This is a genomic window from Sphingomonas sanxanigenens DSM 19645 = NX02, assembly GCF_000512205.2.
GTDB lineage: Bacteria > Pseudomonadota > Alphaproteobacteria > Sphingomonadales > Sphingomonadaceae > Sphingomonas_D > Sphingomonas_D sanxanigenens.
On record NZ_CP006644.1, the window covers coordinates 4,382,879 to 5,292,650 of the forward strand.

865 protein-coding genes, 10 tRNA genes, 14 pseudogenes and 1 riboswitch (2 of these 890 cut by a window edge) are annotated in these 909,772 nt (G+C 67.4%); of the genes and pseudogenes, 426 read left to right on the forward strand and 463 right to left on the reverse strand.

Translation table 11 applies throughout. The features are described from left to right. Positions 1-778 carry the 3' portion of an autotransporter outer membrane beta-barrel domain-containing protein gene (locus tag NX02_RS33935; protein WP_025293947.1) on the forward strand. 1,979 nt of this gene lie to the left of the window's left edge, so only the last 778 of its 2,757 coding nucleotides appear in the window; the start codon falls outside the window, past its left edge; its stop codon occupies positions 776-778. A gap of 75 nt (positions 779-853) precedes the next feature. Here NX02_RS33935 and NX02_RS19910 read toward each other — a convergent pair whose 3' ends face one another. Together NX02_RS19910 and NX02_RS19915 are read right to left on the reverse strand one after the other, a co-directional pair. After that, positions 854-1,945: an extracellular catalytic domain type 1 short-chain-length polyhydroxyalkanoate depolymerase gene (locus NX02_RS19910; RefSeq protein WP_025293948.1), complete on the reverse strand. Its 1,092-nt coding sequence runs from the start codon at positions 1,943-1,945 to the stop codon at positions 854-856. 17 nt (positions 1,946-1,962) lie between these two features. After that, complete coding sequence (locus NX02_RS19915) at positions 1,963-2,376, reverse strand: CopG family transcriptional regulator (protein WP_039996707.1); 414 nt, start codon at positions 2,374-2,376, stop codon at positions 1,963-1,965. Positions 2,377-2,576: 200 nt separating this feature from the next. Here NX02_RS19915 and ftsH point away from each other — a divergent pair, with 200 nt between their 5' ends. Next, positions 2,577-4,478: an ATP-dependent zinc metalloprotease FtsH gene (gene ftsH / locus NX02_RS19920; protein WP_211258362.1), complete on the forward strand. Its 1,902-nt coding sequence runs from the start codon at positions 2,577-2,579 to the stop codon at positions 4,476-4,478. Between the two features lie 302 nt (positions 4,479-4,780). Here the strand turns inward: ftsH and NX02_RS19925 are convergent, their stop codons facing one another. Further along, positions 4,781-6,508 (reverse strand): DUF4153 domain-containing protein, encoded by a 1,728-nt coding sequence (locus NX02_RS19925; RefSeq protein WP_025293951.1) that lies wholly within the window; start codon positions 6,506-6,508, stop codon positions 4,781-4,783. Between the two features lie 188 nt (positions 6,509-6,696). Between NX02_RS19925 and NX02_RS19930 the strand changes: the two genes are divergently transcribed. From NX02_RS19930 to NX02_RS19955, 6 genes are read left to right on the forward strand one after another with little or no spacing between them, the layout of a single operon-like run. Then, positions 6,697-7,863 (forward strand): DUF3089 domain-containing protein, encoded by a 1,167-nt coding sequence (locus NX02_RS19930; protein ID WP_025293952.1) that lies wholly within the window; start codon positions 6,697-6,699, stop codon positions 7,861-7,863. A gap of 20 nt (positions 7,864-7,883) precedes the next feature. Further along, positions 7,884-8,324, forward strand: coding sequence for a Holliday junction resolvase RuvX (gene ruvX / locus NX02_RS19935; RefSeq protein ID WP_039997849.1), 441 nt, complete (start codon positions 7,884-7,886; stop codon positions 8,322-8,324). A 53-nt stretch (positions 8,325-8,377) separates the two neighbouring features. After that, the gene (locus tag NX02_RS19940) at positions 8,378-9,154 is read left to right on the forward strand and encodes an outer membrane protein assembly factor BamD (RefSeq protein WP_025293954.1); all 777 of its coding nucleotides are present in this window, start codon (positions 8,378-8,380) and stop codon (positions 9,152-9,154) included. 52 nt (positions 9,155-9,206) lie between these two features. Next, positions 9,207-10,871, forward strand: coding sequence for a DNA repair protein RecN (gene recN, locus NX02_RS19945; RefSeq protein WP_025293955.1), 1,665 nt, complete (start codon positions 9,207-9,209; stop codon positions 10,869-10,871). Positions 10,872-10,898: 27 nt separating this feature from the next. After that, a complete protein-coding gene (locus tag NX02_RS19950; RefSeq protein WP_025293956.1) occupies positions 10,899-12,020 on the forward strand; it encodes an alcohol dehydrogenase catalytic domain-containing protein in 1,122 nt (373 codons plus the stop codon). An 11-nt stretch (positions 12,021-12,031) separates the two neighbouring features. Beyond that, positions 12,032-13,213 (forward strand): endonuclease/exonuclease/phosphatase family protein, encoded by a 1,182-nt coding sequence (locus tag NX02_RS19955; RefSeq protein WP_245648654.1) that lies wholly within the window; start codon positions 12,032-12,034, stop codon positions 13,211-13,213. On the opposite strand, the gene NX02_RS19960 is transcribed toward NX02_RS19955, so the two are convergent. Continuing rightward, positions 13,171-14,829 (reverse strand): GGDEF domain-containing protein, encoded by a 1,659-nt coding sequence (locus NX02_RS19960; RefSeq protein ID WP_047099825.1) that lies wholly within the window; start codon positions 14,827-14,829, stop codon positions 13,171-13,173. The two genes, NX02_RS19955 and NX02_RS19960, sit on opposite strands and share 43 nt — an antisense overlap. Before the next feature lie 297 nt (positions 14,830-15,126). Here NX02_RS19960 and NX02_RS19965 point away from each other — a divergent pair, with 297 nt between their 5' ends. Continuing rightward, positions 15,127-15,420, forward strand: a complete 294-nt coding sequence (locus NX02_RS19965; RefSeq protein ID WP_025293959.1) for a YciI family protein — start codon at positions 15,127-15,129, stop codon at positions 15,418-15,420. Positions 15,421-15,473: 53 nt separating this feature from the next. On the opposite strand, the gene NX02_RS19970 is transcribed toward NX02_RS19965, so the two are convergent. Continuing rightward, positions 15,474-17,972: a PAS domain-containing protein gene (locus NX02_RS19970; protein WP_025293960.1), complete on the reverse strand. Its 2,499-nt coding sequence runs from the start codon at positions 17,970-17,972 to the stop codon at positions 15,474-15,476. A gap of 136 nt (positions 17,973-18,108) precedes the next feature. Continuing rightward, entirely contained in the window at positions 18,109-18,933 is an 825-nt protein-coding gene (locus NX02_RS19975) for a PfkB family carbohydrate kinase (protein ID WP_025293961.1), read from the reverse strand. Between the two features lie 140 nt (positions 18,934-19,073). Here NX02_RS19975 and NX02_RS19980 point away from each other — a divergent pair, with 140 nt between their 5' ends. Continuing rightward, the gene (locus NX02_RS19980) at positions 19,074-21,446 is read left to right on the forward strand and encodes a TonB-dependent receptor (RefSeq protein WP_025293962.1); all 2,373 of its coding nucleotides are present in this window, start codon (positions 19,074-19,076) and stop codon (positions 21,444-21,446) included. Between the two features lie 456 nt (positions 21,447-21,902). On the opposite strand, the gene NX02_RS19985 is transcribed toward NX02_RS19980, so the two are convergent. From NX02_RS19985 to NX02_RS20000, 4 genes are read right to left on the reverse strand one after another with little or no spacing between them, the layout of a single operon-like run. After that, the gene (locus NX02_RS19985) at positions 21,903-22,925 is read right to left on the reverse strand and encodes an esterase-like activity of phytase family protein (RefSeq protein ID WP_025293963.1); all 1,023 of its coding nucleotides are present in this window, start codon (positions 22,923-22,925) and stop codon (positions 21,903-21,905) included. After that, the gene (locus NX02_RS19990; protein ID WP_025293964.1) at positions 22,922-23,884 is read right to left on the reverse strand and encodes a nucleoside hydrolase; all 963 of its coding nucleotides are present in this window, start codon (positions 23,882-23,884) and stop codon (positions 22,922-22,924) included. Before NX02_RS19990 ends, NX02_RS19985 begins: the two co-directional genes overlap by 4 nt. After that, positions 23,884-24,546, reverse strand: a complete 663-nt coding sequence (locus NX02_RS19995) for a hypothetical protein (protein WP_039996708.1) — start codon at positions 24,544-24,546, stop codon at positions 23,884-23,886. Before NX02_RS19995 ends, NX02_RS19990 begins: the two co-directional genes overlap by 1 nt. Before the next feature lie 10 nt (positions 24,547-24,556). Continuing rightward, the gene (locus NX02_RS20000; RefSeq protein ID WP_025293966.1) at positions 24,557-25,825 is read right to left on the reverse strand and encodes a NupC/NupG family nucleoside CNT transporter; all 1,269 of its coding nucleotides are present in this window, start codon (positions 25,823-25,825) and stop codon (positions 24,557-24,559) included. 129 nt (positions 25,826-25,954) lie between these two features. Here NX02_RS20000 and NX02_RS20005 point away from each other — a divergent pair, with 129 nt between their 5' ends. Then, positions 25,955-26,950 carry a LacI family DNA-binding transcriptional regulator gene (locus NX02_RS20005; protein ID WP_025293967.1) on the forward strand — a complete coding sequence of 332 codons (996 nt, stop codon included), beginning with the start codon at positions 25,955-25,957 and terminating at the stop codon, positions 26,948-26,950. Between the two features lie 101 nt (positions 26,951-27,051). Next, positions 27,052-27,828 carry a class II aldolase/adducin family protein gene (locus NX02_RS20010; protein WP_025293968.1) on the forward strand — a complete coding sequence of 259 codons (777 nt, stop codon included), beginning with the start codon at positions 27,052-27,054 and terminating at the stop codon, positions 27,826-27,828. A 60-nt stretch (positions 27,829-27,888) separates the two neighbouring features. On the opposite strand, the gene NX02_RS20015 is transcribed toward NX02_RS20010, so the two are convergent. Then, positions 27,889-28,911 (reverse strand): L,D-transpeptidase, encoded by a 1,023-nt coding sequence (locus NX02_RS20015; protein ID WP_025293969.1) that lies wholly within the window; start codon positions 28,909-28,911, stop codon positions 27,889-27,891. A gap of 212 nt (positions 28,912-29,123) precedes the next feature. Between NX02_RS20015 and NX02_RS20020 the strand changes: the two genes are divergently transcribed. The 5 genes from NX02_RS20020 to NX02_RS20040 are packed head-to-tail and all read left to right on the forward strand — an operon-like array spanning position 29,124 to position 35,461. Next, positions 29,124-30,884: a PHA/PHB synthase family protein gene (locus NX02_RS20020; protein ID WP_025293970.1), complete on the forward strand. Its 1,761-nt coding sequence runs from the start codon at positions 29,124-29,126 to the stop codon at positions 30,882-30,884. 3 nt (positions 30,885-30,887) lie between these two features. Further along, positions 30,888-32,297, forward strand: a complete 1,410-nt coding sequence (locus tag NX02_RS20025; protein WP_025293971.1) for a bifunctional enoyl-CoA hydratase/phosphate acetyltransferase — start codon at positions 30,888-30,890, stop codon at positions 32,295-32,297. 10 nt (positions 32,298-32,307) lie between these two features. Beyond that, a complete protein-coding gene (locus tag NX02_RS20030) occupies positions 32,308-33,495 on the forward strand; it encodes an acetate/propionate family kinase (RefSeq protein ID WP_025293972.1) in 1,188 nt (395 codons plus the stop codon). Beyond that, entirely contained in the window at positions 33,492-34,265 is a 774-nt protein-coding gene (fabI, locus tag NX02_RS20035; protein WP_025293973.1) for an enoyl-ACP reductase FabI, read from the forward strand. Before NX02_RS20030 ends, fabI begins: the two co-directional genes overlap by 4 nt. After that, positions 34,262-35,461, forward strand: coding sequence for a phospholipase A (locus tag NX02_RS20040; RefSeq protein ID WP_025293974.1), 1,200 nt, complete (start codon positions 34,262-34,264; stop codon positions 35,459-35,461). Before fabI ends, NX02_RS20040 begins: the two co-directional genes overlap by 4 nt. 17 nt (positions 35,462-35,478) lie before the next feature. Here NX02_RS20040 and NX02_RS20045 read toward each other — a convergent pair whose 3' ends face one another. Beyond that, positions 35,479-35,898, reverse strand: coding sequence for a hypothetical protein (locus tag NX02_RS20045; protein WP_053000682.1), 420 nt, complete (start codon positions 35,896-35,898; stop codon positions 35,479-35,481). Between the two features lie 193 nt (positions 35,899-36,091). Here NX02_RS20045 and NX02_RS20055 point away from each other — a divergent pair, with 193 nt between their 5' ends. The 6 genes from NX02_RS20055 to NX02_RS20080 all read left to right on the forward strand — a co-directional run bounded on the left by NX02_RS20055 (position 36,092) and on the right by NX02_RS20080 (position 43,578). Then, positions 36,092-37,984: a PAS domain-containing sensor histidine kinase gene (locus NX02_RS20055; RefSeq protein ID WP_025293977.1), complete on the forward strand. Its 1,893-nt coding sequence runs from the start codon at positions 36,092-36,094 to the stop codon at positions 37,982-37,984. Further along, positions 37,974-38,615, forward strand: coding sequence for a response regulator transcription factor (locus NX02_RS20060; protein WP_025293978.1), 642 nt, complete (start codon positions 37,974-37,976; stop codon positions 38,613-38,615). The genes NX02_RS20055 and NX02_RS20060 overlap by 11 nt, the downstream gene beginning before the upstream one ends. Positions 38,616-38,687: 72 nt before the next feature. Then, positions 38,688-39,074: a response regulator gene (locus NX02_RS20065; protein ID WP_025293979.1), complete on the forward strand. Its 387-nt coding sequence runs from the start codon at positions 38,688-38,690 to the stop codon at positions 39,072-39,074. Between the two features lie 231 nt (positions 39,075-39,305). After that, positions 39,306-40,127: a universal stress protein gene (locus NX02_RS20070; protein WP_025293980.1), complete on the forward strand. Its 822-nt coding sequence runs from the start codon at positions 39,306-39,308 to the stop codon at positions 40,125-40,127. A 26-nt stretch (positions 40,128-40,153) separates the two neighbouring features. After that, entirely contained in the window at positions 40,154-40,699 is a 546-nt protein-coding gene (locus tag NX02_RS20075; protein WP_047099827.1) for a GNAT family N-acetyltransferase, read from the forward strand. Between the two features lie 128 nt (positions 40,700-40,827). Next, positions 40,828-43,578, forward strand: coding sequence for an HAD-IC family P-type ATPase (locus NX02_RS20080; RefSeq protein ID WP_047099828.1), 2,751 nt, complete (start codon positions 40,828-40,830; stop codon positions 43,576-43,578). Between the two features lie 74 nt (positions 43,579-43,652). Here NX02_RS20080 and NX02_RS20085 read toward each other — a convergent pair whose 3' ends face one another. Beyond that, entirely contained in the window at positions 43,653-44,327 is a 675-nt protein-coding gene (locus NX02_RS20085) for a Crp/Fnr family transcriptional regulator (protein ID WP_084717975.1), read from the reverse strand. A 97-nt stretch (positions 44,328-44,424) separates the two neighbouring features. Beyond that, positions 44,425-45,828, reverse strand: coding sequence for an aminotransferase-like domain-containing protein (locus NX02_RS20090; RefSeq protein WP_025293984.1), 1,404 nt, complete (start codon positions 45,826-45,828; stop codon positions 44,425-44,427). 101 nt (positions 45,829-45,929) lie between these two features. On the opposite strand from NX02_RS20090, the gene NX02_RS20095 reads away from it, so the two are divergent. From NX02_RS20095 to NX02_RS20105, 3 genes are all read left to right on the forward strand, one after another. Next, positions 45,930-46,772: a DMT family transporter gene (locus NX02_RS20095; protein WP_245648655.1), complete on the forward strand. Its 843-nt coding sequence runs from the start codon at positions 45,930-45,932 to the stop codon at positions 46,770-46,772. 104 nt (positions 46,773-46,876) lie between these two features. Then, the gene (locus NX02_RS20100) at positions 46,877-48,283 is read left to right on the forward strand and encodes a glycoside hydrolase family 28 protein (protein ID WP_025293986.1); all 1,407 of its coding nucleotides are present in this window, start codon (positions 46,877-46,879) and stop codon (positions 48,281-48,283) included. A gap of 379 nt (positions 48,284-48,662) precedes the next feature. After that, entirely contained in the window at positions 48,663-49,532 is an 870-nt protein-coding gene (locus tag NX02_RS20105; protein WP_158014110.1) for a pepsin/retropepsin-like aspartic protease family protein, read from the forward strand. A 56-nt stretch (positions 49,533-49,588) separates the two neighbouring features. Here the strand turns inward: NX02_RS20105 and NX02_RS30890 are convergent, their stop codons facing one another. After that, complete coding sequence (locus NX02_RS30890) at positions 49,589-50,320, reverse strand: response regulator transcription factor (RefSeq protein WP_162232709.1); 732 nt, start codon at positions 50,318-50,320, stop codon at positions 49,589-49,591. Positions 50,321-51,097: 777 nt separating this feature from the next. Here NX02_RS30890 and NX02_RS20120 point away from each other — a divergent pair. Continuing rightward, complete coding sequence (locus tag NX02_RS20120) at positions 51,098-52,201, forward strand: RNA ligase RtcB family protein (protein ID WP_025293990.1); 1,104 nt, start codon at positions 51,098-51,100, stop codon at positions 52,199-52,201. Continuing rightward, positions 52,198-52,815 (forward strand): peptide chain release factor H, encoded by a 618-nt coding sequence (gene prfH / locus NX02_RS20125; RefSeq protein ID WP_025293991.1) that lies wholly within the window; start codon positions 52,198-52,200, stop codon positions 52,813-52,815. The genes NX02_RS20120 and prfH overlap by 4 nt, the downstream gene beginning before the upstream one ends. A gap of 195 nt (positions 52,816-53,010) precedes the next feature. On the opposite strand, the gene NX02_RS20130 is transcribed toward prfH, so the two are convergent. Continuing rightward, on the reverse strand, positions 53,011-54,909 hold the full coding sequence (locus tag NX02_RS20130; protein WP_025293992.1) for a PhoX family protein: 1,899 nt from the start codon (positions 54,907-54,909) through the stop codon (positions 53,011-53,013). Positions 54,910-55,077: 168 nt separating this feature from the next. Continuing rightward, on the reverse strand, positions 55,078-57,969 hold the full coding sequence (locus NX02_RS20135) for a TonB-dependent receptor (protein ID WP_025293993.1): 2,892 nt from the start codon (positions 57,967-57,969) through the stop codon (positions 55,078-55,080). A 409-nt stretch (positions 57,970-58,378) separates the two neighbouring features. On the opposite strand from NX02_RS20135, the gene NX02_RS20140 reads away from it, so the two are divergent. The 8 genes from NX02_RS20140 to NX02_RS20175 all read left to right on the forward strand — a co-directional run bounded on the left by NX02_RS20140 (position 58,379) and on the right by NX02_RS20175 (position 65,951). Beyond that, entirely contained in the window at positions 58,379-59,584 is a 1,206-nt protein-coding gene (locus NX02_RS20140; RefSeq protein WP_039997865.1) for an MFS transporter, read from the forward strand. Between the two features lie 193 nt (positions 59,585-59,777). Further along, on the forward strand, positions 59,778-60,836 hold the full coding sequence (locus NX02_RS20145; protein ID WP_025293995.1) for an aldo/keto reductase: 1,059 nt from the start codon (positions 59,778-59,780) through the stop codon (positions 60,834-60,836). Beyond that, a complete protein-coding gene (locus tag NX02_RS20150) occupies positions 60,833-61,819 on the forward strand; it encodes a LacI family DNA-binding transcriptional regulator (protein ID WP_025293996.1) in 987 nt (328 codons plus the stop codon). Before NX02_RS20145 ends, NX02_RS20150 begins: the two co-directional genes overlap by 4 nt. Positions 61,820-61,905: 86 nt before the next feature. Then, positions 61,906-62,502 (forward strand): NADPH-dependent FMN reductase, encoded by a 597-nt coding sequence (locus NX02_RS20155; RefSeq protein ID WP_211258237.1) that lies wholly within the window; start codon positions 61,906-61,908, stop codon positions 62,500-62,502. A 59-nt stretch (positions 62,503-62,561) separates the two neighbouring features. Then, positions 62,562-62,885, forward strand: a complete 324-nt coding sequence (locus NX02_RS20160) for a DUF3297 family protein (protein ID WP_025293998.1) — start codon at positions 62,562-62,564, stop codon at positions 62,883-62,885. 2 nt (positions 62,886-62,887) lie between these two features. Then, positions 62,888-63,772, forward strand: coding sequence for an ABC transporter ATP-binding protein (locus NX02_RS20165; protein ID WP_025293999.1), 885 nt, complete (start codon positions 62,888-62,890; stop codon positions 63,770-63,772). Then, on the forward strand, positions 63,769-64,569 hold the full coding sequence (locus NX02_RS20170; protein WP_025294000.1) for an ABC transporter permease: 801 nt from the start codon (positions 63,769-63,771) through the stop codon (positions 64,567-64,569). Before NX02_RS20165 ends, NX02_RS20170 begins: the two co-directional genes overlap by 4 nt. A 161-nt stretch (positions 64,570-64,730) precedes the next feature. Beyond that, positions 64,731-65,951, forward strand: a complete 1,221-nt coding sequence (locus NX02_RS20175) for a DUF1444 domain-containing protein (protein ID WP_025294001.1) — start codon at positions 64,731-64,733, stop codon at positions 65,949-65,951. Between the two features lie 176 nt (positions 65,952-66,127). On the opposite strand, the gene NX02_RS20180 is transcribed toward NX02_RS20175, so the two are convergent. Next, complete coding sequence (locus NX02_RS20180) at positions 66,128-66,562, reverse strand: RrF2 family transcriptional regulator (protein WP_025294002.1); 435 nt, start codon at positions 66,560-66,562, stop codon at positions 66,128-66,130. Positions 66,563-66,760: 198 nt separating this feature from the next. Between NX02_RS20180 and NX02_RS30895 the strand changes: the two genes are divergently transcribed. Together NX02_RS30895 and NX02_RS20190 are read left to right on the forward strand one after the other, a co-directional pair. Beyond that, a complete protein-coding gene (locus NX02_RS30895; RefSeq protein WP_025294003.1) occupies positions 66,761-68,230 on the forward strand; it encodes a wax ester/triacylglycerol synthase domain-containing protein in 1,470 nt (489 codons plus the stop codon). Continuing rightward, positions 68,223-68,549, forward strand: a complete 327-nt coding sequence (locus NX02_RS20190; protein WP_025294004.1) for a phasin family protein — start codon at positions 68,223-68,225, stop codon at positions 68,547-68,549. The genes NX02_RS30895 and NX02_RS20190 overlap by 8 nt, the downstream gene beginning before the upstream one ends. A gap of 24 nt (positions 68,550-68,573) precedes the next feature. On the opposite strand, the gene NX02_RS20195 is transcribed toward NX02_RS20190, so the two are convergent. From NX02_RS20195 to NX02_RS20210, 4 genes are all read right to left on the reverse strand, one after another. Then, positions 68,574-69,659, reverse strand: a complete 1,086-nt coding sequence (locus NX02_RS20195; protein ID WP_025294005.1) for an MBL fold metallo-hydrolase — start codon at positions 69,657-69,659, stop codon at positions 68,574-68,576. A gap of 4 nt (positions 69,660-69,663) precedes the next feature. Further along, positions 69,664-70,329 (reverse strand): DUF1013 domain-containing protein, encoded by a 666-nt coding sequence (locus tag NX02_RS20200; RefSeq protein ID WP_025294006.1) that lies wholly within the window; start codon positions 70,327-70,329, stop codon positions 69,664-69,666. A 156-nt stretch (positions 70,330-70,485) separates the two neighbouring features. Continuing rightward, complete coding sequence (locus tag NX02_RS20205; RefSeq protein ID WP_025294007.1) at positions 70,486-71,514, reverse strand: glycosyltransferase family 4 protein; 1,029 nt, start codon at positions 71,512-71,514, stop codon at positions 70,486-70,488. Positions 71,515-71,537: 23 nt separating this feature from the next. After that, the gene (locus NX02_RS20210) at positions 71,538-72,407 is read right to left on the reverse strand and encodes a UDP-2,3-diacylglucosamine diphosphatase (RefSeq protein WP_025294008.1); all 870 of its coding nucleotides are present in this window, start codon (positions 72,405-72,407) and stop codon (positions 71,538-71,540) included. Positions 72,408-72,562: 155 nt separating this feature from the next. Here NX02_RS20210 and NX02_RS20215 point away from each other — a divergent pair, with 155 nt between their 5' ends. Next, on the forward strand, positions 72,563-73,285 hold the full coding sequence (locus NX02_RS20215; protein ID WP_025294009.1) for a head GIN domain-containing protein: 723 nt from the start codon (positions 72,563-72,565) through the stop codon (positions 73,283-73,285). 40 nt (positions 73,286-73,325) lie between these two features. Here the strand turns inward: NX02_RS20215 and NX02_RS20220 are convergent, their stop codons facing one another. Together NX02_RS20220 and NX02_RS20225 are read right to left on the reverse strand one after the other, a co-directional pair. Beyond that, the gene (locus tag NX02_RS20220) at positions 73,326-73,730 is read right to left on the reverse strand and encodes a DUF1489 domain-containing protein (protein WP_025294010.1); all 405 of its coding nucleotides are present in this window, start codon (positions 73,728-73,730) and stop codon (positions 73,326-73,328) included. A gap of 4 nt (positions 73,731-73,734) precedes the next feature. Continuing rightward, a complete protein-coding gene (locus NX02_RS20225) occupies positions 73,735-75,522 on the reverse strand; it encodes a hypothetical protein (RefSeq protein WP_025294011.1) in 1,788 nt (595 codons plus the stop codon). Between the two features lie 100 nt (positions 75,523-75,622). On the opposite strand from NX02_RS20225, the gene NX02_RS20230 reads away from it, so the two are divergent. The 3 genes from NX02_RS20230 to NX02_RS20240 are packed head-to-tail and all read left to right on the forward strand — an operon-like array spanning position 75,623 to position 77,878. After that, on the forward strand, positions 75,623-76,060 hold the full coding sequence (locus NX02_RS20230) for a GtrA family protein (RefSeq protein WP_025294012.1): 438 nt from the start codon (positions 75,623-75,625) through the stop codon (positions 76,058-76,060). Positions 76,061-76,100: 40 nt separating this feature from the next. Continuing rightward, complete coding sequence (locus NX02_RS20235) at positions 76,101-77,156, forward strand: glycosyltransferase family 2 protein (RefSeq protein WP_158014113.1); 1,056 nt, start codon at positions 76,101-76,103, stop codon at positions 77,154-77,156. Next, positions 77,156-77,878, forward strand: a complete 723-nt coding sequence (locus tag NX02_RS20240) for a class I SAM-dependent methyltransferase (protein ID WP_025294014.1) — start codon at positions 77,156-77,158, stop codon at positions 77,876-77,878. Before NX02_RS20235 ends, NX02_RS20240 begins: the two co-directional genes overlap by 1 nt. 68 nt (positions 77,879-77,946) lie before the next feature. On the opposite strand, the gene NX02_RS20245 is transcribed toward NX02_RS20240, so the two are convergent. Beyond that, complete coding sequence (locus NX02_RS20245) at positions 77,947-78,618, reverse strand: retropepsin-like aspartic protease family protein (protein ID WP_039997876.1); 672 nt, start codon at positions 78,616-78,618, stop codon at positions 77,947-77,949. A 283-nt stretch (positions 78,619-78,901) separates the two neighbouring features. Here NX02_RS20245 and NX02_RS20250 point away from each other — a divergent pair, with 283 nt between their 5' ends. From NX02_RS20250 to NX02_RS20260, 3 genes are all read left to right on the forward strand, one after another. Further along, complete coding sequence (locus NX02_RS20250; RefSeq protein WP_025294016.1) at positions 78,902-80,749, forward strand: ABC transporter ATP-binding protein; 1,848 nt, start codon at positions 78,902-78,904, stop codon at positions 80,747-80,749. A 127-nt stretch (positions 80,750-80,876) separates the two neighbouring features. Then, complete coding sequence (locus NX02_RS20255) at positions 80,877-82,076, forward strand: toxic anion resistance protein (RefSeq protein ID WP_025294017.1); 1,200 nt, start codon at positions 80,877-80,879, stop codon at positions 82,074-82,076. A gap of 4 nt (positions 82,077-82,080) precedes the next feature. After that, positions 82,081-82,788 carry a hypothetical protein gene (locus NX02_RS20260; protein ID WP_025294018.1) on the forward strand — a complete coding sequence of 236 codons (708 nt, stop codon included), beginning with the start codon at positions 82,081-82,083 and terminating at the stop codon, positions 82,786-82,788. Positions 82,789-82,820: 32 nt separating this feature from the next. Here NX02_RS20260 and NX02_RS20265 read toward each other — a convergent pair whose 3' ends face one another. From NX02_RS20265 to NX02_RS20275, 3 genes are all read right to left on the reverse strand, one after another. Beyond that, positions 82,821-83,015, reverse strand: coding sequence for a hypothetical protein (locus NX02_RS20265; protein WP_162232710.1), 195 nt, complete (start codon positions 83,013-83,015; stop codon positions 82,821-82,823). Positions 83,016-83,124: 109 nt separating this feature from the next. Further along, positions 83,125-83,649 carry an STM3941 family protein gene (locus NX02_RS20270; protein ID WP_025294020.1) on the reverse strand — a complete coding sequence of 175 codons (525 nt, stop codon included), beginning with the start codon at positions 83,647-83,649 and terminating at the stop codon, positions 83,125-83,127. Beyond that, positions 83,646-84,977 carry a hemolysin family protein gene (locus NX02_RS20275; protein WP_039996709.1) on the reverse strand — a complete coding sequence of 444 codons (1,332 nt, stop codon included), beginning with the start codon at positions 84,975-84,977 and terminating at the stop codon, positions 83,646-83,648. Before NX02_RS20275 ends, NX02_RS20270 begins: the two co-directional genes overlap by 4 nt. Positions 84,978-85,157: 180 nt before the next feature. On the opposite strand from NX02_RS20275, the gene NX02_RS33940 reads away from it, so the two are divergent. Beyond that, a complete protein-coding gene (locus NX02_RS33940; protein ID WP_025294022.1) occupies positions 85,158-85,841 on the forward strand; it encodes a YiaD family glycine zipper/OmpA-like lipoprotein in 684 nt (227 codons plus the stop codon). A 91-nt stretch (positions 85,842-85,932) separates the two neighbouring features. After that, positions 85,933-87,561 carry a GGDEF and EAL domain-containing protein gene (locus tag NX02_RS20285; protein ID WP_053000684.1) on the forward strand — a complete coding sequence of 543 codons (1,629 nt, stop codon included), beginning with the start codon at positions 85,933-85,935 and terminating at the stop codon, positions 87,559-87,561. 5 nt (positions 87,562-87,566) lie between these two features. Here the strand turns inward: NX02_RS20285 and NX02_RS30900 are convergent, their stop codons facing one another. Next, complete coding sequence (locus NX02_RS30900) at positions 87,567-88,361, reverse strand: hypothetical protein (protein WP_025294023.1); 795 nt, start codon at positions 88,359-88,361, stop codon at positions 87,567-87,569. A 99-nt stretch (positions 88,362-88,460) separates the two neighbouring features. Here NX02_RS30900 and NX02_RS20295 point away from each other — a divergent pair, with 99 nt between their 5' ends. Further along, positions 88,461-88,640, forward strand: a complete 180-nt coding sequence (locus tag NX02_RS20295; protein ID WP_025294024.1) for a hypothetical protein — start codon at positions 88,461-88,463, stop codon at positions 88,638-88,640. Positions 88,641-88,748: 108 nt separating this feature from the next. Here the strand turns inward: NX02_RS20295 and NX02_RS20300 are convergent, their stop codons facing one another. Beyond that, a complete protein-coding gene (locus NX02_RS20300) occupies positions 88,749-89,564 on the reverse strand; it encodes a hypothetical protein (RefSeq protein ID WP_039996710.1) in 816 nt (271 codons plus the stop codon). A 184-nt stretch (positions 89,565-89,748) separates the two neighbouring features. Here NX02_RS20300 and NX02_RS20305 point away from each other — a divergent pair, with 184 nt between their 5' ends. After that, positions 89,749-90,783: an aldo/keto reductase gene (locus tag NX02_RS20305; protein WP_025294026.1), complete on the forward strand. Its 1,035-nt coding sequence runs from the start codon at positions 89,749-89,751 to the stop codon at positions 90,781-90,783. A gap of 5 nt (positions 90,784-90,788) precedes the next feature. Here NX02_RS20305 and tilS read toward each other — a convergent pair whose 3' ends face one another. The 6 genes from tilS to NX02_RS20335 form a co-directional block, all read right to left on the reverse strand. Further along, complete coding sequence (tilS, locus tag NX02_RS20310; protein WP_025294027.1) at positions 90,789-91,730, reverse strand: tRNA lysidine(34) synthetase TilS; 942 nt, start codon at positions 91,728-91,730, stop codon at positions 90,789-90,791. Next, a complete protein-coding gene (locus NX02_RS20315) occupies positions 91,715-92,608 on the reverse strand; it encodes a tetratricopeptide repeat protein (RefSeq protein WP_025294028.1) in 894 nt (297 codons plus the stop codon). Before NX02_RS20315 ends, tilS begins: the two co-directional genes overlap by 16 nt. Positions 92,609-92,682: 74 nt before the next feature. Continuing rightward, entirely contained in the window at positions 92,683-93,618 is a 936-nt protein-coding gene (locus tag NX02_RS20320) for a helix-turn-helix domain-containing protein (RefSeq protein ID WP_025294029.1), read from the reverse strand. Positions 93,619-93,737: 119 nt separating this feature from the next. Then, positions 93,738-96,014 (reverse strand): phosphoenolpyruvate--protein phosphotransferase, encoded by a 2,277-nt coding sequence (gene ptsP, locus NX02_RS20325; protein WP_025294030.1) that lies wholly within the window; start codon positions 96,012-96,014, stop codon positions 93,738-93,740. Between the two features lie 67 nt (positions 96,015-96,081). Continuing rightward, positions 96,082-97,074 (reverse strand): NAD(P)H-dependent flavin oxidoreductase, encoded by a 993-nt coding sequence (locus NX02_RS20330; protein ID WP_025294031.1) that lies wholly within the window; start codon positions 97,072-97,074, stop codon positions 96,082-96,084. Positions 97,075-97,100: 26 nt separating this feature from the next. After that, on the reverse strand, positions 97,101-98,366 hold the full coding sequence (locus NX02_RS20335; protein ID WP_025294032.1) for an aspartate kinase: 1,266 nt from the start codon (positions 98,364-98,366) through the stop codon (positions 97,101-97,103). 70 nt (positions 98,367-98,436) lie between these two features. Here NX02_RS20335 and ubiG point away from each other — a divergent pair, with 70 nt between their 5' ends. Then, positions 98,437-99,162 (forward strand): bifunctional 2-polyprenyl-6-hydroxyphenol methylase/3-demethylubiquinol 3-O-methyltransferase UbiG, encoded by a 726-nt coding sequence (ubiG, locus tag NX02_RS20340; protein WP_025294033.1) that lies wholly within the window; start codon positions 98,437-98,439, stop codon positions 99,160-99,162. Beyond that, positions 99,162-99,686 carry a cysteine hydrolase family protein gene (locus NX02_RS20345; RefSeq protein WP_025294034.1) on the forward strand — a complete coding sequence of 175 codons (525 nt, stop codon included), beginning with the start codon at positions 99,162-99,164 and terminating at the stop codon, positions 99,684-99,686. Before ubiG ends, NX02_RS20345 begins: the two co-directional genes overlap by 1 nt. On the opposite strand, the gene NX02_RS20350 is transcribed toward NX02_RS20345, so the two are convergent. Both NX02_RS20350 and NX02_RS20355 read right to left on the reverse strand, forming a co-directional pair. Continuing rightward, positions 99,683-100,357: a glutathione S-transferase family protein gene (locus NX02_RS20350; RefSeq protein WP_025294035.1), complete on the reverse strand. Its 675-nt coding sequence runs from the start codon at positions 100,355-100,357 to the stop codon at positions 99,683-99,685. The genes NX02_RS20345 and NX02_RS20350 overlap by 4 nt on opposite strands. Positions 100,358-100,427: 70 nt before the next feature. Then, positions 100,428-101,096, reverse strand: coding sequence for an MBL fold metallo-hydrolase (locus NX02_RS20355; protein WP_025294036.1), 669 nt, complete (start codon positions 101,094-101,096; stop codon positions 100,428-100,430). A 99-nt stretch (positions 101,097-101,195) separates the two neighbouring features. Between NX02_RS20355 and NX02_RS20360 the strand changes: the two genes are divergently transcribed. Next, the gene (locus NX02_RS20360) at positions 101,196-102,002 is read left to right on the forward strand and encodes a hypothetical protein (RefSeq protein ID WP_025294037.1); all 807 of its coding nucleotides are present in this window, start codon (positions 101,196-101,198) and stop codon (positions 102,000-102,002) included. Positions 102,003-102,012: 10 nt separating this feature from the next. On the opposite strand, the gene NX02_RS20365 is transcribed toward NX02_RS20360, so the two are convergent. Together NX02_RS20365 and NX02_RS20370 are read right to left on the reverse strand one after the other, a co-directional pair. Beyond that, positions 102,013-103,428 carry an L-serine ammonia-lyase gene (locus tag NX02_RS20365; RefSeq protein WP_025294038.1) on the reverse strand — a complete coding sequence of 472 codons (1,416 nt, stop codon included), beginning with the start codon at positions 103,426-103,428 and terminating at the stop codon, positions 102,013-102,015. 91 nt (positions 103,429-103,519) lie between these two features. Further along, a complete protein-coding gene (locus NX02_RS20370; protein ID WP_025294039.1) occupies positions 103,520-104,353 on the reverse strand; it encodes a DUF1134 domain-containing protein in 834 nt (277 codons plus the stop codon). Positions 104,354-104,539: 186 nt separating this feature from the next. On the opposite strand from NX02_RS20370, the gene NX02_RS20375 reads away from it, so the two are divergent. Next, positions 104,540-104,632, forward strand: a tRNA-Ser gene (locus NX02_RS20375). A gap of 166 nt (positions 104,633-104,798) precedes the next feature. Beyond that, positions 104,799-106,175, forward strand: a complete 1,377-nt coding sequence (locus tag NX02_RS20380; protein WP_025294040.1) for a tyrosine-type recombinase/integrase — start codon at positions 104,799-104,801, stop codon at positions 106,173-106,175. A gap of 9 nt (positions 106,176-106,184) precedes the next feature. On the opposite strand, the gene NX02_RS20385 is transcribed toward NX02_RS20380, so the two are convergent. The 15 genes from NX02_RS20385 to NX02_RS30915 all read right to left on the reverse strand — a co-directional run bounded on the left by NX02_RS20385 (position 106,185) and on the right by NX02_RS30915 (position 114,011). Continuing rightward, on the reverse strand, positions 106,185-106,421 hold the full coding sequence (locus NX02_RS20385; RefSeq protein WP_025294041.1) for a hypothetical protein: 237 nt from the start codon (positions 106,419-106,421) through the stop codon (positions 106,185-106,187). Positions 106,422-106,443: 22 nt separating this feature from the next. Continuing rightward, entirely contained in the window at positions 106,444-106,671 is a 228-nt protein-coding gene (locus NX02_RS20390) for a helix-turn-helix transcriptional regulator (protein ID WP_025294042.1), read from the reverse strand. After that, a complete protein-coding gene (locus NX02_RS20395; protein WP_025294043.1) occupies positions 106,668-106,979 on the reverse strand; it encodes a hypothetical protein in 312 nt (103 codons plus the stop codon). Before NX02_RS20395 ends, NX02_RS20390 begins: the two co-directional genes overlap by 4 nt. Beyond that, a complete protein-coding gene (locus tag NX02_RS32645; protein WP_158014114.1) occupies positions 106,976-107,530 on the reverse strand; it encodes a hypothetical protein in 555 nt (184 codons plus the stop codon). The genes NX02_RS20395 and NX02_RS32645 overlap by 4 nt, the downstream gene beginning before the upstream one ends. A gap of 46 nt (positions 107,531-107,576) precedes the next feature. Continuing rightward, complete coding sequence (locus tag NX02_RS20400; protein ID WP_025294044.1) at positions 107,577-107,903, reverse strand: hypothetical protein; 327 nt, start codon at positions 107,901-107,903, stop codon at positions 107,577-107,579. Then, positions 107,900-108,760 carry a DUF6551 family protein gene (locus tag NX02_RS30905; RefSeq protein WP_025294045.1) on the reverse strand — a complete coding sequence of 287 codons (861 nt, stop codon included), beginning with the start codon at positions 108,758-108,760 and terminating at the stop codon, positions 107,900-107,902. The genes NX02_RS20400 and NX02_RS30905 overlap by 4 nt, the downstream gene beginning before the upstream one ends. Continuing rightward, complete coding sequence (locus NX02_RS20415; protein ID WP_025294046.1) at positions 108,760-109,242, reverse strand: hypothetical protein; 483 nt, start codon at positions 109,240-109,242, stop codon at positions 108,760-108,762. Before NX02_RS20415 ends, NX02_RS30905 begins: the two co-directional genes overlap by 1 nt. Next, positions 109,229-110,272, reverse strand: coding sequence for a ParB N-terminal domain-containing protein (locus NX02_RS30910; RefSeq protein WP_025294047.1), 1,044 nt, complete (start codon positions 110,270-110,272; stop codon positions 109,229-109,231). The genes NX02_RS20415 and NX02_RS30910 overlap by 14 nt, the downstream gene beginning before the upstream one ends. Further along, positions 110,269-110,889: a hypothetical protein gene (locus tag NX02_RS20425; RefSeq protein WP_025294048.1), complete on the reverse strand. Its 621-nt coding sequence runs from the start codon at positions 110,887-110,889 to the stop codon at positions 110,269-110,271. The genes NX02_RS30910 and NX02_RS20425 overlap by 4 nt, the downstream gene beginning before the upstream one ends. A gap of 2 nt (positions 110,890-110,891) precedes the next feature. Further along, the gene (locus NX02_RS20430; protein WP_158014115.1) at positions 110,892-111,377 is read right to left on the reverse strand and encodes a hypothetical protein; all 486 of its coding nucleotides are present in this window, start codon (positions 111,375-111,377) and stop codon (positions 110,892-110,894) included. Further along, on the reverse strand, positions 111,367-111,573 hold the full coding sequence (locus NX02_RS20435) for a hypothetical protein (protein WP_025294050.1): 207 nt from the start codon (positions 111,571-111,573) through the stop codon (positions 111,367-111,369). Before NX02_RS20435 ends, NX02_RS20430 begins: the two co-directional genes overlap by 11 nt. Continuing rightward, positions 111,567-111,866, reverse strand: a complete 300-nt coding sequence (locus NX02_RS20440) for a hypothetical protein (protein WP_025294051.1) — start codon at positions 111,864-111,866, stop codon at positions 111,567-111,569. The genes NX02_RS20435 and NX02_RS20440 overlap by 7 nt, the downstream gene beginning before the upstream one ends. Next, positions 111,863-112,525, reverse strand: a complete 663-nt coding sequence (locus NX02_RS20445) for a hypothetical protein (protein WP_025294052.1) — start codon at positions 112,523-112,525, stop codon at positions 111,863-111,865. Before NX02_RS20445 ends, NX02_RS20440 begins: the two co-directional genes overlap by 4 nt. Then, positions 112,522-113,109 carry a hypothetical protein gene (locus NX02_RS20450; RefSeq protein ID WP_158014116.1) on the reverse strand — a complete coding sequence of 196 codons (588 nt, stop codon included), beginning with the start codon at positions 113,107-113,109 and terminating at the stop codon, positions 112,522-112,524. The genes NX02_RS20445 and NX02_RS20450 overlap by 4 nt, the downstream gene beginning before the upstream one ends. Before the next feature lie 203 nt (positions 113,110-113,312). Beyond that, a complete protein-coding gene (locus tag NX02_RS30915; RefSeq protein WP_025294054.1) occupies positions 113,313-114,011 on the reverse strand; it encodes a S24 family peptidase in 699 nt (232 codons plus the stop codon). 96 nt (positions 114,012-114,107) lie between these two features. On the opposite strand from NX02_RS30915, the gene NX02_RS32650 reads away from it, so the two are divergent. The 26 genes from NX02_RS32650 (at position 114,108) to NX02_RS20565 (ending at position 129,188) form a co-directional block, all read left to right on the forward strand. After that, complete coding sequence (locus NX02_RS32650; protein ID WP_053000686.1) at positions 114,108-114,365, forward strand: hypothetical protein; 258 nt, start codon at positions 114,108-114,110, stop codon at positions 114,363-114,365. A gap of 71 nt (positions 114,366-114,436) precedes the next feature. Further along, the gene (locus tag NX02_RS30920) at positions 114,437-114,655 is read left to right on the forward strand and encodes a hypothetical protein (RefSeq protein ID WP_053000687.1); all 219 of its coding nucleotides are present in this window, start codon (positions 114,437-114,439) and stop codon (positions 114,653-114,655) included. Next, a complete protein-coding gene (locus NX02_RS32655; RefSeq protein ID WP_158014117.1) occupies positions 114,652-115,200 on the forward strand; it encodes a hypothetical protein in 549 nt (182 codons plus the stop codon). Before NX02_RS30920 ends, NX02_RS32655 begins: the two co-directional genes overlap by 4 nt. Positions 115,201-115,208: 8 nt before the next feature. After that, the gene (locus tag NX02_RS20470; protein WP_053000688.1) at positions 115,209-116,720 is read left to right on the forward strand and encodes a DEAD/DEAH box helicase; all 1,512 of its coding nucleotides are present in this window, start codon (positions 115,209-115,211) and stop codon (positions 116,718-116,720) included. Beyond that, entirely contained in the window at positions 116,717-117,625 is a 909-nt protein-coding gene (locus tag NX02_RS20475; protein ID WP_025294057.1) for a DUF7146 domain-containing protein, read from the forward strand. Before NX02_RS20470 ends, NX02_RS20475 begins: the two co-directional genes overlap by 4 nt. A 19-nt stretch (positions 117,626-117,644) precedes the next feature. After that, the gene (locus tag NX02_RS20480) at positions 117,645-118,238 is read left to right on the forward strand and encodes a hypothetical protein (protein ID WP_025294058.1); all 594 of its coding nucleotides are present in this window, start codon (positions 117,645-117,647) and stop codon (positions 118,236-118,238) included. Then, positions 118,238-118,405 (forward strand): hypothetical protein, encoded by a 168-nt coding sequence (locus NX02_RS32660; RefSeq protein WP_158014118.1) that lies wholly within the window; start codon positions 118,238-118,240, stop codon positions 118,403-118,405. Before NX02_RS20480 ends, NX02_RS32660 begins: the two co-directional genes overlap by 1 nt. Continuing rightward, positions 118,402-119,121, forward strand: a complete 720-nt coding sequence (locus NX02_RS20485; protein ID WP_025294059.1) for a hypothetical protein — start codon at positions 118,402-118,404, stop codon at positions 119,119-119,121. Before NX02_RS32660 ends, NX02_RS20485 begins: the two co-directional genes overlap by 4 nt. Positions 119,122-119,311: 190 nt before the next feature. Beyond that, positions 119,312-119,623 (forward strand): HNH endonuclease, encoded by a 312-nt coding sequence (locus NX02_RS31710; protein WP_084717983.1) that lies wholly within the window; start codon positions 119,312-119,314, stop codon positions 119,621-119,623. Continuing rightward, positions 119,620-119,763 (forward strand): hypothetical protein, encoded by a 144-nt coding sequence (locus tag NX02_RS32665; protein WP_158014119.1) that lies wholly within the window; start codon positions 119,620-119,622, stop codon positions 119,761-119,763. The genes NX02_RS31710 and NX02_RS32665 overlap by 4 nt, the downstream gene beginning before the upstream one ends. After that, positions 119,760-120,008 carry a hypothetical protein gene (locus NX02_RS20490; protein WP_025294060.1) on the forward strand — a complete coding sequence of 83 codons (249 nt, stop codon included), beginning with the start codon at positions 119,760-119,762 and terminating at the stop codon, positions 120,006-120,008. Before NX02_RS32665 ends, NX02_RS20490 begins: the two co-directional genes overlap by 4 nt. An 87-nt stretch (positions 120,009-120,095) precedes the next feature. Continuing rightward, positions 120,096-120,542 carry a hypothetical protein gene (locus NX02_RS20495; RefSeq protein ID WP_025294061.1) on the forward strand — a complete coding sequence of 149 codons (447 nt, stop codon included), beginning with the start codon at positions 120,096-120,098 and terminating at the stop codon, positions 120,540-120,542. A 4-nt stretch (positions 120,543-120,546) separates the two neighbouring features. Next, the gene (locus NX02_RS20500) at positions 120,547-122,289 is read left to right on the forward strand and encodes a terminase large subunit (RefSeq protein WP_025294062.1); all 1,743 of its coding nucleotides are present in this window, start codon (positions 120,547-120,549) and stop codon (positions 122,287-122,289) included. Next, complete coding sequence (locus NX02_RS20505; protein ID WP_025294063.1) at positions 122,286-123,527, forward strand: phage portal protein; 1,242 nt, start codon at positions 122,286-122,288, stop codon at positions 123,525-123,527. Before NX02_RS20500 ends, NX02_RS20505 begins: the two co-directional genes overlap by 4 nt. Then, positions 123,524-124,210, forward strand: coding sequence for an HK97 family phage prohead protease (locus tag NX02_RS20510; RefSeq protein WP_039996717.1), 687 nt, complete (start codon positions 123,524-123,526; stop codon positions 124,208-124,210). Before NX02_RS20505 ends, NX02_RS20510 begins: the two co-directional genes overlap by 4 nt. A 20-nt stretch (positions 124,211-124,230) precedes the next feature. Further along, a complete protein-coding gene (locus NX02_RS20515; RefSeq protein ID WP_025294065.1) occupies positions 124,231-125,442 on the forward strand; it encodes a phage major capsid protein in 1,212 nt (403 codons plus the stop codon). Positions 125,443-125,490: 48 nt separating this feature from the next. Next, the gene (locus NX02_RS20520; protein ID WP_025294066.1) at positions 125,491-125,715 is read left to right on the forward strand and encodes a hypothetical protein; all 225 of its coding nucleotides are present in this window, start codon (positions 125,491-125,493) and stop codon (positions 125,713-125,715) included. A gap of 26 nt (positions 125,716-125,741) precedes the next feature. Further along, complete coding sequence (locus NX02_RS20525; RefSeq protein ID WP_025294067.1) at positions 125,742-126,113, forward strand: hypothetical protein; 372 nt, start codon at positions 125,742-125,744, stop codon at positions 126,111-126,113. A gap of 8 nt (positions 126,114-126,121) precedes the next feature. Continuing rightward, on the forward strand, positions 126,122-126,715 hold the full coding sequence (locus tag NX02_RS20530) for a head-tail connector protein (protein WP_025294068.1): 594 nt from the start codon (positions 126,122-126,124) through the stop codon (positions 126,713-126,715). Position 126,716: 1 nt separating this feature from the next. Beyond that, positions 126,717-127,049, forward strand: coding sequence for a phage head closure protein (locus NX02_RS20535; protein WP_025294069.1), 333 nt, complete (start codon positions 126,717-126,719; stop codon positions 127,047-127,049). Continuing rightward, positions 127,049-127,228 (forward strand): hypothetical protein, encoded by a 180-nt coding sequence (locus tag NX02_RS20540; RefSeq protein ID WP_025294070.1) that lies wholly within the window; start codon positions 127,049-127,051, stop codon positions 127,226-127,228. Before NX02_RS20535 ends, NX02_RS20540 begins: the two co-directional genes overlap by 1 nt. Next, positions 127,225-127,659: an HK97-gp10 family putative phage morphogenesis protein gene (locus NX02_RS20545; protein ID WP_025294071.1), complete on the forward strand. Its 435-nt coding sequence runs from the start codon at positions 127,225-127,227 to the stop codon at positions 127,657-127,659. Before NX02_RS20540 ends, NX02_RS20545 begins: the two co-directional genes overlap by 4 nt. A 3-nt stretch (positions 127,660-127,662) precedes the next feature. Further along, complete coding sequence (gene gp17, locus NX02_RS20550; RefSeq protein WP_025294072.1) at positions 127,663-128,061, forward strand: tail completion protein gp17; 399 nt, start codon at positions 127,663-127,665, stop codon at positions 128,059-128,061. Positions 128,062-128,074: 13 nt separating this feature from the next. After that, positions 128,075-128,515, forward strand: a complete 441-nt coding sequence (locus NX02_RS20555) for a phage tail tube protein (RefSeq protein WP_158014120.1) — start codon at positions 128,075-128,077, stop codon at positions 128,513-128,515. Between the two features lie 2 nt (positions 128,516-128,517). Continuing rightward, a complete protein-coding gene (locus NX02_RS20560; protein WP_025294074.1) occupies positions 128,518-128,877 on the forward strand; it encodes a hypothetical protein in 360 nt (119 codons plus the stop codon). A 74-nt stretch (positions 128,878-128,951) separates the two neighbouring features. Beyond that, the gene (locus NX02_RS20565; protein ID WP_025294075.1) at positions 128,952-129,188 is read left to right on the forward strand and encodes a hypothetical protein; all 237 of its coding nucleotides are present in this window, start codon (positions 128,952-128,954) and stop codon (positions 129,186-129,188) included. On the opposite strand, the gene NX02_RS32670 is transcribed toward NX02_RS20565, so the two are convergent. After that, a complete protein-coding gene (locus NX02_RS32670; protein ID WP_158014121.1) occupies positions 129,172-129,555 on the reverse strand; it encodes a hypothetical protein in 384 nt (127 codons plus the stop codon). The genes NX02_RS20565 and NX02_RS32670 overlap by 17 nt on opposite strands. Before the next feature lie 110 nt (positions 129,556-129,665). Between NX02_RS32670 and NX02_RS20570 the strand changes: the two genes are divergently transcribed. The 13 genes from NX02_RS20570 (at position 129,666) to NX02_RS32680 (ending at position 142,478) form a co-directional block, all read left to right on the forward strand. Next, complete coding sequence (locus NX02_RS20570; RefSeq protein WP_025294076.1) at positions 129,666-132,809, forward strand: phage tail tape measure protein; 3,144 nt, start codon at positions 129,666-129,668, stop codon at positions 132,807-132,809. Continuing rightward, positions 132,809-133,456, forward strand: coding sequence for a hypothetical protein (locus NX02_RS20575; RefSeq protein WP_025294077.1), 648 nt, complete (start codon positions 132,809-132,811; stop codon positions 133,454-133,456). The genes NX02_RS20570 and NX02_RS20575 overlap by 1 nt, the downstream gene beginning before the upstream one ends. Then, positions 133,453-134,037 carry a hypothetical protein gene (locus tag NX02_RS20580; RefSeq protein WP_025294078.1) on the forward strand — a complete coding sequence of 195 codons (585 nt, stop codon included), beginning with the start codon at positions 133,453-133,455 and terminating at the stop codon, positions 134,035-134,037. The genes NX02_RS20575 and NX02_RS20580 overlap by 4 nt, the downstream gene beginning before the upstream one ends. A gap of 10 nt (positions 134,038-134,047) precedes the next feature. Continuing rightward, a complete protein-coding gene (locus NX02_RS20585) occupies positions 134,048-134,437 on the forward strand; it encodes a DUF6950 family protein (protein ID WP_025290944.1) in 390 nt (129 codons plus the stop codon). Continuing rightward, positions 134,437-136,590 (forward strand): phage tail protein, encoded by a 2,154-nt coding sequence (locus NX02_RS20590; RefSeq protein ID WP_025294079.1) that lies wholly within the window; start codon positions 134,437-134,439, stop codon positions 136,588-136,590. Before NX02_RS20585 ends, NX02_RS20590 begins: the two co-directional genes overlap by 1 nt. Positions 136,591-136,635: 45 nt before the next feature. Continuing rightward, the gene (locus NX02_RS20595; protein WP_025294080.1) at positions 136,636-137,031 is read left to right on the forward strand and encodes a hypothetical protein; all 396 of its coding nucleotides are present in this window, start codon (positions 136,636-136,638) and stop codon (positions 137,029-137,031) included. Continuing rightward, positions 137,031-140,564 carry a hypothetical protein gene (locus NX02_RS30925; protein WP_025294081.1) on the forward strand — a complete coding sequence of 1,178 codons (3,534 nt, stop codon included), beginning with the start codon at positions 137,031-137,033 and terminating at the stop codon, positions 140,562-140,564. The genes NX02_RS20595 and NX02_RS30925 overlap by 1 nt, the downstream gene beginning before the upstream one ends. Continuing rightward, complete coding sequence (locus tag NX02_RS20605; RefSeq protein WP_025294082.1) at positions 140,561-141,052, forward strand: hypothetical protein; 492 nt, start codon at positions 140,561-140,563, stop codon at positions 141,050-141,052. The genes NX02_RS30925 and NX02_RS20605 overlap by 4 nt, the downstream gene beginning before the upstream one ends. Before the next feature lie 61 nt (positions 141,053-141,113). Then, on the forward strand, positions 141,114-141,299 hold the full coding sequence (locus tag NX02_RS20610; protein ID WP_025294083.1) for a hypothetical protein: 186 nt from the start codon (positions 141,114-141,116) through the stop codon (positions 141,297-141,299). A gap of 1 nt (position 141,300) precedes the next feature. Further along, positions 141,301-141,438 carry a hypothetical protein gene (locus NX02_RS32675; protein WP_158014122.1) on the forward strand — a complete coding sequence of 46 codons (138 nt, stop codon included), beginning with the start codon at positions 141,301-141,303 and terminating at the stop codon, positions 141,436-141,438. Then, entirely contained in the window at positions 141,435-141,869 is a 435-nt protein-coding gene (locus NX02_RS20615; RefSeq protein ID WP_245648656.1) for an N-acetylmuramoyl-L-alanine amidase, read from the forward strand. The genes NX02_RS32675 and NX02_RS20615 overlap by 4 nt, the downstream gene beginning before the upstream one ends. Continuing rightward, a complete protein-coding gene (locus tag NX02_RS20620; RefSeq protein WP_025294085.1) occupies positions 141,866-142,201 on the forward strand; it encodes a hypothetical protein in 336 nt (111 codons plus the stop codon). Before NX02_RS20615 ends, NX02_RS20620 begins: the two co-directional genes overlap by 4 nt. After that, complete coding sequence (locus NX02_RS32680; protein WP_158014123.1) at positions 142,140-142,478, forward strand: hypothetical protein; 339 nt, start codon at positions 142,140-142,142, stop codon at positions 142,476-142,478. Before NX02_RS20620 ends, NX02_RS32680 begins: the two co-directional genes overlap by 62 nt. 21 nt (positions 142,479-142,499) lie before the next feature. On the opposite strand, the gene NX02_RS20625 is transcribed toward NX02_RS32680, so the two are convergent. The 8 genes from NX02_RS20625 to NX02_RS33690 all read right to left on the reverse strand — a co-directional run bounded on the left by NX02_RS20625 (position 142,500) and on the right by NX02_RS33690 (position 146,110). Further along, positions 142,500-142,943 carry a hypothetical protein gene (locus NX02_RS20625; RefSeq protein WP_158014124.1) on the reverse strand — a complete coding sequence of 148 codons (444 nt, stop codon included), beginning with the start codon at positions 142,941-142,943 and terminating at the stop codon, positions 142,500-142,502. Between the two features lie 146 nt (positions 142,944-143,089). Next, a complete protein-coding gene (locus tag NX02_RS32685; protein WP_158014125.1) occupies positions 143,090-143,620 on the reverse strand; it encodes a hypothetical protein in 531 nt (176 codons plus the stop codon). A gap of 5 nt (positions 143,621-143,625) precedes the next feature. After that, positions 143,626-144,495 carry a TIGR04255 family protein gene (locus NX02_RS31715; protein WP_084717987.1) on the reverse strand — a complete coding sequence of 290 codons (870 nt, stop codon included), beginning with the start codon at positions 144,493-144,495 and terminating at the stop codon, positions 143,626-143,628. A gap of 205 nt (positions 144,496-144,700) precedes the next feature. Further along, on the reverse strand, positions 144,701-144,958 hold the full coding sequence (locus NX02_RS20635) for a hypothetical protein (RefSeq protein ID WP_162232646.1): 258 nt from the start codon (positions 144,956-144,958) through the stop codon (positions 144,701-144,703). Next, positions 144,897-145,106 (reverse strand): DUF1660 family phage protein, encoded by a 210-nt coding sequence (locus NX02_RS34115; RefSeq protein WP_084717991.1) that lies wholly within the window; start codon positions 145,104-145,106, stop codon positions 144,897-144,899. Before NX02_RS34115 ends, NX02_RS20635 begins: the two co-directional genes overlap by 62 nt. Positions 145,107-145,262: 156 nt before the next feature. Beyond that, positions 145,263-145,553, reverse strand: coding sequence for a hypothetical protein (locus NX02_RS33025; RefSeq protein ID WP_162232711.1), 291 nt, complete (start codon positions 145,551-145,553; stop codon positions 145,263-145,265). Continuing rightward, positions 145,484-145,720, reverse strand: coding sequence for a hypothetical protein (locus tag NX02_RS20640; RefSeq protein ID WP_025294090.1), 237 nt, complete (start codon positions 145,718-145,720; stop codon positions 145,484-145,486). Before NX02_RS20640 ends, NX02_RS33025 begins: the two co-directional genes overlap by 70 nt. Before the next feature lie 18 nt (positions 145,721-145,738). After that, complete coding sequence (locus tag NX02_RS33690; protein ID WP_245648657.1) at positions 145,739-146,110, reverse strand: hypothetical protein; 372 nt, start codon at positions 146,108-146,110, stop codon at positions 145,739-145,741. Between the two features lie 77 nt (positions 146,111-146,187). Here NX02_RS33690 and NX02_RS20650 point away from each other — a divergent pair, with 77 nt between their 5' ends. Further along, entirely contained in the window at positions 146,188-146,541 is a 354-nt protein-coding gene (locus tag NX02_RS20650) for an HIRAN domain-containing protein (RefSeq protein ID WP_025294092.1), read from the forward strand. Between the two features lie 638 nt (positions 146,542-147,179). Here the strand turns inward: NX02_RS20650 and NX02_RS20655 are convergent. The 11 genes from NX02_RS20655 to NX02_RS20700 form a co-directional block, all read right to left on the reverse strand. Further along, positions 147,180-147,359 (reverse strand): hypothetical protein, encoded by a 180-nt coding sequence (locus NX02_RS20655; RefSeq protein ID WP_025294093.1) that lies wholly within the window; start codon positions 147,357-147,359, stop codon positions 147,180-147,182. Positions 147,360-147,603: 244 nt separating this feature from the next. Further along, positions 147,604-147,753, reverse strand: a complete 150-nt coding sequence (locus NX02_RS32690) for a hypothetical protein (RefSeq protein ID WP_158014127.1) — start codon at positions 147,751-147,753, stop codon at positions 147,604-147,606. A 128-nt stretch (positions 147,754-147,881) separates the two neighbouring features. Continuing rightward, positions 147,882-148,979, reverse strand: a complete 1,098-nt coding sequence (locus NX02_RS20660) for an Acg family FMN-binding oxidoreductase (RefSeq protein ID WP_025294094.1) — start codon at positions 148,977-148,979, stop codon at positions 147,882-147,884. Between the two features lie 402 nt (positions 148,980-149,381). Next, the gene (arsH, locus tag NX02_RS20665) at positions 149,382-150,128 is read right to left on the reverse strand and encodes an arsenical resistance protein ArsH (protein ID WP_025294095.1); all 747 of its coding nucleotides are present in this window, start codon (positions 150,126-150,128) and stop codon (positions 149,382-149,384) included. Next, the gene (locus NX02_RS20670; protein ID WP_025294096.1) at positions 150,128-151,414 is read right to left on the reverse strand and encodes an arsenic transporter; all 1,287 of its coding nucleotides are present in this window, start codon (positions 151,412-151,414) and stop codon (positions 150,128-150,130) included. The genes arsH and NX02_RS20670 overlap by 1 nt, the downstream gene beginning before the upstream one ends. Then, positions 151,414-151,839, reverse strand: coding sequence for an arsenate reductase (glutaredoxin) (gene arsC, locus NX02_RS20675; protein WP_025294097.1), 426 nt, complete (start codon positions 151,837-151,839; stop codon positions 151,414-151,416). Before arsC ends, NX02_RS20670 begins: the two co-directional genes overlap by 1 nt. Before the next feature lie 11 nt (positions 151,840-151,850). Continuing rightward, positions 151,851-152,375 (reverse strand): arsenate reductase ArsC, encoded by a 525-nt coding sequence (locus NX02_RS20680; RefSeq protein ID WP_025294098.1) that lies wholly within the window; start codon positions 152,373-152,375, stop codon positions 151,851-151,853. Continuing rightward, positions 152,372-152,725: an ArsR/SmtB family transcription factor gene (locus tag NX02_RS20685; RefSeq protein ID WP_025294099.1), complete on the reverse strand. Its 354-nt coding sequence runs from the start codon at positions 152,723-152,725 to the stop codon at positions 152,372-152,374. The genes NX02_RS20680 and NX02_RS20685 overlap by 4 nt, the downstream gene beginning before the upstream one ends. Positions 152,726-152,779: 54 nt before the next feature. Then, positions 152,780-153,160, reverse strand: coding sequence for a hypothetical protein (locus NX02_RS20690; RefSeq protein ID WP_025294100.1), 381 nt, complete (start codon positions 153,158-153,160; stop codon positions 152,780-152,782). Positions 153,161-153,610: 450 nt separating this feature from the next. Further along, the gene (locus tag NX02_RS20695; protein WP_084717993.1) at positions 153,611-153,817 is read right to left on the reverse strand and encodes a hypothetical protein; all 207 of its coding nucleotides are present in this window, start codon (positions 153,815-153,817) and stop codon (positions 153,611-153,613) included. Then, on the reverse strand, positions 153,814-154,566 hold the full coding sequence (locus tag NX02_RS20700; protein ID WP_025294102.1) for a Crp/Fnr family transcriptional regulator: 753 nt from the start codon (positions 154,564-154,566) through the stop codon (positions 153,814-153,816). The genes NX02_RS20695 and NX02_RS20700 overlap by 4 nt, the downstream gene beginning before the upstream one ends. Before the next feature lie 333 nt (positions 154,567-154,899). On the opposite strand from NX02_RS20700, the gene katE reads away from it, so the two are divergent. Continuing rightward, positions 154,900-157,047: a catalase gene (gene katE, locus NX02_RS20705; RefSeq protein WP_039996722.1), complete on the forward strand. Its 2,148-nt coding sequence runs from the start codon at positions 154,900-154,902 to the stop codon at positions 157,045-157,047. Further along, the gene (locus tag NX02_RS20710) at positions 157,040-157,591 is read left to right on the forward strand and encodes an ankyrin repeat domain-containing protein (RefSeq protein WP_039996723.1); all 552 of its coding nucleotides are present in this window, start codon (positions 157,040-157,042) and stop codon (positions 157,589-157,591) included. Before katE ends, NX02_RS20710 begins: the two co-directional genes overlap by 8 nt. Positions 157,592-157,641: 50 nt before the next feature. On the opposite strand, the gene NX02_RS20715 is transcribed toward NX02_RS20710, so the two are convergent. The 7 genes from NX02_RS20715 to NX02_RS20745 are packed head-to-tail and all read right to left on the reverse strand — an operon-like array spanning position 157,642 to position 163,898. Then, a complete protein-coding gene (locus NX02_RS20715; RefSeq protein ID WP_025294104.1) occupies positions 157,642-158,478 on the reverse strand; it encodes a glycosyltransferase family 2 protein in 837 nt (278 codons plus the stop codon). Next, positions 158,475-159,059: an SAM-dependent methyltransferase gene (locus NX02_RS20720; RefSeq protein WP_025294105.1), complete on the reverse strand. Its 585-nt coding sequence runs from the start codon at positions 159,057-159,059 to the stop codon at positions 158,475-158,477. The genes NX02_RS20715 and NX02_RS20720 overlap by 4 nt, the downstream gene beginning before the upstream one ends. Then, on the reverse strand, positions 159,056-159,724 hold the full coding sequence (locus NX02_RS20725; RefSeq protein WP_025294106.1) for a PIG-L deacetylase family protein: 669 nt from the start codon (positions 159,722-159,724) through the stop codon (positions 159,056-159,058). The genes NX02_RS20720 and NX02_RS20725 overlap by 4 nt, the downstream gene beginning before the upstream one ends. Continuing rightward, positions 159,721-160,872, reverse strand: coding sequence for an acyl-CoA dehydrogenase family protein (locus tag NX02_RS20730; protein WP_245648658.1), 1,152 nt, complete (start codon positions 160,870-160,872; stop codon positions 159,721-159,723). Before NX02_RS20730 ends, NX02_RS20725 begins: the two co-directional genes overlap by 4 nt. Further along, the gene (locus NX02_RS20735; RefSeq protein ID WP_025294108.1) at positions 160,824-161,861 is read right to left on the reverse strand and encodes a glycosyl transferase; all 1,038 of its coding nucleotides are present in this window, start codon (positions 161,859-161,861) and stop codon (positions 160,824-160,826) included. Before NX02_RS20735 ends, NX02_RS20730 begins: the two co-directional genes overlap by 49 nt. A 16-nt stretch (positions 161,862-161,877) precedes the next feature. Continuing rightward, positions 161,878-162,783 (reverse strand): glycosyltransferase family 2 protein, encoded by a 906-nt coding sequence (locus NX02_RS20740; RefSeq protein ID WP_025294109.1) that lies wholly within the window; start codon positions 162,781-162,783, stop codon positions 161,878-161,880. Further along, the gene (locus NX02_RS20745; protein ID WP_025294110.1) at positions 162,780-163,898 is read right to left on the reverse strand and encodes a glycosyltransferase family 4 protein; all 1,119 of its coding nucleotides are present in this window, start codon (positions 163,896-163,898) and stop codon (positions 162,780-162,782) included. Before NX02_RS20745 ends, NX02_RS20740 begins: the two co-directional genes overlap by 4 nt. A 224-nt stretch (positions 163,899-164,122) precedes the next feature. On the opposite strand from NX02_RS20745, the gene NX02_RS20750 reads away from it, so the two are divergent. Both NX02_RS20750 and NX02_RS20755 read left to right on the forward strand, forming a co-directional pair. Next, positions 164,123-164,566, forward strand: a complete 444-nt coding sequence (locus NX02_RS20750) for a PA2169 family four-helix-bundle protein (protein ID WP_025294111.1) — start codon at positions 164,123-164,125, stop codon at positions 164,564-164,566. An 89-nt stretch (positions 164,567-164,655) separates the two neighbouring features. After that, entirely contained in the window at positions 164,656-165,774 is a 1,119-nt protein-coding gene (locus NX02_RS20755; protein ID WP_245648659.1) for an extracellular catalytic domain type 1 short-chain-length polyhydroxyalkanoate depolymerase, read from the forward strand. Positions 165,775-165,878: 104 nt separating this feature from the next. Here NX02_RS20755 and NX02_RS20760 read toward each other — a convergent pair whose 3' ends face one another. Beyond that, positions 165,879-166,514, reverse strand: a complete 636-nt coding sequence (locus tag NX02_RS20760; RefSeq protein ID WP_025294113.1) for a carbonic anhydrase — start codon at positions 166,512-166,514, stop codon at positions 165,879-165,881. After that, the gene (locus tag NX02_RS20765; protein WP_053000690.1) at positions 166,511-168,088 is read right to left on the reverse strand and encodes a SulP family inorganic anion transporter; all 1,578 of its coding nucleotides are present in this window, start codon (positions 168,086-168,088) and stop codon (positions 166,511-166,513) included. The genes NX02_RS20760 and NX02_RS20765 overlap by 4 nt, the downstream gene beginning before the upstream one ends. A 364-nt stretch (positions 168,089-168,452) precedes the next feature. On the opposite strand from NX02_RS20765, the gene NX02_RS20770 reads away from it, so the two are divergent. Beyond that, positions 168,453-169,493 (forward strand): rod shape-determining protein, encoded by a 1,041-nt coding sequence (locus NX02_RS20770; protein ID WP_025294115.1) that lies wholly within the window; start codon positions 168,453-168,455, stop codon positions 169,491-169,493. Positions 169,494-169,523: 30 nt separating this feature from the next. Here the strand turns inward: NX02_RS20770 and NX02_RS20775 are convergent, their stop codons facing one another. From NX02_RS20775 to NX02_RS20810, 9 genes are all read right to left on the reverse strand, one after another. Next, on the reverse strand, positions 169,524-169,775 hold the full coding sequence (locus tag NX02_RS20775) for a hypothetical protein (protein ID WP_025294116.1): 252 nt from the start codon (positions 169,773-169,775) through the stop codon (positions 169,524-169,526). After that, entirely contained in the window at positions 169,772-170,005 is a 234-nt protein-coding gene (locus NX02_RS20780) for a hypothetical protein (protein WP_162232712.1), read from the reverse strand. The genes NX02_RS20775 and NX02_RS20780 overlap by 4 nt, the downstream gene beginning before the upstream one ends. A gap of 110 nt (positions 170,006-170,115) precedes the next feature. Next, positions 170,116-171,003: a transglutaminase family protein gene (locus tag NX02_RS20785; protein WP_025294118.1), complete on the reverse strand. Its 888-nt coding sequence runs from the start codon at positions 171,001-171,003 to the stop codon at positions 170,116-170,118. Positions 171,004-171,010: 7 nt separating this feature from the next. Then, positions 171,011-171,277 (reverse strand): hypothetical protein, encoded by a 267-nt coding sequence (locus NX02_RS20790; RefSeq protein ID WP_025294119.1) that lies wholly within the window; start codon positions 171,275-171,277, stop codon positions 171,011-171,013. Positions 171,278-171,318: 41 nt separating this feature from the next. Beyond that, the gene (locus tag NX02_RS33945) at positions 171,319-171,441 is read right to left on the reverse strand and encodes a hypothetical protein (RefSeq protein WP_281178242.1); all 123 of its coding nucleotides are present in this window, start codon (positions 171,439-171,441) and stop codon (positions 171,319-171,321) included. A 14-nt stretch (positions 171,442-171,455) separates the two neighbouring features. Continuing rightward, on the reverse strand, positions 171,456-171,635 hold the full coding sequence (locus NX02_RS20795; protein ID WP_025294120.1) for a hypothetical protein: 180 nt from the start codon (positions 171,633-171,635) through the stop codon (positions 171,456-171,458). Between the two features lie 358 nt (positions 171,636-171,993). Further along, complete coding sequence (locus NX02_RS20800) at positions 171,994-172,368, reverse strand: response regulator (protein WP_025294121.1); 375 nt, start codon at positions 172,366-172,368, stop codon at positions 171,994-171,996. A 235-nt stretch (positions 172,369-172,603) separates the two neighbouring features. Then, the gene (locus tag NX02_RS30930; RefSeq protein ID WP_084717995.1) at positions 172,604-173,338 is read right to left on the reverse strand and encodes a response regulator transcription factor; all 735 of its coding nucleotides are present in this window, start codon (positions 173,336-173,338) and stop codon (positions 172,604-172,606) included. Positions 173,339-173,568: 230 nt separating this feature from the next. Then, positions 173,569-173,835: a hypothetical protein gene (locus NX02_RS20810; RefSeq protein ID WP_025294123.1), complete on the reverse strand. Its 267-nt coding sequence runs from the start codon at positions 173,833-173,835 to the stop codon at positions 173,569-173,571. Between the two features lie 214 nt (positions 173,836-174,049). On the opposite strand from NX02_RS20810, the gene NX02_RS20815 reads away from it, so the two are divergent. Continuing rightward, positions 174,050-174,730, forward strand: coding sequence for a Crp/Fnr family transcriptional regulator (locus NX02_RS20815; RefSeq protein ID WP_039997903.1), 681 nt, complete (start codon positions 174,050-174,052; stop codon positions 174,728-174,730). A 243-nt stretch (positions 174,731-174,973) separates the two neighbouring features. Then, on the forward strand, positions 174,974-175,231 hold the full coding sequence (locus NX02_RS20820; protein ID WP_025294125.1) for a GlsB/YeaQ/YmgE family stress response membrane protein: 258 nt from the start codon (positions 174,974-174,976) through the stop codon (positions 175,229-175,231). Between the two features lie 176 nt (positions 175,232-175,407). Here the strand turns inward: NX02_RS20820 and NX02_RS20825 are convergent, their stop codons facing one another. After that, entirely contained in the window at positions 175,408-176,694 is a 1,287-nt protein-coding gene (locus NX02_RS20825) for an MFS transporter (RefSeq protein ID WP_025294126.1), read from the reverse strand. Between the two features lie 316 nt (positions 176,695-177,010). On the opposite strand from NX02_RS20825, the gene NX02_RS20830 reads away from it, so the two are divergent. The 5 genes from NX02_RS20830 to NX02_RS20850 all read left to right on the forward strand — a co-directional run bounded on the left by NX02_RS20830 (position 177,011) and on the right by NX02_RS20850 (position 180,530). Then, complete coding sequence (locus tag NX02_RS20830; RefSeq protein ID WP_025294127.1) at positions 177,011-177,646, forward strand: pyridoxamine 5'-phosphate oxidase family protein; 636 nt, start codon at positions 177,011-177,013, stop codon at positions 177,644-177,646. 21 nt (positions 177,647-177,667) lie between these two features. Next, a complete protein-coding gene (locus NX02_RS20835; RefSeq protein WP_025294128.1) occupies positions 177,668-178,132 on the forward strand; it encodes a nuclear transport factor 2 family protein in 465 nt (154 codons plus the stop codon). 4 nt (positions 178,133-178,136) lie between these two features. Beyond that, a complete protein-coding gene (locus tag NX02_RS20840; RefSeq protein WP_025294129.1) occupies positions 178,137-178,514 on the forward strand; it encodes a hypothetical protein in 378 nt (125 codons plus the stop codon). A gap of 27 nt (positions 178,515-178,541) precedes the next feature. Further along, complete coding sequence (locus NX02_RS20845; protein WP_025294130.1) at positions 178,542-179,438, forward strand: LysR family transcriptional regulator; 897 nt, start codon at positions 178,542-178,544, stop codon at positions 179,436-179,438. Positions 179,439-179,570: 132 nt separating this feature from the next. Further along, positions 179,571-180,530 (forward strand): alpha/beta fold hydrolase, encoded by a 960-nt coding sequence (locus NX02_RS20850; RefSeq protein ID WP_025294131.1) that lies wholly within the window; start codon positions 179,571-179,573, stop codon positions 180,528-180,530. 56 nt (positions 180,531-180,586) lie between these two features. Here the strand turns inward: NX02_RS20850 and NX02_RS20855 are convergent, their stop codons facing one another. The 5 genes from NX02_RS20855 to NX02_RS20875 form a co-directional block, all read right to left on the reverse strand. After that, on the reverse strand, positions 180,587-181,627 hold the full coding sequence (locus tag NX02_RS20855) for a cupin-like domain-containing protein (protein WP_025294132.1): 1,041 nt from the start codon (positions 181,625-181,627) through the stop codon (positions 180,587-180,589). 15 nt (positions 181,628-181,642) lie between these two features. Further along, a complete protein-coding gene (locus NX02_RS20860) occupies positions 181,643-182,572 on the reverse strand; it encodes an electron transfer flavoprotein subunit alpha/FixB family protein (RefSeq protein ID WP_025294133.1) in 930 nt (309 codons plus the stop codon). Further along, the gene (locus tag NX02_RS20865; protein ID WP_025294134.1) at positions 182,569-183,318 is read right to left on the reverse strand and encodes an electron transfer flavoprotein subunit beta/FixA family protein; all 750 of its coding nucleotides are present in this window, start codon (positions 183,316-183,318) and stop codon (positions 182,569-182,571) included. Before NX02_RS20865 ends, NX02_RS20860 begins: the two co-directional genes overlap by 4 nt. 150 nt (positions 183,319-183,468) lie before the next feature. Further along, positions 183,469-184,668, reverse strand: a complete 1,200-nt coding sequence (sucC, locus tag NX02_RS20870; RefSeq protein WP_025294135.1) for an ADP-forming succinate--CoA ligase subunit beta — start codon at positions 184,666-184,668, stop codon at positions 183,469-183,471. A 94-nt stretch (positions 184,669-184,762) separates the two neighbouring features. Next, positions 184,763-185,083: a hypothetical protein gene (locus tag NX02_RS20875; protein ID WP_025294136.1), complete on the reverse strand. Its 321-nt coding sequence runs from the start codon at positions 185,081-185,083 to the stop codon at positions 184,763-184,765. Positions 185,084-185,262: 179 nt separating this feature from the next. On the opposite strand from NX02_RS20875, the gene NX02_RS20880 reads away from it, so the two are divergent. The 10 genes from NX02_RS20880 (at position 185,263) to NX02_RS20920 (ending at position 192,694) form a co-directional block, all read left to right on the forward strand. Continuing rightward, positions 185,263-185,781, forward strand: coding sequence for a sterol desaturase family protein (locus NX02_RS20880; RefSeq protein ID WP_025294137.1), 519 nt, complete (start codon positions 185,263-185,265; stop codon positions 185,779-185,781). Positions 185,782-185,797: 16 nt separating this feature from the next. Beyond that, a complete protein-coding gene (gene thiL, locus NX02_RS20885) occupies positions 185,798-186,697 on the forward strand; it encodes a thiamine-phosphate kinase (protein ID WP_025294138.1) in 900 nt (299 codons plus the stop codon). 130 nt (positions 186,698-186,827) lie between these two features. Next, positions 186,828-188,942 (forward strand): sodium-translocating pyrophosphatase, encoded by a 2,115-nt coding sequence (locus tag NX02_RS20890; protein ID WP_025294139.1) that lies wholly within the window; start codon positions 186,828-186,830, stop codon positions 188,940-188,942. Positions 188,943-189,261: 319 nt separating this feature from the next. Then, positions 189,262-189,480 (forward strand): translation initiation factor IF-1, encoded by a 219-nt coding sequence (infA, locus tag NX02_RS20895; protein WP_003049127.1) that lies wholly within the window; start codon positions 189,262-189,264, stop codon positions 189,478-189,480. A gap of 43 nt (positions 189,481-189,523) precedes the next feature. Further along, on the forward strand, positions 189,524-190,099 hold the full coding sequence (locus NX02_RS20900; protein ID WP_025294140.1) for a Maf family protein: 576 nt from the start codon (positions 189,524-189,526) through the stop codon (positions 190,097-190,099). Further along, positions 190,092-191,093 (forward strand): ribonuclease, encoded by a 1,002-nt coding sequence (locus NX02_RS20905; protein ID WP_025294141.1) that lies wholly within the window; start codon positions 190,092-190,094, stop codon positions 191,091-191,093. Before NX02_RS20900 ends, NX02_RS20905 begins: the two co-directional genes overlap by 8 nt. After that, the gene (locus NX02_RS31725) at positions 191,071-191,280 is read left to right on the forward strand and encodes a DNA gyrase inhibitor YacG (RefSeq protein ID WP_084717997.1); all 210 of its coding nucleotides are present in this window, start codon (positions 191,071-191,073) and stop codon (positions 191,278-191,280) included. Before NX02_RS20905 ends, NX02_RS31725 begins: the two co-directional genes overlap by 23 nt. Positions 191,281-191,315: 35 nt before the next feature. Then, a tRNA-Phe gene (locus tag NX02_RS20910) sits at positions 191,316-191,391 on the forward strand. 617 nt (positions 191,392-192,008) lie between these two features. Continuing rightward, a complete protein-coding gene (locus NX02_RS20915; protein ID WP_025294142.1) occupies positions 192,009-192,278 on the forward strand; it encodes a hypothetical protein in 270 nt (89 codons plus the stop codon). Then, complete coding sequence (locus NX02_RS20920; RefSeq protein WP_025294143.1) at positions 192,278-192,694, forward strand: hypothetical protein; 417 nt, start codon at positions 192,278-192,280, stop codon at positions 192,692-192,694. Before NX02_RS20915 ends, NX02_RS20920 begins: the two co-directional genes overlap by 1 nt. 486 nt (positions 192,695-193,180) lie before the next feature. On the opposite strand, the pseudogene NX02_RS20925 reads toward NX02_RS20920, so the two are convergent. Continuing rightward, positions 193,181-194,477, reverse strand: a pseudogene (locus NX02_RS20925) (IS110 family RNA-guided transposase). Between the two features lie 238 nt (positions 194,478-194,715). Between NX02_RS20925 and NX02_RS20930 the strand changes: the two are divergent. After that, positions 194,716-195,003 (forward strand): hypothetical protein, encoded by a 288-nt coding sequence (locus NX02_RS20930; RefSeq protein ID WP_025294144.1) that lies wholly within the window; start codon positions 194,716-194,718, stop codon positions 195,001-195,003. 102 nt (positions 195,004-195,105) lie between these two features. Here NX02_RS20930 and NX02_RS20935 read toward each other — a convergent pair whose 3' ends face one another. The 16 genes from NX02_RS20935 to NX02_RS21010 all read right to left on the reverse strand — a co-directional run bounded on the left by NX02_RS20935 (position 195,106) and on the right by NX02_RS21010 (position 209,158). Continuing rightward, a complete protein-coding gene (locus tag NX02_RS20935) occupies positions 195,106-195,681 on the reverse strand; it encodes a hypothetical protein (protein ID WP_025294145.1) in 576 nt (191 codons plus the stop codon). After that, positions 195,678-195,908, reverse strand: coding sequence for a hypothetical protein (locus NX02_RS20940; RefSeq protein ID WP_025294146.1), 231 nt, complete (start codon positions 195,906-195,908; stop codon positions 195,678-195,680). The genes NX02_RS20935 and NX02_RS20940 overlap by 4 nt, the downstream gene beginning before the upstream one ends. A gap of 77 nt (positions 195,909-195,985) precedes the next feature. Further along, the gene (locus NX02_RS20945) at positions 195,986-196,417 is read right to left on the reverse strand and encodes a hypothetical protein (RefSeq protein ID WP_025294147.1); all 432 of its coding nucleotides are present in this window, start codon (positions 196,415-196,417) and stop codon (positions 195,986-195,988) included. Next, positions 196,414-196,641, reverse strand: a complete 228-nt coding sequence (locus NX02_RS20950; RefSeq protein ID WP_025294148.1) for an Acb2/Tad1 domain-containing protein — start codon at positions 196,639-196,641, stop codon at positions 196,414-196,416. Before NX02_RS20950 ends, NX02_RS20945 begins: the two co-directional genes overlap by 4 nt. Before the next feature lie 16 nt (positions 196,642-196,657). After that, on the reverse strand, positions 196,658-196,912 hold the full coding sequence (locus tag NX02_RS20955; protein WP_025294149.1) for a hypothetical protein: 255 nt from the start codon (positions 196,910-196,912) through the stop codon (positions 196,658-196,660). Beyond that, positions 196,909-197,214 carry a hypothetical protein gene (locus NX02_RS20960; RefSeq protein ID WP_039996732.1) on the reverse strand — a complete coding sequence of 102 codons (306 nt, stop codon included), beginning with the start codon at positions 197,212-197,214 and terminating at the stop codon, positions 196,909-196,911. The genes NX02_RS20955 and NX02_RS20960 overlap by 4 nt, the downstream gene beginning before the upstream one ends. Beyond that, a complete protein-coding gene (locus NX02_RS20965) occupies positions 197,211-197,972 on the reverse strand; it encodes a peptidoglycan recognition protein family protein (RefSeq protein WP_053000778.1) in 762 nt (253 codons plus the stop codon). Before NX02_RS20965 ends, NX02_RS20960 begins: the two co-directional genes overlap by 4 nt. Next, a complete protein-coding gene (locus NX02_RS32695) occupies positions 197,972-198,109 on the reverse strand; it encodes a hypothetical protein (protein WP_158014128.1) in 138 nt (45 codons plus the stop codon). Before NX02_RS32695 ends, NX02_RS20965 begins: the two co-directional genes overlap by 1 nt. After that, a complete protein-coding gene (locus tag NX02_RS33695; RefSeq protein ID WP_245648660.1) occupies positions 198,106-198,837 on the reverse strand; it encodes a hypothetical protein in 732 nt (243 codons plus the stop codon). The genes NX02_RS32695 and NX02_RS33695 overlap by 4 nt, the downstream gene beginning before the upstream one ends. Next, positions 198,837-201,794 (reverse strand): hypothetical protein, encoded by a 2,958-nt coding sequence (locus NX02_RS20980; protein WP_025294152.1) that lies wholly within the window; start codon positions 201,792-201,794, stop codon positions 198,837-198,839. The genes NX02_RS33695 and NX02_RS20980 overlap by 1 nt, the downstream gene beginning before the upstream one ends. Further along, positions 201,794-202,189 carry a hypothetical protein gene (locus NX02_RS20985; protein WP_025294153.1) on the reverse strand — a complete coding sequence of 132 codons (396 nt, stop codon included), beginning with the start codon at positions 202,187-202,189 and terminating at the stop codon, positions 201,794-201,796. Before NX02_RS20985 ends, NX02_RS20980 begins: the two co-directional genes overlap by 1 nt. A gap of 44 nt (positions 202,190-202,233) precedes the next feature. Continuing rightward, positions 202,234-204,387: a phage tail protein gene (locus tag NX02_RS20990; protein WP_025294154.1), complete on the reverse strand. Its 2,154-nt coding sequence runs from the start codon at positions 204,385-204,387 to the stop codon at positions 202,234-202,236. Beyond that, positions 204,387-204,776 (reverse strand): DUF6950 family protein, encoded by a 390-nt coding sequence (locus NX02_RS20995; protein WP_025290944.1) that lies wholly within the window; start codon positions 204,774-204,776, stop codon positions 204,387-204,389. The genes NX02_RS20990 and NX02_RS20995 overlap by 1 nt, the downstream gene beginning before the upstream one ends. 10 nt (positions 204,777-204,786) lie before the next feature. After that, the gene (locus NX02_RS21000; RefSeq protein ID WP_025294078.1) at positions 204,787-205,371 is read right to left on the reverse strand and encodes a hypothetical protein; all 585 of its coding nucleotides are present in this window, start codon (positions 205,369-205,371) and stop codon (positions 204,787-204,789) included. Further along, positions 205,368-206,015, reverse strand: a complete 648-nt coding sequence (locus tag NX02_RS21005; protein WP_025294077.1) for a hypothetical protein — start codon at positions 206,013-206,015, stop codon at positions 205,368-205,370. The genes NX02_RS21000 and NX02_RS21005 overlap by 4 nt, the downstream gene beginning before the upstream one ends. Then, entirely contained in the window at positions 206,015-209,158 is a 3,144-nt protein-coding gene (locus tag NX02_RS21010) for a phage tail tape measure protein (protein ID WP_158014129.1), read from the reverse strand. The genes NX02_RS21005 and NX02_RS21010 overlap by 1 nt, the downstream gene beginning before the upstream one ends. Here NX02_RS21010 and NX02_RS32700 point away from each other — a divergent pair. Further along, entirely contained in the window at positions 209,127-209,642 is a 516-nt protein-coding gene (locus NX02_RS32700) for a hypothetical protein (protein WP_158014130.1), read from the forward strand. The genes NX02_RS21010 and NX02_RS32700 overlap by 32 nt on opposite strands. Here NX02_RS32700 and NX02_RS21015 read toward each other — a convergent pair. The 31 genes and pseudogenes from NX02_RS21015 to NX02_RS21160 all read right to left on the reverse strand — a co-directional run bounded on the left by NX02_RS21015 (position 209,626) and on the right by NX02_RS21160 (position 231,889). Further along, a complete protein-coding gene (locus tag NX02_RS21015; RefSeq protein WP_162232713.1) occupies positions 209,626-209,865 on the reverse strand; it encodes a hypothetical protein in 240 nt (79 codons plus the stop codon). The two genes, NX02_RS32700 and NX02_RS21015, sit on opposite strands and share 17 nt — an antisense overlap. Positions 209,866-209,936: 71 nt before the next feature. Next, positions 209,937-210,296: a hypothetical protein gene (locus tag NX02_RS21020; RefSeq protein ID WP_025294074.1), complete on the reverse strand. Its 360-nt coding sequence runs from the start codon at positions 210,294-210,296 to the stop codon at positions 209,937-209,939. A gap of 2 nt (positions 210,297-210,298) precedes the next feature. Then, positions 210,299-210,739 (reverse strand): phage tail tube protein, encoded by a 441-nt coding sequence (locus tag NX02_RS21025; protein WP_158014120.1) that lies wholly within the window; start codon positions 210,737-210,739, stop codon positions 210,299-210,301. Between the two features lie 13 nt (positions 210,740-210,752). Beyond that, positions 210,753-211,151: a tail completion protein gp17 gene (gp17, locus tag NX02_RS30935; protein ID WP_025294156.1), complete on the reverse strand. Its 399-nt coding sequence runs from the start codon at positions 211,149-211,151 to the stop codon at positions 210,753-210,755. 3 nt (positions 211,152-211,154) lie between these two features. Further along, positions 211,155-211,589 (reverse strand): HK97-gp10 family putative phage morphogenesis protein, encoded by a 435-nt coding sequence (locus tag NX02_RS21035; protein WP_025294157.1) that lies wholly within the window; start codon positions 211,587-211,589, stop codon positions 211,155-211,157. Further along, positions 211,586-211,765, reverse strand: coding sequence for a hypothetical protein (locus tag NX02_RS21040; protein WP_039996743.1), 180 nt, complete (start codon positions 211,763-211,765; stop codon positions 211,586-211,588). Before NX02_RS21040 ends, NX02_RS21035 begins: the two co-directional genes overlap by 4 nt. Beyond that, a complete protein-coding gene (locus NX02_RS21045) occupies positions 211,765-212,094 on the reverse strand; it encodes a phage head completion protein (protein ID WP_025294158.1) in 330 nt (109 codons plus the stop codon). Before NX02_RS21045 ends, NX02_RS21040 begins: the two co-directional genes overlap by 1 nt. Further along, positions 212,091-212,372 (reverse strand): head-tail connector protein, encoded by a 282-nt coding sequence (locus NX02_RS21050; RefSeq protein WP_025294159.1) that lies wholly within the window; start codon positions 212,370-212,372, stop codon positions 212,091-212,093. Before NX02_RS21050 ends, NX02_RS21045 begins: the two co-directional genes overlap by 4 nt. Next, positions 212,372-213,388 carry a hypothetical protein gene (locus tag NX02_RS21055; RefSeq protein WP_025294160.1) on the reverse strand — a complete coding sequence of 339 codons (1,017 nt, stop codon included), beginning with the start codon at positions 213,386-213,388 and terminating at the stop codon, positions 212,372-212,374. Before NX02_RS21055 ends, NX02_RS21050 begins: the two co-directional genes overlap by 1 nt. Next, positions 213,381-214,751: a phage portal protein gene (locus tag NX02_RS21060; RefSeq protein WP_025294161.1), complete on the reverse strand. Its 1,371-nt coding sequence runs from the start codon at positions 214,749-214,751 to the stop codon at positions 213,381-213,383. Before NX02_RS21060 ends, NX02_RS21055 begins: the two co-directional genes overlap by 8 nt. Next, complete coding sequence (locus NX02_RS21065; protein WP_025294162.1) at positions 214,751-215,014, reverse strand: hypothetical protein; 264 nt, start codon at positions 215,012-215,014, stop codon at positions 214,751-214,753. The genes NX02_RS21060 and NX02_RS21065 overlap by 1 nt, the downstream gene beginning before the upstream one ends. Before the next feature lie 59 nt (positions 215,015-215,073). Continuing rightward, a complete protein-coding gene (locus NX02_RS21070; RefSeq protein ID WP_025294163.1) occupies positions 215,074-216,465 on the reverse strand; it encodes a phage major capsid protein in 1,392 nt (463 codons plus the stop codon). A gap of 48 nt (positions 216,466-216,513) precedes the next feature. Then, a complete protein-coding gene (locus tag NX02_RS33350) occupies positions 216,514-217,152 on the reverse strand; it encodes an HK97 family phage prohead protease (RefSeq protein WP_211258239.1) in 639 nt (212 codons plus the stop codon). A gap of 11 nt (positions 217,153-217,163) precedes the next feature. Continuing rightward, on the reverse strand, positions 217,164-218,996 hold the full coding sequence (locus NX02_RS21080) for a terminase large subunit (RefSeq protein WP_025294165.1): 1,833 nt from the start codon (positions 218,994-218,996) through the stop codon (positions 217,164-217,166). After that, complete coding sequence (locus NX02_RS21085) at positions 218,941-219,249, reverse strand: hypothetical protein (protein ID WP_245648661.1); 309 nt, start codon at positions 219,247-219,249, stop codon at positions 218,941-218,943. Before NX02_RS21085 ends, NX02_RS21080 begins: the two co-directional genes overlap by 56 nt. Positions 219,250-219,541: 292 nt before the next feature. Then, a complete protein-coding gene (locus tag NX02_RS31730; protein WP_039996744.1) occupies positions 219,542-219,856 on the reverse strand; it encodes an HNH endonuclease in 315 nt (104 codons plus the stop codon). After that, on the reverse strand, positions 219,837-220,064 hold the full coding sequence (locus tag NX02_RS21095) for a hypothetical protein (RefSeq protein ID WP_025290921.1): 228 nt from the start codon (positions 220,062-220,064) through the stop codon (positions 219,837-219,839). The genes NX02_RS31730 and NX02_RS21095 overlap by 20 nt, the downstream gene beginning before the upstream one ends. A gap of 254 nt (positions 220,065-220,318) precedes the next feature. Beyond that, positions 220,319-220,879, reverse strand: a complete 561-nt coding sequence (gene nusG / locus NX02_RS21100; protein ID WP_158014131.1) for a transcription termination/antitermination protein NusG — start codon at positions 220,877-220,879, stop codon at positions 220,319-220,321. Continuing rightward, a complete protein-coding gene (locus tag NX02_RS21105; RefSeq protein WP_025294167.1) occupies positions 220,876-221,568 on the reverse strand; it encodes a hypothetical protein in 693 nt (230 codons plus the stop codon). Before NX02_RS21105 ends, nusG begins: the two co-directional genes overlap by 4 nt. A 561-nt stretch (positions 221,569-222,129) precedes the next feature. After that, positions 222,130-222,399: a hypothetical protein gene (locus tag NX02_RS21110; protein ID WP_025294168.1), complete on the reverse strand. Its 270-nt coding sequence runs from the start codon at positions 222,397-222,399 to the stop codon at positions 222,130-222,132. Continuing rightward, positions 222,396-223,265 (reverse strand): hypothetical protein, encoded by an 870-nt coding sequence (locus NX02_RS21115; protein ID WP_025294169.1) that lies wholly within the window; start codon positions 223,263-223,265, stop codon positions 222,396-222,398. Before NX02_RS21115 ends, NX02_RS21110 begins: the two co-directional genes overlap by 4 nt. Then, positions 223,262-224,212, reverse strand: coding sequence for a DNA-methyltransferase (locus NX02_RS21120; RefSeq protein WP_025294170.1), 951 nt, complete (start codon positions 224,210-224,212; stop codon positions 223,262-223,264). Before NX02_RS21120 ends, NX02_RS21115 begins: the two co-directional genes overlap by 4 nt. Then, complete coding sequence (locus NX02_RS21125; protein ID WP_025294171.1) at positions 224,209-225,609, reverse strand: DEAD/DEAH box helicase; 1,401 nt, start codon at positions 225,607-225,609, stop codon at positions 224,209-224,211. The genes NX02_RS21120 and NX02_RS21125 overlap by 4 nt, the downstream gene beginning before the upstream one ends. Then, positions 225,606-225,746: a hypothetical protein gene (locus NX02_RS32710; protein WP_158014133.1), complete on the reverse strand. Its 141-nt coding sequence runs from the start codon at positions 225,744-225,746 to the stop codon at positions 225,606-225,608. The genes NX02_RS21125 and NX02_RS32710 overlap by 4 nt, the downstream gene beginning before the upstream one ends. After that, complete coding sequence (locus NX02_RS21130) at positions 225,743-226,300, reverse strand: hypothetical protein (protein WP_025294172.1); 558 nt, start codon at positions 226,298-226,300, stop codon at positions 225,743-225,745. The genes NX02_RS32710 and NX02_RS21130 overlap by 4 nt, the downstream gene beginning before the upstream one ends. Continuing rightward, entirely contained in the window at positions 226,297-226,725 is a 429-nt protein-coding gene (locus NX02_RS21135) for a VRR-NUC domain-containing protein (RefSeq protein WP_162232714.1), read from the reverse strand. The genes NX02_RS21130 and NX02_RS21135 overlap by 4 nt, the downstream gene beginning before the upstream one ends. Further along, the gene (locus tag NX02_RS21140) at positions 226,722-227,615 is read right to left on the reverse strand and encodes an ATP-binding protein (protein WP_025294174.1); all 894 of its coding nucleotides are present in this window, start codon (positions 227,613-227,615) and stop codon (positions 226,722-226,724) included. The genes NX02_RS21135 and NX02_RS21140 overlap by 4 nt, the downstream gene beginning before the upstream one ends. Before the next feature lie 368 nt (positions 227,616-227,983). Continuing rightward, positions 227,984-228,220, reverse strand: a pseudogene (locus NX02_RS33700) (DUF2312 domain-containing protein); the annotation flags it as partial. Between the two features lie 12 nt (positions 228,221-228,232). Further along, positions 228,233-230,854: a leucine-rich repeat domain-containing protein gene (locus NX02_RS33355; protein WP_211258240.1), complete on the reverse strand. Its 2,622-nt coding sequence runs from the start codon at positions 230,852-230,854 to the stop codon at positions 228,233-228,235. Between the two features lie 152 nt (positions 230,855-231,006). Next, entirely contained in the window at positions 231,007-231,477 is a 471-nt protein-coding gene (locus NX02_RS21155; RefSeq protein WP_025294177.1) for a hypothetical protein, read from the reverse strand. Positions 231,478-231,586: 109 nt separating this feature from the next. Next, positions 231,587-231,889, reverse strand: coding sequence for a helix-turn-helix domain-containing protein (locus NX02_RS21160; RefSeq protein ID WP_162232715.1), 303 nt, complete (start codon positions 231,887-231,889; stop codon positions 231,587-231,589). A gap of 96 nt (positions 231,890-231,985) precedes the next feature. Here NX02_RS21160 and NX02_RS30940 point away from each other — a divergent pair, with 96 nt between their 5' ends. The 26 genes from NX02_RS30940 (at position 231,986) to NX02_RS32740 (ending at position 245,643) form a co-directional block, all read left to right on the forward strand. Continuing rightward, positions 231,986-232,651 (forward strand): XRE family transcriptional regulator, encoded by a 666-nt coding sequence (locus NX02_RS30940; protein WP_158014135.1) that lies wholly within the window; start codon positions 231,986-231,988, stop codon positions 232,649-232,651. Between the two features lie 44 nt (positions 232,652-232,695). Then, positions 232,696-232,941 (forward strand): hypothetical protein, encoded by a 246-nt coding sequence (locus NX02_RS21170; RefSeq protein ID WP_158013898.1) that lies wholly within the window; start codon positions 232,696-232,698, stop codon positions 232,939-232,941. After that, positions 232,931-233,254 (forward strand): hypothetical protein, encoded by a 324-nt coding sequence (locus tag NX02_RS21175; RefSeq protein WP_158013897.1) that lies wholly within the window; start codon positions 232,931-232,933, stop codon positions 233,252-233,254. The genes NX02_RS21170 and NX02_RS21175 overlap by 11 nt, the downstream gene beginning before the upstream one ends. 8 nt (positions 233,255-233,262) lie before the next feature. After that, positions 233,263-233,658: an HIRAN domain-containing protein gene (locus NX02_RS21180; RefSeq protein ID WP_025294179.1), complete on the forward strand. Its 396-nt coding sequence runs from the start codon at positions 233,263-233,265 to the stop codon at positions 233,656-233,658. A 101-nt stretch (positions 233,659-233,759) separates the two neighbouring features. Then, positions 233,760-233,939 (forward strand): hypothetical protein, encoded by a 180-nt coding sequence (locus NX02_RS21185; RefSeq protein ID WP_025294180.1) that lies wholly within the window; start codon positions 233,760-233,762, stop codon positions 233,937-233,939. Beyond that, a complete protein-coding gene (locus NX02_RS21190; RefSeq protein WP_025290903.1) occupies positions 233,936-234,343 on the forward strand; it encodes a hypothetical protein in 408 nt (135 codons plus the stop codon). The genes NX02_RS21185 and NX02_RS21190 overlap by 4 nt, the downstream gene beginning before the upstream one ends. A gap of 103 nt (positions 234,344-234,446) precedes the next feature. Beyond that, positions 234,447-234,638, forward strand: a complete 192-nt coding sequence (locus NX02_RS21195) for a hypothetical protein (protein ID WP_025290902.1) — start codon at positions 234,447-234,449, stop codon at positions 234,636-234,638. Continuing rightward, positions 234,635-234,967 carry a hypothetical protein gene (locus NX02_RS21200; protein WP_025290901.1) on the forward strand — a complete coding sequence of 111 codons (333 nt, stop codon included), beginning with the start codon at positions 234,635-234,637 and terminating at the stop codon, positions 234,965-234,967. The genes NX02_RS21195 and NX02_RS21200 overlap by 4 nt, the downstream gene beginning before the upstream one ends. Next, positions 234,964-235,287 (forward strand): hypothetical protein, encoded by a 324-nt coding sequence (locus tag NX02_RS21205; protein ID WP_025290900.1) that lies wholly within the window; start codon positions 234,964-234,966, stop codon positions 235,285-235,287. The genes NX02_RS21200 and NX02_RS21205 overlap by 4 nt, the downstream gene beginning before the upstream one ends. Next, a complete protein-coding gene (locus NX02_RS21210; protein WP_025290899.1) occupies positions 235,287-235,769 on the forward strand; it encodes a hypothetical protein in 483 nt (160 codons plus the stop codon). Before NX02_RS21205 ends, NX02_RS21210 begins: the two co-directional genes overlap by 1 nt. A gap of 307 nt (positions 235,770-236,076) precedes the next feature. After that, a complete protein-coding gene (locus NX02_RS32720; protein WP_158013896.1) occupies positions 236,077-236,238 on the forward strand; it encodes a hypothetical protein in 162 nt (53 codons plus the stop codon). Next, on the forward strand, positions 236,238-238,364 hold the full coding sequence (locus tag NX02_RS31735) for a DNA cytosine methyltransferase (RefSeq protein ID WP_025294181.1): 2,127 nt from the start codon (positions 236,238-236,240) through the stop codon (positions 238,362-238,364). Before NX02_RS32720 ends, NX02_RS31735 begins: the two co-directional genes overlap by 1 nt. Then, the gene (locus tag NX02_RS21225; RefSeq protein WP_245648662.1) at positions 238,364-239,497 is read left to right on the forward strand and encodes a phosphoadenosine phosphosulfate reductase domain-containing protein; all 1,134 of its coding nucleotides are present in this window, start codon (positions 238,364-238,366) and stop codon (positions 239,495-239,497) included. Before NX02_RS31735 ends, NX02_RS21225 begins: the two co-directional genes overlap by 1 nt. Then, positions 239,494-239,697 (forward strand): hypothetical protein, encoded by a 204-nt coding sequence (locus NX02_RS21230; protein WP_025294183.1) that lies wholly within the window; start codon positions 239,494-239,496, stop codon positions 239,695-239,697. Before NX02_RS21225 ends, NX02_RS21230 begins: the two co-directional genes overlap by 4 nt. Continuing rightward, positions 239,690-240,733: a phage Gp37/Gp68 family protein gene (locus tag NX02_RS21235; protein ID WP_025294184.1), complete on the forward strand. Its 1,044-nt coding sequence runs from the start codon at positions 239,690-239,692 to the stop codon at positions 240,731-240,733. The genes NX02_RS21230 and NX02_RS21235 overlap by 8 nt, the downstream gene beginning before the upstream one ends. Next, entirely contained in the window at positions 240,730-241,227 is a 498-nt protein-coding gene (locus NX02_RS30950; RefSeq protein ID WP_025294185.1) for a hypothetical protein, read from the forward strand. The genes NX02_RS21235 and NX02_RS30950 overlap by 4 nt, the downstream gene beginning before the upstream one ends. Then, the gene (locus NX02_RS21245) at positions 241,227-241,535 is read left to right on the forward strand and encodes a hypothetical protein (RefSeq protein WP_211258241.1); all 309 of its coding nucleotides are present in this window, start codon (positions 241,227-241,229) and stop codon (positions 241,533-241,535) included. The genes NX02_RS30950 and NX02_RS21245 overlap by 1 nt, the downstream gene beginning before the upstream one ends. Further along, on the forward strand, positions 241,535-242,281 hold the full coding sequence (locus NX02_RS21250) for a hypothetical protein (RefSeq protein WP_025294186.1): 747 nt from the start codon (positions 241,535-241,537) through the stop codon (positions 242,279-242,281). The genes NX02_RS21245 and NX02_RS21250 overlap by 1 nt, the downstream gene beginning before the upstream one ends. Beyond that, complete coding sequence (locus NX02_RS33705; RefSeq protein ID WP_053000693.1) at positions 242,281-242,895, forward strand: hypothetical protein; 615 nt, start codon at positions 242,281-242,283, stop codon at positions 242,893-242,895. Before NX02_RS21250 ends, NX02_RS33705 begins: the two co-directional genes overlap by 1 nt. Continuing rightward, on the forward strand, positions 242,892-243,530 hold the full coding sequence (locus NX02_RS21265; RefSeq protein ID WP_025294187.1) for a hypothetical protein: 639 nt from the start codon (positions 242,892-242,894) through the stop codon (positions 243,528-243,530). Before NX02_RS33705 ends, NX02_RS21265 begins: the two co-directional genes overlap by 4 nt. Next, positions 243,527-243,847, forward strand: a complete 321-nt coding sequence (locus NX02_RS21270; protein ID WP_025294188.1) for a hypothetical protein — start codon at positions 243,527-243,529, stop codon at positions 243,845-243,847. The genes NX02_RS21265 and NX02_RS21270 overlap by 4 nt, the downstream gene beginning before the upstream one ends. Further along, positions 243,840-244,088 carry a hypothetical protein gene (locus NX02_RS21275; protein ID WP_025294189.1) on the forward strand — a complete coding sequence of 83 codons (249 nt, stop codon included), beginning with the start codon at positions 243,840-243,842 and terminating at the stop codon, positions 244,086-244,088. The genes NX02_RS21270 and NX02_RS21275 overlap by 8 nt, the downstream gene beginning before the upstream one ends. A 22-nt stretch (positions 244,089-244,110) precedes the next feature. Continuing rightward, positions 244,111-244,416 (forward strand): hypothetical protein, encoded by a 306-nt coding sequence (locus NX02_RS32730; protein WP_158014136.1) that lies wholly within the window; start codon positions 244,111-244,113, stop codon positions 244,414-244,416. Beyond that, positions 244,409-244,663 (forward strand): hypothetical protein, encoded by a 255-nt coding sequence (locus NX02_RS32735; protein WP_158014137.1) that lies wholly within the window; start codon positions 244,409-244,411, stop codon positions 244,661-244,663. The genes NX02_RS32730 and NX02_RS32735 overlap by 8 nt, the downstream gene beginning before the upstream one ends. Further along, a complete protein-coding gene (locus tag NX02_RS21285) occupies positions 244,653-245,327 on the forward strand; it encodes a hypothetical protein (protein ID WP_158014138.1) in 675 nt (224 codons plus the stop codon). The genes NX02_RS32735 and NX02_RS21285 overlap by 11 nt, the downstream gene beginning before the upstream one ends. Further along, entirely contained in the window at positions 245,311-245,643 is a 333-nt protein-coding gene (locus NX02_RS32740) for a hypothetical protein (RefSeq protein WP_158014139.1), read from the forward strand. The genes NX02_RS21285 and NX02_RS32740 overlap by 17 nt, the downstream gene beginning before the upstream one ends. On the opposite strand, the gene NX02_RS32745 is transcribed toward NX02_RS32740, so the two are convergent. From NX02_RS32745 to NX02_RS21310, 5 genes are all read right to left on the reverse strand, one after another. Then, on the reverse strand, positions 245,640-246,569 hold the full coding sequence (locus NX02_RS32745; protein ID WP_158014140.1) for a hypothetical protein: 930 nt from the start codon (positions 246,567-246,569) through the stop codon (positions 245,640-245,642). The two genes, NX02_RS32740 and NX02_RS32745, sit on opposite strands and share 4 nt — an antisense overlap. Positions 246,570-246,756: 187 nt before the next feature. Continuing rightward, positions 246,757-246,833, reverse strand: a tRNA-Pro gene (locus tag NX02_RS21295). A gap of 139 nt (positions 246,834-246,972) precedes the next feature. Then, positions 246,973-248,598, reverse strand: coding sequence for an FAD-dependent oxidoreductase (locus NX02_RS21300; RefSeq protein ID WP_025294192.1), 1,626 nt, complete (start codon positions 248,596-248,598; stop codon positions 246,973-246,975). Positions 248,599-248,657: 59 nt separating this feature from the next. Next, a complete protein-coding gene (locus NX02_RS21305; RefSeq protein ID WP_025294193.1) occupies positions 248,658-249,011 on the reverse strand; it encodes a response regulator transcription factor in 354 nt (117 codons plus the stop codon). 376 nt (positions 249,012-249,387) lie between these two features. Then, positions 249,388-250,401 carry a zinc-binding alcohol dehydrogenase family protein gene (locus tag NX02_RS21310; protein WP_025294194.1) on the reverse strand — a complete coding sequence of 338 codons (1,014 nt, stop codon included), beginning with the start codon at positions 250,399-250,401 and terminating at the stop codon, positions 249,388-249,390. A 243-nt stretch (positions 250,402-250,644) separates the two neighbouring features. On the opposite strand from NX02_RS21310, the gene NX02_RS21315 reads away from it, so the two are divergent. The 11 genes from NX02_RS21315 to NX02_RS21365 all read left to right on the forward strand — a co-directional run bounded on the left by NX02_RS21315 (position 250,645) and on the right by NX02_RS21365 (position 261,801). Continuing rightward, positions 250,645-251,298, forward strand: coding sequence for a response regulator transcription factor (locus tag NX02_RS21315; RefSeq protein WP_025294195.1), 654 nt, complete (start codon positions 250,645-250,647; stop codon positions 251,296-251,298). A 99-nt stretch (positions 251,299-251,397) separates the two neighbouring features. Continuing rightward, complete coding sequence (locus NX02_RS21320; protein WP_025294196.1) at positions 251,398-251,853, forward strand: (2Fe-2S)-binding protein; 456 nt, start codon at positions 251,398-251,400, stop codon at positions 251,851-251,853. Continuing rightward, positions 251,846-253,996 carry a xanthine dehydrogenase family protein molybdopterin-binding subunit gene (locus NX02_RS21325; protein ID WP_025294197.1) on the forward strand — a complete coding sequence of 717 codons (2,151 nt, stop codon included), beginning with the start codon at positions 251,846-251,848 and terminating at the stop codon, positions 253,994-253,996. Before NX02_RS21320 ends, NX02_RS21325 begins: the two co-directional genes overlap by 8 nt. Beyond that, complete coding sequence (locus NX02_RS21330) at positions 253,993-255,327, forward strand: c-type cytochrome (RefSeq protein ID WP_025294198.1); 1,335 nt, start codon at positions 253,993-253,995, stop codon at positions 255,325-255,327. Before NX02_RS21325 ends, NX02_RS21330 begins: the two co-directional genes overlap by 4 nt. Before the next feature lie 116 nt (positions 255,328-255,443). Next, positions 255,444-257,240 (forward strand): translation elongation factor 4, encoded by a 1,797-nt coding sequence (gene lepA / locus NX02_RS21335; protein ID WP_025294199.1) that lies wholly within the window; start codon positions 255,444-255,446, stop codon positions 257,238-257,240. A 144-nt stretch (positions 257,241-257,384) separates the two neighbouring features. Continuing rightward, entirely contained in the window at positions 257,385-257,888 is a 504-nt protein-coding gene (locus NX02_RS21340; RefSeq protein WP_025294200.1) for a hypothetical protein, read from the forward strand. A gap of 72 nt (positions 257,889-257,960) precedes the next feature. Then, positions 257,961-258,668 (forward strand): DUF899 family protein, encoded by a 708-nt coding sequence (locus NX02_RS21345; protein WP_025294201.1) that lies wholly within the window; start codon positions 257,961-257,963, stop codon positions 258,666-258,668. 83 nt (positions 258,669-258,751) lie between these two features. Beyond that, on the forward strand, positions 258,752-258,889 hold the full coding sequence (locus tag NX02_RS21350; RefSeq protein WP_245648663.1) for a hypervirulence associated TUDOR domain-containing protein: 138 nt from the start codon (positions 258,752-258,754) through the stop codon (positions 258,887-258,889). Continuing rightward, a complete protein-coding gene (locus NX02_RS21355) occupies positions 258,886-260,052 on the forward strand; it encodes a DUF3182 family protein (protein WP_245648664.1) in 1,167 nt (388 codons plus the stop codon). The genes NX02_RS21350 and NX02_RS21355 overlap by 4 nt, the downstream gene beginning before the upstream one ends. After that, positions 260,042-260,785, forward strand: coding sequence for an alpha/beta hydrolase family protein (locus NX02_RS21360; protein WP_025294204.1), 744 nt, complete (start codon positions 260,042-260,044; stop codon positions 260,783-260,785). Before NX02_RS21355 ends, NX02_RS21360 begins: the two co-directional genes overlap by 11 nt. A 116-nt stretch (positions 260,786-260,901) precedes the next feature. Beyond that, entirely contained in the window at positions 260,902-261,801 is a 900-nt protein-coding gene (locus tag NX02_RS21365; RefSeq protein ID WP_025294205.1) for an iron-containing redox enzyme family protein, read from the forward strand. Between the two features lie 114 nt (positions 261,802-261,915). Here NX02_RS21365 and NX02_RS21370 read toward each other — a convergent pair whose 3' ends face one another. From NX02_RS21370 to NX02_RS32750, 3 genes are all read right to left on the reverse strand, one after another. Next, positions 261,916-262,101, reverse strand: coding sequence for a hypothetical protein (locus tag NX02_RS21370; protein WP_039996751.1), 186 nt, complete (start codon positions 262,099-262,101; stop codon positions 261,916-261,918). A 108-nt stretch (positions 262,102-262,209) separates the two neighbouring features. Next, positions 262,210-262,677 (reverse strand): hypothetical protein, encoded by a 468-nt coding sequence (locus NX02_RS21375; RefSeq protein ID WP_025294207.1) that lies wholly within the window; start codon positions 262,675-262,677, stop codon positions 262,210-262,212. Further along, a complete protein-coding gene (locus NX02_RS32750; RefSeq protein WP_158014141.1) occupies positions 262,674-262,847 on the reverse strand; it encodes a hypothetical protein in 174 nt (57 codons plus the stop codon). Before NX02_RS32750 ends, NX02_RS21375 begins: the two co-directional genes overlap by 4 nt. Before the next feature lie 146 nt (positions 262,848-262,993). Between NX02_RS32750 and NX02_RS21380 the strand changes: the two genes are divergently transcribed. After that, complete coding sequence (locus NX02_RS21380; RefSeq protein ID WP_025294208.1) at positions 262,994-263,509, forward strand: hemerythrin domain-containing protein; 516 nt, start codon at positions 262,994-262,996, stop codon at positions 263,507-263,509. A gap of 77 nt (positions 263,510-263,586) precedes the next feature. Here NX02_RS21380 and NX02_RS32755 read toward each other — a convergent pair whose 3' ends face one another. Next, positions 263,587-263,763, reverse strand: coding sequence for a hypothetical protein (locus tag NX02_RS32755; RefSeq protein ID WP_158014142.1), 177 nt, complete (start codon positions 263,761-263,763; stop codon positions 263,587-263,589). A 100-nt stretch (positions 263,764-263,863) separates the two neighbouring features. Then, positions 263,864-263,949: transfer RNA gene (locus tag NX02_RS21385), tRNA-Tyr, on the reverse strand. 147 nt (positions 263,950-264,096) lie between these two features. On the opposite strand from NX02_RS21385, the gene rlmB reads away from it, so the two are divergent. Genes rlmB through NX02_RS21400 form a run of 3 tightly spaced genes read left to right on the forward strand, consistent with a single transcriptional unit; the run spans position 264,097 to position 266,560 of the window. Then, positions 264,097-264,837, forward strand: a complete 741-nt coding sequence (rlmB, locus tag NX02_RS21390) for a 23S rRNA (guanosine(2251)-2'-O)-methyltransferase RlmB (RefSeq protein ID WP_025294209.1) — start codon at positions 264,097-264,099, stop codon at positions 264,835-264,837. Continuing rightward, positions 264,834-265,682 (forward strand): hypothetical protein, encoded by an 849-nt coding sequence (locus tag NX02_RS21395; RefSeq protein ID WP_025294210.1) that lies wholly within the window; start codon positions 264,834-264,836, stop codon positions 265,680-265,682. Before rlmB ends, NX02_RS21395 begins: the two co-directional genes overlap by 4 nt. Before the next feature lie 20 nt (positions 265,683-265,702). Continuing rightward, the gene (locus tag NX02_RS21400; RefSeq protein WP_158014143.1) at positions 265,703-266,560 is read left to right on the forward strand and encodes a hypothetical protein; all 858 of its coding nucleotides are present in this window, start codon (positions 265,703-265,705) and stop codon (positions 266,558-266,560) included. A 17-nt stretch (positions 266,561-266,577) separates the two neighbouring features. Here NX02_RS21400 and NX02_RS21405 read toward each other — a convergent pair whose 3' ends face one another. The 6 genes from NX02_RS21405 to NX02_RS21430 all read right to left on the reverse strand — a co-directional run bounded on the left by NX02_RS21405 (position 266,578) and on the right by NX02_RS21430 (position 274,969). Further along, complete coding sequence (locus NX02_RS21405) at positions 266,578-267,507, reverse strand: formylglycine-generating enzyme family protein (protein WP_025294212.1); 930 nt, start codon at positions 267,505-267,507, stop codon at positions 266,578-266,580. After that, on the reverse strand, positions 267,504-269,144 hold the full coding sequence (locus NX02_RS21410) for an arylsulfatase (RefSeq protein WP_025294213.1): 1,641 nt from the start codon (positions 269,142-269,144) through the stop codon (positions 267,504-267,506). The genes NX02_RS21405 and NX02_RS21410 overlap by 4 nt, the downstream gene beginning before the upstream one ends. Before the next feature lie 74 nt (positions 269,145-269,218). Continuing rightward, complete coding sequence (locus tag NX02_RS21415; RefSeq protein WP_039996752.1) at positions 269,219-270,157, reverse strand: TauD/TfdA dioxygenase family protein; 939 nt, start codon at positions 270,155-270,157, stop codon at positions 269,219-269,221. A 57-nt stretch (positions 270,158-270,214) separates the two neighbouring features. Beyond that, entirely contained in the window at positions 270,215-271,603 is a 1,389-nt protein-coding gene (locus tag NX02_RS21420; RefSeq protein WP_039996753.1) for an MFS transporter, read from the reverse strand. Between the two features lie 8 nt (positions 271,604-271,611). Beyond that, the gene (locus tag NX02_RS21425; RefSeq protein ID WP_039996755.1) at positions 271,612-273,990 is read right to left on the reverse strand and encodes a TonB-dependent receptor; all 2,379 of its coding nucleotides are present in this window, start codon (positions 273,988-273,990) and stop codon (positions 271,612-271,614) included. Between the two features lie 661 nt (positions 273,991-274,651). Continuing rightward, entirely contained in the window at positions 274,652-274,969 is a 318-nt protein-coding gene (locus tag NX02_RS21430; RefSeq protein WP_025294215.1) for a 2Fe-2S iron-sulfur cluster-binding protein, read from the reverse strand. Positions 274,970-275,080: 111 nt separating this feature from the next. Between NX02_RS21430 and NX02_RS21435 the strand changes: the two genes are divergently transcribed. The 6 genes from NX02_RS21435 to NX02_RS21460 all read left to right on the forward strand — a co-directional run bounded on the left by NX02_RS21435 (position 275,081) and on the right by NX02_RS21460 (position 285,442). Beyond that, complete coding sequence (locus tag NX02_RS21435) at positions 275,081-275,698, forward strand: DNA-3-methyladenine glycosylase family protein (RefSeq protein ID WP_025294216.1); 618 nt, start codon at positions 275,081-275,083, stop codon at positions 275,696-275,698. 120 nt (positions 275,699-275,818) lie between these two features. Continuing rightward, positions 275,819-277,807: a S9 family peptidase gene (locus tag NX02_RS21440; RefSeq protein ID WP_025294217.1), complete on the forward strand. Its 1,989-nt coding sequence runs from the start codon at positions 275,819-275,821 to the stop codon at positions 277,805-277,807. A gap of 454 nt (positions 277,808-278,261) precedes the next feature. Beyond that, complete coding sequence (locus tag NX02_RS21445; protein ID WP_025294218.1) at positions 278,262-280,274, forward strand: GMC family oxidoreductase N-terminal domain-containing protein; 2,013 nt, start codon at positions 278,262-278,264, stop codon at positions 280,272-280,274. Between the two features lie 69 nt (positions 280,275-280,343). Further along, complete coding sequence (locus tag NX02_RS21450; protein WP_025294219.1) at positions 280,344-282,050, forward strand: Hsp70 family protein; 1,707 nt, start codon at positions 280,344-280,346, stop codon at positions 282,048-282,050. Next, a complete protein-coding gene (locus tag NX02_RS21455) occupies positions 282,047-283,768 on the forward strand; it encodes an ICP22 family protein (protein WP_025294220.1) in 1,722 nt (573 codons plus the stop codon). The genes NX02_RS21450 and NX02_RS21455 overlap by 4 nt, the downstream gene beginning before the upstream one ends. A gap of 81 nt (positions 283,769-283,849) precedes the next feature. Continuing rightward, positions 283,850-285,442, forward strand: a complete 1,593-nt coding sequence (locus NX02_RS21460) for a membrane protein (protein ID WP_025294221.1) — start codon at positions 283,850-283,852, stop codon at positions 285,440-285,442. Positions 285,443-285,455: 13 nt separating this feature from the next. On the opposite strand, the gene NX02_RS21465 is transcribed toward NX02_RS21460, so the two are convergent. The 4 genes from NX02_RS21465 to NX02_RS21485 all read right to left on the reverse strand — a co-directional run bounded on the left by NX02_RS21465 (position 285,456) and on the right by NX02_RS21485 (position 291,774). After that, positions 285,456-286,679 carry a hypothetical protein gene (locus NX02_RS21465; protein WP_162232716.1) on the reverse strand — a complete coding sequence of 408 codons (1,224 nt, stop codon included), beginning with the start codon at positions 286,677-286,679 and terminating at the stop codon, positions 285,456-285,458. A gap of 88 nt (positions 286,680-286,767) precedes the next feature. Then, positions 286,768-287,526 (reverse strand): DsbA family protein, encoded by a 759-nt coding sequence (locus NX02_RS21475; protein WP_245648665.1) that lies wholly within the window; start codon positions 287,524-287,526, stop codon positions 286,768-286,770. Then, positions 287,523-288,914, reverse strand: coding sequence for a M48 family metalloprotease (locus NX02_RS21480; RefSeq protein ID WP_211258242.1), 1,392 nt, complete (start codon positions 288,912-288,914; stop codon positions 287,523-287,525). Before NX02_RS21480 ends, NX02_RS21475 begins: the two co-directional genes overlap by 4 nt. Before the next feature lie 88 nt (positions 288,915-289,002). Continuing rightward, positions 289,003-291,774, reverse strand: a complete 2,772-nt coding sequence (locus NX02_RS21485; RefSeq protein ID WP_025294226.1) for an Rne/Rng family ribonuclease — start codon at positions 291,772-291,774, stop codon at positions 289,003-289,005. Positions 291,775-292,247: 473 nt separating this feature from the next. On the opposite strand from NX02_RS21485, the gene NX02_RS21490 reads away from it, so the two are divergent. The 4 genes from NX02_RS21490 to NX02_RS21505 all read left to right on the forward strand — a co-directional run bounded on the left by NX02_RS21490 (position 292,248) and on the right by NX02_RS21505 (position 298,010). Further along, positions 292,248-293,495, forward strand: coding sequence for an N-acetylmuramoyl-L-alanine amidase (locus tag NX02_RS21490; protein WP_025294227.1), 1,248 nt, complete (start codon positions 292,248-292,250; stop codon positions 293,493-293,495). A 78-nt stretch (positions 293,496-293,573) separates the two neighbouring features. Then, positions 293,574-296,075, forward strand: coding sequence for a penicillin-binding protein 1A (locus tag NX02_RS21495; RefSeq protein ID WP_025294228.1), 2,502 nt, complete (start codon positions 293,574-293,576; stop codon positions 296,073-296,075). 109 nt (positions 296,076-296,184) lie between these two features. Then, on the forward strand, positions 296,185-297,312 hold the full coding sequence (gene prfB, locus NX02_RS21500; protein WP_025294229.1) for a peptide chain release factor 2: 1,128 nt from the start codon (positions 296,185-296,187) through the stop codon (positions 297,310-297,312). Further along, positions 297,309-298,010, forward strand: a complete 702-nt coding sequence (locus NX02_RS21505) for a class I SAM-dependent methyltransferase (RefSeq protein WP_025294230.1) — start codon at positions 297,309-297,311, stop codon at positions 298,008-298,010. The genes prfB and NX02_RS21505 overlap by 4 nt, the downstream gene beginning before the upstream one ends. 61 nt (positions 298,011-298,071) lie before the next feature. Here NX02_RS21505 and NX02_RS32760 read toward each other — a convergent pair whose 3' ends face one another. Continuing rightward, a complete protein-coding gene (locus NX02_RS32760; RefSeq protein ID WP_025294231.1) occupies positions 298,072-298,563 on the reverse strand; it encodes a pyridoxamine 5'-phosphate oxidase family protein in 492 nt (163 codons plus the stop codon). Then, a complete protein-coding gene (locus NX02_RS33950) occupies positions 298,560-299,552 on the reverse strand; it encodes a hypothetical protein (protein WP_025294232.1) in 993 nt (330 codons plus the stop codon). The genes NX02_RS32760 and NX02_RS33950 overlap by 4 nt, the downstream gene beginning before the upstream one ends. 132 nt (positions 299,553-299,684) lie before the next feature. Between NX02_RS33950 and NX02_RS21520 the strand changes: the two genes are divergently transcribed. Further along, positions 299,685-300,755 carry a helix-turn-helix transcriptional regulator gene (locus tag NX02_RS21520; protein ID WP_025294233.1) on the forward strand — a complete coding sequence of 357 codons (1,071 nt, stop codon included), beginning with the start codon at positions 299,685-299,687 and terminating at the stop codon, positions 300,753-300,755. Here the strand turns inward: NX02_RS21520 and NX02_RS21525 are convergent. Beyond that, positions 300,752-301,513, reverse strand: a complete 762-nt coding sequence (locus NX02_RS21525; RefSeq protein WP_025294234.1) for a sulfotransferase family protein — start codon at positions 301,511-301,513, stop codon at positions 300,752-300,754. The two genes, NX02_RS21520 and NX02_RS21525, sit on opposite strands and share 4 nt — an antisense overlap. A 120-nt stretch (positions 301,514-301,633) precedes the next feature. Between NX02_RS21525 and NX02_RS21530 the strand changes: the two genes are divergently transcribed. From NX02_RS21530 to NX02_RS21545, 4 genes are all read left to right on the forward strand, one after another. Then, a complete protein-coding gene (locus NX02_RS21530) occupies positions 301,634-302,428 on the forward strand; it encodes a thymidylate synthase (RefSeq protein ID WP_025294235.1) in 795 nt (264 codons plus the stop codon). Next, entirely contained in the window at positions 302,425-302,907 is a 483-nt protein-coding gene (locus NX02_RS21535) for a dihydrofolate reductase (RefSeq protein WP_025294236.1), read from the forward strand. The genes NX02_RS21530 and NX02_RS21535 overlap by 4 nt, the downstream gene beginning before the upstream one ends. Positions 302,908-302,996: 89 nt before the next feature. Then, positions 302,997-303,836 (forward strand): hypothetical protein, encoded by an 840-nt coding sequence (locus NX02_RS21540; protein ID WP_025294237.1) that lies wholly within the window; start codon positions 302,997-302,999, stop codon positions 303,834-303,836. A gap of 65 nt (positions 303,837-303,901) precedes the next feature. Continuing rightward, positions 303,902-305,116, forward strand: coding sequence for a dipeptidase (locus NX02_RS21545; RefSeq protein ID WP_025294238.1), 1,215 nt, complete (start codon positions 303,902-303,904; stop codon positions 305,114-305,116). Here the strand turns inward: NX02_RS21545 and gcvA are convergent. Continuing rightward, on the reverse strand, positions 305,031-305,915 hold the full coding sequence (gene gcvA, locus NX02_RS21550) for a LysR family transcriptional regulator (RefSeq protein WP_025294239.1): 885 nt from the start codon (positions 305,913-305,915) through the stop codon (positions 305,031-305,033). The two genes, NX02_RS21545 and gcvA, sit on opposite strands and share 86 nt — an antisense overlap. A gap of 105 nt (positions 305,916-306,020) precedes the next feature. Here gcvA and bla point away from each other — a divergent pair, with 105 nt between their 5' ends. Further along, positions 306,021-306,974, forward strand: coding sequence for a class A beta-lactamase (bla, locus tag NX02_RS21555; RefSeq protein ID WP_039997931.1), 954 nt, complete (start codon positions 306,021-306,023; stop codon positions 306,972-306,974). Positions 306,975-307,069: 95 nt separating this feature from the next. On the opposite strand, the gene NX02_RS21560 is transcribed toward bla, so the two are convergent. Continuing rightward, positions 307,070-308,782, reverse strand: coding sequence for a DEAD/DEAH box helicase (locus NX02_RS21560; RefSeq protein ID WP_025294241.1), 1,713 nt, complete (start codon positions 308,780-308,782; stop codon positions 307,070-307,072). Between the two features lie 53 nt (positions 308,783-308,835). Beyond that, the gene (locus NX02_RS21565; protein ID WP_025294242.1) at positions 308,836-310,017 is read right to left on the reverse strand and encodes a BaiN/RdsA family NAD(P)/FAD-dependent oxidoreductase; all 1,182 of its coding nucleotides are present in this window, start codon (positions 310,015-310,017) and stop codon (positions 308,836-308,838) included. A 293-nt stretch (positions 310,018-310,310) separates the two neighbouring features. Between NX02_RS21565 and NX02_RS21570 the strand changes: the two genes are divergently transcribed. The 4 genes from NX02_RS21570 (at position 310,311) to NX02_RS21585 (ending at position 313,522) form a co-directional block, all read left to right on the forward strand. Beyond that, complete coding sequence (locus NX02_RS21570; protein ID WP_025294243.1) at positions 310,311-311,042, forward strand: response regulator transcription factor; 732 nt, start codon at positions 310,311-310,313, stop codon at positions 311,040-311,042. A gap of 67 nt (positions 311,043-311,109) precedes the next feature. After that, positions 311,110-312,693 (forward strand): peptide chain release factor 3, encoded by a 1,584-nt coding sequence (locus NX02_RS21575; protein WP_025294244.1) that lies wholly within the window; start codon positions 311,110-311,112, stop codon positions 312,691-312,693. 91 nt (positions 312,694-312,784) lie between these two features. After that, positions 312,785-312,910: a type B 50S ribosomal protein L36 gene (gene ykgO / locus NX02_RS21580; RefSeq protein ID WP_003046794.1), complete on the forward strand. Its 126-nt coding sequence runs from the start codon at positions 312,785-312,787 to the stop codon at positions 312,908-312,910. Positions 312,911-312,913: 3 nt separating this feature from the next. Then, complete coding sequence (locus NX02_RS21585) at positions 312,914-313,522, forward strand: HAD family hydrolase (protein WP_025294245.1); 609 nt, start codon at positions 312,914-312,916, stop codon at positions 313,520-313,522. 5 nt (positions 313,523-313,527) lie between these two features. On the opposite strand, the gene NX02_RS21590 is transcribed toward NX02_RS21585, so the two are convergent. The 9 genes and pseudogenes from NX02_RS21590 to NX02_RS21630 form a co-directional block, all read right to left on the reverse strand. Next, positions 313,528-314,067, reverse strand: a complete 540-nt coding sequence (locus NX02_RS21590) for an EF-hand domain-containing protein (protein WP_025294246.1) — start codon at positions 314,065-314,067, stop codon at positions 313,528-313,530. A gap of 14 nt (positions 314,068-314,081) precedes the next feature. Next, a complete protein-coding gene (gene queA, locus NX02_RS21595) occupies positions 314,082-315,107 on the reverse strand; it encodes a tRNA preQ1(34) S-adenosylmethionine ribosyltransferase-isomerase QueA (RefSeq protein WP_025294247.1) in 1,026 nt (341 codons plus the stop codon). Positions 315,108-315,270: 163 nt separating this feature from the next. Further along, positions 315,271-315,942, reverse strand: a pseudogene (locus NX02_RS21600) (peptidylprolyl isomerase); the annotation flags it as partial. 125 nt (positions 315,943-316,067) lie between these two features. Next, complete coding sequence (gene coaD / locus NX02_RS21605) at positions 316,068-316,568, reverse strand: pantetheine-phosphate adenylyltransferase (protein WP_025294249.1); 501 nt, start codon at positions 316,566-316,568, stop codon at positions 316,068-316,070. A 20-nt stretch (positions 316,569-316,588) separates the two neighbouring features. After that, positions 316,589-317,453, reverse strand: a pseudogene (locus tag NX02_RS21610) (polyprenyl synthetase family protein). A gap of 40 nt (positions 317,454-317,493) precedes the next feature. Further along, entirely contained in the window at positions 317,494-317,739 is a 246-nt protein-coding gene (locus tag NX02_RS21615; protein ID WP_025294250.1) for an exodeoxyribonuclease VII small subunit, read from the reverse strand. Positions 317,740-317,800: 61 nt separating this feature from the next. After that, positions 317,801-318,679, reverse strand: coding sequence for an EcsC family protein (locus NX02_RS21620; RefSeq protein ID WP_025294251.1), 879 nt, complete (start codon positions 318,677-318,679; stop codon positions 317,801-317,803). Positions 318,680-318,693: 14 nt separating this feature from the next. Continuing rightward, positions 318,694-319,242 (reverse strand): GNAT family N-acetyltransferase, encoded by a 549-nt coding sequence (locus NX02_RS21625; protein WP_047099837.1) that lies wholly within the window; start codon positions 319,240-319,242, stop codon positions 318,694-318,696. After that, complete coding sequence (locus NX02_RS21630; protein WP_025294253.1) at positions 319,235-320,311, reverse strand: alpha/beta hydrolase; 1,077 nt, start codon at positions 320,309-320,311, stop codon at positions 319,235-319,237. Before NX02_RS21630 ends, NX02_RS21625 begins: the two co-directional genes overlap by 8 nt. 226 nt (positions 320,312-320,537) lie before the next feature. Between NX02_RS21630 and NX02_RS21635 the strand changes: the two genes are divergently transcribed. Continuing rightward, a complete protein-coding gene (locus NX02_RS21635) occupies positions 320,538-321,794 on the forward strand; it encodes a multidrug effflux MFS transporter (RefSeq protein ID WP_047100157.1) in 1,257 nt (418 codons plus the stop codon). A 20-nt stretch (positions 321,795-321,814) separates the two neighbouring features. On the opposite strand, the gene NX02_RS21640 is transcribed toward NX02_RS21635, so the two are convergent. Next, the gene (locus NX02_RS21640; RefSeq protein WP_084718006.1) at positions 321,815-323,149 is read right to left on the reverse strand and encodes an amidohydrolase; all 1,335 of its coding nucleotides are present in this window, start codon (positions 323,147-323,149) and stop codon (positions 321,815-321,817) included. 183 nt (positions 323,150-323,332) lie between these two features. Here NX02_RS21640 and bufA2 point away from each other — a divergent pair, with 183 nt between their 5' ends. The 4 genes from bufA2 (at position 323,333) to NX02_RS21660 (ending at position 326,138) form a co-directional block, all read left to right on the forward strand. Continuing rightward, a complete protein-coding gene (gene bufA2, locus NX02_RS21645) occupies positions 323,333-323,617 on the forward strand; it encodes a BufA2 family periplasmic bufferin-type metallophore (RefSeq protein ID WP_025294256.1) in 285 nt (94 codons plus the stop codon). 43 nt (positions 323,618-323,660) lie between these two features. Beyond that, the gene (gene bufB, locus NX02_RS21650; RefSeq protein WP_025294257.1) at positions 323,661-324,500 is read left to right on the forward strand and encodes an MNIO family bufferin maturase; all 840 of its coding nucleotides are present in this window, start codon (positions 323,661-323,663) and stop codon (positions 324,498-324,500) included. Further along, on the forward strand, positions 324,493-325,260 hold the full coding sequence (locus tag NX02_RS21655; RefSeq protein ID WP_025294258.1) for an HvfC/BufC N-terminal domain-containing protein: 768 nt from the start codon (positions 324,493-324,495) through the stop codon (positions 325,258-325,260). Before bufB ends, NX02_RS21655 begins: the two co-directional genes overlap by 8 nt. A gap of 80 nt (positions 325,261-325,340) precedes the next feature. Further along, on the forward strand, positions 325,341-326,138 hold the full coding sequence (locus NX02_RS21660; RefSeq protein WP_025294259.1) for a DUF1206 domain-containing protein: 798 nt from the start codon (positions 325,341-325,343) through the stop codon (positions 326,136-326,138). Between the two features lie 6 nt (positions 326,139-326,144). On the opposite strand, the gene NX02_RS21665 is transcribed toward NX02_RS21660, so the two are convergent. From NX02_RS21665 to NX02_RS21675, 3 genes are all read right to left on the reverse strand, one after another. After that, entirely contained in the window at positions 326,145-326,789 is a 645-nt protein-coding gene (locus NX02_RS21665; protein WP_245648666.1) for a DUF4893 domain-containing protein, read from the reverse strand. A 71-nt stretch (positions 326,790-326,860) separates the two neighbouring features. Continuing rightward, positions 326,861-327,628 carry a 3-hydroxybutyrate dehydrogenase gene (locus tag NX02_RS21670; RefSeq protein ID WP_025294261.1) on the reverse strand — a complete coding sequence of 256 codons (768 nt, stop codon included), beginning with the start codon at positions 327,626-327,628 and terminating at the stop codon, positions 326,861-326,863. Between the two features lie 56 nt (positions 327,629-327,684). Continuing rightward, complete coding sequence (locus tag NX02_RS21675; protein ID WP_025294262.1) at positions 327,685-328,830, reverse strand: patatin-like phospholipase family protein; 1,146 nt, start codon at positions 328,828-328,830, stop codon at positions 327,685-327,687. A 145-nt stretch (positions 328,831-328,975) separates the two neighbouring features. Between NX02_RS21675 and ypfJ the strand changes: the two genes are divergently transcribed. Beyond that, complete coding sequence (ypfJ, locus tag NX02_RS21680; RefSeq protein ID WP_025294263.1) at positions 328,976-329,869, forward strand: KPN_02809 family neutral zinc metallopeptidase; 894 nt, start codon at positions 328,976-328,978, stop codon at positions 329,867-329,869. A gap of 111 nt (positions 329,870-329,980) precedes the next feature. Next, on the forward strand, positions 329,981-331,657 hold the full coding sequence (locus NX02_RS21685; RefSeq protein WP_245648893.1) for a sensor domain-containing diguanylate cyclase: 1,677 nt from the start codon (positions 329,981-329,983) through the stop codon (positions 331,655-331,657). A 61-nt stretch (positions 331,658-331,718) separates the two neighbouring features. Here NX02_RS21685 and NX02_RS21690 read toward each other — a convergent pair whose 3' ends face one another. Next, a complete protein-coding gene (locus tag NX02_RS21690; RefSeq protein ID WP_025294265.1) occupies positions 331,719-332,678 on the reverse strand; it encodes a DUF2171 domain-containing protein in 960 nt (319 codons plus the stop codon). Between the two features lie 253 nt (positions 332,679-332,931). On the opposite strand from NX02_RS21690, the gene NX02_RS21695 reads away from it, so the two are divergent. Then, positions 332,932-333,007, forward strand: a tRNA-Ala gene (locus NX02_RS21695). Between the two features lie 182 nt (positions 333,008-333,189). On the opposite strand, the gene NX02_RS21700 is transcribed toward NX02_RS21695, so the two are convergent. Continuing rightward, complete coding sequence (locus NX02_RS21700) at positions 333,190-333,384, reverse strand: hypothetical protein (RefSeq protein WP_025294266.1); 195 nt, start codon at positions 333,382-333,384, stop codon at positions 333,190-333,192. A gap of 96 nt (positions 333,385-333,480) precedes the next feature. Between NX02_RS21700 and NX02_RS21705 the strand changes: the two genes are divergently transcribed. Continuing rightward, a complete protein-coding gene (locus NX02_RS21705) occupies positions 333,481-334,803 on the forward strand; it encodes an IS701 family transposase (RefSeq protein WP_025290687.1) in 1,323 nt (440 codons plus the stop codon). A gap of 164 nt (positions 334,804-334,967) precedes the next feature. Here NX02_RS21705 and NX02_RS21710 read toward each other — a convergent pair whose 3' ends face one another. The 3 genes from NX02_RS21710 to NX02_RS21720 form a co-directional block, all read right to left on the reverse strand. After that, on the reverse strand, positions 334,968-336,011 hold the full coding sequence (locus NX02_RS21710) for an aromatic ring-hydroxylating oxygenase subunit alpha (RefSeq protein ID WP_025294267.1): 1,044 nt from the start codon (positions 336,009-336,011) through the stop codon (positions 334,968-334,970). 162 nt (positions 336,012-336,173) lie between these two features. Then, the gene (locus NX02_RS21715) at positions 336,174-336,953 is read right to left on the reverse strand and encodes an SDR family NAD(P)-dependent oxidoreductase (RefSeq protein WP_025294268.1); all 780 of its coding nucleotides are present in this window, start codon (positions 336,951-336,953) and stop codon (positions 336,174-336,176) included. 62 nt (positions 336,954-337,015) lie between these two features. Further along, positions 337,016-339,307 (reverse strand): TonB-dependent receptor, encoded by a 2,292-nt coding sequence (locus tag NX02_RS21720; protein WP_039996771.1) that lies wholly within the window; start codon positions 339,305-339,307, stop codon positions 337,016-337,018. A 227-nt stretch (positions 339,308-339,534) separates the two neighbouring features. On the opposite strand from NX02_RS21720, the gene NX02_RS21725 reads away from it, so the two are divergent. From NX02_RS21725 to NX02_RS21745, 5 genes are all read left to right on the forward strand, one after another. Beyond that, positions 339,535-340,848: a Rieske 2Fe-2S domain-containing protein gene (locus NX02_RS21725; protein WP_025294271.1), complete on the forward strand. Its 1,314-nt coding sequence runs from the start codon at positions 339,535-339,537 to the stop codon at positions 340,846-340,848. Between the two features lie 148 nt (positions 340,849-340,996). Continuing rightward, positions 340,997-341,929, forward strand: coding sequence for a PDR/VanB family oxidoreductase (locus NX02_RS21730; RefSeq protein WP_025294272.1), 933 nt, complete (start codon positions 340,997-340,999; stop codon positions 341,927-341,929). Positions 341,930-342,034: 105 nt separating this feature from the next. Then, positions 342,035-343,387, forward strand: a complete 1,353-nt coding sequence (locus NX02_RS21735; RefSeq protein ID WP_245648667.1) for an MFS transporter — start codon at positions 342,035-342,037, stop codon at positions 343,385-343,387. Continuing rightward, positions 343,384-345,018, forward strand: coding sequence for a GMC family oxidoreductase (locus NX02_RS21740; protein ID WP_025294274.1), 1,635 nt, complete (start codon positions 343,384-343,386; stop codon positions 345,016-345,018). The genes NX02_RS21735 and NX02_RS21740 overlap by 4 nt, the downstream gene beginning before the upstream one ends. Before the next feature lie 21 nt (positions 345,019-345,039). After that, complete coding sequence (locus NX02_RS21745) at positions 345,040-346,527, forward strand: aldehyde dehydrogenase family protein (protein WP_025294275.1); 1,488 nt, start codon at positions 345,040-345,042, stop codon at positions 346,525-346,527. A gap of 20 nt (positions 346,528-346,547) precedes the next feature. Here the strand turns inward: NX02_RS21745 and NX02_RS21750 are convergent, their stop codons facing one another. Next, the gene (locus NX02_RS21750) at positions 346,548-347,780 is read right to left on the reverse strand and encodes a LysR family transcriptional regulator (protein ID WP_025294276.1); all 1,233 of its coding nucleotides are present in this window, start codon (positions 347,778-347,780) and stop codon (positions 346,548-346,550) included. Between the two features lie 187 nt (positions 347,781-347,967). Here NX02_RS21750 and NX02_RS21755 point away from each other — a divergent pair, with 187 nt between their 5' ends. Then, a complete protein-coding gene (locus NX02_RS21755) occupies positions 347,968-349,107 on the forward strand; it encodes an acyl-CoA dehydrogenase family protein (RefSeq protein ID WP_025294277.1) in 1,140 nt (379 codons plus the stop codon). Positions 349,108-349,152: 45 nt separating this feature from the next. Here the strand turns inward: NX02_RS21755 and NX02_RS21760 are convergent, their stop codons facing one another. Together NX02_RS21760 and NX02_RS21765 are read right to left on the reverse strand one after the other, a co-directional pair. Next, the gene (locus NX02_RS21760; RefSeq protein ID WP_245648668.1) at positions 349,153-350,316 is read right to left on the reverse strand and encodes a CaiB/BaiF CoA transferase family protein; all 1,164 of its coding nucleotides are present in this window, start codon (positions 350,314-350,316) and stop codon (positions 349,153-349,155) included. Positions 350,317-350,426: 110 nt separating this feature from the next. Next, entirely contained in the window at positions 350,427-351,158 is a 732-nt protein-coding gene (locus tag NX02_RS21765) for a FadR/GntR family transcriptional regulator (protein ID WP_025294279.1), read from the reverse strand. A 134-nt stretch (positions 351,159-351,292) separates the two neighbouring features. Between NX02_RS21765 and NX02_RS21770 the strand changes: the two genes are divergently transcribed. Together NX02_RS21770 and NX02_RS21775 are read left to right on the forward strand one after the other, a co-directional pair. Further along, positions 351,293-352,042: an electron transfer flavoprotein subunit beta/FixA family protein gene (locus NX02_RS21770; protein WP_025294134.1), complete on the forward strand. Its 750-nt coding sequence runs from the start codon at positions 351,293-351,295 to the stop codon at positions 352,040-352,042. After that, the gene (locus NX02_RS21775) at positions 352,039-352,968 is read left to right on the forward strand and encodes an electron transfer flavoprotein subunit alpha/FixB family protein (RefSeq protein ID WP_025294280.1); all 930 of its coding nucleotides are present in this window, start codon (positions 352,039-352,041) and stop codon (positions 352,966-352,968) included. Before NX02_RS21770 ends, NX02_RS21775 begins: the two co-directional genes overlap by 4 nt. Positions 352,969-352,998: 30 nt before the next feature. Here NX02_RS21775 and NX02_RS21780 read toward each other — a convergent pair whose 3' ends face one another. The 5 genes from NX02_RS21780 to NX02_RS21800 all read right to left on the reverse strand — a co-directional run bounded on the left by NX02_RS21780 (position 352,999) and on the right by NX02_RS21800 (position 361,048). Further along, the gene (locus NX02_RS21780) at positions 352,999-353,202 is read right to left on the reverse strand and encodes a hypothetical protein (RefSeq protein ID WP_158014146.1); all 204 of its coding nucleotides are present in this window, start codon (positions 353,200-353,202) and stop codon (positions 352,999-353,001) included. A gap of 171 nt (positions 353,203-353,373) precedes the next feature. Then, on the reverse strand, positions 353,374-354,702 hold the full coding sequence (locus tag NX02_RS21785; protein ID WP_025294282.1) for an oligogalacturonate lyase family protein: 1,329 nt from the start codon (positions 354,700-354,702) through the stop codon (positions 353,374-353,376). Positions 354,703-354,716: 14 nt separating this feature from the next. Further along, positions 354,717-357,419, reverse strand: coding sequence for an exo-rhamnogalacturonan lyase family protein (locus tag NX02_RS21790; RefSeq protein WP_039996772.1), 2,703 nt, complete (start codon positions 357,417-357,419; stop codon positions 354,717-354,719). Positions 357,420-357,450: 31 nt separating this feature from the next. Further along, a complete protein-coding gene (locus NX02_RS21795) occupies positions 357,451-358,152 on the reverse strand; it encodes a DUF6250 domain-containing protein (protein ID WP_025294284.1) in 702 nt (233 codons plus the stop codon). A gap of 166 nt (positions 358,153-358,318) precedes the next feature. Beyond that, positions 358,319-361,048, reverse strand: a complete 2,730-nt coding sequence (locus NX02_RS21800) for a TonB-dependent receptor (protein ID WP_039996773.1) — start codon at positions 361,046-361,048, stop codon at positions 358,319-358,321. Positions 361,049-361,371: 323 nt separating this feature from the next. On the opposite strand from NX02_RS21800, the gene NX02_RS21805 reads away from it, so the two are divergent. From NX02_RS21805 to NX02_RS21835, 7 genes are all read left to right on the forward strand, one after another. Further along, positions 361,372-362,601, forward strand: coding sequence for a rhamnogalacturonan acetylesterase (locus tag NX02_RS21805; RefSeq protein WP_025294286.1), 1,230 nt, complete (start codon positions 361,372-361,374; stop codon positions 362,599-362,601). A gap of 1 nt (position 362,602) precedes the next feature. Beyond that, positions 362,603-364,135: a rhamnogalacturonidase gene (locus NX02_RS21810; RefSeq protein ID WP_245648669.1), complete on the forward strand. Its 1,533-nt coding sequence runs from the start codon at positions 362,603-362,605 to the stop codon at positions 364,133-364,135. A gap of 73 nt (positions 364,136-364,208) precedes the next feature. Next, positions 364,209-364,523 (forward strand): L-rhamnose mutarotase, encoded by a 315-nt coding sequence (rhaM, locus tag NX02_RS21815; RefSeq protein ID WP_025294288.1) that lies wholly within the window; start codon positions 364,209-364,211, stop codon positions 364,521-364,523. A gap of 8 nt (positions 364,524-364,531) precedes the next feature. Continuing rightward, positions 364,532-367,558, forward strand: a complete 3,027-nt coding sequence (locus NX02_RS21820; RefSeq protein WP_025294289.1) for a glycoside hydrolase family 35 protein — start codon at positions 364,532-364,534, stop codon at positions 367,556-367,558. A gap of 11 nt (positions 367,559-367,569) precedes the next feature. Then, positions 367,570-368,685: a beta-galactosidase BglB gene (bglB, locus tag NX02_RS21825; protein ID WP_025294290.1), complete on the forward strand. Its 1,116-nt coding sequence runs from the start codon at positions 367,570-367,572 to the stop codon at positions 368,683-368,685. Positions 368,686-368,844: 159 nt separating this feature from the next. Next, entirely contained in the window at positions 368,845-370,278 is a 1,434-nt protein-coding gene (locus tag NX02_RS21830; protein ID WP_245648670.1) for an MFS transporter, read from the forward strand. Continuing rightward, positions 370,278-371,243 carry a family 43 glycosylhydrolase gene (locus tag NX02_RS21835; protein ID WP_025294292.1) on the forward strand — a complete coding sequence of 322 codons (966 nt, stop codon included), beginning with the start codon at positions 370,278-370,280 and terminating at the stop codon, positions 371,241-371,243. The genes NX02_RS21830 and NX02_RS21835 overlap by 1 nt, the downstream gene beginning before the upstream one ends. 173 nt (positions 371,244-371,416) lie before the next feature. Here NX02_RS21835 and NX02_RS21840 read toward each other — a convergent pair whose 3' ends face one another. From NX02_RS21840 to rhmD, 8 genes are all read right to left on the reverse strand, one after another. Then, positions 371,417-372,739 carry an IS701 family transposase gene (locus NX02_RS21840; RefSeq protein ID WP_025290687.1) on the reverse strand — a complete coding sequence of 441 codons (1,323 nt, stop codon included), beginning with the start codon at positions 372,737-372,739 and terminating at the stop codon, positions 371,417-371,419. Between the two features lie 303 nt (positions 372,740-373,042). Beyond that, on the reverse strand, positions 373,043-373,882 hold the full coding sequence (locus NX02_RS21845; protein WP_025294293.1) for an alpha/beta hydrolase: 840 nt from the start codon (positions 373,880-373,882) through the stop codon (positions 373,043-373,045). Further along, entirely contained in the window at positions 373,876-374,976 is a 1,101-nt protein-coding gene (locus NX02_RS21850) for a glycoside hydrolase family 43 protein (RefSeq protein WP_245648671.1), read from the reverse strand. The genes NX02_RS21845 and NX02_RS21850 overlap by 7 nt, the downstream gene beginning before the upstream one ends. A gap of 172 nt (positions 374,977-375,148) precedes the next feature. Next, a complete protein-coding gene (rhaT, locus tag NX02_RS21855; protein WP_025294295.1) occupies positions 375,149-376,231 on the reverse strand; it encodes an L-rhamnose/proton symporter RhaT in 1,083 nt (360 codons plus the stop codon). After that, positions 376,228-377,139, reverse strand: a complete 912-nt coding sequence (locus NX02_RS21860; protein WP_158014147.1) for an amidohydrolase family protein — start codon at positions 377,137-377,139, stop codon at positions 376,228-376,230. The genes rhaT and NX02_RS21860 overlap by 4 nt, the downstream gene beginning before the upstream one ends. Positions 377,140-377,202: 63 nt before the next feature. Beyond that, positions 377,203-377,952: an SDR family NAD(P)-dependent oxidoreductase gene (locus tag NX02_RS21865; RefSeq protein WP_025294297.1), complete on the reverse strand. Its 750-nt coding sequence runs from the start codon at positions 377,950-377,952 to the stop codon at positions 377,203-377,205. Next, positions 377,949-378,806: a 2,4-didehydro-3-deoxy-L-rhamnonate hydrolase gene (locus NX02_RS21870; protein ID WP_025294298.1), complete on the reverse strand. Its 858-nt coding sequence runs from the start codon at positions 378,804-378,806 to the stop codon at positions 377,949-377,951. Before NX02_RS21870 ends, NX02_RS21865 begins: the two co-directional genes overlap by 4 nt. A gap of 49 nt (positions 378,807-378,855) precedes the next feature. Next, entirely contained in the window at positions 378,856-380,049 is a 1,194-nt protein-coding gene (gene rhmD / locus NX02_RS21875; protein ID WP_047099839.1) for an L-rhamnonate dehydratase, read from the reverse strand. Between the two features lie 197 nt (positions 380,050-380,246). Between rhmD and NX02_RS21880 the strand changes: the two genes are divergently transcribed. The 14 genes from NX02_RS21880 (at position 380,247) to NX02_RS31760 (ending at position 393,715) form a co-directional block, all read left to right on the forward strand. Next, the gene (locus tag NX02_RS21880) at positions 380,247-381,074 is read left to right on the forward strand and encodes an IclR family transcriptional regulator (RefSeq protein ID WP_025294300.1); all 828 of its coding nucleotides are present in this window, start codon (positions 380,247-380,249) and stop codon (positions 381,072-381,074) included. Between the two features lie 28 nt (positions 381,075-381,102). After that, positions 381,103-381,867: an L-rhamnose 1-dehydrogenase Lra1 gene (gene lra1 / locus NX02_RS21885; RefSeq protein ID WP_025294301.1), complete on the forward strand. Its 765-nt coding sequence runs from the start codon at positions 381,103-381,105 to the stop codon at positions 381,865-381,867. A gap of 2 nt (positions 381,868-381,869) precedes the next feature. Continuing rightward, the gene (locus NX02_RS21890; RefSeq protein ID WP_245648672.1) at positions 381,870-382,853 is read left to right on the forward strand and encodes an alpha/beta hydrolase; all 984 of its coding nucleotides are present in this window, start codon (positions 381,870-381,872) and stop codon (positions 382,851-382,853) included. Positions 382,854-382,855: 2 nt separating this feature from the next. Beyond that, positions 382,856-383,620 (forward strand): (Fe-S)-binding protein, encoded by a 765-nt coding sequence (locus tag NX02_RS21895; RefSeq protein ID WP_025294303.1) that lies wholly within the window; start codon positions 382,856-382,858, stop codon positions 383,618-383,620. Next, positions 383,617-385,011, forward strand: a complete 1,395-nt coding sequence (locus NX02_RS21900; protein ID WP_025294304.1) for a lactate utilization protein B — start codon at positions 383,617-383,619, stop codon at positions 385,009-385,011. Before NX02_RS21895 ends, NX02_RS21900 begins: the two co-directional genes overlap by 4 nt. Next, a complete protein-coding gene (locus tag NX02_RS21905; protein ID WP_025294305.1) occupies positions 385,008-385,637 on the forward strand; it encodes a LutC/YkgG family protein in 630 nt (209 codons plus the stop codon). The genes NX02_RS21900 and NX02_RS21905 overlap by 4 nt, the downstream gene beginning before the upstream one ends. Positions 385,638-385,746: 109 nt before the next feature. Next, positions 385,747-386,625 (forward strand): 2-dehydro-3-deoxygalactonokinase, encoded by an 879-nt coding sequence (locus NX02_RS21910; protein WP_025294306.1) that lies wholly within the window; start codon positions 385,747-385,749, stop codon positions 386,623-386,625. Further along, the gene (locus NX02_RS21915) at positions 386,622-387,254 is read left to right on the forward strand and encodes a 2-dehydro-3-deoxy-6-phosphogalactonate aldolase (protein WP_025294307.1); all 633 of its coding nucleotides are present in this window, start codon (positions 386,622-386,624) and stop codon (positions 387,252-387,254) included. Before NX02_RS21910 ends, NX02_RS21915 begins: the two co-directional genes overlap by 4 nt. A gap of 43 nt (positions 387,255-387,297) precedes the next feature. After that, on the forward strand, positions 387,298-387,957 hold the full coding sequence (locus NX02_RS21920) for an RpiB/LacA/LacB family sugar-phosphate isomerase (RefSeq protein WP_025294308.1): 660 nt from the start codon (positions 387,298-387,300) through the stop codon (positions 387,955-387,957). A gap of 286 nt (positions 387,958-388,243) precedes the next feature. After that, the gene (gene kduD, locus NX02_RS21925; protein ID WP_025294309.1) at positions 388,244-388,999 is read left to right on the forward strand and encodes a 2-dehydro-3-deoxy-D-gluconate 5-dehydrogenase KduD; all 756 of its coding nucleotides are present in this window, start codon (positions 388,244-388,246) and stop codon (positions 388,997-388,999) included. A 1-nt stretch (position 389,000) separates the two neighbouring features. Further along, positions 389,001-390,011: a sugar kinase gene (locus NX02_RS21930; RefSeq protein WP_025294310.1), complete on the forward strand. Its 1,011-nt coding sequence runs from the start codon at positions 389,001-389,003 to the stop codon at positions 390,009-390,011. A 220-nt stretch (positions 390,012-390,231) separates the two neighbouring features. Beyond that, on the forward strand, positions 390,232-392,085 hold the full coding sequence (locus tag NX02_RS31750; RefSeq protein ID WP_084718012.1) for a Z1 domain-containing protein: 1,854 nt from the start codon (positions 390,232-390,234) through the stop codon (positions 392,083-392,085). After that, positions 392,082-392,534, forward strand: a complete 453-nt coding sequence (locus NX02_RS31755) for a hypothetical protein (protein ID WP_084718014.1) — start codon at positions 392,082-392,084, stop codon at positions 392,532-392,534. The genes NX02_RS31750 and NX02_RS31755 overlap by 4 nt, the downstream gene beginning before the upstream one ends. Before the next feature lie 32 nt (positions 392,535-392,566). Beyond that, a complete protein-coding gene (locus NX02_RS31760; protein WP_211258243.1) occupies positions 392,567-393,715 on the forward strand; it encodes a hypothetical protein in 1,149 nt (382 codons plus the stop codon). Here NX02_RS31760 and NX02_RS21935 read toward each other — a convergent pair. Beyond that, positions 393,665-394,858 carry a LysR substrate-binding domain-containing protein gene (locus NX02_RS21935; RefSeq protein ID WP_245648673.1) on the reverse strand — a complete coding sequence of 398 codons (1,194 nt, stop codon included), beginning with the start codon at positions 394,856-394,858 and terminating at the stop codon, positions 393,665-393,667. The two genes, NX02_RS31760 and NX02_RS21935, sit on opposite strands and share 51 nt — an antisense overlap. Between NX02_RS21935 and fdxA the strand changes: the two genes are divergently transcribed. From fdxA to NX02_RS21955, 4 genes are all read left to right on the forward strand, one after another. Continuing rightward, complete coding sequence (gene fdxA / locus NX02_RS21940) at positions 394,764-395,102, forward strand: ferredoxin FdxA (RefSeq protein ID WP_025294312.1); 339 nt, start codon at positions 394,764-394,766, stop codon at positions 395,100-395,102. The genes NX02_RS21935 and fdxA overlap by 95 nt on opposite strands. An 815-nt stretch (positions 395,103-395,917) precedes the next feature. Continuing rightward, positions 395,918-398,392: a beta-galactosidase gene (locus NX02_RS21945; RefSeq protein WP_025294313.1), complete on the forward strand. Its 2,475-nt coding sequence runs from the start codon at positions 395,918-395,920 to the stop codon at positions 398,390-398,392. Then, positions 398,389-399,618 (forward strand): glycosyl hydrolase 53 family protein, encoded by a 1,230-nt coding sequence (locus NX02_RS21950; protein ID WP_025294314.1) that lies wholly within the window; start codon positions 398,389-398,391, stop codon positions 399,616-399,618. Before NX02_RS21945 ends, NX02_RS21950 begins: the two co-directional genes overlap by 4 nt. Then, positions 399,615-400,595 (forward strand): glycoside hydrolase family 43 protein, encoded by a 981-nt coding sequence (locus tag NX02_RS21955; protein WP_025294315.1) that lies wholly within the window; start codon positions 399,615-399,617, stop codon positions 400,593-400,595. The genes NX02_RS21950 and NX02_RS21955 overlap by 4 nt, the downstream gene beginning before the upstream one ends. Before the next feature lie 148 nt (positions 400,596-400,743). Here NX02_RS21955 and NX02_RS21960 read toward each other — a convergent pair whose 3' ends face one another. From NX02_RS21960 to NX02_RS21990, 7 genes are all read right to left on the reverse strand, one after another. Beyond that, a complete protein-coding gene (locus NX02_RS21960) occupies positions 400,744-401,889 on the reverse strand; it encodes a helix-turn-helix transcriptional regulator (RefSeq protein ID WP_025294316.1) in 1,146 nt (381 codons plus the stop codon). A 206-nt stretch (positions 401,890-402,095) separates the two neighbouring features. Beyond that, entirely contained in the window at positions 402,096-406,877 is a 4,782-nt protein-coding gene (locus tag NX02_RS21965) for a beta strand repeat-containing protein (RefSeq protein ID WP_025294317.1), read from the reverse strand. 333 nt (positions 406,878-407,210) lie between these two features. After that, on the reverse strand, positions 407,211-408,410 hold the full coding sequence (locus NX02_RS21970; RefSeq protein ID WP_039997950.1) for an SGNH/GDSL hydrolase family protein: 1,200 nt from the start codon (positions 408,408-408,410) through the stop codon (positions 407,211-407,213). Positions 408,411-408,506: 96 nt separating this feature from the next. Beyond that, positions 408,507-410,099 carry an L-aspartate oxidase gene (nadB, locus tag NX02_RS21975; protein ID WP_025294319.1) on the reverse strand — a complete coding sequence of 531 codons (1,593 nt, stop codon included), beginning with the start codon at positions 410,097-410,099 and terminating at the stop codon, positions 408,507-408,509. 5 nt (positions 410,100-410,104) lie between these two features. Continuing rightward, positions 410,105-410,602 carry a hypothetical protein gene (locus NX02_RS21980; protein WP_025294320.1) on the reverse strand — a complete coding sequence of 166 codons (498 nt, stop codon included), beginning with the start codon at positions 410,600-410,602 and terminating at the stop codon, positions 410,105-410,107. A gap of 11 nt (positions 410,603-410,613) precedes the next feature. Then, positions 410,614-411,546, reverse strand: a complete 933-nt coding sequence (locus NX02_RS21985; protein WP_025294321.1) for an ABC transporter ATP-binding protein — start codon at positions 411,544-411,546, stop codon at positions 410,614-410,616. A 98-nt stretch (positions 411,547-411,644) separates the two neighbouring features. Further along, positions 411,645-412,883, reverse strand: a complete 1,239-nt coding sequence (locus NX02_RS21990) for an FHA domain-containing protein (protein ID WP_025294322.1) — start codon at positions 412,881-412,883, stop codon at positions 411,645-411,647. Between the two features lie 165 nt (positions 412,884-413,048). Here NX02_RS21990 and NX02_RS21995 point away from each other — a divergent pair, with 165 nt between their 5' ends. The 9 genes from NX02_RS21995 to NX02_RS22040 all read left to right on the forward strand — a co-directional run bounded on the left by NX02_RS21995 (position 413,049) and on the right by NX02_RS22040 (position 419,906). After that, a complete protein-coding gene (locus tag NX02_RS21995; protein WP_025294323.1) occupies positions 413,049-413,270 on the forward strand; it encodes a zinc-finger domain-containing protein in 222 nt (73 codons plus the stop codon). 19 nt (positions 413,271-413,289) lie between these two features. Beyond that, a complete protein-coding gene (gene tldD, locus NX02_RS22000) occupies positions 413,290-414,726 on the forward strand; it encodes a metalloprotease TldD (RefSeq protein WP_025294324.1) in 1,437 nt (478 codons plus the stop codon). 70 nt (positions 414,727-414,796) lie between these two features. After that, positions 414,797-415,357 (forward strand): DUF924 family protein, encoded by a 561-nt coding sequence (locus tag NX02_RS22005; RefSeq protein ID WP_025294325.1) that lies wholly within the window; start codon positions 414,797-414,799, stop codon positions 415,355-415,357. A gap of 4 nt (positions 415,358-415,361) precedes the next feature. Next, positions 415,362-415,562: a putative signal transducing protein gene (locus NX02_RS22010; protein WP_025294326.1), complete on the forward strand. Its 201-nt coding sequence runs from the start codon at positions 415,362-415,364 to the stop codon at positions 415,560-415,562. A 319-nt stretch (positions 415,563-415,881) separates the two neighbouring features. Further along, positions 415,882-416,220: a P-II family nitrogen regulator gene (locus NX02_RS22015; RefSeq protein WP_025294327.1), complete on the forward strand. Its 339-nt coding sequence runs from the start codon at positions 415,882-415,884 to the stop codon at positions 416,218-416,220. Between the two features lie 16 nt (positions 416,221-416,236). Further along, positions 416,237-417,664, forward strand: coding sequence for an ammonium transporter (locus tag NX02_RS22020; protein WP_025294328.1), 1,428 nt, complete (start codon positions 416,237-416,239; stop codon positions 417,662-417,664). 195 nt (positions 417,665-417,859) lie between these two features. Next, entirely contained in the window at positions 417,860-418,636 is a 777-nt protein-coding gene (locus NX02_RS22030) for a precorrin-2 dehydrogenase/sirohydrochlorin ferrochelatase family protein (RefSeq protein ID WP_025294329.1), read from the forward strand. Then, the gene (locus NX02_RS22035; protein ID WP_025294330.1) at positions 418,633-419,589 is read left to right on the forward strand and encodes a zinc transporter ZntB; all 957 of its coding nucleotides are present in this window, start codon (positions 418,633-418,635) and stop codon (positions 419,587-419,589) included. The genes NX02_RS22030 and NX02_RS22035 overlap by 4 nt, the downstream gene beginning before the upstream one ends. Then, positions 419,586-419,906 carry an HNH endonuclease family protein gene (locus NX02_RS22040; RefSeq protein ID WP_025294331.1) on the forward strand — a complete coding sequence of 107 codons (321 nt, stop codon included), beginning with the start codon at positions 419,586-419,588 and terminating at the stop codon, positions 419,904-419,906. Before NX02_RS22035 ends, NX02_RS22040 begins: the two co-directional genes overlap by 4 nt. Positions 419,907-419,956: 50 nt before the next feature. Here NX02_RS22040 and NX02_RS22045 read toward each other — a convergent pair whose 3' ends face one another. After that, positions 419,957-420,826, reverse strand: coding sequence for an S-methyl-5'-thioadenosine phosphorylase (locus NX02_RS22045; RefSeq protein ID WP_025294332.1), 870 nt, complete (start codon positions 420,824-420,826; stop codon positions 419,957-419,959). A gap of 77 nt (positions 420,827-420,903) precedes the next feature. Continuing rightward, the gene (locus NX02_RS22050) at positions 420,904-422,346 is read right to left on the reverse strand and encodes an amino acid permease (protein ID WP_025294333.1); all 1,443 of its coding nucleotides are present in this window, start codon (positions 422,344-422,346) and stop codon (positions 420,904-420,906) included. Positions 422,347-422,619: 273 nt separating this feature from the next. On the opposite strand from NX02_RS22050, the gene NX02_RS22055 reads away from it, so the two are divergent. After that, a complete protein-coding gene (locus tag NX02_RS22055) occupies positions 422,620-424,530 on the forward strand; it encodes a tetratricopeptide repeat-containing sulfotransferase family protein (RefSeq protein WP_025294334.1) in 1,911 nt (636 codons plus the stop codon). A 141-nt stretch (positions 424,531-424,671) separates the two neighbouring features. Further along, positions 424,672-427,074 (forward strand): TonB-dependent receptor, encoded by a 2,403-nt coding sequence (locus NX02_RS22060; RefSeq protein ID WP_025294335.1) that lies wholly within the window; start codon positions 424,672-424,674, stop codon positions 427,072-427,074. Between the two features lie 136 nt (positions 427,075-427,210). Here the strand turns inward: NX02_RS22060 and NX02_RS22065 are convergent, their stop codons facing one another. Further along, positions 427,211-428,104 (reverse strand): IS3 family transposase, encoded by an 894-nt coding sequence (locus tag NX02_RS22065; protein WP_025294336.1) that lies wholly within the window; start codon positions 428,102-428,104, stop codon positions 427,211-427,213. After that, on the reverse strand, positions 428,101-428,511 hold the full coding sequence (locus NX02_RS22070; RefSeq protein WP_084717805.1) for a helix-turn-helix domain-containing protein: 411 nt from the start codon (positions 428,509-428,511) through the stop codon (positions 428,101-428,103). Before NX02_RS22070 ends, NX02_RS22065 begins: the two co-directional genes overlap by 4 nt. A gap of 329 nt (positions 428,512-428,840) precedes the next feature. Between NX02_RS22070 and NX02_RS22075 the strand changes: the two genes are divergently transcribed. Beyond that, positions 428,841-430,160, forward strand: coding sequence for an amino acid permease (locus NX02_RS22075; RefSeq protein ID WP_025294337.1), 1,320 nt, complete (start codon positions 428,841-428,843; stop codon positions 430,158-430,160). On the opposite strand, the gene NX02_RS22080 is transcribed toward NX02_RS22075, so the two are convergent. Both NX02_RS22080 and NX02_RS22085 read right to left on the reverse strand, forming a co-directional pair. Further along, positions 430,131-431,750 carry a phytoene desaturase family protein gene (locus tag NX02_RS22080; RefSeq protein ID WP_025294338.1) on the reverse strand — a complete coding sequence of 540 codons (1,620 nt, stop codon included), beginning with the start codon at positions 431,748-431,750 and terminating at the stop codon, positions 430,131-430,133. The two genes, NX02_RS22075 and NX02_RS22080, sit on opposite strands and share 30 nt — an antisense overlap. Beyond that, positions 431,750-433,030: an aromatic ring-hydroxylating oxygenase subunit alpha gene (locus NX02_RS22085; RefSeq protein WP_025294339.1), complete on the reverse strand. Its 1,281-nt coding sequence runs from the start codon at positions 433,028-433,030 to the stop codon at positions 431,750-431,752. Before NX02_RS22085 ends, NX02_RS22080 begins: the two co-directional genes overlap by 1 nt. 49 nt (positions 433,031-433,079) lie before the next feature. Here NX02_RS22085 and NX02_RS22090 point away from each other — a divergent pair, with 49 nt between their 5' ends. Next, complete coding sequence (locus NX02_RS22090) at positions 433,080-433,688, forward strand: TetR/AcrR family transcriptional regulator (RefSeq protein ID WP_025294340.1); 609 nt, start codon at positions 433,080-433,082, stop codon at positions 433,686-433,688. 6 nt (positions 433,689-433,694) lie between these two features. Here the strand turns inward: NX02_RS22090 and NX02_RS22095 are convergent, their stop codons facing one another. Continuing rightward, entirely contained in the window at positions 433,695-435,071 is a 1,377-nt protein-coding gene (locus NX02_RS22095; RefSeq protein ID WP_025294341.1) for a M20/M25/M40 family metallo-hydrolase, read from the reverse strand. An 80-nt stretch (positions 435,072-435,151) separates the two neighbouring features. Here NX02_RS22095 and NX02_RS22100 point away from each other — a divergent pair, with 80 nt between their 5' ends. Continuing rightward, positions 435,152-436,432: a Xaa-Pro dipeptidase gene (locus NX02_RS22100; RefSeq protein ID WP_025294342.1), complete on the forward strand. Its 1,281-nt coding sequence runs from the start codon at positions 435,152-435,154 to the stop codon at positions 436,430-436,432. A 39-nt stretch (positions 436,433-436,471) separates the two neighbouring features. Here the strand turns inward: NX02_RS22100 and NX02_RS22105 are convergent, their stop codons facing one another. Beyond that, positions 436,472-437,392 (reverse strand): 50S ribosomal protein L11 methyltransferase, encoded by a 921-nt coding sequence (locus NX02_RS22105; RefSeq protein ID WP_245648674.1) that lies wholly within the window; start codon positions 437,390-437,392, stop codon positions 436,472-436,474. Then, positions 437,382-438,068 carry an SDR family NAD(P)-dependent oxidoreductase gene (locus NX02_RS22110; protein ID WP_025294344.1) on the reverse strand — a complete coding sequence of 229 codons (687 nt, stop codon included), beginning with the start codon at positions 438,066-438,068 and terminating at the stop codon, positions 437,382-437,384. Before NX02_RS22110 ends, NX02_RS22105 begins: the two co-directional genes overlap by 11 nt. Positions 438,069-438,171: 103 nt before the next feature. Between NX02_RS22110 and sdhC the strand changes: the two genes are divergently transcribed. From sdhC to sdhA, 3 genes are read left to right on the forward strand one after another with little or no spacing between them, the layout of a single operon-like run. Further along, complete coding sequence (gene sdhC / locus NX02_RS22115; RefSeq protein WP_039996776.1) at positions 438,172-438,576, forward strand: succinate dehydrogenase, cytochrome b556 subunit; 405 nt, start codon at positions 438,172-438,174, stop codon at positions 438,574-438,576. An 11-nt stretch (positions 438,577-438,587) separates the two neighbouring features. Next, entirely contained in the window at positions 438,588-438,977 is a 390-nt protein-coding gene (sdhD, locus tag NX02_RS22120; protein WP_025294346.1) for a succinate dehydrogenase, hydrophobic membrane anchor protein, read from the forward strand. Then, positions 438,977-440,782, forward strand: coding sequence for a succinate dehydrogenase flavoprotein subunit (gene sdhA / locus NX02_RS22125; protein WP_025294347.1), 1,806 nt, complete (start codon positions 438,977-438,979; stop codon positions 440,780-440,782). The genes sdhD and sdhA overlap by 1 nt, the downstream gene beginning before the upstream one ends. A gap of 228 nt (positions 440,783-441,010) precedes the next feature. Here sdhA and NX02_RS22130 read toward each other — a convergent pair whose 3' ends face one another. Beyond that, a complete protein-coding gene (locus NX02_RS22130; protein ID WP_025294348.1) occupies positions 441,011-442,000 on the reverse strand; it encodes a bile acid:sodium symporter family protein in 990 nt (329 codons plus the stop codon). A gap of 457 nt (positions 442,001-442,457) precedes the next feature. Here NX02_RS22130 and typA point away from each other — a divergent pair, with 457 nt between their 5' ends. The 4 genes from typA (at position 442,458) to NX02_RS22150 (ending at position 448,480) form a co-directional block, all read left to right on the forward strand. Beyond that, positions 442,458-444,290, forward strand: a complete 1,833-nt coding sequence (gene typA, locus NX02_RS22135) for a translational GTPase TypA (RefSeq protein WP_025294349.1) — start codon at positions 442,458-442,460, stop codon at positions 444,288-444,290. Between the two features lie 256 nt (positions 444,291-444,546). Beyond that, positions 444,547-445,305: a trehalose-phosphatase gene (gene otsB / locus NX02_RS22140; protein WP_025294350.1), complete on the forward strand. Its 759-nt coding sequence runs from the start codon at positions 444,547-444,549 to the stop codon at positions 445,303-445,305. Beyond that, a complete protein-coding gene (locus tag NX02_RS22145) occupies positions 445,302-447,098 on the forward strand; it encodes a glycoside hydrolase family 15 protein (protein WP_025294351.1) in 1,797 nt (598 codons plus the stop codon). Before otsB ends, NX02_RS22145 begins: the two co-directional genes overlap by 4 nt. Then, positions 447,095-448,480, forward strand: coding sequence for an alpha,alpha-trehalose-phosphate synthase (UDP-forming) (locus NX02_RS22150; protein WP_025294352.1), 1,386 nt, complete (start codon positions 447,095-447,097; stop codon positions 448,478-448,480). Before NX02_RS22145 ends, NX02_RS22150 begins: the two co-directional genes overlap by 4 nt. Before the next feature lie 29 nt (positions 448,481-448,509). On the opposite strand, the gene NX02_RS22155 is transcribed toward NX02_RS22150, so the two are convergent. From NX02_RS22155 to NX02_RS22165, 3 genes are all read right to left on the reverse strand, one after another. Beyond that, entirely contained in the window at positions 448,510-449,601 is a 1,092-nt protein-coding gene (locus NX02_RS22155; RefSeq protein ID WP_025294353.1) for a mechanosensitive ion channel family protein, read from the reverse strand. 139 nt (positions 449,602-449,740) lie between these two features. Next, a complete protein-coding gene (locus NX02_RS22160; protein ID WP_245648675.1) occupies positions 449,741-450,130 on the reverse strand; it encodes a 6-pyruvoyl trahydropterin synthase family protein in 390 nt (129 codons plus the stop codon). A gap of 96 nt (positions 450,131-450,226) precedes the next feature. Further along, positions 450,227-450,313: transfer RNA gene (locus tag NX02_RS22165), tRNA-Leu, on the reverse strand. A gap of 99 nt (positions 450,314-450,412) precedes the next feature. Between NX02_RS22165 and NX02_RS22170 the strand changes: the two genes are divergently transcribed. The 5 genes from NX02_RS22170 to gltB all read left to right on the forward strand — a co-directional run bounded on the left by NX02_RS22170 (position 450,413) and on the right by gltB (position 458,968). Further along, entirely contained in the window at positions 450,413-451,348 is a 936-nt protein-coding gene (locus tag NX02_RS22170; RefSeq protein WP_025294355.1) for a complex I NDUFA9 subunit family protein, read from the forward strand. A gap of 122 nt (positions 451,349-451,470) precedes the next feature. After that, entirely contained in the window at positions 451,471-452,271 is an 801-nt protein-coding gene (locus NX02_RS22175) for an undecaprenyl-diphosphate phosphatase (RefSeq protein WP_025294356.1), read from the forward strand. Positions 452,272-452,424: 153 nt separating this feature from the next. Further along, positions 452,425-453,879, forward strand: coding sequence for an NAD(P)-dependent oxidoreductase (locus NX02_RS22180; protein ID WP_025294357.1), 1,455 nt, complete (start codon positions 452,425-452,427; stop codon positions 453,877-453,879). Beyond that, positions 453,876-454,451, forward strand: a complete 576-nt coding sequence (locus NX02_RS22185; RefSeq protein WP_025294358.1) for a DUF2059 domain-containing protein — start codon at positions 453,876-453,878, stop codon at positions 454,449-454,451. Before NX02_RS22180 ends, NX02_RS22185 begins: the two co-directional genes overlap by 4 nt. Continuing rightward, positions 454,451-458,968: a glutamate synthase large subunit gene (gene gltB / locus NX02_RS22190; protein ID WP_025294359.1), complete on the forward strand. Its 4,518-nt coding sequence runs from the start codon at positions 454,451-454,453 to the stop codon at positions 458,966-458,968. Before NX02_RS22185 ends, gltB begins: the two co-directional genes overlap by 1 nt. A gap of 58 nt (positions 458,969-459,026) precedes the next feature. On the opposite strand, the gene NX02_RS22195 is transcribed toward gltB, so the two are convergent. The 3 genes from NX02_RS22195 to NX02_RS22205 form a co-directional block, all read right to left on the reverse strand. Beyond that, the gene (locus NX02_RS22195) at positions 459,027-460,124 is read right to left on the reverse strand and encodes a glycoside hydrolase family 53 protein (protein WP_039996780.1); all 1,098 of its coding nucleotides are present in this window, start codon (positions 460,122-460,124) and stop codon (positions 459,027-459,029) included. Further along, the gene (locus tag NX02_RS22200) at positions 460,121-462,856 is read right to left on the reverse strand and encodes a TonB-dependent receptor (protein WP_025294360.1); all 2,736 of its coding nucleotides are present in this window, start codon (positions 462,854-462,856) and stop codon (positions 460,121-460,123) included. Before NX02_RS22200 ends, NX02_RS22195 begins: the two co-directional genes overlap by 4 nt. Before the next feature lie 155 nt (positions 462,857-463,011). Then, positions 463,012-463,317, reverse strand: coding sequence for a 4a-hydroxytetrahydrobiopterin dehydratase (locus NX02_RS22205; RefSeq protein WP_025294361.1), 306 nt, complete (start codon positions 463,315-463,317; stop codon positions 463,012-463,014). A 60-nt stretch (positions 463,318-463,377) separates the two neighbouring features. Between NX02_RS22205 and NX02_RS22210 the strand changes: the two genes are divergently transcribed. From NX02_RS22210 to NX02_RS22235, 6 genes are read left to right on the forward strand one after another with little or no spacing between them, the layout of a single operon-like run. Beyond that, a complete protein-coding gene (locus NX02_RS22210; protein WP_025294362.1) occupies positions 463,378-463,788 on the forward strand; it encodes a metallopeptidase family protein in 411 nt (136 codons plus the stop codon). Then, positions 463,785-464,423, forward strand: a complete 639-nt coding sequence (gene ccmA, locus NX02_RS22215) for a heme ABC exporter ATP-binding protein CcmA (RefSeq protein WP_047099842.1) — start codon at positions 463,785-463,787, stop codon at positions 464,421-464,423. The genes NX02_RS22210 and ccmA overlap by 4 nt, the downstream gene beginning before the upstream one ends. Further along, positions 464,420-465,064, forward strand: coding sequence for a heme exporter protein CcmB (gene ccmB, locus NX02_RS22220; RefSeq protein WP_025294364.1), 645 nt, complete (start codon positions 464,420-464,422; stop codon positions 465,062-465,064). The genes ccmA and ccmB overlap by 4 nt, the downstream gene beginning before the upstream one ends. After that, positions 465,057-466,640: a cryptochrome/photolyase family protein gene (locus NX02_RS22225; protein WP_025294365.1), complete on the forward strand. Its 1,584-nt coding sequence runs from the start codon at positions 465,057-465,059 to the stop codon at positions 466,638-466,640. The genes ccmB and NX02_RS22225 overlap by 8 nt, the downstream gene beginning before the upstream one ends. 53 nt (positions 466,641-466,693) lie before the next feature. After that, the gene (locus NX02_RS22230) at positions 466,694-467,629 is read left to right on the forward strand and encodes an ABC transporter ATP-binding protein (protein WP_025294366.1); all 936 of its coding nucleotides are present in this window, start codon (positions 466,694-466,696) and stop codon (positions 467,627-467,629) included. Next, a complete protein-coding gene (locus tag NX02_RS22235; RefSeq protein ID WP_025294367.1) occupies positions 467,626-468,387 on the forward strand; it encodes an ABC transporter permease in 762 nt (253 codons plus the stop codon). Before NX02_RS22230 ends, NX02_RS22235 begins: the two co-directional genes overlap by 4 nt. A gap of 72 nt (positions 468,388-468,459) precedes the next feature. On the opposite strand, the gene NX02_RS22240 is transcribed toward NX02_RS22235, so the two are convergent. Beyond that, positions 468,460-469,425, reverse strand: a complete 966-nt coding sequence (locus NX02_RS22240; RefSeq protein ID WP_025290252.1) for an IS110 family RNA-guided transposase — start codon at positions 469,423-469,425, stop codon at positions 468,460-468,462. Between the two features lie 193 nt (positions 469,426-469,618). Continuing rightward, positions 469,619-470,476 carry a pantoate--beta-alanine ligase gene (panC, locus tag NX02_RS22245; RefSeq protein ID WP_025294368.1) on the reverse strand — a complete coding sequence of 286 codons (858 nt, stop codon included), beginning with the start codon at positions 470,474-470,476 and terminating at the stop codon, positions 469,619-469,621. A 97-nt stretch (positions 470,477-470,573) separates the two neighbouring features. On the opposite strand from panC, the gene NX02_RS22250 reads away from it, so the two are divergent. The 3 genes from NX02_RS22250 to pgmG are packed head-to-tail and all read left to right on the forward strand — an operon-like array spanning position 470,574 to position 473,061. Then, a complete protein-coding gene (locus NX02_RS22250) occupies positions 470,574-471,359 on the forward strand; it encodes a division plane positioning ATPase MipZ (protein WP_025294369.1) in 786 nt (261 codons plus the stop codon). 1 nt (position 471,360) lies between these two features. Next, a complete protein-coding gene (locus NX02_RS22255) occupies positions 471,361-471,666 on the forward strand; it encodes a J domain-containing protein (RefSeq protein ID WP_025294370.1) in 306 nt (101 codons plus the stop codon). A gap of 12 nt (positions 471,667-471,678) precedes the next feature. Next, entirely contained in the window at positions 471,679-473,061 is a 1,383-nt protein-coding gene (gene pgmG, locus NX02_RS22260) for a phosphoglucomutase/phosphomannomutase PgmG (RefSeq protein ID WP_025294371.1), read from the forward strand. 37 nt (positions 473,062-473,098) lie between these two features. On the opposite strand, the gene NX02_RS22265 is transcribed toward pgmG, so the two are convergent. The 4 genes from NX02_RS22265 to mutS are packed head-to-tail and all read right to left on the reverse strand — an operon-like array spanning position 473,099 to position 479,080. Then, positions 473,099-475,855: a [protein-PII] uridylyltransferase gene (locus tag NX02_RS22265; RefSeq protein ID WP_025294372.1), complete on the reverse strand. Its 2,757-nt coding sequence runs from the start codon at positions 475,853-475,855 to the stop codon at positions 473,099-473,101. A 31-nt stretch (positions 475,856-475,886) separates the two neighbouring features. Further along, complete coding sequence (locus NX02_RS22270; protein WP_025294373.1) at positions 475,887-476,186, reverse strand: type II toxin-antitoxin system RelE/ParE family toxin; 300 nt, start codon at positions 476,184-476,186, stop codon at positions 475,887-475,889. Continuing rightward, positions 476,183-476,470: a type II toxin-antitoxin system ParD family antitoxin gene (locus NX02_RS22275; protein WP_025294374.1), complete on the reverse strand. Its 288-nt coding sequence runs from the start codon at positions 476,468-476,470 to the stop codon at positions 476,183-476,185. The genes NX02_RS22270 and NX02_RS22275 overlap by 4 nt, the downstream gene beginning before the upstream one ends. Positions 476,471-476,515: 45 nt before the next feature. After that, a complete protein-coding gene (gene mutS / locus NX02_RS22280) occupies positions 476,516-479,080 on the reverse strand; it encodes a DNA mismatch repair protein MutS (protein ID WP_025294375.1) in 2,565 nt (854 codons plus the stop codon). A 168-nt stretch (positions 479,081-479,248) separates the two neighbouring features. On the opposite strand from mutS, the gene NX02_RS22285 reads away from it, so the two are divergent. Then, on the forward strand, positions 479,249-481,513 hold the full coding sequence (locus NX02_RS22285) for an NADP-dependent malic enzyme (RefSeq protein WP_025294376.1): 2,265 nt from the start codon (positions 479,249-479,251) through the stop codon (positions 481,511-481,513). 41 nt (positions 481,514-481,554) lie between these two features. Here NX02_RS22285 and NX02_RS22290 read toward each other — a convergent pair whose 3' ends face one another. Next, entirely contained in the window at positions 481,555-481,977 is a 423-nt protein-coding gene (locus tag NX02_RS22290) for a VOC family protein (protein WP_039996782.1), read from the reverse strand. A gap of 79 nt (positions 481,978-482,056) precedes the next feature. Continuing rightward, complete coding sequence (locus tag NX02_RS22295) at positions 482,057-482,755, reverse strand: helix-turn-helix domain-containing protein (protein ID WP_025294378.1); 699 nt, start codon at positions 482,753-482,755, stop codon at positions 482,057-482,059. Between the two features lie 48 nt (positions 482,756-482,803). On the opposite strand from NX02_RS22295, the gene hisN reads away from it, so the two are divergent. The 4 genes from hisN (at position 482,804) to NX02_RS22315 (ending at position 488,258) form a co-directional block, all read left to right on the forward strand. Further along, positions 482,804-483,571 carry a histidinol-phosphatase gene (hisN, locus tag NX02_RS22300; RefSeq protein WP_025294379.1) on the forward strand — a complete coding sequence of 256 codons (768 nt, stop codon included), beginning with the start codon at positions 482,804-482,806 and terminating at the stop codon, positions 483,569-483,571. Between the two features lie 113 nt (positions 483,572-483,684). Then, entirely contained in the window at positions 483,685-484,695 is a 1,011-nt protein-coding gene (locus NX02_RS22305; protein WP_025294380.1) for an adenylate/guanylate cyclase domain-containing protein, read from the forward strand. Between the two features lie 46 nt (positions 484,696-484,741). Next, positions 484,742-484,849, forward strand: a riboswitch (TPP riboswitch). Positions 484,850-484,880: 31 nt separating this feature from the next. Beyond that, a complete protein-coding gene (gene thiC / locus NX02_RS22310) occupies positions 484,881-486,722 on the forward strand; it encodes a phosphomethylpyrimidine synthase ThiC (RefSeq protein ID WP_025294381.1) in 1,842 nt (613 codons plus the stop codon). A gap of 123 nt (positions 486,723-486,845) precedes the next feature. Beyond that, positions 486,846-488,258, forward strand: coding sequence for a M20/M25/M40 family metallo-hydrolase (locus NX02_RS22315; protein WP_025294382.1), 1,413 nt, complete (start codon positions 486,846-486,848; stop codon positions 488,256-488,258). A 23-nt stretch (positions 488,259-488,281) separates the two neighbouring features. Here NX02_RS22315 and NX02_RS22320 read toward each other — a convergent pair whose 3' ends face one another. The 5 genes from NX02_RS22320 to NX02_RS22340 all read right to left on the reverse strand — a co-directional run bounded on the left by NX02_RS22320 (position 488,282) and on the right by NX02_RS22340 (position 495,669). After that, positions 488,282-488,983 carry an extensin-like domain-containing protein gene (locus NX02_RS22320; RefSeq protein WP_039997964.1) on the reverse strand — a complete coding sequence of 234 codons (702 nt, stop codon included), beginning with the start codon at positions 488,981-488,983 and terminating at the stop codon, positions 488,282-488,284. Between the two features lie 67 nt (positions 488,984-489,050). Continuing rightward, positions 489,051-489,836, reverse strand: a complete 786-nt coding sequence (locus tag NX02_RS22325) for an NUDIX hydrolase (RefSeq protein WP_025294384.1) — start codon at positions 489,834-489,836, stop codon at positions 489,051-489,053. Positions 489,837-489,890: 54 nt separating this feature from the next. Then, positions 489,891-491,318 carry an efflux transporter outer membrane subunit gene (locus NX02_RS22330; protein ID WP_025294385.1) on the reverse strand — a complete coding sequence of 476 codons (1,428 nt, stop codon included), beginning with the start codon at positions 491,316-491,318 and terminating at the stop codon, positions 489,891-489,893. Continuing rightward, positions 491,311-494,481 carry an efflux RND transporter permease subunit gene (locus tag NX02_RS22335; RefSeq protein WP_025294386.1) on the reverse strand — a complete coding sequence of 1,057 codons (3,171 nt, stop codon included), beginning with the start codon at positions 494,479-494,481 and terminating at the stop codon, positions 491,311-491,313. Before NX02_RS22335 ends, NX02_RS22330 begins: the two co-directional genes overlap by 8 nt. Before the next feature lie 12 nt (positions 494,482-494,493). Then, complete coding sequence (locus tag NX02_RS22340; protein WP_025294387.1) at positions 494,494-495,669, reverse strand: efflux RND transporter periplasmic adaptor subunit; 1,176 nt, start codon at positions 495,667-495,669, stop codon at positions 494,494-494,496. A 154-nt stretch (positions 495,670-495,823) separates the two neighbouring features. Here NX02_RS22340 and NX02_RS30960 point away from each other — a divergent pair, with 154 nt between their 5' ends. Continuing rightward, positions 495,824-496,417: a TetR/AcrR family transcriptional regulator gene (locus NX02_RS30960; protein ID WP_158014148.1), complete on the forward strand. Its 594-nt coding sequence runs from the start codon at positions 495,824-495,826 to the stop codon at positions 496,415-496,417. 48 nt (positions 496,418-496,465) lie between these two features. Here NX02_RS30960 and NX02_RS22350 read toward each other — a convergent pair whose 3' ends face one another. Further along, positions 496,466-497,518, reverse strand: a complete 1,053-nt coding sequence (locus NX02_RS22350; protein ID WP_025294389.1) for a mannose-1-phosphate guanylyltransferase/mannose-6-phosphate isomerase — start codon at positions 497,516-497,518, stop codon at positions 496,466-496,468. Between the two features lie 141 nt (positions 497,519-497,659). On the opposite strand from NX02_RS22350, the gene NX02_RS22355 reads away from it, so the two are divergent. Further along, complete coding sequence (locus NX02_RS22355) at positions 497,660-498,487, forward strand: ATP-binding protein (protein WP_025294390.1); 828 nt, start codon at positions 497,660-497,662, stop codon at positions 498,485-498,487. 228 nt (positions 498,488-498,715) lie between these two features. Here the strand turns inward: NX02_RS22355 and NX02_RS22360 are convergent, their stop codons facing one another. From NX02_RS22360 to NX02_RS22370, 3 genes are all read right to left on the reverse strand, one after another. Next, positions 498,716-499,525: a sterol desaturase family protein gene (locus NX02_RS22360; protein WP_025294391.1), complete on the reverse strand. Its 810-nt coding sequence runs from the start codon at positions 499,523-499,525 to the stop codon at positions 498,716-498,718. Between the two features lie 4 nt (positions 499,526-499,529). Then, positions 499,530-499,982 (reverse strand): EF-hand domain-containing protein, encoded by a 453-nt coding sequence (locus NX02_RS22365; protein WP_025294392.1) that lies wholly within the window; start codon positions 499,980-499,982, stop codon positions 499,530-499,532. A 113-nt stretch (positions 499,983-500,095) separates the two neighbouring features. Then, positions 500,096-500,506, reverse strand: coding sequence for a hypothetical protein (locus NX02_RS22370; RefSeq protein WP_025294393.1), 411 nt, complete (start codon positions 500,504-500,506; stop codon positions 500,096-500,098). 164 nt (positions 500,507-500,670) lie between these two features. Here NX02_RS22370 and NX02_RS22375 point away from each other — a divergent pair, with 164 nt between their 5' ends. The 3 genes from NX02_RS22375 to NX02_RS22385 all read left to right on the forward strand — a co-directional run bounded on the left by NX02_RS22375 (position 500,671) and on the right by NX02_RS22385 (position 504,666). Continuing rightward, on the forward strand, positions 500,671-501,390 hold the full coding sequence (locus NX02_RS22375) for a response regulator (RefSeq protein WP_025294394.1): 720 nt from the start codon (positions 500,671-500,673) through the stop codon (positions 501,388-501,390). A 4-nt stretch (positions 501,391-501,394) separates the two neighbouring features. Further along, positions 501,395-502,783, forward strand: coding sequence for an ATP-binding protein (locus NX02_RS22380; RefSeq protein WP_025294395.1), 1,389 nt, complete (start codon positions 501,395-501,397; stop codon positions 502,781-502,783). 80 nt (positions 502,784-502,863) lie between these two features. Further along, positions 502,864-504,666: a DUF885 domain-containing protein gene (locus tag NX02_RS22385; protein ID WP_025294396.1), complete on the forward strand. Its 1,803-nt coding sequence runs from the start codon at positions 502,864-502,866 to the stop codon at positions 504,664-504,666. Between the two features lie 43 nt (positions 504,667-504,709). Here the strand turns inward: NX02_RS22385 and NX02_RS22390 are convergent, their stop codons facing one another. Further along, positions 504,710-506,488, reverse strand: a complete 1,779-nt coding sequence (locus tag NX02_RS22390) for an ABC-F family ATP-binding cassette domain-containing protein (RefSeq protein WP_025294397.1) — start codon at positions 506,486-506,488, stop codon at positions 504,710-504,712. 43 nt (positions 506,489-506,531) lie between these two features. Then, entirely contained in the window at positions 506,532-507,368 is an 837-nt protein-coding gene (locus NX02_RS22395; RefSeq protein WP_025294398.1) for a class I SAM-dependent methyltransferase, read from the reverse strand. Positions 507,369-507,569: 201 nt separating this feature from the next. Between NX02_RS22395 and NX02_RS32770 the strand changes: the two genes are divergently transcribed. The 5 genes from NX02_RS32770 to NX02_RS22420 all read left to right on the forward strand — a co-directional run bounded on the left by NX02_RS32770 (position 507,570) and on the right by NX02_RS22420 (position 517,950). Further along, a complete protein-coding gene (locus NX02_RS32770) occupies positions 507,570-510,566 on the forward strand; it encodes a calcium-binding protein (RefSeq protein ID WP_025294399.1) in 2,997 nt (998 codons plus the stop codon). Between the two features lie 80 nt (positions 510,567-510,646). After that, positions 510,647-511,906, forward strand: coding sequence for a dicarboxylate/amino acid:cation symporter (locus NX02_RS22405; protein WP_025294400.1), 1,260 nt, complete (start codon positions 510,647-510,649; stop codon positions 511,904-511,906). A gap of 97 nt (positions 511,907-512,003) precedes the next feature. Further along, positions 512,004-516,521, forward strand: a complete 4,518-nt coding sequence (locus tag NX02_RS30965) for a Calx-beta domain-containing protein (RefSeq protein ID WP_025294401.1) — start codon at positions 512,004-512,006, stop codon at positions 516,519-516,521. Positions 516,522-516,646: 125 nt separating this feature from the next. After that, positions 516,647-517,180, forward strand: a complete 534-nt coding sequence (locus NX02_RS22415) for a UrcA family protein (protein ID WP_084718034.1) — start codon at positions 516,647-516,649, stop codon at positions 517,178-517,180. A 422-nt stretch (positions 517,181-517,602) separates the two neighbouring features. After that, complete coding sequence (locus NX02_RS22420; protein ID WP_025294403.1) at positions 517,603-517,950, forward strand: UrcA family protein; 348 nt, start codon at positions 517,603-517,605, stop codon at positions 517,948-517,950. Between the two features lie 109 nt (positions 517,951-518,059). Here NX02_RS22420 and NX02_RS22425 read toward each other — a convergent pair whose 3' ends face one another. Beyond that, the gene (locus NX02_RS22425; protein ID WP_025294404.1) at positions 518,060-518,842 is read right to left on the reverse strand and encodes a LytR/AlgR family response regulator transcription factor; all 783 of its coding nucleotides are present in this window, start codon (positions 518,840-518,842) and stop codon (positions 518,060-518,062) included. Further along, positions 518,832-519,935 (reverse strand): sensor histidine kinase, encoded by a 1,104-nt coding sequence (locus NX02_RS22430; RefSeq protein WP_025294405.1) that lies wholly within the window; start codon positions 519,933-519,935, stop codon positions 518,832-518,834. The genes NX02_RS22425 and NX02_RS22430 overlap by 11 nt, the downstream gene beginning before the upstream one ends. Before the next feature lie 169 nt (positions 519,936-520,104). On the opposite strand from NX02_RS22430, the gene NX02_RS22435 reads away from it, so the two are divergent. Next, complete coding sequence (locus tag NX02_RS22435) at positions 520,105-520,296, forward strand: hypothetical protein (protein ID WP_025294406.1); 192 nt, start codon at positions 520,105-520,107, stop codon at positions 520,294-520,296. 178 nt (positions 520,297-520,474) lie between these two features. After that, complete coding sequence (locus NX02_RS22440) at positions 520,475-521,026, forward strand: hypothetical protein (protein WP_025294407.1); 552 nt, start codon at positions 520,475-520,477, stop codon at positions 521,024-521,026. A 178-nt stretch (positions 521,027-521,204) separates the two neighbouring features. Here NX02_RS22440 and NX02_RS22445 read toward each other — a convergent pair whose 3' ends face one another. Continuing rightward, positions 521,205-521,774 carry a recombinase family protein gene (locus tag NX02_RS22445; RefSeq protein ID WP_011607925.1) on the reverse strand — a complete coding sequence of 190 codons (570 nt, stop codon included), beginning with the start codon at positions 521,772-521,774 and terminating at the stop codon, positions 521,205-521,207. A 140-nt stretch (positions 521,775-521,914) separates the two neighbouring features. On the opposite strand from NX02_RS22445, the gene NX02_RS22450 reads away from it, so the two are divergent. Further along, entirely contained in the window at positions 521,915-524,884 is a 2,970-nt protein-coding gene (locus NX02_RS22450) for a Tn3 family transposase (RefSeq protein WP_025294408.1), read from the forward strand. A gap of 62 nt (positions 524,885-524,946) precedes the next feature. Here NX02_RS22450 and NX02_RS22455 read toward each other — a convergent pair whose 3' ends face one another. From NX02_RS22455 to NX02_RS22505, 11 genes are all read right to left on the reverse strand, one after another. Continuing rightward, positions 524,947-526,125 (reverse strand): acyl-CoA dehydrogenase, encoded by a 1,179-nt coding sequence (locus NX02_RS22455; protein WP_025294409.1) that lies wholly within the window; start codon positions 526,123-526,125, stop codon positions 524,947-524,949. A gap of 92 nt (positions 526,126-526,217) precedes the next feature. Further along, positions 526,218-527,288 carry a pyrimidine utilization protein A gene (rutA, locus tag NX02_RS22460; RefSeq protein ID WP_025294410.1) on the reverse strand — a complete coding sequence of 357 codons (1,071 nt, stop codon included), beginning with the start codon at positions 527,286-527,288 and terminating at the stop codon, positions 526,218-526,220. Between the two features lie 15 nt (positions 527,289-527,303). Further along, positions 527,304-528,089, reverse strand: a complete 786-nt coding sequence (rutD, locus tag NX02_RS22465) for a pyrimidine utilization protein D (RefSeq protein ID WP_211258365.1) — start codon at positions 528,087-528,089, stop codon at positions 527,304-527,306. Between the two features lie 2 nt (positions 528,090-528,091). After that, positions 528,092-528,472 carry a pyrimidine utilization protein C gene (gene rutC, locus NX02_RS22470; protein ID WP_025294412.1) on the reverse strand — a complete coding sequence of 127 codons (381 nt, stop codon included), beginning with the start codon at positions 528,470-528,472 and terminating at the stop codon, positions 528,092-528,094. Between the two features lie 4 nt (positions 528,473-528,476). Next, positions 528,477-529,220 (reverse strand): pyrimidine utilization protein B, encoded by a 744-nt coding sequence (gene rutB, locus NX02_RS22475; protein WP_025294413.1) that lies wholly within the window; start codon positions 529,218-529,220, stop codon positions 528,477-528,479. Between the two features lie 51 nt (positions 529,221-529,271). Continuing rightward, a complete protein-coding gene (gene ubiA, locus NX02_RS22480; protein WP_025294414.1) occupies positions 529,272-530,192 on the reverse strand; it encodes a 4-hydroxybenzoate octaprenyltransferase in 921 nt (306 codons plus the stop codon). Further along, positions 530,189-531,580, reverse strand: coding sequence for a class II fumarate hydratase (fumC, locus tag NX02_RS22485; RefSeq protein ID WP_025294415.1), 1,392 nt, complete (start codon positions 531,578-531,580; stop codon positions 530,189-530,191). The genes ubiA and fumC overlap by 4 nt, the downstream gene beginning before the upstream one ends. A gap of 76 nt (positions 531,581-531,656) precedes the next feature. Beyond that, positions 531,657-532,259 (reverse strand): lysozyme inhibitor LprI family protein, encoded by a 603-nt coding sequence (locus tag NX02_RS30970; RefSeq protein ID WP_084718038.1) that lies wholly within the window; start codon positions 532,257-532,259, stop codon positions 531,657-531,659. Between the two features lie 129 nt (positions 532,260-532,388). Continuing rightward, the gene (gene recQ / locus NX02_RS22495; protein WP_025294417.1) at positions 532,389-534,152 is read right to left on the reverse strand and encodes a DNA helicase RecQ; all 1,764 of its coding nucleotides are present in this window, start codon (positions 534,150-534,152) and stop codon (positions 532,389-532,391) included. Between the two features lie 64 nt (positions 534,153-534,216). Then, entirely contained in the window at positions 534,217-536,262 is a 2,046-nt protein-coding gene (locus tag NX02_RS22500) for a putative bifunctional diguanylate cyclase/phosphodiesterase (RefSeq protein ID WP_025294418.1), read from the reverse strand. Positions 536,263-536,357: 95 nt separating this feature from the next. Further along, positions 536,358-538,172 carry an ABCB family ABC transporter ATP-binding protein/permease gene (locus tag NX02_RS22505; RefSeq protein ID WP_025294419.1) on the reverse strand — a complete coding sequence of 605 codons (1,815 nt, stop codon included), beginning with the start codon at positions 538,170-538,172 and terminating at the stop codon, positions 536,358-536,360. A 599-nt stretch (positions 538,173-538,771) separates the two neighbouring features. Between NX02_RS22505 and NX02_RS22510 the strand changes: the two genes are divergently transcribed. The 7 genes from NX02_RS22510 (at position 538,772) to ung (ending at position 543,381) form a co-directional block, all read left to right on the forward strand. Further along, positions 538,772-540,484, forward strand: coding sequence for a hypothetical protein (locus tag NX02_RS22510; protein WP_025294420.1), 1,713 nt, complete (start codon positions 538,772-538,774; stop codon positions 540,482-540,484). 173 nt (positions 540,485-540,657) lie between these two features. Then, entirely contained in the window at positions 540,658-540,789 is a 132-nt protein-coding gene (locus NX02_RS33955; protein ID WP_281178252.1) for a hypothetical protein, read from the forward strand. A gap of 28 nt (positions 540,790-540,817) precedes the next feature. Beyond that, positions 540,818-541,003 (forward strand): PspC domain-containing protein, encoded by a 186-nt coding sequence (locus NX02_RS22515; RefSeq protein WP_025294421.1) that lies wholly within the window; start codon positions 540,818-540,820, stop codon positions 541,001-541,003. 98 nt (positions 541,004-541,101) lie between these two features. Next, positions 541,102-541,380, forward strand: a complete 279-nt coding sequence (locus NX02_RS22520) for a hypothetical protein (protein WP_025294422.1) — start codon at positions 541,102-541,104, stop codon at positions 541,378-541,380. A gap of 24 nt (positions 541,381-541,404) precedes the next feature. Then, a complete protein-coding gene (locus NX02_RS22525) occupies positions 541,405-541,797 on the forward strand; it encodes a hypothetical protein (protein ID WP_158014151.1) in 393 nt (130 codons plus the stop codon). Positions 541,798-541,932: 135 nt separating this feature from the next. Then, a complete protein-coding gene (locus NX02_RS22530; protein ID WP_158014152.1) occupies positions 541,933-542,340 on the forward strand; it encodes a winged helix DNA-binding protein in 408 nt (135 codons plus the stop codon). A gap of 330 nt (positions 542,341-542,670) precedes the next feature. Then, entirely contained in the window at positions 542,671-543,381 is a 711-nt protein-coding gene (ung, locus tag NX02_RS22535) for a uracil-DNA glycosylase (RefSeq protein WP_025294425.1), read from the forward strand. A 51-nt stretch (positions 543,382-543,432) separates the two neighbouring features. On the opposite strand, the gene NX02_RS22540 is transcribed toward ung, so the two are convergent. Then, on the reverse strand, positions 543,433-543,975 hold the full coding sequence (locus NX02_RS22540; protein ID WP_158014153.1) for a hypothetical protein: 543 nt from the start codon (positions 543,973-543,975) through the stop codon (positions 543,433-543,435). A 12-nt stretch (positions 543,976-543,987) separates the two neighbouring features. Between NX02_RS22540 and NX02_RS22545 the strand changes: the two genes are divergently transcribed. From NX02_RS22545 to NX02_RS22575, 7 genes are all read left to right on the forward strand, one after another. Beyond that, positions 543,988-544,977, forward strand: coding sequence for a 3-oxoacyl-[acyl-carrier-protein] synthase III C-terminal domain-containing protein (locus NX02_RS22545; RefSeq protein WP_025294427.1), 990 nt, complete (start codon positions 543,988-543,990; stop codon positions 544,975-544,977). Continuing rightward, a complete protein-coding gene (locus tag NX02_RS22550; RefSeq protein ID WP_025294428.1) occupies positions 544,974-545,975 on the forward strand; it encodes an NAD-dependent epimerase/dehydratase family protein in 1,002 nt (333 codons plus the stop codon). Before NX02_RS22545 ends, NX02_RS22550 begins: the two co-directional genes overlap by 4 nt. Then, on the forward strand, positions 545,972-546,808 hold the full coding sequence (locus NX02_RS22555; protein ID WP_025294429.1) for an MBL fold metallo-hydrolase: 837 nt from the start codon (positions 545,972-545,974) through the stop codon (positions 546,806-546,808). The genes NX02_RS22550 and NX02_RS22555 overlap by 4 nt, the downstream gene beginning before the upstream one ends. Beyond that, entirely contained in the window at positions 546,801-548,042 is a 1,242-nt protein-coding gene (locus NX02_RS22560; RefSeq protein WP_025294430.1) for a hypothetical protein, read from the forward strand. Before NX02_RS22555 ends, NX02_RS22560 begins: the two co-directional genes overlap by 8 nt. Next, complete coding sequence (locus NX02_RS22565) at positions 548,035-549,165, forward strand: ATP-grasp domain-containing protein (protein WP_025294431.1); 1,131 nt, start codon at positions 548,035-548,037, stop codon at positions 549,163-549,165. The genes NX02_RS22560 and NX02_RS22565 overlap by 8 nt, the downstream gene beginning before the upstream one ends. Further along, positions 549,162-550,175 carry an aromatic ring-hydroxylating oxygenase subunit alpha gene (locus tag NX02_RS22570; protein WP_025294432.1) on the forward strand — a complete coding sequence of 338 codons (1,014 nt, stop codon included), beginning with the start codon at positions 549,162-549,164 and terminating at the stop codon, positions 550,173-550,175. Before NX02_RS22565 ends, NX02_RS22570 begins: the two co-directional genes overlap by 4 nt. A 163-nt stretch (positions 550,176-550,338) precedes the next feature. After that, complete coding sequence (locus NX02_RS22575) at positions 550,339-551,133, forward strand: hypothetical protein (protein WP_039996788.1); 795 nt, start codon at positions 550,339-550,341, stop codon at positions 551,131-551,133. Between the two features lie 17 nt (positions 551,134-551,150). Here the strand turns inward: NX02_RS22575 and NX02_RS22580 are convergent, their stop codons facing one another. The 3 genes from NX02_RS22580 to NX02_RS22590 all read right to left on the reverse strand — a co-directional run bounded on the left by NX02_RS22580 (position 551,151) and on the right by NX02_RS22590 (position 554,164). Further along, the gene (locus tag NX02_RS22580) at positions 551,151-552,014 is read right to left on the reverse strand and encodes a 2-dehydropantoate 2-reductase (protein ID WP_025294434.1); all 864 of its coding nucleotides are present in this window, start codon (positions 552,012-552,014) and stop codon (positions 551,151-551,153) included. After that, positions 552,011-553,132: an NADH:flavin oxidoreductase/NADH oxidase gene (locus tag NX02_RS22585; RefSeq protein WP_025294435.1), complete on the reverse strand. Its 1,122-nt coding sequence runs from the start codon at positions 553,130-553,132 to the stop codon at positions 552,011-552,013. The genes NX02_RS22580 and NX02_RS22585 overlap by 4 nt, the downstream gene beginning before the upstream one ends. Positions 553,133-553,210: 78 nt before the next feature. Next, complete coding sequence (locus NX02_RS22590) at positions 553,211-554,164, reverse strand: aldo/keto reductase (RefSeq protein ID WP_025294436.1); 954 nt, start codon at positions 554,162-554,164, stop codon at positions 553,211-553,213. A gap of 290 nt (positions 554,165-554,454) precedes the next feature. On the opposite strand from NX02_RS22590, the gene NX02_RS22595 reads away from it, so the two are divergent. Next, positions 554,455-555,423 (forward strand): sensor domain-containing diguanylate cyclase, encoded by a 969-nt coding sequence (locus NX02_RS22595; RefSeq protein ID WP_211258245.1) that lies wholly within the window; start codon positions 554,455-554,457, stop codon positions 555,421-555,423. Between the two features lie 8 nt (positions 555,424-555,431). On the opposite strand, the gene NX02_RS22600 is transcribed toward NX02_RS22595, so the two are convergent. From NX02_RS22600 to NX02_RS22620, 5 genes are all read right to left on the reverse strand, one after another. Further along, positions 555,432-555,644 carry a hypothetical protein gene (locus tag NX02_RS22600; protein ID WP_025294438.1) on the reverse strand — a complete coding sequence of 71 codons (213 nt, stop codon included), beginning with the start codon at positions 555,642-555,644 and terminating at the stop codon, positions 555,432-555,434. Between the two features lie 19 nt (positions 555,645-555,663). After that, on the reverse strand, positions 555,664-556,128 hold the full coding sequence (locus tag NX02_RS22605; protein WP_025294439.1) for a hypothetical protein: 465 nt from the start codon (positions 556,126-556,128) through the stop codon (positions 555,664-555,666). 327 nt (positions 556,129-556,455) lie between these two features. Continuing rightward, the gene (locus NX02_RS22610) at positions 556,456-556,875 is read right to left on the reverse strand and encodes a DUF3597 domain-containing protein (protein ID WP_025294440.1); all 420 of its coding nucleotides are present in this window, start codon (positions 556,873-556,875) and stop codon (positions 556,456-556,458) included. A gap of 86 nt (positions 556,876-556,961) precedes the next feature. Then, positions 556,962-557,261, reverse strand: a complete 300-nt coding sequence (locus NX02_RS22615; RefSeq protein WP_025294441.1) for a cupin domain-containing protein — start codon at positions 557,259-557,261, stop codon at positions 556,962-556,964. After that, positions 557,258-559,318 carry a S9 family peptidase gene (locus NX02_RS22620; RefSeq protein ID WP_025294442.1) on the reverse strand — a complete coding sequence of 687 codons (2,061 nt, stop codon included), beginning with the start codon at positions 559,316-559,318 and terminating at the stop codon, positions 557,258-557,260. Before NX02_RS22620 ends, NX02_RS22615 begins: the two co-directional genes overlap by 4 nt. A 97-nt stretch (positions 559,319-559,415) precedes the next feature. Here NX02_RS22620 and NX02_RS22625 point away from each other — a divergent pair, with 97 nt between their 5' ends. Then, complete coding sequence (locus tag NX02_RS22625) at positions 559,416-561,209, forward strand: aminopeptidase P family protein (RefSeq protein WP_025294443.1); 1,794 nt, start codon at positions 559,416-559,418, stop codon at positions 561,207-561,209. A gap of 189 nt (positions 561,210-561,398) precedes the next feature. On the opposite strand, the gene NX02_RS22630 is transcribed toward NX02_RS22625, so the two are convergent. From NX02_RS22630 to NX02_RS22645, 4 genes and pseudogenes are all read right to left on the reverse strand, one after another. Then, on the reverse strand, positions 561,399-562,769 hold the full coding sequence (locus NX02_RS22630) for a glutamate--cysteine ligase (protein WP_025294444.1): 1,371 nt from the start codon (positions 562,767-562,769) through the stop codon (positions 561,399-561,401). A gap of 72 nt (positions 562,770-562,841) precedes the next feature. Beyond that, positions 562,842-563,594 (reverse strand): 16S rRNA (uracil(1498)-N(3))-methyltransferase, encoded by a 753-nt coding sequence (locus NX02_RS22635; protein ID WP_025294445.1) that lies wholly within the window; start codon positions 563,592-563,594, stop codon positions 562,842-562,844. Positions 563,595-563,782: 188 nt separating this feature from the next. Continuing rightward, a complete protein-coding gene (locus NX02_RS22640) occupies positions 563,783-565,375 on the reverse strand; it encodes a cisplatin damage response ATP-dependent DNA ligase (RefSeq protein ID WP_025294446.1) in 1,593 nt (530 codons plus the stop codon). Positions 565,376-565,415: 40 nt separating this feature from the next. Then, a pseudogene (locus tag NX02_RS22645) lies at positions 565,416-566,164 on the reverse strand (sulfite exporter TauE/SafE family protein). A gap of 88 nt (positions 566,165-566,252) precedes the next feature. On the opposite strand from NX02_RS22645, the gene NX02_RS22650 reads away from it, so the two are divergent. Next, positions 566,253-567,107 carry a metallophosphoesterase gene (locus NX02_RS22650; RefSeq protein ID WP_025294447.1) on the forward strand — a complete coding sequence of 285 codons (855 nt, stop codon included), beginning with the start codon at positions 566,253-566,255 and terminating at the stop codon, positions 567,105-567,107. Positions 567,108-567,199: 92 nt separating this feature from the next. On the opposite strand, the gene NX02_RS22655 is transcribed toward NX02_RS22650, so the two are convergent. After that, complete coding sequence (locus tag NX02_RS22655) at positions 567,200-567,697, reverse strand: Dps family protein (RefSeq protein WP_025294448.1); 498 nt, start codon at positions 567,695-567,697, stop codon at positions 567,200-567,202. Between the two features lie 270 nt (positions 567,698-567,967). Here NX02_RS22655 and rpmG point away from each other — a divergent pair, with 270 nt between their 5' ends. The 6 genes from rpmG to NX02_RS22685 all read left to right on the forward strand — a co-directional run bounded on the left by rpmG (position 567,968) and on the right by NX02_RS22685 (position 571,709). After that, positions 567,968-568,135, forward strand: a complete 168-nt coding sequence (rpmG, locus tag NX02_RS22660) for a 50S ribosomal protein L33 (protein WP_025294449.1) — start codon at positions 567,968-567,970, stop codon at positions 568,133-568,135. A gap of 253 nt (positions 568,136-568,388) precedes the next feature. Beyond that, positions 568,389-568,664 carry a DUF3572 domain-containing protein gene (locus NX02_RS22665; RefSeq protein ID WP_025294450.1) on the forward strand — a complete coding sequence of 92 codons (276 nt, stop codon included), beginning with the start codon at positions 568,389-568,391 and terminating at the stop codon, positions 568,662-568,664. After that, the gene (locus NX02_RS22670; RefSeq protein ID WP_025294451.1) at positions 568,661-569,338 is read left to right on the forward strand and encodes an HAD family hydrolase; all 678 of its coding nucleotides are present in this window, start codon (positions 568,661-568,663) and stop codon (positions 569,336-569,338) included. Before NX02_RS22665 ends, NX02_RS22670 begins: the two co-directional genes overlap by 4 nt. Then, the gene (locus NX02_RS22675; RefSeq protein WP_025294452.1) at positions 569,335-569,805 is read left to right on the forward strand and encodes a RidA family protein; all 471 of its coding nucleotides are present in this window, start codon (positions 569,335-569,337) and stop codon (positions 569,803-569,805) included. Before NX02_RS22670 ends, NX02_RS22675 begins: the two co-directional genes overlap by 4 nt. Continuing rightward, positions 569,777-570,547, forward strand: coding sequence for a glycerophosphodiester phosphodiesterase family protein (locus tag NX02_RS22680; protein WP_039996791.1), 771 nt, complete (start codon positions 569,777-569,779; stop codon positions 570,545-570,547). The genes NX02_RS22675 and NX02_RS22680 overlap by 29 nt, the downstream gene beginning before the upstream one ends. Before the next feature lie 10 nt (positions 570,548-570,557). Further along, positions 570,558-571,709 carry a GNAT family N-acetyltransferase gene (locus NX02_RS22685; protein ID WP_025294454.1) on the forward strand — a complete coding sequence of 384 codons (1,152 nt, stop codon included), beginning with the start codon at positions 570,558-570,560 and terminating at the stop codon, positions 571,707-571,709. A 19-nt stretch (positions 571,710-571,728) separates the two neighbouring features. On the opposite strand, the gene NX02_RS22690 is transcribed toward NX02_RS22685, so the two are convergent. Further along, positions 571,729-572,019, reverse strand: a complete 291-nt coding sequence (locus NX02_RS22690; protein ID WP_039996792.1) for a hypothetical protein — start codon at positions 572,017-572,019, stop codon at positions 571,729-571,731. 269 nt (positions 572,020-572,288) lie between these two features. On the opposite strand from NX02_RS22690, the gene NX02_RS22695 reads away from it, so the two are divergent. Further along, positions 572,289-572,795 (forward strand): hypothetical protein, encoded by a 507-nt coding sequence (locus NX02_RS22695; protein WP_025294456.1) that lies wholly within the window; start codon positions 572,289-572,291, stop codon positions 572,793-572,795. A 54-nt stretch (positions 572,796-572,849) separates the two neighbouring features. On the opposite strand, the gene NX02_RS22700 is transcribed toward NX02_RS22695, so the two are convergent. The 6 genes from NX02_RS22700 to NX02_RS22725 form a co-directional block, all read right to left on the reverse strand. Then, positions 572,850-574,253, reverse strand: a complete 1,404-nt coding sequence (locus NX02_RS22700) for an ATP-binding protein (RefSeq protein WP_039996794.1) — start codon at positions 574,251-574,253, stop codon at positions 572,850-572,852. Continuing rightward, on the reverse strand, positions 574,250-574,969 hold the full coding sequence (locus NX02_RS22705; protein ID WP_025294458.1) for a response regulator: 720 nt from the start codon (positions 574,967-574,969) through the stop codon (positions 574,250-574,252). Before NX02_RS22705 ends, NX02_RS22700 begins: the two co-directional genes overlap by 4 nt. Before the next feature lie 203 nt (positions 574,970-575,172). Next, on the reverse strand, positions 575,173-575,739 hold the full coding sequence (locus tag NX02_RS22710) for an EF-hand domain-containing protein (RefSeq protein WP_025294459.1): 567 nt from the start codon (positions 575,737-575,739) through the stop codon (positions 575,173-575,175). 143 nt (positions 575,740-575,882) lie between these two features. Then, a tRNA-Gly gene (locus NX02_RS22715) sits at positions 575,883-575,956 on the reverse strand. A gap of 56 nt (positions 575,957-576,012) precedes the next feature. Then, the gene (locus tag NX02_RS22720) at positions 576,013-576,402 is read right to left on the reverse strand and encodes a type II toxin-antitoxin system HicB family antitoxin (protein WP_025294460.1); all 390 of its coding nucleotides are present in this window, start codon (positions 576,400-576,402) and stop codon (positions 576,013-576,015) included. Positions 576,403-576,434: 32 nt separating this feature from the next. Beyond that, entirely contained in the window at positions 576,435-576,608 is a 174-nt protein-coding gene (locus NX02_RS22725; protein WP_245648676.1) for a type II toxin-antitoxin system HicA family toxin, read from the reverse strand. 111 nt (positions 576,609-576,719) lie between these two features. Here NX02_RS22725 and NX02_RS22730 point away from each other — a divergent pair, with 111 nt between their 5' ends. Together NX02_RS22730 and NX02_RS22735 are read left to right on the forward strand one after the other, a co-directional pair. Next, entirely contained in the window at positions 576,720-577,898 is a 1,179-nt protein-coding gene (locus NX02_RS22730) for a serine hydrolase domain-containing protein (RefSeq protein WP_025294462.1), read from the forward strand. A 94-nt stretch (positions 577,899-577,992) separates the two neighbouring features. Then, positions 577,993-578,778 (forward strand): GNAT family N-acetyltransferase, encoded by a 786-nt coding sequence (locus NX02_RS22735; protein WP_025294463.1) that lies wholly within the window; start codon positions 577,993-577,995, stop codon positions 578,776-578,778. Here the strand turns inward: NX02_RS22735 and NX02_RS22740 are convergent. Both NX02_RS22740 and NX02_RS22745 read right to left on the reverse strand, forming a co-directional pair. Continuing rightward, on the reverse strand, positions 578,742-579,467 hold the full coding sequence (locus NX02_RS22740) for a lysophospholipid acyltransferase family protein (protein WP_025294464.1): 726 nt from the start codon (positions 579,465-579,467) through the stop codon (positions 578,742-578,744). The genes NX02_RS22735 and NX02_RS22740 overlap by 37 nt on opposite strands. Before the next feature lie 35 nt (positions 579,468-579,502). Beyond that, positions 579,503-580,159, reverse strand: coding sequence for a glutathione S-transferase (locus NX02_RS22745; RefSeq protein ID WP_025294465.1), 657 nt, complete (start codon positions 580,157-580,159; stop codon positions 579,503-579,505). 123 nt (positions 580,160-580,282) lie between these two features. Here NX02_RS22745 and NX02_RS22750 point away from each other — a divergent pair, with 123 nt between their 5' ends. The 3 genes from NX02_RS22750 to NX02_RS22760 all read left to right on the forward strand — a co-directional run bounded on the left by NX02_RS22750 (position 580,283) and on the right by NX02_RS22760 (position 583,207). Continuing rightward, entirely contained in the window at positions 580,283-581,497 is a 1,215-nt protein-coding gene (locus NX02_RS22750; RefSeq protein ID WP_025294466.1) for a polyhydroxyalkanoate depolymerase, read from the forward strand. A gap of 160 nt (positions 581,498-581,657) precedes the next feature. After that, a complete protein-coding gene (gene purE, locus NX02_RS22755) occupies positions 581,658-582,143 on the forward strand; it encodes a 5-(carboxyamino)imidazole ribonucleotide mutase (RefSeq protein WP_025294467.1) in 486 nt (161 codons plus the stop codon). Further along, positions 582,140-583,207 (forward strand): 5-(carboxyamino)imidazole ribonucleotide synthase, encoded by a 1,068-nt coding sequence (locus NX02_RS22760; RefSeq protein ID WP_025294468.1) that lies wholly within the window; start codon positions 582,140-582,142, stop codon positions 583,205-583,207. Before purE ends, NX02_RS22760 begins: the two co-directional genes overlap by 4 nt. 34 nt (positions 583,208-583,241) lie before the next feature. On the opposite strand, the gene NX02_RS22765 is transcribed toward NX02_RS22760, so the two are convergent. After that, positions 583,242-587,903 carry an NAD-glutamate dehydrogenase gene (locus NX02_RS22765; protein ID WP_025294469.1) on the reverse strand — a complete coding sequence of 1,554 codons (4,662 nt, stop codon included), beginning with the start codon at positions 587,901-587,903 and terminating at the stop codon, positions 583,242-583,244. 315 nt (positions 587,904-588,218) lie between these two features. On the opposite strand from NX02_RS22765, the gene NX02_RS22770 reads away from it, so the two are divergent. Next, positions 588,219-589,208, forward strand: coding sequence for an MlaA family lipoprotein (locus NX02_RS22770; protein WP_053000698.1), 990 nt, complete (start codon positions 588,219-588,221; stop codon positions 589,206-589,208). 15 nt (positions 589,209-589,223) lie between these two features. On the opposite strand, the gene NX02_RS22775 is transcribed toward NX02_RS22770, so the two are convergent. The 25 genes from NX02_RS22775 to efp all read right to left on the reverse strand — a co-directional run bounded on the left by NX02_RS22775 (position 589,224) and on the right by efp (position 613,488). Continuing rightward, complete coding sequence (locus NX02_RS22775; protein ID WP_025294470.1) at positions 589,224-590,618, reverse strand: helix-turn-helix domain-containing protein; 1,395 nt, start codon at positions 590,616-590,618, stop codon at positions 589,224-589,226. Positions 590,619-590,870: 252 nt separating this feature from the next. Further along, positions 590,871-591,908, reverse strand: a complete 1,038-nt coding sequence (locus NX02_RS22780) for an endonuclease/exonuclease/phosphatase family protein (protein WP_025294471.1) — start codon at positions 591,906-591,908, stop codon at positions 590,871-590,873. A gap of 245 nt (positions 591,909-592,153) precedes the next feature. Further along, positions 592,154-592,414 (reverse strand): DUF1467 family protein, encoded by a 261-nt coding sequence (locus NX02_RS22785; protein ID WP_025294472.1) that lies wholly within the window; start codon positions 592,412-592,414, stop codon positions 592,154-592,156. 4 nt (positions 592,415-592,418) lie between these two features. Next, a complete protein-coding gene (locus NX02_RS22790) occupies positions 592,419-593,999 on the reverse strand; it encodes a ribonuclease J (protein WP_047100171.1) in 1,581 nt (526 codons plus the stop codon). Between the two features lie 114 nt (positions 594,000-594,113). After that, the gene (locus NX02_RS22795; RefSeq protein WP_025294474.1) at positions 594,114-594,890 is read right to left on the reverse strand and encodes a type III pantothenate kinase; all 777 of its coding nucleotides are present in this window, start codon (positions 594,888-594,890) and stop codon (positions 594,114-594,116) included. A 28-nt stretch (positions 594,891-594,918) separates the two neighbouring features. Further along, positions 594,919-595,629, reverse strand: coding sequence for a biotin--[acetyl-CoA-carboxylase] ligase (locus tag NX02_RS22800; RefSeq protein ID WP_211258246.1), 711 nt, complete (start codon positions 595,627-595,629; stop codon positions 594,919-594,921). A gap of 254 nt (positions 595,630-595,883) precedes the next feature. Further along, positions 595,884-597,323: an NADH-quinone oxidoreductase subunit NuoN gene (gene nuoN / locus NX02_RS22805; protein WP_025294476.1), complete on the reverse strand. Its 1,440-nt coding sequence runs from the start codon at positions 597,321-597,323 to the stop codon at positions 595,884-595,886. A 76-nt stretch (positions 597,324-597,399) separates the two neighbouring features. Next, positions 597,400-598,947 carry an NADH-quinone oxidoreductase subunit M gene (locus NX02_RS22810; RefSeq protein WP_025294477.1) on the reverse strand — a complete coding sequence of 516 codons (1,548 nt, stop codon included), beginning with the start codon at positions 598,945-598,947 and terminating at the stop codon, positions 597,400-597,402. Beyond that, positions 598,944-601,073, reverse strand: a complete 2,130-nt coding sequence (nuoL, locus tag NX02_RS22815) for an NADH-quinone oxidoreductase subunit L (RefSeq protein ID WP_211258247.1) — start codon at positions 601,071-601,073, stop codon at positions 598,944-598,946. Before nuoL ends, NX02_RS22810 begins: the two co-directional genes overlap by 4 nt. A 7-nt stretch (positions 601,074-601,080) precedes the next feature. Continuing rightward, on the reverse strand, positions 601,081-601,386 hold the full coding sequence (nuoK, locus tag NX02_RS22820; RefSeq protein WP_025294479.1) for an NADH-quinone oxidoreductase subunit NuoK: 306 nt from the start codon (positions 601,384-601,386) through the stop codon (positions 601,081-601,083). After that, positions 601,383-602,000, reverse strand: a complete 618-nt coding sequence (locus NX02_RS22825; protein ID WP_025294480.1) for an NADH-quinone oxidoreductase subunit J — start codon at positions 601,998-602,000, stop codon at positions 601,383-601,385. Before NX02_RS22825 ends, nuoK begins: the two co-directional genes overlap by 4 nt. A 27-nt stretch (positions 602,001-602,027) precedes the next feature. Then, positions 602,028-602,516, reverse strand: coding sequence for an NADH-quinone oxidoreductase subunit NuoI (gene nuoI / locus NX02_RS22830; RefSeq protein WP_025294481.1), 489 nt, complete (start codon positions 602,514-602,516; stop codon positions 602,028-602,030). Positions 602,517-602,556: 40 nt separating this feature from the next. Then, positions 602,557-603,600, reverse strand: a complete 1,044-nt coding sequence (nuoH, locus tag NX02_RS22835) for an NADH-quinone oxidoreductase subunit NuoH (protein WP_025294482.1) — start codon at positions 603,598-603,600, stop codon at positions 602,557-602,559. Beyond that, positions 603,597-605,606, reverse strand: a complete 2,010-nt coding sequence (gene nuoG, locus NX02_RS22840; RefSeq protein ID WP_025294483.1) for an NADH-quinone oxidoreductase subunit NuoG — start codon at positions 605,604-605,606, stop codon at positions 603,597-603,599. Before nuoG ends, nuoH begins: the two co-directional genes overlap by 4 nt. Further along, positions 605,606-606,016: a clan AA aspartic protease gene (locus tag NX02_RS22845; protein ID WP_025294484.1), complete on the reverse strand. Its 411-nt coding sequence runs from the start codon at positions 606,014-606,016 to the stop codon at positions 605,606-605,608. The genes nuoG and NX02_RS22845 overlap by 1 nt, the downstream gene beginning before the upstream one ends. Beyond that, the gene (gene nuoF / locus NX02_RS22850; RefSeq protein ID WP_025294485.1) at positions 606,016-607,314 is read right to left on the reverse strand and encodes an NADH-quinone oxidoreductase subunit NuoF; all 1,299 of its coding nucleotides are present in this window, start codon (positions 607,312-607,314) and stop codon (positions 606,016-606,018) included. The genes NX02_RS22845 and nuoF overlap by 1 nt, the downstream gene beginning before the upstream one ends. Next, a complete protein-coding gene (locus tag NX02_RS22855; protein WP_025294486.1) occupies positions 607,315-607,980 on the reverse strand; it encodes a complex I 24 kDa subunit family protein in 666 nt (221 codons plus the stop codon). Next, on the reverse strand, positions 607,973-608,188 hold the full coding sequence (locus tag NX02_RS22860; protein ID WP_025294487.1) for a superinfection immunity protein: 216 nt from the start codon (positions 608,186-608,188) through the stop codon (positions 607,973-607,975). The genes NX02_RS22855 and NX02_RS22860 overlap by 8 nt, the downstream gene beginning before the upstream one ends. Further along, complete coding sequence (locus NX02_RS22865; RefSeq protein WP_025294488.1) at positions 608,188-609,423, reverse strand: NADH-quinone oxidoreductase subunit D; 1,236 nt, start codon at positions 609,421-609,423, stop codon at positions 608,188-608,190. The genes NX02_RS22860 and NX02_RS22865 overlap by 1 nt, the downstream gene beginning before the upstream one ends. Next, a complete protein-coding gene (locus NX02_RS22870) occupies positions 609,423-610,277 on the reverse strand; it encodes an NADH-quinone oxidoreductase subunit C (protein WP_039996795.1) in 855 nt (284 codons plus the stop codon). Before NX02_RS22870 ends, NX02_RS22865 begins: the two co-directional genes overlap by 1 nt. Continuing rightward, the gene (locus tag NX02_RS22875; RefSeq protein ID WP_025294490.1) at positions 610,274-610,825 is read right to left on the reverse strand and encodes a NuoB/complex I 20 kDa subunit family protein; all 552 of its coding nucleotides are present in this window, start codon (positions 610,823-610,825) and stop codon (positions 610,274-610,276) included. The genes NX02_RS22870 and NX02_RS22875 overlap by 4 nt, the downstream gene beginning before the upstream one ends. Next, the gene (gene ndhC, locus NX02_RS22880) at positions 610,816-611,208 is read right to left on the reverse strand and encodes an NADH-quinone oxidoreductase subunit A (RefSeq protein WP_025294491.1); all 393 of its coding nucleotides are present in this window, start codon (positions 611,206-611,208) and stop codon (positions 610,816-610,818) included. Before ndhC ends, NX02_RS22875 begins: the two co-directional genes overlap by 10 nt. Before the next feature lie 131 nt (positions 611,209-611,339). Then, entirely contained in the window at positions 611,340-611,837 is a 498-nt protein-coding gene (locus tag NX02_RS22885) for a YbjN domain-containing protein (protein WP_025294492.1), read from the reverse strand. Between the two features lie 114 nt (positions 611,838-611,951). Continuing rightward, positions 611,952-612,776, reverse strand: a complete 825-nt coding sequence (locus NX02_RS22890; RefSeq protein WP_025294493.1) for an inositol monophosphatase family protein — start codon at positions 612,774-612,776, stop codon at positions 611,952-611,954. A gap of 148 nt (positions 612,777-612,924) precedes the next feature. After that, positions 612,925-613,488 carry an elongation factor P gene (gene efp / locus NX02_RS22895; protein WP_025294494.1) on the reverse strand — a complete coding sequence of 188 codons (564 nt, stop codon included), beginning with the start codon at positions 613,486-613,488 and terminating at the stop codon, positions 612,925-612,927. A gap of 205 nt (positions 613,489-613,693) precedes the next feature. Here efp and NX02_RS32775 point away from each other — a divergent pair, with 205 nt between their 5' ends. Further along, positions 613,694-613,918: a hypothetical protein gene (locus NX02_RS32775; RefSeq protein WP_025294495.1), complete on the forward strand. Its 225-nt coding sequence runs from the start codon at positions 613,694-613,696 to the stop codon at positions 613,916-613,918. 17 nt (positions 613,919-613,935) lie between these two features. On the opposite strand, the gene thiE is transcribed toward NX02_RS32775, so the two are convergent. Next, a complete protein-coding gene (thiE, locus tag NX02_RS22905; protein ID WP_025294496.1) occupies positions 613,936-614,655 on the reverse strand; it encodes a thiamine phosphate synthase in 720 nt (239 codons plus the stop codon). A 101-nt stretch (positions 614,656-614,756) separates the two neighbouring features. Between thiE and NX02_RS22910 the strand changes: the two genes are divergently transcribed. Beyond that, positions 614,757-615,086, forward strand: a complete 330-nt coding sequence (locus NX02_RS22910; protein WP_025294497.1) for a DMT family transporter — start codon at positions 614,757-614,759, stop codon at positions 615,084-615,086. Positions 615,087-615,218: 132 nt separating this feature from the next. Here the strand turns inward: NX02_RS22910 and NX02_RS32780 are convergent, their stop codons facing one another. The 5 genes from NX02_RS32780 to NX02_RS22930 all read right to left on the reverse strand — a co-directional run bounded on the left by NX02_RS32780 (position 615,219) and on the right by NX02_RS22930 (position 620,384). Then, entirely contained in the window at positions 615,219-615,368 is a 150-nt protein-coding gene (locus NX02_RS32780) for a hypothetical protein (protein ID WP_158014154.1), read from the reverse strand. A gap of 91 nt (positions 615,369-615,459) precedes the next feature. Beyond that, positions 615,460-616,368, reverse strand: a complete 909-nt coding sequence (locus NX02_RS22915) for a class I fructose-bisphosphate aldolase (RefSeq protein ID WP_039996796.1) — start codon at positions 616,366-616,368, stop codon at positions 615,460-615,462. 226 nt (positions 616,369-616,594) lie between these two features. Beyond that, positions 616,595-618,886, reverse strand: a complete 2,292-nt coding sequence (locus tag NX02_RS22920; protein ID WP_025294499.1) for a xanthine dehydrogenase family protein molybdopterin-binding subunit — start codon at positions 618,884-618,886, stop codon at positions 616,595-616,597. Then, positions 618,883-619,869, reverse strand: a complete 987-nt coding sequence (locus tag NX02_RS22925) for an FAD binding domain-containing protein (protein ID WP_025294500.1) — start codon at positions 619,867-619,869, stop codon at positions 618,883-618,885. Before NX02_RS22925 ends, NX02_RS22920 begins: the two co-directional genes overlap by 4 nt. Beyond that, on the reverse strand, positions 619,866-620,384 hold the full coding sequence (locus NX02_RS22930; protein WP_025294501.1) for a 2Fe-2S iron-sulfur cluster-binding protein: 519 nt from the start codon (positions 620,382-620,384) through the stop codon (positions 619,866-619,868). The genes NX02_RS22925 and NX02_RS22930 overlap by 4 nt, the downstream gene beginning before the upstream one ends. Before the next feature lie 281 nt (positions 620,385-620,665). Here NX02_RS22930 and NX02_RS22935 point away from each other — a divergent pair, with 281 nt between their 5' ends. Together NX02_RS22935 and NX02_RS22940 are read left to right on the forward strand one after the other, a co-directional pair. Continuing rightward, a complete protein-coding gene (locus NX02_RS22935; protein WP_025294502.1) occupies positions 620,666-621,775 on the forward strand; it encodes a Gfo/Idh/MocA family protein in 1,110 nt (369 codons plus the stop codon). Beyond that, positions 621,772-622,239 carry a cupin domain-containing protein gene (locus NX02_RS22940; RefSeq protein ID WP_025294503.1) on the forward strand — a complete coding sequence of 156 codons (468 nt, stop codon included), beginning with the start codon at positions 621,772-621,774 and terminating at the stop codon, positions 622,237-622,239. Before NX02_RS22935 ends, NX02_RS22940 begins: the two co-directional genes overlap by 4 nt. A gap of 20 nt (positions 622,240-622,259) precedes the next feature. Here the strand turns inward: NX02_RS22940 and NX02_RS22945 are convergent, their stop codons facing one another. The 3 genes from NX02_RS22945 to NX02_RS22955 form a co-directional block, all read right to left on the reverse strand. Next, complete coding sequence (locus NX02_RS22945) at positions 622,260-625,313, reverse strand: glycosyl hydrolase family 28-related protein (RefSeq protein WP_025294504.1); 3,054 nt, start codon at positions 625,311-625,313, stop codon at positions 622,260-622,262. A gap of 100 nt (positions 625,314-625,413) precedes the next feature. Then, positions 625,414-628,389 (reverse strand): TonB-dependent receptor plug domain-containing protein, encoded by a 2,976-nt coding sequence (locus NX02_RS22950; protein ID WP_025294505.1) that lies wholly within the window; start codon positions 628,387-628,389, stop codon positions 625,414-625,416. A gap of 144 nt (positions 628,390-628,533) precedes the next feature. Continuing rightward, a complete protein-coding gene (locus NX02_RS22955; RefSeq protein ID WP_025294506.1) occupies positions 628,534-631,563 on the reverse strand; it encodes a glycosyl hydrolase family 28-related protein in 3,030 nt (1,009 codons plus the stop codon). Between the two features lie 174 nt (positions 631,564-631,737). Here NX02_RS22955 and NX02_RS22960 point away from each other — a divergent pair, with 174 nt between their 5' ends. Further along, entirely contained in the window at positions 631,738-632,271 is a 534-nt protein-coding gene (locus NX02_RS22960) for a gluconokinase (protein WP_047100173.1), read from the forward strand. 9 nt (positions 632,272-632,280) lie between these two features. Here NX02_RS22960 and NX02_RS22965 read toward each other — a convergent pair whose 3' ends face one another. From NX02_RS22965 to NX02_RS22975, 3 genes are all read right to left on the reverse strand, one after another. Further along, complete coding sequence (locus NX02_RS22965; RefSeq protein ID WP_025294508.1) at positions 632,281-632,958, reverse strand: FadR/GntR family transcriptional regulator; 678 nt, start codon at positions 632,956-632,958, stop codon at positions 632,281-632,283. Between the two features lie 41 nt (positions 632,959-632,999). After that, a complete protein-coding gene (locus NX02_RS22970) occupies positions 633,000-634,346 on the reverse strand; it encodes a GntP family permease (RefSeq protein WP_025294509.1) in 1,347 nt (448 codons plus the stop codon). A gap of 245 nt (positions 634,347-634,591) precedes the next feature. Then, positions 634,592-635,485 (reverse strand): LysR family transcriptional regulator, encoded by an 894-nt coding sequence (locus NX02_RS22975; protein ID WP_025294510.1) that lies wholly within the window; start codon positions 635,483-635,485, stop codon positions 634,592-634,594. 363 nt (positions 635,486-635,848) lie between these two features. On the opposite strand from NX02_RS22975, the gene paoA reads away from it, so the two are divergent. The 5 genes from paoA (at position 635,849) to NX02_RS23000 (ending at position 641,278) form a co-directional block, all read left to right on the forward strand. Continuing rightward, complete coding sequence (gene paoA, locus NX02_RS22980) at positions 635,849-636,487, forward strand: aldehyde dehydrogenase iron-sulfur subunit PaoA (protein ID WP_025294511.1); 639 nt, start codon at positions 635,849-635,851, stop codon at positions 636,485-636,487. Continuing rightward, positions 636,484-637,434 (forward strand): FAD binding domain-containing protein, encoded by a 951-nt coding sequence (locus tag NX02_RS22985; protein WP_025295593.1) that lies wholly within the window; start codon positions 636,484-636,486, stop codon positions 637,432-637,434. The genes paoA and NX02_RS22985 overlap by 4 nt, the downstream gene beginning before the upstream one ends. 5 nt (positions 637,435-637,439) lie before the next feature. Beyond that, positions 637,440-639,644 carry an aldehyde oxidoreductase molybdenum-binding subunit PaoC gene (paoC, locus tag NX02_RS22990; RefSeq protein ID WP_039996797.1) on the forward strand — a complete coding sequence of 735 codons (2,205 nt, stop codon included), beginning with the start codon at positions 637,440-637,442 and terminating at the stop codon, positions 639,642-639,644. A gap of 14 nt (positions 639,645-639,658) precedes the next feature. Then, positions 639,659-640,261 carry a cysteine hydrolase family protein gene (locus NX02_RS22995; protein ID WP_025294513.1) on the forward strand — a complete coding sequence of 201 codons (603 nt, stop codon included), beginning with the start codon at positions 639,659-639,661 and terminating at the stop codon, positions 640,259-640,261. 123 nt (positions 640,262-640,384) lie between these two features. Continuing rightward, positions 640,385-641,278, forward strand: a complete 894-nt coding sequence (locus NX02_RS23000; RefSeq protein ID WP_025294514.1) for an AraC family transcriptional regulator — start codon at positions 640,385-640,387, stop codon at positions 641,276-641,278. Positions 641,279-641,350: 72 nt separating this feature from the next. On the opposite strand, the gene NX02_RS23005 is transcribed toward NX02_RS23000, so the two are convergent. Next, positions 641,351-642,574 (reverse strand): multidrug effflux MFS transporter, encoded by a 1,224-nt coding sequence (locus tag NX02_RS23005; protein WP_245648677.1) that lies wholly within the window; start codon positions 642,572-642,574, stop codon positions 641,351-641,353. A gap of 246 nt (positions 642,575-642,820) precedes the next feature. On the opposite strand from NX02_RS23005, the gene NX02_RS23010 reads away from it, so the two are divergent. From NX02_RS23010 to NX02_RS23035, 6 genes are all read left to right on the forward strand, one after another. Further along, complete coding sequence (locus tag NX02_RS23010) at positions 642,821-643,333, forward strand: sigma-70 family RNA polymerase sigma factor (RefSeq protein WP_025294516.1); 513 nt, start codon at positions 642,821-642,823, stop codon at positions 643,331-643,333. Continuing rightward, a complete protein-coding gene (locus tag NX02_RS23015; RefSeq protein WP_025294517.1) occupies positions 643,333-644,310 on the forward strand; it encodes a FecR family protein in 978 nt (325 codons plus the stop codon). Before NX02_RS23010 ends, NX02_RS23015 begins: the two co-directional genes overlap by 1 nt. A 79-nt stretch (positions 644,311-644,389) precedes the next feature. After that, positions 644,390-646,759: a TonB-dependent receptor gene (locus tag NX02_RS23020; protein WP_025294518.1), complete on the forward strand. Its 2,370-nt coding sequence runs from the start codon at positions 644,390-644,392 to the stop codon at positions 646,757-646,759. Positions 646,760-646,779: 20 nt separating this feature from the next. Then, positions 646,780-647,868: a PepSY-associated TM helix domain-containing protein gene (locus NX02_RS23025; RefSeq protein WP_039997994.1), complete on the forward strand. Its 1,089-nt coding sequence runs from the start codon at positions 646,780-646,782 to the stop codon at positions 647,866-647,868. A gap of 267 nt (positions 647,869-648,135) precedes the next feature. Beyond that, positions 648,136-649,614 carry a DUF1800 domain-containing protein gene (locus NX02_RS23030; protein ID WP_025294520.1) on the forward strand — a complete coding sequence of 493 codons (1,479 nt, stop codon included), beginning with the start codon at positions 648,136-648,138 and terminating at the stop codon, positions 649,612-649,614. Between the two features lie 8 nt (positions 649,615-649,622). Then, the gene (locus NX02_RS23035; RefSeq protein ID WP_025294521.1) at positions 649,623-650,774 is read left to right on the forward strand and encodes a DUF1501 domain-containing protein; all 1,152 of its coding nucleotides are present in this window, start codon (positions 649,623-649,625) and stop codon (positions 650,772-650,774) included. Positions 650,775-650,903: 129 nt separating this feature from the next. Here the strand turns inward: NX02_RS23035 and NX02_RS23040 are convergent, their stop codons facing one another. Together NX02_RS23040 and NX02_RS33960 are read right to left on the reverse strand one after the other, a co-directional pair. Further along, positions 650,904-651,191 carry a hypothetical protein gene (locus tag NX02_RS23040; protein ID WP_025294522.1) on the reverse strand — a complete coding sequence of 96 codons (288 nt, stop codon included), beginning with the start codon at positions 651,189-651,191 and terminating at the stop codon, positions 650,904-650,906. A gap of 266 nt (positions 651,192-651,457) precedes the next feature. Further along, positions 651,458-651,580, reverse strand: a complete 123-nt coding sequence (locus tag NX02_RS33960; protein ID WP_281178253.1) for a hypothetical protein — start codon at positions 651,578-651,580, stop codon at positions 651,458-651,460. Between the two features lie 269 nt (positions 651,581-651,849). Between NX02_RS33960 and NX02_RS23045 the strand changes: the two genes are divergently transcribed. Both NX02_RS23045 and NX02_RS23050 read left to right on the forward strand, forming a co-directional pair. After that, positions 651,850-653,661, forward strand: a complete 1,812-nt coding sequence (locus NX02_RS23045; protein WP_025294523.1) for a vWA domain-containing protein — start codon at positions 651,850-651,852, stop codon at positions 653,659-653,661. A gap of 43 nt (positions 653,662-653,704) precedes the next feature. After that, positions 653,705-654,547: a hypothetical protein gene (locus NX02_RS23050; protein WP_158014156.1), complete on the forward strand. Its 843-nt coding sequence runs from the start codon at positions 653,705-653,707 to the stop codon at positions 654,545-654,547. A gap of 55 nt (positions 654,548-654,602) precedes the next feature. Here NX02_RS23050 and NX02_RS23055 read toward each other — a convergent pair whose 3' ends face one another. Further along, positions 654,603-655,070 carry a hypothetical protein gene (locus NX02_RS23055; RefSeq protein ID WP_025294525.1) on the reverse strand — a complete coding sequence of 156 codons (468 nt, stop codon included), beginning with the start codon at positions 655,068-655,070 and terminating at the stop codon, positions 654,603-654,605. Between the two features lie 402 nt (positions 655,071-655,472). Between NX02_RS23055 and NX02_RS23060 the strand changes: the two genes are divergently transcribed. The 3 genes from NX02_RS23060 to NX02_RS23070 all read left to right on the forward strand — a co-directional run bounded on the left by NX02_RS23060 (position 655,473) and on the right by NX02_RS23070 (position 657,093). Continuing rightward, positions 655,473-656,624, forward strand: coding sequence for an AI-2E family transporter (locus NX02_RS23060; RefSeq protein ID WP_047100174.1), 1,152 nt, complete (start codon positions 655,473-655,475; stop codon positions 656,622-656,624). Between the two features lie 70 nt (positions 656,625-656,694). Beyond that, positions 656,695-656,771, forward strand: a tRNA-Asp gene (locus tag NX02_RS23065). A gap of 245 nt (positions 656,772-657,016) precedes the next feature. After that, a tRNA-Asp gene (locus NX02_RS23070) sits at positions 657,017-657,093 on the forward strand. A gap of 181 nt (positions 657,094-657,274) precedes the next feature. On the opposite strand, the gene NX02_RS23075 is transcribed toward NX02_RS23070, so the two are convergent. The 5 genes from NX02_RS23075 to NX02_RS23095 all read right to left on the reverse strand — a co-directional run bounded on the left by NX02_RS23075 (position 657,275) and on the right by NX02_RS23095 (position 659,646). Then, complete coding sequence (locus NX02_RS23075; protein ID WP_158014157.1) at positions 657,275-657,889, reverse strand: DUF4142 domain-containing protein; 615 nt, start codon at positions 657,887-657,889, stop codon at positions 657,275-657,277. Positions 657,890-658,083: 194 nt separating this feature from the next. Continuing rightward, positions 658,084-658,290: a DUF2842 domain-containing protein gene (locus tag NX02_RS23080; RefSeq protein WP_025294527.1), complete on the reverse strand. Its 207-nt coding sequence runs from the start codon at positions 658,288-658,290 to the stop codon at positions 658,084-658,086. After that, positions 658,287-658,892: a 5-formyltetrahydrofolate cyclo-ligase gene (locus NX02_RS23085; protein ID WP_025294528.1), complete on the reverse strand. Its 606-nt coding sequence runs from the start codon at positions 658,890-658,892 to the stop codon at positions 658,287-658,289. Before NX02_RS23085 ends, NX02_RS23080 begins: the two co-directional genes overlap by 4 nt. A 198-nt stretch (positions 658,893-659,090) precedes the next feature. After that, positions 659,091-659,417: a cell division protein ZapA gene (locus tag NX02_RS23090; protein WP_025294529.1), complete on the reverse strand. Its 327-nt coding sequence runs from the start codon at positions 659,415-659,417 to the stop codon at positions 659,091-659,093. After that, positions 659,410-659,646 carry a hypothetical protein gene (locus NX02_RS23095; RefSeq protein WP_025294530.1) on the reverse strand — a complete coding sequence of 79 codons (237 nt, stop codon included), beginning with the start codon at positions 659,644-659,646 and terminating at the stop codon, positions 659,410-659,412. The genes NX02_RS23090 and NX02_RS23095 overlap by 8 nt, the downstream gene beginning before the upstream one ends. A 146-nt stretch (positions 659,647-659,792) precedes the next feature. On the opposite strand from NX02_RS23095, the gene tkt reads away from it, so the two are divergent. The 4 genes from tkt to NX02_RS23115 all read left to right on the forward strand — a co-directional run bounded on the left by tkt (position 659,793) and on the right by NX02_RS23115 (position 664,590). After that, entirely contained in the window at positions 659,793-661,775 is a 1,983-nt protein-coding gene (gene tkt, locus NX02_RS23100) for a transketolase (protein ID WP_025294531.1), read from the forward strand. Between the two features lie 12 nt (positions 661,776-661,787). Continuing rightward, on the forward strand, positions 661,788-662,798 hold the full coding sequence (gene gap, locus NX02_RS23105; RefSeq protein WP_025294532.1) for a type I glyceraldehyde-3-phosphate dehydrogenase: 1,011 nt from the start codon (positions 661,788-661,790) through the stop codon (positions 662,796-662,798). A 110-nt stretch (positions 662,799-662,908) separates the two neighbouring features. Beyond that, the gene (locus NX02_RS23110; RefSeq protein WP_025294533.1) at positions 662,909-663,394 is read left to right on the forward strand and encodes an MOSC domain-containing protein; all 486 of its coding nucleotides are present in this window, start codon (positions 662,909-662,911) and stop codon (positions 663,392-663,394) included. A gap of 23 nt (positions 663,395-663,417) precedes the next feature. Further along, positions 663,418-664,590, forward strand: a complete 1,173-nt coding sequence (locus NX02_RS23115; protein ID WP_039997999.1) for a phosphoglycerate kinase — start codon at positions 663,418-663,420, stop codon at positions 664,588-664,590. Positions 664,591-664,634: 44 nt separating this feature from the next. On the opposite strand, the gene NX02_RS23120 is transcribed toward NX02_RS23115, so the two are convergent. Beyond that, complete coding sequence (locus NX02_RS23120; RefSeq protein ID WP_025294535.1) at positions 664,635-665,264, reverse strand: class I SAM-dependent methyltransferase; 630 nt, start codon at positions 665,262-665,264, stop codon at positions 664,635-664,637. A gap of 127 nt (positions 665,265-665,391) precedes the next feature. On the opposite strand from NX02_RS23120, the gene NX02_RS23125 reads away from it, so the two are divergent. Next, complete coding sequence (locus NX02_RS23125) at positions 665,392-665,718, forward strand: antibiotic biosynthesis monooxygenase family protein (RefSeq protein WP_039996798.1); 327 nt, start codon at positions 665,392-665,394, stop codon at positions 665,716-665,718. A 47-nt stretch (positions 665,719-665,765) separates the two neighbouring features. Here NX02_RS23125 and NX02_RS23130 read toward each other — a convergent pair whose 3' ends face one another. Beyond that, a complete protein-coding gene (locus NX02_RS23130; protein WP_025294537.1) occupies positions 665,766-668,063 on the reverse strand; it encodes a CDC48 family AAA ATPase in 2,298 nt (765 codons plus the stop codon). Positions 668,064-668,593: 530 nt separating this feature from the next. On the opposite strand from NX02_RS23130, the gene NX02_RS23135 reads away from it, so the two are divergent. Next, the gene (locus tag NX02_RS23135; protein WP_025294538.1) at positions 668,594-669,472 is read left to right on the forward strand and encodes a LysR substrate-binding domain-containing protein; all 879 of its coding nucleotides are present in this window, start codon (positions 668,594-668,596) and stop codon (positions 669,470-669,472) included. Positions 669,473-669,490: 18 nt separating this feature from the next. Here the strand turns inward: NX02_RS23135 and nudC are convergent, their stop codons facing one another. From nudC to mutY, 3 genes are read right to left on the reverse strand one after another with little or no spacing between them, the layout of a single operon-like run. Continuing rightward, on the reverse strand, positions 669,491-670,363 hold the full coding sequence (nudC, locus tag NX02_RS23140; protein ID WP_025294539.1) for an NAD(+) diphosphatase: 873 nt from the start codon (positions 670,361-670,363) through the stop codon (positions 669,491-669,493). Then, a complete protein-coding gene (locus tag NX02_RS23145; RefSeq protein WP_025294540.1) occupies positions 670,360-671,637 on the reverse strand; it encodes a serine hydrolase domain-containing protein in 1,278 nt (425 codons plus the stop codon). The genes nudC and NX02_RS23145 overlap by 4 nt, the downstream gene beginning before the upstream one ends. Next, positions 671,618-672,679: an A/G-specific adenine glycosylase gene (gene mutY, locus NX02_RS23150; RefSeq protein WP_025294541.1), complete on the reverse strand. Its 1,062-nt coding sequence runs from the start codon at positions 672,677-672,679 to the stop codon at positions 671,618-671,620. Before mutY ends, NX02_RS23145 begins: the two co-directional genes overlap by 20 nt. 14 nt (positions 672,680-672,693) lie before the next feature. Here mutY and NX02_RS23155 point away from each other — a divergent pair, with 14 nt between their 5' ends. The 4 genes and pseudogenes from NX02_RS23155 (at position 672,694) to smc (ending at position 678,211) form a co-directional block, all read left to right on the forward strand. Then, positions 672,694-673,254, forward strand: a complete 561-nt coding sequence (locus NX02_RS23155; protein ID WP_025294542.1) for a DUF721 domain-containing protein — start codon at positions 672,694-672,696, stop codon at positions 673,252-673,254. Next, positions 673,251-673,958 carry a DsbA family protein gene (locus NX02_RS23160; RefSeq protein WP_025294543.1) on the forward strand — a complete coding sequence of 236 codons (708 nt, stop codon included), beginning with the start codon at positions 673,251-673,253 and terminating at the stop codon, positions 673,956-673,958. The genes NX02_RS23155 and NX02_RS23160 overlap by 4 nt, the downstream gene beginning before the upstream one ends. A gap of 29 nt (positions 673,959-673,987) precedes the next feature. After that, positions 673,988-674,725: a DsbA family protein gene (locus NX02_RS23165; protein WP_025294544.1), complete on the forward strand. Its 738-nt coding sequence runs from the start codon at positions 673,988-673,990 to the stop codon at positions 674,723-674,725. A gap of 44 nt (positions 674,726-674,769) precedes the next feature. Further along, positions 674,770-678,211, forward strand: a pseudogene (gene smc, locus NX02_RS23170) (chromosome segregation protein SMC). Positions 678,212-678,289: 78 nt separating this feature from the next. Here smc and NX02_RS23175 read toward each other — a convergent pair. Continuing rightward, positions 678,290-679,885, reverse strand: coding sequence for an isocitrate lyase (locus NX02_RS23175; protein WP_025294545.1), 1,596 nt, complete (start codon positions 679,883-679,885; stop codon positions 678,290-678,292). Between the two features lie 144 nt (positions 679,886-680,029). Between NX02_RS23175 and NX02_RS23180 the strand changes: the two genes are divergently transcribed. The 3 genes from NX02_RS23180 to NX02_RS23190 all read left to right on the forward strand — a co-directional run bounded on the left by NX02_RS23180 (position 680,030) and on the right by NX02_RS23190 (position 681,955). Continuing rightward, positions 680,030-680,449 carry a secondary thiamine-phosphate synthase enzyme YjbQ gene (locus tag NX02_RS23180; RefSeq protein WP_025294546.1) on the forward strand — a complete coding sequence of 140 codons (420 nt, stop codon included), beginning with the start codon at positions 680,030-680,032 and terminating at the stop codon, positions 680,447-680,449. A 25-nt stretch (positions 680,450-680,474) separates the two neighbouring features. Then, positions 680,475-680,912, forward strand: coding sequence for a hypothetical protein (locus NX02_RS23185; RefSeq protein ID WP_025294547.1), 438 nt, complete (start codon positions 680,475-680,477; stop codon positions 680,910-680,912). A gap of 74 nt (positions 680,913-680,986) precedes the next feature. Beyond that, positions 680,987-681,955: a YihY/virulence factor BrkB family protein gene (locus tag NX02_RS23190; protein ID WP_025294548.1), complete on the forward strand. Its 969-nt coding sequence runs from the start codon at positions 680,987-680,989 to the stop codon at positions 681,953-681,955. A gap of 124 nt (positions 681,956-682,079) precedes the next feature. Here NX02_RS23190 and NX02_RS23195 read toward each other — a convergent pair whose 3' ends face one another. After that, on the reverse strand, positions 682,080-682,409 hold the full coding sequence (locus NX02_RS23195; RefSeq protein WP_162232717.1) for a hypothetical protein: 330 nt from the start codon (positions 682,407-682,409) through the stop codon (positions 682,080-682,082). 192 nt (positions 682,410-682,601) lie between these two features. Between NX02_RS23195 and NX02_RS23200 the strand changes: the two genes are divergently transcribed. Together NX02_RS23200 and NX02_RS23205 are read left to right on the forward strand one after the other, a co-directional pair. After that, positions 682,602-684,659 (forward strand): autotransporter assembly complex protein TamA, encoded by a 2,058-nt coding sequence (locus tag NX02_RS23200; protein ID WP_245648678.1) that lies wholly within the window; start codon positions 682,602-682,604, stop codon positions 684,657-684,659. Beyond that, entirely contained in the window at positions 684,659-688,894 is a 4,236-nt protein-coding gene (locus NX02_RS23205; RefSeq protein ID WP_025294551.1) for a translocation/assembly module TamB domain-containing protein, read from the forward strand. The genes NX02_RS23200 and NX02_RS23205 overlap by 1 nt, the downstream gene beginning before the upstream one ends. A gap of 110 nt (positions 688,895-689,004) precedes the next feature. Here NX02_RS23205 and NX02_RS23210 read toward each other — a convergent pair whose 3' ends face one another. The 7 genes from NX02_RS23210 to NX02_RS23240 form a co-directional block, all read right to left on the reverse strand. Then, complete coding sequence (locus NX02_RS23210) at positions 689,005-690,963, reverse strand: acyltransferase family protein (RefSeq protein ID WP_025294552.1); 1,959 nt, start codon at positions 690,961-690,963, stop codon at positions 689,005-689,007. Between the two features lie 18 nt (positions 690,964-690,981). Next, positions 690,982-691,965: a glycosyltransferase family protein gene (locus NX02_RS23215; RefSeq protein WP_025294553.1), complete on the reverse strand. Its 984-nt coding sequence runs from the start codon at positions 691,963-691,965 to the stop codon at positions 690,982-690,984. After that, positions 691,962-693,188: a Coenzyme F420 hydrogenase/dehydrogenase, beta subunit C-terminal domain gene (locus NX02_RS23220; RefSeq protein WP_245648679.1), complete on the reverse strand. Its 1,227-nt coding sequence runs from the start codon at positions 693,186-693,188 to the stop codon at positions 691,962-691,964. The genes NX02_RS23215 and NX02_RS23220 overlap by 4 nt, the downstream gene beginning before the upstream one ends. After that, positions 693,185-694,384 (reverse strand): polysaccharide pyruvyl transferase family protein, encoded by a 1,200-nt coding sequence (locus tag NX02_RS23225; RefSeq protein WP_025294555.1) that lies wholly within the window; start codon positions 694,382-694,384, stop codon positions 693,185-693,187. The genes NX02_RS23220 and NX02_RS23225 overlap by 4 nt, the downstream gene beginning before the upstream one ends. Before the next feature lie 190 nt (positions 694,385-694,574). Next, positions 694,575-695,930: an O-antigen ligase family protein gene (locus NX02_RS23230; RefSeq protein WP_162232718.1), complete on the reverse strand. Its 1,356-nt coding sequence runs from the start codon at positions 695,928-695,930 to the stop codon at positions 694,575-694,577. 106 nt (positions 695,931-696,036) lie between these two features. Then, positions 696,037-696,852, reverse strand: coding sequence for a 2OG-Fe(II) oxygenase (locus tag NX02_RS23235; protein ID WP_245648680.1), 816 nt, complete (start codon positions 696,850-696,852; stop codon positions 696,037-696,039). A gap of 323 nt (positions 696,853-697,175) precedes the next feature. Beyond that, positions 697,176-698,234 carry an acyltransferase family protein gene (locus NX02_RS23240; RefSeq protein WP_025294558.1) on the reverse strand — a complete coding sequence of 353 codons (1,059 nt, stop codon included), beginning with the start codon at positions 698,232-698,234 and terminating at the stop codon, positions 697,176-697,178. Between the two features lie 138 nt (positions 698,235-698,372). On the opposite strand from NX02_RS23240, the gene NX02_RS23245 reads away from it, so the two are divergent. Further along, a complete protein-coding gene (locus tag NX02_RS23245) occupies positions 698,373-699,242 on the forward strand; it encodes a glycosyltransferase family 2 protein (RefSeq protein ID WP_053000699.1) in 870 nt (289 codons plus the stop codon). A gap of 39 nt (positions 699,243-699,281) precedes the next feature. On the opposite strand, the gene NX02_RS23250 is transcribed toward NX02_RS23245, so the two are convergent. Both NX02_RS23250 and NX02_RS23255 read right to left on the reverse strand, forming a co-directional pair. Beyond that, the gene (locus tag NX02_RS23250) at positions 699,282-700,361 is read right to left on the reverse strand and encodes an SGNH/GDSL hydrolase family protein (RefSeq protein WP_162232719.1); all 1,080 of its coding nucleotides are present in this window, start codon (positions 700,359-700,361) and stop codon (positions 699,282-699,284) included. Positions 700,362-700,395: 34 nt separating this feature from the next. After that, positions 700,396-702,039, reverse strand: a complete 1,644-nt coding sequence (locus tag NX02_RS23255) for an MBOAT family O-acyltransferase (RefSeq protein WP_053000700.1) — start codon at positions 702,037-702,039, stop codon at positions 700,396-700,398. A 204-nt stretch (positions 702,040-702,243) separates the two neighbouring features. Between NX02_RS23255 and NX02_RS23260 the strand changes: the two genes are divergently transcribed. Then, entirely contained in the window at positions 702,244-703,125 is an 882-nt protein-coding gene (locus tag NX02_RS23260) for a polysaccharide lyase family 20 protein (RefSeq protein WP_158014159.1), read from the forward strand. Between the two features lie 251 nt (positions 703,126-703,376). On the opposite strand, the gene NX02_RS23265 is transcribed toward NX02_RS23260, so the two are convergent. Continuing rightward, a tRNA-Pro gene (locus tag NX02_RS23265) sits at positions 703,377-703,453 on the reverse strand. Positions 703,454-703,636: 183 nt separating this feature from the next. On the opposite strand from NX02_RS23265, the gene NX02_RS23270 reads away from it, so the two are divergent. Then, a complete protein-coding gene (locus NX02_RS23270; protein WP_025294563.1) occupies positions 703,637-705,142 on the forward strand; it encodes a catalase in 1,506 nt (501 codons plus the stop codon). 82 nt (positions 705,143-705,224) lie between these two features. Here NX02_RS23270 and mgtE read toward each other — a convergent pair whose 3' ends face one another. Beyond that, complete coding sequence (mgtE, locus tag NX02_RS23275; protein ID WP_025294564.1) at positions 705,225-706,625, reverse strand: magnesium transporter; 1,401 nt, start codon at positions 706,623-706,625, stop codon at positions 705,225-705,227. A 148-nt stretch (positions 706,626-706,773) separates the two neighbouring features. Here mgtE and NX02_RS23280 point away from each other — a divergent pair, with 148 nt between their 5' ends. After that, entirely contained in the window at positions 706,774-707,238 is a 465-nt protein-coding gene (locus NX02_RS23280; RefSeq protein ID WP_025294565.1) for a peptidylprolyl isomerase, read from the forward strand. A gap of 96 nt (positions 707,239-707,334) precedes the next feature. Here NX02_RS23280 and NX02_RS23285 read toward each other — a convergent pair whose 3' ends face one another. Beyond that, positions 707,335-709,488 (reverse strand): ComEC/Rec2 family competence protein, encoded by a 2,154-nt coding sequence (locus NX02_RS23285; RefSeq protein ID WP_245648681.1) that lies wholly within the window; start codon positions 709,486-709,488, stop codon positions 707,335-707,337. A gap of 30 nt (positions 709,489-709,518) precedes the next feature. Here NX02_RS23285 and gltX point away from each other — a divergent pair, with 30 nt between their 5' ends. The 6 genes from gltX to NX02_RS23315 all read left to right on the forward strand — a co-directional run bounded on the left by gltX (position 709,519) and on the right by NX02_RS23315 (position 715,655). After that, positions 709,519-711,027, forward strand: coding sequence for a glutamate--tRNA ligase (gltX, locus tag NX02_RS23290; RefSeq protein ID WP_084718050.1), 1,509 nt, complete (start codon positions 709,519-709,521; stop codon positions 711,025-711,027). A gap of 25 nt (positions 711,028-711,052) precedes the next feature. Further along, positions 711,053-712,339: a citrate synthase gene (locus tag NX02_RS23295; RefSeq protein WP_025294568.1), complete on the forward strand. Its 1,287-nt coding sequence runs from the start codon at positions 711,053-711,055 to the stop codon at positions 712,337-712,339. A gap of 113 nt (positions 712,340-712,452) precedes the next feature. Continuing rightward, positions 712,453-712,650, forward strand: coding sequence for a hypothetical protein (locus NX02_RS23300; RefSeq protein ID WP_039998005.1), 198 nt, complete (start codon positions 712,453-712,455; stop codon positions 712,648-712,650). Positions 712,651-712,874: 224 nt separating this feature from the next. Then, entirely contained in the window at positions 712,875-713,543 is a 669-nt protein-coding gene (locus tag NX02_RS23305; protein WP_025294570.1) for a hypothetical protein, read from the forward strand. A gap of 2 nt (positions 713,544-713,545) precedes the next feature. Next, complete coding sequence (locus NX02_RS23310) at positions 713,546-714,259, forward strand: hypothetical protein (RefSeq protein ID WP_053000701.1); 714 nt, start codon at positions 713,546-713,548, stop codon at positions 714,257-714,259. A 7-nt stretch (positions 714,260-714,266) separates the two neighbouring features. Beyond that, positions 714,267-715,655, forward strand: a complete 1,389-nt coding sequence (locus tag NX02_RS23315) for a tetratricopeptide repeat protein (protein ID WP_025294572.1) — start codon at positions 714,267-714,269, stop codon at positions 715,653-715,655. Between the two features lie 52 nt (positions 715,656-715,707). Here the strand turns inward: NX02_RS23315 and ahpF are convergent, their stop codons facing one another. The 3 genes from ahpF to NX02_RS32790 all read right to left on the reverse strand — a co-directional run bounded on the left by ahpF (position 715,708) and on the right by NX02_RS32790 (position 718,750). Continuing rightward, positions 715,708-717,288 (reverse strand): alkyl hydroperoxide reductase subunit F, encoded by a 1,581-nt coding sequence (gene ahpF / locus NX02_RS23320; RefSeq protein ID WP_025294573.1) that lies wholly within the window; start codon positions 717,286-717,288, stop codon positions 715,708-715,710. Between the two features lie 103 nt (positions 717,289-717,391). Continuing rightward, on the reverse strand, positions 717,392-717,955 hold the full coding sequence (ahpC, locus tag NX02_RS23325) for an alkyl hydroperoxide reductase subunit C (RefSeq protein WP_025294574.1): 564 nt from the start codon (positions 717,953-717,955) through the stop codon (positions 717,392-717,394). Positions 717,956-718,345: 390 nt separating this feature from the next. Continuing rightward, positions 718,346-718,750, reverse strand: coding sequence for a hypothetical protein (locus tag NX02_RS32790; protein WP_162232720.1), 405 nt, complete (start codon positions 718,748-718,750; stop codon positions 718,346-718,348). 81 nt (positions 718,751-718,831) lie between these two features. Here NX02_RS32790 and NX02_RS23335 point away from each other — a divergent pair, with 81 nt between their 5' ends. Next, positions 718,832-719,413: an ANTAR domain-containing response regulator gene (locus tag NX02_RS23335; RefSeq protein ID WP_025294576.1), complete on the forward strand. Its 582-nt coding sequence runs from the start codon at positions 718,832-718,834 to the stop codon at positions 719,411-719,413. Next, a complete protein-coding gene (locus NX02_RS23340) occupies positions 719,410-720,615 on the forward strand; it encodes an ABC transporter substrate-binding protein (RefSeq protein WP_025294577.1) in 1,206 nt (401 codons plus the stop codon). The genes NX02_RS23335 and NX02_RS23340 overlap by 4 nt, the downstream gene beginning before the upstream one ends. Before the next feature lie 4 nt (positions 720,616-720,619). Here the strand turns inward: NX02_RS23340 and NX02_RS23345 are convergent, their stop codons facing one another. The 5 genes from NX02_RS23345 to NX02_RS23365 form a co-directional block, all read right to left on the reverse strand. Beyond that, complete coding sequence (locus tag NX02_RS23345) at positions 720,620-722,029, reverse strand: M16 family metallopeptidase (protein WP_025294578.1); 1,410 nt, start codon at positions 722,027-722,029, stop codon at positions 720,620-720,622. Continuing rightward, positions 722,029-723,453: a M16 family metallopeptidase gene (locus NX02_RS23350; RefSeq protein ID WP_025294579.1), complete on the reverse strand. Its 1,425-nt coding sequence runs from the start codon at positions 723,451-723,453 to the stop codon at positions 722,029-722,031. Before NX02_RS23350 ends, NX02_RS23345 begins: the two co-directional genes overlap by 1 nt. A 165-nt stretch (positions 723,454-723,618) precedes the next feature. Continuing rightward, positions 723,619-724,290, reverse strand: coding sequence for a hypothetical protein (locus NX02_RS30975; RefSeq protein WP_025294580.1), 672 nt, complete (start codon positions 724,288-724,290; stop codon positions 723,619-723,621). Positions 724,291-724,476: 186 nt separating this feature from the next. Then, positions 724,477-724,773 carry a type II toxin-antitoxin system RelE/ParE family toxin gene (locus NX02_RS23360; RefSeq protein WP_025294581.1) on the reverse strand — a complete coding sequence of 99 codons (297 nt, stop codon included), beginning with the start codon at positions 724,771-724,773 and terminating at the stop codon, positions 724,477-724,479. Beyond that, positions 724,770-725,051, reverse strand: a complete 282-nt coding sequence (locus NX02_RS23365; protein WP_025294582.1) for a type II toxin-antitoxin system ParD family antitoxin — start codon at positions 725,049-725,051, stop codon at positions 724,770-724,772. Before NX02_RS23365 ends, NX02_RS23360 begins: the two co-directional genes overlap by 4 nt. A 297-nt stretch (positions 725,052-725,348) precedes the next feature. On the opposite strand from NX02_RS23365, the gene NX02_RS33365 reads away from it, so the two are divergent. From NX02_RS33365 to NX02_RS32795, 3 genes are read left to right on the forward strand one after another with little or no spacing between them, the layout of a single operon-like run. After that, positions 725,349-725,717 (forward strand): hypothetical protein, encoded by a 369-nt coding sequence (locus NX02_RS33365; RefSeq protein WP_211258248.1) that lies wholly within the window; start codon positions 725,349-725,351, stop codon positions 725,715-725,717. Between the two features lies 1 nt (position 725,718). Next, a complete protein-coding gene (locus NX02_RS23375; protein ID WP_025294584.1) occupies positions 725,719-726,300 on the forward strand; it encodes a type II toxin-antitoxin system VapC family toxin in 582 nt (193 codons plus the stop codon). Positions 726,301-726,325: 25 nt separating this feature from the next. Continuing rightward, positions 726,326-726,784, forward strand: coding sequence for a hypothetical protein (locus NX02_RS32795; protein WP_158014164.1), 459 nt, complete (start codon positions 726,326-726,328; stop codon positions 726,782-726,784). A 154-nt stretch (positions 726,785-726,938) separates the two neighbouring features. Here NX02_RS32795 and NX02_RS23380 read toward each other — a convergent pair whose 3' ends face one another. The 3 genes from NX02_RS23380 to NX02_RS23390 form a co-directional block, all read right to left on the reverse strand. Then, the gene (locus tag NX02_RS23380) at positions 726,939-727,175 is read right to left on the reverse strand and encodes a hypothetical protein (protein WP_025294585.1); all 237 of its coding nucleotides are present in this window, start codon (positions 727,173-727,175) and stop codon (positions 726,939-726,941) included. Positions 727,176-727,488: 313 nt separating this feature from the next. After that, positions 727,489-727,746, reverse strand: coding sequence for a hypothetical protein (locus NX02_RS32800; protein WP_158014165.1), 258 nt, complete (start codon positions 727,744-727,746; stop codon positions 727,489-727,491). 159 nt (positions 727,747-727,905) lie between these two features. Continuing rightward, positions 727,906-728,985, reverse strand: a complete 1,080-nt coding sequence (locus NX02_RS23390) for an IS630 family transposase (RefSeq protein ID WP_025290714.1) — start codon at positions 728,983-728,985, stop codon at positions 727,906-727,908. A gap of 903 nt (positions 728,986-729,888) precedes the next feature. On the opposite strand from NX02_RS23390, the gene NX02_RS34120 reads away from it, so the two are divergent. After that, the gene (locus NX02_RS34120; protein ID WP_425424049.1) at positions 729,889-730,233 is read left to right on the forward strand and encodes a GNAT family N-acetyltransferase; all 345 of its coding nucleotides are present in this window, start codon (positions 729,889-729,891) and stop codon (positions 730,231-730,233) included. Positions 730,234-730,489: 256 nt separating this feature from the next. Here the strand turns inward: NX02_RS34120 and NX02_RS32805 are convergent, their stop codons facing one another. Both NX02_RS32805 and NX02_RS23405 read right to left on the reverse strand, forming a co-directional pair. Next, entirely contained in the window at positions 730,490-731,221 is a 732-nt protein-coding gene (locus NX02_RS32805) for a hypothetical protein (protein ID WP_158014166.1), read from the reverse strand. Between the two features lie 610 nt (positions 731,222-731,831). Then, positions 731,832-732,473: a TetR/AcrR family transcriptional regulator gene (locus tag NX02_RS23405; RefSeq protein ID WP_025294589.1), complete on the reverse strand. Its 642-nt coding sequence runs from the start codon at positions 732,471-732,473 to the stop codon at positions 731,832-731,834. Between the two features lie 214 nt (positions 732,474-732,687). Here NX02_RS23405 and NX02_RS23410 point away from each other — a divergent pair, with 214 nt between their 5' ends. Beyond that, the gene (locus tag NX02_RS23410) at positions 732,688-735,036 is read left to right on the forward strand and encodes a TonB-dependent receptor (RefSeq protein WP_025294590.1); all 2,349 of its coding nucleotides are present in this window, start codon (positions 732,688-732,690) and stop codon (positions 735,034-735,036) included. 277 nt (positions 735,037-735,313) lie between these two features. Then, entirely contained in the window at positions 735,314-736,582 is a 1,269-nt protein-coding gene (locus NX02_RS23415) for a spinster family MFS transporter (protein ID WP_047100178.1), read from the forward strand. 292 nt (positions 736,583-736,874) lie between these two features. On the opposite strand, the gene NX02_RS23420 is transcribed toward NX02_RS23415, so the two are convergent. From NX02_RS23420 to NX02_RS23435, 4 genes are all read right to left on the reverse strand, one after another. Beyond that, positions 736,875-739,493 carry a M1 family metallopeptidase gene (locus NX02_RS23420; RefSeq protein ID WP_025294592.1) on the reverse strand — a complete coding sequence of 873 codons (2,619 nt, stop codon included), beginning with the start codon at positions 739,491-739,493 and terminating at the stop codon, positions 736,875-736,877. 94 nt (positions 739,494-739,587) lie between these two features. Beyond that, positions 739,588-740,421 carry a tetratricopeptide repeat protein gene (locus NX02_RS23425; RefSeq protein WP_025294593.1) on the reverse strand — a complete coding sequence of 278 codons (834 nt, stop codon included), beginning with the start codon at positions 740,419-740,421 and terminating at the stop codon, positions 739,588-739,590. After that, positions 740,418-741,167 (reverse strand): alpha/beta fold hydrolase, encoded by a 750-nt coding sequence (locus NX02_RS23430; protein ID WP_025294594.1) that lies wholly within the window; start codon positions 741,165-741,167, stop codon positions 740,418-740,420. Before NX02_RS23430 ends, NX02_RS23425 begins: the two co-directional genes overlap by 4 nt. 223 nt (positions 741,168-741,390) lie before the next feature. Beyond that, positions 741,391-742,791 carry a Mur ligase family protein gene (locus tag NX02_RS23435; RefSeq protein ID WP_025294595.1) on the reverse strand — a complete coding sequence of 467 codons (1,401 nt, stop codon included), beginning with the start codon at positions 742,789-742,791 and terminating at the stop codon, positions 741,391-741,393. A gap of 51 nt (positions 742,792-742,842) precedes the next feature. Between NX02_RS23435 and NX02_RS23440 the strand changes: the two genes are divergently transcribed. From NX02_RS23440 to NX02_RS23475, 8 genes are all read left to right on the forward strand, one after another. After that, on the forward strand, positions 742,843-743,682 hold the full coding sequence (locus NX02_RS23440; RefSeq protein ID WP_025294596.1) for an LD-carboxypeptidase: 840 nt from the start codon (positions 742,843-742,845) through the stop codon (positions 743,680-743,682). A 95-nt stretch (positions 743,683-743,777) separates the two neighbouring features. Next, the gene (gene thrS / locus NX02_RS23445) at positions 743,778-745,772 is read left to right on the forward strand and encodes a threonine--tRNA ligase (RefSeq protein ID WP_025294597.1); all 1,995 of its coding nucleotides are present in this window, start codon (positions 743,778-743,780) and stop codon (positions 745,770-745,772) included. Between the two features lie 531 nt (positions 745,773-746,303). Continuing rightward, positions 746,304-746,873 carry a Uma2 family endonuclease gene (locus NX02_RS23450; RefSeq protein ID WP_025294598.1) on the forward strand — a complete coding sequence of 190 codons (570 nt, stop codon included), beginning with the start codon at positions 746,304-746,306 and terminating at the stop codon, positions 746,871-746,873. 127 nt (positions 746,874-747,000) lie between these two features. Continuing rightward, the gene (infC, locus tag NX02_RS23455) at positions 747,001-747,540 is read left to right on the forward strand and encodes a translation initiation factor IF-3 (RefSeq protein ID WP_025294599.1); all 540 of its coding nucleotides are present in this window, start codon (positions 747,001-747,003) and stop codon (positions 747,538-747,540) included. 199 nt (positions 747,541-747,739) lie between these two features. After that, on the forward strand, positions 747,740-748,849 hold the full coding sequence (locus NX02_RS23460) for an MlaE family ABC transporter permease (protein WP_025294600.1): 1,110 nt from the start codon (positions 747,740-747,742) through the stop codon (positions 748,847-748,849). After that, a complete protein-coding gene (locus tag NX02_RS23465; protein ID WP_025294601.1) occupies positions 748,846-749,709 on the forward strand; it encodes an ABC transporter ATP-binding protein in 864 nt (287 codons plus the stop codon). The genes NX02_RS23460 and NX02_RS23465 overlap by 4 nt, the downstream gene beginning before the upstream one ends. An 8-nt stretch (positions 749,710-749,717) precedes the next feature. Then, positions 749,718-750,677 (forward strand): MlaD family protein, encoded by a 960-nt coding sequence (locus tag NX02_RS23470; protein WP_025294602.1) that lies wholly within the window; start codon positions 749,718-749,720, stop codon positions 750,675-750,677. Further along, a complete protein-coding gene (locus NX02_RS23475; RefSeq protein ID WP_025294603.1) occupies positions 750,674-751,267 on the forward strand; it encodes an ABC-type transport auxiliary lipoprotein family protein in 594 nt (197 codons plus the stop codon). The genes NX02_RS23470 and NX02_RS23475 overlap by 4 nt, the downstream gene beginning before the upstream one ends. A gap of 95 nt (positions 751,268-751,362) precedes the next feature. Here the strand turns inward: NX02_RS23475 and phhA are convergent, their stop codons facing one another. Continuing rightward, on the reverse strand, positions 751,363-752,262 hold the full coding sequence (gene phhA, locus NX02_RS23480; protein WP_425424019.1) for a phenylalanine 4-monooxygenase: 900 nt from the start codon (positions 752,260-752,262) through the stop codon (positions 751,363-751,365). A 59-nt stretch (positions 752,263-752,321) separates the two neighbouring features. On the opposite strand from phhA, the gene NX02_RS23485 reads away from it, so the two are divergent. Together NX02_RS23485 and NX02_RS23490 are read left to right on the forward strand one after the other, a co-directional pair. Further along, positions 752,322-752,792, forward strand: coding sequence for an Lrp/AsnC family transcriptional regulator (locus NX02_RS23485; RefSeq protein ID WP_025294605.1), 471 nt, complete (start codon positions 752,322-752,324; stop codon positions 752,790-752,792). A 78-nt stretch (positions 752,793-752,870) separates the two neighbouring features. Next, on the forward strand, positions 752,871-753,485 hold the full coding sequence (locus tag NX02_RS23490) for an OmpH/Skp family outer membrane protein (RefSeq protein WP_039996801.1): 615 nt from the start codon (positions 752,871-752,873) through the stop codon (positions 753,483-753,485). Between the two features lie 109 nt (positions 753,486-753,594). On the opposite strand, the gene NX02_RS23495 is transcribed toward NX02_RS23490, so the two are convergent. The 3 genes from NX02_RS23495 to NX02_RS23505 form a co-directional block, all read right to left on the reverse strand. After that, positions 753,595-754,041, reverse strand: a complete 447-nt coding sequence (locus tag NX02_RS23495) for a MarR family winged helix-turn-helix transcriptional regulator (protein ID WP_025294607.1) — start codon at positions 754,039-754,041, stop codon at positions 753,595-753,597. Between the two features lie 186 nt (positions 754,042-754,227). Continuing rightward, the gene (locus tag NX02_RS23500) at positions 754,228-755,073 is read right to left on the reverse strand and encodes an arylamine N-acetyltransferase family protein (RefSeq protein WP_025294608.1); all 846 of its coding nucleotides are present in this window, start codon (positions 755,071-755,073) and stop codon (positions 754,228-754,230) included. After that, the gene (locus NX02_RS23505) at positions 755,070-755,441 is read right to left on the reverse strand and encodes a VOC family protein (RefSeq protein WP_025294609.1); all 372 of its coding nucleotides are present in this window, start codon (positions 755,439-755,441) and stop codon (positions 755,070-755,072) included. Before NX02_RS23505 ends, NX02_RS23500 begins: the two co-directional genes overlap by 4 nt. 103 nt (positions 755,442-755,544) lie before the next feature. Here NX02_RS23505 and soxR point away from each other — a divergent pair, with 103 nt between their 5' ends. Then, entirely contained in the window at positions 755,545-756,009 is a 465-nt protein-coding gene (gene soxR / locus NX02_RS23510; protein ID WP_025294610.1) for a redox-sensitive transcriptional activator SoxR, read from the forward strand. Between the two features lie 21 nt (positions 756,010-756,030). Here soxR and NX02_RS23515 read toward each other — a convergent pair whose 3' ends face one another. Continuing rightward, a complete protein-coding gene (locus tag NX02_RS23515; RefSeq protein WP_025294611.1) occupies positions 756,031-756,549 on the reverse strand; it encodes a hypothetical protein in 519 nt (172 codons plus the stop codon). Further along, on the reverse strand, positions 756,537-756,791 hold the full coding sequence (locus NX02_RS23520; RefSeq protein WP_025294612.1) for a hypothetical protein: 255 nt from the start codon (positions 756,789-756,791) through the stop codon (positions 756,537-756,539). The genes NX02_RS23515 and NX02_RS23520 overlap by 13 nt, the downstream gene beginning before the upstream one ends. Before the next feature lie 101 nt (positions 756,792-756,892). Here NX02_RS23520 and bchE point away from each other — a divergent pair, with 101 nt between their 5' ends. Beyond that, positions 756,893-758,407, forward strand: a complete 1,515-nt coding sequence (bchE, locus tag NX02_RS23525; RefSeq protein WP_025294613.1) for a magnesium-protoporphyrin IX monomethyl ester anaerobic oxidative cyclase — start codon at positions 756,893-756,895, stop codon at positions 758,405-758,407. Positions 758,408-758,450: 43 nt separating this feature from the next. Here bchE and NX02_RS23530 read toward each other — a convergent pair whose 3' ends face one another. From NX02_RS23530 to NX02_RS23545, 4 genes are read right to left on the reverse strand one after another with little or no spacing between them, the layout of a single operon-like run. Further along, positions 758,451-758,846, reverse strand: a complete 396-nt coding sequence (locus NX02_RS23530) for a hypothetical protein (RefSeq protein ID WP_053000702.1) — start codon at positions 758,844-758,846, stop codon at positions 758,451-758,453. Between the two features lie 53 nt (positions 758,847-758,899). Further along, positions 758,900-759,628 (reverse strand): hydroxyacylglutathione hydrolase, encoded by a 729-nt coding sequence (gloB, locus tag NX02_RS23535; protein ID WP_025294615.1) that lies wholly within the window; start codon positions 759,626-759,628, stop codon positions 758,900-758,902. 7 nt (positions 759,629-759,635) lie between these two features. Then, on the reverse strand, positions 759,636-760,700 hold the full coding sequence (locus NX02_RS23540; protein ID WP_025294616.1) for an NAD(P)H-dependent flavin oxidoreductase: 1,065 nt from the start codon (positions 760,698-760,700) through the stop codon (positions 759,636-759,638). Between the two features lie 2 nt (positions 760,701-760,702). Then, positions 760,703-761,116 carry a VOC family protein gene (locus NX02_RS23545; protein WP_025294617.1) on the reverse strand — a complete coding sequence of 138 codons (414 nt, stop codon included), beginning with the start codon at positions 761,114-761,116 and terminating at the stop codon, positions 760,703-760,705. 106 nt (positions 761,117-761,222) lie between these two features. On the opposite strand from NX02_RS23545, the gene NX02_RS23550 reads away from it, so the two are divergent. Continuing rightward, positions 761,223-761,576: a hypothetical protein gene (locus NX02_RS23550; RefSeq protein WP_039998016.1), complete on the forward strand. Its 354-nt coding sequence runs from the start codon at positions 761,223-761,225 to the stop codon at positions 761,574-761,576. Positions 761,577-761,580: 4 nt separating this feature from the next. On the opposite strand, the gene NX02_RS23555 is transcribed toward NX02_RS23550, so the two are convergent. The 9 genes from NX02_RS23555 to mtnB are packed head-to-tail and all read right to left on the reverse strand — an operon-like array spanning position 761,581 to position 770,446. Beyond that, positions 761,581-762,459 carry an aldose 1-epimerase family protein gene (locus NX02_RS23555; RefSeq protein ID WP_025294619.1) on the reverse strand — a complete coding sequence of 293 codons (879 nt, stop codon included), beginning with the start codon at positions 762,457-762,459 and terminating at the stop codon, positions 761,581-761,583. Then, complete coding sequence (gene pheT / locus NX02_RS23560; protein WP_025294620.1) at positions 762,456-764,828, reverse strand: phenylalanine--tRNA ligase subunit beta; 2,373 nt, start codon at positions 764,826-764,828, stop codon at positions 762,456-762,458. The genes NX02_RS23555 and pheT overlap by 4 nt, the downstream gene beginning before the upstream one ends. Next, positions 764,825-765,910: a phenylalanine--tRNA ligase subunit alpha gene (gene pheS, locus NX02_RS23565; RefSeq protein WP_025294621.1), complete on the reverse strand. Its 1,086-nt coding sequence runs from the start codon at positions 765,908-765,910 to the stop codon at positions 764,825-764,827. Before pheS ends, pheT begins: the two co-directional genes overlap by 4 nt. Positions 765,911-765,967: 57 nt before the next feature. Then, positions 765,968-766,822, reverse strand: coding sequence for an LOG family protein (locus NX02_RS23570; RefSeq protein ID WP_039996802.1), 855 nt, complete (start codon positions 766,820-766,822; stop codon positions 765,968-765,970). A gap of 55 nt (positions 766,823-766,877) precedes the next feature. Further along, entirely contained in the window at positions 766,878-767,555 is a 678-nt protein-coding gene (locus NX02_RS23575; protein ID WP_025294622.1) for an extensin family protein, read from the reverse strand. A gap of 25 nt (positions 767,556-767,580) precedes the next feature. Continuing rightward, entirely contained in the window at positions 767,581-768,627 is a 1,047-nt protein-coding gene (gene mtnA, locus NX02_RS23580; protein WP_025294623.1) for an S-methyl-5-thioribose-1-phosphate isomerase, read from the reverse strand. Beyond that, positions 768,624-769,268, reverse strand: coding sequence for an acireductone synthase (mtnC, locus tag NX02_RS23585; RefSeq protein ID WP_342671280.1), 645 nt, complete (start codon positions 769,266-769,268; stop codon positions 768,624-768,626). Before mtnC ends, mtnA begins: the two co-directional genes overlap by 4 nt. Beyond that, positions 769,269-769,823 (reverse strand): 1,2-dihydroxy-3-keto-5-methylthiopentene dioxygenase, encoded by a 555-nt coding sequence (locus NX02_RS23590; protein ID WP_025294625.1) that lies wholly within the window; start codon positions 769,821-769,823, stop codon positions 769,269-769,271. Continuing rightward, positions 769,820-770,446, reverse strand: coding sequence for a methylthioribulose 1-phosphate dehydratase (gene mtnB / locus NX02_RS23595; protein WP_025294626.1), 627 nt, complete (start codon positions 770,444-770,446; stop codon positions 769,820-769,822). The genes NX02_RS23590 and mtnB overlap by 4 nt, the downstream gene beginning before the upstream one ends. A 101-nt stretch (positions 770,447-770,547) precedes the next feature. Between mtnB and NX02_RS30980 the strand changes: the two genes are divergently transcribed. Then, a complete protein-coding gene (locus NX02_RS30980) occupies positions 770,548-771,102 on the forward strand; it encodes a DUF2939 domain-containing protein (protein ID WP_025294627.1) in 555 nt (184 codons plus the stop codon). Positions 771,103-771,169: 67 nt separating this feature from the next. Here NX02_RS30980 and NX02_RS23605 read toward each other — a convergent pair whose 3' ends face one another. Genes NX02_RS23605 through NX02_RS23625 form a run of 5 tightly spaced genes read right to left on the reverse strand, consistent with a single transcriptional unit; the run spans position 771,170 to position 779,482 of the window. Beyond that, entirely contained in the window at positions 771,170-773,347 is a 2,178-nt protein-coding gene (locus NX02_RS23605) for an AsmA family protein (protein WP_025294628.1), read from the reverse strand. 44 nt (positions 773,348-773,391) lie between these two features. Next, positions 773,392-774,420, reverse strand: a complete 1,029-nt coding sequence (locus NX02_RS23610; protein WP_025294629.1) for a diguanylate cyclase — start codon at positions 774,418-774,420, stop codon at positions 773,392-773,394. Beyond that, the gene (locus NX02_RS23615; RefSeq protein WP_025294630.1) at positions 774,417-774,995 is read right to left on the reverse strand and encodes a chemotaxis protein CheB; all 579 of its coding nucleotides are present in this window, start codon (positions 774,993-774,995) and stop codon (positions 774,417-774,419) included. The genes NX02_RS23610 and NX02_RS23615 overlap by 4 nt, the downstream gene beginning before the upstream one ends. Then, the gene (locus tag NX02_RS23620) at positions 774,988-775,830 is read right to left on the reverse strand and encodes a CheR family methyltransferase (protein WP_025294631.1); all 843 of its coding nucleotides are present in this window, start codon (positions 775,828-775,830) and stop codon (positions 774,988-774,990) included. The genes NX02_RS23615 and NX02_RS23620 overlap by 8 nt, the downstream gene beginning before the upstream one ends. A 4-nt stretch (positions 775,831-775,834) precedes the next feature. Then, entirely contained in the window at positions 775,835-779,482 is a 3,648-nt protein-coding gene (locus NX02_RS23625) for a response regulator (RefSeq protein ID WP_025294632.1), read from the reverse strand. 230 nt (positions 779,483-779,712) lie between these two features. Here NX02_RS23625 and rpmI point away from each other — a divergent pair, with 230 nt between their 5' ends. After that, positions 779,713-779,916, forward strand: coding sequence for a 50S ribosomal protein L35 (rpmI, locus tag NX02_RS23630; protein WP_025294633.1), 204 nt, complete (start codon positions 779,713-779,715; stop codon positions 779,914-779,916). 15 nt (positions 779,917-779,931) lie between these two features. Further along, positions 779,932-780,309, forward strand: a complete 378-nt coding sequence (gene rplT, locus NX02_RS23635) for a 50S ribosomal protein L20 (protein WP_025294634.1) — start codon at positions 779,932-779,934, stop codon at positions 780,307-780,309. A 98-nt stretch (positions 780,310-780,407) separates the two neighbouring features. Here the strand turns inward: rplT and NX02_RS23640 are convergent, their stop codons facing one another. Both NX02_RS23640 and NX02_RS23645 read right to left on the reverse strand, forming a co-directional pair. Further along, positions 780,408-781,193 carry a phytanoyl-CoA dioxygenase family protein gene (locus NX02_RS23640; protein ID WP_047099847.1) on the reverse strand — a complete coding sequence of 262 codons (786 nt, stop codon included), beginning with the start codon at positions 781,191-781,193 and terminating at the stop codon, positions 780,408-780,410. A 159-nt stretch (positions 781,194-781,352) separates the two neighbouring features. Further along, the gene (locus tag NX02_RS23645; protein ID WP_025294635.1) at positions 781,353-782,006 is read right to left on the reverse strand and encodes a c-type cytochrome; all 654 of its coding nucleotides are present in this window, start codon (positions 782,004-782,006) and stop codon (positions 781,353-781,355) included. A 155-nt stretch (positions 782,007-782,161) separates the two neighbouring features. Here NX02_RS23645 and NX02_RS23650 point away from each other — a divergent pair, with 155 nt between their 5' ends. The 8 genes from NX02_RS23650 to NX02_RS23685 all read left to right on the forward strand — a co-directional run bounded on the left by NX02_RS23650 (position 782,162) and on the right by NX02_RS23685 (position 793,601). Then, positions 782,162-783,052 (forward strand): prephenate dehydratase, encoded by an 891-nt coding sequence (locus NX02_RS23650; RefSeq protein ID WP_025294636.1) that lies wholly within the window; start codon positions 782,162-782,164, stop codon positions 783,050-783,052. 529 nt (positions 783,053-783,581) lie between these two features. Next, positions 783,582-784,790, forward strand: a complete 1,209-nt coding sequence (locus NX02_RS23655) for a nitrate/nitrite transporter (protein ID WP_025294637.1) — start codon at positions 783,582-783,584, stop codon at positions 784,788-784,790. Continuing rightward, positions 784,790-786,025: an alginate export family protein gene (locus tag NX02_RS23660; RefSeq protein WP_025294638.1), complete on the forward strand. Its 1,236-nt coding sequence runs from the start codon at positions 784,790-784,792 to the stop codon at positions 786,023-786,025. The genes NX02_RS23655 and NX02_RS23660 overlap by 1 nt, the downstream gene beginning before the upstream one ends. Positions 786,026-786,035: 10 nt before the next feature. Then, positions 786,036-788,507 carry a nitrite reductase large subunit NirB gene (nirB, locus tag NX02_RS23665; RefSeq protein ID WP_025294639.1) on the forward strand — a complete coding sequence of 824 codons (2,472 nt, stop codon included), beginning with the start codon at positions 786,036-786,038 and terminating at the stop codon, positions 788,505-788,507. 4 nt (positions 788,508-788,511) lie between these two features. Next, a complete protein-coding gene (gene nirD / locus NX02_RS23670) occupies positions 788,512-788,850 on the forward strand; it encodes a nitrite reductase small subunit NirD (protein ID WP_025294640.1) in 339 nt (112 codons plus the stop codon). Positions 788,851-789,004: 154 nt separating this feature from the next. Beyond that, positions 789,005-791,623, forward strand: coding sequence for a nitrate reductase (locus NX02_RS23675; RefSeq protein ID WP_025294641.1), 2,619 nt, complete (start codon positions 789,005-789,007; stop codon positions 791,621-791,623). Next, on the forward strand, positions 791,616-792,410 hold the full coding sequence (gene cobA, locus NX02_RS23680; protein WP_025294642.1) for a uroporphyrinogen-III C-methyltransferase: 795 nt from the start codon (positions 791,616-791,618) through the stop codon (positions 792,408-792,410). Before NX02_RS23675 ends, cobA begins: the two co-directional genes overlap by 8 nt. A gap of 63 nt (positions 792,411-792,473) precedes the next feature. Further along, positions 792,474-793,601 (forward strand): Na/Pi cotransporter family protein, encoded by a 1,128-nt coding sequence (locus NX02_RS23685; protein WP_025294643.1) that lies wholly within the window; start codon positions 792,474-792,476, stop codon positions 793,599-793,601. Positions 793,602-793,640: 39 nt separating this feature from the next. Here NX02_RS23685 and NX02_RS23690 read toward each other — a convergent pair whose 3' ends face one another. The 6 genes from NX02_RS23690 to NX02_RS23715 all read right to left on the reverse strand — a co-directional run bounded on the left by NX02_RS23690 (position 793,641) and on the right by NX02_RS23715 (position 803,157). Further along, the gene (locus tag NX02_RS23690; protein ID WP_158014167.1) at positions 793,641-794,132 is read right to left on the reverse strand and encodes a hypothetical protein; all 492 of its coding nucleotides are present in this window, start codon (positions 794,130-794,132) and stop codon (positions 793,641-793,643) included. 472 nt (positions 794,133-794,604) lie between these two features. Then, entirely contained in the window at positions 794,605-795,024 is a 420-nt protein-coding gene (locus NX02_RS23695) for a low molecular weight protein tyrosine phosphatase family protein (RefSeq protein ID WP_025294645.1), read from the reverse strand. Between the two features lie 161 nt (positions 795,025-795,185). After that, positions 795,186-798,251 (reverse strand): excinuclease ABC subunit UvrA, encoded by a 3,066-nt coding sequence (gene uvrA / locus NX02_RS23700; RefSeq protein ID WP_025294646.1) that lies wholly within the window; start codon positions 798,249-798,251, stop codon positions 795,186-795,188. A 135-nt stretch (positions 798,252-798,386) separates the two neighbouring features. Next, a complete protein-coding gene (locus NX02_RS23705; protein ID WP_025294647.1) occupies positions 798,387-800,174 on the reverse strand; it encodes an AMP-dependent synthetase/ligase in 1,788 nt (595 codons plus the stop codon). Between the two features lie 33 nt (positions 800,175-800,207). Then, the gene (ggt, locus tag NX02_RS23710) at positions 800,208-801,878 is read right to left on the reverse strand and encodes a gamma-glutamyltransferase (RefSeq protein ID WP_025294648.1); all 1,671 of its coding nucleotides are present in this window, start codon (positions 801,876-801,878) and stop codon (positions 800,208-800,210) included. 247 nt (positions 801,879-802,125) lie between these two features. Further along, complete coding sequence (locus NX02_RS23715; RefSeq protein WP_025294649.1) at positions 802,126-803,157, reverse strand: quinone-dependent dihydroorotate dehydrogenase; 1,032 nt, start codon at positions 803,155-803,157, stop codon at positions 802,126-802,128. 304 nt (positions 803,158-803,461) lie between these two features. Between NX02_RS23715 and NX02_RS23720 the strand changes: the two genes are divergently transcribed. The 9 genes from NX02_RS23720 to NX02_RS23760 all read left to right on the forward strand — a co-directional run bounded on the left by NX02_RS23720 (position 803,462) and on the right by NX02_RS23760 (position 810,362). Then, positions 803,462-804,295: a helix-turn-helix domain-containing protein gene (locus tag NX02_RS23720; RefSeq protein ID WP_025294650.1), complete on the forward strand. Its 834-nt coding sequence runs from the start codon at positions 803,462-803,464 to the stop codon at positions 804,293-804,295. 108 nt (positions 804,296-804,403) lie between these two features. Beyond that, positions 804,404-804,814 (forward strand): SUF system Fe-S cluster assembly regulator, encoded by a 411-nt coding sequence (locus NX02_RS23725; RefSeq protein WP_025294651.1) that lies wholly within the window; start codon positions 804,404-804,406, stop codon positions 804,812-804,814. Position 804,815: 1 nt separating this feature from the next. After that, entirely contained in the window at positions 804,816-806,285 is a 1,470-nt protein-coding gene (gene sufB, locus NX02_RS23730; protein ID WP_025294652.1) for a Fe-S cluster assembly protein SufB, read from the forward strand. A gap of 56 nt (positions 806,286-806,341) precedes the next feature. After that, entirely contained in the window at positions 806,342-806,731 is a 390-nt protein-coding gene (locus tag NX02_RS23735) for an endonuclease domain-containing protein (protein WP_245648683.1), read from the forward strand. A 53-nt stretch (positions 806,732-806,784) separates the two neighbouring features. Beyond that, the gene (gene sufC / locus NX02_RS23740) at positions 806,785-807,528 is read left to right on the forward strand and encodes a Fe-S cluster assembly ATPase SufC (RefSeq protein ID WP_025294653.1); all 744 of its coding nucleotides are present in this window, start codon (positions 806,785-806,787) and stop codon (positions 807,526-807,528) included. Further along, on the forward strand, positions 807,525-808,277 hold the full coding sequence (locus NX02_RS23745) for a SufD family Fe-S cluster assembly protein (protein WP_025294654.1): 753 nt from the start codon (positions 807,525-807,527) through the stop codon (positions 808,275-808,277). Before sufC ends, NX02_RS23745 begins: the two co-directional genes overlap by 4 nt. Before the next feature lie 47 nt (positions 808,278-808,324). Then, positions 808,325-809,560: a cysteine desulfurase gene (locus tag NX02_RS23750; RefSeq protein WP_025294655.1), complete on the forward strand. Its 1,236-nt coding sequence runs from the start codon at positions 808,325-808,327 to the stop codon at positions 809,558-809,560. Beyond that, a complete protein-coding gene (locus tag NX02_RS23755; protein ID WP_025294656.1) occupies positions 809,557-810,009 on the forward strand; it encodes an SUF system Fe-S cluster assembly protein in 453 nt (150 codons plus the stop codon). Before NX02_RS23750 ends, NX02_RS23755 begins: the two co-directional genes overlap by 4 nt. Further along, on the forward strand, positions 810,006-810,362 hold the full coding sequence (locus NX02_RS23760; protein WP_025294657.1) for a HesB/IscA family protein: 357 nt from the start codon (positions 810,006-810,008) through the stop codon (positions 810,360-810,362). Before NX02_RS23755 ends, NX02_RS23760 begins: the two co-directional genes overlap by 4 nt. 46 nt (positions 810,363-810,408) lie before the next feature. Here NX02_RS23760 and NX02_RS23765 read toward each other — a convergent pair whose 3' ends face one another. After that, the gene (locus NX02_RS23765) at positions 810,409-811,410 is read right to left on the reverse strand and encodes a LysR family transcriptional regulator (RefSeq protein WP_053000703.1); all 1,002 of its coding nucleotides are present in this window, start codon (positions 811,408-811,410) and stop codon (positions 810,409-810,411) included. A gap of 356 nt (positions 811,411-811,766) precedes the next feature. On the opposite strand from NX02_RS23765, the gene NX02_RS23770 reads away from it, so the two are divergent. Then, positions 811,767-812,180, forward strand: a complete 414-nt coding sequence (locus tag NX02_RS23770) for a GFA family protein (RefSeq protein ID WP_025294659.1) — start codon at positions 811,767-811,769, stop codon at positions 812,178-812,180. Positions 812,181-812,319: 139 nt separating this feature from the next. Next, the gene (locus NX02_RS23775; RefSeq protein WP_025294660.1) at positions 812,320-813,117 is read left to right on the forward strand and encodes a type 1 glutamine amidotransferase domain-containing protein; all 798 of its coding nucleotides are present in this window, start codon (positions 812,320-812,322) and stop codon (positions 813,115-813,117) included. Positions 813,118-813,153: 36 nt separating this feature from the next. Here the strand turns inward: NX02_RS23775 and NX02_RS23780 are convergent, their stop codons facing one another. Then, positions 813,154-814,059, reverse strand: a complete 906-nt coding sequence (locus NX02_RS23780; RefSeq protein ID WP_245648684.1) for a LysR family transcriptional regulator — start codon at positions 814,057-814,059, stop codon at positions 813,154-813,156. Positions 814,060-814,140: 81 nt separating this feature from the next. Between NX02_RS23780 and NX02_RS23785 the strand changes: the two genes are divergently transcribed. Then, positions 814,141-815,112 carry an NAD(P)H-binding protein gene (locus tag NX02_RS23785; RefSeq protein ID WP_025294662.1) on the forward strand — a complete coding sequence of 324 codons (972 nt, stop codon included), beginning with the start codon at positions 814,141-814,143 and terminating at the stop codon, positions 815,110-815,112. 2 nt (positions 815,113-815,114) lie between these two features. On the opposite strand, the gene NX02_RS23790 is transcribed toward NX02_RS23785, so the two are convergent. Beyond that, the gene (locus NX02_RS23790) at positions 815,115-816,698 is read right to left on the reverse strand and encodes a Na+/H+ antiporter (RefSeq protein WP_025294663.1); all 1,584 of its coding nucleotides are present in this window, start codon (positions 816,696-816,698) and stop codon (positions 815,115-815,117) included. Positions 816,699-816,877: 179 nt separating this feature from the next. On the opposite strand from NX02_RS23790, the gene NX02_RS23800 reads away from it, so the two are divergent. The 4 genes and pseudogenes from NX02_RS23800 to NX02_RS33030 form a co-directional block, all read left to right on the forward strand. Beyond that, positions 816,878-817,306 (forward strand): OsmC family protein, encoded by a 429-nt coding sequence (locus NX02_RS23800; protein ID WP_025294665.1) that lies wholly within the window; start codon positions 816,878-816,880, stop codon positions 817,304-817,306. A 104-nt stretch (positions 817,307-817,410) separates the two neighbouring features. Next, a pseudogene (locus tag NX02_RS31785) lies at positions 817,411-817,644 on the forward strand (transposase); the annotation flags it as partial. A 156-nt stretch (positions 817,645-817,800) separates the two neighbouring features. Further along, positions 817,801-819,054 (forward strand): annotated as a pseudogene (locus NX02_RS23805) (IS256 family transposase). Between the two features lie 213 nt (positions 819,055-819,267). Beyond that, a pseudogene (locus NX02_RS33030) lies at positions 819,268-819,465 on the forward strand (IS630 family transposase); the annotation flags it as partial. A 137-nt stretch (positions 819,466-819,602) separates the two neighbouring features. Here the strand turns inward: NX02_RS33030 and NX02_RS31790 are convergent. The 3 genes and pseudogenes from NX02_RS31790 to NX02_RS23815 form a co-directional block, all read right to left on the reverse strand. Then, positions 819,603-819,809, reverse strand: a pseudogene (locus NX02_RS31790) (transposase); the annotation flags it as partial. Between the two features lie 82 nt (positions 819,810-819,891). After that, complete coding sequence (locus tag NX02_RS23810) at positions 819,892-821,235, reverse strand: glycosyltransferase (RefSeq protein WP_047099849.1); 1,344 nt, start codon at positions 821,233-821,235, stop codon at positions 819,892-819,894. Positions 821,236-821,299: 64 nt separating this feature from the next. Next, complete coding sequence (locus tag NX02_RS23815) at positions 821,300-822,532, reverse strand: polysaccharide biosynthesis/export family protein (protein WP_245648685.1); 1,233 nt, start codon at positions 822,530-822,532, stop codon at positions 821,300-821,302. Between the two features lie 334 nt (positions 822,533-822,866). On the opposite strand from NX02_RS23815, the gene NX02_RS23820 reads away from it, so the two are divergent. The 6 genes from NX02_RS23820 to NX02_RS23845 all read left to right on the forward strand — a co-directional run bounded on the left by NX02_RS23820 (position 822,867) and on the right by NX02_RS23845 (position 828,792). Next, positions 822,867-823,952, forward strand: coding sequence for a KpsE/RkpR family capsule polysaccharide export protein (locus NX02_RS23820; RefSeq protein ID WP_039998030.1), 1,086 nt, complete (start codon positions 822,867-822,869; stop codon positions 823,950-823,952). Positions 823,953-823,983: 31 nt separating this feature from the next. Further along, positions 823,984-824,757, forward strand: a complete 774-nt coding sequence (locus NX02_RS23825; protein WP_245648686.1) for an ABC transporter permease — start codon at positions 823,984-823,986, stop codon at positions 824,755-824,757. After that, positions 824,754-825,416: an ABC transporter ATP-binding protein gene (locus tag NX02_RS23830; RefSeq protein ID WP_025294670.1), complete on the forward strand. Its 663-nt coding sequence runs from the start codon at positions 824,754-824,756 to the stop codon at positions 825,414-825,416. The genes NX02_RS23825 and NX02_RS23830 overlap by 4 nt, the downstream gene beginning before the upstream one ends. A gap of 181 nt (positions 825,417-825,597) precedes the next feature. Continuing rightward, positions 825,598-827,121 (forward strand): GSCFA domain-containing protein, encoded by a 1,524-nt coding sequence (locus tag NX02_RS23835; RefSeq protein WP_245648687.1) that lies wholly within the window; start codon positions 825,598-825,600, stop codon positions 827,119-827,121. 8 nt (positions 827,122-827,129) lie between these two features. Further along, positions 827,130-827,978 carry a WcbI family polysaccharide biosynthesis putative acetyltransferase gene (locus tag NX02_RS30985; RefSeq protein ID WP_025294672.1) on the forward strand — a complete coding sequence of 283 codons (849 nt, stop codon included), beginning with the start codon at positions 827,130-827,132 and terminating at the stop codon, positions 827,976-827,978. Between the two features lie 94 nt (positions 827,979-828,072). Further along, a complete protein-coding gene (locus NX02_RS23845; RefSeq protein WP_025294673.1) occupies positions 828,073-828,792 on the forward strand; it encodes a class I SAM-dependent methyltransferase in 720 nt (239 codons plus the stop codon). 68 nt (positions 828,793-828,860) lie between these two features. On the opposite strand, the gene NX02_RS23850 is transcribed toward NX02_RS23845, so the two are convergent. From NX02_RS23850 to NX02_RS23880, 6 genes and pseudogenes are all read right to left on the reverse strand, one after another. After that, the gene (locus tag NX02_RS23850; protein ID WP_245648688.1) at positions 828,861-829,907 is read right to left on the reverse strand and encodes an AGE family epimerase/isomerase; all 1,047 of its coding nucleotides are present in this window, start codon (positions 829,905-829,907) and stop codon (positions 828,861-828,863) included. Between the two features lie 110 nt (positions 829,908-830,017). Beyond that, positions 830,018-831,259 (reverse strand): HAD-IIIA family hydrolase, encoded by a 1,242-nt coding sequence (locus tag NX02_RS23855; RefSeq protein ID WP_025294675.1) that lies wholly within the window; start codon positions 831,257-831,259, stop codon positions 830,018-830,020. 34 nt (positions 831,260-831,293) lie between these two features. Further along, complete coding sequence (locus NX02_RS23860; RefSeq protein WP_025294676.1) at positions 831,294-832,349, reverse strand: GHMP family kinase ATP-binding protein; 1,056 nt, start codon at positions 832,347-832,349, stop codon at positions 831,294-831,296. Between the two features lie 32 nt (positions 832,350-832,381). Next, a complete protein-coding gene (locus NX02_RS23865) occupies positions 832,382-835,459 on the reverse strand; it encodes a glycosyltransferase (RefSeq protein WP_084718057.1) in 3,078 nt (1,025 codons plus the stop codon). After that, entirely contained in the window at positions 835,456-837,492 is a 2,037-nt protein-coding gene (locus NX02_RS23870; RefSeq protein ID WP_158014168.1) for a glycosyltransferase, read from the reverse strand. The genes NX02_RS23865 and NX02_RS23870 overlap by 4 nt, the downstream gene beginning before the upstream one ends. Before the next feature lie 476 nt (positions 837,493-837,968). Next, positions 837,969-838,427: pseudogene (locus NX02_RS23880) on the reverse strand (transposase); the annotation flags it as partial. A 63-nt stretch (positions 838,428-838,490) separates the two neighbouring features. Between NX02_RS23880 and NX02_RS23885 the strand changes: the two are divergent. After that, a pseudogene (locus tag NX02_RS23885) lies at positions 838,491-839,783 on the forward strand (transposase); the annotation flags it as partial. A 68-nt stretch (positions 839,784-839,851) separates the two neighbouring features. Here NX02_RS23885 and NX02_RS32810 read toward each other — a convergent pair. After that, positions 839,852-840,010 (reverse strand): hypothetical protein, encoded by a 159-nt coding sequence (locus tag NX02_RS32810; RefSeq protein WP_158014169.1) that lies wholly within the window; start codon positions 840,008-840,010, stop codon positions 839,852-839,854. On the opposite strand from NX02_RS32810, the pseudogene NX02_RS33725 reads away from it, so the two are divergent. Then, positions 839,943-840,098: pseudogene (locus tag NX02_RS33725) on the forward strand (IS256 family transposase); the annotation flags it as partial. The gene NX02_RS32810 and the pseudogene NX02_RS33725 overlap by 68 nt on opposite strands. A gap of 94 nt (positions 840,099-840,192) precedes the next feature. Here the strand turns inward: NX02_RS33725 and NX02_RS31795 are convergent. From NX02_RS31795 to NX02_RS23910, 6 genes and pseudogenes are all read right to left on the reverse strand, one after another. Then, positions 840,193-840,483: a hypothetical protein gene (locus NX02_RS31795; RefSeq protein WP_025294681.1), complete on the reverse strand. Its 291-nt coding sequence runs from the start codon at positions 840,481-840,483 to the stop codon at positions 840,193-840,195. After that, positions 840,468-840,734 carry an IS110 family transposase gene (locus tag NX02_RS33730; protein WP_245648897.1) on the reverse strand — a complete coding sequence of 89 codons (267 nt, stop codon included), beginning with the start codon at positions 840,732-840,734 and terminating at the stop codon, positions 840,468-840,470. The genes NX02_RS31795 and NX02_RS33730 overlap by 16 nt, the downstream gene beginning before the upstream one ends. After that, positions 840,732-842,087: pseudogene (gene tnpC, locus NX02_RS23895) on the reverse strand (IS66 family transposase); the annotation flags it as partial. The gene NX02_RS33730 and the pseudogene tnpC, both read right to left, overlap by 3 nt. Positions 842,088-842,135: 48 nt before the next feature. After that, on the reverse strand, positions 842,136-842,558 hold the full coding sequence (gene tnpB / locus NX02_RS23900; protein WP_245648689.1) for an IS66 family insertion sequence element accessory protein TnpB: 423 nt from the start codon (positions 842,556-842,558) through the stop codon (positions 842,136-842,138). A 39-nt stretch (positions 842,559-842,597) separates the two neighbouring features. Next, positions 842,598-844,037: a DUF1593 domain-containing protein gene (locus tag NX02_RS23905; protein ID WP_025294684.1), complete on the reverse strand. Its 1,440-nt coding sequence runs from the start codon at positions 844,035-844,037 to the stop codon at positions 842,598-842,600. A 120-nt stretch (positions 844,038-844,157) separates the two neighbouring features. Continuing rightward, positions 844,158-846,437 carry a TonB-dependent receptor gene (locus NX02_RS23910; protein ID WP_025294685.1) on the reverse strand — a complete coding sequence of 760 codons (2,280 nt, stop codon included), beginning with the start codon at positions 846,435-846,437 and terminating at the stop codon, positions 844,158-844,160. Between the two features lie 287 nt (positions 846,438-846,724). Here NX02_RS23910 and NX02_RS23915 point away from each other — a divergent pair, with 287 nt between their 5' ends. The 5 genes from NX02_RS23915 to NX02_RS23935 all read left to right on the forward strand — a co-directional run bounded on the left by NX02_RS23915 (position 846,725) and on the right by NX02_RS23935 (position 850,308). Beyond that, complete coding sequence (locus NX02_RS23915; protein WP_025294686.1) at positions 846,725-847,354, forward strand: DedA family protein; 630 nt, start codon at positions 846,725-846,727, stop codon at positions 847,352-847,354. Positions 847,355-847,356: 2 nt separating this feature from the next. Next, positions 847,357-848,274, forward strand: coding sequence for a DMT family transporter (locus NX02_RS23920; RefSeq protein WP_025294687.1), 918 nt, complete (start codon positions 847,357-847,359; stop codon positions 848,272-848,274). Between the two features lie 44 nt (positions 848,275-848,318). Further along, complete coding sequence (locus NX02_RS23925) at positions 848,319-848,975, forward strand: sulfite oxidase-like oxidoreductase (RefSeq protein ID WP_025294688.1); 657 nt, start codon at positions 848,319-848,321, stop codon at positions 848,973-848,975. Between the two features lie 63 nt (positions 848,976-849,038). Next, positions 849,039-849,671 carry a YbhB/YbcL family Raf kinase inhibitor-like protein gene (locus NX02_RS23930; protein WP_025294689.1) on the forward strand — a complete coding sequence of 211 codons (633 nt, stop codon included), beginning with the start codon at positions 849,039-849,041 and terminating at the stop codon, positions 849,669-849,671. A gap of 58 nt (positions 849,672-849,729) precedes the next feature. Beyond that, complete coding sequence (locus NX02_RS23935; RefSeq protein ID WP_211258249.1) at positions 849,730-850,308, forward strand: helix-turn-helix transcriptional regulator; 579 nt, start codon at positions 849,730-849,732, stop codon at positions 850,306-850,308. A gap of 13 nt (positions 850,309-850,321) precedes the next feature. Here NX02_RS23935 and NX02_RS23940 read toward each other — a convergent pair whose 3' ends face one another. Together NX02_RS23940 and NX02_RS23945 are read right to left on the reverse strand one after the other, a co-directional pair. Beyond that, entirely contained in the window at positions 850,322-850,747 is a 426-nt protein-coding gene (locus NX02_RS23940) for a putative quinol monooxygenase (RefSeq protein ID WP_025294691.1), read from the reverse strand. Then, positions 850,744-851,598, reverse strand: coding sequence for a VOC family protein (locus NX02_RS23945; RefSeq protein WP_025294692.1), 855 nt, complete (start codon positions 851,596-851,598; stop codon positions 850,744-850,746). The genes NX02_RS23940 and NX02_RS23945 overlap by 4 nt, the downstream gene beginning before the upstream one ends. Positions 851,599-851,960: 362 nt before the next feature. Here NX02_RS23945 and NX02_RS23950 point away from each other — a divergent pair, with 362 nt between their 5' ends. After that, the gene (locus NX02_RS23950) at positions 851,961-853,145 is read left to right on the forward strand and encodes an MFS transporter (protein WP_025294693.1); all 1,185 of its coding nucleotides are present in this window, start codon (positions 851,961-851,963) and stop codon (positions 853,143-853,145) included. Here the strand turns inward: NX02_RS23950 and NX02_RS23955 are convergent, their stop codons facing one another. After that, positions 853,146-853,331 carry a hypothetical protein gene (locus tag NX02_RS23955; RefSeq protein WP_025294694.1) on the reverse strand — a complete coding sequence of 62 codons (186 nt, stop codon included), beginning with the start codon at positions 853,329-853,331 and terminating at the stop codon, positions 853,146-853,148. A gap of 304 nt (positions 853,332-853,635) precedes the next feature. Between NX02_RS23955 and NX02_RS23960 the strand changes: the two genes are divergently transcribed. After that, positions 853,636-853,854 (forward strand): hypothetical protein, encoded by a 219-nt coding sequence (locus NX02_RS23960; protein ID WP_025294695.1) that lies wholly within the window; start codon positions 853,636-853,638, stop codon positions 853,852-853,854. Between the two features lie 68 nt (positions 853,855-853,922). After that, positions 853,923-854,462: a hypothetical protein gene (locus NX02_RS23965; RefSeq protein WP_025294696.1), complete on the forward strand. Its 540-nt coding sequence runs from the start codon at positions 853,923-853,925 to the stop codon at positions 854,460-854,462. Positions 854,463-854,531: 69 nt separating this feature from the next. On the opposite strand, the gene NX02_RS32815 is transcribed toward NX02_RS23965, so the two are convergent. From NX02_RS32815 to NX02_RS23985, 4 genes are all read right to left on the reverse strand, one after another. Then, positions 854,532-855,293 carry an EF-hand domain-containing protein gene (locus tag NX02_RS32815; protein WP_025294697.1) on the reverse strand — a complete coding sequence of 254 codons (762 nt, stop codon included), beginning with the start codon at positions 855,291-855,293 and terminating at the stop codon, positions 854,532-854,534. Positions 855,294-855,357: 64 nt separating this feature from the next. Further along, a complete protein-coding gene (locus NX02_RS23975) occupies positions 855,358-856,749 on the reverse strand; it encodes an ATP-binding protein (RefSeq protein WP_025294698.1) in 1,392 nt (463 codons plus the stop codon). Beyond that, on the reverse strand, positions 856,746-857,465 hold the full coding sequence (locus NX02_RS23980) for a response regulator (protein WP_245648690.1): 720 nt from the start codon (positions 857,463-857,465) through the stop codon (positions 856,746-856,748). The genes NX02_RS23975 and NX02_RS23980 overlap by 4 nt, the downstream gene beginning before the upstream one ends. A gap of 22 nt (positions 857,466-857,487) precedes the next feature. Then, positions 857,488-857,700, reverse strand: coding sequence for a hypothetical protein (locus tag NX02_RS23985; RefSeq protein WP_025294700.1), 213 nt, complete (start codon positions 857,698-857,700; stop codon positions 857,488-857,490). A gap of 209 nt (positions 857,701-857,909) precedes the next feature. Between NX02_RS23985 and NX02_RS23990 the strand changes: the two genes are divergently transcribed. Then, positions 857,910-858,866 carry a hypothetical protein gene (locus NX02_RS23990; RefSeq protein WP_025294701.1) on the forward strand — a complete coding sequence of 319 codons (957 nt, stop codon included), beginning with the start codon at positions 857,910-857,912 and terminating at the stop codon, positions 858,864-858,866. Here the strand turns inward: NX02_RS23990 and NX02_RS23995 are convergent. The 5 genes from NX02_RS23995 to NX02_RS24015 are packed head-to-tail and all read right to left on the reverse strand — an operon-like array spanning position 858,863 to position 863,132. Then, entirely contained in the window at positions 858,863-859,963 is a 1,101-nt protein-coding gene (locus tag NX02_RS23995; protein WP_025294702.1) for a copper resistance protein B, read from the reverse strand. The two genes, NX02_RS23990 and NX02_RS23995, sit on opposite strands and share 4 nt — an antisense overlap. Continuing rightward, positions 859,960-861,786, reverse strand: coding sequence for a copper resistance system multicopper oxidase (locus NX02_RS24000; RefSeq protein WP_025294703.1), 1,827 nt, complete (start codon positions 861,784-861,786; stop codon positions 859,960-859,962). Before NX02_RS24000 ends, NX02_RS23995 begins: the two co-directional genes overlap by 4 nt. A 49-nt stretch (positions 861,787-861,835) precedes the next feature. Further along, positions 861,836-862,426, reverse strand: coding sequence for an RNA polymerase sigma factor (locus tag NX02_RS24005; RefSeq protein WP_025294704.1), 591 nt, complete (start codon positions 862,424-862,426; stop codon positions 861,836-861,838). Then, complete coding sequence (locus NX02_RS24010) at positions 862,423-862,860, reverse strand: periplasmic heavy metal sensor (protein ID WP_025294705.1); 438 nt, start codon at positions 862,858-862,860, stop codon at positions 862,423-862,425. Before NX02_RS24010 ends, NX02_RS24005 begins: the two co-directional genes overlap by 4 nt. Continuing rightward, positions 862,857-863,132 (reverse strand): hypothetical protein, encoded by a 276-nt coding sequence (locus NX02_RS24015; protein ID WP_025294706.1) that lies wholly within the window; start codon positions 863,130-863,132, stop codon positions 862,857-862,859. The genes NX02_RS24010 and NX02_RS24015 overlap by 4 nt, the downstream gene beginning before the upstream one ends. Positions 863,133-863,252: 120 nt before the next feature. Between NX02_RS24015 and NX02_RS24020 the strand changes: the two genes are divergently transcribed. Further along, positions 863,253-863,639 (forward strand): copper resistance protein CopC, encoded by a 387-nt coding sequence (locus NX02_RS24020; protein WP_025294707.1) that lies wholly within the window; start codon positions 863,253-863,255, stop codon positions 863,637-863,639. A 61-nt stretch (positions 863,640-863,700) separates the two neighbouring features. Further along, positions 863,701-864,423 (forward strand): histidine utilization transcriptional repressor HutC, encoded by a 723-nt coding sequence (gene hutC, locus NX02_RS24025; RefSeq protein WP_025294708.1) that lies wholly within the window; start codon positions 863,701-863,703, stop codon positions 864,421-864,423. Between the two features lie 49 nt (positions 864,424-864,472). Here the strand turns inward: hutC and NX02_RS24030 are convergent, their stop codons facing one another. The 3 genes from NX02_RS24030 to NX02_RS24040 are packed head-to-tail and all read right to left on the reverse strand — an operon-like array spanning position 864,473 to position 868,594. Beyond that, positions 864,473-865,186 (reverse strand): PepSY domain-containing protein, encoded by a 714-nt coding sequence (locus tag NX02_RS24030; protein ID WP_039996810.1) that lies wholly within the window; start codon positions 865,184-865,186, stop codon positions 864,473-864,475. Further along, positions 865,186-865,902, reverse strand: a complete 717-nt coding sequence (locus tag NX02_RS24035; RefSeq protein WP_245648691.1) for a hypothetical protein — start codon at positions 865,900-865,902, stop codon at positions 865,186-865,188. The genes NX02_RS24030 and NX02_RS24035 overlap by 1 nt, the downstream gene beginning before the upstream one ends. Position 865,903: 1 nt before the next feature. Continuing rightward, a complete protein-coding gene (locus NX02_RS24040) occupies positions 865,904-868,594 on the reverse strand; it encodes a TonB-dependent receptor domain-containing protein (protein ID WP_025294711.1) in 2,691 nt (896 codons plus the stop codon). A 449-nt stretch (positions 868,595-869,043) separates the two neighbouring features. On the opposite strand from NX02_RS24040, the gene NX02_RS24045 reads away from it, so the two are divergent. Beyond that, positions 869,044-871,410, forward strand: coding sequence for a glycosyl hydrolase family 95 catalytic domain-containing protein (locus NX02_RS24045; RefSeq protein WP_025294712.1), 2,367 nt, complete (start codon positions 869,044-869,046; stop codon positions 871,408-871,410). Between the two features lie 456 nt (positions 871,411-871,866). On the opposite strand, the gene NX02_RS24050 is transcribed toward NX02_RS24045, so the two are convergent. From NX02_RS24050 to NX02_RS24115, 14 genes are all read right to left on the reverse strand, one after another. Next, the gene (locus NX02_RS24050) at positions 871,867-872,256 is read right to left on the reverse strand and encodes a DUF6491 family protein (protein ID WP_158014172.1); all 390 of its coding nucleotides are present in this window, start codon (positions 872,254-872,256) and stop codon (positions 871,867-871,869) included. Positions 872,257-872,329: 73 nt separating this feature from the next. Further along, entirely contained in the window at positions 872,330-875,959 is a 3,630-nt protein-coding gene (locus NX02_RS24055; protein ID WP_047099852.1) for a TonB-dependent receptor, read from the reverse strand. 540 nt (positions 875,960-876,499) lie between these two features. Beyond that, positions 876,500-876,901: a hypothetical protein gene (locus NX02_RS24060; protein WP_025294715.1), complete on the reverse strand. Its 402-nt coding sequence runs from the start codon at positions 876,899-876,901 to the stop codon at positions 876,500-876,502. Positions 876,902-876,980: 79 nt separating this feature from the next. After that, a complete protein-coding gene (locus NX02_RS24065) occupies positions 876,981-877,511 on the reverse strand; it encodes a demethoxyubiquinone hydroxylase family protein (RefSeq protein ID WP_039996811.1) in 531 nt (176 codons plus the stop codon). Next, positions 877,508-877,990 carry a disulfide bond formation protein B gene (locus NX02_RS24070; protein WP_025294717.1) on the reverse strand — a complete coding sequence of 161 codons (483 nt, stop codon included), beginning with the start codon at positions 877,988-877,990 and terminating at the stop codon, positions 877,508-877,510. Before NX02_RS24070 ends, NX02_RS24065 begins: the two co-directional genes overlap by 4 nt. After that, positions 877,987-879,351 carry a S41 family peptidase gene (locus tag NX02_RS24075; RefSeq protein ID WP_025294718.1) on the reverse strand — a complete coding sequence of 455 codons (1,365 nt, stop codon included), beginning with the start codon at positions 879,349-879,351 and terminating at the stop codon, positions 877,987-877,989. The genes NX02_RS24070 and NX02_RS24075 overlap by 4 nt, the downstream gene beginning before the upstream one ends. A 19-nt stretch (positions 879,352-879,370) precedes the next feature. Continuing rightward, entirely contained in the window at positions 879,371-880,687 is a 1,317-nt protein-coding gene (locus NX02_RS24080) for a S41 family peptidase (RefSeq protein ID WP_025294719.1), read from the reverse strand. Between the two features lie 76 nt (positions 880,688-880,763). Further along, the gene (locus tag NX02_RS24085) at positions 880,764-881,966 is read right to left on the reverse strand and encodes a murein hydrolase activator EnvC family protein (protein ID WP_245648692.1); all 1,203 of its coding nucleotides are present in this window, start codon (positions 881,964-881,966) and stop codon (positions 880,764-880,766) included. Between the two features lie 3 nt (positions 881,967-881,969). Beyond that, positions 881,970-882,392, reverse strand: coding sequence for a 23S rRNA (pseudouridine(1915)-N(3))-methyltransferase RlmH (locus tag NX02_RS24090; RefSeq protein ID WP_025294721.1), 423 nt, complete (start codon positions 882,390-882,392; stop codon positions 881,970-881,972). An 18-nt stretch (positions 882,393-882,410) separates the two neighbouring features. Next, positions 882,411-882,812, reverse strand: a complete 402-nt coding sequence (rsfS, locus tag NX02_RS24095) for a ribosome silencing factor (RefSeq protein ID WP_025294722.1) — start codon at positions 882,810-882,812, stop codon at positions 882,411-882,413. A gap of 21 nt (positions 882,813-882,833) precedes the next feature. Beyond that, positions 882,834-883,466, reverse strand: a complete 633-nt coding sequence (locus NX02_RS24100) for a nicotinate-nucleotide adenylyltransferase (protein WP_025294723.1) — start codon at positions 883,464-883,466, stop codon at positions 882,834-882,836. Beyond that, entirely contained in the window at positions 883,463-883,753 is a 291-nt protein-coding gene (locus NX02_RS24105; RefSeq protein WP_025294724.1) for a type II toxin-antitoxin system RelE/ParE family toxin, read from the reverse strand. The genes NX02_RS24100 and NX02_RS24105 overlap by 4 nt, the downstream gene beginning before the upstream one ends. After that, a complete protein-coding gene (locus NX02_RS24110) occupies positions 883,750-884,013 on the reverse strand; it encodes a CopG family ribbon-helix-helix protein (RefSeq protein WP_025294725.1) in 264 nt (87 codons plus the stop codon). The genes NX02_RS24105 and NX02_RS24110 overlap by 4 nt, the downstream gene beginning before the upstream one ends. 45 nt (positions 884,014-884,058) lie before the next feature. Then, on the reverse strand, positions 884,059-885,330 hold the full coding sequence (locus NX02_RS24115) for a glutamate-5-semialdehyde dehydrogenase (protein ID WP_025294726.1): 1,272 nt from the start codon (positions 885,328-885,330) through the stop codon (positions 884,059-884,061). Between the two features lie 65 nt (positions 885,331-885,395). Between NX02_RS24115 and NX02_RS24120 the strand changes: the two genes are divergently transcribed. The 5 genes from NX02_RS24120 to NX02_RS24140 all read left to right on the forward strand — a co-directional run bounded on the left by NX02_RS24120 (position 885,396) and on the right by NX02_RS24140 (position 890,803). After that, a complete protein-coding gene (locus tag NX02_RS24120) occupies positions 885,396-886,484 on the forward strand; it encodes a DUF3667 domain-containing protein (protein WP_025294727.1) in 1,089 nt (362 codons plus the stop codon). Positions 886,485-886,568: 84 nt separating this feature from the next. Further along, positions 886,569-886,913 (forward strand): DNA-directed RNA polymerase subunit omega, encoded by a 345-nt coding sequence (gene rpoZ / locus NX02_RS24125; RefSeq protein WP_025294728.1) that lies wholly within the window; start codon positions 886,569-886,571, stop codon positions 886,911-886,913. Between the two features lie 76 nt (positions 886,914-886,989). Next, positions 886,990-887,403: a hypothetical protein gene (locus tag NX02_RS24130; RefSeq protein WP_025294729.1), complete on the forward strand. Its 414-nt coding sequence runs from the start codon at positions 886,990-886,992 to the stop codon at positions 887,401-887,403. Between the two features lie 54 nt (positions 887,404-887,457). Further along, positions 887,458-889,488 carry a TonB-dependent receptor family protein gene (locus NX02_RS24135; RefSeq protein WP_025294730.1) on the forward strand — a complete coding sequence of 677 codons (2,031 nt, stop codon included), beginning with the start codon at positions 887,458-887,460 and terminating at the stop codon, positions 889,486-889,488. Further along, positions 889,475-890,803: a PepSY-associated TM helix domain-containing protein gene (locus NX02_RS24140; protein WP_245648693.1), complete on the forward strand. Its 1,329-nt coding sequence runs from the start codon at positions 889,475-889,477 to the stop codon at positions 890,801-890,803. The genes NX02_RS24135 and NX02_RS24140 overlap by 14 nt, the downstream gene beginning before the upstream one ends. Here NX02_RS24140 and NX02_RS24145 read toward each other — a convergent pair. The 3 genes from NX02_RS24145 to NX02_RS24155 all read right to left on the reverse strand — a co-directional run bounded on the left by NX02_RS24145 (position 890,784) and on the right by NX02_RS24155 (position 893,397). Continuing rightward, positions 890,784-891,287 carry a winged helix-turn-helix transcriptional regulator gene (locus NX02_RS24145; RefSeq protein ID WP_025294732.1) on the reverse strand — a complete coding sequence of 168 codons (504 nt, stop codon included), beginning with the start codon at positions 891,285-891,287 and terminating at the stop codon, positions 890,784-890,786. The two genes, NX02_RS24140 and NX02_RS24145, sit on opposite strands and share 20 nt — an antisense overlap. Before the next feature lie 160 nt (positions 891,288-891,447). Next, positions 891,448-892,197, reverse strand: a complete 750-nt coding sequence (locus tag NX02_RS24150; protein ID WP_025294733.1) for a phosphocholine cytidylyltransferase family protein — start codon at positions 892,195-892,197, stop codon at positions 891,448-891,450. Positions 892,198-892,269: 72 nt separating this feature from the next. Beyond that, positions 892,270-893,397, reverse strand: coding sequence for a CDP-alcohol phosphatidyltransferase family protein (locus tag NX02_RS24155; RefSeq protein ID WP_025294734.1), 1,128 nt, complete (start codon positions 893,395-893,397; stop codon positions 892,270-892,272). Between the two features lie 195 nt (positions 893,398-893,592). Between NX02_RS24155 and NX02_RS34035 the strand changes: the two genes are divergently transcribed. Then, complete coding sequence (locus tag NX02_RS34035) at positions 893,593-895,083, forward strand: haloacid dehalogenase-like hydrolase (protein WP_025294735.1); 1,491 nt, start codon at positions 893,593-893,595, stop codon at positions 895,081-895,083. 22 nt (positions 895,084-895,105) lie between these two features. Here the strand turns inward: NX02_RS34035 and NX02_RS24165 are convergent, their stop codons facing one another. Genes NX02_RS24165 through NX02_RS24175 form a run of 3 tightly spaced genes read right to left on the reverse strand, consistent with a single transcriptional unit; the run spans position 895,106 to position 900,814 of the window. Further along, positions 895,106-898,552, reverse strand: a complete 3,447-nt coding sequence (locus NX02_RS24165; RefSeq protein WP_025294736.1) for an error-prone DNA polymerase — start codon at positions 898,550-898,552, stop codon at positions 895,106-895,108. Then, on the reverse strand, positions 898,549-900,129 hold the full coding sequence (locus tag NX02_RS24170) for a Y-family DNA polymerase (protein ID WP_039996813.1): 1,581 nt from the start codon (positions 900,127-900,129) through the stop codon (positions 898,549-898,551). The genes NX02_RS24165 and NX02_RS24170 overlap by 4 nt, the downstream gene beginning before the upstream one ends. Further along, entirely contained in the window at positions 900,032-900,814 is a 783-nt protein-coding gene (locus NX02_RS24175) for an ImuA family protein (RefSeq protein WP_025294738.1), read from the reverse strand. Before NX02_RS24175 ends, NX02_RS24170 begins: the two co-directional genes overlap by 98 nt. Positions 900,815-900,941: 127 nt before the next feature. On the opposite strand from NX02_RS24175, the gene NX02_RS24180 reads away from it, so the two are divergent. Together NX02_RS24180 and NX02_RS24185 are read left to right on the forward strand one after the other, a co-directional pair. Continuing rightward, positions 900,942-902,009 carry a DUF3616 domain-containing protein gene (locus tag NX02_RS24180; protein ID WP_025294739.1) on the forward strand — a complete coding sequence of 356 codons (1,068 nt, stop codon included), beginning with the start codon at positions 900,942-900,944 and terminating at the stop codon, positions 902,007-902,009. Between the two features lie 3 nt (positions 902,010-902,012). Beyond that, positions 902,013-902,432 (forward strand): VOC family protein, encoded by a 420-nt coding sequence (locus NX02_RS24185; RefSeq protein ID WP_039996814.1) that lies wholly within the window; start codon positions 902,013-902,015, stop codon positions 902,430-902,432. Positions 902,433-902,452: 20 nt separating this feature from the next. On the opposite strand, the gene NX02_RS24190 is transcribed toward NX02_RS24185, so the two are convergent. The 7 genes from NX02_RS24190 to NX02_RS24220 all read right to left on the reverse strand — a co-directional run. Then, complete coding sequence (locus NX02_RS24190; RefSeq protein WP_025294741.1) at positions 902,453-904,552, reverse strand: RelA/SpoT family protein; 2,100 nt, start codon at positions 904,550-904,552, stop codon at positions 902,453-902,455. 133 nt (positions 904,553-904,685) lie between these two features. Further along, positions 904,686-905,123 (reverse strand): HIT family protein, encoded by a 438-nt coding sequence (locus NX02_RS24195; protein ID WP_025294742.1) that lies wholly within the window; start codon positions 905,121-905,123, stop codon positions 904,686-904,688. 41 nt (positions 905,124-905,164) lie between these two features. Then, on the reverse strand, positions 905,165-906,637 hold the full coding sequence (locus tag NX02_RS33375) for a flavin-containing monooxygenase (protein WP_025294743.1): 1,473 nt from the start codon (positions 906,635-906,637) through the stop codon (positions 905,165-905,167). Positions 906,638-906,706: 69 nt separating this feature from the next. Then, a complete protein-coding gene (locus NX02_RS33380; protein ID WP_025294744.1) occupies positions 906,707-907,567 on the reverse strand; it encodes an NAD(P)-dependent oxidoreductase in 861 nt (286 codons plus the stop codon). Between the two features lie 56 nt (positions 907,568-907,623). Beyond that, positions 907,624-908,361 carry a 2OG-Fe(II) oxygenase gene (locus NX02_RS24210; protein ID WP_025294745.1) on the reverse strand — a complete coding sequence of 246 codons (738 nt, stop codon included), beginning with the start codon at positions 908,359-908,361 and terminating at the stop codon, positions 907,624-907,626. Positions 908,362-908,363: 2 nt separating this feature from the next. Next, the gene (ada, locus tag NX02_RS24215; RefSeq protein WP_025294746.1) at positions 908,364-909,464 is read right to left on the reverse strand and encodes a bifunctional DNA-binding transcriptional regulator/O6-methylguanine-DNA methyltransferase Ada; all 1,101 of its coding nucleotides are present in this window, start codon (positions 909,462-909,464) and stop codon (positions 908,364-908,366) included. A 96-nt stretch (positions 909,465-909,560) separates the two neighbouring features. After that, a protein-coding gene (locus tag NX02_RS24220) for a fumarylacetoacetate hydrolase family protein (protein WP_025294747.1) crosses the window boundary here: on the reverse strand, positions 909,561-909,772 show its final stretch. 796 nt of this gene lie beyond the right edge of the window; only the last 212 of its 1,008 coding nucleotides appear in the window; its start codon lies beyond the right edge, outside the window; the stop codon is at positions 909,561-909,563.

Genomic DNA, 909,772 nt, shown 5'->3' on the forward strand with positions numbered 1-909,772 from the left:
CGGCCAGGCCCGCGGCGTCAACATGGGCTTCCGCCAGGACTATTATGGCGGGCAGCTCGGCTTCGACTTCAGCGGCGGCGCCGGCGAGCGCGGCGGCTTCGCGGTCGGCGTCACCGGCGGCTACATCAGTTCGAGCCAGAACTTCGCGGGTTCCGCCGATCGCATCGACTATGACGTCGTCAACGGCGGCATCTATGCGAGCTACTCCGCGGGCAATTTCTTCCTCAATGCGCTCGGCAAATATGATTATTACTGGGCCAAGGCGACGAGCCCGCTCGGCGGCTTCCGCGACAATTCGAAGGGCGACAGCTACGGCGCGCGCGGCGAAGCGGGAATGCGCTTCGGCAGTGACAGCTTCTTCGTCGAACCCGCGGCCAGCCTTTCCTGGGTAAAGACCTCGTTCGACGATTTCGCCTCGCAGGGGATCGGCGTCGACTTCGATGCGGACGACGGCCTGCGCGGCCGCGCCGGCGCGCGCGTCGGCGGCCAGTTCGCGCTGGGCGACGGGCCGGTGATGGCGTTCTATGCGGGTGGCAACTACGTCCACGAGTTCAAGGGCGAAGACCGCGTGACGCTGACCGGCGGCGGGCAGACCTTCGACTATGACAACCGCGCGATCGACGATTATGGCGAGGCCATCCTCGGCTTCACCATCGGCCAGACCAACGGCGTCTCGGGGTTCCTCGAGGGCAGCTATGTCCGCTCGTTCAAGGATGGCGGACGGCGCACCGGCATCGAGGGCGCCGGTGGCCGCGCGGGGCTGCGGGTCGCGTTCTGAGGCTTAAGGTCGGCTGCGTCGCCGACCCCCGATTTCCCTCCCCGACGCTGCGCGCCGGGGAGGGAATATTCGCCGTCAGGCCCGTTTATGCTGCAGGAAGAAGCGCAGCATTTCGCGCGATGCCTCGGGGCCTGCCGGATCGGTATAGCTGCCTGCGGCATCGCCACCCGACCACGCATGGCCCGCCCCGGCGACCGTCCACTGCTCGATCAGCACCGTGCCGCCGGCATCGACGCTGAGATCCCGGCGAAAGCGCCGGCCCGACGGACTCACCCCGGTTTCAGTGCGCACCGTGAGCGGTGCGCCGGCGGCAGCCGTCGCGGCAGCGACGATTTCGCGGGCGTTGACCTCGTGCACCACCATGTCGCGATCGCCATGGAAGCTGATCAGCGGCACGAAGCGCTGGCCCTGGCGCGTCTTGGCCGCCCCGCCGCCGCGCTTCATCGCGGCCAGCGCGCTCGGCAGGTCGCGGGCCGCGCCGCAGGCGAGGCCCGAATGGACGCCGACCGCGGCATAAAGGTCCGGATAGGCCGCCGCCATGATCGTCGCGGCAGCGCCCCCGGCGGACAGCCCGGCAACATAGACGCGGCCCGGATCGGCGCCGGTTTCCGCCAGGATGTCGCGGGTGAGCCCGGCGATCAGCGCCGGTTCGCCGCGGTCGCGCTGCTGGTCGCCCGGGTTGAACCAGTTCCAGCATTTCTGCGCGTTCGCCGCCTGCGTCTGGCGCGGATAGGCGACGAGGAAGCCCAGTTCATCGGCCAGCGCATTCATGCCGGTGCCGGCCGCGAAATCCTCGGGCGACTGGGTGCAGCCGTGCAGCATCACCACCAGCGGCATCCCCGCGGTGGCGCCCGCCGGACGGTAGAGCCGGTAGGCCAGCGCGCCGCGCTTTCCGGCATGGCTGCGTTCCTCGAAGCGCGGCACCGCATCGGGTTCCGCGGCGCGGCGCGGCGCATAGGAGACATGATCGGGTTCGAGGTCGATCACGTCGCGGTCGATCACCTCGCCCGGGTCCGGTCGCGCGGGCTGCGGGCCTGCCTGTGGGCCGGGCTGCGGCGCCGGGTGGCCGATGCCGATCGTCGACCGCAACAGCGTCGTCGCCTGGCCGAGCCGGCCGGCGCGCATGAGGCGCAGCGCCTCCGCCATCGACGACTGCAAGGCCGCCATCCCTTCTCCCTGCCGGCTCATGCGATCCGCTCCGCCAGCGCCGCTTTCACCGCGGGGCTGGCATGGAACGCGCCGAGCACCGTCAGCGAGGCGATCGTCGCACGCGCGAGTTCCGCCGGCACGTCCGGCGCGATTGTCGCGAGACCGAGCACGCGGATGTCGAGCGTCTCGCCCGCGGCGCGCACCGCCTCCAGCCGCTCCCGCGTGAAATGGCTGATGCCGAGATCGAGCTGCTTGCGCACGACCGATCTTTCCGACGCCTCGCGATGCCGCTCGAGCTGGTTGCGGATCGCGGTGCGGATGAAATCGGTGCGATTCGAATAAAAGCCGTCGCGGACCAGCAGATCGACATGGCCAAGGTCGACATAGCCCAGATTGATCGTGATCTTCTCGCTGTCCGCCTTCGGGCGAAGCTCATGCACCTGTCCCACGGGGTACTCCTTACCATCTGTGTGGATGGTATATGGATGTTCAGCCGTGATGTTCAACCATGATCGTCGCTGCGTTCGACGCCGCAATTGCGGATTCTGGCGCCGTTCCATTGTCATTAATCCGCCATCGCCTATCTTGACCTTCGAAGAGCGGAGATTCTGGCGTGAGCGAAGACAAGGAACCCGAAACCAACCCCTGGATGAAGAGCCTGCTCATCTGGGTGGGCATTCTCGTCGCGCTGGCCCTGTTCGTCTCGATGTTCGATCGGCCGACGCAGGGCGCGGGCAAGACCATCGCCTATTCCGAATTCCTCGCCAAGGTGGACGAGGGCTCGGTCAAGCAGGTCGACATATCCGAGAATTCGGTCAGCGGCACGATGTCGAACGGCGAGCAATTCCGTACGCTCTCGCCGAACGATCCGCAGCTGACCGACCGTCTCTACAAGAACAATGTGCGCTTCACCGCCAAGCCGGCCGAATCGCCCAGCTTCTGGCTGCTGCTGCTGTACCAGGCGCTGCCGTTCATCCTGATCCTCGGCATCGCGTTCTTCGTGATCCGGCAGATGCAGAAGAACAGCGGATCGGGCGCGATGGGCTTCGGCAAGAGCCGCGCGAAGATGCTCACCGAAAAGCATGGCCGCGTCACCTTCGACGACGTCGCCGGCATCGACGAGGCGCGCGAGGAGCTGCAGGAGATCGTCGAGTTCCTGAAGGATCCGTCGAAGTTCGCGCGGCTGGGCGGCAAGATCCCCAAGGGCGCGCTGCTGGTCGGCTCGCCCGGCACCGGCAAGACGCTGCTCGCCCGCGCGATCGCGGGTGAGGCCAACGTGCCCTTCTTCACGATTTCCGGTTCGGACTTCGTCGAGATGTTCGTCGGCGTCGGCGCGAGCCGCGTGCGCGACATGTTCGAGCAGGCCAAGAAGAACGCGCCGTGCATCGTCTTCATCGACGAGATCGACGCGGTCGGCCGCAGCCGCGGCGCCGGCCTGGGCAACCAGAACGACGAGCGCGAGCAGACGCTGAACCAGCTGCTCGTCGAGATGGACGGCTTCGAGGCGAACGAGGGCATCATCATCATCGCGGCGACCAACCGCCCCGACGTGCTCGATCCCGCGCTGCTGCGCCCGGGCCGCTTCGACCGCCAGGTCGTGGTGCCGCGCCCGGACATCGAAGGCCGCATCAAGATCCTCCAGGTCCACATGAAGAAGGTGCCGCTGGCGCCGGACGTGGACTCGCGGGTCATCGCGCGCGGCACCCCGGGCTTCTCGGGCGCCGACCTCGCCAACCTCGTCAACGAGGCGGCGCTGCTCGCCGCGCGCCGCGGCAAGCGCCTCGTTGCGATGAGCGAGTTCGAGGCCGCGAAGGACAAGGTGCTGATGGGCGCCGAGCGCAAGTCGATGGTGATGACCGAGGACGAGAAGCGGATGACCGCCTATCACGAGGCCGGTCATGCGATCGTCGCGCTGCACGAGCCCGCGTCCGACCCGATCCACAAGGCGACGATCATCCCGCGCGGCCGCGCGCTGGGCATGGTGATGCGCCTGCCGGAGCGGGACAGCTACAGCTATCACCGCGACAAGATGTACGCGAACCTGTCGGTGGCGATGGGCGGCCGCGTCGCCGAGGAAGTCATCTTCGGCTACGACAAGGTCTCGAGCGGCGCCTCGGGCGACATCCAGAGCGCGACCTCGCTCGCGCGCGACATGGTGACCCGCTGGGGCATGTCCGATGCGGTCGGCCCCGTGCAGCACAGCGACGACGACCAGAGCTATCTGGGCTATTCGATGGGCTCACGGAACAGCATGTCGAACCAGACCGCGCAGCTCATCGACTCGGAGATCAAGCGCATCGTCGAGGGCGGCCTCGACCGCGCCCGCGAGATCCTGACCGAGCATATCGAGGAACTGCACAAGCTTGCCATCGCGCTACTCGAATATGAGACGCTGAGCGGTGACGAGATCAAGCGGATGCTGGCGGGCGAGGATATCGGCCGCGACATCCCCGGCTCCACCGGCCCCGCGCTCGTCAAGCCGGGCGGCAGCTCGATCCCCAAGACCCGCCGCCCCGGCGGCTGGGGCGATCCGAGGCCGCAGGGCGCCTGACCTTCGGGCGGGATGACGAACAGAAACGGGCGGTGCCGGGAGGCGCCGCCCGTTTTCGTTTGGGGTGTGCGGAGGTTGGGAGTCGAATTTTCCTCCCCGAGCGCTGCTCGGGGAGGGGGACCGCCGGCGAAGCCGGTGGTGGAGGGGCCGGCGCGGATCTGATCGCTCGAACCATAATGGGACGAAATGCTTCGGCGCCGTCCCCTCCACCATCCGCTTCGCGGATGGTCCCCCTCCCCGACGCTGCGCGCCGGGGAGGAAAAGAACAGCGCCTGCGGTAGTGTCGCGGGCGTCCGCGCCCCTCACTCCGCCAGCAGGTCGCCCACCGGCTTGCCGTTGACGAACACCTGCCGCCGCTTGACCTCACGCACCTCGATCTGCTCCGGCGTTCCCGTCCGCAGCGCCTCGCGCGTGGCCGCCGGGCTATCCTGGCTTTGGGTGGGCGTGACATTGCCCGGCTGCACCCATGTGCCGTCGGCGCGGCGCACGACGGCCTCGGCGTTTGGCTGGCAGGTCTCGCACTGGCTGCGGATCAGCACCGCACGATCCTCGCCCGGACGGTAGAGCAGCACGAACACGTCGCGATCGTCGACGCCATAGACGCGACCGAACGCGTCGAGCAGCCCCTCGGGCAGCGGCACCGGCGCCGGCAGGATGCGCAGATGCTTGCGCAGCATCGCCCGGTTCGCCTGATCCTGCTCGTCCGCCGCGATGTCGGCGCGATATTCGGACTTGAGCGCCTTGGCCGCGCGTTCGCGGATCGCCGGCGGGTTGGGCGCCTTCGCCAGTTCGCGCAGCGCGGCGCGGCCGGGCTCCCCGAAGTCGAACGCCAGCGCCGACCAGCTGAACGCGGCCGGCGTGACCCTGCCCGCCTTCAGCCGCGCGACCTGGTCACGCGTCGCCAGCAGGTTGAACGCGGCGAGCGGCGTCGCGAGGAACAGCGCCAGCCCGCACAGGCCGAAGGCGAGGTGCAGGTTGGACGGGCGCGCGAAGCCCGCCCAGCGTTCGCGCCCGCGCACCACCGCCACGAGATAGGCGACGCCATAGACGACCGCGACGGTCACGAAGGTCAGCGCCCACAGCCGTTCCGGCGTGAAGCCATATTGGCCGATGCGCGCGCCGGTGGAGACCGCGGCGATCAGCGCGAAGGGCAGCAGCACCACCGCGAGCGCGATCGCCGCCCAGCGCAGCGGCGGGAAGCGCGATTCCTGATCCTCGCCATGGCCGATCACCGCATTGGCGAGCACGAGCGCGCCGATCACGCAGCCGAGCAGGATCGGCGTGGTCGATCGCGTCGCCGCCCACAGCGGCGTGAGCCCGGTGAAGGGCAGGCTCAGCAGGAACAGCACCAGCCCCACCGCGAGCACCGGCGCCAGCACCGCGAGCACCGACACGACGACGCGCTCGAGCAGTCCGACGATGCGGTCACGCTCGCGCAGCAGGCCCGCGCCGCCGCCCAGCGCGGTGCCGAGCAGGGTCGACCAGAACCATTGCTTCTGCAGCGCTTCCTTGAGCAGATCGATGCCGATCAGGTCGAACAGCGCCGCGAGCAGGAAGGCGAGGATGAAGACGATCCCCGCGAACAGCCACGCCGCGCACCAGATCACCACATTGGTCCACGCATGGGCATGGACCTCGACATAGGGAAAGCGGCGCGCGCCCTGATCGCGCGCGGCCTGGAACAGGGGCGCGGCGATCGCGACCGACAGCGCGACGCACACGCCGCGCCAGGTTTCCAGATCGCCCCATTTGTCGGTCGGCCCGTTCCAGTAGAGGACGAGACCGACGACGAGACCGACCATGGCGATGAAGATCAGCGCCCAGCGCGCGCGCAGCGGCTCATAGCAGAGCGCGAACGCGGCGGTGGAGGCGGCGATCGCGGCGGCGGCCGCCACCCTGAGCGCCATCCCGTCCGGCGATCGCGGCAGGCCATCCATCAGCGCCCAGATCAGGAAGCCGGCGAGCGCGCCGAACGCCGCCGCGACCCAGGGCCGGATCGGCCAGCCCTCGCGTTGATCCCTGTCGTGCATCAGGATGCTCCTGCGTCAATTGCCTTTGGATATAGCAGCTTATCGGCTTTGCCGGGTGATCCCGGTCACCATGTCTTACCGATCCCGTGCAGATCCCGTGCAGCGGCATCGTTTGCATGACGAGGCGGTTGCCGGCTACGCACTTGCTCGGGGCGGCAATTATGCTGCACCGCACAATGGAGAGGGAAATGGCGGCGCGCCGCTTCCTATATGTTTTTGCGGGGTTGATCGTGCTCGCCATCGCCGGCCTCTTTGCCTATCGGCTGTTCGCGCCGCAGCTCTTTCGCTTCGCGTTCGTGCCGAGCGCGCCGTTCGTGGAGCAGATGCCGCGCCAGGCGGCGGCCTATGCCGATCCGGCGATGTGGCTCGCCCGCCCCGGCCTCGGCAACAGCGATGCCGCGCAATGGCTGCCGGCCGGGGTTTCCCCGCGCACCGCGGATCGCGCCGCGACCTTCTTCATCCACCCGACCTCCTACCTCACCCGCGCGCAGTGGAACGCGCCGCTCGACGATCGCGAATCGCAGGATCGGGCGCGGCTGTTCGTCCGCAGCCAGGCGAGCGCCTTCAACCATCTGGGGCCGGTGTGGGCGCCCAAATACCGGCAGGCGGCGTTCGGCGCCTTCCTGACCGACCGGCCGGAAGCGCAGCGCGCGCTCGACGCCGCCTATGCCGACGTCGCGGCGGCGTTCGACCGCTTCCTGCAGGAAGCGCCGGCCGATCGGCCGATCATCCTCGCGGCGCACAGCCAGGGCTCGCTCCACCTGCTGCGGCTGTTGCGCGACCAGGTGGCGGGCAAGCCGGTCGCCGCGCGGATCGCCGCCGCCTATGTCGTCGGCTGGCCGGTTTCGCTGACCACCGACGTGCCGCGGCTCGGCCTGCCCGCCTGCACCCGCGCCGACCAGCCCGGCTGCGTGCTTTCGTGGCAGAGCTTCGCCGAACCCGCCGACCCGGCGATGATCCGCGACGTCTATGAGGCGAGCACCGGGTTCGACGGCCGGCCGCGCAAGGGCACGCCGATGCTGTGCACCAACCCGCTGACCGGGCTCCCCGGCGGCGGCGCGGCGCCCTCCGCCAATCTCGGCGCGCTCATCCCCAACAAGGATCTGAGCGACGCGACCCTGGAAGCCGGGACGATCCCGGCGCGGTGCGACGCCGGCGGCTTCCTGCTGATCGGCCCGCCGCCCGCGAGCATGGACAGCCCCTATGTGCTGCCCGGCAACAATTTCCACGTGTTCGACTATACACTGTTCTGGTCGAACATCCGCGCCGACGCCGCGCGGCGGACGGCGGCCCACGCGGCGGCGCAACCCCGCGGGATCGAAAAGCTGCTGCGCCGGCTGGGGGGCAGGCGGTGATCGTCGCCAACGCGGCGGCGATGCGCGAGGCGCTGCCGCTCGGCGGGCGGCTGATGGGGCTGGACGTCGGCACCAAGACGATCGGCGTCGCGCTCTGCGACGCGCAATGGATGATCGCGAGCCCGGCGGAGCTGATCCGCCGCGCGAAATTCAGCGCCGATCTGGCGAAGCTGACCGAGATCGCGGCCAAGCAGGCGGTGGCGGGCATCGTCGTCGGCCTGCCGCTCAACCTCGACGGCAGCGAATCACCGCGCACCCAGTCGACGCGGGCGTTCGCGCGCAACCTGGCGCCGCTGCAGTTGCCGGTGCTGCTGTGGGACGAACGCTGGTCGACGCAAGCGGTGACGCGGACGCTGATCGAGGCCGATGCCAGCCGCGCGCGGCGGGCGGATCTGGTCGACAAGATGGCCGCGGGCTACATTCTGCAAGGGGCGATCGACGCGCTCGCGATGGGCAATTGATACGCTTCCATATCGTGCTTGGCGATGGCCGGAGGCTCGGCTAAGACCCCGCCATGCGCACGTCCCTGTTGAAGCCTGTTGCCGCCGCGGTGATCCTGTCATCCTTCGTCCCGCTGGCCGGCTGCGCACGCAACCGGAGCAAGGCCGATACCAGCTATGTCGCCCGCGACGTGGAGACGCTGTACAACGCAGCGAAGACCCGGCTCGACCGCGGCCAGTACAAGCTGGCCGCCGCATTGTTCGACGAGGTGGAGCGCCAGCACCCCTATTCGCCCTGGGCGCGCCGCGCGCAGCTGATGAGCGCGTTCAGCTATTACCTCGCCCGCCAGTATAACGAGTCGATCTCTTCCGCGCAGCGCTTCCTGTCGATCCACCCGGGCAACAAGGATGCGCCCTACGCGCTCTATCTGATCGCGCTCGATTATTACGAGCAGATCGAGGACGTGACGCGCGACCAGAAGATCACCCAGCAGGCGCTGGGCGCGCTGGGCGAACTGATCCGCCGCTATCCCAATTCGCGCTATTCCGCCGACGCCCGGCTGAAGGTCGACCTCGTCCGCGATCACCTCGCGGGCAAGGAGATGGAGATCGGCCGCTTCTACCAGCGCCGCTCGCAGTGGCTGGCCGCCTCCGTGCGCTTCCGCGTGGTGATCGACCAGTACGACACCACCACCCACGCCCCCGAGGCGCTGATGCGGCTGACCGAGACCTATCTGGCGCTCGGCATCCCCGAGGAAGCCAAGAAGTCGGCGGCGGTGCTGGGGACGAACTACCCCGGTACGAAATGGTATCAGCGCGCGTACGACCTGATCCAGAAGCACGGCGCCTGATCGCTGCGTCGGGTAATTCCATCCGACACAATTCCGCTCTAGACCCTCGGCGATGCTGACTGCCCTCGCCATTCGCGACGTCGTGCTGATCGAGGCGCTGGACCTCGAATTCGGCGCCGGCCTGACCGTGCTGACCGGCGAGACGGGCGCCGGCAAGTCGATCCTGCTCGATGCCCTGGGGCTGGCGCTGGGCGGGCGCTCCGCGGCCGGGCTCGTCCGCCAGGGCGCCACGCAGGCGGTGGTGACCGCGAGCTTCGAGGCGCCGGGTGCCGGCAGTCCGCTGGCCGCGCTGCTCGCCGAGAACGGGCTGGAAGCGGATGACGGCGAGCCGCTGATCGTCCGCCGCATCGTCAAGGCGGATGGCGGCAGCCGCGCCTATGTCAACGACCAGCCGGCGTCGGCGGGCCTGTTGCGCGAGATCGGCCAGCGGCTGATCGAGATCCACGGCCAGCACGACGATCGCGGGCTGCTCAACGCGCGCGGCCATCGCGCCTTGCTCGATGCCTTCGCGCGCAGCGAGGGGCGCGCGGTCGAGGCGGCGTGGCAGCAATGGCGCGCGGCGGTGGATGCACTGGAATCGGCGCGTGCGGACGTCGCCAATGCCGAGGCCGATCGCGACTGGCTGGACCATGCGATCGACGAGCTTGCCAAATTCGCGCCCGAGGACGGCGAGGAAGAGACGCTCGCCGCCGAGCGCGCCGACATGCAGAAGGGCGCGCGCCTTTCCGACGACATGGAGACGGTGATGGCCGCCTTCGCCGGATCGGACGGCGGCCTCGCCCAGCTTCGCCAGGCGGCGCGGCGGCTGGACCGGATCGCGCCCGAACATCCGCTGCTCGCCGAAGCGCTGGAGGCGCTCGACCGCGCGGTGATCGAGGGATCGGAGGCGGAGGAGAAACTGGCGCAGGCCGCCGACGCGCTGCGCTACGACCCCGCCCGGCTGGAAGCGGTGGAGACGCGGCTGTTCGAATTGCGCGCGCTCGCCCGCAAGCATCGCGTCGCCGCCGACGGCCTTTCCGACCTGCTGCGCGAGTTCCAGGCGCGCCATGCCCGCATCGAGGCGGGCAGCGAGGGGCTGGCGGCGCTGGAAACGGCCGCAACCGCGACGCGCCGCGCCTATGAGACCGCCGCCGACGCGCTTTCAGCCACGCGGCGCGCCGCCGCGGGCCGGCTCGATGCCGCGGTCGCGAGCGAGCTCAAGCCGCTCAAGCTCGATGCCGCGCGGTTCCGCACCGTCACCGAGACCCTGCCCGAAAGCCAGTGGGGCGCCGCCGGCAAGGATCGCGTGGAATTCGAGATCGCGACCAACCCCGGCGCGCCCTTCGGCGCGCTGGCCAAGATCGCCAGCGGCGGCGAACTCAGCCGCTTCATCCTCGCGCTCAAGGTGGCGCTGGCGGAGGAAGGCGGGGCGGACACGATGATCTTCGACGAGATCGATCGCGGCGTCGGCGGCGCCGTGGCCTCGGCGATCGGCGAGCGGCTCGCCCGGCTTTCGGACAAGGCGCAGCTGCTGGTGGTGACGCACAGCCCGCAGGTCGCGGCGCGCGGTGCCGGCCATCTGCTGATCGCCAAGCGCAGCGACGGCCTCGTCACCCGCACCAACGTGAATACGCTCGATCCCGCGGCGCGGCGCGAGGAGATCGCACGGATGCTGTCGGGCGCCGAGGTGACCGACGAAGCGCGCGCGCAAGCGACGCGGCTGCTGCAGGCGGCCTGATCGATAGAATCAAACGGGAGGATGCTGATGGACGGACTTGAGCTGCGGTCTCGCATCGAGGCGGACGGATTGCTGGAGATCACGCTGGAGACGGTCGAGATCCCCGCGCCCGGCCCGCGCGACCTGCTCATTCGCGTGCAGGCGGCGCCGATCAACCCCTCCGACCTGGGCCTGCTGTTCGGCGCCGCCGACATGGCGACGATGCGGGCGGCGGGCACCCCCGAGCGCCCGATCCTGCGCGCGCAGGTGCCCGACGCCCGCATCGAATCGATGGCGGGGCGCTGGGGGCTGTCGATGCCGGTCGGGATCGAGGGTGCCGGCGCGGTGATCGATGCCGGTGCCGAGGTCGCGCATCTGATCGGCCGCACCGTCGCGACGGCGGGCGGCGGGATGTACGCCGAATATCGCGTGCTGCCGGCCGATGCCTGCCTGGTGCTGCCGGAAGGCACCGACGCGGTCGACGGTGCGTCGAGCTTCGTCAATCCGATGACCGCGCTGGGCATGGTGGAAACGATGCGGCGCGAGGGGCACAGCGCGCTCGTCCACACCGCCGCGGCTTCCAACCTCGGCCAGATGCTGGTCAAACTGTGCCAGGCCGATGGCGTGCCGCTGGTCAACATCGTCCGCAAGCCCGAGCAGGAAGAGCTGCTGCGCAGCCTCGGCGCGGAGTATATCTGCGACAGCAGCAGCATCAATTTCCGCGACAAGCTCACCGAGGCGCTGGTGGCGACGGGGGCGACGATCGCCTTCGATGCGATCGGCGGCGGCCGGCTGGCGTCTGACATCCTCCATTGCATGGAAGTGGCGATCGGCCGGCGGCAGACCGGCGCCTACAGCCGCTACGGGTCGGACGTGCGCAAGCAGGTCTATATGTACGGCATGCTCGACACGAGCCCGGTGACGATCAACCGCAGCTTCGGTTTCGGCTGGAGCGTCGGCGGCTGGCTGCTGACGCCCTTCCTCAAGGCGATCGGCGCGGAGGCGACGCAGGCGCTGCGCCAGCGCGTGGCGGACAATCTGACGACGATCTTCGCCAGCACCTATGCCGGGCGGCTCTCGCTGCAGGAGGCGCTGCAGCCGGACCATGTCGCGGTCTATGGCCGCCGCTCGACCGGCGAGAAATTCCTCATCGATCCGTCAAAGGGATGATGGCAGGCGGGGTGCGACGCACCGTGCCATGCTATGCCGATCGCGTGCGACGCCCCCGCCCCTCCCCACTCCTGCCGATCGCCGCGCTGCTGGCGCTGGCGGCGTGCGGGCGCCTGCCCCATCCGCGCACATTGGCCTGCGCGGCGAGCCCGCCGGCGCCGCTCGCGCGGATGCCCGGCGGCCGGATGAGCACGACGATCGACGTGCTCACCTACAATATCGAGGGCCTGCCCTGGCCGGCGCGATCGGGGCGCGGCGCCAAGCTCAAGCGAATCGGCGCGATCCTCGACGATCTGCGCCGCGCCGGCGAGGCGCCCGATATCGTGCTGTTCCAGGAGGCCTTCTCGCACGCAGCGGCGCGGGCGGTGGAGCACAGCAACTATCCCGCGATCGCCGTGGGCCCATCGCGGGTGCAGCGCGCGCCGGTGCGCGCGGATACCGATCTGCCGGGCAAGCCGCGGCTGTTCAGGGGCGAGATCGGGCTTCGGCTGATGAATTCGGGGCTCGCGGTCGCCAGCCGCTATCCGATCGTCGCGCGGATCGCGGTGCCCTATTCGCGGCCGACCTGCGCGGGGATCGACTGCCTTGCCAACAAGGGCATGATGATGGCGCGCATCGCCATCCCCGGCGTGCCGGTGCCGCTGCAGATCGTCAACACGCACATGAATTCGCAAGGCGCCTCGCGCGTTTCCCCCGCCCGCCACCTCGCCGCGCACAATGCCGAGACCGCGGAGTTGGGCACTTTCATGCGCCGCCACTGGGATCAGTCGCTGCCGGCGATCTTCGGCGGCGATTTCAACATGCGCGACGCGCCGAAACGCTTCGCGCCCTTCTGGGATTCGCAGCGGCTGGCACTGGTCCACCGCTTCTGCATCGATCCCGCCAATCGCTGCGACGTGCGCCTGTCGTGGGACGGCGACGAACCCTGGATGGACACGCAGGACCTCCAGTTCTTCGCCTCGGGCGCGCAGGTGACGGTGCGGCCGATCCGGGTGGAGGCGATGTTCGACGGCAGCGAGACCAGCCCGATGCTCTCCGACCATGACGGCCTGCGCGTGCTCTACCGCCTCGAATGGCGTGCGTCGGCGCCGACGATGGCAGGGTGCGGCGCCGCCACCGTCGCGGCGCGGCGCGGCGCTGAGGCGCGGCGCTACCCCGCCACCCGGTTCCGCCCGCCCGCCTTCGCGCTGTAGAGCGCCTGGTCGGCGACGCGGTAGAGCGTCTCGAAATCGGTGTCGCGGTCGCCCGGAGCCATGCCGATGCTCACCGTCAGGCAGCGCTGGCCGAGCAGGTCGGCCACATCCATCGCACTGCAGCTGCGCCGCATCTCCTCGGCGAACCGCCGCAGCTCGGACGGGCCCGTGGCGGGCAGCGCGATCACGAACTCCTCGCCGCCCAGCCGCCCGGCGAGATGTCGCGACTGCCCATCGTCATCCAGCCGTGTCGCCAGCCGGCGCAGCACCTCATCCCCCACATCATGGCCGAAGCCATCGTTGATCGACTTGAAATGGTCGACGTCGATCAGCAGCAGCGAGATCGGCGTCGCCGAAGCTTGGCGCAGCGTGGCGAAGCCCTGCGCGAAGCCGCGGCGATTGAGCAGCCCGGTCAGCGGATCGCGGTTGGCGAGGTCGATCAGCATGCGTTCCGCCGCGCGCGCCGAATCGCGTTCCCAGCGGATGCGCGCCAGCCGCACCGTCGCCGCGATCGCGATCACGACCGTCTGCAGCGCCGAGGCGATCAGAATCGCGATCTGCGATCCACCACCCAGCAGGGCGCCGAAATCGAAGATGTGAATCACCGTCAGCGCGATGATCGGCAGCGTCCACGCGATCGCGAAGTCGCGCGCCTCGCCCTGCCCGCGCCGCCAGCCGATCGTGACGAGCACGACCACCAGGAACAGGTTGAGCAGCACCAGCGGATCGAGCAGCGCATCGACCAGCGCGAGCGGCCCCCCGCGCGCGAAGGCGAGCGGGAAGCCGAGCAGCAGCACCAGCGTCGTCAATGCGCCCAGCAACAGCCGCAGCCAGCGCGGCGCCGCGGTGATGCTGAACAGCGCCGCCATCGTAGCCGTGAACACGGCGACGCACGCGAGCAACGAGCAGATCTGGGAGGCGAGCGTACCCGCCACCTGCGGGGCCACGAGCAGCGCGATCTGCGACCAGAGCAGCCCCCACAGCACCATGCACAGCGCCCAGCCCCCCTGCCAGACAAGATAGGCGCGGCGCATCGCGATCGCGAGCAGCAGGTTGTAGAGCGCCGCGAGCAGCAGCAGGGTCAGCGCGCCGCCGACCAGCGCGGAGGCCGCCGCGGTTTCCTGTGCCGCGCCATCGCGATCGAGCAGCCGGGCGCGCAGCAGCCCATAGACCGAGAAGCGATCGATCCGGATCGTCACCGATGCCAGCGTCGCGGCGCCCGCGGGTGCCGCGAAGGCGAGCTGGCCACCCACCCGCCAATAATCGCCATAGGCGCCGCGCGCGACCGCGTAGCGGCGGACATGCCCATCGCCATAGGTGAAGGCCACCGCCATCCGGTCGAACCGGCTCTGGTGAACCAGCAGCGCGGCATCGCCATCGGCGAAACCGAGCCGCGCGACATCGGTCCGCAACCACAGGCTCGCTTCCTGATAGCCTTGCGGCTCGCCGCTACAGCGATAGGCCGACGGTGGCGGCGGCGCGCTGCCCAGCGGCGTCACCGCGTGACACAGCACCGGAACCAGATCCACCTGCCGCGCCTGTTCCGCCCGGGCCGGCAGCGAAACGATCGCCGAAACCAGCGCGCAAAGCAGAAAACCCAAACGAAACAAGATCATGGTCGCGCCCAGACTCGGCCCATCGAATTGCCGCCCCACAGCTTTTCGTTGGCAAAATTTTGCCCGATTGGCGAGTCGCAGATGCCGCGCCCGCGACGCCGCGATCCGGCTTGCGCGATCGGGCGTGGGAGCGGCGGCCGGATCGAGATCCGCGGACAGGTGTCAGGCGTCATCCTCCGGCCGGCATCCATTTGACGGGCGCTCTCGCCTACGGGATAGCAGCCCGCGAACGCCGGAGCCATCGCCCCCTGGCCGCACGCGCGCGGCCGATGATCGGGCCGGCGTCAGGGAGTATCGATGAGCATCACCTATCTCGCCATTCTCACCTATGTGCGCCCGGTGGAGGAACTGGACGCGCATCTCGACGGCCATCGCGACTGGCTCAAGCAGGGCATCGCCGCCGGCACGATCCTCGCCGCCGGCCGCCGCGTCCCCCGCACCGGCGGCGTCATCTTCGCGCGCGGCGAGAGCCTGGAGGCGGTCGAGGCGCTGATCGCCGCCGATCCCTTCCACCGGCATGGCCTGGCGACCGCGGAGATCATCCCGTTCGAAACGACGCTGGCGGCGGATACGCTGCAGGGGCTGCTGTAAGCGCGGACGCCTTTCCTCCCCGAGGCTTGCCCGGGAAGGAAAGGCGATGATTCTCAATCCTCGCGCAACAGCCGGTTCACGCGCATCCTGAGATCGTCGATCGCGAAGGGCTTGGTCAGCACTTCCATGCCATGTTCGATATGGCCGTGGTTGAGCACCGCATTCTCGGCATAGCCGGTGATGAACAATATCCTGAGGTCGGGCCGCTCGGCGCGCGCCTGTTCCACCACCTGGCGGCCGTTCATGCCGCCGGGCAGGCCGACATCGGTGATCAGCATGTCGATACGATCGGCCGCGCGCAGCATCGCCAGTCCCTCCGCCCCGTCTGAGGCCTCGGCGCAGGCATGGCCCATCTCGGTCAGCGCATCCGCCACCAGCATGCGCACCGTCGGCTCATCATCGATCACCAGCACCGCCTTGCCCGCCGCAGCCTTCAGCGGCGTCAGCCGCGCGGAGACATCCTCGGTCTCGACCACGTCGCCCATATGACGCGGCAGATAGAGGCACACCATCGTTCCCTGCCCGACCTCCGAATAGATCCGCACCTGGCCATGGCTCTGGCGGACGAAACCATAGACCATCGACAGGCCGAGCCCGGTGCCCTCGCCCTGCGGCTTGGTGGTGAAGAAGGGATCGAACACGCGTGACAAGGTCTCGCGGTCGATCCCCGTGCCGGTGTCGCTGACGCACACCGTGACATATTGGCCGGGTTCCAGCCCGCGCTCGATCGCGGTGCGATGATCGATCCACTTGTTCGCGGTCTCGATCATGATGCGGCCGCCGCCCGGCATCGCATCGCGCGCGTTGATGCACAGGTTGAGGATCGCGTTCTCGAGCTGGTTGGCGTCGACCAGCGTCGGCCACAGTCCCGCCGCCGCGACCGTCTCGACATCGATCCCGGGGCCGACGGTGCGGCGGATCAATTCCACCAGATCGCCCACCAGCCGGTTGATGACGATCGGCGTGGGCGAGAGCGTCTGCCGCCGCGCGAAGGCCAGCAGCCGGTGCGTCAGCGCCGCCGCGCGCCGCGTCGCGCCCTGGCCGGCGGCGAGATATTTGTCGAGTTCGTTCACGCGGCCCTGCGCCAGCCGCACGCCGATCATCTCGAACGCGCCCGAAATGCCGGCGAGCAGATTGTTGAAATCATGCGCGAGGCCGCCGGTCAGCTGGCCCACCGCCTCCATCTTCTGCGCCTGGCGCAGCACCTCTTCCATCTGTGCGAGGCGGGACTGTTCCTCGAGCCGGTCGGTCACGTCGTGCGCGAACTGATAGGCCCCGATCAACCGGCCTTCGCCGTCGCGCATCGGGTTGAAGCGCAGCTCGTAATGGCGCCGCCCGCCCGCCGGCGTGTCGTAGGCGGTGACTTCGACGAAGGACTCGCCGGCCAGCGCGCGTTCCCAATGCGCGCGCAGCTGATCGCGTATCGCCGCATCGGCCAGCGCCTCGAACAGGCTGTCCCCAACGCGCGGGCATATGCCGAACATCCGTTCGATCTCGTTCGAAGCGGCGCCGTTGATGGCAAGCCAGCGCCCGTCGCGATCGAGCACCTGCACGAAAGCGTCGGTGTTCTCGATGATGTCGGCGAACAATTTGCGTTCGGCGATCGCCTCGGCGACGCGCGCCTCCAGCGTGGCATTGGACTGCACCAGCGCCAGTTCGGCCTGGCGTCGCGCGGTGACATCCTGGAACAGAACCGCGACCTGGCGGCGGCTCGGCGGTTCGATGCGGAAGGCGGAAAGCGAGAGGTAGCGTCCGGTCGCCTCCAGCTCGCGCTCGAAGCGGATCGGCTCACCCGTGCGCAGGACGCCGCCGTAGCGCGCCAGCCAATCCTCGGCCTCATCGCCCACCATCGCGCGCAGCCGCTGACCGACGACGTCGGGAATGCCCGCGTTCAGCGCATAGGCGGCATTGGCCTCGACATGGACATAATCGCTGAGCGGGCCGTGCGGGCCATCGACGAACTCGATGACGCAGAAACCCTCGTCCATGCTTTCGAACAGGGTGCGGTAGCGCGCGTCCTGCGCGAGGCGCTCACGCGCCGCCAGCCGCAGTTCGAGCTGGTTCATCAACTGCCGGGCGAGCACCTTCAGCGCCCGCTGCTGCACTGCGCCAAGCTCGCGCGGCATCGTATCCAGCACGCACAAGGTGCCGATCGGCAGGCCCTCCGCGGTCTTGAGCAGCGCGCCGGCATAGAAGCGCAGCCCGGGCGCGCCGGTCACCAGCGGGTTGGCGGCGAAGCGCGGATCCTGACGCGTGTCCTCCACCAGCATAAAATCCTCCTCGAGGATCGCATGCGCGCAGAAAGAGGTCTCGAGCGGCGTCTCGCGCACGCCGAGGCCCACCTCCGCCTTGAAGAATTGCCGGCCCTCGCCGATCAGATTGATGACCGCGATCGGCGCTGCGCACAGGTCTGCAGCGAGCCGCGCGATCTCATCGAACTCGGGCTCGGGGGGCGTGTCGAGAACCTCGTAGCGGTCGAGAGCCGCCAGCCGTGCGCGTTCGCGCGGGTCGGTCGCTGGCTGCGGATCGGTCGTTCCGGTCATGCTGATCATGGTCTCAGGCTGCCTTCCCCCCGGCTGGCTGCCTATCAGGTGACCGCAGGGAACGCCACAGAATGCGACCTCACGCCAAAGGGTTGCCGGGAACGACCGGGGGGCCCGACGCGGCGCCTTTACCCCCGCGCCCGCTTTACCCCCGCGCCCGCAACAGTGCGGCAACGGCCGCCGCCGCCGCCCGCGCCGCCGCGTCGGGCGCGGCACCGCGCAGCCATTCGCCGAGGAAGCGCCCGGCGAAACTGTCCCCGGCGCCGGTCGCGTCCGCGCTGTCGACAGGCGCCACCACGACGCGGTACGTGCCGGCGTCGGTGGCGATGCGGATGTCGCGCGCGCCGTCGGTCTCGACGCGGACCTGGCCGGGCCGCCGCTGCGCGCCGACGAAGGCGCGTTCGCCGATATTGGCGAAGATCAGGTCGGTGCGCGCGGCCAGCCGCGCCGCGAGCGGCGGCGGAAAGCAGGCCGGATCCGCCTTGACGATCCATGCGAGCCGCTGGTGCGGCGCCAGCCGGTCGAGCAGCGCCGCCGTGACCGCCGCCGGGCCCGCCGCGACGATGATGAGCGATGCCCCCGCCAGCGCCGCCAGCTGCGCCTCGCTCGGCGCCGCCGCCGGGCTGCCGGCGTCGAGGAAGCAGCGGTAGCTGCCGTCGTCATGATGGACGAGCAGGCAGGCCGCGCTGCGTCCGCCGGCGATCGTGGCGATGCCGTCCGCCGCCAGCGCCGCCGCCGCGCAGGCGCTGCGATAGGCCGCGGCGTGGACATCCTCCCCCACCGTCACCAGCGGCGTGGTGGCGATGCCCATCGCGGCGAGCTGTGCACCGGCATAGAGCGGCGCCCCGCCCGCGCGCGGCCAGGCGCCGGGCATCAGCCGCGCGTCACTCGTCCCCCGCGCCACCGGTTCGCCGGCGGCGGCGATCACATAGTCCAGCGTCGCATAGCCGCTCACCACCGCCTCGATCATCGTGCCTTCCTTGCCGCGGCCCCTGCCAAAACGCTTGCCGCAACCTCGTTCGCATGCGAATGAACGTCAAGATTAAACGTTTCATAATCCCGTAATCTGGAGAGGCTACCGGCATCGGCCAGCAACAGGGAGTGGGGAGAATGATGATTCGTAACCGATATCGCAGCGCGCCGATCATGGCGCTTCTGGCGGGCACCGCGCCGATCGTGGCGACGCCGGCCTTTGCCCAGCAGGCCGATCGACAGCCGGAGGCCGGCGCACCGGACGACATCGTCGTCACCGCCGAGCGCATCGGCGTCGGGCGCAGCCGCGCCACCGCGATCCTCTCACGCGAGGACATCGAGGAACGGCCGCTGGGGGCGGACATCACCCAGAGCCTTGCCAAGGTGCCGGGCGTGCAGGTCTCCACCGGCGACGCCCGCGGCGGCAGCTTCTCGTTCGAGCTCTATCTGCGCGGCCTCAACAAGGAGCAGATCGGCCTCACCGTCGATGGCGTGCCCACCGGCGATGCGCGCTTCAACGGCGGATCGCCGCCGCAGCGCTTCATCGAACCGAGCAATATCGGCCGCATCACCGTGTCGCAGAGCGCGGGCGATATCGGCGCGCCGTCGCGCTTCGCGCTGGGCGGCTTCATCGATTTCCAGACCGACGATCCGCTGCCGCAGGCCGGCGGCCGGGTGGAGGCGGGCTATGGCTCCTATGACTTCCACCGCACCTATTTCCGCGTCGACAGCGGGGAGATCGCCAAGGGGCTGACCGGCTATGTCAGCTTTTCCAACCAGGCCAACGACGTGTGGGCGGGGCGCGACAGCCGATCCTCCTATCGCGACCATGCCGAGGCGAAGCTGGTCAAGACGTGGGACGACGGATCCTTCGTGAAGGCGCGGGTGAGCTACAACAACCAGCGCGACAATGATTTCAACATCATCACATTGGGCGAATTCCGCGCCGATCCGCGCAACGACCGCGCGCGCGACGAAATCACCGGCATCCCCGCGCAGGATGTGGATTATGGCGGCGCGCTGGGCGGCACGCGCGAGGATCTGCTCGCCTATGTCAATGCGCGGGTGAACCTCACCGACCGGCTCTCGCTGTCGGTGAACCCCTATTATCAGGAGTTGAAGGGCGAATCCTATCGCTACCAGGATCGCGCCCGGCGGCTCGCCGGCACCGATCCCTATGCGGTGACCGGGTACAACGCCAATGGCGGCGCGATCCGCCCGGCGCTGACCACCTTGCGCAACAGCAACGCGGTGGGCGGCCCCGCCGACATGCGGATCACCCCGCGCAACCGCGAGCGTTACGGCGCGAGCGCCGAACTGCGCGCGACCGACCTGATCGCCGGCCACAGCCTGCGCGTCGGCGGCTGGTGGGAAGGCGGCGATTCGGATGAGGAGCGCCGCTTCTACCGCGTGCTCGATCCGACCAGCGGCATCGCCTATGACCGGTCGAAGCTCAACTATGTCGAATATAGCCGCTCGGCGACGATCGAGACCGCGATGCTCTACGCGCAGGATCAGGTGGAGATCATCCCCGACCTGCTGCGGATCGACGCCGGCATCACCTGGTTCGACATCCGCTACAAGGCGCGCTCGCCGCTGGAATATGCCGCGACCGTGAGCTTCTCCCAGGATTCGGGGATCAATCCCAAGGTCGGCGTCAGCCTGAAGCCGATGCGCGGGGTGGAACTGTTCGGCGGCTATGCGCAGAACTTCGCCGGCATCCCCGAAGACGCCTTCCTCGGCTCCACCGCGGTGATCGCGCCGGGCGACCTCGACCCGATCGAGACCGAGAATTGGGATCTCGGCATCCGCTATTCGACGCGGCATTTCGCCGCCTCGATCCAGGGCTATTCGGTCAGGCTGAAGAACAATATCGGCATCGTGCCGCGCGACCCGACCGTGGTCGACCCCGACGAGATCGTCCGCGGCAATGTCGCCACCCGCGCCGCCAACATCCGCGGCACCCGCACCCGCGGCGTCGAGGTGACGGTGCTGGGCGATGTCGGCCCGTTCGACGCCTATCTCGCCTATTCCTATGCCGACGCGAAGCATGACGACCCTGCGGTCGGCAGCGCCGAGCGCGCGCAACTCGCGGCGGTTGGCGTGATCGGCGGCGCCCGCGTGCGCGACATTCCCAAGCACAGCCTGTTCGGCCAGATCGGCGTGGCGCCGTTCGAGGGGGCCAAACTCAGCGTTACCGGCCGCTATGTCGGCACGCGCGTCGGCGGCCATATCGTCGCGCCGACAACCTTCGCCGAAGTGGGGGTGGAGCAACTGCCCGACTATGCCGTGTTCGGCGCGGTCGCGCGCTACAAGGTGCCTGGCTTCGGGCCGTTCAGCGGGCTGATGCTGCAGGCGAACGTCGATAACATCTTCGACGAGGACTATATCGGCGCGGTCTCAAGCTCGACCGCGACGCAGCCCGAGTTCGGGCTGCCGGGCCGGACGCTGGACCGCTATTTCATCGGCGCGCCGCGGACGTGGACGGTGTCGGCAAGGGCATCGTTCTGACTATTTGACGGTGAGATTTTAGCCCCTCCCCTTTAGGGCTATCAGATTCACACATCTTCGATGGATTGAGCGGGGCTGCCGCTGCGCTCCCTCGCCCCTACGGGGAGAGGGAGAGGGACAGGGAGAGGGGGAAAGTCGCGCTGAGCGTAACGGTTTTGAGGGTTCGGCATTGCGGCTCCGCCGACTTTTCAGTGCGAACGTGTAAGACCTGTACGCTTGCCGCGACTGCCCCTCTCCCTGGTCCGCTACGCGGACCTTTCCCTCTCCCCGTAGGGGCGAGGGCAAGACGCGGTCGCAACGAGACGTGCGAATGCCATATCCTCTTCAGGGGAGGGGTCGGGGTGGGGGCGAGCGAAGCGAGCTTCCGGCAACGCCGGAAAATTGCGCCAACGGGGGCATTGAGCCCCCGTCGTCGCTCCCCACCCCCTTCCCTCCCCTAAAGGAGAGGGGCTGGATTCAACGCCCGGCCACCTCGAACATCAGCAGCGTCGTCGGCTCGCCTTCCACGAAATTATTGTCCGCCATCAGCACCAGCCGCCCCTTCGGCGCCCAGGCCATCGCTTCGAGGTTCCCCGGCGTGCCCCCCGGCACGCTGTCGAAATCGACCAGCAGCGTCTTCGCAACCTCGCCCGATCCGGCGGTGTCGATCAGATAGAGCCGGCAGCGGAACCGCCATTTGCCGTCCGCCTGCTCCGCCCCCGCGCGCTCCAGCACCAGCAGCCGGTCCTCGCCGAACGGCAGGATCTCGGAGACGCCGATGTCCGATCGGCGGCCGCTGCCCGCCGCCGGATCGGGGTCGGTGCGATAGGTGATCTGGCGGGTCGTGCCGTCGCGGGCGCGGCGGGTGAAGCGCAGCAGCGCCCCCTTGTCCACGGTCGCCGCCGGACCATCCTCGTAGAGCGGGCCTTCCATCGCGATCCACAGCGCGCCGGACGGGGTGACGGCGAGCCCCTCCACCGTCTGGTTCCTGCGCGCGCCGTGGCGCCGCTCCGGATCGAAGCGGAGCGCCTCCGGCAGCGGGATGCGCGCGCGTTCGCGGCCGTCGCGGCCCATGCGGCGCACCGCAGGGTCGGTGCCATTGTCCGGATCGCCCTCGCTCGACCAGACCAGCGTGCGCCCCCACACCCGGATCGCTTCCGCATCCACCTTCTCGCCGGTGCGGCCGTCCGCGACGAACGGCACCCCCGCCGCATCGCGCAACGCCACGCTGCCGCGCACGTCGAGCTGCGGCTGGCCGCGGCGGACGCGGAAGCGCGCCGTGTAGATGCGCGCGGGCGCGCGTTCGGAGCGGTCGTCGCTGATCAGATACCAGCGCCCGCGCGCGTCGCGATCGACGCCCGAGATACCGCCGAAATGCTTCGCCAGCACAGGGTCGCGCGGCAGCACCGTGTTGCGGCCGGCGAAGCGCAGCGTCAGATCGGCGCTGGCCGGCGCTGCCGTCAGCAGCAGCACCAGCGCGAGGGCGCCGGCGCGCTTCACCGGGCGCGGGCCAGCAGGCGATCGAGGAAAATCCGCTCCACAGCCCCCGGCGCCACCGCGCTGCACACGCGCTGGGCGGGGAAGCCGTCCCACGCACCCGGCGGAAAGCTCTGGTCGCGCGGGCGCTGGATCGTCTGGCCGCGCGCGATGCCTTCGGTGGCGACGCGGATCGGGCCGGAGACCGTCTCGAACAGGTCCGGGTCGCTCAGCCGCAGCACCGCGGCGGCATCGTGCATCGCGCAGCCGTCGAACCCGTCATGGCGGCGATACATGTCGGCATAGCCGCGCGAGATCGCGTGGAGGAACGCGCCGGCATCGCCGCCTTGCGCCGCAAGCCGCGCCGCGCTGGCATCGTGCAGCACGCATTGCATCGTCACGTCGAGCCCCACCGCGGTGACGGGCCAGCCGGCGGTGAACACAAGGTCCGCCGCCTCGGGATCATTGGCGATATTGGCCTCGGCGACGGGAGAGACGTTGCCGCGCCGCGGGCCATGGCCGAACGCGCCGCCCATCAGCACCACTTCGGCGACCAGGTCGGGCAGGTCGGGCGCGCGCTGCAGCGCAAGCGCGAGGTTGGTGAGCGGCGCCACCGCGACGAGGCTGATCTCACCGGGATGCGCGCGCGCCATGCGGATGATGAAGTCCGCAGCATCCTCGCCATCGGGCGCGGGCGCGGCAAAGCCGGCCAGGTCGACATCGCCGAGGCCGTTCTCGCCATGGACATGCGCGGGCGAGGGCCGGCGCGGGCTGGCGATCGGCGCCTCCGCCCCACGCCGCACCGGTGCCGCGATGCCGAAGCGGTCGCAAAGATAGTGTGCGTTGCGCGTCGTGATATCGACATCGGCATTGCCGAACACGGTGGTGATGCCGGCCAGGTCGAGCGTCGGGCTGGCATCGATCAGCAGCAGCGCCATCGCATCGTCGATGCCCGGATCGGTATCGAAGATCAGCTTCGTCATCACGCCGCCCCCGCGCCATAGACCGCGCGGCACACCGCCTCGCATTTGGCGAGATCGAGCCAGCCATCGGTGCGGATGCGCGATTCCATGTCGATCCAGTAGAGCGCGCCCGCCGGCGCCGCGATCCTTGCCAGCACGTGCGCAACCGTATCGGGGCCGAGCCCGCCCGAATAGCCGCAGAACGGCCCCGCCGCCGCGAGCGCCGGCCACGCATCGGGCCGCACGCCGGTGCCGAACGACACGTCGAACAGCCAGTCGACGCCGGAGTCCGCCGGGAAGGCGCCGGTGCATTGCAGCACGGTGCGCACCCCGTGGCGGCGGCCGAAGCGCGCGGCGGCGGCGGTCTGCGCGGCATCGCTGCCGCCGAAGCCATGGTTCACCTGCACGCGCTGGACGCCCGCGGGCGCGCGATCCGCACCATCGGGATCGGCCACGATCGCGCGGGCATGCGCGCCGCAGACATGCGCCGCCCAGCGCAGCCCCTCCCCCGCCAGCAGCGCGCGGCGCGTCTCAGCATCGGGGAACAGCGCCTCGCCCGCGCGCGCCGGATCGACGAGCAGGCCCCATTCGATCGGATAGCGCGCCGACAGCGCCTGGAGGCCGGGCAGCAGAGCGGCGCGATCGACGCCGGTAAACGCGATGAAGGCGGGGGGCTGGATCATGCAGGGTCCGTCAGACGAGGGTGTGGAGGATGCCGACGATCGTCGCCGACAGGCAGGTGGTGAGGAAGGCGGCGGCGAGCGCGCGCAGGCCGAGCGAGACGATGTCCGCGCTGCGCTCCGGCGCCATCGCGGTCATCGCGCCGAGCAATATGGCGACGCTGCCGATATTGCCGAAGCTGCCCAGCGCATAGGTGAGCATCAGCACGCCCTTGGCGCTGACCGCATCGGCCGGCATCGCGACGAGCTTGCCATAGGCGATCACCTCGTTGAGCGCGACCTTGGTGCCGAGCAGTTGTGCGGCGGCGGGCACATCGCCCGCCGGAAAGCCCATCGCCCAGGCGACGGGGGTGAAGATCCAGCCGAGGATACGGCCGGTGGCGAGCGGCGCGCCGCCGACGACGATGTTGGCCAGCATCATGTCGATGAGCGCGACCGTGCCGATGAAGGCGATCAGCAGCGCGGCGATGTTCACCGCCATCTTCACCGCGCCCAGCGTGCCCTGCACCATCGCGTCGAGCCCGCTGCGATAGGGGCTGGTGAGCGCCACCGCCTCCGCCGCGCCGTCGCCGTCGCCGGGCGGTTCGGGCGGCACGATCGCCCGCGCCATCGCGATCGCCATCGGCGTGCTGATCAACGTCGCCGCCAATATATGGCCGAACGCGCCGGGCAGCCGCCGTTCCATCAGCAGGCCGAGCACGATCATCATCGATCCGCCGATCACCGAGAGCCCGTCGACCATCAGGATGAACAATTCGCCCCGGCTGAGCCGCGGCAGCAGCGGCCGGATCAGCAGCGGTGCCTCGATCATGCCCAGGAAGATGCAGGCGGAGGTGGAAACGCCGACCGCGCCGCTGACCCCGAACAGCCGGCTGAACAGCCAGGACGATCCGCGCACCAGCAGCCTCAGCGGCCCCCAGTGCCACAGCAAGGCGGAGAGCGCACCGACCAGCAGGATGGCGGGCAGCGCCTGCAGCCCGAAGACGAAGGTGGACGCGGCCGGGTTGGTCACCGCGAAGGGCGACGGACCACCGGCAAGATAGCCGAACACGAACTGCGCGCCGGTGGCCGCGGCGATCTGCAACGCCTCCACCCCACCCGCGAGCCAGCGAAAACCGCGCTCGACCGCCGGGATGCGCGTGAGCAGCGCCGCCAGCGCGATCTGCGCGAGCAGCCCGAAGCCGAGCAGCCGCCAGCCGAACGCCCGGCGGCACCCCGCGAGCGCCCAGGCCGCGAGCAGAAGCAGCGCCACGCCGACACCGGCCCGCAGAATCTCAGCCATGAAGCGCTTCCATTATGAAACGTTTCACTTTAATTGTCCCCGCTGTCAACCGCAGCGGGCTGCATCTTCTATTCTCGTCAGCAAGGCGAGCGTCTAATCCGGTGGGTGGCAGCGGAAGGAAGGCCGAGGGTGGAGCAGAAGAAGGCGACCAAACGTCCCACGCTGAAGGAATTGGCGAGCGAGGCCGGCGTCTCCGTCGCCAGCGCCTCCTATGCGCTCAACGGCACCGGATCGGTGGGCGAGAAGACGCGCGAGCATATCCTCGAGGTCGCGCGGCGCATCGGCTATCGCCAGAACGCGGCGGCGCGGGCGATGAAGATCGGCCGCTCGGGCACGATGGGGCTGGTGGTGCCCGATCTCACCAACCCCTTCTTCCCCAGCCTGGCCCAATCGGTGATCCAGACCGCACGTGCCCATGGCTATGGCGTGTTCGTGACCGACACCGAGGGCGACGAGGCGCTGGAGGGCGCGGCGCTGGCGATGCTCGCCGATCGCGGCGTCGACGGCGTGATCTGGTTCCCGGTGCGCGACCATGACAGTTCCGGCGGCGCGCTGGAGGGCATCCCGACGATCGTCATCGACCGCGCGCTCCCCGGCTTCGACGGCGTCGTCGCCGATTGCGCCGAGGGCGGCCGCCTCGCCGCGCGCCACCTGCTCGACGCCGGCCACCGGCGCATCGGCATCATCTCCGGGCCGGACGACATCCTCTCGATGCGCCAGCGCTGCGAGGCGGCGCGCGCGCTGGTGGCGGCGGAGGGCGAGCTTGCCTTCTTCGCGCACAACGCCTTCTCGATCGACCTCGAACCCGCCGTCGCCGCCGCGCTCGACACGCCCGGCCTCACCGCGGTGTTCGCGGGGGCGGACGTGATCGCGGTCGGCGTGCTGCGTCACCTCGCGGCGACCGGCCGCCGCGCGCCCGACGACCTCTCGGTGGTCGGTTTCGACGACATCCCCTGGTCCGAACTCACCACCCCGCCGCTGACCACGATCGACCTGCCGCTGCAGTCGATGGCGAACGAGGCGGTCGAGGCGCTGGTCCGCAAGATCGAACGCGGCACCGGCACCAGGCGCACGGTCACGGTCGATACCGGGCTCGTCAAGCGCGCGACGGTGCGGCGGATCTAGCGCGCGCCGGTCCACATTCGAATTGTCCCGCCCGGGACAGTCTTCGGCCGCTGTCCGTGCGATGCCTGGCGCACAACGAGACACCGGGAAAGGATCGAGACATGGCAACCGCGTTGAAGCCCGCGCGCGTGCGCGACACCGTATCGGCGGAGGAATGGGCGCTGCGCGTCGATCTTGCCGCGGCCTATCGGCTGGTCGCGCTCTACGGGTGGGACGATCTGATCTTCACCCACCTCTCCGCCCGCGTGCCGGGGCCGGAGCATCATTTCCTGATCAATCCCTACAACATGATGTTCGAGGAGATCACCGCATCCTCGCTGGTGAAGATCGACATCGAGGGCAACACGGTGATGGACACGCCCGCGCCGGTCAATCGCGCCGGCTTCGTGATCCATTCGGCGATCCACGCCGCGCGCGCGGATGCGACCGCGGTGCTCCACCTCCACACGCCGCACGGCCAGGCGGTGTCGGCGATGGCGGTCGGCCTGCTGCCCCACACCCAGACCGCGATGATCGCGGTCCACGACGTCGCCTATCACGACTTCGAGGGCATCGCGACCGAACTGGACGAGCGCGAACGGCTGGTCGCGGACCTGGGTGACCGCCACACGATGATCCTGCGCAACCATGGGACGCTGACGGTCGGCGCCACCGTCGCCCAGGCCTTCCTGCGCATGTATTTCCTCGAACGCGCGTGCGAGGCGCAGGTGATGATGCTGACGGTGGGCCGCGACGGGCTCAACACCCCCAACCAGGGCGTCGCCGAAAAGGTCGAGGCGCAGACCTCGGGCGCGGCGATGACGGTGGTGCCGGACCGGCTGGCCTGGCCGGCGCTGCTGCGCAAGCTCGACCGGATCGATCCGGGGTTTCGGGATTGAGGACCAGGGGGCTGAAGGCTGTGGTTCGCTTCCCCGCCGCGCGCCTCGCCTGACCGGGGCTTACTTCGCCCCCTCGTCCGCATCGACCACCGTCAGTTCCTGCCCGGACGAGGCGGCGGCGAGGCTGTCCGGCGTGACGATGGCGATCACGCCGGGCTGAAGGATGGCGCGCAGCGACGTCTGGAACAGGTCGGGCAGGCGCAGCCGTGCGCGCTCGCTGCTGCTGACGGCACGGCCTGCGCCGCCGCCGCCGCCGCTCCCCAGATCCAGCCAGCGAAACTCGCCGTCTTCGATTCCGGCCAGCGCATAGACGCCGAGCCCCGTCACCGCGCCGGCGATCTCCACCGGGGCGGTGCCGATGCGCACGCCGTTGCGCAGCACGATGATGCGGCGATCGGCGGCGCTGACCACGATCGAGACCGGCCCCGTGGGCGCGGCGGCGGGCACCCATTCGGTGGCATCATCGGGTGCGGGGGCGGCGTTCGCGCGCCGGCCCGCGTCGAGGAAGTCCGGCGTCGGCGCGATGCGCGGCACCGCCTCCTCGCCGCTGACCAGCACGGTCATGCCCAGCCGCGTCACGCCATAGAGGATGCGCGCGAACGCGATCGGCAGCCGCACGCAGCCGTGCGAGGCGGGATAGCCCGGCAGGTTGCCGGCGTGCAGCGCGATCCCGTCCCACGTCAGCCGCTGCATGAACGGCATCGGTGCGCTGTCGTAGAGGTTGGACGCGTGATCGACATCCTTCTGCAGGATCGTGAACACGCCGGTCGGCGTCTCATGCCCGGCCTTGCCGGTCGACACCGTCGAGACGCCGATCGGAATGCCGTTGCGATAGACGATCGCGCGCTGCGCGCGGATGCTCACCACCAGCAGGATCGGCCCGTCGGGCGCCAATTCGGGCAGCCAGACATAGTCCCCGGCGCGCATGTCGCGGATACGATCGGCGAAGCCGCCTTCGGTCGCGGCCGGCGCCGATTCCTGCGCCATGGTTCGTCCGCCCAGCAGCAGAACGGCGCCGAGCAAACCGGTTCCCGCCAGCAGCGCGCGCCGCGTGCCTTCCGCATCTTCCGTCGATCCGAGCATAGCATCTCCATGATCCCTGCGCGCCTCAGCGGCGTGCGGCGGCGTTGCGCGAGCGCGTTGGTATCGAACATGCCGGGTCTCCGCCATCGCCCGTGCCGCGGCACCGCGAGAATCCGTATGTTTACGTATCGGCCGCCAGCGATGCCCGCGGCTATCATCAACTGGGGAAAAGCGCGCTGACCAGAAAGCGCCCTGGCCAGGAGGCACGACCGGTGACGATCGACGAGGAGACGCCGGCGAGCCCCGATCCGCTGGACGGCATCGCCCAAACGCTGGATCGCACGGCAGCGGCGACGATCGCGCAGATGACCAACGGGCTCTCGCCCGCCACCATGCTGCTCGCCGCCACCGACTGGGCGGCGCATCTCGCGCGCTCGCCCGGCAAGCAGATGCTGCTCGGCGCCAAGCTGGCGCGCAAATATCTGCGTCTGTTCGATTATGCCGCGCGCAGCGCCCACGATCCAGCGGCAGCACCGGCGATCGAACCGCTGCCGCAGGACCGGCGCTTCGCCGATCCGGCCTGGGCGCAGCCGCCGTTCAACCTCATCGCGCAGGGCTTCCTGCTCAACCAGCAATGGTGGCACGCCGCCACCACCGGCATCGGCGGCGTTTCGAGGCATCATGAAGACATCATGGCCTTCGCGACGCGGCAGCTGCTGGACATGTTCGCCCCCACCAATTTCCTCGCCACCAACCCGGTGCTCCAGCGCCGCATCGCGGAGACCGGCGGCAGATGCCTGGCGGACGGCTTTGCGCATCTGGTGGAGGATGCCCAGCGCATCATCCGCGGCGCGCCGCCGGTGGGCGCGGAAGCGTTCAAGGTCGGCGAGACGGTGGCGACCGCACCCGGCAAGGTGGTCTGGCGCAACCGGCTGGCCGAACTGATCCAATATGCGCCGACGACAGCGACGGTCCGGCCCGAACCGGTGCTGATCGTGCCGGCCTGGATCATGAAATATTACATCCTCGACCTGTCGCCGGAGAATTCGCTGGTCCGCTGGCTGACCGGCCAGGGCTATACCGTGTTCATGCTTTCCTGGCACAACCCGGCCAGCGCGGACCGGGACCTCGACCTTGACGATTATCGCCGGATGGGGCCGATGGCGGCGCTCGATGCGATCGTGGCGATCACCGGCAGCGCGACAATCCATGCCGCGGGCTATTGCCTGGGCGGCACCCTGCTGTCGATCGCCGCCGCGGCGATGGCGCGCGACGGCGACGATCGCCTTGCCAGCCTGACATTGCTCGCCGCGCAGACCGAGTTCAGCGAGCCGGGCGAACTCGGCCTGTTCATCGACGAGGCGCAGCTCGACCTGCTGCGGGCGATGATGTGGAGCCGCGGCTATCTGGACAGCGGCGAGATGGGCGGCGCCTTCCAGATGCTGCGCTCCAACGACCTCGTCTGGTCGCGCGTGCTGCAGACCTATCTGATGGGCGAGCGCGAACCGATGATCGACCTGATGGCGTGGAACGCCGACGGCACGCGCATGCCCTATGCGATGCACAGCGACTATCTCACCCGGCTGTTCCTCGCCGACGATCTCGCCGAGGGGAGGCTGAAGGTGGAGGGCCGCAGCATCGCGCTGAGCGCGATCCGCGCGCCGATGTTCGTGGTGGGCTCCGAGCGCGACCATGTCGCACCGTGGCGCTCGGTCCACAAGATCCACCTGCTCACGGGCGCCGAGATCCGTTTCGTGCTCACCAGCGGCGGCCACAATGCCGGCATCGTTTCCGAGCCCGGCCGCAACGGCCGGCGCTATCGCGTGCTGACCCGGGAGGCGGACGGTGCCGCCTGCGACCCCGACGACTGGATGGCGCGCGCCGAACGCCAACAGGGCAGCTGGTGGCCCGAATGGGGCCGCTGGCTGGACGCCCGCTCGAGCGATCCGGTGCCGCCGCCGCCGCTCGGTGCGCCCGACGAAGGCTATCCCGCGCTCGGCGACGCCCCCGGTCGCTACGTTCTGGAGCAATAGACCATGATCGCCCCCGAGATGATCGAGAACCGGATCTTCGACGAGATCGCGCTCGGCGACAGCGCCAGCGTGACGCGCACCCTGTCGATGAAGGACATCCAGCTCTTCGCGCTGGTTTCGGGGGACGTGAACCCCGCGCATCTCGATGCCGGTTATGCGCAAGGCGACATGTTCCGCCGCGTCATCGCGCACGGCATGTGGGGCGGCGGGCTGATTTCCGCGGTGCTCGGCACCGAATTGCCCGGCCCCGGCACCATCTATCTCGGCCAGTCGCTGCGCTTCCTGCGCCCCGTCGGCATCGGCGATGCGATCACCGCGACGGTCACCGTCACCGAGAAGCGCGAGCATGGCCATGTGCTGCTGCTCGATTGCCGCTGCACCAATCAGAAGGGTGAGGATGTGATCGACGGGGTGGCCGAGGTGAAGGCGCCCACCGAGCGCGTCAGCCGGCCGCGCGTGGCGCTGCCCGACATCCGTCTTTCCGACCATGACGGCTATCGCCGGCTGCTGGAGGCCGCATCGGGCGCGCCGTTGACGACCGCGGTCGCCCACCCCTGCTCCGCCGCCGCGCTCGCCGCCGCGGTGGAAGCGGCCGAGGCCGGGCTGATCGTGCCGATCCTCATCGGCCCCGAGGCGCGCATCCGCGCCGCCGCGCAGGAGGCGGGCAAGGACATCTCGGCGCTTCGCATCCTCCCCGCCGCGCACAGCCACGATGCCGCCGCCAGGGCGGTGGAACTGGTGCGATCGGGCGAGGCGGAGCTGCTGATGAAGGGATCGCTGCACACCGACGAACTGATGGCCGCGGTCGTCGCCCGCGCGACCGGGTTGCGCACCGAACGGCGGATCAGCCACGCCTATGTGATGGACGTACCCGGCCATCCCGATCCGCTGATCATCACCGACGCGGCGATCAACATCGCACCGACATTGGAGGAAAAGGCGGACATCATCCGCAACGCGATCGACCTCGCGCATGTCATCGGCATCGCCCGGCCCAAGGTCGCGATCCTCTCCGCGGTCGAAACCGTGAACCCCGCCATCCCCAGCACGCTCGATGCCGCGGCGCTGTGCAAGATGGCGGAGCGCGGCCAGATCGGCGGCGCGCTGCTCGACGGCCCCCTGGCCTTCGACAATGCGATCAGCGAGGCGGCGGCCCGCGAGAAGGGCATCGTCTCGCCGGTCGCGGGCAAGGCCGAGATCCTCGTCGTGCCCGATCTCGAAGCGGGCAACATGCTCGCCAAGCAGCTCACATTCCTCGGCGGGGCCGATGCCGCCGGCGTGGTGCTGGGCGCGCGCGTGCCGATCATCCTCACCAGCCGGGCGGACAGCCTGCGCACCCGCCTCGCCTCCTGCGCGGTGGCGGTGCTGCTGGCGCGCGCCGCGACCAAGGCGGCGCCCGGGGTGCCGGCATGAAAGCGCCAAAATGAGAGCGGTCGTCAGCCTCAATTCGGGCTCGTCGAGCATCAAGTTCGCGCTGTTCACATTGGACGAGGAGGGCGCGCCCGGACTTTCGGCAGGCGGCAAAATCGAGAAGATCGGCATCGCCCCCGCGCTCGCCATCCACGATGCGAGCGGCAATATCGTGCACACGCGCGCTTGGGACGATCCCGCCCTCACCCATGGCGACCTCCTCGCCTGGCTGTTCGACTGGGCGGCCGGGCATCTCGAGGGGCGCGAGCTGATCGCGATCGGCCACCGCGTCGTCCATGGCGGCATGGACTTCGCGCACCCCTGCCGCGTCACGCCGGAGGTGCTGGAAGCGCTGGAGGCGCTCTGCCCGCTCGCGCCGTTGCACCAGCCGCACAACCTCGCGGCGATCCGGGCGATCATCCGGATCGCGCCCGATCTGCCGCAGATCGCCTGCTTCGACACCGCCTTCCACCATGACCGGCCGGCGATCGCGACGCGCTTCGCCCTGCCCCGCGCGCTGCACGACCAGGGCATCCGCCGCTACGGCTTCCACGGCCTCTCCTACGACTATATCGCGCGCACCCTGGCCGAACGCGATCCCGATCTCGCCGCCGGCCGGGTGATCGCCGCGCATCTCGGCAACGGCGCCTCGCTGTGTGCGATGGCGGGCGGGCGCAGCGTCGATACGACGATGGGCTTCACCGCGCTCGACGGTCTGGTGATGGGCACGCGCTGCGGCACGCTGGATGCCGGCGTCGTCCTCCACCTCCAGCGCCGGATGGGCATGACCGCGCAAGAGGTGGAGGCGATGCTCTACAACCGATCCGGCCTGCTCGGCGTCTCCGGCCTCTCCAGCGACATGCGCACGCTCTCCGCCAGCGCCGCGCCCGAGGCGGAAGAAGCGATCGACCTCTTCGCATGGCGTGCCGCACGCGAGGCCGGGGCGCTGGCCGCGTCGTTGGGGGGCGTCGACGGCTTCGTCTTCACCGCGGGCATCGGCGAGAACCATAGCGATGTCCGCGCGCGCATCTGCCGGCGTCTGGGCTGGCTGGGCATCGCGCTCGACGCGGAGGCCAATGCGGGGCACAAGCCGGTGATCAGCCTGCCCGGAAGCGCCGTCACGGTGCGAATCATCCCAACCGACGAGGAACGCATGATCGCCCTCCACACGCTCGCGCTGCTTTCGGCCACCAGGGCATGAATCCGCTCGTCGACCTGCGCGGCAAGCGCGGACTGGTGATCGGGATCGCCAACGAGCACAGCATCGCCGCCGGATGCGCGCAGGCCTTCGCGCAATGCGGCGCGCGGCTGGCGGCGACCTATCTCAACGAGAAGGCGCGCGGCTGGGTGATGCCGGTCGCGGAACAACTCGGCGTGGAATGGACCGCTCCGTGCGACGTGCGCGAGCCCGGGCAGCTCGAGGCGCTGTTCGAGGCGGTGCGCGCGCGCTGGGGCGGGCTCGATTTCCTGCTGCACTCGATCGCCTTCGCGCCGAAGGAGGACCTGCATGGCCGGGTGGTGGACAGTTCGGCGGCCGGCTTCGGCCAGGCGATGGACGTGTCGTGCCACAGCTTCCTGCGCATGGCGAAGCTCGCCGAACCGCTGATGACCGAGGGTGGCTGCCTGCTGTGCGTGACCTTCTACGGTTCCGAGCGGGTCGTGGAGCATTACAACCTGATGGGCCCGGTCAAGGCGGCGCTGGAAAGTGCGACGCGCTATGTCGCCGCCGAACTGGGCGGCAAGGGCATCCGTGCCCACGCCATCTCCCCCGGCCCGATCGCGACCCGCGCCGCCAGCGGCATCGACCGCTTCGATGCGCTGCTCGAACGTGCCGCCGCGCAACTGCCGCAGGGCCAGCTCGTCGACGTCGGCGATGTCGGCGCGCTCGCCGCCTTCCTTGTCAGCGACGCTGCGAAGCGTATCACCGGCACCGTCATCCCCGTCGACAATGGCCAGCATCTTTTCGCATGATCGTCCGGTTTTCCGCCCTCGGCCTCCTGGTCGCCACCGCCCTGACCGCCGCACCCGCATGGGCACAGGCGGATGTCGAGATCCTGCTCAGCCGCGCCGACCGGCGCGATGCCGATGGCCATGTGCTGGTCGACGTCCGCCTGCTCAACGCCGGCAGCACACCGCAGACGATCGCCGTGCCCGCGCGGATGGAGGCGCAGCTGGTGGGCGCCGACGGCACCCGCACCGTGTGGATCGAGCGCGCGCCGCAGGCTTCGGCCTCGGTGACGATCCCGCCGCAGGGCTTCGTGCCGGTGCGCTACCGGCTCGCCGCGGATGCGGGCGCCGGCGGACGGCTCTCGGTGCCCGGCTGGGGCGGACAGGAGATCGCGCTCGGCACCGACGGCCCGCAGCCCGGCGCCCCCGAACCGCAGCGTGAAGCCGCTATGTCGCGCCCGCTGCCGACGCCGCCCGCCGCCGATCGCACGGTCGGCAACGCGTTCGTCGGCAATCTTTCGGCCTATGAGCCGATCTATGCCGTCTATGGCCCCGGCACCAACACCGAGGCGCGCATCCAGTTCAGCTTCAAATATCAGCTGTTCGGCAGCCGCGCGCGCGAGGACCGGCATGCATCGCTGCGCGACGGCCTCTATTTCGCCTATACGCAGCGGATGTTCTGGGATCTCGGCGCGGAGTCGCTGCCGTTCCGCAACGTCGATTACCAGCCGGAGATCTTCTACCTCTCGCCGCCGGTGGCCGGCCGCGACGTCGCGACGCTCAGCGCGCAGATCGGCGTGCGCCACGAATCCAACGGGCGGGACGGGCTCGACTCGCGCAGCGTCAACAGCGTCTACGTCGCGCCGATGGCCGCCTTCTCGCTGGGCGGCGACCGCCGGCTGACGATCGCGCCGCGCTTGTGGCTCTATGCCGGCAGCCTTTCCGACAATCCCGAGATCCGCCGCTACCGCGGCAACAGCAGCCTGTTCGTCGAGATCGGCGATGCCGACGGCGTGCGCCTTTCCACCACCAGCCGCCTCAACTTCGGCAGCGGCAAGGGCGCGATCGCGGCCGACATCTCCTATCCGCTCCGCCGCCTCGTCGGCGGCGGGCCGGATTTCTACCTCTTCGGCCAGACCTTCTTCGGCTATGGCGAAAATCTGCTCGACTATGATCGGCGAACGACGCGCGTTCGCATCGGCGTGGCGCTGGTGCGATGACGGCGCTCGCGCGCCGCTCATTCCGGCAACGGAAAGCCCGCCATGCGGCGCTTGCCGGCACCGCTCGCCAATTTCGCCAGCTCCAGCCAGACATTGACGAAGGTCTCGAAGGGCAGATTGCCCTCGCTGTGCAGCGCCTTGCCGACGCTTTCGCGCCACGCGTCCACCGCCGCTTCGGCCCGGTTCACCTGGAACAGGTGCAGCACCTCGGTCTCGTCGATGATATCCTGCCAGCAGCCGGTGCGCGGCTTCGACGGGAGCGCGTCGCCGGCGGTCTTGCCCAACGCGTCGCGCGCCTCGTCCGCCGCCTCCGTCACGCAGCGCCGGCCGATATCCGCCAGCTTCTGGCCGGTATCGCGCCAGCCATCGGCGAGTTGCAGGCCAAGCCGGACATTGGCCTGGGCGAGCGCAAGGACGGTGTCGAGCGGCTGGGGCATGATCGGGTTCCCTGACGGCGTGTGGCACAACTGGTGCAATCCTGGCGCGCCGCCCGCCGTGGCGCCATCGGGATAGTTACGTAACGCGCGGTGCCCTGCCGATCCGCCCTGCCGGCCACCTTTCGAGGGGTTGCGGCAGGGTGCCGGCGGGGACAGTCTGCGTGCCCTGCCACCGCGAGGCGAGATCGAAACGATGAACAGGACGACGCAGCCGCCACCCGCCCCCGCCGGCGCGCTGCGCGCGCTGTTGCTGGCCGGCGCCGCGGTGGCGATCGCGACCTGCGCGGCGCTGCTGCTGGAACCCTATCTGGCGGACCGGCCGATCTGGCTGGCGCTGACCCTTGCCGTCCTCCTCGCCGCACGGGTCGGCGGCGCGCTGACCGCCACATTCACGCTGGCGCTGGCGGCGCTCGCGGGGCTGCTGCTGGTCGATACGCCGTTCCGCGACGCCGACCATATCGTCTATGCGGTCGGCTTCGCGCTGGTTTCCACCGGCATCATCCTCCTCACCGGCCGCATGTCGCACTGGCGGCACACCGCGCATGTCCATGAGGCCGATGCCGACGAGATCGCCCGCCGCGCGCGCGACATGGCGGAGGAACTGGGGCTGCTGATCGACGGCGCCACCACCTATGCGATCTACATGCTCGATCCCGAGGGCCGCGTCGCGATCTGGAACAAGGGCGCGGAACGCATCAAGGGCTGGCGCGAGCAGGAGGTGCTCGGCCGGCCGACCGCGATCTTCTACGCGGCCGAGGATGTCGCGGCGGGCAAGCCCGCAGCCGATCTCGCCCGCGCCCGCGCCGATGGCCGCATGCAGGACGAAAGCTGGCGCGTCCGCAAGGACGGCACCGAATTCCTCGCGGACGTGACGATCACCGCGCTGCATGACGAGGATGGCGCGCTGCGCGGCTTCGGCAAGGTGGTGCGCGACATCACCGACCAGAAGGCCGCCGAACGCGCGATCGCGCAGCGCGAGGCGCAGCTCGATTCGATCCTCGCCACCGTCCCCGAAGCGATGGTGGTCATCGATGCCGGCGGCACCATCCTGTCGTTCAGCAGCGCCGCGCAGCGCATGTTCGGCTATGCCGAGGCGGAGGTGCTCGGCCGCAACATCTCGATGCTGATGCCCTCGCCCGACCGCGAGGCGCATGACGGCTATATCGGCCGCTATCTGGCCACCCGCGCGCCGCGCATCATCGGCAGCAGCCGGCGGGTGATGGGCCGCCGCAAGGATGGCACGCTGGTGCCGCACGAACTGGCGGTGGGCGAGGCGACGGGTGGCGGCGAGCGCGTGTTCACCGGCTTCATGCGCGACCTGACCGAGCAGGAGGCGACGGCCGCGCGAGTGCGCGACCTGCAATCCGAACTGATCCACGTTTCCCGCGTCAGCGCGATGGGGGCGATGGCCTCCACATTGGCGCATGAGCTCAACCAGCCGATCACCGCGGTGGTGAACTATGTCGAGGCGGCGCACGCCTTGCTGGAGGCGCCCGACACCGAAACGCTGGAGATGGTGCGCGAGGCGCTGGCCGACGCCGCCGCGCAATCGATGCGCGCGGGCCATATCGTGCGACGGCTGCGCGACTTCGTGGCGCGCGGCGATGTGCAGAAGCATGTCGAGGATCTGCCGGCGCTGATCCGCGAGGCCTGCTCGCTGGGGCTGGTGGGCGTGCGCGAACATGGCGTCGAGACGCAATTCGCGCTCGATCCCGCGGCAACGCCGGTGCTGGCGGACCGAATTCAGATCGAGCAGGTGCTGGTCAACCTCGTACGGAACGCCGCCGAGGCGATGGCGGATGGACCCCGGCGGCACCTGACCATCACCACCGCGCTCGATGCGCCGGGCATGGTCCGCGTCACCATCGCCGATACCGGCCCGGGGCTCGCCCCCGATGTCGCCGGGCAGCTTTTCCAGGCCTTCCTCAGCACCAAGACCGAGGGCATGGGGCTGGGACTTTCGATCTGCCGCACGATCGTCGAGGCGCATGGCGGCAAGATCTGGGCGGAATCGCCGCCCGAAGGGGGCACGCGCTTCCACTTCACATTGATGCACATCGTGCCGGAGGAGCCTGATGGAGCCTAAGCGAACCATCCACATCGTCGACGACGAGGCCGCGATCCGCCGCTCTGCGGGATTCCTGCTGGCGGGTGCGGGCTATCGCACCGAAAGCTGGTCGTCGGGCGTGGAATTCCTGAAGGACGTGCGCCACGCGACCGAGGGCTGCATATTGCTCGACGTGCGCATGCCGGAGATGGACGGGCTGGAGGTGCAGCAGGCGCTGGCCGAACAGGGCGTGACGTGGCCGGTGATCGTGCTGACCGGCCATGCCGATGTCGCGATCGCGGTGCGCGCGATGAAGGCGGGCGCCGTGGATTTCCTCGAGAAGCCGTTCGAGCGCGGGGTGCTGCTGGCGGCGATCGAGACCGCCTTCGCCCGGCTGGACGATGGCGCGCGCCGCAGCGCCTCCGCCGAGGACGCCACGCGTGCGATCGCCGCACTCACCCCGCGCGAGCATGAGGTGCTCGATGGGCTCGCGCGCGGCCTGCCCAACAAGACGATCGCCTATGATCTGGGAATCTCGGCGCGCACGGTGGAGGTCCACCGCGCCAATCTGATGGCCAAGCTGGGCGTCCGTTCCTTCCCGGACGCGCTGCGCATCGCCTTCGCTGCCGGGCTGGGGGTGGAAGCCGGACAGGCTGGGATCAATACGTAGCGACGGCACCGTCCCGCAGACACATAATGGCGGGCACGGCGATCCGCCGGGCTTGGGGACATGGTTCCACGCATGGACAGCATCGCGCAACCGGCGGCGCGCCCGCGCATCCTGCTGGTGGAGGATGACAGCGCGGTTCGACGGTCGATCCAGCTGATGCTGCACGCACACGGTTACGACGTGCGCGCCTATGCCAGCGGCGCGCTGGCGCTGGCCGACCCCGCCGCGACCGAGGCCGCCTGCCTCGTCACCGGCTACCGCATGGCTGGCATGACCGGATCCGAGCTGCTGCGCGGCCTGCGCGCCGCCGGCTGGCTGCGCCCCGCCATCCTGATCACCGCCCTTCGCGGCGACGATCCCCGCGACGCCGGCGGTGCCCGCTTCGACGACATATTGGAGAAGCCGCTGCTCGACCGGCGGCTGCTGGCCTGCGTGGACCGCGCGACCGGGCGGGGGTGAGCATTTTGCAGCTCCTGTTCGGCGGGAGGGGTTGGGGGTGGGGAGCGCCGTCGGGGGCTCAATGCCCCCGACGGCGCTGTTGTTTCCGCTTGCGCGGAAGCTCGCTTCGCTCGCCTCCACCCCAACCCCTCCTCTGAAGAGGAGGGGCTAAAAGTCCCCTAAGTATAATTCCGAAATGCACCGCCGCGCCAAATGCGCGACCAAGTGCCATCAGATCCGAAAGGGCACCCGATGGCATATAAGGACATATTGGCGGTCGTCGACACCGGCGAGGACGACGATCAATTCCTCAAGGACGTGCGCGAATTCGCGCGTGCCGGCGATGCGCATCTCAGCATCGCGATCCTCTCGGCCATCCCGATGACCGACTATGCCGTCGCCATCGGCCCGCCCTATGTTCTGCTTGCCGATTATCTCGAGGCCGCCGAGGAGAAACAGGCGAAGGTCGCGAAGATCGCCGCGCGCGACGGGTTCGAGATCCGCACGCTCAGCGAGGAATCGGGTATCTTGCTCGACAAGGCGCCGGTGCAGGCGCGCTACGCCGATCTCGTGCTGTTCGGGCCGGCGAGCGCCTATGCCAATCGCTATATGCGGCGCCGCCTGATCGAGAATATCGCGCTCTCGTCCGGCCGGCCGGTGATGGTCGTCCCCACCGGCTGGGGGCCGCGCCCGTTCAACCGCATCGTGCTCGGCTGGAACGCCACGCGCGAGGCGACCCGCGCGCTGGGCGACGCGCTGCGCCTCGCCGCCCCCGGCGCCAGGGTGGACGTCGTGGTGGTCGACGGCCGCGCCACCGCGCGCGGCCATGGTTCCGAACCCGGCGCCGACATCGCGCGCAACATCAGCCGCAACGGCTTCGAAGTGACGGTCCACGCGTTGCGGTCCGAAGGCGAACGGGAGTCGGCGGTGCTCGCCGATTTCGCGCAGGCCAAGCGCGCGGACCTGCTGGTGGTCGGCGCCTCCGCCCATTCGCGCCTGCGCGAACTGTTCCTCGGCGGGGTGACGCACGATCTGATCGACGGCGGCCCGCTGCCCATCCTCTTCGGCCATTGAGCCGGCTTCGCGAAAGCACCCAGCCCATGTCCGCTCCCCTTCCCGATCCAGTGCCCGCCGGGGATCCGGTGACCACCCGGTCCGGCCTCCGGCTTCGCGTGCGGCCGGCGACGCCCGCCGACGAGCCCGCGCTCGCCGCGCTGTTCGCCCATGTCGCGCCCGAGGATCTGCGCTTCCGCTTCCTCTCCGCGGTGCATCAGGTGGCGCATGAGCAGCTCGCGGCGATGCTGCGCGGCGATCATGATCTGACCGAGACCTTCCTTGCGTTCGACGAGGAGAGCGGCGCACCGGTCGCGACGGCGATGGTCGCGGCGGAAGAGACGCGCGGCACCGCCGAGGTCGCGATCTCGGTGCACAGCGGCTTCAAGGCGCGCGGCATCGGCTGGGCGCTGCTGGCGCATGTCCTCGCCTTCGCCCGCGCCCACGGCTTCGCCCGCCTGCAATCGATCGAAAGCCGCGACAACCGCGCCGCGATCGATCTCGAATGCGAAATGGGCTTCACGATGCGCCCCTACCCCGAGGATTCGACGCTGACACTGATCGAGTTCGACCTGACCGGGGCCGCCGCCTGACGCCAGTCTCGGTCGGCGCAAGCGGCGCCCCCAGGCGCTGCCCGACCCTCGTAGCATCCCCTATAGCCTATCCGCCCCACCGCCCTATCCTGCGCCCGCACATTCGAAGGACACACAGGGCGGCGGGCGTGAACCCACAAGCAGTATCGGCATGGCACGCCCTTCCCGGCGACACGGTGCTGGAGCGGCTGGATGCCGATCGCGCGGGGCTCAGCCAGGACCAGGCGGAGGCACGGCTGCACCGCCATGGGCCCAACGCACTCCCCGGCGCCGTTACGGTGCATCCGCTGCTGCGCTTCGTGGCGCAGTTCAACAGCGCGCTGATCTATTTCCTGCTCGCGGCGGCGCTTGCCGCCGCGTTGCTCGATCATTTCGTCGATGCCGCGGTGATCGCGCTGGTGGTGCTGATCAACGCGGTCGTCGGCTTCGTGCAGGAAGGCAAGGCGGAGCGTGCGATGGGCGCGATCCGCGACATGATCGCGCCGCACGCCGTGGCGCTGCGCGACGGCGGCCGCCGCACCCTGGCGGTCGCCGATCTGGTGCCGGGCGACATCGTGATGCTGGAGGCGGGCGACCGCGTCCCCGCCGACCTGCGCCTGCTGCATGCGCGCGGCCTGCTGATCGACGAGGCGCCGCTCACCGGCGAATCGGTGCCGGTGGAGAAGCAGGAGGCGCCGGTCGCGGCGGAAGCGGCCATCGCCGACCAGCGCAGCATGGCGTTTTCGGGTACGCTGGTCGCCGCCGGCCAGGCGAGCGGCGTCGTCGCCGCAACCGGGCCGGAAACGCAAATCGGCCGCATCAGCCGGCTGCTGCAGGCCGTGGAGACGGTCACCACGCCGCTGCTGCGCCAGATCGACAGCTTCGCGCGCGGCTTCACCTGGCTGGTGATGGCGGGCGCGGCGCTGCTGTTCGCCTTTGCGGTGCTGGCGCGCGACTATCACTGGGTCGACGCGCTGATCGCGGTGGTGGCGGTGGCGGTGGGGATCATCCCCGAAGGGCTGCCCGCGGTCATCACCATCACATTGGCGATCGGCGTGCAGCGCATGGCCGCGCGCAGCGCCGTGATCCGCCACCTGCCGGCGGTGGAGACGCTGGGCGCCACCTCCGTCATCTGTACGGACAAGACCGGCACGCTCACCCGCAACGAGATGATGGTGCGCCGCGTGCTGATCGAGGGGAGCGACATCCTGGTCGGCGGATCGGGCTATGCGCCCGAGGGCGGGCTCACCGCGCGAGGGGCCGATGACGATGCCGCCGCGATCGCCGCCGCCAGCGCGATCATCCGCTGCGGCCTGCTGTGCAACGACGCCGCGCTCGGCCAGCGCGACGGCCACTGGCAGGTCGATGGCGATCCGATGGAAGGCGCGCTGGTCGCGCTGGCGATGAAGGCCGGCCTCAACCCCGATCATCTGCGCGGCGAATGGCAGCGGATCGACGAGATCCCGTTCGACGCCGCCCATCGACTCATGGCGACCCTGCATCGAAGCCCCGCTGGCGCGTGCGTGATCTTCATCAAAGGCGCACCCGAGGCGGTGATGGCGATCACGGGCGCGGATCCGCTCGCCTGGGAAGCGCGCATCGCCGCCGCCGCGGACGATGGCGAGCGCCTGCTCGGCTTTGCGATGCGCACCTTGCCGGCCCCGCGCGGACGGCTGGCGTTCGAGGATCTCTCCCCCACCGACCTCGCCAGCGACATCCGCTTCCTGGGGCTGATGGGCTTCATCGATCCGCCGCGCGAGGAGGCGAAGGCCGCGATCGCCGAATGCCGTTCCGCCGGCATCGCCGTGAAGATGATCACCGGCGATCATCTGCGCACCGCGCTCGCCATCGCCGGCCAGCTCGGCATCGGCGATGCGCTGCGGGGGTTGACCGGTGCCGATCTGGAAGCGCTGAGCGACGAGGCGCTGGCGGCACGGGTGCTGGAGGTGGACGTGTTCGCGCGGACCAGCCCCGAGCATAAACTGCGCATCGTCCGCGCGCTGCAGTCACACGGGCTAATCGTGGCGATGACGGGGGACGGGGTGAACGACGCCCCCTCCTTGAAGCAGGCCGATGTCGGCACCGCGATGGGCCAGAAGGGCTCCGAGGCCGCGAAGGAAGCCGCGGACATGGTGCTGCTCGACGATGATTTCGCCTCGATCGTCGCCGCGGTGCGCGAGGGGCGGACGGTCTATGACAATATCCGCAAGCTCATCTCCTGGACCTTGCCGACCAACGGCGGGGAGACCGTCGCGGTGGTGCTCGCGATCCTGTTCGGCTTCACCCTGCCGATGACGGCGACGCAGATCCTGTGGATCAACCTGGTGCTGGCGTTGACCCTGGGCCTCGTCCTCGCCTTCGAGCCCACGGAGCCGGGCACGATGGCGCGCCCGCCGCGGCGTGCGAATGCCCCGCTGCTCTCCCCCTTTCTGTTGTGGCGCGCGTTGTTCGTTTCCTTCCTGCTCGCCGGCATCGCGCTGGGCATCTTCTTCGACGCGCTGGCGCATGGGCGCGATCTGGAGACGGCGCGTACCTTGGTCGTCAACGTGCTGGTCGTCGCGGCGATCTTCTACCTGTTCAACGTGCGCTACCTCCACATGCGCTCGCTGACGTGGCGCGGCGCGCTGGGCACGCCGGCGGTGCTCGGCGCCATCGCCATCGTCGTGATCGCGCAGCTGCTGTTCACCTTCGCCCCGTTCATGCAGGCGATCTTCGACACCCGGCCGCTCTCGATCGCCGACGGCGCGACCATCGTCGCGCCGGGCGTGCTGCTGTTCGTGCTGCTGGAAGGCGAAAAGCTGCTGATGCGCCGGCTGGGATGGTTCGCGGAACTGGCCAGCGAGGCGCGTGACGGCCCGGCCGCCGATCTGCACCCCGCGGCGCGGTCTTCGACACGCTGATCGGGGCAGCACCACCCGGGCATTTCCGGTCGAGAGCGGGGGGAGCGGCCTGCCGATCGTGCGGCATCGCGCGCCTATCCCTCATTCCCGTCCGCCATCACCGCCAGCCGTGCCGCATCGAGCACCGCGATCCGGCCATAGGCGGTGGCGATGATCCCCGACCGGCGCAGCTCCGCCAGCATCGCGTTCAGCCTTTGCCGCGACGATCCGATCTGCGCGGCGAGTTCCTCCTGGCGCACATGCAGCGTGCCATCGGCATCGCGCTGCCACGCAAGCAGGCGTTCGGCGAGCCGCGCGCGGCGGCTTTTCGACAATGTGTTGGCGATGAACGCCAGCGCGGCGCGCTGGTGCGCACAGGCGATCAGCGCGATCCGGCCGTAGATCGCCGCATCCTCGCGCGCATAATCCTCGATCACCGCCAGCGGCACGACGAACAGGGTCGCCGCCCCGGCGCTGACCGCATCGTGCGGGCGCGGCTTGCGATCGATGATCGACAGCTCGCCGAACCAGTCGCCGGGACGCGCGACGAGATTGAGCAGTTCGCGCCCCGGCACCGGATAATTGACCAGCCGCACCTCGCCGGCAACCACGCGGTAGAGCGCGTCCGGCGGATCGCCGGTCGCGTAGACGCGGCTGCCCGCGCGATAGGTCTTCAGCCGCCCGCGCGCGCGGAAGAAGGCGCGCGCCGCCTCGGGCAGCGCGCCGAACCAGCCATCCTCGTCGGGCATCATGGCGCTGGAAACTGTCATGCCTGCCCGGCCGCTCCTAACCGATGCCGGTCGCCTTCTGTCGATGGGTTCGGCCGCATCGAACCATGCGCGCGCGGCATAAGCGGGGCAAGGCGGATCAGCCGGCTTCGGCAATCGCCGCGCGCAGCACTGTGTCGATGCGGGGATCGTCCATCTGCGCGATGTTGAAGCGCAGGAAATGGCCCGCGCTGCCGCTGTGGCTGAACGCGTTGCCCGGCGCCAGCACCACATCCTCGCGGAGCGCCCGCCGCGCGAGCCGGGCGGAATCGCGCCCGCCCGGCAGTGCGCACCACAGGAACATGCCGGCATGCGGCCGATGCCAGGGCACCAGGCCCAGCGCCTCCAGCCGCTCGATCACCGGTTCGCGGCGGCGCGCCAGGCGCGTGCGCAGCCGCTCGACATGGCGGCGATAGCTGCCGTCGGTCAGCACCGCCGCGAGCAGTTCGGCGTTGACCGGGTTGGAACCGAGGCCGGTGGCGAGGCGCAGGTCGGCGAGCCCCGCGATCCAGTCCGCGCGCGCGGCGATATGGCCGCAGCGGATCGCGGCGGACAATGTCTTCGAGAAGCTGCCGATGCTGATCACCCGATCGAGCCCGTCGAACGCGGCGAGGCGGGTCGAGGGCTCCGCCTCGAAATCGGCGAAGATATCGTCCTCGACGATGACGAGGTCATGCGCCTCCGCCAGCTTGAGCAGACGGTGCGCGACGGGGGCGGACATGCTGGCGCCGGTCGGGTTATGCAGCGCGGCGTTGGTGATGTAGAGCCGTGGCCGATGCGCGACGAGCGTCGCGGCGAAGGCGGCGAGATCGGGGCCGGCCGGCGTATAGGGCACGCTGACCACATGCGCGCGGTGCGCGCGCAGCAAGGTGTGGAAGTTGAAATAGCAGGGGTCGTCGACCACCACGGTGTCGCCGGGTTCGAGCAGGAAGCGGCAGACGAGGTCGATCGCGTGCGTCCCCGATTCCGCCAGCATCACCTGATCGGGCGCGGCGTCGATGCCCTGATCGCCCAGCCGCCGCGCGATCACCGCGCGCAGCCGTGCATCGCCCTGCGGCGTGCCGTAGAGGAACAGCGTCTCCGCATCGCCGTCGCGCGCGAGGGATCGCAGCGCCTTGCGGAGCGCCTCGTCCGGCATCCAGTCCGCGGGCAGCCAGCCGCAGCCGGGCGCCGGGCCCGACGGCCCGGGGCGCAGCGCCTGCCGCATGATCCACAGCGGATCGACGGTGGGATCGGTCTCCCCCCGCGGCTCCGCGACGTTGAGCGGGGCGAGCGGGGCGGCGACGTAGAAGCCCGATCCGGCGCGCGGCTGCACCACGCCCTGCGCGGTCAGCCGGTCATAGGCGTCGACCACGGTCGATTTGGAGACCGACAGTTGTTCGGCCATCGCCCGCACCGAGGGCAGCCGCATGCCCGGCGTAAGCTGGCGCGTGTCGATCCGCCGCTGCACGAGATCGATGATCCGCGCGACCTTGGTGGAGGAGTGTATCGGCTGATCGGCCATGACAGTTCGCCTGAATTGTACCGATCCGTCCGTGGCGATCGCGCGGCACCTCTGTCAACACGCATCGCATGGACCAGCATAAGCATGATCAACGGCGGGGCATGATCCTCGGCCTCCTCGGGGTGTTGGTGTTCAGCGGCTCGATGCCCGCGACCCGCGCCGCGGTGGCGGCGTTCGACCCCGCCTTCCTCACCGCAGCGCGCGCGCTCATCGCGGCGGCGGCGGGGGCGGTGCCGATCCTGCTGCTGCGCAGCCGCCCGGCGCGCGAGGACATCCGGTCGCTGGCGCTGGTCTCGCTGTGCGTCGTCCTCGCCTTCCCGCTGCTGTCGGCGATGGCGCTGACGCATATCTCCTCGCCGCGCGCGATCCTGTTCACCGGGCTGCTGCCCGTCGTCACCGCGACCTGGTCGGTGCTGCGCGGCGGCGAGCGGCCGCGCGCCGGCTTCTGGCTGTTCGCCTTTGCCGGCGCCGCGCTGCTGATCGGCTATGCGCTGCTGAACGGTGCCGCGACCGGTTCCGGCATGCTCGGCGACGCGCTGATGCTTGCCTCGATCATATTGTGCGGGCTCGGCTATGCCGAAGGCGCGGTGCTCACCCGCCGGATGGGCGGCTGGCAGGTGATCTGCTGGGCGCTGCTGCTCGCCGCCCCGGCGATGGCGCTGCTCGCCTGGTGGCTGTGGCCGGCGACGCTCACCCATGTCGCGCCCTCGGCGTGGCTCGGCCTCGCCTATGTCTCGCTCTTCTCGATGCTGATCGGTTTCGTCTTCTGGTATCGCGGGCTCGCGCTGGGCGGCGCCGCGGCGGTGGGCCAATTGCAACTGCTCCAGCCGATCATGGGGTTCGCGGTGAGCGCTGTGCTGCTGGGCGAACAGATCGGCTGGCCGATCGTCGCGGCGGCGCTGTGCCTGCTGCTGTGCGTGGGCGGCGCGCGACGCTTCGCCTGAGCCAAGTCCTTGAAAATGCTCCGCTGCGCTTGACGCCGGTGCACCGGGCAGTGCTCATGCCGCGACCGGCCGCAGCGCCGGACCGCATCAGGAGACTGCCCGGCATGAGCATCGATCGCCGCACCGTCCTCGTCGCCGCAGCGGCCACCGCCGCCCTGCCAAGAGCCGTCTCTGCCGCCGCTCCAGCCGGTGCCGCGATCAAACCGGCGCGCCCCGCCCCCCTCGCCGCCGCCACGACCGGCGTGCAGATCGACCCGCGCAGCTTCGGCGCGCGGTGCGACGGCACGACCAAGGACACTGTAGCGCTGCAGCGCGCGCTCGATCGCTGCGCGGTGCTGGGCGGCGGCACGGTGGTGGTGGCCGGCGGACGCTACCTCACCGGCGCGCTCAGGCTGGGATCCAACACCGTGCTCAGGATCGAGGCGGGCGCGGCGCTGCTCGGCTCGCCCGACCTGGCCGACTATCCGGTCACCGAGATCCGGTGGGAAGGTCGCTGGTTGCCCGGCCATATCGGGCTGATCCATGCACAGGGTGCGCGCAACGTCGGCCTCGCCGGCAAGGGCAGCATCATCGCGTCGGACGCGATCCCCGGCCGCGTCGCCGCCAACGGGCTGCGCCACCCGGCCTTGCTGGAGTTCGTCGACGTCGCGGGGCTCAGCGTCACCGAACTCACCACCCGGCAGAACGACATGTGGTCGATCCACCCGGTCTATTGCGAGGATGCGCTGTTCCGCGACCTGGTGGTGAAGGGCCGCGCGGACGGCATCGATGTCGATTCCTGCCGGCGCGTCGCGATCGAGCGCTGCGACTTCGACACGGTCGACGATTGCATCTCGCTGAAATCGGGGCGCGGCATGGAAGGCAACCGCATCGCCCGGCCAACCGAGGATGTCTCGATCGCCGACTGCACCTTCCGCGACCATCGCTGGGCGTGCATCGGCATCGGCAGCGAAACCTCGGGCGGAATCCGCCGCGTGACCGTGGATCGCTGCCGCTTCCTCAAGGTCTATACATTCAGCGTCTACATCAAGAGCCGGCCGGGTCGCGGCGCCTTTATCGAGGATATCGCGATGCGCGACCTTGAGGTGTCGGGTGCTGGCAACGGCTTCCTGCGGCTGAACTTTCTCGACAGCGGCAAGCAGGACCAGTTCCCCGTCCCCGGCCACGACGGCATCCCCACCGTCCGCAACTTCCGTTTCGAACGGATCCGCGTGACGGACGTGCCGGTGCTGGTCGAGGCGGTGAATATACACCCGGAAAAGCCGCTCGACGGCTTCGTCCTCCGCGATGTGACCAGCACCGCCGGCAAGGGCATGCGCCTTGCTAACATCCGCGGCGCGGTGCTGCAACGGATCGACGTCAGGATCGCCGAGGGTGCGAAGCTCGCCACCGCCAATGTCAGCGGGCGCGGGCTGGACGGCGCCGAACCGCTCACCCCGCCGCCGCTGCCGGACCCGGTGGTCGCGGGCGCGGACTATCGGCTGGGGATGGAGTCCGGCCGGCCGAACTGAGGCGCCACGCCAATCATTCGGCGCGGCTCATCTCAGCGTTTCGTCCCATCCACAAGTCCTCGTGCGGAAACGGCATGCGCGTCCCGACGCTCCATTTGCGCCCATCGATCTCGACCGGGCTGCTCTCGGGGAGTTCCTCCAGAAAGGTGCGCAGCCGCGGCACCTCCTTGCTGTCGAGAAAGAGGCTGAAACACTGCCTGCATCCATCGCTTGATCATCAACCGATGCTGGCTGAGGCCCCTGCCCGGCATCAAGCTGCCGGCACTGCATGATCGCACTTTGTCGAACCGCAAACCCTGGTCGGTCGATTGCGGGTTGTTTGGCCGCACGACAGCGGTGAGGCCGGCTTCCGCACAGGGCGATCAGGAAGGCGATGAAGATGCGGGGTCGTGGTTTCGGACTGGCGTTGATCGGCCTTGCACTCGCCATGCCGGCCATGGCGCAGGCGGAGCAGGCGCCGACCGGGCATGCACTGGCAGCGCCCGAAGCCAGCATCCAGCTGGAGCGCTGGCGGACGCGCTGGGTGCTGCCGGTGACGGTGGGCGGCAAGCCGCGCAAGCTGCTGTTCGACACTGGCGGCGGCATCACCGCGCTGTCGCGCGAGACGGTGACCGATGCCGGCTGCACGCCCTGGGGCCGGCTGACCGGCTTCCGCATGTTCGGCGATCGCGGCGATGGCGGGCGCTGCACGGGCGTGACGGTGGCAATGCCGGGCTACAGCGTGACTCCCCCCGCCATGGGCCTGATCAATCTCGGCAAACTCAATCCCGCCGATGCACCGCTCGACGGGCTCGCCTCGCTCAACCTGTTCGACGGCAAGACGATCACGCTCGACCTCGCCCATGGCAGGCTGGTGGTGGAAAGCGCAGCGAGCCGGACGGCGCGCATCGCCACGATGATGCCGCTGAAGGTGCGGCTGGTGCGCGAGGTACAGGGGCTCGCGCTCGCGGTGATGGTAGAGGTTCCGACGCCGAAAGGGCCGGTATGGATGGAACTCGATTCGGGCAATGGCGGCACCGTGCTGGTCGCGCGCCACGTCGCCGAAGCGTTCGGGCTCGACCCTGTTGCCGAGGGGAAGCAGACCGCGCGTTTCGCGATCACGCCCGCGGTCACCGTGAACAGCGCCGACGCCTTCACGCCGGACATGATCATGGACGGCAATCTCGGCATGCCGTTCCTGAAGAACTGGATCCTGACCTTCGATCTGAAGGACGGCAGCGCGTGGATCGCGCCGGCGGCGCAGGAATGAGCACTGGAAGCGATCCGGCCGGCCATTCCCCAACGGCCGGCCGGATGCATTCCTGATCAGTGCGGCTGGTAGGCGTTGCCGTTCAGCCGGACTTCAGCCCAGCCGCTTTCGCGGGCGAGCAACGCGGCCTGGGTCCGGTTCTGGACCTCGAGCTTGCGGAAGATGGATTTGACGGCGAGCTTCACCGACGGTTCGCTCATGCCGATGCGGCGGGCGATCGCCTTGTTGGGCAGGCCCATGACCAGCCCGTCGAGGACCTCGCATTCGCGATCGTTGAGATCGAATTGCGGCGCATCGTCGCTGACGCGGTCGGCGACGCGGAACAGGGTGTCGATCAGGTTGGACGGGATCACCCGCTCCCCGCTGGCGACGAGATCGATGTGGATACGGAACGCCGGAAAGGTGAGGTCGGCGTCGACGAAGCCATAGGCGCCCGCCGCCATCACCGCCGCGATGCGTTCAAGGCTGAAACCGCGGCCGGTGACGACGATCCTGGGATCGTCCATCCGCTCGGCGATGTCGCTCAACAGGCCTTGGCCGTCGCCTTCGAGCAGAGTGCCCTCGACGACGACGATGTCATTCGCATCTCCGGCCCCACGCCCGAGTTGCTGTGGGTCATTCACCGAAGCGATGACCCGGTAACCGTTTTCCGTGAACAAACGCTGCAGTCCCTCTCGGAAAATATGGTTCCTGAATAAAAGGGATATCGAGAACGTAGACTCCATTGCCGAACCTCTCTGGTCAGTTCTACCGGCTCGCTGCGAGAGGTCGGCCTTCCCACGTGCCAAGTCCCCCACATCTTCACCTGCTGCACTTCGATCATGGACAGAAGGTTAATGTCCATAATCGCCCAACGCCCGAAAGGGCTCCCAGCAACATTAAGATATTAATTTACGATGAGTTGAGCGCGAAAACGGATGAGTAATCACGCAAAAGCGCCATTCCGCAGCGCCGAAGGGCGCTGCTGGCGCGAATCAGTACCAATTGCGACAATAGCTAAACCAATGAGAGAATTTGATTCGCGACCGATTCGGATATGGCGTTGTGCGATGCAGCGCAGTCCGCTCGACCGCGGCTCGCCACGGAAGATTTCGGCCGAATGCGGATTTCCGCACCGCGATGCGCCTTCAGTCCGGCCGCGCGCTTTCGGCAGGGCGAGGCAGGCGATGAAGGCGTCATGGTGCAGGCAGACGACCGGTGCTGCAGCGCGCAATCGCTGAAGCTGGCGACCTGGGCGACAAAGGGCAGGCTGGTCCGCGGACGGCCCGGCTCCCCCCGCGTTCCAGGCCGCCCCGACGGATTGATCGGTAGCGCCGTTTCGGCTAGGCGCGCTGCCATCGTCCCCCCGGCTCAGGAAAGGAGTGAGCAGATGCAGACCGCAACCGCACCCATCGCCACTTCCGTTTTCCGGGTTCGGGACTTTTCGACATGGGCAAGCCCCCTGCAGGCGATCGTCTTCGCCTGATCCTTCTCCGCGGCGACGAGACCGCCGCGGCACATAATATCTTCGTCCGCCGTCAAGCAGCCGCGCCGCACGCGCGGCCGTCATCGACAGGTGCGGCGCAATGAACGCGGCCGACATTCGCATCATCGCCTCGCCCGAGAGCTGGATCGATCAGGTCGCGGTCGATCAGCTGCGGCAGACCGCGGCGCTGCCCGGCATCGACGCCGTCGTCGGCATGCCCGACCTTCATGCCGGGCGCGGCATCGCCGTGGGCGCGGCGTTCTGGTCGCGCAGCCATGTCTATCCGCACCTCGTGGGCAGCGACATCGGTTGCGGCATGGGGCTGTGGCGCACCGGCATCGCGCGGCGCAAGTTCCGCGCCGACGCGGCCGAACGGCGGCTGCACGGGCTCGACCAGACCTGGCCGGGCGACCGCGCCGGGCGGCTCGCGGCGGTCGGGCTGCCCCCCGCCGCCGGAGAGGCGCTGGGCACGATCGGCGGCGGCAATCATTTCGCCGAGTTGCTGCGGGTCGAGACGGTGATCGATGCGGCGCTGTTCGCCGAAGCCGGGCTCGACGCGGGCGCGGTGCATCTGATGGTGCACAGCGGCTCGCGCGGACTGGGCCAGGCGATCCTCGACCGGCACCGCAGCCGGTTCAACGTCGCCGGGCTGGCGGCGGAGGATCCCGCCTGCGCGGCGTATCTGGCCGAGCATGACGCCGCTATCCGCTGGGCGGTGCTCAACCGCGCGGTGATCGCCGAGCGCTTCCTCGATCGGCTGGCGACGCGCGGCGAGCGGCTGCTGGACCTGTGCCACAACAGCGTCACCCGGCACCGCGACGGCTGGCTGCATCGCAAGGGCGCGGCGCCGGCGGATGGCGGGCTGGTCGTCATCCCCGGCTCGCGCGGCGACATGACCTATGTCGTTCGCCCGCGGCCGGACCGGGCGGACGATGCACTCCAGTCGCTGGCGCATGGCGCCGGCCGCAAATGGAGCCGCAGCGAGGCGCGCGACAAGCTCTCCCGCCGGTTCCGGATCGCCGATCTGGAACGCACCCGGTTGGGCAGCCGCGTGATCTGCGAGGATCGCGACCTGATCTTCGAGGAAGCGCCCCAGGCGTACAAGGATATCCATCAGGTCGTGCGTGACCTCCAGCAGGCGGGGCTGATCGATCCGATCGCGATGCTCTGCCCGCTGCTGACCTACAAGGTGCGCCGCGCATGACCGGGATCATCCTGCACCTCTCCTCGGGACAGGGGCCGAGGGAATGCGCGTGGATCGTGGCCCAACTCGCGCGGGTGTGGGCGGCGGAGGCGCGCGCGGCGGGGCTCGCCTGCGAGGCGGTGGAACCGGTCGCCGGCCCCGCGGCGTCGCTGCTGCTCAGCATCGAGGGCAACGGTGCCGAGGCGTTCGCCGCGGCGCGCACCGGCACGATCCGCTGGATCGGCACCAGCCCGTTCCGCCCGCAACACCGGCGGCGCAACTGGTTCGTCGGCGCCGCGCGCGTGGCGCAGACCGGGGATATGCCCGACCTCGATGAGGCGGACATACGCTACCAGACGCTGCGCGCCTCCGGGCCGGGCGGACAGCATGTCAACACGACCGACAGCGCGGTGCGCGCCACCCACCTCCCGACCGGGCTGACGACCTTTTCGCAGGACCAGCGATCCCAATTCGCCAACCGCCGCATCGCCCGGCTGAAGCTGTCGCTGCTGCTGGAGGAACAGCGGCGCGCGGCGGCGGCGGCCGGGCGGCGGGAGGCGTGGAGCCGCAATCATGGACTGGAGCGGGGCAATGCGGTGCGGACGTATCGGGGCGAGGACTTCCGGTTGGGGTGAATGTGAGCATTGTCCTCCCCGAGCTTTGCTCGGGGAGGGGGACCGCCAGCCACAGGCTGGTGGTGGAGGGGCCGGCGCAGAGCCCTCCCGTCGATCGCGGTGCAATCAGATCAGTTCGGCGCCGGCCCCTCCACCACGCGCTGGCGCGCGGAGTCCCCCTCCCCGTCGCTGCGCGCCAGGGAGGAAAAATTACGCCTACTTCCGGCTGATCGCGATCACCGCCGACCGCGGCGGCACGCCCGGTTGGAAGTCCGGCCAGCCGGTCCTCGCCGAAGCGAGATCCTCCGAACGTTCGGCGGGGTGCTGGATCGAGAGGAACATCGTCTCGCCGTCCGGGGTGAAGGCAGGGCTGCAGCATTCGGCCTGGATCGGCGCGGAATAGAAGAGGCGGGAGAGGCCGGCCTGCGGCCCAGCCACATCCATCACCCACAACCCGTCATGCCCGCGCACGCCGGGGCCGTCGCTGCACACCCACAGCCGGCCGGCGGGGTCGAAGCCGATATTGTCGGGCTCGACGAACCAGCCCTCCGCGCTGGTCTCGGGGTGGAAGGTCGCGCCGTCCGCGGGGTCGGCGGGATCGCCGCACAGCAGGAAGACGCGCCAGCCGAAGCGGTCGGCGCCATGGTCGCCGCCGGGCGGGATCAGCTCCAGCATATGACCATGGCCGTTGGCAGCGCGCGGATTGGCGGGGTTCACCGCCGCGCGCGCGGGGTTGCCGGTGAGCGCGACGAAGACATGGCCGGTCTGCGGATGCGGTTCGAAGCCCTCGGGCGAATCCATCGGCGTGGCGCCGAGCAGGTCGGCGGCGCGGCGGGTTTCGAGCAGCACATCCGCCTGCGAATGGAAGCCGTTGGCGGCGGTGAGCGGGCCCTGGCCGAAGACCAGAGGCAGCCAGATCAGCGTGCCATCGCCATCGAAGCGCGCGACCGAGAGCGTGCCCTCATCGAGCAGGTCGCGGTTCTTCGCTCGGTCGGCGCGATCGACCGGGCGCGCGCTGACGAAGCGGTAGCAATATTCGAACTCCCAATCATCGCCGAGATAGACGACGGCGCGCCCGTCCGCCGCGAGCGCGCAGTGCGCGCCCTCGTGCGCGAAGCGGCCGAGCGCGGTGCGCTTCACCGGCGGGGCTTCGGGATCGAACGGATCGATCTCGACCACCCATTCGAAGCGGTTGGGTTCGTTGGGCGTTCTGTCGAAATCGAAGCGGTCGTGGAAGCGCGCCCAGCCATAGCGGCCGTGCGGCGACGTCTCATAATGATTGCGCTCGAGATGCGCGCGATCGGGGTGGCGCTCGACGGTGCCGGCGAAGAAATCGGCCGAACCCTCCTCGCAGGTGAGGATCGTGCCCCAGGGGGTGACGCCGCCATTGCAATTGTCGTGCGTGCCCAGCACCAGCCGGCCGGTGGCATCCGCGGCGGTGCGCAGCTTCGCATGGCCTGCGACCGGCCCCGAGATACGGATCGGCGTGTCCGCGGTGATGCGGCGGTTCCAGCGGCCGTCCGCCATCACCTGCCAGCGCCCGTCGACGCGCTTCACCTCGACTACCGAAACGCCGCAGGCGGCGATGCAGACATCCACCTGCGCGCGGGTGATGCGGCTCGCGACCTGATCGGCGCGGAGCCCGGGGAACATCAGCTGCGGCAGCGGATATTCGTGGTTCACCACCAGCAGGCCATGGTCCGACCGGCCCGATCCCGGCGGCAGCGGCAGGAAGGCAGTATAATCATTGTTGATGCCGAACTGGCGCCGCGCCGCCGCGGAGTGCTGGCGGGTGACGTCGAACGCTGGCGCATCAGCGAAGATCGGATCGCCCCAGCGGATCACCACCTGCCGCTGGAAGCCGGCCGCGAGATGGTCGTCGGCGGTGGGCTTCAGCGCGATTTCGTCGAACAGGAAGGGCGCGGGGCTGGCTTGTGCGGGGGCGCGGGTGCCGGAGAGCGTCGCGGCGGCGATGGTGCCCGCGGCGCCGGCCAGCAGCGCGCGGCGGCTGATCAGAGTCGACAGCGGCGTGCTCCCGCTGCGCGGGCGGAAGGGGCGGTGGGTGCCCTTGTCGTTGCTGACCGAGGCTGGCCAGGGGTCGGGGTGGTCGGTCACGGTAAGAGAGATCCTCGAAGCGAAGCCCTCTCCGCTCGGGGGCTATAGCATTCACACATCTGGGCTGAGGGCCGAATGTTCCTCCCCGAGTTCTGCTCGGGGAGGACATAATGAGGTCGCTTGCCTTGCAATGTGAATGTCGTAGCCCCTCGGGGGAGAGGGCTATGTTCAGAACGATGCGTTGATGCCGAAGGTGATCGTCCGGCCCGTATAGGTCGCGCCTTCCAGATAGCGGCTGCCCGCGCCGTAGCGTTCGTCGACGATCGGATCCTTGCCGTTGTTGAGGATGTCCACCGCGTTGACGAACGCCTTCAGCTTCGGGGTGATCGCGTAGCGGATCTGGCCGTCGAGCGAGCCATAGGGTTCCTCGACGATCCGCGTGTTGTAGCTGGAGAAGCGCACGGCCTGGCGGTCGCGCCAGCTATAGGCGAGCGTGCTCTCGATGCCGTATTTCTGATAGGTCAGCGCGGCGGTGACGATCTTTTCGGGGGCGTTGAAGAAATCGCCCCTGGCGACGCCGTCGATGCCGGTATCCGCCTTGCTGTGCTGGAAGGTGGCGTTGGCATAGACGCCGAGGCCACCCAGCGCGCCGGGCAGCCGCGGGAACTGGCGCACGACGTTGAGCTCGATGCCGTAGATCTCGGCGGACTTGCCGTTGGTGTAGGTGATGACGTCGTCGATCACCTTGCCGGCAAGGCGCGGATCATTTTCGAAGCGTTCGCGATCGCCCTCGGTCTCCGGCGCGGTGCCGCTGAAGATGAAGCGGTCGATCTTCTTGTAGAAGACGCCCCCCGAGATCAGGCCGATCGAGCCGAAATAGCGCTCCACGCTGAGATCGAAATTATAGGCATAGGCGGGCTTGAGCCCGGGATTGCCGACCGTCACGTCAACCTCGCCATCCTCTTCCTCGATCTCGGTGGCGCCGGCGATGTAGAGCGGCTCGGGGCGGGCGATCGAGGTGTAGAAGGCGCCGCGGACGACGAAGTTCTGCGACGCGCGATAATTGAGCTGCAGGCGCGGCAGCACGCTGGTGTAGTTCGCCTTGCCCTTGACCCGGTCGAACACCGGATCCGCATCCTCGAGCGCGATCGCCTCATAGACGTCGGCGGTGACGCGGGTGTGGTCGATGCGCAGGCCGCCGATCAGTTCGACATCGCCCCAGCTCGCCTTGCCCATCACATAGCCCGAATAGCTGTCTTCCCTGCTGGTATAGCTGTCCTCGTCCAGCGGGATCGCGCCATCCTCGACATATTCGTTGACGAAATCGTCCGGGTTGGCGTCGATCAACCCTTGCGCATAGTTGCGCCAGTCCTTCACATTGGCGATGTCGAGCGACAGATAGGGCGCATAGGGCGCGCCGACGACGCCGGTATCGACCAGCCGGCCGGTGCCGAACCGGTCGAGCGTCAGCGGACCGCTCAGCTCCATCACATTGCCCTCGTTCAAGGTGCGCTTGGCACGCTCGAACTTCACGCCCGCCTTGATCGAGCGCAGCCAGGACGAGGCGGGTTCGTAGACGATGTCGAGATTGGCGGCGTAGCGCTGCTCCTTCGACGTATCGATGTCGATATCGTTATAGCCCAGTTCGTAACCGTCCGGGTCGGCGATGGCCGCGCGGTCGGCCGCCGACAGGTTGGGCACCGGGAAACGGCCCGACACGTCGTAATCGAACAGGTTGCTCTCCAATTCCTTGGTGAAGGCGACCTCGTTGTCGAACGGCTCCTCACGCTTGGCGGTGGAATAGCCGATGCCATAATCGAAGGTGAAGGCGCCGGTCTGCGTCTTGCCGCTCAGCACATAGGCCTGCTGGGTCAGCTCGGTTTCCTCATACTGGTTGAAGATGTTCGCGGTGCCCGGCTCGGTAAGGATGAGCTGGCCGTCATCGTCATATTCGTCGGTGCCGCCCTCGAAATAGAGCGCGCGGCTCAGTTCCTTGTCGAACAGGCGATTGAAGCTGCCTTTGAAGGTGAACTGGGTGGTGTCGGTCGCCGCCCAGTTGAGCGCGACGTTGGCGGAGATGGTCTCGCGCTCATTCTCATATTCGGTGAGGTGATATTGCAGCGGGGTGACGCCGCTCGACGGATCATCCTCGGAATAGCTCAGATAATCCTCGTCCTGATAGAAGACGAAGCCCTTGGTCTTGCGCTTGGACCAGGCCCCGGAAACGAGGATGCCGAAGCGGTCGTCGGCGCCGAATCTGGTGGCGACCGTCGCCTGCAGCTGCGGCTGCAGTTCGTTTGCCAGATCGTGATAATAGCCCGCCACCGTCAGGTCGATCACGCGCTTGCGGTAGTCGAAGGCGGTCGCGGTCTCCAGCACCACCGCGCCGCCGATGCCGTCGGCATCCTGATCGGGCAGCAAGGTCTTGTGGACGGTGATCGAGGCGAGCGCGCTGGTCTGGATCATGTCCAGCGGAACGCGGCGATTCTCCTTCTCGGGCTGCGCGGCGTTCATGCCGTTGATCTTGGTGTTGTTGAGCCCGCTGTCGAGGCCGCGGATCGAGATGTAGCGGCCTTCGCCGGCATCCACCTCGCGCTGCACCGACACGCCGGGCACGCGGCGCAGCGCCTCTGCGGCATTGAAATCGGGGAAGCGCCCGGCCTGGTCGGCGGAGACGACGTTGCGGGTATTGTCCGCCGAGCGCTGTTCGCTGAGCGCCTTGGCCTGCGCCGCGCGCTGGCCCATCACCATGATGACGTCGCCGCCGGCCTCGCCCAGTTCGACATCCTGGGTGATGATGTCGCCCGCGGCGGTATCGACCCGGACGGTGCGGCTGGGCAGCCCGATATAATCGACGCGCACGGTATAGCCGCCCGCCGGCACCGCGCCGAAGCGATACCGGCCCTGATCGTCGGTGACGCTGCTGTCGCCGGTCTCGACGATGGTGACGGTGGCGCCGCTCAGCAGCGCACCATTATCGGCCTGCGTCACGCGCCCGGTGACAACCGATGCGGCGGACTGGGCGAGCACCGGCGCGGCCGCCAGCACGATGGTGGACAGGGCTGCGCCGCCCATGAGGCGCGCGGCGAAACGGATGATCGAAACGGATCCAGACGGCATGACTTTCCCCCACGCTCCGGCATGACGCAGGAACGGCAAAATTGCGGACGAGCCGCGATTGACGGATGGCAGCCTCTAAGCCCTGGTTCGCGGCCGCTGGTCCCACCGGCTCCGGCGTGTCCGGGCTCTTCGAGGTGGGCCGCGCGTCGAAAGTTGCCGGCAGACTGTGCCTGCCGCCTAGCCCGGATATGTTGCAGTTTCGGGTCGATTTTTTAATGTTGCCGGTGCGCGCGCCCTACTTGATCGCGCAACCGCGGATCATCGGCGCGGATCATCGGCGCGGCTTTGCCGGATGTGGATGCATCCGCTGCATCTGCATTTTGCATCGCGATGCAAAAGCGAAGCTGCTAAGGCAGCGGCGCTGCGATGCAGCATCCCCCTTCCGGAGCCCGAATGCATGAGTGAATCGATGTCCGCTGCCGCCTTGTCGCGGATCGATTGCGCGCCCGATGCGCGCGCGGCGCCCGTCGCTCTCGTGCTGTTCGCGCTGGCGATGGGCGGGTTCGCGATCGGCACCACCGAATTCGCGACGATGAGCCTGCTGCCCTTCTTCGCGCCCGACCTCGGCATCGACGCGCCGACCGCGGGCCATGTGATCAGCGCCTATGCGCTGGGCGTGGTGGTCGGTGCGCCGCTGATCGCAGTGCTTGCCGCGCGGGTGCCGCGCCGGTCGCTGCTGATCGCGCTGATGCTGATGTTCGCGCTGGGCAACGGCCTCTCCGCGGTCGCCGCCTCCTATCACCTGATGCTTGCCGCGCGCTTCGTGGCGGGGCTGCCGCATGGCGCCTATTTCGGGGTCGCGGCGCTGGTCGCCGCCTCGCTGGTCGATCCCGCCAGGCGCGCGCAGGCATTCGCGCTGGTGATGACCGGGCTCACCGTCTCGACGATCATCGGCGTGCCGCTGGCCAATGCGATCGGCCAGCTCGTCGGCTGGCGCTGGGGCTTCATATTGGTCAGCGGCCTCGCGCTCGGCACTGCCGGGCTGATCGCCGCGTTCGCGCCGCGCACCGCGCCCGCCAGCGATGCCAGCCCGCTGACCGAGCTTTCCGCGCTGAAGCGCAAGCAGGTGTGGCTGACGCTGGCCATCGGCGCGATCGGCTTCGGCGGCATGTTCGCGGTCTACACCTATCTCGCTTCGACCGTGCTGACGGTGACGAAGGCGTCGCCCGCGATGATCCCGGTGCTGCTCGTGCTGTTCGGCATCGGGCTGACCGGCGGCAATTTCGCGGTCGCCTGGGCGGCCGACCGCAAGCTGATGCCGACCGTTGCCGGCGTGCTGATCTGGAGCATGGTCGCGCTGGCGATCTATCCGTTCGCCACCGGCAGCCTCTGGACGCTGGCACCGATGGTGGTGCTGATCGGCTGCGGCGGCGGCCTCGGCACCGCGCTGCAGACGCGGCTGATGGACGTGGCGGGCGAGGCGCAGACATTGGCCGCGGCGCTCAACCACAGCGCGTTCAACACCGCCAACGCGCTGGGGCCGTGGCTCGCCGGCATGGCGATCGCCGCGGGCTGGGGCCTGCCCTCGACCGGCTGGGTCGGTGCGGCGCTGGCGGCGGGCGGGCTGGTGTTCTGGGCGCTGTCGGTGCTCGCGGAACGGAAGGCGGGGCGGTAAGCTGCCCTCGCCCACCTCTCCGTTCGTGCTGAGTAGGGACTGAGCCTGGCGAAGGCCCGTATCGAAGCACCCGCTCCGAGCCAGGGCCCTTCGATACGCCATTTCGGCAAGCTCAATGGCTACTCAGGGCGAACGGAGAGAAACGGTCCCGAACTCATTCCTTCCCATCCCATCCAGACGAAAGGATGTTTCGATGCAGTACCGCACCCTCGGGGCCTCTGGCCTGAAGGTCTCGACCCTGATCCTGGGCACGATGACCTTCGGCGGCCAGGGCAATTTCGCCAAGACCGGCAGCACCGACATCGAAGGCGCCAGGCGACAGATCGACATGGCGCTGGATGCGGGCGTCAACATGCTCGACACGGCGGACATCTATTCGGCCGGGCTGTCGGAAGAGATCATCCGCGAAGCCATCGCGGGGCGGCGGGACCGGCTGATGCTCGCCACCAAGGCGCGCTTCCCGACCGGCACCAAGGGCCCCAACGAACGCGGCCTTTCGCGCCATCATCTGGTGCGCGCCTGCGAGGCGAGCCTCAAGCGGCTCGGCACCGACCATATCGAGCTTTACTGGTGCCACCAGTGGGACGGGCAGACGCCGGTGGAGGAAACGCTGCGCGCGCTCGACGACCTGACCCGCGCCGGCAAGATCGGCTATGTCGGCGTCTCCAACTTCTCCGGCTGGCACATCATGAAGATGCTCGCGGCGGCCGCGAAGGAAGGGCTCGTCCGCCCGGTCGGCCAGCAGATCCACTACACGCTGCAGGCGCGCGAGGCCGAATATGAGCTGCTGCCGATCGCGGTCGACCAGGGCATCGACGCGGTGATCTGGTCGCCGCTCGCCGGCGGGCTGCTCTCGGGCAAGTATCGCCGCAACCAGCCCGAGCCCGAGGGCACGCGCAAGGCAGCGAACTGGGACGAGCCGCCGGTGCGTGACATCGAGGCGCTGTACGACATCGTCGAGGCGCTGGTCGCGGTCGCCAAGGGCTATGAGGGCGCGACGCCGGCGCAGGTCGCGCTCGCCTGGCTGCTGGCGCGGCCGGGTGTCGCCAGCCTCGTCGTCGGCGCGCGCACCGACGCGCAGCTCGCCGACAATCTCAAGGCCGCCGACCTGGTGCTGAGTGCCGAGGATGTCGCCAAGCTCGAGGCGGTCAGCCGCCCGCCTTTGCTCTATCCCTATTGGCACCAGAAATCGACCGCGTCGGACCGGCTCTCCCCCGCCGACCTCGTGCTGATCGGCTCGCACCTCGCATGAGCGATCGCCCGCCCACCTCGCGTGATGTCGCGCGGCGGGCGGGCGTCTCGCAATCGGCGGTGTCGCGCGCGTTCACACCCGGCGCCAGCATCTCGCCCGAGATGCGCGAACGGATCGAGCACGCCGCCACCGCGCTGAACTATCGCCCCAACCTGCTGCCCGGCATGATGCTGAAGGGGCGCACCGGCATCGTCGCGGTGGTGGTCGGCGGCTTCTACAATCCCTTCTACGCGATGACGCTGGAGGCTTTCACCCGCGCGCTGACCGCGGCGGGCCGCCAGATCATGCTGATCCAGATCGAGAGCGACCGCGCGCTCGACGATGCGGTGGGCCGCCTTGCCGGCTATCGCGTCGACGGCGTGGTCAGCGCGCTTTCGGTGCAGTCGCAATCGGTGGCGGACGCGCTTTCGGCCTATCGCGTGCCGATCGTCACGCTGAACTCCGCGATCGAGACCGAATGGGTGCGCAGCGTGCGATCGGACAATCGCGCCGCCGGGATGCAGGCCGCGCGGCTGCTCCACGCGCGCGGCGGCACCCGCTTCGCCTATGTCGCGGGCCCGATCGACAGCATCGCGCAGGTGGAGCGCGGCATCGGCTTTCGCGAGGCACTCGCGGCACTCGGCCTGCCGCCGCCGCTCGAACTGCCGGGCGACTATCATCATGCCGGCGGCCTCGCGGCGGGCCGCGATCTGCTCGCCCGGGGAAGCCCGCCCGACGCGATCTTCTGCGCCAACGACCTGACCGCGCTGGGCGTGATCGACGCGCTGCGCGCCGGCGGCCGCGCCTGCCCCGCCGATTTCCGCATCATCGGCTATGACAATATCGAGGCCGCCTCCTGGCCCGGCTATGCGCTCGCCACCTTCGACCAGCGGGTCGACGAGATGGTCGCGCTGGCGGTGGCGATGCTGTGCGATCCGCCCGGCGGCGATGCGCTCCGCACCGTTCAGCCGCGGCTCGTCGACCGCGCCTCCGCGGCTTGCTGATAACCGTCTGCAGAGAAAAGTCGGTCGCCATGGCTTGATCGGCCCCGCCAGCGCGCTACCGCAGGTGCGACATCCGGGAGAATGAAGTGGTCAAGATCGTCGGACTGGGCGGTACCGCCAAACCATCATCGTCCACCGAACTGGCGCTGACGGTGGCGCTGGACGCCGCCGCCGCCGCGGGTGCCGAAGTGCGGCTGTTCGACGGCCCCTTCCTCAGCGCGCTGCCGATCTATGGCGTGCCCGGATCCGAACGCTCGGAAGGCGGCAAGGCGCTGGTCGCGGCGGTGCGCGAGGCGGATGGCGTGATCCTGGCGAGCCCCGGCTATCACGGCTCGATCTCCGGCGGCGTCAAGAACGCGATCGACTATCTGGAGGAAACCGCGCGCGACGGGCGCGTCTATCTGGACGGGCTGCCGGTGGGGCTGATCGCCACCGCCTATGGCTGGCAGGCGACCGGCAGCACGCTGGCGACGATGCGCTCGATCGTCCACGCGCTGCGCGGCTGGCCGACGCCGCTGGGCGCCGCGATCCGTACGGTGGGCGGCATGTTCACGCCCGACGGCTGCACCGACGACGCGGTGGCGGCACAGCTCGCTTTGGTCGGCCGGCAAGTCGTGGAATTCGCGCGGCTGCACCGGTCGAGCCCGTCGATCACCGACACCGGCGACGCGATCGAGGGGTGACGCGCGGGGGCGTGGCCGCTATCAGCGCGCCCAATCTGTCCATCGGAAAGCGTAACGACATGGCCGACACCCCGCCCGATCACCTCTGCAACGACCCGCGCAGCCCGCATTACAACGCCGACGTGCTCGCGCGCGGCATCGGCATCCGCTTCAAGGGCGCCGAGCGGACCGACGTGGAAGAATATTCCGTGTCCGAAGGCTGGGTCCGCGTCGCGCTGGGCAAGAAGGTCGATCGCCGCGGTCGCCCGCTGACGATCAAGCTCTCCGGCCCGGTCGAGCCCTATTTCCTGACCAGCGGCGACGAGGCCGGGGCGGAAGCGGAAGCGGAAACGGGAGCCGAAACCGGCGACGACGCGGGCGAGACCGCGGACAAGGCCGACTGATCATGGCCGTGCCGGCGCTGGCCGCCCGATCGCTGGTGAAGCGTTACGGGGCGGTCCAGGCGCTGGCCGGTCTCGATCTCGACGTCCCCGCCGGCGGCGTGTTCGGGCTGCTCGGCCCCAACGGCGCCGGCAAATCGACCCTGCTGCGCATCGCCATCGACCTCGTGCGGCCGAGCGCCGGCACGGTCGCGCTGTTCGGCGCGCCGCCCAGCCCTGCGGTGCTGCGCCGCGTCGGCAGCTTCATCGAGGCGCCGCGCTTCCACGCCTATCTCTCCGCGCGCGAGGCGCTGATCCATGTCGCGCTGGTCGGCGGACTCCGGCGCTTCGATCCCGATCCGCTGCTGGACCGCGTTGGGCTGACCGACGCCGCCGACCGCCGCGTCGACACCTTCTCGCTCGGCATGAAACAGCGGCTGGGCATCGCCGCCGCGCTGGTCGGCACGCCTGACCTCATCATCCTCGACGAGCCGACCAACGGCATGGACCCCGCCGGGATCAGCGAGATTCGCACGCTGGTCCGCACCCTCGCGGACGTCGACGGCGTCACCGTGCTGCTCTCCAGCCATCTGCTCGACGAGGTGCAGCGCATCTGCGACCGCGTCGCCATCCTCGACCATGGCCGCCTCGTCGCGACCGGCACGATCGGCGACCTGCTCGCGACACGCGCGCGGCTGCGGATCAGCGCAACGCCCGCCGCGGCGGTGCTCGCGACATTGGGCGAGCGCGGCCAGCGCGACGGCGATGCGGTGCTGGCGGATATCGCGCGCAGCGAGGCGCCGGCGCTGATCGCCGCGCTGGTCGCTGCCGGCGTCGCGATCGAGGAAGCGCGCTGGGAGGGCGCCAACCTCGAAAGCCTGTTCTTCCAGCAAACCGGAGGCGGCCGATGATCGCCGACGCGATCCGCGCCGAACTGTTCCGCGCGCGCCGCAACCGCGTGATGCTGTTCTGGGCCTATGGCTTCGTGCCGTTGTTCGCGCTGCTGCTGGGCGTCGCGCTCGAAAATGTGATGCGGGTGGAGGATGCCGGGCTGCTCGGCGCGGCCAACCCGGTGGCGTTGGCGATGCGCGGGCTGAACGCGGCGGGCAATCCGATCGCCGCCTTGTTCTACGCGATCGGCGCGGCATCGCTGTTCGCGGGCGATTATCGCTATGAAAGCTGGCGCCTCGCCACGCCGCGCAACCGCCGCGCCAACCTGATCCTCGGCAAGGTCGCGGTGTTCGCGATGTTCGCCGCGGTCAGCCTGCTGCTGTCGATGCTCGCGGACGTGCTGTCCGGCCTCTACCAGCCGCTGCGCTATGGCTCTGCGGTGATGTGGCCCGCGGGCGCAGGCTGGATCGGCGCGCTGGCCGCGGGCTTTGCCGGATCGCTGCTGGAGATGCTGGTGGTGGCGGCGATGGCCGGGCTGGGTGCGGTCGCGACACGATCGCTGCTCGGCGGCGCCCTCCCCGCCTTCCTGCTCGCGCTCGCGCAGAGCATGGCGCTGGGCTTCGTATCGCGCGGGCCGGCGCTGGATCGCTATCTGCTGGCGCCGGCGCAGGCGGGCGATGCGGTGCGCGGCTGGGCGGCGGGCGGCGTTCCGAACGAGGTGGCGCTGGCAGGAGCCGGAGTGCTTGTCCTGTGGCTCGTCGTGCTGGTGGCGGGGACGGCGATGCTGTTCGAGCGGCAGGATCTGGCGCGGGAGTAGCATCCCGCCCAACCCGGCCGCCCCAAATCAGCCGAACCGTTCAGCCCCTCCCACGAGCCGTTCACCCGCCGCCACGTCGCCGGTCATTATTCCGGCATATCAACGGGACGGGGCCGGCATCGATCGGCATCGATCGGCATCGTCCAACACCGGGAGCATCCATGGCCCTCCTCGATTTCTTCCGCGGCGGCACCGAGCAGGACCGCTTCGCCCGCGAGGTGATGTCCCGCCTGCGCGAGGCCGGCTGGCAAGGCGCGCTGGACTACGACAAGGATCGCTTCGAGATCGATACGTCCGGGGTCACGGGCCGGGTCTATCTCGGCAATATGTTCCGCGGCTGGCAGGAAGCCGATGGCGCCGCGGCGCGCGAGCAGGAATTCGCCAAGATCATCGGTTTCCTCCTCGAAACCGCCGACGGCGTGCCCGACACGCTGCCCGCCGAAAGCCTGATGCCGGTCATCCGCGCCCGTCTCGACTTCGAGCCGCTCTCGGCTGGCCGGACCGGCCTGCCCGCGAACACCTATGCGGGCGCGGCGCAGCCGCTGTGCGACGTGATGACGATGCTGATCGCGTCGGATTCCGAACATGGCATCCGGCTGCTCGGCGCCGACGCGCTGCGCGACAGCGGGCTCGACTTCGCCACCGCGACCGCGCAGGCGCTCGACAATCTGCGCGCCGCCAGCCCCTGCAAGTTCACGCCGACCGAAGGCGGCTTCTACATCTCGGACTATCAGGACCATTATGATTCGTCGCGCGTGCTGCTGCCGCATCTGTTCGAACAGCTCGGCCTGAAGGGCGATCCGGTGGCGATCGTGTTCGAACGGCGCTCGATCCTGGTCGCGGGCGCCGACGACGCAGCGGCACTCGAGCATATGGGTGCCGCCGCAACGCAATGGCTGGCCGAGGCGGATCGGCTGATCTCCTGCCTGCCGATCCGGCTGACGGACGGCGTATGGGCGCCGTTCGACGCGGAGGCGGCCCGCCAGCCCGCGCTCCATGCGCTGCGCGGGCAGCAATGGGGCTGGGTCTATGGCGGACAGAAGGAATTGCTCGACGCCGAGCATGAGAAGGACGGCACCGACATCTTCGTCGCCAGCCTGATGCTGATCGAGCATGAAGGCTGGCTGCGCAGCGTGGCGACATGGACCACCGACGCGCTCTCGCTCCTGCCGCGCGCGGACGTGGTGCTGATCGGATCGAGCGCGGGCGGTCCATCGCTCGCGCGAAGCTGGGACTCGGTCGAGCAGGTGATGGGGCCGCTCAGCCCCGAGCCGGGCCTGTGGCCGCCACGCTACCGGATCGACGGACCGGCGCTGCTGGATGTCGTGGAGCGGTTGCGGACGGAGCATCGCTGCCCGCCCTGGTTTTTCGAGATGGATTGAGGAAACGCAACGCCGTTCGTCCCGAGCGCAGTCGAGGGACGAGTCACGCGACCATCCTGTCCGGCACATCGGGCCGTCCACCCTGCCCGATCGGCAAAATTGGGCGTGGGGCCCCTCGTCCCTCTACAGCGCTCGGGACGAACGGAGAGGGGTACAGCCCGCTCCCCGGATCGCGCTCAAGCCGCTTCGAGCGCGCCTTCGAGCACCGCGGCCTGCGCCAGCGAGGTGCCGTCGAGCACCTTGGCGGTATCCTGCCGCACCATCGCCATCACGTGGCGGATCGCGCAGGTCGCCTCGTCATGGCAGTCCTCGCAGCGGCGATAGCCGGTCAGCGAGGCGCAGGGGACCAGCGCCAGCGGACCGTCGAGCGTGCGGATGACCTCGCCGAAAGTGATGTCGTTCGCCGGCCGGGCGAGCACATAGCCGCCGCCCGGACCGCGCCGGCTCTTCACCATCCCCGCCTTCTTCAGATCGAGCATGATCAGCTCGAGATATTTGCGCGGCACCTGCTGGGTCGCGGCGATCTCGGTCAGCTGGATCGGCAAGCCATCATTGCGTTCGGCGAGATAGAGGAGCGATCGAAGAGCGTAACGGGTCTTCTGCGACAGCATCGACGAATGTCCGGGTTCGGGTATGAGAAAAGGCCTTATTCCTGCTCGGGTAATCGACACAGATGGCAGGATTGCGGCAGTTCGGCCTAATTCTCCGCCCTTTTTGCGGTCAATTCCCGCACATGGCTTGCCAGCGGGTCCGCTTTCCGATTGGGTGCGGCGGAACGAAGCCCGTCTGAACGGGCTCGGGAGAGCAGGATGCAGCAACTGGGCGTCGAGGACGCGCGTTTCGTTTATCATGATGCGCCGGCGACGCCGATGCATGTGGGTCTGCTGTGCCTCTACGATCCCGCGAGCGCGGCCGATGGCCGGGTGCGCTTCAAGCATATCCTGCGCCATGTCGCCGCGCGGCTCCGCCGTGCCGCCGCCTTCCGCCGCCGGCTGGTGCGCGTGCCGCTCGACCTCGACGCGCCCTACTGGATCGAGGATCCCGACTTCGACGTCGAGCATCATGTGCGCCACATCGCGCTGCCCCAGCCCGGCGACTGGCGGCAGCTCTGCATCCTGGCGTCGCGGCTCCACGCGCGGCCGATGGATCTCAACCGGCCGCTGTGGGAATTCACGATCATCGAGGGGCTCGATGGCGTGGCAGGGTTGCCGCCGGGCGCCTTCGCGCTGTTCGCCAAGACGCACCTCGCCGCGATCGATCCGGTCGCGGGAGACCGCATGCTCGCCGCCGTCCATGATCCGCTGCCCGCCGGCTTCGATGATGACGGCAGCAGCGACGGCTGGCAGCCGGACAGCCACCCGGGCATCCGCGACCTGCTGGTCAGCAGCTATTTCAACACGCTGCGCAAACCCTTCCAGTTCGCCGAGACGCTGGCGCGCGCGCTGCCCGACCTCGCGCGCCGCGGCGCGCAGCGCATCGCACGACGCGGCGAACCGGCGCCGGCGCCGGTGGAGGTGCCGCCCACCCCCTTCGCCGGCGCGGTCGGCCCGCACCGCGTGTATGACGCGGTGACGCTGCCGCTGGCGGAGATCGTGCGGATCGAGGCGGTGTCGGGCGCGACCCGCGACGCGGTGATCGGCGCGATCGTCGGCGGTGCCATCGCCCAGTATCTCGATGCGCGCGGTGCGCTCCCCCATGCGCCGCTGGCGGCGCTGCTGCCCGCCGGCAACGGTGCGATCGCGCTGCCGCTGGCGACCGACGCCGATGAGGATGGCGCGCGGCTGCGGCTGATCATGCGCAAGCTGGACCGCGATCCGGTCGAGCCGTTGCCCGCCGCGACGACGTTCGGCCCGGCACTGGCCGGGCAGCGCGCGCGCCAGCAGCTCCGCCGGCTGGCGGATGCCGATGCGCCGCCCGTCGCGACCGCGCTCGCCAGCTTCCCCGGCATCGACGGCGATGTCTATTTCGGCGGCGCGCGGCTGCTGGCGGTGCATGCGCTGGTGCCGCTGGCCGACGATCTCGGGCTGGCGCACACAGCCACGGCGCAGGGCGGCACGCTGGTGATCGGCTTCACCGCCGACCGCGCCAAGCTGCCCGACCCCGCGACCTATGCCGCGGCGCTGGCGGCGAGCGCGGAACGGCTGGGCCGCGCAGTGACGATGGCGCCGCCCGCGCGGCGCTCGACGGACGCGACGCGGGAGACCCCCACGGCGACAGGGGGGCCCGCGGCGACAGGGGGGATGGCAATCCACAGGAACAAGGAGCCTGCAAATGGCTAAGGATCCCGGCAAGGGCAGCATCGATGATATGGCCGAACCGCTCAAGGCGGCGGGCGAGGCGATGAAGGCGAGCGGCCAGAAGGCCGCCGAGAACAGCGCCGCGCTTGCCACCCGCGTGATCGACCACGCCGAGGCGAATACGCGTGAGGCGTTCGCCGCGCTGCGCGCCGCCGCGCAGGCGAACAGCCTGCCCGAGGTGCTCGAACTGCAGACGCGCTACATGCAGGAGCAGGGCAACCGGTCGATGACGCAGGTCAAGGAGATCAGCGAGATGATCGCCCGTTTCGGCCGGGACTCGATCGAGACGTTCAAGCGCTGATCGCGCTCCGGATTGCGCCGCAGATCAGGCGGCGCGATACCACCAGACGCCATCCACCACCTCGCGCACCGCACGGCCGGTGACTTCGAGGTGGCGGAGGTGCGCCAGCGCCTCGCCGCTCGCCAGCCCCATCTGCTCGGCGCCGATCCGGCGGGTGAACAGCAGCCCGAAACAGTCGACCGCGCGCCGCGGCGCGGCGAGGTGCGCGACGAGTTCGTCGAGCCGCGCGTGATGCTCGTCATGCAGCGCGTTCAGCCGGACATGGAGGCCATGGAAGGGCTCGCCATGCGCCGGCAGCACGAGCAGATCGGCGGGAAGCCCCAGCAATTTGGCGATCGAGCCCAGCCAGTCTCCCAGCGGATCGCCTTCGGGCTCGGTGACGCCGAGCGATACGTTGGAACTGATCCGCGGCAGCACCTGATCGCCGGCGATCAGCATGCCATCCGCCTCGTTGAGCAGGCAGGCATGTTCGGGGCTGTGGCCGCAGCCGGTGACGACGTGCCAGACGCCGGCGCCGATCGTCAGCCGATCGCCATCGCGGATGCGGCGATGGCCGAGCGGGAGCTGTGCCATGTAGCGCCGCAGCCTGCCCCAGCCTTCGGCGCGGGCGGCGTCGATCTGGGCATCGTCCCACCCGGCGGCACGGCGCAGCGCGATCACCTCGTCGGGCACCGCCTCGCGCGCGTCGGTCCAGGCAAGTTGCGCGGTCATCCACTCGCCGCGCGTCATCCAGACCGGCGCGTCGAACCGCTGGGCGAGCCAGCCGGCGAGGCCGACGTGATCGGGATGGAAATGCGTGCCGAACACGCGCGTCACGCGCTGCCCCGCCAGCGGGCCGGCGAGGATCGCCTCCCAATCGGCGATCGAGGGCGGCAGCATCATGCCGGTGTCGCACAGCGCGACACCGCCCTCGTCGTCGAGCACCCAGCAATTGATGTGGCCGAGCGCGCCCGGCAGGCTGATCCGCGCCCAGCGCAACCCCGCCGAAAGCCGGTGCAACGCGCCGGGTGCGGGGGCGAATTCGCCGAACGGATAGACCAGCCCCTTGCGGCTGGTCGGCACGAAGCTCTCGTCCTGCGTCAGCGACGCGTCGGGCGGGAGCGTGCCCAAGGCCTCAATTCTTGAAGAGCGTGTCGCGGGTATAGTCGACGGGGCGCTCGCTCTCGCCGGAAAGCGCCGCCTCGGCGTCGCGCGATGCCGCGTCGCGCTCGGCACGGAGCTGCTCGATCAGCGCCTCGCGGTCACCCTCGAGCCGCTCGTCGACCGGCGCCTCGATGCCCGCCGCCTTGGCGGCCTTGGCGACCAGCGCGTCGAGCTCGCGCTGCGAGCACAGGCCCAGCGTCACCGGATCCTTGGGGACGATGTTGGCGATGTTCCAGTGCGAGCGGTCGCGGATCGCCGCGATCGTGGTACGGGTGGTACCGATCAGCTTGCCGATCGCGCCATCGGAGATTTCGGGGTGGTTGCGGATGATCCAGGCGATGCCGTCCGGCTTGTCCTGCCGCTTGGAGACGGGCGTATAGCGCGGTCCCTTGGTACGGCGGACCTGGTCCGGCCCCTTGGTCATCTGCATGCGGTAGTTCGGGTTTTTCTGACCCTTTTCGATCTCGTCCATCGTCAGTTCGTGCGCGCGGACGGGATCCCGGCCGGTCAGCTTGGTCGCGGCGGTATCGTCGGCGATCGCCTGCACCTCGAGGATGTGCAGGCCGCAGAAGGCGGCGATCTGTTCAAAGCTGAGCGCGGTATTGTCGACCAGCCAGGACGCGGTCGCATGGGGCATGAGCGGCTGGGCCACGACGGAACACTCCAGATAAAAGAAGGGCCGCCCCGTCACGGAGCGGCCGCAGTATCCAGGCCGATTTAGTCGCGCTTGGCGCCGAGGGCAAGCGGCATGCGCGGCCGGCCCACGGTCGGGCCGCCGTGATCCGCCCCCGGTTCAGGCCGCCGCGCTGAACCGCTGCGGCGGAAACGGCGCCAGCCCGGCGAGAAACTGGCTGGCGCTGGCGGCCCAGCTGAAGCCTTCGCCATAGGCCGCGCATGCGGCACGATCGCGCGTCAGCGCCTGGGCGATGGCATCCTCGATCCGCTCGCCGATCGCACCGACGCGGGTGTCGAGCACGTCGATCGGCCCCGTCACCGGATAGCCCGCCACCGGCGTGCCGCAGGCCAGCGCCTCGATCATCACCAGCCCGAAGGTGTCGGTGCGGCTGGGGAAGACGAACACGTCCGCGCCGGCATAGGCGCCGGCGAGGTCGCGGCCGAACAGCGGCCCCAGGAACAGCGCATCCGGATAGCGCGCCGCCAGCTCGGCGCGCGCCGGCCCATCGCCCACAACCACCTTGGTGCCCGGCACGTCGGCGGCGAGGAAGGCTTCGAGGTTCTTCTCGATCGCGACGCGGCCGACCGAGAGCATGATCGGGCGCGGCAGATCGGCGAAGGCGCCCGGCGGCGGCGCATCCGGCGTGAAATTGGCAAGGTCGACGCCGCGCCCCCAATGGCGGAGCTGGGCGACGCCGTGCGTGCGCAATGCGCGCCGCACGCTTTCGGTGGAGACCAGCACCGACTGCGCCGGGCCATGGAACCAGCGGATGTAGCGCCACACCCACCGCGCGGGCACGCCGGTGCGCTTCTCGACATAGTCGGGGAAATGGGTGTGGTAGGCGGTGGTGAAGGGAATATCGTTGCGCAGGCACCAGCGGCGCGCGGCGAGGCACAGCGGGCCTTCGGTCGCCAGATGGATCGCATCGGGATGGAAGGCGGCGATGCGCGCGCCCACCGAACGGGCGCGCGCCATCGCCAGCCGGATTTCGGGATAGGTGGGGCAGGGCAGCGAATAATAGAGGTCGGGCGAGATCACCTCGACGATATGCCCCTGCCCGCGCAGTTCGGCGCTGACCGACTGCAAGGTGCGGACGACGCCGTTGACCTGCGGGCTCCAGGCGTCGGTGACGATCGCGATGCGCATCTCTCGATCGTCCTCCGCCGGCATCAGGCAGCCAGCCGGATCGACGCCGCCTCTTCGGCGTCGCGTGCCTTTATCTCGTCGGCCCAGTGGAGCACCTCCATGCGGCCGTCGAAATGCTCGACCAGCGCGGTGCAGCCCTCCACCCAGTCCCCATCGTTATAATATTCCACGCCGGCGATCTCGCGGATCTCCGCATTGTGGATGTGGCCGCAGACCACGCCGTCCACGCCGCGCGCGCCGGCTTCGTGCGCCACCACTTCCTCGAAGCGGCTGATGAACTCGACCGCGTTCTTCACCTTGTGCTTGGCATGCTTGGAAAGCGACCAGTAGGGCAGGCCCAGCCGGCTGCGCACGGCGTTGACCACCACATTGGCGCGCATCAGCCACTCATAGGCGAAATCGCCGATATGGGCGAGCCAGCGGTGCGCGAGCATGATCGTGTCGAACTCGTCGCCATGGAGCACGAGCAGCTTGCGGCCGTCGGCGGTGGTGTGGATCGCCTTGCGGCGGATCTCGACGCCGCCGAAATTCAGCCCGGTGAACTGGCGGAACATCTCGTCATGATTGCCGGGGATGTAGACCACCCGCGTACCGCGCTTGGCGCGCTTCATGATCCGCCACAGGATGTCGTTGTGCGATGCCGGCCAGTAGAAGCGCTTCTTCATGCGCCAGCCGTCGATGATGTCCCCCACGAGGTACATCGTCTCGCTGTCGGTGGAATCGAGAAAATCGATCAGCATGCGGGCGTTGCAGCCCCGCGTGCCGAGATGGATGTCGGACACCCAGATCGAGCGGAAGCGGCGACGACGCCCCTCGCGCTCCGGATGCGCCGGCTGGGACGACGTGAAGTCGCCGATGTCACCTTCGAATGGCAGTCGCGCTATCGCATCCATGGCCCGTAACTCCCCGCATGGAGATGGGCGACCTCTGGCGACATGATGTTACAATTGGAATCACCTAGGCATGACGGTTCTGTGACGGTGGACAGGACGTTTGACCTGCGCGACCCTCAGTGTATTATAATAACAATACAGCAAGGAGATGTCGGATGCGCCCAATTCTGGCAACCGCCCTCATGTTCGTGCTCGCGGCCTGCGGCGTCGGCGGCGAGAGCATCGGATCGGCGAAGGCGAGCGGTGAGGACGGCGACCGCCGCTTCGATCTCACCGGGTTCGATGCGGTGTCGCTGGCCGGGCCGGACGATGTCAGCGTCCGCGTGGGGCCCGCCTTCGCGGTCAGCGCGCGCGGCGACACCGGCGTGCTCGACACGCTGGACGTCAAGGTGGACGGCAAGGTGCTGGAGATCGGCCGCAAGCGCGGCGTGCGCATCGGCGACGGCGCGCGCAACCGCATCAAGGTGCTGGTGACGCTGCCCCGGCTTTCGGGCGCGACCGTGGCGGGATCGGGCAACATGGATGTCGATCGCGTGGCCGGTGCGTTTTCGGGCGACGTCATCGGGTCGGGTACGCTGAAGGTCGCCGCCATCGCCGCGCCCGAGGTGAGGCTGGGGCTGACCGGGTCCGGCGACGCGGAACTGGCCGGCACCGCGGAGCGGCTGAAGGTCTCGCTGACCGGATCGGGCAACGCGAATGTCCGGGGGCTCGAGGTGGGGACGCTGGATGCATCGGTCGCGGGCTCGGGCAATGTCGAGGCGACGGCCCGGACGTCGGCGGATGTATCCGTGCTGGGATCGGGCGATGCCATCGTCCACGGCCCGGCGACATGCAAGACGCGGACGATCGGGTCCGGCAGTGTCAGGTGTAACGCGTGACGGAGTTCACGCTTCCCTCAGGGAAGCGGGAGAAAATGCGCTATATCAGCCCCAGCGCTTCCAGATCGCCCGCCAGCCCGGCGGGCAGCGCGGCGACATCGCCGGTGCCCGTTCCAAGATCCGGCGGCGCATCCTTTTCCTCCAGATAGCGCCAGCCCTGGTGCGCGCGCTTGGCGCGCGGGCGGACGGCGATCAGCACCGGTTCCAGCCGGATGATCGTGTGCTTGCCATCCTCCGCCGCGGCGAAACCGATCAGCGGCGAGCGCGCGACGAGATTGTGGCGGATGATCCAGTAGAGCGATCCGCCGACCATTTCCGCATGGCGCTTGGGCAGATAGCGCGTCGTCATCTGCATCTCGCCGGCGCCAGCGCGCATTGCGATGCGCTGGGCGAGAATGTCGAGGCTCTCGCAGCCATAGGCGATCTTGGTCAGGCTGAGCGGCATCGCGCTATCTTATCCGCCACAGCCGATAAGGCGAATCCGCGGGCAGCGGCACCGGTTCGAGCCAGTCGAACGTCTCGTCGCGGCTGAGCCGCGCGTAGAAACCCTTGGGGCTGCGCGAACGGTAGATCGTCGATTCGGACATGTTGGGGCACACCAGCAGCAGCGTCGCGCCGTGGCGGAGCGCGGTGGCGCGGGCGTTTTCCGGCGTGCCGTCGAACGCGTGGTGGATGTCGAGGATCGCATCGCCGTTGCGGTGATAGGGGCCGGCGATCGCCTTGTGATGGGTGACCGCGATCAGCCGCGGCCCGAGATCGACGAAGGTCATGATCGTCGCTTCGGGCATCCGCCCGATCGGCGCCAGCGAGCGGAGCTGCGGGCAGCGTGCATTGGCGCGGTTCACCGTCTTGCGGTAGGCGCTGACCGGTGCGACGGTCGCCGGCAGGTTGCGCGCGATCCAGGGCGTCGTCAGCGCCAGCACGAGCACCAGCAGCGCCGCCCCGGTGCCAAGGACGCGAACCGCGATCGAGCGGTGCGTCGCCGTCCAGGGCACGAAGGTCCAGCCGATCGCCGCCGCGCCGGGGATGGCGAGCAGCTGCGCGCTGGGGCCGGCGCGCGTCTGCCACAGCAGCATCAGCGACGAGAACAACGTCAGCACCACCATCGGCAGCCAGGTGCCGAAGGCCGGCGTCCCCCGCGCCCGCCACGCCGCCCACACGGTGCCGATGATGCCGGCCGCCGGCAGCGCGATCACCGGCAGGATCGTGCGGATCGGATGGCTGTAGAGCGGCTTGGCTTCCCGCACATTGGCCAGCCACAACCGCTCGAGCTCGGGCGAGACCTGTTCGGGGCGGCCGAGGCAGGTGGGCCAGACCAGCGCGAACGCGCCCGCCAGCGCACCGCCGGCGGCGACGGCGACGGCCAGCCGGCCGGCGCGGCTCTGGATGCGCAACCGCGACAACAGGAACAGCAGCGCCCCCGCGACGAGCATCGTCGAGAGCCACACCGGGGTCAGCGCATCGCAGCGGGCGACGCGGTTCGCCTCCGACGCGAAGACCAGATAGCCTGCCGCGGTGCCCCCCGCGAGCGTCAGCGCATAGGCCTGCATCCGCTGGCGTTCCTCGCCATCCCACACCCAGCGCAGCGCGACGGTGGCGCCGGCGACGGCGAGGTAGAGGAAGAGTTCGAGGCCGATCACCATCGACAGCGCGGTGCCGATGCCGACCGTCGCACCGCCGCGCGCGCGATCGGGGTCGCAGAGGCCGGCGACCGTCACCATCAGCAAGGCGAGCTGCCAGCCATGATGGTCGATGCGCATCGGCATGTACATCAGCAGCGCGGACTGGCCGAACAGCAGCAGCACCGCGCCGAGGAAGAAGGCCCTGGGGTCTATCAGCCGGCGCACGGTGAGCGCGGCAGCCGCCATCGCCACGCCCATCGGCAGCAGCGGCGCGAGCCCCGCCGCCCAACGTTCCGCCCAGACCGCACCGACGAAGGGCTGGAACAGCAGATAGAGGCCGGCGATCGGCAGGTCGACGAGGCGCGACCAGTGGATGTCGAACCCGGCCGGCGGATTGAGCTTGTACTGGCGCAGATCGTACCAGCCCTGCCCGTGCAGCCAGGCACGGACCTGGACGAGGCGCATATTGTCGTCGGTGTCGGTGAGCACGAGCCAGTGGATCGAGTTCCACCGCTCGTTGACCATCCAGATCGCGGCGATCGCCCAGACCAGCAGCACGCCCAGCCGCCAGTGCCGGCCAAGCCATGTCATCACCGCGTCCGCCTTGTCGATCATGCAACGCCCTTATCCGATCTCCTCCGCGTTCCGGGGAGGAGAAGCGCGGCCTTTAAACGGGGTGATTGAGAAGATGAAGCACCAAGCCTAGAGGGCGCCGATGGATTCGACCGAACGCACGCCTGCGGGCGTCCTTCATCTGCTCAATGGCGGCGGCGGGCTGATCGGCCAGCTCATCCGCTACGGCGTTACCGGCGGCTTCGTCACCGCCGTCGGCGCCGGTGCCTATTGGCTGCTCGCCACCTTCGCGCACATCGCGCCGCTGCTCGCCAATGTCGTGGCCTATCTGGTGGCGATGGGCCTCGGCTATGTGCTGCACAGCCGCTGGAGCTTCCGCGGCCACGGCAGCCGCGACAATGTGGCCCGCACCACCTCGCGCTTCTTCATCGTCTCGCTGATCAGCTTCGCGCTGAACTCGCTGTTCGTGTGGGGGCTCACCGGGCCGCTGCATGGCCCGACCTGGTGGCCGGTGGTGCCGATGCTGTTCGTCACTCCGCTCGTCACCTTCGCGCTCAACCGCCGCTTCGTGTTCGGCTGACGTGCGTGCATTTCCCTTATCCTCGACCGGGACTTGTGGCATGAACGGCGCAACCATGGTGACGGCCGACATCCAGCTATCGATCATCGTCCCCGTGAAGGACGAGGAAGAGGCGATCTTCCCGTTCGTCACGCGGGTCTCGGCGATCCTCGAGGCGCTGTTCCCGGGCGCGCGCCGCCCGGCCTGGGAAATCCTGTTCGTCGACGACGGATCGTGCGACGCGACATTGGCCGCGATCCTCGCCGCCAACCGCGCCGACCGCCGCGTGCGCGCGGTTTCGCTGTCGCGCAACTTCGGCAAGGAAGCCGCGCTTTCGGCGGGGCTCGACCATGCCTGCGGCCATGCCATCATCCCCATGGACGTCGACCTGCAGGATCCGCCCGAGGTGATCGGCGCGATGCTCGACAAATGGCGCGAGGGTCATGAGGTCGTCTATGGCGTGCGCGGCAACCGCGAGACCGACAGCCTGCCCAAGCGTTTGACCGCCGATCTCTATTACCGCGCGCACAACTGGCTTTCTTCGGACAAGATCCCCGAACATGCCGGCGATTTCCGCCTGCTCGACCGCCAGGTGGTCGAGGTCATCAAGCGCATGCCGGAGCGCAACCGCTTCATGAAGGGCATGTTCGCCTGGTCCGGCTTCCGCCAGGCCGCGGTCTATTATGATCGCGCGCCGCGCGCGGTGGGCACGACCAAGTTCAACTATTGGAAGCTGTGGACGCTCGCGCTCGACGGCATCACCTCCGGCTCCACCTTGCCGCTGCGCATCTGGAGCTATGTCGGCGTGGTCATCGCGCTGTTCTCGATCGTCTATGCGGTGTTCCTGATGGTGCGCACCTTGCTGTTCGGCGCCGACGTGCCCGGCTATGCCTCGATGATGACGGCGATCCTATTCCTCGGCGGGCTCCAGCTCATCTCGCTGGGCGTTCTCGGCGAATATGTCGGCCGCATCCTGGTGGAGGCGAAGGCGCGGCCGCTCTACGTCGTCCGCCAGACGATCGGGATGGAGGGCGATGCCGCGGTGGCGCCCGACCATGGTGCGGCGGAGCCCGACCCCGCCGCGCTGCCGGGGCCGCCGGTTCGGGCGGCGCGCTGATGGAGCGCGCGGTCTATGAGCGGATGGCCGAACAGGATGCCGTCCACTGGTGGTATGTCGCGCGCCGCGCGATCCTTTCCACCATCATCCGCCGCCATGTCGACCCGCCAGCCGGCGCGCGCGTGCTGGAGATCGGCTGCGGCACCGGCCATAATTTCGGCATGCTGGGCGCGTTCGGCGCGGTCGACGGCATCGAGATCGACGCGCCGGCGCGCGCCATCGCCAGCCAACGGCTCGGCCGCCCGGTCGGCAACGCGCCGCTGCCCGAGCTGACCGGCGTGCCCGACGGCCATTACGACCTGATCGCGCTGCTCGACGTGCTCGAGCATATCGACGGCGACCGCGCCGCGCTCGCCAGCATCCGCCGCAAGCTCAAGCCCGGCGGCAAGCTGCTGGTGACGGTGCCCGCCAACCCGTGGATGTGGAGCGCGCACGACGTGGTCCACCACCATCATCGCCGCTATTCGGGTGCCAGCCTGAAGCGCGTCTTCGCCGATGCCGGGCTCAAGATCCGCATGCTCAGCCACTTCAATACGCTGCTGTTCCCGCTGGCGGCGGCGGTGCGGCTGCTGGGCAAGGCGACCAACAGGCAGGAGGCGGACGACGCGATGCCGGCGCGCACGCTCAACCGGCTGTTCACCCGCATCTTCGGCACCGAGCGCTTCCTCGTCGGCCGGGTGCCGCTGCCCTTCGGCGTCTCGCTGGTCGCGGTCGTCGAATAAGCGACACAAACCATCCCGCTCGGCCTGCGACCGATCGGGAGAGGGTTTCGCTCAGGCGCCGCTTGCTATCAGCCCTCCCCCACCACCGGTTGCGGATGGTGCGGCACCAGGATGAGCGTACGCCCCTCGACCCGCCAGGATTGCAGGCGGCTGAGGAAGTTCATCCCCAGCACGTCGAGTTCGCCGAAGCTGGGCGAGACGACGACGGGCAATTCGCGCGCGGCGATGTTGCCGAGCTTCAGGTCGGCGATCTCGGCGGTCTGCGCGCGCACGGTGCCGTTGGCGGTGCGGATCAGCACCGGCATCGCCTCGTCGACGGGACGCAGGCCGGCAGCGGCGGCGGTATCCGCGGAGAGCGCGGTGATGGTGGCACCACTGTCGATCAGCATGCGCCGCTCGACGCCGTCGATCGAGACATTCGCCCAGAAATGCCCATCCTTCGCCATTGCGATGCGCACTTCCTTGCCGACCACCGTCTGCCGGTCCAGCTTCAGCGCGTCGGCGAAATCGGCGAAGGCCGGGTTGAAGCGCTGGTGCTGGCTGACCGCGACGAACAGCAGGCCGGCGATCGCCAGCCAGGTCGCGATCGACAACAAGGTGCCGACCACCGGCACGCGCCGCAGCAGCGACGCCAGGATCACCACCGGCACCAGCAGCAGCAGATAGACGGGCAGGTTCGCCGCGATCTCGGTGAAATCGGGCAGGCGCGAGGGCAGATCGAACTGGATGGAGCGGAGCATGGACAGCGCCATAGCATGGCGCGCCTGTCTGCACGCTGACCGGCGTTGCCGCATTCGCCGCCCGATGCTATGGGCAATGCCGGTTCCACACGCGACGAGGGAGGGCAAGGATGGCTGATTCGACCGGCATGCTGCGCCTTTCCGGACTCCACCCGGCGTTCGGCAAAGCCCGACGCTGAGTCCCGCGGCCGCCATGAGCGGCCCCAAACGTCCGGACGACCCCGTCCACCCGATCTGATCATCGCTATCCGGAGCCGGCGCCCGCGCGCCGTGAACGCACATCATGTCCGAACCACGCAAGAAACCGCCGGGCGGCCGGATCGGCGCCGTCCTGGGCTTCACCTTCCGCCACTGGCGCACCGAGCGCCGCCGCGCGATACTGATCGCGCTGGCGATCAGCACCGCCACCGCGACCGAGGTTGCCGTGCCGCTGTTCGCCGGCCGCCTGGTCGATGCGCTGTCGGGTGCGAACCTGCGCGGCGCGATGACCGCGTTCCTGGCGATGGTCGCGCTCGGCCTCGCGATGGTGGCGCTGCGCCACCTCGCCTGGATGGGCACCATCCCCTTCACCTTGCGGCTGATGGGCAATATCGCCGAACAGGCCTTCCATCGCGTCCAGCGTTTCTCGACCGACTGGCATGCGAACAGCTTCGCTGGCTCCACCGTGCGCAAGATCACGCGCGGGATCTGGGCGCTCGACATCATGAACGACGTGCTGCTGCTGGCGCTGCTGCCCTCGCTGGTCGTCCTGCTCGGCACGATGGTGATGCTGGGCATCCAGGCGCCGTTGCTCGGTGCGATCATGGGTGTGGGCGCACTGCTCTATGTCGGGCTGACCGTGGTGCTGGCGACGCGCTGGGTGGCGCCCGCCTCGACGCTATCGAACGCGTGGGACACGAAGATGGGCGGGCTGCTCTCCGACGCGATCGGTGCCAATTCCGTCGTCAAGGCGTTCGGCGCGGAGGATCGCGAGGAGCAGCGCTTCGGCACGCTGGTGGGCAAATGGCGCAAGCGCGCGCGGCGCACCTGGACCCGCGCGACCTGGTCCGGCACCGCGCAGCTCATGGTGTTGTGGACGGTCCGCACCGCGCTGGTCGGCGGCGCGCTGTGGCTGTGGGCGCAGGGCAAGGCGACGCCGGGCGACATCGCCTATGTGCTGACCAGCTATTTCGTCGTCCACGGCTATCTCGTCGACATCGGCCAGCACGTCCATCACCTGCAGCGCGCGGTGAACGAGATGGAGGAACTGGTCGCGCTGCACGACGAGCCGCTGGGGATCGACGATGCCGCCGATGCGCTGCCGATCATGGTGGGCGCGGGCGAGATCCGCTTCGACCATGTCGGCTTCCGCTATGGCGGACATGAGACGCCGCTCTACGACGATCTTCACGTCACCATCGCCGCGGGGCAGCGCGTCGGGCTGGTCGGCCATTCCGGGTCGGGCAAGACCAGCTTCGTCAAGCTGATCCAGCGGCTGTACGACGTGACCGAAGGCGCCGTGCTGATCGACGGGCAGGATGTCCGCGCGGCGACACAGCAGTCGCTGCGCCGCCAGATCGCGATGGTGCAGCAGGAACCGATCCTGTTCCATCGCAGCCTTGCCGACAACATCGCCTATGCCCGGCCCGGCGCCACCCGCGCCGAGATCGAGCGTGCGGCGCGCCTCGCCAACGCGCATGACTTCATCGAGCGGCTGCCGCGCGGCTATGCGACATTGGTCGGCGAACGCGGCGTCAAGCTGTCCGGCGGCGAGCGCCAGCGCGTCGCGCTCGCCCGCGCCTTCCTGGCGGATGCGCCGATCCTGATCCTCGACGAAGCGACCTCAAGCCTCGATTCGGAGAGCGAGGCGCTGATCCAGCAGGCGATGGACCGGCTGATGCAGGGCCGCACCGCGATCGTCATCGCCCACCGCCTGTCGACGGTGCGCGCGCTCGACCGCATCCTCGTGTTCGACCGCGGCCGGATCGTCGAGGATGGCGATCATGCGGCGCTGCTGACTCAGAAGGACGGCATCTACCGCCGCCTGTTCGACCGCCAAGCGGGGGCCGGCGCGCCCATCCTCGCTCCGCTGGAAGACCTGTTCGGCGACGGCGCGGAGGATGATGCCCAGATCGCGGCGTCCGGGCGGTAGGGCGCTGCGGTAGGGCGGGAAAGGGCTTGCCGGCCGCCGCCGGTACCCCCGCTTCGACCGACGGCGCTTGAACCCTCCGCCAATCCGCGCCATTTTGACCGGGCAAGGGGTTGGAGGACGATTACTGATGGCAAGCACGGCAAAGGTCGCGGAACCCGACCTCGTCCTGAGCGCCCCCGATCCGGTTCCGGTCGTGTCGACCGCGAAGGCGGCCGGGCTGGTGCCGCTGGAGGATGACAAGAAGACCAAGCTCGACGCGAAGGTGGACGCCTTCGTCGAGGATCTGATCGCGCAGGACGTCAACTCGCCCGAATTCGGCAAGCGGGTGGATGCGATCACCAATATGGGCCGCAAGGAAATCGCCGACGCGGCCGGGCAATCCAACCGCTTCCTCGACCGGCCGGTGAAGGCGATCGACACCGAAACCGGGATCGGCGCCGACCTGATCGAACTGCGCCGCACCGTCGAGAAGCTCGATCCGGCGGCAAACGGCAAGTTCTTCAACAAGCGCGGCTTCCTCAGCCGGTTGATGGGATCGACCGTCAGCAATTATTTCGACCAGTACAAGTCGGCGCAGTCGCACATCAGCGGCATTCTCGGCGCGCTCGCGTCCGGCAAGGACGAACTGCTGAAGGACAATGCGGCGATCGCGGTGGAACGGCAGAACCTCTGGGCGGCGATGGGCCGGCTGGAACAGATGATCCACGTCGCCAAGGCGATGGACGCGCGGCTGGAAGAGCGCGCCGCCGAACTGGAGGCGACCGATCCGGCCAAGTCCAAGGCGGTCAAGGAAACCGCCTTGTTCTATGTGCGGCAGCGCACGCAGGATCTGCTGACGCAGATGGCGGTGACGGTGCAAGGCTATCTCGCGCTCGATCTGGTCAAGAAGAACAATGTCGAACTGATCAAGGGCGTCGACCGCGCCTCCACCACGACGGTGGCGGCGCTGCGCACCGCGATCACCGTCGCGCAGGCGCTGACCAACCAGCGGCTGGTGCTGGAACAGATCACCGCGCTCAACACGACCACCGCGGGCATCATCGACGGCACCGGCGAGATGCTGAAGACGCAGACCGCGGCGATCCACGAGCAGGCGGCCTCCTCGACCATCCCGGTCGAGACGCTGCAGCGCGCCTTCCAGAACATCTACGACACGATGGATTCGATCGACACCTTCAAGTTGAAGGCGCTCGATTCGATGAAGACGACGGTGACGACGCTGTCGAACGAAGTCGAGAAATCGAAGGGCTATATCGCGCGGGCCGAGGGCGCCGCGCAGGCCGCCAACACGCCGGCGGCGAGCCCCTTCACGATCGAGGCGAGCTGAGGCCATGACCGACGTCGATCGGGCGGTCGCACGGGCGGGGGATTATCTCCATCGCACGCGCGGTAACGCGCGCCTTGCCAAGCGCAGCCAGCAGCGCCGTCGCGAACGCGCCCGCGCGCGGCTGGGCCTTACCCTATCCGCCATCCTGCTGATCGCGGTGGGCACCATCGGCTGGGGGCTCGCGATCGGACCGATCGGGCTCGGCGGACTGTTCCTGTCGCTGCTGCTGATGGTCGTCGCGGCGGGCGTGATCATCGCCTGGCCGTCGGGGGCGGACGGCGCGCCGCCGACCGCAGCCACCGAACTCGCCCGGCTGCCGCTGCAGACCGAGGACTGGCTGGCGAGCCAGCGCCCCGCCCTTCCCGCCCCGGCGGTCAATCTCGTCGATGGCATCGGGCTGAAGCTGGAGACGCTGAGCACGCAACTCAACGCGCTCGACGAGCGTGAGCCCGCCGCGCTCCAGATCCGCAAGCTCGTCGGCGACGACCTCCCCGAACTGGTCAGGGGCTGGCAGCGCGTGCCCGAGCCGATGCGGCGCGAGGAACGCAACGGCATGACGCCGGACCGGCAGCTCGTGGAAGGATTGCAGGTGGTGGACGGCGAGCTGAAGCGGATCAGCGAACAGATCGCCGCGGGCGATCTCGACAAGCTGGCGGTGCAGGAAAAATTCCTGCAGCTCAAATATCGCGGCGATCCCGAGCTCGAAGGCTGAACCGCCGGCCCCGGGGTCGGCGGCGCGCGTGCCTATCCAGCCCGGCCAGCGGCCTTGCGGTCGTGGTTTTCCATTTCCTGCGTCGTCGGCACGCGCCAGCCCTTGATCGGATCGCGCACCAGCACGGTGCCGCACGATTTGCAGGTCGACCACCAATAGTCGAGGTCATGCCGCGCCTGTCCACGGTCGGGCGTATGCCGACCCAGCAGGCACGATAACTGATTCACCAACCGCATCTACATGCATCCGCTCGATTTTTCCGCAGTGCAGCATCTCATCCGTTGCGGATGTTGTCACGTGCGGAATCGACAAGTGCTGTATGCGTCGAGGTAAGCCCTATGCCATGGGCGGCGTGCCCGGCCCGCCGCCGCGCACCTTGGTGCCCCGCCAATCGAAATAGGCCGCCACCAGATCGGCGTGCGAGCGATCGAGCCCCTGCATCGTCAGGTTGACGTCACCGAAGCCGAGCGTCTTGTTGGCATTGGCGAGCCGTCCCATCAGCGATGTCGGCGGATGTTCCTCCGGGCGCCACAGCCACAGGCTCAGGAAGCGCTGGCCCATCATGTCGGTCTCGCGCGCCTCGCGGATCGCCGAGAAGGCGATCGGCTTTTCGGCCCAGCGCCGCCAATAGACGCCGCGGGCGTCGATCCGCACCTGCACCGCGCCATCGAACAGGATGCGCGCGATCGCGAAGCCGGCCCCCAGGAAGAAAATGACGCCGATCGGCGCAATGATCTTCGCAACCAGCGTGTCGATGAAGAACAGCGCGGCGGAAAGCGCGGTCATCCCGAGCGCGAGCAGCATCAGCAGCCCGGTGCGCAGGCGCGAGGTGCGCGCTTCGAACGGCCTTGCGGCGGTCACGCCACCACCCCGCGGCCGCGCGGCTTGCGCGCGCGCGCGATCAGCAGCCGATCGATCTTGCGCCCGTCCATGTCCACCACCTCGATCCGCCACCCCTGCGCCGTGAAATGCTCTCCGGTCGTCGGCAGATGCTTGAGCACCGAGAGCACATAGCCGGCCGCCGTCGCATAATCGCGATCCTCCGGCAGCGCGATTTCGAGCCGTTCCGCAAGCAGGTCCGCCGACATCGAGCCGGCAACGAGCAGGCTGCCATCCTCGCGTTCGACCAGTTCGGGATCGGTATCCTCATCCTGATCGGAAACGAAGGTGCCAACGATCGCGCGCAGCAGGTCGACCGGCGTCACCAACCCTTCGAAATGGCCATATTCGTCGTGGATCAGCCCCATCGGCACGTCGGCAGCGCGCAACCGGTCGAGCGCGTCCATCGCGTCGAGCTGATCGGGGATCACCGGCGCGTGGCGCATCAGCCCGGCCAGATCGAGCGTCCCGCCCGCGATCAGCGCCTTGACGATGTCGCGCGACTGGACGACGCCGATGATGTTGTCGACCGAGCCCGACGCGACCGGCAGCCGGCTGTGCTGCAGTTCGGCCAGCGCATTGCGCACCGCGTCGCGATCCGCGGTGACGTCGATCCAGTTAACCTCGGTGCGCGGCGTCATCACCTCGCGGACGGGACGGTCCGCGAGCCGCACGACACCCGAGATGAAGGCCCGCTCGCTCTCTTCGATCAGGCCGGACCTGCTCGCTTCCGCCACGATCAGGTGCAGTTCCTCCACCGTGACATGATGTTCCGATTCGCGGCTCATCCCGAGCAGGCGGAAGATCGCGCTGCTCGACCGATCGAGCACCCACACGATCGGCGCGGTGATTTTCGACAGCCACAGCATCGGCATCGCCACCGCCGCGGCGATCGGCTCCGGATTGCGCAGCGCGAACTGCTTGGGAACAAGCTCGCCGACGATCAGCGACAGATAGGTGGTGATCGCGATGACCAGCGCGAAACCCGCCTCCCCCGCGATTTTCGCGGGTACGCCCAGATATTGCAGGCGTTCCGCGGTGGGCATGCCGAGGCTGGCACCCGAATAAGCACCGGCGAGGATACCGATCAAGGTGATGCCGATCTGCACCGTCGACAGGAATTTGCCCGGATCGGCGGCGAGATCGATCGCCGCACGCGCGCCGAATCGGTCCGCGCGCGCCATCGCTTCCAGACGTGGCTTGCGCGCCGAGACGACGGCAAGCTCCGACATGGCGAAAACGCCGTTGAGCGCGACCAGCACGATGATGATCGCGACGTCGGACAAGGGAAAGGGGGCAAGCGGCGGCATAAATGTCGTCACCACCGCTCTTGCGCGATTTCTGTCGGTTCTACAACCGCTCGATCATCCATCGTTCAAACCGGATGCGGAACAAGCCCCGCGCACAGGACGTTCTTGCCGTAAACGGGCCGATATGATTGTTCCCCCACAATCGGCGACGAACGTCCCGGGAAGCAGGAAAGGAAGAACATGCAACACTCGGGCAGGATCCTCACGACAGCGGCGGCGCTTGCCGCTCTCCTCGGCACGTCGGGCTGCATCACCGATCCGGTGACCGGCGAGAAGCGCGTTTCGAAGGCGGCGATCGGCGGCGCCGCGGGCGTGGTCGGCGGCTATTTCCTGGGCGACCTGATCGGCGGACGCGGCGACCGCACGGAGAAGATCCTCGGCGCGGGCATCGGCGGGATCGCCGGCGCCGCGATCGGTTCCTACATGGACAAGCAGGAACAGGAACTGCGCCGCAAGACTGCGGGTACCGACGTGGAAGTGACGCGCGACGGCGACAATCTGATCCTCAACATGCCGTCCGGCATCACCTTCGGCTATGACAGCGCGGCGATCCAGCCGCAGTTCCGCAAGACATTGGACGACGTCGCCGGAACGCTTGCCAGCTACGAGAAGACCTATGTCGACGTCTATGGCCATACCGATTCGGATGGCAGCGACGCCTACAACCAGGGGCTTTCGGAACGGCGCGCCAAGTCCGTGGCAGACTATCTCTCCAGCCATGGCGTATCGTCCGCGCGCCTCGCGACACAGGGCTTCGGTGAATCGCAGCCGATCGCGGACAATGCGACGCCCGAGGGAAAGGCCGCGAACCGGCGCGTCGAGATCAAGGTCGTGCCGATTCCCGAAACCGAAACCCGTCGCTGACGGACCGCGGGGCGCTTTCACGAACATGAGGCGCCCCGCCCCCCGTCCGCCCGCGTTGCATCGCCCCATGGATCGCAGCATCATGTTGTGAATGCTGCGCGAATTCGCAAACACCGCCCCGGCCCTGATCGCCTATATCGATCATACGCTGACCTATCGGTACGCGAACGAAACCTATCGCCTGTGGCGCGGACTGGCGCCGGACGACATTGTCGGCAAGTCGATGCGCGAGATCGTCGGCGAGCGCAGCTATGCGATGCTCGAGTCCAAAGCGCGCGCCGCCCTGGACGGCGAGGCGGTGATTTACGAGATGGAGTTGTTCGACGGCGAGCGCCGCCGCTTCGTCCACGGCAATTACACGCCCGATCGCGCCGCCGACGGCAGCATCGCCGGCTTCCACGTGCTCGTCACCGACATCAGCGACCGACGCGCGCTCGAGGAACGGCTGGTTCGCAGCGAGCGGCAGTTCAACGACGCCTTCCGCCACGCGGCCATCGGCATGGCGCTGGTCGCGCTCGACGGCAGCTGGCGTGACGTCAATCCCGCGCTGATCGCGATGCTGGGATATGGCGAGCAGGAATTCCTGACGCTGACGTTCCAGGACATCACCCACCCGGACGATCTGGCCGCCGATCTCGATCTGCTCGACGATCTCGTCGCGGGCACCATCCGATCCTATCAGATGGAGAAGCGCTATTTCCGCAAGGATGGCGCGATCGTGCACGCCATCCTCGCGGTCTCGCTGGTGCGCGGCGAGGATGGCACGCCGCTGCACTTCATATCCCAGATCCAGGACATCACCGCGCGCCGCGAGGCGGAGGAACAGCTGTTCAACGAGCATGAACTGTCGCAGGTGACGCTGCGATCGATCGGCGACGGCGTGATGACGACCGATCGGGAGGCGCGGATCACCTGGCTGAACCCCGCGGCGGAACGGCTGACCGGGCGAAGCAATGCCCAGGCGAAGGGTCTGCCCACGGCCGAGATTTTCCCGATCGAAACCGAGGATGGGTCTCCGGTCGACGACCCCGTCACCCGCGCGATCGCCACGGGCGAGGTGCAGTTCATCGACACCATCGTCCTGCTCCGGCGCGCCGATGGCAGCCACGTGCCGGTATCCGATACGGCAGCGCCGATCCGCAACCAGGCCGGCGCGATCGTCGGCGGCGTGCTCGTGTTCCAGGACGCGTCGGCGGAGCGCGCGCGCCGGCTGCAGCTTCTCGCCGAGGCACGCAGCGACGCGCTGACCGGGCTGCTCAACCGTGCCGGCTTCGACGAGCGGCTTGCGGCGCTGATGGCGCGCGCCGGCGAGGATCGCCGCGAACTGGCGCTGCTGTTCTGCGACTTGGACGGGTTCAAGCCGATCAACGACACCTATGGCCACAGCACCGGCGACCAGGTGCTGAAGGAAGTGGCGGCGCGGCTGCTGCGCGGCACCCGGCATGGCGATGTCGTCGCGCGCTGGGCGGGCGACGAGTTCGTCATCATCATCCAGTTCGATGCCGAAGAGACGCCCGACATCGTCGCGGATCGGCTGACCCGCTCGGTGCGCGAGCCGATCGCCATCGCCGGCCTTGCCCGGCCGATCAGCGTCGGCATCAGCATCGGCATCTCGATCGCCGGCGCCGTCGGCTGGGATACCGCCGCGCTCCTCAACAAGGCGGACGCCGCGCTCTATGCCGCCAAGGCGCGGGGCGGCAACGCCGTGCGCTTTGGATAACGTGTTCAGGGAGCCGTATATTGCCCGCAAGCCGGCAATGCGGCGTCGGGCACATAGCGGCCGGCGGCGGCATCGAAGCGGAAGCGGCGCTCATAGGTGCAGCCGGCATCCTGTTCCCACACCAGATCCCCGCGCGTAAGTGGCGGATTTTCGGACGAATCCTTGTCGCGGGCGACGCCGCGCGGGAAATTGGCCGCCTTTGTGGTCAGCCGGAGCGGCGGCAGCGCGGCGCCGGGACCCGCCGTCTCGAGGCGCGCTTCGAGGCGATATTCGTCATGGCAGGCAGCACGGCGCTTCTCGACATCCTCTTCGCTGAAGCAGGCGCGGATCAGCAGGTCTCCCCGCAGCGGCGCCGCGAGCACCGTCACCGGCGCGCGGCCGGGCACGAGATGCACCAGCCGCTGCTCGGTATAGGCGCCGCCCCCGCCCGAATAGCCCGCGGTCCAGGTCGCGAGCGCGCCGACCAGCACGCTGCCATCCTTCAATCGCAAAATGGCGGGCATCGGCGCGAGTTTCGGCGCCTCGCGATCCGTCTCGGCGTCGGCGGCCAGCCGCGCCACCTCCCGCCCCTTCGCGGTGACCACCAGAGCCTCACCCTCTTCGGACGCGGCGGCGACGCACCAGGCGCCGTCGGTCGTGCAGAGGGGCGCATCCCCGGCCGCGGCGGCGAGCGGCTCGAACCCGCCCGGCCGGTCATCGTCGACCGTCCGCACCTCGGCGGGCAGGGCGGGGCCGAGCGCCAGCGCACCGAGCGCGGCAGCCAGGGCGAACGGGCGGCGGATCAAGCTGTGCATCATCATGCCCTCCTCCTAAGCCCTTGATCCGGGACTGTTTGTGATCGCCCGCACAATTGCGTTCCGGCGCATGACGGCGGCGCGCCGATCGGCTAGACTGATGGCATGTCAGACCGTTTCGAACGCCATCGCCAGCCCTGGACGCAGGACGAAATCCAGAAGCTCCACACCCTCGCGAAGAAGGGCATGGCGCTGAAAGCCATCGCCAAGGCCCTCACCCGCAGCGAGGAATCGACGAAGGACCGCGCCAAGCTGGACGGGCTCTCGATCGCCAAGCTGCGCTGACGACCCGGCGCCCATGGCGCCGCTTCCCCCGCTCCCGACACGGACTTGGGCGACGCTCTCGCGCCGCCCCGGTCTGCACAACAATCCCCCAGGGAAGCGTGAAGGAAATCACCGGCAGTTCGGCGACGATCCAATATCCACCAGACTATCGACCCGCCCATCGGCCACCGCCATCTGCAGGCACTGCCGCGTGTCGCGATTGTACCAGATCGTATAGGCCGCATTGCCGCTCTTCAGCGCATCGACATTGCGAAAGCCGCGCGACTGGAGTTCGCCATCGGCGGACGAGGCCCGCGCGCCCTGCAGGTCACTGACGTTCACCGAGCGGGTATAGCCGCTCGCGCCCGAGCGGTGGCCGTTGCGATGGCTGGTCTCATCCTCGCGTTGCCGCGTGCCCGCCTCATAGCCGCGCGAATAGGCGTCCGACCGGTCGTAATTGTGATAGCTCTGGTTGTAGAGCCCATCGCGGAAGCCGCGATCATAGACGGCATCGGTCTTGTCATCGTCATAATGCTTGCCGTCGTCATGATTGTGCGACTTGTGCGCCAGCGCGATCGCGCCGATCAGCGCGGCCACCGCGACGCCCGCCGCCACCGCGCTGCCGTCGGACTTGCCGCCGCGCTGGTTGCAGTCCGCTGCGGGCGTATCGGTAATCGCATCATAGCGCCCGTCGACCGTCGCCACCGACAGGCATTGCTTGCGCCCCGAATGCCACCAATAGCTCCAGGCGCGGTCGTTCGACTTTTCGGTCTTGATATGGACATAGCCGCGCTGTTCGAGCTGCGTCTCGCCACCGGCAGCGCGCGCGCCGACCAGATCGGAGACGTCGCGCGGCGTGGCTGCCATGGCGATCGTCGGCATGGCGATGGTCGGCATCAACAATGCGGCGGCAGCGATGCCCCCGACCCAATGTTTTGCAAGCATCCCTGTTTCCCTGTTGCGAGCCCCCTCGCCGGCACAGGCTTGCGCCCGGCGGCGACCGGAATCAACGTCGTTTGCAGCCCTGCCGATTGTTGACCGTGGCGCATAGCTGCTGGGCATCGATGCGCCCTAATCACGGCCATTCCATCCCGCCATATTGTGACCGGACGGCAAGGGAGATCGCCCCATGGACTATCGCACGCTCGGCGGCTCGGGGCTCAAGGTGCCCGCGCTCAGCTTCGGCACCGGGACCTTCGGCGGACGGGGTCCGCTGTTCTCCGCCTGGGGCAACAGCGACGTCGCGGAAGCGCGGCGGTTGATCGACATCTGCCTCGATGCGGGCGTCACCCTTTTCGACACCGCCGACGTCTATTCGGCGGGCGCCTCGGAGGACGTGCTGGGCGCCGCGATCAAGGGCCGGCGGGACAGGCTGCTGATCTCCACCAAGACCGGCCTGCCGATGGGCGATGGGCCCAATGATGCCGGCACCGGCCGCCACCGGCTGATCGCGGCGGTGGATGCGGCGCTCAAGCGGCTCGGCACCGACTATATCGACCTGCTCCAGCTTCACGCCTTCGATGCGGCGACGCCGGTGGAGGAGGTGCTGCACACGCTCGATGCGCTGATCCGCGCGGGCAAGATCCGCTTCATCGGTGCCTCCAACTTCGCCGGCTGGCAGTTGATGAAGGCGCTGGCGGCGGCGGATCGCCATGGCTGGCCGCGCTATGTCGCGCACCAGGTCTATTATGCGCTGGTCGGCCGCGACTATGAGTGGGAATTGATGCCGCTCGGGCTCGACCAGAAGGTCGGCGCGCTGGTGTGGAGCCCGCTCGGCTGGGGCCGGCTGACCGGCAGGATCCGCCGCGGCCAGCCGTTGCCCGAAGGCAGCCGCCTGCACGACACTGCGCAATGGGGCCCGCCGGTCGACGCGGAACGCCTCTACACCGTGGTCGATACGCTCGAAGCGGTGGCGGGGGAGACCGGACGCAGCGTGCCGCAGGTCGCGATCGCCTGGCTGCTTGCCCGCCCCACCGTTTCGTCGGTGATCATCGGTGCGCGCAACGAGGCGCAGCTCCGCGACAATCTGGGCGCGGTCGGCTGGTCGCTGACGGCGGAGCAGATCGCCCGGCTCGACGCGGCGAGCGACGTGATGCCCGCCTATCCCTATTATCCCTACCGCACGCAGGACGGGTTCAGGCGGCTCAACCCGCCGATAGTGTGACCGGATCAGCCCGTGCGCCGCGGCGGCGCCCGGCCGATGCGCCATCGCCCGCCGCGCCCCGCGACGAGCAGCGCGCCGATGCTCGCCTTGCCGTCCGCGGCAAGCGCCGCGACCAGCCGGTCGAGCTCTGGCCCGGTCGGATCGAGGCCGGGCTGCAGCCGTGCCAATGCGCGGCGCAGCAGCCGGCGCAGCAGTTCCGGGGGGATGCCCGCGGGGTCGAGCAGCAGCGCCTCGCCCTCGGCGCGGAGCCGCTCGGGTTCGAGTTGCGCCACGCTCCAGTCGAGCGCTGCCTCGGCATCGGCGAGGTGCGATGCGCTGGCCGCCACCGCGGGCACGTCGATCCAATCGGCCTGGGCGAGCGCCGCGCGCATCCGCGTCCGATCGAACCGCGGATCGCGGTTGGACGGGTCGTCGACCGGCTCGATGCCGGCCCCCGCGACCACCGCCGCCAGTTCGTCGCGGCGCCAGCCGAGCAGCGGCCGCACGACATGGCCGTTGACCGCGCGGATGCCCGCCAGCCCGCCGACGCCGGCGCCCCGGTTGAGCCGCATCAGCAAGGTTTCGGCCTGATCGTCCGCATGGTGCGCGGTCAGCACCCAGTCGAGCGCCTCATGCTCCCGCCACGCCTCCAGCAGCGCGTAGCGCGCGGCGCGGGCGCCGGCCTGCACCGATCCGACGATCGGCGCGGGCGGGCGCAATATGGCGTGGGGGATGCGGAATTGCGCCGCGACGGTCGCGACCATCGCCGCCTCGATCGCGGCGGCGGGGCGCAGGCCATGGTCGACGGTTGCCGCCGCGACCTCGTCCGCACCCGCGTCGCGCGCCAGCAGCAACAGCGCGAGGCTGTCGGCGCCGCCCGAAACCGCGATGCCGATCCGCGCCTTGGCGACGCTGCCGATCAGCCGGCCGAGATCCTCGGCGAAGCGGCGGTTCAGGCCGCCCGGCACTTGGCGGTGGTGCGGCCCCTGGCAACCTGCGCCTTCAGCGCCGCGGTCGCCGTGCCGCCATAAACCTCGTTGAACTCGTCATAGACCTGGCAGGCCTTGGCGGGCTGCTTGAGCTGGATGAAGCTCTGCCCCAGATAATAGAGACTGTCGGGGGCGCGCTCGCCCCGCGGGTTCTGCTGGTAGTTCTGCAGGAAGGCGCTCACCGCCAGTTCGGGCTTGCCGCCATCGAGATAGGCACGGCCGAGCAGGTTGCGGGTGAAGCTGATCCGCTTGTGCGAGGGATATTTGGCAGCCGCTGCCTTGAGCTGCGCCTGCGCCTCGTCGAAGCGCTTCGCTTCCCACAGGCGATAGCCATAGAGATAGGCATCCTCGCCGGCATCGCCGGTATCGGGGCGCGCGATCGACACCGCAGTGTCGCCGGCCGCCGGCGCGCCGTCCACCGCCGGATCCGGCATGGCCCCGGCATCCCCGTCCAGCGTCGGTGCGACGGGTGGCGCTGTCGGCTCCAGCGCCTTGATCCGCGCATCGAAATCCGCCTGCGCCTTGGCGAAGGCCTCCTGGAGCAGCCGGATCTCGTTGGCATTCTGTTCGGCCTGGCCGGTCAGCGAGGCGAGTTGCGACTCAAGCGCATCGACGCGCGCGGTCAGGTCGGCGAGCGGTGCGGTCGCCGGGCTGCCGATCTCGGGCGGCGGCGCCTGCGGCACGACGATGTCCGGTTCGACGGTCTGCCCGGAGCCACCGGGAAAGACCTTGCGCTGGACGGCGCGCATCTCGCGCTCCAGCTTGTCGACCCGGCGCGGCAGCGCGTCGCTCTGCGCGAAGGCCGGCATCGCGGTGCCGGCGACGAGCAACAAGGTGGCGATCAGCGTCTTGCGCATGCAGTTAGGCCCCTACGGTCTGGAAATGGTGGATCATGCCTTCCTAATATGGCCGATCCACCCTGTCGCCCAGCTTAAGGCGTACCGGGCTCGGCAGACGGCGCATCGTCACGCACCAGCGGCTCAGCCGTGGGCTCGGCCGCAGGCGGTGCCGGGCGAGCGCGGGCGGCGGGCGCGGGCGACGTTCCCGCGGCCGGCGTCGGCGCAACACCGGGTGCCGCCCCCCGCGCGGCCAATGCCGCGGCGCCGATCCCGATCCCTTCGACGCGGCCTTCGCCCAGCGCGGGCACCGCGACACCGCCGACGCTGACCGTCAGCGCCTCGGCGCGGCCGGTCGTCAAGGTCGGGGTGATCGCGTCGGGCGGCACTTCGTAGCGCTCACCGGTCGCCAATTCCTTCTCGAGCAGCCGCTTGCCCTCACCATCGGTAATGCGCAGCCACACCGTGTCGACCGCGGTCAGCACCACCGGACCGGTGGGTGCGGCGGGCGTCGGCGCCGGTGCAGCGGCCGGCGCGGGCGCCGGCGCCGGCTGGCCGGAAATCACCGCATCGGCGGCCTGTTCGGCCTCGCTGCGTCCCGATCCGCCGACGAACAATTCGGACCGCCAGATGCCATAGCCGACGAGCACGAGCAGCGCGATCGCCACCGCCGTCCAGGTGAGCAGGCGCGTCGGCACGCGCGCGGGATCGGCCGGCTCATAGGGCTGCAGTTCGACCCGCTTGGGCGTCGATGTGCCCGCGACTTCCATCTCCTGCCGCAGCGACCGCGCGGTCTCGACCTCATCGATGCCGACGGCGCGGGCATAGGCCTTGCCGAAGCCCAGCGTGTAGGTGATCGAGGGCAGGGTCGCGAAATCGCCCGCCTCCATCGCCTCCAGATGGCGCAACTGGACGCGGGTGCGCGACGCGATGTCCGCCAGTTCCAATCCCGCCGCCTCGCGGGCCGCACGGAGCCTTTCGCCCACGCGCCTCGGGAAGAGGTTACCGTCCTCATTCTCGCGATCAGTCATGCTGCTGCGCCCCGTTCCTGGGCTTGGATTTATGCGGTGCCCGATGCGCGGCCTTCTCGCCTATCGCCTTGCTCTGTGTCAATCGCGCAACACTCGGAAATCTCGGCTTTTCACCCGCTTTAGACCAATTCGACACCATGCGCCGCGGCCCAGTCCGACAGCGCGTCGCGGAAGGGGTGCGGCGGGGCAGCGAGCAGCGCCGCCATGTCCGTCCTGAGCTTGCCCGCGTCGAGCGAACGGATCATCGCCTTGACCGGCCCGATCGCCGCCGGGGTGATCGAGAGCCTCTCGATCCCGAGGCCGATCAGCGCCATCGCCTCCAGCGTGCGGCCGCCCATTTCGCCGCACACCGCGACGGGAACGTCCGCCGCATGCGACTGTACCGTCACGCGCTTCAGAAAGCGCAGGATCGCCGGGCTCAACCAGTCGTACCGCTCCGCCAGCTTGGGATTGGAGCGGTCCGCGGCGAACAGGAACTGCGTCAGATCATTGGTGCCGATCGACAGGAAATCGAGCCGGGGCAGCAGCAGATCGAGCACCTCGGCCAGCGCCGGCACCTCCAGCATCGTGCCATAGCGGATCGCATGCGGCAGCTGGCGCCCGCGCGACGCGATCCAGCCGCGCTGCGCCTCGAACAGCGCCCGGGCCTCGTCGAACTCCCATGGTTCCGACACCATCGGGAACATCACGTTGAGCGTGCGGCCCGCCGCCGCCTCGATCAGCGCGCGCGCCTGGGCCTTCATCAGCCCGTCGCGCTCCAGCGCGACGCGGATCGCGCGCCAGCCCATCGCCGGATTTTCCTCTTCGGCGTCGTGCGGGCGCATATAGGGCAGCGCCTTGTCGCCGCCGATGTCGACGGTACGGAACACCACCGGCCGGGTGCCGGCGCCCTCCAGCACCTCGCGATACAGCCGCTGCTGGCGCTCGCGCTGCGGCAAGGTGGCGGAAACGAGGAACTGGAACTCGGTGCGGAACAGGCCGATGCCGTCCGCGCCCGTCAGGTCGAGCGCGGCGAGATCGTCGCGCAGGCCGGCATTGATCATCAGCGCGATGCGCACGCCATCCTGCGTCATCGCGGGATCCTGCTTGGCCGCCGCAAAGGCGGCGCGGCGCTTCTGCGTGGTTTCCAGCTTCGCCTCGAACGCTTCCTCCATCGCCGCGGTCGGCCGCACGAATGCCGCGCCTTCGGACACGTCGAGCAGCAGCTTGTCGCCCTCGGCGATCATCCGGCGAACGTCGCGGACGCGGCCCAGAACCGGCACCCCCATCGCGCGCGCGACGATGGTGACGTGCGCGGTCAGCGACCCTTCCTCGAGCACCACGCCCTTCAGGCGGCGGCGATCATATTCGAGCAGTTCGGCCGGCCCCAGGTTGCGCGCGATCAGGATCGTATCCTGGCGCAGGCCCATCTGCGCGGCGGTGCCGAGCTGGCCCGAAACGATGCGCAGCAGCCGGTTCGCCAGATCCTCCAGGTCGTGCATGCGGTCCGCGAGCAACGGATCGTCGATCTGGCGCATCCGCATGCGGGTGCGCTGCTGCACGCGCTCGATCGCGGCCTCCGCGGTCAGTCCGCTGTCGATCGCCTCGTTGATCCGCCGCGCCCAGCCCTCGTCATAGGCGAACATCTTGTAGGTCTCGAGAACCTCCTCATGCTCGCCGCCCTTGCCGAATTCGGACTGCGAGGTCATGCGCTCGATCTGCTCGCGCATCTTGTCGAACGCGGCATAGACGCGATGCCGCTCCGCCTCGGTGTCTTCCGCGACGGTATGTTCGATGGTGACCCGCGGCTGGTGATAGACGGCGGCGCCGCGCGCCATCCCCTCGACCAGTTTCTGACCGGTCAGCCGCACCGCCGCGGTCGAGTGGGTGGCCCCGCGCTGCGTGGCGGTCTCGTCGATCAGCCCCGAATTGTGGATCAGTTCGGCGAGCACCATCGCCACGGTCTGCAGCGCCTCGATCTCGACATCGTCATAGGGCCTGGGATCGGCGTGCTGCACCGCGAGCACGCCCACCGCCTCCTCGCGCCGCACGATCGGCACGCCGGCGAAGCTGTGATACAATTCCTCGCCCGTTTCGGGACGATAGGCGAAATCGGGATGGCTCGTCGCCTCGTCGAGGTTGAGCGTCGCGACATCCTCGGCGATCGTGCCGACCAGCCCCTCGCCCAGCGCCAGCTTGGTGACGTGCACCGCCGCCTGGTTGAGCCCGCGCGTCGCGAACAGCTCGAGCACGCCGTCGCGCAGCAGGTAGATCGAACAGACTTCGCTGTTCAGCGCCTCGCCGATGATGTTGACGACCTGGTTGAGCTTGGTCTGCGCATTGGTGCGCGCAGCCATCACGTCGTGGAGGCGGGTCAGGATCTCGCGGGCAGCGACGGAGGACGAACTGACGGGCATGAACCGGCGCTAACAGATTGCATGCACCGCTGCCAACGTGGAACCGTCCACGTTGGCATATAAGCGGTCAGTGCGCCGCGGAACGACGCTCGAGCGCGGTCGAAGCCTCGTCGATCAGGGTTGCGATGATGTCCGCCAGCGGCTCTTCCTTGCGGACCATGCCGACCGACTGGCCCGCCATCAGCGAACCGCCCTCGACATCGCCGTCGATCACCGCGCGGCGCAGCGCGCCGGCCCAGTAATGCTCGATCTGGAGCTGCGCCTCGCCCATCGCGATCGTGCCCGCGTCGAGCAGGTTGGCGACCTCGCGCTGCTTGGCGGTGAAGCTTTCGGTGCCGACATTCTTGAGCGCCCGCACCGGGATCACCGGCAGCCGCGGATCGATCTGCACGCTCGCGATCGCCTCGCGCGCGGACGCGCGGATGAACGCCTTCTTGAACGCGGGGTGCGCGATGCATTCGGTCGCGCAGACGAAGCGGGTACCGAGCTGGACGCCGGCGGCGCCCATTTCGAGATAGCCGGCCATCGCCTCGCCGCGGCCGATGCCGCCCGCCACGAACACCGGCAGCTGATCCGCAATCTCGGGCAGCATTTCCTGTGCGAGCACGCTGGTGGAAACCGGCCCGATATGGCCGCCGGCCTCCATGCCCTCGATCACCAGCGCGTCGACGCCCGAGCGGATCAGCTTCTTGGCGAGCGCCAGCGCCGGCGCAAAGCAGATCAGCTTCGCACCCGATGCCTTGATCGCATCGAGGCTGCCGGCCGGCGGCAGCCCGCCCGCCAGCACGACGTGGCCGACCCGGTGCTTCGCGCAGACCGCGATCAGCTCCATCAGGTCCGGATGCATGGTGATCAGGTTCACGCCGAACGGCCTGGCCGTCAGCGCCTTGGTCGCCGCGATCTCGGCGTCGAGCAGCGCCGGCGTCATCGCGCCGCAGGCGATCACGCCGAACCCGCCCGCGTTGGACATCGCCGAAACGAGGTTGCGCTCGCTGATCCACGACATGGCGCCCGCCATGATCGCGACCTCCGAGCCGAGGAACGCCGCGCCCCGCGCCATCAGCGCGGAAAGCCGGGCGGATCCGCTCAAGCGGCCGGCTCCTCTTCGGCGTCGAGGCCATAGGCGGTGTGCAGCACGCGGACCGCGAGCTCGGTATAATCCTCCTCGATCAGCACGCTGACCTTGATCTCCGACGTGGTGATCGCGAGGATGTTGATGCCGCGATCGGCCAGCGCCTTGAACATCATCGAGGCGACACCGGCATGGCTGCGCATGCCGACGCCGACGACCGAGATCTTGCAGACCTTGGTGTCGTGGATCAGCTTCTGGAAGCCGATCGCCTCCTGCGCCCTGGTCAGCGTGTCCAGCGCGCGCGCCAGTTCGGCGCCCGGCACCGTGAAGGTGACGTCGGTCGAGCCCGCATCGTGCGCGATGTTCTGGATGATCATGTCGACATTGATGTTCGCGTCGGCGAGCGGGCTGAAGATGCTGGCGACCGCGCCGGGACGATCCGGCACGCTGGTCAGCGTGATCTTCGCTTCGTTCTTGTCGTGCGCGATGCCGGTGATGAGCTGGCGTTCCACGTTGGTATCCCCGATCTCTTCCTCGCCGACGATCAGCGTGCCGCGGTGGCCGCCATCGTCCTTGCTGTCGTCGAAGGAGGAAAGCACGCGCACGCGCACCTTCTCCTTCATGGCCAGACCCACCGAGCGGGTCTGGAGCACCTTCGCCCCGACGCTCGCCAGTTCCAGCATTTCCTCATAGGTGACCCGGCTGAGCTTGCGCGCGCGCGGCACGATGCGCGGGTCGGTGGTGTAGACGCCGTCCACGTCGGTATAGATGTCGCAGCGATCGGCCTTCATCGCCGCCGCCACCGCGACCGCCGACGTATCCGAACCGCCACGGCCCAGGGTGGTCACGCGGCCATCGTCGGCGACGCCCTGGAAACCCGGGATCACCGCGACCTCGCCGGTCGCCAGCGCGGCGTCGAGCGCCTGCGTGTCGATCGTGCCGATGCGCGCGGAGGCATGGGCATCGTTGGTGTGGATCGGCAGCTGCCAGCCCAGCCAGCTGCGCGCGGGCACGCCGATCGCCTGCAGCGCAATGGCGAGCAGTCCGCTCGTCACCTGCTCGCCCGAGGCGACGACCACATCATATTCGCGCGGATCATAGAGCGCGGAGGCTTCGCGGCAGAAGCCGACCAGCCGGTCGGTCTCGCCCGCCATGGCCGACACCACGACCGCGACCTTGTTGCCGTCCTCCACCTCGCGCTTCACGCGCTGGGCGACATTGCGGATCCGCTCGATGCCGGCCATCGAGGTGCCGCCGAACTTCATGACGATACGGGCCATCGGAAAGACGCTTTTCCTTCAAATATTGGCCGTTCCGGAGACGGCGGCGCCCTGATAGGGAGGCATCATCATGAACGCAACTGCGACGATCGACCCGCGCGAGGCCGCGCACTTCGGGGCCATGGCGGCAGACTGGTGGAATCCGAAGGGTTCCTCGGCGATGCTCCACCGGCTCAACCCCGTCCGCCTCGCCTATCTGCGCGAGCAGGTGAACCGCCACTGGGATCTCGATTCCACCGCGCTCAGGCCGCTGACCGGCAAGCGCGCGCTGGATGTCGGCTGCGGCGCCGGGCTGCTCAGCGAACCGCTCGCGCGGCTCGGGGCGGCGGTGACCGGCGTCGATGCCGCGGCGGAGACTATCGCCGCGGCGCGCGCGCATGCCGCGGCCCAGGGGCTGGCGATCGACTATCACGCGGGCGAACTCGACCAGCTTGGCGACGCAACGTTCGACCTCGTCGTCTCGATGGAGGTGGTCGAGCATGTGACCGACCCGGCGGCGTTCGTCGCCGGTCTCGCAACGCGGCTCGCGCCCGGCGGGCTGATGATCCTCTCCACCCCCAACCGCACCGCGCTCTCGCGGCTGGCGCTGATCACGATCGGCGAGGGGCTGGGCCAGATCCCCAGGGGCACGCACGACTGGAGCAAGTTCCTGACCCCCGACGAACTCGCGGCGCATGCGACGGCAGCCGGGCTGACCGAGATCGACCGCCGCGGGCTTTCGCTGGCGCCGACCCGGGGCTTCGTCCTCTCGGACGATCTCAGCATGGATTATTTCCTGACCGCCATCGGCGGCTGATGGCCGCCGGCCTTCCCGCGCAATCGCTGGCGCTGCTCGTCATCGACGTCCAGCCCAGCTTCGCGGTGCCGGAACGGATCATCGCCGGCATCCGCGCGCTCAGCGGCCGTCTATACACCGTCGCGACCGTCGAACGGCACGACGAGGCGGTGACGCCGTTCGAGCGCCAGCTCGGCTGGAAGCCCGCGGCCGACGATGACAGCCTCGTTGCGGCGGACCGACTGTTCATCAAGCATGGCTATCTGCCGCCGGCCGCCCTGATCGATCATCTGCGATCACGCTCCGTCGAACGCGTGCTCGTCTGCGGTATCCAGGCGGACACATGCTGCCTCGCCGCAGGCTTCATGCTGTTCGACGCCGGGCTGCACCCCACCCTGCTCAAATGGCTCTGCGTCGGCTCCTCGCTCGATCGCTCCGCCGATCTGGGCGCCCGGCTGTGGCAGCATCATTTCGGCAGCGTGCTGCACGACGCGGACGAACTGGCGCTCGTGGGCCGAGGCGCCACGACAAGGAGCATTAGCTAGAGGAAGTCGACCTTGTCGTAGTGCGCGGGCGGCACGATCACTTCCATCCGCTCGCCCAGCAGCGGGCGAAAGCTGGGCCGCGACTTGAGACCGGCATACCAGCGGCTGGTGAGGTCATGCCCGCGCCAGTCGATCCCGCCGAGATAGTCCGCCACCGAGATGTGCGCCGCCGCGGTCAGATCCGCGAGGCTCAAGGTCGCGCCGGCCAGCCAGTTGCGATGGTCGAGCAGATAATCGGTATAGTCGAGGTGGCTGACCGCGTTCTTCATCGCCTCCCGCAGCATCTTCGCGTCGGGCGAGGTGCGGTCGACGAGGCGCTTGCGCATCTTCTCGTTCATCAGCGGGGCGACGACGTCGCCATAGAATTGCTGATCGAACCAGGTGGTCAGCCGGCGGATCTCCGCGCGGTTCTGCGCGGTGCCGCTGATCATCGGCGACTTTTCCTCGGTCTCCTCGAAATATTCGCAGATCGCCTGGCTGTCGATCAGCACGAGGTTGCGGCTATCGTCCGCCATCACCGGGGTCTGCCCGGCAGGATTCATGTCGATGAACTCGTCGCGCCGCTGCCACGGCGATTCGCGCACGAGTTCGTAGCCGACGCCCTTCTCACCGAGCAGCAGGCGGATCTTCCGCGAAAACGGGCACAGCGGGAATTGGAACATCAACCACATGGATCGTTCCTGTTAGGACTGAAGCCGGCCGGGTGGAAGCATTAAGATGCGTTAATTGCACCCTGCGCGATCAGTTGCCGGCGAGCACGCGATCGGCGACGAACGGATTGGTCTGCCGCTCGTAGCCGAAGGTCGAGGTCGGTCCGTGGCCCGGCACGAACGCGGTCTCGTCCCCCAGCGGCCACAGCTTCTGCGTGATCGCGTCGATGAGATCCTGATGGTTGCCCAGCGGAAAGTCCGTGCGGCCGATCGAGCCCTGGAACAGCACGTCGCCGACGATCGCCGCCTTCGACGGCGCGTGGTGGAACACGACATGGCCCGGCGTGTGGCCGGGGCAGTGGATCACGTCGAGCACCAGCTCACCCACCGTCACCGTGTCGCCGTCCGTCAACCAGCGATCGGGTTCGAAGCAGTGCCCGTCGATGCCATAGGCGCGGCCATCATCCTCCAGCCGGGCAATCCAGTAGCGATCATCCTCGTGCGGCCCTTCGATCGGCACGCCGAGCTCCTTCGCCAGCACGCCGGCGCGCCCGCAATGGTCGATATGGCCATGGGTGAGGAGGATCTTCTCCACCGTCACGCCCAGCTTTTCCGCGGCGGCCTTGAGCTTCGGCAATTCGTCGCCCGGATCGGTAAAGGCACCCCGCATCGTCTTCGTGCACCAGAGCAGCGTGCAGTTCTGCTGCAGGCGCGAGACGGGCAACAGCGCAAGGCGCATCGGCGGCTGGGATTCGGTCATGCGGTCGCAAATGGCCGCTGGCCGGCGCGGTTGCAAGCGCGGCTCGCCAGCGCGCGCGCGCGCTCGCCTAGGCTGGCGCGGCGCACCGGGGGGAATCGCATGCTGGGCTTGTTCGGGCCGAAACGACCGATCGATGGCGACGCGTTCGAATGGATGCTCGCCACGATCAAATGGCTGCTCAGGACCTATGATGGCGTCGCCGGCCTGCACGAGACGCGGCTGGTGCTGCCGACCACCGATTTCTTCCCGACCTCCGCCGCGACCGGCCATGCCCTGGCCGAGGAGATCTTCGATCGCGTCCGCAGCGCCGCGGGCATGCTCGAATGGCGCTGCCGCCTGATGCCGGGCGATCCCAGCCGGCCGATGCAGGTCGCACGCGGTTTCGCGTTGAAGCATGAAAGCTTCGCCCCCGCCGGCACCTTCATCCGCGCCGACGACCGCGACGGCATGCTCGCGATCATCCGCTACAACCCGAACCAGCTCGCCACGCCGCCCACATTGGTCGCCACCTTCGCGCACGAACTGGCGCATTATCTGCTCTCGGCGGCGCGCGACTATCCGCCGGGCGGCCGCGACCTCAAGGAGCTGGCGACAGACCTGACCGCGGTGTTCCTGGGGTTCGGCATCTTCATGGCGAACGGCGCCAAATCCTTCCGCGCGTTCCAGTCGTTCGACGAATCGGGCTGGGAGTCGTCGCGGCAGGGCTATCTGAGCGAGGCCGCGCTGGTTACCGCGCTTGCGATCGTCGAGCGCCTGTCCGGCCGCTCCCCCAGGGATGCGGCGCCTTGGCTGAAACCGCATCTCGCGAGCGATCTTGCAAAGGCGGACGCCTATCTCTCCAGGCGCCACCCCGACCTTGCCCGCGACATCGAGGCGATCGACCTCGACGCCTATCGCGCGGAATAGGCCGGCGCGCTCAGCATTCGACGACGTTGACCGCGAGCCCGCCGAGCGAGGTTTCCTTGTAGCGTTCGGACATGTCGAGCCCGGTGCGGCGCATCGTCTCGATCACCTGGTCGAGGCTGACGCGGTGGGTGCCGTCGCCGAGCATCGCGAGGCGGGCGGCCTCGATCGCCTTGACCGAGCCGACCGCGTTGCGCTCGATGCAGGGCACCTGCACCAGCCCGCCGACCGGATCGCAGGTGAGCCCGAGATTATGCTCCATGCCGATCTCGGCGGCATTTTCGATCTGCCCGGGCGTGGCGCCCAGCGCCGCGGCGAGCCCCGCCGCCGCCATCGAGCAGGCGACGCCGACCTCGCCCTGGCAACCGACCTCGGCCCCCGAGATCGAGGCATTTTCCTTGAACAGCGATCCCACCGCGGCGGCGGTCAGCAGGAAATCCTCCGCCCCCTCCACCGTCGGGCGCGGTGCGAAGCGCTCATAATAGCGCAGCACCGCGGGAACGATGCCGGCGGCGCCGTTGGTCGGCGCGGTGACGACACGGCCGCCCGCCGCATTCTCCTCGTTCACCGCCAGCGCCCACAGGTTGATCCAGTCGATCACCGAGAGCGGGTCGACCAGCGCACGCTCCTGCCGCGCGATGAGCTGCGCGTAGATGCCGGGCGCGCGGCGCTTCACGTTGAGCCCGCCGGGCAGGATGCCGCTGGCGGCGATGCCGCGATCGATGCACGCGCTCATCGCCGCGCGGATCGCGGCGAGGCGGGCGGAGACGTCCTCCGCGCTCATCGCCGCTTCCTCATTGGCGCGCATCATCCTCGCGATCGTCAGCCCGCTTCGATGGGCATGCGCCACCAGTTCGGCGCCCGACGAGAAAGGAAAAGGGACGGCGGCGCCGTCGCCGGCCAGCGGCGGCCCCTGGTTGGCGCCGAGCGGTGCGCCGGCCGACGCCTGGCGCACCGCGGCCTGATCCTCATCGAGGATCGCGCCGCCGCCGACCGAATAATAAGTGCGGCTCGACACCACACCGCCCTCGGCATCGAAGGCGGTGAAGGTCATCGCGTTGCTGTGGAAGGGCAGCCGTTCGCGCTGAAGCAGGCGCAGGTCGCGCGCCTCGTCGAACGCGATGCGGTGCGTGCCGGCGAGATCGAGGCTGGCCGTGGTGCGCGCGCGCTCGACGATCGCATCGGCCGCATCGGGGTCGATCCCGTCGGGGGTCTGGCCGGACAAGCCGAGCAGCACCGCGCGGTCGCTGGCATGGCCCTTGCCGGTCAGCGCCAGCGAACCGAACAGGGCGGCATCGACGCGGGCGACGCGGGCCAGATCCTCCCTCAGCCGCCGCACGAAATCGGCGGCCGCGGTCATCGGCCCCATCGTGTGCGAACTGGAGGGACCGACGCCGATCTTGAACAGGTCGAAAGTGCTGGCGACCATGATGTTTCCGATGCAACCAAAAGCGGCCTGCCCTGGCGCCGGCGCGCCGGGAAAAGCAAGCCCCCGCGGGCCTATGCAACGGATCGACGGGTCAGAACGGCATCCACTTCTGCTTTTCGCTGAACTTCATGTAGCCCGCGCTGATGCCCAACCGGTAGCCGACGCCCAGACGGATCGGGATCAGCACGGTATCGCCCGACCGCAGGTAGGACGCGGTGAAGCCGCCGACGAAATAGGCGTTGCCCTCACCCGCCGGGAAGCGCTTGTAGAGTTCCTGGCTGTCATAGAGGTTGTAGACCAGCACGAAGGTCTTGGAGGCGTTGCCGCCCACGTCGAAGCCGAGCGACGGCCCGGTCCAATAGGCGGCGCGCTCACCCTCGACCTTGTGGAACAAGGTGCCCGAGCCATAGCGCAACCCGACCACGAACGCGCCAGAAGCCTCACGGCCGGCGATATAGGCGTTGGGCTCGCCCTGGTCCTTCAGCACCTTCTCGATCAGTTCCGCCAGGCCCTTGGCGCCCTTGCCGAACACGCCCTCGGCGGCGCCGATCAGATCGTCCTTCTTGTAGGTCGGGCCGTTGGCCTGCGGCACGGTGGAGGCGGTGGCGACCGGCGCGCGTTGGCCATCCGCCGGGGGCAGGCCGCCGTCGTCGACCGGCGCGCCATCGGCGCTGCCATCCGCGAGGCTGCCATCCGCGAGATCGCCATCGATATCGCCGCCATCGGGATAGGATGAGTCCGCGGGGGCACGCGAGACGCGCGTATCCTGCTCGGCAGCGCGCGACGCAGGGGCACCGGGAACGAGATCCGCATCGATCGCGGCATCGGGATCGACCTCGCGAATCTGCGCGGCGGCGGGGACGGCCCCGATCAGCAGCGCGGCGGCCGCCAGAACCGCGGTCATCCCCGAAATGCGCGACAGCATGGCACCCCCCAAAAGATCTCGCCCCGACAATTCGGGCGAAACTGGTTAACACGCGTAAACCTTAGCTGACAATGAACGGCGCGACCAGCCGAGTCCCGATTGCGCCGGAGCGAATCCGCAAAAGAGGCTCGGACCGGATTGATCAGGGCGAATACCCCCGCTATAGGCCCCCTTCGCGCCGCATCCGGAGACGTGGGTGAGTGGCTGAAACCAGCGGTTTGCTAAACCGCCGTAGGGGGATTACTCCTACCGAGGGTTCGAATCCCTCCGTCTCCGCCATACGCACCTCCCAGACCATTCGCCACCGTCCCGGGACCCTTGATTTTCGGGGGTTTTCGCCCCTTATGGATCGGGCCAGCGTTCGCGGCTGTTCGCGAACATCCCATGGCTGGCATGGTAGATCGCATGGCATCGGCCTTCGCGATCCATGGTATGAGGTTGTACCGTGCTGACGGACGCGAAGGTGAAATCGGCGAAGGCTGCCGACAAGGATTACAAGCTCGGCGACGGTGGCCAGCTCTACCTATTGGTCACCAAGTCGGGCGGCCGGCTCTGGCGCATGAACTACACCTACGGCCGGAACGGCAAAGGGCTGCCCGCGCAGAAGACGCTCGCGCTCGGCGCCTATCCCGCCGTTGGGATCGCGGCCGCTCGCAAGGCGCGCGACGACGCGAAGGCCCAGCTTAGCGCTGGCCTCGACCCTGCCGTCGAGCGCCGCGTCGCAACGCTGGCCCAGGCGACGGCGAACGAAAACACCTTCGAGACGGTCGCCCGGCGCTGGCACGCCTTCAAGCTGCCGACCTGGAGCACGGTGCACGCCAAGGATGTGATCGACAGCCTTGCAGCGGACATCTTCCCCGCGATCGGCGCCGTGCCGATCACGTCGCTCAAGGCCCCTCGCCTGCTGGAGATCCTTCAGAAGGTCGAAGCGCGCGGCGCGATCGAGACCGCGCACCGGCTGCGCCAGCGCCTATCTGCCATATTCGTCTATGGTATCGCCGCCGGCATCGCAGAGGCGGATCCCGCCGCCAGCCTGGGCAAGGCGCTCAGGCCGGTGCCGAAGTCGAAGCCGCAGCCGTCGATCATCGATCGGTACCGCGAGCTTGACGACCAGGTGCGCGTGACCAGGCAACTGCTGATCGATTGCGAGGCGGAGCGGTGCCGCGCGCAGACGAAGCTCGCCATGCGCTTCCTCGCGCTGACCGCGGTGCGGTCGAACGAGCTCAACAACGCGCGGTGGGACGAAATCACCGGTATCGACTGGGCGCGGCCGGACGCGGCGCACGAAAGGGCGCTGTGGACGATCTCCGCGCAGCGGATGAAGGGCGATCTGGAGCGGAAGGAAGAGACCGACGGTGACCACCTGGTGCCGCTATCGCGGCAGGCGGTCGATGTGCTGTTCGTCCTGCGGCGGCTGACCGGCGACCTGCAGCTGATGTTCCCCAGCGAGCGGCACCTGCATCGGCCGATCTCGGAGAACACCTTGCGCGCCTTGCTGATTCGCGCCGGCTATTATCAGCGGCATGTCCCCCACGGCTGGCGCTCGGCGTTCAGCACGATCATGAATGAGCGCGCCGATCGCGAGTGGCGTGCCGAAGGCGGCCGGGGCGCGGCGCCCGATCGCGGCATCATTGACCTGATGCTGGCCCATATCCCCGATCAGACGTCGGGATCGGAGGGCGCCTACAATCGCGCCGCCTATATGGCCCGCCGGCGCGAGCTGGCACAGGAATGGGCGGATCTGCTGGTGGGCGGCATGTGGGAGCCCGACGTCCATATCGGGCAGCCGATTCGGTGGGCAGCGACCGGGCCGGGGCGCTAAGATCCCGCCTTACCGCGCGTCCTGCAAAGCATCGGCAATAGCTTCTCCTGCCTTTCTCATCTCATGGGCAACAGCTTCGAGCCCGCCCATCTTTTCTATGGCGCCGTTAAAGCCAAGGCGGTTCAAAGCCGTTGCCGTCCGCTCCTGTGCTCGCGCCAGTTGTAGAATGGCAAAGGCAATAGCGAATGAGCCATCACCCTTGCGAGCCCGATCCTCGCACACATTCTCAATATGCTGCTCGGCCATTAATAGTCTCCCGCGACTCAACTTACGCGGCACTCTGCCCGCTGCTCCGGCTTGCCGCCAGCCCCTCGCGCCAGTCGCGGATCTCCGCTTCGCTCCAGCGGCTGGCGGCCCCGCCCGGCTTGAACGGCGCGGGGAACGAGCCTTCCTTGATCAGGCGATAGATGGTCGTGCGGCCCAGCCCGGTCAGGTCCATGACGCGCGCGAGCGGTAGCAGCGGATCTAGCGGTTGAGGGGTATCGGGGGCCGTCATTGAACAGTCGTCCCGGCATCTTGCCGGAGCGCTTCATGCGCGGCCCAAGCGGTGAGCATATTATCGCGGATGGCGTTCACAAGCTCGAGCCCGCTGTCGGCCTTACCCTCAGTCTCGAGTGTGTGAAGCGTGTGAACCATGGCGTGCCCCGCGCCATTCATCACTGCCATCAGCGCATCGAGCGGATCAAGAGCAGGGACAAACCGCGAGGCGATATCGAAGAATGAATGGGCGAACGCTTCGGTCGTCTGGGCAATTGCCTTCACTCGAATGCTCTCGCGATCCTTGGCAGCCTTATAGTTGGTCATGATTTCACTCCGGCTGAACGGGGATGCACCCGGCGGGCGGGGGCTATGCCCGCCGGGTGCGCACGCGCGGCCGGGGAGCATCGCGCGTGATCTGAAACTGTGCGGGGTTCGCTGGATTCGACGGCATAAAATGGCCCGGCGGCGAAAGCCTCACCGCCCGGAGCACTGCCGGGGCCGTCGTTGACGCAGGCCAGGGCAACCGCGGCCCTGGTCTGCGCATCCAGCGCAGGGCTACGGACGCCCCCGCTGTCGCCCGCCGGAATCCCCGGCGTGCTATTTCGTGCTGCCGCATCTCGTCTCGATGGCGGCGCGCGATTGAGAAAGCGGCTCGACGCGTGCACGATCGTCCGATCCGCCGCCGGCACTTCCTCGCCATCATCTGGATCGGGAGAGCCTTCGTAACCGGCCCAGTCGCCGCACACGCGAGCCTCATGCGTCCGCGGCCAGCAGCCTGCGGATTGCCCGCCAACCTCGATCAGTTCGGGCGGGTTGATCGTGCAGGCGCCGAGGCTCACATCGCTGCCCTTCGGCAAAGCGGTGGCAGTTGCCAAGCCGGGCGCCTGGCGCTGCCAGTGGAAGCATGTTCCGCAGCGCTCCTCAGTGCTCATATCGGCCCTCGATCCGGTCGAAGGCCTCGAGCGCCTGTGGATCTTCGATCGTGTCGATGATCCGCAGATCGTCGGTGCCAGGCATGGCCGCATCCAGGCTGACCGCGCCCCACCGATTGGCGAAGGCGGCGTAGCCCGCGCTGATATAGACCTTTGCCATGGTCGCGATTTCGCAGGGGTGAAGCCGACCCTCGCGGATGCCGAGATAGATGTCGGACATGATGTCCTCGCGCAGCATCGGATCAACGCTGCGCGGAACGGCGCGCCAGATCATCCCGTAGATCGGGTCACGCTGGGCGATGGCGGCCGGCGTCACTTCGCGTCCTCATAGGCCATCAGCAGCGCCTTGCGCATCGCGAACGCCTTGTCCTCGCCACCCCTCCGGATACCGATCACGAAGCTTGCCCAGCCCTTTTGGTCATAGGTCAGGAGCGCGCGGAACAGCCGATCTCGGTCCGGCACCTCGCCGCTCAGGATGATCTTGGTCAGCGCGGAGAACACGGGCGCGCCTGCTGTGAGCACCTCATCCGGAAACGCTTCGGCCATCAGCTTGAGGGCATCGGCGCACACCTTCGGCCCGTGCTTGCGCAGGACGTTCCGGATCGATGTCGTGAATGCCACCTCGCCCGGGTTCCACGTCTGTGAGCCGGTACGGCGCGCAACCGTGAAGCCGGCGCCGGTGACCAGCGTCCTGATCTCCAACGCCAACTCGTCGCCGCTCGATGCGGCGGCATGGAAATCGTCGAGCCGGTTGATGGCGCGACGCGACCTGTTCATCGCCACGAACATCGCGGCCTCGTCAGCCACGCTTTCGTACCGTGCCGCCCAGATCGGCAGCCAAGAGATGTCGCCCCGCATCTTCGCAGCCGCCCAACGATGCTGGCCGTCGATGATGAACAGTCCGTCGTCGCGGATCGAGACGACCAGGGGCAGGCACATGCGCCAGTCCCACCCCTGTGCGATCTTTCGGATCAGGCGCTGCGACGCCGACGATTCGATCGAGCGCTGGTAGCTGTCGTCGATGCTCAGTTCGTTCGGGTGCCGGCTTTCGATCGAAGGCGGCCGGCCGAGGGGTGCTGGCCATGCCTTGGGCTGCGGGGTGATTTCCGGCTGCGACATAATCGCCTCCTGATGTTCGGCCAGTTCCGGCCGGATGAATGCGATGGTGGCCATCACGCGGCCCTTTGCCGGAGAGCATGTGCGCGCTCGACCTCTCCCCAGCGCCAATCCGGGTGCCTATCCCAGATGTCGCGGGTCACGCGCTCAGCGTTCCGTAGCTTGGCCAGATAAGCCAGGTCGGCGTTGACGCTCTCCTGACGCCTCCGGATCAACCCCGCGAACTCGATGCGCGTCAGCGCCTCGGTGCGCTTCAGGTCGCTGGCGCGCTTCGCATCATTTTCCTCGCCGTCAATGACGTGCCGATCGTCCAGCCCGAAAAAGGACATCTCGCGCGGATCCGCATGCGCAGATGCTCGTGACCTGCTTCTGACGTTCGAGGCTATCGCTTTTGAGACATGGCTGCGCACGCACAATTCGGTCATTTCCTGATCGGCCAACACCTGCGGTACGACAGTGTTGATTGCCGCCTGCCTGTTGATGACGCCATCGACCTCGTGTGCTTCGGTCGCCTCGGTGATGATCTTATTCAACGACATCGGACTGAATCCTTTCAAGGGAGGCGTCGATCCTTGCTCGGCGCGTGCGTTCAGCTGCGGCGAAGCCCGCATGGAATTCGGAAACCCAGCGATAGATTTGATCAACGGCACCGTCGTCGAAGCCGGCACCGATATAGTGTTCCCACCAAGCCAACATTTCTGCGGCAGTAGGGCCTGCGAGCAGTGCCTCGATGTGATCGATGACCTGCATTTTTGGCGAATTCGCTTCGAAGTTGTAGGTGGGCACCTCGTCGACTTCGGCGACGGCTTGGTCTTGCACCGGCTCCGGCACGACCTTGACCAGGTCGACCAGCACCGCGGTCGGAAAGACCCATGACCCGCTGCACTTTTCCGCGCCCTCGATCTCCCCAGCGCGCGCCATTTCCGCGAGGTTGCGAGGGCTGAGGCCGGTGATACGGCTGGCAGTGGGAATACCGGATTCTTCGCTCGTCGCGAACGACAGGTCCGGTTTACGCTCGGGCTTCCTGCCAGCGATCTCCGGCAGCGGCGGCTTCGGCTTTCCGATCGCGCCGATGCGCATATGCGAGGGATTACCGTGGCGGTCGATGAAGGTGCGTACCTCACTGGTATCCGCTACCAGTGAGGCAGGGGGGCGAAGCTTACCGACAAGTGGGTGCTGGACGCCGCACCGCCGCGCTATCTCTCGGTCGCTCCATTGCGACCACTCTGGATCGTTGAGCAGCGTGAGAACGGCCCGCCGCTTATCCATGTTGCTGCGGGGATAGCCGTGGGTGGCGTTCGCGCCGACGCTATAAAGGACCGCGTCGCGGCGCACGCCCTGCTGGATGTCCGCCTCGATCACCTTCGCTTCGATCAGCAGATGCGCCTCAAGGCGGTGGAACCCGTCGGCCAGCCAATAGTCGGTACCATCATAGAATACGGTCACCGGCGGCATGACGGCGCCGTCTGCCAGCGCCTCGGCATAGTCCTTCGCCACCTCAAGGCTGACATGGTCGCGGGGTTGCGTGCCGCCGTCACGACGGATGCTTGCGATCGGCAGCGTCGTCATGCGACTTGCTCTCGGCCGTCGAGAACAATAGCGCGGCTGGGCAAACGGGTGCCATTGACCTCGATGTACGCGCGCATGCTCTCTTCAAACGACGGGTCGCGACGGGCGCTGAAGCCCCAGCGAAGCGCGAAGGTGCGACGTGGCCACCCCTCCTGCTGGTCGATCATGATCGGATCGACGAAAGGCCGATCGAGCGAGAACTCGACCGCGCCACCGGGCAAGGCGAACAGCCGGCCACCCAGGCGCAGCGCGATGTCAGCAGCCTCCGCCGCGGACGTGAAGCCGTGATCGACAGTGAAGATGCCGCGCTCCCATAGCACTCCGATGAGCGCGGCGCGCCGCGCGGGGTCGCTCAATTGGCGATCGGCGAGCAGGGACAGGCGCCGCGCGCGCTCGCTGATATTGCCATCGGCGATGGCCCCGCAGCGCAAGCTGGCGCCGGACGGGCCAAACACGACATCAACGGTTAGATGCGCCGCCGCAAAAGCTTCCAGCGCACGGCTTGCATAGGTCTCCGCCCCCTGCAGCCAGGCGCGATCGAGATCCGCGGCGGTTTCTTCGATGGACCACAGGCGCTCTGTCGGCGCAGCGGTCGGCGATTCCATAATCTCGGCCATCTTCAGGCCTCCATGTTGGGGCGGAACAGCCCCACGACGCGGCCGACGAACTTGCTCTGCAGCAGGTTCTCAGGCTGGGCCGGGTCGATGCCTTGGAAGGCGCCAGCGAAACGCCGGCGCAGCGGCTGTGCGAACCAAAGGTCGCGGTCGTTGGACGATCGTTGCGCGCGCACGAGGCGCCGATCGACCGCGACGCGCTGCGATCCGGTGCGGTGGAAGGTCTCCCACGACATCCCTGCAACGGGGCGCTGATGCTCCATCACATAGATCGCGCCGTCGATCAGGCCTTCAGCGAATATGCAGTCGCTCGGGTCGTAGATCGCCACCTCGCCCGCGTGCAGCAACGGGCACGCGTCGCGCTCTCCCACCTTGATGACATCGAAGCAGGCCGGCACGGCATCATAGATGCGCAAATCGTTGCGAAACTCGCAGAGAACCTCGATCACGAGCGTGCCTGCCGGAGCGATCTGGTGCGGGTTAGATGCCATTGCACACCTCCGCCCGGCTGCGCCGCGGGGCGCGTCCGTACTGGATGCTCAAGTGCAGCCCGAACCACTGCAGGTCGAAGAATCGGACCTGACTGGAAACGAGCTCGTCCTCAGTGCGGGCGTTCAGGTTCTCGATCTCGATGACGCCCCAGTCATACCAAGGCTCAAGCGCGGCGATGATGCGGGCGATCAGCATGATACACCGCCCGTCTCGTCGGTGAGAAACATCTGCGCCTCGGTGAAGAGGGCGGCGTCATCAATCTTTTGCCGCTCGCCGCAAAAGCCGCGAGCAGTCAGCCCAGACGCGATCAGCAGTTTGCGGATGAACTGCCCCGCCGTAATTGCCGGCATCGCGATCAACTCATCCTCGAGCGCGCACAGCAGCTCACCCGCGGCGTCCTCATCATCGGCCGAGCCCATGTTGATCGCGGCCGTGAGGGCGCCGATCTGCAGCGCCAGCGCGTCGAATGCTTGCGAGGCCGCGCTCATGACCCCGGCCTTTCAGGATAGAGGAAGTCGTCGCACAGCCGGGCGAAGCGATATGCGTCACGCATCACGGCATCGAGATCCTCCTCAGGAAAGCCGCAAAAATCGCGATATCGCTTCGTCAGAAGGTCCATCTTAAGTCGGAGCGCTTCTTCGTTCGGCGCCTCCGCCTGGATCAGATCATCCATGCGCGCGCATTTCGCCTCGTTCAGGGCGTCGCCATCCGGATCATGGACGGGAAAATCGTCCTCAGTATCGCGGGCGATCTGGAACGCCGTGCGCAGCTTGCGCCACTTCGACCAGCGGTCAGCCTGACCACGTGCTGCCTCGGCCAAGAACCGATCGATGGAGATCTGCAGTTTCGTGCGCGGCTCCATGGCCTTTTGCACGAACCGCGTCGCCTCGCTGCACAGCGCGGCATAGTCGACTCCGCGCAGCGGCCCGGCCTCTGGCTCCCAGCCATCCTGCATGAAGGCAGCGAGGAACTTGATGATAACCTGTTCGGGGGTCACCGCTGGCGTCGCGATCAAGTCTCGCTGTGCTGCGGCAAGGGCGTTATCGAGTTCTTCGATCCGCGGCTGCGCTTCGACGGCATCGACCGCGCGGCGCGCGTCTCGCACGCGATCAAGCGCGTCGGCCCAAGTCACTGGCGTGACCGTCATCGGCCCACCTCCTCAGCATCTGCCCTGTCGTCCTCGGCAAGGGCGTGCGACACGAGGTCCAGTCCCGCGGTGATCAGAAGGCTGCATTGCAGGGAGGATTCGTGCTGCGTCGCAGCTTCCAGTACAGCCCCAAGCTGCTGGAGGGCGACGCGCAGTTCGCCATGCTGCCACATGTAGGAGGGCTCGCGGGTCGGCGCGACATCTTGCGGTTTATCACGCCCGGTCAGGAAGGGTTGTGCCTCATCGAAGAGCGCGCGGGTGACGTCGTCATTGACGTCTTTCCGATCCCAGCGGTCACCGTCTTCTGTCATGAAGGCCGTGAGCAGCTTGAGGATCATTTGGGCCGGCGTCGCCGCAGGGACGGCCAGCAACGCACGCTCGACTGCAATTTCCGCCTGGCAGAATAGAGCAGCGGCGTCATCCGATGGTGCATTGCCCAGCGCCGCACGCACCGAGTCGATCGCGCGCTCTGCGGCGTCCCACGCAAGCCTATTGTTCGGGTTGATGCGCTGCGCAGCAGACGCAAGGTTGTCGTATCCGCGGACGCGTGGCGCGCCGCGGTTGATGTTGCCTTCACAGGCCATGGTCATACTCCCCAGCAATGTGAGGCGAGACCGGCGGAGGCTGGAGCCAGCTACTTAGGCGCGCAGCGCGGCGGTCAGGCCGTCTGTCAGCAGGGACCGGAGCGGCGCCTTAGCGGGCGCACCAGATCAACTGATGCGCCCATGATGGGTGTGCCATAAAACACTGTCAAGAGGCATCGTGTGCCGTGGCACACGATTTTAGTTCACACCTTGCGGCCGATCCATATGACCCGCCCCGCGATGAAGAGGTCTTCCGCGTCGACGTCCTCGGGAGGTATGGCGGTGTTGTCAGAGAGAACCCTGACCCGGCCCGGGCCAACTGTCCGCAAGCGCTTGATCATTGACGCGCCATAAATGCTGATCGCCCAAATCCGATCCTGCATGTTCAGGTAACGCTGGGTGGTGTCGATCATCACTTGATCGCCGTTGATCAAAGTAGGGAACATGCTGTCGCCATCGCCACGAGCAACATAAAGGCGATCGGCAGGAGCGCGCGTAAGGGTCCGGAGGAAGCCGGGATCAAACAGCACCGGCAGTTCGTCGGGGAAATCCTCAAGCTCTTTGCCGGTGCCCATTGCATAAGCCAGATCGACTTGACGGATCGCGACCGCGCCGTCGTCCCGCGACGCCGATAATAGCGGCGGCTGGTCAGGCTCCTCACCGCTGGGCCGAGCAGTCTTGAACGCGTCCGGAAGTAGATCCGCGACGGACAGATCAAGCGCCTTCGCCAACCTCTCGACAGTGCTCAACCTCACGTCCTTCGTCATCCCCTGGATGATGTCGCGAACAACGGTTTCTCCGACCCCCGCCGTCTTGGCGAGCGCTTTGGGGGTGACGTTACGAAACTCGATTGCCTTTGAAAGGCGCGCGCGGAGGATCTCGATCGTGGCTTCAGATGTCATGCTGCCGTTTCCCATTTCCGTGACTTGAGTGCTAGATGGTGACGCGGCACACCGCGCCGCTTGCAAATGTGCCATGGCACACCTAATATTCCGTTTATGGCTGACCCCCTCCTCGAAGAAATCGAAGCGTTCCTGCGCCTGACAGGGATGAGCCCGACCCGCTTCAGCATCCGCGCCACACGCGACCGGCATTTCGTTCGGCATCTGCGGAAGGGTAGGAATGTCTGGCCCGGCACGATGGATCGCGTGCGCGCCTTCATGCGCGGCTTCGATCCCGCGCAGGAGCCGCCGCCCGTGCGACGCGGCCGAGCTCCGGCCAATGCGGGAATTCAATCTCCTGCACCGGCGGCTTGACCATGACGTGGCCCCCAGCGCCTCCAGCGACGCAGCTTTATCGCGACACTCTGCACTGGTCGATCCAGGTCATGGACGGCGACGATCCGGATCTCGGATTCACGGCGTCGCTTCTCGCACATGCCCTGAAATACGAAGGACTGAGCGACAAACAGGCGCGATATGCTGACCGTATCGTCGACCGCCTGACCGCGCTCTATCGGCGTGGGCATCTCGCAAGCCAGATCGACAGCGCGGGTGATGGCCAGCCCGAGGGGCTAGCAGACGCCCAGATCGCGGGTCACGCATGACGGGGTGGTTCGTGGTGCCTCGCGGATGGATGTCCGATTTCAAACCCGAACCCTTCACAGATCGGGAAGCCTATCTTTGGTCGATCGAGAACGCCGCCTATGTCCCGCATAGCCGGTGGTTCAACGGTCGCCAGTTTTATTTAAATCGCGGGGAACTGGTCACGTCCGTCAGGCACATGGCCGAGGCATTTACGTGGCCGGCCAGCCGGGCGAAGCGATTTCAAGACCGAATGGTCGCCGCTGAAAAGTGGAAACAGCGGCCCGCCTATGACGGGGCACAGTCACCAACCGTCCTAACCATTTGCAGATACGGTGAAATTCAGAGCCCGGCCGACGTAGGCGGAACAGTGGAAATCATCGCCTCTGAAACAGCCGTGAAACAGTGGCGGAACAGCGGCGAAACACAAGATAAACAAGGGAACAATGGAACAAGGGAACAAAGCTCCAAGAAGAATTCCCAGCCGGTGTATCAGAATTTGTCTCGTACACGTGCGTGTGCGCATGCGCGCGAGGACGAGACCCCGTTTGATCGGGTGCGGCCGTGACTGCGCCGGTGACCGACCTCGTCGCAGCGGCCGAGCAGCTTCACGGCGCCTCCGGCCGAAAGACGCTCCGGCCTCACCAAGTCCGGGCGATCGAGATGCTCCGCTCCGCCATCGGCAAGGAAGGGGTGAAGCGGGTCATGCTGATGCTGGCGACCGGCGCCGGCAAAACCGTGATCGCAGCCGCCATCATCCGCATGGCTCGGGAGAAGGGGAACCGCGTCCTGTTCGTGGTCGATGCGATCTCGTTGGTCGACCAGACCGTAAAGGCGTTCTACGACGAGGGGCTTCACGGCATCGGCGTGATCCAGGGCAATCATCCGATGGAGGATTGGTCGAAGCCGGTGCAGGTGGCGTCGGTTCAGACGCTCGAACGCCGGGGAATGCCCAAGGCTGATCTCGTCATCATCGACGAGGCACACAGCCAGCGCGAGTACATGATCAAGATCATGGCCGATCCGGAGTGGGCGAAGGTACCGTTCATCGGTCTTTCGGCGACACCGTGGGCCAAGGGGCTAGGCAACGTCTATCAGAAGTTGATCGTGCCGGTGACGATGCAGGAGCTCATCGACCAGGGCTATCTCTGCCCATTCCGGGTGTTCGCGGCGGACCATCCAGACCTCAGCGGGGTGAAGATCGAGCGCGGCGATTATCACGAAGGTCAACTCGGCAAGGTCATGAATGACAGCGGCCTGATTGCCGACATCATCGCGACCTGGAAGCGCCTTGGCCAGAATCGTCCGACCCTGTGCTTCTGCGTCGATCGCGCGCACGCCAAGGAGGTTCAGCGCCGCTTTGAGATGGCGGGTGTGCCCGCCGGCTACATCGATAAGGATACTCCGCGCGAAGAGCGCAACGCGATCCGTCGTCAGCTCGATGCGGGGGAAATCCGGGTGGTTTGCAACGTCAACTGCCTGACCAAGGGCGTCGACTGGGCGATCGGTTGCATCATCCTCGCCCGACCGACCCGGTCCGAGATGCTTTACGTTCAGATGGTGGGGCGCGGCCTGCGGGTGAACGAAGGCATTCCCGACTGCGTGATTCTAGATCATGCGGACAACACGTTGCGCATGGGGTTCGTCACCGACCTTCAGCACGACAAGCTGTGCACCGCGGTGAAAGGTGAGCGTTCGAAGGTCGAACGCAAGGAGGCGCTACCGAAGGAATGCCCCTCCTGCAAATATCTGAAGGCTCCGAAGGTGCGCGAGTGCCCATCGTGCGGCTTCATTCCGAACATCCGATCGGACATCGAAGAGGAGGATGGCGAACTCATCGAGGTGACGCGCGGCAAGCCAAAGCCGACCATGGCGGACAAGCAACGCTGGTATGCCGAGCTAAACTGGATATCGATCAACCGCGGATACAAATCCGGCTGGGCGTCCAACCAGTACCGCGAAAAGTTCGGGGTGTGGCCGAACAGCCTCGATAAGCGCGCGGTTGCACAGCCGAGCCCCGAAGTTCTGTCCTGGGTGCGTTCGCGGGCGATCCGTTACGCGAAGTCGCAGAAACCGAGGGCCGCATGATGACCGGCATAGGCGAGCAGTGCGTCCACCGGTGGCGTTCGATCCTCCCTCAGCTCGGGGTCTCGAGCAAATATCTCACAGGGAAGCAGGGGCCGTGCCCGAAGTGCGGCGGCAAGGACCGATTTCGGTTTGACGACAAGGACGGGAGAGGAACGTTTTACTGCAACCAATGCGGAGCAGGTGACGGCGTGACGCTGGTCATGCTCGTGACTGGGAAGGTGTTTCGCGACGCGGCGGAGACCATCCGCCAGATTGCCGTCGGCGCCGCCGTGAGCCGTCCAGCCTATACCCTTGACCAGGAGAAACGAGTGCAATCGCTGCGTGACATCTGGCGTGCCAGCCAGCCCATTACCGCTGATGACGAGGCGGGAAGATACCTTGCGTCGCGGGGTATCGAGCCGCCGTTCAGCGAAGCCCTCCGCTTCATTCCCAAACTGCGGGTTAGCGGCGAGAGCATGACGCATCTCGCCGCCATGATCGCCTTGGTGCGGGATCCGGACGGAGAGCCATTGACGCTCCATCGCACCTATCTTCAGGGTGGGCGGAAAGCCGCTATCTCCAGCCCGCGCCGGATGATGCCGGGCAAGACTCCGCACGGCAGCTATGTTGAGCTCGCGCCCGCGGCAGAGGAAATGGGCGTCGCGGAGGGCATTGAAACGGCGCTGCGTGCGCGGCAGCGATTTGGAATTCCGTGTTGGGCGCTGATCAGCGCGGACGGCCTGAAGGCGTTCACGCCTCCGATAGTCGTCAAGCGTCTCCGTATCTTCGGGGACAATGATCGCAACTATACCGGTCACGCCGCGTCCTACGCGCTCGCTCACCGGCTTGCTGTCCATAATGACCACATCGATCTCTCAGTTGAGATCCCCGAAGTCGTTGGCGCCGACTGGGCAGATGCAGCCTGACATGAGGACATCAACGAACATGCAAGACAACGGCATCACATCCGCTTTCGATATCACCGCCGGCCTACCGGATAATCTGTTTAGTGATCTGAACCTGCATCAGCGGCGGATGATCGCCATCGTCGCCTCCCGCGCGGCCGAGCGTGCATATCGGCGCGGGTTCCAGCAGGGCGCGCATATCGCTGTCGAACATCCGGCCAACCTCCCGGCCGACCTTCACGCCTGGCGGTATGGCGCATCGGCGGATCTGGCGCCTTGGGCCGACTGCCCGGCGGTGGAGCCTTCGATCGAGCGCCTATATTCCGAGAACAAGCAACTCTACCGGATCGGACTGGCGGAGGAGCGGTCTAACGCCAGTCGCGAGCAGGTTGAGCAAATCGCTGGTGTTCTTCGGGCGTGCGCTCAGGAACTCGTCGATGCGCGTTTGAACGCGCCAGACGATGAGACCGAGAATGGCGCGCTCGCCAGCAATCTCGCCGATGCCGTCGAGACGGTGGAAGCCGCATGCCCCAACTTGCTGACCGAGGTGCTGACTGGGCGCCGTCGCGAGATGTCGGCTGAAGTGGTTCGTGAAATCTTGCGGGCCATCGAGACTGCTTGGGCGGGATCGTGATGAACGACGGCGATCAGTCTGGGCAGCATCCGCCGGATCGGATCAGGGAGATCGCCGACCGGCTCGGACGGCTACGACCCGATTGGAGGAACCCCGAGCGCTTTTTCGAGAACCGCTCCGACCTGGAGCATGATCTGCGCCGCTTGGCGAAGGAGATTGACGAGTGACCAAGCACCGCACCCGCGACGTGATTGATGTCCGCCGGCGCAGTTCGGCGATCGAAACCATGGCGGCGATGACCCGCGGCGCGCACGTCCAGCCTGTCGGCCGTGCGAAGCCGATGAAGCCGACTGCGGAGCAGATGCGCCACGGCTCGTTCGAGGAAGTCGATATCGTCGACAAGAAAGCGGGGGGTACCAATGTCACGATCGGGCACGCCTATCGGCGCCAGCCGCGATATGTGTCGATCGATGGCCTTGGCACGGCGCAGATGAAGGCGCTTTCCTTCTACCGCGCCGTTTACGATCGGTCGGAACGATCTGAAACGCGCTGCGCGCTTGATGCACGATGGGGCAGCAGTGGCGCTGGTGCCGGGATTGGCGCGCTAGAACTGACCGAAGGCTTGGCGCACGCGCGCAGCTTGCTGGCATCTATCGAGTCCGGGATCGGCGCCAATCTCGATACCCTCCGCGCGGTGGCATTGCAGGATCAGACGTTCAGCGAAGTCGCGATGGAACGCTATGGCAGCCGTGAGGTGGAGCGCGTGGTGGCGGGCAAGGGGCGAGTACCTCCCGCGATCGTGAAGACGTTGGCGCCGCGTTCGGGCAAGCATCGCACCCTGGTCCGCGATCAGTTCATGACAGCCCTCGCCCGCTTGGTGGATGCGGTCGAACCGTACCAGCAAACAGCTTCGCGGGGGGGCTTGCGCGGGGGCACGGCATAAGGCATAGCAGATACCGTAGGATTGCGCCTCGGGCCGAAAGCGGTGCCGGGGCGTTTCTGTATCTGGTGTGGCTGATCACTATCCGAGTGATGTGTGAGCCGCATCTTAAAATCGTTTTATGATAGGCGGCGACCGGGGTCGCGCTGGCGCATCACTGGTATCTACTACCAGTGACAGGAGCGGAGGGCATATGCCGACCAAGCCGCCCCCGCTTCGCCCCAAGCCTGCGCGCAAGCAGTCCAACTGGAACCGCCGAGCCTCGCGCCAGTCGCGAGGATATGGGCGCGAACATGAGCGGATCCGCGCCGAACTGCTGCAGGACGAGCCGCTATGCCGCGAGTGCGCCAAGGTTGGGCGTGTCACTGCCGCGGTGATCGCTGACCATATCGTGCCGCTGTCGCAAGGCGGATCGGGTGAGCGGTCGAACTATCAGCCGCTGTGCCGCCCGCACTCAGATGCGAAGACCGCGCGCGAGGCTGCTGCAGGAAGGACGAAGCCATGACGGTGATCCTGCTGCCGTGGCATTGGCGCTGGAGATGGACCGGGCGGATGCTGCTCGTGAGCCTGACCGCGACGGCCGATGATCACGGCGCGCTATACCGCGATTGGGTTAGGCTGTTCGGCGTGAGGACAAGGCGATGAAGCTCAAGGTCATGATCCTCAACAATGACTGGGTCATCGGCCGCGGCATCGTCCTGTGCACCGAGGATGGCTTAGTGCTGCCTGGACAGGTCAAGGTCGATAGCACTGGCCCGGATAGCATTGAGGGGCACACGACGATCGCCGTCCAGTTCATCGTTGACGGTGAGCGCGTGGCATGGTCGAACGACGTGCCCGTGCCGCTGCTGCGCGATGAACAGGCCCCGGGGGGCGGGTCGAAAGTCTAGGGCGGCTCGTCTCAGGACCGCGCGGGAACCTCTCTTTCTGCATGCACGAATTAAACTTTCGGGCCGGATTAAATTTTCGGAGGCTTGATGCAACGCGGACGCAAGGCTGATCCGCCGGCGGACAAGGCCGCGCGGCGCGGCATGGCGCCGCCCAAGAAAGTCGACGGCCATATGGTCATGGACGGTCGCGCCGAACTGATCGTGCCGGGCTCCCCGCCACTCATGCCGGACTATCTCACGGCCGAAGCCGAACTGGTCTGGCAGGAGGAGATCGGGCGCGTGATGGCGGCCGGTGTCGTGGAGATCGATAGCTCGCTGTTTGCGCGATACTGCGCGCTTGAGGCGCTGCTCCGGAAGGCGTTCTCTGATCCGGAGGGCGAACCTCCGCCGGCGGCTTATCTGACAACGCAGCGCCAGATGGCCGAACTGCTCGGCATTGCCGGCCGCAAGAGCCGAGTCGGAAAGGTAGGCGATGACCCGACGAGGCCGGCCGGCAACCCGTTCAGCCGAACCGGCAAGCGAGCAAGAGCGTGACTATGTGGCGATCGCGCTGGCCTATGCCCGGGCAGCGGTCGCCGACAAGCGTCAGGACAGCCATTGCAAGCTGGTCCGCCTGGCGTGCCAACGCCAGCTCGACGACCTCAAGCGCGCGCGGGGGAAGGACTTCCCCTACCGCTACTCGCCGGAGCACGCCGCCGATGTCTGCCGGTTCATCGAACTGCTGCCGCACATCGAGGGCGTTTGGGAAACGCCGACGATCCGCCTGGAGCCCGCGCAGATCTTTATCCTGACCACCGTGTTCGGATGGCGCCGCAAGGATAACGGGCTGCGCCGGTTCACGATGGCCTATGAAGAGGTGGCCCGCAAAAACGCGAAGTCGACCAAGACGGCAGGCGTGTCGCTCTATTGCCTCACCTGCGAGGATGAGGTCGGCCCGCAGGTGCTCACAGTCGCGACGACGTTCGACCAGGCCAAGAAGGTGTTCTACCCGGCCAAGCGCATGGTCGAGAAGACGCCGGACCTGCAGGAGGCTTTCGGCGTCACGCCTTGGGCGAAGTCGATTACCTGCGGCGAGAACGGCGGCTATATGCAGCCGCTGCACGCGAAGTCGAAATCGCAGGACGGCCATAACCCGCACCTGGTCACGCTCGACGAGTTCCACGCGCACAAGGATCGTGGCCTGTTCGACGTGATGCGCTCGGCGTTCGGCTCGCGGAAGCAACCGCTGATGTGGGCGATCACGACGGCCGGGCCCAACATCCATGGCCCGTGCTTCGAAGAGCGCAGCTTCGCGGTGAAGGTGCTGGAGCGGTCGGTGATCGCCGAGCACTATTTCGCAATCATCTTCACGCTCGATCGTGCCGAGGACTATGACGACGGGCGGAAAGAGGGTGACGACCCGTTCGACGAAACGAAGTGGATCAAGGCCAACCCGCTGCTCGGTGTGGCTGTGCAGACCGAAGAGCTTCGCCAGTATGCGATCGAAGCGCAGGCGAACCCCGCGGCGCTCGGCGAGTTCAAGACGAAGCGGCTTAACATCTGGTCGGGCTCGCTCTCCGCATGGCTCAACGTGGCGCAATGGGAGCGCTGCGGCGCCGAGCTGACGCTCGACGATTTCGAAGGGCTGGACTGCTGGATCGGCGGCGACCTGTCATCGGTCGATGACCTTTCCGCGATCGTGCTCGCTGCGCTCGACGCAGACGATCGGCTGCTGGTCAAGACGTGGCTGTTCCTGCCCGAGGTGCGGCTGGCGAGCAAAGACAACGCGGTCAAGCAGGTCACCGACCTCTACAAGCGGTGGGTCGCGGACGGGCACCTGATCGCCACGCCCGGCAACTTCATCGACCACCGCGCGATCGAGGACAAGATCCGCGAGTTGAAGGCGCGCCTGGCAGTTCGCAAGGCCACGTTCGACCAATGGAACAGCGGCCTCGCGATGGCGGCGCGGCTGAACGAGGACTTCGATGATGGCGGCGAGGCCTTCGCTGTCCAACTCGCGAAGAACGCGAACAATCACACCGATCCGGCGCGCGCGATCGAGGCGCGGGTGAAGGCTGGCCCGAACAAGCTGTGCCACGACGGCAACCCGGTGATGACGTGGATGATCGGCAACGCGTTCGTCGACCGCAAGGTCAATGGCAGCATCCTTCCGAAGAAGGAGACGCCGAACAGTCCGAACAAGATCGACGGGGTGGATGGCATGATCAACGCGACCGCCCCGATGCTGCTGCCGGCAGAGGATGATGACGCTGCAGCGCTGATCGCGAGCCTCGCCGCGTGAACCTGCTGCAGAAGGCGGTCTCCGTCCTGGCACGCTCGGTAGGCCTCGCCGATCCGCGGCTGAACGAGATACTCGGCTCGATCGACTCGTCTTCCGGTGAGCGCGTCACGCCCACGACAGCGCTCGGGATCTCGGCGGTGTGGGGGTGCGTCAGCCTTCTCGCCGGCACGATCGCGTCATTGCCGCTGATGGTTTACCGGCGCCAAGGCGGCATCCAGACGGTTGCATACGATCATCCGCTCTATCGCCTGCTGCACGAAAGCCCGAATTACGATCAGACCGCGATGGATTTCTGGGAGTTCATCGGCGCATCGCTTGAGCTGCAGGGCGACGGAATCGCGCGCATTGAGCGTTCGGGCGATCGTGTCATCGCGCTTCACCCACCGGTGCCGCCGGAGATCGTCGACCGCCGGCGCCTGAGTTCCGGCGATATTGGCTATCGCTGGTCGCTTGACGGCAAGTCGTGGGATCTGCGGCAGCGCGACGTGTTGCATGTGCGCGGTTTCGGCGGGAACCCGCTCGGCGGGCTGTCCACCCTCGCTTTCGCACGCCAGTCCCTTGGCCTTGCGATGGCGATCGAACGCGCGGCCGGGGAGACCTTCCGCAACGGCATTCGCCCGAGCGGCGTCTACCAGACCGCGACCAAGATGACGCCAGACCAGCGCGTTGAGATCGAGGAGCATCTCGCGAAGCGCCACGCCGGCGCGATCAATGCCGGCCGGCCGATGGTGCTGGGCTTCGATCTGAAGTGGGAGCAACTGACCATCAATCCGAACGACGCGCAGATGATCGAATCGCGCTCGTTCTCGGTGGAGGAAATCTGCCGATTCTTCGGCGTCCCGCCCTTCATGGTCGGCAGCACGGAGAAGGTGACGAGCTGGGGCACAGGGCTGGAGCAACAGACGCTCGGCTTCGTGAAGTTTACGCTCCGCCGCCGGTTGCGCCGCATCGAGCAGGCGCTGGCGAAGCAGTTGCTGACCCCGCGCGATCGGCTCGACGGTGTCAGCATCGAGTTCAACCTTGAAGGCCTGTTGCGCGGCGACAGTCAGTCGCGCGGCTCCTTCTACCAAACCGGCCTGCAAAATGGCTGGCGCACCATCAACGAGGTCCGCGCGCTGGAGAACCTGCCGCCGGTACCGGGCGGCGATGTGCCGCGCATGCAGTCGCAGAACGTGCCGATCACGGACGCGCCGAGCATTGGCGACATCGATCAGCCGCAGCTTGGGGATGAGGAATGATCCAGACCAAGAACAGCCCGGAGCCGATCGACCTCAAGGAGGTCGGCGAGACCGGCACGATCAAGGGCTATATCTCCGTCTTCGGCAACGTCGACAGCTATGGCGAGATCGTCGAGCCCGGCGCGTTTGCCGATAGCCTGGCGAAGTCGGCGCGTGCCGGCCGCAAGGCCAAGCTGCTGTGGCAGCACGATCCGCATCAGCCGATCGGCATCTGGGATGAGCTGACCGAGGACAAAAAGGGCCTCTGGGGCGAGGGCCGCCTGCTGATCGATGAGTCGCCGCGGGCGCGCGAGGCGCACGGCCTCCTGCGCGCCGGCGCACTCGACGGCTTGTCCATCGGCTATCGCACCCTGAAGGCCGCGCCGAAGCAGGGGCGCGAGGGCATCCTTTCGCTGGTGAAGCTGGACCTGCTGGAAGGCAGCGTCGTCACCTTCGCCGCCAACGATCGCGCGCGCGTCGAGGTCGTCAAATCCATGCTGGACGCCGGCACGCTGCCGACCGTCCGCGAGTTCGAGGGGCTCCTGCGGGATGCAGGATTCTCGAAAACCAAGGCCACCGCGATTGCCGCTGTGGCCGCGCCGCATCTTCGGGGGGAGCCCGAGGTCGAGGCGGATCCACTGGCGTCGCTTTTCGCAGCAATGCGCGGCGCGCCGATCATCGACCTGACCGGCGCGCCTGACTGAGCCGCCGAGGGAGAACCCACATGAGTGAGCATAAGACGCTGGAGCAGATTGCCGGCGAGGTGAAGGCTGACTTCGAAAAGAAGTTCGACGAGGTAAAGAAGATCGCGCAGGACGCGATCGGCAAGGCCGAAAAGGGCGAGCCGCTCAGCAAGGAGGCCAAGGAAAAGGCCGACGAAGCGCTGCTTGGCATGAACGAGACCAAGGGCCGGCTCGATGAGTTGGAACAGCGTCTGGCGCGCGAAGGCGGCAAAGACGACGAGAAGGTCAAGTCGCTCGGCGAGCAGTTCGTCGAGAGCGAGTCCGCGAAGCAGTTGCTGAAGGATGGCAGCGGCTTCCGCGGCAAGGCGTCGTTCGAGGCAAAGGCGACCCTGACGCTCGCCACCACCGACGCGGCCGGTTCGGTCGGCGATGGCGTGCAGGCCACCCGCCTGCCCGGCATCCTGCCGCTCGCCCAGCGCCGCATGACGGTGCGCGATCTCATCACGCCCGGCCGGATGGACGGCAACACGCTGGAGTACGTCAAGGAGACCGGCTTCGTGAACAATGCCGGCATGGTGGCGGAAGGCGTGGCGAAGCCGCAGTCCGACATCAAGCTCGATCTGGTCACGACCAGCGCCAAGGTGATCGCGCACTATATGAAGGCGTCGCGCCAGGCGATGGACGACGTCGCGCAGCTCCGTTCGCTGATCGACAACCGGCTGCGGTACGGCCTCGCTTTCAAGGAAGAGCAGCAGCTCCTCAGCGGCGACGGCACCGGCCAGAACCTGCTTGGCATCATCCCGCAGGCGACGCCCTATGTGGCGCCGACGGCGCTCGCCGACATCAACATCATCGACGTCCTGCGCATGTCGATGCTGCAGGCGGTGCTCGCGGAATATCCGGCGACCGGCCACGTGCTCAACCCGATCGACTGGGCGATCATCGAGACGCTGAAGGACAGCCAGGGCCGCTATATCATCGGCAATCCGCAGGGCACGGCGTCGCCGACCCTCTGGGGGCTGCCGGTCGTGGCGACCCAGGCGATGACCTACCGGAAGTTCCTGACCGGGGCCTTCATGCTCGGCGCCCAGCTGTTCGACCGTTGGCTCGCCCGCATCGAGATCGCGACCGAGAACGAGGACGACTTCATCAAGAACCTCGTCACCGTCCTCGGCGAAGAGCGTCTCGCCCTGGCGGTCTATCGCCCCGAAGCGTTCGTCTACGGCGACTTCGACACGGCGCTCGCCGCCTGATCCGACACGCCGGCGGGGCCGCGCTCCGCCGGCGACGGGAGACCTTCCATGCCCCAGCGCACCTATCGCGTCGTCCGCGAGCATGACGGCGACCGCTACTATCTCGAGGGCGACACGCGGATCGCCGATTCCAACGATGTCGCGCACCTCATCCCTCACGTCCTCATGCTGGATGAAGAGGGCGAGAAGTCCGACGCCCCCGAGGAAAACAAGGCGCTCGGCGCCGCTCCGCAGAACAAGGCCGCTGCCGGCCGCAAGCCCAAGGGCGCCTGAAGCGTCCGAATCCGAGGAGAATGACCATGCGTCGCTACAAGGTGACCGTGACCACGGCGGCCGACGGTACCGCCACCGCTTACACGCCGCGCGTCAGCGGCAAGCTGCACAGCGTCCATTACGTGCCCGACGGGGCGAACGCCTATCCGAACACCGTCGACGTAACGATCACGTCGGAGGTGACCGGCGAGGCGCTGGTGACCCGCACCAACGTCGCCGCGGCGTTCGTGACCTATCCGCGCAAGGATACCGCCGGCGCCGATGGCACGGCGGCGCTGTTCGCCGCCGGCGGCACCGCGGTGCAGGACAAGCCTGCGCTGGGCAACGATCGCATCAAGATCGTCCTCGCCCAGGGCGGCAACGCCAAGGTTGGCGCATTCCACTTCCTGGTGGACTGAGCGCCGACGTGCGCACGATCGTCGTCACTGCTCCCGCGCCCGTCGTGACGTGGGAGGAGGCCGCCCGGCACCTTCGGCTTGAGGACGACGACGAACAGCGTCCGATTGTCGAAGGCATGATCGCCGCGGCGACGGCGCATATCGACGGGCCGGACGGCTGGCTGGGTCGCTCCCTCGGGGTGCAGACGCTGGAAGCGCGGGCGGACGTGTTCCGCGATTGCATGTCGCTGCGCTATCCCCCGATCATCGACATCGTCAGCGTGAAGTATCTCGACGCCGAAGCGGCTGAAATCACGGTCCTGCCGACCGAATATGAACTGCGCGGCAGCCTGATCGGGTCCGCTTTCGGGAGGCGCTGGCCGTCCGTGCTCGCGCAGCCGGAGTCGGTGCGGATCCGGTACCGCGCCGGCTTCGTTGCCGACGCCACCGCCGACCCCCTTGCGCCCGCGCTGCCGGCGCCGATTCGCGCCGCCATCCTGCTGATGGTCGGCGACCTATTCGAGAACCGCAGCAGCACGGCGTCATTCTCCGGCGCCGGCGCGGCCGTGCAGATGTCGACCACGGTCGAGAACCTGCTCGCGCCCTTTCGGCGCTTCTATTGAGATGATCGGCGCAGGCGCACGCGATCGCCGGGTCCGCTTCGAGAGATCGGTCATCACCGAAGACGATTTCGGCGGAGCGGTACGAACGTGGGAGTTGCTGTGCATGGCCTGGGCGCATGTGCGCTTCAGCGCCGGCGCCGAACGACGCGACGCCGCGCAGGAAGGCGCGAGCGCCGCCGCGACGTTCGTGGTGCCGCACAACCCGCGCACGCGCGATATCTCGGTAAACGACCGTATCCAGTTCGACGGCAGCGCATGGGACATCGTCTCCAACATCCCCAGCCGGGAACTGAATGCGCTCCGCGAGATCGAAGCCGTAAGGAGCGTGCAGTGATGAACATCATGAAGGTGAAGGCATCAGACGCGATGCGCGGCTTGACGCTGAGGGCCGAGGTGACCGGTTTGAAGAGGCTGGCGGTCCGCGCCTGGATCGGCACCCGCATCCTCATGCTCGCCGCGATCATGTTCGGATGCCGTGTCGAGGTCGTTATCGCGGATCGACGCGAAGCGTGAAGCGCCTGACGGCGGAGGTCGAGGGCCTCGATAGCCTGATGAGGAAGCTCGATCAGCTTCCCGAGGCGATCGGCGAGAAAGTCCAGCGGCAGATTCTCATGGATGCGGGCGAGATTATTGCCGAGCTCGCGCGCGACCTCGTACCCGTCGATACCGGCGATCTGCGCGGCAGCATTACGGTCAGCGACACGATCGTCGGCTATGATGGGCAGGGCCTTACCCTGGGGCTTGGCGGCACCGTCACTGTTTACATCGGCCCGCAGCGAAACAGCAAACCGGACGGCTGGTACGGTCACCTGGTCGAATACGGGACCATCAAGATGGCTGCGCAGCCGTTCATGCGCCCCGCCTTCGATTCGACCAAAGGCCAGGTGCAATCGCGCATCCGCAACGATCTCGCCGCGGCCATCGCCAAGGCGGCGAAGGGGTGATCGATGGAAGAAAGCCTGCGAAACCGACTGCTCGCGTACGCTGACCTGTCGGCACTGGTTGCGCGTCGCATCTGGTGGATCGATCGGCCGCAGGGATCAAGCCTACCGGCGCTGACGCTGCAACTCATCTCGCCGAACCGGACATACACGCTGGACGGCCCGTCGGGCTTCTACGGGCCCCGGGTCCAGTTCGACAGTTGGGGAGCCAGCTACGCAGACGCGAAGCTGGTCTCTCGGATCGTGACTGCCGCGGTGGAACTGCCGGCCACGGCAGACGGCATCCGGTTCGATGCCGGGTTCATCGATTCTGAACGGGACATGCCGATCACCGACATTCCCGGCGGGGGCAAGGCCTACCGCGTCAGCCAGGATTTTTTCGTGTGGTGGAAACCTCAAAGCTGAGAGGACGTGAATTATGACTGGTGTTCTGGGGTTGGGTACCGCGCTGTACCTGACCAATGGGGCCGGCGTGCTGACCAAGGTCAACGGCCTGCTCAACGTCAACCGCCCGAACCTGACCGTGGAGACGGTGGATACCACGACGCATGACAGCGCCGATGGCATCCGCGAGTTCATCGCCGCGCTCGCCGACCCCGGCGAACTTTCGGCGACGATCCATTACGAGCCGGGCTCCGCGACCGACGACCTGCTGCTCGAGCATCTCGTCTCGCGCGAGAAGCGGGCGTTCAACATCGTGACGAAGGGCCCCGCCGGCGCGCTCGAGGATAACGAGGGCATGGTGATCCTCACATCCTATGAGCCCGACGACGCGCCGATCGACGGCGTTCGCCAGGCGACCATCACTGGCAAGGTGAGCGGCGCCGTTGAACAGGCGGCGCAGCCCGAGGAGCCCTGATCATGGCGAACAAGATGCGCGGTGAGGCGACGATCAAGGTTGAAGACCGGGAGCTCACCCTCCGGCTCGACTTCAACACGTTCTGCGATATCGAGACCAGCACCGGCCTGGGCATCCAGCAGCTTGGGCCGGCGCTGTCGAAGAACCCCTCCGCGACCCTCCTCCGCGCGCTCGTCTGCGCGTGCCTGCAGCACCATCATCCCGGCACGACCGAGCGGCAGGCTGGCGAGTTGCTGTCGGTCGTCGATCAGGATGAGATCGGGGAGGTGCTCGGCAAGCTGTTCGAAGCAGCGATGCCCGCGCCGGACCCTCAGAACGGCGCGCCGCGGGCGGAGACGCGGCGTGGAGCTGGGAAGCGCTGATCGCGGAATGGTCGGCGGAGGGTTTCGCACCCGATACCTTCTGGAAGCAGACGCCGCGATCCTTCGCCGCGGTGATGAAGGGGCGCCGTTCAGCGAACGAGCGCCTCTACGAAATCGCGGGCTGGATCGTCTGGCATGCTGGCTTGCTCACCGGCATCGGGACCAACGCCCCGAACAAATATCCGAAGCTCGAACGCCTGATGGGGCTGAAACCCAAGCCGGTCGCGAAGCCGCAGAGCGAGGTCGAGTTGAATGCCAACCTGCGCGCATGGGGGGCGCTGTTGAAGCGGGCGGCTAAAACTTCGTCTTGAAGTCGGGAAAGCCGGTGAAGGGGGCTGGGGTGCAGGTGCCCTCGTACTTCATGACAATCAGGCTCCGTCGATAGCCGCTACTGACTAGAACGTGATGCTGGCCAGTTTCTCGATTGATGAAGTTCGATACAGACGCTTCTGTCGTGCCGCTGCCCTTCTTATCTTCCAGCGTAATTTGCGCAGGTTGAACAGACACGATTGGGTGATGCGCTTTGCATTCGCCCTCACACCACTGATTTGTGTTCAGATCTACCCGATACTCATCGCGATAACTCTCAGACTTGGTGCCTTCAAACGACGTGACGGCTAGCGCGCCAGTGCAGATTAGATTGAACGTCATCGCTGCCGCTGCCGCACTCGTGAGCATCTTCGTCCTCCGCAACTGATTCTGCGCGGTTCTACGACCGGCCTCGGCCGACTTCAACGCGCCCGACGGGCGCCGTCAGCGGTCCCCACACAATCGAAGGAACCGAGCCGGTGGCAACAACCGAGATCGGCGGGCTGCGCATCAGCCTCAGCCTGGACAGCTCCAGTTTCCTCGGCGGCCTCGCGCAGGCCCAGCGCTCGCTCGCGGCGTTCGCCGGCCGCGTCGAAGCGCAGTTCGCCCGGTTGAACGATTCGATCAACCGGATCAGCGCCCGGATGACGGTGGCGATCACGCTTCCCGCGGTGCTTTCGGCCCGGATGGCGGTCAACGCGGCGTCCAGCGTCGCGGAGATGCAGAGTGCGTTCGAATATACCTTCGGCAAGATGGCGGACGACGTCGAAGCCTGGGCGGAGCGCACGGGCGATGCGATCGGCCGATCGACCTACGAGCTGCAGCAGGGCGCGCTGGCTTTCCAGCAGATGTTCCGCGTGGCGGCGCCGACGGGAGAGGCGGCAGCGGGCCTGTCGAAGCAGTTCGCGCTGCTGACGCAGGATCTGTCCAGCTTCTACAACGTCACCGGTGACGTGGCGCTGATGAAGCTGCGCTCCGCGCTGCAGGGAGAGAGCGAGCCGATCCGCGATTTCGGCGTGTTCCTCACCGAAGCGGCCGTCGCGCAGGAAGCTGTCAGCATGGGCGCGGCGAAGACGACGAAAAACGTCTCCGAACAGGCGAAGATCCTCGCGCGCGCGAACATCATCCTGCGCGAGACGATCACCGCGCAGGGGGACGCGACCCGCACCGCTGGCAGCTATGAAAACCAGGTGCGCGCGCTGCGCTCGCAATTCGAGGAGTTGTCGGTCAAGATCGGCAAGATCCTGCTGCCCTTCGCCGAGAAGCTGGTCACTGTGCTCACGCGGATGGTGACGTGGGTTTCCAACCTGTCGGAGACGACGCACCGTGTGATCGCGGCCGTGGTTGCATTCGCCGCGGCGCTTGGCCCGCTGCTGGTGGTGATCAAGGGGCTGGTGGTGTTCTTCACCGCGCGGTGGATCATGTCGACATTCGGCGTGTTCGGCTCGATCCTGTCGTATCTGATCGCGCCGCTTCAGACGCTCGCCACCACACTCGGCGGGCTCGCGGTCCGCCTCGTCTCTATCCAGGGCCTGACCCGCATTGCCGCCGTTCTCTTGAAGCGCCTGGCCGGGCCGATCGCTGTCGTGGTATCGACCTTCCTGCTGTTCCGCGACTACATCATCCCTGTTCTCGATCAGCTGTGGCAGACGATGCAGGCGACGCTGGGCCCCCGGCTGCATCAGATCTTCGCGGCGCTGGCGGAGTTGTTCGGGAAGCTGGCGAACGGCCCCGTCGGCACCGCGATCACGTGGCTGATCGGCGCGATCGAGGTGCTTTTCGACGTCGTCGGCACGGTCATGGCACTGTTCGTCAGCGAGACCGGTCAGCAGCTCGTCAAGGCGTTCGAGCTGGTGCTGATCACCATCCGCTATGTGGTGGAGGCGATCAGCGGCCTTGTCGACGTCGTCACGGGCCTGATGACCGGTGATTGGGCGAAGGCGTGGAACGGGGCCGGCGCCGTCGTCGATGCCGTCGCCGGCGGCTGGATCGATTCGCTCGGCGTGTTCTCGAAGGAGGCGGAGGCGTCGCTGCGTTCGGTCTATGGCAGCGCGAAAAAGTGGCTGGTGGACGAGTTCGGCAAGCTGGCCAGCGGCTTCTCGCGGATCGTCGATGCCATCGTCTCCGCCTTCAACAACCAGTTCCCCGAGATCGCGAGCACCGCGCAATGGGTATATGGCGAGGTCGAGAAGTGGCTCGTGAAGGCGTTCGGGCCGCTGGTCGAGTTCGCGAAGTGGGCGGCGAAGGAAATCGGCGACGCCTATGTCGCGCTGAAGAAGCGGATGGGGCTCGGCGGCGATGGCGGCACCGGCCAGTCCGGTGACGCGGCCGGCGCAGCGGCAGGTTCGGCGATCGGCGGATTCCTGGCCGCGAATGCCAAGCCGCGCCCGGCCATCGGTGACGACAAGAAAAAGAAGAAAGGGCGGAGCGGACCTACCGATGAGGACCGCCGCCGCAACTATGACGACGAGTTGAGCCGCATCGAGGATCGGATCCTCGATATGCAGCAGGAGTTGGCGACCAACCTCGAAGACCGCCTGCTCATCGCGCAGAAGCGCGCCGTCAACGATCTGGAGGCCTATGACGCGGAGATCGACGAGAAGGTCAAGCGCAAGGAACTGACACCGAAGGCCGGCGAAGAGCTGAAGCTGCGCAACGCGCTTTTGCGGGAGTTGCAGGCGCAACTGCACGCGCGCGAGTGGGATCGCGAGCTCGACGAAGAGGCGCTGCGCATCAAGCGGGCGATGGTTGACGCTGAGGCCGACCTGCTGCGCTCGCGCCTAGATCTCGCCCGTACGGCCGCCGAGCGACGTGAAATCGAGATGCGGCTGCTGGACGCTCAGCAAAAGCTGCAGCGCGAAGAGCTCGAGCGCCTCAGAGATTCGACCAGCGCGAGCCCGCGAGATCGCCGACTTGCTCAAGAGCGCCTCGATCAACTCGACGAGATCCAGCGCAATCAGCGCGAGCGCACCAGGCGGGACACGGCCGGCCCGCTGGAAAGCTATCTCGACAACATTCCGAGCACGATCGGGGAGATCAACGAACAGCTCGAGGAAATGGCGGTCAACCGGCTGAAGGCGATCGAGGACAGCTTTGCCGGCATCGCGCAGAAGGTGCTCGGCGTGAACGGCGCGCTGGGCGAGACGCTCGGCATGCTTCTGCGGATCGTAGCGCAGCAGGCCATCCTCGCCGCATCGAACGGCAGCGGGGTCGGCGGCTTCCTGAGCGGCGTCGGCAGTGCTCTTGGCGCCGCGTTCGGCGGCGGCGCATCGCCCAGTCCTACCGCTATCGCGCAGTCAAGCGCGGCAACCGCAGGCAATTGGTCTCTTTCGGGCTGGGCGAGCGGCGGTGGCGGCTTGATCAAGGGGTTGTCGGGTCTCGACCGGAATACGCTGTCGATGAATGGTATTCCGCTGGCGCGGGTGAGCCGCGGCGAGATGTTGAGCGTGACCCCGACGAATGACATGGGCCGGCGGCCATCCGTCATGATCAATGCCGACTTCCGCGGCGCCAGCCCCGAGGCGGTGACCGCGATGAGCGCCCGGCTCGACCAGTTCGAGCAGAACCTGCCGGGCATGGTGATCCAGGTCGCCAGCAAGGGCAAGGAAAGGCGCTTCTGGTAATGGCGATCACCTATCCCCGGCCGATGCCCGAGCTTACCGGGATGGCCGGTCGCCTGACGCTGGAACGGGTGGACTATCTCTCGCCCGAGCGCACCGGCGTCATCGGCGGGGTGACGGCGGGCTGGCCGCTGTGGATGATGCGGCTGTCGTTCAACAACATGGCGTTCCGCGACGACGACGAACTGACCGCCTGGCTGGACAGCCTGCGCGGATCGCAGAAGCGGTTCTTCGGCTATGACCAGACGCGGCCCGAGCCGCGCTTCCATGCGGACGGGCGCCCCTACACGAAAACGACGACGACATGGTCGGAGTCGATCGACAGCGGGGGCACCTGCAACCTGACGCTCGGCGGGCTGCTGAGGGGGCAGGTGTTCTCGCCACGGGACTATGTCGGCTTCGAGTGGGGCGACAATCGCCGCGCGCTGGTGCGAAGCATGGAGCCTGGTGTGGTCAACGCCGGCGGGACGGTGACGATCGCTGTGGAGCCTGCGGTGCATGCGGTCGTGCCGCCCACCGCGACGGTGCAGCTCTATCGGCCATCGTGCCTGATGCGGATCCTGACCGACGACACCGAACTGATGGATCAGGGGTTGGCCTTCGTCGGCGCCGGCAGCCGCATCGCGGCCGTGCAGGACATCATCGCATGAAGACGATCGGCGTTTCGGCCGTCGCGGCGATGGCGCGCGGCGAGGCGATCGTCACCGCGGCGGTGTCGTTCTTCAGCGTCGAGCCGATCCATGTGTTCGGCGGCTATGGCGTGTTCGAGATGGGCGGCGACGCCTTCCATGGTCTCGGCGACCGCGCGCTCGCCGAGGTGACGGGCGGCGCGATCGGCGGTTCGGAACAGAATGTCACGCTGACGCTCTCCGGCGTCGATCCGGAAGCGGCCGCGCTGATGGACGCCGAAGAGGTCATGGGCGTGGGCGTCGTGATCTACCGCATGATCTTCGACGGATCGGGCCGCAACCTGCTCGATGTCCGGCCCTACAAGCGTGGCCGCGTCGACGAGATCGTCGCGGAAGAGACGATCGGCGGCACGTCGACCATCACCGTGCAGGTGGAGAGCGCGGCGCGCGGGCTCGGCCGGAACAATGGCCGGATGCGCAGCGATGCGGATCAGCGGCTGATCGACCCGAACGACGGGTTCTTCAAGCACACCGCCTATGCGGGCGAGAAGCAAATCTACTTCGGAGGCAAAATCAGTTCCGCCGTCAGATCGTCTTTCTAAGGGGGCAGGAATGCGCGACCTGGTGGCACTTCGCCATTATCTGGCAGAACGTGAGGCGATGCCCTTCGATTGGGGGCGCCGGCGGAACGACTGCGGAAGCTTCGTGCTGCTCGGCATTGAGGCGCAGACTGGTCGCGACGTGCTGCCGGGCATCAGCTGGGCGACGGCACGCGGGGCGCTGCGTGTGATCCGCAGCCATGGCGGTCTCGACGGGGTCGTCAACAGCGTGCTGACGCCAGTCGCCTCCGCGCGCGCTTTGCGCGGTGACGTGGCGGCAATCCGTGTCGATGGCGAGATCAGCCTGGTGCTGGTGGAGGGCGAGACGCTTGCAGGCCCGGGCGAGAGTGGCATCGTCCGCCTGCCGAGATCGGCGATGGTTCTCGCCTGGAGCATTTGCTGATGGGAAAGGTGGTTCGCGCCATCGCCGGCGCTGCGATCGCCGGCATCGGCGTTATCATTGGCAACCCGCAACTTGCGCTTGCGGGTGGCAACCTGTTCTGGACCAGCGTAGCGGCGATTGCTTTGTCGCCGGGCCAAAAGGCGCCACGCGCACAACCTACCACGGCACAAATTGGTGAGGTTGCGAGATCAGGGATTTTCGGCAAGGCCGCCGTAGCGGGATCGCTGGTCGACGCTTACAATCATGGCGGAAAGTACGGCACTGACTGGACGGTGCTCATTATCGCGCTTGCTGACCATCGGTGCGAGGCGCTCGAGGGATTTTACGTCAACGATCAGTATGTCGCCTTCGCCGGCGATGGTATGGTCGCTGGCTATAAGGAGCAACTGCAGGTCTTTTGGCGACCGGGCACATGGGACCAGGCGGTTCCTTCCTACGTGCTGACGACCGCGCCGGTATTCCCGGCCGGGCACGCGCTGGCGGGACAGCCGACATGGACCGCGAACGACCGCGGGCGCGGCGTTTCCTATGTCGTGGTCGGCTACAAGGCCGACAAGTCCGACGCCAAGGATCCGGTGTGGACGTCGGGCCGCCCGCAGTTCCTGTGGGTGGTGAAGGGCCTGCAGGTCTATTCGGCGCGCGACGATTCGACGGTGGCGGGCGGCAGCGGCGCGCACCGCTGGGATGATCCGGAGACGCGGGAATGGTCCGACAACCTGATCGACTGTCGCTACACCTGGGCCCGCGGCATCTATGCCGGCGACCGGGTGGACGAACCCGACATGCTGCTGCTCGGCCGCGGGCTCACGGCGGTGGAGGCGCCGCCCGAGCATGTCGCCTTCTATGCGAACATCTGCGATGAGCCTGTCGCCCTGAAAGCTGGCGGAACCGAGCCGCGCTATCGTGCCAACGGCCAGTGGTCCGCGGATCAGGAGTTCGTCGACGTCGAGCTGATGTTCGCGTCGGCGTGCGGCGGTGTGCTGATCGAGCGCGAGGGCAGCGTGGAGGTTGAGCCCGGCCACGCCAAGTCGCCGGTATGGTCGATCACCGATGACGATCTCGTCGTCGGCACGCAGGTGACGCGGCGCGACGTGCCGACCCGCACGGACAATGACTGGGTCAACACCGTGGCGGCCCGCTACATCGAGCCTTCGCAGAAATACAAGCTGCACGGGGCGCCGGTGCGCCGCTCCACCGCTGACGTGATCGCCGACAAGGGGCCGCGCGAGGCGACGCCCGCGCTGGATCTGGTGACGTCGGGCACGCAGGCGCAGCGGGTCGCCGAGATGGCGCGCCGGTTGGGCAGGCTGTGGAAGCGCCGGTCGATCGTTCTGCCGCCGCGCTTCGCGGGCGTAGAACATGGCGACTGGCTGCTGTGGAACTCCGCCCGCTACGGCGGCACCATGCTGATGCGGGTGGAGAGCGATCAGCTCGGCCGCGAATGGAGGAACACCCTGTCGCTCCGGCAGGTCTCCGCGGACTTCGCGGACTGGAACGCTGCGCTCGACGAGCTGGACGACAAGAGCGTGGCCGTGAATCCCGATGTGCCGGGCGGCATCGGGGCGCCCGGCGCCGGTGCCTGGTCAGTCGCGCTCGTTGGCAACACCCTGGTGATCACCGGCGCCGCCGATGACGACTATGCCTCATCGATCACATTCGAATTTGCCAGCGGATCGGCGCCGGACCCCGATGTCGATGACGACTGGACGCTGATTTCCACGGGCGGGCAGACCGCGACGCGCGCGGAGCTGGCCGGCGTGGCGGTCGATACCGACTATTATGCCGCGGTCTCCTATGTGGTTGACGGCGAGCGCGGTGACCGGCTCGTGCTGGGGCCGGTGAGCTATGCCTCGGAGGATGTGCCGCCGGGCCCGGTGACCTTCCTGAGCGCCACGCCCGGCGTCGGCGAGGCGGACATCGCGTGGCGCAACCCGACCACCAGCAATTTCGACTATGTGGTCGTCTACTCCGCCACGACGACCGATTTCGAGGACGCCGTCGCCGTCTCCGGCGAACTCCGCGGCGGTCTCGGTGCCGACGGGGCCTTCAATCATGTCGTGGCGGCGGGTGTGCGCTCGTGGTGGGTGCAGCCCTTCTCCGATGACGATGTGCCCGGCGCCATCGCCGGGCCCGTGACGGCCACCGTCACCTGACATCCTCCGCGCCGCCGGGCGCGGCGCTTCACGAACGGAGATTCTATGACCGAGCGCGTCGATCTGGCGGCGTCGAGGAACGTCGACCCGTGGGGTGATACCATCGATTTCATCTACAGCGGCGCGCCGCTGCCGCCGATCACCTCGATCGACATGGAGGTGCGCCTCTATCCCGGCGCGCCCGGCGCCGCGCTGCTGACGCCGACGGTGACCTTCGAGGATCTGGCCGACCCGACCGAGGAAGATCCGCTGCAACGCATCCTGCGCGTCATGCCGTCGGCGCCGCAATCCGCGCTGGAGGGCATGCCGACCGGGCTCAACAAGCCCGATCCGGGCGATGCCGACCTGTTCTCGCACGACATCATCATCACCTATGCCGACACGGTCGAAGAGAAGATCGGCTTCGGTGATTTCCTTCTGCAGCCGGGGGTTACCATCTGATGGCCGACATTCGCAAAGTGCAGTTTCGTGGCCTGCGTGGGCCGGGGCTCACCGACGAAGATCAAATCAATCTCGACGCCAAGGTCGAGGAGGCTGCCGGTTATGCCGATACGGCAGCCGAGCAGCTCGGCCTCGTAAACGCGGCGCGAGCGGATGCCCTCACGGACATCAACACCGCGATCACCGACGCCAACGCCGAGCTGGATGGCAAGGTCACTTCGGCCGACGCGTCTGTCATCGCCGCGGCCGCGCAAGCCGAGGCCGCGCGGCAGGCGGCGGCAGCGATCAAGCCGATCGGTGGAAGTCTGCGCCTCCCCTACGACAACAACAGCCAGTTCCCGCTTCAGGAGAACATCCCCGGGATCTCCAATACGGGGCAGAAGGGCTGGGTCACGCAGGCCTTCGCGTCGCGCACGGCACACCCGCTGCGCTTCAATGTCGACTCCTGTTTCTGCGGCGTGGTCGAGCTCGACGATCGCCTCTATCCCGACGTTGCGATGCGGCTGGGCGGCATGGCGAGCTTGTCGCCCGGCAGCGGGCTTGGCTGGGCGTGGACCTATTACAGCGCCACCTCCGGCAGCAACGATGCGCTTCGCCTGCAGCAGCGCCGCTTTTCCTTCTATCTCAACTCCGGGTCGGGCGCGAACATCACGGTGTGGAGCCGGCAGAAGCCGCGCCACTGGCGCCGCGTCGCTGCCGTCCTGCATCGCAATTCGAACGTGTTCCGCGTGGACCTGTGGAACCTGCAGACCGGCGAGATCCTGACCGGCACCGGCACCGATAACGCGGCGTTCCTCGCCGAGCTCAGCGTGACCAACGCCAATATCAACATCACGCAGGGGGCGACGAGCGGCACATTGCCGACGGCGTTCGGCCTGGGCGCGATACTGATCAACAACGCACTGCAGCCGGCCGCCCAGCCGCTCACCGAATCCGCGTCGATGATGTCGCATGGCTTGACCTTCTATGCGGAGGAGGCGGTCACGAACGCCGACCTGCAGGCGATCTTCGCCGGCGCGCATCCGACCACGGTGATCACCGCCAGCGCGATCAAATGGCTGCGCAAGTTCAGCCTCGATCCCAATTCGGTGAAGAAGGATGCGCTGGTTACCGGCGACACCACGGTCGATAGCGTGCTCAACGGCCGCTATTCGGCGGGCAGCGATCTCATCCCGAAGGGCGCGGGCACGGCGACGATCGATCCAGCGCCGCGGCATCGCTACATCTACGGGGTCAAGCCGGGGCGGAAGTCCTACCCCGTGCCCGTGTCCGGCAAGTGCTGGCCGACGGAAGACAGCACCGTCGAGGTGCGGTGGGTGGATGCGACCGGCAACGTGGTGCGCGACTGGACGCCGGTCGCCACCGTCATGGCGCCCGGCGCATGGCAGGGCGCGACCAACAAGGTGGGCGGCACCGGCGGCGCCACCGGCACGTACGCGCTGGGCATTACGGGTGACGGCACGGGTGCTGCCGGCCGCTTCACCGTCACGAGTGGCTCGCTGAACACGATCCTGGTCGACTCCCCCGGGTCCGGTTACACGACCATGGCGTTCGACTTCTCCGCGGCGTCCGGCCTCACCGGCGCATCGGCGACGCCGGCGCTTTCCCCGGCGGATACCAGCAATTGGGCCGGCATCATCGACACGCCGCTCCACCGGGAGTTCTGTTTCAAGGAAGTCAGGCTGCGCGGGAAGTCGGGCGCGATCGGCGCGTCCTTCATAGACGGCTCACAGAGCGTCGTCGGATACAAATGGCTGCTGGTCGGGCAATCTCAGCTGGCGAACGGCCTGGCCTCGACCGGCCAGAACACCCAATATTCCGGCATCCCCGCCAACCTCACGCGGCTGGCGACGAACTATTACACCGCCAACCTGCCGCAATATACCACGGTCGAGCCGCTCGGCCTGCGGATCGGCGCCGATCAATACAAGGCGTTGGCGATCGAAATGAACCGCTGGGCCGACGCGCCCTTCGAGATCGTGGTCGCGGCACAGGGCGGCACGGGACCGGGCGATCTGCTCGAAAACCATTATGTCGCCCAGACGGCGAGCGGGATGTACGATCAGCTGCTCGACCTGGTGGCGGCTGGCGGATCGGATTATTCCGGCGTGCTCATGGGCTGGCACACCGATCTCACCGATGAAGGTGGGCGGTTCGCTCAAGCGATGCTCGAGGGCTTCTGGCTGGGGCGCGGGCCGATGGCCTATGCCATTCCCGATCACTTCTTCGGGCGCGCTACCTTCTCCGGCACGACCATGACGGTGAACAGCGTGATGCGCGGAACGCTGACCGTCGGCACCACGATCCGCATTCTCTATGAGAATGGCGGCCGGCAGACGCCTCTCGACACGACGATCACGGCGCTCGGCACCGGAAGCGGCGGCACGGGCACCTATACCTTGTCGGCGGCGGTCACGCCCAGCGATCCGACGAATGAGGTTTCGATCATCGGCCTGCATGAACAGCCGGGCGTGGACCCGGTGTTCTCGGGCTATATCACCGGCGGCAGCGCCGCGACGCTGGTGGTGACGTCGATGACGTCCGGCACCCTGCAGGTTGGCGACCGCATCATCGCGACCAGCGGCGGGGCGCAGTCGTCGCCGCTGAGCTTCATCAAGATCTTCGCGACGGGCACCGGCGGCGTGGGAAACTATACCCTCTCTGCCGGTGCAGCGCTTGGATCGTCGGGTTCGCCGGTCACCTTCAAGGCAATCCGAGGCACGTCGAAGCGTATCGCGGCTGTCATGGATGTGGTCGCCAAGGGCACGCCGATTTTCTACATGCCGCCCACCCGCCACAACTCTCCGACCGTGGTAGGCTCCGCGTCCGATTTCGATCTCACCTCCGCACAGCCCTACGTCGAAGGGGTGAAGCAGGGCGGTGTCGGCGCGGCGCGGGACAGCGGCGTGGCCTGGGCAAAGAACCGCGGCTATCCGGTCGGCGTCCACGCGATCGATTACACGCAGCCTGACGCCTACCACCCCGACAACACCGCGAACGGCAAGATCATCGTCGGCCGGGAGCTCGCGATCACCCTCGCGAAGTGTCAGGAGCTTGTGAAAATCGGCCAGCCTGCGGTGCTCGCCGGCACCGGCAAGTTCACGGACGGCACACGCAACAAGTTCCGCTTCCAGGTCGACTGCCCGAACTATGGCCGCCTCCGCTCCGGCGATGGGCTGGGTGTGGTGACGCCATGCGTCGAGCTTTCCCGCGATGCAGGCGTTACGTGGTCGCGCAGCAAGCACACCGCCGCGGTGAACCCGACGTCCGGCGGCACCCTGCCGGGCGATATCGTCGAGGTGACGGTCACCGATGCGCTCTACCGCGTGGCTGGCCTCCGGTACCGCGTGCTTTCGGGTGGGCCGTTCGCATGGGGCGTGGACAACTCGCCCAACACGATCTCCGCGCCGGAGGCGGAAGCCAACGACGCCGCAATCAACAAGATGCTTTATGAGGAGATCGACATCATCACCGGGCGGCCCGGCCTGTGCGTCGCCCCTTCGCAGAGCATCTACACGGTGGCCGACGCATGACCGCCGCCACCACCACCCACACAGAACAGGGGGTCGCAATGGCTTGGGTCGAAGCGGCCTTCGCAAAATACGGATGGATTCTGATCGGCCTCTCGTTCGGCTTCGCGGCGAAATACGCGTTGCTGCTCAAGCGCGGCGTGGTGATCAAGCCGCAGCTGGTGCTCGCCGACGTGCTGCTGCTGCCGCTGGTCGCGCTGATCGCCTACCACATCGCCAACCAGTTCGGCGCGAGCGGCGAGGCGGCGGCGCTGCTGGCGGCCTTCTCCGCTGTCGGCGCCGATCGGCTCGTCAAGCTGCTGACCGAGCAGTTCTTCCGCCGGGTGGAGAACGACATCACCGCCGTCTCGCAGCGCGTGCGCGGCCAGGTGCGGCAGGAGGTGCAGGCCGAGCTCAGCGGGCAGGCCATCATCGATGACACGCTGAGCGGCCGGGCGCCGACCGAATATGCCGCGCTGCGCCCGCGGCCGGATCCCGACGAAACAATGTGAGCACGCCATGCCGAAAGAGGAATCTTTGATGACCCACCTTACAGCGAGCGAGTCGCGTCAAATGAAACGCCGACTGGCGATTGGCTGCGCCTGCGCGATCAGCCTGGTCTGCCTTGGCGGATGGCTCGCCATCGTGCCGACATTGGTCCTCACCGCGTTGGCGACCGGCTTCGGCGAGACCGTCGCGGTTGTCGGGCGGCGCAAGGCTGACGAGGATGAGCTGCGGCGCTGGAAGCTCCGCGCCTGACATGACCCCGGAGCCCGAGCCCGACGAGCGGCCGGCTGATGCCGACGCCGCCGATGAGCCGCGCCCGCCGCTGACCGATCGCGAGCGAATCCTGTGCGGCCTCGCGCCGCTGATGCCCCCTGACGAATGGAGCGTATGACCATGACGACCCCGGCCTATATGGACCCGAAGAAGATCCACTCCCTGACCCTTCACTGCGCCGCAACGCCCGAGGGCCGCGACGTGAAGGCCGCGACCATTTCCCAATGGGATATCGCGAAGTTCGGCCAGGTCAGCTATCACATCGTCGTCGAGCTCGATGGGAGCGCGGTGCGCACGCTGGCCGACGATCGCCGCGGCGCGCACGTCGGCGGCAAGAACACCGGCAACATCGGTATCTGCTACGTCGGCGGTGTCGATGCCCAGAACAAGAAGCCGAAGGACACGCGCACCGAAGCGCAGAAAGCGACGTTGCGCCGCCTCGTCGCCGAATATCGCCAGCGCTACCCCGGCATCGTTGTTCGGGGTCATCGCGACTGGCCGGGCGTTGCCAAGGCCTGCCCCAGCTTCGACGTGGCGAGCGCGCTATGATCGTCGCCTTCCTCATGCGGCTGGGGCTCTCCCAGCGCCTCGCCGGCGTCGCGGTGTGGATCATCGCCGCGGCGCTGCTGCTGCTCGCCGTCTGGTGGCTGCGCACCAGCGCCTACAGCGCGGGCGTCAGCGACACGGACGCCAAATGGAAGGCGGCCAGCGAAGAGGTCGAGAAGCAAGCCGAGGTCGCGACCGCGGTTGCGGACAGCGCCGCCGAGGTCCGCGCCGTCGAACACGTCCAGCAGGTCGAGAAAGAAAAGGAGAAGATCGATGAAGCGGTTCGCGAAGGCAGCAGCCCTCTTGACGTTTTGTTCGGCGGCAACGGCATGTAACGGCCGGCCGGCGTTCCAGCCGATCAAGCCGTCGGCGGAGCGCCTGGTCTGCGAGACGCGCGGCCTGCGGCCGACGATTCCCCCTGAGTACGTCATTGACTGGTCGACGGTGACGACGGTCGAGCAGGCGCGGGCAGAGCACCAGCGCTACGTCGCGTCGATCCGCACGCGCGAGGGCGTGGTCGCTGGCTACGTGCTGAAGGTGGAGGACAAGCTGTTCGTGTGCTCCAACAACACGCAGTGGTTGCGGGAGTTTTTCGGCGCGCTGCCTAATTAGCGAGCGTAGACCGTTTTTTTTTCAAATTCCCGCGTCACGCAGCTTACTCAGAAGCTCGTTGGGGTCCTCGGAAAATACGACAAGGGGAATCATGTCTTCCGCAAGCTTATTTCGACGCTTGCTTTGAGCCTTTTTTATGGCACTTCGCGTTCCCGCTGGTATTGTGCCTAGCATATCTATGTGATGTAATTTGCCGCGGTCGTCCGTGGCATAAACCCCGAACCACTTTTGATCATCTTCTATGTACGCTCGGAGGGTTTCGACGCTCACAACGATGGCTCCAACTAGAACCCTAGTCTCGACTTCCGTTGACGTGAGATCGTCAATTGTCTGCAGGATTTCGGCGTCTGAAGCGCCTTGCCGTATCATGCTAAGGCCCATCGAATAAATATGCGTCAGCTTACCGGCAAGGATCGTGGAGGTTTCTTCATTGTAGCTGTCAGGAGACGTTAAGATGCGGGCCATGAGTTCGCCTGACTGAACTCCGGGGCCTCCGACTTCAGTTAAGGAATAAGGCTCACACGCACATTGAGGGAAGGCGGCGTCAAGTGCGACCGCCCTCTCATAGTCGGCTGCGTGGTTGAACGTATCCCTGCAGGCCTCGGCCGACATTAAGCACCATAGGTGCTAATATAGTCGACCAATGCCGGCGGAAGCTCCAGACCGTCAAACGCGACATCCTCATCACTTGGAGCATCATCGTCCGAAAAGAAATAGTCAAACTTTCCGGATTCAGTCATGATAACTTCGCCGCTACATGGCTTGGCGTAGACAAACATCGGGTGGCCCTCCGCCGTCAGTGTCACCTGAGGGGCGCGATAGACGGAAAGAAGGCTAAACAAACGAACGGCACCATCAACGGTCGCCGGATCCGGTGCTCTCGATCCCTCGGAGTCCCAATTGTCCGGCCAGTCCCGAAAGGCGCGCAGGCGCTCTATCCCAGCAAGCGCAGGCGAATCCACCAATGTATAATCTGTAGGAACGCGATTGCTCGTCGACGCGCCGCGAACTCTTTCACGCCTGGAGTCGCTGAGAAGAATCCTGTTGCTTCTCGTTTGAACCTCGGGCTGCCACGGCAGATCCGTGTACCAGACGTATGCAGAGGGGATATAGCTCTGGGTGATGGGTGCGTATGCGTCCATTTTTTTTAACTCCCCAGCGATATCATGTCGGTCGCCTCGCGTGTCAAGACCTCTGCCAAGCGCTTCTTAAGTGTCAGGTGCGTCTGATCTAGGCTCGAAAGTATGGATTCGGCCTGAGAAAGCTCAGCGGCGCGATCTGAATTGAAGTCGGTCACTTGCTCGGCTTCGAAAGTTCTAATCGTGATAGTTCGCCGTATACCCACCGGACCGTTTGCATCTGCTACACCGATGTCCAGGTTAACGAGATTGCGCGTGACGGCCGATATTTTCTCGAACCATCCGGAATGCGAATGCCAAGGCTCCCGTCGATGAAATGCTTTTGAGCCGAAGCAGTTGGATTTTCTATCGATTATCAAGCCGCAGTCTTGAGGCTCGGGCAAAGTGGCATAGAAAAAATCTGTATATTCAAGACCAATTTGACTGGTCTGAACAGCGGACGAAATGATCGGCATAGATGTCGAGAGAAATTGCGAAAATTGCTCCCTGAATGCTACCCAGCGAGTGTATGACGTCGTTTCGAGCCTCAGCGCGTCGTTGGCGACCGCCAGTGCTTGCACCACCGTAGTGCCTTGTAGGTCCTGAAAGACGACGCCTGATTCTGCCTCAGCGGTTTTCCGCGGCGCTAGGCCAGGCTGCACCTCAACTGCGATGTGGTGCATCGGCTCCTCGCGCACGAGCCCAACCCTGCGCGCCGGTCCTCGCAATGCGTCGATCGTTTTGCGAAGGGTAAGCGACGTCATCGGTTCGGAGAAGGTTACGAACGCAACAGCTTTCTGAATCGCGTGCGCGGGGTGAATAGGTGCCCAAAACGTGCGCGCTGCTCCACCCGGCGGCAGCTGGCCACCGGCGTGATAGTTTCCAAATCGATTCGCCATCACAGAACAGCGCTGCTCTGGCGAAAAGGTTGCGCCTTCATTCGTTCGTTCCTTGACCTCACGGGGAAATGGCACTTCTGTCGCAAGCTTGCAAGCAAGGCCGGTGGTGCAGCCGCATCTCTCCGAGGCTAGCGGCTACCGAACCCGTTTTCACTGAGCGACCAAACTGCGCAGGTTTTGCGCTTACACACGCAATTCGTGCGCTTCAGACCTCGGGCGCATCCCTGATCGCCCGCACCTTCATCGCGATGGCGCGCCACGTCGCAACGCCGTCCGCGTCGTCGAGCAAGGCCAGCAGCCCCATCCTCTCAGCGATGAACTGGTCGCAGTCGCAGCGCTGAACCATCCGGCTCGCTACCGCCAGGATCTCCCATTCGGTGAGAGGCGTCGGGGGTAGCGGGTCACACGGATCGAGCATCCAGTTCCTTGCGCTTTTCTGCTCGATTGGCATCGTGATCGGCAATTTCGCGATCCGTGGGCAGTCGCCATCCGTCCGTGTCTCGGATCAGACGGGCGCCACAGCGAACGCAGCCAGTCCAATAATCTTGGCCATCATGGCGAGCGCCGCCTCGGTCGACCTTGTGCCCAAAAAGCTTACATCTCAATGCCATGCCGTGATCCCCAGCTCGACCGAACCGCCTTCGTAGAGGAAAGGGGGATGGTGTCACGTTCAAGTTGCGCAATCAGGAGTGCGGGTAGGCGGCGCCTCTCATACGCCGCCATCCCCTAACCTTCGCCGTCGTCGACCCGGCGGGGCTTCAAGAAATTTACATTCTTTGCGCTGAGGCGCCAGATGATTCGAGCGCCTCAGCCAAGGGCCGCCCAAAATAGCGCTGCAGCGCGGCCAGCTCGTCGGCCGGCAGCCGATGCAGCGTGCCGCGGCGCGCCCGATCGGCGAGGTATCCGGCGGACCGCCTCAGCATGCGCGAGAGGTCAGCATAGGTTTCGCCTTCCGCCTCGATCAGATCGGCGAGCGGAACCCGCGCGATCAGTGCAGGCCTGCGGGCTCGTCCCCCAATTTCTCGAGATGCATCAGGCAGTCGGCGATCGATATCCATAGCGCGACGTTCTCGTGCTGCCCGGCCTCCGAAGCCGCCTTGGCCATCGCAACGACGTGACTCGCTGTCTGTTCGCCGTTCAGTTCGAGAAGCCCGGCGGCCATCTGCCAGATTTCCTCGCGGGAATAGCCGCTCCGCGCGACCATGTAGGGGTGCAACCCGTCCATCCAGATCCTCGTACATCATCAGTAGCAGAGCCATTCGATCTCGGCCGCGTCGAGCGCCTCGAACATGTCGGCCTCTGCGCCGACCTCGGATAGCCGATGGCGCACCGCCTCGGGGTCCCCTGCCTTCGGGAACGACCGGTCTGCCTTCGCCGCCTTGCCCAGCCCGCCGATCCAATCGTCACGCTTTTCCTGCCGCAGCAGCCAGGTACCGAATGGGGTTGAGGGCATTGGCTTGGCCGGCGTGTTCGCTGGCGGCGCTGCCGCGGTGTCGGGCGACAGGATTTCTCCGGTCTCCGGATCGAAGGGCACGGCTTCAACAAGGCCTGACGGGATGCCGTAGACCAGCATCTGTAACTGTTCGCGGCGGACTGCCGCTTGGGCGTTGCTCACGATGTTTTCCTTGACCGACTCGGGAACGATGAAGGCATTATGTTCCTAATATGTTCCACAGTCGAGTCCGGCCGAACGTGGCCTCCAGCTTCCTGCTTCCCGTGGTCGGGGAGCGCTTCGATAATGCCGACGGCAGCAGCCGGCAGGAGGAGATCCGCCGCTGCCGACCGGGCGAGGCGGTGTGGCTTGAGCGTGAGCCATCGAACCGCTTCGACCCATCCGCCGTGGCGGTGTTCTCCGATCGCGGTTTCCAGCTCGGCTATATCGGGGCCGACCGCTGCGGCTGGATCGGGTCGAAAATCGACCGGGGCTTCAACGTCGATGCGGTGGTTGAGGGCATTTCTGGCGATGTCAGCGGCGCCCTGCCCTGCCGCTTGACCATAAGGCTTCGGCTGACGATCACGGACACAACCGATGCCCCGATGGGGTAAATATTTAATCCATGGTATTATCCATGGTACGTTTGAACACGCTTGATAATTTATCGTGTTTTTTCAATGCATTTAATGCGTCAGTTCAACGGGCTCCGTCTCCGCCAACTGCGCCTTAGAGGCCGCGGAAATCCTGAATTTTCAGAGACTTTTATTTCTTTCCCCACCGGCGCCCCAACTTCGCGCCGTCGCTGGGTGCAAGCCGATCTTTGCTACTGCCCTTCGGCGAGATCACGCTGATAGTATGCGATCTGCGTCTGCAGCAGGAGTTGCCCTTGTTGGCTCAGATGCCCCATGATTGGGGAAGGCTTGCCACGGAGCGGGGTGAAATATTCCGCCGCTCAAGGCAGCGTCATGCAACGATCCAGGCAGAAACGCGTCGCGCACTTCAGATGGCACATGTCCATCTCGGATAGCTTGGAAACAGTGAAGTACTGGTTGCCGCGCCTGTTCGGATCGACAGAGGTGCCAAACACCACCTCAACCCATGGATTGCCATCCTGATCAGCTGCGACGCTTTTTACCAGCCCTGGGTGAGGATCAGGCCCAGGCATGTCCGGGTTCTCCACATACGGAAACCGGCACCATACAGTATCGTATGGCGCCGGTGCACTGCCTAGGGGGTAGAAGGTGGGCAATTACCAGCCCGGTTCGCCGATCGGTGTGAGCTTGAAATTTGCCGGCTTTTCAGCGTCGACATGACGCTGCAGCGCATCCAAGTACTCCGTCGTGATCTCGGTATGGTAATTCGGCTGTGCCCGAATCGCGCGCGACCCGTAAGCGGCGCTGATTCCCAGCCGCTCCTTAAGTTGCCGCATTTTAGCTCCTTCTCTGAGCGCCAGTGGATCTGGTACGCTCCATCAACGTGTGACGTGGGGGGGAGGCTGCGCCGTTTCAACAAAAAGTTGATCAACCATTGTTTCGGCGCGACGAGCGACCTCCCCTGCTCGGCACAGCTTTCCTGTGGACAACTTTTTCACTCAACGCAAGCTAGACTCGTTTCGTCGCACCCAATCTGCGATTTAGCGCACTACGAATGAAACTGAATCGCAAGGGCGGCGGTTAGCCGTCGTCCGAGGCTCCCCAATAGCGCCGGCCATGCACCCAGATCGGTGCGAGGCCGTCGTCGGCCGCGGTGCAGCGGTCATCTTCCGGTTCATCATCCGCATCCCCGTCGAGCATGCCGAGCGCCTCGATCAGCCGCTCAATCACCTGCTCGACACCGGAGCGGCCATAGCGTCCAGATTGCGCCGATCGTCAGCACGAAGAACGCCCAGACTACCGTATGAACCGCCTTGATGGCGCGAAGCGTCGTGCGGGCGGTCATTTCAATCGTGCCGTCATATCACGATAACGGCATCGACCGGTCGGCGTGGCGACCAGGGCAGCGTCGGACCATAGCCGAACCGCATCACGATATCGGGCCGCCTTCCGCGCAGGCCGATCAACGCTGCCAGTTCGGGGCGGAGTTGGGCAACCTCCACAGGCTGGTTGATGAAGGCGTGCTTCAATCCCAACGCCGTCGCTTGAAGCGCGAAACGCTGGCAGGCCTGCCCGACCGCCACCCAATCGGCAGGGGTTTCTCCGGCCCCGACGAACACCGCGATGCCGGCCGAAGACCTGATCTGGCGGGCATAGGCGTCATTCTGCGCCTTTGCCGTCGAGAACCAGTCGAATGCAATTGGCCCAAGCCAGTCGGGCAGCGCGGGGTTGCCGCTGGCCACGCTGTAGAGGCCGTCGCCGGTTCGCAGCGCCTGTCGCGGGTTGAACCGAAGCCAGGATTTCAGTTCGCGGACGAATGCGGCGTCGGCCATCTGCGTGCTGTTCCCCGCCACGACGAGGTCGCGCAGTTGATCGACCTGATTGCGATCCGTGAGCAGGATGAGATCGACGCCGGGCACCGACACAGCCTTAGCAAGCGCGTTGAGATCGGCCGGGATGACCATGCGGCCATCGAAATCGGCACGGGTCGATTGCCTCTTGGCGATGGCATCGAACATGATGGACGGGATCGCCCGCCCCGGCTCGAAGTCGAAGACGACTGCGGCTTCGTTGCCCTGTTCGAACTGAATGGCGCCGGGTGCGCCACGTGCCGCTGACGCCAGCGACAGATTCTCGGCCGCCGCGCCGAGGCTGATGAAAACATGATGATCGTCAGGATCGACGACCGGTGTCCGCCGTGAAAGATCGGGCAGGATATCGATCTTCTTGTCGCCGATGCGAAAGAGCCATGGCTGCGCGTTGTGGCCATTGGGCGCCAAGGTCGCATAGCGGATCAGATCGCGCGCAGATGGCATCTCCGCCAGTTGCCTTCGTAGAGGGGCGATCCCGGCGGCATAGTCCGGTGACGACCCCATGCCAGATAGCGTGAGATAGGCCGCTCCGCCGCCAAGCGCGGCGGCAGCCCCCGTGCCGATGAGCATTTGTCGTCGGTTCACGGTTATTTCCTTTGTTCACAAACTATTTTCTATAATATCCATGCAAGATTCATGTGAGCGTTACGCGCTGCAATTGTTAGCGTCGGAAACTACTTAAGTTCCGATAAAAATGAGGGATGCACATGCATCACTATGCCCGGCTGGCCAGGCGGCGCCAGCTGGCCCCGAAACGCCCGCAATGCGGCTTAAGAGTGCTATAGCGAGACGTAGCGATCATCTTCGCCGGGCACGGCCCGCCAGCATCACATTGCTTTTGCCGCGTTTTTCCCGAGTTTGGCCGCTTAGCCGCAACGGTGCGCAGAGTGCCGGGGCGCCGCAGGCAGATTTCTTGTTGTCGTGCGTTCCCCGGCGCTGCCACATCGGCAATGTTCAAATCGCGACGGATGGAAGCGGGTCGAAGGGCTACTTCTGCCGCGCGATGGCAATGCCCGACAGGTCCGTCATCGCGTCGACCGGCACGCCGGCTTGCTTTCGTTCCGAATAGCGATCGACAAGCTGGTCGGCGTGCGGGCGCAGGAGGACGGTGAAACGCACCAGTTCCTCCATGACGTCGACGATACGGTCATAATAGCTTGAGGGCTTCATGCGACCGGAGTCGTCGAACTCCTTATAGGCCATGGCGACGGAGGATTGATTCGGGATCGTGAACATCCGCATCCAGCGGCCAAGCAGGCGCAGCGTGTTGACGGCGTTGAAGGACTGCGATCCGCCGGACACCTGCATCACGGCGAGGGTGCGCCCCTGCGTCGGTCGCATCCCTTTCATCTCAAGCGGCAGATGATCGATCTGCGCCTTCATGATGCCGGTGATCTGACCGTGTCGTTCAGGACTGCACCACACCTGCCCCTCCGACCACATTGCCAGCTCGCGCAGTTCGTGGACGGCGGGATGATCGTCGCCGGGCACCTGATCGGGCAGCGGCAGCGTCGATGGATCGAATATCCGCGTGTCGGCACCAAACAGGCGGAGCAGGCGGGCGGCCTCTTCAACGGCGAAACGCGAGAATGATCGCTCGCGCAAACTTCCGTAGAGCAACAGAATGCGCGGGGCTGGATCGGTCGCGCCGAGGCCAAGCGCGGGCCGATGGTGCACGAAGGAAGGACAGAGCGCCGGCACGTGATCCGGTTCAGGCAGGTCACGGAGGGGCATCAGGCAATTCCAATGCGCAGCGCGAGCGCCGCAAGCGTGACGAGCAAGACGGGCACCGTCAGGGTGACGCCGACGCGGAAATAATAGCCCCAGCCGATCCGCACGCCTTTTTGGCCGAGGACGTGCAGCCAGAGCAGCGTGGCGAGCGATCCGATCGGCGTGAGCTTTGGGCCCAGGTCGCAGCCGATCACATTGGCGTAGATCATTGCCTCCTTGACCGCGCCGGTGGCGTGGGTCGCATCGATCGACAGCGCGCCGACCAGCACGGTCGGCATATTGTTCATCACTGAGGATAGCACCGCGGCGATGATGCCGGTTCCCAGCGCCGCACCCCACACACCGCCCTGTGCCGTGCGATCGAGCAGCGCGGCCAGGTGGTCGGTCAGGCCGGCGTTCCGCAGGCCGTAGACGACCAGATACATGCCGAGGGAGAAGATGACGACCTGCCATGGCGCACCGCGCAGGACCTTGCCGGTCTGGATCACATGTCCCCGCGCCGCGATTGCCAGCAGCAGGATGGCCCCGGCCGCCGCCACCGCGCTGACGGGCACGCCACGTGGCTCGAGCAGGAAGAAACCGGCGAGCAGGAGCGCCAGGACGACCCATCCGACGCGGAACGTCGCGACGTCGCGAATGGCTTCCTCGGGTCGTCGCAGCTGACCCATATCATAATTGGCGGGTATGTCGCGGCGGAAGAACAGGAGCAGCGCCCCCAGGGTCGCGGCGATCGCCACCAGATCAACCGGTACCATGACGGCCGCATATTCGCCGAAGCCGATGCCGAAGAAATCGGCCGACACGATGTTGACGAGGTTCGAGACCACCAGAGGCAGGCTGGCAGTGTCGGCGATGAACCCAGCGGCCATGACGAAGGCGAGCATGGCCTTCGCGCCGTAGCCAAGCGCGCGCAGCATGGCGATCACGATCGGTGTCAGGATCAGCGCTGCACCGTCATTGGCGAACAAGGCCGAGACCGCTGCCCCGAGCAGCACCACCAGCGCGAAAAGCAGCCTGCCATCGCCCCTGCCCCAGCGGGCGACGTGAAGCGCTGCCCACTCGAAGAATCCGGCTTCGTCGAGTAGCAGACTGATGACGATGATCGCGACGAATGCGCCGGTCGCATTCCAGACGATATCCCACACCACGGGCACGTCGGACAGCGTGACGACGCCCGCCAGCAGCGCAACGGCAGCGCCGCCCATCGCGCTCCAGCCGATGCCGAGCCCCCTGGGCTGCCAGATGACGAGCGTGATCGTGGCGACGAAGATCAGTACGGCAATGAGCATCAGGCGAGGCGCTGACCGGACGCGTCGACCACCTGCTGACCATCCTCTTTCGCGAAGGCCCCGAGCTGGCCTGTCGGCAAAAGGTCAAGCACCGCTTCCGATGGGCGGCAAAGCTTCACCCCCAGCGGCGACACGACGAGCGGACGATTGATGAGGATCGGGTGAGCCATCATCGCGTCGATCAGCGCGTCGTCAGAGAGCGACATATCGTCGAGACCGAGTTCCCCATAAGGTGTCCCCTTCTCCCGCAGCAGATCGCGCGGGGTCATTCCGGCGCGGCCGATCAACTGGACCAGCATCGCGCGGCTGGGCGGCGTCTTCAAATATTCGATGACATGCGGCTCGGTTCCGGCGTTGCGGATCAGGCCAAGAACATTGCGCGACGTACCGCATTCGGGATTGTGATAGATGACGATATCGGTCACGCTCGGTTCCCCTAGAGACTATGCTCATTCTCGACGAGATCGTCGTGAATGGCCTGGAGCCGTTGCCGGATGGCCATGGCGGGCACGTCACGGGTCTGGATCGGCAGTTCGACGAGCTTGGCGATGCGCTTCGACAGGGCATCGTGAGCGGCCTCGAATGCTGCGTCGACCGCCGCGTCGTCACCGGATACGGCCGCAGGGTCGGGCAACCCCCAATGTGCCTTGATCGGTGCGCCCGGCCAGATCGGGCAGACTTCACCGGCGGCATTGTCGCAGACCGTGATGACGACATCGATGTCAGGACCGCTGGCATCGGCGAACTCGTCCCAGCTTTTGGAGCGTAGGCCAGAGGTCGGGTAGCCATGTCGCTCGAGCAGCCGCAGGGCGCCAGGATGCACTTGCCCCTTCGGAAAGGAGCCTGCCGAGAAACCGCGGAAGCGCCCCTTCCCCAATCGATTCACGATCGCCTCGCCAAGGATCGACCGGGCGCTGTTGCCGGTGCAAAGCACCAGGACATTGGTGGTGTCGGCCCTCACGCCAAAGCCTGCGCGTCGCAGCGGCTGCGCAGGACGACCTCGGCGAGTGACGCGCAGATTTCGGGCGACCCGCCGCAGCAATCCTTCATCAGAAACTCGAGCAGTCCGGTCATGTTCTCATACCTCGCCGTATAGATCACCGAGCGCCCCTCGCGCCGGCTTTCGACCAGACCGGCGTGCGACAGGATGGTGAGGTTGGCTGAAAGCGTATTGGGCGGGACATTCATGCGCCGGGCGATTTCTCCGGCCGCGATGCCCGTCGGCCCCGCCTGCACGAGCATACGGAAAACCGAGAGGCGCCCTTCGTGAGCGAGCGCCGAAAGCCCGGCGACGGCATTCTTCATGTCCATATTTCGTCTTTAGAGGAAATGTCGCGACGGGCAACATGCCCTCCCGTCACGGCGTCATCCCAACCAGCGGATCTCGAACCGCCCCGAGCCTCCCGCTTCGATGACCTGTTCGCAGCCCTTGCGGGTCTCTGTCGGCAAGGGGCAGGAATACAGGCCACGGCGCATCGTGAGTGTAAGCTGTTGGTCGGAAGCGGCCTGGTAAGAACACTGACCGCCACGCGCTTCGAGCATCGACAATCGCTGCGATCTCTTGCCCGAACCCCGCAGTGCGCGGGTCACGGTCTCACCCTTCTTGTTCTGCAACGCGCACGTCAGGACCCAAGCGCCCGCTCCCCTGGCGTCGATCAGCAGGACCTCGGAGGGAGGCTCCCACTGGGCGGCAGCAGGTACGCCGGGCAGCGCAAGCGCAACCGCGACTACTGTAAATAGCTTCATCAGACTGTCCCCTCTGCATGATCCGCGATCGACGGCCACCCCATCGATTCGTTATTTCCACGATACTGGAATATTGGATCATTTCAAGCCAGCCGCTTCGGGGTGGGTCGTCGGGCGTCAGACAGAGATCACCGTGGGATGGGCAGCGCCGCGGGATCCGCTCCGATCCGCAGTGACGCCAGGCGGATTTGACGGCTTAGGGGGGTGATGCGACCAACCGCCGCGGCGATCGGCTTCAGCGCGCGGGCCAGCGTATGATTCGAGCATCATTCTGCGATGCCCCCGGTTCCGGCCGAAGCGGGATCGATCGATGCTGGCGGACGATCTGCTCTCCAGCTTACCGCCGAGGCCGCCTCCGGTTGAGAAGCGTTATCCCGGACAGCGCAGAAGGGCCGGCGGCGATCGGCGTTTTCGACACGCCGCCGCATCGCTAACGGAATGGGTCCAGCATCAGTTGCTGGATGCGACCGGCCGTTCGTCGAGCTGGCGGCGGGCCGCTTCGGCCGCGGTTATGAGGCTGTGACCGGTCTGCGCAGCGGCGTCCGATGTCATGGTGACGGCAACGCCATTGGGCCCATCGAGAATGACGAACCCATCTTCCGCCGAGGCTGTGCCCGGTTTGGTCTGCGGCTGCGGCATGGCATTGGGATCGGTCATCGGATTGGCCTCGTTTGCGATGATGGAATGCCGGGCAACGGCTTGGCGATGTAAAGATAATCGGGATCGAACTGGGCGCGGGCGGCGAGCCGCTCTGGGTCCATGATCTCGACCAGCGACGAGCGGAACACGCACATTCCGTCTTCCCGCAACTGCCGCATGACCCGGTTGATGTGCACCGGCGTCAACCCGCAGATCTCGCCGAGATCGGCCTGCGTGAGCCCGAGCGCGAAGCGCCGTCCGTCGCTCAGCCCCGCCGCGGCGAGCCGGACGTTCATCTCGCAGAAGAAGTGCGCCACCCGCCCGACCGCGTCGAGCCGCCCGAGGCGGAACAGCCATGCGCGGTGGATCGCGGCGTCCAGCAGCGTCGAAAACCACAGCTTGCGCGCAAGCTCCGGGTACTCGCGGGTGATCGCATCCAACCGCGTGTGCGGCACCAGCGCGACCGTGACCGCCGTCATCGTCCCGACTTCGTGGTCGAGGATCTTGAGCGGATAGGCGTGAAGATCGACGAAATCGCCCGGCACGTGAAGTGCGACCAACTGCCGCAACCCGTTGCGATCGTCGATATGCCGGGACATGATGCCCTCGATCAGGAGCGTGCTGTGATTCAGCGGTTCGCCGGTGAAGGCGAGCGTGGTCCGCGGGCCGAACGTCTTGACCTCGCTGATCGCATTTTCGAGAATTTCGCGCTCCTCGGACGTCAGGGCGGCGCCCCGCTTGTCCCGCAGAAAGCGTTCGGTAAACATGATCGATACATCTCCAGTATCGGCTTCGACGGCCGGTCAGCGGTGTGCGCTATAAACTGCCGATCCAGCAGGGTGTTGCGGACGCCGCAACACAATCGTCATGATGCATGTTAGTTTGTTCGCGGCCGAGCAACTTTCGCGACCTGCGGGGGGTTTGTTTTTCGCATCCCGCCACCGGCGTCGCGGCCCCTCGTCCGGAGCGATCCTGACGGCCCCTCGCCATGACCTCGATCCAGCCAACCGACGAGAACCAGCATGGCAAAGAAAACCACTTCTCCCAAATCATCGCGCAAGCCCGCTCCGGCAGCGTCCGCGAGCCCGGCGGATCCCGATATGAAGGTCGCAGCACCGCCGGGCGCAGCCCCGCTGCCTGCCGACGTCGCGCTCTCTCACAGCTTCGCCGAGGAACAGGGCGGTGGCGGCGAAACGCACCAGTCCGCCGGCGGCGACGTCGCCACGCTGACCACGCAGAACGGCGTGCCGGTTTCCGACGACCAGAACAGCCTCAAACAGGGTGCGCGCGGCCCGACGCTGATCGAGGACTTCCATTTTCGCGAGAAGATCTTCCATTTCGATCATGAGCGCATTCCGGAGCGCGTGGTCCACGCCCGCGGTTATGGCGCGCACGGCTTCTTCGAGCTCACCGACAGCCTGGCGGACATCACCCGCGCGGACCTTTTCCAGCGCGTGGGGGAGCATACGCCGGCGTTCGTGCGCTTTTCCACCGTCGCCGGCTCGAAGGGGTCGGCCGATCTCGCGCGCGACGTGCGCGGCTTCGCGGTCAAGATCTACACGCAGGAGGGCAATTGGGATCTGGTCGGCAACAACATCCCGGTCTTCTTCATCCAGGATGCGATCAAGTTTCCCGACCTGATCCACGCGGCCAAGCCGGAACCGGATCGCGGCTTCCCGCAGGCCCAGACCGCGCACGACAATTTCTGGGACTTCATCAGCCTCACGCCGGAATCGATGCACATGATCATGTGGATCATGTCCGACCGCACGATCCCGCGTTCGTTCCGGTTCATGGAGGGGTTCGGCGTCCACACCTTCCGGCTGCTCGACGCCGAGGGCAAATCCACCTTCGTCAAGTTTCACTGGAAGCCCAAGCTGGGTCTCCAGTCGGTCGTCTGGAACGAGGCGGTCAAGATCAACGGTGCCGATCCCGATTTCCATCGCCGCGACCTGTGGAATGCGATCACCGCGGGCGATTTCCCCGAGTGGGAGCTCGGCGTGCAGCTGTTCGACGAGGCCTTCGCCGAGACGTTCGATTTCGACGTGCTCGATCCCACCAAGATCATCCCGGAAGAGGTTCTGCCCGTCCGGCCGATCGGCCGGCTGGTGCTGGATCGCGTCGTCGACAACTTCTTTGCCGAGACCGAGCAGGTCGCCTTCTGCACGCAGAACGTGCCGCCGGGCATCGATTTCTCGAACGACCCGCTGCTCCAGGGGCGCAACTTCTCCTATCTCGATACCCAGCTCAAGCGGCTGGGCTCGACCAACTTCACCCACATTCCGATCAACGCGCCCAAGAGCCCGGTCGCCAACTTCCAGCAGGACGGGCACATGGCGATGCGCAACCCGGTGGGGCGCGCGAACTACGAACCGAACAGCTGGGGTGCGACGACCGGCGGACCGCGCGAGGATCCGGTTCGCGGGTTCCGCAGCTATGCCGAGGTGGCCGAGGGTCCCAAGCTGAGGATCCGCCCGGAAAGCTTCGCCGATCATTACAGCCAGGCCCGGCAATTCTATGTCAGCCAGACGGCGATCGAGCAGAAGCACATCGGCGACGCGCTGGTGTTCGAACTGTCGAAGGTCGAACGTGCCGACATCCGCGCGCGGATCGTCTCGCATCTGCTGAACATCGACGGTGACCTCGCCGCGACCGTCGCCGACGGGCTCGCCTTGCCGCTGCCGCAGCCGGCGCAGGCGGCACGGCCCACGATCATGGACCTGCCGCCGTCGGCGGCGCTGAGCATCGTCGGCAACGGGCCGGAGAGCTTCGAAGGCCGCAAGCTCGGCATCCTCCTCACCGACGGCAGCGACGCCGCGCTGCTGGCCGCGCTGGCCGGCGCGGTCGAGAAGGAGGGGGGCGTCTACGAACTGATCGCGCCCAAGGTGGGGGCGGTGACCCTGTCGGACGGCAGCGCGATGGCCGCCAATCACAAGGTCGACGGTGGTCCGTCGGTGCTGTTCGACGCGGTCGCGGTGCTGCCCTCCGCCCGGGGCGCGGCGCTGCTGGCGATCGACAAGTCCGCCAAGGATTTCGTTTCCGATGCCTTTGCCCACTGCAAGTTCATCGGCATCGGCGCCGACGCCGCCCCGCTGTTCGACAAGGCAGGGCTGAGCGACGATCTCGACGAAGGCTGCCTGCCGTTGGGCTCGCCCAAGGATGTCGGCGCCTTCCTGGCAGCATGCAAGCGGGTCCGCCACTGGCCGCGCGAGCAGGCGGTCGACCTCGATGCCCAGCCCGATGCCTGAGCACGCGAGCCAGGGCGAGCCGGCCCCGCTGCCCCCGCGGGAACGGCTGCAGGACCTTCTCTTCGATGCCGCGCGGCTTGGCCGCGCGGACATGATCCCGGCGCTTCACCGCGCCGGGATCGATCTCGAAGCGACCGACCTGCGCGGCTATACCGCGCTGATCCTGGCCAGTTACAACGGGTCGCTCGAGACGACGCGCGCCTTGCTGGACCTTGGCGCCGCGGTCGACACGCCGGATACGGGACGCGGCAATACCGCGCTGATGGGCGTCGCCTTCAAAGGCTATCGGCAGATCCTGCTGTGCCTGCTCGAGGCGGGCGCGGCCGTCGACCGCCGCAACCTTGCGGGCCAGACCGCGCTGATGACGGCGACCCTGTTCGGACATGCGGCAATCGTCGAGGACCTTCTTGCCGCCGGCGCCAATCCCCTCCTTGTCGATATCGCAGGCAACTCCGCCCGATCGCTGGCGGGTACGCAGGGCAATGTCGCCTTGCTCGAGGTTCTGGACAGTGCGTGCCCGCCGACCGGCACGCTCGACGGCTGACGGCGCGAGCATCAGCGCGCGCTGCCGGTCTTCGTACCTGTCGTCGCAGGTTATATCGTTCGTGTTTCCGCGAGCTCTTCCGCGGTCGGCGATCTGAGAAACACGAGCGCATCCCGGCGCCACGCCACGAGGCCGAGATCGTCCAGCGCTTCGAGCCAGCCTTCCATCGGCCAGCGCCCCCATCGGGCGTGGAAGCGCGTAGCATTGCGGACGATGTCGCGCACATGCTGGACCGGCGGTTCGTGCGACGCGTGATGCTGGTGGCACGCGGTCGCCCCGCCGACGAAGATCAGCGGCGTGCCCTGCGCCGCCGCGCGATAGCCGAAATCGGTATCTTCGCCGCCATAGCCGACAAAGTCGGCATCGAACCCGCCGAGGGCTGCGTAGCGATCCCGCCGGATGGCGAACGCCAGCGACCAGAACAAGCCCGCATTCTGCTCGACCCGATAGCCGTGGGACGGAAATCGCCGCACCGGATGCGGCTTGCCGCGCAGGCGCAGTTCGGCTTCGGTCCACGCGCCGCGGGCGTCGTCCGGCCCGAGATAAAGCACGTCCGCGCACAGCAGCCCGTCGATCGTTTCCAGCAGCGAACCCAGGCCGCCGAGGCAATCGGACATCGGAATGCAATCGACATCGAGGAAGACCAGCTGATCCTGCCGCGCACGTGCGGCGGCGCGATTGCGTGCCGCCGCCAGCGGCAGCCCCTGGGTCTCGAACCGATCGACGACAACCGGAAACGGGCAGGATGGAATGGCGGCGGGCGTATCGCTCATGTCGACGATGACGAGTTCGTCGGGCTGGCGCGCGCTCCGGCGAAGACCTTCGATCAGTTGATGGAGATGCGCCTCGCGATTTCGCACGAGCGTAAGGACGGAGATGCCGCTCACCGCCGGGCCCACAGATCCAGCCGATAGCGGTCGTGCCGTTCCGCCCGCACCACCCCGAAATCGCGCCCGATCGCGTTCCAAAGCCGCTCGACCGCCGCGTCGCCGCCTTGCGGATAGTCGGTCGCGCCGGTGTAGTGGACGAGGATGACGCGCCCGCCCGGGGCGATGTTCTCCCGCAGCCAGTCGGCGGCGCGGGCAAGGTCGCCAGTGTCCCAATAATAGATGACCTCCGACAGGATCACGAGGTCGAACGTCTCGCCCACCGGAGCCTCGCGGGGGAATGCCATCGTCCTGAAGACCGCTTGCGCGCGGTCACCCAGTCGCTGCTGCGCCAGCGCCAATGCGCGATGGCTGATGTCGACCGCGAGCAGCGTGTCGCACAGATCGACGATCTGCGCCGTCAGCACGCCATGCGCGCACCCCACCTCGAACGCGCTGGCATAGCGGCGGTCGGCGAGCACGGCGCGCGTCTGCGCGAACTTCGCGGCTTCATAATCGCTGGATGCGAGACCCCAGGGATCGTCATCCTTCGCGAAGATGCCATCGAAATAGGCGGCATCGAGGCTGCCACCGCCGGTCATGCCCGAACCCGGCAAAGATCGAGGATATCGAACGGCGTCATCCGGCATTGCTCCGCTGACAATCTGAACCCGTCGCCCATGACCGGGGAAAGCTGGCTGCGATGGGCGCGCAACGCATGGCGGCGATGCCCCGGCCGCAAGGCTGCCGTCCGGATCCGCCGGCGTGCGTTCGGCGGCGCCGCGCTCCACACATGATAGGCGAACAGCGCGACGCGCCGACGCGCCTGCCGAACCGCGGCCGCCGCGAAGCCGAAGGCGGCGACATGATCGCAATGGCTTTCGGCCCGGTCGGTCACCGCGATCGCATCGATCCGGCGGCGGCGCAGCATGGCGGCAAGCCATGCGACATCGCGATCGAAGCGCGGGCTGCCGGGTGCATGCGGATGCGCATCCTGCCAGCCGACCCAGTCGATCGCCGTGCCGCGGGGCGAGAGCCGGCGGATCGCAGCCCTCGCCTCGGCCCTGCGCGCTGCGGCGAGCCGCGGCGTTCCGTCGGGATGCGAGCCTGACCCGTCCGTGAGATAGAGGATGCCGCCCAGGCGCCCACCCCGCGCCGCCTGCCCGATCAAAGCCCCCGCACCCAGCGTTTCGTCGTCGGGATGCGGCGCGATCACCAGCCAGCGGGAACGCGCCCAGACGCTGCGATCGAGCGGTTCGGGGTTCACCACAGCCTGTCGTCCAGCGGCCAGCAATCATGATCGAGAAAGGCCTGCGCCGCCATGTCGTGCATCTGGTCGCCGCCCGCCTGGCGGAGGTAGAGCGAGAGGTCGCGGGCGATCTTGTCGGCAAGTTCGCCGTCGAAGGCACTGCGCGTGCCCAGGATCCGGGCAGCCGCTTCCATCACGAAGAAGCCGGAGCGCTCGACGACGCCACGCGCCAGCCGTGCGATCGCAGGCGCATCCGCATCCTCGTTCGCAGCGCGCTCCGCCGCTTCGCGGACCCAGAATCCCGCGGTGCGCGCGGCGATCACGGCATCGGCGAACCGTGCCCGCGCTTGCCCGTCAGCCTCGCGCCGCGACTGCAGCGCCTGGCGGATCTGGCCGAGCAGCGCCTCGATTCCGCCCAGCTGCACCGCGCAGAAGCGCCACGCGCCGGCGGTGAAGCGCGGATCGCGGTCATAGTCGCCCGCCGCCCCCAGCAGCATTGCGGCGTCGGCCGGAAGCCCCGTCACATCGTATCGGCCACTTTGGCTGGCCCGCATGCCGCGAACCCGCCATTCACTCAGGTCCGCACGGCCGGCATCGTTTGCCGGAACGATCGCGAGGCGCCGATCGGTGCCCTCCACCGCGGCGGTGACGATCGCATAGTCCAGTCCGCCGGCCCCGCTCGCGAACGTCTTCGCACCGCTCAGGACCGGAGAAGCATCACCCTCCAACCGCACCCCGGGCGTCGGCTCCGTCGCCCAGACCCCGAACCACGCCCCGCGCCGGAGCGCCGACGCGAGCCACGCCCGCTGTTCCGCCGTTCCATACCAGTCGAACAGCAGCAGCGCGTTGACATGTCCCTCGAAGAGCCTGCCGACACTGAGATCGCCGCGCCCCACCTGCCGCAACGCACCGAGCATCGCCGCGTATCGGGACCGGCTGCCGGCGAACGGCTCCCCACCGGCGTCGGGCGGCGCAAACCGGTGATGATAGCCCGCCGCCCGCAGGCGGTGCAGGCTGTCGATCGGAAACAGGGGCGCGGCATCGTAGCGCGCGCCGAGGCGCTGCAGGACGGTCACGATGTCGGCGGCATCGTTGGCCTCGGACGCGGATGCGATGGTCATGCCGATGGCTGCCGGATCGGGGTTGCCGCCATCGCCACCAGCCATTGCGCGGCCTTCGCGGCGCCGTCGCGATCGTGGAGGCCGGCGAGCGCGGCCGGATCGAGCGCCTCGACGCGCTCGATCATCGCCGGCCATTGCGGCGACGCCGGCCAGTCGGGCGAGACGATCGCGGCGCCCAGGTGCGACAGCCGCCGCGCCTTGCAATGCTGCTCGTCGAACGGACGTCGCTCCGGGATGCAGATGAAGGGACGCCGATTGGCGATCACCGACGCGACCAGACCGTCGCCCCCGGCGCCGACGACCACGCCCGCGCTGGCGATATGCCGGTCGGCGTCGTTGACCCAGCCCCGCAGTTCGAGATTGGGCGGCGTGTCGCGCGGCGCCGTGCAGGGCCCGATCACGCGCCAGCGGCGGTTCGGGACCGCGCGCGCGGCCTCCGCCCAGAGCGCGCCATCCGATGGCTGGCCGCCCCGGCCGACGACGCCAACGACGAGATCGGTCTGGACATGTTCGGGGGCGGCCGCCGCGCCGATCCCGGAGGCATAGAAGCTCTTGCCGCGGATCACCGCGTCCACCGCCTCGTCGTCGAGGTCCGGATGGAAGGGTGCCAGGAGCGCCGAGGCGCCCTGATAGGCATCGAGGTGCGGGCGATCGGTACGGTGGCCGCTCAGGCGGACATAGACCGTGGGTACGGAGGCGAGCCGCGCGAGCATCGCGACCTCCACCGACACGTCGACCACGAACAGCCGGGGGCGCGCCGACGCGATCCAGTCGGCGATTTTCGCCACCCGCCAGCGTATGCCCTCATGGTCGAGCGGCGCATAATGGAGCGAGCCCGGGCGGCCGACATGATCGGCGCCATCGAACGATCCGGCCGTCAAGCGGTCGTCGGGAAGATCGACGCAGGGAATGCGGCCGGTACGGCCGGTGAGACCGGTGCCCAGCAAGGTGATTCCACCGCCGGCGGCCTGGGCGATCGCCAGCGCGCGCTGGCGGTGGCCGTCGCCATGATGGTGGACATAATAGCCGATCATCCGCGCTTTTCTCCCGTCATTCGGGCAGCGCCATGTCGCAAATCATCGGCGCCAGCCTGCGTTCGGCCAAGATGAGCTCGCGACCCAGGCCCCGCACGCGGCGATCGCGCCGCCAAGCGGCACGGCTGCGCCATTGATCGAAATGGGGAACGTGAACCGCCGCCCCTTCGTCGGCCGCATCCGCCCATGCCCGCATGACGTCGGCCATTCCCCCGGCCGCGCGGCCATCGGTGCGGGGCGAAACCCAGATCCAGACCCCGGGCGGATGCAAGAGCCGGCCACCCACGGCCACCGCCGCGTCGACCAGCGCCCGGTCCTCGCCCGTCGCGATCAGCGGCACGCCGCCGGCGCGCCGATACAGCGCCGCAGTCAGCGCAAGGCTGGCACCGGTATGATCGCCATGCCGCGGCGGCGGATCCCAGGGCCTGGGATCCAGCCCGTCCTCGATCTCGCGCACCTGCTGCCAGTACCGATCGAACCGCGCCCGCAGTCGAAGGATGCCGATGGGGGCATCGGCCTGCGGATCGAGGTCGATCCGGCCGCCGAGGATATGGTCGTCCGCTGCGGCGGCGAGATTGGCGGCGATCCAGCCCGGCGGCGGCCGGCAATCGGCGTCCGTCGAAATGAGCAGCCCCCGGTCGTCCTGAAGCATCTCCACGCCCAGGTCCATCGCGCCGCGCCTTGCCGAGCCGGCATGCGCGGCGGGCGCATCGAAGCTGCGCTCGTCGACGGCGAGCGCGATGTTGCCGAAGCGGCGTGCCACCGCTCTGGCGACGTCCGCGGTGGCATCGCTGCAATTGTTGGCGCACAGCGCAACGCGGATCGTCGATGCGATCGTCTGCGCGGCAAGCGCCTCGATCAGCGTTCCGATATGATCCACCTCGTTGCGCGCGGGCACGCAGACGCAGAACGGGCGCGTCATGCGGCGCTCATCGCCACGGAAGCCGCCGGTGCGCGGGCGTTGCCGGGGATGATCGCCTGCGGCTTCGCCGCCGCGACCATTTCGCGATAGATCGTCTCATAGCGATCGACCATTCGTTCGGCGTCGCAATGGCTCTCGGCACGCCGCCGGCACGCTGCGCGATCCAGCGTCAACGCCTTGCCGATGGCACCCGCAAGAGACGCGACATCGTCCGGATCGGCCAGGGCGCCGCAATGGGGATCGAGGATGCCCGGCACGCCGCCGCGGCGGAAGGCCGCGACCGGGGTACCGCAGGCCAGCGCTTCGGCAACCACCAGCCCATAGGGCTCTTCCCAGCGCGGCGTACACAACGCGGCGCGGGCGCCACCGACGAGGCGTGCCAGCGCCGAATGCGCCAGGTGCCCGACATGAACGACATCATCCCCCAGGCGCGGACGGATGACGTTCTCGAAGAAATCCGGATCCGAAATCGGGCCGGCGATCCGCAGCGGCAGTCCAACCGCACGTGCAGCGTCGATCGCCATATCCAGGCCCTTCTCGGGCACGATGCGGCCATACCACACGAGATAGCAGGAAGCATCCGGCGCGGCCTGATAGGGAAACTGGGCGAGATCGATGCCATTGGCCACGACATCGCCGACATGCGCAACATGCGCCCACATCTGCGCGGTCGCATCCGAGACGGCCACGTAGCGGACCGGCCCGCGGCTCACGCGCATGCCGCTCTCCAGCCAGCAGAAGGGCGGCGTATGAAGCGTCGTCAGCAACGGCGTCGCGATCGTTTCGGCCATGCTGACCGGGAGATAATGCAGCGAGTTGTTGTGGATCACGTCGAACGTCCGGCGGCGCAGATCGGTCATCAGGCGGAGATAGGCGTGATGTTCGCGGAAGAAGGCGACGTCGTTCGCTTCGGCAACGCCGGTGCCCAACAGCGACGTTTCGTCGCAGATCGCCTCGACGCCGAGAGCGGGATCGGACCGTGTCGAGGCGAACAGCGTCACGTCATGACCGCGCCGTCGCAACGACGCCGTCAGCAGATGGGTGTGCATTTCGAGGCCACCGGCAAATGCCTCTGTAATCGCATGTTTGAGGTGCGCAATGACGGCGATACGCAAGACGGCCTCCCGTTGGAACTGGAGCGACCAAGACCCGCCAGCCCTTATCAAACGACCGACCGCGCTATAGTTTCCGTTGATAAATGTTACGTTCGACTGATAAATGTTAGCCTTATCCAACACGGCTCCCGAATAAATCTTTTAGAAATGTACCAATAATTTTGGCACAATTATCCCGTTGTCGCGTTAAGGCCATCTCACTTTCACGACATGAAGGAATCCCCATGTCCGATTATGACATCAAGACATTGAACACGCTCATCGAGACGACGCTCGACAGCGCCGATGGCTATCGCGAAGCCGCAGAGGACAGTTCACGCTTCACGGCGCTTTTCCAGAGCCGCGCCACGGAGCGTAGCGCCGCCGCTGCCCGGCTTCAGCGGGAAGTCGTGACGCTGGGGGGAACCCCGGAAGAGGACGGCACGGTCCTGGCGAAAGCGCACCGTCTCTTCGTCAACCTGCGCAACAGCATCTCCAGCGGCGATACCGCGGTGGTCGACGAGGTCGAGCGCGGTGAGGATCATATCAAGGCGAAGTTCGAGGCGGCGCTTGCCGACAACGAGCTCGGCGTATCGACCCGTGCCGCGATCCAGGATGTCTATAGGTCGGTGAAATCCGGGCATGACCAGATGCGGGATCTCAAGCACAGCCTCCACGGCGCCGCCTGACCGCTGCGCGGCCCCGGCAACGGGGCCGCGTCCCGTTCGCGCCATCGTTGCTCCCCTGTCGGAACCTCGATCGATCCCGCGCGATCAGCTTGTGCGAGCCGTCCTCGTCGCATGCTGTCGCGCGTTCCAGGTGGGTAAGAATGATGGATATGTTCAAGACGTTTCGTAAGGCGACGCGTCTGGCGAGAAATCGGCGCCCGCTTTCGGCAGCGCTCGAGTTGAACAAATTGCTTTTGGCGCCTGCGGCAAAGCCCGCACGCAAACGCAAACCGCAGACAAAGAAAGCCACGCGCATCAAAACGGCGCTCAACCCGCTGCCGCGGCCGGCGGCGGGCTCATTCGTTTCGGCGGATTTCACCTGTTCGCACGGCTCGCTCGCCTACATGCTGTATACGCCGGTCGGATCGATCCGACGGCGCATGCCGATGGTCGTCATGCTGCATGGCTGTTCCCAGACCGCCGGCGATTTCGCGGTCGGCACCGCGATGAACAGGCTGGCGGACGAATTGGGCTTCATCGTCCTCTATCCGGAGCAGGCGCGCTCGGCAAACCTTGCGCGCTGCTGGAACTGGCACCGCACGAACCATCAGCGCCGCGGCAGCGGCGAGCCCGCGGTGATTGCCGCGCTCACCCGACACGCGATGCTGGCGACCCGCGCCAACCCCGCCCGGGTCTATATCGCCGGCATCTCCGCCGGCGGGGCTGCGGCCGCGATCGTCGCCGCCGCCTATCCGGAATTGTTTGCCGCGGTGGGCGTGCATTCCGGCGTCGCCGTCGGCGACATCAGCACCCTGAGCGAGGCGATGGCGGCGATGGGCGGGAAGCGCGAGGCGCGCTCGAACCGCAGATTGCCGACCCAGCGCCCGACCATCGTCTTTCACGGCGACCATGATCGTACGGTGCATCCGTCGAACGCGGCCGGCTTCCTGACCAATCTCGAGCAGGCGGCCCCCGGACCCCTGACCTCGCGTACGCAATCCGGCGTCGCATCCGGCGGACGCGCGTTCACGCGGCGCACCTTCCGGGACCAGAGCGGACGGCTGATGCTCGAGGACTGGACGATTCACGGCAGCGGCCACAGCTGGTCCGGCGGCAGCCGGCTCGGATCCCATACCGATCCCGCAGGGCCGGATGCCTCACGGGAAATGCTTCGCTTTTTCCTGGCACAGAGACGCGCGGCATCGAAGGCAGCAGCCGGCGGGACGTGACGGCAACCCTGCGCGCACCGCGCCGTATCGACGTTTGACGCGGCCATGCATGCCGGTCGTCATCGTCCGGGCGGCGATGGCCGCTTTCTGGTGCTGCGGCGCGGTCAGAGGACCGGTGCGGGCGCCTCGACCGCGTCGAGCGGCACCGCCGCGTCGAGTTCCAGGAGCGGCTTGATCACGCCGTCGCGCAGGTCATAGACCCATCCATGCAGCGCCAGCGGGTGGCCGGACGCCCAACGGGCCTGCACGACCGCCGTGCGGGCCAGGCGGATAAGCTGCTCGCGAACGTTGAACTCGACGAACCGGTTGACGCACGCGTCTTCATCGCCGGCGGTCTCGATCTCTTCGGCGTGCGCCGCATGAACCGAGCGGGCGTTGGCAAGCCATCGATCGACCGCGCCCTCGGTCCCGCCGGACCGCGCGGCCTTGATCCCCCCGCAGCCATGATGCCCGCACAGAATGATATGCTTCACCCCCAGCACATCGACCGCATATTGCAGCACCGCCATGCAATTCAGATCGTCGGCGTCGATCAGGTTCGCAATATTGCGGTGGATGAACATCCCGCCCGGAGGCGTCATCGTGATCTGCTCGGGACCGACCCTGCTGTCCGAACAGCCGATCCACAGGAAATCGGGCTTCTGGCCGGCCACCTGACGGCTGAAGAAATCCGTGTTCTCGTCGAGCAGCTCGAACGACCAGGCCCGGTTCGCCAGGAGCAGCTGTTTGTACGTTCTCATGCGAAGCTGACCTCGAGCCCGGGGGCATTGATGAGCGGGGCGCTGCGCCGGGCGATGTCGCCCCGGACCACCACGCTGATACCGCGGTATTTCGCCCCGGTGATGAATGCGTTGATCACGTCGATATTGTCGAGATCGACGTAGCTCGTCGACGAGAGGTCGATCAGGAGATTGCGACCGTCGGGAACCCGCGCCAGCTCGCGCTGCAGTTCATATTTGTGGATGAAGTACAGATTGCGGCGGGCGCGGATCAGGCAATCCTCGTCGTCGCAGACGAACGTTATCGCCGAGCGGAAATTCCTGCCGACGACGAAGATGAAGCCGATCGCCAGGCCGACCAGGATGCCGGTCAGCAGTTCCGTGAGAAGGATGGCCGCCACGGTGGCAACGAACGGGATGAACTGCGTCCAGCCCTGCCGATAGCGCTGGAGAAACAGTTTGGGTTTGGCGAGCTTGTAGCCCGTCGCGATCAGGATCGCGGCCAGGGCGGATAGCGGGATAAGGTTCAACAGCGTCGGAATCAGCATCACGCTCAGCAGCAGCCACGCCCCGTGAAGGATCGTCGACAGCTTGCTTTCCGCGCCCGCCTCGACGTTCGCCGACGAGCGGACGATCACCGACGTGATGGGAATACCCCCGATCAGGCCCGAGACGATGTTGCCGCTGCCTTGCGCGAACAGCTCGCGATTCTTGTCCGTCAAAGCGCGCCGCGGGTCGATCTCGTCGACCGCCTTGACGCTCAGAAGCGATTCCAGCGTCGCGACGATCGCCACCGTCACCGCGGTGATCCAGACCATGCGGTTGCCGATCGCCGAGAAATCCGGAAGGTCGAACAGCGAAAAAAAGCCGCCGATGCCGTTCGCGACGGGCACCTGGACGAGGTGCGAAGGCTGGATGTGCAGCGCGGGCGCGACATAGCCCAGCAGCAGATTGCCGAGCACGCCGATCAGCACGACGACGAGCGGGCCGGGAAGAAACCTGAACGGTCCCGTCGAGGGGCGGGCATGATCCCACCAGAAGAGAAAGGCGAGGCTGGCCGCGCTGATCAGGAGCGCGCCCCACAGAACGCTTTCCCGCAGCGCATGCGAGATCGCCGAGAAGGTGTTGTAGCCATTGCCCTGGAAGAAGGCGAAGCTGCCGGAATAGTCGCCGTCATACCCGACCGCGTGCGGCACCTGCTTCAGGATCAGTATGAGGCCGATCGCTGCGAGCATGCCCGTCACCACCGAGGAGGGCACGAACTCGCTGAGGACGCCCGACCGGGTCAGACCGAACAGGATCTGCATGATGCCGGCAAGCACCACGGCGAGCAGGAACGCCTGGAAGCTCGGGAGCGTCTGAATGGCGTCGAAGACGATGACGGTGAGCCCCGCCGCCGGTCCGCTCACCGACAGGCGCGCCCCGGACAAGGCCCCGACGACCACACCGCCGACGACGCCCGCGATGATGCCGGAAAAAAGCGGCGCGCCCGAAGCCAGTGCGACACCGAGGCAAAGCGGCAATGCGACAAGGAAGACGACAAGCGAAGCGGGGGCATCCGATTTGATTGATTTCAGCAAATTGCCTGTCGGCACCTGATTCTCCTAAGCCCGTTCAAAAATCCCCGTAGCCGGCCCTTCTCATGAAATGTAATATTTCTAAACTATATTTGCATGCAGACACGATTTGATTTATTCTGGTGCACGCCGATCGATCGGCCGATTTCATGTAGAAAGCGATGATCGAGCAGTGCACGTCAGGCGGAATATTTGTCCGCTCACGAGGAGACATCCGGGCCCGCTGCATCATTTGGGCATCTACCGCCCTCCCCCGCCCGCGGAACGTCGCACGCTCTCCCATCTGCAGCGTCGGGCAGGCGAAACCCTGCACGACCGCCGCCCGGATCCGGTTCCGGACGGGTTCAAGCTCAATCCCATTGAAGACAGGGTCTCGATCTCGATGTTTTTCAAACGCTGGCTCAACGCGCTCTCGCAGGACATGGCGATCGATCTCGGCACGGCGAACACGCTGGTTCACGTCCGCGGCCGGGGCATCGTCCTGAACGAGCCCTCGGTCGTTGCCATCGAGACGATCGACGGCGTGAGCCGGGTCAAGGCCGTGGGCGACGACGCGAAGCTGATGATGGGCAAGGCGCCCAGGCAGATCCGGGTCATCCGGCCCATCCGCGATGGCGTCATCGCCGACATCGACATTGCCGAACAGATGATCAAGCACTTCATCCAGAAGGTGCATGGCGCCCGGCGCCTGCGGCGCTGGCCGGAGATCGTCGTCTGCGTCCCCTCCAGCTCGACGTCGGTCGAGCGCCGCGCCATCCGCGACGCGACCTCGAATGCGGGCGCATCGAGCGTCTGGTTGATCGAGGAGCCGATGGCAGCCGCGATCGGCGCCGGCTTGCCCGTCACCGAGCCCGTCGGCTCGATGGTGGTCGACATCGGCGGCGGCACCACCGAGGTTGCCGTGCTGGCGCTTCGCGGACTGGCCTATTCCACGTCTGTCCGCGTCGGCGGAGACAAGATGGACGACGCCATTTCGTCCTACGTTCGTCGCAACCACAACCTCCTGATCGGCGAAGGCACCGCCGAGCGCATCAAGAACGCGGTCGGCACCGCGCGTATGCCGATCGACGGCCAAGGTGCCGAACTTCGGATAAAGGGTCGCGATCTCGTCAACGGCGTTCCCAAGGAGGTCGCCATAAACCAGGCGCAGATTGCGGAGGCGCTCGCGGAGGCCCTTTCGGCGATCGTGGACGTGGTCCGCACGGCCTTGGAAAACACCGCCCCCGAACTCGCCGCCGATATCGTCGATGGCGGTATCGTCCTTACCGGTGGGGTCGCCCTTCTCCACGGCATCGACGAACTGCTGCGCGACGCGACCGGCCTTCCGGTCACGGTGGCCGAAGATCCGCTCACCTGTGTGGCGCGCGGCACCGGCCAGGCGCTGGAGGATCCGATCTACCGGGGCGTCCTGCAGGCGACCTGACCCGAAATCGTGCGTGCCATCGACGGGCCGCTACGGCGCCACATCCCGTTCGAGCGCGGCCTGCAGGTCGGCAGGATCGACCGTTACGGTACGGATCGTGCCGCCGGCCTCGATGTAGAGCAGCGTGGCCACGCGCACATAGGTCGTGCGGTCATTGCCCTCGATAACCTCTTCGTCGGTTTCGACCGCGTAGACGCCCGGCGGCTCGGGCGCCTTGAAGCCCTTCAGCCGGAACGGCGACCGGAAGGTAACCGACGACCCGGTGGTGCGCATGCCGGTCATCGCGGACGGGTGGTCGATCCGCGATTGACGCGGCGCATGCCGGACGCATAGGTCGCGCCGCTTTGGCCGGCCGGCTGATACGGCGCCACCGGGATGCGGCTTTCGGCCAGGCGCGCACGATACCGGGTCACGAAACCCTCATGCGCCTTGCGGACGCACGGATCGACCGCCGCTTCCATGAGGCGGATCGACGCGTCCAGCCGGCCTTCCAAATAGCTGGAGGTGGTCATGAGCATGGCTCCCGTTCGGCAAGCGAGAGCGCAATCGTCTCTCTGTCACGGCATGCTTGCGGTCAGAACCGGGTGATGTCCCATCATAGCACGGCCTGCCGCAAGCGGCACTATGCTATCCGCAGCGGCCAGGGTTTGTCGGTGACCGAAACGGCGATCGTCATGCCCTCGAACGCGTCGGGATCGCCGACATAGCTGCCGGCCACCGGCACCGCATGGACCATGTCGCGCACGACCGCGACGGGCACGAGATTATGGCCGCCGAACCCGTGATTGGTGGGATCGAAGGCGATCCAGCCGGCGCCCGGCAGATAGATTTCGGCCCAGGCATGCGTGGTGCCGCTGCCGGCCGCGCCGGCCAGATCGCCATCGCTGTTGTGGACATAGCCGGAGATCAGTCGCGCCCCGAAGCCGAGCAGACGCGCCGCCTCCACGAACAGGAGCGCGAAGTCGCGACACGATCCCATGCCGCGATCGAGCGTCTGCAAGGGCGGCTGGGTGCCTTCCTCGTCGCGCGTCTGATAGACGGTGCCCGCCGCCACGCCGGCGCTGAGATCCTTCAGCAGCGACAGCGTATCGGTGGGGTTGCCGCGCACGAACGCCCGCGCCCAGTTGCCGAGACGACCGGCGGGATCGGCATGGCATGGAACGGCGAGCACGCCCAGTTCGGCCCATTCGTCGTCGGAATAGAAAAACGGATAGGAAATGGCCGACGCCGCGATGTCGAACACGGGCCACTCGGCCGCATCGATGCGGACCTGGGCGACGCTTTCGACCACGAGGCTGTCGGTCATCTCCGAGAAGGTCGCGGCGACGACGGTGTTTCCGTAGACATCCTGACCCCAGGTCAGGCGCGCGCGCGGCGTAATGCTGATGTCGAATGCGATCAGCCTTATGTCGCGGCTTTCGCGCGGACGCAGCATCAGGCGATGCGGCCCGAGGCTCACGGGCTCCCTATAGCGATAGGCGGTGCGATGGCGGATGCCGATGACGGTCATCCGGCAGTCACGGATTCGTGAAGCCGCGATCCGGATTCTCGCTGAACGCCCGCTCATGCTGCTCGCGCTGCTCCCGCTTGGCATCGGCGAGCGCCAGCGCCGTCACGCGCGTGCGATCCTGGCGCTGCTCGCGCTTTTCGGCCTGGACGGCTTCGAGGTTCCAGGCGGCGGCCGCCTTCTCCGCGACGGAACGGATGTTCGCCAGCGGTGTGGCCGCGGCGCGGCTTCGTTGCAGCTTTTCCTGCGCGCGGCAGAGAATGGATGACGGATACATGGAGGCCGACCTTTCGTGGGAGGAGATGTGCGGTGCGGCGATCAGTTCTTCATCAGGTTTGACAGCGTTCCCTTTTGCGAAGGCTGGGATGCGTTGGGCTTGGGCGGTTGCGGTTTCTTGGGCTTGCGGGCTTCCTTGGTGCCCTTGCGCTGACTCTTGGCCATGCCGTTCGTTCCTTCTACTTATCGAATGTGGGCGGTGAGAGCGCGGCGTCGCGCTCCGCCTGGGCAACGGCGTCGGCAAGCCGCGTGTAGCGAAAACCCTTGTAGTGGAACTGATCCGCGGGAACGCGGGTGATTCCCAGCCGGGACATCCGGTCCAGCGTTTCGGTTTCAGTCCGTGACGTCGGGATGCTCATCGTTGGGCTCCTCCACGTGAGCGCGCGGAAGCGTGCGCGGGAGGCTCGATCGCCGAGATCTGTCGGGCCCGTAACAAGGCGTATGGATCGTCATCGGGCGAGGGCCCTTGCACTGGCGCTGCGACGAGATCGTCGCGTTCACAAGCGGAAGCCAGCGCTGCCAAGTGCGATCCGGTGCTGCATGCGCAGGCGCCGGTACATCTACAGATGGTGTGCCGGGCACCATCCGTCAAGGGCCTGCGGCGTCGATCGCGCCGTCGCGCCACAAGGGGTCACGCCACAAGGGGCCGCGTCCGAAAGGGGACAGCCGCTTTTGAAGGCCCTCCGCGCACCGCCGCTTCGGTCGCTTCCGCCTGGGCTATCGTCTGTCGAGAATGGCGCGGAGCCGGTCCACCACATCGCGCTCTTTCCACGGCTTCCGCAGGAACAGACCGTCATCGGGAAGGTCTGCGGCCTGCGGCCGCTGGTGGCCCGACGTCAGCAGAAGGCCGATTCCGGGCCACCGTTTGTGAACGAGCGCAGCCAGTTCGATGCCGGTCATGCCGCCCGGCAGATCGACGTCCGAAAACAGCAGACGGATATCGCCATGTTGCTCCAGGATACCAACCGCTTCGTCCGCGGACCCCGCCTCAAGCACCCCGAAGCCGGCGCCCTCGAGAACAGCGCATCCGTGCATTCGCACCAGCGCTTCATCTTCGACGATAAGGACAAGAGCCCGTTTTTCGGTTGGCATCGTGGTTCTCCTGCCCATCGTGCCATTCTTCCTGAACGCTCGGGATAGAATGAATGATCGAGCAGGCCATTAGTTACACCCAAAATGGTTCGCCCCGCGCACGGACATCTTGACCGAAAGGCGGTTGGGTGATCGTCGCCGGGGAGAATGTCTACGGGCGACATGCGTTCAGGCAAGGGTTTCGATCGCCGCGATGATCGCGTCGTTCATCGCAACGGGTTTGGCGACGCCCTGCTCACACGCTGCGCGGGCCGCTGAGCTTCAATCCGCAGGAATTTTCCCATGCGCGCTGGATCGCTTCACAGTCGCGCGCCTTGATCGCCGCCTGGGTGCGGTTGCTGACCTGGAGCTTTCGAAGCACCGCCCTGACGGCCAGCTTGACGGTCAGTTCGCTCAGGCACAGTTCGCAAGCGATCGTCTTGTTCGACATGCCCTGGACGAGCCCCGCGAGAACGGCCTGCCCGCGCATATCGAGCACGCTCGCATCCCATGCGTCCGGCGGCGCCGGCCGCGCCAGGCCCGGCAGCCGCACGAGCGTCTCCAGGAAGGCTGACGGCATCACTTTTTCACCCAGCCGCACCAAAGCCAGCTTGATCAAAAAGGATTGATGCGAGTCCTGGCCGCTGAGATAACCATGCCCACCCGCCGCAAACACGCGCAACATCGTATCGACATCGAACCCATGGGCGATGACGACCAACCGCGGCATCTCGACATCCGCTCCGGTATCGGGAATCGGGTCGAAACCGGCGGCATCGAAGGTGTCGCTATCGATGATGACGAGATCGTCTCTGGTCCACGAAAGACTGTTCAGGTCGGTCGTGTCAGCCCCGACCCGCGTGATCGCGTAGCCACCATCGGCCAGGATCCTGCGCAATCCTTCGCGCGCGAGCGCGTTGCGCATGACGAGGGTTACGGTGCCGCCGCCCCCGTCGATCCCCCACCCATTCGACAATGGCGCACCATTCATCGCAGCGCCCCTTATGGCGACGACGCCCGCTGACACAATGCCGGTCAGCGCGTCGATTCGGAGCGACGTTAGATGCAATTACAAGAATTGCGGTCGAACATGGATCAATTCCATTCAAAATTAACTGAGATTATATCTGGGGGACCAGCGATCCTTTCATATTTCTCAGGGAAGTTTGAACGTAAATCTATCATTGTGAGTTCAGAACAAGCACCATGTCCCGTTTGCCGTCAGATGTCGTGACTGAGGCTCAGCGCGATAGTCTGCAATATGGTCAATACCTCTTGATGCTTGGCTGAATCTTCGGCCTCGCCGGCAATATCAGTGCAAACGTCCATGGCCACGGTTACAATTTCGAGAGCATCGTTCGCACTGATCACCGAACGCGCGATAAGCCCGTGGATCAGGCTCTCGACCAGAAGAATGGCGCCTTCGCCATGGGGATCCGCGCCGAGGACGGTTGGTCCGTCCCCGCTATGGGTTTGTCGTTCGGCCATGACCATTGCTCCGCGAGGCGAGAGCGCGGGTCTCTCAGCCGCCGGTGCCTGGACTCCGTCCGACGATGGATCATTCCTAGCGCAATTTCGTTGTTTCCAGCATCATTTATATCAACTTTCGACAACAACATTGCTCAATGTAATTTTCTGGCTGCGCGTGGGATGAGGCGGGATGGAAAACTCCTTCATCGCCAAGCTGAAAGGCCTGGCGCCGATGGCGCCGGTCGAGATCGCTGCGCTTGAATCCGCGACAGCATCTGCCCAGAGTTTTTCCGCGCGGCACGATCTTATCCGCGAGGGCGACCGGCCGGGCCCGGTGTTCGTGGTTCTCGAAGGCTGGGTGTGCCGCTACAAGGTCCTGCCCAACGGCACGCGGCAGGTCCTCGCCTACCTGATGCCCGGCGATGCCTGCGATCTCCACGTCGGTCTGCTGGCTGAAATGGATCACAGCATTCAGACGATTACCCCGGCCGTCGTCGCGACCATCGAGCGCGAGATGATGGACGACTTGATGACGCGCCATCCGGGAATCGCCAGGGCGATGTATGTCGCGCAGTTGATCGATGAGGGGACGATGCGGGCGTGGATTACCAGCATGGGGCGGCGGGCCAGCATCGAGCGGGTGGCGCACCTGATGTGCGAACTCTATCTGCGTGCGCGCAACATCGGTCTCGCCTCCGAACCGCAGTTCACTCTGCCGCTGTCGCAACTGATGCTCGCGGATTCGCTGGGGATGACGCCGGTGCACCTCAATCGCGTGTTGAAGGAGCTGCGCTTGAGCGGGGCGATGAAGCTTGAGCGCGGGCGCTTGCTGATCTCGGATCCCAACCGACTGATCCAGATTGCGGGGTTCGACGAGAATTATCTTCACCGGCGACTGCGCCGCGCGGGCTGAGCCCGGCAGGACAAGCGCCGCCTCGGTCTGCCGCGCCTTTTCCGTCGCAAACCGGTCGCCCGCCCCGTCTCCTCGCCACGACGATCAGATGCGGGATCGGCGCGAACCAACGGCTTGCGTTTTGAACAGGGAAAGAAAAGCTGCCGGGAGCGGAACGACCTGGGTCATGTTCCGTTCTGATAGCGCGCGGACATGATGTCTGCCAGAAATCTGGCGCGGTACGCGCACTGCGGGAGAAATTACATGGGCATACTCATCTGGCTCGTCGTGGGCGGCGTGGTCGGCTGGCTTGCGAGCATCATTATGCGGACCAACGCCCAACAGGGCATTGTTCTTAATGTTGTCGTGGGTATCGTTGGCGCTTTTCTTGGCGGACTTATCTTCGCCCGGGGCGATATCAACGACACCCCGTTGAACATCATGAGCTTTCTCGTCTCGCTGGCGGGCGCAGTCATCCTGCTTGCGATCGTCAATCTCGTGCGCCGCGGACGTGTGCGCTAAAACATAAGCGGGCTGCGCCATGAGCGGCGTGGCATGAACGGCCCAAGGCTCGTGGCAACGCTCGCGGGAATCACTCGCGCAGCGACGTCACGACCCTCTGGCGGGCCGGGCGGGGCAGGCCTAGCCGCTTCAGGCGCCTAGGCACCCTACGAACCCCACCCCACGAACCCGATGTGTCAGGCCGATGCCTCCGCCGCGGACGCGCCGCGCGCCATCCATCCCACCAGCAGCACCGCCGCCAGCACACCCGTCATCCCCGCGATCATGAAGGCGGAGGCGTAGCTTCCCATCGTCTCGCGCAGCACGCCTGCGCCGAGCGCAGCCACCGCGGCGCCGATCTGGTGACCGGTCTGGATCCAGCCGAACACAATCGGCGCTTCCTGCTGGCCGAACGCCTCGTTGGCGAGCTTCACGGTCGGCGGCACCGTCGCGATCCAGTCCAGCCCATAGAAGATCGCGAAGATGGCGAGGCTGGTCGCGTCGAAGCTGATGAAGGGCAGGGCGATCAGCGACAGGCCGCGCAGGCCGTAATAGACGACCAGCAGCTTGCGCGGATCATAGCGATCGGTCAGCCAGCCCGAGGCGGTGGTGCCGACCAGATCGAACAACCCCATCATCGAGAGCAAGCCGGCGGCGGCAACCGGGGCCACGCCATTGTCGCCGCAAAAGGCGATCATGTGGGTGCCGACGAGGCCGTTGGTGGTGAGGCCGCACACGAAGAAGGTGCCGAACAGCATCCAGAAGATCGGCCGGCGGCCCGCACGCAGCAGCACCCGGATGGCGAGGCCGGCGCTGCCCGCCTGCTTCATCGCCGGCGGCGTCGCGGCATCCTCCGCCTCGCCGAAGCGCCGCGTGCCGATATCGCCCGGTCGCTCGGGCACCAGCAGCGCCACGACCGGAATCAGCGCCATGCAGGCGAGGCTGACGGCAAGGACCACCGGCCGCCACGCGCCAGCGCTCGACAGCCAGGCCAGCAAGGGCAGGAAGACGAGCGCACCGGTCGCGGTGCTCGCGCTCAGCAGCCCCATCACCAGCCCCTGGCGCGTGGCGAACCAGCGGTTGACGATCGCGGCGCCCAGCACCGAGGCGACCGCGCCGCTGCCGATGCCCGAGAGCACGCCCCAGCTCAGCACATAATGCCAGGGCTCCGTCATCCACAGGCTGGCGAAGGTGGCGCCCGCCATCAGCGCGAGGCCGGCCAGCATCGTGCGGCGGATGCCGAACGACACCATCAGCGCCGCCGCGAACGGCCCGACCAGGCCATAGAGAAAGATGCCGATCGCGGCGGCGAGCGAGATGGTGGCGCGGTCCCAGCCGAAATGCAGTTCGAGCGGCTGCATGATGACGCCCGGCGTCGCGCGCAGCCCCGCCGAGACGAGCAGCGCGACGAAGGTCGCTGCGATCACCAGCAGGATATGGAAGCGGGCGCTAACCAGCCCGGTGCGGTGGAGCAGCCGGCTCATGCCGGACCCTTCCGGCTGGCGGCGACCAGACCCTGCCATTCCGGCACGATCGTCATGCGCGAGTCACGCCGCCCGGCGCCTTTGCCGCAGAGATGCAGCGCAAGGCCAGCGGGGAACGGGAATCACGATGCATAGGCGTGATGCATAGGCATCGGCATAGCGGCGTCCAAAGTCTTTTCCGCCGTGTCGAGCGCATATTGTTCCGCGCGCTGCAACAGTGAATGCCGGATCCGCCCGATACCGCCGGGCGGCGCAACGCCCTAGATCATGGCCCGGCACGGCGTTCGATTGCCATGCGCCACGAAGGGCAGACACCATGGACATGGGCCATCAGATTTCCAGCGATGTCGCCTTCACCCCCACGGTGAAAGCGATCCAGGCGCGCAAGGGATCGCGCGCCGGCTATGCCCAGATGGAGCGGCGCGGCGGTTGGGAGACCAAGATCACCCCCGATCTCGCGCAGTTCATCGCCGCCCAGCGCAGCATCTTCCTCGCGACCGCCACCGCGGATGGGCAGCCCTATATCCAGCACCGCGGCGGCCCGCCGGGGTTCCTGCGCGTGATCGACGACGAGACCATCGCCTTCGTCGATTTCGCGGGCAACCGGCAGTTCATCAGCCAGGGCAATCTGGCGGACAACCCCAAGGCGCACCTGTTCCTGATCGATTACCGGCATCGCCGCCGCGTGAAGATCTGGGGCGAAGCGCGGATGGTCGAGGGGGACGACGCGCTGGTCGCCAGCCTGATGCCCGCGGATTATCGCGCACGGCCCGAACAGGTGCTGCTGTTCACGGTGCACGCCTGGGATGCCAATTGCCCGCAACACATTCCGGTCCGCTTCGATGCCGAGGAGGTCGCCGCGCTCGTCGGCGAGCGCGACGCGCGCATCCGCGTGCTGGAGACCGAGGTTGCCCGCCTGTCGGGGCTGGTGCCCCGCACCCCCGATGCCTGACGTCCGAGAAGGAGATCGACCATGTCCCGTCCGCCCCTGCCCCCGTTCACGCATGACAGCGCCGTCCAGAAGGTCCGCCTCGCGGAGGATGGCTGGAACAGCCGCAACCCGCAGCAGGTCGCGCAGGCCTATACGGTCGACAGCCGGTGGCGGAACCGCGCGGAGTTCGTGACCGGCCGCGAGGCGATCGAGGCTTTCCTCGCGCGCAAATGGGCGAAGGAACTCGACTATCGCCTGATCAAGGAACTGTGGGCGCATGACGGCAACCGCATCGCGGTGCGCTTCGCCTATGAATATCGCGACGACAGCGGCACCTGGTTCCGCGCTTATGGCAATGAGAATTGGGAATTCGGCGAGGACGGGCTGATGCGCCACCGCCACGCCAGCATCAACGAGCATCCGATCGCTGAGGCAGACCGCAGGTTCCACTGGCCACTCGGCCGCCGTCCCGACGATCATCCGGGGCTCAGCGATTTCGGTTTCTGACGCCATGGACGATGACGCCCCGCCCCGCCGGCGGTTGATGGCCGAGGTCGACCTGGCGCTCGATGCGGGCGATGCCGACCCCGGGCGCCGCCGCCGGCAGGACGTGGAGGCGGCGCGGCTCGGCCTGACCGGTGCGGAGATCGACGCGGCGCGCGCCGGGCGCAGCTTCGATGCCCGCGCAGCGGCGGCGATCGCGCTTGCGCTCGCCTGCCGTTCGGGTGACCGCGCCGCGATCAAGGTTGCCGCCATCCGCGCGGACCATGCCGGGCTCGGCGCCGCCGCACGGCGCGCGATCCGCGATGCGGCGGCGCGCCGCGCCATCCCCACGGCTTGCGCCGCGCCCGCCGAAGCGGCAACCCGGACCGGTACCACCCGGCACTGACCGCCGGGCGCGGATCTGGGAGGCGGAATGGATCGCTGGCAAGCCATGCGGGTCTATGTGAAGGTGGCCGAAACCGGCAGTTTCGCCCAGGCGGGGCGCCAGCTGCACATGAGCCCGCCCGCCGTGACCCGCGCGATTGCGACGCTCGAGGACCTGATCGGCGTCCGTCTCCTCACCCGCACCACGCGATCGGTGAAGATGACCGAGGCGGGCGCCCGCTATTTCGAGGATTGCCGCCGCATCCTGGCCGACATCGCCGATGCGGAAGCGTCGGCGGCGGGATCGCACGCCAACCCTACCGGCACATTGACGGTTACCGCCTCGACCATGTTCGGGCGCATCTATGTGCTGCCGGTGCTGCTCGACTATCTCGATCGCCATCCGGCGGTGACGGGGCGCAGCCTGTTCGTCGATCGCATCGTCAACATCGTCGAGGAGGGCATCGATGTCGCGGTGCGCATCGGCCATCTCCCCGCCTCCGGGCTCAGCGCGATCAAGGTCGGCACGATCCGGCGCGTGATTTGCGCCGCGCCCGCCTATTTCGAGCGGCACGGCATCCCGCAGACGCCCGCCGACCTCGCGCAGCATCGTATCGTCGTCCCCACCGGCGCCTGGACCTCCCCCGAATGGCAGTTCGGCACCACGAGGAAGACCAGCGTCACGGTGCGGCCGCGCCTGCAATGCAACACCATCGACGCCGCGATTGCCGCCGCCGAGCAAGGCTGGGGGCTGACCCGCGTGCTGTCCTACCAGATCGGCCCGGCCTTGCTGGAGGGCCGGCTGCAGACCGTGCTGACCGAGCATGAGGAGGCGCCGATGCCGATCCATGTCGTCCACGCCGAGGGACGGCACGCGACCGCGAAGGTGCGCGCGTTCGTGGATATCGCGGTGGCCCAACTCCGCGCCAATCGGCTGTTCAACTGAGGGCGGGCGTCTACTGTTTCCTATTCTGGAATAATGAGTTCACAACTACCACAATTAACCATTGTTCACGGACAAATTACTTCCGATCTCACGGCCGAAGCGCGACGCTGAGTGGCCTTAAGGGAGGAAATCATGAAGCTTCTGGTTCTGTCTGCGCTGCTCGCAACCGCCGCGCTCGCCCCGCTTGCCCCCGCCGCCGCCCAGGCCCCGGCGGCTTCGGCACCCGCGCCCGTCACCGTCCATTATCGGCAGAAGATGATCGACGGCGTGCCGATGTTCTATCGCGAGGCCGGCCCCGCCGACGCGCCCGTCGTGCTGCTGCTGCACGGCTTCCCGACATCGTCGCACATGTTCCGCAACCTGATCCCGCAGCTTGCCGACAAATATCATGTCATCGCGCCCGACTATCCCGGCTATGGCCAGAGCGGCGCCCCCGATAACACCAAATTCAACTACAGCTTCGCCCATGTCACCGACATGGTCGATACCTTGCTCGGCCAGCTCGGCGCGCAGCGCTATACGATGTACGTCATGGATTATGGCGCCCCCGTCGGCTACCGGCTGGCGCTGAAGCATCCGGAACGCGTCAGCGGGCTGATCGTCCAGAACGGCAACGCCTATGAAGAGGGGCTCGCCGCGTTCTGGGACCCGATCAAGACCTATTGGAAGAGCGGTGCGGCGAAGGATCGCGCGGCGCTGTCGAACCTCGTCACGCTGGAGATCACCAAGTTCCAGTACACCGATGGCGTCAAGGATGTGTCGCGGATCAGCCCCGACAATTGGGTGCATGATCAGGCGCTGCTCGATCGGCCGGGAAACAAGGATATCCAGCTCGACATGCTCTACGACTATCGCACCAACGTGCCGCTCTACCCGCAATTCCAGAACTTCTTCCGCGAGCGCAAGCCGCCGACGCTGATCGTGTGGGGCAAGAACGACAAGATCTTCCCCGAACCCGGCGCCCACCCCTATCTGCGCGACCTGCCCGACGCGGAGATCCACATCCTCGACACCGGCCATTTCGCGCTGGAAGACAAGCTGGACGAGATGGCGCCGCTGATCCGGGATTTCCTGGATCGCAAGGTGCGCTGATTATTCCTCTTCTTGTCCTCCCCGAGCTTTGCTCGGGGAGGACAATGCACCGGCGCCTACATCGCGCCGTAGCTCGTGTACCCGGTCTGGAAATCGTTGAAGAGGCGGAAGTTGGTGAAGGACATGCCGATCGTCATGTCCAGCCCTTCGACATGGTGCCACCAGCCGATCGGCAGGAACAGCGCCTCGCCCGGCCCGATCGTGCAGTCCAGCACGCGCGGGCGGCCGGGCGCGGCTTCGCCGGCTTCGAGCTCCGCGCCGTCCCACTCCGAGAAGCAGTGCACTATATTGCGCATCAGCGGACCGTCATGCGCGGCGACCATCCTGATCCGCTTCCGGCCGACGATCTGCAGCAGCAGATTGTTGGTCAGATCATGATGATAGGGCGTGATCGTGCCCTTGGGCCCCATCCAGAAGAAGCCGTCGCGCGCCTCGCGCTGGGCGAGGATGGAGATCGGCGCGACGTCCGCCCACAGCGGTGCCAGCGCCTGCTTGTTGATGCCGCTGTTATAAGCGGTCAGGTAGAAATCATTGCCGGTTTCGGTGCGCAGCCGCCGGGTGACGTCGCGCAGCGGCGCGCGCATCTGGTGCGGATCCTTGGCGATCTCGAAATCGGGGTCGGCCTCGCGATCGCCCTGCAGTTCGACGATGCTGTCGCCCAGGGTCGCGTCGAAATGGTCGAGCGACCAGCGCTCCAGCGCGGGCCAATGGTCGACCAGCCCGGTCAGCTTCACCGGCCGGTTGCTCAGGTAGAAATCGCGGTAGAAGCGGTCCGGATCGATATCGTGGATCGTCGGAATGCGCGCGCGGTCGGGATCGAGCTGGGCGAGGCGGGAAAAGACCCCCAAGGTCCAGTCGCGCTTGGCGAGGCGCGCGTTCAGCCGGGTCGCGGCCTTCAGATAGGGGCTCTTGACCGCGCGTTCGACTTCGTAGCGCGCGGCGGAGGCCGGATGTCCCTCGGCGATCAGCCGGTCGGCGAGCGACGCGGGGCCCTCGCCGTCCAGCAAGGCGGTTGCGATCGCGACGCGAAGGGAATCGTCACCGGCCGGCGCGGCGGTCGCAGGCTGCTTCTTGCGTTGCACCTTGCTTTTCGCCACCGCGCCGGTTCCGGATCAGAGCTTGGAGGTCAGTTCGGGGACGACCTTGAAGAGGTCGCCGACGAGGCCGAGGTCTGCGACCTGGAAGATCGGCGCGTCCTCATCCTTGTTGATGGCGATGATGGTCTTGCTGTCCTTCATGCCGGCGAGGTGCTGGATCGCGCCGGAGATGCCGATGGCGATATAGACCTCCGGGGCGACGATCTTGCCGGTCTGGCCGACCTGATAGTCGTTGGGGACATAGCCCGCATCGACCGCGGCGCGGCTGGCGCCGACCGCCGCACCGAGCTTGTCGGCGAGCGGCTCGATGATCTCGTGGAAGTTCTCGCTGTTCTGCAGCGCGCGCCCGCCCGAGACGATGATCTTCGCCGAGGTCAGTTCGGGACGCTCCGACTTCGAGATCTCGGCACCGACGAAGCTGGAGAGGCCGGCATCGCCCGCCCCCGAAACCGCCTCGACGACACCGCTGCCACCCTCGCGCGACGCCTTCTCGAAGGCGGTGCCGCGCACCGTGATCACCTTCTTGGTATCCGACGACTGCACCCTGGCGATCGCGTTGCCGGCATAGATCGGCCGGGTGAAAATATCCTCGCTCTCGACCGAGAGGATGTCGGAGATCTGCATCACGTCGAGCAACGCGGCCACGCGCGGCGCGACATTCTTGCCGATCGAGGTGGCGGGCACCACGAACGCGTCATGATCGGCCATCAGCTGGACGATCAGCGGCGCGACATTCTCGGCCAGCGCGTGCGCATAGGCCGCGTCGTCGGCGACATGCACCTTGCCGACGCCGGCGATCGCCGCGGCGGCCTCGGCAACGCCGCCGACGCCCTCGCCCGCGACCAGCAGATGGACCTCGCCCAGCTGCGCTGCGGCGGTGACGGCGGACAGCGTCGCGTCCTTGACCGCGCCGCCCTCATGCTCGACCCAAACCAGCGTCTTCATGCCGCAACTCCCATCGCCTTGAGCTTGCCGACCAGTTCGTCGACATCGGCCACCTTCACCCCCGCGCTCCGCTTCGGCGGCTCGGCGACGTGCAGCGTCTTGAGGCGCGGCGTCGTGTCGACGCCGTAATCCTCGGGCGTCTTCTGCGCGAGCGGCTTGGACTTCGCCTTCATGATGTTGGGCAGCGAGGCATAGCGCGGCTCGTTGAGGCGCAGGTCGGTGGTGACGATCGCCGGGGTCTTGAGGCTCACCGTCTCCAGGCCGCCATCGACCTCGCGCGTGACCGTCACGCTGTCGCCCGCGACCTCGACCTTCGACGCGAACGTGCCCTGCGGCCGGCCGGTAAGCGCCGCCAGCATCTGGCCGGTCTGGTTGCTGTCGTCGTCGATCGCCTGCTTGCCCAGGATCACCAGACCCGGCTGCTCGTCCTCGACGATCTTCGCCAGGATCTTGGCGACCGCAAGCGGCTCGACCTCACCGGTGGCAGTCACCAGGATCGCGCGGTCCGCGCCCATCGCCAGCGCGGTGCGCAGCGTGTCCTGCGCCTTCGCCTCGCCGATCGAGACCGCGACGATCTCCGTCGCCACGCCCTTCTCCTTCAGGCGGATCGCCTCTTCCACCGCGATCTCGTCGAACGGGTTCATCGACATCTTGACGTTGGCCAGGTCGACACCCGACCCGTCCATCTTCACCCGCGGCTTCACGTTGTAATCGATAACCCGCTTCACGGGCACAAGGATCTTCATCTGCTCCCTCCTCGTTACGGGCGAGGGGCAAGCCTTGTGCCTGCGCGGCTGTTTCGCCGTTCACCCTCTCCCTTTCGGACCCGGATGCGCGACCGAAGGCACGCACCCGGTTCCTGAATCCCGCCCTCCCTTGGGGCAGGCGCTTGGTCGTCAGGCGGCCGAACGAACCTCGGCGACGATCTTCTTGGCGGCGTCGCCAAGGTCGTTCGCCGGGACGATCGGCAGGCCGGAATTGGCCAGGATGTCCTTGCCCTGCTGGACGTTGGTGCCCTCGAGGCGCACCACCAGCGGCACCGACAGGCTGACTTCCTTCGCCGCGGCGACGATGCCCTCGGCGATGATGTCGCAGCGCATGATGCCGCCGAAGATGTTGACGAGGATGCCCTTCACCGCGGGATCGGACAGGATGATCTTGAACGCCGCGGTCACCTTCTCCTTGTTGGCGCCACCGCCGACGTCGAGGAAGTTGGCCGGGAACTCGCCGTTCAGCTTGATGATGTCCATCGTCGCCATCGCCAGGCCGGCGCCGTTGACCATGCAGCCGATGTTGCCGTCCAGCTTGATATAGGCGAGGTCGTACTTCGACGCCTCGATCTCGGCCGGATCCTCCTCGGTCTCGTCGCGAAGCTGGACGAGGTCCTTGTGGCGATACAGCGAGTTGCTGTCGAAGCCGACCTTGGCGTCGAGCACCATCAGCTTGTTGTCGCCGGTGATCGCGAGCGGATTGATCTCGATCTGCGCGGCGTCGGTGCCGATGAACGCGTCATACAGCTTGGACGCGACGTTCTGTGCCTGCTTGGCGAGATCGCCGGTCAGGCCGAGCGCCTTGGCGACGGCGCGGCCGTGATGCGGCTGGAAGCCGGTCGCGGGATCGACGTCGAAGGTATGGATGCGCTCGGGCGTGTCGTGCGCCACGGTCTCGATGTCCATGCCGCCTTCGGTCGAGACGACGAACGCCACCCGGCCGGTCGCACGGTCGACGAGCAGCGCGAGGTAGAATTCCTTCTCGATATCGACGCCGTCGGTCACGTACAGGCGGTTGACCTGCTTGCCGGCCTCACCCGTCTGGATGGTGACGAGCGTGTTGCCGAGCATGTCGGTGGCGTGCGCGCGGACTTCGTCCAGCGTCCTGGCGAGGCGGACGCCGCCCTTGGCTTCGGGGGCCAGTTCCTTGAACTTGCCCTTGCCGCGGCCACCCGCGTGGATCTGCGCCTTCACCACGTAAAGCGGCCCGGGGAGTTTGCCGGCGGCCTCGACCGCTTCGTCAACCGTGAGGGCGGCGAAACCGGCGGGAACCGGAACGCCGAACTTCGCCAACACTTCCTTGGCCTGATATTCGTGGATGTTCATGGGCGCGTCTAATCCTTTCGGACGGAGAGTCGCCGCGGGCTTAAGCACAGCCGACAGGGGATTGAAAGCCCCGCTTCCCGCCGGACCGCGCCGATCAGCCGGAGATCGCGCACCCCAGCGCGGCGCGCGTCGTCACCTCGATCAGTTCGACGTCGCGGAATCCTCGCACCCTGAACAGGAACTCCTCGACGGTCATCTGGCCGACGTCGCGATCCTTGAGGCTGGCGATCGACTGGAGCCGGCGCAGCTGATCGATCGACAGCCGGTCTGCCATGCGTTCCGCCATGCAACCGGCGACTCGCGGCGGCAGCCCCGCGTCGACCAGCCCGGAACGCAGCCGCGCCTCGGGCGAGACGGTGGCGCAGCCGGCTAAGGCGAGCAGCGGCAAGGCGAACAGGGCGAATGGCTTCATCATCTCTGGCGGACTCCGGCGTGCGGGACGCTCCACGCATTGCCATCGCACGCTGAACTGCCGATGACCAGCGCCGCCGCGCCGGCGCGATCCATTGCACGGCAAGGGATCGTTACGCCGCCGCAAGCCGGGACTTGCGCGCGCCGCTCGCAAGCTGCCGCGTTCGCGCCTATACGGGCGCCATGCCCCTCTGGATCGGCCTTGCCCTGTTCGCCCTCACCGTCACGCTGATGGAAGGCTTCGCCTATGTCGCGCATCGCTGGCTGATGCACGGCCCGGGCTGGTTCCTGCACGAGAGCCATCACCGCCCGCGCACCGGCCCGTTCGAGCTCAACGATCTCTACGCGGTCATCTTCGCCGTCCCCTCGATCCTGCTGATCTTCGGCGGGGTGCAGGGCGGCTGGGGCGACTGGGCGACCTGGGTGGGCGCCGGCATCGCCGCCTATGGCGCGATCTATTTCGGGTTTCACGACGTGATCGTCCACCGCCGCCTGTCGCACCGCTACGTGCCGCGCTCCGCCTATATGAAGCGCATCGTCCAGGCGCACCGGCTGCACCATGTCGTCGAGACCAAGGAAGGCACGGTCAGCTTCGGCTTCCTCTGGGCGCCAAAGCCCGAGGCGCTGAAGGCCGAACTCAAGCGCCGCGCCCGCGCCGGCGTGCGCGCGCCCGAGGGCCGCGAAAAGGCCGGCGCATCCTGATCGGGCGCGGCCGGCGATGACCGAAGCCACCTTCATCGACGGGCTCCGCGCCCTCGCCCCCCACCCCGCCGCGCGCGGCCTGGCCGACGATGCCGCGGTGCTCGGCGATCTCGTGCTGACGCACGACATGATCGTCGAGGGCGTCCATTTCCTCGCCACCGACCCGCCCGGCGACGTCGCGTGGAAGCTGCTGGCGGTCAATCTCTCGGATCTCGCCGCCAAGGGCGCCGAGCCGGTCGGCTGCCTGATGGGCTATAGCCTGGCCGGCGACGATGCATGGGACGCGGCCTTCCTTGCCGGCCTGGCCGAAGCGCTGACCGCGTTCGACATCCCGCTGCTGGGCGGCGACACCGTGTCGGTCCCCACCGGCACGCCGCGCGCGCTGGGGCTGACAGCGATCGGGCGCGGCGCCGATGCTCCCGCCCGCGGCGGCGCGCGCGCCGGCGACACGCTTTGGGTCACGGGCGTGATCGGCGCAGCGGGGATCGGGCTTGCCCGCGCGATGGGCGGCGGCGATGCCAGCGATCCTTGCGTCATCGCCTATCGCCGGCCGGTGCCGCGGCTGGCCGAGGGCGCCGCGGTCGCGCCGCTGGCGACAGCGATGATGGACGTCTCGGACGGGCTGTTGATCGACGCCGGCCGGCTGGCGGAGGCGAGCGGCACCGGCATCACGATCATGCTGGACGCGGTACCGGTCACCGCCGCCGCGCCGCCGGGGCTCGACGGCGCGCTTGCCGCCGTGACCGCCGGCGACGACTACGAACTGCTGTTCGCCCTCCCCCCCGGCGTCGTTCCGCCCGGCATCGCCGGGGCGACGCGCATCGGTTCGATCGGCGCGGGCAGCGGCCTGGCGTTGACCTATGCGAAGCGACCGGTGCCGCTCCCGACGCGTCTCGGCTATCTCCACGGTGCCTGAGCGCCGAACGCGTGCTTGCGCGCGCGATACCGCCCATATACCCCTGTGATTCCAACGATGAGCGCACCCGGATAACCAGGGGCGCCGCCCAACCGGCCCGGCGTCGGGCATAGGGAAGGAAGCGAGAGGAATGACGATCGTCACGATTTCGATCGCGTGCGGATTGCTCGCCGTGATCTACGGCTTCATCACGTCACGACAGGTGCTGGCGGCAAGCCCCGGCACCGAGGCGATGCAGGATATCGCCGCTGCCATCCAGGAAGGCGCGAAGGCCTATCTCGGGCGGCAATATCGTACCATCGCGGTCGTCGGCGTCATCGTCGCCATCCTTATCGCGATCCTCCTCGGGCCGATCTCGGCGATCGGCTTCGCGATCGGCGCGCTGCTTTCGGGCGCGACCGGCTTCATCGGCATGAACATCTCGGTGCGCGCCAACGTCCGCACCGCAGAGGCGGCGCGCCAGTCGCTGCAATCGGGGCTGACCGTCGCGTTCCGCGCGGGCGCGATCACCGGCATGCTGGTGGCCGGCCTCGCGCTGCTCGCGATCTCGGTCTTCTTCTGGTACCTGACCGGTCCCGCGGCGCACGCCCCCGACGAGCGCATCGTCATCGACGCGCTGGTGGCGCTGGCGTTCGGCGCATCCCTGATCTCGATCTTCGCGCGGCTCGGCGGCGGCATCTTCACCAAGGCCGCCGACGTCGGCGCCGACCTCGTCGGCAAAGTCGAGGCGGGCATCCCCGAGGACGACCCCCGCAACCCGGCGGTGATCGCCGACAATGTCGGCGACAATGTCGGCGACTGCGCGGGCATGGCCGCCGACCTGTTCGAGACCTATGTCGTGACGATCGGCGCGACGATGGTGCTGACCGCCCTGCTGGTGCAGACCGGCGGCGAGCAGCTGATGGCGTTGATGTCGTTGCCGCTCGCGGTCGGCGGCATCTGCGTGATCACCTCGATCATCGGCACCTATTTCGTGCGGCTCGGATCGAGCAATTCGATCATGGGCGCGCTCTACAAGGGCTTCATCGCCACCGCTTTGCTGTCGATCCCGGCGATCTGGTACGTCACCCGGCAGACGCTGGGCGATCTCGACGCGGTGATCGGCGCCGGGCTGGACGGCGCCGGCGGCTTCACCGGCATGGACCTGTTCTGGTCGATGATGGTCGGCCTCGCCGTCACCGGCCTGATCGTGTGGATCACCGAATATTATACCGGCACCAATTATCGCCCGGTCCGCAGCATCGCCAAGGCGTCCGAAACCGGCCACGGCACCAACGTCATCCAGGGCCTCGCGATCAGCCTGGAGGCAACCGCGCTGCCGACGCTGGTGATCGTCGTCGGCATCATCGTCGCCTATCAGCTCGCGGGGCTGATCGGCATCGCCTTCGCCGCCACCGCGATGCTGGCGCTGGCCGGCATGGTCGTCGCGCTCGACGCCTATGGCCCGGTCACCGACAATGCCGGCGGCATCGCCGAGATGGCGGGACTGGACGACAGCGTCCGCGAAAAGACCGACGCGCTCGACGCGGTGGGCAACACCACCAAGGCGGTGACCAAGGGCTATGCGATCGGCTCCGCCGGTCTTGCGGCGCTGGTGCTGTTCAGCGCCTACACCACCGACCTCAAGGAGTTCTTCCCCGATCTGGAGGTGAGCTTCAGCCTCGAAAATCCCTATGTGATCGTCGGCCTGCTGCTGGGCGCGCTGCTGCCCTATCTGTTCGGCGCGATGGGGATGACCGCGGTCGGCCGCGCCGCCGGCGACGTGGTGAAGGATGTGCGCGAACAGTTCGCAAGCAATCCCGGCATCATGGATCGCACCAGTCGCCCCGATTATGCCCGCACCGTCGATCTCGTCACCAAGGCGGCGATCAAGGAGATGATCGTGCCGTCGCTGCTGCCGGTGCTGGCGCCGATCATCGTCTATTTCGCGGTGACGGCGGTGGCGGGGCAGGCCAATGGCTTCGCCGCCCTGGGCGCGCTGCTGCTGGGCGTGATCGTTTCCGGCCTGTTCGTCGCGCTCTCGATGACCTCGGGCGGCGGCGCGTGGGACAATGCCAAGAAATATATCGAGGACGGCCATCATGGCGGCAAGGGATCGGAGGCGCACAAGGCGGCGGTGACCGGCGACACGGTGGGCGATCCCTACAAGGACACCGCCGGGCCGGCGGTTAACCCGATGATCAAGATCACCAACATCGTCGCGCTGCTGCTGCTCGCGGCCCTGGCGCAGGGGGCGGTGGGGTGAGGTCTCAGTCGTTCAAGGAATAATGCGATAATGCCCCCTCTCCGTTCGCCCCGAGCGCGGTCGAGGGGCCGTCGAGCCCAGCCGAGACGGCTTGGGGCCCCGCTCCGAGCGGGTCTCGGTTCTCGGCTTCGCTCGAACTATCCCTCGACTTCGCTCGGGACGAACGGAGTTGAGAGACAGTAGACGCGAGGTGATTTGGGCCAAGCATTGGCCCCCACCCTACCCCGTTGGATAGCGCCAGTGGCATGTGTGCCGCCGGCCTTTCCTTTTTGACGATCAGGCGCTAAGGCGGCGCGATTTTCCGACAATCAGGATTTGCATGGCCAAGGAAGAACTGCTCGAAATGCGCGGACAGGTTGTGGAGCTTCTCCCCAACGCAATGTTCCGCGTACGCCTTGAGAATGATCACGAGATTCTCGGGCACACCGCCGGCAAGATGCGCAAGAACCGCATTCGCGTGCTGGTGGGCGACGAGGTGCTGGTCGAACTGACCCCGTATGACCTGACCAAGGGCCGTATCACCTATCGCTTCAAGTGACCGGCCGCGGCCGGACGCCGGCCGCGCCTCGGGAGGACAGCCGATGCGCCTGATCCTCGCTTCCGCATCGCCCCGCCGGCTGGATCTGCTCGCGCGGATCGGGCTGACGCCCGATGCCGTCGATCCTGCGGATATCGACGAGACACCGCTCAAGGCCGAACTGCCTGCGGATTATGCGCGCCGCATCGCCGCCGCCAAGGCCGCGGCGGTGGCGCCGCGCCATGCCGGCGCGCTGGTGCTTGCCGCCGATACCGTCGTCGCCGCGGGCCGCCGGATCCTTCCCAAGGCGGAGGATGAGGCCACCGCGCGCCGCTGCATCGAACTGCTGTCGGGCCGCCGCCACCGCGTGCTGAGCGCGGTGACCCTGATCGACGCCACCGGCACCGCGCGCCATCGCCTGTCCACCACCACCGTCACCTTCAAGCGGCTGACCGCGCGGGAGGTGGATGCCTATGTCGCCGCCGGCGAATGGCACGGCAAGGCCGGCGGCTATGCGATCCAGGGCAGCGCCGAGGCGTGGGTGCGGATGCTGGCCGGCAGCCATTCCGGCGTCGTCGGCCTGCCGCTCTACGAGACGCGCGCGCTGATCGAGGCGGCAAGCGGGTCGGCGCTTGGCTGAGTGGCTCTACGAGGCCGGCATCGGTGAGAACCGCGCCGTGCTGGTGGAGGACGACGCGATCGTCGAGGCGCTGATCGAGCGCGAAGGCGCCGGACTCTCCGCCGGTGCGATCCTGCCCGCGCGGCTGACCGAAATCGTCATTCCCGGCCGCCGCGGCATCGCCACCGCCGAAACCGGCGAACAGGCGCTGGTCGAGCCGCTGCCGCCCGGCGTGACGCAGGGCGCCACCTTCCTGGCCGAAGTGACGCGCGAGGCGATCGGCGAGGCGCGCCGCGCCAAGCTCGCCAAGCTGCGCGCCGCGCCCGCCGATGCGACGGCGCGCCCCGCCCCCACGATTGCCGAGCGCATCGCGGCGACCGGCGCGCGCGTCACCCGGCTGACCGGTCATGGCCCCGACCGCCTCGAAGCCGTCGGCTGGTCCGAACTGCTCGAGGAAGCCGCCACCGGCGAGATCCGCTTCGTCGGCGGCGCGCTCGATGTCGCGCTCACCCCGGCGATGACCTTGATCGACGTCGACGGCCATCTGCCGCCCGCCGCGCTGGCGGTAGCCGGCGCGCACGCCGCGGCACAGGCGATTCGCCGCCACGGCATCGCCGGCTCGATCGGCATCGACCTGCCGACCGTCCCCGACAAGGCGGCGCGCCTCGCCGCCGCCGAAGCCTTCGATTCGGCGCTGCCGCAGCCGTTCGAGCGCACTGCGGTCAACGGCTTCGGCTTCCTCCAGATCGTCCGTCGGCGCACGCGCCGTTCGCTGCCCGAACTGCTCCAGCGCGATCCGGTGCGCGCCGGCGCGCTCGCGCTGCTGCGCGCCGGGGAGCGCGCGCAGGGCGCCGGCGCGCGGACGCTGGTGGCGGCGCCGGCGGTGATCGCGCTGATCGCGGCCGAATCGGCGTGGACGGCGGCGCTTGCGCAGCGCACCGGCACCGCCATCGCCTTGCGGGCAGAGCCGGCGCTCGCCATATCGGCATTCTATGTCGAAACCGAGCACCCTTAAGCGCCGCAAAGGCTGCCCGCTGTGCGGCGCGCCGGTAAGCGCCGATCACAGCCCTTTCTGCAGCCAGGGCTGCCGCGACCGTGACTTGCTGCAGTGGCTGGGTGAGGGATATCGCGTGCCCGGCGACTCAGCCGATCCCGACGGTCGGGAAATTGATACGGATGGGCTGGACAACCGGTTGGATTGACCTCTATAGGCCCGCTTCCCGCTCGTCAGGGCAGGGCCCGGGTAGCTCAGTTGGTAGAGCATGCGACTGAAAATCGCAGTGTCGGCGGTTCGACTCCGTCCCCGGGCACCATCTTCCAGACCCTGATCGATAGCGCGTTTTGCGGCCCCTGAGCGGGTGGGCAGTCGCGCGTCCGCCGACGTCTTCCTCCCCCACGCGCCGCCTCGAACCCTTGTCGCGTCGTCGGAACATCGATTCGAACGCGAGCGTCGTGAAGCGGACGGGTCCGTCGTCGGGCGCCGCCCCTTTCCATCGGAAAGCCCGCCCCTTCGGCGCGCGCTGCGGCACCGTCTTCAACGCGGTTGCTGCCGCGAAATTCATGCGCGGGGGGCGGGTATCATCGGCGACGGGAATCGTTTGAAACGTCCCGAAACGCGGCTATGCGCGGTCGGGCCGCCGGGCGGGCGACGTTGTGCGCCGCCCGCCGATCATCGCGGTTTTCCTGAAAAATTTGGTCGGGGAGAGAGGATTCGAACCTCCGGCCCCTGCCTCCCGAAGATAGGGGTTGGCTTTGTTTTCCGCGCTTTTCGGCGCTAGCGGCGCCGGAACGCACGCGAACATGGCTGGAACGTAACGGGGATATCGGCCAGTTTCACCGGAGACGCACCGGAGCAATATTGCGCGCCTACTTCTGGAACAAACGCGGAACATGGTATAGGCTGGGGCCTGTCGATTCGAAGGAGGCGAGCATGCGCCGTTCGCGCAGCCGGGCCCAGCCGCGGCCCCCGATCATCATCCCCGGCGCCGAGCACGCGGGCAAGGCGAACCCACGCCTGGCGGCCGTGATCGATCACTATCGGGAATCCTATACCGGGCTGTCGCAGATGCTGGGCCGACCGAAGACCTACCTGGGCGAGCATGTCCGCCGCGGGCGTCCGGCGCGGCTCACGGCGGCGGAGATCGATTCGCTTGCCCGCTACCTCGGCGTGTTGCCGGAAGACATCGGCGAGGCCGCCTGATGTATCGCATTGCCCGCCGCGATCTGGAGATCCTGATCGGCGTCACGCTCACCACCCTGCCCCGGCCGGTGAAGAGCCGGATACGCGAGCGGCAGGGCTGGAACTACGAGGCGGAGTTCATCCGCCTGGTGTGCGACAAGCTCGACAACCCGAGCACGTGCGTCGTCTCATCGGACAGGGTTGCCACGGGCGGCTACGGTCGGCCGGGGCGGTTCGGGGAAGATGAGCCGGCGCCGCCCGAATATCACCCCTTCCGCAAGCCGTGGCATCTGCCCGCGGCGCCGGCGCCGGCCGGGATCGAGGGGGAGTTGCCGGCGCTGTCGGACGAGGCCCTTGTCGCGCGATGGAGCACGGTCGATTGGCCCTCGGCCGAAGCGGACATCCTGACCGCCGAGATGGAGCGGCGGCAGCTGTGACTCTCGCCATTGCCGCGCGGTAGTGATATTGATACATAGCCCCCAGCTTCGCGGTCTAGGGTTCGCCTCCGAATAATCGCGCCAGTGGATTCCCACACGTACAAATGGGAGGCTGGGGGAATCGGCTTTCGACCCGGCGAGCGTTGGAGCGCCCGCCGGGTCTGACCACAACCGTGTTGGAGCACGACCATGGCTGAACTTCTTCTACATACCTTCGCGCCGCCATCACAGATATTCGTTCCGGTGCGAGCCGATGGCACGTTGCTTCCCGATAACGTCCTATGTAGGGAAGCAGCAGCGGGCAAAGGCCAGCAGGTCTCGTTGCGCCGAGTGTAATCGGCGCTGATGATTTTTATGATCCAGATGGCTTCCATCGTCAAGGAATGCGCTCTCGGCCATAGCAAACACAGGATCCAGCAGCCGCGTGGGTCGTGGTCCTCACCGTCCTTAAAATGAGATACGGATGCCAGATGGAAGGCCCGAACATTATCTACAGGGTCGCGGTAGCGCCCTCACGGCTGCACAGAGAGGGGTCCTTCCATCTGGTGTCCGCCCGTTCGACGAACGGACGGTACTCGGTTCCCGTCTTGATGACGGCATGCGCAACGCGCGCCATTTTGGCGGTGAGCGCGGTCATCGCCTTGCGACGGCGATCGGGGTCGTTGGGATACCCGGCGACATAGCGCCCCAGCTTATCGCGGAAGCTGTTGTCGCGCTGGCGGATCGCGACCTGCGTCGCCATCCAGAATGTACGCCGCAACCGGGCATTGCCATACTTTGACAGCTTGGTCCGACCGCGGAACATACCGGACTGACAGGTAGCGAGGTCGAGGCCACAGAACTTGAGAAACTGGCGATGATGGCTGAAGCGGCGCAGATCACCGGCCTCGGCAAGGATCGTCAGGGCATTGATCGGTCCGATGCCTGGGATCATCCGCAGAAGCTGATAATCGCGGTTCGCGGCCAGCGCGTCATGGGCGATCCGCTCAATCTCATTGCGTTGTTGGATCAGGGTACGAGCCTGAGCGACGACCATGCGGAACATCGTGATCGCAGTGGAATCCTCGTCAATCGGCAGCGCGATCGATGCAGAGGCGGTCTCATAGATATCGTTGACTACCCGGGCCTTGGAGACCTTGCGACCGATCAACGGCCAGGCCTGTTCAGTGAAGGCTTCGCGGCCGATCGAGATGATGCTCCCCGGCGTCGGGAAACGTTCGATCAGCGCCAGGAACCAGTCAGACCGGCTGTTGCCGGCGAAACGCTCGATCTCCGGGAAATACAGCGGCAGGTAGTGGGTCAGGATCCTATGCCAGGCCTGGGTCTTCGCCTTTGATATGGCTTCATGCGTCTTCGACATCTCCTGCAGATCGTTGATACCGGCTGCCAGCGGATCGACATAGCGCTGGGTCGCACCGATCCTCAACATATGCAGGATCACTTGCGCGTCCTTGGAATCGTTCTTGTCCCAGCCATTGTGCAGCGCTTCGCGCGTCCGGGCCAAGGCGACCGACGAGATCAGGCGCAACTCAAACCCGGCGGACAGCAATCGATGCGCCAGCGTGCGGTGATAGTTGCCAGTCGCTTCGAAACCGACAATCACGGGCTTGCCAATGATCGTCAGATCGTCGGCCAGGCGATCATAATCCGCCTTCGTCGCCATCACTGTCATGCGGCGCCGGCGGCCGCCCTCCGGTCGTTCAAGCAGAACTTCCTGGCGGTGCTTGGACATATCGATGGCTACCAGCACGGCGTCGGCGGGAGTAGAACTGCGCTTGGTCATGATCGGTCAGTCTCCAAAGGGTTGAGTCGACAACTTCACTTTAGAGACCTGCTGACCGGTCATGGCCGCCTTGATGAAGTCTGCGGGCGCTACGCGCCCTTGCCTCCATCAAGGCAATCCGGCCTTCAACAGGCCGCTTCCCAATGTGCTACGGAGGCGACGTGATTGGCACGTTTTTCACACCGGAGATGGCTGCGCGCGTTGCTGACCTTCTCAATAGTGATGCCGGGTTGCGCCCATGACCCCGATCGAGCGGGCGGCGCGGGCAATATGCGTCAGATATGGATACGATCCTGACAGCGATGACGAGGTCGGGCTCGGCGAGGATGGGCATGTTAACTGGAACATGTTTGAGGGAGACGCCCGCGCCGTTTTCGCCGTCGTCCAATCTGAAATTGCCGACCTCGCCTCTGGTGCGGAGCAGATGGTTGAGATGGAGGGCAGTCGCGACGCGCAGATTGCTGTCGATACCTATCAGCGTGTGGACGAGTGGTTTGACGAAGCGCTGGCGGTGCGCGGCGGCTGATACGAAAAAGGCGGCAGGGCCGAAGCCCCACCGCCTTATCGGCCATCGTGTGATGGCATTGCTTGCCAGCCCGGCTCTTATGCCACGCCCGCGCGAATCAGTCTAGCTCGGCACCAGCCGCCGGCTGACCAGCACCGCCGGATCGTCGGCATGCTTGAACACCTTCGCAAGCGCCCGGCTGCGCCGCTCGATGCGCGCGCGGTGCTTGTCCACATAGTCGGTCGCCCAGCCCTCCAGCAGCGCGAGGTCGTGCTCGATCGCCTTGATCGCCCGGCCCTTGCTGTGCGAGTTGGTCGCGAGTGATCCCGCCTCGCCGAGCCGGTACGCCGCCTTGTCCCGTCGATAATATCGCCATGCCACCTCGGTCTCGATGGCACGCGATCGATATTCCACCCAGCGGGCGAGCGGCGTGATGGTGTTGGTGAAGGTCGCCGGCAGCAGCCCGATCGGGATCGCGAACATGACGCCGATCCAGCCCCAGAAATAGTAACCGGTCGCCACCGCGAGGATCAGCGCCGGCACCCATATCATCGCCCGCTTGAAGACCTCGAAATCCTCCTGCGCATCGACCGCGCCGGCGCAGGGGATCCCGTGATTGATGACGATCCAGAACAGGTTGTTGGACGCGTTGGCGCTGTGGCGGGCCTTCACCCAGGTGGGCGGGAAATAGGAAATCATTCCGACACCTTCGTGCAGATCGCCAGCGCCGCGGCCGCGCGATCGCCATAGCCCCCAGGGCCCGCCCATTCGGCCAGCCGCGCGCCGAGCAGCGCGGCCAGCGCCGCAGCATCGGCGGGAAGCGGGCGCTCGAGCGGCGCCGGGCGCACGGGTGGAGTGACGGGGCACGGCCGCTGCACCTCGCGCACGACCTCCACCGTCTCGACGCGGATGCCGGGCGAAGGCACAGTAGCGCAGCCGGTTAACAGACGGAACGTGACAACAAAGGCGGCAGCGAAAGCGGCCATTCTGATAACAGTGCGCATCACAGCCCCTCCAGTTCCTTGAGCAGCGCCTTCGACGCCTCGCACCCCGGCCGCGCCGGCTGCCGCGCGAGCGCCTTCAGCCGTTCGACCTGGTCGGCCGTCGACTGCCACCGCTCATCCGCCGCGGCGACATCGGCCGCCGCCTGCGCCTTCGCCTGTTCCAGCGCCGCCGCCCGCGCCTTGGCGTCGGCGTTCTGTCGCTCGATCGAGATCTGCAGCGTATGGACGGACGCGAGCGTCACCGCGTGCGCCGCCCGCTCGCCGGCGAGCTCTTCCTGCCGCTTGCCGGCCTTCTCCTCCCACGCCGCCGCGTCGCGTCGCGCGAGCCACAGCGCGCCGACCAGCGCCAGCACGACGGCGCCGGCGGCGAAGGCCTTCCAGTGGCGCATGGCGAAGCTGCCTGCGCCGGCGAGGATGGTCCCGGGGATCATGCCGTCACATGCTTCACGGCCCACATGACGGCTTCCTCCGTCTTCGTGCGGGCGATCGACAGTTCGCGACTGCTGCCGGTCTGTTCGATGAGGGCCAGCAGCGCGGCGCCGGCATCCTTGATCGCGACCATCTGCGCCTTCTCGCGCTCGCTCAGCACGCGATACTGGTGGCGCACGGCGTTGTTGGCAGTGCGGTCGTCACCTTCGCTCGATACGTGCGTCATTTGCCTTCTCCTTCGATCATGGCTTCACCTGCTTTTCGACGATGGTTGCGTTGCGATCGGCCAGCTCGCCACCGCCCTTGGTCGCCGCATAGGCCCACGCCAGCACGCTGCCCGTCCATCCGGTGATGACGATCGCGGTGGCGAGGATCAGGAAGGCGTCGACGCGCAGCAGCGCCGGTTGGCAGATGATCGCGATCACGATGATCAGCGTCAGGCCATATTGGCCGATGCCGATCCAGCCGCGCGCGTCGGGCCAGCCGGGGCCGGTCAACGATCCCACTCCGGCCACACCGCCTTGCCATCGCCGCCGGCCGCCACGAAGCCCTCGATATAGAAGATGATCTCGGTGCCCTTGGTCGCGCCGCAGTGCCGGCAGCGGAACTTGGTCGGCAGCTTGCCCTCGATACGATCGACGACGTGGTGTGGCGCCGGGCAGTTGCGCCACGCCTCGCCGTTCGCCTTCACCTGGTCGAAGATCGATTGGACTTCGCCTGGCGATATCCGGCCGCCCGACAGCTCGCTGAGAACCTTGCGGCCGTCATAGGTGCCGTCGGGGTTGCGGGCGCCCTTCACAGAAGCGCCTTCCACGTCTTCGGGCCGACGATGCCATCGGCACCCAGCCCGTTCGCTTTCTGGAAGGCGATCACCGCCGCCTCGGTCGCCGGGCCGAACACGCCATCGGCGCTGATGCCGAGCTCATCCTGCAGCTTGCGCACATCATCGCCGCGGTCGCCGCGCTTCAGCATCGCCAGCACCGGATCAACCGTCGCCACGGGCGCGGCCGGCGGCGTCGTGCCGGCCATCGCCGCGGACACCCGCGAGCGGAAAGCCTGCATGTCGAACGACGGATCGATCTTGCGCCCGCGCGGCGTCGCATATTCCTTGTGGCCGGCGCACATCGTCACCGGCGCACCGATGTGCTTGAGGATGGCTGCGCAGCCGCGGGCATAGGCGTCCAGCTGGATCTCGGGCCACGGCTCCGATCCGTCGCCGCGATTCTCCGCCTCGATGCCGATCAGGCTCGAGTTGCCGGCGGTCACACCCTGCCAGGCGCCGGCGCCCGCATGGTTCGCGCGGCCCGCCGCCACGACATAGAAGGTGCCGTCGCGGCCGAGCACCAACTGAGAGAGCGGACCACGCAGATCGGGCCGGCCATTCTCGACCAGCGAAAGGCTGGGCGCATTGCCCTTGAGCCCGCCGGCGGTGTGGTGGCACAGCACCCCGCGCACGGTGCCGAGCTCGCCCGTGCCGCGGGTCTTCCAGGCGGGCCGCTCTTCCACCTTCAGGCCGGCGCCGCGCAGCACGTCGGCAAGCCATGTCGCATTGGGCATCACACGCTCCATTCATCAGGGGGCATCAGCGGCGCGAGGCCGCACAGGATCCGCTCGCGATCGGTCTGCGCCGGGCGCGGCTCGTCGGCGGCGTCGGCATCGGCCGGCCGCTCGACGGGCTCGGGATCGGGGGTCATGTCAGGTCGTCGAGATCTGGCCGCGGGCGGAGCGCGGCATATTCGGTCGGCGCCCGGCCGCTCAGCGTGTCATCGATGATGGCCTGCCCGCTGAGCTCGGTCTGCACTTCCTGCCGTACAGCGCCCCGCACGCGTTCCGACACGGCCACGACGTCGTTCTCGACTTGGCGGAAGAAGTGCTCGGTCAGCAGCTTGACCAGTCGATCGGCGCCGACCGCGGAGAATGCCGCCAGCAGCGCCGCCGCCTCCCCGCTCGCGCCGAACTGGTTGGCGATGTGGTAGGCGATCAGCGCGACCATCGGCCACAGCAGCACGTCCGCGAGCACCAGCGAGGGCTTGATGACCTCCCCGCGCTTGAGCAGCAGCGCGTATTTGGCGAGGAAGCCGAACGACAGCCCGATCAGAATCCATCCATATTTTGCGAAGGCCGCTTCGACCCAAGCCATTGCGACCCCCTGTTCTTTGTGGGTGGTGGTGTGAACGGCGGCGCTCATGCGTCCGCCATTGCGGTGGTGATCACAGCGCCGTATTCTGTTGAGACTATGCAAGCTCGGTTCCCCCTTTTCTCTGCCGTTTTCCACGCGCCGCTGCGCATATTGCGCGGCGGCATCGCCGAGGTCCGGCTTGAAAGAGCGAGAGATCGCGACGGCCTTTGCATCAGGTGCGGCGATCGGCGCGAAGAAGGCATCATGTGCCACTCGTGCACCGCCCGCGAGTTCATCTAGCATCACAGCGCCACCTCCGGCGGCGACGACATGCTAATCAGACTGCTGTCGATCCACGTCGACAGATAGACTTGACCGCCCGAGCCGAGGTTGCGGCCCGAGGCCCAGTCACCCCAATAGCCTAAGTTATAGAAAAACGGCGTGATACCGCCGACCACACCTGTGGCGCCCAGGTCCTTGGGGGTGTCTGTCGTTCCGGTCGCGCAAAAGGCATCGCGGTTGGCTTGCACCGAGAAATCGATGCTATCTGCAGCCATCCACAGCGACTTGATGTCGACGTTGGTCAGAGGCAGTGCCGTCGAGCTGAACAGACTGAGGATGTTGTTGAGCGCAAGATCCGCGTCGGCAGTGGGCGTCGTGGTCGCCACGGCCTTATTATTCGCCGCAGCCTGCATCCGCTGCACGCCCGTCGTCGTGTCGATCGTGAAGAAATACATGTTGTAGCGATCGGGATAGTCGGCAACTGCCGGCGTTACAGAACCAATTGAGGCTACGCTGTCGTAGCCGATCCAGCGGAAGACGTTGCCATTGAGGACGTTCAGCCAGGTGGTGGGGCCGAGCAGGCCTCCGGATGCGGCAGGAAGGAAGCGGGCACAGACAACGATCGTGATCTTCTTGCCGTTCGACACGCCATCCCAACCCGGCGTGCCGAGCGCCTGCATGCCCCCCCCGGTGAAGCGCGCGCCGCCGTTGGCCGGATTGGTGCCGGCCATGCCGCGAACCAGCGTCCGCCGGCCGATATGATGGCCGTAATGGTGACGGGCCTCGATGAAATAGTCGCGTACCTCGAAATTGATCGCGCCGGCGCCGCGCTGCAACTCGCCGGTCGACGTCAGCCGCACCACGTCATCGGAAGGCGCTCGGAACAGCGCCACATGTTTCGGCGTGCCTGCGATCCGCGCCGGAGCGATGGTCGCCGCGACGGCGTCCGAGGATCGGATGGGAAACACGATCCGCTCAGGCTGCACATAGGGCTGGCCACGTTCCATGCACAGCACCAGCCGCGCCTTCTCGCGGGCACCCGGCTCCGCGATCGGGTCGTCGTAGTGGGTGCCGTCGGCCATGATCGAAAGCGGCATGCCGCCCAAGGCGAGGCTATCGAGGTCGGCCTTGCTACGGTTCGACACATACGGGTGAAGCGCCGCGTAATGGTCCCAGAAATTGACGCCGAATGCCGTGCGCATCAGTCGCGCCAGCTTGCTGATCGTCCCGAAATTGCGCGTACCGACGGTCCCGGTTTGACCGCCCCAGAACATCTTGCGCGAATGCGGGATCGCGTCGAACGCCTCCTGGTTGACGGTCATGATCGCGGCCGTCTGATCCGACGTGGTGACGTTCGGCTGATTGCTCGGATTGAGGTTGTTCGTATCGAGCCCGACGATCGCCGATTCCTGCTTCTGCGTCGTCGACCATGCGATGATGCGGTCGCGGATCTCCTGCGCGGTCTGGCCCGACTTGCCCTTGTTGTTCACGGCGGCTTTCAACCAGGTGATCATCAGGTCAGAGGTACGATCCCAAATGCCATCAGCATCGCCCTGGCCGCCGGAAATAGGCCCGATCTGGGTCTCTTCCGTCGTGCTGTCGCCGGTGACATTGATGCGCCCGACCGCGACCCAATAGTAATTGGCGACCGTCGGATAGGTCGGCGGCGCATTGCCGGCCGTGCTGGTCGGCGCGCGATAAAGCCACACATAGCCCTGATCGGTGCAGCACTGGTTGACCAGAGCAACGCCGACCTCGCCGCGTGAGTAGCTCGTCGCTGGATTGTAGGCGAGCGCCACCTCATAGGCTTCGCCTGGCGCGGTCAGCGTGGCGGCGGGCCATGGCGTCTGAGCAAGTGGGTAAACCTGAAGGCTCGTCGCCAGCGCGGCATCGTTGAGCCGCTGCACCTCCATCAGGGCCTGCACCTCAGCGATCTGCGCAGCCTTCAAGGACTTGGCATCGATCGACGCGATATAATCCTGCAGGTCGAGCACATCGGTGAGCGCCTTGGTGCCGGCGCGCAGCGCGATCTTCTGCGTCGCAAGGTGGTTTGACCATGTGCCGGTACCGGTGGTCTGATGGTACCAGCCGTAGAAGCGCTGACGCCCGTCGCCCGTTTTGTCGACATAGCCATAGCCATAGCGCAAACGCGCGTTGCTGGCGTCGTAGACATCGATCGCGACGGCATAGGTTTTGCCTGCGGCTGTAACCATCGGCGCCGCCAAGCTGGTCGGGAAACGCGCAGTCGCCAGCGCCGAGGCGCCGGGAGTGAGACCCGCATCGGCCGGCGTGATGCTGATCGTCTCGACCACCGTCCACGCGCCACCGCTAGCCGGAGATCCGGCTGCTGCGACGTGCGGCGGCGCCGTGTTGATGCTCGCATGGGCCGTGTTGGCCACATAGACATAGGCCTTGATGAGCGTCGCTGTCGCATCGACGATCATGTCGGCGAACCAAGCGTCGATCACCAGCCCGGCCGCGATGTCGGCACCGACATCTATCGCAGCGGCCACATATGCCCGGTTGGCACTGATCGCGAGCGTCGTCGCGGAGGGCTGTCCGGAAAGAACGGTGTAAGAGTCCGCAGTTCCCAGCAACGCATCGACGCGCGAGGTCAGCAGCGGGCCGTTAAGCTGAGAGCCGAGAACCTCAATCGCTGCGCGGTCGGCAGCAGAAAGACTTGCCCACTCCTTCGCCGATTTCGTCCCAGTACCGCCAGGCTCAGCGCCTTCGCTTTCCGCCCATTCTTCCGCCTTGTCGGCCGCCTCCCCAGCGCGGTTTGCCTCGAAGCGCGCACCCCGGTCGGTCGGCTCATCTGCTCCGGGAATCGGGTCGTCGGTGTCGCTCACAGCGTAAGAGCGGGCGAGGTCAGCGCTGCCACCTGCCTCTTCTACTTTTTCGTCGATGAGATCGAGATCGCCGGGCAGTAGCCCCGGACCGCGAAGCCCGCGCACCTGCACTTTGCGAATGTCGGCCATTATACGGTAACCCCCGGCTGCAGAAGGAAATCACCGAAGCCGATCTTCTCTTCGACCGTGTCGGTGTAAGTGATGATGATGTCGTACGAGAACAGATCTGCATCGCCCGGATCTGGCTGGTTGAGCCCAGCTGGCATGCCCTCCAGCGCGGATTGCGGCGCCGATGGCATGACGCGCAGGATGCGTTGCAGCGGATCTTCCTCGGTAGGGTCGGCCAGATCCTCGAAGGTCACCGTCGGCGTCAGCAGCGCGTCGCCGGGCGCGCCAGGATAGAGGCGCACCTCCATGTCGATCGAGGTGATCGGCGGCAGCGGCGCGCCGCTGTAGATGAAATCGATGGTGTCACCCCACGGGTCGACGTTCCTCGACGCCGCCAGATCGACGCGTTCGGTCATAGAATCTCCGTTCAGAAGCGCCGCGCCCGGCGGCGCGGAGGATGTCAGGTGACGGTGGCCGTCACGGGCCCGGCAATGGCGCCCGGCACATCGTCATCGGAGAAGGGCTGCACCCACCATGAGCGCACACCCGCCGCCACGACATGGTTGAACGCCCCATCGGCACCAAGCCCGCCGCGAAGTTCGCCCGAGACGGCGACGGCGTCCTCGAAATCGGTCGTCGTGGCGGAGTAGACGACCACATAGTCGAAATTGCTGGTGGTCGGGTTGCGCCACGCGATGTCCGCCTCGCCGACGCCGGGCGTGGCGCTCAGGAAGGTCACCGGGCCCGGCGGCACATCCTCCGAGGCATAGCTCACCGGCCCCAGCACGAGCCGGTCACCGCGCTCGCCGTCAACCACATAGGAGACCGCGGCATAATAGTCGGTATCGACCGCCACGCCGGCCAGCTCCGCGCGCGTCGCGGTCTGCCCGCCCGTGGAAATCAGCGTCCAGTCGTCATCGACATCGGGGTCCGGCGCCGATCCGCTGGCAAATTCGAATGTGATCGATGAGGCATAGTCGTCATCGGCGGCGCCGGTGATCACCAGGGTGTTGCCAACGAGCGCGACTGACCAGGCACCGGCGCCGGGCGCCCCGATGCCGCCCGGCACATCGGGATTCACGGCCACGCTCTTGTCGTCCAGCTCGTCGAGCGCAGCGTTCCAGTCCGCGAAGTCCGCGGAGACCTGCCGGAGCGACAGGGTGTTCCTCCATTCGCGGCCGAGCTGATCGCTCTCCACCCGCATCAGCATGGTGCCGCCGTAGCGGGCGGAGTTCCACAGCAGCCAGTCGCCATGTTCTACGCCCGCGAAGCGCGGCGGCAGCACGATCGAACGGCGCTTCCACAACCTGCCCAGACGGCGCGCCATCTCGGCGACCCGCTGCGCCTGCGTGCCCGACGTCACCAGATCCAGCGCGGGCGTCACCTCGCGCGGGCCCTTGTCGGCGATCACGTCAGCGGTGGAGCGGCGCACCGGCGCCCCGTGCAGCTTGTATTTCTGCGAAGGCTCGATGTAGCGGGCCGCCACGGTGTTGACCCAGTCATTGTCCGTGCGGGTCGGCACGTCGCGCCGCGTCACCTGCGTGCCGACGACGAGATCGTCATCGGTGATCGACCATACCGGCGACTTGGCGTGGCCGGGCTCAACCTCCACGCTGCCCTCGCGCTCGATCAGCACACCGCCGCACGCCGACGCGAACATCAGCTCGACGTCGACGAACTCCTGATCCGCGGACCACTGGCCGTTGGCACGATAGCGCGGCTCGGTTCCGCCAGCTTTCAGGGCGACAGGCTCATCGCAGATGTTCGCATAGAAGGCGACATGCTCGGGCGGCGCCTCCACCGCCGTGAGCCCGCGGCCGAGCAGCAGCATGTCGGGTTCGTCCACCCGGTCGCCGGCATAGATGCCGCGGGCCCAGGTGTAGCGACAGTCGATCAGGTTGTCGGACCATTCCCGCGTCTCCGGATCATCCCAGCGGTGCGCGCCGCTGCCGCCCGCCACCGTCGAATCGTCGCGCGCCGAATAGACCTGCAGGCCCTTCACCACCCACAGGAACTGCGGGCGGCCCGACGTCCACACCGGATCCTTGGCGTCGGACTTGTCGGCCTTGTAGCCGACCACGACATAGGAAACGCCGCGCCCGCGGTCGTTCGCGGTCCATGTCGGCTGTCCCGCCAGCGCGTGCCCGGCCGGGAATACCGGCGCGGTCGTCAGCACGTAGGAAGGAACCGCCTGGTCCCATGTGCCCGGTCGCCAAAAGACCTGCAGTTGCTCCTTATAGCCAGCGACCATACCATCGCCGGCGAAGGCGACATACTGATCGTTGACGTAAAATCCCTCGAGCGCCTCGCACCGATGGTCAGCAAGCGCGATAATGAGCACCGTCCAGTCAGTGCCGTACTTTCCGCCATGATTGTAAGCGTCGACCAGCGATCCCGCTACGGCGGCCTTGCCGAAAATCCCTGATCTCGCAACCTCACCAATTTGTGCCGTGGTAGGTTGTGCGCGTGGCGCCTTTTGGCCCGGCGACAAAGCAATCGCCGCTACGCTGGTCCAGAACAGGTTGCCACCCGCAAGCGCAAGTTGCGGGTTGCCAATGATAACGCCGATGCCGGCGATCGCAGCGCCGGCGATGGCGCGAACCACCTTTCCCATCAGCAAATGCTCCAGGCGAGAACCATCGCCGATCTCGGCAGGCGGACGATGCCACTCTCGCCCGGGCCTGCAAGCGTCTCGCCCTCCACCAGCACCAGGCTGATCTCGCCATCGACACGGATTGCCGCCACGTCACCGCGCAAAGCGCGCGCGGAGGCGACTGGCGTCAGCACGCTGTTGACGACCCCGTCGAGACCGCCATGGCTGCGGATCACACGCAGCGCCCCGCGTGCCGTCGCCCAGCTGATGCCCGGCAGCACGTCGCGACCAGTCTGCGCCTCAATGCCGAGCAGCACGAAGCTTCCGCAGTCGTTCCGCCGGCGCCCCCAATCGAAGGGCATCGCCTCACGTTCTGCCAGATAATGGCGAAGTGCCACCAGGTCGCGCATTCCTGCCCCCTTAGAAAGACGATCTGACGGCGGAACTGATTTTGCCTCCGAAGTAGATTTGCTTCTCGCCCGCATAGGCGGTGTGCTTGAAGAACCCGTCGTTCGGGTCGATCAGCCGCTGATCCGCATCGCTGCGCATCCGGCCATTGTTCCGGCCGAGCCCGCGCGCCGCGCTCTCCACCTGCACGGTGATGGTCGACGTGCCGCCGATCGTCTCTTCCGCGACGATCTCGTCGACGCGGCCACGCTTGTAGGGCCGGACATCGAGCAGGTTGCGGCCCGATCCGTCGAAGATCATGCGGTAGATCACGACGCCCACGCCCATGACCTCTTCGGCGTCCATCAGCGCGGCCGCTTCCGGATCGACGCCGGAGAGCGTCAGCGTGACATTCTGTTCCGAACCGCCGATCGCGCCGCCCGTCACCTCGGCGAGCGCGCGGTCGCCGAGACCATGGAAGGCGTCGCCGCCCATCTCGAACACGCCATAGCCGCCGAACACATGGATCGGCTCGACGCTGAAGAACGACACCGCCGCGGTGACGATCGCCTCGCCGCGCGCCATCGCCGCGACGGCCGAAACGCCGATCGTCTTCATGCGATGATGTCCTGCACGGCCGCGATGCGGCTGCCGGCGCCGACGAAGGCCAACCCCTGATCCATCAGTTCGGTGTCGTCGGTCAGGATCCGCATCAGGCACGATGGCCGATAGAGCTGCACCGTCGCGGTGGGCGGCACGACCGCATGCACCGCAGGCTCCACAGCGATCGTCACCGTCCCGCCGGCGTTGACCACACCAGGCTCCATGCTTCGCACCAGCGCGCGGCGATTGTCGCCCCACTCGAAGCCGACATAGTCCCGTGGCGAGAACACCTGCCCCCTCAGCAGCCCGCCGAGCGTCAGGTTGCAGGTGCCCCCGCTGTCGATCGACTCCGACCATGTCGTCGTCGTTTTCGTGTAGGGGCGCCCGTCCGCATGGAAGCGCGGCTCGGGCCGCGTCTGGTCATAGCCGAAGAACCGCTTCTGCGATCCGCGCAGGCTGTCCAGCCAGGCGGTCAGTTCGTCGTCGTCGCGGAACGCCATGTTGTTGAACGACAGCCGCATCATCCACAGCGGCCAGCCCGCCGTCACCCCGCCGATGACGCCGGTGCGCTCGGGCGAGAGATAGTCCACCCGTTCCAGCGTCAGGCGACCGGCCATCCCGGTAAGCTCGGGCATCGGCCGGGGATAGGTGATCGCCATTACCAGAAGCGCCTTTCCTTGCCCTTGCTGGCGACCTGGATCACCATGCCCGGCAGGTTCTGCTCGAACTGGTCGAGCCGGGCGCTCATCGCGGTCACCGCCTCGGGGCTGGCGCCGCGGAAGTCGGCATTGATCATGACGGATGGCCGCCGGCCCATGTCATTCGTCGGGGTCACGCTCAACATCTCGCCGCGGCTCACCCGCGCCAGCGGAATACCATTCATCGACAGCGTATTCCGGTCGAGACCCGACAACCCCTTGATCAAGCCGCCACCGCCGCTCGCCCAGCCCGAAAGAGACCAATTGCCTGCGGTTGCCGCGCTTGACTGCGCGATAGCGGTAGGACTGGGCGATGCGCCGCCGCCGAACGCGGCGCCAAGAGCACTGCCGACGCCGCTCAGGAAGCCGCCGACCCCGCTGCCGTTCGATGCGGCGAGGATGGCCTGCTGCGCTACGATCCGCAGAAGCATGCCGAGCGTCTCGCCCAGCGCGCCGTTCACGCCGAGCACCTTCTGCGCGATGCCGGCAAAGCTGTCCTCGATCGCCTTCAGCCGGTTGACCGCCATTTCCTCGAGCTGCTCGTTGATCTCCCCGATCGTGCTCGGGATGTTGTCGAGATAGCTTTCCAGCGGGCCGGCCGTGTCCCGCCTCGTGCGCTCGCGCTGGTTGCGCTGGATCTCGTCGAGTTGATCGATGCGCGTCTGCGCGATCTCTTTTTCCCAATCGTCGGCGCTCGTCGAGTTGCGGATCTTAATGAGTTCGTCGCGCTCATTCTTCTGCTGCGCCTCCAGCATGCGCATCTCGATTTCGCGACGCTCAGCCGCGGTGCGCGCCAGATCGAGCCGCGACCGCAGCAGGTCCGTCTCCGCATCTACCATCGCCCGTTTGATGCGCAGCGCCTGTTCGTCGAGCTCGCGATCCCATTCGCGCGCGTGCAGCTGCGCCTGCAACTCCCGGAGCATCGCATTGCGCAGCTTCAGTTCCTCGCCGGCCTTCGGCGTCAGTTCCTTGCGCTTGACCTTCTCGTCGATCTCCGCGTCATAGGCCTCCAGATCGTTGACGGCGCGCTTCTGCGCGATGAGCAGGCGGTCTTCGAGGTTGGTCGCCAACTCCTGCTGCATATCGAGGATCCGATCCTCGATGCGGCTCAACTCGTCGTCATAGTTGCGGCGGCGGTCCTCATCGGTAGGTCCGCTCCGCCCTTTCTTCTTTTTCTTGTCGTCACCGATGGCCGGGCGCGGCTTGGCATTCGCGGCCAGGAACCCGCCGATCGCAGAACCTGCCGCTGCGCCGGCCGCGTCACCGGACTGGCCGGTGCCGCCATCGCCGCCCAGCCCCATCCGCTTCTTCAGCGCGACATAGGCGTCGCCGATTTCCTTCGCCGCCCACTTGGCGAACTCGACCAGCGGCCCGAACGCCTTCACGAGCCACTTCTCGACCTCGCCATATACCCATTGCGCGGTGCTCGCGATCTCGGGGAACTGGTTGTTGAAGGCGGAGACGATGGCATCGACGATCGCCGAAAACCCGCTGGCCAGCTTGCCGAACTCGTCCACCAGCCACTTTTTCGCGCTGCCATAGACTGAACGCAGCGACGCCTCCGCCTCCTTCGAGAACACGCCGAGCGAATCGATCCAGCCGCCAGCGACGGCATCGACGACGGCGCCGGCCGCAGTCCACGCCTTCGCCCAATCACCGGTCAGCAGGCCGGTGACGACGTCGACAAGGCCGCTGATCGCCTCCACCACATAACGGATGGTGATCAGCACCAGCTCGAACGCCTTGACGAGCTGCTGACCGGTCTCGCTGACGAACAGCGCCATGACCGTGCTGACGACGTCGAACAGCACCTCGATCGCGCCGATCAGCCACGTGATCGCGGTGCCGACGGGGCCGTTCGCCAGCTTCCCGAACAACTCCGCCAGCGCTGCGAAGATCTGATGCAGCCGCGGACCCAGCGTTGCCTGCATCGCCTGCCACAGCTGATCGAGAACGGGTATGATGTAGTCGCGGAACAGAAGGAAGGTCGATACGACGACGGCGACCGGTCCGGCCAGCCGCTTAAGCACAACCGAGGCGATGCTTACCAGCCCCTGGATAGAGACAAGACGGACAGCGACGATGCCGAGCGTGGTGGCGAGCGTCTGCAGCGGCGCGATCAGATACGACAGGATCGAGCCGAACACGCCGAACGTCGACATGATCCACCGTGCGGTGAAGAACACCACCAGCCCCTTGATCACCACCAGCAGCGGGCCCAGCGCCGCGGCAAACGCGACGACGGCGGCGATCACGCGGTGCGTCGTCTCCGACAGGTTCGAAAACCATGTCACCAGTCGGGTGAGCAGCGTCACCAGCTTCTCGGCGAAGGGCAGCAGGATCTTGCCGATCTTGACCGACAACTCCTCGAATTGCGAGCGCAGCGCGCGCACCTGGTTCTCATAGCTGCCGGCGGTGCGGGTCGCGTCGCCCTGCGCGGTGACGGTCTCCCGCAGGATGATGTTCGCGCGCGCAAGGATCTTCGCCTGTTCGGAGACATCCTTCGTCGTCTTCGCCGCGCCCATGCTGACCGCTTCCTGCGCGACGGCCGCTTCGGTCAGGAACACGCCGAAATCGCGGATCGGCTCGCTCTCGCCCTGCAGCGCGGAGCGCAGCTTCATCAGCGCCACGTCACCGGTGACGTTGTAGAAGCTAGACAGATCCTGCGTCAGCAGCGCGAACTGCTTCGACAGGCCCGCCGCTGCCTCTCCCGTCGGCGCCGCCACGCGGAACATCTGCTGGAAGGCTAGCGCGCCCTGCTGCAGTTCGTAGGTCGATCGGCCGATCGCATCGCCCGTGCGCTCCGCCCAGGCTTCGACGTCGTCCGCCATCTTGCCGAAGGTATATTCGAACGCACTCTGCATCTCCGCGACGCTGGACGCCGCGTTGACCGCCATCCGGGCCGAAAGGGCCGCCGGCAGCGTTATCGCCACCGTCATCCGGGCGCTGATCCGGTTGATGGAATCGTTCAGCCGGGCGAACTGCGCTTCGACACGGCCGGCGAACGCCGCAAGCGAACGCTGCGCCTGTACGAGGCCGCCGAGGAAACTGGAGCTGTCGAGGCTGAGGCTGATGCGCAGCCCGCCGATCTCGGTTGTTGCCACCGGCTCGGTTCCTTCGATCTGGATGGTACAGGGCCACGCGTTGAACAAGCCGATCGCGGGGCGTAGAACCGCATTGGCTCAGGCAGGGAGGTGGCGGATGTTGGGTGGTGCAGCGACGGCGGCGGTGATGACGTTCAATTTGGTCTGCGCCGGCACTGTGACGACAACATCATTCGCGGAAACAAAATCCGCTCCCTATCGGAGCGAATATCGGGTCGATCTGAATATGAATCGGTGGTGCGAGACCGATTGTAAGGCCATTCACACTATCGCGGCCGTTCAACCCGCACAGATTACCCTGACCGAGAAGAAAGGTGAGGGGCGCTTCGACGCTTCGGTTTCGAACTTCATCAATAGGGAGACAGGAGCGCACTTCGGCTTGGTGCGTAGTGGCTACGGCCGAAGTGCTGTGGGTATGAAGTACGAGGGCACCTGCACCCCAGCCCCCTTCACCGGCTTTCCCGACTTCAAGACGAAGTTTTAGCCGCCCGCTTCAACAGCGCCCCCCATGCGCGCAGGTTGGCATTCAACTCGACCTCGCTCTGCGGTTTCGCGACCGGCTTGGGTTTCAGCCCCATCAGGCGTTCGAGCTTCGGATATTTGTTCGGGGCGTTGGTCCCGATGCCGGTGAGCAGGCCCGCATGCCAGACGATCCAGCCCGCGATCTCATAGAGGCGCTCGTTCGCCGAGCGGCGCCCCTTCATCACCGCGGAGAAGGATCGCGGCGTCTGCGTCCAGAAGGCATCGGGCGCGAAACCCTCCGCCGACCATTCCGCGATCAGCGCTTCCCAGCTCCACGCCGCGTCTCCGCCCGCGGCGCGCCGTTCTGAGGGTCCGGCGCGGGCATCGCTGCTTCGAACAGCTTGCCGAGCACCTCCCCGATCTCATCCTGATCGACGACCGACAGCAACTCGCCAGCCTGCCGCTCGGTCGTGCCGGGATGATGGTGCTGCAGGCACGCGCAGACGAGCGCGCGGAGGAGGGTCGCGGAGGGGTTCTTCGACAGCGCCGGCCCAAGCTGCTGGATGCCCAGGCCGGTGCTGGTCTCGATATCGCAGAACGTGTTGAAGTCGAGCCGGAGGGTGAGCTCCCGGTCTTCAACCTTGATCGTCGCCTCACCGCGCATCTTGTTCGCCATGATCAGGGCTCCTCGGGCTGCGCCGCCTGTTCAACGGCGCCGCTCACCTTGCCGGTGATTGTCGCCTGGCGAACGCCGTCGATCGGTGCGTCGTCGGGCTCATAGGATGTTAGGATCACCATACCCTCGTTATCCTCGAGCGCGCCGGCGGGGCCCTTCGTCACGATGTTGAACGCCCGCTTCTCGCGCGAGACGAGATGCTCGAGCAGCAGGTCGTCGGTCGCGGAGCCCGGCTCGTAATGGATCGTCGCCGAAAGTTCGCCGGGGTCGGCGAGCGCGGCGATGAACTCGCGGATGCCATCGGCGCTGTCATGCGTCGTGGTATCCACCGTCTCCACGGTCAGGTTCGGGCGGTTGACGTTGAGCAGGCCGTTGACCTTGGTCAGCACGCCGGCCCCATTGGTCAGGTACAGCGCGGTACCCAACCCCAGAACACCAGTCATAATTCACGTCCTCTCAGCTTTGAGGTTTCCACCACACGAAAAAATCCTGGCTGACGCGGTAGGCCTTGCCCCCGCCGGGAATGTCGGTGATCGGCATGTCCCGTTCAGAATCGAGGAACCCGGCATCGAACCGGATGCCACCCACGATCGCGGGAAGCTCCACCGCAGCCGTCACCTGCCGCGAGACCAGCTTCGCGTCCTCGTAGCTGGCTCCCCAACTGTCGAACTGGACCCGGGGCCCGTAGAAGCCCGACGGACCGTCCTGCGTGTATGTCCGGTTCGGCGAGATGACCTGCAGCGTCAGCGCCGGCAGCGGCGTGCCCTCCGGCCGCACCAGCGGCCACACGCGCTCGCCGACAATGTTAGCGATGCCGGCGAACGCCAGCAGCCGCGCGATCAGCGCCTCTTCCATCGATCACCCCTTCGCCGCCCTGGCGATGGCCGCAGCGAGATCGTTGCGGATGCGCGATTGCACCTGCCCCTTGGTCGAATCGAAGGCCGGGCGCATGAACGGCTGCGCAGCCGTCTTGACGGTCCCGTACTCCACCAGGTGACCGTACCAGCCGTCCGGTTTGCTGTTGCGCTGCGGGCCGATGTAAACGGTGACGGCGCCGCCAAGCCCCAGGGTAAGGCCCTGCCCATCATAACCGGCAATCGTGTCGCTGACCGTGATGCTGTCGCGCAGGTCGCCAGTATCGACGGGGACGAGATCGCGCGCCAGATCTGCGATGATCTCGCCGGCTTCCATGAGGATCTGCCACTGGATTTTCTCGCCGATCGCCTCGGGAAGCTGATCAAGCTTCCTCATCAGGCTGTCGAGGCCCTCGACCTCCGCCGTCAGGCGCTTCACGTGTCGCGTCGATCCACGATATCGACCTCGACACGGCACCCGAACACCATCGCGGCGAGCATGAGGATGCGGGTGCCGATCCAGATGCGAACCGCCAGCCTCTTCATGCCGGTCAGCTTGGTCGTCAGCGTCAATCCGCGCATCGCGTCTGCTGGATTGACTTTAATCTGGCTCATCACTGGGCGATCCTCACGGCTTCGATCTCACGTTCCGCGTTTCGCTCGCGGCTGGGGATGTTTGAGACGATGTCCCATGCACTTCCATCGAACATGATCCGGTCTCGGACTGTCACGCCATTGGTCTGCGTGTTGGCCGGAACGATGAATGTCGCGGCGGCGCTTGCGCTTTCCTGCGCGGCGTCACGCCTCTCTGAGCCTTTGGCGAAGATCACGTGGGCAAACTCACCGCCACTCGCCGCCCAGGTCTCGACGTCCTCATTGAACGCGTTCTTGGTGACCGTCGCCCGTTCGAAGACGATCTTCCGGTCGCGCTTGCCCGCCTTCATGCGAGCGCCGGATCGCGATAGCGCCACAGGATGGCCTTCACGCCCGACGGAATTTCTGCCGTCTCGCGGTCGGCGAACAGGGCGCCGAGCATCAGCAGCACAGCCGATTTCACGAGCGCCGGCGCGGTTTCCGCGGTCCAACCGTGCTCAGGGCGCTTGATGTAATCGACGATAATGTCGGACGCGCCCTCGCGCTTGAGATCGATATCGGCGTCCTCATCGTTGCTGAGGATCCGCAGATGCGCCTTCGCCTCGGCGAGCGTGACCAGCGCGACCATCAGGCCACCTTGTCCTTACCGTCACGGCCGCGCTTCACGGCCAGCCGGAAGCCGCTGTCCGCGGTGTCGGGCTTGGCGTCTGTACCGCGCTGCGCGATCCAGTAACTGCCCGCCCACGTCACGCCGTCGCCGGCCTCATAGGCGCGCTCCGCCTGCCACACGCCGCGGTCGATCACGACCGGGAACGACAACTGATAGGTGCGCTCGGTATCGCCGGCCTTCATCGCGAAGCGGATGGTGCGGCCATCCTCCATGACCTCGGCGGTGAAGTCGTCCAGCGACATCGCGTCGCGCCCGTCCTTCGGCACGGGAATCGCGGCGACCATCTCGCGCAGCTGCTGCTCGAGCGCGGCCATGTCCGCATCGCGCCCCACCACCTGCCCGAGCGTGTGGATCGTGCCGTCGGTCATGGTGGCGACGCACTCGCCGGCCCGGTTAACGAACATCGCGGCCAGGCCGATGCCGTCCTTCGGTGTCGGGATCGCCGCAACGGCCGCGCGCACCTGCTCATCGAGCAGCGGCCGGACGTCGTCCACCGTCACACTGGTGCCGTCCTGCGGCGCCGGGATCGCCGCCACCGCCGCGCGCACCTGCTCGTCGATCAGCGGGCGAACATCATCCACCGTCACGCTGGCGCCGTCCTGCGGCGCCGGGATGGCAGAGACCGCCGTGCGCACCTGCTCGTCGATCGCCGCGCGGATCGCCTCCATATCGGGCTGCACCGGTGAGGCCGGCGCCGGAAGCGCGGCGAGCACGCGGGATACGATCTGGTCGGCGGTGGGGATGCCCTCACGCAGCTGGTCGACATCGACCGCGATCAGCCCGCGACGTTCGATCTCGCGGACGACGGCAGCGTCGACCAGGCTGCCGATCTCGTCGGCGCCCGGGGCCGCTGCGCGCCGCTGCAGCTCCGCCTCGAGGCGCTTGATGGTCTCGATGAGCGGCGCGACTTCCTTCGCGAGGAACTCGCGGACGATCGCCGCGGTCGCATCGGCAAGCGCCTTGGTATCAAGCATGCAGCGCCTCCCGCAGGTCTTTCTCGAACAGCGCGATCGCCGCGCGCCGCGCATTATCGTTGGCGGCCTGCGCCTCCGGCCCATCGTCGCGCTCTGCCGGCGCGTTCGCCGCCGGCGCGGTCGCGAACGGATCTTCGCGCGCGTCACGGCGCGCCAGCGCGGCGAGGCTGTAGTTCTGCTGCTGCAGATAGACGGCAGCACCGCCCTCGGTCGGCTTCTTGTCCAGCTTCGCGCGCTGCTCGTCGATCGTCAGGATGCCGGCCGATTCCTTCAGCACCTGCATCTGCGTCACGCTGTCCATGCGCAGCAGGTTGTCGATGTCGAACTCGGTGCCCAGCCGGTCGCCCGTCGCCAGCCCCTCATCCAGACACAGCTCGATCGCCTCGATGTGCGACTGAAGACACTGAGAATAATATTCGGTGTTGAGCGCCTGCACGTTGTTGTAGCTCGGCATGGTGCCGACGCCGATCTTGTACGGCGGCACGTGATAGGTCGAACAAACGACCTCGGCCGACCACTTCAGCTGCTCGATCAGCTGCGCGTCGGTCGCCTTGACCGACATCGCCTCGAACTTGAGCCCGTCGCCCAACACGGCAACCTTGCCGGCATTCTCGCCGGTGAAGTTCGCGTCCCAATAGGCCTTCAGCCGATCCGCAGTTTCGTCCGCGATAGCTCCGGGTGCCGTGAGCACACCCCCCGGCCGCGCACCGTTCTGGAACAGCCGCGCGCTCGCGTTCTGGATCGAGATCCCCTGCGTCGCAGCCAGGCCGTTCGCGTAGATCGGCGACAGGCCGACCAGCGGATGGAAGAAACAATTGAACCGGTCGTGGATGATCTCGCTGGCCGGTACGACCAGCTCACCCTCGAGGCCGACGAGGTGGTCGGTCTTCAGCTCGTAATAGACATCGCCATTGTTGGCGACCATCGGCCGGGCCCGCCCGGGGTCCAGAACGTGCAGCTTGATGACGACACCGCGCGCGTCGCGCTGCTTGAGCACATAGGTGTTGCCGGCCTGCAACTTGCTCAGCACCCAGTTCTCGAAGAACTGGATGCGATTCTGGAAGCCGTTCGGCTTGCGCAGCACCGGCGAATATGCGGGGTTGGTCACCTCGCTCCAGATGCCGTTATTGTCCTTCGCCACCAACTTGATGCGCAGCTTGGCAATGTCGCTGGCGATCAGCGTCTGACAGGCGAAAACCGCATGGTGCGAGAGGACGGTGTCGACCTTCACCTCGATGTTGCGCTGCCAAGCACCGGTGAAGGCCTCACGAACGATCGGCCACCACCCATTGCGGCTGTCGACGTTCGCCAGCTGACCTGGCGCCGCCTTCTCGCGCGTGATGGTGAAGCCGAGGATGCGCATCACTTGGCCGCGCGGTGCTCTTCGATCTTCTTCGCCAGCGTCTCCGCATCCCAGCCATGGAAGGGCTGCTTGCCGATCACCTGCTTGTAGGTGTCGCGCAGCGCGTCGAGATCGGGCTTGCCGTCACCGGAATCGCCGGCTTCGGCGCCATCGACAGCCTCGGCGGCCATGGCGGTGGTATCATAGCCGAGCTTGCCGAGAACACGCGCATAGCGCGGGTCCCGCGCCTTGAGCGCCCGGGTGACATAGGATTGGTGCTTCATGTCGATCTCCCGCGAAAGGGCCCGGCCGCACCGGCAGCCGAGCCCCTCGATTGCCGCGCTTACTGGTAGGCGGCGCCGGTGATGTACTGGACGGCGCCCGGACGGCGCTTGCCCCAGTTGATGTACCGCTCGGCACGGATGCCGACGAGGTTCATCTGCCACAGCGACACGAACACCGTGGCAGCGGCCGGCGGATCGGTCGGCGCGCTGTCCATCTGCAGCGAGGCCTCGCGGCTGACGTCGAGCATCGTCTCGCCATCGTCCGCGAGAAGGATCTCGCTCGCCTTGGCAAGGATGATGCGCGAACCGGCCGGGATCGCCGGCGGGCCGGTAACGGCGACCTGCGCGGGGATGTTCTCCGACAGGATCACCGGCAGGCCAAGCCACGTGCCGCCGCTCGCCCCGGAGATGCTGATGTCCGGAAACTCACGCTGGCCAAGCGGGTTCATCATGAGCGCCAGGCCGAGCGCCTGGGTCTCCGTCATGATCCAGACGGCGCCCGCCAGCGAAAGGTTCGCGGCAAGGAAGTTCGCCATCAGCTGCTTGGCATCGGCCCGCACCGCGTCGGCGTCCGTTCCGGAAGCGACCACCGGCGTCACGCCATTGGTGATCGACGCCGGCGAAACGCCGGTCACCGCCGCATTGTCAGGATCGACGAACTCGGTGTCGAGGAACTGCGCGGTCTGCGCGATCAGGTCGTCACGCACGACCTGTTCCGCCGAGGGGCTGGACGCGCGCGCCAGCTCGTCGGTGATCACCACGATGCCCGCCGTCTTGGCGCGACCGAGGCTGATCTGGTCGAACGCCAGCGCGCTGACCGGCTTGGGCTTGCCCTCGCCGACCCAGCCGACGGTCGAACCGCCGGTCTGCCGCGGGATCTTGATCTCGAACGGCACCATGCGCAGGCCCGGGATGCGGCCGATGATGGTGGCGGGGCGGAGCAGCTCGGCGAACTCGCTGGTCATGTTCGTATATTCGACCAGCGGCTTAGCCCAGGTGGCATCGGTCGTGGTGCCGGCGGCGACAGCCGCCTTCAGCACGGTTTCGACCTCGGGCGTGCTGTCCTTCCAGCTCTTGGCGATCTCCGCGGCGACCATCAGGTTGCCCTTCGATCGCGCCAGCGCCATCGCATAGCGGGTGAAGGCCGTGCCCTTCGGCAGGTTGACCCCACGGACCTCGATGCGCTGGCCGCCGCGCGACGCGGCACCCTCTTCGGTGCTGCCGCCGGCGACCGGCGTCGCCGTGGTTGCCAGCGTCTTCTGCAGCGTCTTGAGGCGCTTGATGTGCGCGTCGATCGCAAGGATCTCGCCATCGAGCCCATCATATTCCTGCTGCTCGGCCTCATCGAGGGTGGTGCCCTCGCCCGCGGCCTTCTTCATGATTTCCGTCATGCGCGCCTGGTGCGAAGCACGCTTCGCCTCAAAGGCCGCAATCTGAGCGGCGATATCCATTGTCGTTTTCCTTGATCGGGCGGCGCTGCGCGCGGCCGTCTGCTTCGGTTACTGCGTCGCTCGCACCGGTTTGATCGATTTGATGACGACAGGCGGCGCCCGATCGCGGGCGGGGTCCACCAGCTTCACCACGACGACCTTCTTGCCAGGCGCGGCTTTGTCGTCGGGGTTGGCGGGGATCTCGGGCTCGGGCACGCCGGCGGCCTTGCGGGCGGCGGTGTCCATGCTCTTGATGGCGGTGATCACGGCCTCGGCGTTCGCGGGAATGGTGACGCCGGAAAGCTCGAAGATCTCGATCTCCTGAAACTCGATGCCGCCGCCATCCATGAAGGCGTATTTGATCGGGCGGAAACCGATCGACACGGCGCGCACCAGCCCGGTCTTCACCGAGTCCCACGCCAGTTGCAGCCGATCCTTCAGGGTCGCGCTCTCGACCGAGTCGGGATGAACGAATTTCGTCTCGAAGGGGATGCCGTTCGCCGTCGGCTTTCCGAACTTGGTCTCACCCACCGGCGCGTCGTGCACGTGCTGCCACAGGAAGGGGATCGTCGCCGCGAAGCTGGCCCCCATCGGGTCGATGATGTCGCCCACGCGGTCCACCGTGGGGGTCGTGGCGATGCCGGTGATGACGCGCTGAGCGTCGTCGAGCGCCTTCACCGACAGGATCGAATAGGCCCGATTGGTCACGGCCATGCTCCTCAGAAAACCATCATCTGAAACTCGGGCGGACGCGGTTGCTCGCGCTGCATCGGCGCCATCGCGTTGACCGCCGCATCGATGCCGTCGATCTTGTTCGGGCTCATCGGCTTTTCCTTCTTCGGCAGGATCGTGCCGTTGACCGCGCGCGTGACGACGACATTGCCGGCCATCCACGTCATCACCGGGTTGCCGTCGTGCCGCAGCTGGCCCGGCCCCGCCTTCACCCGCGCCTCGAGATCCTTGGCCGGGTCGGAGCAATTGTTGGCGTTCTTGGCGAGCATGACGGCGAATCCGGTGCCGTCGTCGAAATCGTCGTTGAGCCCGGCCGCCATCGTCTCCCAGCCGGCGAAGCTGTCGCCCACCGCTTTGCGGACGTTCAGCGCCTTCTTCAGCCGGGCGATGCGCCGGCGGATGACGCGGTGATCGATGAAGTCGCCCTTGGTCAGCACAAGCTTCCGCCATGCGTGCCACTGGCGATAGAGCGCCTGCTGATCCTTCTCCGACTGGCTGTCGCGTTTCAGCACCGCCTCGGGCAGGTAGAACCACGTCTTGATCAGCAGCCGCCCGTCATGGTCGATCGCCGCCAGCACCACCGCGGTGATGTCGTCCTTGTCCGAAAGGTCGGTGCCGATGAAGCATTCCAGCCCGCGGAAGTCGGACAGGCGCAGCGTCGGATCCGAACACGCTATCCACTGGCTGACGTTGAGCCAAGCGGTCGCGGCGCCGATCCACAGGTTGAGGCGCTTCGTCTTGAACTCCCCCTCCGCCAGGGGGCTGTTCTGCGCCTCGATCGCGTATTGCCGCAACTCGTCCAGCTGCACCGCCGCGCCGAGCAGCGGGTTCGCCTTGACCCAGTTGCGCTCGTCGTAGGGGTCGTCGCCCGCCTTGCGCTCGGGCTCGAAATCCTTGGGGCCATCCAGCGTGAAGATGATGCCGAAGATGTGCTCGGCGATCACCGACCGCTCCAGCACCTTCGTCGCCATCGTCCGCTGCTCGTAGCAGACGCCGTGCACGTTCGAGCCGGCGGTCGTGATCTGCCATAGAAGCGGCTGCTTGCGCGCGCCGAAGGCCGACCGCATCACGTCATAGAGGCCGCGGTCGCTGTGCGCGTGCAGCTCGTCCATCGTGACCAGGTGCGGGTTGTGGCCGTCCTGCGTTTTCGACTTCGCGTGCAGCGGCTGCATATAGCCGCCATTGTCCGCGCAGGTGATCGACTTCGCCCAGGGGATGATGCCGAACGCTTCCTGCAGCGCCGGCATCTTCTCCACCATCCGCTTTGCCGGATGGAAAACCTTCTTCGCCTGGTCGAACGTCGTCGCCGCGGTCAGCACCTGCGGCCCCACCTCATTCTCGCAGGCGAGACAATAGAGAGAGACCGCCGCCGTCTTGGTCGACTTGGCGTTCTTGCGCGCCACCTCCTCGTAGACCACCGTGAAGCGGCGCAGACCGTTTGCCTTGCGCCGCCAGCCGAACACCACGGCGAGGATGAAGATCTGCGCCGGCTCGAGGTCGATCAGTCCGCAGCGATCGAGGTGGACGCCCGCGTCCGCGCGCGGGCAGCGGCACCAGTTTCCCTCGATGTGCGGCAGCTTCTCGGCGAAATCGCAGACGTCGTTCGCGTGCCACGGGTCGAATCGATACGGCCAGTCCTTCGACCGGGACCGCTTCAGGTCGTCGAGATGCCGCTGCGCCGCCAGCCGCACCCATTTGCAATGGGATACCTGCTGCTTGTCGGCCGCGGCGCGCTTCGCATAGGCGAGCGCGATGGCGGCATAATCACGCGCGTGCCCGGTGTCCGTTGCGGGCGAACGGGTTGCCCGGCTTGCTGGCATCCGCGGCGCCTCCGCTACCTACTCGGCTCTTCGGCCCGGCGATTCTTAGAAGCTCCTCATGCTGACGGAGCACGGTCAGGTACGCGGCTGGCGGCGGTTCTCCGCCGGCGGCAAACGCCTTGCGCACGAGCGCCTCGAGCGAGCAGTAGCGCGCGAGCAGCGCGCTATCGACTTCGGTCACCCCCGCCGCCATCACGCGGCCAAGCACCTCATGCCAAACCTCGATCGCCTCGGGCGTCAGATAGTCCGGCATTATGGGGGGATCGCCGGGCACTATGACCTCGGTCTTAACCCCATCCCGATAGGGTTTGATCGTTCCGCGTTCGAATTTTGCCGAAGGCGTTTCAGGCTTTGGCCCACGCTTCATAGTACCTCGCAATTATTCGCCAAGTACATCGCGGTTTTACTTGCGCTATACTTGCGGGCGGCTTGCGCGGCCCAGAAATTTAATTCGTCCCAAAAATTTAATCCGGGCGTGCGAAAAATTGAGTTCACGCGCGGTCCTGAGGCGAGCGGCTCTAGACTTTGAGGTACCCCCCCGCCCTCTATCTGCGCCGCCTTGCTGTCGCGCTCTCGCGCGCAGTCTTTGCATCTGAGCATGCTCGGCACAGCGGCTGATAGTTGGACCGATCACCGCTGCCGCCGAGAGCGAGGGCCACGATGTGGTCGGCGATCACCGCTGCATTGACACGGCCCGCCTTGGCGCACTCCCGACAAAGCGGCTCATCGCGCAACAGCTCCGCGCGAATGCGCTCATGCTCGCGCCCATAACCGCGCGCCTGCCGCGAAGCACGACGCGACCAGTTGCACGGCTTGGCCTGCCTCGGCTTGGCGTTAAGCTTAGGCGGCCGAGACGGCATCGCTCACATGCGGCTGATCCTCATGCGGGATCGGCAGCTCACGCAGCGACAGCGAGCGCGTGCTCGTCAGGTACAGGTCGACCGACGTACCCGGCGGCACCGTGGTGGTGACGGCCGTATAGACGTGGCTCTCGCCGCTATCATAGTCGTCGGTCGTCGTGACCTCGACCGGCCAAGCGTGCGTCTTGATGGTGACGGTGGTGGTCATGGGAATCTCCGATTGGGTTGCGGTCTCTCCCGCCGTCACGTCCATGCGCCTCAGACGTTGCAGCCGGTGGCTCGACACGCCGGCAGTCCTACTCCTGGCCAGTCCCCTTACGCGACGTCGTGCTGACGCGCTCGGATCAACCCGACCAGTTTCGCTTGGATCTCGGTTCTATGCGGCAGCACTCCGCGAGAAGCACGCTTCCCGCGGGTGGTGGCGGGGGCGGTAAGGCCAATGGCCATCCGACTTCGCCCGCATCATGCCGCTCGTGCGGCGGTGCCCTGACTGGGCTGCGTTTGTTCTGCCTCATTCGGACGCAAAAGGAAAGATGAGATCTTCAACGGCACGCGAAATCCGGGGAAGCACACAAGCACGAACTCGCCCTGCGCTCGCTCGACAACACCGCTCATACCCGCGAACGGGCCCTCGGTCAGCTTCACCGCATCACCCGCGCTGAACACGCGACGCTGCTCCTTAGGCAACGCCTTGGCTTCAGCGGTCCGCAGCGGCTCCAACCCAGCGTCCGAGATCACCGGCACGCGGCCCTGATAGCGGAATACCGAGAAGGCTGGCTGGACCTTCTTAGCCGTCGCTGCCAGCCCGAGCAGGTCGTCGAGATGCCGCGCCCGCGCGAACACGAACGTGGGCAGCATCGGCACCGCCTTGTCGATCCGCACCCGAGAGCGCGGGATACGGCGCGATATCACCAGCGAGGGCGTCCATGCCTCCATGCCGATTTCGTTGAGCGAGGTCGCCAGCCGCAGCGTGCTGCCACCAGCTGCGCGCAACACGCACCATCCATTAACGTCTTTCATCATCCGAGACTCCCACTCACCTTGGCCTGTTTCTCGTCCCGGGCAGCCTTCCCGGTGCGATCGGTGAAGCTTCCATCGTCATGGTGCCAGAGCAGGCAGCGCTCGGCCGCGATGCGCTTCCATTGGTCGGGCAGCGCGTTGATCTCGGCCTGGCAAAGCCTGCCCTCTTCCAGTGCTTCGAGCGCCTCGGCGAAGCGCGCTTCCACCTCGCGGCGTACGATCGCCGTCGCCTGGCCATGCCGCGCGAAAGCGTCGTCGCCGCGGCTCCAGCGCGCGAGGATGGCGTTGCATTCGACGATCGTCGGGAACCACCTGCATTCGGCCAGCGCGTGCTCGAGCAGGAAGGAGATAGCCTCGTTCGATCGATGGCCGAGCGACTTGTAATAGGCCGTGGCGAACAGGCTGCCGCTGAGATCGTCCTCGGCCGAACGGCTGGGCAGCGTCGTCCGCATCACTCGCATGCACTGCTTGAAGTGCCGCTCATCGCAGCGCGTAAGCGCCGGCGGCGGTTCGTCCGCGATGCGGCGGACCATCGCCAGCGTCGTATCGTCCAACCTCGCCGGCAGCGTGTCGAGATCCAGATCCTGCAGGCTCGTCGGCAAGGCGAGCGATGTCTGCGTCAAGGGCTCGGATGACGGCATCCCGGCTGCCACCCGCGCCACCACGGCCTTGAGCGGTCGAACGTTGTCCATTGCGATACCTGCCTTCGTCTTCGGCCCTGCGGCACCAGTTGCGCCATGCCGCCTGCCAATCCTTCTTCCGGGCGTTCGGCCCGCTCGCGCTCGCCGCCCAGTCGCGAAAGCGCTCCAACTCGCGGTCCAGCGCGCCGGGCGGCCAGCGAGAGACCGCCTCCGCCAGTTCGCCACCGAAAGGCTCCGGCTGCCAGTCGACCGGCAAGCGGCTCGCCTCGCGCGCTCGCGTGGTGTCGCGCGTGGGGGTGGGCGGAGGGGTTAATTTTTGGGGTTCTAGGGGGCTTTTATCAGGGGAGGAGGGAGGGGGAGGATTGTCCGCATTGTCCACCCGATCCATCTGAGTCGGGTGGATGTCGGGTGGACATGAACCGGCTTTCTCCGCGGCGCGGCGTTCGCGCCGATATTCACGATCCCAAGCGCGCCGCTTCTCGGCGGCAGGGTCGATCATGGCAGATGCGCCGCCGGCAGGCTGCTGCGCCTCCATCTCGGCGATCGCCGCGACCAAAGCGTCGCCCGTCACGCCCGCGGCGAGCAGGTGCTTCACAGCTGTTGCGATGACGCTCACCTAGCGCCCTCATCGGACTGGCGCGCCGCATCGTCGGCCATGCGTGCGGCCTCATCCGTATAGCGCCAGGCGACGATGTCCCAGTCGCTCGACCCGCTCGGCCAGATGCGCCACCGGCGCGTTCTTGCAGGCAGCGGCCCCATGATCCGGCCGTTGCGATACCGGATATAGATCGACGCTTCCTCCGACCACGTCGGCCGATCGTTGTGGCCGAAGTGCAGCGTCATGCCGTCCGGATCGGGCTGGGGCGCGTGAGCGGCGCTCATGCCGCACCTTCCCGCGCTTCTGGCGCCAGCATGTCGGCGGCGTTACGCACGGAATGGAGGGCGCGGTTTAACGCAGCCTCAACCCTTTCGACCCGCGCATCGGCACTGCATTCGGCTTTCAGCTGCACGATCCTGCGACGCACGGCGAATGCCGACATATCACCGTCAATCCCGAGCCATTCGATGAGATCGCGCTTGGCTTGCTCAAATTCCGCGCACTCCGCCCGCACCTGGCCAATCAGATACTCGCGACGCGCCGCGACCTCGCGATCGACTCTCTTGAAGCCCTCGGCGCGCATCTCGGAAAGGTCAGCGATCTGCGTCTGAACACTGGTAAGATCGACTGCTGCCTTCGCCACAGCCGCCCCGAACTTCTTCCTGACCGCAGCGTTCTCTCGCCACAGATCAGCGTGACGCATCTGCGGCAAGCGCGGCCCGGTACAACGGCCGACGCCGTCGATCAGCAGCTTCATGGCCGCGTCCATCGGCAGAGCCACAGCCGACCGAGTCGCCTTCCTGACATGGCGCCACGTCTGCGCCTTGCGGACGATCAGGCCACATCCAACCGGAATATCCGCGGCGGTGCAAAGCCCGTCCGGCACAGCAAAAACGACCGCGCCGGCAAAGCTGAGATACTTCTGCCATTTGCCGGACGTCGTATCAGAACGAAGATCAGATCGGCTGATCTTGCATTCATATGCCGTGGGCATCGGCTTGCTGTAGGACTTCTCCAGCGTGTAAACGTCCGGCCGCGGGGATCCCGCCGGCCCGATCTGCATGTCGGTCCAGACCATGCGCTGGTCTGAGCGGAGATGCTGGGCAAGATCCTCTGCCAGCGCGTCGTGCTTCCAGCCGTGGTCGCTCATGCGGCAAACTCGAAAAGGCCCGCGCTGCGCGACGCCAGCGCCGCGATGTTTTTCGCTGCCTGCACGAAATAGGAGGGCTTGAGCTCGATCCCGATGCCCTTGCGCCCCATCTCCACGGCGCAATAGACCTCGCTGCCAATGCCAAGAAACGGTGTCAGGATGGTATCGCCGGGGTTGCTCCACAGATCTATGCAGCGCTCGATGACGTCGAGCTGGAGCGGCGAGATATGCTGCTCATCCTTCTCGTCGCGCCCTTCGCGATATTGAAGGGTCCGCGTCTGGCGGATGTCGGTCCAGACCGGCGAGGCGTAGCGCTGCCACACCTCGATCGAATACCAGTTCCGCCCATCGGTATCGGTCGTGTACTTGGCGAAGTCGGGACCGGCGCCATCGCCATAATAGGCATCGAAACAGCCCGACACCGGATCCGGATTGTCACCCGGCTTTCGGAACGTGACGACATAGTCGGCGAGGCCCTGCCCGCTGATGGTCGAATCCTTGACCACCTGCTTGTGCAGCAGACGGATGCTCTTGGTGCGCTGCTGTGCGACGACCGGATCTTTCCAGATGCAGACCTCGCTATGGAAGATCCACCCAGCGTCCTCATAGGCGCGGATCACCTCGCCCCTGAAATCGCGCATGCCGATGTGGCCATGCCGGATCTTCGACGTCGGAAGCTGCATCACATGCACGCTGTGCAGGCGGCCGGGCATCGTCACGCGCAGCAACTCCTGAATCAGGAACGCGTAATGCTGCCAGAAGCCGGCGCCCTCATTGTTTGAGATATCGCGATCGAAGCTGCTGAACTTGTACAGGCCCTCGAACGGGGGCGAGTGGATGCCGAAGCCGATGCTGTCTCCGGGGAGCGCCCGAATGATCTCGCAGCTGTCGCCTTGGTAGATGGCATAGTCGTCAGTCACGACCTGATCGACGGCGAGGATGCTCATGCGGCCTCCAGAAAGTTGGGAAGAATGATGGGCTGGCGCGGGTCATATGCAGGCGTGTCGCGCACGCTCCCGCGCACCGCGGCGCTCGACATGTCCGCCATGTGCATCACCATCGCCGCGGCCATGCGCTCGGCATCGGCTTCCTTGCGCCGGATATTTGCGGTGGTGGCGCCCTCGATCTCGCTGGCGATCACATGCGCCGTCACCGGCCGCGTCTGGCCGAACCGCCAGAAGCGACGCACCGCCTGATAGAACTGCTCGAAGCTGTCGTTGAGCCCGACAAAGCCGGTGTCAGCGCAGTGCTGCCAGTTCATGCCGAAGCCCGCGACGCCCGCCTTCGTCACGAGCACCCGCGTGCGGCCTTCACTGAAATCCAGCAGCTTGCGCTCCTTGATGTCGTCCGGATCGCTGCCCTTGGTCTCGACGGCACCGGGGATCATCCGCGCAAGCTGCGCGCTCTCTTCATTGAGGTTGCACCACCACACGAAAGGGCGATCGGGCGGCGTGATCGATGCGGCCAGCGCCACCCGCTGCTCGACCGTCGATCGCCGGGCCGCGATCCGCTCCTGGAGCGTCTGCGCCTGCATAGGGAAGAGCATGCCGGTGTCGATGTTGGGGGCGTAATCGGCGCCGACCGTGTGCTGCACGAACTGCAGCGGCGACAGATCATAGCCTGCGTCCGCATAGCCCAGATCGGACGGCTTGCGGAGCATGACAGACCACGATGCCATCCACTTCCAGAACTCGTTCTCGGCATGCCCTTTGAGGCGCCATTTCTGGGTGTCGCCATTGTCGTGCGTGAAGAAGGTGGCGAGCATGTCCGTGTAGGACATGATTCCGAGGAACTCGGCGTGATTGCCCAGCTCCATGAAGTCGTTCGGCGCCGGCGTTGCGGTCGCGGCAAGCCGGAACGGAACCGCCTGGCATTCCTCGATCAGACGCGTGCGATAATGGCCGTCCGTCGACTTGAGGATGCTGCTCTCGTCGAGGATGACGCCGCCGAAGCGGCCCAGATCGAAATTGCCGATCTTCTGATAGTTGGCGATGTTCACGCCTGCGACGCAGTCGTCCGCGGATGCCACCTGCCGCGCGGAAAGCCCGAACTTCTCCGCCTCGCGCACCATCTGCGCGGACACGGCGAGGGGCGTCAGCAGCAGCACCGGGCGACCCGTCTCGCGGTGCACCGCATGTCCCCACGCCAACTCCATCAGGCTCTTGCCCAGCCCGGTGCCAGCGAACAGGGCGGCGCGCCCGCGGCGCAGCGACCAGCGAACTATATCCGCCTGGAAAGCGAACAGCGCATCGGGAAGGTCGACGGGGGCATCAATGCCGGTTGGCGGATCGACGATCGCCTTGCGGGCGAGGAACGCCTCGTAGAGGCTGGGGGCGGCGCTCACCGCCCCCGCCCCATCGTCCGCAGGTTGCGCGCGCCCGGCCCGATATGCCGCCGCGGGATGAAGTACAGATACTCGACGCGCACCACCTCTCCGCGCGCGTTGCGCTCGATCATCTTGCAGGCGGTCTCGCGCGTCATGCCGCCCACCCCAGCTTGCGCGCGAGGTCGATCAGCGCTGCGGCGTTCGGCACGGTGCGGCGGCCGACGACAAAGCCCTGCTGGCGGGGCTCGAGAACGGAGCCGTCATAGACGATATAGCCCTGCCGGCGCAGATAGCTCTTCGCGCGCTCGACAGGATCGCTCTCCCGGCGAACCGTCTCGGCATTACCGTCCATGATCAGCCGCGCGACCTTCATCATATGGTTGCCGCCACCGCCGCTGCGGGCGCGCTTCCAGTTCTTCCGGCGATTGAGGGCGATCTGGACGATCATCGGGTCGTAGGTTCCCGGCAGCTGCACCAGGTCGCCGACCCGCGGCGCAGGCTTGCCGACGGCGCGCCTGGGCGCGTCTGCCACCGCCGGGCACGGCGGCTCGGGCTCAGCGATCGGCGGCGCCACAGGCCGCGACCGCGCGGCATCGACCTTCATCTGGTCCTCGATCATCGCGCGCGCCTCGGCTGCGCGGATCTTCTTGCGCGTCAGCGCGTCATAGGCGGCCCGATATTCGGGCGGGCACCACGTGTTCCTGCTCATGCCAGCCATCCCCACGATTTGATGGCAGCGAGGGCTTCATCGACGCTGGTGACGCACGCCCACGGGTGGCCCACCTCGATGAAGAAATCCCGCCACTCTTTCTGTTCCACGCTCAGCCGGCCGTCCTTCTCGCGCTTGCATTCGAGCACGCCGATCTGACCGGGCTTGCGGCCCATCACGATCAGGTCGGGGAAGCCGGGGCGCAGCCCGTCCTTTTTCATCGCCGCGATCAGCTTGGCGCGGTTGGCCGCGTCGCCAGCGAGCTTCGATGCGTTCGGCACCGCGGCCACCTTAAGGCCGAGCGTCTCGATCAGTTCGATGATGCTCCGCTGGATCGGACGCTCGAGCGCGCCGGGCGCCTTGCGACGGCGACGCTTTGCCCCCGTCGCGTGCTCGCGCGGCTTTTTGAGATACCAGGCCGTCACGCCAGCCACTCGACCTGCGCGAGGTCAGCGAGCACCGATCGGCGCGCGCTCCACAGCGCCGGCTCGGGCATGCCCTCTGATGCTGAGGCGCTGTTTGCGAATCGGTCCATGATCGAGGGCAGGTCGGTCGGCAGCCCCATCTTCGGGCCAAGCACCATCGACCGCTTGATCGCCTCGCAGCCTTCCTTGATCAGCGAAGGCGCGGCGCCATCCAGCGCTGCCGCGATCGCACCCACCGCATCGTCGGCCACCTCGAATGGTGCGAGGTACATCTTGACGATTGCATAGCGCTCGGCAGGGCCAGGCAGCCCGATCTCGATCTGCATCTGGAACCGACGCCAGATCGCGGCATCGATCTCCTTCGTCACGTTCGTCGCGGCGAACAGCAGCCCGTCGAAGCGGTCGAGCTCCTGAAGCAGCGCGATCGTGATGTTGGCCCGCTCGTTATCGGCGCCCTGAGAGCCAAGCCCCTCGCGTTTCTTGGCCAGCGCGTCGAACTCGTCGAAGAACAGCGCGACGCCATAACGATCGCGGCGCGCCTGGCGAAACATCTTGCCGATGCGCGAACCGCTCTGTCCGAGGTACATCCCGACGATCTCGTGGCTCTGGATCACCAGCATGGGCACGCCCAGCCGGGCGGTGATGTGATGCGCGAGCGTCGTCTTGCCGCAGCCGGGCGGGCCTGACAGCAGGCAGCGGCTGCGCGGCTTGAGGCCGACGGCGCGCAATTCCGTCTCGGCATTCATCTCGAACAGCCATTGATGCAGCGCCGCACGAACGGGGGGCGTCAGGATCGGCGGTTGCGCGTCCCCCGGCATCACGATCTCGCCGTGCGTGCCGAAGTCGCGCTCCAGATCGGACCGCGCGGAGGCAGGTTCGCTGTCGGCCATCAGCCGTTACCTCCCTCGCCGCCGCCGGGCGCACCCTTCTTCGGCTTCGGGGTGGGCTTCAACGCGTCGGGGATATCCATCCCGTCCGTGCCCAGCTCGCGGCACCATGCCTCGTCCCACGCGGCACGACGGGTGTCGCGCGCCGGGAAAGGGTTGGCGGTGACCGGCTTGCCTTCGCGCGCCGCCGCGGCGCCCATCGCGCGCGCCTGCTCCGGCGACGCCTCCGGCTCAGGCGGAGACTCTTCAGCTGCCGGCTCGGCGGTGCCGTCGGCCGGCCCTGCACTGGGTGATGCCTCGCCTTCCGCCGGTTTTGGTTCGGCCTTCGACAGGCGCTGCAGCGCCCAATGGCCCAGCGGCGTGCCGTCCAGCATGCCGAGCGCGGCCTTGTAGGTATCGAGCAGCGCCTCCTGCTCGCGCCGCTCCGCCTCATCGATGCTGCGCAGCTTGACGATGCCACGCATCGTCTTCGTGTCGAAGCCGTTCGATTTCGCCTCGGCATACACGCCACGGATGTCGTCGGCGATCGCCTTCTTCTCGGCCTCGAGCCGCTCGATGCGCTCGATCAACAGGCGCAGCTGCTCGGCTGCTACGGGTCCATTGGACATTGTCTATCCCCTTCAGGCGCCGATCGTCGGCGCGGGTTCGCCCGCCTCGGCCAGCACGCCTTCCAGCGCAGACCGGGCATCATCGTTGGACAGGAAGAAGAGCTTGCTGGCGTCGATGCCGAGCAGCAGGACGCCGGCGGCGGCGGGGCCCACATCGCGCTCCAGCGCGTAGCCCGCATCACCCTCGAGATGGACGGCCCAACCGGCGATGCAGTGCGCGGTGCCGCAGCCGCCGCGCTTATCATGCCAATTGTTCATCTGCAGCCGCTTCGGCTCCGCAAGCGCATGCCTGGCGACATTGATCAGTCGCTGCCTCGCCACAGCCGGGTCCGCCTGCGGATGACCCTTGATCGTGCAGCCCTTAGGCAGGGTGAGCGTGGCGCCGCTATCGAGGCTGACATCGCCGACGCTGGTCACGCCCTCAAGCAGGGTGAGCGTGGCGCCGCTATAGAGGCTGAGATTGCCGACGCTGGTCACGCCCTCAGGCAGGGTGAGCGTGGCGCCGCTATCGAGGCGGACATAGCCGACGCTGGTCACGCCCTCAGGCAGGGTGAGCGTGGCGCCGCTATCGAGGCTGACATCGCCGACGCTGGTCACGCCCTCAAGCAGGGTGAGCGTGGCGCCGCTATAGAGGCTGAGATTGCCGACGCTGGTCACGCCCTCAGGCAGGGTGAGCGTGGCGCCGCTATCGAGGCGGACATAGCCGACGCTGGTCACGCCCTCAGGCAGGGTGAGCGTGGCGCCGCTATCGAGGCTGACATAGCCGACGCTGGTCACGCCCTCAGGCAGGGTGAGCGTGGCGCCGCTATCGAGGCTGACATAGCCGACGCTGGTCACGCCCTCAGGCAGGGTGAGCGTGGCGCCGCTATCGAGGCTGACATAGCCGACGCTGGTCACGCCCTCAGGCAGGGTGAGCGTGGCGCCGCTATCGAGGCTGACATAGCCGACGCTGGTCACGCCCTCAGGCAGGGTGAGCGTGGCGCCGCTATCGAGGCTGACATAGCCGACGCTGGTCACGCCCTCAGGCAGGGTGAGCGTGGCGCCGCTATCGAGGCTGACATAGCCGACGCTGGTCACGCCCTCAGGCAGGGTGAGCGTGGCGCCGCTATCGAGGCTGACATAGCCGACGCTGGTCACGCCCTCAGGCAGGGTGAGCGTGGCGCCGCTATCGAGGCTGACATAGCCGACGCTGGTCACGCCCTCAGGCAGGGTGAGCGTGGCGCCGCTATCGAGGCTGACATAGCCGACGCTGGTCACGCCCTCAGGCAGGGTGAGCGTGGCGCCGCTATCGAGGCTGACATAGCCGACGCTGGTCACGCCCTCAGGCAGGGTGAGCGTGGCGCCGCTATCGAGGCTGACATAGCCGACGCTGGTCACGCCCTCAGGCAGGGTGAGCGTGGCGCCGCTATCGAGGCTGACATAGCCGACGCTGGTCACGCCCTCAGGCAGGGTGAGCGTGGCGCCGCTATCGAGGCTGACATAGCCGACGCTGGTCACGCCCTCAGGCAGGGTGAGCGTGGCGCCGCTATCGAGGCTGACATAGCCGACGCTGGTCACGCCCTCAGGCAGGGTGAGCGTGGCGCCGCTATCGAGGCTGACATCGCCGACGCTGGTCACGCCCTCAAGCAGGGTGAGCGTGGCGCCGCTATAGAGGCTGAGATTGCCGACGCTGGTCACGCCCTCAGGCAGGGTGAGCGTGGCGCCGCTATCGAGGCGGACATAGCCGACGCTGGTCACGCCCTCAGGCAGGGTGAGCGTGGCGCCGCTATCGAGGCTGACATCGCCGACGCTGGTCACGCCCTCAAGCAGGGTGAGCGTGGCGCCGCTATAGAGGCTGAGATTGCCGACGCTGGTCACGCCCTCAGGCAGGGTGAGCGTGGCGCCGCTATCGAGGCGGACATAGCCGACGCTGGTCACGCCCTCAGGCAGGGTGAGCGTGGCGCCGCTATCGAGGCTGACATCGCCGACGCTGGTCACGCCCTCAAGCAGGGTGAGCGTGGCGCCGCTATAGAGGCTGAGATTGCCGACGCTGGTCACGCCCTCAGGCAGGGTGAGCGTGGCGCCGCTATCGAGGCGGACATAGCCGACGCTGGTCACGCCCTCAGGCAGGGTGAGCGTGGCGCCGCTATCGAGGCTGACATAGCCGACGCTGGTCACGCCCTCAGGCAGGGTGAGCGTGGCGCCGCTATAGAGGCTGACATAGCCGACGCTGGTCACGCCCTCAGGCAGGGTGAGCGTGGCGCCGCTATCGAGGCTGACATCGCCGACGCTGGTCACGCCCTCAAGCAGGGTGAGCGTGGCGCCGCTATAGAGGCTGAGATTGCCGACGCTGGTCACGCCCTCAGGCAGGGTGAGCGTGGCGCCGCTATCGAGGCGGACATAGCCGACGCTGGTCACGCCCTCAGGCAGGGTGAGCGTGGCGCCGCTATCGAGGCTGACATAGCCGACGCTGGTCACGCCCTCAAGCAGGGTGAGCGTGGCGCCGCTATGGAGGCGGACATCGCCGACGCTGGTCACGCCCTCAGGCAGGGTGAGCGTGGCGCCGCTATGGAGGCGGACATCGCCGACGCTGGTCACGCCCCGGGCCGGCTTCCAATCCGCGGAGACCGGCCTCCCATCAATCCAAATGCTCATCTGATCTACCCTTCACTTGCACACGAAGGAGCCCGGTGCGCGTCGGGCATGCGAAAGCGCTCCCGGAATCACCGGGCGCGCGGTTCGATCTGGTTGGTCGGCGGGCCCGGCCGCCGGTTATCCGGTCTCCACGAAAGGCTGCTCGCGCTGCATCAGGCCACCGCCCGCAGCGTCGACGATCCCGCCTGCATCGCCTCGATCTCGCTCCGGGTCTCGTCGAGCAGCGCGAGCATCGACCGCAACTCGTCGCCGTCGATCTCGTCGTCATTTTCGAGAGCGGCGTTAACTGCAACCTGCAACCTGGCGAGCAGCGATGCGAACCCGCGTGCCGACCGCGAACCTGCGCCTACGCGCGACAGCTTGAGATCAAGCTTGCCTACGATCTCTGCGGCGAACCGTCCGTTCCACGCTGAGCAGGCGCGCAGGAATGCGATCATACCCATCTCGGCCAGGCCGGTGCGGTACCGCTGCGCCTGGTCGGCACCGCGATGCAGAACGGCGCCGAGCTCCGCATCGGTAAGGCCGTCCTCATCCTTGATCGCGGAGAGAGCGCAGGCGGCGGCCTCAATCAGCGAAGAAGCGGAAACAACCCTGTTGCGGCTGCTGATCTGCGGATCGGTCATCGGCTAGAGCCTGCGGAAGAAGAAAGGCGCGCACGGGCAGTCATCGGAAGGGGCGGCAACGCCGCCCGTGCGCGCCATCCGCCGGAGCGGACCTGGGGAATGGAGAGGATCACGCCGCGACCTTCACGGCGTTCGGGCAGTCGGCAGCCGTGCAGCTGTTGACGCAGGGATCATCGGTGCGGCGCTCGCAGAGGCTGCACATCTCCACCTTGGGAGCTTTGCTGACGATGCCGAAGATGTCATTGGGCGTCACCGCCCCATCCGTCGCCTCGAAGAGCTTGATCATCAGATCGCGCGACGGGATGATCTCACCCCGCGCCGCGCGCGTGATCGTTGAGACTGCCGAACCGGTCGCTTGCGCCAGTTCAGTCGCGGTGCGCCCCGGCTGGGCGAGATACTCGGCTAGCGTCATACGCAAATATTTGCGCCACATGCAAACCGCGGTCAAGGGCCATTTTGCACGTGGTGCTATGGTGGCGGTTTGCGCGTCGTGCAAAATCCCGCGAACATGATCATTCGCCTCTCACAGATCCGGGAAGCCAACGGGCTCACGCTGGAAGAGATAGCCGCCAAGCTCGACGTTGCGATAAGCACCGTGTCGCGGTGGGAGATCGGCGATACCAATATCCCCACCAAGCGGTTCGCGGAGATTGCCGCGGCGTATCAGTGCCAAGTCAGCGACTTCTTCAGCGAGGCGCGTCCCCCGGCGCCGCGCGCTCTTGCCCCCGACATCCCACCAGTGAAGGGCGCGGCCGACGAAGACGGGCCGGTCTACCTGACCAGAATCGAGATGGCCTATGCGATGGGGCCGGGCTCATCGCTTGAGGATTTCCCCGAGACCGGCCAGCTGCAGTTCGATCCGAACGTGCTGCGCACCATCACGCGCTCGCCGCCGGAACGGCTCTACGTCGCCAGCGGCGAGGGTGACAGCATGATGCCGACGCTGCTCGACAGCGACATGGTGCTTATCGACACGCTGCAGCGCCAGCTCAACCAGCAGGATCGCATCTGGGCATGCTCGATCCACGGCGCCGGCGCGATCAAGCGACTGCGGACGATCGGCCGGACGCGTGTGCTCGTGATCTCCGACAATCCGAACGTCGAGAATCAGGAGGTCGATGCCGAGGATCTCTACATCTTCGGGCGCATCATCTGGGTGGGGAGGCGCGTGTGAGCGACGATAATGATCCGGCAGACGCACCGCCGCCCGAGGACGAAATGGCCGCGAAGGTGGAGCTGCTGCAGCGGCAGTTGAAATTCTCGCTCGAAGAAAGCGCGGCGGCGTACGGCGAGATCGATCAGATGATGCGGCACCTGCTCAACGCATTGGTCGCGGTCGTTCGCGAGGATCAGGAAGACCTTCTCAAACAGATGGACGACATCCGCCTGAGAATGGAGTTGCTCGATCATCATCGATATCAGCTGATCTTCAAGGCAAGGGAGGTTGCCGGCGATGCAGCTTGATCCGAGATTCCAAGAGCTGCTCGACAAGGTCAACGCGGGGATAGATGGCGGCGATCCACCGAAATTGCCACCCGTTCGGGGCGGTGGTAGTGGTGGCGATATGGAAGGTCGCATCATCAAGCTCGAGGCTCATATGGAGCACGTCCGCGAGGATCTGAAGAGCCTTGCCGATGTTCCGAAAGACCTCGCAACCCTTACGGCGCACGTCGCGCACCTGCCCAGCAAGGGCTTCATTGTCAGCGTGCTGACCACCGGCGTTGCCGTGATCGGCGGCCTTGTCCTCATGGCCGATCGCATCAAGAACCTGTTCTAGGCCAGGCCGTGCCCCGCGAGCTGAGCCTCGCCGTCGTCGGTGCGCAATACCCCAACAAGCGCGGCCCCACCCGCGCCTTCGGCATCGCCATGTGCCGCCCCGGCGACCCGATCGAGCTGCGGCCCGAGCCGAAGAACCCCGCCGACGAGCGCGCGGTGGCCGTGTTCACTGCCGACAATATCCAGATCGGCTACATCACCGCCGAGCGCGCGCCCTACATCGGCGGCATCATCAAGGCCGGGCGCGAGGTCCGCACGATCTTCCAGGCGCCGACGCAATGGGGCGCGATCGTGCGCTGCGCGTTCGATGGCGCCTCCCCTTCCCTGCCGGCGAGGCGGCCCGCCGCTGCGCCGGCGGATTTTGACGATATCGACCAAACCCCTCCGGCTGGCTGGGACATCTGATTTGCATCTGATGCGGATAATTTGCACGTAACGCAAATTTGCGCTTGACGGGAATTTGCATGTAGCGCAAATTTCCTCTCGTGAACAACGGGAGGCGCAACATGTCCAGCAGCTACAACCGCACGGGATGGCGCGAGCCGCCCGCCCAGCGCCGGCTTATCCAGCCGTCCGATCCGATCGCAGCGCGGCATGACCGGCTGACCGCGCGCCTCTGCTACGCTCTGGCGGCGTTCGCGCTGCTTTATTTCGTGGGGCAGATGCTCCGGGCGGTGCTGTCGTGAGCGCGCCGGACAACCCGAGCGCGTTCCCGGAAGTGCCGGGCGACTGCAACGCCTATGAAGGCCGGCCGGGCATGACGCTGCGCGATTGGTTTGCCGGTCAGGCGTTGGCCGGGCGGATGAATCTTATCAGCTTCCCGGCAGACCCCGTCGATCTGCTCCGGACCTCGAAGAACCTCTATGAAGTGGCCGACGCCATGCTCGCGGCGCGCGAGGAAGCCGTGCCCGCGGCGCAATGGAAAGACTGGGGAGGCGGCGCATGTCCCCTCGGCCATGTCTACGTTGAGGTGCGCTATCGCGACGGCATCACCGCCCGCGGCGATGCCTGCGAGTTCGATCCCGCCGCTTGGCGTCATGAGACCGGCAAGTTCGATATCGTCGCGTATCGGAAGGTGCAGGTGTCATGAGCATCGCCGACATCCTAACCACCGCCGGCATCCTGATCGGCCTGTTCGTCGTCACCCTCATCCTCGCCCAGGGCGTCACCGCGCTGATCGCGGGAGGCCGCCGGTGAAGGCGACCAACACCGAGATCCGCGAGTTCGCGCGCCGGCACGGCGCCGAGCGGCTGGTCCGCCCCACCGGCTACGGCATGTTCGAGGTCGGGCACGGCGGGCGCAGTCTCTATCTGCCCTACGCCACCCGCGCCGCAGCCGAGGAAGACGCCCGCCGCTGGGTCCGCAGCATCGAGCGCGCGCTATGATGCGCGTCACCGCCCCGTCGAAGATCGGCCACTGGGACGGCGTCATACCGCCGGGCGACCGCTTCACGCGAAACCAGCGCGTCTCGGCGGTGCGGTTCGGCTACGACATCGACAGCTTCGAGACGATGACGGTGATGCGCCGCGGCACCGCGCGCGAGTTCTGGATCCCGATCGGCGGCGAATACCCGATGGTCGAGGCCAGCTGCGCGATCATCGAGCGCCGCCCCGGCAACCGCGTCTTCGTCCTCACCCCGGGCGGCTTCCGCATCGTCGTCAACGCCGACGGCTCGCTGCTCACCGATCCCTCGCGAAAGAAGAGGAAGCCATGACCGACCTGCTCCGACAGGCGCCCGCGCCGGGCGCCAGCGCGCGCGACACCTCCCGCGCCGCCGCCGCCGACATCGCGCCGCGGGCGAAGATCTTCCGCGATCGCGCGCTCGCGGCACTGGAAGCGAGCAACGGCCTGACCGCCGATGAGGTGGCCGGCAAGGTCGGGCTGCCCGTCCTGTCGATCCGGCCTCGCATCACCGAGCTCTTCGCACTCGGCCTGATCCGCGACACGCACGAACGCCGCGCCAACGCGAGCGGCCGCAAGGCCATCGTGTGGGCTGCGATCCAGCCCGCCGGCCAGAAGAGGGCGCGCGCGTGATGGGTGGGATCAGGCTCCCCCGCTGGGCGGAACGCACCATGTCGCGCCGCGTGCCCGACCTCGTCATCGGTGAGGCTGAGCGGCCTTACCTGCGGCGCTGGTGGATCATCCCGCGCAACCGCTTCTTCAACCTCTACCTGCATGACGTGCTCCGGTCGGATGACGATCGCGCGCTGCACGACCACCCCTGGTGGAACGTCTCGGTCGTGCTGGCCGGGCGCTACATCGAACACACCATCGCCGCCGGCGGTATCGAGCACCGTGCCGAGCGCGCGGCAGGCTCCTTCGTCTTCCGCCGCGCCCGCCAGGCGCACCGCCTCGAGGTGCTGCCGGGCGAGCGTGCGGTCACCCTGTTCATCACCGGCCCGCGCCTGCGCGAATGGGGCTTCCACTGCACGAAAGCCGGCTGGGTGCACTGGCAGGACTTCACCGCCGGCGACAACGGTGAGCTGGTCGGTCGCGGATGCGGGGAGGACGCCTGATGCCCGAAATGCCAGGAAAATCCATTGGCGCCCGGGCCGCGGCGCCGACCTGCGCCACCTGCCAGCACTGCGTCACGCTGCTCGCACGCAGGCTGCACGATGGCATGCCCGCACGCAACTGCCTCCGGCGCTCGCGGCGCTCTGTGGTTCATGGGGTTACGGGCGATGCCCGCACCGCAGAGTTCGAGCGGTCCCGCATCTGGCGCTGGTTCGGCGCGGACACCTGCGGGCCGGAGGGTCGGTACTGGAAGCAGGGCCAGCCCGCGCAGCCGCCTGGCACGCAGCCGAGCGCGAAAGAGGCGATGTAATGCAGCGCGCCACCCTCGCCCTGCGCGTCGCGCGCACGCTCGTCGACCGCGCCCGCAAGCCCTCGCGCGCCGAGCGCATCATCGGCGGCATGCTCACCGCCTGCTCCATCGCCGACGTGACGGCGACGGCGTTCACCGACGCATTCAAGGGAGGGCGCTGATGGCCTTCGATCCCGCATGGCTCTTCATCGACGGCTTCGCCGGCGGCGGTGGCGCATCCACCGGCATCGCCCAGGCCATCGGGCGTGAGGTCGATATCGCGATCAACCATGATCCGATCGCCATCGCGATCCACGCCGCCAACCACCCGGGCACCGAGCATCACTGCAACGACATCCGCGCAGTGTGGCCGCTCGCGGCGACGCGTCACCGGCCGGTCGGCGGCGCCTGGTTTTCCCCCGACTGCAAGGAACACAGCAAGGCGAAGGGCGGCCCGGTCAAGGATCGCCACATCCGCCACCTCGCATGGGAGGTGGTCAACTGGCTGAAGGACACCCGCCCGCTCGTCGGCTTCGTCGAGAATGTGGAGGAGTTCCAGCAGTGGGGCCCGCTCGATCCCGAGACCGGCCACATCATCAAGGAGATGCGGGGCTATGAGTTCCGCCGCTGGGTGAAGACCATCAAGCGGCTGGGCTATCGCATCGACTGGCGCGAGCTGCGTGCCTGCGACTATGGCGCGCCGACCTCGCGCAAGCGGCTCTACATCATCATGCGTCGCGATGGCGAACCGGTCACGTGGCCGGCGCGCACGCACGGCAACCCGGCGAACGACAACGACGCGCGCCAGATCGCGGCCGGGCGGATGCTGCCGTGGCGGACGGCGGCCGAATGCATCGACTGGTCGATCAGGTGCCCGTCGATCTTCGACAGGATTCGCGAGCTGAAGGACGCGACCAAGCGGCGGATCGCGCATGGCGTCATGCGCTACGTCGTCAATGCGGCGCGGCCGTTCATCGTCGGCACGGCCTTCACGAACACGCGAGCCAGCCGCGTCTTTGATCCTGATGAGCCCCTGCGCACCAGCACGACGCAACCGGAATATGGCGTGGTCGACGGCACCATCATCCCCGTCACCCATGGCGGAGACCTGCGCGCGCACGACGTGGCCGAGCCGCTCCGCACGATCACCACCGCCAACGGCGGAGAGTTCGCGCTCTCGCAGGTGCAGCTCGCCCCGCACATCACCAAGTTTCACACCGGCTCGGTCGGCTCCGACATGGGCGCGCCGCTGCCGACGGTGACCAGCAACGGCGACAGCGCGCGGGACGCCGGCGCGACGCCGTTGGGCGTGGTCGGGGCTACGTTGGTCGGTGTTGGCGGCCGTCGCGGTCAGAGCCCGCCTATGTCCGTCACCGGGCCAGCGGCGACCATCACGTCGAAAGCCGATGGCACGATCGTCGCCGCGGCGATGGCGCCGCTGCAGAACGGCGAGCGCCGGCCGGGCGAGAAGCCGCGCGAGCAGGACCTCGCCGCACCGCTCTCGACGATCGCGACCGGCGGCAAGCATTCGGTCGTCGAGACCCAGCTGGTCGCCGCACATCTCGATCGCCAGTTTGGCAACTCGGTCGGTGCTGCCGCCGACCAGCCCGCGCCGGCGACCACTGCCGGCGGCGGCGGGAAGACCGCGGCGGTGACGGCGTTCCTCTCCAGCTACAATGGCAGCGATAAGCGCGGCGCTGCAGGTGACCCGCTGCAGCCGCTGCCCACGATCCGCACCGGCGGCGGCAAAGGCGGCGGACATCGCGCCGTGGTCGCTGCGCACATCGAGCAGGCGAACACCGGCATGGTCGGGCACGACGCGCGAAAGCCGCTTAGCACGATCGTCGGCAAGGGCTGCACGCAGCGCATCGTCGAGACGACGTTGATCGAAGAGGGCGCGCTGCCGCCCGAGTTGATGACGAAGGCCGTCCGCGTCGCTGCGTTCATAATCAAATATTATGGCAGCGAGACAGGCGCGCACCGCGTCGACGAGCCCCTCGCCACCGTCACCACGCGCGAGCGCTTCGCCGTCGTCACGGTGACGATCGACGCGGTCACCTATGTGATCGTCGACATCGGCCTGCGCATGCTGACGCCGCGCGAGTTGGCCCGGGCGCAGGGCTTCCCTGACAGCTATGTGCTCGATCCCGTCGTGCCGCGCATGATCCGCGGCAAGCTCGTCCACGCCCCGCTGCCCAAGGCCGCGCAGATCCGCGCCATCGGCAACAGCGTCTGCCCGGACGTAGCCCGCGCACTGGTCGCGGCGAACCGGCCGCGCTTTCCTCAACTTCAAGGGATGGCCGCGTAATGCTCGCTCAGCCAGATATGTTCGCGCCGCGCCGCGCGCTGGACGCTGTCGCAGTCGACGACACGGTCAATGCCGCAATCGCACAGGGGGCGTGGTTCGCCTTCAGCCTCTCCGGTGGCAAGGATAGCGCCGCGCTGTCTCTGGCGGCCATGCGGCACCTCGATGCTGCCGGTCATCCGCGTGAGCGGCGCATCGCCATCCATGCAGACCTCGGTCGAGCGGAATGGCAGTCCACGCCAGGCGTGGTCGAGCGGACGGCCGCCGCCCTCGGCCTGCCCCTGACGATCGTTCGCCGCGCTGCTGGCGATCTGGTGGATCGTTGGGAGGTCCGCTTCCGCAACGGGAAAGCGCGATACGAGGATCTGTCGACCTACAATCTCATTGGTCCGTGGAGCCAGGCGAACAAGCGCTTCTGCACGTCCGAGCTCAAGGCGCAGGTGATCGGCCCGCACCTCTCGCGCACACTGCGCGGTGAGACCATCGTTCAGGTCGTCGGGATCAGGCGCGAAGAGAGCACAGGCCGCAAGGCAACCCCGATCAGCAAGGCAGACAATCGTTATGCCGAGCTCGGCAACAGGCACGGCACCCGCATGATGCTGTGGCATCCGGGCGTGGAGTGGTCGGCCGAGGAAATTTTCTCCTGCCACGCACGCCATGGGCTCGAGCTTCACGAGGCTTACACCGCCCACGGTTCGAGCCGGCTTTCGTGCGCCTTCTGCGTCCTCGCCAGCATCGGTGACCTTCGCGCTGCTGCAAGCGCTGTCGGTAACCGCGCCCTTTATCTGCACCTGGTCGAGATGGAAGCGAACAGCACATTCTCATTCCAGCCCGATCGCTGGCTTGGCGATGTCGCCCCCGATCTTCTGCCCCCCAGCCTCGCGTCAGACCTCGCCCGCGGCAAGCGTGATGCGGAGCGCCGCCGTTCGATCGAGGAAGGGATGCCGGCTGGCCTGAGGTACGTGAAGGGCTGGCCGCAGCGCATGCCGACCATGGACGAGGCGAAGCTGATCGCTGGCGCGCGGCGCTCGATCCTTCTTCGGCACAATCTCGACGATCGATTCCCCACTGGCCGGCACGTGATCGAACGGTTCGGCCAGTTGATGGCTGAAAAAGAACGAAGGTTGGCAGCATGAAACACCACATCCGCGAGCGGGCCGACGCGCGGCCGCGCATCTACATCCGCCCCTGCACGCCGGCGCCGGCGCATTGCTGGTCCCTCGCGCCGGGCGCCGTGCCGAAGCTGGCCGAGACGCCGGGCGCCGCGCTCGATGCCGCGCTGGCCGCGATCGGCGGCGGCGAGGCGGTGGTTATCGTTGGAGGGTTGAATGGCTGACGGCACGAAGATCGAATGGGCCGATGCAACGGTGAACGCCGTCAACGGCTGCACCCGGGTTTCGCCGGGCTGCGGCGGGCCGGGCCCGTTCGGCGGCTGCTACGCCGAGCGCCTAGCTGCCACCCGCCTGCGCGATCACCCCAGCCGGATCGGCCTGGCCGAGATGACCAGCAAGGGGCCGCGCTGGACGGGCGAGGTGAGCCTGCACGAGCCGGCGCTGCTGCAGCCGCTGGCGTGGAAGCGCCCGCGCCGCATCTTCTGGAACGCGCATGGCGACCTGTTCCACGAGAAGGTGCCCGACGAATGGATCGACCGCGTGTTCGCCGTCTGCGCGCTGACGCCGCAGCACACCCACATGATCCTCACGAAGCGGCCGGAACGGATGCGGGATTATTTCGCCTCGCGCTCGGGTGATCATCACCTCACAGCTTGGTCGAAGGCCAACAAGCCAGGCACGCTGCGGATCACGCAGCAAGAGGTTGAGGCTTGGCTGCTTCCCAGTGCCAACGATGATCATCGGCGCCTTTTCGGCGCGACCAACCCCGGCTTCCCTCTGCCCAACGTCTGGCTGGGCACCAGCGTCGAGGATCAGCAGCGCGCGGACGAGCGGCGCGAAGCCTTCCGCGACACGCCCGCCGCCGTTCGCTTCGTCAGCTATGAGCCGGCGCTCGGCCCCGTCGACTGGGCGGGCTGGGAGTTCGTGCAGCAGATCATCGGAGGCGGCGAGAGCGGCCCGCGCGCGCGGCCGAACCATCCCGATTGGCAGCGTGCGACGCGCGACTTCTGCGCGGCGAACGGCATCGCCTATTTCTTCAAGCAGTGGGGCAACTGGAAGCCGGTCTACGACCGCGACGCCGAGGATCCGGACTGGCGCCGGTGCGGCGAGGTCGAGCGCGCCACGCCGAATGGTCAGTGGCTCAACCTCGCGGGCGGTCAGGGCTTCCACGGGGAGCGGGTCGTTCGCGTCTCGCCGGTCGACAAGAAGGTTGCCGGCCGCCTGCTGGACGGGGTCGAGCACAACGGGGTGCCGGCATGAACATCGCCGTCCCTTGGAACGCCAGCTGGTCGTCGGAAGAGCACTACGAAATCCGGCCTTGCCGTTGGGTTGGAATGCGCCGGGCGATGTGGATGCCACACACGCCCGGGGTCGGCCGCCCGATCTTTGCCAAGCCGCATCAGGTGCGCCAGCGCCGCTCGATCGCGGAGATGCGCTGCACCGTCTGCGGTGAGAAGACGCCCGAAGGGGATCGCTGGTGGTTCCAACTCGGCGAGGTCCGCGAAGGCTGGTTCATGACGACTGAGGCGCCGGTGCACCGCCGATGCGCGGACTTCGCGCTCACGGTATGCCCGCACCTTCGCGGCCAGGAGGATCGCCTCGAGCCGATGCCGGGCGGTTTCAGGATCCTGTCGTCGTTGATCGGCGGCCCCGCCGTCGAGCGGGATTTCGGTTTCACCATTCGGCCAGGCGAACGCGTCATCGGCGCGCTCAAGATCGCATGGAAAGAGAAGTTCATGAGGAGGGCCGTTTGATGCGCAAGCCAATTCAGCTTCCTATGCAGGATCAGAACGGTCAGCCCGCAGGCTCTATGTTCATGATGCCTGCGCGCGAGGGAGCGTGCGAGACCTGCGCCACCGCGCATGAGCCGCACCTTCCGCACAACGCGCAGAGCATCTTTTACAGCATCCGCTTCCAGGCGGAACACGGCCGGGCACCGACGTGGATCGATGCCATGGCGCACTGTTCCGACGAGATGCGCGCGCTGTGGACGAAGGCCCTGACGGATCGCGGCGTTGACGTCGCCGGCGGCAAGATCGTGGCTGCGCGGGAATCGAACTGATGGATCGCCCCATCATCTTCTCCGCGCCGATGGTGCGCGCGCTGCTGGCCGGGCGCAAGACGCAGACTCGGCGGGTGATCAAGCTTCCGACCAAAACTCATAGCGGCGGCCCGATCTACGAGCGTCCCGACATGGGTGGATGGGAGGCGACCACGCACGGCGGGGCCGGCTGCTTCACCATCGGCAAGGATGGCGCACGCCAGTCCGTTCCCGAACTGGTTGGCATCTGGCACCAGACCACCGGGACCTGCGTCGCCGCCGCCTATCAGCCGGGCGATCGGCTCTACGTCCGCGAGCACTGGCGCAGCACGCCAGCCTATGACGACCTGGCGCCTGCCGAAATGGGCGGCGATGAGCCGGTGCTCTACATCGCCGACGACGCGACGCTGAACTGGGCGGAAGCCGACGGCACCCGCCGCGGCAGGCACCGGCAGGCCATGCACATGCCGCGCTGGGCGTCGCGCGTCACGCTGATCGTCGACGATGTGCGGTGCCAGCCGCTGCAGGACATCAGCCGCGAAGATGCGATCGCCGAAGGCTTGGCGCTCGCGTCGAACGCGATCGAAGAGTTCTGGCGCTGGCCGGAGCCGCATCACGAGAACCTGTGGCTATCTCCCCCGGCAGCCTACCGTCACCTCTGGAACAGCCTCCACGGCGCCGATGCCTGGGATGCCAACCCGTGGGTCGTCGCCCTCACCTTCCGCGTCGAGCGCGGCAACATCGACAATCTGGGGAGTGCCGCCTGATGGGCTGGAAAGCGATCAAGGATCATTACCGGATCCGCCACTTCGTGCAGCTCGTGCCGGGTGAGGGCGTCTGCATTGGCTCCGGCTTCACCCACGATATCATCGTGATCAATCACATGGGCGGCGTCGAAAAGCCTTACCGCCCGGAGCGCGGTTGGTCGGTGAATGAGGACTTGGCCCGTTACCAGGCGGAGTTCGACGCTGATCCTGCGAAGCTGAAGGAGCTGCTCGACCAGCCTGATACCTTCGAGCGGTCGATCACCGTCTACACCTATGACGGCGCGGCCATCATCGAATGCGCCTGCGAGAAGCTGGAATGGCCGAACGTCACCCACGACGGGCGGATGATGTACGAGAATACTTTCTCGACCGACCGCGCCGAGGTCGTCCGCTGGGCGATCCGCAACGCGCGCGCCCGCGTCGAAGCGTGGACGGACAACCTCGATGAGCGCGTGCGCCATCTGCAGGAAGCCGCCGGCCACTTGGCACGCGTTCGCTCCGACCTGTGGTGCTGGGGGAAGACGAAGGACGGCGCCCCCAAGCATCCGATGGCGCGGGGCCTGCACCGCATCCCGCGCGACCAGCAACCTATTATGTGGAGGGCAGCGGCATGATCCTCATCCCCGAAATCGAAACCATTGTCATTCTCGTCCCGCGCACCGGGACGCGCTCTCTCAAGCGCGCGATCGAGCAGCGCTATCCGCGGTCGATGATGCTTTACCGGCACATGGAAGCCGATGGCGTGCCGCATGGCTATGACCGCTGGAAGAAGGTTGGTGTCGTTCGCGATCCGATCGATCGCCTCTGGTCGCTCTACAAATATCTGGCGCGGTTCGGGCTGGATTGGTGCGAAGAGCATGACACCACTTACACCGCGCTGATGCGGGATAGCGTCTGCCGTCCGTTCGAAGAATGGCTCATGTGCAACGAACGCGTCTTCACCAGCCCGTACGATTCGGCGGGCTTTGGGCGGTTCTTTCCTGCCTATGCGTGTCGCCACCCACTTCCGGAAAACCGGAAGAGCCAGTTCATGTACCTTCGCCCGGATCTCGGAACGAAGATCTATCCCTATGATCTCATCCAACAGCTGCATCACGCTCTCGACGTCGACCCGCCGCGAATTAACGGCACATCGAATGAGCCTGTCCCTACCCTAACCGGCGAAGCGCTCACCTATGTCGCGCGCTGGTTCACTTGGGACACGGCTGCCAGCCGGGCGCTGTTTCCCCTGTCCGAGGCGGCAGCATGACGACCACCGACGAAACCCAACTCGACGACGCCATCGCCATGGCGGCGCGCGCCGACATCGAGATCGCCAGCATCGGCGGCTACTGCCCCGTCCAGGCGGAGGGGTCGGTCGACGGCCAGCCATTCTATTTCCGCGCGCGCGGCGAGGAGTGGCAGCTGCACATCGGCCCGAGGGAGGATTGGTTCTCCGGCCGCGAGTGGTGGATCGAGGTCCCCTGGACGGGCGAGACCTACGGCGCCGGCTACATGCCGCACGACCAGGCGGCACGGCTGATCGTCGCCGGCATCGCCGCATGGCGGAAACCGCGCAATGCTTGAGTCCTTGGCGACCTTCATCGTCGAGATCCTCGCCGGACTGGCGATCTTCGTCGCGATGCTGGCGGCGCTCGCCGGCGCGATGGCCGTGGTGATCGCGCCGTTCGCCTGGCTCGACAAGTTCCTGCGCCGCCACCCGCGGCTGCAGAGCGCCATCTACGAGGCGAAGCTGCGGCTGGGGCCTGCGCTGGTCGGGGTGGCCATGGTCGTCATCTGCTGGGCCATCGGCCGGGCGGTGGTGTGATTTTCATCGGAGGACATGAGAGATGAGACTGTTTGGATGGTTCCGCCGCCGGCGCCCCGAGCCGCCGATCACCCCGTCGGCACGGCCGACGTCCCCGGCGGCCGGAGGCGCTGGCGCGGGGCGCCGCAGCGTCCAGGCGAGCAGCGACGACAGCGTCGCCACGCGCGCGGCCATTATCGCGCTGTCGGACATACCGGCCTCGCACAGCGCCGATCATGCCGCGTCGTCGTCCAGCTACGGCGGCGGCAGCTGCAACAGCTGCTCGGCATCGTCGAGCAATAGCTGTTCGTCGGCATCGAGTTGTGGCGGGGGTGGCGGCTGTGATTGACGCGAACACGCCAACGCGGTGCCGCTCTTTCCGCAGCCGCGAGGTTGTATGCGCCGACGGCTTTCCGCAGCGTCCGTACTGCTCCGGCAATTGCGGGTGCGTGAGCTGCGGGGCTCTCTCCGCCGACGCGCTGCCGCATTGTCTCAACGACGATTTCGCCCCGCCTCACCTGATCGATGAATCGGGATTGCCCAGGCTTGCGCAGCACCGCGCGGCCTTCGACAAGGACACCACCCATGAACAGTGAGATCGATCTGCGCGCGGCGCTGGAGCGTGAACTGCAGGAACTGGCATCCAGTGGTGACGGAGGAATGACGGTCAACGAGTGGGTGCGTACTCGGATGCGTGATGCTGCTCGGCGCTCCTACACCCGCCCCGCGGATCGTGTCGGCTGCTACGATTGCGGGTGCCCTTACAGCAGCCCTGAATGGGTGGAGGCGGCCGTCCCCCACGAGACATGGGCGAAGATCAGTCCGACCGGTCACGAAGGCGGCTTGCTGTGCGTGACGTGCATGGCCAAGCGCGCCGCGAAGCTCGGCCTGACGGGTATCCCGGCGAAGGTTTGGTCGGGGCCCTTCGTCTTCGAGATGGGCGACCCGAGGCCGGATCGATCGGCGGAGGAAAAGGCGGTCGACCTAGTCCGCGAATGGCTGGCGTCGAGCGACCACCCGGTCAGCGATTGGGAGCGTTCGTTCGCCGCAGCGATCATCACGTTCGCCACCACAATCGGGAGCATCGCCGCGCAGCCCTGCGTCCACTGCAACGACACCGGCTGGGTCGACGATGAGAACTGGTGGCCGGACTATCCCGGCAGCTCGCAGGAGCGCGTGCCGGGCAACGGCAAGATCAGGTGCGGCATGCTCTGCACCGCCGACACGAAAGGAGAGAGCCCCCATGGCGACACTGATTGACCTGGCCCGCCACTGGGCGAGGCAGACCCAGAAGGGCAAGGGCATCCGGATCGAGGGCGCCGACCTCGATCTGCTGAATGCGATCGGCGTGGGCGAGATGATCCAGGTGAAGGCGGCGGAAGAGCAGAGAGAGCTATGCGGACAGAGGTTGATGAACTCTACAGCCGGGGGAAATACCGGCTCGCCTACGATCGACGGAGGGACGGATCCCTCCGCTCGCCGTTCCTCCAGATCGTCTGGTACGACGAAGCCGCTGGGCGTAACCGCCAGCGCTCGACGGGCACAGAGGACGTCGAACAGGCGGAAAACGAGCTAGACGCGCTCTACCTGCAGCGCGAGCGGGGCCAGTCGGTGTGCCCGACCTGCGGCCAGCTCATGCGCGCCGGCGCGCGTCACCTCGTGACCGCCGCGATCGCCGACTATCTGGTCGCGCGGGACAGCCGTCCGAGCATCGATTCGATGCGCCACCGCCTCGCGCACGTCACGAACTACCTGACCGAGACCGACCAGCTCACCACCGCCTGCGAGGATGTGGATGAAGACTGGATCGAGGGGTTCCGCGAATGGGCGATGGAGGTGCCGATCGTCTCGACCGGCGGCAAGGCGCGCACCCGCACGGCCGGCACCGTCGAGGGCAGCGTGACGATGCTCGCCGCCGCGATCAACTTCGCGCACGGGCGGAAGGACACGCTGTTCCCGGCCGGCTTCGCGGCGAAGAAGCCGGGCGAGGTCAGCCGCACCCCCGCCTACCGCGCCGACATCGCCACGCTCGCCGCCATGTTCCGCTATTGCACCGATCCGGAGACGGACGAGACCGACCACAACCGATCCTACAAGCGCCGGCGCGCCGACCGGGCGAACCTCCATCGCTTCCTGCAGGTCAGCGTCGCGACCTGGGCGCGGCCGGACGCGGCGCACGACGTCTCGACCGACCGCAAGCATGATCAGTGGCATTCGAACGCTCGCGCGCTCAACCTCAACCCGAAGGGGCGCCAGCAGACGAAGAAGCACCGGCCGATCGTGCCGGTCGCGCGCCAGCTGGCGCCGCTGCTCGACGCCAACACGGGCTTCTATGTGACGGTCGATTCGGTGAAGACTGCTTTCGAGGGGATGCTCGATTATCTCAAGCTGCCGCGCGACGGCGAGACCGGTCTCAAGCTGATCCGCCGATCGATGGCGCACCTCGCCCGGCAGCGGCTCGGCGAGCGCGACTGGGTGGAGGGGCGGATCATGCTCGGCCACATGAAGATCACCACGTCGGACACCTACGCGCCGTTCGACACGGGCTATCTCGGTCAGGCGCTGCGGGTGACGGAAGAGATCATCGACGCCATCGAAAAGCTGGCGCCGGGCGCCTTCGCTCCGGCTTTCACCGGAGTGACACCGGAGGAAGCCGAAGGCATAAGGGCGGCGATTGCCGGAAAAGATTTGGTCGGGGAGAGAGGATTCGAACCTCCGGCCCCTGCCTCCCGAAGACAGTGCTCTACCAGGCTGAGCTACTCCCCGACCGATCCAAGGTGGCGAACCACCCGGAGGCAAGGCGCGTGCCTATAGATGCCCCTTTCATACTGCGCAAGCGCTCAATCGCAGCTTTTGTCGGGGGCGGTGCGCAGGCCCCGGAACATCATGGCTGCGGCGGTCGGCTTCAGCGCGGAACCGCGGGGTTCAGATGCTCCCACACCTGCGAGATCACGACCGAACCCTCGCCGACCGACGAGGCGACGCGCTTTACCGAATGCGCGCGGACATCGCCGACCGCGAAGATGCCGGCGCGCGAGGTGGCGAAGGAGGATCGTCCGCCGGCGGCCTCCCCGGTCAGGATGAAGCCCTTGTCGTCGAGCCGCACCAGCCCGGCGAGCCATTCGGTGTTGGGAGCGGCCCCGACCATGATGAACAGCGCGCAGGCGTCGATCCGCCGCTCCCCGCCGGTGGCGCGATCGCGGATGGTGACCTGGTCGAGCCGATCGTCGCCATGCAGCGCCACCACCTCGGCGCCATAATCGATGCTGATCGCCGGATCCGCCTCCAGCCGGCTCGACAGATAGTGCGACATCGACGCGGCGAGCGAGGTCCCGCGCACCAGCACGCGGACGCGGCGCGCCGCGCGGCTGAGATACATCGCCGCCTGACCCGCCGAATTGCCGCCGCCGATCACCACCGCCTCGCGGCCATGGCAGGTGCGCGCCTCGTTCTCGGTCGCGGCATAATAGATGCCGGCGCCTTCGAGATCGGCGAGCCGCTCGATCGGCAGGCGGCGATACTGCACCCCCGTCGCCACCACGACGGCGCGGGCGCGCACGCGCTGGCCATTGTCCAGGGTGGCGCAGAAATCGCCGTCGTCGAGCTGTTCGAGCAAGCCGACGCGGCGGGGCACCGCGAAGCGCGTGCCGAATTTCATCGCCTGCACCTCGCCGCGCCAGACGAGATCGGCGCCCGAAATGCCGGTGGGGAAGCCCATATAATTCTCGATCCGGCTGGAGGTGCCGGCCTGGCCGCCGACCGCGATATCCTCCACCACCAGCGCGCGCAGCCCCTCGGCGCCGGCATAGACGCCCGCCGCGACACCCGCCGGGCCGCCGCCGATGATGATGACGTCGAACGCCTCGTCGTTGACGAGTTCGCGGCCGAGCCCCAGCAACCGGGCGATGCGTTCGGGCGTCGGATCCGCGATCACCGTGCGCCCGAAGATCGCCATCGGCCCGGTCGCGGTGCTGGCGCAGCTGCGCGCCGCCTCTCCCGCCGCCGCGCTCCCCAACGGCAGCGAGGTGTAGGGAATCCGGTTGCGGCTGGCGAAATCGGCGACGCGGCCGATCGCGCGGTCGACATCCTCGCCGATCAGGATCAGCGCGCTGTCCCGCGCGTCGAGCTGGCGACGGCGCCGCGCGGCGAGCACGGTGATGACGATGTCCGACATCTCGGGAATGTCCGCCATCAGCCGCAGCATCGCGGCGCGCGCGACCTCGATCACCCGCGTCGGCCGCGCCGTGCGCATCGGCATCGACCAGTTGCCGCCGTCCAGAAACGATATCTCGCCCATGAACTGGGTCGGCCCCAGCGTCGACGGCAGATGGCGGTCGCCGGTCAGCGGATTGACCACCTCGATCTCGCCGTCCTCGACATAGATGAAGCGGTCCGCCGGTTCGCCGGGGCGGGCGAGGAAGGCGCCGGCCGGATAGTCGCGCTCGACACCCGCCTGCCGGAGCGCGGCGACATGCGCCGCAGCGAGCGGGATTCGCTGCATTTCACGCAGATCGCGCCCTATGGTCTCCATCGCTCCGCCTCCATCCGGTTCATGATCGGCCCCATCCTGCCACCGGCGGAGCCTCTGCCTCAACCATCCAGGATCGCCTCGATGCAGGCAATCAGCGCGGCGGGATCGAACGGCTTGCGCATGAAGCGGCGCACGCCATGCGCCATGGCCTGCCGCTCCAGCTCCAGGCTGGGAAAGGCGGTGATCAGGATCAGCGGAACGCCTGTGCCCTGCAGGATCCGGGCGAGCTCGAGCCCGCTGGTGCCCGGCATCTGGACGTCGCTGATCACCATGTCGACCGCACGCCAACGCAAAGAAGCAAGATAGTCGTCCGCCGAATGAAAGATCTCCGGCCGCGCATTCATGCTGTCGACCAGACTTCCGAGCGCGGCGGCGACGTCTTCATCGTCATCGACGATCGCGATCGACTTCATCGGAACGGGAGGCAATGAAGCTTCGACCAACAGACGGTCTCCCAATATCCTCGACCATCCCTGTCGGATCGAATCGCGCTGCCCAGCCTGCCGAGCAGCCCGGCACCGCCCTGCCATTCCTACACCGCCGCCGCTTCGAACCCACCCATACGCTGGTATCGGTTGCCCGCACCTTCGGCGCATGGAGATGTTTTGTCACTGGCCGGTCTGTCGCCCGACTTCGCTGGAACGACCGGGCCACGCCTTCTCAGCATCGCCATCGTCGATGACGATGAGGGGGATGACGATGAGGGGGTGGTGCTGAAGAAGCCGTTCGGCGCCGATCGCGCGGATCGAGGCGACGGCGACGCCCTGACGCGCCGCCGCCGCCCCTTCGTCAGAAGCCTTCGAGAACGGTCTTGCCGATCGCCACGCCGCTTTCGACCATGCGGTGCACCTCCTTGAGGTTGGCGGCGTCGATCGGCGACAGCGTGCGGGTAAGCGTGGTCTTCAGCACGCCGGCGTCGACGAGGTGCGAGACCTCTTCGAGCAGCCGGTGCTGCTCGATCATGTCGGCCGTGGCGTAGAGCGAACGGGTGAACATCAGTTCCCAGGCGACGGTGATCGACTTGCGCTTGAGCGGTACGATGTCGAAATGCGCGGGATCGTCGATCAACGCGATCCGGCCCTGCGGCGCGACGATCTTCGGGAACAGCGGCAGATAATGCTCGCTGCCGGTAAGCCCCGCGACATAGTTCACCTCGGGATGGCCGATGCGGGCGAGTTCCTCATCCAGCGGCTTGCGGTGGTCGATCACCAGATGCGCGCCCATCTCCTCGACCCACGCTTTCGTCTCGGGCCGCGAGGCGGTGGCGATCACGGTGAAGCCGGTCAGGCGCCGCGCGAGCTGGATGAGGATCGAACCGACGCCGCCGGCGCCATTGATGACCAGCAGCGTGCCGCCCGCAGTCTTGCTGCCATGAGGAATGCCGAGCCGGTCGAACAGCAGTTCCCAGGCGGTGATCGCGGTCAGCGGCAGCGCCGCCGCCTCGGCCCAGCCCAGCGAGGCAGGCTTGTGGCCGACGATCCGCTCGTCGACGAGGTGGCGTTCGGCGTTGGTGCCCTGGCGGGAAATGTCCCCGGCGTAGAATACCGCATCGCCGGCCTTGAACAGCGAGACCTCGCCGCCGACCGCCTCGACGATGCCGGCGGCGTCGAAGCCGAGGATCTTCGGGGCGCCGTCCGTCCGGGCGCTCGAGGCGCGGACCTTGACGTCGACCGGGTTCACCGAGACCGCCTTCACGCGAACGAGCAGGTCGCGCGGGCCCGGCACGGGGGCGGGAAGCTCAAGGTCGATCAGGGCGTCCGGGCGATCGATCGCGCCCGCCTGATGATAGCCGATGGCCTTCATGATATAATCTCCATGGTCGTCACATGGGGCGTAAGTCGGGTCTCGCCCGGCCGCCCGCCACCCCCAAGATCGACCGGCCGGCATGCGTTTTCGCATGGCCGTTCGAGCGCATGATCCGTGACCTGCCGGGCCGTGGCGTCGGGCGCGGCGAACCCATACGCAAGTATGGCCCCGCCCGGCTGGTCATGCGGCCCGCCCACCGATAGGAAGGTCGGGTGGCGGTCAGGATCGAGGAGCCCGGTTTTGCTGGCAGGAGCGAGAGCCGCGTCGAGCGATGAGGGCCCGCAGGCCGGCGACGTCCCGGTCGTCCTCGTGGTCGACGACGACCCCGACATTCGCGCCAGCCTGACCGACATGTTCGATTCGGTCGGCATGAAGGTGCAGGTCTATGCCTCCACCGCCGCCCTGCTCGGCGACACCTTGCCCAACGGGCCGAGCTGCCTCGTGCTCGACCTGCGGCTGCCCGGCTCCAGCGGGCTCGAACTGCAGACGCAGCTCGCGCGTGACGGCATCGACATTCCGATCATCTTCATCACCGGCCATGCGGATGTGCCGACGAGCGTGCGGGCGATGAAGGCGGGTGCGCTCGATTTCCTGCCGAAGCCGTTCCGCGAGCAGGAGCTGCTCGACGCCGTGTCGGACGCGCTGCGCCGCGACGGCGAACGGCGCCACGGGCAGCGCGAGCGCGATGTCGTGCGCGACCTCGCCCGCCACCTGACCGCGCGCGAGACCGACGTGCTGCGCGGCGTCGCCCGCGGCCTGCTCAACAAGCAGATCGCCTATGAACTGGGCATCACCGAAGTGACGGTGAAGATGCACCGGTCGAGCGCTGGCAGGAAGCTGAAGTCGGTTTCGGTGGCCGATATGGTGCGCAAGATCGAGCTGCTCGATCTCTGAGCAATACCGGCGTCGGGCTTTTCCCGTCAGACGCATACCTAGGTATATCTGGGCCGCCGCCCCGCCTTGCTCCACCTTGACGGTGCAGCGGAGGACGCGATGGTCGACATCACGATAAATGGCGAGAAGCGCAGCGCGGAGGTCGATGGAGACACGCCGCTGCTTTGGGTGTTGCGCGACAAGCTCGGCATGACGGGCACGAAGTTCGGGTGCGGTATCGCCCAGTGCGGCGCCTGCACGGTGCATGTCGATGGCGTCGCGGTGCGATCGTGCCGGCTGCCGGTCAGCGCGGTCGGCGATCGCGCGATCACCACGATCGAGGGCGTCGGCGCCACCGCCGCGGGCGCACGCGTGCAGAAGGCCTGGCTCGATCTCGACGTGATCCAGTGCGGCTATTGCCAGTCCGGCCAGATCATGGCCGCCGCCGCGCTGCTCGCCGCAAATCCCGACCCGGACGATGGCGCGATCGACGCCGCGATGTCCGGCAATATCTGCCGGTGCGGCACCTATGTGCGCATCCGCGAAGGCATCAAGCAGGCGGCGCAACGTGGCTGAGCGCGGCCTGTCGCGCCGCCAGGCACTGCGCCTCGGCGCGGTCGGCGGTGCCGCCTTCCTGCTGGGCATCAACCTGCGCACCGCCAGCATCGCCGCGCCCGACGGCACCGCCGCCTTCGCGCCGGACGCGTTCATCCGCATCGCCACGGACGGGCGCACGACGCTGATCATGCCGCAGACCGAGATGGGCCAGGGCATCTACACCGCGCTGTCGATGCTGATCGCCGAGGAGCTCGACCTGCCGCTGGCCGGGGTGACGCTGGAAGCCGCGCCGCCCAGCGACGCGCTCTACGGCAATCCGATCTTCCAGGTGCAGGCGACCGGCGGCTCCACCTCGGTGCGCGCCTATTGGCTGCCGCTGCGCAAGGTGGGCGCGAGCGCGCGTGCGATGCTCGTCGCCGCGGCGGCACGGCGCTGGCAGGTCGCCGCCGACAGCTGCCGCACCGAGGCCGGCGAAGTGATCCACGACGCAAGCGCACGCCGGGCGGCCTATGGCACGCTCGCAGCAGCGGCGATGCGCGAGACCCCGCCCGCCGATCCGCCGCTCAAGGATCCCGCCGCGTTCCGCCTGATCGGCCGTTCGCATCGCCGGCTCGACACGCTGCACAAGACCGACGGATCGCTGAAATACGGCATCGACGCGATGCCCGAGGGGGTGCGTTTCGCCAGCCTCGCCTGTTCGCCGGTGCTCGGCGGCAAGGTCGCGCGGGTCGACGATGCGCAGGCCAAGGCGCTGCCCGGCGTCCAGCAGATCATCGTGCTGGAAGACATGGTCGCGGTGGTCGGCGATACGAGCTGGGCCGCGCTGCGCGGGCTCGCGGCGCTCGACATCGCATGGACCGACGGGCCGTTCGCGGCGGCCTCCACCGAAACCATCCGCGCTGGACTGATCGAGGCCGGCCGCGCCGACGGCAATGTCGCGGTCGATACCGGCGCGAAGGCGAAGCTCACCGGCGACGGCGTGATCTCCGGCTTCTACGAACTGCCGCTCCTCGCCCATGCGCCGATGGAGCCGATGAACTGCACCGTCCACCTCACCCCCGGCCGCTGCGAGATCTGGGTGGGCACGCAGGTGATGACGATGACGCAGCGTGCCGCCGCCGAAGAGGCGGGGCTCACCCCCGATCGGGTCATCGTCCACAACCATCTGATCGGCGGCGGCTTCGGCCGGCGGCTCGAGGTGGATGGCACCCGCAAGGCGGTGCGGATCGCACGGCATGTCGACGGCCCGGTCAAGGTCGTCTGGTCGCGCGAGGAGGATATCGGCAAGACGCCCTATCGCTCGGTCTATGGCAGCTGGCTGAGCGCGCGGCTGGAGGATGGCAAGCCCGTCGCCTGGTCGCACAAGGTGGCCGGGCCCAGCGTGATCGGCCGCTGGCTGCCGCCGGGGTTCGACGGCAAGATCGACGGCGACGCGGTGGATGGCGCGGTGGAGACGCCCTACGACTTCCCCGCGACGCTGGTGACGTGGGTGCGCCATGAACCCAAGGGCGTCGACACCGCCTTCTGGCGTGGCGTCGGCCCCAACATGAACGTGTTCGCCACCGAGAGCTTCGTCGATCGCGTCGCGCGCGAGGCGGGGCGCGATCCGCTCGATTTCCGCCGCGGGCTGATCGGCAAGCAGGCGCGCGCCCGCGCGGTGCTCGATCTCGCGGCGGCCAAGGCCGGCTGGGGCGGCCCGCTCCCCCCGGGCTCGGGACGCGGCATCAGCCTGCAATATGTGTTCGGCACCTATCTCTGCACGATCGCCGAGGTCGGGGTGGACGACGAGGGAGCGGTAACGGTGGTGCGGATGACCAGCGCGGTCGATTGCGGCACCCCGGTCAATCCCGACGGGATCGTCTCCCAGATCCAGGGCGGGCTGATCTTCGGCCTCTCCGCCGCGCTGCACGGCCGCATCACCTTGAGCGGCGGCCGTGTAGAGCAGAGCAATTTCCACGATTATCGCGTCGTCCGCATGGACGAGACGCCGCGGATCGAGGTGCATGTCGTGAAAAATGCCGAAGCCCCCGGCGGCATCGGCGAACCCGGCACGGTTTCGGTGCAGGCAGCGGTGTGCAACGCGATCTACGCGGCGACCGGCGTGCACCTCAAGCGGATGCCGATCGACCCGGCCCTGCTCGCGAAGGGAGCCCGCGCATGACCCGGCGGCGTCGCAACCTGCTGATCCTCACCGGCGCGGTGCTGCTGGTCGGCGGCCTCGTCGCCTGGCGGCTGCTGTTCCTGCCCGATGCGCTGGCGTTTGCCGGCGGCCGGCAGGTGGCGCTGGCCGATTATCAGGGCCCCTCCCCCACCGGCGTACCCCTGGAGCTTGCCAAGGCCGATCCGCTGGCGCGCGGCAAATATCTGACGGAGGCGGCGGATTGCGCCGCGTGCCACACCGCCAAGGGCGGCAAGCCGTTCGCAGGCGGGCGCCCGTTCAAGCTGCCGTTCGGCACGATCTACACGCCCAACATCACCCCCGATCGCGAAACCGGGATCGGTGCGTGGAGCGATGCCGACTTCCTGCGCGCGGTGCACACGGGCATCGGGCGAGGCGGCGAACGGCTCTATCCGGCCTTCCCCTATGCATCCTACACGATGCTGGCCGATGCGGACGTGCTGGCGATCCGCCGCTACCTTGCGTCGCTGCCCGCGGTGCGGCAGGCCAACCTGCCCAACAGCTTCGCCTTTCCGTTCAACCAGCGCTGGCTGATGGCGATCTGGGGCGGCTTCTTCAACCGCGACACCCGCTTCCGCCCCGTCGCCGACCGCAGCCCGCAATGGAACCGCGGCGCCTATCTCGTCGAGGCCGCCGGCCATTGCGGCGAGTGCCACACCCCGCGCAACCTGCTGCAGGCGATGGATACGCGCCGCAAGTTCGCCGGCGGCCAGGCCGAGGGCTGGAACGCCTACAACATTTCCGGAGACCGGCTGAGCGGCATCGGCGCATGGACCGAGGCCGAGATCGCGCACTATCTGGCCAAGGGCCATGCCGCGGGCCGCGGCGTGGCCTCGGGCCCGATGGCCGAGGCGGTGGAACTCAGCACGAGCCGCATGACCCGGTCGGACATCGCCGCGATGGCCGCCTATCTCAAGACCGTGCCGGCGGTGCGCACCGCCGCCTCGCCGGCGATGGCAGGCCCCGCCCCCGCCGCCGCGAGCGCCGGCCCCGGCGACAATCCGCTTGGCAAGCGCATCTTCGAGGGCGCCTGCGCGAGCTGCCACGCCTGGACCGGGCGCGGCGCGATCACCGCCGACCAGCAACTGACCGGCAACCGCGCCGTCAACGACGCCACCGCCGCCAACGTCGCGCTGATGATCCTGAACGGCACCGGCGGCTCGCCGGAACGGACCGGCGCCTACATGCCGGGCTTCGGCGCCGCTTACACCGATGCGGAGGTCGCCGCCGCGGCGAACTATGTGACCGCGCGGTTCGGATCGAAGCCCTCGCGGATCACCGCCGCCGACGTGAAGCGCATGCGGGAAGAGTGACGGCATCGCGACCGGGGGCGCGGGCGTCGGCGCGCCCGGCCCGTCTTTACTCTCTTTACTGTAGCCGTAGATTGCGAGGCTTTGCATTCCGGCGTCCGGCCAGCTATCGGCGCGCGATGTCCACCCCGCTCGACAAGATCCGCAACTTCAGCATCATTGCACATATCGACCATGGCAAGTCGACCCTGGCCGACCGTCTGATCCAGACGACCGGCGGCCTCACCGAGCGCGAAATGTCCGCGCAGGTGCTCGACAACATGGATATCGAGAAGGAGCGCGGCATCACCATCAAGGCGCAGACCGTGCGCCTCGAGTGGAAGGGCCACGTCCTCAACCTGATGGACACGCCGGGCCATGTCGACTTCGCCTATGAGGTGAGCCGCAGCCTTGCCGCCTGCGAAGGCGCGCTGCTGGTGGTGGACGCCGCGCAGGGCGTCGAGGCGCAGACGCTCGCCAACGTCTATCAGTCGATCGAGCATGATCATGAGATCATTCCGGTCATCAACAAGATCGACCTGCCCGCCGCCGAGCCCGAGCAGGTGCGCAAGGAGATCGAGGACGTCATCGGCCTCGACGCCTCCGAGGCGGTGCTCGCCAGCGCCAAGTCCGGCATCGGCATCTCCGAGATCCTCGACCAGATCGTCGCCAAGATCCCGCCGCCCAAGGGCGATGCCGCGGCACCGCTGAAGGCGATGCTGGTCGATAGCTGGTATGATCCCTATCTCGGCGTCGTCATCCTCGTGCGGGTGATCGACGGCGTGCTGAAGAGGGGCCAGCAGATCAAGTTCATGAACGCGGGCACCACCCATCTGGTGGATCGCGTCGGCTGCTTCCGCCCCAAGATCGAGCAGCTCGCCGATCTCGGCCCCGGCGAGATCGGCTTCATCACCGCGCAGATCAAGGAAGTGTCGCAGACCGCGGTCGGCGACACCATCACCGACGCCAAGCGGCCCGCCGCCGAAGCGCTGCCGGGCTTCAAGGAAGTCCAGCCGGTGGTGTTCTGCGGCCTGTTCCCGGTCGACGCCAACGACTTCGAAAAGCTGCGCGAATCGATCAGCAAGCTGCGCCTCAACGACGCCAGCTTCTCGTTCGAGATGGAAACCAGCGCGGCTTTGGGCTTCGGCTTCCGCTGCGGCTTCCTGGGGCTCCTCCACCTGGAAATCATCCAGGAGCGGCTGACCCGCGAATATGACCTCGACCTCATCACCACCGCGCCGAGCGTGGTCTATGAGATCACGCTGACGCATGGCGGCGGCACGATGGCGCTGCACAACCCGGCGGACATGCCCGATCCCAACAAGATCGAGGAGATCGAGGAGCCGTGGATCGAGGCGACGATCTATGTGCCTGACGAATATCTCGGCAGCATCCTCAAGCTCTGCCAGGATCGCCGCGGCATCCAGAAGAACCTGACCTATGTCGGCGGCCGCGCGCAGCTCAGCTACGAACTGCCGCTCAACGAGGTGGTGTTCGACTTCTACGATCGGCTGAAGTCGATCAGCCGCGGCTATGCCAGCTTCGACTATCACCAGATCGGCCACCGCCCCGGTGATCTCGTCAAGATGAGCATCCTCGTCAACAACGAGCCGGTCGATGCGCTGAGCATGATCGTCCACCGCTCGACCGCCGAGACGCGTGGCCGCGGCATGTGCGAGCGGCTGAAGGACCTGATCCCCCGCCACATGTTCAAGATCCCGATCCAGGCGGCGATCGGCGGCAAGGTGATCGCGCGCGAGACGATCGCCGCGCTGCGCAAGGACGTGACCGCGAAATGCTATGGCGGCGACGCCACCCGCAAACGCAAGCTTCTGGAAAAGCAGAAGGAAGGCAAGAAGCGGATGCGCGAATATGGCAGCGTGAGCATCCCGCAGGAGGCCTTCATCGCCGCGCTGCGCATGGGCGACGAGAGCTGAGCCCGACGCGGGCCTGACGGCCCGGCCGCCTGCCGGTAAGCGACAGCGACAACATACGGGGCGCCGCGAACGCCAGAGGTCCGGCTGCTCGGGATGCCCCCTCATCCCCTAGGCACCTCCACCCCGACGCTGCATGATGCCCCGATGCAAAGCATCCGCATCATCCTGTTCGCGACCGCCGCCGCCATTCTCTATGGCATCCTCCACGATCAGGTGACTGCGCATCTCTGCGTGGAATATTTCACCATCGCGCACCCGCCGGTCTTCCCCACCACCTCCCCCTTCCTGCTCGCGGTCGGCTGGGGCGTGATCGCCACCTGGTGGGTGGGGCTGCCGCTGGGCGTACTGCTCGCCGCCGCCGCGCGGCTCGGGCCGCGCAACCGGCTGACGGTCGCGCAGTTGAAGCGCCCGGTCCTGCTGCTGATGGCGACCAGCGCGATCGCCGCGCTGGTTGCCGGCATCGCCTGCGCATGGATGGTCGCGGCCGGGAGCATGGCGGTCCCCGGCGGCTGGGGCGCGCTGATCCCGCCCGAAAAGCATGTCGCCTTTTCCGCCGCGGCGGGCGCGCATCTGGCAAGCTATTTGTCCGGCTTCATCGGCGGGCTGGTGCTGATCGGCCTCACGATCCGGCGGCGCTTCGTGCGCTGACGCGCAACCTCTTGCCGAATCGATCGTTATCTTTTCTAACTGACGAAACGATCAGCGAGAGGATCCGGATTCATGGCCACCGACACGCTCGTTCCCGCGCAAGAGCTGGCGCGCAGGATCGCGAAGACGCCCTTTCCCGGCGAGAGCGAGGATTATCGGATCGCGCGCGAAGCGCTGCTGGCGGAGGAGATCGCGTTTCGCCGGCACATGACCCGGCTGACCGAGCAGCGGCGCGCGCTGCCGCCGGGGCCGGTGATCGAAAAGGATTATCGCTTCCGCGACGCCAATGGCGAGGAACTGCGGCTGATCGACCTGTTCGGCGATCATGACACGCTCGTCGCCTATTTCTGGATGTATGGGCCGCAGCGCGAGCGGCCCTGCCCGATGTGCACCAACTGGCTCGGCGCGGTGAACGGCAATGCCGCCGACATCAAGCAGCGCGTCGCGCTCAAGATCTTCGGGCGCAGCCCGGTCGAGCGGCAGCTCGCCTTCGCCGCCGAGCGCGGCTGGCGCGACCTCGATTTCGTCCAGACCGTGGGCGACGATTATGCGGATGATCTGGGGCTGCTGCCGGCCGAGGGCGGCGAATATCCAGCACTTACCGTGTTCCGTCGCGACGGCGATCAGGTGCGCCTGTTCTGGGCGAGCGAGATGACCGGCGAAGCCGCCGATCCCGGCCAGGATCCGCGCGATGCGCCCGACATCGCCGCGCTCTGGTCGATCCTGGATCTGACCCCCGGCGGGCGCGGAACCGACTGGTATCCGAAACTCAGCTACTGAGACGGGGCGTTGGCCGCAACGCGCCGCAACATTTGGTCTGCCCGCGCATTCCCTGTCTGAACCCCACAGCAAGGGAGGGCACCGTGGTGAAGAAGCAGACCAGCCGCACCCACATCAAGGGTCACACGGTCGCCGCCCGCAAGGACGATCCGCAATATATCGTCGAGACCGAAAATGGTGACCGCGCGGCGCACAAGCCATCCGCGCTGAAGAAGCAGTGAACGCGCCATCCTGCGGCTGGGGTGGCGCCACGCTGCTGCCCGGCCTGTCCGGCGCGCCGCTGATGACCGCGCTCGCCCCGCCCGTGACGGTGATGACCTGGCGCGGATCGGCGACCCACGCCAACGCGCATGACCGGGTAAGCCGCCGCGTCGTCGCGCGCCATGTCGCTGCGCTGCTGGATCTGCCTTTCGGCGGCGAGGCGATCGTCGCAAGCACGAACGCCTATGTCGTGCCGTTCGATACGCTGATCGCCGACGAGGCAGCCCTGCTGGGCGTGGCCGGCGAGGATCGCTTGCTCGGTGGCGTCGTGCCGCACCGCTTCGTCGCGACCAAGGCGATCACCCATCCGCTGATCGCGCCCGATGCCGCTGCGCCGGAAGGCTGGGCACATGAACTGGGCAGCGCGCTCGCACCGGTGGTGCCGATCGGCTTCACCGCGTTCAGCACCGCGGATGTCCGGCGCGCGGGCGAGACATTGCTCGCGCTGGGCCCGTTGCGTCTGAAGGCAGTCGCCGCGACCGCCGGGCTGGGCCAGACCGTCGTCGAGGATCGCCAGGCGCTGGAGCGCGCGCTGGCGGCGGAATCGTCCGAGGCGATCGAAGCGGGCGGCATCGTGCTGGAGGAAAATCTGGCCGACGTCACCACCTACAGCGTCGGCACGACCCGGATCGGCGCGCACGCCATCGCCTATTGGGGCACGCAGCGGCTGACCCGCAGCAACGCAGGCGACACCGTTTATGGCGGCTCCGATCTGGAAGTCGTGCGCGGCGGCTGGGACGAGCTTGCGGCCCTGCCGCTGGCGGCCGAAGTCGCGCAGGCGGTTCGCCATGCCATCGCCTATGATCGTGCCGTGTTTGCCGCCTATCCGGGGTTGTGCGCCTCGCGCCGCAACTATGACATCATCGCCGGCGACGCCGCGGACGGCACGCGCCGGATCGGCGTGCTGGAACAAAGCTGGCGCGTCGGCGGCGCGACCGGCGCCGAACTCGCCGCGATCGAGGCGTTCGCGCGCGATTCGAAGCTCGGCCATGTGCGCAGTTCGACCATGGAGATCTACGGACGAGCCGGTGCCGCACCGGCCGGTGCGACGATCTATTATGACGGCGTCGATCCGGTGGCGGGCCCGTTGACCAAATATGCCGAGGTCAGTCGTGAAGCATGACGGCCGACTGAGCATCAAGGTAGACGATCAGCCGATCGAAGGCACGCTGCTCGGCCCGGAAAAGCTGATACCGGGCGTGCTGTTCGTCCATGGCTGGGGCGGCAGCCAGGAGCAGGATCTGGCGCGCGCCGAAGAGATCGCCGAGCTCGGCTGCCTGTGCTTCACCTTCGACCTGCGCGGCCACGCCCGCACCGACGGCCAGCGCCAGCTTGTGACCCGCGACGACGGCCTCGCCGACGTGCTCGCCGCCTATGATTTCCTCGCTTCCCAGGAGATGGTCGATCCGTCGGCGATCGCCGTGGTCGGCACCAGCTATGGCGGCTATCTGGCGACCCTGCTGACGGAGCTGCGCCCGGTGCACTGGCTGGCGCTGCGCGTGCCGGCGCTCTACCCCGACAGCAACTGGGACGTGCCGAAGGCGCTGCTCGACAAGAAGGCGATCTTCGATTTTCGCAGCCGCTTCCATCCGCCCGAGGTCAATCGCGCGCTGCGCGCCTGCGACGCGTTCGAGGGCGATGTGCTGATCGTCGAATCCGAGTTCGACGAGCATGTCCCCCACCCGGCCATCGCGTCCTTCATCGCGGCGTTCCGCCACGCCCGATCGCTGAGCTATCGCGTGATGCACGGCGCCGATCACGCGTTGCGCGATGAAAGCTGCCGCAAGGCGTATAATAATGTCTTGATCCGGTGGATCGAGGAAATGGTCCGCGGCGCACGCCGGACTTTGAGCTGATCATGGGATTGATCATTGTTAGTTCGCGGAACGTTTGGCCGTCTGTACCGTAATTAGGCCATGAGATCGATCAGCCGATCGATCGCCTTTCGAATCGAAACAGCGAGGAACAATCCGTGGCAACGCGCTTTCGGGAATCCGACACCGTCGAACGACGATCCCAATTTCTGACCGACAGCTTCCAGCGCGGATTGGCGCACTGGAACCGCGAGCGGCTGGAACCGCAATTTCCGACCGAGGAGTGGCGCCACACGCTTGAGCGGGACGTGCGGATGATGCGCCTTGAAGGTGGCTTCATCGAGGAATTGCGCGCCGAGGTGGCCGAGGAGGCTGCCGGCGCCCCCACCGACGTCGACGGCTTCATCGACTGGTTCGAAGACCTCAAGCAGCGCGGGCCCGGCCAGGGCGATCCGCTGTTTCCGTGGCTCGCCGCGGAGGCCGACCGTGACCAGCTGCGCTGGTTCTTCGAGCAGGAAGCGGCCGGCGAGGCCGGATTCGACGATCTCGTCGCCTATACGCAGATCAAGCTGCCGGTGCCGGCCAAGCTCGAACTGGCGCGCAATTATTGGGACGAGATGGGCCGCGGCCAGGTCCGCGGCATGCACGGCCCGATGCTCGACGCGCTGGTCGAAACGCTGGACGTGCAGCCGACGATCGAGACCACGGTCTGGGAAAGCCTGGCGCTCGCCAATGCGATGACGGCGATGGCCGTCAACCGCCGCTACGCCTGGCATTCGGTCGGCGCGCTCGGCGTGATCGAGCTGACCGCCCCGGGCCGTTCGGCGATGGTCGCGAAGGGCCTGCGCCGCATCGGGTTGAGCGATCGCGAGCGCCGCTATTTCGATCTCCACGCCGTGCTCGACATCAAGCACAGCGAGGCGTGGAACGAGGAGGCGTTGAAGCCGCTGGTCGCGGAAGATCCCGCCCGCGCGACGGCGATTGCCGAAGGCGCGCTGATGCGCCTTACCTGCGGCGCGCGCTGCTTCGAGCGTTATCGCGCCGCGCTCTGGGGCTGAAGCCCGTGGTGTCGCGGCCATCGCGACGGCGCCGAAAAAGGGCCGGCCCGAAAGGCTGGCCCTTTTCATAAGCGGCGGCGCTGCTGCCGCGTCGAGATCGGGAAGCGCCCCCGATCAATCCTTCTCATCGTCGTCGTCGGCGGAGAGAGCGTCATCCTCGTCCGCGTCGAGCAGTTGCTCGATCGCCTCGCTGATCAGGTCGAGCTGCTCGAAGCTGACGGTGAACTCGCTGGTCTCTCCGTCTTCGTCTTCGATGCTGAGCAGATAGTCGCTGCCATCGTGTGTCAGCGAGAATTGCATCAAGATTTGGCCATTCTTCCCTCCTCAGTTCGACCCGGAAACGCCCGATGCCGCGAACGGCTCCCGGCAGCTGCCGCCTCCTTGCAGTACTCCTCCGCGGGATCGCTTTCAGACCCGTGAACGCGCGGGCTGCACGATGAACCGCGTCCGCCGGATGATCGTCAGGCGCTGCCCGGCCTGCGGCCTGGGCATCCTGCGCGTCGTGCCGCGCCAGCGCAGGCCGAGGAGGAAGGCGGAAACGCCTGCCACCAGCGCCCCGGCAAGAATGGCGCGGGCGGATGCGCGGCCTGCAGAGACGGGCCGGCGACCGGCGTCGTCCGCTTGCGCGGCGCGGCGGCGCTCCCCGATCATGATCTCCGCCGCGGCGGCACCGGACTCCTCCTCGATGGTGATCTCGCGACCGCCACCGGCGGTCAGGGTTCGTGCCATCGGCGTCCGTTCGGGCGCGGCCGCGCCCTTGGGTTGCGCGTTGCCGCGGCGCGCCTCGCTTTGCGGCAGCGGATTCTTGCGACCGCCGCCGTCGACGCGACGCTCCGCTTCGGGCTGGTCGGCATCCTGCCGGCGACCGTCGCTCATCCTTCGCCTCCTTCATCCTGATCCGCAGGCTCGATCCGCCCCTCGTCGCGGCCGGGCTGCCACGCGCCGGCCGGCTTATCGTCCTTCGCGGGCCGGTCGAGCGTGTCACTGGGGCTGCGGGCACTGCCCTTTTCCCGATGTTCGGTCGATATGTTGCGCGCCTTGCTCATGGCCGCCCTCCTTGATGACGATCCGTTGACGTTGCGAAGGATCGACGCACCGGCATGGGCGATGTTCCCGTCCGTTCGTCGGGATATTCGGCGCGGCTCAACCGTTTTCCCTCGCATCAACCGCCATGACCGACAGGAGGGTATCCATGGCCGACAAAGCTGAATTCACCGATGCGATCGCCTTGCTCAAGGCGGATCACCGCAAGGTCGAGGCATTGTTCGAGTCGTTCGAAAAAGCGCGCACGGATTCGACGAAGCAGAAGCTGGTCAGCGAGATCTGCACCGAGCTGAAGATCCACACGATGATCGAGGAAGAAATCTTCTACCCGGCATTTCGCGGCAAGATCGAAGACGACACGCTCGACGAAGCCTATGTCGAGCATGACGGCGCCAAGGTCCTGATCAACGATCTCGAAAATTCGGAACCGTCGGCGGACTTCTACGATGCGAAGGTCTCGGTGCTGTCCGAAGAGATCAAGCACCACGTGCATGAAGAGGAAATGCCCGCCGAAGGCATGTTCGCCCAGTGCCGGAAGACGGATGTCGATCTGGTCGCACTGCGCGACACGATGATGGCCCGCAAGCAGGAACTGCTTGCGCAGGCCAAGGCGGACGGCCTGCCGGCGGCGAAGCCGCACGCCGTAAACCTCGTCGCCGCCTGACCGTCGCCGCCTGACCGTCGCCGGCTCCCGCGCGAAACCAAACCCGAAACCAGACCAGCGGGCGCGGGAGCCGCCGATCAGTCCTGCCGAGCCTCGCCCGGCTTGGCGCCGACATGAACCCAGGCCGATGTGTCGTCGTCCGGCCGACCGGTCGGCGGGATCACGTCCCCTTCCTCGTCCGGCCCCATCCAATCATCGTCGAGGGGCTCGCGCTCGGGCAGCGGTGCGGGCGTGGGTGTCGGTCCGTTAGCCATCGGCTTCCTCCTGCGCTGCAGCGATGCTGCGCACAACATGGCGTTTCTGCGGGTGACGACAACCCCCGGGGAGCGCGGGCAGGGGCATAATGCCGAAGGATGGTGGACAGGGCTGGATTCGAACCAGCGTACGCTCTCGCGGGCAGATTTACAGTCTGCTGCCATTAACCACTCGGCCACCTGTCCATGGGCCCGCCGATCGGGAAGCGGCGCAAATGGCGAAAGGTCGCCGCGCTGTCAACCGCCCAAAACGGCTTGCCCGCGATTGCATTGCCGCCGCACCGGTTCAACCTGCCATTGCGCGCGGCGCAGGGCCGCTTATGAAGCCGAACCATGCGTAGAGGCCATCGACCATCACAGCCGCAAGGCAATCGTCCCCGTTTCTGGGGGCGCCATGCCGTGTTTGCCGCCCTTGCCAACCCCGCGCGGACGCCGCGCAAATTGTGGGGCACGCGCGAGGCGCTGGCGCCGCTCGACCTGCCGCCGGTGCTGCCGGTGGTCTATGCCGACGTCGCCGATCTCGGCCGGCTGGTGCCCGCGGACGCCCCGCACCAGGGCCTCGTGCTGGAGGTCGATCCGCTGGAGGATGTCTGGCTGGGCGACCTGCTCGAATCGGGCGCCAACGACCAGCGGCCGCTGATCATCCTCGATCAGGTGACCGATCCGCACAATGTCGGCGCGGTGCTGCGCTCGGCGGCGGCGTTCGATGCGCTCGGCATCGTCACCCAGGATCGCCATGCGCCGCCCGAATCGGGCGCGCTCGCCCGTTCCGCCTCCGGCGCGCTCGAAGTCGTGCCGTGGGTGCGGGTGGTGAACCTCGCCCGCGCGCTCGACGAGATCGCGGAGGCGAGCTTCTGGCGCATCGGCCTTACCGGGACCGCGCAGCAGACATTGGCCGAGGCGATGGGCGAGGCGCGGATCGCGCTGGTGCTGGGCGCCGAGGGCGAAGGCATGCGCCAGAACACCGAGGCGCATTGCGACGAACTCGCCAAGCTGCCGATCAGCCCGAAGGTGGAGAGCCTCAACATCTCCAACGCCGCGGCGATCGCGCTCTACGCGGTGGCGACACGATGAGCGCGACGCGCCGTGCGGTCGCCGCCCTGGTCGCGCTGGCGCTGCCGATCCTGCTCACCGGCTGCCTGTTCCTGCCGGGCAAGTTCGCCTCCGACATGACTGTCGGCGCCGATGGCGCGTTCGACTTCCGCTACAAGGGCGAGATCATCTTCGCCGGCCATGAGGCGTGGGAACCGGTCGCGGAGCCGGTGTGCAACGGCCCCAGACCCGGCGAGACGATCGACCGCGACAAGGAAGGTGCCGAGGAGGACAGCTGGAAGGAACGCCCCTGCACGCCCGAGGAACGCAGCGAGAAGCAGGCCGAGACCGCCGCGCAGCGCAGGCGCAGCATGAGCAGCCAGGCACCGATGATGGCCGAACTGCTGGGCATCAATCCCGGCGACGAGGCGAGCTACGAGCAGTTCGCGGCCCGCCTGCGCAAGCTCGATGGCTGGAAGGCCGTCACCTACAAGGGCAAGGGCGTGTTCGAGGTCGACTATGTCATCTCCGGCACGCTCGACCGCGACTTCGTCTGGCCGGTCTATCCGCAGACCGGCGCCTCCGCCTTCCCGATGCTGATCGCGGCGCGCGCCGCCGATGGCACGGTAACGGTCTCCGCCCCCGGCTTCGGCGGCCCCCAGGGCCCCGGCATCAGCCCGGCGCTGACCGCGATGGGCCCGCGCGGCAAGGATAATGACCTGCCGAAGGTGCCCACCGACGGGGTGTTCACCTTGACCACCGCCGCGCCGGTCGTGTCGACCAGCGCCACCGCGGCGGTGCCTGCCGGCGCGCGCGGCAAGATGATGCGCTGGACGGTGAAGCCGGACAGCAAGGTGACGCCGCAAGCCGTGCTGCGGCTGAAGTGATGGCGAAAGGGATGGAATCGATGAGGCCAGGCGCCGCGCTTGCCGGAATGGCGCGCGTCGCCGCCGTGCTGCTCGCCCCGTTGCTGCTTGCCGCCTGCTTCTTCTCGCCGGGCAAGTTCGCGGCCGACCTCGACGTTGCGCGGGATGGCCGCTTCGACTTCGCCTACAAGGGCGAGATCGTGATCGTCGGCTATCGCGATCCGATGCGCGATTTCCCCGCGCAGGGCGACAAGGAATTGCTCAACGAGATCGGCGAATGTTTCGAGGAAAGCGGCAAGCCCAAACCGACCTGCAGCGCGGAAGAACAGGCGCGTCTGAAGGCGCAGGCCGAAAGCCGTCAGGCAAACGAGAGGTCCGAGGACACCCGCGAGTTCGAGGCGCTGCGTCAGACGCTCGGCTTCGATCCGTCCGACGAGAAGGCGGTCGCCGCCTTCGCCGCGCGGCTGAAGGGCCAGAATGGCTGGAAGGACGTCAGCTACAAGGGCAATGGCGTGTTCGCGGTCGACTATGCGATCTCGGGCACGCTCGACCGGGATTTCGTGTGGCCGGTGTTCCCCGGCGCCGCCGGCGTCGTCCCCTTCGTCGTCGCGCAGCGCCAGGCCGATGGCCGCATCCGCGTGCGCGCCCCCGGCTTCGGCGGGTTCGGCGGCATGAATTCCAGCGGGCCGATGACGAGCGCGATGATCGGCATGGCCAGCAAGGCGGAAGAGGGCGGGCCCGCGCCCGACGGCCTCTTCACCATCGTCACCGGCGCCGAGGTGCTAGCGAACAACAATGAGGATGGCTGGGCGCCGGATGCCAAGGGGCGGCGAATCGTGTGGAAGGTCGGCCCGTCGAGCGCGGCGGTGCCGGAGGCGCTACTGGAGGTTCGGCGCTGAACCGACCGCACGCGCCGCTACCGCACCGGCCGCGCCACGGTGCGGAAGCCGAGATGTGACGCACCGGCCAGTTCGGCTTGCGCGTGCCGCGCCTCCGGGCGGTAACGCGCGCAATAATTCGGCGCGCAGAGGAAAGATCCACCTTTGATCACCCGTGCGCGGACCCCGGGTTGCGCGGGATCGAAGCTGCGGTTCGGCTCGCCCGCCTCGGCGGTGGGGCCGTGGCCCGGCAGATACCAGCTCTGCGTCCATTCCCAGGCGTTGCCGATCATGTCGTTGAGGCCCAGCGCATTGGTATCGTAGCAGCCGACCGGGGCCAGCCCGCGATGCCCGTCCGCGGCGTCATTCTCCACCGGGAAGCGCCCCTGCCAGGTGTTCGCCTTGCGCGGTGCAGGCTGTTCGAGGCTTTCCGCGCCACCGGCGCGCGCGGCGAACTCGAACTGCTCCTCGCTCGGCAGCGCCCTGCCCGCCCAATCGGCATAGGCACGCGCATCGGCGAAGGCGATGTGGACCACCGGCAGCGTGTCGCGCCCGGCAAGGTCGCTCGTCGGCCCTTCCGGATGGCGCCAGTCCGCGCCTTTCACATAGCGCCACCACTGGCTGGGCGCGACGGGAAGCATGCCGGGGCCGGGCGGCGCGAAGACGATCGATCCGCCTTCACGCTCGGCCTGGGTGACATGGCCGGTCGCGGCGACGAATGCGGCATATTGCCGGTTGGTCACCTCATGCCGGTCGATCCAGAAACCTTTGACCGTTGCGGCATAGCGCGGCGCCTCTTCCTGGTAGCTGCGGTCGCTCCCGAACTGTGCCGGTCCACCCGCCACCCAGACCTCATCGTCGGCCAACGCCGGGCAACCGCTGGCGCCAGCCCCCTCCGCGGAGCCGTCATCGCCAGCCACGCCCGCCAGCAGCAGGACCGCGGTGAGTGCGGCGGCACGCCGGATCATGGCCTGTAGACCGAGGGCTGCGGCGGGATGACGCCGACATCCTTCGCATAGGCATCCCAGGCGGCCTTCAACTGCGCCAGCCGCTCGGGCTCTTCCTCGCTCAGGTCACGCGTCTCGCCCGGATCCTCAGCGATGTTGAACAGCTTCCACATGCCATCGCCGACATCGGTGATCTTCCAGTCGCCCTGTCGGATCGCGCGCGATCCGAACAGCTCGACGCCATAGGCATCGTCCGCGCCGTAGACCGCCGGCGCCTTTCCGCGGAGATGCGCGACCCAACTCTTGCCGCGGATCGGCTGCACCGCGCGGCCCTGAAAGCGGCCGGCGGGATCGGGGACGCCGGCGAGTTCGAGGAAGGTCGGCAGCACATCCGCCACCGACAGAAAGCTGCGATCGACGCTGCCCGGCGTGCCCCCGGCATGGGTGAGGAAGGAAACCGCGCGTGTGCCGCCCTCGGTTGCGTAGGCCTTGTAGAGCCAGGACGGGGCGGTCGCCGCCTGCGCCCAGCCGGGGCCGTAGCCGAGATAGGAGGTGGCGGCGCCGCGATTGTCGAAGCTGTTGTCCGCCCCGTCATCCAGCTTGTTGATGCCCACCATCTCGCTGGTCGCGATATCGAGCCCTTCCGCGCCATTGTCGGCCAGGAACAGAATCACCGTATTCTCATAGTCGCCGCTGCGCTTGAGTTCGGCGATGACGCGGCCGACATTCTTGTCGAGCCGATCGACCATCGCCGCGTAGATCTCCATGTCGCGCGCGGCGGTGCGGCGCTGCTCGCGGCTGAGCTGGTTCCAGCCGCCATGTTTCAGCACCGGCGCATGCGCCGGCCGGGCGGGATCATAGAGGCCCAGTTCGGCCTGCCGCTTCAGCCGGCGCCCGCGCAGCGCCTCGAAGCCCTCATCATAGCGGCCCTTATACCTTGCGATATCCTCCCTTGGCGCCTGCAGCGGCCAGTGCGGCGCGGTGAAGGCGAGATAGGCGAAGAAGGGTTTGGCACCGCCCGGCGCGGCCTTCGCCTCACCCAGAAAGTCGATCAGGCGGGTCGTGAAATAATCCGACGAGTAGAAATCCTGCGGCACTTGCGAAAGGCGCCTGCCCTGTTCGGTATAGGTCGCGCCCTTCAGCGGATCGTTCGAGGCGCCGACGCCGAAATGATTATGGCCGCCCTGCAGCAGCGCGAAGCTGCGCTGGAAGCCGCGGTCATGCGGATCCTGGCCGGGCGCGACGCCGAGATGCCACTTGCCCGAGAACAAGGTGCGGTAGCCGCCGGCGCCGAGAAGTTCGGCCAAGGTCGCCGTATCCGGCCGCAAATAGCCTTCGTGGCCCGGCTTGCCTTTCTGGTTGGGCGCAATCAGTTCCGCCATCGTGCCGAGCCCGGCGCGGTGATTGTCGGTGCCCGACAGCAGCATCGATCGCGTCGGCGAGCAGGTCGGCGCGGTGTGGAAGCCTATGAAGCGCACGCCTTCGGTGGCCAGCGCGTCGAGGTTGGGCGTGTCGATCTCACCGCCGAACGCGCCGATATCCGAATAGCCGAGATCGTCGGCGACGATGATGAGGAAATTGGGCCGCGGCTTGTCTTCGGCGGCGGCCGGCGTCGCGCCGGCCACCAGCAGCAGCGCAACGATAAGGGCAGAGCGCATCGGGAATCCTTCGGCAGGAGGGATGGGCCGCATCCGGCGTGACTCGGATGCGGCCCTGCGGAGACGACCGTTGCTTACTCAGCTGCTGCAAGCAGGTCGGCCGGCTCCGGTTTGATCACCCGGCTGCGGCTGCCGTCGATCGCGATCGGCACCTCGCCCGCGACGGTGGCGCGGCGCAGCGTGCGGCGCTGCAACCCGAAATCGGCGATCGCGCGGTGCTGGGTGGCACGATTGTCCCAGATCGCGACGTCGCCCGGTTGCCAGCGCCAGCGCACGGTATTCTCGGGCTTGGTGATATGATCCTGAAGGATGCCGAACAGCCGCTGCGAATCGGCGGCGTTGAGCCCGACGAAACTCTTGACGAAATGGCCGACGAGCAGCGCCCGCTCCCCGCTTTCGGGATGAACCCGCACCACCGGATGTTCGGTTTCGTAAACGGTCGACGCGAACACGCGCTGATGCTGTTCGATCTGCTTGCGATCCGCGCCGAACGTGCCGGCATAATCGTAGAGATTGGTGTGGACCGCCCACAGCCCGTCGACCAACGTCTTCAGGCTTTCGGGCAATTCCTGATAGGCGGTGACGCCGTTGGCCCACAGCGTGTCGCCGCCCGCCTCCGGAATGTTGATCGCGCGCAGGATCGAGGCTTCCGGATAGGCATCGACGAAAGTGACGTCGGTATGCCAGCTCGACGCGGCATAACCCTCCTTCGAATCGAGCTCGAGCAGATATTTGCTGCCCGGCACGACCGGCACTGTGGGATGCGCGATCGGCTTGCCGAAGCGTTCGGCAAAGGCCTCCTGCCTGGCATCGTCGAGCGCGGTCTGGTTGCCGAAGAAGATCACCTTGTGGCGGACGAGCGCGGCGCGGATCGCGGCGAGCGTCAGGTCGTCGAGGTCCCCCGACAGCGCGACGCCGCGGATCTCGGCGCCGATGCGCCCAGCGACGGGCACGATGTCGAGCGGGCTTTCAGCCTCGCGGGCGTTAACGAATTCATGAGTCAGAACGGTCATGGCAGGCTCCTTGGCTGTGATGGGAGGAGAGAGGAAAAAGGGCGGCGGCCCGGCGGGTCAGACGCCCCGCCGGGCAAGCGCGCGGCGGACCTCGGCATGAGCCGCCTCGTCGAGCGGGAAGCCGTGGATCAACCAGGCGGACAGCGCATGGGCGAGCGCAGGCCCGAGCGCGAAGACGAAGAGCAGGCCGGTCAGCGCGGCGGGCGTGTTGCTTCCCTGCGGGTCGAAGCCGAGCCAGGCGATGAGCGGCAAGGCGACGCCGATCGCGGCGGCCATCGCCGCTTTGCTGGTGAGGCTGAACACCGAGAAGAACAGGGCGGTCCGATCGGTACCGGTATCGAGGCGATGCTTGTCGGCCACGTCGGCGACGATCGAGCGCAGCATCAGATTGCCCGATCCTTGCGCCAGCCCCTGCGCGACGGTGAGCGCGAGCAGCAGTTCGAACCGCGCCGGCGTGACGAGCAGCAGCCCGAGATTGATCACGACCTGCACCAGTTCACCCGCCACCGCGGCACGATGCTTGCCCAGCGTCATGCCGATCCGCATCCAGATCGGCCCTGCGGCGATGCCGAACACGAATTGCAGCAGGAACAGGCCGCTCGCCCATTCGGGGCGCCCCATATAGACGCTGACGAAGAACACGATCAGCGTGCTGCGGACAAGTTGGCCGAAGGTGACCGCGAAGTCCGAACCGATTACGCGCAGCAGCAGCCGGTCCCCCGCGACCAGCACGAGCGTACGGCCGAGGGCCACGCGTTCGCGCGGTGCGGCCGGCGCCGGTGCCTCGGCGAAGGCGTTGAGCGTCAGCGGCAAGGTGATGACCAGGCTGGCGAGCACGACACCGCCGAACACCGCAAGCTTGAGCGGCGCATCCTGCGGGCGGAACTGATCGACCAAGGTCGGCAGCACCAGCACGAGCAGCAGCGCGGAGGATCCGGCAACCGTGGCGAAGGTCGCGACGCGGGTGCGTTCATGATAATGCCCCGAAATCTCGCCGGCCCAGGCGAGATAGGGGATCTGCATCATCGACCAGCCCAGATAGAAGACGAACAAGGTCGCCGCCAGGTGGACGGGCGTGACGCCGGCGGGCGGGAAGAACAACGGGATCGCGGCAAGGCCGTAGAGCACCGCGCCGGCAACGATCCAGCTCTTCCGCCGCCCGAATCGGCTGCGCGTCCGATCGCTGACGATGCCGATCAGCGGGTCCGCCGCCGCACCCCATAGCCGCTCGAACAGGAAGATCAGGCCGATCGTCGCCAGCGGCAGCCCATAATACTGCGCGTAGATCGACGGCAGATAGACGCCCAGCGGCATCTGCGCGGCGTAGATCGGGATGGCGAGCGAGGAGAAGGCGGCGAGCCGCCAGCCGCTTGCGCCGGTGCGTGCGGGGCGAAGCGCGGCATCTGCCCTTTCCCCCGTTCGATGATCATGCAGCAGCGTCGCCATGACCGGCCTCACAACTTGGTACGGAAGGTGGCGCCCCAGGTCCGCGGCTCACCGATCAGCGCGGTGACGAGGCCGGTGTTGCCGGGGCTGAGCGTCTGGAAATAATCTTCGTCGGTCAGGTTCCTGGCCCAGACCGAGAGATCCCACCGTGCGCCGTCGGCACGGATGCCGATGCGCGTGTTGAGCACGCCATAGCCGGGAACGTCGGCGTAGCGGGAATTGCTCGAGGAGGTGTTGAAGGTCGAGCGATGCGAAAAATCGGCGTGACCATAAAGTTCGAGATCGCTGCCCGCAGCGTGCCCGATCGGCTGCGCGGCATCGGCGCCGAGGCTGTAGGTGAATTTCGGCACACCGGGCAGGCGCGCACCGCTCAGATCCTGGATGCCGCCGCGGTTCAGATTTTCCGGCGCCTCCGGGGCGTTGCGATAATCGCGATAGGTCGCGTCGGTATAGGCCGCCGATGCCGAGACGCTTAGCAGCCGGGTCGGCGCATAGATGAGATCGGCCTCGAGCCCGCGTGAGCGGACCTTGGGGATGTTGGCGATGTACTGGCGGAAGTTGACCGTGTTCGCGACCTGCTCGGTGATCGCGGTCTGGTAGTCGCTGATTTCCGACCAGAAGCCTGCGAGGTTGAACGTTACCTGCCGGTTGAGGAACTGGCTTTTGAGGCCGACCTCATAGGCATCCACCTTCTCGGGCCGCACTTCGGGATCGACGCCGGCCGGCAGCGCGGTGAGGTTGAGCCCGCCCGATTTATTGCCGCGGGACCAGGTCGCATAGACCAGCGCATCCGGCGCCACCGCATAAGAGAGGTTGGCAAGCCATGAGAGGCTGTCGTCGGTGAAGCTGGTGCCATAATCGGTGACGGGATTGAACTGGTTGCGGATCGCCGCCGCCGCGGTGGCGACCGCTGCCGGCAGCCCCGTGAGATCGGGGCCCGCGGCATGCCATTGATGATATTCACCCTGCTTCTTCTCATGCGTGTAGCGCAGGCCGGCGGTGAGCTTCAGCGCCTCGCTGAGGTTCCAGGTGCCCTGCCCGAACAGCGCATAGCTGCGCGTCTCCGGCGTGGATGTGGATTGCGCCTCGAACCCGTTCAGCGCCGCGTCGCCGACCACCGCCGGCACCGCGGGCAGGTTCCAGTTGGCCGCCGCCGAACCATAAGCGGTCGCGCCAAAGCCCCTGACGATCTGCCAGAAATAATAGGCTCCGACGACATAATCGATCGTCCGCCCGCCGGTGGAGGCAAGCCGCACCTCCTGGCTGAACTGGCGCTGGCGATTGGCCTGCTGCGCCTTGGTGATGACCGGAAGACCTGTGGAATCGCCGTCATTGGCCGGAGCCCAATCCCACCAGCGATAGGCGGAGACCGATGTCAGCGCGGCACCGCCCAGATCCCAGTCGAGCTGGCCGGAGAAGCCATAGCTCTTCATGTTTGCCTGATAATGGCCGTCGGAATCGCCGCGCCGGTCGAACGGGCGGATCGGCAGCGGCGTGTAGCCGGCGCGCGTTACGCGATCGACGAAGTTGTTGGGGATAGCGGCGCCATTGTCATATGTGCCGAAATAATCGGCCAGCACGTTCAGCACATGATGCTGCCGCTGGCGCGAGAAGTCCGCGATCAGCTTGATCGCGACATCTGCGGAGGGCTTGACCAGCAACTGCCCCCGCGCAGTGAAATTATCATAGTCCTGCGCCGCGCTGTCGTCATGGAGGTTGGTGAGGAAGCCGTCGCGGTGCGTGTCGGCGATCGACAGGCGGAAGGCGACGCTGTCGCCGATCAGCGGTGCGGACAGCGAACCGCGAAGCTGGTGATAGCCATAGTCGCCGAGGCTCGCCTCGCCCGAGAATTCGGGCTCGAAGCTCGGCGCGCGGGTGGTGATATTGATCGCACCCGCAGTCGTGTTCTTGCCGAACAACGTACCCTGGGGACCACGTAGCACCTCGATCTGCTGCAGATCGACAAGATCGAACTGCGATTGGCCGACGCGGCCGTAATAGACATTGTCTATATAGATACCGACACCGTTCTCCAGCCCGTCATTTGTCAGCGCGACATTGGAACCGAGCCCGCGGATATTCACATTGGTGTTGCGCGGATTGAAGCTGAACACCTGCAGGCTGGGCACGAGTTGCTGGATCTGGCCGAGCGAGAAATTGCCGGTAGCTTCGAGTTGCTGCGCGCCGACCACGCTGAGCGCGATCGGTACATCCTGCGCATCCTCGTCGCGGCGGCGCGCCGTGACGACGATTTCACTGTCCGCGTTGGGCGCCGGCGCGAGCGCGACCTCCTCTTCGGAGACCGCCGGACCGGCAGCATAGGCGGGCGACGCGAGAATGGCCGCGAGCGCACCGCCCATTGCAAAGGCTGAGACAAATGGTTTCATTGTTTTGAACATGCTTCCCCGCCACCGGACGCACGCGGGCGCATCCGGCCGACGCACGAGCTTCCCGCTCGCGCGAACGCGATTGATCTTTATGTCTTGGAGCGCCCGGTTCGCGCCGGTCGCCAGTCCGCCCGTACCGCCCTCAGGCGGCAGGCATCATTCGGCTCTGTCGAGCCTGTTGAGATCGCGACACTGCATTCGGTTCCATCCCTTCTATCATCGGGGGATCACGAAGCCGGGCGTCACGCAGCCCTGCATCGCGCTTTAGCCGTTGATCACGCGGAGCAAGCTGCATCCCGTCAAAAGCCGCGGGCCGTCATCATCCTTCAAGGACGGAGCGCCCGGCCAAGGCGCCCTGTTTCACTTTCCCTAGTTAGACAGTGGGGAATTGCAGCGTCAATCCAAGTTTTGGTTTGTCACGGCGAAGTTTGCATGCGCGACGGGGCGATGACGCGCGAACGGGAGACCCCTTCAGGGTGCCGGGTCGGCCGCTCCCCGGCCTGGCTCGGGTTGCCGGGGCATTCCAGCGCGATGCCGGATGGGTTGGCTGAGCGCAGCGCGCGTGCGGCGACGCGGGAAAGAGCGTCGCCAAGGGCGTTGAGCCCCGTCAGCGCCTCGAAGCCCTTTCCCCGCTCTCAAGGGGAGAGGGCTTCGAAAGACATCAATCCTCCGGCGCGATGGTCACGCGCAGGCCGTCCAGTTCCTCGGCGAACGGGATCTGGCACGACAGGCGCGACTGGTCGGTGCGATGGTCGGAGCTGTCGAGCAGGTCGTTCTCGTCCTCGCTCATCGGCGGCAGCTTGTCGGCGAAGGCGGGATCGACATGGATATGGCAGGTGGCGCAGGAACAGCAGCCGCCGCACAGCGCCAGCAGCTCGTCGAAGCCATGATCGCGGATCACCTCCATCACGCTGAGGCCGGCTTCACCCTCCACGGCCTGCTCGGTTCCTTCACGCGTGACCACGATCAGCTTCGGCATTGCGTTCCCCTTCCGTTCTGCTATGCGCATCTCAAAGGCGCGCTATGTGGGCTGAATCCCCTCAAATCAAGCGCCACCGGCTTTGACAAGGGTGAGAATCGGACGGGCGATATGGGTTTGTCCAGCGCGCAACTGAAAGCCTCGCTCGACCATCTGGCTGCGATCGAGCCGCGCATCGCGGCCGCGCTCGCCCGCGTCGGCTACCCCGAACCGCGGATCAATCCGCGCGGCTACGCCACCTTGCTGCGCACCATCGTCGGGCAGCAGGTGAGCTACAAGGCGGCTGCCGCGATGTGGTCCCGGCTCGACGCGGAGATCGGCGGTGTCGAGGACCCTGCGAACATCGTCCGCGCGACCGACGAGATGCTGCGCGCCGGCAGCCTGTCCCGCCAGAAGGCCGGCTATGCGCGCAGCCTGGCGGCAGCGGTCGTGAGCGGCGCGCTCGATTTTCACGCCCTGCCCGAGGACGACGAGGCGGCGATCGCGCAGCTCGTCGCGATCAAGGGCATCGGCCGCTGGTCGGCGGAAGTCTATCTGCTGTTCGCCGAGGGGCGGACGGACATCTGGCCGGCGGGCGACCTCGCCGTGCAGATCGAGACCGGCCGGATCATGGGGCTCGATGCCCGCCCGGACGAGAAGGCGACCCGCGCGATCGCCGAGGCGTGGCGCCCGCATCGTGGCGCCGCTGCGGTCTTCACCTGGCATCATTACAAGACGCCGGTGATCTGACTTTCCGCTGACGTCGATGGCCGGTACCCTCGCCGCCGTGCGACAGGGCGCGCAATAGCGTCGACGAAACGGGAGGAATGAGGGCACATGATGAAGAAAATGATTCTATCGGCTCTGCTCATGGCAGCCACAAGCTTTACCGCACCGCCCCTTTCCGCCGCACCCGCCGCGCCGCTCATCGAGCGCGCCAAGCTGTTCGGCAATCCCAGCCGCGCGCAACTCCGCGTCAGCCCCGACGGCAAATACCTGTCATGGCTCGCCCCGCGCGACGGCGTGATGAACATCTGGATCGCGCCGGCGAACGATGTGTCGAAGGCCAGGCCCTACACTGCCGAGAAGCAGCGCCCGATCGGCCAGCATTACTGGTCCGGCGACTCGCGCATGGTGATGTATGTGCAGGACAAGGGCGGCGACGAGAATTTCCTGCTGTACGGCGTCGATGTCGCGAGCGGAAAGGAAACGCTGCTGACACCGTTCGAGAAGACGCGCGTGCAGGTCGTCGGCACCTCCAAGGCGATCAAGGACAAGATCCTCGTCGGCCTCAACAATCGCGACGCGCGCTGGCACGACGTCCATCTGCTCGATCTCGGGACCGGCAAGCTCACCGAACTGATGCGGGGCGACGGCTTCGCCGGCTTCCTGGCGGACGATACGCTGACCGTGCGGATGGCGCTGCGCCCCAATGAGGCGGGCGGTTATGATTTCTTCCGCGTCGCGAACAACAAGGCGGAGGACAAGCCCTTCTCCTCGACCACGCTCGAGGATTCGCTGACCACCCAGCCCGCCGGCTATACCGCCGACGGCAGCACGCTCTACTGGCTCGACAGCCGCAACCGCGACACCGCGGCGCTGGTCGCGCAGGACGTCGCCAGCGGCACGACGAAGATCGTCGCGGAGAATCCCAAGGCGGATATCGGCGGCACCCTCACCAACCCGCTGACCGGCGTGGTCGAGGCCTATTCGGTCGAATATCTGATGACCGACTGGACCGCGGTCGATCCCGCGATCGGCGCCGACATCGCCTTCCTCAAGGGCAAGCTGAAGGGCGATGTCAGCATCACATCGCGGACCGACGACGACAGCGTCTGGACGATCTACAACGATCCGGTCACCGGCCCGCCGACCGCCTATCTCTACAAGCGCGGTACCAAGGCGCTGGAGAAGCTCTACGTCACCTGGCCCGAACTGGAAGGCGCACCGCTGGTGCCGATGCGCGGCGTCGAGATCGGCACGCGCGACGGGCTGACGATGACCGCCTATCTCAGCCTGCCGCCGGGCAGCGATGCGAATGGCGACGGCAAGCCGGACAGCCCGGTGCCGATGGTGCTGTTCGTTCATGGCGGCCCGTGGGCGCGCGACAGCTATGGCTACAACCCCTATCACCAATGGCTGGCGAACCGGGGCTATGCGGTGCTCTCGGTCAATTATCGCGGCTCGACCGGGTTCGGGAAGACGTTCATCTCCGCCGGCGACCTCCAGTGGGGCGCGAAGATGCACGACGACCTGATCGACGCGGTCGACTGGGCGGTGAAGGGCGGCATCACCGCCAAGGACAAGGTGGCGATCATGGGCGGCAGCTATGGCGGCTACGCCACGCTCGCCGGCCTCGCCTTCACGCCGGACACCTTCGCGTGCGGCGTCGACATCGTCGGCCCCTCCAACCTGGAGACTTTGCTCAAGACGATCCCGCCCTATTGGACCGCGGGCATCCAGCAATTCTACCAGCGCATGGGCAATCCCAACACGCCGGACGGGCTGGCGCTGCTCAAGGAGCGCTCGCCGCTCTACAAGGCGGACAGGATCGTGAAGCCGCTGCTGATCGGCCAGGGCGCCAATGATCCGCGCGTCAACCAGGCGGAAAGCGACCAGATCGTCAGCGCGATGCGCGCGAAGAACATCCCCGTAACCTATGTGCTGTTCCCGGACGAGGGCCATGGCTTCCACCGCCCGGAGAACAACATCGCGTTCAACGCGGTGGCGGAGGGCTTCCTCGGCAAATGCCTGGGCGGCCGCGCCGAGCCGATCGGCGGCACGGTGAAGGCGTCCACCGCGCAGGTGCCGCATGGCGCGGAATTCACGCCGGGGCTGGCGGACGCGCTGAAGAAGTAGGTTCAACCCTTCCCTCCCCTGAAGGGGATGCGGCATTCGCACATCTCGTTGCGACCGCGTCTTTCCCTCGCCCCTGCGGGGAGAGGGAAAGGTCCGCGCAGCGGACCAGGGAGAGGGGCAGTCGCGCCAAGCGTACAGGTCTTACACGTTCGCACTGAAAAGTCGGCGGAGCCGCAATGCTGAACCCTCAAAACCGTTACGCCTTGCGCGACTTTCCCCCTCTCCCTGTCCCTCTCCCCGTAGGGGCGAGGGAACGCAGCGGCAGCCCCGCTCAATCCATCGAAGATGTGCGAATCTGATAGCCCCTGAAGGGGAGGGGCCATATCGCGCATCCCCTCCCCGCTCGCCTCCGTAGCTACCCCGCATGGCGGCAGGGCATTCCAGCCGTCGTCATGATCCGCTAATCTGCGCGCACGCGGCACCCGCCAGCCTGGGGCCGTGACAGGGGGTAGGGATGGGCAGGCCGTTCAACGCGATCCAGGAAACCATGCTGCTTGCCATCACCGAGGCGTTCTTCGCCGATCGGGTGATGGCGATCCCGCCCGAGCAGGTCGTCGACAACATCCAGCACCAGTTCGGACTGATCGAGGGCAGCGCGCGCGACACGATCGGCCTGTCGCTCTATGCGCTCGGCGCCGCGCTCGGCGGCCCTCTCTTCCTGCTCAAATCGCCGCGCGAGCGCATGGAGGTGATCGAGGAGCGGCTGGCGAAGTCGCAGATCGACCTGCTGCAGGACCTCGCCCGCACCCGCGGCGTGATCTACGCCGGCTATTACGGCCATTGGGAAGGCTGCACCGAAGAGGATAATCTCCACAACCCGGTGCTGAACCAGATCGGTTTCGTGCTGCCCAAATATCGCGTCCGCAATCCCGCCACCGACGTCGAGATCAAGCCGCAATATGAGCGTGAACTGACCCACAAGGATTTCGTCGGCCATGGCGCGGTGCCGGCGAGCGTCGGCGTGATCGTGGTCGGGTCCGGCGCGGGCGGCGCGGTCGCGGCGGCGACATTGGCGAAGAAATGGGGCCATGACGTGCTCGTGATCGAGGCGGGGGCGCATTACCCCTCGACCCGCATCACGCATGAGGAACGGCGGATGACCGCCAAGCTTTTCGTCAACGGCGCGCTGCAGACGAGCAGGGACAATGATTTCATCATCTTCCAGGGCCGCTGCGTCGGCGGATCGACGGTGATCAACAACGGCATCGCGCTGCGCATGAAGGAGCCGGGGCTGACGCACCCGCAGGCGCGCGACGTGTTCCTCGACTGGGAATCGATCGGCGCGCCGGTGGACGAGGCGGCGTTCAACGCAGCCTATGAATCGATCGAGGAAAGGCTGGAGATCGGCGAGATCGAGCATCGCAGCGGCCGCAACAACGGCCCGCATTTGCTGAACGGCTGGAAGCTCCACGCCGCGGCGACGGGCGATCCCAGGGACCAGACGGCGATCACGCGCTGGTTCAAGAAGAATTATGGGCCGGCCTCCGCCGGCGCGCATTGTGCCTATTGCGGCTATTGCAACACCGGCTGCCCCTATGGCCGCAAGCATGGCATGGCCCAGTCCTACCTGCTCGACGCGCGCAAGGCCGGCGCGCGCATCCTTGCCGAGGCGACCGTCAGGCGCATCCTGTGGCGCGACAGCGAGGATGGCGACGGCCGCAAGGTCGCCACCGGCGTCGAGGTGGAGCTGGAGGACGGATCGACCTGCCGGATCGCCGCGACCACCGGCGTCGTCGTCGCCGCCGGCACCATGGCGTCGAGCCGCCTGCTCGACGACAGCGGCATCGAGAATACCGGGCGCGACATCTCGCTCAACATCGCCTGCCCGGTGGTGGGGCTGATGCCCCCCGGCCATCAGGTCAATGCGTGGGACGAGGACCAGATGGCGACCTATGTCGATCGCGGCGACTTCCTGATCGAGTCGCACTTCCAGCCGCCGATGAGCATGTCGACCTTGATGCCGGGCTGGGGGCCCGAGCATCACCGCCGCATGCTCAACTATAACCGGCTGGCATCCGCCGGCGTGCTGTTCCCGGCGGATCGGTGCGGGCGGCTGGAGGGTGGCAAGCTGGCGTTCAAGCTGTCGCCGCACGTCGAGCTGCCGCTGCTGCGCCGCGCGCTCGCGGCGCTGATCGACGTGCATTTCAGGAATGGCGCGATCGAGGTTTACCCCGCACTCGCCCGCGGCGACACGCTCTATCCCGGGATGGACGTCGACGCCTTCCTGAAGGACCGTATCCGCGAAGCGGACGACGTCACCCTGTCGAGCTCGCATCCGCACGGCGGCAACTGCATGAACGCGGATCCGAAGAAGGGCGTGGTCGATCTCGACTGCCGCGTCCACGGCACCGCCAATGTCCTCGTGACGGACGCCAGCGTGCTTCCGAGCTGCATCCGCGTCAACGCGCAGCTCACGACTATGGCGATGGCGCGCTATGCCACCGCGCGCGCCGATCCTTTCGCCTGAGCCGGGGCGCAAGCCGCTTCCTTCGTTCGAATTTCGCCTTATGAGAAGCGGCTCTGTGGGAGGCGCGGGATGATCATCGGCATCGATCTGGGGACGACCAACAGCGCCGCCGCGCTCTGGCGCGACGGCGAGTCGGTGCTGATTCCCAACAGCCTGGGCGATCTGCTGACGCCGTCCGCGGTGGGGCTGACCGACGATGGCGAGGTTCTGGTCGGCATGGCCGCGCGCGATCGCCAGCCGACGCACCCCAAGCTGACCGGCACCGTGTTCAAGCGGCTGATGGGCACGCACCAGCCGGTGCGCATCGGCCGGCGCGATTTCTCGCCCGAGGAACTCTCCGCGCTGGTGCTGCGCAACATCAAGGCGGATGCCGAGGCCTTCACCGGCGAGACGGTGGACCAGGCGGTGATCACCGTGCCCGCCTATTTCAACGATCGCCAGCGCAAGGCGACGCGCCGCGCCGGGCAGATGGCGGGGCTCACTGTCGAGCGGCTGATCAACGAGCCGACCGCCGCCGCGCTCGCCTATGGCATCCATCAGCGCGACGATGGCGCGCCCTTCCTGGTCTTCGACCTTGGCGGCGGCACCTTCGACGTCTCGATCGTCGAGATCTTCGACGGCATCATCGAGGTGCGCGCCTCGGCCGGCGACAACCGGCTGGGCGGCGAGGATTTCAACCATCTGATGGTCCAGCTCGCCCGCGAGAAGATCGACCCCAAGGGTAAGCTGGGCGATCCCAACGATCCCGCCATCGTCGAGCTGATGCGCGCCGCGGCCGAGCGCACCCGCCGCGCGCTGACCGACCGCCAGACCGCGCCGTTCAGCCTGGTCTGGAAGGGCGAGGCCTATGAGGCGGACGTCGATGCCGACGAATTCGAGCAGCGTTGCGAGCCGCTGATCGCGCGGCTGCGCGAGCCGGTGCTGCGCTCGCTGCGCGACAGCAACATCAAGGTCGACGGGCTCAGCGAGATCATCATGGTGGGCGGCGCCACCCGCATGCCGGTGGTTCGCCGCGCGGTCACCCGCATGTTCGGCCGCTTTCCCAACACCACCCTCCACCCCGACCATGCGGTGGCGCTGGGGGCGGCGGTGCAGGCCGGGCTCAAGTCCCGCGACGCGGCGCTGAAGGAAATCCGCCTTACCGACGTCTGCCCCTTCACCCTAGGTGTCGACACCGCCGAGCGCGACTTCAAGGGCAATGTCCGCACCGGCATCTTCGCCCCGATCATCGAGCGCAACACGGTGCTGCCGGCGAGCCGCGTCAACATCTTCTCGACGATGCAGGACAATCAGCGCGAGGTGCTGTTCAACGTCTACCAGGGCGAGGCCCGCGACGTTTCCGCCAATGTCCATCTCGGCAAGGTCAGCGTGCCGGTGCCGCGCGGGCCGGCGGGCACGGTCGCGATCGAATGCCGCTTCAGCTACGACGCCTCGGGCCTGCTGGAGGTGGACGTCACCGTGCCGCAGACCGGCACCACCCGCCAGCTGGTGATCTGCGACGAAGAGGATGCCGCGGCCGACCGCGACATCGAGGGACGGCGCAAGGCGCTCGCCGCGCTCAAGGTCCACCCGCGCGAGGAGGATCGCAACGCCGCGACGCTCGCGCGTGCCGGCCGCTGCTATGAATCGCTGCTGAGGGAGCGGCGCGACTATATCGGCAAGGTCATCACCCACTTCCTGTCGGTGCTCGACGCGCAGGAACCGCGCGCGATCGAGGAAGCCCGCGGCAATCTCGAGGCGCTGCTCGATGAAATCGAGGGTGAGCGCTACTTGTGAGCCGCCCCGGCTGGCCCTGGGACAGGCTGGGGATCGGGCGAACGCCGGATACACGCGCGATCCGCCGCGCCTATGCCACCGCGCTCAAGGCGATCGACCCCGAAACCGATCCCGACGCCTTCCGGGCACTGCGCGAGGCCTATGAGCAGGCGCTGGCGTTGGCGCCCTATGCCGCCGACGCGCCGGAGGAAGACGACGAGGTCGACGGGGACGCGGCGGACGGGGACGCGTTCGGGCACGAGGACGATGCCGCGTCGGCCGAGCCGTTGCACTGGCGGGGGCCGGACGACGCCGACGCCGGACCCGGCACCGTCGAATGGGCGATCGGCAGCGAGACGGATGACGGCTGGCCGGCCGATCCCGATCCATTCCCGCAATCGGACGCGCCCGACGCGCCAGACGCGCTCGAACAGGCGATCGGGCGGCTCCACGCGCAGCTTTGCGACGAGGGCGCCGCACCGGATGAGCTGGCGCGCAGCGCCGAGGCCGTGCTCGCCGCGATCGATGTCGCGCCGCTCGATCGCGCCGACGAAGCCGAACGCTGGCTGTGCCACATGCTGATCGAGCGCTCGCCACGATCCGATCCGGTGCTGATCCCCGTCGCCCGCCATTTCGGCTGGCACCGCGAGGCGGCGACCTATCGGCGGAACATGCCGATCGCGCAGGTGGTCGAGCGCGCGCGCGCCGCGCATTATCGCGACAACAGCCTGCTCCGCACGGCGGGGGCCCGCCGCGCCTGGGCGCTGCTGACGGGCAAGGTCGCGCCCAGCCGTTTCTGGCCGGTGACCGCCGTCGATCGCTTCCGGATCGCCGTTCTGCTCGACCGGATCCGCAACGACCATCCCGTGCTGGAGGATGATTTCGATCCCCGCGCGCTCGCCTGGTGGCAGGCACGCGCGGACGAATGGCGGCGGATCAAGGCGATTGCAGGCTGGCTGCTGATCGTGGCGCCCGCCATCGCCGCCGCGATCGCCGGGACGATGCCGCGCGGAGACGCGCCCTTCCTCTGGACCTATCCGCCGGTGGCAGCCGCGATCAGCCTCGCCGGCCTCGCCTATCGGCACAGGACGGCCCAGCCGCCGACCCCATGGGTAGCTGTCGCGCTCGCTTTGCTGTTCCTGCTGTTGCCGCTGGCTGCGCTGGTCCCGGCGACGACGGCGTCGGTGCTGTTGCTCGCGGTTGCGTCCGTGATCGGCTTCGTCTTCACCGCCGGCCCCGCCCCCGCCGTCGAGCACCCGCCGCAAACCCTGCTCGCCTTGCTGCACCGCCATGGCTTGCTGCTGATCGGCACCATCCTGCTGTGGCACGGCGTCGGGCGCATGGACTGGACGCCCTGGCTGCAGATCGCGCTGCCCGCCGGCGTGCTGGGGGTGGCGGCCGTCTTCCTGCAGGATCGGGCGGAACTGTGGCTGGCGCAGCGGACGCGCGCGCAGCGACGCGTCAGCCGGATTGCGCTGATGCTGCTGTCGCTCGCCCTCGCCGCCGCCTGGCTGCCCGAGGTGAACACGCATGTCCCGAACGGTGTGCCGCTGGCGGCATCGGCGATGGCGATCGTCGCGCAGCACCTGCTGGTCTCCGCCCCCGCCCTCCGCCGCAGCCAGATGGCGGGCGTGCTGTTCGTGCCGCTGTGGATCGCGGTGATCTACGGGCCGGGCGCGCTGCTGCTGCTGGCGACCCTGGTCTTCATCCTCGCGCTGCGCGCGGCGTGGCACGAATGATGGCGGACCTGCGCCGGGCCGCGCGACCGCGGATCATTACGGGTCTTTCCCGTGGCGACCGCCGTCGATAGAGGAGCGCGGATGCGCAGCGAAGACAGCAACACCCCGTGGTGGGAACGCCGGACCACCATGGTCCTGCTGACGCTGATCGCCTTCGTGCCGCTGCTGTGGCCCGATATCCCGCCGATGGTGGACCTGCCGGGCCATATGGGCCGCTATCGCATCCAGCTCGACCTCGCCACCTCGCCCTTCCTGAAGCAGTGGTACAGTTTCGACTGGGCGCTGATCGGCAATCTCGGCGTCGACCTGCTGATCGAGCCGCTGCACTGGCTCGGACTGGGGCTGGAGCCTTCGGTCAAACTGATCGTGATGACGATCCCGCCGCTGACGGTGGCGGGCTTCCTGCTGGTGGCGCGCGAGGTGCACGGCCGCGTGCCGCCGACCGCGATGTTCGCGCTGCCGCTGGCGTTCAACTTCCCATTCATCTTCGGCTTCGTGAATTTCGCGCTGTCGATGGCGCTCGCCTTCATCGCGTTCGGGCTGTGGCTGCGGATGGCGCGGACCGGCCATCTTCGGCTGCGCGCGATCGTCTTCGTTCCGATTTCCTGCGCGGTGTGGGTGACCCACGCCTTCGGCTGGGGCACGCTGGGCGTGCTCGCCTTCTCCGCCGAGCTGATCCGCGCGCTCGATCGGGGCGACAGGTTCGTCCGCGCCTGCTTCCGCGCGGGCATCAACTGCCTGCCGCTCACCCCGCCGATGGTGCTGATGCTGGTGTGGCGCGGCCAGGATCCGACCGCGCAGACCGGGGACTGGTTCAACTGGCAGGCCAAGATCTCCTGGTTCGCGATGGTGCTGCGCGACCGCTGGCTGATCTGCGACATGCTGTCGCTGGCGGTGCTGATCATCGTGATGCTGGAGGCGCTGCGCGACAAGCGGCTGACCTTCTCGCGCAACCTCGCCATCTCCGCCTTGTTCCTGCTCGCGGTGTTCATCATCCTGCCGCGCATCGTCTTCGGATCCGCCTATGCGGACATGCGGCTCGCGCCCTTCATGGTGGCGGTGGCGCTGATCGCGATCCGGCCGCGCCCCGAAACCGACCTCAGGTTCCGGCGCAGCGTCGCGGTGGTGGCGGCGCTGTTCATGGTGCTGCGGCTGGGCGCCAACACCGCCAGCTTCTGGCTGTTCGACCGCGCGTACGACCGCGAACTCGCCGCGCTGGACCATGTGCCGCGCGGCGCGCGGATGATGTCCTACGTCGGCAAGGATTGCGTCACGCCGTGGATGATGCACCGCTTCGAGCATATGCCGGGGCTGGCGATCGTGCGGCGGGAGGCCTTTTCCAACGATCAGTGGGTGGCGGCCGGCGCGCAGCTCGTCCGCACCCATTTCCCGACCGGCTGGCGCTATTCGCGTGACCCGTCGCAGATCGTCACCGGCCCGCGCTGCCGTGGCGAGGTGTGGTGGCCGCTCAATCGCTCGCTCGCGCATCTGCCGCGCGAGCGTTTCGACTATGTCTGGCTGATCGCGCCGCGCCGCCACGACCCGCGGCTGATGGAAGGCATGACCGAGATCTGGCGCCAGGGCAGCAGCAGCCTCTGGCGCATCGACAGCCGCGCCGCGCCCGCCGCCGCCGCCGACTATCCGATCCCGCCCCGCATCATCCGGGTGCGATAGAGGCCCGTCGGCGCTACCGGCACGGCCCCCACTGCACCGCCTCGAACCGGTCGGCGTTGCGGTTGGCGCCGCGCAGCGACGCCAGCGTCGGCACCGGCCCCGCGCGCAATATCGCATTGTACCAGCCGATCTGGCCGCCGAGCGCGGGGATACGCCGATTGATCTCCAGCGCGACGGGGGGCCACCCGGGCGCGCCGACCGCAAACATCTCGCTTTCCGAATCGCCGAACGCGTCGCCGCCGCTGCCGCACGCGATCCGCGTCGCCGACAGCCCCTCCGCCCGCAGCGCCGCCGGCACCTCGAACGCGCCGACGCCGCCGCTTTCCTGCCACGAGAAGGCAGCCGTCTCGATCCGGCCGCCCCCGCCGATCGCGACGTGAAAATCGCCGAGGTTGCCGTTCGCCGCGATCGTTTGTGGCGCGACCGGCGGATCGTTGCGCGGCGCCCATCGCACCGTCGGCAGCGCCGCCTTGGCCGCCGCCACGCCCTGCAGCGCCGCCGGTGCCCGCTGCAGCAGGCCGATCATCGCGCGCGCCACCGGCCGGCTCGCGACGATACGCGACCAGTGCGCGCCGCACGTCTGCTTGATGTCACCCGCCGGCAGCCCCGCGCGCTGCCGCTCCGCGCGGCATTCCGCCAGCATCTCGGCCTGCGATCTGGGCGCCGGAGCCGCCGGTGCGGGGGCGATGACCGGCCGGTTGCCGCCGGATGCCGGTGGCGCCGCCGCCCCTTTGGCCTGCGCGCCACTGACCGGAACCGCGTCGAAGCGCCGGCCAGCGGCGTCGTAGCGCAGCTGATAGCCGCACAGCGGGCTGGCGCCGCACGCCTGCCCCACCTTCACCACCTGGACCAGCAGCGGCGTATGCTGGACGAGGCGATAGCCCGCGACGATGCTGCGCCATGCACTGAAAGCGGCACCGTCCGGCTCGGTCACGAAGATTTCCAGCACCGAGGCACCGACCACGCGGAACACGCCCTCCTGCCCCGTGCAGCCATAGCGCCCCTCGCTCAGCAGATAATCGGGCACCCCATCGCCGCTATAGTCGTGGATGAAGAGATAGGGCCGGGGATTGGGGCGGCCGCCGGCGGCGCGGCAGCGCGCGTCGAGATCGGCGATGCGCGCCTGCACCTGCTGCGGCATATCGGCGGGGAACCGGTCCGCCGGCATCTGCGCCGGCAGCGCCATCGGCGCGGCGAGGCCGACAAGCAGGGTCAGGGCAGGCAACGCTCTGGTCATCATCGCCTCCGTCGAACGGTCCAGGGCAACGCTACACGAACAGCATGACCGGGCCGCAGGCACCTCCCGGCCGGAAACCTCGGGTCGATCAGCCCTTCGGCTTGCGCGCGTTGGCGATCGCCGCCTTCAGCGCATCATAGCCGACCGCGCCGCTGAGAATCTGGTCGCCCACCACCCAGCTCGGCGTGCCGCTGCCGCCGATGCTGCCGAACATCGCATGATTGGCCTGAATCTCGGCGGTCACGTCGTCACCGGCCGCGGCGGCGGTTGCGGCCGCGACATCCAGCCCGGCGCGACGCTGCGCCTCGGCGACGCTCGCGGGCGAGACCGGGCCGCCGGAAAAGAGCGCGTTGTGGAACGCCGCATATTTGCCCTGCCCCTGCTTCGCGGCGGCGAGCGCCGCGCGCGCCGCGGTCAGGCTTTCCTCGCTGAGGATCGGCAGCTCGCGGAACACGACCTTGAGCCTGGGATCCTCGGCGACCAGCCGCTCGACCACCGGCAGGCTGGCGCGGCAATAGCCGCAATTATAGTCGGTGAACTCGACGAGCACGACATCGGCGTCGGCGGCGCCCATCCAGGCACCGCCGAAGGGCTTCGTCAGCCGGTTGCCGCTCTGCGCCACCGCGGCGGCGTTCTGCTTGTCGCGGAGCCGCTCCATCGCCTCGGGCAGCAGTTCGGGATTGGCGAGCACATAGTCGCGCACGATCGTCTCGACATGCATCTTGTCGGCGCCGCCGCCCCCGGCCAGCACCACGCCGCCGGCGCCGATCGCGCCGCCAAGCACACCCGCCGCCAGCGGCACCAGCCATCGGCCGATGCCGCGTCGCTCCGTCACCGCGGCGTTCATCGTCTGCGTCTCTCCTGTTCGACCTGCGCCTGCGACACCATCGCGATATCCTGCGCGCGCAGCCAGTCGGCCGAGCCTTCGGGGATGCCGCTCATCGCCATTTGCGCGCTGGTGAGCGCCAGCCGTGCCTGACCCAGCATGTTGTAGCGTTCGGCGGTCGCCAGCGCCGCGCGCGGCCTGTCCCCCTCGCGCTCGTAGACGACGCCCAGCTGATACCAAGCGAAGGGATTGTCGTTGTCGCGCGCCACTGCCGCGCGCAGCACCCGGCGCGCCTCGGCGAAATTGGCGGGATCCTCGGTCGCGATCAGCGCATGACCGAACAGGGCCGCGATCAGCGGCGCGTTGCCGGTGCGCTGGGTCGCCTCGCGCAGCGGCCCCAGCGCCTCGACCGGCTTGCCGGATTCGAGCAGGATCTGCCCTTCCAGCTCGAGATAATAGGGATCGTGCGGGCGCATCGCGAGCAGCGCCGAGACCTCGGTCTGCGCCTTGTCGGGATAGGCCGATTTGTGCCACGCATAGGCACGCGCATAGCGCGACGGCTCACCATTATTGCCTTCGGGGTAGAGCCGCAGCGTCGTCGCCGGCTCGCTTACGAAGCCGACGAGCTTCGCCTTCACCCGCTGGAATCGCGACTCGAGCGCGGGATCGGTCTTCACGTTCCACGCCGGATCGGCGCGATACTGGCCTTCGAGGATCGAAACGCGCTCGCCGCTCAGCGGGTGGGTGCGCGCATAGCTGTCTTCCTGCGGGATGCCGAGGCGGAATTCCAGGTTCTGCAGCTTCTTGAAGAAGGCGATCGAGCCCTGGCCGCTGATCCCGGCCTTGCTGAGATAGGAGGCGCCGGCCTGGTCGGCGCTCGATTCCTGCGTGCGGGTGAAGGCCAGGAACTTGCCCATCGCCGCCTGCTGGCCCGCGGAAAGAATGCCCATCCCCGCCTCGCCCGCGCCGGCCGCGATCGCCGCGGCACCCAGCAGCAGGCTGACGATGCTGATGCCCGTCGCCGCCTTCGCGCCTTCCGAGAAGCGCACGACATGGCCGCCGGCGACGTGGCCGAGTTCGTGGGCGATGACGCCCTGGACTTCGTTGGTGTTGTCGGCAGCGGCGATCAGCCCGCTGTGAATGTAGACGACCTGGCCACCGGCGACGAAGGCGTTGATCTCCCTGTCGTTGATCACGACGACCTTGACGTTGCGCGGATCGAGACCGGCGGCGGCGATCAGCGGCCGCGACATGTCGTCGAGCAGCGCCTCGGTCTCGGCATCGCGCAGGATCGATTGCGCGGCGGCCGGGCGCGCGAACAGCGCGAGGCACAGCACCAGCGCGGTGACGAGGCGCATCAGCACCGAACGGCCTTGCCGATCGCGTCGGGGCTCGATTGCGCGACTCATCTCCGCTTCATTCCGATGCCCGCCTGAATGACGCCTGAAGTCGCTGCCCGGCCGGCGCGGAGCCGGCCGGGCAGATGGACCTTGTCGATCAGGCCTCGCCACCGAAGGTGCGCTGCCACCAGCCGCGACGCGCCGGGGTCGTTTCGCCCGCAGCGTCATCGTCGCCAGCCGCCTCGCCCGGCGCTTCGGCGTCCGGGGCGGGCTCCGCCGCCTCGACCACCGGCTCGATCACCGCCTCGGCTTCGACAGCCGGCTCGGCCTCGACCACGTCGGCGGACACGGCTTCGGCCTTCTTGCGCGACGCACGCTTGCGCTTGGGCTTCTCCGGCGCCGCCTCGGCAGCAACCGGGGCTTCCTCGACCGGCGCGGTTTCGACCGGCGCAGCTTCGACGGATGCCGCTTCGGTGGCGGCGGCCTTGCGGCGGCTGCGCTTGGGCTTGGCCGGCGCTTCCGCGACCGCGACGGGCGCGGTCACCGCTTCGGCTTCGGCAGCAGCGGCAGCCTCGGCTGCCGCGATGTCCGCCTTGGTGCGGCGCTTGCGCTTCGGCTTCGCTTCGGGCTGCGGCGCGTCCTCGCCAACCGGGGCCGGTGCCTCGACCGCGTCGACCGCCGGCTCGGCAACCGTGCTCACCGGCTCGGCCTCGGGCTCGGCCGCCACCTCGACCGGGGCTTCGGCAGCGTCCTCGGCCGCTTCGACGGACTCGGCGCCCTCCTCGGCAGCGCCATTCTCGCGCCGGCGACGACCGCCACGGCGACCGCGACGACCGCGACGGCGGCGGCCGTCCTCGTCATCGCCACGCTCGGCAGCCTCGGAGGTCTCGGCGGTCTCGGTCTCTGCTTCGGCTTCGGCTTCGACCGGGGCCTCGGCGGCATCGACCGGCTCGTCGGCCTCGTCACCGCCCTCGGCGGCTTCGTCCGACGGCTCCGACGCCTGCTCCTCACGGCCACCACGCCCACGGCGGCGGCGACGGCGACGGCGGCCGCGGCCATCGCCACGCTCACCATCATCGTCCCGACGCGCCTGCTCGCGCGGCGCTTCCTCCTCGGCCTCGACCGGTTCCTCTTCTTCTTCCTCCTCGATCTCCTCGACGAAGTCGTCCTCGGGCTCGGGCTCACGCACCGGCGCCTCGAAGCGCGGCGCATAGGCGGGCGGCGGGCCGCTCGCCTCGACGATCATCCGCGCGCCTTCCGCCTCGCCGTCCGGCAGGATGTCGATCGACACGCCATAGCGATCCTCGATCTCGGCCAGCTCGCCGCGCTTGCGGTTGAGCACATAGACCGCGGCTTCCTGCGACGCGCGCAGGGTAAGGCGCGAGCCGCGGCCGCGGGCCGCTTCGTCTTCCAGCATGCGCAGCGCCGAAAGCGCCGCGGAGGAAGCGGTGCGGACGAGGCCGGTGCCTTCGCAATGCGGGCACTGGCGGGTCGAGGCCTCGAGCACGCCGGTGCGCAGGCGCTGGCGGCTCATCTCCATCAGCCCGAACGAGCTGATCCGGCCGACCTGGATGCGCGCGCGATCGTTCGCGAGCGCCGCCTTCATCGCCTTTTCGACCTTCCGGACGTTGGAGCCATTCTCCATGTCGATGAAATCGATGACGACGAGGCCGGCCATGTCGCGCAGGCGCAGCTGGCGGGCGATCTCGTGCGCAGCCTCGAGGTTGGTCGCGACCGCGGTCTGCTCGATGCCATGCTCACGCGTGGAGCGGCCCGAGTTGATGTCGATCGACACCAGCGCCTCGGTGGGGTTGATCACCAGATAGCCGCCGGACTTGAGCTGGACGAGCGGCGAGTACATCTGGTTGAGCTGGTCCTCGACGCCGAAGCGCTGGAACAGCGGCACCGCATCCACATAAGCCTGCACGCGCCGCGCATGGCTCGGCATCAGCAGCTTCATGAAGTCCTTGGCGGCGCGATACCCCTCCTCGCCCTCGACGATCACCTCGTCGATCTCGCGGTTGTAGATGTCGCGGATCGCGCGCTTGATCAGGTCGCTGTCGCCATAGATCAAGGCCGGCGCGGCCGAGCCCAGCGTGTTCTCGCGGATCCCGTCCCACAGGCGGGCGAGATAGTCGAAGTCGCGCTTGATCTCGGTCTTGGTGCGCTGCAGCCCGGCGGTGCGGACGATGCAGCCCATCGACGGCGGCAGGCTCATTTCCGCCATGATCGACTTCAGCCGCTTGCGGTCCGCCGCGTTGCTGATCTTCCGGCTGATGCCGCCGCCATGCGACGTGTTGGGCATCAGCACGCAGTAGCGGCCGGCAAGGCTGAGATAGGTGGTGAGCGCGGCTCCCTTGTTGCCGCGTTCTTCCTTCACGACCTGGACGAGCAGCACCTGGCGGCGACGGATGACGTCCTGGATCTTGTAGCGGCGGCGCAGCGCCATGCGGCGCTTGCGCAGCGCCTCCACGGCGTTCTCGTCGCCCGACGAGCCGCTGGAGCTCGGCGCGGGCGGCGGCACGTCGTCACCCTCGCCGTCGGCATGGTCGTGCGCATCGCGTTCATGGCCCTCGGCGCCGTAGCCATCCTCGTCGTCATGATCCTCGTCGGCGGCGCGCAGCGCCTCTTCCTCGGCGGCATGCTCGGCCTCTTCGCGAAGCAGCGCTTCGCGGTCTTCCTTGGGGATCTGGTAATAGTCGGGATGGATTTCGCTGAAAGCGAGGAAGCCGTGGCGGTTGCCGCCATAATCGACGAACGCCGCCTGGAGCGACGGTTCGACGCGGGTCACCTTGGCCAGATAGATATTGCCCTTGAGCTGTTTCCGCTCGGCGGACTCGAAATCAAACTCCTCGATTCGATTTCCCTGGACGACGGCCACCCGGGTCTCTTCCCGGTGGCGCGCGTCGATCAGCATGCGCGTTGTCATTCAATAGTCTCCGGGCGCGCCACGGCCCGTATCGGACGGCCTCTGGCGCGCGATCAAAATGCTGTCTACGCCCCGGTGCGATCCCGTGCCGGTGGCGTGACTGTGCGTGGTTAAGGATGAATGCCTCTGCTGCTGGCGCATGCCCGGCGCAGTGCGCCGGAACCCTGGTCCACGTCGCGGCAAAGCCGGCCTCTCGGCGGCGATACGGCGTGGATTCGAAATGCATCATGCAGCGTCAACCTGAATGGCCGCCCCTTGCGGAGGCGGAATATGGCCGCCGGCGATATGGGATCGCCGCTGCCACACCGCTAGCTAGCATTCGCGATGCGCCGGGGCAACAGGTGCACAATTCGCAGTCCATGAAGTGCTCCGGCCCCGCGATTAATTCTGCGTTTACCACCATTGTTTACGACAACCGCCATTCTGGGCTAAGGGGCGGTCTTCCGAGGGCGGCGACGGATATCCGGCGGACGATGCTTTTGAGCGCACTGGCAGGCGTGACGCGGCTTCATGCCGCGCTGCTGGCGGCAGCGACGATCGTCGTGCTGTTCGCCGCGATGACCCGCGCCGAAGCCGCGACCATCACCTCGATCGTCGTCGACGGCGGCCAAATCCGCGTGACGTTCGACGACAGCGTCACCACCGCGCGCACGCTTGTGCTCGATGGGCCGCGCCGCATCGCGCTGGACGTACAGGGCGCGACGCCCGGCAAGGCGGGGCGCGCCGGCGGCCCGGTCGATCGGATCCGCCAGGGGCTGTACCGCCCGGATACCGCGCGCATCGTCTTCGATCTCGCACGCCCGGTGATCGTCAGCGACCTCAGCTTTTCCGATGGCGGCCGGCAACTGACCCTGTCGATCGACCGGGTCGACGACAAGAGGTTCGCGCGCGCCGTCGGCGCCGCGCCCAAACGCTACGCGGGCACCGGCGCCGCCCGCACATTGACCGCGGCGCGCAGCAGCGGCAGCGTCACCGTGCCGCTGGGCCCGGTGCGCAGGCTGCCGGGGCTGCCGCGCGTCCTGGGGCCCGCGGGCCGGCCGCTGGTGGTGATCGATGCCGGCCACGGCGGGCACGACCCCGGATCGCTGGGCGCGGGCGGCAAGCGCGAGAAGGATGCGACGCTGGCGATCGCCACCGCGATCCGCGACGAGCTCGTGAGATCGGGCCGCGTGCGCGTGGCGCTGACGCGCGACACCGATCGCTTCCTCATCCTCGAGGAGCGGTACGGCATCGCCCGGCGGCTGAAGGCGGACCTGTTCATTTCGATCCATGCGGACAGCGCGCCGCGCGCCGAGGCGCATGGCGCGACCGTCTACACGCTGTCCGAGGTCGCGTCCGACCGTGAGGCGGCGCGCCTCGCCCAGCGCGAGAACCGGTCGGACATCATCAACGGCATCAACCTGGCCGGCGAGAATTCCGACGTCTCGTCGATCCTGCTCGACCTCACGCAGCGCGAGACGATGAACGTCTCTTCCGATTTCGCGCGCCTGCTCCACCGCGAGGCGGGCGGCTTCGTGCCGTTCCGCACCGACTATCACCGATTCGCCGGCTTCGTGGTGCTGAAGGCGCCCGATGTCCCTTCCGTGCTGTTCGAAACCGGCTTCATGTCCAACGCCGACGACATCGACTTCCTCTTCTCCCGCGCCGGACGGAAGCGCATCGCGACGGGTGTCGCCCGCGCCGTGCAGATCCAGTTCGCGCGACGGATCGCCGGCCAATAGCGCCGGAACGGGCACGGCCGCGCTCCGGCGGACGCGGCGCGGCTGGCAAAGGCGCCGAAACTTGCTAGAGCGCGGGCAATGAACGATGCGCCTGCCGAACGTCCGAAGCTGAGCCTCAAGCTGCGCCGGGGCGCGTCCGGGCGCCTGGGGGGCCTCGCCGCGCTGTGGCGCAGGCGCTGGATTCGCTGGCCGGTCTATCTGCTCGGCCTCGCCGTCGCCGGCTGGGCGGCGATTCTGCTGATCTTCGCGCGTGACCTGCCTTCGGCCGATTCGCTCAAGACCTATGAGCCGCCGCTGCCCACCAATGTGCGCGCGATCGACGGCGCGCCGATCCAGATGTTCGCGCGCGAACGCCGCGTGCAGCTGCGCTACGACGAATATCCGCAGCCGCTCGTCCGCGCCTTCCTGGCGGCGGAGGACCGCACCTTCTTCGAACATGGCGGCCTCGACTATCCCGGCATCATCACCGCGATCGTCACCAACATCACCAACAGCGGCCGGCCGGTCGGCGCCTCGACGATCACCCAGCAGGTCGCCAAGAACCTGCTGCTGACCAACGAACTCAGCTATCGCCGCAAGGTGCGCGAGGCGATCCTCGCCTATCGCATCGAGGATGCGCTGACCAAGCAGCAGATCCTGGAACTCTACCTCAACCAGATCTTCCTCGGCCGGAACGCCTATGGCGTGCAGTCCGCGTCGCGCGCCTATTTCGGCAAGGATGTCGATCAGCTCCGCCTGTCGCAGATGGCCTATCTGGCGATCCTGCCCAAGGCGCCGTCCAACTACAGCCCGGAACGCCATGGCGATCGCGCGCTGGAACGGCGCAACTGGGTGCTGGGCGAGATGCGCCGCAACAAGTTCATCGATGAAGCGCAATATGCCGAGGCGGTCGCCGACCCGCTCGGCACCGTCAGCCGCGCCGCCCCGCAGCGCGACTTCGCCGCGGGCGGCTATTTCGTCGAGGAGGTGCGCCGCCAGCTCATCGAGATGTATGGCGACAAGGAAACGGATGGGCCGCACAGCGTCTATGCCGGCGGCCTGTGGGTGCGCACCTCGCTCGATCCGACGCTGCAGGAAGCGACCACCGCGGCGCTGCGCAACGGCCTGCTGCGCTACAGCGCGGGCCGCGCCTGGCCGGGGCCGGTGGCAAAGATCGAAGCCGACGACAAATGGGCGAGCCGCTTCGCCGGCGCCAATATCGGCATCGACTATCAGAACTGGCGCACCGCCGTCGTCGTCTCGAAGGAGAATGGCGAAGTGGCGATCGGCTTCGCCGATGGCAGCACCGCAACCCTGCCGCGCGGCGCGGTCGATGGCCCGGCGAAGGCCGGCGGCACCGTCTTCGAAGCGATCCGCCCCGGCGACGTGATCGTCGTCGCCCCTGTCGGCGGCGGCAGCTATGCGCTGCGCAGCGTGCCCGAGGTGTCGGGCGGCATGGTCGTGGAACAGCCGCACACCGGCCGCATCCTCGCGATGCAGGGCGGGTTCGACGCGCGGCTGCAATCGTTCAACCGCGCCACCCAGGCCGAACGCCAGCCGGGTTCGACGATCAAGCCGTTCGTCTATGCCGCGGCGCTGGACAGCGGCATGACGCCGGCGTCGATCATCGTCGATTCGCCCTTCTGCGTCTATCAGGGCTCGCGCCTCGGCCAGAAATGCTTCCGCAACTTCGGCGGCGCACGCAGCGCCGGGCCGCAGACGATGCGCTGGGGCATCGAGCAGTCGCGCAACCTGATGACGGTGCGTACGGCCAGCCAGACCGGCATGGACAATGTGGTGAAGACGATCAAGCGGATGGGGATCGGCGATTATGCCCCCTATCTGTCGGTCGCACTGGGCGCCGGCGACACCACCGTGCTCAAGATGACCAACGCCTATTCGATGCTGGTCAATCTCGGCCGCGAGCTGAAGCCGACCGTGATCGACGCGGTGCAGGATCGCAACGGCAAGCCGATCTTCCGCGCCGACACGCGCCCCTGCAACGGCTGCAACGCGCGCGACTGGAACGGCCAGCCGATGCCGCGGCCGCCGGTGCGCGGCAAGCAGCTGATGGACGCGATGACCGCCTATCAGATGGTTCATATCCTCGAAGGCGTCGTCCAGCGCGGCACCGCCGTCACCTTGCGCGATCTCAACCGCCCACTGTTCGGCAAGACCGGCACCACCAACGGCCCGACCAACGTCTGGTTCGTCGGCGGGTCGCCGGAAATCGTCGCGGGCGTCTATCTGGGCTATGATCAGCCGCGCAGCCTGGGCGGCTATGCGCAGGGCGGCCGCATCGCCGCGCCGATCTTCAAGGAGTTCGCGCAGACCGCGTTCAAGGACGTGCCGATCGTGCCGTTCCGCGCGCCCGCGGGTATCCGCATGGTCCGGATCGACCGGCGCTCGGGCCGTCGCGTCTATGGCGCATGGCCCACGCCCGATCCCAAGGCGGCGGTGATCTGGGAGGCGTTCAAGCCCGAAAGCGAACCGCGCCGCACGATCCGCAAGGATGAGATCGCGACGCCGAAGGCGCAGGCGACCGGTCGCGGACGGGCCGCCGACAGTGATTTCTTGCAGCGTGAGGGCGGAATCTACTAAGCCCCCGCGACCAATATCCCCGCCGCCCGCCCGCATCGCTGCGGAAGGCGGCCGATGATGCCGTCATCCGCACTGGAGCGCGATGCCGGCGAGCCTGTGGAGAGTTTCGATGCGCGCCGAAGCGCAAGCCCATGTCGACCAGATCAATCAGGCGCTCGAATTGCTACGCCGTTTCCTCGACTGGGACCGCGCGCTGCGCCGCCTGGACGAGCTCAACAACCGCGTCGAAGATCCCGCGCTTTGGAACGACCCGAAGGCCGCGCAGGAGGTGATGCGCGAGCGTCGCCGCCTCGATGAGGCGATCAGCGCCGCGCGCGCGATCGAGACCGAGCTCAACGACACCGTCGAGCTGATGGAGATGGCCGAGGCCGAGGGCGATACCGCGATGGTCGACGAAGGCGTCGCCGGTCTCGCCGCGCTCGCCGACCGCGCCGAGCGGGACAAGGTGAAGGCGCTGCTCGCCGGCGAGGCCGACGGTAACGACACCTATATCGAGGTCAACGCCGGCGCCGGCGGCACCGAGAGCCAGGACTGGGCCTCGATGCTCCAGCGCATGTATGCGCGCTGGGCGGAACGGCATGGGCTGAAGGTGGAACTGGTCGACCAGCATTCGGGCGAGCAGGCCGGCATCAAGTCCGCGACGCTGCTGCTGAAGGGCGAGAACGCCTATGGCTGGGCGAAGACCGAAAGCGGCGTCCACCGCCTCGTCCGCATCAGCCCCTATGACAGCGCGGCGCGGCGGCACACCAGCTTCGCCAGCGTCTGGGTCTATCCGGTGGTCGACGAGAATATCGACATCGAGATCAACGAGAGCGACCTGCGCATCGACACCTACCGCGCCTCGGGCGCGGGCGGCCAGCACATCAACACCACCGATTCGGCGGTGCGCATCACGCATTTGCCGACCAACATCGTCGTGCAGTGCCAGAACCAGCGCAGCCAGCACAAGAACCGCGCCGAGGCCTATAACCAGCTGCGCGCGCGCCTCTACGAGCGCGAGTTGCAGATCCGCGAGCAGGCCGCCAACGCCGAGAACGCGGCCAAGACCGACATCGGCTGGGGCCACCAGATCCGATCCTATGTGCTGCAGCCCTACCAGCTCGTGAAGGACCTGCGCACCGGCGCCACGTCGACCGCGCCCGCGGACGTGCTCGACGGCGATCTCGACCGCTTCATGGCGGCGGCGCTCTCGCAGCGGGTGACCGGCGAAAAGGTCGAGGTCGAGGACGTCGATTGACGCGCACCGCCGCCTGCCTGCTGGTCGCGCTGCTCGTCGCTGCCTGCCATGGCAGCGGCCCGCGCGAGTATAAGTCGAAGGACTTCCCCCAGGCCTCGCGGCCGGTGGCGGCGATCGTCTCCAGCCGCTGGTCGACCGAGGAAGCGCGCGACCGGCTGAACGAGGCGGACAATGTGATGCGCCGCGCGGGTATCAAGCCGGGCATGACGGTGGCCGATATCGGCGCGGGCGAGGGCTATTATACGATCCGCCTCGCGCAGCGTGTCGGCGTCGACGGCCGCGTGCTGGCGCAGGACATCATCCCGCAGGTGCGCGACGCGCTGGCCGAGCGCGTGACCCGCGAGGCGCTGGACAATGTCAGCGTCAAGCTGGGCGAGCCCAACGATCCCAAGCTGCCCGAGGGCAGCTTCGATCGCATCTTCATGGTCCAGATGTACCATGAGATCGCCTCGCCCTACGAATTCCTCTGGCGGCTCCGCCCCGCGCTCAAGCCCGATGGCGAGGTCATCGTGGTCGATGCCGACCGCCCGACCAACCAGCACGGCACCCCGCACGCCTTGCTCGCCTGCGAGTTCGAGGCGATCGGCTACAAGCTGATCGAACGCCAGCCGATGCCCGCGGTGGATGGCTATCTCGCCCGCTTCCGCGCCGTCGGGACGCGGCCGGAACCCCGCGATATCAAGGTCTGCAAAGGATAGTCTGCAAAGGGTAGGAAGGACGCGGGCGCGCCAGCCGTACGGGCCTCGCCCGTTCGCGCTTTCACGTCGCCTCCACCCGCCAGCCATCCGCATCGCGCACCAGCACCGCGGCGCTATAGCCCTCCGGCTCCGGCATCACGTCCTCGCCCGCGCTCCACAATTCGATCCGCTCGACCCGCATCCGCAGGTAGAGCGTCTCGGGATTGTCGGGCCCGCCGCGGTTCCAACGATCATGCGCGGGGGTCCAGGTCGCGCGCTTGAGCGCGCGGTCCTCCACCACCTCCGCGGGGCCCGAGAGGCTCGCATAGCCCCGGCTCTCGTCATGCTGGTAGAGCAGCGTCAGCCGCCCCGCCGCCTCGACCTCGCGCACCTTTCGGCAGCGGCGGTTGGTGAGGATGTCGACCGTCCAGTCCTCCCCCACCCGCCGCGGTTGGATCACGCGCGCGCTGACTCCGCCCTGCCCGTCCGGCGTCGCGGCGGCGCAGAAGGTGACGGCGTCGACGATGCGGCGTGCCACCGCCAGCCGGCGCGATGCCTCGTCCTCGCCGCTCACCGTACCGCGCTCCGGCGCGCCGCGACGATACCGATTATCCGGTCGCCATTCGGCGCGGCCAGCTCGAAAGCGATGCCGAGTTCGGCTGCCGCCGGACCGAAGAGCCGGCCGGAAAGCGAACCGACATGCCCCCCGGGCCCCGCCAGCCGCTCCGACCGGAAATGGCCGTCTGCCAGCGGCATCGTCACATCGATCCGGCCGAGCGCCGTCGCCGGCGCGGCGCGGAACATCCCGAACGGATCGGCATGCGCGACGAGATCGATGGCCAGTTGCACCGCGCGGCGCCCATAGTCGATCCGCACGGCAACGCCCGTGCCGAACAGCCTTGCCGCACTGCCGTCCGCCACCGCCAGCCCGTCGACGATACCGCCATAGTCCACCACGCCCGTCGCCGGCACATCCCCATCGAGCCGGCCGGCCGTATAGAAGCCGATGACGCTGCCCGACGATGACGTGTCGGCCATCGTGCCGAAGGTCATGTAGGAAAATCGGCCTGCCGCGGTGCCGGTATAGATCTCGACGGCATATGCGTAACCATCGGCCGCCTCCCCGGCGAAGTCATAGATGTCGTTCGCCGGCTCACCCTGCTCGTCCGGAGTCAGTTCGGGGCCGCCGAACCCCGCCGGTTCGAGGGCATAATGATCAGGTGCAATATACTGCACATTGGGAAATCCGATGCTCGTCCGGTCGAGCGCCTTGACCTCGGTCGGCCGGATCACCCCCGCCCGGTCGGCTGCACCGATGATCGCGCCGCTGCCGAACGCTGCCGGGCCCGAGAGATAGCCGCCTGGCGCGACGCCGGCGAAAACCGGCCCCGCCGGTGTCGGTGTCGGTGTCGGCGTTGGGGTCGGCGTCGGTCGGGGCGTGGGCGGGCCGCCGGGCGTGACGATCACGCCGCCGCCATCGCCTTCGTGTCCCCCACCGCCGCATCCTGCCGCCAGCAGCGCGACGAGCAGGCCGAGCCCCCATCCGTTCGACATGCGCATCATGACCAGCCTCCTTGACCCGGCTGGCTGTAAGCGCGGCGGACGGCCGCCACATCGGACGTTCGTTCTAGGCCGCATCGCCCGCGGCCGGCTTCCATGCTAGGATGGCCGGGCAAGGCAGTCGCGGAGCCGGCGATGGACGCGCAACCCTATGATCGGCTCGTCGGCCTCATCTACGACGCCGCGCTCGACGCCATGCTCTGGCCACAGGTCGCGATCGCGCTCAACGACACGCTCGGCTGCCGCCAGGCGACGCTCGAACTGCACGACCGGGCGATGGGCGGTTCCACGATCGTCGCGCCCTTGTGCGAGACGCGCTTCAGGCGCGCTTTCGCGGAGCATTACGGCAAGATCTTCTCGCTGGCCGGCCGGTCGCACCGGCTGCCCCTCGGCCAACTCTACAGCAGCATCGACCTCGGCGCCGACGAGGCTTTCCGTCGCTCGGAATATTATAACGACTGGTGGCTGCCGCAGGGCACGGGCGGCGCCTCGCTCATGATCAATTTCGCCGGCACCCGCCACGCCACGGCGACGGTTGCCGCGTTCAAGCCGTTCGGCATCGCGACGTTCGAACCGGGCGAGCGCGCAGCCTTTGCCACCGTCGCGCACCACCTCGCCCGCGCCGTCGCGATCCAGCAGAGGCTGGCGCTGAGCGATGCGATGGCGCGAAGCGCCGCCGTGCGCGCGGCGGATGGCCTTCTCCTCGTCGATCAGGACGGGCGGCTGCTGCATGGCACGCCCGCCGATGCCGCGCGCCTTCACGCCGCCGGGCTGCTCGCGCGTGACGCCGCCGGAGATCGGGTGCGTTCGCCGTGCGGGAGGCTGCAACGGCTGATCGCGGCCGCCGCAACCGGCGCGCGCGCGGGCTCGTTCGAAGGTGACGCGACGCTGACGCTGACCATCGCCCCCTGCGCCTCGGCGCGGCCGGGAGGCTGGCTCGCGCCGACGGTGCCGGCAGCGTTGCTCTGCCTCTCCGATCCGGCGCGCCGCCGGCACCGCATCGCCGGGCTGCTCACCAGCGATCATGGTCTGACGCCGGCCGAAGCCGCCGTCGCCATCGAGATCGCCGAAGGCGACGGGCGCGCGGCTGCCGCGGCACGGCTCGGCGTCCGCCCCGCGACGGTGCGCGCGCATCTCAACGCGATCTTCGGCAAGCTCGCGCTCGGCCGCCAGGCCGAACTCGTCCGCTTCATCGCGGCGCTCTAGCCGGTAGCGATCTCCATCCGCGCCTGTCGGCCCTTCGCAAGGCGCCGCTGCAGCCCGGCGACGAGCGCGAAATCGGCATGGTAGAATCCCCGGATGCGCTCGATCTGCCCCGCGGTGAGCGGCTGGTCGAGCCCCGCGCCGGCATTGATCCGCGGCAAGGGTGCCGCGAGCCGGTGGCGGCCGATCCGCGTGAGCCGGGCGAGATCCTCGAAAGCGATCAGTTCGTCCACGGCGAGCCGCCCGTCCGCGTCGCGCAGATACCAGCTCTGCGGGCGGAAGATATGATCGACGTCGAACGGCCCGCGCGCGCCTGCCAGATGATCGAGCGCGTCGTCGATCCCCGCAAAGCCGCGGTAGCGGGCGTTGAACGGCGTCGCGACGCGGTTGTGCGCGGTGCCGCCGGCGCGGGCATAAGCGAAGGCGGAGAGGAAGCGGCGCACCGGATCGCGCACCACCGCGACGCTCGGCAGCGTCGCGAGATCGGGCGCGACGCTCTGATAATAGCGGATCGAGCGATGCTTCACCTGGCAGCCATAGAGATGCTGGCTGATCGACATGCCGGCATTCTTCGGCACGTGGACGAACAGCACCCCCGCCCGCCGGATCGCGTCGATCCGCGCGCGGCGCTCGCCATCCACCCAGGGCCGGACGCCCAGCCGGCACAATCGCTCGGGAATGTCGCTGACGAGGCGGACGCCGAATGCCGCGGCGAGCGCAGTGCGATAGCCATAGGGCGTTGATATGGCTGGATCGGGCATCGCCGATGCTGTGCCCCGCGGGCGTTGTCCCGATATGTCCGCATGTGTCGCCGATGTTTCCATGGGACACGCCCAACCGGGCACTTGGCGAACGCCGAAGAGCCGTACATAAGCACCGCCATGCGTCAGTATCTCGATCTGCTCCAGCGCGTCCTGGATGAAGGCACGGCGCAGCGGGACCGCACCGGTGTCGGCACGCTTTCCGTGTTCGGCCACCAGATGCGCTTCGATCTGGCCAAGGGCTTCCCCCTCGTCACCACCAAGAAGCTGCACCTGCGCTCGATCATCATCGAGCTGCTGTGGTTCCTGCGCGGCGACACCAATGTCCGCTGGCTGCAGGAGAATCGCGTCTCCATCTGGGACGAATGGGCCGACGAAGACGGCGATCTCGGCCCGGTCTACGGCAAGCAGTGGCGGGACTGGGAGTCGGCGGACGGCCGCCATATCGACCAGATCGCCGAGCTGATCGCACAGATCAACCGGGACCCCGCCTCGCGCCGCCAGATCGTCACCGCCTGGAACCCCGGCGAACTCAAGCGCATGGCGCTCGCGCCCTGCCACTGCCTGTTCCAGACGCATGTCGCCGATGGCCGGCTGAGCCTGCAGCTCTACCAGCGCAGCGCCGACGTGTTCCTGGGGGTGCCGTTCAACATCGCCAGCTATGCGCTACTCACCCACATGCTCGCGCAGCAATGCGGGCTGGAACCGGGCTGGTTCGTGTGGACCGGCGGGGACTGCCACCTCTATTCGAACCATCTCGAACAGGCGCGGCTGCAGCTTGCGCGCGAACCGCACGCGCTGCCGCGGCTTCATTTGCTGCGCCGCCCCGACGCGATCGACGCCTATGACTATGAGGATTTCGAGATCGTCGGTTACGAGGCGCATCCGCACATCAAGGCGCCGGTGGCGGTTTGACGGCGCATCCGGAGATCGTGCTGGTCGTCGCGCGCGCCGGGAATGGCGTCATCGGGCGTAAGGGGGCGCTGCCCTGGCGCATCCCCGCCGATCTCCGCCGCTTCAAGATGCTGACCCAGGGCATGCCGATGATCATGGGCCGCAAGACGTTCGACAGCCTGCCGGGGCTGCTGCCCGGCCGCCGCCACATCGTGCTGACTCGCGATCCGGAGTGGCAGGAGGAGGGTGCCGAGGTGGCGGCCTCGGTGGAGCAGGCGCTGGTCCGCGCCAACGCCCCCCACGTCGCGGTGATCGGCGGCGCCGAAATCTACCGGCTTTTCCTCGACCGCGCCGATCGCGTCGAACTGACCGAGGTCCATGCCGACCCGGCCGGCGACACCCGGCTGGAGGCGTTCGACCCCGCCGCCTGGCAGGAAGTGGCGCGAGAGACGCACGCAGGCGATCCCGGATTCAGCTTCGTCACGCTCAAGCGCCGCTGATTCCATCCATATCGGTTGCACTGAAGCCTTGGCGCGCAGCATGTTCAGCGCTAATCCAACCATCGACCTTACGGTCTTTGGGGGGTTATATGAAATCTTACTTTCTGGCGGTGGTCGTGCTGCTTTGTCTACCTGTGCCTGCTGCCGCGGAGACTCTGAACAATGACACCGTGATCGCCTTGGCTGGAGCGGGGCTCGGTGATCAAGCAATTATTGCGAAGATACAAAGCAGCGAGACACAGTTCGACGTTTCGACGACGACGATACTCCAGCTCAAGGCAAAGGGCGTCTCGGGCCCGATCATCGCGGCGATGATTGAAGCGGGACGACCGAAGGTTTCGACGACCCTGTCTGTGGATGCGGCGGACCCGATGATACCGCATGCGCCCGGCGTATATCTGATGTCCGAGTCCGCCTCGGACCCGAAGATGATCCGAATGGACGCTACGGTTTCAAACCAAGCAAAAACCGGAGGAATATTGGGCTACGCCTTCACGGGTGGCATCGCATCGATGAGCGTGAAAGCCGCCATTCAGAACGAAACGGCTCGAACCAAAGCGGATGGTACGCCCACCTTCTATTTCTTCTTCGATGAGTCGAATCCAGATACTGGCCGTCAGGCAGCGACTTGGCTCGCTGGCACCGCTGCGACCGTCACATCGCCGGCTGAATTCACACTCGTCGAGTTGATGAAAAAAAAGGGCCGGCGCGAGGCACGTGTTGGCAGCATGAACATCGGTGGCGCAAAGAGCGGCGTGATGGATAAAGATCGTATCGGGTTCGATTACACGCTCGTTCGGCCCGGGGTGTTCAGCGTGAAGCCAACGACAGCGCTACCAAAGGGCGAGTACGGATTCCTTTATGCGATCAATGGCGGCGGTGCGGGTGGCGCGATGACAGCGCGGATTTACGACTTCACTGTTCAATGAGTTAACCAGCCGATCCACGTGGTATGATGGTTTTGGACAGAAGACCATATCGCGTATAGCGAGACATGCGCCGCACTCTTTTCGCAGTCTTTGCATGCCTTGTTCTCGGCGTTGCGGGCTTCTTCATCTTCGGCGCCTCGATCGCCGAAGGGCTGATGAACCGGGTGACGCCGAGCCGCATCGTCCCGCTCTCCCCCCGCGCCCGCGCGCTGCATGCCAGCCTGCAGATCGCCGACATGCATGCCGACACCTTGCTCTGGCAGCGCGACCTGCTCGATCGCGGGTCGCGCGGGCAGGTCGATCTGCCGCGCCTCGAACAGGGCAATGTGGCGCTGCAGATCTTCTCCTCGGTCACCAAGACGCCGCGCCACCAGAATTACGACGCGAACGAGGGCGATACCGACAACATCACATTGCTCTCGGTCGCGCAGCGCCAGCCGATGCGGACATGGGGCTCGCTGCTCGAACGCTCGCTGTGGCACGCCGGGAAGCTGGAGAAGGCCGAGCGCGGATCGAAGGGGCGGCTGCGGATCCTGCGCAGCGGCGACGATGTCCGCCGGCTGATGGTCGAGCGCCTCGCCGGCAGCGACACGATCGGCGCGCTGCTCTCGGTCGAGGGGTTGCACGATCTGGAGGGCAAGGCGGAAAATCTCGACCGGCTCTATGCCGCAGGCTTCCGTATGGGGGGCATCGCCCATTTCTTCGACAATGAGCTGGGCGGCTCGATCCACGGGCTGGCGAAGGGCGGGCTGACGCCGTTCGGCCGGCGGATGGTGCGCGCGATGGAAGCGCGCGGCATGATCGTCGACGTCGCCCATTCGAGCCACCAGACCGTGGCCGAGGTGCTGGCGATGGCGCGGCGGCCGGTCGTCTCCAGCCATGGCGGCGTGCAGGCGACCTGCAAGGGCAACCGCAACCTCACCGACGCGGAAATCCGCGGCATCGCCCGCACCGGCGGCGTCGTCGGCATCGGTTACTGGGACGCGGCGGTGTGCGACATCAGCCCCCGCGGCATTGCCGCAGCGATCGCGCATGTCCGCGACCTCGTCGGCATCGCCCATGTCGGGCTCGGGTCCGACTTCGACGGCGCGGTCACCACCGCCTTCGACACGGCCCAACTCGCGCAAATCACCCAGGCGCTGGTCGATCGCGGCTTTTCGGACGGCGAGATCGCCGCGGTGATGGGCGGCAATGTCATCCGGTTGCTGGAACAGGGCTTGCCGCCGCAATCAGCCAGTCGCGGAAGCGTGCCAGCGCCGCCGACGGCGGACGGGATTTGAGCCGCACCAGCCAATAGGCGCCGGTCGAGACCTCCGCCGCGAACGGCCGCGCCAGCCGTTCGTCCGCAAGCTCGCGCTCGAACATCGCGACGGGCAGCAGCGCCACCCCCGCCCCCCGTGCCGCCGCCTCGGCGATCGCCAGCGACGAATCGAAGATCGGGCCGCGCACGCGTGGCGCGGCGGCGCCCGCCGCGTCGAACCAGCCTTCCCATTCGTCGGTGCGGTAGGATCGGAGCAGGGTCTGGCGCGCGAGATCGGCCGGGGTGCGCAACGTGCGGGCAAGAGCGGGGGCGCAGAGGGGGGAAAAGGGGGCATCCAGCAGGTGATCCGCCTCCGCCCCCTGCCACGCGCCGTCGCCGAAGCGGATCGCGCAGTCGAGCCCTTCGCCGGCCAGATCGACGCGATTGTTGTTGGTCAACAAACGCAGGTCGATCAGTGGGTTGGCCCGCTGGAAGGCGGGCAGCCGCGGGATCAGCCAGCCGATCGCGAAAGTGCCGACGACGCCGACGGTCAACACCTCATGGAAGCGCCCGTCGGCGAAGCGATCGAGCACCGCGCCGATCCGGTCGAACGAATCGCGCAGCACCGGCACCAGCGCCGCCCCCTCGTCGGTCAGCGAAAGCCCGCGCGGCAAGCGGCGGAACAGGCTGGCGCCCAGCCTTTGCTCCAGCGCCTTCACCTGATGGCTCACCGCCGCCTGGCTGACGCACAATTCATCCGCCGCGCGGGTGAAGCTCAGGTGCCGCGCCGCGGCCTCGAAGGCGCGCAGGGCGTTGAGCGGCAACTGGGGGCGATCCATCCAACACCTCAATTTTCCTTATGCCAGCGGCGAGATATCATCCTTTGTACCGATGGCGCCACACCCGCATCCTTGGGCCAATTCGAGGCTGAGATGGATGATGCGATGCTGAGCAGACGACAATTTTCCTTGGGGCTTGGCTGCGCCGTTGCCGGATCCGCGCTGCTCGCCGCCTGTGGCGGAGAGAGTGACGACGGCAACAACAGCGCGACGCCGGACGGCAACGACATCGAAGGCAATGCCACCGCGGTCGATCCCCAGGCGGTTTCGGGCTTCACCGAACAGATGCAGGCGATCGAGCGCGAGAGCGGCGGCCGGCTGGGTGTCGCGCTGATCGACACCGGCAATGGCCGCCGCTTCGCCTGGCGCGGGGAAGAGCGCTTCCCGCTGTGCAGCACCTTCAAGCTCCTGCTCGCTGGCGCAACGCTCGCGCGCGTCGACAGCGGCGAGGAACGGCTCGACCGGCGCGTTGCCGTGACCGAGAAGGACATCATCGCGCATTCGCCAGTGACCGGCGAGGCCGTCGGCGGCACCCTGAGCGTCGATGAACTCTGCGCGGCAACCTTGACGACCAGCGACAATGCCGCCGCGAACCTGCTGCTGGCGCCGCTCGGCGGCCCCGAAAAGCTCACCGCCTGGCTGCGCGCGATCGGCGATCCGGTGACGCGGCTCGACCGGCCGGAGCCGTTCCTCAACGAATCGAAGGAAGGCGACCCGCGCGACACCACCAGTCCCGTCGCCATCGCCGAGGATCTCGAACGGCTGGTGGTGGGCACGACCGCGCTTTCGGCCGCATCGCGCACCCGCCTGGCGCGCTGGCTGGAAGCCAACCAGACCGGCGACAACCGCATCCGCGCCGGCGCCCCCAAGGGCTGGCGGATCGGCGACAAGACCGGAACCGGCGAACGCGGCGCCACCAACGACGTCGCGATCCTGTGGCCGCCTTCGGGCAAGCCGCTGCTGCTCTCGACCTATCTCGTCGGGTCATCCGCCGAACAGGCGGCGCGGGAAAAGGTGCTGGCGTCCGCCGCGCGGTCCGCGTTGAGCTTCGTCGCCTGAGAAGGCGGCGAACGTCCGGGGCCCGGTCCGGGGACGTCCGGGCCCCGGCATGTCTATGGCTTTCCTCCCCGGCGCAGCGCCGGGGAGGAAATGCCTTACCGGCGGTGCTGCTGGCGCGGCGGCCGCTTGGCATGCGGCGGACGGGCCTGGAGCGGGCGGGACGGCCGCGCGCGCGGCGCCGGAGCGCCGTGCGCCATCTCGATGCGGTTGCCACCGTCGCTGTCGGGATCGTCGCTTGCGGTGCGCTTGACCGCATCGGCGAAGCGATCCGCCACGCTCATCGCCACTTCGAACAGGGTTTCGCGATCGCCGATGCGGATCGCGCCGATCTGGCCCTTGCTGATGTGACCGCGGCGACAGATCAGCGGCAGCAGCCAGCGCGGGTCGGCCCGGTGCTGGCGGCCCAGATCGAGGCGGAACCATACGCCGCGCTCACCCCGATCACCGTGATCGCTGCGGCCATCCGGCGCGTCGTCGCGCCCACGGCGCACCGGGCCGGTATCGACCATCAACTCCTCGGGCTCGGGCAGCGCCGAGCGATGCGCGCGCACCAGAGCGGCGGCGACATCTTCGGCCGACATCGTTTCCAGCAGCCGTGCGGCGAGCGCGCGATCCGTATCCTCCACCTCGACCGGCTGGCTGAGCGTTTCGATCAGCCGCACATCATCCTGCGCGCGGATCATCTCGGGTGTCGGCGCCTCGACCCACTCGGCCGGGATGCGCGCCCCACGCAGCATCGATTCGACGCGGCGGCGGCGCGGATAGGGCACGATCAGCGCGGCGGTGCCCTTCTTGCCGGCGCGGCCGGTGCGGCCCGAACGATGCTGCAGGGTCTCGGCATCGCGCGGCAGTTCGGCGTGGATCACCAGCCGCAGGTCCGGCAGGTCGATGCCGCGGGCGGCGACGTCGGTGGCGACGCAGACGCGGGCGCGACGGTCGCGCAACGCCTGCAAGGCCTGGTTGCGCTCGTTCTGGCTATGCTCGCCCGACAGCGCGACCGCGCCGAACCCGCGCTCGACCAGACTGGCATGGAGGTGGCGGACGTTCTCGCGCGTCGCGCAGAACACGATCGCACCGGCGGTCTCGTGGAAGCGCAGCAGGTTGACGACCGCATGCTCGATGTCGCCCGGCGCCACCGCGACCGCCTGATAGGCGATGTCGCCATGGCCGCGCTGCTCGCTGACGGTTGAGATGCGCAGCGCATCGCGCTGATAGGATTTGGCGAGCTGCGCGATCGGTGCCGGCATGGTCGCGGAAAACAGCAGCGTCCGCCGCTCGGTCGGTGTCGCGTCGAGGATCTGCTCCAGATTGTCGCGGAAGCCCATGTCGAGCATCTCGTCCGCCTCGTCGAGCACGACGACGCGAATCGATCCGGTCTGGAGCGCGCCGCGCTCCAGATGATCGCACAACCGCCCCGGCGTGCCGACGACGATGTGGCAGCCCTGCCCCAGCGCGCGCTGCTCGGCGCGGACGTTCATGCCGCCGACACAGGAGATGACGCGCGCGCCGGCCGCCTCATAGAGCCATTGCAGTTCGCGCTGCACCTGCAGCGCCAGTTCGCGCGTCGGCGCGATGACCAGCGCGAGCGGTGCGCCCGGCCGTGCCATCCGATCGGCATCGCCCAGCAGGTCCGCCGCCATCGCCGCGCCGAACCCCACCGTCTTGCCCGACCCGGTCTGTGCCGAAACGATCAGGTCACGCCCCGCGGCCTCGGGGGCAAGCACGGCGGACTGGACGGAGGTGAGCGATTCATAACCGCGCGCGGCGAGGGCCTCGCCGAGCAAGGACGGCAGATTTTCGAAAGGCATTGGCGATCCTGAAGGCTGGGGCGGCAAGCGTGCCTGCACCCTTTAAAGCGCGGCTATAGCACGTCTCCGGCCGCTCGGCCACTGGCCCACGCCCATTGGAAATTATAGCCGCCCAGCCAGCCCGTTACATCCACCGCCTCGCCGATCGCGTGCAGCCCCGGAACGCCGGTGGCGCCGAGCGTGCGCTGCGAAAGGTTGGCGGTGGCGATGCCGCCCAAGGTCACCTCCGCCTTGGCATAGCCTTCGGTGCCGTTGGGCAGGAAACGCCATCCGCCAAGCTGCTGCCCCGCCGAATCGAGCGCCTTGTCGGTCATCGCGCCAAGCTCGCCCGCAACCCCGAGCCGCGCGGCCAGCGCTGCCGCCAGCCGCTGCGGCAGATGCTCGGCCAGCACCGAGGCCAGCCCGGCGCGCGGCCGCGCGCGCTTGGCAGCGCGCAGCAGCGCCGGCGCATCGGCATCGGGCAGGAAATCGAGCAGGATCGGCTCGCCATGCCGCCAGTAGGAGGAGATCTGGAGGATGGCGGGGCCGCTGAGGCCGCGATGGGTGAGCAACGCCGCCTCGCGGAAGCGCGCCTTGCCGCAGCTCGCCACAACGTCCGTCGCGACGCCCGAAAGTTCGCGGAACAGCAATTCGTCACCGCCCAGGGTCAGCGGCACCAGCCCCGGACGCGGTTCGACCACCTTGAGGCCGAAGCGGCGCGCGACATCATAGGCGAAGCCGGTGGCCCCCATCTTCGGAATGGAGGGGCCGCCCGTCGCGATCACCAGCGCCGGTGCGGCATGAGGACGTCCATCGACGGTGACGCGGAACATCCCGTCGCCATGGTCGATGCCGGTGATCGGCCGCCCGAGCGCGATCTCGACCGCGCCCTTCGCGCATTCGTCGAGCAGCATATCGACGATCTGCCGTGCCGAGCCGTCGCAGAACAATTGCCCGAGCGTCTTCTCGTGCCAGGCGATGCCGTAGGATTCGACCAGAGCGAGAAAGTCCGCGGGGGTGTAGCGCCCCAGCGCCGAGCGCGCGAAATGGGGATTGGCGGACAGGAAGCGATCGGGCGTCGTGCCGATGTTGGTGAAGTTGCACCGCCCGCCCCCCGAGATCAGGATCTTCTTGCCCGGCCGATCGGCATGATCGAGCAGCAGCACGCGCCGTCCGCGCCGGCCGGCGGTCGCGGCGCACATCAGCCCCGCGGCGCCGGCGCCGAGGATGATCGCATCATGGCTCTGGATGAACATCGCCGGCTGCTAGGGGCGGCGCCGGGCAAGGGCAAGGGCAGGGCGCTTGACCGGTTTCGCAGATACGACGGAAAATGCGAGGCACTTGCACAACAGAGCGAAAGTCACGCACGGCCTGCGCATCTCATCGGCCCCGCTATTGCAGAATAGCATAATAAAACATCGCCGCCACGCATCCTGCCAGATTGCTTTACAGTGTTAACAATTGATCTCTTAGGGGTACTTCCCCGATCTGCTGGTCATGGCTATCGTCCTGGCGACGTGTATTGCGTAACGGGAGCCGTCCGCCCATCATGAATGTCGCCATCGTTCAGAAAGACAATAACTATCGAAAAACGCTTGAAGATATTCTTAGGGCCGCGGGACATGCGGCGCGCGGGTTCGCCGATGCTCAGGCACTGGCCGAACAGCGCCCCGGCGAGACGCTCGACCTCGTCCTGATCGATTGGGCGCAGTCGGACGGGGCAGCGGAGTCTGTTCTGGGGTGGTTGCGCGGTCGCTTCGGCGCCGCGCTGACGATCATCGTGCTGTCGCCCTGGCCCAAGGATGTCGATATCGTCGAAGCGCTGCAGGCAGGTGCCGACGATCATCTTGGCCAGTCGATTGCCCCGGCGGTGTTGCGCGCGCGGATCGACGCCATCGCGCGGCGCGTCCACGCCGCCGACCACCCGACCGCATCGGAACGGTTCGGCGCGTTCCTGTTCGACATCGGCAACAGCCAGGTGAGCTATCGCGGCGAGGACATTCCCGTCACCGCCAAGGAATTCACGCTGGCGCTTACCCTGTTCCGCAACCTCGCGCGTCCGCTGTCGCGCGCCGCGCTGCTCGAATCGCTGTGGGGCCGCGATCCGGGCAGGCCGACGCGCACGCTGGATTCGCACATGTCGAAGCTGCGCGCGAAGCTGGGGCTCAGGCCCGATCGCGGGTTCAGGCTGACGCCGATCTACGGCTTCGGCTATCGTCTCGATCCCGCGGGCGCGCAGCCGGCGTCGATCACCGCCGGCAGCATGTCGGAATCGCGCTGATCGAAAACGCGCAGACCAGAGAAGCTCTGGCAGCGAACGCGCCAGACTGCTAGGGGCGGCGCCGAATATGAGCATATCCAACCGCCCCGACCGGCGCACCTTCGCGATCATCTCGCACCCTGACGCCGGCAAGACCACACTCACCGAAAAGCTGCTGATGGCCGGCGGCGCAATCCATCTCGCCGGCGAGGTCAAGGCGCGTGGGCAGAACCGCCGCGCCCGATCGGACTGGATGAAGATCGAGCAGCAGCGCGGGATCTCCGTCACCTCGTCGGTCATGACCTTCGAATATGACGGGCTGACCTTCAACCTGCTCGACACGCCGGGCCACGAGGATTTCAGCGAGGATACATATCGCACGCTGACCGCGGTCGACAGCGCGGTGATGGTGATCGATGCCGCCAAGGGCATCGAGCCGCAGACCCGCAAGCTGTTCGAAGTCTGCCGACTGCGCTCGGTGCCGATCATCACCTTCGTCAACAAGGTCGATCGCGAGGGCCGCGACCCGTTCGAGCTGCTCGACGAGGTCGCCGACCAGCTCCAGCTCGACGTATGCCCGATGAGTTGGCCGGTCGGCATGGGCGGGCAGTTCGAGGGCATCTACGACATCGCCAACGATGTGCTGCGCATGCCTGCGGACGACGCCACCGGCGCGTTCGAAGGGCGTCGCGAATCGGTCTCCGGGCTCGACGACGACCGGCTCGACGCGCTCCTTTCTGACGAGGGCGCCCAGCGCCTGCGTGATGAGGCCGAGCTTGCGGTCGGCGGCTATGCCAGCTTCGACGCCGCCGGCTATCGCGGCGGTGACCTGACGCCGGTGTATTTCGGCTCGGCGCTGAAGGATTTCGGTGTCGAGGAGCTGATCCGCGCGCTCGCCGCACACGCCCCCTCCCCGCGCGCGCAGCCGGCGGAGCCGGCGGCGGTCAGCCCAGATGACGCCAACGTCACCGGCTTCGTCTTCAAGGTGCAGGCAAACATGGACCCGCAGCACCGTGACCGCATCGCTTTCATGCGGCTGTGCTCGGGCAGGTTTCGCCGCGGCATGAAGCTGACGCCGACCGGCCATGGCAAGCCGATCGCGGTGCACAGCCCGATCCTGTTCTTCGCGCGCGAACGCGAACTGGCCGATGAGGCGTGGCCGGGCGACATCATCGGCATCCCCAATCACGGCACGCTGCGCGTCGGCGACACGCTGGCCGAGCAGCCCGGCGTGCGCTTCACCGGCCTGCCCAACTTCGCGCCGGAAATCCTGCGCCGCGTGGCGCTCGCCGATCCGACCAAGACCAAGCAGTTGCGCAAGGCGCTGGACGATCTTTCCGAAGAGGGCGTGATCCAGGTGTTCTACCCGGAGATCGGATCGCAATGGATCGTCGGCGTGGTCGGGCAGCTCCAGCTCGAGGTGCTGATCTCGCGCCTCCAGCACGAATATAAGGTCGATGCGCGGCTGGAACCCTCGCCGTGGGACGTCGCCCGCTGGATCGCCGCGGACAGCGATGCCGACCTCAAGGCGTTCATCGGCCTCCACCGCAGCGCGCTGGCCAATGACCGCGACGGCCAGCCCGTGTTCCTCGCCCGCGACGCGTGGGAGATGAACTATGTGCAGGGCAAGAGCCCGGCGATCCGCTTCTCGGCGACGAAGGAGCGGCATTGATTTCCCTCGCCCTTGACTTCCCCCGCCCCTCCGCCTAGGCGGGCGCCTCGATTTTCCAGACCAACCAGAAACTCAAGAGAAGCGAATCGCCATGAAGATCCGCAACAGCCTGAAGTCGCTGAAGGACCGTCACCGGGACAACCGCGTGATCCGTCGTCGCGGCCGTACCTACGTGATCAACAAGACCAACCGTCGCTTCAAGGCCCGCCAGGGCTGAGCGGTGCGCGTTGCTGCCGTCGTTTTCGATGTCGGCAATGTCTTGTTTCCGTGGAGCCCCCGGCTCCTCTACGAGCGCCTGATCGATGATGATCGGGCGCTCGACGCGTTTCTGCGCGATATCGTCACCGAGGCGTGGCACTTTCAGCACGATGTTGGCCGGCCCTTCGCCGAGTCCAGCGCGGAACTGATCGCGCTTCATCCCGAACACGCCGCGCTGATCACGGCGTGGGGCGAGCGCTTCTCCGACTCCATCGGTCCGGCGCTGCCCGGCATGGCGGAACTCGTCACCGAGCTCGATGAAGCAGGGGTGCCGCTGTTCGGCATCACCAATTTCTCCGGCGAGTTCTGGGTGCCCTTCCGCGCGCGCGAACGGGCGATCTTCGATCGCTTCCGCGACATCGTCGTTTCCGGTGACGAGAGACTGGTGAAGCCGGACCCCGCGATCTACGCGCTCGCCATCGACCGGTTCGGTCTGCCCGCCGATCGGATGATCTTCATCGACGACCGCCTCGACAATGTCGAAGGCGCGCGCGCCGCGGGCATGCACGCGCATCATTTCACCGGCGCCGAACCGCTCCGCGCCGAACTGGCGCGGCACGGGCTGGTCTAGCGTGGCTATTGCCGCGGCGGCGTCCCCTGCGGGGGCACGGTGCCGCCCTGCCCGCCCGGCGGCACGCCAGGGGCGCCCGGCTTGCCCAGCATCGACGGATCCACGCGCAGGCTGATCAGTTCCGACCGCGTCAGCACCCCATCCCGATCCTTGTCGAGCGCGGCGAAGCGCTGTGCGAAGTAGCGGGTGAATTCCTCCCGGCCGATGCGGTCGTCGCCATCATGGTCGAGGTCGAGCAGGCTCGGCAGCGCGCCGGGACTGCCCAGGGTCCGTTCGGCCCACGCGCCATGCTCGATCGCGCCGAGCGCACCGTCCCGGTCGGTATCGGCGCGCGTCCATTCGCGGATCACGCCGGCGTCATATTCGGCACGCGTCACCCGCGTGTCGCCATCGGCGTCGAACCCGGCGATCGCAAGCGACAGCGGCAGCGCGAAGATCGTCGGCGTGGTCGGCCGGTACGGCAGCGGTTCCTTTTTCTTCGCCAGCGCGGGCACGGTGGCGGCGAGGCCGGCGGCGACCAGGATCAGCAGCGAAGCGCGGCGCATGATACGGATTTCCCTCAGGGCAGGAGCAGGCTGGCATCGCCATAGGAATAGAAGCGATAGCCGCTGGCGATCGCATGCGCATAGGCCGCCTGCATCCGATCCCGCCCCATCAGCGCGGAAACCAGCATGAACAGCGTCGAGCGCGGCAAATGGAAATTGGTGACGAGGCCGTCGATCGCGCGAAAGCGGTAGCCGGGGGTGATGAAGATCGCGGTATCGCCTTCGAACGGCCGGATCACATCATCCTCGCCCGCAGCGCTTTCCAGCAACCGCAGGCTGGTGGTGCCGACCGCGATCAGCCGGTTGCCGCGCGCGCGCACCGCGCTCAGCCGGTCGGCGGTGGCCGCATCGATGCGGCCCCACTCGGCGTGCATCTGGTGGTCGACCGTATCCTCCACCTTCACCGGCTGGAAGGTGCCGGCACCGACATGCAATGTCAGCGTGGCATGCTCGACGCCCTGCGCGGCGAAGGCGGCCATCAGTTGGGGGGTGAAGTGCAGGGCGGCGGTGGGCGCGGCGACGGCGCCCGCCTCGCGCGCGAACATCGTCTGGTAATCCTCGGCATCGGCGGCGTCAGGGGTGCGGCGCGCGGCGATATAGGGCGGCAGCGGCATGCGCCCGGCACGTTCGAGCAGCAGTTCGACGGGCTCGTCACCCAGGAATGTCAGCGCCATGCTGCCGTCCGCGCCCTTCTCGGAGGCGGTGGCGGCGACGCCATGGGCGAAATCGATGCGATCGCCCTCGCGCACGCGGCGGGCGTTGCGCAGAAAGGCGCGCCAGCGGCGCGGCCCTTCGCGCTTGTGCAGCGTCGCGCCGATCCCGGCCTCGCCGCGATGGCCGTCGAGCTGTGCGGGGATCACCCGCGTGTCATTGAACACCAGGCAATCGCCGGGCTGGAGCAGCGACGGCAGTTCGCGCACCATGTGATCTGCGGTCTCGCTGCCGTTCAACAGCAGCAGCCGCGCGCTGTCCCGCGGGTTCGCCGGGCGCAGCGCGATGCGTTCGGGTGGAAGCTCGAAATCGAACAGGTCGACGCGCATGCGCCGGGCCTCAGAGCTGCGGGCTGGCCGTCTCGGGCTCAGGCGTCGCAGGCGCGGCTTCGTCCATGGCCGGCGGGGCTGCTTCGGTGGCGGCATCCGGCGCATCGGCAACCGGCGCGTCGGCAACCGGCTGCCCGGTGGCCGCATCGACCGCTTCGCCGGGTGCGCCCGGTTCGGCGGGCACCGGGGCGGGCTCGTCCGCCGGCGGCGTGGCAGGCGCGACCGCCTCGGTCGCGGGCGCGGGCTGGCCGGGGGCGGGCACCGGCGGCTGCGCCGAACGCGGGATCGGCGCGCGCTCGCCATCGGCTTCGATGAAGGCGCGGATGACGCTGGCGGGCTCCGCCGGCGGCTCGCCGCGCGGGATCGCATCGACATATTGCATGCCGTCGAGCACGCGGCCGAACGCGGTATATTTTCCGTCCAGACGGATCACCGGCATGAACATGATGAAGAACTGGCTGTTCGCGCTGTCCTCGCTGTCGGCGCGCGCCATCGAGACGACGCCGCGCACATGCGGCAGGCGGTTGAACTCGGCCTTGATGTCGGGAAGCTCGGATCCGCCGGCACCGGTGCCCTGCGGGTCACCGGTCTGCGCCATGAAGCCGTCGATCACGCGGTGGAAGATCACGCCGTCGTAAAAGCCGCGGCGCGCCAGCGTCTTGATCCGTTCGACATGGTTGGGCGCCACGTCCGGCCGGAGCTGGATGCGCACGCGCCCGCCGGTCGACAGGTCGAGCACCAGGATGTTGTCCGGCGTCGCGGGCGGCGGCACGATCGAGGGCACCGGGGCCGGCGTCTGCGCCGGCTCATCCTTGGCGGCCTGCGCGGCGTTCATGCCAACGACCAGCCCGAACAGCGCGATCAGACCGATCAGGAAACGCTTGATCACTTGAGACTCCCACTTCGCAGGCGCGCGGCGCGCCCGTTGAGCATCCATCGCATGAGCCGGCGATGAACGCATCAGCTTCCCTTGCGGCCGACCAGGGCGACGCGGGCGACGACGTCCGCCTCCACCGTCGCGGTCACGAACCGGTGAATCGGCCCGCCGAACAGCGCGATCTCCTTGACCAGCTTCGACGCGATCGGCTGCAGCGACACGTCGGCCATCAGGAAGACCGTCTCGATCCGGTCGTTGATCTGCTGGTTCATCCCGGCCATCTGATACTCGTATTCGAAATCGGCAACGGCGCGCAGCCCCCGCACGATCACGTTGGCGCCCTCGCGCTCGGCGAAGTCCATCAGCAGCGAATCGAACGAGACCACATGGATCTCGCCACCGATCGTCTCGACCTCGCGCCGCACCATGTCCATCCGCTCGTCCACCGTGAACAAGGGCGACTTGGAGGGGTTGGTGGTCACGCCGATGACCAGCCGGTCGACCAGCTTCGCGCCGCGGCGGATGATATCCATATGGCCGAGCGTGATCGGATCGAAGGTGCCGGGATAGACCCCGATGCGCATGGCGTGTCCTTCCTGCAGAATCAGCGGTCGCGCGCGACGACGTAATGCGCGATGTCACGCAGCAGCTGCGCCTCGCTGCCGAACGGATGAAGATGCGCGACCGCCTGGTCGACGAGCATCCGCGCCTGCGCGCGCGCGTTCCAGCCCGAGCAGCGACAGGAAGGTCTCCTTGCCGCGATCCGCATCCTTGCCGACCTTCTTGCCGGCCTGTTCCTCGCTGCCCTCGACGTCGATGATGTCGTCGGCGATCTGGAAGGCGAGCCCGATGTCGCGCGCATAGCCGCGCAGGCCGGTGCGGCCCTCGGGCGGCACCCGCCCCATGATCGCGCCCGCTTCCAGGCAGAAGGCGATCAGCGCACCGGTCTTCATCTGCTGCAACCGGGTGACGGTCTGCAGGTCGAACGCCGCATCCTCGGCGGCGAGATCCATCATCTGGCCGCCGGCCATGCCCGACGGGCCGGCGGCGCGCGCCAGTTCGCGAACCAGTTCGACGCGGACGAACGGGTCGGCGTGCGTCGCCTCGTCGGCCAGGAGCTCGAAGGCCAGCGCGTGCAGCGCATCGCCGGCGAGCACCGCGGTCGCCTCGTCGAACGCCTTGTGGACGGTCGGCTTGCCGCGGCGCAGATCGTCATCGTCCATGCACGGCAGATCGTCGTGGATCAGCGAATAGACGTGAATACACTCGATCGCGGTGGCGACGCGCAGCGCCGCTTCCCTATCGACATGGAACAGGTCGCACGCCGCACACACCAGCAGCGGGCGCAGCCGCTTGCCGCCGCCGATCGCGGCATGGCGCATCGATTCGAACAGCGGCGCACGGGGATCGTCCGGCACCGTGAGCAGGAGATCGAACTGCCGGTCGACGTCTTCGGCGATCCGCTCCATCGCGGTCTTCAGGCCGAGCGATATTGCCCCCACGACCGGTTCAGTCCACATCGAACGGCATCGTGCCGGCCGGCCGGCCGTCGCCGCCGACGCTGATCTTCTCGATCCGCGCCTGCGCGGCGGCGAGCCGCGCCTCGCACTGCGCACGCAGCTTGTCGCCCTGCGCATAGAGGCCGATCGCCTCGTCGAGCGCAGCGTCGCCCGATTCGAGACGTCCGACGATCGTTTCGAGGCGCCGCAGCGCCTCTTCAAAGCTCAGTTGCGAGAAATCGGCTTCTTCCACCATGTGCGGCTTGTGGCGAGGCGCCCTGCGGGGGTCAAGCGCAGACAGCGTTACCGGGCGTCGCTCAGTACGGGTCGCGGCGGGCAAGGCGGGGTACACGGCGCCGGGCCGCCTCGGTCACCGTCTTCGAGCGATCGGCGCGTGCCGCGGCGACAAGGCGCTCGAAGCAGGCGCGCACCTGCGCCGCATCCTCGGTCCGCTCGATCCGGCGCAGTCCGAAATGGACATGCGCCATCGCCTGATAATAGCTGGCGAACACCGGATTGACGATCGCGCCGGCAGCCGCCCCCAGCAGCGGCGTCGCCTGCGCGAGCGCCTTCTGGCTGACGACGGCGCCGAAGCGCGGCAACGCCGCCTTGAGCATTTCCGCCACCGCCTTGCCGGTCAGGGCGAGGCGGGCCGCGAACAGCCCGGTTTCCAGCGTGCCGTCCTCGGGCAGCGGGCCGCCGAGCGCGAACACCGCGATCGACTGCGCACGCGTCTCGTCCAGCGCCGGATCCTCACCATAGCTCGCGGCAACCTGCTGCACCGAGCGCAGGATCAACGTGGTGGTGACCGGCAGATCGACCAAAGTCGTCGCGAGCCCGCCCAGCCCGCCGAGCGCACCGGTAACGCCGGTGGCGACGCGATGCCAGGTTTCGCCCTTCGTCCAGCCGAGCGCACGCCCGCGCAGTCCCTTCTCCTCCGACCCGGGCTGCGTCGCCGCCGCGGCGGCATAAGCCTGATCGAGCGCCGCGAGGCCGACCGACTCGATGCGGTCGCGCCATTCGTCGGGCAGGCGCGAGACGAGCCCTTCCGCCGCCTGCCCCGCCCAACCGACGATCTGCATGAACAGGCCGTGCGCCTCGACATAGCGGTCGGCGGCGCTGCGGATCGCGTCGAGCGTCGGCGCATCGAAGCCGCCGCACGCATTGCCCAGGTCGTCAGCCTCCTGCGTCGTCATCGCCGCTCCGCCGCTTACGACGTCACCACCCCCATCGCACGCAGCTGGCGCGCGACGCGGGCGACATCGTGACTGAGCACCGCGATGTCATGGAGTTGGCCCTCGCGGTCGCGCACCTGGTTGCGCAGCATCGCCTCGCCGCGGAAGCCCAGGCTTTCGAACAGCGCGATCGCCGCGGTCTGGTCCGCGGTCATCTGCGCCGTCAGCTTGGTCAGCCCCATTTCCAGCGCGATGCGGAAGGTTTCCTGCAACAGGATGCGCCCGACGCCCTTGCCGCGATAATCGACCGCGACGAGCAGCCGGATCTCGCCGACATGCGCCGACCAGCCAAGTGGATCGCGGATGATCGCCGACGTGCCGGCGATACGCCCCTGGTCCTCGGCGAGCAGGCTGACGATCTCCCCCTCGGAGATCGCGCGCAGCCAAGCCTCGATCACCTTCGGGTGGCGCAGGTCGCGGCCGAGAAACAGCAGGTCATGTTCCGGCAGCTCGGCGGCGAAGCGCTGCATCGCCTCCAGATCGTTGCGGCCCAGCGCGCGCAGCTGATAGTCGATGTCACCCATAATCGTCCGATCTCTCCGCGAGCCAGGCGGACAGCGCCGGCCACAGCCGATCGCGCGCCGCCCCCATGAACAGGTCGGCGTGGCCGCCGTCCATCACCAGTTCCGTCTTGTCACGCGAGCCGATCGCCGCGAGCAGTGGCCGTGCCGACACCGCCGGCACGATCCGGTCGCGGCTGGCGAAGATCTGGAGAAAGGCTGCCTCGACACGGCCGGGATCGATGTGGCGGCCGCCAACCTCCAGCGAGCCGCGCAGCAGCCGGTTCTCCCACAGCAGCCGCTTGACATACTGGCGGAAGAGTTCGCCCGGCTGCGGCAGCATGTCGACGGCCCAGCGCACGAACATGCTGGTGGCGCGCCGGTGCGGCGCAGCCCACACCGAGCGCCAGAGCTGGACCTGATCGCCGGAATCCTCTTCGCCTTCGAGATCGAAGCGCATGTCGAGCGCATCGACGGGCGCGCAGCCGAAGCGCTCGATCAGCTTGTCGACATCGAAGATGGTGCGGTCCGCCCACGGCCGCAGCAGGGGCAGCCGGCTCCAGTCATAGGGCGTCGCATAGGCCACGAGGTTACGGGGCCCGCGCTCGGGGCTGAGCGCAGACCACAGCAGCGCGAGCACGCCGCCGACACGATAGCCGATCACGCTCAGGCGTTCCGATCCCGTTTCGCGGCGCACGCGCGATGCCGCGCGCGGCAGGAAATCGAGCACGTAATTCTCGAGCTTCAGATAGTTTTCATCGGGCCGCGGCGCATCCCATTCGAGCATGAACAGGTCGAACCCGGCATCGAGCAGATATTCGACCAGGGAATCGCCCTGCGCGAGATCGGCGACATAGCCGCGATGCCCGGTGCTCATCACGATCAGCAGCGGCGTCTTGAAACGCGCCGGGACCCGCGGCTGGTAGCGATAGAGCTGGAGCGTGCCGGCATCGATCAGGCGGGTGCGCGCGCTCGCGCCTCCCGTGGGCGCGGGGGACGGCAGATAGTCGATCCCCTGCACGCGGCGGAGCAGCACGCGTTCGAACTGCGCGCGCGCGAAAAGCTGCGCCTCCGTCATCGATCCTTCGGCCATGATACGACCATTGGGGCCGCAGACCGGATCGTCAAGCCGTTGACGCCGTTGGAATGCGCCGATGCCGACAATCGCCGCCCCCATCCTTGCCGGTGGTGCCCATGGCGTCTATCGGCCGGCAGGGTACAGGCCTTCGCGCATCGCGACGGCGGCCGGTCCGGGAGGGGAATCGCGCCACGGCGGGCATCGCTTGCCGCTTCATCCGCTTGCCCGTTCGATCGACACCATGAATCCTGCAACCCGCCCCCAGCCGCACCCCGGCCTTCATTTCCGCGAGTTCGTCGCGCTGATCGCGGCGCTGATGGCGTTGAACGCGCTCAGCATCGATACCATGCTGCCCGCGCTCCCCGCGATCGGCGAAAGCCTGGGCGTCGCCGGCAACGCGCGGCAATGGGTGGTGACCAGCTATTTGCTGGGCTTCGGCGTCGGCCAGATCTTCTATGGAACGCTGGCCGATCGCTTCGGCCGGCGGCCGGTGCTGCTGTGGGCGATCGGCGCCTATGTTCTGGTCAGCACCGTCGCCGCCATCTCCTCCAGCTTCGCGCTGTTGCTGGGCGCGCGGGTGCTGATGGGGCTCGCCTCGGCTGCCTCGCGCGTGCTGTCGGTCACCATCATTCGCGACTGCTATGTCGGGCGGACGATGGCGCGGGTGATGTCGCTGGCATTCATCGTCTTTCTCGCGGTGCCGATGATGGCGCCGGCGCTGGGCCAGATCGTGCTGGGCGTCGCCAACTGGCGCTGGATCTTCGGCGCCTTCGCCATCTTCGGGACGACGGTGCTCGTCTGGTCCTTCCTGCGCCTGCCCGAAACCATGCATGTCGAGGATCGCCGTCCGATCACATTGGCGGACACGCTGGAGGCATTCCGGCTGGTCGTCACCGATCGATCGTCGGTGGGCTACACGCTGGCGCAGACCTTCGTGATCGGCGGGCTGTTCGGCTTCATCGGATCGGTGCAGCAGATTTTCGCCGACGTGTTCGACGCGCCACTGCTGTTCCCCTGGGCCTTCGCCTCGATCGCAGGCACGATGGCGCTCTCCTCCTTCGCCAATTCGCGCATCGTAGAGCGGTTCGGCACCCGCCGCGTCTCCCACAGCGCGATGTTCGGCTTCATCTTCTTCGCGGCGCTGCACCTCGCCATCGCGGTGTCGGGGCTGGAGACGATCTGGACCTTCGCGATCGTGCAGGCGCTGATGATGGCCTGCTTCGGCCTGATGACCGGCAATTTCGGCGCGATGGCGATGGAGAAACTTGGGCATGTCGCGGGCACCGCATCCTCGGTGCAGGGCAGCCTTTCGACCGTCGCCGCAGCCCTCATCGGCATGGCGGTGAGCCAGAGCTTCAACGGCAGCACCGTGCCGCTGACCCTCGGCTTCACCGTCACCGGACTGCTCGCGTTGATCGTCGTGCTGGTGACCGAGCAGGGCAAGCTGTTCCGCCCGCATGCCCAGGAGAGCGGGCAGGAACCGGTCGCGGCGCACTGAGCGGGGGCGAGCGCCCCGGCCTATTTCTTCGCCAGGATCTCCAGCGCGCCCGCGGTCATCGCCTCGGTCGCGGTGGAAATGACGGCGTCCGCCTCCGGCGCCCAGAACGGGCTGTGCAGCGAAGGCAGCCGGTTGGTATCGCCCCCCGCCTCGTCCCACGCCGCCTTCGGCACGCCGCCCACCCAGAAGATCATGCTCTGCACGCTCTTGTCGGCCAGATAGAAGCGGCTGAAATCCTCGCCCCCCATCGACGCGGTCGCATCGGTGACGCGGTCCGCGCCGAAGCGCGTGCGCCACAGCGCTTTCAGCCGGCCGGCGAGCGGCTCCGTATTGTAGGTGGCGGGGGTGAATTCGTCCTTCACCTTCACCAGCGGCATCTTGTCCTCCGGCAGGCCGGCCGCGATCGCCTCGCCGCGCGCGATGCGGGCGATACCGTCGAGCAGCAGCTTGCGCGTGGCATCCGAATAGCTTCGCACCGTCAGCAACAGACGCGCCTCGGCGGGGATCACATTGTGCTTGGCGCCCGCCTGGAAGCTGCCGACCGTCACCACCGCGGCATCCTGCGGATCGACCTCTCGCGACACCAATGTCTGCAGCGCCGAGACGATGCGCGCGGCGAGCACGATCGGGTCGCGCGTCGTCTGCGGATAGGCGCCGTGGCCGCCCACCCCCTTCACCACGATGTCGACCGAATCGACGTTGGCCAGCGCGAAGCCGGAGGTGACGCCGACGATGCCGGCGGGCAGGCTGGCGGAATCATGGAAGCCCAGCACGAATTGCGGCTTGGGGAAGCGGGTGTAGAGCCCGTCGTCGAGCATCGCCTTGGAGCCGAGGCCGATCTCCTCGGCGGGCTGCCCGATCATCACCAGCGTGCCCTGCCAGGCCGCTTTCATCGCCACGAGCCGGCGCGCGGTGCCGATCAGGGTCGTCATGTGGGTGTCGTGGCCGCAGGCGTGCATGATCGGCGTCGACAGCCCCTCGCGCGAGGTGCCGGTGGCCTTGCTGGCGAAGGGCAGCCCGGTCTGCTCGGGCACCGGCAGCCCGTCCATATCGGCGCGGATCATCAGCACCGGGCCGTCGCCATTCTTCAGCACGCCGACCACACCGGTCTTGCCGACCCCCGTCGTCACCGTGAAGCCCAGCCGGCGCAGTTCGCCGGCGATCTTCGCGGCCGATTTCACCTCCTCGAAGCTCAGCTCCGGATTGGCGTGGAAATCGCGATAGAGCGTCATCAGCGACGGCATGTCCGCGGCAACGGCGTCGCGAACCGGCTCCGCCGCCGCGGGCGCCGCCCAAACCAGCGGCAGCGCGAGGAGGAGGCGCACGAAGCGGCGGGGCGATGACGGACGATGCATGAATTGGCCTTCCTGTTTGATCGCACGATCCTAGCCACGCCGCATCCACGGGGCCAAGCCGTGGCGTCGCTGGAAATGCTGTGCGCGGCGGTTTCGTTTCGGTAAACCGACGATCAGGTCGCGTCCGCGCAGGCGCAGGACACTGCGTTGCCCGTTACAGACGATAGAAGAGGAGGATAAGCCATGAACAAGCTCAACATCGCCGGCGCCATCGCGTCGGCCGCCACCCTGATCGCGCTGTCTTCGGCCGCGATCGCCGCCGACGCCCCCAAGAACAGCAAGGGCAAGGCGATCGCCGCGGGCGACACCGTGCACTGCTATGCGATCAACGACTGCAAGGGCAAATCGGATTGCGGCACCACGGCGAATGCCTGCAAGGGCCAGAACGCCTGCAAGGCCGAAGGCTTCGTTGCGATGAAGGCGTCCGAATGCTTCGAGGCCGGCGGCACCATCGGCGATCTCGGCTGATCGAGGCGGCGGGGCGCCGAGCGCCCCGCCGATCCGCCCGCACATGCTCGCACCCGCGCTCCGCACTCCCTCCCCCGGCTTCGGCCTCGGCCTGCGCCCCGACCATTATCGCGACGTGCTCGCCGAACGGCAGCCGGTCGACTGGTTCGAGGTGATCAGCGAGAATTTCATGGTGCCGGGCGGCCGGCCGATCGCGGTGCTGGAGCAGGTCCGCGCCGACTATCCGGTGGCGCTGCACGGCGTGTCGCTGTCGATCGGTTCGGCGGACGGGCTCGACCCCGCCTATCTCGACGCGCTCGCAGCGCTGGTTGCACGGGTGGAACCGTTCTGGGTCTCCGACCATCTCTGCTGGACGGGGATCGGCGGCACCAACAGCCACGATCTTCTGCCGCTACCCTACACCGAGGAAACGCTCGGCCTCGTCGTCGACCATATCGGCCGCGTGCAGGACCGGTTGAAGCGCCGTATCCTGATCGAGAACCCATCGAGCTATGCGAGCTTCGCCGGTTCCGACCTCAGCGAATGCGCATTCCTTGCAGAAATGGCGGCGCGCGCCGACTGCCTCCTGCTCGCCGACGTCAACAACATCCATGTCTCGGCGCACAATCACGGGTTCGACGCGCGCGCCTATATGGCGGCCCTCCCCGCGGCACGAATCCAGCAGATCCACCTTGCCGGCCACAGCGACGCCGGCGACCTGCTGATCGACACGCATGACGCACCCGTCGCCGATCCGGTGTGGGCGCTCTATGCCGAGAGCCGGCAGCTGTGGGGCGATGTCGCGACGATGATCGAGCGCGACGACGCCATCCCGCCGCTGCCCGAACTGCTCGCCGAACTCGACCGCGCCCGTGCGCTCGCCGCGGCGATGCCGGGTGGCTGACCTCGCCGGCACACAGCGCGCGTTCCTGGCGCAACTGATCGGCGATGACGGCGGCAACCCCGGCGTTTCGGACGGCCCCCATGCCGACGCGAAGCGCCGCCTCGGCATCTATCGCAATGCCTATCGCCTGACGTTGCGGGGCGCGATCCGCCACAATCACCGCCGCTGCGCGGCCTGGCTGGGCGATGATCGGTTCGACCGCGCAGCCGACGACTATGCCACCGCGACGCCCTCGCCCTTCCGCAACCTGCGCGACTATGGCGGTGGCTTCGCGACGTTCCTGGCCGTGCGTTTTCCCGACCATCCCGACATCGCCGAGCTGGCCGCGCTCGACTGGGCGATCGACGCGGCGTTCGACGGCCCCGACGCGGCGGCGCTCGACGCGGCCGCGGTCACCGCACTCGCCACGGACGCCTGGATCGAGCGCCCGCTGGCGCTGCATCCCGCGGCATCGCTGGTCGAGGCGACGCACAATCTGGCGCCGGTGTGGCGGGCGCTGGAGGCGGGTGAGACGCCGCCGGCGATGGTGCCGCTCGGCCGCCGCGCGGTTCTGCTGGTGTGGCGGATGGACGGCCAGCCGCATTTCCGCACGCTCGACGAGAACGAAGGCGAGGCGCTGCGGCACGTCGCCGTGGGCGCGAGCTTCGCGGCGATCTGCGCAATGCTGGAAAAGCGGCTCGGCGCGGAAGAGGCGACGACCGCCGCAGGGACGATGCTGGGCGGCTGGCTGCGGGACGGCGTGCTGGTCTGGAGCGCCTGAACGCCACCTCACTAGGCCCAAGCGGAACCCCTTTCTGCCCCCGCTCGTTGGCCGCTCCATTACAGGGATGGGAGGCCACCATGCTCGACGCGGGCAAGCTTGAGACGATGGCGCGCGTGGGCTTTGCCGCCCGCGGGCTGCTTTACGGCACGATCGGTGCGCTGACATTGATGCTGGGACGCACCGAAGACAATCAGGGTGCCCTCGGCTTCCTCAGTGGCAGCGGTGGCCGCATCCTGCTTGCGCTGATGGCGATCGGGTTTCTCGGCTATGGCGTGTGGCGCCTTTCGGAAGCGCTGATCGACAGCGACAACGCCGGCACCGACGCCGGCGGCATCGCCAAGCGCATCGGCGGCGCGATATCGGGCGGCATCCACTTCTTCCTGTGCCTCGCCGCGGTACGCCTCGCGCTCGGAGAGCATGGATCGGGCGGCGGCGATGCCGCGCAGCAGGGCGCATCGACCGCGCTTTCGCTGCCCGGTGGCAGCATCATGCTGGGGCTCGTCGCGATCATCCTGATCGGCGTCGGCGCCTATCAGGCCGTGAAGGCGATCAAGCTCGGCTTCCTCAGGCACCTCGATCCGCAGGTCGCCCGGCGCACCTGGATCGCATGGGTCGGCCGCGCCGGCTATCTGGCGCGCGGCACGGTGTTCGCGATCTCCGGCCTGTTCCTCGGCCGCGCCGCACTGGACGAAAGCGCGAGCCGCGCCGGCGGCATGGAACAGGCGCTGGATGCACTGCCGGCCACGCTGCAACTGATCGTCGCCGCGGGGTTCGTGATGTTCGGGGTCTTCAGCCTGATCGAAGCACGCTATCGCCGGATCAGCGATCCGCGCGTGGTCGATCGCCTCCGCGCCGCCGCCGCGCAGATGCGCTGAGGCCGATCAATTGGCAGGGTCGGGAACCAGCTCGACGACGTCGAGCACCGATTCGAAGCGCGGATAGGGCAGCACCAGGCGCCACCGCCCCGGCCCGATCCGCTCGACCGCGCCAGCGACGTCGCGATCGGGATGATAGCCATAATCCATCGCCATCGTCTCGTCGCCCAGCGCCATCGAGCCGAGGAAGATCATCCGCCGCGAGCCGTCGGGATAGGCATAACCCGCAGGGCGTTGCGATCCGTTGAGCTTTTCCATCCGGAACCCGGCGGGCGTGATGGTGGCGCGGCAACCGAAGGGCGGGTAGGCGACATAGCTCAGCCGCCCCTTGACCTGCGTGCCGAGCTTGACCACCCGGCAGCGATAATTGCCGGGTGGCAGATCGACCTGATCCAGCGCCGCATCGGGCACCAGCAACGCGCCCTCGCGGTCGATCTCGGCGCCATGGCCGTCCGCCCGCGCCACCGCCAGCGCCTCGACGAACGCCGTCCGCCATTCGCCGATCCGGCGCCGGTCCGCCGGGGTGGCGATACGGCGCCAGTCCGTGACGGCGGGCGCGCGGGCCGCGGCCTCGGGGGTCGCCGCGCCGCCACCGCAACCGGCAAGCGCGCCCAATCCGGCGATGAACAACGGCAGGCTCGCAGTGCGCACGACATTTCTCCCCACGGTCAACGCGACGCCTGCCAGCTTCGATCCTGCCGATGGCAGGAATGTGACGGCGATCAGGCCGTCCAGCCGCCGTCGATCGACAGGTTGGCGCCGGTGATCGCCTTGGCATCGTCTCCGCACAGATAGACGGCGAGCGCCGCGACCTGTTCGGAGGTGACGAACTCCTTGGTCGGCTGGCCGGCCAGCAGCACGTCGTGCAACACCTGCTCGCGCGTCATGTTGCGCGCTTTCATGGTGTCGGGGATCTGGTGCTCGACCAGCGGCGTCCAGACATAGCCCGGGCTGATCGCATTGACGGTGATGCCGTCGGTCGCGGTTTCGAGCGCCGCCGTCTTCACCAGCCCGGCAAGGCCGTGCTTCGCCGAGACATAGGCCGATTTGAAGGGCGAGGCGGTCTTGGAATGCGCCGAGGCGGTGCAGACGATGCGGCCCCATTTGCGCGCCTTCATGATCGGTATCGCGGCACGCATCGCATAGAAGGCGGAACTGAGGTTGATCGCGATCACCGCCTCCCACTTCTCCGGCGGAAATTCCTCGATCGGCGAGACGTGCTGGATGCCGGCGTTGCAGATCAGGATGTCGGGCGCCGCCGCCTCGACCATCGCGGCGATCTGTTCGTGCTTGGTCATGTCCGCGCCGTCATAGCCCGCCGTCACACCGAAATCGGCCTCGATGCTGCTGCGTTCCTTCTCGATGTCCTCGGGCTTGCCGAAGCCGTTGATGACGACATTGACGCCGACCGCCGCGAGCGCACGGGCATAGGCGAGGCCGATGCCCGAGGTGGAGCCGGTGACGAGCGCAGTCTTGCCCTTGAGCGACATCGAATTCTTCCTTTCGTCAGACTTGGGGGGCAGCAATCATGCGACGCTCGCTCGGCTCACTTGCGGGCGAGGTCGAAGGCGGCGGTCTTGCCGTCGAGGATGTTGCGCGCGACGACTTCCGAGCGCGACACGGTTTCCGCCACTGCGGCGCGGCCCGCGCTCCAATGCTCGTTCATCGTCCGCGCCGAGAATTCATAGTCGCGCGCACCGCCTTCCCAGGCATTGGCGCGATAGATCAGGTGGACGACGTTGACGGCAAATTCCTCGGCCTGCGCCTTCAGCGCCACGACATCGGGGTCGCCGCACATCTCCGCCGGCAGCTTGGCGAGCACGCGGCGGATCGTCTCGCGCTCGCGCCTGAGCTTCAGCAATGCGTCGCTGACCTGACGCGTGCGGCTGGAGAAGCGGATTTCCTTCTCGCGCGCCATCACGTCCATGATCGTGCGTGGCCGTTCCGCCACCGCGGAGAAAAGATCGACCTGGAACACGAGCATCTCGGCCCGCTGCGTTTCCAGCACGTAGGAAAGCGGGGTGTTGGAAACGAGGCCGCCATCCCACCACCAGCGCCCGTCGATCTCGACCGGCGGCAGGCCCGGCGGCAACGCGCCGGACGCCATGATGTGGCGGGCGTCGAGCCGCTCATGCGCGCTGTCGAAATAATGGAAATTGCCGTTCTCGATGTCGACCGCGCCGACCGCGATCCGCACCGGGCCATCGTTGAGCAGATCCCAGTCGACGAAGGCATCGAGCGTCTCGGCGAGCTGCGCGCTGTCATAGAAGCTCAGCGCCTCGCAACTTCCCGGCGGCGCCATCAGGGGCGGCCAGGAGCGCGGCTTGAAGAAGCCCGGCACTCCGAAGGTGGCGACGAAGCCCGCGGACCATTCGTGGATCGCCTCGCGCAGGCGGTCGTCCTGCCAGATCGGAAAGCTGGGCAGCCAGCCGCTCAGCCGATCCCAGAAGGCACGCAGACGCTCGACGCGCAGTTCGGGCGGATTGCCCGCGATCAGCGCGGCATTGACCGCGCCGATCGAGATGCCCGCGACGATATCGACCTCGATCGCCGCCTCGTGCAACGCGTCGTAGACGCCCGCCTGATACGAACCCAGCGCGCCGCCGCCCTGGAGGACCAGTGCCACTTCCTCGGGAAGGGGCAGCGCCTTGGACCGGGATCGGCGCAGGCGTCGGGGCTCTGAGTCTGCCATCGGCCCCTAGATGCGCGCTCCGCTGCGGTGCATCAAGAGGCACCGCGATGATCAATCGCCATTGCGGCTTCCGTCGATTGCAACCGTCCCGATTGCAACCAGATCGTCGCAGCCGCATTGTCCCCCGCACCAAGGGAGAGGCAAGATGCGGCTCGACGACGAAGCGCCCAGCAGCAATATCGAAGACCGGACCGGTGGCGGCGGGCGCGGCGGCTTCGGCCTGCCCGCGGCCGGATTGCTCGGCCTGGTCGGCAGCCGTTTCGGCTGCGGCGGCATCATCGCGCTCGTCGTCGTCGCGATGCTGCTCGGCCTCAATCCGCTGCAATTGCTGGGCGACGGTCAGTTGACCGCCCCTGCGCCGCGCCAGCAGCAGAGCGCGCCGGCGGGCGGGGCGGCCTCGACGATCGACCCGCAGGTCAAGGACATGGTGGCGCGCGTGCTCGGTTCCACCGAGCGGCGCTGGACCGCGCTGTTCGCGCGCAGCGGCGAGCGCTATGTGGAGCCGCGCCTGGTGCTCTACACCGAGAACGACCGCTCCGGCTGCGGCGCCGCGCAGGCGGCGATGGGCCCCTTCTACTGCCCCGCCGACCAGCGCATCTACCTCGACGTCACCTTCTTCAACGAACTCGCCACGCGCTTCCGGGCGCAGGGCGATTTCGCCGCCGCCTATGTTATTGCGCATGAAGTGGGTCATCACGTCCAGACGCTGACCGGCATCAACGAGAAGGTCCGCCGGGCGCAGGCCAATGCGAGCGAGGCGGAAGGCAATGCGCTGCAGGTGAAGATGGAACTGCAGGCGGATTGCTATGCCGGCGTGTGGGCGCGCAACGACGAAAATCTGATGGAGCCCGGCGATCTGGAAGAAGGGCTGACGGCCGCCGCGGCGATTGGTGACGACACGCTGCAGAAGGCGGCGGGCCGCCGCCCGGTTCCGGAAAGCTTCACCCACGGCTCCGCGGCGCAACGCGTCGAATGGCTGCGCCGCGGGTATCAATCGGGCGATCCCGCCGCGTGCGATACCTTCGCCGCGGGACGCTGAGGCCGCGTTTGATGGCATGCGGTTAACCCTATTTTCGTTATCTATGCTTAACGCCGTTGCATGCGTCGCGCGGGGCTGAAGCATGGATATGGTGGACGCGCGTTGGCGCTCGTGGTGCTGTGGCTGGCGCTGCTCGCGGCGCCGGCGGCAGCGCGCGCGGCGCCCAACCACTCGGACGCGGTCGTTCATCCGCAGGTTTGCCTGCTGAAGGCGGAACCGGGCATGACGCCGGCGGCGCTGTGGCAGACCCCCGACCGATTCGATTGCAGCGGCCCCCAGACGAGAAAGGGACCCGGCGATTTCTGGGTTCTCCTGCGCGGCTTCTCGATAAGGAACAGCGCGGTCGAACCGATGCAGCTGCGCTGGGGCAGCACCTGGCAGCAGCGGGTGCAGATCTATACCGTTCGGGCCGACGGCAGCGTCGCGACGACCGGTTTCCGATCCGACACCACCAGCCCCTATATCGAACTGGGCGCCTTCATCTCGGTGCCGCTGCCGACTGCGGACAGCCCGATCGTCGGCATCCTGGTCCATATCGGCGGTGCCGCGAATCAGCGCGGGGTGATGCTGACGCCCAGCATCGAACAGGTATCGCGCGGTGCGGGCCGCACACTGGCGCTTGCGGCGGCCTATTCGGCGTTCGGCGGGCTCGGCATCGCCCTTATCGTCTACAACCTGATGCTGTGGAGCGCGCTCAGGCTGCGCTTCCTGATCGATTACTGCGCGATGGTGGGCACCACCTTGTTCTATGGCGTGTCGTCGTCGGGCGCGCTTGCGTGGCTGTTGCCCTGGATCGACAACAATGACCGGCTACGCCTCAACTATCTGCTGCTCGCGCTCGTCGGCATCTGCGCGATGACCTTCGTGCGGCATTTCTTTGAGCCGAATGTGCTGCCCCCCCGCCTGCACCGGCTGATCAAGGCGAGCTGCGCGCTGGTATTCGCCACCGGCCTCGGCTTCACGCTGTTCGCGCCGCACGCGATCGCGCCGCTCGACCGCGCGTTCGCCTTCGCGATCGTGGCGATGCTCTGCACCTTGCCGGTGGTGATCTATTACGCGTGGCGCGCCCGCAGCCGCTATCTCGCCCTGTTCCTGCTCGCCTGGTCGGCGCCGATCCTGTTCGCGGCGCTGCGCACCGCGCATGGCCTGGGCTTCATCGCGCACTCCTTTTGGCTCGACAATTCGACCGTCGGCGCGATGATGATCGAGGCCCTGATCAGTTCGCTGGTCGTCGCGCATCGCATCGACACGCTGACGAAGGAACGGGACCGTGCCCGCCAGAGCGCGATCGAGGCCAGCGCGCTCGCGGACACCGACCCGCTGACCGGGCTGCTCAACCGCCGCGCCTTCCTGCGCGAGGCGGTGCGGGCGGGCAGCAACGGCCGCGGCCAGCGGCTGGTGCTGATCGACATCGACCATTTCAAGCGAATCAACGACCGGTTCGGCCATGATGCGGGCGATGAAGTGCTGCGGCGCGTCGCCACCATTCTCGACGACAGCGCGGAACTGCCTGCCGCGCGGCTGGGCGGCGAGGAGTTCGGCCTGTTGTCTCCATCGGGTCCCGGCGCGGTCGACCCCGAAGCGCTTCTGACGCGCGCACGCAACGCGACCATGCCGAACAATGCGCGCGTGACGCTGAGCATCGGCATCGCCGAAGGGTGCATCGCCAACGAAGCGGACTGGCAACGGCTTTACCGGCGCGCCGACATCGCGCTCTACCGCTCCAAACAGTCCGGCCGGGATCGCTGCTGCATGTGGACGGAAATGCTGGGCGACGAGGCCGCATAGAAAAGGGGCCCGGAGCGATGCTCCGGGCCCTCGTTCGTCATCCGCAAGGGATCGGCCGATCCTAGAAGCTGCGCGTGTAGCTGTCGGTGCCGACGGTACCGCGGCGCTCGTCCTTGTCGCCGAACAGCGCCTGGCGATCCTCTTCGTCACGCCACGCCGACTGCGCCTGTTGCGCGGTCTTCTCAAGGATCACGCGATCATCGACGCGGTCGATCCAGCGCGACGGGATGCTGTGGTGATGGCCGCCGGCATCCTTGTCGTTCTTGGTCAGCAGAATACGATCACCGCGCACCTTGTCGACGATGCCGACATGCACGCCATCGGAACCGACGACCTCCATATGCTCGGTCACCAGCGCGAGACTGCCCCGCTGGGTTTCGCGACGCGTGCGCCAGTTGGCGAAGTCGGTGTCGAACTTGCTCTGATGCTCGCGCCGATATTCGTCATAATCCTGGTCGAACAGCGAGTTCTGCCGCTCACGCCACTCGACATAGCTGCCGCGGCTGTCATCGTCGTGGCCACGGTCGCGATGCCGGCTGCGAACGTCGCGGTCGGCGGCACCACGCTGCTCGCCCCAATCGCGGGTGCGGCCCCGTTCCTCGCCATAGCCGCCATAGCTTCGGCCGTAAGCGCGCCCGGTGCCGTAGCCGCTGCCATAGCGATCGCCATAGCCCTGCTCGCGCTCGTAGCGCTCGTCATAGCGATGGTCATATTCGCGGCGGCGCTCCGCCTCGTCGTCTCCGAACCAGGAACGGACTTCATCCCCGGCGCGCGAGAGGAACCCACGCTCGTCATAGTCATAGTCGGCCGGGCGGCCATAGTCTGACCGACCATAGCCGGACCGGCCGTAGCCGCGGTCATCGCGCTCCTGCCCGCGCAAACGCGCATCGCGGTCGCTGAACCCGCCATAGCGATTCTCGCCGCGATATCCGCCCTGCTCGCGGCCATAGCCATGGCCATAGCCTTGACGGTCCTCGTCGCGATAGCGGTCGCGGAAGCGGTCGTTGCGTTCGTAACCCATCTGAATCACCCTCCTGAGGTGTCTATGTCGCGGGCGAGCTTTTGAAGCCGTTGCGGCTGGTCGCGCGCCCATCGGACATCCCCAGAATGTGCCTGAAACGCCCACGTTCCGGCGCGCGTGACGACGCGTGCGCTTCGGCGGACGAACCGTCGGTCGCGGCCGCAACGACTGATAAGGATCAAGCGAACTGCCTATTGCGTCCCGCGAAAGGGATCGCTAGAGGGACGCCTCCCGTCGATAGCGGGGGTGGAGCGGGGCTGTAGCTCAGATGGGAGAGCGCTGCAATCGCACTGCAGAGGTCAGGGGTTCGATTCCCCTCAGCTCCACCAACTTCCCGGGTTGATGTCCTGAGAGACCGGGACCGGAGATGCCTGGGAGGAACGGCATCGGCAACATCGCACCATGCAGCCGGCAGCGCGATGCCCACGATCGGGAATCCGACAGTCATGGTCGCGCGAACTCGCGGATCGATGGTCGCATCGGCGGCGGACAGCCACCGCCCGGACAAGCTTCACGCACCGAGCAGCGCGGCCTCGGTGTAGAAGCCCAGGATCTCTGGCGTATAATCCAGCTGCTGGTCGAAGCCCGCCTTGCGCATATCGCCCCAGATGCGCCCCAGATGCGCGCAGGTGATGCTCAGCGCATCGCCCTGCTCGGTCTCGATGATGTCGAGGATGCCGATCTTCGCCAGCGTGCGCGCATCCAAGCTGCTATGTAACCCTACTGAGTCAGAAGAAGGGGGGATTCGGTACCGGCGCAGATGTGATAGGCTCGGTGATTCAAACTGAGCTGGAGGGTCGGGATGGAGGGTCGCTGGACGGAGGAGATTGAAGCGCGTTTTGACGCTTATGTCGATCGTCTTGTGAAAGTGATCGGGCATGCGGACCGAGCCGAACCGTTGAGGGATTATTGCACGGGACTGCTGCTTCCCGTGGAGCGCAAGAGCGTGGAGCCGCTGGCGGCGGTGGTTCGGCCTGACCGGGTATCGGCGAAACACCAGTCGCTGCTGCATTTCGTGGGTCAGGGCGGCTGGTCGGACGAGGCGCTGATGGCGTGTGTCCGCGAGCAGGTTCTGCCGGTGGTGGAGCGCGACGGCCCGGTCGAGGCCTGGATCATCGACGACACGGGCTTTCCCAAGAAGGGGAAGCATTCGGTCGGCGTGGCGCGGCAATATTGCGGACAACTCGGCAAGACCGAGAACTGCCAGGTGATGGTCAGCCTGTCGTTGGCGACCGAGACGGCGAGCCTGCCGGTTGCGCACCGGCTGTTCCTGCCGGAGGCCTGGGCGAACGACGCCGAGCGGCGGCGCAAGGCCAGGGTGCCCGAGGATATCCCCTTCCGGTCCAAGACCGGGATCGCGCTCGATCAGCTCGCGGCGGCGATCGCGCAAGGCTTGCCGCCAGGCGTCGTGCTGGCCGATGCCGGCTATGGCGGCGCCGCCGATTTCCGCCAGGGCGTGACCGATCTGGGCTTAGCCTACGCGGTCGCGATCCGCCCCATCACCAATGTCTGGCGCCCCGGCGAGGCGCCGCCGCCACGCTCCAGAACGCACCGCCGTGGCCCTCGGCCAGGTGAGCAGAAGCTGCCCAAGCACGCTCATCAACCGGTTCAGGTCAAGGCGCTCGCGCTCGAGTTGCCCGACAGCGCGTGGCAGACCGTGACCTGCCGCCAGGGATCGAGCGAACCGCTCGGCGGACGCTTCGCTTTCCTGCGGCTATGCTGTGCCAATGGCGATGGCCTGCGCGCCAATCCTTCCCCCGAGCTATGGCTCATGATCGAATGGCCACAAGGCGACCCCGAACCCGCCCGCTTCTGGCTCTCCACCCTGCCAGCCGACATCGCCACGACCGAACTCGTCCGCCTCACAAAGCTGCGCTGGCGCATCGAGCGCGACTATCTCGATCTCAAGCAGCAATGCGGCCTCGGCCACTATGAAGGCCGCGGATGGCGCGGCTTCCACCACCATGTCACCCTATGCATCGCCGCCTACGGATTCCTCATCTCCCAAATGGAGACGATTCCCCCCTCAGCCCTCCACCATCCGCTATCCCGCCAAAAACCTCCCATTCCCAAAGCCTATATCCCGCGCGGCGCTCCCCGTTCGGCCGCAGCGCCATGTCCATGACTCCATCGCCACCATCCGCATCCACCTCGCCGCCGCCATCGTCAGGCGCCTAGCTCGATGTCCCTGCTGTCTCGCGCCTCAATCCAATATCCGATCTTTATGACGCAGTAGGGGTAATCGATATACGCAACTTCCCGGCACGGCGCCCGCCGCGCCGCCGTCTCTCAGGCGGCGATCTTCGCGCCCTCCTCTGCCTCCTTCATCACGCTCAGCAGGCCACGCGCCTGGTTGACCGCGCCGTCGCTGGCGATGCCGACGAAGGGCCGGTCGGGCTCGTCGTCGATCCGGCGCTGCTGCGCCTCCAGCGTCTCCTCATCCTCGCTGATGGTGTCGAAGAACTGGTCGAACAGCACCTCCGGCACGCCGCTCTCGCGGGGCGCGGTGGTGCAGATCGTCCACAGATAGTGGCTCGTCGTTTCGGTTTCGGGCGTGATGAAATGGTTGTTCGCCAGCATGAAGCCGTTGTCGCGCCTGCCTTCATAGGCCCCCGTGCCGACCTCGCAGCCGCCGGCGTTGACGCGGCACGTCATGCCGATACCGGGTTCGAAGCGCACCTCCTGCCAGCGATCGACGCGTCCCTTGAAGCCGCCGGCATCGACATAGGATTTGGGCGGGATCGAATTGGGCATCTTGCGCAGCAAGGTCACGCGGCGCCCGTCGAATTCCACCTTGGTATCGGCGTTGTAATGCTGTTCCGGATTCCCGCCGATCGTGCGCGCATGGATATAGGGCACGTGCGTCAGGTCCATGATGTTGTCGATGATGAGCTGCCAGTTGGACTGGACCGGGAAGTTGTAGGGCCGCCAAGTCCAGGCGGGATCATTATGTTCCGGGCTGTCGACGATGATGCCCGGATCCGCCAGCGCAGGCTCGCCCATCCAGATCCAGATCAGATGATCCTTCTCGACGACCGGATAGTGGCGGACATTGGCGGACGCGGGAATGCGCGCCTGGTTGGGGATGCGGGTGCAGGTGCCGTGCCCGTCGAACTCGACGCCATGGTAGCAGCAGCGGATGACGTTGCCGTCGACATGGCCGGCCGAGAGCGGCATCGCGCGGTGGCTGCAGCGATCCTCGAGCGCGGCGATCTCGCCGCCTTCGGTCCGGAACAGAACCACCGGCTTGTTCAGATACTTGCGGCCCAGCGTTTTGCCCGGCTCGATATCGGCAGCGAAGGCGGCCACATACCATGCATTGTAAATGAACATGCAACTCTCCGTTTCTCGGCCGGGCGCAGGGCGCCGGCGTGGCTTCGTTGTTTGCGCCGATTATGGGTCCGCGGCGCGCCGCCGCCAATCGCTATCCAATAAAGCCATAGGAAAAGCGGGAAATGAGGACAGCGAAGCGGAAACAGCGCACGACCGCGCCGCCTAGCGGAGGTAGAGCCCGCCATTCATGTCGAGCGTCGCCCCCACGAAGAAGCCGCCGCGGTCCGACGCGAGCAATGCCGTTGCCGCCGCGATCTCCCCCACCGCCATGAACCGCCCGGCCGGCACCTCCGCCTCGACCCGCGCGATCTGCTCGGGCGAGAGGCGCGCCTTGGCGGTATCGATCGGGCCCGGCGCGATCGCATTCACGGTCACCCCGGTCCCTGCGAGGTAGCGGGCGAAATATTTGGTCAGCATGATCGCCCCGGCCTTCGACGCGGCATAATGGGGCGATGCCACCGTCCCGCCATTCTGCCCCGCCAGCGAGGTGATGTTGACGATCCGGCCATAGCCGTTGGCGCGCATATGTTCGGAAAAGATCTGGCAGCTCAGGAACACCGAGCGCATGTTGATCTGGACGATCGCGTCGAACTCCTCGGGGCTGATCTCCTGCGTCGGCGTGCGCTTGGCGAAACCGGCATTGTTGACGACGATGTCCACCTTCCCCCACCGGCCGGTGATGGCGTCCAGCGCGGTTAGGAAATGATCCTTCTCGCGCACGTCGAGCGGCAGCGCGACGGCGGTTGCGCCGGTGGCATCGAGCGATCCGGCCACGGCCTGCGCGACCGCGAGGTCGATGTCGCTCACCGCCACGCGTCCGCCCCCGGCATGGATCTCGCGCGCCACCGCCTCGCCGACGCCGCGGCCACCGCCGGTGACCAGCGCGGTACGCCCCGCGAAGGAAAAGCTGCCATTTGCAGGGAGCTGGAAAGTCTCGTCCATGGTTCGTCCCGAAATCGAGAAAGGAGGGGAAGGCGTCGTGCGCCTTCCCCGGCGGTCGTCGTTTACGGACGCACCGACAGCGTCACGCCATAGGTCCGCGGCGTGTTCGTGAAGATTTTCCAATAGGTCGTGCCGTTGCCCGGCACCGCGAGGAAGGCGGTGATATCGTCGGCATTGACGATCTGATAGTTGTTGGTGAGGTTCTTGCCCCAGATGCCGACCGTCCAGCGGCCATCGGCGCTTTCATAATTCAGCCGTGCGTTGAGCGTCCGCCCCCGGGTGTCGTCGTGGAGATTGTCGTAGAGCCGCAGCGTGTTCGCGTCGTCGGTCGAGATGCGGGACGAATAGTTGAAATCGGCCTGCGGCGTCAGCTTCGCGCCGCTCACAAACTCCAGATCATAGCTGGCACCGATGGTGAAGCTGTCGCGCGGTGCGAACTTGGCCGGATTGCCCGAATAATCGAGATTGACCAGAGGATCGCGCAGGTCGGTATAGTTGCCGACGAGGTGCGTGTAATTCCCGGTCAGGCGCAGGCCATCGACCGGGCGCAGCACCGATTCGATTTCCCAGCCCTTCATCTTGAGCGTGCCGTTATAGGTATGGGCGATGCCGCCTGCGCCCGAGAAGTTCTGGAGATTCTTCGTCTTCTGCTGGAACAGCGCGACGTTGAAGTCGAGCCGGTTGTCGAACAGCCGCGTCTTCGCGCCGATCTCGTAATTCTGCGCCTTTTCGGGTTCGAGCGGAATCGTCGGGTTGAGGTAGGCATTGTCGACGAAGCCGCCCGACTTGAAGCCCTTCGCCCAGGTCGCATAGAGATTCACATTGTCCGTCGGGCGGTATTTCACGGTCACGCGCGGCGTGAACGCGTTCCACGTCTTGCCCCCCGATGCGTTCACCTCGCCCGGAAAGCCGAACCCCGGGATCGCCCCCGGATCGGTGGTGGAAAAGGCGCGATAGTCGATCGTCTTGCGGTCGGAGGTGTAGCGCCCGCCCGCCACCAGCGACAGCCCGTCGACGACCTCGAAGGTCGCCTCACCGAACGCCGCAAGGCTGCGGACATTGCCATCCTGCATGCGCGTGATGTTGGTGACGCCGGGGTTGCGGCGCACGCTGGCGTTCACCGCCGATCCGGGCAGCGGGCTGTAGAAGAAGATGTTGGTCGTCGAGACGTCGGCGGACAGATAATAGGCGCCGACCACGTAAGAGAGCCGCCCCGGCGCCGAAGCGAAGCGCACCTCCTGCGTGAAGCTGCGATTCTTCACCACCTGCCGGCGATCGAAGACCGGCACCACCGTCGCCACCGGCACATCGTCGTTGATCGCGCGGCTGTCGTTCATGCGATAGCCGGTGATGGCGGTCAGCGTACCGCCCAGAACCTCGAGGTCGCCGCGCAGATAGCCGCCGCGCAGCCGCTGGCGATAGGGGGAGCGGGCGAAGTCGTTGTTCGTCCACTCGCCGTCGTCATAGTCGCCGAAGGTGGCGGGGATGCGCTGGACGCCGCCGATGCCGAGGCCGATCGCGCCGCCATTGCCGTCCGTATAGCTATAGTCGCCCGAAAGGACGATGCTGAGCGTCTCGGTCGGCTTGAACAGCAGCTTGCCGCGCACCGCGATCCCGTCGGTCTTGCCATAGCTGCCGCTCTGGTTGGGCGTGTCGATGAGGCCGTCGGCGGATTCGGTGCTGAACGCGAAGCGCGCAGCGATCTTGTCGTCGACGAGGACGCCGTTCACCATCCCCTCGGTGCGGACATAGCCGGCATTGCCCGCGGTCACCTGGCCGAACCAGTCCGTCCGCATTTCCGGATTGTTGGTGATGACGGCGATCGCGCCGCCCACCACGTTGCGGCCGAACAACGTGCCCTGCGGCCCGCGCAGCACTTCCACGCGCTGGGTGTCGAAGAAATTGGCGTTCAGGTCGTTGTTGAACACATAATAGACGTCGTCCATGAAATAGGCGACCGGCGTGTCCAGCGTGGCGGTGCGGAAGGTCGAGACATTGCCGCGGACCGCGACGATCGACAGCGACTTGTCGGCCGTGTTGATGGTGATGCCGGGCATCTGCTGCGTCAGCGCGGCGGGGCTGAAGACCTGCGCCGTGCGAAGCTGCTCGCCCCCGAAGGCGGCGATCGAGAATGGCACCTCGCGCACCGTCGACGAACGGCGCTCCGCAGTCACGATGATGTCCTCGGGCAGCGCACCGGACGGGGTCGCGGCATCCGCCGCGCTGGCCGGCGTGGCGGCATCCGCCGCGGTGGCCGTCTGCGCATCCTGACCAGCCTGCGCCAGCGCCGGCGCCGATGCCAGCATGGCGGTGATCGCGCACATCGCGGACGTTGTTCTGAAGCTGAAAGGCACTGGCTGGTCTCCCCTAAACATCGCGGCTTGGTGCCGCCTGGCGACCGTGAAGCAGCAAAACGGAACGGCGTGCAACAGCATCATCCCGATTATTGAATGGTCCGACCACATTCCGATTGGGGCCGCGGGGCGCCAGCTTCTAGCGAGGAAGCACGGATTTCACGCGCTTCGATCCAGCCAGGTCGGGGCGAGGCTGAACAACAGGGATATGAGGAAGAGGCTGAGCCATGCAGTCCAGTGATAGCGCCGAGATGACGAGGGTAGGGCCGGGCACGGTCATGGGCACGATGATGCGCCAATATTGGCTGCCCGCCTGCCTGTCGTCCGAAGTGACCGCCGATGGCGATCCCGTACGCCTGATGATCCTGTGCGAAAAGCTGATCGCGTTCCGCGACAGCTCGGGCCGCGTCGGCATCATGGATCATCGCTGCCCGCATCGCTGCGCGTCGCTGTTCATCGGTCGCAACGAGCAGAACGGCATCCGCTGCGTCTATCATGGCTGGAAGTTCGACGTGGACGGCAAGTGCGTCGACATGCCGTCGGTGCCCGCGCGCATGGACTTCAAGGACAAGGTTCACGCCAAGGCCTACAAGACGCACGAGGCCAACGGCCTGATCTGGGTCTATATGGGCGAGAACCAGGCCAGCCCGCCGCCGCTGCCCGAGATCGAGGCGACGATGCACCCGGAAGCCGAGATCTGGTGCCTGCAGCGCGACTGCAACTGGCTGCAGGCGCTGGAGGGCGATATCGACACCAGCCATGTCGGCTTCCTGCATGTCGGCTCGATCGAGGCGGACGATCTGGACGAGGATCATCCGATGCGCCCGACCGTGCTCGACCGCGCGCCCGAATATGAAGTCGCGCAGTCGGACTGGGGCGTCATGTATGGCGGCTATCGGCCGAACGACGATGGCCAGATGAGCTGGCGCGTCGCGCATTTCATGTTCCCGTTCTGGACGCAGACGCCGAACAACCGCTTCGCGACGCGCGCGATCGCGCGCGCCTGGGTGCCGATGGACGATGAGCATTCGATGCTGTTCGACATCACCTGCGGCGTGGATGCGGGCAACCCCGCCTACACCTCCACTCTGAAGGACGGCACGCCGCTGTTCGCGCCGCTCGCCTACGCGCCCAACACCACCGACTGGTTCGGCCGCTGGCGCTCGCCCGACAGCGAGAAGAATGATTGGGCGATCGATCGCGAATCGCAGCGCAACGGCACCCAGTTCACCGGCATCGCCAACATCACGATGCAGGATCAGGCGGTGACCGAGAGCATGGGGCCGATCACCGACCACAGCTTCGAAAATCTGGCGCCCACCGACCAGATGATCGCCCGCGTCCGCCGCCGGGTGCTGCTTGCGGCGCGCGCGCTCGCCAACAAGGGCACGCTGCCGCCCGGCATCGAGGATCCAAGCATCTTCTATCGCGCGCGTGCGGGTTCCTTCCTGCACGATCCCGGCGATACGCTCGCCAACGCCTACACGTCTGCGCTGGCGAAAGCCGTGCGTTGGCCCGAAACGATCGAGGCGGCCGAATAGGATGATGAACCGCGGGCCGGTGCGATCCCTGCATCGGCCCCACCAACGAGGATGATGGGGTGACGAAACGCATCGCGGCTTGTCCGGCTCGCCGATCCATGGCGCACCGGCCCTGCCAAAAGACGCATCGCACCGGATGGAGAGGCTGATGCGAGCACGTTTGAAGAACATCCGCTGGGAAGCCGAAGGCATCAACAGCTACATATTGGAGCCCGTCGATGGCGGGCTGATGCCGCCGTTCGAACCCGGCGCCCATGTCGACGTCCAGCTTTCTCCCGGCCTCGCGCGCAGCTATTCGCTGGTCAACGATCCCGCGGTCCGCGGCTATTACGAGATCGCCGTCCATCACGCGATCGACAGCCGCGGCGGATCCCGCCACATCCACGAGCAATGGCGCGTCGGCGAGATCTTCGACATTTCGGAGCCGAAGAACAATTTTCCGATGGTGGAGGATGCCAGCCACACCGTGATGATCGCGGGCGGGATCGGCATCACGCCGATGCTGCCGATGATCGCCCGGCTGGAAAGGCTCGGCCGAAGCTGGGAGCTTCATTATGTCGCCGCCTCGCCCGAGCGCGCCGCCTATGTCGATCGCCTGTCCGAGCACGACCGGGTCGAAATCGTCTATGACGGTATTCCCGGCGGCCGGCGGCTCGACCTGAAGGCGATCTGCGCCGCCGCCCCGACCGACGCGCATCTCTATTGCTGCGGCCCCGGCGGGATGCTCGACGCGTTCGTGGCGACCAATTGCGACCGCCCCAAGGGCCATGCCCATATCGAATATTTCTCCGCCGAGACCGAAGTGGCGGCGGAGGGCGGCTACACGCTGGAACTGGCGAAAAGCGGCAGGACGATCACCGTCGAGGAAGGCGAGACGATGCTCGACGCGCTGCTCGGCGCCGGAATCGACATCGGTTTCGCCTGCGCCGAAGGCGTGTGCGGCACCTGCGAGGTCAAGGTGCTGGGCGGGGTGCCCGACCATCGCGATCATTTCCTGACCGACGAGGACAAGGCGGCAAACCGGTCGATCATGGTGTGCTGCTCGGGATCGAAGACCGCCAACCTCGTGCTCGACCTTTGACGGACGGGGACCGGCCGTTCCGGTTCCCCAATAGCAAGACGCCGTTCTTATGGCGCGACGAACCAACGATATGGCCGCAAACGGCCCCAGCCTGAGGAGATGATCTTGGCGGTCGCCATCACAGAGGGCAGCGCGAAAGGCATGCTGGACGAACTTCCGATGTCGTCCTTCCAGTTCTGGTCGGTGCTGATGATCGCGGCCACCGTCATCCTCGACGGTCTCGACAACCAGATGCTGGGCCTCGCCGCCCCCTCGCTGCTCAGGGAATGGGGCATCGAGCGGGACGCGCTGGGCGCGGTCTTCGCCCTGGGCTTTGTCGGCATGGCCATCGGCACGCTGACATCGGGGTGGGTCGGCGATCGCTTCGGCCGGCGCGGCGCGCTCATCGCCGGCGTCGCCATCTTCGGCGTCGCCACGCTGCTGACCGGCTTTTCCGACGCGCTGTGGCAGGTCGCCCTGCTCAAGACGCTGGCGGGCGTGGGGCTTGGCGGGGTTCCCGGCACGGCGAGCGCGATGATCGCGGAGTTCACGCCCGTGCGCTGGCGCAGCGTCGCCGTGACCTTCGGCGTCGTCTGCGTGTCGATCGGCGGCATATTGGGCGGCGTGGCCGCCGCGCTGATCCTGCCGGGGCTCGGCTGGCGCTGGCTCTTCTACATCGGCGGCGTCGTCACATTGCTCTTCGTCGCCTGGCTCTGGTCGATCCTGCCGGAATCGCCGCGCTACCTCGCCGAGCGCCCGGACCGCGCCATCGAACTCGACCGCATCCTGCGCCGCATCGGCCATCCCGATCCCGCCTCCGTCGCCCACGCGACCCGCGCTGCCGGCGGGGCCGCGCAGTACGAACCGATGCGCAACCTGTTCGGCGTCGCGTTGCTGCGCGATACGCTGGCGCTGTCGGTCGCCATGTTCTCGGGCATGTTCATGATCTACCTCATGTTCAACTGGGCGCCGACGATGCTGACCAGCGCCGGCTTCGGCTTGCAGACCGCCAGCCTCGGCCTCACCAGCTTCAACCTGGGCGGCACGATCGGCGCGATGATCGCCTCGCTGGCGATCATCCGCTTCGGATCGCGCCCCGTTCTGATCCTGATGGCGGTGACCGGCGCGGTGGTGTGCACCGTGCTCGCGCTGCTGCCGATCAGCGGCGGGCGCAACGAAGGCGCGGTGCTGGCGTGCCTGGGCGCGCTGGGTCTGTTCGCCAGCGCCGCCCAGTCCGCGATGTTCGCGGTCGGCGCGCATGCCTTCCCCACCGGCCTGCGCGCGCGCGGGCTTGGCCTGATGGGCGCCGCTGGCCGGATCGGCGCGATCGTCAGCGCGGTTGCCGGTGCGATGCTGATCGATGGCGGCAATCTCGGCTTCTTCGGTGCCCTCGCGGCATTGCTGCTCGTCAACGCCCTCGGCTTCATCGCCTTGCGGGGCCACGTCCCCCGCCTCATCGCCAGGAATGCGCAGGCATGAACGACATGTTCGATTATGACTATATCATCGTCGGGTCGGGTTCGGCCGGCAGCCTGATGGCCAATCGCCTCTCCGCCGCCCCCTCCAACCGGGTCACGCTGATCGAGGCGGGGCCTTCCGACAAGACATGGCCGGTCAACCTCAAGACCGCCATGCCCGTCGGCAACATCTTCCTGCTGCCGCACGAGAAGTATAACTGGAAGCAGCAGCTTCGGGGGAATGCGGCGATCGCGGGCCGCCAGATCAACTTCCCGCGCGGCAAGCTGTTCGGCGGATGCAGCGCGATCAATGGCGGTGTCTATATCCGCGGCCAGAAGGCCGATTATGACGGCTGGGCGGCCGCCGGGAACCGCGACTGGTCCTATGAGGATGTGCTGCCCGCCTTCAAGGCGGTGGAGAATTATGCCGGCCCCGATCGGCCGTGGCACGGCAAGGGCGGCGAACTCGACGTCCAGAAGCCCAAAAGCTGGAACCCCATCGCGGCCGCCATCATCCATGCCGCGGCCGAGGCGGGGCATCGCCGCAATGAGGATTTCGCCGGCGAACGGCAGGACGGGTTCGGCCGCTACGACCTCAACCAGCGCAACGGCACCCGCCTGTCGAGCGCGCGCGCCTTCCTGCACCCGGCGCTGGACCGCCCGAACCTCACCGTCCACGACCGGACCATGGTCCGCCGCATCCTGTTCGACCGCGGCCGCGCCGTCGGCCTGGAGATCGAGAAGGACGGCGCCCGCAGCACCATCGCCGCCCGCCGCGAGATCATATTGAGCGCGGGGGCGACCAATTCCCCCCAGTTGCTGATGCTGTCTGGCATCGGCCCGGAGGATCATCTCCGCGCGTTGGGAATCGACGTCGTCCATCACCTGCCCGGCGTCGGGGCGCATCTGCAGGATCACCCCACCGTGCATGTCGCGATGGAGAATCCATCCGGGGAATCCTACGCCATCTCCGCCAAGGCCCTGCCCCGCATTCTCGCCAGCCCGTTCCGATATCTGTTCGGGCGCCAAGGCATGCTGGCATCCAACGTGGCCGAATGCGGCGGCTTCCTGAGCACCGACGGCAGCGGCCGCCCCGATATCCAGATCACCTTCCTGGTCGGCCTCAAGATCGACGCGCGCGCCATCCCGCGCCGCCATGGCTATATGGCGCTGATCCAGTTGCTGCGCCCCAGAAGCGCCGGTTCGGTTCGGCTGGCCAGCAGCCGGCCGGAGGACAAGCCGGTGATCGATCCCAATTTCTTTGCCGACCCCTACGACATGAAGACGCTGATCGCCGGCTTCCGCGAAGCCCGCCGCATCTTCGCGCAACCCGCGCTCGCTGCGATGACCGGCGCGGAGATCGAACCCGGTGCGCAGCATCGGAGCGATGAAGAGATCGACGCCGCGCTGCGCAAGATCGTCAACACCGCCTATCACCCCACCGGAACCTGCAAGATGGGGCCGGACCATGATCCGATGGCGGTGGTCGACGATCGCCTGCGCGTCCGCGGCGTTGCCGGCCTGCGTGTCGTCGACGCATCGGTCATGCCGGAGATCATCAGCGGCAACACCTCCGCCCCCACCATGATGATCGCCGAGCGCGCCGCCCGCTTCATTCTGGATGACGCCGTCACATCCAATATCGCCGCCTGATCGCGGCCCCGGAGACGATCGATGACCATGATGACCATCCCGCCCCGCCCCGCCCTGCTCGACACGCCCGAGCAGGACATGCTGATCGGCGGCCGGCGCGTCCCCGCGCTGTCGGGCAAGCGCTTCGAAACGCGCAACCCCGCCACGGGCGCGCTGCTCGCCACCGTCGCCGAGGGCGGCGCCGAGGATGTCGATCGCGCGGTGAAGGCGGCGCGCGCCGCCTTCGAAGGCCCCTGGCGCCGGATGAAGCCGGTCGAGCGCCAGCGTATCCTCCTGCGCCTCGCCGACCTGGTCGAGGCGCACTACGAAGAACTGGCGATGCTCGATACGCTCGATCTGGGCGCGCCCTACAGCCGCACGATCATGGGCAAGGCGCGCGCCGGCGCGCTGCTGCGCTATTATGCCGGCCAGGCGACGCTCATCACCGGCGACACGATCGACAACAGCGCCCCCGGCGATGTGCTGTCCCACACGCTCAAGGAGCCGATCGGCGTCGTCGCCGCGATCAATCCGTGGAACGGGCCGATCGGCATGTCGGTTTGGAAGGCCGCGCCGGTGCTGGCCTCGGGCTGCACGCTGGTGATGAAGCCGGCCGAACAGACCCCGCTCTCCGCGCTGCGCTTCGGCGACCTCTGCCTGGAAGCGGGCGTGCCGGAAGGCGTGATCAACATCGTCACCGGCCTCGGCGACGCCGGCGCTGCGCTCTCCAGCCATCCGGACGTCGACAAGATCGCCTTCACCGGCTCGACCGGCGTGGGCCAGAAGATCCTCCACGCCGCGGCCGGATCGATGAAGCGCGTGACGGTGGAACTGGGCGGCAAATCGCCCAACATCGTCTTCGCCGACGCCGATCTCGACAAGGCGGTTCCGGCGGCGGCGATGGCGGTGTTCGCCAACAGCGGCCAGATCTGCTCGGCGGGCACCCGCCTGTTCGTCCAGTCATCGATCCACGATGATTTCATGGCGCGCCTCGCTGCGTTCACGCAGGGCATCAGGGTGGGCGATCCGCTGGATCCGGAAACGCAGATCGGCCCGGTCGTTTCGGCCGTCCAGATGGACAAGATCCTCGCCTTCATCGAAGGCGCGCACAGCGAAGGTGCCCGCCCGGTCACCGGTGGCCGCCGCATGTCGGGTGCCGGGTTCGACGCCGGCTATTTCATCGAACCGACGATCTTCAGCCATGTCGGCGACGAGATGACGATCGCGCGCGAAGAGATTTTCGGCCCCGTCCTGTCCGCCTTCGCCTTCGACACCGTCGAGGAGGTGCTCGCCCGTGCCAACGCCACCGACTTCGGCCTGGGAAGCGGGGTGTGGACCCGCGACCTCGCCACCGCGCACCGCATGGCGCGCGGAATCCGCGCCGGTTCGGTGTGGGTGAACTGCTATCAGATGCTCGATCCGGGCGTACCGTTCGGTGGCTACAAGATGAGCGGCTTCGGCCGTGAATCCGGTCCGCACCATATCGAGGATTATCTCGAGACCAAGGCCGTGTGGATCAAGCTGGACTGAGCCCGCCGGCCCCCAGCCGGTCAGACCCAGCCCGACTGGCGCAGGTCGGGCTGGCCGGCCTCCGCCCGCTCGCCCTTCGCGGCGTCGCCCAGCATGTCGAGGAAGCGCCGCTGGGTCGCGGTCGGCCGCCAGCTCCGCCGGGTGGTGATCCCCACCACGCGCTTGGTGCCCTCCAGCGGCGCGCCGATCTGCGTCAGCAATCCGCTGCGGATCTGCAGCGCAACCTGGTCGGGCGAGAGCAACGTCAGGAAATCGCCTTCGGTCAGCAGCCGCCCGATGATCATGACCGAGCCGCATTCGATCGGCGTCGCCGGCATCCTCCCCTGGCCGAACAATTTCTCCCATTGCTCGCGCAAGGGCGAATTGGCGGGCGCGACGATCCAGGGATAGGTGGCGAGCTCCGCCATCGTCGGCTGCGCGGTCTGCGCCAGGGGGTGCTGGCTCCCCGCGGCGATCACCAGCCGGTCCTCCGATAGCGGCATCTGATACAGGTCGGCGATTTCGTGGGGGCGCAGCGCGCCGACGATCATGTCGATCACCCCGTCGCGCAACGGCTCGACCAGTTCGCGCCAGCTCCCTTCCAGCACCTTGAACGCCGCGCGCGGATCGCTGCGCGCCATCCGCGCCATCGCAGCGGGCACCAGATAGGGGCGCGACAGCGGCAGCGCCCCGAACGCGATCAATTCGCTGCCGCTGCCGCTGTCGCGCCCGATATCGGCGAGCGCCGCGACGATCTCGGCCACTGCCAGGCGCGTGCCGCGCGCCAGCCTTTTGCCGGCGGGGTTGAGCCACACCGCCCGCCCGCGCCGTTCGACCAGCTTGCCACCGATCATCTGCTCCAGATCGCCGACCGCGCGATGCACCGCCGTCTGCGACATCGCGCCGGTGCGCGCCGCCGCGGCGAAGCTTCCCGCCTCCGCCAGCGCGAGGAAGGCGCGAAGCTGCGTCATCGTCATCAGCCGCTCGGGATATTGGAACACACCCGACAGCCCCTTCGCCGCCTGCGACAGATGATCGAGCGCGGCGCGCGCACGCTCGATCACGATCTCGCCCATCGGCGTCGGCACCATGCCGCCGGAGCGCCGCTCGAAGAAGGTGTAGCCGAACTGGCGCTCGAGCTTGGCCAGCCCCTGCGTCAAGGCGGGCTGGGAGAGGCTGACGATATCGGCCGCGGCGGTGATGCTGCCATGCTCGTGGATCGCCAGCAGCGCACGCAGGTGTCGCAGGTTCAGGTCGAACGGGTCGGTCGCCATGGCATTTCGCTCGCATCCTCCTCCCGCGCTCTGACGTCATCGGGCGCGATCATCGTAGAGCCGGGCCCGCCAAACGCCAGCCTTCCTCCAAAAAACCCAATGGACCGACCATTATACTTAATGGTAGGACCATTGTAACGGAATGCCGAACGCATCCGAAAGATTCGCATCAGAAGGAGGCTGCAGCGTGGATTTCGAACTGCCCGACGACATCAAGGAATTCTGCGACGTGACGCGCAGCATCGTGCGCGACCTTCTGCCGCACGAGATCGAATTCCAGACCACCGGCAAGGTGCCACCGATCGTCCGCAAGACGCTGGTCGAGAACGGCTATTTCGGCATGGCGCTGCCCGAGCGCTATGGCGGCCTCGGCCTGGGCGCGCTGGCGCAGGCAGCAGTGCAGATCGAACTCGCCCGCCTTCCCCCGCAGTTCTGGACCGAGCTGCGCCCGCTGATGGGGCCCGGCGCAAAGAACATCGTCTATCACGCCTCCGAAGTGCAGCGCGAGCAGCTCATCCCCGGCATGGCATCGGGCGAGATTCCGATCGCTTTCGCGCTCACCGAACCCAATAGCGGGTCCGACCCGGGCTCCATGCGAACGACGGCCGTCCGCAACGCCGATGGCTGGGTGATCAACGGATCGAAGACATATATTTCCAACGGCAAGAACGCGAAATATGTGATCGTTTATGCCTATACCGACAAGGCGGCAGGTCCTCGGGGCGGCATCTCCGCATTTCTGATGCCGGCGGATACGCCGGGCTTCAGCGTCACCGGCACGATCGAACTGATGGGCACCGCGACGCCGGGCGTCTACGAACTGAGCTTCGATGAATGCCAGGTCGGTCCCGACGCGCTGATCGGCGAGGAAGGCCGCGGCTTCCACTATGCGCTCGAAGGGCTCAACGAAGGCCGCATGAACGTCGGCGCGACCGCCGTCGGCATGGGCGAATATGCGCTGGAACTGGCGATCGAGGAATCGAAGGTGCGTCCTGCCTTCGGCGGCGTCATCTCCGACTTCCAGGCCATCCGCCACTATATCGCGACCATGGCGACGGACATGCGCGCTGCGCGCCTGATCCTGCTCGACGCGTGCTGGCGCTATGATCAGGGCGAAAAGCGGCGCGAGCTTGCCTCGATGGCCAAGCTGTTCGCCACCGAGGCGGGCAGCCGTACGGTGGATACGGCGGTCCAGATCTTCGGCGGCAGTGGCTATTGCCGGGGCTTCGCGGTCGAGCGTCTCTATCGCGATATCCGCATCACCCGCATCTATGAGGGGTCGTCGGAAATCCAGCGCAACACGATCGCGCGCGAATTGCTGCGGTGACGCCGATGGCGGGAGGGGACGGCCTCTCCCGCCGCATCCCGTCCGCTAAAGCAGGTCGCCCTTCGCGCGCAGCGCGCCCACCCGGGCATCCTCCACCCCCAGTTCCGCCAGCACCGCACCGCCATCCGCGCCCAGCCCGGCGACATGGTCGCGGGCCTCGGCGCGCGATCCGCTCATCCGGAACGGCGGATTGGGCACGCGGAACCGGCCCGCGCCGTCGCCGATCTCCGCCAGGGCGCCGCGCGCTTCCAGCTGTGGATCGTCCAGCAACTCTCCGATCTCGCGATAGCGCGCGCAGGGAACGCCGTGGCGGGAAAGGATCGCCTCGGCCTCCTCCGCCGTGTGTACGAGCGTCCATTGCTCGGTCAGCGCGAGCAAGGTCGCCCAGTTGGCGTTGCGGTCCGCATTGGTCAGGAAGCGCGGATCCTCGCGCCATTCGGGGCGGCCCACCGCGTCGGACAATTGCTCGAAATTGCGCGGGCTGGTCGGTGCCACCATGATGAAGCCGTCGCTGGTCCTGAGCGGGGTGTAGAGCGGCCGCCGGGCGTCACCCGGGAACTGCGCCTCCTGCGTTTCGAACACCAGCATGCCGACCATCGCCTCCAGCATCGACAGGTCGATATGCTGGCCGAGGCCGGTCTTCTCGCGCTGATAGAGCGCCGCCTGGATCGCGCCGAAGGCATGGGTGCCGCCCAGCACGTCGGCTATGAAGATGCCGGTCGTCGCCGGCCGCTCGGCGCCATCCTGATAGCGCAGGTTGACCATATCGAAGCCGCTTGCGGCATGGATCACCGGGGCATAGGCCGGAAACAGCGCCTTCGGGCCGGTCTGGCCATAGCCCGAGATCGAGCAATAGATCAGCCGCGGATTGATCGCGGCCAGCGCCTCGGGATCGAGGCCGAAGCGCTTCATCACGCCGGGCCGGAAATTCTCCACCAGCACGTCGCAGCTCTCCACCAGCCGCTTCACGAGCGCGATGATGTCGGGCGACTTCAGGTTGCAGGCGATGCTGCGCTTGCCCGCGTTGAGCGTGCCGAAATAGGTGCTGAAGCCGTCGCGCCGCGGCGGCCGCGCGCGGACCTGATCGCCTTCCAGCGATTCCACCTTGATCACCTCGGCGCCGAGGTCCGCGAGCATCCGCGTCGCGAACGGCCCTGCCATCACGCTGGTGAAATCCAGCACGCGCACCCCGTCCAGGGCGCCGCTCATTGCCTTCCCGCTCTCGTCAGCCATGCCTCGCCCGCTTCCATAGGATCATATATTTAATGGTCCTACCTATCGCATGCGCAATGGGGGCGGTCAATCGGCGGCAGCGATCCTCAACGCTTCGCCGCCTTGCTGTTCTTGCGGACGTGGCGATGCACGCGTTCGAGATGCTTGCGCATTTCGGCGACCGCTGCCGCCTCATTCTTCTCGCGCAGATGGCGCACGAGCTTGAAGCGCGATTCGATCAGCGATTGCTGCAGCGTCTCATAATCCGGCCCCTGGACGAATTCGTGCAGGATGGCCGACAGCGAATCGACGAAGATGCCGAAAATGCGGTTCTTGGTCGCGCGCGCGAGCACGCCATAATATTCGACCGCGCACTGATAACGCGCCTCGACGCTGGTTTCCTGCTTGGTCCGCTCGGCGATCGCCTCCAGTTCGGCCAGATCCGACGCGGTCGCGCGCTCGCAGGCCAGGCGGACGATGATGTCCTGCAGCGCCAGCCGCGCCTCGGTCAGTTCGTTGAGCGAGATGTCGCCCAGATGCACATAATCCTGCATCGCCTGCACGATGCGGTCGGGCTCCGCGGTCTGCACGAAGGCGCCGCCCTTCACGCCCTTCACGTTGCGGATGATGCCCGCCACCTCCAAGCTGCGCAGCGCCTCGCGCAGCGCGCTGCGGCTCACCTGGAACTCCACCGCCAGTTCGCGTTCGGCGGGCAGCTTGTCCCCCGCCTTGAGCGTGCCCGCCGCCAGTTGCGCCCGGATCTGTTCGCAGATCACCTCGAACGCGCGCTGCGTCTTGATGGGCGCGAAACTCGGCCTGCCCGGCGATGTCGATACCATGCGATACGCTCCCGAAGATGTGCGCCAGATCTACATCCGCCTCCCCGAGAGGCGCAATGGCCGGACCGAAACGCCATTGACAGCAAAACCTATTGCACTAATGGTCCTACCATTCATGCGATAAGGGAAGCGCCATGAAGATCCTTGTGCCCGTGAAGCGGGTTATCGATTACAACGTGAAGCCGCGGGTGAAGATGGACGGGTCGGGTGTCGACCTGGCCAACGTCAAGATGTCGATGAACCCGTTCGACGAGATCGCGGTGGAAGAGGCGATCCGCCTGAAGGAAAAGGGCGTGGCGACGGAGATCGTCGCAGTCTCGATCGGCGAGGCGAAGGCGCAGGACACGCTGCGCACCGCGCTGGCGATGGGCGCGGACCGCGCGATCCTGGTGACCGCCACCGGTGAGGTCGAGCCGCTTGCGGTCGCCAAGATCCTGGCGAAGATCGTCGAGGACGAGCAGCCGGGTCTGGTGATCCTGGGCAAGCAGGCGATCGACGACGACAGCAACCAGACCGGCCAGATGCTGGCGGCGCTGACGGGCCGGCCGCAGGGCACCTTCGCGTCGAAGGTCGAGGTCGCGGGCGACAGCGTGACGGTCACGCGCGAGGTCGATGGCGGCCTGGAGACGGTGAGCCTCAAGACCCCGGCGATCGTCACCACCGACCTGCGCCTCAACGAGCCGCGCTATGCCTCGCTGCCCAACATCATGAAGGCGAAGTCCAAGCCGCTCGCGCAGAAGACGCCCGAGGATTACGGTGTCGACACGACGCCGCGCCTCAAGACGCTGCACGTCGCCGAGCCGCCGAAGCGGAGCGCGGGGGTGAAGGTGGCCGATGTCGACGAACTGGTCGGCAAGCTCAAGGCGATGGGAGTTGCGGCATGAAGACGCTGGTTTGGGTCGAGCATGAGGGCGGCGCGGTCAAGGACGCGACGCTGTCCGCCGTTACCGCCGCGGCGCAGCTGGGCGAGGTCCATCTGCTGGTCGCAGGCGAAGGCGTCGGTGGCGTTGCCGAGGCCGCCGCGGCGATCGCCGGCGTCGGCAAGGTCCATGTCGCCGACGACGCGGCCTATGCGCACGCGCTGGCCGAGAATGTCGCGCCGCTGATCGTCCAGCTGATGGCCGATCATGACGCGTTCGTGGTGCCTGCCACCTCGATCGGCAAGAATGTCGCGCCGCGCGTCGCCGCGTTGCTCGACGTGATGCAGATCTCGGACATCCTCTCGGTCGAGAGCGAGGATATTTTCACCCGGCCGATCTATGCGGGCAACGCGATCGCCAGGGTGCAGTCGTCGGATGCGAAGAAGGTGATCACGGTGCGCGGCACCGCGTTCGAGAAGGCGTCGCGCGAGGGCGGCAGCGGTGTCGTCGAGGCGGTTTCCGGGGCGGGCGATGCCGGTCTCTCCAGCTTCGTCGGTGCCGAGATCTCGAAGTCGGAGCGTCCCGAACTGACCTCGGCGAAGATCATCGTCTCGGGCGGGCGCGCGCTGCAGAACAGCGAGAACTTCCACGAGATCATCGAGCCGCTCGCCGACAAGCTCGGTGCGGCGGTCGGCGCCAGCCGCGCCGCGGTCGATGCGGGCTATGTCCCCAACGACTATCAGGTCGGCCAGACCGGCAAGATCGTCGCCCCGGAGGTCTATATCGCCATCGGCATCTCCGGCGCGATCCAGCACCTCGCCGGCATGAAGGACAGCAAGACCATCATCGCCATCAACAAGGATGAGGACGCGCCGATCTTCCAGGTCGCAGACCTCGGCCTCGTCGGCGACCTCTTCAAGCTCGTCCCCGAACTGACGGGAAGGCTGTGAGCGACCGGGAACGGCCGCCGCGGGCCTGGATCAGCCGAGGCCGGCTGCCGCGCGCTGTTCGTCGCGGTCGCCGCGCAAGCTGTCGTGGAAGCTGATTTCCGCCGCCGTTCCCGCCCGCCATCCATCGACGTCACGAATGAGCTGGCCGTTGCAGCGCCTGCACGACGTCCAATAATCGCGCCCGTCGTGGCGCGCATGCCCCCGATCGGGCTTGTGACCGAAAATGCTGCACAACAGGGCCATCATTGTCTCGCGGTCCGAAGGAACTCCCCGCCGCGGTGCGACTCATGCGGTTGCTGCGCGGCACCATCGCCGTACCGCATGTGCGAACCGAGGCTGTAAGCCCCGGCCCGACACGATATCGACACGCACGTGCCGACGGGCGGATCGATCCGGCCCGCGGGACTATTTCGTCCCCTTCACCTCGACCGCATAGATATGGTTCGCGCCTTCCATGTTGGAGCGGAACACCATCCACTTGCCGTCCGGCGTGAAGGTGATGTTGGGCTCCAGCCGATAGTCATGCTTGCGCATGTCGACGATCTTCTCCGGCACGAACGTTCCCGGCGAGATCAGCGTCTCGCTGTTCTCGGCATGGATGCCGGCGACATCGGGCACATCCTTGGGCGTGAACAGGTAGAGATATTTCCCGTCCGGCGCGTGCGCCACCATCTCGCTGTCGCCGCCATCGCCCGAGAAGATCTTCCTGTCCGGCGACTGGTTGTAGTGCACCGACCACAGATTGCGATCGAGCGCGAACCATTTGCGCTTGCCCGTGGCGATCTCGTAGCCGGCGAGCCAGAACACCTCGCCGCGCGGCGTTTGAAGATCGTACCAGATCCACTTGCCATCGGGTGAGAAGAACTCGTGGCCGGCAATCTCCATGTTCATCATGCGCTTGTGGACGAGCGTGTTGGCGCTGCCATCGGTCCGCACCGTCCAGATCCGGTCGACCTTATGCCAGGGCCCCTCATGGCAATACATGATGAGGTTGGGGTCGGTCGGCGAGAACTGGACGTGATTGAGCCAGTCGGTGGAGGCGACCACCACCTTGCGCGCGCCGGTGCGGATGTCGATCGTGAAGATCTCCATCGGGATTTTCGCTTCCAGCCGCTCGTTCAGCCGCACTTCCTTTGCCTCGGCGAAGCTCAACGGCTTCCCGTCCGGCCCGTTGGCGGCATAATGCGCCTGGCCGAACGGCTGGCGGATCTCGGGCTGGCCGCCCTGCTTCTGCGTGCCATCGGGCTGCAGCGGCTTTTCGCTCGCCGCCCACTGGCCGAGCAGCAAGGTCTCGTCCGCGTTGATCGAGCCGATCGAGCCGCGCTCCACCGTCGCGATCCTGCGCACCTTGCCAGTGTCGATATCGACGCCGAAGATCGTCTTCGCGCCGCCGCCATCGTTGCGCGGACCGCTGGCATAATAGGCCGTGCGCGTCTTGCGGCCTGTGAAGAGCAGCTGGAGATCCTTGCCCGTCACCAGCGGCTTCACGCCCCAGTCCGCCAATGTGACGACCGCAATGCCGTCCGGCACCGAGATCACCATCTTGTCACCCTGCGGCGTATAGCTGTTCTGGTGGAAATAGAGGCTGGCGCTACCCGCCTCGCGGCTGATCTGCACGATGCGGTGGCCGGTCAGCGCATCCACCCATTCCTTCACCGGCTCGGCTCGTGCGGCGGACGGCAGGGCAGTCGGCGCAAGCGCCAGCGCGAGAGCGAACAGGCCAAAGCGGCGCATTATCTTTCCTTTCGTCATTTGGGGCCCTGCACCGAGGCGAGGGCATCGGGCACCAGCGCGAGATTCTCGATTGCCGCCAGGCCCCATTGCGCGGCCGCGTTGGTCGAGACGTCGGGCCATTCGACCAGCGGCCGGATGAGCCCCGGTGCATCGATCGTCACCCGCGGATCGCCGTCGGAGAGGCCGAGCCCGGCCTCGCCGGACATGAACTCCGCCCATGCACGCGTCCCGAGGGTGGCCTCGCCCGTTTCCTTCGCGACATAGGCGGTCAGCCGCGAATGGCCTTCCTTGAGGTTGCGCGACTTGAACGGCATCTGGAACTTCGCCTCCCAGGAGGCCTTGTCGGCATTGAACCAGCGGCAATAGTCCAGCCATGCCGTGCGGTAGCGCGGCACATCGAGCAGATCGAGGAGCTCGGCATTGATCTCGACCGCGCCGAACACCGCGTTGAGGTGCGACAGCGAGATCGTGTCGCCCGGCCCCATGAAGCGGCCGGACTTGAGGTCATAGGGCGCGCTGCCCGCCAGCCAGCCATATTTGAGCCGGCCGATGCTATCCATGCCGGCAACCAGCCGGTCGCGCCACAGCTTGCTGCCCGTGCGCTCCCATTCGGTGAGCCACGCCGCGGCGACCGAGCACCACATCGTGCCGAAGCTGAAATCGATCACGCCCTTGGGCAGCGGCGTGCGCTTTGCGCCAGGCACCTTGCGGCCGATCTCGACATGCTCGAGCGTCTGGTCGGAGGTCAGCAGCGCGCGCATCAGATCGCCCACCCGCTCGTCGGCGGTCAGATAATAGAAGATGCGGCGATAGGCGGCGTTGCTGACGCGCGGTTGCTTGGAACTGTCGCTCCAATGCTGCACGCCGTGGCGCGTGCCGAGCCCGGCGAAGCGGCCGAGATGATAAACGTCGACCTCGCCGGTGTGCCGGGTCATCGCCTCGGCGAAGCGGAAGATCTTGCCACTGCCGCTGCGCAGCACGGTGTACCACAGCCAGAGGTCGGGCGAGAGTTCGCTATTGTCCCACGCAAAGCCGCCGATGTCGTAGCGCCACTGGTGCCGGTCGCGGTCATAGGTGTGCATCACGTCGCCATGATGCCAGAAGCCATACCAGCCGCGGCGGTCGACCTCGTCCGCGTAGAAATCGGCGAGGTTGGTGATCTGCGCCTCGATCCGCGCCTTCATCGGCGTCGAGCGGTCGGGCAGACCCCACGGGCCGAGCACGCCCGCTTCATGGATCCGCTCCGGCGTGACCATCAGCTGCGGCGGCACCGCATTGGTCTTCGCCATCGCCGACAGCGCCTCCGCGGTCGGCGTCGCCGGGCAAGCCCACAGGGTCAGTTCGTTGGTGCGCGCGATGCCCGAGGCATCGTCCCAGCCGGGCTCATAATCCTCGTAGGTGATCGCGAGCCCTTCGTTCTGGGCGTCATACTCCTCCATCCCGTCGACGTCGCGATAGGAGCGCATGTCCATCGCCGGCGCGTCTGGCGACCACAGCCAGGCGGTGAGCGACGCCTTGTCCTCCGCTGCACCGCGAACGTCGATCTGCGCGGGATGACGCTCCCAGAAATAGCGGGTGGCGAGCGCGACGCCGCCGGTCGGCTGGCCGACATAGCCCAGGCCGAGCGACCGCGTGCCCGAGGTGGCATCGATCCACGCCTGCCCCGCCTTGGTGCGCTTGCGGATCGCGAATCCGTCCGCGGTCGGCTGCTCCAGGGTGAAGTCGCTCCACGACGGGATGCGATCGAGCAGCGAACTGACGCTCTTCGGCATGCCCTCCAGCGGCGGGATCGCGCGGCCGGCGATCTGCGCGTCGCGGAACGGCTTGCCGGGATCGCGGCGCAAGCCCGTCAGCGGCCGCACCGCCTCCACGAACAGATGGCCGTCCGCGGTGGCGAGGCGGACGTGCCGGTCGTGGAAGGGCGCCGCCATCGGCACCGTCGCGCGCAGGCCGAGGCCGCTGAGGAAGTCCTTCTTCGCGTCGCCGTCGAAGATGAAGCTGTGGACGATGCGCAGGTGCCGGCTGTCGGCATAGGCATAGAAGCGCACGACGAAGGGCAGCCAGCGGCGGCCGGCGCCCTCATGCATACCCTCCAGCTTCACCACCGCACGCACCGGCCCGGTCTGCTCGACCGTCGCCTTGTCGATGCGGCCGATGAATTCGGTGCGCGTGCCTTTCTCGGGCGCGCTGTCGACGCTGGCGACCAGCTCGAACGCGTCCATCACCCGGCGGCCGTCGCTGTCGGCGGACTGGATCAGCGCCTGGCCGCTCTTGCCGATCCGCCAGATCGAGCTGCCGACCGCGATCTCGATGCGGTCTGCGGCCTCGCGTACCGTGACCGGCTCCTGCGGTGCGGCGGGCCGGCCGGGGATGACGGCGAGCGTCGCGGGCATGTCTGTTCCGGCGGGCAGTGCGTGCGCGGTCCATTTCGCGGAGCCATCGGGCCAGGTTGCGATCGTCCAGTGCTGAGAAGGGAGCGCGACGCCATCCGCACCGGTCACGCTGAGCGGGCCCTTCGCAGCGAGCACGCCGCGCGGCCACGGCACCCCGAAGGTCTGGCCGGGCGACAGCGCCGGCGCGGCATCGTCGATCCAGCGCACCGGCGTCGCCGGAATGCTGCGCGCACGCTGCGCAGCAAAAGCCGGCGCCCCGCCGAAGCCGACCGCGCCCGCGAGCAGGCTCGCTCCTCCCAATGCTTCGCGGCGGCTGATCCTCATATCCTCTCCTCCCTCGGGTTTATCGACGCGTTCAGGGGCGCGCGACGCGGAAATCGCGCACCTGCAAATGGCTCTGGGTGGTGCGCAGCGCGAAATGGCCGGCGCGATAGGGATCGGCATCGTCCATCGCGAACAGGATCGCGCCATCCCGCTCCACCACGATGCGGTTGCCGTCGGCGATCAGGCGGAGCCGGAACCAGCGATTGGGCTGCAGCATGTCGGCCGCACCCGTCTTGTCATGTTCGGGCAGCAGCGGCCGGTTCGCCGCCTCGCCGACATAGCGGCGCATCCGCGTGGTCGTGTTGCGGTTGCCGCCGATGCCGACATAATAGGTCTTGAGCGTATCATAATCCACGAACACGCCGCTGCGCGGCCGTTCGAGCACCGATCCGCCGGGCACGGCCGCGTCGGTCGCCATCCAGAAGGCGTTGACGTCGCTGACCTGATCGTTCGGCCCGCCGGCGGCGACCGCGCGCACCTCGAAGCTGATCGCCACCGGTCCTTCGAGGCGCGGCAGGAACCACAGGCTGAGCCCGGCGGGGGTATCGATGTCGAGAACGCCGTTCGCCGCGGTCATGCGGGCGGCGGGCGATGCGGCCTCGAGCCGCCATTGGGCGAGGCCGTGGGTGAAATCGTCGGAATAGATTGGAGCGGCGGCGCGATGCGGCACGGAGGCGCAGGCGGCCAGCGCCGTCAGCGCGAGCGTGGCGACCAAGGATCGGCGGCTGAGCACGGGCTGCCTCCTTATATAACCTGCTCCCCCTCCCCTCGGGGGGAGAGGAACAGCGAGGCGCATCTCGGGCGCATCATATTTTGGGGTGGGGCCCGCCCTCCGGCTCCGGCGCCGGCGGACAGCCCCCACCCCCACCCCCTCTCCGACAGGAGAGGGGTGTTTCGCGTCAGAGCTTGAAGCGGATGCCGCCATAGACGCGACGGCCGAAGGTCTCGACGATCGTGCGACGGTAGACGCTGTTCGCATTCTCCTTGCGGGTCGCGTCGAGCAGGTTCACGCCTTCGAGGAACAGCGACACTTCCGGCATCAGGGTGATGTTCAGCGACGCATCGAGCTGGCCATAGGCCTCGCCGAACTCCGGATTGTTGCCGCGACCCTGGGCGACGATCAGATACTTCGAGCGCCAGTTATAGGCGCCGCGGAGGCTGATGACATCGTCTTCGTAATAGGCCGAGATGTTGTAGCTGTTGCGCGACAGGCCCTGGAACGGAAGCGCCGCACCGGTGAAGACGTCACGGCCCTCATAGCCGCTATCCTTCGAATAGGTGTAGTTCGCCAAGACGCCCATGTTCTTGAGAACCGGAACCTCCAGGAAATCGAACGCGACCTGAAGGCCCGCCTCGACGCCGTTGATCGTCACCTTCTGGGTGCCGTTGGTCGGAAAGGTGATGTTGTAAACGACATTGGTCGTCGGATCGGTATAGGGCTCGGTCGTGTTCTGGATGAACGAGCCGATTTCCTTGCGGAAATAGGTTACCGACGCGAAGCTGGTGCGGTTGATGTAATATTCCAGGCCCAGATCATATTGGCGGGCGCGGAACGGCTCCAGCTCGGGATTGCCGCGCGAGCCCGACAGGCCGACGACGTCCAGCGTGAAGCGCGGCGCAAGTTGCTGCGGCAGCGGACGCGCCATCACCTCGGTGGCGGTCGCGCGGGCGAACAGCTTGTTCGGCAGCAGTTCCGCCTTGAGGTTGATCGACGGCAGGAACTCGGTGACTTCGCCGTCAAAGGCGACCGGGCTGACGACCCCGCCTGCGCTCAGGAAGCCCGACGTGTCGGTCTTGGTGTTGACCACACGGGCACCGACCACGCCGGTGAGCGGAACCGAACCCAGATCGATCTCGAACGACGCCTGCGCATAGCCGGCGATGTTCTGCTCGCGCACTTCCCACGTGTCGGTGAAGGTCTGGTTGCCGAACGGATCGGGGATGCCGACGAAGTTGGCGACGCCCTCATTGATGTTCAGCCAGCGCTGATAGCCATCGTCGAAGCCGAGATTGCCGGTGTGGAAGAAGGCGGTGTTGCCGATGTCCGAATAGCCCAGCGCCTCGTCGATGCGCGACTGCACCGCCGGGTTGCTGAAACCGTCCAGCGTGGTCGTGGTATTGAACAGCTTCGAATCCACGGTCAGGCGGCGCCACTGGCCACCGGCCTTGAACGAGGTGAAGAAGCCGCCGTCGGGCTTATACTCGGCATCGAGCTTGCCCATATATTCTTCCTGCTGGTCGTAGCGCGGGCGGCGCTGGACGGTCAGCCGGTTGACCCCGTTGGTCGTGGTCGGGTCGTTCGGAAGAATGATCTGCGGAGACTGCTGCTCGTTGCGATAGTCGACGATCAGGCTGTCCATGCCGAGGACCGACGCGGTCGCGTTGATCTCGTTGTTGTAGGCCTTGGCCTTCGCATAGGAGATCTTCGGCGTCAGCGTCAGCTTGCCCGTGGTCCATTCGGCGCCGATCGCCGAGTTGAAGGTGGTGCGGGTGATGTCGCCAAGGATGTTGCGATAGGCGACGCCGAGCTGGTTGGGCACCGTCTGCGACGGATCGTTGCGATACACCAGGTAGGACACGGTGTCGTCCGGCCCGGTGATCGAGTTTTCGGTGTCGACGATGCCGCCGGTAGTGCCGGTCTGCAGGAATTGCGAGGTCACCGACTGCTTCGAGCGGGTGTAGTTGCCCTCGTAGTAAGCCTTGAAGTCGTCCGATGGGCGCCATTCGAGGATGCCGTTCAGCGCGTAGCGCTGCGTCTCCAGCCGGTTCATCACATAGCGCGGGATGTCCGGGAAGAAGTCGAGCATGCCGTTGTCATCGAGGTCGAAGCCCTGAACGCCCGGCGTCCTGGGATCCATGTCCTGCTTCCAGCCGGTGGTGCGCGCCTGGTGGCTCTCGACGTTGCGGTTCTCGTAGGTGCCCGACAGCAGCACGCCGATCGTACCATCCGCAAAGGTGTCGCTGCCGATGAGCGCGAACTTCGGATCCATATGGTCGCCGATGTCGGCGTAGATCACCTGCGCCGAACCGGCGAGGAACGGATCGCCTCCATTGTCGAACGGACGGCGCGTGATGACGCGCACGGTGCCGCCGACGCCGCCTTCGGTCATGTCGGCGGTGGCCGATTTCACGACTTCGAGGCGGTTGACGAATTCGGAAGGAAGATCGCGGAAATCGACGTCGCGACCGCCGCCGACCGTGGTCGATAGTGCGCTCGTCCCGTTGATCTCGACGCGGTTCAGCGACGGATCGGCGCCACGGATGGTCACACCCGATCCTTCGCCGTCGGAGCGCGTGAGTTGCACGCCGGTCACGCGCTGCAGCGCTTCACCGATATTCTTGTCCGGAAACTTGCCGATATCCTCGGCCGAAATCGCATCGAGCACCTGCGCCGAGTTGCGCTTGGCGTTGAGCGCGCCCTGAAGGCTCGAACGGATGCCGGTGACGACGATGTCCTGCTCGCCCTGCGTCGCGGCATCGGTTTCCGGCTCTGCGGCGGGCTGCTCGGCGGGTGCCGGCTCGGCCGGCGGCGTTTCCTGGGCATAGGCCGGCGCTGCGATCATGGCGGCCAGCACAAGAAGCGACGCGCCGCTCACGGCGACCGTCGAACCAATAAGAGATTTAGACACGCGATCCTCCCGACCCTCAACTTGCTCATGGCAACGGTCCGAGCGACCTCCGGACCATCTTTTTTCGGAACAGAGCGGTTGGGCATGAAGGGGTCTGACGTTCCAGGCCTCCTCTCGTTCCTATATAATGGAACATTGTTGCGGTATGTGGGCGGTGTTTGTCAAGCCCTTCGCATCGGCATGCCGGCGCGGCGGGTTTATTATCCGACAAATGGCCGGCCGGATTGATGCCCGCCGGCTCCCGTTATATGGAGTTAGCGTGCGATAAATGGAACAGTGTGCGCTGCTACAAAAGGTTGCGGCGCGCTTGGGGAGGAACTTCCATGCCGCTGAGCCCGGGGCTCGCGCTTCTCATGCTGGCAGACGCGGCGACGGCGCCCGTCACCTTCATGTTGGCAGATCTGCCTGCACCATCCGGCAGCCAGCCGGTGGCGCCGGATCACGCGTACAGCAAAGGCGGTTACGGCTACGAGCCGGATGCCGCCGATGCCGGCTTCCTGTTCTCGATCGCCATACCGGAGGGCAATTATCGCGTTACCGTGCGGTTTGGCGACAAGCGCGCGGCGAGCCGGACGACCGTGAAAGCCGAGTCGCGCCGGCTGATGCTGCGCAACATCGCGACCCGCGCCGGCCAGTTCCGCGAGGCGAGCTTCCTGGTCAACGTCCGCACCGCAGCGCTGGTGCCGCCGCCGGAGAACGCGCCGGGCGGTGCCTCCGTGCGCCTGAAGCCGCGCGAGGCGGGCAGCTATACGTGGGACGAGAAGCTGACCCTGGAATTTCTCGGGCAGCCGAAGGTCGCCTCGATCACCGTCGCCCCCGCCGACGTGCCGACGATCTATCTGGTCGGCGACTCGACGGTGACCGACCAGCGCGCCGAACCCGCGGCAAGCTGGGGGCAGATGCTGCCGGCGATGCTCGACGACACCGTCGCGGTCGCCAACCATGCCGAGTCGGGCGAGACGCTGAAATCCTTCCTCACCGCGCTGCGCTTCGACAAGGCGCTGTCGCGGATGACAGCAGGAGACTGGCTGTTCATCCAGTTCGGCCACAACGACCAGAAGCAGCAATGGCCGCAGACCTATGTCGATCCGGCCACCACCTACCCCGCCTATCTGCGCACCTACATCGCCGAGGCGCGTCGCCGCGGCGCGCATCCCGTGCTCGTCACCTCGCCCGAGCGGCGCAACTTCGACGCCGCCGGTCGCATCACCGACACGCTGGGCGCCTATGCCGATGCCGTCCGCCGCGTTGCCAAGGAAGAGGGCGTGCCGCTGATCGACCTCAACGCGGACAGCCGCACGATCTACGAGGCGCTGGGCCCCGAGGTGGCGCCGACCGCGTTCAACGACGGCGGCGCGGACAAGACGCACCACAACAATTACGGCGCCTGGCTGCTCGCGAGCGCGGTGGCGGAGCGGATCCGCGCCAATATTCCCACACTGGCGCCGCACATCAGCCTGCCCGCCTTCTCCCCCGCCGCGCCGCCGAGCGCGGAGTCGCTGGCGATCGCGCCCAGCATCGCGCGCAGCGCCGAACGGCCGGCAGGCAATTGAGGTGACGATCCGCATGACCCGCCGCGATGTCGGTCTCGGGCTGCTTGCCGGCCCGGCGCTCCTTCCCTTCCCCGTCCATGCCGCGACGATCATCGATGTGCGCGGCCATGGCGCGAGGGGCGATGGCCGCAGCATCGACAGCCCGGCGATCAACGCCGCGATCGATGCCGCCGCGCAGGCCGGCGGCGCGACGGTGGTGGTGCCGGCGGGCCGCTATCTCTGCTTCTCGATCCGCCTCAAGAGCCGCGTCACCTTGATGCTGGCGAAGGGTGCGGTGATCGTAGCGGCGGATCCGGCGCGTCACGCCGGCCACTATGACATGCCCGAGGACGGCATCGAGCAACTCTACCAGGATTTCGGCCACAGCCACTGGCAGAACAGCCTCATCTGGGGCGACGGTGTGGAAGATGCGGCCATCACCGGCCCCGGCCTGATCGACGGCGCCGGCCTCACCCGCGACGGCCCCGGCGCGCGCTGGAAGAAGCAGGCGGGCGAACGGCCGCTCTCGATGCGGGGCATGACGCAGAAGCAGATCGACGAACTGGAGCCGGCGGCGCAGGCGATGCGCGGCAAGGGCAACAAGGCGATCGCGCTGCGCAACGGGCGCAACATCCGCCTTTCCGGCTTCTCGATCCTCAAGGGCGGCCATTTCGCGATCCTTGCGACCGGCACCCAGGGACTTGAGATCGCCGACCTCAGCATCGACACCGACCGCGACGGCATCGACCTCGATTGCGTGCGCGACGTGCGGGTCGAGCGCTGCCGGGTCAATTCGCCCAATGACGACGCGATCGTCGTCAAGAGCAGCTATGCGCTGGGCAAGGCGATCGCCGCGGAGAACATCGTCATCCGCGACTGCGCGGTCTCCGGCTATGACATGGGCACGATGCTGGACGGCACGAAGCGCACCACGCAGGAGATCGCGCCGGACCGCGACCGCGTCACCGGCCGCATCAAGCTCGGCACCGAAAGCAACGGCGGCTATCGCAACATCATCATCAAGGATTGCAGCTTCACCCGCTGCCGCGGCCTCGCGCTGGAGACGGTGGATGGCGGCGTGATGGAGAATGTCGTCGCCACCGGCCTGACCATGAACGACGTGACCACCGCGCCGATCTTCCTGCGCATCGGCGATCGCCGGCGCGGGCCGGAGGGCACCGGTGTCGGCGCGATCCGCAACGTGGTGATCAGCGAGGTGGAGGCGCGCGGCATCGATCATCGCTTCCCGGCCGCCATCGCCGGCCTGCCAGGCCACCGCGTTGCAGATGTGGTGCTGAAGGATATCGCCCTCATCTATCGCGGCGGCGGCACCGCCGGGGATGCCGCGCGCAAGCCCGCCGAACTGGCGGATGCCTATCCCGAGCCCAGCATGTTCGGCGTGCTGCCGGCCTGGGCGCTGTGGGTGCGCCATGCCGAGCGGTTGCGGATCGAGACATTCCGTGCCGAGACGATGGCGTCCGATGCCCGCCCGCCCTTCCACATCGAGGACGTCCCTGCCCTTTCGGTCACGGATACGCCGCTGTGGACCGCTTAGGATTTGACGCCGCGACGCTGGCTGATTACCATATATCGCAATTCAAACCCATATAATGGAATACGGAGGGGGCATGTCCATCCACGCCTTCAAGATGCAGCTCAAGCCCGGTGTCGTCGAAGAATATCGGCGCCGCCATGACGAGATCTGGCCGGAACTGACCGAGCTGCTGACGCAGACCGGCATCCATGACTATTCGATCTTCCTCGACGAGGACACGCTGTCGCTATTCGCCGTGCTCAAGCTGCGCGACGAGAACAGCCGCGACAGCCTGCCCGAGCATCCGGTGATGAAGCGCTGGTGGGACTATATGGCCCCGCTGATGGAGGTGGAATCGAATAACCGCCCCGTCGAATGGCCGCTCACACCGCTGTTCCATCTCGCATGAGGATGAAGATGCGTCCGATCGCCGCCGCCCTCCTCCTTGCCTCCTCGGCGCTCGCGGCACCGGCCGCGGCGCAGGACGCGAAGGAAACCGTCAACCTCTCCGCGCCCGAACAGCGGTTCGGGCGCGTCTCGTTCGACGGCCGCTCGCTCAAGATCGACGGCAAGCGCACCGTCATCTGGTCGGGCGAATTCCACCCGTTCCGCCTGCCCAGCCCCGATCTGTGGCGCGACATCCTGCAGAAGATGAAGGCGAGCGGCTTCAACACCGTGGCGCTCTATTTCGACTGGGGGTTCCACAGCCCGAAGAAGGGCGTGTACGACTTTTCCGGCATCCGCGACATCGATCGCCTGCTGACCATGGCGGACGAGGAGGGTCTCTATGTGATGACCCGCGCCGGCCCCTATGTGAACGCCGAGCTGACCCGCGGCGGCTTCCCCGGCTGGCTGGTCAACCAGCGCGGCAAGGCGCGCACCGACGATCCCGAATATATGGCCGCGGCCGACGAGTGGCTGACCCGCATCAACGCGATCATCGCCCGCCACCAGATCAATGGCGACGGCAAGGGCAACAAGGGCAGCGTCATTCTCCACCAGATCGAGAATGAGCTGGCGGCGACCACGCCGGCGCAGCGCCGCTACATGGACCATCTCTACGCCAAGGCGCGGGCGGACGGCATCAACGTGCCGATCTTCCACAACGACCAGGGCCGCAACGGCTATTGGGTGCCCGAGAACTCGCCGGTCGAGAAGGTCGTGAAGGGCCCGAACGACATGTATGCGTTCGATGGCTATCCCGGCGGCACCTGCACCGTCCAGGGCAAGCCGACGCGCGGCTCGGCAGCGCCCGACTGGGGCTATTACGGCCCCGGCGGCGCGCGCGGCGGCGCCTCCGCCTCCCCCAACACGCCCGGCTTCGCGGCGGAGTTCGGTGGCGGCTGGTTCGACTATTGGGGCTCCAACGGCGGCTATGAGTGCAACGCGATCCAGCGCGGCAAGCGCTTCCAGCGCGTGTTCTACGGCACCAACCTGGCCAACGGCATCAACATCCAGAGCTTCTACATGCTCTATGGCGGCACCAGCTGGGGCTGGCTGCCGGCACCGGTGGTGTTCACCAGCTATGATTATGGCTCGGCGATCTCCGAGCCGCGCACGATCCGCCCCAAGGCGGAGGAGCTCAAGCAGCTCGGCGGGCTGATCGCCGCGGTGCCCGATCTCGCCGGCATGGTCCCGGCGGGCAGCGTGCAGATCTCATCGCCCAACATTCAGGTCTATCACAACAAGAGCCCGGAAACCGACGCGCGCTTCCTGATGGTGACGCACAAGCCGTCGAACGGGCAGACCAACGACAGCTTCACCATCACCGCCGACCTGCCGGACGGCCGCTACACCCTGCCGCAGGCCGGGCCGATGCAGCTCAACGGCTTCGACGCGAAGTGGCTGGTCGCCGGCGTCAAGCTGGGCGGGCAGAAGCTGGTGTATTCCACCTCCGAGCTGCAGGCGCTGCTCAAGGTCGACGGCAGCGACGTCGCCCTGATCTACGGCCGCGCCGGCGAGCAGGGCGAGACCGTGCTGCGCTACGCGGGCGCGCCGAAGGTGACGGTGGTCGAGGGCAATGTCACCAGCGCGTTCGACGCGTCGAAGGGTGATCTCCGCCTCAACTATGCGCACCAGGGCCGCGCGATCGTGACGATCGAGGGCGCCGATCGCCCGAAGCTGACATTGCTGATCGGCGACGAGGCCGAAGGCGCGCGCTATTGGCGGCAGGACAGCGCCGCCGGCACGGTGCTGGTGCGTGGCCCCGCGCTGGTGCGCACCGCCACCGTCCGCGGCGGCCAGCTCGCGCTGACCGGCGACACCGCGGCCGAGACCCCGCTGGAAATCTGGGCGCCGGCGAAGCTCAGGACGTTGAGCTGGAACGGAGCCCCGGTGGCGCTGCGCGCCGGCAAGGCAGGGAGCCGCGTCGCGAGCAAGCCGCTTGCCGGCCCCGCCGAGATCGCGCTGCCGCGCCTGACCGGCTGGAAGATGGCGGAAGGCTCGCCGGAAGCGAAGCCGGGCTTCGACGACAGCAAGTGGGCGGCGATCGACAACCGGTCGAGCGCCAGCATCACCGCGCGGCCGGATGGCCAGCCCAATATGGGCATGGATAGCTATGGCTTCCATGACGGCGACGTCTGGTATCGCGGCCGCTTCACCGGCACGGCGGATGCGAAGCTGCTCCGCCTGTTCTACGGTGCCGGCGGCTCCGGTCTCGCACAGGTCTGGCTGGACGGCCAGTTCGTCGGCCAGCATGAGCTGCCGAGCGGCCTGCCCCGTCCGATCACCACCGGCGTCGCCGAACTGGCGCTGCCCGACGCGGCGCAGGCGCAAGGCGAACATGTGCTGAGCGTGATGGTGCGCAACAACGGCCACAACTGGGATCTCGACGTCGACGATTTCCACAAGGAAGCGCGCGGTATCGTCTCCGCCTCGATCGAGGCACCGGGCGGGCGCAGCTTCGGCGTGCCGATCGCCTGGAAGATCCAGGGCAAGCAGGGCGGCGAGGACATCGCCGATCCGGTGCGCGGCGTCGCCAACAATGGCGGCCTCTATGGCGAGCGCGTCGGCTGGCACCTGCCGGGCTTCGACGACAGCCAGTGGCAGGCGGCCACGGTTCCCTCCGCCCGGGCGACGGCGGGCACGAGCTGGTATCGCACCCGCTTCGACCTGGCCGTGCCCAAGGGGCAGGACGCGACGATCGGCATCGCCTTCGGCGACACCGAAACGCCGCGCTCCAAGGCGCGCTACCGCGTGCTGATCTTCGTCAACGGCTGGAACATGGGCCAGTTCATCGCCCATATCGGCCCGCAACGCGTGTTCCCGGTGCCGGAAGGCATCCTCGACCACCGGGGCACGAACCACATCGCGCTCGCCGTCACATCCGACGGCGCGGCGGGTGATGCGCTGGAGGATGTCCGGCTCGTCACGCTTCACAACGTCAGGGGCGGGCTCCCCGTGAGAATGGTCGCAGCCCCCTCCCGCCCCTCGGACCTCAACTAGGAGACAAGAAGTTGGCCGCCCTCAATCATGACGTTCCGCGCGCGGACGTGACTGCCGCCGTCGCGAAGCTGATGGACAATCTCGTCAACATCAAGGACGAGACCGGCGAATTCCTGCTCCATCTCGAAGATGGCCGCATCATCGACACCAAGGGCTGGGCCGGCTGGGAATGGACCCACGGCGTCGGCCTGTTCGGCATGTGGCGCTATTTCGAGCAGACCGGCGACAAGGCCGCGCTCGCCATCATCAGGCAGTGGTTCGAGGACCGCTTCGTCGAGGGCACGCCGACCAAGAACATCAACACGATGGCGCCGTTCATCACCCTCGCCTACCTCTATGAGCTCGAGCCGGATCCCCGCTACATCCCCTATCTCGACACCTGGGCCGAATGGCTGATGGCGCCGGACGGCCTGCCCAAGACCGAGGAAGGCGGCTTCCAGCACATCGTCTACAACGATGTGAACCCGGGCGAGATGTGGGACGACACGCTGATGATGAGCGTGCTGCCGCTGGCCAAGATCGGCCTGCTGCTGAACCGCCCGCATTATGTGGAAGAGGCCAAGCGCCAGTTCCTCGTCCACATCAAGTATCTGTTCGACAAGAAGACCGGCCTGTGGTTCCACGGCTGGGATTTCAACGGCCGCCACAATTTCGCTGAGGCGCTGTGGGCGCGCGGCAATTGCTGGGTGACCATCGCGATCCCCGAGATCATCGAGATCCTCGACCTCGCCCCCGGCGACGCCTTCCGCATCTTCCTGATCGACACCCTCGCCGCCCAGGTGAAGACGCTGGCCGAAACGCAGGACGCCGAAACCGGCCTCTGGCACACGCTGGTCGTCGATCCGACTTCCTATCTCGAAGCCTCGGCGACCGCCGGCTTCGCCTATGGCATCCTCAAGGCGGTACGGAAGGGCTATCTGCCGCGCCATTACGAGGCGGTCGGCATCAGGGCGGTGAAGGGCGTGCTCGCCAACATCGACGAGACCGGCGAATTGAAGCAGGTCAGCTTCGGCACCGCGATGGGCGACACCCAGCAGTTCTACAAGGATATCGCGCTGACCTCGATGCCCTATGGCCAGAGCCTCGCGATCTGCGCGCTCGCCGAGTTCCTGCGGACCTATATCTAACCTAATCTCCTCCCCGAGCAAAGCTCGGGGAGGACATGTTATGCCGATTGCGCCTACCGGGAGAGTGACCTGCCGACCGATCCAGCCACCAGAGCGCGCCCGGTACGCCTGATCAATTACGTCGCCTACGGCTCCAACGACGTGCTCGGGGCCGGCTCGATGGCCGTGATCTCGGGCTGGGTGCTCGTCTTCTATACGCAGTTCTGCGGCCTGAGCGCGGGCCAGGCGGCTTTGATCTTCGCGGTGGCGCGCGTGCTCGATGCGTTCGCCTCGCCGATGATCGGCTACATCTCCGACCATTTCGGCGGCAACTGGCTGGGTGCGAAGTTCGGCCGCCGGCGCTTCTTCATCCTCGCGGCGATCCCGCTGCTGCCCAGCTTCGCGCTGATGTGGCTGCCGGGACAGACCTTCTGGTATTATCTCGTCAGCTATGTGCTGTTCGAACTGATCTACGCGATGGAGATCATCCCGTTCGAGACGCTCGCGGCGGAGATGTCGACCGACTACAAGACCAAGGCCAAGTTCGCGGGATCGCGCATCCTGTTCGGCCAGGTCTCGGCGATCCTTGCCGGATTCCTGCCGCTGTGGCTGATCAACGCGCTCGGCCGCGACAGCGCCGACACCTTCTTCTACATGGGCATCATCTTCGCGGTGCTGTTCATGGCGACGGCGGCTTTTCTCTATCTCTTCAGCTGGGAACGCTTCGTGCCGGGTTCGCCCGAGGCGCGCGCGCTTTCCCACACCGGCGCCACCGGCCTCGGCAGCGCGTTCAAGGCGCTCTACCGCAACCTCTTCTCGACGATGCGGATCCGCGCCTTCCGGCTCCACCTCGGCATGTATCTTGGCGGCTATATCAGCCAGGACATCTTCAACGCCGCCTTCACCTTCTTCGTCATCTTCGCGCTGGCGGGGTCGACCGCGATCGCCTCCGGCCTGCTCGGCACGATGTATATCGTCCAGTTCGTCGCGGTGATCATCGCGATCAACCTTGCCCTGCGCGCCTCGCCGCGCATCGCCTACCAGATCGCTGCGGTGGCGTTCGCCGCCGGCGCGGTGACGTTGGTGGCCTTGTGGTCGGGCGGGATGACCGCGACGAGCTGGGTGCTGTGGGTGCCGATCGTGCTCGCCGGCCTCGGCCGCGGCGCGCTCAACTACATCCCCTGGGCGACCTACAACTACATGGCCGACGTCGACGAGATCGTCACCGGTCAGCGCCGCGAGGGCAGCTTCGCCGGCGTGATGACCTTCGTCCGCAAGGCGACCCAGGCGGCCGCCGTGGCAGGCGTCGGCTTCATCATGCAGGCCGGCGGCTTCGTTTCCGGCGCGACCGAACAGACCCCGCAGGCGGTGCTGACGATCGCCGTCCTGCTCGGCGCCGGCACCGTCGGCACGCTGTTCGCGGGCATCCTCGTCTCCACCCGCTTCCGCCTCGACGGCCGCACCCACAGCATCCTGATGAGCGAGATCGAGCATCTCCGCACCGGCGCCCGCGCGCCTTCCTCGCTGGAGAACCGCGCTGTCGTCGAGGATCTCTCGGGCTGGTCCTATGAACAGCTCTGGGGGAACAACCCGGTCGCGGGCGTGAAGCACTGATGCTCGCGGCGCTGCTGATGGCCGCGGCCACCCCCGCCGCCGCCCCGGTCGCCCCCAAGCCGCTGTTCCGCGATCCGGTGCATGATGGCGCCGCCGACGCGACCATCACCCGCGACACCAGGAACGGCGAGTGGGTGATGTTCTACACCAACCGCCGCGCCGACCTGCCGCTGGACGGCCCCAAGGACGTGCGCTGGGTGCATGGTACCCACATCGGCGTCGCCCGATCGAAGGACGGTGCGAACTGGCGCTATACCGGCGTCGCCAATATCCCGGCGAAATGCACCGGCGCGACGTTGTGGGCACCCGACGTGCAATATTTCGACGGCCAGTGGCATATGTGGCTGACGGTCGTCCCCGGCATCTTCGAGACCTGGAACGCGCCGCGCTTCATCGTCCACCTGACCAGCACCGACCTCGAGCGCTGGTCCTGCGGCGAGCGGCTCGAACTGGGCTCGGATCGGGTGATCGACGCCAGCGTCGTCGCGCTGCCCGAGGGCGGCTATCGCCTGTTCTTCAACGACGAGCGCCAGAACAAGGCGATCCTCTACGCCGACAGCCCCGATCTCGTCCGCTGGACCGTGAAGAAGCGCCTGACCGACACCCCCGGCGAAGGCCCCAAGGCGTTCCGCTGGAAGGGCCGCTGGTGGCTGGTCTCCGACGCGTGGAAGGGGCTGCTGGTGATGCGCTCCGACGATGGCGAGGCCTGGACGCGGCAGGCGGATTATATCCTCGCCCGGCCGGGCCAGCAGCCCACCGACCGCGAGAAGGGCCAGCATCCGGACGTGATCGTCGCGGGAGACCGCGCCTACATCGTCTATTTCGTCCACCAATATGGCGAGGATGAAGCCAAGGCGAACCCGGACTATGGCCGCCGCACGGTGCTGCAGATCGCCGAAATGAAGGAACAGGAGGGCCGCATCGTGGTGGACCGCGAAGCGCCGGTGACGGTGAAGCTGAACTGAATCATCCTCCTTGTCCCTGCGGAGAGGCGGACGGCCACGCCTATTTCGGGGACACAATATCCCTACTGCGTCATAAAGATCGGATATTGGATTGAGGCGCGAGACAGCAGGGACATCGAGCTAGGCGCCTGACGATGGCGGCGGCGAGGTGGATGCGGATGGTGGCGATGGAGTCATGGACATGGCGCTGCGGCCGAACGGGGAGCGCCGCGCGGGATATAGGCTTTGGGAATGGGAGGTTTTTGGCGGGATAGCGGATGGTGGAGGGCTGAGGGGGGAATCGTCTCCATTTGGGAGATGAGGAATCCGTAGGCGGCGATGCATAGGGTGACATGGTGGTGGAAGCCGCGCCATCCGCGGCCTTCATAGTGGCCGAGGCCGCATTGCTGCTTGAGATCGAGATAGTCGCGCTCGATGCGCCAGCGCAGCTTTGTGAGGCGGACGAGTTCGGTCGTGGCGATGTCGGCTGGCAGGGTGGAGAGCCAGAAGCGGGCGGGTTCGGGGTCGCCTTGTGGCCATTCGATCATGAGCCATAGCTCGGGGGAAGGATTGGCGCGCAGGCCATCGCCATTGGCACAGCATAGCCGCAGGAAAGCGAAGCGTCCGCCGAGCGGTTCGCTCGATCCCTGGCGGCAGGTCACGGTCTGCCACGCGCTGTCGGGCAACTCGAGCGCGAGCGCCTTGACCTGAACCGGTTGATGAGCGTGCTTGGGCAGCTTCTGCTCACCTGGCCGAGGGCCACGGCGGTGCGTTCTGGAGCGTGGCGGCGGCGCCTCGCCGGGGCGCCAGACATTGGTGATGGGGCGGATCGCGACCGCGTAGGCTAAGCCCAGATCGGTCACGCCCTGGCGGAAATCGGCGGCGCCGCCATAGCCGGCATCGGCCAGCACGACGCCTGGCGGCAAGCCTTGCGCGATCGCCGCCGCGAGCTGATCGAGCGCAATCCCGGTCTTGGACCGGAAGGGGATATCCTCGGGCACCCTGGCCTTGCGCCGCCGCTCGGCGTCGTTCGCCCAGGCCTCCGGCAGGAACAGCCGGTGCGCAACCGGCAGGCTCGCCGTCTCGGTCGCCAACGACAGGCTGACCATCACCTGGCAGTTCTCGGTCTTGCCGAGTTGTCCGCAATATTGCCGCGCCACGCCGACCGAATGCTTCCCCTTCTTGGGAAAGCCCGTGTCGTCGATGATCCAGGCCTCGACCGGGCCGTCGCGCTCCACCACCGGCAGAACCTGCTCGCGGACACACGCCATCAGCGCCTCGTCCGACCAGCCGCCCTGACCCACGAAATGCAGCAGCGACTGGTGTTTCGCCGATACCCGGTCAGGCCGAACCACCGCCGCCAGCGGCTCCACGCTCTTGCGCTCCACGGGAAGCAGCAGTCCCGTGCAATAATCCCTCAACGGTTCGGCTCGGTCCGCATGCCCGATCACTTTCACAAGACGATCGACATAAGCGTCAAAACGCGCTTCAATCTCCTCCGTCCAGCGACCCTCCATCCCGACCCTCCAGCTCAGTTTGAATCACCGAGCCTATCACATCTGCGCCGGTACCGAATCCCCCCTTCTTCTGACTCAGTAGGGATACTAAACTCGATCGCGCCATTCGCTGCGGCGCTCTGGGCACGGCAGTTTAGCATTGTGTCCTTGAAACTTTCCGCCCGTTCATCTTGAGTGCGACTGAGTGAAGGCGACGGTGCGTATCGAAGGGCGCTCGCGGCCGGTGCTTCGATACGCCATTTCGACACGCTCGATGGCTACTCGGCACGAACGGGCATGGTGAGGTGTGCCCGCCGCCTGCCCTCAGTCCAGAAACCCGACCTGCCTCAACCACGCCGCGCAAAGATCCGGCCACGCCGCTACCGGCAACCCGACCGTATCCAGCGCGAACCCGTGCGGCGCATCCGCGAAGACATGCAGTTCCGCGTTCCCTCCAGCACCAATCCACGCCCTATGCAGGCGGTAGGCATTCTCCACCGGCACAACCGCATCGTTCGCAGCATAGACGATGAACGCCGGCGGCGGGCCCGGCAGCAGTTGCGCATCCGGCTGCAGCCGGTCGTACATCGCCTGCTTCTCTTCCGGCGGCAGCGGCGGCTTGTCCGCCACGATCGTCCGGCCCTTGGCGTTGGTCGAGATCGGCGCATAGCCGACCACCAGCACGTCCGGCCGGGTCTCCGCATCGGCCGTCGCGCCGCCCCAGTCCGCCGGATATGCGGCCGCGAGGCAGGCCGCGAGATGGCCGCCCGAGGAGAGGCCGACCACGCCCAGCCCGCCCCCGGCAAGGCCGCTGCCGCGGATCGCGCGCATCGCCGCCATCGCATCGTCGAGCGGGGCCGAGACGCCATGGTCCGCGTTGGGGAAGCGGTGGACCAGCACGAAGGCGTGATAGCCGAGCCCGGCCAGCCAGCGCGCGACCTGCACGCCCTCGCGACCTGCCATCAGCATGGTGTAGCCGCCGCCGCCCAGCACCAGCATCGCGCGGCCATTGGGTGCCGCGGGTACGAAGCCGAGCAGCACCGCGCGGTCGACCGCGGTGACCACCGCCGCCTCGGCCACGGCGGCATCGTCCTGCAAGGTGAAGGCGCCCTCGGCCTCTTCGCCATCGAGCGTCCGGAGCAGGTCGGCGGCGTCGGTCAGCATCGGGTCTTGGCTCCTGCGGGGCATGGATGGGTAGGATAGGCTTCGCCGTCGAGTTCGGTGGCCTCGCGGATCACCTCCACCCGGTCGCCCGCGTCGCGCATCTCGTAGAGCTTGCCGAGCGCGAAGGTGAAGGGGCGGTGCAGCACCATCATCAGCTTGCCCTCGAAGGTACGGAAGATCATGCCATGGCCGCTGTCGCGCTCGACCAAGGTGCCGAGTTGCTCCCACGGCCCCTCCAGTTCGCCCGAACGCGACCGGGCCAGCGCCTGGACATAGCCCTCGGCGCCATAGCTGGACCACAGCATCAGCAGGCCGCCCTTCCCGGTGCGGATCAGTTCGGGTCCGTCGGTCACATAGACGGTATCGCCCTCGGGCTGCTTCTGCCCCACCGCCCATTTCGCCTCGTCGGCGCGGAACAGCAGCTTCGGCGGGCCGGCGGCGGCGAGATCGTCGGTCAGCGGGATCGCTTCGATCGTGCCGACCGTCGTCTGCATCCACTCATGCGCATAGACCAGCCAGGGCTTACCCCCACGGTCGACGAACAAGGTGCCGTCCAACGTCATCGTCGCCGCGGGCACGATCGGCTCGCCGCCGCGCACCAGCGCATAGGGCCCGTCGACCCGGTCGGAGACCGCAAGGATAGTGCCGCGCCGATAGGGCTTGCGCGCGGAGTCCGCGGGCGCGGGGAGGGCCAGCGCCTCGTTGTGGAAGGTGGCGAAGAGGTAATATTTCCCCTTCCACGTGTGGACCTCCGGTGCCCACGCGCCCGCTTTCGCCCAGCCGCCCGCGGGCAGCGCGAAGGCCAGCCTGGGCCGCGTCCAGTGCTTCAGGTCGCGGCTGGCATAGACCATGATGCCGAGGCGCCTGTCGCCGGTCATCGCCGCATCGTTGCGGGTGAACAGATGGTAGGTCTTCGTCTCCGGATCGGCGACGATCCACGGATCGTGCAGCCGCAGCGCCGTCATCGGCAGCGGCGCGTCGTCGGGCGCATGCGCGACAGCCGCCGGGCCGGCCCAAGCCAGCGCGGCGGCTGCGAACAATGTGATTCGTGCGGCACGTGAACGAAATCGCGTCATCAGCAACAAGACGGTCAATACTCCGCGCCGTTAAAAACAAAGCCCCTCCCCTTCAGGGGAGGGGTTGGGGTGGGGAAGCGGCGGCGGGGGCTCAATGCCCCTGGCGACGCTATTTTCCGGCTTCGCCGGAAGCTCGCTACGCTCGCCTCCACCCCAACCCCTCCTCTGAAGAGGAGGGGCTTATAACTGCTCACATCGCCAGCAGGTTGCCGTAGCCGATCACCACCGTCGCCAGCAGCAGCACGCCGACGCCGCCCCACACCGTGGCCTTCACCGCGCCGCTGGCATCCTTCCATTCACGGAAAGCGAAGCCCCAGACGGTACCGAAGATGATGATGCTCGCCATGTGCAGCGTCCAGCTCGAGAAGCCGAGGCTGCCCATCTGGCTTTCGCCCATCGAGTAGAAGAAGAACTGGAAATACCAGGTCACGCCGGCGAGCGCGCTGAGCGCATAATTGGCGAGGAGGGGCGGCCTGCCCTCGCCCACGCCGGCCTCCGCGGCGCGATCGTCGATCGCCTTGCCGAACCATTGCGGCGCGCTGCGGTTGCGGCTGATCAGCCAGGCGCACCAGATCGCGTTGGTGACGAGCCCGCCGAACATGACGACGCACAGCACCGGCAGGCCGGTCCACAGCGGGCCCGTGCCCGCGTTGGCCGAGAGCGCCTTGATCGGCTCGCCCGCGGCCAGTCCGAAGGCGAAGCAGGCGGACATGATGCCGGCGAAGATCGCGACGACGATGCCCTTGCGGAAATCGAACTCGGCGACCGCCGCCGCCTTCTGCTCCGGCGTCAGCGTGGCATCCTTGCGCGCGCCCGCCATCGCCACGATGACGATGCCGACCACGGTCAGCCCGATCCCCGCGAACACCACGTTGCCGGATGTCGTCGCGATCAGCTTCTCGTGGAAGTCGCCGTAGAACAGGGGCGGCATCAGCGTGCCGAACACGGTGCACAGCCCAAGCACCACCGCCATGCCGAGCGACAGGCCCAGATAGCGCATGACGAGGCCGTAGCCGAGCCCGCCAAACCCCCACAACATGCCGAAGATCACCCCCCACATGATCGCGCTGGAGGGTGCGGCGCCGAGCACGCCGAGCAGATCCTCGGTCTGCAGCGAGGCGAAGAACCACGGCGCGAACAGCCAGGAGAAGATGCCGCCGGTCAGCCAGTAAATCTCCCAGTTCCACCGCTTCACGCCGCGGAACGGCACATAGAAGCTGGCCGAGGCGAGACCGCCCAGCCAGTGGTACATAACCCCGAGCAGCGGATTCATAGGTCGAGCCCCAGCCGATAGATGCGGTTTGCGTTGCGTGCGAACAGGTCGCGCCGGTCGTCCTCGGAGAAATCCGCGACGATCGCGTGATAGGCTTCGAGATAGCGGTCGAGCGGCGCGAACAGTTTGTCGGTCGGCGCGTCCGACGCGACCATGCAGCGGCTGACGCCGAACAGGTCGATCGTCTCGAGCACGAAATCGCGGATCGTCTCGACCGACCAGTCGCGGCGGATGAAGCCGAGACCGGAGAGCTTGATCGCGACGTGCGGGATGGCGGCGAGCACGGCGAGGCCGGCGCGCCATTCGGCGAGGCCGTCGGCATCGGTCAGCACCGGCATGCCGAGATGGTTGACGATCACCGGCACGTCCGCGTGGCGTTCGATCAGCGGCGCCAGCCCCGGCATCTGCCCCGGATAGCATTGCAGGTCGAACGACAGGCCGTGCTTCGCGAGCTTGCCAAAGCCCGCCTGCCACTGCGCATCCTGCGTCAGGTCGCGCGGGCCATAGGTGCGGTTGGGATCGGGGTGCCAGTTGACGATGTGGCGGATGCCGCGGACCCGCGGGTGGGCCGCCTGCGCGGCGAGCAGATCGTCCGCTTGCGGATCGTCGAGCGCGGCGAAGGCGACGAGGCCGGTGGGCAGCCCGTGCCGGTCGGCCACCTCTTCCAGCCAGCGGCTTTCGTCGAGCGCCTGGGCGGCATCCGCGCCGGCATCGACATGGACCGCGCCGACGACGTTCCAGCGCGCGAGATCGGCGCGATAGGCATCGACGCCATAATCGACCGCGATCGCCTCGACGCTGCCATTGGGCCCCTCATCGGAGAAGGGCGGCGTCAGCCAGGAATAGCGGATGCGCGCGAGATCCCAGAGATGGATATGCGCATCGACGAAGGGAATGGGCGCCGTCACAGGCCTCTCCAGAAACGGCGCGGCGTCCGGCTCTTATGGGCCGGTTCGCCGCGCGGGTAAGCATCAGTAGGTCGTGCGCCCCCCCGACGTGTCGAAGGTCGACGCGGTGGTGAAGCTGCATTCCTCGGAAGCCATGAAGCACACCATCGCCGCCGATTCCTCGACCAGGCCGAGGCGGCCCATCGGGATCTTGGAGCGCATATATTCGACCTGGCTCGGCGGAAGCTGCTCGAGGATCGGGCTCTCGAACGTCGCCGGGGTCAGCGCGTTGGCGATCACGCCCTTGCCCGCCAGTTCCTTGCCGAGCGACTTGGTGAAGCCGAGCACGCCCGCCTTGGTCGCCGAATAGGCCGAGGCATTGGGATTGCCTTCCTTGCCGGCCACCGAAGCGACGTTGACGATGCGGCCATAGCCCTGTTCGAGCATCAGCGGCACGATCGAACGGCAGCAATAGAACAGCCCGTTGAGGTTGATGTCGACGACCCGCTTCCAGCTGTCGAGCGGGAATTCATGCACCGGCACGGTGGCGCCGGTGATCCCCGCCGAGCAGATCAGGATGTCGACCTTGCCCAGCGCCGCGGCGGTGTCCGCCGCCGCCTTGGCGACCGCGTCCGCATCGGACACGTCGAGCGCGACGGTGAAGCTGGCGCCGGTGGCCTCCTTGGCGGCCGCCAGATTGTCCGCGCTCAGATCCCACAGCGCAACCGTGCCGCCCTCGGCGACGATGCGCGCCGCGGTCTGCTTGCCCAGGCCCGATGCACCGCCGGTGATGACGGCGGTGCGGCCGGCGAACCGTCCAGCAAACACGCTCATGCGGCCACCAGATCGTCGAGGCGGCGCCATTCGGAGACCTGCTGGCGCTGCGTGCCGAGCTTGGCGATGCCCAGCTCCATCACGTCGCCCGCCTTCAGGTAGATCGCGGTCGGCTTCTTGCCCTCGCCGACGCCCGGGGGCGTGCCGGTGATCATCAGGTCACCCGGCTGCAGCGTCACATATTCGCTGACATAGGAAATGAGCTGCTTGATGTTGAAGATCATCGTGCGGGTGTTGCCGGTCTGCATGCGCTCGCCGTTGACGTCGAGATGCATATCCAGATCCTGCGGGTCGCCCACCTCGTCCGGGGTCACCAGCCAGGGGCCGGTCGGGCAGAAGGTGTCATGGCCCTTGCCCTTGCTCCACTGGGTGCCGCGGTTCTTCTGGTTGAAGCGCTCGGACACGTCGTTGACCAGCACATAGCCGGCGACGCAATCCAGCGCGTCTTCCTCGGAAACGTAGCGCGCGGTCTTGCCGATGATCACGCCCAGCTCGACTTCCCAGTCGCCATGCGTCGAACCCTTGGGCAGCACGACCTCGTCGTTCGGGCCGCTCAGGCTCGACAGCGCCTTCATGAACATCACCGGCTCGGTCGGGATCGGCAGGTTGGATTCGATCGCGTGATCCTCGTAGTTGAGGCCGATCGCGACGATCTTGCCGACGCCCTTGATCGGCACGCCGTAGCGGGGCTCGCCCGCGACAACCGGCAGCGAGGCGACGTCGGCGGCGAGCGCCGCCGGCAGCGTCTCGATCGTCAGGTCGTCGACGACGCCCGAGAGATCGCGGATCGCGCCGTCGGCGTCGACGATGCCGGGCTTTTCCTGGCCACGCGGGCCGAAGCGACAGAATTTCATGCTGATCTCGCCTTGTTGGGTAGTGTCTTGCAGGTCGGTGGGTTGCCGCTCAGTGCGTGTAGGGGCGGTGCATCGCGATATCGCGATTGAGCTCCACGCCGAAGCCGGGCGCATCGAGCGCGCTCGCCTTGAGGCGCCCGTTCTGCGGCACCGGCTCGCCGATGAGCTGCGGGTGGAACATCGGCACCACTTTCGTCGGCCCCGGATGCATCATCAGGAACTCGGCGAACGGGCTGTTGTGGCGCGTGATCACGAAGTGATAGCTGTAGACCGACGAGCCGTGCGGCACGACCATCTTGCCGTGCGCATCGGCGAGCGCGCTGATCTTGAGCAGTTCGGTCACGCCGCCGCACCAGCCCACATCCGGCTGGATGATGTCGCAGCAATCCATTTCCATCAGCATGCGGAAGCCCCAGCGGGTCGCCTCATGCTCGCCGGTGGTCACCAGCATGCCCTTGGGCACGTTGCGCTTGAGCTGGGCATAGCCCCAATAATCGTCGGGGCTGATCGCCTCTTCGATCCACTTGAGGCCCACCTCGTGCGCGGCGAGCGCGAGGCGCGTCGCATAGTCGACGTCGAGCGCCATCCAGCAATCGAACATCAGCCAGAAATCGGGGCCGACGCGCTCGCGCATCTCGGCCAGCTCGGCGATGTTCTTGTGGAGCCCTTCGAGGCCCTCGGCCGGGCCGTGGTGCAGCGGCATCTTGCCGCCGATGAAGCCGTTTTCCTTGGCGACGTCCGGTCGCGCGCCGGTCGCGTAGAACTGAAGTTCGTCGCGCACCGCGCCACCGAGCATGTGATAGACCGGCTCCTGCCGCAGGCGGCCGAGCAGATCCCACAAGGCGAGATCGACGCCCGAGATCGCATTCACGACCAGGCCCTTGCGACCGTAATACTGTGTCGAGAAGTACATCTGATCCCAGATCTTCTCATATTCGGTCGGGCTGCGGCCCTCGAGGAAGCGGGCGAGATGCTTCTCGACGATGTACGCCGCCGGCTCGCCGCCGGTGGTCACCGCGAAGCCGATCGTGCCGTCTTCCGCCTCGATCTCGACGACGAGGGTGCCGAGCACGTTGATGCCGAAGCTCTGCCGCGACTGCCGATATTCGGGGTAGCGCGACATGGGCGTCGCGATATGGTTGTCGATCCAGTGGCCGTCGCCCTGGTCGTGATAATCGGCACCACCGCCACGAACGGTGAACGCCCGGACATATTTGATCTTCGGCAAAGACGCGATCGTCACTCGACAGGCTCCCAACAGATAAGGCACGCACCCGGATGCCTGCGCAGACCCAAACATATGCAACCACGTTCCACCATATGGACATGAGACGCAATGTGCTTCAGCGTGTGAAACTGTCTGCCGACAGGCGCCGTGGCCCGCACCCCCCATCCTTAAACCGGTTTACTTTCTCACTTATTGGGATAGGATGTTATTAGATGAGACAGAAGGCGTCAAACGAAGAATCGGCGTCGGGCGAGGAAAAAACGCGGACACAAGGCAGCCAGACGCTGCTGCGCGGGCTCGACATGCTGGACAAGGTGATCGACGGGCCAGTGCGGCTCGCCGACCTGGCGGCGCGCATGCAGCTCACCCGCTCGACCACGCACCGGCTCGCCAATGCATTGATCGATCGTGGTTTTCTGACCTTCCTGCCGCGCGAGGGCTATCAGCTCGGTCCCAAGCTGATGCAGCTCGGCTTCCTCGCGCAGAGCCAGGCGGACGTGGTGCAGATCGGCCGCCCCCATCTGGAGGCGCTGGCGACCTTGAGCGAGGATACGGTCCATCTCGGCCGCCTCGACGGCGATCTCGCGCTCTATCTCGACAAGATTCCCGGCCGCCGCCGCGTCGACATCTCCAGCCGCATCGGCGATCGCCAGCCGCTGACCTCGACCGGGCTCGGCAAGGCGCTGCTGCTCGACGATCGCGAGCCGCACTGGCGCCGGCTGTTCGACGCCGACCATGAGGCCGGTGACGTCAAGATCGCCTATGATGTGTGGCTCGATCGGATGAAGGGCTATGTCGAGGCCGGCCGCACCTTCGACCTCGAAGAGAATGAAGACCAGATCCGCTGCGTCGCCGCCCCGATCCGCGACGCGTCCGGCGCGATCGTCGCGGCGATCAGCGTGTCGAGCGCCGCGCAATATATGGACGACGACCGCATGCAGTCGCTGAGCGACGATGTGCGCGAAACGGTGCGTCGGATCAGTGTCGATCTGGGCTGGAGCCCGGATGCCAAGCCACCCCGCCGCATCCAGCGGCGCTGACCCCTTTACCCCAACGAAGGAAGCTCCCGTGAAGCTGCTTGAAGGCAAGACCGTTCTCGTCACCGGCGCATCGACCGGCATCGGCCGTGCCGCTGCGATCGGCGCCGCCCAGCATGGCGCGAACGTCGTCATCAACTATGCCCACAGCGATGCCGCCGCCGCCGACTGCGTCGCCCAGATCGAGGCGACCGGCCAGCGCGGGCTGGCGGTGAAGGGCGACGTCGCCGATCCGCAGACCGCGCAGGATTTCGTCGCGAAGGCGGTCGATGCGTTCGGCTCGGTCGACGTGATGGTCTCGAACGCCGGCATCTGCCCATTCCACGCCTTCCTCGACATGCCGGTCGAGGTGGTGGAGCGCACCTTCCGCGTGAACCTGCACGGCGCCTATTTCATGGTGCAGGCGGCGGCCAACCAGATGGTCAAGCAGGGCAAGGGCGGCTCGATCGTCGCGGTCTCGTCGATCTCGGCGCTGGTCGGCGGTGAGTTCCAGACGCACTACACCCCCACCAAGGCGGGCGTTCATTCGCTGATGCAGTCGACCGCGATCGCGCTCGGCCGCCACGGCATCCGCTGCAACAGCGTGCTGCCCGGCACCATCCTGACCGAGATCAACAAGGATGATCTCGCCGACATCGAGAAGCGCAAATATATGGAACAGCGCACGCCGCTCGGCCGCCTCGGCATGCCCGAGGATCTGGCGGGCCCGATCGTGTTCCTCGCGTCCGACATGGCCGCATACGTCACCGGCGCGGCGCTGCTGGTCGACGGCGGCATGTTCGTCAACCTGCAGTGACGATGGAGGTCGACCGGCGCGGCCTGCTGCTGGCGGCGGCGGGGCTGGGTGCGGGGGCGGCCGCCGCCCCCGCCATCGGCGCCGCCACGCCCGCACGAGCGGTGCCGCCGCCGGCGGGCTTCACGCGCATCGACCTGTGGCCGGGCAAGGCGCCCGGCGGCGAGCGGGTGACGGTGACGGAAGAGAGCGGCCCGCGGAAGCCGGACAGCGGCCCCGAGGACGCCTACTACGCCCACATCACCACCCCCACATTGACCATCCTGCGCCCCAAGAAACCCGATGGCCGCGCGATGCTGCTGATCCCCGGCGGCGGCTATGTCCGCGTCGTGATCGGGCATGAGGGCCATGCGATCGCGCACCGGCTCGCCGAGGCGGGCTATACCTGCTTCATCCTGCTCTATCGCCTGCCGGCGGACGGCTGGGCGGCGGGGCCGGAGGCGCCGCTGCAGGATGCGCAGCGCGCGTTGCGGACGGTGCGCAGCATGGCGGGCAAGGAGGGCTTCGACGCCGAGAAGATCGGCGTGATGGGCTTTTCCGCCGGCGGCCACCTCGCCGCCTGGCTGACAGCGCGCGCGCCCGCGGAGACCTATGCGCCGATCGACGCGATCGACCGCGAGCCGATCCGCGCCGCGGTCGCTGCCTATATGTATCCGGTGATCCTGATGCAGGGCGAGCATGTCCACCGCGGCTCGCGCACCCAGTTGCTCGGCGCCGATCCGACGCCGCAGCGGATGCGCGCCTATTCGCTGGACCAGGATGTTTCCGCCGAGACTCCACCGGTGTTCCTCGCCCATGCGCTCGACGACATGTCGGTGCCGCCGGAGAACAGCCTCGCGATGCTCGCCGCGCTGCGCGCGAAGCAGGTTCCGGTGGAATGCCACCTGTTCGAGAAGGGCGGCCACGGCTTCGGCCTCGTACCGCAGGCCGGGCCGACCGCGCTGTGGCCCGAGTTGTTCCTCGCATTCGCCGCGGCGCACGGGGTTTGACGATGGACCAGGCCGCCCCCCGGGTTGCGCTGTTCGCCACCTGCCTGGTCGACCTGATCCGGCCGCGCATCGGCTTCGCCGCCGTCGCCGCGCTGGAGGCGGCGGGCTGCGCGGTGATCGTGCCCGACGGGCAGACCTGCTGCGGCCAGCCCGCGCTCAATTCGGGCGACCGCGACAATGCCGCGGCGATCGCGAAGCGCATGATCGCGCTGCTCGAACCCTATGAGCATATCGTCGTCCCCTCCGGCTCCTGCGCGGGGACGATCCGCTGCCACTATCCCGAACTCTTCGAGCATGACGCCGAATGGGGGCCGCGCGCCGACGCGCTGGCCGCCAGGACCTTCGAGATCATGGCCTATCTCGACGAGGTGCGCGGCTGGCGGCCCGAGGGCGTCACCCTCGATGCCACCGCCGCCTATCACGACAGCTGCTCGGGGCTGCGCGAGCTCGGCATCAAGCGCCAGCCGCGCCGCCTGCTCGGCGCGATCGATGGCCTCGCGCTGACCCCGCTCGCCGGCGAGGAGACCTGCTGCGGCTTCGGCGGCACCTTCTGCGTCAAATATCCGGCCATCTCCAACGCGATCGTCGAGGAAAAGGCGCAGGCGATCGAGGCGACCGGCGCCGACCTCCTGCTCGCGGGCGACCTCGGCTGCCTGATGAACATGGCCGGCAAGCTCAACCGCCGCGGCGCGCCCGTCCGCGCCTTCCACGCGATCGAGTTGATCGCCGGCATGGGCGACGGCCCGGCGATCGGGGAAGAGCGATGAGCGGCTTCACCGATCGCGTCGAGACCGCGCTGGCGGACCGCACGCTCAAGATCGCGGTCGAGCGCACCGCCGGCACCGCCGAGGCCAAGCGCGCGGTGGCGGTCGACGCCTTCCCGGATTTCGAGCGCGCGCGCGATCGCGCGGCGGCGATCAAGGACCATGTCGTCGCCAATCTCGGCCATTATCTCGAGCAGTTCGAGGCCAATGCGGTGGCCGCCGGCGCGACCGTGCATTGGGCGCGGACGGCGGACGAGGCGTGCCGGATCGTCATCGACCTGTGCAAGGCGGCCGGGGCGAAGAGCATCGCGCGTTCCAAGTCGATGCTCGGCGAGGAGATCGGCCTCCCGCATGCGCTCGCCGAGGCGGGCATCGGCCGCATCGAGACCGACCTTGCCGAACACATCATCCAGCTTGCCGACGAGCGGCCCTCGCACATCATCTGGCCGGCGATGCACAAGACGCGCGAGCAGATCTCCGCCCTGTTCAAGGCGCGCCACCGCACCCCGCACGAGGAAGAGACGATCGCGGCGATGGCGGAAAGCGCCCGCCGCGAGCTGCGCACGCAGATGCTGGGCGCCGACGTCGGCATCTCCGGCGCCAACTTCCTGATCGCCGACACCGGCGCGGTCTGCACCGTGACCAACGAGGGCAATGCCGAGCTGTCGCTGGTGCCGCCGCGCGTCCATATCGTCACCGCCGGCATCGAGAAGCTGGTGCCGTCGATGGCGCACGCCACCCACATGCTGCGGATGCTGGCGCGCTCCGCGACCGGCGCCGCGCTCACCCAATACACCACCTTTTACACCGGCCCGAAGCGCGCCGGCGACCATGACGGCCCCGAGGAAATGCACATCGTGCTGGTCGACAACGGCCGCACCCGGATGCGCGCCGAGGGGCTGGCGGAGATGCTGCGCTGCATCCGCTGCGGCGCCTGCATGAACCATTGCGTGGTGTTCCGGCAGATCGGCGGCCATGCCTATGGCGGCACCTATCCCGGCCCGATGGGCGCGGTGCTGACCCCGGTGCTGGACGGGCTCGCCGCGAGCCGCGAATTGCCCAGCGCCTGCACGCTCAACGGCAAGTGCCAGGAAGTCTGCCCGGTGAAGATCCCGCTGCCCACCTTGCTACGCGGCTGGCGCGAGAAGAGCTGGCGCGAGGGGCTGGAGCCGACTTCGATGCGCGCCGGCATCGGCCTGTGGGCCTGGGTCGCACGGCGGCCGGCGCTGTATCGCCTCGGCACCGGCATGGCGCAGCGCGTGCTGCGGCTGTGGGGGCGCAACGGCTGGATCACGTCGCTGCCGTTCGCCGGCGGCTGGACGCGGCATCGCGACATGCCGGTACCCAGGGGCGGCACCTTCATGGCGCAGTGGAAGAAGCAGAACCGCCGATGAGTGCGCGCGACGACATATTGGCCGCCCTCCCCGGCAACGCACCCGCGGGCACGATCGAGCGCGAGGCGGCGGCGCTGCTGCTCGCCCCCGAACGGCCGGCGGTCGCCCCTGCGCAACTGGAAGCCGAATTCCTCGGCAAGCTCACTTTGCCCAGCGTCGCCGCGACGCATGACCGCATAGGCAGCCTCGCCGAGCTGCCTGCGGCGATCGCCCGCTATCTGGCCGGCCACGGGCTGCCGGCGGCGCTCTATCTGCCCCCCGATCCCCGCCTCGACGCCTGCGACTGGTCCACCACCGGGCGCCGCGCGGAGGTGGCGCCCGACGAGCCAGCCGCGCTCGCCATCGCCCGCTGCGGCATCGCCGAGACCGGATCGCTGGTGTTCGAAACCGGCCGCGCCGCGCCGATGCTGCCCAACTTCCTGACCCTGCATCACATCGTGCTGCTCGCCGCCGCGGACATCGTCGCCCATCTCGAGGAGGCGATCCTGCCCGGCGCCCAGCCGCGCGCGCATTATTGGGTGACGGGGGTGTCGGGCACCACCGACATCGAGGGCACCTATGTGCGCGGCGCACATGGGCCGAGATATTTGCATGTGATCCTGTTGGACCACCTGTTGGTCGATTGATCCACGATATGAACCAAAATGCCCAACGGGCAGGTGGACAGCCGGGCCAAGTCATATAAATAGCCCGCTGCATATGGCGAAGGATGGTGAGTTTGATCGGAGCCCAGGCATGACGGACGGCGCCTTCCTCGCCATCGACTGGGGCACCACGAATCGCCGCGTCTATCGCATCGCCGCCGACGGCACGGTGGAAGCGACCGTGCGCACCGATCGCGGCATCCTGGCGATGGAGCCCGCCGGCTATGCCGATGAGGTTGCCGCGATCCGCGCCGAGATGGGCGACCTGCCGATCCTGTGCGCCGGCATGGTCGGCTCCAACCGCGGCTGGGCGGAGGTGCCCTACCTCCCCTGCCCCGCCGACATCGCGGGTCTGGCGAACGCGCTGCACTGGGTGGAGCCCGGCCGCACCGCGATCGTCCCCGGCGTCGCCTGGCACGGCACCGCGCATGCCGATGTGATGCGCGGCGAGGAAGTGCAGGTGCTGGGCGCCACGCTCGCCGGCCTCACCCCCGCCACCGCGCTGCTCTGCCAGCCCGGCACCCACTGCAAATGGGCGTGGATGGAAGATGGCCGGATCGACCGCTTCACCACCGCGATGACCGGCGAGATCTTCTCGCTCGTCCAGCGCCACAGCCTGCTCGCCGCGCAGATGACCGGCACGGTCGCGGCGGGTGACGCCTTCCTGCGCGGCGTCGCCGATGCACAAGGGGGCGACCTGCTCGCCCGCCTGTTCGGCGTGCGCGCCGATTTCGTCACCGGCCGCACCCCGGCGGGTGACGAGGCGTCCTATGTCAGCGGCCTGCTGATCGGCACCGACGTGTGGGCGCGCAGGCCCGCCGAGGCTCCGGCGATCGGCCTGCTCGCCGATCCCGTGCTCGGCGCGCTCTATTCCGCCGCGATCGCCGCGGCCGGCGGCCGGGCAACCCTTGTCGACAGCCATTCCGCGTTCATCGCGGGCATCACCCATATCTGGAGGCACGCAGCATGACCGCTCCCGCCGCATTCACCACCGCCTTCGCCGCCTGCCCGCTCGTCGCGATCCTGCGCGGCGTAAAACCGGACGAGGTGGAAGCCATCGGCGACGCGCTGGTCGAGGCCGGCTTCACCCTGATCGAGGTGCCGCTGAACTCGCCCGAGCCGCTGGTGTCGATCGCAGCGCTGGCGAAGCGCCTCGCCGGCCGTGCGCTGGTCGGTGCCGGCACGGTGCTGACACCGGCGCAGGTGAGCGAAGTCGCCGCCGCGGGCGGCCGGCTGATCGTCTCGCCCAACACCGATGCCGCGGTGATCGCGGCGACGGTGGCGGCGGGCATGGTCTCGCTGCCCGGCTGCTTCACCCCCACCGAGGCGTTCGCAGCGCTCGCCGCCGGCGCGCACGGCCTGAAATTCTTCCCCGCCGAGGCGATGAGCCCCGGCGTGCTCAAGGCGCAGCTCGCGGTGCTGCCGCGCGACGTGCCCAAGCTGGTGGTCGGCGGCATCGCCCCCACCAACATGGGCCCGTGGCACGCCGCCGGCGCGCATGGCTATGGCCTCGGCTCCGCGCTGTTCAAGCCGGGCCTCGACGCCGCGGCGGTGGGCGCCAACGCCCGCGCCTTCGTCGAGGGCTGGCGCGCGCTCTGAGCCCGTCCTTCCACCCGACCACCCCCGCCAAGGAGACTCTCCCATGAAAATCGCCCTGATCACCGAGAACAGCCAGGCCGCGAAGAACCCGATCATCCACAATGCGCTGACCACCGTCGCCGAGCCGCTCGGCCACCAGGTGTTCAACTATGGCATGTATTCGGCCGAGGACGATGCCTCGCTGACCTACATCATGAACGGCCTGCTCGCCGCGGTGCTGCTCAATTCCAAGGCCGCCGACTTCGTCGTCACCGGCTGCGGCACCGGCATGGGCGCGATGCTCGCCTGCAACGCGATGCCGGGCGTGTTCTGCGGCCTCGTCATCGATCCGACCGACGCCTTCCTGTTCGGCCAGATCAACGACGGCAACGCGATCTCGATGCCCTACGCCAAGGGCTTCGGCTGGGCCGCCGAGCTCAACCTGCAGGACGTCTACCGCAAGCTGTTCGAGGGCGAGCGCGGCCTGGGCTATCCCAAGGAGCGCGCCGAGATCATGGCCAAGAACCGCGGCATCCTGAAGACCGTGAAGGAAGCGACCAGCAAGGACATCGTGTCGGCGCTGAAGGCGGTCGACCAGGACCTGCTGAAGGCCGCCATCGCCGGCCCGCACTTCGCCGAATATTTCTTCGCGAACGCCGAGGAAGGCGAACTGCGCGACTTCATCGCCGGCCTCGTCGACGCCCCGGTGCTCGAGAACGCGTGATGTGACGGCCGGGCGCGGGGGAACCCGCGCCCGGCGCTCTCTTGCCCTCCCCCGTTCGCCCTGAGTAGCCATTGAGCGAAGTCGAAATGGCGTATCGAAGGGTCAGGCTCGGAGCAGGTCCTTCGATACGGGCCCCCTCGACTTCGCTCGGGACAGGCTTCGCCAGGCTCAGTCCCTGCTCGGGACGAACGGGTTGGGCGGGGCGGCAGGATCCCGGGTCAAGCCCGGGATGACGATAGTCTGAAAATCGGGCACCCTTCGCCCCCAAGCATACGGATCCCCCCACATGAGCAACATCTTCGACCTCAGCGGCACGGTCGCGGTGGTAACCGGCGCGAACACCGGCATCGGCCAGGCGATCGCGGTGGCGCTGGCCGAAGCGGGGGCGGATATCGCGGCGGTGGGCCGCACGCCGGCACAAGAGACCGTCGAGAAGGTGCGCGCGCTCGGCCGCCGCGCCGAGATCGTCTCCGCCGACCTCTCGACGATCGAGCCGGTCGGCCGCATCGTCGCCGAGACCGTCGAGACGCTCGGCGGGCTCGACATCCTCGTCAACAATGCCGGCATCATCCGCCGTGCCGACAGCGTCGATTTCACCGAGGCCGACTGGGACGCGGTGATCGACACCAACCTCAAGTCGGTGTTCTTCCTCAGCCAGGCAGCGGGGCGCCACATGCTGGCCCAAGGCCGCGGCAAGATCATCAACATCGCCTCGATGCTGACCTTCCAGGGCGGCATCCGCGTGCCGAGCTACACCGCGTCCAAGAGCGGCGTCGGCGGCCTCACCAAGCTGCTCGCCAATGAATGGTCGGCCAAAGGCATCAACGTCAACGGCATCGCGCCGGGCTATATCGCCACCAACAACACCGCAGCACTGCAGGCGGACGAGACCCGCAACCGCCAGATCGTCGAGCGCATCCCGGCCGGCCGCTGGGGCAAGCCTTCCGACCTCGGCGGCGCCGCGGTGTTCCTCGCCTCCTCCGCGTCGGACTATGTCGATGGCCATATCCTGGCGGTCGACGGCGGCTGGCTGGCGCGCTGAGATGGCGCGTCCGCTATTCTTCGGCGAACTGCTGATCCGGCTCTCGCCCCCGGGCAAGCAGTTGATCGTGCAGGGCCGCAGCCTCGACCTCCATGTCGGCGGCGCCGAGGCCAACGTCGCGATCGGCCTCGCCAGCCTTGGCCACACGACGCGGATGGTGAGCCGGGTGCCGGACAATGCGCTGGGCGCGCTGGCGCTGTCGGTGCTGCGCGGCGCGGGGGTCGACTGCTCGGCCGTCGCCACCGGCGGCGAGCGGATGGGCCTCTATTTCCTGACGCCGGGCGCCGGCCAGCGCGCCGCCGAAGTGGTCTATGACCGCGCCGGCAGCGCCTTCGCCACCGCCGCCTTGAGCGATTTCGACTGGGATGCGGCGTTCGCCGGCGCCACCCACCTCCACATGTCGGGCATCACCCCAGCGCTGGGGCCGGCGTCGTCGGCGATGGCGATCGCCGCCGCGCGTGCCGCCAAGGATCGCGGCCTGACCTTGATCTTCGACGGCAATTACCGCGCCCGCCTGTGGGAAGCGTGGGACAGCGACCCGCGCACGACCCTGAGCGCGTTGATCGGCATGACCGACATCTTGTTCGGCAACCACCGCGACGTGGCGCTGCTGCTCGGCCGGGCCTTCTCCGGCGACGGCTCCGACCGCAGGCGCGAAGCCGCCGACGCCGCGTTCGAAGCCTTCCCCAACCTGCGCATCATCGCGTCCACCGCGCGCCAGGCCGACGACAGCGACCACAACCGCATCGCCGCCCGCATCGACGCCCGCGACCGCTTCGTCCAGACCAAGGAGGTCACGGTCTCCGGCATCGTCGACCGCATCGGCGCGGGCGACGCCTTCGCGGCGGGCGTGCTGCACGTGCTACTCGACGACGAGGCGGATCTGGAGCGCGCGGCGGAAGCCGGGCTGGGGCTGACGGTGCTCAAGCATGCGCTGCCGGGGGATGCCTCCTTCCATACGAAGGCGGATCTACAGGCGTTTCTGGATGGGCATCGGGACGTGCGGCGGTAGGGACTTGTGCTTGAACTATTGCTGCGTGCCTGGTTTCTGCTCAAAAAGCTCTCGGTGGAAGGCCGACTTGCACTTCAAAATCCAGCGTTCGCCGACTGGATGCTGATTGGCTACCTGTTGATGCCGGCAGATTCCGTGCAAGCAAGAGCTTCAATTTGGATGTTTTCTCGCTTGATCGCCCCTTGCTTCCCCGCCACATTTAAGTTCGGGGGGATCGAGTATGTCAGACACGTTCGATATTTCAAAGTTCACGTCAGGCGATCAGCCGAGCAATCAGTACCAGCGGCAATTGCAGCGCTTGCGCGACGTTGGCAATTCGACAGAGTGTATCGAATTAGCTGTTCAAGGCGCGCTTAAGAATCTCTCCGGCGCCACTCAGAAATCGTTCGTCATCTATGGGGAGCCGCAAAGCGGCAAGACCGAGATGATGATCTGCCTTACCGCCAAGCTTCTTGACGAAGGTTATCGTTTTATCGTTCATCTGTTGAACGATAGCGTTGACCTCCTAGGCCAAAACCTCGGCCGCTTTCATAGCTCGGGGCTAGCTCCTTCCGCTCAGAACTTCATGGAAATAGTCGATCCTGCGATAGACGTCAAAGCGGGAACCTTTATCGTCTTCTGCAAAAAGAATGGAAATAATCTTCGAGATCTTATCAACAAGATTGGTAACATGCCCAGGGTCGTTGTTATTGACGACGAGGCCGATTATGCTACGCCTAACTCGCTAATAAACAAGAACGATAAGACCCCGATAAACGAGCTTATTGGAAGAATAATTGGCGATACGGGACATTATATTGGCGTAACGGCAACCCCAGCGAGACTTAATCTCAACAATACATTCAACAACGATTCAAAGCTTTGGGTAAAATTCCCTCCTCATAGAATGTATACCGGGCAGGATGATTTCTTTCCCATAAATATCGATGAAATTGGCATTGCCGGGCTAAAATATAAACTTTGCCTCATGCCAGACAAGAATGATGATTTTCGCCATGAGCGCGCCGCCTTGTTCCGATTCATGGTAAATGCAGCCCATCTAAATCTCACCAACACTGATGAGAATAATTATTCGCTCCTGATTCACACAAGTGGAAAGAAAATCGACCATAAAGCCGATCTAGAAAATATAAGAAAAGTATTCTCCGTTTTATCAGATCAAAAAAATACGAAGTTTGAGAAGTACCTCAGAGAAATTTGGACCATAGCGAAATCGAACTATGTAGATGTGTCCGCCGATGACATAACCCGATATGTCCTTGCAAATATTAGCAAAAGGGCAATTATAGTCCTCAATAGCGAGGCATCTTTTAAGAATTTTGGCGGAAATGCGACAAATCCTTCTGCGCTTTTCACGATTGTTATCGGAGGCAATATTGTTTCCAGAGGTGTTACATTTAATAATCTGCTTAGCATGTTCTTTACGAGGGATGTTAAGAATAAGTTACAGCAGGACACATACATTCAGCGCGCCCGGATGTTTGGCAGCCGGGGCGCCTATCTGGCGCATTTTGAGCTGACCATCCCCATTGCTCTTTACGCCGATTGGCATCGATGCTTCGTATATCACCGCTTAGCGCTTGCATCGATCGACAGCGGCTTGGGTTCGCCAGTTTGGATTGCCGATAAGCGAATCGCAGCGGTAGCGAGCGGTAGCGTCGACAATTCTACGGTGGATTTGGATCGCGGAGAAATGAGCTTTGCTATTTTCGACTTCACTGCAGATTTGGATAACATTGCGGGTTCGGCGCTTTCACCAGCGGACAAAGTGAACCAAATTGCTGATAAGCTTGGCGATGCCGCCTTTCCTCGTTACCTACGTGAATTTATTCTTCACTCTCTGTCCCGCGGCAAAACCGGGCTTAAGGTGTTCCAGAGCGCAGGCATGTTCCCCAGCATGACCGAGCAGGAGAAATCTGACATTCAGAGACGGCAGGGTTTTCTTACAATCCGGCAAGCTGACAGAGCAGGAAACACCGTTCATTTTTTACGAATATTCAAGAACGAAGCAGGAAAAGCGCGGCTATTCTATAAATTTGACGGATCAGTTCAATTCATCAAAAATCTGAAATGATCGGAGAATTTGAAAGATACCATGGTGCAGCGATCCGGGAACTGATCGTTGGTGCCAACCGCCCCCTCAAAGTCGAAACCTATGATGATATGGGTCGCGTGAACACCTACCGTATCAACGATACCGTGGGCATCCACATAAAGCACAGCTCAAAGAGACTGCCGCCATGGCAGTTTACATACCTCGATGAAAATCTTAGAGAGATAGAGCGGCTGGCGACGCGCTGCGACAGCGTCTGGCTAATCCATGTCTGCGGTCAAGATGGCGCGGTCGCGCTGTCCCTAAACGAATTTTGGTCGGTGAATCCGCGAGGCGGCGAGACAACCAGCTTCGTCCGGGTAGATCGTGATCGGAATACCATGTATCGGATCAACGGAACAGGGGGCAAGCTTTCGCGTCCGAAGCGACGTGGCCTGCGCTACATTTTTGACGAATTGCAGGGCCAGTAATGACACCTTCGGTACACCCCTTCCCGGCGCGGATGGCGCCCGAATTGGCCTTGAAATCGCTGGAAAGCTTAGCATCAGGCACCGTGCTTGATCCAATGACCGGATCAGGAACAGTCGCTCGTGTGGCGAAACAACGCAAGCTAAACGCCATGGGCTTCGATCTCGATCCGCTAGCTGTCCTCATCAGCAAGGTGGGGACTACGCCCGTCAATGACGATGACGTCGCCACTTGGCAGTGCAAGTTTCTCGACATCGCGAAGGCTTTCAATCCGGACGAAATTACCCTTCCTTGGATCGACGGGGATAAAGAGGCGGAGCGATTTGTTAACTATTGGTTCGGCCAGGCCCAACGCGCCGATTTGCGGCGCATCGCTTATGCCCTGTCCAATAGCGATGAGTTTGGCCTGCCATCTGACATCGCCGACATATGCAAGATTGCCCTTAGCCGCATCATCATAACGAAGAAGCAAGCGGCTTCGCTTGCTCAAGATACCTCGCACAGTCGGCCTCATCGCGTAACCCTTGAGTCGGATTACGACGTGTTTGACGGATTTGCCAAATCACTTCGGGCGGTACGGAAACGTGTTTCAACCATCCCACAAAGCGGAAGCGCCACGATAAGTCGAGGTGATGCCAGAAGAATGTCTGGGGTCGCTGATGAGAGCATTGATGCGGTTTTGACATCTCCGCCCTATCTCAATGCCATCGATTATATGCGCGGGCACAGGATGTCCCTGGTATGGCTCGGGCATCGCTACGGCGATTTAACGGCAACTAGATCAGCCAGCATCGGAAGCGAGCGCAGGCCGGATGCCCCCTTCGACGATAAGGCCTTCAAGTCGATCAAAGATGCGATGGGATCGGTGTCATCGTTGCCCAACCGGCACCAAGGCATGATTGATCGGTATGTAGTCGATCTGCACGCGATGATTGGCGAGATCGCCCGGGTACTGAAAAAAAACGCTAAAGCTACCTTTGTTATGGGCAACTCTTGCTTGAAAGGAGTTTACATTGAGAATTCTGAAGCTCTGGCGCAAGCAGGAGCGCTGGTCGGCCTTGAAATGACGGCCAAGATAGAGAGGGAACTCCCCTCCGGAAGCCGCTACCTGCCCACTCCCGCTTCGGGAGCACTAAGTAAACGGATGCGAAAGGAAGTGATTCTCACGTTCGCCAAAATCTGAGGATTCGCTGCAAATCCTGAGAAAAGCCCGCATCCCCGGCGTCACATATTTCTCCCGATGCGACAAGATATAGAACCGCCGCTGAAGATCGAGATCCGGCGCCTCCAGCCGAACGACCCGCCCTCGTTCCAGCGCCCCCCGCGCCGCCAGATGCGACACGCACCCGATCAACGCGCTCAACGCCACCGTCTCGATGATCGCCTCGATCTGCTGTAGTTCGAGGTCGATCCGCCAGCGCTCCCAATAGGGATGCATGGCGCGGTCGAGTGTCTGGCGGGTGCCTGATCCTTTTTCGCGGACCACCCAGCGTTCCGCCAGCAGCGCGTCGATCGTCACCGGTTCCTGCCCGGCGAGGGGGTGGGCGGGGTTGCAGATCAGCACCAGTTCGTCGCCGAGCCATTCGGTCATAATCAGGTCGGGGTTTTGCAGCTTGCCCTCGATCAGCCCGAGGTCGAGCGAGAAGTCGGCAACCTTGCGGGCGATGTCGGCGGTGTTGCCGATCTCCAGCGTCAGCGGCGCGTCGGGGTGCTGGCGCGCATAGCTTTGCATCAGCGCCGGGGCGACATGGCTGCCGATCGTCTGCGTCGCCCCCAGCCGGAACGGGCCGGGGCCGAGGCGTCCGGCCAGCAGGGCGTCGATCTCTCCGGCGCGGTCCAGCAGATCGCGCGCGGCGGGCAGCAGCGCGCGGCCGGTTTCGTTGATGCGCAGGCGCTTGCCGGCGCGGTCGAACAACGGTCGGTCATAGCGCCGCTCCAGTTCGAGCAGCGCGGTGCTCGCCGCCGATTGCGACATCGCGAGTTCGGCCGCGGCGGCCGAGATGCTCTCATGCCGGGCCGTGGCGGCGAAGATCTGCAGGTGGCGCAGGCTGAACCGCATATCTGGTTTATCGATGATCTTTAGCGATATTACCAATTTTATCGATTTTAGCGCGTGGCCTATGCCGATGCCGCATCGGCGACAGCGAGCGCGGCGCCGATGCGATCGAAGCCGCTTCGTCGGGCGATGCGCCGAACGGCCAGCGCCCGCGACAGCATTCAGGGAAAGCCCTATGACCTTCGTCGTCACCGACGCCTGCATCCGTTGCAAATATACGGATTGCGCCACGATGTGCCCGACCGCGTGCTTCCGCGAGGGCGAGAACATGCTCGTGATCGATCCCACGGAATGCATCGACTGCGGGATCTGCATCCCGGAATGTCCGGCGGAGGCGATCCTGCCCGATATCGACCCGCTTGCCACGCCGTGGCTGGAACTGAACGCGACCTACGCGGCCATCTGGCCGGAGATCACCAACCGGAAGGCGGCGCCGGCGGACGCGGATGCCCATCGTGACGAGAAGGGGAAGTTCGAGCGGTATTTTTCGGCGAATCCGGGCACGGGGAATTGAGGTGTGGGCAGGCAAGCGCGAGTGGTGCTCCACCCCTGCCGCACCGGGTTCGACCCCATAGGCGCTAACCCGTCAGCGACTGCTGCCTTCAAGCCTCTCCCGCGCAGGCGCTGCGGCCGCGCCTTTCCCTCGCCCCTACGGGGAGAGGGACAGGTCCGCGTAGCGGACCAGGGAGAGGGGCAGTCGCGCCGGGCGTAACGGGCTGACGGGTTCGCTCTGAAAAGCCGGCGGAGCAGCAGCGCTGAACCCTCCAAGCCCTTACGCCTTGCGCGACTTTCCCCCTCTCCCTGTCCCTCTCCCCGTAGGGGCGAGGTGACGCGGCGGCAGTCCCGCTCAATCTGGAAATGCCGTAGCGCCAATTGGCCTTGAGCCGGGATGACGGGGGCGATGTACCGATCCCAGCGTCCCCCTCACGATTCACGCCCACGCGCCAACCCAATAGGCGGGCCTGTCATCAAAGGCGCGGCCCGCGTGGAACGATCGCTCCGCGCCACCGCGCGAACGATCGGGAGTCCCTCATGCGCGCAATCCCCCGCCCTTTTCGCCACCTCCGCCCCGCCCGCGCCAATCGCTCGTCCACGGCCGCACCGATCCCAACCCGCCTTCAGCCGACGATCGCCCACGCCGGCGCCGGCCCCTGACCCCTTGTGCCTTTGCGCAGCCGATCATCCGCGATCCACTGTCACCTTTGTCACTTTCGCCCTCCCCTTCCGCCAAATTCGGCGCTTTCCGCCCCCGCACTTGAGCCCGTCACATTTATCAGATTAATGGTGCGCTCCAGAGAATGGCCGATGCCAACGGGGAGAGAGCGGACCATGCAGAACCATCATCATGCAGCGGGCGCATTCCTGCATCGCCGACGCGGCTGGCGCTCGGCCGCCTTTCTTGCCGCCCTTCTCGCCACCGCCCCCCTCGCCGCGCAGGCACCCGTCAGCGTCGACGCCACCGCGCCCGCCCCGGCGCCGCGCAGCGATCATCTTCATCTCGGCACGGGCACCGGGCCCGGCGGCACGCTCGGCGTCAACAGCCGTTACCTCACCCGCGATGGCAAACCGTGGATTCCGGTGATGGGCGAGTTCCACGCCTCGCGCTTTCCGGCGGCCTATTGGGAGGAGGAGATCCTCAAGATGAAGGCGGCGGGCGTGAACATCGTCGCCACCTACATATTGTGGAACCATTATGAGCTGGCACCGGGCACGCTCGACTGGACCGGCGATCGCGACATCCGCCGCTTTGCGGAGCTCTGCCGGAAGCATGGCATGATGCTGTTCATCCGCCCCGGCCCGTGGGGCCATGCCGAGGCGCGGTTCGGGGGTATTCCGGATTGGGTGGTCGCCGCCACCGCCACGCGCGGCAATGATCCCGCCTATATGGCCGAGGTCGAACGGTTCTGGCGAGGGCTTTACGGCCAGTTGCGCGGGCTGATGTGGAAGGATGGCGGCCCGATCATGGGCTTCCAGGTGGAGAATGAATATAATCTCGTCGGCGCAGGGCAGGGGCGCGAGCATATCGCGGCGCTGAAGGCGCTGGCGGTGAAGATCGGCTTCGATACGCCGCTCTACACCGTCACCGGCTGGGACCAGACCGTCTATCCCCGCGGCGAGGTGGTGCCGGTGATGGGCGGCTATATGGATCTGCCCTGGGCGGCGAGCCCGAAGCAGCTTCCGCCCAACGAGAATCACGCCTTCCGCTTCACCAGCCGGGTAAGCGGCGATCTCGGCGCGCAGACCAAGGGCGGGCGGCGCGGCGATGCCGACGACGATATCGAGAATACCCCCTTCCTCGGCGCCGAATATGGCGGCGGGCTGCCGGTGATGTATCGTCGGCGGCCGCTGATGAAGCCGATCGACGTCTCCGCCGCGATCACCACCCAGATCGGCTCGGGCGTCAATCTGCTGGGCTATTACATGTTCCACGGCGGCGCCAATCCGCTGGCGAACGGCCGGACGCTGGAGGAAACGCAGCGCTCGGGCGGCTATAACGACGTGCCGGCGATCGGCTATGATTTCCAGGCGCCGCTCGGCCAATATGGCGAGGTCAATCCGGTGAGCGGCGCGCTGCGTCCGCTCCATTATTTCCTCAACGCCTATGGTGACCGGCTGGCGACGACGCGGCTCTACCAGCCCGCGGTGGTGCCCAGGGACCATCTCGATCTGCAGCCGCTGCGCTGGTCGCTGCGCGGCGCCGGCGATGCCGGCTTCCTGTTCGTCAACAACCATGTCCGCCTCTATCCCACCCCCGCGCATCGCGGCGTGCGCTTCGACGTGAAGCTGCCCGGCGGCTCGCTGACCTTGCCCTCCGCCCCGGTCGATATCGCGCCGGGCGCCAGCTTCATCTGGCCGGTCAATCTCGACATGGATGGGGTGCGGCTGAGCTGGGCGACCGCGCAGCCGATGACGCGGCTGGCCGACGACAAGGGCCCGATCCACGTGCTGGCGGCGACCGCGCCGGGCGCGGTGGAGCTGGCCTTCGATGCGGCGACGGTGGCGTCGCTCTCGGTGCCCTCCACGCGCGATGCCGGCGGGCGGATGATCGCCAAGGTCACGCCGAAGGCTGCGCCGGTCACCATCTCGGTGACGGGCAAGGACGGCAAGACGGTGCGCATAGTGCTGCTCGATCAGGCGCAGGCGGGCAAGGCGTGGGTGGGTGACGCGTTCGGCCAGCGCCGGCTGGTGCTGACCGATGCCGACCTGTTCTTCGCGCCCGACCGGATGGTGCTGCGCCAGCGCGGCAGCGGCGATTTCCGCTTCTCGGTGTGGCCGGCGCTCGCCAGCCCGAAGGGCAGCGCGCCGATCGCGCGCGGGCGGGACGGCGGGCTGACCGCTACCGTCCCCGGCGCCGCGCCGCGCACCCTGCCGCTCACGCTCGAGCGCACGCCCGGCGAGGCGCCGCCGATCGCCATCGGCGGCCCGGCGAACGCGGCGATGCAGCCGCTGCCGGAGGCGCATCGCGCCGCGGGCGCGTGGGGCTTCACCGTGCCGCAGGATGCGCTGGCCGGGGCCAGCGACGCCTATATGGAGATCGACTATCGCGGCGACGTCGCCCGCCTGCTCGATGGCACGACGATGCTCGACGACGCTTTCTGGGACGGGCGGGTGTGGCGCATCGGCCTCAAGCGCTTCGCCTCGCGCCTCGGCCATCCCTGGACGATGACGGTGATGCCGATGCGCGCCGACGCGCCGATCTATCTCGACGAGGTCGCCCGCAAGCAGCTTCCCGCGACCGGCCAGGTGGCGGAGATCAAGTCCATCCGGCTGGTGCCCGAGCATGAGCTGGTGGTGACGCAATGAGCTGGACGATCGACCGCCGCACCGCGCTGGGTGCGCTCGCCATGCCGCTGGTGGCGGGCGCCGCCCCCGCTTTCGCCGCCACGCCCCGCAACGGCGCGCGGCCGGGGCCGTTCATGATCGGCGCGGATATCTCGTGGATCCCCGAGGATGAGGCCGCGGGCGCGCGCTTCTTCGCGGACGGCAAGCAGAAAGATCCGGTGCTGCTGCTGCGCGATGCCGGCTTCAACTATATCCGCCTGCGCATCTTTGTCGATCCGTCGGCCGGCTATTCGAAGCGCGAGCCCGACAAGGCGTGGGCCGGGCTGGCGCAGACCGTGAAGCTGGGCAAGCGCATCAAGGATGCCGGCATGGGCCTCGCGCTCAGCTTCCATTATTCGGATACCTGGGCGGATCCCGAGCATCAGGGCGTGCCGGCGGCGTGGAAGGACCATGACGCGCCCGCGCTCGCCCGCGCGGTGGAGGCGCACACGCGCGACACGCTGAAGGCGATGCGTGGCGGCGGCGCGCCGGTGGACATGGCGGTGATCGGCAACGAGATCACCTTCGGCATGCTGTGGCCGCACGGCCGGGTGCGGCTGAGCACCTCCACCGGAAATCCGGTGACCGATGCCAATCATCGCAACGCGGGTGCCGTGGGCGGCTTCGACACGTTCGCGCTGTTCCTGCGCAGCGGCGTCGCCGGCGCGAAGGCGGCGGAGCCCGGCATCCTCATCCAGCTCCACAACCATCTCGGCCGCCACTGGCCGATCCTGCAGGAATGGACCGACGCGCTGATCGCGCGGCGGGTGGAGTTCGATGTCATCGGCCTCTCCTGCTACCAGCAGCGCGCCGAGGGCGACTGGGCGGGAAGCTTCGCCAATTTCGTCCGCCGCTATCCGGACAAGGGCCTGCTGGTGGCGGAATATTCCAGCCGCAAGCGCTACCTCAACGATCTCGTCCACGCGCTGCCCGGCAAGCATGGCTGGGGCACCTTCATCTGGGAACCGACCCGCCATCAGGAGGCGGTGTTCGACCTGAACGGCCGCAACGCGGGCGGCGGCCCCAAGCCCAACCTGATCTCGCAGGGGCTGAACAGCGCCGAGGCGCCGGGCGGGCTGGCCGGTGCGGCCCCCGCCGCGCCGCCCGCACCCAAGACCGGGCCGATGGGCAAGGACGGCGACTATGTCGCCAATCCGCTGCTCGATCTCTACGGCGAAATGGCAAAGGCCTATCGGGAGGAGCGATGATCGACGACGCCCTCAGCCGCCGCGATTTCGGTTTCGGCGCGGCCGCTGCCTTGTTGCTCGGCGGCTGCGCCACGCCCCGCGCCGGCGCCGCGCGCGGGGCGGACGATGTGCTGCTCTTCGCCTATTTCATGACCGGGCGCGGCGAGGCCGATGGCCTCCGGCTGGCGGTCAGCGAGGATGGCTATGCCTTCCGCCCGCTCGCCGGCGGCCGCAGCCTGCTCAAGCCCGAGGTGGGCGAGAAGAAATTGCTGCGCGACCCCTTCCTGTTCCGCGGCGAGGGGCCGGACGCGCCGTGGCACATGCTGTGGACCACCGCGTGGGAGGGCGAGACGATCGGCCACGCCACCACCCGCGATTTCGTCCACTGGACGCCGCAACGCGCGCTGCCGGTGATGGCAAGCGTGCCGGGCACGCGCAATTGCTGGGCGCCCGAGGCGATCTTCGACGCCGCGACGGGCAAGCATCTGATCTTCTGGTCGAGCACGGTGACCGGCCGCTTCGAGGAGACCGCCGGCTCGTCCGAATCCGCCTACAACCATCGGCTCTGGGCGGTGCGCACCGCTGATTTCGAGCGCTTCGATGCGCCGTTCGTGCTCTACGATCCCGGGTTCAGCGTGATCGACGGCACCTTCGCGCGCGACGCGGCGGGCGGCCTCCACCTGATCGTCAAGGACGAGACCGTCCAGCCGCCGCGCAAGACGCTGCACGTCGCCAGCGCACAGTCGGTGACCGGCCCGTTCGGCGCGGTCTCCTCCGCGTTCAGCCCGGCCTGGGTGGAAGGCCCGATGACCGCGACCGTCGATGGCCGCACGCTCTGCTATTACGACGTCTACAAGGAAGGCCGCTGGGGCGCCGCGGCAACCAGCGATTTCGCCGCTTGGGAGGATGTCGGCGCAAGGCTCTCGATACCCGCGGGTGCGCGGCACGGCTCGCTGCTGTGGGTGCCGCGAGGGGTGCTGGCGGCGCTGGAGGCATAGCCGCGGGCCCGCCGGGCGCTGCATCGGTGTGAGCCTTATCTGTGCGCCCGGCCGAAACCGGGCGCACACCCCCGAACGCGTCTATCCGCACGCCCCTGCTTATCGGCGCGGGCCGCCGCCGCATCCCCCGATCGGGGTATGAAGCGCCTCAACTGCGCAGCAGATCCGCCAGCATCGTCACCAGTTCCACCTCGCGGCGGACGCCGAGCTTGCCGAACACCGTCTTCAACTGCGCGCGCACCGTTTCCAGCCGCGTGCCGCGCTGCTCCGCGATCGCCTCCCGGGTTTCGCCCCGCGCCAGCCGCAGCGCGACGTCCGCCTCGGCATCGGACAAGCCGTAGAGCAGCGACAGGATCGTCGCGGCGGAGGCGTGCCAGCGCCGTTCGGAGCGGGCGATAACCATCACCGTCGGCCGGAATCCGAACGCCCATGGCCCCGCCGGGGCGGCGCAGATGTCGAGCAGCAGCGGCAGGCACCCTTCGCCGGCGCCGATCGCCAGCGTTTCCGCCGGCCGGCGCGGGCCGGGCGCGCCATGGGCGGCAATCGCGCGCCGCAGCACCAGCGTATCGGCAGCCGTCGCCGCGGCGAGACGACCGTCGCCGCAGCGCAGCCGCCCGTTGCCGAGCAGCGCCTCGGCGGCGGGCGTCGCCGCCCGGATGCGCCCATCCCGCGCGCACAGCAGCACCGCAGCCGACACCGCATCGAGCACACCGCGCACCAGCGCCAGCCCCTGGTTTTCCAGCGCCGCCTGCAGCCGCACCGCGGCGCGGACATGCGGCGCGACCGCGGCGAACAGCGCGCGCTGCTCCGCCGTCGTCTCGCCGTCGCGTTCGCCGCGCAGCACCGCGAGCCCGATCAGCCCGGCATCATCCTCGGCCAGCTTGGCCTGGCAACCATAAGCGATGTCATGATCCCGGGCGAAATCGGCATAGACGTCGCTGCGCATCGCCGGCGCGACCGCGCGATAATCCGCCTCGCTCCGCACCTCGAGGACCGGCGCACCGATCGAGACCGCGACACGCGGGTTGATCAGCGGATCCCCGCCATCGATCTCGACGAACTGGTCGATCGCCGCCTGCGAGAAGCCCGTCACCCAGTTGAAAGGCACCACCCGCGGCCCGCCGATCCCGACAAGCTGCCCATGCGCAGACCCGGTCGCACTCGCCAGCGCCGCGAGCGCCGGCATCCAGTGCGCGCCGTCCAGAGCAGCGTCGGCGAAGCGATCGGCGAGCGCCATAGCGGCGGACTCCACGCCACGGGCGCCTACCGCCGCTTCGTTACCGATGATCGCCATCCAACTTCCCCAACCAGCACGAACGCATTTTGGGCGACCATCGGTTCTTTGTTTTATCGGGATCAAGTCGATCCGGGACCGGGATAGGCGTCGATCCGTTAAGATCGTCTTATAATCTGCGGCGGCGCCGCGCGGCTGTGGGGCGGGCGGACGGCGTCACGGCGGCCCATGGGCAAGCCGCGACGCCGTCGATCAATCTGGCGGCGCTACAGCACCCAGTGCGCCGTGACCGCCGCCGCGACATTCCCCGTGAACAGGATCGAGAAATCCGCCACCCCATTGCCATCGGCATCGCCGCGCAAAGTGGTGGTGTTGCTCGCGGCATCGAAGGCCATGGTCAATTGCCCCGCGACGCCTGTGAACGCCGCCACCTGCACGAACGCCTGATCCCCAGCCGCCGCACTGTTCGCATCCACCGCCGACAGGTCGAGGATGTCGCCCAACGCGAAGTCGGTGATGCGGTCGGCGTTGGCGCTGGCGGGGCTCTGGATGGCCGACTGATAGACGAAGCGGTCATTGCCCGCGCCGCCGGTCAGCGCGTCGCGGCCCGAGCCGCCGATCAGGATGTCGTCGCCGCCGGCGCCCTTCAGCACGTCATTGCCGGTGCCGCCCTCGATGCTGTCGTTGCCGGTGCCGCCATCGACGACATCGTCTCCCGCGCCCGCGAGAATGATGTTCGCCTGCGCGTTGCCGGTCAGCGTGTCCGCCTGGCTGGAGCCGATCAGATGCTCGATCGACAGCAAGGTATCGGTCCCCGCCCCGCCGCTGTTCTGCGCAGTGGTGACGAGCAGGCTGATTGTCACGCCGGTCGTCGCGGTCGCATAGCTCACCGTGTCGAAGCCGGCACCGCCGGAAAGCGTGTCGTTGCCGAGCCCGCCCGTCAGTGTGTCGTTGCCGGCATTGCCGGTCAGCACATTGTCAGCGGCGTCGCCGATGAACTGGTCGTCGAACGCTGAGCCGGTGAGGTTCTCGATCCCGGTCACGATGTCGGCACCCGCGCCGACAGTGGTCTGCGCACCGGCGAGCGTCAGGTTGACGCGGACGCCGGTCGCAGCGTTGGCGTAGCTCGCGGTGTCGATGCCCGCGCCGCCATCAAGCACATCATTGCCGGCATTGCCGACGAGCACGTCGTTGCCGGCGCCACCGGCCAGCACATTGCCATATTCGTTGCCGGTGAGCGTGTCGGCGAAGGCGGTGCCGATCACATTCTCGATGCTGCGGATACGATCCGAGCCGGCGCCGCCGGTGTTCTGCACCGACTGGCTGATCAGGTTCGCCGTCACACCCGCGCCGACCAGCGAATAATCGAGCGTATCGACACCGAAGCCGCCATCGATCGTGTCATTGCCGAGGTCGCCGCGGATCACATCATTGCCGGCCCCGCCCGACAGGCTGTTGTTGCCAGCGTTGCCGATCAGCGTGTCGTTATAGGCCGAGCCGATCAGGCCCTCGATACCCGCCAGCGTGTCGATACCGCCGCCACCGCTATTCTGCGCGCTGGTCACGAGCAGGCTCACGGTAACCGCCGCGGTGGCGTCGGCATAGCTCGCGACGTCCACGCCGGTGCCGCCATCGACGCTGTCATCGCCCGCGCCGCCCATCAGCGTGTCATTGCCGTCGCCGCCGGCCAAAACGTCGTTGCCGGCGAGGCCGTTGATGATGTCATTGCCGAGCCCACCTTCGATGCGGTTGGCATCGGCAGCACCGGTCAGCGTATCGTGAAATCCGCTGCCGATCAGGTTCTCGAAGCCCGAGAGCATATCGGAGCCAGCGCCGAGCGTGTTCTGCGCTGCGGTCAAGCCGAGGTTGACCGACACCCGCGCCACAGCACCAGCATAGCTGACCGTGTCGATACCGGCGCCGCCGATCAGTGTATCCGGACCGTTGCCGCTGCCGCCATTGATGAGGTCGTTTCCAGCCGCGCCATCAATGACGTTGCGCGTGGCACCCGCGGTATTCCCCGAAAGCACATCATTGAACGCCGAGCCGATCAAATTCTCGATCCCGATCAACGTATCGACGCCGGCTCCCTGCGTGTTCTGAGCCGCTGTTGTCGCAAGATTGATGGTGACGCCTGCGGTCGCACGGGCATAGCTGGCAGTGTCGGTGCCGGCCCCGCCATTCATGATGTCGTTGCCCGCACCACCATCCAGAATGTTGGCCAGACGATCACCGGTCAGAACGTCATCGAACGCGGAGCCAATCAGGTTCTCGATGCCCGACAATGTATCCAGCCCGACGCTCCCCGTATCCTGGGCAGCCACGTTTGCCAGATTGACCGTTACGCTCGCACCGGCGGCGGTGTAGTCGGCGGCGTCCTGACCATCCCCTCCCGACAGCAGATCATTGCCCGCGCCCCCTTCGAGCACGTCGTTGCCGCCATCGCCCTGAAGGATGTCATCCCCGCCAGAGCCCTCCAGCCGATCCGCGCCATTGCCTCCCGACAGAAGATTCGCGGCGGAATTTCCGGTCAGTCGATCATCGAACGCAGAACCCGTGAGATTCTCAATATTGATCAACGTATCCAATCCGGCCGAAACGGTGTTCTGAGCTGCCGTAACGGCGAGACTCACAACCACACCGCCGGTAGCCCCCGCATAAGAGGCGGCATCCGCCCCCAAGCCGCCGTCCAGGCTGTCATTGCCATCGCCGCCTTCGAGGCTGTCATCGCCATCGTCGCCGCGCAGCGTATCATTGTTGGCGCCGCCATTGAGACGGTCGCTGCCCGCGCCACCGCTGACGAGGTTCGCCATCGCGTCACCCGCCAGGCTGTCATCGAACGCCGAACCCAGCAGGTTCTCGATGCCGGCCAGCGTATCCATGCCCGCGCCGAGGGTGTTCTGAGCTGCGGCGATCGACAGGTTCACCGAGACAGCGGATGTCGCCGAGGCATAGGATGCTGTGTCGATCCCGCCGCGGCCATCGAGCAGGTCATTGCCGCCGCCGCCTTCGAGGACGTTCGCGCCTGCATCGCCACGCAGGGTATCGTTAAGGGCCGAACCAATCAGATTTTCGATCGAGTTCAGGATATCCCAGGCCCCGCCCGCAAAGGCGTCCCCCGAAACAAGGTCCGCCTGAACCAACACCGTCGAGCGCGCGTAGGTCGCAGTGTCATTGCCACCTTCGCCATTAAGCTGATCGTCGAGGCCTCCGCCGTCCAGAACGTCATCGCCGGCGCCACCGAACAGCTCATCCTGACCTCCACTTCCCGTGATCCGGTCGTTGCCGCCACCGCCCGACAGTTGGATGACCGATCCAATACCTGTCAGCGTGGAGAGATCGACCGTGTCCGCACCCGCCGTGCCGACCAGATACCCCACCGCATATTCAATCCCGCTGAACGTCACGCTGCCAGACGCGGCGGTGAAGACCGCGCCATCGAAATCGAGCATGTCGTTTCCGGCACCGCCGACAATCGACGCGCTCATCACCGCACCCGCGTGAATGATGATGTAATCATTTCCATCACCACTATCGATTACATCGCCAACGCCGGACGATTCGATCTGATCGTCTCCAGCCCCGCCGTTGAGGACGTTGGTACCCGCGCCGCCGTAAAGAGTGTCTTGCCCGTTCCCGCCATTCAGGATGTCGTTTCCAGCCTCTCCCCAGATAAAATCGACGCCCCCGGTTCCGGTTATGACATCGTCGCCAGCTCCACCCTCGAGACTAAGATTACCGCTCGCACTTCCGAGTCCCGACAGGTCAAGCCGATCGTCTTGCGCTGTTCCGGCCGCCGAGCCCTGAACCTCCTCAAAGCCGTCGAATGTCGCCGCCGCCGAGAGCGCACTGAACGACACATCTTCGAGCATCAGCGTATCAAAGCCGCTGCCACCATGAATACTCCCGGTAAGAAGCGATCCCGCCCGGAGCGTAACAATGTCGTTGCCAGCGCCACCGTCGATGTTATCGCCACTGCCGGCACCGACGATGAAATCGTCGCCAGCGCCGCCCAGCAACGTGTTTGTTCCAGCGTCACCGCTCAACTCGTCGTTGCCGGCACCACCATCAAGAATATCGTTGCCTGCCCCGCCGGTAATGATGTCATATTCTATGCCACCCGTGATGCGATCCGCACCGGCGCCTACTCGTATCTCGATCCGGAACGCGCCGATTCCTGCGGCGGTCAGTCTGCTCAGATCAAGATAGTCATCACCATCGGTACCAGTGAGCACAGCGTCTCGATCAAGAGTATCAACGCTGACGAAGTCGATGAGCCCCGTTTGTCCGTTGAACGTCGCGCCATCCAGAGAAAGCGTGTCAAAACCCGCCCCGCCATCGATCTGGTTACCGAGCAACCCACCCCCAACATCGAGCGTGTCATCCCCGTCGCCGCCAATCAGCGTATCTCTTCCAGCGGCACCGATCAGATAGTCGTCCCCGCTTCCACCATCGAGGACGTCATCTCCCGCTTGGCCAGCGAGGAAATCATAGCCGCTTCCGCCAGTAACAACGTCATTTCCAGCTCCGGCAAAGATGCTGTCCTCACCTGCTTCGCCATTCAGGATGTCATTACCGTCGCCACCATCGATCGTGTCGGCAACGCCGCTTCCAGTGATGTTGTCCGAACCGCCGCCGGCGATAATCTCAATCAGCCCGTAAGCAGCCGGCCCGATGCTGCTCAGATTGAGCGCATCGTTCCCGGCCGTTCCAATGAGCCTTCCATCCACCTGCTCGATGCTCGAAAACGTGGCGGCACCCGACTGCCCATCAAACGTTCCCGCAAGGTACAGAACGTCGAATCCGGCACCGCCTGAATTCACGCCGAATACCGCGCCTTCAAAATGCAGAATATCGTCCCCGGCGCCGCCATAGAGGCTGTCGCGCCCCCCGCCGGACCACAGTTCATCGTTTCCTTCGCCACCGTCGAGGACATCGTTTCCCGCAAGTCCCAGCAATATATCATTGCCGCCACGACCTTCGATCAAATCGTTCTCTGAGGTGCCCGTCAGATACTGATCGTCTTCGGTGCCAAAAATCACAGCCATTCGCTCGTTCCCTCAACTGGCGGGGATCAAGCGCAGCGTCGCCGTGGCCGCAGGCTTTTGCCCGCGGTCGCGTGACGATCGATCGTCCGGAACCCCCAACACCCCACCACCCCGGGCAGGCGCCCGGAATCAGACTAATCATGAGTAGCTTAACGCAACTTCACGACAAGAGTGTTTCACCACCGAAAACGAACAAATCGGATGACGTTTTGGCGCAGAAGTCATGGAATGAGGAAAGAACACTCCATTTCGGACTGTTCTATTCCCGGCCGGTGGCAGGTCGACCGTTCGCATCGCTGTCCGGAAACAGTCACAACGGCCGGCCTCGTTCCATTAGCGCAACATTTTCAGGTCCACCGCCTCGGCCATTACCTTGAACCCGGCGTCGTTGGGGTGGAGCGCATCGCCGACATCATAGGCCTTGGCCATCCGATCCGGGTCCGCCGGGTCGGCGATCGCGCGGGCGAGGTCGACGGCGCCGTCCGCCTCGCGGTTGGTCAGGATCCAGGCGTTCACCGCCTTGCGCACCGCCTCGCCCTCCGGCGTCCAGTAGCCGGCGCCCTTGTAGGGCAGGATGGTGCAGAGGATCACCTTCACGCCTTCGGCATGCGCGCGCGCGATCATTTGGCGATAGGCGGCGATCAGCGCCGCCGGCGTCGGCAGCGCCTGCGTGGCGCGCGCGGCGGAGCCGATGTCGTTGACGCCCTCCAGCACCAGCACGTGCGACACGCCGGGCACGGCAAGCACGTCGCGGTCGAAGCGGGCAAGCGCGTTGGGGCCGGCGCCGTCCGTCAGGATGCGATTGCCGCTCAGGCCGAGATTGGCGACCGCCACATTGCGCAGGCCCGCCTTCTGCAGCCGCTCGGCGAGGATGTCGGGGTAGCGCGTGTCGGCATTGTCGGTGGCGCGCACGCCATCGGTGATCGAATCGCCCAGTGTCACCACCGTGCGCGCGGTGCGCGGCGCGTCGACATCCACCGCGGCGATCAGCAGGCGGCGGTTGTAGGTCGCCGCGCCGGTCAGCATCGCCGCACCGGTCTGGTCACCCGCAGCGATCCACGCGGTGGCGGCGGAATAAGGGTGCATGGTCGGCGCGTCGGCGCCCTCGGGCAGGTGGATGCTGATCGTCACGCGCTGCAGCGGCTTCGCCCTGAACGCGATCGGCGCGCTGACCAGCGGCGCATGCGCCGGGATCGCCACCGCGCCGCCGAAATCGACCGTCTGCACGCTGCCCGAAACGATCCGGCCATCGGCCTCGCTGATGGCGATGGTCACACGGCCCAGCTGCAATGGCGCCGCCGACAATTCGTTGCTCAGCCGGATGCGCAGCGTATCGCCGCCGGTGGAGAGCCGCACCACCTGCCGCACGGTGCGATCCTTGAGATCGGGCATCGGGCTGTTGGCGCTGGCGGGCAGCGCTTCCTGCGGCGCGGCCGCCCAGCTGCGTACCCAGCGCTCGGCGTGTGCGGCACCGGGCAGGATCGCGAGCAGCACGGGCAGCAGGACGAGACGGTTGACGGTGCGGCGCTTCATGATCGGCATCTCCCTCCACGTGGCGCGCCGGCGGCGCGCCCGCTGTTGCTCACATACTGGCCAAATGTTTCAACATGCGATGGAAATCGCATTGGTTCAGGGCACCAGGATGGTGTCCACCGCCTCGGCCAAGGTGTCCGGATAATCGAGCGTGTAGTGCAGGCCGCGGCTTTCCTGGCGGTGCAGCGCCGATCGCACGATCAGATCGGCCACCTCCACGAGGTTGCGCAGCTCGATCAGGTCGGGCGTCACCCGGAAATGGCCGTAATAGTCGGCGACCTCCTGTCGCAGCATCGCGATGCGGTGCTGCGCGCGCTCCAGCCGCTTGGTGGTGCGCACGATGCCGACATAGTCCCACATGAAGCGCCGAATCTCGCGCCAGTTGTGCTGGACGATGACTTCTTCGTCCGAATCGGTCACGCGGCTCTCGTCCCACGCGCGGATCGGCGGCGGGGCGGGCAGTTCGTCGAAATGGCGGCCGATATGCGCCGCCGCCGCCTCGCCGAACACGAAACATTCGAGCAGCGAGTTGGAGGCGAGGCGATTGGCGCCGTGCAGGCCGGACTGGGTGCACTCGCCCACCGCGTAGAGGCCGGGCAGGTCGGTGCGCCCCTTCAGGTCCACCAATATGCCGCCGCAGGTATAATGCTGCGCGGGCACCACCGGGATGGGCTGGGTGGTGATGTCGATGCCGAGGTCGATCAGCCGGCTGTAGATGTTGGGGAAATGCCCCTTCACGAAGTCGGCCGGCTTATGGCTGATGTCGAGATGGACATAGTCGAGGCCGAGCCGCTTGATCTCATGATCGATCGCGCGGGCGACGACGTCGCGCGGCGCCAGTTCGCCGCGGGGATCGAAGCGCGGCATGAAGCGCTCGCCGCCGCCCTGCACCCCCGGCGGCAGCTTGAGCAGCCCGCCCTCGCCGCGCACCGCCTCGGTGATCAGGAAGTTCTTGACCTCCAGATTGTAGAGGCAGGTCGGGTGGAACTGCATGAATTCCATATTGGAGATGCGCGCGCCGGCGCGCCACGCCATCGCAATGCCATCCCCGGTCGCGCCGCGCGGTGCCGTCGAATAGATATAGGTGCGCCCCGCCCCGCCGGTGGCGAGGATCGTCGCGCGGCCGGTGAACAGCTCGACGCGGCCGGTCTGGCGGCTGGCGGCGTAGACGCCCCAGACACGGCCGTCGCCCGAATAGCGCTCGCCATGGCGGCCGGTGACGAGGTCGATCGCCGCCATATCCGGGATCAGGCTGATGTTGGGATTGGCGCGCGCCGCCTTTTCCAGCGCCTGCTGCACCGCCCAGCCGGTGGCGTCGTCGACATGGACGATGCGGCGATGGCTGTGCCCGCCCTCGCGCGTCAGGTGCAGCGCACCGGCTTCCTGGTTGAAAGGCACGCCGATATCGATGAGCCGGCGGATCGCCGCCGGCGCATGCTCGACGACATATTCCACCGTCTCGCGCCGGTTGAGCCCGGCGCCTGCGACCATCGTATCCTCGATATGGCTGTCGAACGTGTCGCCTTTCTCGAGCACCGCGGCGATGCCGCCCTGCGCCCAGGCGGTCGAGCCCTCGGAAAGCCCGCCCTTGGCGATCACCGCGACCTTGAAGCGGGTGGCAAGGTTCAGTGCGGCGGTGAGGCCGGCCGCGCCGGACCCGACGATGACGACGTCGAAACTATGATGCAATTTGCCTATCCCAACTCACCTGAAACGACCGCTGCACCGTAAGCGGCCAGCCCATCCTCGCGTCCATTTTGATACCGCCTCATCACACGCTGGACGGGCCAGATCGTGTCGCCCTTTTGGAAGCGGATGGAAATGTTGATCTCGCCCTGCGGGTCGGCGTCGTCGCCAACCCATGCGCCGGTTCGGTGACGCAAGAGTGTCTCGCCGACATAACTGCCGATCGCGAACAGCCGAGAGCCGAGTTGTTCGCCCAATAACCCGCTCGGGATGGCTCTGCCATTCGCGGACTGCTCATCGAAAAAGCGATCTATCTCGGTCAGACTCGCCATCGAAAAATCAGCCTTGTAACCCGATTGCGTCAGCGCCTCGGCAATCCACGCCGCCGACGTTTTTGCGTCGGCTACCAACCGCGATTCGTGTGGCTGATCCGCGGGAGCTTGAGCTGCGGTGGTTGCCGTCGCTCCGATCACACCGGCCAAGAAACCTAGCAGCCGCTTCCACATCGCTTCCTCATTCAGCTATTGCTCGCCCGGGTGAGGTTCAGGAACACATCTTCGAGATCGGCCTCGCGCGTCGAGACATCGACGATGCCGAGCCCGTCGCGCTGCACCGCCGCCAGCACCTCGCCGGCGTTCACGCGATCCTTGCGATAGGTGATCGCGAGCGTGCGGGTACCTTTCAGTTCCACCTTCTCGAAGCAGATATTGGCAGGCGCGGCGGCGAGATCGCGGTCCACCGTCACCTCGACGAGCTTCTCCTGCGCCATGCCGACCAGCGCGCGCGTGGATTCCTCGGCGATCAGCTTGCCATGGTTGATGATCGCGATGCGATCGCACAGTTCCTCGGCCTCTTCGAGATAATGGGTGGTCAGCACCACGGTGACGCCGTGATCGTTGAGGCGGCGGACATAGGCCCACAGCTGCTGGCGAAGCTCGATGTCGACGCCGGCGGTCGGCTCGTCGAGCACCAGCACCGGCGGCGAATGGACCATCGCCTTGCCCACCATCAACCGCCGCTTCATGCCGCCGGAAAGCGTACGCGCATAGGCATCCCGCTTGTCTTCGAGGTGGAGCGCGCGCAGCAGTTCCATCGAACGCCGCTCCGCCTTGGGCACCCCATAGAAGCCGGCCTGGTTCTCCAGCGTCTCGAACGGCGTGAAGAAGGGATCGAACACGATCTCCTGATTGACGATGCCGATCGAGAATTTGGCGTTCCGCGGGTTCTCGTCGATGTCGAAGCCCCAGATCGAGGCGTGCCCCTCGGTCTTGGTGACGAGCCCGGCAAGGATGTTGATCAGCGTCGATTTGCCCGCCCCGTTGGGGCCGAGCAGCCCGTAGATCTGCCCGCGCGGCACCGCGAAGCTGACATTGTCGAGCGCGCGCTTGCCGCCGCGATAGGTCTTGCCCAGGCCGTCGATGACGATGGCCGCCTCTGCCGCTTCGTTCATGCGCCGCGCATAGACCCGGCCGGGGCGTGCGCCAAGCAGTTGTGTGACGGGTTTGTTGCGCGTGAAGTCCCTCCTCTCCACGGAGGGGCAAGTTTCTCCTACTTGCGCGGCGAAGGCGCGGGTGCCGCTCCGGCGTCTCCGCCCTCGGCGGCGGCCTGCTTGCGCGCCTGGAACTCTTCCCAGCTCACCGATTTGGGCGCGGGCTTCTCCGCCGGTTCGGGCGGCGGCGGCGGGGGCGGCGCGGGGGCGTGCCAGGCGGGCGCCGCGGGTTGCGCGACGGATGCCGCGCCCATCGCCACGCCCAGCGTATCGAGCAGGTCGGCGGCGGACGGGCGGTAGACCTTGGGCAGCGTCATCCAGCGCGTCACCGCCGGCATCGTCGCGCCGGTGCGGCCGGCCGCATCCTCGATCAGCTTGCCGAGCGCATAGATGTCGCTCGCCGCGGTCGGCGGCTGCCCGGGGCTCAGTTCGGGCGCGGGATAGGCGGCATCCGCATCCGGGGACGGCACCGGTGCCGGGTTGATCAGCCAGAACGCGCCGTCCGGCGCGACGATCATATTGTCCATGCCGATGTCGCCATGGACCAGCCCGCGCGCATGGACGCTCGCCAGCATCGCCAGCACTTCGCGCAACAGACGATCGAGCAGCGGCCGCGCCGCTTCCGCCGGCGTCTCGGCAAGCAAAGCGGCAACCGGCGTACCCTCGGCCCATTCGCTGACGATGAACGGCGGTTCCGCCGCCTGCTCGATCGCGATCACGCCGGGCATGCCCGGGATCGGCTGGCGCGCGAAGATCAGCCAGTAACCGAAATGCGCGTCGAGCAGAGCCTTCGCCTCATCGCCCGCAACCGGCTTCGCCACGCGGATCAGCACCGGCCGGTCGAGCTGGACGTCGATCGCGTGGCACAGCCGGAACGCGGCGTCCTCGTCGAGATCACGCTCGATATGGTAGCGGCCGCCGACGATTTCGGGGCCGCACGGTTGCGCCGCCGCGTCCCCGATCGCCTGCGCGCCGCCAAGCGAAACGGCAATGCGGTAATGGCCGATCTCGATCACGTCGCCATCGGCCAGCCGGTGCGCCTCCTCCAGCCGATCCCCGCTGCCATTCACATAGGTGCCGTTGGTGCTGGTATCGGTCAGCACGAACCGGCCGTCTTCCCAGGCGATGCAGGCATGTTTGCTGGAAATGTGATTGTCCGGATCCGGCAACTGCCATTGGCTGGCGCTGGATCGGCCGATCACCGCCTTGCCGCCTTCCTCCAGCGCGAAGCGCGAGGGCAGGCCGGCGGGCAGGGCCTCGGCATTCTCGATGGTCAGGGTCAGGGCTTCGTCGGACATCCGGCAATCCTCACGCTACTTGTCCTGATTCCAGCGGCCCATGACCGCCGACGCCCGGCATTTTTAGGGGATCGTGTCATTTGATTTCTGTGCCCGCAATCACTTTTGGCGGGGAATCCAACTGTGCCGTTGATCGACGCGGCCAAGCTTGCTAGCGCTCCGCCCGTGATACCGCCGCCCGAAACCACCCGCACCAGCTCCAGCCGCGTCGCCTGTGACGGCGCGACGGAAATCGCCGCTTCGCTTGGCCACCCGCGCGTGTGGCTTGAGATCGACGAGAAGGGCTATGTCGATTGCGGCTATTGCGATCGTCGCTTCGTCCTGATCGGCGGACCGGCCGACGTGGCGGTCGATGGGCGCGACAACGGGGCTGCGCAAGCCGCCTGATCGTGCCTATATCGGTGGCATGACCCAGACAGCCGCCGATCCCCGCGCCTTCCTCTACCGCCCCGACGCCCTCGATCCCGACACCGCGCTCAGGCTCACCGCCGAAGCGCTGAAGTCGGCGGACGACGGCGAACTCTACCTGCAATATCGCGCGCAGGAGAGCTTCGGGTTCGACGACGGCCGGCTCAAGACCGCAGACTATTCCACGCTCAGCGGCTTCGGGCTGCGCGGCGTTTCGGGCGAGACCACCGCCTTCGCGCACGCCAACGACGTCAGCGCCGACGCCATCCGCCGCGCGGCGGCAACGCTGACCCTGCTCGATCCCTCGACGCGCGGCCTCGCCGCGCCGCCGCGGCGCAGCAACCGTCACCTCTATACCGATGCCGATCCGATGGCGCTGATCCCCTTCGCCCGGAAGGTGGAGCTCTGCCAGGCGATCGACGCCGCCGCCCGCGCGCGCGATCCGCGCGTCGCGCAGGTCTCGGTCGGCCTCTACGGATCGTGGAGCGTCGTCGAGATCGTCCGGCCGGACGGCTATGTCGCAACCGACGTGCGCCCGCTGGTGCGGCTCAACGTCGGCATCGTCGTCGAGCAGAACGGCCGGCGCGAAACCGGCAGCTTCGGCATCGGCGGCCGCTATCTCTATGACGGGCTGTTCGAACCGGCGACGTGGAACCGCGCGATCGACGAGGCGGTGCGCCAGGCGCTGGTCAACCTCGATTCGGTGGCCGCGCCGGCCGGCGAGATGACCGTGCTGCTCGGGCCGGGCTGGCCCGGCGTGCTGCTGCACGAGGCGGTCGGCCACGGGCTTGAAGGCGATTTCAACCGCAAGGGCACCAGCGTCTTCTCCGGCCGGATCGGCGAGCGCGTCGCCGCGCCGGGCGTGACCGTGATCGACGACGGCTCGATCGCCAACCGTCGCGGCTCGCTCTCGATCGACGATGAGGGGACGCCGACGCAGGAGAATATCCTGATCGAGGACGGGATATTGAAGGGCTATATCCAGGATCGGCTGAACGCGCGGCTGATGGGCGTGGCGCCCACCGGCAACGGCCGGCGCGAGAGCTATGCGCACGCGCCGATGCCGCGGATGACCAACACCTTCATGAACGGCGGCACCGACGATCCCGCCGAATTGCTCGCCCGCGTGAAGAACGGCATCTTCGCGAAGAGCTTCGGCGGCGGCCAGGTCGATATCGTCTCGGGCAAGTTCGTGTTCTCGTGCACTGAGGCCTATCGCATCGAGAATGGCCGGCTGGGTGCCCCGATCAAGGGCGCGACCCTGATCGGCGACGGCCCGACCGTGCTGACCAAGGTGACCGGCATCGGCAACGACATGGCGCTGGACGAGGGCGTGGGCGTGTGCGGCAAGGGCGGCCAGAGCGTGCCCGCAGGCGTCGGCCAGCCGACCCTGCTGATCGCGGGGCTGACGGTCGGCGGCACCGCGGCGGCCTGACCGGGCGCCTGAAACCTTTTCGGCGCGCAATCGCTGAACGGTCGGGCACAGCACTTGACGGAGCAGGACCATGACCGACGCCACCGCCGTGCAGGACGGCACCCGCGAGATCCTCGACTATTGGCTGCGCGAGGTCGGCGCCGCGGGCTGGTGGAAGCGGTCGGATGCGACCGACGCCACGATTACCGAGCGCTTCGAGCCGCTGTGGAAGGCGTGGCGCTCCCGCACCGCCGCCAGCTTCCTCGGCTCGGCGGAAGAGGCGCTGGCGGGCGTGATCCTGTTCGACCAGTTCTCGCGCAACATCTTCCGCGGCCATGCCGACGCCTTTTCGACCGATGCGCTGGCCATCGCCATCGCCCGCGGCGCGATCGACAAGGGCTATGACGACGCCGTCGGCGCGGACGAACGCATCTTCTTCTACCTGCCCTTCCAACACAGCGAGGCGATCGGGGACCAGCAGCGCTCGATCGCGCTGTTCACCGCGCTGGGGCAGGACGAGCCGCTCGCATTCGCCCGCAAGCATCACGACGTCATCGCCCGCTTCGGCCGCTTTCCCCGCCGCAACGCCGTGCTCGGCCGCCACGACCGCCCCGGCGAGGCCGAGGCCGCGACCGAAGGCGCCGACTGGTAGGCCGATGGCACTCGTCACCATCGCCGAGTTCACCGACCCGATCGGCGCCGGCATCCTCCGGGACCGGCTCGCCGCCGCTGGCATCGAGGCGCTGGTCTTCGACGGAGCGACCGCCAGCCTCGGGCTCGGCTGGATCATGCCCGCGCGCCTGATGGTCGATGCCGAGGACGAGGACGCAGCCCGCGCACTGCTCGGCGGCGACTAGGCCGACGCATCTGGTTGGCGCCGCGCGCGCGGCGGTGCACCCGGAATACGCGGTCTTGCGCCGCGCTGCGGCGGGCATGCCGGGCCGTCGTGGCATTCGACGGGCTGCGACAAAAATGCTCGGCTTATGGGCAGGTGCCGCAACGCAACTGCAACAAAACTGCCCAAATTTTGAGCAGTTTTTCGCATCTGCACAATGAAGAGGCGCCGAGCGGCCCCAAGAACGCGCTGAATCGGTCCCGGTTCCGCTTGATTGCGTAATTTTTGAATCTGGCACGCCCCTTGCGACGTTGTTTCGGCTGCAAAGCGAGGGAGGCAGAATGAAACTCGTCATCGCCATCATAAAGCCATTCAAACTCGACGAAGTGCGCGAGGCGCTCTCCGAGGTCGGGGTCGCGGGCATGACAGTCAGCGAAGTGAAGGGCTTCGGTCGGCAAAAGGGGCAGACCGAAATCTACCGCGGCGCCGAATACAGCACCAACATGGTTCCCAAGATCAAGATCGAGGTCGTGTGCGGCAGCGATCTGGCGGGCCGCGTGGTCGAGACGATCCAGGCCTCGGCGAACACCGGCGCGATCGGCGACGGCAAGATCTTCGTGCTCGACGTCGGCCAGGCCGTGCGCATCCGCACCGGCGAGACCGACGAAACCGCGCTCTGAGACAGAAGGGGGAAAGATGAAGCTCTCACACAAGATGGCATTGGCGGCGGGAGGCCTGATGGCCGGTCTCGCGGCGCTTCCGTCGGCGGCGCTCGCCGCGACCGGCCCGATCAAGGCGCCTGACGCCGCCGCGATGGCAGGCATGGTCGACAAGGGCGACACCACCTGGATGCTGGTCTCGGCCGTGCTGGTGCTGATGATGTCGATTCCGGGCCTTGCGCTGTTCTACGGCGGCCTCGTTCGCACCAAGAACATGCTGTCGATCCTGATGCAGGTGCTGACGATCGTGTCGGTCGCCTCGCTCGTGTGGGTCTGCTGGGGCTACAGCCTCGCCTTCACCAGCGGCAACGAGTTCATCGGCGGTCTGTCCAAGGCCTTCCTCAAGGGCGTCGATGGCACCACCTTCGCCGCCACCTTCTCGAACAACGTCTACATTCCCGAACTCGCCTTCGTCGTCTTCCAGATGACCTTCGCCTGCATTACGCCGGCGCTGATCGTCGGCGCGTTCGCCGAGCGCGTGAAGTTCACGCCGCTGATCCTGTTCGTCGTCGCCTGGCTGACCATCGTCTATTTCCCGATGGCGCATATGGTTTGGTACTGGGCGGGCCCGGACTTCCTCGTCGATGCGCCGACCGATTACGGCATGCTGTGGGGCTGGGGCGCGCTCGACTTCGCTGGCGGCACCGTCGTCCACATCAATGCGGGTATCGCCGGCCTCGCGGGCTGCCTCGTGATCGGCAAGCGCATCGGCTACAAGGCCGAGCCGATGCCGCCGCACTCGCTGACCATGACCATGATCGGCGCCTCGCTGCTGTGGGTGGGCTGGTTCGGCTTCAACGCCGGTTCCAACCTGGAAGCGAACGGCGTCACCGCGGTCGCCTTCATCAACACCTTCGTCGCCACCGCTGCCGCGACCGTCGCCTGGGCCGTGATCGAGCAGATCGTCCACAAGAAGCCTTCGCTGCTGGGCGCCGCCACCGGCGCGGTCGCCGGTCTCGTCGCGATCACCCCGGCCGCCGGCCTGGGCGCGCCGATGACCTCGATCGTACTCGGCATGGTCGCCTCGATCGTCTGCTTCTTCTTCGTCACCACGGTGAAGAACAAGCTGGGCTATGACGACTCGCTCGACGTGTTCGGCGTCCACTGCGTCGGCGGTATCGTCGGCGCGATCGGCACCGGCATCGTCGCCTCGCCCGCACTCGGCGGCCAGGGGGTGTTCGACTACACCGTGTTCCCGGCGACGTTCGATGCCGCCAGCTACGACATCGGCAAGCAGGTTCTCACCCAGATCAAGGCGGTCGCGGTCACGCTCGTCTTCTCCGGCGTGGTTTCCTACCTGCTCTTCACCATCCTCAAATACACGACGGGCATCCGCCCCTCGGCCGAAGTCGAGCAGGAAGGCCTCGACATCGCCGAGCATGGCGAGCGTGCCTACAACTACTGATCGGATCGGGGGGCGGCCGATCCGCCCCCCCACATAGGTTCCTCCTGCGGACCACTGGCCGGTGCGGCAACGCACCGGCCATTTTTTTGTGCGCCGTTCCAGGCCCCGATCCTCCGGCCCACCTTGGCAAGCGCGCGCCGCCGCGCGACAAGCGCCGCCATGTCCACCACCCCCGCCGTGCCCACCACCCCCACCATGTCCAGCCTGCCGATCTTCGTGCGCCTCGCCGGGCGGCCGGTCATCCTGCTCGGCAGCGGCGACGCCGCGGCGGCGAAGCGGCGGCTGCTGGAGCGTGCGGGTGCCGCCATCGTCGATGAGCGCGCCACCGCCGCGCTGGCGATCGTCGCGATCGAGGAGGATGCGGAGGCCGCCGCCGCAATCGCGCGGCTGAAGGCGCGCGGCATTCTCGTCAATGCGGTCGATCGCGCCGCCGACTGCGATTTCACCTTGCCCGCGATCGTCGACCGTTCGCCGGTGCTGATTGCGATCGGCACCGGCGGCGCCTCGGCCGGGCTCGCCAAGGCGCTGCGCCAGCGGCTGGAGGCGCTGCTGCCCGCGCGGCTCGGCGCCATCGCCACCGGCCTCGCTGCCGCCCGCACGGCGATGCGCGCGCGCTGGCCCGAACCCGCGATGCGCCGCCGCGCGATCGACGCCGCGCTCGACGCCGGCGGCCCGCTCGATCCGTTCGCGGCCCATCCGGAGGATGCGGTTCCGACGTGGCTCGCTCGCGCGGGGCCGGTCGATGCCGCCACCCGCCTCGTCGCCCTCACCCTCGCCTCGCCCGATCCCGACGCGCTCACCCTGCGCCAGGCGCGGCTGCTGGCGCAGGCGGATACGCTGTTCCACACCCCCGCCGTGCCGCGCGCGATCCTCGATCGCGCCCGCGCCGATGCGGTGCGGGTCGCAGCCGAAACGCCCCCCGATGCGTTGCCCCCCGGGCTCGCGCTGTTCGTGACGATGGAGATGCAATGAGGGCGTTCGGCAATGTGCTGCAGGGGGATCATGCCTCGCACGTGTCGCTGGAGGAGGCGCTGGCGCAGACCGGGGTCGCGCCGCTCGTCTGGCTGCACCTCGACGCCAACGATCCCGAATGCATCGCGTGGCTGGAGCACCAGTCCTGCCTCAACCCGATCGTCATCGCCGCGCTGGTCGCCACCGAAACGCGCCCGCGCGCCGAGGCGATCGAGGGTGGCGCGCTGATCAACTTGCGCGGCCTCGCCGAAAACCCCGAGATGATCGACGACAGCCTCGCCTCGATCCGGATCTGGGCGGAGAAGGGCCGGGTGATCTCGGTGTTCCGCCACCGCCTCACCGCCATGCCCAAGGTGGAGGCGAAGATGATCGCCGGCCGGCTGCGCGACCCCGGAGACCTCATCGCCGCCATCGCCGTCGCGATCACCGAACAGCTCGATCCCGACGTCGCCGGGCTCGGCGACGCGCTCGACGATTGCGAGGAGGGGCTGGACGGCCAGCGGCTCTACGCGCTGCGCCGCACCATTTCCCGCGTGCGATCGCAGTCGATCGGCTATCGCCGCTTCGTCTCGCCGCAGCGCGACGCGCTCGAGCGGCTGTCAGCGCTCCACGCCGACTGGCTGGCCGACGACGATCGCCTCCACCTCAAGGAAGCCGCCGACCGCGCCGCGCGCATGGCGGAAGAATTGGAAGCGGTGCGCGAACGCGCCGCGCTGATGCACGAGCAGGTGATGGACCTGCGCGCGGAGCAGCTCGACACGCGCGCGCTGCTGATCTCGGTGGTCGCGCTGGTCTTCCTGCCGCTGACCTTCGTCACCGGGCTGCTCGGCATGAATGTGGAGGGCATTCCCTTCGCGCACGAACCCTGGGCGTTCCAGGGCGTGCTGTGGGTGTGCGTGGCGATCGCGGTGGCCATCACCGGCTATTTCCTGCGCGCGCACTGGTTCCGGTGAGCCGCCGCCGCGCCGGCCCGCCGGAGCCCGCGCAACCGCCCGCGCCCGAGAGCTGCTTCCTGTGCGGCCGCCCGCTGGGCCGGCGGGTGGAACGGCATCACCCGGTGCCGAAGAGCCGCGGCGGCCGCACGACCGTGCCGGTCCATCCGATCTGCCACAACGCGATCCACGCCGCGCTGGGCAACACGCTGCTCGAACGCACGCATTTCACTGCGGAAGCGTTGTGCGCCAATCCCGAGATCGCGCGCTTCGTCGCCTGGGTGCGCGGCAAGCCGCCGGACTTTCACGCGCCGACGCGCGGACGCCGGGCGCGCTGATCGGCGCATGCCGTCCCGCCCGGTCAGCGACCGACCGGGAGAGAATGCGCTCAGCCCCGCAGCACCCGCCCGGCGACCGCATCCAGCCGGGCGACCAGCGCCGGGTCGCGCGCGTCGGGCGCGGTGATCAGCGCGAAATCGAGCGCCGCGTCGATCGGCGACGCCTCGCGCTCCGTCGGCAGCGCCAGCGCGATCTCCCGCACCATCGCCCGCGCGGCCCGGGCGTTGCCCGCCATCACCTTCATCACCGATGCGACGTCGACATGGTCCTCGCCCTCGCGCCAGCAATCATAGTCGGTGACCATGCCGACCAGCGCGTAGGGCAGCTCCGCCTCGCGCGCGAGCTTGGCCTCGGGCATCGCGGTCATGCCGATCAGGTCGCAATTCCAGCTCCGGTAGAGATGGCTTTCCGCCCGCGTCGAGAATTGCGGGCCCTCGATCGTGATGTGGGTGCCGCCTTCGGCCACCACCGCGCCGGCGCCGCGCGCGGCCGCGACCGCGAACCCGGCGAGACGCGGGCAGACCGGATCCGCCATCGAGACATGCGCGACCATGCCCGATCCGAAGAAGCTCGGCTGGCGCAGCCAGGTGCGGTCGATCAGCTGGTCGGGCACCGCGAACATGCCCGGCGCCAGATGCTCGCGCAGCGAGCCGACCGCGGAGACCGAAAGGATGTCGGTACAGCCGGCGCGCTTCAGCGCGTCGATATTGGCGCGATAGTTGATCTCGCTGGGCGACAGGCGATGGCCGCGGCCGTGGCGCGGCAGGAAGATCAGGGTCACGTCGCCGATGCGGCCCTTGAGCAAGGCGTCGGAAGGCTTGCCCCACGGCGTCTCCACCTCGATCCACTGCTGGTCCTCCAGCGCGTCGATCGCATAGAGCCCCGATCCCCCGATCACGCCCAGCGTCCAGCCGCCCATCGCTTACCCTTCCTTGTCGCAGCGCCCGCCGGGGACGCGAAACCCGCCCCATGCGGCGCCCGCATGACAGGCGCAAGTCAGCCGCGGGCGAGGCTGCGCCGCATCCCGTAAGCGAAATAAACGATCAGCCCGAGGACGGTCCAGACCAGGAACGAGATCTGCGTGAGCCGCGAAAGGCTGACGAACAGATAAAGACAGCCACCGATCGCCCCCAGCCCGACCACCCAATGCGCCGGCGTGCGGAACGGCCGCCGCGCATCCGGCGCGCGCTTGCGCAGGATCAGCATGCACAGGGCGACCGCGATGAACGCGCACAAGGTGCCCGAATTGGCGAGCGCGGCGATCTGGTCCAGCGGCACCAGCCCGGCGAAGATGCTGACGAACAGCGCGGTCAGCGCGGTGATGCGCACCGGCGTGCCGCGCCGGGAGATCTTCGCCAGCGCCGGCGGCAGGAAACCATCGCGCGCGACCACCAGGAAGATGCGGCTCTGGCCGTAGAGGAAGGCGAGCAGCACGGTGGGCAGCGCGATGACCGCCGCCGCGCCGACGATACGCGCGACGCCGGGTGCCTCGATGTTGCGCAGGATCAGCGCCAGCGGCTCGGGGCTGGCGGAAAAGTCGGCGAAATAGACGGCCCCCACCGCGGCGGCGGAAACGACGACGTAGATCAACGTGCAGACGAGCATCGATCCGACGATGCCGATCGCCAGGTCGCGCTCGGGATTCTTGGCCTCCTCCGCCGCGGTGGAGATCGCGTCGAAGCCGTAGAAGGCGAAGAAGATGATCGCCGCCGCCGCCATCACCCCGCGCTCCACCCCGTCCGCACCCATCGTCTTGCCGAAGCCGAACGGCATGAAGGGTTCGAGATTGGCGGCGTCGAAATGCGGCAGCGCCACGAACACGAACAGCGCCAGCGTCGCGATCTTGATGGCCACCAATACGGTGTTGAGCCAGGCGCTCTCCCGCGTGCCCAGCATCAGCATGCCGGCGACGATGCCGATGATGACGATCGCCGGCACGTTGACGCCCATCGAGACGAGCTGGAAGCTGCCGTCGAACAGATGCCCGCTGAACACCGGGCCGTGGGTCAGCATATCCGGTGGTGCAACGCCCAGCCCGCGCAGGAAGCCCACCGCATAGCCCGACCAGCCGACCGCGACGGTGGAGACGACCAGCGAATATTCGAGGATCAGGCTCCACCCGACCACCCAGGCGAACACCTCGCCCAGCACCGCATAGCTATAGGTATAGGCGCTGCCAGCCGCGGGCATCATCGTCGCCATCTCGGCGTAGGCGAGCGCGGCGCAGGCGCAGATCGCGCCGGCGATCGCGAAGCTCAGCAGCACCGCCGGCCCCGCCTTGCCGGCACCGACGCCGATCAATGTAAGGATGCCGGTGCCGACGATCGCGCCCACCCCCAGCGCCATCAGATGCGGCCACCCCAGCGTTCGCGCCATCCGATGCTCGGGCGGACGATCCTCTGCAGCGATGATGGTCTTGCGGCGAAGCATGGCAGTCATGGGCGCATCCGGTTGCGATTGGGTCGCGGACGCTGGACGTCGGCGATGGCAGCGTCAAGCGCGCGCACCAACGGAGCCCCCCACGGGCAGCGCGAACCGCTCGGCACTAATTTCGGGGACACAATGCGAAATAGGCATGGGATAGGCGCAGGGCGGGCGATGAGCGGATAATTTAGTATTATGTCCCTGCAATATGGATGTCGCCGCAATTGTGGGGATGAGGCGGTCCGACGCGCGGTTGACCTTGCCCCCGCGCAATGTTTCACCTGCGCGATGAGCATGGCAGCGCCCGCCCCCACCGCAACCCTCGACGTGGCCCTCGCCCAGTTGCGCCGCCTCGTCCGCGCCGAACCGGCGCTGGCCGAGCAACAGGCCGCCGCGATCCTCGCCGTGCACCCGGCCCATGCCGAGACACTGCGCCTGCTCGCCCGCGCCCATTCCGCGCAGCGCCGAACCGACGCCGCGATCGCGGCGCTGCTCCGCGCCACCCGCGCGGAACCCGACAACCCCGAAGGCTGGCGCGCGCTGGGCGATCAATATGTGCTCAAGGGCGATGGCGCGGGGGCGGATGCCGCCTATGCCCGCCAGATCAAGACCTCGGTCAACGATCCGGCGCTGCGCCAGGCCGCGGTCGCGCTGGTCGACAACCAGCTCGCGGTGGTCGAGCGGATCCTCAAGCCGCACCTCAAGGCGCACCCGACCGACGTCGCCGCGATCCGCATGCTCGCCGAACTGGCCGGCCGACTCGGCCGCTATGGCGATGCCGAGAAGCTGCTCACCCGCGCGGTCGAGCTCGCCCCCGGCTTCGACCAGGCGCGCTTCAACCTCGCGACCGTGCTCTACCGCCAGAACCGCACGCTGGAGGCGATCGAGCAGCTCGACATCCTGCTGGAGGAGGATCCCGACAATCCCGCATGGCGCAACCTCAAGGGCGCGGCGCTGGGCCGGATCGGCGATTATGGTGAGGCGATCGCGCATTTCGAGGGCGTGCTCGAGGCGCGCCCCGGCGAGCCCAGATTGTGGATGAGCTACGGCCATGCGCTCAAGACGATCGGCCGGCAGGAGGATGGCGTCGCCGCCTACCGCCGCAGCATCGCGCTGGCGCCGGGCTTCGGCGAGGCATGGTGGAGCCTCGCCAACATGAAGACGGTGCGCTTCGAAGCGGCCGACCTCGCGACGATGGAGGGCGCGCTCGCCCACGGCGGGCTGGCGCCGGACGATCGCTTCCACCTTCATTTCGCGCTGGGCAAGGCGCATGAGGATCGCGACGAGGCCGAAGCCGCCTTCCGCCATTATGACGTGGGCAACCGGCTGCGCCGCGAACAGCTCGATTATGATCCTGCCGAAACCAGCCGCCATGTCGATCGCTCGATCGCATTGTTCACGCCGGATTTCTTCGCGCGGCAGGGCGGCAAGGGCGATCCTGCGCGCGATCCGATCTTCATCCTCGGCATGCCGCGCGCCGGATCGACCTTGATCGAACAGATCCTCGCCAGCCACAGCCAGGTGGAAGGCACGCAGGAGCTGCCCGACATCGCGATGCTCGCGCGGCGGCTGGGCGAGCGCAGGCTGACCAGCCAGGACAGCCTCTATCCCGAGCGCCTGGACGATCTCGACGCCCCGGCGCTTGCCGCGCTCGGCGCCGAGTTCCTCGAACGCACCCGCGTCCATCGCAAGACCGGGCGGCCGCTGTTCATCGACAAGATGCCCAACAACTGGGCACATGTCGGGCTGATCCACCTGATCCTGCCCCATGCGACGATCATCGATGCGCGGCGCCATCCGCTCGGCTGCTGCTTCTCCAACTTCAAGCAGCATTTCGCGCGCGGCCAGGCCTTCTCTTACGGGCTCGACGATATGGGCCGCTATTATGCCGACTATGCCCGGTTGATGGACCATATCGATGCGGTGCTGCCTGGCCGCGTCCATCGCATCTTCTACGAACGGATGATCGAGGACACCGAAAGCGAGATCCGTCGCCTGCTCGATCGCCTCGGCCTGCCCTTCGAGCCGGCCTGCCTCGACTTCCATCGCAACGATCGCGCGGTGCGCACCGCCAGTTCGGAACAGGTGCGCCAACCGATCTTCCGATCGGGGATGGACCAATGGCGGCAGTTCGAGCCGTGGCTGCAGCCGCTGAAGGATGCGCTGGGGCCCGCATTGACCACCTATCCGCACGGCTGACCGGGGAATTTCGCTTTTGTTCGCCGCCTGTTGCCAAAGCGCAACAAACACCGATTGACGCTGTGCAGCAAACGCGCAAACCTCCCCCCATCGCCTCGGGAAAAAGGCACGCCGGCAAACCGGTATTCTAGGGGGTTAACAATGTCGACGATCGGTTCGATCAACCAGCGCGGCTATCGCCGGCTGGGCTACTGCCTGCTGCTTGCCTCGACCGCGATCGCGTCCGCGGCGCATGCACAATCCGCACCCGCGCCAGGTGACGGAGACGACATCATCGTCACCGCGTCCAAGCGCGAAGAAAATCTCCAGGATGTGCCGATCGCGATCACGGCGCTCGGTGCGGAAAAGCTTGAGCGGCTGCAGATCGCCGATTTCGACGATTATGCGCGCTACCTGCCCAACCTGTCTTACCAGACCGCGGGTCCCGGCTATTCGATCGTTTATTTCCGCGGCCTGTCCAGCGGCGACAACGGCAACCATTCCGGCTCGCTGCCCTCGGTCGGCACCTATCTGGACGAGCAGCCGATCACCACGACGACCGGCGCGCTGGACCTCCATCTCTACGACATCGCCCGCGTCGAGGCGCTCGCCGGCCCGCAGGGCACGCTCTACGGCGCGAGTTCGCAGGCCGGCACGATCAGGATCATCACCAACAAGCCCGATACGTCGGCCTTCTATGGCGCCGCAGAAGTCGAGCTGAACACCGTGAGCAAGGGCGGCGAGGGCTATGTCGGCCAAGCCTTCATCAACGCGCCGCTTTCCGAGAAGGCCGCGATCCGCGTCGTCGGCTGGTACGACAAGGATGCCGGCTATATCGACAATGTGCCGGGCAGCCTGTCCTTCCCGACCTCCGGCATCACGATGAACAACGACGCGTTCGTCGAGAAGAATTACAACGATGTCGAGACCTATGGCGGCCGCGCCGCGCTGAAGGTCGACCTCGACGAGGATTGGACGATCACGCCGCAGATCATGGCGCAGAAGCAGAAGAGCCATGGCTTCTTCGCGGTGGAATCGGGGCTGGACGATCTGCAGGTCCAGCAGTTCAACCCGGAGTTCAACAATGATCGCTGGTGGCAGGCGACGCTGACCCTGGAAGGCAAGATCGGCAACTGGGACGTCACTTATGCCGGCGGCTATCTGCGCCGCAAGATCGACGGCGCGTCGGACTATTCCGACTATGCCTATTTCTACGACCAGATCGCCGGCTACGGCGCCTATTTCTACGACAATGACGGCAATTTCGTTAACCCGAACCAGTATATCCAGTCGCGTGACCGCTTCACCAAGCAGAGCCACGAACTGCGCTTCGCCTCACCCGCGGACGGACGGGTGCGCTTCATCGGCGGCCTGTTCTACCAGCGCCAGACCCACAACATCGAACAGAACTACATCATCGACAATATCGCGGATTCTATCACCGTGCCCGGCACGGAGAGCAATATCTGGCTGACCAAGCAGCTCCGCGTCGACCGCGACTATGCGATCTTCGGCGAGTTGACCGCCGACGTGACCGACAAGCTCACCGCGACGATGGGCGTGCGCGTCTACAAGTTCGACAACACCTTGTTCGGCTTCTTCGGCTTTTCAGACGGCTACAGCAGCCGCACCGGCGTGTCGCAATGCTTCCGCCCTTCGGAACTTGCGGGTACGCCCTGCACCAACATCGACCAGCGCGCGCGGGACACCGATTTCCTCCACAAGCTGAACCTGACCTACAAGTTCACCGAGGATGCGCTGGTCTACGGCACGATCTCACGCGGGTTCCGCCCCGGCGGTCCCAACCGCCGCGCCACCCGCCCCCCGTTCGAGCCCGACTTCGTCGAGAATTACGAGGTCGGCTTCAAGACCACCTGGCTCGACAAGCGGCTGCGGGTGAACGGCGCGCTCTATTATATCGACTGGACCAACTTCCAGAACTCGGCGCTCGGGCTCAACGGCCTGACCGAGATCGCCAACGCCGCCGACGCGCGCATCTACGGCGCCGAGTTCGACATCTATGTGAACCCGCTGCCCGGCCTCACCGTCACCGCATCGGGCTCCTACACGGATGCCAAGACGACGACGGACTTCTGCTCCTTCCCCAACGCGGCGCGCGACTGCTCGCTGCCGGGGCCGGGCGGCGAGGAAAATGCGCTGCAGGCGCCGGCGGGCGTCCGCCTGCCGCTCACCGCGCGGTTCAAGGGCAATGTCGTCGGCCGCTACGAGTTCGCGGTGGGCAGCACCGTCCAGGCGCACGTCCAGGGCAGCATCACCTATGACGGCAAGCGCCGATCGGACCTGCGTCCGTTCGAGGAATCGATCTACGGCGCGCTGCCCTCCTACGACACGGTCGATCTCAGCACCGGCCTGACCGACAAGCGCTGGTCGATCGAACTGTTCGTCCGCAACCTGTTCGACACGCGCGGCCGCGTGGGCAATACGATCCAATGCCTGGAACCGGTCTGCGGAGACATCGACAACGTCACCGACAGCGGCGGCAAGATCTACACCTACCTCACCCAGCCGCGGACGATCGGATTGAAGCTGGGAACGAAGTTCTGACGGATGAAATTCCCCTCCCCGAGCCTCGCTCGGGGAGGGGTCCCGCGCGCGCAGCACGTCGGCGGTTTCGGGGACACAATACTAAATTTTCACAGGCTTCGGCGATGGACTGCACCCCATCGATGAGACACGACAATTAGGGACAGCGGTTTTCCGTCACGTCCAAGGGCTGCTGCGCAGCAGCCCTTGGCGCGATATGTTCATACTCATCGGGTGATCTGTACGCCAAGGCGGAGTGGAGCCGCTGGCGATTGTAGATCTGCTCGAGGAATGAGCCGATGCGTTGCGTGGCATCGGCGAGGTCGCGATAGCCGGCGCCGTTCACTTCCTCCTGCTTGAGCGTCTTCATGAAGCTCTCGGCCATCGCATTGTCATAGGGGCATCCGACCCGGCTCATGCTCGGCAGGATGCCGGCTGCCTCCAGTCGGGCGATGTAATCGCCACAGGCGTATTGGATGCCGCGATCCGAGTGGTGGACCAATCCGCCCGGCACGACGGGGCGTCGCTCCAATGCCATCGTCAGCGCGTCGAGCGCCAGTTCGGCACGCAGATGATCCGCCATCGCCCAACCGACCACCTTGCGGCTGAACGCATCGAGGATGACCGCCAGATAGACGAATGCCTCGGCCAGGCGGACATAGGTGATGTCGGCAACCCAAAGCTGGTTGACCTCGCTCGGATCGAGGTGGCGCGCCAGATTGGGCCATATCCGCCAACTGTGGCGCGAGTCCGTCGTCGCCGGCCGGAAGATCGGCTTTCTCACGCACAGCAGATTATCCTCCCGCATCAGCTGCTGCACCCGCTTGTGGTTGATGTGCCAGCCGTCGCGCTTCATCAGTGCCGTGATCCGCCGATAGCCATAATGCCGGTTCGCCAGACACAACTGCTGAAGCTTGTCGCGCAGCGCCGTCTCTTCCTGCTTCGGAGCATAATCCTGCCATCGTCGATAGAAGGCTGCGCGGGGCACTTCGGCCAAACGGCACAGCTGCTCCACCGACAATTTCGATCCCGAGCCCTGCAGACCGGTCATCGCCTGGATCTGGGCGATGACCCCGTCACGCCACCGCCGTCGCTCGGCGGGGGTGACGCCTCGATGCGCTGCAAGGCACCCTTGAAAAAATCCAGCGCCACCTGCTGCTCGCCGACCTTGCGCTCCAACTCCGCAATCTGGCGACGCGCCTCCGTAAGATCGCGGGCACGCGCCGCCGGACCACGCGCCAGCGCCATCGCCGCTTTCTCCACACGGTTCGGCCGGCCGGGACCATCCCGAAGCGCTTCCTCACCGCCATCGCGAAACGCATCCCGCCACCGGTATAATATCGTGCGCTTGACGCCCAACTCCAGCGACAATGCCGTCCCGCTCTCGCCGGCGATCATCCGCCGAACGACATCAAGCTTGAACTCCCGTCCAAATCTTCGTCGAGCCACCTTGGACATGCTGCCCTCCTCATAAAGGGCCGTCCCTTATTTCACTGTCTCAATCTAGGGGTGCACTCCAGCGATCTCCGATTTCGTATTATGTCCCCGAAATTGCCGAAATTGTGCGGAAGCTTGCTACGCTCTCCTGCGCCCCAACCCATCCCCCTGAAGAGGCTATGGCATTCACACATCAGGGCGGAGGGCCGAATGTTCCTCCCCGAGCTCTGCTCGGGGAGGACATATCCGCGCGCTCGTCCTGCAGTGTGTGAATCCGATAGCCCCCTGAAGAGACGGGGCTCGAGATCGTCGCCGCTTGACGACCCCCCCCCACCACCGGATCGTGCGCCATGACCAGCCCGGCTCCGCCCGTCGCCGCCCCGCCGCCAGCGGAGCGCAGCCTGTCGCTTGCGATGTGCATTGCGCTGGTGATGGGCAACATGATCGGGTCGGGCGTGTTCCTGCTGCCCGCGGCGCTCGCGCCCTATGGCTGGAACGCGGTCGCCGGCTGGGCGCTCACCATCGCCGGCGCGATCGCGCTCGCCTACACGCTCGCCCGCCTCACCGTCGCGCGGCCCGACGCGAACGGACCGGCGGGTTTCGTCGATATCGCGTTCGGCAAGGTGCCGTCCTTCCTGATCGGCTGGAGCTATTGGGTCAGCATCTGGACCGCCAACGTCACATTGGCGGTGGCTGCGGTCAGCTATCTCTCCGCCTTCGCGCCGGAGATCGGCCGAACGCCCTATGTGCCGGCGCTGCTCGCGGTCGCGCTGGTATGGGCGGTCACGCTGGTCAATCTCGGCGGCGCGCGCTCCGCCGGCATGTTCCAGCTCGCGACCACGCTCCTCAAGCTCGTGCCGCTCGCCGTGGTGCTTGCGATCATGGCCGTGCTGATCGCCACGCGCGGCGGCGAGGCCCTTGCACCGTTTCCGGCGGAAGGCCTCAAGGCCGGCGCGGTCACCGCCTCCGCCGCGCTGACCCTGTGGGCGCTGCTCGGCTTCGAAAGCGCCTCGGTGGTCGCCGCCAAGGTCGAGAACCCGCAACGTAACATCCCGCGCGCCACCTTGATCGGCACATTGCTGACCGGGATCATCTACCTCGTCATCTGCTCAGGCGTCGCGCTGATGCTGCCGGCGGAAACGGTGGCGGGGTCGGACGCGCCCTTCCAGGTCTTCGTCGCGCACTATTGGGCGGCCGGGCCGGCGCTGACCATCGCCTTGTTCGCCGCGATCAGCGCGATCGGCACGCTCAACGGCTGGGTGCTGCTGCAGGGCGAGATGCCGCTGGCGATGGCGCGGCGCGGGCTGCTGCCGGCGTGGTTCGGCAAGACCCGCGCCAACGGCACGCCGACCCGCGCGCTGATCGTGTCGAGCGTGCTCGCCAGCCTGTTCGTGCTGGTCAATTCGAGCCGCTCGATGAGCGATCTCTTTTCCTATATGGCGCTGCTCTCCACCTCCGCGACCTTGTGGCTCTACCTCGCCTGCGCCGCCGCCGCGCTGAAGCTGCGGGTGGCGGTGCCGGTCGCCGCGCTCGGCGCCGCTTACGCGGTCTGGACGCTGTACGGTGCCGGCCTCGGCGTCAGCGGCCTCAGCCTGCTGCTGATGGCGGCCGGCCTGCCGCTCTACTGGTGGGCGCGGCGCTCAGCCGCGCCGCAGCAACCGGCCGAATAGCGAGCGATCCGCCAGCACCTCGCGCGCCGCGTTATGCCCCGGCGCGCCGGTCACGCCGCCGCCCGGATGCGTGCCCGCGCCGCACATGTAGAGACCCTTCAGCGGCCCGCGATAGGCGCCGTTGCCCAGCACCGGCCGCGCCGACCACAATTGGTCAAGCGACATGTTGCCGTGCATGATGTCGCCGCCGACCAGTCCGAACGTGCGCTCCAGCCCCTTGGGGCTGAGCTTGGTCATCCCCAGGATCGACGCGCGGAACCCCGGCGCCGCCGCTTCGACGGTATCGATGATCGCATCCGCCGCCGCATCCTCCTCGGCATCCCAGTCACGCCGGGTTCCATCGGGGGCAGGGGGCAGCACCGGCGCGAATTGCTGGCAGAACAGGCTGGCGACATGCCCCCCCGGCGGGGCCAGGCTGTCGTCGACGGTAGACGGGATCAGCATCTCGACGATCGGCGCCTTCGACCAGCCATGCGCCTTGGCGTCGATGAACGCCTGATCCATATAATCGAGCGTCGGCGCGAGAATGATGCCGGACTGGTGATGTTCGCCCGGTTCGGGCAGGCAGGTGAAGCGCGGCAGTTCGGAAAGCGCCACGTTCATCCGGAAGGTGCCCGATCCCGCCTTGAACCCGCGCACGCGGCGGACGAATTCGGGGCCGAGATCCGCCGGGTCGATCATCCGCTCATAGAGCAATTTGGGCCCGACATTGGCGATCACCACGTCGGCGGCGATCTCCTCGCCACCCTCCAGCTTCACGCCGACGGCCTTGCCGCCATCCACCAGCACGCGCGCCACCGGCGCCTCAAGGCTGATCTCGACGCCGGCATCGCGACACACCTTGGCCATGATCCGGGTGATCGCACCCATGCCGCCGACGCTGTGGCCCCAGGCCCCCTTCTTGCCGTTGACCTCGCCGAACACGTGGTGGAGCAGCACATAGGCGCTGCCGGGCGTGTCCGGGCTGGCATAGTTGCCGACCACCGCGTCGAAGCCGAACGCCGCCTTCACCGCCTCGCTCTCGAACCAGCCGTCGAGGAAGCTGCGCGCGGACTTCACGAACAGGTCGAGCACGTCGCGCTGCTGCTCGATCGGCATCTTCGCCAGCCGCCGGCCCTGCCGCGCGCCGTCGATCAGCGTCTTGAGGCCGTCGCCGATATTGGGCGGGCTCTGCAAGGCGAGGTCGCGCAGCACCTCGGCGACATTTTCCAGCGCATCGTAATAGGCCGGCAGCGCCGCGGCGTCGGCGGTGCTGAAACGGGAGAATTCCGCCTGCGTCCGCTCAAGCCCGCCGCCGAGCTTGAGATAGCCGCCGTCGGGCTGCGGCAGAAAGTTGGAGATCGGCCGCTCGATCACGCGATAGCCGTGATCGGCCAGCTTCATGTCGGCGATGACCTTGGGCTGCAGCAGGCTGACGGTGTAGCTCGCCACCGAGTTGCGGAAGCCGGGATGGAATTCCTCGGTCACCGCCGCGCCGCCGACGACATCGCGCCGCTCGACGATGCGCACCTTGAGGCCGGCGCGGGCGAGGTAGAAGGCGCAGACGAGGCCATTGTGGCCGGCGCCGATGATGAGCGCGTCGTATTTCATCAATAGCCCCTCCCCTTCAGCGGAGGGTTTGGGGTGGGGGCTGTAATCTGCCCCCCACCTTGCCGGAACTGGCTGGTCATTCCCCACCCCAACCCCTCCGCTGAAGGGGAGGGGCTCGCGCTTGACCAACCCGCCCGCGGCGCCGCATGCAGCCGCGCCTCCGGAATCAGGTCGCGCACCTTCCGGCAGAAGGCGCGCAGACACACCTCGCTCTCGCCGAGCGGCCCGACCGTGAAGCTTCGCGACATCATCCCCTCCTGCACCCGTGCGATCAGCGCGGTATCCTCAGCGTTCACCGCGCGATTGATCCGCCAGTTCAGATAGCGCGCCGCCTTCATCTCGCGCCGGTCGTCCGGCAGCGCATAGCTGATCTCGCGGATCAGCGTTTCGGTCGGCGAAACCGGCAGGAACTGCATGAAATCCACCTGGTCCGGATAGATGTCGAACGCGACGTTGGGCCACAGCTTGAAATAGAGCCACAGCCGCTGATGATCCTCGGGCAGATGATCGACCCGCGGCAGCACGTGCTGGTACATCCGCTCCGAGAGGTTCGCCGAGGGCCGGTCGATCAGCGCGCCCCACATGCGGTCGACATGCGCTTCCGCCTCGATGCCATAGCCCTTGCCGAACAGCCGGGTGAGGCCGGGATGCGCGACCGGGATGTGCAGCCCGTCCGAATAATTGTCGGCGACGTTCTTCCAGTTCACCGGGCGCGGCCGCAACGTGACGCGGCCGATCGCGCGCATCTCCTCGAAGCGATAGGGTGCGACGCGCGCCTCATAGGGCGCCATCATCTCGGCCACCGACGGGCCGCCGCCCTTCAGCCGCACGAAGACGAAGCCCTGCCAGGTCTCGTGCTCCACCGGCACCAGCCCGCTCTTCGCCGTGTCCAGCGTGGTATAGTCGCGGCGGCTGGGCACCCCGGTGAGCCGACCGTCGAGGTCGTAGGTCCACGCGTGATAGGGGCAGACCAGCTTCTTCGCGCAGCCCGAGGCGCCATCCACCAGCCGCGAGCCGCGGTGCCGGCAGACATTGGTGAAGGCGCGCACGGCCAGATCGTCGCCGCGGATGACGATGATGCTCTCGCCCAGGAAATCGAGCGTGTGCCAGTCGCCGGCGCCGGCGATGTCGCTGACATGGCAGACCACCTGCCAACTCGGCCGCATCACCCTTTCCATCTCCACCGCGAAATATTCGGGGTCGCGATAGATCCACGCCGGCAGGCTCCAGCCCTCGTCGGGATCGGCGTTCGCGCGGGGTGCGGTGGAAAGGCTTTGCATGGCGGCGCTCCTTGTTATACGAACGTATAGCAAGAGGATCGCGTCCGCAATGAGCTTGTCGCCCCACCGCGCCGCCTTCACCCGCGAGGATGCCGAAACGCGCCGGCTGGCGCTGATCGAGGCCTGTGCGGCGTGCCTCGCCGAACAGGGCGTCGGCGGTGCCTCGGTGCGGACGATCTGCGCGCGTGCCGGCGTCTCGCCCGGGCTGCTGCGCCACTATTTCGACGGCATCGACGCGCTGGTCGCCGCGACCTACCGCCACGTCACGCACACGGTGAACGACGCGCTGGCGGCCGCGGTCGCCGCCGCCCCGCCGGAGCCGCGCGCGCGGCTGATCGCCTATACCACCGCCAGCTTCCGCGCCCCGATCGCCGACCCCGCGCTGCTCGCCACCTGGATCGCCTTCTGGAGCCTGGTGAAGGCCGACCCCGCCATCGCCGCGATCCACGCCGAAACCTATGGCGGCTATCGCGCCGCGCTGGAGGCGCTGCTCGCGGAGTGCGGCGTGTCGGCGATGGAGCGCCACGGCGCCGCGATCGGCCTGACCGCGCTGGTCGACGGGCTGTGGCTGGAACTGACGCTGGATCCGGCGAGCTTCCCGGCGGACCAGGCGAGCGCGCTGGCGGTCAGGTGGGTGGATGCACTGCTGGGGGGCTGAGAAATGCTACTTCCCGCCCAAAGTCCGCAACACGCTGTCCCACTGGTCCAGCGCCCCACCGATCCCTGCCACCGGCGCGCGCTCGTTGAGCCCGTGGGCGAAGCCGTCGGCGTCGCGCATGAACAGGCTCGCCACGCCATAGCTGGGCACGCCGAGCACGCGGAAATAGAAGCTGTCGGTCGCGCCGCCGGACATGCTCGGGATGATATCCAGCCCCGGATAGCGGGCGCGCACGGCCGTGGTGACCGCGCCGACCACGTCGCCACGCAGCGGCGAGGCGTCGCTCGCCACCGGCTCGTCGATCGTCTTCACGCTTGCATCCTTGCCCGCCAGTTCGGCGAGCGTCGCGCGCACCGCCTCCACCGGCACGCCCGGGAAGATGCGGCAGTTGATGTTGGCGGTGGCGCGCTGCGGCAACGCGTTGCGGGCGTGGCCGCCATCGATCTCGGTCGCGACGCAGGTGGTGCGGATCTGACCGACGAATTCGGGCCGCGCCGCGATCACCGCCGCGGCGGCCTTGTCGTTCGGGTTCTCGGCATAACGGCGCATCGCGTCACCGACCGCGCCGCCGATCCGGCCGCTGCGGGCCTTGAGCGAGGCGCGGGTCAGTTCGTTGGCCTGGTCGGGAAAGTCATAGGCGTCGATCCGGGCGAGGATGCGCGCCATGCGGTAGATCGGGTTGCCGTCGGTCGGGGTGCTCGAATGGCCGCCGACATCGGTCAGTTCGATCGCATAGTCGGCATAGGTCTTCTCGCCCGCCTGCAGCCCGTAATACAGCGCGGTCGTGCCGTCCTCGCCGAGCGTACCGCCGCCGCCGTCGCCGTTGAGCACGATCTCCGCATTGCGATATTTCTGCGCGAGCGCCTGCGTCGTCACCATGCGCGTTTCCTCGTCGCCGGTCAGCACCAGGACGATGTCGCGCTTGGGCCTGAACCCCGCCGCCTTCAGCCGCGCCATAGCGACGACCATCATCGAGAGGTCGTATTTGTTGTCCTCGGCGCCGCGCCCGAAGATGTAGCCGCCCTCCTCCACCGCGACGAACGGGTCGCGGGTCCAGTCCGCCGGCTTGGCCTCGACCACGTCCATATGCGCGAGCAGCACGATCGGCTTGGCGCCGGGCGTGGTTCCCTTGAGCGTCGCCTCCAGTGTCGCGGTGCCTTCCATCGGCGTCACCACGACCTCGCTGTCGGCATAGCCGGCCGCCTTGAGCACCGATGCAATATAGTGCGCATAGGCCACGGTCTGCCCGCGCCCCTCGACGGTTGGGAAGCCGATGCCCTTCATCAGCACCTCTTTCGCCTGCGCGACATCGGCCGGGCCGGCCTTCGCCATGGCCATCGCGGGGGAGACGAGCGCGGTCAGGGCGAGCAGCATGCGGATCATCGGCGAGCGTTCCTGTCGAAGGCGTTTCCCGGTTACAGTAGAACGGCGCTGCGGCGCGTCAACGCGGGGGGAGAAGAGGCATGAAACGAGGGGTTTTCGGGGTGCTGACGGCGGTGGCCGTGGCCGTGGCAATGCCCGCGGCGGCGGAGACGGTCTATGTCCGCGCCGGCCGGCTGGTCGATGTCGAGAAGGGGCAGGTGCTCACCGACCGCCGCATCCGCATCGAGGATGATCGCATCGCCGCGGTCGAGCCCTGGGCGCCGCCGCCCGCGGGCGCGACCGTCATCGACTGGTCCGGCATGACGGTGCTCCCCGGCCTGATCGACATGCACACCCACCTCGCCGACTGGGGCCAGACCAGCAATGTCGCCGAGCCGCTGCTCCACAGCGCGCAGGACATCGCGCTGGTCGGCGCCGAGAATGCCCGAAAGACGCTGCGCGCGGGCTTTACCAGCGTTCACGATGTCGGCTGCTTCCGCGCCTTCACCGACGTCGCGCTGCGCGACGCGATCGATGCCGGGCGGATCAAGGGGCCGCGGATGAACGTGGTCGGCGCCTATATCACCGCGCCCGGCGGCGGCGGCGAGGTGACGGGCCTCGCGCCCGACGTGCAGGTGCCGGCCGACATGCGGATGGGCGTGATCACCGATGCCAGGCAAGCGAAGCTCAAGACCGCCTATCTGTTCCAGCACGGCGTCGACAGCATCAAGATGATCGCCACCGGCGCGGTGCTCGCCGAGGGGACCGAGCCCGGCGAGATCGAACTGAGCGAGGAGGAGATGCGCGCGGTGGTGGCCGAGGCCGCCAATCGCGGCGGCTACGCCACCGCCCACGCGCATGGCGCGGAGGGCATCAAGGCGGCGATCCGCGCCGGCGTGCGCTCGATCGAACATGCCTCGCTGATCGACGACGAGGGGATCGCGCTGGCCAGGGCGAAGGGCGTGTGGCTGGTGATGGACGTCTATAATGGCGACTATATCGAGGAGGTTGGCCGCAAGGAGGGCTGGCCCGAGGGCTATCTGCGCAAGAATCGCGAGACCACCGATCTTCAGCGTGAGGGGTTCCGCAAGGCAGTGAAGGCCGGGGTCCACATCGCCTTCGGCACCGACGCTGGGGTCTATCCGCACGGCCTCAACGCCCGGCAGTTCGCCTATATGGTGCGCAACGGGATGACGCCGATGCAGGCGATCCAGGCGGCGACCGTGGAAGCCGCGACGCTGCTGCGCTGGGAGAAGGATGTCGGCGCGGCTAGCCCCGGCCATTTCGCCGACCTCGTCGCGGTGGCGGGCGATCCGATCGCCGACATCCGCCTGCTCGAACGGGTCGGCCCGGTGATGAAGGGCGGCAAGCTCGTTCGCTGACCACCGCCCTCCCCCACATTTTCACCCTGTTTTCCCCCTTTATCGCACCCGCCGGCGCTTGATCATCCTGAGCGTCGGCCAGTCGCTCCGGTCGATGCGGCCGGCGAGTCGCATCCCCTGCCGGCGATAGGCGTCCGCCACCGCATCGGCCTGCGTCTGCAGCAGCCCGGCGAGGATCAGGGTGCCGCCATCGTCGACCGCGGCGGCGATCTGCGGCGACATTTCGATCAGCGGCCCGGCCAGGATGTTGGCGATCACCAGTTCGTAGGGCGCGCGGCTGATCAGGCGGCGATGCTCCAGCCCGTCCGCCACCATCAGGTCGAGCTGGCCGGGCCCGCGACCCAGCGGCACCGCGTTGGCGAGGGCATTCTCGCGCGTCACGTCGATCGAGATCGGATCGATGTCCGACGCGGTCGCGCGGGCCAGCGGCCACAGGTGCATCGCCGCGAAGGCAAGCAGGCCGGTGCCGGTGCCGAGATCGAGCAGCGAGCGATAGACCTCGCCGCGGCGGCGCATCCCGTCCAGCATTTCGAGGCAGCCGGAGGTGGTGTGGTGCTGGCCGGTGCCGAACGCGAGACCGGCCTCGATCAGGAAAGCCTTGGCGCCCGCCGGAACCGCACCGGCATTGGTCGAGGTGTGGACGTAGAAGCGCCCGGCGCTGACCGGCTCGATGCCCGACTGGCTCATCGTCACCCAGTCCGCCGCGGGCAGATGTTCGAGCACCGGCTTCGTACCCGCCGCGGAGGGGGCGAGCGCCGCGACCATCGCGATCGTCTTCGCACTGGGCTTCGATTCGAAATAGGTGACCAGTTCCCAATCGTCGGGCCGGTCCTCGTCGGGCTCGGTGACCATCAGCACCGGCGGCGGCTCGAGCATCGCCAGCGCGCCGATATCGTCCGCCACCGCATCGGCCTCGGCGCGGGTGCAGGGCAGCGTCAGCTTCCAGCTGTCAGCGGACATAGCTCGCTCCATTGATGTCGATCGCGGCACCCGTCATCGAGGCCGGCGCCTCGAGCGCCAGATAGCGGATCGCCGACGCGATTTCCGCCGGATCGGCGACGCGGCCGAGCGGGATGTCGGCGAGCAGCCTGTCGCCGCCGCGGCTGGCCAGATAATCCTCCGCCATACCCGTCATCGTGAAACCGGGGCAGACCGAGAACGCAAGAATGGCTTGCGCGCCATAGCCGCGCGCGATGCTCTTGGTCATACCGACCATGCCGGCCTTCGATGCGGCATAATGCCAGTGCGCCGGGCTGTCGCCCCGATAGGCGGCGCGGCTCGCGACGTTGACGATGCGCCCGCCGCCCTCCGCCTGGAAGTGGCGCACCGCAAGGCGGCAGAACTGCGCGGAGGCGGTGAGGTTGATCGCCATCGTGCGTTCCCACGACGCCAGCCATGCCTCGTCCTCGAGGTCGAGCGGCGCCGCTTCGAACACGCCGGCATTGTTGACCAGCACGTCGATGCGGCCGCCGGCCGCATCCAACGCGCGCTGCCACAGCACGGGCGCGGTCGCCGGGTCGGAAAGATCGCCATCGGCCGAGCCGAAGGCGATCACGGTGGCGCCCGCGGCTTCGAGCGCAGCGCGCGCTGCGGCACCGATCCCGCGGGTGGCGCCGGTGAGGAGAATATTCGTCATTCGGCGCGTCTAAAGGCTCCGGAGCGCGGGCGGAAGGGGCGGTTGCATCGCCGCATCGTTCGGTTAAAGGGGGGGCCGCAAATAGACAAAAGGGCCACCAGCTATGGCGCATAAGGCGGCGCGTCCACTTTCACCGCATCTCGGCATCTGGAGATGGGGGCCGCACATGCTGGTCTCCATCCTGCACCGGGTTACCGGCGACGGCATGGCGATCGTCGGCGGCCTGCTGTTCATCGCCTGGCTGACGACCGCGGCGATCGGCAAGGACGCCTATGACGGCTTCCTGTGGCTGCTCACCGGCTTCGCCGGCGGCGCGCTGGGCTATATCGTGGGCATCGGCCTGACCTGGTCCTTCTTCGAACATATGCTTTCCGGCCTGCGCCACTTCGTGCTCGACACCGGCGCCGGTTACGAGCTGAACGCGAACAAGAGCTGGTCGCAGGCGATCGTGATCGCGGCCCCGATCCTGACCGCCCTGGTCTGGGCCTACATCCTTTTCGGTCGCTGAGGGGAAAGCAGATGGGAACAGGAACCGGTATCGGCCGCGTCCGCGGGCTTGGCTCGGCACGGCATGGTGCGCAGCACTGGCTGCAGCAGCGGCTGACCGCGGTCGGCAATCTGGTGATGGTGCTGTGGCTGCTCTTCTCCTTCATCCGGCTGCCGTCGCTCGATCATGCGATCGTCACCGGCTGGATCGGCAATCCGCTGGTCGCGGTGCCGCTGATGCTGATGACGGTCAGCGTCTTCTGGCACCTGCGCCTCGGCCTGCAGGTGTGCATCGAGGATTATGTGCATGAGGAAGGGTCGAAGATCTTCACCCTCGTGCTGCTCAATTTCTATGCGATCGGCGGCGCCGCGCTTGCGCTGTTCTCGATCGCCAAGATCGCCTTCGTGGGAGTTCCGGCCTGATGTCCGACACGAGCAACGCCGGTCCGGCCTACCAGATCATCGACCATATCTATGACGCGGTCGTCGTCGGTGCCGGCGGCTCCGGCCTCCGCGCGACGATGGGCTGCGCCGAAAAGGGCCTGCGCACCGCCTGCATCACCAAGGTGTTCCCCACCCGCAGCCACACCGTGGCCGCGCAGGGCGGCATTGCGGCGAGCCTCGGCAACAACACGCCCGATCACTGGACCTGGCACATGTACGACACCGTCAAGGGGTCGGACTGGCTGGGCGACCAGGATGCGATCGAATATATGGTGCGCGAGGCGCCGGCCGCGGTGTACGAACTGGAACATGCCGGCGTGCCGTTCAGCCGCAACGACAATGGCACGATCTACCAGCGCCCGTTCGGCGGCCACATGCAGAACATGGGCGCCGGCCCGCCCGTGCAGCGCACCTGCGCCGCGGCGGACCGCACCGGCCACGCCATGCTGCACGCGCTCTACCAGCAGAGCCTGAAGTATGACGCGGACTTCTTCGTCGAATATTTCGCGCTCGACCTGATCATGGAAGACGGCGTGTGCAAGGGCGTGATCGCGCTCTGCATGGAGGATGGCAGCCTCCACCGCTTCCGCAGCCACGCCGTGGTGCTGGCGACGGGCGGTTCGGGCCGCACCTATTTCTCGGCCACCTCGGCGCATACCTGCACGGGTGACGGCGGCGGCATGGTGCTGCGCGCGGGGCTGCCGCTGCAGGACATGGAGTTCGTGCAGTTCCACCCGACCGGCATCTACGGCGCGGGCGTGCTCATCACCGAGGGTGCGCGCGGCGAGGGCGGTTACCTCACCAATTCCGAGGGCGAGCGCTTCATGGAGCGCTATGCCCCTTCCGCCAAGGATCTCGCCAGCCGCGACGTCGTGTCGCGCTCGATGGCGATGGAGATGCGCGAGGGCCGCGGCGTCGGCAAGAATGGCGACCATATCTTCCTGCACCTCGATCATATCGATCCCAAGGTGCTGGCGGAACGGCTGCCGGGCATCACCGAGACCGGCAAGATCTTCGCCGGCGTCGACCTGACGCGCCAGCCGCTGCCGGTGACGCCGACCGTCCACTACAATATGGGCGGCATCCCCTGTAACTATCACGGCGAAGTCGTGACGTTGCGCGACGGCAACCCGGACGCGGTCGTCCCCGGCCTGTTCGCGGTCGGCGAGGCGGCGTGCGTTTCGGTGCACGGCGCCAACCGCCTGGGCTCCAACTCGCTGATCGACCTCGTCGTGTTCGGCCGTGCCACCGGCTTCCGCATCGCCGAACTGGTCACGCCGAACAGCAAGCATGGCACGATCGTGAAGGCGGCGGACGACAAGGCCATCGCCCGCCTCGACCATTATCGCAATGCGAAGGGCGGCACACCCACCGCGAAGATCCGGCTCAGCATGCAGCACACGATGCAGAAGCATTGCGCGGTGTTCCGCGACACCGCGCTGCTGCGCGAAGGCCTTGGCCTGATCGACACCGTCTACGCCTCGATGCAGGACGTGGGCGTTACCGATCGCTCGCTGATCTGGAACACCGATCTGATCGAGACGCTGGAGCTGGACAATATGCTCCCGCAGGCGGTGGTGACGATGCACTCGGCGGCGAACCGCAAGGAAAGCCGCGGCGCGCACATGCACGAGGATCATCCCGATCGCGACGACGCGAACTGGATGAAGCACACCATTTCCTGGTTCGACAAGGGCCAGGTCACGCTCGATTACCGGCCGGTGCATGACTACACGCTCACCGACGAGGTCGAGTATATCAAGCCGAAGGCGCGCGTTTACTAAGGCGAAGCCCGCAAGGTTCGGAAAAAGGGGAGCGGTTTCGCTCCCCTTTTTTTGTGCGCCGGAGCGGCGAGCGTTCAATATAATCCGTTCGCCCTGAGTAGCCATTGAGTGAAGTCGAAATGGCGTATCGAAGGGCCAGCTCGGCACCCTTCGATACGCGTCTTCGGCTTCGCTCAGCCGCTACTCAGGGCGAACGGTTCAACTTAGCGCCACCCTCCAGACCGGGCGTTATGCCGCTGCGGCTTCGGCCTGCTCGACGCGCCGGGCCAGCCGCGCGGAGACGATCGCCGAGACCATCAGCTGGAGCTGGTGGTAGAGCATCAGCGGCAGCAGCAGCGCGCCGGCCTCCGGCCCCGGAAACAGGATTCGCGCCATCGGCGCGCCGGTCGCCAGGCTCTTGTGCGCGCCCGAGAACAGCATCGTCGCGCGATCCTCGTCGCTGAAGCCCAACAGCGCGCCCAGACCCCAGGCGCAGGCGAAGGCGATCCCCAGCATCGCCGCGACCACCGCGACGAGCATCGCCAGCTCGACGCCGGTCACGCGGCTCCACAGCCCGCCGGTCACCGCCTCGGAAAAGGCGACATAGACCGCGATCACGATGGTCGTGCGATCGAGATAGAAGATCAGCGCCTTGTTGCGCTGCGCCCAGGCCTGCAGCCAGCGCCGCGCGAGTTGGCCGAGCGCGAAGGGCACGAGCAGGATCATCACGATCTTGCCGATGCCGCTGACGTCGACGCCACCACCGTGTGCGCTGGCGAGCAGGCCGACCAGCAGCGGCGCCAGCACCACGCCCGCAATGTTGGAGACCGCCGAGGCGATCACCGCCGCCGTCACATTGCCGCGCGCGATCGAGGCATAGGCGATCGACGACTGCACCGTGGTCGGCAGCACCGCCAGATAGATGAGGCCGAGCGCGAAGCCCTGGCCGAGCATGCTGCCCGTCAGCAGCGAGGCGCCCATGCCGACCGCGGGCATGAAGACGTAGCCGAACAGGAAGATGGCGAGCTGAAGCTTCCAGCGGCGGAACCCGTCGACCACCGCCTGCGGCGCGATCTTCACGCCGTGCATGAAGAACAGGGTCACGATCGCCGCGGTCGAGATGCTGCCGATCGCATCGAGCATCACCCCCCTGGCCGGCAGCACCGTCGCGACGATCACGGTCGCGAGCAGGACGAGGATGAACTTGTCGGGGACGATGCGGTTGATGGCGGCGAGCATGGCGAAGCGATTAGGGCGCTGGCGGGGTGCGGACAAGGGTGGGGCGGTGCCCAAATTCTTGGCACCGGGCGCACGGGATTCCCTTCCCTCGCCCCTTCGGGGAGAGGGACAGGTCCGCGCAGCGGACCAGGGAGAGGGGGAAGTCGCGCCATGCATGAGGCTCCGACAGGCTCGCTCCGACAGCGACAATGCAGCGCCTGACGAGGCTTTACGCCAGGCGCGACTGCCCCTCTCCCCGTCCCTCTCCCCAAAGGGGCGAGGGAGCGCGGCGGCAGCCCCTTTCAAGCGAGCCAGATCATGAGAATCCGGCAACATCGAACAGGAAGGGCGATGTCGTCAGTCCCGCCCCCTACCCGCACACGTCCGCTGAATCGGGCACTCGGACAGCCCGCCCTTGCCGCAGCGCGGAAATTCCGCTAGTCGCGCGGCCACATTTCCGCACAGGACCGAGCATTTCATGAGCCTCCGCAACGTGGCCATCATCGCGCACGTCGATCATGGCAAGACCACCCTCGTCGATCAGCTGTTTCGTCAGTCCGGCACCTTCCGCGACAATCAGCGCGTCGAGGAACGTGCGATGGACTCGAACGATCTCGAAAAGGAACGCGGGATCACCATCCTCGCCAAGTGCACCTCGATCGAGTGGCACGGCGAAGCGGGCGACACCCGGATCAACATCGTCGACACCCCCGGCCACGCCGACTTCGGCGGCGAGGTGGAGCGCATCCTCTCGATGGTCGACGGCGTGATCCTGCTGGTCGACGCCGCCGAAGGCGCGATGCCGCAGACCAAGTTCGTCACTGGCAAGGCGCTGGCGCTCGGCCTGCGCCCGATCGTGGTGGTGAACAAGATCGACCGTTCGGACGCGCGGGCGCAGGAAGTGCTCGACGAGGTGTTCGACCTGTTCGTCAGCCTCGACGCCAATGACGATCAGCTCGACTTCCCGGTGCTCTTCGCCTCGGGCCGCAACGGCTATGCCGGCGACAATCCCGACGTGCGCGACGGCACGCTGGCGCCCCTGTTCGAGAAGATCGTCAACCATGTGCCGGCGCCGTCGGCCGATCCGGATGGCCCGTTCAAGTTCCTGGTGACGCTGCTCGACCGCGACAATTTCGTCGGCCGCATCCTCACCGGCCTGGTCGCCTCGGGCACCGTCAAGACCAACATGCAGATCCATGCGCTCGATCCCGAGGGCAATGTCGTCGAGCAGGGCCGCGCCTCCAAGATCATGGCGTTCCGCGGGCTCGAGCGCGTGCCGGTGGAAGAAGCCAAGGCGGGCGACATCATCTCGATCGCCGGCCTGACCATCGCGACCGTCGCCAACACCATCGCCGATCCGGCGGTGACCGAGCCGCTGCACGCGCAGCCGATCGATCCGCCGACGCTGTCGATGCGCTTCGCCGTCAACGACTCGCCGATGGCGGGTCGCGAGGGCACCAAGGTCACGTCGCGCATGATCCGCGACCGCCTGTTCCGCGAAGCCGAGAGCAACGTCGCGATCAAGGTGACCGAAGCCGACGACCGTGACAGCTTCGAGGTCGCCGGCCGCGGCGAACTCCAGCTCGGCGTGCTGATCGAGACGATGCGCCGCGAGGGCTTCGAACTCGGCATCAGCCGCCCGCGCGTGCTGTTCCGCGAAGGCGAGAATGGCGGTCGCGAGGAGCCCTACGAAACCGTCGTGATCGACGTCGACGAGGAGCATTCGGGCACCGTCGTCGAGAAGATGGCGATCCGGAAGGCCGAGCTGACCGACATGCGGCCCTCGGGCGGCGGCAAGACCCGCATCACCTTCTCGGCGCCGTCGCGCGGCCTGATCGGCTATCATGGCGAGTTCCTGTCGGACACCCGCGGCACCGGCATCATGAACCGGCTGTTCGAGAAGTACGGCCCGCACAAGGGCCCGATCGAGGGCCGCAAGAACGGCGTGCTGATCTCGAACGGTGCGGGCGAGGCCAATGCCTATGCGCTCGGCCCGCTCGAAGAGCGCGGCGTGCTGATGGTCGGCCCCGGCGAGGCGCTCTACGAGGGCATGATCATCGGCGAGAACGCCAAGACGGATGACCTCGAGGTCAACCCGATGAAGGCGAAGCAGCTCACCAACTTCCGCGCGTCGGGCGGCAAGGACGATGCGATCCGCCTCACCCCGCCGCGCAAGCTGACGCTGGAGCAGGCGATCGCCTATATCGACGACGACGAGATGGTCGAAGTGACCCCGAAGTCGATCCGCCTGCGCAAGCGCCACCTCGATCCGCACGAGCGCAAGCGCGCCTCGCGCGCGAAGGCGGCTTGATCTGAAAGAAGCCCCTCCTCTTCAGAGGAGGGGTTCGGGTGGGGCGAGCGCAGCGAGCGTTCGGCAACGCCGGAGACAGCGTCAACGGGGGCATTGAGCCCCCGTTGACGCTTCCCCACCCCTTTCCCCTCCCCTGAAGGGGAGGGGTTGAAGCGGCGCGCTCGCGCAGCAAGCCATAAATTTGTGCGCTGCAGCGGAACATTTCGCATCCGTCATGCTTTGACTCCGGCGTCCGCCATCGTCAGCATAGGATCCGATGCCCCTCCGCGAACCCGACAGCCTGTCTCCTCCGCCGATCGACATCCTCACGGGCGCCAGCCTGCTCCTCGATTTTGACGGAACCCTCGTCGAAATCGCGCCAACCCCCGATTCGGTTTCCGTCGACGATCCGTTGCGGCAAACCCTCGCCTGCCTCGACCTGGCCTTCGGTGGCCGCGTCGCCCTGATCAGCGGTCGCGCGGTCGGTGAGCTCCAGCGGCTGATCGGCGTCGAAACGCTGGCCGTCGCAGGCAGCCACGGCCTCGAACTCTATTGGGGCGACGGCCGCATCGAGGCGCCGGAGCGCCCCGCCGCGCTCGCCATCGCCGAAACCGAGATGGACGGGTTCGCCGCGAGCCGCCCCGGTGTGCTGGTCGAGCGCAAGCCGCTCGGCGTCGGTCTTCATTTCCGCCTCGCCCCCGATGCCGCCGGGGACGCCGCCGAACTGGCGCATGCGCTCGCCGCGCGCACCGGCCTCAAGCTCCAGACCGGCAAGATGATGTTCGAGTTGCGCGCCCCCGGTGCCGACAAGGGCAGCGCGCTGCGCCGGCTGATGGCCTCACCCGGCATGAAGGGCAGCGTGCCCGTGTTCCTCGGCGACGACGATACCGACGAGCCGGGTTTCGTCGCAGCGGAGGCACTGGGCGGCGCCGGCGTTCTCGTGGGACCGCCGCGCGCGACCAATGCACGCTATCATCTGGCAGATGTCGCCGCCGTGCGCGTCTGGCTCGACACTGCATGCAGGGAGATCGCATGACCGCCAACCTCGACCTCTGGCCGATCGGCAACTGCCAGGTCAGCGCGCTGGTCGACAGCGCCGGCAGCTTCGTGTGGGGCTGCGTGCCGCGCGTCGATGGCGACCCGCTGTTTTCCGCGCTCCTGGGCAACACGCAGGAGAAGGGCATCTGGTCGATCGAGCTGGACGGCGGCACCGCGGTCTCGCAATCCTATCGCCGCAACACGCCCATCCTCGTCACCCGCCACAGCGATGCTGCCGGCAATGCGATCGAGGTGATCGATTTCTGCCCGCGCTTCCGCCGCCGCGGCCGCTATTACCGGCCGGTGGCCTATGCCCGCATCGTCCGCCCGCTTTCGGGATCCCCGCGGATCCGCGTCAAGCTGGAGCCGACGCGCGGCTGGGACGGCGGCGCGGTGGAGACCACCAGCGGCTCCAACCATATCCGCTTCCGCCTCGACAGCACGACGTTGCGGCTGACCACCACCGCGGCGGTGGGGATGATCCAGGAGGAACGCTGGTTCCGCGTCGAACGGCCGCTCTATTTCTTCCTCGGGCCCGACGAGGGGTTCGAGGACGATGTGGGCTCCACCGTCGAATGGATGCTGGGGGAAACCGCGCGCGAATGGCAGGAATGGGTGCGCGGTCTCGCCACGCCGCTCGAATGGCAGGATGTGGTGATTCGTTCCGCGATCACGCTCAAGCTGTGCCAGCATGAGGAGACCGGCGCGATCGTCGCCGCGCTGACCACGTCGGTGCCCGAACATCCGATTCCCGTGGGCTCGGATACCGGGCGCAACTGGGACTATCGCTATTGCTGGATCCGCGACGCCTATTACACCGTGCAGGCGCTCAACCGGCTGGGCGCGCTCGACGTACTGGAAGGCTATCTCGGCTATCTGCGCAACATCGTCGATTCGGCGCATGGCGGCCATATCCAGCCGCTCTACGGCGTGCTGGGCGAAGCGATGCTCGAGGAACGGACCGCACCGGCGCTGCCGGGCTATCGCGGCATGGGGCCGGTGCGCGTCGGCAACCAGGCCTATGAGCAGATCCAGCACGATGCCTATGGCCAGATCGTGCTGTGCAACGTGCAGGCCTTCTTCGACCAGCGCCTGTTCCGCATGGCGGGCATCGAGGATTTCGAGGCGCTCGAGAAGGTGGCGGAACGCGCCTTCGCGCTGCACGACAAACCCGATGCCGGGCTGTGGGAGCTGCGAACGCGCCAGAATGTCCACACCTATTCCGCGGCGATGTGCTGGGCGGCGTGCGACCGCATGGCCAACGCCGCCGATGCGCTGGGCCTCACCGAAAAGCGCCAATACTGGTCGGAGCGCGCCGCGCAGATCCGCGAACGCATCGAAGCCGCGGCGTGGCGCGAGGACGAGAAGCTGATGTCGGCGACGTTCGAGGGCAGCGTCCTCGACGCGAGCCTGCTCCAGCTGCTCGACCTGCGTTTCCTCTCCCCCGACGATCCCCGCTTCCGCGGCACGCTCACCGCGGTCGAGGCCGGGCTCCGCCGCGGATCGCACATGCTGCGTTATGCCGAGGAAGATGATTTCGGCATGCCGGAGACGGCGTTCAACGTGTGCACCTTCTGGTTCATCGAGGCGCTTCAGCTCACCGGGCGCAGCGAGGAAGCGCGGGCGCTGTTCGAGGAGATGCTGAGCCGTCGCACCGGCGCCGGGCTGCTTTCCGAGGATATCGACCCCATCACCAACGAGTTGTGGGGCAATTATCCACAGACTTATTCACTGGTGGGGATGATCAACTGCGCCGGGCTGCTCAGTCGACCCTGGACCTCCGCACGATGAGCCGGCTGATCGTCATCTCGAATCGCGTCGCCGCGCCCACCACCTCGCATTCGGGCGCGCAGGGCGGGCTCGCCGTCGCGCTTTCCTCCGCCTTGCAGGAGGCGGGCGGGATCTGGTTCGGCTGGTCGGGCGAGGTGACCGAAGAATTCACCGGGCAGCTCAGCTTCCAGCGCGGCGAAGGCTACACCACCGCGACCGTCGACCTCGAGGAACATGATGTCGAGGAATATTATGACGGCTATGCCAACCGGACGCTGTGGCCGCTGTTCCATTACCGCATCGACCTGGCGGAATATGAGCGCAGCTTCGCGGGCGGCTATCAGCGCGTCAACGAGCGGCTGGCGGAAACCGCGCGCCCGCTGATCGAGCCCGAAGACCGGATCTGGATCCAGGATTATCACATGTTCCCGCTGGGCGAGGAGCTGCGCAAGCGCGGCTGCCGCAACCGGATGGGCTTCTTCCTCCATATTCCGTGGCCGCCGCCCCGCCTGCTGACGACCTTGCCGGAGGCGCGCGAACTGCTGGAAACGCTGTTCGCCTATGACCTCGTCGGCTTCCACACCGAGGAATGGCTGCGCAGCTTCGAGGAAGGTGCGGTCAACATCCTGGGGGCGACCTCCGACGGCGAGACGCTGAGCCTCAACGGCCGCACGGTGCGGATGATCGCCAGCCCGATCGGCATCGACGCCGAGGATTTCACCGCGCTCGCCGCCTCCCCGCGCGCGCGCCTGAGCTTCCGCCAGATGCGCGACAGTGCGGTGGGCCGCGACATGATCGTGGGGGTCGACCGGCTGGACTATTCGAAGGGGCTGGAGGAACGCTTCCTCGGCTATGAGCGCTTCCTTCAGGAACATCCCGAAGAGCGCAAGGAGGTGTTCCTCCTGCAGATCGCACCGCCCAGCCGGGCGGCGGTGGAAACCTATCAGAAGATCCGGACGGCGTTGGACGGGCTCTCCGGGCGGATCAACGGCGCCTATGCCGATATCGACTGGGTGCCGCTGCGCTACGTCAACCAGGGCTATCCGCGCGACGTTCTCGCCGGCATCTATCGCGCGGCCCGGATCGGGTTGGTGACGCCGCTTCGCGACGGACTCAATCTCGTTGCCAAGGAATATGTCGCGGCGCAGGATCCGGAGGATCCCGGCGTGCTGATCCTGTCGCGCTTCGCGGGCGCGGCCGAGCAGTTGACCGAAGCGGTGCTGGTCAACCCCTACAGCGCCGAGGAAATCTCGGATGCCATCGCGCTGGCGCTCAAGATGCCCCGTGAGGAGCGCGTCGCCCGCTGGCAGGCGCTGAACGAGAATATCCAGCGCGAGGACGTGTTCTGGTGGCTGCGGCGCTTCACCAGCGCGCTCGACACGGTGGAGGCGATGGTCGACTAGGGCGTGGCGGACGCGGCCGCAGCGGACGCTCAGTCCGCCGTGACGAAGCCTTTCGCGCCTTCCCCGGGCAGGCCGCGCAATTCGCCGCGCGTGCGCACCAGCCATTCGGGTGCTTCCCGCGCGATCCACGTGATCAGCGCCTCGCGCACGTCGCAGCGCAGGTCGAACGCGCGGCCCGCATCCGACGCGGAAACCAGGCAGCGCAGTTCCATGTGATCGGCGTAAAGCTCGGTCACATGCAGCACGATGACGCGCCCGTCCCACAGCGGATTGGCCTTCACCACCTCTTCCAGCTTGGTGCGGATGCGCGCGACGTCGGCGGTGGGATCGAGGCGCAGGAAGGCGGTGCCGAGCAGCGCGCTGGTTTCGCGCGTCCAGTTCTGGAAGCTTTGCTCGAGAAATTTGCTGACCGGCACGACCAGCCGGCGATCGTCCCAGATCCGCACCACGACATAGGTCAGGCGGATATCTTCGATCCGCCCCCATTCATTGTCCATGATGACCACATCGTCGATGCGGATCGGCTCGGTGAAGGCCATCTGGATGCCGGCGATCAGGTTCTTGAGCGCGGGCTGCGCCGCGGCGCCGACGGCCAGCGCGGCGAGCCCCGCGGAGGCGGCGATCGTCACGCCGACGGTGCGGACGCTGGGGATCGACATCAGCATCAGGCAGAAGGTGATCAGCAGGACGACGAAGATCGAGATGCGATAGAGGATGCCGGCGCGCGTGCGGCGGCGGCGCGCGGTGAGGTTGTCGGCAGCACTGATATCGTAGCGGCGCTGGGTGATGTCGTTGAGCGCGCCCAGCATCGAGATGACCAGCCATCCGAGCAGCGCCGGCGCGGTCAGCCCCAGCACGCGCCGCACGGCCTCGGCGATCGGCGGATCGAGGTTGAGCGACGGTTGCACCGCGCCCACCGCAATCACGATCAACAGCCAGCGCAGCGGCTGCTTGAGGCGGTCGACGAGAACGTCGTCGATGAAACTGGTCGTCCGCCGCGCGATGCGCTTGAGCAGCGCCATGCCCAGCCAGTGGACGGCCACCGCGACGAACACGGCGATGCCGAGCGTCAGGACCACTGCCAGCCAGTGCATCCATTCGAAATTCCAGTCGAACGACATCCGCACCCTCTTGTTGCCGGTCAGAGACCGACCAACGACCGACGCGGCCATTTGTTCGCTGCACTGCGGCAGAAAAAGCGAAGGAGCGGAAAGGATCGCGATGACCGGCGGTCGAAGCGGCGAATCGGCTGGCGCGCGCTTACGCCGCGGCGGCATCACCCCAATAGGAGCAGGCGTCTCCGCTCGAATCGCGATAGACGGTCACGCGCGTCAGGCTGGCGACGCTCGGGCGCAGCCGATCCCAGATCCAGCGGCTGAGATTTTCCATCGTGGCAGGGCCCAGATCCTCGACCTCGTCGAGGAAGCGATGGTCGAGCGCCTCGCGCGCCTCGGCGATCGCGCGTTCGAGCAGGCCGAGGTCCACGATCATGCCGGTTGCCGGATCGGGCCGGCCGCGGACCGCCACCTCGGCGCGATAGCTGTGGCCGTGGATGCGCCGGCTCGATTCGGCTTCGATCATGCGGTTCAGCGTATGTGCCGCCTCGAAACGAAACTGTTTGCTCAGTTCGAACATCCGACTTCCGGTCATCCAGCCTCGCGGCGCAGCCACCACCCGCGCCTCGGTCAAAGAAAAAAGGCCGCAGATGCTGCGGCCTTTTTGGCCCTTCGACGCTGCCGAAGGTGATGGTGCCCAGAAGAGGACTCGAACCTCCACGACCTTGCGATCGCCAGCACCTGAAGCTGGTGCGTCTACCAATTCCGCCATCTGGGCACGGGGTAGGCCGCGGCAGCTAGACGTCGCTTGCGGCCTTGTCAACGGTCATATCGATGGGGCAAGGGTGCACCGCAACATCAGGAGGCGAGAGTGAGCATCGACAACAGGCTGGTGACGCTGGTGGGCGGCAGCGGATTCCTTGGCCGCTATGCCGTCAGGGCGCTGCTCAAGGCCGGCTGGCGCGTGCGCATCGTCGAACGCGATCCCCGCAAGGCTTGGTATCTGAAGTCGCAGGGCAATCTCGGCCAGACGCAGTTCGTCGCGGCGGACATCCGCAAGCCCGCCACAGTGGCGCGCGCGCTACAGGGTTCCGATGCGGTCGTGAATTTCGTCGGCATTCTCAAGGGCGACTTCGAGGCGTTCCACGTCGAGGGCGCTGCAAACGTCGCCGAGGCGGCTGCGGCTGCGGGCGCCGAATCGCTCGTCCACATCTCCGCGATCGGCGCGGATGCCGCTTCGGCGTCCGCCTATGGGCGCAGCAAGGCAGCGGGCGAGGCGCGGGTGCGTGCGGCCTTCCCCGGCGCGACGATCCTGCGTCCTTCGATCGTGTTCGGCCGGGAAGACCAGTTCATCAACCGGTTCGCGGCGATGCAGAGCGCGCCGGTGGTTCCGGTGCTGCGGTCCGCGGTGAAGTTCCAGCCGGTGTTCGCGGGCGACGTGGCGCGCGCCGTGCGCGCCGCGGTCGAGCAGCCGGGCGACTTCGCGGGCAAGACCTTCGAGCTCGGCGGCCCCGACGTGCTGAGCATGATGGAACTGCAGCGCTGGATCGCCTCCGAAACGCATCGCGCGCCGAACTTCGTGGAGGTGCCCGATTCGATCGGCGGCGCGCTGGCGAAGCTGACCGGCTGGCTGCCCGGCGCACCGATCACGGTCGACCAGTGGCTGATGCTCCAGCACGACAATGTCGTGGCGCCCGGTGCCGACGGCCTGGGCGCGCTCGGCGTCGCCGCGACGCCGCTCGCCGCAGTCGCGCCCGGCTGGCTGGTGCTTTACCAGCGCAACGGCCGCTTCGGCCGCAAGAGCGCCGCCTGATCGCCTAGCCATGTTCCTGCCCGCCCTTCGGGGCGGGCAGCGCGTTCGCCGACCCTCTTCCCCCGCCCGGCAACCCGCGCCCGCGGGGCGCCCGGCCAGCGACTGAAAGGCCTGCCTGGCGCATGTCGGACATCATCACCGCGATCCTGCTCGGTATCGTCGAGGGCATCACCGAGTTCCTGCCGGTATCCTCGACCGGCCACCTGATCCTCGCCACCGAACTGCTCGGCTTCAGGGCCGAGGACTGGGCGGTGTTCAACATCGCGATCCAGCCCGGCGCGATCCTCGCGATCGTCGTGCTCTACTGGCGGACGTTCATCGCCGTGCTCACCGGGCTGTTGAAGGGCGAGAAGAATTCGATCGCCTTCGTCCGCAACCTGCTGATCGCCTTCATCCCCGCGGTCGCGCTGGGGCTGATCTTTGCCGACCAGATCGACGCGCTGCTGGAAAATGCGGTGGTGGTCGCCTGGTCGCTGATCATCGGCGGCGTCGCCATCCTGATCATCGAACGGCTGGCCAAGACGCACGAGGTGGGCGGCATCTCCGCGGTCACCGCCGGCCAGTCGATCAAGATCGGCCTCGTCCAGTGCATCGCGATGATCCCCGGCGTCAGCCGTTCGGGCGCGACGATCATGGGCGCGATGGCGTTCGGCATCGATCGCCGCACCGCCGCCGAGTTCAGCTTCTTCCTCGCGCTGCCGACCCTGACCGGCGCGACCGCGCTCCAGCTCTTCAAGCATCGCGACGCGGTCACATCGGACATGATGGGGCTGATCGGCATCGGCTTCGTCGTGTCCTTCATCGTCGCCGTGGTGGTGGTGAAGGCGTTCATGGCGGTCGTCACGCGTTACGGTTTCGCGCCGTTCGCCTGGTACCGGATCATCGCCGGCACGGCGGCGCTGATCTGGTTGCTGGCGAAATAAGTCCGTAACGGACCTATTGATCCCGCGCACGTTACAGATCGGCATCAGAAGCGAACAACTTACCGTCATATAGGACAGCATAGCTGTCTTATTGCTCGATTTGCACGTGACTTGGCCGCCCTCCTGTGCGTATGCGAACGCTCAGGAGGGCGTATGGCCGAGAATCCCATGTTGAAGTTCGTCGTCACCGGGCAGTCCTATCCGGACAAGCGCCCCGCCGAGGCGCGCGCGGAGGATTTCCGTGAGATCGCCGAGCGCTTCGCGGTGCCGAAGGCGGAAGAACAGGCAGCACGCTGCTCGCAATGCGGCGTGCCCTATTGCTCGGTGCATTGCCCGCTCCACAACCATATCCCCGACTGGCTGCGGCTGACGGCGGAAGGCCGGCTGCGCGAAGCCTATGAACTGTCCAACGCGACCTCGACCATGCCCGAGATCTGCGGCCGCATCTGCCCGCAGGACCGGCTGTGTGAAGGCAATTGCGTGATCGAGTTCTCCGGCCACGGCGCGGTCACCATCGGCTCGGTCGAGAAGTTCATCACCGACACTGCGTGGGAGGAAGGCTGGGTCGAGCCGATCCGCCCCCTCCCCGATCGCGGCCAGTCGGTCGGCATCATCGGCGCGGGTCCGGCCGGCCTCACCGCCGCCGAGCTGCTGCGCGCGCAGGGCTATGAAGTCCATGTCTACGACCGCTACGACCGGGCCGGCGGGCTGCTGACCTACGGCATCCCCGGCTTCAAGCTCGAGAAGCATGTCGTCATGCGCCGCGTCCAGCGGCTCAAGGATGCCGGCATCGTCTTCCATGAAGGCTTCGACGTCGGCCGGGACGCCAAGCTTGCCGAACTGCGCGACCGCCACGACGCAATGCTGGTCGCCACCGGCGTCTACAAGCCGCGCGCGATCAAGGCGCCGGGCGTCGGCGCGCCGGGCGTGATCGACGCGCTCGACTATCTCACCGCCTCCAACCGCAAGAGCTTCGGCGATACGGTGCCGGCGTTCGACGAGGGCGCGCTCAACGCCGACGGCAAGAACATCGTCGTGATCGGCGGCGGCGACACCGCGATGGACTGCGTACGCACCGCGATCCGCCAGGGCGCCGCCTCGGTGAAGTGCCTCTATCGCCGCGACCGGCAGAACATGCCGGGTTCGCAGAACGAGGTGAAGAATGCCGAGGAGGAGGGCGTCGAGTTCGTCTGGCTCTCCGCCCCCGAGGCGTTCGACGGCACCGAGCATGTCGCCGGCGTCCGCGCGATCAAGATGCGGCTGGGCGCGCCCGATGCGAGCGGCCGCCGCGCGCCCGAGCCCGATCATGGCAGCGAATTCCGCCTCGAAGCCGATCTGGTGATCAAGGCGCTCGGCTTCGACGCCGAGGACCTACCCAAGCTGTTCGGCGCGGACGACCTCTCGGTCACCCGCTGGGGCACGCTGCGCGTCGATCACAAGACGATGCAGACCAGCCTCGACGGCGTATTCGCTGCCGGCGACATCGTCCGCGGCGCGAGCCTGGTGGTGTGGGCGATCCGCGACGGCCGCGACGTGGCCGAGCGCATGCACGCCTATTTGAAGACCAAGAAGGCAGAAGCCGCCCAGAAGGAAAGGGTTGCGGCATGATGCGCGGCGCGGCGCTCGCTCTGGCGCTTGCATTGCTCCCCGCCGCGCCGGCCCTGGCGCAGCAGGCGGCAACCGCCGAGGCGCTCGATTCCGCACGGCTGGCGGCGGCAGGGCGCGTGATCGACACGATGCTGCCCCCCGCCGAGCGCGAGGCGATGATCGACGGGATGATGGGGCCGATGCTCCAAGCCACCTGGCAGGGCATCATGGAATCGCCCGGCATGGCGGAACTGAGCAAGGATCCCGGCGCCGAACAGGTCATGCGCGCGTACATGGATCGCATCACCCAGCGCGCCAGTACGCAGCTCAAGGAAATGATGCCGGGCATGATCGCCGCGATGACCCGCGCCTATGCTCGCCGCTTCACCGCGCCGCAGCTCGACGAGATCAACGCCTTCTTCAGAACGCCGACCGGACGGACCTACGCCCGCGAATCGATGAAGATCATGAGCGATCCGGACGTGCAGGCATGGCAACGCGAATCCGCCCGGAAGATGATGGAACATATGCCTCAGGATGCTGAGGAACTGCAGCGCGCACTCGCTGCAAGCAAGAAGTCTGGAGAGCAGTGATGATCAACGAAATCGAGCGTGAGCGCATCGCCCGAGAAGGCATGTACCGCCCCGAGTTCGAGGGCGACGCGTGCGGCGTGGGTCTGGTCGCGGCGACCGACGGCAAGCCGTCGCGCCGCGTGGTCGCGAGCGCGATCGACGCGCTGAAGGCGGTGTGGCACCGCGGCGCGGTCGATGCCGACGGCAAGACCGGCGACGGCGCCGGCATCCACGTCGACCTGCCCGTCCGCTTCTTCGACGATGCGATCGCCGATTCGGGCCACCGCCCGCGGCCGAACCGCCTCGCGGTCGGCATGGTGTTCCTGCCGCGCACCGATTTGGGGGCGCAGGAAAACTGCCGCACGATCGTCGAGAGCGAGATCATCGAGGCCGGCTACACCATCTATGGCTGGCGCCAGGTGCCCGTCGACGTGTCGGTGATCGGCCAGAAGGCGCAGGCGACGCGCCCCGAGATCGAGCAGATCATGATCGCGGGCCCCCTGCCCGCCGACCAGGACGCCGCCGAGTTCGAGAAGAATCTCTACCTCATCCGCCGGCGGATCGAGCGCAAGGTGATCGAGGCCCAGATCTCGGGCTTCTACATCTGCTCGCTGTCGTGCCGGTCGATCATCTACAAGGGGCTGTTCCTCGCGGAGAGCCTGTCGGTCTTCTATCCGGACCTGACCGATGACCGCTTCGTCTCGCGCGTCGCGATCTTCCACCAGCGTTATTCCACCAACACCTTCCCGCAATGGTGGCTGGCCCAACCGTTCCGCACGCTGGCGCACAATGGCGAGATCAACACGATCCGCGGCAACAAGAACTGGATGAAGTCTCACGAGATCCGGATGGCGAGCCTCGCCTTCGGCGAGCATTCGGAGGACATCAAGCCGGTGATCCCGGCGGGGGCCAGCGACACCGCCGCGCTCGACGCCGTGTTCGAGACGATCTGCCGTTCGGGCCGCGACGCACCGACCGCCAAGCTGATGCTCGTCCCCGAGGCGTGGCAGCAGAATGAGGACATGCCGCCGGCGCATCGTGCGATGTACGAGTATCTCGCGAGCGTGATGGAGCCGTGGGACGGCCCGGCCGCGCTGGCGATGACCGATGGCCGCTGGGTGGTCGCCGGCATGGACCGCAACGCGCTGCGCCCGCTGCGCTACACCGAGACGATCGACGGCCTGCTGATCGTGGGGTCGGAGACCGGCATGGTCGTCGTCCCCGAATCGACGGTGGTCCGCAAGGGCCGGCTCGGGCCGGGCGAGATGATCGCGATCGACCTCGACGAGGGCGAACTCTACCACGACCGCCAGATCAAGGACCGGATCGCGGGCGAGCACGCCTATGCCGACATGATCGGCGGCTTCCTGACGATGGACGACCTGCCCAAGCCGGCGGAGAGCGCGACGCCGCAATGGGAACGCGCAGAACTGATCCGCCGCCAGGTCGCCGCCGGGCAGACGCTGGAAGACATGGAGCTGATCCTCGCGCCGATGGTCGACGACGCCAAGGAGGCGATCGGGTCGATGGGCGACGACACGCCGCTGGCCGTCATTTCCGACAAGCCGCGGATGATCAGCCATTTCTTCCGCCAGAATTTCAGCCAGGTGACCAACCCGCCGATCGACTCGCTGCGCGAGACGCAGGTGATGAGCCTCAAGACGCGGTTCGGCAATCTGGCAAACATCCTCGACACCGAACGCGGCCGGCAGGATGTGCTGGTACTCGATTCGCCGGTGCTGACCTGTGCCGACTGGGATCGGCTGAAGGCGCATTTCGGCAAGCAGGTCGCCGAAATCGACTGCACCTTCACTTCCGGCGGCGCGCCCGATTCGCTGCGCGCGGCGATCGCGCGCATCCGCGCGGAAGCCGAGCAGGCGGTGCGCGAGGGCAAGACCGAATTGTTCCTGACCGACGCGGGCGTGGGCCCGGAGCGGGTGGCGATCGCCGGCGTGCTCGCGGCTGCCGCGGTGCACACCCACCTCGTCCGCAAGGGCCTGCGCAGCTACGCCAGCATCAACGTCCGCACCGCGGAATGCCTCGACACGCATTATTATGCGGTGCTGATCGGCGTCGGCGCGACGACGGTGAACGCCTATCTGGCGGAAGCCGCGATCGCCGATCGCCATGGCCGCGGCCTGTTCGGCGAGCGGTCGTTCGCCGACTGCCTGAAGCGTCACCGCAAGGCGATCGACGACGGCCTGCTCAAGATCATGGCCAAGATGGGGATCGCGGTGATCTCCTCCTATCGCGGCGGCTATAATTTCGAGGCGGTCGGCCTCAGCCGCGCGCTGGTCAACGATCTGTTCCCGGGCATGCCCGCCAAGATCAGCGGCGAGGGCTATGCCTCGCTGCATCTGAACGCGATGCTCCGCCACGAGGCGGCGTGGGACAGGGCGGTGGTGACCTTGCCGATCGGCGGCTTCTATCGCCACCGCAACGGCGGCGAGGCGCACGCCTATTCGGCGCAGCTGATGCATCTGCTGCAGACCTCGGTCGCGACCGACAGCTATTCCACCTATCTGCAATTCTCGCGCGGGGTGCGCGATCTGCCACCGATCTATCTGCGCGATCTGCTGGAGTTCAACTACGCCAAGGAAGCGATCCCGATCGATTCGGTCGAGGCGATCACCGAGATCCGCAAGCGCTTCGTGACGCCGGGCATGTCGCTGGGCGCGCTGAGCCCGGAGGCGCACGAGACGCTGGCGATCGCGATGAACCGGATCGGCGCCAAGGCCGTGTCGGGCGAGGGCGGCGAGGATTCGATCCGCTACCAGCCCTATGAGAATGGCGACAACGCCAATTCCAACGTCAAGCAGATCGCCTCGGGCCGTTTCGGCGTGACCGCGGAATATCTGGGCGCGGCCGAAGAGCTGGAGATCAAGGTCGCGCAGGGCGCCAAGCCCGGCGAGGGCGGCCAGTTGCCCGGCTTCAAGGTCACCGAGTTCATCGCCAGGCTCAGGCACTCGACGCCGGGCGTGATGCTGATCTCGCCACCGCCGCACCATGACATCTATTCGATCGAGGATCTGGCGCAGCTCATCTACGACCTCAAGCAGATCAACCCGCGCGCCAAGGTGTGCGTGAAGCTGGTCAGCTCGGCCGGCATCGGCACCGTCGCCGCGGGCGTGGCGAAGGCGCACGCCGACGTGATCCTGGTTGCCGGCCATGTCGGCGGCACCGGCGCCTCCCCGCAAACGTCGGTGAAGTACGCGGGCACGCCCTGGGAAATGGGCCTGTCCGAGGTCAATCAGGTGCTGACATTGAACGGCCTGCGCCACCGCGTGAAGCTGCGCACCGATGGCGGCCTCAAGACCGGGCGCGACATCGTCATCGCCGCGATCCTGGGCGCCGAGGAATATGGCATCGGCACGCTCAGCCTCGTCGCCATGGGCTGCATCATGGTGCGCCAGTGCCATTCCAACACCTGCCCGGTGGGCGTGTGCGTGCAGGACGAGCGGCTGCGCGCCAAGTTCACGGGCACGCCGGAGAAGGTCATCAACCTGATGACCTTCATCGCCGAGGAAGTCCGCGAGATCCTCGCGCGGCTGGGCTATCGCAGCCTCAACGACGTGGTCGGCCGCACCGATCTGCTCCGCCAGGTCAGCCGCGGCGCCGAGCATCTCGACGATCTCGACCTCAACCCGATCCTCGCCAAGGTCGATGCGGACGACGACAAGCGCCGCTTCAGCATCGAGGGCAATCGCAACGAGGTTCCCGACAGCCTCGACGCGCAGATGATCCATGACGCGCAGCCGGTGTTCAGGCGCCGCGAGAAGATGCAGCTGACCTATACGGTGCGCAACACGCACCGGGCTGTCGGCACGCGCCTCTCGGCGGAAATCACCGCCGCCTATGGCATGAAGGCGCTGGCGGACCATCATGTCCGCGTCCGCCTGCGCGGCAGCGCCGGCCAGTCGCTCGGCGCCTTCCTGTGCAAGGGGGTGACGCTCGAGGTCTTCGGCGACGCCAACGACTATGTCGGCAAGGGGCTTTCGGGGGGCATCATCACGGTGCGGCCGATGGTCTCCTCTCCGCTGGAGAGCCAGTCCAACACGATCATCGGCAACACCGTTCTGTACGGTGCGACCGCGGGCAAGCTGTTCGCGGCGGGCCAGGCGGGCGAGCGCTTCGCGGTGCGCAACTCCGGCGCGATCGTGGTGGTCGAAGGCTGCGGCGCGAATGGCTGCGAGTATATGACCGGCGGCACCGCGGTGATCCTGGGCGCGGTCGGCGACAATTTCGGCGCCGGCATGACCGGCGGCATGGCGTTCATCCTTGACGTCAACGACGAGTTCGCCAAGCGCGCCAACCCGGAAAGCATCATCTGGCAGCGCTTCGGCTCACTGCACTGGGAAAACCGGTGCCGCGCGCTGATCGCCGAACATGCCGTCGCCACCGACAGCAAATGGTCCAACACCATCCTCGACGACTGGCTGCGCTGGCGCGACAAGATCTGGCAGGTCTGCCCGAAGGAGATGATCGACCGGCTCGAACAGCCGCTCAACGATCGTCAGCCGCTCGCGGCGGCGGAGTAGGGGAAACACGGAGGGGAGATGCGGATGCGTCTCCCCTCATCTGCTTCCGGCGCACGCCTCAGCGCCGATAATCGTGCCCGAGAAAGTCGAACGCCGGCAGCGCCTCATGCGTGTCGAGCGAGAACCACGCGGCATTTTCCCAATTCGATCCGGTGCTCCAGCGCGTCTTGCAACCGGTCGAGACCCAGGCCGGTTCCCAATAGACGAGGCCGATGCCGCCCGCGTCGATCGTGCGCTGGGTGAGGTCGACCAGATATTTTTTCTGCCCCTCCGGCGTCGCCGGATAGCCGTCCACCAGCGAATCCGCGCCCAGCAGGTTCGGGCCCTCGTCGCCATTGTCGGTGGTGAAGGGGTAGGCAGTCTCGACGACGATCACATCCTTGCCGTAGCGCCGCTTCGCTTCGGCGATGGTCTCGCCGAGCTGCGCCATCGTCCGCGTCGACCATTTGCGGTAATAGCTGATCCCGATCACGTCGAAATCGGTGATCCCCGCGCCGCGCGCCGCATCGAACCAGGGCAGCACATGTTCGGGCTGCGCGATGTGGAGCATGATCTTCGGGCTGGTGCCGGTTTCCTTCGCGACCGCGCGCACCGCGCCGATGCCGGCGGCGAACAGCTTCGCGTTGCGGCGCCAGTCGATCGGGCGGTCCTTGACGCCGCCCATCAGCTCCGGATTGGTCTCGTTGCCGACCTGCACCATCTCCGGCATCAGGCCTTCTGCGTTCAGCCGCATCAGCGTGTCGCGGGTGAAGGCGTGGAGCGCCGCTGCCTGCGCATCGGTGTCGAGCTTTTCCCAGGCGGCGGGGGCGCGCTGCTTGTCGCCATCCGCCCAATCGTCCGAATAATGGAAGTCGAGCAGCACCTGCAGCCCGGCGGCGCGGGCGCGCCGGATCGTCTTCAGCACATCGTCATAGCCGCTGTAGCGCGTCCAGCGCGCGTCGTTCCACAGGCGGACGCGCACGATGTTGCCGCCGGCGGCGCGGAGCAATGCGAACGGATCGGCAGGCTTGCCGCCCTTGCGGAACACCGCGCCGCAATCCTCCATCTCGTTGACGTAGGAGAGGTCCGCACCGAGGTAGAGCGGCGGCAGGGGCGCCGCCGCCACCGGCCCGCCGGCAAGCAGCAGCGCCGCGATCGTCGCGAACCGTGCGATCACAGCTTGAAGCCGATCCCGAACAGATAGCGCGTGCCGAACTTCTCGTAGCGGCCCTGCAGGTTGCGGTCGCCATAATAGGTTTCGAAGGGCTCGTTGGTCAGGTTGTTGCCCTGGAACATGACCTGCACGCCCGCCAGCGGGGTACTTTCGGGGAATTCATAGCTGATCTGCATGTCGAGCACGCCTTCCGGCGCGGTGAACAGGATGCGGTCGGTATCGCCCAGTTCGGTCGCATAGCTGGAGCGATACCGATAGCCGACGCGCGCCTCGAGCCCGGCCTTGCTGTAATAGGCGACGAGGTTGGCGACATGCTTGGAGAGGCCGGGCAACGGAATGCTGCCGATCGCATTGTCGTTCTCGGTCACCGAGATGCTGCTGTCGGTGTAGCTGTAGTTGGCGAACACGCCGAGCCCGTCGAACGGCGAGGGCAGGAAGCTGAACACCGTCTGCGCGGAGAGCTCGAAGCCCTTGATCGAGCCACCCTGGCCGTTGACCGGCTGGCGGAACGTGCCCTCCAGCGCCGGGCCGCCGGCGGGATCGGGCACCGTCACCGCGGTCACCTGCTGGACGATGAAGGTGTCGAGATCCTTGTAGAAGCCGGCGAGCGTGATCGCGGTGTCGCGGTTGAGATACCATTCGACCGTCGCGTCATATTGCGTCGCGCGGAAGGGTTCGAGCAGCGGGTTGCCGCCGAAGCCCTGCGGCACGCCGTTGAAGGTGAACACGCCCGAGCCCGCGTTGAGATCGTCCAGCGGCGCGCGCGACAACGCCTTGCTGAAGCCCAGGCGGAGCTGGAGCTGGTCGGTCGGCTGGAAGGTGAGGTTGAGGTTGGGCAGCCAGTCGGTGAACTGGTTGCGCACCGCGATCGGATTGGCGACGTCGATCACGCTGCCGTCGGGCTGCTGGGTCTGGTCGATCTCGGTGCTGCGCGAAATCGTCTCGGTACGGATCACCCGCAGGCCGGCATTGCCGAGCAGGGGGATGCCGAACAGCTCACCATCGAGGTTGAGCTGCCCATAGCCGGCATAGGTCTTCTCGCCCACCACCCAGCTGAAGCGCTGGTCGAAGAAGGATTCGGTGGGGTTCACCTCGCCGAAGAAGCGCTCGAACGCCGCCGGGATGTCGATCGAGAGCGCGCCGGGCAGCGATCCATATTCGCCGCCGAACTGGAAATCGGGGTTGAGCAGGTCGGCCGGCACCGGCACGCGCTGCGCCGGATCGATGAAGCCGAACTGGGTGCGCTGGGTATAGTCCTTGCTGCGATCGGTGTAGCGGCCGCCGAACTGGATGTTCTTGAAGAAGCCACCGAGCTCGCGCTTGACGTCGAACGAGGCCGACCAGAGCTCGTCGTTGATCAGCGGGGCGCCGCCGCCATTTTCCGGGATCTGGAAGTCGGCGATGCGATACAGCGACGGGTTGGTGAGGTCGGTATCGATCGTCATGATCGGCGCGCGGCCGCGAAAGCTCTGGAAGCGCGTCGTCGGGGTGACGCCGAACGGCTCGGTGCGCAGCGTGAGAAACTGCTGGCGGCGATCGGTGGTCGAATAGCCGACATCGCCCAGCACTTCCCAGCCGCCGGCTTCGTAGCGGCCGTTGAGGCCGCCGGCATAGAGATTGTCCTTGAAGAAGAAGGACTCGTTCACGCCACGCACAACCTGGCCGAAGTCCGTTCCGGCGTTGGTCGTGGTGATGCCGGTGACATAGCCGTTGGTGACGACCGGATCGCTGAGCACATTGCCGAAGGGCAGGTTCTCGACGCGGAAGCCGCGCTGCGTCTCGTCGAACGAGACGCGGCTGTAGAAGAAGTCGGCGTTGAGCTCGAACGCGCTCGACGGGCGCCATTGCAGCACGCCGACCGCGCCGTGGCGCTCGTCATTGCCGCCGCGCGCCAGCGCCTCGAAGCCGAAGGGAATGCCGTCGCCCTGGTTGTTCGGCGAATCGGGTGTGATCGGCAGCCCGTTCTGGCCGAGGCCGTCGCCGTCGAAGTCGGTGAAGCTGCCCGCGTAGCGGAAGATGTTGGTGCGCGTCGTCGCGACCGCCTGCTTGCGGCCCGAATAGCCGACCGCGAAGCCCAACGTGTCGCTGATCCGGCCGACATAGCTGATGCTGGCGACATAGCCGAACGGATCGGCATCCTGCACGCGATCCGCCTCGGTGCTGAAGATCCCGCGCACATTCACCGAAACGCTGCGGCCCTTGTAGTCCAGCGGCTTGACCGTGCGCAGGTCCACCTGCCCGGCGATCGCGCCTTCCACCTGCGCGGCGGTGGGCGACTTGTAGATCGAGGCGCCGTTGAGCAGTTCGGCGGGGAACTGCTCGTAGCGGATGTTGCGGCTCGATTCCGCCGAGACGATCTCGCGTCCGTTGAGCAACGTGTTGACCAGGTTGGGGCCGAGGCCGCGGATCGAGATCTGGGTGCCGTTGCCGCGATCGCGGTTGGTCGAGATGCCGGGCAGGCGCGCGAGCGACTCCGCGATGCTCGCTTCGGGCAGCTTGCCGAGATCTTCGGCGGCGAGCACCTCCTGCACCCGGTCGGCATCGCGCTTCTGGCTGATCGCGCCCTGCAGCGCGCCACGGATGCCGGTGACGACGATGTCCTCGGGCGGCGCCTCCGGCGCAGCGGCAGCGCTATCTTCGGTGGCCGGATCCGTTTGCTGGGCAAAGGCCGCAACCGGCGCCAGCAGCGCGATCAAACTGGTTGCGGTGGTAACCGCCTGCCTCAGTCCCTTCATCTTTCCCTCTCCCCGTCTGGCGACATGCGCGCCGCTTCAGCTCTTTAGCTGATTGATATGATAATTGAACGGGACACGGCTGACCAGCCCCGATCGCACGCAGTTCGGCGCGCCGCGGTGGCACCGCTGCGCGCGCATCGCAGCCGGGGGAAAGCTCAGTCCTTCTCGAACGGCACGTAGAGCGCGTCGATCTTTTCGGCGAGATCGATATCGCGCTGCGAGAGGCCGCCGGCGTCGTGCGTGGTCAGCAGGATATCGACGCGGTTCCAGACATTGAACCATTCGGGATGATGGTCGGCCTTCTCGGCCAGCAGCGCGACCTGCGTCATGAAACCGAAGGCGGTGACGAAATCGTCGAACACCAGGCTGCGCGTGATCGCATCGCGGGAAACGTCATAATCCCATTCATCGAGGTCATCGAGCGCGCGTGCGCGGGCGTCCTCGTCAAGCTGCTCGACCATGCCGCATCCTCCCTTCAGGCGCTGGCGCGCCGACGCGCCGCACCCTATGTCGCGAAGCCTATGAAGCAAAGTCAATCCGGAGGGCGGCGCGCGCCCGATGCCGCGGCCATCGAGGCGATCGCGATCGATACGCTGAACCGGCTGCCCGCGGCGTTCCGCGCGCATCTGGGCGCGGTGGTGATCCGGGTGACCGACTTCGCCGAGGACGCGGTCCTCGACGAACTGGGGATCGAGGATCCGTTCGACCTGACCGGGCTCTATTCGGGCCGCCCGCTCGGGGAGAAGAGCGTCAGCGACAGCGGCGCGCTGCCGGACATCATCCACCTCTATCGCCGCCCGATCCTCGATGAATGGATCGCGGACGGCGAGACGCTGGACCGTCTCGTCGCGCACGTGCTGATCCATGAGGTCGGCCATCATTTCGGCCTGTCCGACGCGGATATGCACGCGCTGGAGGATGACGCCGGATGACGGCACTGCTGCCGGCGCCCGCGCTCGCCTTCGATGGCGTCGCCTGCGTGCGCGGCGGCCGGGTGCTGTTCCGCGGGCTCGACTTCGCGCTCGGCAGCGGCGCCGCGGCGCTGGTGACCGGCCCCAACGGCGTCGGCAAGTCCAGCCTGCTGCGCCTTGCTGCCGGGCTGCTGCCCGTCTTCGCCGGTCGCGTCGATCGGACCGGCACGGTCGCGCTCGCCGACGAGCGCACCGCGCTCGATCCGGCGCTGCCGCTGGCGGAGGCCCTGCTGTTCTGGTCGCGGATCGATGGCGGCACCGGCGGCAGGGTGACGGCGGCGATGGGGCGCATGGACCTTGCGCACCTCGCCGAGATCCCGGTGCGGATGCTCTCGACCGGCCAGCGCAAGCGCGCCACATTGGCACGCGTGATCGCGGCGGCGGCCCCGATCTGGCTGCTCGATGAGCCCGCCAACGGCCTTGACGCCGCGTCGCGCGCGCTGCTGGCGGAGGCGATGGCCGAGCATCGCCGTGCCGGCGGACTCATCCTTGCCGCGACGCACCAGGACATCGGCCTCGACGACGCGATCGAGCTGCCGCTCGCGCCGCCACCGCCGCTTGCCGACGATGCCGATCCGCTGGGGCTGGGCGCATGATCGCCTGGACCGAGATCGTCCGGCGCGACCTCGCGCTGGCGCTGCGCGGCGGCATGTGGCTGCCGGTGCTGTTCTTCCTGCTGGTGGCGATCCTCTTTCCGTTCGCGGTCGGCCCCGACGGACGGCTGCTGGAGCGCACCGGCGGCGGCGTGCTGTGGATCGCCGCCCTGCTCGCCGCGCTGCTGCCGGTCGACCGGCTGGTCGCGCCCGACCGCGATGCCGGCGTGCTCGATCAATATGCGATCCGCGGGCTGAGCGACGAGGCTGTGGCGGCGGCCAAGATGATCGCGCACTGGCTGTCGTTCGGGCCGCCGCTGATGATCGCGGCGATCCCGGCAAGCGCGCTGCTGCGGCTGGACGGCACGAGCCTCGGTCGGCTGGAACTCGGCCTGGCACTCGGCACGCCCGCGCTTGCGGCGCTGGGGCTGACCGCAAGCGCGCTGACCGCGGGACTGCGCGGCGCCGGCGCGCTGGCCGGGCTGCTGATGCTGCCGCTGGCGGTGCCGGTGCTCATCTTCGGCGCCGGCGCCCTGAGCGCCGTCGATACGAGCGCGTTCAAGCTGCTCGCAGCGTCAAGCCTGTTGCTGACGGCGGCCGCGCCGTTCGCGACCGGCGCCGCGCTGAAGGCGCTGCGTGCCTGAGCCTGCGCCGGTCCTGATCTTCATTCTCGGCGACCAGTTGTCGCCCGGCATCGCCTCGCTGCGCGACCTCTCTCCCGCCGATGCCGTCGTGCTGATGGCCGAGGTTTCGGAAGAGACGGTCTATGTCCGGCATCATCCCAAGAAGATCGCGCTCATCCTTTCGGCGATGCGCCATTTCGCCGCCGACCTGCGCGAACAGGGCTGGCGGGTGGACTATATCGAGCTCGAAGATCCGGCGAACAGCGGCAGCTTCACCGGCGCGCTCGCGGCGGCAGTCGAGCGTCACCGCCCTAGCGAGATCCGCATCGTCCAGCCCGGCGAGTGGCGCGTCCAGCAGATGATCGACGGCTGGGAAGCGCGCTTCGGCCTGCCCGTCCGCATCCTCAGGGACGATCGCTTCCTCTGCTCGATCCCGGCGTTCCGGCGCTGGGCCTCCCGCCGGCAGGCGCTCACCATGGAATATTTCTACCGCGACATGCGCCGGCAGACCGGCCTGCTGATGGACGACGGCCAGCCGGCCGGCGGCCGCTGGAACTATGACGCGGAAAACCGCAAGACGCCGCCGCGCGGGCTGAACTATCCGGCGCCTGCCCGCTTCCCGCCCGATGCGATCACCCGCGCCGTGCTCGATCTCGTCGCGCGGCGTTTCGGCGATCATTTCGGCGCACTGGAGCCGTTCGCGCTGCCGGTCACCCGCGCCCAGGCGCTGGCCGCACTGGACCAATTCATCGCGGCGGCGCTGCCGGATTTCGGCGATTACCAGGACGCGATGGTGGAGGGGCAGGACCAGCTCTACCATTCCATGCTGTCGCCGGCGCTCAATTGCGGGCTGCTGGTGGCGCGCGAAGTCGCCGAGGCCGCGGAGCGTGCCTGGCGCGAAGGCCGGGTGCCGCTGAACGCCGCGGAAGGCTTCATCCGGCAGATCATCGGCTGGCGCGAATATGTGCGCGGCGTCTACTGGATGCACATGCCGGACTATGCCGAAGCCAACGCCCTCGGCGCGGACCGGCCGCTGCCAGAATTCTACTGGACCGGCGAGACCGACATGCGCTGCCTGGCCGCCGCGGTGGACGTCACCCGGCGCGAGGGCTGGTCGCACCACATCCAGCGGCTGATGGTCCTGGGCAACTTCGCGATGCTCGCCGGCGTCGACCCCAAGGCGATTTCCGACTGGTTCCTGGTGGTCTACGCCGATGCCTATGAGTGGGTGGAGCTGCCCAACGTCGTCGGCATGAGCCAATATGCCGATGGCGGCCTGCTCGGCTCCAAGCCCTATGCGGCGGGCGGCGCCTACATCAACCGGATGTCCGATCATTGCGGCCGTTGCCGTTTCGACGTGAAGGCCAAGACCGGCCCGGACGCCTGCCCCTTCAACGCGCTCTACTGGGATTTCCTGGCGCGGCACGAGGCCCGCTTCCGCGACAATCCGCGGATGCGCACCATGTACGCGACCTGGCACCGGATGAAGCCGGCGCAGCAGGATGCCTATCGCGCCAGCGCCGCCGCCTTCCTGGCCGGCGTGAAGCCGGCCGCCGATGGCTGGGCGCGCGCGCCTCTTTCGACAGGTGTCGATTGAAAGCATAGCGGGCACTCCCTAATTGGGCGCGAACGTCCAGCAGGGGAAATTCCATGCAACCGGTGATTGCCGTCGCGGGTGTCGGCAAGACCTACAAATCCGGTCAGGTCGCGCTCCGCGACATCGACCTCGAAATCGCCAAGGGTGAGATCTTCGCATTGCTGGGGCCGAACGGCGCCGGCAAGACGACGCTGATCGGCATCATCTGCGGCGTCGTCAACGCGACGTCGGGCACGATCCTGGTCGACGGGCATGACAATGTCCGCGACTGGCGGCGCGCGCGCGCGCGGATCGGGCTGGTGCCGCAGGAGCTTTCGACCGAGACGTTCGAGAGCGTCTGGGCGACGGTCAATCATTCGCGCGGCCTGTTCGGCAAGGCGCCGAACAAGCCGTTCGTCGAGCAACTGCTCAAGGATCTTTCGCTCTGGGAAAAGCGCGACGCCAAGATCATGACGCTCTCCGGCGGCATGAAGCGGCGCGTGCTGATCGCCAAGGCGCTGGCGCACGAGCCCGAGATCCTGTTCCTCGACGAGCCGACCGCGGGCGTCGACGTTTCGCTCAGGCGGGACATGTGGAAGCTGGTGCGGTCGCTGCGCGAGCGCGGCGTCACCATCATCCTGACCACCCATTATATCGAGGAGGCCGAGGAGATGGCCGACCGCGTCGGCGTGATCGACAAGGGCCGCATCATCCTCGTCGAGGAAAAGGCCGCGCTGATGCGCAAGCTCGGCAAGCGGCGGCTGACCCTGACGCTGGAGGCACCGCTGGCGGCGATCCCCGCCGCGCTCGCGCGCTGGGATCTGCGCCTCGAGGCGGAGGGCACGCTGCTGGTCTACACCTTCGACGCGCGCGAGGAGGAGACCGGCATCCCTGGGCTGCTGCGCGCGCTCCACGATCTCGGCATCGGCTTCAGCGATCTCGACATGGAGAAGAGCTCGCTGGAGGACATCTTCGTCGACCTGGTCGAACGCGCGGAGGCGGCGGAATGAATCTTCTGGGTACCTGGGCGCTCTATCGCTTCGAGATGGCGCGGACGCTGCGCACCTTGTGGCAGTCGATCGCCGCGCCGGTGATCACCACCGCGCTCTATTTCATCGTCTTCGGCGGCGCGATCGGATCGCGCATGCAGGAGGTGGACGGCGTCCAATATGGCGCGTTCATCGTCCCCGGCCTGATCATGCTCACCCTGCTGACGCAGAGCCTGTCGAACGCCTCGATCGGCATCTATTTCCCCAAATGGACCGGCACGATCTTCGAGCTGCTGTCCGCCCCGATCTCCCCCGCCGAGGCGGTGATCGCCTATGTCGGCGCGGCGGCGACCAAGTCGATCGTGATCGGCCTGATCATCCTCCTGACCGCGACCTTCTTCGTGCCCGTCAGGATCGATCATCCGCTGGCGATGATCACCTTCCTGGTGCTGACCTCGGTCACGTTCAGCATGATGGGCTTCATCATCGGCATCTGGGCGGAAGGGTTCGAGCAGCTGAGCTTCATCCCGACGCTGATCGTGACGCCGCTGACCTTCCTCGGCGGCGCGTTCTACTCGATCGACATGCTGCCCGGCGTGTGGCGCACGGTCAGCCTGTTCAACCCGGTGGTCTATCTGGTCAGCGGCTTCCGCTGGAGCTTCTACGGCGCCGGCGACGTGAGCGTCGGGCTCAGCCTCGCCTTCACCGGCGCGTTCATGCTGGTGTGCCTGGCGATCATCGTGTGGATCTTCAGGACGGGGTATCGGCTGAAGCAGTAAGGGTGCGGAGGGGCCTCGGCGCCCTCCCCCTTTCCGTTCGTCCCGAGCGAAGTCGAGCATCTGTCTTCCAGGTCAAGCGGGTTTGGGCGCCCACACGCGATTTTTGGTGATGAGGGTGTTGGCAAGCGCGACGAGTTTTCGTGCGACGGCGATGAGGGCGAGCTTTGGAGCTTTTCCGCGCGCGAGAAGGCCATCGTAGAAGCGCTTCAAGTCGGGGTTGCGGCGGCTGGCGACGAGCGCGGCCATGTAGAGGGTGGATCTGAGCTCGGCGCGTCCGCCGCGTATGGATCGCTTGCCGCGCATGCCGCCGCTGTCGCGGGCGAAGGGCGCGAGGCCGACGAGGGCTGCGGCCTGCTTGTTGGTAATGCGGCCGAGTTCGTGGAGGTATGAGAGGAAGGCCTGGGTGCTGATGGGGCCGATGGCGGGGATGGATCGCAGGATTTTGGCTTTGCGCGTCATCTCGGCATCAGCCTTGATCAGTTCCTCGATCTTCACCTCGATGCGATCGATATGCGTGGCGATCGAGCTCAGCCTTCTTTTATGTTCGCTCTTGAGGAAGCTGCCCTGCGTGACGCTGAGCCTGTTGCGCAGCGCGGTCTGTTCGGCGAGCGCCGCGGTGCGGGCGCTGACGAGTTCCTGAAGCTCCTCCTGCCGCCGGCTCACCGGCTCGGATGCCGAGAGGCCGAAGCGATCGGCCATCAATGCCAGCATGGCGGCATCGATCGCATCGGTCTTGGCGAGTTTGCCGGCAGCCTCGGCGAACAGCCTGGCCCTCAGCGGATTGACGAGCGCCACCGGCAGTCCGGCATCATGCAGATGGCGTTGGACGTCCCGATGATAGCGCGACGTCGGCTCCATCAGCACCAGCTTCACCGCGAACCGGCCGAGCACCTCGACCAGGCGGTCATGCCCGGCACTGTCGTTGCTCACCCGCAGCTGCTCGCCCACCGGGTGAATGTGGATGTCCAAATTGGCCTTGCTCACATCGACGCCGACATGGACCTCCGGCAGCGACTTGTCCTCGACCTTTCCTTGCATACGGGACTTGCTCCCCTTCATCTGTTCAGGCCAGACTTGAAGGGACGGACGGACCGATCTCGACTACGGCTCGAACCAAGGGACACTCGGTCCCGTCCGTCCGACCGCCGGGGGTGGCCACCCCCGGCGGTCGCCCTTCTGGACTACCAGATCGGGCTGACCGCAAGATGCAAGGGACGAACGGAAGAGGCTCCTACTCCGCGGCCGCCGCCGGGGCGATCGCCAGATTGTCGATCAGCCGGGCGGCGCCGATCCGCGCCGCCGCCAGCAGCCGCGCGGGCCGCTCTACCCGATCGACCGGCGCCAGCGTCTCGGCATCGCGCAGTTCGACATAGTCGATCGGATCGAACCCCGCCCTGGCGAGCGTCGCGCGGGCACGTTCGATCGCCTCGCCGACATCATGGCCCGCCGCGATCGCCGCCGCCGCCTCACCCAGCGCGCGCGGCATCGCGCGGGCCGCCAGGCGTTCGGCGTCGTCGAGATAGGCGTTGCGCGATGACAAAGCGAGGCCGTCGACGTCGCGCTGGGTGGGCACGCCGACGATCTCGATCCCGATGTCGAGGTCGGTCACCATCCGGCGGATGACCGCGAGTTGCTGGAAATCCTTCTCGCCGAACAGCGCCACGTCCGGGCGGATCTGGTTGAACAGCTTGGTGACGACCGTCGCGACGCCGTCGAAATGGCCCGGGCGCGAGGCGCCGTCGAGATCGGCGCTGACGCCGCCCACCGAAATATTGGTGTCGAACCCCTCCGGATACATTTCCTCGACCGCAGGCGCCCACAGCAGCGCGCAGCCGGCGGCGCGCAGCATCTCCGCATCCTTCATCTCGCGGCGGGGATAGCCGCTCAGATCCTCGTTCGCGCCGAACTGCTTCGGGTTGACGAAGATCGAGGCGACGACCCGCTGCGCGCGCAACTTTCCTTCCTCGATCAAGGCCATATGGCCATCGTGGAGCGCGCCCATGGTGGGAACGAGCGCGACGCGGTGCCCTTCGCTCCGAAAGGCGGCGAGGGCTTCGTCCAGCGCCTTTTTCTGACGGATGATTTGCACGGTGGGGCGGCCTTCGATATGGGCGGGGCCGCGTCTATGGGGGGCGCGGAAGCCCCGATCAAGAGGCAGATGGGGCCAACCGGAGTCGCGAGCGTTGATGTCGGCCAATTCGGTTCATTTCATCGTGTTCGCCAACGAGAAGGGTGGCACAGGCAAATCCACCACCGCGGTGCATGTCGCGATCGCATTGGCGTCCGCCGGCCGCCGCGTCGCAGCCCTCGATCTCGACAGCCGGCAGCGGACCACCGCGCGCTATATCGAGAATCGCGACGCGACCTGCCGCAAGGTCGGCGTCACGCTGCCCACCGTGCGCCACGGCACCTTCAAGGGCAGCACGACGGAAGACCTCGAAGAGCAGATCGCCACGCTCAGCGAGGGCATGGAGTTCATCGTCATCGACACGCCGGGCCGTGACGATCCCTATGCGCGCCTCGCCGCCAGCCGGGCGAACACGCTGGTCACGCCGATGAACGACAGCTTCGTCGATTTCGACCTGATCGGCCAGGTCGATCCCGACAGCTACAAGGTGAAGCGGCTGAGCTTCTATGCCGAGCTGATCTGGGATGCCCGCAAGGAGCGCGCCAAGCGCGACGGCGGCACGATCGACTGGGTGGTGCTGCGCAACCGCCTGCAGCAGCTGGAGGCGCGCAACATGCGCCGGGTGGGCAGCGCGCTCGACGAGCTCTCGCGCCGCGTGGGCTTCCGGGTGATCCCGGGGCTGTCGGAACGCGTGATCTATCGCGAGCTGTTCCCCAGCGGGCTGACGCTGCTGGATTTCGCCCAGATTCCCGAAGTCGGGCTCGGTCACATCGCCGCGCGGCAGGAGCTGCGCGAGATGATCGCCGCGCTGGCACTGCCGGACGCGGTAACGCGCGCGGCCTGACGTGGCCAAGCTGCTCTTCCTCGGGCTGCTCATCGTGGCGGTCTGGCTCGCGGTGCGCCCGCGGCCAAAGCGGGTGCGACCGCCCCGGCCGCCGGCGCACGGCGAGGATATGGGCATCGACGAGGCCCGCCGGCTGCTCGACCTGCCGGCCGGTGCCGATGCGGCGATGATCCGCGCCGCGCACCGGCGCATCATCGCGCGCGTCCACCCCGACGCCGGCGGCACCGAAGAGCTCGCCCGCAGAACCAATTTGGCGCGCGACCTGCTATTGCGGGCCGCGACCAGCGATTCCCCACCCCGAGCCTGACGGAGTCCATCGATGAGCCACAAGTTCGACCCAACGACGCTGCGCGAATATGACATTCGCGGGATCGTCGGGAAGACGCTGAACCCGGCGGATGCCACCGCGATCGGCCGCGGCTTCGGCACGCTGCTGCGTCGCGCCGGCGGCACCCGCGCCGCCGTGGGCTATGACGGCCGTCATTCGTCGCCGCTGCTGGAGGCGGCGCTGGTGCAGGGCCTGATCGCGAGCGGCATCGACGTCGTCCGCGTCGGCCTCGGTCCCACCCCGATGCTCTATTATGCCGAAGCCGTGCTCGAGGTCGATGGCGGCATCATGATCACCGGCAGCCACAACCCGCCCGACTATAACGGCTTCAAGATGGTGTTCCAGCACCGCCCCTTCTTCGGTGAGGACATCCTGAAGATCGGCACGATGGCGGCCGAGGGCGACTGGGAAGAGGGCGAAGGCACCGTCACCAACGCCGACATCATGGACATGTATGTCGACCGGCTGATCGCCGGCTATCAGGGCGGTGCCTTCAAGGTGGCGTGGGACGCGGGCAACGGTGCTGCGGGCCCGGTGATCGAGAAGCTGGTGAAGTTCCTGCCCGGCGAGCATCACCTGCTCTACACCGATGTCGACGGCGACTTCCCCAACCACCATCCCGATCCCACCGAGGAGAAGAACCTCGTCGACCTCAAGGCATTGGTCGCCGAGAAGGGGCTCGACTTCGGCATCGGCTTCGACGGCGACGGCGATCGCATCGGCGCGATCGACGGCAAGGGCCGCGTGGTGTGGGGCGACCAGCTGCTGGGGATCCTCGCCGAGCCGGTGCTGAAGGCGGTTCCCGGCGGCACCATCATCGCCGATGTGAAGACCAGCCAGGCGCTCTACGACCGCGTCGCCGAACTCGGTGGCAAGCCGCTGATGTGGAAGACCGGCCACAGCCTAATCAAGGCGAAGATGAAGGAAGTCGACAGCCCGCTCGGCGGCGAGATGAGCGGCCACATCTTCTTCGCCTGGGATTATTACGGCTTCGACGACGCGATCTATGCGGCGGTGCGGTTGATGGGCGCGGTGCGGCACAGCGGCAAGTCGCTGACCGAGCTCAAGGATGCGATGCCGGCAATGGTCAACACGCCGGAAATGCGCTTCCAGGTCGACGAATCGCGCAAGTTCGCGGTGATCGAGGAAGTGCTGCAGCGGCTGGAAGCCGACGGCGCCGACATCAACCGCACCGACGGCGCGCGCGTGAACACCCCCGACGGCTGGTGGCTGCTGCGCGCCTCCAACACCCAGGACGTGCTGGTGGCGCGTGCCGAGGCGAAGGACGAGGCCGGGCTGGAACGGCTGCTGAAGCAGATCGACACGCAGCTCGAACTGTCGCACATCGCGCGCGGGGAGCAGGCGGGGCACTGAGTGCCAGGCGCCCCTCCCCGCGCGGGGAGGGGCGCTGCTACGCCGCCTCCAGCTCGCTCTCCCGACCCGCCGCGGCGTCGAGCAGCCGCGTCTCCAGCGCCTGGAGCCGCAGCGCGCCGTCGATCTTGTCGCCGATCAGGTCGGTTATGTAGAAGGTATCGACCGCGCGCTCGCCATAGGTGGCGATGTGCGCCGAGTGGATCGTGACCTTCGACTGGAACAGCGCATAGGCCAGCGCATTGAGCAGCGCCGGCCGGTCGCGCGCGTTGACCTCGATCACCGTGTAGCGGTTCGACGCCTTGTTATCGATCAGCACCACCGGCTCGATCGAGAAGGCCTCCGCGCGGATCTTGGCGAGCGGCCGCGCCTGCAGCCGCTCGTTGAGGCGGTTGCGATTGGCCAGCGCATCCTCGATCGTGCGGACGATCCGCTGCAGCCGGTCTTCCCCGTCGAACGGGCCGCCGCGCTGATCCTGCACAAGGAAGTTATCGAGCGCCATGCCGTCGCGCGTGGTGTGGATGCGTGCGTCGATGATGCTGGCGCCGGCGAGGTGGATGGCACCGGCGATCCGGTAGAACAAGCCGGGATGGTCGCTGGCATAGACGGTCACGAGGGTCGCGTCGCGGGCCGGATAGACCTGTGCCGCGATCGAGAGCGGCACATCCGCTTCCGCAACCTGCTTCGCATTGCGTTCGAGCACATCGACCGATTCGGCGATCCAGTAGGATTCGGGCAGGCGCCTGACGAGCGCGTCGAACGCCTCGTCGGTCCAGCCGAGCAGCCTCCTGAGTTCCGCCTGCTTGGCAACGACGCGTTCGCCGCGGCCGCGCTGCTTGTGGCCCAGCCGCAGCACTTCCTCCGCCGCGTCATAGAGGTCGGAGAGGAGCTGGCGCTTCCAGCCGTTCCACACCCCGGGGCCGACCGCGCGGATATCGACCACGGTCAGCACCAGCAGCAAGCGGAGCCGCTCGGGAGACTGCACCGCCTGGACGAAATCGAGCACCGTCTTGAAATCCGAGAGGTCGCGCTTGAACGCGGTGGCGGACATCAGCAGATGGCGGCGGACAAGCCAGGCGACGGTCTCGGTCTCGGCCGGGGTCATGCCGAAGCGCGGGCAGAGCTTGAGCGCCACCTCCGCGCCGAGCACGCTGTGGTCGCCGGCGCGGCCCTTTGCGATGTCGTGCAGCAGCACCGCGACGTAGAGCACCCGCCGCGAGACGATCTGATCCATGATCGCGGTCGCAAGCGGATGATCGGTTTCGAGCGCGCCCTTCTCGATCTTCGAAAGCAGGCCGATCGCGCGCACCGTGTGCTCGTCGACGGTGTAGTGATGATACATGTCGAACTGCATCTGCGCGACGACGCGGCCGAAGTCGGGCACGAAGCGGCCGAACACGCTCGCCTCGTTCATCCAGCGCAGCACCGTCTCGGGGTCACGCGGCGAGGTCAGTACATCCATGAAGAAGGCGTTGGCGCGGCGGTCGCGGCGCACGCCATTGTCGATCCGCCGCGCATCCCGCGAGGCGGCACGCATCGCCAGCGGATGGATCTCCAGCCCCTGCTCGTCGGCCAGCGCGAAGATCTGGATCAACCGCACCGGATCTTCCTGGAAGAAATCCTCGGACGGCAGCGCGAGCCTGCCGCGATCGAGCACGAAACCCTCGAGCTTCTTGGGCGCGCGGCGCATGATCGCGGGCAGGCCGAAGCGGCGGCCGCGCGCGGCGTGCTGCTCGTCGAGATGCGCGAGGAACAGGCCGGTGACATCGCCCACCTGCTTCGCGGTCAGGAAATAATGCTGCATGAAGCGCTCGACCGCGCTCTTCCCCGGCCGGTCGGCATAGCGCATCTTGACCGCGATCTCGCGCTGGACGTCGAACGTCAGCCGGTCCTCGCCGCGGCCGGACAGCGCGTGAAGATGGCACCGCACCGCCCACAGGAAGTTTTCGGCGCGCTGGAAGCGGCGCAGTTCCTCACGCGTGAGCAGCCCGGCATCGACCAGCTCGGCGACCGAGCGGACGCTGTGCACATATTTGCCGATCCAGAACAAGGTGTGGAGGTCGCGCAGCCCGCCCTTCCCCTCCTTCACATTGGGTTCGACGACATAGCGGCTATCGCCCATCTTGCGATGGCGCGCGTCGCGCTCGGCCAGCTTCTCCGCGACGAAGGTGCGCGCGGTGCCCGCCATCACCTCCCGGTCGAAGCGCTCCGCCGCCTGATCGTAGAGCGCCTGATCTCCCCACACATAGCGGCCTTCGAGCAAGGCGGTGCGGATGGTGAGATCCGCCTTGGCCATGCGCACCATCTCGTCGAGCGAGCGGCTGGAATGGCCCACCTTGAGGCCGAGATCCCACAGCAGATAGAGCATCGATTCGATGACCTGCTCGGTCCAGCCGGTCTGCTTCCAGGGGGTGAGGAAGGCGATGTCGACATCCGAGAAGGGCGCCATCTCGCCGCGGCCATAGCCGCCCACCGCAACCAGCACGATCCGTTCGCCCGCAGTGGGGTTGTTGATCGGATAGAGGCTGTGGGTGACGAAGTCGAAGATCAGCCGCAGCAACTGGTCGATCAGGAAGGCCTGGCCGCTCGCCGCCTCGAGCCCGCGCGAGGGATGCTCGTCCAGCCGCTTGGCGATCTCCGCGCGCCCATCGGCGAGCGCCTGGCGCAACAGGCCGGCGACCGCGGCGCGCAGTGCGGGATCACCCACCTTGGGATCGAGCGCGGCGATCGCATCGGCAAGCACGCGACGGTCGATGATCGCGCGGCGGTTGGGAAGGGCATCGAAGCGATTTGACATGGCTGGGAGATAAGGGCTGCCGACCGCCGCGTCACGCGTCGTCGCGCAGGATCCGTGGCAAATCGCGTGCGCTGTGGACGACGCGCACGATCAGCACATCATCGGCCAGCACGCGATAGAGGATGACGTAGGCGCCGATGCTGAGCGATCGCAAGCCATCGCCCAGTTCTGGCCGTGCGGGGCCGCTCATCGGAAAATCTCCGAGCCGCAGAATCAACCGCCGGATCTTCCCGATAAACCGTTCGGCAGCATCGATATCATCGGCGCCGATCATCTCGAAAAGCGCGCGCAGATCCTGGTCCGCTCGCGGAGCATAAACCGGCAGGCTCATTCGCCGACTTTGTGTGCTGCCAGCCGCGCCTTGCCCCGCGCAATGATATCGTCAAACCACGCGTCGGTAACTGGCTGCGGCTCGCCGCTGTCCAACCCTTCCTGCACCAACCGACGCAGTTCCGCGATATGGGCCAAATCAGCCTCACGCTGCTGCTTCCACTGGCGCAATGCCTCGCGGATTACCTCGCTGCTGCTCGCATAATCGCCGCTGGCGACGGCCTGATCGACGTCCATCGCCAGTTCCTCGGTCAAGGCAATGCTGATCTTGCGGACAACTCCCATCGATAACCTCCTAACAATCGGTACGACTTGGTCATACCATGGCCGTCATTCCGCCGCCAACGCCTTCAGCCGGTAGATCAGCTCCAGCGCCTCGCGCGGGCTGAGGGCATCGACGTCGATCGCGTCCAGCGCATCCCGCAGCGCGTCGACCTTCTCCTCCTCGGCCGCCGCGGCGGCTGCGAACAGCGGAAGTTCGTCGAGCCCAGCAGCGAGCCCGCCGGTCGCGGCGCGGCCGGCCTCCAGCTTCGCGAGCACCGATTTGGCGCGGGCGATCACCGGCGGCGGCAGGCCGGCGAGCTTGGCGACGGCGAGGCCATAGCTGCGGTCGGCAGGGCCATCGGATATCTCGTGCAGCAGCACCAGATCGCCCTTCCATTCGCGCGCGCGGACATGGTGCAATGACAGGCCGTCGAGCCGCTCGGCCAGCCGTGTGAGTTCGTGATAGTGCGTCGCGAACAGGCAGCGGCAACGGTTCGTCTCATGCACCGCCTCCACCACCGCCCAGGCGATGGCGAGGCCGTCATAGGTGCTGGTGCCGCGGCCGACCTCATCGAGGATGACCAGGCTCTGCGGCGTCGCCTGCGCGAGGATCGCGGCGGTCTCGACCATCTCGACCATGAAGGTCGACCGGCCGCGCGCGAGATTGTCCGAGGCGCCGACGCGGCTGAACAGCCGGTCCACCAGCCCCAGCCGCGCGCGCGCCGCGGGCACATAGCTGCCCGCCTGCGCCAGCACCGCGATCAGCGCGTTCTGGCGCAGGAAGGTCGATTTGCCGCCCATATTGGGGCCGGTGACGAGCCACAGCCGCCGCTCGGGCGAGAGCTTGCAGTCATTGGCGACGAAGCGGTCGCCGGCGCGCGCGAGCGACGCCTCGACGACGGGATGGCGCCCGCCCTCGATCTCGAGGCAGGGATGATCGGCGAATGCGGGCAGGCACCAGCCGCCCTCGATCGCGCGCGCGGCGAGCCCGGCGGCGACGTCGAGCCGCGCGAGCGCGTTGGCGGTGGCGGCGATCGGCGCGGCGCTCTCCATTGCCAGCGCAATCAGCGCTTCGAGATGCGCGGCCTCCGCCGCCAGCGCGTGCGCGCCGGCCTGCGTCACGCGGCTGGCGACATCGTGCAGATCGGGCGCGTTGAAACGGACGACACCGGCGAGGGTCTGGCGGTGGGTAAAGCCCGAATCCGCCGCCATCAGCGCGTCGGCATGCCGCGCCGGCACCTCGATATGATAGCCGAGCACGCCGTTGTGCTTGATCTTGAGCGCGCCGATGCCGGTCGATTCGCGATAACGCGCCTCAAGTGCTGCGATCGCGCGACGGCCATCGCCGCCGGTCGCGCGCAGTTCGTCGAGCGCAGCGTCATAACCCTCGGCGATATAGCCGCCTTGCGCCGCGTCGATCGGCGGCGAGGGCACCAGCGCGACGGCAAGCTGGTCGATCAGCGCGCCATGGCCGTCGAGCAGCGGCAGGAGTTCGGCAAGCAGCGGCGACAGCGCCGCCGATGCGGCGAGCGCGCCACGAAGCGACCGCGCCGCGGACAATCCGTCACGCAGCTGGCCGAGGTCGCGCGGAGAGCCACGCCCCGCGGCGAGACGGCCAAGCGCCCGACCGACGTCGGGCAGCGCCCGGAGGCTGGCGCGCATCGCGTCGCGCGTCGTCTGGTCCTCGGCGAAGAAGCGCACGAGACCGAGCCGGGCGGCGATGGCGGCGCGATCGACCAGCGGCGCGGCCAGATCGGCGCCCAGCATGCGCGCGCCCGCGCCGGTGACGGTGCGATCGACGATATCGAGCAGGCTGCCCGCGCGATTGCCCTGCGCGGTGCGGGTGAGTTCCAGGCTCTCGCGCGTCGCCGCGTCGATCATCATCGTGCCGCCCGCCAGCCGCCGTTCGGGCGGCTGGAGGAAGGGCAAGGTGCCCTTGCCGGCATGGTCGAGATAGGCGAGCAACCCACCCGCCGCCGCGAGTTCGGGCCGCGAGAAGCTTCCGAAGCCGTCGAGCGTCGCGACGCCGTAGAGCGTCTTGAGCCGCGTCTCGGCGCGCGCGCTGTCGAACCCCTCGCGCGGGCGGGCGAGGCCGTCGAATCCGGAACCCTCGGCGACCACAATCTCCGCGGGGTTGAGCCGCGCCAGCTCGGCGTCGAGCGTAGCGCCCGTAATCGCGGCCAGTTCGAACCGGCCGGTGGAGACATCGACGGCGGCAAGCCCGAGCCCGCCGGCCGCCTCGCCGATCGCGACCAGCCAGTTGGCCGCGCGCGAGTCGAGCAGTGCCTCCTCGGTCAATGTGCCGGCGGTGACGACGCGGACGACCGCGCGCGCTACCAGCGACTTGGAGCCCCGTGCCTTGGCCTCGGCAGGCGATTCCACCTGCTCGGCGATGGCGACGCGCTGCCCGGCCTTGATCAGCCGCGCGAGATAGGCCTCGGCCGAATGCGCCGGCACGCCGCACATCGGCACCGGCTGCCCGGCATGCTCGCCGCGCGCGGTAAGAGCGATGTCGAGGATCGCGGAGGCCGTGCGGGCATCGTCGAAGAACAGTTCGAAAAAGTCGCCCATCCGGTAGAACAAAAGGCAATCGGGCGCTTCGGCCTTCAACGTGAAATATTGCGCCATCATCGGCGTGGGGGCGGCATCGGTCATCGCGGTTCGATACACAGGGCGGCGGCCTGCGCGAAGCCCACGATGTTCCGCTACGTCAGCCGGCCGGAGATGGTTTCGATTGCCACCTTTCCCTTGCAACATCCCCGCCCTAAGGGGGAGGGCGAACAGCGGAGAGGGAAGCTGATGAGCGAAGGTGCGAACGTCCAGTTCTCGGAGCGCGAGGCGCTGCTGTTCCATTCCTACGGACGGCCCGGGAAGATCGAGATCATCGCGTCCAAGCCGATGGCGACGCAGCGCGACCTGAGCCTGGCCTATTCCCCCGGCGTCGCCGTGCCGGTCCGCGCGATCGCAGCCGACCCCGCGACCGCCTACGACTATACCGCCAAGGGCAACCTCGTCGCGGTGATCTCCAACGGCACCGCGATCCTGGGTCTCGGCAATCTCGGCGCGCTCGCGTCCAAGCCGGTCATGGAAGGCAAGGCGGTGCTGTTCAAGCGCTTCGCCGACGTCGATTCGATCGATCTCGAACTCGACACGGAGGATCCCGACGCCTTCATCAACGCGGTGGCGCTGCTGGAGCCCAGCTTCGGCGGCATCAACCTGGAAGATATCAAGGCGCCCGAATGCTTCATCATCGAGCAGGCGCTGAAGGAGCGGATGAACATTCCGGTCATGCATGACGACCAGCATGGTACCGCTATCATAACCGCCGCCGGCCTGATCAACGCCTGCCACATCACCGGACGCGACCTGAAGGACGTGCGGGTGGTGGTCAACGGCGCGGGCGCCGCGGCGATCGCCTGCACCGCGCTGATCAAGGCGATGGGCGTGCCGCACGACAATGTGCTGATGTGCGACCGCCAGGGCGTGATTTACCAGGGCCGCCAGGAAAACATGGACCAGTGGAAGTCCGCGCATGCGGCCAAGACCGACCGGCGCTCGCTGGCCGAGGCGATGGTCGATGCCGACATCTTCCTGGGCCTGTCCGCGGCGGGCGCGCTCAAGCCCGAGCTGGTGAAGACGATGGCCAAGCGGCCGATCATCTTCGCGATGGCCAATCCCGATCCGGAGATCACCCCGCCCGAGGCGAAGGCCGCGCGCCCCGACGTGATCATCGCCACCGGCCGTTCTGACTATCCCAACCAGGTGAACAACGTCCTCGGCTTCCCCTTCATCTTCCGCGGCGCGCTCGACGTGCGCGCGACGGCGATCAACGAGGAGATGAAGATCGCCGCTGCCAACGCGATCGCCGGGCTGGCGCGCGAGGCGGTGCCCGAAGAGGTGGCGCAGGCCTATGGCGGCCGCACCCACAGCTTCGGCGTCGACTATATCATCCCCGCCCCGTTCGATCCGCGGCTGATGGAGGTGGTGCCCGCCGCCGTCGCGCAGGCGGCGATGGACAGTGGCGTCGCCACCAAGCCGATCCTCGACATGGGTGCCTATCGCAACGCGCTGCGCGGCCGGCTCAACCCGACCACCTCGGTGCTGACGCTCGCCTACGAAGGCGCGCGCGCGCATCCCAAGCGCGTGCTGTTCGCCGAGGGCGAGGAAGAAGTGGTGCTGCGCGCGGCGATCCAGTTCCGCGACGGCGGCTATGGCACGCCGGTGCTGGTCGGCCGCGACGAGGTCTATGACCGGCTGAAGGCGCTGGGCGTCGACGATCCGCACAGCTTCGAGTTGCACAACAGCCGCATCTCGCCGCTGGTGCCGAAGATGGTGGAGCTGCTCTACGAGCGGCTGCAGCGCCGCGGCTACCTCAAGCGCGAGGTCGAGCGGATGGTCAACCAGGATCGCAACCTGTTCGGCTCGCTGTTGCTGAAGATGGGCGAAGCCGACGCGATGATCACCGGCGTGACCCGGCCCTATGCGCAGTCGATGCGCGAGATCCGCCGCGTGCTCGATCCGATCGAGGGCCAGACGCCGTTCGGCATCCACATCCTTGTCGGCCAGAGCCATACCGTGTTCATGGCCGACACGACGGTCAACGAGCGCCCCTCCGCCGCCTGCCTGGCGGACATCGCCGAGGGCACCGCCGCGGTCGCCCGCAAGATGGGCCACGAACCGCGCGTCGCCTTCCTCAGCTATTCCACCTTCGGCAACCCGCCGGGCAACTGGCTGGAGAGCATCCGCGAGGCGGTGGCAATCCTCGATGCGCGCGGCGTTTCGTTCGAGTTCGAGGGCGAGATGGCGCCCGACGTCGCGCTCAATCCGAAGCTGATGGCGAACTACCCGTTCTGCCGCCTTTCCGGGCCCGCCAACGTGCTGGTGATGCCGGGCCTCCAGTCCGCCAACATCTCCGCCAAGCTGCTGCGCGAACTGGGCGGCGATCATGTCATCGGGCCGATGCTGATCGGCATGGAGAAGTCGGTGCAGGTCGCGACGATGGCGTCGACCGCATCCGAACTGGTGACGCTCGCGGTGCTCGCTGCCGGCGGCATCGCCCGCTGATCGCGATGCTCCCCTCCCGCATGCGGGAGGGGAGCGGGCCGCTACGCCGCGAACGGATCGTAGCTGCCGAAATTCCAGACATTGCCCTCGGTATCGAGCGCGTCATAGGCGCGCCCCGGATAGCCGGCATTGTCGTATGGCGCGCGGATGATCCGGGCGCCGGCGGCGGCCGCGCGGGCGGCATGAGCATCGGGATCGTCGATCACCGCGCAGACGCACATCGTGATGCCGCCGGCCTCGGCCGGCGTCTTCCAGTTGTAGAGCTTCGCCGATTCGCTGCCGTTATCGGCGCTGCCGAGCATGATCATGTTGCCGTCGAGCGTCAGCTGGGCGTGGTGGATGATCGAGGGATCGGCATCGTCGGCATAGACGGCATGCCGCTCGAAGCCGAAGGCATCGCACAGGAAGGCGATGGCAGCGGGCGCATCCGCGTAGCGCAGGCAGGGAATCAGGGCGTGGTGCATTGTGGCTCTCCCGAACTGAAGCATTGCCACGAAGCCTAGCGACGCGCCGCCGGCCGGTCTTGCACCGATGGAAGATCAGCTATCGCGCACGCCATAGCCGTGCGGCAGCAGCCGTCGGCGCAGTTCGCCCGGTCGTCTCGCGAAAGCGGCGCGCGAAATGCTGGCGGCTGAGGTCGAGCTCGGCGGCCAGGGCGGCGACCGGCGGCGGCGATGCGCTCGCCAACCGGCGTTCGGCGTGGAGCATGGCCGCGTCCGGGGCTGGCGCCTCGGCCAGCCGCTGGATGATCGCCCGTTCGAGCAGCGCGAAACGGAACTGCGCGTCCGCGGTCTCGCCCAGCCGCTGGCACAGGCTGCGGATACCGGGGCCGAGCACCGCCTCCAGATCGACGCAGCGGTTGAGCAGATGCTCCAGCGGCATGCCGAGCAGGCGCGACAGCGTGGCGCGGGTGAGGAACACGTGCACCCCGGCCTGCGTGCCGGTGGAGCGGGAGATCGCCGTGGCCGTGTGAATGCCCGCCACGAACCCTTCGCCGGGGCCCAGCCGCAGCACGTCCCCCCGCCCGTCGCAAAGCTCGAGCACGTCGCCGAGATTGACGATCAGCACCACCGCGGTGGAGGCGAGTTCGCGCCGCGCGGTGAAGGATGCGGTGCGTTCCCAATAGCTGGCATAGCCGCGCACGGCGCCGGCCAGCGCGGTACCCGGCGTGGCGCGCACCACGCCCCACGCGTCGATACCGTCGTCATGCCGGTTCCGTGCGACGATGCGAGGCGAATCCATCGGTTCTGGAGCCTAGCCCCCTCGGCCCGGCTGGGCTAGGTCATCGCCATGGTCAGCGACAGCGATATCCAACTTGCCCGACGACTCGCCGACGCCGCCGGCGCCGCGATCCGCCCCTTTTTCCGCCAGCGTTTCGAGATCGAGACCAAGGGAGACAATTCGCCGGTTACCGAGGCCGATCGCGCCGCCGAGGCGGCGATTCGCGCGCTGCTCGCCACCGAACGGCCCGCCGACGGCGTGATCGGTGAGGAATATGGCATCGATCGCGGCGATGCGGAGCGGGTGTGGGTGCTCGATCCGATCGACGGCACCCGCGCCTTCATCGGTGGCCGGCCGATCTTCGGCACGCTCATCGCGCTGCTGGAGGCCGGGCGCCCGGTGCTGGGCGTGATCGACCAGCCGATCAGCGGCGAGCGGTGGCTGGGCGCCACCGGCCACCCGACCCTCTTCCAGGGCGCCCCTGCGAGGACGCGGCGCTGCCCGGTCATCCCCTCCGCGCTGTTCGCCACGACCGCGCCCTGGCTGTTCGACGAGATCGGCGGCCACTGGTTCGAAACGCTGCGGATGCGCTGCCGCGACACCTTGCTGGGCGGCGACTGCTACAATTACGGGCTGCTCGCCTCGGGCCATATCGACCTTGTCGTCGAGCAGGGGCTGAAGCTCTACGACTTCGCGGCGCTGGTGCCGGTGGTCGAGGGCGCCGGCGGCCGGATGTGCGACTGGCAGGGCCGCGCGCTCGGCGACGGCAGCGACGGACGGGTGATCGCGGTGGGAGATCCCGCGCTCGCCGATGCGGTGCTCACACTGTTCGGTTGATCGCACGTGCCGATTAGGGAATTGCGTCGCAGCGGCATCGGCAATATTCGGGATATGACTCGCTGCCCTGCGGCCAGATGAAGACAGGGGAGAAGGGGGGTTCTTCGCAGCGCATGGCGGCATCCGATCCGTATATCACAGCGATCATTGCCGGCCGCGATATCCGCTTCTCGATCGAACGGCTGAGCGTCTGTCGGATCGGCCGCAGCCCGCATTCGACGATCATCCTCGACGATCAGGTCGCTTCGCGCGAGCATGCGATGATCCGCCGCGACGCCACCGGCCATTGCGTCGTTTCCGACAGCGGCAGCCGCAACGGCACCTTGCTCAACGGCCGCCAGCTGACCACGCCCACGCGCCTGTCCGATCAGGACATCATCCGCATCGGCAACCAGGAATTGCTGTTCAACCAGCCCGAGCCCGCGACGACGGTGGCGGATTTCGATTCGCCGCTGCCGACGATGGTCCATCTCGCCAACAGCCTGATCAGCGTGATGGTGGCGGACATGCGCAACTATACCGTGCTGTCGCGCGAACTGGGTGAACAGCGGATTTCGGCGCTGATGAGCGAGATCTTCCGCGAGATCGGCGCCGTGCTGTTCCGCAACAAGAGCTGGTCGCAGAAATATATCGGCGATGCGGTGATGGCGGTTTGGCTGCATCCCGGCGCATCGGTGATGCCGGAGGAGCTGGCGGTGGTGATCGATACGATCGCGCAGATCAACCTGATCATCGAGCCGATGCAGCAGCGCTTCTCGCTGCCGCGGCCGCTGGCGTTCGGCGCCGCGATCAACACCGGCTATGCCCAGATCGGCAATATGGGCAGCACCGCCATCGCCGACTTCACCGCGCTGGGCGATACCGTGAACAAGGCGTTCCGCCTCGAATCCGCGTGCAAGGAACTGGGTTGCGAGATCGTCGTCGGCAAATCGGCGCTCGACATGCTCAAGACGCCGATCCCCGACCATATGCGCCCGCCGATGACGCATGTGTCGATCAAGGGCTATGACGCGCCGGAGACCGTCTATCGGCTGATGTTCCGCGATCTGCCACGGCTGGCGACGCTGGTGATGACGAGCCGCGACGGCAGCGGCCCGACGACGCGAGACAATACAGCGCTCTGAACGCCTGTCTGGGGGCTAGCCACGCCGGCGATAAGCCCATACAACCGCGCTATCCCCGGGGGGCTGCACGCAAGCAGCTGAGATATGGCTGATGCCATGACCCGCTGAACCTGATCCGGTTAGCGCCGGCGTAGGGAGGGAGGCGCGGGCCGCCGCTCTCTTTCCCGTTGAAGGAGAGTTATAGAATGGCCGACATCCCAGCCCGTACCGAGCTTGCCGTCACCACCGGCCCGATCCGCGGCAGCCGCAAGATCCATGTCGGCGCGCATCGCGTGGCGATGCGCGAGATCGATCTCGAGCCGTCGTCGGGCGAGCCGCCGGTGCGCGTCTATGACTGCTCGGGCCCCTATACCGACCCCAATGCGCGCATCGACATCATGGCGGGCCTCCCCGAACTGCGCCGGGACTGGATCCGCAGCCGCGGCGACGTGGAAGAAGTCGACCAGCGCGAGGTGAAGCCGGAGGATAATGGCCAGCTCGGCCCCGATCGCTCGGGCGGCGTGCCGGCCTTCCCCAACGTCCGCCGCAAGGTGCTGCGCGCGAAGGCCGGCGCCAATGTCAGCCAGATGCATTATGCCCGCCGCGGCATCATCACCCCCGAGATGGAATATGTCGCGATCCGCGAGAATGTCGGCCGCGCCGCGCTCAAGGAAAAGCTGATCCGCGACGGCCAGGATTTCGGCGCGTCGATCCCCGATTATGTGACGCCCGAGTTCGTGCGCGACGAGGTCGCCCGCGGCCGCGCGATCATCCCCAACAACATCAACCACCCCGAAACCGAGCCGATGGCGATCGGCCGCAACTTCCTGGTGAAGATCAACGCCAATATCGGCAATTCGGCGGTTGCGTCGAACGTCGCGGCCGAGGTCGACAAGATGGTCTGGTCGATCCGCTGGGGCGCCGACACGGTGATGGACCTTTCCACCGGCCGCAACATCCACGACACCCGCGAGTGGATCCTGCGCAACGCGCCCGTGCCGATCGGCACCGTGCCGATCTACCAGGCGCTGGAGAAGGTGGGCGGCATCGCCGAGGATCTGACATGGGAGATCTTCCGCGACACGCTGATCGAGCAGGCCGAACAGGGCGTCGACTATTTCACGATCCACGCCGGCGTGCGGCTGCCCTATATCCCGATGACCGCCAAGCGCGTGACCGGCATCGTCAGCCGCGGCGGATCGATCATGGCGAAATGGTGCCTCGCGCACCACAAGGAGAGCTTCCTCTACGAGCGCTTCGAGGACATCTGCGAGATCATGAAGGCCTATGATGTCGCCTTCTCGCTGGGTGACGGCCTCCGCCCCGGGTCGATCGCCGACGCCAACGACGAAGCCCAGTTCAGCGAACTCGCGACGTTGGGCGAGCTGACGCAGGTCGCGTGGAAGCATGACGTGCAGGTGATGATCGAGGGCCCCGGCCATGTGCCGATGCACAAGATCAAGGCCAATATGGACAAGCAGCTCGAAGCGTGCGGCGAGGCCCCCTTCTACACGCTCGGGCCGCTCACCACCGACATCGCGCCGGGCTACGACCATATCACCTCGGCGATCGGCGCGGCGATGATCGGCTGGTTCGGCACCGCGATGCTCTGCTACGTGACGCCCAAGGAGCATCTGGGGCTGCCCGATCGCGACGATGTGAAGGTCGGCGTCGTCACCTACAAGCTCGCCGCCCATGCCGCGGATCTGGCCAAGGGCCATCCCGCCGCCAAGCTGCGCGACGATGCGCTGAGCCGCGCCCGCTTCGAATTCCGCTGGCGCGACCAGTTCAACCTGTCGCTCGATCCCGACACGGCGGAGCAGTATCACGACCAGACCCTGCCGGCCGAGGGCGCCAAGTCGGCGCATTTCTGCTCGATGTGCGGGCCGAAATTCTGCTCGATGAAGATCACCCAGGAAGTGCGCGACTTCGCGGCGAAGCAGAACAGCAGCGCCGACACCTTCATCGCCGCCGAGGAAGGCATGGCGGAAATGAGCGAGAAGTTCCGCGAGAAGGGCAGCGAAATCTACCTGCCGGCAGCGGAGTAGCAGACGTCTCGAGCCCTCTCCCTTTTGTGGGAGAGGGCTTTTTTCCGTGCCGGCAGTTTGCGCTTTACGCCCGAGCCAAAGCCCCCGAGACATGAAGCCGGCCTTTGGGCAGGGGGGAATGAAATGCGAGCGATATCGGCGGCGCTGCTGGCAGCAGCGGCAGCGATCACGGCAACCGGGGCCCAGGCGCAGACGAGGCAGTTGCGGCCCGATCAGCAACGCTATCGCGCCTTGCTGAAGGAAATGGTGGAAACCAACACCACCGTCACCACCGGAAGCTGCACCGATCTCGCGACGAAGATCGCCGGGCATCTGAAATCCGCGGGCTTTGCCGACAGCGACATCACCCGGTTCGCGGTGCCGGAGCATCCCAAGGACGGCGGGATCGTGGTGGTGCTGCCGGGCAGTTCCAAGACGCTGAAGCCGATGCTGCTGCTGGGGCATCTCGACGTGGTCGAGGCCAAGCGCGCCGACTGGACGCGCGATCCCTTCGCCTTCATCGAGGAAGGCGGCTATTTCTATGGCCGCGGCGTCGCCGACATGAAGGCGATGGACGCGATCTGGGTCGACGCGTTCATGCGCATGAAGGAAGAGGGCTATCGCCCCAAGCGCACGATCAAGCTGGCGCTGACCTGCGGCGAGGAAACCACCTGGGCCTTCAACGGCGCGCAATGGCTGGCGGCGAACCGGCCTGAACTGATCGCGGCGGAATTCGCGCTCAACGAGGGCGGCGGCGGCGATACCGACGGCAAGGGCAAATTGATCGCGCAGCAGTTGCAGGTCGGCGAGAAGGCGGTGCAGAACTATCGGCTGGAGACCACCAACCCCGGCGGCCACAGTTCGGTGCCGGTGCCCGACAACGCGATCTACGAGCTCGCCCAGGCGCTGACCCGAATCCAGGCGCATGAATTCCCGGTCGAGCTCAACGATACGACGCGCGCCTACTTCACCCAGACCGGCACATCGCGGAAGGACGAGGTGGGTGCGGCGATGCTGGCGATCGTCAGGAACCCGGGCGACAAGGCGGCCGAGGCGATCCTCAACACCGATCGCGGCTTCCATTCGATGCTGCGCACGACCTGCGTCGCCACCCTGCTCGAAGGCGGCCATGCCAACAACGCGCTGCCGCAGCGCGCCGCGGCCAACGTCAATTGCCGCATCTTCCCCGGGCACGGCGTCGAGGAAACGCAGGCGAAGCTCGTCGCGGTGATCGGCGATCCCAAGGTGACGGTAACGCTGGTGCCGCCCGTCCGCCCCCTCGCCAAGACGCCGCCGATGGATCCGAAGATCATCGATCCGATGACGACGCTCTCGGCGCGCTATTTTCCGGGCGTGCCGGTGGTGCCCGCAATGGCGACGGGCGCGACCGACGGCATCTTCCTGCAGGCGATCGGCATCCCGACCTATGGCGTGCCCGGTTCCTGGTACGACCCCGACGGCAATGGCGCACATGGCCTGAACGAGCGGATCGAGGCGCGCGGCGTCTATGTCGGCCGCGACTATCTGTTCGACCTGATCAAGGCCTATGCGGGCTGAATGAGCGTGCGCGTGCCGGGTGACTACCGGCAGGCGCGCCAGCCGGCCTTGCCGCGTTCGGCCTGGTCGAGGTGCAGATGATCGCGGTGGGCGCGATTATAGTCGGGTGACAGCACCGTCGAGAAGGTCTTGCAGGCGCCGTCGCGTACCTCGCGCAGGAAGGCGGCGCGATCCCCCGCCCCCTGCCAGTCCGTCAGCACGCTGATCCGCCGGCCGTCGTCCAGCCGGAAGCCGGCGATGTCGATCGCATCGGCGGTCGAATGCTCGCTCCACGCGCGGCGGCCGGCGATGTGGCGGCAATTATAGGTGCCGAACTGGTCGAACGCGACGACGCGCGCGCCGAGATGGCGCCGCGCCGCGGGCTGGACGATGTTCCATTCCCACAGCGCCAGCCCCGCCGCCACCGGGCAGGCCATGATCGGCCCGGTGGGGCGGAAGCCGATCTCGCGCGCGCCGCCGGGCGCCAGCCGCAGGCCATCGGCATAATGGCACTGGCCGGTGCCGTGCGGCGCGACCGCGGTGAACCTGACGCCGGCATCGTCGAGCAGCGCGCGGCAGAGCGTGGCGTCACCCGTCAGCCCGGCGAGCTTGCGGCCGGTGAACAGCCCGATCGGATCGGCCAGGTTGAGGCGCGTCCACGGCAGATCCTCGGGATGGTCGCGGTTCCAGACGTGGAGCACGAAGCCCGCCACCCCGAGCAACGACACCAGCACCGCGATGCGCAGCCAGCGCCCGGCCGTGCTGCGCCGGCGCGGCCGGGCACGCTTGCGTCGTTGCGCCACGCGCGCCGCCTCAGCCGCGGAGCGCCGAGGCCAGCGGCTCGGCCGTCACCGGATAGCCGAGCCCGGCGGGAATGCAGAGATGCTGTTCACCGTCGCGCACCTCGACCCAGGGCGAGATCGTGTCGATCGGATGCAACGCGGCATGCGCGATCGCCTCGGCATGGCTGGCGAACTGCGCCAGCCGTTCGAGGTTGCGGCGCGTCGGGAAGATCAGCCGGCGCGTGCCCGCGCTGCCCGCCTCGAGCACGTCGGCGGCGCTGATCCACAACGCATGGACATTCTCGGTCGCATCGACGCGCGGTTCCGGCGCATCGGCTGCGGCGCGGGCCAGGTAGAAGCGCGTGTCGAAGATGCGCGTCTCATGCCCCTTCGGGCACCAGCGCGCGAACGGCGCCAGCGCCGCGAGATCGAGCGACAGGCGATGGCGATCGAGCAGCGCGGAAAAGGGCGTGCCGCCCGTCGCGAGCGCGGCGCGCAGGTCGGCAAGCCCGGCGGCATCGGGCGCGGGACCGAGGCCGACGGCGATGCCGCTTTCCTCGATCGTCTCGCGGATCGCGGCGACGCGGGCGGCGGCGTCCTCGGGCGAAAGGTCCGCGAAGCGCGCCGCGAGCCGATGGTCGTCGGGGTCGACGCGCCCGCCGGGAAACACCAGCGCCTGCGCCGCGAACGCCATCTTGCCCGATCGCTCGACCATCAGCAGTTCGGGCGGCGCCCCGGCCACGCGCTCACGGAACAGCACCAGCGTCGCGGCCGGGATGGCCGTGCTGGCGGGTACTGCTGCGCTGTCGGTGGTCATGATGACGGGGCTAGACGATTATCCCGCCGGAGGAAATGCGCAGGCGGTGCCGCGTCAGCCGCCGCCCCCGTCGACCAGCCCGCCGCCCAGCGCGACGTAGAGCGCCACCAGATTTTCCGCCTGCGTGCGCTTGGCCTGGAGCAGCGCCTGTTCCGCCGAGAACAGGTTGCGCTCGGCGTCGAGCACCTCGAGATAATCGGCGACGCCCTCGCGGTAGCGCGTGCGCGCAAGGCTCGCGAGTTGGCGCTGCGCGGTGGTCGCACGCTCCTGCGCGGAGACCTGCTCGGCCAGATAACGGCGGCCGGCGAGCGCATCGCCCACCTCCTGGAACGCGCCCTGGATCGCGCGCTCATAATTGGCGATGGCGATGTTCTCGCGCGCCTCGGCAACCGAAAGATTGCTCTTGGTGCGCCCCCAATCGAAGATCGGCAGCGAGATCGCCGGCCCATAGCTCCACTGCCTGGTGTCCGATCCGATGAGGTCGTCGAGCGCGTTGGAGGCGAAACCGAAGCTGCCGGTCAACGAGATCGTCGGGAAAAAGGCCGCGCGCGCCGCGCCGATATTGGCGCGGGCGGCGCGCAACCGTTCCTCGGCGGCGATGATATCGGGACGCGCGGTGAGCAGGTCTGACGGCAGCCCAGCCTCCAGCCGCGGCGATTCGGTCTGCTGTGCCAGCGACAGGGGCTCGGGCAGGTCGGTGGGCAGCACCCCGCCGACGAGCACGGTCATGAAGTTGCGCGCCTGCGCCTGCGCGAGCCTGAGCGCGGCAAGCTCGGTCTCCGCCTGCGTCAGCAAGGTTTCGGACTGGCGATAGTCGAGCGCGGAGGTCACCCCCGCATCGAGGCGGCGCTTGGCGATGCGCAGCCCGTCCTGCCGGCTCTTCACCGTCGCTTCGGCCAGCGCGATGCGTTCGTCGGATTCGCGGATCGTGAAATAGCTCGTCGCCACGTCGCGGATCAGGCTCAGGCGGAAGGCGCGTTCCGCCTCCACCGTCGCGAAGAACTGGCTGCGCGCCGCCTCGTTGAGGTTGCGCACCCGGCCCCAGAAATCGAGCTCGAAGCTCGTGACGCCGACACCGGCGCGATACTGTTCCTGCGTGAAGCCGGTGATCCCGGGGATGCCGATCCCGGCGGCCGGGGTGCGGCTCTTGGTATAGGATGCCGAGCCGTCCAGCGTCGGCAGCTGGTCCGCACGCTGGATGCGATACTGGCCGCGCGCCTCCTCGATCTGCGCGATCGAGACGGCGAGGTCGCGGTTGTTGGCCAGCGCCTCGCGGATCAGCCGCTCCAGCCGGGGATCGGCGAAGAAATCGGTCCAGCCGATCTCGGTGGCGCGGACCGCACCGGCGCCGGCGGGCATGTCGACACCCTCCGGATAGGCATCGGTCACCGGCAGGTCGGGGCGGATATGCTTGGGCGCCATGTTGCACGACGCCAGCATGGTCGCGGCGAGCAGCACCGCGGGAGCTGCGAGCTTATGCATGGGCGGAGCCCTCCTTCGGCGCGGCGTCGCGATCATGATGCATGCTCGGCCGCTTCTTGGTGATCCAGCGGCGGACCGAGAGATAGAAGACGGGGATGAAGAACACGCCGAGGATGGTCGCCGCGATCATCCCGCCCATCACGCCAGAGCCCACCGCGATGCGGCTGGCGGCGCCGGCGCCGCTTGCGATCACCAGCGGCACCATGCCGAGGATGAAGGCGAGCGACGTCATGATGATCGGTCGCAGACGCAGCTTCACCGCTTCCATCACCGCGTCGAACGGGTTCTTGCCCCTATCCTCCTGCTCGATCGCGAACTCGACGATCAGGATCGCGTTCTTGGCGGCAAGGCCGATGATCGTGATCAGGCCGACGTTGAAATAGACGTCCGCCGAAAGCCCGCGGAGCATCGAGAACAGCACCGAGCCGAGCACGCCCAACGGCACGACCAGCAGCACCGCGATCGGGATCGACCAGCTTTCGTAGAGCGCCGCAAGCAGCAGGAACACCACCACCAGCGAGAGACCGAGCAGCAGGCCGATCTGGCCAGCGGACTGCTTCTCCTCATAGGAGATGCCGGTCCATTCGAAGGAGAAGCCGGTGGGCAGACCCTTGGCGATCCGCTCCATTTCCGCCATCGCCTCGCCGCTCGAACGGCCGGGCGCCGGGGTGCCCGAGATCGTCATCGCCGAATAGCCGTTGTAGCGCTGGAGCTGCGGCGGGCCTGCGGTCCACTGCACGGTGGTGAAGGCGCCGAACGGCACCATCTGGCCTTCCGCGTTGCGCGTGCGCAGGTCGAGCACGTCCTGCGGAGTCATGCGGTGCGGCGCATCGGCCTGCAACAGCACGCGCAGTACGCGGCCGTCGCGGGTGAAGTCGTTGGCGTAGGCACTGCCGAAGGCGATGGCGAGCGTCGCGTTGACGTCCCCGATCGACAGGCCGAGCGCGCGCGCCTTCACCCGATCGATCTCCACCTTGAGCTGCGGCGCATCCTCCTGCCCTTCGGGGCGGACGCCCGCGAGCACGGGGCTCTGGCTCGCCGCACCCAGCACCTGGTTGCGTGCCGCGAGCAGCGCCGCCTGGCCGTTGTTGCCGCGATCCTGGAGCTTGAAGGTGAAGCCGCTGGCATTGCCCAGTTCCTGGATCGGCGGCGGGTTGAGCGAGAAGACCATCGCCTCCTTGACCGTACCCATCAGCCCCAGCGCACGGCCGACGAGGCCCAACGCGCTGTTTTCCCTGCCCTTGCGCTCTTCCCACGGTTTCAGCGGCGCGAACATGATCGCGTTGTTCTGGCCCTGGCCGAAGAAGCTGAAGCCGCGGATGATGATGAGGTTCTCAAGCTGCGGTTGCTGCTTGTAGAACGCCTTGACCTGATCGATCGCGACGTTGGTCCGCTCGAGCGTGGCGCCCGGCGGTGCCTGCACCACGCTGATCACATAGCCCTGATCCTCCGAGGGCAGGAAGCCGCCGGGCACCCGGGTGAACAGCAGCGCGGTCACGCCGACGAGCGCGAGGAACACCGCCAGCCAGCGCACCGGTGCCCTGAGCATCTTGCCGATCCCGCCCTGATAGCGGTCCGTCGTGCGTCCGAACCAGCGGTTGAAGCGATCGAAGAAGCCGCTGGCGAAGCGCCCGACCGGGCCGGTGTGGTGGCTATGGTCGTGCGGCTTGAGCAGGGTTGCGCACAAAGCCGGCGTCAAGGTCAGCGCGAGCAGCGCCGAGAAGGCGATCGAGATGGCGAGCGTCACCGAGAACTGGCGATAGATGCCGCCGGTGGAGCCCGGGAAGAAGGCCATCGGGATGAACACCGCGATCAGCACCAGGGTGATGCCGATGATCGCCGAGGTGATCTGCCCCATCGCCTTCACCGTCGCGTCGCGCGGCGAAAGCCCTTCCTCGCTCATGATGCGCTCGACATTCTCGATGACGACGATCGCGTCGTCGACGAGGATGCCGATCGCAAGCACCATGCCGAACAGGCTGAGCACGTTGATCGAGAAGCCGAACAGCCACAGGCCGAGGCAGGCGCCGGCCAGCGCGATCGGCACGACGATCGTCGGGATCACCGTCGCGCGCCAGTTCTGCAGGAAGAGGAACATGACGAGGAAGACGAGCACCATCGCCTCGATCAGCGTCTTGACCACCTCTTCGACCGAGACGTTGATGAACGGCGTGGTGTCGTAGGGAATCGACCATTTGTAGCCGGCCGGGAAGGTGCTCGAAAGCTCTTTCATCCGCTCCTTGACCGCTTCCGCGGTGGCAAGCGCGTTGGCACCGGTCGAGAGCTGGACGGCGAGACCAGCCATCGGCCTGCCGCTGAGTTCGCTCGAGAAGATGTAGTTGGCGGCGCCAAGCTCGACGCGGCCGACATCCTTGAGCGTGATCGCCGACCCGTCCGGATTGGCGCGCAGGATGATCTGCTCGAACTGCTCGGGCCGGGTGAAGCGGCTCTGCGTCGTGATCGTGGCGTTGATCTCGGTGCCGTTGGCGATCGGCAGATCGCCGAGCTGGCCGCCCGGGGACTGGCTGTTCTGCTCCTGAACCGCCGCCAGCGCTTCGGCCTGCGACAGGTTGTAGCTGGCGAGCTTTTCGGGATCGAGCCAGATGCGCATCGCGTATTCGGGCGAGAAGGACTGGATGTTGCCGACGCCGGTTACGCGGCGCAGTTCGTCGACCACGCGCGTGTTGGCGAAGTTGCCGAGCTCGTACGGGTCGTTGGTCTGGTTGTCGGTGGTGATCGCCACGATCAACAGGAAGCCCGGATTGGCCTCGTTGACCTGGATGCCCTGGCGCCGGACCTCTTCGGGCAGCCGCTGCTCGACGCGCCGCAGGCGGTTCTGCACCTCCATCTGCGCGTCGTCGATATCGGTACCGGCGACGAAGGTGACGGTGATCTCCGCGGTGCCGTTCGAGTTGGAGGTGGACGACATGTAGAGGAAGCCCTCCACGCCGTTGAGCTCCTGCTCGATGATCTGCGTCGCGTTCTGCTCAAGCGTCTGCGCGTCGGCGCCGGGGTAGGTGATGCTGATCGTCAGCGAGGGGGGCGCGACGGTCGGATATTGCTCGATCGGCAGCGCGCGCAGCGCGATGATCCCGGCAAGCAGGATGCCGAGGGCGATCACCCAGGCGAAGACCGGGCGGTCGATGAAAAAGCGGGGGGACATCGAGGCCTCCGATCAGCGTTGCGCAGGCGCGGGCGCCGCGGCGGGCTTGCCGGGGGGCACGATCGTCACCGGCTTGTCGGGCATCACCTTCTGGAGACCGTCGGTGATCACCTTGTCGCCGGGCTTCAGCCCGTCGAGGATCACCCAATTGGCACCCTGCAGGTCGCCCAGCTTCACCGGCCGCACCATCGCGACGTTCTTGGGGCCGACGACCATCACCGAAGCGCCCTGCGGCGTGGTGCGGACCGCCCGCTGCGGCACGACGAGACCATCGGGGCGCGTGCCGATCTCGGCGCGGGCACGGACGAACTGGCCCGGCAGCAGCACGCGCTGCGGGTTGGGCACTTCGGCGCGCAGCGCGGCGGTGCCGGTCTGTTCGTCGATCGCGAGATCGAGGAAGTCGATCACGCCCTGCGCCGGATAGATGCTGCCATCTTCCAGGATCAGCGTGACCCGCACCTGGTTGAGGTTGCCCATCTTGATCTTGCCCGAGGCGACGTCGCGACGCACCGCGAGGACGTCCGAACTGGACTGCGAGAAATTGACGTAGACGCGGTCGATCTGTTCGATCGTCGTCAGCAAGGTGCCGCTGCTGGCGCTGACCAGCGCACCCTCGGTCACCGCCGCACGGCTCGCCCGGCCGGAGATCGGCGCGGTCACCGTGGAATAGCCGAGGTTCAGCCGCGCCGAATCGACCTGCGCGCGGGCCTGCGCCACGTCTGCCTGGGCAGTGCGGAGCTGTGCCACGGCGGCATCATATTCCTGCTTGCTGATCGCCTGTTCGGGCACGAGCTGCTCGTAGCGGCCGACCACCTGCGCCGCGTTGGCCGCGGTTGCCTGGCTGCGCTGGAGCTGCGCCTGCACGCCGTTCAGGCTGGCGCGCAGTTCGCGCGGATCGATCTGGAACAACGCCTTGCCGGCGGACACATCGGTGCCCTCCTCGTAAAGGCGCGCCTCGATGATGCCGTTGACGCGCGCGCGCACTTCGGCGGTACGGACCGCCTGGATGCGGCCGGGCAATTCGATGACGTTCGCCACCGGCTGCTGGGTGACGGTGTAGACCGTCACCGCGGGCGGCGGCGGCGGCGGCTGCTGCTGTTGTCCACCACATGCGGACAGCGCAAGCGCCAGCCCGATCACCGTCGCCAGCGCCGTGCCGCGACCGGCCAGTCCCTGTTTGCGAATCATCCTGTTCGTCCTGATCGTTAGGGCGATGCCGACTATACCGCATCGCAACAATGCTTGTCTGCGCCGGTAATGTAACGTACATTACAGGTCAAGGTCGTTTCTGCGAACGTCTTTCAGGAGTGTGGGTGGGGTGGTTAAGGACGGCGATGCAGCCGTGATACATCGGCGGGAAGACCGCCGGAATGCGATTCTCGATGCGGCCGAGGAGTTGTTCCTCGACCAGGGGTTCGACCGCGTCAGCCTCGCGGCGATCGTCAAGCGCTCGGGCGGGTCGCTGGCAACGGTCTACGACATGTTCGGCAACAAGCAGGGGCTGTTGCGGGCGATGGTGGTTCGCCTTGTCGATCGCGACCTCGACACCAACTGGTCGACCGAGCTCGACGCGGCACCCCCGTCCGCGCAGCTTCGCGAACTCGCCTACCGGATCCGGGGGCATATGTGCCAGCCCAAGGTGGTCGCGCTCAACCGCATCGTCATCCAGGAAAGCCTGCGCGATCCTGCCTTCGGCCGGGCGTTCCACGATCAGGTCTATGGCGGGCGCGGCGAGGAACTGATCGAATGCTTCTGGCAGTGGACGCAGCAGGGCCGCGCCAATTTCGACGATCCGGTGGCCGCGGTCGACCTCTATCTCTCGATCGTGATCGGCGACAGCCAGCAGGAAGCGCTGCTGGGCGTCCTGCCGAACGTCGACCGCGCCGCGATCGACTGGCGGCTGGCGCCCTTCCTGACCTATTTCAAGGTCGCGTGACCGCGGGTTGACCAACGGCGCCATCGGCCGAACCCGATGGCGCACGCATCACCGGTCCTTCAGCGCCTCGACGATCTTCTTCACGTCCTGCGAACGACCGCGCGGCAGCACCAGCACCGAATCGCCCGAGGCGACGATGATGAGGTCATCGAGGCCGACCGCGGCGACGCGGATGCCGTCACTGCGGATCAGGCAGTTGCGCGAGTCGATCGCGATCACCTCACCCTGGTGCGCATTGCCTTCGCCGTCGAGCGCGCTGAGCGCGTGGAGCGCATCCCAGCTGCCCACGTCGGACCAGCCCATCTTCACCGGGGCCACCGCGACCCGCCACGCCTTTTCCATCACCGCATAGTCGATCGAGTCGGACGGGCTGGCGCCGAACGCGATCGGATCGGGATAGATGCGCGCGCCGTCGCGCTTGCCTTCGTCGATCGCGCGGCGCGCGGCCTCCACCATCTCGGGGGCATGCGCGGCGAGCGCGCCGAGATAGACGTCGGCGCGGAACATGAAGATGCCGCCGTTCCACACATGATCGCCGGCGGCGATCATCGCTTCGGCCGTCGCACGGTCGGGCTTCTCGACGAAGCGCTCGACGCGTCTTACGCCAGGGGCCTCCTCCGCGCCGATCTTGATATAGCCATAGCCGGTCTCGGGCGCGTCGGGGGTGATGCCGAAGGTGGCCAGCCAGCCGTCATTGACGAAGGGCAGCAACGCCTCGATCGCGGCGCGGAACGCGTCGACATCTTCGACGACATGGTCGCTGGGCATCACCAGCAGCGGCGTTTCGGGTGCGCAGATCAGCGCCGCGAGCGCGATCGCCGGCGCCGTGTTGCGCGCGATCGGTTCAAGGATGAGCGCTTGCGGCGCGCAGCCCACCTCGGTGAGCTGGGTTTCGATCTGGTCGGCATGCAGCGCATTGGCGACGACGATCGGGCAGGCGAAGCGCGCCAGATCGCCGACGCGCTGCGCGGTAAGCTGCAGCATCGTTTCGTCCGCGGTCAGCGCCAGCAATTGCTTGGGCTTCTCGGGCCGCGACATCGGCCAGAGCCGCGTGCCGGAGCCGCCGGAGAGGATCACCGGGGTAATGAGAGTATCAGTCATGCCGCCCCATAAATTTGCTCGGATCACGTTTTAGCCCAAGCGGGCCGACTGTCGAATTATTTCGCAAGTGCGAAAAAAGTGCGAACGCAGCATGACGGTTGTGCTGTTCTGATTTGGCGCACGTTGTTCTATGGCCCGCGCATGTCACAGGAAGCTCTCGCCGCCCATCTCGCCCGGATCGCCGACGCGCTCGACCGGATCTCACCGCCGCCGGCCGCGCAGGCGGACCCGCTCGCGGCGCCCGCCTATCATTGGCAGGCCGGGCTTTTGACGTCGACGCGGGACTTTCGGCCGCTGCCGCTGGCCTTGCTGACCGGCATCGATGCGCAAAAGGAAGCGGTCGTCGGGAATGGCCGGCGCCTCGCCGGCGGCCATGCGGCGCATGACGTGCTGCTATGGGGTGCGCGCGGCACCGGCAAGTCGGCGCTGGTCAAGGCGATGGTTGGTGCGCTGCAAAATGAAGGCGCAGCAATTGCGCTGATCGAGGTCGCGGCCGACGCGCTCGCGACGTTGCCAAGGCTGTTCGCGCTGATTGCGGATACGCCGCGCGCCTTCGCCCTGTTCATCGACGATATCGGGTTCGAGGAGAACGGCGCCGAGGCGCGCACCCTGCGCTCGCTGCTGGAAGGCGGCGCCGAGGCGCGCCCGGCCAATGCGCGGCTGCACGTCACCTCCAACCGCCGCCACATCGTCGCGCGCGACCTGCGCGAGCAGGACAGCCCAATCAACCCGCGCGACGAAGCGGACGACAAGCTCGCGCTCGCCGATCGCTTCGGCCTTTCGATCGGCTTCCACACCGTCGACCAGGACAATTATGTCGCGATGGTCGCCGCCTATGCCCGCAGGTTCGACCTGAGCTTCGACGCCGCCGACGCGATCCGCTGGGCGACGCAGCGCGGCAGCCGTTCGGGCCGGGTGGCGTGGCAATATGTCGTCGAACTCGCGGGCCGGGCGGGCAAGCCGCTGTAGGTGGAGCCTTTGAGCGGGGCGCCAACGCACGCTGTTCCCCGCCCGAATATTCTTCCCATCCCCCGTTTGCCCCGAGCGCAGTCGAGGGGTGGTTCGAGCGAAGCCGAGAACCGAGACCCGCTCGGAGCGAGCCCCAAGCCGCCGTCTCGGCTGCGCTCGACGGCCCCCTCGACTTCGCTCGGGGCGAACGGAGGGTGGGGTATGGGGTCGGGATTTCCCATCCAGCCCTCACGGCGGCGACAGCGCCATCCGCACCGCCGCCTTCACCGATCCCGCCTTGCGCATGTCGGCGAACAATATCCCCCATTCGCGCAAGGCGAGCCGGATCGGGTTGGTCTCGTCCTTCCGATGCGCGAGGCCGTAGCGGATCGGTTCGTCGCGGCGCGGCGCGAGCGTGCCGAACAGCCGGTCGAAGACGATCAGCACGCCGCCATAGTTGCGATCGATATAGCAATCGTTCGAGGCGTGGTGCGCGCGGTGGTGCGCCGGGGTGTTGAAGATCCATTCGAGCGGCCCGAGCCGGCCGACCGCCTCGGTGTGGAGAAAGAACTGGTAGCGCAGGTTGAGCGCGATCATCCCCAGCACGAGCCGCGGATCGAAACCCATCGCGACGATCGGCAGGTAGAAGGTCCAGCCGAGCGAGAACAGGTTCGTCCAGCCCAGCCGCATCGAGGACAGCAAGGTCATCTGCTCGGCGGAATGGTGCACCGCGTGCGTCGCCCACATCCAGCGGACGCGGTGGCTCGCGCGGTGGAACCAGTAATAGGCGAACTCGACCAGCAGGAAGGCCGCGGCCCAGGTCCGCCAGTCGTCGAGCGGCAGGCGCAGCGGGGTGAGCGCCCAGACTGCCGCATAGGCCGCGCCGAGCACCACGACATTGGCCGCTCCGATCACGAAGTTGCCGGCGGCGAGGCCCAGCGTCGTGCGCGCGGTCGTCCAGCTATAGCCGCGGCCGCTGCGCAGCCGCCACACCAGTTCGCCGAGGACCAGCGCCAGCACCAGCCCAACGAACATGGGCGATTTGGCGAGTTCGGGCATGGTCCTATCGCTTCTTCGCGGCGGCGAGCGCACTGCGCGCCGCGTCCGCCTCGGCCTTGGAGAGTACGCCGTCGCCATTGGTGTCGGCGCGGTCGAATAGCGGCGAGGGCGCGGCCACGAATTCGTCGCGGGTAACCTTGCCGTCGCGATTGGTGTCGGCAGCGTCGATCATGCGCTGCAGCCGCTGCGCGGCATCGGGCTTGAACCTGGCGAGCCGGCTGAAGTCGCCCTTCCGGACGACGCCGTCATCATTGCGATCGAGCTTGTCGAAGCTCCGTGCGCGGGCGGCGGCGAACTCCTCGCGGGTGATGGTGCCGTCACCATCGACATCGGCATCGGCGAAATGATCGCCGCCGCCGAAGCGCTGCGCGTTGGCGGGCACGCCGGTCGTCGCCGCGGCGAAGGTCGCCAGCGTCACGAACGTCATGCGGTAGCGAAGGGGAATGCGGATGGGCATTGGGTATGAACTCCGGGATTGGGGTGCCCGGCCGGCGGGTTGGGGTTTGGGACAGCCGGCCGGGCGATCGATCCGCCGGAGGAGGTGGCGGAGCGAAGGGGAAATGCGACCGATCAGTCGCGCCGGCCGATCGTACCGCTCGACGAGCGGCTGCCGCCGCCAGGGCCGGTGACGGAGCGCGCGTAGCTGGCGGTACCGTCACCATTGTTGGTGATCGTGCCGCTGCGGCCCCAGCTCGTGCCGTTGTTGGTCACATGGCTCGCGCCGCCGGAACAGGTGCCGTTGGCACAACTCCGGCCGCGCGACGATTGGATGCCACGACCGCCGCTGCCCTGGTAACCGCGCTGCACTTGAAGCGAACCGGGCTGGCGCGAGACCTGGCGGTAGCGATCATAGCCGCGGCCCTGCGGACCGTGCGCATGGACGCTGCGAAAGCGTTCGCGCGCCTGCGCGGCTTCCGGCAGCGCGATGCCGGTGAGGGCGAGGCTGGCGACGGCGGCGAGCCCGAAAAGCTTGGACGTCATCTGTTTACTCCACACGTTGCGAACGACGGGGGCGTGCCGTTCGCCGACCGGTCTAGGCCCGTGGGGTAAGCAGGATGCGACACCGGCGCGACGAAGCGTAACGAAAGGTAACGGTGCCGTGCCGGGCGCTTGCCCGCCGCGGCCCACGCGGAGGATATGGGCGGATGGCCGACACCAGCTTCATCGCCCTCGTCGAGGATGATGACGAGATCCGCGATCTCGTCGCCGCGCTGCTCAGGCGCGAGGGATTCGAGGTCGGCGCCTGCCGCACCGCGGAGGAGTTCGACCGGCTGCACGCACGCCGCCGCATCGACCTCGCCGTGCTCGATCTGATGCTGCCGGGCGAGGACGGGCTATCGCTGTGCCGCCGCCTTCACGCCACCAGCGAAACGCCGGTGCTGATGGTGACCGCGCGCGGCGACGACATCGATCGCATCATCGGGCTGGAGGTCGGCGCTGACGATTATCTGCCCAAACCGTTCAACCCGCGCGAACTGATCGCCCGCGTCCGCGCGATCCTGCGGCGGACGCGCGATCGTCCGCGCGTCCACACCAGCCTGCCGGTCGAGCGCTACGGGTTCGTCGGCTGGTCGTTCGATGCCGGCGGCCGGCAGCTCACCGACCCCGATGGCAGCCCGGTGACGCTGACCGGCGGCGAGCATGACCTGCTGCTGTGCTTCGTCCGCCATCCGCAACGCGTGCTCAACCGCGATCAGCTGCTCGACTGGACGCGCGGCCGCAATGCCGAGCCGTTCGACCGGACGATCGACGTCCAGCTCAGCCGGTTGCGCGCCAAGCTCGCGCTGCATGAGAGCGGCCGCGACCTGATCAAGACCGTGCGTGGCGGCGGCTATGTGTTGGCGGCGCCGGTCGACCAGGGCTGATACGATGTCGCTTGCGGCCAACCTGACGATGCGGCTGGGCGCGATCATGATCGTCGGCTTCGTGCTTCTGCAATTGGGGATCGTGGCGTCGCTGGGCTATCCGGACGGCGGCGAAGCTGGACGCCCCTACAGCCTCCCCCGCCCTTCGCAACTTGCCGCGATCGTCGAAGCGATCGAGGTGCAGCCGCCGGCGCGACGCACCCAGATGATCGAGGCGTTCGATGGCGCTCTCTACACCGTCCGCCTCGCCGGCGCCGCCCCGCCCCCGCGCCGTGCCGCGGTGGGCACCGCGCTGCAGCGGCTCGGTAACGGCTATCGCATGCAGCTCGGCCGGCCGGTGCGGCTCGACGCGCGGCGCGGGCCGCTCGGTCGCTGGTTCGGCGATCGCAGCGGGCCCGGCCGCCTCCTCGCGCTCGTCCGCGTCACCGTGGCGCTGCGGGGCGGCGGTTGGCTGGTGATCGAGAGCAGGCCCTCCGCCGGGATGCGCACCTATCTGCGGCGGCGGTCGATCCTCGCCACTGCGGGCGGCATCGTCCTGATCCTGATCCTGTTGCTCGCGGTGCGGCAGACGGCGCGGCCGATCAGCCGCGTCGCCGCCGGGGTGCGCGGCTTCGCCGCCGGCCACGACACCCCCGACCTGCCCGAACTGGGCCCCCGCGACGTGCGCGAACTGGCGCGCGCGTTCAACGAGATGAAGGGCCGCATCGCCGGGCTGATGGCCGAGCGCACGCGGATGCTGGCGGCGATCGCGCATGACCTGCGCACCTACCTCACCCGCCTGCGCCTTCGCGCCGAATTCATCGACGACGAGGCGCAGCGCAGGCGTGCGATCACCGACATCGGCGAGATGGCGATGCTGGTCGACGACACGATGCTGTTCGCCGCGCTCGACAGCGAGCACGGCGGCGGCGCCGATGCCGACGAACCGATGCGCCGCGCACCGGTGGACCTTCTCGCCGCGGTCGTCCGGCTGGTCGCGGCGCGCCGCGAGATGGGGCAGACCGTGATGCTGTCGACGCCTGTCGACCAACGGCCCGCCGATGAACGGCTCGTCGTCCGTGCCCCGCCGCTCGCGCTCGATCGCATCTTCGACAATCTCGTCGGCAACGCGCTGCGCCATGGCAGCCAGGCGGAAGTCCGCATCGAACAGGCCGGCAGATTCGCTCGGCTGATCGTCGCGGATGACGGACCCGGCGTCCCCGCGGACCAACTGGAGCGCCTTGCCGAGCCCTTCCACCGCCTCGATCCCTCCCGAGACCGCGGCGCCGGCGCCGGCGCGGGCCTCGGCCTCGCCATCGTCCGCGCGCTCACCGTGCAGATGGGCGGCACCCTGCACTTCGGCCGCGCCGCGATCGGCGGGCTCGCGGTGGAGGTCCGGCTGCCGCTCGCCTGACATCGGTCGAACACCCCTCGACCCGACGCGCGGTCTGTGGCTCAACGCGCTTCAGAAACAATCAGTAAGGGGTAGCTTCCATGGATCGTCGTCATTTCCTCGCGGCCGGCACGGCCAGCGTCGCGCTGTCGATGGTGCCCGGCCGGGTGTTCGCGCAGCCGGCGAGCGGCGATGCGGCGCTCAACGCGCGCTTCGATCAGATTTTCAACGATGCCGTGAAGCGCTCACCCGAAATTGCGAGCTCGCTGGGGCTCGACAAGGGCGCGAACGCGGCGCTGAAGGCGAAATTGTCCGACGCGACGATCGAGGAGCGCGTACGCGAACTCGCCGAGACGAAGAAGGCGATCGCCTCGGTAGAGGCGGTCGATACCAAGACATTGTCGCCGGCGGCGGTGCTCAACCGCGAGGTGATCCTCTATTCGCTGCGCAGCCAGACGATCGCACCCGAGACGTTCCAGCTCGATTCGGTGATCCGCCCCTATCGGATCTTCCAGCAGGGCGGCGCCTATTTCTCGATCCCCGACTTCCTCAACACCGCGCACACCATCGCGACGCGGGAGGACAGCGACGCCTATCTGTCGCGGCTGGAGGCGTTCGCCACCGTGCTAGATCAGGACAGCGCGGTGCAGAAGCAAGAGGCCGCGCGCGGTTTCCTCGCGCCCGGCTGGTCGATCGACCTGACTCTGGGCCAGATGACCGGGCTGCGCGCACAGCCTTACGCCACCTGCAGCATGGTCAAGTCGCTCGCCGATCGCGCGGCGGCGAAGGGCATCGCCGGCGACTGGGCGGCCAGGGCCGCATCGATCGTCGAGACCAAGGTCTATCCGGCGCTCGATCGCCAGATCGCGCTGATGAAGGCACTGCGCCCGACGACCAGGCCGGGCGACGGCGACTGGCGCCTGCCCGATGGCGACGCGATCTACCAGGCGGCGATCCGCCAGGCGACGACCACCGACTTCACCGCCGAACAGGTCCACCAGATGGGCCTCCAGCAGGTCGCCGAAATCAGCGCCGAACTGGACAAGATCCTGAAGTCGCAGGGCTTCACCAAGGGCGGCATCGGCGAGCGGCTGGCCGCGCTCAACGTCGACCCCGCGCAGCTCTATCCGGGGACGGACGCGGGCAAGGCGGCGCTGATCGCCAGCCTCAACGAGGGCGTGAAGGCGATGTACGCCAGGCTGCCGCAGGCGTTCGCGACCTTGCCGACCCAGCCGCTGGAAGTGCGCGCGGTACCGGTGGAGATCCAGGACGGCGCCTCCAACGGCTATTATCACCGGGCCGCGCTCGACGGCTCGCGCCCGGCGATCTACTTCATCAACCTCAAGGATGTCGGCGACTGGCCGAAATATTCGCTGCCCTCGCTGACCTATCATGAAGGCGTGCCGGGCCATCACCTGCAGATCAGCATCGCGCAGGAATCGAAGGACATCCCGACCCTGCGCAAGGTGGGCTTCTTCTCGGCCTATTCGGAAGGCTGGGCGCTCTATGCCGAACAGCTTGCCGACGAACTGAAGGCCTATGCCAACCCGCTCGAGCGGGCGGGCTATCTCCAGTCCTTCCTGTTCCGCGCGGCACGGCTGGTGGTCGATACCGGCATCCACACCAAGCGCTGGGACGTCGCACGCGCGACCGACTATCTCGTCACCACCACCGGCTTCGCCCGCCCGCGCTGCCAGCGCGAGGTGGAGCGCTATTGCACGCAGGGCGGCCAGGCGCTGAGCTACAAGATCGGCCACATCGCCTGGACCCGCGCGCGGGCGAAGGCGCAGGCGGCACTGGGGCCGAAGTTCGACCTGAAGGCCTTCCACGAGATCCTGCGGCAGGGCGCGATGCCGCTGACGATGCTGGAGGCGCAGGTGGACGCCTGGATCAAGGCGGCGTGACCAAGTCTCCTCCCCGGCGCGCAGCGCCGGGGAGGAGAGGGAATTATCCCAGCGCCTCGGCCATTTCCGCCAGTTCCAGCCAGCGCAGTTCCGCCGCATCCTTGTCGTCGCGGGCCTTGTCGATCGCCTTGGTGAGCGCGGCGAAGCGGTCCGGGTTCTTCGTGTAGAGATCCGGATCGGCCAGCGCCGCCTCGTCGCGGGCGATGGCGGCTTCGAGTTCCTCGATGCGCGCCGGCAGCTGGTCGAGGTCGCGCTGGTCCTTGTAGCTGAGCTTGGTGCGCGCCTTGGGGGCCGCTGGCACATCGGCTTTGGGAGCAGAGGGTCGCTTCGCCTCCTGCTTCGGAGCGCGCTGGCGTTCCCAATCCTCGTATCCGCCGGCGACGATATCGACCTTGCCCGATCCGTCGAGACCGAGCGTCACCGTCACGGTGCGGTCGAGGAAGTCGCGGTCGTGGCTGACGATCAGGACGGTGCCGTCATAGTCGGCGATCACTTCCTGCAGCAGGTCCAGCGTCTCCATGTCGAGATCGTTGGTCGGCTCGTCGAGCACCAGCAGGTTGCTGCGCCGCGCGAATTCGCGGGCGAGCAGCACGCGCGAGCGTTCGCCGCCCGACAAGGTGCCGACGCGCGCATCGGCCATCGACGGCTCGAACAGGAACTCCTTCAGATAGCCGTGGACATGCTTCTTCTCGCCGAGCACCTCGATCCAGTCGCCGCCATCGGCGAGCACGTCGCGGACGCGCTTCTCCGGCGCCATCAGGCTGCGCTGCTGGTCGATGACCACGCCGTCCAGCGTCTTCGCCAGCTTGATCCGGCCCTCGTCGGGTTGGAGTTCGCCGGTCAGCAGGCGCAGCAGGGTGGTCTTGCCCGCGCCATTGCCGCCGACCACGCCGATGCGATCGCCGCGCGTCACGCGGAAGGTGAAATCCGTGATCACCGCGCGCTCGCCGAAGCGCTTGGTGACGCCCTCCGCATCGATCACCACCTTGGTGCGCACATCGTCGCTGCCGATGGCGAGCGCGGCGGTGCCCTGCGGCCCGATCATCGCCGCGCGCTGCGCACGCATATCCTTCAACTTGGCGAGGCGGCCCTGGTTGCGCCGGCGGCGGCCGGTGACGCCGCGCTGCAGCCAATGCTCCTCGATCTTGAGCTTGGCGTCGAGCCGCTCGGCGTTGCGCTGTTCTTCCTCGAACACCTTCTCGGTCCACGCGTCGAACCCGCCGAAGCCGATCTCGGCGCGGCGGATGCTGCCGCGGTCCATCCACAGGGTCTGGCGGGTCAGCCGGGTCAGGAAGGTGCGGTCGTGGCTGATCGCGACGAACGCGCCGGAGAAGCGCTGCAGCCAGCTTTCCAGCCAGTCGATCGCGGCGATGTCGAGATGGTTGGTCGGCTCGTCGAGCAGCAGCACGTCCGGATCCATCGCCAGCGCGCGTGCGATCGCGGCGCGGCGCCGCTCGCCGCCCGACGCGGTCGCCGACTCGCGCGACAGGTCGATGCCGATCTGGTCGGCGATCGCTTCCACCTCATGCGCCTCGGGCGCGTCCGGCCCGGCGAGCGCATAGTCGCGCAGGGTCGCGTGGCCGGCGAGCGAGGGTTCCTGTTCCAGCAGGATCACGCGGGTACCCGGCACGATCGTGCGGCGGCCCTCATCGCTGTCGATCTTGCCGGCGAGCAGCTTGAGCAAGGTCGACTTGCCCGCGCCGTTGCGCCCGATCAGCGCCAGCCGGTCGCGTTCGCCGACGAAGATGTCGAGGTGCCGGAAAAGCCAGCCGGATCCCTGCACAATGCCGAGATCCTCATAGGAAAGTATTGGTGCCGCCATGCCCGCGCACATAGGGAGCGGCGGAGCTTTGGTAAACTGCCGGTCAGCGCGGCTTTTCCCACAGGAACACGCCATAGCGCATCGCCCCGGTGCGATAGGCGAGGATCAGCCGCGGCACGCTGAGCGCGAAGACGCGGTTCTCGGCATCGCGCAGCAGCCGGCGATACCAGCGATCGGTGACGAGCTTGCCGAGGAAGCGCCGGCCCGAGATCGTCCAGGTCTTCGCCACGCGGCGGCTGATATCCTCATAGCCGAGCGCCACGAAACCCGCGGCGCGCGCCATCGCCTCATACTCCTCGCGCGTGCCCATCGAGGGCAGCCGGCCCTCGCGGCAGATCGGTTCGAGCAGATGCCGCACCTTGCGCGGCGACGCGCCGGTCTCCGCCAGCCATGCGCAGACCGCGAAGCGCCCGCCGGGCCGGAGCACGCGCTGCGCCTCGGCGAAGAAACGCGGCTTATCGACCATATGTTCGCTGCTTTCGATCGACCAGGCGCGGTCGAACGCCGCATCGGGCAGGCCGTTTGTCAGCCAGTCGCGCACCATTACCGACACCCCGGGCACCGGATGGCCGGCGGCGTAGCGCGCCTGCCCGGCCGACAACGTGAAGCCCGCCACGCGCGCACCGCAGGTCAGGGCGATCCGCCGCGCAGTGCCGCCATAACCGCAGCCGATATCGGCGCAGGCCATGCCCGGCGCGATCGCCAGCCGATCGGCGACCATGTCGATCAGCGCCTCCACCGCCTGCCCCGGCGTCTCTCGCCCGCTGGTCCACAGGCCATGATGGACATGCTCCCCCCAGCATTCGCGATAGACGCGATCCAGCTCGTCATAATGGCCGGCGACATGCCCGGCATGCTGGGGCGTGTTGGGCAGGATCATGACTGCGACAATGCCGCAATGCAGGCACGCGATCAATTTCGATCAAAATCTATCTATCTCAGATACTTAATGGATAATGGGGGGCCGCGCCGCAGCCGTTTTCCAGATATTTGATCCTTGTCATGGCCGGATCATCGTTGCGCGCCTAAAATGACTTTCGATCGAAATCGATGCACAACAAGATCGAATCGTGGGAGAAGAATGATGCCGCTGATCATCGGTACCGACGCATCCGAGCAACTCGATGGAAGCACCACTGCCGACGAGATTCGCGGTCTCGGTGGCAACGACATCATCTTCGCGCTGGGCGGAGACGATCTGGTCGAAGGCGGTGACGGCAATGACAGCCTCGATGGCGGCACCGGCGCCGATACGCTGAGTTATCTGAATGCAGCCGCCGCGGTGACCGTGAATCTCGGCCTCACCACCGCGCAACAGACCGGCGGCGCCGGGATCGACACGATCGTGGGCTTCGAGAATCTGGTCGGTTCGGCGTTCGGCGACGTCCTTACCGGCGCCTCGACCGCCGTGCGCAACATCATCGATGGCGGCGCCGGGGACGATCTGATCAACGGCGGCAGCGGCAGCGGCCCCGATACGCTCATCGGCGGAGACGGCATCGATACCGTCAGCTATGCCACCGCGGCATCGCGTGTCACCGTCAAGCTGGCGCTGACCGTCGCGCAGAATACGGTGGGCGGCGGCGCCGACACCTTGTCCGGTTTCGAGAACGTCACCGGCAGTGCCTATAACGACACGCTGAGCGGCAACGAATTCGCGAATCTCCTCACCGGCGGCGCCGGACTCGATATCCTCAGCGGCCTCGCCGGCAATGACAGCCTGGTGGGCGGCGCCGACAATGATACGCTCGATGGCGGCGCCGGCGACGACCTGCTCGATGGCGGTTCCGGTGCGGGCGACGTCGCCACCTATGCCTCCGCGACGGCGGGCGTAACTGTCAGCCTGCTCGTGGCGGGGCCGCAGGACACGCTTGGTGCCGGGGTCGATACGCTGACCGCCATCGAGGGGCTGACGGGCTCCAACCATGCCGATGTACTTGCCGGCAATGCGGGCGCCAACAGCCTTCTGGGCGGCGTCGGCAACGACATCATCCGCGGCGATGCGGGCAACGACCTGATCGATGGCGGCGCAGGCATCGATACGGTCGACTATGCGTTGGTCGGCGCGGGCATCACCCTCAACCTGCTCAGCCAGTCCGCGCAGAACACCGTTGGTGCGGGTTCGGATACGGTTCGCGGCATCGAGCATGTCATCGGCACTGCGTTCGACGACAAGCTCACCGGCAACGACTATTCGAACATGCTGCTGGCCGGTGCCGGCAATGACAGCCTGATCGGCGGCCTCGGCAACGACACGCTCGACGGCGGCGAGGGCAGCGACACCGCGAGCTACGCCTCGGCAACCACCGGCGTGCGCGTCAATCTCGGTATCGCGTCGGCGCAATATACGCTGGGCGCGGGCACCGACACGCTGCTGAGCGTGGAGCATCTGATCGGCTCCGGCCTTGCAGACGTGCTGACCGGCAACGCTGCCGACAACGACCTTACCGGTGGTGGCGGCGACGATGTGATGTCCGGCGGGTTGGGCAACAACCGGCTGACCGGTGGTCAGGGCGCCGATACCGCCAGCTATGCCGCGGCAGCGGCGGGCGTCACCGTCAATCTCGGGCTCACCACCGCGCAGAACACGATCGGCGCCGGCACCGACACGCTCGCAACGATCGAGAACCTGACGGGTTCGGCCTTCGCCGACACGCTGACCGGATCGACCCTCGCCAATCTCCTCACGGGCGGCGCCGGCAATGACGCTTTGGACGGCGGCAATGGCAATGACACGCTGGACGGCGGTGCCCACAATGACGTGCTGGCCGGAGGGATCGGCAACGATACGGTACTCGGCGGCACGGGTGACGATCTGCTGGGCGGCGGGAACGGCAGCAACCTGCTGGACGGCGGCGCCGGCTTCGATACGATCAGCTATGCGGCGGCGGGTGGCGCCGTAACCGTCAGCCTCTCTGAAACGGGGCCGCAGGCAATCGCCTTCCTCAATTCGACGGATACGCTGGTCAGCATCGAGCAACTGATCGGCAGCGCGTTCAACGATCAACTGACGGGCGGCGCGACCGCATCGACGCTGCGCGGGGGCAATGGCAACGACCGGCTGATGGCGGGCACCGGCAACGCCACGCTCTATGGCGACGACGGAAGCGACATTCTGTGGGGCGGTACCGGTATCGACACGCTCCATGGCGGCGCCGGCGGCGATCAACTGAACGGCGGGGCCGGCGACACCCTGTATGGCGGGATCGCAGGCGATACGTATTATCTCGCCGATCCAAGCGCGAAAGTCATGGAATTTGCCAATGAAGGCGTCGACCGCGTCGAGGTCATCTTCGATTATTATGTGATTCCGACCAACGTCGAAGGCCTCTACTTCAGCTACACGGGCCTGACCGGCACCAAGCACGGCATCGGCAACGATCTGGACAATTCTATCGGCGGACATGGCGGCGACGACATATTGGAAGGCCGGGGCGGCGACGACCTGCTCAACGGCAGCACGGGCAACAATGTTCTGATCGGCGGCTCCGGCAACGACACCTACGCCTTCAACAATCTGGGGGGCGCGGAAACGATCATCGTCGAGCTGCCCGACGAGGGAATCGACGATGTCAGCTTTCGCGGCGTGCCCAACCCGGTGACCGGGGCGCATTTCGTGCTGCCGGACAATGTCGAGAATCTCGAGATGTGGGACTATACGACCTTCGTGAAGGCCGACGGCAACGCGCTCGACAATTACATCAGCGCCCGCGGGACCGCGAGCGAGCTCGATGGCAAGGGCGGGCAGGACGTGTTCGACACGCGCGACGGCGCGGATCGCTTCATCTTCAGCGCCGCGGAACATTCGACCGCCGCCGCGCCGGACGAAATCCTCGCTTATGCAAGCAACGACACGATCGATCTTGCCGGGATCGATGCGATCGCCGGCACGCCCGAGGATGATGCGTTCCAGATCGTCGCCGCCTTTACCGGGCAGGCCGGCCAACTGATCTTCGTCAACGATTTCGGCCGCCACACCACCTATGTCCTGGGCGATATCGATGGCGATGCGACCGCCGATTTCGGCATCTATTTCAACTTTGATGTCACGCCCACGCTCGGCACCTGGGTGCTTTGACCACGGCGATAGCGGTCACGCGGCACTGATCGCCGCGTGACCGCTATCGCGCCGTGCTGCAGCGCGATATGACTGGTCGGATGTCCCAACCGACCCGCATCCTCATCGCGCTTCTCGCCGGCGTCATCCTCGGTATCGCCGGTGCCCGGCTTGGGTGGGAGGCGGCGCTCGATGTTGCCGATCCGGTGGGTGGCGTGTGGCTCGATGCGCTCAGGATGACGATCATCCCGCTGGTCGTCGCCCTGCTCGTCACCGGCATCGGCCGCACCGCGGACAGCGCACGCGGCGGCGGGCTGGCGCTGAAGACGGTGGCGCTGTTCCTCGTCATGCTGTGGACCTCCTCCGCGCTGGGCGCGATCCTGACGCCGCTGGCACTCGATCTCTGGCCGATGCCCGCCGACTCCGCCGCCGCGCTGAAGACCGCGCTGGGCGGCACGCATGTCGATGTCGCGCCGCCGCCGCCGCTCTCGCAGTTCCTCCGCTCGATCGTGCCGACCAATCCAGTCGCGGCCGCGGCGGCGGACAATTTCCTGCCGCTGATCCTGTTCACCACCTTGTTCGGCATCGCCAGCACCATGCTCAATGCGGAGCGTCGCGAGCGGATCACCGGCTTCTTCGATGCCATCGCCGAAGCGATGCTGGTGATGGTCGGCTGGGTGCTATGGCTGGCGCCGATCGGCGTGTTCGCGCTGGCGTTCGCGGTCGGGTTGCGCGCGGGCAGCGCCGCGATCGGCGCGCTGCTGCATTACATCATCATCGTCAGCGGCGTGGGGTTGGTGATCTCGCTCGCTGCCTATCCGATCGCGCGCTATGTCGGCCGGGCGAAGCTCGGCCGCTTCGCGCGTGGCGTGCTGCCGGCGCAGGCGGTGGCGCTCAGCACCCAATCCTCGCTGGCGACCTTGCCGCAGATGCTGAGTTCGGCGGAGCGGATCGGCGTGCCGGAGAATAGCGCCGCGGTTACCTTGCCGCTCGCGGTCGCGCTGTTCCGGGTGACCGGGCCGGCGATGAACCTCGCGGTCGCCATCTATGTCGCGCATTGGTTCGGGCAGGAACTGAGCGTCACCACGCTCGCCACCGGCGTCGTCGTCGCGGCGATCACCACGATGGGTGCGGTCAGCCTGCCGGGCCAGGTGAGCTTCCTCACTTCGATCGTGCCGATCGCGGCGGCGATGGGGGTCCCGATCGAACCGCTTGCGCTGCTGATCGCGGTGGAGATGCTGCCCGATCTGGTGCGCACGGTGGGCAATGTCACGATGGACGTCGCCGCGACGACGGTGGTCGCACGGCTGTCCGGGGACGCTTTGGAGGAAAATGGGCAGGAGCATGTGCCGCTGCCCTGAGCGTCACGGCCCTGTCGCACGCCCTCCCTAAGCGGGATCGATTATTGGGAGTCCGCGGGCGCCATGCCGGGCGCTGCGGCGCATAGGGGAAGCCTGTATGAGCACTGCGTATTTCGACCTGTCGACGGGCAATTTCTCGCAGGATTGGGCCAACGGATCGTTGCTCGATGCCAATGACGACTGGTCGCTGGTGCCGAGCATCATGGGCTATCGCGGCGACGAACTGACCGGCGCGACCGGCACCGATCCGCGCACGCTGACTGCGAACGACACGGGACTCGTCGTCGACGTCAACGTCAATCAGACCAATCCGGTGAGCTTCAATACCGGCGGTGTCGCCGAGTTCGCGATCGACGATCCGACGATCGCGCTGCAAGGCTCCGGTACCGCCGACGCCCCCTATATCGTCATCCATCTCGATGCGACCGGCCGCGAGAACATCCAGTTCAGCTTCAACGCGCGCGATCTCGATTCGTCGGGCGACAACGCGATCCAGCAGATCGCCGTGCAGTATCGCATCAGCGGCACCAGCGCCTGGAGCAACGTGCCAGACGGCTATATCGCCGACGCGACGACGGCCAACGCCGCCACGCTGGTGACCGCGCTCAGCGTCACGCTTCCCGAGGACGCCAACAACGCCGCCACGCTCGAGATCCGGGTGATCACGACCAACGCCGTCGGCAATGACGAGTGGGTCGGCATCGACGATATTCTCGTCACCAGCGACGCCGCGGGCGCCGGCGGCAACCCGGGCATGCTCTCGATCGCCGACCAGAGCGTGGTCGAGGGCGATGGCAGCACCACCGCGATCACCTTCACCATCACCCGCGCGGGCGGCAGCACCGGCGCGGTTTCGGCCGACTATGTGATCGACCTCGGCACCACCGATACCGGCGATTTCGTCTTGCCCGTGCTCAGCGGCACGATCGCGTTCGCCGATGGCGAGACCAGCCGCACGATCACGCTCGACGTGGCGGGCGACACCGACATCGAGCCCGACGAGAGCTTCACCGTCACGCTCGGCAACGCCACCGGCGGCGCGACGATCAGCGACGGTGTTGCGACCGGTACGATCGAGAATGACGATTTCGCGCCGATCGTTCCCGGCGCGGTGTTCTTCAACGAATTCCACTATGACAATGACGGCACCGACGCGAACGAGTTCATCGAGGTCGCGGCGGCCGCGGGCACCGACCTCAGCGGGTGGACGATCGTCCTCTACAACGGCAATGGCGGCACCACCTATGGGTCGCCGATCGCGCTGAGCGGAATCGTTCCCGATCAGGACGATGGCTATGGCGCCGTGGCGTTCGACGCGCCCGGCCTGCAGAACGGTTCGCCGGATGGGTTCGCCCTGGTCAATCCCTCGGGGCAGGTCGTCCAGTTCCTGTCCTACGAAGGCGTGCTGACCGCCACCAACGGGCCGGCCGAAGGGCTGACCAGCGTCGATGTCGGCGTGGTGCAATCGGGCAGCGATCCCGCCGGCCTGACCCTGCAGCTGACCGGCTCGGGTGCTGTCGCCGACGATTTCGTCTGGGCCGCCCCCTCGGCGGGCACGCCCGGCCAGATCAATGGCGGGCAGGACTTCATCGGCGCGGACCAGCCGGGCCTCGTCACCGTGCGTGACGCGAGCGTGACCGAAGGCAACGCCGGCACCGTCAACCTCGTCTTCGAGGTCCGCCGCGCGGGCGGCCTCGGCGGCGAGGCGAGCGTCGACTTCACCGTCGACTATGGCACTGCCGATGCCGGCGATCTCGGCGCCGGCGCGGTGCTGACCGGCACCGTCACCTTCGCCGAGGGGTCCAACGTCGCTACCGTCACCATTCCGGTCGCCGGCGACACGCTGGGCGAGGACAATGAGACGCTGACGATCTCGCTCTCCAACCCGGTCGGCAACATCAGCATCGCCGACGGCACCGCGACCGGCACGATCGTCAACGACGATCCGGTCGCGCGCACGATCATGGAGGTGCAGGGCGAGAGCCACGCCTCCGCCTATGCCGGCCAGGTCGTGATCACCACCGGCATCGTCACCGCGGTCGCGAGCAACGGCTATTACCTCCAGGACGCGACCGGGGACGGCAATGCCCGCACCTCGGACGGGATCTTCGTCTTCACCGGTGGCGCGCCGACCGTCGCGGTCGGCTATCAGGCGACGGTGACGGGCACCGTCAACGAATTCCTGCCCGGCGCCAACAACCTGACGGTGACGCAGATCAACCAGAGCGGCGTCGTGATCGACGTCGACGGGTCTTCGGTGCCGGTGATCCATGCTCTGCCGCAGGCGGTGCTGATCGGCGACGTGCCCGGCGGCATCCTGCCCCCGAGCGAGATCATCGACGATGACGGCTTCACCGTCTTCGATCCCGAGAATGACGGCATCGATTTCTACGAATCGCTGGAAGGCATGCTCGTCACCATCGACAATCCGCTGGTCACCTCGGGCACCAACGGTTTCGGCGAGACACAGGTCGTCGCCTCGGGCGGGTCGGGTGCGACCGGCGTCAACGATCGCGGCGGCATCACCATCTCGGAGGGCGACTACAACCCCGAGCGCATCCAGATCGACGACGACAGCACGATCTTCGCCGGTTACAATCCGAACTATACGCAGGGCGACCAGCTCAGCTCGGTCACCGGCATCGTGAACTACAACTTCCAGAGCTATGAGGTGCTCGTCACCCAGGCGGTGACGCTGGAGGTCGATGCCGGCCCGCTGCCGCAGGAAACCACCAGCCTCGCGGGCGACTCGGACAATCTGTCGGTCGCCACCTACAATCTCGAAAATCTCGATCCGGGTGACGGCAAGTTCGATCTGCTGGCCGACGACATCGTCTACAACCTGCAGGCGCCGGACATCATTGCGGTGCAGGAGATCCAGGATGGCGATGGCGCCGGCAACGGCGCCGACCTGTCGGGCTATGTCACCGCGCAGGGGCTGATCGACGCCATCGCCGAAATCGGCGGCCCCAACTATGTCTATATCGAGGTGACGCCGAGCAGCGCCGGCTCCACCGGCGGCGAACCCGGCGGCAACATCCGCAACGGCTTCCTCTACAACGCCGATCGCGTCAGCGTGCTCGGCGAGGCCTCGATCCTGACCGATCCGGCCTATGACGGCAGCCGCAAGCCGCTGGTCGTGAACTTCCAGTTCAACGGCGAGACGATCACCGCGATCAACCTGCACTCCACCTCGCGCCTCGGCAGCGATGCGCTGTGGGGGCCGAACCAGCCGCCAGCGGATGCGGGCGATGCCTCGCGCACCGCGCAGGCCCAGGCGGTGCGCGACTATATCGATGCCGGTCTGCTGACCGATCCGAACACCAACTATGCGGTGTTCGGCGACTTCAACGGCTTCACCTACGAAAATGCGATCGGCACGCTCACCGCGGGCGGCGTGATGACCGACCTCAACACGCTGCTGCCGGAAGAAGAGCGCTATTCCTACGTTTTCGACGGCAATGCGCAGCAGATCGACCATATCCTCGTCTCCGGCGGGCTGCTGGGCGGCGCGCAATATGATTCGGTCCACATCAATGCCGAGCAGCCGGCCGGTCCGAACCGGCCGACCGACCATGACCCGCAGGTCGCGCTGCTCAACATCCCCGACGCGATCGGCGAAACGATCACCGGCACGGCGGCCGGCGAAACCCTCACCGGCACGATCTACAACGACACGATCTCGGGCCTCGGCGGCGACGACCAGCTCGAAGGCGGCGCGGGCGACGATCTGCTGATCGGCGGCCCCGGTGCCGACCAGCTCGTCGGCGGCGACGGCATCGACACCGCCAGCTATGCGACGGCAACCCAAGCCGTGCAGGCATCGCTGATCGCCGGCCGCGGCCTCGAAGGCGAAGCACTCGGCGACCGCTACACCGCGATCGAGAACCTCACCGGCTCGGCGTTCGACGACGGCCTCTATGGCGACAATGGCGCCAACACGATCCGGGGCGATGCCGGCAACGACATCCTCTACGGCTATGCCGGCGATGACCTCATCCTGGGCGGCGCAGGCGACGATCTGGTGCGCGGCGGCCTGGGCAACGACACGCTCGACGGGGGGGAGGGCATCGACAAGCTGCTCGGCGACGAGGGCAATGACACGCTCAACGGCGGCGCCGGCGGCGACACCCTTTATGGCAATGCCGGCGACGATACGCTCGACGGCGGCGCCGATGCCGACACGCTGCGCGGCGGCGAGCGCAACGACATGATCATCGGCGCCGACGGCGATGATGTGATGCTGGGCGAGGCAGGCACCGACATCCTCGTCGGCGGCGCGGGTCGCGACAGCTTTTATGGCGGCGCCGATGCCGACCGCTTCGTGTTCGCCGCGGTGTCGGACAGCGCCCCGGCGCTGCGCGACATCATCCGCGACTTCAGCCAGGCCGAGGGCGACCTCATCGACCTGAACGCGATCGACTCCGGCGCCGCCGGCGGCGCGTTCGACTTCGTCTCCTCGTTCAGCGGCACTGCGGGCGAACTGACCGCGACGACGGTCGGCGCGTTCCAGCAGATCCAGGGCGATGTAAACGGAGACGGCGCTGGCGACTTCGCGATCCTCGTACTGGTCGCGGGTGGCGGCAGCCTGACCGCAGCGGATTTCGTGCTCTGACGCGATGACCGTCCGATCCGGCGCCAAGATGCCGGATCGATCGTCTCCCGATCGTGGCGGCGTGCGATTCCGAAAAGGGATCGCACGCCGCCTTTTTTCTGTAATATCGTTGCACCAGAGACGACATGGGCATTCGATCATGTCGCTGGTCGATGGGGTTGAGGCGTTCGTCGCTCTCCCGCGCGCTCGCCGAACGACACGGCGCCTCCGTCGAAGCCCGGATGAAGCCTCCCTGCCGCCAGCGTAGAGCGCCTCCATCAGGCGCCGAGGCGCCGCGTTCAAGGAGGATCAAGATGTTCTCGTCCATCCGCCGCGCCTCTTTTGCGGTCATCGCAGCCGGCTTCGTCGCCACCCCGGCTTTCGCCACCCCCATCGACGGTGCATTCGAAGCGCGCACCAGCCGCGTCGAACTGGCAGACCTCGATCTGCGTCGCGACGACGACGTCAAGCGCCTGCAGAGCCGCATTCGTTTCGCAGCGACGCATGTCTGCGGGCGGATCGGGCGCACGAGCCTTTCGCAGGCCGCGAAAATTCAGAGCTGCCGGCACGACGCTTTGACCAGCGCCCGCCGTCACGCCGACGAGATCGTCGTCGCCGTCCGCGCCGGCAAGGACCAGCGCCTGGCGGTGCGCGAAAGCCTGCGGGTCATCGCCCGCTGAACCTATCTCCAGACGTGGGGTGTTCGTGTGCGCCCCATGGTCGCCGACCCGGTTGGCCCCGCCCGGCGACGTCCCCGCGCCCCCGGTTCCTTCGAGGAGCCGGGGGCGTTTTTGCGCCTGGCGCGCCGCCGCTTCCGGATGGGCCGGACCAACCGCCGAATCGCGTCATGTCGTTCGTCGATACCCGTTGCGGCGATCACGCCACCGCAACGATTGCCGCATGGCCGTTCGTCTATCCCCGTCGGCCGCCCGTCGCTTCGCCGATCCGCGATGCGGGCCGATCGAAGCTGAACTGATCCGATCGGCGGCCGCGCCTAATCAGGATGTGCGCGGCGGGGCCGGAAGAACGTCCCGAGGCTTTCGGTTCCGCCCGCACCGGCCATCCCCCTTTCGGCCGGCCCACCAGGTTGAGGAGATCGAAGATGACTGCCCGTTTCACGTCGCTTGCGCTGGTCGCGGCCCTGTTCGCCACTAGCGCCACCGCCCCCGCTTCTGCCCAGGCCCCCCGCACCAGGGCCGTTCACACCGGCGATCTCGACCTTTCGACCGACGCCGGCGTCGCGCAGCTCAACAGCCGCATTCGTCGTGCCAGCGTGCAGGTGTGCGGCGGCTATGCCCAGCGCGACCTGTTCGAAGCGAAGCGCGTCGATCGCTGCCGCAAGGAAAGCATCGCGCGCACCACCAGCAGCGTCGAACGCCTCGTGATGAACGCCCGCTCCGGCCAGCGCCAGGCGATGCTGTCGACCATGGACGTCGAAGCCGCGCGCTGAACGCGCCGATGCGCGCCGGCGCGGGCCGCGGCCCCGGATGCCGTGATGATCGAAGAACCCCGGTCCTTCCCTTCGGACTGGGGTTCTTTGTGTCTGCCGCCCCTGCCGCTCAGCGGCCCGCGATCTTCTTGGCGTTCGCCAGATAGGTGCGGCCGATCCGCACCTCCTCGCCATCGACGAGCACCGCATACCAGACGCCCAGCCCGTCATGCCGCAGCCGCTGGATGCGGTTGCGGCGCACGATCGTGGAGCGGTGCAGCCGCACGAACATCGCCGGATCCAGCCGCGCCTCGAGCGCGGTGATCGTCTGGTGCAGCAGGAAGCTGCGGTCGCCCAGCGACAGCCGCATATAATCGCGCTCGGCATCGATGCGCTGGATGTCCGTGGCGGCGATGCGGACCAGTTCGGACCGATGCGGCACCCAGAATTCCTGGGCATAATCCGATAGCTCGGCCGGGCGAAGCGGCGTCACCGGGCGCTGCGCCTCGGCGATGCCGTTGGTGCGGCGCTCTGTAACGCGCGCAACGGCGCGCGAAAGCCGGTCCGGCGCGACCGGCTTCAGCAGATAATCAACGGCTGCCAAGTCGAATGCCTCCACTGCAAAGCCATCAAAGGCGGTGACGAAGATGATCGCCGGCGCGGGCGCTCCGGCGGAAAGCGCGGCTTCGCCCACCCGGCGCGCGACAGTGATGCCGTCGACCTCGGGCATGGCGATATCGAGCAGGATCAGATCGGGCTTGAGCGCGGCGGCCAGGCGCAGCGCGGCGGCGCCATCGCTCGCGGTGCCGACCAGCGACAGCGATTTCTCCGCGGCGCACAGCAGTTGCAGCCGTTCGATCGCCAGCGGCTCGTCATCCACGATCAGCGTGGTCAGCATGTCTTCAGCAGCCATTCTTCACCACCGGCAGCTTGAGCACCGCGGCAAAGCCGCCTTCGGGACGCGCTTCGGCGTCGAGCGTCGCGCGATCGCCGAAGCGGGTCGCGAGCCGGTCACGAACATTGGCGAGGCCGATGCCCGCGCCATGCCCGCCATCGCCACCGGGGCCGTCATCGATCACAGAGAGCACCATCCTGTCCTTGTCCTCGCGCGCCGTGATTGCGATCGTCACTGCGGTGCGCGCGCGCGCCACGCCATATTTCAGGGCGTTCTCGACCAGCGGCTGGAGGATCAGCCCGGGCACGCAGGCGCGCTGCAGGCTTTCGGGAATGTCGATCTCCACACGCAGCCGATCGGGGAAACGCACCCGTTCGATATCAAGATAGAGACGTTGCAGTCGCACCTCTTCCTCAAGCGGCACATCGTCCAGTGGATCGCCGGACAGCGAGGTGCGGTAGAAGGTCGAGAGGTTCATGATCATCGCTTCGGCATCCGCCTTGCGATCGGTCATCACCAGCGACGACAGCGAGTTCAGCGTGTTGAACAGGAAGTGCGGATTGACCTGATAGCGCAGCGAGCGGAGTTCCGCCGCCTGCGCCGCCTGCTGGAAGGCGGCGGCGCGCCGCTCGGCCGCGCGCACCTCCCCGGCATAGGAAATCGCCAGATAGATCGCCGCCCACGCAATCAGGAAGAAATAGCGCTGGATCGCGAGTTCCGCGATCTCCTTCATCATCGATGTTTCGGTGTTCATCGCATGCCCGACTTCATCGAACAGCGACGCCTGATCATAGACGTTGAAGATATAATAGTTGAACGCGGCGATGGCGGCGGCGGCAGGCAGCGCCGCGACGAAGGCGGTGGCGATGCGCGTCCCCAGCGGCCGGTGGTCGACCCGCTTGAGCAGCAGATAGACCACCCAGGTGACGACGATGCCGAACACCGTGACGACGGCGCGGCGGGCCGCCATTTCCGACTGGCTCGGAAAATCCATCACCGCCGCCCGCGTGGTGACGATGATCACGTAGAACAGCCAGAATCCGAGTATGGAATAGAGCGCGACTTCCCGGCTCAAAGCCGGCGGTCGCGCGCGTTCTGAGGGTGCGAGCATGGTTCGTTTCTACCGTAACCGATGCTGAAAATCCGTTGCCGCGCATGGCGCAGGTCGAACGCTCAATGACGTTGGTCGAATCGGGAGCCTTGCGTCTCGCAGCGCCACACCGGAACCCCGGCCACTCGCGCTTTGTTCTTGTCGCAGAGACCAATGCAGGAGAATCGGCATGAACGAGACCAGCACCAGGGATGCCTCGAAGGGCACCACCAAAACCGGCGAAGATGCGCTCGACAAGGCGGTCGAGGATTCCATGGACGCATCGGATCCGCCTGCCATCACCCGGCCGGGCAACACGCATGAACCGGCGGAATCCTCAGGTTTCGACGCGGAGGAGGAAAAACGGCGCAAGGACCGCTGATTATGCTTGATCTTGGATGAAAAGCTGCGATGGAGCGCGGTTCGTCGCAAAACTTGTTGCATCGCAGCAAAATTCATGATGCCTTTCGACCCAGGGGCCGAACGGACGGTTAAGCTTTTGCTCATGGCAATGGCGCAAACTGTTCGGGAGGGGCAGAAGGTCGAAAGGTGAGCGGGTTATGGCAACGAGTGAAAGACCGGCAGACGGCGCGCTGACGCTGGCGGAAATGAAGGAGTTCGCGGCGTTCCCCGCTGCGACGCAGCGCTATATCCGCCGATCGCTGGACGTGGGGCTCGAGCGGTCCGACGCGATGAAGATCTGGTCGCGCGACGTGGTCGAGGCGGCGAGCATCCGGGCGCAGGCGAAGGTCTATGTGCGGCTCGACCATATCCGCCACCTCGTGCCCGACGACAGCGGCCTCGACGCGATCGAGCCCTTCATGGCGCCGCTGGTGACCGTGAGCGCCTTCGATCTGGGGCAGGATCGCCTCGTCGGCTTCGGCGCCTACCGCTTCCTCTACGAACGGCTGATCGGCGCGCAGGTGCGCCCATGGCTGCCCGGCGCGTTTTGCGCGGCGGCGGCGCTGCCGCACCTCCATCCCGAAAAGCGGCGGCTGCTGCTTCAGTCGATCAGCGAGGCGGCGGCGACCGCACCCGGCTGGTCGAACCGGGAACCGGTCTTCTATCCGGAATGGGTCGACAAGGTCGATCTGAACGCGCTGCCGAACTGATCGCTTCGCCGGGCGTCCCCACGCCCGGCATCGATCCGCCGCTCCCCGCAAAGCGCGGGGAAGCGCCCGAACCGCTGCCCCGCCCCGGTAGCCTTGAGGGCATAGCGTGGAAAGTACGCTAAACAACGCTAAGCGAGAACGCATGGCGAACGCTCGATGCGAACGGACGGGCGCTTAATCAGGCGGGCCGTTCGATTCCCATCCTACGCATTTCGCGATAAATGGTCGATCGGCCGATGCCGAGTTGCCGCGCTGCTTCGGTAGGCGAGATACGAGCTTCGACCAGCTTGATGGCCGCATCCACTTTGGACATGTCCAGCGGCTGACGGCCAGGCTGTTTGCCCTTAGCACGGGCGGCGGCAATACCATCTCTGGTTCGCTCAGAAATCAGCCGTCGCTCAAAATGGGCGATGGCCCCAAACACATGGAAGATGAGCTCGCCGGCAGCTGACGAAGTGTCGATCTTTTCTTCAAGGCTCAGGAGCGCGATGCCCTGACCGCGTAGCGTCTCAACCGTGGTGAGAAGTTCGGCAAGCGAGCGCCCAAGCCGATCGAGGCGGACCACCGCCAGCGTGTCACCCTTGCGGGCATAGGCGATTAGCTCAGCCAGACCGGGCCGTTCCATGCTCTTACCTGAAATGACATCGGTGAAGATTTTGATGGCGCCAGCCTTCTCCAGACGCATGGTCTGGCCCGCAACGTCCTGATCGCCGGTGCTGACGCGGGCATAGCCCAGAATATCACCCATGCCGCACGTCTCCCAAACGGTCGTTCTGTGGACGCTATGGAGGGCAGCCGCTGCGCCCCACCCATATCCGTCCACATACTATGTCTCTTTACTCCTCGCTGTCCATAGGCCCAGATGACCTTTTGTGGACAGGAAACGGCATGACGAAGCGCAAGCATCAACTCCTGACCGAGAGCGAACGCGATCAGATACTCGCCATCCCGACCGATCGCGACCATTTGGCCCGGCTCTATACCTTCGAGCCTTCCGATATCGAGATCATCGGCGCGCGACGGGAGCGACGGAACCAGTTGGGCGTGGCGCTGCAACTCGCGCTCCTGCGGCACCCGGGCATCACGCTTGCGCAGTTGATACAGGACAGGGGAGCAATACCCCATGATCTCGCCGCTTTCGTCGCGGAGCAACTTGGTCTGCACGTAACCGAGCTGGCCAACTATGCGGCGCGGGATCAGACAATGACGGATCATGCCCGTGAGCTGGCGGCGCGTTTGGGGCTTCGGGGGCCAACCCGCGCCGATATTCCCTTCATGGTCGAGGCGGCCGCGAGAACGGCATGGGCGACCGACAAGGGGATGACGATTGCGATGGGCGTGGTCACCGCCCTGCGCGAGGCCCGGATTTTGCTGCCGTCCATCTCCACCATCGAACGCGCCAGCAGCGCGGGACGTGCCCGCGCGCGCAAGCAGGCCGCCCACGCCCTGATCGCCGATCTCAGCGCCGAACAGGTCCAGGCCCTCGATCAGCTCTTCGACGCCGCCGGCGGCATGAGCCATCTCGCCTTGCTTAAGACCATCCCCGTCGCGGCCAAGCCCGATCACGTCCGCCAGATCCTCGACCGTCTGAGGCAGGTGCGGAAGATCGGCATTTCCCCCGACGTCGCGGGCCGCATCCACGCGGACCGATTTCGGCAATATGTCAGGGAAGGCCGTGCGTCGCCTGCCTATATGATCGAGCGCTATATTCCCTCCCGGCGACGCGCCACGCTCGTTGCCTTCCTGCTCGATCTTGAAGAACGGCTGACGGACAGCGCCCTGGAGATGGCGGACAAGCTGATCGGCGGCATCTTCACCCGCGCGAAGAACGCCCAGGCGCGCAGCTATGCCGCCACGTCGAAGAACGTGGCCCGGCTGATGCTGATCTTCCGCAGGACGATCGACGCGCTCACCGATGCAGTCGATACTGGCGAAGATCCTATGGAGGTCCTGGATGCCTCAGTAGGATGGCACACCCTCCTGAAGGCCAGACCGGAAGTGGCGACGATCGCGGAAACCGCCAATCTTGATCCGCTGAGGGTCGCGGCCGACCGCTATGCGACGTTGCGCAAGTTCGCCCCTGATCTGCTTGAAGCGCTACAGTTCAGGGCCGGAAAGGGCAGCGCGAAAACGATTGCCGCTATCGAGATGCTGCGCGACCTCAATAGGTCGGGCAAGCGCGATCTGCCTGCCGACGCTCCGATGCCCTTCCGCAAGGAATGGCAGAAAATCGTCATGGGCGATGACGGCAAGATCAATCGGCGGCTCTGGGAAATCGCGACTATCGCGCATCTGCGCAACAAGCTGCGATCCGGTGATGTCTGGGTGGAACGATCGACGGGATACCGCCAGTTTGACAGCTACCTGCTAAGCGAACCGAAGGCCAAGCCGATCGTGTCGGCTCTTGGTCTGCCACCCACAGCCGGCGAATGGCTCGAACAGCGGGGCCGCGAACTGGACTGGCGGCTGAAGAAATTCGCCCGGAGCCTGAAGCGCGACGCTCTGGAGGGTGTGCGATACCGCGACGGCCGCCTCCAGATATCCCCCGTTCGCACGATCGCAACGCCCGACGCCGAAGCCCTGGCCGACCGGCTCGATGCGATGATGCCACGCATCCGTATCACCGAACTGCTACATGAGGTGGCGCAGGAAACTGGCTTTCTTTCGGCGTTCACCAACCTGCGCACCGGCGAGCTATGTCCCAATGAAAATGCGCTGCTCGCCACGATCCTCGCCGACGCCACCAATCTCGGCCTGTCGCGCATGGCCGCCGCGAGCCAGGGCGTCACGCGCGATCAACTCCTATGGACCCATGACGCCTATATCCGCGACGAGAGCTACCGCGCGGCGCTCGCCGTCCTCATCAACGCGCACCACCGCCTGCCATTCTCGCGGGTATGGGGCGACGGCACAACGTCCAGTTCCGATGGTCAGTTCTTCAGGGGCGCGAAGCGCGGCGCATCGGGCGGCGACATCAACGCCCGCTATGGCGTCGATCATGGCTTCAGCTTCTACACCCATGTTTCCGATCAGCGCGGGCCCTACCACGTCAATGTGATCTCGGCCGCCACGCATGAAGCGCCCTATGTCCTCGACGGCCTCATCAGCCATGGCACCGATCTCAGGATCGTCGAGCATTACACCGACACCGGCGGGGCGACCGATCATGTCTTCGCCCTGTGCGCGATGCTGGGATTTCGCTTCTGCCCGCGCCTGCGCGACTTTCCCGACAGGCGGCTTGCGCCGATCGCGCCGGTTTCGGCCTATCCGTCCATCGCCCCGGTGTTGGGCAAGCGTATCCGCACCGACATCATCAATGAACAATGGGACGACGTGCTGCGCCTCGTGGGGTCGATCAAGGCTGGCCACGTCGCGCCGTCGGTCATGCTGCGAAAGCTCGCCGCCTACGAACGGCAGAACCAGCTCGACGTCGCACTACAGGAGATCGGCAAGATCGAACGGACCCTGTTCATGCTGGACTGGCTTGAAAATCCCGATCTGCGCCGGCGATGCCATGCCGGCCTTAACAACAGCGAGCAGCGCCATGCCCTGACGCAAGCGATCTACACCTTCCGCCAGGGCCGCATCATCGACCGCAGCCATGAAGCTCAACAATATCGGGCATCAGGCCTCAACCTAGTCATCGCGGCGATCGTCTATTGGAACACGATCTACATGGCCGACGCCGCCCAGCATCTGCGATCGGCAGCGGCCCCGGTCCCCGATGATCTGCTTGTCCATACGTCGCCGGTTGGCTGGGAGCATATTGCCTTTTCCGGCGATTTCCTCTGGGATCGAGCCGCCGCTTCCGCTGGCCGCAAGGCCCTCAATCTTCCGCCGGACAGCCGCGCCGCCTAAGCGTTCCTCGGTTGTTCTCCCTTAGCGTTGTTTAGCGTACCTTCCACGCTATGCCCTCGCCTTCAGTTGAACGCCTGGATTCCCGTGATCGCGCGTCCGAGGATCAGCGCGTGCACGTCGTGCGTGCCCTCGTAGGTGTTCACCGTCTCCAGATTCACCAGATGGCGGATGACGTGGAATTCGTCGGCGATGCCGTTGCCGCCGTGCATGTCGCGGGCGATGCGTGCGATCTCCAGCGCCTTGCCGCAATTGTTGCGCTTGATCACCGAAATCATCTCGGGCGCCCATGTGCCGGCATCGATGTTGCGCCCCACCGCGAGCGCGGCGCCGAGGCCGAGCGCGATCTCGGTCAGCATGTTGGCCATCTTGAGCTGCGGGATCTGGTTGGCAGCGAGCGGCCGGCCGAACTGCTTGCGATCGAGCTGATACTGCCGCGCGCGCGCCAGGCAATCCTCCGCAGCCCCCATCGATCCCCAAGCGATGCCGTAGCGCGCCTTGTTGAGGCAGCCGAACGGGCCACCGAGGCCGCGCGCGTCGGGCAACCGGTTTTCCGCGGGCACGAACACATCGTCCATCACGATCTCACCGGTGATCGAGGCGCGCAGGCTCATCTTGCCCTCGATCTTGGGCGTGGAGAATCCCGCCATGCCCCGTTCGAGGATGAAGCCGCGGATCACGCCCTCATCATCCTTCGCCCACACCACCGCGATGTCGGCGATCGGCGCGTTGGTGATCCACATTTTGGTGCCTGAGAGGCGGAATCCGCCCTCCACCGAGCGGGCGCGCGTCTTCATGCTGCCCGGATCGGAACCCGCATCGGGCTCGGTCAGCCCGAAGCAGCCGACCAGTTCGCCGGTGGCGAGGCGCGGCAGATATTTCTCGCGCTGCTCCTCGCTGCCATAGGCGTGGATCGGATGCATCACGAGGCTGGACTGCACGCTCATCGCCGAGCGATAGCCCGAATCGACCCGCTCTACCGCGCGCGCGACGAGGCCATAGGCGACGTGGCTGACGCCGGCGCAACCATAGCCGTCGATCGTCGCGCCGAGCAGGCCAAGTTCGCCGAGTTCGGTCATGATCTCGCGGTCGAACCGCTCCTCGCGCGTCGCGCTCAGAACACGCGGCAGCAGCTTGTCCTGCGCATAGGCCTCGGCGGTGTCGCGGACCTGGCGTTCCTCGTCGGTCAGCTGCGCGTCGAGCAGGAATGGATCCTGCCAGTCGAAGGGGGTGAATTGCGCCATACTCTCCCGGCATTCATGTCTGTGGTGCGGCCGGCATCGTCCGGCCCGGATGCCCCCAAATCGCAGGTTTTGCGGCGCGCGCCAAGCCGCGCTCAGGCGGTGACCGCCTTGCGGCTGCGCATCAGCGGCTGGATACGGGCGCCGAAATCCTCGACGCCCTGCACGAAGTCGTCGAAGGTCAGCAGCACGCCGCCGGTGTTGGGCACCGCCGCCATCTCGTCGAGCATGCGCGCGACGCTTTCATAGCTGCCGACCAACGTGCCCATGTTGATGTTCACCGCGCCCTCGGGCGCGGCAAGCTGGCGGACATTGGTGTCCTTGTTATGGGTGTCCTTGGCGCCCTGCTCGGCCAGCCAGGCGATCGCGTCGAGATCGGCGCCGTCATTATAGGCGTTCCAGCGGGCCATCGCGGCCTCGTCGGTCTCCGCGGCGATCACCATGATCAGCACGAACACCGAAACGTCGCGGCCGGTTTTCGCGGTCGCCGCCGCCAGCCGCGCATTGTTGAAGGCGAAGGCGGTCGGCGTGTTGACGCCCTTGCCGAGGCAGAAGGCATAGTCCGCCCACTTCGCCGAGAAGGCGAGCCCATCGTCCGACGAGCCCGCGCAGATGATCTTCATGTCGCCGGTGGGCGTCGGCCGCACCCGGCAATCCTCCATCTGATAGTAGGTGCCCTTGAAGTCGGAGACGCCGGTTTCCCACAGTTCGCGCAGGATGCGGGCATATTCGTCGAGCATCGCGTAGCGGTTGCGGAAATGCTCGTCGCCGGGCCAGATTCCCATCTGGGTGTATTCCGGCGGCTGCCAGCCGGTGATCAGGTTGAGCCCGAAGCGGCCATGGCTGATCGAGTCGATCGTGTTGCACATCCGGGCGGCGAAGGCAGGCGGGATGACCAGCGTGGGGCAGGTCGCGAAGATCTTGATCCGCTCGGTCACCGCCGCGAGCCCTGCCATCAGGGTGAAGCTCTCCAGCCCATATTCCCAGAACTCGGTCTTGCCGCCGAAGCCGCGCAGCTTGATCATCGAGAGGAGGAAATCGAGGCCGTAATGCTCCGCCTTCAGCGCGATCTCCTTGTTGAGATCGAAGCTCGGCATGTATTGCGGCGCGGCCTCCGAGATCAGCCAGCCATTGTTGTTGATGGGGACGAAGACGCCGACCTGCATGTTCGTGGATCTCCGTCAGGTGCCGGGGGTCAAAAAGGGAAGCACCGCGGCGGCAAAGGCCGCGGGCTCGGTGACGTTGCAGGCATGGCCGCCGCGCGGCAACAGCGCGAACTGGCCGTTGGGCAGGCCCTCCGCCAGCGCGCGCGAGGCGCGCCAAGGCACGAGCATATCATCCTCGCTGGCCAGCGCGAGCACGGGCACCATGCAATCTGCCAGCCGATCGGTTTCATCGAACGCCGCGAGCGCGGCGATGCGCCGCTCGACCGTGTCGATCCCCGGAAAGCCGGCGATGATGTGCGCCGCCTCGTCCTCGAGCGCGTCGAAATGCTCGGCGATCCACGCGGCCGGATACAGGAACAGCGGCTGCGCGCGGACATAGGCCTCGACGCCGGTGCCGCGGAGCAGCGCCAGCCGCGTCTCGAAGCACCGCAGAAAATGGCGTTCGGCGCGCGCCCAGCCATTGACCAGCACCAGCCGATCGACCCGCCCAGGCGCCTTCAGCGCCAGCGCGAGCCCTGCGATACCCCCGGCGGCATGGCCGACGATCGCGGCGGAGGCGATACCGAGGCCATCGAGGATGCGCGCCATATCGTCGCCCATCGCCGCCACCGAGGCATCGGGCAGATGCCGATCGCTGCGGCCGGTGCCGCGATGGTCATAGAGGATGACGCGGTGGCGCTCCGCGAGCACCGCCACCTGCGGCGCCCAATAGCCCCCCGAACCGCCGAGGCCGGGCGAGAGCAGCACCGCGGGCGCATCCTCGGCGCCATGAATCTCGACGTGGAGCCCGTCGATCACCACGCTCAAAGATGCGCCACGCTGGCGATCTCGACGAGGCAGTCGGGCTTCACCAATTCGCACTTGATGCAGTAGCGGGCCGGCTTCGCACCCGGAAAATATTCGGCATAGACCGTGTTGAACGCAGCATAATCATCGAGATCCTTGAGGAAGATGTGGTTCATCGCCACGTCCGCCATCGTCGCGCCGGCGGCTTCGAGCGTGATCTTGATCACCTCCAGCACGTGCCGGGTCTGCGCCGCGGCGTCGCCGACATGGAGCACCACCCCGCCCTCGCCCAGCGCCAGCACGCCCGAGACATAGACGGTGTTGCCCGCCTTCGCGCCCGCCGAATAGGGTGCGATCGGCGTCGGGAATTGCGGCGGGTTGATCGGCTCGAACGGCATGAAGCTATCCTTGGCTGTGGTCCGGTCGCCGGGTCTGCCCGATCGCGCCGCAGAAATCCGCGACGGTGGAGACCCAGCCGAAGAATTTCTCGATGTTGTAGACGGCGGCCTGCTGCATCGCCTCCGGCCCCAGATGATGGGTCGCATCCTCCAGCATCACCCCGAAATATTCGAGGTGGAAGCCGTCGCGCAGCGTCGATTCGACGCAGACATTGGTGGCGATGCCGACGAACACGATGTTGCGGATGCCGCGCGCGCGCAGCGTGCTGTCGAGCTGCGAGTTGAAGAAGGCGCTGTAGCGCGTCTTGTGCAGGCGGATGTCGCCCGGCTTGGGCGCCAGCGCATCGACCAGATCATAGTCCCAACCGCCGCGCGCGAGCAGCTTGCCATGCAGGTCGGGCCGCTGACGCATCGTCTTGAGCGCGTTGGACTTGTGCCAGTTGGGCGAGCGCGGGCCGCCCGCCTCGACATAGTCCGCATCCCAGCCATTCTGCAGGAAGATCACCGGCATGCCGGCCGTACGCGCCGCATCGAGCACGGTCGCGATCTTGCCGATCGTGTCGGCGGCACCGGAAATATCGAACCCGGCGAGATCGACATAGCCGCCGGGCGAGGCGTAGGCATTCTGCATGTCGATCACCACCACCGCGGTGTCGGTAGGCGACAGGCGGATGGGGTCGGGACGGGCGGGCAGCATCACCGCATCGGCGGCGGACGATCCCGGAACGGCCAGATCAGGTTGGCTCATGCGCCGAGTGTGGGACAAGCAACACTGCGCCGCAACAGGATTATCGGCGGATCACCCCGCCGCCCCCACCGTCAGGCAGCCGAGGAACATCAGCAGCCCCGCAAAGCGGTTCGAACGGAATTTGGCCAGCGCATCGTCCCCATCCGCCTCGCGCAGCGTCGCAACCTGCCAGGCGAGGTGCAGCGCCACCGGCAGCAACGCCGCGAGCGCCAGCGGTTGCGGCCGCATCGCCCAGATCGCCGCCGCCCACAGGGCGACCGCGCCGAGATAGAAGCCGCCCACCCCGCCGCGGACATGGCTGCCCAGGCGCCGCGCCGAGGACCGGATGCCGACCAGCGCATCATCCTCGCGGTCCTGCAGCGCGTAGATCGTGTCGTAGCCGATCACCCACAGCAGCGCGCCGAGATAGAGCAGCACCATCGGCAGCGGCCGTTCGGGCCAGCCGGTCACCGCCACCCATCCCACCGGCAGTGCCCAGGAAAAGACGATGCCGAGCCAGAGCTGCGGCCACCATGTGATCCGCTTCATGAAGGGATAGGCGGCGACCGGCGCAATGCTGGCGAACGAGACGATCGTCACCGTCAGGCTGTCGAGGCCGACCAGCACGAGAAGCCCCACCGCGCAGAGCATGAACAGCCAGATCCAGGCCGCCTTGAGCGACACCGCGCCGCTGGCGAGCGGGCGGGCGCGGGTACGCGCCACCTGCTGGTCGAGATCGCGGTCGACGATGTCGTTATAGACGCAGCCGGCGCCGCGCATCGCGATCGCGCCGATCAGGATCAGCAGCACGACCGACCATCGTTCCGGCAACCCGCCCGCAAGCGCCATGCCCCAGGCACCCGGCCAGAACAGCAATTGCCAGCCGATCGGCCGATCCAGCCGCGCGAGCAGCCAGTAGGGCCTGAGCGCATCGGGCAGCGCCGCGGTGAAACCGCGATGCTCGCTGTCCGGAACGATGTCGGGCGCGGTCACCGGCCGACCATGGTCTCGGGCCGGACGACGCGATCGAAGGTCGCCTCGTCGACCAGCCCAAGCTCCAGCCCCGCTTCCTTCAGGGTCTGGCCATGATGGTGCGCATGCTTGGCGATCTTCGCAGCATTGTCATAGCCGATCTCGGGCGCGAGCGCGGTGACGAGCATCAGCGAGCGCGCGACGAGGTCGCCGATGCGGCGCTCGTCCGCCTCCATGCCGTCGACGCAGCGCTCGGCGAAGCTGACCATGCCGGTCGCCAGCAGATCGATCGAACGCAGCACCGCGGCACCGATCAGCGGCTTGAACACATTGAGTTCGAGATGCCCCTGCAGGCCGCCGACCGTGACCGCCTGATGGTTGCCGATCACCTGTGCGGCGACCATCGTCAGCATCTCGCACTGGGTGGGGTTGACCTTGCCCGGCATGATCGAGCTGCCCGGTTCATTCTCCGGCAGGATCAGTTCGCCGATGCCCGAACGCGGGCCGGAGCCGAGCAGCCGGATATCGTTGGCGATCTTGGTAAGCGACACGGCGAGGGTCGAAAGCGTGCCCGAGAGGTGGACGAGCGGGTCATGCGAGGCCAGCGCCTCGAACTTGTTCTCCGCGGTGAAGAAGGGCAGCCCGGTGATGTCGGCGATTTCGCGCGCGATCTCCTCATCGAAGCCGGTCGGCGCATTGAGCCCGGTACCGACCGCGGTGCCGCCCTGCGCGAGCTGGCACATGCCGTGCATCACCGCGGGCTCGATGCGCTTCACGTTGCGATAGAGCTGGTTGGCATAGCCGCCGAATTCCTGGCCCAATGTCAGCGGCGTCGCATCCTGCAGATGGGTGCGGCCGATCTTGACGATATCCGCCCACGCGGCCGCCTTGGTGTCGAGCGCGGCGCGCAGCCGCTCGATCGCCGGCATCAGATCGGCGGTCGCGGCGCGCGCCGCGGCGATGTGCAGCGCGGTCGGGAAGCTGTCGTTGGAGGACTGGCCCTTGTTGACATGATCATTGGGATGAACGGGGGATTTGCCGCCGCGCGTGCCGGTCAGCAGCTCGTTGGCGCGGCCGGCGATCACCTCGTTGACGTTCATGTTGCTCTGGGTGCCGCTGCCGGTCTGCCAGATCACCAGCGGGAACTGGTCGTCATGCCGGCCGTCGATCACCTCGGCGGCAGCCTGCTCGATCGCATCGGCCAGCTTCGCGTCCAGCCCATGCTTGCGGTTCACCCGCGCCGCCGCCTGCTTCACGATCGCCAGGCCATGGACGATGCCGATCGGCATCCGCTCCTGCGCGCCAAACGGGAAATTGCCGATCGATCGCTGCGTCTGCGCACCCCAATAGGCGCTCGCGGGCACCTCGATCGGGCCAAAGCTGTCGGTTTCGGTTCGGGTATCGGTCATATGCGCTCTCCGTTTGGCTGGAGGGAGCGGCACCGTTACCCGCACGGCCGGGGGCAAGTCGAGGCCGGACGGCCGGCTATCCGGCCATCGGCTGCAGCTTCACCCGGCGCCGGATCGTCTTGTCGAGCACACAGCTCGGGATCTGGATCCGGTCGATCGATCCGCCCTGCGCCAGCCCCTGGCACTCGGCGTCGCGCGCCTTGATCCAGGCGCGTTCCTCGTCGCGCAGCGCGATCTTGCCCGCCTCGTCGCGCTTGTCCATCGCCGATCGGTAGGCGGCGTTCAGCCGCTCGTCCTGCACCTTGATCTCGTCGGCGATGCACTGCGCCATCGCCGGGGTGACGCCTTTCGCCGCGTCGCCGGTTGCGAGGCAGGTGTCGTAGGCGGGGGAATATTGTTCCTCGATCTGCGCCTGAGTCAGTTCCGGGCCGCCTGCGCCCGGCGTCGGCGTCGGCGTCGGCGTCGGCGCGACGATGTTGGGTTCGGTCTCGTTGATCGATGGGGAAACGCCGCCCGGTTCCGCATCGGCGCCGCCATTGGGCAGCGCCGAACCGTCATTGCCATAGACCTCGGCCACGCCGCTCCCGGCATCCGCCGCCCGGTTGTCGAGCGGCTCGCTGCCGCCGCCCGAACAGGCGGCGAGGATCAGCAAGGGCGTGAGGATGGCAGTACGACGCATTCAGGATCTCCTTCGGGGGTGCCAGCCTAACCCGCGGGGCCGGGCCATGCGAGCGCGCGCGCGATGGAAGGTGCCGGGAGTAAGGGAAATCTGCGCCCCGAGCTTGCGCGGGGAGGATAAAAGGGCACGTCACACAAACGCCCGGATCACGTTGAGAAACGCGTCGCCATAATCATCGAGCTTGCGCGAGCCGACGCCGCTGATCTGGCCCAGCGCCTTGTGCGAGGTCGGCTTGACCTGTGCCATCTCGCGCAACGTCGAATCATGGAAGATCACATAGGGCGGCACGCCGGCGTCCATCGCCAGTTCGCGACGGGCGGCGCGCAGCGCTTCGAACAGCGGATCGCCGACCGGATTGGGCACGGCCCCGCCGCGCTGGCGGCGGCGCTCGGGCCGGGGCGGGAGCACCAGCGCCACCGGCACCTCGCCCTTCAGGATGCCGCGCGCCTCGGGGCCGAATTCCAGCCCGCCATGCTCGCTGGTGCGCAGCGCATCCCGCAGCAGCAGCGCGCGCGAGACCGGTTTCACCAGCGGCGCTTCCTCATCCGTGACGATGTTGAACACCGAAAGCTGGTCATGCCCGCGCTGGCGCACCTTTTCATTGGCCTTGCCAGTCAGCACCGCCTCGATATGGCCGGCGCCGAAGCTCTGGCCGGTGCGATAGACAGCGGAGAGGAACTTGCGCGCCACCTCGGTCGCGTCGATCGCGGCGGGCGGGCTCAGGCAATTGTCGCAATTGCCGCAGCTGGCGGGCGGCGTCTCGCCGAAATGGCGCAGCAGGATGGCGCGGCGGCAGGTGGCGGTCTCGACCAGCGCGCCGAGCGCGGTCAGCCGCGCCCGCTCGCCGGGCTGGCGGTGCGGCTCCACCTCGCCCATGCGCTGGCGGGCCCGGGCGAAATCGTCGGCGCCCCAGAAGAGTTGTGCGACCGCCGGATCGCCGTCTCGCCCCGCACGCCCGGTTTCCTGATAATAGGCCTCGATCGACTTGGGCAGGCCCGCATGGACGACGAAGCGCACGTCGGGTTTGTCGATGCCCATGCCGAACGCGATCGTCGCGACCATGACCATGTCCTCGGAAGCGACGAACTTCGCCTGATTCTCGCGCCGCACCGCCGGGTCGAGCCCGGCATGATAGGGCAGCACCGGCCGCCCCTTGCCCGCCAGTGCCTCCGCGAGCCGCTCCACCCCGGCGCGGGTCTGCGCATAGACGATGCCCGGCCCCGACTGCTCGGCGATGAAATCGGCCACCTGCCGCGTCGTGCTTTCGCGCGGCGCGATCATGTAGCGGATGTTGGGCCGGTCGAACCCGGCGACGATCAGCCCGTCGGCGGGAATGCCGAGCTGGTCGAGGATATCGGCGCGGGTATGTTCGTCGGCGGTGGCGGTCAGCGCCAGCCGGGGCACATCCGGAAAGGCATCCAGCAGCGGGCGCAACAGGCGATAATCGGGGCGGAAATCATGCCCCCATTCGGAAACGCAATGCGCCTCGTCGATCGCGAACAGCGCCAGCGGCGCGCTTGCCAGCAACTGGCGGAAGCCGTCGTTGGAAGCGCGCTCGGGCGCGACATAGAGAAGATCGAGCTCACCGGCGCGATAGCGCGCGATCGTCTCGTTGCGGTCGGCATCGACCGAGGTCAGCGTCGCCGCGCGGATGCCCACCGCCAGTGCGGCGCGAAGCTGGTCGTGCATCAGCGCGATCAGCGGCGAGACGACGACGCACGTGCCGGGCAGCGCGACCGCCGGAAGCTGATAGGTCAGCGATTTGCCGGCGCCGGTCGGCATCACCGCCAATGTCCGGTCGCCAGCCAGCACGCGGTCGACCACCTGGCGCTGCACGCCACGGAAGCCGGGAAAGCCGAAAGTGTCGCGCAGCAGCGCGGTAGGGTCGATCATCGGCGGCTTTATAGACGCGCCGCCGCCATCCGCCACCTCGCCGTGCCGTATACGAACCCCGATGTCAGGCAGCGTCGCTCATCGGGGCGCCGTCATCGAGCTCGATTCCGCCGAGCGGCATCGGCCGCGGCCGGCCGAACAGGAAGCCCTGCACCTCGTCACATCCTTCGCGCACCAGCACGTCGAGCTGTTCGCGCGTCTCGATGCCTTCGGCGAGAACGGGGATCGCAAGGCTGCGCCCCAGCGCCAGGACCGCCCGCACGATCGCCGTCGCCTGCGGACTGACCGCAAGCTCGGAGGTGAAGAAGCGATCGAGCTTGATCTTGTCGAACGGAAAGGCGCGCAGCGTTTCCAGCGACGAATAGCCGGTCCCGAAATCGTCCAGCGCAACGCCGACGCCGAGCGCCTTGATCTGGCCGAGCACCTGCAAGGCGCGTTCACGGTTGGCCATGATCGCGCTTTCCGTCAGTTCGATCTCGAGCCGCTCCGCCGGCAACCCCGTATCGGCGAGGATGCGCTGGAAGACCTGCGGCAGTTCGGCATGAGCGAGTTGCAGCGCCGACACATTGACGGCCACCTTGCTCGGATGCTCCCATTCCACCGCGTCGGCGCAGGCGCGCTGCAGCACCCACTCGCCGAGCGACAGGATGAGGCCATTTTCCTCGGCAACCGGAATGAACACGGAAGGCAGGACCATGCCCCGCTGCGGATGCGTCCAGCGCAGCAAGGCTTCATAACCGGTGACGGCACGGTCTGCGACCGACGCCTGCACCTGATAATAAACTTCGAGCTGGTTCTCGTCGATCGCCTTGCGGAGATCGTTGGCGAGTTCGCGGCGTTCGCGAATCGCCTCATCCAGCGCGCCATCATAATAGCAGGGCGCGCCGATCCCCTCGCACTTCGCGCGATACATCGCGAGATCGGCGTTGTTCGAGAGCACATCCTCCTGCAGCGCGTCGTCCGGATAGACGGCAACACCGATGCTGGCGCCAAGCCGCGCATCGAACTCGCCGAATCGTATCGGCGTGCGCAGCGCGGCATCGATGCGGTCCGCGAAGGCCACGATCTGGCTGCGATCGTCGCACCGGATGAGCGCGACGAACTCGTCGCCGCCCAGCCGGGCCACGACATCCTCGGCGCGAATCGCGCGGCGCAACCGCTCGGCAACCACCATCAGAACGTCATCGCCGGCCTTGTGGCCGTGAAGATCGTTGATCTCCTTGAACCGATCGAGATCGATCGCACACAGCCCGACCCGCTGGCCGTTGGCAGCGGCAACGTCGATCTGGCGGACGAGCCCGGCGTGGAACGCGATGCGGTTGGGCAGGCCGGTCAGTCCGTCGCTCATCGCCATCTGCCGCAGTTCGGCCATCGCATCGTTGCGCGTCTGCTGATCGATCAGCGCGGCGAACACGCCCGCGGCGATCACGACGAGCCCAAGCAACGCGGTCGCGATCGCCAGCGCGCGGACCTGCTCGCCGTCGAGCGGCGCGCTGCTCATCGCCACCGGCGCGATGTGCATCGCCGTCATCGCGACGAAGTGCAGCAGGGCGATGGCGAGCACGATGAGCACGACGCCCGCCGCCATGCGCAGCCGGCCGAACCGGTCGGACTGAAGCGCGAAGAACGCGCCACCGCCGAAGATCGCGGCGCAGCCGATCGCGGCAACGACATAGGCCGCATTCCAGGTCACGATGCCGTCGACCCGATAGGCCGCCATGCCGATGAAATGCATCGCCGAAATCGCGAGCCCGAAGATGGTGCCGCCGATCACCGGCCACGCGCCGCCCTGCCGCCCGGACGCAACCATGAAACCGATGCAGGACCCGACGACCGCGACGATCAGCGATCCGATGGTAAGAACCGGATCGAGGGTGACGGGCGCCTTCGCCTGATAGGCGAGCATGGCGATGAAATGGGTGCACCAGATCGTCGCACCGCCGGCGACCGCGGAGAGGAAGGCCCAGCCGAGCCGTTGCAACCCGAGCGTGCCGATCGCACGCTCGAAAAGCTGGACGATGCTGAACGCGCCGGCGCCACACACGAAAACGGCGAGCACGACCAGCCACGGGTCATGTTCGGTGGCGATACACAAAGCGACGTCGATCATGCGAGCCCTAGTCCCAAGCTGGGCGCGAGCAGATGCCGACGCGCAGGTTTTTACCTCTTGGGCCGCTAAATATTATGAACCAGTTAACCGCAACGTCAAGCGACCGCGATGGCGCGTTCCGCCTGTGTCGCCTGATAATGCCACATGCCGGCATAGACGCCGCCCGCTTCGAGCAATTCGGCATGCGTGCCCTGCTCCGCGACCCGCCCATGATCGAGCACCACGATGCGATCGGCGTCGACGACGGTGGACAGCCTGTGCGCGATGACGATCGTGGTGCGGCCATGCTCGATCGTGGCAAGCGTCGCCTGGATCGCCGCCTCGGTGCCGCTGTCGAGCGCGCTGGTCGCCTCGTCGAGGATCAGGATCGGCGGGTCCTTGAGCAAGGTGCGCGCGATCGCGACGCGCTGCTTTTCGCCGCCCGACAGCTTGAGCCCGCGCTCGCCGACGCGCGTCTCGTAACCCTGGGGCAGCGATTCGATGAAGCGCTCGATCGCCGCCCCGCGCGCCGCCGCGCGGATCGCCTCGGGCGTCGCGCCTTCGCGGCCATAGCCGATGTTGTAGCCGATCGTGTCGTTGAACAGCACCGTATCCTGGGGCACGATGCCGAGCGCGGCGCGCAGCGTTTCCTGGGTGACCTCCGCGATATCCTGCCCGTCGATCAGGATGCGGCCGCCGGTCACGTCGTAGAATCGGAACATGAGCCGTGCCAGCGTCGACTTGCCGGCGCCCGAGGGTCCGACGACGGCAACGGTCGCGCCCGCCGGCACGTCGAGATCGATGCCCTTCAGGATTTCGCGCTCGGGCTCATAGCCGAAGCGGACATTCTCGAAGCAGACATGACCGCGTCGCACCGCCAGCGCCGGCGCGCCGGGCCGGTCGATGACCTCCGCGGGCGCATCGACCAGCGCGAACATGTCGTTCATGTCGATCAGCCCCTGCCGGACGGTCCGATAGACCATGCCGAGCAGGTCGAGGGGGCGGAAGAGCTGCGACAGCAAGGTGTTCACGAGCACGACGTCGCCCGTCGTGAAGCGCCCGACCGACCAGCCCCACACGCTGTAGGCCATCGCGCCGGCCATCATCAGGTTGGTGATGAAGGACTGGCCGATGTTGAGCCAGGCAAGCGACGTCTCGTTGCCGACCGCGGCATCGGCATAGCGGCGGACGGCGTGCGCATAGCGCCGCGCCTCGCGATCCTCCGCGTTGAAATATTTCACCGTCTCGAAATTGAGCAGGCTGTCGACCGCGCGTGCGACCGCACCGGTATCGAGGCGGTTCATTTCCTCGCGCAGCTTCGCCCGCCAGTCGGTGACGAGCCGCGTAAACCAGATGTAGAGGGCGACCATCGCCAGCGTCGCCAGCACCAGCGCGAAACCGAACTTGACCTGGAAGATGATCGCGACGGCGACGAGTTCGATCACCGTTGGCGCGATGTTGAACAGCAGGAAATACAGCATCGTGTCGATGCTCTTGGTGCCGCGCTCTACGACCTTGGTGACCGCGCCCGTGCGGCGTTCGAGATGGAAGCGCAGCGAAAGCTGATGAAGGTGGCGGAACACGCGTTCCGCAAGCCGCATCGTGGCGATCTGGCCGACCCGCTCGAACACGGCGTTGCGAAGATTGTCGAACAGCACGCCGCCGAAGCGAGCGCCGGCATAGGCGATGACCAGCGCCATCGCGAGGCCGACGGCCGGCTGCAGCCCCGGTGCCATCCTGTCGACCGCCGCCTTGTATGCGAAAGGCATCAGCAATGTGGAGGCTTTCGCGACGACGATCAGCGCCATCGCGGCGACGACACGCACCCGCAACGCGCGATCGTCGCGCGGCCAGAGATAGGGCAGGAAGCGTCGGATCGACGCCAGCAGGGGCGGCGTCGGTCGGCTGTCGGTCGCAAGATCCGGGGGCATGGCGCCTCCATGTAGGATCTCGCGACGCAAGGGCCAATGGTGGAAACCGCTATAGGCTGCGGGAAGTCTGATCTTCGGAAGAGAAAGTCACCTGGGCCGGGGGTGCCACGCTGTGGGGAAAATGGCGCCCCCGACCCAGGGAAATCAGCAGCCACCCCGGTATCGACGGCTCGTGGGGAAAAGCCGTCGCCCGGTCTTGTGACTGCGACACGCGGGATGCCGAACTTTTGAGCCGGACGATGCGACCAGATACATCGCCAGACATGTTGCCATCCCGGTGTTCGCGTGTTGCCGGAGTGACTCGCCGGCAAGCATTCGAACTCGAGGTGTTTATGCGTCACATGGATGCATCCGGCGCAGTATGAGACCGCTTGTCACGGTTACATCCGCCAATTTCAAGGGCGAATGGAGCCTCGGCTGCGATGGACCGACGACTTCCTAAGGGTTTGTGTTACTGCCCGGACCAGTTTAGCGTGCATGTATCGTCGGGTATGGCCATGAGTCTTGGCCGACGTTCGCGCATCGGGGCGGACTGCGCGTGGAGCCAACTCAATGGGGTGCGCGGCGATTGCGGACGTGACGTCGCGTAGCGGGATGCCATGGGCGTTTACGAGGATGTGACCGGCGAGGGCGCAAGGCGCGGCGACGTGGAGGCGGCGGTGGCGGCGATTTCCGCCTCGCCGGAGTTCCTGCGCGCGCCCGTCATGCGCCGCCTTCTCGACTATCTCGTCCAGGAAACGCTGGCGGGACGGGGCGATCAGGTAAAGGCCTATTCGGTCGCTGTCGACGGGCTCGGCCGCGACCCCGATTTCGATACCCAGGCAGACAGCTATCCCCGCGTTCAGGTCGGCCGGCTGCGCCGCATGCTCGACGCCTATTATGCGCGCTACCCGCTGACCGCCGGCGTCGGCCTCTCGATCCCCAACGGATCCTACAAGGTTCGGCTCTTCACCGCCCAGCAAGCGGCAGCGCCTGCCACGTCGGTCGCGGCGTCGGCCACCCCGCCGGCCGGCGCCGTCGGGACTCGCGCACGCGCCGAATGGGATGCGGGAACCGCGCCGCGGCGCGGGCTGCGCTGGGCGCTCGTCGTCCTGGCGATCGTCGCGCTGCTTGGCGCCGCGATGCTCTGGCTCGTCCTCAATCCGCTGCGCAGCCTGGCGGATGCGGAGATCGTCCCCGCGCCCTCGCTCGAGCTTCAGCACGTCAGCACCGACGGCAGCCCGGAAGCCATGCGCACCGGCAACCGTGTCGACGCGGTGCTGGGCGACGCGCTTTACCGCTCGTTCGTCACCCTCATTCAGGCAGGTGTCAACGCCAGCCAGGCGGCGGCGCCCGACTACCGGCTCGTCGGGAGGGTCTCGACCACCGGCGGCGCCACCACGCTCGCCGTGCAAATCTATCATGTTCAGTCCGGCCGCCAGATCTGGTCGCAAACCGTGGCCATACCGGCCGACGCGACCCCGCTCGAACCGGTGTTGCGCCCCATGATCGCGCAGATCATCCAGCCCTTCGGCGTCATCGCCACCGATCAGCGGGCGCGCTTCACCGACCCCGCGGCGCCAGGCTTCCCCTGCCTGGTGCTCTATCACGACTATCGCCGCACGCGTGATTCGGCGATCTACACGACGGTCGATACGTGCCTCGAGCGGTCGGGCGAACTCACTCCGAACAAGACCAATGTGCTCGCAGCGCGATCTTTCATGGCTTTCGACGCAGCGCGGCTGACACCCGGCGACGCGCCCGCGCTGCGCCGGCGTGGCGCGCGGCTGGCACGTGACGCGGTGCGCGCCGATCCGTTCAGCGGCGTCGGCCATTATGCGCTGGCGACCGCCTTCTTCGCTGAAGGCCGCTGCGACCTCGGCAAGGCCAGCGCCCAGCGCTCGATCGAACTCAACCCTTATAGTGGTGAGAAACTGGCGACGCTCGGCGCGGCGATGTTCGAATGCGGCGATCCCGATGCGGAGCGGCTGTTGCGCGAGGCGCTGCTGCTCGACCCCAACGGCCCCGCCTACACGCGGACGCCGCTCGTCATCCTGCTGATCCGCCAGCAGGAGGCCGCCGAAGCGCTGGCGCTGGCCAACATGATCATTCCGCCGATGGACGCCACCCGCCCGTCCTACGATCTGACGATGGCGCTCGCCCAGGCGGCCAACGGCCGACGCGCCGCCGCCGCCGCATCGTGGCGGCGCGTACTTCGCAGCGCCGGCAGCAAGGGCGACGCAGCATCCCTTGCGGCGAGCCCGTCGCTCTCCCCATGGCTGGGGTCGCGCACGATGGAGGCGCTGAAAGAAGTCGGGCTGGTCAACAACTAGGAATATTGCCGGATCTTGGGATAATACGCCGAGAAATAGCGAAATCGTCGATCCGCAACCTATCCCGAAACCGAGAAATCCCCCGCCACGCCGTGCTTTCGCGGTTTGGCATGGCTTTTGCTGAAAGAGCGACATGGCCGCGACCCCGCGGCGCATCTTTCAGGGAGCCTGTCATGTCGATCCGTTTCGCCGATCTCCGCCGCAGCCTTGTCGCCGCCGCTGGCGCGTTGACGCTCAGCAGCCTGGCGCTCTCCGCGGCCGTCATGCCCACGGTCGCGCCGCTGACCTCGCAGCCTGCACTCTGATCCCACCCTTCTGCTTCAGGAACAGCCGATGTCGTCTTACGCCCTCGACAAATCCAATGCCAAGCTGCTCGGCGTGTGCTCGGGCTTCGCGCGCTGGACGTCGACCGATCCGTTTCTCGTCCGCCTCGGACTGGTCCTGCTGACCGTGTTCGCGTTCGGGCCGGTCGGATTGCTCGCCTACCTGCTCACGGCGTGGCTCGCCGAGGCCCGCTGAACGACCGATTAACCTCTTTGTCTTGCTTTGGAGCTGTGATCTAGGTCATAGCATGGGGCACCGTTGGCCTGTCATGCAGGCCAAAGAAGAGGTGTCGAATGTGGGGCTATAAGCATCGCGATCCAGCGATCCATAGCCGTGTTCGCGACCAGGCAGCCTGGCTGATCCGCGATCATGGCGACAATGCAGAGGATGTGCTGCGCGCGAAGATGAACCGGTCCAACATCACCAAGGATGATGCCTACCGGTTCAAGCTGACGATGGAAGAACTCGAACGTCAGCGCAAGCAAGGGCCACGGCGCAGCCGGCACCGCGGTAGCCTCTTGCAACGCATCCTCGCCCGCCTCGGATTGAATCGCCCCTCCCACGGAAGTTGATCGGCTTGGCGGCAATGCCGCCCGGTGCTAGACCGAATATATGGCCGCCTTGACCACCATGACCAGCGGACCGGGCTCGCGCCGCCGATGAACTGGCACCGGCTGACCCGCGGCGAGGATGAAGTGGTCGATGCCTTCATGGCGGCCCAGGCCGATCGCTTGAACGACCGCCTCGACGCCGCGAACGGCTGGCACGCCGATGGCCGGCGCTATACGCTCGATCCGCCGGTTCCACGTGGCCTTTCCGATACGCTCTATGCCATCGACACCGTGGAACTGCAGCGTGATCGTCCGCGAAGGATCGGCGCGATCGTGCAGCGATTGCTGGTCGCGGTGTCGCTGATCTGGGCCGCCTATACGTGTTATAGCGTATTGCTCCAGATCAAAAGCATCGCTTCCGCGTTGTTCCGCGCTTGACCTCGCTCCATCGATGCGAAACTGTGGGCCGCAATCAGGGGGGACATGGTGCGGATTCAAGGGCGCATGGGGCGTGCGCGAGCCGCGGCGGCGTCGAGGATGATTCGCCAGCCGATCATGCGGAGCGCCATCAAGGTGGATAGCGAACGCGCAGCCTATGTAAGGGCGGCGCAGGCAATCATTCGGGTCCGCGATCTCAGGGATCGCATCATCGGTGGCCACGGCCAGTTTGCGGATCCTGCCTGGGATCTGCTGCTCGATCTCTATGTCGCGACGGTTGAAGACCGGCCGTTGGCGGTGGGCGATGCCTGCGTCGGCGCACGCGTGCCGCAGACCACGGCGCTGCGCTGGATCGATCAGCTCGAGCGGCTCGGCAAGGTCAAGCGCACAGCCGATCCGTCCGACCGGCGGCGGACGCTCGTCAGCCTGACCGACGCTCAATTGTCCCTGATGGACCGGTTCTTCCGGTCGGCCGCCGATGCCGTCGGATCGTTCGGCGGCGACAATGCGAATTTCTCTTCGAGCAGTCCCAACGGAAGATAGAGCGTCGCGCCGATGTCCCGCTCCCCGGCGCGGTCGAGCAGGGTCAGGGCCTCGTTCAAAAGATCATAGGCGCGCAAAACGCGCGCGATAACGTCGCCAGAATTGGTATGCATGTTCCCCAGCCTTGTTGCGGTCCATGCTGCGCTTTTGCGGCGCTACGTCAAGAACGGAACCCACATCGGCCGGCGATCCGCTCCAAAGCGGAGCGGATTGTAAGGGGCGCGGCGATGAGGCGACCCAGCCCAGCGCCGAAGCGTTCCAGACCGCGTCATCGTTTGACAGCATCCCCGGCTTCGCCCAAGCCGGCCGCCATTCCGGTGAGGGCAGGCGGTGGCCGACGTCAAACTTCATTCAAGCTGGCTCGAGCCGCTGCGCGGCGAATTCGACAGCCCCTACATGCACACGCTCAAGGCGTGGCTGCTCGCCGAGAAGCAGGCGGGCAAGCGCATCTTCCCCAAGGGCGGCGAGTGGTTTCGCGCGCTCGACCTGACGCCGCTCGACGCGGTGCGCGTCGTCATCCTTGGGCAGGATCCCTATCACGGCCCCGGCCAGGCGCACGGGCTGTGCTTCTCGGTGCAGCCCGACGTCCGCATCCCGCCCTCGCTGGTCAACATCTACAAGGAACTGGAGGCCGATCTCGGCATTCCGCGCGCGCGCCACGGCTTCCTCGAACATTGGGCGCAGCAGGGTGTGCTGCTGCTCAATTCGGTGCTGACCGTGCAGATGGGCATGGCCGCCTCGCACCAGGGCAAGGGATGGGAGCGCTTTACCGACGCCGTGATCCGCCTGGTCAACGCGAAACCCGATCCGGTCGTCTTCATGCTGTGGGGCAGCCACGCGCAGAAGAAGGCGGCGGCGGTCGACAGCATCGATCGGGGCGGTCGCCATCTCGTCCTGAAATCCCCCCACCCCTCACCGCTGTCAGCGCATAACGGCTTCTTCGGCAGCCGGCATTTCTCGCAGGCCAATGCCTTTCTGGAACAGCATAGCCGGTCCCCGATCGACTGGGCCTTGCCCGCCATGGTCAGCGCGGCGGGCTAGCGGCGCTTCCTTCGAGCACAGAAAGAACCGAAAGATCCGCGTCCCGGCCCCTCACGCATCATCGACCGCGCATGCGCCCTCGTGCGGATGCGCGAGGCAGAGCAGCGCATGACTGGCCTGCGCCGTACTGGGGGGCGGCCCGTCGCCGAAGGCGAACTGCAGCACGAGCCGCTTCGGCGCGCCTTCGGCAACATAGAACCGCGGATCCGCGGCGCCCTCGCCATTCCGGATCGTCAGCGCGCGACCCGCAAGCGTCGCCTGCGTCACCTTGCCGTCGGTGCACAACAGATAGAAGGCGCGCCCGAGATTGGCCATCGTCCCCATCCGGATCGCAGCGATACGTTCGGGCGAGGCATCGCGCCCCGACGCTACAAAACTTTCAAGATCGACATCGACCGAAAGCGGTGGAAGCGTACATGCTGGTACCGCCACGGGCTCCACGGCAAGCATCACCCCGGCCAGAATCGTCATGAAAGGCATTATGGCCCCCTTCGTCATCCCTTCTAACACCGGATCGATCGGCGCCAAGGGCGCTTCACCGAGAGGAATTGCTTTGGCGCAATCCATGCGGCGACTATCATCCTGCCGCATCATGGCCGGTTCCGCATGATATCCTTTCGTCTCGCCGGCTTCGGCACCTATCGCCCGCGCGAGCATCGCCCTTCGACCGCGTTCGATACGCTGTTCGGCAAGCCGGCGGGCTGGACCGAGACCGAGTTCGGCATCGCCGCCCGCGGCGTCGCCGCCCCCGATGAGACCAGCTCGATGATGGCGGCCTCCGCCTGTGAGGCCGCATTGGCAGAGGCCGGCTGGCCGGCATCGTCGATCGACCTCCTCATCGGCGCTTGCGGGGTGATGGAGCAGCCGATCCCCGGCACCTCGGTGCTGATCCAGGAACGGCTGGGGCTCGGTCGATCGGGCATTCCGGCGTTCGACGTCAACCAGACCTGCCTGTCGTTCCTCACCGCGCTCGATATCGCCGCGCTCGGCATTGCGCAGGGCCGCTGGCGCCGCGTGCTGATCGCCTCGTCCGACATCGCGTCCGCCGGGCTCGACCTTGGCGTGCCCGCCTCCGCCGCGATCTTCGGCGACGGCGCCGCGGCGGTCTGCGTTGAGGCAGACGGCGGCTCCGCGGGTCTCCTCGCCAGCCGCTTCGCCACCTGGGGCGAGGGCCACGACCTCGCCGTACTCGCCGCGGGCGGCACGCGCGTCCGTGTCGCAGAGGGGTATGACGCGCTGATTGCCGGCTCGCGCTTCCGCATGGATGCGTTCGGGATATTCAGGGCCGCCGCACGCGGGCTGCCGAAACTGGTCGACGCCACGCTCGCCGAGGCGGGCCTCACCCGCCAGACCGTCGACCTGATCGTCTGCCATCAGGCGAGCGCGCCCGGCGTCGAGCATGTTCGCCGGCTGATGGGCGGCGCTCCGGCGCGCGTCGTCGACATCTTCGCCGATCATGGCAACCAGATCGCCGCCTCGCTGCCGAGCGGGCTGGTCGCGGCGCGACGCGCGGGCCTGTTGCGGCCGGGCATGTCGGTGCTGCTGCTCGGCACAGCCGCCGGGATCAGCGCGGCGGCGATGGCGCTGCGGCTGTGAGCGCGCCCCGCCACGCGCTCGTCACCGGTGCCACCGGCGGGCTCGGCCTCACGCTGGTGCCGACCCTGCTCGCCGCCGGCTATCGCGTCCGCGCCACCGGCCGCAGCACCGCCATGCTCGGCCGGCTGGCCGCGCTGGGCGCCGAGCCGCGCGCCGTCGACCTTACCGACCCGCAGGCGCTGCCGCCATTGTGCGCGGGCATCGATGTGGTGTTCCATGCTGCCGCGCTCTCGAGCCCATGGGGGCCGTTCGAGGCGTTCGAGCGGATCAACGTCACCGCCACCCGCCAGTTGCTCGCCGCCGCTTGCGGCGCTGGCTGCGACGGCTTCGTCTTCGTGTCCTCGCCGTCAATCTACGCCGCGCCGCGCGACCGCGTCGGGCTGATCGAGACGAGCGCCCCATGCGAGCCGGCGATGAACGCCTATGCCGCGACCAAGCTCGCCGCCGAGCGGCTGGTGCTGGGTGCCAACGGCATGCGGATGAAGACGGTCGCGATCCGCCCGCGCGCGGTGATGGGTCCCGACGACGGCGTGTTGCTGCCACGCCTGCTGCGCATCGTCCAGCGCGGCCGCTTCCCGCTGATCAATGGCGGGAAAGCACTGGTCGAACTGACCGACGTGCGCGACGCCTGCCGCGCGCTGCTGCTGGCCGACCGCCACCGCGTGGCGGCCGGCGGGCAGGCGATCAATATTTCCGGCGGTCAACCGGTCACCATCCGCGCGCTGGTCGAGGCGCTGGGCGAGGTGGCCGGACGCCCGATCCGGTTCAAGCCGGTCTCGGTCGATTTCGCGATGCGCGCCGCCGGCCTGCTCGAAACCATCTATGGCTTGCTGCCCGGCCGCCCCGAGCCGCCGGTCACGCGCTATGGCGTGGCGATGCTGGCGTTCTCGCAGACCTTCGACCTCAGCCGCGCGCGCCGCCTGCTGGGCTATGAGCCCCTGCATGATGCTGTGGCGAGCGCCCGCGAGGCGGCGGCGAACGCGCTGGGTCGCGCATGATCCGCTGCGGATTCGCGCTGATCGAGGCAGGCCATTGCCTGCATCCACAGGCGATGGCGCGGCGCGGCGCCAGCCTCTGCCCCACGCGATTTCCCGCGCTGGTCGGCGTGATCCGTCATCCCGGCGAAGGCGTGATCCTGTTCGACACGGGCTATGATCCCGCCTTCTTCGCCGCCACCGATCGCTTCCCGGAGCGCCTCTATCGCTGGACCACGCCGGTGAAGCTGGGCCCCGGTGAGGCGGCGGTCGATCAGCTCGCCCGTGCGGGCGTCGCACCCGATGCGGTGACCGCGATCGTGCTGTCCCACTTTCATGGCGATCACATCGCCGGACTCGCCGCCTTCCCCGCCGCGCGCCTCTTTTGCGCGCGCGCCGGACTGGAGGAGTTGCGCACCCGCGGTCGCTTCGGTGGCGTCCGGCGCGGACTGCTCGCCGCGCTGGTGCCCAGGGAGCCGCAGCGCCGCACGACCTTCTTCGAGGATCTGCCGCGCGTGACGCTGGCCGGCGATTTCGCGCCCTTCGACCAGGGCGTCGACCTGTTCGGCGATGGTGCGCTGTTCGCGGTCGAACTGCCCGGCCATTGCACCGGCCATTGGGGGCTGGCGCTGGCGATCGAGGATGGCCGGCGGCTGATGCTGGTCGGAGACGCCGCCTGGTCGATCGGCGCGATCCGCGACGACGCGCCGCCACCGCGCCTCACCACCGCGCTGCTCGGCAATACCGGCCGCTACCGCGCGACGCTCAACGCGCTGCACCGGTTGACGACGCGCAATCGCGAGATGGTCCTGCTGCCCTCGCACTGCCCCGAAGCCGCGCAGACATTCATTGGCTGACCGTGCGGCGATCCTGGCGGCATGGGCGCGCTCGCGTTGGGCCGCGCGCATCCGCGATCGGGACGCATTGGCACGGCGCCAGGCGCGGCTGTGGCGACGGATGGCACCGGCTCTGCGCGCGACACCGGCGCTGGCGCCGCATGCCGGCCGACCGCTCGCGACGCTGCCGATCACCGGCGTCGCGGCGATACGCGCCGATTTCGCGGGCTGGAACAGCCGCGGGCTCTCCGAGACCGACGCCCGCGCGGTCGCCGAGGCGGCAGAACGTGGTGAGGCGGCATTGCTCCCCGGCGGGATCAGCGCGGGCTTCTCGACCGGCAGCAGCGGTACGCGCGGCCTGTTCCTCGCCGACCCGGCGGAACGCGCGCGCTATGTCGGCCAGGCGCTGGCGCGGTTGCTGCCGGCGCGCGCGCTCCTCGGCGGGTGCCGCATCGCCTTGTGCCTGCGCGCGGACAGCGCACTCTATCGCGATGTCGGCCGCGCCGGGCGCTTCACCTTCGACTTCCTGCCGCTCGCCGCCAGCCCGGCCGATCGCGCTGCGGCGCTCGCGCGCATCGATCCGCAGGTGCTGATCGCGCCGGCGCACGTACTGGCCGAACTTGCCGAAGCCGGCATCGCCCTGCCCGCGCTCCACCGCCTGTTCTACGGCGCCGAGCCGCTGGGCGAGGCCGAGCGCGGCTGGATCGCGGCACGGCTCGGCCGCCGGCCCGATCCGATCTATCAGGCGACCGAGGGGTTCATCGGCGCGACATGCCGCATGGGCACACTCCACCTCAACGAGGAGGAGATGGTGGTCGAACTCGAACCCGTGCCTGGCACCAACCGTTTCCGCCCGATCGTCACCGATCTCGGGCGGCGGACGCAGCCGATCGTCCGGGTGAGGCTCGACGATCTGGTCGAGCCGCTGGCGGCGCCCTGCGCCTGCGGTGCCGTCACCCGCGCCGTCCGGCCGATCGAGGGGCGCGTCGACGATCTCTGGCGCTGGGAGGACGTGACGATCTGCCCGCGCGATGTCGAAACCGCGCTGGCCGACGCGCTGGGCGGCGGTGCCCGCTGGCGAGCCGTCGCCGGCCCCGCCGGAGTCACGGTCGAGAGCGATGCGCCCGACATGGCGGTGCCGGCATTGCGCGCGTTGCTGGCCAGACACCACGTCGACCGCCCCGTCATCGCCCACCCCTTTCACCCCCAATTCACCCCAAAAAGGCGGCGCGTGCGCTGGTGCAGCGGTGGCTGAGCGCGTGCTGATCACCGGCGCCCGCGCGCCCGTCGCGCTCGACATTGCGCGCAGCTTCGCCGCCGCCGGCCATGAGGTCCATATGGCGGACAGCGCGCCGGCGCTGATCGCGCGCTGGTCGCGCACGCCCTGCGCGCTGCATCGCCTGCCCCCGCCGCGCCAAGCGCCCGAGGCGTTCGCGCGCGCCGTTTCCGCTCTGGTCGCCGGGCTCGACCCGGTGCTGGTCGTGCCGACCTGCGAGGAGGTGTTCCACCTTGCGCGGCTGGGGCTCGACCGGCTGTTCGCCCCCGCGCCGGCGCGGCTGTTCGAACTCCATGCCAAGGATCGCTTCGCCGCGCTGGCGACCGGCCTCGGCCTGACCGCGCCCGAAACGCACCGCCTGGAGTCACCCGCCGGGTTGGCGGGATTCGAGGATACCGCCAGCGACTGGGTGTTCAAGCCCGTCCATTCGCGCTTCGGCACGCGGGCGCGCATCGGCCCGGCGACGCTGGACGGCATCGTGCCCGGCGCGGCCGAACCCTGGGTCGCGCAGCGACGGATCGTCGGCGAGGAAGTGAGCTTCTATGCCATCGCCCACGCGGGGACGCTCGCCGGCTTCGCCGCCTATCGATCCTCATGGCGGCTCGGCGGCGGCGCCGGCTATGCCTTTGCGGCGCTGCCCGATGTGCAGGCGCAGGCGCTGGGCGAGATCGCCGGCCGGCTTGCGCCCGCGGTCGGCAACGGCCAGTTCGCCTGCGACGCGATCCGCGACCGTGACGGCCGCTTCCATCTGATCGAATGCAACCCGCGCGCGACCAGCGGCGCGCATCTGTTCGGCCGCGGCCCCGGCCTCGCACGGGCGATGTTGGCGGGCACCGCGGTGGCGCCGGTGCGCGGGCTGCGGGTGCATGTCGGCCCCGCCCTGTGGTGGTTCGGCATGGGCACCGCCTTGCGCCGCGGCCGCTATCGCGACTGGTTCGGCGAGCTGCGCCGCGGCCGCGACGTGGTCGGCGCACCGCGCGATCGTTGGCCGATCTTCGGAGCCGCGGCGGACAGCGCGCAGTTCGCCGCGCGGGCGCTGCGCCATCGCCGCACGCTCGCCGAGCAGATGACCGCCGACATCGAATGGAATGGGGAGGCATGACGCCGCTGCCGCCCAACCTGCGCGAGACGTGGCTGCCCGTCGCCCTCTCCCGCCACCTCAGGGCGCGGCCGATCGCGCGGATGGCGGCGGGGGTCCCGATCGTGCTGTTTCGCGGGCGCGACGGCATCGGCGCGCTGCGCGACCGCTGCCCCCACCGCAACCACCCGCTTTCACGCGGCCGCGTCCGCGACGGCGCCCTGCAATGCCCCTATCATGGCTGGCGCTTCAGCGCCGGCGGCGCCTGTGTCGAGACGCCGGGCATCGCACTCGATCCCGCCCGCGCCGGCGCGCTCGGAGCGGAGCCGGTCGGCGTGGTCGAGCGCCATGGCGCGATCTTCGTGCGGGTCGCCGGCGATGATGGCGGCTTCGCCCTGCCGCCTTTGCTCGGCGACCCCGACAATGACCATTTCTGGTGGGCGCAGGGGCGCTGGCGCGGCCGCGCGCTCGACGCGATCGAGAATGTGCTCGATCCCTTCCACACCAATTTCATCCATGACGGCTTCATCCGCCGCGCCGAACGGCGGATGCCGGTGACGATGCGCGTCGATGCCCGCGCGCACGACATCGCGGTGACCATCGAGCAGGACAGGCCGGATTACGGCCTCATGTCCCGCGCGCTGGAGAGCGGCGGTCGCACCGGCAGCGTCACGCACTATTATCCGCCCGCGACGATCCAGGCGCGGTGGCAGGGCGCCGAACGCCTGACCTTGTGCGTCACTGCCTTCTTCACCCCCGAGGCGCCGGACCGGTTCCGCCCCTTCGCCTGCTTCACCACCCCCAAGGGCCTCGCCCCCGCGTGGCTGAAGCAGGCCGCGATCCGCGCCTTCCTCGCCCCCGTCGTCCGGCAGGATCGCATCGCGCTGGAACGGCAACTGGCGACGATCGAGCGCTTCGGCGGGCCGCGGTTCGTGCAGGGACCGGGCGATTTTCTCGGCCCCCGAGTCGCACGGCTTTGGGCGGGCGAGACGATCGCGCCCGCGCAGGAGGGGCCGTTCGCGGTCGAACTGTGATTTCGCGGAGACGGAAATAATTCTGCATTTGACCGCTGGCACCGACTGCCGCCAGACAGCAGCGGCCCCTATCTGGGCGTGATGACGGAATCTATGACCGAGAACGACAGTTCCCCGAGCAGTTTCTCGGTGCAGACCGGCGGGCGGGCCTGAGAGTCGGTCGATGGCCACGCAGCCTGCCCCCTCTCCCTGGGACCGCAACACCCGCCGTCGGCGGCCGGGGGCGCTCGTCCTCGCGGTGGTCGTTTACGCGCTGATCCTCGTCGGCCTGCTTTCGCTCGCCCCCAAAATCGCCGACATGGCGCAGTCCGGCACGAAGAGCTTCAAGCTGATCAACGTCACCGACGACCAGGGCAAGGAGGAGAAGAAGCAGGCGCCGCGCCAGCAGCGGCAGGCGGCGGAGGAGCGTCCGGCCGAGGTCAAGCCGCCCCCGCCCGTCGCGCTGCCCCCGCCCGTCGCGCTGCCCCCGCCCCCGGTCGCCCCGCCCAACGCGCCACCGATGCCCCCGAACATGATCATCATGTCTCGGCAGGACTTTGCCTCGACCGACATTTCCAAGATGGCGCGATCGGCGCAGTCGGGCACCCAGACCGCGCAGAACGGCCAGGGCGGCGCCGATTCGGAAGAGGTCGGCCAAGGGCCGAACGGCGAGCAGCTCTACGCGGCAGACTGGCATGTGCGGCCCAGAGGCAATGAACTCGCCTTCTACATGCCCAAGAACCGCCGTGGGTCGGGCTGGGGCGAGATCATCTGCCAGACCATTCCGGACTATCGCGTCGACAATTGCCGCCAACTCGGCGAATCTCCGCGCGGTTCGGGGCTGTCGAGCGCTCTGCGCCAAGCCGCCTGGCAGTTCCGCGTCAAACCGCCGCGCGTCGGCGGGCGCCTGCTGGTCGGCGCGTGGGTGCGCATCCACTACGACTTCTACGACGGCCGCACCGAACAGCAGCAGCCGTAAGGGCTTGAATATAGCCCCTACGCCGCCCGGATCAGCACATCCGCCATCCGGTTGAGCGGCGCATCGATGCCGTGCGCCGCCCCGAGCCGGGCGATCACGCCGTTGCGCGCGTCCGCCTCGGTCGGGCGGCCCGCCAGCCGGTCGGCATGGATCGAGTTGATCGAATCCGCCGGGCCGGCGCGGTAGCCCGCGACCACCTCGTCGGCGAGCGTATCGGGCAGATCGGCGCCCACCGCGCGGCCGACCGCGATGCATTCGCGCACCAGCCCGCGCATCAGTTCGGCGACCTCTTCGTCCGCGGCGATGCCGGCGGGCTTCAGAGTCAGCGCATTGACCGCGCCGGCGCAGTTCACCGCCAGCTTGCGCCACGCCGCGGTCGTCCAGTCGCCGGTCGTCCGCACGTCGATCGGGCCGTTCGCGAACAGCGCTGCGAACCCCTCCCCGCTCCCGCCGGCGGGCACGATCATCCCGCCGGTGCGCCGCTGCACGACGATGCCGGGCGCGCTGCGCTCGGCAGGAATATCGACGATCACCGGCACCAGCCGCTCCGCCGCGATCGCCGGAAAGCGCGCACGATGCTCGACGCCGTTCTGCAGCACCGCCACGCGGGTGCCCTCACCCACCAGCCGGTCGAGCCACGCCTGCGCGCCGACGGCGTCATAGGCCTTGGTGACCACCAGCGCCCAGTCGACCGGCGCCGCCGCGGCGGGGTCGGTCAGCAGGCGCGGCCTGCTTTCCAGCACGCCCGCCGGCGTCTCGACGCGCAGCGTTTCGAACGGCGTGCGCGCGCACAGCATCACGTCCAGCGTCGGATCGGAGATCAGCCAGGCCGCCACCGTCGCGCCGACCGCGCCGGTGCCGATCACCGCGACCCTCGTCATCCCTCGGCGCTGCCCGGCAGCTCGAACAGCGATTTGTACTGGCGCGGCTGCGAACGGAGATACTGTTTGGGTGCATGGACATGCGCGCCGAGATGCGCCGCGGCATGCCACGGCCAGCGCGGATCATAGAGGATGGTGCGCGCGAGCGCGACGAGATCGGCGTCCCCGGTGGAAACGATTGCCTCGGCCTGCTCAAAGTCGGTGATCAGGCCGACAGCGACGACCGGGATCGACACCGCCTGTTTCACCGCGCGGGCGAGCGGCACCTGGTAGGAGGGGCCGACCGGGATCTGCTGCGCCGGATGCAGCCCGCCGCTCGATACATGGATCGCTGCGCAGCCGCGCGCCTCCAGCGCCCTGGCGAAGGCGATGGTGCCCTCTGCATCCCAGCCGCCTTCCACCCAGTCGCTGCCCGAGACCCGCACCGTCACCGCGCGCTCGGCGGGGAAGGCGGCGCGCACCGCATCGAACACCTCCAGCGGGAAGCGCATGCGGTTCTCGAGCGAGCCGCCATATTCATCCTCGCGGCGGTTGGAGAGCGGCGAAAGGAACTGGTGGAGCAGATAGCCATGTGCGACATGGATCTGCACCGCATCGATCCCCAGCCGCGCGGCGCGTTTCGCCGCTTCGGCGAAGGCGTGCCGCACGCGCGCCAGCCCGGCCGCGTCGAGCGCCTCCGGCGCAACGTCGCTGTCGTTGAAGCCGATCGCCGAAGGGGCGACCGTCTGCCAGCCATTGTCATGGTCGGGCGCGATCTGCCCGCCACCATGCCAGGGCAGGTCGGTCGAGGCCTTGCGGCCGGCATGGGCGAGCTGGATCGCGATCGGCATGTCCGACCAGCGGCGCACGCTTTCCAACGTTTTCGCCATCGCCGCCTCGGTCGCATCGTCCCAAAGCCCGACATCGGCATAGCTGATGCGGCCTTCGGGCACGACCGCGGTCGCCTCGATCGTCAGCAGCGCCGCGCCCGACAGCGCGAGATGGCCGAGATGGATCTGATGCCAGTCGGTCATGCAGCCGTCGACCGCGGAATATTGGCACATCGGCGCGATGACGATGCGGTTGGACAGGCTGAGCTGGCCGACGGTCAGCGGTTCAAACAGTTTCGGTCCGGCCATGAGAATCTCCCGAGCGGGTTTCGCGGGTGCGAAATAGGCGCTGGCCCGCGTCGCACCAAGATGGCCTGATCGACGGATTTACGCACTTGCGTTGTTGAGCGCTGCAACGTCTTCGTCGCTCAGCACGATTTCCGCCGCACGCGCAAATTCCGCGACCTGCCCGACGTGGGTGGCGCTGGCGATCGGTGCCGTCACCGCCGGCTGCGCGATCAGCCAGGCCAGCGCGACCGCGCCCGGCGTCGCGCCGTGGCGGGCAGCGACGGCATCGAGCGCGTCGAGCGTGGCGAGCCCGCGCGCATCGAGATATTTGGCGACCCGGCCACCGCGCGTCGATCGGCCGAGATCGGCTTCGGACCGATATTTGCCGGTCAGAAAGCCCGAAGCGAGGCTGAAATAGGTGACGACACCGATGCCCTCCGCCGCGCACAGGTCGGCGACCGCGCCCTCGAACCCGTCCCGCTCGACAAGGCTGTATTCGGGCTGGAGCACGTCGTAGCGCGGCAGATCCCGTTCCCGCGACACGCCGAGGGCGGCGGCGAGCTGGTCGGCCGTGAAGTTGGAGGCGCCGACCGCGCGGACCTTGCCGGCCTCGATCAGCCGGTCATAGGCGGTGAGCGTTTCCTCCGCCGGCGTCTCCGGATCGAAGGCGTGCGAGAAATAGAGATCGATCGTTTCGATGCCGAGCCTGGACAGCGAGCGTTCCGCACCCTGCGTGATCCAGCGGGCCGAGAGCCCCTTCTCCCCCGGCGGACCCATGTCCATGCCGACCTTGGTGAAGATCGTCACCCGATCGCGCATGCTCGGCCGCGCTTTCAGCCAATTGCCGATGATCGTCTCGGACTCCCCGCCCCTATTTCCCGGGACCCAGCCCGAATAGACGTCCGCGGTGTCGATCGCGTCGAAGCCATGATCGACGAACGCATCGAGCAGCGCGAAGGACTGCGCCTCGTCAACCGTCCAGCCGAACACATTGCCGCCGAACACCAGCGGCGCGATCGAAAGGCCCGTGCGGCCGAGAGAGCGTTTCTGCATTCCTGCCTCCTTGTCACCCGGTAAAATCACACGATATCCCAGAAGGGACGGTGCCGAACCCCTGTTTCGGCTGGATGCGTTGCGAGTGCGAAGGTTTCACTTTCCATCGACACTGCGATCGGCTTGAAGCGCCAAATGTTACCCGTTAATTTGCTTTTCTATCCCTTGGAGGGATGGTCTCGGTCGTGGTGGTAGATGAATCACTGGCGGCGCCGCAAGCGGCAGCCGCGGGCGAACTTCGATATCGTCTTGGCATGGAGCGCCTGCTGAAGGCGGTTCAGGAGCTGTCGTTGGCGCGCGATCTTGACGCGGTGCAGCGTATCGTCCGCTCCGTCGCGCGCGAACTGACCGGCGCCGATGGCGCGACCTTCGTGCTCAACGATGGTGGCGATTTCTGCCATTATGCCGACGAGGATGCCATCGCGCCGCTGTGGAAGGGCCATCGCTTCCCGCAGCAAAACTGCATCAGCGGCTGGGTCATGCGAAACCGCCAACCCGCGGTGATCCCCGACATCTATCAGGATGAACGCATCCCGCACGCGGCCTACCGGCCGACCTTCGTCAAGAGCATGGTGATGGTGCCGATCCGTACGATCGATCCGGTCGGCGCGATCGGCAATTATTGGGCGCAGGAGCATCAGCCGACCGCGACCGACGTCACCCTGCTGCAGGCGCTCGCGGACGTGACGTCGGTCGCGATGGAGAATATCTCGGTCTACGCCGAACTCGAGGATCGCGTCCGCATGCGCACCGAGGAACTGGTTCGGGCGCATGACGAGATCCAGCTGCGCGCGATCACCGACGACCTGACCGGGCTGCTCAACCGCCGGGGTTTCTATGAGGTGGCACAGGCGGCGCTCGGCGCGCACCTGCCGGTATTGATCGCCTATATCGATGCCGACGGGCTGAAGCAGGTCAACGATCGGCTCGGCCATGCGGCGGGCGATGCGATGTTGACCGATCTGGCGGATGTGCTGCGATCGAGCGTACGCGCGTCGGACATCGTTGCGCGGATGGGCGGCGACGAATTCTGCGTGATGATGATCGAGCCCGAGATCGATGGCGATACGCTGCGCGCGCGGCTGGTGAACCGGATCGACAGCCGCAACGCGACGGCTGCCCGCGACTATCGCCTGTCCGCCAGCGTCGGCTGCATCGCGGTGGGCGCGACCACGACCGACGATCTCGACCATTGGCTGGTCGAGGCCGACCGCCGCATGTATGCGGAAAAGGCGGCGCGCCGCATGCAGCGGCACTGACCGCGCGATCAGCGGCGCGACCGGCCCAACCGCTGGTGCCGGCGGACGGCCCAGACAGTCCAAAGGGTAGAGGCGAGCGCGACGAACGCGACGCCAAGCCCCGGCACGAGTTGCCCGATGACGAAGGCCATGGCTGCGATCAGCGCGGCGACGGCGATATAGACCCACATCGGCAACATGGTACGGCCCCCCTGCTCGGTGCCGGCATCGTAACCCGCCACGGCGGGGCTGTCGACCGGATCAGCGCGCCGCCGCGGGCCCCAGATCCTCCCATCCGACCAACCGGTCGACCAGCACCATGCCGGGCGAGACGCCGAAATGCCCATAGCCTTCCAGCGGCTTGCGGTTCATGTCGGTCGCCGTCCGCCCGACGAAGCGCAGCCGATAGACATGACTGCGCTGCGGCTTGAAATCGACGGGGAGGACGCTGTCCTTGTCCATCGACAGCCAGACGCGATGGGGCCGCCCCTCCAGATCGGCGAGCGACGTCGCGCCCTCATGAAAGGACGAGCCCTCGAACTGGTTGACCCAAACGCCGGCAATCTCGCGCGGCGGGTCGAACGCCTCGCACGCGCGGGCGCCGATATAGGTGTGGATCGTGTAGGCGCCCTGCTTTTCCTTTACGAAGCAGCGCGCTTCTTTCGGGGCCTGCGGTGGCGGCGCAGCGGCCTGCAGCATCAAAATCGGCAAGGCGAACAGCATCATAGCGTCTCTCCCCGCCGCCGATCGTGGCGAAAGAAGCGAGTGCTGACAATGTGATCGACCTCGACCATATGCTCATCGAAGCCGACCGGCTGATGTATTTGGAGAAGGCTGCAAGGCCAGTGCAGCGACAGTGAGCGGCGCCTAGCCCTCTTCCCTCGGGGGAGAAGGTCGGGTGAGGAGGAACCGCGCCTGGGGTAACGGCTTCGGCAAGCCGGCTCCGGCGTGCAGGGCGACAAGGCCTTACGCTCTGTGCGACTGCCGCCCCCGAAGGGAAGGGGGCCGCGGCGGCGAGGGCTGTCTTCGATTCAGCCGCCCCCGCCCCTCAGCTCAATCCGTCAGCGCCGCTGGGACCTTGCCGCCGTTACGAGCCAGCTCGCGCATCACCTGCTTGTGCAGCCAGATGTTCATCTCTGCCGACCCATCCTTGGCGCCGGCATAGCCCAGCTCGGTCGCGAGTTCCTTGCGGTTGGCGAGGCTCGAATCGAGATCGAGCAGCATCATCAGATCGACGATGGAAACCTTGTAGTTGGATTTGGGGCTGCCCTTGTCCAACCAGATCTGGTGCAGCACCGCCTCGACATCGACCGGCTGTGCGGGCGCCGACGCTGGAACAGGGGCCGCCGCCGGCTTGGGCGCCGCGGCGGCGGGTGGCGGCGCGACTGCGGGCTTCGCCGCGGGTGCAGGGGCCTTGGCAGGCTCGGCCTTCTTGCCGAAAATGACATCCCTGATCTTTCCGAATACGCTCATTGGATCATCCTCACGGGCTGGAACAGCTCGGCCGACCAACGCCTCGCCGCCCGCGAAGGTCCGCCGATGTCAGAAAGGATCTGCCCTCACCCCAGCAGATGCACCGCCAGCCACACCGTCGGCTGGTCCGTCGCCGTCCATGTCACCCAATGCTTCACACCGCCGGGCACCAGCATATGATCGCCGGGCGCAAGCGCGCGTTCCGCCTCCCCCTCGACCAGTACCCGCGCCGCGCCGGAGACGATCATCACCCACTCGTCATGCGCCTGCACATAGGGCTGGTCCGGCGGGGTGACGTGGCCGTGCGAAACGATCCGCTCGATCAGCACGTCCGGGCGGCTGAGCAGCGCCTCGAAGCGTTCCGCCTCGCCGCCCGCCGGCGTCATCCGGCGGCCTTGCCCGACTGCCAGAGCAGGAAGGCGAACTCCTCGGCGGTCTCACGCAGCGAGTCGAAACGCCCGGACTTGCCGCCGTGGCCGGCGCCCATGTTGGTCTTGAGCAGCAGGACATTGTCGTCGGTCTTGGTGGCGCGCAGCCTGGCGGTCCACTTCGCCGGTTCCCAATAGGTCACGCGCGGATCGTTGAGGCCGCCGGTGATCAGCATCGGCGGATAGGGCTGCGCCCTGACATTGTCGTAGGGCGAATAGCTGCGGATCAGCGCGAAGGCGTCCGCATCCTCGATCGGATTGCCCCATTCGGGCCATTCGCCGGGGGTCAGCGGCAGATCGGGGTCGAGCATCGTGTTGACGACGTCGACAAAGGGGACGTGCGCGACCACCGCGCCCCACAGGTCGGGGTCGGAATTGACCACCGCGCCCATCAGCTCGCCGCCCGCCGACCCGCCCGAGGCGGTGATGCGGCCCTTGGCGGTATAGCCGCGCTCGATCAGCGCCTTCGCGACATCGACGAAATCGTTGAAGGTGTTGGTGCGCTTTTCCAGCTTGCCATCGAGATACCATTGCTGGCCGAGATCGTCGCCGCCGCGGATATGGGCGATCGCATAGGCGAAGCCGCGATCGACGAGCGAGAGCCGTGCGGTGGAGAAGCCCGGCGGGATCGCATAGCCATAGGCGCCATAGGCATAGAGGTGCAGCGGCTGCGTGCCGTCACGCTTGAAATCGCGGCCGTGGACGATCGAGACCGGGATCATCGTGCCGTCGCGCGCCGCGATCTCGATGCGTTCGGTGACATAGGCCGACGCATCATAGCCCGAGGGAATTTCCTGGACCTTGAGCACGGTCTGGGCCGCGGTCGCGACGTCATAGTCGACCACCGTATCGGGGGTGACCATCGACTCGTAGGAGAGGCGAAGCGTGTCGACCTTGTATTCGGGATTCTCATCCAGCCCGGCGACATAGCTCGCCTCGGGGAATGTGATGCGCTTCGGCGGGCCGCCCGCATAGTCGCGCAGCTCGATCTGATCGAGGCCCTTCTCGCGGCCCTCGACGACGTAGAAATCGGCGAAGGTCGAGACATCGGTCAGGTAGAAATCGCGCGAGGGCGCGATCAGCTCGGTCCATTCGCCGGGCCTCTCGACGGGGGCGGTAACGAGGCGGAAATTGGTATCGGTGTCGTTGGTGCGGATGAAGAGGGTGCCGTCATGCTCCTCCACCTCATATTCCACGCCCGGCACGCGCGCGCGCACCAGCACCGGTTCGGCCATGGGATCGGTGGCGGGCAGCAACCGCACCTCGCTCGTCACATTGTCGCCGGTCGCAACGAGGATCCACTTGCGCGAGTGGGTCATGCCGACGCCGGCCTGGAAGCCGTCGTCCGGCTCCTCATAGATCACGACATCGTCGGCGGCGTCGGTGCCCAGCCGGTGCAGCTTGATCGTATCGATCCGCCAATTGTCGTTGACCTCGCCATAGAGCAGCGACCGGTTGTCCTCAGCCCAGACGATGCCGCCCAGCGTGCCCTCGATCTCGTCGCGCAGCATCTCGCCGGTCGTGAGGTCGCGGATGCGGATGGTGTAGCGTTCGGAGCCGTCATCATCGACCGAGAAGGCGAGCAGCCGGTCGTCGGCGGTCACGTCCATCGCGCCGAGCTGGAAATAGTCCTTGCCCTCGGCGAGCACGGTCTCGTCGAGCATGAGTTCGTCGGGGCCGCCCGCCACCGGGCGCCGCCACCATTTGCGATATTGCGCGCCGATCTCGAACGAGCGCCAGTAGAGATAGTCGCCATCCTTGGCGGGAACGCTGGCATCGTCTTCCTTGATACGGCCCTTCATCTCCTGGAACAGGGTCTCGATCAGCGGCTGGTGCGGCGCCATCGCGCCCTCGAACCAGTCGTTCTCGGCTTTCAGGTAGGCGAGGATCTCCTCATCCTTGACGTCGGGATAGCCGGGGTCGCGCAGCCAGGCATAGTCGTCGATCCAGCGCACGCCGTGCCGTTCATTGGTCTGCGGCTTGATGGCGGCGACGGGCGGCTTGGCATCGGTCATGAAGGCGCTTTCCGGAGGAGGACAGGGGCGCGGGCCGCTGGTCTCAGGACGAGCACGGCCCTATGTTGGGCGCCATATCTGGATACGGGAAGTGTGTATGTCCACCCATGAGGCGCGCCTGAAGGCGCTGCGCGAACAGTTGCTGCGTGACCGGCTCGACGGCTTCGTCGTGCCGCTGACCGATGAGCATATGAGCGAATATGTCGGCGCCTATGCGCAGCGGCTCGCCTGGCTCACCGGCTTCCAGGGCTCGGCGGGCGCGGCGGTGGTGCTGCCCGAGGCGGCGGCGATCTTCACCGATGGCCGCTATACCTTGCAAGTGCGCGAGCAGGTCGACGGCAATCACTGGGCCTATGTCGGCGTGCCTGAAACGAGCATTTCTGACTGGCTGGCGGAGCATGCCGCCGATGGCGCGCGCATCGGCTACGACCCCTGGCTGCACACTAGCGACTGGGTGGCGCAGGCGACCAGGGCGCTCGCCGCCAAGGGCGCGACCCTGGTCGCGGTGACCGCCAACCCGATCGACAAGGTGTGGGCGGACCAGCCCGAGCCCTCCGACGCGAAGCTCAGCGTCCAGCCCGACGAACTCGCCGGCAAGAGCTCGGCCGAGAAGCGCCACGAGATCGCCGAATGGCTGGTCGCGCACAAGGCCGAGGCGGCAGTGCTCTCCGCGCTCGATTCGATCGCCTGGGCGTTCAACGTGCGCGGGCAGGACGTGGATCGCACGCCGGTGGCGCTTGCCTATGCGATCGTCCATGCCGATGCGACCGCCGACCTGTTCGTCTCGACCGAGAAGGTCGATGACGAGGTGGCGCTGCACCTCGGCAACGGCGTGCGGCTGATGGATCGCGACGCGTTCGAGACCGGGCTCGAACGGCTGGCGGGCAAGCGCGTCGCGGTCGATCCCGAGCGCGCGGTCGCCGCCATCTTCGAGACGCTCGACAAGGCGGGCGCGACGGTGCTGGCATTGCGCGATCCCGCGGTGCTCGCCAAGGCGATCAAGAACCCGGCGGAGATCGCCGGCCACAAGGCGGCGCAGGCGCGCGACGGCGCCGCGCTCAGCCGTTTCCTCCACTGGCTGTCGGTCGAGGCGCCCAAGGGCGGCGTCGACGAGCTCAAGGCCGCCGACACGCTCCGCGCCTTCCGCGAGGAGACCGGGCTGCTGCGCGACCTGTCGTTCGACACCATCTCGGCAGCGGGCCCGCACGCCGCGATCCCACACTATCGCGTCGACGAGTCGAGCAACCTGCCGCTGGAGATGGACCGCATCTTCCTGATCGATTCGGGCGGCCAGTTCGCCGACGGCACCACCGACGTGACCCGAACGGTGATCGTCGGGACCCCGACCGCGGAGATGAAGGACCGTTTCACCCGCGTGCTCAAGGGCCATATCGCGATCGCCACCGCGGTGTTCCCCGAAGGCACCAATGGCGGCCAGATCGATGGCTTCGCACGGCAATATCTGTGGGCGGCGGGGCTCGATTATGCGCATGGCACGGGGCATGGCGTCGGCGCCTTCCTGTCGGTGCACGAAGGCCCGCAGCGCATCGCCAAGCCGAGCTATCCGGGCGGCGGCCCTTCCGAACCGCTGCGCGCCGGCATGTTCCTCTCGAACGAGCCCGGCTACTACAAGGCGGGCGACTATGGCATCCGCATCGAGAATCTGGTGCTGGTGGAAAAGCGCGAAATCCCCGGCGGCGAGCAGACCATGCTGGGGTTCGAGACGCTGACCTTCGCGCCGATCGACCGCGCGCTCATCGAGGTGGGGCTGCTGAGCCCGGCGGAGCGGGCGTGGCTGAACGACTATCATGCGCAGGTGCTGGCGCTGATCGGGCCGCAGCTCGAGGGTGAAGCGAAGGCCTGGCTGGAAGGGGCGTGCAAGGCGCTCTGAGGTTTGGCGATTTTCCTCCCCGAGCTCTGCTCGGGGAGGAGAGTTGCTGACTTCGATGGGGCTCGGCGCAGAACAGGCTGCGCTCTCGCGCCGCGCGCTCGCTGTGCGAGCGCAACCCCTCATCCAACGTCGCCTAATTCGCTGCGCTCATCAGGCTTCGTATCCTTCTCCCCCAAGGGGAGAAGGTTTTTAGAAGCTCATTTCGTCGTAGACGCGCGAGAGGTCGCCGGCCCACACGCCATGATAGCGTTCCAGCAGCACTTCGGCGGGCACCTTGCCGCTCGCGACCACTTCGCGCAGCGGATCGAGGAAGCCGTTCTCGCTGTCTCCCGCGCCGTTCAGCCGCGCGCGCGCGGTGAGGCCGGCGCCGGCGATCTCGAGGATCCGCGGTGCGAGGTCACGGAGCCTGCCGCCGGGGATCGGCGCGTCGAGGCCGAGCTTCGGCACCGAATCGCGCAGCACCTGCCGCTCTTCCAGCGTCCAGTGCTTCACCTCGTCCCACGCCGCATCGAGCGCGGTCTGGTCGTAAAGCAACCCCACCCACAGCGCCGGCAGCGCGCAGATGCGGCTCCACGGGCCGCCATCGGCGCCGCGCATTTCGAGGAAGCTCTTCATCCGCACCTCGGGGAAGGCGGTGGAGAGGTGATCGGACCAGTCCGAAAGCAGCGGCCTCTCGCCCGGCAGCGCGGGCAGCCGGCCTTCGAGGAAGTCGCGGAAGCTCTGCCCGGCGGCGTCGATATATTTGCCGTCGCGGAAGACGAAATACATCGGCACGTCGAGCGCATAGTCGCGATAGCGCTCGTAACCGAAGCCGTCCTCGAACACGAAGGGCAGCATGCCGGTGCGCGCCGGATCGGTATCCGACCAGATGTGGCTGCGATAGCTGAGGAAACCGTTGGGCTTGCCTTCGAGGAAGGGCGAATTGGCGAAGAGCGCGGTCGCCAGCGGTTGCAGCGCGAGGCCGACGCGGAACTTCTTCGCCATGTCCGCCTCGCTCGCATAGTCGAGGTTGACCTGGATGGTGCAGGTGCGCAGCATCATGTCGAGGCCGAGGGTGCCGACGCGCGGCATGTGGCGCAGCATGATGTCGTAGCGGCCCTTGGGCATGATCGGCAGTTCGGCGCGGGTCTTGTCCGGCCACAGGCCGAGGCCGAGGATGCCGAAGCCGAGCCTGTCGCCGATCTCCTTGACCTGCTTCAGATGGCGGCCGGTTTCGGCGCAGGTCTCGTGCAGATTGTCGAGCGGCGCGCCCGACAGCTCGAGCTGGCCGGCGGGCTCGAGGCTGACATTGCCGTCCGGCCCGGAGAGCGCGATGATGTTCTCGCCCTCATAGATCGGCTCCCACCCGAACTTGGTGAGCGCGATCAGCAGCGCGTGGATGCCGCCCGGTTCCTCATAGCTGGGGGCGCGATGGTCGGCCTTCCAGTAGACGAATTTCTCATGCTCGGTGCCGATCCGCCACGCGGATTCGGGCTTCTCTCCCTTCGCGAAGACACGAAGCAGATCGTCGATATCCTCGACGACAGGGTCTTTTTCCGTGGAAACCGTCCGCGTGCTCATGGCGGGCCTCTAGCGAGCGTTTTGGGGCTACGCCAGTAGCATTAGGCGACCTATCTCTTGATCCGATGGAGCTTATCCGTTCGCCCAGTCGCCATTGACCGACATCCAAACCGCCGTCGCGGCGATCGCCGCGGTCTCGGCGCGCAGGATACGCGGGCCCAGCGAGACGGCGACGGCGCCCGCGGTCGCGCGGATGCGCTCGCGCTCGCCATCCTCGAACCCGCCCTCGGGGCCGATCAGCAAAGCCGCCGGCCCGCCATGCGCGCGCACCGCCTGCGCGATCGGCACCCCGCCCTGCTCGTCGGCGAAGAACAGCGCGCGATCGGCGGGCCAGCCATCGAGCAGCGCGTCGAGCGCCACCGGCTCGGCCAGTTCAGGCAGGCTGGTGCGGTCGCATTGCTCCGCCGCCTCGATCGCGGCGCTGCGCAACCGGTCGGCCTTGAACTTGTCGATCACGGTGCGGCGGGTGACCACCGGCTGGATCCGCGCCACGCCCAGTTCGCAGGCCTTCTCGAAGACCAGATCGATGCGGCCGCGCTTGAGCGGCGCGGGCAGCAGCCAGAAATCGGGCACCGTCTCGCGCGGGCGGAGATGATCGGAGACCGTCAGCAACAGATCGCGTTTGCCGGCGGCGGCACCGATCGCCAGCCATTCGCCGCTGCGATCGTCGAACAGCTTCACCGGATCGCCATCGCCCACGCGCATCACCGTGCGCAGATAATGCGCCGGCGCCCCCTCGATACGCAGCTGCGCGCCTTCACGGAGCGGCTCGTCGACGAACAGGCGCGGGGTAGAGCGCGGCGGCCAGGCGGGGGTGGCAGGCATGGCGCGATGCTTGCCGCGGCAAAGGCGGGAAGTCGACCACCAAACCTTCTCCCCTGGGGGGAGAAGGATACGCAGCCTTATGAGCGAAGCGAATCAGGCGAAGTTGGATGAGGGGTTGCGCTCGCGAAGCGAGCGCGCGGCGCGAGAGCGCCGCTCCCCACTCCGACCAGGGCCCCAAGGGCGAGGGTCTAGATCGCAATCATCCCCTTCAGCGTGGCGATCAGATCCGCCTCCTCCGCAGGCTTATCCGTCCGGATCCGCGAGATCCGCGGAAAGCGCATCGCGATCCCCGATTTGTGCCGCTTCGATTCATGGATCGAATCGAACGCCACCTCCAGCACCAGCGTCTTCTCCACCTCGCGCACCGGTCCGAAGCGGTTGACCGTGCTGGTCCGCACGAAGCGGTCGAGATCCTTCAGCTCGGCATCGGTGAAGCCCGAATAGGCCTTGCCCACCGGCAGCAGTTCGCCGCCCTGCTCGGGCGGCGCCGTCCAGCAGCCGAAGGTGTAGTCCGAATAGAAGCTGGAGCGCTTTCCCGAGCCGCGCTGGGCATACATCATCACGCAATCGGCGGTCAGCGGGTCGCGCTTCCATTTGTACCACAGACCCACCCGGCGCCCGCCGACATAGGGGCTGTCGCGCCGCTTGAGCATGACCCCCTCGATCGCGGCATCGCGCGCACCGTCGCGGATTTGGCCAAGCGCCTCGAAATCCGCGGCCTCGATCAGGTGCGAGAGGTCGAAGCGCACGGGGTCGAGCCGCGGCACGAACGCCTCCAGCCGGGTGCGCCGGTCCCGCCATGCCAGTTCGCGCAGATCTTCGGTGCCGTCGAACAATATGTCGTAGAGGCGGACGAAGGCGGGATAGTCCGCCAGCATCTTCGCCGACACCTGCTTGCGCCCCAGCCGCTGCTGCAGCGCGTTGAAGCTCGCCGCCTCGCCGCCCTGTGCCTCGCCCTTCACCAGCAATTCGCCGTCGAGCACGCCCTGGCCGGTGAACGCCGCCGCGACATCCGGAAACGCGGCGGTGATGTCGTCGCCGCCGCGGCTGTAGAGCCGCGTCTCGCCACCGACGCCGACGAGCTGGATGCGGATGCCGTCCCATTTCCACTCGGCCGCGAAGTCGGCGAGGTCGATGCTGCCGTCTTCCAGCGGATGCGCGAGCATGAACGGGCGGAACACCGGCAGTTCGGTCGAGCGCGGCTGGTCGCCACGCCCCTCTGCCCAATCGAACAAGGGCGCATAGGGCGGCTGCAGCCCATGCCACACCTCCTCCACCGCATCGACGTCGAGATCGAACGCCTGCGCCAGCGCGGTCTTGGCGAGCCGCGCCGAAACGCCGATGCGCAGTGCGCCCGACGCCATCTTGAGCAGCGCGAAGCGTTCCTCGGGCGTCAGCCGATCGAGCAGGTCGGCGATGACCGCGGGCGCATCCGACCGCGACAATGTGGCGAGCCGCGCGATCGTCGCCGACAGGCTGAGATCGACGTCGCCGCTGGGCAGTGCCGGCGGATCGGGCCAGATCAGCGAGACCGTTTCGGCGGTATCGCCCACATAGTCGCGGCTCATCCGGAACAGCACCGGATCGACCCGCGCATCGACCATCGCGCGGATGATCGCCGGCTTCACCGCCGGCAGATCGAGCGCGCCGGTGAGCGCCGCCATCGCCCAACCGCGATCGGGATCGGGGGTGACGCGCAGATAGTCGGCGATCAGCTTGAGCTTCGCGTTGCGCGACCGCGTGTAGATCAGCCGATCGAGAAGGGTCGCGAACGCATGCATGGCTCTGCTCGAACCGTATCAGGCGCGTCCGGTTCCCGCATCAGGTGAGCGCCATCCAGACCAGCCGCACGCCGACGAGCCCCATCAGCAGGTAGATCAGCCGGTAGAAGCGCCGCGGATCGATGCGCCGGACCAGCGCGACCCCGGCCAGGGTCGAGAGGATCGCAACGGGCAGCAGCACCGCGGACAGCAGCAGATTCTCGTGGGTGAACTGGTCGAGCGCGGTGAAGGCGGGAACCTTCATCCAGTTGATCAGGCGAAGAAGATCGCCGTGGTGCCGGTGAGGGTCGCCGGCGGCAGGCCGCGCGGCAGCACCCACATCTGGAAGGGCGGCCCGCCGGCAAGCGCGATCTGGCTGACGAAGCCCGAGGCGACGCCGAACAGGCTGCCCACCCACCCCGGCGAATCGGCGGACGCGGCGATCGCGCCGTGCCGCTCCACCCACATCCGGTGCGCGGCGAAGAGGATCGAGATGATGCCGAGCGCCAGCAGCACCGCGTCGATCGAGACGTGCCGCGCGAGCAGATAGCCGAGCAGCGTGCCGATCGCCGCGCCCGGCAGCATCACCGCGAGGATGTAGCCGTCCCAGCTCTTGCGGAACGCCCACACGCCCACCGCATCCTGCACCAGCATCAGCGGCAGCAATATCGCCGCGCCCTGCACCGGCGGCACCGCCAGCGCAAGCAACGGCAGCGCCACCGATCCGACGCCGACCCAGCCGCCCTTGCCGAGGCCGAGCAGGATCACCGCGGGGATGGCGACGAGGTAGAAGAAGGGATCGGTGAGCATCGCCGCCGCATGCACGGCGGCGACCTGCACGGAAAGCGCAAAACATGTGGACGCCGCCTGCCCCGCCTGGCTGCTACGCCGGGCGCCGATGCGACGGATCCTCCTCTTGCTGATCGGGCTGCCGATCCTGATCGCGCTGGGCACGATCGGCTGGGGCTATGCGGAGGCGGTGCGCACGCCGGTCGTCCGCCATGGCATGATCGCACTGCCCCGCTGGCCCGTCGGCGCGCCGCCGCTGAAGGTCGCGTTGCTCAGCGACATCCATGTCGCGGGGCCGGACATGTCGCCGGCGCGGCTGGCGCGCATCGTCGCGCAGGTGAATGGCGAGCGGCCCGATCTGGTGCTGATCGCCGGCGACCTGGTGAGCGACAAGCGTGGCGCCACGAGGCGTTACGGCGTGGCCGAATCGGTCGCCCCGCTTCGGGGTCTGCGCGCGCGGCTCGGCGTGGTCGCGGTGCTCGGCAATCATGACCATTGGCGCGACACGCAGGCGTTCCACCGCGCGTTGCGCGGCATCGGTATTACCGTGCTGGCAAACGACGCAGCGCGGCGCGGCCCGATCACGATCGCCGGCATCGACGATCACTATTCACACCACGCCGATGTGGGTGCGACGATGCGCGCCGTGCGGGCGCTCGGCGGGCCGGTGATCGCGCTAAGCCACAGCCCGGATGTCGCACCGGCACTGCCTGCGGCTGTGCCTCTGTTCGCCGGGCACACACATTGCGGGCAGATCAGGCTGCCGCTGGTCGGCCGCCCGGCAACGATGTCCCGCTATGGCGAGCGCTATGCCTGCGGGCTGATTCGTGAGGGGGAGCGGACGGTGCTGGTCGGCGCCGGGCTTGGCACTAGCGTGGTGCCGCTCAGGATCGGCGTGCCGCCGGATTTCTGGGTGGTGACGGTGGGAAAACGCTCCGAGGCTGCTGGCCCCACCACGATGTGAACGGCCGGTCCGAGCCGGCCCCTCCACCACCGCCTATCGGCGGCGGTCCCCCTCCCCGACACGACGCGTCGGGGAGGAAAGCAACGCTGCGATCAGTTCCGGCTCGCCTCGAACAGGAACCAGGCGCGCTGTTCGGCCTGGTCGGTCCAGTCGTCGAGGATGCCGCTGGTGGCATTGTCCTTGGCCTCGTCGACGATCTCCTTGGCTTCGCGCAGCGAGGCGACGAGCGCGAGATTGTCCTCGCGGAGTTCGGCGAGCATGTCGGTGGCGCTGACGAACTCGGCGTCATTGTCCTTGATGCGCTGGCGGCGGGCGATATCGCCGATCGAACGCAGCGTGACATTGCCGGTCTTGCGCACGCGTTCCGCGATCTCGTCGGTCGTGCCGAGGATCTGGGTCGCCTGATCGTCGAGCATCAGGTGATAGTCGCGGAAATGCGGGCCGGAGACGTGCCAGTGGAAATTCTTGGTCTTGAGATACAGCGCATAGCTGTCCGCCAGGATCGCGTTGAGCGCGTCGGCGACGGTCATCGCCGCATTGCTGGCAATGTCGGTGGGCGTTTTCAGCTTTGGTTTCGGGGTCTTCGCCATTGCGGTTCCTCCAGGGTGCGGATTCGTTTCGGGTTCAATAACAATCCGTCACGCAATGGTGTCCATCGAAAATGCGGTTAAAGTTTCGATCTTTGCAATCGGGCGGGTTGATGAGCCATTCGCGATGCGCAACAGAGCCGATGCGCGGCGAATCGCCCTGTGCCGGGCTTGACTTTCCAGCGGCTTTGCATCATTGGCCCGCGCTTGAACGGAGCGGCGGCGATCGCCGCTCTTGTCGTTTCAACGGAATCGCATAGAGGTTTTTGGGTCATGGCCAAGCCGACCACTGTCAAGATCAAGCTCGTCAGCACGGCGGACACCGGCTTCTTCTACGTCACGAAGAAGAATCCCCGGACCCAGACCGAGAAGCTGAACTTCCGCAAGTACGATCCCGTCGTGCGCAAGCACGTCGAGTTCAAGGAAGCGAAGATCAAGTAAGCCGGGCCGGGGCCTTCGCCCCGCCCGCCACCGACGAGCGTGCGCCCCGGCGGCGCGCGTTTCGATCCTGTTTTCTCTTGCCCCTGGCATCACCAGCAGGAACCGTGCGGCTGTGCCGCGCGGTATTTTGCGTTCGATCCGTCGGCCGATTCGGCAGGTCGCGGAAAAACGGCGGATCGGGTTGTTATCCTCGACAACGGTTCGCCTTTTTGCCACCCGGGGCACCACGCAGTCGACCGGGGAGACATCGGCCATGGCGGACAAGGATATGAACCCGCTCAGCGACGCGACCGTGCTCGCGCTTCATGCGCTGGCCTGGACGCTGGTGGAGCCGGCGCGCGCCGACCGGCTGATCGCACTGACCGGAATCGATCCGCTCGATCTGCGCGCGCGCGCCGCGGAACCGCCGGTGCAGGCCGCCGTCCTCGTCTTCCTCGAATCGCATGAGCCCGATCTGATCGCCTGCGCCGCGGCGCTGGACGTGAAGCCCGAGGTGCTGGTCGAAGCCCGGCAAAGGCTGGAGGCGTGAGCCGGCCGCTGCTGGTGACCGATTGCGACGAAGTTCTGCTCCACATGGTCGTGCCCTTCGGCCAGTGGCTCGACGAGGCGCACAATATTTCGCTCGATCTCAGCCTCGGCCGGTTCGGCGAGGCGATGCGCGAGAAGGATGGCGGCGCGCTGATCGCGGGGGAGCGCGTGTGGGCGCTGCTCGAACAATTCTTCACCACCGAGATGCACCGCCAATATCCGTTCCCCGGAACGATCCAGGCGCTCGATGCGATTCGCGCGGTGGCGGACATCGTCGTGCTGACCAACATCGGCATCCATCTTCAGGAAGGCCGGGCGATCCAGCTCCGCAGCGCCGGCGTGGAAGCGCCCGTGGTCGGCAATCGCGGCCCCAAGGGTCTGCCGCTGGCGCGGATCATCGCCGAATATCAGCCGAGCGCCTGCGTGTTCGTCGACGATATCGGCGTCCACCTCGATTCGGCGGCGGAGCATGCGCCGATGGCGTGGCGGCTGCAGATGGTGGGCGAACAGATGCTGGCGCCGCGCGTGCCGACCGCCGCCAGCGCCCACGCCCGGATCGACGACTGGGCGACCGCCACGCCCTGGATCCTCGCCCGCTTCGGCGAGGGCCGGGCCGATGCCGCGCCGGCGGGGGTTGACCATGAGGCAGCGGCAATGCTGAAGCCGGCATCATGAACCCGATCGAACAGCGCCTCGCCGATCTCGGCATCACCCTGCCCGCGCCGGCAGCCCCCATCGCCGCCTATGTGCCGGCGGTCGAGGCGAACGGCCTGCTCCACATCTCGGGCCAGCTGCCGTTCCGCGCGGATGGCAGCCTGATCACCGGCAAGCTGGGCATCGATCATGATGTCGAGCAGGGGCGCCAGGCCGCCGAGCGCTGCGGCGTGATGCTGATCGCGCAGATCAGGGCGGCGCTGGGCGGAGACCTTTCGCGCGTCGCGCGGGTCGTCAAGCTTGGCGCGTTCGTCGCCTGCAGTCCCGAATTCACCGATCAGCCCAAGGTTGCCAACGGCGCTTCCGAGCTGATGGTCGCCGCGTTCGGCGATATCGGGCGCCACGCCCGCAGCGCGGTGGGCGTGCCGGCGCTGCCGCTGGGCGCGCCGGTCGAGGTCGATGCGATTGTCGCTGTCCGCCCGGCTTGATCGCTGGCTGGCCCCCGCGCCCGGCGGGGCGCGGGCCGGCTTCCTCAAGACGACATCCTATGCACATCGCGGCCTGCATGGTGACGGGCTGATCGAAAACAGCCGCGCCGCCGCGCTGGCGGCGATCGCCGCGGGCCATGGCATCGAATGCGACGTTCAGGCAGCCGCCGATGGCGAGGCGTTCGTCTTCCACGATGCCGTACTCGACCGGCTGACCGGCGAACGCGGCGCGCTGGCCGACCGCACGCCGGCCGCCCTCGCCGCGATCCGCCTCACCGGCACCGACGAGACCTTGCCGCGGCTCACCGAGCTGCTCGACCTGATCGGCGGCCGCGCGACCCTGCTGATCGAGGTGAAGGCGCGCAACGCGCAGGTCGGCCGGCTGTGCCGATCGGTGCTCGATGCGCTGCTGGGCTATGAAGGGGTGGCCGCGGTGATGTCGTTCAACCCCGAGGTGGGCCACTGGTTCGCGGTCAACGCACCCGGCGTCGTTCGCGGGCTGGTGATGACCGAGGAGAAGGACCATGGCTGGCGCGGCCGGCTGCGCCGCCACGCCGCGCTGTGGCGGGCGAAACCCGATTTTCTTGCCTATGACGTGCGTGACCTGCCCTCGCGCTTCGCCGCCGCGCAACGCGCCCGCGGGCTGCCGCTGCTGACCTGGACGGTGCGCAGCGATGCCGCACGCCAGATCGCGGTCGCGCATGCCGATGCCATCATCTACGAACGGCCGGTGGCGGGTTGAGGGAGCGGCGATGAGCGAAGGCGATCCCGACGAAATCCGCGTGCGCATCGGCCAGGGTGTCGCCGCGTTCGATGCCGCGGCATGGGACGAATGCGCCGGGGCCGAAAACCCTTTCCTCAGCCACGCCTTCCTGACCATCCTCGAGGAATCGGGCAGCGTCGGCCCGGGCACGGGCTGGCAGGCGCTGCCGATCGCGGTCGAGGGACAGGACGGCGGTATCGCCGGGGTCGTTCCCTCTTATGCCAAGAGCCACAGCCAGGGCGAATATGTGTTCGACCATGGCTGGGCGGATGCATGGACGCGCGCGGGCGGACGCTATTATCCCAAGCTGCAGATCGCGGTGCCCTTCACGCCGGTGCCGGGGCCCCGGCTGCTCCTCGCCGATCCGGCCGCCGCGCCCGCGCTGATCGCGGCGATCGAATCGGTGGTCGACGCCAACGATCTGTCCTCGGCGCACGCCACCTTCATCACGCCGGACCAGATCCCGCTGTTCGAGAGCGCGGGCTGGCTGATCCGGGAGGGCGTGCAGTTCCACTGGCAGAACCAGGGGTTCGACGATTTCGGCGGCTTCCTCGCGACGCTTGCCTCGCGCAAGCGCAAGGCGATCCGCAAGGAACGCGCCGCCGCGGTCGAAGGGCTGGAGATCGTACACCTCAGCGGCGAGGCGATCACCGAGGCGCACTGGGACGCGTTCTGGCATTTCTACCAGGATACCGGCGCGCGCAAATGGGGCCGCCCCTACCTGACCCGGCGCTTCTTCTCGCTGCTCGGCCAGCGCATGGCCGATCGCGTGCTGCTGATCCTTGCATTGCGCGACGGCAAGCCCATCGCCGGTGCGCTCAACCTGATCGGCACCGACACGCTCTATGGCCGCTACTGGGGCGCGGCGGAGGAGGTACCCTTCCTCCATTTCGAACTCTGCTATTATCAGGCGATCGATGCCGCGATCGACCGCAGGCTCGCGCGCGTGGAAGCCGGCGCGCAGGGCGAGCACAAGCTGGCGCGCGGCTATGCGCCGGTGCCGACCTGGTCGGCCCACTATATCCCCAACGCCAGCTTCCGCGACGCAGTGGCGCGCTTCCTCGAAGCCGAACGCGCGGAGATGGAACGGGAGATCGAAGACCTTGGCGCCTTCACGCCATTCCGCAAGGGGGATGGCTGAAGGCGGTCCGGCCGAACGATCAGTTCGCCGCCGCGTTGCCGCCCGGCATGCCGGGATAGAGCTGCGCGATGCAGACGCTTGCCGCCTTCTGCTGATCGGCATCCGACAGCTTGGCGAGTTCGGTGGCGCTGCGCCCCTCCATCACCTTGTCCGCGGTGCAGCCGCAAAGCTTGGCGAAATCGATCGCGGTCTGCCCGGCCGGTGCGGCCGAGGTTGCCGACTTGGTGCAGTTCTCGACATATTTCTCGCGGAAACTCTTCTTGAACCCCTCATCGAACGCGCTGCCTTCGCCGCATGCGGTAAGCAGCATCAAAACGGCCAACGGCATTATCGCAACGACGCGCATCGGTACCCCCTCCAAGGAAACGGCCTCCGGCGAGCACCGTAGCCGTATCTGTAAACGCCTGCCGCGCCGGTCGCTGTGCGGCACGGCACACCGATACGACGAAGGGAGCAACCGCTGCGACGAACCGGATCGGATCGATCGAATGCCACCGGCTGTGACGGCGGTCGCTTTCGATCCGCCGCATTTCGTGTAGGACGATGCCCGAAAGCGCCGCTCAACAGGGGTTTTACGGAATGCAGGAAAATTTGTGGCTGCTGATCGCGATCGCGGTGCTGGCGTTGGTCGTGGTCCTGTTCTTCGTGCTGCGCCGCTATGGCAGGTCCGGCCGCTCGGTGCCGCCGCCGGCACCGCGGCTGACCGATCCCGGTGCCGATCCCGACCTCGACGAGCGCACGGTGGTGATCCCGGCGGCGCGTGCCTATCGCGCGCCCGCCCCCGTGCCGCCGCCCGCCCCGGCGCCCGAACCGGCGCCGCTGCCGGAGGTGGCACCGCCCGCCGGTCCGCCCGACGATCTGTCGCGCATCAAGGGCGTAGGGCCCAAGCTGGTCGCGCTTCTCAACGCGCTGGGCATCACCCGCTATGACCAGATCGCAGCATGGACCGCCGCCGATATCGCGGCGATCGACACCCATCTGGGCGCCTTCAGCGGCCGGCCGACGCGCGACAAGTGGGTCGAGCAGGCCAGCTTCCTCGCCAGCGGCGACATCGCCGGCTTCGAGGCACGCTTCGGCAAGCTGTAGGCAACGCTGATACCCCCTCCCCGACGCTACGCGCCGGGGAGGCAATGGCTTGGACTAGGCCGGCACCCACAGCCGCGCGACGAGCCCGCCATCGGTCCGGTTGGCAAGCGTCAGGCTGCCGCCATGTCCCGTCGCGATGGCGCGGGCGAGCGTCAGGCCAAGCCCCGCACCGCCGGTTTCGCGGCTGCGCGATCCTTCGAGGCGGGTGAAGGGCTCGAACATCCGCTCGATCGCGCCTTCGGGGATGCCCGGCCCGCGATCGGCGATTTCGATCGCGACGCCATCGCCCGCGCGATCGAGCGTCACTTCGACCTGCTCGCCATATTTCAGCGCATTCTCGATGAGGTTGCGCACCGCGCGCTTGATCAGGTTGGTCCGCACCGCCGCGGTCACCCGCGCGCCCGGTTCGAACGCGACATCATGGCCAAGATCGCGGAAATCCTCGACAGCGGCATCGACCAGCGCGGAGAGATCCACCTTGGTCGGCGGTTCGCTGGGCCGCCCGAGCCGCGCCAGCGACAGGATGTCATCGAGCGTGCGGTTCATCTCGTCGATGGTCTGCGCCATCCGGTTGCGCTCATCCTCGTCCTCGACGCTTTCGGCGCGGACGCGCAGCGAGGCGAGCGGGGTACGCAGATCATGGCCGATCGCGCCCAGCATATGATCCTTCTCGGCGAGCATCGCGCGGATGCGCACCTGCATCCCCTCGAATGCCTCGATCAGATGGCGGATGTCGGCCGACCCGCGCGGATCGAGCGCGGTTGCCGCACCCGCCGGATCGAAGCTCTCGGCGGCCACCGTAAGATCCCTGAGCGGTCGGGCGATACGCCGCACCACGAGCCAAACCGCCGCCATCACGACGGCATAGAGGATCAGCGTCTGGAACAGCAGTTCGATGATCAGGCGCGTCTGGCGATCGGGGATCAGGCCATAGCTGGTCACCCAGCGGCCGGGTGCGACCTCCGCCGAGATCACGAGCGCGCGCGGATCGCCATCGCGGTCGCCGCGGGTCACCGGGCGCCGGTCGCCCCGTTCCGCGCGCTCGCGGCGCTCATTCTCCCGGCGCTCGTTCATGCGCCGCGCGATGAAGCTGCCGGGCTCTACCGCGCCGATCGCCGCCTCGACCCGAAGCACGGTGACGCCGCGGTCGGCGAAAGCATCCCGCGCGCGCTCGGCGATGTCGGGGCGCAGCCGCATCGTGCGGGAGACCTGGCTGGCCGTGTCGATCGAACTCCAGCGCCGGATGCGTGCCGAGCGGCGTTCGCTCGGGCCCTGAACGGCGCCGATCAGCCGTTCGATTGCCGGCTCGCTCGCCTGCTGGAAGATCTGGCGGTCGCGCTCGCGCAGCAGCAGCGCGAAATTCACCGCCTGCGCGAGCAGCAGCGCCATCGCCACCGTCAGCAGGATCTGGCCGACAAGGCTCGACGGCCCCAACCGCGCCAGGCGGCGCGCACTCACAGCCGCGTCACCTCGGCGGAGAGGGTGTAGCCACCACCCCACACCGTCTTGATGAAGGTGGGGTTCTTGGCATCCGGTTCGATCTTGCGGCGCAGCCGGCTGATATGATTGTCGATCGCACGATCGAACGCCTGCGCCTCGCGGCCCTGCGTCAGATCGAGCAACTGATCTCGGCTCAGTACCTGGCGCGGGCGGGTAACCAGCGCCAGCAGCAGGTTGAACTCGCCGGTGGACAGCGGCACCGACACTCCGTCGCGATCGACCAACGCGCGCTCGCCTGCCTTCAGCACCCAGTCGCCGAAGGCATAGGCATCCGCATCGGGGGCATGCTGGCGGCTGCCGCCCGCGGCGGCGCGGCGCAGGATCACCTTGATCCGCGCGACCAGTTCGCGGGGACTGAACGGCTTCAGCACATAATCGTCAGCGCCCATTTCGAGCCCGACGATGCGATCGGTTTCCTCGGTTTTCGCGGTCAGCAGGATCACAGGCGTCTCGCCGGTCTCGCGGATGTGCCGGCACAGGCTGAGCCCGTCCTCACCCGGCATCATGATGTCGAGGATGACGAGGTCGATCGCATAGCCCGCCAGCCGCTGGCGCGCCTGCGCCGCGTCTCCGACGTGCGTCACGCGAAAGCCCTGCTTGGTGAGATAGTTCGCCAGCGGCTCGCGGATCGAACGCTCGTCGTCGACGAGCAGCAGATGGGGCGTCTGTTCCATGCGTCACCGGTGATCGGAAAGGGGAGGCGAGGCAAGCCCCGCATATGCGCCGCGACGCAGAGGTCGCGCGCGAACGCGGCCGGGAAAAGCGGGGATCGGGGCAGAGAGCGTGGTGCCGGTAAAACGGACGGGGCTGATACGCACCCCGTCCGTCACGGCACCGGTCGAGCGTACTTGCCCGACGCCTGAGCCACCCCAACGCATCAGCTGCGCTTGGGTTCCCGCGCTTTCCACGTTGCCCGGGCAGCGTCCCGCTCGGCCTTGGTAACGACGCCGTTCCTGTCGGTGTCGAGCTTGTCGAACATCGCGGTCATCGGCGCCTGGAACTCGGCCTTGGTGATCACGCCATCCTTGTCTGCATCGGCGCGCATCATCATGCCGCCCGGGCCGCCGCGGCCATGATGCCCGCGACGCATGCCGTGCCGGCCACCACGCTCCTGGCCATCGCGTTCGCCACGCCCGGCGCGCTTTTCACCGCGCTGCGCGTCCGCCGCCTTCATCTCGGCGAGCGTCACCGAACCGTTCCTGTCGGCATCGAGCCGCTGGAAACGCGCCTCGAGCCGCGCATCCTTCCGCGCCGCACGCTCGTCTGCGGTGATCTTGCCGTCACCATTGGTGTCGAGCTTCGCGAACTGCTTGTCCGCACGCGCGATCATCTCCGTGCGGGTCCAGTCCGCATCGCGGCCCGGCCGCTCAGCAGGCTGCGCGACCGCGAGGCCGCTGCCAAGCAAGGTGGCGCCCAGAGCGCCGAACAGGATCATCTTCTTCATGGGAACTCGTCTCCGTAACAGGGAGCGGCCTCTACGCGCCGCCACGACCTTGCTTATGGAGGCGTGCTGTCTCGCGAATTTGTCGCGCACCCATGAGAATTGTCGCGATTTGTCGCGGCATGGGCGGTGAAGATAGGGACAAATGGAGCGGGTAGCGGGGATCGAACCCGCATCACAAGCTTGGAAGGCTAGTGCTCTACCATTGAGCTATACCCGCGCGCCTCAGCCGCCAATGCCATCGGCCGGGCACGATCGTCAACTGTCGCGATCGGATCAGGCTCCGGCCGACTGCAGCGCGCGCCGAGCCGCTTCGGCGAGGAAGCCCGAACGATTCTTGGCGACACGATCGATCCGCGCGAGCAACCCTTCATCAAGCGTGATGTTGAGCCGTACCGCCCGCCCCGGCCGCTCGACCCGCACCAGCAGCCTGGCGACCTCATCCACATCCGGATGATGCCCGATCTCGTCGAGGTTGGACGGCTCGGGGATCGAATCGCCATATTCGGCCGCGACGTTCAGATGTCCGTCGAGCGCCTCCTCGGCGTTGCGCGCCGCGTCCTGCAGGCTGGTGCCGAACGATGTGCAACCCGGCAGATCGGGGAAGGTAACGCCAAACCCGTCATTGCCGCGCTCGATGATGGCAGGATAATATGCGGTTGCCATGCTGGTCTCCATGATAGGCCCGGATGCAGCGATCAGGGCAGCGGCACGCCGGTTTGTTTCGCTATGCTCTTGAGCGTGCCCAACGGCAGATCCTTCACCGGATGCGGCACGGTGGCCGTACCGGGCTTGGACGGATGACGGAAATGAATGTGGCTGCCGCTTTGCCTCACCTCGTACCAACCATCTGCCTCGATCTTGCGGATCACAATTCGGCTACTGATCATTCACCCCGCCCCTCCATGTGTATTTAATACACATTCCGTTCCCTTCAAACGAAAATAGAGACGCGCGCCGCCGCGCCGCGCTATCGCGTTTCGATGACCCTCCCCCCGCCCTTCGACTGGCGCGCCGCCGGGATCGGCCCCGGGCCTGACGTGCCGGCCGACCGCCGCGTGACCCGCGACAATTGGCGCACCTGGCCCTTCACGCGCTGGGCGTTCCAGCATGCCCGCGAACTGGTGCCGTCGCGGGCGCTGCCGCGGGCCGAGCGGCCGGTGCCGCTGATCGCGCGGCCGATCGATACCGCGGCGCTGGCGATCGACGATGGCGAAGGCCGGCAACTCGATTTCGACGGCTTTCTCGCCCGCAGCTATGCCGATGCGCTGATCATCCTCCATCGCGGCGAAATGCTGGTGGAGCACTATGCCAACGGCATGACGCCGGCGACGCCCCATATGGCGTTTTCGATCACCAAGTCGCTGGTCGGCCTCGTCGCCGAGCGGCTGATAGCGGCGGGCACGCTCGATCCCGATCTCCGCGCCGGCGATGTCGTGCCCGAATTGCGGCCGAGCGGATTTGCCGGCGCGACGTTGCGGCAGTTGCTCGACATGACCGACGGCACCGCGTTCGACGAGGATTATGCCAATCCCGATGCCGACGTGCACCGCTATTCGGCCGCCTATTGGACGCCGGCGGCGGGCCATGGCGGCGTGCTCGCCGCGCTGCCGGCCTTGGTCGGCACCGATGCGCTACCGGGGCAGGCGTTCCGTTATCGCACGCCGGTGGGCGACGTCGTCGGCTGGATGCTGCGCCGCGCGACGGGCAAGGCGCTGGCCACGCTGGTCGCCGAACAGGTGTGGCTGCCCGCCGGCTGCGGGGACGAGGCCTATATGCTGGTCGATACCGCCGGCATGGAGATCGCCGGCACGGGCTTCAACGCCACCGCGCGCGACCTCGCCCGCCTGGCGCTCTGGCTGATGGCGCCCGACCAACGCGCGCTCGTCGAACGGCTGCTCGCCGGCGGCGACCGGGCGCTGTGGTCAGCGGCGATGCCGCCGCGGCCGGCGACCGGATCCTATCGCGGCTTCTGGTGGATCGATCATGGCGCCGTGCCGGCGCTCGTCGCCAACGGCGTCTATGGCCAGCGGCTGTGGATCGTGCCGAACGAAGCGCTGGCGGTGATCGCGTTCGGATCGCACCCGATCGTCAGCAATCGTTTCACCGAGCCGCTCTATGACGGGCTGTTCGCGTCACTGCGGGCGATCCTGCCCGGATAGACCCCAGCGTCCCTGTCTTTTTCCTGCAACGCGGCCGTCATTGGGCTTTCGCCGAACCGGCACATGACGCGTCTCCACTTGCGGGGGATTGACGATGAACGACGCGCCGGCCCGTCAGCTCGATATCCGGCTGGCCGATTGCGCCGCAGACGTCGTGGCTGCCCAGCGGCTGCGTTGGGATATCTTCTACGACGATATGGGCGCCACCCCGCCGCCGGGCCTGCCGCACGGGCTGGACGTCGATCCCTATGATGCGATCTGCGACCATCTGCTGGTCGAAGATCATGGCGCGGGCGATCGGCCGATCGTGGTCGGCACCTATCGCCTGCTGCGCCAATCGGTGGCGGAGCGCCACGGCGGCTTCTACGGCGCCGGCGAATATGCGCTGGAGGCGATCCGCCGCGACGCGGAACGCGACGGCCGCGAGTTGCTCGAGCTCGGCCGCTCCTGCGTGGCGCCCGCCTATCGCGACGCCGGCACCATCCAGCTGCTCTGGCGCGGCATCGCCCGCTATCTGGCCGAGCATGGCATCGGCCGCATGTTCGGCTGCGCGAGCTTTCCCGGCACCGACCCGCAGGCGCATGCCGCGCCGCTTTCCTACCTGTTCCACAACCACCTCTCACCCGCGCAGATCCGGGTGACGGCGCTGCCCGCGCTTCATGCCGAAATGGGGCTGCTGCCGGTGGGCGGCTATGACCAGCGGCAGGCGATGCGGCTGCTGCCGCCGCTGATCAAGGGCTATCTGCGCGTCGGCGCGACGGTGGGTGACGGCGCGGTGATCGACCATCGCTTCAACACCGTCGACGTGTTCATGTCGGTGCCGGTGGAGGCGATCGCGGCGCGCTATCTCGACCGGTTCGGCGCGGTCGCGGCGGCATAGGCGGCCGCCACCGCGCCATGCGCGGCCTGCGCCAGCGCCTTGCGATCCGCCGCAGGCGCCAGCGGTTCGAGCAGGGTGAGCAGCGCCCGCGTCCGCTCCCGCGCAACCGCGTTGACGGAGGGCAGCAGCGGATCGTCGCCGATCCACGCCACCTGGCGCAGCCGCTCGGCGGACAGCGGCGCGCCATCCGCGGCCTGCCAGGCGATCGCCACCGGCTGGACGCGCGCGGCGGCGTCCGCCGCGGCGAACAGGCTCGAACGGAAGGGCAGCACGCCCAGCCCATCGGACGTCGTGCCCTCGGCGAACAGCATGACGTCTCCGCCGGCGCGCAGCCGATCGCGGATCGCCTCGGCCTGCGCGCCGGTCTCGCCGCGCCGTTCGCGCGCGACGAAGATCGTGCCGACGCGCGCCGCCATCCGCCCGATCAGCGGCCAGCTGCCGACCTCCGCCTTGGCGACGAAGGCCACGCCCAGCGCGCCGCCATAGACCGGGATGTCGGCCCAGCTGATATGGTTGGACACGAACAACGTTCCGCCGTGCACGGGTTGGCCGGAGACGATGGTGCGGATGCCGCAGCCGCGCGCGAGCGCGCCCAGCGCGGCGCGCTCATGGTGCCGCGCGCGCGGCGATGCCGGCGACGCCGCAAGCCACAGCGGCACGCGCGCCGCGACCGCGGCGACGCCTCCCAACGGTCCCAGCCATCCTCTCATCCCGGCGCCGCGGCTCAGAACTCGATGTCGAGCTCTTCCATTTCCTCGGCTTCGGCGCGTGCCGCATCGACCCATTCGCGCATCGGCGCCCAGTCGTCGATCGTCGCGCAATAGGCCGCGGTCGAGGGTTTCATCTCGACGGCATAGCTGAGGAAACGGCGTGTCACCGGCGCGAACATCGCGTCCGCGACCGTTGGCCTGGCGCCAAACAGATAGGGTCCGCCATAACGTTCGAGGCATTCCGCCCAGATCGTCTCGATCCGCTCGATATCCGGCCTGGCGCCGGTGAAGATGTGAAACCGGTCATGCTGCGCACGCAGGTTCATCGGCAGCGCCGAGCGCAGATGATGGAAGCCCGAATGAATCTCCCCCGAGATCGAGCGGCAATGCGCGCGGGCGATGCGATCCTCGGGGTACATGCCCGCATCGGGATAGCAATCGTTGAGATACTCGGCGATCGCCAGCGTATCCCACACGCTTGCGTCCTCGTGCGTCAGCCGGGGCACGAGCACCGACGGAGAGAGCAGCAGCAGTTCGGCGCGATTCTCGGGATCGTCGAACGACACCACCTGCTCGTCGACCTCGAGCCCGGCGAGCTTGCACAGCAGCCAGCCGCGCAGCGACCAGCTCGAATAATTCTTGCTGGAGATCGTCAGCACCGCGCCGGTCATCGTTCACCCCCGATCGGTTGCACCGCGCAATGAAAATCATGGCGCAGCGCAGCGATACATGCATATTCCCAGCCGTCAAAGACAGTCCGGAGGTGATCTTCTTCGGGTGGGGGCGCTAAGCTGATGATGTACCACGCCTATCAGGCGACCAACGATCTTCTCGAACCTGCTCGAATCGGCGCCCGGGCGATGCTTAAGCTGCGCGACGCGATGGGCGAGGCCGCCGGCGGCGACTGGGGCCGGCGAATCTTCGCGCTGGCGGACCTTACCGCGAACACGCGTGTCTCCCACCATCGCCCCCCCTTCGGGATCGATGCGGTGCTGGTCGGTAACCGGCTGGTCGACGTGCGCGAGGAAGTCGCGCTGTCGCTGCCCTTCGGCACCTTGCTGCACTTCGCCAAGGATGATGCGCCGCCGCAGCCCAAGATGCTGGTGGTCGCGCCGCTTTCGGGCCATTTCGCGACGCTGCTCGCGCAGACCGTCGCGGTGCTCTCGCGCGACCATGACGTCTATGTCACCGATTGGGCAAACGCGCGCGACGTGCCGCTGAGCGCCGGCCCGTTCGGCTTCGACGATTATGTCGCCTATTGCATGCGCTTCATGGAGGAAATCGGCCCGCGCGCGCACATGTTCGCGGTGTGCCAGCCCTGCGTACCGGCGCTGGTGGCAACCGCCTTGCTCGCGCAGGATCGCAGCCCCGCGCAGCCGAAGTCGCTGACATTGATGGGCGGGCCGGTCGATACCCGGATCTCGCCGACGGTGGTCAACGAACTGGCGGTGCAGCATTCGATCGACTGGTTCGAGGCGAACCTGATCTCGCGCGTGCCGTTCGGCCATGCCGGCTGGGGCCGCCGCGTCTATCCCGGCTTCCTCCAGCTCAGCGCCTTCATGTCGATGAACATGGGGCGCCATTTCGGCCAGCATCGCGCCTATTATCAGCTTCTTGCCGATGGGCAGGACGCCGAGGCGAAGAAGATCCGCGAATTCTACGACGAATATTATGCGGTGCTCGATCTGGCCGCCGAATTCTATCTCGAGACGGTGGAGCGCGTGTTCCAGAAAGCGGAACTCGCGGACGGCAAGATGTACTGGCGCGGCCGCAAGGTGGATTGCGGCGCGATCACGCGGACCGCGCTGCTGACCGTCGAAGGCGAGCGCGACGACATCTGCGCGGTGGGGCAGACCGCGGCGGCGCACGACCTGTGCACCTCGCTGCGCCCGCATCTGCGGCGCCACCATCTGCAGCCCGGCGTCGGCCATTACGGCCTGTTCTCCGGCCGCCGATGGGAAAAGGAAGTCTATCCGCAGGTCAAGAATCTGGTGCTGGCGACCGCCTGATACCGAGCCGCGCGGCGCTCGATCGAAACCCTCTGCCCATCGATCGCAGATCGAGCGGGACGGTGTGAGCGCAGCCGGATAAGCCGAAAAAGACGGTTTGCCCGTCCCTGCGCTTCCGCTAGAGGCCTGCCTTTCCCGTTTCCGGGGGGAGGAGACTATCATGACCGCGGCACCGCTGGTCGGCATCATCATGGGCAGTCGCAGCGACTGGGAGACCATGCGCCACGCCGCCGAGACGCTCGAAGCGCTCGGCGTGCCGCACGAATGCCGCGTGGTTTCCGCGCATCGCACCCCCGACCGGCTTTACGACTATGCGCACAATGCCGCGGGCCGTGGCCTCAAGGTGGTGATCGCCGGCGCTGGCGGTGCCGCGCACCTGCCGGGGATGACCGCGGCGATGACGGCGCTGCCGGTGCTCGGCGTGCCGGTCGAATCCAAGGCGCTGAGCGGGATGGACAGCCTGTTGTCGATCGTCCAGATGCCCGCCGGCATTCCGGTCGGCACGCTCGCGATCGGCCGCGCCGGCGCGGTCAATGCCGGGCTGCTCGCCGCGGCGATCCTCGCGACCACCAATGAGGCGCTGGCGGCCCGGCTTGCCGAATGGCGCGCGCGCCAGACTGCCGAGGTGGGCGAAGAGCCGGCATGAAGACGATCCCGCCCGGCTCGACGATCGGCATCCTCGGCGGCGGCCAGCTCGGCCGCATGCTCGCCATCGCCGCCGCGCAGCTCGGCTATCGCTGCCATATCTACGCGCCGGAGGCGAGCGGCCCCGCGGCCGACGTCGCGCCGCTGTGGACGCAGGGCGCCTATGACGATGTCGAGGCGCTGGCGCGCTTCGCCGAGGCGGTCGATGTCGTCACCTATGAATTCGAGAATGTCGACGCCGATCCGCTCGAGACGATCGCCGCGCGCGTGCCGATCGCACCCTCGCTGACCGCGCTCAGCATCGCGCAGGATCGCATCGCGGAAAAGAGCTTCATCGAGGCGTTGGGGGGCCGCCCCGCGCCGTGGCGGCCGGTGCGTTCGGCCAGGGATCTCAAAGGGGCGATCGACGCGCTCGGCGCGCCCGCGATCCTGAAGACCGCGCGCTTCGGCTATGACGGCAAAGGCCAGGCCCGCATCTGGACGATCGACGAGGCCGAGGCCGCCTGGGACGAGATCGGCCGGCAGGACGCGGTGCTGGAAGGCTTCGTCCGTTTCGACCAGGAATTCTCGGTGATCCTCGCGCGCGGCGGCGATGGCGCGGCGGTGGTGTGGGACTGTGCCGACAACCGGCACAAGGACGGCATCCTCGACCGCTCGACCGTGCCCGCCGGCGGCGCGATCGCGGCGCAGCAGGACGAGGCGCGGGTGCTGGCGCTCGCGGTCGCCGAGGCGCTCGAACATGTCGGCGTGCTGACCCTGGAATTCTTCGCCGGCGCCGATGGCCCGGTGTTCAACGAGATGGCGCCGCGTGTGCACAACAGCGGCCACTGGACGATCGAGGGCGCCACCACCTCGCAGTTCGAGAACCATATCCGCGCCGTCTGCGGCCTGCCGCTGGGATCCACCGCGCGCCTCGCCGCGCGGGTGGAGATGGTGAACCTGATCGGCGAGGACGCCGCGGGCTGGCCGGACATCCTGAAAGATCCGGCGGCGCATCTGCACCTGTACGGCAAGCATGAGGCGCGGCCGGGCCGCAAGATGGGGCATGTAACGCGGCTGGGGTAATCACCTCCCGCCAAGCGGGAGGGGAGAAGAAGGTTTACCGCCCCAGCAGCACCCGCGCCTGCCCGGCGATCTGCGCCAGCATCGAGGCGTTGGGCGCTGCCGACTGCCGCGCCCGATCGACCACGCCGCGGAACTGCGCCACGCGCGGGGCCTGGGCCGAAAGCCAGGCCTCGACCTGATCGTGCGGATCGCCCTCGCCGCGGGCGAGGAAGTCCAGCCGCATTTGCTGGAAATCGCGCGCGAGGCTCGATGTCAGCAGGCGTTCCCATGGATCGACCGGAGTCATGCGGATGGCGTTGGCCTGCGCCCAATCCAGCCCCAGCGCCTCGCCGATACGGGTGAAGGCGCCGGTCAGCACATCCTCCTTCACGCCCTTGCGCGCGGCGAGCGCGGCGAGGCCGACCGCACCATCCAGCTCGAACAGCCGGATCACGCGCTCCACAATCCGCTTGGGCGCGCCGGTACGCATCAGCCGCTGGCCGAGCGAGCGCGCCTGCGACTTGCCCTCCGCGAGCAGCAGCTTGTCCACCGCCGCGTCGAGCCGCGATACGCCCGGATCGAGGAGCGCGATCAGTTCGCCCGGCTGCTGCCCCGCCGCGGCGGTGCGCAGCAGATCGGCGATGTGCGAGCGCAGCGCGAGCGAGGAGAAGTCGAACAGGGTCAGTCGCCCCGGTTCGTCGATCTCGGCATCGTCGATCGCCTCCCACAGCCCGCGCATGTCGAACAGCCGCTCAGCCGTGACGAACATCGCCGCGATGTCGCCCAGCGAGGCGCCTTCCTCCTCCGCCAGTTCGAACGGGTGGATCAGCCCCAGCCGGTTGACGATCCGGTTGGCGATCTTGGTCGCGAGGATCTCGCGGCGGAGCTGGTGGCTCTCGATCGCGGCACGCCATTTCTTGCGCATCTCCGGCGGGAAGGCCGCGGCGAGATCGTCGAGCAGCATCGGATCGTCGGGGAGCGTGCTCGCCTCGATCGCATCCTGCAGCGCCAGCTTGGCGGTCGACAGCAGCACCGCCAGTTCGGGCCGCGTGAGCCCGCGCCCGTCCTGCGCGCGGCGCAGCAGCTCGTCATTCGCCGCGAGCCCTTCCACGGCGCGGTCGAGCCGGCCGGTGGTCTCGAAGGTTTCGATCAGCCGCACGTGCGACGGCAGCGCCGCCGCACCCGCCGCCTCGGCGATCGACAGCCCCAGCGTCTGCATGCGGTTGTCCTCGAGCACCAGCTCGGCGACATCGTCGGTCATCCGCACCAGCAGCGCATCGCGCTTGGCCTGGCTCAGCCGGCCCTCGATCATCTCGCGGTTGAGCGCGATCTTGATGTTGACCTCATTGTCCGAGCAATCGACGCCCGCCGAATTGTCGATGAAGTCGGTGTTGATGCGTCCGCCATGCTCGGCAAAGGCGATGCGCCCCGCCTGGGTCACGCCCAGATTGGCGCCCTCACCGATCGCCTTCGCGCGCACCTCCTCGGCATTGACGCGCAGCCGGTCGTTGGCGGGATCGCCGACCTCGGCATTGTTCTGCGAGGCGGCCTTCACATAGGTGCCGATCCCACCGAACCACAGCAGATCGACCTTGGCCTTGAGGATCGCGGTGATCAGCGCGCCCGGATCGATTTCCTTGGCATCGATGCCGAGCAGCGCCTTCGCTTCCTTGCTGAGCTTGATCGTTTTGGCGGTACGCGGGAACACGCCGCCGCCCTTCGAGATCAGCCTGGCATCGTAATCCGCCCAGCTCGATCGCGGCAGCGCGAACATCCGCTCGCGTTCCGCCCAGCTTGCCTCGGCGTCGTTGGGGTTGGGATCGAGGAAGATGTGGCGATGGTCGAACGCGGCCACCAGCCGCAGCGTCTTCGACAGCAGCATGCCATTGCCGAACACGTCGCCGGACATGTCGCCACACCCCACAACCGTGATCGGCTGGGTCTGCACGTCGGTGCCCATCTCGCGGAAATGGCGCTGGACGGAGATCCAGGCGCCGCGCGCGGTGATGCCCATCGCCTTATGGTCATAGCCCTGGCTGCCGCCGCTGGCGAAGGCGTCGCCGAGCCAGAAGCCGCGCTCCAGCGCGATCGCATTGGCGACGTCGGAGAAGCTTGCGGTGCCCTTGTCGGCGGCGACGACGAAATAGGGATCGTCGCCGTCGCGGATCACCACCTTGTCGGGATGCTTGACCGCGCCCTTGACGATGTTGTCGGTCACCGAAAGCAGCGTGCGGATGAAGATGCGGTAGCTCTCGGTCCCCTCCGCCAGCCACGCCTCGCGGTTGGCGGGATCGGGCAGCGCCTTGGGGAAGAAGCCGCCCTTCGCGCCGGTCGGCACGATCACCGCATTCTTTACGCGCTGCGCCTTCATCAGACCGAGGATCTCGGTGCGATAATCGTCGCGCCGGTCGGACCAGCGCAGGCCGCCGCGCGCGACGGGCCCGGCGCGCAGATGGATGCCCTCGACCCGCGCCGAATAGACGAAGATCTCACGCCACGGCAGCGGCGCGGGCAGCCCCGGCACCTTCGCGCTGTCGATCTTGAACGCCAGCGCCTCCCGCGACGCCGGCGAGAAGGCGTTGGTGCGCAAGGTCGCCTCGACCAGGGCGGTCAGCAGGCGGAGGATGCGGTCATCGTCGATCGCCGAGACATCGCCGAGCCCGCGCTCGATCGTCTTGCGCGCGGCATCGGCATCGGCATCCGACTTCGCGGCGCGGGCCGGATCATGCAGCGCATCGAACAGGCCGACGATCGCCGCCGCGATCGCGGGCGCGCGGCGGAGCGCCTCGACGACCGTAACCATGCCGTAGGACTGGCCGGTCTGGCGCAGATAGCGAAACCAGGCGCGCAGCAGGTTGGCGCCGCGCGGATCCAGCCCGGCGGCGGTGACAAGGGCGTTGAACGGATCATTCTCCGTCACCCCGGCGATGACGTTGCCGATCGCCGGTTCGATCACCGCGGCGCGCGCGAGCAGTGCGGCGGCATTGCCGCCCGGCGCTTCGAGCAGGAAATCATGGATATGGCCGAGGGCGCCGCCATCGAGCGGCGTCGCGCGTTCCTCGATCACGCGGAAGGCGAAATTCTCCAGCGCCGGCACCGCATCCGACAACGGGATCGAGCCGCCGGTGCCATAGATCTTCAGCCGCAACCGCGCCGCGCCGTCCTCTGCACGGCGATAGAGACGCGCGCCCCGCGCCTGCTCGTTCTCGAGCGCGTTCAGCCGCAGCGCGTCCAGCGCCGCTTCCTCGGGCCCATAGAACTGGCGATAGGGCACAGGAAATGCCGTGCCGTAGCGCAAGGTGAGGCGCGCAGCGCGCCCGGCCTCGATGCTTTCGCTCAGTGCCGCTTCCAGCGCGGGCCCCCAGCCGCGCACCATGCGTTCCAGCCGCGCGTCGAGCGCCGCCTCGTCGGGCAACGTGCCCTCGCGCAGGTCGATCGTGTAGCGGATCAGGCACATGCCACCTTCTTCGAGCGCCAGCGACCAGTTGAGCACCTCGCCGTTCGCCGCCTCCCGCAGCATCTCGCCGATCGCGACGCGACGCGCGGTGGAGAGTTCGTCACGCGGGAGCCAGGCGAAGACGTAGAGGTGGCGGCCGAGCGGGCTGGGTACCTGCACCAGCTTGGGCCGCGGCCGATCGACCAGCGACATCGCGCTCAGCGCAACATGCTCCAGCGCCGCCGGGGTGAACGCCACCACCAGATCATGCGGCAGCGACGTGAGCGTGTGTTCGAGCGCCTTGGCGTTGTGGCCGCCGGCCTCGAAACCCAGCCGCTGCTGCAGGTCCGCCAGCCGCATGCGCAGCAGCGGGATCGCGCTCGCCCGCGCCGCCAGCGCGGCGCTGGTCCAGAGGCCCGCATGGATCGACAGCGCCACCGTCTTCCCCGCATCGCGCCTGGGGACGATGATGAGGTCGAGCGGGGTACGGCGGTGGACGGTCGCGATCCGGTTGGACTTGAGGATCAGCGGCCCGGCATGACCGGCGTCGAACCAGGCGAAGGCGCTCGCCAGCGACATGTCCGCGAGCATCGGCGGCGTTGCCTTGCGCGACAGGCCGAGCTGGTCGCCGGCCTTGCCGCCGCGCGAGCGGACCTCGTGCCCGAGCAAAGTGAAATGGCGTTCGAGCAGCCAGGTGATGAAGGCGGCGCCCTCGGCATCCTCTTCCTCGAACGCCTCGGCATCGGCGCGCATCGCCGCCTGCATCGTCGGCCAGTCGGTCACCGCGGCGCGGACGTCCGCCAGCACGCTGTCGATCTCGCTGGTCAGCGCGCGGCGAACGCGCGCGTCCGCCCGGGCGATCTCCAGATAGATGATCGATTCGTCGGTGCCGCCGGCGCTCTCGGCCGCGCCGCCGAGCGCCACCAGATGGCCACCGGCGTCGCGCGACACCGCCAGCACCGGGTGGAGAACGCGGTGGATGTCGAGCCCATGCGCGGCGATCGCCCCCGCCACCGAATCGACGAGGAAGGGCTTGTCGCGATTGACGATCGCCATGCGCATCACGCGCTGGCCATCCTCGGTCACCGATTCCAGCTTGATCGCGGGATGATCGGGCGCGCGCTCCAGCAGCAGCGGGGCGACGAAATCGGCAGCGGCGTCGCGGCGGGTGGCGGTGAATCCTTCGAGTTCGCTGGGCAGCGCCGTTGCCGTCAATTCCTTCGCAAGCAGCTTGGCCACCTGCCTTTCACTCAAATGCTGAGGGTCGCGGAGGGTCGCCATCTGTATCTCACCTGCGTCGTGGTCGCGCCGCCCTCTGTGCGGGGTGACGCTTTGTCCGGCCGCGGATATGCGCCTTGGCACGCGGCACCTCAACCCCACCGGGCGACCATCGCACCGCATCCATCCCCTCGCCCCGTCTCGACCAAAGGGTGGTTTCCAGCGGGGCAAGCTGCGGTTATCGGGGGGAGACGACGTCGTGCCAATGCGATGTGCAACGTGTGTGCTTGCTTCGGCGGCGCCCACGACCGAAAGTAGCGTAATTATGAACCGATCAAGCAATACCGCGGCGACGCGACCGGCCGAGCCGACCCGCGGATGACCGTCTCCGCGCTCAGCCTGCTCATCGCCTCGACGGCGATGCCGATGCCGCAGCCCGCGGCGCTTCCCATTCCCGTCATCTACCAGCAGCAGGCGCCGGCACCCACGCCGCCGCCGGGTGCCGGGGTGACGGACCCTGCCCCGCAGACGATCCCCGAAACCCCGCCGCCGCCCCCGGCCGACACCGCGGACGCACCGCCGCCCGCCACGGGCGACGATATCGTCGTCACCGGCGAATCGCGGCCGCCGCCCGGCGATCCGCTGGAGAAGGTCAACGAGAAGTCGTTCGAAGTCGTCCAGGCGGTCGACAAGGCGGTCGTGGGGCCGATGGCCGACACCTACAAGGACGCGGTCCCCGGCCCGGTGCGTAAAGGGCTGCGCAACTTCCTCAGCAATCTCGGCGAGCCGGTCAATGCGCTGAACTTCCTGCTGCAGCTCAAGCCCGGCAAGGCGGCCGAAACGGTCGGCCGCTTCGCGATCAACTCGACGGTGGGCGTGGCCGGAATCGTCGACGTCGCCAAGCGCAAGCCGTTCAACCTGCCGCGGCGGACCAACGGCTTCGCCAACACGATGGGCTATTACGGCGTCGGCTCGGGCCCCTATTTCTATCTGCCGCTGGTGGGCCCCACGACCTTGCGCGATGCGGTGGGCGACGGGCTGGACCGGCTGGTGCTTCCGCTCGCGGTCGGCAGCCCGTTCAACAATCCGGCCTATGTCATCCCGGCCAAGGTGATCGACTCGCTGGACTCGCGCGCCGAATATGAGGCCGAGGTGAAGCAGATCCGTGCGCAGAGCGACCCCTATGGGGCCGTGCGCGACGTCTATCTGTGCCGCCGCCAGGCGGAAATCGACACGCTGCGCGGCCGCGAGACGGCGCCCTGCGTGATCGGCGCGACGAAGCCCGGCGAGGACGCAGACGGGGCAGCGGACGAGGCTCCGGCAGGTGCGGAAGCGCCGCCCGCGGACGCGGAGGCGGACGCCGGCTGATCCCGCGGAAGAGCCTCAATCGCCGGCAAAGGCGAACGGTGTGAGGCCCATCTCGCGATCCGCCATGAGGACCGCGCGGCCCGCCGGCGCCGCCGAGCGCTGTGGGCAATCGGGACGGGTACAGGCGCGGCAGCCGAGGCCGATCGGGGTCGCATCAGGCCCGGCAAGATCGATGCCGCGCGCATAGACGAGCGCGGCGGCATGTTCGGCGGCCACGCCGAGGCCGATCGCGAACTCCGCCCGGATGCCAAGCGGCGACCGCACGGGCGGCTGCACCGTGCGCGCGATCGTCAGCCAGCGGCTGCCATCCTCCAGCGCCACGAGTTGGCGATGGATCGTCCCCGGCCGTTCGAGCGCGCGATGCACGTCCCACAGCGGGCAGCGCCCCGCCGCCTCGACCAGCGCGGCGCTGCTGGCACCCGAATAGCGCTTGGAGACCTGCCCGGCGCGGTCGATCCGGACCATGAAGAAGGGCAGTCCGCGCGCACCGACGCGCTGCAATGTGGCCAGCCGGTGCGCGACCATCTCGAAGCCGGCGCCGAAGCGGCGCTGAAGCAGCTCGACATCATAGCCGCTCGCCTCGCACGCGCGCAGGAAGCGCGCATAGGGCATCATCAGCGCGGCGGCGAAATAGCCGTTGAGGTGGCGGCGGAACAGCCGTTCGGCGAGCGGATCGGCGAAGCCGGCGCCCTTCACCAGCCCGTCAATCTCCGCCTTGGCCTCGAGCTGCGCGAGCTGGAAGCTCGCCTGGAACGTACGCGAGGCCGGATCGAGCATCTCGGAGAGCTGGAGCTGGCGGGCGTGCAGGTCCAGCCGGCGCAGGCGATCGGGCATCACGTCGCTCGGCAGGATGCGGATCGCGATCTGGTGCTTCACGCGCAGCCGCTCGGCGACCGCGTTGTAGAGATCCCCCGTCATGAGCCGCAGTTCGTCGGCCAGCGCCTCGGCGGCGGAATCGAGATCGGCGAAGTGATTGCGCCAGCGCTCGATCTCGCGCCGGGCGAGCGACACCGCCTCGCTCTCGTCATAGCTGCCAACCGATCCGCCGCCGGCCGCCAGCCGATCGAACACACGCGCGAACGCCTCGGCGGCACCGGGCGCCGCGGCCAGCCATTCCTCCAGCTCGGTGCGATCGACGCTGAGGTCGGCGAACAGCGGGTCGGCGAGCCGCTTGCGCAGCGCATCGGCGCCGCCGCCCGGCTCATCCCTGGCGAACGCACGCGGATCGAAATCGAAGCGCGCGGCGAGCCGCAGCAGGATCGCCGCGGTCAATGGCCGCTGGTTGCGCTCGATGAGATTGAGGTAGCTCGGCGAAATCTCCAGCATCTCGGCAAGCTGGGCCTGGGTGAGCCCCGCCCCGCGACGCAGCCGCCGCACCTGATGCCCCGCGAAAATCTTTCTTTCGGCCATCGGCCCTGTGTAAATTCATTTACAACATGACTCAATCCGCAGCGCGCAGCGGGACGCGATGACATCATCGCGACTGGCCGGCCCCTTCGCACCAGCATGACGGCGCTCTAGGGCGATCGACAGAAAGATAGGCACCCGCGGCGCTGTCGCGCAGCGGACAAGAGTCAAAGCCAAAGGCGCGCCACGCGCGCCCTGACGAGTTTCCTGGGGAGGAAAGCGCGCCCGCCGGCGGGCCAGCCGGCGGGCGTCATGCTATTGGAAGCGATAGACGACGCTGAAGCCGATATGATCGGACAGCATCTTGGCGCCCTTGGGATCGCGCGTGAACAGCACTTCGCGCGCCGCCGGTCGCAACCGGGTCTCGTCGCTGGGGTAGAATTGCCAGTCGTTCGAATGGATCAGCGGTACGTTGGAGGCGATGGCGAGATCGCCGCGGCAACTCGCTTCGTCGCTGCGGCACAGCGCGGCATATTTGTCGCGCCCCATCGCCGCGGCGGGCTTCATCTTCCAGTGGCGGATATAGCCGGCGAGCAGCGCCAGCCGGCCGGGCGAATGGCCCATGTTGAAATCGCCCGCGACGATCTGGATCGTCCGCCGGACCCGACCGCGCCCGCCATCGACGAAGCGGCCGAGCGCCGCCATCTGCGCCGAGAAGGCCAGGCGGTTCTCCGCTTCCGGCCGGCCGGAGGGGTTGCCGCTGTTGAGGTGGGTGGTGACGATCTCGACCGGATCGGCGACACCCGGCACCGCCAGGGTCGCGGCGAGCGCGCCCTTGTTGGCGAGACAGTCATAGCCCGCGCAGGCGTCGGCCGGAAAAGCGGTGCTCCTGACCCGGGTGATGCGATAGTCGGACAGGATGACGAGCCCGCTCGACAGCACCGGTCCGATCGTCTCGCCGCGCAGGAACTGGCGCCCGCCCGGCAGCGCGAGGGGTGCCGCGGCCGGACGCTGCGCGCCCACGCCGGGGCCAAGGGCCTCATAGCGATAGCCGGCGCGCGCGCCGATCGCCCGCGCCTCGTCGGTAAACGCCTCCTGCAGCACCACCACGTCGGGCGCGCGGCCCTCGGCGCGCAGCGCGGCGAGGCGATCGGCGATCTTCGCCAGCGCCTCGGGCCGGCCGAAGGCCAGCGGCCATGGCAGCGCGCCGACATTGTAGGTCATGACGTCGATGCGATCGGTCGGTGCGCGGTGGTCGAGCGCCGGCATCGCGACGGTGCCATCCACACCGGCGCGGCCCACGGTGCCAAGCCCAAGCGCGACTGCCGCGAGAAGCCAAAGCTTCGCGTTCATAATCCGCCCTCCTTTTCCGGGGGGCGTGCGTTGAACTCCGGCAGCCCGCCCCTCGGGTCCCCGCGTGCGCCGCTAGCGCATGGGCGCGTCAGCGGCATGACGAACAGGGGACTTGGGGGTGACGCGGCTGTTACGGTTTGAGTTCGGCGCGACCGGGGCGAGCGCGAAGACCTGACCCGCGCTGACCGTCCGGCAGATCGCCGCGGACGCGGTGGTGCGGTGGTGCCAGGCCGAACCCGGCTCGCTCAGCTGAAGAAGTCGAAGTTCGCGGCGCTCACCCAGCCGTTCACATAGTTCGCATAGAACAGCCCGAACGCCACCGCGGACGCGAGGGTGACGATCAGCACCACCCGCCCCGGCCGGAAGTTCGCGGGGGCGCTGTCGGCCTGGCCGGGCACCTTCTCCACGCCCATCTCGTCTGCGGTGCGGACGCCGAAGGGGAGGACGACGAAGCCCGTCATCACCCAGAACAGCAGGTAGATCGCCAGCGCCGACGAAAACGACATCGCCTCACACCCTGATCAGCAGCACGTCGACGATCGGCTTCTTGCCGGTCCACTGCGTCGCGACGCGGCGCACCGCCAGGCGGATGGCCTCGCGCAGCCGATCCTCACTGTTGCCGCCATCGGTCGCCGCCTTGCGCGCGGCATCGGCAGCATCGGCGAGAAAATCCTCGCGATCCTCCTCCACCGGCACGCCCTGCACGCGCACCTGCGGATCGCCGACGACCCGGCCGGCGCGATTGACCGCGACCGCGACCGAGATCTGGCCATTGAGCATCAGCTTGCGGCGCTCGTTCATGGTCGCGCCGCCTGCGGGCAGGATCACGTCGCCATCCAGCACCAGGCGGCCGACCGGCGCGTGGCCGACGATCGCGGGCTCGCCGGGGGCGAGGCGGACGATCTTGCCATTGTCCTGCACCACCGCCTTGGGCACGCCCTGCGACAGCGCGAAGCGCGCCTGCTCGGCCATATGGCGGATCTCGCCATGCACCGGCATCACGATCTCGGGCCGGATCCAGCCATACATCGCCGCCAGCTCGGGGCGACCGGGATGGCCGGAGACATGGACATGCGCCTGCCGGTCGGTGATCATCAGCACGCCCGCCGCCGCCAGCTTGTTCTGGATCAGCCCGATCGCCAGCTCGTTGCCGGGGATCTGCTTGGACGAGAAGACGACGAGATCGCCCGCCTCCAGCTTGATCGGATGGCTGTCGCCGGCGATGCGGCCGAGCGCCGCGCGCGGCTCTCCCTGCCCACCGGTGGCGACGATCATCACCTCGTAGCGCGGCAGCCGCATCGCCTCGTCGAAATCGACGACCCGCGGGAAATCGGCGAGATAGCCGACCGACTTGGCGACCTTGAGGATGCGATCGAGCGAACGGCCGGCGACACACAATGTGCGCCCGGTGTCGCGCGCGACCTGCCCCAATGTCTGCAGCCGCGCCGCATTGGAGGCGAAGGTGGTGACGAGCACCCGGCCCTTCGCCTCGCGGATCACCGCATCCAGCCCTTCGCGCACCGCGCCCTCTGAGCCCGACGCTTCGGGGTTGAACACATTGGTGGAATCGCCGACCAGCGCGAGGATGCCCTTGTCGCCGATCGCGCGCAGTTCCTCGACGGTGGAGGGGGTGCCGAGCTGCGGCGCCTCGTCCAGCTTCCAGTCGCCGGTGTGGAAGATGCGGCCGTACGGGGTTTCGATCAGCAGCGCATTGCCCTCGGGGATCGAATGGGCGAGCGGCACATAGGTGAAGCCGAACGGTCCGAGCTGGAAGCTGCCCTCATTCTCGATGATGTTGAGTTCGATCTTGTCGGCGATCCCCTCTTCCTCGAGCTTGCCCATGATCAGCCCGGCGGTGAAGGGCGTCGCGTAGAGCGGCACGCCGAGATCGAGCGCGAGATAGGGGATGGCGCCGATATGATCCTCATGGCCGTGCGTCAGCACGATGCCGAGCAGATCGTCGGCACGCTCCTCGATGAATTCGAGGTCGGGCAGGACGATCTCGACGCCGGGCAGGCCGGGGTCCGAGAAGGTGAGGCCGAGATCGACCATCACCCACTTGCCCTGCGTGCCATAGAGATTGACGTTCATGCCGATCTCGGCCGAGCCGCCGAGCGCCAGGAAGAGCAGTTCGTCTCCGGGAATTGTCACGTGTGTTTTTGTTCTTTCATTTGTGGGCCGCGCGGCGGCGGCCGGATTCGCAGGTCAGCGAGCCAGCCTCGCATGCATGATGGCGAGCCCCTGGATGGTGAGGTCGGGCTCGATCGCGTCAAACACCGATGTATGCTGATCGAACAGCGACGCAAGCCCGCCGGTCGACACCACCGTTACCGGCCTGCCGATTTCCGCCTTGATCCGCGCCACCAGGCCCTCGATCATCGCGATATAGCCCCAGTAGACGCCGATCAGCATCTGATCCTCGGTCGTGCGGCCGACCACGCTTTCGGTTTCCGGGGCGGCGATGGCGATGCGGGGCAGCTTGGCCGCGGCGGCGACGAGCGCATCGAGCGACAGGTTGATGCCCGGCGCGATGATGCCGCCCTTATAGGCGCCTTCGTAATCGACGACGTCGAAGGTGGTGGCGGTGCCGAAATCGACGACGATCAGGTCGCCGGGATGGCGGGCATGCGCCGCGATGCTGTTCACAACGCGGTCCGCGCCCACCGTCTGCGGCTCCACCACGTCGAGCGCGATGCCCCATTCCACCGGCGCGCGGCCCGCGATCAGCGCCTCGGTGCCGAAATATTTGGAGGCGAGCACCTGCAGGTTGTGCAGCGCCCGCGGTACCACCGTGGCGACGATCACCGCATCGACATCGGCGCGGCGAAAGCCTTCGAGTTCGAGAAGCTGGTGCAACCAGACGGCATATTCGTCGGCGGTGCGGCGCGGATCGGTGGCGATGCGCCAGCGCGCGCGGATGTCGCCGCCATCGACCAGCGCGAAGACGACGTTGGTGTTCCCCGCGTCGATCGCAAGCAGCATGGCGGCCCCCTCTTTCCCTTGCTGCGCCTTACAGCATGAAGATGTCGGCGGCGTGGATCGTCTCCACCCGGCCGTCGCGCAGCCTTAGCCGCAGCGCCCCCTCCGCGTCCAATCCCTCGAACAACCCATCATGGACGATGCTGCCGGGCAGGCGCGCGGAAAGCGCGGTGCCGATGGGATGGGCGCGCTGCAGCCAGCGATCGCGCACCGGCGCGAGCCCCTCGCCGCGCCAGCGGCCGAGCCAGCGCGCGAAGCTTTCGGCGAGGGTTTCGAGAAAGATCGCCGGGTCGGGCGCGACGCCGCCGATCGCGGCGATGCTGGTGACGGCGCGGCCGAGGCCCTCGGGATGATGCGCGAGGTTGACGCCGATGCCGACGATCACGGCATTGCCGCTGCGTTCGAGAAGGATACCAGAAAGCTTGGCGCCATCGATCAGCAGGTCGTTGGGCCATTTGAGCATGACGCGGCCCGGCAGCCAGACGGCGACCGCATCGTCGAGCGCGACCGCGGCGACCATCGCCAGGGTCGCTGCGGTCGGATCGCCGGCGAGCGGGCGAACGACGGTGCTGGCGTAGAGATTGCCCGGCGGGGAGGCCCAGTCGCGCCCCAGCCGGCCACGGCCGGCGGTCTGCGTCACGGCCCGCAGCCAATGGCCTTCCGGCGCGCCGTCGGCGGCGCGGATGACCATGTCGTGGTTGGTCGAGGCGGTGCTCTCGACCGTGTCGATCAGGGTGATCATGGGATGGTGTCAGGCCGTGCGCTCATCGGGAAGCCAATATCCCGTTGCGGACATTACCATCTTCCACTCCCACTCCGTCGTCACCCCGGCTTCACCCCGGGCCCCGCTGCCGCTTGTGGCGCGATTGCCTCGTTCGCTTCCGAGATCATAAGAAGCAGCGTCCCGGGTCAAGCCCGGGACGACAAAAGGTGATGCTTTCCAGTGTGTTCGAGACCGAACGAAAAAAGGGGTCGCGAGCCGCGGCCCCCGAAGCCTCAGAACAAGGCAGCCGCAGCCGCCGCCGATACGGTGCCGAGCACCGGGATCAGCAGATAGCCGAGCGGCGAGACGAACAGCGCCGCGACCGCGATCACGCCGCCCTCGACGACGCTCTCGGTCGGGTGGAAGGCTTCGCCCGGCTCGTCGAAATACATCGTCTTGACGATCTTGAGGTAATAGAAGGCGCCGATCACCGAGGTCGCGATGCCGATCGCGGCCAGCGGCACGAGGCCGGCGGCGACCGCCGCATCGAACACCAGGAACTTGGACCAGAAGCCGAGCAGCGGGGGGATGCCGGCAAGGCTGAACATGAAGATCGCGAACGCCGCAGCGAGCGCCGGCCGCGTACGCGACAGGCCCGAGAGGCTGGCGATCGTCTCGACATTCTGGCCATCCTGGTCGCGCATCTGCAGCACGCACAGGAAGCTGCCGAGCGTCATCGCGACATAGACCGCCATATAGGTCATCACCGCGGCGACGCCCTCGGGCGAACCGGCGGCGAGGCCGATCAGCGCGAAGCCGACATTGTTGATCGACGAGTAGGCGAGCAGGCGCTTGATGTTGGTCTGGCCGATCGCAGCGACACCACCGAGGATGGTCGAGGCGAGCGCCGAGAAGATCACGATCTGGCGCCACTGGTCGACGCCCGGGCCCATCGCCTCGACCGCGACGCGGACGAACAGCGCCATCGCCGCGACCTTGGGCGCGCTGGCGAAGAAGGCGGTGACCGGGGTCGGCGCGCCTTCGTAGACGTCCGGCGTCCACATGTGGAACGGCACGGCGCTGATCTTGAAGGCGATGCCGGCCAGCACGAACACCAGGCCGAACAGCTCGCCCATCGAGATGCCGTCCGCCATCGCGGCGGCGATGCCGTCGAACGCCGTGGTCGAGGTGAAGCCGTAGGTCAGCGAGATGCCGTAGAGCAGGATGCCCGAGGCCAGTGAACCCAGCACGAAATATTTGAGGCCCGCTTCGGCCGAACGCGTGTCGGTGCGCTGGAAGCTCGCCAGCACATAGGCGGCAAGGCTCTGCAGCTCGAGGCCGACATAGAGCGTCAGCAGATCCGACGCGGAGACCATCATCCCCATGCCGACCGCCGAGAAGAGGATCAGCACCGGATATTCGGCGCGGGCGCTGCCGCCCCGCGAGAAATAGGCGGGCGCCACCACCGCGGTCACCGCCGCCGCGATGTAGATCAGCAGCTTGGCATAGGCCGCGAAGGCATCCGCGCGGTAGAGGCCCCCGAACGCCTCGCCGCCATGGCCCGCGGGGCCGAGCAACGCGAGGCCGGCGCCGACGAACAGCAGCACCGCCAGCCAGCTGAGAGCCCGCGTCGACTTGTCACCGGCCCATGCCGCGACCAGCATCAGCACGATCCCGCCGATCGACAGGATCAGCTCGGGCAGCGTCATCATCAGGTTGGTTGCGTAGCTCATCGGGCCAAATCACCAGTCACGTTCGTCTCGGCGTGGCGCACGGCAGCGCGCCACGAGCGGATATTGCAGGAGCGGATCAATGCCCGCCCCCATGCGTCACCCCTGCGCCATGCGCAGCGGCCGGCATCGGCTTGCCCAGCACGACCCGCGCATCGCCTTCCGGCTTCGCACGGCCGAGCCGCTCGACGAGCGTGCCGATATCGGCGCGCATCGGGGCCATGAAGCTTTCGGGATAGACGCCCATCCACATCACCACCGCGGCGATCGGCACCAGCAGCAGAAGCTCACGGCTGGAGAGATCCGGCATCGCCTTCACATCCTCCTTGGTGAGTTCGCCATAGGCGACCCGGCGATAGAGATAGAGCATGTAGGCGGCGCCGAGGATGATGCCGGTGGTGCATACCAGGGCGACGGTGCTCGACACCTCATAGGTCCCCATCAGCGAGAGGAACTCGCCGACGAAGCCGCTGGTCCCGGGCAGGCCGATCGACGCCATGGTGAACAGCAGGAACAGCACCGCATATCTGGGCATGTTGATCGAAAGGCCGCCGTAGCGGTCGATCTCGCGGGTGTGGAGGCGATCGTAGATCACGCCAACGCACAGGAAGAGCGCGCCCGAGACGAGGCCGTGGCTGAGCATCACGATCATCGCGCCTTCCAGCCCCTGCTGGTTGAACGCGAACAGGCCGATCGTGACGATCGCCATGTGCGCGACCGACGAATAGGCGATCAGCTTCTTCATGTCCTGCTGCACCAGCGCGACGAGGCTGGTGTAGACCACCGCGACCATCGACAGCCCGAACATCAGCCATACGAGCTGCGCCGAGGCTTCCGGGAACATCGGCAGCGAGAAGCGGATGAAGCCGTAGCCGCCCATCTTGAGCATCACGCCTGCGAGGATGACCGACCCCGCCGTCGGCGCTTCCACGTGGGCATCCGGCAGCCAGGTGTGGACCGGCCACATCGGCATCTTCACCGCGAAGCTCGCGAAGAAGGCCAGCCACAGCCAGGTCTGCGCCTGCACCGGGAAATCATAGTTCATCAGGTCGGGGATGTAGGTGCTGCCGGCTTCGCGCGTCATCCACAGCATCGCGATCAGCATCAGCACCGAGCCGAGCAGCGTGTAGAGGAAGAATTTGTAGCTGGCGTAGATCCGGCGTGCACCGCCCCAGATGCCGATGATCAGATACATCGGGATCAGGCCGGCTTCGAACATGATGTAGAACAGGAAGATATCCTGCGCCACGAACACGCCGATCATCAGCGCTTCCATCAGCAGGAAGGCCGCCATGTATTCCGGCACCCGCTTGCTGATCGCCTGCCAGCTCGCGCCGATGCAGATCGGCATGAGGAAGACGGTGAGCATGATCAGCATCAGCGCGATGCCGTCGATCCCCAGCGCCCAGGCGAAGCGCCCGAACAGCGCCTGATGCTCCACGAACTGCCACTGCGCGGCGCTGCCAGACTGGTCGAAATTCACCCAAAGCAGGATGCCGAGGACGAAATCGACCAATGTCGCGAGCAGCGCGATCCACCGCGCGTTCGACGCGCTCGCATAGAGGCACGCGATCGCCGCCACCAGCGGCACCGCGAGCATCACCGTGAGGATGGGAAAACCGTTCATCGCACCATCATCCAGGTCGCGGCCGCGGCCAGGCCGAACAGCATCACGAGCGCATAAGTGTAGAGGTAGCCGGACTGAAGCTTCGCGGTCAGCTTGCCGCCCTGGACGACGACGGCGGAGACGCCGTCGGGCCCGAAGCGGTCGATCGTGCCCTGATCACCGCGCTTCCAGAAGAAGCGGCCGATCGCGAAGGCGGGACGCACGAAGATGATGTCGTACAACTCGTCGAAATACCATTTGTGCAGCAGGAAGTCGTAGAGACCGCTGAACTGGTGGACGAACTTCGCCGGGACGTCGGTCCGCCGGATATAGGCGTACCAGGCGATGGCGAGACCGGTGAGCATGGCGATCGTCGAGGCCAGCTTCACCATCGTCGGCACCTCGTGCATCTCGTGCATCAGGTGGGTGTTGAAGGCGATCGCGCCCTTCCAGAACTCTACGCCACCTTCGGCATCGAGGAAGCTGTGGTGGAAGACCTGGCCCGCGAAGATCGCGCCCAGCGAGAGGATGATCAGCGGGATCAGCATCACGACCGGGCTTTCGTGCGGGTGATAGCCCGCGGTGCCGGTCGCGGCATGGCCGTGGCCATGATCGTCATGATGCGCGTGCGGATCGTGGCCCGCATCCTCGGCGGCCGGCGCGTCGTCATGCCCGTGGCCATGCGCGTCGTGCGCATGATCGTCATGCCCGTGGCCGTGCGCGTCGTGGACGGCGTGCTGGATATGCTCGCTGCCCGCCCAGCGCGGCGTGCCGAAGAAGGTGAGGAACACCAGGCGCCACGAATAGAAGCTGGTCAGCAGCGCGGCGAAGACGCCGACGGCAAAGGCCACCCGGCCGGTGCCGCCCGCGGCCCAGGCCGCCTCGATGATCGCATCCTTCGAGAAGAAGCCGGCGAAGCCGATCTGCGGGATCGGGCCGATGGCAAGGATGCCGACGCCGGTGATCGCCAGCGTACCGAAGGTCATCGCCCAGAAGGTGATCGGGATGTGCTTACGCAGGCCGCCATAATAGCGCATGTCCTGCTCATGGTGCATCGCATGGATCACCGAGCCCGCACCCAGGAACAGCAGTGCCTTGAAGAAGGCGTGCGTGAACAGATGGAACATGGCGGCGCCATAGGCGCCGACGCCGGCGGCGAAGAACATGTAGCCGAGCTGCGAGCAGGTCGAATAGGCGATCACGCGCTTGATGTCGGTCTGAGTCGTGCCGACGGTCGCGGCGAACAGCGCGGTCGCGGCACCCACCAGGGTCACGACGGTGAGCGCGGTGTGGCTCACCTCGAACATCGGCGAAAGGCGGCAGACCATGAAGACGCCGGCGGTGACCATCGTCGCCGCGTGGATCAGCGCCGACACCGGGGTCGGGCCCTCCATCGCGTCCGGCAGCCAGGTGTGCAGACCGAGCTGCGCCGACTTGCCCATCGCGCCGAGGAACAGCAGCAGGCAGAGCACCGTCATCAGGTCCGCACGCAGGCCGAAGGCGCCGATCGTGGCGCCCGCCATCGACGGCGCAGCGGCGAGGATCTCGGGGATCGAAATCGTGCCGAACACCAGGAAGGTGCCGAAGATGCCGAGCATGAAGCCGAGATCGCCGACGCGGTTGACGACGAACGCCTTGATCGCGGCAGCATTGGCGCTGGGCTTGCGGAACCAGAAGCCGATGAGGAGGTAGGACGCGAGGCCCACGCCTTCCCAGCCGAAGAACATCTGCACCAGGTTGTTCGCGGTCACCAGCATCAGCATCGCGAAGGTGAACAGCGACAGATAGGCGAAGAAGCGGGGCTGGTCGGGATCTTCCGACATATAGCCCCAGCTATAGAGGTGGACGAGCGCCGAGACGCTGGTGACGACCACCAGCATGATCGCGGTCAGCGTGTCGACCCGGAGCGCCCAGGCGACGTTGAGGTCGCCCGAACGGATGAAGTCCAGCACATGGACGACGATCGCCTCGCCATGCCCGCCGAGCACGCCGATGAAGATCGGCCAGCTCAGCGCACAAGCGATCAACAGCGCGCCGGTGGTGATCGCCTTGGCGACCGTGTTGCCGAGCGCGCGGTTGCCGAAACCGGCAACGATCGCTGCCAGCAGCGGCAGGAAGACGATGAGTTTGATGGAAGTTTCGGTCACCGAATGATCACCCCTTCATCCGGCTGGGATCATCGACCGCGATCGTGCCGCGGCCACGGAAATAGATGACGAGGATCGCGAGGCCGATCGCCGCCTCGCCGGCGGCGACGGTCAGCACGAACATCGCGAACACCTGGCCCACGAGGTCCCCCAGGAAGGCGCTGAACGCGACCAGGTTGATGTTCACGGACAGCAGGATCAGCTCGATCGCCATCAGGATGATGATGATGTTCTTCCGGTTGAGGAAGATGCCGAGCACACCCATCACGAACAGGATGGCCGACACGCCGAGATAATGCTGGATGCCGATCACAGCTCCACCCCCTGCCCGACGGGCTGATTGATATTGCGGGTCGCGTCTTCCGGACGGCGACGGACCTGCTTGGTGATGTTCTGCGGACGGACGCCGCCGCGCGCGCGGTGGGTCAGCACGATCGCGCCGATCATCGCCACCAGCAGCACCAGGCCGGCCGCTTCGAAGATATAGAGATAGCGGCTGTAGAGCAGCCGGCCGATCGCCTGGATGTTGGGCACGACGGCCGCATCCGGGGTCGGCGCTGCGCCGGCGCCGATCTCGATCGCGCCCGCCTTCCACACGCCGAGGCCGAACGCGATCTCGACCGCGAGGACGATCGCGAGCAGCAGCCCGATCGGCAGATATTTGGTGAAGCCCGCGCGCAGTTCCGCGAAGTCGACGTCGAGCATCATGACCACGAACAGAAACAGCACGGCGACCGCACCGACATAGACGATGACGAGCAGCATCGCGATGAACTCGGCGCCGATGATCAGCATCAGCCCGGCCGCGTTGAAGAAGGCGAGGATCAGCCACAGCACGCTGTGAACCGGGTTGCGCGACGTAATCGTCATCGCCGCGGAGGCGATCACGACGGCCGCGAACACGTAGAAGGCTATTGCCTGGATCACTTGGAAGATGTCCCCTGGCTGCGGCGCTTAACGGTAGGGTGCGTCGGCGGCAAGGTTGGCAGCGACCGCGCGCTCCCACTTGTCACCGTTCTCGAGCAGCTTCGCCTTGTCGTAGAGAAGCTCCTCGCGAGTTTCGGTCGCGAACTCGAAGTTCGGCCCTTCGACGATCGCATCAACCGGACAGGCTTCCTGGCAGAAACCGCAATAGATGCACTTGGTCATGTCGATGTCGTAGCGCGTCGTGCGGCGCGAGCCGTCCTCGCGCGGCTCGGCCTCGATCGTGATCGCCTGCGCCGGGCACACCGCTTCGCACAGCTTGCACGCGATGCAGCGTTCCTCGCCGTTGGGATAGCGGCGCAGCACATGCTCGCCACGGAAGCGGGGCGACAGCGGGTTCTTCTCGTACGGGTAGTTGATCGTCGCCTTGGGCTTGAAGAAATACTTCAAGGTCAACCAGTGCGCCTTAACGAACTCCCAGAGCGTGAACGCTTTGATGAAGTGACCCAAACTGTTCATCGAACCGCCTCGCTGCGGAAAATTGTCGTGTGTGCGGACATCAGACCATCCACCGCGTCAGCATCAGGTAACCCGACACCAGGAACACCCAGAGAAGCGACAGCGGCAGGAAGATCTTCCAGCCCAGCCTCATCAACTGGTCGTAGCGGTAGCGCGGGACCGTGGCCTTCACCCATGAGAAGACGAAGAAGAAGAACAGGATCTTGGCGAACAGCCAGATGATCCCCGGCACGGCATAGAGCGGCGCCCAATCCACCGGCGGCAACCAGCCGCCCCAGAACAGCGTCGCGTTGAGCGCGCACATCAGCAGCACGTTGCCATATTCGCCGAGCCAGAACAGCGCGAACGCCATCGACGAATATTCGGTCTGGTAACCGGCGACCAGCTCGCTCTCCGCCTCGGTGAGGTCGAACGGTGCGCGCGCGGTTTCGGCCATCGCCGAGATCAGGAAGACCACCGCCATCGGGAACAGCAGCGGGTTGAAGCCGAAGCCGTTGATGAAACCGAAGATGTGCGCCTGCTGCGCCTCGACGATCGTCGACAGGTTGAACGAGCCCGCCCACAGCACCACCGAGATCAGCACGAAGCCGATCGAGACTTCGTAGCTCACCATCTGCGCGGCGGCGCGCAGTGCCGAGTAGAACGGATATTTCGAGTTGGACGCCCAGCCCGAGATGATCACGCCGTAGACGCCGATCGAGGAGATCGCGAGAATATAGAGTAAGGCGACGTTGATGTTCGCCAGCACCACCCCGGCCTGGAACGGGATCACCGCCCAGGCGAGCAGCGCGACCGTGAAGAAGATGATCGGCGCGAGCAGGAACAGGCCCTTGTTCGCGGCGGTCGGGATGATAGTTTCCTGCAGGAACACCTTCAGGCCATCCGCGAAGCTCTGCAGCAGGCCGAGCGGGCCGACCACGTTCGGGCCGCGGCGCAGCGCCATCGCCGCCCAGATCTTGCGGTCGGCATAGATGATCATCGCCACCGCCAGCATCAGCGGCAGCGCGATCAGCAGGATGCCGATCAGCGTGGCGACGAACCAGCCGAATTCGAAACCGAGAAAGGATTGGAACCAGGCGGTCATTCCGCGGCCTCCAGGAACTGCTCACCATGCAGCAGCTCGGCCGAGCAGCGCTGCATCGTCGGGCTGGCGCGGCCGATCGAGCCGGTCAGATAGAAATCCTTGATCGGATAGCCGGCGACGCCCAACGGGCTGGCCGGCAGCGACGGTGGCGCCCACGGGAAGGCGACGAGACCTTCCTCGGCAAGTTCCGGGTGCGCTGCACCCATCTTCGCGCGAAGCGCGCCGAGCGTGTCGAACGGCAAGGTCTTGCCGAGCACGTCGGAGAGCGCACGGAAGATCGTCCAATCCTCGCGGGCGTCGCCCGGCGGGAAGACGGCGCGCTCGCCGCGCTGGACGCGGCCTTCCAGGTTCATCCAGGTGCCGCTCTTCTCGGTATAGGCCGCACCCGGCAGGATCACGTCCGCGGCATGCGCGCCCTTGTCGCCATGATGGCCGACATAGACCTTGAAGGCGGCGCCGAAGGCGGTGAAATCCACCTCGTCGGCACCCAGCAGGAACAGCAGCTTCGGCGCCTTATCGGCAACCGTGGCGATGCCGCCGGCCTGCGCATAGCCGAGCACCAGGCCCGCCATGCGGCTGGCCGAGAAGTGCAGCACGTTGAAGCCGTTCCAGCCTTCGCGCACGAGGTTGAACTGGCTCGCGAACGCCAGCGCCGCGCCATGCACGCCGTCCAGCTTGAGCGCGCCGCCGCCGACGATGATCGCCGGACGCTCGGCCTTGCCGAACAGGTCGGCAACCGCCTGGGGCAGGTTGGCGAGCACGCTCATGTCGTCGCCCAGCCACTCGACCTTGTAGGTCAGGTCGACCGGCGCGCCGATGCCATAGACCCTGGCGCCCTTCTTGATCGCCTTGCGGATCCGCGTGTTCACCAGCGGCGCTTCCCAGCGCAGGTTGGAGCCCACGATCAGGATCGCGTCGGCGGTCTCGATGCCGGCGATGGTCGAATTGAAATTGACCGCCGAAAGGCTCGACACGTCGTAGGCGAGGCCGGTCTGGCGGCCTTCGAGCAGATCCGAGCCGAGTGAGGCGAGCAGCGCCTTGGCGGCGTACATCGCCTCGGCCTCGACATAGTCGCCCGCGATCGCGGCGACGCTCGAACCGGCATTGACCGCGGCGATCGCCCTGAACGCCTCTTCCCACGTCGCCGGCACCAGCTTGCCGTCGGCGCCGCGGACGAACGGACGATCGAGCCGCTTGCGGACGAGCCCGTCGACCGCATGGCGGGTCTTGTCGCTCGCCCATTCCTCGTTGACGTCGTCGTTGACGCGCGGAAGCACGCGCAGAACCTGGCGGCCGCGGCTGTCAATGCGGATGTTGGTGCCGACCGCGTCCATAACGTCGATCGACGGCGTCTTGCGCAGCTCCCACGGGCGCGCCTCGAACGCATAGGGCTTCGAGGTCAGCGCGCCGACCGGGCACAGGTCGACGACATTGCCGGACAGTTCGGAGGTGACCGCCTTCTCCATGTAGGAGACGATCTGCATGTTCTCGCCGCGATAGATCGCGCCGATCTCCTCTACGCCGGCGACTTCCTCGGCGAAGCGCACGCAGCGCGTGCACTGGATGCAGCGGGTCATCACCGTCTTGACGATGGGACCCATATATTTCTCGGTCACCGCCCGCTTGTTCTCGTCGTAGCGGCTATGGCCCTTGCCATAGGCGATCGACTGGTCCTGCAGGTCGCACTCGCCGCCCTGATCGCAGATCGGGCAGTCGAGCGGGTGGTTGATGAGCAGGAATTCCATCACGCCTTCGCGCGCCTTCTTGACCATCGGGCTGTCCGTACGGACCTCCTGATTGTCGGCGGCGGGCAGCGCGCACGACGCCTGCGGTTTCGGCGGCCCCGGCTTCACCTCGACGAGGCACATGCGGCAGTTGCCGGCGATCGACAGCCGCTCATGATAGCAGAAACGGGGAATTTCCTTGCCCGCGGCCTCGCAGGCCTGGAGCACGGTGGCGCCGGCAGGTACCTCGACCTCGACACCGTCAACTTTGAGCTTGGGCATTATTCGCCGTCCTTCCGACCCGCAACGGCGCCAACCGCCATCGAGCCGGGTATGTTCGGGTTCATCGGATTGGCCATCAGCGTGCGGCTGAGCGGATGGATCACCAGATCCATGTCTTCCATCGGAATCGCACCGAGCAGAACCTCTTCCCCCATGACCAGCGCGCCGGCGAACGCATTGCGATTGGCAAAGCGCACGCGCACGGGGCCGGCATAGGGAATGACGCGCTTGGCGCCGTCCGCGAGCGTAATCTCACGCTCTTCGAGCACCTGCAGGCGCAACTGATTGGCGACATGCTGCGGCACGACCAGCCATGTCGAACCGCGGTCGACGAGCGCCTTCTGGACGATCGGGCTCAACGCCGCGTCCGACGGGTTCGACAGTTCGATCTCTGCGTAGACGAGGCCCATTATTCCGCCGCCTCCATCATCGGCGCCGGCCCGCGCTTGTCGGCGATGCGGCGTTCGATTTCGGGGCGGAAGTGGCGGATAAGGCCCTGGATCGGCCACGCAGCGGCGTCGCCGAGCGCGCAGATGGTGTGGCCCTCGACCTGCTTGGTCACCTCGAACAGGGTGTCGATCTCGCTGGCGTCGGCATCGCCGGTGCGCAACCGCTCCATCACGCGCCACATCCAGCCGGTGCCCTCGCGGCACGGCGTGCACTGGCCGCAGCTTTCATGCTTGTAGAAATAGCTGATACGGCTGATCGCGCGGACGACGTCGGTCGATTTGTCCATGACGATGACGGCGGCGGTGCCGAGGCCGGAGCCGAGCGCCTTGAGGCCATCGAAATCCATCGGCGCGTCCATGATCTGCGCGGCCGGCACCAGCGGCACCGACGAGCCGCCCGGGATCACCGCCAGCAGATTGTCCCAGCCGCCGCGGATGCCGCCGGCATGCTTGTCGATCAGTTCCCGGAACGGGATCGACATCGCCTCTTCGACGACGCACGGCTTGTTCACATGGCCGGAGATCTGGAACAGCTTGGTGCCGGCGTTGTTCTCGTTGCCGAAGCCCTTGAACCAGGGCGCACCGCGGCGGAGGATCGTCGGCGTGACCGCGATGCTCTCCACATTGTTCACGGTCGTCGGGCAGCCATAGAGGCCGGCACCCGCCGGGAACGGGGGCTTCAGGCGCGGCTGGCCCTTCTTGCCCTCCAGGCTTTCCAGCATCGCGGTCTCTTCGCCGCAGATATAGGCGCCGGCGCCGCGATGGACGAACACGTCGAAATCATAGCCGGAGCCGGACGCGTTCTTGCCGATGAAGCCGCGGTCATAGGCCTCGGCGACGGCCGCGAACAAGGTCTCGGCCTCGCGGATGAACTCGCCGCGGATATAGATGTAGGCGGCACGCGCGCGCATCGCATAGCCCGCGATCAGCGCGCCTTCGATCAGCTTGTGCGGATCGTGGCGGATGATCTCGCGGTCCTTGCACGATCCCGGCTCGGATTCGTCCGCGTTGATGACGAGGAAGTTCGGGCGACCGTCGCGCGGTTCCTTGGGCATGAAGCTCCACTTCATGCCGGTCGGGAAACCGGCGCCGCCGCGGCCGCGCAGGCCCGACGCCTTGATCTCGTCGATGATCGCGTCCTGGCCGCGCGCCATCAGCGCCTTGGTATCGTCCCAGTCGCCGCGCTTGATCGCTGCGTCGACGTTCCACGGCTGGAAGCCGTAGAGATTGGTGAAGATCCGATCCTTGTCGGCGAGCATTTACCAGCCCCCCCGATAGTCATGATTTTCGGAGACCATCTCCGTAAGCGTGGTCGGGCCGCCCTCGGGGCAGCTCGTCTGGCGGCCGTTCTGCGGGCCCGCCTTGGGCGAGCCGCCGGCCGCGAGCGCATCGAGGATCGCGGTCATGCTGTCATAGTCCAGGTCTTCGAAATTATCATCGTTGATCTGGACCATCGGCGCGTTGGTGCAGGCACCCAGGCACTCCACCTCGGTCAAGGTGAACAGCCCGTCGGGCGTGGTCTTGCCCTTGGCGAGGCCGCGGTTCTTGCACGCGGACATCACATCGTCCGACCCGCGCAGCATGCACGGCGTCGTACCGCAGACCTGCACATGATAGCGGCCGACCGGCGCCATGTTGTACATGGTGTAGAAGGTCACGACCTCGAACGCCCGGATATAGGGCATGCCGAGCTGCGCCGCGACGAACTCGATCACCGGCACCGGAAGCCAGCCCTGCGTGTTCGTCTCCGCACCCACCTGACGCTGCGCGAGATCGAGCAGCGGCATCAGCGCCGACGCCTGCCGCCCCTCGGGGTAGCGGGCGATGACGGTCTTCGCCTGTTCGGCATTTTCGGGCGTCCACTGGAACGCGCCCCAGCGCGCGCGAGTCTCGGCCTCATCGGGAATGTGAGCAGCGTCAGCCATGATTTTCCTCGGTCGACCGGCTCGGCAGCAGGCTCCAGACGAGCGCGCCGAGCCATCCGATCATTGTCCAGCCCGTCAGGATGTTGACGAGCAGGATCGCAACCCGCTGGCGATGGCCGCGGGCGAAGGCGATGATCGCGGGCACCGCATAAAGCGGCAGCATCACGACCAGCACGATCAGCCAGTGGATGATGGAGAGTCCGCCCACTAGCGGTCGCACTCCCCGAACACGATATCCATCGCACCCAGCACCGCGGTGGTGTCGGCAAGCATGTGGCCCTTCATCAGGAAGTCCATCGCCTGCAGGTGGCTGAACGCGGTCGGGCGGATCTTGCAGCGATACGGCTTGTTGCTGCCGTCCGACACCAGATACACGCCGAATTCACCCTTGGGGCTCTCGGTCGCGACATAGACCTCGCCCGCCGGCACGTGGAAGCCCTCGGTGTAGAGCTTGAAGTGGTGGATCAGCGCCTCCATCGAGCGCTTCATCTCACCGCGCTTCGGCGGCACGACCTTGCGATCGAAGCTGGCGATCGGCCCGTCCGGCATTTCGGCCAGGCACTGCTTCATGATCCGCGCGGATTGGCGGACCTCCTCCACGCGCACCATGAAGCGATCGTAGCAATCGCCGCTGGTGCCGACCGGCACGTCGAAGTCCATCTTCGCATAGACGTCGTAGGGCTGCGACTTGCGGATATCCCAGGGAATGCCCGAGCCGCGGATCATCGGGCCGGAGAAGCCCCAGCGCAGCGCGTCTTCCTTGCTGACGACGGCGATATCGACGTTGCGCTGCTTGAAGATGCGGTTGTCGGCCACCAGGCTGATCGCATCCTCGAACAGGCGCGGCAGGCGCGTGTCGAGCCAGTCGCCGATGTCGGCGAGCAGCTTGAGCGGCGCATCCTGGTGGACGCCGCCGGGACGGAACCACGCCGAGTGCATGCGCGCGCCGGAAACGCGCTCGAAGAAGTTGAGGCAGTCCTCGCGGATCTCGAACAGCCACAGGTTCGGCGTCATCGCGCCCACGTCCATCACATGGCTGCCCAGGTTGAGCATGTGATTGGAGATGCGGGTCAATTCCGCGAAGAACACACGCAGATACTGCGCGCGCAGCGGCACTTCGAGATCGAGCAGCTTCTCGACCGCGAGGACATAGCTGTGCTCCATGCCGAGCGGCGAACAATAGTCCAGCCGGTCGAAATAGGGCAGAGCCTGCAGATAGGTCTTGTACTCGATCAGCTTCTCGGTGCCGCGATGGAGCAGCCCGACATGCGGGTCGCAGCGCTCGACGATCTCGCCGTCAAGCTCCATCACCAGGCGCAGCACGCCGTGCGCGGCGGGGTGCTGCGGGCCGAAATTGATCGTGTAGTTCTGGATCTCGACATCGCCCGGCGTCGGATCCGCCGCCGTGACATGCGCTTCCAGCTCTTCGAGATGGCTCGCCATCACTGGTCACCCTTGGGCTTGATCACCGTCTTCGGCTCGTCGCCATCGTCGCCGGGCTTGCCTTCGCCCGATTCCCTGGCGGCGAGCGTGCTGGCGGGCTCGCCCGCCCCGGTGTCGCTCTTCTTCTCGGTCGTCTTCGGCGTCTCTGCCGGCGTCGCCTTCGGCGACTGCGCGGCGTCGGCCTTCACGATGTCGTCGGCCTTCAGCGGCGTCGGCGCGCCCTTGGCTTCGGGCAGCTTCGCCTTCTCGTCGCCGGGCAGCACATATTCGGCGCCTTCCCATGGCGAGGTGAAGTCGAAGGTGCGGAAGTCCTGCGCCAGCTTCACCGGCTCATAGACGACGCGCTTCTCTTCCTCGGAATAACGCAGCTCGACATAGCCGGTCAGCGGGAAATCCTTGCGCTGCGGATGGCCGCGGAAGCCATAGTCGGTGAGGATGCGGCGCAGGTCCGAATTGCCTTCGAACAGCACGCCGTACATGTCGTACACCTCACGCTCGAGCCAGCCGGCGACAGGCCAGATCGCGGTGACGGACGGCACCGGCTTCTCCTCGTCGGTCATCACCTTCACGCGAACGCGATGGTTTTTCGTGACCGACAGCAAGTGGTAGCAGACCTCGAACCGCTCCGCGCGATCCGGATAGTCGACGCCGGCGATCTCCATGAGCTGCTGGTACTGCAGCGCCGGATCGTCGCGCAGCGCGATCATCGCGTCGTAGAGCGCGGTGCGCGCGACGACGAGCGAGACCTCACCCACCAGATCATAGGCATCGACGAGCGCCGCGCCGATCGCGGCACGCGCGGCATCGATCACGCCGTCATTGGGCGCATAGACAGGGGCCGGACTGCTGCTCACCGTTCGATCGTCCCCGCGCGGCGGATCTTCCGCTGCAATTGCATGATGCCGTAAAGCAAGGCCTCGGCGGTCGGCGGGCAGCCGGGTACGTAGATATCGACCGGCACGATGCGGTCGCAGCCGCGCACGACGCTGTAGCTATAATGATAGTAGCCGCCGCCATTGGCGCAGCTGCCCATCGAGATGACGTATTTCGGCTCCGACATCTGGTCGTAGACCCGGCGGAGCGCAGGCGCCATCTTGTTGCACAGCGTGCCGGCGACGATCATCACGTCCGACTGGCGCGGCGACGCGCGCGGCGCTGCACCGAAACGCTCCATGTCGTAACGCGGCATGTTCACATGGATCATCTCGACCGCGCAGCAGGCGAGGCCGAACGTCATCCACCACAGCGAACCGGTGCGGGCCCACTGGAACAGTTCCTCGGTCGAGGTGACGAGAAAACCCTTGTCACCCAGTTCCGCGTTGAGATCCTTGAAGAAGGCGGGATCGGGGTCCGTACCGGGAGCCACCGGCATCCGGACCTGGGGCGACAATTCTACTCCCATTCGAGCGCCCCCTTCTTCCAGGCGTAAATGTAGCCGAGCACCAGCTCGGCAAGGAAAATCATCATGGCAATCCAACCGGCCCAGCCGATCCCGCCATCCGCTTCCTTGCCCAGCGAAACCGCCCACGGAAACAGGAAGGCAGCTTCGAGGTCGAAGATGATGAACAGGATGGCGACGAGATAGAAGCGAACGTCGAACTGGCTGCGCGAGTCCTCGAACGCAGGGAAGCCGCACTCATATTCGGTCAGCTTTTCCGGAGAAGGCTTGTGCGCGCCGGTGAACCGAGCGGCGATCATCGGCAGGAACACGAAGGCCGTCGAGAGCAGCAGGGCGACGCCAAGAAACAACAAGATGGGCAGATATCCAGCGGCGACGGACGCCATGCGACTTTCTCCGGAATATACCGCTGGCCCGCGGCTTTTTCGGAGCCGGCTTTAGGACTGCTGCACGTGCGAAGCAAGGCTTCGGGAGTGTGAGAATGACTCGCAAAACCGCGGTGTTCCGCGGCCTGAAATCAGGCGCCGATGTGTCGCTCGAACGCCGCCATCAGGCGAATCCACTCGTCCACGCTGTCGGCGAGATTGTCGCGCGCGACGCCGCCCTTGGCAAGATTGACATCCATTTCGATGACCGCCTTGCCGGCCGGATCCAGATAGGCGCGGGCGAAGCGGTTGGCGGCATTCCAGCCGTTCAACGATTCAAGCGTGGCGCCGGCGGCGGCGTAGTCGGCATAGAATTGGACGGTCGAACACGCACGGTTTTCCGTGCATCCCATGAGGATGACCGCGAAAGGGGAACCCGCCGCGCTGCTGAAGATGTGCGGCATGCCATCCCGCTCGGACGCGACATCCGCCTTGTAGCCCTGAGCGGTCAGCACGCCGGCGAGCGTATCGAGTTCGGCGCCGACATTGCGGGTAACGGAGGGCTTGGGCGCGGCAGGCCGGGCGACCTCGGGCTCCGGCGGCCCCGCCTGGGCCGACGCTGCCGACGCAATCGGCAAGAGCGCCAACATCAATGGCGCCGCTCTCAATTGCGCATGCGACCGCCTCATGGCGCCTCTCCGTTTTATTCTGTTTCCAGCATGCATCCGCCGGCGTCCAATTACAACGCCGACTGCAGAGGCCGCTCAGCGCAGCCCCTTGAGCGCCCCTCCGACCAGCTTGTGCAGTTTCGAATGCAGGCTGTCGTTCGCCGCAAGCAGCTCGCGCCGGTCGATCGGGCGGTCGCCGCCGCGATAGTCGGTCACGAAGCCGCCGGCCTCGCGGACGAGCAATATGCCCGCCGCGGCGTCCCACGGCTGGAGATGGCTTTCCCAGAACCCGTCGAACCGGCCCGCCGCCACCCAGGCGAGGTCGAGCGCGGCGGAACCCAGGCGGCGGATGCCTGCCACTTCCGGCGCGACGGCGGCGAAGATCGCACTCCACGTCTTGAAGTCGCCGTGGCCGAGAAACGGAATGCCGGTGGCGATCAGCGAGTCGGCGAGGTCGCGCCGCGCGGACACGCGCAGGCGGCGGTCCTGCAGCCAGGCACCGCGGCCCTTTTCCGCCCAGAAGCTCTCATCGGTCAGCGGCTGGTAGACGAGACCGTGCGTGATCTCGGACTTGCCGCCGGCACCGCGTGGATCCTCGACCGCGATCGCAATCGAGAAATGCGGGATGCCGTGCAGAAAGTTGCTGGTGCCGTCGAGCGGATCGATGATCCAGCGCGGCTTGTCGGGATCGCCTTCGATCTCGCCGCCTTCCTCCAGCAGGAAGCCCCAGTCGGGCCGCGCCTTCTTGAGCTCTTCATACAGCGTCTGTTCGGCCTGCTTGTCGGCCATCGAGACGAAGTCCGCCGGCCCCTTGCGCGAGACCTGGAGGTTCTGGACCTCGTTGAAGTCACGACGCAGCCGCGGCGCCGCCTTGCGCGCCGCACGCTCCATGATGGTCAGAAGGCCGGAATGCGAAACCATATATTTTTCTTCCTTAGCCCTCTCCCCTCCGGGGAGAGGGACAGCGGCGGCGAAGCGGCCGCAGGGAGAGGGGCGGTATCATCAGGCGAGGAGCAGGAGGACAGCCCCCTCTCCCCGACCCTCTCCCCGGAGGGGAGAGGGAGAAGGCTCAGTCAGCCCGCTTGACGTAGGTCTGCTCGTAGACGTCCACGACGATGCGGGTGCCGGCCGAGATGTGCGGCGGCACCATCACGCGCACGCCATTGTCGAGCACGGCGGGCTTGTAGCTGGATGAAGCGGTCTGGCCCTTCACGACGGCGTCGGCCTCGACGATCGTCGCTTCGATCTGGTCGGGGAGCTGAACACTGATCGGGCGCTCGTCGTAAAGCTCCATCACCACGTCCATGCCGTCCTGCAGGAAGGCCGCGGCATCGCCCAGGATGCCCTTGTCGAGCGTGACCTGGTCGTAATTGTCCTTGTCCATGAAGGTCAGCATGTCGCCATCAGCGAACAGGAACTGGAAATCCTTGGTGTCGAGGCGCACGCGCTCCACCGTCTCGGCCGAACGGAAGCGGACATTGTTCTTGCGTCCGTCGATCAGGTTCTTCAGCTCCACCTGCATGTAGGCGCCGCCCTTGCCGGGCTGGGTGTGCTGGATCTTCACGGCGCGCCAAAGCCCGCCCTCATATTCGATGATGTTGCCGGGACGAATGTCCACGCCGCTGATCTTCATGTTCGTCTCACGATGTTGAAAAGAGCCGGGTGCGGCCTTTACTCTTCGGCGCCGTCAACGGCAAGCATGGTGACCGCGGGGGAAAATTGCGGCCGGGACCGTCATTCGGTCGCTTCTGTCCAATCGCCCGCAATCCGAATCACGTATTGCAGCCGCAACGAGGGCCGCCCGTCGAGGCGGCGATCAGGGATCATCGGAGCGCAAGATGTCGGAGTGTGAGAAGGGGCGCGAGTCGCGTCCGGCGGATAAGTCGGTTCGGAATTCGGTGCCGGTGCGCCGGCCGCCGCCGGCGGCGGGACTGTTCGGAAAGCTTTGCCCGGCCGAGCCGGCCCCGCGCCGCGACTGCCGCGCGCTACCCACCACCGCCGAATTCCAGGCGCGCTTCGTGGCCGCCGCCATCCGCAACCCCGCCCCGCGGCAGCAGGCCTGATCGTCAGACGGCGTGGCTCAGCCCAGCACCGCCGCGAACGCCTTCATTGCCGCCGCCTCGCCTTCGGGCGCTTGCCACACCGCGCCGCTCACCGCGAGGAAATCGGCGCCGGCGGCGATCAGTGGGGGCGCATTGGCAGGTGTGATGCCGCCGATCGCGACGCACGGCAGCTCGAACAGGGTCGTCCACCAGCTCAGGATCGACGGTTCGGGCCGGTGGCGCGTCTGCTTGGTCGTGGTCGGAAAGAAGGCGCCGAACGCGACATAATCGGCCCCCGCCTCGCCGGCCGCCATCGCGAGATGCCGGCTGTCATGGCAGGTCACGCCGATCTGCGCGTCGGGCCCGAGCATCTGGCGCGCCTCGCGCGGATCGCCATCCTCCTGGCCCAGATGCACGCCGTCCGCACCCAGCCGCTTCGCCAGCGCGGCACTGTCGTTGACGATGAACGCCACCTCGCGCGCGGCGCAGATCTTCTGCAGCGGCTCGGCCAGCCGCGCGGCCTGATGCTGGTCGACGCCCTTCACCCGAAACTGGAACGCGGCGACCGGCGCCGCATCGAGCGCGCGCGAAAGCCGGTCGGCGAAATCGCCCGACACGTCGGCCGGCGAGACCAGATAGAGCTGGCAGGGCGGCCGCCGGTCGTCGCGCTCGAAGCGATCGGCAAAACCGGGGTCCAGCCTCAGTTCGTCCGCGATCGCCGGCAGGTCACCCTCGCCCGCATCGGTTCCGTTCTGCATGCCACACTCCCTTGCACTGATCCGCGCCCCTTCCCCCGCCGCGCTCCGGCGGTCAAGTCGGCAGCATTTGCCCGCGCATGCCGGCGCGCTAGACAGCGGCGATGGCCTATCTCTACCTGTTGATCGCGATCGTCGCCGAGGTGACGGCGACCTCCTTCCTCAAGCAGTCGGCCGGCTTCACCCGCCCGCTGGCGACGGCGGTGACGATCGCCGGCTACGGCATCGCCTTCTATTGCCTGTCGCTCACCCTGCGCGACGTGCCGACGGGCATCGCCTACGCGATCTGGTCGGGCATCGGCATCGTACTGGTCGCGGCGGTGGCGTGGATCGCCCAGGGCCAGAAGCTCGACGCACCGGCAATGATCGGCATGGCGCTGATCATCGCCGGCGTCGTCGTGATGAATCTGTTCTCGAAGACAGCCGCGCACTGACCGCCGGCGGCGCACACATCACTGCGCCATGATCTCCGCCTGCGCGACACCGATCCGTTCCAGGGCATGGCTCATCGGTGCGAGCGACGCCGCGAGCTTCATCATGACTTCCGGCTTCGGCGATTTGCGAATTTACGCCGCGGATTTGCGCAGCCGCCGGCCGAAGGCCGTGGACAATGTGAAGGTTTCGCGCTGCACGCCGGCGGCGGCGATCGCCTTGGCGAGCAGCGCTTTGGACTGGGCCAGCTTGCTTCTGAGTTCGACCACCGTCGGGCGCACCATCGTCGACGCAGCCCCAAGGGTCGTTCTGGCCGATCATCCGGCCGCAGTCGAGCGGAGAGCGGCGCCGAAGCACCGCTCCCCCAAGCCGGACTTATTCCTCGCCCTTGTAGATGCGGACGAGCTTGTCGAGCATCGCCAGCGCTTCGCCGCGCTCGCGCTGGAAGGTGTTGCGGCCGATGATCGAGCCGTTGCCGCCACCGTCACGGATGTCGATCGCATCTTGATAGACCGCGTCGGCGCCCTTGGCGGCGCCGCCCGAGAAGACCACGATGCGACGGCCGGCGAAGCAGCTCTGTACGACGTGCGCGACGCGCTTCGCCTGGGTGGAGCCGTCGAAGCCCTCATAGGCCTTCTTGGCGTCCTTCTGCTCGATATGGTCGGTCGGCAGCTTCACCTTGATGATGTGCGCGCCGAGCAGCGCCGCCATGTGCGCCGCATAGGCACCGACATCGAGCGCCAGTTCGCCGCTCTTGGGCAGCACGCCGCCGCGCGGGTAGGACCAGATCACGGTGGCGATGCCGACCGACTTGGCCTCCGCCGACATTTCCCGGATCTCTTCCATCATGTCGAACACGTCGTCCGCACCCGGATAGATGGTGAAGCCGATCGCCGAACAGCCGAGGCGCAGCGCGTCTTCGACGCCGCCGGTCACCGCCTGGTTGATGCCGGTCGCCCAGCTGTTGGAGCTGTTGACCTTGAGGATGGTCGGGATCTGGCCGGCGAAGGTCGCGGCGCCTGCTTCCAGCATGCCGAGCGGCGCGGCATAGGCCGACAGGCCGGCGTCGATCGCGAGCTGGAAATGATAATGGGGATCATAGGCCGGCGCATTCACGGAGAAGCTGCGCGCCGGGCCATGCTCGAAGCCCTGATCGACGGGGAGGATGATCAGCTTGCCGGTGCCACCCAGACGCCCCTGCATCAGGATGCGGGCGAGATTCGCCTTCACGCCGGGATTGTCGGACTCGTAGTTCGCGAGAATGGCCTTAACCGTCGGCGTCATCGGAATCCCCTGTGTTGCTTGTGTCTGCGATGGGCCTGATAGCCACGCGATTGCTGCGTCGCAACAGGAGCGATTGCTGCGCTTTCCTGCCCTTTCCCTTCAGCGGAGCGGGCGGAGGCCGGGAATGACGGCAGGGTTCGATCCCTCCGGCGGCTCCAAGTTCCGGCCTTGCCGGAGGCTCGCTGCGCTCGCCCCAACCCCATCCCTCCCATGAAGAGGTCTGAAGCTACAACAGCTTGTCCAGCGTGATCGGCAAGTCCCTGATCCGCTTCCCCGTCGCGTTGAAGATCGCGTTGGCGATCGCGGCGGCGGTTCCGGTAATGCCGATCTCACCGATGCCGCGAGCGCCCAATGGCGTGTGCGGATCGGGTATGTCGGTCCAGATCACGTCGATCTCGGGAACGTCGAGGTGCACCGGCACATGATATTCGGCGAGGCTGGCGTTCATGATCCGGCCACTGCGCTCGTCGAACTCCGTCGCCTCGGTAAGGGCGAGACCGATCCCCATGATGATGCCGCCGCGGAACTGGCTGGTCGCGGTCTTGGGATTGAGGATGCGTCCGCAATCGAAGGAGCCCAGGAAACGCCGCACCCGCACCTCGCCGGTGATTGCGTTCACCCCCACCTCGGCGAATTGGGCGGCGGTGGAGTGCATCGAATATTTCATCAGCTCCAAAGGCATCGGCGCGCTCTCCTCCGCCTCGACGGAGGCGCGCTGCGCGCGCGCGAGGATCGAGGTGTAGGTTTCGAACCGCGTCGCATCCGTCGCATGGGCGAGCCCGCCATCGCGCGCGACCACCTCATCAGGCTTGAGGCCGGCGAGCGGGCTGTCGTTGCCGGCGAGCTTGAGCAGTTCGGCGATCACCGCTTCCGCCGATGCGATCACCGCAGCCAAGGTCGCGGCGGTCTGCGAGGAGCCGCCCGCCATCGCACCGGCGGGCAGGCTGCTCTCGCCATATTCGAAGGTGACGTCCTCCAGCGCGAGACCGAGCCGGTCGGCGACATGCTGCACCTGCACGGTCGCCGTGCCCATGCCCATCTCGTGCGCGGCGGTGGAGACGGTCGCGGTGCCGTCCGCATCCAGCCGCAGCCGCGCGGCGTTGCCCGGCATCCGGTAATAGGGGTAGGTGCCAGTGGCGACGCCCATGCCGATCAGCCATTCGCCCTCGCGCCGGCTGCCCGGCACCGGATTGCGCTTGTCCCAGCCGAAGCGGGCGGCGCCATCGGCATAGGCTTTCAACAGATGGCGCGCCGAAAAGGCATTGCCGCTCGTCGGATCCTTTTCCGGCTCGATCCGGCGGCGCAGCTCGATCGGATCGATGCCGAGGTCGAACGCCAGCTCGTCCAGCGCGGATTCGAGCGCGAAGGTGCCGACAGATTCTCCCGGCGCGCGCATGAAGGTGTTGGCGAGCATGTCGAGCTCGGTGATCTTCTGCTCCAGCCGGAAATTCTCCGCGGCATAGAGATGCCGTGCCGGAAAGGTAAATTGCTCCGGACAATCGTTGTTCGCGCTCATCGCAGCCACGCCGCTGTGGATCAGCGCCGACAATGTGCCATCCGCGCTGGCGCCGAGCGCGACGCGCTGTTCGGTCAAGGTGCGGCCGCCGACCAGCCGGTAGACGCTCTCGCGGCTGAGCATGAGCTTGACCGGCCTGCCCGCCAGCTTCGACGCCGCCGCGGCGAGGATCTGGTGCGACCATAGCCCCTTGCCGCCGAACCCGCCGCCGACGAAGGGCGAGCTGACGCGTACCTGCTCCGGCTGCAGCCCGAAGATGTCCGCGACGTTGGCGGCGGTGCCGCCGATCATCTGCGTGGCATCGTGCAGGATCAGCGTCTCACCCTCCCACCGCACCGTCGCGGCGTGGAGTTCGATCGCGTTATGGTTGTGGCGCGGGGTGCGATAGACCTGATCGACCCTGAACGCCGCCGCCGCATGTGCGGCCTCGGCATCGCCGATCTCCATCAGCGGCGCCTCGCCAAGGATGGAGCCGGGATGCTTCGCCTGCGCTTTGGCGGCGCCGAAGGCGGTGGTCGCCGGTTCTGCCTCGTAGGTCACGGTCACGAGGCTGGCGGCATGATCCGCCTGCTCCTGCGTTTCGGCGAGCACCACCGCTACCGCTTCGCCGTTCCAGTGGATCGCGGCGTCCTGCATGACGGGCAGGTTGCTGCCCGAGACGCCGTTGCCGTCCATGAATGCCTTCGGCCGGTTGAGCCTTGGCGCGTTCCTGTAGGTCATCACCAGCGCAACACCCGGCGCGGCCTCGGCCGCAGCGGTCTCCAGCGTGGCGATACGGCCGCGGGCGATGCTCGAATGGACGATTGCGGCGTGGAGCAGCCCCTCCATCGCCACCTCGGCGGCGAAGCGCGCCTGGCCCTGCACCTTGAGATTGCCGTCGATCCGCGAGACCGGCGTGCCGACATGTCCGTGCCGCGCGCGCAGCGGCGCGTGCGTGGCGCCGGGCAGCAGGGTATCGGGCACGTAGCGCAGCGCGGTCTTCATGATGTCCATCAGCGTCATGCCGCGTCTCCTGCAAGGCCCGCCAGCACGGCACTGATCGTCCGCCGCGCGAGTTCGATCTTGAAGCCGTTATGGGCCAGCGGCACCGCCTGGCCGAGTTCCGCCTCGGCGGCCGCCTCGAACAGCGCCGGCGTCGCCTTCTCACCGCGCAGGCGCGCCTCCGCTGCGGCGGCGCGCCACGGCTTGTGCGCGACGCCGCCCAGCGCCAGCCGCACGTCGCGGATCGTGTCGTCGGCATCGAGATCGAGCGCGGCGGCCACCGAGACGAGCGCGAAGGCATAGCTCGCCCGGTCGCGCACCTTGCGATAGGCAGAGCGCGTCGCGAAGGGCAGCGACGGCACCTCGACGGCGATGATCAACTCTCCCGGCCGCAATGCGGTTTCCTGCCCCGGCGTGTCGCCGGGAAGGCGGTGGAAATCATCGAACGGCAGGCTGCGGGCACCGTCGGGCCCGTCGAGATGCACCGTTGCGCCGAGGGCGGCGAGCGCCACGCACATGTCCGACGGATGCGTCGCGACGCAGGCCGACGACGCGCCGAGGATCGCGTTGACGCGGTTGAAGCCCGCGATTGCGTCGCAGCCGGCGCCGGCCGCCCGCTTGTTGCAGGCGGCGGCATCGTCATAGAAATAGAGGCAACGGGTGCGCTGGAGGATGTTGCCGCCCACCGTCGCCATGTTGCGGATCTGCGCGGAGGCGCCGGCGAGGATCGCACGGGCAAGCAGGGGGTAGCGCGTGCGCACGCGATGATCGCCGGCGACGGCGCTGTTCTTCGCCGCCGCACCGATCAGCAGCCCGCCATCGGCGGTGTCGGCAATATCGGCGGAAAGGCCGGTGACGTCGACCAGCCGGTCCGGAGCCTCGATTCCCTCGCGCATCAGATCGACGAGATTGGTGCCGCCGCCGAGATATTTGGCGCCGGCGATCGCACCCTGGCGGATGGCGGCCGTGGTGTCGGCGGCGCGGTCGTAACTGAAGGGTGTCATGCCGCCTGCTCCGTTTGCCGCTGGGCGTAGGTTTCGGCGATGGCGGCGACGATGCCGTTATAGGCGCCGCAGCGGCACAGATTGCCGCTCATCCGTTCACGCAGTTCATCATGATCGAGTGCGATCGATTCGGCGGAGAGGTCCTGCGTGACGTTGCTCGGCAGGCCCCGCGCCACCTCCCCGGCCATCGCGACCGCCGAGCAGAGCTGGCCGGGCGTGCAATAGCCGCACTGGAAGCCGTCGTGCACGACGAACGCCCGCTGCAGCGGGTGCAGGCCTTCGCTGCCGGCGAGCCCTTCGACCGAGACGATCTCGCGCCCCTGATACTGGACCGCGAGCGCGAGGCAGCCATTGATGCGTTCACCGTCGACCAGCAATGTGCACGCCCCGCAGGCCCCCTGGTTGCACCCCTTCTTCGCCCCGGTCAGCCCGAGATGGTCGCGCAGAAGGTCGAGCAACGAGGTCCGGGCATCGACCTCGATGTCGATCGCCGCGCCATTGATCGTAAACCGCATGAATTCGCCTCCGCCGTGACGGACGCCTGCCGAAGGCGCCGCAGATGGAAACACCGTGCGATCGAATTGGGTCCCCAAGTGCCGCGCATGGTCCGTCGATATGCTGTATGACAGATTTGCAGGAATCCTCGCGAAATCGGCCAAAGACCGCGCGATTTTCTTGAACTTGCCAGACAGATTATCTAGCCTCCGCGTTAGCGCTACCGCCGTACCGGTCGCGACGATCAAGGATGCCGCAACGGCACTGGCGGACACGCGGATCCTATAGGGGAGGAAGACGGATGGATTTCGATCGACGCGACATCCTGTTGTCGGCCGCGGCGGCTTTGGTCGCCGGGTCGAGCGGCGCGGCACGGGCGGCCACCGGGCGGCCGTTCGGCTACGCGATCGTCGGCCTCGGCCAATACGGCCTCAAGACGATCATCCCGCAATTCGCGAACTGCGCGCACAGCCGGCTGGCGGCGGTGGTCAGCGGCGATCCCGCGAAGGCCGCGCGCGTCGCGGCCGAACATGGCCTGCCCGCGAGCGCAATCTATTCCTACGAGACGTTCGACACCATCCGGAACAACCCGGACGTCGACATCGTCTATGTCTGCCTGCCCAATTCGATGCATGCCGAATACACGATCCGCGCCGCGCGCGCGGGCAAGCATGTGATGTGCGAGAAGCCGATGGCGATTTCGGTCGCCGAGTGCGAGGCGATGATCGCGGCATGCAAGACGGCGAAGCGCAAGCTGATGATCGGCTATCGCTGCCATTTCGAGGCCACCAATCTGGAAGCGATTCGGCTGGCTTCGAGCGGCGCGATCGGCAAGCTGCGCTACGTTCGATCCGAACATGGCTTCGTGATGCGCGATCCGTCGCTCTGGCGGCTGAAGCGGGCGCTTTCCGGTGGGGGGTCGCTGATGGATATCGGCATCTATGCGCTGCAGGCCTCGCGCTACCTGACCGGCGAGGAGCCGGTCGCCGTGTATGCGCGGGAATCGACGGATCGCAGCGATCCGCGCTTCACCGAGGTGGAGGACATGATCGACTTCACGCTGGAATTCCCATCCGGCGTGATGGCCGGCTGCTATTCGATGTACAGCGCCAACCAGAACCGCGTGCTGGTGATGGGCGACAAGGGCCGCGTCGAGCTGGAACCGGCGACCCGCTACGCAGGCAACCGGATGTGGACCGGGCGCGACGGGCGCGAGCAGGAAGTGACGCCGCCTGCCACCCCGCACAAGACCCAGTTCGCCGGGCAGCTCGACCATCTCGTGCAATGCGTGAGGACCGGCAACGAGCCGATCGTGTCGGGCGAGGAAGGGCTACGCGACATGCGGATCATCGAGGCGATCTATCGATCCGCGCGCGAAGGGCGGCGGATCCAGCTGGGCGCCAAGGCATGATCGCGCGCGTCGCCGCCGCGGCGCTGCTGGCGCTTGCCCTCCCGGCCGCCGCGCAGGCACCGGCCGGTTTCGCCCCATCTGCCGAGGTCCGCGAGAAGGTGGCGGCGATGGCGCAGGCGATGAAGCCCGATCAGGGGTTCATCGCCCAGCCCCTGGTCGGTGACGGCAAGACCGTCGCCGCGCTGGAATATTGGCGCAAGCCCGGGCGGCCGGCGGTGCATCCCGACGAAGCCGAATATGCGATCGTCGTCGAGGGCGCGGGCACGCTGATCATGGGCGGCACGCTGGTCGATCCCGTGGTGCGGCGGCCGGGGCTGACCGAGGGCAGCCGGATCGAGGGCGGCACGACCCACAGGCTTGCCCCTGGCGACGTCATGCTGATCCCGGCGGGCGCGCCGCACTGGTTCGGAATCGAGGACACCCACCTGGTGCTGCTGGGAATCAAGCTGCCGAAGGGTCCCTGACCGCGCGGCGCGTCACGGGTTCAGGGCATGCGCCATGCATAGAGCCCGTGATGCGCCAGCACATACAGCGTCTTGCGGTCGGCGCCGCCGAACAGGATCTGCAGCGGGCGTTCGGGCACGTCGATGCGGCCGACTTCCTTGCCGTCCGCCGCATAGACGAACACCTGCCCGTTCGCGACATAGACGCGGCCGGCACCATCGCTCGCCACACCCTCGCCGCCGCGTTCGGCAAAAGGCTTGAGCCCGGTCACCGTGCCGCCCGCGCCGACAACACCGCTATAGGTGCGGTTCTCCGAGCCGTTGGTCAGATAGACGCGCTCGCCCGGCTTGCCCTGGATGAAGCCATAGCTGTCGAGCGGGTCCGAGAAGCGCCGCCCGCGATGGTCGGACGGCCCCTGCGCGAACACACGCCATGCCGGCAGCACCAGCGATCCATCCGGCGAGGCATATTCCTGCGCCTTGGGCAGCGCCATATCGCGCGCGAACATCTCTGCGAGGGTGGTGAACCGATAGGTCGCGGGATCGAGCTGATCCTTGAACTCGCCATTGTTCCACCAGTTGACCGGCAGCACCGTCGCCGCGCCCGCGCGGGGCGCCACCGGAGTCGGCGCGATCACCGTAACCTGGGTGTCGGGCGCGTCGGGGGTGACGCTGTAGACCGTGCCGCGGCGCCCGAACGAGGACAGCACCAGCAGATTGCCTGACGCGTCGATCGTCAGGTTGACCGGATCGAGCGTGGCATCGCGCACGATCTCGAGCTTGCGCTCCTCGGACCAGCGCCAGATGCGCTGGAAGTGGCGGTCGATGAAATAGAGCCGGCCCTGCGCGTCCACCGCGCCGCCGCCGATCGAATAGAAGCCATCCGCCAACCGCTCGACCTTGCCGTCGAGATAGCTGACCGGCGCTACCGGTTCGGGCTTCGCGGCCACGTCGAGCACCGCGAACTCGCGCTCGCGCACGTCGAGCCCGCTGGTGACGTCGCGGATCGCGTTCTCGAACGGGAATTTGGTCAGCCGCAGGAAGGTGGCGCAGCCATTCTCGTCGCAGGTGCCGAGTCCGCTCTCGCCGTTCACATGGACGTTGCGAAAGCGGATATCCTGCGAATTGTAGAGCGTGACCGCCGCGGGCGCCGGCTTGCGGGTGCGGGTGACGCGATAGCCATGGAAGTTGGCGACGAGGATGTTGCGCGAGTTGCGGATCTCCAGCGCCACCGCATCGCCGCTTTCACCCCCCTCGCCTTCGGTCTGCGGCGCCAGCAATTCCCAGTTGGCGACGCGGTTGAGGCCGATCTCGGTGCGGACATGATGTTCGACCGAGGCCTGGATGATCCGGCCCGGCGTCTCGGTGTCCGAAATCAGGATGCCGGGATGGCCGAAGGTGCTGGGACTCCAGACATTGGCGAAGGTGCCGCCGCCGCCGTCGGTTACCCACAGGCTGGCATATTGCCCGTCCCAGCGCTTCGCCGCATCGGGATCGCCGGTGCCATTGTTGTTGTAGGGCATCGTCCGGCTGCCGTCGAACAGGTTGGTGCCGTGGCCGCCCTGGAACTTGACGTCGTTGACCATCGAACCGGCGCCGGCCTTCCACAGCAGCGCTGTCGCGCGCGGATTGATGCCATTGGTGTTGAGCCCGACGCCGGCGACGATCGCATCGCCCCCCTTCGCGCTCTCGACCAGGGCCTTCGGCGCGCCGACGCCCTGGAAGCCGGGCGTGCCATCGGGCAGCGAGATCTGTGTCAGGCTGGGGTGGAGCCCCACCAGCACCGTGTCCGGCCGCAGCCGCAGCGTGTCGCTGACCTTGTAGAAGCCGGCGGGCAGATAGACGACGCGGTTGCCGTCGATCGCCTTCTGGATCGCGGCGGTATCGTCGGTCTTGTCGTCGCCCTTCGCACCGAGGCTGCGCACGCTCACCCAGTCCGACACCGGCGGCAGCGCGCGTATTGCCGGCGCGGACGGCGCGGACGGCGCGGGCAGCGCGGCGATGCGCTCGGCCTTCATCACGGTCCTGTAATCGCCGATGCGGCCGAGGCCGGGCAGGGTCAGGCCATGGGTGAAGGAGGCGACCTTGTAAGCCGCGCCGCTGCCCGCCACGGTCTTGCCGCTGTCCCGAAAGCGCGCGAACACCGGGGTGTTGGCGGCGACGACATTCTGGAAGCCGACCTGCGTGTAGACATTCGTCTCGTTGGAGATGATCACGCCCGCCTTCGACACATTCTCGAAGCGGATATCCTGCCCCCACAGCCAGTCGCCGTAGCCGCGGTCGATCTCGATGCCGACGGGGGTGTTGCGGATCGCGACGTTGACGAGCGTCAGCCCCGCCTCATGCTCGCGGATCGCGGCGTCGCGCTGCCCCTCGAAGGTCGCATCGACCAGCGCGAACGGCCAGGCGGGCGAAGGCTTCTCGGCGAGGATGCCATAGCGGCCGCCGCGGAAATGCAGATCCTCCGCCTCGTTCGCGACATGGTAGAGCCCGGCGAGCCCAGAGCCGATATCGAAATCGACATGGCTGACGAAGCTGTGCTGCGCGGAATGGAAACGGATCGCGGTGGCGGCCGCATTGCCTTCGAGTATGCGGAAATCGATATTGCCCAGCGCCGAATAGAAGGTTCCCGGGTTGGCGTCGGGAACATCCTTGTTGAACGGCACGCTGCCCGGCGGCGGGAAGGCCACGGGCCGCGCATCCTTGGGGTCGCGTTCGCGCCGGGCGCCCGCGAAGATCAGCATGTGCGCGACGCCGCGCTGGAAGCCGGGCGTGTTGCGGCCGAGCAGGATCACCGGGCGCTGCTCGCCGATGCCGAAGATGCGCACGCCGGGCCACAGGAAGATCGTGCGGGTGATCCGATAGGTCCCCGCGGGCAGGAAGACGATGCCGCCGCCGCCCTTTTCCGCCGCCTTGTCGATCGCCGCCTGGATCGCGGCGCTATCATCGGCGCGGCCGTCGCCAACACCCGCCACCTTGACCGCCGCCGGCTCGTCGGGCGCGGTGCGGTAGACGGACGGGGACGCATAAGCGGTTCCCGCCGCCGCCAGAAACAGCAGCACCGAGGCACAGGCTCCACTCAATCCGCGATACATGCAGTTACTCCGGCAGACCAAACAAATGTCCCGGCCGGTGAGGGCCGGGACGAGGTGGGGGGAGGGGACTGGGAATGGGGGTGATCGATCCGATGATGCCTCAGAAGCTGAAGCGAAGGCCTGCGCGATACGTCCGCCCCAGCGTGTCGTAGAGCGCCGGGTTCACGTCGAGGCCGGTGTTGGTCTGCGGGCTCGCCTCCGGATCGCGATCGAACAGATTGTCGACCTTGAAGTAGAAGCGCACCTGCTCGTTGAGGTTGTAGGAGCCGCCGATATCGACATAGAAGGCGCCCTTCATGCGATTATAGTCGATCGTCGGATTGTTCTGGGTCGATGCCGGGCAGCTTCCCGCCTGGCATTCGATATACTGGTTGCCGAAGGTGCCGCTGGAGAACCAGCGTTCCTGCACGGTGAAGCTGAACTGGTCGTTCTCGTAGGTCTGGATCGCCAGCCACTTCCAGTCGGGCGTCGCGCCGGTGTTGTTGCCGGCAGTATCGACCGGGATGGTGCCGGGAATGCCGGGGTCGGTCACGAACTTGCGGACATGGGTGGCGAGGGCACGCACGGTCAGCGACCCGTCCAGCCCCAGCGGCCTGCGCCACTGATAGCTCGCCTCGATGTCGAAGCCGTCGGTCTTGATCGAGGCGAGGTTGAACGACTGGACGTTGACGAACTTGAAATCGCTGTCGAGGTCGAAGGCGCCGCAGGTGGAGGTAATGCCTTCGAGGAAACAGAGGTTGACGATCTGCTGCGCCGACAGGCTGGAGATCACCCCCTCGAGCTTGATCTTGTAATAGTCGAAGGAAAGGCTGAATCCCGGCAGCCAGGGCGGATTGGAGAGCACCGCGCCGACTTCGGTGTTGCGCGCGATCTCGGGCCGCAGGTCGGGGTTGCCGACCGTGTTCTGGATGATCAGCACCTGCTGACCGCTGCCGCGCGGGTCGGTAAAGTTGGGAACGGTGGTCGTCACCGGCGCGGCGAACAGCTCGGAAAGGTTGGGCGCCCGAACGTCGCGCGACGTCACCGCGCGCAGGCGGAACCCGTCGAGCGGCGTATCCCAGGTGCCGCCCACCTTCCACGACCAGACCGTGCCGGAGGTGCTGTAATCAGTCACGCGCGCCGCGCCGTTGATGTTGGCGCGCCCTGCGCCTTCTGAGTCGATCAGCGGGACATCGACCTCGACGAAGCCTTCGACCACCTCATATCGGCCGCGGCCATTCTTGTAGTTGCCGGCATACCAGTTGCTGCCATCCACCGCGTTGAGCAGCGGGTCCGCGGGATATTCGGCGCTGTTGGGGCTCGCATCCATCACGCCCGCGCCATAGGGATCGGCGTTGACCCGATAATATTCGCGGCGATATTCGCCACCGAACGCCACCGACAACGGCCCCGCCCACAGTTCGAAGGGTGAGCCCGAGATGTTGAGGCTGGCAACATCCTGCGTCTGCTTGGTGTGCTGGAACGGGCCGTTCTCGGGGGTGATATAGGCGAGCGCCGCCGTCGACGGGATGTTGTTGCCGAAGATGTTGATCGGCGCGCAACCATTGGCCCGCGCCACCGGATCGCGACAGACGATCTCGCCGTTCAGCCGGATCGCGTCCGCCGCCTGGTTGTAGCGGCGGTTGAGCATGATGTTCTCGACATCGATGTCGGTGATGTTGATGCCATGCTCATAATAGGCGTCGTAGTTCCAGTTGCTCGCGATCTTGCCCTTGGCACCCGCGACGAAGCGATACTGCCTGCGGTTGGTGTAAACCTGGATGTTGGGCAGGATCGCGTTGCTCAGGCCATAGCGGAAGTTGGTGATGCCCGCGGTCGCGCAGGCCGTCGCAACCGATTCCGGCAGGTAGGGATTGCTGCACTGGACGGTCAGGTCGGTGCGCGCGGCACCCGGGTTGGGCTGGTTGTTGGTCTTCACCCGCGCGATGTTGACGGTCGCATAGAGTTCATTGTCCGGCGCGAACTCATAGGCGATGCGGGTAAAGCCGTTGATGCGCTCCAGCGCGGACTGCAGCGAGGTGCCCGAGCCGACATGCCCGGACATGTCGCCGCCGACGCAGAAGCCGACGAAGCAGCCATTGACGTTGCCGGCTGCATTGCGCGCCGGCGTGCCGTTGGAGCCGTACGCGAAATTATAGGGATTCCCAGCGGCATCGAACGCGATGCCCTGCAGCGGCCCCGTGTTGATCAGGCCATATTTGGCATATTGATAGGGCTGGCCGAAATCGCGGTACAGATATTGCGGGTTGTTGCTGTTGAGCACGCCGGTGTTGACGAGCGTCGTCGCGCGATACCAGTCGCGATCCCCGGCAAGGTCGGTGCCGAAATTGCCCGGCCCCACGCCTTCCTCATGATCATATTCGCCGCTGACGATCACATGCAGCCGGCCGAAGGACTTGCCCCAGGCACCCTGGATCAGGACCTGCTGATTGTCCTTATAGTCGGTGATGCCGCCCTGGATGTTGCCCTTGAAGCCTTCGAACTTGGTGTTGGTGATGAAGTTGACGACACCGCCCACCGCATCCGATCCGTAGGAGGCCGAGGCGCCGCCCGTCACCACGTCGACGCGCTGGATCAGCAGTTGCGGGAACAGGCTGATATCGGGCACGCCGGTGACGTTGGCGCCGACCACGCGCTGGCCGTCGAGCAGGGTCAGCGTGCGGATCGTGCCGAGGCCGCGCAGCGAGAAGGAGCTGAGGCCCTGCTGGCCGCTCGACGTGCTGAACGTACCCGTGGCGGCGCCGGTCGAGCCCTGCAGCGAGGGCAGCTGCGCGATCGTGTTGAAAATGTTGGGCTGCGCATTGTTGGCGATCTGCTCGGCCCCGATCACGGTGGTCGGCGTCGGCGCGTTGAATCCGCTCGTGGTGATGCGCGATCCGGTGACGATGATGTCGGCATTTTGCCGTTCCTGCGCCCCCGTATCGGGCGCCTCGTCGGCAACCGTCACCGTGTCGGTCTGCTGCGGAGCCGGCGCGGGCGCCTCCTGCGCATGCGCCGCGCCGCTGAATGTGATCGCTATCAATGCCGCGAAGCTGACACCTGCAAGATGTCGGCAGGTTCCGATCGTCGCCTTCATCATCCATCCCCTTCTTTTGTTTGACGGCTGCGCCCGGTGCCTTGCCATGCCCCATAGCGAGCGTTTCGTTGTAAGATTATCGCGCGGACCGACGCGCCGCATGCAAGACAATGGTCGTAGTCGTCCGCGACCGTAGCGGTGAGCTCAAGGCCGGGCCGAATACAGCGCGTGGTGCGTCAAGATGAACAAGGTGCGGCCACCGGCTCCGCCGAACAGAATCTGCAGCGGCCGTTCGGGAACATCGATCCGCCCCACTTCCTTGCCGTTCGGATCATAGACGAACACCTGCCCGTTCGCGACATAGACGCGCCCCTGCCCATCCACCGCGACGCTTTCTCCACCTCGGTTGGCGAAGCGCTTCAGGTCGGTCAACGTGCCACCGGGGCCGACCTTGCCGCTATAGGTGACGTTCTCGGAACCGTTGGTGACGAACAGCCGCTCGCCCGGCTTCGCGCCGACCAGGCCGTTGGCGTTCAGCCCATCCGACCAGCGCCAGCCGACATGATCGATCGGCCCCTGCTGCCAGACGCGGAACGCGGGCAGCGAGAGGCTGCCATCGGGCGAGACATATTCCTGCGCCTTGGGCGTGCCGACATCGCGCGCGAACATCTCGGCAAGCGTCGTGAACTCATAGGTCTTGTGATCGAGCTGGTCGCGGAATTCGCCATTGTTCCACCAGTTGACCGGCAGCAGCGTCGTCGCCGCGGCAGCGCCGCGCGCCGGCGTCGGCGGGATCAATGTGATCTTGTCCTGTGGCGCGGCCGGATCGAAGGAATAGACCCCGCCCTTGGGACCGAGCGACGACAGCACCAGCAGATGGCCTGAGGCATCGACCGCGAGGTTGACCGGATCGAGCGCATGATCGCGCACGATCTCCAGCCCCTTGCCCTCGGTCCAGCGGTGGATGCGCTGGAAGCGGCGATCGATGAAGTAGAGCGCGCCGGCGGCGTCGACCGCGGCGCCCGAGATCGACCAGAAACCATCCTCCAGCTTGCTCACCCTCGCGCTGCTGGCGGGAGGCGGCGCGATGCGACGGTCTGCGGCACCGATGTCGAGGCTGGCAAACTCGCGCTCGCGGACGAACAGCTTGCGCGTCACATCCTCGATCGCATTGTCGAACGGATATTTGCTCGCGCGCAGGAACGTGCCGCAGCCCTCGTCGTCGCAGGTGGCGTAGCCGCTTTCGGCGTTGATGTGGACGTTGCGGAAGCGGATGTCGCTGGAATTGATCAGCTTCACCGCGCTTTCCGCCGGGGCATAGCTGCGCGTCACGCGATAGCCGTGATAATTGGCGAACAGCAGGTTGCGCGAATTGCGGATCTCCAGCGACACCGCATTGGGGCCGTCGCCCACTTCCTGCTCGGTCTGCGGCGCCAGAAATTCCCAGTTCTGGACATTGTCGAGCACGAACTCGTTGCGCGCGTGGTGCTCGACCGACATCTCGTAGACATGGCCGGGCGTGCTGGTGTCGGTGATGTAGAAGCCGGCCTGCGCGAAGGTGTTGGGGCTCCACACATCGGCGAAGGTGCCGCCGCCGCCATCCGTCACCCAGATGCTGGGATATTGCGCGTCCCACCGCCCATCCGACACCGGATCGCCGCTGCGCGCGGAAAGCGATCCCAGCGGCTTGCCGTCCGAGGTCGGCGTGCCGCCGCCACCCATGATCTTCACGTCTTCCACAAGGCTGGTCTCGCCCGATCGCCACAGCAGGGCGGCGGCGCGCGGGTTGATGCGACCGGTGAACAGGCCGAGGCCGGAGAGGATGTTGTCGCCGCCGCGCGGCGTTTCGAGGATCGGCAGCACCGCGCCGAGCCCGGCATGGTTCGGGTTGCCGTCCGGGATGTAGAGCTGCGTCAGCGCGGGGTGCAGGCCGATCAGCACCGTATCCGGCCGCAGGGTCAGCCGATCGGTCACCTTGTAGAAGCCGGCCGGGAAATAGAGGATGCGCTGGCCGTCGATCGCCTTCTGGATGGCGGCCGTATCGTCGGTCTTGCCATCGCCCACCACGCCCAGCGACTTCACATTCACCCATTGCGCCATCGCCGGCAGATCGCGGATCGCCGGCGTGCGCGGCGCGGGCATGGCGGGCAGCGCTTCGATCTTCGCTTCCGTGGCGTAGCTGCCGGTGTGGCCGAGATCGGGGATGGCGAGGCCATAGGAGAAGGAGGAGACCTTGTAGGCGCGCCCCTTGCCGGAGATCGTCTTGCCGCTGTCGCGGAAGCGCGCGAACACCGGGCTGTTGCTGGCCAGCGCATTCTCGAAGCCGACCTGGGTGAAGACGTTGTTCTCGTTGGAGATGATGACGGCCGCCTTCGAGACATTCTCGAAGCGCACATCCTTGCCCCACAGCGAGTCGCCGTAGCCGCGATCGATCTCGATCCCCACCGGCGTGTCGCGGATGCTGACATTGACCAATGTCAGGTCCACCTCATGCTCGCGGATCGCAGCATCGCGCTGCCCGTCGAAGCTGGAATCGAGCAAGGTGAACTGCCAGGCGGGCGAGGTCTTCTCGGTGACGATGCCGTAGCGGCCGCCATGGAAATGGACATTCTCGATGACGTTGCCGGATTGATAGACGCCGGCGAAGGCCGATCCCAGGCGGAAGTCCATGTGACTGAGAAAGGCATGCTGCGCCATGCGGAAGCGCACGCCTGCGGCGGCGGGATTGCCCGCGCCGATCTCGATGTCGACATTGCTCATGGACGAATAGAAGGTGCCCGAATTGGCGTCGCGCACCACCTTGTCGCGCGGCACCACCGTCGGCACCGGCACCGGCACCTGCCCGACATTGTACTGGTCGCCGCCGGCGAAGACGATCATCGTCGATACGCCCTGCTGAAAACCGGGCGTGTTGGGCGCGAGCAGGATCACCGGACGCTTCTGGCCCACGCCATAGACGCGAACGCCGGCTGGCACCGTCAGGGTGCGGGTGATGCGATAGGTGCCGGCGGGCAGGAAGACGATGCCGTGGCCGGTTGCGTCCCGCGCCTCGTTGAACGCCTGCTGCAACGCCTCGCTATCATCGCTGCGGCCGTCGCCCCGCGCCTTCACGGTCACGGCACGCGGCTCGTCGGGCGCCACGGGAAACACCGACTCTCCAGCCGCCCATGCGGGTCCGCCGCCACCGAGCGCGGTTGCCGCCAGCAGCGCCGCCATCATGCTGCGTGCCATCATCGCGTTCTCTCCCATGTTGTCGCACCGTTAGCGCTCGCTAGATCGCGCGGCCCGCTTTGGCACGCGCGACGATGGTCGTAATTCACGGGCGCGCGGGCATGCCTATGATGGCGCGACGAATTCATCGCGATGCTTGCTTGGTTCAGGCCATCGCTCGTCTGCGAGGACGCACTCTTGTCATCACCCGCCGATCAGATCGACGCACAACCTTTTGCCGTTATCGTCATGGGCGTCAGCGGCTGCGGCAAATCGACGCTCGGCGCGCTGCTGGCCGCCGAACTCAATTGCCCCTTCCTCGAAGGGGACAGCTTCCATTCGGACGATGCGGTGGAAAAGATGCGCGGCGGCCGCGCGCTGACCGACGAGGATCGCTGGCCCTGGCTCGACCGGCTGGGCGCCGCTGCCGCGGCGGCGGTTGCCGAACACGGCGTGGTCGTCACAGCCTGCTCGGCGCTGCGCAAGGCCTATCGCGACCGGCTCCGCGCCGCGATCGGCGATCCGGTGCGCTTCATCCTGCTCGACAACAGCCGCGACCAGATTCTCGCGCGCCTTGCCAACCGCCCCGGCCATTATATGCCGCCAAGCCTGCTCGACAGCCAGTTGGCGACGCTCGAACGGCCGCTGGCGGAAGAGGGGGTGCTGATCCTCGAGACCAATGCGGAGCCCGATGCGCTGCGCGATGCGGCGCTGGGATGGGTGCGGGGGTAGCGAAGCGGACTACGGCATCAGCCGCCGCCGGCCTTCCCACAAATGCCAGCGCATCGCGAGCGCCGCGCCTTCCGGATCCTGCGCGCGGATCGCATCGACGATTACTTCATGCTCGCCCAGCATCGTCGCGATCACTTCGGGCGGCCGGGATCGGGAGATGTCGACGCCGGCGCGCATGATCCGCTCGATGTCCGATCGCAGCGCGTCGAACACCAGCAGGAAGGCCGGATTGCCCGTCGCCTTGGCGATGCGACGGTGCAATTCCATATCCTCCGCGTGCGCCGGCGCGCTGGAGAGCAAGGCCGCGCGCAGCAGCGCCAGCCCTTCCTCGACATGCGCCATCTCCACCGCGGTGCGGCGGATGGCGGCGAGGCGCGCCGCTTCCGCCTCAAGCACGAAGCGCACCTCATAGCTGCCCAAAGTGGTCGGCAGTTCGGCGAGCGGCATGAAGGCGGCCAGCCGGTCCGACGGCCGGCTCTTGACGAAGGAACCGGCGCCGCGCCGCGCCTCGGTGATGCCGTCCGCGGCGAGGCGGACCAGCGCCTCGCGGACGATCGCGCGGGATACGCCGAACATCTCCGCCAGCCCCGCTTCGGAGGGCAGGCGCGCGCCGACCTCCAGCGCCTCCGCCTTTATGATCTCGACGATGCCGGCATAGACCTGATCGGAAAGCCGCGCCTGGCTCATCGCGCTCCCTTTCCCATCGCTCGCCTCATCGCCTTGCCATGTTAGAAGATGCTGCTCGCCACAAGCACCAACAGCAGGCCGACCACCGCAACGACGGTTTCCATGATCGACCAGGTCTTGAAGGTGCCGGGCATGTCGGTGCCGAGATAGGACTTGACCAGCCAGAAGCCGGGATCGTTGACGTGCGAGAAGAAGAGCGAGCCCGCGCCGATCGCCAGCACCATCCATTCCGGGGCGACGCCCGATGTCGCGACCAGCCCCTGCATCACGCCCGCAGTGGTGATCGTCGCCACGGTCGCCGATCCCGTCGCAAGCCGGATGCACACCGATACGCCCCAGGCAAGCAGCAGCGGCGAGATCGCGCCGCCCGCCGCCACCCGCACCAGCATGTCGGAGAGACCGGCGGAGACCAGCACCTGCTTCAGCGCACCGCCGGCGCCGATCGCCAGCAGAATGCCGCCCGCCGGGGCCATCGCCTCCGTCCAGATCGCGTTCTGGATCTCGCGATCGGCGATACGGCGGCCGAACAACAGCGGCAGCGCAGCCAGCACGGCGATAAGCAGGGCGATGACGGGATCGCTGACCCAGGCCAGCCACTGGAAATAGACCGCGACATCGGGCGGCAGCATCGCCACCGCCTGGCCGGCGGCGATCAGCACCACCGGCAGCAGCACCGCGGTCAGCGCCCGGCCGACCGACGGGGTCGCGACGTCGACCTTCGCCGGTTCGAGCAGCGGGGGGCTGAGCTTGACGCCGGGGGCGGTGAAGCGCGCGAGCAGCGGCCCCGCGATGATCGCGGTCGGGATGCCGACGATCAGGCCGTAGAACAAGGTCAGCCCCAGGCTTGCGCCGAGCGCGTCGACCGCGAGGAGCGGGCCGGGATGCGGCGGCACCAGCGCATGGACCACCGACAGGCCGGCGAGCGCGGGCAGCATCAGCCGCAGCTTGGCGGCATCGTCGTTCTGACCGCTGGGCAGCGCCGCGGCGGCGGAGGCGACGATCGGCAGCAGCAGCACCAACCCGGTCTCGAAGAACAGCGGCAGGCCGATCAGCAGTGCGGTGAACAGACTTGCCCACGGCGCGCCGCGCACACCGGACAGGCGCAGGGCCGAGCGGGCGAGGCCGCCGGCACCATCGGACAATTGCAGCATGGCGCCGAGGCCGAGGCCGAGCGCGACCACGAGCCCGGTGCCGCCCAATATGGCGCCGGCGCCTTTCTCCACCGCATCGGCGGTCTCCGTCATCGGGATGCCCGCAAGGACGCCGACGGTGAAGGCGCCGCACAACAAGCCGACGAACGGATGGAGCCGGATGCGGATAATCAGGAAGATCGAAAGCGCGATGCCCGCGATGGCGGCCAGGACCAGCCGATAATCCTCCGCCGTCATCTCGCAGGCGATCCGCCGGCGGAACCGCGGGACATCGTCGCGTCACTTCGTGCCGGGCGACGGAGCGCAGCCTTCATCCTTATCCTCTCCTTCGGATGCCACCGCACCGGATCGGCGCGCGCGATCCTTCGATCTGTTGGACATGTTATCGCCGGCTTACCCGCATGCACGCGGAAAATGGTCTATCTTGCGCGACCACCGAACAATCTGTCAGACTGGTTTAGCGCCTGCACTACAGTTGCGATTCAGCCCCGATACCGGAGTGCGTCGACCAACAGCGCGAAGGCGGCAGAGGGCTGGCGCCGGCTGGGATAATAGAGGTGATAGCCCGCGAACGGCGGGCACCAGTCCTCGAGCACGCGTTCCAGCCGCCCGTCTGCCAACTGCGCCGCGACATGATCCTCCATGAGGAAGCCCAGCCCCGCCCCGGCTTCCGCTGCGCATGCGATCATATCGACGTCATTGAACGCCAACTGTCCTTCCACCCGCACGCGCAGTTCCCGGCCATCCTTCTCCAGTTCCCACACATAGAATGCGCCAGCGGTGTTGAGGCGCAGATTGATGCAGTCGTGCCGGGCGAGATCCTGCGGGACCGAGGGTTTGGGGTGCGTCTTGAAATAGGACGGCGCGCCGACGACGGCCATCCGCAGATCGGGGCCGATGCGCACCGCGATCATGTCCTTCGCCAGCGCTTCCCCCAATCTCACGCCGGCATCGAACCTGTCGCTGACGATGTCGGCGAACCCGGAATCGATGCTCAGTTCGATATGGATATCGGGATAGTCGGGCAGCAGCTTCGCGATGACCGGCCACAATATGGTGTTGGCGGCATGCCGCGCGGTGGTGATGCGGATCGTGCCCGATGGCTTGTCCCGGAAATCGCTGAGCGCGGCGAGCTGCGTATCGATGCTCTCGATCGCCGGCACCAATGTGGTCAGCAGCCTTTCCCCCGCCTCGGTGGGCGCGACGCTGCGCGTCGTGCGGGTCAGCAGGCGCACGCCCAGCCGCGCCTCCAGCCGCCGCATCATATGGCTCAGCGCCGATTGCGACGTGCCCAGCCTGGCGGCCGCGCGCGTGAAGCTCTTTTCTTCGGCCACCGCCATGAAGGCGGCGAGATCGGTCAGATCCTCCCTGCGCATTCATGAATCATAGACATAGGCTTATGCGACTTCCAGCGTCTAATCGCATCACCGCCGCGCTGCGGCCCTGCCATTCTTCCCGTACGCCGCGCGTTCGCGATCGATACGACCTTGTCCCAAGTCCGATCGCACGCCACGCGCGGCGCGGTCGCCGGGGGTGGCGAGGGGCAGCAATCCGCGTCCGCCGCTACGCGAGGCCGCATCCGGTCGCGATTAATGAATTTTCTTCACGGCCTCATGCAATGAACGACACATATTCGTGTCCTCATTCCGCGTTTAGGATCATAACGCCAGTGCCTTGGCCCGACGATCGCCATAAGGCGGCGCAAGCGGGTCGAGCTAAAAGGATAAGGGATCGACCATATGCCAGGTCCAGCCGGTTTCGAAATTTCACGCCGCGGCGTTCTCGTCGCGGGTACAGCCACGGTCGCGCTCGGCGCGACACCCGCCGAAAGCCAGGCGCCGGCCTCTGCCGCCGCCGCCGCGCCGCCATCCATGCCCGTGGCGCTTACGGTGAACGGCGAACGCCGCGAGCTGACGGTCGACACGCGGACGACCCTGCTCGATGCGCTGCGGGAGCATCTGAAGCTCACCGGCACCAAGAAGGGCTGTGACCATGGCCAGTGCGGCGCCTGCACGGTGATCGTCAACGGCCAGCGGATCAATTCCTGCCTCAGCCTCGCGCTCCAGCACCAGGGCGACGAGGTGACGACGATCGAGGGGCTCGGCACACCCGGGAAGCTCCATCCGATGCAGGCGGCCTTCATCAAGCATGACGGCTACCAGTGCGGCTATTGCACCCCCGGCCAGATCTGTTCGGCGGTGGCGGTGCTCGACGAGATCCGTGCGGGCGTGCCGAGCCATGTCCAGGCGGACGTCGCCGCGCGCCCCGGCTTCACCAACATCGAGATGCGCGAGCGGATGAGCGGCAACATCTGCCGCTGCGGCGCCTATTCCAACATTGCCGAGGCGATGGCCGAGGTTGCGGGAGAGCAGGCATGAAATCCTTCACCTACGAACGCGCGACTTCCCCCGCGCAGGCCGCGGCGGCGGTAGCGGGCCGCACCGGCGCGAAGTTCCTCGCCGGCGGCACCAACCTGCTCGACCTGATGAAGCTTGAGATCGAGACGCCGACGCATCTTGTCGACGTTCAGGATCTGAAACTCGACAAGATCGAGAAGACGCAGGAGGGCGGGCTGCGCATCGGCGCGCTCGTCACCAACACCGCGCTCGCCAGCGACGATCGCGTGCGGCGCGACTATGGCGTGCTGACCCGCGCGATCGTCGCGGGCGCCTCCGGCCAGTTGCGCAACAAGGCGACGACGGCGGGCAATCTGCTGCAGCGCACCCGTTGCCCCTATTTCTATGACACCAACCAGGCCTGCAACAAGCGCAAGCCGGGTTCGGGTTGCGCCGCCATCGGCGGCTTCTCCCGCCAGCTCGGCGTCGTCGGCACGTCCGACGCGTGCATCGCCACCTATCCCGGCGACATGGCGGTGGGGCTGCGGGTGCTCGACGCGATGGTCGAGACGGTGAAGCCCGACGGCGCGACGCGGGCAATCCCGATCGCCGATTTCCACCGCCTGCCGGGCGACACCCCGCAGCGCGACACCGTGCTGGACGCGGGCGAGTTGATCACCGCGGTGACCTTGCCCAAGCCGATCGGCGGCACGCATCTCTATCACAAGGTGCGCGACCGGGCGTCCTACGCCTTCGCGCTCGTCTCCGTCGCGGCGGTGATCCAGAAGGACGGCAAGGGCCGCGTCGCCTTCGGCGGCGTCGCCCCGCGCCCCTGGCGCGTCGAGGCTGCGGAGACGGAGATGCCGAAGGGTGCCGCCGCCGTTGCCGCCCGTATGTTCGCGGGCGCCCGCCCCACCGAGGAAAACCGGTTCAAGATCACGCTGGCCGAGCGAACGCTCGCCTCGCTGATCGCCGAGGCGAGGAGCTGATCGCCATGGAATTCAACGCACCCGCAGGCACCAACCTGTTCGACCAGTCGAAGATCGTCGGCAAATCCACGCCCCGCATCGACGGCCCGCTCAAGACCACCGGCACCGCGCCCTACGCCTATGAACGGCACGACGTCGTCGCCAACCAGGCCTATGGCTATATCGTCGGCGCGGCGATCGCCAAGGGCCGCATCGTCTCGATGGACACGTCTGCGGCGCGCGCTGCGCCCGGCGTGCTCGCCGTGATCGCGGCACCCGAGACCAAACCGGTCGGCAAGGGCATGGGGAACAACGCGCCCCTGTTCGGCGGCAGCGAGGTCGCCCATTATCATCAGGCGGTCGCCTGCGTCGTCGCCGAGACGTTCGAGCAGGCGCGCGCCGCCGCCGGCCTGATCCGGACACGTTACCAGCGCGCCGACGGCAGCTTCGACCTTGCCGGCGCGGCACCCGCCGCACCGCTCGCCAAGGGCCGCGACGGCAAGCCGGACCAGTCGACGCTGGGCGATTTCGCCACCGCTTTCGCCGCCGCGCCGGTCAAGATCGACGCGCGCTACACCACGCCCGACGAGAGCCATGCGATGATGGAGCCGCATGCGACCATCGCCGCGTGGGAGGGCGAGAAGCTGACGCTCTGGACATCGAACCAGATGATCGCCTGGGGCAAGGGCAGCATGGGCCAGATCCTGGGCATCGATCCAGCCAATGTCCGGCTCGATTCGCCCTATATCGGCGGCGGCTTCGGCGGAAAGCTGTTCGTCCGGGCCGATGCGGTGCTGGCGGCGCTGGCCGCGAAGGCGGCCGCCCGCCCGGTCAAGATCGCGCTGCAGCGGCCGCTGATGGCCAACAACACCTCGCACCGCCACGCCACCATCCAGCGCATCCGCATCGGCGCCGGGCGTGACGGCCGCATCACCGCGATCGCGCACGAGAACTGGTCGGGCAACCTCAATGGCGAGGATGGCGAGAACGGCACCGCGCAGACGCCGTCGCTCTATGCCGGCGCCAACCGGATGACCGCCAACTATATCGCCACGCTCGACCTGCCCGAAGGCAATGCGATGCGCGCGCCCGGCGAGGCGCCGGGGCATCTGGCGCTGGAGGTCGCGATCGACGAACTCGCCGAGGCGGTCGGCATGGATCCGATCGCATTGCGCATCCTCAACGAACCCAAGCCCGAAGCCGTGCCCGGCACGCCGGATCAGCGCTTTTCGGACCGCAATCTGGTGCGCTGCCTGCGCGAGGGGGCGGAACGCTTCGGCTGGTCGAAGCGCAGCGCGAAACCCGGCCAGATGCGCGAGGGGCGCTGGCTGATCGGCATGGGCGTCGCCGCCGGCTATCGCGGCGCGCCCACCGGCACCTCCGGCGCGCGCATCAAGCTGGAGGCGGATGGACGGATCATCGTCGAGACCGACATGACCGACATCGGCACGGGCACCTACACGATCATCGCGCAGACCGCGGCGGAAACCATGGGCGTGCCGCTCGAGCGGGTAAGCGTCGTGCTGGGCGATTCCGACTTCCCCGTCTCCGCCGGCTCCGGCGGCCAGTGGGGCGCCGCCAGCTCGACCGCGGGCACTTATGCCGCCTGCGTCGCGCTGCGCCGCGCGATCGGCCAGAAGCTGGGGTTCGATGGCGATGCCGCGAGCTTCGTCAACGGGCAGATCACCGCCGGCGGCCGCACGCGGCCGCTGACCGACGCCGGCGCGCTCTCCGCCGAGGACTCGATCAAGTTCGGCGACTTCAAGCGCGGCTATGACATCGGCACCTATGCCGGCCATTTCTGCGAGGTCGCGGTCGACGCCTATACCGGCGAAACGCGCATCCGCCGAATGCTGGCGGTGTGCGATGCCGGGCGCGTGCTCAACCCGCTGTCGGCGCGCAGCCAGGTGGTGGGTGCGATGGTGATGTCGGCAGGCGCGGCGCTGATGGAGGAACTGGCGGTCGACAAGCGCTTCGGCTTCTTCGTCAACCATGATCTGGCCGGTTACGAGGTGCCCGTCCATGCCGACATCCCGCATCAGGAATGCCTGTTCCTCGACACGCTCGATCCGGTCGTCTCGCCGATGAAGGCGAAGGGCGTGGGTGAACTCGGCATTTGCGGCCCGGGCGCCGCGGTCGCCAACGCGATCTACAACGCCACCGGCATCCGGGTGAGAGACTATCCGCTGACGCTCGACAAATATCTGGATAAACTGCCCAAAATCGCCTGACCGGGAGATTGTGCATGGATCCGAAGACCACCGCGCTGGTGCTGATCGAATATCAGAATGATTTCGTGACGCCCGGCGGCGTGCAGCATGACGCCGTGAAGGGCGTGATGGCGTCGACCGACATGCTCGCCAACAGCGTCGCGCTGCTGGAAGGCGCGCGCGAGGCGGGCATCACCGTGCTGCACGTGCCGATCGCCTTTGCCGAGGGCTATCCCGAAGTCCCCGCCGAGCCCTATGGCATCCTGGCGGGCGTGGTCGGCGCCAAGGCTTTCCGCAAGGGAAGCTGGGGCGCCGAGATCGCCGGGCCAATGGCACCGCTGGACGGCGAGATCATCGTCGAGGGCAAACGCGGGCTCGATTGCTTCGCCAGCACCAACATCGACTTCATCCTGCGCCAGCGCGGCATCGCCAATGTCGCGATCGCCGGCTTCCTCACCAATTGCTGCGTCGAATCGACGATGCGATCCGCCTATGAACGCGGCTTCCGCGTGGTGACGCTGACGGATTGCTGCGCGACCGTGGGCGAGGAAGAGCAGAGGGTAGCGATCACCAAGGACTTCCCGATGTTCTCGCTGCCGATGACGCAGGGGGCGTTTCTCGAGGGTGTGGCCGGGTAGGGCGGAGCAGGGCCAAACCCATCCGTTCAATTCTCACCTCCTGCGTTCGCGCCGGGGGCGTTCATTGCCCGATCCTCCGGGCGCGGTTTACGCAGACGCGCGACCCGCTTTATCGTGCCGCGCATGACAGACGCGCTGCTCACCGCGATTCGCCGCTATGCCGAAGCCAATGCCGATGCCGGCGGCATCGCGCGCACGCCGATCCCGGGGATGACGGTGGTGCGCGCCACCCGCGTCGGCGAACTGCAATATGCGATTCAGCGGCCTTTGATCTGCCTCGTCGCGCAGGGCACCAAACAGGTGACGATGGGCAGCAGCAGCCTGACCTTCCGCGGCGGCGATTTGATGCTGATCACTGCGGACGTGCCGACGATCAGCCAGATCAGCCGCGCGACGTCGATGGCGCCCTATCTGTCGTTCGCGCTCCATCTCGATCCCGCGCTGATCGCCGATCTCTCCGCCGAGATGAAGGCGGCGCCGATCGAGGCCGGCGCGGCGCTGCGCCTCCAGCCGACCGACGCCGAGGTGGCGGATACCGCGCTGCGGCTGGTGCGGTTGCTCGATCGTCCCGCCTCGATCCCCGTGCTGCAGGCGCAACTGGTGCGTGAGATGCACCATTGGCTGCTCGCCGGCCGCCATGGTCCCGCGATCCGCCATCTCGGCTTCCCCGACAGCCACGCCCAGCGCATCGCCCGCGCGGTGGACGTGATCCGCAGCGACTTCGCGGCGACGCTGCCGGTCGAACGGCTCGCCGCGATCGCGGGGATGAGCCAGTCGACCTTCCACCTCCACTTCCGCAACGTGACCTCGCTGTCGCCGCTGCAGTTCCAGAAGCAGCTGCGGCTGATCGAGGCACGTCGGCTGATGCTGGCGGAGGGCGCGACACCGGGAAACGCGGCCTATGCCGTGGGCTATGAAAGCGTGCCGCAGTTCACCCGCGAATATCGCCGGCTGTTCGGGCTGCCGCCGGTGCGCGAGACGGAAGAGGCGCGGCGGCGCACGCAGATCGCAGCATAACGCCTTTTTGCATGCCCGCGTGGCGCCCCGGGCGCCCCCCTCCCGATCGATCGCAGGCCAGGCGGAAGGGCATTACGCCATGCGCGCGTGGAACAGCTGCCCGCGCTCCACGACGAACACGATGGCCAGCGCGCCCAGCCCGATCGCGAGATAACCCAAGGCGAAGGGGAAGGTCGTGCCGTCGAACGCCTGTCCGATCACCGAGGCGACCAGCACCGCGACGAGGCTGGTGATGAAGCCCTGCACCGAGGATGCGGTGCCGGCTATATGGCCCACCGGCTCCATCGCCATCGCGCCGAAATTGGGGCCGCACAGGCCGACGCAGGTCATGCTCAGCGCCTGGATCGCGAGATAGGTCCACAAGGTTTCGAGCCCCGCCAGGTTGATCGCGACATGGATCAGAGAGAGCAGGATCAGCAGCAGCAGGCCGGTCTGCGAGATCATGCGCGTGCCCAGTCGCTCGACCAGCCGGCTGTTGGCGAACGCCGCCCAGCCCATCGCGAAGGCGCACACGCCGAACAGGATGGCGAAATGGCTGCCCTGGCGAAACACGTCGGTGAAGATCTGCTGCGAGGCGGAAACATAGGCGATGATCGCGCCGAAGGTCAGCCCGCCGGCCAGCGAATAGCCCAGCGAGTAACGGTTCGCGAGCGTCTGGCGATAGGCATCGGTCAGCGAGGCGACCGAGATCGGACGGCGATATTCGGCCTGCAACGTTTCGGGCAGGCGCATCAGCACCCAGGCGAAGACGAGCGCGGCGAAGGTGCCGAGCGCGTAGAAGATGAAGCGCCACGGCCCGAATTCCATCAGCACCTGGCCGATGCTGGGCGCGAGGATCGGCACAAGGAAGAAGATCATCTGCGCCAGCGAGGAGGTGCGTGCCATCTTGCGGCCCGAGTAGCTGTCGCGAATGATCGCAACCGAGAGCACGCGCGATGAGGCCGACATCAGCCCCTGCAGCAGCCGCGCGGCGAGCATCGTGCCGAAGGTGGGCGCAGCGGCGGAGAGGATGCAGGCGCCGACGAAGCCCGCCAGCGTCACCAGCAACACCGGCTTGCGCCCCAATCGGTCGGACAGCGGCCCATAGACGAGCTGGCCGAGCCCGAAGCCGAGCACGTAGATGGTGACGATCCACTGCCGGTGATTGGCGCTGGCGATGCCGAGTTCGTGGCCGATCTCCGGCAGCGCCGGCAGCATCAGATCCACCCCCAGCGCATTGACCGCCATGATCGCGGCGACGAGCGCCACGAATTCTCGGGCATGCATGCCGGGATGGGGCGTGACAGGGGTACTCATGCGGGGTCGCCTATCGCTTATGCGGCATAACCGCCAGCATCTTGGCCGAGCATCTTCAACAGTTCGGGCGACCGCGGCATCGTCGACTGATCGGCAGGTTGGGTGGGCGGCGCCTAATCGCTTCCGGCTGATCGATCGTGCGTGGAAGATCGATTCGATCGGAGCATGGATCACCTGACGCCGACTTATTGCTAACGCCTCGCAATTCTCTTACTGGCGAGTCAGGGATGACGCGAGGGGACTGAGATGAACGGCGCGGCGGTTGCCGGCGACGAGATCGGGCGAATCTATGCAGCGCACGCGCCCTGGCTGCGGCGCTGGCTGCAGCGTCGCACCCGGTGCGGCAACCGCGCGGCGGATCTGGCGCAGGACACGTTCTGCCGGCTGCTCGAAGGCTTCGACGGCGACGCCATCCGCGACATGCGCAATTATCTGGCCGTCATCGCCAGACGGCTGCTGATCGATGACATCCGTCACCGCGAGGTGGAGCGTGCCTTCCTGATCGCGCAGGCCGAGATCGGCGGCGGCGTCGACGAGATGACGCCGGACCGGATCGCCGAGGCGGTGCAACTGCTCGATGCGCTCGCGCTGCTGCTCGGGCAATTGGCGCCGGAGGTGCGCGAGGCGTTTCTGCTGCGCCGGCTGGACGGGCTGAGCCATCGCGAAATCGCCGCGCGGCTGGGCATTTCGGACCGCACCGTCAAACGCCACGTCGCCCGCGCCTATGCCACCTGCTACGCGCTGGCCTATCCCGACTGATGGTCGACGCCCACCGCCTTCGCCCGACGCCGGATATCGTGCGCCGCGCCGCCGAATGGGCGGCCGAGCTCGACGATGCGCGCGTGGCGGCGGCGCGGCGCGATGCCTGCGAGGCCTGGTGCGCCGAGGACCAGCGCCACCGGCTGGCATTCGACCGGATGCGGCTGATCGGCGGCCGCTTCGAGGGGCTCGATCCCGTCGGCCGCAACGCGCTGGCGCGGGTCGGCCGGGCGACGACGCATGGAAAGCGCGCGGCGGGCGGCCTGCTCGCCATCGCGCTGCTCGCGGTCGGCGGCGGCTGGCTGGCGATGCAGAGCTTCACATTGCGCAGCCTGCTCCCCGATCACCGCACCGCGCCGGGCGAGCAACGACCTGTCATATTGGCGGACGGATCGCGGCTCGATCTCGACACCGGCACTGCGGTCAGCCTGCGCGAGAGCGGATCCGCGCGGCGGATCGACCTCTATGAGGGCCGGTTGATGGCAGAGGTCATGCGTGACCGCGACCGCCCCTTCACGATCGTAACGCATGACGGCACCGCGACCGCGCTCGGCACGCGCTTCAGCGTCCGGCGCGAGGGCCGGGCCACGATCGTGACGGTGATCGAATCGCGCGTCCGGGTCTGCCCTGGCGCGGAAACCGGCGGGCCGAACTGCCGTGACCTCGGCGCGGGCGAGCGCGCGCTGATCAGGAGGGGCGCGGTACGGCGCATGGCTCCGGTGGGTGTCGAACAGGCCTCGGCATGGACCAAGGGCTGGCTTGAGGCGGACGACATGCCGATCGCCGAAGCGCTCGCCGAGCTCAACCGCTATCGCACGCGACCCGCGCGCATCGCCTCCACCACTTCCCGCGACATCCGCATCACCGGCAGCTTCTCGCTGACCGACAGCGACGCCTCGCTGCGCGCGATCGCCGCGACCAACGGGCTGATCGTGACGCCGACAGCGGATGGCGTGGTGCTGCACCGCGCGCACTGAACATTTTTTCGCAACGGCTGTCCCGATCGGCAACATTCGCCCGTCCCACCGGCGAACGACACATCGATCGGGGGTTACCATGGCATCCAATTTCGCGGCCTCGCTGGCCGTACTCGCCCAGGCGCTGGCCTTGTCCGGCGCGATTCTGCCTGCCACCGCCATCGCGCAATCGCACGCGACGCGCCGGTTCGACGTGCCGGCGGGGCCGCTGGGTTCGGCCATCGCCCGCCTCGGCCGCCAGGCCGGGCTGGTCGTCGCGGTCGATCCCGCGCTGGTCCGCGGCAAGCGCAGCGCGGCGCTCAGCGGCGATTTCACCGCCTCGGCGGCGCTCGACCGCCTGCTGACACCTGCCGGGTTGCAGGCCGCGCCCGATGGTGATGGCGGCTATCGCGTCTCCGCGCGCGCCGCGCCCGCCGCGCCGCGTGCGCAACCGCGCAGGCCGCTGGCGAGCAGCGCGCCGATCGGCACGCCGATCGTGGCGGAGGATGATGGCGGCGCGGACAGCCAGATCGTCGTCGTCGGCGCGCTGACCGACGTCGAGATCGACGAGGACCAGATCGAGTTTCGCCAGGCCGCGAGCCTGACCGACCTGTTCCGGCAGGTGCCCTCGGTCGCGGTCGGCGGATCGCTGGGGATCGCCCAGAAGATCTATGTGCGCGGCCTCGAGGACAATATGCTCAACGTCACGGTGGATGGCGCGCCGCAGCGCGGCACCCTGTTCCACCATATCGGCCGCGTCTCGATCGAGCCGGAACTGCTCAAGACGGTCGACGTGAAGGCCGGTGCCGGCGAATCGACATTGGGCTTCGGCGCGATCGGCGGCGCAATCCGCTTCCGCACGCGCGATGCCGACGATCTGCTGGCGCCCGGCAAGTCCGTGGGCGGCATGGCCAAGGCGGGCTGGTTCTCCAACGACGGCTACAAGCTCAGCGCCACGCTCTATGCGCGGCTGGTGGGCGACATCGGCGTGGTCGGATCCTACACCTATGTCGACCGCAGCAATATGGAGGACGGATCGGGCCGCGAACTGCTCGGCACGGCGGCGAAGCAGGAACTCGGCTTCGTCAAGGTCGGCGGCGACCTTGGTGGCAGCCACCGCATCTCGCTGAGCTATGAGCAGCGCAATGAGGAAGCGGCGTTCGGCCAGCGCCCCAACTGGCCGGTGCTCGTCGGCGATCCGCTTTTCCCCGCCGAGGGCAAGCGCCAGACCGCGACGCTCAACTATGGCTTCGCCGCCGGTGACGGCATCGATCTGGAAGCCACCGCCTATTGGACGCGATCGCGCTTCGAGCAGGATCGCTTCGATCGCTGGGGTCGCTATGGCGCCGCGATCCGCTCCGCCGGGTTCGACGCGCGCGCCCGCTTCCGCCAGGCCGGGCATGACCTGATCGTCGGCGCCGAATATCGCAGCGACAAGGTGGTCAGCCGCTATCTGGACGATGCGAGCGTCTGGGGGCCATGGGCGTGGGATCCGGCGATTGGCCGCTTCGAGGAGCGCGGCAGCGTGTTCGGCCTCTATGCGCAGGATCATTGGCGCGTCGCCGATCCGCTGACGCTCAGCTATGGCCTGCGCTATGACGGTTATGACCTCAAGCAGGTCACCTACGCCACCGGCACCGACAGCGACGGGGTGAGCTGGAACGCCGGCCTTCGCTACGAACCGATCGACGGCCTGGCGCTTCACGCCAGCTTCGCCGAGGCGTTTCGCGGCAAGGAGATCGGCGACGCCTTCACCTTGGAAACGCGCCCCGGCCGCATCGCGCTGGCGCCCGACCTCCAGCCCGAGCGCGTCGACAATTATGAGGTGGGCGCCTCGTTCGACCGCGACGGTTTCCGTGCCTCGGCGGTCTATTACCACATGGCCATCGACGATGTGATCCTCGACCAGATCGGCAGCGGGCCCGCCCCGCAGGCGGCGAATTATTTCGAGAATGTCGGCCGCTTCAAGGCGAACGGCGTGGAAGTGCGCGCCGGCTATTCGAGCGGGCCCTTCTCGGTCGACGCCTATTACAACCACTACCGATCGCGGCTGAACGGCGACCAGATCGAGGGCTATGAGCATATCGGCCTCGGCACCTCGGTGGGCGACAACTGGAACGTCACCGCCGGCTATCGGCCGCTGCCGACGCTGGGGTTCGAGGTGAGCGTCAACCATTATGACGACCTCAACGATATCGAGGTGCTCCAGCGCAATGTCGAGATCGGCTGGGCGCCGACCACGCAGTTCGTGGACAAGCCCGGCTACACCGTGATCGACCTGTTCGCGCGCTGGCAGCCGCTGGGCGACGAACGGCTGACCCTGCTGGCCGGCGTCTACAACCTGTTCGACGTCACCTACCGCGCGCATGCCAGCGTGGCGGATTATACCGCGATCCCCGATTTCGAGGGCGTGGTCGGCGTGCGCGAGCCAGGGCGGGATATCAGGCTGACGGCGGCAGTACGGTTCTGATGCGGACACGCGGTCGCGCGATGCAACGCGCACGGTGGGGCCTTCGGCTGTGGCACCGCGGCTTCGGCATCGGCGCCGGTCTCTGGCTGCTGCTGCTCGCCCTCACCGGCACGGCGATCGCCTTCTACGACGAACTCGACCGCGCGCTGGTGCCCGAACTGCGCACGATCCCGGGGGAGTTCACCGCCCTGCCCCGCGTCGATCTCGCGCTCGCCACCGCGCAGGTGCGCCATCCCGGCTTCGTGCCGCGCCACATCGATCTGCCCAACCGTCCCCGCGACAGCATCATGATCATCGGCAGCGAGAACGGCCAGGCGGCTCAACTCTTCTCCGATCCGCGCGACGGCGCCATGCTCGGCTTGCGGTCAAGCGGCAGCTTCGCGTTCGACCGGCGCCATTTGATGGACACGCTCTACGCGCTGCACATGGATCTGCTGCTTGGTCCGACAATGGCGTGGGTCCTCGGGTTGGTTGCCCTGCTTTGGGCAATCGACCATGTTCCGGCCGCCATCCTCGCCATTCCCCGCCTCGCGCGCTGGTGGCGGGCACTGCGGGTGAAGCCGCGCGGGCGGCGGGCGCTGTATGACCGCCATCGCGCGCCGGGTCTGTGGCTGATGCCGGTCACATTGATGCTCGCGGTCAGCGGCTTGTGCCTGTCATGGCAGGAGGAGACGCGCGCGGTCGTCTCGCTGGTTTCGCCCGTATCCGAACGGCTGCACTATGATTTCCCCGACGCCCCGGTGCCCTCCCGGCCGATCGGCGTCGATCGCGCGCTCGCCCGAGTCCGCGGAGCTGGTGTGTGGCGCGTCGACAGCGTGCAGATCCTGCCCGCCAAGGCGGTCTATGCCGTGCGGGCGTTCGACGAGCGCGACCTCGACGGCATCGGCCGCCGCTGGATCTACGTCGCGATGGCCGATGGCCGCATCCTCGCCGAGCGCCACGACAATGGCAGCAGCGCCGGCGATGCCTTCTTTGCGTGGCAGTATCCGCTGCATTCGGGAAAGGCGTTGGGGTTGGCCGGCCGTGCGCTCATCTGCATTGCCGGGCTGGTCACGGCTTCGCTGTGCCTCACCGGAATCGCGCTTCTGCTGCTCCGGACGAGCCGCTGATCGCGGCGGCGGACAAACAACCGGGTGGCGTTCAGCGCATCATAGGGGCGGCATAGGGTGGGCAGCGGCCGAGCGGCCGCCTGCCCGTTCCGGAAACGCGATGAAGCGCCATCGCGGGACGGGCTGACAATGCTTTGATCGATCTGGCATAATGGCCCGTCGGAATGCCGTCCGGATCGGACGCGGCTGGCGGGGGTAACAGGGGAGGCAGTTGAGCGATCCCATGCGCGCACCCGTAGCTGCGCATGCGACGAGGCGGAGTGACGGATGACCGATGTTGCGATCGCATTGAACCGGTTCGGGCTGGGCGCACGCCCCTCGGACGCCGCGCCTGCCGATCCGCGTGCCTTTCTGCTCGACCAGTTCGATCGCTATCGTCCGCGCCCGCCCGCCATCGCCGCGGTGCCGCCGCGCGCCGAGGTGGCGGGCCGGTTGGCGGATTTCCTCGCCGACCGGCGCGAGATGAACGAAGCGGCGCGCAAGGCGCAGCGGGCAGCGGCGGGCGATGCCGCCAAACCCGGCGTGGCGCCCCGGGCGAAACCCGCCGCGATGCCGCCCGCCGGCGCCAACGCGGCGGCGGGCGATGCGCGGCTCGACATGCGCGCCGATCACCTCGCGATGGTGGCGGCACGCACCGATCAGGCGCTGGGCGCCGAGGCACCCTTCGTCGAGCGGCTCGTCCATTTCTGGGCGAACCATTTCGCGATCTCGGTCGACAAGTTCGCGGTGATCGGGCTCGGCGGGCTGCTCGAATTCGAAGCGATCCGCCCGCACGTGCTGGGCCGGTTCGGCGACATGCTGATCGCGGTCGAGAGCCACCCCGCGATGCTGCTCTATCTCGATCAGGCGCAATCGATCGGGCCCGAGAGCGCGATCGGTGCCCGCATCGGCGCGCGGGGCAAGCGCAACGCGGGGCTCAACGAGAATCTGGCGCGCGAGATTCTGGAACTGCACACGCTGGGCGTCCGCACCAGCTATGATCAGGCCGACGTCACCGAATTCGCCCGCGCGCTGACCGGCCGTACGGTGCCGCGGCTCACGCGCGTGCCGGGCATCGACCGGTTGGGGCTCGACAGCCGTCCGGCGGGCGAAACCCTGTTCGTACCCGAGATTCACGAACCCGGCCCGCGGCGCATCATGGGCAAGGCCTATGCGCAGGAGGGGGCGGCGCAGGCCGATGCGGTGCTCGCCGACCTTGCCGTGCATCCGGCAACCGCGCGCCACATCGCCACCAAGCTCGCCCGGCATTTCGCCGGGGACGATCCATCGCCCGCGCTGGTCGGACGCCTCGAACGCGCCTTCCTCACCAGCGGGGGCGATCTGCCGACCGTCTATCGCGCGCTGGTGGAGGCGCCCGAGGCGTGGGCGCCCGCCCCCGTCCGCTTCAAGACCCCGTGGGACTGGTATGTCTCCGCGTTGCGCGCGGCGGGCACGCGCGAGGCCGCCGGGCAGGCGACCGTGGGGCTGCTCACCCAGCTCGGCCAGCCTGTGTGGCGGCCGGGATCGCCGGCGGGCTATGACGATATCGACGCGAGCTGGCTCGGGCCCGACGCGCTCTCGCGGCGCGTCGCCGTGGCGGAACGGCTGGCGGCGCGCACGCCGCCCGCGGTCGACGCGCGGACATTGGCGCCGCGGCTGATGCCGGGGCCGATCCGCCCCGCCACCAGCGAAGCGATCGCGCGCGCCGAAGGCCCCGCACAGGCGTTTGCCCTGATGCTGGTCTCGCCCGAATTCCTGAGGAGATAAGCATGAGCATGATCACCCGTCGCGCGCTGATCGCCGCGGGAGCCGCGGGCGGGCTCGGCTACGCCCTGCTGCCCGGCTTCAGCGTTGCCGCCGCGGCGACCGACCAGCGCTTCATCTTCATCATCATGCGGGGCGCCGCCGACGGCCTCTCGATCGTCGCGCCCACGGGCGATCCCGATTTCGCCGCGGCGCGCGGGGGCCGCAACGTCGATTCGACGGGCGGCGCCCGGCTCGATCCGATGTTCACGTTGCACCCGTCGCTGGTCGAGATGGGCAAGCTTTACCAGGCAAACGAGGCGCTGTTCGTCCATGCCGTCGCCTCGCCCTATCGCGATCGATCGCATTTCGATGGCCAGAACGTGCTCGAGACCGGCGGAGAATCGCCCTATGTGCTCAAGGACGGCTGGCTGAACCGCATGCTCGCGCTGCTGCCCGTCGACGAATCGCGCGCCCTGGCGATCGCCCCGGCGGTGCCGATGGCGCTGCGCGGCCCGCGGCCGGTGGAGACCTATGCGGCAGGGCCGCAACCGCGCGTGACCGACGACCTGCTGGCGCGTGTCGGCCGGATGTATCAGGGCGATGCCGAACTGGACGAGGTCTGGGCGCGTGCACAATCGACGCGTGCGCTGGCGGGCGACCTTGGTGCCGACGCCGGGCGCAACGCGATCGCGCTGGGCGCGCTTGCCGGCAAGCTGCTCGGCGCCGAATCGGGGCCGCGAATCGCGATGATCGAGACGGGCGGCTGGGACACGCATGTCTCGCAGCGTTCGCGCCTCGAGGGGCAACTCAAGGGACTCGATGGCATGATCGCCGCGCTGCGCACCGGGCTCGGCCCCGCCTGGCGTCGGACGACGGTGCTGGTGGCGACCGAGTTCGGCCGCACCGTCGCGATCAACGGCACCGGCGGCACCGATCATGGCACGGCGTCGGTCGCGATGCTGCTGGGCGGCGCCGTGAAGGGCGGCCGGGTCATCGCCGACTGGCCGGGGCTCAAGCCGGCGGCGCTCTATGAAGGGCGCGATCTCAAGCCGACCGAATCGCTGCACGGCGTGATCGCCGGCGCGGTGGCGGGCCATTTCGGGCTTGAGCCGAAGCGCGTCGTCGCCGGGCTGTTCCCGGGATCGCCTGCGAGCGCGACCGAGGGGCTCGCTCGGGCGTAAGCCCACGCTTCGCGCCCGCTGGCGGACGGATCGGATGCCGAAACGCGAACGGCCCGCCAGCCTGTGCCGAAGCACGTGCTGGCGGGCCGTACGATGCGCCCAGCCGTAAAGCGGCCAGACGAGTGCGGCTTAGCGCGAAGCGATTTCCTCGCTGCTCGCGTCGGCGACGCGGAACGAAACCGGCATGCCGCCCGAAACGCCCGAAACGCGGCCGTTGTTGACGGTCAGCGAGAAGCGCTTGCCGTCGGGATAGCGGCGGCCATTGATCATGGTGCGCTCGCCCTTGGTCGAGACGGTGTAGACATAGGTCATACCGTCGCGCTCGAACGACTTGGACGGAGCGGCGGGCTCCGCCGAAGCGACGGTGGCGAGCAGAGCGGCGGCAGCGGCGGAAACGATGACGTACGACATTCTCATGGATCAAACTCCCTATGGAATGCCGATCAGGACTCTCGAATGATTTTCTGGTTTGTGTTGACCCGCTTTTGCTGCGGTGCAGCTTTGCTCTCAAGCGCAAATTGCAACCAATGGAGTGCATGAAATGCAATCACTGGCCGCGAATCTCTGCACCGCGTAAAGCGGGTGTGCGCAGATGCAGAAAAGCCCCCGGCGACGCGCCGAGGGCTCTTCGATGAATTCTGGACCGCCCACTGGCGGCACTGCGGCCGCCGGGGCGAGTCGGATCAGCTATTCCGTGCGGAAACCGGCTCCCCGCGCTTCGCCGGCGCGGCTTCGGGCTTGCTGGGAACGGTGGCGGCAAGAACGACGGCGGCCGCACCGGCAGCGACGACATAAGACATGCGCATTGACGTTTCCTCCAACCAGAGACCCGTGTTCAGGCCCTCTCCGGCTTCTTTTCGCTATAAGGCATGCTGCGATGCAGCGAAGATTGCAAGCGCAAAACGGCTAAGCTGGCATGCAGAATGTTGAATCGGGCGAGATTCACGATGGGCAGTGCAGCACGGCAACAGGTCCGATCCGGAGGAAATTCCACGCCGAAGCGGTATCGATCCCGCTTGCCGGCCACAGGCGCCGGGCGCATCCTTCAGGGCATAATCCAGATCGGGAGAGCCCCATGCCTCTGTCGCGTCGCCTGCCCCTGCCGCGTCTGCTGCTCTCGCTTGCACTCGTTCTGCCCGCGCCCGCGCTGCTGGCGCAGGACCAGCCGCCGCAGGAGGAGGAACAGGAGGGTTTGGACAATGTCATCGTTACCGGCATGCGCGTGCGGCAGGGCGGCGCGCAGGACATCCGCCATTTCCGCAAGGTCGCGCTCGAATCGGGCATTCCCCAACCCGATTCGCTGACCGTCGAAGGGTTGATGGGCGAGCATGATTTGACGATCGCGACCGCGACGCCTTGCGCGCAGCTTTTCTGCCTGGCGACCGAAGCGATGCCGGCCGCGCTGCCCGGGCGGCCGGACGACCGGCTGTTCGTCGGGCTTGGCTTCGGATCCAATATCGATGCCGACACATGGCGGCGCGCGCCGCTCAACCTCGTCGCGGTGGTCGACAAGTCAGGATCGATGGATGGTCAGCCGCTCGACCTGGTCCGCAAGAGCCTCCGCCAGATCGCCGGCCAGATGCGCACGGGCGATCGCATCGCGATCGTCCTCTATGGCGATGAGAGCCATGTCTGGCTCAAGCCCACCGACGCCGGCCGGGACCGGGCGGCCGTGCTCGCGGCGATCGACGGGATCAAGAGCGAAGGCTCGACCAACATGGAGGAAGGGCTCAAGATCGGTTACGAGACCGCTTTCGCCGACGCCGCCCGGTTCGAGGGCAATACCCGCGTGATGCTGTTCACCGATGAGCAGCCCAATGTCGGTAGCACCGATGCGGGCAGCTTCATGGGAATGGCGCTGGATGCCTCACGGCGCGGCATCGGCCTGACGACGATCGGCGTCGGGCTGCAATTCGATGCCGAACTCGCCACCACCATTTCGAGCGTGCGCGGCGGCAACCTGTTCTTCATCGGCAATGCCGACGAGGTAAAGAGCGTGTTCGTCCGTCAGCTCGATACGATGGTGAGCGAATTGGCGCATGACGTGGTGCTGACGATGGTCCCGACCGCCGGCTACAGCATCACCGGCGTATTCGGCGTGCCCGACGGACTGATGCAGGAGGGCAAGGACGGCGCGATCGCGATCACCGTGCCCACCGCCTTTCTCAGCACCAATGGCGGCGGGATCTTCGTATCGCTGGGCAAGGAAAGCGCGCGCGACCATCTTCCCGCCATCGCGCTTGCTGCCGGCGAGCCGCTGATGCGCGTCGATCTCAGCTATGTCGGCGCCGCGGACGGCAAGGCGGGGCGCGATTCGGTGACGGTTGCGGCGCCCGCCGGCACGCCGAGCACGGCGCTGCGATCCGCGCAGCTGCTCGTCGACGAGTATCTCTCGATGCAGGGGGCAGCGGCGGCCTATCATTCGAACAACGATCCCAAGGCCGCTTATGCACTGCTGGCGGGGCTCGACAAAAGACTGGCGGCCAGCGGCCTATCCGGCCTCGAGGGCGAACGCACATTGGTCGGCAAGCTTCTCGAACAAACAGCCTTCTATGCGGGTTATGCCGGCGAACGGCCCAAATCCCTGAGCCATCTGGGCGTGATCGGCGACTGGCGGATCATCAGCGCTGTGGGGTTCGAGGATCTTCGCCGCGGCGACCAGGTCAGCTTTTCGGACGATGAGGAATTCACCGTCGTTCGCGCCAATCCGCGGCGGGGCGAAGAGGCGGAGGATTATGAGAGCTATGAGATCAATGAGCGGAAGATCCACCTGCCCGAATCGAAGCTCGTCATGTCCTACCGCGCCGACCGCGACCGGCTCTACCTCAACGGCGACGATGCGCAGGGCAGGCTGCGGCTGGTGATGGCGCGGCTGGAAACCGAGTGAAGGGCGGCCCAGCCATTGCGGTCGCGATGGGGGACGAAGGCATATGATACGGTGGATGGGCGCGGCGGCGCTGGCGACTGGGCTGGTGGGGCCTGCCCCTCCCGCGCATGCGGGCATTCCGGTATCGCAGCAAATGACCTGCGCGATCGGCAGTGAGAGCTTCGCGTTCGAGACGACCGCATCCTATTCCACCTTCGGCGAACGCCCCGACGGGCGTCCCTATGGCAGCTGGTTCTTCCCGCTCGCGCTCCCCGTGTGTCCTGGAAACGGCCTCGTCATGTATCGCCCGTTCACCGACGACGAGAAATTCCGCTTGCCGGCATTGCTCGCGAGTGCCGACTTCAAGGCGCTCGCGGGTGAGACAGCCTATTATCGCGCCTGGTGGATCGAGAAGGCGCTGGTGCCCGCTTCCGACGAGGCGGCCTGGCTGTTGCTCTCGGCGGTTTGGGAAGCATCGGACCAAGCGGCGCCGGCCGACGCTCGCTGGTCGCCGCGCCACACGCGCTATCGCGACAGCTTCATCGCAGAGGCCGATGCGCAACGTGCCCGTGCCCGGCCCGGCACGCCGATCTGGCTGGCGCTGTCCTACCGCGCGGCCAATGCCGAGCGCGAGTCGGGCCGTTTCGATGCGGCCGCGCAGCGGCTGCGGGCGATCGCCGACGCGCCGGAAATATCCGGTGCGAACGAGAAGGATATGAAGAACAGCCGCGGGTGGAAAGGCCGGGCGGCTAAGCTCATGGCGACGGTCGCGCAACGCAACACCGCCTTGGAACCGGTCGCCATGCTCCCGCCAGGCCAGGCGAAATATCTGTGCGAACGGCAGCGCGCTGCGCTCGACCCGATCGATCAGGCGGCGTGCGACGCGCTGCCGAAGGCCGGGGGATAAAGCGGCGGGATCTGCGAGGACGGGCCGATACCGTCCGATATCGCCGGTGGCTGGGTCAGCGCACTACGCTGCGAAAGGTGACGCTGCCCGCCTCGCCCGCGGGCAGCACACGGCGCCAGCGCAGGTGCGTCACATCCTCCGGCCGGGCGGCGCGCAGGCGGCCCGACAGGTCGCGCCGCGTCAGCGTTGCAAGCGCGCCCCAGCTTCGGCCGCCATCGACCGAGACGATCGCGCCGGGATCGCTGCTGTCCTCGAAGCGGAGCGGCCGCGGCAGCGGGTTGGTGATGGTGAAGGCGGACCGCGCCCGATCGCCGACGGTGCGATAGGAGAGCACGAACACCAGCCGGTCGCCGCGCGTCACCGTCTCCGGCGTTTCCAGCACGATGCGCGTCGCGCCATGGGCATCGGCGACGGCGCGCTCGACGAACATGGCGCTGCTCAACGCCACCTCGCCATCCGCCGCGCCACGGGGCGCGGCACCGATCAGCGTCAGCGGCACCAGCGCCGCGATTGCCTTCTTCATAGCCCCTCCGTCCTGTGGTCCCGTCCCGCCCGGTCTGCGACCGATCGGGAGCGGGTTCGCTCGGGCGCCGCGCGGGCTTATCCAGGTGCGATGAAGCATATTCATCGCACCTGGATAAGCGGCCGCCGGCTCCCCCCGAAGCCAGCGGCCGCTCCCCCCAGAAGTCCGCGACCGACCCCATCCCCACACAGCGGGATCGATCGCCACCCGTTCGATCTGCATCTGCCGCGCGCACGCGAAATGGTGCATAGCGCCTGACAGGCATCGAACCGGCGGGATCATCGTGCACGCAAGAAGCGAACAGACAGTTAATGTCGCCATGCCAATTTATCGTTTCGATCGAAAGGGTAGCCGTCCGTGCTGAGCGACGAGGACCATCATGGCGAGGATCACCATGAGGGCATGCTCACCCCCGTCGAGCAGGTGGGGCTGCGCCGCGCCGCGTTGCGGCGTGACCGGCTGCTCGCCGCGCTGACGCTGATCGCCGGCGTCGGGCTGATCGTCGGCCTGCCCTTCGCGCTGAAAGCGGGCGCCGAATTCTTCCTGCCGGTCACGGCGGCGCTGGTGGTCGCGATCGCCTTCGTGCCCGCGCTCGAATGGTTCGAGCGTCGACGCGTGCCATCCGGCCTCGCCGCGATGCTGTGCGTGCTCGCCTTCCTGTTCATCGCCAACATCGCACTGGCGGCGATCGTGGTGCCCGCAACCGAATGGTTCCAGCTTTTCCCGGACCGAATCGGCCGAATCCAGGCCAATGTCGCGCCGCTGATCGAGCTCTATTCGAACCTGCAGGACTATCTCGACCGCGCGCTGCGCACGCTGGAAAGCGGCCGCGTCGGCTCGGCGCGCACGGCCGCAGTGGAGCCGCCGAGTTCGATCCTGGAACTCGCCGCCACCTCGGCGCCGACCGCAATCATCCAGATGTTCTTCGGCCTGCTGGTGATCTTCTTCTTCCTCTCGGGCTGGACGCGGCTGCGCGCGCGCACGATCACCAGCCGGGGCAGCTTCGGCGGCGCGATGGCGACGGCGCGGGTCATCCAGAACGTGGTCGACGCGACCTCCGCCTATCTCGGCACGATCACGACGATCAATTTCAGCCTCGGCCTGCTCGTCTCGGCGGGGCTGTGGCTGATCGACATGCCTTCCCCGCTGATGTGGGGCGGCATCGTGATGATCCTCAACTATATCCCCTATCTGGGGCCGATCCTCGCCGCCTTCCTGCTGGCGGTGGGCGGGCTGATGACCTTTTCGGACATCTGGTTGGCGCTGATGCCCGCGATCATCTTCATCGGCCTGCACCTGGTGGAGGCGAATGCGATCACCCCGCTGATCGTGGGGCGGCGGCTGACGATCAATCCGCTGTCGATTCTCGTCTCGATCAGCTTCTGGGGCTGGGTGTGGGGCGCGCCAGGCGCACTGCTCGCGGTGCCGCTGCTGATCATCATCCAGACCGTCGCTTCGGCCGCCGGCAAGCCGGACATCGCCGGATTCCTGTTCGAAAGCGGCACCTTGACCGGCCGGCGCGACGACGAGGCGGGCGCCGAAGACCTTGTTTGAAAAACGCGCCGCAAGACGCGCTTGACAGTCCGGCGAGCCTCCCCTAGTGGCCACGCCTCCAACGCACCAAGCGGGTGTAGCTCAGTTGGTTAGAGCGCCGGCCTGTCACGCCGGAGGTCGCGGGTTCGAGCCCCGTCACTCGCGCCACTCTTCAACTTCCCAAGGTTGAAGGTGGCGCCTTCCGCTTCCCGATCATGCCGTTGGACGTGGCCCCATTCGATCCCGGCAGACGGCGTCCTCGCCCTCATTCGCAGCGCCATGCGCTAACGCCGAACGGGTTGCGGCATTCCCTCGCCGCCCAAATCGACATGTGCCGCATTTCCGATTGAACCGCCGCGCACATGCTGCCAAGAGCGCGCGGCGCGGCGGCGAATCCCGCCGCAGGACCCCAAGCGGGTGTAGCTCAGTTGGTTAGAGCGCCGGCCTGTCACGCCGGAGGTCGCGGGTTCGAGCCCCGTCACTCGCGCCATTTTCAACGCTGCAATGTTGAAGATGGCACTTTCGCCCGCGCCCGACGAAAAGCCGACCGGACGGCCTTCCATACGACCACGTTATGGCACGTCGCGTGCGCGCCCACGTCTCATGCTGAGGCAGGGCGTCTGTCGACGCGCGTCAGCTGGACGCTGCCGCGCGGCATATCGCAAGGTCCCTCAACGGGTCTCCAACTCGCGTGCCTGCACCAGGTGCCGGTTGATCTCGGGGATGCGATCCCGCGCCAATTCCTTCAGCGCAGCGATGTTGCCCGATACCGCATAGCTTTGCAGCGTCACCATCGCAGTCTCATGCGCCGAGACCTGAGCGCGCAGATAGGCGCCGGCAAAGGCGTCGTCGTCGGTATCGCGCAGCGCATCCAGGCGCGCGCGCATGTCGATCGGCAGCGTCGCATCGAGCGTGAGCGGTGGCGTCAGCCGCCCGGTGGCGGCGCGCAGCCCGGCAAGCGCTCGCTGATGCTCGTCGATCATCGAACGAGCGAAGGCACGGACGTCCACCGCCGCCGGCCGGCGCGCAGCCAGTTCGGACGTCGCGATGATGAAGGCGTCGATCGTCGCGGCGCGGTCGATGAAATCCTGTGCATCGACCACGGTCGGCGCCCGCGTGGGGCGCGGCGCCGGTTCGGGCTCCGCGGCCGGTTCCTCGACGAGCAGGTTGCGCGTCGCATCCCGGCGCTGCGGGTCACCGCAGGACGCGAGCGACGCCAGAGCGGCGCCCAGGCCCGCCATCGTCCCCAGCGCGGCCATCCGCCGCGCGATCCGCAACCCCGCCATCCCGTTGCTCCCTCTATGTTTCGTCCGGACGCGCCCTTCCCATGCGGCGACAACGCCGCGCTGCCAACCCCCGCCGGCCCGAAGGCGCCCTGCCATCAACGCACCGGCCGCACGAATGGCGCAGCGCGTCGCGCCGGTGCGTCATCGAGGATGCTTTCCTTTGCCGCCACCCGGTGCGATGCGGCCGGCAGGGATCAGCGCCAGCGGCCGGTTTCCATCCAGCGCAGCAGCGGCTTGAGCGGCGCGATCCAGACGATCCCAGCGACCACATAGATCAGCAGTTGCACCAGCACCGGCAACCGCCCGATCGTGGCCGAGAAGGATCCGACGATCACCATCACAAGCAGGATAAGCGCGAGAATCAGGAACATGCCGAACGGCTTGCGCCAACTTGGCGTCATGCCCCCGCCCCTTCGGCGCGCGGCCCCGCGATCCACTCACGCTCGGTCAGCACCGCGTCCAGCGGCATGTCCCACGTCTCCCGCGGAAGCGAGTCAGCCTCTTGCGCGGCCCAGGCGACGCCGATGCGCAGCGCCCGGGGGTTCGCGGCGAAGGCGCGGTCATAATGGCCGGCGCCCTGCCCCAGCCGGTTGAGCGCTCGGTCGAAACCGACCAGCGGCGTCAGGATCAGGTCCGGCGCCACCTCGCGGCCCGCGGCATCGGGCTGCCGCAGCCCCAGCGGGCCGACGACCAGCAGCGATCCAGGCCGCCAGGCGATGAACCGCACCGGATCGGCGCGCGAGACGATGTGCGGCAGCGCCGTATTGCAGCCCATCGCCGTCGCCTGCGCGAGCAGACGCAGGGGATCGGCTTCGTCGCCCAGCGGCACATAGGCAGCCACGGTCCGCGCGCGGCGCATCAGCGCGGCCAACGGCCCCGGCGCGATGCCAAAGGTGAGCGCGCGGATCGCAGGCGGCAGCGCCGCGAGATGCGCGGCGCGGCGCTCACGCAGCGCGGCGCGCAACGCGCGTTTGTCCGTCACCGCTTCGTCACCCGCGTTCATCGGACAATCCCGGCGATGGAGGGAAAAAAGTTGGCGGGACCACCATGGCCGTTTGCCGGGATATCCACTGACGCCGAGAACGTCAGGTGGGGACCATATAAGTCAGACCAGGATCCGCTCAGGGACAGCCCCCATGGATGATGAATAGCCTCAGGGATTATCGAAGGCTCGCACCGGGCAGTACCCGCCGCCACCTATCTAGGATGTCGGCGCGACGCCCTCAAGCCCCGCACGCAGAGTTTCGAGCCGGCCGGCGAGTCGCTCCAGCGTCTCGGCGAGCGCTACGTCCGATCCGCCACCCGATCCGGCGGCCGCCGCGGTATCGCGCAGATCGGCCAGTTCGTCCGCCAGCAGCAGCGCTGCGAACAGCAATTGCCGCGTTTCGTTGACGGTGCCGAGGCCGCGACCGGCCTCGCGCGCCTTGCCGTCGACGATCAGCGCCATCCTGCGAAGATGTGCCTCCTCGCCATCGCGGCACATCACCTTGTGGGTGCGGCCGGCAATCTCGATCGCGACCTCAGCCATGATCGTCTTCGCCGGCCGGCGCCGCTGCTGCGGCAAGCAGCGCATCGATTGCGCCAAGCGCCACTTCCGCCTCGCTGCGCAAGGCCGCATGCCGCTGCTCGAGCGCGGCATGCGCCATCGGATCGACACCCGCCGGCGCTTCGGGGCGTGGCGTGGCTGTCCAGCGCTCGATACCCTCGACTGCCCTTTCGATCCTTGCGATCGCGACGCTGATCCGGTCGTCCGCCATTCCTGCCGCCCCTAGCACAGCCACGGGAGGGAGCAAGCGGCCCCACCGGTTGACGCTTCGCCTTCGCCACGACAAAGGAGCGCTGCCGAAAGACACGACTCGCGGCGGCCCGGGGCCTCCGGCCCGCGCTGCACCAGGGGAGCATCATGACCGCGACGACCGACTCCGTTTCGCGCCTGCAGATGGCGAATGCGATCCGTGCGCTGGCCATGGACGGCGTCGAAGCCGCCAACAGCGGCCACCCCGGCATGCCGATGGGCATGGCCGATGTCGCGACGACATTGTTCTGCGATTATCTGAAGTTCGATCCCGCCGATCCGCGCTGGGCCGATCGCGACCGCTTCGTGCTCTCCGCCGGCCATGGCTCGATGCTGATCTATGCGCTGCTGCACCTGACCGGCTATGCGCGGCCGACGATCGAGGACATCAGCCGCTTCCGCAGGCTGCACAGCCCGTGCGCCGGCCACCCCGAGAATTTCGAACTCGCCGGCATCGAGGCGACCACCGGGCCGCTGGGCTCCGGCCTCGCCACCGCGGTCGGCATGGCGATCGCCGAGCGTCACCTCAACGCGAATTATGGCGACGACCTCGTCGATCACCGCACCTGGGTGATCGCGGGCGACGGCTGCCTGATGGAAGGCGTCAACCATGAGGCGGTCGGCCTTGCCGGGCATCTCAAGCTCGGCCGCCTGATCGTGCTATGGGACGATAACCGCATCACCATCGACGGCGCGGTCGACCTGTCGTCGAGCGAGGATGTCGTCGCCCGCTACGATGCGTCGGGCTGGCACACCGTGCGCTGCGATGGCCATGACGAGGCCAGCATCAAGGCGGCACTGGACGAAGCGATCGCCGACGACCGGCCCTCGCTGGTCGCCTGCCGCACGATCATCGGCAAGGGCGCACCCAACAAGCAGGGCACCTCGGCGACGCATGGCGCAGCGCTGGGCGCCGCCGAAGTCGCCGCCGCGCGCGAAACGCTCGGCTGGACGTCCGAGCCGTTCGTGATCCCCGCCGACATCGCCGCCGCATGGGCCGAGGCCGGCCGCCGCGGCGCCGCGACCAATGCCGACTGGCAGGCGCGCGCGGGTGCAGCCGCCAAGGGGGCCGATTTCGTGGCGCGGATGGCGGGCGAATTCGAAGCAACCGGCTGGCTGAAGCCCTATGTCGATGCGCTGATCGCCGAGCCCAAGACGGTGGCGACGCGCAAGGCATCCGAAATGGCGCTGGAGGCGATCACCGCCGCGATCCCGGCGACGCTGGGCGGTTCGGCCGATCTCACCGGCTCCAACAACACGCGCACCAAGTCGACTCCGCCGCTGACCGCCGCACATTATGGCGGCCGCTATCTGCACTATGGCATTCGCGAGTTCGGCATGGGGCTGGCGATGAACGGCATGGCGCTGCACGGCGGCATCGTGCCTTATGGCGGCACTTTCCTGGTGTTCGCCGACTATTGCCGCGCCGCGATCCGCCTCTCGGCGCTGCAGAACGCGCAGGTCGTCTATGTGCTGACGCATGATTCGATCGGTCTCGGCGAGGATGGCCCGACGCACCAGCCGATCGAGCATATGATGAGCCTGCGCGTCATCCCCAATCTCGACGTCTATCGCCCCGCCGACGTGATCGAGACCGCGGAATGCTGGGCGCTCGCGCTGGAGCGGCGTGACGGTCCCGCGGTGATCGCGCTGACCCGCCAGAACCTGCCGCAGCTTCGCCTCGAAGCGTCGGAGAACTTGTCGGCCAAGGGCGCCTATCGCCTGAAGGCCGCGGAGGGTGACCGCAAGGTGGTGCTGATCGCCACCGGTTCCGAAGTGGAAATCGCGGTTGCCGCTGCGAAGGCGCTTGAAGAAGCCGGGGTGGGTGCCGATGTGGTTTCCATGCCGAACTGGCGCCATTTCGATGCACAGCCGGCCGACTACAAGCGCAACCTGCTTCCCGCCGACATGCTCAAGGTCTCGATCGAGGCCGGCACGACGATGGGCTGGGAACGCTATGTCGGCCTCGATGGCCTCCGCTTCGGTATCGACCGGTTCGGCGCATCCGCGCCGGCGAAGGATCTGTACGAATATTTCGGCCTCACGGCCGCAACGATCGCGCCGCAAATCCTCTCGGCGCTGGGCAAGTAGGAGCTACGGAACATGGCAGTGAAAGTCGCGATCAACGGTTTCGGACGCATCGGCCGCCTGGTCGCCCGTGCGATCCTCGCGCGTCCCGAAAGCGGCCTCGAACTGGTTGCGATCAACGACCTCGCGGACGCCAAGGCGAACGCCCTGCTGTTCAAGCGCGACAGCGTTCACGGCACCTATCCGGGCACCGTCGAGGTCGACGGCAATGACCTGATCCTCGACGGCAAGCGCGTGAAGGTTTCGGCCGAGCGCGATCCGGCGAACCTGCCGCATGCCGAAAACGGCGTCGACATCGCGCTCGAGTGCACCGGCTTCTTCACCGACCGCGCGTCGGCCGAAAAGCATATTGCCGCCGGCGCCAAAAAGGTGCTGATCTCGGCGCCGGGCAAGAATGTCGACCTGACCGTCGTCTTCGGCGTCAACAACGACAAGCTGACCGCCGAGCACAACATCGTCTCCAACGCGAGCTGCACCACCAACTGCCTCGCGCCCGCCGCCAAGGTGCTGAACGATGCCATCGGCATCGAGCGCGGCCTGATGACGACGATCCACGCCTACACCAACGACCAGAAGATCCTCGACCAGATCCACAGCGATCCGCGCCGCGCCCGCGCCGCCGCGATGTCGATCATCCCGACCACGACGGGCGCCGCCCGCGCGGTGGGCGAGGTTCTGCCCGAACTGAAGGGCAAGCTGGACGGTTCGGCGGTGCGCGTGCCGACCCCGAACGTCAGCCTCGTCGACCTGACCTTCACCCCGAAGCGCGACACCACCAAGGACGAGGTCAATGCGATCCTCAAGGCGGCGTCGGAATCGGGCCCGCTGGTCGGCATCCTCGCCTATACCGACGAGCCTTTGGTCTCGATCGACTTCAACCATCAGCCGGTCTCCTCGACGATCGACAGCCTCGAAACCACGGTGCTCGAAGGCAAGCTCGTCCGCGTCGTTTCCTGGTACGACAATGAGTGGGGCTTCTCGAACCGCATGGTCGACACCGCCGGCGCGATGGGCGCGCTGCTCTGATCTTCCTTCCCTCCTGCTGCGCAGGAGGGATCGGGGAGGGCCTGTTCGGGAGGGTTCGTCCGGATGGACACGCCCTCCCCCGCCCACGCCCGCGAGCGGGAGGGGAATTTATGACGTCCGCGCGGCTGATCGGCATCGCCCGGCATGACAGGCCCCACGGGCCGATTCAGACCGTCGACCATGTCGGCGTGACCTGCACCGAGGGCGTACATGGTGATTATCGCGGCGCGCTGAAGCCCGGCCGCAACCGGCGGCAGGTGACGGTGATGCGCGCCGAGGACTGGTTCGCCGCAGTCGAGGAGGTCGGCCTGCCGGTCGAATGGCAGGAACGGCGCGTCAACCTGCTCGTTCAGGGGCTGAAGGAATGGCCGCCCGAACCGGGACAGGTCATGCGTGTCGGCGCGGCGCTGGCGCTGCGCATCAATGGCGAATGCGATCCGTGCAAGCGGATGGATGCGCTGGTCGATGGCCTGCAACGGGCACTGCGCCCCGGCTGGCGGGGCGGTATCATCGCGACGGTGATTGCCGATGGCGACATCGCACTGGGGGATGACGTGAGCGTTCACGTCGAAGCAATGACAGGGAGCAAGGCGTGAAGGCGTTCCGCACACTCGACGACATGGGCGACATCCGCGGCAAGCGCGTGCTGGTCCGCGAGGATCTCAACGTGCCGATGAAGGACGGCGTCGTCACCGACGATACCCGCCTGCGCGCCACCGTCGCGACCGTCGGCGAGCTCGCCGACAAGGGCGCGATCGTGCTGATCCTCGCCCATTTCGGCCGCCCCAAGGGCGCGCCGAACCCCGAAATGTCGCTGGCGCCGCTCACCAGGCCCTATAGCGCGGTGCTCGGCCGCACGGTGATGTTCATCGGCGATTGCGTCGGCGAGACCGCCGAGTCAGCGGTCGCCGCGCTCAACCCGGGCGACATCGCCGTCCTCGAAAACACCCGCTTCCATGCCGGCGAGGAGAAGAATGATCCCGCGCTGGTCGAAGCAATGGCGAAGCTCGGCGATTTCTACGTCAACGACGCCTTCTCCGCCGCGCACCGCGCGCACGCCTCCACCGAGGGGCTCGCCGGCAGGCTCCCCGCTTTCGCCGGCCGCGCGATGGAAGCCGAACTCGACGCGTTGGAAAAGGCGCTGGGCGAGCCCGAGCATCCGGTGGCCGCGGTCGTCGGCGGGGCCAAGGTTTCGACCAAGCTCGACGTGCTCAAGCATCTCGTCGCCAAGGTCGATCATCTGATCATCGGCGGCGGCATGGCCAACACCTTCCTTGCCGCGCGCGGCGTCAACGTCGGCAAGTCGCTGTGCGAGCATGACCTGACCGCCACCGCCGACGAGATCATGGACGCCGCCGACGCCGCAGGCTGCACCGTGCACCTGCCCTATGACGCGATCGTGGCCACCGAGTTCAAGCCGAACCCGGCGACGCGCACCGTCAACGTTCATGAGGTCCGCGAGGACGAGATGATCCTCGACGTCGGTCCGGCCGCGGTCGAGGCGCTTGGCGACGTGCTCAAGAACTGCCGCACCCTGGTGTGGAACGGCCCGCTCGGCGCGTTCGAGACGCCGCCCTTCGACGCGGCGACCGTCAACCTCGCCCGCACCGCCGCGGCGCTCACCACCGAAGGTTCGCTGGTCTCGGTCGCCGGCGGCGGCGACACGGTGGCCGCGCTCAACCAGGCGGGCGTGGCCGACAAGTTCAGCTTCGTATCGACGGCCGGCGGCGCCTTCCTCGAATGGATGGAAGGCAAGGAACTGCCCGGCGTGAAGGCGCTGGTACGCGCCTGATCGTGCCGCCGCGCCGTCTCGATCGGACGGCGCGGCGACCCGGATCAGTCTTCGTCCTTCCACGCCCAGTAAAGCTGGGCGGGCGGGATGTTCACCGGCTCGAACGCATGGTCGATGCGCGGGAAGAACGGCGCGATGAAATCGCGCACCTTCGGCGAGAACTGATAGACGAGGAAGGCGCCGCCGACGCGCAGCGCCGCGCGCGTAGCGCGGGCGATGTCCGGCCCCACACCCGGCGGCAAGGTGGAAAAGGGCAGGCCCGACAGCACATAATCGGCATGATCGAAGCCGAGATCGTTGAGGATCCGCTGCACGTCGGCCGCCGATCCGTGCACCGCCCTGAAGCGCGGATCGGCGATCTCGGCGCGCAGGTAGGAGATGAATTCCGGATTGGTATCGATCGCCACCAGCACCGCATCGGGCGCCAGGCGCTCGAGCACCGGGCGGCAGAAGGTGCCGACGCCCGGGCCATATTCGACGAACACGCCGGTGTTCGCCCAGTCGACCCGCGACAGCATGTTTCGGATCAGCCGCTGGGACGACGGGATGATCGAGCCGACCATCACCGGGTGCTTCATGAAGCCCTTGAAGAACATGGTCAGCGGACCCGGCCGTCCCCCCGCGCGCCGCGCCAACCTGATGCGCTTTCGCGCTGCCTTCGCCGATGAGCTCATGAGCGTCCTTGATTGTCACAGTAACGAATGATTCACGTCGCAAAAACGTCACAACAATTCAAGCGAACCAATGTTGCCTTGCGACGGAGGGAGTGGCGCAGTCGCCGGAGCAGGCCTAAGCGGCGCCATGCACCTGACACCGCCCGCCGGCACGATTGCCGTCATCTTCACCTCGCGCCGCACCGCGGCCGACGATGCGGGCTATGCCGCCGCCGCCGAAGCGATGGAGAAGCTCGCTCGCGAGCAGCCCGGCTATGCCGGCATCGTTTCCGCACGCGGCACGGACGGGCTCGGCATCACCATCAGCTATTGGGAAAACGAAGCAACCGCCATCGCGTGGCGCGACCATGCCGAGCATGAAGCGATCCGCGAACGCGGCCGTGCGCTCTGGTATGAGGATTATGGCGTGGTCGTCGCAGACGTCAGCCGCGCCTACGCCTGGACGCGGGACTGAGCCGAAACGGCCCCTCTCCCGCGCGGGAGAGGGGCCGGAACCGAGGATCAATCCTGCCCGGCGTTGCGTGGCGTGAGCATGCCCGGCGAGATGAAGCCGATCGGCTGGAGCGACAGCGCGTCCTGCTTCAGCTTCGCCTGGATCTGCTCATATTCGCGCTCCATCTCGGCGGTCACCGATGCGCGGGTTTCCTCCAGCGCGCTCTCGAAATGGCGCGCCGTCACCTTTTCCACCGACAGTGATTCGCGCAGCGCAAACAGGCCGGCGCGGCGCACCAGATCCTCGAGGTCGGCGCCGGTGAAGCGCTCCGTGCGCTCCGCCAGATCGTCGAGATCGACATCCTCGGCCAGCGGCATCTTGCCGGTGTGGATCGAAAGGATCCGCCGCCGGCCGCTCGCATCGGGGACGCTCACATAGACAAGCTCGTCGAACCGGCCCGGACGCAGCAGCGCCGGATCGATCAAATTGGGCCGGTTGGTCGCGCCGATCACGACGACCGACTGCAGTTCCTCCAGCCCGTCCATCTCGGCGAGGATGGTGTTGACCACGCGCTCGGTCACCTGTGGTTCGCCCAGACCACCGCCACGCGCGGGCACCAACGAGTCCAGCTCGTCGATGAAGATCACGCACGGGGAAACCTGTCGTGCGCGGGCGAACAGCCGGGCGATCTGCTGCTCGCTCTCGCCATACCATTTGGAGAGCAGGTCGCTCGACTTGGTGGCGATGAAGTTCGCCTCCGCCTCGCGGGCGACCGCCTTGGCGAGCAGGGTCTTCCCGGTTCCGGGCGGGCCATAGAGCAGGAAACCCTTGGCCGGCCGGATGCCGAGGCGACGGAATGCGTCCGGGTCCTTCAGCGGCAGCTCGACGCCCTCGCGCAGCCGTTCGCGGGCATCGTCGAGGCCGCCGATGTCGTCCCACCCGACATTCGGCGCCTGCACCATAACCTCGCGCATAGCCGAGGGCTGCACGCGCTTGATCGCCGCCTGGAAATCCTCGCGCGTCACCGCCAGCGATTCGAGCACTTCCGCCGGGATCGAGCGATCCTCGAGGTTGAGCCGCGGCATGATCCGCCGAACCGCCTCGATCGCCGCCTCGCGGGTCAGCGCCGCAAGGTCGGCCCCGACGAAGCCATAGGTCTGGCGCGAGAGTTCGGCGAGATCGACCCGATCGCCCAGCGGCATGCCGCGGGTGTGGATGCCCAGGATCTCGCGACGGCCGCGCTCGTCGGGGACGCCGACGACGATCTCACGATCGAACCGGCCCGGACGCCGCAAGGCCTCGTCGATCGCCTCGGGACGATTGGTGGCGGCGATCACGACCAGATTGGCGCGTGCCTCCAGCCCGTCCATCAGGGTCAGGAGCTGCGCGACGAGGCGCTTCTCCGCCTCGCCCTGCACCTGCCCGCGCTTCGGCGCGATCGAATCGATCTCGTCGATGAACACGATCGACGGCGCCGCCTTGGTCGCCTGCTCGAACACGTCGCGCAGCCGCTTTTCCGATTCGCCATAGGCCGAGCCCATGATCTCCGGGCCGTTGATCAGGAAGAACTCGGCGTCGCTTTCGTTCGCAACCGCGCGCGCGAGGCGCGTCTTGCCGGTGCCGGGCGGGCCATGCAGCAGCACACCCTTGGGCGGATCGACGCCCAGGCGCTGGAACAGCTCGGGGTAGCGCAGCGGCAGCTCGACCATCTCGCGGAGCTGGTCGATCGTGTCGCCCATGCCGCCGATATCGTCATAGGTGACGTCGGCGCGCTGGCGATCATGCGGCTCCTCATATTCGGCGCGCAACTCGATCTCGGTTTCCGCGTCGATATGGACGATGCCCTTGGGTGTCACCGAGATCACCGAAAGGCGGATCTCCTGCAACGCGTAAGCGGGCGCCGCCAGCATCTGGCGCAGGTTGGGCGGCATGTCGCCGCGGTCCACCTGCTGTTGGCCGGCGGTGGCGACGACATCGCCCGCCGCAAGCGGACGGCCAGCAAAACTGCGCTTCAGCGCGTTGGTCGAACCCTGCAATCGCAGGTTCTGCTGCGCGGGCGCGAACACGACGCGCTGCGCCGGCTTCGATTCCGCCTTGCGCACCGTGACATACTCGCCCGAACCGGCGCCAGCATTGATGCGCAGCAGGCCGTCGACGCGGATGATCTCAAGCCCCTCATCCTCGGGATAGGGCAGCACAGCACGCGCAGGCGTCGCGCGCTTGCCGGCGATCTCGATGACATCGCCCTCGGTAATGCCGAGCGTCGCCATGAGCGCGCGCGGGATACGGGCAAAACCGCGGCCGCTATCTTCGGGCCGGGCATTCGCCACCTGCAGCTTGGGTAAGATCTTCTCCCCGTCCGCCATCTGATCGTTCCTGTAGTTGCCGAGGCGGGAACATAGGGATGGGAGCGGAGCGATGCGAGCCCCCGCAGGGCAAAGCCGCACGGAAGCGTCCAATCGCGGCATTCGTGCACGCGGAGCGCAAAAAAGAGGCCGATCGCGAACGACCGGCCTATGAAAGTTTTAGGAGAGGATGCCTGAAAGGCAGTTTTTATATGCAACGCAGCATGGGATTTCGCAATTGCGCACTGCATCCTGCTGAATGCAGGATCTGCACGTAACGGTTTACAATCCTCGAAGCTGAGCGTTCGGCGATGCGGTCGCGAAAACGCACGAAAAAAAGGCCGGCGCGAAATCGCACCGGCCTGGAAAGTTTTAGGAGAGGATGCCTGAAAGGCGCCCCCTATGTGCGGCGCAGCGTCCTTCTTCGCAAGTGCGAACGAAATGGTAACGACTGCAAGGGTTGCAATCGTGTAACTGACATGTTTTCCTGTGTTCCGCCGTACGTTAGGTAGGGTGCGTAGTTGGTGCGCCGCACCATTCAGGGGTCAGCCATGCGTCGTTTGCCGCCGCTCACAGCCATCGAGGCGTTCGTGCAGGTTGCCCGGCTGGGGTCGGTCAAGGCTGCAGCCGAAGAACTTGCGCTGTCGTCTCCCGCGCTCACGCGACGGGTGCAGACGCTCGAGCGCTTTCTAGGTCGGGCGCTTTTCGAGCGCCGTCATCAGTCGATCAAGCTGAACGCCGAGGGTGAACGCCTGCTGCAGCAGATCGCGCCGTCGATCGATGCGCTGTCCGACGCCATCGAATCGATGACCAGCGGGCCGGACATATTGCGCCTGCGATTGGGCGTGCTGCCGCTGTTCGCCTCGCAGCGGCTGTTTCCGCATTTGGCCGAACTGCGCACGCGCTTTCCCAACCTGCACATCGACGTCGATACGGCAGCGCACAGCATCTCGCGGCTGGGCGACGGGCTGGATGCGGCGATCACATTGGCCCGCGAGCTCGATCCGGCGCTCTATGCCAAGCGGCTCGATCGCAACATGGTCTATGCGATCACCTCGCACCGGCTGACCACCGGCCCCAAGGCGATCACTCGCCCCGAGCAACTGGAAGAGCATACGGTGATGCTCCACCGCGACATGCCCGACACGTTCGACAGCTGGCGCGCCGCGATCGGCATGCGCCGGCTGGAGCCGGCGGCGGTCGACTATTATGATTCGGGGCAGCTCATGCTCGAAGCCGCCGCGCAGGGGCTCGGCGTCGCCTTCATGCACGAAAGCCATTACAACGACGCGCATGACGAGCGGCTGGTGCGGCTGTTCGATTTCTCGGTCGAGAGCCCGTACAGCTACTGGTTCGCCTGCCGGCCGCGCGCGCTGGCGACGCGACCGGTGCAGATCTTCCACGACTGGCTGGTGGATCTGTTCGCCTGAGGGCCACGCCCCGGCCGTTCACGCCCCAAGCCAGGCCCTGAACAGCGTGTTGGCGATCGCATAGTCCGGCGGTGGCAGGAACGGCGCATCGGGCGCCCCCGCCATCGACGCGGCGACGCCCGCGCGCGGCACCCACATCGCGTCCTCCAGTTCGGTATGGTCGATGGTCAGCGCATCATCCTCGGCGGTGGCGACGCAGGCGACCATCAGCGAGGAGGGAAAAGGCCAGGGCTGGCTCGCGACGTAACGCACGTCGCGCACCCGGATGCCCGCTTCCTCCCACAGTTCGCGCGCCACCGCCTCCTCCAGCGCCTCGCCGGGTTCGACGAAGCCGGCCAGCGCCGAATAGCGGCGCGGCGGGAAGCGGGGCTGGCGGCCGACGAGCACGCGATCCTCATGCTCGGCCAGCATGATCACCACCGGATCGACGCGCGGGAAATGCTCGGCCTCGCACGCCGGGCAGCGCCGCCCCCAGCCGGCGCGCTGAACGAGCGTCGGCTGGCCGCAGCGTGCGCAGAAGCCATGCCGCTCATGCCAGTCGATCAGGCTGCGCGCGCCGCCATAGAGCGCGGCCTCCCCTGGCGCCATCATCCCGATCGCCTTGAAGATCCACGCGGAGCGCGTCGCCGCATCGAGTGCACCGGGCACGTGCTGCGCGAAATGCGGGCGACCGTCCGCAAGGCCGAGCAGGATGAGATCGGCGCCGTCGGCCGCCTCGGCCATGCCGCCCCAGACGAGATGACCGGTCTCGTCGAGCACGGGGTCGATGCCATCCAGGCGCAGCAACCGCGCCGCGGGATCGGCAGCCAAAGCCGCGATCGCCGCCGGATCGGCGCGCAGATTGTCACCGCGATCGAGCATCGCGCCGGTGAAGCCTGGAACAGGTCTCATGCGGTGGCGTAGACGCTGCGCGCGAAGCCGGTGGTGAAGGGCAATGTCGTATCCGGCATGAACTGGGCATAGCCGCCTGCGCGCAGTCCTGCGCCGGGATCGATGAACGCGATCGTCGCCGCAGCGCCGCCCCAGCCGAAGCTGCCTGCGCCGCGGCCATTTTCCGCACGCAACGTCACCCGCCCGCCCGCACCGAAGCCATTGCCGTCGATCATCGATCCGGCGGTGGCCGCACCCGGCGGCAGCAGGTTGGATGTGGCGAGCTTCACCGTTTCCGGCTTCATCAGCCGGGCATTGCCGAGCGTGCCCTGCCCCAGCAGCATCGCCAGGAACCGGTCATAATCGCGCGCCGAACTCACCAGCCCGGCGCCGCCGAACGGGAAGGCCGGCTTGTCCGCGAAGATCGTGGTCGCGCCCGGATCGACCGGGATCGGCATGCCCTGAAGGTAGAAATAATTGGTGGTCATCCGCCCGCGTTCTGCGGCGGGTACGGTGAACCAGGTGCTCTTCATGTCGAGCGGATCGAAGATGCGTTCCTGCAGGAACTGGTCGAAGGGCATGCCGCCGGCCACTTCGATCACCCGGCCGAGCAGGTCGAGGCCGACCGAATAGCTCCACTTCGCACCCGGATCGGCGATCAGCGGCAAGGTCGCCAGCCGATCCGCGAACACTTCCAGGCTGGGCGCGGTCGGCACGTCGGGCACACCCGGCAGCCTGAACCGGCCAAGCGCCGCCGGAGTCAGCCCCAGCCGCAGATATTCCTGCAGCAGCGGCCCCTGCGTGATGATCGTGTAGCCGAGGCCCGCGGTGTGGGTGAGCAGGTTGCGGACGGTGATCGGCCCCTTCGCCGGCCGGCTCGTCAGATCCCTCATCGGATCGACCAGCACGCGCGGATTGGCGAAGCCGGGGATGAAATCGGCGATGTTCCGGTCGAGCGCGAGCTTGCCCTCCTCGACCAGCATCATCGCCGCCATGCCGGTAACCGGCTTGGTCATCGAATAGATCCGCCACAGCGTATCGCCGTCCACCGCCGTCCGGCTGTCGCGCGCGATCGTGCCGGCGCCATGCAGAGCCGGCGCCTCGCCGCCGCGGCCGATCGCGAACGCGACACCCGGCAGCTTGCCGTCGCGCACGAGGCCGTCGAGCAGGGCACGCGACGCCGCCCAGTCGGCACCGGTGGTCCGCGCCAGAGCGGGCAGCGCCGCGAACGCGCCCGCCGCGGCGATGGCGCCCAGAAAGCGGCGCCGGTCGAGCCTAAGGTCGGTTGGGGTCATAATCCTCTCGCGCGGCGCGCGCCGCCTTGATGAACACAGTGGGCAACCCGGCCTCTTCCAGCCGGTCCCGCGGCCACCATTCTCCGTCAGCCGGCGTCGCGCAATCCCTTTCCAGTACAGCCGCGGCGATGCTGAGATCGAGCGTGAAATGGGTGAAGACATGGCTGACCCGCGGCGCCAGCAGCCGCCAGTCGAGCGCCGCCGGCGCCCCGTCGAGCCCCGGCGGCCGATCCGCCCACGGCCCCGTCGGCAGCGCGCGCATGCCGCCGAGCAGCCCCTTGTCCGGTCGCCGCACGACCAACACCGCGCCATCGCGCTCGATCCAGAAGATCGTGCCATGCCGTTGCGGCTTGGCCTTTTTCGCCGCCTTCACCGGAAAGCGCGCCGGATCGCCGGTGGCGCGCGCCGCGCAGCCGGCGGCGATCGGGCAGACGAGACAGGACGGGCTACGCGACGTACAGATCGTCGCGCCGAGATCCATCATCGCCTGCGCGAAGTCCCCCGCGCGCCGCGCCGGCGTGAGCGTCGCCGCCAGCCGGCGCAGCGCGGGCTTGGCGGCAGGCATCGGCTCGGCGACGGCGAACAGCCGCGCCACGACGCGCTCGACATTGCCGTCCACCACGGTCGCGGGCCGGTCGAAGGCGATCGCCGCCACCGCCGCCGCGGTGTAGGCGCCGACGCCCGGCAGTTCGAGCAGCCCCGCCTCGTCGTCGGGAAAGCCGCCGCGCAGCGTTACCGCCCGTGCGCAGGCGAGCAGGTTGCGCGCGCGGGCATAATAGCCGAGCCCCGCCCAGGCGCTCATCAGTTCGGCATCCTCGGCAGCGGCAAGTGCCGCCACCGTCGGCCAGCGCGCGGTGAACCGCTCGAAATAGGGAATCACCGCGGCGACCGTCGTCTGCTGAAGCATGATCTCCGACAGCCAGACGCGATAGGGTTCGGGCGCCGGCGTGCCGGGCGGGCTGCGCCACGGCAGGCGGCGGGCATTGGCATCATACCAGGCCAGCAGCAGCGGGGCGACCGCATCCTTCATATCGACGGACATGGGTCGGCTATGGCATGACCGCGGCGATGACGGAACGACGCAGCAAGACCGGTAGCAAGACGACACCCCCCGCGGTCGAGCGGGAGCGTGGCGGACGCGCGCGTTCGGTATCCGAAATGCTGCCCGACGTCGGCCGCGCGGCGTTCCGCCAGTTCGGCTTCATCCAGTCGTCGATCGTCAGCCGCTGGGCCGAGATCGTCGGCCCGCGCTATGCCGAGGCATCGGCGCCGGAAGCGATTCGCTTTCCGCCGGGCCGACGCTCCGAGGGCGTGCTCCATCTGGTGGTCGCCAGCGCGCACGCGCCGATGATGCAGCATGTCGCGCCCGCGATCATCGAGCGGGTCAACCGTTTCTTCGGCTATCCGGCGGTGGCGCGGCTCGCGATCCGGCAGGGGATGATCGAAAAGCGCGCCGCGCGCCCGGCGCCGGCCGCCGAACCCGCGCCGATACCCCGCGACCTGGGCGAAAGCCTGCGCGAGATCGGCGACCCCGAACTCAAGGCGGTGCTCGAAGCACTGGCCCGCGGCGTTGCGGCCAGCAACGGCCCGCCGCGCGTCGAAGGAGACCATAAATGAAACGCGGCGTCTCGATCGCGGCGGCAACCTCCGCGCTGGTTCTGGCGGCCGGGCTGGCCGGTGCCGCCCCCGCCCCCCGCCGCATGGCGGCAAGCGCGCCCGCCGCGGCGGACTGGACGCGACGCACCAGCATGACCGAGCAGGGCGCCTATGTGCTCGGCAACCCCGCCGCCAAGGTGCGGGTGGTGGAATATCTCAGCTATACCTGCAGCCATTGCGCACATTTCGTCAGCGAGGCGGAAACCGCGCTCAAGCGCGACTATATCAGCCGCGGCACCGCAGCGATCGAATTGCGCCATGCGGTGCGCGACCGGTTCGACTATGCCGCAGCATTGCTCGCACGCTGCGGCGGCGCGGAGCGATTTTTCGGCAATACCGAGGCGATCCTGGCCGCGCAGCCGCAATGGCTGGCTAAGGCGGAAGCCTATGCGGGGCCGCGACCCGCCTCGGTCGATGAGGGGCTGCGCGCCGTCGCCAAGGCGAGCGGGCTCGATCAGTTGATGATCGGACGCGGGCTGACCGCGCAGCAGGTCGATGCCTGCCTGGCAGACGATGCCCAGCAGGCGACGCTGGGCACGATGACCGAGGCCTCGTTCAAACGCATCCAGGGCACGCCGAGCTTCGAGATCAACGGCACGGTGCTTGCCGACGTCCATAGCTGGGACATGCTGGAGCCCCAGATCAAGGCAGCGCTGGCGCGCTGAATTCGTTTTACACGGAGAAGACCGACCCCATGCGTATCACCACCGTTCTCGCCCTGTCGCTTTCGATCGCGCTCGCTGCCTGCGGCGGCAGCGAGGGCGGCAACACCAGCGCCGGCGCCGACGGCCCCAAGGTCGCCGCCACGCCGGCCCCGGCCGGGCAGGACTGGACGACCACCGTCGTCAAGACGCCCGAGGGCGGCTTCCGCATGGGCAACCCCAACGCGCCGATCAAGCTGGTGGAATTCGGTTCGATGACCTGTTCGCACTGCGCCGACTTCGCCACGACGGGCATCCCCGCGCTGAAGCGCGACTATATCGCGACCGGCAAGGTCAGCCTGGAATATCGCAACTTCGTTCGCGATTCCTTCGATCTCACCGCCTCGCTGATCGCGCGTTGCGGCGGTGAGGCCCCCTTCTTCGCGCTGACCGAACAGATGTTCGCGACGCAGGCCGAATGGATCGGCCGCGCCCAGTCTCCGGAAGCCGAGCAGGCGCTGCGCGGCGCTGCCGGACCCGCCCTGCTGCCCGCGCTCGCCAAGGCCAGCGGGCTCGACCAGTTCGCTCGCCAGCGCGGCGTGAGCGCGGACAAGATCGCTGCTTGCCTCAAGGACCAGGCCGAGGCCGAGCGTCTCGCCAAGGGCGTGGAGACGGCCAGCGAGAAGTATAACATCACCGGCACGCCGAGCTTCCTGATCAACGACGAGCTCGTCCCCAACGCCGCCGCCTGGCCGCAGCTGGAGCCGGCGCTGAAGGCCGCGGGCGCCTGATCGGCTGAGATGCGCGGGCTGGGGCGCCTCCGGGACATGCCGGGTTGAGGATCAAGCGGCTCAAGCTCGCTGGGTTCAAGAGCTTCGTCGACCCCGCCGAACTGCACATCGAACCGGGGCTGACGGGGATCGTCGGCCCCAATGGCTGCGGCAAATCCAACCTGCTGGAGGCGATCCGGTGGGTGATGGGCGAATCGAGCGCGCGGTCGATGCGCGGCGCCGGCATGGAAGACGTGATCTTCGCCGGCACCGCGACGCGGCCGGCGCGCGACTTCGCCGAGGTGACCATCCTCACCGAGCGCGGATCCGGCGAAGGCGACGGGCCGATCGCGTCGGCAGGCGACGGTGACGTCGAGATCGTCCGCCGCATCGAGCGCGGTGCCGGATCGGCCTATCGCGTCAACGGGCGCGACGTGCGCGCCAAGGATGTCGCGCTGATCTTCGCCGACGCCGCGACCGGCGCGCACAGCCCGGCGCTGGTCAGCCAGAACCGCATCGGCGCGATCATCTCCGCCAAGCCGACCGAGCGCCGCGCGATGCTGGAAGAGGCGGCGGGCATCGCCGGCCTGCATGTGCGCCGCAAGGATGCGGAGCAGAAGCTGCGCGCCGCCGAGACCAACCTGACCCGCGTCGACGAATTGCTCGCTGACATGGACAATCGCGCGGCGGCATTACGCCGGCAGGCGCGGCAGGCGGAGAAGTATCGCCAGCTCACCGACCAGATCCGTATCGCCGAGGCACGGCTGATCTATGCGCGCTGGCGCGATGCCGCCGCCGCGGCCGACGCCGCGCGTGCCGAGGCACAGCGCGCCGAAACCCTGGTCATCACCGCCGCCGAGGCGCAGCGCGCCGCGGCCACCGCGCAGCTCGATGCCGCGCAGACCTTGGCGACCGCGCGCGCCGGCGCGCAGCGCACGCGCGACGCCGCGACCGAGGCGGGCCATATCCTCGCGGCCTCCCGCACCGAACGCGGCGCGCTCGACCGGCGCATCGCCGAGTTGGCGGCCGCCGCCGAACGGCTCGACACCGATCGCTCGCGCGAAAGCGATCTTGCGCGCGACGCCGCCGAGGCGCTGCAGCGTCTGGGCGATGAGACCAAAGCGCTCGATGCGCGCGTCGCCGCCGCCGAGAAGGACCGCCCCGGGCTCGCCGAACACCTCGCCGCCGCCGAGGTGGCGACACGCGATGCCGAGGTCGCGCTGGCCCAAGCGCTGGCCGCGCAGGCCAGCGAGCAAGCCGAGCGCCGCGTGGCGGATGCCGCCATCGCCGCCGCCGCCGCGGGGGTTTCCCGCGCCGCGCGGGATCGGGATGCGGTCGTCCGCGAGCGGGCCGGGTTGGGCGACGAAGCACCGCTGATCGCCGAGCGGGCCCGGGCGCGGACCACCCGCGAGCGGGCGGAGCACGCGGCCGAGGCCGCCGCTGCCGCGATCGAACAGGCCGAGACCGACCGGCGCGATGCGGCCGCGGCACGCGATGCGGCGGAAGCCGAGCGGTCTTCAGCGCGCGCGCAGCTTGCCGCGCTCGAAAGCGAGGCGCGCGCGCTCGCCAGGACGATCGACCGCGGCACGGCCGGCACCCACCGCGCCATCGACCGCGTCCGCGCCCGCCCCGGCTATGAACGCGCCTTGGCGGCGGCGCTCGGCGACGAACTCGACGCGGCAGTGGGCGCCACCGGCAAAAGACGCTGGCAGGGCGCGGCGTCGGCGGAAGGCGATCCGGTCCTCGCGGGGGGCGAGCGGCTCGCGGATCATGTCGAGGCACCGGCGGAGCTGGCGCGGCGGCTGGCGCAGATCCTCGTCGTCGAGAGCGATGGCGGCGAGGCGCCTTGCGGTCGGCCAGCGCCTCGTGACGCGCGATGGCCGGCTGCGGCGATGGGACGGCTATGTCGCCGAGGATGTCGGCGCTGCTGCGGCCGAGCGGCTGATCCGGGTCAACCGGCTGACGGAAATCGAGGCGCAGCTTCCCGCCGCGCAGGCGCTGGTCGAGCGCGCGGGCGCCGCGCAGGCCGAGGCGGCGACGCGCGCCGAGGCCGCCCGGCGGGGTATCGATCAGGCCCGTGCCGCGCTGACCCAGGCCGAGGCGACTGCACGCGGCGCCACGCGCAGCGAGGATCAGGCAGTCACCGCGATCGAACGGCTCGAAACGCGCCGCGCCGAACTCGACCAGCGCATCACCCGCGCCGAGGCCGAAGCCGCCGAGGCGGGGGCCGATCATCGGCGTGCGCAGGCCGCCCGCGCCGCGCTGCCCGATGGCATCGAGACCGCCAAACAGGTTCAACTGCTCCAGCACGCCGCCGAGGCCGCTCGCGCCAATGCCGCGCAACTGCGCGCCGAGGCGGCAACGCTGGAACGCGGCATCGCCGCCGACCGCCAGCGCCGCGAGGCCGCTGCCGGCGAGGCGAAGGGCTGGCGTTCCCGCGCAGGCGAAGCGGCGAAGCGCATCGAGGAGATGGCCAAGCGCGAGAAGACGATCGCGGCGGAGCAGGCGACCTTGGCCGAGGCCCCGGCGAAGCTCGCCGCACGCATCGCCGCGGAGGAAGACGCCGCCACGCGCCTGGCCGCCGAGGCGACCGCCGCCGCCGCCGCCGAGCGCGAGGCCGAAACCCGCGTGCGCGAGACCGAGGCGGTCCAGGTCCGCACCGCCGAGGCACTGGCTGCAGCGCGCGAGGCCCGCGCCGGCGCCGTGGCGCGCGCGGAGAGCCAGGAACAGCGCCGCACCGAGATGAGCCGGCTTGCCGGCGAGCGCTTCGATTGCCCGGCGGTGGTGCTGCCCGAGAAGCTCGGCTTCCCCGGCGCCGAGGTCGGCAACGCCGATATGGAGGGAGGACGCCACGACCGGCTGGTCGCCGAACGCGAGCGGATCGGTCCGGTCAACCTCGTCGCCGAGCAGGAATTGCGCGAGGTGGAAGACGAACGCGCGCGGTCGGCAGCGGAGCGCGAGGAACTGGGGCAGGCGATCAATCGACTCCGCGGCTCGATCGGCAGCCTCAACCGCGAGGGCCGCGCGCGGCTGCTCGCCGCCTTCGAAGCGGTCGACGGCCATTTCCGCAGGCTGTTCACCACCTTGTTTGCGGGCGGCGAGGCGCATCTGGCGCTGGTCGATTCGGACGATCCGCTGGAAGCGGGACTGGAGATCATGGCGCAGCCGCCGGGCAAGAAGCTCGCGGCGCTGACCTTGCTGTCGGGCGGCGAGCAGGCGCTGACCGCGGTCGCGCTGATCTTCGGCCTGTTCCTCACCAACCCCGCGCCGATCTGCGTGCTGGACGAGGTCGATGCACCGCTCGACGACGCCAATATCGAGCGCTTCTGCGACCTGCTGGATGTGATGACGCAGGAAACCGATACCCGCTACCTGATCGTCACCCACAACGCGGTGACGATGAGCAGGATGCACCGGCTGTTCGGCGTGACGATGATAGAGAGGGGCGTCAGCCGGCTGGTCTCGGTCGATCTGGGCGCGGCGGAGCGATTGCTCGCGGCAGAATAAGCGGCGAAACGGGCAGGCAAACGCCAAACCCCCTCCCGCTTGCGCGGAAGGGGGGCCGGGGGAGCGGCTTCCTTTCCCTTATGCCGCGAACTGGTTCATCGTGTTGTGCGCGCCGCCGGCCTTCAACGCGGCCTCGCCGGCGAAATACTCCTTGTGATCGTCGCCGATGTCGCTGCCCGACATGTTCTGGTGCTTCACGCAGGCGATGCCCTGCCGGATCTCCTGGCGCTGGACGTTCAGGACATAGCCGAGCATTCCCGCCTCGCCGAAATACTCCCTGGCGAGATTGTCGGTGGAGAGCGCCGCTGTGTGGTAGGTCGGCAAGGTGATCAGATGGTGGAAGATGCCCGCCCGTGCCGCCGCATCCTTCTGGAAGGTGCGGATGCGCTCGTCGGCCTCGGCAGCCAGATCGGTGCCGTCATAATCGACGCTCATCAGCCTTGCACGGTCATAGGCCGACACGTCCCGCCCTTCCGCCGCCCAGGCATCGAACACCTGCTGGCGGAAATTCAGCGTCCAATTGAAGGAGGGCGAGTTGTTGTAGACCAGCTTGGCGTTGGGGATCACCTCGCGGATGCGGTCGACCATCGAGGCGATCTGCTCGATATGCGGCTTCTCGGTCTCGATCCACAGCAGGTCGGCGCCATTCTGCAGCGAGGTGATGCAATCGAGCACGCAGCGGTCCTCCCCGGTGCCCTCACGGAACTGGAAAAGGTTCGACGGCAGGCGCTTGGGCCGCATCAGCTTGCCGTCGCGGTTGATGATGACGTCGCCATTGACGGTCGAGAGGTCGGTCACCTCCGCGCAGTCGAGGAACGCGTTGTACTGGTCGCCCAGGTCGCCCGGTTCCTTGCTGAACGCGATCTGCTTGGTGAGGCCGGCGCCCAGCGAATCGGTGCGGGTGACGATGACACCGTCCTCGACGCCGAGTTCGAGGAAGGCGTAGCGGCAGGCACGGACCTTCGCGAGGAAGTCCTCGTGCGGCACGGTGACCTTGCCGTCCTGGTGGCCGCACTGCTTCTCGTCGGAGACCTGATTTTCGATCTGCAGCGCGCACGCGCCGGCCTCGATCATCTTCTTCGCCAGCAGATAGGTCGCCTCGGCATTGCCGAAGCCCGCGTCGATATCGGCGATGATCGGCACGACGTGGGTCTCGTAATTGTCGATCGCCTGCAGCAGGCGCTGCTCCTCGATGCGATTGCCGGCGGCGCGCGCGGCATCAAGCTCGCGGAACATCATGCCGAGCTCGCGCGCGTCCGCCTGGCGGAGGAAGGTGTAGAGTTCCTCTATCAGTGCGGGTACCGAAGTCTTCTCGTGCATCGACTGGTCCGGCAGCGGCCCGAAGTCAGACCGCAGCGCGGCGATCATCCAGCCCGACAGATAGAGGTAGCGGCGCTTGGTGGTGCCGAAATGCTTCTTGATCGAGATCATCTTCTGCTGGCCGATGAAGCCGTGCCAGCAGCCCAGCGACTGGGTGTAGGCCGCCGGATCGGCATCATAGGCGGCCATGTCCCGCCGCATGATAGCAGCGGTGTAGCGCGCGATATCGAGCCCGGTCCTGAACCGGTTCTGCAGCCGCATCCGGGCCACCGCCTCGGCGCTGATCCCGTCCCATGTACCCTGATGACTCTGGATAAGCTGGCCGGTCTCGGCGATATGCGTCTGGTAGGTCATGCTTCACCTTGTGTGGAGAACTTTCAAAGTGAGTTATGCTGCCGATCGCCGATTTCCGCGAAAATTCGTGAACTTGTCGCGTCGCGCTGTCACCCGCGGGCTCATATCGACGGTCGTTTTGTAAATTACTGACAGGATTGGATCATGCGACAGGCGGCGACCGAACTTGAGATACGTACCGAACGCCAAGGCCTTGTCGAGGTTACGCGGCCGATCGCTCGCTGGGTGGCCGAACAGGGAATGACGACGGGGCTGCTGACGGTCTTCTGCCGCCACACCTCCGCGTCGCTGCTGATCCAGGAAAATGCCGCGCCCGAGGTTCGCGACGACATCGAAGCCTATTTCGCGCGAGTCGCGCCCGAAGACCGCGACGCCTATGCGCATGACGACGAGGGGCCGGACGATATGCCCGCGCATCTCCGCACCGCGCTGACCCATACCAGCCTCTCCGTGCCCCTGCTCGGTGGCCGTCTGGCACTGGGAACGTGGCAGGGCATCTACCTGTTCGAACATCGCCGCCAATCGCATCGCCGATCGCTGGCTTTGCATCTGTCAGGCGACTAAAGCTGCTCGGGAAGGAGCTGCCTCAATGTGGACCGACGCCTGGAAGATGGGCATGACGATGTGGCAGACGGGAGTCGCGCTGCAGGAAACGATGATGGCGGTGCCCGTCGTCATCGCGCGCCGCAGCGACAAGATCGATGCCGCAATGCGGAACCCGCTAGATGGCGACTATGTCGAACTGGCGCGGATGGTGCCCGAGAAGGTGGAGGCGTTCGGCAGCGCGGGCGCCTCGCTGATGGAGGACTGGATCGGCGTGCAGACCGCGATGATGGGCCAGTGGCGCGACATCGCCAGCCTCGGCACTATCGCGATGACCCGCGGCACCGTCGGCCGAATCCAGGCACGCAACCGGCGCATCGGCAAGTTGCTGGGCGGCGCCGGCGGCAAGGCGCTGAAACCCGTCCACAGCCAGGTGACGGCGAATCGCACGCGACTCGAAAAGGCAGCGACGCGCTCCGGCTGAATCAGGCGGCAGCCGATGCGACCAACATCGACCACCTGCGTTAGTCTCTCCGGGCCAACGACAGGGAAACGCCGATGGCGACATTGGGAACGATCGACGACGGCCGGGGCCGCCAGGCCGATACGCCGCTCAAGATGTCGCGCCACGCATGGCGCGACATTCTCTGGCGCGTGTGGGCCGAAAGCGGCAACGACAATATCGGTCTGATTTCCGCCGGCGTCGCGTTCTACGCGTTCCTCGCCTTCGTTCCGCTGCTCGCGTCGGTCGTGCTGACCTATGGCCTGCTGGCGGATCCCAAGACGGTTGCCGACCATCTCAAGGTGCTGTTCGATCTGCTGCCGACCGATGCCGCAAGCCTGATCGGCGACCAACTCGTCGCGATCACCGCAACCGCCGCCCAGAAGACGGGGCTCGGCCTCGTCATCGCGCTCGCACTTGCCGTCTATGGCGCGATGAACGGCGCGAAATCGATCATCACCGCGCTCAACATCGCCTATGACGAGAGCGAGACGCGGAACTTCTTCAAGGTCACCTTCATCGCGCTCGCGATCACGGTAAGCCTGTTGTTCGTCGCGGTGTTCACCATATTGGCGATCGGCGCGCTGGCGTTGCTCGAAAGCCTGATCCCGTGGGCGCCGAAATTCGTAATCACCCTGATCCGCATCGCCTTCTGGCTCGCCGCCGCGATCGCGGCGAGTACGGTGATCGCCACCATCTACCGCTACGCGCCCAATCGCCGCAAGGCGCAGTGGCGCTGGCTGACCGCCGGCTCCGCCTTCGCGACCATCGGCTGGTTGGCGATGACGTTGGGCTTCGGCTTCTACGTCGCCAATTTCGCCAATTACAACGCCACTTACGGTGCGCTGAGCGCGGTGGTGGTGATGCTCATGTGGCTGTTCCTTTCCGCCTACATCCTGATCCTCGGCGCGGAACTCAATTCCGAGATCGAGCACCAGACCGCGCTCGACACCACCGTGGGAAGGCCGCGGCCGATGGGCGAACGCCGCGCCTTTGTGGCGGATACGCTGGGCGATGTGCCGTAGGCGCTGGAGCGCGGGGCATGCCATCGTCACGCTGAGCGCAGAACTGCCCGCTACCCCATCTGAAGGAAGCGGGCGGTTCGGTACGTCTCGATCACCGCTTGGATTCAGGAGCGCCTGAATAGCCTCAAGCGAAGATTTCCTTGTCGTCGCCCTGCAGCGCGGACGGCACGGGAAGATGCGCGTCGGTCGGACCCGACGAGCGTTCGGTCGTGGGCGCAGCGCCGCGCCACGCATCCCACCACATGGTCATCATCGCCTGATGCATCTCGAAGGGCAGCGCCCAAAGCGCAAAAAGCGGATTCTCAAGCCCGCGGACGGGCTCCTTTGGAATATAGCTCATGACATGGACTCCGATGGGGGTGGATCGCCGTTGCTCCGTCCTCTCAACGTCCGGATCGGCAGTGGTTTCCAGCCAATCATCGTGCAAAGGCCGCATGCTGCGGCGCGGAACCATCGGCCGCGCCGCGGGTTTGCGAAGAATGCGCCGGAAAATCCGGGCCGATCATGAATCTGTCGCCGTTGCGGTGCATCAGGGGGAAAGAATGAGCCAATGCACCACCCACCGTCTGCCCGGCGCGGTTTGTCACGCCTGATGATCATGGGGCGGGGGGCAAAGCGCATCGGTGATCGGAGGAACCAGGCGGCAGTGATCGGGCTGTGCGTGGCGATGCTGGCGACGCCGGCGGCAGCGCACGCGCAGGCCGCAACCGCGACGCCGCAGGATGACGCGATCCTGAGCGATCCCGATTTCGACGCGAGCCTGCCTCCGCTCGATGAAACCGTGGCGCCCGATGCCGGCACCCCGCCATCCGCCGTGCCGCCCCCGGCCGCGCCGGAGGTGACAGGCGAAACGCCGCCCGCGCCGATCGTGCCGGAAACCGAGCTGGTCGCGCCGCTCGAACCGCTTTCCACCTTCGATGCCGATCCCCCCGCCGAGACGAAGATGGCCGCGGACGAGAAGCCGCCGGAAATCCCCTACACCGTCGTCGTGAAGGGCTTGAAGGAGGTCGGCCTCGAGCCGCTGTTCCGCGATCTTTCGGCCCTGCTCGACGGCGACCGCGAGGCGGCGAATGCCGCGCAGGTTTCGGCGCGCGCCGATGAGGATGTGAAGCTGATGGAGCGGCTGCTGCGCTCCGAGGGCTATTATGACGGCGTCGCGACGATGACCGTCAACACCCTTCCCAACCCCGAGAACCGGCTGACGGTGACGTTGAACGCGACGCCGGGCGCACGCTACATGCTGGGCGATATCGCCGTCACCGGCCCGGCCCCCGAGCCGCAGGCGATGGCGCTGGAGGCGCTCGACCTCAAGAGCGGCGCGCCGATCGTCGCCGCCGAGATCGAGACCGCAGAGGCGAACGTCGCATTGCGCCTGCCCGAGCAGGGCTATCCCTTCGTCGCAGTCGGCGACCGCGACGTGCTGCTCGACGAGCGCGACCATAGCGGCGACTATACCCTGCCCGTCGATGCCGGTCCCAAATCGCGCTACGGCGGCATCAAGGTCGAAGGCGATCCGGTGTTCGACGTCGAGCATGTCACCCTGCTCACCCGTTTCGATCCGGGCGAGGTCTATGACAGCCGCAAGACCGACGATCTCCGCCAGGCGCTGATCGGCACCAGCCTGCTCTCCACCGTGTCGGTGGAACCGGTGCGCACCGGGCAGGTCGGCGAAGACGGTACCGAGACGGTCGACCTGCTGGTCCGCCAGACCGAGGGGCCCGCGCGTCAGCTCGCCGGCAGCGTCGGCTATGGCACCGGCGAAGGCATCAAGCTGACCGGGAGCTGGACGCACCGCAACCTGTTCCCGCCCGAAGGCGCGCTCTCGGTGGCAGCGGTCGCGGGCACGCAGGAACAGAGTCTGTCGACCGGTTTCCGCCGCTCCAACGCCGGCCAGCGCGATCGCACCTTCGCGCTCGGCGCCTCGGTCGCGCGACAGGATTTCGCCGCGTACAACGCGCAGACGATCACCTTGAACGGCAGCCTTGCGCGCGCCAGCACGCCGATCTGGCAGAAGCGCTGGACCTGGAGCGTCGGCGGCGAACTGATCGCGACGCGCGAAACCCGCTTCCAGACCGAATTGGTCGACCGCACGCGCAGCACTTATCTGATCGCCGCGATCCCGCTGCAGCTCGGTTACGACCGCTCGAACAGCCTGCTCGATCCCACCCGCGGTTTCCGCCTCAACGCGCGCGTCAGCCCGGAAGCGCAGAAGCGCACCGGCAGCGGCGGGTTCGACAGCTATGGCCGCCTGCTGTTCGAAGGCAGCGCCTATTATCCGGTGAGCGATGCGCTGGTGATCGCCGGGCGCGCGCGCGTCGGCTCGATCCTCGGCGCTGCCCGTGACGATATCGCGCCGTCGCGGCGGCTCTATTCCGGCGGTGGCGGATCGGTGCGCGGCTTCGGCTTCCAGGAACTCGGCCCCAAGGACGTGAACAATGACCCGATCGGCGGCCGCTCGGTGACCGAATTCGCCCTCGAAGCACGGTATCGCTTCGGCAATTTCGGGGTCGTACCGTTTATCGACGCGGGCCGGATCGGCGAAAGCTCCGCGCCATCGCTGTCGGGGATGCGCTACGGGGCCGGCATCGGCGGGCGCTATTACACCAATTTCGGGCCGATGCGCATCGACGTGGCGACACCGATCGGCCGCAAGCCGGGCGAATCGCGGATCGCGCTCTATATCTCGATCGGGCAGGCCTTCTGATGGCAAGCGAAGCCCCAACCACCGTGGTCGTCAAGCGCCGCTCGACCGGCTGGCGCATCGCCACCTGGCTGCTCGGCATCCTCGCGGTGTTGCTGCTCCTCATCGTCGCGATCGTGTTCGGTATCAACACCGGGCCCGGTCGCGCCTTCCTCGTGCGCCAATTCTCCGGCTTCGAAACCGCATCGGGCATGGGATTCCAGCTCGAACGGATCGATGGCTCGCTCTACGGCAAGCTTCAGCTCGTCGGGCTCAAGGTCACCGATCCCAAGGGCGTGTTCCTCGAATCACCGCGCATCGATCTGGACTGGCGGCCGTTCGCCTATCTCCACAGCAAGGTGGATGTCCGCTCGCTGACCTCACCGCAGATCCGCCTGCTGCGCACGCCCGCGTTCAAGCCGGTCCCCTCCGACCCCAATGCGCCGCTGCTGCCCGATCTCGACATCACCGTCGGCCGCCTCGCGATCGACCGGTTCGAGGTCGAGGCGCCGGTCACCGGCCAGCGCCACATCGTCCGCCTCGTCGGCACGGCGGACATCGCCGACGGCCGCGCCCGCGTGAACGCCGACGCGCGCGCGCTGCGCGCCGCGGGCGTCGCCGGAGGCGATGTCGCGATCGTCAAGCTCGATGCGGTGCCCGAGGCCAACAAGCTCCAGATCGACGCACGCGTCACCGCGCCGGCCGGCGGACTCGTCGACAGCTATGCCGGCACCGGCCGACCGATGCTGCTGACGATCGGCGGCAATGGCGACTGGGAGACTTGGGATGGCCGCGTGCAGGGCACGCTCGGTGGACAGCCGCTCGCCAATCTTGCGCTGACCGCGCGCAACGGCACGTTCTCGCTCAAGGGCGATGCGATGCCGGCGGTCTATGTTCAGGCCGCCGACGCGACACTGGAGGAAGCCCAGCAGGCACCCCTCGCCCGGCTGACCGCGCCGGCGCTGGCGATCGACGCCACCGCCGCGCTCGCCGAGCGCAGCGCCAACATCGCCTTCTCGGCCAAGTCCGATGCGATGGTCGTCACCGGCAAGGGGCTGGTCGATCTCGGCCGGAGCCGCCTGGGCAATTTCATCGTCGCCGGCGCGCTGCTCAAGCCCGGTTCGATCGCCGACAGCCTCAGCGGGCGCGACGTGAAGTTCGCCGCGGTGCTCGATGGCCCGTTTGCGACGCCGACCGTCGCCTATCGCCTGAACGCCGCGCAGATAGCGTTCGGCACGATGGGCGTCAGCGGTCTTGCCGCCCAGGGCAGCGCTAAAGTGGATGCCGATCGCATCCTCGTGCCGGTCAGCGCCACTGCGGAACGGGTGACCGGGCTCAACGCCGCCGCGGGCGGCCTGCTCGAAAAGCTCTCGATCAACGGTGATCTCGCCTACGCCGATGGGCGCCTGCTCTCCGACAATCTCAAGCTCAAATCCTCGCAGATCGATGCGACCGCGATCGTCCTCGCCGACATCGCCAACGGCAAATATACCGGCGCCATCAAGGGCCGGGTAAACGACTATCGCATCGCCGGGCTCGGCCGACTCAGCCTCGTTACCGATGCCGAGCTGGTGCAGGGCGCGGCCGGCGGATTCGGCATCCGCGGCAGCTTCCGCGCCACCACCCGCCGTATCGAGAATGAGGCGCTGGCGAATGTGCTGGGCGGCGACGCCGTCACCATCGCGCGCTTCGGCTTCGACGAGAAGGGCACGGCCTCGCTGGTCGGCCTTCGGATGACCGCGCCCGGATTCCGCGTTACCGACGCCAAGGGCAGCTACAATCTCGACAGCGGCCGGATCGCGTTCGATGCGCGCGCGGTCTCACGCGAATATGGCCCGCTTTCCGTCAATGCCACCGGCACGCTCGAACGGCCGCTGGTCAACCTGCGCGCGGCACGGCCGGGGCTCGGCGTCGGGCTGCGCGACATCCAGGCGACATTGCGCGGCGTGCCTGCCGGCTATGCCGTCGTCGGCCGCGGCGATTCGGATTATGGCCCGTTCAACGCCGATGTGACGATCCGCACCGGGGTGCTGCTCGCGGTCGACATCAAGCGCGCGACCTTCGCCGGCATCGATTTCAACGGCACCGTCCAGCAGACCCGCGCGGGGCCGTTCGCCGGCCGGCTGGCGCTTGCCGGCTCCGGCCTCAACGGCGGCATCGTCCTCGCGGCGGCGGGCACCAACCAGCGCGCCGATATCGACGTGACCGCGAACGCTGCGACCATCCCCGGCACCGTGCCGATCTCGATCGGCAGCGGCCATGTCCGCGCGACCGCGATCCTGCTTCCCAATGGCCCCGCGGTGAACGGCGCGTTCCAGCTCGCCGACGTGCGCCAGGGCGAGGCCATCGTCGAACGCGCGCAGGGCCGGATCGATTATCGCGACGGCAGCGGCAAGCTGGCGCTGGTGGCCAACGGCAATGCCGGCGTGCCGTTCAACGTCGCCGGCCAGGCGGCGATGACCCCGACGCGCATCGTTGCCAACCTCAAGGGAAGCGCCAATACCATCGCGTTCAACCTGACCAGGCCGGCGGTCATCACCAAGGAGGGCGCGGACTGGGTGTTGGCACCCACCACCCTCGTGATCCCGCAGGGCAAGGTCGATCTCAACGGCCGCTTCGGCGCGCGGACGGAGGCGCATGCCCGCCTCGCCAACATGGATGTCGCGATCGCGCAGGCGTTCGTGCCCGGCCTGGGCCTCGGCGGGCGCGCGAGCGGTACGCTCGACTATGTCTCGGCGGGCGCGGTGCCGACGGTGAAGGCGCGGCTCGATATCGCCCGCTTCACACGGACGGCGGCCTATGTCGTCTCCGATCCGGTCGACATCGCCTTCCTCGGCACGCTCGACGATAATGGCGGCGATCTGCGCGCACTGATCCGGCGCGGCGGCACCAACGTCGGGCGGATGCAGGCGCGGCTCGCGCCGCTCGGCGGGGGCGCCGGCCTTTCCGACCGGCTGTTCGACGCGCCGCTGTCCGGCGGCATCCGCTATTCGGGGCCTGCCGACGTGCTGTGGACGCTGACGGGCATTTCCGGCCAGACATTGGCCGGCCCGATCGCCATCGCGGCCGATTTCGGCGGCCGGCTCTCGCAACCGACGATCAACGGCCTGATGCGGGCCAAAACCCTGCGCTACGAGAACGAGACGTTCGGCACGGTCATCTCCAACATCGCGCTCGACGGCCGCTTCACCCAGTCGCGGCTCGAGCTGGTGTCGCTCACCGGCCGCGCCGGCACGGGCAGCGTCAGCGCCAGCGGCAATGTTGGCCTCGACGCAGCCAGCGGCTTCCCGATCGACCTGACCGCGAAACTCGATCGCGCCCAGCTCGCGCGCAGCGATGCGCTCGGCGCCACCGCCAGTGGCACGATCCGCGTCCTCAACGGCCGCGACGGCGGGACGATCAGCGGGCAGATCAACATCCCCAACGCGCGTTATCAGATCGTGCTGCAAGGCGCGGCCGAAGTCGCCGAGCTGGAAGGCGTGCGCCGCCGTACCGACAAGCCCGGCCAGGCCAAGGTGCAGCAGGCGAGCGCGTTCGCGACCAACTGGAAGCTCGACCTGCGCATCCGCGCCGACAATGAGATCTTCGTCAGCGGCATGGGGCTGGAGGCCGAATGGGCCGCCGACATGCGGATCACCGGCACCGCCGACGCCCCGCGCATCGTCGGCAAGCTCGATGTGGTGCGCGGCACCTACAGCTTCGCCGGCCGCCGGTTCGACCTCGACGAGAGCGGCGTCGTGCGCTTCAACGGTCCGCTCACCGACCCCGAGCTCGATCTCGCGGCGAGTACGACGGTGGAGGGCGTCTCGGCGATCATCAACATCGGCGGCCGCGCGCAAAGCCCGCAGATCACCTTCACCTCGACGCCGACCTTGCCGCAGGACGAGGTGCTCTCCCGCCTGCTGTTCGGCAGTTCGGTGACATCGCTGTCGCCGACGCAGGCGATCCAGCTCGCCGCGGCGCTCAACTCGCTGCGCGGCGGCGGCGGTGGCGGGCTCAACCCGCTGGGCACGCTGCGCTCGGCGACGGGCATCGACCGGCTGCGCGTGCTGGGCGCGGACAAGACCGCGGGCCGCGGCACCGCGCTTGCGGCGGGGCAGTACATCTCCAACGACATCTATGTGGAGATCATCACCGATGCGCGCGGCTTCACCGCCACGCAGTTGGAGATTTCGCTGTCGAAGACGCTTAGCCTGCTCAGCCAGGCCGCCTCGTTCGGCGGCTCCAACGTCAACCTGCGCTACTCGAAGGATTACTGAGGAAGGCCGGGCCGGGCTGACCGACGGCGCTCATTCGCTCATGCCGGGGACGGCGATTTTCCTCTCCGAGCAAGCGCGGAGAGGAAACGACCGACCGATCGATCCGGCGATCAGTTCCGCGACAGCCGCTCCGCCAGCACCGGCCGCAGCCGCGCCGCGACGACGTCGCTGCCCAGCCGCGAGAGATGGACATCGTCCATATAGAGCAACTGGCCATTGAGGCGCGCCCGGCAGGTCGTGCCCGAACAGAGCGCGTCGCGCATGTCCAGAATGCTCGTATTGCCGCCGACCTTGGCGACGCGATCGAGGATCGTCCGCGAGATGCGCTCCTGCACGTCGTGCGAATGCCGCGCCTCGAACGTGTCGCAGCGTGCCGGGTCCAGCCCGTTATACACCGCGGCACGCACGCAGACGAAGGGGTTCACTTCGGGCAGCGGGATCTGGTCGACGACGATCACGCGGATGCCGCGGGCGTTGAGCAGCCGCGCGGTGGTCGCAAGGCTCTCTGACGCGAGGCGCTGCGATTGCTCGACGGTCTCCGCACCGCCAAGGGTGACCGCCCGGATATGCCCCGCCGCCAGCATGTCCCACCGGCCCGCCATGACGACGACGCGGATCGCCGGATCGGCAAGAATCCGTTCGAGCGCGGCGTGGCCGAACGTCGGGCAGTCCCGCCGCAGCTCGCTGTAGGGCGTGTAGGATGCGGCCTGGATCGGCGCGCAGCCCGCCTTGGTAACCTGCTGCACGGTGAAGCCGCGCTGGCGCGCGAGCACGTCGAGCGAGGGCGCAAGCTGCGCCGCGTGCGAATCGCCCCACAGCACCACGCTGGGCCTGCCGGGCGCGCCCAGCAGGCATTCGCCGGGGCCGGGCACGCGGCCATCGGTGCGCAGGCAGGGCGCGGCGTGGAAGCGGGCGAGATCGCCGGCGACGCCGCGGGTGAATCGCGCCGCCGCTGGATTGCGGAACTCCATGCCCCGCGTCAGCACCACAGCGCCGCCCAGCAGCACCAGCAGGCCCGATCCCGCCGCTGCCGCCAGGAACACCTGCCGCCGGGTGAAGCGGTTCTTGCGGCGGAACGGGGCCTCGACGAAGTGCAGCGAGATCGCCGCCATCACGAACGACCCGGCGATCACGCCGAAGGTCGCGATCGGGCCCAGATGCTGCAGCTCGTAGAAGCGCGTGAAGACGATGATCGGCCAATGCCAGAGGTAGAGCGAATAGGAGATGCGGCCGACATAGACGATCGGCTTGAGGCTCAGCATCCGGCCGACGACGGTGTCCTGCGCGCTGTGGATCAGCAGCGTGGCCCCCAGCGTCGGCGCCAACGCCGAGAGACCCGGGAACGGCGTGTCCGACGAATAGAGCCACACCGGCACGACGATGAGGAGGAGGCCGAGCAGCGCCAGCGCGTTGCGCGCGGCCGCGCTGCGCAATTCGGGCACGGCCCCGATCGCCAGCGCCGATCCCAGGAGCAATTCCCAGGCGCGCGTGATGGGCAGGTAGAAGTTGAAGGTCGGCGCGTTGCTCGTCGCCCAGACACTGATCGCCAACGAGACGAGGCCGATCACCGCGATCGCGGCGCCCCGCCACCGGTTCATGAATCGCGAGATGAACGCCAGAACCAGCGGGAAGACGATGTAGAACTGCTCCTCCACCGCCAGAGACCAAGTGTGGAGCAGCGGCTTGAGCTCGGCCGAGCCGTCGAAATAATTGGCTTCGGTGAAGAACAGGATGTTCGACGCGAAGAACACCGTCGCCACGAGGCTCTTGGCGTAGAGATAGAAATCGATCGGCGGGAACAGCAGCCAGGCCGCCGCGAAGGTGGAAAAGAGCGTGAAGAACAGCGCGGGATAGAGCCGCAGGATCCGCCGCTCATAGAAGGCCGGGATCGAAAGTCCGCCATGCCCGATATCCTCGAGCAGGCTGCGCGTGATCAAATAGCCCGAGATGACGAAAAAGATGTCGACGCCGACGAAGCCGCCCGAAAAGCCGCTGAGCCCGGCGTGGAACAGCACCACCGGCACGACCGCGAACGTACGCAGGCCATCGATATCTGCGCGATACTTCAATCGGGCCTCCGCTCGGCGTTATGAGAATCTTTGGGGTCGGCCGGTCTCGCCGCGAATGCCAGCCCACCAGCCCGCCAGCGCGACCTGCCAGTTCCGCCAGGCGCGCGCCTTCAGATATTGCGCAGTCAGCACCAGCGTGGTCGCCGCGACAACCGGATAAAGCGAGGGGCGGAAGCGCCGCGTGAACAGCAGCTTGTTGCGCTCGTCGAGATAGACGGCGAGCGGCGAGCGATGCTTGCGGGAGACGCTGGAACCGATCGTCGAGCCGTGCGCATGCAGCACGATCGAGTCATGCGCATAGCCCAGCGCGTGGCCGCCGCGCCGGAAGCACCAGTCGGTTTCCTCATAATAGAGGAAATAGCGCTCATCGAACGGACCGACCTCTTCGACATAGCGGCGCGGCGCATACATGCTGGCGCCCGCCACATAATCGAGGTCGCGTTCGATCGCCGCCACGTCCGGCTGATGATCCGCCGCCTGGCCGAGACCGATGTTGAAGCCGCGCGCGATCACCGCACGCCAGCGCGCGCCATACAGCTGGATCGTGCCGCTGGGCGTGCGCACCAGCCGGCTGCCGACGATGCCATAGCCACCGGCTTCCTGATGGCGCCGCAGCGCGTCCATCGCATCTGCGTGCGGTTCGGTATCCGGGTTGAGGATCCACACCGCATCATAGCGCCCTTCCGCAGCGATCGCGGCGAAGCACACATTGATGCCGCCGGCATAGCCGAGGTTCGCACCGGCGTCGTACAGCTCGACCGGCTGGCCGCCGGGCAGACGACCGCTGCGATGGTCGACCATCCGTTCGCCATTGGGCGTCCGGGCAAGCTCTCCCGTCACCTCCGCGACCGCCTCCACCAGCGGCGGGAAGGCAGCCGAACCGCCATTCTCGCAGACATGCACCGAGAAATCGATATGGGTGGACTGGCCGAGCTGGGCGATACAATCGCGCACCTCGCCCGCGTTGCGGAACCCGACGATCACCACCGCGACATGGGTCATGCCGGCTTGCGCCTCTTCAGCAGCCGGCGCAGCGTGCCGAGATAGCTCTTCGCGTTCTGCGCAGCGCCCAGCATGCGGGCATTTTTTGGCAGCGACAGCCCCCGGAAGCGCGGCGGCCGGTGGCCGACCGATCCCAGCGCGGCGAGCCGCGAGAGTACCAATCCCTTACGCTTCGCCTGGAAGGGCTGCATATGGTGGATCGAGCGCACCGGCACCGGCTCGCTGGCGACGCGTCCGCTCGCCTCAGCCTCGTCGAACAGCGCGGCACCGCGGCGCGTGCGCGTGATCACCAGGCTGCGGCCGTCTGTCTCCTCGAACAGCGGATAGCCCTTCTCGTCGCAATGCCAGCCATCGGCGAAGGTGATGTCGGCAAACTCGCCGGTGCCGTCGGGGCACACCTTGCAGCGGAACTGGAGGAAGCGGTTGAGGATGGTGCCCCAGCTGGTGTTGTAATCCATCTGGTAACGGCTGCCGTCCGCCAGCACCGCGGTGGCATAGCCAGGCCAGCCGTCGCCGCGGAAGCGGAAGGAGGTGACCTCCGATCCCTGCGGCACGCCCATCGCCTTCAGCACGGCGTCGGTGCCCTTGTAGCTCGGCACGCCGGCGCACATGAACGCCAGCATGTAAGGCACCTTTTCGTTCACGCGGGGATCGACGCTCGCAAGGTTGCGCAAGCCGGCGACGTCGCACGGCTTTCCGACGAAGGCGAAGCGCCCCGGGGCATCGAGCCGCGCGGCGATGTCGGCCAGCGGCGAGGACGGCGCATAGCGCGATCCGGCGCTCTGGAAGATGCCGTCGCGGCCGGTGCTGATTTTCAGCGCGTTGCGGACCGGCGACTCGTCCGACATCGCGGTCTGCACCACATAGTCGATCTGACCGGTTTCGATCAGGTGCACCAGCACGCCCGAAAGCCCGCCGCCGGAGGAGGCGTTACGGCGCAGTTCATTATCGGTCGACCAGCCGAGCTTGGTCTCGACGATCGGTCCCCAGACCGGATGATACTCCGCGTCGCGCACGGCATTGTCGCGATCGATGTTGAGGCCGGGACAGATGGTATCGACGCGTTTTACCAACGGCGCCGGCAGCGGCGCAGTGGCGTGCGGCCGCTGGTAGCCGTCCGCCGTCTCCCCCATCTCGATCAGCCCGCCGCTGACGCCGGCGCACAGGCCGCAGCCCGAACACAGCCCGGCGTCGCGGATCTGGTCGACGCGCCGTGCCATCATGCGAAAACCTTCGCGAACAGCTCGTCGAGATAGTTGCGGTACGAATCGAGGATCGTCTGCGCGCGCGCGTTCGCCGCGGTCGCCGCCGCGGTCGCGCCGGGCACGTCGGCCAGCACCGCCTCGAGCTTCGCCATCACGACATCCTCACCCTCGCTGGTCATGTCGCCCAGATGCGGATAGCCCAGCGTGCCGAACAGGCCGGTGAATTTGCGGCTGTAGCCCAGCGGGAAGGTGGCGGTGTCTGAAGAGATCGCCGCGATCGTCGCGTGCATGCGCGCGCCGATCAATAGGTCGAGATTGGCGATATAGCTCTTCGCCACGCACGGGCCGGTAAAGCGCGGCGCAATCTTGAGGTGCGGGTATTTCTGCTGCACCGCGAGCGACACGGCGTGGTCGTCTTCGTTCGGTAGTTCGGGCGAGAGCACGTGCGGCACGAGATAGACGTCGAACCGCGGATCCTCGGCCAGCCGCGCGATGATGCGATCGGTGAGTTTCTGATAGTCGAGCGCCAGCGCGATCTTGTCGCCGACCTGCAGGTCGCGGCGATAGAGCAAGGCCGAAACGTTGAGGCCGACCTTGATCGGACCCTGCGACAGATCCCGCGCCTTCTTGTCCGGCGCCTTGTCGAAGGGCAGCGCGAACGCGACGTCGGTCGTCAGCCGCGAACGATCCTCGAAGCCCAGGCCTTTCAGCACTTCGAACGAGGGCACGTCGCGCGCGAACACCGTCTCCGCGCGGCGCAGCGAGGCACGCGCGGCCATCCGGCCCTTTTTGGTCAGGAACGGCCCGATCGTCTGCGGGCTGAAGATCAGCGGCCTGCCGGTGCGCGCCGCGGCGAACTTCGAGCCGATGATCAGCGCGAAGCGCTTGAGACGGTAGATGTCGGAGAAGCTGTCGCCGCCGCCGATATCGAAGAAGATGTCGCACTTTCGGATCGTGCGGTGAAGGTCCGATCCCGGGGTCAGCAGCGACTTGTAGCCGACGTTGACGAAATCGGAATCGAACGGGCTCTCATCGGCATAATCGATGCGGCCGAGGCCGCCGATGATGTGCAGCACCGGCTTGCGTCCATGCTTCGCCAGCGCGTTCGCGATGAGGTTGGTGTTGCCGATGGTGAGCGCACCCATGCCGAGATTCTCGGAATCGAGCGAATGCCACAACAAGCCGAGGTGATACGGCTTGAGTTCGGTCGTCATGCACTTCTCCCGATCTTGATCGCGCAACGTTGCAACACCTTGGCGCCCCCTCCCTCGGATCCGGGCAGACGCTTTCCGCGCCCCTCGAATCAAACGACGCTGTCGGTACAGGATTAGGTTTTATTTCGCACTTGCGAAACAAACTTTTTACAGGATCGTCGACTGCCGCTTCCGGCCCGAGATCGGCCGGTTAAGCCGTAGCCGGCAGCGGCGGACGGCGGCGCGGCTGCTGCCGACCGCGGGCTGGTTGCTCCCCCTCAACCTCTTTCTTCCGCTCTGCAGCAAAGCGCTGATACATCGGCACCGCCGCGGCGCCCATGCCCACGAGGAAATAATAGAAGGGCTGGAACTTGCCGTAGAAGGTGCCGCAGAACCCGCACAGCGCGAACGACAGCATGATGAAGGTCCAGGCGAGGCGGAAATTCTGGTGCCGCGGCGTGATCAACTGCTTGGGTATGGCCAGGAACTGCCACAGCGTCACGATCAGCGTCAGCGCGGTCAGCGCCCAGCCCACATAGCCTGAAAGCAGGCCGTTATAGATCCAGAAATTGTCGATCGACACCTTCATCCACGGGGCACGCACCCAATATTCCGGCACCATGCCGAAGATCGGATGCGCCGAGATGTTGATCAGGCCATAATCCCAGATCAGGATGCGGTTGTAGCTCGAGGCCCGGTTGAATGCGAGATAGTTAATCACCAGACCGATGATACCGGATTTGGTGAAGGTGTTCACCGCCAGCGCGAAGATCGCGACGATCACCACCGTGTTGACCAGACGCTTCTTGATCCGCCGCGTCGCCGTTTCGATTGCAATCATAACGAACTGGGTCATCATCGAGATGATTGGCGTGGTCGAAATCGACAGCAGCACAGCGCCGATTACTACCAGCAGCTTGCCGATCCGCACGCCGGGCCGCCGTTCCATATACCAGATCAGCGACACGAGCGTCGCCGAGAACAGGCCGAACAGAATCGTGTTCTCAAAGAACGCCTGCGCGCGGCGCAGCCCCATCCGGACGTCCGTGCCGTCATAATAGTAGCCCGGAGCGATACCGGTGAGTTGACTGGTATATTCAATCAGCGGCTTCCTATGGCTGATCGCCTCCGGGATCGCGATCACAAACGCCAGCAGCACGATGATGAACAGCGGGTTCAGGATCGAATAAATGTCGTCGAGCGACTTGAAGCACGCCCGACCCAAAAAATAGGCGCAGGTCACCTCTAGTAGCAACTGCCCGGCACGCTCGATCGCAGCGCTGAACGGATAGTTCAGGAAGATGCAAAGGCATGCCCAACCCGAAAAGCCGACCAGCAGCCAGTCCGACTTGTGGAACTTCATGTCCGGCGCCATCACCTTGACGATGAGCACCGGCACGATGAGGATCATGAACAGGCGATAGGACGTGACCAGCACCGGCCCCGCATAGAATGCGATCGTGTGCGGGATCATCATCAGGAAAAGGAAGGCGGCGACCAGGGCCGGAACCTTCGCGCGCGTCCTCAGCGGAACCCGCCGACGGTTATCGACCGTTGCGATCTGCATCACTCTGTCACTGGCCTCCCGCATGTCGGCCGGCGCCGCTGCACCGGCCTGCGCCCGCATCTGTCGAAATACTCAACGCAGGATGCGGGACGATGTCAATCTCGGGTTAGGCCTTCTTGCTGAACGCGCGACGAAGCGCCGGCGGCGTCCAGTCTGCCACGAAGTGCCGCATCGCGACCTTCATGTCGCGCTTCTCTGCCGTTCCGGGCCGTTTGCGGAACACCGTGGTGCGATTGGGCAGGTTGGCGATGCCTTCCTCGGTGGCGGTGTAATAATAGGTTGCGATCGAGCGCCGCGACCGTTCCGGCGGGCAGCTCAACGGATCGGGATGGCCATGGAAGCTGTCGAGATCGGTGTTGAACACCACCGCGCGCGCCATCAAAGGTGCGACCTTGACCTCGCACTTCGTCATCGCGCGATCCCACAACTCCAGCTCGCCGCCATAATCCGGCGACCAGTCGTCGTTCAGGTAGATCAGCAGGTTGAGCCTGCGGACCAGCTTCATGCGGTTGTGGATATTGAAGTCCGCGTGCACGCCGAGGTGGCCGCCACGCTTGGTCTCGTGCAGGCCGCCGCCAAGATAATAGGGATCTGGGATCAGCCCGCCGATGCCGGTCATTTCCTCGAGGAAAGAGAGAAAGGCTTCGCTGTTCAGCTCGGCAAGGAGGTTCTTGACCAGCGCGCCCTCGACCGAGCCGGGGTGGTACTGGAACTTCAGGCGCTCCTGCTCGCGATCGAAGTAATCGCGGCCGTCGCTGCCCGGAAACTCGGCGAGCAAACGACGCAGGACGGCAGCGTCCACGAAATCGTCGATCGCGATGTGAGGGAATGGCGATGCTTCGCGGTAGCGCGTCGCCAGCGACTGGCCAGCTTCCTTGCACTGATCTTCGTCGAAGGAAACATAGCCGCCAGATTCTTGCAACGTCAGGACGCTCATGCTCGTCGACCTACCCCTTCATTTGCGTGATCTTTCGCCCTGATCTTACGGTTGCTGCGCACGCCGAATCATTGACGATGATCAACGCACCTATATGCGCGATGGAAAAATTTTGCACGTGCGAAATGATCTAGCGGGTCGGCCGCCGACGCTCAACATCTTCTCCGGGCGGTGAATTTTTCGGCGGACGTGTGCTGCGCCATGCGCGGAAAACCGCCATTGCGCTACGCCGCACCCAGCATTCCCGGCTGCAATATTGCGGCGCCCGCCTGCAGCAAAACCCATCGCTGCAGCGCGTGGTCGTGCGCTCAGCCAGCTACCGCCTTCTGCGGCGCGGCAAGCCGCAGTCGCCGCAGCAGAGCGCGCGCCGCTGCCATCAACGGCTTTTCCACCCAGCGGTGGATCGCCACACCCCCGACCAGTGCCGCCACGCAGAAGATCAGGAACGCGACCGAGCCGGGAATGAGGCTCGCCAGCTTCAGCTTGATGGCGATCTTGGTCATTGCCGTCAGCGTCAGCATGTGGGTCAGGTAGATCGAATAGGACGCCTGTCCGATGGTCACCGCAAGGCGCCCCGCATGGATCCCCTTCGATCGCTCCATCTCCACGAAGCCCAGCAGCGCCGCTGCGCTTGCCACGCCATAGGCGGGGATCTGGATCATCCGGGGCACGACGTGCCAAAAGGAATCGTCCAGCCCGATCAGCAGGAAACCCAGCGAGCCGGCGACCGCCATCGCGACGGGGGCCGGTATGCGATGCCGCTGCAGGACCAGCGCGCAACCGATGCCGAAGATGAAGAGTATGTTCATCGGCGAGACGACATAGCCGTAGCGCCCGAAAAAGCTCAGTACATAGCTGCCCAGCGACCAGGCGACGATCGCCGCCACGCCCATTTTGCGGTTCCAGATGAACAGGCAGAACACGGCATAGAACAGCACCTCGTGGAACAGCGTCCACGCCACGAACACGACCGAGCGGAAGGGATCAATACCGACGAGGAAGATCGATCCCACCACCGCGTCGAGCGAGATGCGGGAGAGCACGCCGGGCACGACCAGCATCGAGACGATGACGATCGCAAGGCACACCCAGTAAAAGGGGTAGATCCTGACGAAACGCTTCTCGAGGAAGGGCAGGATCTTGCCTGGCTGGCCGCCGTCGCCCGCATGGATCAGCGCGATGATGAAACCCGAGAGCACGAAGAAGAATTCGACGCCGGCGTGCCCGAAGGAGAACAGCCCGCCGAACAGCTTTTCGGCCCACAGGCGGGGCGTGTCGTAATAATATTTGTCGACGTGGTAGAGTACCACCAGCGTCGCGGCGACACCGCGCAACGCCTCCACATTCAGAAGCTTCTGTTTCGCCATCGCCGGACCCTACCCCCGGCGGCAAGGGGCGCGCCGCCAAACGCCAACGCGCGACCGCCAGGCGCAGATCGGACCTTTCCTAGCCCGGTCAAAGCGCCTAGTTTGCCGCAATGCAGCAACATTGACGTATGAGGCGTTGTGAATCAACTCTTGTCGGTGATCATCCCGCACTACAACGACGTCGACAACCTCGTTCGCTGCATCGCCATGCTGCAGCGGCAAAGCGTTGGGACAGACCGTTTCGAGATCGTCGTCGCGGACAACAATTCGCCGATCGGCATCGGGGCCGTCCGGTTCGCCGTGGGGGATAGTGCGCGCGTGATCGAAGCTCCCGAACAGGGCGCGGGCCCGGCGCGCAATGCCGCAGTAGCGGCATCCAGAGGCGAGATCCTTGCCTTCATCGATTCCGATTGCCGGCCGCAGCCCGACTGGCTCGAACGGGGCATCGCGGCACTCACCAACGCCGACGTGGTCGGCGGACGCGTCGATATCGTCGCGGCCGATCCGGCCCGCCCCAACCCCATCGAAGCGTTCGAGAAAGCAACCGCCTTTCCGATCCGCGACTATGTGGAACGCAAATCCTTCGCGGTCACCGCCAACCTGTTCGTCACCCGCGCGGTGTTCGACAAGGTCGGCACCTTCCGCTCGACGGTGGCCGAGGACATGGACTGGTGCCGCCGCGCGGTCGCGCTCGGCTATCGCCTGGTCTATGCCGACGACGTCGCGATGGCGCATCCGGCGCGCGCGACCTGGGCCGAATTGTCCCGCAAGTGGCGGCGGACGACCGCCGAAACCTTCGCGCTGACGATGGAACGGCCCGGCGGCCGCGGCCGTTGGATCGCGCAATGCGTGCTGGTGCTCGTCTCGATCGCGCCGCACGGCGCGAAGTTGCTGGTCACGCCCAAGCTCGCGGGTGCCGGAGCCCGCGCCGGCGCGGTCGCGACGTTGGCACGCATTCGCTGGTTCCGCTTCACCCAGGGCCTCGCCCTGCTCGCCGGCCGGAACTGATCGCAGATCGCCCCGGCGAAAGCCGGGGACCGAGCAGCCTCAGCCGCGGCAGTCCTTCAGCACGCCGCTCTCGACGATCCGCTTCACCGTCGCACGCGCCAGCAGATCCGCGCCGAGCGGCGTCAGGTGGCGAGCACCATTCTTGAAGAAAAGCTGCGCCGCCGGATCGCGCGCCGCCGCCCGGAACTGGGGGATCGCGCTCACCGCCGGCAGGTCGCGTTTCACATCGGCGGGCATGAGATCGTAGGAAGAGCTGAAGACGCGGTCGGGGGTACGGTTGGGAATATCGACGACGATCGTCGCCGCGCCGTCCTTCGCCGCTTCCGCTCGCGCCGCGCGCAACAGCGCGGCGGCGAGATCGACCTGCGCCTGGTTGATCACATAGGTGTTCTGTTCCACCTCGTTTTCGGCCGGCCCCGCCTCGCGCTTGGCGAAGAAGGCGGTCAGCTGCTTCACCCGCCAGCCGATCTGCTCGCGCGCGAAATTGTAGAGATGGCTGTGGTCCGCGAGCAGTCGGTAGGGCGCGAACTTCATCAGCTTGTCCTGCGCCGCGACCGCAGGAAGATAGGTGTCGGCGCCCTTCACCAGCCTGTCGCCCTCCAGCTTGAAGAGCCCGGCGCGGCTGTTGTCGTCATAGTCGGTGACCTGCCACTGCATCAGCACCAGATCGGGGTCGAAACCGCGCACCTTCGCCTGATAGGTGCGCAGATGCTCCGCCGTGCCGAAGCCGGAAACCGCGAAGTTGAGCACCTCGGTGCGATAGCCCGCCGCCTTCAGCCCAGCCTCGATCCGCGCCTGCAACGTCTGCGGCAGATCGAGTTCGTAACCGACGAAGTAAGAGTCGCCCATCATCGCGACGCGGCAGGTGCCGGCGGGCTTTGTGGTCGGGAAATTGCGATCGTCGCGCATCCCCTCCGCATTGATGCGATATTCGACGAACACGTCCGGTGTCGAATGCGCATAGACCGCGCCCGGGATGTTGCCGCGCACGCCATAGGGCGTGCCGGTGATGTAGCGCGGCATGATCGCCTGCGGCGCGAAGATCCGAAGGAAGATCTCGCCGACGATCAGCGTCCAAACGCCAAGCCCCACGATCGTCGCGGCGACTCGAAAGAGCATGGCGGGCTTCATGCGGGGCGCGGCCTTCCGGGTCCTAGAAGTCGAAATAGATGAACTCCTGGCCCGCCGGTGCGGTCAGGACGATCACGGAAAAGACCAGCGCGACGACGCCGGTGTAGCGGACGATGAATGGGGACCGTGCATAGGCCTCACGCGGGGTCGCGAAGCGCAGCCCGCATTCGATCAGCATCAGCGGCACGGCATAGAAGGCCCAGCGCGACCACGCGCCGTCAGCGAGATTGTCGAAGCGGAAGATGCCCGCGACGATCGCATTGCCTTCCGCCATCGATTCGGCGCGGAAATAGATCCAGGTAATCACCATCATCGGAATCCATGCCGCCCAGGCGATCAGGTTGGTGACGAGCGCACGCACGCCCCCGGCCTCGTTCGCCGCCTTGACGATGTCGTCGAGCCGCAGCGCGCGATACACCACCTGCACCGCGCCGTGGAGGAAGCCCCAGAACACAAACGTCCAGGCGGCACCGTGCCACAACCCGCCAAGCAACATCGTAACCATCATGTTGCGGTAGGTCTTGAGGTTGCCGGCGCGATTGCCGCCGAGGCTGATGTAGAGATAATCGCGCAGCCACTGCGACAGGCTGATGTGCCAACGCGTCCAGAACTCGCTGGGTGTCCGCGAGAAATAGGGCAGGTTGAAGTTCAGCCACAGCTCGAACCCCATCAGCCGCGCGATGCCGCGCGCCATATCGGTATAGCCCGAAAAATCGCCGTAGATCTGGAAGGTAAAGGCCAGCGCCGCGACCACCAGCGCGCCGGAGCTGTGCGCCGAGGGATCGTCGAAGATCGGATTGGCGATGATCGCCATATTGTCCGCAATGACGATCTTCTTGAACAGGCCCCACAGGAACAGCATCGCGCCCGAGCGCAGCATCTCGCCCGAAATCGGCAGCACGCTGCGGAACTGCGGCAGCATGTGGTTCGCGCGCTCGATCGGGCCGGCGAGAATCTGCGGGAAATAGGAAAGGAAGGCGGCGAACTCGATCAGGCTCGTCGAGGGTTCCAGCTTGCCGCGCCAGGTATCGACGGTGCGGCCGATCGACTGGAAGGTGTGGAAGGAAATGCCCAGCGGCAGGATGATGTTGAGCGCGACGAAGCCGAGTTCGATGCCGAGCGGCGCGAGCGCTTCCTGCAGGCTTTCCCCGAAGAAGTTCACATATTTGAAGAAGGCGAGGACGGCGAGGTTGACGATCACCGACAGCAGCAGCCAGGCCCAGCGGCGCTTCGCCTCGTCGGCCACGCGGTTGAGTAGCATCACTGAGCCAGCGAACAGCAGGAGAGCGGCAAGCGGCGGCAGCAAAAGCAATGCTGCATCTGCGAAGGCGGTCGCCGCGAAACCCTTGCCGCCGGCCGCGCCGATGATGCAGTGCGCAACGAAACCTGCCAGCGACACGCCGGCAAGAAAGCCCGAACTCTTGATCAGTTGCTCACGGGTGACGCGATGGCCGGCGGCCCCCAGCGCGGTCAGATAATCGAGCGAGGTGGTGAAGGCGAGCAGCGCGAGAAAGCGCACATCCCACCAGCCATAGAAGATGTAAGCCGCGAGGATGAGCAGCAGATTGCGCGCAACCACGTGGCGGCGCACCGCCAGGAAGGCCGGATAGAAGATCGCGAAAAACGCGGCGAAGGTCCACGTGAAGAACAGCATGTCAGCGGGCAACCGCCTTCCTGCCGGAGCGGGCCACCGCCCGATCGTCGCGCTTGGCCGCAGCCATCTTCAACCCCGCCCGTCGTTTGCTGCAGCACCTCTTGCCCATCCCAATCCATCTTGCAATGCAAAATAATGATTGGGTATCTCGCCGCAGACCGGTTTAGCGTCGGGCCGATCGCCTGCCCCCTTATGGGGCATTTGAGGGGGTGAAAATTGACCAAGGCTCGCATGCGCACATGGCTCGGCTGGCTGGCGCTGCTTTCGGGCATCGCCGCGCTCGCCGCCTGGATCCTCGTTTTCAGAATCATTACCTTGCCGTGGGGCAAGCCGGTGACGATCGGCTTCGAGCCCGGCGAGAAGAGCGCCAAGGGTGAATTGCAGCTGGTGTTCGGCGATGCCGACTATGCGCTGCAGGGCTGCTGCGCGGGATCGACCTTCGTCGTGAAGGATACGCGCCGCGGCGGCCAGGTGCGCGGCTTCCGCACCCGCCCCACCGACGCGCATGTGAAGGGCAATTTCCGGTCCGAACTGCGGCTGCGCCCCAATGCCGTCGGCGAGACGGTGTGGTACAGGTCGCGCCTGCTCGTGCCCGCGGACTGGAAGGCCAGCAAGGTACCGGTGATCGCGATGCAATGGCACGGTTCCAAGGATTTCTTCCTGCTCGAGCCCGGCAAATATCCGCCGCTCGACATCAGCATCCGCGGCAATCGCTGGCAGGTCAGCAAGAGCTGGGATCACCGCATCGTGACGGTGAAGGACAAGGCGCTGCCGGGCAATGTCGAGGGCATCGTCGAGATCGGCGAGGCGCCGCTCGTCCGCAACACATGGATGACCTGGGTGATCCGCGTCCACTGGTCCTCCAACGAGGCGGGCCGCACCGAAATCTGGCTGGACGGCAAGAAGATCACCGACGATCGCGGGCCCAACGCGCACCGCGACCTGATCGGGCCTTATATGAAGGCAGGCACCTATGTGCCCAACTGGGGCTATGCTGGCGTCGAGAAGGACATCAAGGAACGCACCCTGCTGTTCGACGATCTCGCGGTCGGCTATGGCGACGATCCGTTCGAGGTGGGCTACCGGCCCGAACGCTGAACCCACCTCGACGCCGGAAGAAAATCCACCGTCATCCCCCGTTTCGGCGCCGCGCCCGGCGGGTCTTCCCCGGTTACGGTGCGTGCTGCGCCTTGGGGCGGTGGCTTCTGCAGGCTGCCGTTCGGATTCGACGGCGGGGCGAGTCGTTGGCGGATCGCCGGCGGTCGCGGTTCGGCAATGCCGCCAACGACTCGCCGCGATCGCAGCGCGCCGGACCGGCACAAGCCGGAATGATTCGCGATTTCGAGAATTGGTCGGGGCGACAGGATTCGAACCTGCGACCCCCACACCCCCAGTGTGATGCGCTACCAGGCTGCGCTACGCCCCGACCGGAGCCGCGCGCTTTAAGGCGGTGCGCGTGTCATGGCAAGCATCTAAGCGCGGCAGCTGCGCCGCTGCCTGTTCTGGATCAACGAAATATTCGATCAGACTGGCCGAAGCTATGCGTTTCCCCAACGTCCTGCGGCGTGTCAAAAAGGCTGCGCCGCTGACCGAAGAGGAGAGACCAGCCATGTCCGACAAGCCACAGATGACGACCAGCGCAGGCAATCCGATTGCCGACAACCAGAATTCGCTGAGCGCGGGGCCGCGCGGCCCGCTGTTGCTGGAGGATTATCAGCTCATCGAGAAGCTGGCCCACCAGAATCGCGAGCGCATTCCCGAACGCGCCGTCCACGCCAAGGGCTGGGGCGCGCATGGCACGTTGAAGATCACCGGTGACATCAGTGCCTACACCAAGGCCAAGGTGCTGCAGCCGGGCGCCGAGACGCCGATGATCGCGCGTTTCTCGACCGTCGCCGGCGAGCTTGGCGCCGCCGATGCCGAGCGCGACGTGCGCGGCTTCGCGCTGAAATTCTACACGCCCGAAGGCAATTGGGATCTGGTGGGCAACAACACCCCCGTTTTCTTCGTGCGCGATCCGCTGAAATTTCCGGACTTCATTCACACGCAAAAGCGCCACCCGCGTACCAACCTGCGGTCGCCGACGGCGATGTGGGATTTCTGGTCGCTCAGTCCCGAATCGCTCCACCAGGTGACGATCCTGATGTCGGACCGCGGGCTACCGACCAGCGTGCGCCACATCAACGGCTATGGCAGCCACACCTACAGCCTGATCAACGCGGCCGGCGAACGTTTCTGGGTGAAGTTCCACTTCAAGACCCAGCAGGGCCACGCGCACTGGACCAATGACGAGGCGGCCGGCGTGGTCGGCCGTACCCGCGAATCGACGCAGGAAGATCTGTACGAGGCGATCGAGGCGGGAAATTTCCCGCGCTGGACGACGCAGGTGCAGATCATGCCCGAGCTCGACGCGGAAAAGACGCCCTACAACCCGTTCGACCTCACCAAGGTATGGCCGCACGCTGATTACCCGCCGATCGACATCGGCACGTTCGAGCTCAACCGCAACCCGGACAATTATTTCGCCGAGATCGAGCAGCTCGCGTTCAGCCCTTCGAACATCGTGCCCGGCATCGGCTTCTCGCCGGACAAGATGCTGCAGGCGCGGATCTTCAGCTATGCCGACGCGCACCGCCACCGCATCGGCACCCATTACGAGGCGCTGCCGGTCAATGCGCCGAAATCCGCCGTCCGCCATTATCACAAGGACGGCGCGATGCGCTTCTTCCCCAACAACCCGCAGCCGGACGCCTATTATGAGCCCAACAGCTTCAGTGGCCCGGTGGAGGATCAGCGCTTCCTCGAGCCGCCGCTGAAGATCTCGGGCGATGCCGCGCGCTACAATCATCGTGACGGCAATGACGATTATGGCCAGCCCCGCGCGCTGTTCGAACTGTTCGACGCGGGCCAGCGCCAGCGGCTGTTTCACAATATCGCGGCCGCCTTCGGCGACACGCCCGACTTCATTGTCGAGCGACAGCTCGGTCATTTCACCCGGGTCCACCCCGATTATGGCGCGGGCGTGCGTGCCGCCTGGGAAGAGGCGAAGCGCACCCATCCGAACCCGTCGATCAGTGCCCCCGAGGATGAGCGGACGCCCGCTGTGGCGAAATAGTCCGCTCGTCCCCCGGATGCCGCCGGCCAACAGCCCCCTCCCCGGCCGGCGGCATCCACCACAGCAAGCGACGGAGTTTGACCTATCCCGTAATGCCGGACGCGGTCGCGAGCCCCAGAAACGCCAGGAAGCCCATCGAGTCGGTCGTCATCGTCACGAACACCGAGGATGAGACCGCAGGGTCGATATCGCGCCGGTCGAGCGCCAGCGGCACCAGCACGCCGGCCAGCCCGGCGATGATGATGTTGGTCATCATCGCCGCCGCGATCACCATCCCCAGCGCCGGATTGGCGAACACCGCCGCCACGCCCACGCCGATCACCACTGCCACGGTCGATCCGTTGAGCAGCGCGATGCGGATCTCTCGCGATATGGTGCGCCAGGTGTTGGACTGGGTGAGCTGGTTGGTGGCGAGCGCGCGCACTGTCACCGCCATGGTCTGCGTACCGGCGTTGCCGCCCACACCCGCGACGATCGGCATCAGCGTGGCGAGCGCCACCATCTGCGCTATCGTGCCTTCGAAGATGGCGATGATCGAAGAGGCGACGAGCGCGGTGCCGAGATTGGCGATCAGCCAGCGCACGCGCGCCTTGTAGCTTTCGAGCACCGGCTCGTTGATGTCGCCGTCGCCCGCGCCGGAGAGCTTGAGGATATCCTCGCCCGCTTCTTCCTGAATGATGTGAACGACGTCGTCGACGGTGATCATGCCGACCAGTCGCCCCAGCGGGTCGATCACCGCGGCGGAGATCAGCGCATATTTCTGGAAGCGTAGCGCCACCTCTTCCTGGTCCATGTCGACCGGGATCAACGTCTGCTCGCGCGCCATCACGTCGGCGACCGCGATCTCGACGGGCGTACGCAGGATCCAGCTGAGCTTGCACGTCCCGATCGGCTTGTGCTGCGCATCGACGACGAAAATCTCCCAGAAGTCGGTGGTGAGATCCTCGTTGGAACGCAGGTAATCGAGGACATTGCCGATCGTCCAATGTTCGGGCACCGCGATCAGGTCGCGCTGCATCAGGCGGCCGGCGGATTCCTCGGGGAAGGAGAGCGCTTCCTCGATCGCCGCGCGATCGTCGGGATCGAGCGCGCGCAACACGGCGCGCTGATCCTCTTCCTCCATGTCCTCGATGATCGCGACCGCGTCGTCGGTATCGAGTTCCGCGGCGATCTCCGCGACCTGCGCGGGGTCCAGTGCGTCGATCAGCCCTTCGCGGACGTGCTCGTTCATCTCCGCGAACACGTCGGCGTCGAGCAGGTCCGAGATCGCGGCCGCCAGCGCCCGGCGCCGTTCGACCGGGGTCAGTTCGAACAGGTCGGCGATGTCGGCGGGGTGGAGCGGCTCCACCAGCGCGCGCGCCGCCTCGGTATCGCCGTCATCGACGTGGCCCAGAACGGCGCTGACGAACTCCGGCTTCATCCGGTCATCCTCGTCGAGGCTCGGTTCGGGGAGCTCGGCGGACGACAGACGGGTCTCGCTCATCCTGATCCTCCCTGGCAGGCCGAACCGCCTCTTTGGCGTGCTGCGAGTGCGAAGGCAATGCTGCGCACGGAGGCCCACCGCGAACGAGACTTCCCACCAACGCCCAAGCCCCTATATCGGCCACCTTCCAAGCACGCAGGAGAGCCAAGTGGCCGAGACTCTGACCTTCACCCTCGATAACGGCAATGAGAAGGATAATGGCGATGTCGTAATCCGCCTCCGTCCGGATCTCGCCCCGGGCCACGTCACCCGCATCGTCGAGCTGGCCAATGAAGGCTTTTACGACGGCGTGATCTTCCACCGCGTGATCGCCGGCTTCATGGCGCAGGGCGGCGATCCCACCGGCACCGGCATGGGAGGCTCCGAGAAGCCAGACCTCAAGGCCGAGTTCAACGCCGAGCCGCACGTCCGCGGCGTCTGCTCGATGGCCCGCTCCTCCAACCCGAACAGCGCCAACAGCCAGTTCTTCATCTGCCTGGCCGACGCGACCTTCCTCGATCGCCAGTACACGGCGTGGGGCGTGGTCGAGAGCGGCATGGAGTTCGTCGACGGCATCCCCAAGGGCGAACCGCCGCGCGCGCCGGGCAAGATCGTCAAGGCGACCGTCGCCTGAGGCCTTTGCTCTCCTCCTCTTCAGAGGATGGGGAGCAAGGGGTGTAGCAGCGAACGGGCGGCTTCGATGGCCGCCCGGGCGCTTCTTCCTGCCCCATCAGCACGCCCTTCCCCAGCCATGCCCACATGGCCGGGGCGGGCCGAGGTCGACGGGCGCCTTGACGCCCCAAGGATGCGCGCCATTGGCGTCCGCCACCGTCACCACCCGGCGCTGGCCGAGATAAATCGCCACCCCGCCGGTCTGCGCCAGCAGGTTGCGGTCGAGCTTCAGCCAGCGCGGCTTGCACCTGCGCGGCAGCCAGCGTTCGCTGACGACGATATCCGCCCCGGCGCAGGCGGCGACCATCTCCTCCACGGGCACGGCATAGGTGCTGCGCGTCGCCAGCAGGCGCCACGTGCCGCCGCCCCGTACCACGTCCACCATGCAGAGATCGGCGTTGCAGCGCGCGCCCGGCAACGCCTCCAGCGCGGTTGGCTCGCCGTCATAACCCGCGGTTTCGGACAAGGTCTGGCGCACATAATCCCCCGCCCGTGCGCGCAGCAGCGCCGGGCGGCCGTCCGAGTCGATCAGCGCGAGATGGCGGCCATCGCCGGTCACCAGCAGGTCCGGCGTGGGGGCGAGCGCCATCCAGAGCAGACCGAGCGCCGCGGGCAGCGCCCCCCACCATCTCCACCGACTTTTCCACAGCCCCATCCACAGCCCGCCCACGACGGACAAGGCCAGCGCAGCGCCGGGCGCAACCGGAAGCGCGGTCACGGCGCCAGGGGCATTGGCGACTGCATGTGCCAGCCACAGCAACACGCGCAACGACTGGCCCGTCAGCCACCAGGCGGGCTTCCCCACACCCCCGATCCCGATCAGCGCACCGACGCCGTCGAGGAGCAGCGCCGCCGCCTCCAGCGGCATGACGACGAAGGTGGTGTGGGGAATCGCGACGATATTGGCGAGCGCGCCGTAAAGCCCCGAGCGGTGGAAATGGAACAGCGCGATCGGCGCCAGCGCGATCTCAACCACCAATCCGGTGAGCAACAGCGATCCCAACCCGCGCAGCAATCGCGCGCCCCGGCCCTCCTCGCGCCGCTCGAACCAGCCGCGCACCCGCGGATGTTCGTGCAGTGCGACGATTGCGGTGATCGCTGCGAAACTGAGCTGGAAGCTTGGGCCTGCGATCGCCTCGGGCCAGAGCAGCAGCACGATCAGCGCGCCCGCGGCGACCAGCCGCAACGTCACCGCCTCCCGCCCCAGCGCGATCGCCAGCGCGATCAGCAGCGCCGCAACGAGCGAGCGGATCGTGGGAATCTCCGCGCCCGACAGCCAGGTATAGCCGCATGCGGCCAGCGCGCCGGCTGCCGTCGCGACCAGCAGCAGCGGCGCGCGCAACGCCAGCCAGGGGCTGAGCGCGAGCAGCCGCAGCACCAGCAGCGAAACGCCGGCGAACATCGCGGTGATATGCAGTCCGCTGATCGACAGCAGATGCGCGAGGCCCGACCGCCGCATCGCCTCCGCATCCTCATCCGGAATCGCGCCCTGATCGCCGGTGGCGAGTGCGGCGGCGATGCCACCCTCCGCCGCGGGCAACTGCGCCCGGATATGCGCGGACAGCCGATCGCGCGTGGGCATTCTGCCGTCGGTGGGGGGGGAAAGCCGGGTGACGCTCCCCAACACGCTGCCGGTCGCACCGATGCCGTCGAACCACGCCACGCGCGCATAGTCATAGGCACCCGGTACCGCGGCAGAGGGCGGCGGCACCAGCCGCGCCCGCAGCGTCACCCGCTCGCCGGCGCGGAACATCGGCACGGCCTGATCCTCTGGCACCGAGACCCGAACACGCGGCGGCAGGCCGCCGGCACCGCCGGTTGCCAGGGTCAGCCGCACCACGTCGCGCGCGGGCAGCGGTTGCGCGCGCTCGATCATGCCGGTGACGGTGGTGACCGTTGGCCGACCAAGCACCGGCGCGGCGCGCCATTCGGCACGCGCCCACACCAGTGCGCAGCCCATCGCCGCAAGCACGCCGGCGACGAGCAACGCACGTCCGATCCGGCTTCCGGCCCCCAGCGCGAGCCCCGCCGCGGCGAGTCCGCCCGCCGCCGCGATCCACGCGGACCAGGCGAGCATGCCGGGCAGTGCGAACCAGGCGGCAATTCCGCCGCCCAGCGCTACGGGCAGCCACAAAGCGAGTTGGTCCCGCTCCAGAAAAAGCTTTTGCTCCAAGGAATTGAACGCGGCCTCGAACGCCGCCGCGAGGTTCACCGGAGCACGGTTTGTCGCGGCGCATATGCCATGCTAGGGGCGTCGCCGAGCGATCATGTCCATATCGTCAGTTTCTGGGAGCAAGCGCGGTTGAGCGCAAGTCACGAAGCCACCGGCAGCGCCGTCGTCACGCGGTTCGCGCCATCCCCCACGGGGTTCCTGCACATCGGCGGCGCGCGCACCGCGCTGTTCAACTGGCTGTTCGCCCGCCATCATGGCGGCAAGTTCCTGCTCCGGATCGAGGACACCGATCGCGTTCGCTCCACGCAGGATGCGATCGACAAGATCCTCGATTCGATGCGCTGGCTGGAGCTGGACTGGGACGGCGAGACCGTGTTCCAGTTCGCCCGCGCCGATCGCCATGCGGACGTTGCAAACCAGCTTCTCGCCGAGGGCAACGCCTATAAATGCTTCGCGACCGCCGAGGAACTCGAGGCGATGCGCGCCGAGCAGCGCGCCAACAAGCAGCCGCAGCGTTATGATGGCCGCTGGCGTGATCGCGATCCCGGCGAAGCGCCCGAGGGCGCGCCCTACGTGATCCGCATCAAGGCGCCGATCGATGGCGAGACGGTGATCGACGATCGCGTGCAGGGCGCAGTGACCGTGCGCAATTCGGAACTCGACGATTTCGTCCTGCTCCGGTCGGACGGCACGCCCACCTATATGCTCGCGGTGGTGGTCGACGACCATGATATGGGCGTCACCCACGTCATCCGCGGCGACGACCATCTCAACAACGCCTTCCGCCAGCTTGCTGTGATCCGTGCGATGGGCTGGGCCGAGCCGGTCTACGCGCATGTGCCGCTGATCCACGGCAATGACGGCGCCAAGATGTCCAAGCGCCACGGAGCCACCGGCGTCGAGGCCTATCGCGACGAGTTGGGCGTGCTGCCCGAGGCGCTTTCCAACTATCTGCTCCGGCTGGGCTGGGGGCATGGCGACGCCGAGATCATCAGCCGCGAGCAGGCGACCGAATGGTTCGACCTCGGCGGCGTCGGCCGCTCGCCCTCGCGCTTCGACCTCAAGAAGCTCGAGAATCTCAACGGCCATTATATCCGCGAGGCCGATGACGCACGGCTGGTGCAGGCGACGCGACCGCATGTCGAGGTCCTGCTCGGCCGTGCGCTCGACGCCGACGAACTGGCGCTGCTGGCTGCCGCGATGCCTTCGCTCAAGCCGCGTGCCAAATCGCTGGTCGAGCTTGCGCAAGGGGCCGCCTTCCTGTTCGACAAGCGCCCGCTTTCGCTCGACGAGAAGGCATCGGCGCTGTTAATGGGTGACGCGCGAACGCTCCTGGGCAAGACCCGCGAGGCGATCGGAGCGGTTCCGGAATGGACCGTGCCGGCTCTCGAAGAAGCGGTGCGCAGGGTCGCAGAGGATGCCGGTATCGGTCTCGGCAAGGTGGCGCAGCCGCTTCGAGCGGCGCTCACCGGGCGTTCGACCTCGCCGGGGATTTTTGACGTGCTGGTGCTGCTCGGGCGCGATGAGTCGCTCGGTCGGTTGGACGACAGCCTGACCGCTGCCGGCCAGCGCGTCTGAAGCAACCACATAGATGGAGCAGAATATGGGTGACCAGAAAGCGCAACTGACGATCGGCGGGGCGAACAAGGACTATCCGGTCCTGTCCGGCAGCGTCGGTCCGGATGTCATCGACATTCGCAAGCTGTATGCGGAAACCGGCGCTTTCACCTACGATCCGGGCTTCACCTCGACCGCGTCGTGCGAATCGGCGCTGACCTATATCGATGGCGATGCAGGCATCCTGCTCCACCGCGGCTATCCGATCGACCAGCTCGCCGAAAAGTCGAGCTTCATGGAAGTCGCCTATCTGCTGATCAACGGCGAACTGCCGACCGGCGACGAGCTGGACAAGTTCAGCAACACGATCACCCGCCACACGATGCTGCACGAACAGCTGGCCACCTTCTACCGCGGCTTCCGTCGCGATGCCCACCCGATGGCGATCATGTGCGGCGTGGTCGGCGCGCTTTCGGCGTTCTATCACGATTCGACCGACATCGCCGATCCGCTGCAGCGCATGATCGCGATCCACCGGCTGATCGCGAAGATGCCGACGATCGCGGCGATGGCGTACAAATATTCGGTCGGCCAGCCGTTCGTCTATCCGAACAACGATCTGAGCTACACCGCCAACTTCCTGCGGATGACCTTCAGCGTCCCCGCCGAGGAATATGTCGTCGATCCGATCATCGTCGACGCGATGGACAAGATCTTCATTCTCCACGCCGACCATGAGCAGAACGCGTCGACCTCGACCGTCCGTCTCGCCGGCTCGTCGGGCGCCAATCCTTTCGCCTGCATTGCGGCCGGCATCGCCTGCCTGTGGGGCCCGGCACATGGCGGCGCCAATGAGGCGGCGCTCAACATGCTCCGCGAGATCGGCACCGTCGAAAAGATTCCGGAATATATCGCCCGCGCCAAGAACAAGGACGATCCGTTCCGCCTGATGGGCTTCGGCCACCGCGTGTACAAGAATTTTGATCCCCGCGCGAAGGTGATGCAGAAGACTGCGGCCGACGTGCTCAACAAGCTGGGCGTGACCGATCCGATCTTCGACGTGGCGCGCGAGCTCGAACAGATCGCGCTAAAGGACGATTATTTCATCGAGAAGAAGCTCTACCCGAACGTCGACTTCTACTCGGGCGTGATCCTCTCGGCGATCGGCTTCCCGACCTCGATGTTCACCGTTCTCTTCGCGCTCGCCCGCACCGTCGGCTGGGTCGCGCAGTGGAACGAGATGATCTCGGATCCGGCGCAGAAGATCGGCCGCCCGCGCCAGCTTTATGTCGGCCCGACGCAGCGCGACTATCTGCCGGTCGGCGACCGCTGATCGCGCATGGGCCGCACCCAGGTGCGGCTCGACAGGCAGGGCGCAGATGCGCCACACTGGCACGGCCCGGTCGGCAAGACCGGGCCGTTGCCGTATGAAGAAGGACGATGCCGATGCGCGCGATACCGACCCTGACGTTGATTGCAGGCATCTTCGCGCTGGTCGTCGGTCTCCTGTGGGTGGGCCAGGGTACGGGGCTGGTGCGCTGGCCGGCCAGCAGCTTCATGATCGATCAGTCGCGCTGGACCTATAATGGCGCGGTGTTGGTGGTCGTCGGGCTGGTCGCGATCCTGTTCGCGCGGCGGCGCTAACGGCCTGCAAGCACGGGCCTTCCCGCGCTTGATCCTTGTCAAGCTTGATGATTCGGGCTGGCGGTCCCGCCAGCCACGCGCTATCTTTCAAAAAAATCGAAATACCGGGTCGTTGCGGCTGCAGACTTAATTCCTTTGTCCTCGTAGCTGTGACGAGTGGCACTGAATGGGTCGGGCGTTCATGGGAAGGCGTCCGCGCCCATCCCTTCGACCGGGGGTTTTCGATGCGCATGACTTCGTTGATAAACGGCCTGATGGCGGGCGTGATCGTCGCCTGCACCGCGGCCATATTGTTCGTCGAGCGGCCGGTGGTCGCTGCCGACCATAATGAACCGGGTTCCCGTGTCGGTCGTCCGACCAGCGTGCCGATCCTCGATCGCGGCGCCGACATCGCCGACATCTATGTCTGGCAGACCGATACGAAGTTCGTGATGTGCTTCACCTTCGGCGGCCCCTATGTGCCCGAGGCGCCCGGGCTGTTCGACCGCGATGTCGTCTACCAGATCCGCATCTCGGACGATGCCAACATCTTCACGACCGAGAAGATCATCGAATTCCGCTTCGCTCCCAATGCAGCAGGCCAGTGGGGCGTGCAGGCCAGGGGCCTGCCGGGCCTCGAAAGCGAGACCGTGGTGGTGCCGCTGCAGAAGGAGTTCGCCAAGAACGGCACGCGCTTCATGGCCGGCCTGTTCGAGGATCCCTTCTTCTTCGACGTGCTCGGCCTCGACAATACCCGCACCAATGGCGACCTGCGTTTCGTCAGCACGCGGGATTTCTTCGCGAACGGCAATGTCTCCGGCTTCGCGATCGAAACGGACAAGGCCAATGTCCTGAACGGCAACACCGTTCTCGGCGTCTCCGTCGCCACCAGTCGCATCAAGCCGGGGCTGTGATCATGAAGAAGTCGATCCTTCTCGCCTGCGCCGCCGTCTGCGCCTTCGCCATCAGCGCCTGCAGTTCGGCCGACAGCGGCGGCGGCGGTACGCCGACGCCCACGCCGACGCCAACCCCCACGCCGACCCCGACGCCGGGGACGCCGACACCCACGGCGCTCAACATCGAACCCTGCTTTCAACAGCTCGTCGCGCCCGATTTGCTGCCAGGCAAGACAGTGGAGCAGTTCGTCAAGGAAGACGTCGTCCACTTCGATCCATCCAAGCCCAACGGCTATCCAAATGGCCGCCGCTTCGAGGATCCGACGCCCGACCTTGCGCTCGGCTATTTCTTCATCGACCTGACCCGCCATCCGCGGGATGTCGTCGCCAAACTCGCACTCAACCCGCCGGTGAACGACAAGCCGTTCCGGCGCGACTTCCCCTATCTGGGTACGGCGTTCGGGTCGGTGCGGCCGGAGGGATCGGGCAGCGGGTTCGATTTCCGAACCAATCCGCTCACCGATTATGCCTCGGTCGATTCGATGGGCAATCCGGTGACGTCGACCGTGCTGATGTCGGGCAACCGGCAGCCGCTCTACAACGACAGCAAGCCGGTGGACTATGCGACCGGCATGTTCATCCCCGAGATGAAAGTGAACCTGACCGGGCTTGCCACCCTGCTCGACGATGATTTCCGCCGCGCCGGCCTGGTTCCCTGCGCCAGACCCGCCTGACCGGACCATGGCCAATGCTCAACCGGCGGTCGGCCCGGCGCGCCCGTCGCTGCTGCTGATGGCGGGCGCGGCGGCCTCGGTCGCCACGCTGTTCGTCGTGCGTCCCTGGGAACCGGCGGTGCCGCCGGCGCAGACGATGGTCAGCGGCCACCGCTTCGGCGAGGCGCCGCCCTGGAAGCGCCCCGTGCAGGTGGGCGTGCCCGAGACCTACGCCGCCGTGCTGGCGGAGATCGACGGCAAACGCCGCGCGTTCGGCGATACCGGCCAGCCACCGGCTGAGACGGACAATATCGAGCGCATCGTCCGCCTCAGGATCGAACGCGCGATGCTGACCGGCGGGCTCGACGATCTCGTCGCCGCAGAACAGGCGCTTACAGCCGCGTTCGCACATGCCGGCGACGAGCGGCTCGGCCCGCATTGGGAACGCATCGCGTTCAACTTCCATGTTCACCGGCTGTCCGCGATCGAGCCCGACCTGAAGGCGGTGGAATCGATTGCGGTCGGCCCCAACAAGCTGGAACGCGCCGGGATCGACGCGGACCGCGCCGATCTGGATTTCTATTCGGGCCGTTATGACGCCGCGCTCACCACCTATCGGCGGATCGAACGCGAGCAGGGCGGTTATGACAATTTGCTGCGGTTATCGACCTGGTTCTGGCGCACCGGCGATCCCGACAAGGCGATGGAGTATCTGAACGAGGCGGAATGGCTGGTCACCGGGCCTGCTTTCGAACAGCGCGGCTGGTTCGAACTGCAGCGCGGACTGATCGATTTCGATCGGGGACGGTGGGAGGATGCGGCGAAGCATTTCGCCGAAGCCGACCGCCGCTTCCCGGGCGACTGGCGCATCGAATCACGCATCGCCAAGATGCAGGCGCTGAAGGGCGATCTGCCGGGCGCGCTCACGCGCTTCATCACGCTGGCCGAGCGAAGCGGGCATCCCGACATGATGGACGCGGTCGCCGGCGTCTATCGCGCGATGGGGGACCGCGCCAACAGCGAGGCCTGGGCCGCGCGGGCGGGCGCCGCGTGGGACCGCCGCCTCGCCGCGCTGCCACAAGCGGCGTGGGGGCACGCGATCGACCATTATCTGTCGTTCGGCGATCCGGCGCGGGCGCTGGAGCTGGCGAAGCTGAACGCCGCCGAGCGCCCGTTCGGCGAGGCGCTGACGCAGTTGGCCGCGGCGCAGATCGCCAACGGCCAGCCCGATGCAGCGCTGTCGACGCTGAAGCCGGTGCTCGAATCGAAATGGCGGTCGTCGCTGACCTGGCTGGTCGCGGCGGATGCGCAGACGATGCTGGGACGCCGGAAAGAGGCGGAGGCCGCGCGCAAGGAAGCGGTACGGCTCAACCCGCGGGCGCTCGACCGCAACGCGGCGCTCGCGCTCATCCATTGATAGAGAGGATCCGGCGGACCTTGCCCGCCGGATCCCGTAACCCCTGGGGCCGTCAGGCCGCGGCGGCTTCCTCGGCCGGCGCGAGCCGGATCATATAGTCGAACGCCGAGAGCGCCGCCTTCGAGCCTTCGCCCATCGCGATCACGATCTGCTTGTAGGGCACCGTGGTCACGTCACCCGCCGCGAACACGCCGGGCTTGGAGGTTTCGCCGCGATGATCGATCTCGATCTCGCCGCGCGGCGAAAGCGCGATCGCGTCCCTCAGCCACTCCGTGTTCGGCACCAGGCCGATCTGGACGAAGATGCCCTCCAGCTCGATCTGGTGGAGGCTGTCATGGTTGCGGTCCTTGTAGGTCAGGCCCACCACCTTCTCGCCATCCCCCAGCACCTCGGTGGTCAGCGCCGAGGTGATGATCTTGACGTTGGCCAGGCTGGCCAGCTTGCGCTGGAGCACCGCATCCGCCCGCAGGTCGCTGTCGAACTCGATCAGCGTCACGTGCGCGACGATGCCGGCGAGGTCGATCGCCGCCTCGACACCGGAATTGCCGCCGCCGATCACCGCCACGCGCTTGCCCTTGAACAGCGGGCCGTCGCAGTGCGGGCAATAGGCCACGCCCTTGTTGCGATACTGGTCCTCGCCCGGCACCCCCATCTGCCGCCAGCGGGCACCGGTCGACAGGATGATGGTGCGGGCCTTCAGCGACGCGCCGTTCTCAAGCCGCACCTCGTGCAGGCCGCCGGGCACGCGCGCCGTGATCAGCTTTTCGGCGCGCTGCAGGTTCATGATGTCGACATCATAATCCTTCACATGCTGTTCGAGCTGCGCGGCCAGCTTGGGCCCTTCAGTGTGCTGCACCGAGATGAAATTCTCGATGCCCATCGTGTCGAGCACCTGCCCGCCGAACCGCTCGGCGGCGATGCCGGTGCGGATGCCCTTGCGCGCGGCATAGATCGCCGCCGCGGCACCGGCGGGACCGCCGCCGATCACGAGCACGTCGAACGGGTCCTTCGCCTTGATCTTCTCGGCAGCACGCGCGGAAGCACCGCTGTCGATCTTGGCGACGATCTGCTCGAGCTCCATCCGCCCCTGGGCGAAGGGCTCGCCATTGAGGAAGACGGTGGGAACCGCCATCACCTTGCGCTCGGTCACTTCATCCTGGAACAGGGCGCCATCGATCGCGACATGGCTGATCCGCGGGTTGAGCACCGCCATCAGGTTCAACGCCTGCACGACATCCGGGCAGTTCTGGCAGGAGAGCGAGAAATAGGTTTCGAAGGCATAATCGCCGTCGAGGTCCTTCACCTGCTGGATCAGTTCCTGCGCGGCCTTCGACGGATGACCGCCGACCTGCAGCAGGGCGAGCACGAGCGAGGTGAATTCGTGGCCCATCGGCAGACCGGCGAAACGCACGCCGATATCGGTGCCGACGCGCCGGATCATGAAACTGGGGGTGCGCTTGTCGCCATCCGTGCGGACGACCGCGACCTTTTCGGACAGGCCGGCGATGTCCTCCAGCAGGGCGAGCATTTCGCGAGACTTGTCGCTATCGTCCAGCGACGCCACCAGCTCGATCGGCTGGGTGATGTTGCCGAGATAGGCCTTCAACTGCTGCTTGAGATTCGCGTCGAGCATGTCCTGTTCCGTTTCTTGAGTGGTGCCCCTCAGTTTACGCCCGGGGCCGGACGGTGATCCGGCCCCGGTGCGCGGTGCGACCCGATGAGGGCTATTGGTTGGGTTAGATCTTGCCGACGAGGTCGAGCGACGGCGCGAGCGTCTCGGCGCCTTCCTGCCACTTGGCGGGGCAGACCTCACCCGGGTGCGAAGCGACATACTGCGCGGCCTTCACCTTGCGCAGCAGTTCGGTCGCGTCGCGGCCGATGCCGCCGGCGGTGATCTCGACGATCTGGATGTTGCCTTCCGGATCGACGACGAAGGTGCCGCGGTCGGCCAGGCCGGCTTCCTCGATCATCACGTCGAAGTTGCGCGTGATCGTGCCGGTCGGATCGCCGAGCATCGTGTACTTGATCTTGCCGATCGCCGGCGAGGTGTCGTGCCACGCCTTGTGCGAGAAATGCGTGTCGGTCGAGACGCTGTAGATTTCGACGCCAAGCGCCTGGAACGCGTCATAATTGTCGGCGAGGTCTTCCAGCTCGGTCGGGCACACGAAAGTGAAGTCCGCCGGGTAGAAGAAGAACACCGACCAGCCGCCCTTCACGTCGCCGTCGGTGACGGTCGAGAACTTGCCGTCCTTGAAGGCTTCGGTCTTGAAGGGTTTGATCTGGCTTCCGATGAGGGACATGAGCATCTCCGCTTGGGTGTTGATGACCGTCCCTATATGGGCGCGCCGCGGCTAAAGAAAACCGATAAGTTCGGTTCTAGACATCGATTTTTCCGATCAATCGCGCGCCGCGTTCAACCGCCGCCAGCGCGGGTTGACCGGCGCGTTTCCGAACCGTGCCCCGCACCGCGTCGAAGGGCGACCGGCCGACCGAACGCGCCGTTCCGCCGCATCGGGAAGGCATCGGGTGGGCCGGGGAGAACGGGCAGGCCGAAATCGAGGCCGGCACGCAGACGGTAGGCAGGAGCACGCTGAATCCACCCAGCCTTGGCGTGCCCTCTCGCGAGTTTTGACCAGGTCCGGCACCTTCCCGAGCGTCGGAACCAGGCAGCGTAGGTCTCGACCGTCCCCCTACAAAGCCGAATCCCCTCCGCTTTGGCGACTATCGTCAAAATGGAGTCGTGAGCGCCCCGTGCGGCGGACGGGCGGCGCCTCCCCTGCGTTGCGCAGGATCTGCAGCACGCGCTGGTGGGTGATCGCATGCGCCGCCGCGATGCGGCGCAGGCTCATCCCTCCGCGCCGCGCGGCGACGACCCGCTCGTCGCGCGTGACATGCTCGTCGGTGCGTCCGCGATGCGGCTGGCACAGCGCGCAGCAGCCGCGACGCCCGGCGATGCAGGCAACGGGACGCAGACAATAGGCGCGGCGTGCGGGCGAAGCGGCGCCCGCCGCGACCGGCAGGTCGCTGCTTGCTCGGCTCACGATCATATCCCTGATGTTCCTTATTTGTTCTTCTTGCCCGACGATGGCGCGCAACGCAAGCCTGCCGTGGCGCGCGACGGTTGACTTGGGCGCCCGCGCTGGGCACGGCTTGGCATCTGGGGCAGGGAGGCAGCGCTGAAGATCGCGATCGTCGACGAAAGCCCGGCGCGGGCCGCGGTGATCGAGGAAGGGCTGCGCGAGGCCGGGCTTGCCGACATCACCATATTGATCGAGCGAATCGGTCTGGTCGCGCGACTCGCCGCGCTCGCGCCCGACGTGGTCCTGATCAACCTGGAAAATCCGGGACGCGACGTGCTGGAGGAAAGCTTCGCGCTGTCGCGCGCGCTCGCCCGCCCGATCGCGATGTTCGTCGACCAGTCCGACGAGCGCTCGATCGCGGAGGCGGTGGATGCCGGCATTTCCGCCTATGTCGTCGACGGGATGCGCAAGGAGCGGATCAAGCCGGTGCTCGAACTGGCGGTGCGCCGCTTCAACGCCTTCGCGCATCTGCAGGCCGAGCTGGCGGAGGCACGCTCCGCGCTCGCCGACCGGCGCGCGATCGACAAGGCCAAGGCGCTGCTGATGAAGCGGCGCGGCATCGACGAACCCGCCGCCTATGCGCTGCTGCGCAAGCAGGCGATGGATAGCGGCAAGCGCATCGCCGACATCGCCGAGGCGCTGGTGACGGCGGATGCGCTGCTGGGAGGACAGGGATGAGCGGCTTTCGGATCGGCTTCCTGCCGCTGGTCGATGCGGCGCTGCCGATCGTCGCGCACGAGATGGGGCTTGCCGCCGCCGAGGGGGTGGCGATCGAGCTGGTCCGCGATCCGAGCTGGGCGACGGTGCGCGACCGGCTGATCTACGGCCAGACCGACGCGGCGCACCTGCTCGCCCCGCTCGCCATCGCCACGGCGCTGGGGCTGGACCGGCCGGCGGTGCCGCTGGGCGCGCCGTTCATGCTGGGGCTCAACGGCAATGCGGTGACCCTGTCGACGCGGATCGCCGCGCTGGTCGGCATCGATGCGGCGGGCGATGCCCGCGCCGCGGGCCACGCGCTGGCCGAGGTCGCGCGCACGGAAGCGGCGCGCGGGCGCCGGCTGCGGCTGGCGGTGGTCCATCGTTATTCCAGCCACAACTACATGCTGCGCTACTGGCTGGCCGCGTGCGGCTGCGACCCCGACCGCGACGTCGAGATCGTGGTGGTGCCGCCGCCCTTCGTCGCCGAGGCGCTCGAATCGGGCGAGATCGACGGCTCCTGCGTCGGCGAGCCGTGGAACAGCGTCGCGGTCGAGCGCGGCCTGGGGGTGATGGTCGCCGCGACCGCGCGGATCTGGAGCCGCGGCGTCGAGAAGCTGCTCGCCTTCCGCAAGACGACGCTCGACGCGCGCGGCGACGAGGTGGCGGCGCTGATCCGTGCGCTCCATACCGCCGGCCGGCTGTGCGGAGACCCGGCGCGCCGCGGCGAGATCGCGGCCCTGCTCGCCCGCCCCGCCTATATCGACCAGCCCGCCGACCTCATCGAACGCGCGCTGGCCGATCGCCTCGTGCTGCGCGCCGGCGCCGAGCCGGTGGCGATCCGCGACTTCCTGGTGCTCCACCGCGAGGCGGCGAACTTCCCGTGGCGCAGCCAGGCGATGTGGCTGTGGTCGCAGATGCGGCGCTGGGGCCATGCCAGCGCGCTGCCCGACGGGTTCGAGGCAGCGGCGGGCGTGTTCCGGCCGGACATCTACCGCCGCGCGCTCGCCGGCACCGGCGCGGTTCTGCCCGGCGCGAGCGCGAAGGTGGAGGGCGCGATCGCCGAGCCGATCGGCGCGGGATCGACGCATGGCCGGCTGATCCTGGGGCCGGACCGCTTCTTCGACGGGCGGCTGTTCGACCCGGACCAAGCTGAGCAATATATTGCACAGGACGCGGGGTAGCGCGTCAGGGCACCGTCACCGTCGCGGTCGGCACATCGGCCAGTTCGGGCAGCGCCTCGAGCTGGGGCGCGACCGTCTTGAGATCGCCGACGACGACCAGGGTGAGCGTGCGGAGCGGGTAGGACGCGGCGGCCGCGGCCTGCATCTGCGCCGGCGACACCGCCAGCACGGCGGGCACATAGTGATCGGTCCAGTCGGCGGGCAGGCCGAGCAGGTCGCGCGTCGCCAGCGTGTTGACCACCGCGGGCGAGGTCGCGTTCTGGATCGCGAACAGCCCGGCCATATAGGTACGGATGCCCCTCGCCTCCTCGGCCGGCACGGCTTCGGTCTGCATGCGGCGGATCTCCTTGAACACCTCGCGCAGCGAATCGCCGGTATGTTCGGTGGTCACGTCGGCCTCGAAGGTCCACAGCGCGTCACCGGGCTGGAAGGCGATCGCGGAATAGGGCGAATAGGTATAGCCCTTGTCCTCGCGGATGTTGGTGGTGATGCGCGAGCTGAACGCGCCGCCGAGCAGCGCGTTGGTGACGCGCTGCGGAATGTCGGCAGCGCTGCCGGCGAGCGCCGCGTCGAAGGTCAGCCGCAGGGTGGTCTGCGGCGCGCCGGGACGATCGACCAGCAGCACCTGCGGGCCTGCCTGGTGCGGGCTGTCGATCTTCAGCGGCTCCGGCCCCGGCGTCCAGCCGCCGAACGCCTTCGCCACCGCCGCCTTCACCGCGGCCGCGTCGAACCGCCCCGCGATATAGAGATGCGATCGCCGCGCGCCGAACTGCCCTGCGCGGAACGCCTTGACCTGATCGATCGTGTAGGCGGCGAGCTGGGCCTGGCGCGGGACGATCCGGCCATAGGGATGATCGGGGCCGTAGATGCGCCGCGCCAGCGCGACGTCGGCCAGCGTCCCCGGCTGCGACAGCGTGACCGCGAGCTGGCGGCCGAGATTGGCCTTGACCCGCGCGAGCTCGGCCGCCGGCAGGTCGGGCCGGATCGCGACGTCGCTGACCAGCGCGATCGCTTCGGGCGCATATTCGGAAAGGATGTTGGTGGTGACCTGCGTGCCCTGCGGGTTGACGCCGACATTGAGCTGGCCGCCCATGCCGGCCGCCGCCGCCGCGACCTCCGCCGCCGTCCGTCCGCCCGCGCCTTCCTTCATCATCGCGCCGGTGAGGTCCGCCAGCCAGGTATCCGCCCCCTCGGTGGCGTTGCCGGCGCGGACGCGCAGCGACACCACCGCCTTGGGCGCGATGCCATAGGGAATCAGCGTGACCTTGAGCCCGTTGGGCAACGTATAGGTTTCGGTCGCCGGCAAGGTGAAGGGCTTGGGATCGGCGATCGGCGGCGCGGGCGGGAACGCGTCCTGCGCGGCGGCCGGGGCGGCGGCGAGCAACGCCGCTATGGCGAGGCGTGCGTAGCGCATCACTGGCCTCCCTTGGGGGCATCGGCCTTGGCGGCAGCATCGGCCTTGGCGGCGCCGGGTTCGACGACATAGATCGAGCGATTGGTCTTGCGCAGATAGTCCTGCGCGGTCTTCCGGATCAGCTCGGGCGTGACCTTGGCGAAGCCTTCCTCGATCCGGTTGATCGCGGCGGGATCATCGTCGAACAGCGCATAGACCGCGAGCAGATCGACGAGGCCGACGCGATAGGCGCCGTCGATCGTGCCGTAGAGGTCCGAGCGCATCTTGATGCGCGCGCGCTGCAGTTCCGCCGCGCTGACCGGCTTGCTGCGCAGATCCTCGACGACTTCGTCCACCGCCCTGGTGATCTGTTCGGTCGTGTGGGTCGGATCGTGGGTGAAGCTGAAGCTCCACAGCATCGGCCCGCGATAGTTGAACATGTTGCCGAGATCGGCATTGATGCCGCCGCTCACCTCGCCGGCGATGCCGGTTTCCTGGACGAGCTTGCGATAGAGGCGGCTGTCGTCGCCCTGGACCATGATCTGGTCGATCAGCCCCATCGCATACCATTCGGGGGTGCCGCGGGCGGGCGCGTGATAGCCCGCGGCGTAGCCGGGCTTGGGCGCGAGCGCATCGACGCGGCTTTTGAACTTCTCCGCGGTCTGGCGCGGTTCGGAAATGTCGGGGAGCGCGACCGGCGCAGCGGCCGGGATCGGCGAGAAATATCTCTCCACCGTCGCGCGCGCGGCGGCATAATCGATGTCCCCCGCGATCACGAGGACGGCGTTGTTGGGCCGGTAGAATTGCCTGGAGAAGCTCTGCGCGTCCGGCACGGTCGCGGCTTCCACCTCGGCCAGTTCGCCGTAGAAATTGTGGCTGTTGTACCAGTTGCTGTTGGCCAGCATCGGCAGGTCGATCCACGGCCAGGTGCTGTAGGGCTGGTTGAGGACATTGACCTTGATCTCGTTGCCGACCACGCCCTGCTGGTTCTTGAGCACGGCCTCGTCGATCACCGGGCTCGCCATGCGATCGGCCTCAAGCCACAGCATGCGATCGAGCGCGCCCGAGGGCACGATCTCGTAATAATTGGTGAAGTCGAAGCGGGTCGAGCCATTGTTGATGCCGCCGGCATTGGTGATGGTGGTATCGAACACGCCCTTCGGCGCATGTTTCGAGCCCTGGAACATCAGATGCTCGAACAGATGCGCGAAGCCGGTGCGGTCGCGGGGCTCCACGCGGAAGCCGATTCCGTAATAGACCGCGACGGTGACGGTCGGCGCGATCGTGTCGCGGGTCATCACCACTTTGAGGCCGTTGGGCAGCGTGAAATAGCGCGTATCGACGTGGAGCGTGCCGGCAGCGGCGGCCGCCTGGGCCTGCGCCGCGGCGGGGAGTGCGGGCAGCGCCAGGGCCAGCGCCAGTGCGAGGCTCGAAGGCTTCATCATATTCGACCCCCCAAGGGCGTTGAGCGGCGAAGGTAGCACGGCGGAGGGTGGCGTTTGCAAGACGGAAGCGACGAACGTCTTTCCGGGCGACGCCGCCGCCGCCTGCGCGCCGGACAGGGCGGCCGAAAGTGACGAAGGTGACAGTGGATTCGCCCCACCCTGCCGCTAGAATCGGTTGCGCCGCCGCACGCCGGCGATCTTGTTTATGGCATCGATCAGCACCGTCGTCGGCGTCCGGCGATCATAGCCGCCCTTATAGTTGTTCTCGATGAAATTGGCGGGGCCGGCGCCGCCCTGCGCGACGAGATCGACGAAGGTGTCGAACGATTCCGCGACGATCTCCCCGGCATCGCGCTCCTTCATGCCATCCCGTTCGAGGCGATCGAGGCGGGCGAGCACCGCCATCGCGAGCCGATCGTCATGGCGGTGGCGCTGGATGATCTCGTCGCCGCGGCGGATCGTCTCGACGCTGCCATAGACCGCGCGGCGATAGACATCGTCGGCAAGCCGGTTGCGCGCGCAGCGGCACGCCACGCCCCAGGCGAAGCGGAAGGCCCGCCCGCGTTCGCTGTTGCGCAGCCGATAGGCGCTCTGGCGGCTGATCCCGGCCGCGGCGGCGGCATCCTCGACCACGCCGGTTTCGGCCAAGGTGTGGAGGAAGATGCGGATCTTCTCGGGCGTCCAGCCATCCTCGCGGCCTTCATGGTGAAAACGGGCCCGCACCTCTGCCGCCTCGACCGCGGCGGCAGCGGCGGTTTCGAACTGGGTGATGGCGGCGGCCGGGGGCTCGGCAACGGGGTCGGTGGCGAAGGGCTTGGTTGCGGTCGCGTCATCCATGGGTCGCGTTCTCCTTGGCGACATGCCCGGGGGCGCATGTCGCATGGAGTTGGCCCATATCGCCGTACGGCTCGGGCTGAATCGCGGCGGCCGCATCAGATCGACCGCTTTCAGGCGGGGCTGGAACGGCAATGGTTGATGGAATCTGGCGCGTTGCGGTCATCATCGGCATCATCGAGCGGCAGATTAATTTAGCCGCAAGGCGCGGTCGTAATCCTGTCCTGGCCCAAGGAAGCGATAGATGATGATCCGGTCGTCCCGCACTGCGTAGAGGATGCCATAGCCATGATAGGAGCGTCGCCGGATGCCGTGATGTTCGTAGCGTGGGACCAACGGGAAGGCGCGGGGCATTTCGCCAAGGCGCATAGCGGCACCTTCCAGCTCTGCGGCAAAGGTTATTGCACGCGCCGGATTGTCTTTCGCGATGTATCTGGCGATGGCACGAAGGTCAGTGCGTGAATCGGAAGTCAGGAAGACTTTCATCGAAGCGGCTGCGTACCTGCCATGTCCTCGATTTCAGCACGGATTTCAGCGCACACTTCGCCCAGTTCATGAAGGCGGCCTTCCTTCTCATCTTCAAGGCCGCGCTCGATCGAGGCGTCCAGTTCTTGAAGCCACCGTTCTTCATTTTCCGTTTCGGACTGATCGCGGCGGATCAGGTCACGCACATAATCGCTGACGCTGGCATATTGGCCGCTGTCGATGCGATTCTGCACGTAATTGCGCATGGGGTCGGGCAGCGAAACATTCATGGTCGCCATCGGCTTCTACCTCCGGTGAGCATGTTGGCAAAAATTGCCATGGCGTTCAAGAGTCGTGTCCGGGGACGAATCGGTCCGGCGGCTCTCGGAGCAGCGTTGGGAGAAGTGGACGCTGCTGGTGGCCGTTCGGCACAGTCCGGTTTCAGGCAACGCCCCGGGCGGCCGGTAAGACGAGGCTTGGGGGGCTGGGACGGCAATGGTTAATGGATGCTGGCGCCAAGCGGATGTCCGGCCGCTTGCGGAGAGACCTCCATGCGCATATGTTGGACAAAATCTAATTTTGTTGGACGAATTCGGATGGCCAAGCAAGGCAGCAGCATCAAGGACGCGGCGAAGAGCCACGGCACAGGTGCGAGTGGCGTCAGCCGGAAGGGCCGAGTCCCGCGCGATGCGGGCACCGGCCAGTTTCCCGGCGTGAACGGGACGCGGGTCGAGGCGGTCATGGCCGCTGCCGAGCGCTCCGGCCTGCTCCATGAGAAGGTAGGGCGGATCGGGGGGCGCGTCAGTCCAGCGCTTGTCCGCCAGGCGAAGGCGCAAACCGGCATCAAGACCGATACCGATCTCATCGCGTTCGCGCTCGCCAGCGTCGCGCTGGAGGACAGATTCGCCGAGAGCTTCAAAGCCGTGCGCGGCACCATCGATCCGGACCTGAAGCTCGGCTTCTGACGTGCCGGGATTCGACATCGACGGAGCGCGCCGCTGGGCCCGCTTCGATCCCGGTCACACGCTCGCTCGCCGCAACGATTCCGCGCTTCCATTTGCCAGCGCGGAAGACGTGGCGGGCCAGGCGCTCCTGCTCGACACGTGCGTCTATATCGACCAGATGCAGGGACGTGCGCCCGATCTCGTCGAACAGCTCGTCGATACGCGGCACGTCAATCACTCGATCATCGCGGTTCAGGAGCTCGTGCATACGCTTGGCGTGGCGCGCCCCGAAGATGGCCGGACGACCAGCGTGATCGGCGCGGTGCGGGCGCAGATATTGGCGATGCCAGATCACCGGGTGTTCACGCCCGACGCCGACGTGCTCGGAAGGGCCGCGCTGCTCGCCGGCATGCTCTGCCGGCTGCAGGGCTATGCGCAGGACGCGAAGTTCAAGGCGCTGCAAGACTGCACGCTCTTCCTGCAAGCGCAGAAGCTGGGCTTCACGGTGTTGACGCGCAACATCGTCGAGTTCGATTTCCTGCTGCAGTTCGTTCCGACCGGACGCGCGCTGTTCTACCGCACGGCGTCGCTGAGAGCGAAATGAGACCCTAAGCGGGAAGCGAGACCGAATGGCGGTGAATCGCGTATGGCCGCTTCCGGAGTGCGGCCTCATCATGCCGGATCGTCGGCATCTGGCGCGAAGCGGACGTGACGCATGGAAATTTCACCATGGCTGCTCGCGCCCAGTTGCGGCCATTCACGGATCAAGCGATTGGTTGCAAATGCGCTGCTTTTACGTTTTTGTTCACGGCGAGTTGAGCTGGAAAGTCCCACCGCCAAGTGAAAACGTTTCACAACCCCGTGGCTTCTATTGCCACCGTTATGTTCTAGCCACGGACGAGAGAAGGGCGACCGATCACGCCTTTGCGCGCGTCCGCTCAAATCTAGATAGGTACGGCAGATGGCTGTCCAACGGCAACGCGATCCTGACGCTCGAGGCAGAAGAAGTCCACGAAGCCCCGTTCTACAAGCTGCTCAAACCTGACAACCGAGGTCATACATTTTATGAGGAAGACGACGGCGGCTAACCACCACTTTGCGACGCTTCGTGACCACCATCCGGGTGCCGACCTACGTCCCAAGGGAGGGGCACCGGCCCGACCGCTTTCGGGCTGGGCTGGGGCAGCGATGGTTGACGGATGCTGGCGCGAAGCGGACGTAGCCGCCAGGCTGTTTGGGCACCTATCTAAGCGCGGGAGATAGCTCGATGACGAGCGTGGTGATTCTGTGCTGCAAGGCCCATTTGGTTCCCGCGGCAATAGCATCCTCAATCGATTGAAATGCTCCCAACGAAACAACGCCATCGTCAAGCGCCAGTCCACCCATCAAGGCAACGGCGCCGCTCGGAAGCTGGTCTACACGGATAAAGTCTGATTTAACGGGGGCCATATCGCCTGGCACCAGTGACACGATTTTCATGGGATCGCCCTACCTCGCACCATTTTTTCTAGAGATCTTGTTGATCGGCTGACTCGGAAGACGAAACGGTTAGGCTAGTTTCGTTGCCACGGAGAGAAGCTGCCATTGACGGGTTCGTCAACCGAGCGTCAGCCTCCAAGCTCGGCCCGAGCAGCAGCGATCGACCCGTTGCGGCAGGTTCAATAGGCGGCCGCAGCCGCTTCGAGCGATCCGGTGCGGAGAGCCATGGACCATGTACCGGAGGATCCGATCACGGCCGCTTTCAAGCATGCCGACAGGCGGGCTGCTCGACGGGAAATGGCGCAAAGCCGCCTTATGGCTGCTTCGTTTGGCCAACGTTGTATTTGACTATGACCGGTTTCACGCAGCCGCCTTCGACTTTCAGGACCGTGAGATAGTGGTTGGCGGGTGGAAGCTGGTCCAGCCGTTGCACGCCCTTCTGAGCGGGCGTTGTTTCGACTTCGTGCAGGCCATCTCCAATTCGCGGACACTCCTCGACCGCTCCTCTTTGATCTTTAGCGGGAGCAGCGGCGATTAAGAGCGGGGCTGCTAACAGGGCAAAACGAAGCATGGCGATCTCCGTGTCAATCCAGGCGTTGATGCAGCATAGCCCGGAAAACCGCGCTCTGGAACATGCTCGACGCCGTTCGTCAGCGATCAGTCGGCCGGCGATTGTAGGTCGACGTATATGCCATCTGGGGTCGGTTCGACTGGGGGCGAAATGACACCCCTAGTGGATTGATTCCAACGTTTGGTGCCCGCGCCTGACGGCAGCGATAATGTGATCGGGATCAGCCTTCCATACAAACGGCCTGGGTTCCTGATTATGCTCTTTGATGAAGCGGTTGATGGCGGCCTGGAGATCGACGACGGAGCAGAAGACGCCGTTCTTCAGGCGCCGGCGGGTCAGCTTGGCGAAGAAGCCCTCGACGGCGTTCAACCAGGAACACGACGTAGGCACAAAGTGGAAAGTCCAGCGCGGATGCCGGGCGAGCCAGGCGCGAACCTTCGGCTGTTTGTGGGTGGCGTAGTTGTCAAGGATGACGTGGACGGCCTTGTCTGACGGCAGTTCGGCCTCGACCGCGTTCAGGAAGCGGATGAACTCCTGGTGCCGATGCCGCTGCATGTTGCGCCCGATCACCGAGCCGTCGAGGACGTTCAGCGCCGCGAACAACGTGGTCGTCCCGTTGCGCTTATAATCATGCGTCATGGTCGCCCCCCGGCCGCGCTTGAGTGGCAACCCCGGCTGTGTGCGGTCGAGCGCCTGGATCTGGCTCTTCTCGTCCACCGACAGCACGATCGCGTGCGCCGGCGGCGAGACGTAGAGGCCGACCACGTCGTGCAGCTTCTCGGCAAACGCCTTGTCGTTGGACAGCTTGAAGCTGCGCCAGCGATGCGGCGCGAGGCCGTGGTCGTGCCAGATCTTCACGACCGAGGACGCTGCGATGCCCGCCGCCTTGGCCATCGCGCGCACCGTCCAGTGCGTCGCCTCCTGAGCCGGCGCCTCGAGCGTCAACGCCACAACCTTGTCGACGAGCGTCGTCTCGAGCGGCGCGATGCCAGGGGGGCGGGTTTTGTCGCGGAGCAGGCCATCGACACCTTCGGCCATGTACCGCTCCTGCCAGCGCCACACGCACGTTTTCGACTTGCCCGTCTGCGCCATGATCGCAACGGTGCCCAGCCCATCATCCGTCAAAAGGACGATCCGCGCGCGCCATACATGCTTCTGGGGCGACCCACGGGCCGAAACGAGAGCTTCAAGCCGCGCCCGATCCGGTGCCGTGACGACGAAGGTGATACCACTACGCATACCGACTCGTCGCACAATGTCGCGCTCAGCGGAATCCACAAAACGGACTCTTCCGTTCCGATCAATCCACTAGGTGGGCAGGGAGACCGAGGGTGGGAGGTAATTGCCATCTGAGCCGCATATGGCCGCTTTCGGGGCGCGGTCCGATCATTCAGGATCGACGGCCTTTGGCGCTAAGCAGACGTCATGCGTAAAAATGACGGGACGGCAGCTGGCGCCCAATTGCGGACGTTCCCGTGTAATGTCAGTATGTCACGATGGCTGGCGCAACCAAGATAATTGGAACGGTTGCTGGTGGGGCGTGGACCCTGCTCTTCGCGCAGATGGTGCTTATAAGTTTGCGACCCATTGGGTATGCGGAAATTGGCTCCATCGCCGCCTCCATTATCGTGCCAGCGCTTGTGGCGGTTACAGCGTTTTGGATCGCGTTCCGCAGCGATTTCAGGGCCAAAAAGCGCGCACTAGTTGTCCAAATTCTGTTCCTTACGGTAGCAGCATTCTGCTGGCTTGTCGTAGCGGCTGCGAGCGGCGGTTGACGTGTTCCGCGAACGACCGCTTCTCACCATTTTGCGACGCTTTCTGGCCCCCATCCTCGTGCGGACCGGTTCGCAGGGGGCACCCGGGCTGACCGCTTTCGGGGACGCCTTGATCGGTAGTGGCCGACGGGTCCTGGCGCAAAGCGGACAAAGGGGCGCGGGAGCATGCGATGGCCACTGGCGCTCCCTCCCGGCCGTTCAGACGCTTCTTTCCAGTTGCGAAAAGCGGTCATAGCGTTGGGCAATGTTCATCCGTCCGTTTGAGCCCTCCGACGCCAGCACGCTTGCGGCGTTATTTCATGCATCTGTCCGTGAGGCCGGTATCCGTGACTATTCCGCTGAGCAGGTCGCGGCATGGAGTCCATCGATGCCTGATCCTGACAGGTACTTGTGGCAAGCTGTGGGCCGAACATTTCTGGTCGCGGTCGATGATGACAACCGACCTATCGGCTATGGCGACTTAGAGCCGGATGGCCACATCGACCATCTCTACTGCCGCCCCGATGTGGTCGGGACCGGCGTAGGATCGGCAATCTACGCCGCAATAGAGGCGGCGGCGAGACAAGCAGGCATGGCGCTTCTTTTTGTCGACGCAAGTGAGAGTGCCCGCCGCCTCTTTGAACGTCGCGGTTTCGGCGTTGATGCTCGAAATGACTACAATATCAATGGCGTAGCGATCCACAACTACCGGATGTCGAAGCCCATTACCTGACGGAAGCGGATAGACGAGTTTCCCATTGATGCCGCCCGAAAACGCCCAGACCATCCACCACCATTTCGGACACTTGCGGGCTGACATCCTGGTGCCGACCGGGCCGACCGCTTTTGGGCGGCTGGCACGACGATGGTTGACGGATCTTGGCGCGAAGCGGACATAGCTCATCGGGATCACTAAAGCCGAAACCGGCCCGCCATCGAAGGCATCTCGAATATGTTGATCAGCGTTCATCTGCCACAAAAACCATATTCTAACTGGTGGTGCACTGAGATGCTATATCCGCAAATAGATCATCACCAATCTGTATGATATACTTTAGATCTTCAATCGCCGTAGGTGGAAACGTCGAGCTTACCGCCAGTTCACCAGATCTAAGCGAGGCTTCTGCCATGCATGTGGGATTTACGGCATCTTCGTCTGCCGTGCAAAACATCGCAATGTTACGACCTTCGATGGCACCTTGAAAATGAACGCCTTCGGCCGAGGCGAAGCGAACCGTATCGCTGCGCCGCATAATCTCCGAAGCCCTTTTGAGTGGGTACACGTTACGAAATCTGCTCTGCCATTGCGTCATCCCAATTTCGCGATAACGGCTCGGGAAATGATATGTGATGCGGCCGGATGCGTTTACGCCGTCTTGCGCTACCTTGGCTGTGTCCCTATTATGGATATAATCTAAAGAAATTGCTACCGGGGCATCACCCCAATCGTCTTGAATTACTCGGAATGGTTTCTTCAGTACGATGCTGGTGCCGCATGCAAAATATGACTGGCGCGGAAATCCACCCGGAGTGTAATTTACATTATCTATCACAGATATGATTTCTCCGCTCTCACCTTGGGCTTTATCGGCATATTTGCAGCCGCTCATCAAGACTAAACCGAGGCAAGCTGCGGTTGAAGAGAGACGATTTAGATCAATCACTTTGCCGCCTGTCGAACCCGGGAAATTGAACCTAGTCTCGCGCAGAGCTATCTGCAACGTGTTGGCCTTGCAAAATTACTGGCCCGGTGAGTCGCTTTTTTGGGAGTGGTATAGCGGTAGATGCGCGAACCCACTGTGGTATCTTTCTGGGATGCAGAAGGAGGTCATAGATGGGGTGAATGGCAGTCATCACGTAGTCCGAACCTCAGCAAAGGACAATCGCTGCGTCTGCCCAATCCCCGGACGGCGATCAGTCCAGCTACGGCCACTTTGGGGACTTTCCAGCCCGTCCGGTTTCGGGGCCAGAACCCTGATAAGCGGACGTGGCAGGGCTTACCGGACTGACGGGAAAGACATATTTTCCGTTAAGTTCGCTCCAACCTTGCGGTGCGCTGACAACGGGATCGCAGAATGTAGGGCCAACCCTGTCGCTTTGATCGGCAGTACAGAAATCTGAACCCGGGGGGGTTGCCCACACCTGCCCGCGTCAGCGTATATCCGGGTCCGTTCCATGTATCGCCCCCGGGATGCACATGTCGTCAGGGGCGGCGGATGGGGCTCGAGTCGCGTTATGTCCGGGCGCCGCACTCGGCCAGCGCGTCTGGCCCGAGGACCGTGTTGCCCCGGACTCCCCCCGAAAACCCCCTTAAGTCCCTCTAACACCCCCTTACGGGGCCAAACCGCGGCGCAGGATGTCGTTCGCCGCGGCTGCCACCTCGGACGGGGCCAGATCTTCCTGCCAGACGCCGTAGCGCAGCCCGAGGAAGACGTTCATGCCCATGATCGCCCAGGCGTGGACCTCGCCGGCGTCGGCGCGGATTTCGCCGCGGGCGGCGCCGGCGGCGAGGCGGGTGCGGATGCGGTCGACCGCGCCGGCATAGTGATCGCGATAGCTGGCCTGGTCGACGAATTCTGCCTCGTCGATGATGCGGTAGATTTCCTTGTGCCGGCGGACGAACTCGAGGAAGGATTCGAGGCCGAGGCGCTCGGCATCGATGCCGTCCACCGCGTCGCGCACGCGCGGCGCAACATGGTCGCGCACCTGCCCGCTCATGTCGCGGACGAGCGCCCGGAACACCTCATCCTTGGAATCGAAATAGGTGTAGAAACTGCCCAGCGCGACGCCGGCGCGGGTGGTGATGCCGCTGATCGAGCCCTCGTGGAACCCCTTCTCGCCGAACTCCGCCGCTGCCGCATCGAGGATCGTGCGCAAGGTCCGCCGGCCGCGCTCGGTGCGGGGCGTCTTCGCCTCGCTGGTCGGCGAGGGCGGCCCTTCCGCCGTGGCATCCGCGCCACTGTCCTTCGCCATCATCCTCCCTTTCGTTTCTGCCGTCCCGCCCGGTCTGCGACCGATCGGGAGAGGGTTCGCTCAAGCGCCGCGCGGGCTGCATCGGGTTGCGATGCGCGAGACCCATCGCAACCCGATGCAACACCGAAGTTGAAACCCGGTTCAGGTTTCAGTATAGCGTCTCTCGAACCGGCGCAACCCGACGCAATACGGGCGCCACCATGGGAGGATCCTGATGACGCGTTTCACCGTCTCGACACGTGCGCTCTGCTTTGCCGGGGCCGCGCTTGCCGCCTTCGCCCAGCCCGCGCTGGCGCAGGACGCCGGCGCGCCCGAGGCCGCCAACGCCTATGACGATGGCGAGATCGTCGTGACCGCGCGGCGCCGCGAGGAAAGCCTGATCGACGTGCCGGTGGCGATCTCCGCCTTTTCCGGCGCGCAGCTGGAGGCCAAGGGCGCGATCGACATCACCGATCTTTCCAACTTCACCCCCAACACCACGCTGGAAAATTCGCGCGGCACCAATTCGACGCTAACCGCCTTCATCCGCGGCGTCGGCCAGCAGGATCCGGTGCCCGGGTTCGAGGCGGGCGTGGGCATCTATCTCGACGATGTCTATCTCAACCGCCCGCAGGCGGCGGTGCTCGACATCTACGACGTGGAGCGGATCGAGGTGCTGCGCGGGCCGCAGGGCACGCTCTATGGCCGCAACACGATCGGCGGCGCGGTGAAATATGTCACCAAGCGGCTGCCCGACCAGTTCGAGCTCAAGCTGCGCGGCACCTATGGCAGCTATGACCAGGCGGACGGCGTCGTCACGGTTTCCGTGCCGGTCACCGACATGCTGCGCATCGGCGGTTCGGTGGCGCGGCTGTCGCGCGGCGGCTTCGGCGACAACCTCACCATCGACGGCGTCGAGAATTACAACAAGGATGTGTGGGCGGGGCGCGGCACGGTGGAGCTGGGATCGCCCGACGACCGCTTCCTGATCCGCATCTCCGGCGACTATACCCGCGACAAATCCGACCCGCGCAACGGCCACCGGCTCATCACCGGGCTGCATTCGGGCGCGCCGGTGCTGGACGACGTCTATGACACCCGCGCGGGCCTCAACAATCCGAAGCAGGATGTGAAGGCCTATGGGCTGGCGATGAACATCAGCGCCGGGCTGACCGAGACGCTGACCTTCCGTTCGATCAGCGCTTGGCGCAAGGACACCAGCTATACGCCGATCGACTTCGACGCGCTGCCCGCGGTGGATGTGGACGTGCCCGCGGTCTATCGCAACGAGCAGCTCAGCCAGGAATTCCAGCTGCTCTACGAGGGCAGCAAGCTGAAGGGGCTGCTGGGCTTCTATTATCTCGACGCGCAGGCCTCGACCGCGTTCGACGTGCTGCTTTCGACCACCGCGCCCGGCTTCAACGCCTTCACCGCGGGCGACGTGAAGACCGACACATGGTCCGTCTTCGGCGACTTCACCTATGACCTGACCGACCGGATCGCGATTTCGGTGGGCGGGCGCTTCACCAACGACAAGCGCGACTCGACGATCCTGCGCCAGAACAAGCTGGGCACCTCCGCCGAGTTCGGCGGCACCCCGATCATCCTTGCCACCACCTCCAACTTCCGCGGCAAGGCGACGTTCGAGGAATTCACCCCGCGCGCCTCGGTGAGCTTCAAGCCGACGCCGGACCACACGCTCTACGCTTCCTATTCGAAGGGCTTCAAGGGCGGCGGCTTCGACCCGCGCGGGCTTTCCACCGCGGCGCCGGACACCAACCGCGACGGCGTGCGCAGCTATGACGAAATCTACGACTTCCTCTCCTTCGACCCCGAGACGGTCGACAGCTACGAGGTCGGCTGGAAGGCTTCGATGTTCGACCGGCGCGTGCGGGTGGCGCTGACCGGCTTCTATGCCGATTACAAGGATGTGCAGATCCCCGGTTCGGCGGGCTTCGATTCGAACGGCGACGGCACCTTCGACAGCTTCATCGGCGTTACCACCAACGCCGGCAAGGCGCGGATGAAGGGCGTGGAGTTCGAGCTCTATGCCGGCCTCGCGCGCGACTGGGCGGGTGCCGGATCCTCGCTGAACTTCAACGGCACGCTCGGCTATCTGGACGGCGAGTATCGCCAGTTCATCAACAATCTGGGCGTGGACGTCGCCGATTATCGCGAGATCCAGAACACGCCGAAATGGACGCTGTCGGGCTCGATCGACGCGGGGGTGCCCGCCGCATCGGGGCTGGTCAACGCCTCGGTCGGCCTTTCCTATCGCAGCCGCACCAGCCAGTTCGAAACGCCCAGCCCCTTCCTCGACCAGCCGGGCTATGCGCTGCTCGACGCCAGCATCGTCTGGACATCGGACAATGGCCGCTATTCGTTCGGCGTCCACGGCAAGAACCTGGCGGACAAGCAATATATCACCTCGGGCTACCAGTTCGCGCTGACCGATCCGACGACCGGGCTGCCGATCCTCAACGCGGCGGGGAACATCACCCCGACCTTGGGCCGCGAGGGCGTGGTGACAGCGTTCTACGGCAATCCGCGGCAGGTGTTCGCGACGTTCGGGCTGAAGTTCTGAGGGGGGCGGGCTCTTATTTCCTTGGCCCCCTCGCCCCCCACCCCGTTCGCCCCGAGCGAAGTCGAGGGGGCCGTCGCGCGCAGCCGAGACGGCGGGTCGGGCTACGCTCCGAGCGGGTCCCGGTTCTCGGCTTCGCTCGAACCACCCCTCGACTTCGCTCGGGGCGAACGGGGAGAGATAGGCTTCGCTTGAAAAGAACCGACGCGGGGATGCGCCACGCAGGGCGACTGACGCGGCCGCATTGCCCGAACACGCATTTTCGAGGATGAGCGCGACCATGGCACTTCCCCCGATCGCCGCGGACAGCGCCCCGGCCGCCTCGCGCACCTATCGCGCGGTCGTGCTGGCGATGCTGCTGCTGGTCTATACCTTCAACTTCATCGACCGGCAGATCCTCGGCATCCTCGCGGGGCCGATCAAGGCGGAGCTCGGGCTCAGCGACACGCAGCTGGGGCTGCTCGGCGGGCTGGCGTTCGCGATCCTCTATTCGACGATGGCGATCCCGCTGGCGATGCTGGCGGACAAGACCAGCCGGACCTGGGTGATCACCGGATCGCTCGCGGTATGGAGCGGCTTCACCGCGCTGTGCGGCGCCGCCACCGGCTTCGGCACGATGTTCCTCGCCCGGCTGGGGGTGGGCGTGGGCGAGGCGGGCGGCGTCGCCCCTTCCTATGCGCTGATCGCCGATTATTTCCCGCCGGCCGAACGATCGCGCGCGCTGGCGGTCTATTCGCTGGGCATTCCGCTGGGGGCGGCGCTGGGCGTGCTGTTCGGCGCGCAGATCGCGGCCCGGATCGACTGGCGCACCGCCTTCGTCGTCATCGGCCTTGCCGGGGTGGTGATCGCGCCGCTGTTCCGGCTGGTCGTGCGGGAGCCGAAGCGGGTCGCGACGGGCGCGCAGGCGCCGCTTTCCTCCGCCTTCGCGCTGCTCGCGGGCAAGCGCAGCTTCTGGCTGATGGCGTTCGGCGCGGCATCCTGCTCGACATTGGGCTATGGCTTCGCCTTCTGGTTCCCGCAGCTGCTCCAGCGCAGCTTCGGGCTCGACCTGGTCGGCACATCCTATTTCTATGGCGGGGTGCTGCTGCTGGGCGGCATCGCCGGGGTGCTGGGCGGCGGCGTGCTGGGGGACCGGCTGGGCAAGGGCGACCGCGGCAGATATGCGCTGATCCCGGCGGTGGCGTTCGTGATCGCGGTGCCGCTGTTCGCGGCCGGCATCCTTTCCGGCTCGGTCGGCCTCGCCTTCCTGCTGTTCCTGCTGCCGCAGGCGCTGGCCTATATGTGGCTGGCGCCGATCATCACCGCCGTGCAGCATCTGGTGCCGGCACCGATGCGCGCGACCGCCTCGGCGAGCTTCCTGCTGATCAACAATCTGGTCGGGCTGGGCGCCGGCACCTATGCGCTGGGGGCGCTGTCGGACGCGCTGACCGGGCGGTTCGGAAACCAGGCGCTGGCGATGTCGATGCTGGCGGGGCTGGTCTTCTATCTGCTGGCGGCGGTGCTGCTGGCGTTCGCCGCGAAGCCGCTGCGGCGGGAATGGGTGGATTAACTCTCACCCGTCGGATTTCCACGTCCGGAAAAGCGCGTCCCGTCGACGTCGATAAATCCCCCGTTCGTCCCGAGCGCAGTCGAGGGATGGTTCGAGCGAAGCCGAGAACCTGGCCCCGCTCGGAGCGGGGCCCCAAGCCGTCTCGGCTTCGCTCGACGGCCCCCTCGACTTCGCTCGGGGCGAACGGAGTGGGGGGAGAGTTCGTACGCGATTCTGCGAACGGACCGGGGGACGGTCCGCAGTCGTGCTGCGGACGAGGGCCGCCGGGCATCCGCCCGGCAGCCCATGACCCTCAGCGCGCGAGGATCGCGGCGTTGATCTCCGCGCCGCGCGCGGCCTTGAGCTGACCGCAGGCGCGCACCCGCTCGACCGCGCGGTCGAGGGTAAGCTGGCCGCGGCCGACGGCCTTCACCTTGGGCTGCAGCAGGGTGCGCACCGTGTCCGCATCCTCGACCGAGCAGAGCCGGCCGGGGATCGACATGACCTGGCCGATCGTCGTCAGGTTGCTGTCCTTCACAAGCCGGTCGAGGTTGGTCTTGAGCCAGTCGAGCGCGAGCGGCTGGGTGGTTGCCGGACCGGCCATGGCGCCGACGATGGCGACGCGCTCGGTGGAGCGCAGTGCCGCGTCATCGACCTTGCCGAGCAGCCAGCGCGCCGTATCGACATTGCCCGAGGCCGCGACCGCGCCCAGCGCGGCGCTGCGGAACACCGCGTCCTGCGACGCGGTGGCCCTGGCATAGAGCGCCTGCGCGGCGGCGAGGCCGCCCTCCTCGACATGGACGCGCAGCGCGGTGCGCAGGAAGCTCGCGTCGAGCGCCGCATCGTCGCCCGCCATGAACGCCTTCGCCGCCTTCTCCAGCGCCGCGCGCGTCGCCGGATCGCGGGCATCGTCGGCCGCCAGCGCGACCAGCGCGTTGCGATAGGCCTGGCGATCGGGATCGTCACCGGACTGGGAACCGCGGCGCGGATCGAAGCCGATCTCCTTGAGGCGCGGCACGTAGATCGACGCCATCAGCGCCGGATAGGCCTTCAGCGCATCGCCGCTGATCAGGCCGCGTGCGCGCAGGTCCGACAGGCGCTCACCGCCGTCGATCGCGACGTTGGAGTCGCTGTGCGCCGCCAGCGTCTTCGCCGCCTGCACGAGCTGCGCGGGGCTGGCGCCGCCGGCGCGGAAGCTCGCCCACAGGCTGTCGGTCGCCGCCAGCGCCTCACCGGCGGGGAGGTGCGGGCCGCGCGCGATCAGTGCGGTCCACTCCGCCTCCGGCAGGTCGAAGCGGTAGTAACCGCGGCCGCCGGCGTTGGGCATCACCGGGCCGCTGCCCCTGGCCGCCGCCGTCATCGCCGGCTTGTCGACGAGCGTGCAGCTCTTGGTGTCGCCGCGGGTCGCGCAGAACGGGATCGTCCACTGCGTCGCCGGCACGCCCTCGGCGCCGAGCGCCGCATAGCGCTTCTGCGAGACCGAAGCGCTCTCACCCGACGGCCTGACCGCGACCACCGGCACGCCCTGCTGCTCGACGAAGCCGCGCATCGCCTGCACCAGCCGCGGATCGCCGGCGCCCTCGGAGAGCGACCGGAAGAAATCCTCGCCGGTGGCGTTGCCGCGCGCATAGCGCTTCATGTGGATGTGGACGCCCTTCCGGAACGCATCCTCGCCCATATAATTGGCGATCATGTCGACCACCTGGCCGCCCTTGCCATAGGTGATCGCGTCGAACGCCGAATCGATCTCCCCCGAATCGGTGATCGGCTGGCGGATCGGCCGGCCGACCGCGAGCGCATCGGTGTTCATCGCCGCCAGCGCTTCCTCGATCGCGCCGACCTGGATGTTGAGTTCGGGGCGCCATTTGTCGGCGATGAAATAGCCCATCCAGTTGGCGAAGCTCTCGTTCAGCCAGATATCGTCCCACCAGGCGGGGGTGACAAGATCGCCGAACCACTGGTGCGCGAGTTCGTGCGCGACGACCATGCCGAAGCCCTGCTTGCGGCGGACGGGCGCATCGCCCCCCAGCACGAGCAGCGAATCGTCGTAGATCACCGCCCCGGCATTCTCCATCGCGCCGCCCATCACCGGCGAGGCGATCTGGTCCAGCTTGGAGAAGGGAAAGGGCGAATCGAAATAGTGTTCGAGCAGTTCGACGATGCGCGGGGTTTCCTTCAGCGCATAGTCGAGCTTGGGGCCCTGCCCCTTGGTGGCGAGGATGCGCAGCGGCAGCGGCTTCGCGCGCTGCGGCGTCGGCGGCACCTGGCCCGAGACGACGTCGAACTGGCCGACCGCGAAGGCGACCAGATAGGTCGGCAGCTTCTCGGTGGTGGCGTAGCGGTGCCGGACCAGCCGGCCCTGGCGGGTGGTGCCCGTCTCCTCGCCATTGCTGACCGCGACGAGGTTCGCCGGGGTGGTCAGGCTGACGGTGAAGGGCGTCTTGAAGCCGGGTTCGTCAAAGCCGGGGAAGGCCGCACGCGCGTCGATCGACTGGAACTGCGTCCAGGCATAATGGATGTCGCCCACCTTGACGCGGTAGAGGCCGGCCGGACCCTCGCCGAACGGCGCGTCATAATCGAACAGCAGCACCGCCTTGCCGGCGGGCAGCGCGCTGGCGAAGTCCAGGCGGACGACGCCGAGCGTGGTGTTCACCTCCTTGTAGGTGGCAGCGACCGTGCGGTTGCCGACGCGCGCGAAGGCGCGGGTGACCTTGAGGCCGCGGCCGTGGAGGAACAGGCCGGGCGTGTCCTTGTCGAGCGTGACGTCGATCTCGGCATGGCCGGTGAAGCGTTCCTGCTCGGGATCGACCGTCAGGTCGAGGCGGTAGGCGGTGGGGGTGGTGCCCGACGGCAGTTTGCCGATCGGCACATCCTGCGCGACGGCTGGCACCGCGATCAGCAGGGACAGAAGGGCAGCGACGAAAACGCGCATGGACGACTCCGGAAACATTTTGTTGCCGCTGTAACCGCTGCGGCGGGGGCGGCAAGCCGCGCACCCCGGGTTTCGACGAACGACGTGAAGCCGCTCAGCGCCCGGACGGGGCCGGCTTTGCCGCCGCCGGCTGGACCGGCTTCGCCGCCACGGGCTGGGCGACGCCGCCGTCGAGCTGGGTCAGCGCCTGTTCCGACGCCTTGGCGGCGGGGCTGCCGGGCTGCGCGGCGATGGCGCCCTTCCAGGCGGCGCGGGCGGCATCCTCCGCACCCGACTTGAGCGCGATCACCCCCGCTTCATAGGCGACCGAGGCATCGTCGGGCGCGCGCTTGACCGCCTCGCCGATATCCTTCTGCGCGCGCGGCAGATCGTTCATCCGCCGTGCGAGCGTGGCGGAGAGCAGCCAGGCGAGCGGATCGGCAGGCGCGAATTCCAGCGCACGATCGATGTCGGTGCGCGCGCCGGCCGTGTTGCCGAGCGCCACCATCGCGCGGGCGCGATCGAGATGCGCCTCGCCGCGGCTCAGCCCCTGCAGCGCGCCGGTGCCGAGCGCGGCGCTGAACGCCGACTGCGCCTTTTCCGCATTGCCGGCGGCCAGCTGGGCATTGCCCGCCTGCAGCCAGAGGTTGGCGGCGGCACCGTCCCGCGCGACCTCCGCCTCATGCGCGGCCTGTTCGAACGCGGTCGCGGCGGGCACCCAGCGTTCGAGCTGCGCATAAGCGAGGCCCAGGCACTGGCGCGCGGCGAAGCTGCCGCCCGACATGCGCCACGCGCTGGCCTCGTCGATCGCGCGCTGGGGTTCGTCGATCGCGAGGTCGGCGCAGCGCTCGAAACGCTCGGCATTCTCGCGCGCCGACAGCGAGGGCAAGGGCGCGTCTTCGGCGGGCGCTGCGGCCTGCGCCAGCAGCAGGAGGGGAAAAAGGATCACGGATTCTCCGAAAGGCGGCAGACCTCGGCCACCGCCGCGATCAGCCGTTCGATATCGGCATCGCGCGACAGCCGGTGATCGCCGTCCTTGACCAGCAGAGTCTGGACATTGGCTGAACGAAGGCGCCGCGCGAGGTGGATCGCATATTCCCAGGGCACGTCCGGATCGCGCTGGCCGTGCAGCAGCCTGACCGGGCAGTCGATCGCGATCTCGGCATGGAGCACGCGATTCGCCTCCCCCGACTGCCAGAAGGCGCGGGTGGTGACGGTGGGCCTGTCCGAATATTTCGAGACTTCCTCGAGCCGCCCGCGCGAGAGCAGTTCGAGCTTCATCTCCTGCGTGAAGCCCCAATCGGTGAAGTCCGGCGCGGCGGCGATGCCGACCATGCCGGCGATCCGCTCCGCCCGCGCCAGCGCGACCAGCAGCATCAGCCAGCCGCCCATCGACGAGCCGACCAGCACCACCGGGCCGGTGACGATCCGGTCGAGCAGCAGCAGCACATCGTCGCGCCAGCCGGCCAGCGTCGCGGTCTCGAAATCGCCGTCGCTCGCGCCGCAGCCCGAATAGTCGAAGCGCAGCACCGCGCGGCCCTCGGCCGCCGCCCACGCATCGAGCGCGACCGCCTTCGATCCTTCCATGTCGGACATGTAGCCCGGCAGGAACAGGATCACCGGTCCGCGGCCGGCACGGAAACGATAGGCGAGGCGGACGCCGTCGGCGCGGTCGAGATAGGCCGGATCGCTCATGCGCTGTCCCCTAGAACATCGCGTGGGAGGGAGGGAATGCAAATCGCCCGCAGCCGGGTGCGATCGGCGTGAATGGCGGTTCGGATCGGATCAGATCACATGGCCGACGCTGCGCACGACCGCGGCAGCGCCGCGAGATAGGCGAGGAACAGCGTGCCGAACATGACCCCTCCGCAACGATGGCGCTTTCCATAGGCTATTCTGCCACGATTCGCGGCATGAATCACGCCGCGCGGCGGCCCAGCGCATCGACGATGCCCGCCGCGAACGCCGGCAGGCTGTCATCGCGCGCGCCCATCACGACGATGCGGTCGCCCGGCCGCGCCATCTCGACCAACGTCGCGGCGCAGGCATCGCGGTCGGCGACGTGGCGCGCGTCGCGGCCCGCCGAGACGATGCCGTCGACGATGTCCGCGCTGCCGACCGCGCGGTCGACGGTGCCGCCCCGGTAGACCGGATCGGGCATCAGCAGCAGGTCGTCCGCCGCCATGTTGGTGGCGAAACAGTCGATCAGCGCCTCGCGCATCACCTTGAGCGGGCCATAGCCGTGCGGCTGGAACAGCAGCAGCAGCCGGCCGGGAAAGGCATGGAGGGTGGCGAGGGTCGCCGCGATCTTGTCCGGGTTGTGGCCGAAATCGTCGATCACCGCGACGCCCGCCGCCTCGCCGACCAGATCGAAGCGGCGGCGCAGCCCGACGAAGCCGCCCAGCGCCGCCGCCGCCTGCTCCGCCGTCAGCCCGAGCGCGGTCGCCGCGCCGATCGCCGCGAGCGCATTGGCGACATTGTGGCGGCCGGGCACCTGGAGGGCGACCGGGATCGCCCGGCCGTTCGCATTCAGCGTGAAATCGATGCTGAACGGATGCTCGACGATCGCCGAGGCGGACAGCGCCGCCGTCGGCTGGTCGATGCCATAGGTGATCACCGAGGCGTGACCGTCCGCCAGGCCGGCGCTGTCGGCATTGTCGAGATTGACCACCGCGGTCTTGGCATGGTGCAGGAAGTCGCCGAACAGCTGGCGCAATTCCTCCAGCGGCTTGTGATCGAGCGAGACATTGCCGACCACCGCGACGTCCGGGCGGTAGAGCGCGATCGACCCGTCGCTCTCGTCCACCTCGCTGACGAACACGTCGCCGTCGCCCACCAGCGCGCTGGCGAAGGGCGCATCGCCGGTGACGAAATTCTTCATCACCGCGCCGTTCATCACCGTCGGCGCGTGGCCGGTGGCGTGGAGGATCCAGGCGATCATGCCGGTGACGGTCGATTTGCCGCTGGTGCCGGCGACGCCGACGCCGTTGGGCGAATCGTTGAACAGGCTGGCGAGCAGTTCGGCGCGGCTGAGGCGCAGCGCGCCCACCTCGCGCGCGGCGACCATGTCGGGCACGCCATGTTCGATCGCGGCGGACGCGACGACGATCTGGTCGGCGGAGACCACGCCGCTGCCGTCCTGCGGAAACAGCGCGATGCCCTGCGCGCGCAGATAATCGAACTTGGCCCCTGCCCCCTCCTGGTCGAGGCTGCGGTCCGACCCCGCGACGGTGTTTCCGCGCGCGCGGAGGATGGAGGCGAGGGGCAGCATGCCGCTGCCGCCGATGCCGATAAAGAAGAAGGATTTGCCGCCGATCATCGCCCGCGGCTATCAACGCTTTTCGAGGCGCCGACAAGCGGGGGATGGAGCATGCGGATCGGAGTGGTCGCGCCCGCGCGGCGGCTCGCCCCTGAAACGGCGGCGCGGGTGACCGCTTTGGCCGAGGCGTATCCGGGCGAGGGCGCGCCCGAACTGCTGTTCCACCCGCAATGTTTCCTGGCATGCGGCCATTTCGCGGGGACCGACGACGAACGCGCCGACGCGATCGTCGAGATGGCGAACGACCCCGCGATCGACGCGATCTGGTTCGCGCGCGGCGGCTATGGCTCGGCGCGGATCGTCGGCCGGGTGATGCCGCGGCTGGGCGCGGCGGCGCGCGGCAAGAGCTGGCTGGGCTATAGCGACGCCGGCACCTTGCTCGGCGCGCTCTATGGCGCGGGGATCGGCGCGGTGGCGCATGGCCCGATGCCCAACGACATCCTTCTGGACGGCGGCGAGGCGGCGGTGGTGCGCGCGCTCGACTGGCTGGTGGCGCGCGATCCCGCCACGCTCGAAGCCTCGATCGCGCCGGGCACGCTTGCCGCGGCGTTCAACCTCACCATCCTGTCCCACCTGGTCGGCACGCCCTGGCTGCCCGACCTCGACGGCCATGTGCTGATGGTGGAGGAGGTGAGCGAGCTGCTCTACGCGATCGACCGGGCGATGGCGCACATCGCCGCCAGCCCGGAGGTGCGCCGCGCCGCGGGGCTGCGGCTCGGCCGCTGCAGCCGGATCGAGGACAACGACATCCCCTTCGGCGAGACCGAACTGGAGATCGCCGAGCGCTGGTGCGCGGAGGCGGGCATCCCCTTCCTCGGCCGCGCCGATATCGGCCATGACGCCGGCAACACGGTGGTGCCGTTCGGGGACCCCTTGATTTCGTCCCGGTAAAACGCCCCGGAAACGGTGGTTGCGCCGCAACCCAAGCCGCGGGCATAAGCCGCCCCGCGCAATACCGCGCATTCTAGAAGGTTAGACAGAGTCCCATGTCGCAGATGTTCCGGATCACGCTTCCCGACGGTTCCGTCCGAGAAGTCGCGCCGGGCACTACCCCCGGGGACATCGCCGCCGCCATCGGCCCCGGCCTCGCCAAGGCGGCGATCGCCGCGAAGGTGGATGGCGAGCTGCGCGACATCAACCGTCCGCTGGAGGGCGACGCCAGCCTCGCGCTGGTCACCGGCCGCGACGAGGCCGACGCGCTCGAACTCGCGCGCCACGATTTCGCGCATATCCTGGCGGAAGCGGTGCAATCGCTGTTTCCGGGCACGCAGATCACCTTCGGTCCCTCGACCGAGGATGGCTTCTATTATGACTTCGCGCCCAAGGATCGCGCGTTCACCGACGAGGATCTGCCCGCGATCGAGGAACGGATGCGCGCGATCATCCGCGCCGACAAGCCCCTGAAGCGGGAAGTCTGGTCGCGCGAGGACCTGATCGCGCGCTGGCAGGCCGAGGGCGAGACCTTCAAGGCCGAATGGGCCGCCGAACTGCCCGAGGGCGAGGAGCTGACGGTCTACCGGTCGGGCGGCGACTGGCTCGACATGTGCCGCGGCCCGCACCTCGCCTCCACCGGCAAGCTCGACCCGCAGGCGTTCAAGCTGATGCGCGTTTCCGGCGCCTATTGGCGCGGCGACCAGAAGAACGCGATGCTGAGCCGCATCTACGGCACCGGCTGGCTCAACAAGAAGCAGCTCGACCAGCATCTGTTTCGGCTGGAGGAGGCCGCCAAGCGCGACCATCGCAAGATCGGCGCTGAGATGGACCTGTTCCACCTCCAGGCCGAGGCGCAGGGTTCGGTGTTCTGGCACCCCAAGGGCTATATCCTGTGGCGCCAGCTGGAGGCCTATATGCGCCGCCGCCTCGACGCCAACGGCTATGCCGAGGTGAAGACCCCGCAGCTGATGGACGCGCGCCAGTGGGAGCAGTCCGGCCACTGGGGCAAGTATCGCGAGAACATGTTCGTCGTGCCCGACGAGATCCCGTCGGTCGAAGACGAGGCGCCGATCCTGTCGGGCGATGCCGAGCTGATGGCGCTCAAGCCGATGAACTGCCCGGCGCATGTGCTGATCTTCCGCCAGGGCATCAAGAGCTATCGCGACCTGCCGATCCGCATGGCCGAGTTCGGCTGCTGCCACCGCAACGAGCCGCATGGCGCGCTGCACGGCATCATGCGCGTGCGCCAGTTCACGCAGGACGACGCGCACATCTTCTGCCGGCAGGACCAGCTGATCGAGGAAATCCGCGATTTCTGCGACCTGCTGGACAGCGTCTACAAGGATCTCGGCTTCGACAGCTATGCGATCAAGCTGGCGCTGCGCCCCGAGAAGCGCTTCGGCAGCGAGGCGATGTGGGACCGCGCCGAGCAGATCCTGCGCGACGCGGTGGAGGCGAGCGGCCGCGCGACCGAGGCCTATGGCTGGGAAGAGCTGCCCGGCGAAGGCGCCTTCTACGCGCCCAAGCTGGAGTTCCACCTGACCGACGCGATCGGCCGCACCTGGCAGGTCGGCACCATCCAGGCGGATACGGTGCTGCCCGAGCGGCTCGATGCCAGCTATGTCGGCGAGGATGGCAACCGGCACCGCCCGGTGATGCTCCACCGCGCGATCCTCGGCACGTTCGAGCGCTTCATCGGCATCCTGATCGAGCATCATGCCGGCCGCTTCCCGCTGTGGCTGTCGCCGGTGCAGGCGGTGGTCGCGACGATCGTGTCAGACGCGAACGACTATGCCGAGCAGGCGGCGAAGACGCTGGCGGCGGCCGGGCTGCGCGTGGAGACCGACCTGCGCAACGAGAAGATCAACTACAAGGTCCGCGAGCACAGCCTCGCCAAGGTTCCGCACCTGCTGGTGGTCGGCAAGCGCGAGGCCGAGGAAGGCACCGTCGCGGTGCGGACGCTGGGCGTCGAGGGCCAGAAGATCCTGACGCTGGACGAAGCCGCCGCGTGGCTGAAGGGCGAGGCGGTTCCGCCGGACCTGCGGTGATCCATTCACCCCTCCCCTGAACGCCCTTCAGGGGCACCGGGTCGTCCAGTCTCCCCCGACTGGACTTGGCCGGCGCCGGGACGGGGGTGGGGCAGCCGAGGCGGGGGCTCGATGCCCCCAGCGGCGCTTTTTTGCGCCGGCGTTGCCGGAAGCTCGCTTCGCTCGCCTCCACCCCAACCCCTCCCCTGAAGGGGATACGGCATTCGCACATCTCGTTGCGACCGCGTCTTTCCCTCGCCCCTGCGGGGAGAGGGAAAGGTCCGCGTAGCGGACCAGGGAGAGGGGCAGTCGCGCCAAGCGTACAGGTCTTACACGCACTGAAAAGTCGCGGAGCCGCAATGCTGAACCCTCAAAACCGTTACGCCTTGCGCGACTTTCCCCCTCTCCCTGTCCCTCTCTCCGCAGGGGCGAGGGAACGCAGCGGCAGCCCCGCTCAATCCATCGAAGATGTGCGAATCCGATAGCCCCTGAAGGGGAGGGGCAGATAAGTGCGGCTTCAACCGCCGCGCTCAATCCTATAGTCTGCGCCGCATGACGATCTTCCAGAATGTCCGCAAGGGATTGATCCCGGCCCGGCTCACCGTTGCGGAGGTCTATGCGCTGACCGCCGCCGGGGTGCTGGCCGAGGGCGACAATTTCGAGCTGATCGAGGGGGAGATCGTGCCGATGCCGGCGGCCAAGCATAATTATCACGAGGCGATGAAGTCCGCGCTGACCCGCGCGATCATCCTGGGCACCGATGCCGGCACCGCCCTGTTCGTCGAGCCCTCGGTGACATTGTCTGAAACGACGCTCGTCGAGCCCGATCTTGCGGTGTGGCCGCGCGGCATCGGCACGCAGGATGTGCGCGGGCCCGAATTGCTGATCCTCATCGAAGTGGCGGTCTCGTCGATCGCCTATGATCTCAAGGTGAAGGCGCCGCTCTACGCGGCCGCGGGCGTGCGCGACTACTGGGTGGTCGATGCCGTGCGGCGGACGATTCGCGTCCACCGCACCCCCGAAAACGGGCGCTACGCCGATGTCGAGGAATATGAGGCGCATGATGGCGTGGCGGCACTGCTGCTGCCCGGCGTCAAGATCCGGCTCGACGCGATCGATTGACGCACCAGCGCCACAGATCGCGCCAAATCGGCGATATGCCTGGCGCAAACCCTTGGCGAATGGCCCTTCGGTAATTATATCGCACCGATTGAAGTCCACGATAGGAGACAGTGTTATACGTCCGCCCATGATGAGGCGTCCGATGGGGGCGCCGACGGTTCCGCTGAACGGTCCGCGCTACAATGAGTTCATCCAGTCGCCCCGCGTTCGGGTGATCGACGGCGATGGCGAGAATCTGGGCGTCATGTATACGCGCGAGGCGATCGAGCAGGCTCAGGAAGTCGGCCTCGACCTCGTCGAGGTTTCCCCGAACGCCGACCCGCCGGTCGCGAAGTTCCTGGACGTCGGCAAGTTCAAGTACGAAGCCCAGAAGAAGGCCAACCAGGCCCGGAAGACCCAGAAGACGCAGGAGATCAAAGAGATCAAGATGCGTCCGAACATCGACGATCATGATTATGAAGTGAAGATGCGGTCGATCCACAAGTTCATCGAGGAAGGCGACAAGGTGAAGGTCACGCTGCGTTTCCGCGGGCGTGAGCTGAGCCATGGCCAGCTGGGCATGATCCTGCTGCAGCGCGTGCAGGCGGATACCGCCGAGACCGCGAAGGTCGAGGCGCATCCGCGCATGGAAGGGCGCCAGATGCTGATGGTGCTCTCGCCAAAATAAGACGATTTCTCGGTCGCGCCCTCCCCTGTGGCGCGACCGAATCGCGTTCCGTGCGTTATGCCGGGGTGAAGAGCGGAACAGGGTTGCGATATTGCCGGCCGAGGGTTCGTGGCGTGATCGTCACGGGCGGCGTTCGCATGTCCGTTTTGCGCGCTAAGCGCTTGCCGATCCATCGCGATTGCCCCAAGGAAGCGACGGGATGAGTTCAGCGGCCGACTTCGTCACCGTCCATGAGGGCGATCATTGCGTGCTGCGACCGAGCGGCTCGCTTTCGCTCGCGCGGCTGGGCGACGTTCCCGACCGCCTCGAAAAGACCGCGACTCCGTTCGATCGGGTCGATCTTTCGCAGGTCGAGCATATCGATACGGTGGGCGCGTGGATCATGTACCGGATCGCGCGCGATCATGGCGCCGAGATCGTCGGCGCCGATGCCGATGCGCAGCGGCTGATCGACCAGGTCGCCAAGGCCGACAAGCCCGTGCGCGTCCGCCCGGACCGCACCCATCCCTTCGTCCGCGTGCTGAGCGAAATCGGCGCGGCGGTGATCAGTTCGGGCCGCACGCTTGCCGGCCTGCTCGGTTTCCTCGGCGCCACGGTGATGGCGGCCGGCTCCGTCATCCGCCACCCGCGCCGCTTCCGCCTCAACGCGGTGGTCCAGCGCTTCGAGGTGGTGGGCGTCTCCGCGCTCGGCATCATCGGGCTGATGAGCTTCCTGATCGGCATCGTCATCGCGCAGCAGGGCGCGGTGCAGCTTCGCCAGTTCGGCGCCGAGGTGTTCACGATCAACCTGATCGGCCGAATCACGTTGCGCGAACTGGGCGTGCTGATGACCGCGATCATGGTCGCCGGCCGGTCCGGCAGCGCCTTCGCCGCGCAGCTCGGCACGATGAAGCTCACCGAAGAGATCGATGCGATGCGCACGATCGGGGTCAGCCCGATGGAGGCGCTGGTGCTGCCGCGCGTCATCGCGACGGTGGTGCTGATGCCGCTGCTGGGCTTCTACGCCTCGCTGGTCGCGATCATCGGCGGCGGGCTGCTGTGCTGGATCTCGCTCGAAATTCCGCCGATCACCTTCATCCAGCGGGTCCGCGAGGTCGTGCCGCTGACCGACCTTTACGTCGGCCTGGTCAAGGCGCCGGTGTTCGGCGCGATCATCGCGATGACCGGCTGCTTCCAGGGCATGCAGGTGGAAGGCAATGCCGAGGAAGTCGGCCTGCGCACCACCGCCGCCGTGGTGCAGGCGATCTTTCTCGTCATCGTGCTCGACGCCTTCTTCGCCGTCTTCTTCACCTGGGTCGGCTGGATATGAGCGGCCAGCCCTTCGAGGAGGACGAGGATCCCGCGGAGCGCATCGCCGAGGGCGAGACCGCGATCTGCGTGTCCGGCCTCAAGAACGCGTTCGGCAGGCAGGTCGTCCACGAAGGACTCGACCTCACGGTACGCAAGGGCGAGATCCTGGGCGTCGTCGGCGGATCGGGCACCGGCAAGTCGGTGCTGATGCGCTCGATCATCGGGCTGCAGAGCCCGGTCGAGGGCCAGGTCGAGGTGTTCGGCGAGCCGATGCTCAACCGCGACGACGAGGAAACGGTCGCGATTCGCAAGCGCTGGGGCGTGCTGTTCCAGGGCGGCGCGCTGTTTTCGACGCTGACGGTCGCGGAGAACGTCCAGGTTCCGCTGCGCGAATTCTATCCCAAGCTCAGCCAGTCGATGCTCGACGAGATCGCCGCCTACAAGGTGGTGATGACCGGGCTGCCGGCGGATGCAGGGCCCAAATATCCATCCGAACTGTCGGGCGGCATGCGCAAGCGCGCCGGGCTTGCGCGGGCGCTTGCGCTCGACCCGGAGCTGCTGTTCCTCGACGAGCCGACCGCGGGCCTCGATCCGATCGGTGCGGCGGCGTTCGACACGCTGACCCGCGAGCTTAAGCAGACGCTGGGGCTGACGGTGTTTCTGATCACGCACGACCTCGACACGCTCTATGCGATCTGCGACCGCGTGGCGGTGCTGGCGGACCGCAAGGTGATCGCGGTCGGAACGATCCCGGAATTGCTGGCGTTGGATCATCCGTGGATCCAGGAATATTTCAATGGGCCGCGCGGACGCGCCGCGACCGACGCGATCGATCGCGCCGCCGTGGGTGCGGCCGCCAAGACCGGCAAAGGGGCATGAGGCGCTAGATGGAAACCCGCTCCAATCAGGTGCTCGTCGGCAGCGTCGTGCTGATCCTGCTCGCCGCCACCGCGATCTTCACCGTCTGGCTCGCCCGCCTGGGCGGCGGCGTCGAGAAGAATTACGACATCTTCTTCAAGCAGTCCGTCGACGGGCTCGCCAAGGGTTCGGCGGTGTCCTTCTCGGGCGTGCCTTCCGGCCAGGTGACCGAGATCAGGCTGTGGCAGCCCGATCCGCAGTTCGTGCGCGTGCGCATCGCAGTGAAGGAGGAGGTGCCGATCCTCGAGGGCACCACCGCGACGATCCAGGGCGTCGGCTTCACCGGCGTCTCGCAGATCCAGCTCGACGGCGCGACGAAGGGCGCCAAGCCGATCGCCGAGATCGGCCCCGGCGGCGTACCGGTGATCCCGACCAAGCCGGGCGCGCTGGGCGAGCTGCTCAACAGCGCGCCGAAGCTGCTCGAACGCCTCTCGACATTGACCGAGCGGCTGACCGAGGTGCTTTCGGACGAGAACCAGAAGTCGATCGCCGGCATCCTCAAGAATGTCGATCGCCTGTCCGGTTCGCTGGCCGATCGCGGGCCGGAGATCGCCGCGACCCTGGCGGAGACGCGCATCGCGATCCGGCAGGCCGGCACCGCCGCCGAACAGATCGGCAAGCTGGCGGGCACCACCAACGACCTGCTCGACAAGGAAGGCCGTCCGCTGGTCGGCGATCTGCGCGAGGCGGTTGCGGCGGCGAAGAAGAGCATGGAGAATCTCGACGGCGCGATCACCGCGGCGCGGCCCGGCATCGACAATTTCTCGCGGCGCACATTGCCCGAGGTCGGCCAGCTCGTGCGCGACCTGCGCGAAATGTCGGAAGCGCTGACCGCGGTTGCCGGTCGCATCGATCGCGGCGGTGCCGGATCGCTGATCGGATCGCCGAAATTGCCGGATTACGAGCCAGGAAAGGGCGACCAGAAATGACCAGATCGCTGCTCGCCCTCGCCGCTGCGCTGGCGCTTGGCGGATGCATCAGCTTCGGGGAGGATCCGCCCCCCTCGCTGCTGACCCTGTCCGCCACCTCCAGCGTGGCGCCCGGCAAGATCCTCACCGCCAAGCCCGACGCCGCGATCGCGGTGCTGGTGCCGCGCGTGCCCGCAGCGCTCGCCACCACCCGCGTGCCGGTGCAGTCGGGCGCGACGCAGGTCGCCTATCTGAAGGAAGCGGTGTGGGTGGAAGCGCCCGCGCGGCTGTTCGAACGGCTGCTGGAAGAGACGATCGGTGCGCGCACCGGCCGCGTCGTCATCGGCCCGCGCGACTATGCCGGCGCGCCGGGCATGCGGCTGTCGGGCGAACTCCAGAATTTCGGGCTCGACGCGACGCGGATGGAAGCGGTCGTCACCTATGACGCGGTGCTCCAGCGCGACGGCAGCGACGAGGTGATGACCCGCCGTTTCGAAGCGCGCGTGCCCGCGGGCGAGGCCAAGCCGGAACCGGTGGGCCGTGCGATCAACGAGGCTGCGAACAAGGTTGCCGACGAGGTGACCGCGTGGCTGGCCGAAGCGACTTCGTGACCGGGCCGAGCGGGCAGCCCCAAGCTTCATCATTCCGACGATGACGTGACCGACCCGGCGGCGCAAACCGCCGCCGGCAAAGGCCGCCGGCAGAATCAGCCCGCGGCGCGGCGCCGTGCAAAGGCCTGGGTGCCGCGGGTTATCACCCGATCCTCCGGCAGGATCGTGTCGATCTCGATATCGGGCAGCGATTCCAGCGCATCGTAAACGGGCGCGAAATCGGTGCCGGCGGTGCGCGCCAGCAGATCCTCGAAACTGTCGATCACGAAATAATTCTGCTGATAATCGTCGATGCGATACCGGGTGCGCATCACCCGCTGCAGATCGAACGCGATCCGGTGCGGCGAGGGATCGTCGAGCGCGAACAGCGATTCGCCATAGGAGGAGACGATGCCGGCGCCGTACAGCCTGAGCGCGTCGCCGTCGCGGATCAGCCCGAATTCGACCGTGTACCAGTAGAGCCGCGAGAATTGCGGCAGCATGCCGCGCGCCAGCGCCATCTGGCCGCCGCGGCCATAGGCCTGCATATAATCGGCGAACACCGGGTTGGCGAGCAACGGCACATGCCCGAACACGTCGTGGAAGACGTCCGGTTCCTGCAGATAGTCGATCTGGTCGGGCGTGCGGATGAAGCGGCCGGCGACGAAGCGGCGGTTGGCGAGATGATCGAAGAACACATCGTCGGGCACCAGCCCGGGCACCGCGACCACCTGCCAGCCGGTGGCGCGCATCAGCCGCTCCGAAAGCTCGGCGAAATCGGGGATGCCGGGGCGCGACATGCGCAGCACGTCGAGCCCGTCGAGGAAGGCGGGCGCGACCCGGCCGGGCAGCATCGCCTGCTGGCGGGCGAACAGCCGATCCCACATCGCATGCTCGTCGGGCGTGTAGCGCGCCCAATCCTGCGGGATGGTCCAATCGGCCGCGGCCGCGGGCGGCCGGGGGGAGGTGGCAGCGTCCATGCGGAACAATATAGCGGAGGACGCGCGAAAATTCATTTCAGATTCCGCGGTCCTGGCGCATGAATGACGGCATTCTTTCGATAATCGCGCGGATGATGAAACAGATGGTTCAGTTCGATCCGGTCGACCGCCGCATCCTCGCCGAACTGCAGCGCGACGGCGCGCTCAGCCATGCCGAGCTTGCGGCGCGTGTCGGCGCCTCCCCCGCATCCTGCTGGCGGCGGATCAAGGCGCTGGAGACGGCCGGGGTGCTGCGCGGCACGGTGCGGCTGGTCGATCCCGAAAAGGTCGGCCGCGGCGTCAACGTGTTCTGCAACATCCGCATGCGCACCCATTCGCGCGACGATGTCGCGCTGTTCGAAGCGTTCGTGCAGGATCGCGCCGAGGTGCTCGAATGCTATTCGATGTCGGGCGACTGGGATTATCTTCTGCGCATCGTGGCGGCGGACGTGGCGGACCTCGAACGCTTCCTGATGCGCACCTTGCGCGAGCATCCGTCGGTGGGCGCCACCTCATCCCATTTCGCACTGGCGCAGACCAAGTACAGCACGGCCTATCCGGTGTGATCGCGCGACGCCGCGGCCTGTGCAGCGCGCCGGCTTGCTTCTAGAAGCCGGGGCCTGTTGTTCGAGGGAGATTGATCGATGACCATCGCCGGACGCCGCGGCCTCGCGGCCGCCGCTCTCGCCACGCTGGCTGCCGCACCCGCCGCGCACGCCCAGGCGCAACCGGCCGCACCATCGCTGGGCGGCCCGGTGATCCCGGGGCTGTGCATGCTGTCGATCGAGACGATGATCACCACCTCCAAGGTCGGCGTCGCCACCGAGGCGCGGCTGAAGGAGCTGGCGACGCAGGCGCAGACCGAGGTCGACACGCAGCGCCGGCCGATCGAGGCCGAGATCAAGGCGTTCCAGACCGCGGCGGCCGGGCTGAAGCCCGAGGATCGCGCCGCGCGCCAGCGGGCGCTGGCCACCAAGCTGCAACCGATCGAGGCGGTCGCGCAGCAGCGCACGCGCGAGTTGCAGGCGACGCGGGTCAAGGCGCTGCAGCGGATCAGCACCGACGCGCAGCCGGTGATCGCGCAGGTCTACAAGCAGAAGAATTGCGGGCTGCTGATCAACCGCGGCAGCGTGCTGGGCGGCAACACCGCCAACGACCTGACCGCCGCGGTGGTGCAGGGGCTGGACGCCAAGGTCAGCACGGCGAGCTTCAACCGCGAAGTGCTGCCGGCGGCGGCCCCGGCCGCGCCGCAGCGTTAAGGGCGGAGCCGTTCGAGGCGTTCCCGACGGGACGGGTTCGTTCGGCCGCGAGCGCGATCGAGCGACGTTCGGGCGCGTCGACCGGCGGCGGCATCACCAGCGCAGTCGATCATGGCTGCTGGCGCCGCGCGGCGATCTCGCGGCTGAGCACGTCGCAGACGCGCAGGGTCGCCGCGATATCCTCGCTCGGCGCGTCGGCGAGCAATTCTATGCGCAGCGCCTGCAGCCGGTGCTCGATCCTGGCGGCCATGGTCGCGCCGCTATCGGTCAGGCTGACATGGTTGATGCGCCGATCCCCGGCATCGCTGCGGCGCTCGACCAGCCCCTGCGCTTCCAGTTGCTGCAATGTGCGCACCAGCGACGGCTGGGTGACGCCGATCTGCCGCGCCAGATCCCCCTGCTTCACCGCGGGGCCGAGGCGATCGAGATAGATCAGGCACCAGCCCGACGAGTTCGACACCCGCAGCTCCGCCAGCACCTCGTCGGCAAGCTGTTGCCAGGCGCGGGATACGGGGCTGAGCCGGGTCGCGAGGTCGCGTTCGAGCGTGCGGCGCATGGATATTAGTTAGCCAACTAATGGTTTTGAATCAAGCGGAGGACGGCGGGGCGGGAAAAGGCGTCAGGCCATGGCGGGATGCCCATTTTCTCGACGCGCGGCATCTGGAGAGGCGACGGCTTCCGGCATCCCGCCCAAACATCATGCGATCGGAATGTTTCAGCGCCGGGGAGGAAAAGTACGCTGTCAGCCGAACAGATCCCGGTGCCGCGCCTCGATCGACGGCCACATCCCCGCGACCTCCGGCAGATCGAGCCCGAACGTGTCGCCGAGCACCGCGACGATCTCCTCTCCGCTCATCAGCAGTCTTTTCTCGCGTGCCCATGGGGTGGATTCGGTGAGCACCCGGCCGCGCAGCGCGAGGTGGGTGGTGCCGGTCCGGCGCTGGACGACGAGGTTCTGGACGAAGACCGAGGCGGGATCGGTCTGCAGCGCGACGAGATGCGCGGCGAGGCGGCTGTCGTCGGCGGGTTCGGGCCGGAAATCCCAGCTGAACGGCATGCCGCCGATCCATTCCTCGAACCGCCACCAGCCCTCGCCGATCGGCTTGAGCGCGATGTCGAACGGGGCATGGTCGTGCCGGCCCTCCGCGAAGGGGATCGGTTCGGCCAGGCTGCCGCCGAAGCCGACATCGACCAGCCAGGGCCTGTCGAGCATGACGATCAGCGCGAGATGGTTGCCGACCGCGGCGTCGCCGCGCTCCACCCGCATCACCCCGCCGCCGATCCGCATCACCGGAAAGCCGAGCGCGGTCAGCGCCCAGCCGAGCAGGCCGTTCTGTTCGAAGCACCAGCCGCCGCGCTTCCGCACGACCAGCTTGTCGTAGATCGCCGGCAGCGCGCTCGACACGCGGCGCTGGAGCAGCACATCGACATTCTCGAACGGGATCGCGGCGATGTGCGTGCGGACGATCCCCGCCAGGGTGGCATGGTCGACCGCGCACGGCGCTTCATAGCCGATCCGCCGCAAATAGGCGTCGAGCGCGGTGAAGGCCGAAACCGCGGCCGGCGGGGGAGGAAGGCGCGAAATCATCGGTAGCTCACCACCTCATATTCGATGCCGTCGGCATCGAGGAAGTAGAAGCGCCGTCCGGGCGCGTAATCGCCATGGTTGAACGGACCGAGACCGGCGGCGATCACGCGGCGTTCGGTGGCGTCGAGATCATCGACCTCGATGCCGATATGGTTGAGCGGTCGGCCCCTGGCGCTGCCTTCCCGCGCTGCGCCCGCCGCGGAGAGCGCGACATAGGATCCCTCGCCGCCGACATGCACGGTGCGCCCGCCGCCGATGTTGGTGCCCTGCCAGCGGACCTGCCAGTCGAACAGCGCCTGCATCATCCCGGCGGTGCGTTCGGGATCGCGGACGGTGATGTTGATATGTTCGAGTCGCGGATGCGCCATTGCGGTCTCCTGATGGTCCATGCGCCGCGCCTGCGCGCCGCCGATTTGCCCTTGGTGTAACCTCAAGCTAAGGTGAGGTCAAGCTTGAAATGACGGGCGGACGATGGCGCAATCCACCTTGCTGACGATCGGCGAACTGGCGCGGCGCACCGGGCTCAGCGTCTCGGCGATCCGCTTTTACGAGGCGCGCGGTCTGGTGAGCGCGATCCGCACGGGCGGCAACCAGCGCCGCTTCCTGCGCGCCGACATCCGCCGGCTGTCGTTCGCGCTGATCGCGCAGCAACTCGGCCTGTCCCTGGGCGAGATCGAGGCGGAACTGGCGACGCTGCCGCACGGCCGCGCACCGACGCAGGCGGACTGGGCGGCGATCAGCGCGCGGATCCGCGGCGCGATCGACCGCCGGATCGCGATGCTGCAGCGGACGCGCGACCGGCTCGACGGCTGCATCGGCTGCGGCTGCCTGTCGCTCAGCAACTGCGCGCTCTACAACCCGGAGGATCGCGCAGCACGCGCGGGCGCGGGGCCGCGCTTCGTGCTGCACGATGGCGATCCGCCCGAGGGACGATGACGTCCGGGCCGCGCGCGCGGCCTAGCGGCACTTGCGATAGCCGAAGCTGGTGCCGCCGCGGTTGAAGCTCAGCCGCCGCCCGTCGGCGGAAAGATCGATCGACTGCTCCGATCGCTCGGTCGTGCCCTCGGCGTGGTGGACAATGTCGATCACCAGCCGGCTGCCGTTGCGCGCCGCCGCCTTCACCTCGGACCGGCCCTCATAATAGCCGATCTCGGCGGGGGCCACGACGATGCGGGTCAGGCCGGGTTGCGCGCTGCAATCGCCCGGTTCGATCGCCCAGGTGCCGCGATAGGCCGCGGGGATCGGTCCGGGCGCGGCGTTCGAGGGGGCAGGCGAGGGTGCAGGCGCCTTTTCCGGCGCGCCGATCTCTTCGGGTTCGGGCGTGCGCGACGGCAACACCTCCGGCGCGGACGGGCGCATGTCGGCGGCTTCATTCTCTCCGGCGACAGTCTCGACACCCTCCTCGCCCTCCGGTGCGGGCTGGCAGGCGGCGAGCATGATCAATCCGGCACCGGCAGGCAGGATCAGGCTTCGCATAGTCGGGAAACGCGTGCCCCGGCGGAAGGCTCCGCCGTCCGGATCGACGCCCTGGTCAGCTTCGCGCCGGCGCAACTCTGCTTGCACGCCGGCCGGCCTTTGACCACCGGCCGCAGCGCATCCAGCAGGGTCTTGCGCAGCACATCGGCGGCGCCGACGTCGTGAACCTGCGGGCCCGGCGACCCGGCGGCGGCCGGAACCGCGCAGACGAGCGCCAGCAGCGCGAGGGACCGGATGAGCATGCAGCGTCGATAGCGCGGACCGCAAGCACATACAGCCTCGATCATATCTGCACCGCGCCCGCCTAGCAGCTTCGGCGATCCTCGCAGCCAAGAGGCCGCCCATGCGCATCCTGCTCGTCAACATCTCCCATCCCGCGATCGGCAGCCGGATCCCGAAGGAGCAGCTTCCGCCGCTCGGGCTGCTCAGCATCGGCGGCCCGCTGATCGACGATGGTCATGACGTGACGCTGATCGACGGCGAACTGGGGCCGATGAGCGAACCCGCGCTGCTCGGCGCGATCTTCGCGCACGCGCCGGAGGCTGTGCTGTTCGGCCATTCGGGATCCTCCTCCGCGCAGCCGATTATCAGCCGCATCTCCGAATCCGTTTCGCGCCTGCTGCCGGAGGTTCCGATCGTCTACGGCGGCGTCCATCCCAGCTATTTCTGGCGCGAGATTCTGGCGGACGAGCCCTATGTCCGCGCAATCGTGCGCGGTGAGGGCGAAGAAACGGCACGCCAGTTAATGCGCGCGATCGCAACCGGCAGCCCGTTGGACGCGCTTCGCGGTGTCGCCTTTCGCCGCAACGGCCAGCCGGTCGCCAACCCGGCCGCGCCCGTCATTGCCGATCTCGACGCCTATCGCATCGGCTGGGAGCTGATCGACCACGCCCGATACAGCTATTGGGGCGGCAAGCGGGCAGTGGTGATCCAGTTCTCGCGCGGCTGCCCGCATCCGTGCACCTATTGCGGCCAGCGCGGTTTCTGGACGCGCTGGCGCCATCGCGATCCGGTGAGGCTCGCTGCCGAGATCGGCCGCCTCCACCGCAACCACGGCGTGGAGGTGTTCAACTTCGCCGACGAGAATCCCAGCGCCGGTCGCAAGCCGTGGCGCGCCTTCCTCGAAGCGCTGATCGCCGAGAATGTGCAGGTGACGTTGGTCGGCTCGACCCGCGCCGACGACATCGTCCGCGACGCCGATTTCCTCCATCTCTACAAGCAGGCGGGCTTCGAACGCTTCCTGCTCGGCATGGAGAACACCGACGAGGCAACGCTCAAGCTGATCCGGAAGGGCGGCGCCACCAGCAGCGACCGCGAGGCGATCCGCCTGCTGCGTCGACATAACATATTGTCGATGGCGACCTGGGTGTCGGGGTTCGAGGAGGAGACGCTCGCCAGCCTGTGGCGCGGACTGCGCCAGTTGATCGCCTATGATCCCGACCAGATCCAGGCGCTCTACGTCACCCCGCACCGCTGGACACCCTATTACAGGCTCGCCGCCGGCCGCCGCATCGTCCAGCCCGACCTCGGCCGGTGGGATTACAAGCATCAGGTGCTGGCGATGGCGCGGCTCAGGCCGTGGCAGCTCTTCGCGTGCGTGAAGCTGATCGAGGCGGCTGCACAGCTCCGTCCGCGTGCACTGCGGCGCTGGCTGTGGAACCCCGAAAAGCGCATCCGTCACGCGATTCGCTGGTATTACAGGATGGGCCGCCGGGTATGGCTGCATGAGATCCTGCAGTTCCTGTTCCACGACCGCGCGGGCGAAGACGGACGGACCCTGGCCGACCTCCTCGGCGACACGCAGGATCATGAGGAAGAGGCATCCGCGGCGCCGGCGCGACGCGTGCGAGTGGGTTAGCGCTCGACGGGCGACCTCAAGATGGCTGCCGCGCCGGACGGGTCTACTTCACCTTCTCGTAAGGCACGAACGACCCCAGCCGGCAGAGCGGCCCCGGAATGCTCATCCCCGGATCGATCGCCCGCACCCGGTCCCCGTCGCAGATCTGCCCGCCATAGACTTCGCTGACCAGGGTGCTGCTCCAGCGCAGCGACGGGCAGGCCTGGGGCAGCTCGTTGCGCCAGACGCGGCTCGCGCCCTCGTGATAGATGAGCGTATGGCCATCGATGATCGTCGCGCGGGTCTGCTGGCTCTGGATGCAGCGCTGCGGCTTGCCGGGGACGCGATCCTTCAGCACGCTCGCCAGTTCCTTCGCGGCGCGCTCGGTGCGCGGCGGTTCGGCGGGGGCGGCGGCGATGACGGCGAGGGCCGGCAGCAGGATCAGGAACGGGCGGCGCATCAGGATTCTCCTTCTACCCCCGCCGCGCAGGATAGCCGAACGGAAGCGCGCGGTCAGCCGCGGAAATTGTCCTTCGCGGCGCGGCGCTCGGCGAGCTCGGCGGCATCGCGCGCGCGCATGAACGGATTGGTCGCGCGTTCGAGCGCGATCGTCGTCGGCACGGTGGCCTCGCCCGCGGCGCGCGCCGCATCGACGGCGCGCATGCGGCTGGCGATGTCGGCATTGTCGGGCTCTGCGACCAGCGCATAGCGGCCGTTGGACTGGGTATATTCGTGCGCGCAATAGACGCGGGTGTCGCCGGGCAGCGCCCCCAGCCTGCGCATGTTGGCGAACATCTGCTCGGGCGTGCCCTCGAACAGCCGGCCGCAGCCCATCGCGAACAGCGTGTCGCCGACGAACACCGCGCCTTCGGTGGGCAGATGATAGGCGATATGGCCGGCGGTGTGCGCGGGCACGTCGATCACCTGCGCCTCGATCGCACCCAGCATCGTGCGGTCGCCCTCCGAAACGGTGGCGTCGAGCGTCGGGATTTTGGCGGTTTCGCCGGCGGGGCCGGTGATCGTGCAGCCGGTCGCGGCCTTGATCTCCGCATTGCCGCCGGTGTGATCGGGGTGCCAGTGGGTGTTCCAGATCTGGGTGATGCGCCAGCCGCGCCGCGCCGCCTCGGCGAGCACCGGTTCGGCCACCGACGGATCGATCACGGTGGTTTCGCCGCTCCCGGGCTCATGCACCAGCCACACATAATTGTCGGAGAGGACGGGGATGCGCGCGATCTCGATCATGGTGCGGTCAATCCTTCAGGCGCGCGTGCTGGCCAAGCGCTTCGGCGACGAGCCGGCGCGTCAAGGCTTCGGCGGGTTCGGGGGTGCCGAGGCGGGCGGACTGGCCGCTCCACATCGGCGAGAAATCGGTACGGCCCTGCGCTTCCGCCGCCGCCTTCAGTTCGGCGAGCGCGGTCGAGGCGTGGGGAAAAGGCGGCGCATCGGCGCTGACCGGCCCCACCTCCTCGATCAGCCGGTTGGGCAGCGCGCGCGCGAGGCGGCCGGTGACGAGGTTGGTGAAGCGCGTGACCGCCGCCGCCTCCCCCGCCAGCAGCGCGCGATGCGCCGCGCCGATCGTCGCTTCGGGGGTGTGGAGATAGGCGGTGCCGAGCTGCACCGCGCTGGCGCCCAGCGCGAAGGCGGCGGCGATGCCGCGCGCATCGGCGATGCCGCCCGCGGCGATCACCGGCACGTCCACCGCATCGACGATCTGCGGCAGCAGCGCGAACAGCCCGATCTCCGTACCCGGCGGCGCGGGCAGGAAGCGCGCGCTGTGCCCGCCCGCCTCGAACCCCTGCGCGATCACCATATCGACGCCGCGCGCCGCCAGCCAGCGCGCCTCGGCGACGCTGGTCGCGGACGAGAGGATGCGCGCGCCGCTCGCCTTCACCCGATCGAGCAGCGCGCGATCTGGCAGCCCGAAATGGAAGCTGACGATCTCGGGGCGGACGCTTTCCACCACCGCCGCCATCGCCGCATCGAACGGCCGGCGCAGCGCCGGCGCCGTTGCCGGCGGGCCGACGCCATATTCGGCATAATAGGGTGCCAGAAGCCGCCGCCACGCGCCGTCGTCCACCGTTTCGACGAGCGTGTGGCAGAAGAAATTGAGGTTGATCGGCCCCGCCGCCGCCGCGCGCACCGCGGCGACCTGCGCGACCACCGCCTCGGCGTCCAGCAGCGCGCAGGGCAACGATCCCACCGCGCCGCCGCGGATCACCGAAACCGCCAGCGCGACACCGCCGGCACCCGCCATCGGAGCCTGGATGACCGGAGCTTCGGCACCGACCGCCACGAACGCGTGGCCGGCCGCCATGTTTACCAGACGCCCGTGTTCGGCATCGACGCCCAGGGCTCGGCCGGGGCCAGATGCCCGTCCTGCAGCAATTCGATCGAGATATTGTCGGGGGTGCGCACGAACGCCATGTGGCCGTCGCGCGGCGGGCGGTTGATCGTCACGCCGGCATCCATCAGCCGCTGACAGGTCTCGTAGATATTCTCGACCTGATAGGCGAGGTGGCCGAAGTTGCGGCCGCCATCATAGTCTTCCGGATCCCAGTTGTGGGTCAGCTCCACCTGCGCATCCTCATTGCCGGGGGCGGCGAGGAAGATGAGCGTGAAGCGGCCCTTCTCATTGTCGAAGCGACGCACTTCCCTGAGCCCGAGCAGCTCGAAGAAGCGAACGGTGGCGTCGGGATCGGTGACCCGGATCATGGTGTGGAGATATTTCATGGGCGCAATGTAGCTGGCGGCCATGACGTTTTCGAGGGGGCGCGTGGTCACAATCCCGCCTTCATCCGTAACCATGCTGCGCCTGCCTGATCGCGGGGAGTCGCAGATGCCGTTGCTTGCCGCCTTCCTGCTCCAGGCCGCCGAAATGCCACCCCCGCCACCACCCGAACCGATCGATTTCGACCTCCGCGACGTAACCGAGCCGGAAGAACCGATCAGCACGCGCGCCGCGGTTCAATGCGATCGCGGCGCGGGTGACGAGATCGTCGTGTGCGGCGCGCGCGACCGGCAGGCGCGCAATCGCTACCAGCCGCTGCCGGCGCTGCCCGAGCCGCAACTGCCCCGCGCCACCTTCGGCCTCGACGAGAACACCACCCTCGGCGCTGAGCTGGAGGGCAAGGTGATCGCCCCGGGCATCGTCAGCAACCGCGTGCTGATCACGCTGCGGCGCGCGTTCTGAAGGATCAGATCCCTGTCAGCGTCACGATCATCCGGAAGCGGCGTTCGCCGCCCGGTTCGATCGCGACGATACCGGGCTTCTCCCAGATCTCGCCCTCGAAGCCTTCCGGGTCGGCGATGCCGGCCCAGGGCTCGATGCAGACATAGCCCGCGCCGGGCTTGGTCCAGATCCCCAGCCACGGCGTGTCGGGGAAGGCGATGTCGAGCTGCGGACCATTCTCGGCACCATATAGAAGCTGGCGGCTCTCCAGCCGGTCCCAGATCATCGCGTCGCGCGCGAACAGCGCATCGTTCAGGGGCAGGCTGCGGCCCTCGACCGGGCTCGGCACCCGCTCGGGCGAGACGAGGCCGCCGGCAAGCACGCGCAGCGGTGCCGGCTCGTCCTTCTCGAACAGGATGCGATGATCCTCGCGCGCCGCGCCATAGGGCAGCGGCCAGCGGAACGCCGGGTGATAGCCGAAGCTCGCGGGCAGCGGCCGATCGCCGGTGTTGCGCGCGGTGATCGTCATCGCCAGCGTCGCGCCGTCGATGCGGTACTCGGCGTCGAGCTCGAACGCGAACGGATAGAGCAGGCGAGTCTCTTCATCGTCGGTCAGCCGGAACAGCACGTGCGCCGGCGCCTGTTCGACCAGCGCGAAGCTGCGCCGCCGCGCGAAGCCGTGCTGGCCGAGCGCATGGCTCTGCCCGTCCAGCCGATAGGCATCGCCGCCGAGGCGACCGACGAACGGGAAGAGCAAGGGCGCCCTGCCCGTCCAATACGCCGGATCGCCGTTCCACAGCAGGTCGCGCCCATCGGCGTCACCCAGGGTCTGCAATTCCGCCCCCAGCGGCGCGATCGTCGCCGAGAGCGCCGCGGAGGCGATGCGGACCTCGTCGCCGATCATGCCCGCAGCTTCGCGCCCGCCTTCGCCGCCGCGGCGACGATCCGGTCGGACACCGCCTTGAGCTGCTCGTCGGTGAAGCTCTTTTCGCCGGGCTGGAGCACGACCTCGACCGCGATCGATTTCTCGCCCTCCGGCACGCCCTGCCCTTCGAACAGGTCGAACAGGCGGGCCGAGACGATCACCGCCTTGTCGGCGCCGCGCACCGCGCGGACCAGCGCTTCGGCCGGCGTGTCGCGCGGCAGCAGGAAGGCGAAATCGCGCGTCACCGGCTGCAGCGCCGGCGGCGCATAGGCCGGGCGCATCCGGCCGGTGGCGCCGCGCTTCGCCGGGATCGCGTCGAGATAGATCTCGGCCGCCGCGACGGGACCGTCGAGGTCGAACGCCTTCAAGGTGGTCGGGTGCAAGGTGCCGAACGCGGCGAGCACGGTCTTCGGCCCGAGCCGCAACGTGCCCGACTGGCCGGGATGATAGACCCCGCCGGCCTCGCCCATCACCTGCAGGTTCTCGACCGGCGCGCCGGCGGCGGCAAGCAAGGCCAGCGCCTCCGCCTTGGCATCGAACGCGTCGAAGCGCTGCGCCTTGCCGGCCTGCCAGCCGCGCGGGGCACGCTCGCCCGCGAGCAGCAGCGCCACCGTCGGCCGCTCCGCGTCCGCCAGATAGCGGCGGCCGACCTCGAACAGGCGGATGCCGGTCTGGCCGCGATTGGCGTTGCGCGCCGCGGCGGCGAGCAGCCCCGGCAGCAGCGACGGCCGCATCACCTTCAGATCCTCGCTGATCGGATTGGCGAGCGTCCACGCGCCGCCGCCGAAGGCGGCAGCCTCGGCTTCCGACAGGAAGCTCCACGTCACCGCCTCGTTGAGCCCGCGCGCCGCCGCTGCGCGGCGCACGCGGCGCTCGATCAGCTGGTCGGGGGTCGCCGTCGGCCGCGCGACGCCGGGCGTGCGCGGCAGCGGCGTCGAGGGCACCGCGTCGAGCCCGGTGATGCGCACGACCTCCTCGACGATGTCGGCGGCGCCATCGACGTCGCGGCGCCAGGTCGGGACATCGATCTGCCACGGCGAACCCTCGACCACGCCGAAGCCCAGCCGTTCGAGGATCGCCTTCTGCGCGGCGGGATCGACGTCGACGCCGCCCAGCCGCGCGGCATGGCCCGGATCATAGGCCACCGTCTTCGTCTCGACCGGCGGGGTGCCGGCGCGGGTGACGGTGCTGGCGGTACCGCCGCAGATGTCGAGCACGAGCTGCGCCGCGATCGCGATGCCATCCTCGAGGAAGGCAGGATCGACGCCGCGCTCGAAGCGGGTGCGCGCATCGCTGGTCAGCGCCAGCTTCTGGCCAGCGCGGGCGATCCGCTCCGGATCGAAGAAGGCGCATTCGATCACCACGTCGGTGGTGGTTTCGGAGACGCCCGAATCCTCGCCGCCCATGATGCCGCCGATGTCGTGGACATGCGCATCGTCGGCGATGACGACGATCGAGGGATCGAGCGCGTAGGTTTTGCCGTTCAATGCCAGCGCGGTCTCGCCCTCGACCGCGCGGCGGGCGACGAGCGCACCCGACAGCTTGGCGCGGTCATAGACGTGCAGCGGGCGCCCGAGATCGAACATCACATAGTTGGTGATGTCGACGAGCGCGCTGATCGGCCGCTGGCCGATCGCCTTCAGCCGCTTCGCCATCCAGTCCGGCGCGGCGCCATTGGCGACGCCCGAGACGGTCTGGCCGAAATAGGCGGGCACGCCCTCCGCATCCTCGATGCGGATCTCGGGGCCGGGCCCTTCACCCGCGACCGTCGGCACGGCGAGCGGCCTGAGCGTGCCGAAGCCCGCCGCCGCGAGATCGCGCGCGATGCCGCGCACGCCCATGCAATCCTGCCGGTTGGGGGTGATCGACACGTCGAACACCGGATCGTCGAGCCCGGCCCATTCGGCATAGACGCTGCCCACCGGCGCATCCGCCGGCAGCTCGATGATGCCGTCATGCTCGTCGCCGAGTTCCAGCTCGCGCACCGAACACATCATGCCGTTCGATTCGACGCCGCGGATCGCCGCCACCTTCAAGGTGATGCCGCTGCCCGGCACATAGGCGCCCGGCGCGCCGAACACGCCGACGAGGCCGGCGCGCGCATTGGGCGCGCCGCAGACGACCTGCAGCGGGCCGTCCCCTGCGTCGACCGAGAGCACCTGCAGCTTGTCCGCCTGCGGATGCCGCTCGGCGGTCAGCACGCGGGCGATGCGGAAGGGAGCGAGCGCCCTGGCGGGGTTCTCGACGCCCTCCACCTCGAGGCCGATGCGGGTCAGCGCCTCGGCGACGGCGTCGGCATCGGCGTCGGTCTCCAGATGGTCCTTCAACCAGCTCAGCGTGAACTTCATGCGCCGACTCCTCCGGACAGCGTGGGCACGTCGAGCGCGGCGAAGCCATAATGCTTCAGCCAGCGCAGGTCGCCGTCGAAGAAGGCGCGCAGATCGTCCATGCCATATTTGAGCATCGCCAGCCGATCGATGCCGCAGCCGAAGGCGAAACCCTGCCATTCGTCCGGATCTAGGCCGCAGGCGGCGATCACCCTGGGGTGGACCATGCCGGACCCCAGGATCTCCATCCAGCCGTCCGGCCTGGCGCCGCCGATCACGCGGCGGCCCTTTTCCAGCGTGTAGCCGACATCGACCTCCGCCGAGGGCTCGGTGAAGGGGAAATAGCTCGGCCGCATGCGCAGCACGATGTCGTCACGCTCGAAATAGGCGCGGACGAAGGTCTCCAGCGTCCACTTCAGATGGCCCATATGGATGCCGCGATCGATCACCAGACCTTCGACCTGGTGGAACATCGGCGTGTGCGTCGCATCCGAATCCGAACGATAGGTGCGGCCCGGCGCGATGATCCGGATCGGCGGCGGCGTCTTCGTCATCGTCCGGATCTGCACCGGCGAGGTGTGGGTGCGCAGCAGCATCTTGCGCGCGCCCTCCTCCGTCTCCGGGAAATAGAAGGTGTCGTGCATCGCGCGCGCCGGATGGCTTTCCGGAATGTTGAGCGCGGTGAAATTGTGCCAGTCGTCCTCGATTTCGGGGCCGGTGGCGACCGCGAAGCCGAGATCGGCGAAGATCTCCGCCAGCTCGTCCATCACCTGGCTGACCGGGTGGACCGAGCCCTGCGGCGTCTCGGGCGCGGGCAAGGTCAGGTCGATCGTCTCGGATGCGAGGCGCGCGTCGAGCGCGGCGGCCTCCAGCGCGTCCTTGCGCGCGGCGATCGCGTCGCCGACGGCGGTGCGCAGCCCCTGGATGCGCGGCGCCTGCAGCTGCCGCTCCTCGGGGGACATGCCGCCCAGCGTCTTCATCAGCGCGGCGATCGGGCTGGCCTTGCCCAGCGCCTTGACGCGGACCGCCTCGATCGCGTCGGGCGTGCCCGCGGCGTCGATCTCGGCGAGCAGATCGGATTTCAAAGTGTCGAGGTCGCTCATGCTACCGTTCTTTTAAGGTGTAAGCCCCTCCCTGAAGGGGAGGGGAGGATCATCGTCTCAGGCGTAGAAGTCCTGCACGATCGCCCAGGCCTCGTCCGCGGTCTCGACGAAGCGGAACAGGTTGAGGTCGCGCGCGGAGATCACGCCTTCCTCGGCCAGCGCCTCGAAATTGACGACGCGATCCCAGAATTCCCTGCCGAACAGCAGGATCGGAATCGGGCTGACCTTGCCGGTCTGCACCAGCGTCAGCGCCTCGAACAGCTCGTCGAACGTACCGAAGCCGCCCGGAAACACCGCCAGCGCGCGGGCGCGCAGCAGGAAGTGCATCTTGCGCAGCGCGAAATAGTGGAACTGGACGGACAGCGACGGCGTCACATAGGGGTTGGGCGCCTGCTCATGCTCCAGCGTGATGTTGAGGCCCACCGTCTCCTGCCCCATGTCGACCGCGCCGCGATTGGCGGCTTCCATGATCGAGGGGCCGCCGCCCGAACAGACGACGAAGTGGCGCTTGCCGCTCTCGTCGGGCGGCGTCTGGCTCGCCAGCTGCGCGAGTTCGCGGGCGACGTCATAATATCTCGACTTGGCGATCAGCCGCTCGGCGACCTTGCGGCCGGCCTCGTCGGTGGCGAGATCGAGCAGGGCGTGCGCCTTCGCGGGCTCCGGAATGCGCGCCGAGCCGTAGAACACGAACATCGAGGCGATGTTCGCCTCGTCGAGCATCAGTTCGGGCTTCAGCAGCTCGAGCTGGAAGCGCACCGGCCGCAGATCCTCGCGGAGCAGGAAATCCATGTCCTGGAAGGCGAGGCGGTAGGCGGGATGCTCGGTCTGCGGCGTGCTGACGACATGCTTCGCCGCTTCCGCATCCTGCGCGGCGCGGGGAAAGGTGCGGTTCGGAATCTTTCTTTCGGTCATGCCCCGTCCGTTAGGCGAAAGTGGATCGTCCCGAAAGTGCCCGCCCCGCGAGTCGTCATTTGCAGAACGGTCCGCGCCCCATGTCGAAGTGGAAATGGTTGGCGTGAAGCGCGTTATATTCGGGGCCCAATGTCGTCCTGAACCGCTTGCAGCCCGATTCATGGACACGGCGCAGGAAGCGGCGGACCGATTCGTCCCGGCCGTTCCACCCGTCCAGCACCGTGATCCGCCGGCCATCGGCGAGCACGAAGCCGGATATGTCGACGGCGTTGGCAAAGGCATGCTGCGACAGCCGCCCGCCCGACGCGCCGTTGATGTTGCGGCAGCTATAGGTGCCGAAGCTCTCGATCCTGACGACCTCGGTGCCGAGATAGGCGCGCGCCGCCGGCAGCACCGCATGGCGCGACCAGGCGGCGAAGGTCTCCGCCAGCGGGCAGCGCATCGCCCCGAGATTGCTGATCGGCACGCCGACATTCTGCAACTGGACCGACCCGCGCGCCTCGCACGCGCCGCCGAAGCGGCGATCGGGCAGCGGCGTGAACTGGAAGCCGGCGGCGCCCATCCGCGCCATGCACTGCCTGATCTCGCGCGATTCGATGCCGGGCAGCGCGGGCTGCGCCGGCGCGCTGCGGCGGCTGGGCTCGCGGCGATCACGCCCGCCGCCCCCGCCGCAGCCGGCGAGCAGCAGCGCCAGCATCATCGCGGCGAGGATCGGCAGGCGGTTGGGGATCATGCGGTTCCGAGGGCAGGCAGGTGGATCAAATCTCGGTCAGAAGCCCCTGTTCGGTAAGATAGCCCGTGACGAGCCGTGCCGGCGTCACGTCGAATGCCGGATTATAGGCCGGCGAGGCGGTCACGCGCACCGTGCCGATCGCGCCATCGCCCGCCGGGCCGGCGAGCAGCGCCAGTTCGTCGCCGTCGCGATCCTCGATCGGCACCACGTCGCCGCTCGGCGTGCCGCGGTCGATCGTCGTGTAGGACATCGCGACATAGAAGGGCACGCCGCAATCATGCGCCGCCAGCGCCTTCAGATAGGTGCCGATCTTGTTGCAGACATCGCCATTGGCGGTGACGCGGTCGGTGCCGACGATCACCGCATCCACCTGCCCCCGCGCCATCAGTAGGCCGCCGGCATTGTCGGCGATCACGGTGTGCGGGACGCCGTGATTGGCCAGTTCGAACGCGGTGAGCAAGGCGCCCTGGTTGCGCGGCCGCGTCTCGTCCACCCACACATGCAGGTCGATGCCCGCGTCATGCGCGAGGTAGATCGGCGCCGTCGCGGTGCCATAAGCGACGGTCGCGAGCCAGCCGGGGTTGCAATGGGTGAGGATGTTGAGCGGCCGGCCGGGATTGGCGGCGCTGAGGTGGCGCAGCAGATCGAGCCCATGGACGCCGATCGCATGGTTGAGCGCGACATCCTCATCGGCGATCGCCTCTGCGCGCACGAACGCGGCCCCCGCGCGCGCCGCCGGCGCCAGCGGCGCGACCGCCGTCCGCACCTCGTCGAGCGCCCAGCGCAGGTTGACCGCGGTCGGCCGCGTCTCGACCAGCATCGCATATGCGGCGGCCAGACTCGCGTCGGACGGATCCTCGGCCAGCGCCATCGCCAGCCCGTAGGCACCGGTCACGCCGATCAGCGGCGCGCCCCGCGTCCACATCTCGCGGATCGCGCGCGCGGCGTCGGCGGCGCTGCGCAGTTCGACCCACAGCACCTCCCACGGCAGCTTGCGCTGGTCGAGGATGCGCACGCCGCGGCCGTCCGGCGTGCGGACGATCGAGCGGATCTCGGCGCCGTCGAGCTTCATGGTTCGATCTCCGCGAAGGATGAAACATCGCCGGCATCGCCCGTGCGGTCGACGAGGATGGCCGCCATGCCCGCCGCCCGCGCCGCCGCGATCTCGGCGGGCATATCGGAGAGGAACAGGATGTCGGCGGCGGGAAGCCCGATCGCGTCGGCGATCCGCGCATAGGACTTCGTCTCGCGCTTGGGGCCCGTGGTCGTATCGAAATAGCCCGAGAACAAGGGCGTCAGATCGCCTTCGATGCTGTGGCCGAAGATCAGCTTCTGCGCCGCGATCGAGCCCGAGCTATAGACGTAGAGATTGAGCCCCGCCGCCTTCCAGCGCCGCAGGCCCTCGGCCGCATCGGCATAGACATGGCCCTTGAGCGCGCCGTCCGCATAGCCATCCGCCCAGATCATCCCCTGTAGCGCCTTGAGCGGGGTTTCCTTGGCGTCGATGTCCATCCAGGCGGCGAGCGTCGCCAGCTTGGCGGGGATGTTCTCACCCGGCACGTCGGCGAGGATCGGCGCCACCGCCGCCGCGTTCGCCGCGACATAACCGGCCATGCGCTCGCGCGCGTAGGGAAAGAGGGTGTCGGCGACGAAGGCGATGCTGCTCGTCGTCCCCTCGATGTCGGTCAGCACCGCACGCGCACGCATCGCCATTCAGGCGGCCACCCGCGCGTGGCGGGGGAAGCGTTCGGCGATGTCGTCGCCGGTGAAGCGCGCCACCCAGCCCTCGGGGTTGGTGAACAGCCGGATCGCGGTGAAGCGCGGCGCCGGGCCCATATCGAACCAGTGGCGCGTGCCCGCGGGCACCGAGATCAGGTCGTCGCGCACGCACAGCATGTTGAACACACGGCCGTCGGCGCGCAGCGTGAACAACCCCTCGCCCTCGACGAAGAAGCGGACCTCATCCTCGCCATGGACATGTTCCGCGAGGAATTTGCGCCGCAGCACCGCGCGATCGGGATGGTCGGGCTTCATCCTGACGACATCGACCGCCCGATAGCCGCCCTCCGCCTTCAGCCGCTCGATCGCGCCGGCATAGGCGGCCATCACCGCCGCATCGTCGGCATCCTCCGCCAGCGCGACATCGGCCTGCCAGCGTTCGAAGCGGACGCCGATGTCGGCCAGCGCCGTGGCGATCGCGGCGCCATCCTCATGCACCGCGAGCGGCGTCACCGCATCGGCCTCGGCAAAGATTTCCAGACGGCTCATGCCATGCTCCTGAAAGCGCGCTCTGCGCGCTCCGCCTCGATCAGCCATTCGGTCGCCTCGACGACGCGTTCGGCCTCGGCAATGTCACGCCCCCAGCCATAGAGGCCGTGGCCGCGGATGAAATAGGCAGGCGGGTCGCCCGCGGCAACCAGCAGCGGATCGATCGCCGCCGCGATCACCGCCATGTCCTGGCTGTTGTCGACGATCGGCAGGGTCACCGCATGGTCGTGCGTGCCGACGCCGGGCCACGCCTTCATCAGCTCATGCCCGGCGACCGTCCAGCCGGTGGCCCCGCGAAGCGCGCGGGTCATCCCGACGCTCGCCGGGCTGTGGCTGTGCAGCACCGATCCCACCTCGGGAAAGCGACGGTAGAGCATCGCATGGAGCGCGGTTTCGGCCGAGGGCTTCTTGCCGTCGAGCGCGCGCCCGTCGAGATCCACCGTCATCACGTCATCGCTGGTCAGGCGGCCCTTGTGACGGCCGGAAACGGTGATCGCGACGCGGCCGTCGGCCAGCCGGATCGAATAATTGCCGCTGGTGGCGGGCGCCCAGTTGCGCGCGTCGAAGGCGCGGCCGACGGCGATGATCGCCGCGGTCGCCTGTTCAAGATCGGGACATAGCATGCCGCCCCCTGCATAATCGCGATGACGCCGCGATGACAGTGCGGCGCCGTCTGCTAAGAGGGGCGGGCAAGAGGTGGCCGCGGTGCCGGAGAAGGAAAGCGATGAAACGGATTCGGCTCATCCTCATCGGCGTCGCCGCGCTGCTGCTGCTGGTGCTCGGCGCCGCCGGCTGGTTCTATGGTTCGCCGGTATGGACGCTGCGCCAGATGCAGCGCGCCGCCGACGATCGCGACGCCGCCACGCTTTCCACCTATGTCGATTTCCCCGCCTTCCGCGCGGCGATCGCCGCCGAGCTGACCGACGAGCTGGCGGACCATGCGGGCGGCCGCGACAGCGGGCTCGGCGCGCTGGCAGCAACCTTCGGCGGCCCGCTCGTCGATCGCGCGGTCGATGCGCTGATCACGCCCAACGCGCTGCGCCGGGTGTTCGCCAGCGAGATGATCGTCGACGACGGCTCGGAACCGGAGCCGCTGCGGATGAAGCTGGGCAAGAGCCCGCAGATCGACCGCCGCTCGCTCTCCGAATTCCGCGTCTCGCCGCGCGACCGCAAGGGCGAACTGATCTTCCGGCGCGACGGGCTCGGCTGGAAGCTCGTCGGCATCGACATGCCCCGCGAGGGCGGGGCAGCGGAAGAGCATGACGCGGCGACGATCTGAAGCCGGCCTGCGGAGAAGCGCCCGTCATCGCGCTGCCGTGAAGAGGCGGGGCCGAACCGGCACGCCCTCAGAATATCCCTAAGAACTTCTTCTCCTGCGACTTGCGCTCGCCGCCGGTGCGCTTGCCGTCCTCGCCCTTCGCGGTGGTTCCGCGGCCGACATCGTCGCGCCGTTCGCCCTTGGTCGTGCGCTGGGCGGCGGCGGCGGCGCCCGCCAGCACCGGGCCGCACGCGGCGGACTTGGCGTCACCCACATCGACGAACGCCAGCACCGCCGCCGGTGGGGCGGCAATCATGGCGAGGCCGAGCCCGGCGCCCGCGCGGCCCATCAGTTCGGGGCTGAGCGGGCTGAACCCGGGTCGCGCGAAATAGCCGTTGATGCCGACCGGCGACTGGCCGGCGAACAGGCTGAACTTCTTCGAATCCGCGCGGAAGGCGAGGTCCAGCGACTCGTTCTTGAAGCTGAATCCGCCGCGGCCGAGCATCACATTCTTGTCGGTGTCGATCAGGATCGGGTCGGCGGCGGCGATGCCATCCCGCACGGTGAAGGCGATCAGGCCGCAGTTGATCTGCACGGGCTTCTTCAACTTGTCCTGGAACATCTTCCACACGAAGGTGCCGATATCGAGCTCGCTGAGCTGGATATTGCGGGTCCAGAAGGTGCCGCGCGGCAGGATCACCGCGATCCGCCCGTTGGAACTGGCGAGCGAGTCATGCACGCTGTTGCCGGCGCCCGACAGCTTCACCCGCGCGCTGAGCGTGCCGGTGGTGCCCGATTGCTCGACGCCGAAGCCTGCAAGCAGCACGCCCATCGGTGTCGGCGACAGGCGGATGTCATAATCGGTGAAGGCCGGATTGCGCCGCGCATTGATGACGATGTCCGACGCGACGCGGCCGCGCGCCATGGTGAAGGTCAGCGGCGACAGCGTCAGCAGGCTGCGGTCGAGGTCGAGCGTGAGCGCGATATCCGAAACCGGGAAACTCTCGGCGCGCACGCGGCGCACCTTGTAGACGACATGCGCGTCGAACCCGCGGATCGCCTCGATGCGCAGCGGCGCATCCGGCAGCAGCCGCGGCGTGCCGCCCACCGTCTCGACGATCCCGGCCTCACCCTTCGCCGCGGCGCTGGGCTCGTAACCGATGAACGGGCCGATATCGATGATGTCGATCGTCCGCGTCGACAGATCGGCATCCAGCTTCAGCCGATCTTCGGGCATGGTGATGGTCATGCTGCCGGCAAGGTCGCTCGCGCCGAACAGGCCGTTGATGCGCGTGAATTTCCAGGCGCCGCCATCCTTGGTGAGGCGCGAATCGAACCGGTAGGCGCGCGTGTCGGGCACGGCGATGCCGATCAGGTCGAACAGCAGGCTGACGTTGGGACCGCGCACGCCGAGCTTCAGATCGGCACCCTCGATCTCGGTCGCGCCGGGCAATGTGCCGGATACGGTCATCCGCGTCGGGCCGGCGTTGGCGGCCAGCGCGAACTGGTTGCGGCCGCCCGCCAGCGTCTCGTCGGGCGACATCAGGCTGCCCGACAGGTCGAAGGGCTCACCGCGCAGCACGCCGCCGCCGGCGAAGCGGATATCATTGTCGAAGCGGGTGTTGGTGGCCTTGACGGTATCGACCTTGACGTCGATCTCCACCTGCATCTTCGGGTCGCGATAATGGGCCTGCGTGCCGGCGATCGTCGCGCGGCGGATCAGGGGGATCTCCAGCGGCGCGCCCTTCGCGTCCGGATCGCCAAACGTCCAGCTGTTGCGCCGGCCGGCATCATCCCATTCGAGCGCAACGTCGCCGTTGGTCAGGTCCAGCCAGTTCACGCGCCTGCTGCCGAAGATCAGGGTGAAGGTGGAGATGTTGGTGTCGATCCGGTCGGCGGCGAAGAAATTGCGCCGTTTCGCCCATTGCGGGTTGGAGACGGTCAGCCCCTCGGCATAGAATTTGATGTTGATCGGGTTGAAGTAGAGCTGGAAATCGCCCGCGACGCGCACCTGCCGCGCAGACAGGCTGCTGGTCATCCGTTCGAACGGATGCTTCAGGAAACGGCCCTTCGTGATGTAGAGGACCGCCCACGCCAGCACGACCAGCCCGATGATCGTGGCGATGATCGACAGGATGGCGGCAACAGGACCGGGCGGCAGCCGGCGGATGGCGGCGGAGGCGCGATTGCGCTTCGCTGCCGCTTTTCTTGCGGCGGCGTCCAGAGCGTCGTCGGAGACGCCCAGCTGGGGATCTGCCTCGGCCATCGACTTGAAACCGATGGGGCGGGCCCCAAGTTCCGCCGGCGTTTCTATTCGGGCGGTTGCTGCGGCGGCGCGGCGGGCGGCGGCGACGCGAACTCCACCCGGTTCCGGCCGGCACGCTTGGCGCGATACATCGCATCGTCGGCAGCGCGCAGCAGCAGGTCGCGCGAGGCGCCGTGCATCGGATAGACCGCCACGCCGACGCTGGCACCGATCTTCACCGGGGCGCCGTCGGGCAGCACGAACAGTTCGCCCATCGCCTCGCACACGGCGGTGCCGATGCGTGCGATCGGCTCCACGCCGGCCAGCCCCTCGACGATCATCGCGAACTCGTCGCCACCCAGGCGGGCGATGGCGTCGGCCTTGCGCACCTTCGTCCGCAGGCGGTCGGCGATCTGCCTGAGCAGTTCGTCGCCCGCGGCATGACCATGGGTGTCGTTGACCGGCTTGAAGCCGTCGATGTCGATATAGAACACCGCGATCAGCACGTTCCGCGTGCTGCCGACCGCGAGCGCCTTTTCGAACTTGTCGACGAAGAACAGCCGGTTGGGCAGCCCGGTCAGCGGATCGTGGATCGCCTGGTGGCGCGCCGCGGCCTCCGCCCTCTCGCGCTCGGCGATCTCGCGATGGAGCTGGACGTTGCGCTCGGCAAGCTGCTTGGCCAGTTCCTGCTCGCGCCGCCGCGCGATCCACAGGTCGAGGAAGATCCGAACCTTGGCGGTCAGGATATAATCGTCGATCGGCTTGGCGATGTAATCGACGGCGCCCGCCTGATAGCCGCGCATGCGGTGCAGGTCGGTATCGTAGGCGGCGGTCAGGAAGATGATCGGCGTGTTGTGCTGCTCGTCCCCGTCGAGGATCGAGGTCGCGACCTCATAGCCGTCGATGCCGGGCATGTGGACGTCGAGCAGGATCAGCGCGAACTCATGCTCCAGGCAGGCGAGCAGCGCCTCCTCGCCATTGTGCGCCTCGATCAGATCCGCCCCCGAATGCGCGAGCAGCTTGCGCAGCGCGTGGAGGTTCGCCGGCTGATCATCCACCATGAGGATCTTGGGCCGATCCTGCGGCAACGTCATGCGTTCAGGCAAATGTCGCTGACCACGCCGCCGATCTCGGCAAGCGGCAGCAGGAAATCGGCTCCGGCGACCGCAAGCGCAGCCGAGGGCATTTCGGGAGCTTCCGCTTCCTCAGGCAATTGCACGATGGAGATTCCCCGTCTCTGGCGTACCGAGCTCAGCCCCCGTGCACCATCATCGTTCGCGCCCGTCAATATGATTCCGATCAATTTTTCCCGATAAGTCCATGATGCGGATTCGAAAAGTATGTTGATCGAGGGCCGGCTGTAGCACTCCCGCGCATCGACCGAGAGCGCGAAGCGGCCGTCGGATTCGATGTGCAAATGATAGTTTCCGGGGGCGACATAGATCGTGCCCGCGTCCGGATAATGGCGTTCGCGCGCCTCGGCCACGGGCAGCGTCGAATGATGCCCCAGCAGGTCGCACAGCCCGGAGACATCGTCCGAGCTGAAGTGGCAGACGACCAGCACCGGCCGCGCGATCCGGGGCGAGAATTGCGCGAACAGGCTGGAGAGCGCGCGGATGCCGCCGCTGGAGCAGCCGATCACGATCGCGCCCGCCGACGGATCAGTCACGCCGGACCTCGGTCTTGCGGAAGATCCGGGCGCGCTTGTCGACGGGCTCGAGTTGCGCCGCGCTCGCGGTGAACTGCAGGCTTTCCTTGGTGCCCAGGCACAGGAAGCCGCCCCGCGCGAGGCTGCTGGCGAACAGGCCCACCACCTGGTCCTGCAGCACATTGTCGAAATAGATCAGCACGTTGCGGCAGAGGATCAGCTGCGCCTCGCAGAACGGCCCATCCACCGTCAGATTGTGGTTGTGGAAGTGGATGTTGCGGCGCAGCCGATCATCCATCTTGATATGCTCGTAGCCGGCGCGACAGTAATCCGTGAAGCTGCGCTGCCCGCCCGCTTCGAGATAGGATCGCGCATAATCGCGCGCGTAGCGCAGCGGGTAGATGCCCTCCCTCGCGCGCTCGAGCGCGAGCGTGCTGAAGTCGGTCGCGTGGATCGTCGTCCGGTCGTAGAGCCCGGCCTCTTCCAGCTGGATGGCGAGCGAATAGGTCTCCTCGCCATGCGCGCAGCCCGCCTGCCAGATCACGATGCGCGGCCATGATGCGAGCACCGGCAGCACTTCGTCGCGCAACGTGCGGAAGACGAACGGATCGCGGAACATCTCGGACACCGGCACAGAGATGCCGGCGATGATCTCGGTCAGCAGCGCGGGTTCGCGCAGCATCCGCGTGGTGAGGTCGAGGATGCTGCCGCCGGCCAGCGTCACCGCGGCCTGCTTCACCCGGCGGCGCAGCGAGGCCTGCGCATAATGGTGCAGGTCGTAGCCGTGGCGCCGCTGCAGCGCGAGCAGGAACAGATCGACCTCGATCGCCTCCTCGTCCAGATCGTCCGCGATCATGGCGTCAGCGGCTGCCGAGCCAGACCTGCGCCTGCGACAGCAGCCGGTCGAGGTCGATCGGCTTGGGCAGATAGTCGCTGGCGCCGGCGTCGAGGCATTTCTGGCGATCGTCCATCATCGCCTTCGCGGTGAGCGCGATGATCGGGATGTCGCGATAGCGCGGCCGCTGGCGCAGCTGCCGCATCGTCTCATAGCCGTCCATTCCCGGCATCATGATGTCCATCAGCACGAGTTCGATCTCGTTCTCGCCATCGAGCAGGTCAAGCGCCTGCTGGCCGCCCTGCACCACGCGCACGACGAGCCCCTGCGCGCGCAGCGCCTTGGCCAGTGCGTAGAGGTTGCGCACATCGTCGTCGACGATCAGCACGTTGCGCCCCGCAAGCGAGCCGGTCTTGCCCTGCTCGGGCGAGGGCGCGCGCACCGCGTGGAGGAACAGGCTGACCTCGTCGACCAGCCGGTCGACCGAGCGCGCGCCCTTGATGACGACACTGTCGGTATATTCGTGCAGGCGCAGATTTTCCTCCGGCGTCAGGTCGCGGCCCGAATAGACCACCACCGGCGGGATCTCGCCATGCGCGCGCGCTTCCGCCAGGAAGGTGAAGCCGTCCATGTCGGGCAGCCCCAGGTCGAGCACGATACAGTCGAACGGCGCCTCCGCCAGCCGCGCGAGCCCTTCGGCGCCCGCCCCGGCCTCGACGATCTCGAGCCCCGGGGCCGCGATCAGCTTGCGGACGGACAGCCGCACGCCCTCATCATCCTCGACCACCAGCACCCGGCGCATCCGCTCACCCGCATAATGCTCGAACCGGCCGAACACGTCGGCGATGTCCTCACGCGTGACCGGCTTGGTGAGGAAGCCGATCGCGCCGAGCGCGCGCGCACGCGGCGCCTCGTCGGTCGCGGAGATGAAATGCACCGGGATGTGGCGGGTGCCATCATCCTCCTTCAGCCGCTCAATCACCGTCCAGCCATCCATGCCGGGCAGCATCGCGTCGAGCAGGATGCCGCGCGGCTTGTAGCGGCGCGCGAGCGCGATGCCGCTCTCGCCGTCGCCGGCGACGAGCCCGGCATAATTTTTGGACCGCACGACATCGAGCATGATCTTCGCGAAGCGCAGATCGTCCTCGACGATCAGGATCACGGCGGCCCCCGGCTGGATCAGCCGCCGGTCGTCGCCGACGACGTCGGTGGGGACGACGTCGCCGCCCGGAGACAGAATCGCGGGCGGATCGGTGCGCTTGGCGGGCTGTACGGGGGCAGCGGTGGGGGTGGGGGCGGAGGTGGAGGCGGACGGGGCCGGCGCCGGCAGCGACGGCGCCACCGTCGACACCGCCTCGATCCGCTCGGGCAAGGTGAGCGTGAAGCGGCTGCCCTCGCCCAGCCTGCTCTCGAGGGTCAGGTCGCCGCCCAGCGCGCGTGCCAGGTTGCGCGCGATCGCGAGCCCCAGTCCGGTGCCGCCATATTGCCGGCTGGTGCTGGCATCGACCTGCTCGAACGCCTCGAACACCTTGGAAAGCTTGTCTTCGGGAATGCCGATACCGCTGTCCTGCACCGCGATCCGGATCATGCCCTCGGCGGCGGCGCGGCCGATCGTCACCACCACCGCCCCGCCGGTGCCGGTGAACTTGAACGCGTTGCTCAGCAGATTGTTGGTGATCTGGCTGAGCTTCGCGGTGTCGGTGCGGATCGCCTCGGGGGCGCCATCCTCCACCGTCACGTCCAGCGTCAGCGCCTTCTCGGCAGCGACGTGGCGGAAATGGCGCAACAGTTCGCCGGCGAGGTCGCCCAGCCGCAGCTCGTGCACCGCAAGCTCCATCCGGCCCGATTCGATCTTGGACAGATCGAGGATGTCGTTGATGAGCCGCAGCAGGCTGGCGCCCGCCTCATGAACATATTGCGCCGATTCGACATCGTCCGGCCCCAGATTGCCGCTGCGGTTCTGCGCCAGTTCGCGCGAGAGGATCAGCAGGCTGTTGAGCGGCGTGCGCAGCTCATGGCTCATATTGGCGAGGAATTCGGATTTGTAGCGGCTGGCCTGCTCCACGTCGCGCGCCTTGGCCTCGATCTCGGCCTGCGCGATCTCCACCCGGCGCTTCTCCGCGGCGAGCTGATCGGTGCGCTGGCGCAATTCCTCGTTGGAGGCCTCCAATTCCTCGGTGTGCGTGCGCAATTCCTCTTCGGAGGCGCGCAGCCGCCGGGCGTTGGCCTGCAGCGCGTCGTTGGTTGCCCGCAGTTCCTCTTCCTGCGTGCGCAGGCTTTCCTCGGACGCCTTGAGCTCGATCGCCTGCGCCTGCGTTTCGGACAGCAGCTCCTGCGTCCGCCGCGCGCGCATGAGATTCTCGATCGAAACGCCCAGCACCGGCAGCAGCTCGTTCAGGAAGGCCTGGTCCTTCTCGTCGAACGGCGCGACCGACGCGAACTCGAGCGCCGCCATCAGCCGCCCCCGAACGAGGACGGGAACGATCCACACCGTCGTGGGCGCGATCTCTCCGCTGCCCGAGCGGATGCGGAAATAATCGGACGGCAGGTCGTTCAGCCGTACCGGCTGCCGGCTTGCGGCGGATTGGCCCACCAGCCCTTCGCCCGGCCGGAATCGCAGACCGCGGGCGGCGTCTGCATCGAGCCCGATCCCGCCGGCGAATCGCAGCGTCTCCCCATCGGCCTCGGGTATGTAGAGGATGGCAATCTGCGCTTGCAGGCATCCGATCAGCGCCTGCAACAACCGCTGCGTGAAATCGTCGATGCCATCGGTCGACTGGATCGCCGTCATCGTTTCGGCGACGCCGGTCTTGACCGTCGCCACGCGATCCAGTTCTGCGAGATGGCCCTGGAACCGGGTCAGCCCGCGCGCCAGTTCGCCCAGTTCATCGCCGCGACGAACGCCTTCGACCGCGAAATCGCGATCGCCGCGCACCAACCGGCTCATCAGCTCGGCGGTGCGGGTCAGCGGCTCGACCACCTGCCGCTGCGTGAAGCGCAGCGACAGCAGCACGATGGCTATGCCGATCGCGAGGGTGATCCAGCCGATCGTCTGGACGAGCGACAGCAGCCGGTTCATCCGCGCGTTGCGAACCTCGAGCAAACGCTGTTCGTCGCGCTGCCCCCGCTCGATCTCGCCCAGCAGCCGGTCGCGGATGCCCCGCCCGCGCAGCAGCAACCGTTCGATGGTCTCGGGCGAATCGCCGCGCCGGATCGCCGCCTGCATCGGCACAACCGCGTTGGTGCGCCAATCGTCGACCAGGGTCATGATCCGCTGCAACCGCTGCTGCTGCGTGGGATTGTCCGCGGTCAGCCGGTCCAGCGCCGCAACCGCCTCGTCGAACTCGCCCTGCCCGCTATCCACCTGCCGGCGCGCCGCCGCGCCGCGCAGCACCATCGCATCCTCCAGCCCGGCTTCGCTGTCGGCCGCCGCAAGGCGCAACCGATCGAACGCACGCAGCACGACATGGGTGTGGGCCGCCCAGCGGCTGGCGTCGGCCAGGTTCTGTTGAACGACGATGTTGATCCCGCGCGTGGCGAGGATCATCAGGAGCAACAGGCCGAACGCCGCGATCAGCTTCCAGCGGACCGAAATGCGCTGCAGCCAGTTGTCACCGTGCCGGGTCTCGTCCCCCACGCTGTCGGTCGTCGAGGTCGGGCGCGCGTCGGGCATGGCAAAGGCCTTCGGGAAACGATGGGGCAATGCGGGAATGTCTGACGGCGCCCCCCGGCGATGTCCAGACTATCCACCCTATCGGGCCGAACGCCCGAAACCCGCCGATTCGCACCGTTGCATTGGCGGCCCGCTTCCCTTAAGGGGCCCACTTTCCGCGATTCAAGGGACTGTCCGGCTGTAATGGGCTGCCGAGGCCGTCCGCGATCGTCGATCATAAGGAGACGAAAATGCCCAAGCTCAAGACCAAGAGCGGTGTGAAGAAGCGCTTCAAGATCACCGCGACGGGCAAGATCAAGCACGGCGTGGCCGGCAAGCGCCACCGCCTGATCAGCCACAACGGCAAGTATATCCGCCAGAACCGCGGCACCTCTGTCCTGTCCGAAGCCGATACGGCGACGGTCAAGGCCTGGGCCCCCTACGGCCTGCGCTAAGAGGAGCACTGACGAATGGCACGTGTAAAACGCGGTACGACGACGCGGGCGAAGCACAACCGCATCCTCGACCAGGCGAAGGGCTATTATGGCCGTCGCAAGAACACCATCCGCATCGCCCGCCAGGCGGTGGAGAAGGCGGGGCAGTACGCCTATCGCGACCGCAAGGTTAAGAAGCGGAACTTCCGCGCGCTGTGGATCCAGCGCATCAACGCCGCCGTGCGCGCCGAAGGCCTGACCTACGGCGTGTTCATGCACGGCCTCAAGCTCGCCGGCATCGACCTCGACCGCAAGGTCCTGGCCGATATCGCGATGCATGAGGGTGAGGCGTTCAGCGCGATCATCGCGCAGGCGAAGGCCGCTCTTCCCGAAGGCGCGCGCGTCGCTGCCTGAAGGCCGAGGCCGGCGCGGGTGACCCTGCCGACCCCTTGAAAAGATAGAGGCGCCGGTGGGATCTCCCGCCGGCGCCTTTTCCTTGTCAGCGAATGGCGTCAGCGAATGGCGCGCTCGATCGGCGTGTCGCCATCCGCGCGCAGCACGCGCGCCGCCGGGTCGGCGGGCAGCAGCGGCGGCTGCGCAAGGAAGCGCGGCTCGCTGCCGCGGTGCGCCCGCGCCGAATGGACGAGGAACGGGTGGCACAGATAGACGCTGCCCGCGCGGCCGACAGCCGGCACCTCCGGCCGCCCGTCCGATCCGCCGAAATTGCCTGCAGCCAGTTCGCGCAACGTCAGCCCGGCGTCGCCGGCCGGCGCCAGCGCGCGGGCGATGTCGACATGCGATCCCACCCGGATCCGCGTCGGCGCATCGTCGATGCCGACGTCGGAGAAGAGGAACAGCAGCAGCAGCGCGCGGCCGCGGCTGAAGACATTGGCGCGCCAGTCGAGAAAATCGGGCGCGTCGGTGCCGAAGCTGACATCGATATGCCAGCCGGTATCGCCGGGATCGTCGGGCAAGGGGAAGCGCACGGGAAACGTGCCGAGCGCGCCCAGGCGCTGCCAGCGGCCGGGGCCGACGAGCTGGTCGAAGGCGCGTTCCAGCACCGGGCTCCGCGCCGCTTCCTGGAAGGGCGGCTGGGCATAATGGCCAAGACGGACGACGGGCTGGCGCCAGCCTGACGGATCGTCGGGCGTGCCCGGCAGATCGCGCCACAGGATCTCGCGCGCCGCCCGGGCGGTCTCGGGGGAAAAGGCCTGGTCGATGCGGACGAAGCCGCGGGCGATGAACTGGTCGATGGCGTGCGCGCGCAAACCGTGCGCGGCGTCAGGGACGAAAGGCATGAAAACGATCTCGCAGCTTGCTTGCCCCCGATCCGGCGGGGCCGGCGGGGCGGTGCACAGGAAGCGGCCTCGGGAGAGGCCGCGGCCGGAGTTCAGCGCAAGCGAAGCGAGAAGATCGTCATCACGGCTCCGTAAGGTCGGCGAATCGCGGGTTCAGTTTTATTCCGACGCGTTGGCCGCCGGCTCGGCGTCATTGCCTTCCGGCGCCGCCGCGGCTTCGTTGTTGCCGCCGCCATTGGCTTCGGCTGCCGCCGCATCGCCGTCGGGCGCCGCGGCTGCCGCCGGAGCCGCGGGCAACGGCAGGTTGGATCCCTGCTGGTTGAGATAGACCATCAGATTGGCGCGATCTTCCGGCTTGGAGAGGCCAGCGAAGGTCATCTTGGTGCCCGGCGCGAACTTGCGCGGCGAGGTGAGCCACGCGTTCATCTTCGCCCAGTCCCAATTGCCGCCGACCGCCTTCAGCGGATCGGAGAAGGCGAAACCGCCCTTGCCCTGGCCAATCGGCTCACCCATCGTGCCGTACAGATTGGGGCCGATACCGTTCGCGCCGCCCTGGTTGATCGTGTGACAGGCCGCGCACTTCTTGAATACCTCGGCACCCTTGGCCCCATCCGCGCTGGCGAGCAGCGTCTCGATCGGCGGCCCGGCGTCCGCGGCAGTGCCTTCGCCTTCCAGTTCGACGCCCTCGATGGGGTAGCCCATCTTCTCGGGCCGCTCGGGATGGAAATATTCGCCCGTCAGGATCGAGAGCCCCAACGCCGCGATACCCCCGGCGAGAACCCAGCCCGCGATCGTATTGAAGCGATTGTCCATGCGCCCCCGAACCTCTCTCGTTAGCAGCCCGTCCCTGCAGGCCTATGAGTTCCCATAGAATCGGCCGTGCGGGCGCGCAAGCGCCAGACGGCGTGCGCTTTGCGCATGCGCGTGCTTGCGGACGCGCGAAGGGGTGGCTAAGCGCGCACGCCACCATGGAAAGCTATCCCGCCCCCGCCCGGCCGATCGTCGCCGGCATGATCGAGGCCGCAGCGCGCGAGCCGCAGCGCGCCGTCGCCTTCCAGGGCGCGCCCGGCGCCAACTCGCATATCGCGGTTGCGCAGGCCTTTCCCGATGCGCTGCCGCTGCCCTGTTTCAGCTTCGAGGATGCGATCGACGCCGTTCGCGAGGGGCGCGCCGACTGCGCGATGATCCCGATCGAGAATTCGCTGCACGGCCGCGTGGCGGACATGCACTTCCTGCTGCCCGAATCGGGGCTGGTAATCACCGGAGAGCATTTCCTCGGCATCCATTATTGCCTCGTCGGCCTCACGCCCGATGCCGCGGTCGTCGAGGCGATGAGCCATCCGCAGGCGCTGGGCCAGTGCCGCAACTGGCTGCGCGCGCGCGGCATCAGGCCGATTCCCTATCCCGACACCGCCGGCGCGGCCGCGCTCGTCGCGGAACTGGGCAATCCCCGAATCGGCGCGATCGTGCCGCCGCTCGCCGCGGAGACCTATGGCCTGCCGATCCTGGAAACCGGGCTTGAGGACGCCGCGCACAACATGACGCGCTTCGTCGTCCTCGCGCGGGATTCAGGCACGGTAACGGGCCCCGGCCCGTTCGTGACGACCTTCATCTTCGAAGTGAAGAACGTGCCTGCCGCGCTCTACAAGGCGCTGGGCGGCTTCGCGACCAACGGCCTCAACATGACCAAGCTGGAAAGCTACCAGCGCGGCGCCAGTTTCGCGGCCACCGAATTCTACTGCGATATCGAGGGGCATCCCGACGATCCCACGCTCAGCCGCGCGCTGGAGGAACTGAAGTTCCACACCAAATGGGTGCGCATCCTCGGTACCTATCCGCAGGCACGCAAGCGGGGCTGAACCCACCGCGGCGCAGGATCGACCTGCCGACCCCATCTTCCGTCCACGAAGGGAAGAACGAATGGACGCCACCGCCAGCGACCGGAGATGCCGGGACGCGACGCGGTCGCGCGCGATTTCATCCAATTTCTGGGACATAATATGAAACTCGTTTTTCGATGGCCATGCACCCAGGGCCGTGGAGTTTCATATTATGTCCCCGAAACTTCTACCCGAGACTTCCCTGCGCCGTTGTGAAATCGACGTGCGTGCAATTGCTGCATCGCAAAAGAATCGGCTTGCGCGATATGTATATCCATGACAGCTTCATGACGTCCGAGCACTGACGTTCGGAAGATTCATAACCGGTCAGGTCCAACGAGGGGCATGGCCGGCGCGCCGCTCCCGAGGAGCGCGCAAGGCAAAGACGCCGCCCGAACCGGTCCCCCAATGGCCGCGCTTCGAGGCGGCTTTTTTCATGCCCTCTTGCGGATCGGTCTTGGCGTGGGGGTCGCCAGCCGGGGTCCGCAGAGCAGCGCGGAGCCGTTCGATGAACAAGGGATTCTGGAATGCGGGCCATCGCCCGACATTGTTCGCAGCCTTCCTCTATTTCGACCTCGCCTTCATGGTTTGGGTGCTGCTCGGGCCGCTGGGACCGGATATCGCCAAGGACCTCGGGCTGAGCGCGGCCCAAAAGGGCTTCATGGTCGCGGTGCCGACATTGGCCGGCGCGATCCTGCGGCTGGTCAACGGGCTGCTGGTCGACAAGATCGGCCCCAAGCGCACCGGCGCGATCAACCAGGTGGTGGTGATCGCGGGGCTGGTCACCGCGTGGGGCCTGGGCGTCCACAGCTTCCTCGGCACGATCGCGGTCGGCGTGATCCTCGGCTTTGCCGGCGCCAGCTTCGCGGTCGCGCTGCCGCTCGCCAGCCGCTGGTATCCGGCCGAGCATCAGGGCACCGCGCTCGGCATCGCCGGCATGGGCAATTCGGGCACGGTGCTGGCCGCGCTGTTCGCCCCCGCGCTCGCCAAGGCGTTCGGCTGGAACGCGGTGCTCGGCCTCGCCGCGATCCCGCTCGCCATCGTCTTCGTCATCTATCTGGTGCTCGCCAAGGATGCGCCCAACCAGCCCGCCCCCAAGCCCTTCACCGCCTATCTCGAACCGCTCAAGACGGCGGATGCCTGGTGGTTCATGCTGTTCTACGGCGTCACCTTCGGCGGCTTCGTCGGCCTTTCCGCCTCGCTCAGCATCTATTTCACCGACCAGTTCGGGCTGACCACGATCGTCGCCGGCTACTGCACCGCCGCCTGCGTGTTCGCCGGATCGATGGTGCGGCCGATGGGCGGCGCGCTGGCGGACCGGATCGGCGGCACCCGTACCCTGATGCTGGTCTATGCGCTGGCGGCGGTCACGCTCGCCGCGATCAGCACCGGCCCGGCCAACCTGCCGATCGCGCTCGGGCTGTTCGTGGTCGCGATGCTGGCGCTGGGCGCCGGCAACGGCGCGGTGTTCCAGCTCGTGCCGCAGCGCTTCGCCAAGGAAATCGGCGTGATGACCGGGCTGGTCGGCTTCGCCGGCGGCGTCGGCGGCTTCTACCTCGCCTCCTCGCTCGGCCTCGCCAAGCAGGTGACGGGCAGCCCGCAGCTCGGCTTCCTGGTGTTCGCGGCGCTGGCCGTGGTGGCGCTCGGCAGCCTCACATTGGTGCGCCGCCGCTGGCAGCGGACCTGGGGCGCGGCGCTTGCCGGCGCGCGGATCTGATGCGCGGACTCCATGCCCTCGTCGCGGTCGGGGCGCTTGCCGCCCCGGCCGCGGCCACCGCCCAGGCGACGGCCCAAAGTGCGGCGGCCGGCTTCACCCCGATTGTCGACGCCCGCCTGCGCTATGAGGGCGTCGATCAGGATGGGCTGCCGCGCGACGCCGATGCGGTCACCGCCCGCATGCGCAGCGGCTTCGAGTACAGGCGCGGCGCCTTCGCGGTGCTGGCCGAGGCCGAGGCGACCCTGGCGATCTCCGGCCGCTACAACAGCACCACCAACGGCAAGACGCTGTTCCCGACCGTCGCCGATCCCCAGACGGTCGAGCTCAACCGCCTCCAGCTCCAGTATCGCGGGCTGCCGAAGACGGTGCTGACGGTCGGCCGCCAGCGCATCAACCTCGACGACCAGCGCTTCGTCGGTTCGGTGGCGTGGCGGCAGAACGAACAGACCTTCGACGCCGTCCGCCTCGAAAGCCAGGCGCTCGGCCCGGTGATGCTCGACATCACCTATGCCTGGTCCGATCGCACCATCTTCGGCATCGACAGCGCAACCCAAGCCATCTCCGGCGACAACCTGCTGGCTAGCGCCGGTGTGAAGCTGGGGCCGGTGACGGTGAAGGGGCTGACCTTCCTCATCGATCAGGATGAGCCGGGGAAGCGCCAGTTTTCCAGCCAGACCTATGGCGTGCGCGCGGTCGGCGCCTTCCCGCTGGGCGACACGGTCAAGCTTGGCCTGATCGCCAGCTACGCCCGCCAGTCCGACTGGCAGGGCAACCCCAATGATTATCGCGCCGATTACTGGCTGGGCGAGGCGGCGCTGACCGCCGCCGGCGTCACCCTGACCGGCGGCTATGAGGTGCTGGGCGCGGGCCGGGGCCAGGGCAGGGACAGGGGCGGCGCCGGCACCGCCTTCCAGACGCCGCTCGCCACCGCCCACAAATTCCAGGGCTGGGCGGACAAGTTCCTGACGACGCCCGCCAACGGCATCCGCGACCTCTATGCCAGCGCCGGTTATGCGCTGCCGAAGACACCAGCGGGGCCGGTGAGCCTGCTCGTCGCCTGGCACCGCTTCGACAGCGACCGGCTGTCGATCGACTACGGCACCGAATGGAACGCGCAGATCGGCGTGAAGCCGAGCAAGCGGATCAGCCTCCTCGCCAAATTCGCCGCCTATGACGCCAACCGCTTCGCGACCGATACGACGAAGCTGTGGCTCGAACTCGACTATGTCCTGTGAGGATCCAGCCATGACCCACATTCACCACCGCGACCATCTCGTCGTGATCGGCAACGGCATGGCCGGCTGCCGCGCGGTCGAGGAAATCCTCGCGCGCGATCCGCACCGCTACAAGGTGACGATCTTCGGCGCCGAACCGCATGTGAACTATAACCGCATCATGCTCTCACCGGTGCTCGCGGGCGAGAAGCGCTTCGACGAGATCGTGATCAACGATCGGAGCTGGTATCTCGATCATGGCATCGAACTGATCGCGGCGGACCCCGTGACGGCGATCGACCGCGCCGCGAAGACGGTGACGTCGAAGGCGGGCAGGACCGTCTCCTACGACCGGCTGCTGATCGCCACCGGTTCCGATCCCTTCATCATCCCGGTGCCGGGCAAGGACCTGCCGGGCGTGATCAGCTTTCGCGACATGGCCGATGTCGATGCGATGCTCGCCGCCGCGGCGCAGGGCGGCGACGCGGTGGTGATCGGCGGCGGCCTGCTCGGGCTGGAGGCGGCGCATGGCCTGTCGCTGCGTGGCATGAAGGTGACGGTGCTGCACCTGATGCCGACCCTGATGGAGCGGCAGCTCGACGAGGCGGCGGGCTGGCTGCTCAAGACCGCGCTCGAAGGCCGCGGCCAGACGATCATCACCGGCGCCGACACCGCCGAGATCGTCGGCGACGGCAAGGTCGAAGGCGTGCGGCTGAAGGACGGTCGCGAGATCCCGGCGAGCCTGGTGGTGATGGCGGTGGGCATCCGCCCCAACACCGCGCTGGCGCGCGACGCCGGCCTCGCGGTCGGCCGCGGCATCCAGGTCGATGACGATATGGTCACCTCCGATCCGGCGATCCTCGCGGTCGGCGAATGCGTGGAGCATCGCGGCCAGGTCTATGGGCTGGTCGCGCCGCTGTGGGAGATGTGCCGCGCGCTGGCGGACGGCTGCACCACCGGCTGCACCGGCTATCGGGGCTCGGTCACCTCGACCAAGCTCAAGGTCTCCGGCATCGACGTGTTCTCCGCGGGCGACTTTTCGGGCGGGGACGGCACGGAGGACATCGTGCTGCGCGACGCCGCGCGCGGCGTCTACAAGCGCGTGGTGGTGAAGGACGACCGCGTCGTCGGCGCGGTGCTCTATGGCGATACCGCGGACGGCAGCTGGTATTTCGACCTGCTCAGGAAGGGCGAGGATATCTCCGACGTCCGCGATGCGCTGATCTTCGGCCAGGCCTTCGCCGCCGGAGGCGGCGCGGCGGACCCTAAGGCGGCCGTTGCGGCGCTCTCGGACGATGCCGAGATCTGCGGCTGCAACGGCGTCTCCAAGGGCAAGGTGGTCGCCACCATCCAGGGCGGCGCCTGCACGCTCGACGCGGTGCGCGGCAGCTGCAAGGCATCGGCCTCGTGCGGGTCCTGCACCGGCCTCGTCGAAAGCCTGCTCGCGCTGACTCTCGGCGACGATTATGCCGGCGCGCGCGCGGTCAAGACGATGTGCAAATGCACCAGCTTCGGCCATGACGACGTCCGCCGCGAGATCGTGCTGCAGAACATGGCCTCGATCCCCGAGGTGATGCAGAAGCTGCACTGGTCGACGCCCGATGGCTGCGCCTCGTGCCGGCCGGCGCTCAACTACTACCTGCTCTGCGCCAACCCCGCCGACTATGTCGACGACCAGCAGAGCCGCTTCGTCAACGAGCGGATGCACGCCAACATCCAGAAGGACGGCACCTATTCGGTGGTGCCCAGGATGTGGGGCGGGCTCACCACCCCGCAGGAACTGCGCGCGATCGCCGATGTCGTCGAGAAATATGACGCGCCGATGGTGAAGGTGACGGGCGGCCAGCGGCTCGACATCTTCGGCATCAGGAAGGAAGATCTGCCCGCGGTATGGGCCGATCTCAACGCCGCCGGCATGGTTTCCGGCCACGCCTATGGCAAGGCGCTGCGCACGGTGAAGACCTGCGTCGGTTCCGAATGGTGCCGCTTCGGCACGCAGGATTCGACCGGGCTCGGCGTGAAGCTTGAACGCGGCTTCTGGGGCAGCTGGATGCCGCACAAGTTCAAGATGGCGGTCAGCGGCTGCCCCCGGAACTGCGCCGAGGCGACGATCAAGGATTTCGGCGTGGTCTGCGTCGACAGCGGTTACGAACTGCATGTCGGCGGCAATGGCGGCATCCACGTCCGCGCCACCGACTTCCTCGTGAAGGTCGGCACCGAGGAAGAGGCGATGCATTATGCCGCCGCCTTCGTGCAGCTCTATCGCGAGGAGGCGCGCTATCTGGAGCGCACCGCGCCGTGGATCGAGCGCGTCGGCCTTGCCTATATCAAGGCGCGGGTGGTGGAGGATGAGGAGGGGCGCGACAGCCTCGCCTCGCGCTTCTGGTTCAGCCAGCAATTCGCACAGGACGATCCGTGGGAGCAGCGCGCCGCCGGCGCCGACCGCAACCTCCACCGCCCCCTCGCCGAAATCCGTCCGCTTCCCGCCTTCGAAGGAGCCTGATCCGATGATGCCCGAATGGCTCGACGTCGGTGCCGAAACCGACATTCCGCTGCGCGGCGCCCGCACCGTGAAGGTGGCCGGCGGCGAGGAGATCGCCCTGTTCCGCACCGGCGCGGGCACGGTCTACGCGCTGGTCAACGCCTGCCCGCACAAGGCGGGGCCGCTCAGCCAGGGCATCGTCCACGGCGACAGCGTGACCTGCCCGCTGCACAACTGGGTGATCAGCCTCGCGACCGGCGAAGCGCAGGGCGCTGACAAGGGCTGCACGCCGACGATACCGCTGCGTGTGGCAAGCGGGCGGGTGCTGATCTGCCGGCAATCGACGCTGGGGCTGGCGGCGTGATCGCGATCGTGGCGGGAGGGAGGGAACTTCTCCCTCTCCCCTACGGGGAGAGGGCCGGGGAGAGGCAGAGTCGCGCTATGCCTCTGCCCCCGACCATGCCCCTCTCCCTCGCAAGCCTGCGGCTTGCATATCCCTCTCCCCATAGGGGAGAGGGGTGGTGACAGCCATCAAAACCACCTGCGCCTATTGCGGCGTCGGCTGCGGCATCCTCGCCACCCCCACCGGCGACCGCGGCGTGACCATCGCCGGCGACCCGGACCACCCCGCCAATGCCGGCCGGCTCTGCTCCAAGGGCACCCACCTCGGCGACACCGTCGGCCTCGAAGGCCGGCTGCTGCATCCCGAGATCGCCGGCCGGCGGACGAGCTGGGACCGCGCCATCGCCCATGTCGCGCGGCGCTTCGCCGATACCATCGCCCGCTACGGGCCGGACAGCGTCGCCTTCTACGTCTCCGGCCAGTTGCTGACCGAGGATTATTACGTCGCCAACAAGTTGATGAAGGGCTTCATCGGCTCCGCCAACATCGACACCAATTCGCGGCTGTGCATGTCGAGCGCGGTCGCCGGCCACCTGCGCGCGTTCGGCGAGGATGTGGTGCCGGCCAGCTATGACGATCTCGACGATGCCGACCTGATCGTCCTCGTCGGCGCCAACAGCGCCTGGTGCCACCCGATCGTCCACCAGCGCATCCAGGCCGCCCGCGCCGCGCGCGGCAGCCGGCTGGTGGTGATCGACCCGCGCCGCACCGAGACCTGCGAGGGCGCGGACCTCCATCTGCCGCTGCGCCCCGGCGCCGACGTCGCGCTGATGAACGGCCTCCTCGCTTATTGCCGCGCCGAGGGGATTTGCGATGAGCAATATATTGCACAGCACCTCAACGTGCCCGAGGGCTTCTGGGACATCATCGACGCGTGCGATCTCTGGTCCACCGCGCGGACCTGCGATGTGCCGCCGGCGGACCTGCGCCGCTTCTACGAACTGTTCGCGCGCACGCCGCGGACGGTGACGATGTTCAGCCAGGGCATCAACCAGTCGCTGCGCGGCACCGATCAGGTCAACGCGATCCTCAACGTCCACCTCGCCACCGGCCGCATCGGCAAGCCGGGCGCGGCGCCCTTCTCGATCACCGGCCAGCCCAACGCGATGGGCGGGCGCGAGGTCGGCGGGCTCGCCTCCACGCTCGCCGCGCACATGGATTTCGCGCCCGACACTATCGCGCGCGTCCAGCGCTTCTGGTCGGCGCCGCGCATAGCGGAGAAGCCGGGGCTGAAGGCGGTCGACCTGTTCCGCCGCATCGGCGAGGGCAAGGTGAAGGCGCTGTGGGTGATGGCGACCAACCCGGCGGTATCGATGCCCGATGCCGGCCGCGTCCGCGAGGCGCTGGCGGCCTGCCCCTTCGTCGTCGTTTCGGACTGTATCGCCGACACCGACACCAGCGCCTTCGCCCATGTGAAGCTGCCCGCCGCCGGCTGGGGCGAGAAGGACGGCACCGTCACCAATTCCGAGCGCGTGATCAGCCGCCAGCGCCCGATCTTCGCGATGCCCGGCGAGGCGCGCGCGGACTGGTGGATCGTCACCCAGGTCGCCCGCGCGATGGGCTGGCGCAACGCCTTCGCGTTCGAGCGGCCCGCCGATGTGTGGCGCGAACATGCCCGCCTCTCCACCTACCAGAATGGCGGCACGCGGCTGTTCGACCTGCGCGCGCAGGTCGCGCTCTCCAACGCCGATTATGACGCGATGGCGCCGTTCCGCTGGGGTGGCCGGCCCTTCGCGGATGGCCTTTATTCCACGCCGGACGGTCGCGCGCGGCTGCTGCCGGTGGCGCAGGCGCCGCTCCAGCCGGTGCTCGCCGACTGGCCGATGACCCTCAACACCGGCCGCTACCGCGACCAGTGGCACACGATGACGCGCACCGGCCTGTCGTCGCGGCTCAGCGTCCACCGGCAGGAGCCGCTGGTCGAGCTGCACCCGGAGGACGCGCTGGCGCTGGGGCTGGCGGAGGGTGCGCTCGCCCGCATCGCGACGCCGCAGGGCGCCAGCGTCTATCGCGTCCATATCGAGCCCGGCCAGCGCTGCGGCGAGGCCTTCGCGCCGATCCACTGGACCGACCGGCAATCGACCGGCGGCCGCACCGGGCTGCTGTCGCGCCCGCTGGTCGATCCGCATTCCGGCCAGCCCGGCTTCAAGGCGACGCCGGCGCGGGTCGAGGCGGTGGCGCCGGCGTGGCACGGCTTCATGGTCGCCGCCGAGGAGCCGGCGCGCCCGGAAATCCTCAATGCTGCGCTCTACGCCACGCGCATCCGCGCCGGTGCGGGCTGGCTGGTCGAGTTCGCGGGCGACGGCGATCCGCAGGCCTTCCTCGCCGCGATGCTGCCCGCCGGCAGCCGGATCGAGGCGAGCGACGCCAAGCGCGGCCGCCATCGCGTCGCGGTGCTGGACGGCGATCGGCTGAAGGCGGCGATCATGGTCGCCCCCGCCGGAAGCCCCCTGCCGACCCGCGACTGGCTGGTCGCCCAGCTCGCCGCCGCCGAGCCCGAATCGGCGATGGCGCTGCTCGCGGGCCGCCCCGCCACGCCGCAGGCCGATCGCGGCCCGATCGTCTGCGTCTGCTTCGATGTCGGGCTCAAGACCTTGATCGCGACGATCGCCGAGCAAAGGCTGGCGAGCGTCGAGGCGGTCGGCGCCGCGCTCTCCGCCGGCACCAATTGCGGCTCATGCCGCCCAGCGATCAGCAAGCTGATCGGCGAATCCCAGGAGGCGGTGAATGGTTGATCCCCTGATTGCATGCGGCGACGTCTGGCTGGTCGGTGCCGGCCCCGGCGACCCCGACCTGCTGACCCGTAAGGCCGAGAAGCTGATCCGCGCGGCGAGCGTGGTGTTCTACGACGCGCTGGTCGGCCCCGGCGTGCTTGATCTGGTGCCCGATTATGTGCGGCGCGTGGCCGTCGGCAAGCGCTCCGGCCGCCATTCGAAGGAACAGGGCAGCATCAACGACCTGCTCGTCGAGGCAGCGCTGGCCGGCGAACGGGTGGTGCGGCTGAAGGGCGGCGACCCCTCGATCTTCGGCCGATCGATGGAGGAAATGGCGGCGCTGACCGACCATGGCGTGCGCGTGCGCATCTGCCCCGGCATCACCGCGGCGAGCGCCGCCGCGGCCGCCGCCGGCGTCTCGCTGACCTTGCGCGGCTTCGCCCGCCGGCTGCAGTTCGTCACCGCTCACGCCCGCGCCGGCGAAACCCTCGACCTCGACTGGCAGGCGCTCGCCGACCCCGGCGCGACCCTCGCCGTCTATATGGGCCGCGCCGCCGCCCCCGAAATCGCCCGCGCCCTGATCGCCCACGGCATGGCGGCGGACACCCCCGCGCTGGTGGTGATCAACGCCAGCCTCCCCGACGAACTGATGCTGCGCACGCGGCTGGACCTGCTGCCGTTCGCGGTGGAAACGATCGCGGACGAGGCGCCGGCGCTGCTGCTGATCGGGCAGGCGGTGGCGGGGGCCGGCGAGGCGAAGCGCGACCACAGCCGGATCGCCGCCGACGGGGATGTGGCCTGGCGCTGACATCAAGGCGTCATCCCGACATGATCTGAGGAGCATCGGGCCGGGCAGTTGAGGAACGCACTCATGCCGCTTGCCCTGCGATTCGCCTGTTGCGCCCTGCTCGCCTTGAGTGCCGACCCCGCATTCGCGCAGGCGCCCGGCACGCCGGCCGAGGTCGACTGGCTCGAACTGGCGCTGGGGATGCTCGGCGGCCTCGCGCTGTTTCTCTACGGCGTCGACCTGCTCGCGCGCGGGCTGAAGACGACGCAGGGCGGCCGGTTCCAGACGCTGCTCGAACGGGTGTCGTCGAACCGCTTCGGCGCGCTTGCCGGCGGCACCGCGGCGACCGTGGCGCTCGATTCCTCCTCGGTGGTGATCATCATGATGATCGCGATCGTCGATGCGGGATTGATCTCCTTCACCAACGCGCTACCCGCGATCCTCGGCGCCAATATCGGCACGACCGTTTCCAGCCAGATCTTCGCGTGGAACGTCGATCAATTCTCGCCGCTGCTGCTGCTTGCGGCGCTGCTGTGGCGCGCCTTCGCCCGATCGGACAAGGCGCGGCAGCGCGCATCGATCCTGATGGGGCTGGGCCTCGTGCTGTTCGGCCTGCACGTGATCGGCAACGCCGCCGAACCGCTGGAGAAGCATGAGGAGGTGCTCGCCCTCTTGCGCGAACTGGAGAACCCGCTGCTCGGCGTGCTCGCGGGCGCGCTGGTCACGGTGGCGATCCAGTCCTCCTCGGCGATGATGGGAATCGTCATTACCTTGGCGGGCGGCGGCATCATCAGCCTGCCCGCAGGGCTGGCGATCATGCTGGGCGCCGAGATCGGCACCTGCGCCGACACGCTCGTCGCCACCATCGGCCGCTCGCGCGCGGCGGTGAAGGCCGGGATCTTCCACCTGCTGTGCAACATCGTGACGGTGGCAATCGGCGTCGCGCTGATCGGCCTGCTCGCCCGCTTCGCGACGGCGACCGCGGGGGATGTGGGGCAGCAGATCGCCAACGCGCATGTGCTGTTCAACGTGGCGGGGGCGCTGCTGGCGCTGCCGTTCGTGCGCAGTGCGGCGTGGGTGCTGGAGCGGATGGTGCCGGAGCGGGGCGGGGCGGGAATGCGGAGAGTGAAGGGGGTGAGGTGGCTCGTTTTAGTTAGATGGGGCTTGTTGAACGCTTGGTCCTCGGCTTATCCGTTCCAAGAGCGAATCTAAGTTTAGTATTGCGTCCCCGAAACTTAGGTGCCACCAGCCCTAGATGGACTGATCAAGCGCCTCGTTCCAGACAGCGGCACCTTTCTCATGCCCATCGACGCCTTCGAAGAAGGATTGCACTGCTGCGTTGACGTCGAAATCTTCGCAGTTCGCCCACTGAACCAGCTTGGGCTTGTAAACACGAAATGGGTCGGATGAACCCTTGGGCCGATAGGGAATAGCCATCACGGCTTCCGATCCCGGCGAGAAATACGACCTGATCTCGACAATGATGGCATCGAACCTTTCATCGTTGAGCGGAATCCTGGCGTCGTACAACAACACGGCATCATTCGCGTCGTGCTCATTCAATGTGAGCTTGTCCTTTCCCATTGCGACGGCGGTTTCGAGGCTCTCCGTCACGAGCCGTTCCATTCGCCGCTCCCCCGCCTCGGTCGTATAGCCGAAGATCGGAGTAAAAATCTCCCCGTCCGAGACACACCACATCGCGTGAGCCGAGAGAAATCCGGCCAGATTGAAAGCAGTAATCACGGTGTTTTCCTAGATGGCAGGGATGCCAAGGGTGAACAGGGGCGGAGTCTCATCCTGATATAAAAGGAGCTAGGGCGATCGCCCTGTCAAGAAAATGCAGCCGATGCAAAACGACTGCAATTGGGTCGCGAGCTGACGTTCCTGCCGCTAGGCGTCGAACGGCGATTTTCGCGGGTCACCTTTCTCAAAGCGGACAGGTGCCTAGCGGCCCAATCTCAGTCGGCGCATGAGACCAGAGGAGCGAACCCTAAACGTCGGCATTTGACAAAACCTGTCATTCCAAGGGTCACCGGGGAATGGCAGAAAGCTCCCACGATGTGACGTTAGACGCATCGAAAGCGAATGATCAGCAAGAAGACTTTCCCGACGGTCCGCTTCGGAGTTGGCATGCGATAAAAGCCGCCGTTGCCACCGCGGGGCGTCGCCTGAATCTCGCGGGTACGCAATGAAACAGGCGCTCATCAAATGCCCGTCATCCGATCCAGCGCTTTAACCGCACTTTGAGAAGTTCGACCAATTCCGGTTGCATATAGTCATAGTCATCGGGAATCCCGAGGACGAACAGCGGCTTGCCCTTCATCTGCGATCGGAACTTCGCATTGATCCGGTTGCGATGCGCGCGCTCCATCGCGATGACGATATCCGCCCACTCGATGAGATCACCGGTCAGTGGTTGTTCGGCATCGTTGTTGGTGCCGGCGGAGGTCGCTTCGATCCCGGCTATGCCCTGACAGAGCGCCTCCGCGGTCGGGCTGCGCAGGCGGTTCTGCGAGCAGACGAAGAGCAGGCGCTTTGGCGGTGGGGTACTGGCATCGTTCATGACGCTGCGGCCTTCGGCGTCGGCGAGGGCTTCCTTCATCGCCGCGATCAAATCCTCGCCGAAGCTGGTCATGGTCCGAATCCCCGTGCTTGCGTCGCCTGATCGCAGCGCGGTTTGTTTTCCCCGGACTCAGGCTGGATGCAAGGTTTGGCGGTGCCGGCACCGGTGCATGCCCCTCTCCCTCGCCGCCTTTGGCGGCTATCCCTCTCCCCGGAGGGGAGAGGGATTGTTGGTCATTCCGCGGCTTCGTCTTCGAGCGTCATCTGCACCGCCTTCTTCTTCCGCCCCTTCTTCGGGGCGGCTGCGGCCGGCGTCACCGCGCGCTTTTCCAGCAGCGGGGCGAGATATTTGCCGGTGAAGCTCTCCGGCACCTTCACCACCTGCTCGGGCGTGCCTTCGCCGACGATGCGGCCGCCCTTCACGCCGCCTTCCGGCCCCAGGTCGAGGATCCAGTCGGCGGTCTTGATGACGTCTAGGTTGTGTTCGATCACGACGACGGTGTTGCCCTGGTCGACCAGCGCGTGGAGCACTTCGAGCAGCTTGCGGACGTCCTCGAAGTGGAGGCCGGTGGTCGGTTCGTCGAGGATGTAGAGGGTGTTGCCGGTCGCGCGGCGGCTGAGTTCCTTGGCGAGCTTCACGCGCTGCGCCTCGCCGCCCGACAGCGTCGTCGCCTGCTGGCCGACCTTGACGTAGCCGAGGCCGACTTCGGCGAGCATCGCCATCTTGTCGCGGATCGGCGGCACCGCCTTGAAGAACTCCACCGCATCCTCGACGGTCATGTCGAGCACGTCGGCGATGCTCTTGCCCTTGAACTTCACCTCCAGGGTCTCGCGGTTGTAGCGCGCGCCGTGGCAGACGTCGCACGTCACATAGACGTCGGGCAGGAAGTGCATCTCGATCTTGAGCACGCCATCGCCCTGGCAGGCCTCGCAGCGGCCGCCCTTGACGTTGAAGCTGAAGCGGCCGGGCTTGTAGCCGCGCGCCAGCGCCTCCGGCAGCCCGGCGAACCAGTCGCGGATGTTGGTGAAGGCGCCGGTATAGGTCGCGGGGTTGGAGCGCGGGGTGCGGCCGATCGGCGACTGATCGATGTCGATCACCTTGTCGAGATGTTCGAGCCCGGTGATCTTGTCATGCTTGCCGGCGAGGATGCGCGCGCCGTTCAGCGCGCGCGCCGAGGCGGCATAGAGCGTGTCGATCGTGAAGCTCGACTTGCCCGATCCCGACACGCCGGTGATGCAGGTGAAGGTGCCGAGCGGCAGCGATGCGGTGACGCCGGTCAGGTTGTTGGCGGTGGCGTTGTGCACCGTCAGCTTCTTGCCGGTGCCCTTGCGGCGCTTCTCCGGCAGCGGGATCGCGCGGCGGCCGGAGAGATAATCGCCGGTCAGGCTGCCTTCGGCGGCGAGGATATCCGCGAGCTTGCCCTGGGCGACGATCTCGCCGCCATGCACGCCGGCGCCCGGCCCCATGTCGATGACATGATCGGCAGTGCGGATCGCATCCTCGTCATGCTCGACGACGAGCACGGTGTTGCCGAGGTCGCGCAGGCGGCGCAGCGTCGCCAGCAGCATGTCGTTGTCGCGCTGGTGGAGGCCGATCGACGGCTCGTCGAGCACGTAGAGCACGCCCGACAGCCCCGAACCGATCTGCGAGGCGAGGCGGATGCGCTGGCTCTCGCCGCCCGAGAGCGTGCCGGAGGTGCGATCGAGGTTGAGATAGTCGAGGCCGACATTGTTGAGGAAGCCGAGCCGCTCGACGATTTCCTTGAGGATGCGCTCGGCGATCTGCTGCGCCTGATCGCCCAGCTTGGGCAGCAGGGTGGAGAAGAAATCGAGTGCGTCGACCACCGAGAGGCGGACGACGTCGGCGATGGTCGACATCGCCACCTTCACCGCCAGCGCCTCGGGCTTGAGGCGGGCGCCGTGGCAGGTCTCGCAGGGGTGCGAGGCCTGGTACTTGCCCAGTTCCTCGCGCATCCACGCCGATTCGGTCTGGATCATGCGGCGGTTGAGGTTGCCGATCACGCCTTCGAACGGCTTGCGGACGTCGTAGCTCTTCCGGCCGTCCTGGAAGGTCAGCGTCACCGGCTTGCCGCCGGTGCCGTGCAGGATGACGAGCTGGACCTCGCCGGGCAGGTCTCCCCATGGCGTGTCGAGGCTGAAGCCGAACTCCCGCGCGAGGCTGGCGAGCACCTGCATATAATAGGGGCTGGGCGGGTTGGACTTCGCCCAGGGCACGATCGCGCCCTTCTTGAGGCTGAGCGCGTGGTTGGGGACGACGAGATCCTCGTCGAACAGCAATTTCTCGCCGAGGCCGTCGCACGCCGGGCAGGCGCCCTGCGGCGCGTTGAAGCTGAACAGCCGCGGCTCGATGTCCGGAATGGTGAAGCCGGAGACCGGGCAGGCGAATTTCTCGGAGAAGACGATGCGGTTGTCGGGAACGCCGGCGCCCTTCATCTTTCCTCCCTTGAGCCCCTCCCCTTCAGGGGCGGGGTTGGGGGGCGGGCTGTTCGACTTCCGTTTTTTCCGAGAGTCCCCCACCCCCGGCCCCTCCCCTGAAGGGGAGGGGAGAGTGGGCACCGGCCCATCCGCCATATCCGCATAGGCCAGCCCTTCGGCCAGCTTCAGCGCGGTTTCGAAGCTGTCGGCGAGCCGCGTCTCGATGCCTTCGCGCACGACGATGCGGTCGACGACGACCTCGATGTCATGCTTGTATTTCTTGTCGAGCGCGGGGGCGGATTCGATGTCGTGGAACTCGCCGTCGATGCGGACGCGGGTGAAGCCCGCCTTCTGCCATTCGCCCAGTTCCTTGCGATACTCGCCCTTGCGGCCGCGCACGACGGGGGCGAGCAGGTAGAAGCGCGTGCCTTCCGGCAGGGTCATCACCCGGTCGACCATCTGGCTGACGGTCTGCGCGGCGATCGGCAGACCCGTGGCGGGCGAATAGGGGATGCCGACGCGCGCCCACAGCAGGCGCATATAATCGTAGATCTCGGTGACGGTGGCGACGGTCGAGCGCGGGTTGCGGCTCGTCGTCTTCTGCTCGATCGAGATGGCGGGGCTGAGGCCATCGATATGCTCGACATCCGGCTTCTGCATCAGTTCGAGGAACTGGCGCGCATAGGCGGAGAGCGACTCGACGTAGCGGCGCTGCCCCTCGGCATAGATGGTGTCGAACGCGAGGCTGGACTTGCCGCTGCCCGAAAGCCCGGTGATCACGGTCAGCGTATCGCGCGGAATCTCCACGTCGACGCCCTTGAGATTGTGCTCGCGCGCACCGCGCACCGAAATGTGGGTCAGCATGGGGGCCAGTTTGTTCCAGATTTGTTCGCCATGGGCAAGTGCCGGGCTTGCATCCTGACCCAATTGGGGTGCGGCGCGCCGCGGGGCAAGCGCTGGCCGCATATTCCCTGGGCGGTGCTGCGCGCCGGAGCGGCCTTACGCCCGATACAGCGCGTCCAGCCGCGCCCCATAGACCTGCTTCACGATATGCCGCCGGATCTTCAGCGACGGGGTGAGCTGCTCGTTCTCGATCGCGAACGCCGCGTCGGCGATGGCGATGCGGCGGACCTTCTCGATCACCGACAGATCCTGGTTCACCCTGTCCACCGCCGCCATCAGCGCGGCGCGGAACGGGGGATGTTCGCGCAGCAGCGCCGGATCCGCGGGCAGGCCGTTGGCCTGCGCGAAGTCCTTCGACCATTCGGGATCGGGCACCAGCAGCGCCACGACATAGGGCTTGCGATCGCCATAGATCATCGCCTGGAAGATCTCGGGCTGGAGGGTCAGCATCCCCTCCACCTTCTGCGGCGCGACATTGTCGCCCTTGTCGTTGACGATCAGATCCTTCTTGCGATCGGTGATGACGATGCGGCCGTTCGCGTCGAGATGGCCGATGTCGCCGGTCAGCAGCCAGCCATCCTGCAGCACGCGGCGCGTTTCCGCCTCGTTGCGCCAATAGCCGTGCATCACCAGTTCGCCGCGCACCATGATCTCGCCATCGTCGGCGATCCTGACCTCGACCTTGTCGAGCGGCGGGCCGACCGTATCCATCTTGATGCCCGCCTTGGGCCGGTTGCACGAGATCACCGGCGCCGCCTCGGTCTGGCCATAGCCCTGCAGCAAAGTGAGCCCCAGGCTGTGGAAGAAGGTGCCGATATCGGGGTTGAGCGGCGCGCCGCCGGCGACCAGCGCCTTCATCCGCCCGCCGAAGCGCTGACGGATCTTCGGGCGCAAGGTGCGCTCGATCAGCAGGTCCATCGGCTTGTCCCAAAAGGGAATCTTGCCTGTGGCCAGGTCCTTGGCGCCGAGGCTGAGCGCGCGTTTGAGAAGCCGCGGCGCAAGCCCGCCCTGCTTTTCGATCGCCTTCACCACGCGCTGGCGCAGCACCTCGAACAGCCGCGGCACCACCACCATGATCGTCGGGCCGACCTCCTCGATATTCGCGGCGAGCTTCTCCAGCCCTTCGGAGTAATAGATCTGCGCGCCCAGGCCGATCGGCAGATGCTGCCCGCCGCTATGTTCATAGGCGTGGCTGAGCGGCAGGAACGACAGGAACACCTCGTCGCCCCAGCCGAAATCCTCCTCGATGATCAGCGCGCAGCCCGCGACGTTGTGGAGGATCGCGCCATGATGCTGGCACACCCCGCGCGGCGCGCCGCCGGTGCCGCTGGTGTAGATGATGCAGGCGAGATCATCGCGCTGGAAGGTCGCCGCCGCGGCGACTGCCGCGACATCCGCCTCGCCGGACACCAGCCGGTCGAAGCGGTGGAAGGCAACCGAGCTCGACTGGCCGACGCGCAGATCCTCGAAGCCGATCACGATCGACGCCTGCGAGCGCAGCACAGCGGGCATCAACGTGCGCGCCAGCTTGTCGCTGGAGACGATCACCGCGCGCGCCTCGCTGTTGTCGAGGATGTGCTGGTGATCACGCACCGTGTTGGTGGTGTAGGTGGGCACCGTGACGCACCCCGCGGCCATGATGGCGAGATCGGCGATGCACCATTCGGGGCGGTTCTCCGACACCAGCACCACCCGGTCCCCCGCGGCGAGCCCCAGCGCCTTGAGCGCGGTGGCGAGCGACGCGACCTGCCGGGCCGCCTCGGCCCAGCCGATCGCCGTCCAGGCGCCCTCGCGCTTCGCCCACAGGAAGGGCGCATCCCCCTTTTCCCGCGCGCGGGTGAAGAACATCGTCACCAGGTTCGGGAAATGCTCCAGCGTGCGCATCGTCTCTCCTGCCGGCGGGCCTGACCGCCTTTTCTATTCTTTGAGGGCGACGCCCTCGCTGCGCGGATCCGCCGCGCCGGTCCAGCCGCTGCCCGTCCACTGCACCGCATTGACCTTGGAGCCGAGACCGACCGGTTCCACCCGCTCGCCGAGCTTCGCCATCGCCGGCGCCATCGCAGCGAGCGGCGTCCCCTCTTCCACCAGTACCGCATCGCGGCTGAAATAGATGTTGGGCAGCGCGATCGCGTCCTGGGCGCTCAACCCGAAATCGAGCACGCCGACCAGCGTCTTGGCGACATGCATGATGATCCGCCGCCCGCCCGCCGACCCCAGCGCGAGGATCGGCCGATCCTTCTCGTCATAGACGATCGTCGGCGACATCGAGGAGAGCGGCCGCTTGCCCGCCTCCACCCGGTTCGCGACGGGGGCGCCATCCTTTTCCGGCGCGAAGGTGAAATCGGTCAGCTCGTTGTTGAGCACCATGCCGTTGGCGATGAGCTGGCTGCCGAACGGCCCCTCCACCGTCGAGGTCATGGTGACGACATCGCCGTCGCCGTCGACCGCGACGAAATTGGTGGTCGACGGCACCTCCCCGGAAGCCGCGGCGGTGCGCGGCGCCGAACCCGGCGGCGTGCCCGGCTCATAGGCGGCGAGCGCGCGCGTGGCGGAGATCAGCTTCGACCGGCGCGCGATATAGGCGGGGTCGATCAGCCCGGCGATCGGCACCGCCACGAAGTCGGTATCGCCGAGATAGGTGTCGCGATCGGCATAAGCCAGCTGCATCGATTCGGCGATCAGGTGCCAGGCGACGGGCGAATCCTTGCCGAGCTTCCCCATGTCGAACCGTTCGAGCTGCCCCAGAATCTGGATCACGGTCGTCGCCCCCGACGAAGGCGGCCCCATGCCGCAAATCTTGTAGCGGCGATAACGTCCGCACACCGGCGGGCGTTCCTTGGCGCGATAGGCGGCGAGATCGGCGGCGGTGAGCTGCGTCGGGTTGCGCGACGCGCCGGCGACGGCATCGACGATCGCCTGCGCCGCCTGCCCCGTATAGAAAGCGTCGGGGCCCTCGGCGGCGATGCGCCTGAGCAGCGCGGCGAGCGCCGGGTTGCGGAGCAGCGCGCCCTGCGGCAGCGGCTTGCCATCTGCGTGATAGATCGCGCGCGCCTCGGGAAAATCGTTCCACAGCGGCGCGAGGCGGACGAGCGTGGCGGCGAGCGTGCGGCTGACCGGCGCGCCCTCCTCCGCCAGCCGGATCGCCGGCTGGAACAGGTCCGCCCAGGGCAGCTTGCCCCATTTCTGGTGGGTCAGCGCCATCAGCCGGATATTGCCGGGCACGCCGACCGACTTGCCGCCGGGAAAGGCCTGGCCGAAGGGCAAGGGCCTGCCCTCCGGCCCAAGGAACAGCGCCGGCGAGGCGGAGGCGGGCGCGGCTTCCCGCCCGTCGATCGTTTCGATCATCCCCGACGTGCCGTCATGATGGACGAGGAAGCCGCCGCCGCCGATGCCCGAGGATTGCGGCTCGACCACGGTCAGCGCGAGCATCATCGCCATCGCCGCATCGGCGGCGCTGCCGCCCTTGCGCAATATCTCCTGCCCCGCGGCGGCGGCCCGCGGATCGGCGGCGGATGCCACCCCACCCTCGGCGAAGGCGGATTGCGGGAGGAGGAGGAGGGCGAGGAGGATCAAGGCACGGCGGATCATGCGGGCGACACTAGGCGGCATGGTGTGAAACCGAAACCGGGATTTTGTCTCGGTGGAGGGAGGGAGCACGCCTCTTGGCCCCTCCCCTTCAGGAGTGCCGGGTCGCCCGGTCCCCCGGACCGGGTTGGCGTGGGGAGCGTCGCCGGGGGCTCGATCCCCCCGCCGACGCTATTTTCCGGCTTCGCCGGAAGCTCGCTGCGCTCGCCTCCACCCCAACCCCTCCTCTGAAGAGGAGGGGCCGATGACATCACTCCGTCCCAACCGCCTCGCGCAACGTCGCATAGCCCGCCGCGCGCAGCCGCTCCGCCAATCCCGTCGCGATCCGCTGCGCCAGCCCCGGCCCTTCATAGACCAGCGCGCTATACAACTGCACGAGGCTCGCCCCCGCCCCGATCCGCGCCCAGGCCGCGTCCGCCGAATCGATCCCGCCGGCCGCGATCAGCGGGACAGCGCCGTTCGTCGCCGCGCGGAAGTCGCGCAGGCGCTGGAGCGCCAGTTCGCGCAGCGGCGCGCCCGAGAGCCCGCCGGTCTCGCCGGCATGGCGCGACGTGAGCGCCGGGCGGCCGATCGTGGTGTTCGCGACGATCAGCGCATCGATGCCGCGCGCGACGACGACCGCGGCGATATCCTCGATGTCGGCCGGCTCCAGGTCGGGCGCGACCTTGAGGAAGATCGGCGTGGTACCCGTCCGCGCCTCGACCACCCGCGCCAGCAAGTCGTCCAGCGACGCGCGCGATTGCAGCGCGCGCAGCCCCGGCGTGTTGGGTGAGGAGATGTTGACGGTGAGATAATCCGCCACCGGTTCCATCGTGCGGACGCCCGCGACATAGTCGGCGATGCGATCCTCGCTGTCCTTGTTGGCGCCGATATTGACGCCGACGATGCCGCCGCGCCCGCGCCGTGCCGAAAGCCGTGCCCGCGCCGCCGCCTGGCCGCCATTGTTGAAGCCCATGCGGTTGATCACCGCGCGGTCCTCGACCAGCCGGAAGAGCCGCGGCCGCGGATTGCCCGCCTGCGGCCGCGGCGTCAGCGTGCCGACCTCGGCGAACCCGAATCCGAGCCCGAGAATCCCGCCCGGGCAGGCCGCATCCTTGTCGAACCCGGCGGCGAGGCCGACCGGATTGGGGAAATCGAGCCCGGCGACGCGGCTCGTGAGGATCGGATCCTGCTTCGGCGCCGCCTTGCCGTTCTGCAGCGCGAGCGCACGCACGGTCAGGCGATGCGCGCGCTCGGCATCGAGACGGAAGACCAGTGGACGGAGCAGCGAATAGGCGGGCATGCGCCCTCCTATGCCGCCGGAAACGCCGCGTCGAGGCCGGGTCGCGCGAGAATCAGTCTGTACTTGCAACCTTCTGACCGCCCACATTTTTATCCTTTTGGGCACGGCCGATGTCGAATTTATCCAATACGCAGTCACCGACTTCGCCTACAGCCGCCTTGCGACCCGAAGGGCTCCTTGGTTTCAAGGGGTTCTTTTACTCGGCCCAGCCGGCTTAGCCGGCTGGGCCGCTTTTCTTTTGTCGGCCCGCGGAGTAAAACGCGCCACAGAACCATATACGGGCGCAACGGTGGGAAACATTTCGTTGGACTATGCGGCTCCCGCCGAGGAGCTGCGGGACTATCTGTCCGTCTTCTACGAATTTCGCGCAGATGTGCCCGGGTTCGAGGATCTCGAACGCGCGGACCTGGCCCAGATTCGTTTCATGCTTTCCGGCGACGGCGAGATGACCTTTGCCGATGGCAATGTGCAGCAGCCCTTCCCCGTGACCATCGTCGGCCCCACTACCGGCATGACCAAGGTCACCGCGCGGGGGCCGTTGCGCATCTTCGGCGTCGGTCTGCTGCCGGCGGGATGGGGGGCGCTGATGGGGATCGAGGCATCCTCGATGGTCAACCGGCTGGTCGACGGCACCGAAATCTTCGGCAAGGGGCTGCTCGACGTCGCCGAGCGGATGCGCGGCGCCAACTCGCTCGATTCGCTGGTCGAGATCGGCAACGGTCTGATCCGCGAACTCGCGCGCCACGCGAAAGACAAGCCGTTCCAGTTCACCCGCATCGTCGACAATTGGCTGGCGAGCGACTTTTCGCCCGATGTCGAGGATCTGGTGATCGCAAGCGGCCTGTCGCGCCGGCAGGTCGAGCGCAACTGCAAACGCCTTTACGGCGCGCCGCCCAAGGTGCTCGCGCGCAAATATCGCGCGCTCAGGGCCGCGATCCACCTCGCCAAGGGTGAGGCGGACCTGCACGACCTCGTCGTCGAGGGCTTCTACGACCAGTCGCACTTCATCCGCGAGATCAAGCATTTCACCGGGGTGACGCCCAAGCGCATCCGGGACGATCTGCCGACCCTTGCGAAACTGACGTTGAAGCGGGGCGAACTGGCCGGCGAAGTGGCGCCGATCATCTACGAGACCTGAACCACAGGCCCCTCCCCCGCCATCACAAGGCTGCAATCAAGCCTTGACCCCAAGGGGCTTCGCGCCCACATGGCCAATCGGAACGATTCACTCCGATTTGGGATTGCGATGCGCCTTTCGAGCCTCGCCGACTATGCGGTCGTCATGCTCTCCGCCGCGGCCCGCCACCCCGGCGAGGCGCGGTTGAGCGCGACGCTGCTCGCCGACGAAACCGGCGTGCCGCTGCCCACCGCGCAGAAGCTGATGGGGCGGCTTGCCGTTTCCGGCCTGTTGCGCTCGGCGCGCGGCACCGGCGGCGGATTCTCGCTGGCGCGCAACCCGAACGAAATCACGCTCGCCGACATCATCGAAGCCGTGGAAGGGCCGATCGCATTGACCAGCTGTGTGGACGAAGCTCGCCACGATTGCGGATTGGAAACGGCCTGCAAGGTGCGGCCCCATTGGAATGCCGTGAACGGCGCGATCCGCGCCTCGCTGTCGGGCGTGAGCCTGGCCGCGCTCGCGGCGGAGACGAACTGATATGGCCACCAGGAACGCCGAGGCGCATGCCGCCGCCGAAAAGCTCGCCACCTATGAGTGGGGCTTCACCAGCGACATCGAACAGGATTTCGCGCCCAAGGGGCTGAGCGAGGACACGGTTCGCTTCATTTCGGCGAAGAAGAACGAGCCCGAATGGATGCTCGAATGGCGCCTGAAGGCCTATCGCCACTGGCTGACGATGACGCCGCCCGACTGGGCGAAGCTCAACGTGCCGGCGATCGACTATCAGGACGCCTATTATTACGCCGCCCCCAAGGCGAAGGAAAAGCTCGGCAGCCTCGACGAGGTCGATCCCGAGATCCTGCGCGTCTACGAGAAGCTGGGCATTCCAATCGAGGAGCAGAAGGTGCTCGCGGGCGTCGAGGGCGCGCGCCGGGTCGCCGTCGACGCGGTGTTCGACAGCGTCTCGGTCGCCACCACCTTCCGCAAGGAACTGGAGGCCGCCGGCGTCATCTTCCGCTCGATCAGCGAGGCGATCCGCGAATATCCGGATCTGGTGAGGAAGTGGCTCGGCAAGGTCGTGCCGATGCACGACAATTATTTCGCCACCTTGAACTGCGCGGTCTTTTCGGACGGCACCTTCGTCTACGTGCCCAAGGGCGTGCGCTGCCCCATGGAGCTGAGCACCTATTTCCGCATCAATGCGGAGAATACCGGCCAGTTCGAGCGGACGTTGATCGTCGCGGACGAGGGCAGCTACGTCTCCTACCTCGAAGGCTGCACCGCGCCGATGCGCGACGAGAACCAGCTCCACGCCGCGGTGGTGGAGCTGGTTGCGCTCGACGATGCCGAGATCAAATATTCGACGGTGCAGAACTGGTACCCGGGCGATGCCCAGGGCAAGGGCGGCATCTACAACTTCGTCACCAAGCGCGCGCTGTGCCAGGGCCGGAACAGCAAGGTGAGCTGGACGCAGGTGGAAACCGGCTCCGCGATCACCTGGAAATATCCGAGCTGCGTGCTCGCGGGCGAGAACAGCGTCGGCGAATTCTATTCGGTCGCGGTGACCAACAATTACCAGCAGGCCGATACCGGCACCAAGATGATCCACCTCGGCAAGGGATCGCGCTCGACGATCGTGTCGAAGGGCATCTCGGCGGGGAAGAGCAACAACACCTATCGCGGCCTCGTCCGCGTCGGCCCGACCGCAGAGGGCGTGCGCAACTTCACCCAGTGCGACTCGCTGCTGCTGGGGAGCGAATGCGGCGCGCACACCGTGCCCTATATCGAGGTGCGCAATCCTTCCGCGCAGATCGAGCATGAGGCGACGACCAGCAAGATCAGCGACGACCAGCTGTTCTACGCGATGAGCCGCGGGCTGGACCAGGAAGCCGCGGTCGCGCTGATCGTCAACGGCTTCGCGCGCGAGGTGCTGCAGCAGCTGCCGATGGAGTTCGCGGTCGAGGCGCAGAAGCTGCTGGGGATCTCGCTGGAAGGATCGGTGGGGTGATGCCGGGCTCCTCAGACTCAACCCCTCCCCTTCAGGGGAGGGGCAAGGGGTGGGGCATGGCCGAAGCCACGCTCGACCGGTTGGGCGAGCATGCCCGGCAGATGCGCAAGGCGCCGACCGAACCGGAGAAGCGCCTCTGGCGCCATCTCTCGCGTTCGCAACTCAACGGTTACAAATTCCGGCGGCAATCGGTCATCGGGCCCCATATCGCTGACTTCCTGTGCCCCCAAAAGGCACTTGTCGTCGAGGTCGATGGTGACACACACAGCGATCCGGCTGCTGACCAGCGCCGGGATCGTACACTCACGACACTTGGGTACACGGTCGTCCACGTCGCCAATCACGACGTCATGACCAATATGGATGGTGTCCTGAGCAATTTGGTCAACGTGCTCGATGGTCTTGCAGACCGTTGGCCCTCTGCCCCACCCCAACCCCTCCCCTGAAGGGGAGGGGCTTTATCTGCTCCCGCTCCGGACAAGTCGAAAGTTCGAGAAGAATGCTGAAGATCGAAAACCTCCACGCCGAAATCGACGGCAAGCCGATCCTCAAGGGGCTGACGCTCAGCCTCAACGCGGGCGAGATCCACGCGATCATGGGCCCCAACGGCGCGGGCAAGTCGACGCTGGCCTACACGCTCGGCGGCCGCCCCGGTTACGAAGTGACCGGCGGTACGGTGGACTTCAACGGTGCCGACCTGCTCGACATGGCGCCGCACGAGCGCGCCGCCGCCGGCCTGTTCCTCGGCTTCCAATATCCGGTCGAGATCCCCGGCGTCTCCAACGTCCAGTTCCTGCGCGAGGCGCTCAATGCGCAGCGCAGGGGCCGCGGTGAGCCGGCGCTGTCGGGCGCCGAGTTCCTCCGCGTCGCGCGCACCCAGGCCGATGCGCTGGGGCTGGCGCAGGACATGCTCAAGCGGGCGGTGAATGTCGGTTTCTCGGGCGGCGAGAAGAAGCGCGCCGAGATGGTGCAGATGGGGATCATCGATCCCAGGCTGGCGATCCTCGACGAAACCGACAGCGGCCTCGACATCGACGCGCTGCGCGTGGTGGGCGACGGCATCAACCGGATCATGCGCAAGCCCGACAAGGCGGTGCTGCTGATCACCCATTATCAGCGCCTGCTCGACTATGTGAAGCCGGACTTCGTCCATGTGCTGAGCGCCGGCCGCATCGTCCGCTCGGGCGGCCCCGAACTGGCGCTGGAGCTGGAGCGCGAGGGCTATCGGGACATCGCGGCGTGATCGACACCGCCCTTCCCACCCGCAAGGCCGAGGCGTGGCGCTACAGCGACGTCGATGCGCTCGCCGGCATCTGGCCGACCCCCGGCGCCGAGATCATCTCGGTGCCCGCCGGCGAATCGGTGTCGCGCCTGATCATCCAGGACGCGCCCACCGACGCGCCGATCGTGCAGGATTATGAAGTCGTCCTCGCCGCCGGCGCCACGGCGACCTTCCACATCCTCAACGCCGGCGGGCGGCTGGGCCGGATCGCGATCGACGTGACGTTGCACGAAGGCGCGCATTTCGAGCTGGGCGCGGCGATGCTGGGCAGTGGGCAGCAGACGGTGGAGATCGTCACCACCGTCACCCATGCCGAGCCCAATGCGACCAGCAACCAGGTGGTCCGCTCGATCCTCGGCGGGCGGGCGACGGGCAATTATCTCGGCAAGGTCGCGGTCGCGCGCGATGCGCAGAAGACCGATGCCAGCCAGTCGGTGAAGGCGATGCTGCTCGATCGCACCGCGACCGCCAACGCCAAGCCCGAACTGGAGATCTTCGCGGACGATGTGAAGTGCGCGCATGGCGCCACCGTCGGCGAACTGGACGCACAGGCTTTGTTCTACCTCGCCAGCCGCGGCCTGCCTCCGGCCGAGGCGAAGCGGCTGCTGCTGGAGGCGTTCGTCGCCGCGGTGTTCGCGGATATCCCGGACGAGGCGGACAAGGCGAAGGTCGATGCGGCATTGGCCAAGGCGCTGGAGTCTTTGCTGTGACGAGGGCAACCAAGCCGTTCGTGCCGAGCGAAGTCGAGGCTCATGGTATGCGCGCCCAAAGTCCCTCGACTTCGCTCGGGACGAACGGTGCTGCACTGGATCACCTGTCCGACTTCCCCGCCATCCCCGCCGGCTGGGCCTATCTCGACACCGCCGCCACCGCGCAGAAGCCGCGCCCGGTGATCGCCGCGATCGATGCCGCCTATGCGCAGACCTATGCGACGGTCCATCGCGGCGTCTATGCGCGCTCGGCGGACATGACGCTGGCGTATGAGGCCGCGCGTCGTCGCGTTGCCGGCTTCATCGGTGCGGCGTCCGAGAACGAGATCGTCTTCGTCCGCGGCGCGACCGAGGGGATCAACCTCGTCGCGCAGAGCTGGGGGCTTTCGCACCTCAAGCCCGGCGACCGCGTACTGCTGTCGATGCTCGAGCATCACAGCAACATCGTGCCGTGGCAGCTCATCCAGGAGCGCACCGGCATCGTCATCGACGCCTGCCCGCTGACCGAGGATGGCCGCATCGATCTCGACGCGGCGGAAGCGATGCTGACGCCGGCGCACAAGCTGGTCGCGCTCGCACATGTCTCCAACGTGCTCGGCTCGATCCTCGACGTGAAGCGCGCCGCGAAGCTGGCGCATGCCGTGGGCGCGAAGCTGCTGCTCGACGGCTGCCAGGCGGTACCGCGGCTGCCGGTGAATGTCGGCGAGATCGGCTGCGACTTCTACGTTTTCTCCGGCCACAAGCTTTACGGCCCGACCGGCATCGGCGTGCTGTGGGCGCGCGCCGAATTCCTAGATGCGATGCCGCCCTGGCAGGGCGGCGGCGCGATGATCGACCGGGTGAGCTTCAGCGGCACGACCTATGCCCCGCCGCCGGCACGGTTCGAGGCGGGGACGCCGCACATCGTCGGCACGCTCGGCCTCCACGCCGCGATCGACTATGTCGAGGCGATCGGCCTGCCGGCGATCCATGCGCATGAGACCGCGCTGGTGACGGCGGCGCGCGAGATGCTGGGCGCGCAGAACAGCGTGCGGCTGTTCGGACCCGATGATTCGGCGGGGATCGTCAGCTTCGCGATCGAAGGGGTGCATCCGCACGACATCGGCACCATATTGGACGAGAACCAGGTGGCGATCCGCGCCGGGCATCACTGCGCCCAGCCGCTGATGGAGCATCTGGGCGTGCCGGCGACTGCGCGAGCGAGCTTCGGCGTGTACAACAATCTCAAGGATGTCGAGCGGCTCGCCGCTGGCATCGAGCGGGTGGCGAGAATATTCGGATGAGCGAAGGCAACGGCATCAGGATCGACGAGGTCGAGCATGTGGCGCCCCCGCCCAAGGCGCGGGTGGACGAGGAGGGCGCGCGCAAGCGCGACTATCTCGACGGCTTCCTCACCACCACGCCCGAGGAGCTCGGCGCGGGGGAGCCCGGCGGCGACGTCTATGACGGCGTGATCGAGGCGCTGAAGGAGATTTTCGACCCCGAGATTCCGGTCAACATCTACGATCTCGGCCTGATCTACGGCGTCGACATCAGCGGTGGCCATGCCGTGGTGACGATGACGCTGACCACGCCGCATTGCCCGGTCGCCGAATCGATGCCCGGTGAAGTCGAACTGCGCGTCGGCGCGGTTCCGGGTGTCGGCAGCGCCGAGGTCAACCTCGTCTGGGATCCGCCCTGGGATCCGCAGAAGATGTCCGACGAAGCCAAGCTGGAGCTCGGAATGCTATGAGCGACGTCAAGACCCGCACCCGTCCCGCCGCGATCCTGCTGACCCCCTCCGCCGAGGCGCGCATCACGCATCTGATGGCGCAGGCCCCCGAAGACGCGATCGGCGTCAAGCTTTCGACGCCCCGCCGCGGCTGTTCGGGCCTTGCCTATTCGGTCGATTATGTGAGCGAGGCCAATGGCTTCGACGAGCGCATCGAGACGCCCGGCGGCACCTTCTTCGTCGACGGCGCATCGATCCTCTACCTGATCGGCAGCACGATGGACTGGGTGGAGGATGATTTCACCGCCGGCTTCGTGTTCAACAATCCCAACGCCAAGGGCAGCTGCGGCTGCGGCGAGAGCTTTACGGTCTGATTGCTGCGGCGCTGGGTTCGAAGATCATCCCTCTCCGTGTAGTGCCTCAAGCGCGCACCTCCGCCACCGGCGCATGCCAGGCCGGCGGCACCAGCGCCACGCCCGGATCCATCGGTAGCGAACGGACCGGGCGCGCGGTGATCGCACGCGCCTGTGCCGCGGCGGTCGGCCGGAACAACGCCCGATCGCGCGCGACCAGCGCCTCGATCGCGCTCATCAGCACGCGCACGCGCGGATAGCCCGCCAGATCCTTGTGCACCGCCAGCCAATAGGTGCGCTCGAACATCGCCTCCGCCGCCAGCACGCGTTCAAGCGGCGGGGTGGCGTCCGCGACGAAGCAGGGCAAGGCAGCCAGCGCATAGCCGCCCAGCGCCGCGCCCAATTGCGCGGTCATGCTCGTCGTGCGGTAGCGCACGCTCTCTTCGGCAACGCCGGACAGCATGTCCAGTTCGGGGGTGAACAGCAATTCCCGGATATAGCCGCACCAGGTTTCGCCCGACAGATCGTCGCGGCTCGCCGGGCGGTCCCGCAGCGCGAAATAGGCGGGCGATGCGTAGACGCCGAATTCGAGGTCGGTGAGCTTCTTGTAGCGGACGTCGCCGGTGACCGGCCGATCGAGGCAGATCACGAGGTCGACCTCGCGCGCGGCCAGCGAGAAGGATCGCGGCAGCGCGACCAGCTCGATCTCCAGCCCCGGATGCGCGCTGGTCAGTGCGCACAGCCTGGGCGCGAGATAATGCGCGCCGAATTCCTCGGTGGTGCCGATCCGGACCGGCCCCTCGATGCGGTCGCGCTCACCCGACAGGCTGAGGATCTCGCGCAATATGATCGATTCGAGCTTCTCGGCGGATGCCTTGAGCTTCGCGCCTTCGGCGGTCAGCGAGAGCCGGCGGCCGGCGCGCTCGAACAACTGGACGCCCGCCTCGCGCTCCAGCCGCGCGATGCGTCGGCTGATCGTCGAATGATCGAGGCAAAGCATGTTGGTCGCCCCGATCATCGTGCCCTCACGCGCCACATGAAGGAAAATGCGGATGTCGCTCCATTCCATCGATCGCTCCGGTTCTGGCCTGGTCGACGACATCGGTGCCGGCGATGGGCGCGACCCGGACGCAACGATGGGAGCCGCGCCCGGGCCGGTGCCGCGCGCCGAGCGGCCGCCAAAAGCGGCGGTTCCGATCGGCCGCATCGGTAAGAGAGGCTTATCGAAGGCGGTCCATCCTGGCCCGTAAATTGAGGTTAAGGCCGGTTGTCCCGCGATCCGCCGGTGGTTTCGCCCCGCAAAGCATGATGCCGGCCAGCGTCGGGCGGCGCGGGGCGATTCTGCACAAGCCCCGTTCCTTATCTTCGATTGTCGCCGGGCCCGATCGGGCGACACTGGCCCTCCGACAAGGAGGACGGTATTTCATGGCGAAGAAGCACACGGCGCGATGCGCCTGCGGAACGGTTACGTTCGCGTTCGACACCGATCCCGATTTCATCGCGGTCTGCCACTGCCTCGACTGCAAGAAGGCGTCGGGCGGAGAGGCCGCGACCTGGTTCGGCATCCCCGAGGATGATTTCACGCTGACCGGCGGCAGAACCAGCGCCTTTTCCTACGTCGCGGACTCGGGCCAGACGCTCGACCGGAATTTCTGCCCGCAATGCGGCGCACGACTCTACACCAGCAACCTCCAGAGCTTTCCCGGGCTGGTATTCGTCCAGCTCGGCAGCCTCGACGACCCCTCGTTCATCACCCCCAAGCTGGAAATGTATGTGAAGCGCCGCCTGCCATGGGTGACGCCGCTCGACATGCCGCAGTTCGAGGCGATGCCGGATTGACTGCGGTCACATCTATTCACCGCCATTTACCCGCGGGCACCGCGCCGTTGGCTTATCATCCCGCCGGGGAAGCAGGCCGCGGCCGCATGGCGCGCACGTCCGCCCGTTCACCGATCGAACCGCTCTGCCAGGAGGTCATATGTCCAAGCGAATCGTGCTCATCGTCGGCTCAAACGCGACCCGGATCGAGATCCAGGGCGGCGGCACCGGGCCCACCGGCCAATATCTGAACGAGACGGTGGTGCCCGCGATGGCGCTGATCGATGCCGGCTACGACATCGTGCTCGCCACGCCGGACGGCAGCAGGCCGTTCATCGATCCGGCATCCGACAAGGCCGCGCATTTCGACGACGAGGCGGCCTACCGGCGCGCCCGCGCCTTCTATGACGACGACCCCGCGATGAACGATGTGAAGACGCTCCGCGCGGTGATCGACGGCGGGCTGGACCGCTATGCCGGCATGTTCGTGCCGGGCGGCCAGGCGCCGGTCGTGGACCTGATGCAGAGCGAGGCGCTGGGCGAGATCCTGCGCCATTTCCATGCCGCCGCGAAGCCGACCGCGCTGCTGTGCCACGGACCCATCGCGACGCTGGCGGCGCTGCCGAGAACCAGGGACTATCGCGCCGCGCTGATCGCCGGCGATAGCGCCAGGGCGGCCGAGGCCGCGAAGGACTGGCCTTATGAAGGCTATCGGATGACGGTGTTCTCGGCGAGCGAGGAGAAGCCGATCGAGGAACAGATCCTGCACGGCACGCTCTATTTCACCATGCCCGACGCGCTGGGTGGTGCCGGCGGCATCGTCAGCCGCGGCGATGTGGATTTCGAGCCCTATGTGGTCGAGGATCGCGAACTGATCACCGGCCAGAACCCGCGATCGGACCATCCGCTGGCCGCCACGCTGATCGCCGCGCTCGATCGCGCGACCGTGCCGGCCTGACGTCCAAGGCGGCGCGCACCCTCATCCGTCGGGCCCTCATCCATCGGGCGCCGCGCCGCCGAAGCGGCGGAACGCGGCAACCAGATGGTCGAACAGCGCGGCGATACGCGGCAGGGCGCGCAGATTCTCGTGCGTGACGATCCAGGTGTCGAGCGTTGCCGCCACCAGATCGGGCAGCACCGCGCAGAGCGCCGGATCGGCCAGCGCCACCGGGCGCTGCACCACGCCGATGCCGAGCCCCGCGCGGATCGCCGCGAGCTGCGCGGGGTGGCTGTCCGTCCGGATCATGAAGCGGCTGCGATCGAGATCGGGAAAGACCTGCGCGACGACCGCGAGATCGGATAGCGCGCGATCGGGCCCGATCATGTCGTGCGTGGCGAGATCGGCCAGGGTCACGGGGGTGCCGCGGCGCGCGAGATAGTCGCGATGCGCGAACAGCCCCAGCGGGATCGACGGCACTTTCGCCGCGACCAGCGCTTCCTGCCGTGGCGGATGCATGCGCACCGCGATGTCGACCTCCTGTTCGAGCAGGTCGGCCGCGCTGTTGCTGAGCACCAGTTCGATGCGCAGATCGGGATGGCTGCGCCGCAACGGTGCCAGCATCGCCGGCAGCACCGCGACGCCGACGAAGTCCGAAACGCCGAGGCGGACGACCCCCGCCGGCACATCCACCGCCGCCGATGCGAGGCGCGCGAACGCATCCGACGCGTGCGCCATCGCCCGTGCCGCCGCTCCCAGTGCGCGCGCCTGCGCGGTCGGCGTCAGCCCGCGCACCGATCGTGTGAACAAGGTGGTGCCGAGCGCCTGTTCCAGCGCCGCGACACGCGCGCGGACGGTGGGCTGCGCGACGCCGAGCGCCCGCGCCGCCGCCGACAGGCTGCCACCGTCGAGCACCGCCAGAAAGGCGCGCTGGTCTTCCCAGTCGATCCGTTGATTCATCATTTTCATGCCAGCCGCTGGAGCTATTTCGACAATATTCTTCGAACGCGCCGACCGCCATCCTTCGCGTGAAGGAGACGAAGAATGGATACGAAACCGACGGCATTGGTGTTGGGCGTGACCGGCGGCATCGGCGGCGCGACCGCGACCGCGCTGCTGCGCCATGGCTGGAATGTGGTGGCGCTGGTGCGCGATCCGGGCAAAAGGGCGCTGCTGCCGTCCACCGACCCCCTTGCGGGCATTGCCTGGGTGAAGGGCGACGCCGCCGATCCGGACGCGGTGCGCCGCGCGGCGGCGGGTGCGCAGGCAATCGTCCACGCGGTCAATCCGCCGGGCTATCGGGACTGGGGCCGGCTGGTCCTGCCCATGATCGACAGCAGCATCGCCGCAGCCCGTGCCACCGGTGCCCGCATCGTGCTGCCCGGCACGATCTACAATTACGGGCCCGACGCCTTTCCCGATCTGATCGAGGATTCGCCGCAGAACCCGTTGACCGAAAAGGGCCGGATCCGCGTCGCGCTCGAACGCCGGCTGGAGGCGGCGAGCATGGGGGGCGTGCCGGTGCTGATCGTGCGGTTCGGCGACTTCTTCGGCGGCGGATCGGGCAACAACTGGTTCCGGCAGGGGCTGGTGACGCCGGGCAAGCGCCTGGCCGCGATCACCGATCCGGGCCGCAAGGGGGTTGGCCATGCCTGGGCCTATCTGCCCGACGCGGCCGAGACGATCGCGCAGTTGCTGGACCGCGCCGATACGCTCGATCGCTTCGCCCACTTCCACTTCGCCGGCCACTGGGATGCCGATGGCGGCGCGATGATCCGCGCGATCGCGACCGCGCTCGGCCGGCCGGACGTGCCGGTGAAGCGGCTGCCCTGGCCGCTGCTCGGCCTCGCCGGGGTCGTCCGGCAGATGCCGCGCGAACTCTACCGCATGCGCTATCTGTGGCGCACGCCGATCCGGCTCGACAACCGGCGGCTGGTTTCCGTCCTCGGCAGCGAGCCGCACACGCCGCTGGCCGAGGCGGTGAAGACCACGCTCGACGCGCTCGACGTGCGCTGACCTCAGGCCTTGGCGGAAAGCGCGCTCAGTTCCTCCAGATCGAGGTCCCGCTCCAGATCGTGCAGCACGTCGTCGTCGATTTCGCGCGCGCGGTGAAGCCGGATCAGTTCGGCACGCCCCGCCGCGATCGCCACCAGCACCAGATCGAAATGCGCGTGCAGACCCTCGTGATAATGGTCCTCGCGGCCGACATAGTTGGCCGAGATGCGCGCGCGCGCCTGATAGCGATCGAGCAATTGCGGGTGGATCAGAGTGCCGTCAGCGTCATAGGCGTTCCGCTCGACCGCGCGCAGCTGCGCCGCCGCCATCGCCGCCTCCGCCTCGGCCACCGTCTTGCGCGGCGCCTCCTCGTCGGACGCGCCGAGACCCAACCAGCGGATCAGCATGCCCAATGTCGTGCCCTGCACCAGCACCGTCACGAGGATGACCGCGAAGGCCGCGACCAGCATGAAATCGCGCCCCGGCACGTTCTGCGGCAAGGTCAGCGCGATAGCGAGCGTCATCACCCCGCGCATCCCCGCCCAGCCGAGCACCATCCCGGCCCTGGCGCCGAGCGGCCGGCGGCGGGTGAGGCCGAGCCGCCCGAGCAGCGCCAGCGCCGCATCCGAAAGGAACACCCAGCCGAAGCGCGCCACCATCATCGCCGCGACGATCGCCAGCACCGGCACCGCCATCTGCTGGATCACCACCTCGAACCCGCCGACGCGTTGGATCACGCCGCGCAGCGAGGATCCGATCAGCAGGAACACCGAGGCTTCGAGCAGGAAGATCATCACCTGCCAGAAGGCGGTGCCGCGCAGCCGGACGTTCGCGGAGAACAGCACATGCTGGTACCAGCCGCAGATGAGCCCGGTGACGACGGTGGCGATGATGCCGGAGACGTGGAGCGTTTCGGCGGCGATATAGGCCGTCCAGCAGGTCAGCGTCGACGCCGCGATCATCAGATAATCATCGCCCAGCCGGCGGATGACGAGCACCCAAAGCGCACCGATCGCCACGCCCACCAGCGCGCCGCCCAAGGCCAGCACGGCAAAGCTGCCCAGCGCCTCGCCGATGCTGAACATGCCCGAGACCGCGGCGGCGACCGCGAAGCGGAACAGCACGAGGCCGGTGGCGTCGTTGAACAGGCTCTCGCCTTCGAGCAGGGTCGAGACGCGGCTGGGCAGCTTCACCCGCTGCAGCACCGCGCGCGCCGACACCGCATCCGGCGGCGAGACGATCGCCCCGATCACCGCGCACGCCGCCCAGGGCAGTTCGGGCAGGATCAGGTGCGCGACGACCGCGACGACCGCAGTCGTGAACACCACCGCGCCGACCGCGAGCGAGACGATGCCGGCGATATGCTGCCTGAGATGCGCGAGCGAGAGGAACCAGGCGCCGTCCATCAGCAGCGGCGGCAGGAACAGCACCAGCACCAGCTCGGGATCGAGCGCGATCACCGGCAGCCCCGGCAGGAAGGCGAGCGCGCTGCCCCCGGTCAGAAGCGCGACCGCGGGCGGCAGCCCGAGCCGATGTGCAATATAATGCAACCCGATGATCGCGAGCAGCATCGCGATGACCAGTTCGAAGATCTCCAGCGGATGCATGCCTATTTCCCCATCGCCACGCGACCCTATCGCATCGTATCGCGCCGTATAACCATCCGATCGGATGGGTGGCGAGGCGCCAACCACGATGTCATCATCATGACATCGGAGGGCGCGCAGATAGCGCGTTCGCCGGCCTGCCCGCAACGCAGCGGCATCACACCTGAGGAGACTGTCTGATGAAGATCGTACGCAAGGCTTCGGCGCACTGGGAGGGCGGGCTCAAGGATGGCCGCGGCGCGATCTCGACCGCCAGCGGGGCGCTCGATGCCTATCCCTACGGCTTCGCCAGCCGCTTCGAGGGCGTCGCCGGTTCCAATCCCGAGGAATTGCTGGGCGCCGCGCACGCCGCCTGCTTCACGATGGCGCTGACCCTCGTCCTCAGCGAATCCGGCCTGACCGCGACCACGCTCGACACCACCGCGCAGGTGACGCTCGAGCAGATCGAGGGCGGCTTCCACATCCCGGCGGTCGCGCTGACCTTGCGCGCCTCGATCCCCGGCGCGGATGACGAGACCTTCCAGGCGGCGGCCGCGAAGGCGAAGGCGAACTGCCCGCTTTCGAAGGTGATCAACGCCGAGATCAGCCTCGACGCCGCGCTGGTGTGATCGGCGCGAAGGGGGCGACCTGGGTCGCCCCCAGCGCCTCCTCCAGCGCCGCGACGCAGAAGCCAGCATCTATCGTGTTCGAAAGCCGCTGGGCCAGGGCAGACGACAATTGCCTCCGGGAACTGCGCTGGATTTATGATCGCCGCGCATTGCCGGAGGCGAGCAGCGATCTCGCAGCGTGGCTCAGAAAATGGTCGCGCCGCTATCCAAAACTCACCGGTTGGGCCGAGGCAACCATCAAGGAGACGTTCACCTTCTACCGGCTCCCGCGCCAGCATCACAAAAATATGAGGAGCACCAACATGCTTGAGCGCTTTAACGAGGAAATCAAGCGGCGCCGATCGTGTCCCAGTTGGTGGTGTAGCTCGTCGGTAGCAAAGCTGACCGGCTGCGCGCTTACGAACAGCGCTGTAGCAGCCGGTCAGCTTTGCGGGTGGCCATCGGTGATCTTCGGATAGGTTTGGGTTGCGACACTCGAACCGACGGAGATCCCGATGACCGACGACAAGATGAACGTTCAGGCGCTGCTGGGGAAGAGCGCGGATGCCGACTTCCTGCGCGAGATGATCGGCTTTGCGGCCCAGCGGCTGATGGATCTGGAGGTAAGCGGGCTGACAGGTGCCGGCTATGGCGAGAAGAGCACGGAACGTCTCGCCCAACGCAACGGCTACCGCGAGCGCGATTGGGAGACCCGCGCCGGCACCGTCGAGCTGCGCATCCCCAAGCTGCGCAAGGGCAGCTATTTCCCCGGCTTCCTCGAGCCGCGACGGATGGCCGAGAAGGCGCTGACCGCGGTGATCCAGGAAGCCTATATCCAGGGCGGAGCCTGCCAAGGTTCCGGCGATGCGTAGCATCGTTGGAAAGCAGGCGGAGGGATCTCGACGCGCTCGGTCGACGATCTGGTGAAAGCGATGGGGATGAGCGGCATCTCCAGGAGCCAGGTCAGCCGGCTGTGCGAAGAGATCGACGATCGGGTGAAGGCCTTCCTCGACCGGCCGATCGAGGGCGACTGGCCCTATCTCTGGATCGACGCCACCTATCTCAAGGTCCGTCAGGCCGGGCGGATCGTCTCGGTCGCGGTGATCATCGCGGTCGGTGTCAACGGCGACGGCCGGCGCGAAGTCCTTGGCATGGCGATCGGCTCGTCCGAAGCCGAGGTGTTCTGGACGGCCTTCCTGCGCAGCCTTGCGCGACGCGGCCTGCGTGGCGTCAAGCTCGTCGTCTCCGATGCCCACGAGGGCATCAAGGCGTCGGTCTCCAAGCTGTTCAACGCGACCTGGCAACGCTGCCGCGTCCACTTCGCCCGCAACGCCCTGGCCCATGCCGGCAAGAGCGGGCGCAGGGTGGTGTCGGCGTTCATCGCCACCGCCTTCGCCCAGGAGACCGCCGAAACCGCCAGCGTCCAGTGGCGCAAGGTCGCCGACCAACTGCGGCCAACCGTGCCCAAGCTCGCCACCTTCATGGATGACACCGAGCAGGACGTGCTCGCCTACATGACTTTCCCGCCGCAGCATCGCGCCAAACTGCACTCGACCAATCCCATCGAGCGGCTCAACGGCGAGATCAAGCGGCGCACCAACGTCGTCGGCATCTTCCCGAACGAGGACGCCATCACTCGCCTGGTCGGCGCCATCCTGCTCGAACAGAACGACGAGTGGGCTGTACAGCGCGCCCGGTACATGACGCTGGAAAGCGTCGCTCCGTTGAGCGATAACCCTCTCGTCAGCATGCCCGCCGTGGCTGCCTGATCAATCCGGCCTCGCCGGAGATCGCCGTCACAACGCCGGCGAACCTACACCACCCGGTGGGACACGATCTCGCCGGACTATCGTCCTGCGCATCTTCCCCAACGAAGACGGCTGCTTGCGCCCCATACCAACCTGCGCGGTGGCGACGCACGGGGGATTCCCAAGGCGTCGGAAATCTGAATCTATGATGCCGTGGCTTTGAAGTAGGGCGCGATGGGTTCAGCGATCGGCTTGCGTGAAGATGTCGACGGGGCAGCGCTGCGACGATTGTCGCGGACGACGAAAAGCGCGAACCAGGCGCGTCAGCTGTTGGCTTTGGCCGAGATTTACGACGGCGGTAGTCGAAGCGCTGCGGCCCGGATCGGCGGCGTTGGGCTTCAGATCGTGCGGGACTGGGTGATCCGGTTTAACAGGGCGCGGAGAAACCCTCCTTGAGGCCCGGTGATCGCCGGGCTCGAAGGGTTTATCGGGCAACGGTTTGGGGAAGTCGGCATCAGGTGGCAGTCGTTGGCTGCCAGAACCCGCCGTGTGACGGATTCCTCGCATAGCTACGCCCTCGCCATCAGTTTTGGCAGACGAACCAGATTGTACGCCGCAGCGGTCAGAGTGAAGTTCCATCCTACCCGGTCCTGCCTTCGATGCCGGGTCTTGCGCAGGTTTCCGCTGGTCTTGGTCCAGCCAAAGACCTCTTCGATCCGTTTCCTGATCCGCATCGAAACGGCGTAGCCAGGGTGCCGGGTGGTGAGTCTATCGATAAGCGGATGATCGTGTCCCCGGCAAGACTCGTCGTCTTGAAATGGCGGCGGAGTGACCTGCCCTACAGATGGCTGATCTGGACTATGAAGAACGATCTCTGGCGGCTGCTCCGGCCCCAGAAGGCATCGCTTGAAGGCCGGCAAGCAGCTCAGCGGCGGACAGCGCCCAAGTCGCTTCCGGCGGGGTGACGACGACGCGGCCTTTGGCGACGTCGTCGGCCCATAGGCGGATCGCCTGCGCCAGCGCCGGAGTATCCGCATCGGCCGGGAAGTATTGCACGCCGTTGCCCTCGTGCGGGCGGAACACCGCAAGATCGCGCGCCAGTACCGGCTTGGCATGTTCCAGCGCTTCCACCAGCGGCAGCCCGAACCCTTCGGCGTAGGATGCGATCACGACACCCGCGCAGGCATCGTATATGGTCGCCAGTTCCCGGTCGCCCACGTCGTCCAGCCACAGCAGCTTGCCGCCGTATTCAGGGTGCGAGCGGATGCGCTGTGCCAGTTCGGCGATCTGCCAGCCCTGCCGTCCCACCAGCACCAGGCGTAGCTGGCCCTCGTCGCGCCATAGGGCATCAAAGGCGGCGACGATATCGCCGTGGCCTTTGCGCGGCTCCAGCGTGCCGACCATGAGGAAATAGGGCGGAGAAGTATCGAAGCGCGGGGCAGGGATATCGCCCTCGACCTCGGCGTTGTCTCCGGTGGCGTAAGAGGGTGCGGCGGCGTCGAGGATGTTGCCCCCCATCGACACCACCTGCGTGCGATAACCGCCGGTCAGGCCATACCGCTCGTCCAGCGCGTTGCGCAGTTCCGTCTCGGTGTGACCGGAATTGCACACGAAGCCTTCAGAAAGCGCCGCCACCGTATCTAGCCAGATCCGGTAGCGCAACACCGTATTGCGCGAGAACCAGTCCGGCCGTTGCAAAGGCAGCAGGTCATGGACCAGGAACCACAGCCGCCCGCCCTGCCCCCGGAACCGGGCTAGCTTGCGGCGGTGCCAACGCAGTGTGTCGAGCGAATAGTCCAGCCCCAGGAAGACATCGCCCGGCCGCGCGTGGATCGGGGTGAAGTCGGGCGCCCGACCGGACACCGTATCGGGCCAACTGATCTCGAAGTAGCTGCGCTTGCGGGTAGCCGACACGAAGCGGATATCCCAGCCCTGCGCCGGAGCCGCATCGCGCAGCGCCAGCGCCAGCGCGCGCACGACGCGCTGGATGCCGGTCCCCGCATCGTTCTTGCTGATCACCGCCATGTCCACGAATAGACGGGGCCGCTGTAGCGACGCGCCCTCCGCTGCGCCGGTTTCATTCGCCGCCTGCCGGCGGCGGCGCTGACGTGCCACGCAGCACCGCCGCTTGGCGCGGGTGCCCACCGCCTCGTCAATACGGGCCGGCAGCAGGTCAATGAAGGTGGGCAGGCGCAGCTTCATCTGCGCACTGCCTTGCGACGGCGAAACCGGGCTTGACGCCCCCTGTGCAGTATCGGGTGCCGCGTCAATTGTTGTTCGACATCGCGGTCGCGGTCGTCGCCACCGGCAGCAGCGTCGAATAGATGACGTTCACGAACTTCTGGATGTCGGCCAACGGCGCGTTGGAGACGTAGAGCACGTCCTTGTCGCGGATGGGGAAGCTCTGCACTATGAAGAACGTCGCCGGATCCTTCATGTTGATTCGGTAGATCACCGGCAACTTGCCGTCCGGCGTCAGCCTTGCGCTGGCCCGCGTTGCGGGGTCCAGCGCGGCGGGGTCTTCCAGCCGGAAGATGAAGACGCCCTTTACGTCGGCACGGGCATCCTGCAGGCCGGCGACGCGGCCCAGCGCCTGCGCCATCGTCACCCCGGTCGCCTCGAAGGGAATTTCTTCGTTGCGGCCGGTGGCGCCCAGTGCGGTGAAGCTGAAGGGCTGGAACAGCACTGTCATGACATCGTCCGGGCGGAGGCGCACGTTCTGGCGGGGATCGCGGATCACGGATTCCAGCGGTAGCGCGCTCACCTTCATCCCGCGTGTGATTTGGATCGTCATCTTGCCGACGGGCTGGCGCACACCTCCGGCAGTGGCCAGCACGTCCAGGATGCGTTCGCCTCGAGCGGTGAGCGGGACGCGCGCGCTCGTTGCCACGTCGCCCACTACAGTGACTGTAGCGGCGGCGTTGCGGATTAGGCGCACTACAGTCTGCGGCTGATGGGCCTTGCCGCGCAGGCGGGCCGTGATCTCGCGCGCGATGTCCTGCGGCGTGCGGCCCGCCGCCTGGACGCTGCCGACGAAGGGAATGGCGATCTGGCCGTCGCTGTCCACCATCTGCTCGGGCAGGGACATGCCGCGCGCCGTCGTGCCGCCCGAAAGCGCGGAGGAGGCGGAGGCCGTCGGGTTGGACAGGCGGCCCTCGGCGCCTACGCTGCCGAACAGCGCCGCCGGCGGCGCTTCCCAGATGGCGATGTCCAGCACGTCACCGCGGCCGACGACCGAACCGATCGGCTCCCCGTCGCCCAGCTCCTCCGAGAACAGCGACTGGCTCCTGGTAGCCAGGACGTTGCGCGCGACGGCGTCGGTGACGTCGATCACCTGGATTGCCCCGCCAGCTACGCTTTGGTCTTCAAGCTTGTCCACGCTGCGCGCGGAAGGGCCTGCGCCAGGTGCCATGGCACATGCCGCCAAGGATGCGGCAATAACGCCACTTCCAACGTAACGGGCGGCGATCACGAATCTTTTCATGAGGAACTCAGCCAAAAAATATCAGACGTGCGGGGGTCAGCATGTTGCCGCAGTCAATGGCGCAATCGCCGGTGCAGATCAAGGCGGCACAAGGATTGCGGCGGCTCACGCGCCTGGTGCGGCGGCATAGTCCGCCGCAGTCTTTTGTAGACTTTCTTCACTGGACGCAAATTGCACTTCGGGGTAGGGGCTGACGCTCGCCTTCAGCCTTGCGCTGGCATCTGCCAGCGCAAGGCTGTGTCGAGTGATGGACAAAGACGATGCGATCGCGCATCCAGCCACCCGTGACGGTCAAGGCAGCCTGGACGCAGCAGTACGGAACTCTTGAACTTTGAATATCTTGGAAAAGATGCGCCGCATCAAGCCGCTGTTTTTTGTTACGGTGATCGTTCCGGTATTGCTGGCGGTCCTTTATTATGGGTTGTTCGCCTCGGACGTCTACATCTCGGAATCCCGCTTCATCGTACGCAGCCCGGACAAACCGGCGACGACGGGGCTTGGCGTGCTGCTCAAAAGCACCGGCTTCGCCAATGCCGGGGACGAGATCTACGCCGCGCAAAGCTTCGTCCTTTCGCGTGACGCGCTGCAGGCGCTGAACAGCAAGGGCGCCTTCGTGCAGGCCTATACCAACCCGTCCATCTCGATCTTCGACCGCTTCAACCCCACCGGTTTCTCGGGCAGCGGAGAGGATCTTTACGACTACTACGAAAAGCAGGTGAAGATCGACCAGGACACCACATCCTCGATCGTCACCATGACCGTGCGCGCTTTCACCCCGCAGGACGCTCGCCGCTTTAACGAACAGCTGCTGGAAATGGCGGAAGCCACCGTCAACAAGCTGAACGAGCGCGGCAAGCAGGATCTCATCCGCTTCGCCCAGACCGAAGTGGACGACGCCAAGGCCAAGTCGCAGAACGCCGCCGTCGCCCTGTCCGCCTACCGCAACCAAGCTGGCGTGGTCGATCCCGAGAAGCAGGCGCAGGTCCAGATCCAGATGATCTCCAAGCTGCAGGACGAACTGATCGCCACGCGCACTCAGCTGCGCCAGCTGCGCGCCTTCACGCCGCAGAACCCGCAGATCGAGGTACTCGACATCCGCGCCAAAGGCCTTGCCGCCGAGATCGACGACCAGCTGGGCCAAGTCGCGGGCAGCAGCAAGTCGCTTTCCTCGCGCGCGGCCCGCTACCAGCGGCTGTACCTGGAAAGCCAGTTCGCCGACAAGCAGCTCGGCAGCGCCATGGCTTCGCTGGAGGAGGCCCGCAACGAGGCGCGCCGCAAGCAGGCCTACGTCGAACGCATCGTCCAGCCCAACCTGCCCGACGATCCGCTGGAACCGCGCCGCCTGCGCGGGATCCTTTCAACCCTTATCCTGGGCCTTGCCGCCTGGGCCATCATCAGCATGCTGGTTGCCGGAATGCTGGAGCATCGGGACTAAGCTGCGCGCCATGCGGTCACAACTTGCTGCAATGGGTCGAAGCGCATTGGTGCAGGGGCGAGTCGTCTATGCCCTCCTCCTGCGCGAGATCCTGACCCGCTACGGACGTCACAACATCGGCTTCCTGTGGCTGTTCGTGGAGCCCATGCTGTTCACGACCGGCGTCACGGTCCTCTGGACGCTGACCGAAGCGCTGCACGGATCGTCCCTGCCGATCGTCGCCTTCGCGCTTACCGGCTATTCCAGCGTGCTGCTCTGGCGCAACATGCCCGCGCGCTGTATCGGCGCGATCGATCCAAATCTTGCGCTGATGTACCACCGCAACGTGCGAGCGATCGACATCTTCCTCGCCCGCGTGCTGCTGGAAGCGGGCGGAGCGACGATATCGTTTGTGACGCTCAGCCTGTTCTACATTTACATTGGGTGGCTGGATCCGCCGGCGGACATCCTCACCGTCGCGGGCGGATGGGTGATGATCGCGTGGTTCGGCGCCGCGCTCGGCATGTTCCTGGGTGCCCTGTCGGAAAAGAGCGAGATGGTGGAGCGTCTCTGGCACCCCATCTCCTACCTCGCCTTTCCGCTGTCCGGCGCGGCCTTCATGGTCGACGCCCTTCCCCCGGCCGCGCGCAAGTACATCCTCTATGTGCCGATGGTGAACGGCGTCGAGATCGTCCGCGAGGGCTATTTTGGCGAGCAAGTCCGCGTGCACTACGATTTCTTTTACTTGCTCGCCTGCTGCGTGGGCCTGACCTGGCTGGCGCTGTCGCAGGTCGCCGTGGTCAACCGGGGAGTCACGCCCGAATGATCGAGGTCGAACACATCCACAAAATCTACCCCACCCGCGCCGGCGACCGGGTGGTGCTGAAGGACGTCTCGTTCACCCTCGACCGGGGGGAGAAGCTGGGCGTGCTGGGCCGCAACGGCGCGGGCAAGTCCACCCTCGCCCGCCTGCTCAGCGGGGCAGAGCGCCCCACATCCGGTCGGATCGAACAGGGCATGTCGGTATCCTGGCCGCTGGCCTTCGGCGGCGCGTTCCAGAACGCCCTGACCGGCCTCGACAACGTCCGCTTCATCAGCCGGATCTACAAGCAGGACTACCAGCGCAACATCGATTTCGTCGCCGATTTCACCGAGCTAGGCCTCTATCTGCGCGAACCGGTGCGCTCCTATTCGCAGGGCATGCGAGCGCGCCTGGCCTTCGCGGTCTCGATGATCATCGAGTTCGACTGCTACCTGATCGACGAAGTAAGCGCAGTGGGCGATGCCCGCTTCCACGAACGCTGCGAGGTCGAGCTGTTCCAGAAGCGCGCCGACCGGGCGATGCTCATTATTTCTCACGATCCGGAATACGTGCGCAATCATTGCAGCCGGTTCGCCGTCCTCCATCAGGGCGACATGGTGTTCTACCCCGACTTCGAGCAGGCTTACGATCGTCACTTGCGTATCCTGCACGGAGAGGCTTGACGAAGCGCCCGTTTTCCGGGGCCGGACGCCGCCCCCCGGTTCATTGATATCCATCCCAGGTTGTGGAATGGTGCCCCTCCGCAGGAACCGACGTCCCCCCGTCACGCACCGGCTGACATCCCGCAGGCAGGCTCCGCTCCCGCCGGGTCAGCCATGCCGATACTGCATCGAAGAGGCTGTGATGAACGCTAGTCCCCCCCCGCTGGAACTCGATTTTACCCGTCCCGAACCGGCATCGCCCGATCTTCTCCTTGCCCTCGAAGGGTTTTCCGGAGCCGAGGCTATCGGCCGCTGGACGGATGGCGAAACCGCTCGCATCGTCCTGGCTGCTGACCCGGCGCGACCACGCGATTTGCTGTTGGTGCTTAGCGGCTCCCCCTTCGTCGCCCCCGACATCGGCGCGCAGGGCATCACCGTCACCGTCAACGGGGTGCAGGCCGCCGACCGCAGCTTTTCCCGACATTTCCGGTGCGAACGCATCGAGGTCGTGGTATCGCTGCCTGAAGGCGAGGCCGGGAGGCCGCTGGAAATCGTGATCGGCATCAGCCATCCCGGCCAGCCTTTGCGCCACGGCATGGGCGACGACGAGCGCAACCTAGGGCTGCTGCTGGCCGGCCTGACGGTCAAGGCCGCCCCGCCGTGCAGCGGGGCGTCGTCCAGCCCCTATCGCGGATTGCCCGCGTACCAGTTCTGGCGCCGGTCGATTTCCGGCGTCGAACACCACCGGATCGACCCGGTCACCCATACCCGCTTCAAGATCGGTAGGAATGCCCGTGTTGGCACTGCGGGAAGCTGCTTTGCGCAGCATATCTCCCGCCGGATCATGGCATCGGGCTTCAACTACTTCGTGACCGAGGCAGGCGACGACATTGACGAGGCGCAGCGCGGCAAGCGCAACTACGGCACGTTCTCGGCTCGCTACGGTAACGTCTACACGACCGTGCAGTTGCTCCAGTTGTTCGAAGAGGCGTTCGGGCAGCGGGTGCCACGCGATCGCGCCTGGCCCCGTCCCGATGGCCGCTTCATCGACCCCTTCCGTCAGCAGATCGAGCCGGACGGCTTCGCCGACGAGGCCGCCGTCATCGCCGATCGCGACCGGCACCTTGCCGCCGTGCGCCGCCTGTTCGAGGAGACCGACATCTTCGTCTTCACACTGGGGCTGACCGAAGCTTGGCGATCGCGCGAGGACGGGTCCGTGTTTTCCGCCGCGCCCGGCGTCGTGGGCGGGACTTTCGATGAAAGTCGGCATGCATTCGTCAACTTTGATCTTGCCGAAACATACGGTGCGCTGAAAACCTTCCTCGAGAAATTTCACGCCCTCAACCCCGTCGCGCGGGTGCTGCTCACCGTCTCGCCGGTCCCCCTGATCGCCACGTACGAGCCGCGCTCGGTCCTCGTCTCCACCACCTACAGCAAGGCGGTATTGCGTGTGGCCGCGGAAATGGCGCTTAAGCAGTTCGACTGGGTGGACTATTTCCCGTCCTACGAGATCATCACCGGCAGCTTCTCGGGTGGGCTCTATTACGAACCGGACCGCCGTGAAGTGAATGCGCTAGGCGTTTCCCACGCCATGCGCTGCTTCATGCAGAACTACATCGACGGCCGCGATCCCAAGGCGGCGGACGTCGCCCCCGAAGCCGTGCGCAAGGCATCCGCCGCCGGCATCGTGTGCGACGAGGAAATCATGGGCAGCGCAAGGGCATGAACTCTTCCATGGAGCAGTGGCTCGTCATTTCGAACTGTCAGACCTTCGGCCTTGCCAACTGCTTGCAGGCGCAGGTTTCCGACGTGCAGGTCACGGGTGTGGACACCCTTCTGTTTAATTCCGATCCCGATCGCTTCAACGCGACGATGGACAAGTACAGCACCCTGTTCATCGCCGACGGTGTGAAGGGCGAAATCGCATCCGCACGGATCGATGCGATCCCGGATCACGTCGCCTTGCCGATGGTCACCTGCCGGGTGTTCCATCCAGATTTGGTCTACCTCCAGCACGATGGACGCCCCGTGGTCGGTCCGGTGGGCGATTATCACTCGGCGATCGCCTATGCCTGCTTCCGCGCCGGGATGAGCGTTGCCGATACTGTCCTGCGCTTCAACGGCAGCTTCCTGGAACGCTGCGGCTACATGGCCATGTGGCTGCCCGAACGCGACCGCCTGGTGGAGGATCTGGCCACTTTCGGCCTCGACGTCGCCGCGCCGATTCGGACATGGGGGCGGCATGAAGCGTTCATGTTTAGCATCAACCATCCGCGCATCCACGTCCTGCACGACATCGCGGCGGAACTACTGCGCGCACAGGGCCGCCCGCCGTTTCCCGGCGGGATCATTCCGCACGACAATCTCGCTACGGGTGCGGCCTTCGCGGTCTACCCGGAAATTGGGGAGACGCTGGGCGTGGCCGGAAGCTATGTCTTCAAGGACGTGGGCAGCTATCGCCCCGTCGACCTCGAAGGTTTCGTCGCGGGCTGCTTCGCAAGCTACGAACGGATCGGCGCGGCCGCGATCGCGCCACATCCGCAGTTCGCGCAGCATGTCGATTACGTGGCCGCGCTGCTCTGATGAAGGTGCCGGTTCCCTGAATCCTAAATGAACGCGGCGCCGGCGTTGCCTGATGCGGTATCTTAAGTTCGTATTTCCAGTGAATGGAGAATATATGAGCAGCATACCCCTAGAGAACAAGGACGTATCGTCCAAGCTGATTGCCGATTACCTACACTCACTGCTGACGGAAGGATCGCCAAACCCGGAATGGGGCAAGATCGCATTCCTGCGATCCATTGACCCCGCAAGTCGCGTGCTTGACCTGGGCTGCGGGAATAACTCTCCGAAGTTGACGAAGGATGTCATTCCCGAGTGCCATTACATTGGAATTGATGTTGAGGATAACAATCAGTCGTCTGAACGATTTTCCGACGAATACATGATCGTGAAGTCATGCAATTTCCGAAGTGCCATAGAACTCTACGAAAATAGCATCGACGCGGTCATATCCTCGCACAACATAGAGCACTGCGAAGATCGCTATGGAACTACCGAGGCGCTTGCCCGGTCGCTGAAACCGGGGGGGAAGGCCTATATCTCCTTCCCGGCCCAGGACAGCACGTCGTTTCCCAAAAGGTCTGGCACGCTGAATTACTACGACGATGAAGGCCATCTGTCGGAGCCGCCGGATTTCGGAAAAATCATCTCCATCCTGACAGCCAACGGGCTTGAGATCCTCTACGCGACCACGCGATATCAGCCGCCCATTCACTGGATTCTCGGCCTCGGCAACGAAGATCTGTCCTCCGAGACCGGCGAGATAAAGGAGGGGACGTGGTGCTACTGGGGGTTCGAATCCGTCATCTGGGCTGAAAAAGCCAAGGCCGCCTGAAACTGGCCTGAAAACCGAGCATCCCCTTCCGGCGAGCCGCCGGAATGAAAAGGGCCGAAAGCCTAGGATCAGGAAGCGGACTCCAGCGCTTTCTCGGAGGTGCGCAGGGAGCACATCTCCCAGATCGCGCAGGAGATGTGATAGAGCGAGCTGCCCGGGGCGAGTTCCTCGATGAAGCTGCCATCCTCATTCATCTTGTCGCGCCACAAGTGTTGCGCTTCGGGCAGGAAGTACTTGCGCAGGCCGGTCCACGCGTCGGCGACTTCGCACAGATCCTCGTCGCTGCCGGTGCGATGATAGCGCACGACCGCCACCTTGAGGCGCTCGGTTTGGGGCCAGAGGCGGGCCTTGCCGTTGACCACGCGGCCGTCAGTCAGCACTTCGTTGATCGCGACGCCGCGCTGCGCATCGATGCCGTGGCGGCGGCCGAAAGCGGTCATCGCGTCAGAAACAGCGACGGCGTTAGGGGCGCCCGAGCGGGCTAGGCGCTCAAACAGCCAAGCCCATTCGAAGCAGTGGCCCGGCTCGGCGATGCGGCCTTCGTCGCCCGACGCTGGGGTCCAGTCCTCGCCGAAGTACTCCAGCAGCGCACCCGATACCGGATCGACCAGTCGAGTGCGGCACAGTTCCGCCACGGCCACCGCCGCGTCGCCGAATCGCTTGCGGCCGCTGGCTTCGTGCAGCGCGCTGAACGCCTCGAACAAGTGCATGTGTGGGTTCTGGCGACGCACTGACGGATCGACGATCTCACCCTCGCGGAAGCCGCCTTCCGGGTGCGACCAGTTCGCCTCGATCGTGTCGAGCAGCGTCTCGGCCTCGTCGAAGAAGGATTTCTCGCCCAGCGCGCCGCCTGCCGTGCCCAACGCGAAGAGGACGAAGGCCTGGTCATAGAGGTCCGCCCGTGCGTCGAGCACGGCGGCGTCACGATCAAGGCGGTGGACGTAGAAGCCATCGGGGCGCTTGGCTCTGGCGATGACGACGCGCATCGTCTCGTCCACCAGCGCGCGCCACGGGCCGGTCCAGCCCGCCCTGCCCGCCGCGACCATCGAATAGATGTGCCGCGCCTGCACGAAGGTGCGGAAATATTCGTCGTTGGGCACGCCTTCCAGCGTCATCCGCTCCGGGAAGAGGCCGGACGCGGTGCGCCCGCGGCTGCTCCACACCGGCGCGGCGACGTCGACCAGCCAGGCGCGGGCTTCCTGTTCAAGTTCCATGATACGCTGCTTCATGTCGTGACTTCCGTAGAATCTGTCTGGCTAACAAGGTGGGGGGCGACGAAGTCGCGCAGGTTTCCGCCTGCGAACTTGTGCGCGGCGACGCCAGCGGCGCGCGCGGCGGCAAGGTCGGTGTCCTGATCGCCGACGAGGAGGCTGGCCGGGACATCAATGTCCCAGTGTTCCATGAGGTCCAGCAGCATGCCCGGCTCCGGCTTGCGCCACGGATGAACGTGGCTGTACTGCTCCACGGTGCCATCGGGATGATAGGGGCAGAAGCGCCAGTCGTCGATGTGTGCGCCCTGCGCGCGCAGTTGCGCATTCATCCAGTCGAACAGCGCGCTCACGTTCTCCACCGGGTAGTAGCCCCGGGCGACGCCGGCTTGGTTGGTGACCATGAAGACGTAATAGCCCAGGTCGTTGGCTAGGCGCACGGCCTCCATCGCGCCGTCGATCCAGCGGAAGCGATCGGTCGTGCCGACATAGCCTTCGTCCTGGTTGAGCACGCCGTCTCGATCAAGGAACAGCGCGGGCCTGCGACGCTGCGCGGGCACTTCGACTTGGCTGCGTTCGTAGGATTCCGGCACGCCGATGTCGAGGAAGTACCCCTCGAACCTGCGTGCGCGTAGCTTGCCCGCCGCCGCCAGGCGAGGCAGCACATCCTGCTCGATCGAAAAGCGTTCGCCCAGCCCGCGCACATGATCGCGCGACAGGCAATAGGCCCCGCCGTTGACGTAGTACGGCGCGGCAAGCGCCTCTCCGCGGGGCACGACCGCCCTCACCTGCCCGTCGGCCGAGAAGTCGATGGTTTCGTAGCGGTCCGCCAGCGGCACCGCACGCACCGCGAGCGAAGCGTTGTCCAGCCTTTCGCCCACGACATCGGTGCTGCACAGCGCGTTCCAGTTGCAGTCGAACCAGGTATCCCCGTTCAACAGCAGGAATCGCTCGTCCAGCACTGGCAGCGCATTGGCGACGGCGCCCCCGGTGCCTAGCGGCTCCAGTTCCACCACCACGTCGATGGTGTGCCCCTGCGGCATGCGGGCGCGCAGGGCATCGACGTAATCGAACACCCGTTCGGACTTGTAGCCCGCCAGCAGCACCACCTTGCGGAAACCCTGGCGCCACGCCTCACGAACGAGCAGTTCGATGAAGGGCGTGCCGCCGACGGGCAGCAGTGGCTTGGGCGTCTCACGGGTCAGGCTGCCCAGGCGGGTGCCCAGCCCGCCGAGCAGGATCGCGCATTGGTCGACCATCAGCGGCACTCCTCCGCGTTTGCTGGCCCTGGCGTCATTCCGGAACCGCCCAGGCTTCCACGCCTTCGAACGTCAGACGCACCGCGCTGGCACTACCGCCCGCGTCGTTGAGCGCCTCGATCAGGTGATGACGCAGCGACGGATCGGCCAGCAGCATGATGAAGCCGCCACCGCCCGCGCCCGATACCTTGCCGCCCCACGCGCCATTGCGCATCGCCACGTCCAGCAGGCCGTCGATGGTGCCGTTGGAAATGGTTGAGGCGGTGTTCTTCTTGGCCAGCCAAGCCTGCTGCAGCACGTCGGCGGTCTGCCGGATCTGGCCGCCCAGCAGCATGGTCTTCATGCGGGTGGCGTGTTCTTTGATCTCGTGCATCGAGAAGATGGTCTTGTCGTCCATCTGCTTGAGGCCGGACACCTGGTCCTCGATGATCCGGGCGGATTCCCGCGACTGGCCGCTGAAACAGATCACCAACGAGGATTCGAACTCGTTCAGGTATTCGCGATGCAAGCGCAGCGGGTTGACGATGACGCCGACCCCGCCCTTCAGGAACTCGATGAAGTTGAACCCGCCGAATGCCGCCGCATACTGGTCCTGCTTGCCGCCCAGCATGCCTAGCTGGACGCGCTCGATATCATAGGCCATCTCGGCGATCTCGTAAGGGCCGAGCGGCAGCTTGAGCGCGAGGGCGAACGCCTCGATCAGGGCCACGGTCAGCGCCGAGGACGCGCCGAGGCCCGACCCCGCCGGAACGTCGATCGTGGTGGAGATGGTCAACGGCATCGCCTTGCCGTCGTTATACCGCTCCATCATCATCTTGTAGGTGGCGCGGTGCAGCACCAGCCCTTCGCGGATGCTGAAATCTAGCGTGGCGGGCAGTTCATCCCCGCTGCCCAGGTCGTCGGCGCGCAACACGATGCGCCCGTCGTCCCTGCTTGCCAGATGGGCATAGGCATAACGGTCGATGGTGGCATTGAGCACGACTCCGCCAAAGTCGTCGCAATAGGGCAGCAGGTCGGTGCCGCCTCCGCCTAACCCCAGACGCAACGGCGCACGCGCGCGGACGTTTCGGTGAATCAGCCGTTCGAACATTTCATCTTCTCGTTTTTGATCCAAGGGAAAAATCAGAGCGGGACGCCCGCCATCTGAAGCATCTTGCGTACCGGCCAGCGCCGCATCGCGCGCTGACGGGACACCAACCCGTCAAGCCCGACGAGGTTGGCATCGGCGGCCCTGCCCTCTGCACTGAGGCTCAGGCTATAGATGATCGCCGCTTTGCTGCGTCCGGCACCCAGCGCCTTCAAGTAAGTCTGCACCCCGCCTTCGTCGGCCTCGCGCAGCAGTAGCTTACGATAGGCCATGCGCACGAAATCCTCGCCGTCGAGCGCCATCAACTGGTCGACGGTCAGGATATCGCCTTCGGAGCGCGGCGTATGGCCGAACGCCTGCAGCACCGGTGGCGGCGCAACATGCTGCGCGTTCGGCGCCGTCTGCGGCGTGGACCGGCGCCATGCTTTGCGGCGCTGTTCCGGGGCGGCTGACAGCAGGGCATCGGACAGCCCATCAAGCGGTCCGAAGCGTTCGACGAAGCGCACGTGGTCCTGCGCGAAATGCGCCAGCTCGGGCAGGATGTCGCGCACCTGATCGGCCCGCAGCGCTGCGATCCGAACCGCATCGACGATATCGGCAAGGTCCAGCCCCTGCGCGCCCGCCGCGGTGAGCACGGCAGCTTCCCGCACGTCGGGATCCCGACCAAACCGCACGGCGAAGGCGGTTTCGGGCGAAGACGTGAGACGCCCCTGCCCGGCATCGCTCCGGTCCGAATCCGGCGATCCCGCTAGACGTTCCGCCGCCCAGCCCACAAAGGCAGGCGACAGCACGATTTCCCCGCGCAACGTCGCATAAAGCACCAGCCGGGCAGCCAGCAGGTCCGCGCCGCCGGGCTTTACCGATGCCGGCTTCTGCCCGAAGTCGGCAAGAAGCAGTTCCGTCGGCGTCGCTTCGCGGCCCAGGAACGCCGCCGCGCCCGCAGCCAGACCGGCGCCCGGAAGCGCCACCACGGCATTGACCTTGCCGGCGATCGTGCGCTCATCCGCGCATTGCCGCATTGCCAGCCCTGCACGCAACGCGAACGTGCGGATCAGTTCCAGGTGCGCCTGCGGATCCTTCACCCGGCGCAGTCCCGCCTCGGAAAGCAACAGGCGCAGCAGCGCGCGTTCACGGCCATGCCGTCCCTTGAGCAGCGCCTGGAGTCTTGCCCGTCCTTCACGCGAGGGCACCTGCCCGGTCAGGTCGAGGCTAGCGGCGTCGAGGAATTCGTCATCCTCGTCGATCAGCAATGCCCTGTCCACCGCAGCTTCGGAATCGAGCTGCTCGATCACGCGCAGCTTCCAATCGATTGTGGGCAGCGAAATTTTGTCCGCATAGCCCGTCGGGAACCTGCGGCGCAGACCCGCCTCCAGGCGTGCGCGATACTCCTCGCTGTTGATGGCACCCCGCAGGTACGTCGTGCGCAGCGTCACGCGCTCGTCGAAAGGCATGCACGCGTCTACTTCGCCTGGCCCCGGATTACGGAATAGCAGGTCAGTGTAGATGGCTTCATGAAAGGCGGGATAAGCCGGGATCTGCAGGAGCCTGCGGAACCGGGCGCGCCATTCCTTCGCGAAGCTCGGCGGAATATAGGCGGTCGTCTCCAGATTGCCGGTGACAGCATCGTTGACGAGGCGCGCCGGCAGGGCTTCGGGGAAAGCGGCCATGAGGTTCAAGGCGACCTCGGTATTGGACCAGTCCGCCCGTTCCGCCCTGACCAGCCATTGGGTCATCTCGTCCTCGCCGATCCCGGGGATCGCCGACGAAACGAGATGCTCTACTAGTTCCTCCCGGTCGAACTGCCGCAACAGCGACAGCGAGGCGAGAATGCCGAGGCGGGCGCGATAGCTTGTGGCCGCGCCCGATCGCTCCGGAGCACCCACCTTCTCGGTGACGAGCGCCGCGATGCCGTCGACGAAGGACTGCCAGGTCGGCAGCTCCAGCGTCTCGATCTCGGCTTGGAGCGCCAGCACGGCGTCATCGTCGAGCAGGCGACGCACCGCATCCTCCAGCCCCTGGCCGTCACGCGCCTCAACGCGCAACTGGCCCCCGGGCGCGAGGTCGAGGATGCTGGGCAGGTCGGCGGTGACGATGCACGGCACGCCCAGCGCCAGGCTTTCCACCGGCGGCGATCCAAAGCCCTCGGCCACCGACATGTAGATAGAGGCGCGGCAGTGCATCATGAGATCGCGCAGCTCGTCGTCCGCCGGGCTGTCCACCCAGCGCAGCCACGAATAGCGCTCGAAAGCGGCTTCCAGTTCCGCCTTGTCGGAAGGCTCCAGCCAGCCCATGCGGCCCGCGAAGCACAGGCGCGCATCGTGGCCCCGCGCCTGCAGTCGCTCGAACGCGCGCAGGATATGCAGCGACTGCTTGCGCGGTTCCAGCGTGCCGACGACGAGGAATTCGAAAGAACCTGGCGCGGTCTTACGATAAGTGCGCCCCAGTCCGTCGGCGCCCGGTGCGATCACGCGATAAGGACGCCTGTCACCGCGATTGATGCGGTTGACGAAGACGTCGCGCGTGGTGGTCGATGTGAAGATGTTATGTGTATACTTGCGCCGGTTCGCCAGCGACAGACTGATATTGTCGGCAACCCGCCAGTCGGTGGAGAAGAACTCCGAATGGGTCCACGACAGAAAATCGTGGCATAAATTGAAAATCTTTTCTGGCCGCGTCGCCGCCGCAAGACTGAAGAATTCGAGGTTGAGCGACTCTTCCAGAGAGATGACTGCCCGACAGCATTCCAGCGCCTGTTCGACGGAGATCTCGCAGATGATGCGGTTCCGGGCGGACAGCAGCCCGATCCAGCCTGGGCTGGGGTCGATGCCGAGATCCGCGAATTCGCTCGAGAGGGCACGCAGCACGTCGTCATTGTCCTCAAACAGCTGGCGCACGCTTTCGAAGAAGTCGGGATCGAGGATCCCGATCCGATCCATACCCAGTTCCACGAAGGCGATGGTATCGTCGATGTACGGCCAGCGCGTGCTGAACTCGTAACAGACGCGCTGGATACCCGTGCGCATCGGATTGGACACGAGGTTGTTGAAGTTGATCAGGAACTTGTCACTGATCAACGCCTGCGCGAGGCTGGCGGAAGTCACGTCGTTCATCATCCGTCCCGCTTGCCGAACAGCATTGACAGCAGATTGCGGGCATAGCGGGCGAAATCGTGCTTGACGGTAAAATCCTCCCACCCGGGTCCGGGCCGGTCCTCATAGCTTTTCGCGGCGATCATCTCGGCCAGCTGCTCGGCATAGATCGTGGGCGAAGCCTTGTCGTTGACCCGCCGCACCAGCGGCGGCGCCTCGATCGACCGCGCGAGGTTCTCGGACGCGACGCCGTGCATCCCCGCCGATACCGCATCGAGGAGTGCGCCGGACACCTGGCCGAAGGGGATCTGCCGGATTTGCAGCACGATATCGACGGCCTTCAGGTGCTGGATATAGTCGGCTTCGGAAACCGGCCCCTTAATGACGACATGGTCCTGCAGGCCGTACTGATCGATCCGCTCGCGCAGTTCGTTGCCCAGTGACTTGTCGACCGGGCCCACGAACAGGAACTGGAAGTCGATGCCCCAGTCGAGCAGTTCCTTCATCACGAACAGGCACTGCTTGGCGCCCTTCATCATGTGCACTTCGCCGAAGGATGCGATGCAAGGGCGCGAGGCCGCGATACCTAGCGCCAGCTTGGCCTGCAGGCGGGCTTCCGGGGTCAGTTCTGGTCGCTCGAATGGATAGGGCATGGCTACCGGAAAATAATTCGCATCGATCCCGTACAGGTTGTGAAGCACCGCCGCCGAGGTCGGGCTGTGCACGATCGTCGGGTTTGCGTGCCGCACAATCTCGCGTAGGAACGGTCGGCCATATTCGGCCAGTTTGGCGATGACCTGCCCGGGGTCGGATGCATCGATCGGCGCGCCATGCTCCTGCGAAAGGAGCACGCCGAGCCGCTTGCGTCCATAACGATGGTTGAGGAAATCGACCATGTGCGCGTCATGTAGGATCAGTGTCCCACCATGCTCACGCATCATGTCGAAGATCTTCAGGTACATCGGATGATTGCCGAGGACATAGACGATCCCGTCGTAACGATCCGCCTCGAACGTCGCGTCCAGTCGATACACCGCGTTCATGCGGGCGCGGTGCGCGGGCAGCATGTCGCCATCGGTCCAGATATCGAGCTGCGCGATTCGCGTCAGCGCTAGCGCAAGATCGAGCGAGGAGTGCGGGGGGCCGCCCTTCTGCGGGAAGATCGGCGTGACCAGCGCAATCCTGGGCCGCTCAGGCACGGGAGCCACCGGCGCTGATGGCGCGGCGGTCAGCACCTGATCCCATAATACGGCATAATCCGGCGCGGACGACAGCGCTGTGGCCCCGGCCGGGAGCGCTGCCAGTTCACCCAGATCGTGGACCTGAAGCGTCTGCCCCACAGCCACGCAGCGCCCGCCGAGCCCCAGCACTTCGGGCATCGACAGTGCCTGCGATCCGCCGGCGGCGGGAACCAACACCGCCAGCGACCGGGCGGCGATCCGCCCAAGCAGGGCTGGACCGGGACGCAGCACGTAAACTTCGGGCGCACCGACCGCGGCACTTTCGCCGCAGACCAGAATGCGTGCGGGATTGCGTCGCGTCAGCCCGAGGACCGCGCGCATGATGTCCTTGTCCATCGCCAGCGCGCCATCAACTGCCAGTACCGGCTGGCCACCGGCAAAAAGCACCTCGAGCGAGGCCTGGTCCAGCGTATTGCAGGGCGCGCGCAGGCTCTCATCCACGGCGACGGGAACGGCCACTGTTACGACGTGACCGCTCTCCCCCTCGTCCCCGCCTACCGCCTGATGCATGCGCAATTCCAGCAGCTGGCTGATGCCCTCCCCGTCGCCGTGTGCGACAGTTCCTCGATCTATAACTGTCAAAACCCGCATCATACCGCGGATTGCGGGCTGCACCATGTCGCGCAGGCTGACATCGGCCACGGCCCCCGCCGGTTCGACGACAAGCACTGCTTCGCGGCGAAACGGCGCGTAGCGGACAATGTCGATACGTAAATCGGCGAATGCCGGGGGCACCGGCCGCACAGGATCAGCGTAGAGCTGCACCGTCCGCTCAGCCAATACAGAAGCGGGAATATTGTTGATGATCGCGATCATAATCCTATCAATCGGACTATGATACGCGGCATCTTTTTGTAACCGACGTATATCGAAGATCATACGCTCAGTCATTTTTCAAAACCCACAGCCAGTTCATCAACTTCACTTCTATGTCGATATATTGCAAAATTGGAATTCACCCGACAGATACGTGTCGCGATCTACAGATTGTCTTAACCCCTTTGAAAATGCTGGTTTGCCAGCTTGAGTTCGAGCGATTGCCACACAATTCCAATCTCAACAACCGACTTGTTAGCAACAGATTCGGCAGGGCGAGCCTACGGCAAGACTGAAGGCGCACGGGATCCGCGTCGGATTCCGCGCAAGCGCAAGATCGTGTCCCCGGGTGGTGGTGTAGATCGTCGGTAGCGAAGCTGACCGGCTGCGCGCTCACGAACGGCGCGATCGTGTCCCATTGAGTGGTGTAGGGTCGGCGGCATAGCCCCATCAATCTTCGGCTAAGGCCGGATTGGTCAAGCTGCCATGGGAGGCAGGGTAACAAGTTGATCATCGCTCAATTGCGAGACGCTTTCCAGCGTCATGTACCGTGCGCGCTGGACGGCCCATTCGTCATTTTGTTCGAGCAGGCTAGCACCGGCGAGGCGGGTGATGGCGTCTTCGTTCGGGAAAATGCCGACGACCTCGGTGCGGCGCTTGATTCCGCCGTTGACGCGTTCGAGCGGATTCGTGCTGTGCAGCTTGGTTCGATGCTGTGGCGGGAAGCTCATATAGGCCAGCATGTCTTCCTCGGCTGTATCCATGAAGGTGGTGAGCTTGGGGGCTGTCGGCCTGAGCTGATCGGCGACCTTGCGCCACTGGACCTTGGCGGCGTCAGCGGCTTCCTGGGCTAAGGTGGTAGCGATGAAGGCTGCAACGACAAGGCGTCCGCTCTTGCCGGCATGGGCCAAGGCATTGCGGGCAAAGTGGATGCGGGGGCTGTTGAAAAAGGCGGCTGTTCGTGATTCGATGCTCGTCAGCGGTGCTGGAGGCGATCGATGCTGGGCGAGCGGAAGGCTGAGCAGTTCGAGTTTTTCGCCGGCAGTCTCCGTGATCTAATCCCTGACGAGCATATGCTGGCGCGGGTCGCCCGCGTGCTCGACTTGGCCTGGCTGCGCGACGAGGTTGCGAGCCTCTATTGTTCGCACAATGGCCGGCCTGGCATCGAGCCTGAGACTGCAGTGCGACTAATGCTGGCCGGCTTCCTGCTCGGCCTCGTCCATGATCGCCGGCTCATGCGCGAGGCGGCAGTCAACGTCGCGATCCGCTGGTTCTGCGGCTTCGGTCTGACCGAGCGGTTGCCCGACCATTCTTCGCTGACGCGCATCCGCCAGCGGTGGGGTGAGGCGCGCTTCCGCCGCATCTTCGAGCGCACGGTAGCCGCCTGCGTCGGTGCGGGGATCGCGAAGGGCGAGGTCGTTCACATCGACGCCTCGCTTGTCCGTGCCGACGTCAGTTGGGAGGCGCTCGCGACACGTTGGGTAGACAAGGTGGGTCAGGAGAATGCGCCCCTCGATGAACAGGAGCGCGACGCCAAGCAGACGGGAAAATACAAGAAGATCTGCACGACGGACCCCGACGCGACGATGTCGACGAGCGGTCGCAGCCAACGGCTGGAGCCCTCCTACAAGCAACATACCTCGGTCTGCGACGTCGCCGGCGTGATCGTCGATATTGCGGTGACCACGGGCGAGACGAATGAGGGTTCGGAGCTGGTCCCCGCGATCGAACGGATCGAGACGTTGACGCGCACGCACGTAGCGATTGCGACCGCCGACGCCGGATATGCCTACGCCAAGGTCTACGGCGCGCTCGAACGGCGCCGGACTGACGCCGTTATTCCGCCCAAGGCGGAGCCGATCCGCTCAAAGGTGCCGATGCGGCGCTTCCGCTACGACGCCAAGCACGACGTCCTGAAGTGCCCGCGCGGCAAAATCCTCAAGGCCGGCCGCGCGGTGAAGCATGGTCGCTTCTTCACGTCGCGGGCGAGGGATTGCCGGCGATGCGACATGGCCGCGCTGTGCTTGTCGGGTGGGCGCTCCGACAAGGCCGTAGTGCTCGGCAACGATTATCCGGCGCTGCTCCGGGCACGCCGTCGTCGGCTCAACTGATCCGAACACGACATCGATCTTTATCGCCGCCATCGCTGGCGCGTTGAGGGCGCTCATGGCGAAGCAAAAAGCTGGCATGGACTCGCCCGCGCCGTCCGTCGCGGCCTCGGCAACATGCAGATCCAAGCCTATCTCACCGCTGCGGCAATAAACTTGAAGCGGCTTGCCACGGCGCTGTTCACCGGCCTTGCGGCGCCCGCATAAACGGTCTGGCGTGTCGCCAGCAATGACACTCCGGGCCCAACCGGCTATTGCGCCACCGCCTGAAAAAGGTTGTTCAACAGCCCCATGCGGCAGCGTTGCCAGGTCGCGTTGAACAGCTTGGAGACCGCCGAAACCGCCAGCGTCCAGTGGCGCAAGGTCGCCGACCAACTGCGGCCCACCGTTCTCAAGCTCGCCACCTTCATGGATGACACCGAGCAGGACGTGCTCGCCTATATGACTTTCTCGCCGCAGCATCGCGCCAAGCTGCACTCGACGGATGAGATGGACAAGACCTACCTCAAGAAATTGCGTTATGCAGGTGTCGCGCGAGCGAATCCGTGGCGAAGAGCGGAACCCCGGCTGCGAGTTCCGTCAGGCCGCTATGTCACAGTCCTGCCGGTTTGGAACGTCCGCGCACCTTTGGCCTTGTCTCCCACTGGGCGACGAATTTCTCATAGGCCTGCTCGGCGTGGCGGGCGATTTTCATATCCTGATCGCGCAACGCCTTGATGTTGTAGGCATGGGCCGGGCCAGGCTTGTTGCCCATCTTCTGCAGTTTTCCGGCCTTGAGTTCCATTGTCCGTCGTTTGTTGGCTACCAGGGCTGGGCGCGCCCAGCGATAGTCAGTCTGCTTGGTCAGCAGATGCCAGCACAGCACCGTCAGCTTGCGAGCCAAGGCGACAGCCGCCACCTGATGGCCACGCTTGGCCGGATACGCGCAAAGAAGGCGTGTAGCGGCCCAGGCGTCTTTGCGGCTGCCCATGCCGCTTCGACCAGCATTGCCCTAGCGTGACTGCGGCCGACCTTGCTGATCCGCCACTGGTGAGCCGCACCGAGACCTGACTGGCGTACCCGCGGGTTAAGGCCGCAGTAGCTCACCAGCTTTTGCGGGCTCGAGAAGCGATTAATGTCGCCGATCGCCGCCACGAAGCGAGTGAATGCGTCCCAGCGGCGCAGCATGTAGTTGATGGCTCTGGCGAGATCATGGTTGCGCGACAGCTTCGCGCGCTGGGCAACGAGCCAGGAATGCAGCTCAGTCATCAGCGGCACGCTCAGTTCCTGACGTGCGGCAAGACGCTCGGCGGCGGTCTTTCCGGTGATGGCGCGCTCGATATCGAACAGGGCGTCGATCCGTTGCACGGCTTCGAGCGCGATCGGGTAGATCTTGCCGCGTCCCTTCTTGCGGGCCGCGCCTTCGACATCGGCGAGTTCGAAAAACTTGCGCCGCGCGTGGGCGAAGCAGCCGGCCTCGATGATCGGGCCCGGCACGCGGCCTTCACGATAGAGTTCGCCGTAACCGCCATAGGCGTCGGCCTGCAGAGTGCCCGACCACGACGCAAGATGCGCTTGCGGATGCTCGCCGCGCCGGTCGCGTGAATAGTGGAACAGTGCTGCCGGCGGATCGGCTCCGGCGAACGGCCTGTCGTCGCGGACGTAGACCCAGAGCCGGGCGATATCGGTCTTACTCTTCGCCATGACTGGCACGGTCGTGTCATCGCCATGCAGCCGCTCGGCCGCAAGGATATAGGCCTCGATCAGCCGGTAGAGCGGCATCAGCGCGAAGGCAGCGGCGCCGACCTGGTCGGCAAGCGTCGATATGCTGAGTGGCACGCCTTCGCGGGCGAATCGCTCGGCCTGGCGGTTGAGCGGCTGGTGCTGGCCATACTTCTCGAACAGCAGCATGGCGAGGAAACTCGGCCCCGCCCATCCACGCGGTACGACGTGGAACGGCGCCGGCGGCTGGGAGATCGTCTCGCAATCCCGGCAGGACACCTTCTCCCGCACGGTCTGGATGACCTTCCACGAGCGCGGGATCACCTCGAGCGTCTCGGTGACATCCTCGCCGAGCTTCGACAACCGCGTGCTGCCGCAGGCCGGGCAGGTGCATGGTGCGGGAATGACGACGCGCTCGCGCAGAAGATGCTCGGGGAACGGCTTCCTGACCGGACGCCTGCGCTCGAACGCGGTGACGCTGGTCGCCTTGCTGGCGGCGGCCTCGGCCGCCAGATCATCCTCGCTGGCGTCGGCCTCGAGATCCGCGAGTTCCAGCTCCATCTGATCGAGCAGGCGGCCGCTGCGCTCGGCGCTGGGGCCATACTGCTCGCGCTTGAGCTTCGGGATCTGCAGCTTGAGGTGCGCGATCATCGCCTCGATCGCGCTCTCACGGGCCACGGCGTTGGCGGCGCGTGCTTCCGCCTCATCGGCGCGCTCCAGGGCAGCAGCGAGCAGCGCCTTCAGCGCATCGACGTCGTCCGGAAAGGGCGAAACAGCCGCATCCATGGTCGTGATGGAATCACAGATCGCCGCCCGGTTGAAGCGGAAAATGCCCTATCCGGCACTCTGCGGACGCCAGCCATACTGCGGGTTACGCCAGTCGATCCCGTCGAGCAGGCAGGCAAGCTGAGAGGCGGTCAGCGACACGATCCCGTCTTTCGCCGATGGCCACACGAACCGGCCCTTCTCCAGCCGCTTCGCATACAGCGACATGCCGATCCCGTCGTGCCAGACGATCTTCACCAGCGAACCGGCGCGACCCCGGAACACGTAAAGATCGCCGCCATGCGGATCACGCTTCAGGCCTTGCTGGACCAGCAGAGCCAGGCCTTGCATCCCCTTCCTCATGTCCGTGTGGCCCATTGCGATCCGCACCCGCGCGCTCGACGGGATCACCGCAATGCCTTCAGCGCCGCCGTGATCGCCGCCGGCGATGCCGATGGGAAAATGCTCATCCTCCCTCGTGCACAGGACCATGAGAGCATTCTGCTTTCGTCACGAAGCGCCGTTTGCCCCTCACTCCACCACGTCGATGACCACCCGCCTGTAGCGCGTCAGCCGCGGCGTGCCGTGGTCGGTCACCGCCAGGATGATGTGCATCGTGCCGGTGCCGGGCGGGGCGACGCGATTGGTCTTGACCGTCAGCCAGGCCTTGGGCTGGTCGGCATTGTTGATGTCCAGCCGAACGCCGCTGACCGCGTTCATCATGCCGCGCGTGCCCGCCTCCTCATAGGCGAACCATTCGTAGGAAAGCGCGTCGCCATCCGGGTCGGTCGAGGCGGTGGCGCCGAGGTCGACGCGCGCGCCGGGTTTGGCGGTGATGAAGGCGGGATGGTCGAGCTTCGGCACCGGCGGGTGGTTGGCCTCGGCATAGGGCTTCACCGTCCAGTCCATCCGCGCCGCGAAATCATTCTGGACGGCGGGCCGCCAGCGCCAGACCGTCGCATGGTTGGAAGTGTGCCATTCGCCGTCGCGGCCCAGCACCTCATCCTGCACATTGGTCCAGATCGGCCGCGTCTCGGGGGCGAGGAACCACTTCTCCGTCTTCGGCGTGTAAAGCTCGTAACGGCCGCCCCAGCCACCCCATTCGGGGTGCGCGGGATCGCTCAGGCCATTGTCGACCAGGTTGAGGAAGGCGGGTGTGTCGCCCTCCATCTGGTAGATCCAGTTGGGATATTCGGCGCCCAGCACGCCCTTGTTGCGGATGTTCCGGTTGATCCATTCATTGCTGACCAGTGCGAAGTCCGCGCCGTCGAAGCGACCGTGGAACCTGTCGCCGCTGATGCCGATCCACGTCGAATCGTGGAAGCTCACCCCGGGGCTGACGATGTAGAACAGGCCCGGGAATTCGCGGCGGATCCAAGGCCCGCTATCGTCCTGATCGGAGATCGCATAGACGCGCAGCTTGGCGACGAACGCCGCCAGCGCTGCCTTCGAGCGCGTTTTGCGGACCGTCCACAGCGCCTGCCCCAGCACGCCGGGGCCGCCCCACACGCTCACCCACAGCGGTCGCGCATCGGCGCGGTCGACCGCGCGGATCAGCGCCTCCGACCCCGGCGAATCCTTGCCTTCGCCGATCCCCGCCATGCCGTCGATCACCGGCCCCTGCGAAATGCCGGCGCGGAGCGTGGCGGCGGCGGGGAAGCCGGGTTCGTGCCGTTCCAGATTGTCGCGCACCTCGCCATAGGCGGCGACCACCTTCTCGATCAGTTCGGGATGGACGCCGTCGCGGTGGCGCGTGGCGACCAGCCCCTCGATGTCGATCTGGTTGGCATAGGTCATCAGCCGCACCATCGACTGCTTGTCGTCGGGATCGCCGCCGATGTCGGAGAGGACGAACAGGCGCGGCCTGGCGCGGGACTCGGACTGGCCGGTGGCCGCGAAGGGCGCGAATGCCAGCGATGCGAGCGCGGCGGCGGCCGCCGCGGTGCGGAGCCATTGGGTGTGAAGGCGCATCGGCAGATATCCCCTCTTCGCCGCCCGGGGCAGATCGATTTCGTTTGCCTTCGCTTATCCTTCGATTGGCTTGGATATCAAGGGGTATAGCCCCTCCTCTGAAGAGGAGGGGCTCGAACGTTATCGCAGCTTGCCCGTAAGCGAGACGCCGATGATGCGCGGTTCGTTGAGCACCGCGGCCATATAATTCTCGATCACGCCCTTGAGGTTCTTCTCGTTGGTGATGTTGCGCGCGAACAGCGCGACCTCATAGGCGCCGTCCCCGCCGACATAGCCGAGCTTCAGGCCGCCTTCGAAATTGCCCTTCGAGGTGAATTCCGGCGTCTCGTAGAGCACGAAGTTGGTATAGCCCTGCACGTTCCAGTCGGTCGCGATGAAGACCTTGCCATCGTCGCCCACCGGCAGGTCGTAGCGCGCGGCGACGTTGAGGTTGTATTTCGGCGCGTTGGGCAGCGGGTTGCCGTCGATCTGCGCGAAGGTGTTGGCGCCGACCTTGATCGTCGGATCCTCGACCGTGCAGACGATCACGCCGCTCAGCGCGCAGACCTGCGCATAGACCTCATCATCCTTGATCTCGGTGTGCAGCAGGCTGAGACCCGCGGTCAGCGAGAGGTTGGGCACCGGACGCCATTCGGCATCCGCCTCGAAACCATAGGCATCGGCCTTGTCGGCGTTGAACAGCACGCCGTTGCCGTTCGAATCATTGCCGTTGAGCTGGATGTCGTCGACCCGCCAGGTGAAGGCGGTGGCGTTGAGGCGCAGCGTGTTGTCGAACAGGCTGGTCTTGATGCCGGCTTCCCACGACAGGATGGTTTCCGAATCCGCGGTGGTGAAATCGGCGTTGAACACCGCCGAGCGGCCCTGGATGGTGGGCCCACGGAAACCGCGCGCGACGCGGGCGTAGAGGCTGACGTCCGGGCTCGCTTCATAGAGCGCGCTGATGTCCCAGCTCAGCTTGGTGTCGGACAGGCGGACATCGGTGCGGCCGCGATAGGTGACGACGCCTGCGGCGGTGTCCGCGGTCTTCAGCAGCCGGGTCTTCTTCGTATCCTCGGTCTCGCGCGCACCGGCGGTGATGGTGACGTTCGGCGCGACGCGGTAGCTCGCCTGCCCGAACAGCGCCCATGAGGTGTTGACGTTGCGCAGCCGCACCCAGTTGTTGGGGTTGCGCGCCGCCGTCGTCAGGAAGAACGCGCGCTGGTAGAAATCGGTGGTGTCGCGGCTGTCGAAATACATGCCGCCGACCTGCCACTTGAAGTCGCCGTCGCCTGTGCTGGCGAGGCGGACTTCCTGGGTGATCTGGTCGAGATCGCGGATCTGCCCCTGCGACTGGCCGAAGCCGATGCCGCCGAAATCGGCCGCGGCGCCGCCATCGGTATCGCCGCGGCTGTAGCCCGAGGTGGTCTCGTAGGCGGTGATCGAGGTCAGCGCGACCGAACCGAATTCATAGGTCGCGTTGATCGAGCCGCCGTAGGTGTCATAGCCCTGCGGGTTGTTGTCCGCCTCGTCATAGGACACGCGCGTGCGCGAAACATCGGAGACGTCGTTCGAGCCCTTGCGGAGCGCGTTGCGCAGGAACAGGGTCGAGGTGCCGTCATACCAGCGGGCATGCGCCGACCCGAGGATCGAGACGCTTTCGGTGGGGGTGAACAGCAGCTGCGCGCGGACGTTGCGATCGTCGAACCCGCCCATCGCATTCTTCTTCGGCGTGACGGTGCCGTCGGCGCTCGTCCCTGCGAAGACATTGTCGATATAGTCGTCGCGGTGCTGGATCAGCGTCGAGATGCGGAAGGCCAGCTTGTCCGGCACGATCGCGCCGCCGATGCCGGCGTCGAGCGTGGCGGTGTTGAAGCTGCCGAACGATGCGGAGGCGCGGCCCTGAAGCTGCTGGCTCGGGCGGATCGTATCGAACTTGATGATGCCGGCGGTGGTGTTGCGGCCGAACAGCGAGCCCTGCGGCCCGCGCAGCACCTCGACCTGCGCGACGTCATAGACCGGGTTCGACTTGAGCACGACATGCTCGAGGACGACATCGTCCTGGATGATCGAGACCGGCTGCGAGGCGCCGAGGTAGAAGTCGATATTGCCCAGACCGCGGATGTAGAAGCGCGGGAAGATGCGGCCGGTGGTGGTTTCGGCATAGAGGCTGGGGATGCGGCCCGACAGCGCGAGCAGCGTATCGTCTCCGCCCGACTGGAAGGTGCGCAGATCGTCGCCGCTGGCGACGCCGACCGACACCGGCACCTTCTGCAGATTTTCCGAGCGACGCTCGGCGGTGACGACGATGTCGGTCAGCCCGCCGGTGTCTTCCGCCTCCGGGGCCTCCTGCGCGAGCAACGCGGTCGCGGGAAAGGCGGCGCTGGCGAGGATGGCGCATTTGAGCAACGCGAACTTGGACATGGATATACCCCCCGAAACACTATGTTACAAACGCAAGACGGGCAGGCGCGACCGACCGGCGGCGCGATCGGGAAAAGATCGCCGCTGCCGATGGTTGTGCGTCTGCGTCTTGTGACTGGGCGGGCGGTTAGGCCCGCCCAAGGTCAGTTTGATGACAGCGACGAACGGTTTGCCGCATCGCAACATCCGGATTGCGGAGCGTGCCGCTCCCCTGCTAGCGACCACGACAGTCGCCGGCCTGTTGGGGGGCCATCGGTTCAGACCTGCGTGCCGGATGTGCAATGACCATCATCGAAACAATCCTGGCCGCAGTGGCGGCGTTCATCATCGCGATCATCCGGTTCAGCGGCTATTGGGGCATCATGCTGCTGATGGCGATCGAATCGGCGTGCATTCCGCTGCCGTCCGAGATCATCATGCCGTTCGGCGGCTATATGGTTTCCACCGGCGAGCTGAACCTGTTCCTGGTGGCGACCGCCGGCGCGATCGGCTGCAACCTCGGTTCGATCCCCGCCTATGAGATCGGCAAGCGCGGTGGCCGCGTCGCGATCGAGCGCTGGGGCCGCTACCTGCTGCTCGACGTCAAGGATCTGGAGTGGGCGGAGCGCTTCTTCGCGAAGATGGGCGGCCCGGCGGTGCTGATCGCGCGCATGCTGCCGATCGTCCGTTCGTTCATCGCCTTCCCCGCGGGCATCGCCCGGATGCCGCTGGTGCCCTTCCACATCTATACCTTCGTCGGATCGTGGCCGTGGTGCTTCGGCCTTGCCTGGGTGGGCATGGTGCTGGGCGACAAGTGGCACAGCGATCCGCGGATGCACCAGTTCTTCCATGACTTCCACCTGGTGTTCGCCGCGGTGTTCGTCGCGGCCGGCGCCTGGTATATCTGGCATCGGCTGAAGACGCGCGTCGGCCGTTGACGATGCGTTCGGGCGGCTGGCGCGGGGGCGCGGCCGCCGCCTATGCGATGCTGGGCATCGTGATGCTGCTGTGGGCGGGCAATTCGATCGTCGGCCGCGCGGTGCGCAACGACATTCCGCCCTTCACCCTGACCTTCGTGCGCTGGACCGGCGCGGTGCTGGTGCTGCTGCCCTTCGCCGCGCGCCACCTGGTCGCGGAGCGGCGTGCGATCGTCGCCGCGTGGCGGCCGATCCTGCTGCTGGCGGCGACCGGCGTGATCGCGTTCAATGCGCTGCTCTATACCGCGCTGCACCACACCACCGCCACCAACGGCCTGCTCATCCAGGCGGCGATCCCCGCTTTCGTGCTGCTGTTCGACCGGGTGGCGTTCGGCGCGCGCCCGGCCGCCGCCGCGGTGGCCGGGGTGGCGATCTCGATGATCGGCGTCGCCACCATCGTGTTGCGCGGCGACCTGCACGCGATCGGCAGCTTCCGCTTCGCGACCGGCGACCTGCTGGTGCTCGCCGCAGTGGTGGCCTGGGCGATCTACACGATCGCGCTGCAGCTGCGACCGGCGATCCATCCGCTGAGCCTGCTCGCCACCACCTTCACGATCGGCGCGGTGGCGATGCTGCCGCTGGCGCTCACCGAATGGCCGCGCATCGTTGCGATCGACTGGCGGCCGGGCGTCGTCGCCGCCTTCGCCTATGTGGCCGTGCTCCCCTCGGTGGTCGCCTTCTTCCTCTACAACGCCGCGGTCGATGCGCTGGGGCCGGCGCGGCCGGGGCAGGCGATCACCTTGATGCCGCTGTTCGGCGCCCTGCTCGCCGCCCCGTTGCTTGGCGAGGACCTGCATGGCTATCATCTCGCCGGCATGGCGCTGATCCTGTCGGGCATCCTCGTCACCGCCATCCTCGGCCAGCGACGCGGGGCTGGCTGAGCGCCGGCCGCTGGGATAGACTGGCGTCTCGCGAAGGACCGCCCATGGCCGATGACGACCTGCCCGAGGACAGCAAGCTCACCCGCTCCAAACGGCGCTGGGCGGAGGACGGCAAATTCCTGACCGGCCACCGCGCCCGCCCGGAGACCGACCGCCTGCCGCCCGGCCAGCATCTCGTGCGCGACTGGCCGGTGCTCGACCTCGGCGCGCAGCCGGACATCGCCGCCGAGCGGTGGCGGCTGAAGGTGGGCGGGCTGGTGGCACGGCCGGTGACGCTCGACTGGGCGGCGCTGATGGCGCTGCCGCAGACCATGCTGCGCTCCGACATCCACTGCGTCACGACATGGTCGCGCTACGACAATGACTGGACGGGGGTGCTGACCCGCGACCTGCTCGATCTGGTCGAACCCCGCGACGAGGCCGCCTTCCTGATGCTGCACGGCTATGACGGCTATACCACCAACGTGCCGCTTGCCGATTTCGCCGACCGCCAAGCGATGCTGGTGCACAGCTGGCAGGGCAGGCCGCTGGAGCGCGCGCATGGCGGGCCGGTGCGGCTGGTGATCCCGCATCTCTATTTCTGGAAGAGCGCCAAATGGCTGCGCGGCATCGACGTGCTGGGTGCCGACAAGCCGGGATACTGGGAACAGAACGGCTATCATATGCGCGGCGATCCCTGGGACGAGGAGCGCTACGGCTGATCCGGAACGCGGCGCGGACACAACCGCGCCCGCGCACGTTGACCGCCAGCAAGGAGGAGCTCGATGCTTGAACATGTGCCGGGGTGGCTCGGCGGATTGCTGCGCAACATTCGTGCCGGCCATGCGAAGCTGGTGATCGTCGATCCGGATCTGCAGCTCGGCAGCACCGTGATCGATCTTTCCAGCCCCGCCTTCGCCAACCAGGCGCGGCTGCCGGTGCGCTTCACCGCCGATGGCGAGGGCGTGTCGCCGCCCCTGGTGTGGGGCCCGCTGCCCGAGGGCACGATGAGCCTGGCGCTGATCGTCGAGGATCCCGACGCGCCGGCCCCCAGCCCGATCGTCCACGGCATTGTCTGGGGCCTGCCCGCCGACGAGCACCGGCTGGCCGAAGGCGCGATCGCCCCCGATGGCGACGGCGAGCAGGATGGCCGCGACGTCGGCCGCAATTCCTATTTCGGCGAGGGCTGGCTGCCCCCCGATCCGCCGACCGGCCATGGCAATCACGATTATGTGTTCCAGCTCTTCGCGCTGGCGACCGCGCCCGACATCGGCAGCAATCCCGGCCGCAGCGGGCTGGTGAAGGCGATGCGCGGCAACATATTGGCCGCGGGCATGCTGGTGGGCACCTATTCGCGCGGCGAGGATGCCGAACTGCGCCGCAGCGAACCCGCAGGCGCGCGCATCGCGCCGGCGTGAGGGGACGGCGGGTACCGCTTCTGTCGCGTCGATAGCGATTTTGCGCTAGATTTCAGAGATGAGCCCGCCCTTCGTACAGCAAGAGGTAACGCCGCGCATGATGGCCATGGGCCCCGCGCTCCGCCGCTGGCGGGCGCTGCACCGGGTGAAGCAGGCGCATGCGGCCGAGTTGTTCGGCGTCGCGCAATCGACGATCTCGCGGTGGGAGGCGGGCACGCAGGCGATGGAACCGGCGGAGCATGCGAAGGTCGCCGCGGTGGTCGCGGCGCGGCTCGACGCCGCTGCGGATCGCGTGCTGGCGCACCTCGTCAGCGAGAGCCCGCGGCCGGTGCATCTGGTCTGCGATCTCACCCACCGGCTGCTCGCGCTGTCGCCGTCGCGCGCGGCGGGCTTCGGCTGTTCGCCCGAAACGCTGATCGGGCGATCCTTGTGGCGGTTCGCGACCGATCCGCTGCGCGCGATGGAGGCGCGGCTGGCCGATCTCGGCTGGCATGACGGCCCGGGGCCGGCGCCGGTGGAGTTCCAGACCGGCGCCAACCGATCGACGCTGGTGCCGGTGCGGCACAGCCTGTGCCGCTGGACGCGCATCCTGCTGTCCGATGGCGCCGCCGCGCGGATCGTCGAGACGCTTGCCTGATCGGGCGCCGGTTTCAGCGCGGTGCCGGCGCGGCGTTGCCGAGGATCGCCATGTGCGTCACCGTCACGCCGCCGTCGGCAAGCTCCGGCAGCGTCGCGAACCAGGCCTGCACATGCGGCGTGGCGTTGTGCGCCCTGAAATCGGCCTCGCTCGCGAAGACCTCGTAGAAGAGGAAATGGCCCGGCGCGGCGCGATCCTCATGGAGGACATAGAGCAGGTTGTTGGGTTCGGCGCGGACCGCGGCAACCAGCGGCAAGGTCGCCTCGCGCAGCGCGGCTTCCTTGCCGGGTTTCGCCCGCACCTCCGCCACGACCGCATAGGCGCCGGCAGGGATATCCGCGTAGCGCACGCCGCCATGGTCCCGCGCGAGGGCGGGCGCTGCGCAGGCGGTGGCGAGAGATGCCGCCAGCGCCAGGCGAATGCCATGCCGGCGGATCATCGCGGCAGCGCCGCGAGCATGCGGCGCCGCGCTTCGAGCGCAGCCGCGAAGGTCCGTTTGACCGGGCCCAGCGCCTGGACGAATTCGAGCTGTTCGCCCTCGCAGCCCTTGCAGTAGATCAGCCGCCATCCTTCCGACTTGCCCTCCGTGATCGGGTTGGAATTGGCGTCCAGCGGGGCCGCGCGGCGCGCCGCCTCGGTGCGGACGGTGAGGACGCGGTTGGCGCGGACCTGCGGCATGCCGCGCCGCGCCGATTCCGCCTCGAGATCGCGGATGAAGATGTTGAAATCGACATCGTCGCGGATGTGGAAGCAGATGTGCATCATCCGCGGAAAGGCCGGGCTCATATGGTCGAGCGGCTCGGCAAAGCTGTTCGGGCCACCCGGCGGCTGGTCGGCATCGCGATACTGCAGCAGCTCGATCACGACATTGTCGAACTGGACGAAACGGACATCCAGCCGCTGCGCGCCGCCGCGCAGATCGGGCACGCCGATCGTGCGCGGATTGACGTGGCGTTCGCCGGCCAGGATCTCCTGATCGGTCAGCAGCGTGTTGTGGATGCGCTCGCCCTGAAAATCGCCGTCGCGCATCACCTCGTTGCCGCCGAGCACCTCGGTATACAATTCGAAGGCGCGTTCCATGTTCTGCACGGTGAGCCCGAAATGCTGGACGCCCTGCAGCCGCGCGCCGACCGAACCGCGCGCCAGCCCGCCGGTGGCCGAAGCCGGCCCGCCCTGCGCGGCGGCGGGTGCGGCCGTCGCCATGCCTGTCAGCACCGCCGATCCCGCGGCGGCGCGCAGCAGATCGCGCCGCTCAAGCGCGCCGGCATTCCGAGACTTTCGGTCATTCATCCTCGCTCTCCATACCGCTGTGGGTGCCCCGGCCCGCGGGGAAGGGGGCGGACGCGGGCCGGGGCTGTCGGCGACCGATAGGAGGATCGGCGCGCGACATCGGGACCGGCAGTGGATCGGCACCTTCGGTGGCGGCGGCGTGCGCGTTCACGTGGCATCGCTTCCGCCCTCCTGTCGTGCCGTCATCGCCGAATCCGATTCCCGCCTTCCGATCGCCGTTCGCGCGCAGAATCGCTCCGCCCCTGTCACCGCCATGCTCTCCCGCAGGCGCGCCTCCAGCCAGTTAGAAGTGGTAAAAGATGGGGGTCCGGCGGCGCATAGCTTATGCGTTGCGTGCCCCCGCCACCCGGCTAAGCAGCGCCATGGCCATTGCCTTGCCCCGCCATGCCGGCAGCGTGCTGCTGATCGTTTCGGCGACCGTACTCGGACTCGCCGGAACCGATCTCGTGCTGCCCGCGGTGCCCGGCCTGCCGGCCGTGCTCGGCGGCGATGCGGCGGGCGCGCAGCTCGTGCTCGCCGGCTACACGTCGGGCACCGCGTGCGGGCTGATGCTGTTCGGGGAGCTTGGCGCGCGGTTCGACCAGCGCCGGCTGCTCGCCGGATCGCTGCTGGCGTTCGCGCTGGTGTCGCTGCTGTGCCGGTGGGTCGATGCGATCGAGGCGCTGATCGCGCTGCGCGTGCTGCAGGGGGCGACCGGTGCCGCAGCGGCGGTGTTCGCCCCGGGCCTGCTGCGCCGGCTGTTCGACGATGGCGGCGCGGTGCGCGCGCTCGGCCTGCTCGGCAGCGTCGAGGCGATGGCGCCCGCACTGGCGCCGGTGGCAGGGCTGTGGCTGCTGCGGCTCGGCGGCTGGCAGGCGTCGTTCGACCTGCTCGCGCTGCTCGGCCTGCTGCTCGCCGCCATCGTCTGGCGGTTGCGCCGGCACTTGCCGCTGCCGCCGCCGGTCGCGCGCGGCAGCGGCGGCTATCACCGGCTGGCCGTCGACCGCGTGTTCCTGCGCTATGCGCTGAGCCATGCCTGCACATTGGGCGGGTTGCTGATCTTCGTGTTCGGCGCACCGACCGTATTCGTCACCGCGCTCGGCGGCAGCATCACCGATTTCATCATCATGCAGATCGGCGGTGTCGCCGGCTTCGCGATCGTCTCCAACCTCGCCGGCCACATCGCGCAGCGTTTCGGTGCTGAGCGCACGATCATGGCGGGGACGGCGCTGTCGGCGGCGGGAACCGCGGCGATGCTCGCCTATGCGCTGGCCGGCGGCGCGACGCCGCTGGCGGTCGCGGCGATCTTCCTATCGGTCAATGTCGGCCTCGGACTGCGCGGGCCGCCGGGGTTCCACCGCGCGATCGTGGCGGCACGGGGCGACGATGCGCGCGGCGCGGCGCTGGCGGTGGTTGCGATCCTGCTGACGACCTCGCTCGGCACCGCCGCGGTTGCGCCCTTCATCACCGAAGGGCTGGTGCCGCTCGCGCTCGGCGCGTTCCTCGTCGCCGGGTCGGGCGTGCTGCTGCTTGCGGTGCTGCCGCCGCTGGCGGACCGGCCGGACTGATCAGCCGCGGCGCTGCTCCACCGCGCGCGCGCGGGTGGCCAGCGCCAGCCAACTCCGTGCGGCCTGAAGATATTTATCCTTGAGGTGCGGCAGCCGCGTAGCCGCGGCCAGCGCCTCCTGCTCAAGCGCGCGCGCTTCGTAGGTCCCGCTGTTTTCCAGCGACAAGGGCGGTCGACGCTTCGGCATGCACTGTCCCTTCTGCGATGCTGCATCGATGAATTTATGGATACCGGAGACGGATGGGGAGCGGCTTCTTGGTCCGGAATGGGCGTTTCGCGTCATTCCCGCCGCCGATCGTCCGCATGTGACACGGGTCACAGCCGATCGTGCGGCAGCCTTTATGCTGCCCGGTGCCGTGTCCTGCTCGATATGGCGGACCCGGCGGGTGCGTATCATCCCGCCGGGTCTTTTCCGGCGCGTCGCTGAAATCCGGCAGCAACAGAGCCGCCGCCCCCCCGCCTCATCCCAAGTCCGCAGCGAAGGAAACCGGATGATGCAGCGCGATCGCACACCCAAATGCCATCTCGGGGGGCACCGCCCGGCTTCCGAGCGCAACCTTGCCGGCGACGTGCTGCGATCGACCTGCGTGGACTGCGGGTGCGACATCTTCCGCACGCACAAGGACCGCCGCTGGGTGTTTTCCGGCATGCTGGGCGCGGCGGCGCCCGCCGCGCGCGGGACATCTGCGGGCAATATCGCCCGCGCATGACAAGGCCTGCGGCGGATCAAGGCGAGCGAAAATCGCCCGCCGCAGGATGAAGCCGAAAGGGGAACGAGATGATGAAGAAGATCGTGGCGGCCGGGCTGGCGCTGACCGCCAGCATCGCCATCGCGCAGCAGCCGCAATCGCCGCCACCGGGCCGCCCGCCGCAACGGGATGCCGCGCGCGACGCAGCGATGAAGGCGCGCGCCGCCGACGACATCGCGCTGCTGCTGGACCTGAAGCCCGCGCAGCGGCCGGCGCTCGAGGCCTATCTGGCCGCCGGCCCCGGCTTCGGCCCGCCGATGCCGCCCAAGCCGCCCGTCGACCGGCTGGTGCGCCCGGGCGAGCAGGGGTTCATCGACCGGCTCGACTCGATGGAGAAGCAGATCGCGGTCGAAGGCAGCCGCCGCCGCGCCGGCATTGCCGCCGCGCGCAGCTTCCATGGCCAGCTCGATGCCCGGCAGAAGGCGTTGTTCGAGGCGCTGGAGCGCGTGCGCCACGCACCGCCGCCGCGCCCGCACATGATCATGCGCCTGCACGATGGCGGGCCCGGCAGCCCGGGCGGCCCCGATATGCCGCCCCCGCCGCAGATGCCGGACGGCGCCAGCGAATAAGCCCGGAACGGGTCGCGGGAGCGGGGGGTGCGCATTTCGGTGCGTGCCCCCCGCTTTCCTTTGGAGAAATCAGCGCCGTCCGCCGCGCGGTCGCTGCGTCGCCAGTTCGTCACGCGCCAGGACGCCGTCATGATTGATGTCGAGAAGCGCGAACCGCCGATCGGCAGCGGTCGCGAACTCCGCGGCACTGATCCCGCGGTTGAGATTGGCGTCGGCCGCCGTCACCGGCTCCGGCAGGTCGAGATAGGCGAACCGGCCCGCACCCTGCCGGCCGCCCGATCGCGGGCCACCCCCGCCGCTGCGCGCGCCGTCCATGCCGCCCGGCGGGCCGCCGGGGCCACCGCCCATGCCGCCACCCATGCCGCCGCCGCCCATTCCACCTCCGGGAGGACCACCGCGGCCCCGGCGCCCGCCCATTCCACCTGCGCCGCCGCCGCCGGACCCGCCGACGCGGATCTCCGGCAGGATCGCGCTTTCATAATGATCGACATCGTCGGGATCGATCTCACCATCGCCGCGCCGATCGAGCAGCGCGAAGAAGCGCGCGGCATCGGCGCGCATCTCCGCCAGATCGATGCCGCCGTCGCCATCGCGGTCGGCGCCGGCGAACCAGAGCGCCTCGGGGCCCGCCTCACCACCGCGGAACGGTTCGCCCATCGGGCTGACGAACAGCGGCCCGCGGCCGGGCATGCCCTCCCCGTCCGGCGGCGGCCCGAACCCGCCACCCGGCGGGCCCTGCAGCGGCCGGCCCGGCATCGGCGGCCGCCCGCCGGCGCAGGCCGAAAGCGCGCCGGCCAGGATCAGCATCGGAATGAAGGAAGATCTGCGCATGTTGAGCCTCGCCGCATGACAATCGGCGTGGGCTAGGTTTGCGATGTGTCCCCGGAATGTCCGGTCAGCGCGGCAAGGTCAGCCGCGCGACCAGCCCGCCGCCGGCGCGGTTGGAAAGGATGACGTCGCCGCCATGCGCGCGCGCCACCGCCCTTGCGCTGGCGAGGCCAAGCCCGGCGCCGCCGGTCTCGCGGTTGCGGGACTGTTCCATGCGGAAGAAGGGCTGGAAGACGCGCTCCAGCATGTCGGGCGGCAGGCCGGGGCCGCGATCGCTGACCAGCACCCAGGCCTCATCCGCCTCCGCCCCCAGTTCGACCTCGGCGCCCCCGGCATAAGCCACGGCATTGCCGACGAGGTTGCCGACCACCGCCTTCAGCCCCGGCCGATCGCCATCGATCACCAGCGCGTCGCCGGCGATCAACGTTACCCCGTCGCCACGATCGGCGAACCCGTCGGTCACGCTTTCGACCAGCGAGCGCAGGTCGAGCCGCTGGCGGCTGATCGGTGCCGAGAGGTCACGCATGAAGCCGAGCACCGCGGCGATCATCGCCTCCATGTCGCGGATGTCGTTCTCGGTGGCGGCGCGCAGCGGCTCGGGTGCCGATTCGAGGCGCAGCGAAAGCCGCATCAGCGGCGTGCGCAGATCATGCGCGATCGCCGCGGTCAGCATCGACCGATCGTCGACATAGCGCTGGAGCCGCGCCTGCATCTGGTTGAAGGCGGCAGCGGCGCCGGCGATTTCGGGCGGCCCCTCCACCTCCAGCGGCGGCGCGCGCGGATCGCGGCCCAGCCGGTCGGCGGCACGCGCGAACAAGGCGATCGGCCGCGCCAGCCGGCGCGAGAGGAGCCAGGCGATCGGCGCCATCGCGAGCGTGGCGGCGACGAGCCACATCAGCGCGCGCCAGCGCCAGAAATCAACGCTGCCCGAACGCGCCGAGCGGGCCGAGCGCCAGCTGCCGTCGGGAAGACGCAGCGAGGCGGTGAAATCGCCGAACAACAATTCGGTGCGGGCATCGCGGAGCGCGCCCATGCGCGCGCGCAGCACATCGCCGCCGAAGCCGCCGCCCGGCGGGCCTTTGAACACCATCGGCATCGGCCCCGGCGGGCCCTTCGGAATCAGCAGCAGCCGCGGCCGATTGCGCCGCAGCACGATGCGATCCTCGGATACGCCCAGCCGCTGCGCGAGATGTGCCTGCATCTCGGCGAGGCGGGGCGCCAGCTCTTCGGGCAGCACCGCATCCGGCGCCGTGTTCGACACCACCAGCGCGCCGCTCGCATCGCGACCGCTGCGCAGCACCGCCGCCACCTGATCGAGCGTGAAGATCCGCGGTTCGGGCGGCGGCAGCAGGAAAACGAGCAGGATCGAGAGAAGCTGGACGGCGGCGACGCCGCCCAGCATCCAGGCGAAGATACGCAGAAACAACGGCGCGTCGCGACGCCACGGCCGCAAGGTCATGCCGCGCGCACCTGCGGGCAGAACAGATAGCCTTCGTTGCGGACGGTGCGGATGATCTCGTCGCTCTGCGCCTTGAGCTTGCGCCGCAGCCGGCTGACCTGCACGTCGATCGCGCGATCGAAGGCCTCGCTGTCGGGCCCGCGCGCGGCTTCGAGCAACGCCTCGCGGGTCAGCACGCGCCGCGGCCGTTCGACGAAGGCGCGCAACACCGCGAACTCGCCGTCGGTCAGGTCGACCAGGACGCCATCGGGATCGGTCAGCTCATGGCTGGCGAGATCGATCCGCCAGCCCGCGAAGCCCAGCACGCGATGCCGTTCCTGCGTGACGGCGCTGCGCCGCTGGCGGAGCGCGGCGCGGACATGGGCAAGGATCTCGCGCGGGCTGCACGGCTTGCTGAGATAATGGCCCGCGCCCAGTTCCAGCCCCAGGATACGATCGGGCTCGTCGCCCAGCGCGCTCAGCATGATCACCGCCGGCCCATCACCCTGCGCGATGCGGCGGCAGATCGAGAGCCCGTCCTCACCCGGCATCATCACGTCGAGCATCACCAGATCGATGCTCGTCTGCGCGAGGATGCGATCCATCTCGCGCGCGCCGGCGGCGGTGTGAACGCGATAGCCCTGATTGCCGAGGCTGTTCGCCAGCAGCATGCGGATCTCGGGATCGTCGTCGACGATCAGGATGTCGGCCGCCGTTTCGTTCACCGCCTCGCTCATCACCGGGCCCCTCATCCGTGTCTCAGCCTGTAGCATGACGCACCGGGGCGGTATCCACCGCGGTTTCGACATGCTGGAGAATGCGGTCGAGCCGATCCGCGGCGCGGCGATCGCCGGCGCGCACCGCCGCCACCATCGCTTCGTGGACGATCGCGATCGCATCCACGCCATGCGCCGCAAGCAGCGCGTCCGCCTCTCGCCTGGTGGCGAAGGGCCGGAAGGAAGTCAGCATCATCGGCACTCCAAGGATAGCATAGTCCTGTCTTGCCGCCGCCGATGCCCCTGATTCTTTGCTGCCGGATGTCCGGCTCTGCCAGCCACGCGCCGGACATATCCGGACACGCCACGGAAACAGCCGCGCCGCAGCCATGAGCGCGGGGGTGACGGCGAACGAGGCAAGCATGCGAACGTCCCTTATTCCCTCCCGCCCGGAGCAAGGCTGAGATGCGGCTGCTGGACAGCGTCGTCCAGGCGACCGGGCCGGTGATCGTCGACCTGCCGGGCAGCGGCCGCTATCTCCTGCCCGGCGCCGCCGCGCGTGCCGAGGCGCTGGCCGACTGCCCCGAACGCTATGTGCTGGGCGACGATGTGCGCGCCACCTGCAGCGAGATCGTCCGCCGCTGGCCGGCGCTGCTCGACCCCGTCGACCCGCATCTGCGGATCGGCAGCGGCCGGCTGTGGATCGAATGGTCCGAACCCGATGCAGCGGTGGTCGCGGCCCCCAGGTCGCAGCCCTGCGGCCTGCTGGCGACGATCGACGCCTCGGGGCGGCGCGGCTCCGTCGAGAGCTTCTGGCTCGATCCTCTGCACGGCGTCGATCGCGGCCAGGGCCAGATCGACTTCGACCTCGACCAGCCGCTCGCCCGGCGAATCGACAATCGCCGCACCTTCGCGCTGCCCGCCGCCGGCCCGCTCGCGGCGCTGGCCCCGCATGCGCTGTTCAGGGTCGATCCGGGCTGGCTCGACTATTTTGAGGCGCCGGCCAATGCGCGCATGCCGGTGCCCGTCGCGGTGGCGCAGTGCCTGCGCACGGTGTGGCGGGACCTGCCCCTGCTGCTCGCCTTCAGCCGCCTGCGCGCCGCGCGCCCCGATTTCCGCACGCAGGCGGTCAGCCGCGGGCGGTTGAACGCCGCCCGCGCGCGGCAGGGCAAGCCGGCGCTGCTCGACCATGTCGAGCTCAGCCTGCAGATCGGCACGCCGGCGGTGGATGCCACGCGCATCGGCGGCGGTCGGCGGGACGCCCGGCTGCATCTGGTGCGCGGCCATGTCGTCAACCGCAGCGGCCGGCTGTTCTGGCGGTCGGCACATCTGCGCGGCCGTGCGGACCTGCCGCGGGTCCTCAGCCGCACCGCCACCGTCTCGCTCGCCCCCCGCTTCGCGGTGGAGGGCGCGCGCCGCTAGAACCAGGCCCTGACCCCGGCGACGAAGGCGAAGCCGCCCACCCCCTCCCCGGCGGCACGGGCGCGGCGGGCAGTGTCCCCCAGCTTGCGTTCCCACGACACGCCGACATAGGGCGCGAATTCGCGGACGATCTCGTAGCGCAGGCGCAGGCCGAGCTCGGCATCGGTCACACCCGACCCCAGGCCGTTCTCCGGCACGTCCTGCGCCGAGACATTCACCTCGGCGCGCGGCTGGATGATCAGGCGCTGGGTGATGCGCTGGTCGTAATAGCCCTCCAGCCGGCCGAGCAGATCGCCCTTGTTCGACAGGAACAGCGCGCCTTCCAGCTCGAACCAATAGGGTGCCAGCCCCTCGAACCCCAATGTCGCATAGGTCCGCGCGGGGGTCGGGCGGATATCCTGGCGAACGCCGGCCTGCAGGTTGAAATAGGGGCCGATCGCACGGCTGTAGAGGATCTGGACCTCGGCCGCGTCAACGCCTTCGCCGAAGCCGCCCTCCCCTTCGGTCTTCACCGTCAGCCGGTCGATGTCGCCGCCGAACCAGGCCTCGCCCTCCCAGCGATAGCCGTCGCGCCCGTTGCGCACCTGAACTTCGGCAAGGTCGAGCATGATCTGCGAGAAGCTGCCGCCGCCATGCTCGCGCATCAGCAGGTCGCGCGACGGCGCCATCGCCGCCTGCCCCCAGATGCGATCCGCATAGTCGACGGTGGGCGCCTCGGGCGGCGGCGCATTGCCCGCGGGAAGCGTGGTGCCGGCGCGCGCGTCGGGCGCGGCCGGCTTCGGCGTGCAGTGGCCCATCGCCGCATGCTCTGGCGGACAGGCGGGGTCCGTCTCCGCCGGCTTCGGCGGCGGCGGAGCGGCGGCGGGCTTGGGGGTACAATGCCCCATCTCGGCATGCTCGGGGGGGCAGGCCGGATCGATCGCCGGCGCTGGAGGCGGCGGGGGCGGCTCGGCGGGCTTCGGCGTGCAATGTCCCATCGCGGCATGTTCCGGGGGACAGGCAGGGTCCGTTACCGGTGCGGATCGAGGCGCCTTCTGGGCATGGGCCGGGGCAGCGAAGGCGATCGTCGCACCGGCGGCGAGCAGGAGGCGCTTCATGCCGCGTCTCCCTCACGCGGGCGCACCGTCACGACCTGCATCATCCCGGCATGCATGTGATAGAGCAGGTGGCAGTGGAACGCCCAGTCGCCCACCGCATCGGTGGTGACGTCGAAGGTGACCGTGCCGCCGGGCTGGACCTGCACCGTGTGCTTGCGCGGCGCATGATCGCCATGGCCGGTGACCAGTTCGAAGAAATGGCCGTGGAGATGGATGGGGTGGCCCATCATCGTGTCGTTGACCAGCGTCACCCGCACCCGCTCATCCTCGAGGAACGGGATCGGCTTCTTCACCTCGGACAGTTTCTGGCCGTCGAACGCCCACATATAGCGTTCCATGTTGCCGGTGAGATGGATGCGCATCGCGCGATCGGGCGCGCGCACGTCCGGGTTGCGATCCACCGCGACGAGATCGCTGTAGACCAGCACCTTGTGGCCGACATCCTCCAGCCCCTGCCCCGGCTCGCCGGTGCGATCGACGGGCATCGGCGAGATGGTCTGCACCGTCGGCGTCTTCTTCACCTCCGGCGCGTTCGAGAAATCGCGCATCGAATGGTCCATGCCGCCGGCGCCATGCCCCATCGCGGCATGATCGGCGCCTCCCGCCGCCGGCGCGCCGCCGGCTGGCGTGCAGTGCCCCATCGCGGCATGCTCGGGCGCGCAGGCGCTGTCGCCCGCCGGGGCGGCGCCGTGGGTCATCCCGCCCATCGCGCCCATGCCCATATCCTTCATGTCGGCGAGCGGGCGGCGGCGCAGCGGCGGCACCTCCGCCGCCATTCCTGCGCGCGGGGCCAGGGTGGCGCGCGCCATCCCCGAGCGGTCGACCGTCTCCGCGACCAGCGTGTAGGCGCGGTCGTCGGCAGGCTCGACGATGATGTCATAGGTTTCGGCGACCGCGATCTGCAGCTCGTCCACCGTCACCGGCCGCACCGCGAGTCCGTCAGACTGCACGACCGTGAGGCGGAGGCCGGGGATGCGCAGGTTGAAGGTGGTCATCGCCGAGGCGTTGATCATCCGCAGCCGGACGCGTTCGCCCGGCGTGAACAATGCGGTCCAATTGTCCTGCGGACCATGGCCGTTGACGAGATAGGTGTAGGCGCTGCCGGTCACGTCGGACACGTCGGTGGGGTCCATGCGCATCGCGCCCCACGCCGCCCGCTCCGTCTGCGACTGGTCCCTGCCCGCCAGCAGGCCCGAGAGCGTCTGCTTCTGGTAGTTGAAATAGCCGCCCATCTGCTTGAGCTTGCGGAAGATGGTATGCGGGTGGAGCGCGCTGTGATCGGACAGCACGATCACATGCTCGCGATCGGACCGGATCGGATCCTCGCCGACGGGATCGATCACGATCGGGCCATAATGGCCCATCTGCTCCTGCAGCCCGGAATGACTGTGATACCAATAGGTACCCGACTGGACGATCGGGAATTCGTAGGTGAAGCTGGAGCGCGGCTTGATGCCGGGAAAGCTGAGACCGGGCACCCCATCCATGTGGAAGGGCAGCAGCAGGCCATGCCAGTGGATCGAGCTGTCCTCGTCGAGCGCATTCTCCACATGCAGGCGCACGGTCTGGCCTTCGCGCAGGCGGATCAGCGGCGCCGGGATGGTGCCGTTCACCGCGATGCCATGGCTCTCGCGCCCGTCGATCCGGCGCATCATGTGCGCGATGCGCAGCTTGATCTCGGTGCCGGAGACCACGGGCAGCGGCCGCACGATGCCGGCGGAGACGGGCTGCGCCCAGGCGGGAAACCAGGGCGCGAGCGCGGCGGTGCCGCCGAGGGCGGCGGTGCCGCGCAACAGCGCGCGGCGATCGATCGGATTGGTCATCATGTCCCTGGGAAAGAGAGGGTTCGATCCAGATACGCAGTGGCCGGGTTCATCCCTTGGCTCCGCGTGCCGGAAAATCCACGCGATCGAGGTCCGCCTTCAACCGCTGCCGCGCGCGATAGAGCCGCGTCTCGATGGTCTTTTCGCTGACGCCCAGCGCCTCGGCCGCTTCCGCCTGCGAGAGTCCTTCGATCGCACGCAGCACCAGCGCCTCGCGTAAATTGCCCGGCAGCCGCGCGATCGCCGCGTTGACCCGCGCCAGTTCGGCGCGATCGCCCACCGCCTTGTCGATCGCCGGCACATCGTCCGGTATCTCGACCGCATCGTCGGGCAGCACCGCGGAGATCAGGCGGCGCACGATCCGCCGCCGCCGCCAGTCGCGCGCCTTGTTGACCGCGATGCGCGTCAGCCAGCCGCGCATCGGCCGCGCCGGATCGAAACGCGGCAGCGCCGCGTGAGCGGCGATGAAGGCTTCCTGCACGATATCCACCGCCTCGTCCTCATCGTCGATCAGGCGGACGACCAGCCGGTGCAGCGCCTGCTTGTGCCGTGCCACGATCGTGCCGAACGCAGCCTTTTGCCCGCCGCATGCGAGCACGGCCAGTTCCCCGTCCGACCGATCGGCGAGGCCGCAGGTCACCGCGCGTCTTCGGTCAGTGCCTTGGTGACCTCGGCGTCGAAACGCGCGGTCTGGTCGGGGTGGAGAAGCCGGCGCATCGCGAAGATGTGCGACAGGGTTTCCTTCTGCAGATCGCCCATCGTGCGGTGCGAGGCGTCGACCGCCGCCGACACCTGCGGGCCGATCTCGTGCTCTGCGGCGATCGCCTGTGCCAGCCGCGCATTTTCGGCACGCATCGCCGCCTCCAGCGCGCGGCGGCGATCGGCGAAGCCCGCTTCCAGCGCGTGAATCCTGCGATCCTGCTCGGGATCGAGCGCGAGCTGATCATGCAGTACATCGTGCAGCTCGGTGGTTTCGGCAGGAGCGGCGGGGATGAAGTGCCGGCCGATCAGCACGCCGGCGAACGCCGCGACGAACACGATCAGCGCGGTGAGCGCCAGCTGACGCGCGTTCATCGCGATCCGAGCAACAGGCTGGAAGGCGCGAGCGGGCTCGGCGCGCCGAACGGCGCCAGCGTCGCCGCCCGCGCCTCGCCGGTCGGCACCGTGTTGCTCATCACCCCCAGCGCCAACGCGAACATCGCCGCGCCCAAGGTGGTGCCCAGCGCCAGCGCCGGCTTCGGCCGCGCGCCGATCCGCGCCAGCACGCGATCCTCCAGCCCGTTCAGGTCCGGATGCGTATCCTGCGCGCCGATGCGCGCCAGCGCCTGGTCGATATCCGTGTCCATCGTCCGTCTTTCCGTCCATCCCATCTCATACGCGGGCACGCGCGCCACCCCTCACCAATATCGGCGAGGGGCGCCACCATCCGATGCGTATAGCCGATACAGCTTTCGCAGGAGACCCCAATGACGTTACGCGCCCCGATCACCGCCGCCCTGCTCGCGGCCTCCGTGCTGGCGCCCGCCGCTGCCATCGCCCAACCCCGGCTGGTCGCGGCGACCCCGGCAGCGAACGCGGCGGTCGCGCGCACCGCATCGGTGACGCTGAACTTCAGCGAGCGGCTGGCGCCCGGCCAATCGAGCGCGACGCTGGTGATGACCGGCATGCCCGGCATGGCCAACCACCCCGACATGAAGATGCCGGGTGTCACCACCAGCGTTTCCAAGGATGGCAAGGCGCTGCTGCTGACCAGCGCCAAGCCGATCCCGACCGGCACTTATCGCGTGGATTATGTGGTGGTCGGCGCGGACCGGCAGCGCATCGCCGGCAAGCATAGTTTCTCGATCAGATAGGGTCTTGGCGGGCCGTCAGCCGATGCTGGCGGTCCGCACCCGATTGTCTATACAACCGGGCATGGCCGATGCTGGAACCGCCCCGCCCCGCTATCTGGAAATCAAGCGTTCGATCGTCGATGCGCTCAAGTCCGGCCAGCTCAAGGCCGGTGATCGGGTGGCTTCGGAATCGGAGATCGTGGCGCAGTTCGGCGTCTCGCGCATGACCGCCAACCGGGCGCTGCGCGAACTGCGCGATGCCGGCATTCTCGTTCGCCGCGCAGGCTCCGGATCCTATGTCGCCGATCCGAAGCCGATCGGTCACATCATCGAAATCCGCAACATCGCCGACGAGGTCCGCTCGCGCGGCCGCAGCTATCGCCCGCGCGTGCTGAGCAACACCGCGCTGCGCGCCGACGGCGTCAGCGCGGCCCTGCTGGCCACGCGCGCCGGCGCACCGATCTTCCGCAGCCTCATCGTCCATCATGAGGCGGAATTTCCGTTGCAGTTGGAGGAGCGGCTGGTGCTCGCCGCCGCCGCGCCGGGGTATATCGACGCCGATTTCACCGCGGTGACACCGAACGAATATCTCAGCCGCGTCGCGCCGCTGGAGCGGGTCGAGCATCGCGTCGCCGCGCGCAAGCCAGAGGAATCGGTGCGCACCCTGCTGGGCATGAAGCCGGACGAACCGGTACTGGTGATGACGCGGCGGACGTGGAGCCGCGGCCGGGTGGTGTCCTACGCGGTGCTGACGCATCCGGCAGACCGGTATGAGCTGAGCGCGACGTTCGAGGTAGGGGTTTGAACGAAATTTTCCTCTCCGGCACGCAGCGTCGGGGAGGAAAATGAAGCTCTTATCGCATCTTCTTCCGCCGCAGCACCCACCGGAAATCCGCGCTTCGGAAGCTTTTGAACAACAAATAGAAACCCGTTCCCGACAACCACAGCACGCCGAACGCCACGAAGATGATCAGCGGATGGTTGAAGCTGCTGCGGCTCACATAATCCATGTTGTGCAGCATCCAGAAGAAGTCCCACGTCCGCCAGGTGTCGCCGCGCGTCACCAGATGCCGGCCCGTGGTGGCGGAGACATAGGCGCTGGAGTGGGCGGCGTCGCCGAAGTCGATGCGCCACATCGGCCCGTCATGGTCGCGCGCTTCCAGATTGGCGTGGTCGAGCAGGGCGGCGCCGACCACTGGATCCGCGACGCCGTGCGAGGCGACCGCCTCCGCCAGCGCGCGGTCGACGCGGACCGGCCGGCCGGTGGCCGCATCCACCAGACGCGTGCCGGCCGCGTCGCTGATCTCGTAGGTCGGCTGGCCGGCGATGTCGCGCAGCACCAGCGCCTGCACCGGGCGGCCGCCGGTGATCCGCGCAGGATCGGCGAGACCATCGGTGGCGACCGGCATCACATGCATCGCACCGCCGCCATGGCCGCCCACCGCATCGGCATCGAGCAGCGCCATCATCGATCCGCTGAGCGTCCACAGCACGAACTGCAGCCCCAATACCAGCCCCACCCATTTGTGGATGCGCCGGAACAGCAGGGGCGAAAACCGGATCGCCATCAGCGCACCGCCTTCTTTTGCTTGCGGCGCGGGAAGGACCAGATCAGCAGCCCTGCGCCGCTCAACGCCATCGCGAACGCGCTCCACGTCGCGACGCGCAGCAGCGGGTTGTTGACGTCGGTCCGCGCCTCATAATCCATGATGTGCAACATCCAGGCGAAGTCGAACACGCGCCACGCCAGATGGCGCTTGGCAAGCAGTTCACCCGTGACCGGCGCGATGTAGAGCGTCGGCCGGTTCCAGCCTTCGAACTCGACCTGCCAATAGGTCGGCTTGCGCTTGCCCATTTCCTGCACCGGTTCGGTCAGGCGCGTGGCGGCGACGACCGGCGCGTCACCCGCATAGAGGCGGCGCGCGACCCGCTCCACCTCGGGACCGGTCAGTGCGGCGAGCCGGCGGCCCGTCACCGCGTCGAACGCGACGAGGCCGGCGGGGGACTGGACGCGCCAGATCGGCCGACCGAGGCGTTGCTGCAGCTGCACTTCGGTGGCCCCCTCCACCGCGGCCGCCACCGTCGCGGGCGGGACGAGCCCCGCGGTCGCGATGGTCGCGGTGGGGGCCGTCTTCACCAGATGGTCGCCATGGATCGTGTCGATATGGATGACCACCATGTAGAAGCCGGTGATCGTCCACAGCACGACCTGCACGCCGACGAACAGCGCCAGCCACTTGTGGATGCGACGCACCACCAGCGGCCAGCGGATCGCCCGCGCCACCTCAGAACGCCGTGCGGAAGCCGACATAGAATCGCCGGCGCAGGAGATCATAGGTCATGGTATCGGTGTTGCCGTCGGTGAAGCTGGGGATGTAGGGCGCCTTCCTATCGAACAGATTGTCGACGCCAAGCTGGAAGCGCGTCTTTTCGGTCACCTCGAATGCGATCTGCGCGTTGTGATAGAAGATGTTGGGCGTGCGATAGCCGATCGCGGCGGGCGCGGCGTTGAAATCCTGCGCCTTGCCGATCCACTGGGTGGACCAGGTGACGGCCACGCCATCCTGTCCCGCGGTCACGACGCCATAGCCGCGCCACTTCGGATAGCCGCCATTGCCGCCGCCGATGCGTCCGTCGAAGACGATCGGCGCGCCACCGGGGAAGGGATCGACGACATAGTCGTTCAGCCAGGTGGCGTTGAGATCGACCTGGAGCTGCAGCCGGCCCAGCGTGTGGCCATAGACCAGCCCGAGGTCGAGGCCGTTCATCCGTTCCCGTCCGGTGTTGATCGGCTGGGCGGAGAGATAGGTCACTTCGCCGGTCAGCGGGCTGCGGGTGAAATCGCCGCAGAACGGGTGCGACAGGTTGGCGCTGGCATAGCAGACCGACAGCTTGGTCGAGCCCGGAATGGCCCGGATCGCGCCCGAAATGTCGATGTCGAACCAGTCGGCGGTCAGCGACAGCCCCGGCACGATCCCGCGCGGCTGGATGACGGTGCCGATCGTCCAGCTCTTGGAGGTTTCCGGCCGCAGGTTCTGGTTGCCGCCCACCGTCGTCAGGATGGTCGTGCCGAGCTGGGTATAGTTGGCGGGCACGCCCGAGGCGCGGCAATTGGCGACCAGTGTCGGGTTGGTGCTGGTGCCGTAGCGGCTGCACGGGTCGGTGGTCGTGAGGTTACCCTCGGAAACGCCGCCGAACAATTCGGGCACGTTGGGCACGCGGAAGCCGGTGCCGTAGGTGCCGCGCATGCGGAGCCCTTCCACCACCATCCAGTCCGCGCTGAACTTGTAGTTCCAGTCGCTGCCGAACAGGTTGTAATCCGAGTAGCGCACCGCGCCGTCGACGGTGAGCGCGCGGATCAGCGGCAGATCCGCCAGCACCGGCACCGAGACTTCGAGATAGGCTTCCTTGGTTTTCACCTTGCCCGAGATCGGCGATTGCTGGTTGGTGTTGGCGATGCCGGCTACCGTCAGCGGATCGGGATTCCGCCAACCCTTTTCCTCGCGATAGGTGACGCCCCCGGCGAAGGAGACCGCACCCGCGGGCAGCCGGAACAGATCGCCGTTGAGGTCCGCGGTCAGTGACAGCAGCGAATTGCCGCCGGTGTCGCGCGAGGTGAACAGGATATAGTCCAGCGCCTGTGGCGTCAGATCGCCGAAGCCGAGATAGTCGGCGCAGGGAATGGCGCCGGTGCCGCACTTCGTGGGATCGAGCGAGTTGGCGACGTTCTGCAGGTTGGCGACGTTGGTCGAGCCGTCGACGCCGGTGTTGCGGCCATAGGCCCCCGCCACTTCCCACGCCCAGTCATTGGCCAGCGTGCCGCGCAGCCCTGCCGTGCCCTGCCAGGTGTCGGTGCGCTGGTAGAATTCGCGCGGTCCCGGTTCGGCGAGGCGGCGCTGGACCAGCACGATGTTCTGACCCGTCGGGTTGATCGGATTGCTCGCCGCGATCGCGAGGTTGCGCAAGGTGCCGGGCGTGGCGATCTGGTTGGTCTTGCGATGGGTGTAGAGGAACTCGCCGAACGCCTGAATGCCGTCGGTCAGCTCATAATCGGCGAACGCCGCGGTCGAGATGCGCTCGATCGGGCTGACCGCGTAGAGGTAGGGGTTCGAATTGAAGTTGTGCTTCGCGGCGCTGTAGGGCTCGAAGAAATCGCCGTCGCCGCCGGGCACCTGGTTGAAGTTGATTTGCTGGCCGTTGGGCAGCACCGCGCGACCGCCGATGGTGGCGGCGCTGTTGACGCAGCTCAGCGCGCCCGGCGTGGTTTCCGCGAGCGAGCAGGGCGCGCGCGAGGCCATATTGACCGCCTGCGTTTTCTGCCAGGTCGCCGCGACCAGGATGCCACCGCGGCTGCCGCGCTTGCCGAGCAACAGATCCACCACATAGTCGGCGCCGTCGCCGCGCTCGGTGATGCCGGTGCGCCCGCTGATGCCGATGCCGTCAAAATCGGTGCGCGTGATCAGGTTGACCACCCCCGCCATCGCATCCGCGCCATAGACCGCCGAGGCGCCATCCTTCAGCACGTCGGTCCGGGCCAGCGCCACCACCGGGATCATGTTGAGATCGGGCGAGGAATTGGCGCCGGTGCCGCCGGCGACCAGCCGGCGGTTGTTGAGCAGCACCAAGGTGCGCTTGATGCCCAGGCCGCGCAGGTTGACCTGCGCGGTGCCATAGCCATTGCCCGTCCAATAGGCGGAGGTCTGGTTGCCCGCGAAGCCGGCATTGGCCGGGAGGCGCTGCAGCAACGTCTCGATATTGACGATACCGGTGCTCTCGATCTGCTCGGCCGATACGACCGTCGCGGGGCCGACGCCGGCGATGTCCTGCCGGCGGATGCGGCTGCCGGTTACCAGGATGTCGCTGCCGGCTTCGGCGGCGGCCTGCGCAGGCGCGGGCGCAGGCGCGCTGGTCTGGGCGTAGGCCGGCGCGGCACCGGCAAGCGCGGTGGCGGTGAGCAGAAGGCGTGCGAGCTTCATGATTTTCCCCCGAAACCCTGATCCGAATGACGCGAAAAAGCATCAAATGTATATACAGGTCAATTCATTATTTTGTTTTAAATCAATGATTTGGGTAAATATTTACACGTGCATCCCCGCTTCAAATACGCAGCGGACGCGATCACCCCTCAGAAAATCGCTCAGGCCACTGCCACTGGTGCCGCCCGGGCGATCGCAGGCAGCGGCCCGGGCTTTCGCCGTGCGGAATCAGGCGGTCAGCGGCAGCCTTTGCCGATCAGCCCGCGCATCGCCTGCGCGAGCCGGGCCGCGCGACGCGCTGCGCCGCGACGAAGCACGGCCTCGGTTCCGATCTGCTTGACAGGCGAGGGTATCATTCCGCATGACTTTCATCTGATAAATATGAATGTCACGTGTAAAAGTGGCGGTCACATCGGGAGATCGGAATGGCCTTTGACGCAAAGCCTCACATGTCCCGTCGCGAAACGATGACCGGTATGCTCGCGCTCAGCCTGCTGCCGGCGCTGGCCGCGCGCAGCGCCCATGCCGCAACCCGCGCCGGGACCGCGGGTGCGACCAAATCGCTGCTGTTCGATGCGCCCGCCGCGAAATGGCTGGAGGCGCTGCCGGTGGGCAATGGCCGTGTCGGCGCGATGGTGTTCGGCGGCATCGGCACCGAGCGGATCCAGCTGAACCATATCGAGCTGTGGTCCGGGCGCACGGTGGAGGACAATCCCGCCACGACGCGCGCGGCCCTCCCCGAGGTGCGGCGCCTGCTGTTCGCCGGGGACCGCGCCGCCGCCGACGCGCTGGCGCAGGCACAGATGATGGCGCCGCTCAAGACGGAGGATTATGGCAGCTACCAGATGCTGGGCGACCTGACCCTGCGCTTCGCGCATGGCGATCGGGCGACCGGGTATCTGCGCGCTCTCGACATGGCGACCGCGCAGGCGCGCACCAGCTATCAGATCGGCGGCGCGCGCTATACCCGTACCGTGCTCGCCTCGTTCCCCGACAAGGCGCTGCTGATCCGGCTGGAAACGACCGCGAAAGACGGCATGTCGCTGGCGATCGAGCTGTCGCGCGGGCAGGATGCCACGGTCTCGCGCGCGGGCGACATCGTCACCCTCGCCGGCAAGCCGACGCCGCATGGCACTGCCTTCTGCGCGCGCCTGGCCTGCGCGGTGGAGGGGGGCGGGGTCGAGCCGTCGGAGACCGGGTTCGAGGTGAGGAATGCGAAGGTCGTGATCCTGCGGCTGACCGCGGCGACCGACCTGATCGAAGCCGATCCGGCCGGGCAGAGCCTCGCCGCGCTCAAGGCCGCCCGCGCTCGGTCATGGCAGCAATTGCTCGACAGCCAGCAGCGCGACCATCGCGCGCTGTTCGACGCGATCGATCTGGCGTTGGCGACCGAACCGGCGCCGCCGCTCGCCGCCGAGCGCCTCACCGCCACCGGGGGCCCGGCGCAGGCGGCCTTGATCGAGACGCATTTCAACTTCGGCCGCTATCTGCTGATCTCGTCCGCGCGGCCCGGATCGCTGCCGCCCAACCTGCAGGGACTGTGGGCGGACGGCTTCTCGCCGCCATGGAGCGCCGACTATCATATCAACATCAACATCCAGATGAATTTCTGGCCCGCCGAGCCGTGCGGGCTGGGCGCGCTGCACGCCAGCCTGTTCGACTATGCCGAGCGGCTGAAGCCGTTCGGCGAGAAGACCGCGCAGATCGCCTATGGCGCCCGCGGTGCCGTCGCGCACTACACCACCAATCCGTGGGGCCACACCGCGCTCGACGGGCGCATCCAATATGGGCTGTGGCCGGAGGGGCTGGCGTGGCTCTCGCTCCATTATTGGGAGCATTATCTCTATTCGGGCGACACCCGGTTCCTGCGCGACCGCGCCCTGCCCTTCCTCAAATCCTGCGCCGCATTCACGCTCGACTATCTCGTCGCGCATCCGCGCACCGGCAAACTCGTCTCCGGCCCCGCCGGTTCTCCGGAGAACAGCTATTTGCTGCCGGACGGCAAGGCTGGCTTTCTCGACATGGGCTGCACGATGGCGCAGTCGATGGCGTTCACCGTGCTGCGCTTTACCGCGGACGCCGCGCGCATCCTCGGCACCGAAGCGGCGTTGGCGGAGCGCTGCGAAGCCGCGATCGCCCGCCTCCAGCGCATGCGGATCGGCACCGATGGCCGCATCCTCGAATGGAGCGAGCCGCTGCCCGAGGCCGAACCGGGCCACCGCCACATCTCGCATCTGTTCGGGCTGCACCCCGGCATCGAGATCGACCCGCTCGAAACCCCCGATCTGGCCGAAGCGGCGCGCAAGGTGATCGCGGGGCGGCTTGCCCATGGCGGCGGCCATACCGGCTGGAGCGCGGCGTGGCTGACGATCTTCCACGCGCGGCTGGGCGACGGCGACGGCGCGCTGGCGATGTTCACCAAATTGCTCCAGCATTCGACCGCGGAGAACCTGTTCGACACCCATCCGGCGGGCAAGAGCGCGATCTTCCAGATCGACGGCAATCTCGGCGCCACCGCGGCGACGATCGAGATGCTGATGCAGAGCCATGGCGGCCGCCTGCGGCTGCTGCCTGCGCTGCCCGCGGCGTGGGCCAAGGGATCGCTGAAGGGCGCGCGTGCGCGGGGCGGGCTGGTCGTGGATCTCGACTGGGACGCGGGGAAGCTGAGCACGCTCACGCTGCGGCCGCAGCGGGATGTCGCGTATCGGATCGTGCTGCCGGAAGGGTCGGCGGTGGCGGCGTTGACGAGCGGTGGAAAGCGCGTGCCGATCGACGGCGTCGTGCAGCTGGAGGCGGGGCGCGTCTATACGCTCTGACCCGAGAGACGCGTCGCAACTCCCTCTCCCCTTGGGGGCTATCGGATTCACACACTGCAGGACGAGCGCGCGGATATGTCCTCCCCGGAACGAGGAGGGGCGAGATGGGGTCGATCGTGCCCCCGGCACGATCTTGGATTGCCGGGGGCAATCCAACCCCACTCGCGCGCGCCAGCGCGTGGTGGAGGGGCCGGCGCCGAAGCATTTGATCTCTCTGCGGCACGAGCGAGCAGGTCCGAGCCAGCCCCTCCACCACCGGCTTCGCCGGCGGCCCCCCTCCCCGAGCAGAGCTCGGGGAGGAACATTCGGCCCTCCGCCCTGATGTGTGAATGCCATAGCCCCCTGGGGGAGAGGGTCGGGGTGAGGGGCCGAGCGAAGCGAGGCAAGCGGATCTGCCGCTGAAAAGAAGCAGAAGAAGGCCCTCACCCAACCCTCTCCCCCGAGGGGAGAGGGCTTTTACTCCTTCGCCGTCCCGAACGCCTTCGCCATTTCTTCGTTCGACAGCCGCCGCACGTCATTCGCCAGACAGCGCCGATACGCCCGCCCGCCCGCTTCCGGCACGAGCATGTCGACCGGCCGGCCGGGGCAGACCCGTTCGCCGCCGCGCGGGCGCAATATGATGTTGGTGGCCCAGTCGATGCTCGGGCAACCGGGTGAGAGCGTGAGTTCCCACGCCTGCCGGAATCCGACGCGAACGATCGCGCGGTCATCGCCCGCCGGCTGGAAACCGCCAATCTGCGAGGGGTAGAAGCATTGGGGGCCGCGGCCGCCGGCGACCGGCGCCTGTGCCGCACTGCAGGCCGATACGGCCGTTGCCGCCGCAAGCAGAACCCAGCCGAGCCGCATATTCATTTCCCAAGCAGCTTTGGGGCGGCGGGAAGGGAACCGCCGCCCCGGACCAACAAGGAGGCCTAACGCATCAGTTGCCGAACTGGACGCGTACACCGGCCATCACACGGCGGCCGCCATAGGAGAGACGCATGATGCGCGGCGATCCATCACCGAAGGGCACATATTCGCCGGTGGAGACCGTCTGCGATTCCCGGTTCACGTTGCGGCCTTCCAGATAGACCTGGAAGCTGCGGGTGATGTTGTAGGAGATCTTCGCATCGATGAAGGTCGTGCTGTCCGTGAAGCGCGGCACGCCGGGATTATAGCCGGGCGCGACAAGGCGGACATTGGTCCACTGCTCGCCAGGATAATTGATGTCGCCGGTATTCCCGCCGCAGGGCGTGATGCAATTGAAGGTCGAGCTGCGCTTCTGATAGGCGACGCGCATGTTGAGCTTGCCGTCGTCATACCAGAGCGACGCGTTCAGATAATGCTTCGATTCGTTGGGCGGCAGCATCACGTCGCCCGTCAGCGGATCGCGCTGGCCGGTGGTGGTGGCCGACTGCAGGATCGAGAAATTGGCATCCGCGCCGGTATATTTCAGAAACCAGGGCAAGAAGGTGAACGCGGTCTTCGCGCTGAATTCCCAGATGTCGCGCTTGTAGCCCGGGCCGTTTTCCCAGGTGGGATAGCTGAACTCATATTCGGAGAGCGGCTGGCCCGTGCCCGGATCGATCTGGTCGCTACCCTCGAACGGCCGCGCCGTCACGGTGGCGGCGATCGGGTTGCCGATCTTCACGTCGAGCTTGCCATAGGCGACCGAGAACAGGGTATCCGCATTGGGATACCATTCCAGCGCCGCGTTGTAGCTCCACGCGGTGAACGGCTTCAGCCCCGGATTGCCGACGCGGCCGGTGCAGCCGAAGATGTCGTCGCCCGACGTATCGAGCAAGGTGCGCTCGTCGATCGTGCAGTTGCCGCCGGCGATCAGGCGATCCATGCCCGGGCGCGCCACCGTCTTGCCGCCATAGCCGCGCAGCACCAGCGTTTCGTTGAACGCCCAGAGGTTGACGTTGAAGCTCGGCAGCCAATCCGACGTGGTCGAGTTGAGCGTGGTGTTCTGGGCGAAGGTCTGGACGATGATGCCGCCGGGATTGTCCGGATCCGCCGGGTTGTAGTTGGGCGTCGCGCGGATCGAGCTCAGCGTCAGCAGCGCCGAGCCGCTGACCTTGGCGAACACGCCGCGCACGCCGGCATTGCCGTTGAGCAGCAGGCCGAGCGGCAGCGGCTGTTCGAAATCGGCCATCGCATAGACGTTCTTGATCTCCTCGCGGACGCGGGTGACCGGCTGGTCGTAGGTCTGGCCGTCGCTGCCCACGCAGCTCTTGAGGCAGTCGAAGTTCATGAAATCCGACGCGCCGAGCGCGGCGAAGAGCTGATCGGTGCGGATGCCCTGCCACGCATCGGGCAGGTTGCCGCGGTTCGGCAGACCGTCGAAATATTGCGAGTCGCTGTCTTCCAGCGTCTGTTCGAACAGCGCGCGCAGTTCGTCGGGCGTCAGCGTATCGACGCCCGAGCGGACGTTGAGCGGGTTGGTGCTTGGCACGAAGCCATAATTGCACGAGAGGCCGCCCGGCGCGGAGGAGCCCGCGGTCGGCTGGCAGGCCCGCAGCGTGCCGCGGACATTGGCGGTGGGCACGATGACGGCGGGGATATAGCCCGGCTGGCCGAAGGTGCCGACCGCGGAACTGACGGTGTAGCCGCCGCCCCCCCAGCGATCGAGCTTGTTGCGGCGATACATGCCGCCCACCTTCACCCGGCTGATGAACGGGATGATCTCGTCGGTACGATAGGACAGGTCGAGCTTCGCGATCCGTTCGGACGATTCACCGAGCGCCGGCGAGTAGGAGACGCCGAAGCTCGGCGTCGTCAGCGGCATCTGGCCGACCGTATAAAGCGGGGACGCGGGCGCATTGGGCCCTGCTACGACCGCGTTCTGCCCGGTGCAGGTCGGCGCGGTGCCGCCGCCGATGCAGGCCGGCGCATTCAACTGGACGAAGTTCGCCGGGTTGGTCTCGTCATAGCCGGCAGGCACGACGATATCCCACAGCCCGTTGGGCTGCAGCACCATGTCGGCATTGCCATAGGCATAGGAGCGCGCGGTGCGCATATCGCCGCGGCTCGACCGCGCCTGGGTGAGACCCGCCATCGCGTCGATCTCGAGCCGCTCGCCGCGATATTCGGCACCGAACTGACCATATTTGGTCTTGGTGTCGATGGTGTTTTCGATCTGGTCGATGTTCACCGAATTGTTGGTGAGCGTCATCGCGGTGACATTGTGCGCGTCGTCAACGACGACGCTGCCCGGGACGACGTTCAGCACATTGCCGAAGGTCGCGTTGCCGCCGACATTGTTGAGGCCGTCATAGAGATAGTAGCCGGCCGGCGCATTGGGCGAAACGGCGCGCTGGCGCGGATAGCCGGTGGTGGTATCGACGAAGGTGCCGTTGATGTTCTGGCCGAACAGGGTCACCGGGGTGCGGCTGCGGTTCTGATCGTGAACCTTGCGGTTCGCCATCGTGCCCTTCACGAACACGGTCAGATCATCGGTCAGCTTGTAATCGAGACGCGCGTCGAGAGCGTAGCGCTCGTCGGTCTGCGTGTTCATGAAGTTGCGGATCAGCGACGGCGTATAGTCGTTCCACTGGTTCAGGCAGCTCTGCTGTTCCAGAATACGCTGGCCGCGCTGCGCCGCGTTGCCGGAGGGGTTGTTCGGGAAGAGGTTGAAGCATTCCGCCTTGCTCTGCGCGCCCGCCGCCTTGGTGATCAGGCTCCGCGGCGTTTCCAGGCTGTTGGCGAAGACGACATCGGCGTCGGGCGTGCCCAGCGTATCGGGATTGTACTGGAACGTCTTCTCCGGCGACTGGTCGAAGTCGAACAGGCGCGAATAGCCGCGATTGTTGCTGGTCGTGGTCTCATAGCCATGACCATTGTTCTGCAGCTTCGAATAGGTGCCGCTGATGATGACGCCGAGGCGGTCGTCGAAGAACTTGCGCGATGCGACCGCGTTGAAATCGGGCGTGATGTCCTTGCCGAGGCTGTTCTGGCTGCCACCGGCACGGAAGGAGAAATAGGGCTTCTTGAAGTCGAGACCGGTGCGCGTCTTGATCTGGACGGTGCCACCCAGCGAGCCTTCGGTCATGTCGGCGGTCGAGCCCTTGACGACGTCGACGCTCTTGACCAGTTCGGCGGGAAGTTCGCGCAAATCGGCGCTGCGCCCGCTGCCAGCGGAAAGCGCGAGGCCGGTGGTGCTCTGGACGCCGATGCCGTCGAGTTCGACGCGGGTCAGGTCCGGCCCGTTGCCGCGCACCGCGACGCTATCACCTTCGCCGAATTCGTTGCGGCCAAGTGCAACGCCCGGGATGCGCGAGATCGCTTCGTTGACGTTGCGATCCGGGAAGGAACCGATGTCGTCCGCGACGATCGAATCGGTTGCGGTCTTGGCGGTCTTCTTGCGATTATTGGCGGATTGCTGGCTTGCACGCGAACCGACGACGATGATTTCCTGTTCGGTTGAATTCGCTCCGTCCGGCGATGACGAGGATTGGTCATCCGGCACTTGCGCAAAGGCGCCGTTGCAGCCGATTACCGAAATGCCAAGAACGGTCCAGGATACGGTGATCCTCAACAGCCTGCGTGACACAGATCGACTGTGCATCAGCCTTCCTCTCCCTGTTAGCCGGCCGCGATACCGCGGCGCTGATCTTATGCTGCCCCCGCGCCCCAGTACCCATCCAACGGCTGTGCCGGCCAGCGGCACGATCCATTATGTGGAACTGTGGAACGCCATGTAAAACTATCTACGAGTCGAACGCTGTTCAAGTGGTTTGATCATATAAATATCTTAATCGTCGCTGACTGATGGACAGCGGCCACAAGACGCCCCGACAACTGCTCCACGCACAAGTTCTGGTAGCGCTACAACTGCCGCTATACGGCCGCGGCGCGCCCCATCACCGCACACGTTCGAGCGTGCGCGCGGGTGGGCGAATGGCGATGCGCGAGACGTGGCGTGGCCGGTTGCGGACCGGACCAGGGCGTGCTCGACCGGACCGGGATGGGCCGGGAGCAGAATCGATCACTGGTGGGAAAGCGGGTTCGCCGACGGGTGATTCGCGCCCGGCAAACAGGTCGCGGGGTGCCGCACGGCACCCCGCTTTCATAAGATCAGGGCAGCAGGATTACGGCTGGTGGACGCTCAGGGTTCCTCACGGCGTTGCGCCGCGGCGGCCTTCTTTTCCTCGCGCGCCTTGCGCATCAGATCGGCATAGCAGCCCGTCCAGCCGCCGGCACCCGAAGGCGAGCAACTGTCCGTGCCGCTGCGTCCGACATATTCGATGCTGGTGGCCCGCGATGCCCAGCTTGCCGACGCCGGGCTGGGGTTGGACGAGCGCAGTTCCTCGGGAATGCGGTAACGTTCGGTCTCCGGCTTGCGCGCGCACACGACGATTTCCTCGCCGGTGCCGCTGGTCGGGCAGGCATCGTCGCCATAGACGATAACCACCCGCTCGCCGCTCTGCGCGACGGCCGGCGGCGCCTGGACCATCGGAATTGCGACCGCCACGGTCAGCAGGGAAACAAACCGCTTCATGCCCGTCATCGCGCAATCCTTCCGTCGCTACGCTCAGTCCGCCTTAGACCAGATAAAAGCCCGGCGCGCGATTCCTATCCCCGGGCGATCAGATTCGGCGCGACAGCCCGATCGCAACGCGGCAGCCCAGACGGATCGCCGCGCTCATCAGCGGATAGGCGGGCGCACGTTCGGCCCCTTCCGCGATCGCGGTCTCGCGATGCTCGACCTCTTCGGCCTGGAACTCGGCGATGCGATCGGCGAGTTCGGGATCGCTGTCGCCGAGCTGCCTGAGCTGTTCGCCATAATGGTGATCAATCTCGGTCTCGATCGCGGCGGTGCACGCCATCGCCGCCTCGGGCCCGATCGCCGCGGTGACGGCGCCGAGCGCGAAGCCGGCGACATTCCACAGCGGCTGCAACAGCGTCGGCCGCACGCCGCGTTCGGCGATCATCCGGTCGAACACCGCGCGATGCCGTTCCTCCTGCGCCGCCATCCGCGCGATCACCCGCCCGGCGGGTGCGCGATCGCCCATCATCGCGAGCTGGCCGGCATAGATCCGGGTCGCGCCATATTCGCCGGCCTGGTCGACGCGCAGCATCGCCGCCGTGCCGTCTCCACCATCTCCCGGACGTCTCATGCGAAGCCTCCCTGTTTGCGACCGATCAGCCAGAGCACCAGCCCGCCGCCGAGGATCGAGAAGATCGCGTTGAAGCCGGCCAGCGAGATGCCCGCCAGCGTCCATTGCGCCTGGTCGCACCGGATCAGCGGCGCGTTCATGATATCGGCCAGCACATCGCCGCTGCCGCTGCCAGGCGTCGTCGAACAGGTCGTGAGGCCTTCCCACCAACGATATTCGACGCCCGCGTGGAACAGGCCGATCGCGCCGCTGGCGATGATCGCGATCGCCGCGACCACCGCCAGCGCGGTGCCCGCCGAACGCCGGCCGAGCAGCAACCCGACGATCGCCGCGCCGATCGCCACTTCGTGCGGCCAGCGCTGCCAATAGCACATCTCGCAAGGGTGAAGGCCGAAGCCATATTGCGAGAGCAGCGCGCCGCCCAGCAGCGCTGCGGGGATGATGAGGGCCAGAACGCGGCCGGTCTGTCGCCCGGTCACCGGCTGCGCGGCCTCGGGGCGGCGGCGGCCGTGCGGGGCGCGGGCGGCTTCAGCCGCGCGATCGTCTGCAACGCGTAGTGCAACTGGAAGTCCTTGATGCCCTGCTTCTCGAGCTGTTCCGACGTCAGGATGAACCGCGGATCATCCTTCGTGTCGGTCTCGAACGCCGTATTGTCGACCTTGGCGTCGTTGACGAGGTGGCGGCGCAGATCCGCCTCGCGGAAGCGCGGCCGCGTCTTGTAGTCGGGATCGGACAGCTGCGGCACGAGCACGTCGGGCTCGATGCCGCCTTCCTGCACCGAGCGGCCGGAGGGGGTATAGTAGCGCGCGGTGGTCAGCCGCAGCGCGGTCGTCTCGGAAAGCGGCAGCAATGTCTGCACCGATCCCTTGCCGAAGCTGCGCTCGCCCATCACCAGCCCGCGATGATGATCCTGCAGCGCACCGGCGACGATCTCGGCGGCCGAAGCCGAGCCTGCATCGACCAGCACGATGACCGGCAGCCCGCGCGTGGCATCGCCCGGGGTCGCGTCGTAGCGGTCGAAATCGCTGCGGCGGCGTCCGCGCTGCTCGACGATCTCGCCCCGTTCGAGGAACACGTCGGACACGTCGACCGCCTCGTCGAGCAGGCCGCCGGGGTTCGACCGCAGATCGACGACATAGCCGGTGGGCGCATGGCCGAGCGACTTTTCGATGCCGACGATCGCCGCGCGCACCGCCTGGCCGGTGTTCTGCGAAAAGGCGTTGATGTTGATGACGCCGATGCCGTCCTTCACCTCCCACTTCACCGGCTTCAGCTCGATGATCTCGCGGGTCAGCGTCACGTCGAACGGCTGGTCGCGGCCGGGGCGCACGACAGTGATGCGGATGCTGGTGCCGGGGCGGCCGCGCATCTGATCGACCGCATCGTCGAGCGTACCGCCATAGATCAGCTTGCCGTCGAGGTGGGTGATATAGTCGCCGGCCTTGATGCCCGCGCGATCGGCGGGGGTATCCTCGGTGGGGGTCACCACCTTGACCGCGCCATCTTCCGCCTGGACGGTGAGACCGAGACCGCCATAGCTGCCCTCGGTCTGCGTGCGCATGGTCTGGAAGGCGCGCGCGTCGAGATAGGAGCTGTGCGGATCGAGGCTGGCGAGCATGCCGTCGATCGCGCCCTTCATCAGCTTCTCGTCGTCGACCTTCTCGACATAGGTGCTGCGCACGCGTTCGAACACTTCGGTGAACAATTCCAGCTCATGCGCGGATCTGCTCTCGACCGGGGCGATCGCCGCGGTGGTCAGCGGCACCAGCGCGATCGCGGACACCAGCGCGACGGCGCGCAGCACGGGTTTGCCGCGGAGCGCGATACGGCGATCGGACATGGGGTTCGCCTCGTTCATCTCAGCGCCTCCGGCTCGCGGCCGGCGCGCCGCCCGGCGACGCCCCCAGCCGCTCGAGCGCGCGGAGCGCGTAGCTCATCTGGAAATCGGTGATGCCCTGCTTCTTCAGCTCTTCGGGCGTCGCCTTGAAGCGCGGATCGGGATCCGCATCGGATTCGAGAATCTCCTGGTCGACCTTGGCTTCGCGGACGATCTGGCGGCGCAGATCGGCAAAGCGCCCGCCATCCGCCTTGGGCCGGTCCGGATCCGAAAGCTGCGGCACTTCGAGGTCGGGCTCGATTCCCTTTTCGTCCACCGAGCGGCCCGAAGGGGTGTAATAGCGCGCGGTGGTGATGCGGATCGATCCGCCCGCGTTGAGCGGCACCACCGTCTGCACGCTGCCGAGACCATAGCTCTGATCGCCCATCACCAGCGCGCGGCCATTGTCCTGCAGCGCGCCCGCGACGATTTCGGCGGCGGCGGCGCTGCCCTTGTCGATCAGCACGACCAGCGGCAGCCCTTCGGCAACATCGCCCTTCTTCGCGGCGGAACGGACGACGTCGGTGGTTTCGCGCCCGCGGCGTTCGACGATCTCCCCCTTGTCGAGGAAGGCGTCGGCCACCAGCATCGCGACATTCATGTCGCCGCCCGCAGTCGACCGCAGATCGATGACATAGCCGAGCGGCTGGCCGCCGGACTGGCGCCCGATCGCGGCAATGGCGGCCTTGAGCTCCGCCGCGGTGCCCGCGGCGAAGCCGTTCACGTCGATGACGCCGACGCCATGTTCGAGCCGCCAGCCGACCGTGGCGGCGCCGGGCAGCGCGCGCGTCAGCGTTACGTCGAACGGCTTGCTGCGGCCGCGCCGTGCGATGGTGAGCGACACCGGGGATCCGACCGCGCCACACAACTTGTCGACCGAGTCGGCCAGCGACAGGCCGAAGGCGAGCTCGCCATCGATATGGCTGATGAAATCGCCGGGTTTCAGCCCGGCCCGCTCGGCGGGCGACCCCGAACCCGGCGCGACGACGCGCAGCGCGCCATCCTCCATCGTCACCGTGAGGCCGATGCCGGCGGGGCCCGCCGCGGAGCGCGTGCCGCTGTCCGCCGCGGTATAGCCGCTCTCCGCGTCGAGGCTGGAAAGCATCCCGTCGATCGCGCCCTTGATGAGCTGCTTGTCCTCGACGGGGACGACGTAATCGCCCTTCACCCGCTCGAACACGCTCATGAAGCGGTCGAGCTCCCGATAGGTATCGGCGCTGACGTTCGCGAGCGCGGCCGCGGCAGGCACCAGCACCACGGCGCCGATCAGCGCCAGTGTACGCGTGGACGGTTTCTTCATCGCAATCGGGAATCCTGTCGACATGCGCCGTTGACCCTAGCCCGCGGCGCTACCCTACCACAAGGACGCTCGCGGCTTAACCTCCGCTGACCAGCGGAGCGATGTCCACCGGTTCGCCGTCGCGCCGCAATTCCACCGTCACCAGCGCCTGCCCGCCGCCGGCGCGACCGACCGGCGCGCCGGCGACGAGATCGTCGCCCACCGCCGCCCGCAGCGTCGCGAGATTGGCGAGCAAGGTCATCCAGCCGCCGCCATGATCGATGATGAGGATCGCGTCGAAACCCCGATAGCGGCCGGCGTAGACGACATGCCCTGCCGCCGGCGCCACCACCTGCGCGCCCGGCCGGGTGGCGAAGCTCAGCCCGCGCGAGCGCACGCCGCCCGCCGACAGATCCCCGAGGCCGGTGACGAGGCGCCCGACCACCGGCAGCCGATAGGCCGGCCGGCCCGGCGCGGCGGGCGGTGCCGCAACAGCCGCCGGCAAGGGTGCGGCACCGGGCTGCGCGGGGCGCGGCAAGGGCGCCGGCAGGGCTTCGAGGCGGCGGCGCACGAGGCCGTCATCCTCGATTCGCCGCATGAGATCGACGAGGTCGCGCGCCTCTTCCCCCAGCGCCATCGCCCGATCCTGCTCGAGCATCGCACCGCTCGCGAGCGTGCGTGCGCGCAGGCGATGCTCGTCGGCGAGGCGCGCCAGCGTGCGCTGTTCCGCCGCGATCCGCGCATGCCCGGCGCGGCGGTCGGCGGCGGCACGATCCGCGGCGAGGCGCAGGCGCCGCCCGGCGGCAACCTCGGCGCGAAGGCCGCCGCTCCGCGCGCGGACGACGGGCAACAGCGAACCGAGCAGCATCCTGACATGGACGAGATCGGCGGCGGAGCCGGGCTGCACGAAGGCAAGCGCCGGCGGGCGGCGCGCCATCGTCTGCAGCGCCGCGGTCAGCCGCGCGATCGGCGCCTCGCGGGCGGCAAGCCGCGCGCGCTGGCGCGCCTGCAGCGCGGCGACGATCGCGATGCGGCCATCGGCGGCGGCAACATCCGCCTCGGCCGCCTGGGCGCGCGCAGCAGCGGCGGCGGCCTCCGCATCCGTTTTCGCAGCGGCATCGCGTTCGCCGGTCGCCCGCTGCTGCAGCGATCGTGCGCGCGCCGTCGCCAGCGCCGACTGGCGCTTCGCCTCGGCCACCGCGCGCCGTTCGTCGGCAAGATCGGGATTGGGCGCGGCCAGCGCAAACCCACAGCCGAGCAGGGCGAACACCACGAACAAGGGCACGTGGCGGCGGCCCACGGCTCAGCCTTCGCGGTGATAGGGGTGGTTGGCGAGGATGCTCGTCGCGCGCCACAATTGCTCTGCGAGCATCGCGCGCGCCATCATGTGCGGCCACGTCATCCGCCCGAAGGCGATGCTGAACGTCGCCAGCGCGCGCTCCGCCTCGCTCAGCCCGTCTGCGGCACCGATCAGGAAGCGCGCCTCGCGCCGGCCGGCATCGCGCCAGCCGCCCAGCCGCTCGGCAAAGGCGCGCGAGCCGAGCTGGTCGCCGGTCTCGTCGAGCGTCACGATCACGCTGTCGCTGTCGATCGGCGGCGATTTCCCGCCGGTGTCGGGCAGTTCGGTGACGCGCGTCGGCCAGACGATCCGCTTGAGATAGCGATCGACGAGTTCGGCCTCAGCCGTGCGGCCGATGCGGCCGCGCGCCACGATGTGGAGCAGCACGGCGCGCCAGCGCGGGCGTCAGGCGGCGGGAGCGGGCGGCGTCGGCGCTTCGCCGAACGCCCACATCCGTTCCAGATTGTAGAAGCTGCGCACTTCCGGTCGGAACAGGTGGACGATCACGTCGCCGGCGTCGATCAGCACCCAGTCGGCGGTCGGCAGGCCCTCGACGCGCGGATTGCGACCGAAATCGCTCTTGATCCGTTCGGCCAGTTTCTGCGCCATCGAGGCCACCTGACGCGTCGAGCGGCCGCTCGCGATGACCATATGGTCAGCGATGCTGCTCTTGCCGTGAAGCGGGATCGACACCGTATCGAGCGCCTGATCATCGTCGAGCGACTGGAGGATCAGGGTGTGAAGGGCGGCCACCCGGTCGTCGGCGGCAGTGGCGTCGTCCCTGGTTGCGGTGGTGGAAGCGGGCAATGGGGTTCCTTGGAAAAGGCGTCAGCCGACGGGTCTGCGGACCACCGCATCATGCGGCGCCGGTCGACCGGAAAAACGGCGATACCAGTGGGGGTCTGCGTCACGCAGACGGGTTGCTGACCTTGGATCGGGGCGAAAGCGCAGCAGCACGAGCGCCGGCGGTCTCCATTTCGTCCAGTGTTCTGCGCGGGTCGCGGGGCGGACGAAGCGCCGCAACCATCCCATCGCGGTCACCGCGCGAGACGGGTCATCATAACCCGGACGGACGATTACGGCAATCGGCACAAGCCGTGCGATCTTCCGCCAGTCGCGCCAGCGGGGGAATTGGGCGAGATTATCCTGCCCCATCAGCCAGACGAACCGCCGATTCGGGTAGCGGCGGACGAGTTCCGTCAGCGTATCGATGGTGTAGCGCGTGCCGAGCCGCGCCTCGATCGCGGTCGGACGGATCGGCCCCGGCCGCGCCATTTTCTGCGCGGCGCGCAGCCGCGCGGCAAGCGGCGCCATGCCCTCCGCGGGCTTCAGCGGATTGCCCGGCGACACCAGCCACCACACCTCGTCCAGCCCCAGCGCATCGCGCGCGAACAGGCTGATGGCGCGATGGCCGCCATGCGCGGGATTGAACGAACCGCCGAGAAGACCGGTGAGGATCAAATCGGCATGCCCTGCCAGTCGGTCGAACCATGAACGATGCGAAGAATGCTCACGCCATCGGCGTCAGGCCGATAGACCAGAAGATAGGGCGCCTGCCCGACGCGCCATGTGCGCGCGTTCATTCCTTCGATCTGGGGTCCAGCGAAAGGATTGCGCGCGAGAAATCCGCCCGCCGCGATCGCCGCGTCACCCACACGATCCGCGCAAGCGGGAGAAAGGTCCGCATAATATTCGTCGATTGCCGCAAGATCCTGCTGAGCCTTGCGCGTCCACCGCGCTCGGCTCATTCAGCGGCAGCCCGGATCGCTCTGTCGTTCTTCCGCGCCGCAAACCAGGATTCCATGTCTTCCTGGCTGATCAGATTACCGCTGTCAGCGTCGTCGATGCCTTCCTGAACGAACGCGACAAATTCTGCATCCCGCTCGACAAAACGCTGGATCGCCTCTGCTGCCAACGCCTCGCGGCTTATGCCCCGCGCCTTGGCGGCAGCATCGACCAACGCCAATGTGGCGGCGTCGAGGTTCACGGTGATCGCAGCGTTATTCATGCCAACAACGTAACATCGCCCCCGGCAGGCTTCAACGGCACCCAATCAGGGCCGCGTCTGCCCGGTGCCGCGCACCAGCCATTTGTAGGTGGTGAGCCCCTCCAGCGCCACGGGCCCGCGCGCGTGGAGCCGGCCGGTCGAGATGCCGATCTCGGCGCCCAGCCCGAATTCGCCGCCATCGGCGAACTGGGTGGAGGCGTTGTGTATCACGATCGCGCTGTCGACCTCGCCCAGGAAGCGGTCGGCGACCGCGACATCCTCGGTGACGATCGCATCGGTATGGTGCGATCCGTGCGCATCGATATGCGCCAGTGCCGCGTCGAGATCGTCGACCAGCGCGATCGAGACGATCGCCTCGAGATATTCGGTGTCCCAATCCGCGTCGCTGGCGGGGAGCACCCGTGGATCGAGCGCCTGGACGTCGGCATCGCCGCGCACCTCGCAGCCGCCGGCGACCAGCGCTTCGACCAGCGCTGCCGCCCCCTGATAGGCGCGGTCGACCAGCAATGTCTCCATCGCGCCGCACACCCCGGTGCGGCGCAGCTTGGCGTTGACGACGATCGCGCGCGCCTTTTCGGGGTCGGCGCCGGCATGGACGAAGATGTGGTTGATGCCGTCGAGATGCGCGAGCACCGGTACCCGCGCCTCATCCTGCACGCGCGCCACCAGCGACTTGCCGCCGCGCGGGACGACCATGTCGATCAGCCCCTGGGCGCGCAGCATCGCGCCGACCGCGGCGCGATCGGTGGAGGGGACGAGCTGCATCGCCTCGGCCGGCAGACCATGCGCGGCCAGCGCCCCCGCCATCGCCGCATGGATCGCGCGGTTGCTCTCCACTGCCTCCGATCCGCCGCGCAGGATCACCGCATTGCCGGACTTGAGGCAAAGCGCGCCGGCATCCGCGGTCACGTTCGGGCGGCTCTCATAGATGATCGCGATCACCCCCAGCGGCACCCGCACGCGCTGCAACACCATGCCGTTGGGACGGCGGCTCTCGTCGACGACACGGCCGACGACATCGTCGAGCCCGGCGATCGTCTCCACCGCATCAGCGGTCGAGGCCAGCCGCGCCTCGTCCAGCCGCAGGCGATCGAGCATCGCGGAGGACAGGCCGGCGGCGGTCGCGCGATCCAAGTCGCGGGCGTTGGCGGCGAGGATATCCGGCGCCCGGTCGCGAATCGCCTGCGCGGCGGCACGCAGCGCCTCCGCCTTGTCGGCGGCACCGATCCGCGCCATCGCCGCCGCGGCACGCCGTGCCGCCTTCGCCATCCGCCCGATCAGCTCTTCCGCGGTCTCGATTGCAGTCATTCCACCCATGGCCGCCGCCTAGCAAAGCACGGCCCGTCTCGCATCCGCAAAGTGGTGCTGATAGGAAAGCGCGAATGACGGGGGAAATCGAAGCAGTCGGCGATCTCGCCACCGGCTCGCTCACCGCGTGCGCGGTCGAGCAGGCGCATGGCCATGGGGAAGAGCGCCATGCCGCGCACAGCCTGTGCCTCAACTGCGGCACGACGTTGCTCGGTCCGCACTGCCACAACTGCGGCCAGGCGGCGCATATCCACCGTTCGCTCGGCGCGATCGGGCATGAGCTGGCACACGGCGTGTTCCATTTCGAGGGCAAGATCTTCCGCACGCTGCCGCTGCTCGCGTGGCGCCCCGGCGAACTCACCCGGCGCTACATCGCCGGCGAGCGCGCGCGCTTCGTTTCGCCGCTGGCGCTGTTCCTGTTCTCGGTGTTCCTGATGTTCGCGGTGATCAGCGCGCTGGGCGCCGGGCTGCATATGCCGGAGATCGATGCCGAGGCGGAGGCGCGCACGGAGACGGAGTTCGCCCGCCAGATCGCGACGGCGGATGCAGAGATCGCCGCCAACCGGGCGGCACGCGCCGAGGCCGATCGCACCGGCAAGCCCGTCGCTCCGATCGATGCGCAGGCAAGGCAACTGAGGGATGTTCGCGCCGCCCTCATCACCTCGCGCGACCGGATGACCGAGAGCGGCGACGCCTTGTCGCTCAACATCAGGACGGGGTGGAAAAAGCTCGACAAGGGCATCGCCAAGGCCTCCGCGAATCCCAACCTGACGCTCTACAAGATCCAGTCGAGCGCCTATAAATTCTCCTGGGCGCTGATCCCGATCTCGGTGCCGTTCCTGGCGCTGCTCTTCCTGTGGCGGCGCGGCCACCACATCTACGACCATGCGATCTTCGTCACCTATTCGCTGTCGTTCATGACGCTGTTGGCGATCGCGCTGACGCTCGTGGGCTCGATCGCGATGCGCCTCGGCCGCGCCACCGACCTGATCGAGCTGGCCGCCATGGTGATCCCACCGATCCACATCTATCGCCAGCTCCGCGGCGCCTATCTTCTCCGCCGCTTCAGCGCGATCTGGCGGACGGTGGCGCTGACCATCTTCTGCCTGCTCGCCGCGCTGATCTTCGTGCTGCTGCTGCTCGGGATGGGGCTGCTGGGCTGAACCCCCACCCCTTTTCATTGACATTTGACCAGTTTCGCTGCTAGCGGCCCGACTTTCCATCCATTCACGAGTCTGGAGCCGCTGATGGCGCGCGTCACCGTCGAAGATTGTGTCGACAAAGTTCCCAACCGGTTCGACCTCGTCCTGTTCGCGGCGCAGCGCGCGCGGCAGATCTCGGGCGGCGCCGATCTGACCCTCGATCGCGATCGCGACAAAAACCCGGTCGTGGCCCTTCGCGAGATCGCGGAAGAGACCGTCCATCCTGCCGAGCTGTCCGATTCGGTGGTCAGTTCGCTGCAGCGCGTGCAGGTCGACGACGACGATACGCCGGATGAAGTCGGCTCGCTGTCGGCCTCGGCGGAAGCGCTGCGGCTCACCGCCGCCGCGCCGCCGCGCAACCAGAATCTGGGCGCCGACTACGACGGCTGAGTGCCGGAACCGGCTCAAGCCGGTCTGATACTTTGACATATTGCTAAGCCTCCGCATCGCTGCCACACGCGGCAGCATGCGGGGGCTTTGGCTTTTTCGGACGACCAGGGGCGGCACCCTCGCGCTGCTGCTGGTGGCGTGCGCGCTGCTGCTGCGCATCGCGATTCCCGCCGGCTGGATGCCGTCCACGGGCGCCGATGGCCTCATTCGCATCACCCTGTGCACAGGCCAGGGACAGATGGAGGCGTGGGTCGACGGCGACGGGCGTATCCACGATCGCAAGCCCGGCAAGTCCGAACCGAAGACCGATCATCCCTGCGCCTTTGCCGGGCTGATCGTACCGGCGCTCGATGCGGCGCCGATCGATACGCCCCTTCGCTTCGCCCGCGGCGACGGCGTCGTGCCGGCCTTTGCCCATGAGGTGGTGGCGATCGGCCACGGCCTCGCCGCACCGCCGCCGCCGCCCACCGGACCACCCGCCTTCCTCTGATCCGCCTGCGTGCGGGGCCGTCGCCCCGCGTCCGACGATCACGAGGTCCCGATCATGAGATTTTCCTGCCGCGCCCTGACGGGCGCTTCGCTGGGTGCATGTGCGCTAACCGCCCTGCCTGCCTACGCCGACGACGGCGCCGACGAGCAGCCGATCATCGTCACGGCCCAACAGACGCTCGACAGCGCAGCGGCGGAGATTCGCCGCCGCCCCGGCGGTGTCGATCTGGTTCCCGCCGGGGATTTCGCCAACCGCAGCGCGGTCTCGCTGCGCGACGCGCTCGCTTTCTCCCCCGGCGTCTACGCGCAGCCCCGCTTCGGGCAGGAGGTGCGGCTGTCGGTGCGCGGATCCGGCATCAGCCGCGGCTTCCACATGCGCGGGCTGACGCTGCTGCAGGATGGCGTGCCGATCAACCTCGCCGACAATAATGGCGACTTCCAGGAACTCGATCCCGCCGCATTCCAGCATATCGAGGTCTATCGCGGCGCCAATGCGCTGCAGTTCGGCGGATCGACCCTGGGCGGCGCGATCAACGCGGTGACGCCGACCGGGCGGACCGCGCCGGGTTATGAACTCCGCATCGACGGCGGCAGTTTCGATACGGTCCGTGCCAAGGCGGCCGCCGGCTTTGCCGATGCGCGGGGCGACGCCTGGTTCGCGCTGACCACCGATCGCGGCGACGGTGACCGCATGCACGCCCGCCGGGACTCGCTGCGCTTCAATGGCAATGTCGGTCTGCGGCTGACCGACGGCATCGAGACGCGCTTCTATGCGACGCTCAGCCATATCGACCAGGATCTGCCCGGCGCGCTCACCCGCGCGCAGGCGCTGAGCACGCCGCGGCTCGCGCTCGCCGGCAACATCGCGATGGACCAGGAACGCGACATCGATTCGATCCGGCTGCAGAACCGCACGACGATCGACCTCGGCGCGACGCGGATCGAAGGCGGGCTGTTCGCCAACGCCAAGCAACTCTTCCATCCGATCTTCCAGGTCATCGACCAGAAATCCTTCGACTATGGCGGCTATGCCCGCATCGGCCACGAGGGCATGGTCGCCGGCATGCCGGTGGCGCTGACATTGGGCAGCACCCTGCGTTTCGGCCATGTCGATGCGCGCCAGTTCGTCAATATCGCCGGCGAGCGCGGCGCGCCCACGCAGCGCGCGCGGCAGGAAGCGCAGACCATCGACAGCTATGGCGAGGTGCGGATCACGCCGGTCGCCGGACTGGGCCTGATCGCCGGCGGCATCCACACCCATGGCCGGCGCAGCATCGTCAACCGGACCAACCCCGCCCTCTCGGGGTCAGCCAGCTTCGATCGCTTCGCCCCCAAGCTGGGGCTGATCTGGTCGTCCGCAAGCCGGGACGTGCAGCTGTTCGCCAATTACAGCCGCTCGATCGAGCTGCCCGGCTATTCCGAACTGGCGCAGACGCAGGTCGGCGGGCTCACCGGCTTCGTCGATCTCGATCCGCAGCGCGCCTGGACGGCGGAGATCGGCACGCGCGGCCGCATCGGCATCGCCGCATGGGACGTGGCGCTCTATCGCGCCGACATTCGCGGCGAGATGCTGCAATATACGCCGGATGCGACGATGGTGCCGCCGATCCCCGCCGCAACCTTCAACGCCGGCCGCACCCGTCACCAGGGCGTAGAGGCCGGGCTGACGCTCCACCTCGCCCGCTTCGCGCGGCTGCGGCAAGTCTATCAGCTCAACGATTTCCGGTTCCGCGACGATCCCGTCTATGGCGACAACCGCCTGCCGGTGATCCCCCGCCACCTCTATCGCGCCGAGCTTCGCCTCGGCACCGAGCGGATCGCCTTGACCCCGAATGTGGAATGGCTGCCGCAGGGCGCGTGGGCGGACTATGTCAATTCCAGCCGTACCCCCGGCTATACGCTGATCGGGCTGGGCGCCGAAGCGGTGATCCGCGACGGCATCCGCCTGTTCGTCGATGCGCGCAACCTCACGGGCAGGAAAGCGATCGGCGATATCTCGGCGGTGGTCACCGCGACCGATGCCGCGGCGATCTATTATCCGGTCGAGCGCCGCGCAATCTATGGCGGCGTCCGTGCGACGTTCTGACGGTGCGGCAACCGGCCGTTTCTATCGTGCCGTCTGGCGCTGGCACTTCTACGCCGGCCTCGCGGTGCTGCCGTTGCTCGTCTGGCTGGCGGTGACCGGCGCGCTTTATCTCTACAAGCCGGAGATCGAACGCCTGCTTTACCGGGCGTGGCTGCAGGCCGCACCCGAGCGGCCGCCGCTGCCGATCGATGCGGTTATCGCCGCGGTCGAGCGGCAGCTCGACGGACGGGTGACGCAACTCATGCTGCCGGCCAGTAAGCGGGAGAGCTGGCAGGCCACCGTCGTGCTGGGCGATGGCAGCCGCCGCACCGCCTTCGTCGATCCGGCGGACGGGAAGGTGAAGGGCAGTGTGCCGCCGGGCGGCGCGATGAAACAGGTTCGCGACCTCCACAGCCTGGTCATCACCGGATCGATCGGCAATGCGCTGGTCGAGATCGCTGCGGGCTGGGCGATCCTGCTGGTCCTGAGCGGCTTCTATCTGTGGTGGCCACGCAGCCCCAACCGGGCACTGGCGCTGCGCGGGAAACCGCGCGAGCGCCGGTTCTGGCGAGACTTCCACGCTTCAGCCGGTGCGCTCGTCGGGCTGGTGCTGCTGTTCCTTGCGCTCACCGGCATGCCTTGGTCGGGTCGATGGGGGCGAACGGTGCAGGCGATCGTCGCATCGAACGGCCTGGGCCGCCCGCCAGCCCCCGGCCCCGCGCCGTGGGAACTGCAGGCGGGGCATGGCGGGCACGGCCGCGAGACCCTGCCCTGGTCCCGGCAGGCAGCGCCGGCCCCGGCCGGACGCATGAGGCATGGCGGATCGGACATCGGCGCCGCGCGGGCCGCCGCGATCGCCACCGCCCATGGCCTCCTGCCGCCGTGGACCATGAGCTTGCCTGCCGCGCCGGGCGCACCCTATATGATCTCGCGGACGATCCGGCGCGCCGACGACGCCCGCGCGCTCTATATCGACGCCGCCGACGGCCGGGTGCTGCAGGATGCCCGCTACGCCGATTTCGGCAAGGGCGCGCAGGCGATCGAATGGGGCATCGCCGTCCATCAGGGCCAGCAATATGGCGAGATCAACCGGCTGATCATGCTCGCCGGCTGCCTTGGAACACTCGCGCTGGCACTCAGCGCGCCGGTGCTGTGTTGGAAACGGCGATCGGGCGGGCAACTGCGCGCACCGCCGGTGCCGGACCGGCACAGCGCCCGAATCGTGGCAGCGATGATGGTGGCGGTCGGCGCCCTGTTCCCGCTGACCGGCGCGACGATGATTGCGGCACTGATCGGCGAATTCATCGCCGGAAGGTTCAGCCGTTCGCGGCCTTGATCGGCCGCGCCGGCACCGCATCCTGATCGAGCTCGTCACGGCCGATCCACATCATATCGTCGAGCACGAGCGGGCGGCCATCCTCGGCGAACACGCGCACCGGCTGGATCGGCCGCCGGTCGCGCTGGTCGACCAGCACCGCGTTCAGGCGCGAGCCCGGGCCGTAGGTTTCGCCCCATTGGCGCAGCGCGACCAGCGTCGGCAGCAGCGCGGCGCCCTTGTCGGTCAGCCGATATTCCACCTTGCGGCGATCCTGCTCCATCGGCACGCGCACGAGGATGCCATGATCGACCAGGCGCCCGAGCCGGTTGGCGAGGATGTTGCGGGCGATGCCCAGCGTCTGCTGGAACTCCTCGAAATGCTTGAGGCCGTTGAACGAGGCCCGCAGGATCATGAACGACCAGCGTTCCCCCATCGCCTCCAACGCCAGAGGAAGGCTGCAATTCTTGAGGAGCGCCGCGAGCGGCTCGTTCAGCTTGCCCATGCCCCGGCCTTATCGCCCCCCGCCGCGTGCGACAACTTGCGACAAAGCGAATCGGCGGATGCAGCGTCGATCCCGGGCGAGGTGTGGCCCGATTGCCTCCCTTGTATCCAAATCGGTTTGGTCTCGCCGCGTTTCGCAAGCGTATAGGCGTCGTCGCGGATCAGCGCCGCGCCCAATCCTCCACCGTCCACGCCGCGGTCAGCGCGCGCGCGGCATCGAGATCGGCGGGATAATCGACTTCCTGCCAGCGATGCCCGTGAATGTCGGTGGTGCCGATGACGGTGCCGGCGGCGAGCGCATCGATCACGCTCAGATACCAGACGCGCACGCCATCGGGGGAAGCCATCACCCGCTCCACCGCCTCGACGAACGCGGCGCGGCCCGCGCCGCGGAAGGCGAGCAGGCCGATCGACTCCGCGTTGCATTCGGTGAGCGCCTTGCCGATGCGCAACAGCCGCCCATCCTCTCGCAGCACCTTCATGTCGTCCGCGTCATACGCGTCCTTGCGGTCGACGGTGACCGAGATCGGCACGTCATTGGCCAGCACCGCCGCGATCAGTTCGGGCGAGACCAGCGTATCGCCATTGAGCAGCAGCGTATCCCGATCCCAGCGGCCGCGCGCCAGCCAGACCGAACCGGTGTTGTCGGCGACCTGATAGAAGGGGTTGAAGATCAGTTCGATCCCGCCCTTGGCGGTGCCGCGGCGGGCGATCACCTCGGCGACATGATCGTGACCGAAGCCGGTCACCACCGCCACGTCGCGCACGCCATTTTCCGCCAACGCGTCGAGCTGCCATTCGAGCAGGGTGCGCCCGGACAGGTCGAGCAGGCATTTCGGCCGCTCTTCCGTGTGCGGATAGAGGCGCGAGCCCTTGCCGGCGCTGAGGATGACGGCGCGTTCGATGGTCATGATCTGCCCATTCCAGTCTGAGACATGCCTGCCCTAGCCCCGTTCAGATGGCGAAATGATGGCAACCCCGGATCAGCCGAGCCAGGACCGCACCGCGACGCCGCGTGCGCTGTCGGCGGCTGCCTGCGCGAGCCGGACGAGGTGGAACAGGCAGGAGAGGCCCGTCCACCACGCCACCAGCACCAGCCCGGTATCGGGGCGGCCCGCCAGCGTCGCGAAGAACAGGATCACCATATTGGGGTTGCGGCGCGCGGTGATCAGCCGGAAATCGCTGTCGATCTTCTTCCACACATGGATGTGGATGCCGCCGAACCATTTGATGAAGGCACCCTCGATCAGCCGCTGCACGACATAGCCGGCCATGATCACGATCATCACCCAGGCGAAGGTCGCATCCGAAAGCGGCCGGCCATAGGCGGCGAGGCCGACACCCCATGCATACCACCAGAAGGGCGGATGGATCAGATCGACGCCATGATCGAGGATATGGCCCCAGGGCGAGGCGGTGATGGTGCAGCGCGCCAGCTTGCCGTCCACCGTATCCAGCACCATGAACACCAGCCCGGCGGCCATGCCCGCCCAATAGTGGCCATACCAGAACAGGATCGTCGCAACGACGCACAACGTCATGCCCGTGATTGTCACCATATTGGGCGTGATGCCCAGCTTCGCGCAGATCCGCGTCAGCACCAGCGCCCATTCGGGCCACAGATATTTGGTCAGCAGATCGGTGACGCCCTTGTAGGCGCCGAAATAGCTCGCCCGCTCGGCCGCGCCGAGCGTCTCCTGCGTCAGCCGCAATGCGAAGGGCTGCTCGCGCTTGCGCAGTTCCTCATTGACCATCCCCGCCGCATCCTCATGCGCGGTGATGATAAAGCCGGCTTCGGGCGCCAACGCCGTTTCCGCCTGCATCGCTGCCATCGCCAGCGCGCATTGCGCAGCATCGCGGCAATACGCGATCACTGGCACGCCGCCCAACGTCAGCGCCTCGCCCGGGCGCTTCGCCATGATCTTCAACCACGCGGGATCGAACACATGCGCCGCGTTGACGAGCAGCGCCGTACCGCAGGCGGGCACCTCGTCCGCGAACGACAATTTGTGCATCGCGGCAATACGCCGCGTGCGCTCGGGCACGGTCATCCCCCAGATCGGGGTCTGGTTGCTGCCGACGGGGGTGACCGTCGGCGATTCGTTCGTCATGCGGGCAAGCTCCCGCGGCTGTTGCGCCTATGGTTCCGCGTCATCGCGGCGTCATATTCATGGCCTGCATTGCCTGCAATCGTCTAGCGACAGAAGGAGCATCGGGTTGAACCTGCATGGCGCAAGGCCACATACCTGCCGCAATGCCGCAATAGCGGCCCTTCGCATGAGGAATGGCGACAACGCGGTGAGACGATGCCGATGACCTGGACGGCGATCCTGCTCGCGGGGCAGCGCCCCGGCATCGACCCGCTGGCGCGCGCCTTTGGCGGCGTCGCAAAGGCGGAAGTGCCCGTGCTCGGGCGGCCGATGATCGCCTATGTCGTCGAGACCTTGCTCGCCTGCCCCTCGATCGGCGACGTCGTGGTGCTGACGCAGGATCCCGAGGGGCTGCGCTCGGAAGACTTTCTGGCGCTTCGCGCCAATCCGCGCGTGCGGATGGCCGAGGGCGGCGCCGGCATCTCGGCGAGCATCGACGCGGTCGCGGGCAGCGACGTCGCCCCCTTCCCGATCCTTGTCACCACTGCCGACCATCCGCTGCTGACCCCCGCGATCGTCGAGGGTTTCATTGCGGGCGTGGCGGGCGCCGACCTTGCCGTCGGCATGGTCGAAAGCCGCACATTGCTTGCTGCCTATCCCGATTCGAAGCGCACCTGGCTGCGTTTCGGCGATGGCGCCTGGTCCGGCGCCAACCTGTTCGCGCTGGGCAGCGATCGCGTCCGCCCCGCGCTCGCGCTCTGGCGCAGCGCGGAGGCGGACCGCAAGCAGGCGGTGAAGCTGTTCCTGCATTTCGGGCCGGTGCTGGCGCTGCGCGCGATCACGCGCACGATCGGGCTGGCAGATGCGATCGCGCGCGTCGGGCGCAATATGGGAATGACGGCGCGACTGGTGCCGCTGCCCCAGCCCGAGGCAGCGATCGACGTCGACAAGCTCAGCGACCATCGGCAGGTGGAGGGCATATTGGCGACACGCCAGGGCGGCGATGCGCCGGCATCGGTCGCGGCGGCGCAGGCGAAGCTGGCCGGCATCTCGGTGTTCGACCTCGACAAGACGCTGACGCGCCACCCCACCTACACGCCGCTGCTGATCCATTTCGCACAGGGACTGGCGCCCTGGCGGCTGCTGACCGCGCCGGTGGTGGCGGCGGTGATGATCGGCCATGCGCTGAAACTCGTCTCGCGCCGGCGGACCAAGGAATTCCAGCACCGCATGCTGCTCGGAGGTGCGGTTTCGCGAGCCGACGTCGACCGGCTGGCGCAGAGCTTCGCCGCGAAGCTCGACGGCAACGGCCTGCTCGCGGCGGGCCGTGCGCGCATCGCCGAGGAGCGCGCGGCCGGCCGCCGCATCGTCCTCGCGACCGCTGCCAACCGCTATTATGCGGAGGCGCTGGGTGCGGTGCTCGGCGTCGACGACATCATCGCGACGGGCTCGACCTGGGACGGTGACCGGCTGCTGCCCGAGATCGCGGGCGATAATTGCTACGGCCCGGCCAAGCGCGAGATGCTGGAGACATATGTCGAGACGCTGGGCCTGCGCCGCTCCGACCTGCACGTCCGCTTCTTCTCCGACCACGCCTCCGACCGGCCGACCTTCGAATGGGCGGACGAGCAGTTCGCGGTGAACCCGTCGCGCAAGCTGCGGAAACTGGCGAAGCAGAAGGGCTGGCCGGTTCTGGAGTGGCGTTGAGAGGTTGGCTCGGCGCATGCATTCAATGAAAGTCCCGCGACTTCGGCAGCAGCCGCACGTTGCGCGGATGCCGGTGCATCGGCGCGCGGGGAGGTTGCGGGTGCAGCACCTCGTCGGCGCGCAGCAGCTGGGGGCGCAGATCCTCGGTTTCGGACAGGCGATCGAGTTCCGCGGTGCGATCGGCGATGCGGGTCGCCATCAGGTGGACCACCCCCTCGGTGCTGCGCTGAACCTGACCCTCGATCAGCATCAGGCGTGAGGCCATGATCGGGCGGCGATAGCGCTCGAACAGCCGCGCCCAGATCAGCGCGTTGGTGATGCCGGTCTCATCCTCCAGAGTCACGAAGATCGCATTGCCCTCCCCCGGCCGCTGGCGGACGAGGACGATGCCGGCGGTGCGGACGCGGCGGCCGTCCCTGGCGTTCGACGTCTGCTGGCACGACAGCACGCCCTCGCCGCGGAACAGATCGCGCAGGAAGTGCATCGGGTGCGCCTTCAGCGACAGCCGCGTCATCTGATAGTCGGCGGCGACCTGTTCGCCGAGCGGCATCTCCGGCAGTTGCGCGTCGGGCTCGGTGCCGAGTTCATGCGCATCGGCGGCGGCGAACAGGGGCAGTTGCGCCGCAGGCGTGCGCCGCGCCTCCCACAGCGCTGCGCGCCGGTCCGCCCCCAGCGAGCGGCAGGCATCGGCATCCGCGATCAGCCGCAGCCCGCGTTCCGGCAGCCCGGCACGGCGTGCCACATCCTCGATCGAGACGAAGGCGTCGACGGCGCGCGCATCGGCGATGCGATTCGCCCAGTCCTCGCGAAAGCCATCGACCTGACGAAAGCCGAGGCGCAGCGCGAGGCTGCCATCGTCGCGCCGTTCGAGGCTGTTGTCCCAGACGCTGTAAGACACGTCGATCGGCCGCACCTCGACATCATGCTCGCGCGCATCGCGAACGAGCTGCGCCGGTGCGTAGAAGCCCATCGGCTGCGAATTGAGCAGCGCGCAGGCGAACACCGCCGGGTGATAATGCTTGATCCATGAGGAGACATAGACCAGCCGCGCGAAGGACAGCGCATGGCTCTCGGGAAAGCCATAGCTGCCGAACCCCTCGATCTGGCGATAGCAGCGCTCGGCGAAGTCGCGCTCATACCCGCGGCGAACCATGCCGCCGACCAGCTTCTCGCGGAAGTCGTTCATATTGCCGAGATTGCGGAAGGTGGCCATTGCGCGGCGGAGCTGGTTGGCCTCGGCAGGGGTGAACTCGGCGGCGGTGATCGCGAGGTTCATCGCCTGTTCCTGGAACAGCGGCACGCCCAGCGTCTTCCCCAGTATCTCCTTCAGTTCGTTCTGGTTGTAGCCCGGCCCCGGCGACGGCAGCCTATGATCCTCCTGCCCGTTCCGGCGCCGCAGATAGGGATGCACCATGTCACCCTGGATCGGGCCGGGGCGAACGATGGCGACCTGGATGACGAGATCGTATAATTCCTTCGGCCGCAGCCGTGGCAACATATTGATCTGCGCGCGGCTCTCGACCTGGAACACGCCGATGCTGTCGCCCTTCCGAAGCATGGCGTAGACATTGTCGTCCTCGGCCATCAGATCGACCTCCAGCGTATGCTCGCCGAGGCCATGGTCGCGCATCAGGTCGAACGCCTTGCGGATGCAGGTGAGCATGCCGAGCGCGAGCACATCGACCTTCATCAGCTTGAGGTCGTCGATATCGTCCTTGTCCCATTCGATGAAGCTGCGGGCGTCCATCGCCGCATTGTGCAGCGGCACCGTCTCGTCGAGCCGGTCCTGCGTCAGCACGAAGCCGCCGACATGCTGCGAGAGGTGGCGCGGAAAGGGTGTCGCGAGAAGCTGGCCGACGATCGCCTGCACCCGGGCGATCTCGGGATTGTCGAGCGCGAACCCGGCCTCGGACACGCGCTTTTCCTCGAGCTCGCTCGAAAAACTGCCCCACACCGTGCCCGAAAGCCGGGTGATCACATCCTCCGACAGGCCGAGCGCCTTGCCGACATCGCGCACCGCGCTACGCGGGCGATAGTGGATGACGGTGGAGGCGATCGCGGCGCGATGGCGGCCATAGCGCCGGTAGATGTACTGCATCACCTCCTCGCGCCGTTCATGCTCGAAATCGACATCGATGTCGGGCGGCTCGCCGCGATCCGCGGAGATGAAGCGCGAGAACAGCAGGTCATTGTACAGCGGATCGACCGAGGTGACGCCGAGCAGGAAGCAGACGGTGGAATTGGCGGCCGAGCCGCGTCCCTGGCACAGGATCGGCGGCTCCTGCGCCCGCGCAAAGGCGACGATGTCGTGCACCGTCAGGAAATAAAAGGCAAAGTTGTGCTCGCGGATGAAGGCCAATTCCTCCAGCAGGTTGCGCCGCACTTTTTCGGGGATGGTGCGGCTGCCATAGCGCTTGCGCGCCTCCTTCACCGTCAGCCGCGCGAGCCAGCCGACCGGCGTGTAACGCGCCGGCACCGGCTCGTGCGGATATTCGTAGGAGAGCTGGTCTAGGCTGAACGCGATCCGGGCGAGGAAGTCGATCGTCTCCGTCACCGCCTGCCGGCAATCGGCGAACAGCCGCAGCATCTCGCCCGGCGGCTTCAGATGCCGCTCGGCATTGGCATCGAGCCGGCGGCCGGCGTCGACGATCGTCGTGCCCACGCGGACGCAGCACAGCACATCGTGCAGGGGGCGCTGGTTGGGCCCGGCAAAAAAGGCTTCGTTGAGCGCGATCAGCGGCACGCCCGCGGCAGCGCCGATCCGCATCAACCGCGCGAGCCGGCGGCGATCGTCGCCCTGGCGCAGCATCGTCACGCCCAGCCACACCCGCCCCGGTGCCTCGCGCACGAGGCGGTGCAATATGCCTTCGAGCGAGGGCGGCACGGTGGGCGGCACCAGCACCAGCCGCTTTTCGGCATCGGGGGCTGCCGGCGCGATCCCGTCATAGTCCACCATGTTGCGGCGCGGGCGCTGCGGCTCGGCGGTGGAGGCCGGCAGCACGATCAGCAGCAGATCCTGCAGATAGGCCAGCAGATCGGCGAACTCGAGGATGCAGTCTCCCTTCTCCGCGCGGAGGTTGCCGGTGGTGAGCAAACGGGTGAGCCGGCCCCAGCCATGGCGATTGCGCGGATAGGCGATGATGTCCGGCGTGCCATCCACGAAGACCAGCCGCGCGCCGACCACCAGCCGGAAGGGACCGTCTACGGTCTCGCGCTCCGCATCCGTCAGCGCCGGGTCCAGCCCCTTGTCCTTCTTCATCGCGCTATAGGCATCGCGCGCCTGTTGGCGGGGCCGGTCCAGCGCGACATGCGCGCGGACGACACCCGCCACGGTATTGCGATCGGCGATGCCGATGCCCGCCAGCCCGAGCGCGATCGCCTGCGCCACCATGTCGGATGGGTGGGAGGCACCACGCAGGAAGGAAAAGTGCGAGGCCGCCGCCAGTTCGGCATAGGCGGCGGCGGTCATGCGAACAGGCCGTGGACGTACCAGTCCGGATTGTCGCGCTCGCTGCCGACCAGCCCGTGGCGGAACACCCAGAGCCGCCGGCCGCGCGCATCCTCGACGCGGTAATAATCGCGGGTCAGCCCGCCCTTGCCCGGCTCATGCCCATCCTTGCGGCGCCACCATTCGGAGGCGATCCGTTCCGGCCCCTCGAAGCGGCGGATCTCGTGCAGCGCGCGACGCCAGCGGAAACGCATCGGCGGACCATCGGGCACTTCGGAGAGCACCGCCTCGATCCGCTGCGGCGGATCGAACAGATGGATCGGGCGCAACGGCGGCTCATCCGCTTCGCCCTGCGGCCACGAGGCCGGCGTGTCGGCCTCGGCAGCGGGCAGCGGCAGCTGGGCCTGTTCGGGGATATGCGTGTCGGCGGGCACCAGCCGGACGAGGCGGGCGCGGCCATGGCGCACGGTCAGCCGATCGACCAGCGCATCCACCTCCGCCGACGCGCTCTCCCCGCCTTCGAGCTTGAGCTGGCCCGAGGCGAGCGGTTCGACCTCGGGCACCGCGAAAGCGATCATGTCGAAGCCGAAGCCGGGATCGATCGGATCGCTCAGCGAATCGACGCGCTCGTTGAACAGCCGCATGATCGCCGCCGGATCGCGCGTCGGCAGCCCACTCTGCACGAACAGCGAGCGGGTCAGTCCGTCCGAACGGAAGAAGGTGGCGACGAAGCCGCGGCCGCCCTCGCGCCGTTCCTCCAGCGCCTGCGCGGCATCGCCGGCGAGCGCGCGCAGCACCGCGAGCGCATGGGCAGTGCTCCCCAGCGGCTCGGCGAAACGCTTCTCGAAGCCGAGCGCGGGCATCGCACGGCGGGGCTTGAGCGGGCTTTGCGATTCGCCGCTCAACCGGCGCAGCGCATCAACCGCATCGGCGCCGAAGCGCGCGGCGATCGTCGCCATCGGCCGGCGCAGCACTTCGCCCACCGTCTTGAGGCCGGCGCGCTTGAGCGCCGTGATGCTGTCTTCGTCGATGCGTAGCGCCGCCACGGGCAGCGCGCGCACCGCCTCCGCCTCGTCCGGCGCAGCGCGGGTCTGCCAGCGCGCCAGCGCCTGCGCGGCATCGGGCGAGGCGGCATAGCCATGGCGCACGACGATGCCGCTGCGATCGAGCCGCCGGACGATATCCTCGGCCAGCGCCGCTTCTCCACCGAACAGATGCGCGCAGCCGGTGACGTCGAGCGTCAGCCCGTCATGCTCGTCGAGCGCGACCAGCGGCGTGTAGCGCAGGCAGCCATCGGCCAGCCGCTCCAGCCAGTCCTGATCGGCATGCGGATCATGATCGAAGGCAGCCAGTTCAGGCACGCGCGCACGCGCATCCGCCAGGGTCATGCCTGGACCGAGCCCGAGCGACAGCGCCTGCGCGTCGAGCGCCGCAAGCCGCAAGCCCCCCTTCACCTTCTCGACGAAGGCGAAGGGCAGGCCGAGCGTCCCGGCGCGCTGCTCAGGCCGACACAGGCTGAGCCGGTCGGCGCTCAGGAAGGGAAACCACAGCGCCAGGCAACGCCTCGGCTGCAGCCGCTTCGCGGAAGACACAGGCATTACGATCCCACTCCATGCACCACCGGATGCCGGCCGGCCCGGACCGGCGACGCAACAATTCGACCGCGAAGCGCGGCGCCCCGGGCGCCTGCGCCTCCAGCGCCGCGGAAGCCGCGGCGGAGACCGCCCAGCGTGTTTCCGCAGCGCTCGGCACCGGATCCGCATCGCTGCGCAGCAGCAGCGCCGTCACCCCGCTCCCCCGCGCGGCCAACGCCAGGCGCCGGCTCGCGGTGAGATCCAGCGCGCGCATCCTGCCCGGACATTCGATCACCACCGCGCCCAGCGCAGCGCAACGCAACGCGTCGGTCGCAGCGCGCAGCAGCGCCACCTCGTCGGGCATGCGGCCGAGGATCAATCGGGCGGGATCGAGCCCCAGTTCCATCAGCCCCGGCGCATAGACCTGCCCTGTCCGCCGTTCGGCGGCATCGCTGCGCAGCCACATCAGCCGCCGGTCGCGATGCGCCTGCCACGCCAGCGCCAGTGCGAAGCCCGCAGCGCTGCCGGCATCCTCCGCACTGCCCGCGAACAGCTCATGCACGGCCCCTTGCGCGAGGCCGCCACCCAGGCTCCGATCGAGCGCCGCATGGCCGGTCGCAAAGACTCCGGCAGCGCCCCGTTGCTGCGGGGGCGCGGCGAGACGGGCGATTCGGGCCTCGAGGCTGCAAAGGTGCGGAAGACGACTCACTCACTTTATGTTCCTATTACGTTCTTAAAATCCTCCCTGCACGTTCGCCTGTCAACCCGATTCGCCTTGGCGCTTGCAATCCATCGCTGCGCACGCGAGCCTTCGAAGACAATCAGTGGAGGATCGGATGGCGACGCGCGGATGGCCCAAACCCGACAAGCCCGTCGCGCGCATCGAACTGCGCTTCGGCGACCAGCATCACGACATATTGACCAACGTCTCCGCCGGCACCCGCGTCGGCGACACCATGTTCGTCGCGTCGGACGAGGATGCGATCCTCAACCGCTTCCTGCTGCGCGATGGTCTCTGGCAGGAAGACGGATCCTGCCACCTCGACACCTTGCTCCCCCTCGAATGGAAGGAGGAGGAAGCCGATCTCGAAGGGCTCGCGGTCGACGACGGCTGGCTGTGGCTGGTCGGCAGCCATGCCCGCACGCGGCGCAAGCCCGAGAAGGAGGCGGATGCCTGCATCGACCTCGACCGGCTTGCCGACCTCAAGGACACGCGGCCGCGCTGCCTGCTCGCGCGCGTGCCGATGGTGGAGCGCGGCGACGGCCATGTCCCGGTGGCGCGCGACGGTGATCGCCGCGCGGGCATGCTGCGCCAGACCAAGCATGGCAATGCGCTGGCGAAGGCGCTTCGCAAGGATCCGCTGATCGCACCTTTCACAAGGGTGCCCGCCAAGGAAGGCGGCGTCGATGTGGAGGGTATCGCGGTGTGCGGCGATCGCATCGCCATCGGCATGCGCGGGCCGGTGATCGCCACCCATGCGCTGCTCGTCGAGTTCCGCTTCACGGTGAAGCCCTCGGGCCGGCTGGCGATCGTGGGTACGCCGTTCAACCGGCTGCTGGCGATGGAAGGCCTCGGCATCCGGGACCTCAAGCGCTGCGACGACGATCTGCTGATCCTCGCCGGCCCCACCACCGGGCTCAGCGGCCCCTGCGCGCTCTATCGCTGGAAGGATTGGGCCAAGGATCCGCCGCGCGATGCGCACAAGGTGCGGCTGCACCGGCCGGAGCGCATCGTCGAGCTGCCCTTCGGCCGCGGCACCGACCATCCCGAAGGCCTCGCGCTGTGGGATGCGGACACGAACGGCCTGCGCCACATCCTCGTGCTCAACGACAGTCCCGGCGCGGATCGCGTGGATCCCGAGCACCGCACGATCGTGGCGGACCTGTTCAGGCTGCCGGGCTGAGCCATGGCCAGCGACAATTGGCATATCGATCATAGCGGCATCGGCGTGGCCGACATCGATCGGTCGATCAGGTTCTACGATGCCGCGCTCGCCACCCTGGGCATGCGTCCGCTGATGCGCATCACGCCCGAGCGGGCGCCCGCAACGGACGTCGACGCCGCGATCGGCGGTGTCGGCTATGGCAGCACCTATCCGGTGTTCTGGATCGACATCTTCCATCCGCACGGCGTGCGGCAGCACACCGCATTCCGCGCGATCAGCCACGCCGAGGTCGACGCCTTCCACCGTGCCGCGATCGCCGCCGGGGGCATCGACAACGGGCGGCCGGGCCTGCGTGAGGGCGGCTATCCTGCAGCATATTATGCGGCGTTCGTGCTCGATCCCGATGGCAACAATATCGAAGCCGTCTTCCGCGAGGGCTGAGCAGGCGGCGGACGTCCGCCCTACACCCGCTCCGCCGAGCTGATCACATCCGCCGCGCGCAGCGCCGCGAGGATGCGCATCAGATGCTGCACGTCATGAACCTCGATATCCACCTGGTTGGTGTGGAACGCGGTGTCGCGGTGGGTGAGCTGGATGTTGAGAATGTTGGCCTTGTGCGCGCCGAGGATGCCAGCCATCACCGCGAGCGAGCCGGGCTCGTTCTTGACGATCACCGACAGCCGCGCGGTGCCGCCCTCGGTCTTGCTGCCCCAGGCCAGATCCACCCAGTCCGCATCGGTGCCGTCCGAAAGCCGCGGGCAATCGATCGCGTGGACGAGCACCGGCTCGTTGGGACGACGCAGCCCGACGATGCGGTCGCCCGGAACCGGGTGGCAGCATTCGGCGAGGGCGAAGGCCACCCCCGGCGTCAGCCCCTTGATCGAGATCGCCTCGCGCTGCGGCGGCGGCGCGGGGTTGTCGAGGTCGCTGCCGGTCGATCCCGGCATCAGCGCCTCCAGCACCTGCGCGTCGCTGAACGACTGGCGGCCGACCGCCTCCATCATCGCCGCCTCGTCGGGCAGCTTGAGGCGTTTCAGTGCCTGCGTCATCGCATCCTGCCCCAATTGCGCGGGGAGGCGCTTGACCAGTTCGTCATAGAATTTGCGCCCGAGCGCGATCGTCTCGCCGCGCTCCTTCTGGCGCACATAGCGACGGATCGCCGCGCGCGCCTTGCCGGTGATGACGAAGTTCAGCCAGCCGGGCTCTGGCTCCTGCGCCTTGGACTTCAGGATCTCCACCTGATCGCCATTGTCGATCACCGTGCGCAGCGGCACCACCCGGCCATTGACCTTGGCGCCCACCGCCTGGTTGCCGAGGTTGGTGTGGACGGCATAGGCGAAGTCGACCGTCGTCGCGCCCTTGGGGAGCTGGTAGAGTTCCCCCTTGGGGGTGAAGGCGAAGATCCGATCCTGGTACATCGCCATGCGGGTGTGCTCGAGCAGCTCTTCCGGGCTGTCGGCATTGTCGAGGATTTCGACGAGGTCACGGATCCAGCCGGCCTGCGTATCCGGCGTCGCGGTCGCGGCGCCCTGCTTGTAGGCCCAATGCGCCGCCAGCCCGAACTCGGCCTGCGCGTGCATCTCCTGCGTTCGGATCTGGATCTCGATCCGCATATTCTCATTATGGATCACGCTGGTGTGCAGCGACTTGTAGCCGTTGCGCTTGGGCGTCGAGATGTAATCCTTGAAGCGGCCGGGCACCATCGGCCAGCGCCGGTGGATCACGCCGAGCGCGCGGTAGCAATCCTCCACCGTCGGCACGATCACCCGAAACGCCATCACGTCCGAAAGCTGTTCGAAGCTGATGTGGCGTTCCGCCATCTTCTTCCAGATCGAATAGGGGTGCTTCTCGCGGCCCGTGACATCGACATCGAGCCCGGCGCGGGAAAGCAGCAGCTTCAGCCCCGATCCGATCCGCGCGATGCGATCGCCGCCGCCCGCCTGGAGTTGCTCCAGCCGCTTCGAGATCGATTCATAGGCTTCGGGTTCGAGATGCTGGAAGGAGAGCGTCTGCATCTCCTTCATAAACTCATACATGCCGATCCGCTCGGCGAGCGGCGCATAGATGTCCATCGTCTCCTTGGCGATGCGCCGGCGCTTCGCCTCGTTGGAGATGAAATGGAGGGTGCGCATGTTGTGCAGCCGGTCCGCAAGCTTCACCAGCAGCACGCGGATGTCACCCGACATCGCCAGCAGGAACTTGCGCAGATTCTCCGCGGCGCGCTCGCTCTCGGTCTGCGCCTCGATCTTGGAGAGCTTGGTGACGCCATCCACCATCCGCGCGACATTGGCGCCGAACTTCGCCTCGATCTCCTCCTGCGTGGTCAGCGTGTCCTCGATCGTGTCGTGGAGGATCGCGGTGGCGATCGTCTCGTCGTCGAGATGGAGGTCGGTGAGGATGCCCGCCACCTCGATCGGGTGGCTGTAATAGGGATCGCCCGAGGCGCGCTTCTGCGTGCCATGTTTCTGCATCGAGAACACATAGGCGCGATTGATCAACGCCTCGTCGGCGTCGGGATCATAGGCCTTGACCCGTTCCACAAGTTCATACTGTCTCAGCACGCCCCCAATCTGGGGCTTGGGGCCAAGTGTTTGCAACCGGTGATTGCAGCGCCAGAAGCCGATCGGCGGCAATTGCCGTTACGACTGTGGTGCGCTTGCATCACGGGCGCACCCGAGGGGCGCCCTCGCCGGATCAGCCTTTGGCTGGCCAGTGCCCCTTCAGCAGCCCGACCAGCGCCGCGATGCCGGCGGGGTCGAGCGACACCGCCTCGCCCAGCGCGGGCGCCTTCGGCCAGCCCCGATCGGGCACGGCGATGCCCGCCGCCGCGCGTTCGCCCTCGTACCGCGGGATCACATGATAATGGACGTGGCGGTCGACCATCATCAGCATCAGATAGTTGATCTTGGCATAGCCCACCGCGGCGCGGAGCATCGCTTCGATCCCCCGCGTCGCCACCGCGAGGTCGGCGAAGGCCGCATCCGGCAGGTCCGAAAAAGCTTCCGCATCCGATTTGGCGGCGAGCACGAGGCTGCCGAGCGTCGGCTGGTCGGGCCGCAGCAGGATCACCCAATGGTCGGTTTCGGCGACCAGCGTTTCGGGATGGCCGAACCGGCGGATGGTGTCGTTCATGGCTTGCCTCGTCTCGCTGTGCCCGCTGTCCGATCCCCAACTCACGCCGCGGGCGCAAGTGCCCTTGGGGGTTCGGAATTGGAGAAATCCATCGCCTCGTCGACCGATCCGAAGCGCATCGTCAGCAGATCGCGCAGATAATTCTGGTGGACCTTCCACGGCCGCCGCGACCCTTGCGCCGGCATCCGGTCTGCCGCGCGCTGCACATAGCCCGAACTGAGCGGCAGGAAGGGCTCGCTCGAGACATCCCCGGGCATGCGCGGCGTCGCCTGCCGCAGCCGGCGGCGGCGCATCGTGCGGAGCAACCGGCAGATATAGGCGGCGGACAGATCCGCCTTCAGCGTCCAGGAGTTGCTGGCATAGCCGAAGACGATCGCCAGGTTGGGAACCCCGGCGAACATCATCCCCTTGTAGGCGATGGCCCCCGCGGGATCGAAGCTCTTGCCGTCGATGGCGATCGCGGCGCCGCCGAGCAGCCGGATCTCGAGCCCGGTCGCGGTCACCACCAGATCGGCATCCACGCGACCGCCCGAGGCGAGCACCAGGCCGCGCTCGTCGAACCGCTCGATCCGGTCGGTGACCACCGAGGCGCTGCCGCTGCGGATCGCGGCGAACAGATCGCCATCGGGCGCGAGGCACAGGCGCTGCGTCCAAGGATCGTAATTCGGGGTGAAATGGGTCGCGACGTCATAGTCCGCCCCCAAGGCCTTGTGCGCCATCTCGACAAGATGCGTCTTCACTTTCTCAGGGTGCAACCTGGAAAGCCGGACGACATAGAGGCGCATCAGCAGGTTGCGCCAGCGGATCAGCCGGAAGGCGAGGCCGGCGGGCAGCAGGCGCCGCGCCCAGCCCTGCCACGGATCGCGGCTGGGCAGCGCGGCGACATAGGTGGGGGAGCGCTGCACCATCGTCACATGCGCGGCCTGCTTCGCCATTTCGGGCACCAGCGTCACCGCGGTGGCACCGCTGCCGATCACCGCGACGCGCTTGCCGGCATAGTCGATATCGTCGGTCCAGAACTGCGGATGGACGATCCGGCCGGCGAAGCGCTCCATGCCCTCGAACGCCGGCGCATGGCCGCGCGCATAGTCGTAATAGCCCGCGCACATCGACAGGAAGTTGCAGGTGAAGCGGATCGTTTCGCCGTCGCGATCGACCAGCACCGTCCAGCGCGCCTCCGCGCTCGACCAGTCGGCGGATACGACGCGGTGGCGATAGCGGATATGCGCATCGACACCGCGTTCGCTGGCGGTTTCCTCGAGATAGGCGAGGATCGTCCCGCCCGGCGCGATCGCATCCTCGCGCGTCCACGGCCGGAAGCCATAGCCGAGCGTGAACATGTCCGAATCCGATCGGATGCCGGGGTAGCGGAACAGATCCCAGGTGCCGCCGATCCGGTCGCGCGCCTCGAGGATCAGGAAACCGTGATCGGGGCAGAGCATCTTGAGATGGCAGCCGACGCCGATGCCCGAAAGCCCGGCGCCGACCACGATCACATCGACATGCTCGCTCATGCCATCGGCATAATGCGCGCGGCGGGCGGGGCAAAGCCCGCTCCGGCTACCACCGCAATCGCGCCGCCATCAGCCCATCCCCGCGTTGCGGCGCACGATCGCGGCGATGCTCGACCAGTCGCGCTCGGTGCCGCCATCGGCGATCACCGACAGCAGATGATCGCGCACGATGCCAAGCACCGGCATCGGCACCTGCGCGCCATGCGCTGCAGCCGCCACCAGCCCCATATCCTTGAGCCCGAGCGGTGCCGGGAAGCCGGCCGGCTCGAAGCGGTCGTTGACGAGGATATCGCCGTAGATCTGGTAGACGGGGGCGCCGAAGATCGTCGACATCAGCACCTCGAGCAACGCTTCGCGGCCGACGCCGCCCTTTTCCGCGAGGGTCATCGCCTCCGCGAGCCCCTCGACCACCGACATGATCAGGAAATTGCCGCACAGCTTGACGAGGTTGGCCGCCTGCGGCGCATCGCCGACGCGGAAGAAGCGCTGGCCGATCGCCGCGAACAGCGGCGCGCAGCGATCGATCAACGCATCGGCGCCCGCCGCGACGACGAACAGTTTCGCCGCCTCCGCCGCGACCGGGCGGCCGAACACCGGCGCCGAGACATAGGCGCCCGGCTGCGCGGCGGCGAGCCGCTCCGCCAGCGCGACGCTGATCGTGCTGTGGCCGACGTGCAGCGCCGGCGCGCCGAGGATGCCGCCGTCACCGAACACCACCGCCTCGACCGCGGCATCGTCGGCCAGCATGGTCATCACCACTGCGCCTTGCGCCGCCGCTGCGGGAGTCACGGCCAGCGTGGCGCCCGCGGCGACGAGCGCATCGGCCTTCGCCGGGGAGCGATTCCAAACCGTCACTTCATGTCCGGCCTTCATCAGGTTGGCCGCCATCGCAGCCCCCATCTGGCCGAGGCCGACGAATCCGATCTTCACTGCGCGATCTCCTTGCACGCTGCCCGCCCCGTCGCCGGCGCGGATAGCACGCCGGATCAAGCCGCGTCGTGAAAGATGATCCCCAATGTGTGGCGCCGCCCGGAGCGCACCGTGCCGACGCCGTGGCGCAGCGCGACGCGATAATCGCCACGGCTGCCGCGGCGCGGCCGGGCGTTGACCGCGAAGATCACCGCATCGCCCTTCTCCAGCGGCACCACCTCGACGCGCGACTGCATGCGCGGGCGCTGTTCGGTGAGGACGAAGTCGCCGCCGGTGAACTCCGCGCGCGGCGCCGAGAGCAGCACCGCGGCCTGCAGCGGGAACACCGCCTCGCCATACAGATCCTGATGCAGGCAGTTATGGTCGCCGGGCCCGTAGCGCAGCAGCAGCGGCGTCGGCCGGCGCTGCCCGGCGGCATGGCATGCGTCGAGATAGGCCGCGTGATCGGCCGGGAAGCGCGTCGCCATGCCCATCCGCGCGTGCCAGGCATTGGCGATCGGCGCGAGCCGGGGGTAGAGGCCGGCGCGCAACGCCGCGACCGGATCGGGCAGTGGATAGGCGAAATAGCGATACTCGCCTTTGCCGAAGCCGTGCCGCGCCATCACGACATGACTGCGAAAGCCATCCGGCCGGTCGTAGAGCGCGGCGACGGCATCGGCCTGGTCTGCATCGAGCAGGCGGGGGAGCATCGCCCAGCCCTCTGCATCCAGCGCGTCGGCGATGCGATCCCAGTCATAGCCGGCCAGGTCATAGCCGGCCAGGTCTGGGCCGGCGACGCGCGAATCCGCGTTCATCATCATCGGATCCCCGCGCGTCGGACCGCGACCGCCGCAGGGCGCGCGCCTTCCCGCTCCAATAGCAGCCGCTTGCGATCGACGCCCCAGCGATAGCCGGAAAGCGAACCATCCTCCCGCACCACGCGATGGCAGGGGATGGCGACGGCGAGCCGGTTGGCGGCGCAGGCACCGGCGACGGCACGGGTCGCGCGCGGCGCGCCGATCCGCCGTGCGACCTCGGTGTAGGACAGGGTCTGCCCCGCCGGCACGTCGCGCAGCGCCTGCCAAACGCGCTGCTGGAACGCGGTGCCGCGCACGTCGAGCGGCAGATCGAGGCCGGTGCCGGGCGATTCGACAAACCCGACGACCTCGGCGACGGTGCGCTCATAGTCCGGATCGGCGCCGACCAGCCGCGCGCGCGGGAAGGCATCCTGCAGATCCCGGACCAGCGCGTCGGGATCGTCGCCCAGCAGGATCGCCGCCACACCCTGCGCGCTGGAGGCGACGAGGATCGCGCCGAGCGCGCTCTCTCCCACCGCGAAGTGCAACGTCTCGCCCGCGCCGCCATCGCGATAGCGCCCCGGGGTCATCCCGAGCATCGCATTGCTTTCGGCATAGAAGCGGCCGTTGGAGCTGAAGCCGGCATCGTAGATCGCCGCGGTAACGCTGTCGGCGGTCTTCAATCCGTCGCGCACGCGGCGCGCACGATGCGCCGCGGCATAGGCCTTCGGGGTCAGCCCGGTGACCGAGCGGAACAGCCGATGGAAATAGCCGGTGCTGAGTTCGGCGGCGTCGGCGAGCTGCTGCAGGGTCGGCGCGCGTTCCGCCGCCTCGATGGTGCGGCAGGCGCGCTCGACGATCGCCGCGATCTCGGCATCGAAGGAGCTGCCTTCGGGATTGCAGCGCTTGCAGGGCCGTGCCCCGCTGGCACGTGCCGCCGCCAGGCTGCCATGAATCCGTACATTTTCGGGCCGCGCACCGCGCGACGGGCAGGACGGGCGGCAATAGACGCCGGTCGTCACCACCGAATACCAGAACTCGCCATCCGCGGCCTTGTCGCGCGCGACGATCCGCGCCCAGCGGGGATCGGCCGCGGTGTCGCTGTTTTGGATGCCCTTCATCGTTCGATATCCTTGCTTGAACGCCTGCCCCGATGTGACAGGCACCAAGCCGCGGCGCGCTCCGATCCTTGCTCTCCAATCCCGCTGCCGAACCCGTTACGCCGCTTCCACCACCTGCTCGATCGTCCCGAAGATCGGATGGTGGCGCTCATCCTCCATCCAGATCCGCACCGTATCGCCATGCTTGAGGAAAGGGGTGGTCGCGGCCCCCGATTCGATCGTCTCCACCGTCCGCACCTCGGCGATGCAGCTATAGCCGACGCCGCCCGCCGCGATCGGCTTGCCCGGCCCGCCATCGGTGCCCCGGT

Coding starts and splice junctions, on each gene's coding strand:
- NX02_RS24210 (WP_025294745.1), bottom strand. CDS start 908,361: ATGAACGCGGATTCGCGCGTCGCCGGCCCAGACCTGGCCGGCTATGAC.
- NX02_RS21775 (WP_025294280.1), top strand. CDS start 352,039: ATGAAGACGCTGGTTTGGGTCGAGCATGAGGGCGGCGCGGTCAAGGAC.
- NX02_RS20245 (WP_039997876.1), bottom strand. CDS start 78,618: ATGCTCCGCTCCATCCAGTTCGATCTGCCCTCGCGCCTGCCCGATTTC.
- NX02_RS24185 (WP_039996814.1), top strand. CDS start 902,013: ATGGCCAGCGACAATTGGCATATCGATCATAGCGGCATCGGCGTGGCC.
- NX02_RS23920 (WP_025294687.1), top strand. CDS start 847,357: ATGCGTTCGGGCGGCTGGCGCGGGGGCGCGGCCGCCGCCTATGCGATG.
- NX02_RS24110 (WP_025294725.1), bottom strand. CDS start 884,013: ATGAATAACGCTGCGATCACCGTGAACCTCGACGCCGCCACATTGGCG.
- NX02_RS21115 (WP_025294169.1), bottom strand. CDS start 223,265: ATGAGCGACCACGGCTGGAAGCACGACGCGCTGGCAGAGGATCTTGCC.
- NX02_RS21725 (WP_025294271.1), top strand. CDS start 339,535: ATGCAGTCCAGTGATAGCGCCGAGATGACGAGGGTAGGGCCGGGCACG.
- infC (WP_025294599.1), top strand. CDS start 747,001: ATGATGAGGCGTCCGATGGGGGCGCCGACGGTTCCGCTGAACGGTCCG.
- NX02_RS20965 (WP_053000778.1), bottom strand. CDS start 197,972: ATGCCCAATGCGACATGGCTTGCCGACGTGCTGCGCGGCGCCGGCCTG.
- NX02_RS21415 (WP_039996752.1), bottom strand. CDS start 270,157: ATGACCGTTCTGACTCATGAATTCGTTAACGCCCGCGAGGCTGAAAGC.
- NX02_RS21865 (WP_025294297.1), bottom strand. CDS start 377,952: ATGAGCGTGTTTGCTGGACGGTTCGCCGGCCGCACCGCCGTCATCACC.
- NX02_RS20880 (WP_025294137.1), top strand. CDS start 185,263: ATGCCCCTCTGGATCGGCCTTGCCCTGTTCGCCCTCACCGTCACGCTG.
- NX02_RS21490 (WP_025294227.1), top strand. CDS start 292,248: ATGCTTTTGAGCGCACTGGCAGGCGTGACGCGGCTTCATGCCGCGCTG.
- gltX (WP_084718050.1), top strand. CDS start 709,519: ATGCTAGGGGCGTCGCCGAGCGATCATGTCCATATCGTCAGTTTCTGG.
- NX02_RS23860 (WP_025294676.1), bottom strand. CDS start 832,349: ATGTTCGAACGGCTGATTCACCGAAACGTCCGCGCGCGTGCGCCGTTG.
- gp17 (WP_025294156.1), bottom strand. CDS start 211,151: ATGGAAGAGGCGCTGATCGCGCGGCTGCTGGCGTTCGCCGGCATCGCT.
- NX02_RS23305 (WP_025294570.1), top strand. CDS start 712,875: ATGCGCATGACTTCGTTGATAAACGGCCTGATGGCGGGCGTGATCGTC.
- NX02_RS23940 (WP_025294691.1), bottom strand. CDS start 850,747: ATGATCCGCCGGCATGGCATTCGCCTGGCGCTGGCGGCATCTCTCGCC.
- NX02_RS21085 (WP_245648661.1), bottom strand. CDS start 219,249: ATGCCGGACTATCTGACGCCCGAGGCGATCGAGGTTTGGCATGAGGTG.
- NX02_RS21205 (WP_025290900.1), top strand. CDS start 234,964: ATGACCGACCTGCTCCGACAGGCGCCCGCGCCGGGCGCCAGCGCGCGC.
- NX02_RS23075 (WP_158014157.1), bottom strand. CDS start 657,889: ATGGCGGGGTTGCGGATCGCGCGGCGGATGGCCGCGCTGGGGACGATG.
- NX02_RS20445 (WP_025294052.1), bottom strand. CDS start 112,525: ATGACGGTCACGCCAGTGACTTGGGCCGACGCGCTTGATCGCGTGCGA.
- NX02_RS23975 (WP_025294698.1), bottom strand. CDS start 856,749: ATGACCTTGCGGCCGTGGCGTCGCGACGCGCCGTTGTTTCTGCGTATC.
- NX02_RS19970 (WP_025293960.1), bottom strand. CDS start 17,972: ATGATCAGCATGACCGGAACGACCGATCCGCAGCCAGCGACCGACCCG.
- NX02_RS22775 (WP_025294470.1), bottom strand. CDS start 590,618: ATGGCCGAAAGAAAGATTTTCGCGGGGCATCAGGTGCGGCGGCTGCGT.
- NX02_RS21130 (WP_025294172.1), bottom strand. CDS start 226,300: ATGAGCAGGAACACGTGGTGCCCGCCCGAATATCGGGCCGCCTATGAC.
- NX02_RS21250 (WP_025294186.1), top strand. CDS start 241,535: ATGGATCGCCCCATCATCTTCTCCGCGCCGATGGTGCGCGCGCTGCTG.
- NX02_RS20440 (WP_025294051.1), bottom strand. CDS start 111,866: ATGAGCGCGGCCTCGCAAGCATTCGACGCGCTGGCGCTGCAGATCGGC.
- NX02_RS20370 (WP_025294039.1), bottom strand. CDS start 104,353: ATGCTGTCGCGCATTTCGGGGATGACCGCGGTTCTGGCGGCCGCCGCG.
- NX02_RS23820 (WP_039998030.1), top strand. CDS start 822,867: ATGCGCCGCATCAAGCCGCTGTTTTTTGTTACGGTGATCGTTCCGGTA.
- NX02_RS22105 (WP_245648674.1), bottom strand. CDS start 437,392: ATGTCCGCTGACAGCTGGAAGCTGACGCTGCCCTGCACCCGCGCCGAG.
- NX02_RS20135 (WP_025293993.1), bottom strand. CDS start 57,969: ATGCCGTCTGGATCCGTTTCGATCATCCGTTTCGCCGCGCGCCTCATG.
- NX02_RS22800 (WP_211258246.1), bottom strand. CDS start 595,629: ATGATCACCCTGATCGACACGGTCGAGAGCACCGCCTCGACCAACCAC.
- NX02_RS20085 (WP_084717975.1), bottom strand. CDS start 44,327: ATGACAGTTTCCAGCGCCATGATGCCCGACGAGGATGGCTGGTTCGGC.
- NX02_RS23055 (WP_025294525.1), bottom strand. CDS start 655,070: ATGAAGAAGGCAATCGCGGCGCTGGTGCCGCTGACGCTGATCGGTGCC.
- NX02_RS22985 (WP_025295593.1), top strand. CDS start 636,484: ATGAAATCCTTCACCTACGAACGCGCGACTTCCCCCGCGCAGGCCGCG.
- NX02_RS32670 (WP_158014121.1), bottom strand. CDS start 129,555: ATGCTCACGAGTGCGGCAGCGGCAGCGATGACGTTCAATCTAATCTGC.
- NX02_RS21950 (WP_025294314.1), top strand. CDS start 398,389: ATGAGCTGGACGATCGACCGCCGCACCGCGCTGGGTGCGCTCGCCATG.
- NX02_RS20930 (WP_025294144.1), top strand. CDS start 194,716: ATGACCCCGATCGAGCGGGCGGCGCGGGCAATATGCGTCAGATATGGA.
- NX02_RS21305 (WP_025294193.1), bottom strand. CDS start 249,011: ATGAAGTCGATCGCGATCGTCGATGACGATGAAGACGTCGCCGCCGCG.
- NX02_RS22080 (WP_025294338.1), bottom strand. CDS start 431,750: ATGAAATACGACGCGCTCATCATCGGCGCCGGCCACAATGGCCTCGTC.
- NX02_RS22055 (WP_025294334.1), top strand. CDS start 422,620: ATGAGCATGGCAGCGCCCGCCCCCACCGCAACCCTCGACGTGGCCCTC.
- NX02_RS21990 (WP_025294322.1), bottom strand. CDS start 412,883: ATGTCCGACGAAGCCCTGACCCTGACCATCGAGAATGCCGAGGCCCTG.
- NX02_RS20750 (WP_025294111.1), top strand. CDS start 164,123: ATGTCCGATTATGACATCAAGACATTGAACACGCTCATCGAGACGACG.
- NX02_RS21120 (WP_025294170.1), bottom strand. CDS start 224,212: ATGAGCATCCTCGCCGTCGATCAGGTCGTGACTGACGACTATGCCATC.
- NX02_RS22510 (WP_025294420.1), top strand. CDS start 538,772: ATGGGCGTTTACGAGGATGTGACCGGCGAGGGCGCAAGGCGCGGCGAC.
- NX02_RS24115 (WP_025294726.1), bottom strand. CDS start 885,330: ATGGGTGGAATGACTGCAATCGAGACCGCGGAAGAGCTGATCGGGCGG.
- NX02_RS20285 (WP_053000684.1), top strand. CDS start 85,933: ATGCTGCGCGAATTCGCAAACACCGCCCCGGCCCTGATCGCCTATATC.
- NX02_RS23760 (WP_025294657.1), top strand. CDS start 810,006: ATGAGCGACGTCAAGACCCGCACCCGTCCCGCCGCGATCCTGCTGACC.
- NX02_RS20540 (WP_025294070.1), top strand. CDS start 127,049: ATGAACATCATGAAGGTGAAGGCATCAGACGCGATGCGCGGCTTGACG.
- NX02_RS20275 (WP_039996709.1), bottom strand. CDS start 84,977: ATGCCGCCGCTTGCCCCCTTTCCCTTGTCCGACGTCGCGATCATCATC.
- NX02_RS22730 (WP_025294462.1), top strand. CDS start 576,720: ATGACCCTCCCCCCGCCCTTCGACTGGCGCGCCGCCGGGATCGGCCCC.
- NX02_RS20180 (WP_025294002.1), bottom strand. CDS start 66,562: ATGCTGTCGCAGAAGACCCGTTACGCTCTTCGATCGCTCCTCTATCTC.
- NX02_RS33945 (WP_281178242.1), bottom strand. CDS start 171,441: ATGGCCAAGAGTCAGCGCAAGGGCACCAAGGAAGCCCGCAAGCCCAAG.
- NX02_RS22780 (WP_025294471.1), bottom strand. CDS start 591,908: ATGAACGCGAAGCTTTGGCTTCTCGCGGCAGTCGCGCTTGGGCTTGGC.
- prfH (WP_025293991.1), top strand. CDS start 52,198: ATGACCGGGATCATCCTGCACCTCTCCTCGGGACAGGGGCCGAGGGAA.
- NX02_RS21615 (WP_025294250.1), bottom strand. CDS start 317,739: ATGGTGGAAGAAGCCGATTTCTCGCAACTGAGCTTTGAAGAGGCGCTG.
- NX02_RS23240 (WP_025294558.1), bottom strand. CDS start 698,234: ATGGCGAAACAGAAGCTTCTGAATGTGGAGGCGTTGCGCGGTGTCGCC.
- NX02_RS22570 (WP_025294432.1), top strand. CDS start 549,162: ATGACGCCGCTGCCGCCCAACCTGCGCGAGACGTGGCTGCCCGTCGCC.
- NX02_RS20490 (WP_025294060.1), top strand. CDS start 119,760: ATGAAGCTCAAGGTCATGATCCTCAACAATGACTGGGTCATCGGCCGC.
- NX02_RS20450 (WP_158014116.1), bottom strand. CDS start 113,109: ATGGCCTGTGAAGGCAACATCAACCGCGGCGCGCCACGCGTCCGCGGA.
- typA (WP_025294349.1), top strand. CDS start 442,458: ATGAGCCTCCGCAACGTGGCCATCATCGCGCACGTCGATCATGGCAAG.
- NX02_RS24045 (WP_025294712.1), top strand. CDS start 869,044: ATGTCCCGTCGCGAAACGATGACCGGTATGCTCGCGCTCAGCCTGCTG.
- NX02_RS20220 (WP_025294010.1), bottom strand. CDS start 73,730: ATGCCGCTCAGCCTGACCAAGATCGCCTATGGCTGCGAGAGCCTCGAC.
- NX02_RS20950 (WP_025294148.1), bottom strand. CDS start 196,641: ATGACGCACGTATCGAGCGAAGGTGACGACCGCACTGCCAACAACGCC.
- NX02_RS23230 (WP_162232718.1), bottom strand. CDS start 695,930: ATGCAGATCGCAACGGTCGATAACCGTCGGCGGGTTCCGCTGAGGACG.
- NX02_RS23870 (WP_158014168.1), bottom strand. CDS start 837,492: ATGATCGCGATCATCAACAATATTCCCGCTTCTGTATTGGCTGAGCGG.
- NX02_RS23365 (WP_025294582.1), bottom strand. CDS start 725,051: ATGGCGACCATGAATGTTTCGCTGCCCGACCCCATGCGCAATTACGTG.
- NX02_RS20335 (WP_025294032.1), bottom strand. CDS start 98,366: ATGGCCCGTATCGTCATGAAGTTCGGCGGCACCTCGATGGCCGGCATC.
- NX02_RS21140 (WP_025294174.1), bottom strand. CDS start 227,615: ATGGCCGACAGCGAACCTGCCTCCGCGCGGTCCGATCTGGAGCGCGAC.
- NX02_RS20215 (WP_025294009.1), top strand. CDS start 72,563: ATGCGCCCAATTCTGGCAACCGCCCTCATGTTCGTGCTCGCGGCCTGC.
- NX02_RS23215 (WP_025294553.1), bottom strand. CDS start 691,965: ATGACCCATGTCGCGGTGGTGATCGTCGGGTTCCGCAACGCGGGCGAG.
- NX02_RS23090 (WP_025294529.1), bottom strand. CDS start 659,417: ATGGCTGAGGTCGCGATCGAGATTGCCGGCCGCACCCACAAGGTGATG.
- NX02_RS33365 (WP_211258248.1), top strand. CDS start 725,349: ATGGCCAAGCAAGGCAGCAGCATCAAGGACGCGGCGAAGAGCCACGGC.
- NX02_RS31725 (WP_084717997.1), top strand. CDS start 191,071: ATGTCGAAACCGAGCACCCTTAAGCGCCGCAAAGGCTGCCCGCTGTGC.
- NX02_RS22925 (WP_025294500.1), bottom strand. CDS start 619,869: ATGACACCCTTCAGTTACGACCGCGCCGCCGACACCACGGCCGCCATC.
- NX02_RS22950 (WP_025294505.1), bottom strand. CDS start 628,389: ATGAAGGCGACGATCGGAACCTGCCGACATCTTGCAGGTGTCAGCTTC.
- NX02_RS20560 (WP_025294074.1), top strand. CDS start 128,518: ATGGCGAACAAGATGCGCGGTGAGGCGACGATCAAGGTTGAAGACCGG.
- NX02_RS32660 (WP_158014118.1), top strand. CDS start 118,238: ATGAACGACGGCGATCAGTCTGGGCAGCATCCGCCGGATCGGATCAGG.
- NX02_RS30900 (WP_025294023.1), bottom strand. CDS start 88,361: ATGATGATGCACAGCTTGATCCGCCGCCCGTTCGCCCTGGCTGCCGCG.
- NX02_RS21740 (WP_025294274.1), top strand. CDS start 343,384: ATGAACGACATGTTCGATTATGACTATATCATCGTCGGGTCGGGTTCG.
- NX02_RS22655 (WP_025294448.1), bottom strand. CDS start 567,697: ATGGCGAAGACCCCGAAACCAAAGCTGAAAACGCCCACCGACATTGCC.
- NX02_RS23250 (WP_162232719.1), bottom strand. CDS start 700,361: ATGCTCTTTCGAGTCGCCGCGACGATCGTGGGGCTTGGCGTTTGGACG.
- NX02_RS23220 (WP_245648679.1), bottom strand. CDS start 693,188: ATGATGGCACGGCGCGTCGACCAGATCCGCGACGCCGGGCTGTGTTCG.
- mutS (WP_025294375.1), bottom strand. CDS start 479,080: ATGATGGCGCAATATTTCACGTTGAAGGCCGAAGCGCCCGATTGCCTT.
- rhaT (WP_025294295.1), bottom strand. CDS start 376,231: ATGAATCCGCTGCTCGGGGTTATGTACCACTGGCTGGGCGGTCTCGCC.
- NX02_RS20300 (WP_039996710.1), bottom strand. CDS start 89,564: ATGCTTGCAAAACATTGGGTCGGGGGCATCGCTGCCGCCGCATTGTTG.
- NX02_RS23990 (WP_025294701.1), top strand. CDS start 857,910: ATGCGGCTGCTGGACAGCGTCGTCCAGGCGACCGGGCCGGTGATCGTC.
- soxR (WP_025294610.1), top strand. CDS start 755,545: ATGGCGCAATCCACCTTGCTGACGATCGGCGAACTGGCGCGGCGCACC.
- cobA (WP_025294642.1), top strand. CDS start 791,616: ATGGTTGATCCCCTGATTGCATGCGGCGACGTCTGGCTGGTCGGTGCC.
- NX02_RS22005 (WP_025294325.1), top strand. CDS start 414,797: ATGACCGACGCCACCGCCGTGCAGGACGGCACCCGCGAGATCCTCGAC.
- ypfJ (WP_025294263.1), top strand. CDS start 328,976: ATGCGGCTCGACGACGAAGCGCCCAGCAGCAATATCGAAGACCGGACC.
- NX02_RS23980 (WP_245648690.1), bottom strand. CDS start 857,465: ATGAGCGAGGCGGTGAACGAAACGGCGGCCGACATCCTGATCGTCGAC.
- gap (WP_025294532.1), top strand. CDS start 661,788: ATGGCAGTGAAAGTCGCGATCAACGGTTTCGGACGCATCGGCCGCCTG.
- NX02_RS23705 (WP_025294647.1), bottom strand. CDS start 800,174: ATGCGCACGCTGGAGCATTTCCCGAACCTGGTGACGATGTTCTTCACC.
- NX02_RS22075 (WP_025294337.1), top strand. CDS start 428,841: ATGACCAGCCCGGCTCCGCCCGTCGCCGCCCCGCCGCCAGCGGAGCGC.
- NX02_RS20385 (WP_025294041.1), bottom strand. CDS start 106,421: ATGGCCGAGCAGCATATTGAGAATGTGTGCGAGGATCGGGCTCGCAAG.
- NX02_RS22290 (WP_039996782.1), bottom strand. CDS start 481,977: ATGCACCACGCCCTGATTCCCTGCCTGCGCTACGCGGATGCGCCCGCT.
- NX02_RS23955 (WP_025294694.1), bottom strand. CDS start 853,331: ATGCCGAAGCGTCGACCGCCCTTGTCGCTGGAAAACAGCGGGACCTAC.
- NX02_RS23180 (WP_025294546.1), top strand. CDS start 680,030: ATGCGACAGGCGGCGACCGAACTTGAGATACGTACCGAACGCCAAGGC.
- NX02_RS23025 (WP_039997994.1), top strand. CDS start 646,780: ATGCAACGCGCACGGTGGGGCCTTCGGCTGTGGCACCGCGGCTTCGGC.
- NX02_RS21405 (WP_025294212.1), bottom strand. CDS start 267,507: ATGATCCGGCGTGCCGCCGCACTCACCGCGGTCCTGCTGCTGGCGGGC.
- NX02_RS23000 (WP_025294514.1), top strand. CDS start 640,385: ATGACAGACGCGCTGCTCACCGCGATTCGCCGCTATGCCGAAGCCAAT.
- NX02_RS21480 (WP_211258242.1), bottom strand. CDS start 288,914: ATGAGTCGCGCAATCGAGCCCCGACGCGATCGGCAAGGCCGTTCGGTG.
- NX02_RS22545 (WP_025294427.1), top strand. CDS start 543,988: ATGATATCCTTTCGTCTCGCCGGCTTCGGCACCTATCGCCCGCGCGAG.
- NX02_RS21310 (WP_025294194.1), bottom strand. CDS start 250,401: ATGAAGGCCATCGGCTATCATCAGGCGGGCGCGATCGATCGCCCGGAC.
- tldD (WP_025294324.1), top strand. CDS start 413,290: ATGACCCAGACAGCCGCCGATCCCCGCGCCTTCCTCTACCGCCCCGAC.
- NX02_RS20045 (WP_053000682.1), bottom strand. CDS start 35,898: ATGCCCCAGCCGCTCGACACCGTCCTTGCGCTCGCCCAGGCCAATGTC.
- NX02_RS20585 (WP_025290944.1), top strand. CDS start 134,048: ATGCGCGACCTGGTGGCACTTCGCCATTATCTGGCAGAACGTGAGGCG.
- NX02_RS21675 (WP_025294262.1), bottom strand. CDS start 328,830: ATGGCAGACTCAGAGCCCCGACGCCTGCGCCGATCCCGGTCCAAGGCG.
- NX02_RS21110 (WP_025294168.1), bottom strand. CDS start 222,399: ATGAGCGCCGCTCACGCGCCCCAGCCCGATCCGGACGGCATGACGCTG.
- NX02_RS20150 (WP_025293996.1), top strand. CDS start 60,833: ATGAGCGATCGCCCGCCCACCTCGCGTGATGTCGCGCGGCGGGCGGGC.
- NX02_RS22965 (WP_025294508.1), bottom strand. CDS start 632,958: ATGAGCCAGGCGCGGCTTTCCGATCAGGTCTATGCCGGCATCGTCGAG.
- NX02_RS23845 (WP_025294673.1), top strand. CDS start 828,073: ATGAGCAGCATACCCCTAGAGAACAAGGACGTATCGTCCAAGCTGATT.
- recQ (WP_025294417.1), bottom strand. CDS start 534,152: ATGATCGACCCTACCGCGCTGCTGCGCGACACTTTCGGCTTTCCCGGC.
- NX02_RS24040 (WP_025294711.1), bottom strand. CDS start 868,594: ATGAAGCTCGCACGCCTTCTGCTCACCGCCACCGCGCTTGCCGGTGCC.
- NX02_RS21395 (WP_025294210.1), top strand. CDS start 264,834: ATGAGCGCGACGCGCCGTGCGGTCGCCGCCCTGGTCGCGCTGGCGCTG.
- NX02_RS23030 (WP_025294520.1), top strand. CDS start 648,136: ATGACCGATGTTGCGATCGCATTGAACCGGTTCGGGCTGGGCGCACGC.
- ykgO (WP_003046794.1), top strand. CDS start 312,785: ATGAAGATCCGCAACAGCCTGAAGTCGCTGAAGGACCGTCACCGGGAC.
- NX02_RS22795 (WP_025294474.1), bottom strand. CDS start 594,890: ATGCTGCTTGCGATCGACGCGGGGAACACCAACGTCGTCTTCGCGCTG.
- nuoF (WP_025294485.1), bottom strand. CDS start 607,314: ATGCTCGCCGACAAGGATCGGATCTTCACCAATCTCTACGGCTTCCAG.
- nuoI (WP_025294481.1), bottom strand. CDS start 602,516: ATGAACAGTTTGGGTCACTTCATCAAAGCGTTCACGCTCTGGGAGTTC.
- fabI (WP_025293973.1), top strand. CDS start 33,492: ATGAATCCGCTCGTCGACCTGCGCGGCAAGCGCGGACTGGTGATCGGG.
- NX02_RS21845 (WP_025294293.1), bottom strand. CDS start 373,882: ATGCTGACCGACGCCGCCGACCTGCTCCGGACGCTCGATGGCGAAGAG.
- NX02_RS20435 (WP_025294050.1), bottom strand. CDS start 111,573: ATGCTGATCGCCCGCATCATCGCCGCGCTTGAGCCTTGGTATGACTGG.
- NX02_RS19960 (WP_047099825.1), bottom strand. CDS start 14,829: ATGATCTTGTTTCGTTTGGGTTTTCTGCTTTGCGCGCTGGTTTCGGCG.
- NX02_RS22095 (WP_025294341.1), bottom strand. CDS start 435,071: ATGATCCGCATGCTGCTCGCCCTGACCGCGCTCGTCTCCCCCGCGATG.
- NX02_RS21575 (WP_025294244.1), top strand. CDS start 311,110: ATGAGCATATCCAACCGCCCCGACCGGCGCACCTTCGCGATCATCTCG.
- NX02_RS21900 (WP_025294304.1), top strand. CDS start 383,617: ATGAGCGGCTTCACCGATCGCGTCGAGACCGCGCTGGCGGACCGCACG.
- NX02_RS24080 (WP_025294719.1), bottom strand. CDS start 880,687: ATGAAGAAACCGTCCACGCGTACACTGGCGCTGATCGGCGCCGTGGTG.
- NX02_RS20395 (WP_025294043.1), bottom strand. CDS start 106,979: ATGACCAACTATAAGGCTGCCAAGGATCGCGAGAGCATTCGAGTGAAG.
- NX02_RS23530 (WP_053000702.1), bottom strand. CDS start 758,846: ATGCGCCGCCCGTTCCTGATCCTGCTGCCGGCCCTCGCCGTCATCGCC.
- NX02_RS23775 (WP_025294660.1), top strand. CDS start 812,320: ATGTCCAAGCGAATCGTGCTCATCGTCGGCTCAAACGCGACCCGGATC.
- NX02_RS22430 (WP_025294405.1), bottom strand. CDS start 519,935: ATGCTCGCACCCTCAGAACGCGCGCGACCGCCGGCTTTGAGCCGGGAA.
- NX02_RS20010 (WP_025293968.1), top strand. CDS start 27,052: ATGGCAACCGCGTTGAAGCCCGCGCGCGTGCGCGACACCGTATCGGCG.
- NX02_RS20060 (WP_025293978.1), top strand. CDS start 37,974: ATGGAGCCTAAGCGAACCATCCACATCGTCGACGACGAGGCCGCGATC.
- ahpC (WP_025294574.1), bottom strand. CDS start 717,955: ATGTCCCTCATCGGAAGCCAGATCAAACCCTTCAAGACCGAAGCCTTC.
- NX02_RS20320 (WP_025294029.1), bottom strand. CDS start 93,618: ATGACTGATCGCGAGAATGAGGACGGTAACCTCTTCCCGAGGCGCGTG.
- NX02_RS23545 (WP_025294617.1), bottom strand. CDS start 761,116: ATGAAATATCTCCACACCATGATCCGGGTCACCGATCCCGACGCCACC.
- NX02_RS20075 (WP_047099827.1), top strand. CDS start 40,154: ATGTCCGCTCCCCTTCCCGATCCAGTGCCCGCCGGGGATCCGGTGACC.
- NX02_RS21770 (WP_025294134.1), top strand. CDS start 351,293: ATGAAGATCCTTGTGCCCGTGAAGCGGGTTATCGATTACAACGTGAAG.
- NX02_RS20160 (WP_025293998.1), top strand. CDS start 62,562: ATGGCCGACACCCCGCCCGATCACCTCTGCAACGACCCGCGCAGCCCG.
- NX02_RS32800 (WP_158014165.1), bottom strand. CDS start 727,746: ATGCTTCGTTTTGCCCTGTTAGCAGCCCCGCTCTTAATCGCCGCTGCT.
- NX02_RS20495 (WP_025294061.1), top strand. CDS start 120,096: ATGCAACGCGGACGCAAGGCTGATCCGCCGGCGGACAAGGCCGCGCGG.
- NX02_RS19995 (WP_039996708.1), bottom strand. CDS start 24,546: ATGATCCAGCCCCCCGCCTTCATCGCGTTTACCGGCGTCGATCGCGCC.
- NX02_RS22970 (WP_025294509.1), bottom strand. CDS start 634,346: ATGACGGCGGAGGATTATCGGCTGGTCCTGGCCGCCATCGCGGGCATC.
- NX02_RS23080 (WP_025294527.1), bottom strand. CDS start 658,290: ATGACGCCAAGTTGGCGCAAGCCGTTCGGCATGTTCCTGATTCTCGCG.
- NX02_RS24135 (WP_025294730.1), top strand. CDS start 887,458: ATGAGATTTTCCTGCCGCGCCCTGACGGGCGCTTCGCTGGGTGCATGT.
- NX02_RS23610 (WP_025294629.1), bottom strand. CDS start 774,420: ATGACGTTGCCGCAGGATCGGCCCAAGATCCTCATGGTGGATGATCAG.
- NX02_RS22620 (WP_025294442.1), bottom strand. CDS start 559,318: ATGACCGATGCCAAGCCGCCCGTCGCCGCCATCAAGCCGCAGACCAAT.
- NX02_RS20165 (WP_025293999.1), top strand. CDS start 62,888: ATGGCCGTGCCGGCGCTGGCCGCCCGATCGCTGGTGAAGCGTTACGGG.
- NX02_RS22875 (WP_025294490.1), bottom strand. CDS start 610,825: ATGGGAGTAGAATTGTCGCCCCAGGTCCGGATGCCGGTGGCTCCCGGT.
- NX02_RS22745 (WP_025294465.1), bottom strand. CDS start 580,159: ATGACCGGCGCGGTGCTGACGATCTCCAGCAAGAATTATTCGAGCTGG.
- NX02_RS22390 (WP_025294397.1), bottom strand. CDS start 506,488: ATGGCGGCACCAATACTTTCCTATGAGGATCTCGGCATTGTGCAGGGA.
- NX02_RS24050 (WP_158014172.1), bottom strand. CDS start 872,256: ATGCGGCTCGGCTGGGTTCTGCTTGCGGCGGCAACGGCCGTATCGGCC.
- NX02_RS33375 (WP_025294743.1), bottom strand. CDS start 906,637: ATGAGCGAGCATGTCGATGTGATCGTGGTCGGCGCCGGGCTTTCGGGC.
- NX02_RS32720 (WP_158013896.1), top strand. CDS start 236,077: ATGCAGCGCGCCACCCTCGCCCTGCGCGTCGCGCGCACGCTCGTCGAC.
- mtnB (WP_025294626.1), bottom strand. CDS start 770,446: ATGCTATGTCCCGATCTTGAACAGGCGACCGCGGCGATCATCGCCGTC.
- NX02_RS21320 (WP_025294196.1), top strand. CDS start 251,398: ATGGTCGACATCACGATAAATGGCGAGAAGCGCAGCGCGGAGGTCGAT.
- NX02_RS20190 (WP_025294004.1), top strand. CDS start 68,223: ATGGCTAAGGATCCCGGCAAGGGCAGCATCGATGATATGGCCGAACCG.
- bla (WP_039997931.1), top strand. CDS start 306,021: ATGCTGAGCAGACGACAATTTTCCTTGGGGCTTGGCTGCGCCGTTGCC.
- NX02_RS23930 (WP_025294689.1), top strand. CDS start 849,039: ATGCTTGAACATGTGCCGGGGTGGCTCGGCGGATTGCTGCGCAACATT.
- NX02_RS22395 (WP_025294398.1), bottom strand. CDS start 507,368: ATGATCCTGCCCAACACGCCCCAGCATGCCGGGCATGTCGCCGGCCAT.
- NX02_RS21065 (WP_025294162.1), bottom strand. CDS start 215,014: ATGAAGCACCAATCCTATGTCACCCGGGCGCTCAAGGCGCGGGACCCG.
- nirB (WP_025294639.1), top strand. CDS start 786,036: ATGACCCACATTCACCACCGCGACCATCTCGTCGTGATCGGCAACGGC.
- NX02_RS20525 (WP_025294067.1), top strand. CDS start 125,742: ATGCGTCGCTACAAGGTGACCGTGACCACGGCGGCCGACGGTACCGCC.
- NX02_RS31710 (WP_084717983.1), top strand. CDS start 119,312: ATGCCGACCAAGCCGCCCCCGCTTCGCCCCAAGCCTGCGCGCAAGCAG.
- NX02_RS30905 (WP_025294045.1), bottom strand. CDS start 108,760: ATGGCCACCATCGCATTCATCCGGCCGGAACTGGCCGAACATCAGGAG.
- NX02_RS22910 (WP_025294497.1), top strand. CDS start 614,757: ATGGCCTATCTCTACCTGTTGATCGCGATCGTCGCCGAGGTGACGGCG.
- NX02_RS32815 (WP_025294697.1), bottom strand. CDS start 855,293: ATGCGCAGATCTTCCTTCATTCCGATGCTGATCCTGGCCGGCGCGCTT.
- NX02_RS20625 (WP_158014124.1), bottom strand. CDS start 142,943: ATGGCCCGCATCTTAACGTCTCCTGACAGCTACAATGAAGAAACCTCC.
- NX02_RS20070 (WP_025293980.1), top strand. CDS start 39,306: ATGGCATATAAGGACATATTGGCGGTCGTCGACACCGGCGAGGACGAC.
- NX02_RS21005 (WP_025294077.1), bottom strand. CDS start 206,015: ATGGCGATCACCTATCCCCGGCCGATGCCCGAGCTTACCGGGATGGCC.
- NX02_RS20825 (WP_025294126.1), bottom strand. CDS start 176,694: ATGAGCCGGCTGCTCCACCGCACCGGGCTGGTTAGCGCCCGCTTCCAT.
- NX02_RS20425 (WP_025294048.1), bottom strand. CDS start 110,889: ATGGCCGAGATTATGGAATCGCCGACCGCTGCGCCGACAGAGCGCCTG.
- NX02_RS23470 (WP_025294602.1), top strand. CDS start 749,718: ATGGAAACCCGCTCCAATCAGGTGCTCGTCGGCAGCGTCGTGCTGATC.
- nuoN (WP_025294476.1), bottom strand. CDS start 597,323: ATGAGCTACGCAACCAACCTGATGATGACGCTGCCCGAGCTGATCCTG.
- NX02_RS22710 (WP_025294459.1), bottom strand. CDS start 575,739: ATGAAGAAGATGATCCTGTTCGGCGCTCTGGGCGCCACCTTGCTTGGC.
- NX02_RS21485 (WP_025294226.1), bottom strand. CDS start 291,774: ATGACAACGCGCATGCTGATCGACGCGCGCCACCGGGAAGAGACCCGG.
- NX02_RS19980 (WP_025293962.1), top strand. CDS start 19,074: ATGATGATTCGTAACCGATATCGCAGCGCGCCGATCATGGCGCTTCTG.
- rutB (WP_025294413.1), bottom strand. CDS start 529,220: ATGAGCCAACCTGATCTGGCCGTTCCGGGATCGTCCGCCGCCGATGCG.
- NX02_RS23655 (WP_025294637.1), top strand. CDS start 783,582: ATGAACAAGGGATTCTGGAATGCGGGCCATCGCCCGACATTGTTCGCA.
- NX02_RS22675 (WP_025294452.1), top strand. CDS start 569,335: ATGAACCCGATCGAACAGCGCCTCGCCGATCTCGGCATCACCCTGCCC.
- NX02_RS21465 (WP_162232716.1), bottom strand. CDS start 286,679: ATGACCAGAGCGTTGCCTGCCCTGACCCTGCTTGTCGGCCTCGCCGCG.
- NX02_RS22325 (WP_025294384.1), bottom strand. CDS start 489,836: ATGACCACCGACAGCGCAGCAGTACCCGCCAGCACGGCCATCCCGGCC.
- NX02_RS21380 (WP_025294208.1), top strand. CDS start 262,994: ATGGCCGACAAAGCTGAATTCACCGATGCGATCGCCTTGCTCAAGGCG.
- NX02_RS23790 (WP_025294663.1), bottom strand. CDS start 816,698: ATGCATCCGCTGGAGATCTTCGAACTGGTCATCGCGATGCTGCTCGCG.
- NX02_RS20360 (WP_025294037.1), top strand. CDS start 101,196: ATGCTGGGCTTGTTCGGGCCGAAACGACCGATCGATGGCGACGCGTTC.
- NX02_RS23905 (WP_025294684.1), bottom strand. CDS start 844,037: ATGCGCCTTCACACCCAATGGCTCCGCACCGCGGCGGCCGCCGCCGCG.
- NX02_RS23650 (WP_025294636.1), top strand. CDS start 782,162: ATGGAAAGCTATCCCGCCCCCGCCCGGCCGATCGTCGCCGGCATGATC.
- NX02_RS22750 (WP_025294466.1), top strand. CDS start 580,283: ATGATGTACCACGCCTATCAGGCGACCAACGATCTTCTCGAACCTGCT.
- NX02_RS20865 (WP_025294134.1), bottom strand. CDS start 183,318: ATGAAGATCCTTGTGCCCGTGAAGCGGGTTATCGATTACAACGTGAAG.
- sdhA (WP_025294347.1), top strand. CDS start 438,977: ATGTCCGACACGAGCAACGCCGGTCCGGCCTACCAGATCATCGACCAT.
- rlmB (WP_025294209.1), top strand. CDS start 264,097: ATGCGTAGAGGCCATCGACCATCACAGCCGCAAGGCAATCGTCCCCGT.
- NX02_RS20140 (WP_039997865.1), top strand. CDS start 58,379: ATGTCCGCTGCCGCCTTGTCGCGGATCGATTGCGCGCCCGATGCGCGC.
- NX02_RS22575 (WP_039996788.1), top strand. CDS start 550,339: ATGGCCACGCAGCCTGCCCCCTCTCCCTGGGACCGCAACACCCGCCGT.
- NX02_RS23725 (WP_025294651.1), top strand. CDS start 804,404: ATGCGCCTTTCGAGCCTCGCCGACTATGCGGTCGTCATGCTCTCCGCC.
- NX02_RS31760 (WP_211258243.1), top strand. CDS start 392,567: ATGGCGCCCGAATTGGCCTTGAAATCGCTGGAAAGCTTAGCATCAGGC.
- NX02_RS24145 (WP_025294732.1), bottom strand. CDS start 891,287: ATGGGCAAGCTGAACGAGCCGCTCGCGGCGCTCCTCAAGAATTGCAGC.
- NX02_RS21160 (WP_162232715.1), bottom strand. CDS start 231,889: ATGACGCTAGCCGAGTATCTCGCCCAGCCGGGGCGCACCGCGACTGAA.
- NX02_RS22890 (WP_025294493.1), bottom strand. CDS start 612,776: ATGGTTTCGCATTCCGGCCTTCTGACCATCATGGAGCGTGCGGCGCGC.
- NX02_RS23685 (WP_025294643.1), top strand. CDS start 792,474: ATGCCGCTTGCCCTGCGATTCGCCTGTTGCGCCCTGCTCGCCTTGAGT.
- NX02_RS20120 (WP_025293990.1), top strand. CDS start 51,098: ATGAACGCGGCCGACATTCGCATCATCGCCTCGCCCGAGAGCTGGATC.
- NX02_RS23020 (WP_025294518.1), top strand. CDS start 644,390: ATGGCATCCAATTTCGCGGCCTCGCTGGCCGTACTCGCCCAGGCGCTG.
- NX02_RS33955 (WP_281178252.1), top strand. CDS start 540,658: ATGTCGATCCGTTTCGCCGATCTCCGCCGCAGCCTTGTCGCCGCCGCT.
- NX02_RS23960 (WP_025294695.1), top strand. CDS start 853,636: ATGATGCAGCGCGATCGCACACCCAAATGCCATCTCGGGGGGCACCGC.
- NX02_RS20065 (WP_025293979.1), top strand. CDS start 38,688: ATGGACAGCATCGCGCAACCGGCGGCGCGCCCGCGCATCCTGCTGGTG.
- NX02_RS21670 (WP_025294261.1), bottom strand. CDS start 327,628: ATGTCGCTCAAGGGCAAGACTGCGCTCGTCACCGGCTCCACCTCGGGC.
- NX02_RS21070 (WP_025294163.1), bottom strand. CDS start 216,465: ATGGATATCGCCGCTCAGATTGCGGCCTTTGAGGCGAAGCGTGCTTCG.
- NX02_RS22455 (WP_025294409.1), bottom strand. CDS start 526,125: ATGGCGCAATTCACCCCCTTCGACTGGCAGGATCCATTCCTGCTCGAC.
- NX02_RS21185 (WP_025294180.1), top strand. CDS start 233,760: ATGTCCAGCAGCTACAACCGCACGGGATGGCGCGAGCCGCCCGCCCAG.
- efp (WP_025294494.1), bottom strand. CDS start 613,488: ATGAAGATCAGCGGCGTGGACATTCGTCCCGGCAACATCATCGAATAT.
- ccmA (WP_047099842.1), top strand. CDS start 463,785: ATGACGGCACTGCTGCCGGCGCCCGCGCTCGCCTTCGATGGCGTCGCC.
- NX02_RS22760 (WP_025294468.1), top strand. CDS start 582,140: ATGAAGACGATCCCGCCCGGCTCGACGATCGGCATCCTCGGCGGCGGC.
- NX02_RS23505 (WP_025294609.1), bottom strand. CDS start 755,441: ATGGCGCATCCGCGACTCGAACATATCAACATCACCGTCCGCGATCCC.
- NX02_RS23145 (WP_025294540.1), bottom strand. CDS start 671,637: ATGACCCCAACCGACCTTAGGCTCGACCGGCGCCGCTTTCTGGGCGCC.
- NX02_RS22515 (WP_025294421.1), top strand. CDS start 540,818: ATGTCGTCTTACGCCCTCGACAAATCCAATGCCAAGCTGCTCGGCGTG.
- NX02_RS21620 (WP_025294251.1), bottom strand. CDS start 318,679: ATGACGACGCAGGAGGCTGACGACCTGGGCAATGCGTGCGGCGGCTTC.
- NX02_RS22010 (WP_025294326.1), top strand. CDS start 415,362: ATGGCACTCGTCACCATCGCCGAGTTCACCGACCCGATCGGCGCCGGC.
- ruvX (WP_039997849.1), top strand. CDS start 7,884: ATGCGCGAGGCGCTGCCGCTCGGCGGGCGGCTGATGGGGCTGGACGTC.
- NX02_RS21410 (WP_025294213.1), bottom strand. CDS start 269,144: ATGCGCTCTGCCCTTATCGTTGCGCTGCTGCTGGTGGCCGGCGCGACG.
- NX02_RS21945 (WP_025294313.1), top strand. CDS start 395,918: ATGCAGAACCATCATCATGCAGCGGGCGCATTCCTGCATCGCCGACGC.
- NX02_RS20795 (WP_025294120.1), bottom strand. CDS start 171,635: ATGAGCATCCCGACGTCACGGACTGAAACCGAAACGCTGGACCGGATG.
- NX02_RS20315 (WP_025294028.1), bottom strand. CDS start 92,608: ATGCGCAAGACGCTGATCGCCACCTTGTTGCTCGTCGCCGGCACCGCG.
- NX02_RS22180 (WP_025294357.1), top strand. CDS start 452,425: ATGGCCGAGAATCCCATGTTGAAGTTCGTCGTCACCGGGCAGTCCTAT.
- NX02_RS22785 (WP_025294472.1), bottom strand. CDS start 592,414: ATGTCGTTTTCGTCGGCGCTGGCGATCTACCTGCTGTTCTGGGTGATG.
- NX02_RS32680 (WP_158014123.1), top strand. CDS start 142,140: ATGAAGCGGTTCGCGAAGGCAGCAGCCCTCTTGACGTTTTGTTCGGCG.
- NX02_RS20830 (WP_025294127.1), top strand. CDS start 177,011: ATGGACATGGGCCATCAGATTTCCAGCGATGTCGCCTTCACCCCCACG.
- NX02_RS21080 (WP_025294165.1), bottom strand. CDS start 218,996: ATGCCAGCAAGCCGGGCAACCCGTTCGCCCGCAACGGACACCGGGCAC.
- NX02_RS21910 (WP_025294306.1), top strand. CDS start 385,747: ATGACGGACGGCGCCTTCCTCGCCATCGACTGGGGCACCACGAATCGC.
- NX02_RS20580 (WP_025294078.1), top strand. CDS start 133,453: ATGAAGACGATCGGCGTTTCGGCCGTCGCGGCGATGGCGCGCGGCGAG.
- NX02_RS23310 (WP_053000701.1), top strand. CDS start 713,546: ATGAAGAAGTCGATCCTTCTCGCCTGCGCCGCCGTCTGCGCCTTCGCC.
- NX02_RS21970 (WP_039997950.1), bottom strand. CDS start 408,410: ATGAAGCGCCGCACCGTCAACCGTCTCGTCCTGCTGCCCGTGCTGCTC.
- NX02_RS24060 (WP_025294715.1), bottom strand. CDS start 876,901: ATGACGGGCATGAAGCGGTTTGTTTCCCTGCTGACCGTGGCGGTCGCA.
- NX02_RS21445 (WP_025294218.1), top strand. CDS start 278,262: ATGGGCAGGCCGTTCAACGCGATCCAGGAAACCATGCTGCTTGCCATC.
- NX02_RS20915 (WP_025294142.1), top strand. CDS start 192,009: ATGCGCCGTTCGCGCAGCCGGGCCCAGCCGCGGCCCCCGATCATCATC.
- NX02_RS20040 (WP_025293974.1), top strand. CDS start 34,262: ATGATCGTCCGGTTTTCCGCCCTCGGCCTCCTGGTCGCCACCGCCCTG.
- NX02_RS23855 (WP_025294675.1), bottom strand. CDS start 831,259: ATGGTCGACCAATGCGCGATCCTGCTCGGCGGGCTGGGCACCCGCCTG.
- nusG (WP_158014131.1), bottom strand. CDS start 220,879: ATGATGAAAGACGTTAATGGATGGTGCGTGTTGCGCGCAGCTGGTGGC.
- NX02_RS22540 (WP_158014153.1), bottom strand. CDS start 543,975: ATGATGCGGCAGGATGATAGTCGCCGCATGGATTGCGCCAAAGCAATT.
- NX02_RS24105 (WP_025294724.1), bottom strand. CDS start 883,753: ATGAGCCGAGCGCGGTGGACGCGCAAGGCTCAGCAGGATCTTGCGGCA.
- NX02_RS23645 (WP_025294635.1), bottom strand. CDS start 782,006: ATGGACAATCGCTTCAATACGATCGCGGGCTGGGTTCTCGCCGGGGGT.
- NX02_RS20210 (WP_025294008.1), bottom strand. CDS start 72,407: ATGGATGCGATAGCGCGACTGCCATTCGAAGGTGACATCGGCGACTTC.
- NX02_RS22440 (WP_025294407.1), top strand. CDS start 520,475: ATGGCAACGAGTGAAAGACCGGCAGACGGCGCGCTGACGCTGGCGGAA.
- NX02_RS31715 (WP_084717987.1), bottom strand. CDS start 144,495: ATGGCGAATCGATTTGGAAACTATCACGCCGGTGGCCAGCTGCCGCCG.
- NX02_RS19975 (WP_025293961.1), bottom strand. CDS start 18,933: ATGATCGAGGCGGTGGTGAGCGGCTATGCGACGCTGGACTATGTGATC.
- NX02_RS21540 (WP_025294237.1), top strand. CDS start 302,997: ATGAAATCTTACTTTCTGGCGGTGGTCGTGCTGCTTTGTCTACCTGTG.
- NX02_RS22995 (WP_025294513.1), top strand. CDS start 639,659: ATGGATCCGAAGACCACCGCGCTGGTGCTGATCGAATATCAGAATGAT.
- NX02_RS20605 (WP_025294082.1), top strand. CDS start 140,561: ATGACCGCCGCCACCACCACCCACACAGAACAGGGGGTCGCAATGGCT.
- NX02_RS21265 (WP_025294187.1), top strand. CDS start 242,892: ATGATCCTCATCCCCGAAATCGAAACCATTGTCATTCTCGTCCCGCGC.
- NX02_RS24015 (WP_025294706.1), bottom strand. CDS start 863,132: ATGGACACGGATATCGACCAGGCGCTGGCGCGCATCGGCGCGCAGGAT.
- NX02_RS20945 (WP_025294147.1), bottom strand. CDS start 196,417: ATGATCCCCGGGACCATCCTCGCCGGCGCAGGCAGCTTCGCCATGCGC.
- NX02_RS20330 (WP_025294031.1), bottom strand. CDS start 97,074: ATGGCGCGGGGCGCGGCGTTCCTCGGCTCGGAGGTCGCGATCATGGCG.
- bufB (WP_025294257.1), top strand. CDS start 323,661: ATGCTCGCACCCGCGCTCCGCACTCCCTCCCCCGGCTTCGGCCTCGGC.
- NX02_RS23765 (WP_053000703.1), bottom strand. CDS start 811,410: ATGGAATGGAGCGACATCCGCATTTTCCTTCATGTGGCGCGTGAGGGC.
- queA (WP_025294247.1), bottom strand. CDS start 315,107: ATGCGCGTCGACCTGTTCGATTTCGAGCTTCCACCCGAACGCATCGCG.
- NX02_RS23085 (WP_025294528.1), bottom strand. CDS start 658,892: ATGAACGCGGGTGACGAAGCGGTGACGGACAAACGCGCGTTGCGCGCC.
- rpmI (WP_025294633.1), top strand. CDS start 779,713: ATGCCCAAGCTCAAGACCAAGAGCGGTGTGAAGAAGCGCTTCAAGATC.
- NX02_RS20105 (WP_158014110.1), top strand. CDS start 48,663: ATGCGGGGTCGTGGTTTCGGACTGGCGTTGATCGGCCTTGCACTCGCC.
- NX02_RS33355 (WP_211258240.1), bottom strand. CDS start 230,854: ATGAGCATTTGGATTGATGGGAGGCCGGTCTCCGCGGATTGGAAGCCG.
- NX02_RS23830 (WP_025294670.1), top strand. CDS start 824,754: ATGATCGAGGTCGAACACATCCACAAAATCTACCCCACCCGCGCCGGC.
- NX02_RS21300 (WP_025294192.1), bottom strand. CDS start 248,598: ATGGAGACCATAGGGCGCGATCTGCGTGAAATGCAGCGAATCCCGCTC.
- NX02_RS23410 (WP_025294590.1), top strand. CDS start 732,688: ATGACGCGTTTCACCGTCTCGACACGTGCGCTCTGCTTTGCCGGGGCC.
- NX02_RS20760 (WP_025294113.1), bottom strand. CDS start 166,514: ATGAGAACGTACAAACAGCTGCTCCTGGCGAACCGGGCCTGGTCGTTC.
- NX02_RS20820 (WP_025294125.1), top strand. CDS start 174,974: ATGGGCATACTCATCTGGCTCGTCGTGGGCGGCGTGGTCGGCTGGCTT.
- NX02_RS23010 (WP_025294516.1), top strand. CDS start 642,821: ATGAACGGCGCGGCGGTTGCCGGCGACGAGATCGGGCGAATCTATGCA.
- NX02_RS22060 (WP_025294335.1), top strand. CDS start 424,672: ATGTCGACGATCGGTTCGATCAACCAGCGCGGCTATCGCCGGCTGGGC.
- NX02_RS21370 (WP_039996751.1), bottom strand. CDS start 262,101: ATGCAATTCTCGCTGACACACGATGGCAGCGACTATCTGCTCAGCATC.
- NX02_RS22680 (WP_039996791.1), top strand. CDS start 569,777: ATGCGATTGTCGCTGTCCGCCCGGCTTGATCGCTGGCTGGCCCCCGCG.
- NX02_RS22375 (WP_025294394.1), top strand. CDS start 500,671: ATGGCCGACACCAGCTTCATCGCCCTCGTCGAGGATGATGACGAGATC.
- sdhD (WP_025294346.1), top strand. CDS start 438,588: ATGGGAACAGGAACCGGTATCGGCCGCGTCCGCGGGCTTGGCTCGGCA.
- NX02_RS21060 (WP_025294161.1), bottom strand. CDS start 214,751: ATGCGCATCCTCGGCTTCACCATCACGCGCGAGAAGGCGGCGCCAGGT.
- NX02_RS23985 (WP_025294700.1), bottom strand. CDS start 857,700: ATGATGCTGACTTCCTTCCGGCCCTTCGCCACCAGGCGAGAGGCGGAC.
- NX02_RS20860 (WP_025294133.1), bottom strand. CDS start 182,572: ATGAAGACGCTGGTTTGGGTCGAGCATGAGGGCGGCGCGGTCAAGGAC.
- NX02_RS22365 (WP_025294392.1), bottom strand. CDS start 499,982: ATGCCCATCCGCATTCCCCTTCGCTACCGCATGACGTTCGTGACGCTG.
- NX02_RS20670 (WP_025294096.1), bottom strand. CDS start 151,414: ATGCTCATTGCCGTACTGATCTTCGTCGCCACGATCACGCTCGTCATC.
- NX02_RS23450 (WP_025294598.1), top strand. CDS start 746,304: ATGACGATCTTCCAGAATGTCCGCAAGGGATTGATCCCGGCCCGGCTC.
- NX02_RS21040 (WP_039996743.1), bottom strand. CDS start 211,765: ATGAGCCAGATTAAAGTCAATCCAGCAGACGCGATGCGCGGATTGACG.
- thiE (WP_025294496.1), bottom strand. CDS start 614,655: ATGCAGAACGGAACCGATGCGGGCGAGGGTGACCTGCCGGCGATCGCG.
- NX02_RS21495 (WP_025294228.1), top strand. CDS start 293,574: ATGAACGATGCGCCTGCCGAACGTCCGAAGCTGAGCCTCAAGCTGCGC.
- NX02_RS32810 (WP_158014169.1), bottom strand. CDS start 840,010: ATGAAGGTGGCGAGCTTGAGAACGGTGGGCCGCAGTTGGTCGGCGACC.
- NX02_RS23620 (WP_025294631.1), bottom strand. CDS start 775,830: ATGATCGCGGACGATCTGGACGAGGAGGCGATCGAGGTCGATCTGTTC.
- NX02_RS21905 (WP_025294305.1), top strand. CDS start 385,008: ATGAGTGCGCGCGACGACATATTGGCCGCCCTCCCCGGCAACGCACCC.
- NX02_RS20980 (WP_025294152.1), bottom strand. CDS start 201,794: ATGGCCGACATTCGCAAAGTGCAGGTGCGCGGGCTTCGCGGTCCGGGG.
- NX02_RS23465 (WP_025294601.1), top strand. CDS start 748,846: ATGAGCGGCCAGCCCTTCGAGGAGGACGAGGATCCCGCGGAGCGCATC.
- NX02_RS21625 (WP_047099837.1), bottom strand. CDS start 319,242: ATGGGTGACATCGACTATCAGCTGCGCGCGCTGGGCCGCAACGATCTG.
- NX02_RS32685 (WP_158014125.1), bottom strand. CDS start 143,620: ATGGACGCATACGCACCCATCACCCAGAGCTATATCCCCTCTGCATAC.
- NX02_RS23345 (WP_025294578.1), bottom strand. CDS start 722,029: ATGCGCTACGCACGCCTCGCCATAGCGGCGTTGCTCGCCGCCGCCCCG.
- NX02_RS21340 (WP_025294200.1), top strand. CDS start 257,385: ATGCAAAGCATCCGCATCATCCTGTTCGCGACCGCCGCCGCCATTCTC.
- NX02_RS30965 (WP_025294401.1), top strand. CDS start 512,004: ATGAGCACTGCGTATTTCGACCTGTCGACGGGCAATTTCTCGCAGGAT.
- paoC (WP_039996797.1), top strand. CDS start 637,440: ATGGAATTCAACGCACCCGCAGGCACCAACCTGTTCGACCAGTCGAAG.
- NX02_RS24055 (WP_047099852.1), bottom strand. CDS start 875,959: ATGCACAGTCGATCTGTGTCACGCAGGCTGTTGAGGATCACCGTATCC.
- NX02_RS21245 (WP_211258241.1), top strand. CDS start 241,227: ATGCGCAAGCCAATTCAGCTTCCTATGCAGGATCAGAACGGTCAGCCC.
- NX02_RS20355 (WP_025294036.1), bottom strand. CDS start 101,096: ATGACCGAATCCCAGCCGCCGATGCGCCTTGCGCTGTTGCCCGTCTCG.
- NX02_RS22315 (WP_025294382.1), top strand. CDS start 486,846: ATGCGAGCGATATCGGCGGCGCTGCTGGCAGCAGCGGCAGCGATCACG.
- NX02_RS21895 (WP_025294303.1), top strand. CDS start 382,856: ATGGACCAGGCCGCCCCCCGGGTTGCGCTGTTCGCCACCTGCCTGGTC.
- NX02_RS21175 (WP_158013897.1), top strand. CDS start 232,931: ATGCAGCTTGATCCGAGATTCCAAGAGCTGCTCGACAAGGTCAACGCG.
- NX02_RS23415 (WP_047100178.1), top strand. CDS start 735,314: ATGGCACTTCCCCCGATCGCCGCGGACAGCGCCCCGGCCGCCTCGCGC.
- NX02_RS21760 (WP_245648668.1), bottom strand. CDS start 350,316: ATGAGCGGCGCCCTGGACGGGGTGCGCGTGCTGGATTTCACCAGCGTG.
- NX02_RS22650 (WP_025294447.1), top strand. CDS start 566,253: ATGCGACGGATCCTCCTCTTGCTGATCGGGCTGCCGATCCTGATCGCG.
- NX02_RS22770 (WP_053000698.1), top strand. CDS start 588,219: ATGACCGTCTCCGCGCTCAGCCTGCTCATCGCCTCGACGGCGATGCCG.
- NX02_RS33950 (WP_025294232.1), bottom strand. CDS start 299,552: ATGATGCGCATGTCGAACGGATGGGGGCTCGGCCTGCTCGTCGCGCTG.
- NX02_RS23825 (WP_245648686.1), top strand. CDS start 823,984: ATGGGTCGAAGCGCATTGGTGCAGGGGCGAGTCGTCTATGCCCTCCTC.
- NX02_RS21880 (WP_025294300.1), top strand. CDS start 380,247: ATGAGACAGAAGGCGTCAAACGAAGAATCGGCGTCGGGCGAGGAAAAA.
- NX02_RS20145 (WP_025293995.1), top strand. CDS start 59,778: ATGCAGTACCGCACCCTCGGGGCCTCTGGCCTGAAGGTCTCGACCCTG.
- NX02_RS31750 (WP_084718012.1), top strand. CDS start 390,232: ATGTCAGACACGTTCGATATTTCAAAGTTCACGTCAGGCGATCAGCCG.
- NX02_RS23195 (WP_162232717.1), bottom strand. CDS start 682,409: ATGGTTCCGCGCCGCAGCATGCGGCCTTTGCACGATGATTGGCTGGAA.
- NX02_RS23360 (WP_025294581.1), bottom strand. CDS start 724,773: ATGAAAGTCTTCCTGACTTCCGATTCACGCACTGACCTTCGTGCCATC.
- NX02_RS32755 (WP_158014142.1), bottom strand. CDS start 263,763: ATGGCTAACGGACCGACACCCACGCCCGCACCGCTGCCCGAGCGCGAG.
- NX02_RS20775 (WP_025294116.1), bottom strand. CDS start 169,775: ATGACCGGCATGCGCACCACCGGGTCGTCGGTTACCTTCCGGTCGCCG.
- NX02_RS22350 (WP_025294389.1), bottom strand. CDS start 497,518: ATGACTGATACTCTCATTACCCCGGTGATCCTCTCCGGCGGCTCCGGC.
- NX02_RS21835 (WP_025294292.1), top strand. CDS start 370,278: ATGCTCGCGGCGCTGCTGATGGCCGCGGCCACCCCCGCCGCCGCCCCG.
- gcvA (WP_025294239.1), bottom strand. CDS start 305,915: ATGGATCGCCCCCAGTTGCCGCTCAACGCCCTGCGCGCCTTCGAGGCC.
- NX02_RS21530 (WP_025294235.1), top strand. CDS start 301,634: ATGCGTCAGTATCTCGATCTGCTCCAGCGCGTCCTGGATGAAGGCACG.
- NX02_RS24075 (WP_025294718.1), bottom strand. CDS start 879,351: ATGTCCGATCGCCGTATCGCGCTCCGCGGCAAACCCGTGCTGCGCGCC.
- NX02_RS22100 (WP_025294342.1), top strand. CDS start 435,152: ATGAAACGAGGGGTTTTCGGGGTGCTGACGGCGGTGGCCGTGGCCGTG.
- NX02_RS30975 (WP_025294580.1), bottom strand. CDS start 724,290: ATGGATGACGCGACCGCAACCAAGCCCTTCGCCACCGACCCCGTTGCC.
- NX02_RS31755 (WP_084718014.1), top strand. CDS start 392,082: ATGATCGGAGAATTTGAAAGATACCATGGTGCAGCGATCCGGGAACTG.
- ubiG (WP_025294033.1), top strand. CDS start 98,437: ATGAACGCAACTGCGACGATCGACCCGCGCGAGGCCGCGCACTTCGGG.
- arsH (WP_025294095.1), bottom strand. CDS start 150,128: ATGCCCCTCCGTGACCTGCCTGAACCGGATCACGTGCCGGCGCTCTGT.
- NX02_RS32740 (WP_158014139.1), top strand. CDS start 245,311: ATGGCGACACTGATTGACCTGGCCCGCCACTGGGCGAGGCAGACCCAG.
- NX02_RS20720 (WP_025294105.1), bottom strand. CDS start 159,059: ATGACCGGCGGTGGCAGCCTCGATGCCGCCTATTTCGATGGCATCTTC.
- kduD (WP_025294309.1), top strand. CDS start 388,244: ATGAGCAACATCTTCGACCTCAGCGGCACGGTCGCGGTGGTAACCGGC.
- NX02_RS22305 (WP_025294380.1), top strand. CDS start 483,685: ATGGCGGCATCCGATCCGTATATCACAGCGATCATTGCCGGCCGCGAT.
- NX02_RS20730 (WP_245648658.1), bottom strand. CDS start 160,872: ATGGCTGGTGGCGATGGCGGCAACCCCGATCCGGCAGCCATCGGCATG.
- NX02_RS22635 (WP_025294445.1), bottom strand. CDS start 563,594: ATGCCTGCCACCCCCGCCTGGCCGCCGCGCTCTACCCCGCGCCTGTTC.
- NX02_RS20850 (WP_025294131.1), top strand. CDS start 179,571: ATGAAGCTTCTGGTTCTGTCTGCGCTGCTCGCAACCGCCGCGCTCGCC.
- NX02_RS22865 (WP_025294488.1), bottom strand. CDS start 609,423: ATGGCGAGCCATCTCGAAGAGCTGGAAGCGCATGTCACGGCGGCGGAT.
- uvrA (WP_025294646.1), bottom strand. CDS start 798,251: ATGCTGACCCACATTTCGGTGCGCGGTGCGCGCGAGCACAATCTCAAG.
- NX02_RS21635 (WP_047100157.1), top strand. CDS start 320,538: ATGAATCCTGCAACCCGCCCCCAGCCGCACCCCGGCCTTCATTTCCGC.
- NX02_RS22580 (WP_025294434.1), bottom strand. CDS start 552,014: ATGACGAGGGTCGCGGTGATCGGCACCGGCGCGGTCGGCGCGACGGTG.
- mutY (WP_025294541.1), bottom strand. CDS start 672,679: ATGTCCGTCGATATGAAGGATGCGGTCGCCCCGCTGCTGCTGGCCTGG.
- NX02_RS32650 (WP_053000686.1), top strand. CDS start 114,108: ATGGCTGACCCCCTCCTCGAAGAAATCGAAGCGTTCCTGCGCCTGACA.
- NX02_RS21435 (WP_025294216.1), top strand. CDS start 275,081: ATGGGTTTGTCCAGCGCGCAACTGAAAGCCTCGCTCGACCATCTGGCT.
- NX02_RS32665 (WP_158014119.1), top strand. CDS start 119,620: ATGACGGTGATCCTGCTGCCGTGGCATTGGCGCTGGAGATGGACCGGG.
- NX02_RS19950 (WP_025293956.1), top strand. CDS start 10,899: ATGGACGGACTTGAGCTGCGGTCTCGCATCGAGGCGGACGGATTGCTG.
- gltB (WP_025294359.1), top strand. CDS start 454,451: ATGATCAACGAAATCGAGCGTGAGCGCATCGCCCGAGAAGGCATGTAC.
- NX02_RS20770 (WP_025294115.1), top strand. CDS start 168,453: ATGTTTTTCAAACGCTGGCTCAACGCGCTCTCGCAGGACATGGCGATC.
- rutA (WP_025294410.1), bottom strand. CDS start 527,288: ATGCAGGTCGGCGTCTTCGTCCCCATCAACAACAATGGCTGGCTGATC.
- NX02_RS21095 (WP_025290921.1), bottom strand. CDS start 220,064: ATGACCACCACCGTCACCATCAAGACGCACGCTTGGCCGGTCGAGGTC.
- NX02_RS21520 (WP_025294233.1), top strand. CDS start 299,685: ATGGACGCGCAACCCTATGATCGGCTCGTCGGCCTCATCTACGACGCC.
- NX02_RS32775 (WP_025294495.1), top strand. CDS start 613,694: ATGTCGGAGTGTGAGAAGGGGCGCGAGTCGCGTCCGGCGGATAAGTCG.
- NX02_RS23490 (WP_039996801.1), top strand. CDS start 752,871: ATGACCATCGCCGGACGCCGCGGCCTCGCGGCCGCCGCTCTCGCCACG.
- NX02_RS23770 (WP_025294659.1), top strand. CDS start 811,767: ATGGCGAAGAAGCACACGGCGCGATGCGCCTGCGGAACGGTTACGTTC.
- NX02_RS20000 (WP_025293966.1), bottom strand. CDS start 25,825: ATGGCTGAGATTCTGCGGGCCGGTGTCGGCGTGGCGCTGCTTCTGCTC.
- NX02_RS21475 (WP_245648665.1), bottom strand. CDS start 287,526: ATGAACGCCGCGGTGACGGAGCGACGCGGCATCGGCCGATGGCTGGTG.
- thrS (WP_025294597.1), top strand. CDS start 743,778: ATGTCGCAGATGTTCCGGATCACGCTTCCCGACGGTTCCGTCCGAGAA.
- NX02_RS24180 (WP_025294739.1), top strand. CDS start 900,942: ATGGCGACGCGCGGATGGCCCAAACCCGACAAGCCCGTCGCGCGCATC.
- NX02_RS22685 (WP_025294454.1), top strand. CDS start 570,558: ATGAGCGAAGGCGATCCCGACGAAATCCGCGTGCGCATCGGCCAGGGT.
- NX02_RS20920 (WP_025294143.1), top strand. CDS start 192,278: ATGTATCGCATTGCCCGCCGCGATCTGGAGATCCTGATCGGCGTCACG.
- NX02_RS24065 (WP_039996811.1), bottom strand. CDS start 877,511: ATGAGACGTCCGGGAGATGGTGGAGACGGCACGGCGGCGATGCTGCGC.
- NX02_RS21170 (WP_158013898.1), top strand. CDS start 232,696: ATGGCCGCGAAGGTGGAGCTGCTGCAGCGGCAGTTGAAATTCTCGCTC.
- NX02_RS21345 (WP_025294201.1), top strand. CDS start 257,961: ATGGCCACCGACACGCTCGTTCCCGCGCAAGAGCTGGCGCGCAGGATC.
- NX02_RS22285 (WP_025294376.1), top strand. CDS start 479,249: ATGAGCGAAGGTGCGAACGTCCAGTTCTCGGAGCGCGAGGCGCTGCTG.
- NX02_RS20255 (WP_025294017.1), top strand. CDS start 80,877: ATGGCAAGCACGGCAAAGGTCGCGGAACCCGACCTCGTCCTGAGCGCC.
- NX02_RS22130 (WP_025294348.1), bottom strand. CDS start 442,000: ATGCTCGCCGCCATCAACCGCATCGTCCCCGACAAGTTCATCCTCGTC.
- NX02_RS20655 (WP_025294093.1), bottom strand. CDS start 147,359: ATGCGGCAACTTAAGGAGCGGCTGGGAATCAGCGCCGCTTACGGGTCG.
- NX02_RS20480 (WP_025294058.1), top strand. CDS start 117,645: ATGCAAGACAACGGCATCACATCCGCTTTCGATATCACCGCCGGCCTA.
- NX02_RS20685 (WP_025294099.1), bottom strand. CDS start 152,725: ATGGACATGAAGAATGCCGTCGCCGGGCTTTCGGCGCTCGCTCACGAA.
- NX02_RS21425 (WP_039996755.1), bottom strand. CDS start 273,990: ATGAAACCATTTGTCTCAGCCTTTGCAATGGGCGGTGCGCTCGCGGCC.
- NX02_RS22505 (WP_025294419.1), bottom strand. CDS start 538,172: ATGCCCCCGGATCTTGCGACCGACAGCCGACCGACGCCGCCCCTGCTG.
- gp17 (WP_025294072.1), top strand. CDS start 127,663: ATGGAAGAAAGCCTGCGAAACCGACTGCTCGCGTACGCTGACCTGTCG.
- NX02_RS21210 (WP_025290899.1), top strand. CDS start 235,287: ATGGGTGGGATCAGGCTCCCCCGCTGGGCGGAACGCACCATGTCGCGC.
- NX02_RS23755 (WP_025294656.1), top strand. CDS start 809,557: ATGAGCGAAGGCAACGGCATCAGGATCGACGAGGTCGAGCATGTGGCG.
- NX02_RS21235 (WP_025294184.1), top strand. CDS start 239,690: ATGGCTGACGGCACGAAGATCGAATGGGCCGATGCAACGGTGAACGCC.
- NX02_RS22045 (WP_025294332.1), bottom strand. CDS start 420,826: ATGGGCGGCTGGACGCTGGGCGTGATCGGGGGATCGGGGCTCTATGCG.
- NX02_RS20840 (WP_025294129.1), top strand. CDS start 178,137: ATGGACGATGACGCCCCGCCCCGCCGGCGGTTGATGGCCGAGGTCGAC.
- NX02_RS22185 (WP_025294358.1), top strand. CDS start 453,876: ATGATGCGCGGCGCGGCGCTCGCTCTGGCGCTTGCATTGCTCCCCGCC.
- NX02_RS23460 (WP_025294600.1), top strand. CDS start 747,740: ATGAGTTCAGCGGCCGACTTCGTCACCGTCCATGAGGGCGATCATTGC.
- NX02_RS22585 (WP_025294435.1), bottom strand. CDS start 553,132: ATGGCCGGACCGAAACTGTTTGAACCGCTGACCGTCGGCCAGCTCAGC.
- NX02_RS23475 (WP_025294603.1), top strand. CDS start 750,674: ATGACCAGATCGCTGCTCGCCCTCGCCGCTGCGCTGGCGCTTGGCGGA.
- NX02_RS21730 (WP_025294272.1), top strand. CDS start 340,997: ATGCGAGCACGTTTGAAGAACATCCGCTGGGAAGCCGAAGGCATCAAC.
- NX02_RS21565 (WP_025294242.1), bottom strand. CDS start 310,017: ATGTTCATCCAGAGCCATGATGCGATCATCCTCGGCGCCGGCGCCGCG.
- pheS (WP_025294621.1), bottom strand. CDS start 765,910: ATGAGCGACCTCGACACTTTGAAATCCGATCTGCTCGCCGAGATCGAC.
- NX02_RS21890 (WP_245648672.1), top strand. CDS start 381,870: ATGGAGGTCGACCGGCGCGGCCTGCTGCTGGCGGCGGCGGGGCTGGGT.
- NX02_RS34120 (WP_425424049.1), top strand. CDS start 729,889: ATGCCTGATCCTGACAGGTACTTGTGGCAAGCTGTGGGCCGAACATTT.
- NX02_RS22175 (WP_025294356.1), top strand. CDS start 451,471: ATGTCGGACATCATCACCGCGATCCTGCTCGGTATCGTCGAGGGCATC.
- NX02_RS22790 (WP_047100171.1), bottom strand. CDS start 593,999: ATGAACGTCAATCTCTATGGCACGCAGGGCAAGTGGGTGATGGTCGAT.
- NX02_RS24165 (WP_025294736.1), bottom strand. CDS start 898,552: ATGACCGCCGCCGCCTATGCCGAACTGGCGGCGGCCTCGCACTTTTCC.
- NX02_RS23865 (WP_084718057.1), bottom strand. CDS start 835,459: ATGATGAACGACGTGACTTCCGCCAGCCTCGCGCAGGCGTTGATCAGT.
- NX02_RS30915 (WP_025294054.1), bottom strand. CDS start 114,011: ATGACATCTGAAGCCACGATCGAGATCCTCCGCGCGCGCCTTTCAAAG.
- NX02_RS21915 (WP_025294307.1), top strand. CDS start 386,622: ATGACCGCTCCCGCCGCATTCACCACCGCCTTCGCCGCCTGCCCGCTC.
- NX02_RS22240 (WP_025290252.1), bottom strand. CDS start 469,425: ATGCAAGGAAAGGTCGAGGACAAGTCGCTGCCGGAGGTCCATGTCGGC.
- NX02_RS22625 (WP_025294443.1), top strand. CDS start 559,416: ATGTCCACCCATGAGGCGCGCCTGAAGGCGCTGCGCGAACAGTTGCTG.
- NX02_RS20690 (WP_025294100.1), bottom strand. CDS start 153,160: ATGAAGCTATTTACAGTAGTCGCGGTTGCGCTTGCGCTGCCCGGCGTA.
- NX02_RS21690 (WP_025294265.1), bottom strand. CDS start 332,678: ATGGGTTACGAACGCAACGACCGCTTCCGCGACCGCTATCGCGACGAG.
- NX02_RS22765 (WP_025294469.1), bottom strand. CDS start 587,903: ATGGCGACCCTCCGCGACCCTCAGCATTTGAGTGAAAGGCAGGTGGCC.
- NX02_RS22445 (WP_011607925.1), bottom strand. CDS start 521,774: ATGGGTGATATTCTGGGCTATGCCCGCGTCAGCACCGGCGATCAGGAC.
- NX02_RS22160 (WP_245648675.1), bottom strand. CDS start 450,130: ATGACCGGAAGTCGGATGTTCGAACTGAGCAAACAGTTTCGTTTCGAG.
- gloB (WP_025294615.1), bottom strand. CDS start 759,628: ATGATCGAGATCGCGCGCATCCCCGTCCTCTCCGACAATTATGTGTGG.
- NX02_RS22335 (WP_025294386.1), bottom strand. CDS start 494,481: ATGTCCCCCCGCTTTTTCATCGACCGCCCGGTCTTCGCCTGGGTGATC.
- NX02_RS32730 (WP_158014136.1), top strand. CDS start 244,111: ATGAGACTGTTTGGATGGTTCCGCCGCCGGCGCCCCGAGCCGCCGATC.
- NX02_RS22920 (WP_025294499.1), bottom strand. CDS start 618,886: ATGACGCTGATGGACATCATGAAGACCGCGCTGCGCTACGTGCCCGAT.
- purE (WP_025294467.1), top strand. CDS start 581,658: ATGACCGCGGCACCGCTGGTCGGCATCATCATGGGCAGTCGCAGCGAC.
- NX02_RS22555 (WP_025294429.1), top strand. CDS start 545,972: ATGATCCGCTGCGGATTCGCGCTGATCGAGGCAGGCCATTGCCTGCAT.
- NX02_RS22015 (WP_025294327.1), top strand. CDS start 415,882: ATGAAACTCGTCATCGCCATCATAAAGCCATTCAAACTCGACGAAGTG.
- NX02_RS21420 (WP_039996753.1), bottom strand. CDS start 271,603: ATGGCGACGCTGCTGCATGATCATCGAACGGGGGAAAGGGCAGATGCC.
- ahpF (WP_025294573.1), bottom strand. CDS start 717,288: ATGCTCGACGCGAATCTCAAGCAGCAGTTGAAGGCCTATCTCGGCAAC.
- NX02_RS23045 (WP_025294523.1), top strand. CDS start 651,850: ATGCCTCTGTCGCGTCGCCTGCCCCTGCCGCGTCTGCTGCTCTCGCTT.
- NX02_RS22330 (WP_025294385.1), bottom strand. CDS start 491,318: ATGCATAAGCTCGCAGCTCCCGCGGTGCTGCTCGCCGCGACCATGCTG.
- NX02_RS24000 (WP_025294703.1), bottom strand. CDS start 861,786: ATGACCAATCCGATCGATCGCCGCGCGCTGTTGCGCGGCACCGCCGCC.
- thiC (WP_025294381.1), top strand. CDS start 484,881: ATGGCCGACATCCCAGCCCGTACCGAGCTTGCCGTCACCACCGGCCCG.
- NX02_RS21840 (WP_025290687.1), bottom strand. CDS start 372,739: ATGGAGGGTCGCTGGACGGAGGAGATTGAAGCGCGTTTTGACGCTTAT.
- NX02_RS24010 (WP_025294705.1), bottom strand. CDS start 862,860: ATGAACGCGCGTCAGCTGGCGCTCACCGCGCTGATCGTGTTCGTCGCG.
- fdxA (WP_025294312.1), top strand. CDS start 394,764: ATGACCTTCGTCGTCACCGACGCCTGCATCCGTTGCAAATATACGGAT.
- tkt (WP_025294531.1), top strand. CDS start 659,793: ATGACCGCGACGACCGACTCCGTTTCGCGCCTGCAGATGGCGAATGCG.
- NX02_RS32695 (WP_158014128.1), bottom strand. CDS start 198,109: ATGACCCCCGATCCCGAGCCCGTCGAGCGGCCGGCCGATGCCGACGCC.
- NX02_RS20015 (WP_025293969.1), bottom strand. CDS start 28,911: ATGCTCGGATCGACGGAAGATGCGGAAGGCACGCGGCGCGCGCTGCTG.
- NX02_RS33940 (WP_025294022.1), top strand. CDS start 85,158: ATGCAACACTCGGGCAGGATCCTCACGACAGCGGCGGCGCTTGCCGCT.
- NX02_RS24150 (WP_025294733.1), bottom strand. CDS start 892,197: ATGACCATCGAACGCGCCGTCATCCTCAGCGCCGGCAAGGGCTCGCGC.
- NX02_RS22665 (WP_025294450.1), top strand. CDS start 568,389: ATGGCGGACAAGGATATGAACCCGCTCAGCGACGCGACCGTGCTCGCG.
- NX02_RS22295 (WP_025294378.1), bottom strand. CDS start 482,755: ATGGATTCGCCTCGCATCGTCGCACGGAACCGGCATGACGACGGTATC.
- NX02_RS22735 (WP_025294463.1), top strand. CDS start 577,993: ATGAACGACGCGCCGGCCCGTCAGCTCGATATCCGGCTGGCCGATTGC.
- NX02_RS23175 (WP_025294545.1), bottom strand. CDS start 679,885: ATGACCTACCAGACGCATATCGCCGAGACCGGCCAGCTTATCCAGAGT.
- NX02_RS22270 (WP_025294373.1), bottom strand. CDS start 476,186: ATGAGCCTGCCGGTTTATGCTCCGCGAGCGGACCAGGATCTGCGCGCG.
- NX02_RS21560 (WP_025294241.1), bottom strand. CDS start 308,782: ATGCCTTTCGAAAATCTGCCGTCCTTGCTCGGCGAGGCCCTCGCCGCG.
- NX02_RS22695 (WP_025294456.1), top strand. CDS start 572,289: ATGCAGGAAAATTTGTGGCTGCTGATCGCGATCGCGGTGCTGGCGTTG.
- NX02_RS21745 (WP_025294275.1), top strand. CDS start 345,040: ATGACCATGATGACCATCCCGCCCCGCCCCGCCCTGCTCGACACGCCC.
- NX02_RS23555 (WP_025294619.1), bottom strand. CDS start 762,459: ATGATCGGCGACGAGGTCCGCATCGCCTCCGCGGCGCTCTCGGCGACG.
- NX02_RS34035 (WP_025294735.1), top strand. CDS start 893,593: ATGCCGATGACCTGGACGGCGATCCTGCTCGCGGGGCAGCGCCCCGGC.
- NX02_RS23350 (WP_025294579.1), bottom strand. CDS start 723,453: ATGATGAAGCCTTCGAGCCTCGCACTGGCGCTGGCCCTGGCGCTGCCC.
- NX02_RS22940 (WP_025294503.1), top strand. CDS start 621,772: ATGATCGCGCGCGTCGCCGCCGCGGCGCTGCTGGCGCTTGCCCTCCCG.
- NX02_RS24120 (WP_025294727.1), top strand. CDS start 885,396: ATGACGGGGGAAATCGAAGCAGTCGGCGATCTCGCCACCGGCTCGCTC.
- NX02_RS20565 (WP_025294075.1), top strand. CDS start 128,952: ATGAAGGGGCGCCGTTCAGCGAACGAGCGCCTCTACGAAATCGCGGGC.
- NX02_RS22615 (WP_025294441.1), bottom strand. CDS start 557,261: ATGACGCCGGCGGGCGGCGAGGCGGAACGCTTCGAGGCGCTGCTCAGC.
- rhaM (WP_025294288.1), top strand. CDS start 364,209: ATGTCCATCCACGCCTTCAAGATGCAGCTCAAGCCCGGTGTCGTCGAA.
- NX02_RS30950 (WP_025294185.1), top strand. CDS start 240,730: ATGAACATCGCCGTCCCTTGGAACGCCAGCTGGTCGTCGGAAGAGCAC.
- NX02_RS23835 (WP_245648687.1), top strand. CDS start 825,598: ATGAACGCTAGTCCCCCCCCGCTGGAACTCGATTTTACCCGTCCCGAA.
- NX02_RS20235 (WP_158014113.1), top strand. CDS start 76,101: ATGAACGGCGCAACCATGGTGACGGCCGACATCCAGCTATCGATCATC.
- NX02_RS23810 (WP_047099849.1), bottom strand. CDS start 821,235: ATGAAGCTGCGCCTGCCCACCTTCATTGACCTGCTGCCGGCCCGTATT.
- NX02_RS22435 (WP_025294406.1), top strand. CDS start 520,105: ATGAACGAGACCAGCACCAGGGATGCCTCGAAGGGCACCACCAAAACC.
- NX02_RS31735 (WP_025294181.1), top strand. CDS start 236,238: ATGGCCTTCGATCCCGCATGGCTCTTCATCGACGGCTTCGCCGGCGGC.
- NX02_RS22200 (WP_025294360.1), bottom strand. CDS start 462,856: ATGAAGGGACTGAGGCAGGCGGTTACCACCGCAACCAGTTTGATCGCG.
- rpoZ (WP_025294728.1), top strand. CDS start 886,569: ATGGCGCGCGTCACCGTCGAAGATTGTGTCGACAAAGTTCCCAACCGG.
- nudC (WP_025294539.1), bottom strand. CDS start 670,363: ATGAGACCTGTTCCAGGCTTCACCGGCGCGATGCTCGATCGCGGTGAC.
- NX02_RS23575 (WP_025294622.1), bottom strand. CDS start 767,555: ATGATCCCCAACCGCCTGCCGATCCTCGCCGCGATGATGCTGGCGCTG.
- ptsP (WP_025294030.1), bottom strand. CDS start 96,014: ATGCCCGTCAGTTCGTCCTCCGTCGCTGCCCGCGAGATCCTGACCCGC.
- NX02_RS22380 (WP_025294395.1), top strand. CDS start 501,395: ATGTCGCTTGCGGCCAACCTGACGATGCGGCTGGGCGCGATCATGATC.
- NX02_RS23605 (WP_025294628.1), bottom strand. CDS start 773,347: ATGGCCGAGGCAGATCCCCAGCTGGGCGTCTCCGACGACGCTCTGGAC.
- NX02_RS23015 (WP_025294517.1), top strand. CDS start 643,333: ATGGTCGACGCCCACCGCCTTCGCCCGACGCCGGATATCGTGCGCCGC.
- NX02_RS21400 (WP_158014143.1), top strand. CDS start 265,703: ATGAGGCCAGGCGCCGCGCTTGCCGGAATGGCGCGCGTCGCCGCCGTG.
- NX02_RS22035 (WP_025294330.1), top strand. CDS start 418,633: ATGAGGGCGTTCGGCAATGTGCTGCAGGGGGATCATGCCTCGCACGTG.
- NX02_RS20205 (WP_025294007.1), bottom strand. CDS start 71,514: ATGCGCATCGCGATCGTCACCGACGCCTGGAGCCCGCAGGTCAACGGC.
- NX02_RS23420 (WP_025294592.1), bottom strand. CDS start 739,493: ATGCGCGTTTTCGTCGCTGCCCTTCTGTCCCTGCTGATCGCGGTGCCA.
- NX02_RS20735 (WP_025294108.1), bottom strand. CDS start 161,861: ATGATCGGCTATTATGTCCACCATCATGGCGACGGCCACCGCCAGCGC.
- NX02_RS20090 (WP_025293984.1), bottom strand. CDS start 45,828: ATGGCCGATCAGCCGATACACTCCTCCACCAAGGTCGCGCGGATCATC.
- NX02_RS23780 (WP_245648684.1), bottom strand. CDS start 814,059: ATGATGAATCAACGGATCGACTGGGAAGACCAGCGCGCCTTTCTGGCG.
- NX02_RS20610 (WP_025294083.1), top strand. CDS start 141,114: ATGAAACGCCGACTGGCGATTGGCTGCGCCTGCGCGATCAGCCTGGTC.
- NX02_RS21330 (WP_025294198.1), top strand. CDS start 253,993: ATGACCCGGCGGCGTCGCAACCTGCTGATCCTCACCGGCGCGGTGCTG.
- hisN (WP_025294379.1), top strand. CDS start 482,804: ATGGTCAGCGACAGCGATATCCAACTTGCCCGACGACTCGCCGACGCC.
- NX02_RS33705 (WP_053000693.1), top strand. CDS start 242,281: ATGGGCTGGAAAGCGATCAAGGATCATTACCGGATCCGCCACTTCGTG.
- NX02_RS23115 (WP_039997999.1), top strand. CDS start 663,418: ATGGGCGACATCCGCGGCAAGCGCGTGCTGGTCCGCGAGGATCTCAAC.
- NX02_RS30940 (WP_158014135.1), top strand. CDS start 231,986: ATGATCATTCGCCTCTCACAGATCCGGGAAGCCAACGGGCTCACGCTG.
- NX02_RS22935 (WP_025294502.1), top strand. CDS start 620,666: ATGGATTTCGATCGACGCGACATCCTGTTGTCGGCCGCGGCGGCTTTG.
- NX02_RS23380 (WP_025294585.1), bottom strand. CDS start 727,175: ATGAAAATCGTGTCACTGGTGCCAGGCGATATGGCCCCCGTTAAATCA.
- NX02_RS20780 (WP_162232712.1), bottom strand. CDS start 170,005: ATGACCACCTCCAGCTATTTGGAAGGCCGGCTGGACGCGTCGATCCGC.
- NX02_RS22250 (WP_025294369.1), top strand. CDS start 470,574: ATGTCGGCCAATTCGGTTCATTTCATCGTGTTCGCCAACGAGAAGGGT.
- NX02_RS20095 (WP_245648655.1), top strand. CDS start 45,930: ATGATCCTCGGCCTCCTCGGGGTGTTGGTGTTCAGCGGCTCGATGCCC.
- NX02_RS23270 (WP_025294563.1), top strand. CDS start 703,637: ATGTCCGACAAGCCACAGATGACGACCAGCGCAGGCAATCCGATTGCC.
- nuoH (WP_025294482.1), bottom strand. CDS start 603,600: ATGACCGCCTGGTTCCAATCCTTTCTCGGTTTCGAATTCGGCTGGTTC.
- NX02_RS21640 (WP_084718006.1), bottom strand. CDS start 323,149: ATGCATCGTCCGTCATCGCCCCGCCGCTTCGTGCGCCTCCTCCTCGCG.
- NX02_RS23625 (WP_025294632.1), bottom strand. CDS start 779,482: ATGCCCGACGCGCGCCCGACCTCGACGACCGACAGCGTGGGGGACGAG.
- NX02_RS23750 (WP_025294655.1), top strand. CDS start 808,325: ATGCGCGCCCAAAGTCCCTCGACTTCGCTCGGGACGAACGGTGCTGCA.
- NX02_RS23995 (WP_025294702.1), bottom strand. CDS start 859,963: ATGAAGCGCCTCCTGCTCGCCGCCGGTGCGACGATCGCCTTCGCTGCC.
- NX02_RS21230 (WP_025294183.1), top strand. CDS start 239,494: ATGAAACACCACATCCGCGAGCGGGCCGACGCGCGGCCGCGCATCTAC.
- NX02_RS23430 (WP_025294594.1), bottom strand. CDS start 741,167: ATGAGCGATCCGGCCTATCTCGACCGCGCCGACGGCGTCCGCCTCGCC.
- NX02_RS20230 (WP_025294012.1), top strand. CDS start 75,623: ATGGATTCGACCGAACGCACGCCTGCGGGCGTCCTTCATCTGCTCAAT.
- NX02_RS20620 (WP_025294085.1), top strand. CDS start 141,866: ATGATCGTCGCCTTCCTCATGCGGCTGGGGCTCTCCCAGCGCCTCGCC.
- ccmB (WP_025294364.1), top strand. CDS start 464,420: ATGATCGCCTGGACCGAGATCGTCCGGCGCGACCTCGCGCTGGCGCTG.
- NX02_RS23660 (WP_025294638.1), top strand. CDS start 784,790: ATGCGCGGACTCCATGCCCTCGTCGCGGTCGGGGCGCTTGCCGCCCCG.
- NX02_RS23540 (WP_025294616.1), bottom strand. CDS start 760,700: ATGGCGGCCGGCCACGCGTTCGTGGCGGTCGGTGCCGAAGCTCCGGTC.
- NX02_RS23120 (WP_025294535.1), bottom strand. CDS start 665,264: ATGAGCTCATCGGCGAAGGCAGCGCGAAAGCGCATCAGGTTGGCGCGG.
- NX02_RS20875 (WP_025294136.1), bottom strand. CDS start 185,083: ATGATGAAGCCATTCGCCCTGTTCGCCTTGCCGCTGCTCGCCTTAGCC.
- NX02_RS21545 (WP_025294238.1), top strand. CDS start 303,902: ATGCGCCGCACTCTTTTCGCAGTCTTTGCATGCCTTGTTCTCGGCGTT.
- NX02_RS20365 (WP_025294038.1), bottom strand. CDS start 103,428: ATGGTCGCCAGCACTTTCGACCTGTTCAAGATCGGCGTCGGTCCCTCC.
- NX02_RS23110 (WP_025294533.1), top strand. CDS start 662,909: ATGACGTCCGCGCGGCTGATCGGCATCGCCCGGCATGACAGGCCCCAC.
- mtnA (WP_025294623.1), bottom strand. CDS start 768,627: ATGAAGCTCGACGGCGCCGAGATCCGCTCGATCGTCCGCACGCCGGAC.
- NX02_RS20510 (WP_039996717.1), top strand. CDS start 123,524: ATGATCCAGACCAAGAACAGCCCGGAGCCGATCGACCTCAAGGAGGTC.
- NX02_RS22070 (WP_084717805.1), bottom strand. CDS start 428,511: ATGTCCAAGGTGGCTCGACGAAGATTTGGACGGGAGTTCAAGCTTGAT.
- NX02_RS22265 (WP_025294372.1), bottom strand. CDS start 475,855: ATGTCAAATCGCTTCGATGCCCTTCCCAACCGCCGCGCGATCATCGAC.
- NX02_RS23550 (WP_039998016.1), top strand. CDS start 761,223: ATGCCGTTGCTTGCCGCCTTCCTGCTCCAGGCCGCCGAAATGCCACCC.
- NX02_RS30895 (WP_025294003.1), top strand. CDS start 66,761: ATGCAGCAACTGGGCGTCGAGGACGCGCGTTTCGTTTATCATGATGCG.
- NX02_RS23185 (WP_025294547.1), top strand. CDS start 680,475: ATGTGGACCGACGCCTGGAAGATGGGCATGACGATGTGGCAGACGGGA.
- NX02_RS32710 (WP_158014133.1), bottom strand. CDS start 225,746: ATGACGCGCGAGACCGCCTGCAAGATGATCGAGCGCAACGCGCGCGGA.
- NX02_RS20700 (WP_025294102.1), bottom strand. CDS start 154,566: ATGTTTACCGAACGCTTTCTGCGGGACAAGCGGGGCGCCGCCCTGACG.
- NX02_RS22050 (WP_025294333.1), bottom strand. CDS start 422,346: ATGACTGCCATGCTTCGCCGCAAGACCATCATCGCTGCAGAGGATCGT.
- NX02_RS30930 (WP_084717995.1), bottom strand. CDS start 173,338: ATGAATGGTGCGCCATTGTCGAATGGGTGGGGGATCGACGGGGGCGGC.
- NX02_RS20030 (WP_025293972.1), top strand. CDS start 32,308: ATGAGAGCGGTCGTCAGCCTCAATTCGGGCTCGTCGAGCATCAAGTTC.
- NX02_RS22020 (WP_025294328.1), top strand. CDS start 416,237: ATGAAGCTCTCACACAAGATGGCATTGGCGGCGGGAGGCCTGATGGCC.
- NX02_RS20815 (WP_039997903.1), top strand. CDS start 174,050: ATGGCGCCGGTCGAGATCGCTGCGCTTGAATCCGCGACAGCATCTGCC.
- NX02_RS33025 (WP_162232711.1), bottom strand. CDS start 145,553: ATGGATATCGATCGCCGACTGCCTGATGCATCTCGAGAAATTGGGGGA.
- NX02_RS23300 (WP_039998005.1), top strand. CDS start 712,453: ATGCGCGCGATACCGACCCTGACGTTGATTGCAGGCATCTTCGCGCTG.
- NX02_RS22705 (WP_025294458.1), bottom strand. CDS start 574,969: ATGGAACAGACGCCCCATCTGCTGCTCGTCGACGACGAGCGTTCGATC.
- NX02_RS20800 (WP_025294121.1), bottom strand. CDS start 172,368: ATGCCAACCGAAAAACGGGCTCTTGTCCTTATCGTCGAAGATGAAGCG.
- rpmG (WP_025294449.1), top strand. CDS start 567,968: ATGGCCAAGCCGACCACTGTCAAGATCAAGCTCGTCAGCACGGCGGAC.
- NX02_RS32750 (WP_158014141.1), bottom strand. CDS start 262,847: ATGAGCAAGGCGCGCAACATATCGACCGAACATCGGGAAAAGGGCAGT.
- NX02_RS20250 (WP_025294016.1), top strand. CDS start 78,902: ATGTCCGAACCACGCAAGAAACCGCCGGGCGGCCGGATCGGCGCCGTC.
- NX02_RS32675 (WP_158014122.1), top strand. CDS start 141,301: ATGACCCCGGAGCCCGAGCCCGACGAGCGGCCGGCTGATGCCGACGCC.
- rplT (WP_025294634.1), top strand. CDS start 779,932: ATGGCACGTGTAAAACGCGGTACGACGACGCGGGCGAAGCACAACCGC.
- NX02_RS22370 (WP_025294393.1), bottom strand. CDS start 500,506: ATGACGTCCAAGCTTTTCGGGCTCGCCGCCGTCGCCAGCCTCGCCCTC.
- NX02_RS22610 (WP_025294440.1), bottom strand. CDS start 556,875: ATGAGCGTATTCGGAAAGATCAGGGATGTCATTTTCGGCAAGAAGGCC.
- NX02_RS34115 (WP_084717991.1), bottom strand. CDS start 145,106: ATGGCATTGAGATGTAAGCTTTTTGGGCACAAGGTCGACCGAGGCGGC.
- NX02_RS21270 (WP_025294188.1), top strand. CDS start 243,527: ATGACGACCACCGACGAAACCCAACTCGACGACGCCATCGCCATGGCG.
- NX02_RS23515 (WP_025294611.1), bottom strand. CDS start 756,549: ATGCGAAGCCTGATCCTGCCTGCCGGTGCCGGATTGATCATGCTCGCC.
- NX02_RS23945 (WP_025294692.1), bottom strand. CDS start 851,598: ATGAATGACCGAAAGTCTCGGAATGCCGGCGCGCTTGAGCGGCGCGAT.
- NX02_RS21430 (WP_025294215.1), bottom strand. CDS start 274,969: ATGCCGAAGCTGATCGTGGTCACGCGTGAAGGAACCGAGCAGGCCGTG.
- NX02_RS32795 (WP_158014164.1), top strand. CDS start 726,326: ATGGCGGTGAATCGCGTATGGCCGCTTCCGGAGTGCGGCCTCATCATG.
- NX02_RS24170 (WP_039996813.1), bottom strand. CDS start 900,129: ATGCCTGTGTCTTCCGCGAAGCGGCTGCAGCCGAGGCGTTGCCTGGCG.
- NX02_RS21960 (WP_025294316.1), bottom strand. CDS start 401,889: ATGGCGATCATCGGTAACGAAGCGGCGGTAGGCGCCCGTGGCGTGGAG.
- NX02_RS20595 (WP_025294080.1), top strand. CDS start 136,636: ATGACCGAGCGCGTCGATCTGGCGGCGTCGAGGAACGTCGACCCGTGG.
- NX02_RS22630 (WP_025294444.1), bottom strand. CDS start 562,769: ATGAGCACGCGGACGGTTTCCACGGAAAAAGACCCTGTCGTCGAGGAT.
- NX02_RS21225 (WP_245648662.1), top strand. CDS start 238,364: ATGCTCGCTCAGCCAGATATGTTCGCGCCGCGCCGCGCGCTGGACGCT.
- NX02_RS22385 (WP_025294396.1), top strand. CDS start 502,864: ATGGATCGTCGTCATTTCCTCGCGGCCGGCACGGCCAGCGTCGCGCTG.
- NX02_RS32700 (WP_158014130.1), top strand. CDS start 209,127: ATGCGCAGCCCGCCGATCTCGGTTGTTGCCACCGGCTCGGTTCCTTCG.
- NX02_RS20225 (WP_025294011.1), bottom strand. CDS start 75,522: ATGATCGACAAGGCGGACGCGGTGATGACATGGCTTGGCCGGCACTGG.
- ftsH (WP_211258362.1), top strand. CDS start 2,577: ATGAAGAGCCTGCTCATCTGGGTGGGCATTCTCGTCGCGCTGGCCCTG.
- NX02_RS21590 (WP_025294246.1), bottom strand. CDS start 314,067: ATGCGCCGCGCTTCGCTGCTGATCCTGGTCGCCGCCGGCCTCGCCGCC.
- infA (WP_003049127.1), top strand. CDS start 189,262: ATGGCCAAGGAAGAACTGCTCGAAATGCGCGGACAGGTTGTGGAGCTT.
- NX02_RS20790 (WP_025294119.1), bottom strand. CDS start 171,277: ATGTATCCGTCATCCATTCTCTGCCGCGCGCAGGAAAAGCTGCAACGA.
- NX02_RS23165 (WP_025294544.1), top strand. CDS start 673,988: ATGCGTATCACCACCGTTCTCGCCCTGTCGCTTTCGATCGCGCTCGCT.
- NX02_RS23910 (WP_025294685.1), bottom strand. CDS start 846,437: ATGTCCAAGTTCGCGTTGCTCAAATGCGCCATCCTCGCCAGCGCCGCC.
- NX02_RS20170 (WP_025294000.1), top strand. CDS start 63,769: ATGATCGCCGACGCGATCCGCGCCGAACTGTTCCGCGCGCGCCGCAAC.
- NX02_RS21660 (WP_025294259.1), top strand. CDS start 325,341: ATGCTCGACGCGGGCAAGCTTGAGACGATGGCGCGCGTGGGCTTTGCC.
- NX02_RS22845 (WP_025294484.1), bottom strand. CDS start 606,016: ATGGGCCTCGTCTACGCAGAGATCGAACTGTCGAACCCGTCGGACGCG.
- NX02_RS23050 (WP_158014156.1), top strand. CDS start 653,705: ATGATACGGTGGATGGGCGCGGCGGCGCTGGCGACTGGGCTGGTGGGG.
- NX02_RS19925 (WP_025293951.1), bottom strand. CDS start 6,508: ATGCACGACAGGGATCAACGCGAGGGCTGGCCGATCCGGCCCTGGGTC.
- NX02_RS30985 (WP_025294672.1), top strand. CDS start 827,130: ATGGAGCAGTGGCTCGTCATTTCGAACTGTCAGACCTTCGGCCTTGCC.
- NX02_RS22605 (WP_025294439.1), bottom strand. CDS start 556,128: ATGATGCTGTTCGCCTTGCCGATTTTGATGCTGCAGGCCGCTGCGCCG.
- NX02_RS23925 (WP_025294688.1), top strand. CDS start 848,319: ATGGCCGATGACGACCTGCCCGAGGACAGCAAGCTCACCCGCTCCAAA.
- NX02_RS21820 (WP_025294289.1), top strand. CDS start 364,532: ATGCGTCCGATCGCCGCCGCCCTCCTCCTTGCCTCCTCGGCGCTCGCG.
- NX02_RS21955 (WP_025294315.1), top strand. CDS start 399,615: ATGATCGACGACGCCCTCAGCCGCCGCGATTTCGGTTTCGGCGCGGCC.
- pheT (WP_025294620.1), bottom strand. CDS start 764,828: ATGAAGTTCACGCTGAGCTGGTTGAAGGACCATCTGGAGACCGACGCC.
- NX02_RS20345 (WP_025294034.1), top strand. CDS start 99,162: ATGGCCGCCGGCCTTCCCGCGCAATCGCTGGCGCTGCTCGTCATCGAC.
- NX02_RS22065 (WP_025294336.1), bottom strand. CDS start 428,104: ATGACCGGTCTGCAGGGCTCGGGATCGAAATTGTCGGTGGAGCAGCTG.
- NX02_RS19930 (WP_025293952.1), top strand. CDS start 6,697: ATGGCGGCGCGCCGCTTCCTATATGTTTTTGCGGGGTTGATCGTGCTC.
- NX02_RS22230 (WP_025294366.1), top strand. CDS start 466,694: ATGCAACCGGTGATTGCCGTCGCGGGTGTCGGCAAGACCTACAAATCC.
- NX02_RS20515 (WP_025294065.1), top strand. CDS start 124,231: ATGAGTGAGCATAAGACGCTGGAGCAGATTGCCGGCGAGGTGAAGGCT.
- NX02_RS23155 (WP_025294542.1), top strand. CDS start 672,694: ATGACCGCGGCGATGACGGAACGACGCAGCAAGACCGGTAGCAAGACG.
- NX02_RS23590 (WP_025294625.1), bottom strand. CDS start 769,823: ATGAGCCGTCTGGAAATCTTTGCCGAGGCCGATGCGGTGACGCCGCTC.
- NX02_RS22145 (WP_025294351.1), top strand. CDS start 445,302: ATGACCGCCAACCTCGACCTCTGGCCGATCGGCAACTGCCAGGTCAGC.
- NX02_RS21980 (WP_025294320.1), bottom strand. CDS start 410,602: ATGTGGAAGCGGCTGCTAGGTTTCTTGGCCGGTGTGATCGGAGCGACG.
- NX02_RS20430 (WP_158014115.1), bottom strand. CDS start 111,377: ATGGCATCTAACCCGCACCAGATCGCTCCGGCAGGCACGCTCGTGATC.
- NX02_RS21105 (WP_025294167.1), bottom strand. CDS start 221,568: ATGGACAACGTTCGACCGCTCAAGGCCGTGGTGGCGCGGGTGGCAGCC.
- NX02_RS20415 (WP_025294046.1), bottom strand. CDS start 109,242: ATGTCGTTGAATAAGATCATCACCGAGGCGACCGAAGCACACGAGGTC.
- NX02_RS22590 (WP_025294436.1), bottom strand. CDS start 554,164: ATGCAGAAACGCTCTCTCGGCCGCACGGGCCTTTCGATCGCGCCGCTG.
- NX02_RS20100 (WP_025293986.1), top strand. CDS start 46,877: ATGAGCATCGATCGCCGCACCGTCCTCGTCGCCGCAGCGGCCACCGCC.
- mgtE (WP_025294564.1), bottom strand. CDS start 706,625: ATGAGCGAGACCCGTCTGTCGTCCGCCGAGCTCCCCGAACCGAGCCTC.
- NX02_RS20985 (WP_025294153.1), bottom strand. CDS start 202,189: ATGACCGAACGCGTCGATCTGGCGGCGTCGAGGAACGTCGACCCGTGG.
- NX02_RS22420 (WP_025294403.1), top strand. CDS start 517,603: ATGACTGCCCGTTTCACGTCGCTTGCGCTGGTCGCGGCCCTGTTCGCC.
- NX02_RS21830 (WP_245648670.1), top strand. CDS start 368,845: ATGGCCGTGATCTCGGGCTGGGTGCTCGTCTTCTATACGCAGTTCTGC.
- prfB (WP_025294229.1), top strand. CDS start 296,185: ATGCGCGCCGAAGCGCAAGCCCATGTCGACCAGATCAATCAGGCGCTC.
- NX02_RS22690 (WP_039996792.1), bottom strand. CDS start 572,019: ATGCTGCTTACCGCATGCGGCGAAGGCAGCGCGTTCGATGAGGGGTTC.
- NX02_RS22275 (WP_025294374.1), bottom strand. CDS start 476,470: ATGGGAGTTGTCCGCAAGATCAGCATTGCCTTGACCGAGGAACTGGCG.
- NX02_RS20555 (WP_158014120.1), top strand. CDS start 128,075: ATGACTGGTGTTCTGGGGTTGGGTACCGCGCTGTACCTGACCAATGGG.
- NX02_RS19940 (WP_025293954.1), top strand. CDS start 8,378: ATGCGCACGTCCCTGTTGAAGCCTGTTGCCGCCGCGGTGATCCTGTCA.
- NX02_RS22885 (WP_025294492.1), bottom strand. CDS start 611,837: ATGTTGGCGCTCTTGCCGATTGCGTCGGCAGCGTCGGCCCAGGCGGGG.
- NX02_RS21630 (WP_025294253.1), bottom strand. CDS start 320,311: ATGGCCGAAGGATCGATGACGGAGGCGCAGCTTTTCGCGCGCGCGCAG.
- NX02_RS32780 (WP_158014154.1), bottom strand. CDS start 615,368: ATGGTGCGCCCGACGGTGGTCGAACTCAGAAGCAAGCTGGCCCAGTCC.
- NX02_RS21000 (WP_025294078.1), bottom strand. CDS start 205,371: ATGAAGACGATCGGCGTTTCGGCCGTCGCGGCGATGGCGCGCGGCGAG.
- NX02_RS23405 (WP_025294589.1), bottom strand. CDS start 732,473: ATGGCGAAGGACAGTGGCGCGGATGCCACGGCGGAAGGGCCGCCCTCG.
- NX02_RS20305 (WP_025294026.1), top strand. CDS start 89,749: ATGGACTATCGCACGCTCGGCGGCTCGGGGCTCAAGGTGCCCGCGCTC.
- NX02_RS21525 (WP_025294234.1), bottom strand. CDS start 301,513: ATGCCCGATCCAGCCATATCAACGCCCTATGGCTATCGCACTGCGCTC.
- otsB (WP_025294350.1), top strand. CDS start 444,547: ATGCCCCTCCGCGAACCCGACAGCCTGTCTCCTCCGCCGATCGACATC.
- NX02_RS22110 (WP_025294344.1), bottom strand. CDS start 438,068: ATGACGAATATTCTCCTCACCGGCGCCACCCGCGGGATCGGTGCCGCA.
- NX02_RS23005 (WP_245648677.1), bottom strand. CDS start 642,574: ATGAGTACCCCTGTCACGCCCCATCCCGGCATGCATGCCCGAGAATTC.
- NX02_RS23715 (WP_025294649.1), bottom strand. CDS start 803,157: ATGCCCGCCTATTCGCTGCTCCGTCCACTGGTCTTCCGTCTCGATGCC.
- NX02_RS20935 (WP_025294145.1), bottom strand. CDS start 195,681: ATGATTTCCTATTTCCCGCCCACCTGGGTGAAGGCCCGCCACAGCGCC.
- NX02_RS23935 (WP_211258249.1), top strand. CDS start 849,730: ATGAGCCCGCCCTTCGTACAGCAAGAGGTAACGCCGCGCATGATGGCC.
- NX02_RS23225 (WP_025294555.1), bottom strand. CDS start 694,384: ATGACGACCGAACTCAAGCCGTATCACCTCGGCTTGTTGTGGCATTCG.
- NX02_RS21870 (WP_025294298.1), bottom strand. CDS start 378,806: ATGAAATTCTGTCGCTTCGGCCCGCGTGGCCAGGAAAAGCCCGGCATC.
- pgmG (WP_025294371.1), top strand. CDS start 471,679: ATGAGCCACAAGTTCGACCCAACGACGCTGCGCGAATATGACATTCGC.
- NX02_RS21375 (WP_025294207.1), bottom strand. CDS start 262,677: ATGAGCGACGGTCGCCGGCAGGATGCCGACCAGCCCGAAGCGGAGCGT.
- paoA (WP_025294511.1), top strand. CDS start 635,849: ATGCCAGGTCCAGCCGGTTTCGAAATTTCACGCCGCGGCGTTCTCGTC.
- NX02_RS21460 (WP_025294221.1), top strand. CDS start 283,850: ATGCGCAGCGAAGACAGCAACACCCCGTGGTGGGAACGCCGGACCACC.
- mtnC (WP_342671280.1), bottom strand. CDS start 769,268: ATGGCGATGCGTGCGCGTGCGGTGCTGACCGACATCGAGGGGACGACG.
- NX02_RS23130 (WP_025294537.1), bottom strand. CDS start 668,063: ATGGCGGACGGGGAGAAGATCTTACCCAAGCTGCAGGTGGCGAATGCC.
- NX02_RS20845 (WP_025294130.1), top strand. CDS start 178,542: ATGGATCGCTGGCAAGCCATGCGGGTCTATGTGAAGGTGGCCGAAACC.
- NX02_RS21710 (WP_025294267.1), bottom strand. CDS start 336,011: ATGTTCATTTACAATGCATGGTATGTGGCCGCCTTCGCTGCCGATATC.
- NX02_RS20025 (WP_025293971.1), top strand. CDS start 30,888: ATGATCGCCCCCGAGATGATCGAGAACCGGATCTTCGACGAGATCGCG.
- NX02_RS22155 (WP_025294353.1), bottom strand. CDS start 449,601: ATGTCGTTCGACTGGAATTTCGAATGGATGCACTGGCTGGCAGTGGTC.
- NX02_RS20900 (WP_025294140.1), top strand. CDS start 189,524: ATGCGCCTGATCCTCGCTTCCGCATCGCCCCGCCGGCTGGATCTGCTC.
- katE (WP_039996722.1), top strand. CDS start 154,900: ATGAAGGTCGCAGCACCGCCGGGCGCAGCCCCGCTGCCTGCCGACGTC.
- NX02_RS33695 (WP_245648660.1), bottom strand. CDS start 198,837: ATGCTAGATGAACTCGCGGGCGGTGCACGAGTGGCACATGATGCCTTC.
- fumC (WP_025294415.1), bottom strand. CDS start 531,580: ATGACCGATACCCGAACCGAAACCGACAGCTTTGGCCCGATCGAGGTG.
- NX02_RS20520 (WP_025294066.1), top strand. CDS start 125,491: ATGCCCCAGCGCACCTATCGCGTCGTCCGCGAGCATGACGGCGACCGC.
- NX02_RS20890 (WP_025294139.1), top strand. CDS start 186,828: ATGACGATCGTCACGATTTCGATCGCGTGCGGATTGCTCGCCGTGATC.
- thiL (WP_025294138.1), top strand. CDS start 185,798: ATGACCGAAGCCACCTTCATCGACGGGCTCCGCGCCCTCGCCCCCCAC.
- NX02_RS22855 (WP_025294486.1), bottom strand. CDS start 607,980: ATGGCTGACGCTGCTCACATTCCCGATGAGGCCGAGACTCGCGCGCGC.
- NX02_RS22355 (WP_025294390.1), top strand. CDS start 497,660: ATGTCACAGGAAGCTCTCGCCGCCCATCTCGCCCGGATCGCCGACGCG.
- NX02_RS21715 (WP_025294268.1), bottom strand. CDS start 336,953: ATGGACGAGACTTTCCAGCTCCCTGCAAATGGCAGCTTTTCCTTCGCG.
- NX02_RS24195 (WP_025294742.1), bottom strand. CDS start 905,123: ATGAACGACACCATCCGCCGGTTCGGCCATCCCGAAACGCTGGTCGCC.
- NX02_RS21020 (WP_025294074.1), bottom strand. CDS start 210,296: ATGGCGAACAAGATGCGCGGTGAGGCGACGATCAAGGTTGAAGACCGG.
- coaD (WP_025294249.1), bottom strand. CDS start 316,568: ATGCGCATCGGGGTCTATCCCGGCACCTTCGATCCGATCACGCTCGGC.
- NX02_RS23390 (WP_025290714.1), bottom strand. CDS start 728,985: ATGCGTAGTGGTATCACCTTCGTCGTCACGGCACCGGATCGGGCGCGG.
- NX02_RS22975 (WP_025294510.1), bottom strand. CDS start 635,485: ATGCGCAGGGAGGATCTGACCGATCTCGCCGCCTTCATGGCGGTGGCC.
- NX02_RS23060 (WP_047100174.1), top strand. CDS start 655,473: ATGCTCACCCCCGTCGAGCAGGTGGGGCTGCGCCGCGCCGCGTTGCGG.
- NX02_RS23800 (WP_025294665.1), top strand. CDS start 816,878: ATGAAGATCGTACGCAAGGCTTCGGCGCACTGGGAGGGCGGGCTCAAG.
- NX02_RS20615 (WP_245648656.1), top strand. CDS start 141,435: ATGACCATGACGACCCCGGCCTATATGGACCCGAAGAAGATCCACTCC.
- NX02_RS20995 (WP_025290944.1), bottom strand. CDS start 204,776: ATGCGCGACCTGGTGGCACTTCGCCATTATCTGGCAGAACGTGAGGCG.
- NX02_RS23695 (WP_025294645.1), bottom strand. CDS start 795,024: ATGACCAGCTTCGGCGAGGATTTGATCGCGGCGATGAAGGAAGCCCTC.
- NX02_RS22425 (WP_025294404.1), bottom strand. CDS start 518,842: ATGGCTGCTGAAGACATGCTGACCACGCTGATCGTGGATGACGAGCCG.
- NX02_RS24155 (WP_025294734.1), bottom strand. CDS start 893,397: ATGACGAACGAATCGCCGACGGTCACCCCCGTCGGCAGCAACCAGACC.
- NX02_RS23205 (WP_025294551.1), top strand. CDS start 684,659: ATGGCAAGCGAAGCCCCAACCACCGTGGTCGTCAAGCGCCGCTCGACC.
- NX02_RS22415 (WP_084718034.1), top strand. CDS start 516,647: ATGGGCATTCGATCATGTCGCTGGTCGATGGGGTTGAGGCGTTCGTCG.
- NX02_RS30980 (WP_025294627.1), top strand. CDS start 770,548: ATGAAACGGATTCGGCTCATCCTCATCGGCGTCGCCGCGCTGCTGCTG.
- NX02_RS23125 (WP_039996798.1), top strand. CDS start 665,392: ATGCACCTGACACCGCCCGCCGGCACGATTGCCGTCATCTTCACCTCG.
- NX02_RS32770 (WP_025294399.1), top strand. CDS start 507,570: ATGATGCCGCTGATCATCGGTACCGACGCATCCGAGCAACTCGATGGA.
- bufA2 (WP_025294256.1), top strand. CDS start 323,333: ATGAACAAGCTCAACATCGCCGGCGCCATCGCGTCGGCCGCCACCCTG.
- NX02_RS21930 (WP_025294310.1), top strand. CDS start 389,001: ATGGCGCGTCCGCTATTCTTCGGCGAACTGCTGATCCGGCTCTCGCCC.
- NX02_RS21935 (WP_245648673.1), bottom strand. CDS start 394,858: ATGTTCTCGCCCTCGCGGAAGCACGCGGTCGGGCACATCGTGGCGCAA.
- NX02_RS20810 (WP_025294123.1), bottom strand. CDS start 173,835: ATGGCCGAACGACAAACCCATAGCGGGGACGGACCAACCGTCCTCGGC.
- NX02_RS23190 (WP_025294548.1), top strand. CDS start 680,987: ATGGCGACATTGGGAACGATCGACGACGGCCGGGGCCGCCAGGCCGAT.
- NX02_RS23735 (WP_245648683.1), top strand. CDS start 806,342: ATGGCCGAAGCCACGCTCGACCGGTTGGGCGAGCATGCCCGGCAGATG.
- NX02_RS22720 (WP_025294460.1), bottom strand. CDS start 576,402: ATGGCAACCGCATATTATCCTGCCATCATCGAGCGCGGCAATGACGGG.
- NX02_RS19990 (WP_025293964.1), bottom strand. CDS start 23,884: ATGACGAAGCTGATCTTCGATACCGATCCGGGCATCGACGATGCGATG.
- NX02_RS24030 (WP_039996810.1), bottom strand. CDS start 865,186: ATGGCGATCCGGTTTTCGCCCCTGCTGTTCCGGCGCATCCACAAATGG.
- lepA (WP_025294199.1), top strand. CDS start 255,444: ATGTCCACCCCGCTCGACAAGATCCGCAACTTCAGCATCATTGCACAT.
- NX02_RS21275 (WP_025294189.1), top strand. CDS start 243,840: ATGCTTGAGTCCTTGGCGACCTTCATCGTCGAGATCCTCGCCGGACTG.
- NX02_RS22205 (WP_025294361.1), bottom strand. CDS start 463,317: ATGGTCGAGCAGCTTGACGAGGACGCCCGCGCACGCGCGCTCGATGAC.
- NX02_RS22030 (WP_025294329.1), top strand. CDS start 417,860: ATGTCCAGCCTGCCGATCTTCGTGCGCCTCGCCGGGCGGCCGGTCATC.
- sufB (WP_025294652.1), top strand. CDS start 804,816: ATGGCCACCAGGAACGCCGAGGCGCATGCCGCCGCCGAAAAGCTCGCC.
- hutC (WP_025294708.1), top strand. CDS start 863,701: ATGGCCGATGCTGGAACCGCCCCGCCCCGCTATCTGGAAATCAAGCGT.
- NX02_RS23135 (WP_025294538.1), top strand. CDS start 668,594: ATGCGTCGTTTGCCGCCGCTCACAGCCATCGAGGCGTTCGTGCAGGTT.
- NX02_RS20590 (WP_025294079.1), top strand. CDS start 134,437: ATGGGAAAGGTGGTTCGCGCCATCGCCGGCGCTGCGATCGCCGGCATC.
- NX02_RS20055 (WP_025293977.1), top strand. CDS start 36,092: ATGAACAGGACGACGCAGCCGCCACCCGCCCCCGCCGGCGCGCTGCGC.
- NX02_RS21920 (WP_025294308.1), top strand. CDS start 387,298: ATGAAAATCGCCCTGATCACCGAGAACAGCCAGGCCGCGAAGAACCCG.
- NX02_RS22085 (WP_025294339.1), bottom strand. CDS start 433,030: ATGCAAAGCCTTTCCACCGCACCCCGCGCGAACGCCGATCCCGACGAG.
- NX02_RS21155 (WP_025294177.1), bottom strand. CDS start 231,477: ATGACCGATCCGCAGATCAGCAGCCGCAACAGGGTTGTTTCCGCTTCT.
- NX02_RS21985 (WP_025294321.1), bottom strand. CDS start 411,546: ATGAACGAAGCGGCAGAGGCGGCCATCGTCATCGACGGCCTGGGCAAG.
- NX02_RS21965 (WP_025294317.1), bottom strand. CDS start 406,877: ATGGCTGTGATTTTTGGCACCGAAGACGATCAGTATCTGACGGGCACC.
- NX02_RS30970 (WP_084718038.1), bottom strand. CDS start 532,259: ATGCGTCGTACTGCCATCCTCACGCCCTTGCTGATCCTCGCCGCCTGT.
- NX02_RS23315 (WP_025294572.1), top strand. CDS start 714,267: ATGGCCAATGCTCAACCGGCGGTCGGCCCGGCGCGCCCGTCGCTGCTG.
- NX02_RS22930 (WP_025294501.1), bottom strand. CDS start 620,384: ATGCGGTTTACGATCAATGGCGCGGCGATCGACATCGAGGTCGATGCC.
- NX02_RS32655 (WP_158014117.1), top strand. CDS start 114,652: ATGACGGGGTGGTTCGTGGTGCCTCGCGGATGGATGTCCGATTTCAAA.
- NX02_RS23965 (WP_025294696.1), top strand. CDS start 853,923: ATGATGAAGAAGATCGTGGCGGCCGGGCTGGCGCTGACCGCCAGCATC.
- recN (WP_025293955.1), top strand. CDS start 9,207: ATGCTGACTGCCCTCGCCATTCGCGACGTCGTGCTGATCGAGGCGCTG.
- bchE (WP_025294613.1), top strand. CDS start 756,893: ATGCGCATCCTGCTCGTCAACATCTCCCATCCCGCGATCGGCAGCCGG.
- NX02_RS22150 (WP_025294352.1), top strand. CDS start 447,095: ATGAGCCGGCTGATCGTCATCTCGAATCGCGTCGCCGCGCCCACCACC.
- NX02_RS20640 (WP_025294090.1), bottom strand. CDS start 145,720: ATGGACGGGTTGCACCCCTACATGGTCGCGCGGAGCGGCTATTCCCGC.
- NX02_RS20475 (WP_025294057.1), top strand. CDS start 116,717: ATGATGACCGGCATAGGCGAGCAGTGCGTCCACCGGTGGCGTTCGATC.
- NX02_RS23950 (WP_025294693.1), top strand. CDS start 851,961: ATGGCCATTGCCTTGCCCCGCCATGCCGGCAGCGTGCTGCTGATCGTT.
- NX02_RS22360 (WP_025294391.1), bottom strand. CDS start 499,525: ATGCCCGAACTCGCCAAATCGCCCATGTTCGTTGGGCTGGTGCTGGCG.
- ggt (WP_025294648.1), bottom strand. CDS start 801,878: ATGATCCGCCGTGCCTTGATCCTCCTCGCCCTCCTCCTCCTCCCGCAA.
- NX02_RS21200 (WP_025290901.1), top strand. CDS start 234,635: ATGATGCGCGTCACCGCCCCGTCGAAGATCGGCCACTGGGACGGCGTC.
- NX02_RS23435 (WP_025294595.1), bottom strand. CDS start 742,791: ATGATCGGCGGCAAATCCTTCTTCTTTATCGGCATCGGCGGCAGCGGC.
- NX02_RS20390 (WP_025294042.1), bottom strand. CDS start 106,671: ATGACGGCCCCCGATACCCCTCAACCGCTAGATCCGCTGCTACCGCTC.
- NX02_RS21055 (WP_025294160.1), bottom strand. CDS start 213,388: ATGCTTGATACCAAGGCGCTTGCCGATGCGACCGCGGCGATCGTCCGC.
- NX02_RS21050 (WP_025294159.1), bottom strand. CDS start 212,372: ATGGTCGCGCTGGTCACGCTCGCCGAGGCGAAGGCGCATCTGCGGATC.
- NX02_RS20240 (WP_025294014.1), top strand. CDS start 77,156: ATGGAGCGCGCGGTCTATGAGCGGATGGCCGAACAGGATGCCGTCCAC.
- NX02_RS23295 (WP_025294568.1), top strand. CDS start 711,053: ATGGGTGACCAGAAAGCGCAACTGACGATCGGCGGGGCGAACAAGGAC.
- NX02_RS24020 (WP_025294707.1), top strand. CDS start 863,253: ATGACGTTACGCGCCCCGATCACCGCCGCCCTGCTCGCGGCCTCCGTG.
- NX02_RS22450 (WP_025294408.1), top strand. CDS start 521,915: ATGACGAAGCGCAAGCATCAACTCCTGACCGAGAGCGAACGCGATCAG.
- sucC (WP_025294135.1), bottom strand. CDS start 184,668: ATGAACATCCACGAATATCAGGCCAAGGAAGTGTTGGCGAAGTTCGGC.
- NX02_RS33960 (WP_281178253.1), bottom strand. CDS start 651,580: ATGCGCATGTCTTATGTCGTCGCTGCCGGTGCGGCCGCCGTCGTTCTT.
- NX02_RS20740 (WP_025294109.1), bottom strand. CDS start 162,783: ATGACGCGCCCGTTCTGCGTCTGCGTGCCCGCGCGCAACGAGGTGGAT.
- nirD (WP_025294640.1), top strand. CDS start 788,512: ATGATGCCCGAATGGCTCGACGTCGGTGCCGAAACCGACATTCCGCTG.
- tnpB (WP_245648689.1), bottom strand. CDS start 842,558: ATGGTCCTGTGCACGAGGGAGGATGAGCATTTTCCCATCGGCATCGCC.
- NX02_RS22235 (WP_025294367.1), top strand. CDS start 467,626: ATGAATCTTCTGGGTACCTGGGCGCTCTATCGCTTCGAGATGGCGCGG.
- NX02_RS23495 (WP_025294607.1), bottom strand. CDS start 754,041: ATGCGCCGCACGCTCGAACGCGACCTCGCGACCCGGCTCAGCCCCGTA.
- phhA (WP_425424019.1), bottom strand. CDS start 752,262: ATGAATTTTCGCGCGTCCTCCGCTATATTGTTCCGCATGGACGCTGCC.
- NX02_RS30920 (WP_053000687.1), top strand. CDS start 114,437: ATGGACGGCGACGATCCGGATCTCGGATTCACGGCGTCGCTTCTCGCA.
- NX02_RS19910 (WP_025293948.1), bottom strand. CDS start 1,945: ATGGCGGCCTTGCAGTCGTCGATGGCGGAGGCGCTGCGCCTCATGCGC.
- NX02_RS23520 (WP_025294612.1), bottom strand. CDS start 756,791: ATGCTCATCCGGTCCCTCGCGCTGCTGGCGCTCGTCTGCGCGGTTCCG.
- NX02_RS21285 (WP_158014138.1), top strand. CDS start 244,653: ATGAACAGTGAGATCGATCTGCGCGCGGCGCTGGAGCGTGAACTGCAG.
- NX02_RS22520 (WP_025294422.1), top strand. CDS start 541,102: ATGTGGGGCTATAAGCATCGCGATCCAGCGATCCATAGCCGTGTTCGC.
- NX02_RS20695 (WP_084717993.1), bottom strand. CDS start 153,817: ATGACCGATCCCAATGCCATGCCGCAGCCGCAGACCAAACCGGGCACA.
- NX02_RS20535 (WP_025294069.1), top strand. CDS start 126,717: ATGATCGGCGCAGGCGCACGCGATCGCCGGGTCCGCTTCGAGAGATCG.
- ada (WP_025294746.1), bottom strand. CDS start 909,464: ATGAAGGGCATCCAAAACAGCGACACCGCGGCCGATCCCCGCTGGGCG.
- NX02_RS23640 (WP_047099847.1), bottom strand. CDS start 781,193: ATGCCTTTCGTCCCTGACGCCGCGCACGGTTTGCGCGCGCACGCCATC.
- NX02_RS21765 (WP_025294279.1), bottom strand. CDS start 351,158: ATGGTATCGACATCGCCGGGCAGGCCGAGTTTCGCGCCCATCAAGACG.
- NX02_RS22340 (WP_025294387.1), bottom strand. CDS start 495,669: ATGATTCGCAAACAGGGACTGGCCGGTCGCGGCACGGCGCTGGCGACG.
- rutC (WP_025294412.1), bottom strand. CDS start 528,472: ATGCCGTTCGAGCCGATCAACCCGCCGCAATTCCCGACGCCGATCGCA.
- ndhC (WP_025294491.1), bottom strand. CDS start 611,208: ATGGCGTCCGTCGCCGCTGGATATCTGCCCATCTTGTTGTTTCTTGGC.
- NX02_RS23570 (WP_039996802.1), bottom strand. CDS start 766,822: ATGACCGAAAGAAAGATTCCGAACCGCACCTTTCCCCGCGCCGCGCAG.
- NX02_RS23440 (WP_025294596.1), top strand. CDS start 742,843: ATGCGGATCGGAGTGGTCGCGCCCGCGCGGCGGCTCGCCCCTGAAACG.
- NX02_RS21570 (WP_025294243.1), top strand. CDS start 310,311: ATGAATGTCGCCATCGTTCAGAAAGACAATAACTATCGAAAAACGCTT.
- sufC (WP_025294653.1), top strand. CDS start 806,785: ATGCTGAAGATCGAAAACCTCCACGCCGAAATCGACGGCAAGCCGATC.
- NX02_RS20175 (WP_025294001.1), top strand. CDS start 64,731: ATGGCCCTCCTCGATTTCTTCCGCGGCGGCACCGAGCAGGACCGCTTC.
- NX02_RS21450 (WP_025294219.1), top strand. CDS start 280,344: ATGATCATCGGCATCGATCTGGGGACGACCAACAGCGCCGCCGCGCTC.
- NX02_RS23040 (WP_025294522.1), bottom strand. CDS start 651,191: ATGAGAATGTCGTACGTCATCGTTTCCGCCGCTGCCGCCGCTCTGCTC.
- NX02_RS20575 (WP_025294077.1), top strand. CDS start 132,809: ATGGCGATCACCTATCCCCGGCCGATGCCCGAGCTTACCGGGATGGCC.
- NX02_RS23095 (WP_025294530.1), bottom strand. CDS start 659,646: ATGGCGGACGACCGGATCAGCGTCGCGATCGCAAGGATCGAAAGGGCA.
- NX02_RS20295 (WP_025294024.1), top strand. CDS start 88,461: ATGTCAGACCGTTTCGAACGCCATCGCCAGCCCTGGACGCAGGACGAA.
- NX02_RS23485 (WP_025294605.1), top strand. CDS start 752,322: ATGAAACAGATGGTTCAGTTCGATCCGGTCGACCGCCGCATCCTCGCC.
- NX02_RS21790 (WP_039996772.1), bottom strand. CDS start 357,419: ATGAGGATCAGCCGCCGCGAAGCATTGGGAGGAGCGAGCCTGCTCGCG.
- NX02_RS20260 (WP_025294018.1), top strand. CDS start 82,081: ATGACCGACGTCGATCGGGCGGTCGCACGGGCGGGGGATTATCTCCAT.
- NX02_RS30910 (WP_025294047.1), bottom strand. CDS start 110,272: ATGACGACGCTGCCGATCGCAAGCATCCGTCGTGACGGCGGCACGCAA.
- NX02_RS21440 (WP_025294217.1), top strand. CDS start 275,819: ATGGCAGCCACAAGCTTTACCGCACCGCCCCTTTCCGCCGCACCCGCC.
- NX02_RS20785 (WP_025294118.1), bottom strand. CDS start 171,003: ATGACCGTCATCGGCATCCGCCATCGCACCGCCTATCGCTATAGGGAG.
- NX02_RS21045 (WP_025294158.1), bottom strand. CDS start 212,094: ATGAAGGCGGGCAAGCGCGACCGGAAGATCGTCTTCGAACGGGCGACG.
- NX02_RS22640 (WP_025294446.1), bottom strand. CDS start 565,375: ATGCATGCGTTCGCGACCCTTCTCGATCGGCTGATCTACACGCGGTCG.
- NX02_RS22210 (WP_025294362.1), top strand. CDS start 463,378: ATGAAGCAAAGTCAATCCGGAGGGCGGCGCGCGCCCGATGCCGCGGCC.
- NX02_RS22810 (WP_025294477.1), bottom strand. CDS start 598,947: ATGAACGGTTTTCCCATCCTCACGGTGATGCTCGCGGTGCCGCTGGTG.
- NX02_RS21750 (WP_025294276.1), bottom strand. CDS start 347,780: ATGGCGACCGACCCGTTCGACCTGAACCTGCGACACCTGCGTGCGCTG.
- NX02_RS22090 (WP_025294340.1), top strand. CDS start 433,080: ATGAGCTTGTCGCCCCACCGCGCCGCCTTCACCCGCGAGGATGCCGAA.
- NX02_RS22405 (WP_025294400.1), top strand. CDS start 510,647: ATGTCCCAACCGACCCGCATCCTCATCGCGCTTCTCGCCGGCGTCATC.
- NX02_RS20200 (WP_025294006.1), bottom strand. CDS start 70,329: ATGCCCCATGCGACCGCGTCCTGGCTGGTCGACAATACCGCGCTCAGC.
- NX02_RS31730 (WP_039996744.1), bottom strand. CDS start 219,856: ATGCCGTCTCGGCCGCCTAAGCTTAACGCCAAGCCGAGGCAGGCCAAG.
- NX02_RS30925 (WP_025294081.1), top strand. CDS start 137,031: ATGGCCGACATTCGCAAAGTGCAGTTTCGTGGCCTGCGTGGGCCGGGG.
- NX02_RS20350 (WP_025294035.1), bottom strand. CDS start 100,357: ATGTGGTTGATGTTCCAATTCCCGCTGTGCCCGTTTTCGCGGAAGATC.
- NX02_RS19965 (WP_025293959.1), top strand. CDS start 15,127: ATGAGCATCACCTATCTCGCCATTCTCACCTATGTGCGCCCGGTGGAG.
- NX02_RS23160 (WP_025294543.1), top strand. CDS start 673,251: ATGAAACGCGGCGTCTCGATCGCGGCGGCAACCTCCGCGCTGGTTCTG.
- NX02_RS20835 (WP_025294128.1), top strand. CDS start 177,668: ATGTCCCGTCCGCCCCTGCCCCCGTTCACGCATGACAGCGCCGTCCAG.
- NX02_RS21025 (WP_158014120.1), bottom strand. CDS start 210,739: ATGACTGGTGTTCTGGGGTTGGGTACCGCGCTGTACCTGACCAATGGG.
- NX02_RS23850 (WP_245648688.1), bottom strand. CDS start 829,907: ATGACGCTGGAAGGCGTGCCCAACGACGAATATTTCCGCACCTTCGTG.
- NX02_RS23340 (WP_025294577.1), top strand. CDS start 719,410: ATGAGCGGCTTTCGGATCGGCTTCCTGCCGCTGGTCGATGCGGCGCTG.
- NX02_RS23035 (WP_025294521.1), top strand. CDS start 649,623: ATGATCACCCGTCGCGCGCTGATCGCCGCGGGAGCCGCGGGCGGGCTC.
- sdhC (WP_039996776.1), top strand. CDS start 438,172: ATGGCGCATAAGGCGGCGCGTCCACTTTCACCGCATCTCGGCATCTGG.
- NX02_RS24130 (WP_025294729.1), top strand. CDS start 886,990: ATGCGGGGGCTTTGGCTTTTTCGGACGACCAGGGGCGGCACCCTCGCG.
- NX02_RS23785 (WP_025294662.1), top strand. CDS start 814,141: ATGGATACGAAACCGACGGCATTGGTGTTGGGCGTGACCGGCGGCATC.
- NX02_RS20990 (WP_025294154.1), bottom strand. CDS start 204,387: ATGGGAAAGGTGGTTCGCGCCATCGCCGGCGCTGCGATCGCCGGCATC.
- NX02_RS22955 (WP_025294506.1), bottom strand. CDS start 631,563: ATGATGGCACGCAGCATGATGGCGGCGCTGCTGGCGGCAACCGCGCTC.
- NX02_RS22500 (WP_025294418.1), bottom strand. CDS start 536,262: ATGATCGACGTCGCTTTGTGTATCGCCACCGAACATGACCCGTGGCTG.
- NX02_RS23500 (WP_025294608.1), bottom strand. CDS start 755,073: ATGATTTCGCGCCTTCCTCCCCCGCCGGCCGCGGTTTCGGCCTTCACC.
- NX02_RS22945 (WP_025294504.1), bottom strand. CDS start 625,313: ATGTATCGCGGATTGAGTGGAGCCTGTGCCTCGGTGCTGCTGTTTCTG.
- NX02_RS20710 (WP_039996723.1), top strand. CDS start 157,040: ATGCCTGAGCACGCGAGCCAGGGCGAGCCGGCCCCGCTGCCCCCGCGG.
- NX02_RS22915 (WP_039996796.1), bottom strand. CDS start 616,368: ATGACGCCGACGGTTAAGGCCATTCTCGCGAACTACGAGTCCGACAAT.
- nuoG (WP_025294483.1), bottom strand. CDS start 605,606: ATGCCCAAGCTCAAAGTTGACGGTGTCGAGGTCGAGGTACCTGCCGGC.
- NX02_RS21805 (WP_025294286.1), top strand. CDS start 361,372: ATGCCGCTGAGCCCGGGGCTCGCGCTTCTCATGCTGGCAGACGCGGCG.
- NX02_RS21705 (WP_025290687.1), top strand. CDS start 333,481: ATGGAGGGTCGCTGGACGGAGGAGATTGAAGCGCGTTTTGACGCTTAT.
- NX02_RS21785 (WP_025294282.1), bottom strand. CDS start 354,702: ATGCGCCGCTTTGGCCTGTTCGCTCTCGCGCTGGCGCTTGCGCCGACT.